The sequence below is a fragment of the Microbacterium alcoholitolerans genome (assembly GCF_050408615.1).
Taxonomy (GTDB): domain Bacteria; phylum Actinomycetota; class Actinomycetes; order Actinomycetales; family Microbacteriaceae; genus Microbacterium.
In genome coordinates this window covers 1639945-2544179 of the sequence record NZ_JBNTKD010000001.1, presented here as the reverse complement: position 1 = coordinate 2544179, position 904235 = coordinate 1639945, and the positions used below count along the sequence as shown (strand labels likewise).

Here is a 904235-nt window from a genome sequence, read left to right as displayed (position 1 = left end):
TTGCGCTCCAGCGCCGGCACCAGGAAGTTGCCGGAGCCGCACGCTGGCTCGAGGAACCTCGAGTCGATGCGCTCCGTCTCCTGCTTGACCAGGTCGAGCATGTCGTCAACCAGCCAGCGCGGTGTGAACACCTCGCCGTGGTCAGCGACCCGCTGCTTCGACTTGACGAGCTTCTCGCCAGCCATGCGCACCTCCAGGGCTCCCTCAACCCCGGATCGGTACAAGTACCCGGGTGCGTTAACCCTGGCACAAGTAACGGACATTCATGACGCTTAGGAGGTGCCTCGCGTCCCCTCCCCTGCTGCCGTTCACATCGGCGAGCTGATCGCGGACGTTCGCAGGCAGCGCGGACTCACGCAGGACGACCTCGCGCACCTCACCCGCATCGACTCGTCGAACATCCGCAGCTACGAGAAGGGGCGCGCTCTGATGGGCATCCCGACGCTGGTGCGCATCGCAGACGCGCTCAGGATCGAACCGGGCGAGCTACTCGAAGGCGTCACTGCGGAGATGTTCCCGGCGACAGCATCCGATCGGCGACGCGCGAGCTGACCGCACAAGGACCCAGGTTCGTCATCCTTCGTCATCTCCGCCCTGGGAATAGGAATGCGCACCTAACGTTGTCTCCCGTGGCGCGCATGGTGCGCGCGAAGACATGGAGACCCCAGTGAGCACCACCTCTCGCGCACAGAAAGCGCCCGACACCCGCGGACCGGTCCGAAAGCTTCTGACCTCGTTCGGGTTCCAGATCATCGCAGCCCTCGTGCTCGGCATCACGGCAGGCCTCATCGCTGTGGCCACCGGCGCCAGTGCCGAGAACGAGACGCCGCTGTTCGCGACGCTCGACACCATCGGCAGCACGTACGTCACGCTGCTGAAGGCGGCCGTCGTGCCGCTGATCTTCACCGCGATCGTGGCGAGCATCTCGAACCTGCGCCGCGTGCAGAACGCAGCGCGCCTCGCTGGTCAGACGCTGCTCTGGTTCGCGATCACGGCGTTCATCGCCGTGTCGATCGCGATCGTGCTGGGCCTGGTCATCCAGCCGGGCGCCAAGGCCGGCGACGGCCTCGAGACCGGCGCGCCGTACACGGTCGGCACCTGGTGGAACTTCCTGCTCGGCCTGATCCCGCAGAACTTCCTGGGCCTCACCGTAAGCAGCGGCCTCGACGCAGAGACCGGCGCCATCTCCTCGAGCGTCGGCTTCAACATCCTGCAGGTCATCGTCGTCGCAGCCGCCGTCGGCATCGCAGCACTCAAGGCGGGCAAGAAGGCCGAGCCGTTCCTCGCTTTCACCGAGTCGCTGCTGAAGGTCATCCAGCGCGTGCTGTGGTGGATCATCCGCATCGCCCCGATCGGCACCTTCGGCCTCATCGGCGCCGCGGTCGTCAAGTACGGCTGGGACAAGCTGACCTCGCTCGCCTGGTTCGCCGGCGCCATCTACATCGGTCTCGCCCTGGTGCTCTTCGTGGTCTACCCGGTCCTGATCCGCACCAACGGACTGTCGATCAAGCAGTACTTCTCGGGCGTGTGGCCCGCGGTGCAGCTGGCCTTCGTCAGCCGCTCGTCGATCGGCACCCTGCCGCTGACCGAGCGCGTCACCGAGCGCAACCTCGGCGTGCCGCGCGCGTATGCCTCGTTCGCCGTGCCACTGGGCGCCACCACCAAGATGGACGGCTGCGCCGCCATCTACCCGGCCATCGCCGCGATCTTCGTCGCTCAGTTCTTCGGCATCGAGCTGAACTTCGTGCAGTACCTGCTGATCGTCATCGTCTCGGTCGTCGGCTCGGCCGCGACCGCAGGCACCACCGGCGCGGTCGTGATGCTGACCCTCACCCTGTCGACGCTGGGCCTGCCCCTCGAGGGCGTCGGCCTGCTGCTGGCCATCGACCCCATCCTCGACATGGGCCGCACCGCCGTGAACGTCGCCGGCCAGGCACTGGTCCCGACGATCGTCGCCAAGCGCGAGGGCATCCTCGACGAGGAGCTCTACAACGCTCCGCGCAACGGCCTTCCGTTCGCCGAGGACCTCGACGATGACGAGACGGGATCGGATGCCGGTGAGCCGGACACCAAGAAGGAGCCCGTGACGGCGAGCTGAGCCCGTCCCCTCCCATCCCAGCCCCTGCTGGCCGACGCCGCCCCTACTGATTCACGCGAATCGGCAGGGGCGGCGTCGTTGAACCGGGGCGGCGATGCGCCGCGCTCAGCTTCGCCGCGCGTCACCGCTCTTCACCGCGAGCGTCACCGCTCGTCACCGAGCGTGCGGCGCAGCTGACTGTTCTCGTCCTTCAGCTCACTGTTCTCGTCCTCAAGATCCAGCACTTTGCCGATGCCCATCAGATTCACCCCGGCATCACGCAGCGCGGCGACCCGGCGCAGGCGCTGGATGTCATCCTCGCTGTACCGGCGAGTGCCTCCCTCGCTGCGAAAAGGGGCGAGCAGCCCCCGCCGCTCGTACAGCCGCAGGGTCGGCTCGGGAACATCCGCCAGCTCGGCGGCGATCGCGATGCCGTACAGCGGAGTGGAGTTGTCTCGCTCTGCCATCTGATCTCCGTCCAGGGGTTGAGATCTGAATCGTTCGGAGCTATAAATATACATCACCGGATGCAGATAACCTGCATCCCTCGAAGAACGTCGAGACTTCCAAGTCTCGACGCGGACAGCGAAAGGAGAACACCATGACAATGACCCTCGACCCGATCAGCCAGCTGGATCGCCTCGTCGCGAGCGTGCTGGACTCCGCGCCGGCACCGCGCGTGATGCCGGTCGATCTGTACCGAGACGGTGACCGCTACGTTCTGCACGCCGACATCCCCGGGGCCGACCCCGGTTCGATCGATGTCGACATCGACGGAACACAGCTGTCGATCCGCGCTCAGCGCACCGGCGGCCCGGGCGACGGGCTCCGCTGGATCGCCCGCGAACGCGGCGCAGGCAGCTACTTCCGACAGTTCACGCTCGGCGACGGCGTCGATCGTGAAGGCATCAGCGCGTCGTACGACAGTGGCGTGCTCTCGGTGATCATCCCGGTCAGCGAACGGGCCAAGCCGCGCAAGATCGCCGTCGAGTCGACCGACCGGCGGGAGGCCATCGGCGCCTGACCCTCGCGGGGAGCGCCCGGTCCAGGCGCTCCCCGCGCTCAAGATCCACAGGATCCACGACCGCACGATAATCACGGGAGAAGAAGACATGTCACTCTCACCTTCAATCGAGCGCTTTCTGACGCAGATGGAGTACCCCGCCGCCAAGGACGACCTGCTGCGTGAAGCCGCGCGAGACGGACTGAGTCCGGACGACGTCGAGAGCCTCTGCATGCTGCGCGACGGCAGCTACAGCGCCCGCCGCGAAGTGCTCGCGGCGCTGCGCGACGCCGACGAGCTCGTCGCCGCCTGAGCCTGCCGCCCGAACCGGCCAGTGCAGGGCTGGCCCGGAGTCGGATGCCAAGGGCCTCCGCATGCAGGCGAGGCGAGCCTCTCAGCCGTGCGCGATCCTCGTGTCGAGCGCCAGCTCCTCGGCATCCATCGCGGTCACCAGCTCGCGCATCACCTCTTCGCTGAGATTTCCGGCATCCCGCTCCTCGAGCAGCAGCTGCCGACGCACCGCCAGCCAGCCACGCGAGAGCGCCACGAGCTCGTCGTACGTCGGACGCGCCCGCTCGCCCAGCTGCGCGCTCTCGGCATCCGACTCCACTCTCACCAGCCGCTGCGCGAACGCATCGAACGCGGGCAGGCGGTCCTCGCCGTGCTCCTGCGCCCACTCGCGCCGCATCGAGCGCAGGTACGCCTTGCCCGCCTCGCGACTGCGTGCCCGCACCGCCGCGAGTTGGCGGGCATCCTCCTTCGCCTCGCTGTCGTCGACCACCCCGAGCGCACGGATCAGCCATGGCAGCGTCAACCCCTGCAGCAGCAGGGTGCCGACGGTGACGATGAAGGCGACCACGACGATCGCGTGCTCGGCCTGCTCGTCCAGACCGGCCAGATCGGCTGCGGCGAGCGCAGTGGCGAGCGTGACCACGCCGCGCATCCCCGCCCACGAGACGACGGCATTGTCGCGCCACGACAGCTTCGTCTCGGCGAGCTGAGCGCGCACTCGCTCGGGTGAGATCGGATGCCGGTCGCGGCGCCTCTGCTCCGCAGCCGACCGCGCGGGTTTGGTCGCGATCTCCTCCCACTTGCGCAGCCGATGCTTCGTCCAGAACTGCCCCCACGCGTGCGCGGGGTAGACGAACAGCGGACGAACGACCAGCACCGTCAGCAGCACGACCAGCGCGAGGCCGATCACCGGCCCGACATCGCCGTCCTGCAGGTCTCCGATCACCCGCGGCAGCTGCAGCCCGATGTAGGCGAACACGAACGACTCCAGCAGGAAGTCGGCCGACAGCCATAGCGGCGCCTCCTGCTGACGGGTCGTGTAGCTGGTGCGCGGAGCGTTGAAGCCGACGAACAAACCCATGGCGACGACGGCGAGCACGCCCGAGCCCAGCAGCTGCTCGGCAATGCCGTAGGCCCCGAACGGCGCCAGCAGCCCGAACGTGCCGTTGACGACCGGATCGCTCACCCGCATGCGCAGCTGATGCAGCACGATGCCGAACATCACGCCGACGGCCACGCCCACGACGACGGCGAGCAGGAACTGCCGGATCGTCTCACCCAGGTTGAAAGCCACCGACCCCGCCACGATCGCGGCGAAGACGCGGTACAGCGTGAGCGAGGTGGCGTCGTTGATCAGGCTCTCACCCGACAGCACCGTCATCACCCGGCGGGGCAGGCCGAGTTTCCGGCCGATGGATGCCGCGGACACGGCATCCGGAGGCGCGACGATCGCGCCCAGCAGCAGCGCGCCGGGCAGGGTGAGCGCGGGCATCAGCCACCACGCGATCAGCCCGACGATCACCGTGTTCACGACGACGAGTCCGATGCCGAGCCGGCGGATCTGCGGCATGCTGCGACGGAAGCTGACCAGCGACACATCCAGAGCCGCCGAGTACAGCAGCGGGGGCAGCACGATGTTCAGCAGCACATGGCCGTCGATCGAGATCGCAGGGACGAACGGCAGGAAGGATGCCCCGAGCGCGACGACAGTGACCAGCAGCGGCGCGGGCCACCCTCTCCAGCGTGCGACTGCCGCGACCGCGACGGCTCCGACGACGACGAAGAAGACACTGGCATCCATCACGAAAGCGTAACGCCCGCGTTCTGCTCACCGCGGTCACGACATCAGGTCGATCACCTCGGCATCGCTGGTCTGGCCGAAGTCGACGTAGTGCACCCCGACGGCCATGAAGTCTGGCGGGACCGACAGGCAGACGATCTCATCCGCGTCCGACGCGAGCGCATCGACGACATCCGCCGGTGCGACGGGCGTCGCCACGACGATCTGCGCCGCCTGCCTGGCACGCGCGATCGCGCACGCGGCGCGCATCGACGCGCCCGTCGCGATGCCGTCATCCACGATCAGCGCGGTGCGCCCCGCGAGAGACTCCGGTGCCCGTCCGCCGCGGAAGCGCACCGCTCGCTGTTCCACCTCCGCGCGCTCGCGACGCTCGCCCGCGGCCAGCTCGTCGCGCGAGACGCCCGCGGTGGCGATGACGTCATCGTTGCGCACGACGGCGCCCTCCTCGCCGACGGCGGCCATCGCGAGCTCGGGATGCCAGGGAACCCCGACCTTCCGCACGATGAGCACGTCCAGCGGAGCGTCAAGCGCCCGGGCGACCTCCGCCGCGACGGGCACGCCACCGCGCGGGAGGCCCAGCACGACGGCATCCGACCACTCCCGCTCGGCCAGCCGCTCACCCAGCTGCCGACCGGCATCCACTCTGTCTTCGAAACTGCGCATGTATTCGGCCTACGCCGCTGACAGCGGGAGGTCAACCCCGTGGCGAGGAATGCCGGACGACTTCGCGAGGTTGCACCGGATGATGACTGCTCCCGCCTTCTCCGTCCTCGATCTCGTTCCCGTGCGCACCACCTCGAACGGCACGCGCCAGACCAGTGCCCAGGCGGTGACCGCGTCGATGGCTCTCGCGCAGCGGGCGGACGAACTGGGCTTCCGCCGCTACTGGTTCGCCGAGCACCACAACATGCCGTCGGTGGCATCGACCTCGCCCCCGGTGCTGATCGCGGCCGCCGCAGCGCGCACGCAGCGCATCAGGGTCGGCTCGGGCGGGGTCATGCTGCCCAACCACGCGCCGCTGATCGTCGCCGAGCAGTTCGCCGCGCTCGAGGCTCTTGCGCCCGGTCGCATCGACCTCGGCATCGGGCGGGCACCGGGCAGCGACCCTGTGATCACGCAGCTGCTGCGCCAGTCCGGTACCGCCGGCGACGTCGAGCGCTTCCCCTCGCACGTGCAGGACATCGCGCTGATGCTGCAGCCGGACGGCGCGACGCTGCAGTTCACCAGCGGCGGCGAGTACCGGGTGACCTCGACCCCCGCCGCCGTCGGCACGCCGCAGATCTGGCTGCTCGGCTCGAGCGATTACTCGGCGCAGCTCGCGGCCGCACACGGCCTCCCGTATGTGTTCGCGAACCACTTCTCGGGCGTGGGGCTCGAGCGCGCTCTCGACCTGTACCGCACCGGATTCCAGCCGAGCGAGTCGCTTTCGGCTCCGCTGACGTTCCTCACGGCGAACGTGGTGGCGGCTCCGACGGCATCCGAGGCGGCCGAGCGCGCGCTGCCACAGCTGCGAATGATGGTGCGGCTGCGTCAGGGCAAGCCGCTGACCGCGCTCGAGACCGTCGAAGAGGCGACCGCGGGGCTCGCCGCAGCGCCCGCCGATGAGGTCGCGCTCGTCGACGCGATGCGCGAGCGCTGGTTCGTCGGGGATGCCGAGTCCGTGGCATCCGACCTCACGTCCTTCGCCGCGCGCCACGACGTCGACGAGATCATGCTCTCGCCGGTCGCCGGCGCATACGACGCCGAGCCCCTCGACGAGACCCGCGGCCGCATCCAGACCCTGGAGCTGCTCGCCCGCTGAGCCTGCGGCGCACTGCCCGTTATTGCGCGCTCCGTTGTCCTCGCGCCGCGGTCCTCGCGCCGCGCGCGGGATGCCATCGTCTGATCCGACGGCTTCGGCAGCGCACTTTCGCATCACCTTCGCATCCCAGCCCGCTGTGCGAGTCAGTCTGGGACGGAAAAGTCTGGTCTCGATGCGCTGGAACCAAACTTTGGCATCCCGGCAGGAGCGCACACCCGGCAGGAGCGCAGAACCGACCGGGCACACGTCGCCGGCCTACGCCTCGGGCTCGCCGTGGATGAGGCCGCGCAGCCAGTCGCGGGCCTCGATGAAGACGCCGTCGGCGTAGCGCTCGGGGTAGTGCACGATCTTGCGGTCGGCGCGCGGATACGAGCCGAGGAAGACGACGCGGGGGCTGAACCGTCGGATGCCGAGCAGCGCGTCGGCCATCCGCTCGTCGTAGGCATGCCCGTCGGCATCCACCACGAATCGGTACCGGCCGAGCGCATCGCCGATCGGGCGGGACTGCAGCAGCGAGAGGTTGATGCCGCGCGTCGAGAACTGCTCGAGCATCTCGAGCAGCGCGCCGGGACGATCGACGGGAAGTTCGATGATCAGCGAGGTCTTGTCGGCGCCGGTGGGGTCGGCGGGCACAGCGGCCCTCGACACCAGCACGAACCGCGTCACTGCGTTGTCGTTGTTGCCGATCTGCTCGGCGAGGACCTCGACGTCGTGATGCGCGACGATGCCTGGAGCGGCGATCGCGGCCTGCGCGGGCAGGGTTCCGTCGAGGATCCCGATGGCGGATGCCACATTGCTGGCGGCCGGAACGTGGGCGTGCTTCGGGAGATTCTCACCGAGCCAGGTGTGGCACTGCGCGTATGCCACCGGGTGCGCCGCGATGACCTGCACGTCGTTGAGCGTCGTGCCGGGCTTCGCGACCAGCACGAAGTTCACCTTGACCAGGTACTCGCCGACGATCCGCAGGCCCGGCAGCGTGGCCAGCGCATCGAGGGTGGTGGAGACGCCGCCCTCGACCGAGTTCTCGATGGCGATCATGGCCGCGTGGCTGCGCCCCTCGAGCACGTCGTCGAGCGCCTCGCCCACGTTGTGCACGGGCTTCCACTCGTGGCCTCGGGCCTCGGGAACCTGGTCGAGCGCCGCCTCGGTGAACGTTCCGGCTGGGCCCAGATAGCTGTACGTGCGGCGTTCGATCACTCCGCAAGCCTAGTGACATCTCGCGTCCCGCTCGCCGAAGTTGCAAGATGGGAGCATGACGAGCCGTGCCGGCCTCCCCGCGGAGGAACAAGACCTGATCGACGTCGACGAGCTGATCGCAGCGTATTACGACCGGCATCCTGACCCCGCTGTCGCCGCGCAGCGCGTCGTCTTCGGCACGAGCGGCCACCGCGGATCCGCATTGACCTCGAGCTTCAACGAGGACCACATCCTCGCCACGACCCAGGCCATCGTCGACTACCGCGAGGGCCAGGGCATCACCGGCCCGCTGTTCCTCGGCCGCGACACGCACGCCCTGTCGCTGCCGGCCGAGCGCACGGCGATCGAGGTGCTCATCGGCAACGGCGTCGACGTGCGGATCGACTCCCGCGAGTCGTGGGTGCCCACCCCCGCCCTCAGCCACGCCATCCTCACGCACAACCGCACGCTCGCAGCCGACGACCCCGCACGCGCCGACGGCATCGTGGTCACCCCGTCGCACAATCCTCCCCGCGACGGCGGGTTCAAATACAACCCGCCGCACGGCGGCCCGGCCGACACGGATGCCACGGGCTGGATCGCCCAGCGCGCGAACGATCTGATCGCCGCAGGTCTCGAGGGCGTCAAGCGCGTCCGGCACGCCGACATCGACGACTCCACGATCGGCACCTACGACTTCCGCGACGCGTATGTGCGAGATCTCCCCTCGATCATCGACATCGACGCGATCAAGCGGGCAGGCGTGCGGATCGGCGCTGACCCGCTGGGCGGGGCGTCAGTGGACTACTGGGCGCTGATCAGCGAGATGCACGGCCTCGAGCTCACCGTCGTCAACCCCGAGGTCGACCCCACCTGGCGGTTCATGACCCTCGACTGGGACGAGAAGATCCGGATGGATCCGTCCTCGCCGAGCGCGATGGCGTCGCTGGTCGCGAAGAAGGGCGACTTCGACGTGCTCACCGGCAATGACGCCGACGCCGATCGGCACGGCATCGTCACTCCGGATGCCGGACTGATGAACCCCAACCATTACCTCGCCGTCGCCATCGACTACCTGTTCTCGCACCGCCCCGACTGGCCGCGCGACGCGGCGATCGGCAAGACACTGGTGTCGTCGATGATCATCGACCGCGTCGCCGAGTCTCTCGGACGCCGCCTGCTCGAGGTGCCGGTCGGCTTCAAGTGGTTCGTCCCGGGGCTGCTCGACGGCTCGGTCGCGTTCGGCGGGGAGGAGTCGGCGGGCGCATCCTTCCTGCGCAGGGACGGCAGCGTGTGGTCGACCGACAAGGACGGCATCCTGCTGTGCCTCCTGGCCGCCGAGATCATCGCCGTCACCGGAAAGTCGCCATCCGAGCGCTACCGCGAGCTCGAGGAGGCCTTCGGCTCCTCGGCATACCAGCGGGTGGATGCCCCGGCGACGCCCGAGCAGAAGGCGACACTCGGCAAGCTTGCGCCGGATGCCGTCAGCGCGACGGAACTGGCCGGCGAGCCGATCACGGCGAAGCTCTCGAACGCACCGGGGAACGGCGCGGCCATCGGCGGGCTGAAGGTGCAGACCGAGCACGCCTGGTTCGCCGCGCGTCCCTCCGGCACCGAGGACGTCTACAAGCTGTACGCCGAGAGTCTGCGCGGCCCGGAGCACCTCGCTCAGGTTCAGGAGGAGGCTCGGGCGGTCGTGGCTGCGGCGCTGAGGGGCTGATCCCGCCCGCTCTATCTGCAGGAGATCGCGCGAATCGCAGGGGCTGGTACGCGGCAGCACCCTGCGTTCTGCGCGATCCCCTTCGGGTCGTGCGCGAACGCGACGGGACCCGACTCGATTCAGTCGCCCCCGGGGGGATCCGAGCAGTTCGCGCACCCGGCTGGAGATCCTGTGGAACTCCGGTGTCTCGAGCACCTCGGCGTAGCCGCGTTCGGCGGGAAGGTCGACGCGGTGCTCTTCGAGGATCCGGCCGGGCCGCGGGCTCATCACCACGACCCGGCTTGCCAGGTACACCGCCTCTGCGACGGAGTGGGTGACCAGCAGCACGGTGGTGCCGGTGCGCGCCCAGATGCGGTTGAGCTCGACGTTCATCTTCTCGCGAGTCAGAGCGTCGAGAGCGCCGAAGGGCTCGTCCATCAGCAGCACGCGCGGCTCGTGAAGAAGAGCACGACACAGCGACACCCGCTGCTGCATCCCACCGGAGAGCTCGTGCGGAAGCGCCTTCTCGAAACCGCCGAGTCCGGTCATCTCGATCAGCTCGTCAGCGCGGGCCTGCGCCTTCTTCATGTCCATCCCGCGCATCTCGGCCTGGAGCAGGCTGTTCCCGCGCACGCTGCGCCACTCGAGCAGCGCCGCGCGCTGGAACACGAAGCCGATGTCCTGCCGCGGGGCGGTGACGTCCTCGCCGTTCAGGCGGATCCGTCCTGCGCTCGGCAGTGTCAGACCGGCGACAGCCTTGAGCAGCGTCGACTTGCCGCAGCCCGACGGCCCCGCGATGGTGATGAACTCGCCCTGCTGGACATCGAGGTCGACTCCCTCCAGCGCGTTCACCCGGCCTCGCTTCGAAGCGAAGGTGATGGCGACGTCGGCGATCTCGAGCGCCGTCGGCTGCGCATGCGTCATGTGCGTCGTCTCCTGTTCGTGCTGCACGGCCACGGTGGCAGCGATGTCACTCACCCGGCGCGAACGAGGCGTCGAAGTACGTGTCGACCTCGCCCTCGCCGGAGATCAGCCCGGCCTCGGCCAGGACGTCGAGGGTGGCCTGCCAGTCCTCAGTCGCGTTGGCACCCGGGGCGCTGCCCTCGGTCGCCGGCGTGCTGAGCAGCTTGATGGTCTCCTGCCACTGGTTCAGCAGCACCTCTGCCTCAGGCATCTGCGGATCCTTGCCGTCCATGGCCTCAACGGCCGCCTCGGGGTCGTCGGCGGCTGCGCTGAACGCCTCCGACGTCGCGGCGACGAGCGCCTTGACGAGGTCGGGATCGTTCTTGATGGTGTCGTTGTGGGCGATGAGGCCGTTGCTGAAGAAGTTCAGGCCGGCATCCGCATAGCGCAGGTAGCGCATCTCCTTGCCGCTCTTCGCAGCGATCGTCGGGCCCTGGTCGTGCGCGAAGCCGATGAGGCCGTCCACCTGACCGGACAGCACGGCCGCGATCTTGCCGGCGGGGTCGAGGTTCTGCTGCTTCACGTCCGACTCCTGCAGGCCGACGGCCTCGAGGTACATCGGGAACGTCGTGGTCGGGGCGTCTCCGGCCGAGACGGCGATGGTCTTGCCTTTGAGGTCCTCGGGCTCTTCGATTCCGGAATCGGCGAACACCTGCACCGCCGACGGCGTGGTATGCAGGAAGACGCCGACGCTCTTGATCGCAACGCCCTTGTCGATGTTCGCGAGGACTGCCGGTGTGTCGGCCCAGCCGAAGTCGACCTGCTGCTGACCCACGGCCTGCGCGGTCTTGGTCGAGCCCTGACCCGCCTGGATCTCGAGGTTGATGCCGTGCTCTTCGAAGATGCCCTGCTCGACGCCGTAGTAGAACGGGGCGTGCTCGCCGTACGGGTACCAGTTGAGCATCAGAGTGACGTCGGTGAGTCCGCCACCGCCGGCTCCCGGGCTCTCACCGCTGTCAGGGGATGCTCCGGAAAGCCCACGAGCGCGAGTGCGGATGCGGCGACGACGGCGACGGCGCCGAGGACGGATGCTGACTTCTTCATCAGGTCTCCTTGCAGTGAATGGTGTGTGTGTCTTGGTGTGGCTTGTGGATGCTGGAGGATCGGCGCCGGTCAGAGCCGGACCGTGGCGGCGCCGACGTCACGCTTGGACGCGTGCCAGGGGATCAGGAACTTCTCGGCGACCTGGATCACGGCGAACAGCAGCACCCCGAGCAGCGACATGATGATGAGCGCTGCGAAGAGCATGGCCGTGTCGAGATTGCCGTTCGCCTGCAGGATCACGTATCCCAGGCCCTCGTTCGCGCCGACGAATTCACCGACCACCGCACCGGTGACCGCAAGGGTCGCGGCGACCTTCAGGCCGGAGAGGAGCTCGGGAAGCGCGGCGGGCAGGCGGACCTTGAGGAAGGTTCGCAGCCGGCTGGCGCCCATCGTCGATGTGAGCTGGAGGATCTCGGGGTCTACCGACCGCAAGCCGGCGAGGCCGGAGATGACGACGGGGAAGAACGCCATCAGGACGGCCACGAGGATCTTCGGCGCAGCCCCGAAACCGAGCCAGACGATGAAAAGCGGCGCGATTGCGATCTTCGGGATGACCTGAGCGAACAGGATGATCGGATAGAGGGTCTTCTCCAGGCCCTGTGAGTAGACCATGATGACGGCGACGAACACGCCGACGACCACGGCGATCGCGAATCCGATGAGAGTCTCGTAGGTCGTCACCCACGTGTTCTGCGCGAGGTAGGCGGCGTTGTCGGTGAACGCGGCCCACGTGTCGCCGGGCGACGGGATGATGTAGGGCTGCACCCACTTCATCGCGGTGACGAGCCACCAGACGACGACCAGCACGAGGACGAAGACGACGGGGTGCCAGTAGCGCGTCCACAAGCGGATGAGGGGGCTCGGCTCGCGGTTGCGCTGCGCGACCGCCAGCGCCATGGTGGCGTTCTGCGTTGACGACATGGGTTTCCTTGACGACGATGTCCGGGTGGCTGGCTGTTCGGGAAAGCGTATTCCGAAGTACTGAATTCGAGTGTATGTCGATGCTTCAGACGTGTCAAACCTCGAGGCTCGACCGCCTCCTCGACGGAGGGCGGTGCCTCAGCGGCCCCGGCCCGCGAACCCCCGTGCCAGATCCGCGCCGGCCGCATGCAGCCAGCGCTCCGGATCGGACAGCGCGGATGCCGAGGACCCCGCCAGCTCGGTGAGCGACACCACTGAGGTGAATATGCCGGTGTCGGCATGCTCGTCGATGCGGCCCGCGGCGAGGAGGGCCGGCACACCGGCATCCGAGGCCGACGACGCGACGTGCGAGGGCACCTTGCCGTCGCCGGACTGGCCGTCGTAGGCGCCTTCGCCGGTCACGACCGCGTCGGCGCCTGCGAGAGCTGCAGCCAGGCCGATGAGGTGCGCGACCTCCGCCGCACCGGGAAGCAGTCGCGCACCCCACGCGACGAGCGCGCCGCCGACACCGCCGGCCGCCCCCGCACCGGGAGTCAGGGCGTCGAGATCGAGCAGCGTCGCCAGCCGCGCGAGAGCAGAATCCGTGCGCTGCTGATCACCGCGGTCGGTCAGGCCCTTCTGCGGTCCGAACACGGCAGCTGCGCCACGCGGCCCGGTGAGCGGATTGGTGACGTCTGTGAGCACTCGCACATCAGATGTCCTGCGCATGCCACTGAGGTCTGCGTGCGCGATATCGGGCAGACCGCGTGTCCCTGGCGCGACCTCGTCGCCCAATTCGTCGAGGAACCGGGCGCCGAGCGCCCGCAGCATCCCCGTGCCGCCGTCTGTCGACGCGCTTGAGCCGATGCCGAGCACCAACCGTGAGACTCCGTGGTCGAGCGCCGCGGCGATCGCCTGACCGAAGCCGCGCGAGTCGGCATCCCACGGCCGCAGCTCGTCGAGCATCTCGATTCCTGACGTTGACGCCAGGTCGATCACGGCCGTGCCGCGCGGCGCGTCATCGGATGCCGGCAGCAGCAGCCACGACGTCTCCACGGGCCTGCCGGCCGGGCCCTCGACGCTCACCGGCATCCGCTCTGCCGAGGGCACGGCGACCGCGAAGGCGGCGACGGTGCCCTCTCCCCCGTCGGCCATCGGGCGCAGCACGATCTCTGCTCCGGGGTCCACGTCGCGCCAGCCCGCGGCGAGCGCGGCAGCGGCGTCCGCGGCGGTGATCGAGCCTTTGAAGCTGTCCGGGGCGAACACGATCCGCATCACAGCGCCCCCACCCCCGGTGTGCTGTCGCGCACAAGGACCTCGAGCTCCATCGGCGACTGCGCCCACTCGTCATCCACCGTGGCGCGGAACGCCTGATAGCCCAGGTCGCTCAGCGGCACGCGCACCGTCGTCAGCTGCGGCGTGACATCCCGGCTCACGGGCACATCGTCGAACCCGGTCACAGCGATGTCGGCGCCGACGGTGCGCCCGGACTCGCGGATCGCCGTCATGGCGCCGATCGCCACCACGTCACTCAGCGTGAACACCAGCGTTCCGGCATCCACGCCGTCTTCAAGTGCCCTGCGCATCGAAGACGCGCCGGACTCGCGTTCGAACGTCCCCCGGTACACACGCGAGATCTCGCCGCCGCCCGCTTCGAAGCCCTCTGCGAACCCGCCGAGGCGGTCGTCGGAGGTGCGCACGCCCTCGGCCGCCGCGATCGCAATGGCGCGGCGATATCCGAGTCGCGTCATCTCGCGCCCGAGCCTCTCCGCGCCCGTGCGGTTGTCGATGCGGATGCTGCGATCGCCACCCGGCCCGAACGTGACCGTCCGCCCGCCGAGGTCGCGGAACGCGGCGAGTTCGGCGACGGTGCGGCCCTCGCCGTCGTCTGTCCGGGAGGCGGCGAGGATCACGCCCCGCGGACGCTGCCCGCGCAGCGCGCGCAGGATCTTCGCCTCGCGATCGGGGTCGCGTTCGGTGATGGCGATCGTGACGATGAGGTTCTCCCCGTCGGCGCCCCGGGCGACGCCCGACGCGATCAGGCCGAAGTAGGGGTCGGCGATGTCGGCGACCAGCAGCGCGATCGCCGCAGATGTGCCGCGAGCTGTCGCCTGCGCCGAGGCGTTGGCGGTGTAGCCGAGATCTTCCGCCGCCTTCTCGACGCGAACGCGGTACGAGTCGGCGACCTTGCGCTCCGAGCCGTTCAGCACTCGCGAGGCCGTCGCCAGCGAGACCCCGGCCTCGCGAGCGACATCGTGCAGGGTCGGCGAGCGTCGCACGTCAGCGGTCATGAGGTGAGCCTATCGACGGGCGCGTTCAGGTCGCACTCGTTGCCGCTATCGGAGCCCGAGCGGTGTCCAGGTCGCACTCGTTGCCGCTTCGACGCGCGAATAGCGGCAACGGTTGCGACCTGGACGGCAGCACCGGCCCCACTCATCGTGCCTCGGCGATCCACCGGCGCAGTGTCGCCGCCTCGGATGCCAGCAGCGCGGGGTCATCGCCGAGGACGAACTCCAGCAGGGCGTCCCGCGGGGGCGTCTCGTGCCCGTGCGCGGAGGCGAACAGCGACTGCCACAGGTCGGCGCGCTCGCGCAGGCGCAGCCGCTCGGCCGCGGGCCACCACGAGAACACGTGCACGGCGCTGGTGTGCGCCGCCACCGCGTCGTACTCGGCGAGCGCGACCGCATCGGGGGCGCCGACCGACGGCTGCCAGTACGTCGAAAGCGCGGGGCTGTCGACGTCGGCGAGCAGGCGCAGCACGGCATCGGGGGTGTCCGCGACGGTGCCGCGGTGGAACTCGAGCGCAAGGGCGATGCCTCGATCGGATGCCTCGGCCGTGGCATCCCGCAGCCGGGCGACGATCCGCGCGTATTCCTCTGGCGACGCATCGCCGGAGTCGACGCGCCCCGCCCAGATGCGCACCCGATCCGCGCCCAGCGCGACCGCGCTGTCGAGGATCGGCGTCAGCTGCTCGTCCGCGCCGGAGCGGAAGTACGAGCCGTACGAGCAGACCGCGAGCCCGGCATCCGACGTCACGCGGGCAACCTCTGCAGCACGCTCGGGGTCTCCGGGCGGCACGTGCACGTCGCCGCCCCACTCGATCGCCTCGAGTCCGGCGTCCGCCGCCAGCGGGGCGATCTGCTCGGGGGTGAGCTGCCGGTACGTGACCGAGCACAGTCCGGGTCGCAGAACGGTCATGCGCTCATCCTCTCAGCCGGCGTTCACCGCAGGTGGGGCGATACGGTCTCGGCGAACGCGGCCGCCGTGCGCGCCACCACGTTCTGCGGGGCATCGTCCCAGATCTGCTGGTTGAAGATCTCGACCTCGATGTCGCGGTCGTACCCGGTCTCGACGACGGCGCGGGTGAGCGAGGCGAAGTCGATCACGCCGTCGCCCATGTAGTGCCGGCTGAGCAGCACGTCGGCGGGGAGCGGCGTCTTCCAGTCGCACACCTGGTACGTCGCGATGCGCCCCTCGCGTCCGGCACGGGCGATCTGCTCGTAGACCTGCGGGTCCCACCAGATGTGGAAGGTGTCGACGGCTGCGCCCACGGTCTCAGGCGCGAAGTCGGATGCGATGTCGAGGGCCTGCCCGAGCGTCGAGACGACGCAGCGGTCGGATCCGAACATCGGATGCAGCGGCTCGATCGCCAGCGTCACCCCCGCGCTCTGCGCGTACGGGACGAGCTCGCCGATGGCATCCCGCACCCGCTCGCGGGCCCCGATGAGGTCGCGCGAACCCTCCGGAAGCCCGCCGGCGACCAGCACCAGCACGGCCGTCGACCCCTCGGCGCCCGCAGTCGCGAGAGCTGCGGTCTCATCGATCGCACGCCGGTTGTCTTCGAGCGCGGCGTCCCGCTCGGCTCCTGCCGGGAGGGTGAAGAACCCGCCGCGGCAGTGGGTCGAGAACCGCAGGCCGGAATCGGCGAGCATCTGCACAGCGGTGTCGAGACCGACCTCGTTCACCGGCTCCCGCCAGAGGCCTATCGACTGCACACGGGCATCCGACGTCACCTTCAGCGCGGTGGCGAGGTCGGCGTACTTGATGGTGGCCTGGTTGATGGAGAGTCGCGGGTCGATGCTCATGCGTCCACTCCGTTCAGTCGCAGCATCCCGTGCCAGCGCTCGCGAGCGAGCTCGGGCTTCTCGAGCGCGAGCGACGAGTTCGCCAGCTCGACGATGCGGCTCAGGTGCGGCAGGCTGCGGGCGGAGTGCAGTCCGCCGACCATCTGGAACGCCGGCTGGTGCCCGTTCAGCCAGGACAGGAATGCGACGCCGGTCTTGTAGTAGAACGTCGGTGCGGCGAAGACCTGCCGGCTGAGCTCCTCGGTGGGACCGAGGATGCGCTCGTAGGCGGCGTGGTCACCGGCATCCAGCGCCTGGATCGCCGCCGAGGCGACGGGGGTGATCGCCGCGAACGCGCCGAGTAAGGCATCCGAGTGGGTGCGGGTGCGCTCGGCGACGTCCCGTGCTGTCGGCGAAGGGGCGTCGCCGATCAGCGAGACGTAGTTGAAGTCGTCGCCGGTGAACATGCGCACACCCTCGGTGAGCCGCTCGCGCACCGAGATCTCGCTCTCGGCGTTCAGCAGGCTCATCTTGACGCCGGCGACCTTGCCCGGGTTCTCGTTGATGATGTCGAGAAGCACATCGGATGCCGTCTGCCAGTCGGATGAACCGAAGTAGCCCTCCAGCTCCGGGTCGAACGCCGTGCCCAGCCAGTGCAGCACAACGGGCGTGGTCGCCCGCTCGAGCACGGCACGGTAGACCCGCCGGTAGTCGTCGGCGCCGCTCGCGACGCGGGCGAGGTGACGGGACGCCATCAGGACCGGCCCGGCGCCCTGTTCCTCGGTGAACTCGAGCTGCGAGATGTACGCGTCGATCACCTGCTGCAGCGAGATGTGCGTCTCGTCGATGTGGTCGGTGTTGACGCCGACGACGACCGAGCCGCCTTCCTCACGGGCGACCTCGGCGCTGCGCGCGATCAGCTCGCGGGTGGCTGCGGCGTCGAGGCCCATGTTGCGCTGGGCGGTGTCCATGGCATCCGCCACACCCAGACCCCACGAGTACACGTTGCGCCGGAAGGCGAGTGTGGCGTCCCAGTCGATGTCGGCCGGCTGACCGGGAGTGTTGTCGGCCCAGACGCGCGGCACCACGTGCGCGGCGGCGTAAGCGACGCGGCTCTGCAGCGGAGCGGCCGGCCGTGTGTACGCGCCGGAGTCGTTCAGAGCGGCATCCGACGTCGTGCCATCGGATGCCAGCAGGCGCAGCGTGGTCACAGCGAGAGCTCCTCGAGCACGACCTTGCGCCCCTCGGCACTCGAGGCGAGGCCGGCTTCAGCGAACTGCACGCCCTTGGCTCCAGCGAGCAGGTCGAACGCGTAGTCGGTGCCGAGCGCGTAGGAGGTGAGGTACTCCTCCCACTGCTGGCGGAAGCCGTTCAGGAACACGTCGTTGGTCGGCACATCCTGCCAGTCGGCGTCGTAGTCGTGCGTGTCTTCGAGGTCGGGGTTCCACACCGGCTTCGGCGTGGCATTGCGCGGCTGGATCTTGCAGCCGAAGAGTCCGACGACCGCCGAGCCATGGGTGCCGTCGACCTGGAACTCGACCAGCTCGTCGCGATTCACGCGCACGGTCCACGAGGAGTTGATCTCGGCGATGATGCCGCCCTCGATCTCGAAGATTCCGTATGCGGCGTCCTCTGCGGTGGCGTTGTAGTGCTCGCCCTTCTCATCCCAGCGGTCGGCGATGTGCACAGCTGCCTGCGCGTACACCGAGCGCACCTCGCCGAACAGGTTCTCGAGCACGTAGTTCCAGTGCGGGAACATGTCGCTGATGATGCCGCCGCCGTCTTCGGTGCGGTAGTTCCAGCTGGGACGCTGCGCCGGCTGCCAGTCGCCCTCGAACACCCAGTAGCCGAACTCGCCTCGGACCGAGAGGATGCGCCCGAAGAAGCCGGAGTCGATCAGGCGCTTGAGCTTCTGCAGACCCGGCAGGTACAGCTTGTCGTGCACGACGCCGGTCTTCACACCGGCCGACTTGGCGAGACGGGCGAGCTCGAGTGCCTCGTCGAGCGACTCGGCGGTCGGCTTCTCGGTGTAGATCGCCTTGCCCGCGGCGATCGCCTTGCGGATGGCGGATGCCCGGGCCTTGGTCACCAGGAAGTCGGCGTAGATCTCCCACTGCGGGTCGGCAAGCGCCGCATCGAGGTCGGTGGTGTAGTCGGCGATGTCGTGCTGGGCGGCGAGCTCAGCGAGCTTGGCCTCACTGCGGCCGACCAGGAGGGGCTTGACGGTCACCTTCGATCCGTCGGGAAGCTCGATGCCGCCCTGATCGCGGATCGCGAGGATCGAGCGCACCAGGTGCTGCCGATAGCCCATGCGTCCGGAGACGCCGTTCATGATGATGCCGATCTCACGCACTTCGGTCATGGTGGTCCGTCCTGTCTCTGCTGTCGGGAAGTCGTCGCGCCTCCCGGCTGATATTGGGTAAGCGCTTTCCAGCATCCAAGCAGGTTCGAATGGCGAGCGCAACCCACGCGCGTCCGCGCCGCGACCCTCGCCGCCCCTGCTGGGCTGCGCCGCCCCTGCTCAGTTACGCAAATGGGCAGGGGCGAGGTAGCTGAGCGGGGGCGAGGACCGAGTCGCCGTAACCATGCCGCGCGAAGTGCAGCCGTGGAGGCGGCTGCCCAGGCCGCTTCAGCCGCCGAGGGCGTCGAGCAGGTCGGCGAAGTGCTCGAGGTCGGCGGCCGACCACGCGCGCAGGCGCTCGCCGATGCGACCCTCGTACTGCGCGCGGGCGATCGCCACGCGCTCCTGGGCGAGCTCCGTGGCGACGAGGCGCCGGGCACGCCGGTCGTCGGGGTCGCGGACGCTCTCCACGAGCCCGAGCTGCTCGAGCTGTCGCACGTGGCGGCTCACCGCCGACTTGTCGGTCTGCAGGCGCTCGATGATGGCGCCGGCCGAGGTCGCCTTGCCGCTGGCGATCGAGGTGAGCACCTGGTAGCCGAGCGGCTGCAGCTCCGGATGCACGGTTGCGGCGGCCTCGCGCCAGCTGATCCGGATGCGGGCGAAGAGGCGCCCCAGCTCCTGCTCCACGCGCGTGATGGCCTGGTCGAGCGCAGCCCCCTCGAGCGTCGCGTCAGAGGGGAGGTCGGAGGGGGCGCTCATGATCGCCAGTGTACGGCGCCGGACGGAGCCGTACGGCGCCGGACGGAGCCGAACTGCCTCGGACCGAGCCGGACTGTGCCGGCCTCAGCCCTCCGCCAGCAGGTGGAAGACCTTCAAGGCGGCGCTCAGCTCGTCGGGCGTCAGCTGGCCGATCGCCGATCGCATCCACGACGCATGATCCGCGCGCACTGCGGCGAGCGCCTCGGTCGCCTCCGGCGTCGCCGCGAGGACCCGCTGACGGCCGTCGTGTTCGGCGGCGTGCGAGCGCACCAGACCGAGATCCTCCAGCATCCGCACCTGCCTGCTGACGACCGACTTGTCCATCTCGAACGCCTCGGCGAGCTGGTGAGCGCTGGTGCTGCCCGCGCGGGCGACGAAGGTCAGCAGCTTGTATCCGGCCGGCGAGAGCTCGACGTGCACCCGCGCCGCGGACTCCTTCCACACCGACCGGGCCTTCGCGAACACCAGGTGCAGCTGCGCCTGGAACTCGGCGATGGCCTCATCGGAGTCGATGGATGCCGCGGCGCGGGCGGTCACGTCAGCGCCCCGAGCTCGGCGCCGGGGCGGCCGGTGCGCTCGCCGTGGTGGACTCGGCTGCGACGACCCGGACGGTGCCGGTCGAGTTCATCGATGCGCCGACCTCGGCTTCGCCGACCTCGATGATCGACTCCTCGGCCTGCTCGCGCAGCTCTTCGGCGGCGTTCTTGGTCGACAGCGGCTTGTTCCGGATGAATGCGATCGCGATCACGCCGATCACCGAGAGCGGGATGGCGATAATGAAGGCGTCGGCGATGCCGAGCCCGTAGGCGGACTCCACGACCGTGCGGATGGCGTGAGGGAGCTCCCCCACGTTCGGAACATTGCCGGTGGCGAGGTGCCCCAGAGCCTCGACCTCGTCGGCGGACGTCGGTGTGAAGCCCTTCAGGCCTTCGGAGACATGCGTCGCGACACTGCTCGCCATCAGCGAGCCCATGATCGTGACTCCGATGGTGCCGGCGATCGTGCGGAAGAAGTTGACGTTCGACGACGCCGCGCCCAGCTGCTGCGGCGGAGTGTCGTTCTGCACGATCAGCGTGAGGTTCTGCATGACCATGCCGAGACCCGCGCCGAGCACGAACATGTACGTCGCGACCAGCGCGAACGAGGTGTCGTAGCGCAGCGTCGACATCAGGCTGACGCCGATCAGCGCCAGGACGGAGCCGGTCAGCATCCATCCCTTCCACTTGCCGAAGCGACTCACGAGCTGGCCGATGATGATCGACGCGCCCATCTGCCCGACGATCATCGGGATCGTCATCAGACCCGACTCGGTGGGCGTCGCGCCGCGCGCGAGCTGGAAGTACTGCGCCAGGAACACCGAGGTGGCGAACATCGAGACGCCGATGGCAATGGATGCCACGACCGAAAGCGTGAAGGTGCGGTTGCGGAACAGCGACATGGGCACGATCGGCTCTTTGACGAAGAACTCGACGGCGACGAAGCCGATGATGGCGAGCCCCGCGACGATTGCGAGGATGATGCTGGTGCTCGAGTCCCAGTCGAACTGGCTGCCGCCCATCGACACCCAGATCAGCAGAGTCGAGACGCCGACGGCGAGCAGCACGATGCCGAAGTAGTCGATCGACACCTTCGCCTTCTGCGGCTTGGGGAGGTGCAGCGTGAACTGCAGCAGGACCAGCGCGATGATGGCGAACGGCACGCCCACGAAGAAGTTGGAGCGCCACCCCCACTCATCGGTGAGGTAGCCGCCGAGCAGCGGCCCGCCGATGGTGCCGAGCGCCATGATGCCGCCGACGACACCCATGTACTTGCCGCGCTCACGCGGCGAGATGATCAGTGCGACGGCGATCATCACGAGCGACATCAGGCCGCCGACGCCGATGCCCTGCACCACCCGCACGGCGATGAGCATGTTGGTGTCGGTCGAGAAGCCCGCGATCACGGTGCCGACGGTGAACAGGATCAGCGAGAGCTGGACGAGGATCTTGCGGTCGACGAGGTCGGCGAGCTTGCCCCAGATCGGCGTGGACACGGCGGTCGCCAGCAGGCTGGCGGTGATCACCCAGGTGTACTGCGACTGGGTTCCGCCGAGGTCGGCGATGATGACCGGCAGCGACGTCGAGACGACGGTGCCGGAGAGCACCGCGACGAACATGCCGACGATGAGGCCGGAGATCGCGGTGAAGACCTCGCGGGCCGAGCGCACGCTCTCGGATGAGGAAACGGTGGTGGAGTTCAAGACAGGGGTGCTCCCGATAGAAAGTTGACAGAGGTCAACCATACACAATTAGTTGCGTTACTGCAACCATTGCCGATCGTCAACCACTCCTCCACCCGGGTGACACCAGGACATATCGTGGACAGCGCCGCCTCGAACTCGGGAGACCCATGACAGCACCGCGACCCCGCACCCTGCTCGCGATGTCGGCGGATGCCGCGCAGACGGTCTTCGACGACCGCCGGCTGGCCCGCCTCGCCGAACTGTGCGACCTGGCATCCGACACTCCGGTCGACATCGATGCCGCCGCCGACGATGAGCTGGCGGACGTCGAGGTGCTCGTCACCTCGTGGGGCGCCCCGGCGCTGGATGCTGCGCGCCTGGGCCGCCTCCCGCGGCTGCGCGCGGTGCTGCACGCCGCGGGCAGCGTCCGCGCGATCGTCACGGATGCGCTCTGGGAGCGCGGCATCCTGGTCACCTCCGCGGCTGATGCGAACGCCGTTCCCGTTGCCGAGTTCACGTTCGCGACCATCGTGCTGGCGGGCAAGCGCGCGTTCACGCATCTGCGGACGCCGATCGCTCAGCGCACGGCGCACGGACTGCTCGACTACGCGGACGTCGGAAACGTCGACCGCACAATCGGCATCATCGGCTACTCCAGGATCGGCCGTCGGGTGGTCGAGATGCTCCGGATGCTGGATGTGCAGGTCCTCGTCGCCGACCCGTTCGCCGACGAGGCGGCCGTGGTCGCGGCCGGCGCGCAGCTCGTGCCGCTGGCGGAGCTGCTGCCCCGCGCCGACGTGCTCTCGCTGCACGCCCCGGACCTTCCCTCCACCCGGCACATGATCGCCGCGACCGAGCTCGCCGCGCTCCCCGACGGCGCGACCGTGATCAACACCGCCCGCGGCGCCCTGCTCGATCATGACGCGCTGGCCGCCGAGTGCCGCACCGGCCGACTCGACGCTGTGCTCGACGTCACCGATCCGGAGCCGCTGCCCGCGGATTCCGAACTGCACCGGCTGCCGAACGTCGCGATCACGCCGCATATCGCAGGCTCTCTCGGCACCGAGCTGCGACGCCTCGCGGATTCCGCGCTCGACGAACTGCAGGCCTATGCGCAGGGGTCGCCACCGCGGCATCCGATCACCGCTGCCGACATGGTGACGTCAGCATGATCGCGCTGCCCGGCGACGACCGCGCGCTCTCGCCGTACACCGGATGGACCCGCGCGCACTGGGAGCGCGTCGCCGACGCCATCCTCGACGGCGCCGCGCGACATGCCAGCCCGGCACAGTCGCTGATCCGGTACCCGGGCGCGGCCGGCGGTCTGGGGCGGGACATCGATCATCTCGAGGGGTTCACGCGCACGTTCATGCTGGCGGCCTTCCGCATCGCCGGCGACCCCGACGGCGCCGGCACCGGGGCGCTCGCCGAGCGATGCGCTCGTGGGATCGAGGCCGGTGTCGATCCACAGCATCCGGAGCGGTGGGTGCGCATCGACGAGCACGATCAGGCCAAGGTTGAGGCCGCGGCGCTCGCACTCGGGCTGCACCTCACCCGCGACACGGTCTGGGCACGACTCAGCGAGCGCGGTCGACAGCAGACGATCGAGTACCTCTCGACGTTCATCGGCCGCCCGTACCCGCCGAACAACTGGGCGTGGTTCCGGATCATGGTGTCGTACTTCCTGGAGAGCGTCGGCGGGCCGGTCTCTCAGGCCGACCGCGAAGAGGACTTCGCCCTGCTGGATTCCTTCGACCTACCCGGTGGCTGGATCGCCGACGGCGTCGGGCGCAACTTCGACCACTACTGTGGCTGGGCGCTGCCGTTCTACCCGATCATCTGGGCTCAGATGGTCGCGGACGACCCGCGCCACGTCGCGCGCGTCGACCGCTACCGGGCGCGGCTCGACGACTACCTCGATGACGCGCTGCACCTGATCGGTGGCGACGGTGCGCCGCTGCTGCAGGGGCGCTCGCTCACGTACCGCTTCGCGACCGCGGCCCCGGCCTGGGCGGCCGCCTTCCACGGCGGGTCCCGGCACGATCCCGGACTGCTGCGGCGCGCGGCCAGTGGGCAGACCAAGCACTTCGTCGAGCGCGGGGCGCCGGATGCCAGTGGCATCCTCTCGCTCGGCTGGCACCACCCGTGGCGGGCGATCGCGCAGAACTACTCCGGGCTCGGCTCGCCGTACTGGGCGGCGAAGGGGATGCTCGGGCTCGCGCTGCCCGCGTCGCACCCGGTGTGGTCTGCAGTGGAACAGCCGCTGCCGATCGATCGGGGTCCGTTCGCGCGGGCGATCGCGGCGCCGGGATGGCTGGCCGTCGGCACCTCTGACGGTGTGGTGCGCGTGGTGAACCATGGCACGGATCATCGTGTGGAGGACTCCCTCGAGCCGGACGCGCCGCTCTACGCGAAGTTCGGCTATTCGACGGCGACCGCCCCGGTGCTCGCCGGCCCCGGTGTGGCGCAGCCGCTCGACGGGACCGTGACGCTGGTGCGGGAGGGACTGCCGAGCCACCGTTCCGGGTTCGCGGCCGGCGGCGTGCGAGAGCTCGGCGGCGGAGCGCTGCTGGGTTCGTCGGTGGCGCGAGCACATTGGCCGATCGGCTTCGCCGCGCCGGCCGACCACGGCGTCGGCGCGCACACCGGGCACACCGAGGTGGGGCCGAGGATCGAGACCGTGTCTGTCGTGCGCGGCGCGTGGGAAGTGCGATTCGTGCGGGTGCACGAGGGAGACGATGTGCGCGATGGCGACGTGCTCCGCATCGGCGGGTGGGCGGTGACGGGCGAGATCGAGACTCTTGACGGCGCATGGGCGCGGACGTCACGGCTCAGCACCGGGGTGGTCGTCTTGGACGGATCGGATGCCAGGGCATCCGACGTTCTCGTGCAGGACGACGTGACTCCGCTCGCCGGGCGAACGGCCGCGCCGTGGATCGACGTCGAGCCGCTCGCGGGCCGCTGGCACGCACTGGGCGTGCATCTCAGTGCGAGCGACGGCGGCGCGGGCGGTGTCGAGGGGGTGCCGGTACTGTCGGACGCGTCGACGATCAGGTGGGCCGACGGCCACGTCACCCGCATTCCCGCGGACGCGCTGCAGGTCTGACCCGCAGCCGTCTCGACCTGGGTGCTCAGCCGCTTCGGCGGGAAACCAGTGTCGGCACCAGTCGCAGGTCTTCGGGTGTCTCGCCGTCGATGAGGGCGATGACGCTCCGCACCGCTCTGTCTCCCAGCGCGTCGAAGTCCTGGCGGACGGTGGTCAGCGGCGGGCGGTACTCGGCGGCATCTGCGACGTCGTCGAAGCCGATCACGGCGACGTCCTCCGGGACGCGCCGGCCGGCCTCGGCGAGCGCACGCAGGGCTCCGAGCGCCATCTGGTCGTTGGCCGCGAACAGCGCTGACATGCCCTTCGCGGTGGCCAGAATCCGCTGCGTCTGCGCGTGGCCGGACGCTGCGCTCCAGTCTCCCCGCAGAATCTCCGGCGCCTGGACTCCAGCATCCGACAGCGCCTCGCGCCAGCCGCGCTCGCGTTCGGTCGCTGCGAAGGATCCTGCAGGCCCGGCGAGATGATGAACGGCGTGGTGGCCTGCGGCGAGCAGCCGCTCGGTCGCGGCGCGCGCCCCGGCTGCGTGGTCGGTCGCGACGACGGCGAAGCGGGCGTCCGGCGGCGAATCGACGACGACGAGGCGGATGCCGGCGGCGGCGACATCCCGCGCGAGCACCGTCGCCTCGTTCAGCACGATCGCTCCGTCAACGCCCTGGTCGTGCAGTCGGTCGAAGGCCTGGGCGATGTCGCCGTCCTCGCCGAGGGTGACGACCGCGAGCGCGTAGCCGCGAACGGATGCCGCATCGGCGACGGCCTGCAGCATGCGGGAGTTGCCGACTGTGGCGAGGGTCTGCGCGACCAGCCCCAGCGTCTGCGTGCGTCCGGTGCGCAGAGCGCGGGCTGCGCGGTTGGGCCGGTAGCCGAGCTCAGCCATGGCCTGCTCGACCCGCCGGCGTGTTGCTGGATCGACCCGCGGACTGTCATTGGCGACGCGCGAGACGGTCTGATTCGACACGCCCGCGCGGACGGCGACCTGCGCCATCGACACGCGGCCCGTCTGCGCCGCTGAAGTCCGCCCTGCTTCCGGCATCCACCCTCCCGCCCCTCACGCGCCTCACGCGCCTCACGCGCCTGACGCGCCGCAACTCCGGCGTGTTGACGTTATCATGGTCCTGCGCATACCATGTTCACGTGAACATGCAGAATTCTCCGGAGTTGCGGATCGACGACCTCGGCGCCGGCGTCGTGAAGCGCAGCACCCGCCTCGCGGACGGCCGCGAACTGTTCTACTTCGACGACCCGGGCACGACTCTCGGACCGGAGCGCAGCGTCGACACCCGCACGCTCGACGAGCGGCCGGAGACGGCCACCATGCGCCAGGACATCCTGACCGGCGACTGGATCACGTTCGCCACCAAGCGGCAGAACCGCGTGATGATGCCCAGCGCCGACGCCGACCCGCTGGCACCCCAGACGCCGACCAATCCGTCCGAGGTCCCCTCGCGCTACGACGTCGCCGTGTTCGAGAATCGCTCTCCCGCGTTCGGCCCCGCTCTGAACCGGGCCACCGGCGGCGCGCCCGAAGCGGCGAACCCGACCCGCGGACTCGATGACATGGCAGAGCTCGGCATCGGCCGCACCCGCACCAGCATCGGCCGCTGCGAGGTCGTCTGCTTCAGTCCCGATCACGAGGGGTCCTTCGGCAGCCAGTCCGTCACCCGCGCGCGCACGATCATCGAGGCCTGGGCCGACCGCACCGCCGCTCTCTCGGCACTTCCGGGAATCGAGCAGGTGTTCCCGTTCGAGAACCGCGGTGAGGCGATCGGCGTGACTCTGCCGCACCCGCACGGGCAGATCTACTCCTACCCGTACGTCACGCCCCGCACGCAGCGGCTGCTCGACAGCATCCACCGCACCGTGCCCGACCTCATGACCCGCGTGCTCGAGTTCGAGCGGGCCTCCGACCGAGTGGTGCTGCAGGGCGAGCACTGGACGGCGTTCGTGCCGTTCGCCGCCCGCTGGCCGCTCGAGGTGCAGCTGACGCCGCACCGTCACGTGCCCGATTTCGCCGCCCTGAACGACGCGGAGCGCGACGAGCTCGCGCCGCTCTACCTGCGGCTGCTGCGCGGAGTGGATGCCCTGTATGAGACTCCAACGGCCTACATCGCGGCCTGGCACCAGGCCCCGGTGAACGCAGGCCGCGACACCGTGCGGATGCGTCTCGAGCTGACCAGCCCGCGCCGCGCGGAGGACAAGCTGAAGTTCCTCGCCGGCTCCGAGGCCGCCATGGGCGCCTGGACCGCCGAGATCCTGCCCGAGGTGGCCGCCGAGCGTCTGCGCGCCGCCATCGCATCCGTCCCGGAGGTGACCGCATGACCGCACTGAACGCCGCACGCGAGCTGTTCGCCGACCTGTACGGCCACGAGGCTGAGGGCATCTGGTCGGCGCCGGGCCGCGTGAATCTGATCGGCGAGCACACCGACTACAACGAGGGATATGTGCTGCCGTTCGCGATCCAGCAGCGCACGTACGCCGCCGCGAGTCTGCGCGATGACGACCGCATCCGCGTCGCGTCGACCTTCGCCGATGAGCCGGTCGAGGTGTCGCTGAGCGACCTCGACACTCTGTTCCCCAGCGCCGGCGACCTGCGCGTGCCGGAATGGTCGGCCTACGCCCTCGGCGTCGCCTGGGCGCTTCTGCTGGCCGCGCCGGATGCCCGGCCGACCGGAGTCGACATCGCGATCGCCTCCGACGTGCCGGTCGGCGCGGGGCTGTCGTCATCCGCGGCGATCGAGGGATCCGTGGCATCCGCCCTCAACGAGCTCTGGGGCCTCGACCTCGACCCGGTGACGCTCGCGCAGGTCGGCCGCCGCGCCGAGAACGAAGCCGTCGGCGCTCCGACCGGGATCATGGACCAGATGGCGTCCATGCTCGGCCAGGCCGATGCCGCGACGTTCCTCGACTGCCGCACTCTCGAGACGCGCTCGGTGCCCACCGGCTTCACCGGTGAGGGCCTCGAGGTGCTCGTGATCGACACGCAGGTCACGCACGCGCACTCCACGGGCGGTTACCGCGAGCGCCGGGCGTCGTGCGAGCGGGGCGCTGAGCTTCTCGGCATCCGATCGCTGCGCGATGCCGACGTCAGCGATCTGTTGCGCGCAGCCGAGCTGATGGACGATGTGACCTTCCGCCGGGTGCGCCACATCCTCACCGAGAACCAGCGTGTGCTCGACACCGTCTCCGCGCTCGACGAACAGGGTCCGCGCGCGATCGGCGAGCTGCTGGTGGCCTCGCACGCGTCGATGCGCGATGACTTCGAGATCTCGGTGCCGGAGCTCGATCTGGCCGTCGACACCGCGCTCGCGCAGGGTGCGATCGGCGCGCGTATGACCGGCGGCGGGTTCGGCGGCGCGGCTATCGCCCTGATCGAGCACGAGGCGGTCGAGAGTGTGTCGGATGCCGTCGTGCGGGCCTTCGCGGATGCCGGCTTCGGCGCCCCGCACGTCTTCACGGTGCACCCTGCGGAGGGCCCGCGGCGCGACGCGTGACCTGGGGACGCGGCTGGCACAATTGACTCTGCGCACCCGCGCGACGGAAGGAAGTCCATGTCTTGGCTGGTCACCGGCGGAGCCGGTTACATCGGAGCACACGTCGTCCGGGCGCTGTCCGCGGCGGGCCTCACGCCCGTCATCCTGGACGACCTCTCCAGCGGCCGCCCGTCGTTCGCGCCCGCCGATGTGGCACTGGTGGAGGGCAGCATCCTCGACCGCGAGCTCGTCGAGAGCGCGCTGCGCGAGCACAGCGTCGAGGGCGTCATCCACGTCGCGGGCTTCAAGTACGCCGGGGTCTCCGTGCAGCGCCCGCTGCGCACGTACGCGCAGAACGTCGAGGGCACCCGGGTGATCCTCGAGGCGATGCAGGCCGCTGGAGTCGCGAACATCGTCTTCTCGTCATCCGCCGCCGTCTTCGGCACGCCGGATGTCGCCCTCGTCACCGAGGACACCGCGAAGCGCCCCGCGAGCCCGTACGGCGAGTCGAAGCTGATCGGCGAGTGGCTGCTGCGCGATCAGGGTCTCGCGACCGCGGCATCCGATGCTCCGCTGCGACACACCTCGCTGCGCTATTTCAACGTCGTCGGATCCGCCGACCCGAGCGTCTACGACGTCAGCCCGCACAACCTCTTCCCGATCGTCTTCGAGAAGCTGCTGGCCGGTGAGACCCCGGCGATCTTCGGCGACGACTACGACACGCCCGACGGCACGAACGTCCGCGACTACGTGCACGTCGGCGACATCGCCGCGGCGCACGTCGAGGCCGCCAAGCGCCTCGCCGGCGGCGAGCCGATCGAGCCGGCGTACAACCTCGGCTCCGGCGACGGGCTGAGCGTGAAGCAGATCATGGATGCCATGGTGCGCGTCACCGGCATCGAGTTCACCCCGGCGATCGGGCCGCGTCGCCCCGGTGACCCTGACCGCATCGTCGCAACCGGCGAGCTCGCGGCACGCGATCTGGACTGGCGGATGCGCCACACCGTCGATGAGATGGTGCGCAGCGGGTGGGAAGCGCGGCGCAATGCCGGCTGATCGGATGCTGGTCCGCAATGCGACCGTCTCTGATGCCCATGGGCTCGCTGTGGTGCACGTGCGCAGCTGGCAGGCCGCGTATCGCGGGCTGATGCCGCAGGAGGTGCTCGACGGACTGTCGATCGCCGAGCGCGAGGCGAACTGGGCGCGCTTCATGGCCGACTCCGAGCGGAGTTCGCGCACCCTCGTGGTCGAGCGCGACGACCGGCTCGTCGGCTGGGCCGGGTACGGCGCCGCCCGCGATGACGATGCGCCCGGAACAGGCGAGCTCTGGGGCATCTACGTCCACCCGGACGCCTGGTCGACCGGTGTCGGTCACGCCTTGGTCGCCGCGGTCGAAGAGGCGCTCCGCGCCGAGGGCCATGAGGTCGCGTACCTCTGGGTGCTGGAGGGCAACGACCGGGCCGCGGCGTTCTACGAGCGGCACGGCTGGGCATCCGACGGCGGCACGAAGCTCGACGAGCGCCCCGGTCTGACGCTGCACGAGCGCCGCCACGTGAAGACGCTGACCTGAGGCGGTCGCAGGTCAGCCCACACCCGAGAACAGGACGAACGCCCAGACCAGGACGGATGCTGTAAAACCATCCTGTCCTCGTCGAATGTCCTGTTCTCAGTCACGCTCGTGACGTGAGCACGCGCGTCACGCCCAAGCGGTCATGACGTGCTTGACGCGGGTGTAGTCGTCGAAGCCGTACTGCGAGAGGTCCTTGCCGTAGCCGGAGTGCTTGAACCCGCCGTGCGGCATGTCCGACACGAACGGGATGTGCGTGTTCACCCAGACGCAGCCGAAGTCGAGATCGCGCGTGAAGCGCATCGCCCGGCTGTGATCGCGGGTGAAGACGGATGCTGCGAGCGCGTAGCGCACGCCGTTGGCGAGTCCCAGTGCCTCGTCGTCGTCGGAGAAGGACTGCACGGTCAGCACCGGTCCGAACACCTCGTTCTGCACCGCCTCGTCATCCTGGCGCATGCCCGAGACGATGGTCGGCTCGAAGAAGTACCCGGTCTCGCCCTGACGGCGGCCGCCGGTCTCGATCTTGGCGTGCGCGGGCAGCCTGTCGATGAAGCCCCGCACCTGAGCCAACTGCGCAGCGCTCGAGAGCGGCCCGTAGAACACACCCTCCTCGTGCGGTCCGCCGGTGCGGGCGTGTGTCTGCGTCCTGGCGACCAGAGCGCTCACCAGCTCGTCGTGCACCGACGCGTGCGCGATCACGCGGGTCGCGGCGGTGCAGTCCTGACCGGCGTTGAAGAACGCGGCGGCGACGATGGCATCCACCGCCTTGTCGAGAGCGGCGTCGTCGAAGACGATCGCGGGTGCCTTGCCTCCGAGCTCGAGATGCACGCGCTTGAGATCGGATGCCGCGGACTCGGCGACCGCCATGCCGGCCCGCGCCGACCCGGTGATCGCGACCATCTGCGGCGCCGGGTGCGCGATGAGCGCCGCACCCGTCTCTCGCGCCCCGAGCACGACGTTCAGCGTGCCGGCCGGTGTGTGCTCGGCGACGATCTCGGCGAGCAGCAGCGTCGACTGCGGAGTCGATTCGGCGGGCTTCAGCACCACGGTGTTGCCTGCGGCGAGCGCAGGAGCGATCTTCCACACGGCCATGTTCAGCGGGTAGTTCCACGGCGTGACCTGGCCGATCACGCCGATGGGCTCGCGGCGCACGTACGAGGTGTGCCCGGCGAGGTACTCCCCTGCCGCCCGGCCTTCGAGGCTGCGCGCTGCACCGGCGAAGAAGCGCAGTTGGTCGATGGACTGCTCGATCTCGTCGGCGACGAGGCTGGCGCGCGGCTTGCCGGTGTCCTGCGATTCGAGGTCGGCGAACTCGTCGGCACGCTCGGCCATGGCATCCGCGATCCGGAACAGCGCGAGCTGACGCTCGGCCGGCGTCGCATCGCGCCAGGCCGGGAACGCCGCCGTCGCTGCGGCGTACGCGGCATCGATGTCGGCATCGTCGGAGAGGGGGATGCTGCCGTACACCTCTTCTGTGGCAGGGTCGATCAGGTCGAGGCGCTCTGCGGCGTGGGCGTCGCAGTACTCTCCCGCGATGTGATTCTGCAACGTCGTCGTGGGCATGGCCCCACTCTAGATCGACGGCTACGGAATCGGAAGTATTCCGCGGTCTTTTCTGCGGAATCAGTTGCATCCATCCGTTTCGAGTGTCAGGATCGACACGTGACCGACAAGTCGAAACTCCCCGTGCTGGACGACGTCTCCAAGCAGATCATCGAGCTCCTGCAGCAGGACGGCCGGCGGCCGTATGCCGAGATCGGTCGCACGGTGGGTCTCAGCGAGGCGGCCGTCCGCCAGCGCGTACAGCGGCTGACGGATGCCGGTGTCGTGCAGATCGTGGCCGTCACCGATCCGCGTCAGCTCGGCTTCTCGCGGATGGCGATGGTCGGCATCCGCACCACCGGCGATCCTCGAGAGCTCGCCGAGGCCATCAAGGCCATCGACGAGTTCGCGTATGTCGTCGTGACGCTCGGATCGTTCGATGTGCTCGCCGAGGCGATCTGCGAGACCGATGAGGATCTTCTCGAACTCGTCTCCTCGCGCGTGCGCTCGATCCCCGGCGTCACGCACACCGAGAGCTTCCTCTATGCAGGCCTGCACAAGGACTTCTACAACTGGGGAACGCGCTGATGGGCACCACCGTCTTCGAGCGCTTCCCGCCCGCCGACGCGCTGATCGACGACGCCCTGCGCGACACCAGGCATGCGACGTTCTGGCTCGATGACATCGACCGGCCCTCCTACCCGCCGCTGCGCGGCCAGGTGCGCACGGATCTCGTCATCGTCGGCGGCGGCTACGCGGGGCTGTGGACCGCCGTGCGCGCGAAGGAGCGCGACCCGCAGCGCCGGGTCGTGCTGCTCGAGGCCGCACGGGTGGGCTGGGCGGCATCCGGCCGCAACGGCGGATTCTGCGAGGCGAGTCTCACTCACGGCTACGAGAACGGCATGAACCGCTGGCCCGACGAGATGGATCAGCTCGAGCGGGTGGGCCTGGCGAATCTGGACGGCATCGAAGCCGCCGTGGAGAAGTACGGCATGGACATCGACTGGGAGCGCACCGGCCAGCTCGCGGTCGCAACCGAACCGCACCAGATCGAGTGGATGCACGGTGACGGGTTCCTCGATCAGGACGCCGTGCGCGCCGAGGTTCACTCGCCCACCTACCTTGCCGGCAACTGGGATCGCCGCGGGTGCGCGATGATCCAGCCCGCCAAACTGGCCGTCGAGCTCGCCCGCGTGGCGACCGAGCTGGGTGTCGAGATCCACGAGCACAGCCGCGTCACAGGACTCAGCGGAAAGGGCGTGCAGACCGTCACCGTCGACGGTGGCGGTGTGGTTACCGCCGACCACGTGGCGCTGGCGACCAACGTGTTCCCGTCTCTGCTCAAGCGCAACCGGTTCATGACAGTCCCGGTGTACGACTACGTGCTGATGACCGAGCCGCTGAGCGCCGAGCAGCGCGCCAGCATCGGCTGGAAGAGCCGGCAGGGGCTCAGCGACTCCGCGAACCAGTTCCACTACTACCGGATGAGCGCCGACGATCGCATCCTGTTCGGCGGATACGACGCTGTCTATCACTTCGGCGGCAAGGTGCGCGCAGAGTACGAGGAGCGACCGGAGTCGTACCGCCGACTCGCCTCGCACTTCTTCACCACCTTCCCGCAGCTGGAGGGGCTGAAGTTCACGCACCGCTGGGCCGGCGCGATCGACTCCAGCAGCCGGTTCTGCGCGTTCTTCGGCCTCGCCCGCGGCGGACGCGTCACCTACGCGACGGGGTTCACCGGGCTGGGCGTCGGCGCGACCCGCTTCGCCGCAGACGTGATGCTCGACAAGCTCGCCGGAGCCGAGACCGAGCGCACGCAGCTCGAGATGGTGCGCACGAAGCCGATCCCGTTCCCGCCCGAGCCCGCCGCGGCGGTCGGCGTGAACCTGGTGCGCGCGTCGATGGATCGCGCCGATCACAACGAGGGCAGGCGCAACCTGTTGCTGAAGACGCTAGACGCCATCGGGATGGGTTTCGACTCGTGAGCCGGTGCGCCGATACATTCCGGGGGCCGACACGCCAGAAGTCGGACGAAACCTGGCAGCCTGTCCGACATCTGGCGTGTCGGCCCCCGATTTGAATGGGTTCGTCGGTGGGGCGGCCTCACCCGGGCAGTGCCAGCAGTGCCAGGTGCAGGGCGGCGAGGGTCTCGCCGTCGTCGAGATCGACGCCCAGCAGCTCGGAGATCAGCGCCAGGCGCTGGTAGAACACCGAGCGCGAGAGGTGCGATGCGGCCGCGGCCGCCGTGCGGTTGCCGGGATGCGCGACCACCGCGCGCAGCACCCGGATGAGGTCACCGCCCGTCTCGCCGTCGCGGCGGATCAGCGGCGCCAGCATCCGCTCGCTGTGCTCCTGCAGCCGATGGTCGTCGCCCAGCTCCGTCACCAGACGCGTGAGCGGGCGGTCGTCGACGCGGCGCACCTCGCCGGCGCCGAGTCGCGACGCGAGCAGTCGCGTCGGACGAACGGATGCCAGCAGCTGCGCCACCGTCGATGCGGGCGTTCCGATGGCCAGGCCGGCCGGCAGGTCACCCGCCCCCAGGGACAGCTCCGCCGTCGTCAGCTCTCGTGCCGCCGAGATGAGAACCACACCGTCGCCGTCGTGAACCGCTCCGAGCGCGCGTGCATCCACATCCGCAGCGGCCCCGGCGCCTGCGCCGACGAGCCTCGCGACCTGTTCCGCGTTGGCGTGCGGCGCGACCAGCACGCACAGCACACGCCCGCGCAGCGGAAGCCCGGCCGTCTGCATCCGCGTGGCGACGTCGTCCACGCCGGTGTGCCGGCCGCCGGCGACCGCGGCGACGAGATCGCGAGCCGGCAGCGCAGCCCACGCCGAAGGCCCGTCGGCGAGACGGGTCAGCGCCAGGGCTGTGGCGGCCAGTTCGAGCACGGTCACCGCCCCCGCTGGATGCGCCGCACCCGGGAGGGAGACGAGTGTGCCCCAGCGCACCCCGCGCGCCTGCACGGGAACCGCGAGCAGGTCGGCGTCGGCCCGCGAGCGCGCGGCCCAGCCGTCGAGGACGTCGGATGCTCTGGCATCCCGCACATCGGCGGTGACCACCTCGCGCCCGAGCGTCTCGAGCACGACCGGCGTGCCCAGCGCCCGGGCGGTCGCGTGCACCACGATGTCGGCCGGCGCGCCCCGCAGGCTGAGCTCGGTGAACAGCTCGTGCAGCCGTTGGCGCTCCTGCAGCGCCAGGAGCTGCCCGGAGATGATCTGGCGGTGCACGGCCTCGGTGACCGCGACGAACTTCACCACGCGCTCGAGCGCGATCAGCGCGAGCCCGCGGGCCCGGCAGGCGGCGATCAGCGCGGGAGGTGCGACGGCGAAGCGCGTGCCCAGCTCGATGACGATCCCGGCAGCCCCGACGTCGGCGAGGCTGTTCGCGATCGTCCGCAGCGCGGCATCCGATCCCGACCAGCCGGCGGCCGTCGTCAGCAGCAGCTCGCCGCCGTCGAGCAGTCGCGCCACCTGATCGCTGTCCGAGACGTGAACCCAGCGCACCGGGGTGTGCAGTGCTTCGCCGCCCACCAGCACCTCGGGGTGTCCGCGGCGCAGCGCCTCGACCTGCAGCACATCCGCCACTCGCGGCAGCGCCGCACCCTCCGGACGATCTGTCCGAGGCGAGACGAAGTCCTGACGATCTGTGAGCACCGTCTCATCCTCTCCGGTGTCAGCATGGGAATCAATCCGTCGTGACCATCCGGTCATTGTGTGCGGAAACCCCGACCGACTCGACGAGGAGCATCCCGTGACCACGATCCGCCACTTCATCGACGGCGCAGACGCAGGCGAGACCGCCCGCACGCTGCCGGTCTACAACCCCGCCACGGGCGAGGCGCACCGCCAGGTCGCCACCGCCTCTGCCGAAGAGGTCGAGCACGCGATCGCCGTTGCGAAGGCCGCAGCGCCGGGATGGCGCTCGTCCACTCTGATCAAGCGCGCCGACGTGTTCTTCCGGCTGCGGCAGATCCTCGCCGAGCGAACCGACGAGCTCGCCGCGATCGTCACGAGCGAGCACGGCAAGGTGCTGTCGGATGCCGCGGGCGAGGTCTCCCGCGGCATCGAGAACGTCGAGTTCGCAGCCGGCTTGCTGCACCACCTCAAGGGCGAGCGCGCCGAGCAGGTCTCACGCGGCGTGGACGTGCACTCGGTCAAGCAGCCGGTGGGCGTCGTCGCCTGCATCACGCCGTTCAACTTTCCGGTGATGGTTCCGCTGTGGATGGTCGCCTCGGCCATCGCCTGCGGCAACACCGTCGTGCTCAAGCCCAGCGAGAAGGACCCCTCTGCCGCCATCTGGATGGCGAAGGCGTTCCAGCAGGCTGGGCTCCCGGACGGCGTGCTCAACGTCGTCAACGGCGACAAGGTCGCCGTCGACACGCTGCTCGACTCGAAGGACATCGGCGCGGTGAGCTTCGTCGGCTCCACCCCGATCGCGAAGTCGATCTATGAGCGCGCCGCGGCCAACGGCAAGCGCGTGCAGGCGCTCGGCGGCGCGAAGAATCACATGGTCGTCATGCCCGACGCCGATCTCGACGGCGCCGCAGCGGCTGCGGTCTCGGCCGCGTACGGCTCCGCCGGCGAGCGCTGCATGGCCGTCTCGGTGCTGGTCGCCGTCGGCGACATCGCGGACGGCCTGGTCGAGGGCATCCGATCGCGCATCGGCGAGCTGCGCATCGGGGCGGGCACGGACTCGTCCAGCGAGATGGGTCCGCTGATCACCCGCGAGCACCGCGACAGGGTCGCCTCGTACGTCACCGGCGCCGAGGCGGAAGGCGCCACGGTCGTCGTCGACGGCACGCAGAAGCACTTCGAGGGCGACGGATTCTTCACCGGCGTCAGCCTGCTCGACAACGTGCGCCCCGGCATGAAGGTCTACGAGGACGAGATCTTCGGGCCGGTGCTGTCAGTCGTCCGCGTCGACAGCTACGCCGACGCGGTCGAGCTCATCAATGCCAACCCGTACGGCAACGGCACCGCCATCTTCACCCGCGACGGCGGCACCGCCCGCCAGTTCGAGTTCGACATCGAGGTCGGGATGGTCGGCGTCAACGTGCCGATCCCCGTGCCGGTCGGCGCCTTCTCCTTCGGCGGCTGGAAGAACTCGCTGTTCGGCGACGCTCACATCTACGGCCCCGAGTCGATCGGCTTCTACACCCGCTCCAAGGTCGTCACCACCCGCTGGCCCGACCACACCCCCGCCCAGGTCGACCTCGGCTTCCCGAGCAACCACTGACCCCGCCGAAGGAGACAGGGACATGACGCAGTACACCGATCGCCACGGCGATCAGCATCCGCTTCCCGAAGCCGACGCGGCCGCACAGGTGCGCGCCGACGATCGCGCCCACGTGTTCCACTCGTGGAGCGCGCAGGCCCTCATCGATCCGCTGCCCGTCGCCGCGGGCGAGGGATCGACGTTCTGGGACTACGACGGCAACGCCTACCTCGACTTCTCGAGCCAGCTGGTCAACCTGAACCTCGGGCATCAGCATCCCGATCTCGTCGCCGCGATCCAGCAGCAGGCCGGGCGCCTCGCCACGATCCAGCCGGCCATCGCGAACGACGTGCGCGGCGAGCTCGCGCGCCTGATCAGCGAGGTCGCGCCCGACGGGTTCGAGAAGGTGTTCTTCACCAACGGCGGCGCCGAGGCGAACGAGTACGCCGTGCGCATGGCCCGCCAGGTGACAGGCCGCCGCAAGGTGCTCTCGATGTACCGCAGCTATCACGGCTCGACGTCGACCGCGATCTCGCTCACCGGTGACCCGCGGCGCTGGGCGAACGAGGTCAGCGACGCAGGTGCCGTGCGGTTCTTCGGACCGTACCTGTACCGCTCGGCGTTCCACTCGACAACGATCGAGGAGGAGGCGCAGCGCGCGCTCGAGCACCTCGAGCAGACGATCCTGCTGGAGGGCCCGTCGACGATCGCGGCGATCATCATCGAGACGGTGGTCGGCACCAACGGAGTGCTCGTGCCGCCGCCGGGGTATCTGCAGGGCGTTCGCGGACTGTGCGACCGGCACGGCATCGTGTACATCGCCGACGAGGTGATGGTCGGCTTCGGCCGGCTCGGCGAGTGGTTCGGCATCGACGCGTACGACGGCCGGCCCGACCTGATCACCTTCGCGAAGGGCATCAACTCCGGCTACGTGCCGCTCGGCGGCGTCGTCATCTCGGATACCATCGCAGAGCACTTCGACAAGACGCCGTTCCCCGGCGGGCTCACCTACTCCGGGCATCCGCTGGCGTGTGCCGCCGGTGTGGCGACCTTCGAGGTGTTCCGGCGGGACGGCATCCTCGAGCGCGTGCGCGACCTCGGCGAGCGCGTCGTCGAGCCGACGGTGCGAGCGTGGGTCGACACGCACCCGAGCGTCGGCGAGGTCCGAGGGCGCGGCCTGTTCTGGGCCGTGGAGCTGGTGCGCGATCGCGAGACGCGCGAGCCGCTGGTGCCGTTCAACGCGTCGGGATCGGATGCTGCCCCGATGGGCGCCTTCACTGCTGCCGCGAAGAAGGGCGGCGTGTGGCCGTTCACGCACTTCAATCGCATGCACGTCGCCCCGCCGCTGGTGATCAGCGAAGACGATCTGGTGCGAGGCCTCGCGGTGCTGGACGACGCGCTCTCGGTGGCCGACGGCTACGTAACCTGATCCCCTTCGCCGACACCCCTGCCTTCCGTCGAGACCCCTCCGTATGGGCGCCCATACGCAGGGGTCTCGGCGAGAACTGGGGGTGTCGGCGGCTGAACGGGTGACGGATCAGCGGCGGCGGATCGGGTAGAGCCAGAAGCACAGCCAGGCGAGGGCGGTGAAGCCGAGTGGCACGACAGCGAGCATGATCCGGATGCCCCCGTCGACGGCATCCGGCTGCGCGTCGCCGAGCGTCGCATCGAACCCGCTGGCGTTCAGCACCCAGGCCGCGACGATCGCCTGCAGCACCACCGCGCCGCGCACGACGAACCCGTTCACGCCGAAGTACACGCCCTCGCGGCGATGCCCGGTGCGATCGGCGTCGTCGTCGATGATCTGCGACAGGGCGATCTCGAGCAGCTGCAGCAGACCGCCGACGCCGACCCCGACGCCGAGGCCGACCAGGGCTGCGGCGAGGACGGTCGCCGGCAGCAGCCAGGCCAGTGTCGCGATGCCGAAGATCGCGATGCCGATCAGCAGCGCGGTGCGCGGGCTCGTGCGGCGGACCACCCAGCTCCAGCCGATGATCGACGGGATAGCCGACGCGAAGATCGCGCCGAGCAGCACGCTCGCCTCGCCCTCGGCGGCGTGCAGCGAGTACCGCACGTAGAACGGGATCGCGGCGATGATGATCGCGATCGACGTCTGAACCATCAGCGATCCGAGCACATAGGGCACGAAGGCGCGGTTGGTGAACGTGTAGCGCAACTGCGCCGTCCACGGCATCGGCGCCTCAGCGACGACCGCACCGCGACGTTCGATCATGCCGCTGCGGAACGACCACAGCAGCATCCCGAGACTCACCGCGCCGAGGATCAGCGCCATCGCCGGCCACCCCAGCGCGTCGTAGAGCGCCGGGGCGATCGCGGTGCCGAGCACCATGCCGAGGATGCCGAAGATCTGCCGGGGCACGTTGCCGCGCGCCCGCTCCTCGGTCGTGCGGAAGATCTCGGGGAACAGCGCCGAGATGTTCAGCACGACCACGACGAAAGCGACGTCGTACACCGCGACGACGACCAGGAACCAGGCGATCAGTCCGGCGGCGGGCAGCTCGGGCGGCATCCACACGAGCACGAAGGCGACCACCAGCGGCACGATGCCGAGACCGATCCAGGGGATGCGCCGCCCCCACGGCGTGCGCAGCCGGTCGGACATCGCGCCGACCACCGGGTTCAGCGCCGCGTTCAGGATGCCGTGCGCGATCATCGCGAATGCCACCCATTCGGCCGGCACGGCGAGGTGCGCGACGTAGAAGTAGACGACGAACGCCGAGAACGTCTGCGTCATCAACTGGATCGGGAAGCCGGATGCCCCGAATGCGACCGTCTGCGAACGGGTGGGTGCCGCGTCGAGTCGGCGGTCGCGGATGCCGGAGAGGAGGCTCATCGGTCTGTCCCGGCCGCCGGAGCCGCTGATGCGGGGGCTTCCCCGCGCTGCACGTTCCGTAGGTCTCGCCACCCGACGCGCACCAGATTCTCCTCCGCGATCACCTGCGCGACCGCGGGATCGGCCAGCAGCCGCAGCTCGTGTCCGCGCTTCGCGGCACCGTAGTCGACGACGGCGCGCAGTTCGTCGCCGTCGTCCATCGGATGCAGGTAGATCTCGGTCACGCCCTCGGGCACGCCGCGCAGCAGGTCGAGGAAGCCGTCGCGCACCTGCTCATAGGTCTCCTCGGCCGCGGTGCCCTCGCCGCTGAGCTCGAACGGATGGGTCCAGATCCGGTCCGGGATGACGATGCCGAGGGCATCCGCTGTTGCTGCCGCCTGATCGACCTGCGACTGCAGCGCAGGGTCCATGCCGGGGCCGGCTGCGAATCGCGGCAGACGGAACGGCAGCTCGTGACGAGCAGCGAGTTCGAAGACCTGCGGCAGGAAGTTCCGCCCATTCTCGAGCCCGTAGACCGAGCCCATGTGGTTGTCGAGGTGCGTGACATCGATTCCCGCAGCGAGCGCGGCCTCGAGCTGCGCGGCGAGCTCGGCGGCCACCTCGCCCTCAGAGCTCAGCTGCTCGACCTCGAGCACGGTGTGCGGGAAGTACCCGTCGACGTCGACGAGCGAGGAGGATCGGATGCCCGAGAGCGGCCGCCACCGGTACCGGGTCCATTCACTCGTCAGGACGAGATGCACGCCCACGTCGAGGTCGCGGCGGCCGGCGGCGAAGGCGGCCGCCTCCGGCGCCCACGGGCACGGCATCATGATCGTCGCCGAGTCGAGATGCCCGGCCTCGAGCAGACCGGAGATCGCCGTGTTCGCGGCATGGCACATGCCGTAGTCGTCGGCGTTGAGGATGATCGCGCGGGTGCCGGTGGGCAGACCCAGCCGTTCGATGAGGGGTGCGGGCATGTCAGGACTTTCGGGAGTCGGGAGAGAGGATGCGGGTGAACAGGATCGAGCGGAGCTCGGCCGCCGCCTCGTGGACGGCGCCGACCAGGGGTGCTTCCCGGCCGAAGGCGGATGCGTCGAACCGCAGCGGCAGTCGGTCAGCCCAGGCCTCGGCTTCGGCCTGGATGGCATCGAACATCACCGGATGCGCGGCGAGTCCGCCGAGCACGAACGCACCGGGGTCGATCACCAGGGTGATGGTGCCGGCGATCACGGTGATGCGACGGGCGATCTCGGTCACGATCGACAGCGCTGCGGCGTCGCCGTCGGCCGCTGCCTCGAGGTGCGCCAGCAGTGAGATTCCAGGATCGCGCCCGGCGTCCAGTGCGAGGTCGGAGGTGACCGCGTCTCCGACCACGGGCGCTCCGAGCGGCAGGGGCGTCTGCGGCAGATACTGCACCTCGCCGGCGATGCCACCGGCACCCCGGTGCAGGATGCCGTCCAGCACGGAGGCGGCGCCGAGTCCGGCGTCGAGCAGCAGCAGCGTGAAGCTGGAGCGCTCGAGGCCGTACGGGCCGGACAGCTCTGCGAGGGCCGCGAGGTTCACGTCGTTCTCGACGCGCACCGGGCATCCGATCCGCTCGGCGAGCGCAGTGCGGAAGATGCCGCCGTCGGGGCCGTGGTCGTCGCGGATCGCTCCGTCTCGGGTGACGATTCCGGGCACAGCCACCACGGCGGTGTGCACCGGGGCGACGCCGCCGGTGCACTCCTCGATCAGCGCGGTGACGACGTCGAGGCGGTCGTACGCCGCGGAGAGCGGTGCGTGTGCCTCCGCACGCACCGCACCGGTCGCATCGACGAGTGCAGCATGCGCGTCGTGGTGGTCGATGTGCACGGCGGCGGCATAACCGAGCCGCGGATTCAGCGTCACGCGCGTCGCCGCAGGCCCCTGCGTCGCGCGATCGACACCGGCCGGCACGATGCCGCCCCGCGACTCGAGTGAGCGCAGCACCTGGGTGACGGCCGTCCGCGACAGTCCGGTCTCGTTCATGAGCTCGGCCCTGGTGAGCGGGCCGCGTCTGGCGAGCGCGTCCAGAATCGCTCGGCCGTTCATCGCGCGCAGCATGCCCTGGGTGCCGGTCAGCGGATTCGTCACGTGCGTCCTCGCAATCGTCGGCGTTCAGTATGACACAAAGTGTCACACTTGCGGCCACCGCTGCAAGCTGCTGCCGACGAGAACAGGCGATCCGGCAGGAACAGGATGAAAACCGAGATCTCCACCTGTTCTCACCGGATCGCCTGTTCTGGAACGGCGCCGAGGACGCGCTGACTCAGCGCACGGGTTCTCAGCGCACAGGGGCGAGCACCGGGATCTCGTAGCGGTGCGGGGTGCCGAAGCGGTGCGCGGTGACCGAGACGGCCTGCTCGCGCAGGAACGTCAGCAGTTCGACGCGACCCGCCGCGACCACGGGGTTCGCGTAGATCGCCAGGCTCGGCGAGCCGTCGACGGCGGATGCCGTGGCACTGGCATCCGTTCCGATCAGGCGCACCCGGCCGCCGGCTGCCGCCAGGCGACGTGCGTGCACGGCCCAGGCGTCTGCGGCTTCGGTCACGACGACGACATCCTGCGAACCCAGCCACGTGACGATCGGCGTCGGCAGCGGTGCAGCCGTGCTCACGGTCACGCGGGAGCCGGCGCGCACACCGGCGGCGGCGACGCGGATGAGCTCGGCGACGCGGTCGCCCTCGAAGCGGATCGCGGCGGGAATCGCCTGGTAGCGCAGCGCATTCTGCTCGGTGGTGAGGCCCGTGGCATCCCGGACGATGCCGAACTCATCGGCCCACGCGTCGATGTCGGTCGCCAGCGCACCGCGCAGCCAGGCTGCGTCGTCGCCGTCGACGAGCTTCACGGCCGACTCGGCCAGGGCGTCCGGCGCGGTATCGGAGTGCACCGGGGCGTCCATCCACTCCGACAGGCCGACGAGGTAGTTCGGACCGCCGGCCTTGGATCCGGCGCCGACGGCGGCCTTCTTCCAGCCGCCGAACGGCTGGCGCTGCACGATCGCGCCGGTGGTGCCGCGGTTGACGTACACGTTGCCGGCCTCGATACGCGAGAGCCACAGCTGGATCTCGTCCTCATCGAGCGAATGCAGACCCGAGGTCAGGCCGTATTCGATGGCGTTGACGATGTCGATGGCCTCGTCCAGCGTCTCGGCGGTCATCACGCCCAGCACCGGTCCGAAGTACTCCACCAGGTGGAACTCGCTGCCGGGCTCGACACCCTCACGGATGCCCGGGCGCCAGAGCTTGCCGGTCTCATCGAGCTTCTTCGGCTCGAGCATCCACGACTGGCCGGGGTGCAGCTCGGTCAGGGCGCTCAGCAGCTTGCCCTCGGCCGGTCCGATGAGGGGACCGATGCGCGTCGAGCCGACGCTCGGGTCGCCGACCTCGTAAGCGCTGACCGCGTCGAGCAGCTGGCGGCGGAACCGCTCGGACTTCGCGACCGAGCCGACGAGCACGACGAGGGATGCGGCGGAGCACTTCTGTCCGGCATGGCCGAACGCCGAGTACACGACGTCCTTGGCGGCGAGGTCGAGGTCGGCCGACGGCGTGACGATCAGGGCGTTCTTGCCGCTGGTCTCGGCGAGCAGGGGCAGGTCGGCGCGGAAGCCCCGGAACAACTCGGCCGTCTCGAACCCGCCGGTGAGAATGACGCGGCCCACGGCCGGGTCGCTGACGAGCTTCGTGCCCAGTTCGCGTCCGTCGAGCTGCACGTACTGCAGCACGTCGCGCGGCACGCCGGCCTCCCACAGCGCCTCGATCATGACGGCGCCGGAGCGGCGTGCCTGGCGTGCGGGCTTGATGATCACCGGCGAGCCGGTGGCGAGGGCCGACAGCACGGAGCCGGCGGGAATCGCGACCGGGAAGTTCCACGGCGGGGTGACGACGGTGAGCCCGACCGGCTGCATGGTCGCACCGTCGATGTCGGCGAGCTTCTTGGCGCTCTCGGCGTAGTAGTGCGCGAAGTCGATCGCCTCGGAGACCTCGGGGTCACCCTGCTCGATGACCTTGCCGGCCTCGGAGCCCATCACCTCGAGCAGCTCGGCGCGGCGCGCTTCGAGCACGTCACCGGCGCGGTGCAGGATCTCGGCGCGGCCGGCGGCGCCCAGCGCGCGCCACGCCTCGCCGGCGGCGACGGCGGTCGCGATGCGCTCGTCGACCTGACCGGTGGTGCTGAGCGTGTTCGCGGCGACGGTGTCGTCGCCGAGCGTCGATCCCTGCATGCGGGCGCGGATGCCGTCGGCCCACGCGCGGTTGGCCGCCAGCGACGGGTCGGTGTCGGGGGTGTTCGCGAAGCCGTCCACAGCCGCCGCGGCGGCGGGCCGGCTGCGGTTCTGAGTGCGGTTCGGCCCGGGCACCTCGGTGGGCATCGAGGCGACGGATGCCAGGAAGCGCTGCTTCTCGCGCTCGAACAGCTTCGGGTCCGAGTCGAGGTCGAACACTGCCGACATGAAGTTCTCCTGGCTCGCGCCCTCTTCGAGGCGGCGGATCAGGTACGCGATCGCGACGTCGAACTCGTCCGGGTGCACGACCGGCGTGTACAGCAGCAGCGAGCCGACGGTGCGCTTGACGACCTCGGCCTGGGCAGATGCCATGCCGAGGAGCATCTCGAACTCGATGCCCTGCGTGGCGCCGCGCTTCTCGGCGAGCAGCCAGGCCAGGGCGATGTCGAACAGGTTGTGGCCGGCGACCCCGATGCGCACGTTCTTCACACGCTCAGCGGTGAGCGAGTAGTCCAGGACGGCCTTGTACGAGGCATCCGACTCCTGCTTGGTCGACCAGGTCGCCAGCTCCCAGCCGTGGGCTTCGGCGTCGACGGTCTCCATGGGCAGGTTGGCGCCCTTCACGACGCGCACCTTGATCGGGGCGCCGCCCTCGGCGACGCGGGCCGCCGCCCACTCCTGCAGTCGGATCATCGCGCCGAGTGCGTCGGGCAGGTAGGCCTGCAGCACGATGCCGGCCTCGACGTTCTTGAACTCGGGGCGATCGAGGATGCCCGTGAAGACCGCGATCGTGAGGTCGAGGTCCTTGTACTCCTCCATGTCGAGGTTGATGAAGGTGCCGTTGGACTCTGCGACCTCGTACAGCGGGTGCAGCGCCTGGATGGCATCGGCGACGGCCTCGTCGAAGGCCCAGGGGCTGTGCGGTGCGACGGTGGACGACACCTTGATCGAGACGTAGTCGACGTCGTCGCGCTCGAGCAGGCGACGGGTGCCGGCCAGTCGGCGCTCGGCCTCTTCCTTGCCGAGGATCGCCTCACCGAGCAGGTTGACGTTCAGGCGGACGTTCTCGGCAGAGCGGATGCGGCGGATCGCCGACTTCAGCTGCGCGTCGCGCGCATCGACGATCAGGTGACGCACCATGCTGCGCAGCACGCGCCGGCTGATGGGCACGACGATGCCGGGCAGTATCGGCGCGAACGCGCCACCGAGGGCAATGGCGCCGCGCAGCGGTGCGGGCAGGAACTTCGGGGTGAGCGGCACGATGTCGCGGAGGTTGCGAGCGGCGACCTTCGTGTCCTCCGGCCGCACGACGCCGTCGACGAAGCCGACGGTGAAGTCCAGCCCGTTCTCGTCACGGAGGACTCCGGCGAGACGCTGCGCGGCAGCATCCACGGGAACATCGCGGCTTTCGATCAGCCACTGGCGCACGAGCGCGACGGCGTCGTCGGCGAGCGCTGCCAGGTCGGCTGAGGTGTCGGATGCAGGGAGCACAGGGGTGGTCATGCTCTCAGGATGACCGGTTCCACTCATAAAGAAAAGCGATCATTCGCGATGATCACCATTCGATTTTTGTGATGCTTGGGCAGTGGGAAGCTTCTATGCCGTCACGGCGTTATCAGGCATCATGACGGACTATGGTCACGACCTGCTCTTCGGCACCTTCATCACTCCGACGAACCGGGTGCCACAGCACGCGGTGCAGCTGGCACAGGCATCCGAAGCAGCGGGGCTCGACCTGGCGACGTTTCAGGACCACCCCTACCAGCCGGCGTTCCTCGACACGTGGACGCTGCTGAGCTACGTGGCCGCGAAGACCACCCACATACGCCTGTCGGGCAATGTGATCAACCTGCCGCTGCGAGGACCGGCCGTACTGGCCCGTGCCGTCGCCAGCCTCGATCTGCTGAGCGGCGGGCGCGTGGAGCTGGGTCTTGGCGCCGGCGGATTCTGGGACCCGATCGTCGCAATGGGCGGCAAGCGCCTCACTGCCGGCGAGTCGGTCACGGCCCTGGAGGAGGGCATCGACATCATCTGCGGCATCTGGGACGCCGATAACACCGAGCGGCTCGTCGTCGACGGCAAGCACCACAAGGTCGTCGGCGCGAAGCGCGGCCCAGCTCCGGCACACGCCGTCGGCATCTGGCTGGGCGCGCTGAAGCCGCGGATGCTGCGGCTGATCGGACGCAAGGCCGACGGCTGGCTGCCGTCGATGAGCTATATGAAGAGCCTCGACGAGATCACCGAGTCGAACGCGCGCATCGACGACGCGGCGGCGACGACCGGCCGTGACCCCAGCGAGATCCGGCGTCTGGTGAACATCAACGGCCGCTTCGCCGCCGAGACGAATCCGCAGCTGCTCATGGGACCGCCAGCCCAGTGGGCCGAGCAACTCGCCGTGCTGACGCTGGAGTACGGCATGAGCGGCTTCATCCTCGCCGGCGACGACCCGAACGCCATCGCCGTGTACGGCCAGGAGGTCGCCCCCGCCACCCGTGCGCTTGTCGCCGCCGAGCGCGGCGCCTGAGCTCGCCGACACCCCCAGTACTCGCCCACACCCCTGCGTATCGGCGCCCGCACGTGGGGGTGTCGACGGGAGGTGGGGGTGTCGGCGAGGCGGAGGGGAGGGCGAGCGTCAGGCCCCGGGCGCCTCGAGCGCTCGCAGCCTCGGTGCGAGGTCCCGCTCGAAGAGTGTCATGAAGCGCTCCTGATCATCGCCGGGGGCATGGAAGACGAGGTGGTTGAAGCCCCAGTCGACGTACTCCTTGACCTGCGCGACGACCGCATCCGGGTCGGTGCCGACGATCCACCGCTTCGCGACCTGCTCGATCGGCAGCGCATCCGCCGCCTGCTCCATCTCGATCGGGTCGGTGATGTCGTGCTTCTGCTCCTTCGACAGCGACAACGGCGCCCAGAACCTGGTGTTCTCCAGCGCCACCTCCTCCGTCTCCTCATACGAGATCTTGATCTCGATCATCCGATCGATCTGCTCGAAGGAGCGCCCGGACGCCGCCAGTCCCTCCTTCACCGCCGGGACCAGCTTGTCCTCATACAGCTCCCGGCCCTTGCCGGAAGTGCAGATGAACCCATCGCCCGCACGCCCGGCATACTTCGCCACCATCGGCCCACCCGCGGCGATGTACACCGGGATGCCGCCATAGGGCACGTCGTAGATCGACGCGTCATGGGTGGAGTAGTACTCCCCCTCGAACGAGACCCGATCGCCCTTCCACAGCGCCCGCATCAGCCGCACCGCCTCCCGCAGCCGGGCGAACCGCTCACGGAACTCCGGCCATTCCTGCTCCCCCGCACCCCGGAACCCTGTCGCGATCTCATTGAGCGCCTCGCCGGTGCCGACACCCAGGAACACCCGATCCGGGTTCAGCATCCCCAGCGTCGCGAACGCCTGCGCGATCACCGCCGGGTTGTACCGGAACGTCGGCGTCATCACACTCGTCCCGATCCGGATCCGCGACGTCCGCTCCCCCACGGCCGCCGCCCACGCGATCGAGAACGGCGCATGCCCGCCGGTGTACCGCCACGGCTGAAAATGATCGCTCACCGCCACCGACTCGAACCCATGACCCTCCGCCGCGACAGCGATCTCGACCAGCTCCCGCGGACCGAACTGCTCCGCAGACGCCTTGTAACCCAGCTTCAGCATCAGAACTCCTCCTCGGCGCGCGCCAATGCACGTGCATCCGTCGAACTGCGACCATCTTCGAAACCCGCCCGGTACGCCTCATCGGCGCCGACGCGGAACATGTCCTTCGCCGAGTCGCGCACGATGCTCGCGGCCCCCGGCAGATCCAGCGCGCCGACGACGCGGCCCATTCCGCGGACCACCGCGACCGGGCATCCGCTCAGCTTCCCCTTGACGAGGTCCCCCGCGGCGGCGAGCTCATCGGCGATGCACGGCAGCGTGACGATCAGCGGACGCCCGGCGCTGTCGACCTCGCCGGCGAGCCTGTCGAACACGTGCACCCCGGCCGCTCCGATCGCGACGTCGGTCTGACCCTCGCGCCAGGGGCGGCCGAGGGTGTCGCTGATGATGATGCCGATCTCGGCGCCGGTGGCGGTGCGCAGCGCGCGGGCCAGGTCGCGCGCACTGGCATCCGGATCCAGCGGCAGCAGCAGCACCGTGCCGGATGCCGTGTTCGAGGCGTCCACCCCGGCCGCGGCCCCCACGATGCCGAGCCGATTCTGCACGATCCGTGTGACGCCGCCGTCGGCGCGCGGCCGGGTGGCGACGACGCGCACGGTCTCGGCGGCGATCGCCGCTTCGCGGTCTTCAGCCTGCACGATGCGTCCCTCGGCCTTCGAGACGATCTTCGAGGTGACGACGAGCACGTCACCGTCCTCGAGCGATTCATCCTGCAGCGCAGGGTCCCTCAGCGCGCCGAGAATGAGCTCCGCGAGGTCGTCGCCCGGCTGCACCTCACCGATTCCGGGCAGGGCCCAGACCGTCATCATCTGCATCCGTCACTCCAGGTCCGGCGCGATCTCGCGCGCGTAGGTCTCGATCCAGGCATCCTGCTCGCGCCCGACGTTCTGCGCATGCACGGTGTCGAAGCCGAGCGCGAACAGCGCGCGCAGGTGAGCGGCGTGCACGGCCGGGTCGGCGCTCACCGGGATGCGCTCGCGCAGGTCGTCGGGCATGACCGCGCGGGCGAGCTGCGCGACGTCGAACGGCGAGCGGATGTCACCGCGCGGAAAGCGCAGACCGGCCATCGGCCAGTCGCGAAGAGCGTTCGCGATCGCCTCGTCGTCCGTCGGCGCCCACGACAGCTGCGCATGGACGCTCGCCCGCCCCGGAGCGTGGCCGCCCTCGCGCGCGCCGTCGCGGAACGCGCGCAGCAGCGCCTGCATGCGCTCGGGAGCTGCAGCCTGCACGACGATTCCGTATCCCTCGCGACCCGCGCGGCGGGCGCTCATCGGGCCGCCGGCCCACAGCTGCACGCCGGGCGGCTTGGCGGGCATGGTCCACAGCCGCGAGGTCTCGAGGCGGTGGTGCGCACCCGCGTGGCGCACATCGCTGCCCTTGACCGATCCCGTGAAGAGCTTGCGGACGATCTCGGCCGATTCGAAAAGCCGCGCTGCGCGCTCATGCGCCTCGGGCCAGTAGCCGCCGGCGACATGCTCATCGATTGCGTCGCCGGCCGAGAGCAGCAGCCGGTGCCGGCCGGGGTGGAGCGCGGCGAGCGTCGCGCTCGCCTGGGCGACGGATGCCGGATGCTGGCGGTATCCCGGCACGGCCGAGACAGTCAGCGCTCCGGCGGTCTGCTGCCCGATCGCGCCGATGATCGTCCAGGCGAACGATGCCTGCCCCTGCTGCGGCAGCCACGGCTGGAAGCGGTCGAACACGACGGTGCCGGCGAACCCGCTCGCGTCGGCAGCGGCGGCCACCCGAACGGCGTCGGCCGGGGCGTGCTGCTCGAGCGCAGCGACGAAGTGCACCTCTCGGCTGCTCATCCGCTCCCCTTCCGTCTCCTCTCACACGCTATCGACCGCAGCGGTACGGATGCAGGCAGAAATGCACGAATGGCGGCGGATTCGGTCCGGATTCGCCGACATCCGTGTTCGACGCCGACATCTGTACCCCGGACGGCGGACGAATCGCGCGCGGAGCGGATGCGGATCAGTGCCGGGGTTATGGTGCCACGCGACGGTGCGAGGCGAAGGCCTCGGCGAGCGCGTCGCGGACGAGCGTGACGCTCTCGGTGCGGCCGGCGGTGCGCACGGCGGTGAACACCTCGCGCACCGGTGAGCCCGGCAGCGGGGCCAGAGTCATGCCGCTGGGCTCGTCACCCCAGATGAGGTCGGGCAGCATCCCGACGGCGTGCCCTGCGGTGATCAGCCGGATGTGCGCGGTGAGGTCATCGGCCTCGAAGCGCACGTCCGGCTCGAAGCCGGCCGCGCGACACTGCTGCACGGCCCATTGCCGGGCGGCGGTGCCGGCCGGCTCCATCACCCAGGCCCGATCGGCGAGGGATGCCAGTGGCGCCGGCGCCTCGGCGGGAGACATCACGATGCGGATCGGATCCTCACCGAGCAGACGATGCTGCACGCCGGTGTGCAGTTCGCGGGTGTGCCCGGGATACTGTTCGGCGATGACGAGGTCGAAGCGTCTGGCCGACAGCTCGAACAGGCTCTCCTCGGGTGCGAGTTCGGCGAGCTCGACGCGCAGCTGAGGGGCCCGCTCGGCCAGCAGCGTGAGGGCAGCGGGAACGATCGTCTCGGCCGCGGTCGGCATGGCCGCCAGCCGCACCGGCTCCAGCGCTCCGGGTGCCGCGAGCTCGGCCCGCGCGGCCTCATCGAGTTCGAGTGCGCGGGCGGCGTGCTCGGCCAGCATCCGCCCCTCCGGCGTCAGCCGAACGCGGCGACCGTCCGGCTCGAGCAGGGCGACCCCGGCTTCGCGCTCCAGCAGCGCGAGCTGCTGCGACACGGTCGACGGGCTGAACGATAGAGAGGCCGCCACCTCGGCGATCGTTCCGCGCAGTGACAGCTCATGCAGCAGGCGCAGGCGACGCAGCTCGAACACGTGCCCATCCTACTTTCACCCGCGTTGAACCTCGGCGTGCGGCATCCGCTCGCGCATCACTCTGATGGCGTCGGGATTGTCGTCGACGAGGACGGCATCGCGGCCGAGTGAGGATGCCACGGCCCCGGTCGTGCCGGAGCCGGCGAACAGGTCGAGCACGCGGTCGCCGGGACGACTGGATGCCTGCACGATGCGCCGCAGGATGCCCTCGGGCTTCTGCGTCGGGTATCCGGTCTTCTCGCGACCGGTCGTCGGCACGATGGTGTGCCACCACACGTCGGTGGGCAGCTTGCCGCGGGCGGCCTTCTCTGGCGTGACGAGTCCCGGCGCCATGTACGGCTCGCGGTCGACGGCCTCGGAGTCGAACCAGTACTCCCGCGGGTTCTTGACGTACACCAGGATCGTGTCGTGCTTGGTCGGCCAGCGGCTGCGCGATTTGGCGCCGTAGTCGTACGCCCAGATCAGCTCGTTCAGGAAGCAGTCGCGCCCGAACACGGCATCGAGCATCACCTTGGCGTAGTGCGCCTCGCGGTAGTCGAGGTGCAGGTAGAGCGTGCCGTCATCGGCGAGCAGCCGCCAGGCCTCCTCCAGCCGCGGCATGAGGAAGTCGCCGTAGTCGTCGAAGCGGTCGTCGTAGGTGCGCAGCATGCCGCGCACCCGCTCGTACGCGTGACCGTGGAATCCGTGCCGGATCTCCTTTGCCGGGACGACCGCCGCGGCGGCATCTGCCGCGGCGGCATCCGCATCCGCCCCGCCAGAACTCCGGAGAAACGTCCCCGAATCGGCGGCTTCGCCCGCTGCGGCCTCCGCCGCCGCAGATTTCTCCGGAGTTGTGGCGAGCCGGCGGGCGGTGACGACCTGCCGCTCCTGCGCGCGGCCGGTGTTGAACGGCGGGTCGAGGTAGATCAGCGTGAAGGAGCTGGATGCCAGCGTCGCCGCAACCTCGAGGTTGTCGCCCTGGATGATCGTGACGCGGCCGGGCGCTTCGCGCGGAGATGTGCGCTTGCCGCGGACAGATTCCGGGGATTCGCCCGCGGCAGGCGTACTATCCCGCGCGACGGGCGCGCTCGCGATCACCCCGGCCACCGCCCCCGGATCACTCACGGCACGCGCTGCAGCCACGCATCGGTGGCGAACTTCGAGTCCACGAGCGCTTCGGCTGCTTCGTACTCGTCGGGTGTGATCGTGCCGTCCTCGGCACCGGTGAGGGCGCGGAAGGTGTCTTTGAAGCGCTCGATGATCTCGCTGCGCTCCATTCCGGTCTGGGTGCGCAGCGGGTCGACGCGCTTGGCCGCCGACACCGTGCCCTTGTCGCTGAGCTTCTCACGGCCGATGCGCAGCACCTCGGTCATCGTCTTGCCGTCGATGTCGTACGAGATGGTGGCGTGATGCAGCACTCCGCCGTTGGCCAGGCGCTTCTGTGCGGCGCCGCCGATCTTGCCGGTGGGCGAGGCGATGTCGTTGAGCGGCTGGTACGTCGCATCGATGCCGATCGAGCGCAGCGCCTGCAGCACCCAGTCGTCGAGGAAGGCATACGAGTCGGCGAAGGTCATGCCCTGCACGAGGGATGCCGGCACGTACAGCGAGTAGGTGATGATCTGCCCCGCAGCCATCATCATCGCCCCACCACCAGAGATGCGGCGCACGACGTCGAAGCCGTGACGAGCCGCCCCCTCCGGGTCGACCTCGTTGCGGTACGACTGGAACGAGCCGATCACGACGGCCGATTCGTCCCACTCCCAGATGCGCAGGGTCGGACGGCGACGGCCTTCGCCGACGCGAGCGGTGAGCACCTCGTCGAGGGCGAGGTTCAGCCGCGGTGAGACCGCCTTCTCGTGCACGATCTCCCAGTCGAAGTCGCGCCAGCCGGGAGCCGTGACCAGGGCGCGGCGGACGACCGTGCCGACCGCTTCGGGCGAGAAGCCGAGCAGCTGGGCGCCTTCGGGCAGGGCTGCGCGCACGGCCGCGGCGATCGTGGTGGAGTCGGCCTCGACGGGCATGCCCTCGACGGCGGCGTTGATCGCCTCGAGCGCTGTGTCCGGCTCGAGGAAGAAGTCCCCAGCGAGGCGGAAGTCGCGGATCAGACCGTCTTCCACCTCGAGGTCGACGACGACGAGCTTGCCACCAGGAACCTTGTACTCACCATGCACGTGACCAGCTTAAGCCGCAGCGTCAGCCCCGTGCCGGGATCCGTGCGTCCAGCCACGCCAGCAGGTCGGCGCGCACCGCATCGGCCTGCACCTCGTTGAAGATCTCGTGCCGGGCATCCGGGTAGACGAGCGTGGTGACATCGGTGAGACTCGAGCGGCTGCGGTACGCGTCGGCGAGCTTGTGCACGCTGCGCGGACCGCCGACGGGGTCGTCGCGCCCGACCATCAGCAGCACGGGCACGCTGTGACCCAGATCGCGCTTCGGCCGACCGTACAGGCGCGCCGCCTCGATCGGCCCGAACAGCTTCAGCAGCGGCACCTCGGTGGTCAGCGGATCATCGCGGAACGCCTGCCACACGGCCTGATCACGCGAGAGCCACTCCAGGCCGTGAGCCTCGGGCCCTTTCCAGCGCGCGTTCAGCGGCGCGGCGTTCAGATGCGTCGGAGTGAGGTAGGCCGAACCGCTGAGCACGACGGCGTCGTACGCCTCCGGATGCTGGTTCAGCAGCTTCTGCGACAGGAAGGAGCCCCAGGAGTGGCCGATCAGCACCAGCGGCAGATCCGGATGCTCGGCGCGGATGATCCCGGTGAGCTGCCAGCACGCCGCCACCGCGGCGTGAAGCCCGCCCTTGCCGAGCTGCCCGAGCTTCTCGGGGCCGCCGTGCTGTCGGATGCCCGTGCGCCCGTGCCCGCGATGATCGTCGGCGTACACGTGGAATCCGTCGCGGGTCAGGGCCTCGATGACGGCTTCGTAGCGTCCGGCGTGCTCACCCACTCCGTGCAGCAGCTGCACCGCTCCGCGTGGCACACCCTCGGCCTCGTACACGTCGTACACGATCGCGATGCCGTAGGCGTCGACGAACTCCGCTGTTCTGCTGGCGACCATGGGCCGAGTCTACGAGGGATGGCGGTCGCCGGGGCAACCGGTGTGGGCTCAGGCGGGCACGAGCGCCGCGACGACGGCGAGCGCTGCGTCGCGGTCGGTGACCTCGTAGCCGCCGACGCCGTCGCTGGCGGAGCCCATCCGCACTGTGCCGGCCGACACGACGGAGCGCTTGGCCGAGAAGTGGACGGCGTCGACGCCGGTCGCGGCGATGGCTGAGACGTCGGATGCTGTGATGCCGCTTCCCGCCATGACCTCGATCCCGCCGGCGGCCTCGGCCACGAGAGCGCGCAGCACGTCAAGGCCTTCGATCGCCCGCGAGGCACCGCCGGAACTCAGCACCCGCGTCACGCCGAGGTCGCGCGCCAGCCGCAGCGAGCTGACCGGATCCGGGGTGACGTCGATCACCCGGTGCAAGGTGACCGGAGCACCCTCGGCGGCATCCAGCAGCCGCGCGAGGCCGTCACGGTCGAGCGTGCCGTCGGCGCCCTGGCATCCGATCACCACGCCCTGCGCGCCGGCGGCGAGCAGGTGCCGCACGTCACGCGCCATCAGCGCGATCTCGTCGTCGCTGTACTGGAAGTCGCCGGCGCGCGGGCGGACGATCGCGTGCACCTCGGGGCCGTCATCCCCTGCCGCGGCGCGGGTGAGCTCGACGGTCGCCTGCGACGGCGTGAGCCCGCCGAGCGCGAGCGCCTGCGTCAGCTCGACGCGTGCCGCCCCCGCCTCCTGCGCGATGCGCATACCTGCGGGATCCTGGACGGCGAGTTCGAGCGCGAGAGGCATGAAAACGATTTTCGCATTCTCACCTCACGCGTCAAGATTCGCGGGCTTTATTTTCATCGAGCCCGCCACCGAAAAGCTTAGTTAGACTATCTAAGTAATGACTGACGATATCGCCGACACCGCATCCGAACTCCGCTACGCCGTCTTCCGACTGACCCGCCGCCTGCGCGGCGTCCGCGCGGTCGACACGCTGAGTGATGCGCAGCTCGCCGCCCTCGGCGCCCTGCGCGTGCACGGACGGCACACGCTCTCACGGCTCGCGGAACACGAACGCGTGACCGCGCCGACGATGACGGCGACCGTCAACGGACTCGCCGAGCTCGGTCTCGTGGTGCGGATCCCCGACGAGGACGACCGTCGCCGGGTGCACGTCGAGATCACCGAACAGGGAGAGGACGTCGTCGCGGAGACCATCCGGCGTCGCGACGAACGGCTGGCCGACATGATCAGCGAGGTCGACATCGACGCCGATGACCTCGCGGTGCTGCGCCAGGCCGCAGCCCTGCTGCGGAAGGTGGCCGAAGCATGAGCGCCATGTTCAGGTCGTTCCGCAACTTCAACTACCGCACGTGGTTCCTCGGCGGCATCATCTCGAACATCGGCGGCTGGATGCAGGCGACCGCCCAGGACTGGGTGGTGCTCACCGAGCTGACCGACAACGACGCGACCGCGATGGGCGTCACGATGGCGCTGCAGTTCGGCCCTCCCCTGGTGCTGGTGAGCCTCACCGGCTGGGTCGCCGACCGGTTCGATCGCCGCAAGGTGCTGCTGGTCACCCAGAGCACGCTGATGCTGCTCGCCCTGGGAATCGCCGCCCTCCTGCTGACCGGCGTGATGACCCTGCCGCTGATGTTCTGCTTCGCGGCCGCCTTCGGCGTCGCGAACGCCTTCGACGCCCCTGCTCGTCAGGCCTTCGTCTCCGACATGGTGAGCCTGGAAGACACTTCGAACGCGGTCGCGCTCAACTCGGCCGCCTTCAACATGGCTCGCCTGGTCGGTCCCGCGGTCGGTGGCATCCTGATCGTCCTGCTCGGCTCGGGCTGGGTGTTCGTGGCGAATGCCGTGACCTTCCTGGCGATGATCGTCGCCCTGCTCTTGATGCGCATCCACGAGCTCAGGCCCCGCCTGAAGGACCGGAGCACCGGAGGCCTCGGCGAGGGGTTCCGCTACGTGTGGGGGCGCCCCGACCTCGTCGTGGTGTTCGTGATGGTGTTCCTGATCGGCGCGTTCGGCATGAACTTCCCGATCTTCGCCTCGACGATGGCGCTGGAGTTCGGCAAGGACGCGGACGGCTACGGGCTGCTCAGTTCGGTGCTCGCGATCGGCTCGCTCGCCGGAGCGCTGCTCGCCGCACGACGCGACCGGGCCCGCGTGCGCGTGCTGGTGCTCGCCGCGGGTGGCTTCGGAGTGGCATCCGTCGTCTCGGCCGCGATGCCCACCTACGTGAGTTACGCCATCGTGCTGGTCTTCGTCGGGTTCTCGACGGTGTCGATGCTCACCACCGCGAACGGATACGTGCAGACGACGACGGATGCTGCGCTGCGCGGCCGGGTCCTGGCGCTGTACATGGCGGTGATCATGGGCTCGACGCCGATCGGCGCCCCGATCGCCGGGTGGATCGTCGACGCCTTCTCGGCACGGACGGCGATCGTCGTGGGCGGCATCGCCGGCATCGTCGCGTTCGGGATCGGGGCCGCGTGGATGCTGTGGTCCGGTCGACTGCATCGCAGCGAAGGCGCCAGGTTCCGCCTGACGCTCGATGAGACCCGACCGGTGTCGGTCGTGCGCGCGATGGATCCCGAGTCGTTCGACGATCGCGTGACCGCGACCTCGCCGATCCGCCTGCCGCGCAAGAAGAAGGACTGAGACGTGCGGCGTCATCCGCGGTCGCTGATCCTGGCGCTCGGCGCGCTCACCGCCTTCGGCCCGATCTCGCTCGACGTCTACCTGCCGTCACTGCCCCAGCTGGGCACCGACCTCGGGGCATCCGAGTCGCTCACGCAGTTCACGATGAGCGCCTGCATGATCGGACTGGCGCTGGGGCAGCTGCTGTGGGGACCGATCAGCGATCGGTACGGACGTCGGATGCCCCTCATCCTGGCGATCTCGGGATTCGCGATCACCTCGGTGCTGTGCGCGTTCGCACCCACCATCGAGGCGCTGATCGGCATCCGCATCGTGCAGGGCCTGTGCGGCGCGGCGGGGATGGTGATCGCCCGTGCGGTCGTGCACGATCTGTTCTCGGGGGCCGAGGCGATCGCCGCGTATTCGACGCTGGCCGCGGTGATGGGCGCGGCGCCCGTGCTCGCACCTCTCGTCGGCGGCGCGATCGCGACGTTCTCGGACTGGCGAGGGGTGTTCATCGCCCTGGCGGTGATCGGGCTGCTGCTGCTTGCGGTGGCGGTGTTCGGCGTCCCTGAGACGCTCAGCGCGCAGGGACGGACGACCGGCGGGATCGTCAACGACTTCCGGGGCGTGGTCTCGGCGCTGCGCAACCGCTCGTTCATGCTCACCGCGGTCACGCTCGGCGCCGCATCGATCGCGCTGTTCTCGTACCTGCAGATGTCGCCGTTCGTGCTGCAGCAGCAGTACGGGCTGAGCGCGCAGGGCTTCGCGGTCGTGTTCGCGGTGAACTCCGTCGGCATCATGGCCGCCGCGAATCTGAACCGTCGGCTGGCACGTCGGATGCCCGGCGCTGCACTCGTGCGATGGTCGCTCTCCATCGGCACGGCGGTGGCTGTCGCGGTGCTCGTCGCCGGGATGCTGGAGTCCGCACTGCCGTGGCTGCTGGTGCCGCTGTTCGTGGCGATCAGCACGCACGGTGTGAACAATCCGTCGCTCACCGCGATCGCGCTCGGACGGGTGACGCGCAGCGCGGGCTCGGCATCCGCCGTGCTCGGCACGCTGTCGATGATGCTGGGCGCATTCGTCCCGCCGCTGGTCTCGATGTTCGGCGTCTCGGCCGCGGTCCTCGGCGCGACGATGCTCGGCGCCTTCGCCGTCGCGCTCGCGCTCACCCTTGCAACCCCGCGCCCCGGCGTCTCGCGGCCCCCGACCGCTCCGGTATGAGCTTCGGTCACCCGGACTGCGATCAGGCGACCGAAGCTCATACCGGAGCAGCGGGCTCGTGCGCCCGGCGAGCGCTGTTCCCAAACGCGCCGAACGGGCGTACCGTCACGCGCATGAGCGCTATCGTCAGCACACGCGGTCTGACCAAGGCCTACGGACGCGTGCACGCCCTCGACGGTCTGGATCTCGAGGTGCGTGCCGGGCACGTGCACGGCTTCCTGGGGCCGAACGGCGCCGGCAAGTCGACCGCCATCCGGATCCTGCTGGGTCTGGCCCGCGCCTCCGGCGGCGAAGTCCACGTCTTCGACGAGGACCCATGGCGCGCGGCATCCGCTCTGCATCGACGCATCGCCTATGTTCCCGGAGATGTCAGCGTCTGGCCGAACCTCTCGGGCGGCGAGGCGATCGACCTGCTCGCGAGCCTCCGCGGCGCCGACACGAAGGATTCGGCGTACCGCTCCGAGAAGCAGCGCCTTCTGGACGCGTTCCAGCTCGACCCGCGCAAGAAGGGCCGCGCGTATTCGAAGGGCAACCGGCAGAAGGTCGCGCTGGTCGCCGCATTCGCGGTGCCCGCCGAGCTGTACATCCTCGACGAGCCGACCAGCGGGCTGGACCCGCTGATGGAGGTGATGTTCCGCCGCGAGATCGCGCGAGTGCGCGCGGCGGATGCGACCGTGCTGCTGTCCAGTCACATCATGAGCGAGGTCGAACAGCTCTGCGATCGCGTCTCGATCATCCGCAGCGGCCGGATCGTCGAGACGGGGACGCTGGCCGAGCTGCGACACCTCACCCGCACCGAGATCTCGTTCGACGCCGCGTCCGACGATGCCCTGAGCGGGATCGCCGACGCCCACGACGGCGCCGTTCACGACGACCGCGCGCGATTCACGGTGGACAGCGACCGCGTCGCCTTCGTGCTGCCGGAGCTGGCACGACGCTCCGTCGAGGGCCTGCGGATCGAGCCGCCGTCTCTGGAGGAGCTCTTCCTTCGGCACTACGGCGACGACTTGGCAGCAGTCGAGAACGGCGGGAACGTCGAGAACGGCGAGGCAGCCGAGCGGAGCGGAGCGTCCGCGGCATCACGCGCGGCCACGCGCCGCCAGCGGAGGGAAGACGAGGCCCGGGGATGATCCCACTGCTGCGCCTGCGACTGCGGCGCGACCGTGTGCAGCTGCCGTTGTGGATCCTCGGCACCGCAGCCCTGGCCGCGGCGTCCGTCGGCGGTGTCGCCGAATCGTTCGCGACCGAAGCGGATCGCAAGGTGCTGCTGGCCACGGTGATGGCCAATCCGGTCATCCTGATGTTTCGCGGACTGCCATCCGGCGCCGGCGAGGCGCAGATGGCACTGTTCCTCATCCTCCCGTTCCTGGCGATGCTCGCCGCGTTCATGAGCACCTTGCTCGCCGTGCGGCACACTCGCACGGAGGAGGAGCAGGGCAGGGCCGAACTGATCTCGGCCACCCCCGCCGCGCGGGTGACGCCGCTGACCGCCACGACCGTGCACGGCGTCGTCGCGAACGCCGTGCTCGGGCTTCTGGTCGCCGTCGTCTACATCGGCTCCGGCTATCCGGCCGCCGGCTCGTGGACATCGGGGCTCGCGACCGCATCCGTCGGACTGTGCTTTCTGGGCGTCGGGCTGCTCTCCGCGCAGCTGATGCGCACCTCGCGCGGTGCGAACTCGCTGGCGGTCTGGATCCTGGTCGCGAGCTTCGTGGTGAGCGGGCTCGGCAATGCGCTGGGCACACCGAGCGATGACCTCACACGGATGGAGAGCGGCCGGCTCGCCTGGCTGTCGCCGTTCGGCTGGGCGGAGAACACCCGCCCCTTCGCCGACGATGCGGCGTGGCCGGCTCTGCTCGGAATCGCCGTGGGCGCCGCGCTGGCAGCGGCGGCGTTTGCCGTGCAGTCGGTGCGCGACCTCGGCGAGAGCGTCGTGCCGCAGCGGCACGGACGCGCCTGGGCTCCGGCATCCCTCAGCTCGCCGACGGGTCTGGTGTGGCGGCTGACATCGGGGTCCGTGCTGGGATGGGCGATCGGGGGCTTTCTGACCGGACTGCTCGCGACGAGCCTCGCGGCCGTCGTGAACGAGATCGGCACGAGGATCGATGCCGTGCAGAGGATCTTCGAGGCGATGTCGCAGCAGGGCGGTCTCGAGTCGGGGATGGTCGTGATCTTCTACATGCTCGCCGGCGTGCTGGCGGCCTGCGCGGGCGTGCAGTCCGTATGCCGCGCGCGTCAGGAAGAAGTGCACGGCACCGCCGAGCCCGTGCTCGCCGGCGCCGTTGATCGGGTGCGCTGGCTTGCCGGATACCTGCTCATCGCGTTCATCGCCGTGGTGCTCACGATCACCGCGGCGATCGCGGGGTCGGCGCTGGGAGCGCTGGGCAGCGACATGTCGCTGCTGCAGGATGCCGTCGTCGCCGGCATAGGGCAGGGCATCGCCGCGTGCGTGTTCCTCGCGCTCACGGCACTGGTGTTCGTGCTGACGCCACGTGCGACGATCGTCGCCGGATGGATGCTGGTGCTCCTCGCCCTGCTCATCGGCCTGTTCGGTCCGCTGTTCTCGCTGCCGGAGTGGCTGACGACTCTTTCGCCGTCCGCGCAGACGCCCGTGCTCGACGCCGACGGTGTCGATGTCAAGGGTGCGTGGTGGCTGGCTGCCGCCGCGGTGGCCGGCAGCGTGGCATCCCTCGCCCTGATGCGCCGTCGCGAACTGCGCCCGGCGGCCTGACACCGACCTCCGCTCATCGAGTGGACGCGCGCGACCTGTCAAGGGTGTGTCGCGGTGTCCGGATGCTGACTAGCTTGCCTGCATGAGCGATCACGATCACCGCAGCGAACAGCCGGATCCCGCGACCACCCAGGCACCGCACGTGCCGGGGCAGAGCCCGGGCGGCAGCGGTCTGCCGCGGCAGCGGGATGCCAAGCTGCCGACGGCGCCCGGCTCCGATGAGGACGAGAAGAAGTCGGCTCCTCCCGGCGAGGAGGACGCACCGCTCGGTGGCTCGGAGGTCACCGAAGACGAGTTGACCGCTGACACCGAGGTGGAACGGGACGCTCTGAAGTCGCTCGACCCCGACGACACGCCCGCGTGAACACGGGTGCTCTGCCTCTGTCGCCCGCCGCGCCTGCTGGATAACGTGGGTTCATGAGCGGATCGCGATCGACGACGAAGACCTCTGCCGACAAGCGCGAGCCTCAGGTGCTGCGCTGGGTGTTCTGGCCCGCCGCGGTGATCGTCATCGCGTTCGTCGTGTTCACCTTGCTGTTTCCGCAGGTCGCCGAGGCGGCGTTCCAGGCGGTGCAGACCTCGATCGTCAACGCGTTCAACTGGTACTACGTGCTGATTGCGGCGTTCTTCGTGGCGTTCGCACTGTTCCTCGGGTTCAGCCGGTTCGGTGACATCAAACTCGGCCGTGACGATGAGGAGCCCGAGTTCTCGCTGATGAGCTGGTTCTCGCTGCTGTTCGCGGCTGGCATGGGCATCGGTCTCGTCTTCTACGGCGTCAGCGAGCCGCTCAGCCACTTCGCGAACCCGCGGCCAGGCGTCACCGGCACCCCGGAGCAGCTCGCGCAGGCGGCCCTCGGCCAGACGTACCTGCACTGGGGAGTGCACGCCTGGTCGATCTACGTCGTCATCGGTCTGGCGCTCGCCTATGCGATCCACCGCCGGCGCCGCCCGGTCTCGATCCGCTGGACCCTCGAGCCGCTGCTCGGCAAGCGCGTGGAAGGCGGCTGGGGCCACACGATCGACGTGATCGCCCTGGTGGGCACTCTGTTCGGCGTCGCGACGTCACTCGGTCTCGGCGTGCTGCAGATGAGCTCGGGACTGCACTCGGCAGGTTTCGCCGACCCCGATGAGACGACCCAGGTGATCCTGATCCTCGTGATCTCGGTGTTCGTGCTGATGTCCGTGCTCTCCGGCGTCACGAAGGGCATGAAATGGCTGTCGAACATCAACCTCGTGCTCGCCGGGCTGCTGGTGCTGTACCTGCTGGCAGTGGGTCCGACCGAGTTCCTGCTGCGTGACTTCGTGCAGTCGATCGGCTACTACGTGCAGAACTTCATCGGCCTGTCGTTCAACGTCAGCGCCTTCCAGGGCGAAGCCGGTGAGCAGTGGCAGGCCGGCTGGACGTCGTTCTACTGGGGCTGGTGGATCTCATGGGCGCCGTTCGTCGGCATCTTCATCGCCCGGGTGTCGAAAGGACGCACGGTGCGGGAGTTCGTGATCGGCGTCATTCTCGTGCCCACCCTGCTGGGCATCCTGTGGTTCGCGGTGCTCGGCGGGTCGGCGCTGTCGATGGAGCTTGCGAACCCCGGCACGCTCACCGGACCGAACGGCGAGGTCGACCTGCAGGGCGCGCTGTTCGCGATGCTGCAGCACGTGCCTGGTGCGTCCATCGTGAGCATCGGCGCGATCCTGCTGCTCGCGATCTTCTTCATCACTTCCGCCGACTCCGGCGCGCTGGTGATGGGCATGATCGCGACCGGCGGCAAGCCCGAGCCGCGCCGGTGGATCCGCACCTTCTTCGTGGCGGCGACCGCGCTGCTGGCCATCGCGCTGCTGCTCGCCGGCGGGCTCACCGCCCTGCAGACGGCGGCGATCACGATCGCCCTGCCGTTCAGCGTGGTGATGCTGCTGATCTGCTGGTCGACCGTAGTGGCCTTCACGCGCGAGCGGCGCGCGTACGCGAAGGCCGAGCGCGCGGCGTTCATCGACCGGATCGGCGACTACTACGGCCTCGAGGTCGAGGCGCACGACGCGAACGGCGTGCTGGGTTCGCAGCCGCGCTGGATGCGGCGGATCCAGCGGCGCTTCGGGCTTCCCGTGGCTCCAACGGACCCGATCCGCATCACGCCGTCGGCGCTGACGGTCGAGAGCCACGGCGATGCGTCGCCGTCGACGCTCGACATCGACGGTCTGGTCGACGAGGACGATCTGTCGGGGATGGACGACCCCGACGTGCAGGCGCAGGAATCGGGCCCGTTCCTCAAGGACTGAGCTTTCTGGGGTCAGTTTCTGCGGGCTTCGCCCGTGCGAAGGGCGCATTTTCTGGCCCCTCGTGGGTGGGTGGTCGCGTCTAATCCGCCAGTGCGAGCCGCAGCTGTTCGACGGCCCAGTCGAGTTCGGTGGCGCGGATCACCAGGGGCGGCGCGATGCGGATGGTCTGACCGTGGGTGTCCTTCACGAGCACGCCGCGTTCGCGGAGCCGCTCGGCGATTTGACGACCCGTGCCGACGGCGGGGTCGATGTCGACGCCGGCCCAGAGCCCCGCGATGCGCACGTCGCTCACGCCGTTGCCGAGCAGCGGCTGAAGGGCGGATGCCAGGTGCGCGCCGAGCTGCCGCGCGCGCTCCTGGAACTCCCCGCTCTCCAGCAGTTCGACGACCCGCAGCCCGACTGCCGCTGCCAGCGGGTTTCCGCCGAAGGTCGAGCCGTGCTCGCCAGGGCGGATGACACCGAGGACGTCGCGGTCGCCGACCACGGCCGAGACGGGCAGGATGCCACCGCCGAGCGCCTTGCCCAGTAGGTACAGATCGGGGACGACGCCCTCGCGATCGCAGGCGAACGTCTCACCGACGCGGCCGAGCCCGGACTGGATCTCATCGGCGATGAACAGCACGTTCCGCTCGTCGCAGATCTCGCGGATTCGGCGCAGGTACCCCTCGGGCGGGATGATCACGCCGGCCTCGCCCTGGATCGGCTCGATCAGCACTGCGGCGGTCTCGTCCGTGATCGCGGCGGCGATGGCATCCGCGTCTCCGTACGGCACCGTGTCGAAACCGGGCGTGTACGGGCCGAAGTCGTCACGCGCCTGCGCGTCGTCGCTGAAGCTGACGATCGTCGTGGTGCGACCGTGGAAGTTTCCGGCAGCGACGATGACGCGCGCCTTGCCCGCGGGGATGCCCTTGACGCGGTAGCCCCAGGCGCGAGCCACCTTGATGCCGGTCTCGACGGCCTCGGCGCCGGTGTTCATCGGCAGCACGAGGTCTTTGCCGCACAGCTCGGCGAGCGCCGCGGCGAACGGCTCGAGCCGGTCGTTCATGAACGCACGGCTGGTGAGCGCGACCCGCTCGAGCTGGGTGGTCAGCGCCTCGACGATCGCCGGATGCCGGTGGCCGAAGTTCACGGCCGAGTAGGCGGCCAGCAGATCCAGGTAGCGGCGGCCGTCGGCATCCGTCATCCACACGCCCTGCGCCTCGGCGACGACGACCGGCAGCGGAGCGTAGTTCTCGGCGACGTGTACTTCGTCTCGCTTCGCTCGATCAGCAACCGCGTACGTCTTGGTGCCGTTCATGTCAGGCGCCGCGCAGCTCGAGGGTGCAGCACTTGATGCCGCCGCCGCCGAGCAGCAGCTCGGAGAGGTCGACGGTGAGCGGGTTGTAGCCGCGCTCACGCAGCTGCTTCTCGAAGCCCTTCGCGCGCGGCGAGATGATGACGTTGTAGCCGTCGCTGGCGGAGTTCAGGCCGAAGACGGCGCCGTCCTCGTCGGAGACCAGGATCGCGTCGGGAAAGCGCTCCTCGAGGATTGCGCGGCTGGCCTCGTCGAAGGCGCCGGGCAGGTAGGCGATGTTGGCGCGCTCGGGACCGCCGTTCTCCACGCCCTGCACGGGGTCGAGCACGGTGAGCGCGGTGTCGAGGTGGTAGAAGCGCGGGTCGACGAGCGTGAGGGTGACGACCTCGCGATCGAACACCTCGCGCACCTCGTGGTGGCTGTCGCCCGCGGAGCGGAATCCGGTGCCGGCAAGGATCACGTCGCCAGCGAGCAGGAAATCGCCCTCGCCCTCGTTGACCTCGCGGGGCATGACGGTGTCGAAGCCGTTGGCGCGGAACCAGTCGGCGAACGCGGGCGCCTCGCCCTGACGCTGCTCGAAGTAGAACTCGGGCACGTACGCGCGGCCGTCGATGACGAAGCCGCCATTGGCGGTGTAGACCATGTCGGGGTAGTCGGCCAGGGGCTCGATGAGCTCGACCTCGTGGCCCAGCTCGAGGTACACGTCGTGCAGTTGCTGCCACTGCGCGACGGCCTTAGCGGTGTCGGTCGGCTTCGCCGGCTCCATCCACGGGTTGATCTTGTAGTTGACCGTGAAGTGCTCCGGTCGGCACATCAGATAGCGGCGGCGGTGGGCGACACGGGCGGGTGCGGCGACGGTGGTCGTCTCAGGCATGGACATGGATGCTCCTCGGAGAAGGTGCGGCGGACGCTGTCCAGGGGCCCGGCGGAAGTTCGACCCGCGACGCTGACGGGGAAGATGCACGTGGGCACGCCAGTGATCATTATTTCACGGCCCGCCTGCGAGTCGCCAGCGCGCTGCCGCGTGCCTCGCAGGCGACGTCGGGTAGCGACAGGCGCGGGGTGCGCCAGCTCTGTTGCGGGTCCCACCAGGCGGGGCCGCGGATCTCGGGCAGACCCTCGTTCATCCGGATCTCCCAGCCGGAGTATTCCAGGGATCGGTGGTGCCACCAGCACAACGGCACGCCGTTGTCGGTGCTGGTCGGCCCGCCCCTTGCGTACTCGGTGACATGGTGGATCTCACACCACGACGCCGGGACGTGACACCCCGGAATCAGGCACTCCTTGTCACGCAGGACGATCGCCCGGCGCTGGTACACGGTGAAGATCCGGTCACTGACCGTCATCCCCACGATCCGCCCCTCGTCAGTGAAGACGCGCTGGATGGCGCCGGTGCAGCCGGTGTGCCGGGCAACCGCCGCGCTGACCGGGCCGCCGACGCCCGGGATGCTGGCCCAAGAACTGTCTGAGGATTCCAGGTGCACGACGAGCGTCGGCGCTGCACCACCGAGGGACGGCGTCTCGGCGTGCCGTGCGGCGATTCCCAGTGCCGCGGCGAGTGCATCGTGCTGCTTCTGCCCGCGCGTGCGCGTGTCGAGCACGTTCCGCGGGTCACTGTTGAACTCATCGTCGGCGTTGGTCTCGTCAACGCTTGTCTCGTCGTCGGAGGGGCCGGAACGCCACCCCCTCCGGGATCGGTGGTCCGTCAGTCTTCGGGTTCAGCTGGGCGTCCATCAGCAGCTGCAACTGCGCGTATGTCTCCGGCAGCAGGTTGCCGCGCATCGGGTACACCCCATCGCACAACCGCCCGACCGACAGGTAACGTCGACGCATCGCACGATGCTCCACCGGCTCCGCCCCATCCGGATCCAACCGCACAGCAATCGCATGCGCGAGAGTCTTCAAGTCCTCGGGCGTCGCAGGCGGCGTGGTGTCGGACTGCGCATCGCCGGCGACCGCATGCCCACGGGCCACGTCCGCGAGCACAGCATCCGCCTCCCACCGATCAGCGCCGCCGATGCGGTCTCCGGCAGACTCGATCGGGCCGGTCGCGGCGAGCAGTCCACTGACGCCGATCGCACCATCGAGCATCGTTTGCCGAAGAGCCGGCCACGCTGCCGACAGCGACTCCCCCGATGTCCGGTCGGTGTCGCGATGCACGAGCCTGCCCGCCTTCACGAACCGCGCCGCGGCCCGCGAGTCGACCCGCAGCGTGCGCTGCAGCAACTCGTTCATGTTCCGGCATCCGGCACCGTTCGGAAGATCCACCGAATCCGCCGTCGCCACAGTCTCTACGACCACTGCCTCCACCCGCCGCAGCGCCTCGCCGGCAGTGCTCAGCACCACCCGCCGCTCGGCATCCGTGAGAGCAGAAAGCGCATCCGCACCGAGCAGCCGATCAAGGTCGGCGACGACCCGATCCAGGACTGCGGCGGTGCTGTTCATACCCTCTATTCAACACGGGGCCACCGACATTGAAACCCAGAATCCGGCTGATCAGATAGCTTTTTCGCGACCCGAACGCTGCAACCGGCACCCGGATATTGAATGCCACTCAGATGACGGCGGCGCTCCAGTCGTCGGGGTTGCCGAAGCGGTGCGCGGTGATCGAGATCGCCTGCTCATGCACGAAGGGCAGCAGTTCAAGCCGCCCGGCCGAGGTCGCCTCGTTGTCGTAGACCGCGAGATCCGGGTCGCCCTCAACCGCGCGCGCCAGATCCTGGTGCAGTGCGGCGACAGCATCCGTCGTGCCGATCAGCCGCACCCGCCCGGCGCCCGCGAGCGGCGACGCGCTCTCGTCGGCATTCGGCTCCGCGTCGCCCCGACGTGCCATCCGATCGATCCATTCGGCATCGCTCTCGACCGAGACCAGCACTTCGAGGTCCACCAGTTGTCCGCGCACGCCGGCCGGCAGGCCGGACGGCACCGAGAGCATGAAGTGCGCACCCGATCGGATGCCCGCGAGTACCACCCGCAGAACCTCGTGCAGTCCGGCATCCGACGTCGCTCGCACGATGACAGGCAGCGGCCGGTAGCGGAACAGATTCCGCTCCGCGCCGAGCTGCGACACGTCCCGCACCTGCCCGAACTCCCGGTCCCACGCGACGGCATCCGAGAGCGCGGCCTGGCGCAGCCACTCGAACTCGTCGAATCCCAGCGACGGCTGCGCCGCCTCGATGAGAGACGAGATGCGCGTGTCGAGCCCCCGCAGGTGCAGCGTGCTCGACGCCTTCCCGCGCGGTTGCGAGCGCCACGACCCGAGCCCCACCAGATAGTTCGGACCGCCCGCCTTGGCACCGGGGCCGACCGATGACCGCTTCCATCCACCGAACGGCTGGCGCTGCACGATCGCGCCGGTGATCCCGCGGTTCACATACAGGTTGCCTGCCTGCACCTCATCGAGCCAGAGCTCGAGATCCGCCGGGTCCTGTGTGTGCAGCCCGGCGGTCAGCCCGTAGGCGACCGCGTTCTGCAGCCGGATCGCCTCCGACAGGGTGGGCGCATGCATGATGCCCAGCATCGGACCGAAGAACTCCTCGAGATGAGTGCGCGAGCCGGGCTGCACGCCGACGCGGATGCCGGGGCTCCACAGGCGACCCGTCTCATCCGTCGACCGTGGCCGGATCAGCCACTTCTCGTCCTTCTCCAGCGTCGTGAGCGCCCACTCGAGCTTGCCCTGCGGCTTCTCGATCACCGGACCGATCTCGGCCGTGGCATCCGACGGCCATGCCACCCGCATCGAGCGGACCGCGTCGACGAGCTGACGCGCGAATCGCTTGGACCGGCCGACCGGGCCGACCAGGATCACCAGCGACGCCGCAGAGCACTTCTGGCCGGCATGGCCGAAGGCGCTGCGCACCAGATCGGCGACCGCGAGGTCGAGATCGGCGGTCGGCGTGATGATGATGGCGTTCTTGCCGCTGGTCTCCGCCAGCAGCGGCAGATCGGGGCGCCATGAGCGGAACAGCGCAGCCGTGTCCCACGCGCCGGTGAGGATGACGCGGTCCACCGACGGGTGCGAGATGAGCTGCTGTCCGAGCTCGCGCTCGCCCAGATCGGCGAAGGCGAGGACGTCGCGCGGCACGCCGGCCTGCCAGAGCGCCTCGGCGATGACCGCGGCGCAGCGCCGGGCCTGGTGCGCGGGCTTGAACACGACACCGGAGCCCGCGGCGAGCGCGGCCAGCACGCCGCCCGCGGGGATCGCGAGCGGGAAGTTCCAGGGGGGCGTGACCACGGTCACCTTCGCCGGTTCGAAGCGCGCGCCGCTGATCCCGTCCAGCTCGCGTGCGCAGGCGGCGTAGTACTTCGCGAAGTCGACGGCCTCGCTGACCTCGATGTCCGCCTCGGCGAACACCTTGCCGGTCTCGACGGCCGCGATCTCGATCAGCTCGCCGCGCCGCGACTCGAGAGCCGCGGCGGCGCGCAGCAGGATGTCGGAACGCTCGGATGCCGGGCGCGAGCCCCAATGCGCACCGGCGTCTCGCACGCGCGTGATCGTCTGCTCCAGCATCCGGTCATCGTCGATGCGCCCGGCGCGCACGGTGTCGAGGCCGAGGGTGCACGCGTCGGGGTCGGCGATGCGGGCGAGGATCCCGCGGCCCCAGTCGCGGTTGCCGGCGAGCGACGGGTCGCTGTCCGGGGTGTTGTCGAAGCCGGGCGCTCCCGCCGTCGCCGCGGCGGCGAGCTCCTGCCGTGCGTACACGGCGGTCTGCAGGAAGGGATCCCCGTCGCCCTCCTCGTCGCCGGACGATCCGCGTGCGATGCCGAGGACGACCCCGGTGAGATCCTCGTCATCCGCCGCGCGCGTGACCGGCAGGCGCACGGATTCGTGCGCGGGCGCATTCCTGTTCTGGGTCCGGCGTGCACCGGTGAGCAGGGTGCGGTCCTTCGTGCGCGCGAGCGAATCGAGGAAGCGCAGCCGCTCCCGCTCGAACAGCGCGGGGTCATCGGCCAGGTGGAACGCCGCGGAGAGAAAGTTCGACGACGAGGCGTTCTCTTCCAGCCGGCGCACCAGGTAGCTGACGGCCACGTCGAACTCCGCCGGGTTCACCACCGGCACGTACAGCAGCACGCCTCCCACCTCGCGCGAGACGGCGGCCACCTGCCCCTGCGCCATGCCGAGCAGCATCTCGAACTCGATCGCCTCGCGCACCTCCCGCTCCCCCGCGAGCAGCCAGGCGTAGGCGATGTCGAACAGGTTGTGACCTGCGACACCGATGCGGACGGCGGCTGTGTTCTGCGGCGTGAGCACCTCGTCGAGGCAGCGCAGGTAGTTGGCGTCCGTGTCGAGTTTCGTGGCGTAGGGCGCCTGCGGCCAGCCGTGCATCACGGCATCGACCTTCTCCATCGCAAGGTTGGCGCCCTTCACGAGCCGCACCTTGATGCGCGCGCCGCCGTGCTCGACGCGGTCGCGTGCCCAGGCGGTCAGCTCGCGCAGGGCCGGCAGCGCGTCCGGCAGGTAGGTCTGCAGCACGATGCCCGCCTCGGCGCTCTTCAGTCGCGGATCGCTGAGGATGCGCGTGAACACCGCGATCGTCAGATCGAGGTCCTTGTACTCCTCCATGTCGAGGTTGATGAAGGTTCCCTCGGAGAGGGCCGTGACGTACAGCGGCATGAGGCGCTCGACCACGGCGTCGACGACATCGTCGAACGCCCACATCGAGATGCGGCTCATGATCGCCGAGACCTTGACCGAGACGTAGTCGACGTCGTCGCGACGGACGAGATCGTGGATGCCCTCGAGCCGCCTCTTCGCCTCGGCTTCGCCGAGCACCGCCTCGCCGAGCAGGTTGAGGTTCAGCCGGACGCCCGCGGCACGGGCATCCGATGTGCCGTCCTTCTTGTCGGCAGTCGGGCGGCGGATCTTCTCCAGCGCCGGTCCGAGTCTGTCGGGACGGGCATCGACGATCAGATGCCCGACCATCTCGCGCAGCACGCGCCGCGCGATGGGCACGGTCGGCACCGGCAGCGCCGGGGCGATGCCCCCGCCGAGCCGGACGACACCGCGCAGGTACCAGGGCAGGAAATCGGGGGCGAGCGGTGCGACGCGATGGAGATTGGATGCTGCCGCCGCCGCGCTCTCGGGACGCATCACCCCGTCGACGAAGCCCAGCGTGAACGGCAGGCCCTTGGGATCGTGCAGCACGCCAGCCAGGCGCTCCGCGGCCGGATCGACGTCCACCTCGGCGGCCTCGAACACCCAGCGTGCGGCGAGTTGGACGGCGGCGTCTGCGAGATCGGAGCCGATGGGAGAAGACGACTGCTCTGCCATGCCTCCACACTAGGTGTGCTGTCGCGTCGCGGGCGGATGATCCGCCGACGGGCTCAGCTCCAGGTGCTCGGCGCGGGCGCCTTCATCGGCGGCAGCGCCGAGGCGGTGGACCACTCGTGGATCCACTCGGCGACGTCCGGGATGCCTTCCGGGACGCCGCCGTCCGGCGTGCCGACGGCGGCGAACAGCTCGTCGTGCGTCACCGTTCCGCCGCTGCGGCGCAGCATCCGGGCCCGGACGATGACGCGTGCGTAGATCTCGCCGCCGACGACGGCGCGGTGCTCGAGGAACACGGCTTTGTCGTCGTGTCCGATCAGGCGCGACTCGACGTCGAAGCGCTGCCACAGCTCGAGCGACTTGCGGAACGTGACCGTCTGGCTGGAGACGACGGCGTACCAGCCGCGCGCCTTCATGGTGTCGAACAGGCCGGTGCCGATCAGCAGATCCCAGCGGCCGAGATCGAACAGCGACAGATAGCGGCCGTTGTTCATGTGCCGCAGGATGTCGAGGTCGGTGGGCAGCGTGGTGAGCCGGATCCGGCCGATGCCCGCTGGCGCGATGAGGCCGTCACGCCGCAGCCGCCGCCGAGCCTGGAAGATCACGAGGAGGGTGCGCCAGATCACATTCACAAGTGGCGATAGTAGTGATCCACGACAGTTCGCCAAAGTTCGTTGGCGGGATGCTACAGCGGGCTGGATGTGCTACGCGCCGATTTCCCGTCTTGCGATCTCGCGCGTAGAGTCACGGCATGAGCGCCGAAGCCCAGCCCGAGATCATCGTCCGTCCGGTCCGCGATGTGGATGCGGAAGCCCTCGGTCGCGTGCATGCGCAGACGTGGCACGAGACCTACGACCACCTGATCAGCAAGGCCGCGCTGGAACGGATCTCGCCGCGCCGCATGGCCGAGCTCTGGACCAACTGGGCCCGCCAGGGCGACGACTTCAAGATGAGCGCCGCACTGGTCGATGGCGAGATCGTCGGGTTCGTCGGCTCGGGGCCTGCCCGCGACAAGGACGCCCCCGCGTTCCGTGAGCTCTACTTCATCTACCTGCTGGAGGCCTACCAGGGCACCGGAATCGGTCAGCAGCTCTTCGACGCTGCGGTCGAGAAGGATGAGCCGCTGTACCTGTGGGTCGCCGAGGACAACCCCCGCGCGCACCGCTTCTACGTGCGCAACGGCTTCGCGCTGGATGGCGCCGCCCACACCGAGCCGTTCCTGGGCGAGACGCTCACCGAGGTCCGCTTCGTGCGCTGAGCGCCTGCGCCGTTGCGCTCCCGCCCCTGCTGATCGCCGCCGCCCCTGCTGAATCACGTGATTCAGCAGGGGCGGCGGCGTTGGACAGGGGCGAGGATGCCAGTCTGCAGGACCCGGACCTTCACAGCGCCCGGATGATGTCCTCCACCCGCTCCTTCGCGTCGCCGAACAGCATCTGCGTGTTCTCGCGGAAGAACAGCGGGTTCTGCACTCCGGCGTATCCTGCGGCCATCGACCGCTTGAACACGATGACGTTCTCGGCCTCCCAGACGCGCAGCACGGGCATCCCTGCGATCGGGCTGCCAGGATCCTCGGCTGCGGCGGGGTTCACCGTGTCGTTCGCGCCGATCACCAGCACCACGCTGGTCGCGGCGAGATCGTCGTTCACCTCTTCCATGCTGAGCACGATGTCGTACGGCACCTTCGCCTCGGCGAGCAGCACGTTCATGTGCCCGGGCAGACGCCCGGCGACGGGATGGATGCCGAAGCGGACGTCGACGCCGCGCTCGCGCAGACGGGCGACGAGGTCGGCGACCGGGTACTGCGCCTGGGCGACAGCCATGCCGTAGCCGGGAGTGATGACGACCGTCTTCGCGCCGGACAGCATCCCGGCGGCCGCTTCGGCGGTCACCTCGCGGTGCTCGCCGTAGTCCTCATCGTCGGACGCGGATGCCACGATGCCGAACCCACCGGCGATCACCGACAGGAACGAGCGGTTCATCGCCTTGCACATGATGTACGACAGGTACGCACCCGACGATCCGACCAGCGCGCCGGTGACGATCAGCAGGTCGTTGTTCAGCAGGAAGCCCGCCGCTGCCGCCGCCCAGCCGGAGTAGCTGTTCAGCATCGAGACGACCACGGGCATGTCTCCGCCGCCGATGGAGGCGACCAGGTGCCAGCCGAGCGCGAACGAGAGCAGCGTGACGGCGATCAGGAGCCAGAGCTGCTGATCGAGGACGAACCACACGGTGAGGACGACGAAGAGCACCAGCGCACCCACATTGAGCAGGTTCTTCCCCGGCAGCATCAGCGGTCGTGACGAGATTCTCGCCGCGAGCTTCAGGTACGCCACGATCGAGCCGGTGAAGGTCACACCGCCGATGAAGATGCCGATGAACACCTCGGCGTTGTGGATGTCGACGAGCTGGGCGGGGATCTCGGCGTGCGTGAGGTGACCGTTCCAGCCGACCAGGACGGCGGCGATTCCGACGAAGCTGTGCAGCAGCGCGATGAGCTGCGGCATCTCGGTCATCTGCACGACCTTCGCACGCCACAGTCCGATGGCGGCTCCCACCAGCACGCCGACGCCGAGCAGGGTGAGCCCGAGCATCGCACCGGCGCCGCCCCATGCGTCCGCGACGGTGAGGGCGAGTGTGGCGAGCAGCGCGATCGTCATGCCGGCGATGCCGTAGGTGACGCCGGCGCGGGCGGACTCGTGGCGGCTGAGACCGGCGAGGCTCAGGATGAACAGCAGGGCGGCGACGATGTAGGCCGCCCCGGCGAGTGCGTCGACGCTCACTTCTGGCCGCCCTTCGTCGTCTTGCCGAGTGTGAACATGCTGAGCATTCGGCGGGTGACGGCGAAGCCGCCGAAGATGTTGATGCTGGCGACCAGCACCGCGACGGCGGCGAGCGCCTGCACGACCGGGTTGCCGTCGGTGATCTGCAGCATGGCGCCGACGATGATGACGCCCGAGATCGCGTTGGTCACGGACATCAGCGGGGTGTGCAGCGCGTGGTGCACCTTGCCGATGACGTAGAAGCCGACCACCACCGAGAGCATCAGCACGGTGAAGTGCTGCGGCAGCGGTGCCGGGGCGAACGCATTGACGAGGAACAGCGCGGCGATGCCTGCGACGATCAGGGCGACTTTCTTGCCGACCGACATCTTCTTCTGCTCGGGTGCGGCTGCGACGTCTGCCTTGTGCGGGGCGGATGCCGGTGCCGCGGCCACCTGCACGGCGGGCGGTGGCCAGGTGATCTCGCCGTCGCGTACGACGGTGACCGAGCGCTGCACGACGTCCTCGAAGTCGAGCGCGAGCGCGCCGTCCTTGTTCGGGGTGAGCAGCGCCACGAGGTTCGCGACGTTGGTGCCGTACAGCTGCGAGGCCTGGGTGGCCAGACGCGAGGCGAGATCGGTGTAGCCGAGGATGATCACGCCGTTCTCACTCACGACGCGCTCTCCCGCGACAGAGCCCTCGACGTTGCCACCCTGCGCGGCCGCCATGTCGACGATGACACTGCCGGGCTTCATGAGTGCGACGTCGGATGCCGTGATCAGGCGCGGCGCTGCGCGCCCGGGGATGAGCGCCGTCGTGATGATGATGTCGACATCGGCGGCCTGCTCGGTGTAGATCTCGGCGGCGCGGCGGTCGTAGTCGGCGCTGGTCGCCTTCGCATAGCCGTCGGTGGACTTCTCGACCTCGACGTCGACGGGGATGTAAGTGCCGCCGATGGAGGAGACCTGGTCGGCGACCTCGGGGCGCGGGTCGGTGGCGCGCACGATGGCGCCGAGGCTGGATGCCGCGCCGATGGTGGCGAGGCCTGCGACGCCTGCACCGGCGACGAGCACCTTGGCCGGCGGGACCTTGCCTGCCGCGGTGACCTGGCCGGTGAAGAAGCGGCCGAACTCGTGTGCGGCCTCGACGACGGCGCGGTACCCGGCGATGTTGGCCATCGAGCTGAGCACGTCCATCGACTGCGCGCGCGAGATCCGCGGAACTGCGTCGAGGGCGAGTGCGGTGATCCCACGCTGTGCGAGCTTCTCGACGAGCTCGGGGCGCAGCGCCGGCGACAGGAGCGCGATCAGGGTCGCCCCGTCGGCCAGGGCGGCGATCTCGGCATCCGACGGCGCATTGATCTTCAGCACGACCGGGCTGCGCCAGGCATCCGCCGCCGCTACCACGTCCGCACCCGCCTGGCGGTACTCCTCGTCGGGATACGACGAGCGCTCGCCCGCTCCCGTCTCGACTGCCACTGTGTAGCCGAGATTCTTCAGGGTGTGCACGGTGGCCGGGGTCGCGGCGACCCGCGCCTCATCCGGCCCCTCCCGCACGATTCCGATCTGCGTCACTGCGATCCTCCTGTCCGGCGGCCATGCCGGTATGTTCGTCGTTTTGCACAGACTACTGAGCGGCTTGGAAGGAACGGACCGTATCCGCCCATGTGACGCCTGAAGAATCGATGTTCTTGCCGTTGCGATAAGCGGGGGGGCGATGCCGCCCGCCAAGGCGAGGACTTCGCCCCCCCCGGCTCAGCGACGCCGCCCCTGCTGGATCACGTGATCCAGCAGGGGCGGCGTAGGCGAGCAGGGGCGCGGATGCCCCCGACGCGCTCGCCTCAGCGCCCGGAGACCTGCCCGAACAGCTTGGCGATCGGTGCCAGCACCAGCGGACGAGCCGCGAACCAGCCCGCTGCGATGACGGCCATGGCGACGACGAACACCCAGAAGCCGGTCCACACGTCGGCGTACGCCGTACCGTCGACCGAGCCCTGCGCCGCGAACATGTGGTTCAGGTTGCGCAGTGCACCGGTCAGGAACACGAGCGCCACGTGCGCGATGATGAACGCCACGAAGTACAGCATGACCGGGAAGTGCAGCGCGCGCGCCCACTCGACCGGGTACGCCTTCGAGAGCTTCTCAGCCTTCTTCGGCCACAGCCCCGACATCCGGAATCCGGTGATCACCGCGAGCGGCGCAGCAATGAAGATCGTCGTGAAGTACGCGAGCTGCTGCAGGGAGTTGTAGTTCACCCAGCCGTTCTCGGTCGGCCAGTCCAGCGAGATGTACTGCAGCCCCGCCGACAGAGCGTTGGGGAACACCTCCCAGCTCGTGGGGACGACGCGCACCCAGTGCCCGGTGACGATGAGCAGCACGACGAAGATGACGCCGTTGATGATCCACAGCAGATCCAGCGCCTGGTGGAACCAGAGTGTGAGGCTGATCTTGCCCTTGCTGTCGCCGCGCGGGGTCCAGAACACTGTGGGCCGCTTCTCGCTGCGCACCCGCAGTCCCGAGCGGATGATCAGCACCATCAGGAACATGTTGAAGAAGTGCGCCCAGTTCGCCCAGGGCGCGAAGCCCGGTTCGACCTCGATCGCCGGGTGATACTCGCCCGGGAATGCCGCAAGGAAGTCCTGCATGAACGGGGTGCTGAGGAATGTCCGCATGAAGAACACCGCGGCGACGGCGAGCAGACCGAGCGCGGCCAGACTGAGCAGTCCGCCAATGGTCTGCGGCCACGTCGGGCGCAGCTTCGACGGCTCGCGCTCGGGTTCCGTGGCGTACCGGGGCGCCCGCCCCTGCCAGACCGTGCGCGTGAACGGCAGCGGTGCGGAGATGTCGGCGGTGTCGGATGCCACGGCGACGGCGACTGCTCCAGCGGCAGGTGCCTCGGCAGCGTCCGCTGCAGTTTCCTGCATCTGCGGCGCCGTTTGCTGGGGCGGTTGCGAGGAAGTGTCGCGGACGCGAGCAGCACCCGCTGGCGGCCAGGGGTCGCCGCCGGCGACGCGAGGCAGGCCCCGACGCAGCGCGGCGCCGTCGGTCGCCGCAGCGGCGACAGGCGCGGATGCCGCAGCGGGCGCAACCGCGGTCGGAGCCGCTGCTGCGGTCTGAGCTGCTTCGGCGGTCGGCTGCGCGATGGCATCCGACGCCCCTGCATCCGGCACCGAGGAGAGGGCGGATGCCACGGGCGCGGCAACCGCCACGGGCGCGGCAACCGCCACGGCAGCGGCCGGAGGCCACGGCTCGCCGCCCGCGACACGAGGCAGACCGCGACGCAGCGCCGCGCTCGAACCGGCGGCGGGGCCAGGCGCTGCCGTTTCGGGGGCCGAAACGCCACTTGTCGGATCGGATGCCCGATTCTGTCCGACATCTGGCGTGTCGGCCACCGGAGTGGAGACGGTCGCTGCGACGGCAGCGGCCACCACAGCGTCCGCCGGCAGCGCGTCCGAAGGCACCTCGGTGGCGGGAGGCCAGGCCTCGCCGCCCTTCACCCGCGGCAGGCCGCGGCGCAGCATCCCGGTGGCCATCGGGCTACTTCTTCCGCGCTTCGAGCGCCTCGATCAGCTGCGGCACGACGGTGAAGACGTCACCGACGATGCCGAAGTCGGCGACGTCGAAGATCGGCGCCTCGCCGTCCTTGTTGATCGCGACGATGGTCTTCGCCGTCTGCATGCCCGCGCGGTGCTGGATCGCACCCGAGATGCCGAGCGCGATGTACAGCTGCGGAGAGACGGAGACACCGGTCTGGCCGACCTGGTGCGCGTAAGGGATGTAGCCGGCGTCGACCGCAGCGCGCGATGCGCCGACTGCTGCGCCGAGGGCATCCGCGAGCTGCTCGACGAGCGCGAACTGCTCCTTCGAGCCGAGTCCGCGGCCACCCGAGACGACGCGAGTCGCCCCGCGCAGCTCGGGGCGCGACGAGGTCTTCTCCTCGGCCGCGATCTCGCCGGCCGAGGCGGCCACGGCACCGGATGCCGTGACCTCGAGCTCTTCGACGGTGGGCGTCGCGGCTTCAGCGCGAGCGTCGACCGCACCTTGACGGACCGTGATGATCGGCGCGCCGAAGGTCGGCGCGGAGTCGGTGAGGAATGACCCGCCGTAGACCGAGTGCTGCGCGGTCACACCCTCGTCGTCGCGGGCGACCCCGATGGCATCCACCGAGAGGGCGAGCTTCTCGCGCACCGCGAGGCGTCCGGCGGCGTCGCGCCCGGCGATCGAGTTCGACACCAGAACCGCATCAGGCTGCACCTTCTGGTACGCGGCCTGCAGGGCATCCACGACCGGGACGGTGAGCGCCGACGCGTCGCCGGCGGCGGTGAGCACGACCTGCGCACCGGCCGCCGCAGCAGCATCCGTGGCCGCCTGACCGCCGCCGACGATCAGCGCTACGGGGGCACCGACGGTCGACGCCGCGCCGATCAGCGCGGCCGTGCTGCTCGCCGCAGCACCGGTCGGGTCGACGTCGACGAGGACGAGGATCGGGTTCGCGGGGTACGCCATGTCACACCAGCCTGTTCTGTGCGAGGAACTCGACGAGCTGAGCGGCTGCGTCGCCCTCGTCGTTGATCTTGACCCCGGCCGCGCGCGGCGGCTTCTCGGAGACGGCGGTCATGATCGTGTGCGGCGCATCGGCCGGGTCGGCGGAGACGCCGAGGTCTGCGAGCGAGAGGACCTCGAGAGGCTTCTTCTTCGCGGCCATGATGCCCTTGAAGTTCGGGAAGCGGGCATCCGGCAGCGCCTCGGTGATCGAGATGACGGCGGGCAGCGTCGCGGTGACCTGCTGGGTGCCGTCATCTCCCGTGCGCGTGCCGGTCACCTGGTCGGCACCGATCTCGACGGCGCTCAGCGCGGTGGCCTGCGCGTAGCCGAGGTGCTCGGCGAGCATGGCCGGAATGACGCCGCCGGAGCCGTCGGTGGACAGGTTGCCGGTGATGACGAGATCGGGCTCACCGCGGCGGATCGCGGCGGCGAGCGTCTCGGCGGTCAGGCTGAGGTCTGCGCCGCGCAGCTGCTCGTCGACGACATGCACGGCGGATGCGGCACCGATCGCGAGTGAGCGGCGGACGGATGCCGTCGCAGACTCGGGCGACATCGACAGCGCGATGACCTCGGTGCCGGCGTTCTTGTCGGCATAGGACAGCGCCACCTCGAGAGCACGCTCGGTGATCTCGTCGAGCACGACGTCACCGGCCGCACGATCGGCCAGTCCCGTCTCCAGGTCCAGCTTGCGGTCGCCGTAGGTGTCGGGGACTTCCTTCACCAGCACGTAGATCTTCATCGAATACTCCTCACGCCGGAGACGAGTCTATCCGGCCGCTTTCTTCGCGCCCAATTGCATTCACGACTCTATGTAGCCAATCCGTCAACCGCTGGCACTGCGACCGTGAAATCTTGTGCGGAATGTATACATAGCGCCGGAATCGCAGGTTCTTTCGTGCGAGCCGATAGCGTGGGCTCATGGCCCGCCCCCGTCCGCTCCCGATCGATCCGCTCGCTGAGGCGAAGCGGCAGTGGCTCGCGCACGGATGGACGGATGCCGCCGAGGGAATGGCCGTGGTGACGTCGGTGATGCGCGCTCAGCAACTGCTGCTGGCGAGAGTGGATGCTGCGCTGAAGCCGTTCGGTGTGACCTTCGCCCGTTATGAGGTGCTCCGCCTGCTGGCGTTCAGCCGGTCGGGCACGCTGCCCCTGTCGAGCGTCGTGGCGCGACTGCAGGTGCACGCCACCAGCCTCACCAGCACCGCCGAGCGGCTGGTGCGCGACGGGCTCGTGCGCCGCGACCCGCATCCGCACGACGGACGCGCAGCGCTTCTGACGCTCACAGACTCCGGTCGTGATCTCGTCGAGCGCGCGACGGCGGCGCTGAACACCGAGGTGTTCTCCTCCCCCGGGCTCGACGCCGGCGACGCCAGAGAACTGGTCGGCATCGTCGCCCGCCTGCGCAAGAACGCCGGCGACTTCACCGATCCACGCCCTCTCCCCGATCCGCTCTGATGGCGACCTTCGTTCTGGAGCGGATCGTCCCTGCGCCGCCCGCGGCTGTGTTCGACGTGTCTCTCGACGTCGATCTGCATGTGGCATCCCAGAGCTCCCGCGGCGAGCGCGCCGTGGCAGGCAAGACGACGGGCAGGCTCGGTGAAGGCGATGAGGTGACGTGGAGCGCCCGCCATTTCGGACTCCGGTTCCGGCTCAGCTCCGTCGTGTTCGACGTGCAGCGTCCGCTTCGCTTCCGGGATCGGCAGACGAAGGGCCCGTTCGCCTCATTCGTCCACACGCACGATTTCACGCCAGTCGACGGCGGCACGCTCATGCGCGACACGATCGAGTTCCGTTCGCCCCTCGGCGCGATCGGTCAGCTCGTCGACAAGACCATCATGCGCCGCCACCTGATCGCCGTCATCACCGAGCGCAACGACGCGATCAGCCGGCATTTCAGCTGAGGGCGCTGACCGAGATCCCGAGCGGCACGTGCGAGACCGGGTCGAGCCCGGTCACGGTGATCCACCCGTCCGCCAGGTGAGCGGCATCCGTGCCCGGTTCGGGCGCGTTGGGCAGGTCTTCCACGGCGAGGCGGATGTCGTGCTCGTCCTGCTGGGTCAGCGTCGTCTGCACGATTCCGAAGGGAGCGAGCTCCGCCTCGATCACTCCGCGCGGCTCGGCGGTGTTCGGCGCGTTCACGTTGAGCACCGTGCCGCGCGGGTACTGCAGCAGCTCGGGGATGAGCCGGGTGACCGCACGTGCCCCGGAATCCCAGTGGAAGTCGGTCGGCGACATCCCCACGTCGAGCGAGACGGCGATGCCCCAGGCCCCGTTCAGCCCGCCGGTGAGGGCGGCGCCGACGGTGCCGGAGTGCAGGATCGCCCGGCCGACGTTCGCGCCGTGGTTGATGCCGGATGCCACTACGTCGGTCGGATCGCCGAAAGCGCCGCGCGCCGCGATCAGGGCGATCAGTCCGGGGCCGCCGTGCACGGCGAAGGCGGGCACCGACTCCAAACCCTCGAGCGTTCGCCGGTCCACGGCGATCCGACCACCGGCATCCGCCGCCATGATCGACGCGCTCGAACCGCTCGACTGCGTGACGGGCGCGGCGATCACCACGTCCATGCCGTCCTCGAGCAGGGCGACCGCCAGCGCATGCAGGCCGGGGGATTCGATGCCGTCGTCGTTCGTGACCAGCACCCGGGTCATGATGCATCCCCTTCGTCGGCGGCTGCAGCCGGGTCGGCGAGGGCGGCCAGCCCGTCGGGACTCACCCGGGCACTCGCTCCGGAGTCCTCGTCGTGCACGGCTTTCGTGCTCACGCGCTCGCGCAGGCCGGCGATGGTCTCGGCGTCACCCGTGCCGAGGCCGTGGCGGGTGACGTTCATGGCGCCGGCGGCGGCGCCCAGCGTGATCGCGGTGCGCGGTGACTCGCCGCGCACCATGCCCGCGACGACACCGGCCGTGAGCGAGTCGCCTGCACCGCGACCGTCGGCGACCTCGAGCTTCGGCGGCGTCACCTCGAGCACGCCCTCGTCGTCGAGCATGAGAAGCGGGTCGCCGGCGCGCGTGACGATCACCGTTCGCGCGCCGCGGTCGCGGAACCGGCGCATCGCCTCGACGACGCCCGCGGTGGATTCGTCCGTCAGTCCGTGATCGCGCAGTTCCTCGTCGCTGATCTTCAGCACATCGACGCCGCCCTCCAGGGAGGCGTCGAGTCGCTCGCCGGCGAGGTCGACGACGACCGTGCACCCGGCCGGTCCCAGATCGGCGGCCAGGCGGCGATAGGTGTCCGCCGGCAGCACCTCGTCATCCGCGGGTCCGCTGAGGATGACGATCTCCGATCGCATGCTCTCCCGGATGAGCGCGGTGTAGAGCTCGTCGAGGTCGTGCCGCTCGAGCGGATCACCGCTCTCCTCCCCGACCGTCACCCGCTCGCCGTCTCGCCGATCCTGCACGTACGCCGAACCGCGTCCCTGCCGGTCGATCGCGACCACCCTGATCCCGTCGTCCTCGAGCAGGTGACGGATCACCTCACCGGCCTCCCCGGCGAGCGTGCAGCACATCGTCACCGAGATGCCGAGGCGCCGCAGCATCCGTGCCTGCCACACGCCCTGACCGCCGGCGTGGATATGTATCTGGTCGTCGCCGCCGGCGCTCTCGACGGTCACCGTCAGAGTCGGCGCGGGCGCGAAGATCGTCACGTCACTCATGACGGCGACCGTACGGCGCGAGCCGCCGAGCGCACACCCCCTTGCGTGCGGATCAGTCCCCGTCGTAGACGTACCGGTCGAAGCGCTCCGGCACGCGCATGCGCTGCCAGGCGAGCTCCTCGTCGCGCCGCGACCGGTCGCCGGGGAACGCCTTAGCTGTGTACCGCGGCACCTGACGCGCATGCCCTGCCATGTGCGCAACCGCAGCGGCCTGGCCGCAGACGCGAGCCGCCGCCACCGCTGAGGGATCGGATGCCTCGCGCGCCGCGGCATGGCTGCCGAACGAACGCTCGCGCACCTCATCGATTTCGAGGTCGCCGCGCATGAACGCCTGCGCGGCCTCCAGCGCCTCACGCGGGCGCGCATCGTCCGGCCGCTCGGCGAGGAACAGCGGCAGCATCCGCTCAGCGCACGCCACCGTCCATTCCACGAGCTCCCGGCGGTCGGTCTCTGACAGTCTCAGGTCGGTGTCGTCGGGCTGCGTGTCCATGATGATGCTCATCGGTGCTGGAAATGAGGGGGGCGCTTCTCGCGGAAGGCGGCCATCCCCTCCTTCTGGTCTTCAGTGTCGAACAGTGCGGCGAACTGCTGCTTCTCGACGTCGAGACCCGCCTCCAGCGTGGTCTCCATCGCGGCATCCAGCGTCGCCTTCGCCGCATACACCGAAGGCAGCGACTTCGCGGCGATCGTCTCGGCGAGCGACGTAGCCTCGTCGAGCAGATCGGATGCCGGCACCACGCGCGACACGAGGCCGATGCGCTCCGCTTCCTCGGCCCTGATGACCCGCCCGGAGAGGATGAGCTCGGCGGCCTTGTAGTAGCCGACCGCCCGGATCAGGCGCTGTGTCCCGCCCATTCCGGGGATGACGCCGAGGTTGACCTCGGGCTGGCCGAAGCTCGCGGTGTCGGCGGCGAGGATGATGTCGCACATCATCGCCAGCTCGCATCCGCCGCCGAGCGCGTAGCCGGAGACGGCGGCGATGACGGGGGTGCGCGCGGTCGCGAAGCGCGTCCACGCGCCGAAATGGTCGGTCTCGAGCATCTCGGATGCCGTCTTCGCCTCCATCTCCTTGATGTCTGCTCCTGCGGCGAAGGCCTTCTCGGAGCCGGTGACGACGATCGCGCCGACGCTGTCATCGGCGTCGAAGGCCTCTGCGGCAGCGGCGACCTCTTCCGACAGCTGCCCGTTGAGAGCGTTCAGGGCCTGCGGTCTGTTGAGGGTGATCCAGCCCACTCGTCCTCGCTGTTCGACAAGGATCGTCTCGTACTCGGGCATGTTCCGTTCCGACATCTTCGCTCCATCCGCCGCGACGCTGCGGCCCCTCCAGTATCCCAGGTGTCGACGACACCGAGGCCCGAGGTCACACTTCGCCGGCGCGGATGTCCGTGATGATGCCCGAGAAGTCACGCGCGGCGCCGTCGCCCGCGGCGAACGCCGCGTAGATCTGCTGGGCGAGCAGGCCCATCCTGGCATCCGTCGACGTCTGCTCGATCGCCTGCAGCGCGAGGCCCAGGTCCTTCGCCATCAGCGCTCCGGCGAAGCCCGGCTGGTAGTCGCGGTTGGCAGGACTCGTGGGCACGGGCCCGGGGACGGGACAGTTGGTCGTGATCGCCCAGCACTGACCGGATGCCTGCGATACGACGTCGAAGAGCGCCTGGTGCTCGAGTCCGAGCCGCTCACCCAGCACGAACGCCTCAGCCACCGCGATCTGCGAGACGGCGAGCACCATGTTGTTGCACACCTTCGCGGCCTGCCCGAGACCCGGTCCGCCGCAGTGCACGATGCGCTTTCCCATGACCTCCAGCAGCGGCAGCGCGTCGGCGAAGTCGGCATCCGACCCGCCGACCATGAACGCGAGAGTGCCGTTCTCGGCGCCGACCACCCCGCCTGAGACGGGTGCGTCGATGCTGCGGTGCCCGGCGGCGAGCGCGAGCTCGTGCGCGGTCTGCGCCTCATCGACCGCGATGGTCGACGACTCGATGAACAGGGTGCCGGGCTTGGCAGCGGCGAGCAGCTCGTCCTGGTACGCGGCGATGACGTGTCTTCCGGCCGGGAACATCGTGATGACGACGTCGGCGTCGGCCGCGGCCTCCGCACCGCTGCCGGCGATCGGAATGCCGGCAGCGGCCGCTGACGCGATCGCGCCCGACATCAGGTCGAAGCCGTGCACGTCGTGACCGGCCTTCACGAGGTTGACGGCCATCGGCAGCCCCATGTGCCCGAGTCCGAGGAACGCCACCTTGACTCGCGACGGCGCAGTCACGATGCACTCCGCATCTGCACGGATCCGGCAGGGCGCAGCATCTCGCGCCCGACGATGAGTCGCATGATCTCGTTAGTCCCTTCCAGGATCTGATGCACGCGCAGATCGCGCACGACCTTCTCGACCCCGTAGTCCTGAAGGTAGCCGTAGCCGCCGTGCAGCTGAAGAGCCTTGTTGGCGACCTCGAACCCGGCATCCGTCGCGTAGCGCTTGGCCATCGCGCAGCGCATCGTGGCATCCGGCGCCTTCTCGTCGACGGCCTGAGCGCCGTCGCGCACCATCAGTCGCGCAGCCTGAAGCTCGGTGCGCATGTCGGCGATCGTGAACAGGATCGACTGCTTCTCGGCGAGCGGCTCGCCGAAGGCGACCCGCTCGTGCACGTACTGCACGGCCTTCTCGAGCGCCCACTGTGCGCCGCCGAGAGAGCATGCGGCGATGTTGAGGCGTCCGCCGTTGAGCGCCGACATGGCGATCGCGAAGCCGCGCCCCTCGTCGCCGAGCATGGCGGATGCCGGAACGCGCAGTCCGTCGAAGATGACCTGGCGGGTGGGCTGCGCATGCCAGCCCATCTTCTTCTCGGGTGCGCCGAAGCTGAGCCCCTCGGCGTCGCCCGGCACGAGGAAGGCGCTGATGCCCTTCGCGCCCGAAGCCGCGTCGCCGGTGCGCGCCATCACGACGTAGACGCCGGCCTCGCCGGCACCCGAGATGAACTGCTTCACACCGGTGAGCAGGTAGTCGTCGCCGTCGCGCGTCGCACTCGTGGCGATGTTGGCGGCATCCGATCCGGCGCCGGGCTCGGTCAGGCAGTACCCGCCGAACTCGGACATCGCAGTCAGCTTCGGCAGCCACTGCGCGCGCTGGGCGTCGTCGCCGTAGGTGTCGATCATCCACGCGACCATGTTGTGGATCGAGATGTAGGCGGCCACCGCCGGGTCGCCCTTGGCGAGCTCCTCGAAGATCGCGACGGTGTCTACGCGGCCGAGACCCGTGCCGCCGAACTCCTCGCCGATGTAGATGCCGCCGAGGCCCAGCTCGCCCGCCTTGTGCAGCGAATCGCGCGGGAAGATGTGCTTCTCGTCCCGCTCCGCGGCGAACGACGCGAGCTCGGTCTCGGCGAAGTCGCGGACGGCGCCGAGGATGGCCTCGCGCTCCTCAGCCGTGACGGTCGTGACAGTGGGATCGATCATGGTCATCAGTGCCCCTCCCCTGTGGTGGCCGGCATGACGAAGCTGGCACCCTCGCGGATGCCCGAGGGCCAGCGGCTCGTCACCGTCTTGGTCTTCGTGTAGAAGCGGAACCCGTCGGCGCCGTGCTGGTTGAGGTCGCCGAAGCCGGAGGCCTTCCAGCCGCCGAACGTGAAGTACGCGATCGGCACGGGGATCGGGATGTTCACCCCGACCATGCCGACGTTCACGCGCGCCGCGAAGTCGCGGGCCGCGTCCCCGTCGCGGGTGAAGATGCCGACGCCGTTGCCGTAGGGGTTGTCGGATGCCAGTGCCAGCGCCTCTTCGTAGTCGGCGGCGCGCACGACCGAGAGCACCGGCCCGAAGATCTCCTCGCGGTAGATCGACATGTCGGTGGTGACGTGGTCGAACAGGGTGGGGCCGAGGTAGAAGCCCGACTCATAGCCCTCCACGACCAGACCGCGCCCGTCGGCGACCATGGTGGCACCGGCGTCGACGCCCTCCTGGATGAGCCCCTCGACGCGGGCCTTCGCGGCCGCGGTGACCAGCGGTCCGTAGTCGATGCCGTCTGCGGAGCCGGGCCCGACCTTCAGATCCCGGACGCGCTCGGCGAGCTTTGCGACCAGGGCGTCGGCGGTCTCCTCACCGACGGGGACGGCGACCGAGATGGCCATGCAGCGCTCGCCCGCCGATCCGAATCCCGATCCGATCAGAGCGTCGGCGGCCTGGTCGAGGTCGGCGTCGGGCATGACCACGAGGTGGTTCTTCGCGCCCCCGAAGCACTGCGCGCGCTTGCCGTTCGCCGCGGCGGTCGTGTAGATGTACTCGGCGATCGGGGTGGAGCCGACGAAGCCGACCGCCTGGATGCGCGGGTCGGTGAGGATCGTGTCGACCGCCTCCTTGTCACCGTGCACGACGTTCAGGATGCCCGCGGGCAGCCCCGCCTCGAGGAACAGCTCGGCCAGCCGAACCGGCACGGAGGGGTCGCGCTCGGAGGGCTTGAGCACGAAGGCGTTGCCGCTGGCGATCGCGGGGCCCGCCTTCCACAGCGGGATCATGGCCGGGAAGTTGAACGGAGTGATGCCGGCGACCACGCCGAGCGGCTGGCGCATCGAGTAGACGTCGATGCCGGTGCCGGCCTCGGTGGAGTACTCGCCCTTGAGCAGGTGCGGCGCCCCGATGCAGAACTCGATCACGTCGAGTCCGCGGATGACGTCGCCCCTGGCATCTTCGATCGTCTTGCCGTGCTCGCTCGAGAGCAGGCGGGCCAGCTCGTCCATGTTCTGGTGTGCGAGTTCGACGAAGCGCATCATCACCCGAGCGCGCTTCTGCGGGTTCGTGGCCGCCCAGGCGGGCTGTGCGGCGGCGGCGTTCTCGATCACGGCGCGGACCTCGTCAGCGGTGGCGAGCGGCACGCGCGCCTGCACGGCGCCCGTGCTCGGATCGAACACGTCGGCGACGCGGCCGCCGGTCGGCTCGAGGGACTTTCCGCCTACGAAATGGGGGACATAACGGGTCATTGTGTGACACTCCTCTGCGCCGTCTTTGGCACAGTGCCAATGGTACTCGGCCTACGGATCATTTACTAGGGCGTCCTACTATCTGCGCTGTTCCTCCGCAGTTCACCCACCGGCCACCTGGCGCATGTAGTACTTGACGTGCGCGGATGAAGGCAGATCGGAATCGGGTGTCGTCGGACTTCGCGCCGCGGTGAGCGCATTCGAGCCTCCCGCCGCGGTCACAGACCGCGAGACCCCCGCCGAATCGGGTCGGCGGGGGTCTCCTCTATGCGAGCGAGATCACTCAGCGGAGCACGTGTCCGTTGACCTTCACCTTGCCCTTCGAGACGCTGACGATCGTGCCGGGTCCCGTCGGGTTCCCCTGCTCGTCCGTCGCCGCGGCGGTCGCCGCCCACAGCGTGCCGTTCGAGGCCGTCGACACCGCGAGCGCGTTCGGCAGCGGGATGAAGCCGAGCTGCTCACCGGAGGTCGACACTTTCGCGACACCACCGCCGAACAGCTGCGCAACATAGACCGCGCCGTTGCCCGCCATCGCGACGCTGGTCGGACCCGCGAGGCCCGATGCGATCGCGTCGGGCTCACCGCCGTTCCGATCGATGCGCCACAGCTGACCTGCGCCGGTCACCATCCCGGGAAAGCCGGGCAGCGTGGTGACGTAGACGACACCGCCCGAGCCGACCGTGATGCCAGTCGGCACCGGCTCAGCATTGAACGTCGAGCCGACGACGCAATCGGGAAGGACGGGCTGGCCGTTCTCGTCGACGCCGAACATCGGCAGCACGTCCTCGGTGACCTCGACCGGCACCGGCGGGAAGAGGGTGAAGACGCTGATGTCACCGGCGTCGGTGACCCGCCAGACGACGTTCGCTCCGGCATCCGCCACCAGCCAGTCGCCGCCGTAGGGCACGACGGTGTAGGCGTGCGCATCCGTGATCCCGGCGTTCGTGCCTGCGTCACCGAGGCAGCTGTCGACGAAGCCGTAAGTGTTTCCCTGATCGGGATTGTTCGCGTACTCGTAGGCGTGCAGGTCGACGTAGGTCGTTCCGCGCGGATTCTGAAGGGTCAGCCCGCTCTCCAGCGGCGGCGCCTCTTCACCCTGCTCGAGCGACGTCGTGTACGCCATCGTCTTGCCGCGGGTGGCGACGCTGGTCGTGCCCTCTGCACCGGTGATGATCGGCTCGATCGAGCCGTCCGGCTGCAGCTGCCCGATCATGCCCATCGCCCCATCGGCGACGAGCACCCGGTGTCCGTCGACCGTGAGGCTGTACGGCATGGCGACCTGATCGGACCACTGCTTCGGCGTCGGCGGGTCGGATGCCGCCGACGCGGACGTCGGCAGCGAGAGGGCAAGTGCCACCGCGGCGCCGGCCGCGATGAGTGGACGGGTACTGCGCATGATGCCTCCGATTTCAGGCTCGGCGAGAACGTCGAGCCGAGATGAACCGGGCGGAGCGTCCCCTGGCGTCCGGATGCGAGATGAGCCGCCCCAGTGACGACTCAGCAAGGATGATCCTCCCGAACGCGCCCGGGCGCAAGAGGATGTTCCGGCGCTAGGCGAGCACGGACGGCGCCGTCAGCCCGGCAGATGCCATGGGCTCCGCCCGCGCGGCCAGCCGCATCCACGTCTCCACCACTGTGTCGGGGTTCAGCGACATCGACTCGATGCCCTGATCGAGCAGCCAGTCGGCGAGGTCGGGGTGGTCCGAGGGTCCCTGCCCGCAGATGCCGACGTACTTGCCGCGCCGCAGGCACGCCTCGATGGCCATCGCGAGCATCTTCTTCACCGCGGGGTCACGCTCGTCGAACGTCTGCGCGACCAGCGCCGAGTCGCGGTCGAGGCCGAGCGTGAGCTGGGTCATGTCGTTCGAGCCGATCGAGAACCCGTCGAAGTGGTCGAGGAACTCGTCGGCCAGCAGTGCGTTGGACGGCACCTCGCACATCATCACGACCTCGAGGTCGTTCTCACCGCGGCGCAGGCCGTTCTCGGCGAGCAGCTCGACGACGGCCGCACCCTCGGCGACCGTGCGCACGAACGGGATCATGATCTTCACGTTCGTCAGGCCCATGTCGTCGCGCACGCGGCGGAGGGCTTCGCACTCCATGTCGAAGCACTCGCGGAACTCCGCCGAGATGTAGCGCGAGGCGCCGCGGTACCCGATCATCGGGTTCTCCTCGTGCGGCTCGTACCGGTCGCCGCCGAGCAGGTTGGCGTACTCGTTCGACTTGAAGTCGCTCATCCGCACGATCACCGGCTCGGGCGCGAACGCCGCCGCCAGCATCCCGATGCCCTCGGCCACGCGCCGCACGAAGAACTCGCGCGGCGACGGGTAGGCAGCGATGCGGTCGGACACCTGGGCATGCAAGTCACCGGGCAGCTCGTCGAACTCGAGCAGAGCGCGCGGGTGGATGCCGATCTGGCGGTTGATGATGAACTCCAGCCGCGCGAGACCCACGCCGCGGTTCGGCAGCCGCGAGAACGAGAACGCCTGGTCGGGGGTGCCGACGTTCATCATGATCTTGACCGGCACTTCGGGCATCCGATCGAGGTGCGTCTCCTCCTCCCGGTACTCGAGCAGCCCCTGGTAGACGAAGCCGTCGTCACCCTCGGCGCACGACACGGTCACGTCGAGGCCGTCGGGGAGGACGCGAGTCGCATCTCCCGTGCCGACGACGGCGGGGATGCCGAGCTCGCGCGCGATGATCGCGGCGTGGCAGGTGCGCCCGCCGCGGTTGGTGACGATCGCGGAGGCCTTCTTCATGATCGGCTCCCAGTCGGGGTCGGTCATGTCGGCCACCAGCACATCGCCTGCGCGGAAGCGCGCCATGTCATCGATGGAGCGCAGCACGCTCACCGCGCCCGAGCCGATCTTCTGCCCGATCGCGCGACCGGTGGCGAGCACATCGCTGCGCTCGGCGAGCACGAATCGGCGCATGACGTTGGCATCCGCGCGCGAGACCACCGTCTCCGGGCGCGCCTGCAGGATGTAGAGCCTTCCGTCCCCGCCGTCACGCGCCCACTCGATGTCCATCGGGCGCCCGTAGTGCCGTTCGATCGTGACCGCGTGGCGGGCGAGCTCCTCCACCTCGGCATCCGAGATGCTGAACAGCTGGCGCTGGTCGGCCGGGACGTCCTCGAAGACCGTCGTGCCGCCGACCTGATCGCTGTCGGTGTACCGCATCGCGATCGCCTTCTCCCCCACCGACCGCTTCAGGATCGCGGGGCGGGATGCGGCGAGCGCGGGCTTGTAGACGTAGAACTCGTCGGGGTTCACGGCGCCCTGCACGACTGCCTCGCCGAGCCCGTAGGAACTGGTGATGAAGACGGCGTCTTCGAAGCCCGACTCGGTGTCGACGGTGAACATCACCCCGGACGCCCCGATGTCGGAGCGCACCATGCGCTGCACGCCGACCGAGAGGGCGACATCGTGATGGTCGAAGCCGTTGTGCACCCGGTAGGCGATCGCTCGGTCGTTGTAGAGGGATGAGAAGACCTGCTTGACGGCCTGCAGGATGTTGTCGATGCCGGAGATGTTGAGGAACGTCTCCTGCTGACCGGCGAATGAGGCATCCGGCAGGTCTTCTGCGGTGGCCGATGAGCGGACCGCCCACGACACGGCATCCGGCTCGGGGTCGCTGTCGACGAGGCGGGAGTATGCGTCGCGGATATCGCGCTCGATGTTCTCGGGCAGCGGCTGCTGCTCGATCCACTCGCGCACGGCCGCGCCGACGCGCGAGAGCTGGGTGACGTCGTCGACGTCGATCGCCTCCACGGCGTCTCGGATGCGGGTGTCGAGCCCATCTGAGGAGAGGAAGGCGCGATAGGCGTCCGCAGTCGTCGCGAGTCCACCGGGGACCCGCACCCCGAGATCGGCGAGGTTGGCGACCATCTCCCCGAGGGAGGCGTTCTTGCCGCCGACCTGCGGAAGGTCGGCCATGCCGACCTCGTGGAACCAGAGGACGTTCTTCATCGCGGTGCTTCTTTCACTGGGGTTCATGAGGAGCTCGATCAGGCACGCAGCTTCATGGTCTGCATGATGACCGCGGACATCTCCTCGACGCTCTTGGTCGAGGAGTTCAGGAACGGGACACGGTTTCGTCGGTAGAGGTCTTCGGCGCGGCGCAGCTCGATCGTGCACTGCTCGAGGCTGGAGTAGCGCGAGCTCGGCCGGCGCTCATGGCGCACCTGGCTGAGGCGCAGCGGCGTCGTGGTCAGCCCGAAGCAGCGTGCGCCGTACTTCGCGACGGAGCGCGGCAGACCCTCGGTCGGGAAGTCGTCGTCGGTGAGCGGATAGTTCGCCACCCGCAGGCCGTGTTGCAGCGCGAGGTACATCGTCGTCGGCGTCTTGCCGCAGCGCGACGGCGCGATGATCACGACGTCCGCCTGGTCGAGGGCGCGGGAGCTCTGCCCGTCGTCGTGCTCGATGGCGTACTCCACGGCGCGCATGCGCGCGAAGTAGCGGTCGGTGTCGCCGAGGCCGTGGTAGTTGCCGAGCTGCTCGGACGCCGTGACGCCGAGGGCCTTCTCGAGCTCGGTGAGATGGCCGGCGAGCAGGTCGATGACGGTTGCGCGGGAGGCGCGGAGGATGCCGCGAAGCGCGGCGTTCTTGACGGTGATGAACAGCAGCGGGTCGCGGCCCTGATCGTGGTCCGCGGCGATGCTCGCGACGACCGACCGCGCTTCGGTGTCGGTGAGGACGAATGGGATCGTGTGCTTGAGGAATCGGATGCCGGGGAAGTTCGCCAGCAATGCGTTCCCGAGGGTCTCCGCGGTGACCCCGGTGCTGTCCGACACGAAGTACGCGGCGCGGGTGGACGCGACAGGGGCGGACGCGACGGGGGTCACGGGAGCGGGGTGGGTCACCCTCTCACGTTATGGAAGAAACAGAATCCCTTATGACCAAATCAACGAGAAGGATCCGGGGTTCTTATGCATTGCGAAGATGTCAGCGCAGCGCGGGGATGACCTCGCGCTCGAACAGCTCGATGCCGGAGCGGTCGTAGGCCGCCTCGGGGAAGTAGTGGATCGCGTAGCCCAGGCCGCGCTCCTTCATGCTGCGCAGTCGCTCGATGATCTGCTCGGGCGTGCCCACGCCGTGCGCGTCGGGGCCGCGGTAGTTGCGCATGACCTCGTCGATGCGGTCGCCGAGGTGCGGCGCGAGGCGGGCCTCGATCGCGGCCAGTCGCTGCTCGACCTCGGCCTCGGTCGAGCCGATGACGGTGTTGTAGTTCGTGGAGCGGACGATGGAGTCGAAGCCGGTGCCGACCTTCTTCGTGTGCTCGCGGAGGATCTCGCTCTTCGCGGTGAACTCCTCCGGCTTGCCCGAGCCGAAGTTCGTGTACTGGGCGTACTTCGCGGCGATCTTGAGGGTGACCTTCTCGCCGCCGCCGGCGATCCACAGCGGGATGCCGCCGTTCTGCAGCGGCGTCGGCTGCACGATCGCGTCATCGACCTGGTAGTAGCGTCCATCGAGCGTGGCGTGCCCGGTGCTCCAGGCCTGTCGCATGATCTGCACGCCCTCGTCCAGCATCCGGAGCCGGTCGCCTGCGGCCGGGAATCCGTAGCCGTACGCGCGCCACTCGTGCTCGTACCAGCCGCCGCCGATGCCCATCTCGGTGCGCCCGGCGGAGACGATGTCGACGGTCGCGGCGACCTTCGCCAGGTACGCCGGGTTGCGGTAGCCCATGCAGGTGCACATCTGACCGAGTCGGATCCGGCTGGTCGATGCGGCGAACGCCGACATCAGCGTCCACGCCTCGTGCGTGGCCTCGTCGCTGTGCACCGGGGTGGTGTGGAAGTGGTCGTACACCCACAGCGACTCCCACGGCCCGGCATCCGCCGCCTGAGCCAGGTCGCTCATCACCCGCCAGTGATCGGAGGGCTCGATGCCCACGAGATCGAAACGCCAACCCTGGGGAATGAAGAGACCGAATCGCATGTGCGGCAGTCTAGCCAGACCGTGTCGCTGGTGATGTTCCCTGCGCGTTCACCTGTTCGCCACCGGCACTCGATAGTTCTGGAGAGTCCTTCGCGGAGCGCACCGCCGCCCCGCAATCAGACTCGATCCCGAGGATTCAGATGCCCACCCATCGACGTCGGCGCGTGTTCCGCGCTGCTTCCGCCACCACCCTCACCTGCGCGCTCGCGCTGACACCGCTCATCGCCGTCTCGTCCGCGCAGGCTGCGCTCGTCGACGAGCCGATCCGCCACGCCGCCGCGGATGCCCCGTTCACCCTCACCCCGATCGGCTCGTACGAGACGGGGGTGTTCGACGAGTCCGCCGCCGAGATCGTGCAGGCGCACGGCGATCGCCTGTTCGTTGTGAACGCGCAGGCCGGCGCGGTCGACGTGCTCGACTACTCCGACCCGGCGGCGATCGCCCCGCTGTTCACGATCAACTCCGACGGTGTCGCCAACTCCGTCGCGATCCGCGCCGACGGACTCGGCGTGATCGCCTTCGAGGCGCCGGTGAAGACCGACCCCGGACACCTGCTGTTCTTCGACGCGAGCGCTGACGATGCGGCATCCGCCGTGCTCGGCACTGCCGCTGTCGGCGCCCTGCCCGACATGGTGACGATCTCCGACGACGGCGCGTACGCCGTCGTCGCGAACGAGGGTGAGCCTGCGGACGACTTCAGCGCCGACCCCGAGGGATCGGTCGGCATCATCACCCTGCCGGACGACGTGTCGGCGCCGGCGCAGGACGCCGTCCGGACGGCGAACTTCCACGACTTCGAGGCGGGTGGCTCCAAGACGCTGCCCGCCGAGGTGCGCGTGTTCGGACCGCAGCCGCACGGCGACGACCTGCCCGTCAGCCGCAATCTCGAGCCGGAGTACATCGCGGTCGATGGCGGCACCGCGTACGCCGCCCTGCAGGAGGCGAACGCCGTCGCCGTCGTCGATCTGGACTCGGCTTCCGTCACCGACATCTGGTCTCTCGGCTTCAAGGACCACTCGCTCGACGGCAACGGTCTCGATCCCAGCGACCGCGACGGCGGCATCGACATTCGCACCGTCGAGGGGCTCAAGGGTGTCTACATGCCCGACGGCATCACCTCGTACTCCGCCGGGGGCAGCACCTTCCTGGTCACGGCCAACGAGGGCGACGCCCGCGAGTGGGGCGACTACGTCGAGGCGAGCCGGGTCAAGGATCTCGAGGACGACGGCTACGGCCCCGTCTGCGAGAACCTCGCCGGCCTCACCGGCGACGCCGAGCTGGGGCGGCTGAACGTCACGATCGAGAACGGGTTCGACGCCGACGCCGGATGCTACGACGAGCTGTACGCCTTCGGCGCCCGCTCGTTCTCGATCTGGACCACCGACGGCGAGCAGGTGTTCGACTCGGGTGACGCGTTCGAGCAGATCACCGCCGAGGCCGCACCGGAGTTCTTCAACTCCAACCACAGCGAGTCCAACCTCGAGGGCCGCAGCGACGACAAGGGCCCAGAGCCCGAGAACCTCACGATCGGCGAGATCGACGGGCAGACCTACGCCTTCATCGGGTTCGAGCGGGTCGGCGGGGTGATGGTCTTCGACATCACCGATCCGGCATCCGCCTCGTACGTCTCGTACATCAACAACCGCGACTTCGCCGTGTCTGTGGAAGACGCGGACGCCCCGGCGGCAGTTCTCTCGGGCGCCGGCGACCTGGGCCCGGAGGGCCTGACGTTCATCCCGGCATCCGAATCCGCCACCGGCGAGCCGCTGCTCGCCGTCGCAGGCGAGGTGTCTGGCACGACGACGCTGTTCGCGATCGACACGGGCGCGGATGAGAGCAGGACCGACATCACGGTCCTCACCGTCAACGACTTCCACGGCCGTCTGGAGGCGGATCTGCAGGGCGGCGTCGCCGGTGCCGCGGTGCTCGCCGGCGCGGTCGACGCCTTCGAGGCCGAGAACCCGAACACGCTGTTCGTCTCGGCCGGCGACAACATCGGTGCATCGACCTTCACGTCGTTCATCGATGATGACAACCCGACGATCGACGCACTCGTCGCGGCCGGGCTCGACGTCAGTGCCGTAGGCAACCACGAGTTCGATCAGGGCTTCGACGACCTCACCGACCGGGTACTCCCCCGCTTCGGCGGCGCACAGTTCGGGCTGGGCGCGAACGTGTACGAGAAGGGCACGAAGACTCCGGCGCTCGACGAGTACGCGATCACTGTGCTGGACGGCGTGCGGGTCGGCTTCATCGGCACGGTCACGCAGGACACCGCCGCGATGGTCACCCCGACCGGCATCGCCGACATCGAGTTCGGCGACCAGCTCGAGGCGGCGAATCGCGTCGCGGCCGAGCTCACCGAGGCGGATGCTGCAGATGTGATCGTGCTGCTCACCCATTCCGGAACGGCGACGTCGTCGTGCGAGGCCGTCGCCGGCGACACCAGCGACTTCGGGGCGCTCGTGTCGGAGGCATCCGCCGACATCGACGCGATCGTCTCGGCACACACGCACCAGACGTACTCCTGCCTCGTGGAGGGCCCGACCGGCACCGAGCGCCCCGTGATCCAGGCGCTGGAGTACGGCAAGGCGCTCGGCAAGCTCGACCTCTCGGTGGACGCGGAGTCGAAGGAGTTGCTGTCGATCTCGAGCGAGATCGTGCCCCTCGTCGTCGACGGCGCGGCGGCATTCCCTGCGGACCCAGCGGTCGCCGAGATCGTCGCGGACGCCGTCGAGGTCGCGGAGGTGGAGGGTTCGGTCGAGGTCGGCTCCATCACCGCCGACATCCTCCGCGGGGGCGACCCGGCGGGTTCGGATCGGGGCGTGGAGTCCACCCTCGGCAACACGATCGCCGACGTCTACCTGTGGGCGGCGGCGAACGAGGACTACGCCGGCACCCCCGCACAGATCGGCATCATGAACCCCGGTGGCCTGCGCACCGACCTGCTGTACGGCGAGGACGGCACGCTGACCTATCGCGACATCGCGAACGTGCAGCCCTTCGCGAACACGCTCGTGACGGTCACCCTCACCGGTGCACAGCTGAAGAGCGTGCTCGAGGAGCAGTGGCAGCCCGACGGGTCCGAACGACCGAAGCTGCACCTGGGCGTCTCGGAGGGCTTCTCGTACGAGTACGACCCCGAAGCCGCGCGCGGCGAGCGCATCATCTCGATGACGTTCGAGGGCGCTCCGGTGGCGGCCGGTGACGAACTCACCGTCGTGACGAACTCGTTCCTCGCAGCCGGCGGCGACAACTTCTTCACCTTCGCCGATGGCACCGATCGCACGGACACCGGCCAGGTGGACCTCACTGCTACCGTGGCGTACTTCGCCGGGCACAGCCCGGTGTCGCCGGCCGACATCGGCCGTGCAGTCGTCACGGACGGCGCGGGCGACGGTTCCGGTGACGGAGACGGTTCCGGTGACGGAGACGGTTCCGGTGAGGGCTCGGGCGCTGACTGGGCGACGGTCGAGCTCGGCTCGTCCCAGGTCGAGCAGGGCGGCGTGCTCGAGGTCGCGGTCAGCGGCCTCGAGGCCGGCCAGCAGATCGCCGCGACCCTGCACAGCGACCCGATCGTCGTGCAGGGTATCCCGGCGGCGGATGTTGACGGCACCGTCAGCTTCGCGGTCGAGATCCCCACGGACTTCGCGGTGGGAGCGCACACCCTCGTCATCACGTCGGGTGACTTGGAGCCGATCGAGGTGTCGGTGACCGTCGTCGAGGCAGGCTCGCTGGCCCTGACCGGGTCGGAGCTGCCGTGGGGCATCGCGCTGGGCGCGGCCGTCCTGGTCGTCGCCGGTGGGCTGCTGTTCGCGCTCCGCCGCCGCGGAGTGGTCGACGCGGCCTGACCGTCTGGTCTCGGCGTCGAGGCTCCCGCGTGCAGATGTCTGCACGCGGGGGCCGCGTCGTCGGGGCGGGTGTCGACGGAGTCCGAGCCGAGCTGGACTGCGGTCGGTAGCCTGGGATCTGTGAGCACCGCAGAGATCCCGACCCACCTGATCGACCTGCTTGAGCGCCCCGTCTACGGCGTGCTGGCCACAGTCGGTCGCGACGACACCGCCCGTGCGAGCCCGATGTGGTTCGAGCTCATCGACGGCACGATCAGGTTCACGCACACGAACACCCGCGCGAAGTACAAGAACCTGCTGCGCAACCCGTCGATGAGCTTCGCGATCTACGATCCCGATAACCCGTACCGCTACGTCGAACTGCGCGGGCGGCTGCTCGAAGCGACACCTGATCCCACCGGTGCGTTCTATCAGCAGTTGTCGTGCCGCTATGGGAACGTCGATCCGGCGGCGCCCGCGGCTGCAGAGGAGCGCGTGATCCTCGTCATGTCGATCGACAGGGTGATCGGCAGATGAGTTCGGGGATGCTCGGTGAACTGGGTCTCTGGCGTGGCGGCCCGCTGCTCACTCCAGAGATCGCTCGAGTCGCGGAGCGACTGGGCTACGGCACGGTGTGGGTCGGTGGGTCTCCGGCATCCGATCTGACGCAGGTGGAGGAACTGCTCGACGCGACCGAGCGCATCACCGTCGCCACGGGCATCGTCAACATCTGGACCGCGCCGGCGAAGGACGTCGCCGCGTCATTCCACGGGATCGAGCAGGCGCATCCCGGGCGCTTCGTGCTGGGTGTCGGGATCGGGCATCGCGAGAACCAGGGTGACGTGTACCAGCGGCCGTACGCTGCGCTGGTCGATTATCTCGATGTGCTGGATGCCGAGGGGGTTCCTGTGCATCGGCGCATGATCTCCGCGCTGGGGCCGCGGACTCTGCGTCTGGCGGCCGAGCGTTCCGCGGGGACGCATCCGTATATGACGACGTCGGCGCACACTCGCTTCGCGCGTTCGGTGATCGGGGCGGAGTCGCTGATCGCTGTGGAGCAGCGGCTCGTGCTGGATGAGGACGCGGATGCGGCGCGCGCGACGGCCCGCCGATTCCTGGCGAGGTACCTGTCGCTGACGAACTACCGCCGCACACTGGAGAGCCACGGCTCCACGGCATCCGATCTCGACGACGGCGCAACGGATGCCGCTGTCGATGCGCTGGCGCCGCACGGCTCTGCTGACGTGCTCACGGCGGCCGTGCGCGCGCAGCAGGAAGCCGGCGCCGATCACGTCTGCGTGCAGTTCCTGTCACCGAGAGAGGATCCGACGCGGGCGCTGGAAGTGCTGGCAGAGGAGTACGAGCTCGGTGATTAGAGTGCGCGCAGGCGTGGGGCGAGGTCGCGTTCGAACAGGGTCATGAAGCGCTCCTGATCGTGACCCGGGGCGTGGAAAACGAGGTGGTTGAAACCCCAGTCGACGTAGTCCTTCACCTGCGCGACCACCTGGTCAGGGTCGGTGCCCACGATCCACCGCTTCGCGACCTGCTCGATCGGCAGGGCGTCGGCGGCCTTCTCCATCTCGATCGGGTCGGTGATGTCGTGCTTCTGCTCCTTCGACAGCGACAGCGGCGCCCAGAACTTCGTGTTCTCCAGCGCCGCCTGCTCGGACTCCTCGTATGAGATCTTGATCTCGATCATCCGATCGATCTGCGAGAACTCCCGACCCGACGCCTCCACGCCTTCCCTGACGGCAGGGATCAACGTGTCTTCGTAGAGCTCGCGCCCCTTGCCCGATGTGCAGATGAATCCGTCGCCGACGCGGCCGGCGTACTTCGCCATCTGCGGGCCTCCTGCCGCGACATAGATCGGGATGCCGCCGTCGGGCACGTCATAGATCGACGCGTCATGCGTCGAGTAGTATTCGCCGTCAAAGCTTGTACGCTCCCCTGTCCACAGCGCGCGCATGAGTCGGATCGCCTCGCGCAGCCGTGCGTACCGCTCACGGAACTCCGGCCACTCCTGCTCTCCCGCCCCTTGGAACCCGGTGGCAATCTCGTTGAGCGCCTCTCCGGTGCCGACGCCGAGGAAGACCCGGTCGGGGTTGAGCATCCCCAGCGTCGCGGACGCTTGCGCGATCACCGCCGGGTTGTACCGGAACGTCGGCGTCATCACACTCGTCCCGATCCGAATCCGCTTCGTCCGCTCCCCCACCGCCGCCGCCCACGCGATCGAGAACGGCGCATGCCCACCCGTATACCGCCACGGCTGAAAATGGTCGCTCACCGCGACCGACTCGAATCCGTGGCGTTCTGCGGCGACCGCGATCTCCACGAGTTCGCGCGGACCGAACTGCTCCGCAGACGCCTTATAACCCAACTTCAGCATCAGATCTCCTCGATGTGCGAAGCAACGCGGACGACATCAGGACAAATAGGCGTCCGCCACGCCGTCAGATGCCTTTAGTTCGGCTGTGGATCCGTCGAACACTACTGATCCGCGCCGCAGCACATACGCACGGCTCGCTAGTTCCAATGCCAACGTGGCGTTCTGCTCAACCAGAAGAATGGATCTTCCAAGAGCGTGGATCTTCTGCACCGCCTCGTACACGTCGTCTACAACTGATGGGGCAAGCCCCATGGAGGGTTCGTCGAGCAGCATGACCTGCGGATCGGTCATCAAGCTGCGTGCGAATGCGAGCATCTGCTGCTCTCCTCCGCTCAAAGATCCGGCGACCTGATTCCGGCGACGCACCAGCACGGGAAAGAGTTCGTCGATCATCTCCCGAAGTTCACGCCTCCTTGCGCCGTTAGCGCGATGCGCGTAGTGGCTGAGTCCGATGTTCTCGTCGATCGACAACGGTGCGACGATTCGCCGCCCCTCAGGCACGAGCGCCATACCCGCACGAACGACCCGGTTCAGCGGCTTAGAGGTGATGTCCTTGCCGAGCAATGTCACTGTTCCGCCGGATGCCCGGTGCGCCCCGGCGATCGTGTTGAGGAGCGTGGTCTTCCCTGCGCCGTTCGAGCCGACGACTGCGACCAACTCGCCAGGCCCCAGTCGGAGCGACACGCCCCGCAGCGCCTCGATGGTTCCGTACCTTGCAGAAAGGTCATCGACTTCAAGCATGCTTCGCCTTTCCGAAGTAGGCCTCAAGAACCTCCGGATGCGATAGGCACTCCTCGGGTTCACCCGCGACGAGAACTCGACCGAAGTTCATCACGGTCGTCGCGTTGCAGAAGCGCCGGACGAGCTCCATGTTGTGCTCGATCAGCAGAAGGGTAGTTCCGGATTGCTGCAGCTGCTGGAAGAGATCCCCGAGTGCCGTCGATTCCGCCGAGTTCATTCCTGCACTCGGTTCATCCAATAGCAGCAGTGTGGGGTCAGACGCGAGCGCCCGCGCGATCTCAACACGCCGTTGCTCGCCGTACGACAGTTCTGTGCTGATCGCTCGCCGATCCGAGGTTACTCCGACCTGCCGCAGAAGCGCATCAGCCCGGTCCTCGAACATACTCTGCTCACGCTGACGCCCTAAGCCCGGGATGAACGTACGCAGAATACCAGGTCGTCTATGCATGTAAAACCCAGCGACCACCGTGTCGAGGACGGTCATACCGTCGAAGAGACGGACGTTTTGATAAGTTCGTGCGACATCCTGCCGAGCGACCTTGTATGCCGGCATTCCATCGATGGCAACGCCATTCGGGCCTATAATCTCACCTTCGTCGGGGGCTAGGAATCCGCTGATCAGATTCAGCATCGTGGTCTTTCCCGCACCGTTGGGGCCGAGAAGTCCGTGGATGCTCCCATTCAATACACGGAGGCTCGCATCATCAACAGCGACAACCCCTCCAAAACTCTTCCGAAGGTTCCGGACGTCGAGCACTGCATCCTGATCGTGTGGCATGTTTACTCGCCTCCTCCGCGCTTTCTTCCGATGATCAGGAACGGAAGCGTCACGGCGTCGCGTGGGGACCCCTTGCCCGCGTTAAGCACCGGCTGTCCGAGGTCATCGTCCTTGCCGCGGCGGGCCCTGTTGCGCCAATGCTTGAAGCGGACGGGGTCGACGAGCCCACGTGGCAAGAAGATCATGATCAAGATGAGAATGATGCCATTGGCGATCGCCTCGCCATGACTCAGGAATTGCCGCAAGAGCTCTGGGAGCATTGTGAAGATCACTGCTCCGACGATCGGGCCCGCCCAGTGGAATGCACCACCTAGCACTACGGCAGCCAGCATGGTGAATGACAGGTGAATGTAGTAGCTGTCTGGCCCGATGTAGCCCAAGACGTTAGCGAGCATGACGCCGCCTGCACCGGCGAGCCCACCGCTGAGCGCCATGGCCGTACGCCTCACCTGTGTGACGTTCACCCCCAGACCAGCCGCGACGTTGGCATCCTGGCGCACGGTATCGGCGGCGAGTCCGTACCGGCTCCGACGGAGTCTTGCGAACATCCAAGCCGCCAGCGCGACGATCAGAACAAGCTCCCAAGTGCTCACTGTTCGACTAACCACCATTCCGGCCGCACCGCCCGTGAGCGCCGTGACGTTCAGCACGAAGACGCGTGTGATGAGGACCAGCGCCAGAGTCGCCAGGGCGAGGTAGTGCGACTCCAGTCGAAGGATCGGAAGCGAGACGACCACGCTGACGGCTGCCCCGATGACCACGCCACAAAGCACGACAAGAAGGAACGGGAGACCGAGGTCGAGTAGGTGAACGCTCATGAAACCGGCCACGGCACCGAATGCACCCGCGGCCAGACTAAGGATTCCAGTTGAGAGTGCCGCATATGTGCTGAGCGCGAACAGCGCGTAACAGAGCGCGAACTCGAGGACAGGGATGAACTGCATCAGAACCGTACCTCCGGTCGTGTATCCGTCAGCTTCGCGTCACGCACGCTCATGTCGAACCTCGCCGAAGATTCCACTGGGCCTGACGATCAGGAACAGGAACAGGAGGCCAAAGGTCACGGCGTCACGAAGCCCGCTTGAGATGTACTCCGCACCGAGAACTTCGAACACACCGATAAGAAGTCCCCCGACGATGGCACCTCGAATGTCTCCGAAGCCCCCCACCACAACAGCGGCGAATCCCTTGAGAAGCATTCCCTCACCGAGCTGCGATGACACGTTATTGGTCGCAAGCCCCGACAATACGCCGGCCAGGCCCGCTATTCCTGCTGCCAAGAACGCCGTGACGATGATGATCTTGCGCGGCTCAATGCCACCCAGCATGCTTGCCGTCCGGTCGTAGCCGACAGCTCTGATCGCGGATCCGAAGCGCGTTCGCGTCATGAACAGCCACATCGCAAGACCGACAACAATCAGCGCGACGATGCTCAGCATCTGCGGCCCACTCACCGAAATCCCAGCGAGCGAGAATCGCGAAGTCTTAAGCTGCGAGTCCGGGAAACTGAGCGCGTTCGGGCCGTTCACCATTAGGCCCAGTTCCAGCAGGATCAACCAGAAACCGATACTCGTGATGATGAGACCAAGCGAGCCTGAATCACGTCCGCGCAGAGGTTGAAAGCCGAACTGATCGACAATCACCCCGATGAGCCCTGCGGCGACAACGCCAACGACAAGCGCGAGCCAGAAAGGTATGTCTAGTGAGGTGACGACGAGCAGCGCGACGATCGCGCCCCAGCTCGCAAACGTACCGTGCGCGAGATTCAGAATCCCCATCGACGCGAAGACGAGGCTGAAACCGACAGCGAATAGCGAGTATGTGGCACCGACGGCGAGGCCGTTGACTAGTTGTTGCAGAAACAGATCCATGAGTCCCTCAGTCTTTCGGGGATGCGGCAGGATGCCAGGGCACTTTGGCGATGGCGGGACAGGCGCGGGTGTGCTGCTTACCACAGCACACCCGCGCTCGCTCACTGGTTCCAGAGCACGGTGTTCCCGTCATCCCAGGTCACCATGAAGTATTCCTCGATGGTCGCCTGACCGTTCTCCAAGATCAGACCATTCATACCAACGGGCATATCGGGAAGCGCAGATACGTTAGCCATAGCCTGTGCAACGCCTTCTCGGGTGAACTCAGTCGCGTCTAGGAACCCTTGAGCTATGAGATAGGCCGCCATGTATCCGTTGACCGCGAAAGTGTCAGGCGCCTGGTCGAACTTCGCGGTGTAGTTCTCAATGAACTTCTGCGCATTCTCGTTGGGGATGCCATCAAAGAACGGCGCAGGAAAGACCGCGCCGTCCATCGAATCGCCGCCGAGCTTGTATGCATTTTCACCGCTGATACCGAAGTTGCTGATGATCGTTCCGTCATAACCACGGTCGCGAACAGCATCGATCATCAGGGCACCGGTGTCACCGTACATGCCGGCCAGGAAGAGATCGGGGTCAAGTTCGGCAATGGTCGTGGCCGGACCGGTAAAGTCGCGATCAGCGATGAACGTCTCGACGACGCGGACGACCTCCACGCCTTCCGACTCGAGCTTCTCCTTCCATCGATCGAACTCCGCGACCTGTCCCTGTGAGTCGGCCGTGTTCGCGATCACCGCAGTCTTGATGTCCTCAGCCGCGAGGATTTGATCGACGAGCTGGTCGTGGCCCTGCCCCTCAGTTCCAGGCAGCAAGGCGACACGGTACAGGTACGGTGGCTCGTTCATCCCGTCAAGCAGCGCGACCGCAGTCACCGTGGGCAGCTTCCCACTCTGCAGTACGCTGCGCACAGCACCGGCTTCACCGCTGATGGTGCAGCAGATCACGCCGTAGACGTCATCGTCTCGGACAAAGTCGTTGGCGATGCTTACCGCCTTCGCGAAATCACCGCCGGCGTCCTTTACATCCAGTTCGAGGGTGACACCTTCGCCTAACGCACCCGAGGCATTGATCTCTTCGACGGCCAACTCGGCACCGTTGGCCACGGGGATGCCCGCAAACGATGCGGGTCCAGAGAGCAGCGCCTGGACGCCGATCTTGTAGGTTCCGGCGGCCCAGCCGTCACCGCCACCCGCGGAGGAGCCCTCGTTGTTCGCTCCATCGCTCCCACAAGCACTGAGCGTGAGCGCCACAGCCAACGATATCGCGCCGATCTTTCCGGCACGGCGGAGTCCGCCGGATTTCGTGTTCTGAACAAGCTTCATGTTGTCTGCCTTCTCTAGCAACGCTGGAAGCCTCCTCGCTCCCTACCAAGCTCTTGCTCGTTTTTACTCTAGAGGCGCCGCGAACGCGCTGTCAATAGCTCCGTTGTCACCGCTTACTAGGGTCACACCTGAGTGCAACGACCCTTCTTGGCCATCCGCGCCCCACATGGAATGCGATTCGGTGAGGAAGATTGGCGATGCTTCGAGGTCGATGAAGTTGGGCTCGTCAACGATCAGAGCCTTAATCGCCGCCCGCGCCTCGGGTTCGTCGAACGTCGCGGACACGTCTTCAACAGAGTTAAACCAAAGCTCGACGACGCCGTCGAAACATTCCGGCGCACCCCGCGATGCACGCAACGCATCGTTAATGGGAAGTGCGGCCGTATGGTTTTGAATGTACCGCACCGCCCCCAGGACGCTGGCTCCGCGACGCGCGATGTCAGCGTGGATGCCATGCCAGTGCTCCAGGAACTGCTCCCGGGTCAGATCAGAACGACGCCGAAGGCAGAAGAAGAGCTTGTACATGTGTCCTCCCGTGGTCATGCGCGACTCGGACCACACCGAGATCCGCTTTCGCTACCCTAACAACCAATCGCTTGGTATGGTGCAGGTATGCGTATCGATACCACACTCGTCGAGAAGGATCTCCTCATCTCCGGCGAGCGCGCCAGCAGCGCAGAGGCAGCAGGGCTCGACCGTGTCTGGTGCACCGAGACCGGCGTCGATGTCTTCCTCCAGGCATACGAGATCGCACGCGAGACCGAACAAATCGAGATCGGCACGGCGATCGCCGTCGCTCTCGCACGCAATCCGATGACCGTCGCCTACACCGCCTGGAACATCGCCGACATCTCCGACGGCCGCTTCACTCTGGGGCTCGGCAGCCAGGTCAGGGCACACATCGAACGTCGATTCTCGATGCCGTGGACGAGACCCGCGCGCCAGATGCGCGAGTTCGTGCTGGCGCTGCGAGCAATCTGGGAAGCCTGGCGCACTGGCGAGCGCCTCGCCTTTGAAGGCGAGCACTATTCCCACACACTCATGAACGACTTCTGGGCGCCGAAGCCGCACGAACATCGCATCCCGATCCATCTAGCAGCCGTCGGTCCGAAGATGGTCGAAACGGCGGCGGAAGTGGCCGATGGCATCATCCTGCACTCGTTCACGAACAAGGAGTACCTGGAGCGGGTGACCTTCCCCGCGATCGAGCGCGGCCTGGCACGATCCGGGCGGACGATGGACGACCTCGAGATCTCGATCCCGCTCTTCATGATCATGGGCGACACCACCGAGGAGATCGAGTCCATCCGCCGGCAGGTGGCGATGCAGCTCGCGTTTTACGGCTCGACTCCGTCGTACCTGCCGGTGCTCGAGGCGGTCGGCATGGCTCAGCTGCAGCCCGAACTCGCAGCGCTCTCAAAGTCAGGTGATACGGCTCGTGCCCTTGAGGTCGTCCCCTCCGCGCTGATCGATCACTTCGCAATCCAGGGGCGCCCGGAGGACATGCCCGCGCTCGCCACGAGGCACCTCGGGAGACGGGTCACCCGTACGTCCTCGTACTTCGGCTGGCCGTCTGTCGATCCCGATCGGCTCCAGGCGATCGCCGCCGAGTTCCGGGCGGAAGGCTGAACACACTCTCTGACGCGGCGCATCGGGTCAGCGCAGACGGACACGACCGCCGTCTAGCACGATGCGCGGATCAGCGTCGCCGGTCTGCGCATAGGTCCGGAACAGCGCCTCCGATGCGCTCGTCCGCCAGATCGCGGTCGTCAGCGTCTCCTCGGGGAAGACCGGAGCAGTGAAACTCGCTGACATCTCCGCGAAGCGCGGGTCCTCGCCATCGCAGACCTCAGAGAGGAGGGCGCGACCGGCGAACCCGTACGTGCACAGGCCGTGCAGAATCGGCTTCGGGAACCCGGCGCGCTCCCGCGCGAACCATGGGTCGCTGTGAAGCGGGTTCCGGTCTCCGGAGAGCCGATACAGGAGCGCCTGTTCCGGCTGGATCCGCTCCGTGATCTCGGCATCCGCCGTCCGCTCGGGGATCTCCGGAGGATGGGCACGCGCACCTGACTCGCCACCGAACCCTCCTCCTCCGCGGAGCACGACCGTCGAGCGCGTCTCAGCCATCAGCTCGCCGGTGGTGGCGTCGACGGCGCGCGCGGACAACTCGACGACCGCGTTGCCTCCCGGCCCCTTGTCGACGATCGACACAACGGATGCCGTCGAGTCAACAGCGCCACCGGGTGGGAGCGGGCGGTGCAGGCGCAGGCTCTGCGCACCGTGCACGAGACGAGACAGGTCGATGTCGCCGATCAGCGGAAGTGCCGCGCTCGCGTCGGCGACAATGACAGCGTACGTTGGCAACACTCGCTGTTCGACGTTATGGGAGTTCTCGGTGACGAAGGCAAGCTCCCCGGCGCCGGCGCCGACCCCTAGCGCGTACAACATTGCGTCCCGACTGGTCCACACGTAGCGCCGAGGGTTGGTGGACCGGCCCACCGCGTGCGGGTCAACGGCCATCGGTGCCCCCCGCGAACCGTGCAACAGCGACGACGAATCGCTCCTGCCGGGCGGCGGCGGCGATGCCCTTCGCCTCCTCGCTGAGCTGATCCCCGATGGCAACCGATGCGGCCCGCTGGACAAGCCGCTTCGTCGTGCGTAGGACTGCCCCCCCGACCTCAAGGACCTGGGCGACGCGCGCCTCGACCCGCGCGTCGAGCTCTTCATCGTCGACCACTTCGGAGGCGAGGCCGAGCGCCAGAATGGCGGCAGCGTCCAGCCGTCGGTTCGACAGCAGCAACTCCAGAGCACGCTCGGGTCCGATTCGACGGGCCAGGCCCCAGCTCACACCGGCATCCGGAGACAATCCCACAGCGCTGTAGCCCGCTGTCAGCGAGGCTGACCGGGACGCGACGACGACGTCCGCCACGAGCAACAGACCAATTCCGCCGCCTGCAGCAGCCCCCTGCCAGCGCGCGATGACCGGGATCTCCAGCGCGTGCAGCGTCGCGATCCCGCGATGCGCGAAGCCGGTCATGTGTGTCATCGCTGCGGACGGGTCCTCCACCTGAGCGAGATCGGCGAGGTCGCCGCCGACGCTGAAGTGTCGCCCCCGCGCACGTATGACGAGGACATCGATGCGACCACCCTGCGCGGCATAGGCAATTTCGGCTGCGGCCGCATCGAGCTCTCGCACGAACCGGTCGTCCATCGGGTTGGTGCCACCTCGGCCACTGAGCTCAAGAATGCCTACCCGCCCATCGAGACGTGGCTCGACCCTCACATCCATCGCGTCAATCCACGAGCTCGAGGATCGTCGCGTTCGCCTGGCCGCCACCCTCGCACATGCTCTGCAATCCGAACTGGCTGCCCGTTCGCCGCATCTCCGAGATGAGAGTCGTCATCAGCCGCGTCCCACTGGCGCCGATCGGGTGCCCAAGGGCGATCGCACCGCCGTTGACGTTGACCCGATCCAGGTCTCCGCCGAGTTCGCGTTGCCAGGCGAGAACCACGGATGCGAACGCCTCATTGATCTCCGCGACGCCGATGTCGTCGATGCGGAGTCCGGCGCGCTCCAGTACACGCCGCGAAGCAGGAATCGGCCCTGTCAGCATCAGGATTGGGTCCGACCCGACCACCGCAAGCTCGCGCACTTTCACGAGCGGCCTGAGACCGTACTCCTTGACGGCGCGCTCGCTGGCGACGAGAACAGCGGACGCACCATCGGAGATCTGGCTTGCCAATGCCGCCGTGAGCCTCCCGCCCTCCCGGAGCGGGGCGAGCCCGGCCATCCGCTCAAGCGAGGTGTCGCGGCGAGGACCCTCGTCCTTCGTGATGTTGCGAATGGGCGCGATCTCGCCGTCGAAGCGCCCCTCGTCCGTCGCGGCGATCGCCCTGCGATGACTCTCCAGGGCGAACTTCTCCATCTCTTCCCGGCTGATGTCCCAGCGACGAGCGATCTCCTCGGCTCCGTGGAATTGCGACACTGGCTGGTCTCCGTACCGGGCGCGCCAGCCCTCCGAGCCAACGAACGGGTCATCGTCCAGCCTTAACTGGGGTCCCAACGCCGCCGCCGTGCCCATCGGGATCATGCTCATGTTCTGCACGCCGCCTGCGACGATGAGATCGGCAGTGCCGCTCATCACCGCCTGGGCGGCGAAGTGCACGGACTGCTGGGACGAACCGCACTGGCGATCGAGAGTGACGCCGGGCACGTGCGTCGGGAATCCCGCGGCGAGCCAGGCCGTGCGTGCGATGCAGCCGGCCTGCGGACCGACGTTGTCGATACAGCCCAGAATGACGTCGTCGACGAGCGCCGGATCCACGCCCGAACGGTCGATCAGCGCGGTGATCGCATACGAGGCCAGGTCCGCGGGGTGGATCTCCGCGAGCCCTCCCCCGCGCCTGCCGACGGGTGTCCGGACTACTTCGACTATGTACGCCGTTGTCATTATCTTCCTCGATCTCGATATGGCGGCTCGCCCCGGGGTGAACGGGGTCGCTCAGGAGTGGAGTTGCTCTCGTAGAACGTGACGGAGCACCTTCTGGCTCGCATTGCGCGGCAGATCGTCGACGAAACGCACGCTCGTCGGACGCTTATACCGGGCAAGATACTGCGTGCAGTGGTCGACGACGGCCTGCTCGTCGATCATCGCATGCGCGCTCCGCACGATGAACGCGACGGGCGTCTGCCCCCAGCGCTCGTGCGTGCCACCGACTACGGCGACCTCGGCTACTTCCTCCATCTCCGCGATGCAGGCTTCGACTTCCGACGGATAGACGTTCATCCCGCCGCTGACGATCAAGTCATTCCGCCGCTCTGTGACGTAGATGAAGCCGTCTGCGTCCATCGCACCCAGATCGCCGCTGTAGAACCAGCCGTCACGGAACGACTTCGCCGTCGCCTCCTGGCGGTTCCAATAGCCGATGACGAGGGCAGGCGAAGAAACGACGAGTTCGCCCACGCTGACGCCGTCATGCGGCAAGTCGTCGCCGTTCTCGTCGACGACACGAACACCGCAATCGATCGCGGCGCGACCGGCTGAAGCGTAAAAGTCGTCCGCTTTGGAACCCTTAAGCACAGAATCGACATCCGTGACGGTGAAGAGGCTGCCGGAAGCTTCCGTCATTCCCCAGCCCTCGAGATAGCGGTGCCCGACGACCTCGGCCCAGCGGCGCATTTGCGCGGGCGGGGCCTTCGACGTCGAATGCACGAAGGTGCGCACTTGCTGCCACTTGTCCGGATGCTGTCTAGCAAGCTCCGTCATCGCAGGAATCCACGGCGTCGGCACGAACGTGAAGGTGATCCGCTCTCGACCAATCGCCTCCATGACAGACTCTGGCCCGTCGACGTCGGTCATCATGACGATTGTGCCGCGCACGAAGACATGCGAAATGAGCAGGCCCAGCACCGTCGCGACGAACGACATGTTGGAGTAGTACAGGCAGACGCTGCCCTGGGGCGTCCGATAGGAATGGGAGTGATTCCGTGCCGTGTTTTTGAGCGTGCGGTGCGTGACCATTGCCCCCTTCGGGCGGCCGGTAGTGCCACTCGTATAAGAGATGACGAAGAGGGAGTTCTCATCGGGCTCAGGTGGCAGCGCGATCGCGCCGCTGGCGACAAAGGCGTCATACTCATTGTCGGGCACATGCCAATCGTCGAACTCGGGCATCAATCGCAGACCGTGCTCGTCGGCAAGCACCCTTGCCTCGTCTGCTTTGGCCGATTCATAGAAGAGCGCGACCGCGCCGGAGTCTTCTATCTGGAATGCCGCCTCATGCTTCGTGAAGAGAGAGTTCAACGGCACCAGCACCAGGCCTGCCTTTGCGACCCCGAAGTACAACTCCAGGTACTGCGGACAGGTCCCCGACCATGCCGCAATCTTGTCGCCGGGCGAGAACCCGGCGTCCAGTAGAGCGTTCGCCAGCCGCGTCGTCCGCTCGTCGAACTCGGCGTACGTGCGCGTCAGCCCATCCGTCGTCTTCAACAGCACCCGCTCCGGATGCTGTTGTGCCCCCATGACGAGCACACGTCCAATCTGATCCACAGCTCTCCTCCCGCACCCGTGTTCGGGTCTCCTCAGTGCAACTGGTAGACGTCGTACGAAACGACCCCTGCCGCGATGTCGATCGACCCCTTGCCCACGAACAACGATCCATTCAGCCACACGTACCGTGGGTCGGCCGTCTCAAAGGTGATCGCGGTGTACATGGTTGACCCGTCGATACCGTTGGACGCGTCCCCGCGCCCACGGTATTCCATGAACAGGAACGCACCGTCCTCAGTCTTCAGCGCCATCCGCACGTCCGGGATGGCTGTCCCGTCCGGGCCGATCGTCAGCCAGTCCGCAGCCGAATCCCCGCGTTGCGCCGCGTTGATGCGCTCGCCGACGAGTGATCCGTCCGTGACTCCCACCACGACTCGCTGCCCCAAAGGCGTTAAGCCGGCGAAGTCCGGCTTGGGGTTCGGCTTGGCCGTCAGCTTCGCAAAATGCACCAGTTCCATGCCGCTCCTTCTCAGATTCCCAGGATGTGCGCGGCGGATACCGCGGTCGTGCCCTTGATCAGACCGCCGCCGCACTGCACAAACGCACGACGTGCTCCTTCCACCTGACGGGCGCCAGCGCCACCGCGAAGCTGGGTGACCGCTTCATAGATCTGCGCGACCCCCGTGGCACCGATCGGGTGCCCGCGCGCGACGAGACCGCCCGACGGGTTCACCGGGAGCCGGCCGCGTAGCGTCGTGTGCCCGGTCTCCGCCCACTTGGCCTCGTCGCCAGGCGAACACAGGCCCGACTCCACCCACGAGACGATCTCGCCAGGCGAGGTCGCATCGTGCACTTCGGCGAAGTCCATCTCGTCCGGACTGAGACCGGACTGCTCCCATGCGGCCTTGGCTGAGAATTCGTGTGAGTCCGATGGGCCTGCGGCATCCGCTGGAAGCGATCGCAGCTGCGATGCGAGGATGCGCACATCCCCTGCCCGGGTCGCGACATCCCCCCGGGTGATCACCGCCGCCGCTGCGCCATCGCCGACGGGCGAGCACATAAGCACGGTCAGCGGTCCGAGCACATGGCGGGCATCCAGGATCTCCTCCACGGTGCGTGGAGTGCGACGCTGCGCGAGGGGGTTGAGCGCGCCGTTCGCATGCGCCTTGGCTGCGACTTGCGCGAAGTTCTCAATCGAGAGGCCGCGCTCACGGATCAGATACTCGGCCACCTTCGCGTAGCGGTCGATGAAGGGGCTGCGCGTCACCCCGGCGCCTTCGCCGTAGTCCTTGAAGTCCACATCCATGCCCCCCATGAACACTTCGAAGCTCTTCGTCTTATCCTGCGAGTAGAGCTTCTCGGCGCCGACGACGAGCACCGTGTCGTACTGCCCGCCGGCGACGGCACTCCAGCCCAGGTGGAACGCATTGGCGCCCGTCGCACAGGCGTTCTCGACGTTGTTGACTGCGATCGCTCCCGCTCCCATATGGTGCGTCACCGTCTCGCCACGGATCGAGTTCTGGCCGCTCATGATCCCGGCGCCGACATTGCCGAAGAACACCGCCTGGATGTCGTCAAAGGTGACGTCGGCGTCCTTCATGGCGTCGCCGATCGCCGTCGCGGCGAGCTCTTTCAGGCTCGTCTCCTCGAACCGTCCCATCGGCGTCATGCCGACGCCGCGGATCATTGCGTCCTTCATGGCCTATCCCTTCCCTCGAAGCGTGTCTCGCATCGCGTATCGCGTCTCGTAACGCCCGTCGGCGGTGCGACCCCCGTCGACGACGAGGCTCTGGCCGGTGATGAAACTCGCGTCGTCGGAGGCCAGGAAGGCCACGGCGGCGGCCGCCTCATCCGGTCGACCCTGGCGCCGCATCGGCTGCATGAGGTCGCGCGCGGCCCGCTGTTCTTCGGCATCGCCGAATCCAGTGCGCACCATGTCTGTGTCGATGACGCCGAGCACCACCGCGTTCGACCGAACCCCTCGATCGGCATACCGTGTTCCGAAGTGTCGCGAGACGGCGAGCAGGGATGCCTTTGTCGCCTCGTAGGACAGTGAGTAGCCGCTGGAGATCAGTCCAGCGGTCGACGTGACGAAGACGAAGGCACCCGACCCTCGCTGAATCATCCCGGGCAGCGCCGCCTGCGCGACGAGCCAGTGCGATCGCACGTTGATGTCCACGGCCAGTTGCCAGTCTTCGACGGTCTGGCTGCGTCCGGGCTGCCTGCCCGAGACGCCCACATTGCAGACGACCACGTCGAGCGGACCGATCTCGCGCTCCGCGCGCTCGACCAGGGAGCGACTGGACTCCACATCCGCGGCATCGGACCGGATGGCGACGCCTTGAGCGTCGGGGAGTGCCGCGACGGTATGCTCGGCCCGCGTCAAATCGATGTCCGACACCGCCACCTGTGCACCCTCGGCTGCCAGACGGATCGCGATCTGCGCGCCATTGGCCTGCAGCTCATCCTGCGAAGCGGCGCCGCCTCCGACGACGAGGACCCTGCGTCCCCTGAACCTGCCGTTCAGCATCCAGACCTCCACTAGCCAACCAAGCGCTTGGCCGTTACGGTATCATAACCAGACAGAGGAGCGATACATCAGTTCCTGTCCGCAGATCGCCAACGAGGAGGACCCCTGTGAGCCACGCCGACCCGATGAAGTTGCCCGCACCGGATCCCACGGACATCGCGGGCCTGGACACGCTTCTGTCCGACGATGAGCGGCAGATCCGCAGTGCCGTCAGGCAGACGCTCGACACCGTCGTCGACCCTTACATCACGGAATGGTTCGAAGCCGGGTCGATCCCCGATGTCCGCGGTCTAGCCAAGGAGCTCGGTTCACTTGGTGTCCTCGGCATGCATCTCGAAGGATACGGATGCGCCGGCATGTCCGCGACGGCCTATGGTCTCGCCTGCCTAGAAATCGAGGCCAGTGATTCCGGCATCCGCTCCCTGGTCTCGGTTCAGGGATCTCTGGCGATGTTCGCGATCTGGCGCTGGGGTTCCGAGGAGCAGAAGCAGTCATGGCTTCCTGGAATGGCCATCGGCGACCTGATCGGATGCTTCGGACTCACGGAGCCCGACGTCGGTTCTGATCCCGCGAATCTCAAGACCCGCGCCCGGCGCGACGGCGGAGACTGGGTGCTCGACGGCGGCAAGATGTGGATCTCGAACGCACCCTTCGCCGACGTCGCGGTGATCTGGGCACAAACTGACGAGGGTATCCGGGGATTCATCGTCCCCCTCGACACCCCCGGGGTCACGGTCACCGAGATCGCGCACAAGATGTCGCTGCGCGCCTCAGCCACCGGGGAGATCGCCCTTGCCAACGTCCGCCTCCCCTCCGACGCCGTGCTGCCCGAGGCGCGCGGCCTGAAGGGCCCCCTGTCGTGCTTGAACGAAGCCCGCTACGGCATCGTCTGGGGCGCGCTCGGCGCAGCACGCACGAGCATCGAGAGCGCACGGCGATACGCGATCGAGCGAGAGCAGTTCGGCAAGCCGATCGCCGGATTCCAGTTGACACAGCAGAAGCTCGTCGACATGTCACTGGAATACACGAAAGGCTACTTGCTGGCGATGCATCTCGGTCGCCGCAAGGATGCTGGGCAGCTCCGTCCCGAGCAGGTCAGTCTCGGCAAGCTCAACAACGTGCGCGAGGCCATCGAGATCTGCCGCACGGCCCGGACCATCCTCGGTGCGAACGGGATCTCCCTGGAGTTCCCGGTGATCCGCCACCAGAACAACCTGGAGTCGGTGCTCACCTACGAGGGCACCGTGGAGATGCACACGCTCATCCTGGGCCAGGCGCTGACCGGCATTCCAGCCTTCGCCTAGCACGAGTCGAGAAGGGGGCGACGCGGGCCCACGTCCGTGACGCCCCCTTCTCGATTCAGAAAATCTCGTCCGGCAGCTCGAGGAGCGCGGCCGTCGGCTCCGCGTCGAGCAGTGACCGCTGCGCGCGCAGCAGCGGAAGACGCTCTGCGGCGAACTGCCGCGCTGCCGCGACTTTGCCCATATAGAACGCCCGATCGGTCGCGTCGAGCCCACCGGCCGACAGTCGTTCATGCGCCACGGAGGCCTGTTTGGACAGAAGCCACCCGATCAGCAGATCGCCGTGCATGTCCAGCACCCGCGTCGTGTGCAGCGCTACGCGATGGATGCGCGCCGGGTCCGCGGAGCTTGCATCCGCCCATTCCCCCAGCCGAGTCACCGCGGAGGAGACCGCGTCGAGAGCATCCTGCAGAGCGTCCGACAGGCCCGCATCCAGATCCGCCACATCCGCGGCTCCCTGGGCTATCTCCGCCATGAGAGCGCTCCACGCGCGCCCCTCGTCGCGACGGATCTTGCGGAAGAAGAAGTCGATCCCCTGGATCGTCGTCGTCCCCTCGTAGATGGTGTCGATCTTCGAGTCGCGGATGTACTGCTCGAGCGGGTAGTCCTTGAGATACCCCGATCCACCGAAGATCTGCAGGCTCTCGGCAAGCAGCGCGTACGCCTTCTCCGAGCAGAACCCCTTGACGATAGGCAGCAACAGATCGTTACGCGCCACCGATTCCGCCGGATCCGCTCCGTGCTCTCTGGCGAGCTCGATGTCGTCGAGAACCGTCCCGGCGAACACCATGAGCGCACGCATGCCTTCGACGTAGTACTTCTGCACCATCAGGGATCGACGCACGTCAGCATGGCGGATGATCGGGATGTCCGGAGCGTCCCGCGTTCCCTTGCGGGTGAGATCCGCGCCCTGCAGCCGGGTCTTCGCATAGTCGAGGGCATTCAGATACGCCGTCGACGCCGTCGCCATCGCCTTCGTGCCCACGAGCATCCGGGCGTACTCGACGACCTCGAACATCTGCGCGATACCACTGTGAACATCGCCGACCAGCCAGCCGACCGCCGGCTCATCCGCCCCGAAGGTGAGCTCGCAGGTCACGGATGCCTTGAGCCCCATCTTGTTCTCGATCTTCGTCACGACCGCGCCGTTCCGGCGCCCGAGCTCACCCGTCTCCAGATCGACGTGATGCTTCGGCACGACGAAGAGACTCAGTCCCTTCGTCCCCGGACCACCTGCGCCGGGGGTGTCGACCGGCCGCGCGAGCACGAAGTGCACAATGTTCTCGGCGGCATCATGCTCGGCACTCGTGATGAAGCGCTTGACGCCTTCAATATGCCATGTGCCGTCCGCCTGCGGCACCGCTCTGGTGCGGCCCGAGCCGACGGCGGAGCCCGCATCCGGCTCTGTCAGCACCATGGTGGCGCCCCAGGCGCGCTCGGTCATCAGCGCGGCCAGCCGACGCTGCTGTTCATTCCCCTGGCCGTAGAGGATCTGCGCCTGCGGCCACCCCGCGGCGTAAAGGAATATCGCCGGGTTCGATCCAAGCGGGAACTCGGCCATCGCCCAGCGCAGACTCGGCGGCACCGCAAGTCCTCCCAGCTCGGGAGCGATGTCCATCCGCCACCACTCGGCATCGACATAGCTCGCGTAGGACTCCTTGAACGCCGCCGGCAGTGCGACGCTCGCCGTCGCCGGGTCGAGTGCGATCGCGCCAAGGGCGGTGTCGTCGAACGAGGCGGCGAGCTTCGTCTCGGCCAGTTCAGCCGCCGCGAGAAGCATCTCCTCCGCGGTCTCCTGATCGAGGTCGCTCCAGGCGCCGTCACCGAGTACGGATCCGCGCCCGAACACCTCGAAGAGATTGAATCGGATGTCCCTGACGTTGCTCCGGTAGTGGCTCATGATCCTCCAATGATGGTGTTGCTGGATGAGTGAGTGGGCGCCGAGGTCTCGCTGCCCGGCAGCATGCGGCGGATGATCTCCGTGAGCGCCAGTGGATGGTCCAGCAGCACGTGGTGTCCGCAATCCTCCACCGTCACGACCTCGACATCACCCAGCTGCGTCGCCAGCGCCTCGGCCTCGGCGTCATCGAGCAGTCCGCCGTCCCCGCGCACGAGGATCACCGGGCATCCGCTGAGCGGGACGGCGTCCTCGAAGATCACGCTGTCGTGCATGAACACCCGAGGGTCGAACTTCCAGCTCCACCCGCCGTCGACGGCGATGATCGATTCCTCCGCGACGTGCCCGATCACGAACGGCGACCGCGGCTCGGATCGCGGCAACAGCCGGAACCGGGCGAGGATCGCCTCCCGGTCGCTGTGAATCTTGTGCGGAGACTCTCGCAACGAGCGCCAGCCGTCTCCAACCGCCCGTCTGGGGAACTCCGAATCGACGAGAATCGCGCTGTCGAGCTCCGCCGCATGATCCCGCACCACCGCATAGGTCACGAGTCCACCCATGGAGTGCCCGACGAGCAAGGGACGTTGGCGCACATGCTCGCTGTGCAGGACGGCGAGGACCTCATCGCACCAGAGATCGATGCGGTACGCATCTCGCCATCCGCTGTCGCCATGCCCGGAGAGATCGAGCGCGACGACACGGCAGTCCGTCAGCACAGGACCTATGTGATCCCACCATGCCGCGTGCGCTGCGCCGCCGTGCACTAGCACGACGGGATGTCCGTCACGAGGTCCCCACATCCGCAGCGCGGTCTCGACACCGGCGGCCCGCACCGTCGCACGCTCCGGCTCCTCAGCGAGCGCGTGCTCGTACCATCCCGGGACGGAGGTCATCGTCATGGTTCCGTTCAGGGTCCGCGCCCGACCGATTCCCGCATGCGGTATGCGCGACGTCATCGGAGGATCGCCAACGAGTAGGAGCCATGCGTCTGCTCGACGGACCCCACGCCCACCACCATCCTCGAGCACAGCCACCGATACTCCGGTGCATCAGTCTCGAAGACGAAGGCCGCGCGCACCGCGCCAGAGCCCACCCCATCCGGCCAGTGTGCCCGCCCGCTGTAGGCGATCTGCAGCGCAGCCCCGTCGTCGGTGCGCATGCTCACTCTGACGTCGATAAGCACCGTCTCATCAGGCCCCTGGAGCAGCCAATCGGCGGCCGAGGTTCCCTCCTGCTTCGCCCGCAGCATCGGCCCCTCGATGCTCGATCCGACTATCGGCCCCACGAGACGGTGGCCACGGCTCGCAACGCCGCGGAACTCCACGCGGGACAGCGGTGCATGGAAAGTACCGAATGGTTCAACTCGCACTGCGACATCTCCCTCGAGGCGGCGCCGGTGCAAGAGGTATACACAAGCGCTTGGTAGGTATACTATCTGAGCGTATGAGCTCGAGCAACATGTCTCCCCCGTGCTATGACCGGCTTCCGACGGCGGAAGGCACGGACATGAAGCACGCTTGGGATGTCTTCGGGCGTGACGATCAGTTGGGGACACTGAACTTCGTGACGCCGGAGCGCCGCCGGGCCGCCGCAGCCAGCATCCGCCTCGGACAGACCATCAGCCTCACGGTCCCGCTCGACACACCGACGTTGCCCCCGTTCGGCCGCGCCCCCCTGCAGCATGAGATCTACGCAGCGAACGACTTCAGCTGGGGCGACTCGGTGACCGCGTTCGATACGCAGTCCTCTTCCCAGTGGGACGGACTGCTGCACGTCTCACACAAGTCACTGGGCTTCTACGGCGGACGCACTGCTCACCCCACGTCGACCCCGTCGCTCGGCATCGACGCATGGGCGCGCACCGGCATCATCGGACGCGGCCTACTCGTCGACGTCGCGAGCCACTGGGGGACGTCCAACGCCCTCTCCGGTCGAGCGCTCAGCGCAGACGACCTGGAGCACATGCTTCGCACACAAGGCAGCGAGCTGCATGCGGGCGACATCCTGTGCTTGCGCTTCGGCTGGCCCGACGCATACCGCACCCTGGATGAGGGACAGCGCGACGGCTACATGGCACGACCTCGATGCGACGGGGTGAGCGCTGTGGCATCGACCGCCGAGTTCCTATGGAACGCCGGAGTAGCGGCGCTGGTCGCCGACAACCCCACCGTCGAATCGCAACCCGGCGACAGGAACGCGGGGTTCCTTCACCACAGACTGCTCACCATGCTCGGCATGCCGTTCGGGGAGATGTTCGACCTCGATCTTCTCGCCGAGCACTGCCGGACACAGGGAGCATGGGACTTCCTGTTCACATCCGTCCCATGGAACCTGCCCGGCGGCGTGGCATCCCCGGCAAACGCGGTCGCCGTGGTGTGAGGGTATTCACTGATGATGAAGGAGCGCACGATGACGAATACTGAGGTTCTGGATCGAGCACGGCTGCAGGATCTCGCCCTGGCATACGCCGAAGCCGTCGATGCCGGGGACGTCGACCGCGTCGCCGGACTGTTCACCGAGGATGCCGTCTTCCGCGCGTACGACCGCCCCCGTGGTGAGGCTCACGGTCGCGCCGAGATCCGTGCGCTCATGGATAAGCTCCTCGATACATTCACCGGCACCTTGCACCACGTGTCCGGCCCCCGGGCGGAGTTCACCGGCGACGACACTGCCGTCGGGTTCGTCTCGCTGCACGCGTGGCACGCGTTCGTCGAGGACCGCCCCGACGGCATCTTGTGGGGTCGCTACGCGGACGAATACCTCCGCACAGGGTCTGGCTGGAAAATCGCCCGGCGCGCGCTGCTCGTGCACGGCCAGCAGGACTTCGCGTTCCCCTGGATCGCGCCCGCATAGACCGGGAACCGCCTCACCTCTCCCAGAAAGGCAACCACATGTCCACATCCGAAACTCCGCGACCAATCGCACTCATCTCCGGGGGTACAGGCGGTGTCGGGGACGCCGTCTCGTCCAGGCTCGCCGACGCGGGCTACGACATCGCATTCACCTTCAATTCCAACACGGCGAAGGCGAACGCACTCTCCGCGCGGCTGTCCGCAGCCGGCTCCCGCGTGCATGCACGCCCGGTCGACCTCACCAACGCCTCCGCCGTGGAGGAGTACGTTGCCTCCGTGGTTGATGCCTTCGGACGCATCGATGCGGTCATCCACGCGAGTGGTCCGTACGTCGAGCAGCGCTACGTGAGCACCTTCACCTCCGCGCAGTTCCGACAGCACGTCGACCAGGAACTGATCGCCCTCTTCGAGCTCGCCCGCACGACGCTTCCGCACCTGCGGGACAGTTCCGGCTCGCTCACTGCGGTGACCTCCGTCGGCGTGCGCAGGTTCCCCGCGAAGGATGCCCTCTCGTCCGTCCCGAAGGGCGGCATGGAGGCCTTGATTCGGGCGATCGCCCTGGAGGAGGGACGCTATGGCGTCCGCGCGAATGCGGTCGCGCCCGGCGTGCTGGGCGACGGCATGATGGACATGCTCGCGGGCACCGGCGACGTTCCTGCTTTCCAGCGCACTTTCCTCGAGGAGACGATTCCGCTTCGTCGCCTGGGACGAGCAGCGGAAGTGGCCGATGCCGTCTGCTTCATGGTGTCGCCCGCCGCAGCCTACATCACCGGGCAGAGCCTCGACATCGACGGCGGCTACAGTCTGTGACGGTCGTGTCCGGGGTGGTTTGTCCATCCCGGACACGGATTCAGCGCCGTGCGTTGACGCCCTTCATGAAGAGCGCGGCGATCTCGTCGGCGAGCTGGTCGGCGCTGAGTCGTCCGTTCGGGTCGAACCACCGCGTCGTCCCGCTCACCGACGCCATGATCGTCCGGTAGACGACCTTCGCGTCCAGGGCGGACTCGAAGGCACCTTCGCGCTGGCCCCGCTCGAGCACGTCGAGCCAGATGTCCTGGCACTCCTGCAGAGACCGCTCCATGAACGGGAACGAACGCGCCAAGTAGGCCCAGTCGCTCAGCATGATGCTCAGGGCGTAACGGCACTCGTCGAGCAGGGTGACCGAGCGCCGGATCAAACCGTACGCCGCGTGTGTCGCATCCACTTCGTTCGCGGCCACCTCGCGGTAGCCGTCGAGCAGTTTGGTCCAGTACTCCCCGAGCAGTTCCTCGACCATCGACTCCTTAGAGGTGAAGTGGTGATAGAGGCTGCCCGACTGGATGCCCGCAGCGTCGGCGATATCGCGGATGGTCGTCACGTGGAAGCCGTTCTCCGCGAACAGCTTGCCGGCGATCTGGATCAGTTCGTCGCGGCGACTCGAACGCGTAGTCGCGACCCCTCGGATCTCTGTTCTCGGCATGTCTTCTCCTCGTCAACTTATTCTGTCGCACCAATCTAACGCTTGATCACCGGATAGTATGTGCATAATCTTGAACCAAGCAACTGTTTGGTTGGCACCGAAGGAGCACCATGACGTCGACCGCGAAGCTGGAACGCGACATCGAAGCAGCACACCTGTTCGATGCCTGGCTGGAGAAGGCACGCCTCGCGCTGGAGACCCCCGACGTCGACCGCTTCACCGCTCTGTTCGACGACGATGGCTACTGGATGGACTACCTCGCGTTCACTTGGCGCTATCGGACCTTCGAGGGTCATGCGGCCATCCGTGAGGCAGCGGGGCGAACGCTCGCCCCGCATCCTGTGCGCTCGGTCGCTGTATCCGCCGAGCGGGCGCGCCCGCGCCTCGCACGCCGCTCCGGCACGAACGTCCTCGAGGGCTTCTTCGACTATGAGACGGCTCACGGGGCCGGAACCGCATATGTGCGACTGCGGCTGCACGACGACGGCGCCGACCCGACCGTCTGGGTGATGCTCACCACCCTGCAGTCCGTGCACGGATATGCAGAGCAGAGCGGCACGAACCGCCCTCGTGGCCATGAGAGCGACGATGGCACCATGAACTGGCTGGATCGCCGGAACGCGGAGCGGGCATTCACCGACCGTGACCCCGAGGTCATCATCATCGGCGGCGGGCACAGCGCGTTGACGCTGGGCGCTCGGCTCCGGCAGATGGGTGTGGACGCCCTCATCCTGGAGAAGAATCATCGAATCGGCGACAACTGGCGCAAGCGCTATCACTCGCTCACGCTGCACAACGAGGTCGCCACAAACACGCTTCCCTACATGCCGTATCCCACGACGTGGCCCTCTTTCCTGCCCAAGGACAAGCTCGCACAGTGGCTGGAAGCATACGCCGAGGCCATGGAACTGAACGTGTGGACCGACTGCGAGGTGGTGAGAGCAGAGCGTGATAAGGCGTCAGGGTTGTGGACGGTGCGAATCCGCCGCAGCGACGGCTCCATCACGGAGCGCGCTGCGCCTCAGGTGGTGTTGTCGACCGGAGGACACAGCGGTGTGCCCAAGCTGCCCCGGATCCCCGGACTGGAGGACTTCGCCGGCCGCGCGTTCCACTCCAGCGAATACCACTCGGCCGACGACCATGCCGGAGAACAGGTCGTGATCATCGGCGTGGGAAGCAGCGCCCACGACATCGCGCAGGATCTATACGAGAACGGCGCTGGTTCGGTGACCATGATCCAGCGCAACCCGAGCGCGGTGATCAGTCTCGACCCCTGCGGGACCATGGTCTATGCTGCCTACTCCGATGACCTCGACCCCGCGGATGTCGACTTCGTCCAGGCGGCCACGCCGTACCCGATGCTCAAATCGACGTATCAGTGGCTGACCAAGAAGACCTGCGAACTGGACCGCGCACTCATCGACGGGCTCGAGTCCGTGGGGTTCCGCACCGACTTCGAACCTGACAACACCGGATTCCACATGAAGTACCTCCGCAAGGGCGGCGGGTACTACATCAATGCCGGGTGCTCCGAACTCATCATCGACGGCAAGATCGGCATCCGCCAGGCCGCGGACATCGAACGGGTCGAAGCCGGGGGCCTCCGCATGACGGACGGCTCGTTGCACCCGGCCGACACCCTCGTACTCGCGTCCGGCTACGAGAACCAGCAGGAGGGCGTGCGCCAGCTCTTCGGCGATGATGTCGCCGACCGGGTCGGTCCGATCTGGGGATTCGACGAGAACCACGTCATGCGCAACATGTGGGTGCGCACCGCCCAGGATGGATTCTGGGTTATGGGTGGGTCTCTCATGGAGGCGCGCCTGTACTCGACATATCTCGCCGTGCAGATCCGAGCGGATCTGCTTGGCATCCTGCCCCGCGAGGGCCTCGCCTGATCCCGTCAACGGCTTCGTCTAGGAGGAACCACATGCACGACATCTCATTGCAGGGCCAGGTGGCGGTCGTCACCGGCGCAGGTGGAGGACTCGGCCGGAGCTACGCGCTCGCGCTCGCCGATGCGGGTGCCGCCGTGCTCGTGAACGACACCGGTGGGGCACTCGACGGACAGGGTGGCGAGCGCGGCGCCGCACACGCGGTCGTCGACGAGATCGTCGCGCGTGGCGGACACGCCGCCGCGAACACCGACTCCGTCGCGACCCCGGAAGGCGGCGAGGCGATCGTCGCGCACGCGATCGCCGAACTCGGTGACATCGACATCGTCGTCAACAATGCCGGCATCCTGCGCGATCGAAGCGTCGGGAAGATCGACTGGAATGACTTCCAGAGCGTCCACGACGTGCATCTGCGCGGCTCGGCCCACGTCAGCCAGCCCGCGTTCCGTCATATGCGTGAGAAAGGCTACGGCCGATTCGTCTTCATCGGTTCGAACGCCGGCACCTTCGGGAATTTCGGTCAGGCGGCGTATGCCTCTGCGAAGGGCGGCATCATGAGCCTGTCCGGGATCGTCGCCATAGAGGGCGAGCGCCACGGCATCCTCAGTAACGTGGTCTGCCCGATCGCCCGGACTCGGATGACGGATAGCATGCTCGATGATGCTCTCGACCTGGACCCCGACCACGTCTCGCCGCTCATCGTCTACCTCTCCAGCCGCGAGAACACGGCGACGCACCAGATCTTTTCGGCTGGCGGGGGCCACTTTTCACGCGTGTTTCTCGGGCTGACCGACGGCTGGTTCGCCGATGAGAAGTCCACCGCCGGCGCCATCGCCGAACACTTCGACGACATCGTCAGCACCGGGCACTTCTCGGTCCCCGGCTCTGCCGCGGAGGAAGTCGCCGCGCTTGCCGCACGGATCGCTGAGTCCACGAGTGGATCAGAGGCCCGCAGATGAAGACGCTGCGAGAGGTCGTGCTCCGCGCCGGTGATTTCGGCGATGCCGTCGCCATCCGCGCAGGAGAATATGAGCGCACGTACCGCGAGCTAGTCGAACGCTGCACCCGCCTCGCCCATCACCTGCTCAACTCTGGTCTGCGCGCGGGAGATTGTGTGGCGATCATGGTGGAGGACGGACTCCGCGCCATCGAGCCGCACCTTGCCTGCGCACTCGCGGGCCTCGTCATCGTGCCAGTAAACGCCCGCTTCCGCAGCTCCGAGGTCGAGCACATCATTGTCGACTCCGGCGCCCGCGCCGTGATTCATTCTGCGGGCGTGTTCGATGTACTCCAGGAGTCCACGATTCCCGACGTGATGCTCCGTGTGAGCACCGGTGGCGCTCACGCGGACGACACGTCAGCAGATTACGAGTCGTGCGTCACCGGGGGCAGCCCGTGCCCCCCACCGACTGTCGCGATCAGCCCTGACGACCTGGTGATGATCGGATACACCAGCGGAACCACGGGCCGCCCCAAAGGGGCGATGATGACTAACGCCAGCGGAATCGCCGCGATTCGCGCGAACGTGGTGGCTTTCCGCGTCGTGCCGTATGGTGCCTGTGCATTCTCCGGATCAGTGTCGTTCACAGCGCTCTTCTGGGCCTTCATCGCCCCGCATCTGTTCCTCGGCGCAAGCATCGACTTCCTTCAGCCGAACCTGACGATTGAACGATGGTTCGAACGTATGGAGCGGTTTCAAAGCACCTTCACTTTCGTCCCGACTCCGTACATGAACGATTTCGCGGTGTGGGCGAAACAGCGACCCGAGGCGATCACTGCACTGTCGGGTGTGTGTCATTCTGCTTCTGCCGCCACGCCGGAACAGCGCTCGCTGATGCTAGACGCGCTCGGCTCCACGTACATCGAGTCGTTCGGGATGACCGAAAGCCTTGCCGCGGTGTGTGCGACGACACGCATGGACAGCGTCGGCATCAGCCCTGCAGATGATCTCCTCAAGACCATCGGGCGCGCGATCGCCCCAGCTAACGTCTATGCGGTTGCAGACGACGGATCCAGGCTCGGGCCAGGAGATGTGGGAGAACTCGTCATCGAGTCGCCGTCGCTGTTCGTCGGATATTGGCAGAACCGATCGGCGACGCAGAGGTCCCTGAGCGATGGGCGCTACTGGACCGGGGATATTGGACATGTGGACGCGCACGGATACGTCTACATCGACGGACGTAAATCCGAACTCATCATCAGCGGTGGTATGAATGTGTACCCGGCGGAGATCGAGGCCGTCCTGCAATCCCACCCCGGCGTGTCGGAAGCGGCAGTGCTCGGCATCCCCCACGCCCGCTGGGGCGAGTCCGTCGCCGCGGCAGTCGTCCTGCGCCCAGGATTCTCCCTCGATGACGCGTCTCTCATTCGCCATGTCTCGGATCGGCTGGCGAGCTACAAGAAGCCGACGTCGATCACCTTCGTCGATGCGCTACCCCGCAATGCCAACCTGAAAGTCCTTAAAGCTGAACTCGCCCAATTCTTCACAGTGCCGCCGCCGACAGTGGATTCTCCCTCGCGCTGATACTCTCCGGCGATGTCTCGCCTCAACGTAACTTCGAGACGCTCACTCACCCCCGCTTGATCAGCGCCGCCAGCGCCTGCCCGCCGCCGATGCACATCGTGACGATCGCGTACTCTCCGCCGGTCCGCTGCAACGTCAGCGCCGCGCGCACCGTCAGGATCGCGCCGGTCGCCCCGACCGGATGCCCGAGGGCGATCGCCCCGCCGTAGGGGTTCACCTGCGCAGGATCCAGCTCGGTGTCGCGGATCACCGCGAGCGCCTGCGAGGCGAACGCCTCGTTCAGCTCGACCGTCGAGATGTCAGCCGGCGTCAGCCCGGTCTGCGTGAACAGCTTGCGCAGCGCGAGAGTGGGCGCGTATCCCATGATCTCGGGCTCCAGCGCCGCGGTCGTGACGGCCTCGATGGTGGCAAGCACCGGAGCGCCCTCAGCACGGGCATCCGATTCGCGCATCAGCACGGTGGCCGCGCCACCGTCGTTGATGCCGGAGGCGTTGCCCGCCGTGACCGTACCGCCGTCAGCGAATGCGGCGCGCAGCGACGCGAGGCCCTCCGATGTCGTGTCCGGGCGCGGATGCTCATCGCGCGACACCTCGACGGGCTTGCGGCCCGACGTCGTGACGGCGACGATCTCCTCCGCGAACGCGGCCTGCGCCTCATCCGTCGCGGCCCGGCGCTGCGACTCGAGAGCGAAGGCATCCTGGTCCTCGCGCGAGACCGAGAACTTCGACGCCACGTTCTCGGCCGTGACGCCCATGTGCTTCTCGCTGAACGGGTCGGTCAGCATCGCGATGGTTCCGTCGACGAGCTCGCGATTGCCCAGCCGGTCGTTGAACCGCGCGTTGAAGTCGTAGAACGGCATCCGCGTCATGTTCTCGGCGCCGCCGGCGACGACGACATCGGTGCTGCCCCACAGCAGCTCCTGCGCACCCGACCAGATCGCCTGCAAGCCCGAGCCGCACAGGCGGTTGACGGTGAACGCGGGCGTATTGACGTCGAGACCGGCGGACAGGGCCACCCGGCGAGCGATGTACGCGTCGCCTGCGACCTGCCCGATCGTGCCGATGACGACCTCGCCGACGCGAGACGCGTCGACGCCCGACCGGCGCAGCGCCTCGATCGTCGCCGCGGCGCCGAGCTCATGCGCGGGAGTGTCCTTGAACGCGCCGCCGAACCGCCCGACCGGGGTCCGTGCCCCGGCGACGATCGCGACCTTCTCGCGCGAAGCAGCCGACGAAGCCATCAGCCCGCCGCCTCTTCGGGCCGCTCCAGCACCTCGATGGCCGCTGTGTCGGGCTCGTACTCCTCGATGTGCCGCTCGTCCGGTCCGTTGTAGGCCGACAGCGGACGGATCAGCGCGTTCGAGGCCTGCTGTTCGAGGATGTGGGCGGTCCAGCCAGTCACCCGCGCCGCGATGAACAGCGGGGTGAAGGTGAGCGTGTCATAGCCGATGAGGTTGTACGCCGGGCCCGACGGGTAGTCGAGGTTCGGGTAGATGCCCTTGCGCGAGACGAACTCGTCCTCGAGCGTCGAGTACAGCTCGGCCACGTCGGGTCGATCGTAATGCTCGACAAGCGTGTCGAGCGCGGCCTTCATGGTCGGCACGCGCGAGTCGCCGCGCTTGTACACGCGGTGACCGAAGCCCATGATCTTGCGCTTCTCGGCGAGCGCCTCATCGAGCCACGGCACGACGCGGTCGGCCGAGCCGATCTCGTCGAAGATGTGCATGACGGCCTCGTTGGCGCCGCCGTGAAGCGGCCCCTTCAGTGCGCCGATCGCGCCGACCACCGCTGAGTAGAGATCCGAAAGCGTGGAGGTGATCACGCGAGCGGTGAACGTGGATGCATTGAACGAGTGCTCCGCGTACAGGATCATCGAGCGGTTGAACGCATCGACGACTACCGCAGACGGCTCCTCGCCGAACGTGAGCCAGAGGAAGTTCGCGGCGTAGTCGAGGTCGTCACGCGACTCGACCAGCTCCTGTCCCCGCCGGCGGCGCTGACCGTATGAGACGATCGCCGGCAGCACCGCGAACAGCTTCAGGCTGCGCTCGAGGTTCTGCTCGGGAGTCCCGACGGCATCCAGCACGTTGCCGGTGCCGGCCGTCTCGATCGCGCCGATCACGCTGACGGCCGTGCGCACCTCGTCCATCGGGTGCGAGTCCAGCGGCAGCGCGTCGATCGCCGCCTTGACCTCGGGCGCCATGGCGCGGTTCGCGCGCTCGGTCGCGCGGAACTCGGCCAGCTTGGCGGCGGTGGGCAGCTCGCCGTGCCACAGCAGGTAGGCGACGGCTTCGAACGACTGAGTGGCCGCCAGCTCCTGCACCGGATACCCGCGGTAGAGCAGACTGTTCGTCTCGGGGTTGACCTTGCTGATCGCCGTCGCATCGGCGACGACCCCGGCCAGGCCCTTCTTGATGTCGTTGTCAGCCATTGCTCACTCCTTCGTGATTGTGAAGTTGAAGACGCCCGAGTCGAAGTGGTTGTACGACTCGTAGTCGATGAGGTCGTAGAGGTCGGCACGGTGCTGCATCTCGCCGAGCTTCGAGGTCAGGTGCCCTTCATCGAGAAGCGTATCCAGCGCACGCCCGGTCGCGCCCATCGCGATCCGGAGCATCGACACCGGCCAGATGACGATGTTCACGCCCACGTCGCGCAGCTCGTCGACGCTGAACAGGTCGCTCTTGCCGAACTCCGTCATGTTGGCCAGGATCGGCACGTCGACCGCCTCGCGGATCGCCGCGAACTCCGAAAGCGACCGCATCGCCTCGGGGAAGATCGCGTCGGCACCGGCATCCACCAGCTCTTTCGCGCGGTCCTTCGCGGCCTCGAGCCCGTCCACGGCGGCGATGTCGGTGCGCGCCATGATCAGGAAGTTCTCGTCGCGCCGCGCATCGACCGCGGCGCGGATGCGCTTGACCGCCGTGTCGGCATCGACGACGGCCTTGCCGTCGAGATGACCGCACCGCTTCGGGTTGATCTGGTCCTCGATGTGGGCGCCGGCAAGCCCGGCATCCTCGAGCGTCTGGATCGTGCGCGCGACGTTCATCGGCTCGCCGAAACCGGTGTCGGCGTCGATGATGGCGGGCAGGTCCGTCATCCGTGCGATCTGCTGTCCGCGCGCGGCCACCTCGGTGAGCGTGGTCAGGCCGATGTCGGGCAGGCCGAGGTCTGCCGAGAGCACGGCGCCCGAGATGTAGACGCCCTCGAAGCCCTTCTGCTCGATGAGGCGGGCGGAGAGCGGGTTGAACGCGCCGGGGAACCGCAGCAGATCGCCGCTCGCGAGCCGCGATCGGAACGCGCGGCGCTTCTCGTGCGCGGGAACGGTGGAGTACAGCATCAGAACAGCCCCTTCAGGGCGGGAGCGGATGCCAGGACGCCGGGCTTCGCGATGATCGACAGCTCCGCGACCTCGGCGGCGCTCAGCTCGGGCAGGCGCTGCACCAGTTCGAGGAAGCGGTCGATCTCGGCCGGCTCCAGGACGGGCTCGGCGAGGATGCGGAACTTATTGATGTAGTTCTCGCGGGCGAAGGGCCGCGCACCCAGCGGGTGAGCGTCGGCGACGGCGATCTCGTCGATCACCTTCGTGCCGTCGGTCAGCGTGATCTCCACGCGACCGCCGAAGGCCTTCTCGCTGATGTCGAGCGAGTGATAGCGACGCGTCCACTCGGCATCCTCGAGCGTGGTGATCTTGTTCCACAGCGCGACGGTGTCCTCACGCGCCGCGCGCTCGGGAGCGTACGAGTCCACGTGGTGCCAGGTGCCGTCCTGCAGCGCGACCGCGAAGATGTACGGGATCGAGTGGTCGAGCGTCTCGCGCGAGGCGGTCGGGTCGTACTTCTGCGGGTCGTTCGCGCCCGAGCCGATCACGTAGTGCGTGTGGTGCGAGGTGTGCAGCACGATGCTCTCGATCTTCGCCGGGTCGCCCAGCTCGGGGCGCTCGCCGTGCAGCTTGCGAGCGAGGTCGATCCAGGCCTGCGCCTGATACTCGGCCGAGTGCTCCTTGGTGTACGTGTCGAGGATGGCGCGCTTGGGCTCGCCGGCGGCGGGCAGCGGCACCTCGTAGGCGGCATCGGGGCCGTCCAGCATCCAGGCGATGACGCCGTCTTCGCCTTCGTAGATCGGCGACGGCGAGGTCTGCCCGCGCATCGCGCGGTCGACGGCCTCGACCGCCATCTTGCCCGCGAACGCCGGGGCGTGCGCCTTCCACGTCGAGATCTCGCCCTTGCGGCTCTGGCGCGTTGCGGTCGTGGTGTGCAGCGCCTGCGACACGGCCTGGTAGATGGTCTCGGCGTCCAGGTCGAGCAGCGTGCCGATGCCGGCTGCCGCCGACGGGCCGAGGTGGGCGACGTGGTCGATCTTGTGCTTGTGCAGGCAGATCGCCTTGACCAGGTCGACCTGGATCTCGTAGCCGGTCGCGATGCCGCGCACCAGCGCCTTGCCGTCGCTGCCTACGTGCTGGGCGACCGCGAGGATCGCGGGGATGTTGTCGCCCGGGTGCGAGTAGTCGGCGGCGAGGAACGTGTCGTGGTAATCGAGCTCGCGAACCGCGACCCCGTTCGCCCATGCGGCCCACTCCGGGCTGGTGCGCTGCTCGAGCTCGGCGCCGAAGACGGTCGCGCCCTTTCCCCCGGTGGAGACAGGGTGCGCGAAGGCCTGCGCGCGGGCTGCGTTGATCGGCGCACGCGTGAGGGATGCTGCAGCGACCGAGGCGTTGTCGATGATCCGGTTGATGATCATGTCGACCACCTCGGCGTCGACCTCGACCGGGTCGGTGGCGACCGCGGCGATCTTCCAGGCGAGCTGCTGCTCGCGGGGCAGGTCTTCCTCGGAGCGGTAGACGCGAACGGAGTGGTTGACGGTCATGGGGTTCCTTCCGGGAGGGCGCTCTGCTGCTCGAGCGAGCTCTGCTGATCGAGTGAGGCGAGGATGCTTTCGAGTGCGTTGTGCAGGTGGACGTGGGTGGCGTGCGCGGCGAGGTCGGCGTCGCGGGATGCCAGTGCGCCGGCGATCACACGATGCTCGGCGGCGGATGCGGCCAGGCGCTCCGGCTTGTCGCGTGCCATGCGCCGCACGCGCACGAGGTGCGTGCGGACCGTGCGCAGGGCCGAGCTGAGGTAGTCATTGCCGACTGCGCGATCGAGCTCGGCGTCGAGGCGCGCGATGAGCGCGTAGTAGGCGTCGCGGCCCTCGTCACGGGAGAGGTCCACGTGGGTGAACTCCTCGGCGAGCGAGGCGAACGCCGTGGCATCCCCTCGCCCCGCGGCGAGGCGCGCTGAGGTCTCTTCGAGGGCGCGACGGATCTCGAACAGCGCGCGGATGTCTTCGGCGTCGAGCCCGGCGACGACCGTGACCCGAGGCGACTGCTGCACGGCAAGGCCGTCTGCGGCGAGCCGGCGCAGCGCCTCGCGCATGGGGGTGCGGCTGACCCCGAGACGGGCGGCCTGCTCGACCTCGGCGAGAACGGTGCCGGCGGCGAGCGCGCCCGATTGGATCTCTTCGAGCAGTGTCGCATAAGCGCGGTCGCTCGCACGGAGGCGATCGACGACGGTGCTCATGCGGTCAGTGTATACACAAAACTCATCGGATGCCATAGTTCGGGCATCCATCCGCATTTGCGTATACATACGTGCAATCCCATCTGCCACTTGCATCAGAGGTACTCAGTGTTACTATGTACCGGTAGTCAGCATCACTGAGTAGCGAAGGCAGGCGATGGCGAAGCAGATCACCGAGATGCTCAAGGGCACTCTTGAGGGCATCGTTCTCGAGCTTCTGGCGGCTCGACCGGCGTACGGGTACGAGATCACCGCGCAGCTGCGCGAGCACGGCTTCGACGAGATCGCCGAGGGCACGGTGTACGCCCTGCTGGTGCGCGTCGAGCAGAAGGGCCTCGTCGACGTCGAGAAGGTGCCGAGCGAGAAGGGCCCGCCGCGCAAGGTCTTCACGCTCAACGCGCAGGGCGAACAGGAGCTCGCCGAGTTCTGGAGGACATGGACCTTCCTCTCAGAGCACATCGAACGGCTCCGAACCAACAGCAGAACGACCGGAGGAGACAACTGACATGGCGATGAAATGGATCGAGGCGGTCACCGGGCCGCTCGAGCAGAAGAAGCAGTACAAGCAGGCCAAGGTTCGCATGGAGGAGCTCCCGGCGCCGTACGACGAGGCGGCCAAGGCCATCGGCCGCTACCTGCTGTCCACCAGCGGCGTCACCGACGGCGACGTGCTGGTGCAGATGTTCGTCGACCTCGTCGACCTGTTCGAACAGGCGTCGCTCGACGGCACCCCGGTGATCGCGATCGTCGGCGACGACCCCGTCGCCTTCGCCGACGACTACGCCCTCGCCTACAACGGCAGGAACTGGGTCGACAAAGAGCGCAGGCGCCTGACCGAGACGATCGACAAGATCAGAAAGGAGGGGTCGTGATGACCGCTCTGGCCATCACCGTGCGCGGCATCGCGAAGTCCTACAAGGATCTGAGGGTGCTGCGCGGCGTCGACTTCGACGTCGAACGGGGCAGCGTCTTCGCGCTCCTCGGCTCGAACGGCGCAGGCAAGACGACGTTGGTGCGGATCCTCGCGACGCTGCTGAAGGCAGATGCCGGCCAGGCATCCGTGACCGGGTACGACGTGGCATCCGACGCGGTCAAGGTGCGCGAATCGATCAGCCTGACCGGGCAGTTCGCCGCGGTGGACGAGATCCTCACCGGACGCGAGAACCTCATGCTCGTCGCGAAGCTGCGACACCTGCCCGATCCTGGCCGCGTGGCCGACGACCTGCTGGCGCGATTCAGTCTCACCGACGCGGGAGCACGCAGGACCGGCACGTACTCCGGCGGCATGCGGCGGCGGCTCGACATCGCGATGAGCCTGGTCGGCGACCCTCAGGTGATCTACCTCGACGAACCCACCACCGGCCTCGATCCCGAGGCGCGCATCGAAGTGTGGGAGGTCGTGAAGGGGCTCGTGGCAGGCGGCACCACCGTGCTGCTCACCACGCAGTATCTGGAGGAGGCCGAGCAGCTGGCCGACCGCATCGCCATCCTCCACCAAGGACGCATCATCGCGAACGGCACGCTCGCCGAGCTGAAGCAGCTGCTGCCGGCAGCGACCGTCGAGTACGTCGAGAAGCAGCCGACCCTCGAGGAGATCTTCCTCGCCATCACCAGAGAGGAAGCGGCATGAGCACGCATGCGCTCGCAGACACCGCCACACTCACCGGACGGTCGCTGCGGCACATCTTCCGCAGCGCGGACACGATCATCACGACCGCGATCACTCCGATCGCTCTGCTGCTGCTCTTCGTCTTCGTCTTCGGCGGGGCGCTGCGGCAGAGCATCGGCACCGGGAACTACGTGAACTACCTGCTTCCGGGCATCCTGCTCATCGCGATCGCGTCGGGCACCGCGTACACGGCCCTGCGCCTCTTCACCGACCTGCAGGGCGGCATCTTCGAGCGCTTCCACTCCATGCCGATCACACGGCCGAGCGTGCTGTGGGCGCACGTGCTGACGTCGCTGGTCGCGAACGGCCTGACGGTGGCGATCATCTTCGCCGTCGGGTTCGCAATGGGCTTCCGCACGGAGGCGAGCCCACTGGCGTGGCTCGCGGTGATCGGCATCCTGACGCTGTTCACGCTGGCACTCACGTGGCTCGCGGTCATCGCGGGCCTCTCCGGCAAGAGCGTCGACGGCGCGACAGCGTTCTCATATCCGCTGATCTTCCTGCCCTTCATCAGCTCGGCGTTCGTGCCGACCGAGACGATGCCTGGACCGGTGCGCTGGTTCGCCGAGAACCAGCCGGTCACGTCGATCGTGAACTCGATCCAGGCGCTGTTCGCCGGGCACCCGGTCGGAAGCGAGATCTGGATCGCGCTGGCGTGGTGCGCCGGCATCCTTCTCGTCGCGTATCTGCTCGCGATGCGCGCGTACCGTCACCGGATCGGGTGATCGCCACGGCGGGGTTGATTCGACGATCACACCCGGACGGCCACGGTCGCCTCTCCGGGACCACCGCACTCCTCGCTGCCGCCGACGCGGACCCAATCCGGTGCGGCCTCGACCTCGGTCCGGATCGTCCCGTCCGCCGACAGCACACGCACCGTGAACGCATCCGGTGTGCTCATGCCGGTGGTGAAAGTCCACCTGTCACCGCTGCTGCTCTGCGAGGGCGGGGCGACCTGCGTCAGTTCATCGGGCACCGCACCGCCTTCTGCGGGCACGCAGAGATCATCGACGCAGAGCTGCACCTCTGCGACCTCCGAAACATCTCCCTCGAGCTCGATGGTCAGTTCGTTGATCCAGCCGATCGCAGGACACGCGACATACACCGGGGCACAGGCGGTGAGCGCGAAGCCGAGCGACAGCGAAACGCCGGCGGTGAAGATCGCGCGCCTGCCCGCACTCCGGGCGCGTCGTGCGACTGCGCTGCGCGGATCGTGAATCGGGGAGTCCATGCGGCCATTCTGCCCGCAAGCCAGGGTCGGACGCCCGAGGGAAGGAGCCGAATGCCGGTCATGCGACCCTCATGACCGGCATTCGGCTCCCCGGCACCGCCGGCCGAGCGCCGCCGGTCAGACCACGGACTCCGGCATCGGCTCGACGAGTTCCCGGGTCGTAGGCTCGCCGAGCTTGACCAGCACGACGCCGGCGAGCACCAGCGCTCCCCCGATGAGCTGCACTGCTCCCGGAAGCTGGCCCAGCAGCATCCACCCGAACAGCATCGCGGCGATCACCTCGGCGAGCGCGACGAACGAGGCCAGGCGCGAGCCCAGCATCCGTGTCGAGGCGATGCCGAGCACGTACGCGAGTGCAGTGGCGAGCACGCCGACCGCGATGACGGGCACGAACCACGGCACGGTCACGACGCGGTACGTGACGTCGTGGGTGTTCCAGTTCATCGGCAGCACCCCGATGAGTCCCGCGACGGTGAGGCCGACCGCGCCGAGCAGCAGACCGCAGCCGGCGAGTGCGATCGGCGGCAGGCCCGTGTCTCCGCGACCGGAGAGCACGAAGTAGGTTGCCGCGCCCACCATGGCCCCGAGCGCCCAGAGGATTCCGCCGCCGTCGATGCGCGCCCCGGTGAGCACGTCGAGCATGAGCACGAGTCCCACGAAGGCGACTGCGGCCCCGAGGATGCTGCGTCTGCTCGGCCGCTCGCCGCGTCGGATCCAGAACCACAGCACGACCGCGACGGGCGCGGTGTATTCGATGAGCAGCGCGATGCCGACGTCCATCACCGCGACCGCCTGGAAGTAGAACAGCTGCGTGGCCGTGACGGCGAGCAGACCGTAGGTGACGACCATGCCGGCGTTCTTCCTGACCAGAGCCCACCGACCGCGAAGCGACAGCACGGTGGGCACGAGCAGGACGAGAGCCGCGACCCAGATGCGCGCGGTGACGGCGGCCCCCGGCGTCCAGCCGGCATCGATCAGGCCACGCGCCAGCGCACCGGACATGCCGAAGGCGAACGCGGCCCCGATGGCGACGAGCAATCCGGCGCTGACGCCCCCGCGTCGCACGTCACTGGCAAAGGTGGTCATGAGCAATGACGCTACGCCTGGAGGTGTAAGGTGTCAACATGCTGTTCACCGATGACACCGACGAAGCTCTCCGGGCGGCCGTCGACCTGGTGAACTCCGCTGAGCCGCCGGAGTCTCTCGTACTCGAGGAGTTCCTCGCACGGCATCCGTACACCGGGCGCATCGACCGCGACGAGGCGGAGTTGAGCGCGCTGCGCGAGCTGCGCCCTCGCCTGCGCGAGCTGCTGCTGGCACGGCGCGACGACATGGCAGCCGGCGTCAACGGCGCCCTCGCCGATGTCGATCTCACGCCGAGGCTCACGCGTCACGACGGTGCCGACTGGCACCTGCACGCGGTGGCCGACGACCACCCGCTGCCCGAACGGATCCTCATCGAGACCGCCATGGCCCTCATCGACGTCATCCGCGCCGATGAGGGCAGTCGGATCACGGTCTGCGACGATGCGGAGTGCCAGGCGATCGCACTGGACCTCTCGCGCAACCGCTCCAAGCGATACTGCTCGACGGCATGCGCGAACCGCAACGCCGTGGCCGCGTATCGGGCGAGACGCGGCGCGGGCGCATGATCCCGGCATCCGATTCACCGCCGTTCGAAACGTGGTTTCCGGAGGCCGCGTTCGCCGGAAGCCTCGGGCACACCCTCGGCACGCTGCTGGCCATCGAGCCCGTCCCAGCGCCGAACGGATTCGCATCGCAGTGGCGGCGCTGGCGTGAGGACGCACGACAGGTGGACGCTGCGCCGCGCGTGCTCTCGTCACAGCAGCGCGGACGTCGAAGCGTGTCCCTGATCGAGCTCTCCGGCGCCGACGGTGTGCGCCTGCGCGCCTGGTACGTCGCGCCGGCCGGTGTCGAGCCCCGGGTCGGCATCGTGCACAGCCATGGCTACGGCGGGCGCGATCGCGTGGAGTTCGGCCGCGTCCCGGCGGATGCTGCCGCGATCTTCCCGGTCGCTCGCGGGCTCGGGTCGCTGAATCGCGGGATCGGGGCACCGGAGCCGGTGCAGGAGCATGTCATCGCCGACCTGGCAGATCCCGACAGGTGCGTCATCGGACTCTGCGCGCGCGATCTGTGGCTCGCGGCCGATGCGCTGGTGGCGCTGGCGGGCGATGTTCCGCTCTACTACGTGGGCGAGAGCTTCGGCGGAGGCATCGGCGCGCTGGCCGCGCCGTGGGATGACCGGTACATCGGTGCGACGCTGGTGGTTCCGACCTTCGGGCAGTACGACGAGAGGCTGGCGGTGCCGTGCCTGGGCAGCGGCGAGCACCAGCGGACGCACGTGCGGCAGCATCCCGAGGCCCGCGAGCAGCTGCGGCTGTTCGACGCGTCGACGTCTGCGGGCTTCTTCACGATTCCGGTGCGGGTCGAGGCGGCGCTGTGGGATCAGTACGTGCCGCCGCAGGGTCAGTTCGCCGTCGCGAACGCCGTTCCCGACGAGCTGCTCGAGCTCGCGGTGCTGCCCGCCGGGCATGCCGAGTATCCGGGGTTGGCGCGCGTCGTCACCGAGGCCCGCCGCGCGGGCCTGGCTCACCTCGAGCGCGCGCTCGCCTCGCTCTGAGCGGATGCTGTCAGCCGACGACCCCCTCGAACAGGCCGATGTGGTTGCCGTCGGGATCGATGATCACCGCCCAGGCGCTCGTCTCGGTGATCGGCGCGCGCTCCATCGCGACCGATCCGCCGGCCTCCTTGGCGGCCGCGATCGTCTCGTCGATCGAGTCGACTTCCACGTATGAGCGCGGCTGGGTGAACCCGTCGTCGCGCGGCGCAAGCCCTCCTCCGGAGATCCCGTTCGGCGCCTGCCACATGGGGTATCCCTCGAAGCCGGGCATCTCCGCGATCTTCCAGCCGAACAGGCCGGAGTAGAAGCTCGTCGCTCTGGCCATATCGCCCACCGGGATGTCGATGTGCGTGATGTCGCCGTGTGCCATTTCTCATCCTCTCGTCGGCCGACGCGGCCAAGTCTGCGCCCCGAAAGCGCCGAGGGCAAGAGGCACCGACCTCAGTACGGCACGGCGAAGATCTCGTCGTGCACGGCGCCGGGTGTGCCGGCCGGCAGCGGCACGAGCTTGAGGAAGTCCCGGTCATCGGTCTGCCGGCACCAGTCCAGCAGCGCGGCGCGCATCTCGTCGCGCACCGGGTCGAAGGCCGACTCGACAGCGAGATTGCGCTGCTCACCCGGATCGGCACGCAGATCGTGCAGCTGCTCGCGGTGACGCCCCCAGCTGTAGACCGTGTACTTGTACCGGCCCCGGTACAGGGCGCGCCCGCGGGTGAGGGGTGGGTCGGCGCGTTCGAACCGGGTCTCGACGGCGATCACGCGGTCGGATGCGGGTGGCTCGCCTGCGCCGAGCGGCAGCTGGATGCCCCGCAGCCCGTCCGGCGTCGTGGCACCGGCGGTCGCCAGCAGCGTGGGCATCAGGTCGAGGCCGACGGATGCGAGTTCGTGGCGTGTTCCGGCCGCGACACCGGGACCCCGTGCGATGAGCGGCACGCGCACGCACTCCTCGAACAGCGCGGTCTTCTGATTCCATCGATGCGACGCATCTCCGTCGCCGTGGTCGCTCGTGAACACGACGAGCGTCGAGTCCGTCAGTCCGGCTTCGTCGAGTGCGTCGAGCAGACGACCGAGGTACGCATCGGCGCGCTCGACCAGGCGCCGGTACGCGGCACGATACGAGCGCCAGTCGTCGTGGGTGTAGTCGTCAGTGCCGTACACCTGCTGCGCCGCACGCTTCTCGAACCGCACAGCCTCTGGTTCGAACGGCGCAGGCTCGAAGTTCGCCGGCAGCGGCGGCGCGTCGCGCGGATCACCCGGGTCGACGTCGCCGTACGGCATCGGCTGCCGGCGCGCGTACTCGCAGATGGTGTGCGGGTCGTCGAAGGATGCCACCAGCAGGAACGGCTGGGCGGCGTCCGCCCGCGCGCTCAGCCACTCGGCGCAGGCATCCGCCAGCCCTCTGTCGCCGAACGGGCGCAGCACGTCGAATCCGGCATCCGGGGGTGCGCTGGCCTGCGTCGCGTGCCACTTGCCTGCGTACGCGCACTCGTAGCCCGCGGCTGTCAGCAGGTGTCCCAGGCTGTCGGCGCGTGCTCCCGGTTCGGGCGATGCTGCGCCACCGGGTCGATTGCCGCCGATGCCGACCTCGTGGGGCATCCGCCCGGTCAGCATCGAGGCCCGCGAGGGCACGCACAGCGGGAACGTGACGTATGCGCGGACGAACTCCGCGCCCTCGCGACGCAGCCTGTCCAGGTGCGGGGTGTCGAGCCAGCCCTCGTCGCGGTCGATGACGTGCGCGCCGAGCTGGTCGGCCATCACCACGAGCAGGTTCGGCCGCTCCCCCGCGCCCGGCACTACTTGCCCATTCCCAGTGTGAGACCCTCGGTGAGACGGCGCCCGAGCCACAGATAGATCGCCAGCATCGGCAGCACCACGATGCACAGGCCGGCGAACAGTCCGCCCCAATCGGCTCCCGAGTACGTCTGCTGCTGGATGAACGAGATCAGCGCGACCGGCAGGGTGTACTTCTCGGTGGACTGCAGCAGTGTCAGCGCGAGCAGCGTCTCGTTCCAGTGCGAGATGACCTGCAGCACGAATGCGGTGAGGATGCCGCCCTTGGCCAGCGGCAGGGTGATGCGCCAGAAAGTTCCGAACGCGGTCGTGCCGTCGAGCGCGGCCGCCTCTTCCATCTCCAGTGGCAGCGATCGGAAGAACGCCGTCAGCAGGAACACGGTGAACGGCATGGAGACGCCGATGTACACCAGGTTCAATCCGATCAGGCTGTCGGTGAGATACACCTCGTTGAGCATCACGAACAGCGGGATGACGATCACCTGCGCCGGGATGCCCAGGCCGAGCACGAAGTACATCGTCAGAGAGCTCGTCAAGCGGTTCTCCACACGACTGAGGTAATAGGCCGCCGGTGCGGCGAGCGCCACGGTGAGGAAGGACGACACCACGGTGGTGACGACGCTGTTCATCGTCGCGGTCGCGAAGTCGCCGACGGTCCACGCGGTGACGAAGTTGACCGGGTCCAGCGAGGTCGGCAGCCCCCACGGATCGGCGAGGATCGAGCGGGTGTCGCGGAACGCCTGGATGACCATCCACACCATCCACGCCACGTTGAGCACGACGAACGTCCACAGCAGCACGAGGCCGATGCCGCGCACGAGACTGCGGTCACGGCCGATCGCCGCCCGGCGAGGGCGCGGTCGCCGCCGCTGAGGCGGGACGATCATCGTGCGGGTGGTGACGTCGGTGACGGGAGGCAGGTCGGTCATGGTCACGGTCTTCTCCTAGAACTCGATCGCTTCGCGCTTCATCACGCGACGCAGCAGCAGCACCAGCACGGACACGAGCGCGAGCGACAGCACGGCCGATGCGGACGCCGCACCGTACGCCGGCACGGACTCACCCGAGAACGCGGTGACATAGGTGTACACCGCGGTGGTCCAGGTCTGCGTAGGCGGCATCCCCGCGCCGGTCGAACCTCCGAAGATCCAGATGATCTCGAAGATCTTCACCGACGAGATGGTCCACAGCACCGCGCAGGTGCCGAACACATCCCAGGTGAGCGGCAGGATGACGTAGCGCAGGCGCTGCCAGGCGTTCGCGCCGGCGAGCGCGCAGTCCTCGTAGTAGTACGGCGGGATGCGGTCGACGCCGGCCATGAGGATGGTGGTGAAGTACCCGGTGGTGATCCAGGTCATCATGACCATGATCAGCGGAAACAGGTTGTCCTGGGCGAGCCAGGCGGGGGGATCCGTGACGCCGAACGCTCCGAGCAGTGTGTTGACGAGGCCGCCGGGGTTGAAGATGAAGCCGGCCAGCACCCCGAAGATCATGGCATTCACCAGGTGGGGGAAGAAGATCACCGAGCGGGCGATCTTCTTGCCGGTCATGTCGCGCAGCACCAGGGTCAGGGCGAACGCGATCACGAAGATCGCCAGCCCCACGACGAACAGCAGCAGCAGGGTGTTGCCGAACGATCGCAGGAACAGCTTGTCGGAGAACAGTCGCACGTAGTTGCCGACGCCGACGAACTCCATCGGGCCGGCACCGGCCCACTTGTTGAAGCTGATCCAGATGGCGTAGATCGATGGCACGACGAACAGGATCGTGTACAGCACGAACGCCGGACCGACGAAGGGCACGAACAGGCGGCGACGCGCCTGATCGATCGTGCTGCCCCCGCCCCGCCGCCGACGAGCGGCGGCGGGGCGGGCGGTGGCGGGCGCCAGGGCGACGTCGGTCACGAGTTCTGCTCCCAGTAGTCGATCTGCCCCGACTTCATCGTGTCGACGAAGGTCTGCGCGTCGGTCTTGCCGAGCACCAGATCGCTGAGCGCGGGCCAGAGCAGCTTCTCGTTGTATCCCGGGAAGCTGATGCCGTCGTTCTGCATGTAGTACGAGTCGGCCGCATCCAGCGCATCCTTGATCGTCGACATCTCGTCGCTGACGGCGGCGTCGGCCCGGATCGGGATGATCTTCGCGTCGGTGCCGAGCGCGTCCTGGTACTTCTTCTCGAGGAAGAACGCGGCGAACTTCTGTGCGTTGTCGGAGTTCTTCGCGCGGGCCGGGACGGCGAACCCGACGAAGTCGGCGCGTGCGCTGTCGCCGAGCCCCGGGAGCGGGAAGGACGAGTACTCGAAGCCGTCGGCGGCGTAAGGACCGGTCTCGGTCGGGATCCAGGTGCCGTTGAACAGCATCGCCGCCTGGTTGTCGGCCCACGCCTGCTGCTGCGCCGGCCACTTGCTGGCGTTGTACCCGTCGATGAAGTAGTCGCCCTCGACGAGCTCCTCGATCATCTGCGCGGCCTCGAGCGTCTCGGGGTCGTCCCAGGCCTCACCGGTCTTGTCGGCGGCCATCTCGCGCAGCGAGCCCGGCCCCGCCAGACCCACCATCGCCGAGGTGTACCAGTACGCATTGTATCCGGCGACATCGCCGTCGATCGCGATGGGCGTGTCACCGGCGGCCTTCATCTCATCCATGGCCGCGAGGAACTGATCCCAGTCCTGCGGTGGGCTCTCGACGAGCTCGGGATGCTCGGCGGCGTTGAACCAGACCGCATCACCGGTGAGCGAGTACGGCAGCATCCACGGCGCATCGTCGCCCTCGACGGTGAGCACGTCGTCGCGCAGATAGGCCTCCGGAACGAGCGACGACACCTTCTCTCCGGCGACGTCCGCGGCGTAGGCCTCGGCGAGCGGCTTCGCCTGGCCGGTCTCGGCGAGGATGGGCGCGAGCTTGGCGAAGGAGCCGTCGACGATGTCGGGCACCTTGTTGGTGTTCAGCGTGGGGACCGTCTTCTTGATGTTGTCGCGGCCCTGCCACTGCACGTTCACCTCGATGCCGGTCTGCTCCTCGAAGTCGGCGATGGCGTCGGCGACGACCTTCTGCTGCGCCTCGCCCTCCTTCCACATCGACCAGTACGTGAGCTCCTTCGAGTCGCCGGCATCGCCCGATGCCGACGCACAGCCGGTGAGAGCGAGCGCGCCGACGAGTGCGGCGGCGGACAGGGTGCGGATCTTCGCCATCGGGATTTCCTTCCATCTGTGAGGCGTCTTCGCCTTCGTCGGACGACTCTCACCCCCAGCGACCAGAGCATTCAAGGAGTAATCCTAAATTCGTTACCTCTTCGAGTTCCCGTGCCGCGGACATGAAGAGATGACTTTGGCAATTCCACGAGATGAATCGACGAATACGTCTTTATTCCTCTCTTTCAAGACAGCAGAATCAAAGGAAGTACGACGGAGGTGGGGTCATGGCGTCACAGCGCAGCGCAGCCGTGCGCGATGCGGAGGCACGCGGGCTGAAGTTCGAGGTCCTGGCGGATCAGCTGCGCAGGGGCATTCTGGCCGGCACCTGGACCGCAGGGCAGAAGCTGCCCACCGAACAGGAGCTGTCAAAGGAGACCGGCCTGTCGCTGACCACGGTGCGCCGCGCGTTCGACGAACTCGTCGCCGAGCGCATCGTCGTGCGGCGGCAGGGCGCAGGCAGCTTCGTCGCACACGACCGTCCCCGCGAGGAGCGCGCGCGGCGTCGCATCGGCGTCCTGCTCCCCGACACCCAGCTGTACTACCCGCGCGTGCTGCAGGGGATCGACGAGTCGCTCTCGGCGGCAGGCGCTTCGCTTCAGCTGGCCACGTACCGGTACCAGCCCGAGCGCGAGGACGAAGCGATCGCATCGCTGCTCGACGCCGGCGTCGATGGACTTCTGCTCGCTCCCACGCTCACCGGCGTCCCCGATCCGACCGCTCGTGTGCAGCAGCTGATGGCGCTGCCCGTCCCCGTCGTCCTCGTAGAGCGCAGCCTGCACGGCACGGGCCCGGCCGACGTCACCGAACACGTCTGCTCCGACCACGCCGGGGGCGCCTACGACGCGGTCGCGCACCTCGCCCGTCTCGGGCATCGCCGCATCGCGCTGCTGACCCGCTCCCGCACGGTCACCGAGTACGGCGTCGTGCACGGTTACCAGCAGGCGGTCGCCGATCTCGGTCTGCCCGACGATCTGCGGTTCTCGCAGGCCAAGAGCGAGTGGGAGGCCGATTCGGCCGAATCGGCCTACCGGCGGCTCCGCGACTTCCAGGCGACTGCGGCGCTGGTCTTCGGTGACCGCGAGGCGGCGATGCTCGAGGGCGCCGCCCGACGCAATGGCGTCCGCGTGCCGGATGACATCGCACTGGTCTCGTACGACGACGAGTTCGCCGATCTCGCAGAGGTGCCCCTCACGGCGGTCGCACCCCCGAAGTACCGGATCGGCCGGATGGCGGCCGATGTCATGCTCCGCCGACTGATCGAAGGCGATGAGTGTCCTCTGCATCAGATCCGGCTGCGCCCGCGCATCGTGGTGCGCCGCTCGTGCGGAGCGACAGCGTTCGAACCGGCATGAGACGCCGGCCGTAGGCGCAGACGCCTGCGAGCACTCACCACCAGCATCCGTCGAAGAGGAGAACACGTGCGCATCGGATTGATCGGAGCGGGCGCCGTCGCGCCGTTCCACATCGCGGCGGCTGCCGAGAACGAAGGCCTGCATCTCACAGCCGTCTGCGACACCGATGCGGACGCGGCCGCCCGCGCAGCGGCGCAGGGCAGGAATCCCGCCGTCTTCACCGATCACCGCGCGATGCTGGATGCCGGAATCGTGGATGCCGTCATCGTGAACACCCCCCATTCCACTCACCTGCCGATCGGGACCGACGCCGCCTCTGCCGGGGTCCATGTGCTCGTGGAGAAGCCGATGGCCAACAGTCCCGAGGACTGCGACCGGCTCATCGCCGCATGCCGCGAAGGCGGCGTCGCGCTGGCCGTGGGGCACATTCAGCACTACCTGCCCGAGAAGATCGCCGCGCAGCAGGTGCTGGCCGGCGGAGAGCTCGGAACCGTGCAGATGATCCGCGACAACCGCAGCACCGACTACCGACCGGGAACGCGCTCGCCCTGGTTCTTCTCCCCCGCGATCGCCGGCGGGGGCGCGCTGATGAACATCGGCGGGCACTGCCTGGACCGATCGCTCTGGTTCGGCGGCGGCCGGGCCGTCGAGATGCTCGCGACGACCGTGAACCGGTTCGGCTCGGCCGTCGAGACCGACGGGGCGATGCTCCTGCGCCTCGACAGCGGTGCGGGCGTGAGCATCGCCGTGGTCAGCGATCCGGCCACGCGCGCAGACCAGATGACCGTCGTCTGCGACGGCGGAGTGATCGAGGTCGACCCTCGTCATGGGACGACCGTCCATGCCGATGGGCGTTCGCGACTCGTGCACAGGACGCGAGCCGATGACATCCAGCGCGCGTTCACCGCGCAGCTGGCCGACTTCGCAGCCGTCGTCGGCGGCGCCGAGCCCACCGTGCCGCTCGCGCATGCCCGCCACGTCGTCGAGCTGGTGCACGCCGCGTACCGCTCCGCGGCGGAGGGCGGTGCCGTGTCGCTGGCGAATGCGCACGCGGATGCGATCGCATGACCCGCCGGCCGAATGTCGTGCTCATCGTCAGCGACGATCAGGGCCCCTGGGCGCTGGGCGCGGCGGGCAATCATGAGATCCGCACACCTGTCCTCGACGATCTCGCCGCTCGCGGTGTGCGGTTCGAGCGCTTCTTCTGCGCCTCCCCGGTGTGCTCGCCCGCCCGCGCGAGCATGCTGACCGGCCGGATCCCCTCCTCGCACGGCGTGCACGACTACCTCGACGGCGCGCACGTCGGCACAGCCAGTCGTGATCATCTGGCCGATCAGCCGACGCTGACCGATGCGCTGGCGAATGCCGGCTATCGGCTCGGCCTGTCGGGCAAGTGGCACCTCGGCGCCAGCGACGTGCCGCGCCCCGGCTTCGTGCACTGGTACGCACTGGAGGGCGGCGGCAGTCCGTATCGGGATGCTGTGATGTACCGCGGGGATGCCCCGGAGCACGTGACCGATTACCTCACAGAGGTCATCGCAGACGATGCGATCTCGTTCATCGACGCCGAGCAGCAGCACGAGACGCCGTTCTTCCTCGCACTGAACTTCACGGCTCCGCACAAGCCGTTCGCCGGCCAGCATCCCGAGGAGTACACCGCGCTGTACCGGGACTGCGCCTTCGAGACGTGCCCGCAGGAGCAGGCGCACCCGTGGCTGCAGACACTCGACGCCGCCCCGATCGGCGGCGAGGCCGACACCCGCGAGGCGCTCATCGGCTACTTCGCCGCCGTGACCGCGATGGATGCCGCGATCGGACGCGTGCTCGATCGGCTGCGCGCGCACGACATCGAAGACGAGACGGTCGTGGTCTTCGTCAGCGACAACGGGTTCAGCTGCGGTCAGCACGGCTTCTGGGGCAAGGGCAACGGCACGTTCCCGATGAACATGTACGACGAATCGGTGATGGTGCCGTTCATCATCACCGCGCCCGGTCGCCTGCCGGCCGGAGAGGTGCGCGCCGATCTGGTCAGCGCATACGACCTGCCGGCGACCCTGCTCGAGCTGCTCGACCTGGATCACCGCCCCTTCGAGAGCGGTCCGGGGCGCAGCTTCGCCGGTGTACTACGCGGCGACGCGTCGCCGGACGTCGGACACGCGGAGCAGCCGGAGCGTCCAGTGGTGGTGCACAGCGAGTACGGGCCGGTGCGAATGATCCGCACCGCCGACCGGAAGTACGTGCATCGGCATCCGCACGGCCCGCACGAGTTCTACGACCTCGCCGAGGATCCGGGCGAGCGGCTGAATCTCGTCGACGATCCGGCCCGCGCAGGCGAAGTGGCGCGATTGCGCCATATGCTTCACGAGTGGTTCGTGCGGCACACCGCCGCACACGCCGACGGTCAGGGCCTGCCCGTGCTCGGCGCCGGACAGATACGCCCTCTCGACGACGATCCCCTCGGTGCCTTCGCGTCGCCCGGATGGGATGGAGCCCCATGAACCGCCCCAACATCCTGCTCATCGTCTCGGACGACCACGGCTACGCCGATCGCTCCACCCACGGCACGGCAGGGGTGCGCACGCCTGCGCTCGATCGCCTCGCCGCGGAGGGCGCGACCTGCACGGACGCCTACGTCACCGCGCCCATCTGCTCGCCGTCACGCGCCGGCATGATCACCGGCCAGTACCAGCAGCGCTGGGGCGGCCTGTGGTTCGATTCGGCTCACATCGGCACCGCCCCGACGATGGCCGAGCAGCTGCGCACCGCGGGCTACGCCACCGGGTACTTCGGCAAGGTGCACTACGGCGACGAGACACCCGCCGACCGCGGTGCCCCACCGCATCATGGCTTCGACGAGTCGTTCTACGGACTTGCCGGGCAGTCGATGGGCCGGCTGCACTACCTGCATCACACCGAGCAGGCTGTCGCCGAGTACGGCGAGGCGGCCGAGGCCATGGGCGTGCAGCCGTTCTGGGCGGGCGAGGAGCCTGCGCCGTTCGACGGCTTCACCACCGACGAGATCGCCGACCGAGCCATCGACTTCATGCAGCGACACGGCGTCGGCGAGAAGCAGGGCGAGCAGCCGTTCTTCGCGATGGTCGCCTTCAACGCCGTGCACAACTTCGCCTGGCAGCTGCCCGAGGACGAGCGCGAGGCCCGCGGCCTGCCGCCGTTCGAGGACTGGCATCCGGGAGCGTCCGAGTACCTCGACTGGTACGACGGGGCGATCAGCCCGAACCTCCCCGACGGGCGCGCCTACTACCTCGCCCAGCTCGAGTTGATGGACCGGGCGATCGGGCGCCTGCTCGACACGCTGGATGCCGGCGGCGCAGCATCCGACACCATCGTCGTGTACTTGACCGACAACGGCGGGTCACGGTGCAACTACGGCGACAACGGCGAGCTCCGCGGCACCAAGTACACCCTCTGGGAGGGCGGGATACGGGTGCCGTTCCTGGTGCGCTGGCCGGGCGTGACCGCAGCCGGCAGCACGGTTGCAGAGCCGGTGAGCGCGCTCGATCTCGCCGCCACTTTCACGGCCGCCGCGGGAGCGGGCGACGGCGAGCACGACGGGATCGACCTGCGTGCCGTTCTCAGCGCGGCAGGGGACGCCGACACGGCGTCCGCCTCGCGAGAGCTGCACTGGGACTGCGGCTGGCAGTGGGCGATGCGCCGCGGCGACTGGAAGCTGCTCTGGGTCGACGCTGACGACCCGACGGCCGCCTACGTGCGCGATGTGGAGCACACGGCGACCGGTGACGGCCTGATCCTCACCGATCTCTCCGGCGATCCCGGTGAACGCGACAATCTCGCCGCGCGTCGCCCGCGACTGGTCGAGCAGCTCATCCAGGCGCACGCGAGATGGCGCGAGGAGGTCGGCCTGCCGGCCGATCCCTCGCTCAGCCGCTGACCTGCGCCGGGTAGGCGGCGAGCGCGGCCGCACCCTCCCAGCTGTCGGCGGCCTCGTCGAGCTCAGACAGCAGCCGGGCGCACAGAGCGGCGGTGCGCGGATCGGACGGCCGGCTGATCAGCTCGAAGGGGTCGTCCACGAGGCCGAAGAATCGCACCTCCAGACCGGATGTGGGATGCCAGGTCGCGACGACCTTCGCCTCGGCGGTCCGAAGCCCCCGCGCGCTGCTCGGGTCGGACCGCGACGCGTACCGGGTGTACAGCGTGGCGTCGTCGGCCGGCGTGTGCTCCGCTTCGCCGCGCAGCGCCGCCGAGCGGTCTCGCCCGGCGATCCGCACATCGGACGGAGAGACGCCGGCGAGCCCGAGGATGGTGGGCGCGAAGTCGAGCGAGTCGATGATCACACCCGTCTCACCGGCGGGGATCATGCCGGGCGCGTGTACGATCAGCGGCAGCCGCATCGATTCCTCATAGGCGACGTTCTTGTACATCAGCTCGTGACTGCCCAGCTGCATCCCATGGTCTGATGTGAACAGGATCACGGTCGGGCGCCCGCCGTCGAGCTCCGCCACCGCCGCCGCCAGCCGGCCCACCTGCTCATCGACGCCGGTCACCGCGGCGAAGTAGTCCCGGGCGATCGCAGCCGCCTCGACGGCGACATCGCTGCCGTGCCGCACATTCGGCCGGTTCAGCAGCGTCCGCTCGTCGAGGTCGGCGTATCGCGTGCGATAGCGGTCGGGCACCTGATCGAACGGCTGATGCGGTGGATTGAGCGAGAGCATCAGCGCGAACGGCTCGTCGCCGGCATCTTCGAGAAATCGGATCGCGACGTCGGTCTCGTGCTCGGCCGACCACTGCTCGACGTCCACGCGCTCGTGACGAGCGGCGGCGGTGCTCCAGTAATGCGGTGCGAGATGCCGATCCGAGGCGCCGTGCGAATACCAGAAGTCGAATCCGAAGCGGCGCTCGGGCGGCGACCAGGCATCCCACACCTTGCCGTCTTCGCGGCGCCCCTCACCATGCTGCTCATCGTCGGCCACCGGCGGCTCCAGATGCCACTTGCCGATGTAGCCGGTGCGCCATCCCTGATCGCGCAACGCGCTCGCCCAGGTGGGCAGCCCGTCACGCAGACCGACGCCGTCCGCCGCCGTCTCGGAGTTCACATTGAGCGTGACTCCGTTGACCTGCGGCGGCATGCCGGTGAGGAACATCGCCCTGTGCGGGCTGCACACCGGGTAGCTGCTGACGGCCTGCCGCGCCACGCAGCCCTCGGTGGCGAGACGGTCGAGGTGCGGCGTGTGCACCGGGTCTTCACCGAGCACACCGAGCGAGGCGGCGCGGAACTGATCGGCCATGACGACGAGGATGTTCGGGCGGTGCGGCATTGCGGCTCCTGAGATCGGGGTCTCAGCAAGTCAACCCGGCGCTGACAGGAGGATTCAACGCCCATTCCCACGCGCCGGCTCGCGCCGCCTGCACGCGCCGGCGGTCAGGCGTTTCGGTACCCGGTGTGGTCGGGGTTCGGCACCAGCTTCCAGCCGTCCCCGTCTGCGACGACCAGGCTCTTCATGCCGCCGGCCTCCGCGATCAGCTCATAGTCCTGCCCGGCGTCCGCCGCGTAGCAGAACAGAGTGACGAACGGCTCGTCGCCGACGTTCACGCTGCGGTGGATCCAGTGGCCGGGTACGTTCACGGCCTTGCCAGGGGTGAGCTCGATCGCCGTGGACTGTCCGTCGACGGTCTCCAGCAGCATGACGCCGTGCCCGCTCAGGCAGTGGTACAGCTCGGCGCGATCGGCGATGGCATGCAGGTGGCCGCGGGTCACCGCGAACTCCGAGCCCACGCGTCCGGGCAGCAGGGTGCTGGTGCCGACGATGAGCGCGCCCGGGCCCTCCTGGTAGCGGTGGTCGTCGACCCAGTAGATCAGCTCGTCCGCGCCGCGCTCATCGACGGATGCCCGCCAGGCTTCCTCGTCCCGGTAGACGCCGGCCATATCGCCGAGGAACTTCTCGTACCGGCGGGAGCGTCCCTCGATCCCGCCGTCGGGCGAGATCTCCAGCGTGACCGGGGTGTCCACTGTCGAATGCGTGCTCAAGATCAACCTCCTGCTAACTTGTAATTACAGGTATACTCCGAAACGTCCCGAATCCGAAATGGAGCAGACCGACCGTGATCATCGCCCACGACCTCGGCACGACCGGCGACAAGGCCTCGCTTCACCACGACGACGGCCGACTGCTGGCATCCGTCACCGTGCCGTACCCGGCGCACTTCGCCGACGGCGGTGTCGCCGAGCAGAACCCGCAGGACTGGTGGGACGCCACGGTCGCCGCGACCCGCGACCTGCTCGCCCGCACCGAGACCCCCGCCGCCGAGGTCACCGGACTGGTCGTCAGCGGCCAGATGATGGGCGCCGTGCTGCTGGATGCCGACGGCGAACCCGCCCGCCCCGCGATCATCTGGGCCGACACGCGAGCCGGAGCGCAGCAGCGCGAGCTCGAGCGGGCGCTCGGTGCCGAGCACGCCTACCGGGTGCTCGGCCACCGCCTGAACCCGACGTACTCGATCGAGAAGATCATGTGGGTCCGCGACAGCGAGCCCGACACCTGGGCGCGGGTGCGCAGGGTGTGCGTCGCGAAGGACTTCATCGTGCTGCGGCTGACGGGGCGCCTCGCGACGGACCGATCGGATGCCTCGGGCATGAACGCCTACGACCAGGCCACCGGCGACTGGTCAGACGAGGTGCTCGCCGCCGCGCGCCTGGAGCGCTCGCTGTTCCCCGAGATCCTCGAATCGACCGCGATCGCCGGCACGCTCACGTCGTCCGCCGCCGAGGCCCTCGGCCTGCACACCGGCGTCCGCGTCGTGATGGGCGGCGGCGACGGCCCGATGGCCGCGGTCGGCTCTGGCATCGTCGCCCCCGAGGACGGCGCGTACGTCTGCCTCGGCACGAGCTCGTGGATCTCATTCGCGGCAGACGCCCCGCTGCACGACCCGCAGATGCGCACCTTCACATTCGACAACGTCGTGCCGAACAGCTTCGTGCCGACCGCGACCATGCAGGCCGGCGGCGCGTCGGTGCAGTGGATCGCCGAAGCGCTCTCCCCCGACCCCGCACATCCCGAGACCGGGCGTCTGACCGCCGAGGCAGGCGCCGGCATCGACACCGAGGACCTCTACTTCCTCCCCTACCTGCTGGGCGAGCGCTCCCCCATCTGGGATCCGGACGCCCGAGGCGCCTTCGTCGGCCTCGGCCGGCACCACACGCGCGCGCATCTCATGCGGGCCGTGCTCGAGGGCACCGCCTTCAACCTGCTCACCAGCATCCACGCCTTCCGCGAAGCGGGCGCCGTGATCGACCGCATCGATGCCGTCGGCGGCGGCGCGCAGAGCGACGCCTACCTCGCCGTGCTCGCCGACGTCTGGGGCGTGCCGGTGCGCCGCCGCACCATCGTCGAAGAGGCCAACAGCCTCGGCGCCGCCGTCACCGGCGCCGTCGGTCTCGGCCTCGCCGAGTTCTCCGCCGCCCGCGCGCTGAGCGAGGTGACGGCGGAGTTCGCTCCGGATGCGGCGCGCCACGCGATCTACGCCGAGCGGCATTCCCGGTTCACCGAGGCGTACGCGGCACTGGCGCCGTGGTTTGCGGGAAGGAGTCGCTGATGGGCGTCATCCTCGTCACCAGCCGCTCGTTCTCGGACGGCGACCTCGACCTCGTGGCGCGCGCCAACGCCGCCGGACACCGCATCATGCGCGGCCCCGCGCACCATGACCTCGCCGAACTGCGGCCGATGCTGCACGGCGCGGATGCCTGGATCGCCGGAACCGGAGCAGTCACCGCCGAGCACATCGCGGCCGCACCCCGGCTGCAGGTCATCGCCCGCTACGGCGTGGGCACCGAGGCCGTCGACATCGACGCCGCCGCCCAGCGCGGCATCGTCGTGACCAACACGCCAGGGGCCAATGCGGCCGCAGTCGCCGACCACGCGGTGGGACTCATGCTCGCAGCCCTCCGCACCATCCCCGATGGCGACCGCCGCGTGCGCGCCGGGGACTGGTCGGTGCGCCGCGGACGAGAACTGGGCGCCGCCACCGTCGGCATCGTCGGGTTCGGCCGCATCGGGCAGGGTGTCGCCGCACGCCTGCGCGGCTTCGGATCGCGCATCCTGGCATCCGACCCGTTCCTCTCCGACGAGCGCACCCGCGAGGCCGGCGCCCAGCCCGCCGATCTCGACGACCTGTTCCGCACCGCCGACCTCATCACCCTGCACGCCCCCGGCGGGCAGCGACTCGTCGATGCCGATCGGCTGGCCGAAGTGCGCCCTGGCACGATCCTGGTGAACACCGCCCGCCCCGACCTCGTCGACGAGCAGGCCGTCGCCGAAGCGCTTGCCTCCGGCACCCTGAGCGGCTACGCGGCCGACACCCTGGACGGCGACACCGCCGCCAGCGCGAGTCCGCTGCTCGCATCCGATCTCGCCGACCGCGTGATCGTCACCCCGCACCTCGGCGCGCAGACCACCCAGGCCGTCGACAACATGGGCCGCATGTCGCTCGACGACGCCCTCGCCGTGCTGCGCGGCGACGCACCGGCCCACCCCGTCACCTCCCGCTGATCCGCAATGGAGCCCCTCATGACCGAGACCGCATCCACCTCCTCCCGCCCAGACGCCGCCCGGGTCCGCGCTGACCGCGCCTCCGCCGACCACATGGGCTTCGTCGGCGTCACCACGGGATCGTCGTCGATCATGAAGGTGTTCCCGCTGTGGGCCGACATCCTCGGCCTGCCGACCCGCACACTCGTCGGGCACGACCTGCCGATGGACGCCGACCCGTCGGTGTACCGGGCGATGGTCGAGCAGATCCGCGACGATGAGCACCACCGCGGCGCGCTGGTGACGACGCACAAGATGAACGTGTACGCGGCGGCATCCGATCTGTTCGACGAACTCGACCCGTTCGCCGTCTCGTGCTCCGAGATCTCGAGCATCTCCAAGCGCGGCGAGAAGCTCATCGGGCGCGCGAAGGACCCGATCACCGTCGATCTCGCCCTCAACGACTTCCTGCCCGCCGACCACTTCGCCCGCACCGGCGCGGAGGTCGTCATCCTCGGCGCCGGGGGCTCGGGCACCGCGCTCAGCTGGGCTCTCGCCGAGCGCGCGGACGCCCCCTCGCGCGTGACGGTGACGGCTCGTGCGCAGGACAAACTCGATCACCTGCGCGAGGTGCACCGCCAGCACGGCACGGCCGAAGGCCTGATCCGGTATGTGGTCACCGAGACGCCGGAAGAGGCGGATGCCATCGTCGCCGCAGCCCCGGCGGGATCGGTCATCGCCAACGCGACGGGCCTCGGCAAGGATCGGCCGGGTTCACCGCTCACCGACGCCGTAGTCCACCCCGAGGGCGCCTGGGTGTGGGAGTTCAACTACCGCGGGTCGCTGGAGTTCCTGCATCAGGCGGTCGCGCAGCGCGAAGCGCGTGGCCTGCAGGTGATCGACGGGTGGCGCTATTTCATCCACGGCTGGTCGCAGGTCGTCGCCGATGTGTTCGAGATCGACCTCACGCCCGACGTGGTCGAGCAGCTCGCAGCCGCCGCGGAGTCGGTGCGCTGATGTCCGGCGAGGTGTCGGGTTCGGTTCGCACGGTGCTCGGCGACGTCGATGCGGCGTCGCTCGGACGGGTGAACTACCACGAGCACCTCTTCCAGGTCTCGCCGCTGCTGCCCGGCGACGAGCTCGACGACGAGGCTGCGTCATCCGCCGAGGCCGGGCTGCTGAAGGCGAGCGGCTTCGAATCGATGGTGGATGCCACCCCCTTCGGCATCGGTCGCGATGCCGCCGCTCTCGCGAGGATCAGCAGCGCGACCCGGCTGCACATCGTGGCGACGACCGGAAGGCACCGCGAGGCGCACTACGGCGAGGATCACCCGATGCAGTCGTGGGACTCCGAAGCGCTCGCGGCGCTGTTCACCGCGGACGTCGCCGACGGGATGGCAGCCGATGATGCGGAGGTCGCATCGGCCGGACCGAGAGCGCATGTCGCGCTCGCCCGCACGGCCGATGGGCGCACGATCCGCGCCGGGATGCTGAAGGGCGGCATCGACTACTGGCGCATCAGCGCGTTCGAGCGCACCACGCTGGACGCCCTCGCTGCGACCCACCGCGCGACCGGTGCGCCGATCATGGTGCACCTGGAATTCTGCACGGCCGCGCACGAGGTGCTCGATCTGCTCGGCGCCGAGGGCGTGGCATCCGATCGCGTCGTGCTCGCCCACGCCGACCGCGACCCGGACGCCGGCCTGCACGTCTCGCTCGCCGAACGCGGCGCCTACCTGGGATACGACGGCTTCGCCCGCCCGCGCACGCACAGCGACGCGCGCCTGCTCGAACTGACCTCGGCGGTGGCATCCGGCGGCGGCGCAGACCGGATCGTGCTCGGCGGCGACGTCGCCCGCGCGACGCGCTACATCTCCTACGGCGGGATGCCAGGTCTCGCCTACCTCGGCGAGCGGTACCTCCCGCGCCTGCGCGCCCTGGTCGGCGACGACGCCGTCCACGCGATGCTGGTCGCCAACCCCGCCCGCCTGCTGTCGTTCTGAGCCCCGCACTCACCCGCGGGCTCTGAGCTCCGCACTCACCCGCGGCGGCGGCATCCGGGTGCAACGCGAAAGCGGCCCCCACCCGAAGGTGAGGGCCGCCCGTGACGAAGCGTCAGATCACTCGTAGAGGACTGCGGCGATCTTCGGGTCCTCGATGTTGTCGGCGTCGTACCAGTACGAGCCGGTGTCGTAGAACTCGTCGAGGGTCTCACCGTTGGCTGCCGCGACAGCCGACTCAACCGTGCGAGCGCCGATGCCGATCGGGTCCTGGGTGATCGCGCCGGCCATGGTGCCGTCCTTGATCGCTTCGATCTGGGCTGCGCCCGAGTCGAAGCCGATGATGGTCAGCTTGCCCTTCTCGAGGCCGAGCTCCTTGACGGCGTTCACGACGCCGATGGCCGAGCCCTCGTTGGTGCCGTAGATGCCCTTGAGGTCCGGGTGGGCGGCGATCATGGTCTTGGCGATGTCGGCCGACTTCAGGTGGTCGCCGTCACCGTACTGGATGTCGACGATGGTGATGTCGGGGTAGTCCGCCTCGATCTTCTCGACGAAACCGTCGCGGCGCTCGACACCGGTCGAGTTGATCTGCGAGTGGCCGACGATGCCGACCTCGCCAGAGCCGCCGATCAGCTCTGCCATGTGCTCTGCAGCCAGCGCACCGGCGACCATGCTGTCGGTCGCGGCGAGGCTGAGTCCGACGTCGCCGTTGCAGGGTGCGTCGAAGTACACCACGGGGATGTCCTTGGACTTGGCCTGCTCCAGCGGAGCGACGCACGCCTCGGGGTCGAGGGCTGCGTAGCCGATCGCGTCCGGGCTGCTGTTGATCGCGGTGGTCAGCATGTCGAGCTGCTGCGCGATCTCGGTCTCGGCTGCGGGACCCTCGAACGTCACACGGACGCCGAGCTCCTTCGCCTTCTCCTCGGCACCCGTCTTCACGGCCTGCCAGAACTGGTGCTGGAAGCCCTTCGAGACGAGGGCGACGTACATCTCGCCGTCACCGCTGCCGCCGGCCTCGGGCGCTGCGCCCTCCTCGACGACGTCGCCGCCGCCGCAGCCGGCGAGGACGAGCGCGGAAGCCGCGACGAGAGCGGCGAATGCGGTCTTCTTGCCAATTCGCATGGAAACTCCATTGTTCTGTGTGGATGTCGACCGGGTGATCGACGGGGATCGGTGGGAAGGGATCAGGTTCAGGTGCGCTGGCGGTTGCGCAGCGAGTCGAAGAACACCGCGAGCAGCACGACGACGCCGACGACGACGTTCTGCCACTCGGACTGGATCGACATGATGCGCAGGCCGTTGACGAGCACGCTCATGATGAGCGCGCCGATCACGGTGCCGATGATCGAGCCGCGTCCGCCCAGCAGCGAGGTGCCTCCGATGATGACGGCGGCGATCGCCTGCAGCTCGTAGCCCATGCCGATCTGCGGCTGCGCCGAATCGAGACGGGATGCGATGATGACGCCGGCGACGCCGATGAAGGCGCCCGCGAGCATGTAGACGAAGATCGTCCAGCGACGGGTGTTCACACCCGACAGGCGCGTCGCCTCCTCGTTCGAGCCGATCGCGAACGTGTAGCGGCCGAGCAGCGTCTTCGACAGCACGAGTGCTGCGATGATCGCGAGCACGATCGTGATCAGGACGGCATTCGGGATGCCGGGGATGATCACGCCGAGCGCGATGCGCTTGAACTCCGGTGCGGAGGTCGAGAAGTAGATCGGGCGCACGCCCGAGATGACGAGCGCCAGGCCTCCGGCGATCATCATCATCGCCAGCGTGGCGATGAACGGGGGCAACCGCAGGAACGTGATGTTCACGCCGTTGACGAGACCCATCAGCACGCCTGTGGCGATGCCGCCGAGCACGCCGACCCAGATCGGCAGGCCCCAGTTGGTGATGAAGACACCTGTCATCACGGCGCACAGCGCCATGCCGGTGCCGAGCGACAGGTCGATGCCACCGGTGATGATCACGAACGTGGTGCCGAGCGCGAGGATCGCGATCACCGCGGTCGAGAGCAGCACCGTCGTGAGGTTGCTCACGGTGAAGAACGCCGGGCTGGCGATCGAGAAGAAGATGACCAGCACGACGAGCGTCGCGAAGGCCAGCGACTGCTGCAGCTGGCGCTTCAGCATGCCTGCGACGTCGCGCTTGTCAGTGTTCTCGGTGACGGCCTGCTGCACCACGGTCGTGGTCGAGCCGGACTGCTGTGGTGTGCTCATTCGTCTTCCTCTCCGTGGGCGGCGAGCTGCATGATCTTCTCCTGGCTGGCTTCCTCGTTGCGGAGGGTGCCCGTGATGCGTCCGTTCGCGAAGACGGCTATGCGGTTCGCGACACGGAGGATCTCGGGCAGTTCCGACGAGATGACGATGATGGACTTGCCGGATGCCGCGAGCTGCTGCATCAGGCGGTAGATCTCCTCTTTCGCTCCGACATCGATGCCTCGGGTCGGCTCGTCGAAGATGAGGATGTCGCAGTCGCGCATCAGCCACCGGGCGATGACGACCTTCTGCTGGTTTCCTCCGGACAGCAGCTTCACGATCTGGTTGACCGAGGGGGTCTTCACGCGAAGCTGCTGCACGTAGTCCTTGGTCTGGCTCTTCGCCTTGCGGTCGCCCATCCAGCCGATCGCGTTGGCATAGGAGTCGAGCGAGGCCAGCACCGTGTTGAAGGTGACGTCCTGATCGAGCATCAGGCCGAGCAGCTTGCGGTCCTCGGACAGGTAGCCGATGCCGCGCTTGACCGCGTCCTCGGGCTGGCGGATGCGCACCGTGCGCCCGCCGACGCTGATCGCTCCGCCGTCCTTGTGGTCGGCGCCGATGATGGCGCGCGCGGTCTCGGTGCGGCCGGCGCCCATCAGGCCGGCGAAGCCGAGGATCTCGCCCTTGTGCAGCTGGAAAGAGACGTCCTTCAGCAGGCTCTTGGTCGACAGGCCCTTCACGTCGAGCACGATCGGGTCGTTCGCGTGCTCGCGCGCGTCGGGTCGGGTGCCCTCATCGATGACGCGGCCGACCATCATCTCGATGATCTTCGGCACGCTGATCTCGCTCTTCTCCAGCGAGCCGATGTACTCGCCGTCGCGGAGCACCGAGACGCGATCCGCGAGTCGGCGAAGCTCGTCCATGCGGTGCGAGATGTAGACGATGCCGGTGCCGCTGGCCTTGAGCTGCTCGATGAGCACGAACAGGGTCTCGACCTCGCTGTCGGTCAGCGCCGAGGTCGGCTCATCCATGATGAGCACCTTCGCATTGAACGACAGCGCCTTGGCGATCTCGACCATCTGCTGCTCGGCGACGGTCAGCTCGCCGACCGGCTTGCGCGGATCGAGCTGGATGTTGAGGCGGCTGAGCAGATCGGAGGTCTTGCGGTTCAGCGCACGCTCCGACAGGAACGGCCCGACCTTGGGCTCGCGGCCGATGTAGATGTTCTGCGCGACCGTGAGGTCGGGCATCATGTTCAGCTCCTGATGAATGATCGTGATGCCGAGCTGCTGCGCCTGCAGCGGGCTGGTCAGCTCCACCTGCTCGCCCTCGAAGGTGATCGTTCCCTCGTCGCGGGTGTAGATGCCGGAGAGGATCTTCATCAGCGTCGACTTGCCGGCGCCGTTCTCTCCGACGAGGACCAGCACCTCGCCGGAGCGCACCTCCAGGTTCACGTCTTTCAGCGCCTGCACGCCGGGGAAGCCCTTGCTGACTCCCTCCACCCTGAGGATGGGATCGCTCATGCCCGCACCTGCTCCCTTGGAGGTCGATGATTCCCAATGGAATCGAATTCAAACATCGGATCAATTGTGCGCCTAACCCTTGGGTCAGCGCAAGTTGTACCTAAATGTATCTAACACCGAGGACGATCGCCACACCTGTAATAACAAGTTGATCACGAACGATGCGATGTCGGTCGCCGGATCAGTGCAGCGCGATCGACCTGACCGCGACGAGCTTGTCGCGGATGAACGCGTTCGCGTGCGCACCGAGCTCGTCGCTGTCGGTCCAGAGGTTCCGCCAGATTCCCAGCATGCGGCTCAGGTCCTCCGCGACCACAGCCGACGAGAACGACTCGAAGACGATCGGGCCGTCATAGCCGATCCGCCCGAGAGCCTTGAAGAAGCCATCGAAGTCGACGGTTCCGGTGCCGAGGTAGCCGCGATGGCTCTCGCCGATGTGCACGTACCGCAGGTGCGCCGCGGCATCCAGCACCGGCGCGACCATATCCGACTCCTCGATGTTCATGTGGTACGTGTCGAGGTGGATGCCGAGGTTCGGCCGGTCGATCTCGGCGAGGTGCGCGACGGCCTGACGCGCCGTGTTGAGCACGTTCGTCTCGTAGCGGTTCACGACCTCGAGTGAGACCTGCACGCCTCGCGTCGCTGCGTGATCGGCGACGCGCGCGACCGCGCGCCGGCTGCTCTCGATGCCCTCTGCCGTCGCCGGGAGCATGTACTTCTTCATCGCCGAGTAGATCACGCCGCAGAAGTGCGTGCCGCCCAGGTCGGCGAGCACGTCGACGGCGCGCATCAGCAGCGCCTCGCCGGCCGCGACCACCTCGGGATCGGAGCTGGTGACATCCGTCGCCTCGGAGAGTCCGAGCGATGCGCTCACCGCGAGGCCGTGCTCGGCGAGCGCGGCCTTCGCTGCATCGACGTCGAACGAGAACGGGTCCATGAGCGGGAACTCGATCAGGTCGAAGCCGGCCTGCTTCGTCTTCTCGACGGCGAGGCGGATCCCGTCGGCGTCGAAGGTTCCGGTCCAGACGAGTCCGTGGCATCCGATGTTCATGAGATCTCCTTGCGCGACTCGTGTCCGACCACGCCCTTGCGGAGCAGGGCGTTGCCGTACTTGCGGGTCTCGCCCGTGCGCACCATCAGGTACGCCGTCTTCGCGACGTCGTAATAGGCGAAGCGCTCCACGAAGCGCGTCGTCTCCTGCGTCGTCCCGGCCGCCGACATCAGCTCGCGCTGCACATCGAGCACGGTGGCATCCGCCGACTCCATCAGATCCATACCCGGCGCGTCATCCAGCGGCAGCACCGAGCGGATCGCGGCGACCACCTCGGGCGTGCTCGTGCCCGGGAGGTCGACCACCCGCTCGCCGAGCGCCCACGCCGGGAAGTGCGCGTCGGCGACGACGACCGAGTCGGAATGGCCCATCCGGTCGAGATGCAGCAGCAGCTCGCCGGTGAGCAGCGGATTGATTCCTTCGAGCATGTCGTCCTCCTCAGGCGGGGATGAGTCCTTCTTCGGCGAGTTCGCCCCAGAGCCCGGCCGGGATCTGCAGCGCCGCGTACTCGGCATTCTGCCGCAGCTGGGCGGGGCGGCTGCCGCCCACGACCACCGAGCGGACGGATGCCGCGCGAAGCGGGAACTGGATCGCCGCGGCGGGGAGCGGCACTTCGTGCGCCTTGCAGATCGTGGCGATGCGCACGAGGCGGTCCCACAGTTCGTCGGGAAGCTGACCGTACTCGTAGCGGCCGTCCCGGCGCGGCTCGCTCTGCGCGAGCAGGCCGGAGTTGAACACGGATGCCGCGACGATGCCGGTTCCGCGCTCGTCGCACGCCGGCAGCACGTCGACCGCGGCGGGCTGCTCGAGCAGCGTGTAGCGGCCGGCGACCATGATCAGGTCGAGATCGGCTTCGCGAACCGACCGCGTCAGGGCATCCGACACCATCGATCCGACGCCGACCGCCCCGACCAGCCCCTCGTCGCGCACCTTCTCGAGAGCAGGGAAGGCCGAGGCTATCGCGAGTTCGAGGTCGTTGCGCTCGGGGTCGTGCAGGTAGACCAGGTCCATCCGCTCGATCCCGAGGCGCTCCTGCGACTCAGCGATGCTGGCGCGGATGCCGTCCTCGGTGAAGTCCCACTCGCGGCGCTGGTCGTCCGCGACGAAGAAGTCGTTATCGGTGTCGAGGCCGCCCGGCTGGTGGTCGGGGTTCGGGCGCAGCAGGCGCCCGGCCTTCGTCGACAGCACGAACTCGTCACGCGGCTTCGTCTGCAGGAACGCGCCGAGGCGCTTCTCGGACAGGCCCAGGCCGTAGTGCGGCGCGGTGTCGAAATAGCGGATGCCGGAATCCCAGGCCGCCTCGAGCACCGCCCACGCCTCGTCGTCGCTCAGCTCTCGGAACAGGTTGCCGACGTTGGCGGCACCGTATCCGAGCTCGGGGAGGGTGAGCGGCGCGCGCTCAGTCGATGACATGCTGCCCGGTCCAGGTGTACTTGGCGATGCTCTCGGACTTCATCTCCATGCTCGTGCCCGGCGCGGTGGGCGCCATGTACGAGCCGCCCTGGATGTCGGTCGGGACGACGAAGTGCTCGTGCAGGTGATCGACGAACTCGATGAGCCGGCCCTCGCGGGTTCCCGTCACGGCGACGAAGTCGAACATCGACAGGTGCTGCACGGCCTCGCACAGACCGACGCCTCCGGCGTGCGGGCAGACCGGCACACCGAACTTGGCGGCCAGCAGCAGGTTCGCGATGTTCTCGTTGACACCGGCGACGCGCACCGAGTCGATCTGCATGACCTCGATGGCGTTCGCCTGCAGCAGCTGCTTGAAGATCACCCGGTTCTGCGCGTGCTCGCCGGTGGCGACGCGGATCGGGGCGATGCCGCGGGCGATCTCGGCGTGGCCGAGGACATCGTCCGGGCTGGTGGGCTCTTCGACCCAGGCCGGGTTGAACTCGGCGAGCGCGTTCACCCATTCGATCGCCTCGGCGACCTCCCAGCGCTGGTTGGCGTCGATCGCGATCGGGAAGTCGGGACCGCACACCTCGCGCGCCTTGCGGAAGCGGCGGATGTCGTCGTCGAGGTCGTCGCCGACCTTCAGCTTGATCTGCGTGAAGCCGTCGGCCATCGCCTCGCGCGCGAGTCGCTCCAGCTTCTCATCGGAGTAGCCGAGCCAGCCGGGGCTGGTGGTGTAGCCCGGGTAGCCGGTCGCCAGCAGCTCGGCCTCGCGCTCCTCACGACCGGGCACGGCCGCACGCAGGATCTCGAGCGCGTCCTCGCGGGTGAGGGCGTTGCCGAGGTAGCGGAAGTCGACCAGGTCGACGATCTGCTCGGGGGTCATCCGGGCGAGCAGCTGCCAGAGCGGCAGACCGGCGCGCTTGGCCTTGATGTCCCACAGGGCGTTGATCACGGCGCCGATGGCCATGTGCATGACGCCCTTCTCGGGGCCGAGCCAGCGCAGCTGCGAGTCGCCGATGATGTCGCGGAACGTGCCGCCCATGTCATCGAGCAGCGGCTCGATCTCGCGGCCGACGAGGTGCCCGGCGAGGGCGTCGATCGCGGCGACCTGCACGTCGTTGCCGCGGCCGATCGTGAAGACGAAGGAGTGACCCTCGATGCCGTCCTCGGCGTCCGTGCGCACGATCACGTACGCCGCCGAGTAATCGGGGTCGGGATTCATGGCATCCGAGCCGTCCAGGCTCAAAGACGTGGGAAAGCGGATGTCGCTGGTGTCCAGCGCGACGATACGGCTCACGGTGCTCCTTCGGTGCGTCGAATGACGCAGACACTTGGAGTGTAAACATCCGATGTCTATACTGTCAATCGGTGGGCGCCGCAGAGAGAGCCCATCCCGAAGACCTGGAGGAGAACCATGAAGTTCGCTCGACTCGGCGAGTCCGGAAGCGAGATCCCCGTCGTCATCGACGCCGACCGCACCTTCGACCTGCGCCCCCTGACATCCGATGTGAACGGCGACTTCCTCGCCGCCGACCCCGTCGCGCGCACCCAGGCGGCACTGGATGCCGGTGAGCTTCCCGAGCTCGACGGCGCCGCCGAGCTGCGCATCGGCGCTCCGATCGCCCGCCCGAGCGCCGTCATCTGCATCGGCCAGAACTACGCAGCCCACGCCCGCGAGTCCGGTGCCGAGCCGCCCACGGTGCCGATCATGTTCCTGAAGACCCCGAACACGGTCGTCGGCCCCAACGACACGGTCACGATCCCCCGCGGCAGCGAGAAGACCGACTGGGAGGTCGAGCTCGGCATCGTCATCGGCACGCGCGCCGCGTACCTCGATTCGGTTGAGGAGGCGGATGCCCACATCGCCGGCTACGTCGTGGCCAACGACGTCTCGGAGCGCGCCTTCCAGATGGAGGTGTCGGGAGGCCAGTGGTCGAAGGGCAAGATCGCCTTCGGCTTCAACCCGACCGGCCCGTGGCTGGTCACCCCCGACGAGGTCGACGTCGACAACCTGAACCTGCGCAGCTTCGTCAACGGCGAGGCCCGTCAGGACTCGAACACGAACGACATGATCTTCGATGTCCGCACGATCGTGCACCACCTGTCGCAGTACGTCACCCTCGAGCCGGGCGATCTGATCCTCACGGGCACGCCGCAGGGCGTCGCCTTCGGCGGCAAGTTCCCGTATCTGAAGGCCGGCGACGTCGTCGACATCGAGATCGAGGGCCTGGGCAGCCAGCGCCAGGAGTTCGTCGCGTGGGAGGCTGCGAAGTGAGCGGTCAGCTGGAAGGTCTCGTCGCGATCGTCACCGGCGGCGCATCCGGAATCGGCGCGTCGGTGGCCGCGAAGCTGCATGCCGAAGGCGCGCAGATCGCCGTCCTCGACCGCGACACCGCCGGAGCGGATGCCGCATTCGCCGCGTTCACGGCAGACGTCTCCGACCGCGCATCCGTGGATGCCGCCGTCGCAGCGGTCGCCGAGAAGTTCGGCCGCATCGACATCGTCATCAACAACGCCGGCATCGGCGCGCAGGGCGACATCACCGCCAACGACGACGACGAGTGGGCACGCGTGCTCTCCATCAACGTCACCGGCATCGCCCGCGTCACCGCGGCGGCTCTGCCCTGGCTGCGGAAGTCGCCTTCGGCGGCGGTCTGCAACACGGCATCCATCGCCTCGACCACCGGCCTGCCGCAGCGCGCGCTGTACTCGGCGTCCAAGGGCGCCGTCTCGGCGCTGACCCGCGCCATGGCCGCGGATCACCTGCGCGAGGGCATCCGAGTCAACGCCGTCAACCCCGGCACCGCCGACACCCCGTGGGTCGGCCGCCTGCTCGACTCGGCCGCGGACCCGGCTGCCGAGCGCGCCGCGCTCAACGCCCGCCAGCCGCACGGCCGCCTGGTCTCGCCCGATGAGGTCGCAGCCGCCGTGCTGTACCTCGTCTCGCCGTCCGCCGGCTCGACGACCGGCACGTGCATCGAGGTCGACGGCGGCATGGCCGCCCTCCGCCTCCGCTCCGAGTAGCCGTCCGGGGCAGCCGTCCGGGGGTCTTCCGGCCGGTCGTCCCCGCTTCCAGGTCGCACTCATTGCCGCTAAAGCCCGAAATCCTGCCTCCAGGTCGCACTGGTTGCCGCTAACGCGCACGAATAGCGGCAACCGTTGCGACCTGGACGCGGGCGGCGGCGTGCCATCCGCCTGTGGACAACTCGGGCGAGCATCCGATGAGGAATGGCATCGTGAAGCGATGCGCCCCGCAGCTCCTCTGCCACCCAGCTTGGGCCCGCAGTTCCGGGTCGATACAGCGATGGATGCTGGTGTGAATCGCGGCCGGCTGCGTCGCTCAGACCTCGAAGCCCCGTTCATCGGCTTGCGTGTACAGCCGATCGAGATGGATCTCGACGATCTCGACCCGTACACGCGGCAGATCACCGAACGACGGATACAGGCGTTCCGCTACGCTCCTCTTCTGCGTCCGCGACAGTTCCTCAGTCACGAGCCGCCGTCGCGATCTGGGGCGGTCCACTGCCTTTGGTGTTTCCCCCGCCGCCAGAAGACGGGGTCTCCGAGGTCGCTCGTGATCCACTCGACGGCCGCGACCTCGACGTACATGTCAGCACGCTCGGCAAGGGACCGCTGGTTCGCGCGGCGAACGTGAAGGGCCATCGTGCTGACCCGCGCGGTGTCCATCTGCTGAACGCCCGAGGACTTCCCGTCGCCAGTCCGGCGACCTCCTGGGCTCAGCTCGCTCACCTGAGCCTGATCGATCTGGTGGCTCTCGGCGACTACTACTGCCGAGTCTGGCGACCGGGACCCGGTCGCCCTGATGCAGGGCAGCGATCACACGCAAGCATCGACGAGTTGCGCTCGACGATCGCGCTGACGCGGTGGGCCGGCATTCGCCGACTGCGTCAGGCGGTCGAGCTGGTCCGAGAAGACTCCTGGTCACCGCGCGAATCGCAGGTTCGCTGTCATCTCGTGCTCGCGGGCCTGCCCGAACCCGCGCTGAATCATGACGTCTACGACAGACACGGACGATTCATCGGCTGCGTCGACCTCGCCTATCCGACGCAGAAGGTCGCGATTGAATACCACGGCTTCCTGCACAGCTCCCAGTACGCGGCGGACGTCGAGCGGATCGCCGCGCTGCGCGCCGCCGGGTGGACAGTCATCGAGGTGACCAGCGCTCTCTTCGCTCGGCCCCGGCACCTCGTCGCCCGTGTCCGCGCCGCACTCAACGGTTGACCGGGCGCCAGCATCCGATCCGACGGTCCAGGTCGCACTGGTTGCCGCCAAATCGCCGCGATAGCGGCAACGAATGCGACCTGGGGGGACGAAGGAACGCACCTCCGATGCCGGGCCGGACCGGGCCGGCACGGTCAGCGGATGCCGTAGAACGCCAGCGCGTTCGACCAGAAGATCTTCTCGGCATCCAAGCCGCGCGACACCGCCCAGTCGGCGACGGTGCGGAACCAGCGCTGGCGCGCGCCGGCGAGGTAGGCCCCGCCGTCCGGAGCCCGGAAGTCGATGGACGAGACCGGCCAGTCGCTCCCCCACATCAGGCGGCCTTCGCCGAACGCGGCGAGGGCGGCGTCCAGAAACGGCACCACCTGGGCATCCGCCCAGTGGCCGCCGGTCTCGGCGGGAAGGCCCGAGAGCTTGCAGAACACCTGCGGGCTCGATGCCAGCTCTCGCAGGTCCCCCAGCCACTCCGGATTGGGCTCGAGCGGCGCATCCGCCGTCCCGATCGCCGGTTTGCCGAGATGGTCGAGCACGATCCCCAGCTCGGGGACGGCCGCCGCGAGCGCCGTGACATCCGGGATCTGGTGCGCCCGCACGCACGCGTCGAACGTCCACCCTCGGGATGCCACGGCGCGCGCACCTGCGACGAAGGCATCCGTCCCTGCGAAGCCGTCGGACTCGCCCTGCAGAAGGTGACGAACCCCGACCACTCGGTCGTGCTCCGCGAGCGCGGCGAGGTGCGCTTCCGTCTCAGCTCCCCTGTCGAGCCTGGCGCCGGCGACGATGGCGACGACGCCCGAGGCGAGCGCGATCGAGTCGACCCAGCGCACCTCGTCGATGGTGTGCTCCTCGATCGGGTCGGCCTGCACGAAGATGGCCGCCTCTTCCGAGACGCCCTGCAACTGCTCCTCGTTGATCTCGATCTCGGCGAACGCCCAGTCGAGGGCTCCGTCGAGCCAGGTGTAGGAGAGGACTGCGGGATCCCACAGGTGCAGATGAGAATCGATGACGCGCATGCGCCCATCCTCACACAGCGCGAGACAGACATCGGATCATTGTGCGAGGATGTCGCCATGGCTGTCACTGACGAGGCGATCGAGAAGATCAAGGCGATGATCGTGTCCGGCGAGCTGAGCCCGGGCGACCGGCTTCCCCCCGAGAAGGAGCTCGCCGAGCGCCTCGGCCTGTCGCGCAACTCGATGCGCGAGGCGGTGAAGGCCCTTGAGGTCATCCGCGTGCTCGACGTCCGACGCGGCGATGGCACCTACGTGACCAGCCTCGAGCCGCACCTGCTGCTGGAGGCCATCAGCTTCGTCGTCGACATGCACGACGACGATTCGCTGCTCGAGTTGTTCGCCGTGCGTCGGATGCTGGAATCTCAGGCGACCGGCCTCGCCGCCGGCAACGCCTCTCCCGATGACGCGCAGGCACTGATCGACGAGGTCGAGTCGGTCGATCCGGGCACCGTGTCGATCGATGACCTGGTCGCGCACGACATCCGCTTCCACGGCCAGATCGTCCACCTGACGCAGAACGGCTATCTGTCCAGCCTGATCGACGGCCTCGGCAGCCAGACCATCCGCGCGCGGGTGTGGCGCGGCCTCACTGAGCAGGGCGCCGTCGAGCGCACCCTGTCGGAGCACCGCGCCATCGCCGACGCGATCGCCCAGCACGACTCGGCGCTCGCGACATCCCTCGCCACCGCGCACGTCGCAGGCGTGGAGCGCTGGCTGCGCCAGGCCACCCCGTCCTAGCATCCGACGGCGGCGGCAGATCCCCCGCTCCGTATGAGTTCGTGCCGCGAAAACGGCGTTTCAGCGACCGAAACTCATACGGGAGCAGTCATCACGCGCCGAGTCGGACCATCGCGGCGTCGAACTCCGCGGCCGACGAATCGCTGACTCCATCGAACAGCAGCGCGTCGAGCACGTCCGGCGCGGCGGTGAAACAGGGAACGCCGGCGAGCCGCAGGTCGACGATGTCCTTCGGCGAGCGCAGGCTGGCGGCCAGCACGTTCGTGTCGCTGCCCTCGCACACCTGCTGCATCCGGGCGATCAGGTCGTCGCCGTCCATCCCGGCATCCCGCATCCGTCCGAGGTACGGCGCGATGTACCGCACGCCGATGCTCGCGCACGCGAGCGCCTGGGCGACGGAGTAGACGGCGGTGACCAGCACCGAGACGCCGTCGCGCACGAGAGCGGATGCTGCCGCGAACCCCTCTGCCGTCGCGGGCACCTTCACCGCGACGCGCTCGCCCAGCTCGATCAGGCCCGACGCGTTGCGCAGAAAAGCGTCACGGTCGCCGCCCCAGGTCTGGAAGAACACCTCGCGGGCGCCCTCGCCGACCCAGCGCTCGTACAGGGCCGGGATCTCGTCCGCGGTGCGTCCGCCGCGCTCCAGGATCGTGGGGTTGGTCGTCACGCCGTGCACGACGCCCGCCGCCAGCAGGCGGCCGACTCGATCGACGTCGGCACTGTCCACGTACAGCCGGGGCGCGGTCATTCGATTCTCCTCACACGCCCAACCTGTCGTTACAGGTGGGGATGCGGCTAATGTAATGACAGCATCCGCCTCTGTCAAAAGACGATGCCCTGTCAAAGAGGATGCCGTGTCACTGACGATCGGGAGAATATGACCAGCGACCAGTCCGCCCGCACCGGCGTCGTCATCGTCGGCAGCGTGACCGCCGACGTGACCACCTTCTCGCAGCGCCTGCCCGCGCGCGGAGAGACGATCCTGGGCGATCAGTTCACTCTGCTGCTGGGCGGAAAGGGCGCCAACCAGGCCGTCTCCTCCGGTCTGGCCGGTGCGCGCACGAGCTTCGTCGGATGCGTCGGCGACGACCTGTTCCACGACCTCGTCGTCGACGGGCTCAGCAATGCCGGCGTCGACCTCACGCATCTGCGCACGGTTCCCGGCCCGACCGGCATCGCGCACATCCGCGTCGACGCGTCGGCGCAGAACGACATCGTCATGGTGCCGCTGGCGAACGCGCACCTCAGCCCCGAGCAGATCGACGCCGCACTCGAGGCGCTCGCTCCCACAACCTCCGTGCTGCTGACACAGCTCGAGACCCCGGCATCCCTCACGCTGCACATCACCACCCGCGCTCGCGAGCACGGCATGACCGTCGTGCTCGACCCGGCTCCCGCCGCGACGCTGGATGCCGCGGTGTGGGCGAACATCGACATCGTCACCCCGAACGAGACCGAGGCGACGATCATGAGCGGCATCGAGGTCACCGACTCCGAGTCGGCCGAGCGCGCAGGGCGCTGGTTCCTCGAGCAGGGTGCGGGCGCCGCCGTCATCACGATGGCGGAGCGCGGCTCGTGCGTCGTCACCGCAGACGGCACCACGTTCATCGAGCCGATTCCCGTCGAACCGATCGACACGACCGCCGCCGGCGACGCCTACGCCGGCTACCTCGGCGCCGCTCTCGCACAGGGCTGGTCGCTCGCCGACGCGACCCGCCTGGCCAGCGCCGCCGGCGCGATCGCCGTCACCCGGCAGGGTGCCTCACCCAGCCTGCCGAGCCGAGACGAGGTCGACGCGCTGCTGGCATCCTCCGATGCGACGCGCCTCGCACCGGCATCCGAAAGCTGAGGGAGACATGCGCAAAACGGCCACCACCATCAATCCGGCTCTGTCGCGGGTCATCAGCGAGACCGGACACACTGACCAGATCGTCGTCACCGATGCCGGCCTGCCGATCCCGGTCGGTGCGGAGCGCATCGATCTCGCCTACCGCCCCGGCGCCCCGGCGTTCTTCGACGTGCTCGACACCGTGCTGGCGGAGCTCGTGGTCGAGGGCGCGACCGTCTCAGCGGAGGTCGCGGAGCACAGCCCGCACGTGCTGGAGGCGCTGCGCGAGCGGCTGCCCGGAATCGAGATCGAGCTGGTGCCGCACGTCGAGTTCAAGAAGCAGACGCATCAGGCGCGCGCCTTCGTGCGCTCCGGAGAGTTCACCCCGTACGCGAACGTGATCCTGCACGCGGGGGTCGCATACTGATGACCGTCATGATCGAGGGAATCGACCGCCGCTCGGCCGCCCCGATGTACGACCAGCTGCGACGGCTGATCGTAGAGGGCATCGAGCGCGACGGTCTGCAGCCCGGCGACCCGCTGCCGGGCGAGCACCGACTGTGCGAGACCTACGGCATCTCGCGCACCGTCGTGCGGCAGGCGCTGGCGCAGCTCGAGCACGAGGGGCTGGTCGAGCGGGTCAAGGGCAAGGGCACGTTCGTCGCGCGTCCGCGCACGCCCGAGTCGCTCGTCCACACGCTCGTCGGTCTGTACGACGAGGTGGAGCGCCGCGGCGGGCACGTCCGAAGCGACATCCTGCGCCACGAGCGCAGTGTGGCGGATGCCGAGGTCGCGGCCGCTCTGGAGCTGGACGAGGGCGCGCCGATCGTCGTGCTGGAGCGACTGCGGCACGTCGACGACGACGTCTGGTCGCTGTCGACGACGTGGATGCCGGATGCCGTCGGCGTCCACTCGCTCGAAGCCGACCTCAGCAACGCCTCGCTGTACCGGCTGCTGGCCGAGCACGGCATCGTCGCCACCCACGGCGTCCGCTCGGCCGAGGCGACCGTCGCCACCCACGACCAGGCGCGGCTGCTGGGCGTGAGCACGGGTGCGGCACTGCTGCGGCTGCGCAGCGTGAGCCGTGACGAGTCAGGACGCCCGATCGAGTTCTTCGTCGCCTACCACCGCGGCGATCGCTCGCGCTTCGAGTTCCAGCTCGGCCCCGAGCAGTCCCAGGGCACGCTGATCCGCATCCCCTGACCGCGAGGGCCTGCTGAGCCGCCGGAAGGTCTGCTTCACCCGCCGACTACGCTCGAACCATGAGCGAATGGGTCAGTTCCGCCATCCAGGTCCTCGAGGCGGATGCCAACCGCTCGGCCGACACGCACCTGCATCTCTTCCCGCTGCCGGCGGAGTGGGGCATCGACCTGTATCTGAAGGACGAGTCCGTGCATCCGACGGGTTCGCTCAAGCACCGCCTCGCGCGCTCGCTCATCCTCTACGGGCTGGTCAACGGGCTGATCGACGAGGGCACCACGCTGGTCGAGTCGTCGAGCGGCTCGACGGCCGTCTCGGAGGCGTACTTCGCCCGCATGCTCGGTCTGAAGTTCATCACCGTGGTGCCCCGATCGACCAGTCAGGAGAAGATCGACCTCATCGAGTTCTACGGCGGCAGCTGCCACTTCGTGGACCGCGCCGAAGACATCTCCCCCGAGGCGCGGCGCCTCGCCGCCGGCTGCAACGGCCACTATCTCGACCAGTTCACCTTCGCCGAGCGCGCGACCGACTGGCGCGGCAACAACAACATCGCCGAAAGCGTGTTCAGCCAGTTGGCGCAGGAGCGGCATCCGGTGCCGCGCTGGATCGTCGTCGGCGCCGGAACCGGCGGAACCAGCGCGACCTTCGGCCGCTACGTGCGCTACCGCCGCCACGAGACGGAGGTCGCCGTCGTCGATCCGGAGGGATCGGCGTTCCACGCGGGCTGGAAGGGCGATGCGGATGCCACCGGCTCACCCAGCCGCATCGAGGGCATCGGCCGCCCACGGGTGGAGCCGTCTTTCGTGCCGAGCGTGATCGACGAGATGATCCAGGTGCCCGACGCCGCCTCGGTCGCAGCGATCCGGCTGCTGCGCGAGCGCACGCTGCACTGGGCGGGCGGCTCGACCGGCACCAACCTCTACGGCGCGTTCGAGCTGATCGGCCGGATGCGCGAGGCCGGCGAGACGGGCAGCGTCGTCACGCTGATCTGCGACAGCGGGATCCGCTACGCCCAGACGTACTACTCCGACGAATGGGTCGCCGCGCAGGGGTGGGATCTCGCCCCGCACCGCGAGCGGATGGAGCGCTTCCTCGCCGGAGGCGGCTGGGACGACGCCCGCTGACACAGCGGCAGCATGGATTTGGCATCGGGAAACATCCGATGTTCTAATGGACGCATTCCCCACAGCCTGCAGGTTTCTGCCTGTGCTCAGTCGTGCTTCGCGGGATCTCCGTCAGAAACATAGGAGTTGTGACCATGTCCACCGAAACCGCCGTCGTCACGGAGGATTCTCCCGAACGCGCACGGAACATCCGCCGCACCGCCTGGGCCGGCATCGTCGGCAGCGTCGTGGAGTACTACGACTTCACGCTGTTCGGCCTCGCCGCCGCCCTCGTGTTCGGCCCGCTCTTCTTCCCCGGCGCCGACCCGGCCACCCAGGTGATCAACTCGCTGCTGACCTTCGCGATCGGCTACTTCGGACGCCCGATCGGCGGCGTGCTGTTCAGCCACTACGGCGACCGGATCGGACGCAAGCCGATGCTCGTGATGACCCTGATGCTGATGGGTCTGGCGACGCTCGCGATCGGCCTGCTGCCCACTTATGCGCAGATCGGCCTGTGGGCGCCGATCCTGCTCGCCGTGTGCCGCATCCTGCAGGGAATGGGCGCCGGAGCCGAGTATGTCGGCTCGCTGGTGATGATGGCCGAGTCCGGTGACCGCAAGCGCTTCGGCCTGCGCGTCGCCCTGCCCGGCATGGGCGTCTTCGGCGGCATCGTCATCGCAACCGGCGTGTTCGCGCTCATCGCGCTGCTGCCCGAAGAAGCGCTGTTCAGCTGGGGCTGGCGCGTGCCGTTCCTGATCAGCGTGGTCACGCTCGGCGTCGGCCTGTGGATCCGCACCGGCATCCACGAGACCGAGGAGTTCCGCGAGATCCGCGCCGAGGGCCGCATCGCGCGCTTCCCGATCGTGGACGCGGTCCGCTCGCAGTGGCGTGAGATCCTGATCGGCGTCGGCATCAACGGACCATACCTCGCCTTCTCGTCGCTCACGCAGGTGTACCTGCTGTCGTACCTGACCGGCACTCTCGGCTACCCGCCCTCATTCGGCCTCGTGGCGAACCTCGTGTCGTCGGTGCTCGCGATCGGCATCGTCCCTCTCACGGGGCACCTCGGCGACCTCCTCGGCCGCCGCCGCATCTGGCTGTTCGGCGCCGGTGTGTTCCTCGTCTTCGGCGCGCTCGTGTTCCCGATGTTCGCGACCGGCAACGAGGCGATCATCATCCTGGCGATGGTGCTCGGCATCTCGGTCGGCCTCGCCACCATGTACGCCACCCAGGGCGCCATCCTCACGGCGCTGTTCGACCCGCAGCACCGCCTGTCGGCCGTCGTGCTGGTGCGCGAGCCCACCGCGGCGCTGATCGCCGGCCCGACGCCCGCGTTCGCCGCCTGGCTCGTGCTCATCGCGGGTGGCGCGACCTGGCCGATCACGCTGTTCTTCGCGATCGCCTCGATCATCGCCGCCGGAACCGCGCTGCTCGGATGGAAGCGCCTGGCGCGCGTCGAGTCGCAGTAGCCCGCCGCAACTCCGGAGAAACTCCCCCGACCTCGCCCCGAAGCCCGATTTCCGGACTTCGGGGCGAGGTTTATCCGGAGTTGTGGACGGCGCTGCCCGGCACCCGGCTACGCTGACGGCATGACCACGCTCATCCTCACGGTCGCGGGAGCGGATCGCCCCGGGCTCGTATCCGCCGTCGCCGACATCGTCGACACTCACCGCGGCAACTGGGAGAACAGCCGGCTCGCCGAGCTCGCCGGAACCTTCGCCGGCATCATCGAGATCTCGGTCTCGCCGGAGCACGTCGATGAGCTCCGCTCGGCGCTCGGAGCACTCGACGGCCTGCTCGCCGTGACCGTGCAGACCGGGTCGGATGCCACAGAAGCCGCCGACACGGCGCAGCGCATCTCGCTCACTGTGCTCGGCAACGACCGGCCCGGCATCGTCCGCGAGGTGTCCGGCGTGCTGAACGCCCACGCGCTGAGCATCGAGAGCATGACCACCGAGACGCGGGATGCCGCGATGGCCGGCGGGCGGCTGTTCGAGTCGGAGGTCACCGCGACCGTGCCCGCGACCGCCGATGTGGATGCCCTGCGCGCAGCGCTCGAGCGGCTCGCCACCGAGATCCAGGTCGACATCACCCTGGGCTGAGAGCTTCCTTCACGCCGGCGCTGTCGGCATCCGATCCCGTCTTCTGCAAAGGTGCCCCGTGACGAACGATCCCGTGACCGCTGAGAACGTCATCGCCGACCTGCTCGCCGCCCTGCCCGAGGGCGCGGTGATCACCTCCCCCGAGTCACTGCAGGCCTACCGCCACGACCGTGCCAACGATCCGAATGCCGGCACGCCGCTCGCCGTGGTGCGGGCGACGTCGACCGACGACGTGCAGGCGGCCGTGCGCATCGCCGCGGCGGAAGGCGTCGCGATCATCCCTCGCGGGGCGGGGTCGGGACTGTCCGGCGGGTCGTCCGCCGTGGACGGCGCGATCGTCGTCTCGCTGGAGCGCATGCGTGAGATCCGCATCGATCCGGCGGTGCAGATGGCCGTCGTGCAGCCGGGCGCCTTCAACACCGAGGTCAAGGCCGCGGCATCCGAGCACGGGCTCTGGTACCCGCCGGACCCGTCCTCGCAGGACTTCTGCTCGATCGGCGGCAACGTCGCCACCAACGCCGGCGGGCTGTGCTGCGTGAAGTACGGGGTGACCAGCGACTATGTGCTCGGCCTGACGGTGGTGCTCGCAGACGGGCGGGCCGTGAAGCTCGGCGGGCCACGGCTGAAGGACGTCGCCGGGCTGTCGCTGACGAAGCTGTTCGTCGGCAGCGAGGGCACCCTCGGCATCGTCACCGAAGTGGTGCTGCGGCTGGTTCCGGCACAGCAGCCGCCGACGACGCTGGTGGCCATGTTCCCGACCCTCGCCGGTGCGATACGGGCCGTCGTCGACATCAAGGCGGCGATGCGCCCCTCGATGCTCGAGTTCATGGACCAGGTCGCGATCAACGCCGTCGAGGACGTCGTGCGGATGGACCTCGACCGCACCGCCGCCGCGATGCTGCTCGTGCAGTCCGACGAGTCCGAGGCGGTCGCCGCGGCACAGGCCCTCGTGATCGAGTCGCTGTGCGAGATCGCGGGAGCGACCGAGGTGTACGCGACGAGCGACCCGGACGAGAGCGAGGCGCTGATCGCCGCCCGGCGCATGGCTATCCCCGCCGTGGAGCGCCGCGGGGCCTTGCTGCTCGAAGACGTCGGCGTGCCGCTGCCGCGGCTGGCCGATCTCGTCGAGGGCGTCCGGCTGATCGCGGAGCGCAACGGCATCGAGATCTCGATCGTGGCACACGCGGGCGACGGCAATACGCATCCGCTGCTGGTCTTCGATCGTGAGGATGCCGAACAGCGCATCCGCGCCGATCGCGCCTTCGGCGAGGTGATGGATCTGGCCCTCGCACTGGACGGCACGATCACCGGTGAGCACGGCGTCGGCCGGCTCAAGCAGCCCTGGCTTGCCGACTACCTGGGCGACGATGTGCTCGAACTGAACCTGCGGATCAAGAACGCCCTCGACCCGCAGAACATCATGAACCCCGGAGCCGTGTTCGGCGCGCTCTGAGCTGCGCCCGCGCTCGCCCGTCGCGGTGCTCAGTCGGTGAGGCCGATGGCGTCCGGCTGCAGTCTGCGCAGCCAGTACTCGGTCTGGGCGACGTGGCCGGCAGCGGCCGCCGATGCGGCGACAGGGTCGCGTGACTCGAGACCACGCAGGATCGCCCGGTGTCCGGCATCCGAGAGCACTTTGATCTCGGCGGCGCTCTCGGTGCGGAAGATCCGGTAGGCGCGCGAGCGCGCCCGGAACACGGCCAGCAGGCTCGCCAGCGCCGAGTTGCCTGCGATCTCCGCGATGCGCATGTGGAAGAGGTGATCGAGCCGCGAGACCTCGGCGTCGTCCTCCGTGCCCTCCAGCTCGATCAGCAGTTCGTCCAGCTCGGCGAGGGCGGCGTCCTCGATGCGCGCCGTGGCGAGCGCAGCGGCGTGGGCCTCAAGCGCGCGACGCAGCTCATACAGCTCCAGGATCGAGTCGAGCGGCAGCAGCCCGACCGTCAGCGAGAGACTGCCGATCAGGTCTCCGGCGTTCAGGTCGCTGACGTAGCTCCCCGACCCATGCCGGGTCTCGAGCACGCCTAGCGCCGCGAGCATCCGGATGCCCTCGCGCAGCGATCCGCGCGAGACGCCGAGCCGCTCGCACAGCTCACCCTCACTCGGCAGCCGGTCTCCTGGCCGGAGCGTTCCGTCGGCGATCAACGCGCGCAGCCCGTGCACGGCGGTGTCCAGCGCGCCCATCCCGGTCCTCCCTCGCGGAGCTTGTTCTGCGAGTCTGACGGATCTTGCACCGTCGACCAATTTGTATAACAACTTAGCGCGTCTAGCCCGCTCGAGGTGGCGCAAACGCGACCGATATGCCAAAGTTGTGCAACAACTCCCTGAATCGCCGATGAGGATCCATGACGGCTGCACCCTTCCCCGCTCCGCTCGCGCTGACGTCGTACCCCCGTGCGCGGGACGCGTGGCCGCTGGATCCCGACGTGATCCACCTCAACCACGGATCCTTCGGCGCCGTGCCCACGGAGGTCGTCGAGCACCAGAACGCGCTGCGCGAGCGTGCCGACCGCAGCCCCGTCGAGTGGTTCCCCCGCATCGCAGAGCGGGTGCGCGTCGCACGCGAGCAGACCGCGCCCTTCGTCGGTGCGCTTGCGGAAGACAGCGCGTTCGTGCCGAACGCCTCGGCAGCGGCGACCATCGTCTACAACTCGCTGCGCCTGAGCGTCGGCGAGGAGATCCTCGTCACCGAGCACGGATACGGCGCGATCACGATGGGCGCGCAGCGCCTGGCACGACGGTTCGGCGCGACGGTGCGCACCGTGGAGCTGCCGCTGCTGGCATCCGAGGATGAGATCGTGCAGCGCTTCGCGGACGCGATCACCGACCGCACCCGCCTCATCATCGTCGACCAGATCACGTCTCCGACGGCCCGCGTGCTGCCGACCCGGCGCATCGCCGAGCTGGCCGCCATCCGCGGCGTGCGCACCCTCGTCGACGGCGCCCACGCCCCCGGTCTCATCGAGAACGCCGCGGCGCAGGGCGGCGGCGACTGGTGGTTCGGCAACATGCACAAATGGCCGAGCGCACCCCGCGGGTCGGCGCTGCTGGTGACCTCGGCCGTCGACCGGCAGGACCTGTGGCCCCTGATCGACTCCTGGGGCGCGCCCGAGCCGTACCCGGACCGCTTCGACACTCAGGGCACGATCGACGCCACCACCTACCTGAGCACGCCCGCCGCCATCGAGTTCATCGAGCGGGAGTACGGCTGGGCCGCGGCCCGCGAGACCCTGCCGCTGATGGCGGATGCTGGAGCCGAGGCGATCGCCGAAGCGCTGCGTCCGTTCAGCGACGAGGATCCGCTGACGATCCTGCCGTCTGCCGCCCCGTCGATGCGCCTGATCCGGCTGCCCCTCGGACTCGGCGCCAGCCGCGAGGAGGCCGACGAGCTGCGCATGCAGCTGCTGGACGAGGTCGGCGTCGAGACCGCATTCACCAGCTTCCGCGGCATCGGCTACTTCCGCCTCTCCGTGCACCTGTACACCGAGGCATCCGACATCGATGCATTCATCGAGCGCTGCGTTCCGCAACTGCTGCAGCGAGCCGGCATCCGCACGGCTGCCCAGGCCATCATCGCCTGACCACCTTCACCTGACCACCCGACAAGAACCACAGAATGAGAGGCTACTCATGAAGCGCAAGATGCTGATGACCGCCGCGGGGATCGGCACCGTCGCCGCCCTCGCCCTCACCGGATGCTCATCCGGCAGCGGACCGGCGGCCGACGGAACCGTCACGCTGCAGATGGTCGAGAGCCTGACCAACCCGGCGCGCACCGACCTGATCCGCGGCCTGCTCGACGAGTTCGAGAAGGACAACCCGAAGATCAAGGTCGATCTCGTCTCGCCGCCGACCGAGCAGGCAGACCAGAAGATCCAGCAGATGCTGCAGTCCGGCAAGGGCGTCGACGTGCTCGAGGTGCGCGACATCACCGTCGGCCCGTTCGCGAACAACGGCTGGCTGCACGACCTGACCTCGGACCTCGAGGCCTGGGACGGCTGGGACGCGCTCACCGACAACGCGAAGTCCGCCTCCGTCGCCGAGGACGGCAAGCGCTACTTCGTGCCGTACGGCTTCTACGGCCTCTCGCTCTTCTACCGCACCGACCTGGTGAAGGAGGCGGGCTTCGACGGCCCGCCGCACAGCTGGGCCGATCTGCTCGAGCAGGCATCCGCGATCCAGGACCCGTCGAAGAACATCTACGGCTACGCCTTCCGCGGCGGCCCGAACGCCAACAGCAACGTGGTCGCGGCGATCGAGGCGTATGTCATCGACGACCTGAACGTCGACGACGCGTTCCTGATGAACGACGGGTCGACGATCTTCGCCGCCCCCGAGGCGCAGGATGCCCTCGACGACTACTTCGCACTGTTCGAGCAGGCGTCCCCGCCGTCCGCCGTCTCGTGGGGCTACCCCGAGATGGTCGCCGGCTTCACGAACGGGTCGACCGCGTTCCTGCTCCAGGATCCCGAGGTGATCGCGACCGTGCAGGACTCCTCTCTGACGGAGGAGCAGTGGGACACCGCGCCGCTGCTGGTCGGACCGTCCGGCAAGGCCGCTCAGCCGCTGGCCGTGGCCGGCTGGGGCGTCGCCGAGAACAGCCAGAACAAGGAGGCCGCCACGAAGCTGGTGGAGTTCCTCGCCTCGGCCGAGCCGGCGACCGAGTTCGCCCAGGCGAACAGCCTCGTGCCGATCATCGCCGCCGCGGCGGAGGACGAGTTCTACTCGACCGGCCCGTGGACGAGCTACGTCACGATGACCGAGAACCCCGACACCTACATCAACGTGCGTCAGCCCCGTGGCGTGAGCTGGTGGACGGAGTGGATCCAGAAGTCCGACCAGGAGGTGCAGAAGGTGCTGCTGGGAGACATGACCACCACCGAGCTGCTGAAGTCCTGGGACGAGTTCTGGACGGAGAAGTACGCAGCGGAGAAGGGCTGACCCTTGTCGCTTCGCACCCGCACGGGAGGCTCCGCCGGCACCGCCGTCGGGGCCTCCCCCTCCCGTCGCCGCCCGTTCCGCGCTCGCCACGCGCTCACGCTGCTCGCGTTCATGCTGCCCGCGGTCGTGTTCGTGGCATGGTTCACGTACTTCCCGATGCTGCAGGGCGCCCGCATGGCGTTCCACGACTGGAACCTGTGGGACCTCACCTCGACGCCGTTCGTAGGCTTCGACAACTTCATCGCCGTGTTCCAGAACCCGGCGTTCCCGACGATCGCGTGGAACTCCGTGCTCTGGGTCGTCGGCTCACTCGTGCCGCAGCTCGTGATCGGATTCCTCATCGCGCTGGCGCTGCGCAAGAAGTTCCGCTTCCGCGGGCTGTATCAGGCACTCGTCTTCTTCCCCTGGGCCGTCTCAGGCTTCCTGATCGGGATGCTGTTCCGCTGGATGTTCAACGCGGAATTCGGCGTCATCAACGATCTGCTCATGAAGGTCGGGATGATCGATCAGCCGCTGCCATGGCTGGCCGACCCGAAGCTCGCGATGGTCGCCGTGATCGCTGCGAACATCTGGTACGGGGTGACGTTCTTCGCGATCATGATCCTCGCGGCTCTGCAGTCGGTTCCCGACGACATGCTGGAGGCTGCGAGCCTGGACGGCGCAGGCAAAGCGCGTCAGCTCTTCTCGATCATCATCCCGTACATCTCGATGACGCTGTTCCTGACGGTCCTGCTGCGGGTCATCTGGATCTTCAACTTCCCGGACGTCATCTGGGCGATGACGAACGGCGGCCCGGCGAACCAGACGCACATCATCACGACCTGGATGATCGACTACACCCAGCAGGGCAACTACGGCATCGCCAGCGCGATCGGTCTGATCGTCGTGGCGTTCCTGTTCGTGTTCTGCGCCTTCTACCTGATGGCGATGAGGAGAGTGCAGCGATGAGCACCATGACCGAGACCTCGTCGACCGATACGCGTCGCATGACCGTTCCCGTCGGTGCGGCTCCGGCCCGCACCCGGCGTCGGGTGAGTGTCGGCGGCGTGGTGCGGATGGTCGGGCTGGCCATCTGGCTGATCATCACGCTGTTCCCGCTGTACTGGATCGCGCTGACCTCGTTCAAGTCGCCGGGCACGATCAACACGTACCCGATCGAGTACTGGCCGAGCGACCCGTCGCTCGACAACTACATCAGCCTGTTCGAGAAGAGCTCGTTCGGGGTGTTCCTGATGAACTCCGCGCTGGTGGCACTGACCGCCGGCGCCGTGGCGACGCTGATCGCGCTGCTCAGCGCGTACGTGGTCGCCCGGTTCGAGTTCCGCGGCAAGGGCGCGGTGCTGATCGCATTCCTGCTGACGCAGATGATCCCCGCGTTCATCGCTCTCGGGCCGCTCTACTCGATGATGAGCGACCTGGGTCTGGTCGACACGAGGCCCGGTCTGATCCTGGTGTACATCGCGATCTGCATCCCGTTCTCGACGGTCATGCTGCGCGGGTTCTTCGAGAACGTCCCCGACGCTCTCGAAGAGGCGGCGATGATCGACGGATGCTCGCGGCTCGGCGCCCTGTTCCGGGTGCTCGTCCCGGTGATGACGCCGGGAATCATCGCGGCGTTCATCTTCAACTTCGTGAACTGCTGGAACGAGCTGTTCCTGTCGGTCGTCCTGATCAACACCGACGCGAACCGCACGGTGCCGTCGGCGCTGAACGGATTCATCTCGACGTTCAACATCGACTGGGGCTCGATGTCGGCGGCCGCGGTGCTGACGATCCTGCCGACCATGGTGATGTTCGCCCTCGCCAGCCGCTGGATCGTCGCCGGCCTGACCTCCGGCGCCGTCAAGGAGTAACCCGGCGCGCCCGGTCCGCGCCGCCCCGCCGGTCCCGGAACGCAACGAGGGGGCAAAAAATGCGGCATCCGAGTCGTCGGATGCCGCATTTTTTGACCCCTCATGAAGTTTGGGGGGCCGGACGTCGGATGCCCGGGTCCGAGTTCAGACCAGGCGGGACTTCGGGGAGACCGAGTAGGTGTCCTCGGGGTCGTCGTTGACGACACCGGCGAGAGCGGTGTCGATCGCGGCCATGACCTCGGCATCCAGCGTCACTCCCGACGCCTTCACCGTGTCGGAGAGCTGCTCGGGGCGCGAAGCGCCGACCAGGGCCGCGGCGACGTTCGGGTTCTGCAGCACCCACGCGATCGCGAGCTGCGGCATGCTCAGGCCCGCATCCGCGGCGATCGGCTTCAGGCGCTGCACCGCCTCGAGGATGTCGTCGCGCAGCAGCCGCTCGATGAAGTGGGCGCCCGAGTGCGGATCCGTCGCGCGCGAGCCGTCCGGCACGGGCTGACCCGGCAGGTACTTGCCGCTGAGCACGCCCTGCGCCATCGGCGACCAGACGATCTGCGAGATCCCGAGCTCTTCAGACGCCGGCACGACCTTGCCTTCGATGACGCGGTGCAGCATCGAGTACTGGGGCTGGTTCGAGATCAGCTGCACGCCCAGCTGCGTCGCCAGCGCGTGACCTTCGCGCAGCTGCTCGGCCGTCCACTCGGACACCCCGATGTACAGCGCCTTGCCCTGGCGGACGACGTCGGCGAACGCCTGCATCGTCTCCTCCAGCGGAGTCTCATAGTCATAGCGGTGCGCCTGGTACAGGTCGACGTAGTCGGTGCCCAGCCGCTCGAGCGAGCCGTTGATCGACTCGAAGATGTGCTTGCGGCTGAGTCCGGTGTCGTTCGGCCCCTTCGGTCCCGTGGGGAAGTACACCTTGGTGAAGATCTCGAGCCCCGCGCGGCGCTGGCCGGCGAGCGCCTTGCCGAGCACGACCTCGGCGGCGGTGTTGGCATAGGTGTCGGCCGTGTCGAACGTGGTGATGCCGGCATCCAGTGCCGCGTGGACGGTGGCGACGGCGGCGGTGTCGTCCACCTGCGACGCGTGCGTCACCCAGTTGCCATACGTGATCTCCGAGACCTTGAGTCCGCTGTTACCGAGATAGCGATAGTTGACCATGCACCAACGCTACTGCCGTGCTGGTCAGACGGGCGCCGTCGCCGGCTTCCGCCCAGCCAGGCGCACGGCGAGACCGACAATCGCTCCCGCTGCGAGCAGACTCACGACATACAGCGGCGCCGCCCAGGGCGATGCATCCCCACCCGAGATCATGAACGTGTCCGCGAGACTCATCCCCGGCAGGAAGGAACCCACGAAATAGGCCGGCACGCCCAGCGCCAGCACGATGAGGAACAGCAGCGCGGCGACGGTCGCGTCGAGACGGGATCGGATGCTGAGCACCGCGACGACCACGGCGATGGCGACCCCGATCATGCCGACCCGCACCGTGCTCATCATCCCGTCATCCTCTCCGCCGCGCGCGACAAGGTCGATGTCGGAGTTCAGACGCCGGCCGGCTCCCGCAGGTCAGCGCGCGTCACCGGCTCGGTGGGCGGACCGGCGGCCAGCGAGGGGTCGCGATCGGCGGGATCGGATGCCGCAGCATCCGACATTCCGGCGGCAGCCGCGCCCACGTGAGCCGCCGGCGCACCACCTGCGCTCTCGGCGACGATCGCGGCGCGATCGCGGAAGCCCTCGGCGCTCACGCGATCGAGTTCGACCTGCTTGCGGATGGCCTTGGTCTTCTCGTACAGCGAAGGGTCGCCCCAGCTGGTGAGCACCTTCACGAGCACGGGCAGCAGCTCGATCATGAAGAACAGCGCGGCGATCAGCAAGTGCGCCCACCAGATCGTCGGCTCCTTGGCGGCGAGGCGGTTCAGGCCCGTGACCTGGCTGAGAAGTCCGACCGCCTGCGCGTTGCCGGCAGCCACCGAATCGGCGCGCGCGTTGTATGCGGCGAGCGCCTGCTCGTAGGTCTGCTGCGCGGCGGGAAGCTGGTCCTTCGCCTGCTGGCGGTTGGTCGCCTCGGATGCCGTCGTGTTCTCCTTCGCCGACGTCTCCGCCGCCGAGAGGTCGTCGTTCGCGCTGCGCAGCTGAGCGGCCAGCGCGTCATAGGTCTGCTGCGCCTGGGCGAGCTGCGCCTTCGCGGCATCCGAGCTGGAGCCCGGCCCGTTCACGCCGGTGCAGCCCGGCACGGTCCCCGCACCCTCGCCGGTGAGCTCGCACTGGTACAGCGCACGCGCTTCGTCGATGACCTTCTGCTGATCGGCCATCTTGCCGGTCAGGTCGTCGACGGTCGCCGCTGCGGCCGACGTCGAGGCAGAACCCGCCTCGGTGCCTGAGACGATGCCCGTCGCAGCCTGGTTCTCGAGGACGGCGACCCGCTCGGATGCCGAGTCGAGGGCCTTCTTCTCGGGACCCTGCTCGAGGGCATCCTGATCGGACTGCGACTGCGTGATGTTGGTGGACGCGACCTCGCGCGCGATGTCGTTGTTGAACACCTGCAGCACGAGTGGCTCCGCCACCAGGACGCCGATCAGCGCCGCCATCGCCACACGCGGCAGTGCCAGGGCGATGAGCTTGACGACACTCCGGGTCGAGGTCATCGTCGAGGTGAGGAAGCGATCCAGGTTGAAGATGATGGCGGCCCACACGATCGCGAGCGGCACTGCCACCCAGACCGCGACCTGCACGCCCGTGGTGAGGGCGAAGAGCATTGAGATCGCCGAGACCAGCGCTGTGCCGAGCAGCACGAAGAACATCTGCACGAAGCGCGGGGTCTCACCCGGCACACGATCGAGGATCTCCCCTTCGGCACCGCCGAGGATCGCCATAGTGCGCAGGCGCGAGCCCTTGGGTCGCGGTGTGCGCTCGCGCTTGAGTCGCGGTGTGCGCTCGCGCTTGAGTCGCGGTGTGCGCTCGCGCTTGGGTCGCGGTGCGCGCTCGCGCTTGGGTCGCGGCGCGCGCGAAGCGGATGCCTCGGAGCCGGCAGCTCCGGACAGCGCGGGTTCGGCAACCACGCTCGGGGCGGCGGCGGAGTCCGACTCGGGCGCGGTGCTGCCGGTCGGTTCGTAGCTGCGCAGGAAGTCGAGTTCCGCGTCGTCGTGGATGCCCTCGGGCCGGTCAGGGCCATCGGCTTCGAACGAGATCCGCCCCTGCGAATCCATCTGGCCCGGGCGGTGTGCGGAATAGGACATCGTTCCAGGTTAGAAAGCCGCGCCTGTGGGAGTCCCGGACGATCCCTGAGGACGATTCCCAGGAATGAGTCGCCGCCGCGGTGGCACGGGCGCGAGAATGTACGGCATGAAGACGCTGCTGCTGACCCGTCACGCGAAGTCCGACTGGGGCGATCCGAGTGTCGCCGACCACGACCGTCCGCTGAACGAGCGCGGACTGCGTGACGCTCCGATCATGGCCCGCAGGCTGCGCGATGAGGGCATCCGACTCGATCACATCGTCGCGAGCACCGCGCTGCGCGCGCGCACCACGGCGGACGCCTATGCGAGCGCCTACGGTCTCGAGGTCGCCGACGAGCCGCTGCTGTACGCAGCATCGGCCCGTTCGATCATGTCGGTCGCGTCGGAACTTCCCGACGAGACCGACGTCGCGATGTTCGTCGGACACAACCCGGGAATGCAGTACGCCTTCGCCGAGCTCACCGGCGAGTTCGTCGAGTTCCCGACGTGCACGGTCGCGGAGTGCGCCGCCGACGTCGACTCCTGGGCCGAGCTGATCGAGAGGTCCGGCCGCTTCGTCTCGCTGCGTACGCCGCGATCGTGATGTCCGCCACCCTCACTCGCATCGCGGCTCTGCTCGCCGCATCGATCGCCGCGCTCTCGCTGTCGGGATGCGGCGCCACTCCCGCCGACACCGCCGATCGGCACGAGGCGGAGGCGCACCGGGCGGTCGCCGACTTCGTCCGCAGCCTCTACCGCGGGCCGACCGACACGGTCGACGACTATGCACGGTGGGCCGACGAGAAGCTGATGGGCTCCCCGTCGCTGGAGATGATCGGCTATCAGGCGTACCCGGGTGCGGTGCACGGCGAGCCCTTCGGCGCACTGCAGCTGCGCGCCACGATCGCGACCGGCGACAGCGCGCCGCAACGGACGTGCTACGAGGCCGAGTTCGACTTCTGGGGTGTGGCCACGGAGGAGTTCGGGCAGTGGGACGACGACGACGCCGTCGCCACGCCGATCGAGTGCCCTGCGGATGCCCGAGCCGTGGGCCCACCCGTCGACACCCGCCCGGTGTTCGTCGTGCCGCCGGGCGCGAAGGACATCGTGACCGACGTGCTGAGAGCCGCCGATCCGGACTCCACCGAGGAGAGCATCCGGGTGGAGATGGAGTCTCGCATGCCCAAGCCCACGGGCGACCGCGAGGTCGCCTTCGAACCGTCGGTGGCGATCCGGGACCAGGAGATCGGCGTCGCGATGGGCGACGTCGACGACTGCTTGCTCGTGGCGCGCCGGACCGACGGAGCCATCGAGGTCCTTCAGGCTCCCCGCGTACTGCTGCAGCCGGGCGAACTGGGCTGCCACGCCGACACTGCCCTGCGCTCACCGCACTGACGCCCTGCGCTCACCGCACTGACGCCCTGCGCTCACCGCACTGACGCCGCGCGATGGCGCGCGAGGAGCGGGCTCAGGCCATCGCGGCGGCTGCGACCTCGTCCTCGCTGGTCGCGACCAGCTGACCGCATGCCCCGTCGATCTCCTTGCCGCGGGTGTCGCGCAGCGTGGTGGGTATGCCGGCGTCGTTGAGGCGGCGGACGAACTCGTCCGTCGCCTCGCGGGTGGATGCGGTCCACACCGATTCGGGCGTCGGGTTCAGTGGGATCGGGTTCACGTGCACCCAGCCGCGTCCGCGCTCGTTGAGCTTCTCCGCCAGCAGGTCGGCACGCCAGCCGTGGTCGTTCATGTCCTTGATGAGCGCGTACTCGATCGAGACGCGGCGCCCGGTCTTCTCGTAGTACTCGCGGGCCGCGTCGAGCGCCTCATCGACCTTCCAGCGCGAGTTGACCGGGATCAGCTCGTCGCGCAGCTGGTCATCCGGAGCATGCAGCGACAGCGCGAAGGTGACGGGGATGTTCTCGTCGGCCAGCTTGCGGATGGCTGGCACCAGGCCGACCGTCGACACGGTGATGCCACGGGCGCTCATGCCCAGCCCGTCGGGCTGCGGTGCGACCATGATGCGAACGGCATCCATGACCCGCTTGTAGTTCGCGAGCGGCTCGCCCATGCCCATGAAGACGATGTTCGTGACACGTTCCCTGTCGGGCCCGGTGGTTGGGTGAGCGGAGCGAGACGAGACCCCGCCGAGACCGCCCTCGGCGATCAGGCGGTTCGCGCGCACGATCTGCTCGATGATCTCTGCGGTCGACATGTTGCGGGTCAGACCCGCCTGGCCGGTGGCGCAGAACGGGCAGTTCATGCCGCAGCCGGCCTGCGAGGACACGCACAGGGTGATGCGGCCCGGGTAGCGCATCAGCACCGACTCGACCAGCGCGCCGTCGTGCAGTCGCCAGAGGAACTTGATGGTGTCGCCCCGGTCCGTCTCGAGGCGCTTCACCTCGGTCAGCAGCGGTGGCAGCATCCCACCCACCAGGTCTTCCCGCTGCGCGGCCGGAAGATCGGTCATCTGCGCCGGGTCGGAGGTGTAGTGGGTGAAGTAGTGCGTCGCCAGCTGCTTGGCGCGAAAGCCCGGCAGTCCGAGTTCCTTGACCTTCTCGATGCGCTCGGTCGGGGTCAGGTCGGCCAGGTGCACGGGCGGCTTGCCCCGCTTGGGGCTGGCGAACTGCAGCAGCGGGCGCCCCTCGGCATCCTTCTTCTGCGTCCACCCCTCCGTCTTCGGGCGCGTCTGGCGCACGCCGGTGTTCGCAGGGCGCGCAGGAGAAGTCTCGGTCATGGTTCCAGGGTACGGGCTGACGAGTGGGAGGAGCCTGGGCCGTCGCAGGGCTCAGCTTGTAATTACAGGCTTGGATCGGGGAGAATGAGCGCACCCCCGAGCAAGGAGCCGCCATGACCGACCGCCTCACCCGCACTCGCGCCAGCGGCGTCCTCGCCGTGCTGCGTGCGCCGTCACCGGAGTCCGCTCTGGATGCCGCCGAGGCGATCATCCGCGGCGGCATCACCGGCATCGAGGTGACCTACTCCACCCCCGACGCACCCGCCGTGATCCGCGAGCTCATCGCCCGCCACGGCACTGCGGCGCACATCGGCGCCGGCACCGTGACCACGCCCGAGCAGGCCACGGCGGCAGCCGACGCGGGGGCCGAGTTCCTGGTCAGCCCCGGCACGCTCCCAGACCTCACCCGGGCCATGCTCGACACCGGTCGCGTCGTGATGACGGGCGCCCTGACCCCTACCGAGGTGATGGTCGCCCTGGAACTCGGCGTCGATGTCGTGAAGATCTTCCCGGCATCCCTCGGCGGTCCGTCGTATCTCGGCGCGCTGCGCGGCCCGTTCCCGGATGCGCCGCTGATGCCCACCGGCGGAGTCAAGCCCGACAACCTGGCCGACTGGTTCGGCGCAGGCGCGGTGGCGGTGGGCGCCGGCGGCGATCTGGCGAACGGAGCGTCGATCGCGGCATCCGACTGGGCCGACCTCGAGGCGCGCTCCGCCCGCTTCGCCGCCGCGCTGACAGCCGCGCGCGGCTGACGCATCCGCTGCTCCGAGTTACAGAACGGGGCCGACACGCCAGATGTCGGACGATCCCCGCAGATCGGTCCTGCATCTGGCGTGTCGGCCCCCGAAGTGTAAACGCGCGGGCGAGCATGGAGTCCGTCAGTCCAGGAAGATGTCCGGGAACAGCCGGTCGTCCGGCGTGCCGGGCACGGCGGCGTACTTCGAGAAGTCGGTCACGCCGGCATCCGACAGCACGTCCTCGACGATCAGGGTCTGCCCCGTATACGAGGCCGCGGGCTTCGTGACCACCGCGTAGGCGGCGTCGGCGTAGATCTCCGGCGTGCGGCTGGCGGCCATCAGCTTGTCGCCGCCGAGCACGTTCTGCACGGCCGCGGTCGCGATCGTGGTGCGCGGCCACAGGGTGTTGGCCGCGATCCCGGCATCTGCGAATTCGGCAGCGAGGCCCAGCGTCGCCATCGTCATGCCGTACTTCGCGAGGGTGTAGCCGGTGTGCGCGCCGAGCCACTTCGGCGCCAGGTTCAGCGGCGGCGAGAGCGAGAGGATGTGCGGGTTCTCGGCGTCGCGCAGCAGCGGCACGGCTGCGCGCGAGAGCATGAAGGTGCCGCGCACGTTGACGTCCTGCATGAGGTCGTACTTCTTCGCGCTGAGATCCAGCGACTGCGAGAGGTCGATGACGCTGGCGTTGTTGACGATGATGTCGATGCCGCCGAACTCGCCCTGCGTCTTCAGCACGGCTTCGGTGATGTGGTCGTCGTCGCGCACGTCGCCGACGATGGGCAGCGCCTGACCGCCCGCCGCGCGAATCGCCTCGGCCGCGGTGTGCACCGTGCCCTCGAGCTTCGGATGCGGGGTGTCGGTCTTGGCGAGCATCGCGATGTTCGCTCCGTCGGCCGCTGCGCGCAGCGCGATGGCGAGGCCGATGCCGCGGCTGCCGCCGGACATCAGGATGGTCTTGCCTGCGAGGGACATGTTCTCTCCTTGCGCTTACTTCGGTGCCATGCGGATGGCGCCGTCGAGACGGATGGTCTCGCCATTCAGGTAGCCGTTGGCGATGATGCTCTCGACCAGCGCCGCGTATTCGTCCGGACGACCGAGCCGCGCCGGGTACGGCACCTGCTGGCCGAGGGACTCCTGCGCCGCCTCGGGGAGACCGGCGAGCATCGGGGTCTCCATGATCCCCGGCGCGATCGTGCACACCCGGATGCCATGGCGCGCGAGCTCACGCGCGATCGGCAGTGTCATGGCATGCACGCCGCCCTTGGATGCCGAGTACGCGGGCTGGCCGATCTGGCCGTCGAACGCCGCGACGCTGGCGGTGTTGATGATGACCCCGCGGTCGCCTCCGGCGCCCCGCTCATCGGGCATCGGCTCGTTCTGCGCGATCACGGCGGATGCCTGCGAGATGACGTTGAAGGTGCCGACGAGGTTGATGCGGACGACGCGTTCGAAGGCGGCGAGGTCGGCGGGGTTGCCGTCGCGGTCGAGAACCTTGGCGGGTGGCGCGATTCCGGCGCAGTTGACGACGACGCGCAGCGGCGCGATCGCCTGAGCGGATGCCACGGCTGCGGCGACCTCGTCAGCGCTGGTCACATCGGCGGGAGCGAAGATGCCACCCAGTTCGGCGGCGATCTCGGCACCGGCGGAGTTCGGCAGGTCGACGATCGTCACCTGCGCGCCCGCTGCGGCCAGTCTGCGCGCGGTGGCGAGTCCCAGCCCGCTGGCGCCGCCGGTGATCAGCGCACCCTGTCCCGTGATCTGCATCGTGTTCTCCTTCGAAACGACACGGCACCTCCACGGCGTCGTGTGCGACTGAGTCTCAGCATACGTGGTGCTGAGTGCCGTCAGTGGCGGGTTCAGCGCGGTGGGTGGATGCTGAGAGTATGGAACTTCGTCGCAAACGAGCCTACGACACGGCCTCGGCCGCGGACGGGTACCGAGTGCTGATCGACCGGCTGTGGCCACGGGGCGTCTCGAAGGAGAAGGCGGCGATCGACCTGTGGGCGAAGGACATCGCCCCGAGCGCGGAGCTGCGACGCGACTGGCACGCCGCACCCGCTGAGGATTTCGAGATCTACGCCGATCGGTATCGCGCGGAGCTGGCGGGCGAGGACGCCGAAGCGCTGCGCCGGCTCGCGGATGACCTGCGACAGCATCCGGTCGTCACGCTCGTGTACGCGCTGCACGACACCGAGCGCAACCACGCCGTGGTGCTGGAGCAGGCCCTTCGCGAACTGCGCTGAGCCGCAGCGCGCGCTCAGAGCTGGTTGACGCGGATGAGATTGCCCGCGGGATCGCGGAAGGCGCAGTCGCGCACGCCGTAGTCCTGGTCGGTGGGCTCCTGCACGACGTCGGCCCCGCCGGCCTCCATGCGCTCGAACAGCGCATCGAGGTCATCCGTGCCGAGCGTGACAGCGGCGAGCACGCCCTTGGCCATGAGGTTCAGCACGGTCTCGCGCTCGGCCTCGGTGACGCCGGGGTCGACCACGGGCGGATGCAGCACGATCGAGGTGGCATCGCCGACCGGGCCGACCGTGAGCCAGCGCATGCCGTTGTAGCCGACGTCGTTGCGCAGCTCGAAACCGAGCAGGTCGCGGTAGAAGCCGAGTGCCGCCTCGGCGTCGGTGTGCGGAAGGAAGGTGTTGTGGATCGAGATGTTCATGTCGCCCACGCTACGACCGGGCCGCGGCGACCGCTTCTCGATTCCTGACCGGTCTGGTGATCTGCTTGGCCAGGCACGGCGGAATGCCCTCGACCGATCGCGAGGGGTCGTCGCGATAGGCGCTGGGCGAGACGCCGACGAGCTGTGAGAACCGGGTGCTGAATGTGCCGAGCGACGAGAACCCGACGGCGAAGCAGATGTCGGTGATCGACATGTCACCGCGCCGCAGCAGCGTCATCGCCCGCTCGATGCGCCGTGTCATCAGATACGAGTAAGGCGGCTCACCGTAGATGCGCCGGAACTCTCGGCTGAGGAACCCCGCCGACATGTGCACCCCGCGGGCGAGATCCTCGACGTTCAGGGGCTGTGCGAACTCGCGGTCGATACGATCGCGCACCCGCCGCATGACGGCGATGTCCGCCCGGTCGTCCGAAGCCATGCAGGCATTCTGCCTCACCCAGGGCCGAGGATGAAGTTCCAGGCACCAGTCGCGACAGCGGCGGTGATGGCGGATGCTGAGATCGCCGCGCCGATGAGCAGCAGCATCCACTCCCGCCAGCCGAATCGCGCGGGACGCGCCCAGGTGCGTCGCACATCGGCGCCGAACCCTCGGGCCTCCATCGCGGTGGACAGCTTCGCGCCACGGCGGATCGACAGCACGAGCAGCGCGAAGGCCATGCCGGCGAACCTGCGCACCCGACCACGGTCGGCCACTCCGCGGGCTCGGCGCGCGAGCTCCAGCGCCCGCCAGTCGTCGATGAACAGACCCACCATCCGCAGTCCGGCAAGCGCCCCCAGCACGAATCGTGCCGGCAGACGCATCGTCTGGGCGAGCCCGTCCGCGAGATCGGTGGGATCGACGGTGATGAACAGCACGACCGACGGCAGCGCGATCGCGAGCACCCGCAGCATCGTGGCACCGGCGAGCAGCAGCGATCCGTCGCTGACGCGCACCAGGAACCACTCGAAGTACACGGTGCCGCCGGCCTCGCCGTAGAGGGCGATCGTGACGCCCGTCAGCGGGGCCGCCAGCCAGACCGGCCACGTGCGCCGCCAGAACTCCCGCCATCCGATGCCCGCGAACACGAACAGCGCGCACTCCAGCAGCAGCGCGACGGCCGCCGAGACGATGTCGAGGGTGAGGATCAGCGGCAGTGCGATCAGCGCGCTCGCGCCGAGCTTGGCCACCGGGTTGATGCGCGCCATGGCGCCGGTGCGCGCCCGCGTCTCGAGCAGGGTCATGATCGCACGTCCATCGTGAACCACTCGGCGTGCAGCGCCCTGACGACGTCGAGGTCGTGGGTCACGGCGACAAGCGCGGCACCGTCGTCGCGCAGCTCGGCGAGCATGGCGATCAGCTCCTGCCACGTGCGCGCATCCTGCCCGAATGTCGGCTCATCGAGCACCAGCATCCGGGGTCTGGTGGCGAGCGCGGCGGCGACCGTGAGCCGTCGCTTCTCGCCGCCGGAGAGCGTGTAGGGGTTGGCCTTGGCCAGCCGGTCGAGCCGCAGACGCTGCAGCAGCTCGTCGCTTCGGGCCGCGATCTCGGTCGGTGAGAGTCCGAGCGAGCGCGGACCGATCGCCAGCTCGTTCTGCACCGTGGTCGCCAGCAGCTGATGCTCCGGCTCCTGGAACACCGTGCCGATCCGGGTGAGCAGCTGACGCGACGTCCAGCGGATCGGGTGGGGACCGGCCCCTTCGCTCAGGGCATCCGATGCGATCAGCTGACCATCCGCAGGCGGAAGGAGCCCCGCCAGCGTCAGGCCGAGCGTCGACTTGCCGACCCCGTTGGGGCCGGTGATCGCGAGCACCGAACCCGCCCGCACGTTGACGTCGAGGCCCGCCGCGACGGTGGCGCCGCGCACCCGCGCGACGGCGAGGTCGCGCGCGCCGACCAGCACCTCTCCCGGTGCGGATGCCGGTGGCGCCGGATGCTGTGGTGGCAGGCCGGGCACCCATACTCCCGCTGCGGCGAGCCGCTCCCCCTCGGCGGCGAGCACGGCGTCCGGATGCCCGTCGGCGATGACTCCGGTGCCGCTGCCGTCCGCGTCGTCGCCGATCACGATGACGCGGTCGATGAGCGGCAGCCACACGTCGAGGCGGTGCTCGACGACGATGAGCGTGGTGCGCTGCGCCGCGAGCAGCCGCTGAACCGCCTCGCGGACCTCGATGACGCCCTCAGGGTCGAGGTTCGCCGTCGGCTCGTCGAGCAGCAGCAGCCCCGGCCGCATCGCCAGCGATCCGGCGAGCGCCAGACGCTGCTTCTGCCCACCGGAGAGCGCCTTGGTCGGGCGATCGAGCGGCACGTCAAGGCCGACGGCGTCCAGCGCCGCGTCAACCCGTCGCCAGATCTCGTCTCTGGGGATGCCGAGGTTCTCGCATCCGAAGGCGACATCGTCGCCCACGCGCGCGAGGATCACCTGCGAATCGGGGTCCTGCAGCACGAGGCCGGTGCGCCCGCGCGAGGCGGCGGCGGGGGCGCCGTCGATGAGCAGCTCGCCTTCGGCCTCGCCCTCCTCATCACCGCCGAGCACGCCCGCAAGGCCCTGCATCATGGTCGACTTGCCCGCACCGGATGCCCCGAGCAGCAGCACCCGCTCGCCCGGTTCGATCCGCAGCGAGACGTCGCGCAGCGCCCAGGCGAGGCGGCTCGCGTGCCGCCACCCCCAGCCCCGCGCGACGACCGCCGCAGGTCGCGCCTCGACTGAAGTCATCTCAGACGCGGGCCCGCACCTCGCGGCCGGAGCCGAAGCGGTCCAGGGCGCCGGTCGATGCCAGGCCACGGGCCAGCAGCCAGCCGAGCAGGCCCGCCAGCACCGCACCGGACACCACGGTCGAGATCAGGTAGATCGTCGTGAATGCCGCATCCGAACCGGCGAACCACAGGATCAGGTTGTTGACGCCGCCGAAGAGGGCAGCGCCCGCACCGGCGAGCATCGCGACCGGCAGCGTCCAGGCCCGGTAGGCGAAGAGCAGGAAGATCAGCTCGGCGCCGAGCCCCTGCACCAGACCGGCCTCGATCGTGAGGAATCCGCCCCACTGCGCTCCGGCAAGGGCCGAGACGACCGCGGCGATGGTCTCGACGTAGATCGCGGCGCCGACCTTGCGGATGATCAGACCGCCGAGCACACCGGCGATGAGCCATGGCCCGTCGAGAAGCCCCTGCATGCCGGGCAGCAGCGGCTCGAGCAGGGCCTTCGGCCCGAGGTAGCCCACGTTCCAGGCCAGGAACAGGAACCCGCAGGCGACGCCGAGAACGCTGGCGACGACGATGTCGACGATGCGCCAGCGCCAGATCTCCGGCCGGAGCCGCCCCGTGCGGGTCGGGGTGGACGTGGGTGCGGACGTACTCATATGAACTCCTCCCTGCGCCGGCATTATCCGGATCAGGTTCGACGGTCGAAGCGCGTTTCGCTTCCTCTCAGCCCGGCATGCCGGACTCCCGTGGTGATGCCTCGATCATAGCCCGCCAGCCACCCTGGCAGACCGGCACGGAGACATTGGGTAGCGTGGATGGGTGACAACCTCCCCCGAGTCCACGCGCCCTGCCACGCGCCGCGCACTGCGCGAGCGCACGCGCGCGCAGGCGGAGACCGCCGCGCCAGGTCCGCTTCCGGCGTTCGGAGCCAGTCTTCGGCCCGATCAGCCGCACGACGCCGGCGACACGGAGACCGCTGTTCGGCCCGCATATACCGACGCCGGCGCATGGAGCGCCGATACTGTCGCTGTGGATGTCGTCGAGCCCGCCCCGGGGCCGGAGCCGGATCTCGACCCGGCCGACCCTGCGCCGAGCACGCCCGAGCCAGACCTCGAGGACGAGTTCGCTGAGCCGCGGACGGCCTGGGCGGACGAGAAGAGCCTTCCGACCGCGCTGACCTGGATCGACGAGACCCGGTTCGCGGAGTCGTCGATCCCCGAGCGCGAGAAGGCGCCCGACCTGTTCGCCGGTGCGAAGCTGATCCCCGGCTGGCTGCGCCCGCGCATCCTCGTTCCGCTCGGCATCGTCGCCGGCGTGTGCGGCGCATACGTCGCCACGACGCTGATGTGGCCGCTGAACGCCGTCGCTCCGGTGGCCGCGACCAGCGAGGTCGAGATCGAGCCGGCACCTATAGCAGCAATGAACTGGCCCGCACAGGGCAGCGCGGCCGTCGGCATCCAGGGCATCGCACCGGTGGCATCCACCACCGAACGCGACGAGATCGCGAGCATCTCCAAGGTCGTGAGCGTGCTGATGGTGCTCGATGAGCTGCCGCTCGAGCCGGGCGAGCAGGGCCCGAGCTTCGATTTCGACTGGGGCGATTCGAACGAGTACTGGGAGTACCGTGCCGCGGACCAGTCCGCACTCGATGTGCCTGTGGGCGGCTCGCTGACTGAGTACCAGATGCTGCAGGGCATCATGCTCGGCTCGGCCAACAACTACATCGACCGTCTCTCCGATGAGCTGTGGGGTTCAGACTGGGGATTCTCGCAGGCCTCTGCGAAGTGGCTGGATGACCGCGGCCTGGGCGCCATCGAACTCGACTCGCCCTCCGGCTTCGACGAGGACAACATCGCCACGCCGGCCGCGCTGCTGCAGCTGGGGGAACTCGCGATGCGGAACCCGATCTTCGCCGAGCTCGCCGGCACCCGCTCGGCGGACATCCCAGGCGTCGGCACGGTCACCAATACGAACCAGATGCTCGATGATCCCGGAGTGGTCGGCATCAAGACCGGCACGCTGTCGCACTGGAACCTCCTCACCGCCAAGGACGTGCCGGTCGGCGACACCACTGTGCGGCTGTTCGCCTCGGTGCTCGGGCAGGACGACAACGAGGCGCGGCTCGCCGTCACCCGTCAGCTGTTCGCCGAGGTGGAGGCGTCGCTCATCGCACAGCCGACCGCCGTGCCGAAGGGCACCGTCGTCGGGCACGTCACCACCGAGTGGGGTGGCCGAGTCGACATCGTGACGGATGCCGATGCCCAGGTCGTCCTGTGGAACGGCGCGACCGCGGAGGCATCCACCGCGCTCACGTTCGAAGACGAGTCCGAGGCCGGAGCGAAGGTCGGCACGCTGACGGCCGACGGCCCGCTCGGCACGGCGGAGACGTCCGTCTCGCTGGCCGCGGAGATCGTGTCGCCGAGCGCGTGGTGGCGTCTGACGCATCCGCTCGAGCTGTTCGGCCTGGACAACGACTGACGCACCGCCGCTCTCCGGCACAGGGCACCGCGGCACGATGCGAGCCCAGTGCACGAGTGCCCGCCCCGTGTTCGGGGCGGGCACTCTGCTACTCGGCGGAGGCGTCGATGCGTCAGTCGCGGCGCGGGTCGGATGCCGACGACTCGGCGTCCTTCACGGCTTCGGCCAGCTGCATGGCGTCCGGCGCCTCGGCGATCGCCTCGACGTCCTCGGCCTCGCCGGTGACCACGACGGGGGTGGAGCCGGTGAGCGCCTCCTCGGCGTCGATGTCGGTCGCCGCCTGCTCGAACTGCGACTGGTAGAGCCGCCAGTACGCTCCCTGCTTGGCGATCAGCTCGTCGTGATCACCCTGCTCGACGATGTCGCCGTGCTCCATCACCAGGATGAGGTCGGCGTCGCGGATCGTCGACAGACGGTGCGCGATCACGAACGAGGTCCGTCCCTCGCGCAGCGCCGCCATCGCCTGCTGCAGCAGCAGCTCGGTGCGGGTGTCGACAGCGCTGGTCGCCTCGTCGAGGATGAGGATCGACGGCCGTGCCACGAACGCGCGGGCGATCGTGATGAGCTGGCGCTCACCGGCTGACACGTTGGACGCGTCCTCGTCGAGCACGGTCTCGTACCCCTCGGGCAGCGAGTGGACGAAGCGGTCGACATACGTCGCGGCCGCGGCCGCGACGATCTGCTCGTCGGTTGCCGAGTCGTTACCGTACCGGATGTTCTCGCGGATGGTGCCGCCGAACAGCCACGGGTCCTGCAGCACCATGCCTGTGCGGCGGCGCAGGTCGTCGCGTGCCATCTCGGCGATGTCCTGCCCGTCGAGCAGGATGCGCCCCGAGTCCAGCTCGTAGAACCGCATGATCAGGTTGACCAGTGTCGTCTTGCCCGCACCGGTCGGACCGACGATCGCGACGGTCTGGCCCGGCTCGACCCGGAACGACAGATCCTTGATCAGCGGCCGGTCCTCGCTGTACGAGAACGCGACGTGCTCGAACTCGATCACGCCTCGGCCACCGTCGACCGTCGGGGCGTCCTCGTCGTCGGGCTCCTGCTCCTCGGCATCAAGGAAGTCGAACACGCGCTCGGCCGAGGCGGTGCCCGACTGCACGACCGCGGCCATGCCGCCGAGCTCGCTGAGCGGCTGGCTGAACTGCTGCGAGTACTGGATGAACGCCTGCACGTCGCCGAGACGCAGGTTGCCGCTGGCGACCATGAGACCGCCGAGCACCGCGATGCCCACGTAGGTGAGATTTCCGACGAAGGTCATGGCGGGCATGATGATGCCCGACAGGAACTGCGCCTTGAAGCTCGCCTGGAACAGCTCTTCGTTCTCGACCTGGAAGCTGTCGAGAGCGTCCTGCTCGCGACCGAACACCTTGACGAGCGCGTGACCCGAGAAGGCCTCCTCGACGCGTGCGTTGAGCCGGCCAACCTTGCGCCACTGGATGCCGAACGCCTTCTGCGAGCGCGGCCCGATGATGCCGAAGATCACGGCCATCAGCGGCAGCGACACGAGCGCCACCAGCGCGAGCTGCCACGAGATGGAGAACATCATGATCAGCACGCCGATGACGGTGAGCACCGAGGTCAGCGCTCCCGACAGCGACTGCTGCATGGTCTGCGTGATGTTGTCGATGTCGTTCGTCACGCGCGAGATCAGCTCGCCGCGCTGCACCTTGTCGAAGTACGACAGCGGCAGGCGGTTGATCTTCGCCTCGACGTCTTCGCGCAGGCGCCACATGGTGCGGACCATGATCACATTGATCACGTAGCCCTGCAGCCAGCTGAGCACCGAGGCCACGACGTAGATGGCGAGCACCGCCATGATGATCCAGCGCAGTCGCTCGAAGTCGACGCCGTCGCCGACCGAGAAGTTGTCCATGGCGGCGACCATGTCGGCGAAGGTGCCCTGATCGTTCTGGCGCAGCGCCTCGACGACCTGCTCCTGGCTCATGCCGGAAGGGAACCCGTTGTCGCCGAGGACCTTCGAGATGAAGCCCTCGTAGACGATGTTCGTCGCCTCACCGAGGATCTTCGGCGCGGCCACAGTGAGCACGACGCCGATCGCGCCGAAGATCGACACGAGCACGAACCACGCCGCCGACGGGCGCAGCAATCCGATCATGCGCCGGAAGCTCGGCCCGAAGTGATCGGCCTTGCCGGGTGCGGGGCCGTCGAACATGCCCCCGCCCTCCAGGCGGGCCTTCTCGGCCAGTTCGGCCTCTTCCTTCTCTGCGGCGGTCAGCTCGACCTGAGTCTTCGAGTCGCTCATGCGTCCACCCCCAGCTGCGAGACCACGATCTCCTTGTACGTCTCACTCGTGGCGAGCAGCTCGTCGTGCGTGCCGACGCCGACGACGGCGCCGTCTTCGAGCACGACGATCCGGTCGGCATCCGTGATGGTCGACACGCGCTGCGCGACGACGATCTTGGTCACGTCCGGCAGCTTGCGCCACAGTGCCTGGCGCAATCGGGCATCCGTCGTCAGGTCGAGAGCCGAGAACGAATCGTCGAACACGAGGATCTTCGGCTGGTGCACGATCGCGCGAGCGATCGCGAGGCGCTGACGCTGCCCGCCGGAGACGTTGGTGCCGCCCTGCGAGATGCGCGACTGCAGACCCTCGGGCATCTCCTCGACGAAGTCGCGCCCCTGCGCGATCTCGAGGGCAGCCCACAGCTCTTCGTCCGTGGCGTCCTCGCGGCCGTAGCGGAGGTTGGATGCCACCGTGCCGGTGAACAGGAACGGGCGCTGCGGCACGAGGCCGATGCCCTTCCACAGGGTGTCGAGGTCGGCCTCGCGCACGTCGACGCCGCCGACGGAGACCGAGCCGCCGGTGACGTCGAACAGCCGGGGGATGAGCGAGACGAGCGTCGTCTTGCCGGATCCGGTCGAGCCGATGATGGCGACAGTCTCGCCGGGCTCGGCGCGGAAGCTGATGCCGGAGAGCACCGGGGCCTCGGCCCCTGGGTAGGTGAACTCGACGTCGTCGAACGCCACGGCTCCGGGAGCCGGGAACTCGGTCACACCGCTCTCAGGGCGGGTCATCGACGACTCGGCGTCGAGCACCTCGCCGACGCGCTCTGCCGAGACGGCCGCGCGCGGGATCATCATGGCCATGAAGCTGGACATGATGACGCCCATCATGATCTGGCCGATGTACTGCATGAACGCGAAGATCGTGCCGATCTCGGCGTTGCCGTCGTTGATCTCGACACCCCCGAACCAGACGACCGCGACGACGGTGACATTGAGCACCAGCATGAACAGCGGGAACATCAGCACGAACAGCGAGCCGATGTTGCGGCCGAGCACCATGAGGTCGGTGTTCACCTCGCGGAACCGGCGCTCCTCGATGCGCTCGCGCACGAAGGCGCGCACGACGCGCACGCCGGTGAGCTGCTCGCGCATGATCCGGTTGACGGCGTCGAGCTTGCGCTGATTGGCGCGGAACAGCGGCACCATGCGGGCGATGATGAGCACGGCGATGAGCAGCAGCAGCGGAACCGACACGGCGATCAGCCAGCTGAGGCCGACGTCGGTCTGCACGGCCTTGATGATGCCGCCGATGGCCAGCAGCGGAGCGGTGACGAACATCGTCGCGCCCATCATGGCGAGCATCTGCACCTGCTGCACGTCGTTCGTGTTGCGGGTGATCAGCGATCCGGCGCCGAACTGCGACACCTCGCGCTCGGAGAAGCCGCTGACGCGCGCGAACACGTCGGCGCGGATGTCGCGGCCTGCGGCCATCGCCATGCGCGCCGCGAAGAGCGTCGCGACGATCGAGGCGAGGATCTGACCGAGCGAGACGATCAGCATGAAGGCGCCACGGCTCCAGATGTAGCCGATGTCGGCCTTCGCGACGCCGTTGTTGATGATGTCTGCGTTGATCTCAGGCAGGTTGAGGGATGCCATCACACTGGCGAACTGCAGCACGACGATGATCAGCAGCAGCCACCAGTATCTGGTGAGGTAGCGGTAAAGGATTTTTCCCAGCACAGGTGGACTTCCTTGGGATCGGATGCGGCCGAAAAAGGCCACACGATAGCGTGCCACGAACTGCCGACATTCGTATCCCCCTCAGGGATGACCTTCGCTGACAGCGAAACCCCCGAATAGACTCGCTGGAGCGAGAGCGAGTCGAAGGGAACACATGCGCGACGACGAGAAGGACGCACCCGCGGTGCTGATGGTGTGCGACTACTCGCTGCGCTATCTCGGTGGCGCCCAGACCGCCTTCCTGCGCCAGGCGGAGGCGCTGGCGAGTGAGGGCGTGCGCGTCGTGGTGCTGGCTCCCGATGCCGACGTGCGCTCCCCCGAACTCCCGATGATCACCATCGCGCCGCCCCGACGAGGGAACATCCCGGTGCTCGATCTGCCGCTGCTCGGACGCGCCCGGGACCTCGAGCCGCTGGTCGCCGCGACGATCCGACGACACGACATCGACGCGGTGATCGTGCATTCGGAGTTCGCCCTGGCCTCCGCGGCGATCTCGGTCGCACGGCGCCTCGGCATCCCCTCCCTGCACACCGTGCACACCTTCTTCTGGCGAGCCCCGGCGGCGCTGGCGCCGTTCGCCCCGGTCGTCTCCCGCGTGCACGGCGCGCTCACGGGCATCCGAGGCGGCGACCGCTTCACGGGCAGCCATCCGCTGAACAACGCGCTGCGCACGATGACCCTGCGCGTCGCGCAGCGCGCCGACATCGTGCTGTCGCCGTCCAAGCACCAGGCCGAGGCGCTGCGCGCCGCCGGCGCCGGACGCGTCGAGGCCTTCTCCAACGTGGCGCAGCCGCTGCGCGCAGCATCCGCTCTGCCCGCCGAAGAACCGCTGCGGCTGCTGTGGGTCGCGCGCTTCGCTCCCGAGAAGCGCATCGAGGTCGCCCTCGATGCGATGCGTCTCGTCGTCGACCGGCTCGGCGCGGATCGCGTGCATCTCGACGTCGCCGGAGGCACGCACCGCCCCGTCGAGGCGGTGACGTTCCACGGCCCGGTGCCGGGTGAGCGCGTGGGCGAGCTGATGGATGCCGCGGACGCCGCGCTCATCACCTCGCTGGGCTTCGACAATCAGCCGATGGTCGCGCTGGAGGCGTTCGCGCACGGGCGTTCGGTCATCGTCAGCGATCCCGTGCTGGCGACGGAGTTCGGCGACGCCGCTCTCGGCACCGCAACACCGGATGCCGCGGGCCTGGCCGATCTGATCATGCGTCTGGAGGCCGACCGATCCCTGCTGGACGCCCCGCGCGCGGGCGCCCTCGCCTACGCGCGCGAGCGCCAGCCGGCCGCACACGTCGCGCGTCTGCGGGAGCTCATCGCCTCAGTCTGAGGATCAGAACAGCGGCGTCTCGGGCACATACTCGCGAGCGGGGCGGCCGGCGTCGTCCGGCAGCTCCGCGATCGTGGCCGGCTGCCACTTGGGCTGGCGGTCCTTGTCGACCAGCTGCGCGCGGATGCCCTCGGGCAGGTCCTGATGGTTGTGCGCGAACCACATCACCCGGCGGTACTCGCCCTCCAGGGCTTCGCGCACGCCGCTCATCCGCCGTGCTTCGCGCACGGCGTCCAGCGTCACCGCGAGCGCGGTCGGCGCCAGCTCCTCGAGCGTCGCCAGGGCGGATGCCGCGTCCGGGGCATCCGATTCGCGCAGCCGCTGCGCGATCTCACCGACGGTGTCGGCCGAGAACGCCTCGTCGATCCACGCCCGCGCTGCGGGCAGTTCGGAAGGCTCGGGCGTCTCATCGAACAGCAGCGTCATCTCGTTCGGCGTGCCGGGATCGGCCCGGTACGCGAGCGCCTCGCGCAGAGAGCCCAGGTTCTCGGACGGGACGAAATGGTCGGCGAAGCCGAGGTACACGGCATCCGCTCCGCTCATGCTCTGACCGGTGAGGCCGAAGTACTCCCCCAGGCGCCCCGGAGCGCGGCCGAGCAGCCAGGTGCCGCCGACATCCGGCGTGAAGCCGATGCGCGTCTCGGGCATGGCGAGGCGCGAGCGCTCGGTGACGATGCGCACCGCGGCGTGCCCGGCCAGTCCGATGCCGCCGCCCATGGTGATGCCGTCTGCGAACACGACGATCGGTTTCGGGTACTCGGCGATCAGCGCGTTCATCGCGTACTCGGCGCGGAAGAAGTCCGCCGTGCGCTCCGCCTTCCCGGCCGTGATCTGGTCGTACAGCGCCCGCACGTCGCCGCCTGCACACAGTCCGCGCTCCCCCGCACCGTCGATCAGCACGGTCTGCACGTCGCTGTCGTGCACCCACGCGGTCAGCGCCGCGGTGATCTGCTCGATCATGCCCAGATCGAGGGCGTTGATGGCACGCGGGCGGTTCAGGGTGATGCATCCGAGCGAGTTCTCGGTGTGCACCAGGACGGTGGCTTCTTCGACGTCGGTCACGATCGCCAGGCTACTCTGCTTCGCGATTCGCCCCGATCTGGGTGCCAGGATGGGCGTTTTCGGCAGGTAAGCCGGGCATTCTGAGGGTTTTCCGAGAAGATAGGAGGAACTGCCAGACAACAGGGGAGGTCACCATGCCCGATGGACAGGTGCTCGAGTTCACCCGGGTCACGAAGAGCTTCGGCGCCGTGACCGCGGTATCCGATCTCTCCGTGCGCGTCGAGCCCGGAGCCGTGACGGGTTTTCTCGGGCCGAACGGCGCCGGCAAGACGACGTCACTGCGGATCCTGCTCGGGCAGATCCGGCCGACTTCCGGGACCGCGACGATCGGCGGCTCGCCGTATTCCGAACTGCGCCAGCCGCTGCGCACGGTCGGCGCCGTGCTCGAGGAGTCGGCCTACCGCCCGCGCCGCAGCGCGGCACGCCACCTCACGATCGCGGCGAAGGCCAACGGCATCCCCGCCGAACGGGTCGACGAGGTGCTGCACCTGGTCGGGCTGCAGGACGACGCCGACACCCGTCTGGGCAGTTACTCGCTCGGCATGCGCCAGCGCCTCGCCGTCGCGAACGCGCTTCTCGGCGACCCCGGCGTGCTCGTGCTCGACGAGCCCGCGAATGGCCTCGATCCCGAGGGCATCCGCTGGATGCGCCTGCTGATGCGCCGGCTGGCCGACGAGGGACGCACCGTGCTGGTCTCGTCGCACGTGCTCAGCGAGATCGAGCAGGTCGCGGACAACGTCGTCGTGCTCTCGCGCGGGCGCGCCGTGTACTCCGGCGGCATCGACGAACTCGCAGACCCTGCCGGTGGAGCGGTGATCGTCGATGCCGATGACCGCATCGCCCTGGTCGCCGCGCTGACGGCGGCGGGACTGTCGTACGATCTGCTGCGCTCTGGCGTGACGGTGCGCGATTCGGACGCCGCACGCGTCGGCGCCGTCGCCGCCGAGGCGGGCATCGCGTTGACCACGCTGCAGCAGCGCGGCCCCAGCCTCGAGGAGGTCTTCCTCGACCTCGTCTACGGTCGGCGATCCGACAGCCCGAACCTGAGCAAGGTCGCGAACCCTGTCGCGCACGCGGCCGAGAGCGACGCGGCCACTGGCAGCACGGCCGATGCCGCGCTCGTCGCCGGTGGGCTTCCGCTGGCCGGAGCGGCCGCGGTGGTCGCTGACGGCGGCGTCGTCGCCGCGGCGGGTGTCGGCTATGGCACGTCGCCGATCGACATCCCGCCGAGCGCTGAGAGCGCTGAGGAGTCGGATGCGGAGGCGCCGGAGTCCGAGGCGCCGGAGTCCGAGGCGCCGGATGCTGAGGCGCCGGATGCTGAGGCTGCGAGTGCTGAGGCGGATGCCGGCGAGGCTTCGGATGCCGGCGAGGCCGGCTCTGCGGAGGGTGCTGCGCAGGCCGAGGATGAGACGGGATCTGCACGGGCAGAGGTTGCGGAAGCGCGGGAGGAGCTCGACGCTGCAGATGCAGGCGCGGATCGGGCATCCGATGAGGGCGACGATTCTCGTCCCGACGTCCTGCCGCTCGCTACCCAGGCGGTCTCGATCCCGGCAGCCAGCAGCGACATCACGTTCACGGGACTGATCACGGGCCTGCCCTCCGGCGACGACGAGGCGGAGGTGCCCGCTACCGCGGCCATCCCCATTCCGTCGATCAGCCCGCGCGACGAGGACGAGGAGGATTCCTCGGTCGACGATGCCGAGCACGACCCGCGTCTCGCCGCCATGCGCACCTCCCTGTCATCGGCTGCGAGCCGCTTCTTCGAGGGTCCGGCGCCCGAATACCCGTACAGTCCGAGCATCTCGTATGGCGCTGCCTCAGCCGAGGATGCTGCGGCCGAGCCCACCACTGAGGCCGCATCCGAAGGGGAGCACCACGACGGCGCGCACTCCCCCGAGGGCGAGCAGCAGTCTCCCGAGGGTGAAAACCATGGGGACGAGCACCACGACGAGAACAACCACCACCACGGTTGACGCCGCGCGCCGCGGACTGAGCGATCAGGCCGGGCGCGGCCGGATCACGGGACGCTGACGAGGCTTCGGCGTCGGAACGGGCGCCGTCGATGCGATGTCCACGACGTCCTCCGGGTGCTCGGAGACATCCAGACGCAATGCCTGGGTGAGCGCCAGGCCGTGCCGAGTCGTGAGGATCAGCCGCTGGTACTGCTCATCGCCGTCGAGATCGATCACGACGCTCGGGCGACGGCGGCGGATGAGCACGAAGTCGGTCGTGCCTGCACCCTTCCAGGTGCCGGCGGCGAGGATCCCGGGGATGTAGGTGCCGGGGCCGGGCACACCGCGCAGCCAGGTCCAGGCATCCTGGGTCAGCTGCACCTTCGTGATGTGCTCGCGCTCGATCCGCAGGTTGTCACGGTGAAAGGTCGACGCGCGCTCAATCGGTGACAGGACGACCTCGAGTCGTGTCTGATCCAAGAGCAACGTCACCATGCCCCCAGTCTGCCAGCGCCGCCCTGCAAGATCACTGCGACTTGCTCACAGGACCGCAACAATCCCGGCCCACCGGCCCGCGCGCGCCACAACTCCGGAGAAACACCCGCCCGGAGCGCGCAAGCCGTCGACCGGACAGCTTCGCTGCGGCTCTTCCGGAGTTGTGGCGGCCGGGACGAAGATCAGCCGGCGGCAGAAGCGGCCGCGGCAGCCGGCAGTGCGGCCTCGATCGCAGCGAGCTCCTCGTCGCCGTGTGCGGCCGTGAGGAACCATGCTTCGAACACGCTCGGCGGCAGCGCCACGCCCTGCTCGCGCATCGCGTGGAAGAACGGCGCGTAGCGGAACGCCTCCTGCGCCTGGGCCTGTGCGTAGTCGCGCGGCGCGTCGGCGGCGAAGGCGACGCCGAACAGGTTGCCTGCGCGCGGCACGGCGTGCACGACGCCGGCACCGGTCAGCGCGGCGTCGAGAGCGGATGCCAGGCGATCGGCCGCCGCATCGATGCGGGCGTACACGTCATCCGTCGCCAGGCGCAGAGTGGCGAGGCCCGCGGCGACCGAGAGCGGATTGCCCGAGAGCGTCCCCGCCTGGTACACCGGGCCGACCGGGGCGAGCAGGTCCATGATCTCGGCGCGGCCGCCGAGCGCGGCCAGAGGCATCCCACCGCCGACGACCTTGCCGAACGTGAAGATGTCAGGCTGGTAGTGCTCGCCGTCCTGCTGCTGCAAGCCCCAGAATCCGGCGGGATGCACGCGGAATCCGGTGAGCACCTCGTCGAGGATCATCAGCGCGCCGTGCGCGTGAGCGGTCTCGGCGATGAGCCGGTTGAAATCGGGAAGGGGAGCGACGACACCCATGTTCGCCGACGCGGCCTCGACGATCACCGCGGCGATGCGGTCGCCGTGTTCGGCGAACACCGCGGCGAGGGCATCCGGATCGTTGTAGTCGATCACCAGCGTCTGCGCGGCGATCGGCGCCGGCACGCCGGCGGAGCCGGGCAGGGCGAGCGTCGCGACACCTGATCCCGCGGCGGCCAGCAGCCCGTCGGAGTGGCCGTGGTAGTGGCCGGCGAACTTCACGAGCAGGTCGCGTCCGGTGGCGCCGCGCGCCAGGCGGATCGCGGTCATCGTCGCCTCGGTGCCCGTGGAGACCAGTCGCACCCGCTCGACCGGGCGCACGTCACCGTGGCGGACCCGATCGGCGATCACCTGGGCGAGTTCGACCTCGCCTTCCGTCGGGGCGCCGAACGACAGACCGCGCATCGCGGCCTCCTGCACGGCCTGCACGACCTCGGGATGCGCGTGACCCAGCAGCGCCGGCCCCCAAGAGGCGACGAGGTCGAGGTAGCTGCGGCCCGTGGCATCCGTCACCGTCGCGCCGGAAGCGGATGCCAGGAATCGCGGCGTCCCGCCCACCGAGCCGTACGCGCGCACCGGCGAGTTCACGCCACCGGGAATCACCGCACGGGCGGCGTCGAACAGGGAGTCATTGCGATCGGCCATGCAGACCAGCGTAGATCCCGCGCCTATGTTCGAGCCCGGCGTGCCGGATCACTGATGGTCGCCGGCCACGTCGGCGTGTCACCCGTCCGACGCGCCGGCATCCGCCACGCCCATCAGTGATTCGTCACCGAGTGCGCAGCCAGCCGGCGGCCTCGAGCGCCCAGTACGTCAGCACGGCGTCGGCACCCGCCCGGCGGATCGACAGCAGCGACTCCAGGATCGCCGCGCGGCGGTCGATCCAGCCGTTCGCGGCGGCGGCCTCGACCATCGCGTACTCGCCCGACACCTGGTACGCCCACACGGGGACGTCAACCGCGTCGCGCACCTCGCGCAGCACATCGAGGAACCCCATCGCGGGCTTGACCATCACGATGTCGGCGCCCTCGTCCTGGTCGAACAGCGCTTCGCGCACGCCCTCGCGGCGGTTGCCCGGATCCATCTGGTAGGTGCGCCGGTCGCCCTGCAGCTGTGAGTCGACGGCTTCGCGGAACGGGCCGTAGAAGGCGCTGGCGTACTTGGCGGCGTAGGCGAGGATCAGCGTGTCGGTGAAGCCCTCGGCATCCAGCACCCGGCGGATCGCCGCGACCTGGCCGTCCATCATGCCGCTGAGCCCCAGCAGCTGCGAGCCGGCGCGCGCCTGCGCCAATGCCATCGACTCGTATCGCTCGAGGGTGGCGTCGTTGTCGACGGCCCCCGAGTCGGCCAGGACACCGCAGTGCCCGTGGTCGGTGAACTCGTCCAGGCACAGGTCGGTCTGCACGACGAGCGCATCGCCCACCTCCGCGGCGACGGCCGACGTGGCGACGTTGAGGATGCCCTCGGGGTCATCCGCACCCGAGCCGATGGCGTCCCGCACCGCGGGCACACCGAAGAGCATCACGCCGCCGATGCCGGCTTCGGCAGCATCCGACGCCGCTTTCTTCAGCGAGTCGAGCGAGTGCTGCACCACGCCGGGCATCGAGCCGATCGGCGAGGGCTCGTCGAGGCCCTCGCGCACGAACATGGGCAGCACCAGCTGCCGGGCCTCGAGCGACGTCTCGCGCATCAGTTCGCGAACCGGCGCCGACTGGCGAAGTCGGCGCAGTCTGGCATCGGGATAGCGGCTCACGGTGCGAACTCGTCCGCTGCGTGCGGCAGTGTGAACTGCGAGACGGTGTCGATCAGGGCATCCACCGTCTGCCGGTCGGCGACCGCGGCGATCGTCAGCCCGGCCTTGCGGGCGTCCTTCGCGGTCCGCGGGCCGATCGCGGCCAGCAGGGTGGAGTCCGGGATCTCGGGGAACTGCTCGCGCACCTGACCTGCGACCGAGCCGCTGGTGATCAGGATGGCGTTGATGCGGCCGTTCTCGACGTCGCGGCGGATCCGATCGGTGACCGGCACGCCGACGGTGCGGTAGGCGACGACGCTGTCCACATCGTGGCCGGCGTCGCTCAGCATGACCGACAGCACCGGCTTGGCGATCTCGCTGCGCAGCGAGAGCACGCGACGGGGCTCGGGCTCGAGTGCGATCATCTGCTCGGCCATCCCCGCAGCCGAGTTGTCGAGCTCCGGCACCAGGGTGACGTCGTATCCGACGGCCAGCAGCGCCGCCGCGGTGGTCTCGCCGACGGCGGCGATCTTGGTGGTGCGCGGGATCTCCACGCGATGCGCGAAGAGGACGTCGACCGTGGTCGCGCTGGTGACGGTCAGCCAGTCGTAGTGCCCGTCCTGCAGCCGGGCGAGGGCGACATCGAGCGCCTCCTGATCGGTGGTGGGGGCGAAGTTGATCAGCGGTGCCACCACCGGAACTGCTCCCTGCGCACGCAGACTCGCAGCGACGCTGTCGCCCCACGGACCACCGCGGGGCACCAGAACTCGCCAGCCGTCCAGCGGCCGGGCCGTCTTTGTTTCGGAAGCAGTCATCAGATCACTCTCACGGGAGGAGGTCGGCCGCTCCCTGTTCGAGCAGCCGATGGGCCGCAGAATCGCCGATGCCACGGGCTGTGCACATCGGGTCTGCACCATCGGCAGCATCCGCATCGTTGCCGCTGCCGTTCCGTCGAATATACCCCCGGTTCAGGGACTCGGTGACGTCGAGTCCGATCCGGCGCCCTCCACCCGGCTCGTAGACGACGGCGCGGACTCGGATGCTGTCGCCTGTTACGACCGCGTGCGCGGCCATCGGCGCCTGGCATCCGACTTCGAGCCCGGCGAGGATCGCGCGCTCGACGGTGACGGCGAGGCGGGTGTCCTCGTCGTCGAGCCGGGCGAGCGCAGCGAGCAGTTCCGCGGGCGCGTCGGCGACGGTCTCGACCGCCAGCGAGCCCTGCCCCGGTGCGGTCGGCCACTCGGCGAGCCCGAGCTCTTCACGATGCAGGGTCGACTCGGATCCCAGACGCGACAGTCCCGCCGCGGCGAGGATCACAGCGTCCAGTTCCCCGGACTCGACGCGCGCGAGACGCGAGTCGACGTTGCCGCGGATGTCGACGACCTGTGCGTGCGGCGCGCGGCGACGCACCTGTGCGATGCGCCGCGGAGCGCCGGTTCCGATCTTGCTGCCCGGAGCGAGCTCGTGCAGGGGCGTGCCGTCGCGAGTGATGACGACGTCACGGGCGTCTTCGCGCGGCGGGGTGGCGGCGATGACGAGCTCGGGCGGGACCGCGGTGGGCAGATCCTTGAGGGAGTGAACGAGGATGTCGCACTCTCCGGCGACGAGCGCCTCCCGCAGCCGGTTGGCGAAGATGCCCGTGCCGCCGATCACCGACAGGGATGCCCGATTCGTGTCGCCCTCGGAGACGATCGGCACGAGCTCGACCGGACGGCCGGAGATCGCGGCGAGCGCATCGGCGACGTGGCCGGACTGTGCCTGCGCGAGCGCGCTGCGCCGCGTTCCGAGCCGGATGGGGGCGGATGCCGAAGCGGTCACTGCAGCACGTCGGCGATCTCGTCGAAGCGCAGGCGGCGCCCGGTGTAGAAGGGCACCTCCTCCTTCACGTAGTTGCGCGCCTCGGTGTAGCGCAGGTCGCGCATCAGGTCGACGAGCTCGGTCGGGTCGTCCGCTTCGAGCGGCAGCAGCCACTCGTAGTCGCCCAGCGCGAACGCGGCGACCGTGTTGGCGATGACGCCGGTGAACGCGGCGCCCCTGCGGCCGTGATCGGCGAGCATGCGCCGGCGATCCGCCTCATCGATCAGATACCACTCCGGGGTGCGCACGAACGGGTACAGGCACAGCCATCCCTTGGGCTCGATCCCCCGGAGGAATCCCGGCACATGGGCGCGGTTGAACTCGGCGTCGCGGTGCACGCCCATCACGTTCCACACGGGCAGCAGCGTCTTCAGCAACTCGGTGCGGCGCAGACGACGCAGGGCGCGCTGCAGTTCTTCGGCGGTGTCGCCGTGCAGCCAGACCATGAGGTCGGCGTCGGCCTTCAGACCACTGACGTCGTAGAACCCGCGGACGCTGACGCCGGAGTCCTCGATGTGACCGACGATCGTCTCGAGTTCGGTCGCATCGCTCTCGGCGACGGGGGCGTCCGGGTTGCGGCGCCATACGGCCCACAGGGTGAATCCGGACGGGTTGTCATCATGCGCTTCGGACATGATTCCAGTGTGCCCCTTCAACCTGTGGAGGGCGAACCGGCGCCGTCAGGGCGCTCAGCGAGACGGTTCGCGGGCACCGCGGCGAGGCGATGCTCGCCAGCGGTGCTCAGCGGGATGCTGCGCGGGCGATCGCCCAGACCAGTCCGCCGACGACCGCGGCGACGCCGGCGACGGCCGCTGCTGCACCCACCGGGTTGCGGTGAGCGAACGCACGAGCTTGCACGATGCCCCGCTGCGAGGCCTTCTCGATGCGGCGCGGGAAGTTGCCGCGCACCTCGATCGCGGCCAGTGCGGCCTTGAGTTCTGCGCGGGCGGACTCGACGGGGTCGGTGATCCCGTACGCCACGGCCGTGCGCGGCAGGTCAGCGGCATTCAGCTGCGGGTCAGAATTCGTCATTGCCGGCCTCCTTCACGAGACGGACGTCGGTGGCCACTGCCTGAGCCGGGTTCTTGCGCTTGACGATCTTGCGGAAGCGCATGAGCCCGAGCAGCGCGAAGATCACGGCTCCGAGCAGCAGGAAGCCGAACACGGCAAGCGCAGCCACCCATGCCGGCCACCACGAAGACAGGCCGATGATGCCGAACGCGAGAAGCACGGGGATGGCCCAGAACAGCAGGAACAGCGTGATGATGAACCACAGGCTGCCGAACAGCCCGTCCTTCGCGGTGCGCCTGACCCATGCCTTGGCGGCCTCGACCTCGGCGGTGACGAGGTTGCGCACCAGCTCCGGCAGGTCGCCGAGCAGGGTCAGCAGGCTGTCGTCGGCGCGATCGCGGTATCCGCGGCGCACGTCAGGATCCGTTCTTCTGCGCCGAGCTCTTGGGGGCCGGCTTGGCGGCGCTCTTCCTCTCGGCGGCGCGCTTCTGCACGCCCTCCGTGGCATCCTCGGCCGCGTCGGCCACGCCTCCTGCGGCGTCCTTCGCCGCGTCGACGGCCTTGTCGAGCTTCTCAGCGGGGGTGCCGGAAGAGGAGGCGGCCTTCACGACCTTGACAGCGCCGTTCCAGACTGCGCCGGGAACCGCGGCGGCCTGCGACTTCGCGAAGTCCTGCACGCGGGCGACCTGCTCCTGCACGGGATCGGTGTGCCAGACCTTCAGCCACTGCGTCTTGATCTGCTCATAGCGCTCGCGCCCGGCGCGAGTGCCGAGCACATAACCTACGCCGAGTCCGACGACGAGTCCGATCTTCCCTTTCATGGGAGCCTCCTGACGTTTGTTGCGGCGTCTTCACGGGCCGGATCGAGTCCACCCCGCGTGATCGCTTCCAGATTAGTCGCATATTCCCGATTCGGCATCTACCGTTGCGCGATGCGCTCGCAGAGTGTATGGATCAGGCCCGGAGGGATCTTTCAGTCCCAGAGGAGGGTGCTGCGCAGCCGGTCGGTCTCGGCGATGGCATCCGGAATCACCTGCGCGAGACCCGTTCCCGACATCCACGCGCCGACGACGGCCAGCCCCGCCACGTTCTGCACCGCGGCGCGTGCGGCCGTACGGTGCTCCGCCGCGCCGATCAGCGACGTCGGCTGGGCCTGCACGAACCGCCCGCGGTGCGCGGTGAGCAGCTGCTGCGGCGCCAGCGCGACGCCGAGCAGGGCGGATGCCTCGGACAGCGCCAATTGCGCGGCCGCGGAGTCATCGAGGGCGGCGGTCGCAGCCGGCTCGCCCTGCGTGCCGAAAGACACCCGCACCACGTGCCGGCCGTTCGCCATCTCGCGGAGCCAGCTCCACTTGGCGGTGGAGTGGGTGAGCGCCTTGGCCGTGTGACTGCCCGGCACGGTGAGCACGCCGCTTCCGCGCGGGGCGAGATCGAGCGCTGGAGCGTCCAGCAGCAGGGTGATGATCTCGATCTCCGGCGCCGGACCGGCATCTCCCAAGCCGGTGACGTGCCCGTCGAGCAGCCGGCGCGCGGCGGGCTCGGAGGTCGCGACGATGACGCCGGTGGCGGTGAGCGGCGCGGCGGTCGCGTCGACGGAGACAAGGTCGACAGAGGTCGCGTCGACAGAGACAGCGTCGGGGTCGGTGGGGTCGACGGCAGCGGTCTCGATGTCGAAGGGCTCGGCGGGCATCGTCACCTCGTGCTCTACGCTCCAGCTGTCGCCGATCCGCTCGAGCCGTGTCACGCGCGCATCGGTGCGCACGTCGACGCCGTACTTGTCTAGTTCTGCGCGCAGTGCGTCGACCAGGCGGCCCATGCCGCCGCTCAGTCCCAGCACCGCGGCGCCGGGTGCCTTGCCCTTGCGGCTCGCAGCGAGCGCGGCGACCGCACCGCTGAGCGATCCCACCCGGGTGAGGGCCGCGTTCAGACCGGGTGCCGCGACATCGGTGTCGACCGCGTCGGGATCGGCCGAGTAGACGCCGGCGGTGACAGGCGCGACGAGGCGATCGCGCACGCGGGCTCCCATGCGCGAGCGCACCAGTCTGCCGAGGCTGCGCTCGTGGCCGATCGTGAGCGGGGGCCGCAGCCGGTCGATGTAAGCACGCCAGGCGCCGCGCCAGCCGATGATCCGGCGCACGTCCTCCTGGAACGGGTTGGCGGGGATGCCCAGCAGACCGCCGATCGGCAGGGGCGCAGCCGGGGCATCCGGAATCCCGCTCAGCCACGCGCCGCCACGCTCGGGGGCGACGACGAGGTCGCCGAGACCGAGTTCGTCGATGAGCGCACGCACGTGCCCGCCGCGGGTCGCGAAGCTCTCGGCCCCTGCGTCGACGGTGATGCCGTCGAGTTCGGCCGAGCGGATGCTGCCGCCGAGGGCATCCGTCGCCTCGAGCAGCGTGACGCGCATGCCCACCTTCGCGCACTCGCGCGCCGCGACGAGTCCGCCGATGCCGCCGCCGATGACGACGACGTGCTGCTCCGACGCGCGTGCAGCGAGCTCGGGTGCGTCGTGTTCGGTCATGCTCTTGATTCTTTCACCGGCGCGGTCGTGCCCGCAGACCCGGGCGGCGGCCGCGTCCCGTCAGAGTTCGCCGTGCGCGAGGGCGACGATCCGGGTCAGCTGATCGGGATCGGTCTCGGGTGGCACGCCGTGACCGAGATTGAGGATGTGCCCCTTCGCCCCGCGGCCCCGCTCGATGACGTCCCGCACGTGCGCTTCGAGCACCGGCCACGGCGCCTGCAGCATCGCCGGGTCGATGTTTCCCTGCACGGCTGTGTCAGGGCCGACGATGCGGATCGCCTCGTCCAGCGGCATCCGCCAGTCGACGCCGACGGCGTCCGCGATGCCGCCGAGGCGCGTGTCGGCGAGGAACGGTCCCGTGCCGACGCCGAAGTGGATGCGGGGAAGCCCGATCCCTTCCAGCGCGGCGTGCGAGTGCGGAGCAACGTGCATCCGGTAATCGGCAGGGCTGAGGGACCCCGCCCACGAGTCGAAGAGCTGCACGACGGATGCGCCCGCGTCACGCTGGATCTCGAGGAAGCGGCGCGAGATGCGCGCGAGCCATCCGGCGAGCGCATTCCACGAATCGGGATCGGCGTGCATCATGGCTCGGGCCCGCATGTGCTCCTTCGACGGGCCACCCTCGATCAGGTACGCGGCGAGCGTGAACGGCGCACCTGCGAAGCCGATCAGCGGCGTCTCGCCGAGTTCGGCGACGGTCAGCCGCACGGCTTCGGCGATCGCCGTGCCATCGAGGTCGCCCGGGTCGATCGCGGTGATGCGCGCCACGTCGTCGGCGGTGCGCACGGGGTTCGCGAACACCGGACCTCGCCCCGGCTCGATCACGACGTCGATGCCGGCGAGGCGCAGCGGGATGACGATGTCGCTGAAGAAGACGGCGGCGTCCACGCCGTGCCGGCGCACCGGCTGCAGCGTGATCTCGGAGGCGAGTTCGGGGGTCAGGCAGGCATCCAGCATCCGAGTCCCGACGCGCAGCTCGCGGTACTCGGGAAGGGAGCGTCCGGCCTGACGCATGAACCAGACGGGAGTGCGCTCGGGGGTCTCGCCCGAGAGGGCACGCAGCAGATCGCTCATGCTCCCATCGTGACAGCCGTGCCTATGCGTCTCCCCACCGGTGCCGCGCACGATCTGCTGCATGGCCCGCGCCAAGCTCGCTCAAAGGCGCGGTGGGTACAATCCTGTCGTGCTGCTCTGCGTCTCGGCGAGTCACAAGACCGCCTCCTTCGAACTGCTCGAACGACTCAGCCGCCACCCCGAAGCCGTCGCCCCGAACCTGGTGGATGCCGGCGCCGACGGTGCGGTCGTGCTCGCCACGTGCAACCGCTTCGAGGCGTACATCGACGCAGACGGGCTCACGCAGGACGCAGTGCTGTATGCCGTTGCGCAGGCGACCGGCATCCCGGCATCCGATCTCGACGGCTCGTACCGTCTCGTCAGCGACCGCCATGTCGCCGAGCACCTCTTCGCCGTCGCCTCCGGCCTCGAGTCCGTCGTCTCGGGCGAGGGCGAGATCGCCGGTCAGGTCCGCCGTGCCCTTTCGGATGCCCGGGAGCAGGGCACGACGTCATCCGAGCTGGAGCGCCTGTTCCAGCGCGCGAGCCAGGCGCAGCGCAAGGTCAAGAACGTCACCGCGCTGCACCGGGCGGGCCGCTCGCTGGTGCGTCTTTCGCTCGAACTGGCCGACAGCCGCATCGCCGACTGGTCGACTGAGCGCGTGCTGCTGGTCGGCACCGGCCAGTACGCCGCGGTCACCCTCGCCACCTTGCGCGAGCGCGGCGCCGTCGACATCTCGGTGTTCTCGCCGTCGGGCCGGGCCGAGCTGTTCGCGAAGAAGTACGGCGTGCGTGCGGTCGCGGTCGCCGACTATGCCGCCATGGTGCAGCAGTCCACTCTGCTGATCACCTGCACCGCCGCCACGGAACCCGTGCTCGGTCCCGCGCAGCTGTCGCGTCGGGTGAACCAGACGGATGCCGGATGCCCGGTGGGCGCGGCGACCCATTCGGCCGGCGCACCGCACTCGCAGCTCGTGATCGACCTGGGCATGCCCCGAAACGTCGACCCGACGGTCGCGCAGGTCGAGGGCGTGACGCTGCTGGACCTCGAGACGATCCGCCTGCACGCGCCTCTCGAGGAGCTGCACGCGACGGATGCCGCCCGCGACGTCGTGCGCGAGGCGGCGGAGAGCTTCCACCTGTCCGGCTCACGCCAGAGCGTGACACCGGCGGTCGTCGCGCTGCGCACCCACATCTTCGGGCTGCTCGAAGCCGAGATCGATCGTGCCCGCCGCCGCGGCGATGACGACGGCCTGGTGGAGCAGGCCATGCGCCACCTGGCCGGCGTGCTGCTGCACACCCCGACCGCCCGCGCCCATGAGCTGGCAGCCGAGGGCCGGGGCGACGAGTTCACCGCGGCACTCGAGACGCTCTACGGACTGCGCGCCGACGAGGACCGCACCGCAGCATCCGACATCGCCTGATGCCGCGCCGGGTGCTTCGGCGTGTGCGGGCGCTTCGCGCGGGAACGTGGACCGAGAAGTATCAACATCAGGTGCATCACTAGGCCGCGATTAGAAGGCTGAACAGGTGTTTCTCGTCACTGAAGCGTCCTCTGCGGCGGAGGCCCCACGTGAGCACGCAAGCGCATCGAGAGTTCCGCGGCTGTCACCCGCGGCGCCAATGAGGGCGATTGGGCTACCCGGCACCATTTGGGGCCCCGGTGTGGTGTTGTGATAGTGAGCAAACAGCTTCAAGTGGAAGATTATCGGTGGTCATGGTTGCAACAATGATGCATTTATTGCAACCATAGATGCGTGCGCACTGGTTCAGATGATGATGGTCGGTCGTCGTTGCGGTTGACAGGGAATGTCATCGCCCTCGATGAGGGAAAGTACGTCTTCGAGTCGATGCTGGATGGCTGGGGTGACCAGCAAGCGAGCCGCGGGTTGCAGGCGACAACCATCGACGCACGGCGGCGGTTCATCGAGGATTTCGCTGAGTTCTGCGCGACGTACCCATGGCAGTGGCTGCCGCGGGACCTGGAGGACTACTCGGTGCGCGTGCGACACGGCAAGGGGCCTTTGAAGCGGTCGACCATTCGGGGCTACCAGGCGAAGATCCGCCTGTTCTGCGACTTCCTCACGGACCCGCGGTATGGCTGGCAGGCGGAGTGCTTGGCGCGCTTCGGGGAGGCCCCTCAGCAGATCTGTCACGACTGGAACACCATCGCGCACTTGCTGGACTATGAAGGCGATCCAGGGAAGCGCGCGCTCACCTTCGACGAGCTGGAGCAGTTCTTCGATGCCGCGGACGCTCGGGTGGAGACCATCGTTCGCCACAGGAGGAAGGGTGCACTCGCCGCGCTCCGCAACGCGCAGATGTTCAAGACCATTTACGCGTTCGGGCTGAGGCGCTCCGAGTGCATCGGGCTTGATATCGCGGATCTGCGGTCGAACCCGATGGCGCCCCAGTTCGGCAGTTTCGGTGCCGTGTATGTCCGGCACGGGAAGGGCAGCCGAGGGACTGGCCCGAAGCGACGGACCGTATTGACGCTGCCCGAGTTCGACTGGATCGTTGACGGGCTCACTCATTGGGCGGACCAGGGGCGGCCGCGGATGATCGGCGACTGGGAGACGGGCGTCCTCTGGCCGACGGAGCGCCGGACGAGAGTCAGCGGCCGCTATCTGAATGACCGTTTCGCCGAGCTGCGTGACGAGGTCGGGCTTCCGGAGGAGCTCACCCTGCATTCGCTGCGGCACACCTATGTGACAAACCTCATCGAGTGGGGTTACAGCGAGAAGTTCGTACAGGATCAGGTGGGCCACGCGTACGCCTCGACGACGGCGATCTACACGTCCGTCGGGGACGACTACAAGAACCGCGTGCTCGCCGATGCGCTGAAGAGGAACACGGAGAACCGCAATGACGACTGAATCCAAGGGGTCCATCGACTGGCACCTGCGCGCCGTGATGGCTGAAGCCGGGATGTTTCAGACCACCGAGCTACTTGCACCGCTGCGTGAACAGGGGGTCGTGCTGTCCCGTGAGCAGGTGTATCGGCTGGTCACCAGGACCCCGGAGCGGTTGAACGTCGAAGTGCTGGCGGCGCTGTGCCGCATCTTCGGATGCCAGCCGAACGATCTAATCACCGTTAAGGCGCAGCCGGCGGTGGCGAGGAAGACGGGCACCGCGCGCGGGCGTGACACGGCGATTGGGGATCTGCGTCCGGTGCGTGCGCGACTTCATCGTCCCGCCGATCCTGGCCGATGATGACGGAAGCTCCCTTGCGGGTCTGCGACCGGTGCGGACGTACGGCTGTGGGTCTGTACTCTCTGCTCGGTGGAAGGATCTGCAACGTCTGCTACAGCGCACTCCGCCGAAACCCGTCCGAGTGCCCCTTGTGTGGGAACATCCGGGTCCTTGCATTCACCACCAAGGAGGGTGTGATCTCCTGCGCGATCTGTGCTGGCCACCCGCCACGATTCGCGTGCCGCACATGCGGTAGCGAGGAGTTCCTGACCGGAACTCACTGCGGCCGCTGCAGGCTGCAAGCGCGTCTAGACGAGCTCATCGGCCCCGCGGAGGAAGCGCCAGTCGAGCTGACCAGGCTCCGCACACACCTCGGGAACGCTCCGATGGACCCGCGCTCGATTGTCCGCTGGCTTCGGCGACCGCATGTAACGGAAACGCTGAGGGGCATGGCAACGGGCGCACTCCCTCTCGACCATTCGGCCCTCGATCACCTGCCACAAGGGGCGGCAACACGCTACTTCCGGCGTCTACTCATCGAAGCCGGTGTGCTGCCGCAGATCCATGTGTTTCAGCACGAGCTCACGCTGCACGTCGCCGCCTTGGCGGCGACGCTCGAGCGCCCAACCGGAAACAAGCTCCGCCGCTTCTACCGATGGGACATCCTGCCGAAACTACACCGACGGTACCGAGATCGTGGTCGAGACCTGTCCATGGAAGCCTTCAACGGGCAGCGCGGCCATCTCGCTGCGGTCGTAAGGTTCCTTGCCTGGCTGGATGCCAGTGATCTGACGGTCGGCGATCTGGACCAGCGCACACTCGACCACTACATCGCCCGTATCAAGACCCGAGAGCCTGTGGAGCACTTCGTGCGGTGGGCGACCCGATCACGATTGTCCGACGACCTCACCACGAACGTCCGTGCTGCGCGAAACACGATGTCGTCCATGACCGAGGATGAGTTGTGGCGCGCTGTCGATCTCCTCCTCTACGACGAGGAGATCGAGCTCGAAGTGCGCGTCGCCGGGCTCTTCGTGCTCCTGTACGCCCAGATACTCGGTCGCGCCGTCAGCATGACTCGCGATCAAATCGACGCCACACCGGACAAGGTGACTGTGCAGTTCGGCGTCACACCCGTCGTGCTCGATGACACGGTCGGCAATCTCGTTCGTCGGCAACTCGAGGCGGAACCCCGACGAGGGTACGCCACAGGTGCATCAAGCTGGCTGTTCGAGGGGCTCTCGCCAGGGACGCACATGACCGCGGCGTACATCCGACTTCGCCTGGGTGAACTCGGGATTCGCCCGCGTGTGTCGCGTGAGACCCGGATGAATCTCCTTGCCATGCGAATGCCGGCCGCCGTGGTCGCAGATGTGGTTGGTATCCGCACCACCACTGCAGACCGTCGCAAGAGTATGGCCGGCGGAACCTGGTCGAACTACCCGGACTTGCGGGTGTGATCCCCATCTCGCGAGGGTCATCGCGACCGCACGGCGCGAGTCCATGTGAATGAGAACGCCAGCGATATCAGGAGAAGCGAGCGAGGCCCAGAGAGACGGCTGCCAGCATCACGGCGCTCAGGGCCATCGCCGTGTAGGAGCCGGTAGCGGCCGCGAGCAGGGGGCCAAGGGCGGGACCGACCGCGCTGATGAGGGTGATGGGTGCGGCGAAGACGCCGTTGATGGAGCCGTAGTTACGGACTCCCCACCGGTCGGCGACAGCGGAACCTTGGACGAGTGTCTGCGCGCCGCGTACGGCACCTGCCGCGATCCCGATGACGATCAACAGCCACGGCGGGCCAGGCACGAGCGCGAGAAGGGCGAGGAACACGACGCTCAGCCCGGCGGTAGCCGCAAGCGGGATCCACGGGGCTGCGGTGTGCGGTATCGCGACGTAGAGGAGCCGGCCGATGACCTGTCCGGCGCCGAGGAGTCCGAGCGCCCAGGCCGCGAGCTCGTAGCTCATGCCTTTCTCGGTGAAGAGAGGGATCAACGCCAGGGTGACGCTGAACAGCGCCGCTGCGAGTGTGAGCATCGATAGCTCGAGCATCCAGAAGCGGCGGGTGCGGATGACGGTGCTGACCGTGTGCACGTGGTCCGCGGCCGGGCCGTGCGGGACCTGGTCCCAACGGCGTTCCAGGCTGAACCAGTGAAGGGGCACGGTGGTCACAAGCAGGAATGCGGCGAGGATCAGGAACGTGGTTCGCCAGTCGGTGACCGTGAGAAGTCCGGCGACGACCGGTGCGAAAACGGTGGAGGCGAGCCCGCCAGCCAGGGTGAGGATGGTCATCGCCGGGCGCCGCCGGGTCCCGTGGCGGCGGGCGATGACGGTGAACGCGGCCTGGTAGAGCACGGCGGACTGCGCGACACCAGCGATCACCCACCCGGCGGTGAACAGGGCGAGGTTCGGGGCGAGGGCGACGACGACGAGTCCAGCCGGGCCGACGATGCTTCCCAATGTCATGATCAGGCGCGGACCGCGCTCGTCGAGCCAACGGCCGATGAAGACTCCGGCCACGGCGGAGGCGATGAGACCTGCAGAGAACGACAGCGTGACGAGTGTGACCGGCCAGCCGGTGGCGACGGATATGGCCGGGGACGCGACGATGAGGGCGTAGTACAGGATTCCCCAGCTGATGACCTGCCCCACGGACAAGGCTGCCAGCCTCCCGCCGAGCCGGGCCGGGGCGGCCACGTCAGACGTCATACAGAGCGAAGAGCGTCGGCGGCAGCATCCAATGCTCCATCGTTGAGGGCGAAGTACGCCCACTTGCCGCGCTGCTCGCGAGTCACCAGACCCGCATCGGCGAGCAGCTTCATATGGTGCGATACCGTCCCCTGAGAGAGCCCGACAGGTGCGGTGAGGTCGCAGATGCAGGCTTCACCGCCGGGGCTGCCAGCGATGAGGGAGAGCAGCATGACCCGAGTGGGGTCGCCGATAGCCTTGAACACCCGCGCGACGCGCTCAGCGTCCTCTGCAGTCAGGGCAGATGCGATCCGCGGCACGCAGCACGCGGACTTTTCGATGGTCGTTGGCACGCTCACAAGGCTAGTCTGACACGTATTGACAAACTTCGATAGGTGCGCGAATGTTCTCGTATTGAAGTTTTTCGATCCGAGGAGATGTGATGTCTGAGATTCCCGTGCTTCCCGTCGTCGTCATCGGTGCCGGTCCGCAGGGCCTGGCCGCGGCCGCCCACCTGACTGAACGCGGCGTCGATGCCGTGGTCGTCGAGCGCGGCGCTTCGGCCGGCGCTGCGGTGTCCGAGTGGGGGCATGTGCGGCTGTTCTCGGGGTGGCCGGAACTCACCGATGCCGCGGCGCGACGGCTACTTGAGCCGACCGGTTGGACTGCGCCGGCGAGCGGCTACCCGACCGGTGCGGAGTGGGTCAGCGAGTACCTCGCGCCACTTGCGGACACGCTGGGCGACCGAGTCCTCTACGGCACGACGGTGACGGGCATCGCGCGGCAGGGGCGTGACAAAGTGGTTGCGAGCGGCCGGAAGGCACAGCCGTTTGTCGTGCACACCGTCGACCAGGATGGCCGCGATGGCCGCATCCTCGCAAGCTCGGTCATCGACGCGACCGGCACCTGGTCGCTGCCGAACCCTGCTGGTGCCGACGGATACCCCGCGGTCGGCGAGACCGCCGCGGCCGACCGTATCTCCTACCGAATCCCCGATGACGTCTCCGACCTGGCCGGTACGCATGTGGTCGTCGTCGGTGCCGGCCACTCGGCCACGCACACCGTGCTTCGTCTGAGCGAGCTGGCCCGCCGCGCGCCGGGCATCCGGGTGACGTGGCTGCTGCGCCGTGGGAGCGCGACGAACGTGTTCGGTGGAGGTGTGGGCGATGAGCTGCCCGAGCGTGCCGCGCTCGGCTCTCGTGCACGAAAGGTCATTGAAGCCGGCGTGGTCGAGGTGGTCACCGGGTTCCGTGTCGCCGAGTTCCATCAGGACGACGGTGCCCTCACGGTCATCGCCGAGAACGGCCAGGAGATCTCCGGTGTCGCGCGCGTCTTCGCCCTCACGGGGTTCCGGCCCGACACGAGCATCCTGCGAGAGGTGCGCATCGACCTGGACGGGTCCTTGGATGCGGTGGCGGGGATCGCGTCGGAGATCGACCCGAACATCCACTCCTGCGGATCGGTCGGCGCCACGGGTGCCCGCCAGTTGACCCAGCCCGAGCAGGGGTTGTTCATCGTCGGCGCAAAGTCGTATGGCCGCGCGCCCACGTTCCTGGCCCTCACCGGGTACGAGCAGGTGCGCAGCGTCGCAGCTCACCTCGCCGGCGACCCTGAGGCCGCCGACCGCAATGAGCTCGTCCTTCCCGACACCGGCGTCTGCGGCGGCGCCGGCGAATTCGACGCCGAAGGTGCCAGCTGCTGCGGCGCCCCGTCGGTGCTGCAGATCGGTTCTCGACCCATCAGCGTCTGACGCGCTGACCGATTCCCGAGGGGGCGGCTTCCTGATGGAGGCCGCCCTCGTCGCGTGCCCAGGTGAAGAGTCGGTGAACTGCCTCACCTCCGATTGCGCGTTACTTTGAAGAATGTCAATATAGAAGCATGTCGAATCAAGAGGTTGAGCTGGTCATCATTGGATCGGGCCCTGCGGGTTACACCGCCGCGGTCTATGCCGCTCGTGCGGGGCTTGCCCCGGTGGTGATCGCTGGTTCTGTGACGGCGGGTGGCGCTCTGATGACGACGACGGAGGTGGAGAACTTCCCCGGCTTCATCGACGGAGTGCAGGGTCCGGAGCTGATGGAGTCGATGCGCCAGCAGGCCGAGCGGTTCGGCGCCCGCATCCTCCTCGACGACGCGGTCCGCGTGGACCTGGACGGTCCGGTCAAGACCATCGAGACCGGCGCTGGAGAGACGTTCCGTGCCAGGGCGGTGATCCTGGCCATGGGCTCCGCCTATCGCAAGCTCAGCCTCCCGGACGAAGAGCGCCTGACCGGTCGCGGGGTTTCCTGGTGTGCCACGTGCGATGGTTTCTTCTTCCGCGAGCAGGAGATCGTCGTCGTCGGCGGGGGCGACTCCGCGATGGAGGAAGCCCTGTTCCTCACCCGCTTCGCATCGAAGGTGACCGTCGTGCACCGCCGCAGTGAGTTCCGGGCTTCGAAGATCATGGCGCAACGCGTGCTCGACCACCCGAAGATCGAGGTCGCGTGGAACAGCGAGGTCGCACGCCTCAACGGGACCGCGAAGCTCGAGTCCGTGACCCTTCTCGACACCGTCACCGGTGTCGAGTGGGAGATGCCTGCGTCCGGGCTCTTCGTCGCCATCGGCCACGATCCGCGCTCCGAGCTCGTCACCGGAATCGTCGACACCGACGCGGCCGGTTTCGTTCTGGTGGATCATCCCTCGACGCGGACCAACCTCCCCGGCGTCTTCGCGGCCGGAGACCTGGTGGACCACACCTACCGGCAGGCGATCACCGCCGCGGGTACCGGCTGCGCTGCCGCCCAGGACGCCCAGCACTTCCTCTCCGCCCTCGAGGAAGACGCTGCGCCTCTGCCCCAGACTGACGCCTTGACCGAGACTGAGGAGGTCTTCGCATGAGCACGCTCACGGCTGTCACCGACGCCACATTCCACGACGAGGTCCTCGGCTCCGACATCCCCGTCGTGGTGGACATCTGGGCCACCTGGTGCGGGCCGTGCCGCCAGGTCGCTCCGCTGCTCGAGCAGCTGGCGGCCGAGTACGACGGGCGGGTGAAGATCGTCAAGGTCGACGCCGACCAGAACCCCGAGACGGTCACTGCCGCCGGCGTGACCTCAATCCCGACGCTCGGGTTCTACCGTGACGGTGCCCGCACGGACATCCTCATCGGCGCGCACCCGAAGCCCGTCATCGCCGAGAAAATCGAGGCCCTGATCTCATGAGTACCGCAACCGCATCTTCTGCTCCCGTGGCCGTCCGGCGTCTGTCCACGCTCGACAAGTGGCTGCCGTTGTGGATCGGGCTCGCCATGGTCGCCGGGCTCCTCCTCGGCCGGTTCGTGCCCGCGCTCTCCGATGCGCTGTCCGCCATGGAGGTCGGCGGCATCTCGGTGCCCATCGGGCTCGGGCTGTTGGTGATGATGTACCCGGTGCTCGCGAAGGTCCGCTACGACAAGGTCGCCGCCGTCACCGGAGACAAGAAGCTGCTGGTCTCCTCGCTGGTGCTGAACTGGCTGGTCGGCCCCGCGCTGATGTTCGCGCTCGCGTGGATCTTCCTCCCGGACCTGCCCGAGTACCGCACCGGGCTGATCATCGTCGGCCTCGCACGCTGCATCGCCATGGTCGTCATCTGGAACGACCTCGCCTGCGGCGACCGCGAGGCCACCGCCGTGCTCGTCGCCATCAACTCGGTGTTCCAGGTCGTCGCGTTCTCGCTGCTGGGCTGGTTCTACCTCACGGTGCTTCCCGGCTGGCTGGGCCTGGATACCCAGGGGGTCGAGATCTCGGTCTGGCAGATCGCCCTCAACGTGCTGGTCTTCCTGGGCGTTCCGCTCGTCGCCGGGTTCGCGTCCCGATACATCGGCGAGAAGCGCCGCGGGCGGGACTGGTATGAGCAGAAGTTCCTCCCCGTGATCAGCCCGTGGGCGCTGTACGGGCTGCTGTTCACCATCGTGCTGCTGTTCGCGCTGCAGGGCGACGCGGTCCTGGCCAAGCCCCTGGATGTCGCCCGGATCGCGCTGCCGCTGCTGGCCTACTTCGGGCTGATGTGGTTCGCAGGTCTCCTGCTCGGCAAGGTCTTGGGGCTGAACTACGCCCGCTCCACATCGCTGGCGTTCACGGCCGCTGGCAACAACTTCGAGCTCGCCATCGCGGTCGCCATCGGCACCTTCGGCGCCGCCTCCGGCCAGGCCCTCGCCGGCGTGGTCGGCCCCCTCATCGAAGTCCCCGTCCTCGTCGGGCTCGTCTACGTCTCCCTGTGGGCGGCACGCGCCTGGTTCCACACCGATCCGTACACCGGCGAGAGGATCACCTCATGAACGTCACCATCGCGGACGCCGCGGACGCCTGCAGCCCCGTCGCCACGCACGCCATCGGCCAAGAGGCGGCATCCGCTGTCGCCGCGACCCTGAAGGCCCTCTCCGACCCGCTGCGCCTGCGCATGCTCTCTGCCATCGCCTCCGACCCGCGCGGCGAGTCCTGCGTCTGCGACCTCGCCGAGCTCGCCGACGTGTCCCAGCCCACCGTCTCCCACCACCTGAAGGTGCTCAAAGACGTCGACGTGCTCACCTCCGAACGCCGCGGGACGTGGGTCTGGTACCGCATCAACCCGGGCCGCCGCGGCGCCGTCACCGCGCTACTGGACTCCTTCGCGCCGGCGACCATGACCGCGCCTGGCGTGGATGGCGACAGCGAAGACCGCGACAGTCGCCCCGACTTCGACATCCGGATCACCCACCTCGCCGACGAACTCGCAGCCGAGGTCCCCGAACTCGCCCCGGAGACGGTGCTGAGCATCGTTCGTGAGTCCTACACCTCGCTCGCCCGCACGGCCAAGGTCACCGGCGCCCTCGTCCCGCTCACCGAACGGTTCGCTCGTCAGCGGCTCGCTGACCTCACCCGTGACCGCGACCAGTCGGTGCCGCAGGTGCTGTTCGTCTGCGTCGCCAACGCCGGACGCTCCCAGATGGCAGCAGCTCTCGTCAACCAGATCGCCGGCGGCAAGGTCATCGCCCGCTCCGCCGGATCCAGCCCCGCCGAGGTCATTCACCCTCACGTGCGCTCGATCCTCGCAGAGATCGAAGGCGATGCCGCGGGCGAGCGGTTCCCCAAGCCCCTCACCGACGACGCGGTCCGTGCCGCTGACGTGGTGATCACGATGGGCTGTGGCGACGTCTGCCCGATCATCCCCGGCGTCCGCTACGACGACTGGGCCGTCGGCGACCCCGCCCTCGCCTCCCGCGAAGGCGTCGAAGCCATCCGCGACGACATCGAAGACCGCGTCCGCGCCCTCATCGACCAGCTCACCCACTGACCGCACCCGCAGGAGCCCTCATGACCGACACATCCGCCAAGCCCTCCGTCCTCTTCGTCTGCGTGCACAACGCCGGCCGCTCGCAGATGGCCGCGGGATTCCTCCGCGACATCGCCGGCGACCGCATCGAGGTCCGCTCCGCAGGATCCATGCCCGCTGACCAGATCAACCCCATCGCCGTCGAGGCCATGGGTGAGCTCGGCATCGACATCACCACCGAGCAGCCCAAGATCCTGACCACCGAGGCGTTGCAGGCCTCCGACGTCGTCATCACGATGGGATGCGGCGACGCCTGCCCGTTCTTCCCCGGAAAGCGCTACGAGGACTGGAAGCTCGACGACCCCGCAGGACAGAGCATCGACGCCGTGCGTCCCATCCGCGACGAGATCCGCGCACGCATCGAGAAGCTGGTTGACGAGCTGATCTGACTCAGATGGGCGGGCGAATAATCCCCGCGGAGCATTTCTTCCGCCGACAGACTGAGAAGCTGGGTTGACCGGGGGCTTACTGGCGGTCACCGCGTCCCCGACTGACTCGCTGCGCACAATCGAGGCCGGGTTGATCACTTCGAGTTCGACTCTCCCTCGCCGTTTGCGCCAGCAGGGTGTCGCGCTCGCCTTGTTCGCGACGCCGATCTAGCGCCCCGGGGGGAGGGGGCGTAGGTCACATTTGCTCGAGCTAGCGTCCGTGGGTAGTCACACAATCCGATGCAACCAGTTGCCATAGACCGCATTAGGTCAGTAAACGCTGTATAGTTCAGTGCATGCTGACTATTGCTTCTCGCCTCGACGTCATGAACCGGCTGGGCCGGGCCATGGCGGACCCGACGCGCTCCCGGATCCTGATGACCCTGCTGAACGGGCCGAGCTACCCGGCCGTGCTTTCGCGTGAACTGGAGCTGACGCGCTCCAACGTGTCGAACCACCTGACGTGCCTGCGCGACTGCGGGATTGTGGTCGCCGAGCCGGAGGGGCGGCAGACGCGCTACGAGATCGCCGACCCGCACCTCGCGGCGGCGCTCACGGCGCTCGTGGACGTGACGCTGGCGGTGGACGAGCACGCGCCGTGCGTGGACGACGAGTGCACGGTGCCGGGTTGCTGCGGGACGGGAGCGGGCGCGTGAGCGCGGCGTGCGGCTGCGACGAGCCGGAGACCCGGGTCGGCGAGGAGGCTGAGGAGGAGCGGGAGCGTCCGTGGTGGCGGGACCGCGGGATCATGGTCCCGGTGTTCTCCGGCGTCGCCTTGGGCACGGGCCTGGTCCTGGAATGGACGGGCGCGGAGATCCCGGCGCTGGTGGCGTTCTGGATCGGCCTGCTGCTGGGCGCGTCGACGTTCACCCCGGGCGCGGTCCGCAAGCTGTTCAAGGGCAAGCTGGGCATCGGGTTGCTGATGACGATCAGCGCGGTCGGCGCGGTCATCCTCGGCTACGTCGAGGAGGCCGCCGCGTTGGCGTTCCTGTACTCCATCGCCGAAGCGCTGGAGGACAAGGCCATGGATCGCGCCCGCGGCGGGCTGCGGGCGCTGCTCAAGCTCGTCCCGGAGACCGCGACCATCCGGCAGGACAGCGCGTCCGTGGAGGTCGCCGCGAAGGACCTCCAGGTCGGGCAGCTCATGCTGGTGCGTCCCGGGGAGCGGATCGCGACCGACGGCATCGTGCATGCGGGCCGGTCGAGCCTGGACACCTCGGCGATCACCGGCGAGTCGATCCCGGTGGAGGTCGAGCCCGGCGACGCGGTGTCGGCCGGGGCGATCAACACCGCCGGTGCCCTGGAGGTCGAGACGACCGCGGCGGGCACGGACAACTCGCTGACCACGATCGTGGAGCTGGTCGAGCAGGCGCAGACCGAGAAGGGCGACCGCGCCCGCCTGGCCGACCGCATCGCCCGCCCGCTCGTGCCCGGCGTGCTGATCCTCGCCGCCCTCGTCGCGGTCATCGGCTCGCTGCTGGGCGACCCGGAGCTGTGGATCACCCGCGCCCTCGTGGTGCTCGTCGCCGCGTCGCCGTGCGCGCTGGCGATCTCCGTCCCGCTCACCGTCGTCGCCGCAATCGGCTCGGCGAGCAAGTTCGGCGTGATCATCAAATCCGGCGCGGTCTTCGAGCGCTTCGGCGTGATCCGCCACGTCGCCGTCGACAAAACCGGCACCCTCACCCGCAACGAGCCCGCCGTCACCACCGTCCTCACCGCCGACGGGGTGGGCGAGGCGCAGGCCCTGGCATGGGCAGCGTCGCTGGAGCAGCACAGCACCCACCCGCTGGCCGCCGCGATCACCGCCGCCTCGCCCGGAGCCCCCGCCGCCCTGGACGTCACCGAGCAAGCCGGGCACGGCATCGAGGGCACCCTCGACGGGGCCCGGATCACCGTCGGCAGCCCACGCTGGCTGGACGCGGGAACGCTCAAGGACCAGGTCGCGGGCCTGGAGGAGCAGGGCATGACCGTCGTCATCGTCCACCGCGACGACGTCCCGGTCGCGGCGATCGGGGTCCGCGACGAGCTGCGCCCCGAGGTCCCCGAGGTGGTCCGCACCCTCGCCGCCCAGGACGTCGGGATGACCATGCTCACCGGCGACAACACCCGCACCGCCCGGGCGCTGGCAATGCAGGCCGGGATCGAGGACGTGCGCGCCGAGCTGCGTCCCGAGGACAAGGCCGCCGCAATCAGCGAACTGGGCAGGCACGGCTCGGTCGCGATGATCGGCGACGGCATCAACGACGCCCCCGCCCTGGCCGCCTCAGACATCGGAATCGCGATGGGCGCGACAGGTTCCGACGCCGCGATCGAGTCCGCCGACGTCGCGTTCACCGGCCACGACCTGCGGCTCCTCCCGCGCGCGTTCGACCACGCCCGCCGCGGCAGGCACATCATCAACCAGAACATCATCCTGTCCCTGCTGATCATCACCGCCCTGCTCCCGCTCGCCCTGTTCGGCCTGCTGGGGCTGGCCGCGGTGGTGCTGGTGCACGAGATCGCCGAGGTCATCGTCATCCTCAACGGTCTCCGCGCCGCCCGGACGAGGAAGACCGCCTCGTGAACGCGCTGGATGCCGTCGTCGAGAGGAACCGCGGGTCGGCTGCGAGCCGCAGGAGGGCGCTCGGTCTCGCGCTCGTCGTGGCCGTGCTCGCCCTGGCCGTGGACCAGGGGTCGAAGGCCCTCGCGGTTGCGCAGTTGACTTCTGCAGGACGGATCCCGCTGATCGGCGACCTGTTCGGCCTGTCACTGGTCTACAATCCCGGAGCCGCTTTCTCGCTCGGCTCCGGGGCCGCCTGGATCTTCACAGTAGTCGGCATCCTTGCAGCCGGGACGGTGGTCGTGTTTGCCGTGCGGCTGCGCGGTGCCCGGTGGGGCATGGCCCTGGGCCTGGTGCTCGGCGGCGCGCTCGGCAACCTCGTCGACCGACTCCTCAACCCTCCCTCGTTCGGGCAGGGGCACGTCACCGACTTCCTCGCCTACGGAAACCTCTTCGTCGGGAACATGGCCGACGTCTTCGTCGTCACCGGTGTCGGACTGGTCTGTCTGCACCTCCTCACGCCGACGACCGTCGGCGGCGCACGAGCGGAAGGCAACTCATGATGATTGAACTGCTGCACATTGTCGGCTGCCCGAACACGGACATCACCGAAGCCAACACGCGCGCTGCGCTGGACACTCTCGGACTCGGGGCCGTACCTATCGAGTCGGTGACGATCCGGACCGAGGCCGAGGCAGTAAGCACTCGGTTCGGAGGCTCGCCCACGATCCTGGTCGACGGGGTCGACCTCTTCCCAACCGCACCAGTTCACTCGCTCGCGTGCCGCGTCTACGCGACTGAGAACGGCTACGCCGGAGCACCGACAGCGTCACAGATCACCGAAGCGCTGCGCTTGGTCTGATCACCTCCTGTCAAAGGTTCGGGATCGAAATGCCGACCCGTTCGATGACCGCGGCCGCGTAACTGCTGCTGTTCGCGCCGATCGCGTTGGACAAGGTGATCGCGGAGGAGATCTCCAGCCCGGTCCGGTGAGGGGGATGGCAACGGGTGAACTGCCTCCCGACCACTCAGCGCTTGATCTTCTGCCGCAGCGGGCGTCAACATGTTACTTTCGGCGTCTGCTCATCAAGGCCGGTGTGTTGCCGCCGATCCACGTGTTTCAGCACGAGCTCACGATGCACTTCGCCGCCTTGGCCGCGACGCTCGAGCGCCCCACTGGAAACAAGCCTCGCCGCTTCTACGGCGGCGACCTGCGGATCGTCGGCATCACCGGCCAGGTGGGCCATATTGCTGAAACTGCATCGCCGATACCGAGACCATGGTCGCGCCCTGTCCTTGGAAGCCTTCAACGGACAGCGGGGCCTCTGCGCGTATGAAGGTCGCGCGCGGGTGGGGTGCCACGAGTTGAGACACAGGGTCGTGTCAACGCACGAGCCGACCGATCGCTTCTGAAGCCTCGCGGATCTTGCCTTCGATGTCACTGTCGGCTCGGACAGCGTCGGTGACACAGTGGCGTAGGTGGTCTTCGAGCAGTCCGACGGCGACGCTCTGTAGAGCGCTGGTGAGTGCGGAGATCTGCGTGAGGATGTCGATGCAGTATTTCTCCTCTTCGACCATGCGGTGTACGCCGCGGGCCTGTCCTTCGATGCGCTTGAGGCGCGCGAGGTAGCGAGATTTGTCGGTGATATAGCCGTGTTCCCCGTGCTCACACACAGTTGCTTGGGCGGTGTCGGTCATGGTTGCCTCCGAGGAGTCAGGTCTTGTTGAGGATGGCGCGTGTGGTGGTCTCGGGCCGGAGGTCGAGCCGACGCAGCAGCTGCGCGTTCAAAGCGACGACGATGGTCGACAGGGACATGAGGATCGCGCCGACGGACATCGGTAGGACGAATCCGATGGGTGCAAGTACTCCCGCTGCCAGTGGCACGGAGATCAGGTTGTAGCCGGCGGCCCACCACAGGTTCTGCTTCATCTTCCGATACGCAGCGCGAGAGAGTTCGATGACGGACAGCACGGAGCGGGGATCGTCGCTGGCGAGGATCACGCCGGCGGATGCGATCGCGACGTCGGTACCGGCGCCGATCGCAAGGCCCACGTCCGCTTGGGCGAGGGCGGGGGCGTCGTTGACGCCGTCACCGACCATCGCGACCTTCCTGCCCTCCTTTTGCAGTTCTTGCACCTTGGCGGCCTTGTCTTCGGGGCGGACACCAGCGAAGTAGCGGTCGATTCCGAGGTCCTGAGCAACCGTGTGCGCCACCGCTTCGGCGTCTCCGGTGATCATGACCACCTGAACACCCAGGGCGTGGAGCGCCTCGACGGCTTCGCGGGACTCGGAACGCACCTCGTCGGCGAGCTTCAGCGCACCGATCACTTGCCCGTCCTGCACGACGTGAAGGATGATGGCGCCGTCCTTGCGCCAGCGGTCTGCCACGGGAAGCTCGCTCGCGTTCTCTTCGGTGAGCAGGTGCGGCCCGCCGACTCGGATCGTTGTGCTCTCGACGGTCGCGGTGACTCCGACAGCGGGAGAGGAGGTGAAGTCACTGCTGTGGGGAACCGTGAGGTTCTTGTCGGCTGCGGCGCGGACGATGGCCTTGGCGAGCGGGTGCTCACTGTCAGCTTCCGCGGCTGCGGCGAGGGCGAGCACCTGGTCACGGTCACCACCCTCAGGCACCGACACGTCGCTCACGATCGGCTCTCCCTTGGTGAGGGTTCCGGTCTTGTCGAACAGAACGGTGTTGACGGTGCGCATGCTTTCCAGGGCGAGCCTGTCCTTGACGAGCACTCCGCCCCGTGCGGCACGCTCTGTGGCGATCGACACGACGAGCGGGATGGCCAGGCCGAGTGCGTGGGGGCAGGCGATCACGAGGACCGTGATGGTGCGGATCACGGCGGCGTCGGGGAAACCGATCACGGTCCACACGATGGCGGTGATCGCGGCTGCTCCGAGGGCGAACCAGAACAGCCAGCCTGCCGCGGTGTCGGCGAGGCGCTGGGCACGCGAGGAAGAGTTCTGAGCCTCAGTCACGAGACGTTGGATGCCGGCAAGAGTGGTGTCGTCGCCGGTCGCGGTGATCTCGATACGGAGCCCGGAGTCGGTGGCGACTGTTCCGGCCGTGACGGTGTCGCCGGTTGATCGGGTGACCGTGCGGGATTCTCCGGTGACCATGGACTCGTCCATGGAGGCTCGCCCGTCGATGATGCGCCCGTCAGCGGGGATGCTTCCTCCGGGGCGGACCACGACGACATCGCCCACCAGGAGATCGGCTGGCGAGACGGTGACGACCTGCCCGTTCTCGATGCGCTCGGCCTTGTCGGGCAGGAGAGCGGCCAGTGAGTCCAGTGCGGAAGTGGTCTGGGCGAGGGAGCGCATCTCGATCCAGTGACCGAGCAGCATGATCACGATCAGGAGCGCCAGCTCCCACCAGAAGTCGAGTTCGTGATGGAGCACACCCAAGCTCGCGCCCCAGGAGGCGAAGAACGCGACCGTGATGGCCAGCCCGATGAGGAGCATCATCCCGGGCTTGCGGGCACGGAGCTCATTGACGGCACCGACGAGGAAGGGACGCCCACCCCAGACGTACATCACTGTGCCCAGCAGCGGGGACACCCATGTGAGGCCGGGGATCTCAGGAAGGGTGTAGCCGAGGATCATCGCGAACATCCCGGACAGGGCCACGGTCGGGATGGCGAGGATCAGCATGACCCAGAACAGGCGCCGGAACTGACCGACGTGGTCACCATGCCCGGAGTGGTCCATCCCGGCGTGATCGGCGTGACCGGCATGCCCATGCTCGGCGTGGTTCATGCTGGTGTGGGCAGTGTGGTCGACCTGTTTCGCCCCCTGATGCGCGCTGTGATCCATGTGGCCGGAACCGTGCGCGTCGCCGACGTGTCCGCTGTCCTCGGACCGTGGATCCGTCACCGCCGGTGTTCCGTGTCCGGTGTGGGCCATGTTGTGGTCGTGTGTGTGCGCTTCGCCGTGGGAGGTGGCGTCGGCGGGTCCGTGATGATGGTGGGCGTGCGGATCAGTCATTGCTGGCGTACCTCGTTCGGATCAGGTGTCCCGGCCTGTTCTGGCCTGATGAGGGTAACGATATACCCCTGGAGGGTATTCCGCTACGGTTTTCGGTCCGCGCCGTGGAACCCGCGTCGCTCCCGCGGATCGACTCCTGGTCGGGATTCTCTCGCCTACGGTGGGGCCACAGTCAAACACCGTGGCCCCACCGCGGTGGACTCTTACGCCGGGGTGGCCGCGTACTTCGCCGGGTCGGCGTCGAAGAGCGGGCCGCAGGCTGCGCAGCAGAAGTAGTAGCGGGTGCCTTCGTAGTCGCGGAACAGGCCGGCGGCTTCGGCGTCTGCCTTGACCACGGTGCTTCCGGTCATCACGGGACATTCAGCGAGGTCTTCTGCGGACGGGGCGAGGAGGTCCTTGCGTCCCTCTGCGTCGACGGCGGCGTGGTGGTTGTGGTTGCAGCAGGAGCCTGTGGAGTTCTCAGACATGGTGTTTCTCTTTCGCTATCAGTGGTGTGTTCCGACGGTGACTGCCGTGGTCACGGCTTCCCGCGTTTGGCGGGCCTTCGTCGGAGAGGGGTCCGCCGCCTGGCTGCGGAACGAGCGCAGGCGGAGGCTGTTGCCGACGACGAAGACGCTGGAGAAAGCCATCGCCGCGCCGGCGAGCATCGGGTTGAGCAGCCCGAGCGCGGCGAGCGGAATCGCCGCCACGTTGTATGCGAACGCCCAGAACAGGTTTCCCTTGATCGTGCCCAACGTCTTACGTGACAAGCGGATCGCGTCCGCTGCGCTGCGCAGGTCGCCGCGCACGAGCGTGATGTCGCTGGCTTCGATGGCGACATCAGTGCCGGTGCCCATCGCGAGCCCGAGGTCGGCTTGAGCGAGCGCGGCGGCGTCGTTGACGCCATCACCGACCATCGCTACGATCTTCCCCTCTCCCTGCAGGCGGGTGACGACGTCGACCTTGTCCTTGGGCAGCACTTCGGCGATGACTTCGGTGATTCCGACCTCAGCGGCGATCTGCTCCGCCACAGCGCGGTTGTCGCCGGTAAGCAACACCGGGGTCAGGCCCAGGCGTCTGAGCTCGGCGATGGCTTCAGCGCTGGTGGGCTTGACCGTGTCGGCGACGACGAGTATCCCGCGGGCCTGCCCGTCCCAGCCGACCGCAACAGCGGTCTTGCCCCGACGCTCCGCATCCGCTTTCGCCGCGGCGAGGGCGGCGGGGAGATGCTGTGACCAGTCCGAGAGGAGCGATTCCCGTCCGACGAGCACTGCGTGCCCATCGACGACCCCTTGCACGCCCTTGCCTTCGATGTTCGCAAAGTCTTCCGGAGTCGGGAGCGGGCCGACCGTTTGGGTGGCCGCCTTGGCGATGGCCTGGGCGATGGGGTGCTCGGAGGCGTCCTCGAGGGCCCCCGCCAGACGCAGCACGTCCTCACGGTCAACACCGTCAGCTGTGTACACGTCGGTGAGCGTCATCTTCCCGGTGGTGACCGTGCCGGTCTTGTCCAGCACGACTGTGTCGACCTGGCGGGTGGATTCGAGGACCTCGGGTCCCTTGATCAGGATACCCATCTGCGCGCCGCGTCCCGTGCCCACCAGCAGCGCGGTCGGGGTGGCGAGTCCGAGTGCGCAGGGGCAGGCGATGATGAGCACGGCCACCGCAGCGGTGAATGCGGCGGCCGTGGGGAACCCTGCGCCCAGCCAGACTCCGAGAGTTGCCACGGCGATGGCGATCACGATCGGGACGAAGATCCCGGAGACGCGGTCGGCGAGTCGCTGAACTTCGGCCTTGCCGGATTGGGCGTCCTCGACGAGTTTCGCCATCTGGGCGAGCTGTGTGTCGGCGCCGACTCTCGTGGCGCTTACGACCAGCCGCCCGCCGGCGTTCACGGTCGCGCCGGTGACGGCGTCGCCTTCGCCGACCTCGACCGGCACGGACTCGCCGGTGAGCATGGACGCATCCACGGCAGAGGTGCCGGAGAGGATGATGCCGTCGGTGGCGATCTTCTCGCCGGGGCGCACGACGAACTCGTCACCGGCCTTCAACTCGCTGGTCGGTATGCGGGTTTCCACGCCATCGCGCAGAACGGCGACATCCTTCGCACCCAGCTCCAGCAGGGCACGAAGGGCCGCGCCGGCCTGACGCTTGGAACGCTTCTCGAAGTAGCGGCCGGCGAGGATGAACGTCGTCACCCCGGCGCCGACTTCGAGATAGATGTTCGCGGCCCCGTCGCTCGGGGTGACGGTGAACTCGAACGGGTGCGTCATCCCGGGAACGCCGGCGGTGCCGAAGAACAGCGCATACAGGGACCACAGCAGCGCCGCGAGGGTTCCCATGGAGATGAGGGTGTCCATCGTCGCCGCACCGTGGCGCAGATTCGTCCAGGCCGCTTTGTGGAACGGCCATGCTGCCCACACGATGACGGGGCCGGCCAGTGCGAGCGACAGCCACTGCCAGTACGTGAACTGCAGGGCGGGGATCATCGCCATCGCGACGACCGGAACGGTGAGCGCGACCGAGGCGATCAGGCGGTTGCGCAGGCTCACCAGCTCCCTGTCCTGAGGTTCCTCCTCATCTACGCTCGAGGAGGGTTCGGTCGGTGTGGGGAGCGCTGCGGAGTATCCGGTCTTCTCTACTTCGGCGATGAGCACCGCCGGGTCGATACCTGCGGGCGCGGTGACCTTGGCCTTCTCGGTGGCGTAGTTCACGGTCGCGCTGACCCCATCGAGCTTGTTCAGCTTCTTCTCGATGCGCATCGCGCACGATGCGCAGGTCATGCCACCGATTTCCAGCTCAACGCTGGTGTCGGACCGCGTGCCTGTCATGATGATCTCCTTATCGGCAGTTCGTGCAAAGGGTGAGACGACCTGGACTGCTCAGTGGCCGTCGTGTCCGTCGTCGGCCGTCTCCGATTCGGTGCCGGTGGCGGCTTCTTTGCCCTGCTTGGGCGGTGCGGTATCGAGCACGAATGTCGCCGTGCGGACCTGCCCTGCGACCTGGAAGTCGAGGTACAGCAGGTAGCGCCCTTCCGTGGGCGCTTCAGCCGTAAATGTGATGCCAGGGCCAGCCGTCTCCTCAGGCTTCGGTGCCTCACCGTGTGCATGCACGTGGAGGTAGGCCAGGTCGCCCTCACGCAGCGCGACCAGGTGACCGAAGGCGCCGAGATACGGCTGCAGCTCGGTTACCGGCGCACCGTCCCGGGTGACCTCGAGCGTCAGCTCGCTGCCTTGTCCACCGACGAGGTCGCCGGACACCGTCACATCGAAACCGTCGACGGAGTCACGCGTCCTCACCTCTGTCGGCGGTGATGAAGTGGTTGCTCCGGCGACATCGACCGTTCGCGAGAGGGTGGCGGTGGTGCCATCGGCAGAAGTGAAATCCGTGTAGACGCGGTACGTTCCCGCCGAGTCCCACACCCACGGCATCGACCAGGTGCCGGTGCTGGCATCGAGAGTGGGATGCACGTGCCGGTACTCGGCCCCGTCGCTGCGCACCACAATCAGGTGCAGCTGCTGTCCGTGCGCGGTTTCATACTCGGTGACCGGCGCGCCGGCCGGGCCAAAGATCTCGAATGCGAGTTGTCCGCTGGTGCCCGCCTGCCTCGGCGCGCGAAGCGCGCCGAGCCGGAACCCAGATGCGGCCAGTGATAGTCCGTTCATGCTCGCCTTCTCAGCGGTTGTGTTCACGTCGAGGTCTGCCGCACCATGCGTCTCATGCGGAGCCGCCCCAGACTCCGCCCAGGAGGCGACCGTGCCGTCAGGAATGACAGCGTCGCCGGCGACGTAGGCGGCACCGAACAGCACAACCAGAACCGCGCCGTACGCACTCAGCCGGCTTGCGGTGTTCATCGGGTCCGAACCGCCTCATAACCGGCCTCCTCGACCGCAGCGAGGACCTTGGCGTCGTCCAGAGGCTGTTCGCTGGTGACGACCAGCCTTCCGCTCTGGGCACTGACATCGATGCCCGTCACGCCCGCGAGCTGGCCGACCTCGCCACGAATGGCGACCTCGCAGTGGCCGCAGCTCATGCCGGAAACCTGATATTCGCTCGTGTTGCTCATCGCTGATCCTTCCTCGGTCCCAATACCCCGGTGGGGTACTGTTACGCTCAACTGTATACCCTCCTGGGGTATTCCGGTCAAGGGAGAGGGAAACGGGAATGACGGAAATTCTGATCGTCGGAGCAGGAGCTGCCGGGCATTCTGCTGCCTCGACGCTGCGGCGCGAGGGATTCACCGGCTCGATTCGCCTGCTGCATGATGAACCCGGTTCGCCGTACAACCGCACACTGGTCGACAAGGGCATCCTCCCCGGCCTGCTCACCCAAGAGCAGGCGGGGTTGCCCATCCGCCACGTGGAAGGCCTGGATCTCGTGCCGGGCCGAGCTGTTGCAGTCGACCCGGCTGAGCGGTCGGTGCGGCTGGAGGATGGACGCGAGCTCGGCTTTCGGCAGTGCCTACTCGCTGTGGGGAGTGCACCGCGATCCGCCCCGGATTCGCCATTGAATGGCGTCTTCCCGTTGCATCGTGCTGCCGACGCACTGCGCATCCGCGATCATGTCGCCGGCGACTTCGCTGGTCGATCCGTGACGGTGCTCGGCGCGGGTCTGATCGGCACGGAAGCGGCGAGCTTCTTCGTCGCCGCGGGAGCGGAGGTGCACCTGGTCGCGCGATCGGACCTTCCACTGGTGGCGACGCTCGGCATCCCGATCGCCACCCGACTGCGGGACCTGCACCGCGAACACACGACCTTCCACGGTGGACGGGCGGTGACCTCGCTGCGCCGCGCCAGCAACGGCGGCGTCGAGGTGCGCCTCGACAGCGGCATCACATGGGAGTCCGACCTCGTCGTCACCTCTCACGGCACGACACCGGCGACGGGGTGGGTATCAGCGGGAAGCACCGCCGGCATCGGCGTCGACAGGTCGCTTCGAGCTGACGCGCTTCCCCGCATGTATGCGGCCGGCGGCGCGGTGTTGTATCCGTGGGGAGACGGAACTCGGGTCCGAGTTGACCACTGGGACGATGCTGTCGCACAAGGTGCTCACGTCGCCCGGAGCATGCTCCACGATCTGAGCATGGGCGAAGATCCGGGGCCCTACCGCCCGGTCAGCGGCTACTCGGTGAGCATGTACGGTTCCTCGCTCACAGGCGTCGGCATTCGTGCACCGGGGACCCGTGCCCGAACGGAGACGGCCGCGGAGGGCGGCCTGGTCACGACGTTCGCCGAGTCCACCGGCGGCGTGACGGGCGCTGTCGGCTGGAAAGCAACGCGGGCGATCCAGGCACTCCGCCAGGGCATCATCGGCGCATAAGTGTTCCCAGCGGCGTGCTAAAGGAGGATGCTACGGTGTGCACCGGACGGAGGTAGAGCATGAATGTCGCGCGCCGCGGCTTGCGCCCGCAGATCTCGCTGCGTGGAGCGCTCCTGCTCGCGACGGCTGCTCTGACAATCATCGTCGGGCTCTTGGGCATGCACACCTTCACCGCCGACGCGGCCGGTCACCGAACCGCCGCACCTGCGCACGCGGTTTCCGAGAACAGCATGCACTCGTCCGGGAACGCGCAAAGCGATGGGACGGCGGCCCCCGCCACGTCGGGGCTCGCCGTATGCGATGACGCCTGCATGTCCGGCCCCGCGGGTGGGCACGCGGACATGATCACCGCATGCGTTCTTGCTCTTCTTGCTGGCCTTGTGCTGCTTCTGCGTCCCGGGTTCTCGTACCGACTCGGGCCTCCCCTGATGTCGATCCTCCCCAGGCTCCGGCCGGGCGCCGCGCGCACACTGAGCCGCGCCCCGTCACTGACCCTTCTTTCGATCAGTCGTACCTGAGCGGTCGACATCGGCGCCGTGCCGACATGCAGCACCGTCCCGGACGGGCGGCAGCTGCGTCGACCCTTTCTCAGACTGAATCGAAGGAACGATGATGAAGAAGCTCCCCCTTGCGCTGAGCACAGGCGTGCTCAGCCTCGCCCTGGTCCTTACTGGCTGCACGGACGCGTCCGCCCCCACCGGAGAGGCAACCTCGTCGTCCGAGGCACCGAACGCGGCGGCGACTGAAGCGGACGAGATGTTCGTCACCATGATGATCCCGCATCACCAGCAAGCCGTTGAGATGTCGGACATGGTCCTCGCGAAGGACGGCCTGGATCCGCGCGTCGCGGATCTCGCCGAGCAGATCAAACAGGCCCAGGGCCCCGAGATCGACCGGATGCGCGGCTGGCTTGAGGATTGGGGCGTCGAGTACGACCCTGACGCCACCGAAGACATGGATCACGGGTCCATGGGCGGTTCGATGGACGGGATGATGTCCGAGGAGGACATGGCCGCGCTGGAGAGCGCAGACGCTGCCGAGGCCAGCCGTCTGTTCCTCGAGCAGATGATCAAGCATCACGAGGGCGCCGTCGACATGGCAGAGACGGCCCTCGAGGACGCGAAGAATCCGGATGTCCTCGAGCTCGCTCAGCAGGTGATCGACGACCAGACGGCCGAGATCTCCACCATGCAGGCACTCCTCAGCGAGCTCTGAGACCGCGGGGTGGGTCGGGCCCGAACCGACCCACCCCGCTCTCACGCCCCTGACGCGCACACCTCATCTCAGCCGCCCGTCACTCTCCTGACGCTGAACCCACGCGTTCGAGTGTTCCGAGATTGACCACGTCGGCGACCATCCGCCCCACGGAGCCCCTCATGAATCGCCCCATCCTCTCCCTGACAGCCCTCTGCATCACGGGCGTCGCACTCACCATCACCGGCTGCACTGCGCAAGCTGACGAGCCCGCCGCCGTCCCGCCGACCATCGGCCATATTCACGGCGTCGCTGCAGACCCGCGAGGCGAGGACCTCTTCATCGCCACGCACACCGGCATCTTCACCCTCACCCCGTCCGGGACAGTCGCTGGACCTATCGGCGGTCACGACTTCGATGCCATGGGATTCACGGTCCTGGACGACACCTTGTTCGCCTCCGGCCACCCCGGGATGGAAACGTCCGCTGAGCTCGGGGCCCCAAACCTGGGGATCATTCGCAGCGACGATTTCGGTGAAACCTGGTCACCTGTAGCGCTCAATGGCAGCGCGGACTTCCACGTCCTCACCGCAGGCCCCGATGGGACGCTCTACGGATTCGCGTCGACCGAGGTGGAACTGCTGATCAGCGTGGATGAGGGCCGCACCTGGACCCCTGGCGCTTCGTTCGCCGCCGCAGACCTCGCCGCCACCGATGACGGTCTCTACGCCGCCACCGAAGCGGGCCTGCAGGTCAGCACGGACCAGGGCCGGACATTCACCCCGGCCACGGGAGCGCCGGTGCTCTACACACTGGATGCGGCCGCGGACGGCTCGCTCGCCGGTGTCGGCACCGACGGCTCCGTGTGGTCGCAGGGCCCGGACGGGGCCTGGCAGAGTCTGGATACCGTCCAGGGTGCCGCGCAGGCGTTCAGCGTTATCGGGGAAGACAGGTTCATCCTCGTCGACGATCGCGGCGTGGTGGAGATCACCCCCGATTCGGCTCGCGTTCTCTCCCCGGCCCGCTAACCCACTTACGAGTCCGAGTCAGGAGATGCACATGGACCGTCCCACAAGTCTTCTCAAGAATCCGGCGTTCTTCATCACGGCCGGCACGCTCCTGGTCATCGTGCTGACGATCGCCAGCTACTTCCTGATCGGGGGCATGTTCGGATGAACCGCCTTCCCGTGTGCCAGACATGTTCACCACACGCCGACGACCATGCCCCATCGACGCCCCACCCTGCGAATCGCGGGCACCGAAGGCTCGTGCGTCTCGGGTGGGCGCTGTTGTTCATCGGCCCCGCGTTGACCGTGATGCACCTGATCATCGACGCTCAGCGCGGTGGCGCTGGCACCGTCTGGACGTACACGATCCTCAGTGGCGAGGTGGGGGTCATCGCCACGATCATCGGTGTCGCTCTCGTGTTCCGGGAACCTCGAGGGGCGCGGCATGATTCTCGATGACCTCTGGATCAACGCCCTCTGGTCGATCATCCCGACTCTCGCGATCAGTGCCGTGTTCTGGTTCGTCTTGCGGGGGATCCTCCGCGCCGATCGCAACGAACGAGCAGCGTACGCACGAATTGAGAAAGACCTCCGCGCGGAACGAGCAGCCCAGGCCGCCGCCGCACACAGCGGTATGGCTCCCGGCTCCGACACGGGCGATTCGCAGGCGGAGCCCGGATGACCTCAATGTCGATCCCGAGCCCCAGCACCAACGGTATTGAGCTCGGCCCCTTCACGGTCCGGTTCTATGCGCTGTTCATCATCGTGGGCATCATCCTCGCTGTCTGGTTGACCGCGCGCCGTCTGCGTCAGCGAGGAGCGAAACCAGGAGTCGTCGTCGACATCGCTCTTTGGGCCGTACCGATAGGCATCGCCGGAGGCCGCGTCTACCACGTCATCACTCACCCTGGGGACTACTTCTATCCGGGCGCGAATCTGTGGCGCACCCTGTTCGTCTGGGAGGGTGGTCTCGCGATCTTCGGCGCCATCCTCGCTGGAAGCCTCGGCGCATTCATCGCCTGCCGCCGGGCGGGGCTGCGGTTGCTGTCTTTCGCTGATGCGCTGGCCCCCGGGCTATTGATCGCTCAAGCGGTCGGCAGGTTCGGCAACTACTTCAACCAGGAGCTCTTCGGCACACCGACAGACCTTCCGTGGGGGCTGCAGATCGACCCGACCAGTCCGGCCTTCCCGCCGGGAATGGCGCCGGACACCCTCTTCCACCCTTTGTTCCTGTATGAGATGGTCTGGAACCTCGCCGGCGCAGCCCTCATCCTGACGATCGAGCGAAAGACCCCTCTTCGATGGGGGAGGGCCATCAGCCTCTACCTGGTGATCTACGGCACCGGCCGGGCCTGGTTCGAATCATTCCGCATCGACCCGACGGAGTTCGAAGTGTGGGGGCTCAAGGTGAACATGCTGACAGCCATACTCGTCGCTGCAGGAGGCCTGGCCCTGTTCCTCATCCAGACCCGCCGCCACCCGCATCCCGAGCTCTCGCCGTACCGCCCCGTCGATTTGGAGCACGCCTTCACACCACAAGGAGTACCTGATGACACGATCCAGAGAGAATCCTGATCCCGCACGGAACTATCGACTGCGGAGGCGTTTCCTTCGAGCGGGTCAGGCCGTCATGGTGATCGGCGCGCTCATCGCCATCATCCACTGGCTCAGCCACCTGGAAGCGTTCGGGCCGGGGCAACCCGAAGGGTGGATCGACCTTGTTGCCGGTTACCCGATGGCGATGCTCCTCATCATCGTGGGTGCCGTGGTCTCCAGCCGAAAACCCACATGACCAGCGGTGTGAGCGCGAAGCTGCCGTCGCCGCCTCGACTGCGCCTGATCGGCCGCACGTCCCTGGCAGGGGGAGCGTCGGGCTGGCAGGAGCCTCGTGAGGTGGTTCGGTCACGCCCGGTCATGCCGTGCTGGCTGGCAGTCATCACGGCGGCGGCGGCGGGGGTCCTGATGGACCTCGCTTACCCCGCTGCAGGCGTCTGGCCCGCCGCATACATTGCCACAGCGCTCGTGCTGCTGGCCATGATCGGCCGTAGTGTCGCCGGCTCCCTGGCAGTGGGGGCTGTCTTCGGGCTCGTGTTCTACGCCCTCTTGGTGTTCTGGACATCCCGCTACCTCGGTCCGATCCCCTGGATCGCCTTGAGCGCCTTGGAAGGGTTGTTGACCGCGCTCGGATTGATCCCGATCGCCCTGGCCTACCGCTGGCTGCCTCGAGGGATTCCCCGGCACCTAGGACGCCACGTGCTGTTGCCTGCGCTGGTGGCGGCGCTGTGGACCGGACGCGAGGTCGTGCTCGGAACGTGGCCGTACGGCGGGCTGCCCTGGGCGCGGCTGGGAATGTCGCAATCTGAGAGCCCGGTCGCAGCGATCTCTTCGTGGGTGGGCGTGAGCGGCCTGAGCTTCCTGATGGTGTTCGCCGTGGCCGCAACCGTCGAGTGCGCCCGCACTCGTTCCTGGCGGCAGCCTGCGTGGGTTGCCGTTCCGGCGTCCGCAGTCGCGATACTGCTGCTGATGCCGGCATTCCCGACCGCCGCTGCAGGATCGCTGCGGATCGGTGCCGTCCAGGGCAACGGCCCGTCCGGGTACTTCGATGAGCGCAAGCCGTGGGGCATCGTCGATGCGCAAGCGGCTGCCACCGACCCGTTGTACGGAGAGGACCTTGACCTGCTGGTTTGGCCGGAAGGCTTGGACGCCGACCCCTTCCGGAACGAGTACCTCGCCAGCTACCTGACCGGCATCAGCGGGCGTGCTGGTGCACCGCTGCTGGCGAACGCCGCCACCACCGATGGATCTGCGCTCTACAACACCTCCTTCGTCTGGGACCCGAGCATCAGCCCGGCACCTGAACGCGAAGATCTGCAGACCTACGACAAACGCAACCCGGTTCCCTTCGGGGAGTACGTGCCTGACAGGGATTTCTACAACGCTCTGGCCCCGGACCTCGTGGGACTCTTGCAGAGGGACTACGCCGCCGGCACTGACACACCTGCGGTCTCCATCGACGGGGTCCAGGTCGGGCTCGCCATCTGCTTCGACGTCATCTACGACGAGATGATCAGAGAGAGCGTTCGAGCAGGAGCCCAAGTCCTCGTCTTCCAGACCAACAACGCGGACTTCCGCGGCACCGACGAGAACCTGCAACAGCTCGCCTTCGCCCGAATGCGAGCGATCGAAGCCGGCCGCACGGTCGTCAACATCTCGACGGTCGGAACAAGCCAGATCATCCGCTCCGACGGCGCGACGATCAGGTCACTGCCCGCAGGCGTGGAGGGCGTCATGGTCGAGAACGTGGAGCTACGCACAGGGACCACCCCCGGCGTGGCCTTCGGCACAGCCATTTCGCAGCTACTGCTATGGGCCGGGCTGGCCGCCCTCACCGCCGCAAGGTTCACAGCTCGCCGCCGCATCCGAGGCCGCTAGCCGGGACACCTGCTGACCAGGCCACAGACCGCCGCCGCTGGCTACCATGCCCCTGGAGGGTATTCAAGGCCCTCATGGTCGGTCCCGGTGCGGCGTAACGTCAGGCACTCCTACGAAAGGAGTCCACCATGACTGCGACCGCGGAGATGCTCCGCACCTATCCCCGCGACCTCGGGCACGTCGACCAGCAGGCTCTCGCCGCCTGTATCGACGCGTGCCTGGAGTGCGCTCAGGCCTGCACCGCCTGCGCAGACTCTTGCCTCAGTGAGGACATGGTCACCGAGCTGACCAAGTGCATCCGCACAAACCTCGACTGCGCAGACCTCTGCGAAGCTACCGCCCGAGTCCTGTCTCGCCACACCGGATATGACGCCAACCTCACCCGGGCGACGTTGGAGGCCTGTCGCAAGGCCTGCGCCAGTTGCGCCGACGAGTGCGAGAAGCACACCATGCACGAGCACTGTACCGTGTGCGCTGAAGCCTGCCGGCGCTGTGAACGGGCCTGCTCCGCACTGCTGGAGGCGCTGTGACAAGCCACAACATGCACGGGAGCGACAAGGCGCACACACCCGCGACCAGCGAACAAGAGCATGGCGGAATGGCGAGCTACCTCAAGCTCGCCATCTCGCTCGCATTGAGCTTCGTGGTGATGTACTTCCTCACCTTCGCGATGATCAACGTTCTCGGTGACCTCTTCCTCAACATCAGCAACCTCTACATGGCACTGATGATGGTGTTCCCGATGGGCATCATCATGATCGCAGTGATGTGGAAGATGTTCCCCAACACGGTGCTGAAAATCGGCCTGCTCGTCGGTTTCGTCGTTCTCTTCCTTGTTGCGTTCTTCATGGGGCGAGCAGAAGCATTCGTAGGCGACGACCAGTTCCTGCGCTCGATGATCCCCCACCACTCGCGGGCGATCCTCGTGTGCGAGCAATCGACGATCACTGACCCCGAGATCGTCGAGCTTTGCGGGCAGATCGTCTCGTCCCAACAGCGGGAGATCGACCAGATGAAGCAGATCCTCGAGCGGCTGAACACGCCCTGAACAGAAACACACATGCGTGTTCATCTGCTGGTCGGGGTGACCGTCTGGTCGCTGCGTCTGAGTAGCAATACTTCTCCGATGAATACTTCTCTCCGCCGACACGCTTCGCGCGGACGGATGCGGCCACGCCGTCCGTGCGAAGCGCACATCTCCGCGGCAAGCGCACGCCGCGCCGGCGGCGCGGGTGCGACACTGATGTCATGGCCCTTCACATCACCGGAGACACCGCCGCCGACGAACTGCTCACGGACAACCCGCTGGCGCTGCTGGTGGGCATGCTGCTCGACCAGCAGGTGCCGATGGAGACCGCTTTCGCGGGACCGCTGAAGATCAAACAGCGCACCGGGGCATCGGATGCCACGGCGATCGCCTCCATGGATCCGGACGCCTTCCTCGAGGCGTTCAAGCAGACCCCCGCCGTGCATCGGTTCCCCGGGTCGATGGCGACGCGCGTGCAGACGCTGTGCCAGACCCTGGTCGACGAGTGGGACGGCGACGCCGAGGCATTGTGGACGCAGGGCGACCCGGACGGCCGCGAGGTGCTGAAGCGCCTCAAGAAGCTGCCGGGATTCGGTGAGCAGAAGGCGAAGATCTTCCTCGCGCTGCTCGGCAAGCAGTACGGCTTCACCGGAGAGGGCTGGCGCGACGCATCCGCCCCTTACGGCGACGAGGGCGCGTATCGCAGCGTCGCCGACATCGTCTCGCCCGAGTCGCTCACCAAGGTGCGCGAGCACAAGAAGGCCATGAAAGCCGCAGCGGCTGCGGCGAAGAGCGACAAGGCGACGAAGTGAAGCCGACTGGCGGAAGCGTCGGGGCTTTCATCGCGGCCGTCACACCGGCGCGCCGGCAGCGGGATGCCGAGACGCTGGCCGCTCTGCTGCAGGAGGTCTCCGGACGTGAACCCGTGCTGTGGGGCACGATCATAGGCTTCGGCAGCTGCCACTACCGCTACCCCACCGGCAACGAGGGCGACATGCCGCTGCTCGCGTTCGCACCGCGCAAGGCCGCTTCGACGATCTATCTGGAATCCACCGCGGAGTACGCGAACGACCTGGCCCGCCTCGGTCCGCACACGACGGGTGCCGGTTGCCTGTACATCAAGGATCTGGAGCAGGTCGACCTCGGCGTGCTGCGTGGCATACTGACCCGCTCGCTCGCGTGGTCCGAGGGCGGCGGCAGCGAGGGCGTTCAGCTGACGGAGATCACCTGAGCGCCGAGCGCGTCAGCCGCCCGCCCACCGGAGTTCAGCCGCGAGAGACCCGCTCGGCCTCTTTGGCTGCGACGATCTTGCGCAGGCCGGAGCTCGAGAAGCGGTGGTTGCGGCTGTTGAAGTACAGCTCGATGCCGGCCTCTTCGCAGTACTCGCGGCCGGTGAAGTCGCGATCCTCGTACTCGTCGCCGACGATGCGCACATCGAGCTTGAATGAGCGGAGGATGTCTTCGAGATCCTGCTCGGTCGAGTAGGGCACGATCTCATCGACGTACTCGCAGCCGCGCAGCTGGATGTAGCGCTCGACGACCGTCTGGGTCGGAGCGTTCTTCTCGGGGCGGTCGAGCGTCGGGTCCATCTGCAGACCGCAGATCAGGTAGTCGCACTGCCGCTTCGCCTCAGCGAGCATCATGATGTGGCCGGCGTGCAGCAGGTCGAAGGTGGAGAAGGTGATCCCCACGCGCGGACCGGGGTTGTAGTCCTGGTGCTTCTTCGGCATATCCGTCATCGTCGTCCTCTCAGGGGGTTGCCCTGGAGAGTCTATGTCGCCAGCCTGTGCGGCCGTGACCGTAGCATGGCGGTGAATGCTCTCAACGTGACGAAGGGACCGCGATGTCTGCGCCACTTCTCGATGCGCCGCTGCGCTTCGGGGCGAACTACACGCCGTCGACGAACTGGATGCACTCGTGGCTGTCGCTGAACCTGGACGACGTGCGCCGTGACTTCGCGGGACTCGCCGAGCTGGGGCTCGACCACCTGCGGATCTTCCCGCTGTGGCCGGTGCTGCAGCCCAACCGAACGCTGATCCGCGCCGAGGCCGTCGCCGATGTGCGCGCCGTCGTCGACGTGGGCGCGGAGTTCGGTCTGGACGTCAGCGTCGACGTGATCCAGGGGCACCTGTCGAGCTTCGACTTCATTCCGTCGTGGCTGTACACCTGGCACGACAAGAACATGTTCACCCACCCGGATGCCCTCAGCGGCCAGGTCGCGCTCGTCGAGCGTCTCGCGCAGGAGCTCGGCGATGCGAAGAACTTCCTCGGGTTCACCACTGGGAACGAGACGAATCAGTTCTCGGCATCCGTGCATCCCGCTCCCTGGCCGGTGACCATCGACGAGGCCGCCGGCTGGATCGCCGCCCTGCTCGACGCGGCCGACTCGGCCGCGCCCGACCAGGAGCACGTGCACAGCGAGTACGACGCCGCCTGGTATCTCGATGGGCACGGTTTCACGCCGGCGCTGGCCGCGCGGCTGGGAGCGATGACGACCGTGCACTCGTGGATCTTCAACGGGACGGCCCAGCGCTACGGCGGCCGCTCGGCAGCATCCGATCGCCACGCCGAGTACATGATCGAGGTGACCCGCGCGTTCGCCACGGACCCGCAGCGGCGCACCTGGCTGCAGGAGGTCGGCGCGCCGTCCAACTGCCTGACCGACGACGAGATGCCCGGCTTCCTCGAGGCGACGGTGCGCCATGCGGCGCGCACCGAGAACCTCTGGGGCGTGACCTGGTGGTGCTCGCACGACGTCAGCCGCACGCTCGCAGACTTCCCCGAATTGGAGTACTCGCTCGGGCTGATCGATCAGTCCGGTGCCGCCAAGCCGATCGGCAGGCGCTTCGCCGAGATCATCCCCGAGCTGCGTGAGAGGAGGGCGGCGCCGCCGCGCCCGCTCGGCATCGTCATCGAGGTGGACGCCGAGGACACCCCCGTCAGCCGCGGCGCCCTCGCACCCGGCGGGCCGATCTTCGAGGCGTGGGTCGCCGCCTGCGCCGACGGCGTGAATGCCGCGTTCGTGACCTCGAAGGACGCATCGGATGCCACGGCGCTCGCCGCCCGCGGGATCACCGAGTTGGTGCATCCCGATCTCTCGCAGGGCGTCGCGACGTACTCGTCGAACAACACCGTCGTCGACTGACCTGTCACCGACTGATTGAGGGGACGCCCCGATGCATGAAGAGACCTCGCTCACCGTAGGCCGCGCGAACCGCGTGCTCATCGAGCGGGTGCGCCCCGCCATCCACTCGGCCCGCGTGCCGCTCGAGATCGCCGCGCATCAGCTGCCCGGCGAGCCGATCGCGCCGTCCGAGGCCGTCGGGCTCGATTTCCAGCCGTTCACGGCGGGCAGCATGTGGGGGCCGGCGTGGGGCACGACGTGGTTCCGCGTGCGCGGAGAGGTTCCGGCCGAGTGGGCCGGCAGGAAGGTCGAGGCGCTGATCGACCTCGGCTTCGACGTCAACATGACCGGCTTCCAGTGCGAGGCGCTGGCGTACCGGATCAGTGATTCCGGTCTCGTCCCGGTCAAGAGTCTCAATCCGCGCAACCAGTGGCTGCCGGTCGACGCTTCCGCCGGTGACGCGGTCGAGTTCTACCTCGAGGGCGCCTCGAACCCGGTGCTGCTCGACTACCACCCGTTCCTGCCGACGCAGGAGGGCGACATCGGCACTGCCTCTCGCGAGCCGCTGTACCGTGTGCGGCACATGGACCTCGCTGTCTTCGAGCCCGAGGTGTTCGATCTCGCTCTCGACCTCGAGGTGCTCATCGAGCTGCAAGCCGAGCTGCCCGAGACGAGCCCGCGCCGGATGCGCATCCTGCAGGCGCTCGACAATGCCCTCGACGCGCTCGACCTGCAGCGCATCGTCGAGACCGCGTCGGATGCCCGTGCGCAGCTGACCGAGGTGCTGGCATCCCCCGCCGACGCGAGCGCGCACCGCATCGCCGCCATCGGTCACGCGCACATCGACTCCGCCTGGCTGTGGCCGGTGCGCGAGACGATCCGCAAGGTCGCGCGCACGACCTCGTCGATGACGGCGCTGATCGATGAGGATCCCGACTTCAAGTACGGCATGTCGAGCGCCCAGCAGTACGCCTGAATCAAGGAGCACCGCCCCGAGGTGTGGTCGCGGGTCAAGGCCGCCGTCGAAGACGGGCGCTTCCTGCCCCTGGGCGGCATGTGGGTTGAGTCCGACACCGTGATGCCCACTGGAGAGTCGCTGGTGCGCCAGTTCTCGCACGGCCAGCGCTTCTTCGAGCGCGAATTCGGCATCCGCTCGAAGGGCGTCTGGCTGCCCGACAGCTTCGGCTACTCCCCCGCGCTGCCGCAGCTGATGCGCCGCGCCGGCTTCGAGTGGTTCTTCACGCAGAAGATCTCGTGGAACCAGCGCAACATCTTCCCGCACCACTCGTTCCTGTGGGAGGGCATCGACGGCTCGCGCATGTTCACCCACTTCCCGCCGATGGACACGTACAACGCGCAGCTCTCGGGCTCGGAGGTCGCGAAGGCCTCCCGCCAGTTCAAGGAGAACCGCGTGGCGACGATGTCGATCGCGCCGGTGGGCTGGGGCGACGGTGGGGGCGGCACGACCCGCGAGATGACCGGAAAGGCGGCCCGGCTCGCTTCGCTCGAAGGATCCGCGCGGGTGGAGTGGAAGCATCCGGATGCCTTCTTCGAAGACGCCCGCGCCGAGCTCACCGACCCCGCCGTGTGGGTCGGCGAGCTGTACCTCGAACTGCATCGCGGCACACTCACCAGTCAGCACACGACCAAGGCGCTGCACCGCTGGGCGGAGCAGGCGCTCATCGAGGCCGAGCTGTGGGCGGCGACGGCCGCTGTGCAGCGGGGCGCCGAGTACGCCTACGACGAGTTCGACCGGCTGTGGCAGCTCGTGCTGCTGCACGAGTTCCATGACATCCTGCCCGGCACATCGATCGCGTGGGTGCATCGCGAGGCCGCCGAGACGCTGGGCGACGTCATCTCGGATGCTGAAGCGATCTCCGCCGATGCCCGAAGGGTGCTCGCAGGCGAGGGCGATACCCTGCTGCGCTTCACCCCCACATCAGTCACGGCGGTATCCGGCGAACGTGCACTGGGAGCCTCGGTCGTGTCGGCCGAGAGCTTCGCGAGTGGGCCCGCGACCCTCACCGCCCTTCGACTCGCTCCGCTCGCTCAGGAACCGCAGGGCGGATGGCGCCTCGAGAACGACCTGGTCTCGGTTGTCGTGTCATCCGACGGCCTGATCACCTCGGCGATCGACAAGGCCACCGGGCGCGAGACGATCCCGGCGGGCAAGCCCGCGAACCTGTTCCAGCTGCACCAGGACTTCCCCAACATGTGGGACGCGTGGGACATCGACCGGTACTACAGGAACCGGGTCGACGACCTCACGGCGGTCGCGTCGATCTCAGCATCCGTCATCGACGGCGCGGCGACCGTGCTCGTCAAGCGGGAGTTCTCGCAGTCCGCGATCGAGCAGACGATCATCCTGCGACCCGATTCGCGCACGGTGCTGCTTCTCAACGACATCGAATGGAACGAGACCGAGAAGCTGCTCAAGCTCGCCTTCCCGCTCGACCTGTTCGCCCGCGAGACGCTCGCCGAGACGCAGTTCGGCTTCCAGCGTCGGGTGACGCACGTGAACACCAGTTGGGAGGCGGCGAAGTTCGAGACCTCGATGCACCGCTTCGTGCTCGCCCAGGAGGACGACGGCTTCGGCGCCGCGCTTGTGAATGACTCGATCTACGGCTACGACACCTCGCGCGAGGTGGATGGTGACGACGTGACGACCACCGTGCGGTTGTCGCTGCTTCGGGCTCCGCGCTTCCCCGATCCCGAGACGGACCACGGGGTGCACCAGATCGAAGTCGGCTTCGTGATCGGCGCGGATGCCGAGATCGCGACCGCCGAGGGCATCACGCTCAACGCGCCGGCCACGCTCGTGCGCGGTGCGGACCAGGTCGAGCCGCTGGTGTCCGTGAGCGGCCACGGCATCATCGTGTCTTCGGTGAAGCTAGCCGACGACCGCTCTGGCGACCTGATCGTCCGCGTGTACGAGTCGCTCGGACGCCGGACATCCGGTGCGCTGTCGGTGGGCTTCGAGCACACGGGGATCCGAGAAGTGAGCCTGATCGAGGACGAGCTCGACGAGCCGCGCCTCGGCGGCGAGCTCGCGCTGCGCCCGTTCGAGGTGCGCACGCTGCGGATCGCCCGCTGATATCGCGGGGGCGTCCGCCGCCGCCCCTGCTGGGCTACCCCGCCCCGGTCGGTTTGCGGGAATGAGCAGGGGCGGCGTAGGTGAGCGGGGGCGAGGATCGTCAGTACACGACGACGGATGCCGGCTCGCGGCGCGTACCGAGCACGATCGCCAGCACGCCGAGGAAGCACACCCCGGCGGCATTGATCAACGCGAACAGGGCGTTCATCGTGACCAGGGCGTCCTGACTGGTGACCATCGACCCGAGCAGGGCCGCTGTCTGCGGCAACTGGCCGGCGATGATCGCGATCAGCACCCAAAGCGGAGCCCATCGCCACGGGGCGGGCACGACGCCGGTGCGTCCGATCTGGGTGACCGCGATGATCGCCAGCACGAGCTCGAGCACGACGCCCGTGATCGTGAGCATCTGCGCGGCAGCGAAGGAATCCGGGGCGTCGTACGCGGCATCCGGGATGAGGTCGAACAGCCACGGAGCGCCCGCGTGCCACAGCGCCAGCGCGATCAGTGCACTGGTGCCGAGGGGGCGCCGCGCCGTGACGCTCCCGCCCCGTCCGATGCCGATCGCGAAGAGGAGGAACGCCGTTGAGACCAGCACTGAGGGCAGCCGCCCGATGCTGAGCACCGTGCCCATCCAGCCGACCAGCGTCATCAGCGCGCACGCCACGAGCAGGATGCCTCCGATGAGCCAGGTGCGCCGCCGCTGCATGCCGGCTTTGCCGCTCTCATCCACGGTGACCATATCTTCACTGTAGTGATGGCACCGGGCATCCGCCCGTGCGCGCCAACCGACCCTTGTTGTCGAGATCAGGCGGTTCGCTGAGAGCAGGCCGATTCTCGAGAAACCGACCTGTCGCGGCGAACGAGCCTGTTCTCAAGCGACGACGGATGCCCGGGTGCGGCGCACCCGAGCACGACTCTTGCATCAGGCGAAGAAACCACCCTTCTTTCGCACGGTTCCCCACGCAAGAGCGTCAGTCCCTACGCGAAGCTGAATTCAAGCCATCCACTCGCGCAAAGGAGCTCATCATGGAACGCGACGACACCACCCCCTTCGACACCGACGCGCTGCTGCACATCGGCCGCCCGTACTGGTTCGACCGCCACCCCTCGCAGGCCGAGGGCGAAGACTTCTGAGCCGACACTGCGACGAAGCCCCGATTCCAACCGCTGGAATCGGGGCTTCGCCCGTGAGGCAGAGGGTCAGGCGCCGCGCAGGCGCTCGGCCAGGTACTGCTCCAGCGCGTCGAGCGGCACGCGCTCCTGCGCCATGGTGTCTCGATCGCGCACGGTGACGGCACGGTCATCCAGCGAGTCGAAGTCGACGGTGACGCAGAACGGGGTGCCGACCTCGTCCTGACGGCGGTAGCGGCGGCCGATGGCGCCCGCGTCATCGAAGTCGACGGTCCACTTGCCGCGCAGCGTGTCAGCCACCTCGCGCGCGAGCGGCGACAGACGCTCATTGCGCGATAGCGGGAGGACGGCGATCTTGACGGGAGCCAGGCGCGGGTCGAGCTTCAGCACGGTGCGCGTGTCGGTGCCGCCCTTCGCGTTGGGCACCTCTTCCTCGACGTACGCATCCACGAGGAACGCCATCATCGAGCGGGTCAGGCCGAACGACGGCTCGATCACGTAGGGCGTGTAGCGTTCGCCGGATGCCTGGTCGAAGTACGTCAGGCTCTGGCCGGACGCCTCGGTGTGGCTCGACAGGTCGTAGTCGGTGCGGTTGGCGACGCCCATCAGCTCGCCCCACTCCTTGCCCGGGAAGCCGAAGCGGTACTCGAAGTCGATGGTCGCGGCCGAGTAGTGCGCCCGCTCGTCCGCCGGCACGTCGAAGCGGCGCATGTTCTCGGTGTTGATGCCGAGATCCTCGAACCACGCCCAGCAGGCCTCGACCCAGTGCTCGAACCACTCGTTCGCCTCGGCGGGCGGCACGAAGTACTCGATCTCCATCTGCTCGAACTCGCGGGTGCGGAAGATGAAGTTTCCCGGTGTGATCTCGTTGCGGAACGCCTTGCCGACCTGGCCGATGCCGAACGGCGGCTTCTTGCGCGAGGCGGTCAGCACGTTCGAGAAGTTCACGAAGATGCCCTGTGCGGTCTCGGGGCGCATGAAATGCAGGCCCGACTCGTCGTCGACGACGCCGAGGTAGGTCTTCACCAGGCCGGAGAACGCCTTCGGCTCGGTGTACTGACCCTTGTTGCCGCAGTTGGGGCACGGAACGCCGGCGAGCCCGCCCTCGGGCGCCCGGCCCTTGCGCGCCTCGAAGTCCTCGACGAGGTTGTCGGCGCGGAAGCGCTTGTGGCAGCTGAGGCACTCGACCAGCGGGTCGGAGAACGTCGCGACGTGGCCGGAGGCCTCCCACACCCGCTTGGGCAGGATGATGCTCGAGTCCAGCCCCACCATGTCGCCGCGGCCGCGCACGAAGGTCTGCCACCACTGCCGGCGGATGTTCTCCTTCAGCTCGGTGCCGAGGGGGCCGTAGTCCCATGCCGAACGGGAACCGCCGTAGATCTCACCCGCTTGGAACACGAACCCGCGGTGGCGGGCGAGGGCGATGACCTTGTCAAGACGGGACTGTTCGGCCACGGTGGCTCCAATGGTCGGATGCTACGGGGAAACGCCCGTGAACACGGGCATCCCCATCCTACCGGCGACCCCTCCGGCGCAAGAGCTCACACGAATCGCACCGATCACGCTGGCGCACAATCTCGCCAGCGAGGCCGAGGTCGACGAGGTGCTCGCCGAGGCGGCGACGCTCGGCGCCGATGTCTCCCCCGCAACCCGCAGGGAGTGGGGTGGCTACTCGGGCTACTTCTCAGACCCCGACGGGTTCCGTTGGGAGATCGCAGTCAACCCCGGCGACACCGGGGCGTTCGTGCTGCCTACTTCGTGAAGAGATAGCCGCGTCCTGCTTCGAAGCCGGCGACCTTCAGTCCCTGGGCGAGCAGCTGCTCGACCTCGCCGCGCAGGCGCAGCCGCCATTCGTGTGCGGCGGCGGGGTCGGACACGCGCATCGCCTCGACGTCGGTGGGGATCTCAAGGGCCGCCTTGACGGCGTCGGATGCCGGCGGCTTGGCGATATCGGCCAGTGACCACTCCACGTCGAAGCGGTCGCTCTCGTCGCCCGCGTCACCGCCGCCGAAGATGCCGTACTGGTTCACGACGTAGTCGGTCACGCGCGCGCCCAGCACGGTGAGGAAGAAGTGCGCGTTGCGCGCGACCAGCGGGTCGAAGGTCCACGTGATCCGGCCGACCTCGCGGGAGAACGCCCACTGGCGCTGGTGCTCCTTCAGCTCGCGGCCCCAGCCCCGGCCACGGTACTCGGGAATCAGCGCGGTGATGTGCGAGTGCATCGTGCGCCGGCCCGGCACTCCGAAGAAGGCCACCGACGCGCCCACCATGCGCTCGTCACCGTCGTCGCCGTCGAAGAGCCCGACGACGTAGTTGCCCGACTGCTGCAGGGCACGCAGGGTTCCGGCATCGATCACACGCTCGGGCCCGCGGATGGAATCCAGCAGCCCCTGGGCCTCGATGATCAGTTCAACGGTGTCGAGATCTCGAATCGTGCGCACGTCCCCAGTCTGCCCCTCTTGCGCCGGATGCCGAAACCGTCAGCGGTAGGGGAACGCCTCGCCGCCGTCCGAGGCGAGCGCGTTCGCGACGATCTCGAGGTACTCCTGCATCATCTCCTCGGGCATCGCGGGCATGCTCTGCTCCCAGTACGGCAGAATCGCGCCGCGGCCCTGCATCATCCCGGCCGGGCGCGCGTACGCCCACAGATGCAGATGCGCCGAGCCGTCGTTCCAGCGTGAGAAGTGACACCGTGCGACGGCCGGGATCGCCTTCGTCGCCTCGGACACCCTCTGCAGCACCGGTCCGAGGCCGGCGAGCACGTCGATCGGGGCATCCTCGAGCTTCACGTGGCGGCGTGGCGAGATCGCACCGACGAACGGGATGCCGGTCGGGCCCTGCATGCCACCGCTGACGCGCCACTCGTCGTCCTGCCAGATCGTGAACTCGGACGGCTTGCAGTGATGGCACTTCGACGGGTCGAGTTCGCCGCCGCGCGGCTTCTCGGGCACGAGCATGGGCTCCAGGGGCAGCAGCTCGAACGCGGCGATGCTCGGCACCGGTCCGCTGCCCACCGTCCGGCTCGCGTCGAGCGTCTGCCCGATCGGCGCCCAGCGGTGCCAGTCGGTGTCGGCGGGATGCTGCTCGGCGGGAACCTCGTCGTGTGCGCTCATCCGTCTATGGAATCACGGCCGGGCATGACGGCAGGGATGCCCAGTTCTTCGGCAACCTGCGCCATGCGGATGTCGTAGGTCCAGATCTCGTCGACGCTGAGGGCGACAGCGGTGGCGAGGTGAATCGCGTCGAGCGTGCGCAGGACCGGCGGACCGATGATCCGGGCGCTGTCCATCACTGTACGAGTCAGGTGCGCCGTCGAGATTCCGTCCATCGCTTCGGTCGCCGCCATTCCCACAACCCGCGGGAGATCGGCGTCGATACGCGTGCGTGCGACTCTGCCGACTTCGACCCGCGCCAATGCGGACGTCACCAGGTGCACGCCTTGCTGCTCGGCGTCGGTGAGAGCATCCCGAAGTGCCAGTGACTCGCGCTCGTCGAAGATGCGTTTGATCAGCGCACTCGAGTCGAGATAGACCCTTGTCATATCCGGTCAGCCCTGAGCTCATCGAGGATCTGCTCTGAGGTCAGCCCCTCTGGAAGCCGGAGCGCAGGGGTCACTGCCCGGTATCGGCGCGTCGGTGGTTCGACCCAGTTCGGCAGGACGTCGCGTGGCTTCTCCCCCAACCCCAGGTGCTCATCGACGGCGCGGCGCAGGATCTCCTGCTGACTGAGTCCGGTGCGCTCCGACTCGGCTTTCAGCGCCGCCGCTGCCTCCGGCCGCAACCGCAGATTCATCGCCATACACCGATGGTACCACTGACGGCCGATAGTGGTACCGCGAGTTCAGGCCGCCCGCAGCGCGTCCCGGTCGAGCTGACCCACCGACGTCAGGCCGGCGAGCCCCAGCGTGATGTCGAGTTCGGCGAGAACGTTGCGGATCACCTCGCGCACACCCTGTTCGCCTGCGATGCCGAGCCCGTACGCGTACGGCCGGCCGAGCGCGACGAGATCCGCACCCAGGGCGAGGGCGATCGCGGCATCCGCCCCGGTGCGCACCCCGGAGTCGAAGATGACCGGCACCCGCCCGCCGACCTTCTCGCTGATCTCGGGGAGCACATCCAGCGTCGGCACCGAGCGGTCGATCTGGCGTCCGCCGTGATTCGAGATCCAGACGCCGTCGAGTCCGACATCCACTGCGTGCTCGGCGTCGTCGGGATGCACGATCCCCTTCAGGATGATCGGCAGCGACGTCCACTCCCGCGCCTTCGCCAGGTCGTCCCACGTGAGCGTCGGAGTCGAGAAGACTTCGAGGAACGTCTCGACCGCGGCACGCGGCAGTGGCGAGCGCAGATTGTCACGCAGGTTGTGGCTGCCGGTGAGATGTGCGCCCTTGCGGGCGATCGAGACGCCGGCGGCGATGGTCTTCGGAGTCACCTTCACGGACGGCCCGCCAGGGACGGCGACGGATGCCCGTTCCTTCACCAGCTGCTGGAACACGGGGTCGGAGGTGTATTGGGCGATGCCCATCCCGCGTGTGAACGGCAGGTAGGCCAGGTCGAGATCGCGGGTGCGCCAGCCGAGCAGGTGCGTGTCGAGGGTGACGACGATGGCCTCGCAGCCGGATGCCTCGGCGCGGCCGAGCAGCGACGCGTTGAGCTCGTCGGATGCCGACCAGTACAGCTGGAAGAGGCGTGGCGCCCCCGGCGCCGACTGCACGATGCGCTCGCGCGGGAAGGATGCCTGATTCGAGACGGTGTAGGGGATGCCGGCGGATGCTGCGGCCCGGGCGACGGCGAGATCGGCCTCCGGGTGCGCAAGCTCCATCACCCCGAGCGGGGCGAGCAGAAGCGGAGTGGGGCGGGAGCGCCCGAGGAACTCGACCGACAGGTCGCGATTGGTCACGTCGCGCAGCGGCCGGGGCCACACCTGCCAGCGGTCGAACGCCGCCCGATTCGCGGCGACCGTCACCTCGGCTCCCGCCCCTCCTGCGATGTAGGCGTATGCCTCTTCGGACAGGGCGGCCTGGGCTGCCGCGTCCAGCGCATGCACGTCGACCGGCACGGCGGGCTGCTGGCCGCTGATGCCGGCGCGGTAGATGTCGGACTGCGTGCGGCGCGAGATCCCTCTTGCGGCCGCAGGATCGTTTGGAGCCACGGTGCTCATGCACGCCACCCTACCGGCGGGTTCCGACGGCGGACTCAGCGACTGACAGTCCGACCGTCCGGGTCACCCTGGCGGGCGGGGCGCAGGCGGGCAGGTGCGGGCCAAGGCAGGGTGAAGCGCTCGGTGGGCGGGCGCTGCATGTCCCCGAAGTCGTCCACCTTCACCACGACGCGGCCGGTCCGGGCCTGCTCCGGCGGGGTGACCTCGACGAAGCGCACGCGCAGCGGCTCGGGCGCCTCGCCCTCGAGCATCCACACATCGGCAAGCCAGGCGAGTCCAACCTGCTCCAGCGCGGCCTCCGCCTCGAGCCAGTCGACAGGCTCGGATGCCACGCGTCCGAGCAGATCGATCGCGGTCCAGTCGTCTGCGGAGGGGTGGATCCACCCGAGCAGCTCGCCGTCGTCGCGGCGGTGCGGTGTCCAGTCAGCAGGCAGCATGCCTCCGACGCTACCGGCTGCATTCGCCCCTGCGCGCGACCCCCGATGGCGCCGGAGCGATAGCCTGCTCTGATGGGCAATGCGGATGACAGGGCGAGAAGACGACTTACACGCAGACCCCCTCGCGGCGCGACCGTCGCCGTGCTGGCGTTCGTCGGACTCTGCTCGGCCTTCATGTTCACGCTGGTCGTGCCGCTGCAGGCCGAGCTGCCCGAGCTGCTGAACGCCTCGCGCGAAGACACCTCCTGGGTCGTCACGATCACATTGCTCGTCGCCGCCGTCGCGACTCCGATCTCAGGCCGCCTCGGTGACATGTACGGCAAGCGCCGTGTGGTGATCGCGCTGCTGATCGTGCTGATCATCGGCTCTGTGGTCGCAGCGCTGTCGACCTCGATCGTCGGCGTCATCATCGGGCGCGGGCTGCAGGGCGCGACGACCGGCGTGGTTCCGCTCGGCATCGCGATCATGCGCGATGTGCTGCCTCCGGCACGCCTCGGCACCTCGGTCGCGCTGATGAGCGCGACGATGGGCGTCGGCGGCGCGATCGGGATGCCCGTCGCGGCGTTCCTCGCGCAGAACGCCGACTGGCATGCATTGTTCTGGCTGGCCGCGGGCCTCGGGGCGATCGGCGCCGTGCTGGTGATGGCCTTCGTGCCCGATGACGTGCTGCTCTCACCGGGGCGACTCGACATCCTCGGCGCCATCGGACTCGCGATCGGTCTGACCGGCCTGCTGCTCTACGTGTCACGAGGGGCGGAGTGGGGCTGGGTCGCGCCGATGTCACTGGCGAGCCTGATCGCGGGCATCCTCGTGCTGCTGCTGTGGGGCTGGTACCAGCTGAAGGCGCGCGACCCGCTGCTGGATCTGCGCGTTGCCGCACGGCCCGCCGTGCTGTTCACCAACGTCGCCGCGATCTGCATGGGCTTCGCCCTGTTCTCGTCCAACGTCACGTTCCCGCAGCTGCTCGAACTGCCGGTGGCGACCGGATCGGGCCTGGGGCTCGACATGTTCTCGGCAGCGCTCGTGGTGGCCACGTCCGGCGTGGTGATGATGGTTATCTCGCCGCTCTCCGGCTTCCTCGAGCGCACGGTCGGGCCACGCCCGCTGTTCACCGTCGGCACGGCGGCGATCGTGCTCGCCTACGTGTTCGTGCTCATCTGGTCGACCGAGGTCTGGCACCTGCTCGTCGCGAACCTGATCATCGGGGTCGGCATCGGCTTCTCGTTCGCGGCCATGCCGATGATCATCATGCGCGCTGTGCCGTCGAATGAGACCGGAGCGTCCAACGGGTTGAATGCCCTGTTCCGCTCGGTCGGCACATCGACGGCATCCGCCGTCATGGGCGGTGTGCTCGCCTCGATGAGCATCCAGGTCGGCGACATCGCGGTGCCCACCCGCGAGGCGTTCCAGTTCTGCTTCTGGCTGGCGATCGTCGCGGGCATCATCGCACTGGTGCTGACGTTCTTCATCCCCCGGCACCCGCACGCCGAGCAGCATCCGGCCCTCCCGGGCTGACACCCGCGCGCGTAGTCTTGTGCGGTGACCTCTTCGCCGACCGACGTCGCGCCCGATCCTCGCGACCGCAGCTTCTTCGGACAGCCCCGCGCGCTCGTCCACCTGTTCGGCGTGGAGATGTGGGAGCGCTTCAGCTTCTACGGCATGCAGGGCATCCTGCTGATCTACCTCTACTTCTCGATGAGCGAGGGCGGCCTCGGCCTGCCGGAGGCGATCGCCGGCGGCATCGTCGGCGCCTACGGCGGCGCGGTCTACCTCTCCACGATCCTCGGCGCCTGGCTGGCGGATCGGATGTTCGGCTCGGAGCGCGTGCTGTTCGTCAGCGCGATCATCATCGTCGCAGGGCACCTGTCGCTCGCGGTGCTGCCAGGGCTCATCGGCGTCGGGGTCGGTCTGGTCCTGATCGCACTCGGCTCCGGCGGGCTGAAGGCGAATGCGACGTCGGTCGTCGGCACACTGTACAGCTCCGACGACCCGCGGCGAGATGCCGGATTCTCGCTGTTCTACCTCGGCATCAACCTCGGTGCGTTCTTCGGTCCGATCCTGACAGGTCTGCTGCAGTCGACGGCCGGCTTCCACTGGGGCTTCGGGCTCGCCGCAGTCGGCATGACCGCCGGACTCATCCAGTACTCGTTCGGCCGCAAGCAGCTGCCCGAGAGCGCGCACACGGTGCACAACCCGCTGCCGCGCCACCGCTACCCGCTGGTGGGGATCATCGCGATCGCAGCGATCGTCGTGATCGTCGTGCTCGTGCTCATCGGCGTCGTGCGCGCCGACAACCTCTCGGCCATCGTCATCCTCAGCGCGCTCGCGGCGACCATCGCATACTTCGCGGTGATCCTCTCGAGCCGCCACATCGAGGTGAAGGAGCGCTCGCGGGTGTGGGCGTTCGTGCCGCTGTTCATCACCAGCGTGGCGTTCTGGTCGCTGTACCAGCAGCAGTTCACCGTGCTCACCGTCTACTCCGACAAGCGCCTCGATCGCGTCATCTTCAGCTGGGAGATGCCGGTGTCGTGGGTGCAGTCGATCAACCCGATCTTCATCATCGTGCTCTCAGGCGTCTTCGCCGCCGTCTGGTCGCGACTGGGCACCCGTCAGCCCTCGACGCCCGTGAAGTTCGCCCTCGGGGCGATCGTGATGGGCGGCGCGTTCCTGCTGTTCCTGCCATTCGCGAACGGCGGCCCCGGCTCGACCCCGCTGCTGGCGATCGTGGGCATCCTGTTCGTGTTCACCGTGGCCGAGCTGCTGATCTCGCCGATCGGGCTGTCGGCGGCGACGAAGCTCGCGCCGGCCCGCTTCCAGACGCAGATGGTCGCGCTGTTCTTCCTGTCGGTCGCTCTCGGCACCGCGATCTCCGGATGGCTCGTGCAGTTCTACGACCCGTCGAACGAGGCACCGTACTTCTCGATCCTCGGCGCGATTGCGATCTTCGTCGGTCTCGGACTGTGGCTGTCGGCGCGCACCGTGCTCTCGCTCATGAAGGGCGTGCGCTGACTCAGCGAGGTGGGTCAGCGAGGTGGGCCAGCACCCTGACCCGAGCGAGTCGCGCCAGTCGGTCACGCGCTCAGTGCGCGTACTCCATGAGGTCGGTGCCGAGCACCCGGAACGCGTCGTGCGCGCGCAGTCGGTGGCTGATCGACAGGTCGTCGAAGCACACGGTCAGCGCGTAGGCGATGCCGGCTCGCGGCCCTGCCAGCACGCCCGCCTCGGCGCGGACGCCGTGGCCGCGACCGGTCTTGTTGATGAAGAGCAGGCCGTGGGCGTCGTGGTCGTGTGCGAAGGGGTCGAGTCCGGAGGCGGATGCGGCCAGGCTGAGGTCGTGATTCAGGCTCAGCCACTCCGAGACCTGCGAGCTGACGCGCGCGTTGACCACGTCCGAGTTCACGAGCGAGGCGAACAGGCGGGCGAACTCGCGGGTGGTGCCGACGGCCACGTGCGGGGCGTCGTCCGGGCCGCGCTTGTCGCGGAAGCGATCCAGAACGGCGCTGCGCGGCATCCCGAGGCTGACGATGCGCGCGCGCACCTGCTCATGCCCGACCGCGTCGAGCAGCGCGTTGGCGGCGTTCGGGTCGCCGGTGGCTGCCGCCAGGGTCGCAAGGTCGATCATCGGCAGCGCCGGAACGCGCAGACTGCGCCAGAGGCCGGAGCCGGTGACGAAGTTCGCGCCGACGCGGTCGACGATCTGCAGCGGATCGATCGTCCCGGCATCCATTCCTGCTGCCACCTCGACGAGCACCGGGACGATGCCGAGTCCGGCGATCGGAAGGGCGATGTGGTCGTCGCCGGAGAGCACGGGCTCGCCCGTGTCGAGGTCGACGACGTGCACCGACACCTGTGCGCCGGACTGCGCGAGCTCCTCGAGCGCGCTCATCGTCGAGGTGAATGATCGACGTCCGACGGCGGCACGGCGCGGGGCGCGCCGACCACGGTGCCGTGCGCCGCGGCGCGATGCGCGGTCGCCCTGAACGGGCTCGGGGACAGAAGCGGAGGGCGAGGCCACGCAGTTCTTCCTTACGGGGGACGGGGAGATGACGGTTTCCGAGATCACCCTCCCCCGTGCGCGACCCCGACCGCCGACTTCATCGTACCGCTGTCGTCTTCCCCCGTCCCAGGGAATTCACCAGATCGTGACGCGCTGCTCCTCGGGCAGATGCAGGGCGTCGCCCTCGTTCACGTCGAAGGCCTCGTAGAACGCGTCGACGTTGCTGAGGATCTGGTTGCAGCGGAACTCGTTCGGCGAGTGCGGGTCGATGGTCAGCAGACGGATAGTCTCTGCCTCGCGGCTCTTCTGCTGCCAGACCTGCGCCCACGACAGCAGCAGCCGCTGCACGCCGGTGTACCCGTCGATGACGGGCGCCTCCTGACCGTCGAGCGACAGCTCGTATGCCTTCAGTGCGATGCCGAGGCCGCCGAGGTCGCCGATGTTCTCACCGATCGTGAGCGCTCCGTTGACGCGGTGCTCATCGGTCAGCCCGAGCGGTACGAGCACGTCGTACTGCTCGATCAGCGCCTTGGTGCGCTCCTCGAATGCGGCGCGGTCGTCGTCGGTCCACCAGTCGGCCAGGCGGCCCTCGTGGTCATACCGGCTGCCCTGGTCGTCGAAGCCGTGCCCGATCTCGTGACCGATGACGGCGCCGATGCCGCCGTAGTTCGCGGCGGCGTCGCGGTTCGGGTCGAAGAACGGGTACTGCAGGATCGCCGCGGGGAACACGATCTCGTTCATCAGCGGGTTGTAGTACGCGTTGACCATCTGCGGCGGCATGAACCACTCGTCGCGGTCGATGGGTCTTCCGACCTTTGAGATCTGCCGGTCGTGCTCGAAGACGGTCGCACGGCGCGCGTTGCCGACGAGGTCGGACGCGTCGATCTCGACGGCGTCGTAGTCGCGCCAGACATCGGGATGCCCGATCTTCGGCCGGAACGTGGCGAGCTTGGCGAGAGCCTTCTCGCGGGTCTCGGCGCCCATCCACTCGAGCTTCTCGATGCTCTGGCGATACGCCTCGATGAGGTTGGCGACCAGTTCGTCCATGGCGGCCTTCGAGGCCTGCGGGAAGTGCCGCTCGACGTAGATCTTGCCGACGGCGTCGCCGAGCGATCCCTCGACGAGCGAGACGCCGCGCTTCCAGCGCTCGCGGATGGTCGGGGTGCCGGTGAGCTCGGTGCCGTAGAACGAGAAGTTCTCGTCGATGATGTCGTCGGTCAGGTATCCGGCCAGGCCGTGTACGACCTTGGCGCGCAGCCAGGCCTTCCAGTCATCGAGGCGGTCTTCGACGAGCAGCGCGCCGAGGCCCTCGAAGAAGCTCGGCTGGAAAACGACCAGTTCGTCGAATGCGGCGGGGTTGACCGAGGACACAGCGTCCCGCCACGGGGAGAGGTCGGCGCCGACGAGCGCCTGGAATTCCTCCCACGTCTTCAGGTTGTAGGTCTTCACGGCGTCGCGGGATGCGACGTTGTCCCAGTGGTGACCGGCGATGTCGTGCTCGAGCGCGAAGGCGCGCTCGGCGGTGTCGCCGGCGTCGGCGACGGATGCCAGGATGAGCAGCCGCTCGAGGTGCTCGCGGTAGGCGGTGCGGGTCTGTTCGAAGTTCTCGAGGCGGTAGTAGCTCTCATCCGGCAGCGACAGGCCGGCCTGCACCGCGAAGGGCACGTAGCGCTCGGGGTTGCCGGGGTCGGGCTCGACGAACACGCCGATGAGCGCGGCGACGCCCTCGCGGTCGAATGCGCCGACGGCGGCGAGGAACGAGGGGATGCTGTCGATGGCGTCGACCTTGGCGAGCTGCTCGGCCAGCGGTGCGGTGCCGAGTGCGGCGATGCGCTCGGTGTCCATGAAGCTGGTGAACAGGTCGCCGACCTTGCGGGCGAGCGTGCCGGGCTCGGCGGACTGCGATTCCTCGACGATGGCGTGCACGTCCTTCTCGGCCTGCTCGGCGAGCAGGTGGAAGGAGCCCCAGCGCGCCTTGTCGGCGGGGATCTCAGCGGCGTCCAGCCACGTGCCGTTCACGTGGCGGTAGAGGTCGTCCTGAGGACGGATTGCGGATTTGAACTCGGAGACGGCGAGGCCGGAGGGCAGAACGTCTGTCATGCCCCAAGCCTACGGCGTGGCTCCGACGGCGACCGCGACGCGGTCACCGGTCGCTGCGCCGCAGACCCCATCGTGGACGGCGCCTCTGTGCCGCAGAGGGCGCGGCCGCGGCATCCGCTTCCCGCACCGTCCGTCGGCGCTGACGCCACGCCGCGACCTCGGCATCCACATCGCGCGTCTTCGTGACGACGGGCGGCCCGCCCATCAGCTGCCGCCGCGCCTCGATCACGCGCTTGTTGAAGTCCTCGAGCACCGCCCTCACGTCCTCTTCGCGCCCGAGGTCGTCGAGCGAGGCGTCGAGCTCTTGATCCTCAGTGCGCAGCATGATCGCGGGCGGTCCGAGACCGGTCAGGTTCTCGGTTTCGATCTTGCGGCGGATCCACCAGTCGGGATCGTGATGCGTCCCCAGGCCCTCGATCGGCTTGCCCGCGCCCGGAAGGTTGTCGAACGCGCCCTGGCGGATCGCGATCTGGATCGCGGTCTCGACGAACTCCGCCTTGTTCTGGGCGTTCAGCACCATCGGCGGCTCGGCACCGGCATCCGACGGCTCGCTCTCGCCGGCCGCCTGCCGCGCGCGGTACCGCGCCGCCTCGCTCATCGCGTCTGACATGGTCGCCACCTCCGGTCTCTTCAGGGTACTTCCGCCGATGTCGGTGATGGCTGCTGCTCACGGAGGGACTGTCCGCGCCACGCCATAGGCTCGACTGGTGACTTCCCCGTCTTCGTCGCCGACGCTGAACCGCGAGATCCTGCTCCTCGCCGTGCCCGCCCTCGGCGCACTGGTCGCTGAACCGCTGTTCCTGATCATCGACGGCGTCATGATCGGCCACCTCGGCACCGTCTCGCTCGCCGGGCTCGGCATCGCCAGCGCCGTGCTGCAGACCATCGTCGGGCTGATGGTCTTCCTCGCCTATTCCACGACGCCTGCCGTCGCGCGTCGATTCGGCGCCGGCAGACACGGCGACGCCGTCTCGGTCGGCATCGACGGCATGTGGCTCGCCCTGGCTCTCGGTGCCGTGCTCGCGATCGTCGGCTCGCTGGCGACCCCCGCGCTGGTCGCGATGTTCGGCGCCACCGACGCGGTGGCCGCCGAGGCGCACACCTACCTGTCGATCTCGATGTGGGGCCTGCCCGCCATGCTCATCGTGTTCGCCGCCACCGGCCTGTTGCGCGGCATGCAGAACACGGTCACTCCGCTGTGGATCGCCGGACTCGGCTTCGCGGCCAACGCTGGTCTGAACTGGATCTTCATCTACGGGTTCGGCTGGGGCATCGCCGGCTCCGCCTTCGGCACCGTCATGGCGCAGTGGGGCATGGTCGCTGCCTACGTGATCGTCATCCGCCGGCTCGCCCTGCGACACGGCGCATCGATGAAGGCGCAGCGCAGTGGCATCCGGGGCACCGCGCGCTCGGGCGGCTGGCTGTTCCTGCGCACCGTGAGCCTTCGCGTCGCCCTGCTCGCGACGGTCGCCGTCGCGACCGGCATCGGCACCACAGAGCTTGCCGGATGGCAGATCGCGTTCACCATCTCGTCCACCGCGGCGTTCGCGCTCGATGCTCTCGCGATCGCCGCGCAGGCGCTGATCGGCAAGAGCCTCGGCTCGGGCGACCTCGCGCAGGTGCACCGGGTGCTGCGCCGCACCGTCGCCTGGGGCGTGTGGTTCGGGGTGATCGTCGGCGCGATCGTCGCGGCGCTGTCGCCCGTGATGGGAATCATCTTCACGGGGGATGCCGAGATCGCCGCCCTCGTGCAGCCGGCGCTGCTCGTGCTCGCCGTCGCGCAGCCCGTCGCAGGTGTCGTCTTCGTGCTCGACGGGGTGCTGATGGGCGCCAACGACGCCCGCTATCTCGCGCTCGCCGGCCTGCTGAACCTCGTCCCCTTCCTGCCCGCGCTGTGGATCATCACCGCAACCGACGTCGGCGGAACGGCAGGGCTCGTGTGGCTGGCCGTCGCGTTCTTCGGCGTCTACATGCTCGCTCGCCTCGCCACCCTCGGCTGGCGCGTGCGGACGGATGCCTGGACGCGGGTGCCCGCCTGACTCCGCCGCTCATCCGCGACGCCCCGACGGGCGGTGACGGGCGACGCCGGTTGCACGTGCCTCGTGGCGGGGAGCCATTTGCTGGCTATGAACGCCAGAGAGCCGGCATTTGGCTCCTCTCACACGTGCGGTGACCGGGCTCGGCGAGCGCAGCTCAGGCGATCTCGCCGGCCGCCACGGTCTCGGCGAGCATGTGCACGCGCGGCAGGTGGTGGGCACCGTAGAAGTCGGCGCTGACCAGACGGGCTGCGTCCGCGGCATCCGAGCTCTCGTGGCCGAGCACGGCGACGACGGCGAGCGCGTGCATCCATCCGCCGGCCAGGGTGCCGAGCAGCATCAGGTACGGCACGCTGACGCCGTACGCGTCGCGGGTCATGCCGAACTCGAGGACGGATGCCGTCGCCGCACGACCCGCGGCGATCGCGCGCTCGAGTCGATCGGCGGTACGTGTGCCCACGTCGTTCCTGAATCCGCGCAGCGTGTCCACTGTCAACTCGATCTCGGCGAACAGTCCCTCGGCGGTCGCGCCTCCGTCGCGGACGACCTTGCGTCCGATCAGGTCGTTCGACTGGATCGCGGTGGTGCCTTCGTAGATCGGCATGATCCTGGCATCCCGATAATGCTGGGCGATGCCGGTCTCTTCGATGAAGCCCATGCCGCCATGCACCTGGATCGCGTCGCTGGTGAGGGCGACGGCGTCTTCGGTGGTCCAGCCCTTCAGGATCGGCACGAAGAACTCGGCGAGCGCGCCGGTTCCGTCAGTGTCGGCGCGGTCGAACAGGTCACCCACGTAGACGCCGAGGGCGCGCATCGCGAAGATGCGGCTCTGCATCGACAGCAGCAGTCGACGGACGTCGGGATGCTCGGCGATGGGTGTGCCGGCCGGGCGGTCCAGCACGGCTCCCTGCAGGCGGTCTGCGGTGTAGGCGACGGCCTGCTGGTAGGCGCGGTCCGAGATGCCGGTGGCCTGGAATCCCATGCCGGCGCGGGCCGAGTTCATCATCACGAACATGCCGGCGAGCCCGCCGCCGACCTCGCCGACGAGCGACCCCGTCGCGTCCTCGTACGCGAGCACGCAGGTCGGGCTGCCGTGGATGCCGAGCTTGTGCTCGATCGCGACCGTGGTGACGGCGTTGCGCTCGCCCGGCGCACCGGAAGCCTCGGGCAGGAACTTCGGCACGACGAACAGCGACAGACCCTTGGCACCGGCCGGGGCGTCGGGAGTGCGCGCGAGCACGAGGTGCACGATGTTCTCGGCGACGTCGTGATCACCCCAGGTGATGAAGATCTTCTGACCGCTGACTCCCCACGATCCGTCATCGCGCGGCGTCGCCATGGTGCGGATGGCGCCGAGGTCGGTGCCGGCCTCGGGCTCGGTGAGGTTCATCGTGCCGGTCCACTGTCCGGAGACGAGGCGGGTCAGGTAGGTCTCGCGGATCTCATCGGATGCCACGGCGTCGAGCGCATGGATCTGGCCGGCCGTCAGCAGCCAGCACAGCGCGAAGGCGGCGTTCGAGCCGTTCCAGATCTCACCGAGACCCGCACGGATCGATCCGGGAAGGCCATCGCCGCCGGCGGATTCGGGAGCCTCTGCGCTGACCCAGCCAGCCTCGACGAACGCCTGGTACGCCTCGGCGAAGCCGGCGGGCAGGTGCACCTGCCCGTTCTCGAGGCGAGCGCCCTCGCGGTCGCCGATCGTCTCGAGTGGAGCGAGCACCGAGGCGGCGAACTCACCGGCGCCGGCGACGATCTCGGTGGCGTCGTCGGCGCTGAACGCGCCGCCGGTGGCGCGCGCGGGCAGGTCGAGCCCGAACGCCTCGCCGAACAGGAAGGCGTAGTCGTCGACCGGGGGGATGTATTCGGATGCCATGGTGCGCTCCTTAGCTGAAACTGAGGTTCAGTGTACGCGAGACCGCGTGTCATCGGTTAGCGATCTTCTGCACATGGAGGCGATCGCGGACACCATCCCCTTCGCGACCGGTCTGTTCGGCATGCTGACACTGATGTCGACGATGTTCGTGCGGATCGTCAAGACCGAAATCGGCTCATTGCGCACCGAGATGTCGACCGAGTTCCGCGGCATCCATCAGCGCATCGATCGACTCGACAACGACGTCAACGCGCTGATGAAGCACACCTTCGGCATCCAGCGCGACTGACCGCACTACTGCTCAGGCGTACCGGCGGCACCATTCGTACATCACGACGGCCGCGGCGGCGCTCGCATTGATGGAGCGCGTCGACCCGTACTGCGTGATCTCGATGTGAGCGGATGCCGCGGCGAGCGCCTCTTCCGACAGCCCGGGCCCCTCCTGTCCGAACAGCAGCACGCAGCGCTCCGGCAGATCGGCCCGGTCGACCGGGACCGCCTCGCCGACGTTGTCGACGGCGATGATCGGGATGCCCTCGGCGGCCGCCCACGCGGTGAACATCTCGACATCCGGGTGGTGCACGACGTGCTGGTAGCGGTCCGTGACCATCGCACCGCGCTTGTTCCAGCGACGTCTGCCGATGATGTGGACCGTGTCGGCCAGGAACGCGTTGGCGCTGCGAACGATCGAGCCGATGTTCATGTCGTGCTGCCAGTTCTCGATCGCGACGTGGAACGAGTGCCGCTGCGTGTCGAGATCGGCGACGATCGCCTCCATGCGCCAGTAGCGGTACCGGTCGATCACATTGCGCGTGTCACCGTGCGCGAGCAGTTCGGGATCGTAATGCTGCCCGGTGGGCCACTCGCCCTGCCACGGCCCGACCCCGTGAGTGGTGCGTTCTGGTGTGCCCTCATCGCCGGGTTCGGAGATCTGCTCGTCCATCTCGAACAGCGTAGCCGCGCGTCATGATTTTTAGGCATACCGAAAAGTCGCTACGATTTCGGCATGCCTAAAAATCGGTTCGTCTCCATTCGGCTTCGTTCACTCATGCGGGCGGCTGGGGTGGTGATTGCCGGAACGCTGACCGCGAGCACCGCCTCATGTGCACTCCCCGCCGACGACCACGCCGTCGATGATCGGCCGACGGTCCTCACGACGTTCACCGTTCTGGCGGATATCGCCTCTGTCGTCGCGGGAGATCACCTGCAGGTCGCTTCCATCACCAAGCCGGGAGCCGAGATACACGGCTACGAGCCGACCCCGCGCGACATCGCCCGAGCCGCGCACGCAGATCTGATCGTCGACAACGGCCTCGGTCTGGAGGCATGGTTCGCGAAGTTCGTGGAGGGCGTCGACGTGCCTCACGTGGTGGTGTCCGCCGGCATCGAGCCCATCGACATCGCCGAAGACGCCTACGCGGGCAAGCCGAACCCGCACACCTGGATGAGTCCGCTGAACGTGCAGGTCTACGTCGACAACATGGTGGAGGCGTTCAGCCGCCTGGCTCCTGAGCATGCCGACGCCTTCGCCGACAACGGGGCGGAGTACAAGGCCGAGCTGCAGAGCGTGCACGACGAACTGGTCGATGAGCTCTCGGGCATCCCGCAGCCGCGTCGCGTTCTGGCCACCTGCGAGGGTGCGTTCTCCTACCTGGCCAGGGATGCCGGCCTCCGCGAGGCGTACATCTGGCCGGTCAACGCCGAGCAGCAGGCCACGCCGCAGCAGATCACGCGGATGATCGCGCTCGTCGCCGACACCGGGGTGCCGGCGGTGTTCTGCGAGTCGACCGTCTCGGACAAGCCCATGCAGCAGGTCGTCGAGGCCACCGGGGCGCGCTTCGGCGGTGTGCTCTACGTGGACTCGCTGTCTGAGCCCGGCGGCCCGGTGCCCACCTATCTCGACCTGATCCGGCACGATGCGACGACCATCGTCGACGCCCTGACGGCGGCCGGCGAATGACCGCGGCGATCGACGTCGACGGCCTCACGGTGCATTACGGAGACGTGCGGGCCCTCGAAGACGTCTCGCTGTCGATCCGCAGGGGGGCCGTCACCGGGCTCATCGGCATGAACGGCTCCGGCAAGTCGACGCTGTTCAAGGCACTCACCGGCGCCGTCCGCCCCGATCGGGGACGCGTGCTGATCGAGGGGAGCACTCCGATGATCGCGCGCCGGCGACGGGCGATCGGCTATGTGCCGCAGAGCGATCAGGTCGACTGGTCGTTTCCGATCTCGGTGCGCGAGGTTGTGATGATGGGGCGCTACGGCGGCCTCGGACTGATGCGCCGCCCTCGCCACGACGATCTCGCGGCCGTGCGGGAGGCTCTCGAGCGGGTCGAGCTGACCGAGCTCGCCGACCGTCAGATCGGTCAGCTGTCGGGCGGGCAGCGCAAGCGCGCGTTCGTCGCCAGAGGGATCGCCCAGAAGGCCCGGATCCTGTTGCTGGACGAGCCGTTCGCGGGGGTCGACAAGAGATCGGAGCAGATGATCGCGCAGCTGCTGCGCTCGGCCGCCTCCTCGGGCCTGACGGTTCTGGTGTCGACGCACGACCTGCACGCCCTCCCGCAGCTCGCAGACGACGCCGTGCTGTTGCGCCGCCGGATGATCCGGCAAGGCACCGTCGCCGAGGCGCTGCGCCCCGAGAATCTGGCCAGGGCGTTCGGGCTGGACGTGCTCGGCCGCGAGGACCACGAGGAGGAAGCGTGAGCCCCATCGATCTCATCCTCGAGCCGCTGCAGTACGAGTTCATGGTCCGTGCACTGCTGACGACGGTCATCGCTGCCGTGGTGTGCGCTCTGCTGTCATGCTGGCTGGTTCTCGTCGGCTGGTCGCTGATGGGCGACGCCGTCTCGCATGCGGTGCTGCCCGGCGTCGTGCTCGCCTACGTGGTGGGCGCGCCCTTCGCTGTCGGAGCGCTCGTGTTCGGCTTCCTCGCCGTGGCGCTTATCGGCGCCGTTCGCGGCACGGGCAGAATCAAGGAGGATGCCGCGATCGGCATCGTCTTCACCACTCTTTTCGCACTGGGGCTCGTCCTCGTCTCCGTCACGCCGAGTCACACGGATCTCAATCACATCGTCTTCGGCAACGTGCTTGGCGTCTCCTCCGCCGATCTGGTGCAGATCGGCGTGCTGGCCGGAATCGCGGCGGTCATCCTGGTGATCAAGCGGCGGGACCTGACGCTCTTCGCCTTCGACCCCGCGCACGCCTTCGCCATCGGCCTGTCGCCCAGCCTGCTCGGGGCGCTGCTGCTCGGGCTGCTGGCGCTGACCGCCGTCGTCGCACTGCAGGTCGTGGGCGTGATCCTGGTCGTCGCGATGCTGATCATCCCGGGCGCGACCGCGCGCCTGCTCACAGATCGGTTCAGCAGGATGCTGCTGCTGGCGCCGGTCATCTCGGCCACATGCTCGGTCGCGGGCATCTACCTCAGCTACTGGCTGAACGCGTCGCCGGGTGGTCTGGTGGTGGTCACTCAGGGCGCTGTGTTCGCGTTGGCCTACCTGCTCAGCCCTCGGCACGGCCTGCTGGTGCGCCTCGTCACCTCGCGGAGGCCTGTCGAGGCGTAGGATTTCGGCATGCCTAAAGCTGGTCCGCGTCCGGTCGCACGCCTTGGCGTGCGCCGAGCGGCGCCGCTGCGCGGGATGTGGATGCTGGGGCCGGCGCTCGTCGCCGGGGTCGCCTACCTCGACCCCGGCAACGTCGCCAGCAACATGACCGCAGGCGCCCGCTACGGCTACCTGCTGGTCTGGGTGGTGCTGGCCGGCAACATCATGGCCTGGCTGATCCAGTACCTCTCGGCCAAGCTCGGCGTGGTCACGGGGCAGAGCCTGCCCGAGGTGCTCGGAACCCGCATCCGCAACCGCTGGGCGCGGCGCGCCTACTGGCTGCAGGCCGAGCTGGTCGCCATGGCGACCGACATCGCCGAGGTGCTCGGCGGGGCAGTGGCGCTGTACCTGCTGTTCGACATCCCTCTGCTGCTCGGCGGGGCCATCACCGGGGCCGTCTCGATGGTGCTGCTGGCGGTGCAGACTCGCAGGGGCCCGCGCCACTTCGAGTTCGTCATCATCGGGCTGATGCTGATCATCGTGATCGGCTTCGTGGCGGGGCTGTTCGTCGCCCCACCCGACCCGGCCGGCGTGCTGGGCGGGATGGTGCCGCGGTTCGATGATTCCGGGTCGGTGCTGCTGGCAGCATCCATCCTCGGCGCGACGATCATGCCGCACGCGATCTACGCACACAGCGCGCTGACGCGCGACCGCTTTCCGGCACGCGGACCCGGCGCGGACTCCCGGCGCCCATCGCTCCGCACCTTGCTGACCGTCACCCGCTGGGACGTCACGATCGCGATGGTGATCGCCGGTTCGGTGAACCTCGCGATCCTGCTGCTCGCCGCCGCGAACCTCGCCGGCGTCGAGGGCACCGATTCGCTGGAAGGCGCCTACGCCGCCATCAGCGACAACCTCGGCGCGGTGATCGGCACACTGTTCGCCGTCGGCCTGCTGGCCTCGGGCCTGGCATCCACCTCGGTCGGCGCCTACGCGGGCGCCGAGATCATGCACGGCCTGCTCACGATCCGCATTCCCCTTCTGGCCCGCCGGCTGGTGACGCTGATCCCCGCGCTGATCATCCTCGGCATCGGCTTCGACCCCACGCTGGCACTGGTGCTCAGCCAGGTGGTGCTGAGCTTCGGCATCCCGTTCGCGCTGGTGCCGCTGGTCGCGCTCACCGCGCAGCGGCGCACGCTCGGCGAGCACGCCAACCGACCCCTCACGACGGTGCTCGGCGTCGTGTTCGCCGCGCTGCTGATCGCGCTGAACGCGGTGCTGCTCTGGCTGGTCGCCACCGGCGCGTGACCTGACCCGCCTGCTCGGGTCGCAATGGATGCCGCTATGCGCGCCGAGTAGCGGCATCCATTGCGACCTGAACACTCGGCAGGCGGAAAGCCGGGCCGGGTAGGCTCGACGCATGCCCTCCGCCCCCGCCAAGAAGCATCGTGACGACTCCGAGGCGCGGCGGGCGATGACGCTGAGCACCTGGTTCGCCCTCGTCGCCGGCGCACTCGGCGTGGTGCTGATCGCCTGGCCCGCCCTGCTTCCCGCCGGTGGGCCGTGGGTGCAGCTCGTTCTCGGCGCGATGACCCTGTTCTTCGCGTTCCGCGCCCGCTCGATCGGCACCCGCGGGGTCAATGACTACGACGGACGCCTGTCGCTGCTGGCCGCGATGGCCGGGTTCGCGATCCTGTTCTTCGCCGGCGGCGCCGCCTTCGCCGTGCTCGCCTCGCTGGGAGGCTGATATGTCGTCCCCCGCGTTCGACGACTACCTGAAGGCCATCTACGCGCACACCGAGTGGCAGGATGCGCCTATCACGCCGTCGCAGCTCGCCGCCGCCCTCGGCATCGCTCCGTCGAGCGTCACCGAGATGGTGAAGAAGCTCGCGGCCGCCGACCTCGTCTCGCACGTGCCGTACGGCGCCGTGCGACTGACGGATGCCGGTCGCGACCGCGCTCTGGCGATGGTGCGCCGCCACCGGCTCATCGAGACGTGGCTCGTCCGCGAGTTCGGCTACGCCTGGCACGAGGTGCACGACGAGGCCGAGGTGCTCGAGCACACGATCAGCGACCGTCTGCTGGAGGGCATCGACGAGCGTCTCGGCCGTCCGCGCTTCGACCCGCACGGCGACGCCATCCCCGACGCCGCTGGCCGCGTGGACCGCGAGCCGTTCGTTCTGCTCGGCGACGCACCCGACGGCCATACGGGTCACGTGCTGCGCGTCAGCGACCGCGACCCCGAACTGCTGCAGCAGCTGGAGAGCATCGGCGTCGCGGTCGGCGTCGACGCGACGGTCGATGCCGACGGGGTCGTGCTCGATGGCATCCGACATTCCCTGCCCGACGGCGCCAGCGAGGCGATCTGGCTGAGCGCACAGCCCGCCGACGTAGGCTCAAGCCGACCGCCTCGGAAGGAAAGACGATGACTCAGGACGACATGCTGTTCCTGGTGCTGATCAGCATCGGGCTGACTGCGCTCGCGCTGTTCTCCTTCCAGCTGCTGCGCCGCGACAAGAAGGACAATCGCGGCGAGTGGTACGAGGGCCCGTGGGAAGACGACGACCGCCCCCGCAAGCCGCGCCGCTGACCTCCGACGCGCTTCCGTTTCGCCCAGCGGGAATTTCCCGCGACCTCCAAACGCTGTTATATGCATACGCATATATTTCTCTCCTTGGAGGTTGAGGACATGACTAATCACATCGATGGCCGAGTCATCATCATCACCGGCGCCGGCAGCGGCTTCGGAAAGCTCGTGGCCGGCATGACCGCTGAGCTCGGGGCACACGTCGTCGCCGCCGACATCAACGAGGAGAACCTGAAGACCGTGGTCGATGAGATCCGCGCGAAGGGGCAGAGCGCCGAGTACAAGGTCGCGGACGTGACCGACAAGGAGCAGATGGACGCCCTCGCCGCCTTCGCGGTCGAGACGTTCGGGCGCATCGATGTCTTGCTCAACAACGCCGGGATCATGCCGCTCGCGTACTGGGCGGACCACAAGCAGGCTGCCAAGGCCTGGGACAAGTCGATCGACATCAACATCAAGGGCGTCGTCAACGGCATCACCGCCGTTTACGACCAGATGATCGAGCAGGGTCGCGGGCAGGTGGTGAACATTTCGTCCATCTACGGCAACGCCGGGATGCCGGGCTCCGGGGTCTACAGCGCCACCAAGGCCGCGGTGAAGATCATCTCCGACTCGCTGCGGATCGAATCGCACGGCAAGATCAAGGTCACCACGCTCAAGCCGACCGGCGTCCCCGGCACGAACCTCGCGAGCGCCGTCGTCAACGAGACAGCGATCTCGGGACTCACCGGACCGAACGCAGCCGAGTACTTCGACAGCACCGAGAAGTTCATCGCCGGAGAGCTCCCGGCCGAGAAGACCGACTCGGACAGCATCGAGTACTGGGCACTGACTCCTGAAGAGCTCGCTGCGAACGTCGTCTACGTGATCAACCAGCCGTGGGGCGTGAACATCAGCGACATCACCGTCCGCGCCAGCGGAGACGTGTTCATCCACTGAGCCCGAACCCGGAGGGGGCGGCATGACGCGGCCCCCTCCGTACGTTCTCCGCGCCCCATAGGCTGAGCACATGGCCGATCGCGATGACATCGAATGCTGGCTCACCGACATGGACGGTGTGCTCGTCCATGAGAACGCCGCCATCCCCGGGGCATCCGAGATGCTCGCAGGGTGGGAGGCGAACGGCATCCCGTATCTGGTGCTGACGAACAACTCGATCTTCACCGCCCGCGACCTCGCCGCACGGCTGCGCACGAGCGGACTGCACGTGCCCGAGGAGCGCATCTGGACCTCGGCGCTCGCGACCGCCGACTTCCTGAAGCAGCAGGTGCCGGGCGGCTCCGCGTTCGTGATCGGCGAGGCCGGCATCCTCACCGCCCTGCACGACGCCGGCTTCGTGATGACCGAGACCGCCCCCGACTTCGTGGTCGTCGGCGAGACGCGCACGTACTCCTTCGAGGCGATCACGCGCGCGATCCGGCTGATCAACGCGGGGGCGCGGTTCATCATCACCAACCCGGATGCCACCGGCCCCAGCATCGACGGCCCGCTCCCCGCGACCGGCGCGGTCGCGGCTCTGATCACGAAGGCGACCGGCAGGGAGCCGTATGTCGTCGGCAAGCCGAATCCGATGATGTTCCGCTCGGCACTGAACAAGATCGGCGCGCATTCGAAGAAGACCGGCATGATCGGCGATCGGATGGACACCGACATCGTCGCCGGCATCGAAGCCGGCCTGCACACGGTGCTCGTGCTCACGGGCATCAGCGATCAGGCCGAGATCGAGAAGTACCCGTTCCGCCCGGACGAGATCGTCGACTCGGTCGCCGACCTGATGCCGGCCATCACCGGAACGATCCGCACGGTCGAGAGCTGAGGGCTCACCTCACCCGCCCCTGACCTCGCTCAGCCGAGTGCCACCTCAGGGAGCGCGTGCGCGGCCAGCCACAAGCGATCCGGGTCGTACTGCGCGCGCACGCGATGCAGACGATCCAGCGTCTCGGAGTCGAACACGCTCGCGGCATCCATCGGTCCGTCCACGAAGTTCAGGTAGGGCGCGCAGTCGGCCCACGCACGCACCGCCTCGATCGCGCCTTCGACCAGCGCCGCCGCCTGCCCGGCGAACTCGGGCACCGCGACGGGCTGCACCGCGAGCAGCGCGTACTCCCCATCCAAACAGCGCACGGCAGCATCCTTCGGATCTCCGAGCGCGCCGCCGAGGTGCCTGATCTCGATGATCATGGGTGTCGCCGTGGCATCAGCCCCCGCGCTCTCGAGCACCGCGGCGATCGCCGCTTCGCTCAGATCGCCCAGCATGATGTGATCCGAGATCGCCGCCGAGGGCACCGGCGGGTCCATGTGCACCTCGAGCATCGCGGGCGCGGAGACGCGCGCGAACGTGTCCATCTCGGGCGCGAGATCGCGCAGCGGGCGCAGCAGCTCGGCCGTGTGGTCGTCGTCGGCGAGGATCGCGCCGTCGATGATCACCAGCGAGCGGCCGGAGAGGAACGGCGGCAGCTCGGGGATCGGCGGGAACCGGAGCAGCCGCAGGCTGGTGGTCGCGGCACGGTCGAGCCCGTGGGTCCAGTCGCGCCATGCGCGGACGACCTCGGATGCCGCGGAGATGTCCCACAGCAGGAAGCCGGCGTGCACGTCGGGGATCGACAGCAGTTCGATCTCCATGGCGACGACCACGCCGAAGTTGCCACCGCCGCCCTGCAGCGCCCAGAACAGTTCACTGTGCTCGGTCGCACTCGTGCGCACCAGCTCGCCGTCGGCGGTGATGATGTCGACGGCATGGAGGCGGTGGGCGGCCAGGCCGTGCTCGCGTCCGTAGAAAGAGATGCCGCCGCCGAGCATGTACCCCGAGACCGCGACGTCTCCGGCGCTGCCGTGCAGTGGGGTGAGGCCGTGCGTCGCAGCCGCTGCGACGACCTCGTGCCAGAGCGTTCCGCCGAGCACGCGGGCGGTGCGCGCCGCCGCATCGACCTCGACTCCGGTCAGCCGGTGCAGCCGCAGCAGCATGGCCCCGCGCAGTGCCTCCTGGTCGAGCGCAGGGGCGCCGTGCCCGCTCGCCTGCGGTGCGATGCGAAGCCCGGCATCCGCCGCGGCGCGCACCATGCGCACGACGTCATCGATGCTCTCGGGGACCGCGATCACCGTCGGATGCTGGTCGGCGATCAGATTCCACGCCAGACGTGCGTGATCGTATCCCGGCTCGCCGGGAAAATGCAGACCCTCGACGGCACGCAGCGCCGTGAGGTCGGGAGTGGATGCCAGTGTCATGGCATCCACTCTGTGCCCCGCACCCCGCCTACGGCATCGGGAATCCTCCCTATTTCCGCGTCGCGGACTCCCCTCAGGACTCTCCGTCAGGACTTTACCGATCCGCTCATCAGACCGCCGATGAAGTACTTGCCGAGCAGGATGTACACGAGCAGCGTCGGCAGCGACGCGATCAGCGCACCCGCCATCGACGCGCCGTAGTTCGACAGCTGCGCCCCCTGCGACAGGTTGACCAGTGACAGCGACACCGGCCCCTGGTTCGCATCCGACAGGAACAGTGCGAACAGGTAGTCGTTCCACGCCGAGGTGAACTGCCAGATGATCGTCACGACGAAGCCGGGCAGCGACAGCGGCAGGATGATCCGCCAGTACGAGGCGAGCATGCCGGCACCGTCCACGCGCGAGGCCTCCATCAGCTCTTCGGGGACGCCCTCGTAGTAGTTGCGGAAGATCAGCGTGCAGATCGGCAGACCGTAGATGATGTGCACGATCAGCAGAGTCGCGATGCTGCTCGGCATGCCGAGCGAGGTCTTCATCTGCACCAGCGGCACCATGATCGCCTGGTACGGGATGAACATGCCGAACAGGATCAGCGTGAACACCACGTTCGCGTAGGGGAAGCGCCATCGCGAGAGGACGAAGCCGTTCATCGAGCCGAGCATGGCCGAGATCAGCGCGGACGGGATCGCCAGCAGGAACGTGCGCCCGAGTGACGCCGAGAGGTAGTCCCAGGCGTTCGCCCAGTTCTCGAAGCCGGTCACGCCGTCGGCATCCGCCTGCCAGGGCCAGATCGACGGCAGCGCCCAGGAGCTTGCGGCACTGACATCCGACGGCGGCTTCAGGCTCGTCACGACGAGCACGTACACCGGCATCAGCACGATGACGACGAACAGCAGCAGCAGCGCGTACTTGGCCGTGCGGCCGATCCGCGCGCGCTTGCGGTGGGGTGCGGGGGCGCGACCTGCGACGGACGCGCGACGCTCGATGCCGGTTGCGACGCTCACTTGCGCACCTTCCTCTCGGCGCGGGCTGTGGAGATCAGGTACGGGACGATGAAGATGCACACCAGCAGCAGCAGCACCGTCGCGATGGCGGATGCCTTGCCGTACTCGCCGCCCGTGAGCGCCACCCACATGTAGGTGGCCGGCACCTCGGTGACGTACACGGGGCCGGTGATCGCCATGATCAGGTCGAACACCTTCAGTGACATGTGCGCCACGATCACCAACGCCGACAGCGCCACCGGGCTCAGCTGCGGGAAGACGACATGCCGGTAGAGCTTCCATTCGCTGGCGCCGTCCATCCGGGCCGCTTCGCGAAGCTCTTCCGGAACCCCGCGGAAGCCGGCGAGGAACAGCGCCATCACGTAGCCGGACAGCTGCCAGATCGCCGGCATGGCCATCGCGGCCATGCCCCACAGCGGCTGGTTGTACCAGTCGTTCTGCAGCGCGCCGAGACCGATCGAGTCGAGCATGCGGTTCAGGCCCGAGGCGCGCTCGCCGGTCGCCGAGCTGAGCAGCCAGCGCCACACGACACCGGATGCCACGAACGAGACGGCCATCGGGAAGAGGTAGATCGAGCGGAACGCGCCTTCGGCGGTCACGCCCTTGTCGAGCATCCATGCCCACAGGAAGCCGAACAGCATCGTGCCGACCATGAAGAACACGGTGAAGATGCCGAGGTTCGCCAGCGAGTGCAGGAAGCGCGGCTCGGTCAGCAGGTCGACGAAGTTCTGCAGGCCGACGAACTCGGAGGCCGTCAGCGCGGAGTCCCTCGTCATCGCCGTGGAGAAGTTCACGCCGATCAGCACGTAGACGAAGATGCCGAGCAGCACGATCGTCGGCGAGATCAGCAGCAGCGGGGGTCCCCAGTTGCGGATGCCTTTGCGCATCGGTGTCCTCCTTGACGCGAGCGTGGGTGCGGGGCGGCGCGATCACGCCGCCCCGCAGTGAATCGGATGCTACTCGCCGAGCGCCTTGGTCTGCGCCTGGACGAGCGCATCCTGCAGCGTCTGGCCATCCTGCGTGGAGACGAACTGACCGATCGCCGAGGTGATGTCGTTCAGCCACGACACCTTCACAGCGGCGCCGTGCGCCAGCGAGCTGACGACGGTGTCCTCCGCGAACGAGGCGATCGCGCCCTGCTGGTACTCCGGATACGCGGCCGGGTCGGCGTCGGTGCGCGCCGGGATCGAGCCCTTCGCGAGGTTGAACGCCTCCTGGCCCTCGGCCGAGCTGATCGTCTTCAGCCAGTTCTTCGCGCCACCGGCGTGCGGGGCGCCGACCGGCAGCGTGAACGAGTCGGCGAGGAAGTCGAACATGCCGTCGGTGCCGGGGGTCGGCCACGTCGTGTAGTCGGTGCCGTAGGTCTTGCCCTTGGCGTCGAACTGCGCGAGCGCCCAGTCGCCCATCACGTTGTACGCGGCCGTGCCGTCGATGACCATGTCGGTCGCGACGGGCCAGTCCTGACCGGTGCCGTCGGTGTTCGCGTAGGACAGCAGCTGCGTGTAGTAGTCGATCGCGTCGGTGACCTTGGAGTCATCGAACTTGGTCGAGCCGTCCCACAGCCCCTGGTAGCCATCGGCGCCGAGCACAGAGATCAGCACGTTCTCGAACAGCTGCACCTGGGTCCAGTCGGTCGCCACCGAGAGCGGGGTCTCGATGCCGGCGGCCTTCAGCTTCTCCATGTCTGCGAGCCAGGCGTCGAGATCGGCAGGTGCGGCGTTGGGGTCGATGCCCGCGTCGGTCAGCACCGCGGTGTTGACCCAGACCACGTTCGCACGGTGGATGTTGCTGGGCACCGAGTAGATCTTGCCGTCGACCGTCAGGCGGTCGAGCAGCGTGGACGGGAAGACGTCGTTGAGACCGTTGTCGGCGTAGAAATCGCTGAGGTCCTCGATCTTCTCGGCCTCGATGTAGTCGGTGAGCTCGGCACCGGCGTGCGCCTGGAACGAGTCCGGCGGGTTGTTGGCCTTCAGTCGCGACGCGAGAGCGTTCTTGGCGTTCGATCCGGCGCCACCGGCAACGGCCGCGTTGACGAACTCGGTGTCGGGGTACTGCTCGTTGAACACCTCGACGAGGGCGTCGAGACCGGCCTTCTCAGAGCCGGCGGCCCACCAGGTGAAGACCTCGACCTGGCTGTCGTCGTCCGAGCCGCCCGCGTTCCCGTTGTCGGCATTGCCGGAGCACCCGGTGAGCACGAGACCGGTGACGGCGAGACCAGCGACTGCTGCAAGTGCTTTGCGCATGTGATCCTCCATTGGAACTTTCCCCGCGGTCATCCGCGGTGCTCATGCCATCGAAACTGAAAACGTTGCCAAATGCAACAGCCCCGCGGTCACATCCCCGTAACACCCGGTGGCGTCTCGCCGGACCCGCGGGTGATCAGGCGGGTGCCGAGCACGATGTGGCGCTCGGGCCCCGCCAGCCCTGCGATCCGGTCGAACAGCAGATCCGCCGCCGCCTCGCCCATCACCCAGGGGTCCTGCGCGATCGTCGTCACCGGCGGGCTGAGCAGCTCGGCGAGCGCGAAGTCGTCGAAGCCGACGAGGGCCGGCCGCACGCGCAGCAGACGCAGCGCCCCGAGGACGGCTTTGGTCGTGCGGCTGTTCGTGGTGAACAGCGCCGTCGGCGGATCAGGCAGGGAGAAGAGCTCGCGGAGCGCCTCGAGGCAGGCATCCACCTCGTCCTCGACTTCGACGATGAGGTCGGGCCGGTCGGGAAGCCCGCACTCGCGTGCGCCGCGGCGGAAGCCCGTCTGACGGCGCTCGGATGTGTACCGGCCGGAGACGTGCGCGATGCAGGCGATGCTGCGATGGCCCACCCGCACCAGGTGGCGCACGGCATCGGCGGCGCCGCGCTCGTTGTCCACGAGCACGACGTCGGCGTGCATCCCGTGCGGCGGGCGATCCACGAAGACGATCGGCGTGCCCACTGCGCGCTCCGAATCGAGGAAGGAGATGTCGGCTGCCTCCGGCGCGACGACGATGAAGCCGTCGAGGCGGCGGTTCAGCATCCGCTTCAGCACACGCTCGCTCGCGGTCGAGTCATCGCCCGCCGATGCGACGAGCACCAGCAGGTCGCGATCCTGCGCACGCGACTCGACCGCCTCGATGATCTGGGCGTAGAACGGATCCGAGATGCGGGTGACCGCGACGCCGATCGTTCGGGCGGAGCCGGTGCGCAGGGTGTGCGCGAAGTCGTTGCGGCTGTACCCGAGAGCGGCGATCGCACGCTCAACCGCCTGCCGCTTGGCACGGCTCACCCCGTCCTTCCCCGAGACGACGCGCGACACTGTCGACAGGCCGACCTCGGCCAGCGCAGCGACGTCCTTCATCGTCGGCCGCCCCGTGGCGTCGGCAATCTGGTCGGTTGACTTCGCCATAAGTGGCAGGGTGGCATGAAAACGTTGCCACGTCCAGAAACGCGAAGATCTAGGCTGACCGGATGGGAGTTCTCGACGACGGCGAGCGGGTGACGGCGGCGGATGCTGCCGACTGGCGCGCCTGGATGACCGACAACCACGACACGGCGACCGGCGTGTGGCTGCTGGATGTGCGGCGCGCGGCATCCGACGGAATCGGGTACGAGGATGCCGTCCGTCAGGCGCTGTGCTTCGGATGGATCGACGGTCCGGTGCGCACTTTCGACGACGGCAGCGTCGGGCAGTGGTTCTCACCGCGCCGCCGCGGCAGCGGCTGGGCGGCGACGAACAAGGCGCGCCTGATCGAGCTCGAGGCGGCCGGCCTGCTGGCACCCGCTGGCATCCGCGTGATCGAGGCCGCCAAGGCCGACGGGTCGTGGACCGTTCTCGACGGGCCGGAGGCCGGCATCGAGCCCGACGACCTCACCGCCGCGCTCGACGCTCTGCCCGCCGCCCGCACGGCATGGGACGCGTTCCCGAAATCGACGAAGAAGCTCGGCCTCACGCAGATCGCGATGGCGAAGCGCCCCGAGACGCGCGCCAAGCGCATCGCGAAACTGGTCGCCGACGCCGCGGAGGGCCGCCGCCCCTGACGCGCTTGACGGCGTCCCGCGCCGGATCGGAACTACTGCGGGTCGAGCCCAAGGTCATCGAGGTCGAAGGCGGCCAGCCATTGCAGCCCCTCGGCCTCGATCGCAGCCTGCGCGCCGGTCTTGCGGTCGACGATCACGGCGACGGCGACGACCTCGGCACCCTCGCGGCGCAGCACCTCGACGGCCTTCAGCGCCGACTGACCGGTCGTCGAGGTGTCCTCCAGCACGACGACCCGCTTGCCGGCGACATCCGCGCCCTCGATCTGACGGCCGCGGCCGTGATCCTTGGGCTCCTTGCGCACGACGAACGCGTCCAGCGGACGCTCGGTGCCGACCGAGGCGTGCATCACCGAGTTCGCGATCGGATCGGCGCCGAGGGTGAGCCCGCCGACAGCCGAGACGTCGTGGTCCTTGATGAGGTCGAGCATGATCCGCCCGATGGCCGGAGCCGCGCGGTGGTCGAGGGTGAGCTTGCGCATGTCGACGTAGTACGTCGCCTGCTTGCCGCTGGAGAGGGTGAAGTCACCGTGGAACACGGCCTCAGCGGTGATCAGGTCGAGCAGGGCGCGGCGGTCTTCGGAGAGGTCGCGGTCTTCGGCGGGATTCGTCACGGCATTCAGTGTATTCGGCGTGCGTCCCGAGACGGATGCCGCAGCCTGGCCTACCGTGGAAGGAGGAGGCTTCACATGTTCTCGTACGATCCCTATGCCGCCCTCGCCGAGCTGCGCCCCGTGCCGCCGCTCGAACTGACCAGCCCCGATTTCACCGCCGGCGGTCCGCTTCCCGGATTCGCGTGGTCATCGGACAGGGCGGGTGAAGACAGGCATCCGACACTGAACTGGTCCGAGCCGCCCGCCGGCACGCAGAGCTTCGCGATCTCGTGCTTCGACCCGGACGCGCCGACCGGATCCGGCTTCTGGCACTGGGCCGCGTACAACCTGCCCGCCGACCTGCGCTCGCTGCCGAGCAGCGACGGCACCGCCGAGAGTCTCCCCGTCGGCAGCCGAGTGCTGCCGAACGAGGCGCGACGGGAGCGCTACATCGGCGCAGCCCCGCCCGCCGGCACCGGCGTGCACCGATACTTCTTCGTGATCGACGCACTCGACGTCGATCACCTCGACCTCGATGCGGGCGCGACACCGGGCGTGCTGGGCTTCAACCGGCACTTCCACACGCTCGCCCGAGGGGTTCTGATCGGAACGGGCGACCCCGCCGAGAGGTGAATCCGAACGCCTGAATGCCACTCGATATTGCTCTGGTGGCACGCGAATCACTCCGCTACTGTCTGCTTCAACGGCGCGCCCTGAACCGGGGCTCCCCGCCAGGACCACACCACGGTCGCAGCATCACGAAGGAGTGTCATGCGCAATTCGACAGGTCGGAGATCACGGATTCTGGGGGTGGCCGCTGCGGCGACCGCTCTGCTGGTCGTCGGGGGCATGTCCCCCGCGGCCGCTCAGGACGATGACGCGGGCGCCTTCAGCGCCACACCGCTGACGCCGGATGACAGCTTCAGCAACCAGGCGAAGTCGAACTCGGGTCGGCTCGCGACGAACGACGCGAAGCTTCTCAAGCGGTCGGATGCCAAGATCACGCCGATCATGGTGAAAGTCGACGTCGACCCCGTCGCCTCGTACACCGGCTCGATCGATGGCCTCGCAGCCACCAGCCCCGAGATCACGGGTATCCCGATCTCCCAGGGCAGCGCGGCGATCGACGCCTACACGGCGTACGTCGCCGAGCGCATCGCCGAGGCGAAGAAGGAGGCGACCGACCTCGTCGACGGCGCGAAGGTCATCGCCGACTACGTGACCGTCTACGGCGGCTTCTCAATGGCCATCCCGGCCAATCGCGCCAAGGACCTCCTCACACTCAGCGCCGTCGCCGCGGTGCAGTCCAACGAGCTGCGGCAGACAACCGGAGCATCGACCGCTGCGGCGACCCGCGGCGCCCCTGCCTCGGTGACCTCGGACGCCGCAGCCGACGCGGAGTTACCCGAGACCACCCCGGCGCCCGACCACGACGCCACGCACTTCATCGGCGCCGACGCCGTCTGGCCCAGCCTCGGCGGGCGCGACCGCGCCGGAGAGGGCGTGATCGTCGGCGTCATCGATACGGGCATCTGGCCCGAGCATCCGATGCTGGCCGAGAACGGCCTCGGCGCGCCGGACGGCGGCCCCTGGTCGTGCGAGTTCGGCGACGGCACGGTCGGCCCCGAGTTCGACTGCAACAACAAGCTCGTCGGCGCCTACGCGATGCTCGACGTCTACCAGGCCACCCCCGACCCCGCCGGCATCGACGCCTACTGCCTCGACACGCTCTGCTCGGCACGCGACGCAGAGGGACACGGCACGCACACTGCCACCACCGCGGTGGGCGGCAACGTCGAATCGGCTGAGATCCTCGGCATCCAGCGCGGACCGTTCAGCGGCATCGCACCGGGAGCCTCGGTGATCGCGTACCGCGCGCTCGGACCGAACGGCGGCTACGAGGGCGACCTGGTCGCCTCGATCGGCCAGGCCGTGCTCGACGGCGTCGACGTGATCAACTACTCGATCAGCGGCAGCCCCGATCCGTACGACTCCACCGAGCTGGCGTTCCTCGACGCGTTCGCGGCGGGTGTCGCGGTGAACTCGTCGGCCGGCAACTCCGGCCCAGGCGCGTCGACCGCCGACCACGCCAGCCCGTGGACCACCACCGTGGGCGCATCCACGTCGGATCGCGCATTCACCTCGGCGCTGGTGCTGGCGTCCACCGACGGCGAGACGCTGGTCAAGCAGGGCACGACGATCACGCAGGGCATCGACGACGTCGCCGTCGTCCTCGCCGCGGACGTGCCCGGCTACAACGACGAGCTGTGCCAGACGCCTCTTCCCGCGGACTCGGTGACGGGCGAGGTCGTACTGTGCATGCGCGGCGGGAACGGCCGGGTCGCGAAGGGCTACAACGCCCTGCAGGGCGGAGCTGCGGGCATGATCCTCGCCAACCCCGAGCCGATGGATCTGCAGACCGACAACCACTTCCTGCCGGCGATCCAGCTGGAGGGCCCGAACGACGACATTATCGCGTTCATCGCCGATCATCCCGGCGTCACGGCCACGTGGGCGCAGGGCACCGCGACGGTCGCGGAGGGCGACGTGATGGCCGCGTTCAGCTCGCGCGGTCCGATCGGCGACTTCCTGAAGCCCGACATCACCGCGCCCGGCGTGCAGGTCATCGCCGGTCACACGCCGACGCCGATCGGCGTCGACAGCGGCCCGGCAGGTGAGCTGTACCAGGCGATCGCGGGCACATCCATGTCGGCGCCGCACGCGGCCGGCGTCTCGGCGCTGCTCGTCGCGGCGCACCCCGACTGGTCTCCTGGCCAGATCAAGTCGGCGCTGATGACCTCTTCCGTTCAGGACGTGATCAATGTCGACGGATCGGATGCCGGTGTGTTCGACCGCGGCGCCGGATCGATCCGCGCCGATCGCGCGATCGCCCCGCTGGCGACGATCAGCGAGACGGCGGCCGCGTTCGCTGCGAGTGCAGCGGATGCCAAGACCCGTGTGGATCTGAACATCCCCAGCATCAACGTCGATCCGCTCCCTGGTGCTGTGACGACGACCCGCACGGTGACGAACGTCAGCGGCAGGACGCAGGTGTTCCGCACCGGATCGAGCACGGACGGCGAGTTCGACATCAGCGTGTCGCCGAAGAACCTGACCATCCCGTCGGGACAGTCGCGCGACATCACCGTGACGATCAACACCCTCGGCGCCACCGACGGCTGGCACGAGGGTCAGATCACGCTCACTCCCAAGACCGGCAACGCGATGGTGATCCCGGTGGCCGCGAACGCGACCGCTGCGAGCATCAGTCTCACGCAGAGCTGCACGCCGACGACGCTCGACCGTCGTGGCGTCGCCGACTGCACGGTGACGGCATCCAACTTCCTGCCGGTCGACGTCGATGCTCAGATCGAGGTTGCCGCTGACGGCAAGATGCGAGTCGAGTCCGTCGAGTCGCCGCTGCGCAAGAAGGGCGGCAAGGGCGTCTGGAGCGGCACGCTCGGTGCGGCGATTCCGCCGCAGATCACCGGGTTCACCGCCGATCTCGGCCCCGGCGGCGGATACCTGCCGCTGGAGGCCTTCGGAATCGCGCCGTTCGCCATCGGCGATGAGGAGATCGTCAACTTCAACGTCCCGCCGTTCGACTTCGGCGGCGAGACGTACACCCGCCTGGGCGTGGTCTCCAACGGCTACCTGGTCGTCGGCGGTGGCGGCGCGGCTGAGGTCTGGTACGAGCCGAAGCCGATCCCGGATCCGGTGACACCGAACAACGTGCTGGCCCCGCTGTGGACCGACCTCAACCCCGAGGCCGCGGCGCCCGGCGCCGGCGTGAGCATCGGGTCGCTCACCGATGGTGTGGACACCTGGATCGTCGCCCAGTGGAACGCGGTGCCGACGTACTCCGGCAACGCGACGAACACCATGCAGGTGTGGATCCAGACCGGAGGAACCGAAGGCGTCTGGTTCACGTACGGCGAGGATGGGGCATCCGACTCCGCCACCACGGCGGCGACCGCAGCGGAGAACCGCGACGGCACCAGCGGCGTCGTGCTCGACGGCCTGCCGAAGGCCGACGAGGGCTACGCGGTCGGCACGACTCCTCCGGCAGCGGGCGGAACCGTCGAGCTGAACTACTCGGTGCGCGGTCAGGCAGAGGGCGAGTGGGCCGCGGTGGCGACCCTGACCTCTGATGCCCTGCGCACGACGCCGATCGCGCGCACGCCGATCACCGTCGACTGGAACGCCGGAGGCTGATCCGCACGGGGACCCCGGCCGGGGCGGACGGCCGGGGTCGGTGGCCGCGAATAGGCTGGATGCATGCGTCTGGCCACCTGGAACATCAACTCGATCCGCACGCGCGTCGATCGCGCCATCGACTTCGCCGTCCGCGAGGACATCGATGTGCTCGCCTTCCAGGAGACCAAGTGCAGGCCCGAGCAGTTCCCCTACGCACCGTTCGAAGAGGCCGGCTACCACGTCGAGGTTCACGGGCTGAACCAGTGGAACGGCGTCGCGATCGCGAGTCGCGAGCCGATCACCGAGGTCTCGACGGCGTTCGACGGGATGCCCGGCTTCGCGAAGGGCCATGAGGGGCCGGATGCCCCGCTCGAGGCGCGCGCGCTCGGCGTCACCGTGGGCGGTGTGCGGGTGTGGAGCCTGTATGTGCCCAACGGCCGGTCCCTCGGCGACCCGCATCTGGCGTACAAGCTGCACTGGCTCGAGGTGCTGCGCACGGCGACCGCGGCCGAGATCGCCGCGAACCCGGAGCGTCCGCTCGCTCTGGTGGGTGACTTCAACATCATCCCGTTCGACCACGACAACGGCGACCCCGCGATCGTCGTCGGCCGTTCGACGCACGTGTCACCCGAAGAGCGTGCGGCGTTCTTCGCCCTCGAATCGGCGGGGCTCACCGATGTCGTGCGTCCGCTGATCCCCGAGGGGTTCACCTACTGGGACTACCAGCGGCTGAAGTTCCCGCGCAACGAGGGCATCCGCATCGACTTCATCCTTGGCTCGAAGGCGTTCAGCGATGCCGTCACGGCAGCATCCATCCACCGCGACGAGCGCAAGGGCGTCCAGCCCAGCGACCATGTCCCGGTGGTCGTCGACCTCGATCTCGGCGGCGAGGACGACGACGACATGCCGATGATCTTCGCGTGACCGGCTCCACCATCCGGCTGATCGCGACCGATCTCGACGGCACGGTTCTCGATGCCACAGGCCGCATCACACCGCGCACCCGCGCGGCGCTGGACGCCGCGCGGGACGCCGGCATCACGACCGTCCCGGTGACGGCTCGTCAGCCGATCGGCCTGCGTCCGATCGCCGAGCAGGCCGGCTTCGCCGACTGGGCCCTGTGCGGCAACGGCGCGTACGGTGTGCACCTGACCACCGGTGAGCATCTGTTCGCCGAGGAGATCCCCGCCGACGTGCAGCGAGAGCTCGCCGAGGCACTGCACGCCGCCGTCCCTGACCTGCTCTTCGCGAGCGTGCGGGATGCCGGTGAGGGTTTCGTCGCGCAGGAGGGCTACGCCGCCATCGCCGACGTGAACGACCACAAGCGCCATCCCGAGTCGATGGGCGGCGTCCCGCTGGCCGACGTGCTGGCAGCTCCCAGTCTGAAGCTGGTGATCCGGCACGCTTCCGTGCCGGTCGCGGAGGTCTTCGCCGCGCTGCAGTCCCTGGGGCTGACCGGCTTCGAGGCGACGATGTCCGGTGCGCCGTTCGTCGAGGTGATGGCCCAGGGTGTCACGAAGGCGACCGGCCTCGCGCAGGTGTGCACGCGGCTCGGCATTGAGAGCCACGAGGTGCTCGCCTTCGGCGACGCCCTCAACGACCTCGAGATGCTGCAGTGGGCAGGACGCGGAGTCGCGATGGCGAATGCGATCGACGTCGTGCGCGACGCCGCCGACGAGGTCACCGCCTCGAACGAGGACGACGGCGTCGCCGAGGTCATCGAGCGGATGCTGGGAGGCTGAGTCCGGCTCACTGGCCGGGCCGAGCCCGGCTGATCGCGCGGATCTACTCCCCCATCGTGCCGGTCTGCACCTCGCCGGCCTTCGGCGCATAGCGCAGCAGCACCACGCCACCGTCGCCTGCCTTCGCGTCGATGAGCCGCAGGTTCCCGGGCGCGGCGCCGTCCGGAAAGACCTTCTTGCCCTGCCCGAGCACGACCGGGTACACCCACAGCTGCAGCTCGTCGTACAGTGCGTCCGCGAGCAGCGTCTGCACCAGATCGACGCTGCCGATCACGTGCACATCGCGGTGCTTCTCGCGCAGCTCGGCGATCTCGGAGGCGAGGTCGGCCCCCACCCGGGTGCTGCCCTGCCATTCGAGCTGGATGTCGGCATCCCGGGAAGCGACGTACTTCGGCACCTCGTCGAACAGCCGGCCGATCCACCCCTCCGGCCCCGTCGTGTGCTGCGGCCAATAGCCGGCGAAGATGTCGTAGGTGTGGCGGCCGAGCAGCAGGGCGTCGAGGGTCTGCATCCCCTCGCTCACGCTGCGGCCGACAGCCTCGCTCGGCAGCGGGGCCTGCCATCCGCCGAACGCGAAGCCGTCGCTCGGATCCTCCTCCGGCCCACCCGGCGCCTGGGCGACTCCGTCCAGCGTTGTGAACAGATCGATGATGATGCGTCCGGTCATGGTGGGTCCTCGTCGGTGGGAGTCTCTGCTGACTCGACGACGATCACAGACCTCGCACCCGCTGTCAATGCTCTTGCCCACCCCGCACGCGCGCACGGGTATGGTTCAAGCCATGACCGCTCTGCCTTCTCTCGCACTGACGAAGGGGCTGGGCCCGAGTCTCGCCGGCGGCGATGCGGCGGCTCTCGTGGGCACCTCCCTCTTCGCCGCAGATCGTGACTTCCCACAGCTCGCGCTGAGTCGGAGCGCGATCGCGCACAACATCGCCGCGATGATGGCGTACGCGCGCGAGCGCGGTGTCGCGATCGCGCCGCACGGGAAGACGGCGATGTCGCCGACGCTCGCGCAGCAGCAGCTGGATGCCGGCGCATGGGGCATCACGGCGGCCACACCGACACAGTTGCGGGTCTATCGCGACGCAGGCATCTCGCGCCTGGTGCTTGCCAACCAGCTCGTCGAGCCGGGTGCGATCGCCTGGCTGCGCCGCGAGCTCGATGCCGATCCGGAGTTCGAATGCGTCGTCTATGCCGACTCCGCGGACGGACTCGATCTGCTCGCCGGCAACTCGGCGGGCCGCCCGATCGACGTGCTGCTCGAGGCCGGGAATCCCGGCGGCCGCACGGGTGTGCGCGGGGCTGTCGCCCTGCGTGCGCTGGCCGAGCGCGCAGCGCGCACGTCGGGCATCCGCGTGGTGGGCACCGCGGCGTACGAGGGAACCATCGGCGGGGCGACCGATGCCGAGAAGATCGAGCACATCCTCGCCTTCTCGCGGCAGCTGTCCGAGACGACACTCGCTCTCGAATCAGACGGGCTGCTGGCCGGTGGCCTGATCTCGGAGGGAGCGATCGTCTCGATCGGGGGCAGCGCGTACTTCGACGTCGCGATCGACGGCCTCCTCCACGGAGGACTCCCGCCCGAGCGCATCCTGCTGCGCAGCGGCGCCTACCTCACGCATGACGACGGACTGTACGAGCGCACCACGCCGAGCTCGCGCGGCAACGCTTCGGCGCCGAGCCTGCAGGCGGCGATCCGGGTGTGGGCGCCGGTGCTCAGCATCCCCGAGCCGGGTCTCGCCATCGTGCTGTGCGGTCGACGAGACGTCGGGTTCGATCAGGACCTGCCGGTCGTGCAGGGGGTGCGCGGCCGCGACGGCTCGGCGCCGCGCGACTTCGCCGGGCGGGTGACCAAGCTGGCCGATCAGCACGCCTTCATCGGGTTCGATGCGGAAGCGACGGCGCCTCGCGTCGGGGAGCTCGTCGAACTCGGCATCTCGCACCCGTGCACCACGCTCGACAGGTGGGGCCTGGTGCCGGTCGTCGATGACGACCACGCCGTGCGCGACGTGGTGCGACTGCACTTCACCTGAGCGTCTGCACTTCACCTGAGCGTCGGCCGGCGTCTGCGTCCGACGGCCTCCCCCGTGCGGTGGATGTGAGGGCATCCGATCCGCCCTACGGTGGAATCATGTCTGCGCCCGCACCGTTCACGCGCACACCGACCCCGCGCGAGCTGCGCTCGGATCTGCTGCTCGCCGCCGTCATGCTCGTCGGCGGCGTCATCAGCGCCGGGCTGTCGTCGATCGCGCAGGTCTACGGCGAGGATCAGGCGCCGATGTGGTCGGCCCTGCCGGTCGTGCTCGGTGTGTCTGCGCCGCTGGCCGTCCGGCGCCGCTGGCCGGCCGTCGTCGCCATCGTCATCGCGATCGTCTTCTTCGCCAGCGTGTCGCTGAGGGTGCCCGAGATCTACGTCGTGCAGATCACGATGTTCATCGCGCTGTACACAGTCGGCGCCTGGATGAACAACAGACTGGCCGCCCTGTGGGTGCGCGTCGGCATCATCATCGGCATGTTCGTCTGGCTGATCGCGGTGATGTACCACGAGACGATCAACGGCGCGGCGGAGGCCGACGTCGCCGCGGGCGCATTCTCGCCGTACCTGGCGTTCATGATGATCCAGCTGCTGCTGAACGTGCTCTACTTCGGCGGGGCGTACTACTTCGGCGAGCGCTCATGGCACGCCGCCCAGCAGCGCTTCGCGCTGGAGCACCGCACCCGCGAGCTCGAACGCGAACGCGAGGTGACCGCCGCCCAGGCCGTCGCCCTCGACCGGGTGCGCATCGCCCGCGAGCTGCACGACGTCGTCGCCCACCATGTGTCGGTCATGGGGGTGCAGGCGGGCGCTGCGCGCCTGTTGATCGATCAGGATGCGGAGCGCGCCAAGACCATGATGGCCGGCGTCGAGGCCGCCTCACGCGATGCGATCGGCGACTTCCGCCGGCTGCTCGAGACCCTGCGCGCGCCCGGCGGCGAGGATGACGCACCCGCCACGACCCTCGGGCTCGACGACATCGAGCGTCTCGCGCAGTCGTCCCGGGATGCCGGTCTGCCCACGGACTACAGCGTGATCGGCACACCCGTGCCCGTCTCGAGCACGGTCGGCGTGAACCTGTACCGCATCGCGCAGGAGGCGCTCACGAACGCCCGCAGGCACGCCGGCGTCGGGGCGAAGGCCGATGTGCGATTGCGCTACGAGTCGGACAGCGTGGAGCTCGAGGTTGTGAACTCGGGCCGCGCCGTCACTGCGCCCCGCGCCGGGCTCGGTCAGCTGGGCATGCGCGAGCGGGCCCTGGCATCCGGTGGATCGATCGAGCTGCAACCGCGACCGCAGGGCGGGTTCCGCGTCCGCGCGAGCATCCCGCTGCCCCACTGAGACCCTGCCCACTGACGCCCCTGACCGATTCCGCTGACAACTCGAGGCCGATTCATGACCGACTCCCCCATCCGCGTGCTGCTCGTCGATGATCACACCATGCTGCGCGCCGGATTCCGCACGATCCTCGACACCCAGCCCGACATCGAAGTGGTCGGCGAGGCCGCGACGGGAGCCGAGGGAGTGCAGCTGGCGCGGAGCCTGCGCCCGGACGTGATCACGATGGACGTGCAGATGCCGGACATGGACGGGCTCGAGGCGACGCGTCAGATCGTGGCAGACGGCGAACTGGCATCCGCCGTCGCGATCGTCACGACCTTCGATCGTGACGAGTACCTCTTCGAGGCGCTGGATGCCGGCGCCAGCGGGTTCCTGCTGAAGAACGCCGGCCCCGAGGAGCTGATCGCGGCCGTGCGCGCACTGGCGTCAGGCGATGGGATGCTGGCGCCGGAGGTCACCCGTCGCGTGCTCACCCGCTTCCGGACGCCTGCCGCGCCTCTCCCCAGTGCACCGGATGCTGCCGACCGCACCGCATATTCGCGCGAGGATCCCGTGCGCTCGACGAGATCCCGCCCACTAGGCGGGACGAACATCCTCAGCGAGCCGCTCACCGAGCGCGAGAGCGAGGTGCTGGCGCTGATGGCCGATGCGCGCAGCAACGCAGAGATCGCGGGCGCCCTCTTCATCGGCGAGGCGACCGTGAAGACGCATGTCTCACGGATCCTGCAGAAGATCGGCGCCCGCGATCGGGTGCAGGCCGTCGTGCTCGCGCACCGGCACGGCCTTGCCTGAGCTCGGTCAGGCGTTGACGAGCTCGGTCAGGCGTTGACGAGCTCGGCGGAGTGCTGCACTCGCGCGATCAGGCCGTTGAAGGCCTCGAGGTAGCCGACGAGGAAGCCGGCGGTGCTGTCATCGCTGACCTGGCCGTCCTCGGTGAACAGGCCGGGACGGTCCTGGATGAAGCCCTCGGGCTGACCCATGGTCACGGCGTTGAAGTGGCCGAGGATCGCACGCAGGTGCTGCTGCGCGGCGGCGGTCGCGACACCGCTGCCGGAGGTGCCGATCACGGCGGTGGGCTTGCCGAAGAACGACATCTCGCCGTACGGGCGGGTCGACCAGTCGAGCGCGTTCTTGAGCACGCCGGGGATCGAGCGGCTGTACTCGGGGGTGATGATGATCACGCCGTCGACGTCGGCGATGGCCTGCTTGAAGTCGCGTGCGACCTGCGGGAAGTCGGTGTCGTAGTCGGGGCTGTAGAACGGCAGGTCCTTGATCGGGATCTCGACGAGCTCGGTGCCCTCGGGGGCGAGGTTCTCGAGTACGCGCCCGAGGCGGCGGTTGATGGAGGTGCTCGAGATGCTGCCGACGATGTAGCCGATGGTGCGGGTCACAGTGATTTCCTTCTGGGGTCGGGGCTCGACGAGCCCGGGTTCATACGACAGACACAACGTATATGCGCGTGAATGTTATTCCCGTTGCGGCGAGATCGGTCCGCATGTCGCGCTACTGTCGATCCATGCCCGACGCCGCACCGCTGATCCGTCCGGTCACCGCAGGCGTCGTGACCGCGCTGGTCGGCTTCACGAGCTCATTCGCCGTCGTGTTGACCGGGCTCGACGCCGTCGGCGCGAGCCCCGAGCAGGCCGCAAGCGGCCTGCTCGCTTTGAGCCTGACGATGGGGATCGCGTGCATCGTTCTGGCGTATCGATACCGGATGCCCATCACCGCAGCCTGGTCGACTCCGGGTGCCGCGCTGCTCGCCGCGACGACCGCGGTCGAAGGTGGCTGGTCGGCGGCTGTCGGCGCATTCCTCGTCGTCTCGGCCCTCATCCTGCTGACCGCGGCGGTGCCGCAGATCGGTGCACTCATCGCTGCGATCCCGCCGTCGATCGCACAGGCGATGCTCGCCGGCGTGCTGCTGCCCCTCTGCCTCGCACCCATCACCGGGATCATGATCAACCCCTGGGGCGTCGCACCGGTTGTCGTCACCTGGCTGCTGCTCGCGCGAATCGCACCGCGCTGGGCCGTGCCGGCCGCCTTCATCACAGCGACTGTCGTCATCGCAGCGGGCATCATCGCGAACGGCACCGACGTCGACCCGGCGCTGCTGCTGCCGACCCTGGAATTCACCGCCCCCACCTTCACCGTCGAGTCGATCGTCGGCATCGCGCTGCCGCTGTTCATCGTCACGATGGCCTCGCAGAATGTGCCGGGAATTGCCGTCATGCGCAGCTTCGGCTACGAAGTGCCCTGGCGACCGGCGATGCTCGTCACCGGCATCGGCTCGGCGCTCAGCGCCCCGGCCGGCGGCCACGGCATCAATCTCGCGGCGATCAGTGCGGCCCTCGCCGCCGCGCCCGATGTCGACCCCGACCCACGACGCCGCTGGGTGGCCGGGGTCTCGACGGGCGTCTCATACATCCTGTTGGGCGCATTCTCGGCCGTGTTCGCCGCGCTTGTCCTCCTGGCACCGGCGGCGGTCATTCCGGCCGTGGCCGGTATCGCGCTGTTCGCGGCGTTCGGCTCGTCCGTGAAGCAGGCGATCGATGATCCGGGCGAGCGGATGCCCGCTGTCGTGACGTTCCTCGTCGCGGCATCCGGCGTGGCGCTGCTCGGCATCAGCGCGGCGTTCTGGGCGCTGGCTGCGGGACTGCTCGTGCGCGGCGTCCTGCATTTCAGGAAGCGCTGAGCCCTGCGCCCGCTCTCCGCCGGCGGGTGGATACGCAGCAATCCGCCTCAGGGGGGATACGTCGCGCAGCGCGCGTCCGTAGCGTTGACGGCATGCAACAGGCAGCGATCATGCAAAGCGAAGCGAAGGCAGACCACAAGGCACCGGGGCGCCTGAGTCTCGACGGAGTCACCAAGAGCTACGGCTCGCGGACCGTCCTCGACGGCATCCGATTCGATGTCGCCCCGGGGCGACTCACCGGCTTCGTCGGCGGCAACGGCGCTGGCAAGACGACGACCATGCGCATCATCCTCGGCGTGCTCGCCGCCGACGCCGGCACGGTGACGCTCGACGGCGCGCCCGCGACGGCGACCGACCGTCAGCGCTTCGGCTACATGCCCGAGGAGCGGGGCCTGTACCCGAAGATGAAGGTGCTCGAGCAGGTCGTCTACCTCGCCCGACTGCACGGCTTCAGCAAGTCGGATGCCACCGAGCGCGCGACCGCGCTGCTGACCGAGCTGGGGCTCGGCGAACGCCTCGAAGACAAGATCGAGGCGCTCTCGCTGGGCAACCAGCAGCGCGCCCAGATCGCGGCCGCACTCGTGCACGATCCTGATGTGCTCATTCTCGACGAGCCGTTCTCGGGCCTGGACCCGCTCGCCGTCGACGTCGTCGCCGGCGTGCTGCAGACGCGAGCGGCCCAGGGTGCCGCGATCCTGTTCTCCTCGCATCAGCTCGACGTCGTCGAGCGACTGTGCGATGACCTGATCATCATCGCCGACGGCACGATCCGCGCCGCCGGCTCGCGCGACGAGCTGCGCGCGCAGCACTCCGTTCCGCGTTGGGAGCTGGAGGGCTCCGGGGATGCCGGGTGGCTGCGCACCGAACCCGGGGTCGCCGTCATCGAGTTCGAGGGCGGCAACGCCGTCTTCGACGTCGATTCCCCCGACACGGCGCAGCGCGTGCTGCGCCGCGCGATGGCCGACGGCGACGTGTCACTGTTCGCTCCGCAGCGCCCCACGCTGGCGCAGATCTTCAAGGAGGTCATCCGATGACCATCACGACGTCACCGCGGCGCACCGGCGCCCAGACGAAGCCGCTGTCGACGCCGCAGGGCGCCTGGCTCGTCGCCGAACGCGAGATCATGACACGGCTGCGCAGCAAGGCCTTCCTGATCTCGACGGCCGTACTGGTGCTGGTCGCACTCGGCGGCGTGATCTGGATGGGGATCGCCTCGGGCACGAGTTCCGCCACCCCGGTGGCTGCCGTCGGTCAGACCGCGTCGGCCCTCCCGGACACCGGCGCGTTCGAGTTCACTCCCGTCGACACTCGGGAGGCCGCTGAGGAACTCGTGCGCGACGGCGAGGTCGATGCTGCGATCCTCGACGACAGCGACTCGCCCACCGGCGTGCTCGTGATCGGCGACGAAGAGGTGCCGCAGGATCTCGTGGCAGCGCTGTCGGCCGCCCCGACGGTCGAGCTGCTCAACCCCGACGCCCCGGATTTCGGCATGCGCTACGCGCTGGGCATGATCTTCGGGCTGGTCTTCATGATGGCGGCGATCTCGTTCGGCACGCCGATCACCACGAGCGTCGTGGAAGAGAAGCAGACCCGCATCATCGAGATCCTGCTGTCGGCGATTCCGGCCCGCGCGCTGCTGGCCGGCAAGGTGATCGGCAACACCGTGCTCGCGATGGGGCAGATCCTGCTGCTCATCGCGGTCGCCATGATCGGTCTCATCGTCACCGGTCAGCCCGAGCTGCTGCAGGGCTTCGGCGCTCCGCTGCTGTGGTTCGCGGTGTTCTTCTTCTTCGGCTTCATTCTGCTGGCGGCGATGTTCGCCGCCGCCGGATCGCTCGTGTCGCGTCAGGAGGACGCCGGGGCGACGCTGACTCCGGTGATGTACCTGACGATGATTCCGTACTTCCTGGTGATCTTCCTCGGCAACAACGCCACCGTGATGACCGTGCTGTCGTACGTGCCGTTCTCGGCGCCGGTGGCGATGCCGGTGCGGCTGTTCTTCAGCGAAGCGCAGTGGTGGGAGCCCCTCGCATCCCTCGTGATCATGCTCGTCGCCTGCGTGCTGATGATCATGCTGGGCGCCAAGATCTACGAGAACTCGCTGCTGCGCATGGGGGCACGGGTGAAGATCCGCGAGGCGCTGCGCGGCTGACGGAGCCGAGCTGCGGCTGCTAACGCGGCCGCAGCTCGCTGCTCACCAGAGCGTCCGCGGCGCGCACGAGCGCCAGATGCGAGAACGCCTGCGGGGTGTTGCCCAGCTGCCGACCGGCGACGGGGTCGTACTCCTCCGACAGCATCCCGACGTCGTTCGTCAGTGAGCACAGCCTGGCCATCAGCTCGTCTGCCTCGTCGCGGCGGTCGGTCGCGGCGTACTGCTCGACCAGCCAGAACGAGCACGCCAGGAAGGGGCTCTCCCCACCGGCCAGCCCGTCCACGCCGGAGTCGGTGCGGTAGCGGTGCACGAGTCCGTCGTGCATGAGCGTCCGCTCGATCTGCTCGACCGTCGCCAGCATCCGCGGGTCGTCGGGTGCGCAGAATCCGACCTCGGCGAGCAGCAGCAGCGAGGCATCCACCTCGGCCGAGCCGTAGTACTGCGTGAAGTACCCGTCGGTGACACCCTGACTGTCGATCTCAGCGCGCATGCGGTCGCGCAGCTCGCGCCACGTGTCGGCCGGCCCATCCATCCCGAAGTCCTCCACCGCACGCACGCCGCGGTCGAACGCCGCCCAGATCATCGCCCGGGAGTGGGTGAACATGTGCGGCTCACCGCGGATCTCCCACAGCCCGTGATCGGGGCGATCGATCGCGTCGGCGGCGAAGCGAAGCAGATTGCGCTCCAGCGGCCAGGCGAACTCCGTCTCAGCCAGCCCTGCCACGCGCGCTGCGGCGAGGGTGACCATCACCTCGCCGACGACATCGGCCTGGTACTGCGACGCGGCGCCGTTGCCGACCCGCACCGGTGTCGAGCCCTGGTAACCGGGCAGCGCGTCGAGGGTCCACTCGTGCAGGTTGCGCTCACCGGCCAGCCCATACATGATCTGCAGGTCGGCGGGGTCGCCCGCCACCGCACGCAGCAGCCATTCCCGCCAGCGCTCCGCGAGTGCGAGGAAGCCGTGATCGAGAAGCGCCTCGAGCGTCAGGGCGGCATCGCGCAGCCAGACGTAGCGGTAGTCCCAGTTGCGCTCGCCGCCGATCTCCTCCGGCAGCGCCATGGTCGCCGCGGCCGCGATGCCGCCGGTCTCGTGATTCGTGAGCGCTCGCAGGATCAGCAGCGATCGCACGACATCCTCGTGGAACGGGCCGCTGTGCTCGACGCGATCGGCCCAGCTCTGCCACCAGTCCTTGGTCGTCGTCAGAGCGTCGTCGATGTCGAGCGGCTCGGGGACCGCGCGGTGGGAGCGGAACCAGGTCAGGTGCAGGTCGTGGGTCTGGCCGGCATCCACCGTCACCTCGCCGGTGTGCTCGTGGTCTTTCGCGCGCAGCCTCCCGCCGCGCAGCACGAGCGCGTCAGGGCCGGCCATGGCCACCACCTCGGGATGCCCGTGCGTGCCGGTCTGCCTCACCCACGGCATCGCGCGGGAGTAGTCGAATCGGATGCTGAGCCGCTGCTGCAGCGTCATCGTCCCCCTTACGCCCACGATGCGGCGGATGAGATCCGTGCGATGCAGTTCGACGCCGGGATCCGGGTCGATCGGCATGAAGTCGTGCACCTCGACGACGTCGTCTCCCCTCTCCCATCGCGTGATCAGAACGAAGGTGTCGGCGTCGTAGCGTCGGGTGCACGTGGCATCCGGGTCGGTCGGGCGCACCTCCCAGCGGCCGTGATCCGCATCGCCGAGCAGGGCCGCGAAGGTGCTCGGCGAGTCGAGCCGGGGCAGACACAGCCAGTCGATGCTCCCCTCCCGTGAGACGAGCGCGGTCGTGCGGCAGTTGCTGAGAAGGGCGTAATCCTCGATGCGCGGCGCCATCTTCCGGAGTCTTCCATGCCCGGCTGCGGACCGCCACGGGGGTGCGCACCGCCACTAGGGGGACTATCGTCTGCCCCATGCCGACAACGACCCTCTTCATCCTCGGCGCCTCCGGCGACCTCACCTCGCGCCTGCTGCTCCCCTCGCTCGCGGCGCTGCTGTCGAAGCATCCGGATCGGCAGGTGATCCTGCGAGGTGCGGGCAGCGACAAGTGGGATGCCGGGGTGTGGCGCGACGCGGTGAAGGGCGCTTTCGCCGGTGCGCCGGACGCGCTGGAGCTCGTCGAGATCGGCGACTATCTGCAGGCCGATGTGACGGATGCCGATGACGTGGCATCCCTGGTGAAGAGTCTCGAACCGTCGACGGTGCTGTATTTCGCCCTGCCGCCGGCGGTCACCGCCGCCGCGATCGACGCGATGGCGAGGGCGACGCTGCCGGAGGGCACCGTGCTGGCGATGGAGAAGCCGTTCGGCGAGGACGAGGCGAGCGCACGCGAGCTCAACCAGAAGCTGCTCGCTCTGGTTCCCGAGCAGCAGATCTTCCGCGTCGATCACTTCCTGGGCCGCTCCACCCTGCTGAACCTCCTCGGCGTGCGGCTGGCCAACCGCATCTGGGAGCCGGTCTGGTCGGCCGAGCACGTCGACAACGTGCTGATCCGCTTCGACGAGAGTGTGGCGCTGGAGGGACGCGCCCGCTATTACGACAAGGCGGGCGCGATGATCGACATGATCCAGAGCCATCTGCTGCAGGTGCTCGCGCTGCTGGCGATGGATCCGCCGGCGACTCTCGGCGAGCGCGACCTGCGTGACGCGAAGGCAGCGGTGCTGCGGGCGACGCACGTGTTCGGCGATGACGTGGCCGCCTCTTCGCGGCGTGCGCAGTACACGGCCGGCCGGGTCGGCGACCGCGACCTGCCCTCGTACAGCGACGAGGACGGCGTGGATGCCGCCCGCCAGACCGAGACGCTCGCCGAGGTGGTCTTCGAGATCGCGAACGACCGCTGGGCCGGAGTTCCGTTCGTGCTGCGTTCCGGAAAGGCTCTCCCGAAGAAGTGGTCCGAGATCGTGGTGACCTTCAAGCCGGTGCGCCACGTGCCGCCGGGGCTGGATGGGGTTCCCGCCGACGGCGGGCGCCTGACGTTCTCGCTCGGCCCGGATGAGATGTCGCTGCGCCTGCACGTGACCGGCGGCGAGGATCCGTTCGCGCTGCGCGAGGAGAACCTGCTCGCCGACCTCGGCGAGGGTCAGCAGCGGTCGTACGAGGAAGTGCTCGAGGAGCTGCTCGACGGGGATGTCGCCCTGTCGGTGCGCGCCGACGAGGCCGAGGAGTGCTGGCGCATCATCCAGCCGGTGCGCGACGCGTGGGCATCCGATGCCGTCCCGCTCGAGACGTACGCGGCCGGGTCGAAGGGTCCGCACGGATGGGCGACCTCGCAGTACTGACGTCGCACACGCGTTTCAGGGCAGGCGGGGAGCCGGTTGTCAGGAATGAGCCCCCGATAACCGACATCTGGCTCCCCGGCGCAGTGCCGTGGAGCCAGATGCGGGGAACTTCGGAAGCCGCAGACTCAGCTCTGGCTGGTGAGGACCAGTCCCGATCCGTCGGCCGAGACGTCGACGCGGACCGTGTCGCCGTCGCGCACGCCACCCGAGAGCAGCGCGGTCGCAAGGCGGTTCTGCACCTCCGTCTGGATCAGCCGGCGCAGCGGACGCGCACCGAACACCGGGTCGTACCCGCGCTCGGCGAGCCACGAACGGGCATCCGGCGTGACCGCCAGCGAAAGCCGACGATCGTGCAGTCGCCGCTGCAGCTGGTCGACCGAGAGCTCGACGATCTGCGCGAGGTCGTCCTCGCTGAGCGCCTGGAACATCACGATGTCGTCGAGTCGGTTCAGGAACTCGGGGCGGAACGACTGGCGCACGAGCGCCATCACGGCGTCGCGCTTGTCGTCGGTCGACATCACAGGGTCGATGAGGATCGGCGAGCCGATGTTGCTCGTCAGGATCAGGATCACGTTCGAGAAGTCGACCGTGCGGCCCTGGCCGTCGGTGAGGCGGCCGTCGTCGAGCACCTGCAGCAGCACATCGAACACCTCGGGATGCGCCTTCTCGACCTCGTCGAGCAGCACCACCGAGTACGGACGCCGACGCACGGCCTCGGTCAGCTGACCGCCCTGCTCGTAGCCGATGTAGCCGGGAGGGGCGCCGACCAGCCGCGAGACGGAGTGCTTCTCGCCGTACTCGCTCATGTCGATGCGCACCATGGCGTGCTCGTCGTCGAAGAGGAAGTCGGCGAGGGCCTTGGCCAGCTCGGTCTTGCCGACTCCAGTGGGCCCGAGGAACAGGAACGAACCGGTGGGACGACCGGGGTCGCTGATTCCCGCGCGGGACCGGCGCACAGCATCCGACACCGCCTTCACGGCATCCTTCTGCCCGATCAGCCGCTTGCCGAGCTCGCTCTCGAGGTGCAGCAGCTTCTCGCTCTCGCCCTGCAGCAGGCGCCCGACGGGGATGCCCGTCCATGCGGCGATCACGGCGGCGATGTCCTCGTCGCCGACCTGCTCGTTGACCATCCGGCCCTCGCTGTCGACGGCGGCTTCGGCGGCCTCCGCCTCGGCGATGTCGCGCTGCAGCTGCTTGATCGTCTCGTACTCGAGCTTGGATGCCTTCGTGTAGTCGGCCTCGCGCATGGCGAGGTCGCGCTGGGTGACGGCGTCGTCGAGCTTCTTCTTGAGCTCGCCGACGCGGTTCAGGCCCTGGCGTTCGCGCGCCCAGCGCTCCTCGAGCCCGGCGAGCTCGTGCTCCAGACCAGACAGCTGCTCGCGCAGCGCCGCCAGGCGCTCCTTCGAGGCGTCGTCCTTCTCGCGCTTGAGCGCGAGCTCTTCGAGCCGCATCCGGTCGACCTGGCGCTTGAGCTCGTCGATCTCGACGGGCGACGAGTCGATCTCCATCTTCAGCCGCGACATCGCCTCGTCGACCAGGTCGATGGCCTTGTCGGGAAGCTGCCGGCTGGGCAGATAGCGGTTCGAGAGTGCGGCGGCTGCGACCAGGGCGCCGTCGGCGATGGTCACTCCGTGGTGCGCCTCGTAGCGGCCCTTGAGTCCGCGGAGGATCGCGATGGTGTCTTCGACCGACGGCTCGCCGACGTAGACCTGCTGAAAGCGGCGCTCGAGCGCGGCATCCTTCTCGATGAACTCGCGGTACTCGTTGAGGGTGGTGGCGCCGATCAGGCGCAGTTCGCCGCGGGCGAGCATCGGCTTGAGCATGTTGGATGCCGCGACCGAGCCCTCCCCGCCGCCGGCACCCATCAGCACGTGCAGCTCGTCGATGAAGGTGATGACCTGACCCTCGGATTCGGTGATCTCCTTGAGCACGCTCTTCAGCCGCTCCTCGAACTGGCCGCGGTACATGGCGCCGGCGACGAGTGCCGAGATGTCGAGGGAGATGAGCTCCTTGCCCTTGAGGGATTCGGCGACGTCCCCGGCGACGATGCGCTGAGCGAGCCCTTCCGCGACGGCGGTCTTGCCGACGCCGGGTTCCCCGATGAGCACGGGGTTGTTCTTGGTGCGACGGGTGAGCACCTGGCTCACGCGACGGATCTCACTGTCACGGCCGATCACCGGATCGAGCTTTCCCTGGCGGGCGCGATCGGTGAGGTTGATGCCGAACTGCTCGAGGGCGCTCTGCTGCCCGTCTTGTCCAAACGACTCAGTGTTCTGGGCGGGGTTGGTCATTCGTTCCTCCTGAGGAGACTCCTTCAAAGTTGAGTTGTGTTGACTCAAGTTTAGCAGGTGGACGTCCGGGCATCCACGTCACACGTTCGCCGCGATGACGTCCCAGATTGCGTCTGCGACGACGCGCTTCGAGCCGGATGCTGTCAGCACGACCTCGCCGTCGTCGCCGACGACCTGCACCGCGTTCTCGGGCGTCTCGAAGCCGCGGTCCCACCCGACCTCGTTGACCACGAGCAGATCGACGCCCTTGCGCTCTCGCTTGCGGCGAGCGCGGGCGAGCAGCTCGTCCTCGTCGCGGGCGGTCTCGGCGGCGAAGGCCACCACGACCTGACCCGGCTGGCGGCGGGCGGCGAGTCCTGCGACGATGTCCTCCGTCTCGACGAGCTCGATGGTCTCGAGGCCACCGGCTTCCTTGGTGAGCTTGCCCGCCGACACCTCGGCCGGGCGGTAGTCGGCGACCGCGGCGGCCATCACGATGACGGTGGCATCGTCGGCGACGCGGCGCATCGTCTCACCGAGCTCGGCGGCGGTTCCGGCGCGCTCGACGCGGATGAGCGGATGCCACGTGGCATCCGACAGCACCGAGTCGTCGATGTTCGACGCGACCAGCACCACCTCGGCACCGCGGTCGGCGGCGGCGCGCGCCAGGGCGACGCCCTGCCGCCCGCTGGATCGGTTGCCGAGGTAGCGCACGGGGTCCAGCGGCTCACGCGTGCCACCGGCGGAGACGACGACGCGGAGTCCGTCCAGGTCGCTCTCGCCGACCAGTGCGAGCGCTGCGTCGACGATCTGCTCCGGCTCCAGCATCCGGCCCGGCCCGCTGTCGCCGCCGGTGAGCTCACCCGCATCCGGACCGAGGATGGTTACACCGCGCGAGCGCAGCGTGGCGATGTTCGCCTGGGTCGACGCGTGCTGCCACATCTCGGTGTGCATCGCCGGGGCGATCGCCACCGGTGCGGTCGAGGCCAGCAGCGTGGTCCCCAGCAGATCGTCGGCGAGCCCGGCTGCCATCTTCGCGATCGTGTTCGCAGTGGCGGGAGCGACGATGATCAGCTCGGCCGCCTGTCCGAGCGCGACGTGGCGCACCTGCGCGACGTCCTCGTGCACGCTCGTCGTGACCTGATTGCGACTGATCGCCTCCCAGGTCGGCAGCCCGACGAAGCGCAGGGCGTCATCGGTGGGAACGACCGTCACCTCATGACCGGCCTTGATGAGCAGGCGCACGAGGTGCACCGTCTTGTACGCGGCGATGCCGCCTGTGACTGCGACCACGATGTTCACGTCTCCGATTCTGCCCCAGTGGGCGGCGCGACGTCGGGTTCTGTCAGCGCTCTGCGCGAATGCCACGCCACAACTCCGGAGAAATCTGCGGTCCGGTGTGCACCCGGGCGCTAATCGGAGCGACGAGCGACAGATCTCCGGAGTTGCGGCGGGCGAGCGAATGTGAGAGGGCCGATCAGCCGCCCATAGACTCAGACCCATGTGCACTGTCGTGATCGATGTCGAACCCGGTGCGGCGCGACTGCTGGCGGTGCGCGACGAGGATCCGCAGCGCGACTGGGATGACCTCGGCGCGTGGTGGCCCGGGCGGTACCCGGGCGTGATCGGCATCCGCGATCGTCGCGCCGGCGGTGCGTGGCTCGCGTTCGACCCCGCCACCCGGCGCCTGGCGGTGCTGCTCAACCGCGCCGATCTGCTCGATCTGCCGGAGAGCGAACTGGAATCCCGCGGAGGGCTGGTGCTCGAGTCCGTCGCCGGGCGCTCACCGCAGCCGCCCGTGCGAACGCACGGCTTCAACCTGCTCGAGGTGACGCCCGATGCCGCGCGCGTGCTCACCTGGGACGGCACCGCCCTGCGCGAGAGCGCCGTCGCTCCCGGCGTGCACATGATCGCCCACGACGACCTCGACGATCAGGCCACACCGCGCATCGAGAAGTGGCTGCCCCGGTTCCGCGCCGAGGCGCGGGAGACGTCGGATGCCACGGATTGGGCATCGCACTGGATCGGCCTGCTCGCCGAGACCGCCTCGCTCGACCCGGCCGACGACCGCGCGATCATCCGCGACAACAACCCGCACGGCTACCCGACCATGTCGCTGCTGTACTGCACGGCCGAGCTCACCGCAGAGCACGCCGATGTCGGCTCGCACATCCTGCCGCGGCCCGGCCACTGGACCTGAGCGGAATCAGCCCCGGATCACTCCGCAGCAGCCACCGGATCGTGCGCCGGGAACACCTGTGACCAGTCCTCCGCGATGCTGATCACGGTGACGTCGTCCGCGGCGAGCGCATTCTCGGCGCCCTTGTCGTACGGCTGGTCGCCGCGGCCGGAGTGGTCGTCGTGGTGCACGAGCAGGGCGAGGCCCCGGCGTGACTGGTCGGCGCCGACCGCGAACTGCAGCATGGGCAGGTCGCCGTTGGAGTTGCCACACGCCAGCAGCGGGCGCCGACCGATCCGGCTCCAGATCCGCACCGGCTTCATCGGCCCGTCGTCGAAGAACTCGAGCCCCGCTGTATAGCGCACCTTCCGGGCATCCTCGTCGTAGGTCAACCCGAACGCCGAGCCGACCACGCGCTCGGGCGGGACGCCGTAGTACTCCTCGGTGACGTTGCGCATGAAGTCGCGTTCCCCGCCCGAGACGATGTAGCAGGTGAAGCCGTGGCTCTCGAGGTATCTCATCAGCTCGCGCATCGGCTCGTATACGACCCGGGAGTAAGGCACGTCGAGCACGGGGTGGCGCACGTCGCGGAAGAACTCGTTGACGGATGCCGCGTAGGCGTCGACATCCACGCCGTCGGTCATTCCGACCAGCGAGGCGATCATCGTCTTCAGATCGGAGTCATCGCCGAGGTAGTGCTTCTCGACGGCGCCGCCGATCCACGACAGGTCTCCCGTCACCGCAGCCTTGAACGGCTGCTTCTCGGCCAGCGACGGATCTTCCTTCGCGGCCGCCTGCCACTGACCGATCACGTAGTGCAGCTGCACGACGAGCGGCTTCTCCGACCAGAGCGTCCCGTCGTTGTCGAAGACGGCCACCCGCTCGGCGACGGGCACCGGGTCGGGGCCGGTGGCGACCGATTCGACGAACTCGATGATGGTCCGCCGGGTGGGCGTGTCGTTCCACGAGGGAAGGGGCGTGATGTGTCCTTCAGCCGGGTTCATCCCTGCATCATGGCATCCGAGTGCGCACTACGGTAGATCTCATGGCGGATGACGGGCGCGAGATGGTGCTGATCCCGGGCGGCACGTTCCGAATGGGCTCCGAGGAGTTCTACCCCGACGAGCGGCCGGTGCACGAGCGCCGCGTGGCGGCCTTCCACATCGACCGGTTCGCTGTCACCAACGCCAAATACGCCGCCTTCGTCGATGCCACCGGGTACGTCACCGTTGCCGAGCGGCCGCTCGATCCGGCCGTCTATCCCGGTGTCGCCCCGGAAGACCTGCTGCCCGGCGCCATGGTCTTCACCCCGACGCGCGGACCGGTCGATCTGCGCGACTGGCGTCAGTGGTGGCGGTGGGAGACGGGGGCGCACTGGCGCCGACCGTTCGGCCCGACGTCGTCGATCGACAAGCGGATGGATCATCCCGTCGTGCACGTCGCCTTCGAGGATGCCATCGCCTACGCCGACTGGGCGGGCAAGCGACTTCCCACTGAGGCCGAGCACGAGTATGCGGCGCGAGGCGGCGCGGACGGCAGCCGGTTCGCGTGGGGCGATGAGCCCTATCCGAGCGGTCGCGCGCTCGCGAACTCCTGGCTCGGACGCTTCCCGTACGACAACCGCGGTGTGGGCGGAACCGCGCCCGTCGGCTCGTATCCGGAGAACGGGTACGGGCTGTTCGACATGATCGGGAACACCTGGGAGTGGACGAGCGACTTCTACGCCCCGCGTCACATCCTGCCCTCGGACAAGCCGGTGGATGCCGGCCGGCGCACCAACCTCCTGGCTGCCGCGAGCAGGGAAGAGGGCCAGCAGATCCCGCGCCGGGTGCTCAAAGGCGGGTCCTTCCTGTGCTCGCCGGACTACTGCCTGCGCTTCCGCCCGGCGGCGCGCTCACCCCAGGCTGAGGACACGGGCATGTCGCACGTCGGATTCCGCCTTGCGAAGGATGCCTGAGCTCCGCGACGAAATCGTCTCACCCGCAACGGGTGAAACAGCACCCGACACGGCTCTCCTTCTGGCGCCCGGAGCGCGAAAGCCGCCATCATGACAGTGTTGCCTGTTCTCCCCCGAGAAAGGAAAGACACAATGGGGTTCTGGGATTTCTTCTGGTACATGATCTGGGCGTTCTTCTTCATCGCCTACCTGATGGTGCTGTTCTCCATCATCGGCGACATCTTCCGCGACCATAAGCTCAACGGCTGGCTCAAGGCGGTCTGGGTGATCTTCCTGATCTTCCTGCCGTTCCTGACCGCGCTCGTCTACCTGGTCGCACGCGGTCAGGGCATGGCTGAGCGCAGCGCGGCATCCGCTCGGGAGGCGCGGAATGCGACCGACGCGTACATCCGCCAGGCCGCCGGCAAGAGTCCGTCCGACGAGATCGCCGATGCCGCGAAGCTGCTGACGGCCGGCACCATCACGACCGAGGAGTACGAGAAGCTCAAGGCCAAGGCACTGGCCTGATCCGACACGTCTCCCGACGAGCCGCTGCCCGAGGTCACTCGGGCAGCGGCTCGTCGCGGTAGAGGGCCTCGAACGTGTCGAGGGTGCGGTTGATGTCGTGCACGGCGACGCCGTCGAGCGATGCCCGCTGCATCCGCTCGTATTCCTCAGGAGAGGCGGTGAGCACTCGCGTGAGCTTCTCGGCGAGATCGTCGACGTTGCCCGGTTCGAAGAGGTACCCGTTCTCGCCGTCGTGGACGAGGTGCGGCAGCGCGACGGCGTCGGCGCCGACGACGGGGAGGGCGGATGCCATCGCCTCCATTGTCACGATGGACTGCAGCTCGGCGATCGAGGCGATCGCGAACACGGATGCCCGGGAGTAGAGCTCTCGAAGCTCCTCATCCGTGACGCGACCGTGGAAGGTCACGCGGTCGCTCAGCCCGAGCTGGGCGGTCAGGCTCTCCAGCGCCTTGCGCTGGTCGCCGCCGCCGGCGATGTCGAAGGTGACGTTCAGCGCCGGGTCGAGCTTGGTCATCGCCTGCAGCACGACGTCGACGTGCTTCTCGCCGGTCAGGCGGCCGACGAACAGGATGCGGTTCTGCGCGCGCGGTCCGACGACCGGCGTGTAGTTGCGCCGGTCGATGCCGCACGAGATCGGCACGACGCCGTCGATGTCGATCGTGCGCTCGAGGAAGTCGGCGGCCCTGCGAGTGGGCGTCGTCACGGCGCGGGTCATGCCGAAGGTGCGGGCGGCGTCGGCCCACGCGAGCTTGAGCACGATCCGGTTGAGGAAGTCCGGCATGGTGGTGTGGTCGAGGATGTTCTCAGCCATGACGTGGTTCGTCGCGATGATCGGGATGCCGCGCTGATTCGCGATGCGGGTGAGGCCGCGGCCGATGACGATGTGCGACTGGATGTGCACGATGTCGGGCTGGACGCTGCCGAGCACCTTGCGGGCGTAGTGCTTGGAGCGCCACGGCCAGATGAAGCGCAGCCAGTCGTGCGGCAGCCAGCGCACGGCCGGCAGGCGATGCATCGTGAGCGGCTCGCCTTCGATGATCTCGGTGTGCACGGGCGAGCGGCGGTACGCGGTGTTGGGGGCGACGACGTGCACGTCGTGTCCCCGCTGCACGAGGCCGGCGGCGAGACGCTCGGCGAAGCGCGCGGCGCCGTTGATATCGGGCGCGAACGTGTCGCAGCCGATGAGGATCTTCAGGGGACGTCCGGGTTCCGCAGAGCCCGCCGAGGCGGGCTGGCCGTCAGGGGAAGATGTCACGGGGGATGCTGCCTATCTGTAGCGCTGAGCGCAGGCAACTCTACCCGAGAGGACTGCGACGGGCCGGTTGCCTGGCCGCGACGCTCTCAGCCTGATCCACGCGTGCTCGCGTAGCGTGTGATCATGCGCCTGACCTCTTCCGCCGATCCCGCCCTGTGGATTCCCGTGACCGGGTCGCTCGGTCTGCGCGGGCGTCGGCACCGCAAGGCCGCGATTCGGATGCTGATGGCGCAGGCGAACACGTCGATCGGGCGCGACGGGGTGCCGGGCTCGCGCGTGGGCGCGTGGCTGGCCAGTCAGGCCATCCCGCTGGCGATGCGCAAGGCCGACGGCCGGGTGCTGGCCTGGACGTGGAAGGCCGAGCCCGAACTGGTCGTGGCCATGGCGACAGTGCAGGAGCTGACTCCGCAGCTGCGCATGGCACGGGCATCCATGCCGATGGAGTACGACGACACCGAGAGCTTCCCGACGCCGCTGGGCGTGGGCGAGAAGCTCATGATGCCGATGCCACCGAACCCGGCATCCCCGCCGTCGGCGAACTACACCTGGGACACCGGGACGCACCTGATCACGCTGAACGTCGTGTGCAGCGATCGCGAGCGGTTCGGAACACTCGAGAGTGCGCTGGATGATCTGGCGCGCAGCATCCGCATCGCGGACGATCTCACCTCCGGTGAGTCGAACGTGCTGCGCCTGCCGCCGGCCTGACCGGCACTTCCCCGCGGCTCAGCCGCGCTCGTACTCGGCGAGCACGAGGCCGGATTCGTAGGGCGTGATCACCGGCGCACGCCACCGCTCGGGCGCATAGCCGCCCTCTGCGAACAGCGGGATGCCACCGCCGAACAGCACGGGATTGCGCTTCAGCGCGAGTCGGTCGATCTCATCGCGCAGCGTCGCGGCCAGCGCGCCGCCGCCGCAGAGCCAGATTCCCTTCCCGGATTCGGCCTTGAGCGCGCGCACCACCTCGACCGGGTCGCGGTCGGTGAATTCCACCCCGTCTGCGCCCTCGGGCGCCGTGTGTTCGCGGGTGAACACGATCTGACGGAGGTGGGAATACGGACTCGGATGGTCGGGCAGCCCGACGGCGTAGGTGTTCCACCCCATCAACACCGAGTCGAACGGACCGCCGTCGATGGGCAGTCCGATGGCGTCGGCCATGGCTGTGTTCACCGCGCCGACGTACTTCTCGCCGACGGCGGCGGGGTGGCTTCCTTCGAAGACGAAGCCGTCGAACTGCCCGTCGGGTCCGGCGATGAACCCGTCGATCGTGACGGCCGCGTAGTAGGTGAGTTCTCGCATCTGATTCCAATCACTACAGGTGGTGTGGTTACAGACTACAACAGGTGAAGTGGTTGAGCTAGTGTCGAGTCATGGCGAAGAACGATGCGAGGCGGAATGCGCTGACCGACGCGGGCATCGCCGTGCTGGCCCGTGAGGGCTCGCGAGGCCTGACCCACCGTGCGATCGATGCGGAAGCGGAGGTGCCGGTCGGCACGACGTCGAACTACTTCCGCAGCCGCGAGGCCCTCCTGCACGGCCTTCTCAAACGGATCGGCGCCCGGCTGGCACCGACCAGCCAGGATCTCGAGGCACGGGCATCCGATCCGCCGTCGCGAGAGCTGTTCGCGGCGTACACGCGCGATATCGTGCGACGGCTGACCGCCCAGCGCGAGGTGACTCTGGCGCTCTTCGAGCTGCGCCTTGAGGCCGCCCGTCGGCCCGACCTCGCCGAGGCGCTCGGAGCCTGGCAGCGCGCCGGGTTCGACGCCGACGTCGCGTTCAACACCGCCGCGGGTCTGCCCGGTGGCCGACGAGAGATCGCCCTGTTCCACTATGCGATCGAGGGACTGGTCTTCGATCGGCTCACCTCATCGATCGATCCCGAGGGCTCGACCGATGATGCGGTCGACGCGTTCGTGCAAGGACTGCTGCCCTGATCGCCCGTGGGGTCAGCGGCGGCGGTCGACGACTGGTCGCGCTTAGGGTCAGTCGCGGGCGCGCAGCGCGCTCTGCAGCCAGCGGTACGACGCCTTCGGGGTCCGCTTCAGTGTGTCGAAATCGACGTGCACGATACCGAAGCGCTGGGTGAATCCGGCCGCCCATTCCCAGTTGTCCAGCAGCGACCAGACGAACAGCCCGCGCAGGTCGAGACCCTCTGCCGGTCCGCCCGGCGCCACTGCGTCGAGAGCGGCGCCGAGGTGCGCGGCGAGGTAGTCGATGCGAGCATGGTCGTCGACGGCGCCGGTCGCAGCGTTCACTTCGTCGGCGAAGCTCGCGCCGTTCTCAGTGATGTAGACCGGCGGCAGCACCTCGCCATAGCGCTCGTGCACCTCGGCGAGCGCGGTGGCGAAGAACTGCGGTGCGACCGGCCAGCCGAATCCCGTGGTCGGGAACTCGTCGAAGTCCTCGAGTCGGAACGGCAGGTCCGCCATGGCGTCGCTGGTGCCATCCGGGCTATCACCCGAACCTGCGCCGGCGGCGACGCGTGTGGGCATGTAGTAGTTGAGTCCGTAGAAGTCGAGCGGCTGTGAGATGACGGAGAGGTCGGCGGCGGGCACCTCCGCGAAGGCCCCGAACAGCGGCGCGAGCTCGTCAGGCACGTGCGGGTAGTGACCGAGCAGCACCGGGTCGGCGAAGACGCGGTTGTGCACCACGTCGAACAGTGCGGCCATCATGGCATCGTCTGGGCTGTCGGTGGCGGGCACGACGGGGGTGTGGACGTTCGTGATGCCGATCTGGCCGTCCACGCCTGCGGCGCGCAGCGCCTGCACGGCGAAGCCGTGACCGAGCAGCTGGTGGTGCACGGTCGGCAGGGCGTCGAAGAGCAGGGTCTGCCCCGGTGCGTGCAGCCCGAGAGCGTAGCCGTTGAGTGTCACGGTGGCGGGTTCGTTGATCGTGATCCACGCGGTGACGCGGTCGCCGAAGCGCTCCCCCACGAGCGCTGCGAACTCGCCGAGGCGGTGCGCGGTGTCGCGGGCGAGCCAGCCGTGCTCGTACTCGACCGGGATGTCCCAGTGCGAGATGGTGACGAACGGAGAGATGCCGGCCTTGTGCAGCTCGTCGAGCAGCCGGTCGTAGAACGCGACGCCCTCGGGATCCAGCGGCCCGGTGCCGTGCGGCTGCAGCCTCGTCCACCCGAGCGAGAGCCGGTAGGCGTCGGCTCCCAGATCGGCCATCAGACGCACGTCCTCGGCGTGGCGGTGGAAGTGGTCGGCGGCCACCGCGGTGCTGGATCCGTCGAGGATCCTTCCGGGCTGTGCGCTGAAGGCATCCCACGTGCTGGGCGTGCGGCGGCCGACGTCCGCTGCGCCCTCGATCTGCGCCGCGGCGGTGGCGGTTCCGATCACGAAGCCGCGCGGAAGGCGGCGGCCGAGCTGCTCCGCGCTTGGGTGAGGCATCATCGTCTCCCTGGGTCGGGTCCCTGCGCGTCCACCCTACCTAGCCTGCCCTCCCTCCCTCCGCCGAGACCCCCAGTTCGCCGCGAGACCCCCACGTGCAGGCGACTGCACGTGGGGGTCTCGGCGACAGGAAGGGGTCTCGGCGGACGTCAGATCTTCACGTCACCCACCAGGTTCACCTTGATGCCCATGCCGTCGAACATCGCGGCCTTGGCGATCAGCGCCTTGTCAGCCGTCTCGGCGTCGGGCGCGTAGACGAGCTGCGCGTGGTTGGCCTTGTGGCGGGCCATGAACTGGTCACGGCTCTGACCGTGCAGCACGACGTGCGCGATCGGCCACTCCTCGTTGGTCGCGGCCTTGCGGCGCTGCGTCTCGTCCTCGGGCAGCTCGATGACGGATGCCCGGAAGATGTCCGCCTGCAGCACGCCGTCGGCGATGAACACGCGGCTCAGCACCACTTCGCCGGGCTTCGAGACGCCGTTGAGTGTCGCGCCGCCGGCGGGGAAGAAGACGTGCCCCTGGCGCCAGCCCTCGGCCTTGTCCCAACCGCCGAGGTGCGAGGCGGGAACCGAGCCCGAGATCTCGTAGGCCCAGACGAACTGTCCGTCATACTCCTCGCCCCAGCGCACGTCGTGCAGCGTGTTGTCGGGCACGAGGCCCATCGCGCGCCAGACGCGGTCGGTGACGAGCGCGTCGACGGCGACGCCCTCGTCGGCCTCGTTGAAGTGCGGGAACGCGCGGCCCTCGTGCAGCACGCGCGAGCCGTCGCGGCTGGTCACCGGCGGACGCTGGGTGGAGTTCAGGATGCCCTCGGCGAGGTCGGATGCCGGAACCAGGTCCTTCAGTCCCTGCTGGTATTGGATGCCGACAGCATCCAATCCGAAGTCATCGGCGATCCGCAGGGCGGCGATGTACATCTTCATCTGCCACTGCACCTGCTCGCGGGTGAGCTCGGTCGTGCCGTCTTCGCCGAAGTTGAACGTCATGCCGTTCTCGACCAGCCAGTCGAAGGCTGCGTCGGCCTCGGAGTCCTTGACCTCGAGCATCTCGGCGTACAGGGCGGACTGCGACAGGCGCTCCTTGTAGATGCCGGTGTGGTTGAGCAGCTCGTCGTCGAAGATGGCGTTGTACATGCCCATGCAGCCTTCGTCGAAGACGCCGATGATGGCCTTCTCGTCGAGCAGCTGCGCGGCGAGTGCCTCGCCGAGCTGCTTCTCAGGGCTATCGGGCAGGGCGGGCAGTGCGCGCACGTGGGAGTCGTCGTGCACGATGGCGCCGGTCTCGGTCCATTCGCGGATGCCGTTCGTGAACCACTCGTCGGTGAAGTCGACCGACCAGGTGGTGGCGTAGGGCTTGCCCATCTTGGTGAGGCCGGCGTTCAGACCGAGAAGCCCGACAAGCCCGGGCCAGTCGCCGGCGAAGTTGGCGACCGTGAGGATTGGACCCTGGTGGCTGCGCAGGCCTGCGAGCACGTGGTGCGAGTACTGCCAGTTGGCGATGGCGACGACCAGCGGTGCGTCAGTGGGGATGCTCTTGAAGACCTCCATGCCCATGCGCTGGCTCGAGATGAAGCCGTGGCCGGTGGCCGGGTCGACCCCGAACGGGCGGATGACGCTCCAGCCGAGACCCTCGAGCACGCCGGTGACGCCGGTCTCGAGCGCGACCTGGGTCGGCCAGCCGGCGATGTTGGCCGATTCGCGCAGGTCGCCCGAAGTGATCAGGTACGCGGTCTTCGGCGCGGATGCCGGGCGCGGGGCGGGGGTCGGGAGGGTGTAGCTCATGATGTTCTCCGTTGTGAGGGGGTCAGTTCGTGGGGGCCGTATGGGATCGACCGGCGCCGAGCCGGATCTGCTGCGCGACGACCTCGTCATCGAGCACGAGCTGTGCGACGTCGAGTTCACCGCCGTCGACGTGAAGGGTGATCGAATCGTCGTCGATGTCGACGCGCCCCCAGGCCTCGCCAGTGGTGAAGAGGAAGCGCTGCGGACGATCGGCCGAGACAGGTTCGAATGCGAGCGTGCGCGTGACACCGTCCCACTGCGCACCGGTCGCCGCGATCAGCAGCGCCCACGATGCGAGCGATCGGGCGTAGTGGTTGCCGCATTCGATCTCGTTCCAGGGATTCCGGTGCACGCCGTCGTACCGTGCGCGAAGCGTCCGCTCGATGCTCAGCGCGTCGTCGACCATGCCGGCGAAGAGCATCGTCGCCGCGACCTGATGCTCGATGCCGGTCCACACCTCGTCGGCGTACACGAACGGAAGCACGGGACGGCCGCCCTGCGGCCAGGAGGCCAGCAGCAAGCCGCCCTCGTCGTTGAGCGCGTACACCCGCTGAGTGCTCTCGTGGTGACGGAGGTCGGATCGATGATTGTGACGAATGATCGCGGCAAGGGCGGAGGTGACGTGATCTCTGGGGAGCAGTTCGCCGAGTCCGCCGAGGTACGCATGGAACTGGCCGAGCAGCTGATCCGACAGCACGCCGTCGCCGTACTGATACCGATGCCCATCGAGGTCGTCGATCACCTGACGGTAGTACTCGCCGTTCCAGAGGGTGCTCTCGAACGCTGCCGCCACATGGTCGGCTCGGTTGCCCCATTCCCGTGCACGGTCCTGCTCGCCGAGGTGCTCGGCCATGCGCGCACCAGCTCGCAGCGCCGCCAGGTACATGCTGTTCGCCAGGGGTTCCGTGCCGTGGAACTCGATGTCGTACGTGTTGTGCAGCTCGCCGTCGAGCAGCCCGTCGCCGTCGCGATCCCATTCCCGGGTCGCGTAGTCGAGCGTGCGCACCGCGGCCGGCCACAGTTCCCGCAGGAACTCGTCGTCGCCCGAGTATCGCCACTCCCGGTGCAGTCGCAGGAAGGTTCCGAGTTGACCGTCGACGGCCGGCCCGATGAACCAGCGCGGTGCGCCCCAAATCCGGTTGCCGCGGAACTTCTGCGCTCCGCTCTCGTCAGTCTCGAGGAGGTACTCTGCTCGTCGCGCGCTGCGCTCAAGGCTCGGAAACAGCCAGGCCGCGGTCTGCGCGTATGACCAGACGTGAGTGCACGTGCCCTCACAGGAGCCCGCGTGATCGAACGATCCCTCCCAGGCGGCGAACACCGGCCCGGTGCCCAGCTCGGGGGTGGGAGACTCGAGCACGAAACACGTCGTCGACCGCAGAGCGGCGATGTTCGCGCCGACCGCTTCGGCGATCACAGGGTCGAGGGAGCCGCCGTAGAGGGCGTCGACGAAGGTGTTCGTCGACGCCTCCAGCCCTGGGAGCTCTCGATGCAGGTGGGTGGCGGCGGCCCAGGCATCGTCCCACAGCGTGGCGTAGTGGTTGCGCACGACCGACGGAAGCTCGGCACGCAAATCAGGAGTTCCGGCCTCGAGAGCATCATCGAAGATGATATGACCGTGCCAGCCGCGGCGGCGGTTCGGAAAGCTCCACGCGAGGACGAACTCGAAGTCGCGCGACTCCCCTGGAGCGAGCGTGTGCACGATACCCAGCGATCCGGTGCGCCCGCGCGGCAGCTTCGCCATCATCTGCTCTTCAGTGAGCGTCTCGTGGGGGTCGGCAGCGGGGTCGGCGAAGAGGCCGCGCGGCTTGTCCTCGAGGGTCAGCCGCGGCTCGGCCGACAGCCGTCCGTCCGCGGTGAGGTCGTCCCAGAACAGTCGGCCGCCATCCGGCCAGTAGCTGGTGACCCACTGCGGCTTGACGGTGACCGAGGTGTCGGTCGTGGTCAGGCTCAGGGTGCCGTAGCCGGGATCGTCCGGGGCGAGGTCGATATCGAAGTCGAGTCCGCGCACCGTGCCCTCGTCGCGCCACCGCACCGACTGGGTGCCCCGCATGCCCCACGGTGCGTCGGGCCCGGGTTCGCCCCGCCCGGCGGTGTGACTCATGCTGCCGACGATCGTCACAGCGACAGGCGCCTCGGTCGGATTCGAGACCCGGTAGCGCAGCACTGCGGCGGGGATGCCCGAGGCGTCGGGGTCGAGCGGAACGAATGGTGTGAACGCGCGCAGCGAGACGTCGACAGGAAGGATGCTGTCGCTGAAGACCACCTCTGCGACGGGATACTCGCCGTAGAGCACCGCGGCGTCCAGACGCGGCAGGCCGGCGAGGTCATCGAAGCTGTAGCCGGCGTCGCGGTCGTGTCGACCGGTCGGACGGGCCTCGAGTACGCGCGTGACCGGGTCGCCACCCTCTGGCGCCGCGTGGATCGCGAAGAACGAACGGGGGTTCGCACGCCCCTTGTCGGGCAGGTTCTCGAACTCCCAATCGCGCAGTTCACCGCGCGCGCCGAGCGAGACGTTGCCCGTGCCGATCCCGCCGAGAGGGAAGGCGGCCGCCTGAGCGGTGTGCGGGATGCCGCGCGTCCGCCGGATCACGACGCACCCGCCCGCTGCACCTCGGCGAGCCCGTGCACGACGTCGCGCGTGCCGGCGTAAAGCTGCAGGTACCGATCGAAGAGCTCGTCGTATACCTTCTTGACCGCAGGGTCGGGCGTGATCGTGTCGGAGGCGGGGTTCCAGGTGTCGATCTGCGGCGTCGCGTCGTCGTCCGCGACGGCGGATGCCGCCAGGAAGGCCGCGCCGTAGCTGGCGCCGATCGTGGTGGCCGGCACTTCTTGGACGAGGCCGGTGGCATCCGACACGATCTGAAGCCAGAGGCGGCCCTGGGTGCCGCCGCCCACGGCGACGATACGGCGGATGTCGGCGCCGGCCGCTCGCATCGTCTCGACGTTGTGCCGCACGCCGAGGGCGGTGGCCTCGAGGGCGCCGCGGTAGAGGTCGCCGCGCCCGTGACGCAGGGTGAGCCCGGCGATCACGCCACGGGCATCCGGGTCCTGGACGGGGGTGCGCTCCCCCGCGAAGTACGGAAGCATCAGCAGCCCTCGTGCGCCGGGGCCGGACTCAGCGGCCTCGGCGAGCAGCTGCGGGTAGTCGGCGTCGGTGAGGTCCTTGAGCCAGCCGGTCAGCGCGCCGGAGGTCGACATGCCGCCGGCGAGGTTGCGGGTGCCGGCGAACGCACCGGCGGTGGTCCACATCGACGGTGTGCGGAGCGTGTCCGCTCCGGTGGCGATGAGGAACATCGTGGTGCCGTACATGAGCATCAGGTCGCCGACGCCGTGTGCGCCGACGCTGACCGCCTCGCTCCACGCGTCGATCGTGCCGGTGATGACCGGGGTGCCGGCCGGGATGCCGGTGAGGTCGGATGCCGCGGACGTGACGGTGCCGGCGATGTCGCCCGCCCAGGTGAGCGGCGGCTGCTCGATGCGGCCGGCGACCTGCTGCCACCACGGCGCGTACCAGCGCTCGTTCTCGATGTCGTACAGCGGCGAGGTCTGGCTGGCCGACTGGTGATCGAGCACGTAGGCGCCGGTGAGCTTGCGGGCCAGCCACGACGCGGGCATGAACAGGCGGGTGGCGCGCGCCCAGGCGTCGGGTTCGTTCTCGGCGACCCAGGCGATCTTGGCACCGGCGGCCTGCGAGGTGAGGGTCGAGCCGCCGACCCTGGTGATCTCTTCTTCGCCGAGCTCGTCGGTCAGGCGGGCGATCTGCGCAGTGGAGCGGGTGTCGACGCCGTAGAGGATCGCTGGGCGCACCGGCTCGTCATTCTCGTCGGCGAGCAGTACGCACGGCCCCATGCCGCTCACGCCGACCGCGACGACCTCGGCATCCGATGAGGCGGCCAGCAGATCGCGCGCGATCTGGATGAACTCGTCCCACCAGATCCCGCCGTCCATCTCGACCCACCCCGAGCGCGGCCGGTCGACCTCGTGCGTGCGCGTCGCGCTGGCGAGGATCGAGCCGTCCTCAGCGACCAGCACGCCTTTGCTGCTCGACGTTCCGATGTCCACCCCAAGGGTGCAGCGCATGTCGTCCTCCTTGGTATGACAAGCTGCCCCCAGCGTACGCGAAATCGATTTCAAGACGCAACCGGATTGCGCCTCGGGTGGTCAGACCCGCGCTGAGGCAGCCTGCACCTCGTTTCGCAGAACGACAGTGCGCGCCGGCTGCTGATCGCCGCGGATCCGCTCGAGCAGCATCCGTGCCGCCGTCACCCCCATGTGCCGTGCCGGCAGCCGCACCACGGTGACAGCGCTGGGCGACAGGGTCGTGAACGGCAGTCCGCCGATGACCGCCACGCCGATCTTCGGCGGCGTCAGGTCGTGCTCGGTGAGCACCTGGATCGCGCCGACCCCGATGAGGTTGTTGCCGGCGACGACGGCATCCGGCGGCTCCGGCAGTGTCAGCAGCTCCTCCATGACCTCGCGGCCGCCGTCCACGCGGAACGACGAGAAGCGCAGCAGGTCAGACGGCGCTTCGATACCGGCGGCGCGATGAGCCACTCGCCAGCCTTCCGCGCGATCCGCCGAGGTCTCAATGTGCTCGGGCCCGCCGATGTACGCCACCCTCCGGTGCGTCTTCAGCAGATGCTCGGTGGCCAGCCGCCCGGCGTCGCGATTCGCCATGATGACGCCGTCGACATCGTGGCCGATGCTGCGGTCGACCGCCACGACCGGACGGCCGGTGGAGAGGATCTCGTCGAGGTTCGTCGAGTCCGACGCGGCCGCCAGGATGACTCCCGACATGTTCTCGGCGATCGCGATCCGCAGATACGTCGACTCCTTCTCGAGCTGAGCGTCGGTGTTGCACAGCACCACCGAGTAGCCGGCTTCGCTGGCGACATCCTCAACCCCGCGGGCCATCTCGGTGAAGTACGGGTTCTCGATGTCCGGGATGAGCAGCGCGATCACCTCGGCACTCTGCCTTCGAAGCGTGCGCGCCGCACGGTTGGGCGTGAAGTTCAGCTGTGCAGCCGCTGACCGGACCGCCGAGGTCTTCGCCTCCGAGACGCCGACGCCGTTGAACACCCGTGAGACCGTCGCCGGTGATACGCCGGCAAGCCGTGCGACGTCGTAGATCGTGGACACGCTCTCCTCCTGCCGGTCCGGTACTAACACACTAGCGGTTTGAAATCGATTGCAACTGGATCTCGGAACGGGTACTGTGTCCGGAGCATCCGCCCATTCGCAGGACACGAGGAAGTGCACGCATGCCCGATCTGAACTCCATCGCCGCTCTCCGCTCAGTGCAGACGCGATCGATCTCACCCGAGAACTTCGACGGGGCGGCCGGCGGGGGCGGCCGTGCCACCGACGGCACTGGCGCCGACTGCGCCCGAGACCTCGGCCCGGGCTGGAAGATCTCGCCGAGCGTCGACATCAAAGCGGGCGACACGTTCGAGCTCGCCTCCATCGCGGGTGCGGGCAAGATCACGCACATCTGGATCACCACTCACACCGACAACTGGCGCACGCTGATGCTGCGCGCCTATTGGGATGGCTCGAGCGAGCCCGCGATCGAGGTGCCGTATGGCGACTTCTTCTGCAACGGCTGGGGTGTGTTCGCTCAGGTGAACTCGCAGGCCATCGCCGCCAACCCGCACGGCGGCTTCAACTCCTACTGGCCCATGCCGTTCCGCGACGGCGCACGACTGACCATCGAGAACACGTCGGCGGTCGATGTTCGGGTGTACTACCAGATCACGTACGAAACTGGTGGCGACTACTCGCAGGACGGCTATCTCCACGCACAGTGGCGACGGTCGAACCCGCTCGAGGAGCTGACCCCGCATGTCATCCTCGAGGGCATCGAGGGCCAGGGCCAGTATGTCGGCACGTACATCGCCTGGGGCGTGAACTCCAACGGCTGGTGGGGCGAGGGCGAGATCAAGTTCTACCTCGACGACGACACCGACTACCCCACGATCTGCGGCACGGGCACCGAGGACTACTTCGGCGGCGCCTGGAACTTCGACATCCCCGGCAAGGGGTACACCGAGTTCTCGACACCCTATCTGGGCATGCCCCAGGTGATCCGGCCCGACGGCCTTTACGTCTCGCAGCAGCGCTTCGGAATGTACCGCTGGCACCTGCAGGATCCGATCCACTTCGCCACCGGCATCCCGAAAGTCGACATCCAGGCGCTCGGATGGCGCAGCGGCTGGCGCTATCTGCCGCTGCGCGACGACATCGCGTCGACGGCGATGTTCTATCTCGACCGCCCGACCGCACGCCGCCCGAAGTCACCGAGTCCCGACGACCTGGAGGTTCATCTAGGGACCGCCCCGGTTCCCGACATCGGCGCCACTCCCCCACGCGAGCCGCGGAGCTGACGTGCATTACGCGACCCATCCCTCGCTCGCCGGGCGGCTCGTCGTCATCACCGGCGGCGGCCGCGGCATCGGTCTGCAGACAGCGCGGCGGTTCCTCGAGCAGGGAAGTCGGGTGGTCGTGCTCGACCTCGCCATGACGGCCGACGACGTCGATGTCGCGTTCGTGCGCGTGGATGTGACGGATGCTGATGCCGTGGCATCCGCGGCATCAGACGTCTCCGCCCGCTTCGGCACACCCGACGTCGTACTCAACGCCGCCGGCATCGTGCGCTCGGCGAGCGCCGAGGAGATGTCGGCCGACGACTGGCAGCGGGTGGTCGACATCGACCTGAACGGCACGTTCTACGTCTGCCAGGCGTTCGGCAGGCTCATGCTCGATGCCGGCCGCGGTGCGATCGTGAACATCGCCTCGATGAGCGGCAGCATCAGCAACTTCCCGCAGAAGCAGTCGAGCTACAACGCCGCGAAGGCCGGTGTCGTCCACCTCACGAAGACCCTGGCCGGCGAGTGGGCGGGCCGTGGCGTGCGAGTGAACTCGGTGTCGCCCGGATACATCGGCACAGACCTCACCGCTCAGGTGCTGACCGACGATCCGGCACTGGGCGAGACGTGGCGTGAGCGCACGCCGATGGGCAGACTCGGGACCCCAGACGAAGTGGCTTCGGTGATCCTGTTCCTCGCCTCGGACGACGCGAGCTTCATGACCGGCTCCGATGTCTTGGTTGACGGCGGCTACACGGTCTGGTGAGGCCCCCGGACTACTTGAGCCCGGCCATCTTGATGTTGCCGATGATCTGACGCTGGAAGATCAGGAACAGGATCACCACGGGCGCCGCCGCGAGCACGGATCCTGCCATGAGCAGCCCCAGCTCGGTGCTGCGCTCCGAACGGAAGGTGGCCAGGTACTGCTGAACGACGAATCGCTCCGGTGACGTGATCGTCATGATCGGCCACACGTACGAGTTCCAGTACGCCAGGAACGCGGTGATGCCCATCACGACGAACGGCGGCTTGGACAGCGGCAGGAAGATGCGCACGAAGATCCCGAACCGACCGCAGCCGTCGAGCATCGCCGCCTCTTCCAGACTGGCCGGGATGTTCAGGTAGAACTGGCGGATGAAGAAGACGGATGCTGCGCTCGCAGCCCCGGGGATGACCAGGACGGCCAGCGTATCGAGCATCGACAACCGCGTGACCACGATGAAGCTGGTGAGCAGGATCGTCATGCCGGGGATGAACATCGTGGTGATCACGATGACCCACATGGTGCGCTTGAACCGGAAATCCAGCCGGGCGAACGCGTACGCGGCGAGGGAGTTCACCGTGAGGCTGAGCACGGTGAACAGCACAGCGCCGAGGAACGTCCACCCCATGGTGAGCGCGAAGGTGGGGTCGGCGATGATCTGGGCGTAGTTCTCCCACTTCCAGACCTCGGGGAAGAACTGGAAGGGCGTCTGAATGACCTCGGTCTTCGACTTGAACCCGGCGATGATCATCCATGCGAGCGGGAACAGCGCCGCGACGATGAAGATGATGCCGGCGAGCAGCTTTCCGGTGAGGACGAGCCAGCCGCCCGCGGTGCGCGGCCTGCGAGGGCGGCGCGAGGCGCCCTTGCCGGCGAGGACGATCCGGGTGGTCTCACCCTGCATGATGGCCATCAGTCGACCAGCCTCTCGGAGTTGACGAACTTGAACACCAGGGCTGAGACCGTGCCCAGCACGACGAACAGCAGCAGTGCCGCGGCGATCGAGTACCCGACGTTGATGTCGTTGCGGAAGTGGTTGAAGATGAACAGGTTCGGCAGGGTGGTGGAATCGAGCGGGCCGCCGTTCGTCATCACGAGGGGGAGTTCGAACTGCTGAATCGCCGCCACGAATCCGGTGACCAGCAGATAGAGGAAGACATTCTTCATCTGCGGGATCGTGATGTAGAAGGTCTTCTGCCACCAGCCGGCGCCTTCCATGGCGGCGGCCTCGTAGTACTCGGCGGGGATGTCGACCATTGCGGCCACCATGATCAGGGACGTGAGTCCCATGCCGAGCCAGATCGCCGGGATCGCGATCGCAAGCAGCGCCCAGGCCGGGTCGCCGATCCAGGCGATGGGGTCGATGCCGAAGACGCCGAGGAATGCATTGAGCAGTCCACCCGAATAGTCGTAGATGAGCACGAAGATGATCGACGCGATGACGGCCGAGATGATCGTCGGGATGTAGATGCTGACCTTGAGGATGCTGGCGAAGCTGCGCGACACGGCGACCACGAGGCTGGAGAAGAGGTACGCGAGTATGAGCATCACAGGCACGGTCATCAGCACGAACGCGAAGCCTCGGCCGATCGTAGCCAGGAAGAGCGGGTCGCTCAGCACGTCGGTGAAGTTCTTCCAGCCGACGAACTCGGGATCCTTGTAGAAGCTCCAGTCCTGGAACGACAGGTACCCGGCGTATATCGCGGGCCAGATCACGAAGATGCCGAGCAGCAGCACCACGGGAGCGAGCATGAGGAATGCGAGCTTGGTGTCGCGGTGTCGATATCGGTCGTGTCGTCGGCGCGCATCGTCGCGCACGTTCTTCGCTGTTGCCACAGATGTTCTCGTCTCAGTGCGGTGCGATCGCGGGGGCCTGATCGGCCCCCGCGATCGTGATCAGTTCGAAGGTGCTTTGTCGGCGAGCGAATCGCGGTCGATGACCGTTTGAATCGCCTTCTCGGCTGTTCCGATCGCCGCATCCGGCGTGGCTGCGCCCTTCATCACCGATTCCATCGCGGTGCCGACGGCGAGCGACACGTCCCACGGGTAAGTGGGCTCGGGGATCGCGGTCGGGATGATGTCGTTGACGACGATGTCCGACCACGGGGCATCCGCTGCGGCCTCGTCGTCGGCGACGGCCTCCTGCACGGATGTGCGCACCGGGACCTTCGTGAACTGAGTGTCGACGAAGAACGGCACCAGCAGGTCGGGGTCACCGGCGAGCGCCCAGGTGAGGAAGTCCGCGGCAGCCTGAGCGTTCTTGGTCTTGGCGTCGATCACCCAGCGGAAGTTGCCGAGCGTCGTGGCACCGCGGCCGTCGGCGTTCTCAGAGTTGACGAACGCGCCCACCCCGGTGTTCTCGAGCATGTCCGGGAAGTCCGAGCCGATCTCGGACATCATCCACGAGCCGGACACCTTGAACGCGACTTTCTGCTCTCCGAAGTCCTTGCCCTCGACGTACGCGGCGAGCGCCTGCTTCGCCATGTAGCCGTTGTCCCACAGCTCCTTGTACTTCGACATCAGATCGCGGTAGCCGTCGTTGTCGATGTCGGGCGCGGTCCAGTCATCGGAGAGGGCCGTGTGGCCCGCGAAGTTCCACTGCTGGCCGACGCTCGACCAGGCGAAGGTGACGGCGTCGGATGCCGGCGAGATGCAGTACTGGCCGCTGGCGAGGGTTGGCTTGATCTTCGCGCACGCATCCAGCAGCTCGTCCCAGGTCTCGGGCCCGTTGTCGCTGTCGACGCCGGCCTTGTCGAGGATCTCCTTGTTCCAGAACAGCACTGTCTGCGGCTCGAGCAGCAAGGGGTAAGCGTAGTAGTCACCGTCGATCTGCGAAATCGGCTGAGCCTGCTCGATGATCTCGTCGAGCTTGTCCTGCGGCACGATGTCGTTGAGCGGGTGCAGCTGCTCGGCGTTCACCGCGTCGGTGATGCTCGCCGAGAACGTGTAGACGTCAGGCGCCTTGCCCGCGGCCTGTGCGGCCTTCATCTTCTGGTCCCACGCATCGGCCGGCACTTCGGTGTCGACGACCTTGATCTCGTCTTGCGACTCGTTGAACTGCTTGACGATGTTCTTGTACCACTCGTTCTCGACCGGCGTGAACGTGCGATGCCAGAACTGCACCGTGGTGACTCCGTCGGCATTCGCGTTGCCGTCGTCGGCGCTCTGGCCGGGGGTGCTCGATCCGCATCCGGCAAGAAGACCTGCCGCTGTGATCACGCCGAGGACCGACAGTGCCGTCCGCCTCTTGCTCGTTGTGTTGATTGCCATGGGTTCCTCCTCAGGAACACGACTCGTCGTCGAATCGGGGCTGTGTTCGGCTAGTGCCGAGGGACACGGGTGGAAGGGCTGCGTGCCCGTTCAACCGGGGTAGACGACACGTTAGACGAAATCGATTTCAAGTACAAGAGATCCGGCTGCAGAAGCGTCGAACACGTCTGCAGCCGGATCGGTTCACGCGTCGCCGTGTCGGCGTCGGATCAGCAGGAACGCGCCGCCGGCGAGAAGCAGCAGGGCGCCGAGCGCGATCGGCAACACGAGTGCGGCACCATCGGCTCCGGTGGCAGCCAGCGATCCGCCATCGACCGTCGCATCGGAGTCATCGTCCGGCGCAGGAGCGACCGGTGCCGGCGACTCGTCGGGGCCGGGATCCTCGCTCGGCTGGGGCGCGGGAGCCGTGGGCTCCGGGTCGGGGTCGGGCTCGGGCTCGGGGTCGGGATCCGTAGGCCCAGGACCCGGCGTCGCGGTGGGGTCCGCTTTCACGATGGCCAGATCGTCGATCTGCACCCAGCGGTCGCCATCCAGCGCCGTGCCCACGAACGCCTCGATCGTCGTCGACGCGCCGGAGTTGAATGTGATCTCCAACCGCTCATACGGGACGACCTGCTCGAAAGCCTCCGAGCCGAGCACCTTGGCGCCGGGTCCGATCTCGCGCACGCCGAACTCCCCCTGTGCGGCCGCACCGCCCGTGACCACGAAGCCGGAGAAGACGTAGTCGGTGTTCGGCTCGACCGGAACCTGCTGATGCACGTCGATGTTGCCGGTGCTGTTGCGCATCCAGGCCTGACGGCTGCCTGCATAGGCCCAGGTGTGATTGGTGTCGATGCCGCAGTTGCCGTTGCATGCCCATGGCTCCGTCATCGCCTCGCTGCGCTCGAAACTCGAGTTGCGAATGAGGTTCGGGTTGATCAGCGTGCCGTCCTCATCGAGCTGCACGCGAATGAGGAAGACGTTGTACGGATCCCACTGCGACAGCGCGATGTAGAGGTCGTTGCCCGTGGACCATGGGTGGATGTAGCCGCCGTAGAGCCCGGGGTAATCGAGCGAGTTGGCGACGCTCTCGCCTTCGCTCCATGGCCCTTGTGGGCTATCCGCCGTGCGCAGCAGCATCGTGCCGTCGGCTTTGCCGTCGAGCGTCACCATGAGCCATTTTCCGGTGTGCTCGTTGTACTGCACGGACAGTTCGGAATTCATCGGCGGCACGATCTCGGCTGCGCCGGACCCATCTCCCGGCGCCCATGCTGCGCCGTCCCAGTAGCGCCACGCGTCCTTGTCGAGCATCTCGTCCTCGGCCACCCTGGCCACGTGTGCGGCGCCCAGGCGACCGTTGGGAGTGCCGAACATGTAGACGTATCCGTCGCGCTTCTCGAAGGCGACCATCTGGAACGGATGCTGATTCTCGCCGCCTTCCCATGTCGAACCTGTGGCCGTGTTCTGCCAGGTGGGGCCGTCGGTGGAGTTCCAGGTCTCGCCGTTGTCGTCCGAGTAGGCGATGCGACTGAAGTTCGTGGCCCACTGACCGGGGGGACCCCACTCCTTGACCGACATGAACGCCATGTACTGGCGGTCGCCGACCGCGATGCCGGCGGTCGGGATCGTGGTGTGCTCGTCACCGGGGATCTTCTTGGAGGGAATGAGCTCGCCCGCGTGACCGGGGACGTCCTCGACCGCCGAGTCAAAGCTCATGCCGTCGCTGAGGTCGGTGTCCGTGGAGCGCAGCAGTACGTTGGATCGCCAGTCGCCGCCCCCACCCCCGGGCCCGGACCAGTCGCCGAAGGTGTCGCCGAATGCGGTGAGCACCTCGCCTCTGCCGTTGTCCCACATGATGCCGAGATCGGTGCCGGTCACGCGCCAGGCGGCAGCCGTGTCGGTGGTCGCGCTCGACCCCGTCATCTGGGCGATCATCACGGCAGGAGATGGCGGCAGCGGCTCGGGGTCGGCGGCATTCGCCACGGAGCCGCCGGAGCTCAGGCCGGTGATGGCGAGCAGTGCGCCGATGGCGGCGGCGGTGCGCGACCGGCTCCTGCCTCTGCTCGATTTTGCGGTCGATGAGATCACAGTCGTCCTTTCAATGGGCCGTCGATCGCACCGGACGCCAGGATCACGCTGGGCGCATCGAGGGACTTGCGGATAGCCCCTGGACTGCTTTGTCGAGGGGGTTGCTTGAAACCGATTTCATGTCAGGATAGGGAGCCAACAGACTCCCGTCAAGACCTCTGAAGGGCATCCCATGGCACTGCGAACCCCGCTCACCGACGCGACCCCGGCCGCTGTCGACGGCCCCTGGCTGCGACCCGGCCAGCTCGCGCCCGCCGAACCGCGCTGGGGGCACGCAGACGGCATGCAGGTCGGCCTTCACCCCATCCCCGGGCCGCGCGGACTGCTGCGGATCTTCACGCCGTACCTCGATCATCCGCGCGAGCGGCTGGTGAACTTCATCGCCGTCGAACCCATCCCCGTTGGCGCCGAGAGGCGTGGATACTCCGAGCTGGAGCCGAGTGAGCTCGACCCGGGCCAGGACGGCAAGCGCTTCTGGTCGAGCGACGACCCGAGCGGCGCTTCCACGCCGTCTGACCCGCTGTCGCCCGCGCGAGGCGTGGTGGAGACCATCGACGGCGTCGAGCACCTGACCGTTTGGATCGGCGTCGAGCGGTTCGACAACGGCGCGGACGTCAGAGTGCGGGTGCGTTTCCGCGCCGATCGTCCGCGCGAAGTCGAGGTGGCCGGTTTCGAGAATGACGGCTCCGCGCCCCTGCGGAATCTCATCCTGACCGCGACGATGGGCAACTGGGCGCGGCTGCGGCTGCTGGAGCTCGCGCATGACACGCACCATCCGAAGGATCTCTGGCCGGAGCTCACAGGCACGGGCTTCTCTGAGCACGCACGCTTCGGACTTTCCGCACTCCGCAGAGAGGGCGCTGCTGCCGAGGTCAGCGCCATCGGCGACGAAGAGGATCCATGGTCGGTGAGCTACGCTCTGGACACCGCCGACCACTGGCGGATCCTCGGGCGCCGTGCCCGACAGACCTGGCGAGTCGACGACCCGCATCCGGACCTCGAGGTGCTCGTCAATGCCCGCTGGTCGTACTGGGCGAGCGCGTCGGAGATCCCCGGCGGCCCGGCGTTCGAGAACTTCGAGGTCGTCGAGCCCTTCCGTCAGGGTGCCGCGTTCCGTTTCGCCGTCGATCCGCTGGACTGATCGGGTCCAGTCGACCGACGGCAGGGCTGGGCAGCTCGGAACACACTTCATCTGATCTTGACTTGCGAGAATTATCGAATATTATTTGAATACGCTCGCCCAAACGATCTGAGGAGACACCATGAGCAACCCTTACCTCAAGCGCTTCAACAGCGTTTTCGCCGACAAAGCACCCGTGATCGGCATGGTTCACATGTACCCGCTGCCCGGCGCTCCGTGGTTCGCCGGCGATCTCAACGACGTCATCGACCGTGCGCTGCAGGACGCCACGACCCTCGCCGAGAACGGCGTTGACGCCCTTCTCGTGGAGAACTTCCACGACTACCCGTTCTACCCAACCACGGTCGAACCCGAGACCGTCGCCTCGGCCGCGGTCGTGGCCCGAGAGGTCAGCCGCCACACCGACCTGCCTCTTGGGATCAACATCCTGCGCAACTCTTGGAAGGCATCGCTGGGCATCGCCGCCGCGGTCGACGCCCAGTTCATCCGCCTGAACATCCTCACCGACGCCTCGGTGACCGACCAGGGCATCATCAACAGCGAGGCGCACCTCGTCGCACGCTACAAGAAGCACATCGGCGGAGATCACATCCTGACGCTGGCCGATCTGCTCACTAAGCACGCACGCCCGATCGTCGAGCGCCCTGTCGGCGTCATCGCCGCCGACATGCTGCACCGTGGCGGCGCGGATGCCATCATCCTGGCCGGCGACGACACCAAGATGCCTCCGAGCCTTGAGCGCCTCGCTCAGGTGAAGGACTCCGTGCCGGACGCCCCTGTCATCCTGGGATCGGGCATGACCGCCCAGCACGCCGCTCGCTACGCGGAAGTCGCAGATGGTGCTGTCTTCGGATACGGATCGAAGCCCGACAACAACATGGACCTGCCGGTCAGCGGCGAGCTGACCCGCGAGTTCGTGAACCTCTGGCAGTCGGCCGGGGAGGCTCGCAAGGCAGCCTGAGCCGTCGACATGAAGGGGCCCGCGCATTGCGCGGGCCCCTTCATGTGCGCCCGCCCGACGTGCGCGATGAGATCATGAGATCAACTACCAGTTTCGAGGAGTCCGAGTGTCCGACCACCCCGTCCCACCGTCGCGACGGCGCTCGACGCGCGTGCCGCTCGCGGATCGCGCGTACGACGCGCTGCTGCTGCAGGTGATCGGCGGGGAACGCCCGCCGGGTGACTGGCTCAACATCGGCGCGCTCTCGCGCGAAATGGGCCTGTCGGCTACTCCGATCCGCGAAGCTCTCGCACGCCTGGAGCCGACCGGTCTGGTGCGTCGTAACCCGCTGCGCGGATATGAGGTCGCCCCACTGCTGTCCCCCGCCGAGATCGTGCAACTGATGGACGCCCGCCTTCTGTTCGAGCCGACCTTCGCGGCCGCAGCCGCAGCCAATGCGACGCCCGAGTTCCTCGCTCAGATCATGGAAACGATCGAGTCGATGGAGAAGACTGGCGAGCACTCCGACGCTGAAGCGTTGAAGAACAGCTGGATCGCTGACGAGCGGTTCCACACACTTATCAGCTTCCAGGCCGGCAACCCGTTCAGCCGCAGGGCGTTCGAGGGTCTCGGCAGTCAGCTGCAGCGCTTCCGTCTCAGCGGTCGGGCCGGTCGAACCCATGCCTTGGAGGCGGCGCACGAGCACCGCGACATCTACGCAGCGATTGCACGCGGAGATTCAGAAACCGCGGCCGCCCTCATGCGGGCCCATGTGGAGCATGCGCGCCGACGCACACTCACGGACGAACGCGTAGTCGCCGAGGCGACGACTGCCCACTGATCCGGCACGTTACAACGCCGCGCCGTCCAGTCGCTCTCGGACTGGACGGCGCGGCGCATGTGGTGATCAGCTCACTTGTCAGCGGTGAACACTCCGTTGCGGCGCTTCGCCACGAGATACAGCACGACGCTGATGGCGCACAGCGTTGCGACGTAGAACGGGAAGATCCCGCCGAGGCCGACACTGCGCAGGTACACGAACAGGTACGAGGCGGTACCTCCGAACACGGCCACACCGATGCCGTACCCCAGGCCCACCGCGGTGCCGCGGTAACGCTGCGGGATCATCAGATTCGCGACCGTGCTGAAGATGGTGAGGTTCAGCAGCAGAATCAGCGATCCGCCGAGCAGCACTGCGGCCAACGACCCGACGCCGTTGCCGGTGTAGAGCAGAACCAGGAAGATCGTGGGGATCGTCAGCAGACGTCCGATCACGAACCAGCGCGAGAGATCCCACTTGTCGAGCACGCGGCTGAGCACCCATGCACCCACCGTGAGGATGACACCGAGCGTGGTCGACACGAAGAACACGCCCGTCGGATCTTCACCGTACGATCCAGTCGCCAGCGACGGCAGGCCCGACAGCCAGGTGTAGTTGTACGCCTGGAGTGCGCCGACGATGAACACGACCGCAAGCACGCTGAGCCAGTAGTGGCGCACACCGCGCCAGACCTCGATGGTCTCGGTGCGCGTCACCGGCTCGGCATCCTTGGCTGCGGCTCCGCTGCCGGGCAGCGTCTCGGGAAGCGTCCGCCGGAGCCACAGGACGATGATGCCGAGCAGACCGCCGAGGATGAACGGGATGCGCCAACCGAACTCCGCCATGTTCTCAGGGCCGAGGGTGGCACTGGCTGCGAACGCCGTCAGCGGGGCGAGCATGTTGCCGAAGTTGTTGAACGTCGCCATGAAGCCGGCGACGTAGCCGGGCCGCTCGGGTACGAGCTCGACACCGTAGGCCGCGCCGAGAGAACCCTCGATGCCCGTGGAGAAGCCCTGCAGCACACGGCACAGCAATACGATGACGCCGGCCCAGATGCCAATCGACTCGTGGGTCGGCGTCAGGCCGATGACGAGGCTCGCGAACGCCGTCGCGCCGACAGCGCCGATCATCACGGGGCGGCGCCCGATCCGGTCCGCCACCGTGCCGAGCAGCGCCCCTCCAATGGGGCGGACGACGAAGCCGACGGCGAAGACGGCCAGCGAGTTGAGCGTCGCGGCGACCGCATCCTCGCCAGGGAAGAAGGCCTGTCCGATGTAGACCGAGAGCAGGCCGAACATCGCCCAGTCGTACCATTCGAGAGCATGACCCGCGCTGAGCGCGAACAATTGCTTGGCGTGCTTCTGCTTCGCCACGGGCGACAGCTTCTGGGTTTCCATCTCGGGACCCACATCTTGGATTCTAGACATCTCTGAAGAGCTCCTTCGCTCTGTATTGAGGGGCAAACGGGAGGGTTATCGAATACTATAGTCAGTACTATACGATTATTCCAGCATGTTGCACGGATGATCTCCGCACGATCACCACGGGAGCGGACGGCGCAGCACGCCCTCAATCATGTCGAGGACACCCGCGAAATCCATATCGAAGATGATCCGATGCAACGGGCGCCTCTCGTCCGGCTCTGGATGCACTCCGGCCAGATAGCGCTCGCCGTTCTGCGGATCATCGAAGGTCTGCAGCGGCCGCTGCACCGAGCCGGCGACCAGATCGGGGCGAAGCAGCGTCGCGACAGCGAGGCTGTCATTGATGCCCATCACACGAGCATCGGCGGGGCGACCGTATGAGCGCGAGTAGAAGCCGGCATAGTCCTTGCTGATCTTCGTGATCAACTCAGCGGGCGCATGTCCCGTCGACGAGGCGATCTCGAGGAAGAACGCCTCGGGCACCAGCGCCTGCCGTGTCACGTAGGGGCCGCACCAGGTCACGTCGCCCGCACACGCCGCGACACGCTGAGCGGCATCGATGTCGAACGAGACGTTGGGGTCGCGCGACACGCGGAACCGCCGATCGGCCCACGGCTCGGTGTCGCCGTATAGGGCAGGACCGAGCGTTCCCACGATCGTCGTGCTTCGGAGCTTCTGCAGCAGCAGCGGCTCAGATTCCAGTGCCCTGGCAAGGTTGGTCTGCGGCCCGAGAGCGAGGTAGTCGATCTCGTTCGGATGCCGGGCGACCAGGTCGAGGATCACATCGACTCCATCGGGCTCGGTCGGCACCGACGTCTCGGGACGCAGTCCGGTGTTGCCAAAGCCATCGTCACCGTGGACGCCCGATGAGAGCCGCAGCTCCTGCAGCAGCGGTTGATCGCTGCCGCGGTACACCGGCACATCCTGACGACCGCACGTATCGAGCACATAGCGCGCGTTGTCCGCCGCGCGGTCACCGTGGCAGTTCCCGAAGACACTCACGACAGCGAGGATCTGCACGTCGGGGTCTGCCGCCAGCAGCATCAGCGCGAGGGCATCATCGACGCCCGTATCCGTATCGACTATGACTTTCCGCATCATCACTCCTTCTGGGGTGGATCACCGCGGTACGGCGATCTCGAATCGTTCGTTCAGCCGCGGACGGCCTGGGGTCTCGGCGCGCTCAGTCCGACGGCAGCGTAGGCCTCGGCGGCGCGGTCTCCCGAGAGCTGATCGGCGAAGCGCCGCGCTGATTCGGAAGCACCGGGGCGCACTCCCACCGCGAAGCGCGCATAGGACTGCAGCTCGTGCGGAATCGGCTCGACGACGTGGTCTCCGGGCACGGAGCGCAGTTCGCTGATCTGCTGTATAGCCACTTGCGCGCGCCCGTCTACAACGGCCTCGGCCGTCAGCCCTGTGGCAAAGCGCACGGCGCTCTGATCGATGCGCTCGAGCAGATCAAGTGCACGCATCGTGTCGGCGAAATGCAATCCGCTCGCGCCCGACAGCGAATACGCGACAGCGGGTGCTCCGAGCACGTAGTCGAGGAACGCGCGCACCGAGTCGTCGATGGGGCCGGGGTCCTGCGGCATCCGAGCGAATCCCACGGCCGACACGGCGATCTCGGTGACGGTCAGCGGGTCGAGGACGCCTCGCTCCCCCAACTCTCGCACGGCCGCAGCGACGCCGAGGAACAGATCGGGACGTTCACCGGCCGCGATGCGCTCAAGCAGGACGGTCGTCGGCTCGAAGACGGTCTCGACCCGGGTGCCGCTCTCCCGTTCGAATTCGGGGGCGAGAGTCGTGACGATCGGCTCACGGACGACGAGTCCGCTGTAGAGCGAGATCGGCGCCGGAGAAATCGGCGGGGTGGTCATGGGCGGGGTGTCCTTCCCTCGGCGACGCGAGTTGCGAACGCGGCCAGCATGTCGGGGGTGAGCGGGGCCGTGCGATGCCCGCTCGTGATGAAGTGCACCTGCGCGGTGTGCTCGAGCTCCTCGAGCGCATCCAGCGCGGAATCGAGATCGGCGCCAGCTACGACGGGGCCGTGATTGCGCAGCAGCAGCGCATGGCTGCATTCGGCCGCCGTCGAGACCGCTGCCGTGGCCGCCGGGTCTCCCGGGGCGAAGTACGGCAGCACAGTGAGCCTGCCTATCCGCATGCCGTAGTACGCGGTCAGGGGAGGCAGCGGGTCTTCTTCGTCGAGTTCCGCCAGGCATGACAGCGCAGCCGAGTAGACGGAGTGCGTGTGCACGACGGCGCGGAGGTCTGGACGGGCTCGCAGCATCGCCACGTGCAGGAAAGCCTCCTTCGTAGGCGCAGGGCCGTCGAGATGGGTGCCGTCCGGGCCGAGTACCGACAGCTGCTCCCGCTCGATCTCGCCGAGGCTCACCCCGGTCGGGGTCACGAGGATCCGTCCGCCATCGCGGACCGCGAGGTTGCCGGTGCGTCCGTGCGTCAGCCTGCGCGCGTGCACGGAGTGCGCCACGCGCGCGATCTGGTCTCTCGCATCGGTCATCGTTCGCCTCCGGCAAGGGCGACGTCGACGAAGAGGTCGGGTCCGCCGAAGTTTCCTGATTTCAGTGCGAGGTGAAGGTCCTGCCGGGTGTCGTGGATCCAGGGGACACCCGTTGCCACCTCCTCGCCGACGACGGCGGTGTGCGTCCCAAGCGCCTTCACGACCTGACCAGAGGTCTCGCCACCCGCGATGAGCATGCGCCGCAGCCCTCGCTCGGCCAGCCCACGGGCGACCAGTCCGGCTGTCTCCTCATACAGTGCCCCGACGCCGGGCATTCCGGCGGCGCGTTCTTCGGCGGGCTGCGAGGAGTAGATCAGCGCCGAGCTGCCGTCGGGCAGTCGATCCCACCATGCGAGCGCGTCGGCGGCCAGGCCCTCGGCAGTGCTCTGATCGTCGGCGACGAGCGGGAACGATTCGCCGCCGGCCTTCTGGAAACGGTCGATCTGCTCGAGCGTGCGCCGCGAGCAGCTTCCGGCGATCAGCGCCGTGCGCCCCTCTCCGGGTGTCGACAGTGGACGACCGGATGCCGGGATGCGGCGCGCGAGAGCGCCGATGAGCCCCGCAGACCCGGCGACGAGCACGGCATCGTGCAAGGCTGCGGCGATGCTGTCGAGATCGCCCTCGGCGACGGCATCCGCGATCAAGTGCCGCACGCCCGCCTCAGCCGCCTCGCGGATCCTGGCGTCGACCGCGGATGCTCCGCGGTGCACGGTCTGCAGGCTGAGGACGTCGATCGTCCCGCCGACCTGCGGGCCGAGCAGCCTGGGCACCGACGAATCGTGCATGGGAGTGATCGGATGATGGCGCATATGCGTCTCGTGCAAAGGGTCCGAGCCGACGAAAAGGTGCCCTTGATAGACGGTGCGGCCATGCAACGGCGATGCCGGGGTCGTGACGATGAGGCGTTCATTCAGGCGTTCGGCCAGCGCTTCGGTCACCGGACCGATGTTTCCCTCTGCGGTGGAGTCGAAGGTCGAGCAGTACTTCAGGTAGAAGCGTTCTGCTCCCGCAAGTTCGAGCGCGTCGAGGGCAGCGAGACTCTGTGACACGGCGTCATGCGGAGCGATCGACCTGGTCTTCAGTCCGATCACCACGGCATCCGCGTCAGCCGCGTCGGCCACGAGCGGCGCTCCCGCGTCAAGCACGAGCACGGTGCGCAGCCCTGCACGGCTCAGCGCGGCCGCCACGTCTGTCGCGCCGGTGACGTCGTCCGCGATCACGCCGATCATGCGACATCTCCCGGTATGGCCGCCGCGAGCCGGCGCGCGGCGGCTGCCGGCCCGTCGAGCACAGGCTGCTGGAGCCGCTCGGCGAGCGCCGACGCCGCGGGCGCGAGAGAGTACTGCGCGAGCACCACGACGTCGTGATCGCCCGGTGCCGCGGTGATCGCCTCGAGGAGCGCGCTCACGAGCTCGTCGACGGCGAGCGGCTTGGCCGCCGAAGGCACGACGAGACGATTCAGCTCCGGCGACTGTCCAGCGGTCTCGAAAGCCGCGAGCAGGCGATCACCGCTGTCGGCTGCCGCAGACTCGAGCGATGCGACCAGAAGCAGCTTCGCGGGCCGCATCATCACGACCTCGTCGAACAGCGGACCGTCAGCGGAGAGCACGGCGACGCCATCAGCGACCGCGTCGCGAACCTCGGCCCTGCTCCCATACTGCGAGCAGGTGAGCAGCACGCCATCGGCTCCGTCAGCGAGCGCCGATTCGATCATGCGGTCCATCCGCGCGGCCAGTCGCTCGCTTATCCCGCCGTCGAGCTGCGCATCGGCGAGCAATCGGTCGTCGAGCAGGTTCCATACCGTGCCGTCGGGGAACGCCGTGCGGACGGCGGTCGCTGCCGGTTCGATCGCCAGTGGCGTGGCGCTGATCACGGCGATCCGGGGAGTGTTCATCGTGTGATCCTCTCAATCCATGACAGGCCCGCCTCGGTGCCGGCGACGGGTCCGTACTCGCATCCGATCCAGCCGGAATAGCCACTCGCCGCGATGCGGGCGAGGACCCGCTCGTAGGCGATCTCTCCGGTTCCGGGCTCTCCGCGCCCGGGATTGTCGGCGATCTGAACGTGACCGATGTGACGGCGCAGGCTCTCGAACCTCTCGATGAGGTTTCCTCGGTCGACCTGGGCGTGGTAGACGTCGAACAGAACACCGACGACATCAGGGTCGACGGCCTCGGCGACCGCTGCGGCGGCCTCCATCGACGCGAGTCCGTAACGGGGCTGATCGCGCTTGTTGATGGCCTCGAGCACGAGACGGATACCGGTGCCATGAGCCTGCTCGGCCGCCCACGCGACATTCGCCACGTAGCCGGCGAACGCACGATCCGCATCGACGCCCTCCGGGCGCAGCCCCGCCATCACATGCACCACGGGAACGTCCAGTGCCGTGGCGTACTCGAGCGCCTTGGTCACGCCGGCGCGAAACTCATCCCCCGCCGCAGGCACGAACCCGGCTCCCATGACCGTGTCGGAGCCCGCGGGACCGGCGGGAGTGTTGATCAGCGCGATTCGCACACCGGCATCCCTCGCGAGCTCGCCGATCCGGTCTGCCGGCAGGGCGTACGGAGAGGCGAACTCGACTGCCGTGAAGCCCGATGTGGCGGCCGCGTCGAAACGTTCCTCGAAAGACAGTTCGGTATACATCCACTTGAGGTTCGCCGCGAATCGCAGCTGACCGGCGTCCGTGTCGATGATCATGCCGGCACCACCGCATGTCCGGGATTGACCACGTGTTGCGGGGCATCCGCCCCGGTCAGCACCCCGATCACATTCGCCGCAGCCATCCGGCCGGATTCGCTGCGCGCCTCGCGCGTCGCACCAGCGACGTGTGTCGTGGCGACGATCCCCGGCGTACGCAGCAGCGGACTGTCTTTGGGCAGCGGCTCGACGGCGAAGACGTCCAGTGCGGCGCCGCCGATGACTCCCTCTCGGACAGCGTCGACGAGCGCCACCTCATCGACGATGCCACCGCGTGCGGTATTGATCAGAATGGCGTCGTTCTTCATCATGGCGAGCTTCTCGGCACCGATCAGGCCTCGCGTCGAGTCGTCGAGGAAGAGGTGGAGGCTGACGAAGTCAGCGTCGATCAGCAACTCGTCGAGGGTCACCCGACGGATGCCCTGCTGCTCGGCGAACGCCGCGTCGAAATACGGATCGTAGGCGATCACCGTCATGCCGAATCCGGCGGCGATGAGGGCGACGGCCTTGCCGATCGAGCCGAGCCCGAGGATCCCGAGTGTGGCGCCCCGCAGTTCCCGACCGGTCGGCTGCTGCCACGTGCCGGCGTCGAGGTTGCGGATGCTGTCGGGAACGCGTCGCGCAGCCGCGAGCATGAGCGTGAACACGTGCTCTGCAACGGCCTGACGGTTGGCCCCGGCGGTGACGCACACCGGGATACCGCGTTCCGATGCCGCAGCGACATCGACGCTGTCGTAGCCGACTCCGGTTCGCACGATGATCTGCAGGTCTGCCGCGGCCCCGATGTCGGCCGCAGTCAGTGGCCGCGTGCCGGCGATGATCGCGCGGGTCGCTGCGAGCGCATGCTGCCGATCCGCATCGTCTAGCCGATCGAGTTGGGGTTCATGGCGAGTGGTCAGCCCTGCGGCGCGCAGGCTGCGATCGACCTCATCGCCGGGATGCAGAAACGCGGTCGTGATGAGAACGTCGGCATTCACCAGATTCCCCCTTCGTAGTCAACGGCGGTGAATCCGCCACCGTGGAAGGCGGCAGTCGGCGCGGAGCGGTCGACGTTCTCGGCGTGCTCTGCGGCGTCGTCCCGCGGCACGAACCCGATCGCATCCCAGCCGACGGCGGAATTCCACCACTGCTCGGAATTGGCCGAGACTCCGTACACCACCTGGCATCCGACCGGTCCGCTCTCGATGGAGCACCGCGTGAGCTCAACGGCATCCGGCCAGCTCAGCCACAGTGCGAGCTGGCGCGTGTCCTCGGGCGCCGGACGCATCGTGCCGATCCGCAGAAGTACCGATTCGATCCCCCATTTGTCGTGGTACAGGCTGGCCAGCGCCTCGCCGAACGCCTTCGAGACCCCGTAGTAAGTGTCCGGGCGCAGCGGCGCGCTCTCATCGAGCACCTCGTCAGCGGGGTGAAATCCGATCACGTGGTTGGAACTCGCGTAGACGACGCGACGGACACCCGCTCGTCGAGCCGCTTCGTACACGTGGTAGGTGCCGTCGATGTTCGCGGCGCGGATCTGTTCGTAGGGCGCCTCGTCCGCGATGCCGCCGAGGTGCACGATGACGTCGGCGCCCGCTGCGGCCGCTGTCAGGCCCGCAAGGTCGGACAGGTCGCCGATCACGACCTCCTCGCCGGGGTGCAGCGGCTCGTCGGGTGAGCTCCGCGCATAGAGCACCACCCGGTCGTAACGGCCCGCCAGACCCTCGCGGATCACGCGTCCCATGCGACCGGTACCTCCGGTGTACAGCACTGTGGTCATCATCGTCCTTCCTGCGCAGCGATCAGCCGATGCTGCGATCCTGTTCGCCGATCACTCCATCAGCGAAGTAGCCGATCCCTGCTCGCTGCGGACGCATGCGCCGCACCTCTCCGTCACTGAGAGCCAGCGCGACGTCATGGCCTGGCAACAGCACGCCCGAGGTGTCGGTCAGCAAAGAGCGCAGCCGGTCGATCGTGGCGATGCTCTGACGCTCGTCGAGCGTGGAGTCCACGCGCAGGGTGGTGAGTTCGTAGATGTTCTTCACCGAGTCGCCGGCGAAGACGGCAGGCGTATCGATGCGGTCCGAGAAGAAGGCGAGATGGTGGGGCGTGTGCCCCCCGGCATCCAATGCATGGATGCCGGGGAGCACCTCCCGGCCGGGCATTATCCTCTCCACACGGTCCCGCTGCAGGAGTTCGCGCACATGCAGATCGGGAATGAAGGGCGTGCCGGCCGGCTGCTCCGCGGCCCAGGCGAGTTCACGCTCGCCCACCCACGTGACCGCGTTCGGGAACATCGTGAAGTTCGCGACATGATCCCAGTGCATATGCGTGAGCAGCACGTCGGTGATGTCATCCGCGGTCAAGCCGAGTCGCTCGAGACCCAAGTGGATGAGCGGGATATACGACGGCGGACCGACGTCGATGAGCGCTCGGCGCACACCGTCATCCAGCAGCCAGACGGTGCTCCACCCGAAAGCGCCGTGCGACGAGGACTTGCCTGGGAATCCCTCGACCAGGGGTTGTGCCATGTACATGTCCATCAGGTTCTCACCGCCGCTCCGTCATACATCATCAACTCCGAAACTAATACTATTCGCTATAGTATAGGAAATCAAGGAGGTTCTCTCTTGCCTGGAACGCGCATGAGCTCACCGTCCGTCACGGCTGCGGAAGCGGTCGACAGCGGGGCACGGCGCCGGCCGATGCCACCCGAGTTGTCCGCCACGATCCTCGCTGTCGCGGCGGTCCTCGTCGGCGGAATCCTGGGTATGCCCGTATACGGAGTGTTCCTCGGCTGGGCGGCCGCCTCGCTGGCGCGCAGAGGCGGGATACCTTCACGGGTCGTGCTCCTCTGCCTTGCCGCCGGCGGCGTGCTCGGCGCTGCGACGCTCGCCGCCACCGCGGTGGTGGCTCCCCTGCTCGGCCCCAACGCGCCCGAGTGGCTGAGCGCGGTGCTGTCCCTCGCCGTCGCGAACCCGATTCTCATCCTTCTCGGGCGCCTGCGTGCGTTCGCCGCCGTGCCGGCGATGTTCATCGGCTTCTCGACACTCCTCGCCGTTCATCTCGGGAGCACGCATGAACTCACCGACGGTCTTCTCGGAGCACTGCTGGTGGCGAGCGCGACGAACCTTGCGGGGGTGGGAGTCAACTGGCTCGGCGAGCGCATGACGCGGCTCCACGGGCCCTCCGGCTCCCCGGGGGCCCCGCCCCGTGACTCTAGACTGAAGCCATGATCGAGCCGACAGCGACCAGGAGGCCGATCGCCGACCAGATGTACGATCTGCTGCTGCAGCAGTTCATGTCCGGCGATCGCGCGGCAGGGCAGAGCCTCAACATCGGAGCCCTCTCACGTGAGCTCGACGTGAGCCAGACGCCGCTGCGCGAAGCTCTGGCCCGGCTCGAGCACACCGGCCTGGTCGAGCGCGAAGCGCTGCGCGGCTACCGGGTCGCGCCGATGATGACCCGCACCGAGGTGCAGCAGCTGATGGAGGCGAGGCTGCTCATCGAACCCGAGCTGGCCGAGCAGGCGGCGTTGCGCAAAACCGACGCGTTCCTGCGAACCCTGAAGGAGACCGTCGACGACTTTCACCGCTCAGCCGAAGCCGCCGACGTCGAGACCGAGCGCTTCGACCTCTACTGGCGATCGGATGACCGTTTCCACATGGCCATCGCTGCGCAGGCGGGCAACCGATTCCTCGAGATGGCGTACGCCGCCCTGGGCGGGCAGATCCAGCGATTCCGGCTGTTCTCGAAGTTCGGCCGCACGGGTGCGCGACTGGCCGCGCCCGAGCACACCACGATCTACGACGCGATCGCCGCGGGAGACGGTGCCGCCGCCGCCGAGGCGATGCGCGCGCACGTCACCGGGGCCACTCAGCGCCTGCTCGGGGACTGACCAGCTCTGGCCCCACCGCCCCGCGCGGCGGCCTCCCCGTCATCCGCTCAGCCGCAGCGGCTACAGTTGACGCGTGTGCGGGAACGCGCACACGCACGCGAGAGCCAGGAAGTGGAGGTGGTTCATCATGTCCGGTGACAGTCATAGTCGCAGACGACTCCCTCTTTCCACTTCCGCACCGCTCGGCTGAGCGACGCCTCATCGGAGTGCGTCTGCCGCCAGGCGCGGTGCCTTCCCGTAAGGCATGCCATGACTCCCAAGCAGCTGCAACACATCTCCGACGTCGCCGACGCGATCGAGCAGTCCCTCTCCCGCGGTGACCTCGCGGCGGCATCGGCCGCTCTCACTCCGATGCCCGTGCCCGAGATCGTCGAGCTGCTCGGGCGCCTGAGCATCGCCGACGGCGCTGTCGTCTACCGGTTGCTGGCGAAGACCGGGGCGCTCGAGGTGTTCGAGGCACTGCCGCCGGGCATGCAGAGCGACCTCATCCAGGCCCTGCAGGATGCGGAGGTCACCCGCCTGTTCGCCGAGATGGATCCCGACGACCGCGTCTGGCTGATCGACGAGCTGCCGGCATCCGTCGCGCCCCGTCTGCTGCGCGGGCTCTCGTCGCGGGAGCGCGAGCTGACGGCATCCGTCCTTGGCTATCCCGAGAACGCGATCGGGCGCCGCATGAGCCCTGAGATCTTCACCACCCACCCGCAGTCCACCGTCGGCGAGACCATGCGCCGCGTGCGCGCGAACCTCGATCACGCCGAGACCGTCTACACGCTGCCGGTCACCGACGCAGGGCGGCGGGTCGTCGGCGTCGTCAGCCTGCGTGACCTGCTCGCCGCCGACGATGGCAGCCGCGTCGCTGCCCTCATGCACGAGGCGCACGTGGCGAACGCCGATGAGGACGCCGAAGCCGCCGCGCGCCGCACGACCGATCTCGGCCTGCTCGCCCTGCCCATCGTCGACAGCGAGGAGCGCCTCGTCGGCATCCTCACCATCGACGACGCCGCGCGCATCCTCAAGCAGGAGGAGAGCGAGGATGCCGCCCGCCAGGGCGGTGTGGAGCCGCTGCGGCGTTCGTACCTGTCGACGCCCATCCGCCGCCTGGTGCGCTCCCGCGTGGTCTGGCTGCTGGTGCTCGCCGTCGGCGCGACGCTCACGGTGCAGGTGCTCGACACGTTCGAGGCGACACTGGCGCAGATGACCGTGCTGGCTCTGTTCGTGCCGCTGCTGATCGGCACGGGCGGCAACACCGGCAATCAGGCGGCCACGACGGTGACGCGTTCGCTCGCACTCGGCGAGATCGCCCCGCGCGATGTGCGCAAGGTGCTCTCCCGCGAGATCCGGGTGGGGCTGTCGCTCGGGCTGCTGCTCGGGCTGCTGGGGTTCGGTATCGCCGGTCTGGTCTACGACTGGCACATCGGCCTGGTGATCGGGCTGACCCTCACGGCGGTGTGCACGGTGGCGGCATCCATCGGCGGCATCATGCCGCTCGCTGCGCGCGCGATCAAGGTCGACCCGGCCGTGTTCTCGAACCCGTTCATCACGACGTTCGTCGACGCGACGGGCCTGATCATCTACTTCCTGATCGCGAAAGCCGTGCTCGGCATCTGACCGTCGGCCCGGTCAACTCCGGTCGGTCAACTCCGGTCGGTCGGCTCGTCGTCGCGGCGGGCGCGCGGATGCCAGAGCACGACCTCCGTCGAACGGCGGATCCGCCGGCCCGACCCGACCGGGACGATCGAGCCGGTCGCCCCGGCGGCGAACACGCGCACGCCAGGGCGGTTCTCCCGCTCGGCGCGCAGCGCGCCCTCGAGCTCCACGACGCGGCGCCGCAGCATCCGCACCTCGTCCTCCAGATCGAGCAGACGGGCGATGGCTGGCAGGCTCATCCCCTCGCTCGAGAGCTGGGCGACCTCGCGAAGCTGCTCGATGTCGCGCACCGAGTAGCGCCGCGAGCCGCCGCGGGTGCGGCCGGGCACCACCAGGCCGATGCGGTCGTACTGCCGCAGGGTCTGGGGGTGCATTCCGGCCAGCTCCGCGGCGACGGCGATCGCGAAGACGGGTGCGTCAGCAGCCATCTCGGGCACCCTCATCACCACCCTCCCGGCGCTCCGCGCTCGACCGAGAACAGGACATCCTGCGAGAACAGGACGGATTCGCGTGAATCATCCTGTTCTCGGCGAATCTCCTGTTCCGGAAGACGCAGTGCGGAGCGGATCATGATCAGGCCTTCGCCTTCGCCATCATCTCGGCGCGCGGGTTCTCGTTCGGCTCGACGGCGTGGAACGCCTCGAGCGCCGCGCGGGCCGCATCGTCGAGATGCGTCGGCACCGCGACCTGCAGCTCGGCGAGAAGATCACCGGTCCCCTTCGAGGATGCGATGCCCCGACCCTTCACGCGCAGCACTCGCCCGGAGGGCGTGCCGGGCGCGACGCGCAGCTTGACCGTGTCGCCGCCGAGCGTAGGCACCTCGATGGTGGCTCCGAGGGTCGCCTCGGTGAACGTCACCGGCACCGTCAGGCGCAGGTTGAGTCCGTCGCGGGTGAACACCGGATGCTGTCGCACCTTCACCTGCACGACGATGTCGCCTGGCTCACCGCCGTCCGGCGAGGGACGACCGCGGCCGCGCAGGCGGATCTTCTGCCCGTCCGCGACGCCGGCGGGCACCTTCACCTTGAACGGCTTGCCGTCTTCGGCCTGCAGGGTGATGGTCTCGCCCTGCGCGGCGGTGACGAAGTCGAGCGTCGTGCGCGCCGTGACGTCGGCGCCCTTCTGCGGCCCGCCGAACCCGCGGTATCCGCCGGTCGGCTGACCGAAGCGGCCAGAGCCGAACGATCCACCGCCGCCGCCCTGCGAGAACATCGAGAAGATGTCGTCGAAGTCGGCCTGCCGGCCGCCGCCCTGCCCGAATCGGCTGAAGACGTCCTCGAACCCGCCCGATGCGCCTGAGCCGGGTGCAGTGAAGCGCGCACCCGAGCCCATCGCGCGGATCTCGTCGTACTCGCGGCGCTGTTCGGCGTCGCTGAGCACGCTGTACGCCTCGCTGACCTCTTTGAACTTCGCCTCGGCCTTGGCATCACCCTGATTCGAGTCGGGGTGATACTTCCGCGCGAGCTTGCGATACGTCTTCTTGAGGTCGGCGTCGGAGACGTCTTTCGTGACGCCGAGCGTCTTGTAGAAATCCTTGTCGAACCAGTCCTGGCTAGCCACTGATCACCTACTCTGCGGGTACGGCGACGACGACCTTCGCCGGACGCAGCTCGACGTCGCCGAGCCGGTAGCCGACCTCGACCACTTCGAGGATCGTCGACGCGGTCGCGCCGGGAGTGGGCTGCTGGAAGATCGCCTCGTGGTGCTGAGGGTCGAACTCCTCGCCCGCGGCTCCGTAGGCGACCACGCCGAGGCGCTCGACCACGGTGCGCACCTTCTCGGCGATGACCGAGAATGCCGAGCCGTCGACCAGATCACCGTGCTGCTGAGCGCGGTCGAGGTCGTCGAGCACCGGCAGCAGGCCCTTGGCGGCCTCGCCCTTCGCCCGAGCGATCTCGAGGTGACGCTGCTCCTCGGTGCGCCGGCGGTAATTCGCGTACTCGGCCTGCAGTCGCTTGAGGTCGTTGAGCAAGTCGCGCTCGGCATCCGCGATTCCGGCGCCGTCAGCATCCTCGAGCGTTGCCTCTTCGGTCTGCATGGCGGCCAGGATGTCCTCGACCGTGAGGTCGTCATCCGACCCCTCGGCCGCCGCCGCGTCAGCGGCCGCGGGCTGAGATGCGGCATCCGGGTTCACCTGCGGCTCGGGGCCGGATGCCGCAGCATCCGACCCCGCACCGTCAGCGTGAACCTCGGCGTTGTCGTCGTCGAAGTTCTTGTCCGTCATGGTTACTTCTTGTCCTCATCCTCGTCGTCGACGACCTCGGCGTCGATGACGTCCTCCTCAGCGGAAGCGTCGTCGGCCGGGGCTTCGCCGTCGGTCGGAGCGCCGGCTGCGGCATCCGCCTGACCCTGCGCGTAGATCGCCTCGCCGAGCTTGCCCTGCGACTCGTTCAGCTTGTCGAACGCGGTCTTGACCGCGTCGTCGTCCTCGCCGGCGAGAGCCGTCTTCAGGGCGTCGACGTCAGCCTGCACGTCGGTCTTGACGTCCTCGGGCAGCTTGTCCTCGTTCTCCTTGATCAGCTTCTCGATCGAGTAGGCGAGGGTCTCGGCCTGGTTGCGGACCTCAGCGGCCTCGCGGCGCTTCTTGTCGTCGGCGGCGTTCTCCTCCGCCTCGCGCACCATGCGGTCGATGTCCTCCTTCGACAGCGACGAGCCGCCGGTGATCGTCATCGACTGCTCCTTGCCGGTGCCCTTGTCCTTCGCGGACACGTGCACGATGCCGTTGGCGTCGATGTCGAAGGTCACCTCGACCTGCGGGATGCCACGGGGAGCCGGCGCGATGCCGGTGAGCTCGAAGGTGCCGAGCGGCTTGTTGTCGCGGGTGAACTCGCGCTCGCCCTGGAAGACCTGGATCGCCACAGACGGCTGGTTGTCGTCGGCAGTGGTGAAGGTCTCGCTGCGCTTGGTCGGGATCGCGGTGTTGCGGTCGATGAGCTTGGTCATCATGCCGCCCTTGGTCTCGATGCCGAGGCTCAGCGGGGTGACGTCGATGAGCAGGACGTCCTTGCGCTCGCCCTTCAGCACACCGGCCTGCAGTGCGGCGCCGACCGCGACGACCTCATCCGGGTTGACGCCCTTGTTGGCGTCCTTGCCGGTCTCGCGCTTGACGAGCTCGGCGACAGAGGGCATACGGGTCGATCCGCCGACGAGAACGATGTGGTCGATCTCGCTGACCTTGATGCCGGCCTCGCGGATGACATCCTCGAACGGCTTCTTGGTGCGGTCGAGCAGGTCCTTGGTGAGGTCCTCGAACTTCGCGCGGGTGAGCGTCTCGGACAGCGAGACGGGGCCCGACTCGGTCAGCGACAGGTACGGCAGGTTGATGCTCGTGCTCGTCGAGGACGAGAGCTCCTTCTTCGCCTGCTCGGCGGCCTCCTTGAGGCGCTGCAGCGCGATCTTGTCACCCGAGACGTCGACGCCGGTGGTCTCCTTGAACTGCTTGATCAGGTAGTCCACGACGCGCTGGTCCCAGTCGTCGCCGCCGAGGCGGTTGTCACCGGAGGTGGCGCGCACCTGGATGGTCGAGAAGTCGTCGTCCTTGCCCACCTCGAGCAGAGAGACGTCGAAGGTTCCGCCACCGAGGTCGAAGACGAGGATGAGCTCGTCTTCCTTGCCCTTGTCGAGGCCGTACGCGAGAGCGGCGGCGGTCGGCTCGTTGATGATGCGCAGGACGTTCAGGCCCGCGATCTCGCCGGCCTCCTTGGTGGCCTGGCGCTCAGCGTCGTTGAAGTACGCGGGGACGGTGATGACAGCATCCGTCACGGTGTCACCGAGGTACGACTCGGCGTCGCGCTTCAGCTTCTGGAGGATGCGCGCGGAGATCTCCTGCGGCGTCCACTTCTTGCCGTCGACGTCGAACGACCAGTCGGTGCCCATGTGGCGCTTGACCGACGAGATCGTGCGGTCGACGTTGGTGACGGCCTGGCGCTTCGCGGTCTCGCCGACGAGCACCTCGCCATCCTTGGTGAATGCGACCACCGACGGGGTGGTGCGGAAGCCCTCGGCGTTGGCGATGACCTTGGGCTCGCCACCCTCGAGGACGCTGACGACGGAGTTCGTCGTTCCGAGGTCGATTCCGACAGCACGTGCCATGTGTTTCTCCTTAATGGGTGAGAGTCTGCGGGACGACTCGCGGAACCCGTCAAGGGAAACCTGAGTCGTGATGACTCAAGTGTAAACGCACGATCGGATGCTGTCAAGAAAGTTGATATGGGGTGGCTCAACTTTGAGCTTTGCGGCGCACTACATCCTTCTCGCTGTCATCGACGAGCTGGGCAGCGCGATACGGCACCAGCTCGCGCATGACCAGGCCGGTCTCGGTGCGGACGACGCCGGGGATGTCGAGGATGGCCCCTGCGACGCGGTACAGGTCGTCGGTGTCGCGGGCGACGATGAGGATGATGAGGTCGGCTCCGCCCGCAACGCCGCTCACCTCGAGCACTTCGGGGATGGATGCCAGCGCTTCGCCGACCGCATCGAGTTCGCGCTGGATGACCGTCGTGGTCACGTAGGCGCGCAGCGGGAATCCAAGGAACGCCGGCGCGATCCGGTGCTCGAACGGGAGCAGCGCCGGCTCGGTCTCGTAGCGGTTCAAGCGGGTGCGCACGGTGTTGCGTGCGAGTCCCGTGCGCTCTGAGATCTGCACGCCGGTCGCGGTGGGGTCGTCGATGAGTGTTCGGAGGATGGCACGATCCGCGGCGTCGGCTGTCTGCTTCACCATGTTGGTCAGATTAGCAGTGCGGCTTCACCCCGATTTGCGCATCCTGATCAATCTCAGATCGCAGTTTGCGCTCCACGTTTATCAGGGTGATACTCAGCGGCACGAATGAACAACCGCTCGACGAGGAGGCGCGACGTGGACGCGACACTGACGGCAGATCGCACCTGCACGCTGGAGACGCTGCATGCCATCGAGAACAAAGTGCTCTGGCTCGCCACCGCGATGGTCCACCACGCGAACAAGGTCCGTCCGAACGAGACCGGCGTCAAGGTCGGCGGTCATCAGGCGTCAAGCGCGTCGATGGTGACGATCATGACCGAGCTGTGGCTTGAGCAGCTGCAGCCGGGCGATCGCGTCGCCGTCAAGCCGCATGCCTCTCCGGTGCTGCACGCCATCGAGTTCCTTCTCGGCACACTCGATGAGAAGTGGATGACGACACTGCGGCAGTTCGGCGGTCTGCAGAGCTATCCCAGCCGCCGCAAGGATCCGGTGCCCGCGGACTTCTCGACCGGCTCGGTGGGCATCGGCGCGACGGCTCCCATCTGGGCGGCGGTCTCGCGCCGGTTCGTGAACTCGATGTCCGGCACCGCCGGCCGCGGTCGGCAGTACTCGCTGGTGGGCGACGCGGAGCTCGACGAGGGTGCGATCTGGGAGGCCGTGCTCGACCCGTCCGTGCAGGAGCTCGGCGAGATCGTCTGGATCGTCGATCTGAATCGCCAGTCTCTCGACCGCGTGGTGCCCAAGACCGCTGCCGAGCGCATCCAGCGACTGTTCGAGGCCGCGGGCTGGCAGGTGCTGACCGTGAAGTTCGGCGCTCTGCTGGAGGATCTGTTCGCTCGCCCGGGCGGCGACGCCCTGCGTCAGCGCATCGTCGACATGCCCAACGCCGAGTACCAGCGCCTGCTGCGCTGCTCGGCCGCGGAGGTGCGCGATCGGATGCCCGGAAGCGGCCCGCACGCGCAGGCGATCAGCTCCCTGCTGTCGACGCTCGACGACCAGACGGTCCTGGCCGCGGTGCGCAACCTGGGCGGCCACGACCTGGAGGCGCTGCGCGCCGCGTTCGCCGCGATCGACGACACCCGGCCGACCGTCATCATCGCGTACACCGTCAAGGGGCGCGGCCTGCCGATCGAGGGGCACCCGCAGAACCACTCGTCGCTGCTGAGCATCGAGCAGTTCGACGCCCTGGCAGAGCGGCTCGGCGAGGATCCCTCCGCGCCGTGGCGTGCGTTCCCCGAAGGCAGCGGGCCGGCACGTGCGTGTGCGGACGCCGCCGCCCGGCTGGTGCGCGAGCCGGTGCTCGCGGCCACTCTGCCGGCTGCCCCGCAGGATCTCGGGCGAACGCCGCGCAATACAGCGACCACGCAGGCCGCGGTCGGGCGGATGCTGGTCGACCTCACCCGCGTAGCGCCCGAGGTGGCGCGACGCGTCGTGACCGTGAGCCCGGACGTGAGCTCGAGCACGAACCTCGCCGGCTGGATCAACAAGGTCGGCGTGTGGGCACCTGCCGAGCGTCCGAACTGGTTCAGCGACGACGCCGAGACGATGCTGCACTGGCAGGAGCGTCCTGATGGGCAGCACATCGAGCTGGGCATCGCGGAGGTGAATCTGGTCTCGCTGCTGGGCGAGCTCGGGGCGACGTGGAGCCGCTGGGGCGAGCCGCTCATCCCGATCGGCACGATCTACGACCCCTTCGTCGAGCGAGCGCTGGAGCCGTGGTCGTACGGCATGTACGCGGGCGGGCAGTCGATCCTGATCGGCACGCCCTCCGGCGTGAGCCTCGCGCCGGAGGGCGGCGCGCACCAGTCGATCAAGACCCCGAGCATCGGCCTGGAGCAGCCCGAGTGCGTCGCCTACGAGCCGGCTTTCGTACTCGACGTCGAGTGGACGCTGCTCGACGTGATGCGCCAGATCGGGCGCGAGGGCGGGCGCTCCGCGTACTTCCGGCTCTCCACCCGGCCCGTGGATCAGACGCTCGCACAGGTTCCGGAGGATCCGGCCGCCAGGGAGCGGCGTCGTCGTCAGGCGGTCGCGGGCGGCTACTTCCTCCGACGCACCGAGAACCCGAGCGTGACGCTGGTCGGGATGGGCGCGATGATCCCCGAGGTGATCAGCGCGCACGAGCGCCTTGCCGGCATCGGGATCGAATCCGACGTCATCTGCATCACGAGCCCCGGGCTGATCTTCGAGGCGCTGCAGGCGAGCCGGCGCGAAGGCGTCAGCGCCGACTCGTGGATCCTCGATCAGATCTTCCCGCATGAGCGTGCGCGCCCGATGGTCACCGTGCTGGACGGTCACCCGCACACTCTGGCGTTCCTCGCGACGGTGCACTCGGTGCCCTCGGTGGCTCTGGGGGTCAGCAGCTTCGGTCAGTCGGGAGACATCGACGAGGTGTACCGCCACCACGGAATCGACGCCGACAGCATCATCCGCGCGGCGCTCGACCTGACCTGACGCCGCCCCGGGTATCCACTTCGGCATCCCTGTGCCGGATTACTGACGTGCCGGGCCAGGCACGGCGCGCCGCCCGCCCGACACGCCGCGTGGGCACAACGGCGCCCGTTATCCGGCACAAGATCGGATGCTGAAAGCGATGCGACCCGGGAAGCAGGGTCTTCCCGGGTCGCATCGACGTGCTCTCAGCCGATCAGCTCAGCCGGCGCTTCCGCGCCCACAGCAGTCCGCCGAGGGTCATCAGCACCAGTCCGCCGGCTGCGATCGATGCCCACAGAGTCGCATCCGCACCGGTCACGGCCAGCTCGTCACCAGCATCCGACGAGTCGCTCGAGCCGGAACCGTCACCGGGACCCGTGCCACCGCCGTCACCATCGCCGTCACCATCGCCATCACCATCGCCGGGCGCGGCTGTCACGGTCAGATCCGCAGCAGCCAGCTCCGCACCCTCAGCATCGGTCGCCACCACCCGGTGGTCTCCAGCCTCGGTATCCGCCGGGATCGTCACGGTCACCCGCGCCGATCCGTCAGCATCCACCACCACGTCATCCAGCTTGACCGGCTCCGAATGCAGCCACAGTTGCACTTCAGCATCCGCCGCGAAACCACTCAGGTCCACCGACACCTGCTCACCGGCCACAACACTCGACGCACCCAGCTCCAACTGCGCCTCCGCGACAGGAGCGGACGGCAGGTCGAGCTGCCAGCCCTGTGCCTCCAGGTGCTCGAAGACCTCGCGCGCGCTGCGGTCGCCGAAGGTGGGCGCGGGGCCGTCGCCGTAGACGTCGACGACGATCGGCTCCTCGTCCGTGCCGTAGCCCCAGAACGGGGTGTCGGAGTCGGCGCAGGCGGTGCCAGCACGAAGGTGCACAGCGGCCCCTGGCGCGAGCTCGGTCTCGCGGAACTGCTCGAGCGACGAGAACGGGCGGGCCTTCGAGCCGTCACCGGCACGCTCGGCGCTGCAGTCGACCCAGACCTCCGAAAGGCGGCCCGGGTCCTGCGCGAGCGTCGGGTGAAGGGCCAGCTTCGCCAGCGCGAACGGTGCGCGCGCCGAGTCGATCACGACACGGAACCGCTGAGCCGTGGTGGCTGCGTCGAGAGTGACGATCCGGCTGACGCCGATCGTTCCGGCACCGCCGACACTCTTCCATTCGCCATCGATCTCGGCCTCGATGTGGAATTCATCCACCGTCTGCCCGGCCACGTCGACGCCCTCCGCGATCGTCACGCGGTTCACCGTGCGGGGCTCGCCGAGGTCGATCGTGAACGTTCCAGTCTTCTCCTCGCTGCTCCACGCGGTGCGCCGGCTGCCGTCGGTGAGCGCGTCGGTCGCGCCATTCGGGCTCTCGACGGGAACGCCGATCGCCAGGTCGACGCCGAACGCCTTGCGCTGCTCGGCGGCGAACGACTCCAGGGCCGAGACCGATGAGGGAGCGAACGACCCGTCGGTCGTGGGTGGGGTGTTCAGCAGCATGACGGAGTTGCGGCCCACCGTGTTCAGGTAGTGGTTCAGCAGTGTCGGCCCGCTCTTGGGCGCGTCGTTCGGGTGCGCGAACCATCCCTGGGTGAGCTTCATGTCGGATTCCGTGGGCCACCAGTGCAGGGCATCCGCCCCGCCCCGCGCACCGGCGACGAGCTGTTCGGCCGAACCGACCTGCTCGAAGGAGCCGCCGGCCACGACGCCGATCTTTCCGCCGTCCTCGGGCACCTTCACAGCCATCGGCGCCCACTCGTTCTGCCGCGCGGTGCCGTGCTCGTTGCCGACCCAGCGCACATCGTTACCACCGACAGCGACCACGGCGTTCGGCTGCAGCTTGCCGATCAGGTCGTAGAAGGCCGGGTAGTCGAACAGTTCCTGCTTCTCGGTGTTGCCGGCCGCGCCGTCGAACCAGACCTCATCGATCTGCCCGTACTGGGTGAGGATCTCGTACAGCGAGTTCAGGAAGTACGCGCCATAGTCTGTGGCGTCGTAGGTGAAGGTGGGCAGGTCCTTGCCGGCACGGTCGTCGTCCTCGACCAGGGTCGGGATCGTGCGCTCAGACTTCGCGCTGCCGTTGCCGAAGCGCCCGTCGATCTCTTCGTGCGAGTCGGCCGGCGACATGTACAGGCCGACCTGCATGCCGTACTTGCGGGCGGCATCGGTGAACTCGCGCACGATGTCGCCCTTGCCGTCCTTCCACGGGGTGGCAGCGATGTCGTAGTCGGTGTACCGCGAGGGGTAGAGCACGAACCCGTCGTGATGCTTCAGCGTGAGGATCGCCATGCGGTGGCCCGAGTCGCGCAGCGTCTTCATCCAGCCGTCGACGTCGACCGCACCGGTCGGGTCGAACCGCGCCGGGTCCTCGGTGCCGTGGCCCCATTCCTGGTTGTAGAAGGTGTTGATGCCGAAGTGCACGAATCCGGTCAGGCCCAGCTCCTGCCAGCGCAGCTGCTGGTCGGTCGGGCGCACCAGCGCCGACTTGGCAAGGATGTTCTCGGCGCAATCGTCGGCCGAGACGCTGACGTAGTTCGCCGGTTCGATGTCGCCCAGCTCGGTGCAGGGGATCACCGGCTTGAGCTGCTGGAACTGGAACGACGCGTTCACGAACGGCTCGGTGAGCAGCGCGAAGCGTGCGCGATCGATCTTCCCGATGAACGCCCGGCCGCCGATGACGGCGATCTCGTTGCCGAACGATGCTGTGGTCGTGGCGGCGGCGTTCCGGATGGAACGTTCGGGTGCGGTCACCTTGGGCAGTTCCACGCCATCGAGCCACGCGATGACGTCGGCGCCGCCGCCATCGATCGGCTGGTAGGCCACCGAGAGCACGTGCGCTTCGCCCGTGGCGGGCACTGCCGTCGCGGCCATGTGATCGACCCACTCGCCCGACTCGTTCGAGCTGAACCCGTACTGCAGTCCGTCGGCGCGATAGCGCACCGAGAAGTTGCCCCCGACGGCAATGAGCGTCGCGAGGTCCTTCTGGGCGGAGTCGGCGGTGAACTCCACCTCGGCGGCGAAGCCCTCAGCCAGGGTCGGCCCGTCGAAGACCTCATCGGATGCTGTGAAGTCGGCCGCCTGCGCGGAGCCGGCGAGCACGAGCTCGCCGGACGCGACTGTTGCGCCGCTTCGCAGCGCGAGCGCGCCCTCTACGATCTCTCCCGTTGCAGGGGCGTAATCTGCGCCGGAGACCGTCCCCGAGAAGCCGGTGTTGAGCAGCGTGGTCGTCACCGGCTGCGGCTGGAAGGTGTTCTGGTCCGGGTCGTAAGCCGTGAGGCCGGCCGCGACGCGGACACGGTGCAGCAGACCGCTGTAGCCGCGGTCTCCGCCTGCGGGGTGGACGTCGTTGCCGAATCCGAGCGAGGCGTCTGCGGCTGCATTGATCGCCGCCGGGGCGGCTGCCACGACAGGCGTGAGCGCGACTCCGTCGAGCGAGACGTGCAGCTCGGCGCCGTCACCGACGTGGATGTACTGCACCGAGATCTCGTGGCGCGTGGACGCCGACGGCGCGGGAGCCGTGCGTCGGTTCTTCTGCCAGGAGCCGTCCGACTGCGAGTCGAACCCGTAGACCAACTCGCCGCCCTCGATGCGCACGAACAGATTGCCGCCGGCGGCGAAGAGCGTCGCCATCTCGGTCTGAGAGGCGGATGCCGTGATCGAGAGCTCTGCAGCGAAGCCCGAAGTCGCATCAGGCTCGGCGAGCGAGAATCCGGACGCGTCGTACCGGATGCCCTGAGTGCCGCCGCCGAGAACCACGCCGCCGCCCGGTTGCTGCTCTTCGGCGCCGTTCATGCGATGCACGACACCGCGCATCGTCTCGCCCTCGACCGTGGTGTACGCCGTGGTGCCGACGAGCGACCCCGCGAACGCGATGTCGAGTTCATCGGATGCCGCAGATGCTGCGACACCCGGAACCAGGGCGCCGGCGAGGATCATCGTCGTCGTGGCCATGGCGACGCCGACGCGCCGTATCGATCGAGTGGAGGCGGACAGTGAATGAGGACGTCTGCGTGCACGCATGCCTTAGCTCCATTGCTGAAAAGGACAGATCGGTGCGACGCTAGCAGACCTCCGATGTATAGACAACGCTTCTGTCGAAATTCGGCCCGCGACCCGCCAGCGGCCTCGAATTGCTCGGGTGTTCGACCGTTCTGCGGCACCGCCCGACCCTCATCCATTCCGCGCAGCGTCGAGCAGTCGGGTCAGCGGCACCGGCATCCGATCGAGCGGGACGACTTCGATGACGTCGGCTGCGAAACGCGTCTTCCTCCCGGCGGCCGTGCCGGCGAACCGGTGCAGCTGGTCCTCTATGCTTCGGATCCGCTGCGCGGGCTGTCGCTGGAACATCCGGAAACGGGCGAGCTCGCCGCGTGACGAAAGCGTCTCGAGCACGAGATCGGATCCGGCCGCGCGGATCACCTCCTCCTCCAAGTCGCGGTCGCAGCCGAAGAATCCCGCGGCACCGAGATCGTCACCTTGAAGCATCCCGAGGTCACGCAGCACGCCGGTCACGTAGCGCCCTTCGGCGGCGTCGAACAGGCCGAGCGCCCGCGCACCTGTGCCGCATAACGCCGTCAACCGTGTGCGCAGATTGGTGATGCCCTTCAGTTCCACGAGGTCGAGGCCGTCAAGCACGACATCACTCCGGCGAGCAAGCGCCTCGAACGCAAGACGGTCACTGCCGCCCTCGAACAGCACGGCAGTGCGTCGCAACGACCCCACGCCTGCGCCCGGCATGGCTCGACCCTAGCGCGGTGTCTGATCCTGGCATCCGCCGTTCCGGATAACCTGGGCCGGCGCTCGGCGCTCACTTGCCGCCGGGAGGACCCAGGATCAGCAGCACGGTGTACAGCGCGACGATGGCGACGGCGATGAGCGCGCCCAGCACCCATGGACGCAGCAGGAACCAGCGCATGGTGCGGTCGTACCAGGTGCGATCGCGCGGGTCGTCGGTCTCGGTGAGACGCCACTCGCCGACCAGCCGGCCCGTGCGGTGCAGCCAGATCTCGGCCGGAATGGTTGCAAAGGGCACGATGGCGCTGGCGATCGCGGTGATGGCCACCCCGACGTGCCAGCGCTGGTTGAACGCCACCAGCACCGCCATCGCCCCATAAGAGAGGAACACGAAGCCGTGGATGCCACCGGCGATCGTGACCAGCAGCGGCGTCGCTCCGACGGCGCGGGCGATGAGGGCGCTGATCAGCAGCGTCCAGGTGATCGCCTCGGCGATCGCGAGCACGCGATACAGGCGAGCGGGCTTGGTGAACACGTCTTCTCCTCGGGTCGTTCCGCTTCCACGCTAGGCGACGCGACCTATCCATCCGCCGGGGCTGCGGGCGGATCCGCGGTTCTCCGTCGAAAGATCAATCAAAAGGTGGATCGGCGACACAGCGGTCGACAGCGGTATCCACGGGCCGATCGAGCGGTACCATCGCTTGGCGCGTTGCCCGGCGCGCCACGTCCAACGGAGCACACCCTGCCCATGACCGAACCCGTTTCACCGCCGCCGGTCCGGCGGTCCACGCACGTCGACGTCGGTGCCGACGAGGCCGGAACCCCGCTTGTCAGCGGGTCCGACACCGTTGCGGCTGCGCCGGTGGCATCCGAGGACGAACCGACGCGTGGCAAGCGCAAGCCGGCGGTCATCGCCATGGCCATCGCCATCGCCACGCTGCTCGCGGGCCTCGGATTCGTGGGCACCAGCATCCTGACGAACGCGCTCTGAGTCGCCGTCTGCGTCGCCCGACTCAGTTCACCGCGGTTCCCGCAGCACGCCATACGCACGGCGACCTCGTCCGCCCAATGCGGCACCCGGTAATCTGGACACTGCGCCGGGGGGGAAAGAGCAGGATCATGACCACCGTGTCGCCACGAGATTCTTCGATCAACGGCGGCGTCCTTCCCGACGCGCCCGTCCCCGAGATCGACCGTTCATGCGTGTCGCGCCTCGCGAAGGCGGTGGAGATCGCCGACTATGCGGCAGCCGAAGAGATCGCCCGCGACAGCTGGTTCGACCTGGCGCTGAGCCTGCGCCACGGCGTGGCCGAGGCTCTTGAGCCCATTCCCGCGAACGAGCTCCGCGGCCGCCCCCTGCTGCTGATGATGCTCGGCATGGCGTACAACGTCACCCCGCAGCAGCGCGCGAAGGGCCTCCGGTACTTCGTCGCGGCCGTGTTCGCCGCACGGTCGATGCGCGGACGGGTCAGGATGACCGATCGGGTTCTGCTGCTGGCCTCCGAGAGCGCCGCTTTCCGAGTGATCGGCCGCACCGGCCTGAGCGTCAGGGCGGCACGGAGCGCATTGGGCGCCTTGGAGGCTCTGCCTGCAGTGGAGCGCGGCAGCATCCCGGCCCTGCCGCGGATCTATGCGCACCTCGGAACGAGCCTGTACTACGGCGGACGAGTAGCCGAAGCGCTGAGCTGCTTCGAGCGCGGGCTCGCCGAGTCCCCCACGCAGGGCTACCCTCTCGGATTCACCAATGTCGCCATGCTCGCCGGCATTCATGCGCTGGCCGGAGATGTTCACGAGGCCGAGGCCTACCTCCAGAGCGCCCGCGGTGAGCCATGGACCGACGTTCAGCGCTCCTGGTATTCCGGAACGTTCTACCGCATCGCCGAGGCGATCGTCGCGCTTGAGCGCTTCGATACCGCGACGGCTCGTGCGCATCTGGATGCGATGAGGCACGATCGGCGCACGATCGAGCACTGGCGTGCCATCTCGGCGACTGAAGCCCTCGTCGCACTTGTCGATGGACGCGCGGCTGCGGGATTGGTCGGGATGGATGCCTTCGCGAAGCTGCGCGGTGAGGAGGGACGTCGACCTGCGACAGTATCGAGCCTGGCCGGGGTTCGCTCGCTCCTGCAGCTCGCTCTGGGAAGCACGGCGGCCGCGGCGACCGTGCTTCGCAGCATCGATCGCGGCGAGGCGGAACGGTACGCGGGAGCGGCGCGAATCGCTCTCGCTCGCGGGGAGCACGGTGCTGCCCTGCATGATTCCCGCGTCGCTGCCGAGCGCGCGTGCTCATCGCGCACCCTCGCCGAAGCAGCCGCGATCGAGGCGGCGGCCACCTTGCGCGTCGAGGGAAGCAGGCGGCGCAGACCCGCCATCGAGCATCTGGCCGAACTCCTGCTGAGCACCGGGATGCGGCTCCCCGTCACGATGCTGCCGCCCGCGGACTACGCGGCGGTCTGCGCGGAGCTGACCCGCTTCGGGTACGACGAACTGCGGCAGGAGCTGCCGGAGCGGCCGATTCTGACGTTCGACGCTCCAGAGGCGGTGCTGACCGAGGCCGAGCTGACGGTGCTCGATGCGATGCGCAGGCACCCTTCGATCACATCCATCGCGGGCGATCTGCGACTGTCGGTCAACACCGTGAAATCCCACAGGCGCAACATCTACCGGAAGCTCCAGGTGAATACTCGGGATGCGGCGGTCGCCGTGGGGCTGGATCGCCAGCTTCTGATTTCGACGGAGTGAGCGTGAGCGGCGTCAGCCGGATCGCGTGGACGGGTTCGCTGTGCGCACCCCGGCCGCTGCCAGCATGGCGACGATCCGCTCGGCCAGGCAGGAGCCGGCGATCGAGGTGACCACTCGAGCGATCAGGGTGGGTACGAGGACGGCAGCCACGAGGTGCTCGGCGGACATCACCGGCAACGACATCAGGAACACCGCAGTGCCCACCGCCACGCCGATGAGCACGTGCCGCAAGGCGCGAGGAATCCGCTCGGTGAACGCGACCGTGAGGTCGAACGTGGCACCGGCCACCACCAGGGGAACGGCGATCAGCCAGCCGACGGCGGTGAGAGGCCCCGCGAGCAGCCCGGCCATGAGGCCCGCAAGCGTGGCGGTCCATCGCAGCGGGATCATGCGCCGTGCGGTGAACAGGAAGAGCGTCTGCAGGCCCGCGGCGCAGGCGTACAGAGGCGGCGACCACGCGGCGATCAGCGGCATGAACGGCGCGATCGCGATGATGGGCACGACCTGGATGGCGGCGAAGACCGCGATCTGCAGGTGCATCCGGGTCATGGAGGCGCGGGCGTCGTCGCGTCGTCTCGATGGCACCGTTCGATCCTAGTGACGGACCGTCGTGAGCGGCGCGCCGTCACCGTCCGTTCACGCGTCACGGCCAGACTTCGATCATGAGTGATGAGCGAGAGGTGCCCCGTCCCGAGGCGACTGCGAACAGCGGTGCCGTCGCGGTGATCGGGCTCGAGCTGCGCGGCGACACGCCGGCGCCGCGGAAGCAGGTCTATTCGTGGGCGCTGTGGGACTGGGCGACGCAGCCGTTCAACACGGTCATCCTGACCTTCATCTTCACCGCGCTGTACCTCACCACCGACGCCTTCCTCTCGCCTGAGCTGCAGGCGCTCGAGAAGACCGATCCGGTGAAGGAAGCCGCGATCGCCGAGCTCACCTCTGGTCTGGGCCTGGGGTCGACGATCGCCGCGCTGGCGATCCTCTTCCTCGCGCCGGTGCTGGGTCAGCAGGCCGACGCGGCCGGGCGGCAGAAGCTGTGGCTGGGCATCGGCACCGGTGCGCTGATCCTGTGCATGTTCGGCCTGTGGTTCGTCACGCCCGTGCCGTCGATGTTCTGGGTCGGCGTGGCGCTCATCTCTGCCGGCGCCGTGTTCGGCGAGATCGCCGCGGTCAACTCGAACGCGATGCTCATCGGCATCGCCAACCCGAAGAACATCGGCCGCATCTCGGGACTCGGCTGGGGCTTCGGCTACATCGGCGGCATCGTCGCCCTGGTGATCGTCGTCGTGCTCGACACCGCGGACTGGTTCGGCATGTCGACCGACAACGGATTGCCGTTCCGGCTGATCGCGGTCGGCTGCGCGGTGTGGGCGCTCATCTTCAGCATCCCGATCTTCCTGAACGTGCCCGAGCCCTCGCTGGGTCGTCCCGAGCGCAAGGTCGGGTTCTTCACGTCGTACAAACTGCTGGTGAAGGACGTCATCGGCCTGTACCGCAACGACGACACGCGCCCGACCTTCTGGTTCCTGCTCGCGAGCGCGGTGTTCCGCGACGGACTGGGCGGGGTGTTCGCGTTCGGCGCCGTGATCGCATCGGTCGTGTTCGGCTTCGAGTTCATGCAGCTGGTGATCTTCGGCATCGCCGCCAACCTCATCGCCGGTGTCTCGACGATCATCGCCGGTCGGTACGACGACCGGTTCGGTCCGAAGCGCATCATCCTACTGTCGCTGACGGCGATGGTCATCGCGGGTCTGTGCGTCTTCTTCCTCGCCGGCAACGGCACGATGGTGTTCTGGATCGGCGGGCTGATCCTCTGCGCGTTCGTCGGACCGGCACAGGCGGCCTCGCGCTCGTTCCTCGCCCGGCTCACACCGGCAGGGCGCGAAGGCGAGATCTTCGGCCTGTACGCGACGACCGGGCGCGCTGCGAGCTGGATGGCGTCGGGCGCATGGACGCTGCTGATCGTGACCACCCAGTCGACCACCTTCGGCATCCTGGGGATCATCCTGGTGCTGCTGATCGGCCTGCTCCTGCTGCTGCCCGTGCAGGAGCGACGGGTCGCCTGACGGGGGAACGATCCCTATCGTCAGTTCCGGGGCGAGATCGCGTTGGCGATCCAACGTGCCGTCGGCTCATCGATCACGAGGTCGGTGATCAAGCCGCCCTCCAGCGCGCCGCGCAGACCGAGCAGCTTCGCCCTCCCCGAGACGACGCAGACCCTTCGGGGCACCTTGCGCAGCTGCTTCAGCGGCAGTCCGGTCGAACGGGAGTTGATCGGGATGTTGTCATCTGTGCCGTCTGCACGGAAGAACACCGTGGCGATGTCGCCTACGACGCCCGCCTGCGCGAGGGTTGCGTAGTCCTCGTCGCTCACGAAGTCGGTGCGGTGCGCGCGGTCCGGAGAGCCTGTTTGCGGCGCGCCCAGCCCGAAGAGCGCGACGTCGACGTGCGACTGGAGCTGGATGTGGCGGCGCACACTGCGCTCTTTCCACATCGCGTTCCGGACTGCCGGATCATCGAAGAACTGCGGCACATGGAACGCGTGCGTCATCGCACCGAACGCCTCGGCGAACCGCTGCAAGATGATGCTCGGGTACTCGACGCCACCCTTCTGCATCCCACCCGAGCCGTTCAGCTGCACGATCTTGGAGTGGTTCGTCTCCTTCGGCTGCAGGTGCCTGCTCAGTGCCTCGATCGTCACACCCCACGCGACGCCCAGGCTCATGTTCGAGTCGAAGATGCCGCTCAGCACCCGACCGGCCGTCATCGCCACCCTCTCGAGGCGCTCCGTCTCATCGGCCAGGTTCGGCACCGGCACCACGTGCGACGTCACGCCGTAGCGCGATCGGATGAGGTGCTGGATCCGCTCGGCCTGGTCGCTGGGGAAGCGGATCTGGATGTCGACGAGGCCGTTCTCCTTCGCCTTGCCGATCATCCGCGACACCGTCGATCGTGAGGTCCCGAGTTCGCGGGCGATCGCATCCATGGTCATGTCCTGGATGTAGTACAGCTGGGCGGCCTTGAGCGTGCCCTTCAGCTCGGCCGGCACGTCACGGTCTGCACGCATGCCTGCATCCTAGCTGCACGTTCGCTCACGCGAGCGTCCAGACGTGCAACATGGTTCATTCTCGGCGTCATCGGCGGTCGAAGATGTCACTGATGAGGGCTGTTTGCACGTCCGCTCAACTGGCTTGCGACATTTCTTAGGCTCGGCCAGTCTGATCCCGTGCACCCCGAGCACGCCGCACACATCCACACCAAGCCGCAGATTCACTGCGCCGTCAACGGAGATGGAACACTCATGCTTTCCAAGAAATCCACTCGTCTCACCGCCGCCGCGTTCATGCTCACCGGCGGCCTCGCCCTTGCCTCCTGCTCGTCCGGCTCTGCCGCCGACGATTCCGGCGAATCGACGCACACGTTCTCCGTCGCATCGTTCCTGATCGACGAGACGCCGAACGCCGACATGGTCCACTGGTTCCTCGACACCGTCACCGAGAAGTCGGACGGGCGCATCACGTTCGACTACTTCGCGGCCGAGTCGCTGTGCCCCGCGGGCGAGATCGTCCAGTGCGTCACAGACGGTCGCGCCGACATGGGAATCGTTCCGCCGACCTACACCCCCGACAAGTTCCCGCTCCAGAACCTCGCGGCGCTGCCGTTCATGACGGACGACAACCAGGCGATGATGGCCGCGTTCCATCAGCTCGACGAGGGCAACCCGCAGTTCACCGCCGAGAGCAGCAACCTCGGCCTGCACAACCTCGGATACTGGTCTGCCGGCGCCTCCATCTTCGGCACCAAGACCGAGATCGCCGAGCCCGATGACTTCGACGGCCTGCGCGTGCGCGCCGTCGGCGACGGCCTGCTCTCGGCGCTCGAAGCGGTCGGCGCCTCGCCCGTCGCGCTGACGGCCGGCGAGATGTACGAAGGGGTCGAACGCGGCGTCATCGACGGGGTCGCCAACAACCTCGACGCGCCGATCTCGTACAAGCTCACGGAGGTCCTCGACAACTGGACCGACACCGGTTACGGCCACTACATCACGATCGGCATGTGGATGTCCCAGTCCGCATACGACTCGCTCCCCGCCGACCTGCAGAAGGTCGTCGATGAGGCCGAGGTCGCGCTGAACGACGGTCAGGGCATCTCGGTGTTCGCCGAGACCGCGGCGACGCAGTGCGATTACATGCTCGAGCAGGAGAACGTGACGCTCACCCGCTGGGACGACGACACGATCGACGAGTTCAAGGAACTCACCGGCGACACCGCGAAGAAGGCGTGGATCGAGACCGCCGGCGCCGCGGGCGTCGAGGATCCGGCTGCGGTGCTCGAGGCCTACGAGGCCGCGCTCACCGAGTTCTCCTCGGACCCGGCCGACCGCGTGGCTCCGCTGGCGGAGTGCGCCCAGCGCTTCGCAGACCGCTGATACGGAAGGCCTTGAACTGATGTCCCTTCTGGACGCGCTGTCACGCCGGATCTCCGGCGTGACAGCCATCATCGCAAGCCTGTGCACGTTCGCACTGGCGATCGTCATCACGACCGACGTGGTGAGCCGCATGGTGACCGGCCGCAGCCTGCCCGGCCTGGTCGAGGTCTCCGAGACTCTGCTGGTGATGCTGATCTTCCTCGGCATGGCCTTCGCCTCGTACACCGGCGGACAGATCGCGGTCGATCTCGTCACCGGAGCGCTCCCGAAGCGCGCCGCCGCATGGCTGCGCTCGATCGGCGACGCGATCACGCTCGCCATCCTCGTCTGGCTGGTCACCGCCACGTACACGCGCGCGCTCGACTCCTTCCTGGGTGGAGAGTTCAAGTTCGGTCTTGTGCACTGGCCGCTGTGGCCGGCCCGCGCCTCGATCGTCATCGGACTGCTGATCTGCATTCCGATCTATGCCCTGATCGCCTGGCGCGACATCTCCGAAGCCCTCGGGCGCCACGTCCCCGAGCAGCGCGCTCCGGAGACCACGGTCCAGATCTGACGAAAGACGATGATGTCTCTAGATACCTCACTGATCATCGCGATCACGCTTGTGTCACTGCTCGTCCTGCTGGCGATGCAGATGCCGGTGGCCTTCGCCCTCGCAGGTTCCGGTGCGCTGGGCCTGCTCCTGCTCCACAACTTCGGCTACGCCACGAACGTGCTCGGCTCCGTGCCCTTCAGCGCGTCGGCGAGCTTCACTCTCACGATGATCCCGATGTTCATCCTGATGGGGACACTCGCTGTGAAAGCACGTGTGGCGGAACACGTGTTCGCCATCGCGAACCGCACGTCGCGCAAGCTGCCAGGCGGTCTCGGCATCGCGACCGTGATGGCCTGCGCCGGCTTCGCCGCGGTCTCCGGCTCCACCGTGGCCACCGCGGCGACCATGTCGCGGATGGCTGTCGGAGAGATGCGCAAGTACGGATACCCCGCTCACTTCGCCACCGGGATCGTCGCAGTCGCCGGAACCCTCGGCGTCATGATCCCGCCGAGCATCATGCTCGTCCTCTATGCCGTGCTCGCCGGCGAGTCGCCCGCGCAGGTCATGGCCGGCGGCATCATCCCGGGTCTTCTCTCGGCCGCGTTCTACATCGCCTACATCGCGATCGTCGCCAAGCGCACCATCGTGCCCGCGGATGCGACCGTCGAAGCTGCCACCGCTGAGCTCGCCTCCGCACGGTCGTCGAAGCGCGGCGGCTCGGTTGCGGCGACCGGCACCGTGACGATCACCGCTCCGGCACAGACCGAGACGCGCACGGTGGGGCCCGTGAAGGCAGACAGCCTGCGCCACCTCCCCTGGCGCGGTCTGTTCCACATCGGGATTCTGTTCGTCATCGTGATGGGCGGTCTCTACAGCGGTCTGGTGACTCCGACCGAGTCCGCGGCCGTCGGTGCGCTCGCGGCGCTCGCGATCCTGATCATCGAGATGCGCAAGCTGGGACTGCGTCAGCTGTGGAGCCTCACGGTCGAAGCCCTCAAGGAGGCAGCCGTCACCACGACCAGCGTGTTCGCGATCGTCGTCGGCTCGACCGTTCTGTCGACGTTCTTCGTGGCATCCAGGGTTCCGTTCCTCCTGGCCGAATGGGTGACCTCGCTCGAAGTCGAGCCGTGGGTGGTCGTGGCCATCTTCCTCGTCATCCTCATCCCGATGGGAATGGCGCTGGAATCGATCTCGATCCTCGTGATCGCCGTCCCCCTGATGCACCCGATCGTGACCGGCCTCGGATTCGACGGAATCTGGTTCGCGATCCTCGTGGTCAAGCTCATCGAGATAGGGCTGGTCACACCGCCTGTCGGCATCAGCTGCTTCGTCGTCGCCGGCACCGCCGGTGTCTCGCCGCACCATGTGTTCCGCGGTGTGCTGCCGCTGATCCTCGTCGAGCTGCTGATCGTGGTCGTGCTGTTCGTGTTCCCGGATCTCATCACCTTCCTCCCATCACTCGTCGCAAAGTAGGTTTCCGATGTCTTCGCCCACTCCCACCAATCTGTCGTTCGACTTCACCGGTCAAACGGTGATCCACACCGGCTCCGCTCAGGGCATCGGCTACACCACGGCAGAGTTCTTCCTGGCGCATGGCGCGCGGGTCATCGCCGTCGACCTGCGCGCCGGCGATCTGACCGCGCTGGCGGCCGAGCACAAGACGCTCACCGTCATCGAAGGCGACGTCGCCGACCCCGAGACGGCTCGCAGTGCGGTGGAGGCGGCCGAAGGACAGGTCAGCGTCCTCGTGAACAACGCCGGGCTGCTGCGCGACCGGGTGCACTGGAAGCTGTCGGACGACGACTGGACCCGGGTGATCGACGTCCACCTCCGCGGGACGTTCAACTTCGTCCGCGAGGCATCGCCCGTGATGCGTGCGTCGGGTTACGGGCGCATCATCAACACGACCTCGTACGCGGGCATCCGAGGCAATTTCGGTCAGGTCAACTACTCCGCTGCGAAGGCGGGGATCATCGGCCTCACGAAGGCTGCCGCGAAGGAGCTCGCGCCCTTCGGGATCACCGTGAACGCCATCTCGCCCAACGCGCAGACCGCGATGATCGACTCGATCCCGGAGGCCCGGCGACTGGAGATCCAGAACGAGGTGCCCATGAAGCGATTCTCGACGACGGCCGAGGTGGTTCCCGCGATCGCCTTCCTCGCCTCGCAGGAGGCCGGGTACATCACCGGGAACGTCGTCCAAGTCGACGGCGGAATCTCGATCTAGACCTCATTCCCCGCAATCAGTTAGGAAGAACAAATGGAAGTCACCCTCGAACAGCTGCGCCGCAACGAGCCGATCGATCTCGGCGTCTCGGAGTGGTTCACCGTCGAGCAGGACCTGATCAACAAGTTCAGCGAGCTCACCACCGACGACCAGTGGATCCACGTCGACATCGAGCGCGCCACCGCCGGCCCGTTCGGTGCGCCGATCGCACACGGCTATCTCGTCGCGTCGCTCATCTCGCAGTTCCTCGACGAGCTGCTCGTCATCCCCGACCGCTCGCTCACCGTCAACTACGGCATCGATCGTCTGCGCTTCACCGGTCCGGTGCGCGCCGGTGACCGCATCCGGATGCACATGACGGTCGACGACGTGCGTGAGAAGGGCGACGGCCTGATCACCTCTCTCGGCATGCGCCTGGAGATCGAGGGCCGCGACAAGCCGGCCATCGTCGGAACCGCCCTGTTCCGCTTCAGCTGAAGGACCGACCGATGAACAAGCCGACCCCAGTGGAGACCGTGACGCTCACGCAGGATCTCACCCTGCCAGCGCTCCTGCAGCAGCGTGCCGAGTCGCACCCCGATCTCGCGTTCGCTCACGAGGTGAACGGGACATCCCGCACGTACCAGCAGATGCACGAGGCGTCACTCGCCTTCGCCGCGTACTTCGCCGAGAAGGGCGTCGAGCGCGAGGAGATCGTGGCGACGTTCATGCCCGCCACCCTCGAGGCGCTCGAACTGTGGGTCGGCTTGTCTTGGCTCGGCGCCATCGAGGCGGCGCTGAACACCGCCTACCGGCACCAGCTGCTCGCCGACGTCGTGAACGACACCCGAGCGTCGACCATCGTCACGACAACGGAGTTCCTGCCGCACCTCGTCGAGGCGGCGGGAAGTCTCGTCCATGTCGCGGTGGTGCACGTCCTCGACGTCGACGATCAGTCGGCGCTGCCGAAGGTGGACGGGTGGGCTGTGACGGCCGCAGCGCACGCCCGGTCGACTCCGCCGGCGCGGAAGCACACCCGACCGGAGATGCATGAGAGCTCGTGCATTCTGTACACCTCGGGCACGACCGGCCCGTCGAAGGGCGTTCTGCTGCCCTGGGCGCAGATGCTCGAGAGCGGCCGAACGATCATCCCGACCCACGCGATGACCAGCGATGACATCTTCTATTGCCCCTACGCACCGTGCCACATCACGGGCAAAGCGTATTTCTACAGCATGCTGCTGGTGGGCGGCGGCTATGTGGTCAAGCGCAAGTTCAGCACGAGCGAGTTCTGGCCGGACATCCGCGCGTTCGGATGCACGACCACGCTGCTCCAGGGCGCCATGGCGCACTTCCTGCTCAACCGCCCGGCCCGCGATGACGACGCGGAGAATCCGCTCACGCAGGTCATCGTCGCACCCGTCATCCAGGAGGTGGACGAGCTCGAGCGCCGCTTCGGGATGAAGGTCGGGACGGTCTACAACATGACCGAGCTGAGCTGCCCGCTCGTCTCGGAGGGGTGGAACCAGGACGGCCCGGGCAGTTGCGGCATCGCCCGCGACGGCGTCGAAGTCCGCGTCGCGGACGAACTCGACCGGGAGCTTCCGGTCGGCGAGGTCGGCGAGCTGCTCGTGCGCCACCGTGACCCGTGGACTCTGACGACCGGCTATCTCGGGCGTCCGGAGGCGACGGTCTCGGCGATGCGGAACAACTGGTTCCACACCGGCGACGCGTTCTATCGCACCGAGGACGGCAGGTACTTCTTCGTCGATCGCATCAAGGACTCCATCCGCAGGCGCGGCGAGAACATCTCGTCCAGCGAGGTCGAGCGCGAGGTGCGCAAGTTCCCCGGCGTGAAGGAGTGCGCGGCGATCGCGGCCCCGTCCGAGTTCGGCGAAGACGACGTGCGCATCGCCGTCGTTCCGGAGGACGTCGCGGTCGTCTCACCGGCTGAGCTGTACAACTTCCTCGTCTCGCGTCTGGCCGCGTACATGCTTCCGCGCTACATCGACGTGATCGATTCGATCCCGAAGACCGAGACGCAGAAGATTCAGAAGAACCTCCTTCGGGCGCTTCCCATCGGGGATGCCACGTGGGAGGCGCCCGACCCGCGAGCGCTGGCGTGAACCTGCCCGACACCTGGCCCGGGTTCGCCGACTCGCTGATGCGCGCCAAGGCGCACACCGGTCTCGACGACTCGGTGACATTCCGGCTGGTCGACGAGTCGGATGCCCGAGCCGTCGTCGTCACGGGACACTTCGCGTTCCTCGGAGGATCGATGGGCGTGGCGCACGGCGACACGGTGCTGCGCGCCCTCGACACCGCCGCAGAGCACGAGTGCGCGATCGTCTTCGTCACGAGCTCCGGTGGCGCGCGCACGCAGGAAGGATTCGACGCCCTCATCCAGATGCCTCGGATCATCGCGGCCATGCGCCGGGTGCGGCAACGCGGCCTGCCAGTCATCTCGGTGTTCCGGCACCCGACGACCGGAGGCGTCCACGCCTCATACGGCGCGGCAGCGGATGTGATCGTCGCCGAAGCCGGCGCCACCGTCGGCTTCGCCGGACCGCGCGTGCTCGAGGCCTTCACGAGTGTCACCGTCGATCCGCGCCGCAGCCACACCGCTGAGGCGTACTTCGACCACGGTCTCGTCGACGAGGTCGTTCCCGTCGGGGACGGGCTCGCGGCAGCACTCGCCTGGGTTCGGCGTCTCGCGCCAGGGTCCTTCACGGAAGCCTCGGCGCGGCGCGAGACGACGGCGACCGACGCAGTCACGACTCCTGACACGACTCTGACCGGTTGGGCTGCAGTCGAGCGGGCACGCGCTCCGATGCGCCCATCCGCCCGCCGAGTCGCATCCTTCCTGCTCACCGACCTTCGTGAGACGCGGGGCGACCGCACCGGCATCGACGACCCGGTCGTGCTCGCGGGCTTCGGTCGATTCGCGGGCATCCCCGTCACCGTGATCGGCACTGACCGAGAGGCCGCCGGGCCCAGCGGCACGGTCGGCGCACCGCACGCATCCGGCTTCCGCAAGGCCGCGCGCGTCGTGAGGCTGGCGGCACGGCTCAACCTCCCGGTGCTCAGCATCGTGGACACACGGGGCGCGGATGCCACTCCCGGTTCCGACAACGCCGGGCTCACCGCCGCGGTGAGCGAGCTGATGCAGGCGCTGCTCGACTGCTCCACGCCGACGCTCTGCGCGGTGACCGGCGAAGGCGGGTCGGGCGGCGCCGTCGCGTTCGCCTCCACCGACGTTCTCGTCATGCAGGATGACAGCATCTTCGAGGTGATCGCCCCAGAGGGAGCCGCGGCCATCCTCTACCGCGACGCCAAGCGTGCCGATGCCGCCGCCGCCCAGATGGAGCTGGATGCACCCTCGCTGCACCATCGCGGTTTCGCCGACGCCGTCACCCCGGGTCCGACCACAGCGGGGGTGTTCCCCAGCCTCGCGCTCCTGCGTGCCGAGCTGCGCGTCCAGCTCGGTGAGCTCCTCCCGCTGGACGCGGGTGCGCTGCAAGACCGCCGTCAGGACAGATACGCCTGAGTACAGGAGAACCATGAACCAGCGCATCAACGAGCCGGCCGAGCTGGGCGCGCTGCTCGGACTTCGAGAGACGTCGCCGACGCGAAGCGGAGAACGCGTGTGGAGCATCCAGCGCGGCCCTGTACCGACGCAGGAAACCGTGCCGAGCCCGCGGGGAACCGTGCCGAGCCCGCGGGGAACCGTGCTGCTGATCGCAGGTCTCGGGATGCATCGCATCGAGTGGTCCGCCGAACTCATCCGAGAACTGCAGCGCGGCGGCTACGAGACGATCACCGTCGACAATCACGACGCGGGACTCTCGCACCTGCGCCTTGCGCACGACGCGTACTCGCTCGCTGACATCGCCCGCGACCTCGTGGATCTGCTGGACGTCCTCGGGCTGGAGCGCGTGCATGTGGTCGGCATCTCGATGGGCGGCATGATCGCGCAGCATGTCGCCATGGCTGCACCGGAGCGCACGGCCTCGCTGACCTCGCTCGCCTCCACAACGGGACGACGCGGAGTCGGCAGGCCCGCTCAGCACGTGAAGTGGATCTTCAAGACGCCGCTGCCGACCGATCACGACCCCTATCTCGAGTATGTCCGCGACCATCATGTCGCGATCACGACCGACTCCAGTCGTGATGTCGATCGCGCGTCGTGGCTCGGCGAGCAGGTCTGGCAGCGTGGGCTGAACGCCGACGGGTATGCACGCCAGCTCGCAGCGATCGGCGCCGACGGCGACCGCACAGAGCGACTCCGCGCGATCACGGTGCCCACGCTCGTCATGCATGGCGACGATGACCCGATGATCGACATCTCGGGTGGACAGGACACGGCGGATGCCATTCCGAGCAGCCGATTCGTCGTGGTGCCGGGTATGGGCCACGTCGTCACGTGGCATCACGCAGCAACCGTGGCCTCCCACCTGATGGAGCATTTCGCCGCTTCAGGAGCAGACCGCCGCGCGACCTGACGGGCGCTCCTCCAAGATTCTGGTACGGAGCGCACTCGTGTACTGAACGAGTTCCGTCAGCTACCCTCGTGCGGTGCTCGCGTTCGGAGCCCGGCATCACGTCGGTCGCATTCGGCTTCGAGTTCATGCAGCTGATGATCTTCGGTATCGTCCGCCGCCAAGCTCATCGCCAACGCCTCGACAACCACGACCGGCCGGTACGACGACCGGTTCAGCCCGAAACACATCGTCCTGTTATCGCTGACCGCGATGGTGACCTCAGGCCTCGCCGTCTTTCCTCCAGACAACGGCACGATGGTGTTCTGGATCGGCGGGATGCTCCTGTGCGCGTTCGTCGGACCGGCGCAGGCGACATCCCGCTCGTTGCTCACAGGGCGCGGCGCAAAGCCGAGATCTTCGGCGTGCACGCGACGACCGGGCGCGCGACGAGCTAGTCGGCGACTCTCGTCGACGCCGCGCTCAGCGTGCTGGCTAAGCGCGGCGTGACACCACTCTCAGTTCCCCACGCTCTCCCGACGAATTTGCAATAGCAGAGCCGCCGCACCAGCCATCCCTGGAACACGCTCGGTCGGAATGGACTTCTGCTCCCTCGATATCCCGCAGATGACTCGCCCCGCGTGATCGAGCTCAATACCGATCCGATGGAGTCCATGCACCACTATCCATGGGAGGGAAGTCCCGGGATGTCGCATCTGCGATCCCCGAACGGTAAGTTCCCGCACACTTGGGAAGGGCGATTCCTTTCACTCGTCTAGCGAACGGGCGCGATTCCAGGACCGACTACCCGGCTGATGCGGGCACGGGCTTTCGCGAGCGCCTCGGGATCATCAGTTGATTCCGGGTCAATTTCGGCGGGAACGACGACGTATGCTTCTCCCCGGCCGTCACGACGGTGCACGATTCGGCACGGATGGTACCCGTTCTCAGCTATCACGACGGTGCCGCCATCGGTGCGTTCGAGGGTGAGGTCCATAATCAGTGTGTCTCGTGTGATCGGCGGCTTCAGGTTGATGTCGGAGACAAAATTCCCAGCCGACCAGAGGCAGGGGACCTCTCTGCCATCTTCGGAGACGAGTATCTCGTAGGGCTGTACGCAATGCGAATGCGCTCCAACGATGTAGTCGGCGCCGGCATCGGCTACGCGGCGCGCGAACTCGCGCTGACGTTCGGTGATCTCCGGTGTGTACTCCCGGCCCCAGTGGCAGAACGCGAGGATGAATTCAGCTCCGGCGTCGCGGGCCTGGGCGATGTCGGCAGCGATCTTCTCCTCATCGAAATACGGGAACATCGTGTCCAGTCCCGTCTTGGTGAAGTTTGCCTTTTTCATCATTTGCCGGGCGCTGTCTAGGTACGCGACCATGCCGACGCGGATGCCACCGATGTCGACTACGAGAGGACGCGGGTCGGCTGCCGAAGCGTAGAGACCGGTGTGCATCAGTCGACACTGGTTGGCGGCGTCGAGCGTTTCGAGCACGCCCTGCGTACCTGAGTCGTAGGCGTGGTTCTGTGCATGCGTTACGGCGTCAAAGCCAGCACGGCGCACGGCACCGAGGAACGCGGGCGGCGCATTTAGGTGCGGGCGGGCGTTCACATGCTCCCGCTCGCTCGTATATGGCGCCGATGGACTGACGGTGCTCTCGAGATTGCCGATGACGAAGTCGGCGCCAGCGAGCAGCGCACGTACCTCATCGAAGCTTGCGTCGAAGCCGCCTTCGCCCCAACTCGCAGCTGCCACCTGCTGGCGGTACCGCGCCATGAGGTCTCCGACCACCAAGATGCGGGCACGCCCCTGCTGAGCCGCCGACCCCCGGTACACGTCGCCATCCAGCGTGAATCGCGAGTCCGGAATCTCCCCGGGCACGTCATCGGCGTGGGCCGTTTCGGTCCGGTACGAAGGGTGGCGAATCTCATGTCGCTCGATTACTCCCGTGAGTTCTTCGTCCGTGTAGAAGCGGCGGTATGGTTCCGCGGGGTTCATCCGGCTGCCAAGCTCGCGCCCCTCGGATGAGGGCTCCCGCCAGATCAAGGAGTTCTGTTTTGCATACTCTGCGGCGAAGGAACGCCGACCGGCGATGATCTGCACAGAGGCGTCGACAGCACCCGCTCCGATCTCCTTGCAACGCGCCGGTAGCCGGAGTGACCCAAGGGCCGAGCATCCGTCGAAGGCGCGTGCGCCGATCACCTGCAGCCGGTTGTGCAGATGAACCGCGCGGAGACCGGAGCAGCCCTGGAAGGCACGAGCGGCAATGCTCGTCACGAGGTGCGGGATGTGGACCTCTGTGAGGGACGTGCAGTTCTCGAAGGCCGAGATTCCGATGTAGTCGAGCTGCGTGGGCAGTGCGTTCTCGCGCAGCGCGCGGTCGGTCACCATGACATCGCTGATGCCGCGCTTCGAGTAGTAATACAACGTAGTCAGTGAAACGCAGTCCTTGAAGCTCTCCCTACCGATCCTGCGCAACCCATAAGGTAGACCGACTTCGGCCAAAGCTGATGCCCCTTCGAAAGTGCTGCGGTTGAGCACTTCGACACTTTCGGGGATCTCGATGTGCGTGAGCGCGATACAGCCAGCAAAGGCATGACTGTTTATCGTCGTGATGCTCTCGGGAAGTACGAATGCGGTCGCTTCCACGCACCCTTCGAAGGCACGGGCGCGGATCGCGACAACAGGATGCCCATCAACATGTTCGGGCACTTCGACCTCACCTCGAGCGCCTTCATGGCCGACCACGGCCGCTACACCGTCGCTCAGGCGAAAGCGGATCCCATCTCGAACGATGTCCGTGAACGCTCCTGTTTCCGAGCCCGGCGCCACGGCCTTTCGCAGCCGACGCACGACTGCTCTGCTCTTACGGCGCAGTCTGTCCATGATGTCGTGCGGCTCACGGTCGATGGTCTTTCTGGCTGTCGACGCCGCCTTCGGCTCCTGTATATTGGCCGAGCTCCGATCGCTGGGCTGCGTGCGGCGCGTGGCGCTGCGCTCGAGGAATGGGTCGAACAGGTACCGCTTCCCGACCTTCGCCGGCGCATACGGCGCTTGCACGAGCACGAGGTCTGGCATGGAGTTTCCTTCGATGAGACTGACGCCATCGGGTCCGATGGCGACATCCCATCCGACATAGTTAACACCGGGGAGAACGTCCATTGCGCGTTTGGCGGTCTCGATGACCTGGTCCCAATGCGGGATCTGAAAACCGACGAATCGCTTCCCCGAGTAGGGGTGGGCGTCATAGGAAATGCCCTTCTTGTCGACCGCCGGTGTCACGATCTTTCCTGTGGCGATGTCGACGTCACTGACCATCCCAGTGCCACTGAAGTTGTCAGTGATGCCAGTACTGCCGAACCGCGCTCCCGTCGAGATGATGTGTGTTCCCGAATCGTCCTGCAGCGTAACGACACGCACTGTGTTCACAGAATTCGGATAGAAGTCATTCATTTCAGGATGCTGAACGACTGATTCCTCAACAAGAATCAGTGGCTGCTTCATCAGGTCGTCGTAGAGCTCGCGAAGCGCTACCTCATCGCCAGTGAGATCGAGCGTGAAGGTGCCTAGTCCGCCGCCGGATTTGAGTGGCTTGCAGAAGGCGGAGTCAAGTCCTTCGGCGAAGGCCAGGAACTCGTCAAACGTCGATTCCGAGTTGACCCAGAACTTCCGCTTCACGAATTCGGCGTAGATCGCGTCGAACTTGTCCTTGCGGCCCATCAACTCAGTGTCCGCACGATTGTTGATTCGGCTCGCGAGTATCTCGCTCAGCTTCTGACGGGCGTATCCATCCATCTGCTCGTCTGTAAGCTCCCAACCGCGGTAACACATGTAGTACGCCGGGATGATGTCGTACAGAATCTGGTACCGCGTCATGTGCTTCTGCACTCGCTGCACCGTCCAGCCCGTGATTTCAGCGACCTTCTCACGGTTGGCCTTCGCTGTTTCCGTCCACCGCTGGATGAGAGCGGTAATCTCGTCCTCGGATTGGGCGGCGAGACGGTAACCCACGTACTTGCGGAAGTCCAATGTGGGCCAGCGCCGCTTGACCTCGCGCATGCGTCGCTCTGCTTCTTCGAACGTCCAACCTGTCTCATGGCAGACCTGTTGGATGTGCTTCCCCTCGCGCTCGATGAGTAGGCGCACCGCCTTCGTGAGAGCTTCGCCTTCAGCGTGACGATAGAGCTTCTGCTGCGCGAACTCTCGGAAGCCGATGCCGTATCGGCGACGGATATCGTGCATCACCGCGAATGCCCGACCGTATGAGGAGTCGCGCTGCTCGGCGACGAGGGCGACGTAACGGTCCTTGCGCGCCAGCTCAGCGAGCGCTTCGCTGGGAACCAGATAGAGGCGGTCGCGAATGTATGTGCGCGGTGTGATGTCGTACTCGTCGCGAGCCGTCTTCACTTGAAGCAACGAGTCGCTGAACGACAGCCCAGTATGCAGGCGTACGTATGCGGCCGCCGAGCCAAGGGTCTCCGCATCCTCACGGCTGATATTCATGTTGTCTCTCCTGTCCAAGCCAGTCGCGGAAGTCCGCGTGCTCATCCGGGGTATTGAATCCCACCGTCGCGGCGTCGAGCACGTGGAAATGCGTGCCGATCACCACCTGGTCGAAGGGCAGTCCTTCATAGGACTGGTAGAGCTGCCAGCCCTTGCAGGAAGTAATGCGGCCGGCCAAGTACAGGTCGCGCACGCGCTGTAAGTGCTGCACGAGCACTTCACGGCGGGAGGCGCGCACAGCGACGATCGCCCGTTCATCGCCAAAGAACGCCAACTCAGCGTCGGGGGCGGTCACGATCTCGCGTATGGCGGCGTCGCTGTACAGTGTGTCTCCGTACAGGAAGGTCACGTTGTCCGTAATCAACTCAGGCACGAAACGATCGAGTTCAATCTCGTTCACCTCGGGAGCGTGCCGGCGTGCTCCCACTGTGTCATACGCAGGGTTGCTTGCGGAGATGACGATGTCAGCCCCCGGATCAGCATCTGTCACCTGTCGCACGATGCGACGTAGCAGTGTCTCTCCATCGAATTCGATGAGGTGCTTGGGGATGCCGCTATGCCCGCCCCAGCGAGTCCCACGTCCGTTAGCCATGATCACGTACCGCATCAGCGAATCACCCCGTGTGCGCGGTAGAAGTCACCGAGCTCACCATCGCGTTGCGGGCCCCATATCTGGATGATGTTGACGCCCGATGACGTGTTGGCCTCGATGACGCACGGCCCATCGGGTGTGACGAGAATGTCCCAGGCGATGAACTGAAGGTACGGCACCGCGTCGACTGCGCGTAGCACCGATTCCTTCACCTCATCCCAAAGCGGCACTCTTGCGCCCTGGATCGTGGCGTTCGAGTCAGGATGAGCTGTAAACACACCATGCGACCAGAGCGTCCTTGCTTCGCTTAGCGTTCCGGTATCGAGGTCGATGCGCGACACCAGCCCACCCCGGCTCCCGTTATCTACTGGCACAGTCGCGGCGGTTCCCATCCGGAGCACAGCAAAGAAGATCTTGGCCGTGCCATCGGACATTCGCATCGTGATCAGACGAATGGTATTTGTCGTGTGCTCATATATCGCCGCGAGGTCGGGATGCTGCTCGACGGCGCCCGAGAGGAACCACCCGTCCTCACGCTGCAGCAACTGCAGCACCTGCTCCTTGGAGGAGGGTACGCGATCGATCCAGAACTCGCCGTCGGCAGCATCGAGCCGACGCACACCTTTTCCCTTGCCGGCTGCGAGGGGCTTAAGGAACATCGACCCGACGTCCTGCAGGGTCGGGACCGTGTCGGCGACGACTCGCACGGGCGGAGCATCTCCATGCGAAACGAGACGTCCCTTGTTCTTGATGAAATAGATCGGTGGCACACTGATGTGGCGCTCGAGCATCTCGCTGCAGACGATCTTGTTGTTCAGCATCGCATCGAAAGGCTCGTTGATCCAACGCGACCTGTACCAATCGAATTCTGACAAGTACGCTCGCTTAGTCCGAGCGGTCAATCCGTAGAGCGCGACCTGATCACTGATGAAGCCCCCCGAGATCGCATATCGGATTCGCGCATGCCAGGGCACGTCAAACCGATTGGGGGCGAGCAGAATTCTGGTCACCCAGAGATATACGAGCTTGCCGCGTTTGATGAAGGCTTTGATCAGCGGGTGCATAGTCCCCCGGTGGTGAACATGTGATCGACGAGATCCTTCGCCGAGTGCCCCGGGTCGGGGAACAGGAACTTCTCCTGATAGCGCTTCAGCACGTCGTACGGATAGTCAGCTTCAAGCGCACGCATCAGTTCCGGCGCATCTCGGAAGACGCAACGGGGAAGCTCGTTGTCGAGATCGATGTTGACGCCGTTGCTCTCCAGGTAGTGCTCGTAGTCGTATAGAAAGTAGAACGTCTTCACGTTGATCAACGCGGCCTCAAGGGCGATGGATGAGTAGTCTGTGATCACGTAGTCAGCGATCGTCAGCAACTCAGTACCGGTGTAATCCGGGCACGTGTGGTGCTCTTGGGGCGGGTAGATCAGCGTGTCACTCTCGTGCTTCTTGATCACGAGCGTGAACTTGTCCAGGTCCAGCTCCGCAGCGAGCTTCAGCGCACCTGTCGCGTTTTCGCCGCGCCGGAAAGTCGGCACATAGAGGACGACCGGCTTTTCTCCCAGTTCGGGGTGTCGACGCCTGATGCGGGCTGCGATCGCGTCCTTTTCCCGCAACAGGTAGTCGGCACGGGGCAATCCGATGTTGAGCAGCTGGTCCTCACTCACCCCAAAGGAAGCGCAGTACTGCGGGTTCCATACTTCGGCTCCAGCGACGACATAGTCGTAACCCTCGTGCATCCGCATGCCCTTGGCGACGTGCTCGGCGCGACCCTGCGTGCGTCCAAGAGCCTGCTTGCCGGACTGCTTGATCTTCCCGAGAGAATGCCAGATTTGATAGACGACCAGCGATCGTCTGTGCGTCAGCATGGAAACCGCTGGCCAGTAGGAGTCGAGGACGCAGACCTTTGCTGTAGCCAGGTGATACAAACTCTTCAGGAGGACCGGCGCGAACATGAAGGTCTCGCGGCTGTCTCCGCCTCGCAGCAACTTAGACAGCGTTGCCACCTTGACGTTGGGATCGCGTCGCCGCAATTCCTCGATTATCAGACGAAAATCGAGCGGTTCGCGATCCATCCGACGCCCAAGGAAAACGACCTTGTTCTCGTCCACGCGGGTGACCAGCTTGATCGCCGTGTAGACGACAGTCAGGAACACGCGAACGACCCCGATCCGCATCCCCTTCATATGCGTTCTCCCTCAGCCAACGCTCTTTCAGGCAGCTTCACCAGTGTGCGCGGCCGCTGCCGATGGTATCCGTACCGTCGCTTCTTCTGCTCGAGCTTCAGCAGCAGGTAGTCGATCGTGGCCGGCGTCAGCCGGTCGATCCGTGGATAGTCGGGAAAGCGGTTGATCTCGGGGATCTTGAAGCCATCGGGAGTGATCGCCACATCGAAACCGAGATACTCGAGCTGCGAGAAGCTCGCCGCCATCTCGAGGATCTGATCCTTCACGAGATCCCAGTTGGGCACGGTCCCCTCGATGAGAACGTCGGTGTCGGGATGCCGAGGACACGGAGTCACACGACCGTTCACTAGCGTCTGCGCGTTGCCGAAACGCCCCGAATCGACGTCGATCTCGGCGAGCATTCCGCCGGCCGCGGTGTTGTCGACGTATCCCGAAGCCACGGAACCGATCCGCAAGTATGCGTTGCCGAGCTCGGGCGTGAGGCCATCCTTCTTGAAGACGATCATCCGGATGGTGTTCACGGAAGTCGGATAGATCTCGGCGATCGCCGGATGCATGTGGATGAACTCGGTGATGAGGTACCGGTTCTGAGGGTTCGCGAGGACGTCGATGACATCCTGCTCGCTGGCGACCACCCCGTTGAGGGAGTACACCCCGTCTTCCCAGCCGAGACGGTAGAAGCCTTCCCCATGGGAGCCCTCGTCAGGTTTGAGCGCCAGTACGCCGAGTTCGCGGGCCAAACGGAGCACATCCGAGTATTCGGCTCCGTACCCCTCGGGGCAGTCCATCATCTGGACGACGTGGTTCCTGCCGCCGCTGCGGTGGGTATAGAAGTAGTACGCAGGCAGAAACTCATTGAAGTCGGCAGCCACGTACTTGATGCTCACCTTGTCTTCGAGCCAGTACTTGTAGCGCTCATTGATGTGCCGAAGCCACCGGTACTCGAAGTCGGAAATGAACTGATGACGGTTCTGCGGCGTGATCCCGTACTGCGGGATCCGGTACGACAGGAATCCGTGCCGGTACGCCCAGAGCTTTGTTCTCAACGGAACACCGTTGCGCTGGACCAGATCCCGACGAATGTCGCCCGGCCAGCGGACCGCCTGGTACGGAAGAAGACCCTTGGGGAAGAAGGCCTTCGCGTACTCCCGCCGGATCTTCAGCTTGGCGTTGTGCATGCCGCGTGCCACACGGGCGCGCAGGCGGAAAGCTCCCGAGCGCTTCTCGTCGATGAGCCCGCGGAGGAACGAAACGGTGTGCGGTTCGAAGGGGAACAGCCTGCTGTAGTGAGGGGATGCCGACACACGCTGGACTCGGATCGACTCGGCGTCGACGACGAGACGGAACTGCACGAAACGGAGCTGGGGCGCGAAGGCGAGCATGCGCTGAAGCAGATCGACCACTCGGGGCCAGCTGGGAATGCTGCCGCTGAACCGCTCGTCAGTGAGCGGGTGGTGCGTGAACGTCTCCGTGCGGCCTTCGATGAGTGCTCGAGCCTGTTCGAACGAGCCTGTCGCAGGGTTGACCCGGCATACGAACCGTAGAGGCTCCTCGCCGGTCTCGGATGCATGATCGTCGCGGAACTGCACGAAGGCTTCCGCGATCTGCGGATTCGCGCCATCCTCGTTCATCATGGTGACGTCCACGATGAAGGTGGAGGCATCGTCTTCGTTCGCGGAGTGATCAGACGTCGGTTCGACGATCACGTGCGACTGATCTCTCGTCACCGCCGAGAGCAGCTCGTGGAACTCGTGCCGGGAGCATTTGATGCCGTCGACGACGAACGAGGAGCCCTCTCGCGCGACAGTGGCACGGGCAGCGGACTGCCACGCGGTCGGCGCGAGCACCAGCGGACCCGTCTTGTCCAGCAGGGCGCCCAGATCGTCCAGAGATGCCCCGGAGGCTTTGGCGTCGGGTGAGATGGCGACGATATGAGGGGCGCCGCCCCGGCGGAAGATCTGATAATGCACACTGTCGAAGTGCTCATCGAACGGCGCGAACACAAGTAGGGCCGAGACCCGGTCGCGCAGCCATTTCTCATACTTGCCGTTGAGTGGATGCGCGTACAGGAACTCGCGGCGTGACAGGAACCTGGATCGATTGCCCTCTGTGATCCCGAAGTCACGCGCGACAGCGACGGGGAATCCCCACTCATGTGCCTGTGCGATCTGCTTCGCCGACGCCCATGTCTCGGTTGCTCGATCATGGTTCATCGTCCAAACCCACGAACGCGCAGCGCGGCCGGTGTAGCCGGCGGCGCGCAGATCGAACGTTCGCAGTCTGCGTACGAGTCGCGCAGCCTGGCGCTGCGCCCGTCCGCGAGCAGAGTTCCGCAGCGCACGCTGGTGCCGCGCGGGGGCGCGGTCGTCGAGAACGGCCCTGAGATAGCCGTTGGTCGCGGTATTGAACAGGCGGTGGTGAGGGTACGGCGGCTCGGGGTCGATATCCAGAACCGTGACTCCACCGTTCGAATCGGGGTGGACCACGACGGACAGGAATGTGAATCCTGCGCGCGCGTGGCCGAAGGCCCGACCCAGGTTCTCGACGATCTCGTCGAAATGCGGGATCTTGATCGCGCCGTCGCGGACGGTATCGACAGCACCCGTCTCGACATCCATTGGAATTCGCTGATCCCAGCGGCCTCGTCGCCGAGCCGGAAGTTCGGCGGTGTTGACCTCATCCATCGAGTCACTCATGTCAGTTGAACCCGCATGAGAGCGCGCGCGACCGAGGAGTACTTCGGCGTCGAGCACGAGCACATCATCGGTCGACGACTTACCGAGGTAGACGCGCAGGTATGCGACTTCGGATCCGAACGCGTTCGTGAGAGTCTCATCGCGCGTGTGCTGGGTGACCAGCAGTCGCCCGTGCTCGGCCCGCGCCAAGAGCGTGGCCTCGATCACATCTTCGGTGACCACGTCGCCGTCCCAGAGGTACTGGCCACCAGTCCAGGACAGGACGTGGCCGGTGCCGTATCCCCATGCGAGCGAGACGACTCGGACGCTCTCGCGCTCGCGGACCAGCTCAAGCAGCCAGACCACACCCGTGTCGATGCCGCCGAACTCATCACTGATCGGCCGAACCGCAACCGCCGCACTGGCGCGTGAGACGATCGCGATCGGCTCTTCGAGCGCAGACGCCAGACCGGCGATCCGGCGCCCACCGACGACGCGATTGCGCAGCCAGGGCCGCGTGTCGTTCAGCGGATGCAGCGAGTGATAGTCCCGCTGTGAGATCGGCGGCAGCTCGCGTGGAGCGAGAGCCTGCACCTCTCGATAGGCGGCGACGGTGAACCCGCTTCGATGCGCGCGGCGGATGAACCCGGGAGATGACGTGGGGGCGAGCCAATCGCGATACGACTCGCGCACCCATCTGCGTGCGGCAGACGCGGCGAATCCTTCGCGGACGAGCGGTTGCGCCAGGGTCGTCACCGCAAGACGCTTACCCTCCCGTATCAAGCCTGACAACGCACCCTCATCCGATCGCTCTTGATTTCCTCGTGGATTCTACCCGGCCGGGTCTACCATCCGTCTCAGCATTCGTCCAGGACCTCGGCCCGCGAGTGCTCTACTGGCGCCGAGCCCATACGTCAGAATGTCGTCGGCACCTGGATCAACACGGAATACCCCACCCTTCCTCATGGTTCGGCTCTTCATGAGCCTGACCGCGATGGCACCGCCGCCCACGGCTGCTGACAGCCCCAGCGCCGCGCTCGACACGCTGCTCGATGCCGTCGACGTGCGCATCCGCGGCCAGCGCCGAGTCCGGCTCGACGACGGCGAGATGCTCGTGCTTCCGCAGTCATCGCTGTCGTTCGCGTACGTCATCACCGGCAACACGACCACCCGCGTCCCGGTGAAGGGACCGCATCAGCTCGGCTCCGGCGAGGTGCTGCTGTCGAGCGGACGACTGCCCGCCACCCTGACCGCCGACGGCCCGGCATCCGTCCTGCTGACCGAGCTGGAACTCGCCGAGCAGTCAGCGCACCTCCTCGCTCTGCTGCCCGACGCCGCGACCATCGCCGAGTTCGCGGCCCTCGAGCCGGGCGCGGCGGCCCTGGCGCAGCACATGGGCGTCGGCGCCCATGATGAGCACGCAAAGCGCGGCGGCGACCTCGCCATCTGCCGCATGATGGCCAAGACCGTGCTCGCATCGGTCATCCGGGCCTGGGTAGCGAAGGGCTGCGCACCGACCGGCTGGCCGGCGTCAGCATCCGATCCGTTCCTCGACCGCGTCATCAACGCGATCCACGCAGAGCCCGGCCGCGACTGGACGGTCGAGACCCTCGCATCGCTCGGCGCCATGTCGCGCTCGGTCTTCGCCGAGCGCTTCCGCAGCACCTTCGGCAACTCCCCCGCCGGCTACGTCACCGCAGTGCGGATGCGAGCAGCGCAGGATCTGCTCACACGCGGCCTCGGCGTGAGCGCGGTCTCACGCGAACTCGGCTACGCGTCGGACGAAGGCTTCAGCCGCGCGTTCCGCCGCCACGTCGGCACGACCCCGTCGACGTGGCGCGCGCAGCATCAGCTCACGAGCGCCTGAGTCGCGCAAGCCACGCCACGGCCGCACACTACTGGCGCCCACCCGCCCGGTTCGACAGGCCGAACAGTCCCGCGCCGAACGCCAGCAGTACCGCCCCCACCACGTAGACCGGCACGACGCCCCACCCATCGACGAGCAGTCCGCCGACCGCGGCGGCGAGCATGATCGCGCCCTGGAACCCGACCACGACGATGCTCCCGCCGGCCTCCAGCCGATCGGGCATCCGGTGACCCACCCACGTGTTCACGATCAGCAGCCACGAGGCGAAGAAGAATCCCCACACGAACGCCGCGACGCCGACGAGCATCGGTGCGCCCGACAAGGCGATCACCATCAGCACGCTCACCGCGATCACCAGTGGAGACACCACCGCGAACATCCGATAAGTGCGGTCGATGACCATGCCGATCACCAGATTGCCCACGAACCCGCCCAGGCCGAACACTGCCAGCAGCGCGATGATCACACCGGCATCGATCGGCTGACCGGCTTCATGCACGCGCTCCAGCGCGAGGCGGATGTACGTGAACGCGAGAAAGTGCCCGAGCACGATCAGCACGTGACCGGCGACACCCAGCCCGATGCCGGGCAGGCGCAGCGTGCCCACCAGAGTGCGCAGCGACGCAGAGCTCTCTGCCGGGACCTTCGGCAGCAGCATCCGCAGCGCGATCGCGAGCAGCGCCGTGACGAGCGCGGCGAATCCGAACACCGCTCGCCAGTCCATGACCTCGCTGAGCATCACGCCGATCGGCACGCCCGCGACCGTCGCGAGCGACGTGCCCGCCGACGTGAACATCACCGCCTTGCCGAGCCGCTCAGTCCCGGCAATCTTCGCGGCCACCGTGATCGACATGGCCCAGAAGCCCGACAGCGCCGCCCCCAGCAGCACTCGGCCGAGCAGCAGCAGCGGCAAGTTCGGAGCGATCGCCACTGCCGCATTCGAGACCGTCGCGCCGATCGCCATCCACACGAGCAGCGTGCGGCGATCCAGTCGCGGCAGCGCGAGTCCGATCGTCGGAGCGACGATCAATCCGGCCAGCGCCGTGACCGAGACCATCTGCCCGGCCTGGCCGACCGTCACGCCGACGTCGGCGGCGATCTCGGTGAGCACGCCGCCGGGAAGGAACTCCGCGGTGACCAGCAGGAAGCTCATGGCCATCATCACGGTGAGGGCGCCGTAGCGCAGCGGCGGAAGAGCTGTGGTCGTCACAGGGACGGGTGCGGTCGTCGTCATGCTTCCAGCCTTCCGCCATGATCGGATGCCCGCCCGACCGCCCGTCCGGGGCATCCGACCGATCGTCCGATCGCACTGGCAGCACGTCGCCGCCATGCTCCGACACACTCTTGTTTCCGCAAACATTTCGTGGCATTCTCGTTCACGCCGGAACCCCAGTCCGGTGCTGATTCGAAGGAGAGCCAGACATGAGAACCCCTCGCAGATGGGCCGGAGTAGGACTGGGCGCAGCCCTGGTCGTCACCGGTCTGTCACCACTCGCCGCAGCGCCGGCCTTCAGTGCGGACTCCCCATCCGCTGACATCGTGCTGCGCACCGGCGACCTCGAAGTGCGTGCATCCAGCGCATTCCCGCAGATCGTGCAGTACACCGACCGCGACAGCGGCGCGGTGCTGCACGGCAACGACACCGCCCTGACCGAGCTCGAGATCAACGGCGAGGCCCAGCCCGTCGAGGTGCGATCCAAGAAGATCAGCGGGTCCTCGGCCGAGTACACGATCACTCCGACCGCCCTCGAGGGCGTCGAGTTCACCGCCAAGCTCAGCGTCAAGAAGAACGTCGTCACGCTGGCCTTCACCGAGATCGTCGACCCCGACAAGCAGGTCACGACCATCCGCATCCCCGGCCACGGCCTCGTCACCGTCTCATCGGCCGAGACCGGCGCGAGCATCGCCACCGCCGACCTGTCGGTCGACCGTGCGGTCACCGGCGACAAGTTCATCCCCGTCACCGCCGACACCCCCGTCGGCGCACCTGTCGCGACGAACACTGTGATCGCAAACACCGACCAGCTCGCGGCGGCCTTCACGACCAACGCGATGTACGACCCGTCCTCGGGCACGGGTTACAAGGACGGCGGTAACTTCTGGCGCGAGAGCGCGAAGGACGGCGACGACGTCGAGATCGGCGTCTCGAGCGGACAGTGGCTGTACCGGCCGGCCGACGCACCGAAGACCGAAGAGCTTCCCTGGGTCAAGGTCGCCATCACCGCCGATGCCAACGGCGACGACGCGGTCGACTGGCAGGACGGCGCGATCGCCCTGCGCGACTTGCGCGTCGCACCCTTCAAGGGCGACCAGATGCCGAACAACGTCATCACGCATATTCCGTTCAACTTCGCCTCGCAGGCGACCCACCCGTTCCTGCGCACCCTAGACGACGTCAAGCGCATCGCGCAGAACACCGACGGCCTGGGCCAGGCGGCACTGCTGAAGGGCTACACCAGCGAGGGCCACGACTCGGCCAACACCGACTACGGCGACAACTTCAACGAGCGCGCCGGCGGCCTGGACGAGCTCAACGCGGCGCTCAAGGCGGGCGAGAAGTGGAACGCCTCGTTCGGCGTGCACATCAACGCGACCGAGATCTACCCCGAGGCGAACTCGTTCAGCGACGAGATCATGGACCCGAACGCACCGGGCTGGAACTGGCTCGACCAGTCGTACTACATCGACCAGCGCTACGACACGACATCCGGCCTGCTCGACAAGCGGATTGGCGAACTGGCCGACGCCACGCACGACAACCTCGACTGGGTCTACGTCGACGTCTACTACACGTACGGCTGGATCGCGAAGGAGATCCAGGAGTCGCTCATCGACCACAACTTCCGCGTCGCATCCGAGTGGGCCGACAAGCTCTCGGTCAACAACACCTGGTCGCACTGGGCCACCGACGAGAAGTACGGCGGCTCGACCAACAAGGGCATCAACTCGCAGATCCTGCGGTTCGTGAACAACACGCAGGCCGACGTCTGGAACCCCGACCCGCGCCTCGGCACCGCGCACATCATCGAGTTCGAGGGCTGGACGAACCAGAACGACTTCAACGGGTTCCTCGACAACGTGTGGACCGCGAACGTCCCGGCGAAGTTCGTGCAGCACCACGAGATCATGCGCTGGACCGACGAGGCCATCGACCTCGAAGGCGACGTGCGGATCACCGGCACGACAGCATCCGACCGCTCGATCACCGTCGGCGGCGATGAAGTCCTCCGCGGCGACACCTACCTGCTGCCCTGGTCGTCGAAGGCCGGCAAGAAGGTCGACAAGCTGTACCACTACAACCCGGCCGGCGGCGAGACCACCTGGACTCTCACCGACGACTTCGCGAAGAACCGCACCCTGCAGCTGTTCTCGCTGGGCGACGGCGGGCGCACCAAGATCGCGGACCTGCCCGTGGTGAACGGCAAGGTCACGATCAACGCCGAGGCCGGCCAGGCCTACGTCCTCGTCGAGGGCAAGAACAAGAACGCCGGCAGCGCGCTGCCCAAGAAGGTCGACTTCGGTCAGGGCACTCCGGTGACCGACCCCGGCTTCAACCTCACCGACCTCGACGAGTGGAACCCGAGCGGAGACGTCGCGATCGAGCGCGACGGCCTCGGCCGCCGCTCCGCGCTGTTCGGCGCCGGCTCGGCGGCGATCTCGCAGAAGCTCGATCGGCTGCCCGCCGGCGAGTACACCGCGAGCGCCTGGGTCGGCATCGATAAGGACAAGACCCGCGAGGTGACGCTCGGCGTCGACCTCGGCAAGAAGGGATCGGATGCCAGTGTCACGATCGACTCGTCGAATGCTGTCAACTACATGGCATCCGATGAATGGCACGGCACCACGATGCAGCGTCTGAAGGTGCACTTCACCGTGCCGCGCGGCGGCGACAAGCCGGTCTTCAGTGTGAAGGTCGGCGATGGCGACACCCCGGTGCGCGTCGACGACGTGCGCATCATCGAGGCGGCGGCGCCGACGCTCGGAGACGGCGTGATCGCCAGTGAGGACTTCGAAGACACGGATGCCGGATGGGGTCCGTTCTTCAAGGGCTCAGCCGGCGGATCCACCGACCCGCGCACCCACATCGCCAAGCGCAACGACTTCACCCAGAAGGGATGGAACGGCCGCAAGATCGACAACATCCTCGACGGCGAGTACTCGCTGATGGCGCACCAGGAGAACCGCGGGCTCGTCTACCGCACCTCCGAGTACTCGGTGCCGTTCGAGCCAGGGCACCGCTACCGCGTCTCGTTCGACTACCAGTCGACCGAAGCCGGCGAGTATGCCTGGGTGACCGGATACGACTCGGCGACCGGTCCGCGCATCACCTCGAGCACCGACTTCGACGCGGTGCACGAGACCACGCGCTTCGAGCAGATCGTGGATGCCAGCGCCTGCGGCGACACCTTCGTGGGCCTGAACCGCATCGGCGGCGGCACTGCCGACCTGATCGTCGACAACTTCACGGTCGAGGATCTCGGGGCATCCGATGCCATTCCCGCCTGCGCGCAGCTGAGCGGCAAGCTCGGCGCCGATGTCATCCAGCAGGGCAAGGCGACCGAGTTCACGACGACCTTCACCTCCGACGAGGCGGCGGCGATCTCTGACGTGACGGTCGAGCTCGACCTGCCCGAGGGCTGGTCTGCCGAGCCCATCACGCCCGCGACCGCCGCCTCGGTGGCGCCCAAGGGCACGCTCGTGACTCGCTGGAACGTCACGGCTCCGGCTGACGTCGACGGCTCGTACGACATCGGATCCACCGCCACGTACACCACCACCGTCGATCCGGTCGGCGAGCGCGAGGTGTCGAGTGTGACGAGGGTGAAGACGCTGCCGAAGGCGCCGACTACGACCGTGTTCGCCAGCGACCACGATTGGGTCACCGCGAGCAACGGCTGGGGTCCGGTCGAGCGCGACCTGTCGAACGGCGAGCAGGGAACCGGCGACGGCACCCCGCTGACGCTGAACGGCAAGGTGTACGAGAAGGGCCTGGGGGCGCACGCGCCCAGCACCATCAAGTACTTCCTCGGCGGACAGTGCACCACCTTCACCGCCGACGTCGGCATCGACGACGCACAGCCCTCGCGCGGGTCGGTCATCTTCTCGGTGAAGGTCGACGGCGAAACCGTCGTCACCTCTCCCCTGCAGAAGGCGACCAGCGAGACCTTCGCGCTGACCGCGGATGTCACCGGCGGCCAGTTCGTCGAGCTCATCGCCTCGGATGGTGGCGACGGAAACGGCAACGACCACGCCGACTGGGCGGACGCGAAGTTCACCTGCGGCAGCTGATCCCCTTCCTCACCGCTTGAGGGGTCCATCCTCATTGCTTGAGGGTCAGAGAACGCGCTTTCCCGGCAACGGGACGGCGCGTTTTCTGACCCCTCGTGGGATCGGCGGGCGCTGGGCATGCTGCCCGTGCGCTGAGCTTTCTGAGGCTCCGCTTCCCGCTCAGGGATGCCAGTGGTCGGCGAGCTTGGTGAGCAGGCGCGCGAGTTCCGCACGCTCATCATCGGTGAAGGCCTCCAGCGCCTGACCGAGGCGCTCGCGGCGCTCGCCCCGCACGCCGCGGATCATCTTCGAGCCCTCGTCGGTGAGGGCGAGTCGTGTGCGGCGCGCGTCGGTCGGGTCTGCCTCGCGCCGCACCCATCCCCGATCGACGCCCTGCTGCACCAGACGTGAAGCGCGGGGCTGGTCGACGCCGACGGCCTCGGCGAGCGCGCTGACGCTGAGGGGCTCGGATGCCGCGGCGAGCGCATCCAGCATCCGGATCACCGCGGGTGCGCCGCCGCGAGCCGCTTCCCAGCCCATCCGCCCGTGCGGGTGACCACCGCGCATTCCGCGGGGATGCCCGTCGACGCCCGGCCGGTGATGCGCGTGCGGCCCGCCGCCGCGGCGGCCGCGCAGACGCGACAGGGCGAGGGCGATGGCGTCGGCCGAGGAGTCAGTGCTCATGGGACCGATAATACATGCAACTTGACATGCAGATCGGATGCATGTCACAATGCATGTACATGCTATATGACAAGCAGAGGATTCTCATGAACAACAACGACATGAACACCACAGACTCCCGTCCGTTCGGCTTCTGGATCACCGCCGTCGACCGCCTCATGAAGGCCGAGTTCGCCACCGTCTTCGCCGACGAGGGCATCTCACGACGCGAATGGCGGATGCTGAATCTCATCGATGGCACCGTTACCGGAGGTTCGGCTGCAGGGCAGCTGCACGGTTCGAAGCGTCGCGGCTTCACACTGCGTCGACTGATCGAGCTCGGCTGGATCGAGCGCTCAGAAGATGCGGAGCAGGGCTGGGCTCTCACCGAAGCCGGCCGCCTGGCGAAGACCCGCCTCAGCGATGCCGTCGACCAGATCCGTGCCAAGGTGACCGCAGCGGTCACCGACGAGGAGTACACCGCGATGACCGCATCGCTCGAGAAGATCGCCCGCGAGTTCGGGTGGGAAGAGGGCAAGCGCCTCCCCCGCCGCCACGGACGCCGGCACGGGCACGCACGTGACTTCGGCCACGGACACGGCTGCGAGCACGGCCACGAGCACGGACGTCGATTCCGCCGCGGACACGACGGACACGGACGTGACTCCGGCCACGGCCGCGGACGTGACTTCGAGCACGGCCACGAGCACGGACGTGACTTCGGTCACGGACGCGGCTTCGGTCACGGTCACGGATACGGACGCCGCGCGGTCGAGCACCACGTACACATCCACACGCACTGACCGGTGCGCGGGCGGGCGGGGTTCCGCCCGCCCCGCCGGCATGCCTTCTGCCGGTTCCGCGTCTATCCGACCGGCGAAACCCATCCCGGCACCGGCGCAGCTGCGGCCGGCAACACCTCAGCCGAGGGGAACGGGTTCGCCCCGGTTCCGAGCAGCACGCCGATCGTCGCGACGGCTGCGATCAGCAGCAGGAAGAGGATGCTGAAGATGGCGATCGTCCAGCCGCGATAGTTTCCGGGCGTGGCCCCGGATGCGGGCGGCACGACCGCGGGGTCCCGCGGGATCGGAGCCGGCTTGGGCAGCGAGTCCACACTCGGCAGCGTCCGCCGCGCCGCTCGCGTCGCGGGCACGGGGTCCTCTTCGCCGGCAGCCGCCGCCGGCGGAATCACCGGAGCGTCGAGCACCGACGCCGGCAGAACCGGATCGGGGATCTCCGGGTCCGGCACGGCCGGGGCGGGAATCTCAGCATCCGGGATCTCGACGTCCGCGACGTCATCCGCTGTGAGCGGCGGCGCGTCAGCGGCCGCAGCGGCCTCGCTGATGGCATCCGACACTGCACTCTCAGGCGATGCCGCGCTGGCATCCGACACTGCACTCTCAGGCGATGTCGCTCCGGTCTCGGGCGGCGGGGCCGCCTTCGCGTCACCGTTCTCGCCCTCGACAGGATTGGACATGTCAGCCTCCGATCGCTCCCGCATCGGTCGTGCTCACGTCGGTGCGGTGGAAGTTCTGGAATGCGCGGGATGCAGTGGGGCCGCGCTGCCCCTGGTAGCGGTTTCCGTACGGTCCCGAGCCGTAGGCGTTCTCGGCCGGCGAGGTCAGGCGGAAGAAGCAGAACTGGCCGATCTTCATCCCCGGCCACAACTTGATCGGCAGGGTGGCGACGTTGGCCAGCTCGAGAGTGACGTGGCCGGTGAAGCCGGGGTCGACGAAGCCGGCGGTCGAGTGCGTGATCAGGCCGAGCCGGCCCAGCGACGACTTGCCCTCCAGGCGTGCGGCGATGTCGTTCGGCAGCGTGACCTGCTCGAAGGTGGCGCCGAGCGCGAACTCGCCCGGATGCAGGATGAACGGCTCATCGGGAGCAACCTCGATCAGGCGCGTGAGCTCGGGCTGATCCTCGGACGGATCGATGAACGGGTACTTGTGGTTGTCGAACAGCCGGAAGTACCGGTCGAGACGCACGTCGACACTCGACGGCTGCACCATCGTGTCATCGAACGGCGAGAGGCCGACGCGGCCCGATGCGAGTTCTGCCCTGATATCGCGATCGCTGAGAAGCACGCCTTCAGCGTAACCGGTGCACGTGCCCGGCTGGGCCCCGCAGCGTCACACGACCCTGCAGCGTCACACGACCCTGCAGCGTCACACGAGTCCCTGCTCGTAAGCGAGGATCACGACGTGCACGCGGTCGCGCGCATCGAGCTTGGCGAGCACGCGCCCGACATGTGTCTTCACGGTCGACTCGCTGAGGAAGAACTGCTCCGCGATCTCGGCGTTCGTCATTCCCCGCGCGATCGCGGTGAAGATCTCGCGCTCGCGCTCGGTGAGCTGCGCGATCGGGTCGGATGCCTGAGCGTCGGATGCCTGCGGGTCGGATGCCACCGGTGGGGCCTCCAGGTCGCCGGCCACCCGGTCGATCAGCGCCCGCGTGACGCGCGGGGCGAGCACGCCGTCGCCCCGGTGCACGGCCCGCACCGCTGAGAGCAGTTCGTCCCGCTGCGCGTCCTTGAGCAGGAAGCCGCCGGCGCCCGCCCGGATCGCCGCGAACGCGTACTCGTCGAGGTCGAAGGTGGTCAGCACCAACACCCGCGTCTCGGGGCGCGCGGCGACGATGGACTCGGTCGCTGCAATGCCGTCGATGCCGGGCATCCGCACGTCCATGAGCACCACGTCGGGGCGGAGAGCCGCGGCCTGACTGATCGCCTCGGCGCCGTCGGCGGCCTCGCCGACGACGAGCAGATCGGGGGCGCTCTCGAGCACCATCCGGAACCCGACGCGGATGAGCGACTGGTCATCCACCAGCAGCACGCGGATCTGGTCTGTCACGGGGCATCCTCCGGGGTCTGCGACTCGGGCTCAGGCACAGGGGTGGGCTCGCGCTCGTCGCCGCCCCTGCTGGTTGTCGCCGCCCCTGCTGAATCACGTGAATGAGAGGGGGCGGCGTCGCTGGGCAGGGGCGGCGACACGGGCCCGCCCTCGCCCGCACCCGGTGCGAGTTCAGTGCGCGGGAGCTCTGCGCGCAGCATCCATCTTCCCGCTCCCGCCGGGGCGGAGACGAGCGTGCCGCCGAGCAGCGATGCGCGCTCGGTGAGACCGCGCAGGCCGAACCCGCCTTGCGAGGGCGACCCTGTCACGCCGTCGTTGACGACCTCAAGCACGATCGGCGACGCGTCGTAGTCGATGCGCACGTCGATCAGCTTCGTCGTCGGCGCGTGCCGCATCGCGTTGGTGACCCCCTCTTGCACGATGCGCCCGATCGCGAGGCGGAGGGCGGGAGTCTCTGGCGCGCGTCCGCGGACGGCGAGGGATGCCTCGAAGCCGGCCCGCCGCGCGGCGGCGACGGTCTCGTCGGGATCGGTGGCCCGCAGCGGAGCGAGCGGGGTGTCGGAGTCGCCGTCGCGCAGCACGCCGAGCATCGAGCGCATCTCGGTGAGCGCGTTGCGGGCCGTCGCCGCCGCTGCGGTCGAGGCCTCACGGGCTCGCCGGCGGTCATCGGTCGCGGCGGCGCCCTCGGACAGCGCGACCACGACCGTCAGCGAATGCGAGACGATGTCGTGCATCTCACGGGCGATGCGGTCGCGTTCGGCGGCGGCCGCGAGCTGCGCCTGCTGATCGCGCTCGACGAGCAGCTGCCGCGAGCGGTCGATGATCGCCTCGAGGTAGCGCTTGCGGTTGCCGACGTTGATGCCGATGAGGGCGCCGATGAGCCCCGGGATGGCCGTGGCCAGCCCGGCGTTGATGGCCTGCTGCACCGTGATCGCTCCGCCGGGCAGCAAGCCGTAGGCGAGAGCCGCGACGAGCAGCACACTGATTCCGAGGCCGATCCAGCAGGCCCGCGTGGAGCGGTACACGGCGAGTGAGTACACGGCCACGGGGAGCATCGGAGCCCCGGTCGAGCCTGTGATCGTCAGGAGCAGCAGCTCCACGATGATGGCGGCGACGAGCACGATCTCCGGTCGGCGACGACGCCACATCAGCAGCGCAGAAGCGCCGACGATGACGATGCTGAGGAACACACCCTCACCGACCGATATCGGCTCTGCGGTGTCGGGAAAGGTCGCGTTCGCGCCCAGGCTGAGCAGTACGCAGATCAGGGCGATGAGTGCATCGCCGAGGCGCGGATGCCGGGCCCAGAACCGCCGGATGACGCCGGGCGGCCGCGGCAGACGCAGCTCCTCATCGGCAGAGATGTCTGCCGATGAGGAACTGCGTGGATCAGGCACGGTCATGACTCTACGTGGCCGCTCCCGGTTGCGGATCCTGTTGCGGATGCTGGGATCAGGCATCCCGTCCGCGCAGCACCACCCAGCCCGCGGCGAGCGCCGCGGCTGCCCACGCACCGAGCGTCAGCCACGAGGCGCCCGCGCTGACTGCCTGACCGTCCGTCGGCAGGATCGCGCTGGGGGCGACGGATGCCGGCAGGTAGTTGGCCACGTCGATCAGCCAGGTGAGGTCGGGCAGGAAGGCCGAGAGCAGCGTGAGGATCACCGGCAGCACGAAGATGATGCCGACGGTGGCGGCGATCGCGGCGGCACCGGATCGCAGCAGGAAGCCGAGCCCGACACCGATCAGAGCGAACAGCGACATCGCGGCCGAGGCGGCGATGACCGGCAGGATCGTGGCGCTCGGATCAGCCCAGTCGAAGGCGAGATCGCCCGCGGCGAGGAACGGCGTGACGATCAGCATCGCGGCGATGAAGATCAGCAGCGAGACGACGAACATGAAGACTGCGAGCACGGCCGCCTTCGCTGCGAGCACCGACCCTCGCACCGGGTTGGCCGCGAGGGTGGAGCGGATCATGCCGGTGGAGTACTCACCGGTCACTGAGATCACACCGAGGATGCCGGCGAGCAGCATGGTGAACTGCACCGGCGAGACGATGATCATGATCGGATCGCCCATGCCCTCAGGGAAGTTGGCGCCGATGAGGACGCCGATGCCGATGGTGAGGGCCGCGACGATCGCCACCGACCACCAGGTGCCGCGCACCGAGAGCAGCTTGACGAATTCGCTGCGCAGCTGGCGGACGAACGACACCTGGGATGCGGTGGAGCTGACGTATGTGGCGCGAGCCTGGACGGCGGTCATGCGCGGGCCTCCTCGAGGACTGACTGCTGCTGTTGCGGTGCACCGCCTGCGGCATCCGGTGAGACGTCGCGATTGCGGTACTCGACGGCGTCACCGGTGAGGGCGAGGTAGGCGTCTTCGAGTGAGCCGCTGGTGGGGGTGAGTTCGTGCACGGCGATGCCGCGTTCGGCGGCGATGTCGCCGATGCGGGATGCCGGCAGGCCGGTGACGTCGAGCGTGAACTGGTCGGTGGAGACGATCTCGACGTCGCGTCCGGCGACGGCGTCGGCGAGTTCGGATGCCCGAGGGCTGCGCACATGAACGCGGGCGGTGGTCCACGCGCGGACGATCTCGGGCAGCGGGGCGTCGGCGAGCACCTTGCCCCGGCCGAGCACGATGAGATGGTCGGCGGTCTGCTGCATCTCGCTCATCAGGTGGCTGGAGAGCAGGACGGTGCGTCCTTCGGATGCCGCGTGGCGCGCGAACTGGCGCACCCAGCGCACGCCCTCGGGGTCGAGGCCGTTGACCGGCTCGTCGAGGATGAGCGTGTGCGGGTCGCCGAGCAGGGCCGCGGCGATGCCGAGGCGCTGCCCCATGCCGAGCGAGAACCCGCCGGCGCGCTTGCGGGCGACCGAGCCGATTCCGGCGATGTCGATCACCTCATCGACGCGCGAGGACGGGATGCCATGGGTCGCGGCCATGGCCTTCAGGTGGTTGCGGGCGCTGCGGCCGGTGTGCACGGCCTTGGCGTCGAGCAGCACGCCGACCTCGCTGAGCGGGGACTTGAGCTTGGAGTACGGCTGACCGTTGACGGTGACCGTGCCGGTCGTCGGGCGGTCGAGGCCGACGATCATCCGCATGGTGGTGGACTTGCCGGCACCGTTCGGCCCGAGGAAGCCCGTGACCATGCCCGGGCGCACTGTGAAAGACACGTCGTCGACGGCGAGCTTGTCGCCGTATCGCTTGCTGAGACCTTCTGCTGTGATCATGTCTTCGACGCTATTTCTTTGTGGCAGGGTGCGCGTCAGTCGCGAGGATGAACGTTTCGGGACGGGTATGGCACCGTAGTGCCATACCCGGGGTGTTGCGGCGTGGCTTTGCGGCGTGGTTTTGCGGCGTGGTTTCATGCCGCAACTCCGGAGATCCGCTCCGTGCCGGCCGATTCCTGCCGAAGCTGCGCTCGAAGTCGGGCAGATCTCCTGAGTTATGGCGGCGCCGCGCGCGTCGGATGCTGCACGCCTTTGTTATGCTGGCCAGACGCCACCAGGCGTTCGGGGCTGTAGTTCAATGGCAGAACTTCTGCTTCCCAAGCAGACAGCGCGGGTTCGATTCCCGTCAGCCCCTCCACAGGATCACCGCACGCGCAGGCCCTCGAGCATCGCGGTCAAGGTCGCCATCGCGGCGTCGAGATTCCGCACCCTGTCTTGGGCCGGAGCCTCCGCCGACCAGAGCGCCGCTTCGTTCATCGCTCCGGAGAGCAGCCGCGTCGTGGCGGCGACGTCTCCGGTCAGCACGCCCTGTTCGGTGAGCTCTGCGATCGCCTCGCCGAGGTGCTGCGCGGAATTCGCGTCGTCGTACCGTCGCCACCTCGCCCATCCGAGCACTGCGGGACCGTCGATGAGCATGATTCGCTGCACCCGGGCATCCGTCGATGCCTCGAGGAAGGCCCGGCATCCGGCGAGCAGCTGATCCCAGGCATCCGGGCCGGCGCTCTCCGCGGCGCTGACCACCTGCGCTGCCACCGTCTCCTGCGCCTCAGACAGGACAGCCTCGAACAGCTCGGTCTTCGAACCGAAGTGATGGTACAGGGCACCCTTCGTCACGTCAGCGTCCGACACGATCTCCGGCAGTGACGTCGCCGCATACCCCGCAGCTGCGAAGCGGCGCGACGCCGAGGTCACCAGGGCTCGTCGCGTGGCATCCCGCTGCTCTTCTCGACTCATGCATCCATCTTGACATACCAGCGGTATGTCAATTAATTTCACATACCAACGGTATGTCAACCCAGGAGACCACATGCTTCACCGCCTCTACCCCGTCATCGCCACCGAACTCGTCACCGAGACCGCCGCCTTCTGGAAGGAGCGACTCGGGTTCGACGAGACCTTCGCCACCGACTGGTACGTGAGCCTTCGGCATCCCGACAGCGGCGCGGAGATCGCGTTCCTCGACGCGACGCACGAGACCATCCCCGCCGGCCACCGCACGCCGGCGGCGGGTGTGCTCACGAACCTCGAGGTCGACGATGTCGACGCGTGGTGGCAGCGCCTCGTCGTGGAAGGCGGCCTCGCCCCGCTGCTGCCGATCCGCTCCGAGGACTTCGGACAGCGCCACTTCATCGTCGCCGACCCGTCAGGCGTGCTCATCGACGTCATCACCGAGATTCCGCCCAGCGGTGATTTCCTCGACGCCTATGCCGAGGGAGCGGCTGCGGCGACATGACACGTGCAGAGTGCGTAACGGCCCGACCCCAGGCAGAAACAGCAGGCTCAAGCCCTGCCGACCGATCAGTTTCCGTCGGCCGCGACCTCCACCAGCTCCCGGCTCGTGGAGGTCAGATCGCGCGCCGTTCCGCGCCACAGCGCGGTGATCGGGCGCACCACTGGCGGTCCCTCCATCGGCACCTCGACGAGCCGCGCGAGTCTGATGTCGTCGATCACGGCGAGGCGCGAAAGCATGGCGGGGGCCAGCCCCTCGGCGACCGCGAGGCGCACGGCCGCCGACGTGGGGAGGACGATCGCGGGCGCTGCCGCGTCGCGTCCGAGCCGATCGCGCACCGCGTCCTCCCAGGTCTGCCGGGTGCCGCTGCCCGCCTCCCGGGCGACGAGTCCGGCATCCGCCACCTCGCCGAGCGAGACCGTTTCGCGTCGCGCCCAGGGATGCCCGGGGTCGACGACCAGCGCCAGGGCGTCCATGCCGACGACCGACTGCGACAGGTTGGCCGGCACCGTCGTCGACTCGATGAACCCCAGGTCGACGGCGCCGCCGCGAACGAGATCGGCGACCTGGTTGCTGTTGCCCGTCAGCATCCGCACCGCCGTGGGCGTGCGCCCCGCGCGCATCTGCCGCTCGCGCAACACGACCAGCCACGCCGGAACCATGTGGGCGGCCACCGTCTGGCTCGCAGCGACCGTGAGCTCCCGGCGCCGCTCGTCGCGCAGCGTCTCGACTCCGGCGCGGAACCTCTCAGCGCCTGCGAGCACGTCCGCCGCCCAGGATGCGACAGTCTCGCCTTCCGGCGTCGGCACGACGCCGTGCGGCGTGCGAAGGAAGAGCTCCATGCCGAGTTGGCGCTCGACGCCGCGCAGCCTCGTGGACGCCGACTGCTGCGACACCCCGCACTCGCGGGCCGCTGCCGAGATCGAGCCGTAGCGCACGGCTGCCGAGAGCAGTTCCAGCGCATCGATCTCCGGGACTCCGTGCATGCCCACCCCACAGGTTGATCTTGTACCCCCATCGACAATAGCCCGGTACCGGCCGGTCGGCGCATCGTGAAGGGTGGGAGGGTGCAGCTCTCACCCGTCGCCACACTGCCGCATCGCCTCAGCCGCCGCGGCGGCGACGTGCTGCCGGGGGTGCTCCTCACCGCCGCCATAGCCCTCGTCGCCACCGGCATCGGCGCGATCTTCCCGGTGCTCGGCTCCGCCGTGCCGGCGATCGTCATCGGCGTCATCCTGTCGGTGCTGCGGCCGCACCTCATGCGACACCATGAGCGAGCGGATGCCCTCATCCAGCCGGGCATCGCCTACTCGGGCAAGTTCCTGCTGCAGCTCGCCGTCGTGCTGCTGGGCGTGCAGCTGTCGATCGGCAGCATCCTGCAGGTGGGTCTGGAGTCACTGCCGATCATGCTGTCGAGCCTGCTCGCCTGCCTGCTCGGCGCATGGTGGATCGGGCGAGCCCTGCGCGTCGAACGCCGCCTGACCACGCTGATCGGCGTGGGCACCGGGATCTGCGGCGCCTCCGCGATCGCTGCGGTGTCGCCGGTGATCGGCGCTGTGAGCGCCGAGATCGCGTACGCCGTCTCGACGATCTTCCTCTTCAACATCCTCGCCGTCGTGCTCTTCCCGATGATCGGCCACGCGCTGAACCTCGACCCGCACACCTTCGGGCTGCTCGCGGGAACCGCCATCAACGACACCAGCTCCGTCGTCGCCGCAGCGAGCGTCTACAGCACCGCCGCGCTCGGGTTCGCCGTGGTCGTCAAGCTCGTGCGCACCCTGATGATCATCCCGATCAGCATCGGCCTGTCGGTCATGGAGGCCCGCCGGCACGCCGACGGGCAGAAGCTCGACGGCAGCCGCATCGCCAAGCTCGTGCCGTGGTTCCTGATCGGGTTCGTCGTCGTCGCGGCCGTGAACTCCACTGGCATCATCCCGGACGGACCGCGCGACCTGCTCGTGCACGCCAGCGTCTTCCTGATCGCGATGGCCCTCGCAGGCATCGGCCTGTCCACCGACATCCCCGCGCTGCGCCGCTCCGGCTGGCGTCCGCTCGCCCTCGGCGGGATCCTGTGGGCGCTGGTGACGGTGACGTCACTGGCGACGATCGCGATCACCGCCGCGCTGCGCTGACGGATGCCGGCGACGACGGCTGTCGACTATGCGTTGCGTGCGCACACCATGAGCAGGTTCCCATCGGGATCGCGGAACTGCACGAACGAGACGCTGCCGATGTCGATCGGTCCGGTGACCAGGGGAATGCCGAGGCTGCCGAGATGCCGCCCCGCGTCGTCGAGGTCGTCCGTCCACCAGAAGAAGCGAGGTGGTCCGTCCGGGGTGAACGGCGCGGTGGAATCCAGCGCCAGTCGCGGTCCGGACGGGGTCGGAAGATCCACGATCGTGTTCTCGTGCGTCGGCGCAGGCGCCTCTGCGCCCAGCAGTCGTGCATACCAGGCGGCGGATGCCGAGATATCGCGAACGGGGATGAAGACCTGACCTATTTCCCGCAGCGGATTGTTCCTCATGTGTGTCGACGATAACGAAGACACTCGCCCGCCGTCGCCGCTGGGTCCGGATCCGGCCTCAGAGCATCAGCACACCGGGTGGCCCGGCGAAGTCCCTCAACCGCGCGTAGTCGTCGAGCGCGCGCAACGCGGCCCAGGCGACGACCGCGCTGGATCGCGGACGCTCCGGCGACGGCGCGTTCTCCACGACGACGCGCACCTCGCCCAACTCGCCGACGGCATGGATCTCGTGCCTGGTGTGCACAGCCGCCGGATCGGCGATGATCCTGGCGGTCGCGAGGTCCCAGGCATCCGCCGCCAGCGCGAGCGCGGCCGCGACGTTCGCCGACGACGGGAAGCGCTGCGACACCTGACCCGCAGGGCCGTCCGCCAGCATGATCTCGCGGCCTCCCGCTCGCAGGTCGTGCTGCAGTTCAGGAGACATCCACGGCTGCACAAGGGCGGCCGGCAGTTTGCGACTCTCTATCGACACCGTCCGCAGTGGGCCGGCGGCGCGCAGCGCCCGCACCTGATCGAGACCGCCGATCGCCCCGGTGCAGGCGATGAGCTTGCCGCCGCCGGGCGCTTGAGGCCCCAGCAGCCGTGCTCGGACGGCAGCATCCGACAGCGCTCCGACCGAGAGAAGGACGACATCCACCCCGGCATCCAGCAGCGCGGGAACCCGCTCGCGCACCGCGGCCTGCGTGGCCGCCTCCACGACGACGTCGACATCGGCGCCTGTGGGCAGCTCGTCGTCGCGGCCGAACGTGCCGATCACCTCGTAGGGCCGCGTTCGCTCAACCTCTTCGCGCAGCGTGCGGTTGATGTTCCCGCCACCGAGGAACGCCACCCTCAGATTCGCCGCACCCTGACCTGCCATGCCTCGACCATAGGGCACCGTTCGTTGCCGAAATACTTGACAACCTGTCGATATTTCTTCACCCTGGGGAGATGGATCTCAGCGCGCCCCTTCGATCACTTATTCCAAGTCTCGATTCGGCCGTGCTCGAAGTCCTGGCAAGAACTGAGGAGCCGCAGAGCGCTTCAGCGATCTGGCGCGCTAGCGCACGCGGCACGCGCAGCGGACAGTTGCCTGTCATCGCACGGCTGGTCGAGCACGGCCTCGTCACGGCATCACCTGCCGCAACCGGCTACCTGTACGCCCTGAACCGTGAACACATGCTCGCCGATGCGGTGCTGTCGGCGAGCCGAGCTCGCGTGCGGATCGTGGAGGGACTGCGTGACGAGCTCGAACAGCTTAACCCTCGTCCGTTGCACGCGTTCGTGTTCGGATCGTTCGCGCGGGGCGAGGCGGACGAGGTCAGCGACATCGATCTTGCGATCATCGGGCCGGACTCTGTCGACCCACGATCTTTGGACTGGATGCGGCAAACGGATGCCCTAGCCCAGGCGGTCAAGCGCTGGACCGGCAACGACCTCCAAGCACTCACGTTCACGGAGACCGCGTTCATGAATCTTGCGGCCGCCGATGAACCGATCGTGCGGAACTGGCGCGAGGACGCGATCCGCGTCGTCGGCGATGATCCGTTTACCTTTCTCGAAAGGCTGCCGAATCGATGACTCCGAAAAAACTCCCCAGCCGCGCATCGGATCGCACCGAAGCTCGCGCTCGCCTCGATACAGTGGCCCGGACCACAAGGCCGCGATCACGCTTCTCGCTCGGGTCGACCAATCGCTGAGCAAGCGACTGTCACGGCTGATCACGCTGAAGTCAGACACTCAGTACGGCGCCGGACTGCTGAACAGCCACGATCGAGAGGTCGCGCTGCGTGAAGCTGCGACGCTGATCGACGAAGCCGAGCGGCGCCTTGTCGGGTGACCCGGTCATCGCTCGCGCACACGGCCGTAGTGTCGTATCCATGACGACCACCGCCGACCCCGCAGCCGTCGCCGCCTATTGGCAGCGTGTGCGCACCGAGATCCCGAATCTTCCCGCCGAAGCACCGGAGGCGTGCGCGTTCGGCGCAACGCCCGAGCACGCCGACGGCCTGCTCGAACTCGTCGTCTCCGGCGTCAAGACAGGGACCGCATCATCGGTGTGGGATTACGAGGCGTCCGGCGACCCGATGCCTCAGGTCGGCGAGCTCAGCATCATCCTCGACGGCCGTGGTGAGCCTCGCGCGGTCATCCGCACGACCGCGCTGGAGATCGTGCCGTTCGATGAGGTCAGCGAGGAGCACGCACACGCCGAAGGCGAAGGCGACCGCACGCTCGACGCGTGGCGCGAGATCCACGAGCGGTTCTGGCGGGATCACTCCGAAGACCCGCGTGGCTGGGCATCCGACATGCCGGTACTTTGCGAGCGGTTCGTGCTTGTGCATCCGGCTGCGTGAGCGCGGTGGCGGCCGCACAGCGGTCCGCGGGGAGCGAAATGACGGTTCCGGGACCCCCATAACCGACATCTGGCTCCCCGCGACGTGCGTAACTGCGGCGCGGAGCACGTGCAGCTAAGCGACCTGACCCGAGTGCTTGCCCTCGCGGATCTCCTCCACGAGCTTCGCGTTGAACGCGGGAAGATCGTCAGGCGTGCGGCTCGAGACGAGGCCCTGGTCGACCACGACCTCTTCATCGACCCAGTCGGCACCGGCGTTGCGCAGGTCGGTGCGCAGGCTCGGATAGCTCGTCATCCTGCGCCCGTCGACGACACCGGCTTCGATGAGGATCCAGGCGCCGTGGCAGATCACCCCGACCGGTTTGTGCTGCTCGAAGAAGGCGCGCGCGAACTTCGCTGATGCCTCGTCCATCCGGAGGTGATCGGCGTTCACGACCCCGCCCGGCAGCACGAGGGCATCGAACTCATCCGCCGAAGATTCTCCGACGACGGCATCGACCGCCTGCACATGCCCGTTCTTGCCCGTGATCTCACCCGCCGAAGGCGCGATCATCGTCAGCGTCGCGCCCATCTCGGCCACTGCCCGCCACGGTTCGGTCAGCTCGCTGTCTTCGTACCCGTCAGTGGCCAGGAAGGCGACTCTGGTGTTCTCGTCAGTCATCGATCTGTCCTCTCAGTCATCGGTGGAATGCACTCCACGCTCCGGGATTCCCTCGATCGACGCGACCCCCTGGCCAAACTGCTCAAGACGATGTACGAGAGGCGCCCGCTCACGCGAACAGGTCGTCGAACTCGTCGAGTCGGATGCGCGGTGCGGTCGCCCCCACAGGCACGGGCTCAGCGACCGGCACGTCTCCGACGCCAGACGCCGTGTCGACGGCATCCATCAGCCGGCGCGCCTCAGCAGTCAAGAACCGGCTCGGCTTCGCGACGACGTGCCGCGCGAGGAACGAGGTCGGATGCGTCGGCAACCGCGACGGCGCATACACGTCGAGCGTGTCGCGCGCCCTGGTGAGCGCGACGTAGAACAGGCGCTGCTCCTCGACCAGCCCCGCAGGCGTCGACAGTGCCATGTCCGACGGCATCGCCCCGTCGCACGAGCGGATCACGTGCACGGCACTGAACTCGAGCCCCTTCGCCGAATGGATCGTCGACAGCGTCACCCAGTCCTCATCGAGCTCGGGCTTCTTCGCCCAGTCGCCCGCCACATTCACCGGGTCGATCGCCTGCTCGCTGACGAAGGCACGCAGATCCGACTGGCGCGCGGCCGCCTGCGCGATGCCGTCGACGTCGCTCACGCGGCGCTGCCAGTCCGGATAGTGCACCCGCAGCAGCGGATCGACCGCGCCACGGCAGGCCTCGACGATCTCGGGCACTGTCGTCGTGGCATCCACCGCCCCGAGCAGCGAAAGGGTCGACGCGAGACCTGTGCGTCCCTTCGCGGGGGCGGCGGCGACAGCATCCGACGCCCGATCGATCCCACCGTCGGCGAGAATCCCGGCGAGCGAGCGCGCGGACGCCTTGCCTATCGCGCGGTGCCTGGTCAGCAGCCGGTACCAGGAGACCTCGTCGGAAGGATTGAGCACGACGCGAAAGCCGGCCAGCAGGTCGCGCACGTGCGAGGTCTCGAGATACCCGATGCCGCCGAACTTGTGGAACGGGATGTTCCGCACCTTCAGCTCCACCTCGAGCAGGGCACTGTGCGAGCCGGTGCGCATCAGCACCGCCTGCTCGCGCAGCGGCATCCCATCGACGTGCGCGGCGAGGATCCGATCCGCGACCGTGCGCGCCTCGTCGTCCGCGTTGCGGCAGACGACGAGAGAGGGTCGGATGCCCGCATCCGACCGATCCGCGCGAAGTCGCAGCGGCAGTTCGCCCGGCCGGACCTCGTTCGCGAGATCCAGAATGGGCTGGGTCGAGCGGAAGTTGCGTTCCAGTCGCACCATCGTGGCATCCGGAAAGGACTCCGCGAGGTCGAGGAGGTGACCGGCACTCGCACCGCGGAAGCCGTAGATCGCCTGCGCGTCGTCGCCCACCACGGTCAGCCCGCGACCATCGGGCGCGAGACCGCGCACGATGTCGACCTGCAGGCTGTTCACGTCCTGATACTCGTCCACCAGCACCCAGTCCCATCGTGCGCGCAGGCGCGCCCCGACGTCGGGATCGCGCACCAGCGCCCGCCAGGCGATGAGCAGGTCGTCGAGGTCGAGCAGACCGCGTTCGCGTTTTCGGATGCTGTAATGCCGCAGCAGGCCGAGAATGGCATCGGTGTGCTCGATCGCCCACGGGAACTGCTGTTCGATGACCTTGCGCGCCGACATGCCCGTGTTGATCGCACGCGAGCCGATGTCGGCCATGGTGCGCGTCGTCGGCAGCCGGACCGCCTGGCCACCGGATTGAGACGTTCCGTCCAGACCGTGCTCGCTGCGCAGCAGGTCGAGCAGATCGATCACATCATCGGGATCGATGACGGTGACATCCGCCAGCCCGAGATGCTGCGCGTGCTCGGCGACGACACGATGCGCGACCGCGTGGAACGTGCCGCCGGCGATGCGCTGAGCCGCCTGCGCGTCACCGCACAGGGCCGCCGCTCGCGAGATCATCGACGCCGCCGCCCGGCGGGTGAACGTCAGCAGCAGGATGCGCTCTGGCGCGACACCCGCCTCAAGCAAGCGGGCGACCCGCGAGGTGAGCACGCGCGTCTTGCCGGTTCCCGCGCCCGCAGCGATCACGAGCGGTGAGTCACCGTGCTCGACGGCCTCCAGCTGTGCCGCGTCCAGCCCGGCGAGCGCATCAGTTCCTGTCACACGAGCGACGGTACCCGCGGGGTCGGACATCCTGTCGGCACCCGGCAGCCGTGCGTCACCCAGACAGACTGCGTCCAAGACAAGCGTGTCACCCAGAACAGGCTCGTCACCCAGAGCAGGCTGGTTCCCCGAGAATCAGCCTGTTCTCGCGAACCGGCCTGCTCTCGGGTGAACCGCACCCGACCACTGGCACCCGGGCACCCGCGCACCCCACGCACCTGGCCTCAGGAAGCCCGCGCCTCCAGCGCCTTCGCGATGCGCAGGATCGCCTCGCGCATGATCGGCCGCGGCGTCGCGAACACGAATCGGGTGTATCCGATGGCGGCCTTGCCGCACGCCGCGCCGTCGGTCATCGCCACACCGGCGTTGTCGCGGAACCACTCCCCCAGGTCTCCCGTCAGCCCGGTGGCGCGGAAGTCGAGCAGCGCGATGTAGGTGCCCTCGGGTGCCGTCACGGTCACGCCGGGCAGGTGCTCGGCAACCAGGGCCGCCAGCTCGCGCCGGTTTCCGTCGAGGTACTCGGTCACCTCGTCCAGCCACCCCTCCCCGCCGGTGTACGCGGCGAGCTGCGCGATCATGCCGATGGTCGCCGTGCCGTGGCCGGCCCAGCCGCCGTCGGCCTCCCACGCGTCGCGCGTCTCGTCGTTCGAGAGGATCAGCTGCGCGCACTTGAAGCCGGCCAGATTCCACGCCTTCGAGGCGGACGTCGCCGTCAGCGTGTGCGCGGCAGCGGCATCCGACACCGAGGCGTACGGGATGTGCCTCGCCGGGGTGTACACGAGCGGGGCGTGGATCTCATCCGAGAACACCCGCCCGCCGGCATCCGACACCACGTCCGCGATCTGCAGCAGCTCATCGCGCGTCGCGACGGTGCCCAGCGGGTTGTGCGGGTTGCACAGCACCAGCAGCTCGGCGCCGTCGGCGAAGGCCGCGGCGACGGCATCCAGATCCATCCGCCAGCGACCATCAACCTCGACGCTCGGCACCTCGATCACGCGCCGGCCATGGCGCAGCGGAACATCGAGGAACGGCATGTAGGCCGGGGTCGGCACGATCACCGCTCCCCCGGGCTTCGTGTACGTGGTGATCGCGAACTCGTACGCCGCGATCACGTCCGACACCAGGCGCACATCCGCCGCGGCGACCTGCCAGCCGAAGTGGTCGGCGTACCAGCGCGCCGTCGCCGCCTGCAGCGCCTCGGCTATCGGCTGGGGCGGGTAGCCGGTGAGGCCGGCATCCAGTGCAGCGCGGATGGCCTCGGAGATCACCGGAGCGACGCCGAAGTCCATCTCGGCGATGAAGGTGCCGATCGTGCCGGGGAACCTCGTCCACTTGACGCTGCCGGCCTGACGCAGCTCGGTCTCGGTGATGGCGTCGAACGGATGCGATGACTCGGCGATGCTCATCCCCCCATTCTGGTGTGTCGCAGGCGTCCGAGGCCGCCGCCCGTAACTGCGAGAAACCACTTCCTGCACGAAACGCCCCGTGCGGGGCGGATTCTCGTGCGGGAAGTGGTTTCTCGGCAGGTGACGGACCCGGTCCCGGCCCCGGCGTCAGCGGCGCTTGCGAACCAGGATGACGATGAACGTGACGACGGCGGCCAGCACGACGACGCCGAGGCCGATCAGCAGCGGCCACGGCGTCTCATCCGCGGGGGCCGAGATCGGCGTCACGACCGGCTCGGGCGTCTCGGTCTCGGGAGCTGCCGTCTCCACCGGCGCGGTGGTCGCCGTCTCGGTCGGTGCGACCTCGGCCGCGGCGAGCGAGAACGAGTACTCGCCGGAGGTGGGGTGGCCATCGCTCGAGACGACCTTCCACGTCACCAGGTACGCGCCGTTGGGCATGTCGGCCTTGAGCGGAACGGTGACGGTGTCGCCCTGGACGACCGGAGCCTCTGCGACCCAGTCCTGACCGGACTCGTCCTCGACGGTCATCGCGGTGCCGCTGTTCTCCTCCAGCGACAGCAGGTTGTTCGAGAACGTGAGCGTGATCTGCTCGGGCGCCGTCGTCAGCTGCTCATCGGCCGCGGGCGAGCTCGACACGAGCTCGTCGTGGGCGGATGCCGGAGCGGCGATGGCGAGACCTGCGACGACGGCCACGGCGGCGGTCGCGAGGACAGTGCGGATACGGAACATGTGAAACCTCTCTTCGGATGCCGCGAATGCGGCGTCTGCATCTGTGGCGCGCGACATGCGCGCCGGGATCGACGCGGGATGCGCGCCGGGATCGGCGCGGGATCGCGCCGGGATCGGCGCGGGATCGCGCCGATGTGGGCGGCCGGAGGCCGTGCGTGAGTCAGATGAGACGAAAAGGCGGGCCCCGGCGCCGCAGCGCCGTGAGGTGCGGGACCGCGGGGTGCGGTGCGCGGACGGATGCCCAGCGGCGGCCCGCCGGAAGCGGAACGGATGCGAGCACGACAGCGACGACGACCCGGCGCAGCCAGGCGGCGACATCGGATGCCACGGCCACCAGCGCCCGCACGATGCGCTCACCGCGGTGCAGTGCGACGATCGTCAGCACGGCTGCGATGCCGTGAGCGACCCACATCCCGGCGTCCTCCGGGATCAGTGGCGTTCCGCCCTCGAGCGACAGCGGCAGGGAGCCGTGCACGTGCGGGGCGAAGCCCCCGCGCGGCGTGATGCTGCCGAGCACGAACAGCGCATGGAACAGCGCTTGCGACGCGGAGACGGCGATGCTCAGCCGAACGACCGACAGGCGGCGGCCGGCGAGCAGCGTGCAGATCATGAACGAGAGCATCCACGGAACGGCCACTCCCAGCATCCCGGGCATCGCGCCGTCCACCCAGACGTGCGAGAGCAGCGCGACGAAGGTCGCGATCGTGGCGCCGACGAACCCGCGCAGCAGCGGGATTCGACGGGAGGGACGCACCCGTCCATCATTTCATGGGCGGCCGCCGCGTCGCGCCGCTGCGATCGGGTCGGATGCCGGCATTCGGGCATCCGAGAACAGGCGATCCGCCGGGATCAGGACGATTCCCGCGAAATCAGCCTGATCCGAGCGGATCGCCTGATCCAAACAGCTCCGCGGTCACTCGGCGGCAGGCGGCGAGCAGATCGCGGCCTTGGCGATGGCGTCGCCGTACTGCTCAGCCGTGAACGGCAGACCGAACTCCGGAGCCGTCTGCCCCTCGGCCGCCGGCGCCTTCGAGGCGATCGCCGCGAGCTGCCACGAGAGGTAGCCGGCCATCGCGCCGCCGCCGCTGGAGCCGTTCAGCGTCACCGCGACCGTGAATCCCGTCGCCGGGTCGGAGTAGGCGGCGGTGGCATAACCGGGCACCCAGCCCTGCTGACCGATGAGCGAGCCGACCATCAGCGCACCGCCGGTGGCCTGGTACCAGCTCGGCGCCTTGTCGTACGCCGGCAGCGGCGAGCCGAAGCGCGCGGGCTCCGCGCCCTCTTCGCGCAGCGCCTGACGGGCTGTCGCCTGCACGTAGCGACCCAGGTCGCTGATCGTCGAGACGGCGCCCGAGTCGGTGAAGCCGAGGCTCGACGAGCTCTTCGTGATGTCGATCGGCGCCGTGCAGTCGTATCCGCCCTCAACGGCCGGCAGGTAGCTGCCCTGCAGCGCCGGACCGGGCTTCGGAGCCGAGGCGGTCGCTGCGGGCAGAGACGTGGATGCCAGTGCCAGCGGCGTCGTGACGTACTCGGCGATCAGCTCGGACGCGGTCTTGCCGGTGGCGCGCTCGAGCGCGAGCCCGAGCAGCATGTATCCGGCATCCGAATCCTTGTAGGTGGTGTGCGCGGGGCCGCGCTCGACGCCGAGGCCGAGGCTGGCGAGGCGCAGCGGCGCCCACTCGCGCTCCGGCGTGTTGAGCCAATACGGCTTCGCGGCGCCCTCTGACGAGGCGATGCCGCTGGTGCCATTGCACAGATCCAGGAGCGTGATGTCGTCCATGTCGGAGACGCCGGAGACGTAGTCCGGCACGGGGGTGTCGAGCTCGATCTCACCGGCATCCGCCATGCCGTACAGCACGTCGCAGGTCATCAGGCGCGTCACATCGGCGACGCGGAACGACATATCGGCGGTGACCTTCTCGCTCTCTCCGCCGCTCTGCGTGCCCACACCGGTGACCCACTGGCCGCTCCACGGCACCCAGACGCCGACGATGGCGCCCGTGGATCCGCTGGCGACGATGGCATTGTCGACCGCCGACTGCAGCTGCGCGGTGACGTCGTCGGGAAGCTTCCCGTCCACCTGCGCAGGCGGCGTGTACGTGAACTCCGGCTCCGACGCCGAGCATCCGGTCAGCGCGATGGCGAGCGCGACGGCACCGCCGAGGGCGGCGCGCGCACGGCGCGACGAAAGAAGTGGCATGTATCGACTCTCCCGAGGGTGGATCATCCGAGTCTAGAACGCGGATGCTGAGAGCCCGCCACCCGTGGCATCCGATCAGCTCTCGATCTTGGCGGCCTGCCGGGCCTCCCACGCCTCTCGCATGAAGCGGCGGACGTCCTCGTCGACGCGGATGTCGCTCGGCCGCAGCGGACGCGAGAGGTACAGGCCGTCGAGACTGGTCAGCCTCGACAATGCGACGTAGGTCTGACCGGGCGCGAAGGCGCCGGAACCCAGATCGACGATCGCCTGCTCATAGGTCTTGCCCTGGGATTTGTGGATCGTCACCGCCCACGCCAGCCGCAGCGGGAACTGCGTGAACTCGGCGGCCACCTCGCGGGTCAGCGTCTTCGTGCCCGGGTTGTACGCGTAGCGGAACCTCTCCCAGACGGCGGGCTCGACGTCGAACTCCTCGCCGTCGACCTCGACGCGCACGCTGCCGCCGAGGATGCGGGTGACCGTGCCGATCGACCCGTTCACCCACCGCGGCGGCTCGCCCTGCATCGAGGTGTCGTTGCGCAGGAACATCACCTGCGCGCCGACCTTCAGCTTCAGCTCGGCATCGGCCGGGTAGTTCGCCTCACCGCGGCCGAAGTCGCCGCTGACCTCGGCCTGCGCGGTCTGCTCGCGTCCGGGGAGAGCGGCGAGATGGCGCTTGTTGATGCTGTTGACGATGTCGTTGCGGGTGGCGAGGGTGATGATCGGCACCTCGCCGGGCTCGGACTCCGGCGGCGTGCGCGCACCCTGCGCGTTCAGCGTTCCGGCGATCTCGGCCGTGACCCGCCCGTAGCGCACCGCGTTCAGCATGGCTTTGAAGCCGTCATCGGACTGGCGGTGGATGTGCACCAGCTCGTGCACGTGCAGCTTCGCGCCGTGGGTGCCGAGATCCAGCATCCCGCCGGCTTCCGACGACGCCAGGCCGCCCGTCCACACCTTCGCGTCGAAGAACCAGAACGAGCGGTAGTGGTCCTGGATGTAGCGCAGCTCATCTCCCCGTGGCGGCACGGGCGCCAGCTGGTACGGGTCGCCGAACATCACCACCTGCACCCCGCCGAACGGGATCCCGCGCTTGCCCCTCGCCTGCCGGAGCGACCGGTCGATGGCATCCATCAGGTCGGCGTTCACCATCGAGATCTCGTCGATCACGAGCGTCTCGATGGCGTTGAGGATGCGTCGCGTGGCATCCGACTGATCGATGTCGCCCTCGGCGATCAACCCGATCGGCAGCCGGAACAGCGAGTGGATCGTCTGCCCCTCGACGTTCAGCGCGGCGACGCCGGTGGGCGCGCAGATCGCGATCTGCTTGCGGGTGTTCCACGCGAAGTGCTGCAGCAGGGTCGACTTGCCGGTGCCGGCGCGACCCGTGATGAAGACGTGCTCGTCCGAGTTCTCGATGAGGTCGAACAGCTCCTGCTGTTCGGCGGAGAGAGGCGGCGCAGACACGCCCTCCATGCTAATTTCTCCAGCGGCGTGCGGCCGCTCCCGTCACGGCGGTTCCCGCTCGGCTTCGTCACAGCACGTTTCCCTAGACTGTGCCGCATGATGCAGGGGCGGAGGGTGTCACCGGGGCGAGCGCGCCTTCGTGTCGACCTCACCATCCTCAGCCTCGTCGGAGTCCTGCTGCTGGCCGCCCTCGGCGCCGGCGGCGCCTCGCTGTATCAGCAGTTCTACAGCCCCTCGGCGTTCGTGCACCGCTACCTCGACCTGCTCGCCGAGGGCCGTGCCGCCGATGCGCTGCGCGTGCCGGGGGTCGCGCTCGACGTCGCTGTGCTCCAGGGTGCGGACTTCGAGCCGACGGCATCCGAGGCTCTGCTGCGTCGCGCCGCCCTCGCCACACTCGACGACATCGAGATCGTCTCCGCGACTGAGCGCGACGGCGTCCACGAGGTGAAGGTCACCTACGAGGCCGGCGGGGTCGACGGCGCGTCCGCGTTCAGGGTCGTCCAGAACGGCTGGATCGGCGTGACGCCGAACTGGCGCTTCCAGCGCAGTCCGCTCGCCGAGATCGACCTGACCGTGCGCGGCTCGGACACGTTCGCTGTCAACGGGTTCACGATCGACCGCCGTCAGGTATCGAGTCAGTCGGCCGAATCCGACCCGCTGGCGCCGCTGCCTCTGCTGGTGCTCACACCCGGCGCCTATTCGGTGACCGTCGACACGGCCGTCTCGGCGACGCCCGGTGTGCGCGTTCTCGCCGACACCGCCATGGCGCGCACCGCGGTCGATGTGCAGGCGCAGCCGACCGAGAAGTTCACCGAGGTCGTGCAGCAGCAGGTCGAGCAGTTCCTCACCCAGTGTGCGAGCCAGGAGGTCCTGCAGCCGACCTCCTGCCCGTTCGGACTCGAGGTGCAGAACCGCATCGCCCCCGGGTCGATGCCGAAATGGTCGATCAAGACGCAGCCGAAGGTGTCGGTCGTGCCCGACGGTGCGAGCTGGGCGATTCCCGCGGCGGATGCTGTCGCGCACATCGACATGGAGGTGCAGTCACTCTTCGACGGCACCGTCCACGAGCTGAAGGAGGACGTGCCGTTCCAGGTGAACGGCACGATCACGATTCTGCCCGATGGATCGGTGTCGATCCGGGTGGGATCACCGGGCTGAGAGCCGATCCCGCTCGGCCAGTTTCGCGAGCTGGGCGTTGTACTCCTCGAGCTCCGCCTCGCCCGAGCGGTCGGCGTGCCTGTCTCGTCGACGCTGCAGCTTGGCATCCGATCTCGACCACTGGATCGCGAGCGTCACCGCCAGGATCAGCGTGGGGATCTCGCCGACCGACCACGCGATGCCGCCGCCGATGTACTGGTCCTCCATCGGGGTCGGACCCCACGTGCGGCCCATCGAGCCGAACCACTCCGCGACGATCAGGCCTTCCTGCATCATGATCGCCATGCCGAAGAAGGCGTGCGTGGCCATCACCGCGATGAGCGTGATCAGGCGGCCGGCATAGGGCAGCCGGTACGGGATCGGGTCGTCGCCGATGAGCGTCATCGTGAACAGGTAGCCCGCGATGAGGAAGTGGATGATCATCCACTCGTGACCGAGATGGTCGTACATCGCCCAGCGCACCAGGTCGGTGAAGTAGAACGCCCACAGCGACAGCACGAAGACGGCAGCGGCCACGAAGGGGTGCGTGATGAACTTCGAGTACGGCGAGTGCACCGCCCACAGGATCCACTCGCGACCGCCGCGGGTGCCGTCGTCGCGCTTGTGGATGGTGCGCAGCGCCAGCGTGATCGGCGCACCGCTGACCAGCAGCACGGGAATGGCCATGCTGAGCACCATGTGCCCCAGCATGTGCACGCTGAACAGGTACTCCTGGTACGCGTTGATCGGCCCGTTCGTGACCCACAGCAGCAGGGCCATGCCCGACATCCAGAAGATCGTGCGATGCACCGGCCAGCTGTCGCCGCGGCGGCGCAGGCGCAGCAGACCGGCGATGTAGAGGAAGACGCCGAAGCCGACCGCGACGACCCACAGGATGTCGAGGTCGTACGAGGTGAACCAGCGATCGATCGTGAGCTCGGGCGGCAGCGGCGAGCGGGTGAGGCGCTCTGCTGGTGTCTGCACCGCCGGTGCCTCCTCACCCAGCGGCGGAGGGGTGCGGGCCAGCGCGGCCGCTGCTCCGGAAGCGAGGCCCATCAGGGCGATCTCGCCGAGGATGAGCGTCCAGAACGAGCGCTTCTGCTTCTCGCCGTCCATGTGCGGGATGAGCTGCTGCCGGTACCAGGCGCCGAACATCCCGAGCGCGACGAGCAGCACGGCCTTGCCCAGCACGATCAGTCCGTACGGTGTGAGCAGCTCGCTCCAGGCGCCGAGGGCGATGACCGTGCGGGCGATGCCGGAGACGGCGACGACGACGAACGCCGCGAGGGCGAGCGAGGAATAGCGGCTGACCAGGACGGACAGTCGGATGCCATCGCCGGCCTGCGGTCGCGAGCCGAGGCCTCTGAGCAGGATCAGCAGCATCACGCCGCCGAGCCACACGGCGGCGCCGATGGTGTGCAGCAGGATCGAGTTCACCGCCACCGTGTGGCCGGCGACGTCGCCCGAGTGTCCCTGGGTCGCCATGGGCAGCAGTGACGCGGCGGCGAGCACGGCGGTGAGCAGGGTGCCCGTCCAGCTGCGCCAGCCGAACACGAGGATCGTGATGACGGCGCCCATCAGCGTGGTGATCAGCCATGCCTGGCCGAGCGGCAGCTCGAGCAGGAAGCGGCCGAACTGCTCGCCGAACGAGTTGTCGGCGGTGAGCTTCGGGTTGAACGCCGCCATGAACGTGAGGAAGGCGGTGATGGCGGATGCGATGGTGAAGATCGCCGCACCGATGGATGCCGTGTCGAGGGCGATGTCGAAGGGCCGCGATCCGCTGCGCAGCGCGAAAAGCGCCAGCACGAGAGAGCCGAGCATGGCGGCGGCCGCAAGGTTGGCGATCAGCTTCGCTGCGGGCAGGCCCCACATGACGATCGGACCCGGGTCCAGCAGCTTCGGGGGCACGGCTCCGCCGCCGACGACGAGCGCGGCGATCAGGCCTGCAATCGCGCTGGCAACGAGGATCAGCAGGCCAGCGAGACGGTACGAGTTCACTGTTCCAGCCTAGGCCGGAACCCTGTGCGATCAGACGAGAGAAGGGTGCTCAGACGAGAGAAGGCCGCCCGGTGGGGCGGCCTTCTCTGTGGAAGCGGTCTTACTTGACTGCTGCCTTCAGCTTGGAACCAGCGGTCACCTTGACGCGCTTGCCGGCCGGGATCTTGATCTCGGCGCCGGTCTGCGGGTTGCGGCCGGTGCGAGCAGCGGTGTCGACCTGCTCGAACGAGATCCAGCCGGGGATCGAGACCTTGCTGCCCTTGGCGACAGCGTCGGAGACGGTGCCGAAGAGCGAGTCGAGAACGCGAGACACGGTGGCCTGGCTCTCGCCGGTTGCGGAAGCGATGCTCGCGACGAGCTCGGTCTTGGTGATGGACTTGTCAGCCATGTCTTCCTCCAGCGACGTCCGTCGCAGTTGTTTGTTTCGGGAAGCCCCCGTTGGTCAGATCGACCGCCTCGAATGTACCAACCACAGGCGGGGATTCCGCGTCATTTCGCGGGTTTCGGAGTCTTTTCCCTGCGTGTCGCGCAACATTGGTCACTTCTGTCACAGATTTCGCGATCCTTCTCACCCCCTCGGGAGGATTTCTCCGGATCGGGAGGAGGGATACCCAGGATCACGCCTCCCGAGAGGGAGTTCTCCTCCCGAGAGGATGCAGGGTCTCACGCAGCCAAGTGCAGGCGCTGCGCGATGGCGGCCAGAATCATGCTCTGCACCTCCGGCCAGTGCTTTAGCAGCTGGTCGTAGCCGATCCGGATGACGTGATATCCATGCAGCTTGAGCAGCGCGTCGTGGCGGATGTCACTCGTGCGCTGCGCGCCGACATGGTGGCCGCCGTCGATCTGCACGACCAATCGGTCGCCGATCAGGAAGTCCACTGCGTGCCCGTGCAGCCACACCTGTGGCGTGATGCGCACATCCAGCCATCGCAGCCGAGTGCGGAAGATCGACTCCGTGCCGGCATCCGCGAACGGAGTCGCCTCCTCGAGCAGCCTTCGCGCGTCTGGCGGGAGGGGTGCGCGTTCGAGCACACCTGGATCCACCAGCCGCTGCTTGAACGCGGACTCCCAGATCGCCAGAGCGGACTCATGCGGCTGGCAGCGGGAAGCGATGACCAGGGCGTTCTCGAGCGAATCCTCGCAAGAGTCCGGCTGGCGAGGGAACAGTGGGCTGTGCCAGTGCAGCACTCCGCGCGAGACTTTCGCATGCCCGGCATGCGGCGAGGCGGCGAGGTGCGGCTCCGACGCATCGAGCACCCATAGTCCCCGGCGCGCAGCCAGCGTGATGCAGCTGAGCACCACACCGCGCGCAGCGGCGGTCACCAGCATCCGATCAGCGCCGATCCTGGCCACCCACCCACGACGGACGGACGAGATCAGCCCCTGCCTACGGGCTTTGCGCAGCGCATGCTCGGTCACGCCGAGCCGGCGCAGCGTCTCGACGCGGGCGACTCCGTCGAATTCGTCGAGTGCTTCCCAGACATCCATGCCGTCGATGGTGGCGTGAAGCGCCGATATCGGATGCCGAGATTCCCGCGCTCTGTGGAGAAGTACTCAGATATACAGGTTGTGCAGAGAAGGGCACGCCACCCGTTCGGGAGGACTTCTCAGGATCTGGAGGGTGAATGCCCGAGATCCCTCCCCCGGAGAGGGAGTTCTCCTCCCGAAGCGGTGAGGGTGCGCAGCAGCCCCGGACACGCAGAAGGGGCGAGGATCCGAAGATCCTCGCCCCTTGAATGCGATGCTTACCAGCTCGACTTGGTGATGCCGGGCAGCTCGCCGCGGTGAGCCATGTCACGGAAGCGGACACGCGAGATGCCGAACTTCGTGAGCATGCCACGGGGGCGGCCGTCGATGGCGTCACGCGAACGGACGCGAACCGGCGACGCGTTGCGCGGAAGCTTCTGCAGGCCGATGCGTGCGGCCTCGCGGGCCTCGTCGGTCGCGTTGGGGTCGACCAGGGTCTTCTTCAGCTCGGCGCGACGCTCTGCGTAACGCTCGACGATGACCTTGCGCTGCTCGTTGCGAGCGATCTTGCTCTTCTTAGCCATGGATCAACGCTCCTCTCGGAATTCGACGTGCTTGCGGACCACCGGGTCGTACTTCTTCAGCACGAGGCGGTCGGGGGTGTTGCGACGGTTCTTCTTGGTCACGTAGGTGTAACCGGTGCCCGCCGTCGAACGGAGCTTGATGATCGGACGAACGTCCTGAGCCTTCTTGGCCATTAGAGCTTCACACCCTTCGCCTTGAGGTCCGCGACGACCTTCTCGATACCGCGAGCGTCGATCACCTTGATGCCCTTGGCGGACACGTTCAGGGTGACCTTACGACCGAGCGACGGCACGTAGTAGGTCTTCTTCTGCACGTTCGGGTCGAAGCGACGCTTCGTCCGGCGGTGCGAGTGCGAGATGTTGTGACCGAAGCCGGGAACAGCTCCTGTCACCTGGCACACTGCTGCCATGTGATTACTCCTTCATTACCGTGAGGCCGGACGGCCTCACCCAAGATCCCTTGTCTGCACCCCGCGTGGGCAGGATGCGAACTGCGCACAGGAGAGCGCGCAGACGAAGAACAGTCTAGCACGGCGATGACGGATGCCCGTCCACCGCCAATCTGGCGAAAACTGATGCGGAAGCTGCGGGTTCATGGTACGTTACCCGCGTAGATCACTGGGGAGTAAAGGGATCTCGGAACCCTACTGAGGGGCAAGGTTCCGGGATCCCTTTTCCGGTTGACACCCGTAGATGAGCGGTGGAAGACTGCGACTCATGGCGTTCACCCTGGGGCTCGTCGGCGCGGGCCAGTTCGCCGGCCAGTTCGCGACCCTGTTCCACCATCACCCCGGTGTGTCCGCGGTCCACGTGACAGATGTCCTCCCCGCACGCGCGAGCGAACTCGTGCGCTCGGCCGGGCTCGCCGGGACGTTCGACACCTTCGAGGAGATGCTCGCCTCCCCCGTCGACGCGGTCGCGATCTTCACGCAGCGCTGGACGCACGGCCCACTGGTGGTGCAGGCGCTGCGCGCCGGCAAGCACGTCTACTCGGCGGTGCCGATGGCCATCACGGTCGACGAGGTCGCGGCGATCATCGATGCGGTGCGCGAGACCGGGCTCACTTACATGATGGGCGAGACCAGCTATTACAACCCGGCGACGGTGTTCGCTCGGCAGAAGGTCGCCGACGGGTCGTTCGGACGCCTCTTCTACGGCGAGGGCGACTACGTCCACGACATGGACCTCGGCTTCTACGAGGCGTACCAGTACTCGGGCGGCGAGAACTGGAAGGCGACGGCCAGCTATCCCCCGCTGCTGTATCCCACGCATTCGATCGGCGGTGTGCTGGGTGCCTGGCCGACCCACGCCACCGCGGTGTCTGCGATCGGCGTCGTCGATCGGCGCGGCGATGGGGTCTTCGACCGCTCGGTCAGCCAGTTCGACAACGACTTCTCGAACGCCACGGCGCTGTTCGAGCTCGCGGCGGGCGGTTCGATGCGGATCAACGAGTTCCGCCGGGTCGGATATCCCTCGCATCTGCGCGAGTCCCGGTTCCGCTGGTTCGGCACCGACGGATCGTTCGAGCAGCTCGCGACGACCACCGTGTGGCAGAACCGCGATGGCGTCGAAGACATCTCCCACCTCATCGACACGCATGCCTCGACCGCGCCTGACGACCCGTCGCTGGCCCACGTGGCGCCCGCGCTGCGAGATGCCTTCGTCTCGGGCTACGCCGAGGTGCACGAGGCCACGCGCTCCCGCATCCCTGCGGAATTGCTCGCGCTGCCCAACGGTCATGAGGGCAGCCACCACTTCCTCGTCGACGACTTCGTTCGCGCCGTGCAAGACCAGACGCGCCCGCCGGTGAACGCCTGGCAGGCCGCTCGCTTCACCCTGCCAGGGGTGATCGCGCACGAGTCCGCGCGCCGCGGAGGCGAGCGCCTCACCATTCCCGACATGGGAGATCCCGACATCGGTGAGCCGGCCCAGCTCAGTCTCAGTGCGAAGGATGCCCGTGGCTGAGGGCTCCCGGCCCCGTTCGGTCACCCGCGCCGACGTGGCCCGCTATGCCGGCGTGAGCACCGCGGTCGTCAGCTACGTGCTCAACGACGGTCCGAAGGCCGTCGCTCCGCTGACCAAGGAGCGGGTCCTCGACGCCGTCAGGGTGCTGGGCTACCGGCCCAACCTCGCGGCCCGCGCGCTGTCGAAGGGTCAGGCCGACATGCTGGGCCTGCTGGTGAACGACAATCGCAACCCGTTCTTCGCCGAGCTGTGCCATGCGCTCGATCAGGCCAGCGCCGACCGCGCGCGTCAGCTGCTGATCGTGAACAGCGACCGGCTGCAGGTGTCGACCTCCGAGCAGATCCGCGACCTCGTGTCACGGCAGATCGGCGGTCTGCTGATCGCCAGCGTTCTGACCGCCGGAGAGCAGGCGCTGGTCGAGCACGTGGGCATCCCGACGGTCATGATCGGCCAGTTCGGCGAGGTGGACGGCCTCGCCGGCGTGAGCGTGGACTTCGCGGCGGGCGCCCGGCTCGGCGTGGAGCACCTCATCGGCCACGGATACACGGACATCGCCTTCATCGGAAGCGCTGCGCGCTCGGATGCCCGTGAGCGAGGCTGGCACGAGGCCCTCACCGATGCGCGGCTGCCGCACGGCGTGCTCACCCACACGACCTTCTCGTACCAGGGCGGTTATGAGGCGGGCAGGCGCCTGATCGACAGCGGGCGCCTCCCCCGTGCGGTGCTCGCCGCATCGGACCAGATAGCCGTCGGCCTGCTCACCGCGCTGCGCGAGGGCGGCGCCCGCGTACCCGAGGATGTCGCCATCGTGTCGTTCGACGGCACCACCGCCGTCGACTATGTGTGGCCGCGCGTGACGACCGTCGTGCAGCCGCTGGAGCAGATGGCCGAGACCGCGATCCGCGCGGTGCTCGAACCCGATTCCGTGCCGCGTTACGTCGAGTTCGCCACGCACCTGCGAGTGCGCGAATCCTGCGGCTGCACGGCATCCTGACGCACCGTCTCCTGACAGACCGCCTCCTGACGCACCGCCTCCTGACGCCTCCTGATACCGGCGGTCAGAGAGCGCCATCAATCGGATGCCGGGAGAGTCAGCGCCGCCTCGGCGGCACCGCGACCCCATCGGAACGGCGAGACCGTCGGGTCGCCGGCGATCCAGAACCGCCACGGAAAGGCCATGGTGCCCGCGATCCCGGCGACCCCGACGCGGGGGCCCGACGAGATCTCGACGGGGGTCGGGTTCCAGCGCAGCAGTGCGGTCGCGGCGTTCATCGGAGCACCCGTGACGAAGTCGATGCCGTCGTGCAGTGCGTGGCGGAGCCCCATCGCCTGACCCAGGCGCCCGGGCCCTCGGGCGAGGTCGCGTCGGGTGATGCGCGTGAGGGGCGCTGCCACCCCGCGGCGTGCGGCGGCGGCATCCTCACCCTCCACCACCTCACCGGCTCGCAGCAGCACTCCGCCCGCTGTGCCCTCGGGACCGCAGACCACGTTTATGCAGGAATGGATGCCGTGGCTCAGGTACACGTACAGGTGCCCCGGCTGGCCCCACATCGTCGCGTTGCGCGCGGTGGGGCCCATGCGCGCGTGCGAGCCGGGATCGGGCACGTCGCCGGTCCCCCGGCCGTGGTACGCCTCGACCTCGGTGATTCGCAGGCGCGTCTCGACACCGTCGACGACGGTCTGCAGCTGCGCGCCCAGCAGACGCGGGGCGACCTCGAGTGGCAGTCCGATCAGATCGGACCGCTCGGCCAGGGGCATCCGATCGATCACGGCTGCGGCGCCATCCGGCACCACGAGATGTCGAAGCCGTTGAGCGTCGGCATCTCCTGGTCGCCGGTCAGATCGATCAGGTGAGTGTGCAGCGTCGTCGGCAGGGGCAGCAGCAGGTCGTCGTACTCGTTCGTGACGAGGTCAGGCGCGATCACGACGGCCGCGTACTGGCCGCTCGGCGATGCGCACACCTGCAGGATCGAGTCCGCGCCGCTGACCTCGCTGATCACCGTCGCGGTGCCGTCGTCGTCGACCCGCACGACCGCCTGGCCGGTCGGCATGCCCGTCTCGTCGCGCTGGACGATGTGGCGCAGGGTCCCGCCGGGGAACGTCTCGATCGCGGTCGGGTCGCCGTAGTCGGGTTCGGATGCCGTCAGCGGCGCTTCGCTGCCGTCCGCCAGGTTGAGTTCGACCACGCTGGCGTCGGCGCGCTCGACGATCGCGGTGAAGGTGCCGCGCGTGACGCCGAGGATGCTGGCGGCGATGCCCATCGACTGCACGCCGGCGTTCGAGGTCGGGTCCTCGACGCTCAGTGCGCCGTTGAAGTCGATGAACAGCAGAGACGACGAATCGGGCACGAACTGCCATTCGGCAACGCTCGCGTCAGCGCCGTCGACCTGGACGATGCGCGGCTCACCGGCACCGCTCAGGGGCTGCGTGACCAGGACGCTCGCCCGGCCGGAGTCCTCGGTGAGCTCGAGATCCGAGTAGCTGTAGCCGACGAGCCCGGCACGATCGGAGACCTGCACCGACGAGACGTAGCCGGGGCCGGGCAGCGTCAGTTCGCGCCGGTCGGAGCCGTCGCGGTTCATCACCAGCAGCTTCGAGCCCTCATCCTGCTCGACGGCGACGACGAGGTGGTCGGGCGTCACGCGGAAGTCGTCGATGCGCGGATGAGTGAACACCGGCGTCGCCTTCTCACCCGTGAGGTCGGTGGTGAAGATGGTGTCGTCGTCGACGGAGCGCTGAAGCAGGAACATCTGCGCCGCCGGCGTCGTGAATGTCGTCTCGAGGTCGCTCGAGGGGCCGCCGCCGACCGCGGTGGCGCCGGCGACCGAGATCCGGTACTCGGTGTCGTCGTACAGCGGCGCGGTGAAGCGGATGCCGATGCTGCGACCGCTCGCATCGATCGTGAACGGCGTCGCGGGCTCGACGCTCACCTGCTCCGGCGTGATCGGGTCGAGGCTCTGGTTGGCGGTGAGGATGACCCGGCTTCCCGAGGTCTCGATCGCCTGGGCGGGATCCACCTGGACCTCGCTGAGCCGCGGGCCCTGTGTGAGGCTGACGACGCCGAGGATGCCGACGACGAGCACCAGCACGCCCATCACCGCCCACAGTGCGAGCAGGAACGGCCGGTTGCCGCGGCGTGCGGCGGTGGGCGGTTCCACTTCGGGGGCCGACACGCCAGATGTCGGACCGAATCCGGGATATCGTCTGACATCTGGCGTGTCGGCCCCCGGTTCGATGAGGGCTTCGGAGGTCGGGATCTCCGGGGCGGGGGTCGCCGGGGCGGGGGTCGCCGGGGCGGGAGTCTCTGGTGCGGGGGTCTCCTGGGCGGCGCGCAGCGCGCGCAGCTGCGCCCGGGTGAGCGGCGGCTCGCCCGATCCGTCAGTACTCATACGGATCCTTCGGCTCGTCGATCTTCGTCACCGAGGTCGGCTCGACGCGCAGCGTGCCATCGCTGTCCGCGCGCACAGTCCCGGCGACTTCGATCCACTGCCCGGTGTCGTACGACTCGTCGAGCCCGGCGCCATCCACCTGCACCGACGCGGGCTGCGCGTCGATCACGCAGTGCGAGATCACCATGCGGGTCAGGTTCACGTCGCCGCCCTCTGCGGGCGTGACGAATCCGGTGAGGGTGACGGGCGCGCCGTCGTAGTTCTCCGGTCTAGTGGAGGTCGCGAAGGCCGTCGACCACTCGCCGACTCCGAACGTGGTCGTGTCGGCGACGCCGAGCGAGACGTCGTCTGCGCCGGCGAAGAGCGTGGGGCTCTCGCCGGCCCGTGAGACGGCGAGTTCGGCCGAGAGGGATGCCGGCGGCAGGAGCAGCGCTGCCAGCACGACTCCGGATGCGATCACGCCGCCCGTCACGACACCGGCGGTCTGCAGCATCCGGCGGCGCACAGCGACAGCATCCGACCCGCTCTCGGCGGCCGTGTGATCGTGGTCTCCCTCGGAGCCGAGCGGCAGTGTGCACGACCAGATCGCAAGGACCAGCGTCACTGCGGCGGCGGCCGCGGCGAACCAGACGGTCTCCGGGCTGATGTACAGCGTGAGCCGCCCCGTGACGGCGAGGCCGAGCGTGACCACCGAGATCACCGCGGCGAGTCCGACGCCCAGCCACCGGGTAGCAAGCGCGTGCCCGGTGGAGGGCTCGGTTCGGGCATCCACGTGCTCAGCCAAAGACGTTCACCCCGATCCCGATCGCGCAGGCGGCGAGGATGACGACGCCGACGATGCCCGCGATCACGCGGGTCGTGAACGTGGTGCGCAGCAGCGCGATCATCTTCACGTCCACGAGCGGTCCGACGATGAGGAAGGCGATGATCGCTCCGGACGAGAACGTCGAGGCGAACGACAGGGCGAAGAACGCATCGACGTTCGAGCAGATCGCGACGGTCATCGCCAGCGCGACCATCGCGAGGATCGACAGCACCGGGTTCGATCCGATCGCCAGCAGCACGTCGCGAGGGATGAGCACCTGCACGGCCCCCGCGAGTGCCGAGCCGATCACCAGCGCCGGCATGACCGCGCGCAGCTCGACGAGGAACTGCATCAGGCTGCGCCGAACCGGCGAGCCGGGCTCGTGGCTCATCTGGTCACACGTCTCGACGAAGCGGGTGGTCAGCAGCGCCTGCGGGTCGCGGTGGCGGCTGTAGATCCAGCCGATGAGGTTGGCGATCACGTAGCCGCCGACCAGGCGCGCCACGAGGATCCCGCCGTCCCAGCCGAATGCCGCGTGCGTGGTGAGGATCACGATCGGGTTGACGATCGGGGCGGCGATCAGGAACGTCAGCGCTTCGGCCGGCGCGAGTCCGCGCATCATCAGACCGCGCGCGAACGGCACGTTGCCGCACTCGCACACCGGGATGAACATGCCGAGCAGCGACAGCACGGCCCGGCGCGCCCAGGCGTTGCGTGGCAGCCAGCGCTGCACGGCATCCGACGGCAGCCACACCTGCACGACGATCGACAGCAGCACGCCGAGGATCACCCAAGGCAGCGCCTCGATCAGCACGCTCAGGCTGAGGGTCAGGCCGTCCTGGGCGCGCGCCGGCAGGGCGGAGGGGAACAGCGTCGGCGCGAGGAAGTCGATGAGCACCAGCACGGCGACGATCGCCGTGCCGATCCCGATCGCCTTGACGGTCGGCACCTTGCGCCTGTGGTTGTGCGTGTGCGCGTGGCTGCGCGGTGTGCGGACGGGCGTCTCACCCAGCGTCACGCTTCAGCCCCGCTGTCGCGCTCATCGCCGCCGTCGCGCTCATTCCCGCCGTCGAGGCGGTTCGCGCAGGCGGCGCACAGACCGAAGATGTCGACGACGTGCTCGGCATCGCGGAACCCGTGCAGCGCGGCGGTGCGCTTCGCCCACTGCTCGACGTCCTTCGCCTCGATCTCGACAGTCAGGCCGCAGGACCGGCAGATCAGGTGATGGTGGTGCCCCTGGGTCGTGCAGGCGCGGTACAGCGCCTCGCCCTCAGGGCTCTGCAGCGAGTCGGCCTCACCGGACGCCGCGAGGCCCGCCAGCGCCCGATAGACGGTGGCGAGCCCGATGCCGGTGTTGGCCTGACGAAGCTCGGCATGCAGGCTCTGCGCGCTCACGAATCCACGCGCGTCAGAGAGCGCGTCGCGCACGCGCTCGCGCTGCCAGGTGTTCCGCTGAGCCATGATCCGAGTCTAGGCCGGGCGCCTGAGGTCAGTCCTGAGAGCCCTCAGCGGGCTCGTCGGATGCCACGGCGCCGGTCGCGTCGGCGCCGGTCGCGTCGGCGTCGGTCGCGTCGTCTTCGTCGGACTCCACGACGGCGGATGCCGACGGCGGGCCGGTCAGCACGCCGTCCGGGCGCAGCAGCTCGCGCACCTCCGCCATGAAGCTGGTCAGCTGCTGCTGCTGCCAGCGAAGCTGGCGGGTCTGATCCTCAGCATCCCGCAGCACGCCGGTCGCGTGACCGGTGACTGAGTCGACGATCTTCTGCGCCTTGGCGCGCGCCCGCTCGAGCGTCTCGCGCGACTTCACGTGCGCCTCCGCCTCGATGGCCTGCGCCTGCGAGCGCATCAGCCGCTCGTAGTCGTCCGCCTTGCTCGAGATGCGCTGCGCGTGCTCCAGCGATGCGGAGACCTGCTCATTGGCATCCGACGTGATGCGCTCCGCGTGCGCGACGGCCTGGTTGTGCAGCACCAGGAACTCCTGCTGGGCGTCGTCCTGACGGCGGGTCAGCGTCTCTTCGAACTCCAGGACGCGGGCGTTCATCTCGCGGACCTCGCGCTCAGCATCCGAGCGCATGTCCGTCGTCTCGCGCGTGACCATCGCGCGCAGCGCGGCGGCGCCCTTCTCGGCCTCGGTGCGGATGGTCGCCGCCTCCCGCTCGGCCTGCACGACCTTCTCGGCGGCATGCGCGGCCTCGCGCTCGAGCCGCGCCTCGTGCGCGGTCAGCTCGGTGTCGATCTTGAGGCGGATCTGGTCGGCATCCTGCTCGGCCTGCGCGGTGATGCGGGCGACGTCGGCGGCGAGTTCGGCGCGCTTCCCCTCAGTCTCCTCACGGGCGGCCTCGAGAAGGCGCTCGGCCTGCGTCGCGGCGTTGTGGATGAGCACACTCGCCTGCTCCTCGGCGACGCGCAGCACGGCTTCGAACTGCTGGCGGCTCTGCGGCTCGTCGGCGCTCTCACCGTCCTCGTCACCGCTGGGCTCCGCGGTCAGCGCCTCCGTGAGGGTCGCGACCTGCGCGGCCGCGTCCTCGGCGCGGGCGTTGGCGGCCGCGAGCTCCTGCTCGAGCCGTGCGACGTCGGCGTCGCTGTCGGCGAGCGCGTCGGCGATCGACTGCTCGCTGCGGTTGCGTGCTTCCTCGAGTTCGGCGCGGTGCCGGGCATCCACGCTCTCCATGTCGGCGCTGAGACGCTTGACCTGGTCGCGAAGGGTCGCGAGTGCGGCATCCACCTCGGCCTTGTCGTATCCGCGGAACGCCTGCGTGAAGGCGGAGTGCTCGCCCTTGGGCGCGGACGTCAGCAGCTGATCGAAGAAGTCGCCGTTCTGCTGCCCGCCGGGCTCTTGCGTGTTACTCAATGGAGGTCGCCTTTCTGAAGTTGTCGCCGCTCAGCCCCTTCATGATCTCATCCTCTGACTGTGCGTCGGATGCGACGGCGCAGGCGCTGAGCGATCCAGCATCCGCAGTAGATCAGGAAGGAGATCGTGGTGATGTACGGGCTCACCGGAAGGGTTCCGGCGAGGGCGAGCATGATGCCGCCGACCGCCGCGACGAAGCCGAACAGTGCCGCCAGCAGCGGCACGGCGACCGGACCCGCAGACAGTCGCATCGCGGCCGCGGCGGGCGTCACCAGCAGTGCCATGACCAGCAGGGCTCCGATGATGTGCACGCTGACGGCGACGATGAGGCCGAGCAGCAGCATGAACGTCAGGTTCACGGCGCGGACGGGCACACCGCGCGCGGCCGCCGACTCGGGATCGAGCGAGTCGAAGCTCAGCGGGTTCCACATCAGCAGGAGGCCGACCAGCACGATCACGCTCATGCCGATCAGCCAGCCCAGGTCGGGGTTGGAGACCGAGACGATCTGGCCGGTCAGCAGCCCGAAGCGGTTGGCGCTTCGACCGTCGTAGAGCGAGAGGAAGAGGATGCCAAGACCCAGCCCGAACGGCATGAGCACGCCGACGATGGAGTTGCGGTCGCGCGCACGGGATCCGAGGATGCCGATGAGCAGCGCCGCCACCACCGCGCCGCCGATGGACCCGGCGACCACGCTGCCGCCGAACAGCAGCGCAGCCGCGGCACCCGCGAAGGAGAGCTCGCTGATGCCGTGCACCGCGAACGCGAGATCGCGCTGCATGACGAAGACGCCGATCAGGCCGCCGACCAGGCCGAGCACGGCGCCGGCGATCAGCGAGTTCGACAGCAGCGCGAGCAGCTCGCCGTAGTCCTGGAACGAGAAGACGTCGCTCCAGTCGATCAGCGGCCTCATGCGTGTGCTCCCGCGCCGGTCGCGGCGTCGCCGCCGTGGTCATGGTGGTCATGGTGGTCGTGGTCGTGGTGCGGTTCGGCATCTGGGACGCCGACCACGACGAGCCGGTCGCCGGCGCGCAGCACGAAGACCGGGGTGCCGTACAGCTCGGTGAGCACACGCGTCTGCAGCACTTCGTCGGGGGTGCCGAGCACGAACCGGCCGCCGGCGATGTAGAGGATGCGGTCGACGCGGCCGAGAATCGGATTGATGTCGTGGGTCACGAACAGCACCGCGGTGCCGTGCTCTTTGCGCTGCCGGTCGATGATGTCGGTGATACCGCGCTGGTTGGCCAGGTCGAGGTTCGACAGTGGCTCATCGCACAGCAGCAGCATCGGCTGATCGGCGAGCGCCTGGCCGACGCGCAGGCGCTGCTGCTCGCCGCCCGAGAGCAGCCCGACCGGGCGCTCGGCGTAGTGTGCGGCGCCGACGCCGTCGAGGAGCGCATCGACGCGGACGCGGTCGCCGCGGTGCGGCAGCGGCAGCCCGAATCGGGTTCCTCGAACGCCCAGAGCGACCAGATCGCGGGCGCGCATGCTGGTGTCGGGCGGCAGCGGCCGCTGCTGCGGAACGTAGCCTATGCGCGGGTTTCCGCGCCTGGCCGGGCCGTCGGCGATGCGGATGCTGCCGGATGACAGCGGCTGCAGACCCAGGATGCTGCGCAGCAGGGTGGTCTTGCCGGAGCCGGACGGCCCGAGCACTGCGATGAACTCGCCGGGTGCGACATCGAGGTCGAGGCCCGCCCACAGCTCACGGGAGCCGCGGTGCAGCGCGGCTCCCGTGATGGTCAGCACGGGGGCTGGCGCCCCGTCGGTCATTCCATCGGTCATTCGCCGAGGGCTGCGAGGTCGGTGATCGCGGAGCGCATCCACTCAGAGTACGACTGATCCGCTTCGAGCAGCTCCGAGAAGGTGAGCACGGGGATGTCCGCCTGCTTCGCTGCGTCCTCGACTCGAGCAGTCTCGCTGCCTCCGGTCTGCGCGTTGGCGAGCACGGCGCTGACCTTGCCGTCGTCGATGAGCGCGAGCGCCTCCAGCAGTGTCGCGGGCGCGACATCGCTGCCCTCTTCGACCGCCGACGCGAACCCTTCCGGTGCGACGTCGTCGAGTCCGGCGGCCGCCGCCAGCAGTCCCGGCAGCGGCTCGGTGATGAACACGGGCGTGCCCTCGAGCTTCACGTGCAGTGCGTCCAACTCGGCCTCGATGGCGGTCAGGTCTTCGCTCAGCGCTTCGGCGTTCGCCTCGTAGTCGGACTTGCCGGCGGGGTCGAGCGCGGCGAGATCCGCGGCGATCTGCTCGACGACGTGCGAGATGGTGTGGGCATCGAACCAGACGTGCTCGTTGAAGCCGGCGATGTGTCCGTGACCGGCGTGGTCGTGCGCGTGCTCGTCGCCGTTCTCGTGCTCATGGTCGTGCTCGTGGTCCTGCTCCGGCTGCTCGTCGGCGTGCTCGTCGTCGGCGTGATCCTCGACCGTGGCATCCGGGTAGTCGTGCGAGAACTCCACCGCGGTGATCAGCGTGGCATCCGACCCCTCGCGCAGCTCTTCCATGAACGCGTCGTAGCCGCCGCCGTTCTCGATCACGAGATCGGCCTTCTGCACAGCGAGGCGGTCGCGCGCGGTCGCCTCGTACGAGTGCGGATCCTTGGCAGCCGAGTCGATCAGGCTGGTCACCTCGACGCGGTCTCCCCCGACCTGCGCGGCGAGCGAGCCGTAGACGTTCGTCGAAGCGACGACGCTGATCGTCTCGCCTCCCTCGGGTCCGGCTCCGTCCGCGCCTGTCGAGCAGCCCGTCAGGACGATCATGGATGCTGCGGCGAGCGCGAGGGCGGAGAGCGACTTCTTCATTTCTTCATCCTAAATGCTAATGAGAACCATTCTCAACTCGGCGGGTAGCAACTCTGCGAGCTGAGGTGCGGTGCGCACACGAGGCACGCACCGCACTTCACGACGGGATCGCGAGGGCTCAGCCCACCGCTGCGGCGATCTCGTTCGGAGTGACATCGAGCTCAGCACTCTCAAGCACTTCCCCCGTGATCAGGTCGACAAGATGCACGCTGCTCGCCGCGGGCTCGGTGATGTAGGCGACGTCGCCGGTGACGACGATCGCGGGGTGCGGATCCTGCCACTCGCGCGGTCCCTCCCACGGCCCGACGACGGGGTGGCTGTCGGTGAACTCGCCCGTCTCGGGATCGAGGACGTGGATCGCGCCGTCCGACGCCAGAATGTAGGCGAGGTCGTCGGGGCCCCGTGCGATGTCGCGGAACGTGTACGCAGCCCCCTCCGGCAGATCGATGACGTCGAGGGTCATCGCCTCCGTGTCGATGAGCGTCACGGCGTCGAGCAAGTAGCCCTCGGCGTCGGCGTCGCTCTTGTAATCGCCGACCACCATCGCGCTCGTCTCGCTTACGAAGGCGTTGCCCATGCGCCCGTAGGGCTGGTCCGGAGCGGCCACCTTGGTGATCTGGCCGCCGGAGTAGACGAGTGCTCCGTCTTCGCAGCCGAACACGACCACCTCCCCCTTCGCCGTACCCTCACCGTGCACGCCTGGGCACTTGTCGCTCCTGGCGATCTCGTGGCCGGATGCATCCTTCGCGACGATGCCGTTTCGGCCGTCCGCGTTGCCGACGGTCGTCAGGAATGTGCCGTCCTCGAGCATGATGGACACACCGTGGTGTGCCTCCGCGCCCTCGACCGTCTCGAACGCGGGCAGTTCGGAGGCGCCCAGCTCGGCCGGGTCGAAGATGGTCGTGTCGCTCGTGCCGTCCGCGTAGAGCAGGGTCCTGCCGGCGTGGCGGACGACGTGACCGGGGGTGTCGGCTTTGAAGATCTGGTCGGTGAGCTCGGGGTCGTCGGCCGAGCCCGCGGCGGTGTCGAGGACCTGGAAGCCCTCACTCATCGTGACCATGACGTGGCGGTCATCGCCGGCCGCGTTGAGTCGCGTGAAGGGCTCGGACTGGAAGTCGCCGACGATCTCGAGCGTCTCCCCGTCCAGCACGAGGATGCCGCCCTCATAGGCGACGGCGACGCGAGCGCCCGCCGGTTCGGCGTCCGTCGCGGGCTCGGCGGAGCTCGATGGGCTCGTCCCGGCGGAGCACGAAGCCAGCGCCAGTATCGCTCCGACGGCGATGGCGCCGATCGCGGATCGGCGAAGCAGATGCGGATTTCGCATGTATGTCTCTTTCTTCTCAGGTGGGGGTCTCAGGAGCTGAGACCGGTGGTGATGCGCTCGGTGTTGACGCGCATCATGGTCAGGTAGTCGGGGGCGCCGCCGTGAGCTTCGGTGAGTGATTCGGTGTAGAGCTCGACGACGTCGACGTGGATATCCGCCTCTCGGGCGAGCGCCTGGACGAGGCGGTCGGGTGAGGAGGACTCGGCGAAGATCGTCGGGACGCCCGTCTCCTCGATCGCGTGGACCAGATCAGCGAGGTCCGACGCCGAGGGGGCCGCGAGCGTGGTCCCACCGGGGATGACAGCACCGATGACGTCGAAGTCGAAGCGCTGAGCGAGGTAGCCGAACACATGGTGGTTGCTCACCAGCGCGCGTCTCTCGTCGGGGATGCCCTCGAACGAGGCGACCATCTCGGCGTCCAAGCCTTCGAGCTCGCTGCGGTAGTCGGCCACTGCCGTCTCGAGGCTGTGCGGGTCGATGCCGTCGATCTCGCCGAGCGTCACCGCCAGCGCGTCGACGACGTCGGTCATGCGCGCGGGATCGGTCCAGAAATGCGGATCGGGCATGCCCGCTGCGTCGCCCTCGCTGTAGTCGAGCACGTCGATGACCTCGCCGGCGACGAACGATGCGACGTCCGTCTCCCTCGCAGCATCGAGGTGCTGCTGCAGGCGCTCTTCGAGCCCGAGGCCGTTCGAGACCAGCAGATCGGCCTCACGCAGAATGATCGCCTGCTGCGCGGAGATCTCGAAGGAGTGCGGATCGGCATTCGGCTTCATGAGCGTGACCACCTCGGCCTGCTCGCCGACGAGCTCATCGACGACATCGCCGAGGATGTTGGTCGAGACGACCACGACAGGTCGCCCATCCGGCGGAGTCGCGCATGCGGTGAGCGCCGCCCCTGTCAATGCCGTGACGGCGATCGCGGCGAGGATGATCCGTGTCGTGCGCACGTCAGCGTCCCGTCTCTGCCACGAAGGCGGGCTCTGTCGAAGTCTGGAAGGTCCTCGCGAGGCGGGCTCCGTCGGCGTAGTCGATCTCGTAGAGGCGTCGCTCGCTCGGGGCGCTGAGGTACGCACGATGCTGGTCTGCCGTCAGCGTCGGTGATGCGCCTGCAGTGAGGGATTCCGCGACGAGCGGCTTCGTCTTGGCGAGCACCGATCCGTCCGCCGAACTCAGCACGAGCACGCGCCCGTCGCGAGCGAGCGCGAGCACATGCCCTTCCTCATCGTCGACTGCAGTCACGCTGGCCAGCAGTGCCGGAACAGGAAGCAGTTTCCACGTGCGCTCGCGGGTGTCGAGGATCCAGATCCCCTCGTCTCCGGCGAGGGCCGCCACCGTCGGGCGGCCTTCGCGGTTCTGGAAGCGCGTTGCGGCAGGCGCGTCGACATCGGCGGGATAAGGAATGCGCTCCACGGTCAGGCCTTCGTCCGAGACTGTTGCGAGAAGAGCTCCGTCGGCGCAGCCGATCACCGCGCCCACGCGCGTCGTGATCGTCCCAGCGGGATCGGCGCAGCGCTCCTCGAGTCCGGTCGGCTCGCCTTCGCTGGTGTATCCGACGACCGAGGCACCCTGCGCGCCGTCGATCTGCGTCACCAGCGCGAAAGACCCGACGGGCACCACCAGCCCCTCGTGCGGATCCACCTTCATGCGGAAGCGTTCCGCGATCTCACCCTTCGACAGCGCCTCGGTGTCGAGGAGGACGGCATCGCCGGATCCGGCGAAGAAGACGCCCGTGCCGCCTGCCGTCGACAGATTGGTCGTGGCGACCGTCGCCGAGCCCTCGCCCTGGAGTGTGCCGAGCAGGGCGGGTGCCGCTCGATAGTAGTGGAAGTGATCGATGTGATCCCACGTCCAGACGCCGCTGTCGATGATGTCGACGCCATTGCCGGACTGCGAGAACAGATAGCGCCCGTCTGTGCTGAGGGCTCTCGGCGCTTCGACATCGCCCAGTTCAGCGACGCTCTCATCGAGGAGATCCAGGTGGGTGACGGCACCGTCGGGGTCGATGATCGTGAGGCCGAGCTGCGGCTCCGCAACCTCTTCGGCACCGGCGACGGCACCGTGCCCGTCGCCGCTGTTGCCGCCTTCGTCAGCTGGCATGATTCGCTGTTCGGCGGGTGCGGCACACGAGGTGAGCCCTGCGGCGATGACGCCGGTGAGAACGAGGATGGTGGCGATGCGGGAGGACACGGCTTCCTTTCGGTGGGGTGAGCGGTCGCATCGTCGCGACCACGGTGAGCGGGTGTCAGACCGCACGGATCGCACTTCGGCGTCGGTCGATCGCCACGCGGACGATCCACGAGAGTCCGGCGAGCAGGATCGCTGCAGCGGCGACCGAGGCGCCGGCGGCCGTGGCCGCGTACCACGAAGCCAGCAGTCCGAGGGCGACGGATGCGACTCCGAAGACGCACGCGATCACGACACGACTCGGGATCCGATCCGTCCAGTTGGAGGCGGCGACTGCCGGCGCCAGCAGGAGTCCGACGACGAGCATCGATCCGACTGCCTGGTATGACGCGACGATCGCAAGCGTCACGAGTCCGACCAGCGCGGACTGCGCGAATCGCGGACGCAGCCCGAGCACCGACGCGATGCGGACGTCGAGCGAGAGCGCCACGAACGCCCGGTGAAGCACCGCGGCGACGATGACCGCGACGGCGGCGGCGATGCCGAGCAGCAGCAGGTCGCTTTCACTGATTGCGAGGATGTCGCCGAAGAGGATCGCGGTCGTGTCGGTCGCGAAGCTGCCGGAATGGGAGATGATGATCACGCCGAGCGCCAGCATCGACACGAACAGCAGCCCGATGCTCGTGTCGTAGGACAGTCTGGCCCTGCGCTGCAGGAACCCGATGCCGATGCTCATCGCGACCGCGCTGAGCGCGCCGCCTGCGAGCACGGGCAATCCGAGGACCGTGGCCAACGCGACGCCCGGAAGCATGCCGTGCGCGAGCGCCTCTCCGAGGAACGCCATGCCCCGGATCACGACCCACGTACCCACAACCGCGCAAAGGACCGACACGAATGCGCCGCCGAGGAAGGCGCGCTGCAGGAATTCGATGGCGAACGGTGAGGCGATGGGTGAGGCGAGGAGCACGATCATGGAGCCTAACCACTATTGAGAATGATTATCAAACTCGTATGATGGAGTCATGCTCATCGCGTCATCCTCAGGAAGCCCTGCCGTCGGCGTGCTCCCCGCGGCGTCCCTGTCGCGCATCCGTGTGCTCTTCAATGGACACGCCGCGCTCGATGGGGTCTCGCTGCGGGCATCCCGCGCCGCGCTCACTGTGCTGACGGGACCGAACGGCGCTGGAAAGTCGACGCTGCTCGAGGTGCTCGCGGGGACCAGAGCCGTGAACTCGGGAACCCGGTCCGTCGAGGGCACGGTCGCCTTCGTCCCCCAGCGCGCGGCCATTCCCCCGCGACTGCCGATGACCGTACGCGACGTCGTCACCGTGGGCGCCTGGGGACGCACGGGCCTGCGGGGGCGGATGGCGTCCGACACCCGTCGCCTGGTGCAGTGCGCCTTGGAGCGGACGGACATCGCAGCTCTGGCCCGCAAGCCGTTCGCCGCCCTGTCTGGAGGCCAGCAACAGCGAGCTCTGCTTGCTCAGGGAATCGTGCGGGAGGCGGACCTTCTGCTGCTTGATGAGCCGACGACCGGACTCGATGCCGCGAGCAGCCGACGAATCCGCGAGATCATGCGCGAGGAGGTCGTGCGCGGCGCAGCCGTGGTCTGCGTCTCGCACGACTCCGACGTGATCGCCGAAGGCGATGCCATCGTGAAGCTCGCGGAGGGGCGGATCGCCGGCAGTACCGAACTCGACGCCGCGGATCAGTCGACGAGCAGGGCGGGCTCCTCGAGGATGGATGCCACGTCGGCGATGAACCGGCTCATGCCGTCGCCGTCGATCACGCGGTGATCGAACGACCCGGCGACCGTGGTCACCCAGCGCGGGCGCACCTCGCCGTCGACGACCCACGGCTTCTGCGCGATCGTGCCCATGGCGACGATTCCCGCCTCACCCGGGTTGATGATCGGCGTGCCGGCGTCCATCCCGAACACGCCGATGTTGGTGATCGTGATGGTGCCGCCCTGCTGCTCTGCGGGAGTCGTCTTGCCCTCGCGGGCGGTGACGGTGAGCCGGTTCAGCGCCCGGGCGAGGTCTTTGAGGCCCAGCTCGTGGGCATCCTTGATGTTCGGCACGATCAGCCCGCGCGGCGTCGCCGCAGCGATCCCGAGGTTCACATAGTGACGCAGAACGATCTCAGCCCCGCCGTCGGTGTCGACCCACGCTGCGTTCACCATCGGGGTGCGCTGCGCCGCCCAGATCACGGCACGGGCCACGATCAGCAGCGGCGAGACCCGGATGTCGCTGAAGTCAGGCGACGCCTTCAGGCGCTTGACGAGCTCCATCGTGCGCGTCGCGTCGATCTCCTTCCACACGGTGACGTGCGGGGCCGAGTACGCGCTGCGCACCATCGCCGACGACGTCGCCTTGCGCACGCCCTTGACGGGGATCGACTCGATGCGGTCGTCGCTCTGCTGCGGCTCCTCGGGAACCGGGATGGTCTCCTCGCGGACGTCGCCCCACTCGGGAGTCTCGATGTTGCGGAAGACGCTCGCCTGCTCGGCGTGCTTCACGACGTCGTCGCGGGTGACCTCGCCGTCCGCGCCGCTCGGCGTCACCTCGGTGATGTCGACGTCGAGGTCGCGGGCGAGCTTGCGGATCGGCGGCTTCGCGATCACGCCGACCGACGAGCGCACCGGCCGCTGGGCCGGGCGCTTGCGCCGCGAGGCCGCACCGCCGCCGGTGCCGTATCCGACCAGCACCGCGCCACCCTCATCCGCGGCGGGCGCCGCCGGCGCTGATGGCTGCGCCGTGGCATCCGATTTCTCGGAGACGAAGGTGATGATCGGCACACCGACCTCGACGGTGACCCCCTCTGCCACCAGCAGCTCACCCACCGTTCCGGCATGCGGCGAGGGCAGCTCGACGAGCGACTTCGCCGTCTCGATCTCGCAGATCACGTCGTTGATCGCCACGGTGTCGCCGGGGGCGACCTTCCACGTGACGAGCTCGGCTTCGGTGAGACCCTCGCCGACGTCGGGAAGGGTGAATGTCTGAGTGCTCATGCGAACTCCTTCGGCTTTGCGTTTCGACTCGCTGCGCTCGCTCAACGACCGGGTTGTGTCAGTAGGCGAGGGATCGGTCGACGGCTTCGAGGATGCGATCGGCATCCGGCAGGTACGCGCCCTCGAGCTTGGCAGGCGGGAATGGCACGTCGAACCCCGAGACTCGAAGCACCGGCGCCTCGAGCGCATAGAACGCGCGCTCCATGACGGTCGCCGCGATCTCGCCCCCCAGGCTGGTGAACCCGGGCGCCTCCTGCGCGTAGACCATCCGCCCGGTGGACCGCACGGAGTCGAGGATGGGTCCGTAGTCGACCGGCGACAGCGAGCGGACGTCGACGACCTCGCAGCTGGTGCCCTCCGACTCGGCGAGCGCGGCCGCCTGCAGCAGCGTCGTCACCATGGCTCCGTGACCGACCAGTGTCACGTCGCTGCCGCGGCGCACGATGCGCGACGCGTGAATCGGTGCCGAGGAGGAGTCGAGCTCGACCTCGCCCTTGTGCCAATAGCGGCTCTTCGGCTCGAGGAAGATGACCGGGTCGTTCGAGCGGATAGCCTCCTGGATCATCCAGTAGGCATCGTTCGGCGTCGACGGCGACACGACCCGCAGACCGGACGTGTGCGTGAAGTACGCCTCGGGGCTCTCCTGATGGTGCTCGACGGCACCGATGTGCCCGCCGTACGGGATGCGGATGACGACGGGCATCGACAGCGCACCCTCATGGCGGTTGGTCATCTTCGCCAGCTGCGAGGTGATCTGGTCGAAGGCGGGGAAGACGAAGCCGTCGAACTGGATCTCGCAGACGGGACGGAACCCGGCCATCGCCAGACCGATCGCCGAGCCGACGATGCCCGACTCGGCGAGTGGGGTGTCGATCACGCGGCGGTCGCCGAAGTCGCGCTGCAGGTGCTCGGTGACGCGGAACACGCCGCCGAGGGGGCCGATGTCCTCGCCCATCAGCAGCACCCGCGGGTCATCCTCCATGGCCTTTCGCAGGCCGGCGTTCAGCGCCTTCGCGAAGGGCATCGTCTCGATGGTCATTCGGCGCCTCCTTCGAACGATGCCTCGTATTCGTCGAGCCATGCCTTCTGCTCGTCGATGCGCGGGTGCGGCTCGCTGTACACGTGGTCGAACATCAGCTCGCGCCCCGGCGCCGTGAGCGCCACGGTGCGCGCGCGGAGGTCTTCGGCAGCATCCGCCGCCTCGGTGTCGACGTCGTCGAAGAAGGATGCCGCAGCCCCGCGCCCCTCGAGGAACGCCCGCATGCGGGCGATCGGGTCGCGCTGCGCCCAGGACTGCTCCTCGTCGCCGCCGCGGTACTTGGTGGGATCATCGCTGGTGGTGTGCGCGCCCATCCGGTAGGTGACCGCCTCGATCGCGCGCGGGCCGTTCCCCGCACGCGTCTCGTCGAGCAGTGCTCGTGAGACGGCGTAGCTGGCGAGCACGTCGTTGCCGTCCACACGCACCGACGGGATGCCATAGCCGGCGCCGCGGTTCACCAGCGGCACCTTCGACTGGGTCTGCACCGGCACCGAGATCGCCCAGTGGTTGTTCTGCAGGAAGAACAGCACCGGAGCGTTGTAGCTCGCGGCGAAGACCATCGCCTCGTGCACGTCGCCCTGACTGGAGGCGCCGTCGCCGTAGTAGGTGATGACGGCCTCGTCGCGGTCGGCGTCGCCGGAGCCCGTCTTCCCGTCGAAGACGAGTCCCATCCCGAAGCCTGCGGCGTGCAGGGTCTGCGAGCCGAGCACCAGCGTGTAGATGCGGGTGTTGCCGTTCTTCGGATCGGTCGGGTTCCAGCCGCCGTGAGAGTTGCCGCGCATCACACTGAGGATGTCGACCGGGTCGACCCCGCGGATGCGGGTGACGGCGTGCTCGCGGTACGAGGGGAAGATCGTGTCCTGCGTGCGTGCGGCGCGGGCCGAGCCGACCTGGGCCGCCTCCTGCCCGCGGCTCGGCGGCCACAGGGCGAGCTGCCCCTGACGCTGCAGGTTGGTGGCCTGGGTGTCGATGGCGCGGATGACGACCATGTCGCGGTAGAACTGCTCGAGTTCGGCATCCGTCAGCGCGTCGATGAGCGGCAGGTACTGCTCGGCAGCGGCGCTCGGAGCGTATCGCCCGTCGGCTTCCAGAACGCGAACGAGGGGTGTTTCGGTCGAGGTCACCGTTCCACGCTACCTACGAGGGCATGCCCGGTCACGTATAACTCGGGGGCCCTTGTAAGTGCCCGGAGATACGACCAAGCGGCTTCCCGCCCTCCCGCTGACGCATCAGCCCCCGCCCAGCAACGGGTTGCCCTGGTCGACGTAACTCCTGTCCCAGGCCTCCCCCGCCGGGCGGCGCATGTGCTGACGTCTCGCATCGAAGAACGGCTGGTGGTCCCATTCATGGACGACGCCCTTGGCCAATGATTCTCCGATGAAGGCGCGGTGACGCTGACCCCGCAGGATCTGTGCCTGGGTCACCTGCGGGTCCCACCCGTCGAAGCAGACGGCGCGCAGCCGGGCCATGACCTCCTGGTTCGCCACGCTCGCCGAGACATCGATCAACTCATCGCGGTCGGATTCGAGGTCGTACAGCAGCTGCTCGCGACCATGCACGTAGACGTACTTCCACCGTCCGTCGATGACCGTTCGAGTGGTCGCGATGACACCGTTGGCGTTGTAGTCGATGATCACCGGCCGCGGGGAGGAACCGACGGCAAGCAGGTCCTGTCCCGGCCGGTCGGATGCGCACTGGTCGAGCGGGGCATCCTCGGTCGCGCCCGCCAACGACACGATCGTCGGGAACAGATCGATCAGCGAGACCGGATGCCCCACACTCTCACCCTGTCCGATGCCCGGACCGGCGAAGATCAGTGGAACGCGCGAAGACCATTCGCGGAAGGTGCGCTTGAAGAACATACCGTGTTCGCCGACCATGTCTCCGTGGTCGGAGGTGAGGATGATCACGGTGCGCTCGCTCTGCCCGAGCCGTTCGATCTCGGCGATGATCTCGCCCAGTTTGTCGTCGATGTAGGAGACCATCCCGTAATAGGCGCGCCGCAGGCGCCGAACCACCTCATCGCTCGTGTCGACCAGGTCGACGCCCTGGAACGCGTTGACCCACTCATCCCATACCGTCAGCGGCCATCCGCCCTCCGGGCGTCGCGGCACCTCGAGCTCACGGCCCTCGTAGCGATCCCAGTACTCCTGAGCGGGCGCATAGGGGTCATGAGGCTGTGTGAACGACACGCAGAGGAACCACGGCTGCGCAGAATCCTCGCGGCGAGCGAAATGCCGCAGTCGCTCCAGAGCCCTGAACTGCACCTCCTCGTCGTAGTCGAGCTGCGCAGACCACGGCACCGGCCCTGCGGCCGGCACCATTGCAGCCATCGGCCGACCGGCCCGGACGGCGGGAGGCCGGGGCGGGTCTCCGAGCGCCTCCCAATCCTGTGCCCCGCGCAGATCCGAGGGATAGATGTCGGTCGTCAGCCGCTCTTCGAACCCATGCAGCTGATCCGGGCCCACGAAGTGCATCTTCCCACTCAGCACCGTCCGGTAGCCGCTGCGGCGCAGATGATGCGCGAAGGTGGGGATGCTGGCAGGCAGCTCCTCGAAGTTGTCGTTCACCGGGATGTCACCGGGGAGCCTGCCCGTCATCAGCGACGCACGCGACGGCGAGCACAGCGGCGAGTTGCAATAGGCACGCTCGAACAGCGTTCCCCGACGCGCCAGCTCCGCCATGTTCGGCGTCAGCACATCGGAGTTGCCGTACGGCGATGTCGCGAACGCCGACAGCTGATCGGCCATCACGAGGACGATGTTGAGCGGTGTCTCGGAGTCGGCGGCGTCACCGCTGTTCGCGGACATGCTCATGCTGGTTCGACCCTCACTCCGGTCTGCTCGGCGGCGGACTGATGAATCGCCTCGATCAGCTGCGTGACCCAGAGCGCTTCGTCCACGCCGGGAAGCCGGCGACAACCGTCGCGTAGCGACTGGACGAACGCATCGATCATGCTCGTGTTGGGTCCCATCGGCTGGTCGTCGTAGCCCGCGACAAGCGCTCTGGGGAACTCCGCCTGCTCCTCGCGGTACACCTCGATGCCCTGCCGCGCGTCATCGATCACCACGGCTGCGTGCTCGCCGACCACCTCGAATCCGAACCGCACCGCGCTGGGCATCCCGTCGGGCAGTACCCACAACGACTCGACGGATGCAGAGCTGCCGTCCTCGAAGGTCAGCAGCGCCTGCAGCCCGTCCCAGGTGTCCACGCCCTGCGCAGCCAACAGGCCACGGCTGCCCGTCGCCTGCACGGTGGTGAGACCGCGCGGGGCGAGGGCCGCGACGATGTCGAGGGAGTGCGGCATGAGGAACCACCCCGGCGACGAGGCGCCTGCCCACGACAGCGCTTTCAGCGGCAGCCGCCGACTGTTGCTGAGCCGCGCGTTCTGGAAGAGCACGCGGCCGAGGCCGCCCCCGGCAGCATCTGCGAGGAGGGACCGGAACGACGGATGCCAGCGGTTGAGATAGGCGACCGAGATGTCCGCACCGTTGCGCGCTGCGATCTCGCGCATTCGCACGCCATCCGACGTCGACGTGGCCAGCGGCTTCTCGACGAGCAGACGCAGCCCCGCTTCCGCGCCCGCGACGACCGCGTCCGTATGGAGATGATCCGGCGTCGCGACGACGAGAGCATCGAGTCCTTCCGAGATCAGCCCGTCGATGCCGTTCGCGATCGGCACCTCCAGCTGCTCGGAGAAACTCTGCGCCGCAGCGGCGGAGACGTCGTACACGCCCGCGAGCTCGACGTCGGGGTGGCGACCGGCCAAACCGGCGAATGTGCGCCCTCTGAGCCCCGCTCCGATGAACCCGATCCGCAGACGGGGCGACTCAACCATTGTTGGCCCAATACGTCGCACTGTCCTTCGGCAGCTGGGAGGAGAACTCCTGTGCCGAGATCGCGCCGAACGCGAGCTTGTTCACCAGAGGGATGAGAACCTTGGTGGTCCAGTCGCCGTAGTCGTCGATGACCAGATCGAACTGCCCGTGGACGGAATCCGCGTCGTCGATCAATGCCTTGATGTCGGCGAGCTCGGCGGGCACATCGATGTCGGCGCGCGGTGTCATGTTCCCGGCGAGTGTGGAGACGCCCTCGAGCTGTTCCTTCTTCATGAAGTAGGCGATGAACTGCTCAGCGGCATCGGTGTTCGCCGCGTTGGCGGGGATTCCGAACCCGATCAGCGACACTTCCTGCGAGGCGTCTCCGTCGGGACTGGTCCTCGGCATCGGGAAGGCACCATATTCGAAGCCGTCCGCCGTCGACGACTTCGTCTCGTGAGGAATCCAGGTTCCGTTGAAGATGAGATCCGCATCGTTCTGCGCCCACTTCTGCTGCATCGCCGGCCACTTGCTGCTCGAGTATCCGTCGATGAAGTAGCCGCCGTCGACCAGCTGCTGCAGCTGTGCTGCGGCATCGATGAACCCCTGCTGCGTGAACGCGTCACCGGTGGGGTCGGCTGCCGCGGCGTGCAGTTCGCCTGCCCCCATGTTCCGCACGGCGAGCTCGGCGTAGTAGTAGAGGTTGAAGTTCGCGATGTCGCCGTCCTGTGCCAGCGGAGTGCGGCCCGCGGCCTTCGACGCGTCGAGCCACGCGATCAGGTCGTCCCACTCCGCCGGAGGGTCGGTCACGAGCTCCGGGTGCTCGGCACGGTTGTACCAGAACGCCGAACTGATGACCTGGTACGGCAGCATCCACGTCTCACCATCCACGGTGATCATGTCGAGGTAGTCCTCCGGGATGACGGACTCGACGGTGACGCCTTCGCCCGGGATCTCGGAAGCGAGCACGTCGTTCATCGAATGGCTCGACTCGGTCGACACCAGTACGGACTTGATGTTGCGCTGAGCGGCATCGATGAGGTCTGCGGGAGCGGTCGGGCTGTTGAGCGTGGGCGACAGCTTCTTGACGTTGTCACGTCCGATCCACTCGACATCCACCTCGATGCCGGTCTCGTCGGTGAAGTCGTCGATCGCCGCCTGGAGCGCGAGCTGCTGGGGCTCGCCCTCCGACCACATGGACCAGTAGGTGAAGGACGTAGAGCCGTCCGGCTTCTCGTCCCCCTGGGTTGCGCGCTGGATGGCGGTGCATCCTGAGAGCGCGACGACGGTGACCAGGGCGAGGGATGCGAGGGCGAGGCGTTTCATGACTGCGAGCTCCTTTGCTGTTGGGATTTGCACGATGTTCTGAGTGGGATAGAGGTGCGGCGGGGCGGGTCAGCGGTCGGCACCGAGGGTGAGGCCCTCGATGATCCGCCGTCCGAGCCAGAGGTAGAGCAGCAGCACGGGACCGATGACGATCGCGACGCCGGCGAACAGCTGCCCCCAATCGGCACCGGTGTACTGAAGTCGCTGTAGGAACTTCAGGAGCGCTAGCGGCAGAGTCTCCAGCTCGGTGCTCTGGAGGAAGACCAGCGCGATGATGGTCTCCCCCCAGTGCGAGATGATGTTGAGGATCAGCAGCGTGACGATCCCCGAACGGGCCAGGGGGAGCATGATCGATGTGAAGGTGCGCACGGGACCGGCACCGTCGAGTGACGCCGCCTCTTCCATCTCCTTCGGCAGCGAGACGAAGAATCCGGTGAGGAAGAACACCGCGAACGGCAGCGATGTCGCCACGTAGAGGAGCCAGACGCCCTCGAGAGTGTTGACGAGATAGAGATCGCTCATGAGGCGGTAGAGCGGCAGCACGATCACCTGCACCGGGATGCCGACACCGAGCGCGAATGCCATCGTCAGAGGACGGCTTCCGACGACCCCGAAGCGACTGAGCGCGTACGCTGCGGGAGCGGCGAGCACGACAGTCGTGAGGCCTGTGGCCAGCACGAGCACGACGCTGTTCGTCAGCGCCACGCCGAAGTTGCTCGCATTCCAGGCTGCGGTGAAGTTGTCCAGCCGCCATTCCTGCGGCAATGCGAACGGATGGTTGAAGAGCTCCGTCGTCGTCTTGAAGCTGGAGAGGAAGATCCACACCAGAAGCAGAACGCTGAAGAGCGCCAGCGCCCACACGAGGACGATGGTGGTGCGCCACCCGACCCGCCCGAGCAGGCCGTTGATCTGCTTGCCTGCGCCGTTCCGGGCTACGGCAATGGCGACGGGGGCGTGAGAAGTGTTCTGTGAACGGTTCATGGGCGAACGCCTTAGTACTCGATGGTCTCGTGCTTGAAGATCCGCCGCGAGAGCCCGACCAGAACGCCGACGAGCAGCAGCATGATGATGGCGGTGGCCGCGGATGTGCCGTACTTGGGCACACCCTGGGCCGAGAACGCCTCGGCATAGGAGTAGACGGCGGTGTTCCACACCTGCGTCGACGGAAGGTAGCCTGCACCACCGGCGAAGGCGTAGATGAACTCGAAGATCTTGATCGAGCTGACCGTCCAGAGCACAGCTGCCACCCCGATCACGTCCCAGGTCAGCGGCAGGATGATGTGTCGCAGGCGCTGATATGCGTTGGCTCCGGCGAGCGCGGCCTCTTCGAAGAGGTACGGCGGGATCCTGTCGACGGAGGCCAGCAGGATGGTGGCGTAGAAACCGGTATTGATCCAGACCAGTCCGAGCATGATGACGAGGAAGAGGCTGTTCTCGCTCAGCCATTCCGGGGGAGCCGTCACTCCCACGCTTCTGAGCACGGTGTTCAGCAGCCCCTCATGCTGGAAGAGGAAGCCCCAGACGATCGAGAGGACGACGCCGGGGACGATCGTCGGGAAGAAGATCACCGCGCGGATGAAGCGCCGACCGCGCAGATCGCGCAGGACGAGCATCAGGACGAAGCTGATCAGAAACGTCAGCCCTCCAACCACGAACAAGATGAGGAGTGTGTTGCGGAACGAGATCATGAAAACGGGATCGGCGAAGATGCGTCGATAGTTCTCGAACCCCACGAACTCCATGGGTCCCGCCCCGCCCCACCTGTTCAGGCTGATCCACAGCGTCTGAATGCTCGGGATGACCATCAGCACCAGATAGAGAACGGCCGCGGGAGCGACGAACCACCAGAACACGCGGCGCCGGGACCTCGCCAAGGGCGTGGATTTGGCGAGCCGAGCATCGCGCTGTGCTCCCACAGGGGAACGATCGCGGTGAATCACCAGCTCCATCGTCTCTGTCATCCGAATCTCCTTTGATGTCCTCACCCGCGCGACGGCAGAAGTCGCTGTCCTGCGGGTCGTAGGAAACTTATCAGTAGGCTTCCTACATGTAAAGCCCTATGCTGGTTCGTATGCAGAGTGTTGCTCCCCAGATCGCCCGTCGCATCAACGACCGCGCCGCCCTCGACCTGCTCGCAGCTCGTGAGGAGATGACGCGATCGGAGATGCGAACAGCCCTCGGGATGTCACAGCCGTCGATCCTCGAGCTCTTCGACCGCCTCCTCGAGGACGGACTCATCGAGGAGGCGGGACAGGTCGAGGGCAGGCGGGGTCCGCGGGCGCAGGCATATCGCATCAACCCCCGGCGTGCACACGTCGTAGTGGCGAGAGTGGCGCGCCAGGAGATCGTGGCGAGTGTCTCGAATCTTCTCGGGGAGTTCGTGTCGACCTCGTCAGCCCCCGCGCCGACAACGGACTCGGACGCACTCCATTCCGACGTTGCCGAGTGCGTGGAAGCCGCGATCTCCCGGGCCGGCGTCGAGCGCGATCAGGTGAGACTCGCTGTCGTCGCGACGCCGGGTGTCGTCGATCCGGAGACCGGCGACGTCGGCTACGTCGCGCATCGTCCGGAATGGCGCGGGGCCCTTCGCGCCAACCTGGAGCAGGATCTGGGCATCCCCGTGCATCTCGAGAACCAGGTCAAGCTCCTCGGACTCGCTGAACTCGACGCGCGTCGAGCCGAGACCTTCGCGCTCGTGTCCATCGGACCAGCGGGCCTGGCCGCAGCCCTGGTGCTCGACGGCACCCTGTGGCGCGGCGCCCATGGAGCTGCAGGCGAGATCGCCTACATGCCTGGCGGCAGCGAGCTTCCGGTGCTCGGTCCTGACAACTCCGCGACCGGCAACCTGGGAGAGCTGATCAGCCGCCTCGCCGTCGAGCAGCCACTCCGCCTCGAGTCGATGACGCGCCCGATCGCCCGCGCAATCGCGGCGATCTGCACTGTCATCGACCCAGGCGAAATCATCCTCGCAGGACCGATCGGGCGAGGAGGGGGCGATCCGCTCTCCAAAGCGATCGAAGACGCCTTGACCGCGGTCTGGCCTGTGCGAGTGCCGGTCACCCCAACGCGAGTCTCCGGCGACGCCGTCCTGAAGGGCGCGGCACGAGCGGGCCTCGACAGGCTCCTACCCGAGCTCTGGGGTCCGCAGACGGGATTGACCAAGGCATGAACGAGACTTCTCAGGGCGCGTCTCGCCCGAACGTCGTCGTCGTGATGACCGACGATCAGGGCTGGTGGTCGATGCCCAACAGGATGCCCGAGCTGCACATGCCGCACCTCGAAGAGCTCATGGCCGACGGGCTGGAGCTGACACGGTTCTACTGCGCATCCCCGGTGTGCTCGCCTGCCCGAGCGTCGATGCTGACGGGCCGGGTGCCCTCGGCGCATGGCGTGCACGATTGGATCGTCGGAGACCGTGACCCTCAGTCATGGCCCGATGACTACCTCGCCGGCCAGCCATCGACTCCGGAGATCCTCAGCCGCGCCGGCTACCAGTGCTGGATGAGCGGGAAATGGCACCTCGGCGACGCGAGTCGACCGGCGCCGGGATTCACGCGCTGGTACTCCCACCGATACGGCGGTGGGCCTTACGTCAACGCGCCGGTCTGGCGGGACGGCGTACCGGTGGACGAGCCGCGCTACATCACACACGCCATCACGGAAGAGGCCCTCGGATTCCTCCGTGACCGCGACCCGAATGCGCCCTTCTACCTCCAGGTGAATTACACCGCGCCGCATGATCCGTGGCTCGAGGGACACCCTGACGAGTACACCTCCCTCTACCGCGAGTCGTCGTTCCCTTCCGTTCCCCGCGAGCCCCGCCACGAATGGACTCACGGCTCAAGCTCCTTCGACGGGGCATACGACGACCCGCATCCGCACCTGGTCGGCTACTGTGCCGCCCTGACCGCCGTGGACCGCGGTCTGGGACAGATCCTGAACCTGCTCGAAGACGAGGGCATCCGCGACGACACGGTCGTGCTGTTTCTCTCGGACAACGGCTTCAGCTGCGGGCATCACGGGCTGTGGGGCAAGGGAAACGGCACCTGGCCGCTGAACTTCTGGGACTCTTCAGTGCGTGTGCCGATGGTCGCCAGTGTGCCGGGCGGCGCCAGGGGAACGAGCGACGCGCTGGTGTCCGCCACCGCTCTGCACTCGACAGTCTGCGAACTGGCCGGCGTCGAGATTCCGGCAGACCAATGGCGCGCATCGGAGTCGATTGCGCCGCTCCTGCGTGGCGAGTCGACGCAGGGCGCCGACGTCGTCGTCATCGCCGCGGAGTACGGCATGGGCAGGATGATCACGGACGGGCGCTGGGTCTATGTCCATCGCAGGCAGGGCCCTGACGAGCTCTACGATCGAGAGAGCGATCCCGGCGAGCAGCACAACCTCATCGACGACCCGTCGCGCGCGGGTCTGCGCGATGAGCTTCACCAGCACCTGACTGATTGGTACGGCGTCCGAGCGCGCGAGGGGATGGAAGGCTGGAACCACGATGTGCGCGGCTTCGGCCAGGTGCATCCAGTGTCACGAGGACTTCCTGACACCCTGACGTACGCAGTGACGCCCGCACCCGACGGCAACTCCGAGACCGACTGACCAGCAGAAGGATCCCGCAGGTCGGCGGTCAATTGAGCTGTGACGCGACGGCGAGCACGCGGCCGATCGACTCCTCTTCGCCGACTGAGATGCGGATGCCGTCGCCGGAGAACGGCCGGACGATCAGGTCGGCGGCGACGAACGCGGCAGCCGCATCGTCGGTCGCGTCGCCGGTGGGCAGCCAGATGAAGTTCGACTGCGAGTCGGGCACGTCCCAGCCCTGCGCGCGGAGGCCTGCGAGCAGGCGCGTGCGCCGCTCGACGATGACGGCGACGCGCTCGCGCAACTCGTCCTCGGCGTCGAGGCTGGCGATGGCGGCGCGCTCGGCGGCCGAGGTCACCGACAGCGGGATCGCGGTCGTGCGGGCGGCGTCGAGCACGCGCGGGTGGCCGATCGCATAGCCGACGCGCAGGCCCGCCAGGCCGAACGCCTTCGAGAAGGTGCGCAGCACGACGACGTTCGGATGCTCTTCGAAGACGCGTTCGGCGAGACCGTCGACTGCGTCGGGAGCGGTCACGAACTCGGCGTACGCCTCGTCGAGGATCACAAGCACGTCGCTGGGGACCCGGGCGACGAAGGCGGCGAACTCGGCGCTGGTGACGATCGGGCCGGTCGGGTTGTTCGGCGTGCAGACGATGATCGCCCTGGTGCGCTCGGTGATGGCATCCGCCATCGCGTCGAGGTCGTGACGCGCGCCGTCGGTGAGCGGCACCTGCACCCCGGTGGCGCCGGCGACCAGCGGCAGACCCGGATAGGCCTCGAACGAGCGCCAGGCGTAGATGACCTCATCGCCGACGGATGCCGTGGCCAGCACGAGCTGGTAGAGGATCGAGACGCTACCGGTGCCGATGTGCACCGCGTCGACGTCGACGCCGTACTTCTCTCCCAGTCGCGCGCGCAGCGCGCCGGCCGTGGCATCCGGGTAGCGGTTCATCGGCGTGGTCGTCTGCAGTGCTTCGAGCACCGATGGCAGCGGCTCGAAGGGGTTCTCGTTGCTCGAGAGCTTGAACGCGTCAGGACCGGCCTGCTTGCCCTGGCGATAGGGCGGCAGCGCGGCGATCTCGGGACGGATGCGGGGCAGGGTCGGCTCGGTCACGGGATCAGTCTATGGAGCGGGTCCGTAACCGCACCCACTGACTTCGCGCGCCAACCGTGACAGGATCAACAGATGCGATTCCTGGTCCGCGTCATCGTCAACGCCTTCGCCATCTGGGTGGTCACGCTCATCCCGGTGCTCGAGGTCAGCATCCGTCCCTTCGCGCCCGGCGAGACCCTGCAGGTCGCGCTCACCTTCCTCGTCGTCGCGGCGATCTTCGCCCTGGTGAACACGATCGTGGGCACCGTCGTCAAGATCGTCGCGATCCCGCTGTACATCCTGACGCTCGGGCTGATCTCGTTCATCATCAACGGCTTCCTGCTGTGGCTGACGGCCTGGATCACGACCGGCTTCAACTGGGGCCTCACCGTCGAGTCGTTCTGGTGGGGCGTCGTCGCCGCGATCATCATCTCGGTCATCAACGCGATCTTCGGTGCAATCCTGCGCCCGCAGCGCAAGAAGGAGCGTCGCTGAGCTCGATCTGAGGCTCACGGCCGCTCGGCCCGGAACTCGGTCGTCTCGACGCTGGTCGCCTCGCCGAGTTCGGCGAAGAGCGCCTCATGCAGGTCGCGCACCCGCGGATCGCCGGATGCATCGGCCTGCGCGGCCGTGTCGATGTACTCCTGAAGCCGGTGCGGGGCGATCGGCGTTCCAGGCTCCACTTCGGCGTGCATGGTGAAGCTCGCGGCGGAGCCCGTGCCGCCGACACTTCCCGTGCCGGCGATGTTCGAGATCACATCGCCGCGGTGCCGCGCCTCGACGAGCGTCTGATCGGATGCCAGTGATGGCTCGACCGGATTGCCCGCCGTGAGCACGAAGTCCACGTCGTAGACGCCCTCCATCGCGATGAAACACGCGCCCGCGGCACCCTGCGAGTATCCGACAAGCTCCACCCTGTCGCCAGGTTCTGCGCCGGCCGCGTGCAGCGCCTTCTCGACGGCGACCTGCGACGCCGCCTGCTCGCGGTCGACGTACAGATCCCAGTTCGAGCCCATGTCCCACGGGTCGTCGGTGCCGGGAATGACTGTGCGGGTGCCGTCGATGTAGCCGACGAAGCGCTTCGAGCCGTCCGACATCGTGTACTTCTCGACGACGACCTGCCCGGCGCGGCCGTATGGGATCCGCTCGAAGGCGTCCTTCAGGCTCGCGACGGGTGCGACGGTGCCCCTTCCCACCGCCTCCAACCGCACCGGCGGCGGTGCGCCCTTCAGCTCCACGCCATAGGGCAGCAGGCCCCGCCGGCTCATGGTCCCCGCGTGCGACAGCAGCAGCAACCCCGCGCCGATCGTTCCGAGGCCCAGCATCGGCGGCCCCGGCACGATCACATCGACCACGTCGTCCCAGGGCTGGTCCGCGATGTCACCGAATCGCCCCTGCTCCCACGTGGCGATCAGCATCGCCGCCCGCTTCTCGATGTCGGGATCGCCGTCGAGAAGCGCATCGATGCGACGCTGCAGCGCCATCGCCTCGTCCGGCCGGTGCACGCTCAGCGCCGCCTGCTCGTTGCGCAGCTCGACCAGCTCGAAGGTGTCGGCCATCATCTCGACCCCGTTCGCGTCGTCGCGCGCCTCGTCGGCCATGGCCGTCAGGCGGTGCGCGCATCCGGTCATTCCGCCGGTGCCGACCATCCGGGCGATATCCGGTGTCTGCGCGCACGTCGCCGCGGCGCGGTGCACGAGATCAGCGGCATCCTGCAGTCGCCTCGCGACCTGTCCGAGACGTCTGCCGATGTCGCGCACCATCGACGAGTCCACCGAGATAGCACCACCCGAGGTGATGTCCAGGCCGTCGCTCATCAGCGCACCGCCGCCCGCACGACACCCTGCTGCTCCTGCACGGCGACCACCTCGGCCGTGAGCCCGCGATGCAGCTGTGCGAGCGCGTCGCGCAGGGCCCGCGCGCTGACGCCCTCGCTGTGCCAGGTCGAATCAGCGACCATGCCGGAGGCGACGGTCTCGGCAAGAGTCAGCTGATCCTCCGCGTCCTGCAGCAGACGCAGAGCCGCGAATGCGGCCCACAGTCCGCCTGCGGCGAGAGCTTCGTCGGGAGCGATGGAGTACATGCATCCAGAGTGCGGCCGGCGCGGCATCCGACCGGCGCCGATTCCCGGCGACTGTGGACAACTTCCTCGCACAGATCGTTGGGGAGAACCGACGATGCAGGCAGAATGGAGCGATGAGCGACCGGGATCCTTTCCGCGTCATCTTCGTCTGCACCGGCAACATCTGCCGATCGCCGATGGCCGAGGTGGTGCTGCGTGCACTCGCCTCCCATCGAGGACTCGGCTCGCGCGTCGTCTCCACCAGCGCTGGCACCGGCGATTGGCACGTCGGCGAGCGCGCCGACGCGCGCACGATCGACGCCCTCACCCGACGCGGCTTCGACGGAACCCTGCACCGCGCACGCCAGTTCACCGCGGCATCCTTCGCCGAGAACGACCTGATCGTCGCACTCGACCGCACACATGAGCGCATTCTGCGGGCCTGGGCGCGCACCGAGGACGACGAGGGCAAGGTCACCCTGCTGCGCGCCTTCGACACCCACGCCTCGAGCATGGATGTGCCCGATCCGTACTACGCGGGCCCGGAAATGTTCGATGCCGTGCTGACTATGATTGAGACCGCGACCCGCGGACTCTTCAGGCAGCTCGAACCGGCTGTGCGGGCATCCCATTCGTCGCCCCGCGCGATGCGGGGCCCCGAGCAGGAGGAACTCCTCTGACTTCTCTGCCCTCGCTTCCGATCCAGCCGCTGAGCCCCCTCGACGGCCGCTACCAGGCCGCCGTCTCGGGTCTGTCCGACTACCTCTCGGAGGCGGGCCTGAACCGCGCCCGCGTCGAGGTCGAGGTCGAATGGCTGATCGCGCTCACCGACCGCTCGCTGTTCGAGACCTCGCCGCTGTCGGATGCTGACAAGCAGCGCCTCCGCGCGCTGTACCGCGACTTCGGGCAGGCCGAGATCGACTGGCTCGCACAGAAGGAGGCGGTCACCCGCCACGATGTGAAGGCCGTCGAGTACCTCGTGCGCGACCGGCTCGCATCTCTCGGTCTGGATGCCATCGCCGAGCTCACCCACTTCGCCTGCACCAGCGAGGACATCAACTCCGCCTCGTACGCGCTCACCGTCAAGCGCGCCGTCGAGGGCGTGTGGCTGCCGGCGCTGGATGCCGTGATCGCGAAGCTGCGCGAACTGGCGGTCGAGCACGCGGATGCGGCGATGCTGTCGCGCACGCACGGCCAGCCCGCCACCCCGTCGACGATGGGCAAGGAGCTCGCGGTGTTCGCGTGGCGCCTCGAGCGCGTGCGCACGCAGATCGCCGGCTCGGAGTACCTGGCGAAGTTCTCGGGTGCCACCGGCACCTGGTCGGCGCACCTCTCCGCTGAGCCCGACGTCGACTGGCCGCAGCTGTCGCGCGAGTACATCGAGGGCCTGGGCGTCGACTTCAACGAGCTGACCACCCAGATCGAGTCGCACGACTGGCAGGTCGAGCTGTACGACCGCGTGCGTCACGCCGGCGGCATCCTGCACAACCTCGCGACCGACATCTGGACGTACATCTCGCTCGGCTACTTCGCACAGATCCCCGTCGCCGGGGCGACCGGCTCGTCGACGATGCCGCACAAGATCAACCCGATCCGCTTCGAGAACGCCGAGGCGAACCTCGAACTGTCGGCTGCGCTGCTGGGCTCGCTGTCGCAGACGCTGGTCACCAGCCGCCTGCAGCGTGACCTCACCGACTCGACCACGCAGCGCAACATCGGCGTGGCGCTCGGCCACTCGCTGCTCGCACTCGACAACCTGCGCCGCGGCCTGAACGAGATCTCGCTGTCGCGCGACGTGCTGTTCGATGACCTCGACCACAACTGGGAGGTGCTGGCCGAGGCCATCCAGACCGTGATCCGCGCCGAGGTCGTGGCGGGCCGTTCGAGCATCACCGACCCGTACGCGCTGCTGAAGGAGCTCACCCGCGGTCACCGCGTCGGCGCGGCGGAGCTGGCGGAGTTCGTGCAGGGCCTGGAGATCGGCGATGCCGCCAAGCAGCGCCTGCTGGCCCTCACCCCCGCGACGTACACCGGCCTCGCCGAGCGCCTGGCGAAGTAGCGCTAACGGCGCCGCGATCCCAACGCCCGGGAGCCGCCCCGCCCCTGGTCAGCTACCCCGCCCCTGGTCATTTGCGTAAATGGACGGGGGCGGCGTAGCCCAGCAGGGGCGGGGTCGCCCAGCAGGGGCGGGGTCGCCCAGCAGGGGCGGGGCCCGTTCGAGGCGATCAGACGAGGACGCACTCTGGCGTCAGGACGCACGGTGACTCATGCTGGATACGTGCGCACCGGTGCGAAGATCGCCTCGGCCGGCATCCTGATCGGGATGCTGGCAGTGACCGCGTGCACGCAGGCCGAAGCGCCGCCGGTGAGCCCGGGCACGAGCGTCGGCCCGAGCACCGGCTCGCCGTCGTCGACGGCGAGCGCCGAGCCGGTCGCCCTCGCACACGATCTCGATGCGCCGTGGTCGGTGCTGCCGCTCGAGAGTGGTGGGGCGCTGATCTCGCAGCGCGACGATGGGCGGATCGTCGAGCTGACGCCGGACGGCGAGCAGCGCGACGCCGGCGTCGTGCCCGGCGTCGTCTCCGGCGGCGAGTCAGGCCTGCAAGGGCTCGCACTGCGCGAATCCGATGGCGTTCGCTGGCTGTATGCGTATCACGGTGCAGAGAGCGACAACCGCGTCGTGCGGATGCCCCTCGCCGGCGACCCCGGACGGCTGTCACTCGACATCGACCGCCTCGAGGTCGTGCTCAGCGGCATCCCGCGTGCGTCGAACCACAACGGCGGTCGGATCGCGTTCGGTCCGGACGGGATGCTGTACATCGCCACCGGCGACGCCGGGCTCAGGGACGAGGCCCGGAATCACGAGTCTCTCGCGGGCAAGATCCTGCGGGTCTCACCCGACGGCGACCCCGCTCCGGGAAACCCCTTCGACTCGCCCGTGTACAGCCTGGGGCACCGCAACGTGCAGGGCCTCGCATGGGATTCGCAGGGCGTCCTGTGGGCGAGCGAGTTCGGGCAGAACACCTGGGACGAGCTCAACCGCATCGAGGCCGGCGGCGACTACGGCTGGCCCGATCACGAGGGCATCGCCGGAGCAGCGGACGCCATCGATCCGAGGGCGGTGTGGACGCCGGCCGATGCCAGCCCGAGCGGCATCGCGATGATCGACGACGTCGTCTACGTGGCATCCCTGCGCGGCGAGCGGCTCTGGCTGCTCGACACGACGGATGCCGACGCCCAGCCGTGGGCGGTGCACGCCGGCGAGTTCGGACGGCTGCGCGATGTGGTGCCGGGACCGGACGGCACATTCTGGGTGCTCACGAACAACACCGACGGTCGGGGCGACAGCCGCGAGGGCGATGATCGCCTGCTGCAGCTCACCCTTCCGGAGGGCTGACACAGGCGGCGGCTCCGACGGGCGACTGATTCACACGGTGGGAGCGTCGCCCGACGCCGGCCGATCCTCCGGAGCCGCAGCGGCGTCCGACGAGGAATCGACGCCCGAGGCGGAAGCCTGGCCGGCAGCATCGTCGTCGTCATCCTCGAACAGCACCGGACGGTCGACGTGCTTGGTCACGTCCGCCGGGTCGATGGCCAGCATCAGCATGGCCAGGCCGAGCAGGGTGACGATGAACGAGATGCCGCCGATGACCAGGCCGAGTCCGATCGGCGTGAGGCCCTCGTAGGTGCCCTTCTCGATGGCGAGGTTGACCCGCGAGGTGAAGGCGCCGGTCGAGACCAGCGTCACGATCGCTGCGAAGACGCCGCAGACCAGGGCGATCCCCACGAGGTGCAGCGGACGCAGGATCTCTCGGCGCGTCGGCTTGGGGTCGGTCATGCGTATCCTCCATGGTCAGCCAGGCGGTCGCCGCCGGCATCCGATTCGATGTTCTTCTTCGCGCCCGGCGTGATGCCGGCGATGCCGAGGAACACGGCCACGATCGCGGCGTACGCGCCGAACATCCCCACGCCGAGGACGATGCCGGTGAGCACGAAGTCATTGCCCTCGACCGTGTACGGCTGTGTGAGATTGACCGGCACGACGAGCAGCAGCAGTGCCAGCAGAAGGCCCATGGCGCCGATCGTCATCGCGTCGCGCGCGCCGTCCGTGCCGCGGTATCGGATGCCCGCGAGCAGCTCCACCAGACCGGTCAGCGCAGCCCAGACGATGACGAGCACGAAGAACAGCGTCTCGGACCGCCAGGTCGGCACGCTCGCCGCCATTCCGAGCACGAGAGTGAAACCGCCCATCATGACCGCAGGCCACCTTCGGCCGGCGGGGTACACGAGGATCGCGGCGAGGATCAGCACGAACGCGGTGACGATCGCGAAGCCCCCGAACACGGCAAGTCCGACAGCGGCGGAATGGTCCGGAGAGAAGGTGATCATGATGGCCGCGACAGCGGCGAGCGCGGCACGGCTCAGCTGCACGTGACGCGCAGTGAACGGACGGGAAGGGGCAGGCATGAACGACCTCGAATCGGTGACCCGCCCAGTCTACGCCGGGCCCCTATGAAGGAGGTTCGGCGGCCTCCCCAGGCGATCGCCGAACCCCCACCCCAGCGGGGTCGGACCGCCTCTCCCTCCCCAGAAGGGATCGACGCCGTATCGGTATGCCAATCTATGCGGAAGGCCTTCACATACCGGGAGCACTGCTGTGACGATCGAGAGCACCTCCGGCGCACGCGCGATGACGCCGTTCGCCTCCGCGCTGCGCGAGGCGATCGACGCGCGCAGCATGACACTCGCCCGCCTGCACCAGCGGCTGACGGACCGCGGGAACGCGGTCTCGATGGCGACGCTGAGCTACTGGCGCTCCGGCGACCGCAGGCCGGAGGGCGCGCAGTCGCTCGCAGCCGTCGCCGACATCGAGGATCTGCTCGGACTGGATCCGGGGGCGCTGACCGAGCGGCTCGGTCCGACGCTGCGCACGGGTCCGCTGGGGCCGACCGCTTTCCCCTTCGACCAGCTGTCACTCGAGCAGCGTGTGCGCGACACCTTCGTCGCCATGGGCGCGACGTACCCGGATCCGACGCGCGAGCTCAGCATCCACGCCGTCAGCGACGTCGGGGCGGACCGCAAGATCCTGCGACGCACCACCCGGCTCGTCGTGCAGGGCACCTCCGGCGTGATCTCGGAGATCCCCTTCGTCGAGATCACCGAAGAGACCCCGGCCACCAGCCCCGTGTTCGTCGCGCTGGGCGGCGGGCGGATCGCGAAGACGCACACCGATCCCAGCCGCACCGTGCACGGATTCCTGTTCGCGCTGGATCGACCGATCACGACGCCGGAGTCGGCCATCATCGAATGGGCCGCCGAGTATCCCGCGGACTATCCCGAGGGCGATGGCAGCGGACACGGCATCTCGCTGCAGTGCCGCGAGCTGCTGCTGTGGGCACGTTTTCACCCTGAGGCGATCCCGACCTGGATCGAAGAGGTCGAGGAGACACCATCCGGAGAGGTGGTGACGCCGCGCGACCTGGCCGGTGCGGTCTCCATCCACGCGGTGCGGCGCAGCTTCGGCCCCGGCGCCCTGTCGCTGCGGTGGGGCTGGGACGACCGATCCCCGTAATCTTGTATTGCAATACTTGCGTCACAAGGTTACTCTGATCGCATGACCGAGAGCGCCGAGCGCATTGCCACGAACCTCCGCAAAGGGGTGCTGGAGTTCTGTGTGCTCGGCCTGCTCGCCGACACGGAGCGCTACGGGCTGGAACTGGCGGGCGAACTGCAGGCCCGCGGCCTCATCGCCGGAGAAGGAAGCCTGTACCCGCTGCTGTCTCGCATGCGCGAGAGCAGTCTTGTCACCACCCGCACCGCGGCCGTCGGCGGCGGTCGACCCCGCAAGTACTACACGATCACCGACGCGGGCCGTGAGCAGCTCGCCACCTTCATCGAGGTGTGGCGAGCTCTCGGCACCGAAGTCGACAGCATCCTCGGAGGGCGCGATGAGCACTGAAGACACCTACCTGCGCTCAGTGGAGCGGATGCTGCGCGACATCGCCCCCGAGCACCGCACCGCGGTGCTCGATGACCTGCGCGAGCACTTCGCGGATGCCGCGGACGCCGGCCAGCCGGTCGATGAGACCATCCGCGGCCTCGGCACGCCGCGCACGATCGCCGAGCGGGCGCATGAGGAGTTCGGCGTCGCGTCCGCGGAATCGGATGCCCGCGCCGAACGCGCCTGGCGCGTGCTGCAGGGCGCGGCCGTGGTGATGGCGGTGGTCACGGGAGTCGTCGTCGCCTTCATCATGCCGTCGTTCGCGACCGACGAGGGACTGAAGACCCTCTTCGAGATGCAGGGACTCTGGCCGGCCCTCATCGCGCTGGTCCCCGCGCTGATCACGGTCGTGCCGCTGGCGGTGGGTCGTGCGGCACGCACACCCGTCACGATCATCTGCGCCGGGCTGGTCACCGCGCTGGCGCTGATCGGCGGCTTCACCATCGGCGGATTCTTCCTGCCGAGTGTGCTGCTGAGCTGGGCCGCACTGGTCGCCTGGGTGCGACTGCGCGGGTCCGGATTCGGAATCGGATGGCGGATCGCCGGCGGTGTGCTGGCGGCTCTGCCGGTGCTGTCGTTCCTGATCCCCGTCTTCGGCGGGATGCCCGGCCGCTACGCCGACGACCCGGTCGGACCGAGTGTGGGCATCGATTCCTGGGGCTGGGTGCTCTTGGCCGGCGTGCTCGCGCTGGCCGCGCTCATCGTCGTCGGATTCCGTGCCGCCGGCTGGGCGCTCACCGCCATCGGCCTGTTCGTGCTGATCGTCGGACTCGTCTCGGGTGGGCTGCTCACCCTGTTGTTCGTCTGGCTCGGTGGGCTCTGGCTCACGATCGGCCTCACGCACGCCGTCACCGCCGCACGCCGTCGCTGACCGGGTGCGCTGCCGTCGCTGACCGGGTGCGCTGACCGGCGACGCGAACGCACCGCGTCGCCCGTGCGCTGCACCTTCCTGCATCCGCCACATCGGTGGATGGCGCGGATGCAGGAAAGTGCCGCAGACGTGGGACGGCAGCATCCCGCCCCGACGCATCCAGCCGCTCAGGACGCGGCGAGCGCGCGGCGGTGGCTGACGCGATGACCGACCCAGAAGCCGATTGCGATCAGGCCGGCCAGGGCAACTCCGGCGACCCACGGGACAGTCGACGGCGCGGCGCCGGCGGTGGCGCTGGCGAGCTGCGTCGAGCCGGCCGCGATCTGCCCGTTGCCGTCCTGCAGCGCAGCGGCGCCTCCCGACAGCTCCCCGCCGCCTGCGGCGAGCTGCGCAGTGCCCTCGTCGACCGCGGTCGCGCCCGCGGCGAGCGCCTCGACGCCGTCGGTGAGGTCGGATGCCCCTGCGCTGAGGGTCCCCGTGCCGACGGCCAGCTTCTCAGCGCCGACGGTCAGCTCGCTCGCACCGGTGTTCAGACGGCTCGCACCGGCGTTCAAGCGGGTCGCACCGGCGGAGAGCGTCTCCAGCCCTGTGGTGAGGTCGACGGCGCCAGTGACGAGCTGGTCGCTGCCCGCACGCAGGTCCGCGGCGCCGGCTGCGACCTTCGCGGTGCCGGCGGAGAGTGCGTTCGCGCCGCTGGACAGATCACTCGCGCCGACGACGAGACCGACCGTCCCCGGCCACCCCTTCGCCTTGTCGCCGTTGACCAGGACGTTCGCGCCGCCCGCCACCTGCTGAGCGCCGGCAGAGGCCGAGACCAGGCCCCGCGCCAGCGACGAAGCCGCTGCGGTCGGGGCGGCCATGCCATCGACCTGCTGGTCGACCCCGGCGGCGAGCGCAGCGAGCTGCTGCAGCTGCGCATTGTCGGCATCCGCGGCCGCAAGACCTGCCAGCGCATCGGCGAGCTTCTGTGAGTTCGTCGGCGCACTCGCAGCGAGACCGGCGAGCGCATCGGCGGTCGCCGGCGTCGCCAGCGTGCGCACCTGGTCGGTCACGCCGGCGGCGAGAGTCGTGCTGAGCGTGCTCGCGCCGGCGAGCACCTGCCCGGAGATGTCATTCGCAGCACCGACGCCCGCCGACAGGGAAGCGGCGCCCGCGGCGAGTTCTGTCGAGCCGTCGTGCGCCGTGTTCGATCCGTCGGCGAGTTCCGCGGCTCCGGCCGCGATGCGACTCGTGGTGGCGAAGTAGAGGACCATCATCCCGGCCAGCAGGACGCTGAGGACGATGACGGCGATGCGCATGCCGAGGCCATGCGCGTGAGGTGTTGCACTCGTCATTGAGGACTCCAGAGGTTCAAGGCATCATTGCCTCCGGTGAGCGTAGAGTCGGGCAGCGCACCCCCAGCCACTCTTGCGTGTTGAAACCAAGTGCCCAGTCAGGCGAGACTGAGTTTCTTGTGCAGGATCGACAAAAGCGACGCGACAGTCAGGCGGCGACGGGCGTGCTGGAGGTCTTGACGGATGACGTGTGAGTGCGCGCCGACGATGCAGGTGCAGCCGGCGACGACGCGGCTGTCTGCGACACGTGCGGCGTCGCAGCGGACGCGTTCTGGGACGACACCTTGACCTGTGCGGTCACCGGCTTCGCGCGGGTGGTCAGCACCAGCATCCGGATCACGCCGCCGAGCGCGAGCCCAGCCGCGAGCGCGCTCAGCGCGACGAGCAGGGGCATCCACTCGGTCGCGAACGAGGCCGCGAGACTCAGCAGCGCACCGACAATCCACACGCCGATCGCTCCGCCGGCGAGGCCGGCCGCGCCGCGCGCGACGGCGAACGCCGCGACGAGTGCGCAGGCGATCGCGAGTGCGGCGCCGGCCATCCCGATCGGCACGAAGAACATGGCCAGCGTGTTGGTCACTGCAAGAGTGGACATATCCAGACCCCCCGGTCATCGGCACGCCGCCCCCCGGCGCGCCTCTGACAACAAGGTTACGCGGATAGATGCCGTTGTCACCCCGTCCGAAGAACGATTCGGCATCATCCTGGAGGATGACATCCTTCCGGCAGGTGACGCCCCGGAGAACGCCGGGGCGGTCGTCAGTCCTTCCGTCGGCGTCCCGGCCTCGGAATGCGCAGCTTCGTCAGCCGAGGAGTGATCACCGGCACGGGTGCGGTGAACACGGCATCCACCATCCTCGAGCCCTCGCTCGGGCCGATGACCGGAATCGGAGTGGTCAGCGTCGAGATCGGCGTGGTGAGCGTCGGCTCGACAGGCGCCACCGGCATCTTCGCGAACTCGCGGTGCGCGCGAACGTAGGCCGGGATGAGCAGGACGATCGCTCCGAGCCAGGCCAGCGGGTTGCTGAGCGCCACACCGGCGAAGTGGAAGATCGCCCCCAGCACCACGGCGGCGACGACGCGCATGATGAGCTCGATCACGCCGGTCACCGTCGGCACCAGCACCCGGCCGATGCCCTGCAGCACCCCGCGCAGCACGAACAGCACGCCGAGCATCGAATAGCTGACACCGTTGATGATCAGCATGAGGTGCGCCATCTCGACGACCTCCTCAGCGCCATCTCCGACGAACAGCCGCACGACCGAAGAGCCGAACACGATCATCACCGCGCCCAGCATGAGCGAGGTGATGACAGCCATCCAGATCGCCTGGATCGTGCCGCGGCGGATGCGATCCGGGCGGCGTGCGCCGAGGTTCTGCGCGGCGTACATCGATGCGGCAAGCCCCAGCGAGGCCAGGAACGCCGTCGCGAGGCTGTCGACGCGGGATGCCGCGGTGTAGGCCGCGACCGCTTCGGCGCCCAGCATGTTGAGCGCCACCTGCACGATCAGCGCGCCGATCGCGATGATCGACGCCTGGAAGCCCATCGGCAGGCCGAGTCGCAGGTGCTCGGCGACCTCGGCGCCGGTCACCTTCCAGTCGTCGCGGTGCACGTGCAGCACCGGCAGCCGACGCCACATGTACAGCAGGCAGAGGATCACCGAGATGGCCTGCGCCACGACGGTCGCCCATGCCGCACCGGCGACGCCCCAGCCCAGCGGTCCGACCATCAGCAGCACGAGACCCACGTTCAGCGCACACGAGATGGTCAGGAACACCAGCGGGGTCGTCGAGTCGCCGATCGAGCGGATGATCGCCGCCAGGTAGTTGAAGAACATGATCGTGCTGCCGCCGATGAAGGTCACCTGCGTGAAGATCGTCGCCTCGACCAGCAGCTCCGGCGGCGTCTGCAGCAGCACCAGGAAGGGACCCGCGATGAGCGGCCCGACCACGGTGAGGATCAGACTCGTCACGGCGGTCAGGAGGGTTCCGGTGGCTACCGAGCGGCGCACGCCACGGGCATCCCCTGCGCCGAACGCCTGGGCGGTCGGGATCGCGAAGCCGCTCGCCAGGCCCCAGGCGAAGCCGATCACCAGGAAGATGAGGCTGCCGGTCGCTCCGACGGCGGCGAGCGAATTGACGCCCAGCTGACGGCCGACGACGACGGTGTCGACGAACTGGTACAGCTGCTGCACCACGTTGCCGATGAGCAGCGGGATCGAGAAGGCCAGGATGACGCGCCACGGGCGTCCGGTGATGAGGGTGGTTGCCATGAAGGGATCTCGTGAAGAGAGGGCGGATGCCAGGAGCGGCGAGAACACGAATGGCACCGTGATCGGTCACGGCGCCATCGAGGATTCAGTGTATCGAATCGATTCGGCGAAACGGAAGCTCTCCTTGAGGTCAGCCCCTCACCTCGGCATCCGATAGCGAGTCAGGGAAGGTCCTCGACGTCGATCACGTCGTCCGGCCCTCCGTCCCGGTCCGTCTCCTGCTCATCCGTGACGACGCCCGTCGCCGGTGCATCCCGCACCGTGTGGTGCGCCCCGGTCTCCGCCGCGAGCCTGGCACCCTCCTCGATCGCCTCCTCCTTCGAGGCGTAGCCCTGAGAGAACTCCGCCTCTCCCTCGACGCGATTCACCCACTGTCCGTTCTTCGAGATCGTCTCGACATCTCCGCGCGCCATCACCGCTCCCTCCGTCCGCCGCGCATCCCGCGGCGAACCGGCAGGATAACCCCGCGGCCGCGGACACACGCAGGGGCTTGCGCCCTCCCCCGGCGGCGGGGTACTCACAAGAGCATGACTCGACTTCGGCGCAGCGATCCGCACTCATCCGGGCTGACGCGCGTGCGTCGCGGGTTCGGGTTCGAGTACCGCGCAGCGGACGGCGCCCGTATCGAGGACTCCGCCGCCATCGCTGCGCTGCGCTCCCTCGCCATCCCGCCCGCGTGGACGGATGTCTGGATCAGCCCGCACGAGAACGGGCACATCCTGGCGATGGGGACGGATGCTGCGGGACGCCGGCAGTACATCTATCACCCGGCCTGGCAGGAGCGGGTGTCGAACGAGAAGTTCGATCGGATGCTGGATCTCGCCGAGATCATCCCCATCGTGCGCCGCGGAGTCACCCGTGACCTGCGCGCCGACGACTGCGGCCGCACGCGGGTGCTCGCCGGTGCCTTCCGGATGCTGGATGCCGCGCTGCTGCGGGTGGGATCGGAGCGGTACGCGAAGCAGCACGGCAGCATCGGCCTGGTCACCCTGCGCGGGGCACACGCCCGCGTGCACGGCGAACAGGTCGTCGAGCTGAAGTTCCCGGGCAAGAGCGGTCAGCCGTGGGAGTCGGAGGTGGCTGACGAAGACCTCGCCGCGCTCATCACCGACCTCAAGCGTCGCGGCCCGCGGGTACTGCTGCTCTCCTGGCGGGACGAGCGGGGATGGCATCCGCTGCGCGCATCCGACATCAACGACGACGTGCGCGCGCGGACCGGCGGCGAGTTCACGGCGAAGGACTTCCGCACGATGCACGGCACGGTCATCGCAGCGCAGTCCCTCGCCGTCACGGGGCCGAAGACCACGGCATCCGCACGCAGCAAAGCGATCGTCGCGGCCGTGCGCGCAACCGCCGCCGCCCTGGGCAACACTCCGGCGGTGGCGCGTTCGAGCTACGTCGATCCCCGCCTGTTCGACCTGTACGAGGAGGGCGTGACGGTCGATCCGACGCGGCGTGTGGAAGGCCAGTTGGTCGAGCTGCTGCGCTGAGCCCGGCGCCTAGCCGCAGTCGCGCAACGGGTCAACCCGGTGTGACGATCGAGCACTCGCGCCTAGCGTCGCGGATGAACCTCGATCGAAGGAGAGTGACATGAGCGACGCACAACGCGGCAACACCACGCACGGACCGAACCTCGACGAGCAGCTCGAACAGGAGTCCCGCGGCATGGTGCAGGGCCACGGCGCTCCGCACGCGGAGCCATTTCGCGAGACGGAGCCGCTGCCGGACGACACCGATTCCGAAGAGGTGCAGGAGGCGTTCGAGCGCAGCGGCCCAGAAGTCGCCGATGATCAGCAGGCCGCCGATGATCAGGAGGCCGACGATGAGCTCGCCTGACGTCGGAGGCCGGAGCCTTCGCGACCTGCTCGCCGAGCCCGGCCACTGGAGCACTGTGTACACGGACGGGCCGCAGGGCGAGCCGCCTGGTGCGGTGGAGAGCCGGATGCGCTCCCTGAAGGACGGCATGCTCGAAGCGGGCATCCCCGAACATGACGCGGAGGTGATCGTCGACGTGCTGCCGGATGACACCGGCACACCCGCACCATCTGCGCGCTGGCTGCTGGCAGCCGACGGCCGCATCGTCGCCGAAACCGGCTGGGCGACGGCAAGACGCGGCCCGGAGCGGCTGTCGTTCGGAGCTTTCCCGGATGTCCTGCCACTCCTGCTGCATCGCGCCGACGAGACTCGCATCCTCGTCGTGGAGACCGCACGCGACGGCGCCGACCTCTCGCTGCAGCGACTGGGGCGAGCCGTCCCCGAGCACGAGCAGCAGATATCGGGTGAGGATGACCCGATCACGAAGGTCAACGCCGGCGGATGGTCGCAGGCGCGGTTCCAGCGCAGCGTCGAGGAGGTGTGGCAGCGCAATCAGGACGAGGTCGCGGAGGAGATCGACCGAATCGTGCGCAGTCACCACCCCAGCCACATCTTCGTGACGGGCGATGCGCATGTGCGCGGACTGCTGCTCGAGAGCATCAGCCCGGAGGCTCTGGAGGTCGTCGTCGAGGTGGATGTCATCACCCGCGCGGCGGGTGCGGACGACAGCACGCTCATCGAGGCGATCGACGAGACTGTCTCGCTGTCTCACGACTCGCGGGTGAGCGCACTGCGCGACCGGGCGGCCGAGCGCGACGGCATCAATGGCGCCGAGGGCATCAGCGCCGTGGTGGAGGCGCTGCAGCAGGCGCAGGTCGACACGCTGCTGCTCGACGAGCGCATGTCCGATTCGTCGACGCTGCTCGCTCTGCCGGCAGAGCCGTGGATCGCGGTGAGTTCCGCGGACTCGTTCGACGCGGGCGCCGGCGTTCCGCTGCCTGCGATTCAGGCGCTGGTCCGCGCGGCTGTGCTCACGGATGCGCAGCTCGTGTTCCTCGAGGAGGAGCCCCCGGAGGGCGAGCCGTTCGATGACAGCACCGCCGCCCAGCCGCTCGCCGTGCTGCGCTGGGCGGTGGCAGCCGGGGCATCCGATTCCGGCCAGGCGTCGGATGCCGGCGGAGGGGATCACCCGAGTCAGGCCGAGGGCGAGGATCCGGATGACCCGCCGACCAGACCGGATCCGCAGACCGAGGGTCACCCCTCGCAGGCGGAGGGCGCTGATCCCGACGCGTGAACACGATGCTCCTGTCCCGCCCGGTGCGGCGGGACAGGAGCATGATGGAGGGGTGGCCATTCCTCTCGCACAGCTGACCCAGATGCCGCCTGCCCAGTTCGTCGAGGTCGGCGAAGGCGTGGCGCTGGCGACCTACAGCTGGGGTGAGCTGGACGCCCCGGCCGTGGTGATCGTGCACGGCTTCGCCTCGAGCACGCGCGACACGTGGGTGCTCACCGGCTGGGCTCGGATGCTGGAGCGCGAGGGCTACCGGGTGCTCGGCATCGACCTTCGCGGGCACGGGAAGAGCGAGAAACCGCATGACGCGGACGGCTACACGGTGCGCAGCCTGGCATCCGACGTCGAGGCAGTGCTCGACACCTTCCTGGTCGACGAGACCTTCTACATCGGCTACTCGCTAGGCGCACGCGTCGGCTGGCAGATCACGCAGGACCTCGGCGAGCGGATCCCGCGCGCGGTGCTCGGGGGCGTGCCCGACGGCATCCCGCTCGAACGTCTCGACATCGATCAGGTGCACCAGTACGCCGCCGAGGGCATCCCCGTCACCGACCCGGTCACGCAGAACTACATCGCTCTCGCCGAGCGGGTGCCCGGCAACGATCTGTACGCGCTGCTCGCCCTCGCGGAGGGCATGCGCGACTCGCGCTCGATCGACCCCGACCCGAGCATGGCGCCGCAGCAGCCGGTGCTGTTCGCGACCGGCTCGGAGGACGGCGTGATCGACGGCTCACGGCGGCTCGCAGAGGCCGCAGCGCAGGGCACGTTCTTCACGATCCCGGGGCGGCACCACTTCAACGCGCCGGGGTCGCGAGACTTCCGTCACGCCGCGCTGGAATTCCTCCGGGGCTGACCGCGTGCTTGACGAGCGTCGTCAGTCCTCCGAGTGGCGGAAGGCGGCGCGCAGGCCGATGTAGACGGCGAGCGCGACGGCCGCGACCAGGGCGAGCTTCACGACGAACCACAGCACCGAGAGCAGTGCGCTCACGATCCACCAGGCGATCACGACCGCGACGACGACACCGACGATGGTCCAGATGGTGCTCTTGGTCATGGCTCCAGCCTAAGAGGAACAGCGTCTAACGTGTGATCGTGACCTTCGACGGCCCGCTTGCGGCATCCGCCTACGAACTCCTCGGCGTCGCAGCGACGGCATCCGACGACGACCTGCGCCGGGCGTACCGGCTCCGCCTGCGCCAGACCCACCCCGACACGGGCGGCGACGCCGCGACGTTCGTGCGTGTGCAGCGCGCATGGGAGCTCATCGGCACATCGGATGCCCGTGCTGCATACGACCGCGGGCGCGACGGCAGCCGGTGGGCGCCGTCGTCGACGCGCACGGCCACCGGCACGCGTCCGCGCGGTCGCTCATATGGCGTGGCCGGCGCCTGGCGCCGCCAACGCTTCCGCGAGCTGCTGCGCGAGCATCTCGGTCACGACGCGACCGACGCGCAGGCCTACGACCCGGCCGTGGTGCGCTCGGCGCCGTGGGAGGTGCGTCGGATGCTGGCCGATGCCCTCGCCGCAGAAGAGACGGCCGCAGCGATCGACGAACTGGGCATCGGATTCACGGCCTGGCACGACGTCGTCACCGGCGACGACGACACCCTCGACCACGTGGTGCTGAGCCCGAGCGGGCTGTATGCGCTGGTGTCGGAGGACTTCGGCGACACCGTGCGGTTCCGGCAGGGCGAGGTGATCGGCGCCGCGGTGCACGGCAGCACTCCGGTCGCAGACATGTTGGCGCGCATCCGGGTCATCGCGAAAGCGGCGAGGGTGCGATTCGGCGGAGCGATCCTGATCCTTCCAGACGAGGATCTGGCCGAACTGGTCACGCCGCTCGGCAGCATCCGGGGCATGCCGGTCGTCGTCGTGCGCCGCAGCGCCGTTCGCGCCGTGCTGCGCTCGGGCGTTCCCGGCGCGCGCGTGCTGGGCGGCAACGAGGCGTTCGATGTGCGCACCCGGCTGGCGCAGACGGTGCGGGTGCGGGTGCCCTGAGCGCGACTGCGAGTGCGGTGCCTGCGAGTACCGTGGTGGCGTGGATGCCACGGATGCGCTGCCTGACCGACCCGCCCCCGACAACCCGCAGGGCAAGCTCGTGCTGCTGCGCCACGGTGAGACCGAGTGGTCGCGCACCGGACGGCACACGGGTCTGACCGACATCCCGCTGACCACGCACGGGGAGCAGCTGGCGAAGGCCGCGGGCGAGCTGGTGCGGGATTACGACTTCACGCTCGTGCTGTCCTCTCCCCTGCAGCGCGCCCGACGCACCGCGGAGCTCGCGGGGCTGCAGGCCGACATCGACCCGCTGCTGGTCGAATGGGACTACGGCGGGTACGAGGGACGCACGACGAAGGAGATCCGCGCGGAGCTCGGCTACAACTGGACGACTTTCGCACACGGAGTCATCCGCGGCGAGACTCCCGGCGAGACGGTCGAGGAGGTCGCTGCGCGGGCGTCGCGCGTGCTCACCCGCGTGCTGCCCGCGATGGCGCACGGCGATGTCGCCCTCATCGCGCACGGCCACTATCTGCGCATCCTCACCGCGGTGTTCCTGCGGCAGGCACCGCGCTTCGCGGCGTCCATCCTGTTCGACGCGGGATCGGTGTCGGTGCTCGGGTTCGCGCGCGAGCAGCCCGCGATCCTCGCCTGGAACCACGGGCCGCACCTGCCGCTAGTGCCGTCTGAGTCGTGACGTCGACTCAGATCGCCGCAGTCATCGCGCCAGCACCTCGTCGACGTCGGCGCCGGGAAGCGCAACGGTCACGTGCGTGCCCCACGGGTCGTCGACGGAGATCGAGCGTCCGTCGTCGGCGAACTGCAGCTTGCCGTGCGTGAGGCGAGCGGCGAGCGCGTCGAGATCATCGCGGGCCGGGACGGTGATCGCGACATCACCGAGTCCGAGGCCCGCCGCGCGGGGACCGGCACCGGCGCTGTTCCACGTGTTCATCGCAACGTGGTGGTGGTAGCCGCCGGCCGCAGCGAACAGGGCGCCGGGATAGCTTCCGACGGTGGTCTCGAAGCCGAGCGCGTCCACGTAGAACGCGCGGGCGGTCGCGATGTCGCCGACCTGCAGGTGCACGTGGCCCACCCTGCCGGCGGCCTTCTCGATCGTGTCGATCGCACTCTCGTCGAGGTGACGGCGCAGGTACTCGTTCGGGTCGAGGTAGAGGGTCGACATCTGCAGCTCGCCATTCTCGTACGACCACTGCGAGCGGTCGCGGTCGATGTACAGCTCGATGCCGTTGCCCTCGGGATCGGTGAAGTAGAACGCCTCGCTTACGAGGTGATCGCTCGATCCGCTGAACCGGGCGCGCTCGTCCTGCGCGGCGCGCAGCACAGTCGCAGCGAGGGTGGCAGCATCGTCGAAGAGGAAGGCGGTGTGGAAGAGACCGGCCTGCCGCGGGTCGACCGCGGGGAGCCCCGGAGTTCCGATCAGGCGGACCATCGGCGTCGCGCCGCGGCCCAGCACCCGATGGACCTCCACGCCGCGGGCGCGCTCCTCGATGGGCTCGAGAGCGAGCGCGCCCGCGTAGAACGACGCCATCATTTCGAGGTCTCCGACGCGCAGCGTGACGGCATCCATCCCGGTGCGGGCGCTGAGGACGCGGTCAGGGGCGATGGCGGTTTCGTTCGCAGGCATGGGATCTCCCGGCAGAATCACGTTGGCTCGATGTAAAACCAAAGTATTCTGCGGCTCATTCCCGCCGGCTCCGCGACCTCGGCTCCGCCACAACTCCGGAGATTCGCACGCCGCATGCGGTTTGTTGCGCGTGCGGCACCTCGTGGGCGATTTTCTCCGGAGTTCTGGCGGTCCCGGTGGGTGTGGGTGGTGTTACGGTGGCCACGCGAGAGAGGTGCACGATGTCGCTCAGCCACACACCGAGCGCCGGCGATCCGGCATCCGGTGCGCTGCGTCTGCCCTCGACCGGCGGGCTGGTCGACCGACTCGACCGCCCGATGCGCGACCTGCGCATCTCGGTCACCGATCGCTGCAACTTCCGCTGCGTGTACTGCATGCCGCGCGATGTCTTCGGGCGCGACTACGCCTTCCTCGACCGCGATGAGCTGCTCAGCTTCGAGGAGATCGAGCGGATCGCCCGGGTCGCCGTCGCGCACGGCGTGCGCAAGCTGCGCCTCACGGGCGGCGAGCCGCTGCTTCGGCGTGGCATCGAAGACCTCATCGCCCGCCTGGCGGCGCTTCGCACTCCCGCGGGCGATCGCGTCGAGATCGCGCTGACGACGAACGGCTCCGCCCTGGCCGTGAAGGCGCGCTCGCTGAAGGATGCCGGGCTCGACCGTCTGACCGTGTCGATCGACTCGCTCGACGACCATCTCTTCCAGCGGATGAACGATGTGCGCTTCCCGGTAGCGCGGGTGCTCGACGGAGTCCATGCCGCCCATGAGGCGGGACTGGGGCCGATCAAGCTGAACATGGTCGTGAAGCGCGGGCTGAACGACCACGAGATCGAGACGATGGCCGCCCATTTCAAGGGCTCGCCGTACACGCTGCGCTTCATCGAGTACATGGACGTCGGCACGTCCAACGGCTGGTCACTGGACGAGGTCGTCCCCTCGAGCGAGATCATCGAGCGCATCGACACCCTCTTCCCGCTCGAGCAGCTGTCGCCCACTGCGGTCGGCGAGACGGCGAAGCGCTGGCGCTACCGTGACGGCACCGGCGAGATCGGCCTCATCTCATCGGTGACGAACGCCTTCTGCGGCACCTGCAATCGCGCGCGCATCTCGACCGAGGGTCGGCTGTTCACCTGCCTGTTCGCGACCGAGGGGCATGACCTACGCGCCCTGCTGCGCGGTGGAGCCGACGACGCCCGGCTGGCGGCAGCGATGGCATCCATCTGGACCGCCCGCGACGACCGCTACTCCGAGGAGCGCGCGGCGCTCACGCCCGAGCTGCGCGCCGCCCGCCAGCGCATCGAGATGAGCTACATCGGGGGGTGAACTCCAGCTTCACTCGAGCAGTTCATCCGGGTAGCGAGCGCGGTCGAGGAGCGCACCGATGCGATCCGCTTCGCCCAGACTCGCGACGCGCGGCGAGAGGCGAGTGCATCCGGACGCTGCGGGAGCACTGTCATGCCTGGATCCACTGTGGCTGGCGCTGTCGAATGTGCGTCGCGAGTCCGGCCGCCAGCGGGTACGTCGGATCGATCTCGGAAGCTTCTCGCAGGTAGGCGAGCGCAACGGATCGCTTGCCCAGGGCCCACAGCAGCCACGCGATGACGCAGAGAACGGGCGGACGCAGCGGCTCGATCGCGAGGGCGGCGGTGACGCGGAACAGGTCGATCACTCTGCGCATCCGCGCCTGGTCTGGATTTCGACGCGACTCCCCCAGGAAGCAGCTGACCGGCAGGTCGTGCTCGATCTCGTCCCGCGCGGCGAGGTCGGCGACATGCTCATCAACGCTGAGACCGCGCTTGTCCGCGGCATCAGACAGCCTCTCGATCTTCTTCAGCGACATCTCCCCCACCTGGCGTCCGAAGGCGATCTGAGTCGACACGGCCTCGGGCACCGACGCGAACTGCAGCATGATGAGCAGCTGCGCATGGAACGCCGGCGAAAAGTCCTTGACCTCGTCATCGAACAGCGTCTCCACGACACCGATGATCAGACGCAGAACGTCCCAGTGAGTGAGCGGCCCGGCGCCCTGTTCCAGCTCAGCTGCCGCCCGGTGCGCCTGAGACGACGACATCTGCAACGTGATCTCCGGCAGGGAATCCCCCGCTGTGACGATGCGATCGAGCACCTCGTCCTTGTCTCGTGGATCTACCGAGGGCAGATGAATCCCGGTGCGTGCGCGCGTGATCTTCTCCATCGCATGAGCCTCGCCGATGCGCGCGTCACGGCGAGTGGCGGATGCCGAGAGCTGTGGACAACTGCCGCGATTCGCAGATTGTGCAGAAAGATGCGGCGGAAAGATGCGGCGGAAAGATCAGTCGGTGATCCCTGGCATCCGATGTCATGTCGTGGTTGCATGATGCGATGAGCACCGCGACCTCCGCCGATGGAACCACCATCTCGTTCACCGCCACGGGAGCAGGCAGGACGGTGGTGATCGTGAACGGCGCGCTGTCGACGGCAGCCGATGCGGCGCCGCTCGCCCAGGCGCTGACGGATGCCGGATTCCGCGCGGTCGCGTGGGATCGCCGCGCACGCGGTGCGAGCGGCGACCGGGCGGGTTCGAGTCCGAAGGACGAAGTCGACGATCTCGCCGCCGTCATCCACGCGGCCGGAGGGACGGATGCTGTGCTCGGCCATTCGTCCGGCGCGGTTCTCGCGCTCTACGCGGCGATGCGTGGCGTCCCGACGGGCGCGCTGTTCCTCTCCGAACCGCCGATCGACTTCGACGGCGCGGGTTTCGGCGACGACCTGCCCGACAAACTGCAGGGATTCGTCGACGCCGGTGAGCCCACCGAGGCGGTGGCCTCTTTCCAGCTCGATGCCGTGGGGCTCCCCGCCGAGATGGTGGAAGCCGGACGCGTGAGCGGACAGCTCGAAGCACTCGCTCCGCTGGCCCAGTCGACGGTCTACGATGCCCGGCTGACCCTGCGACTGAAGCAGATCGATCCCGCGCTGCTCGAGGTCTCGGTGCCGGTCACCGTGATCCGTGGTTCGCAGACCTTCCCGTTCCTGATGGCGGCGGCTGACAGGCTCGCGTCCGCGGTCTCTGGGGCGGAACTGGTCATCGTGCCGGAGTCGATCATGCATCGGCCCGACCCGTCGGCCACGGCGCGCGTGATCGCCGAGCGGCTCTGAGCGGAAGAAGTGCATGTCCGCCGATCAGCTGCACCGCCCGCCGTGTGTCTTCTGCGAGATCGTCGCCGGGAGACTCCCCTGTGCCAAGGTCGCAGAAGATGAGACGACGCTCGCCTTCATGGACATCGACCCCGGCTCGGACGGCCATCTGCTCGTCGTGCCCAAACGGCACAGCACAGACCTCGTCGACATCTCGGCTGACGATCTGACCGCGACGACTCTCACTGCCCAGCGCATCGCGAAGGTCCTGTCCACGCAACTCGGCGCGGACGGCGTCAACGTGCTGAACTGCAGCGGCGCCGCCGCCTGGCAGACCGTCTTCCACTTCCACCTGCACGTCATTCCGCGCTACCTCGACAAGACCCGGGATCGGCTGGAGCTGCCGTTCGAGCCCGGCGCAGGGGCCGCCCCGGAGGACCTGGCGAAGCACGCGAGCCTGATCGCTGCTGCCCTCTAGACGCCGCGCTGAACGCCGCACTGGGTTTTTTCCACGTGGCAAGTTACAGTGAGTTCGCGCCGTGACCCGAACGCGGGGCAACAGACACGTGGCGACGACGCCACGAGAAGGATCCCGATGAGCATTCTTGCCCCCGCGCGCCCGCAGACGAGCGATCGCCGCCTCCTCACGTGGCTGTTCGTCATGAACGCCGCCCTGCTCACCTGCTACGCGGGTTTCATGGTCATCTTCATCCCCGACCAGGTGCAGCAGATCGACCCGGCGAACAAGGTCGCCAACCTCGCGATCGTGATGACAGCAGCATCCATCGGTGCGATCATCATCCATCCCCTGATCGGCGCATTCTCCGACCGCACGCGCAGCCGATTCGGACGCCGCACCCCGTGGATGGTCATCAGCGCCGCCACTGCCGCACTCATGATGGTGCTGCTCTCCGGAGCCGCCGAGCTGTGGACGCTCGGCGTCTACTGGGTGCTCGTGATGCTCGCGCTCAACGCGGTCGCCACCGCTCAGGCCGCGATCGTGCCCGATCGCATTCCGCGGGAGCGGTTCGGCGTGGCATCCGGCATCCTCGCGATGGGAACCTTCATCGGGATGGGGCTGGGAGTCGCCGGCGCCGGGTTCCTCGTGAACAGCATCGGGATCGGCTACGCCGCCTTCGGCGGCATGATCCTCGTGGTCACCCTGCTGTTCACGATCTTCAACCGCGACTTCTCCTCGAAAGACCTCGAGCGCCCGCCGTTCAGCTGGCGCAAGTTCTTCGCGAGTTTCTGGTCGACCCGCGACATTACCCGGACTTCTGGTGGGCGTTCGCCGGACGTTTCCTGCTGATCCTCGCCTACCAGAGTGTGCAGTCCTACCTGCTGTACATCCTGCGCGACTACATCGGCGTCTCCGACGCCGACTCGACCGCGCTGAGCACCCCGCTCACCGCGGTGATGCTCGTCGGCGCGCTGGCCACGGCCTTCCTCACCGGGAAGCTCAGTGATCGGATGCAGCGGCGCAAGGCCTTCGTGATCGTGGCATCCGTCGTCATGGCTGCATCTCTCGCGATCCCGCTGTTCGCGCCGAGCATCGGCGGCATGTTCGCCCTCGCCGTCACGTTCGGTCTCGGCTACGGCGTCTACATGAGCGTCGACTCCGCGCTCATGAACGAGGTGCTCCCCAAGGCCGAGGCCGCCGCGAAGGATCTCGGCATCCTGAACATCGCCACGACGCTGCCGCAGGCGATGACCCCGGTGATCGTCTGGGCGCTGATCGCGGTCACCGGCAGCTACACGGCGGTCTTCGTCGCCGGCATCGTCTTCGCACTCGCGGGGGCGCTGTCGGTGATCCCGATCCGCAGCGTGCGATGAGCGGGCCGCGATGATCAGGTCTGCGAGGAATCGTCCGGATGTGCGCGATCGTGAGCTGACCTCGCCTGTGCGGCTCACGGATCACCGCGGACGGTTGAACGAGGCATCCGTCGGCTGGACCAGGACGCAGCTGCACGACACCGACCGCATCGGCCACGGCTGGTACGGCTGGGGGCGCAACAAGCGCTGGGAGTACTGGGGCATCGTCACCCCGACCCACATCTTCGCCCTCACGATCGGCGGGCTCGACTACGCGAACGTGCGACAGGTGTGGGTGCTCGATCGCGCGACGCTCACCGAGCTCGACGCGTTCGAGATCTCGCCGCTGAGTCGTGGGCTCTCGATGACAGGCACGCACGGCGCCGGTGTGAACACCTCGCGCGGACGTGCGATCGATCTGCGCCTGGTCGACACGGATGCCGGAACGAGACTCCTCGCCCGCACGCCGCGCGTGCGGGTAGACGTGCTCGCCGGAATCCTGCCGGGTCACGAGGCGATGGGGCTCGCCTCACCGCACAGTCGGATGCTGGCGGAGTACACCGTCAAGGATGTCGACCGGCCGACCACGGGCACGATCACCGTCGACGGCGTCACCCACGATGCGACGGGATACGCGGTGCTCGACCATGCCCGCTCGCGCACGCCGTACGTCACCGACTGGAACTGGGGTGCCGCCGTGGGCGAGGTGGACGGGCGCCGGATCGGGATCAACTTCGGCGGCTCCGGCCCCGGCGGAATGCTGGTGAATGGCATCTCGCACACGGGCGTCACGATCGACGGCAGGGTGCACAAGATCCCGACCGCACTGACATGGGAGTACGACCGCACTGACTTCATGAGGCCGTGGCGTCTGTGGAACGAGCGCATGGATGTCACGTTCACGCCGTTCTTCGATCGGCACGCGCGCACGAACTTCCTGATCATCTTCAACGAGGCGCACCAGTGCTTCGGGACCTTCGCCGGTCGCGTGCAGACCGATGAGGGCGAGTGGGTGAGCGTCGACGGTCTTGAGGGCTGGGCGGAGGACGTCAGGAACCGATGGTGAGCGGCGTCTGCACTGGGATGTCGCTGGCTGTCGGCGTCTTCACGCGAGCAGGCCGAGGCCAGCGAGCACCGGATCGGTGGTTGCCGTGGCGAACACGAGCGCCGCATCGAACGCACTGACCGGCAACTCGGTCAGCGCGCTCTGCGATCGCATCGTCGCGCACACGCTGTCACTCGTCTTCGGTCCCGCCGGCCGGACGATCACGGCCGAATGCGTGAGCGCGTCGCCCTGGACGGCGCCTTCGAAGGCGTTCTCGTCGATCGATGCTGCGGCGACTCGTTCGACGTGAAAGCCGACTTCCGTTGTCGCCGGATACGTCATCTCGGGCACGTGCTCGTCTCGGTGGGTGAGCGCCACGGCAGCGTATCGTCGGCCGAGCGCCGTGGCGAGGAACGAACCGGTGGGGTACGCAGTCAGCACACCGTCGAAGATCACGGGTGCCTTCTGTATGTGGTTGTTGTGGGCGACGTAGGCGATTCGCTCTCCGTCCGCGAGCTCGTCGACGGCTTCGAGGATTCGCGATGCCACATAGCGCTCGCGGATCGTCGTGTCGTCGACGCGGCCACCGCCGGTGAACAGATCGGCCATGGCGCGCAGCATCAGGTCGGTCGTCGCCGCCGCGTCAGCGAGTCGTCTGGCCTTCGCCCACGCATCGGCATCCGATGACGTCCCACGCGCACCGCCGATCGCATCGAGTCGGCTCTGGAGCCTCGCCAGTGCCACAGTGAGCGCGTCCTGCGTCGACGGGTCGAGCGCCATCCATGCCGATGCGCTCGCTGCGGCCGACGCACCGATGACGTTCTGCGCGAGGCGTCGCGCATCGTCTACGAGTTCGTTCGCCGCGGGGTCGACGTCGGCGACGATCGCTGCAAGTGGGCTCAGGCTGGGCTCGATGGTCAGGGAGTTGGGCAGGTCGACGCCGTGGACACGCAAGCCGTGATCGCTCGGCAGGCGTCGGCGCAGCTCCGTCAGAAAGGAACCGTAGATCGCGTAGGTGAGAGGGCCGACGAGTTCAGTCAGCGGCTCTTCCCGGTCACTGCGCAGCCACGCCTGGATGGCCGGTGCCTCGTCATGCCCGACCTCAAGTGCGATGCCGGTGACACCGTGCGCAGCGGCAAGCTGATCGACGACCCGCGCGCGTGCGTCGTTGAACTCCGCGACGAAGTGCGCAGACTCACCGATGCCGATGACGGCCGTGTCGGAGACGAGCGGCGCGATTCCGTCGGGGCCGACGGGATCTTCGTGGTTCCATCGAAGGACGTCGAACGCCGCCGCGCCGTGGGAGTCGGGAACGGGATCGCGTGACACAGGTCGGTCCTCCTAGTTGAAGTCGCCGCCTCCGCCGCCACCGCCGAAGTCGCCCGGCGCCATGTCCATGAAGCGGGAGTAGTGGCCCTGGAAGGCCACGGTGATGGTCGCGGTCGGGCCGTTACGGTGCTTGGCGACGATGAGATCCGCCTCGCCGGGTCGGATGTCCTTGTCATAGGCGGCTTCGCGGTGCAGCAGGATCACCATGTCGGCATCCTGCTCGATCGAGCCGGACTCACGCAGGTCGCTGATCGCAGGCTTCTTGTCCGAGCGCTGCTCGGCGCCACGGTTCAGCTGCGAAAGTGCGATCACCGGCACCTGGAGCTCTTTGGCGAGCAGCTTCAGCGCACGGGAGAACTCAGAGACCTCCTGCTGACGCGATTCGACGCGCTTGCCGCTGGTCATCAACTGCAGATAGTCGATCACGACCAGACGCAGGCCCGACCGCTGCTTGAGCCGCCGGCACTTCGCACGGATCTCGACCAGGGTCATGTTCGGGCTGTCGTCGATGTACAGCGGTGCGTCGTTGATGCGGCCGCGGGTCGCGGCGACCGTCGTCCAGTCACGCGGGTCGAGCGTGCCCTTGCGCATGTGCTGCAGCGGGATCGCGCCTTCGGCGCTGAGCAGACGCATCGCGATCTCGCTCTTGCCCATCTCGAGCGAGAAGAAGATCGACGGCTCGTTGTGACCGATGGATGCCGCACGGGCGAAATCCAGAGCCAGCGTTGAGTTATGCGTCGGAACCATCGACTCGCCAGCGAGGTACATGTGATCGGCGTTGTCCACCTGCACGCAGCGCACCGGCACACTGTCGATCGGCCGGATCGCCTTCACGTATCGGCGCTCGTCAGCGGTGGCGATCGAGAACCTGAGACCGTAGCCGGGCGATTCTGATTTCGAGACGACGACGAAACGTTCGCACGTGTGACCCAGCCCGACGACGAGCTCGTGCATCGAATCGATCAGGCCCTTGTCCAAGCCCTCGAATCGGTACGAGCCGATGCCTTCCTCCACAGCGCAGTCAGAGTCGATCAGCCCTGCGAGAAACTGGCGGCGCTGCGCTGCAGATGCCCTCAAGTAGAGTGCCGGAATCCGCCGGTCCTCAGCCGTGTCCAGCACGCGCAGCGAGACCGACTGAGCAGTATCCGGTGCGAGCTGAAGTGATCCGCCATCCGCGTTCACACCCACATGAACCGCTGCCGTCATCCGCGCGCCGTCGCTGTGGCCGTCGCCGAGCCACGCGCCGAGCGTGTAAGGCGGCACAGGAAGGTCGACATCAGCGCCGCCCAGGGGTGCCGCATTGCGAACGGAATGATTGGCGCGCCGGTCGGCTCCGATCGTCAGGGTGGCGAGCATCTCCTCGGTGGTGACGGTCTGGGGCACGCCAGTTGCAGAGCGGCGAGCCGCCCGGGTCTCCGTCACCCACTGGTGCTCGGCGTCGGCGATGATCGTCGTTCCGTCCGAGAACTCGATCTCGTAACACGGCCGGTCGACCATGACTTCGGTCGCGGCGACGACGCGGGTGGGCTTGCCGTGCGCGTCGTAGAGTTCATCGCCTACCTGGACTTCCCCCATCGTCGTCCAGCCGGACGGCGTGGCCAGGGGGGTGTCGAGCGCGAGCGCCTTGCCCATAGCAGGCCTCGCGGCGACGACGATCATCTGACCGCCGTGCAGGCCGTTGGTCAGGTCGTCCAGCTCGCGGAACCCGGTGGGGATGCCAGTCATCGTGCCATCGCGGCCGTTGGCCGCCTCGATCTCTTCCACCGCGGCATCGACCGCTACGGTCAGCGGCACGTAGTCTTCGGCGGTCTCGGAGCCGGTCACCGAGTAGATCTCGGCCTGGGCGTTGTTCACGATGTCGGTCGCGTCGCCCTCGCCGGCATAACCCAGCTGCACGATGCGCGTTCCGGCATCGACGAGACGCCGAAGGATTGCACGCTCCTGGACGATCCCGGCGTAGTAGCCGGCGTTGGCCGCGGTCGGCACGATCGAGGTCAGGGTGTGCAGGTAGTCTGCGCCACCCGCCCGGCCCAGCTCACCGGTCTTGATCAGCTCGTCGGTGACGGCCACGACGTCGGTGGGCTCGCCGTGCGAGTACAGCGAGAGGATCGCCTCGAAGATCAACTCGTGCTTCGGGATGTAGAAGTCGGCGCCCTTGAGGCTCTCGATCACATCGGCGACGGCATCCTTGGACAGCAGCATTCCGCCCAGTGCGCTCTGCTCTGCCAGCAGATCGTGCGGAGGGGTCCGCTCAGGGGGACGCGAACCACCCAGACGCTCGTCTGAGATATCTGCGATCGACACCGTGCCCCTTCCCGACAGAACGACTCGGTCGGTGCGTTCAGCCACTCGACCGAATGGATCTCTCGGTCGCCAGCACCAGCGAATCACGACCCTCGGACATCCGGTCTCCACCAAAGTAGGAGCAGCGATATGCCCATGCAACCAGCCCTGTGGATAACATTGTGGAGAGTGTGCGAACAACTCCGGAGAGTCTGTGCAGAACGATTGTGGACAACTCGGTGGAGAGTTCGAGTATTCACCCGAGTATTTCCGTTTGACCAGGTGTTCATCGTTTCCCCAGCCTGTGGATGACAATCGACTTCAACGCATGATTGAAGGTTTGCGGCGAGTTGCGCGGCATGTGCAGAACCTGGGGAAAGTCAAGCTCGAAGTTCGGCCGGGCGTGGTGGATTCGTCGACACTCCAACGCGATGTGGACAGCACCCGCAAGTCACGGTATGTTCACACGATCGAGACTCGCTCGCGACCCGTGCGGCGAGTCGTCCCTGGGGAGGGTTTCGTGCGACTTGCGTCAGCAGATCGCCGCAGCATCGCGAAGTGGCTGTGGAGCTCTCTCGGCGTACTCGCCTGGGTGATTCTGGCCACCGCTTTCGGCGGTTCTCCGGCATCGGCGAACGACGGATCGGACGCCGAAGCTCCGTCCTCCTCGGCGAGCAGCGCAGCGAATCCGCATGCCGGGCACGAGCAGTCAGCGCCCGGACAGAGCGTCGCCGCTCGTGCGGCGAATGGCCCGGACGCCAAGGGCGCGTCCGCGAGCAAGCAGGCGCAGGCCGCGCCGACACCGGCAGTGAAGTCACCGGCCGCTCCCGCCCGTCAGTCGCAGAAGTCTCCGGTCGGCACTCAGGCCGCGGCGACCACGAACGCGAAGCCCGAGACGAAGCCGAGCGCGGGTCCGGCTCGCGGTGCGGAGCAGGCCCCGAACGGCGCCCCGCGGCCCGCGCAGGACGATCACGATGAGGTCGACTCCGACGAGTCCCGAAAGCCCTCCGACTCGAAGAACACCTTGAGCAGTGGATCCGACCGCGAGAGGTCACCCGATCGCGACGACCGCGACGACCGCGACGTCCGCTCCGACCGCGATGACCGCTCCGCTCGCGACGACGACGACCGCTCCTCCCGCGATGACGACCAGCGCGACCGCTCAGATCGCTCCGACGACTCCCGCTGGTCGAAGTCGCCCGATTCGTCGCGGCCGGGCCATTCCTACGGACACGGGAAGCACGGCGCCTCGGCTCCCGGCTTCACTCAGGATCACGGCAAGGCTCCCGCTCATGCCGACCATGACGCTCCGCATGGTGACAGGCACGACGACCGGCGCGCTGCCGCGCATGCTCTCCGCGACAACGGAAGTATCACGCATGCCGACCGCATCCACCACGCCCCGCAGCGCGCGCTCGCTCCCGCGCCTGTGGCGAGCACGCCCGCCACGGCATCCGTGGCCGACGACAGCACGCCGGCACCGTACCCGCCGCTGTCGAACGATGCGCCGACCCCGCAGCCCACCACCACGCCGGCCACGTCCGGTGCGGGAGCGACGGGCATCTCGCCACTGCAGCTCACTGGTGACGACATCGCCGGTTCCGCTCAGCTCGACAGCATCCTTCTCGGCATCGCCGAGCATTCGGACGACGATCTGCCTTCCGACCCCACCACCACGACGGACTCCTCCCCCGACTGATCATTCGGTGCGGTCGATTCTCATCGGCCCCAGGCAGCCTTGCGCACTCTGCGCAGCCACCGACTCGATCCGCTCTGGAGACCCCTCATGCGCACACGCGCAACTGCATCGACCGCGCCCGCCGGCATCCGCCGAAGCCGCTCGGCCTGACGACTTCCGTCGGCGATCGGTCCACTTCGACGAAGGAAGGACCGTCGCCGGCGGAGCTGGCGTCGGCGCGGCGTGGTGATTCTCCTCAGTCTCATCTCGCCGTGCCGACCCGCAGGCGCCGACCGCGGATCCCCTCTCCGCGGGCGCCTGCCGGCGGGTGTCTCGCACCCCTTCGCGAGACACCCGCCAACCTCTGCAGGAACCGCACGGCTCCCCTCGCCTCGCGGCGCCTGCAGATGCGGTCGGCTTGTCACACAGCCGCCGCCTGGGGCGGGTGCTCAGCTCCTCTCGGCACGACACCCGCCCCTCCACCACTGTCCTGCGCTCAGCGTCGCGTGCAGGACAGTGGTGGACTCTGCCGGCCGATTGGAGTAACGTCACGGCCAAGCACGCACGCCGGCTGCACGTAGAGGGGACGTGACGCATGGACGCTCAGGCGACCCGGCACCGCATTCCAGCGGTGTTCCTCTGGGGAGCCCTCGCCGTGCTCGTCTGGGCAGCGCTCACAGCGCTCGTCGGTGGCGGCCAGGCCCGTGCCGACGACGACGACCCGAAGCCCCTCGACGGTGTCACGTCGCTCGTCGGCGGCGTCGTCAGCAAGGTCGTCGATCCGGTGGTCGAGAAGACCGCGGATGTCGTCACCGAGGTCACCGCCCCCGTCGTCGCTGTCGCCGAGAAGACCGTCGCCAAGACCGCCGACACCGTCGCCACGGTGCCGGTCGTCGGCAAACCGGCGGCGGATGCACTCGGCGTGACCAGCGAAACGGTGACGACGGTCACCGAAACGGTCACCACGGTGACTTCGAACTCACCGGTCTCGGCGATCGTGCGTCCCGTGACGGACCTCGTGGGCGACGTGCCCGTGGTCGGGAGCGTGCTCGAAGATCTGGGCGCGACCGATCTGCTCGACGAGTCAGCCGGAGCGGTCGACGGTGTCGTCGGCAACCTGACGCCCGTCGTTGACGACACCGTGCCTCCGGTGGTCGATGCTCTCGATCCGCAGCTTCCCGGCGGCGGGCACACGATCATCCCCGGTGACGAAATCTCTCCCGTGTCCGATCACGGCGCTTCGGCTCCGACCCCGGATGCCGCCGCGGACGGCGCACGTGATGCGGCGACGCGAGGCGCCGAGTCGGCGCCCGCGTGGGCTATGCCGAATTGGGAGCAGGCGGTGCCGTCCGCCGCGGCGTACGAAGCGGATGGGTCGGATGCCCGTGATCCGGGCGGTCCAGCATCCGTGCCCGCACTCGCGACATCGCCCGCCAGCTCCTCGGCTGGCCCGGGCGGCTCTTCGAGCGGCGTGAACGCCGTCCTGCATCAACTTCCGGTTCATGCCGATGGGGCGTGGACCGGCGCGGAGATCTCCGCGGATTCCACACTGCCGCCGTCTCCGGCCGGCAAGACCGACGTCTCTCCTGACTGACGAGGGGTGAGCCGATCTTCGGATCGGCAACGCCCGGCTGCACGCCCGTGCAGTCTTCGACTCGTACAGATCAGGAGTTTCAATCATGCGCACTTTCGCAAAACACGCCCTCTGGGGCGTGGTCATCGCCGGCGGCATCTCGCTGCTCGGCGCATCTGCCGCCAACGCGGCAGAGACCAACGGGGAGGATGGCCTTCTCAGTGGGTCTCAGATCCTCGCGCCGGTGACGGCCCCGCTCACCGCGGTGGGCAACGCCGTCTCAGTGCTCGGCACGAGCGCCGTCGAGTCGGCACCCGCCGAAGCGGCACCCGCCGAGTCGGCACCGGCAGAACCGGCACCGGCCGCACCGGCACCGGCACCGGCACCGCAGACCAGCGGTGACGACGGCGTGGCGTCCGGCTCTCAGGCGGTCGTCACGGTGAACGTGCCGGTCACGGTCAAGGACAACGCGGTCGGCGTGCTCGGCACGTCCACCGCGGCATCCGAAGCCGCGCCCGCGGAGCACGCCGCACCCGCGGCTGAGCCCGCACCGGCCCCCGTCGTGGAGACGTCCGGAGTTGACGGGCTGCTCTCGGGCACCCAGGCGCTTCTCGACGTGAACACGCCGATCACCGTGACCGGCAACGCCATCGGAGCCCTCAGCGACAGCGCCGTCGACTCCGCCGCCACCGAGCAGTCCGACGCCACCCCCGCGGCGCCGATGACCGGAACCCCGGCCACCGACGCCACCACTGGCGGCACGGACGGCATCCTCGGCGGCACTCAGGTCGTCTCACCGATCACCGCACCCATCACGGTGACCGGCAACGCCATCGGAGCCCTCGGCGACAGCACCGTCGAACAGTCCGACCCCGCCCCCGCGGCACCGATGACCGGAACCCCGGCCACCGACGCCACCACCGGCGGCACGGACGGCATCCTCGGCGGCACCCAGGTCGTCTCGCCCATCACCGCACCCATCACGGTGACCGGCAACGCGATCGGAGCCCTCGGCGACAGCACCGTCACCGGCGGAGGCGCCATGGCACCCACGACCGGCGGCACGTCGGCCACGGCGACCACCGGCGGCATCGACTCGCTGCTCGGCGGCTCGCAGGTGCTGCTGCCGATCACGGCGCCGATCACGATCGGCGGCAACGCCATCGGTCTCATCGGTGACAGCACGGTGACGGACCCGGGCACGACCACGGATCCCGGGACCGACCCCGGCACGGATCCGGGCACGGACCCTGGGACTGATCCTGGGACCGACCCTGGGACTGACCCTGGGACCGACCCGGGCACGGACCCTGGAACCAACCCTGGAACCGATCCCGGAACCGACCCGGGTGCTGACCCTGGTACCGACCCGGGTGCTGACCCGGACACCGCACCGAATCAGACCACCGCGGTCCTGGCATCCACCGGCGAGGGCATGCTGGCCACGACCGGAGGCGCTGACATCGCCCCGGTTCTGGCACTGCTCGCCGCGTCGATGGTGCTGATCGGAGGAACGCTGATCCGGCGCTCGCGCAGGGCGTGAGCTGAGCCGTCGTGCACGCTCGCCCGGGTACCGCCCGGGTGAGCGCGCACGACGCGGCGGTGACGGATGCGGGTGCGCATCCCGTCCCGCCGCTTCGGCGCGTCTGCGCTCAGCGCGCCGTCGACTCGCGTTCGATCAGGTCGATCGGCACGAGTGTCTCGACGTCGATCTGCTCGCCCTTGATCAGCCGCACAATGGTCGCCATCATGGTGGCGCCCTTTTCCTCCGTGTGCAGGTCGACCGTGGTCAGCTGGGGACTCGTGCTGGTCGAGAAGACGTTGTTGTCGATCGTCACGATCGCGACGTCCTGCGGCACCCGCAGGCCATGTTCCTTCAGCACCGGCAGCGCTCCGGATGCCATCTGAGCCGACGCGACGAGGATCGCATCGAACGGGGCATCCGATTCGATCAGCCTCTGCGCCGCCGCCGCTCCCCCGGCCGGCGTGTAATCGCCCTCTTCGACGGCACCGGGCTCGAGTCCGGCCGCCGTGATCGTCTCGCGCCACCCCTGCAGGCGCTCCCGCCCGGCCGAGGTGCTGAGCGGGCCAGTGATGGTGGCGATGCGCCGGCATCCTCGCTCGATGAGGTGCTGCGTCGCGAGCGCCCCCGCCGCGGCGTTGTCGACGTCGACGATGTGGATCTCATCGCCCAGCTCGCCTGGCGGCCGCACGCCGAAGACGATCGGCAATGTCCTGGCGAGATCGCGGTACGACGACGACGCGCTGTGATGCGACAGGATCAGTGCACCGTCGACGTTGCCGCGACGCAGAACCTGATGCGTCTTCTCGGGGTCCTTCTCGGATTCGATGAGCAGCGTCAGCGAGAACTGCGTCGATGACGCGTACATCGCCGCGCCCTGGATGACCTCGGCGAAGTACGGGTCGGCGAAGAATTCCGCCGTGCGCTCGGGAATCATCATCGCGATCGTCTGCGTGCTTCGACGCGCGAGGCTGCGCGCCGCCCGATTGGGCACGTAGCCGACCTTTGCGATGGCCGCGTTCACCCGCGCGATGGTCTGCTCGCTGACCCGCGGCGAGCCGTTGATGACCCGAGAAGCCGTCGAACTCGAGACACCGGCCAGGGCCGCGACCTCTTCGAGGGTCGGAATCCAGGGCTGCGCCCTGACGGGCGGCTCCGTCGTCACGTCGTCTTGTCTCCTGCTGCCCAGAGGGCGCTCACATGGGTACCTCGCTGCGGAGGTGAACCTCTACACCGTACGTCATTCCGCCGCGTGCTTCACTCCGGAATCGCGTGCCTCTCGATGAGTCGCGCCACCCACCGGCCGCTGTCCTTGATGGTGCGCTCCTGGGTGTCATAGTCGACGAACACGATGCCGAAACGCCTGCTGTAGCCGTAGCCCCATTCGAAGTTGTCGAGCAGCGACCAGACCAGGTAGCCCCGCAGGTCGACGCCCTGCTGCATGGCGCGGTGTGCCGCGGTGAAATGGCGGCGCAGGTAGTCGGTGCGCTCTTCATCGCGCACACGGCCGTCGGCCACCTCGTCCTCGAAGGCTGCGCCGTTCTCGGTGATCGCGAGCGGCAGCCCGGGGTTCTCGGCGCTCAGTCTCAGCAGCAACTGCTCGAGACCGTCGGGAGCGATGTTCCATCCCATCGACGTGTACGGGCCGTCCTGGCGGACGAACTCGACACTCTCGCTGCCCGGCCATGCCGACCCGCCGGCGTTCTTGTGTCCGTCGGCGTGCTCGCGCGGTGAGACGCCGTCCCAGGCGCGCACCCGCGTCGTGGAGTAGTAGTTGACGCCGAGGAAGTCGAGCGGCTGGTGGATGATCTCGATATCGCCGGGCAGCACGAACGACCAGTCGGTGACCGCCGCGGTGTCCTCGATGAGGTCGGCCGGATACCCGCCGTGGAGCATCGGCTGGGTGAACGAGCGGTTCGCCAGTGCATCGATCCGGCGCACGGCATCGCCGCTCGCGTCGTCGTGGCCGCGGACGACGTGGAAGTTCAGGGTGACCGACACCTGAGCCCGCGGCACGACCTCGCGCAGCACGCGCACCGCGAGTCCGTGGGCCAGGTTCAGGTGGTGCATGGCGGCGAGCGCGGCGGCGCCATCGGTGCGGCCCGGCGCGTGCGAGCCCGAGCCGTAGCCGAGGAAGGCACTGCACCAGGGTTCGTTGAGCGTCGTCCATACCGCGACGCGGTCGCCGAGCGCTTCGGCGACGTGCCGCGCGTAACCCGCGAACCGCAGCGCGGTCTCGCGGTTCGTCCAGCCTCCGGCATCCTCCAGCGTCTGCGGCAGGTCCCAGTGGTACAGCGTGGCGATGGGTCGGATGCCACGGGCGAGCAGCCCGTCGACGAGGCGGCTGTAGAAGTCGATGCCCGCCTGGTTCACCGCTCCCGAGCCGGTGGGCTGGATGCGCGGCCACGATATCGAGAACCGGTACGCCTCGAGGCCGAGCTCGGCCATCAGGTCGAGGTCGGCTTCCAACCGGTTGTAATGGTCGTCGGCGACAGCACCCGTGTCGCCGTTCACCACCTTCCCCGGCGTCGCGCTGAACGTGTCCCAGATGGAGGCACCGCGTCCGTCAGCGGTGGTGGCACCTTCGATCTGGTACGCCGCGGTGGCCGCGCCGATGATGAAGTCGGCGGGGAACTCGAGTCCCGAGTCCCGGTAGTCCGGGCTGTCTCTGGTGTGCACCTGCATCTGGATGGTCATATCAGCCTTTCACTGCGCCTTGCATGATTCCCGCCACGAGCTGCCGGCCCGCGACGATGAAAAGGATGAGAAGCGGAATCGTCGACAGCACCGCTCCGGCGAGCACCATCGCATTGTCGGGGTTCTGGCCCCCCGCGGCGCTGAGCGCCGCAAGTGCGGTCTGGACGTTCGGGTTCCGCGGGCTGAGCACGAGCATCGGCCACAGGTAGTCGGTCCACGATGCCATGAAGGTGAACAGGCCGAGCACGGCCATCGCGGGGCGGGCCGCCGGCAGTGCGACGTGGCGGAACGTGCCCCACATGCTGGCGCCGTCCACACGAGCGGCCTCGATGAGCTCGTCCGGGATCACGTCGACCAGGTACTGGCGCATGAAGAATACGCCGAACGCGGTGACCATGCCGGGCACGATCACGGCCTGCAGCGTGCCGACCCACTGCCACTCGGCCATCAGCATGAACAGCGGGATGATGCCGAGCTGCGTCGGAATGGCCATCGTGGCGATCACGGTGACGAGAAGCCCGGTGCGGCCGCGGAAGCGCAGCTTGGCGAAGGCGTAACCGGCGAGGGTGGAGAAGAACACCACCGAGATCGTGATCGCGCCGGAGATGATCGTGCTGTTCAGCAGCGACAGCATGAACGGCACGGTGTCGAACACCTTCGCCGCGTTGGCGAGGAAGTTCGGGCCGGGCACGATCGCCGGCGGCACGAGGTTCGTGTCGGATGACTGGCGGCTGGCGATGACGAACGACCACCACAGCGGGAACGCCGAGCCGGCGAAGTACGCCGCCAGCAGCGCGTAGGTGAGAGCGCCGGGACGCTCGTAGGCGCGAACGCGCTTGACGCGGCGTCGTTCGGCGACGGCACGTCGCTCCTGCATCTCGGGCGAGGAGTACGTGCGGGACGGTGTGGCTGTAGCGGTCATGATTCTCCCCGCTTCGCGCGCGCCGACAGGGCTCCGACTCGTACGGTCTTCACGTCGGCGGTGCGGACGGCGCGGGTGACCATGAAGCTCAGCAGACCCACGCCCATGATGATGACGAACAGGATCCACGCAGTGGCCGAGGCACGGCCGAAGTCACGACGCGGGAAGGCGAGCTCGTAGAGATAGAGCACGATCGTCTGGAACTGGCGGTCGCTGCCGCCGTTGGTGCGCCCATCGAAGAGCTTCGGCTCGGTGAAGATCTGCAGTCCGCCGATCGTCGCGGTGATCACCACAAAGATGAGCGTCGGTCGGATCATCGGGATCGTGATCGACCAGAAGCGGCGCAGCTTGCCCGCGCCGTCGAGGGTGGCCGACTCGTACACGTCACGAGGGACTGCCTGCATCGCCGCGAGCAGCAGCAGCGCGTTGTATCCGGTCCAGCGCCAGTTGACCATGCTCGCGATCGCCACGTGCGAGGGGAACACATCGAAGGACCATCGGATCGGGTCGAGCCCGAAGAGATCGAGAAGCCCCGCGACAGGGCCGTGATACTGGTTGAAGATCTGCAAGAAGATCACCGTCACCGCAACGGGCGCGACGATGTACGGCAGCAGGATGCTCATGCGCCAGAACGTGGCGCCGCGGATCGCCTGATCGAGCAGTGCCGCGATCAGTGTCGCGACGATGAGCTGCGGGATCGCGGACAGCAGGAAGATGCTGATCGTGTTCCAGAACGCGTTCCAGAAGAACGGATCGTTCAGCACGGAGATGTAGTTCTGCATCCCGACGAAGTCGCCCTGCCCCTTGAGCAGGTGCCAGTCGTAGAGCGAGACGTTCATCGTGTACACGATCGGGAATACCCCGAGGAGCGCGAACAGGATGAAGAACGGGGCGATGTAGAAGTACGGCGAGTAGGTGTAGTCGAAGCGACTGACCTTCTGCCGGAACGTCAGTTGCGAGCGGGACGCGTGGTCCGTTCTGCTGCTCATCGTTGAACCAATCCGGAAGTCGAGGGGTGCGGGAGGGATGCCGCAGGGGCGGCTCGGCGCGATGCCGAGCCGCCCGTGCGATCAGCCGACGATCTGGTCGAGCAGTTCCATGGCCTGGTCCCAGGCCTCGTCGGGGTCGGTGACCTCGCCCTGACTGACCCGGTCGAAGATCGGGCCGAAGACGTTGTCCTGGATGTTGGAGTCCTCCGGGCCCTTCACCTGTGCGACGACGCCCTTCGAGCGCTCAGCGAAGATCTTGCCGACGGGGGCGTCGTTGAAGAAGGCGCTGGTGGTGTCGGCGACGAGCTCCTGGCCCTCCGGCGTGCTCGGGAAGGGACCCGCGACCTCGAAAGCTGACGCCTGCTGCTCGGGAGATGCGAGCCACAGCGCGAGTTCGGCCGCCTCTTCCGGGTGCTCTGACGAGCTGGCGACGCCGAGGAACGCACCGCCCCAGTTCGCCGCACCGCCGGGCAGCACGTTGGCGAAGTCCCAGCCGCTGTCGGTCGTGCCCTCGTCGTAGTAGCCCTGGACGATGCCGAGCATCCAGCTCGGGCACATGTACACCGCGAAGTCGCCGGCCTTCGCCTCGGGTCCGACCTCCCAGCCGGGCAGGTTGGCGCCCAGGCCGTCGTTCTCCGCCTCCACGATCTTGGCGAACTGCTCCTTGAGCACGTCGTTGCCCTTGACGTTGAGGGTCTCGCCATCCTTCTTGTAGTAGCCCTCCTTCTGCTGGTTCACGAAGGAGTTCCAGAAGAATCGCGGGCTGTGATAGAACGCCTTGCCCGTGGCGTCGACGTATTCCTGACCGACCTCGAAGAAGCGATCCCACGTGGCGTCGTCGCCGCCGAAGTACTCGGCGACCTCGTCGCGCTCGCTGGGCAGGCCGGCCTCGGCGAACAGGTCGCCGCGGTAGCAGAGGCCCTGCGGGCCGACGTCGAGGCCGGCGCCGATGACCTTGCCGTCCGTCGTCGTACCCTGCTCGTACTTCCAGTCCAGCCAGGAGTCCTTGACGTCTTCGATGCCGTAGTCGCGCAGGTCTTCGAACGCGTCCTCGGGGATGGTGCCGAGCCAGCCCTCCTCGATCGCGACGATGTCGCTGAGCCCGGTGTTGGCTGCGATCTTCGCATAGGCGTCGTCGCGAGCGGCGCCGCCGCCCTCGAGGTTCGTCGCCTCGATCTTGATGTTGGGGTTCTGCTTCATGTACTCGTCGTACTTGGCGTCGACGCCCATCGTGCCGAACGTCGTGATCGACAGGGTGATCTGCTCGTCGCCGCCACCACCGGCTTCACCACCGCCGGTGGAGCAGCCTGTGGCGACGAGGACCAGGGCGGTCGCGCCGGCGAGGGATGCGGCGATCCTGCTGCGTGCTGTATTCACGGTCACTTCCTTGTGTGCGTTGGTTAGATGCAAGCGCTCCCACACCTGATCGTGGGAGCGGTACCACGGGTTGTGGCAACACAATACGCACCGGGAATCAGCCGCGTCAAGGCTTTTGTGGGAGCGCGCCCACAAAAAGCTCGAAAGAGGGACGCGCCACGCGGATCCGACGTGGGGCGTCAGGCGCCGGATGCCGCGAGCTGGCGGCGCGCGTCGTCGATGATCGTCATGACCTCGACGGTCGTCTGCAGAGGATGCAGCGGCGACTCGAGAAGCCCGTCATCGACGTGACGCGCGACGGCCGCCGCCTGCCAGGCCATGCCCTGTCGGTAGGTCAATCCGGAGCGGTCGTCGAAGCGCGCCGTCTCGTCGCCGCGACTGACCGAGAAGCCCGAGGGGAACACGAAGAACGGGTCGATCTCCACACGGCCGAGCGTGCCGGACGCGGCTGCGCGCCCCGGCGAGGTCACCCGGATGCTCGTACTCAGCAGCGCCTGTGCCCCGGATGCGTAATCCAGCACGAGCGCACTCTGCTCATCGACGCCGGTCCCGGTCAGCGCGCCCGTCGCCCGCACCGACTCGGGCATTCCGAGCAGCAGGTGGCTCAGCCAGACGGGATACACCCCGAGATCCAGCAGTGCGCCGCCGCCCAGCTGCGGGTCGAACAGCCGGCCACCCGGCTGCGCGGCGAATCCGAGATCGGCCGTCACCAGACGGAGCTCGCCGAGGTCCCCGGCGTCACGCAGCTGCATCATCACATCGGTCTGGGGAACGAAGCGGGTCCACATCGCCTCCATCGCGAAGACGCCGGCGTCAGCCGCGGCGTCGCGTACCGCCCTCGCCTCCGCTGCCGACAGCCCGATCGGCTTCTCGATCAGCACGTGCTTGCCCGCCGCGATAGCATCCGTCGCCAATCGCAGGTGCTCGCTGTGCGGAGAGGCGACGTACACGATCTGCACGTCGGGGTCGTCGTACAGCTCGGCATAGCCGCCGTGACTGCGCGGGATGCCGTGCTGCTGGGCGAACTGCGCCGCGCGGTCGGCCGAACGCGATGCGACGGAGACCACACGCTGATCCGTGTGGGTGTGCAATGCGTGCACGAAGTCTGCGGCGATGCCACCGGGTGCCACGACGCCCCAGCGCAGGACCGGGCCGCCTCGCAGCGGCTGCGAACGAGTGGCAGGCAGGACGGGCGGGGCTGAGGTCATGGTTCCTGAACCTAATGCACGAGCATCCGGCGGCACAGAGATTCTCCGCCACGGCAGCCGCCGGCGAGTCGATCCGTCGTACGATGGCTTCGACGTCCCGCCGGGATTGGCCGGGGCGACGCGGTCCGGGTTTGGACTGCTCTCTGAGGCGCAGCTGCTGCGCCCGGTCGATCCGCGTCCGAGGACGCCGGTGAGTCCGCATCAGCATCCGATCAGACGTCCCGAACCCGGAGAACCATGCCCCGTCTCTCACGTCGCACCGCCTCGGCCGCGACCGTCGTCGCCCTCGCCATCGCCCTCGGCGGCTGCTCTGCCGCCGGCGCCGTCCCAACCGAATCGGCCCGATCGGATGCCCCGGAATCGGCCGTCACGGTCGACAACTGCGGCACCGAGATCACGCTGCAGGAGCCTCCGAAGCGCATCGTGACCGTCAAGTCGACGACTCTCGAGCTGCTGCTCGCGCTCGGCCTGCAGGACCACATCATCGGCAGCGCGTACAGCGACGGCCCCGTTCCCGACGAGTACGCCGACGCCGCGGACGGCATCCCCGTGATCTCCAACAAGCTGCCCTCGCAGGAGGCGACCCTCGCCGTGGAGCCCGACTTCATCTTCGGCGGGTGGGAGTCGAACTTCTCGATCGACGGCGTCGGCGAGCGCGACACCCTGCACGGCCTCGGAATCACCACCTACGTCGCCCCTTCGGCCTGCAAGGATCCACAGTACATGCCCGACCCGCTGACGTTCGACACCGTGTTCGACGAGATCCTGCAGGCCGGCGAGATCTTCGGCGCGGAGGACGCCGCCGCGCAGCTGGTCGCCGACCAGCGCGCCGAGCTGAATGCGCTCGAGCCGGATGCCCGTCAGCTGACCGCCGTCTGGTATTCGTCCGGTCGCGACGAGCCGTACGTGGGTGCGGGCATCGGCGCACCGGCGATGCTGATGGATGCCGCGGGGCTGCGCAACGCCTTCGCCGATGAGCACAACACGTGGATGTCGGCCTCGTGGGAGAAGGTCGCCGAGATCGATCCGGACGTGCTGGTGCTCATCGGGTCCCCCGGCAACACGGTGGAGGACAAGATCGCCCTGCTGAGTTCGAATCCGGTGACATCCACCATGGACGCCGTGATCGACGAGCGCTTCGTCACCCTCGACTTCGCCGCAGCAGAGGCGGGCGTCCGCAACGTCGGCAGCGTCGCCTCGCTGATCGATCAACTCGGAGAGCTGTGACCGCCACCCTCCCGCGCGAGTACGCCGCGCCCACCCGGATCATCGTCGGACCGGCGCGGCGCCCTGCCGCCCGCACCGCGATCGCGTCCGTGGTGCTGAGCGTCGCGCTGGTGGCATCCGCGCTCGTCGCGATCGGATTCGGCCCCGCGAGCATCACGCCCTCGGAGGTCGCCGCGACGATCTGGGCGCACGTCACCGGCGGCGAGCGCGTGCTCTCGGCGACAGCGGATGCCATCGTGTGGCAGCTGCGCGTGCCGCGCGTGCTGACGGCAGCCCTGGTCGGCGGCGGGCTCGCGCTGTGCGGTGCCGTCATGCAGGCGCTCACGCGCAACCCGCTGGCGGATCCGTACCTGCTCGGCCTGTCGTCAGGCGCCTCCACCGGCGCGGTCATCGTGCTCGTCCTCGGCGTCTCGGTGGCGCTGCCCGGCGCGGCCTTCGCCGGCGCGATGCTGGCGCTGATCCTGACGTTCACCATCGGCCGGGCGGGCGGCGGCACCTCATCGACCTCGCTGATCCTCGCCGGCCTCGCGGTCTCTGCGGTGCTGTCGGCGCTGACCAGCCTGGTGATCTTCTGGAGCGCGACGAACGACAGCTACCGCGAGATCCTGGGCTGGCTGCTCGGATCGATCGCCGGTGCGCAGTGGCCGGACGTGCTGCTCGTCGCCGTGGTGATGTCCGCGTGCGCGGTGCCACTGCTCGGTTCGGCGCGCACGCTGGACGGCCTCGGCCTCGGCGACTCGGCCGCCACCGCGCTCGGCATCCCGGTGCAGCGCATGCGCCTCGCGCTGTTCGCCTGCTGCGCGTTGCTGACCGGTGCGCTGGTCGCCGTCAGCGGCGCCATCGGCTTCGTCGGACTGATCCTGCCGCACGCCACCCGTGCCATCGTCGGAGTGCGACATCGTGCCCTGCTGCCCACCACGATGCTCGTCGGAGCGCTGTTCCTGCTGTGGGCCGACACGATCGCGCGCACCGCGTTCGATCCGCGCGAGCTTCCGGTGGGCATCGTCACCGCGCTGATCGGCGGCCCGGTGTTCGCCATCCTGATATCGCGACTGCGTCGGAGTCGACGATGAGCTGGGCGGGACCGGCGACGTCCGGGCCGGAATCGACGTTCGCCGGTCTCAGCACAGAGCGCGTGCGGCTGACCCGCTCTGGGCGGCTGATCGCCGATGGCGTCGACATCACCGCCCCCGCCGGTTCGGTCACCGCGCTGCTCGGCCCCAACGGGGCGGGCAAGAGCACGCTGCTGCAGATGATCGCGGGCATCCTCACTCCACAGGAGGGCGAGATCCGCTTCCTCGGTGACGACCTGCTGCGCATGCGTCGTCGCGAGCGCGCGCGGCGCCTCGCACTCGTCGAGCAGGAGTGGAGCGATGTCGACGGACTCACCGTGCGAGAGCTCGTCGACATGGGCCGGATGCCGCATCAGAAGTGGCTCGCGGCAGCATCCGCCGCCGATGAGGACATCGTCGAGGACTCGCTGCGCCGCGCCGGGGCTGTGGAGCTGGCGGAGCGCCCGGCGACGACCCTCTCGGGCGGCGAACGCCAGCGAGTGAACATCGCCAGAGCGCTGGCCCAGCAGCCGCAGCTTCTGCTCGCCGACGAGCCGACCAACCACCTGGATGTGCACGCCCAGCTGTCGTCCCTCGCCCTGCTGCGTCAGCTGGCTCGGGACGGGATGACGGTGATCGCCGCGCTGCACGATCTCAACCACGCCGCGCAGTTCGCGGATCACGTGGTGGTGCTCGCCGACGGCCTCGTGCGGGTCGCCGGGCCGCCCGCCGAGGTGCTCACCGCCGACTGCATGCGGGCGGTGTGGCGTGTGGATGCCGAGGTGCTCGAGCACAACGGGCGGCCCCTGATCGTGTTCGAGGCGCCGGTCGACCCTCACCCGCTCGGGAGGAGTTCTCACGATCGGGAGGACGTATCGCAGGCAGAGCTCCTCCGGTGACGGAGTTCTCCTCCCGAACGGGCGAGTGCCCGCGTCCGCCCAGACGCACAGCGCCCCCGGCATCCGAAGATGACCGGGGGCGCAGTGAAATGCGAGTTACTTCGCGGCGACGACCTGGAGGGTGATCACTGCGGTGACGTCGTCGTGCAGACGAACGGTCGCCTCGTGGTCGCCGACCGACTTGATCGGAGCGCCGAAGTGGATCTTGCGCTTGTCGATCGAGCCGAGACCGGCGGCGTCGACCGCGTCGGCCACATCGCCCGTCTTGACCGAACCGAACAGGCGGCCTTCGCGACCGGCCTTGACGGCCAGACGGACCTTGGTGCCCTCGAGCTTGTCCTTGAGAGCGTTGGCGTCGTCGAGGTCGTGGATCGCGCGCGCCTTGCGGGCAGCCTGGATCGACTCGACCTGCTTGGCACCGCCACGGGTCCACGCGACTGCGAAGCCCTTCGGGATGAGGTAGTTGCGGGCGTACCCGTTCCGAACCTCGATGATGTCGCCTGCGCTACCGAGCCCGGCGACCTCGTTCGTGAGAATCAGCTTTGCCATTGTCGGTACCCCTTAGCGGCCAGCGCCAGCGTAGGGCAGGAGCGCCATCTCGCGTGCGTTCTTGATCGCCTTGGCGATCAGACGCTGCTCCTGCACCGAGACACCGGTGATACGACGGGCACGGATCTTGCCGCGCTCCGAGATGAACTTGCGAAGCGTTGCGACGTCCTTGTAGTCAATGACGCCCACGCGGATCGACTTCGCGGGAGCGGTGGGCTTGCCACCCTTCCGCGGCTTGCGGCGGTCGCCGCTCGACTTTCCAGCCATGAGTTTTCCTTAAGAGATGAGATCGGATGCCAGCGGCATCCGGAGCTTTAGAACGGGGTGTCGTCGCCGAAGCTGCCCGGAGTGCTCCAGGCGTCAGCACTCGAGGAGCCGGGTGTGGACCACGGCTCTTCCGAGACCTGCTGCTGCTGCGGACGGGACTGTCCACCGCCAGAGGATGCGGCCCGCGTGACCTGTGCCGTCGCGTATCGCAGCGACGGACCGATCTCGTCAACCTCCAGCTCGATGGCCGTGCGGTTGTTTCCTTCGCGGTCCTGGTAGGAGCGCTGACGCAGACGGCCCTGCGCGACGACACGCATGCCCTTCGTCAGCGAGCCCGCCACGTGCTCGGCGAAGTCGCGCCACACCGACGCGCGGAGGAACAGCGCTTCGCCGTCCTTCCACTCGTTGGCCTGGCGGTCGAACGTACGCGGCGTCGAGGCGATGGTGAAGTTCGCCACCGGCAGGCCGTTCTGCGTGTAACGCAGCTCGGGATCTGCGGTGAGATTGCCCACCACGGTGATGACGGTTTCGCCGGCCATGTGACTTAGGCCTTGGCTGCCGTCTTGGGCTTGCGGGCGGCCTTCTCAGCAGCGCGCTTGGCCTCGGCTGCGACCATGGCCTGTGCCTCTTCGGCACGCAGGACCTTGGTGCGGAACACGAGCTCGCTCAGCTTGAGCTGGCGGTCGAGTTCGCTGGTGGCCTCGCTCGTCGCGGTGAAGTTCACGACGGCGTAGATGCCCTCGTTCTTCTTGTTGATCTCGTAGGCGAAACGACGCTTGCCCCACACATCGACCTTGTCAATCGAGCCACCATCGTTGGTGATGACCTTCAGGAACTTGTCGAGGTTGGGGGCAACCTGGCGCTCGTCCAGCTCGGGGGTCAGAATGACCATGAGCTCGTACTGGTGCGTCACTTACCCACCTCCTTCGGACTAGAACGGCTCCCGGGACTTTCCCGGAAGCAGGAGGGTGTTGTGCACGTCGTCCGTCCAGGGCATCCCGAATGGATGCCGGAGGGCAGACAACCACAGGAGTCTACCGGAGATCCGGGCGCGTCGCGAACGCGTCCCGGAACGCCCGGAACAGATGCGCGGGTGGCGTCAGCGCACGACGGCGGGCACGTCCGCCCAGATCGCGCGCTCAGCAGCATCCGGCGCCGCAGGAATCCGGCCTGCGCCATCCGGCTCCGGGATCGCCGCAAGCAGCGCACGGGTGTACGGATGCTGCGGATCGGTCCACAGCGCCTCGGTCGGGCCTGACTCGAGCACGCGCCCCGAGAACATCACGAAGGTGCGGTCTGCGATGCGCCGGACGACGGCGAGGTCGTGCGAGATGAACAGCATCCCCGCGCCCGCCTCCTTCACGAGGTCGCGCATGAGCGCCGCCACGCTGGTCTGCGTCGACGCGTCCAGCGCCGAGATCGGCTCGTCGGCCACCAGCAGCTGCGGTCGCGCGGCAAGGGCCCGCGCGATGGCGATGCGCTGCTTCTGCCCACCCGAGAACTGATGCGGGAACTTCGTGACCGCACTCGCGGGCAGGCCGACCTTCTCGAGCCATTCCTCGACGCGCGAGCCCTCGGCTCCGCGCGTCTTCGCGGTCGCGATCCCGTCGGCGATCTGGTCGCCCACGCGCCGGCGCGGGTTCAGCGACGTCGACGGATCCTGAAACACCATCTGGATGCCCGTGAGAGGCCGCGGACGTCGACGCACCCGCAGCGGGGTGACCTCGGCGCCGAGGAAGCGGGCGCTTCCGCCGGCGAGCTTCTCGATGCCGACCGCCGCGCGAGCCAGGCTCGACTTCCCGCTGCCGGACTCGCCGACCAGGGCCACCGTCTCGCCGGCATGCACCTGCATCGACACATCGTTCACGGCGACAACGGGCGGGTTGCCCGGGTAGCGCACCACGACGTTCTGCGCGTCGAGCACCACGGGTGCGGCTCCGGTGTCGGGCGTGAGCACGGCGTCAGGCATCCTGATCGTCTCCTTCGATGCTCGAGCCGGGTTCTTCGATGCTCGAGCCAGGTTCTTCGATGCTCGAGCCAGGCAGCGCAGCGAGCAGCTGTCGGGTGTACTCGTGCTGCGGGTCGCGGAACAGCGCTGCGCGCTCGGCGTGCTCGACGAGGCGCCCGTCCTTCATGACGGCGACCTCATCGGCGATCGCGCTCATCACGCCGAGATCGTGCGTGACCAGCAGCACGGCCAGGTGCCGCTCGTCGGCGAGCTCGCGCAGCAGCGTCAGGATGCCCGCCTGCACGGTCACATCCAGCGCGGTAGTGGGCTCGTCGGCCAGCAGCACCTCGGGGTCGCAGGCCAGCGCGCAGGCGATTGCGATGCGCTGACGCTGTCCGCCCGAGAACTGGTGCGGGTAGCGCCGCAGCGCCGCGTCGGGGTTCGGCACCTGCACCCGCTCGAGCAGTTCGACGGCGCGCGCACGCGCGGCGGTCCCCTTCAGCCCGAGGTGCACCTTCATGTGGTCGGTGAGCTGGCGCCCGACGGGCAGCTGCGGGTGCAGGGATGCCGACGGGTCCTGGAAGATCATCGCGATGCGACGACCCCGGATGCGGTTCAGCTGACGGCGGCGCAGTCCGAGCAGCTCGGTGTCTCCCAGTCGGATCGAACCGCCGGTGCGGGCGTGCCGGGGCAGCAGACCGAGCACCGCCATCGCCGTGAGGGTCTTTCCCGACCCGGACTCGCCCGCCAGACCGTGGATGCGCCCGGCTTCGAGCTGCAGCGACAGACCCTTCACGAGAGGCCGCCCGATGTCGACGGTGAGGTCGCGGATGTCGAGGATGCTCATGCGGCACCTCCGCTCGATGCGGCCAGTTCGCTCTGCTTCTCATGCGTGACCTCGGCGGTCGGGTCGAGCACGTCGCGCAGCGCATCGCCGAGGAAGTTGAAGGCGAGCACCACGGTGAGGATCGCGAGCCCAGGGAACACCCCGAGCCACCACGCGTCGAAGTTCTGCATCGCAGACGAGATCATCGAACCCCACTCCGCCATCGGCGGCTGGGCGCCGAGGCCCAGGAACGACAGACCGGACAGCAGCAGGATGGCGGCGCCGATGTCGAGCGTGGCCAGCACCAGCAGCGGGCCGGCGATGTTCGGCAGGATGTCCACGATCAGCGTGCGCGCCGGAGAGTGACCGAGCAGCCGGCCGGCGATCACGTAGTTCTGTCCGCGCAGCGACAGAACGATGCTGCGCGTGACACGTGAGTACTGCGGCCAGGACACCACGACGGCCGCGATCACCGCGTTGAACAGCGACGGGCCGAGCGATGCGGCCACGACCATGGCGAGGATCACGGTGGGGAACGCCATGAACAGGTCGGTGATGCGCATCAGCGTCTCGTCGATCCAGCCGCCGAAATAGCCGGCCAGCGCGCCGATGGTCGCGCCGATGAGCAGGGCCGCGATCACCAGGGTCAGCGCGAGCGGGATCGTCACCGTTGCGCCGGTCATCAGCCGCGAGAAGATGTCGCGCCCGTTGCCGTCGGTGCCCAGCAGCGTCTCGATGCCAGGCGCCTGCAGGCGTGGCAGCACCTGCGCGTTCGGGGGGTAGGGCACCCACCACTGCGCGGTGAAAGCGATCACGATCCAGGCGGCCGCGATGACGGTGCCGATGACACCCAGCGGCGTGCGCCAGGCGCGGGGCCAGCGCAGCTTCAGTCGCATCGGCATGCGCGGTTCTCGGGCGGCGCTCATGCGATCCTCACTCTCGGATCCAGCACTCCGTAGAGCAGGTCGACGACGAAGTTGATGACGAGGTAGATGACGCCGACCACCAGGCCGACGCCCATGATCCCTGGGAGATCGAGGTTGGCGGCCGAGTTGTACGCGTAGGTGCCGAGGCCCGGCCACGCGAACACCGACTCGACGAGCACGGTGCCCGACAGCAGGGCGCCGAAGGCGACGCCGACCACCGTGAGCACGGGAAGCGCCGCGCCGCGCAGCACGTAGTCGATGACCACCCGCATCGCGGGCAGGCCCTTCGCGCGTGCGGCGCGCACATAGTCGCTGGCCAGCACTTCGAGCACGGAGGTGCGGATGAAGCGGGTCAGCAGGCCGATCGTCACCAGTGACAGCACCATCACCGGCAGCGCGAGGTGAGCCATGGCGTCGGCCCAGCCCACACCGTCGCCGTTCAGCAGGTAGTCGATCGTGTACAGCCCGGTCACGCGCGGCGGCGGGATGATCGACGGCGAGATGCGGCCCGAGCCCGGCGCGATGCCCAGGTTGAGGAAGAAGACGTAGAAGCTGACCAGCGCGAGCCAGAACGTCGGCACGCTCAGACCGATCAGGGTGACCACGCGCACGATCTGATCGGTGACCAGGCCGCGGCGGTACGCGGCGAGTGTGCCGAGCACCAGGCTGACGGCGAGGCTGAGGATGATCGCACAGATCGCGATCTCGATGGTGGCCGGCACCGCGGTGGCGAGGTCCGCGGTGACGGGCCGTCCTGTGACCAGGGAGGTGCCGAGGTCGCCGCGCAGCAGGTTGCCCATGTAGATGAAGTACTGCACGAACAGGGGCTGGTCGAGCCCGTGGGCCTTGATGAAGGCCTCACGGGTCTCAGGATTCTGCGACGCCCCCTCACCCAGTGCCGCGGAGACAGGGTCTCCGGGCACCAGGTTTGTGAGGAGGAACGTCACGATGGTGACGCCGATCAGCAGCAGCACCGATGTGCCGGCGCGGCGCAGCAGATATCCCGCGAGGGGCGACTTCTTGCGCTGTGCCTGTGTCCGCACAGCCACTGTCGACATCATCCGAGTGCCACTCAGCCGGCGGGCGTGATCTCGGCGATGTCCATCTCCCACACCGAGTTGTACACGGCTCCGTCGACCTGGGCCGAGGTGGCGATGTTGCGGCCGGGAACGATCATCGGCACGAACAGGCCCTCGGCCTGCATTGCCTCCGCGAACGCGGTGAATGCGTCCGTGCGCTGTGCGGGATCAGTGGCGCTGGCCGCTCCTGCGGCAAGTCCCGCGATCTCGGGGTTCGCCTCGGCGGCCCAGCCGGAGCGCAGGCCGACCTTCAGGCCGGGGCCGAAGGGCAGGAAGTTCGCCGAGTCCGCGTAGTCCGGACCCCAGAACCAGAGGCCGAAGCCCTCCGTGCCGTTGACATACGCGTCGAGCTCGGTGGCGAACGGCGCCGGCGCCAGTTCGACGTTCACTCCGGCATCCTCGAGCTGCGCCTGGATGCGTTCGGCGAGCGGGGTGAACTCGACGCCGCCGACCGGGTAGTCGTTCGGGAACTGCAGCTTGAGGGGCTGGCCGGTGTAACCGGCCTCGGCGAGCGCGGCCTTGGCCCTGTCGAGGTCCTGCGTGACGCCCTCGGGCAGTGCGCCCTCGAATCCGGGCGGGATCACGCCGGTGGCCTGGACGGAACCTGCGCCGGCGAGCTCGAGCAGCGCGGGGTAGTCGAGGGCGTAGCGGATGCCCTCGGCGAGCTTCACGTCGGCGAGGTCGCCGGCGACGTCGGAGGACTGGTTGAGCAGCAGGAAGATCGTCTGGCCGGAGGGCACCGAGTCGACCTTGAGGTCATCGCCGAGCCCGGCGACCTGATCGCCGTTGAGGTCCATGGCGACCATGGAGTCGCCGCCCTTGAGGTTGGCGAGCTGGGTGGCGCTCTCGCTGACGTTGCGGATCACAACGCGGTCGAAGGCGGGCTCCTCGTCGCCGTTGTACTCCTCGTTGGCCTTCAGCACGATCTGCGAGCTGAGGTCGAGCGTGTCGAGCACGAACGGGCCGGAACCGGCCGAGGTGCCGTCCAGGAACTTCTGCGCCGTGTCGGTGCCGTCGGTGGTTCCGCCGTTCTCGATGACGACGTCGGAGTTGACGATGCCGAGCGCGGGGTTGGCGAGGATCGCGGGCAGCTGCAGCAGCGGAGTCTCGGTCGTGAAGCGGATCGTCTCGGCATCCACCTCTTCGATCTGCACACCCGTCAGGAGGAAGTTCGGCTTCGCGTCGACCATGCCCTGGATGCGCTGCAGCGAGAAGACGACGTCCTTCGCCTCGATCGGCGAGCCGTCCGAGAAGACGCGGCCGTCCTCCAGCGTGAAGGTGAACTCGGTGGCGCCCTCGTTCGCCTCCCACGACGCGAGGCCGGGGATCGGCGTCGACACGTCCGAGCCCTTGAAGTCGACCAGGGTCTCGTAGATCGCCTTGGCGAGCATGTTGCCGGTCGGGTCGTAGCTGTGCCCGGGGTCGGCGGTCTCGACCGAGAAGGCGGTGTCGATGACAAGCGAGCCACCCGCAGCATTCGAGCCCTCACCGCTGTTGTTCGCGGAGTTTCCTCCCGAGCAGCCGGTGATGGCGAGGAGCGCGACCGCTCCGAGGGCGATCGCCGACTTGCGCGACGTCGACAGCATGGATACCTCCATTGGCAGGGATGGATTCGGGAGAGTCCGGAAACGTCCGACGTGGACGGACCGTGTTCACATTCCCATGATGTGCGACGATCTGTCCAATGACAAAGCGTCATACAGACAAGGTTTGTCGAGTAAGTGGAGGTCAGGATGCAGAATGTCCAGCTCTGATGCGGATCACGCTCGTGATTCTGGACGAAGTGCCACCGCACTCGATCCGGTGTCCTACCGAATCCTCGATCTGCTGCGCGAGAACGGACGGATCTCGATCGCCGCACTGGCCGAGAAGATCGGCATCTCGCGCGCCAACGCATACACCCGCGTCGAGGCGCTCGTGGCCGACGGCGTGATCACCGGGTTCAGCGCACGGGTCGACCCCGCCCGGGCCGGGCTGTCGATCGGAGCGATGATCTTCGTCACCGTCTACCCGCAGGCGTGGTCCTCGTTCCGCGAACGACTGACCGAGATGCCCGATGTCGAGTACTGCGCGGTGACCACCGGCGAGCACGACGCGATGCTGCTCATCCGGGCGACCGACGTCAGCGGGGTGCATGAGTTCTCGACCGGCGTGATCGCGCAGCTGCCCGAGGTGCGCACCGTGGTCAGTGTCGTCGTTCTCGACGAGGTGATCCGGCGCCCCTACGTGCTGCCCACCGACCTGCCCGAGCGCAGCCTGGAGGTGCCGCTGGGCATGACGCGGTGGACGCCGGCGACGGCGGGTCGCGACACGCTCCCGCCGCGCTGAATCGGATGCCGGTGGCCCGGAATCGGATGCCGTGACGCGGCCCGTCAGGCCGCTGCGACCTCCGCGCAGATGCTGAGCTGCGGGGCACCGTGCATCTCGTAGCGCTCGATGAGGCGCAGCATCCCGTCGTCGTCGCGCTCGATCTCGCTGACCCCGGTGCCGCTGACGACCTCACCGGTGGCGACCAGCACGTGCACGAACGACACGTTGATCGTGTCGCCGGTGCGGGTTCCGACGCAGCGCCCGAAGGTGACGGTGTCGCCGACGTAGTCGCCCCAGATCACCCCGTCGCGCTCGAAGTAGCGGAAGGTGCTCGGTGCATCGGGGTCCACCGCCGAGGTGGTCGAGGAGAGCATCTTGAAGGTGCGCCCGTCGAGCGAGGGCAGGGTCTGAGTCGCAGTCACCTCTCGATTATGGCCGGGCGGCAGGGGATGCCGTTCATTCCACCGTGCCGCGCGGCACGACCCATCGGTGGGCGAAGTCCGTCCGGACTCGGGCGACGTTCTCGAAATCGGCGTCGTAGTGCACCACGATGACCCGCTGGTCAGCGCTGCTGTGGCAGATCGCGGTGGCCGCGATCTGCAGGTCGCTGACACTCACCGATCGACCCATCCCCTCCTCGAACAACCTCTTCTGCAAGTCGACGGCAAGCGCCGCGATGCGCGCGTCGGGAGGAAGGAAGATCTTGGCCGCACGGTTCGACCCGATGATCGCATCGTGCTCATCCGCGGAGCGCGCCGAATAGCCCTCTTCCAGCAGCTGGGGCAGGCAGCCGCCGAGGTCGCCGGTCTCCAGCAGGGCGACCAATGCTGCAGCGACCTCTGGCGATCGGTGCACGCGCTGCAGCACGGAGTTGTCGACCAGGTGGATGAGCCTCACCGCTGTGCGCCGTCGACGACGTCCCGACGGTCGAGCTCGATCGCCGCCCCACCGCGCAGCAGATCGACGTACCCGAGTGCCGCACCGCGCCGCGCGGCCTGAGCGAGCGCCTCATTGACGGCCGCCTTCTTCGTGCTCGCGCCGGTCAGCGCCATGACGCGTGCGAGCAGCTCGTCATCGATGTCGATGAGCGTCTTGGTCATGGCATCCCCAATCGATATATCCCGTGTCGTCCCATTATATATCTCAAATCCGACGTCGGCGCGCGCGGGCTCCAGGTACCGTGGAGCCCATGGAGTGGATCGCCGACGTCTCGCGGGGCGAGTGGCTGCGTGCACGGCTCGACGGCAGCTTCGACACGATGCACGGTGTCGTGCCGCGCGGCTTCGCCGCCTATGCGCGGGTGTTCCACCCGGCATCCGTGCGCTCGCAGTACGACGACCGGCCGGCGACCTGGTCGGATGCGGCATCCGCGTTCGGCACCATCATGCATCCGCTCGCCCAATGGCAGAGTCTGGTGCGCACCCCGCACGAGGAACAGTGGCACACCCGCAATGCGCCCGACGGGCGCGAATTCTCGGCGCCGATGGAGGGCGAGATCGAGCCGCAGATGCTCGCACACATCGCCGCCCACCTCAGCGCGCACACCGGCACCCCGGATGACGGGGTCGCCGCCGTCTGGTCCGGCTACGGTGGCCTGCTCGGGTTCTTCGGAGAGACGCCGGCGCGCACGTTCATCACGTTCCAAGGCGACGACGGCGAGCCGGGCGTAAACCCGGGGGCGGATGCCCGTCACGAGCAGATGCTGGCGCGCAGCATCCACGATCCGTTCAACAACGTCTTCCGCAAGCCGACCTGGCAGCCGGGCATCCTGCCGGACGAGGTGTCGAAGGGCCCGCAGCTCGAGCTGCCCGGCCGCGAGTACGTGCTGTTCTCCGCGCCGCCGGCCGCCTTCGCCGACCCGAACTGGGTGCTCGACGCGCCGTGGCGCGACGGACCCGGCGAAGCCCACGGGTTCCCGCCTTCGGCGCAGCATCCGAACATCGTCTGGCCCGCCGATCACGCCTGGACGATGGTGAGCGAGATCGACTTCGACTCGACGATCGTCGCGGGGTCCGCCGATCTCGTCGCCGCGATCTGCGCGGATCCTCGACTCGAAGCCGAGCCGATCCCGGCGGACGCCGACCTGAGCTGGCGGGCCGACGGGATCAATCGGTGACGACTCCCCGCCCTGCCGGGACGACGTTCGACGCGCGTCCGCTGACGGCTCCGGTCGACCCGCGGGCCGTGAGCGCGTTCTGGCGCGAGCGCAGAGCGCGGTATCCGCGCTCGTCAGGGCAGACGGTCGCGCTGGTGTTCACGATCCTCATCGCGGCGTTCGCGGCGGTGATTTTCATCGGCGTAGGCGGCACGATGTTCGCCGTGATCGGCTCGGGCGTGGGTCGCGGCGAGATGAGCCGGCTCACGCTGCTGATTCCGGTCAGCGTCATCGTCGTCATCGCGCTCATCATCGCGGGCGTGATCATGGCCTGGCGGCGAAGGCGCGTGCAGCGCTATCGCATCGCCCGGTTCGCGAGTGCGAACGGCATGACGTACATCGATCAGCTGGCGTCCCCCGCTCTGCCGGGACTGATCTTCCAGCAGGGCTCCAACAGGCAGTCCAGTGCGCTCGTCCGCGGATCTGAGCCGCGCTTCGTCGAGTTCGGGAACTACGAGTACACGACCGGGTCGGGCAAGAACCGCAGCACCCACCGCTGGGGCTACGTGGCGGTGAAGCTCGACGTGCCCCTGCCGAACATCGTGCTCGACGCCAGGGGCAACAACGGTCTCGGCAGCAACCTGCCGACGTCGTTCCGGCGCGACCAGCGCCTCTCGCTCGAGGGCGACTTCGATCAGCACTTCACGCTGTACTGCCCCGAGGGCTACGAGGCCGATGCGCTGTACCTGTTCACGCCCGACATCATGGCGCGCTTCATCGATCACGCCGCCCAGCTGGATGTCGAGATCGTCGACGACTGGATGTTCCTGTACATGCAGCGCCCCGCATCGACGACCGATCCGGCGACCTGGGCCTGGCTGTTCGGCGCCGTCGGCGCCGTGCTCACGAAGTTCGATCAGTGGGCGCGGTGGCGAGACGAGCGGCTGCGGCAAGCGCGAGCGGATGCCACGGCGCAGCCCGCCGTCGCAGCAGCGGAGCCCAACCTGCCCTTCGCACCCCCGGCCGGCATGCTCGCACCGCCCGCCGGTGTCGCCCCCGAAGGTCGGCGCCTGAAGCGCAGCACCTCGGGCATCGTGATCATCGGCGCCGTCTTCATCGCTTTCATGATCTTCCAGAACATCGTGTTCCCGCTGCTCAGGGGGTGACATCACCCCTGCGGAGCGAGACCGAGCTCTTCCAGTTCGATCGCATCCAGCATCCGCGACCTGATCAGGAACCGCTTGCCGGTCGGGCCCTCGACGCTGAACCCGGCGCCGCGTCCCTCGACGACGTCGATCGTGAGGTGCGTGTACTTCCAGTACTCGAACTGCGACTCCGACATGTACACCTCGATCGGATCGAGCCCCGGGACCTCGAGTGCGCCGAGACGCACGTCACTGGCACCGGTGATGAACATGCCGATCGGATAGCACATCGGCGATGAGCCGTCGCAGCATCCGCCCGACTGGTGGAACATCAGCGGCCCGTGCTGCGCGGTCAGCTGCCGCAGCAGGGCCGCCGCGTCCTCGGACACGGCGACCCTCGATGGCTGATCGGACATCAGAAGAAGCCCATCGGACCCTCGGCGTACGACACGAGCAGGTTCTTCGTCTGCTGGTAGTGGTCGAGCATCATGCGGTGGTTCTCGCGGCCGATGCCGGACTGCTTGTACCCGCCGAAGGCGGCGTGCGCCGGGTACTGGTGGTAGGTGTTGGTCCACACCCGGCCCGCCTCGATCGCGCGGCCGGCACGGTAGGCCGTGTCACCGCTGCGGCTCCAGACACCCGCGCCCAGACCGTAGAGCGTGTCGTTGGCGATGCCGATCGCGTTGTCGAAGTCGGTGAAGCTCGTCACCGACAGCACGGGTCCGAAGATCTCCTCCTGGAAGATGCGCATGTCGTTGGTACCCTCGAACACCGTCGGAGCGACGTAGTAACCCTCGCTGAGGTCACCGCCCAAGTCGACGCGCTCTCCGCCGGTGAGCAGCCGCGCGCCGCCCTGCTTGCCGATGTCAATGTAGCTGAGGATCTTCTCAAGCTGGTCGTTCGAGGCCTGCGCGCCGATCATCGTGTTCCGATCCAGCGGGTTGCCCTGGATGATCTTGCCGACGCGCTCGAGTCCGTCGGAGAGGAAGCCGTCGTAGATGGATGCCTGGACCAGCGCCCGCGACGGGCAGGTGCAGACCTCACCCTGGTTGAGGGCGAACATCGTGAAGCCTTCGAGCGCCTTGTCGTAGTACGGGTCGTTCGTCGACCGGGCGACATCTTCGAAGAAGACGTTGGGCGACTTGCCACCGAGCTCGAGCGTCACCGGGATGAGGTTCTGCGAGGCGTACTGCATGATCAGCCGGCCCGTGGTGGTCTCGCCTGTGAACGCGACCTTGCGGATGCGCTTGTGCTGCGCGAGCGGGGCCCCTGCCTCGATGCCGAAGCCGTTCACGATGTTGACGACGCCCGCCGGCAGCAGGTCGCCGACGATCTCGAACAGGAAGAGGATGGATGCCGGTGTCTGCTCGGCCGGCTTCATCACGATGCAGTTGCCGGCGGCGAGCGCCGGAGCCAGCTTCCACACGGCCATCAGGATCGGGAAGTTCCACGGGATGATCTGGCCGACCACACCGAGCGGCTCGTGGAAGTGGTACGCGACGGTGTTCTCGTCGAGCTGGCTGATGCCGCCCTCCTGCGCGCGCAGCACGCCGGCGAAGTAGCGGAAGTGGTCGATCGCGAGGGGAATGTCGGCGGCGAGCGTCTCGCGCACGGGCTTGCCGTTCTCCCAGGTCTCGGCGACGGCGATCTGCTCGAGGTGCTGCTCCATGCGATCGGCGATCCTGTTCAGCACCACCGCGCGCTCGGCCGGGCTGGTCTTGCCCCAACTCGTGAACGCCTTCCAGGCGACGTCGACCGCGCGGTCGATGTCTTCGGCGGTGCCGCGGGCGATCTCGGTGAACGGTTTGCCGTTGACCGGACTGATGTTCTCGAAGTACTGGCCCTTCACCGGTTCGACGAACTCGCCGCCGATGTAGTGGCCGTAGCGGGGGCGATAGTTGGCGATGGCGCCTGATGTTCCGGGTGCCGCGTAGGCGGTCGACACGGTCTCTTCGACGATGGTCATGTGTGTCTCCTTCGACGGTGACGTTCGGGGCGGCGTCGGTGCCGTCCGATGTGCTCGAAGATACGTCGCACGACGTTGCAGGTCGTTGCATCGGGTTGCGACCGGCTCCACGCGAAAGATTCTGCGACGCATCCAGCCGCAGAAACGACGTGTCAGACCCGAGGCGAACCACTCGGCGGAACGCAGCGCCGCCGAGTGGTTCGCTGTTCAGCGTCTTTCAGATGCGACCTCGAAGGCATGGGCCGACGCTCGAGGCAGCGGCGTCAGTTTCAACAGCAGCAGGTAGATGGCTCCTCCGGTCAGCAGGGAACCGACGACACTGACATCGACTCCCCCGAAGACCCCCGCCAACGGTCCGGGAAAGCTGGCCGCGGGGCTGAAAAGCATGCCGAATGTCACACCACCCAACCAAGCGACGACTGCCCTCGGCTCCCATCCGTTGCGATACCAGTACCTGCCGCCACGACGACGATCGTTGAACACCTGAAGGTCTTCGACGTCGAACCGCCAACCCTGTCTGGCCACCCCGATGAGGCAGATCAGCATCCACGGAGAGATGACGAAACTCAAGATCATCACGAAGTCATTGACCAGGTCGATGACCGACCAGACGAACTGCCCGAAGTACACCAGCCCCACACCGACGAGACCGACAACCAGAGTCGCCTTCCAGCGTCTCACGCCCGGGAAGATCGAGGCGATGTCCAATCCGGTTCCATAAAGTGCGAGAGCTCCCTGCGCGAGCGTACCGACAAGGGCGATCATGAGAATCGGAGCCAGGAACCAGTTCGGAGACGCCGAGACCAGCCCATCAACTGGCCCGAGCTCGATTGAGGACGCAGCCCCGATGAAGGCTCCGAAGAGCATGACCGCCCAGCATCCGACGAACATGCCGATCGTGTTGGCTGCCACGACTTGACGCCCGGTGTACCTCGTCTCTGACAAGTAGCGCGAATAGTCGCCGACGAAAGGACCGTAGGAGATCGGGACCGAGAACGCGATGAGGGCTCCGAGCATCCACGTGCCCGTTGGGTTGCCCGCCACCACCAGCTGACCCTGTGCTGCGTCCTGGAACGTTCCGGCCAGAGCGAAGAAGCCGACCGCGATCGCAGCGCCGACGAGGATGCTGATCCACACCTGCACCCGCACGACCCAAGCGAAGCCATAGACGGCCAGAAGAATCGTGATCGATCCCATCAAAGCGAAACAGACGACGAGGGCCAGATCTGACGAGGTGGTCCCGAAGAGTCGGGCGAGCACACTCACCAACGCAGCGCCACCCGACCATACGACGAGGGCGAAGAACGCCAAGGCAACCACGACGCTGAAGATCGATCCGATGAGTCTGCCGACCACACCGAAGACAGCCCCACTGGCCGTGGAGCTGTTCGTTCCACCGCGAAATCCGAGTAGAGCGAAAGGCCCGTAGAAGATGAGACCCACCAGGAGACCTGCTGTGATGCAGGTAGCGCTCTCCCAGAACGTCAGACCGAACGACGCGGGCAACCATCCGAGGATGATCACGTTGAACGACAGCTGTGCTCCCACCCAGACCGAAGCGAACCTCGCGATCGTGCCGTGTCGCTGACTTTCTGGGACGTGTTCAATCCCTCGGGTCTCCACCCCCAGCCGCGACGATGACTCCATCGTTTCAGAGTTGCTCTTCATCACCATTGATGTTCGCTCCCTTTCCGACCGGGAGACACGGGCCTCTCAGTTCACGCCCCGGACCATCCGACGGCGTTCCTCATCTCCAGCACATCGGTGCACTCGTCCCATCGCTCCCGCTCCGGTGCACCGTCATCGACGATGAAGGAGAGTGGGGTCAGCACCGCCCCTCCCCCATCTGCCTTGTGCCAGCGCAGGGAGAGTGAGAAGGCGGTCAAGCCTCGGACGGAGTCATCGACCGATTCGCAGAGAAGTTTGCAGGAATGCAGGTGCTTCTCATCACCCACGATGAGAGTGGCGCGACCTGTGCGCCGCAGATTGTCGGCGCTGAAACGGCTGGTCACGACGATGCGGATTGCATTGCCTTCGATCTTGATCTGTGCCCGTGAGAGCAGGCACGCGTGCGGAAACAGTTCTTCGTCGGTAGTCATCAACAGCACGGCGCGCTCAGCAGCACCGATTGTGGGCACACCCGACAGCAGCTTGCTCAGCGCCACGGGCAGGGGAACGGGAATCTGCCCATCTCTGCTCATGCTTCGCCCCGTGCGACTTCTGCCGCGGGAGGCGCCAGACTTGAGCGCATCGCCGTCACCGCGGCGAGCACTCCTGTTCGGATTGTCGGCTCAAGCACCGGGGCGAAGCGCGGCGAGTGGTTCGAAGGAACATCCGGTCGGGCCATCACCTCATCCGACATCCCGCCCAGTAGCCAGTAGACCCCGGCAGCGCCCGCTCCTTCCGGCAGCAGGCCGAAGTCCTCGCTTCCCAGCTGGGGTGCGGCTTCACCGACGCGATCGTCTGTGAAGACAGCGACGAATGCCTCGCGAAGGGCTGCGGTGCTCTGCGGGTCGTTGTACAGCAGTGGAAATTCGTAGGTCACGTCGATCTTCGGCTCAGGTGCGCCGGATGCCATCGCCTCTGCGGCGTAGACGCGGCGCAACGCGGCCAGTAGTCTCGCCCGCACGTCTTGGTCCAGCGATCTGACGTTCACGGTGAACTCCGCTGAACCAGCGATGATGTTCTCCTTGGTGCCTGCCTGGATGGTCGCGATCGTCACGACGGCCGGAGCCAGGGGATGCACCTCGCGGCTGACAACACTCTGCGTGCGCACGATCATGTGAGCGGCAAGCACGACCGGATCGATCGTCTCATCGGGACGGGAAGCATGCCCACCACGACCGTGAACTGTGACTCTCCAGCTGTCCGACAGTGCCATCGCCGGTCCGCTGGCGACCTTCAGCGTTCCCGCGTGCATCGGCCACACGTGCTGCGCGAAGATGACCTCGGGGTGCGGGGTCCTTTCCCACAGTCCGTCCTCGATCATCGCCCGTGCCCCCTGCCCCGTTTCCTCGCCGGGTTGGAAGAGGAGGACCACGGTCCCTGACCAGTCATCGCGTGTCTCACTCAGCACTCTCGCGGCCCCGAGCGCACAGGTGATGTGCACATCATGGCCGCAGGCATGCATGAGGGGCACCTGCCCACCATCCGGCGCAGCGGCGTGCGCGGTGCTCGCGTACTCGAGGTCGGTGTCCTCGAGCACGGGCAGCCCGTCCAGGTCAGCCCGAAAGCCGACTACAGGTCCAGCGCCGTTACGGAGAACCCCGACCACGCCCGTCCAGGCACAATAGAACACCTCGAATCCCAGCTCCTCCAGTTGAGCATGGACGAAAGCCGAGGTCTTCACCTCCTGCATCGACAACTCCGGCGTGCGATGCAGATGCTTGTACATGTCGTGGAGCCACTGCTGCAGCTCCTCCGTGTATTCGCTCTGCTCTGCGGCGGTGAGTGCGGTCATGCTGATCTCTTCTCTGCTGGACGGGTCTGCCCTGATAGGGAGGTGAACGGTGAGAACTGGTGACTACTCGGTCAGCACAGCGACGGCACGCACGGGCGACCCTGTGCCGTTACGGATGCGCAACGGCAGTCCATGGAACTGGAACCGCATTCCCTTCACGGCACCCAGATTCGCCAGCCCCTCGGTGTTGACGATCTGATACCTGCCGCAGACGACATGAGCTCGGTCGTCGGTGCTTTCATAGTGGTCAATGGATACACCGTCGATGCCGATGTTGATCACGCCGCGCTCTGCGAGCCACTCGGCCCCGTCGGTGCTGAGCCCGGTGTAGTTCTTGAGGTATTCATCACGTGGCCAGGTGCGCTCATTGTGACCGGTGTACAACAGAACGATGTCACCCTCCCGGATCTTGACGTCCGCCCTAGCTTCGGCCTCACGCAGCACATCCGCGGTGATGTAGTCGGGGTAGCGCACATGCGACACGTCCCAGCAGATCGCAGGTCCGTAGTAGAACTCCAGCGGGCTCTCGCTGAGCGAGGGTCCGTGCTCGTCGTACTCGAAGATGGCGTCGGTATGAGTGCCGGTGTGCTCGCTCATGAGCAGGTTGTGCGACCTGAACGGCATCTGAGCGCCGAGTCGCTCCACCGACTCAGCATGCGTGTGATTGACCATGATGTAGGGCTTCTGGTGCACGGGATAGATGGGCATGCCCTGGTAGATCTCGTTGGTCAGATCCACAAGCCGATATGGCTTGCGCAACAGCTTCGCACCCTTGCGCGGCAGTTCTGGAGAGCGGTGTTCAGTCATGGACTATTCCTTCGTCGTGAGGTGGATGCATGGATGCCAACAGCGGTCAACCACCGTTGGGCGTCAGTGACCAGTAATTGCGGTCGTGGTACAGGAGGGGTCTGGCGCCCTCTGGAGCATTCATCTGCGAACGCTGGATCGCACCGATGATGAGCACGTGATCGGCGACCGGGACGGTCTGAACGACTGAGCACGCGAGGTTGAACACAGCGTCTCGAATCGCCGGCTCGCCGTGGCTCCCTCCTGGGGTCGGCTCGATGCAGATGTCGTCTACGAACTTTGAGGTGCCCGGCGTTCCACAGCGCCGTGCGAGGTGCTCCTGGTCAGTGCTGAGTGCCGAGATGCCCAACCGCTTGGTCTTGAGTATCTGGTGGCACACCTTCGTCGTGTTGGTCAGCGAAACCATCACCAGCGGAGGTGTGGCCGAGATCGAGCTGAACGCGCTCACCGTCATCGCCCAGGGGCGGCCGTCAACCCAGGCGCTGACCAGAAGCGGGCTGCCGGCGAGGGAGCCCATTGCGGCACGGAACTCATCGACTGATATCAGCGGTGAGTTCCGCACCGCATGAGATGACTCGGTCAGGGGACCGCGATCGAAGACCTGGTCCAACTCGGCTAGAAAGTTCCAGTCCCAGTCGACTTCGGCTCCGAGCCCTGCTGTCACGGTCATGATTGCACCAGTGATGGGTCGTAGGCGATGGCCTCGACTTCCAGAAGCAGCCCAGGATACGCCAGACCGGATACTCGCACCGCGGTCCCGGCTGGTCCGGGGGACGGCAGATACTGCAAGCGCACGCGGGTCATCTTCTCCCAGTACTCCTGCAATTCGTCATCGGGCCCGTCGAACACGTAGTAGGTGTTGAACTTCACCAGGTGTTTGAAGCTGGTGCCGGCTTCTTCCAGAACCTTGCCGATGTTCTCGAACACGATCCTGGTCTGCTCTTCGATATCGTCCGAAGCCACGGCGACGCCAGGGTCACCGGTGGCGATCTGTCCGCCGACAAACAGCAGCGGACCGCAGACCCAGCCCTGTGAGAAGCTGACGGGCATGGTCCATGCGTACAGACCCTCGGGCATGATGCGGCGGGCGGGGGGCCAGGTGAGTGCGTCGTTGTTCATGAAGCTGTCCTTAGATTCGTGTGTGTGGCGTGCGCCTGCCCATCGCAGGACGCGCAGGCGCACGCAGGGTCGGTTCGCGACTCAGAAGCCGAACTGCATGTAGCCGCCATCGATGTTCAGAGTCGCTCCGGTGATGAAGCGCGCTCGGTTCGACACTAGGAATGCGCACAGGCCGGACACCTCTTCAGGCGTTCCGTAACGCAGCATCGGAATACCTTGCGCTGTGGAGTCGTACACCTCGTCGACGGTGTCACCGACGGCGCCGGTGAGCTGACTGGCGAGATCGTCCCACAACGGCGTCCTGATGAAGCCGGGGCAGACCGCGTTGACAGTGATGTCCGGTGCGAGCTCGCGCGAGATGGTCTTCGACCACATCGACAAGCCCGCCTTGGATGCGTTGTAGTCGCCCATGTTCGCCAGCCCACTGTGAGCGCTGATCGAAGACATGTTCACAATGCTCGCGCCCGGGTTCATGCGGAGGTGTGGCACGCACTCCCGCGTGATGCGCACGGCGCTGTACAGGTTGGTGTTCATCGTGTCGAGCCACACCTCGTCGGGCGTGCTCCAGTCACGATCGACTCGTCCGTTGCCGACGTTGTTCACGAGGATGTCGATCCGTCCGAACCGTTCGAGCGCCGTCGCGACGATGTCCTTTCCGGCGCTTTCAGTCGTGCAATCCATCTGCAGCGTCGTCAGCTGACCGGCGAGTTCCTTTCCGGCTGCCTCCAGCGCTTGCAGCTTCTGCTCGCCGCGGGCCACAGCGACGACGTTGACGCCTTCGCTGGCCAGTTCTAGGGCGATGGCACGCCCGATGCCGTCGCTTGCACCGGTGACGATCGCCGTCTTACCACCAAGGTTCAAATCCATTTCAGCCTGCTTTCCACTTCTTCGTGGGTTGATGGGTATTCAGTTGGGTCAGGACTCGTTCGTGAACTCGAGTCCGATGAATGACGTGAGGTTCTTCACCTGCTGTGATGGGTCGTACGCCTGGTACAACTGCTGGCGGATCGCCGGCGGCGGTGTCGAGTTCACGTTCTCGAACAGGTTCACTCGTGACGCATGTGCGCTGCTGGTCAGATCCCACACGAAGTTCATGAACTTGTTCTTGCCTCGGGCCGAGATGTTGTGCCCAGGCAGGAATTCGTCAACCCAGGCCCCGATCTGCTCATGCTCAAGGTCCTTCGCAGTGACCCGGCTGACCAACCCCTGACCGCACAGCTCTCGCAGGATCTGCATGATGTTCGGCAGGTTCGCGGTTGCGTGCAGTCGCCCCGCGGTCACCATCGTGCGATCCGGGACGTAGATGCCGTGTGGCGTCAGCGAGCCCTTGTCCTCGGCTGCGAGCACAAACGATTCGAGCGCAGCGGCGTACGCGAACACCTCGGCCACGACTGCGCGCACTGCGGGGATGCTTGCCGTTCCGAGGATGTCGACGATGAGCTGGGCCGTCGCGGCGAAGATCTTCGCACGTCGCGCCATTCGTGCGAGGATCGCCCACTGTGGGAAGACCGCCACATCGAGATAGAGCGGCAGCGTACGCGGATTGCGGAAGCTGAACAGTCGTTCCCGTGGGATGAACACGTGGTCGAAGAACATGAACGCGTCCACTTCTTCGCCCTGCGCGTCCAGCGGATGGTCCTCACGGTTCTCCATGCCCGTGAGAGTGCCCTCGCGGGGAACGAACGAGAGCCCCGGTGAGTTCACCGGCACATACGCCCATATCGTCGCCTCGGGGTCGGTACCGGGGCTCAGCAGCGTTGCAATGCCGCCCCAGTGCCCGATCGTGGCTCCGGATGCTGCCGGTTTCACGCCATAGACGACGATGCCGTCTGGCCGCTCCTCGACGCATCGCAGGCGGCCGGGCATTTCGGCGGTGGCGAGAGTGCGGTCCGCCTGGGCGTCGGCGATCACGTCTGTGCTGAGCAAGTTGCGCTCGCGGGCGAAGTTGACGAAGTCGAGGATCTTCCCAGGGGCGTCCGGTTCGGTCTGCTCGATCAGATGGCTCGCCGACAAAAAGCCCATCGCCAGCGTAGGTCCGTAGTCCGGCGGACGACCAAACACCCCGAGGGTGCGGTCGGTGCTGAACTCGAGCAGTCTGCGACGGGTGTCGAGATCATCGCGATCACGTGGCACGAGCCAGGCGGTGCTGACTCGTTCGCCGAGCTCCGCGTCGAAATAGGTGGTCACATCGGCCGTCTCGGGGCGATGTTGGGCATCGTAGAGCTCGGCCCAGAGATCCACCGAGTTCTTGAAGAGTGGATGGTTCGGCACGTCGGTGATTTCTTCGCCCTGGTACACGATCCGACGACCGTCCCGAAGGCTGTCCTTGTACTGAGCGCCGGTGAGCAGGTGCGGGGAGGTCGTCGTCGTGACCTCGGTGCTTGCGGCGGCGACAGCTTTCGCTCGGTCTGCTGACATGTGAGATCTCCTCCATTGGATTCTCGGTTGGTCTTACCTAGATGGCAATGGTCTGACCATACGGGAGCCGGAAGCAGAGTGTCAACCCTTTTTTCGAATCTCGAGGGCCGCTGGTCTCGGGCGGCCGAAAGTGCCACGCGCACATGTACAGTTATGGAACGGTTGCTACGTCGTCAGTGGGGTCTCAGTTACCCTTCGCGAAAGTTCAGGTTCTGAGAGAAATATGACAGGTCCCACGATTGATCAGCGCAGCAGTCGACGCGCTTTCGAAGAGGTCCTCGATCAACTGGAAAGCGCCATTGCCGCAGGTGAGTATTCGCCCGGCGATCGTTTGCCCTCCGAACGCGATTTGGCCGTGCAACTGAATGCGTCACGGCCTTCGATACGTGAGGCTCTCCGTGTACTTGAGGCGCTTGGAGTGGTGGACGTTCAACGTGGAACAGGCCACGGCATCACGTTGCGAGAGACACCCGCGACGGACAGCCTCGCGTATCTCTTCCGCTTCCACCTCGCGCTTCGGCACGTCGACCTCAAGAGCGTGGCTGACATTCTCACTGTGTACTCGCGGTGGGCCATCAGAGAAGCAACCAAGAACTCTGCTCCGCTGCTTGCCTCCGTGCTTGAGGAGATCGTCGCGCGCATGCAGGACGATCGTCTTTCACCGGAGCAGTTTGACGAGCTCGACGTCTCCTTCCACCTCGCGGTCGTCATCGCTGCAGACAATGAATTCGGGACGTTGGTGATCGAGGGCTGCCGTTCCGCGTTGTCTCGATTGATCGAAGCAGCGACCGTCACTGCCAAGAACTGGCCGGCCCGTCGCCGAAAGCTCGCCAAGGAGCATCTCGACATCTTCCTCGCGATTCGAGACGGCGATGCTGACAAGGCTGAGACCCTGCTGACCGACCATTTGACGAAGTGGATCAAGAAGGGCATCTCAAAGCTCGAGAAGTCAGCCCCCAGCCTGCACGCGTAGCAACATCAGCCGATCAGATCAACCCGCCTCGAGCTTCTCGATCCTCGACACCAGCCCGGCGCGGCGGGGCGAGCGCGCGGGCAGCATCTCAAGGCCGAAGCGCAGCACCTCAGCATCCGACGCCCCCTCGGGAATCTCGGCGTACGCCAGCAGCACCTCGATGCTCGCCTCGGTGAGCATCGTCTCGCGCAGCATCCCGCGTAGCCCCTCGCGCACCTCGACGACGCCGGGCGCATCCGAATCGGGCAGCACCGGCCCGCGGTATGCCGACAGCGCGACGCGGTGCGCGCCTCGGCCGAGCAGCGCGAGCACGTTCTGCGCATCGGTCTCGAGCGACATCGGCAGGCGGTACGGGCGTGACTGCGGCACGAGGTCGGGCGAGACGCGCTCGAGCACCTTGCGCAGCCGCACCATCTCGGGGCGCAGCGTGTCAGGGCTCGCGCCCTCGCCGTAGACCAGCTCGGCGAGCCGCTCGGCCGACAGGCCCTGGCGGTGCACGGCGAGCATGAGCAGGATCTCGGCGTGGCGAGCGCTGAGCTCGACGATGCGCTCGCTGTGGGCATCCGACACATCGAGTCGCGCGCGGTCGCGACCCAGCACCTGCAGCTGCGCGCGCCGCGGCGCCTCGCGCAGGGCGCGGCGGGGAGTGGATGCTGGAGCGCTGGGCCTTGGTGTCCTGGGTTCTTCGGCGCGGGCCTTCAACCGCGAGATCAGCAGCTCGGATTCGACCGCGCGGGCGGTGGCATCCACCAGCATCCGCGCCTGCGGTGTCACCGCCTCGTCGCCGCCAGTGACGTCGATGACGCCCAGGATCCGCCGGGTCTCGGGGTCGAAGACGGGAGCCGCGGTGCACGACCACGGCTGCACCAGACGGTTGTAGTGCTCGGCCTGCCGGATCTGCACGGACTCGCCCAGTGTCAGCGCCGTGCCCGGCGCCGAGGTGCCGATGCTCTCCTCCGACCAGTTCGCGCCCTCGACGAACCCCATCTCGCCCGACAGCATCCGCTGCTGCAGGTCGCCCTCCACCCACAGCAGCCGTCCGGCGTGATCGCCGACCGCGACGACCACGCCCGAGTCCTCCGGCGATCCGGGCAGCAGCAGGGTGCGGATCAGCTCGAGCGCCCCGGCGAGCGGATGCCCGGAGCGGTACGCTTCGAGCGCCTCGGTCGTGAACTCCAGCGGCGGCAGCCCCTCGGCGCCGACGCGGTCGCGCCAGGCGCGCTGCCACGATGCGCGGATCAGCGGACGCACCTGCTCGAGGCGGCGGTCGTCGAGGTTGCCGGCGACCAGCTCCTCGTGCGCGCGCTCGACGATCAGATGCGAGACCTCGGGCGAGGCGTCGCGCGCTGAAGACCACGGCCTGCGACGGTGATCAACCATGGGACTCCGATCAGCACTGACGGGTGTGGGGTCAAGTGTAGGTCGCAGAACCGCCCTTCAGCCTGTGCCAGCATTTTGCTAGCGTTGGTAGTGTCGAGGAGGCTGACATGGCTACTGTGACCATTCGTAATCTCAGCGACGAGGTGGTCGCGGCACTGAAGAAGCGCGCCAAGCGCAACGGGCGGTCGATGGAGGCCGAGATCCGCGAGGCGCTGAACCGCCTCGCCGCGGACGACCGTCAGATCAGCGGGATCGAGGACGCGCTTGCCCGTCAGGTGCTGCCTGCCAGACGTTCCGTCCCCATGCGCGAGGTCATGGCGCGAGCTGCCGCAAACCCGAGGACGCCTGCGCAGCAGCGCGTCGCACGCGAGTGGGCGGCCGAAGTGTCGGAGAGTCGTCGGTCGGACACTAGCGCAGATGAGGAGTGGCTCGATCCATGGGAGCGCGCGGAGCAGCAGTCCGATCGGCTGCGTGAGGAGCAGCAGAAGTGATTCTGCTGGACACCAACGCCCTAATCCGAGTCCATGAACTGCCCTTCTTCGATGAGTCGCTCGCCCTCAGCGCACTCACCCTCGCAGAGCTGCGCTTCGGCATCGAACTCGCACCCGACCCCCGCACCCGAGCGCGCCGTGTCCAGGAACTGAGCCTGGTCGAGGACGTGGTCGGGGCAGCCTGGCTGCCCTTCGACCGAGCTGCCGCCGAAGGGTACGGGAAGATGGCATCGATCGTCGCCAAGACCCGCCCTGCGCAGGCCCGCAGGATCGATACGATGATCGCCGGCCACGCCTATTCACTCGGCGCGGCGATCATGACCTTGAACCCGAAGGACTTCGAGCTCGTCGCCGACGAGGTGGAGATCATCGTTCCCGAGCTGCGCTGATCCGTCGCGCCCTCGCCTCGCTTCGCTCGCTCAGGAACCGGACCTTGATCAGCCGCGGGCGGCCCACCACTCCCGCAGGCGCTGCTCGGCAGCATCCGATCCGATCGGTCCCTCGTCGAGACGAACGTCGAGCAGGAAGCGATACGCCTCGCCGACCTCACGGCCCGGCGGGATGCCGAGGATCTGCTGGATCTGGTTGCCGTCGAGGTCGGGGCGGATGCTGTCGAGCTCTTCCTGCTCGCGCAGCTCGACGATCCGGCGCTCGATGTCGTCGTAGGCACTCGCCAGGCGGGCGGCCTTGCGCTTGTTGCGCGTGGTGACGTCGGCGCGCACCAGGATGTGCAGGCGCTCGATCAGCTCGCCGGCGTCGCGCACGTAGCGCCGCACGGCGCTGTCGGTCCACGCGCCCTCGGCATACCCGAAGAAGCGCAGGTGCAGCTCGATGAGCTTCGCGACGGCATCCGTCGTCTCGCCGTCGAAGCGCAGCGCCTGGAGGCGCTTGCGCGCCATCCGCGAGCCGACCACATCGTGGTGGTGGAAGGTGACCCCTCCCCCGGCCTCGAGCTTCCGGGTGCGGGGCTTGCCGATGTCGTGCAGCAGGGCGGCGATGCGCAGCGCCACGTCGGGCGGGGCACCGGGGTTGCGCTGCTGCTCGAGCGCGATGGCCTGGTGCACAACGGTCAGCGAGTGCTCGTAGACGTCCTTGTGGTGATGGTGCTCGTCGACCTCGAGGCGCAGCGCGCTGACCTCCGGAAGGAACTGCTCGATCAGGCCGCTGTCGACGAGCACGCGGATGCCGCGCACCGGGTCGTCGGTCTGCATGAGGCGCACCAGTTCGCCCTGCACTCGCTCGGGACTGACGATCTTCAGCGTGGCGCCCAGCTTCTCGATCGCAGCGAACGTCGCATCCGCCACGGTGAAGTCGAGCTGGGCGCTGAACCTCGCGGCGCGCAGCATGCGCAGCGGGTCGTCGCCGAAGCTGACATCGGGATCGATCGGAGTGCGCAGGATGCCCGCGACGAGATCTTCGACGCCGCCGGCCGGATCGACCAGTCTCGGACCCGGTGCTGACTCCGGCCGCTGCGCCGGCGGCGTCACCTGCAGCGCCATCGCGTTGACGGTGAAGTCGCGTCGCTGCAGGTCGTCGTCGATGCTGTCGCCGAACTCGACGACCGGCTTGCGGGTGGCGCCGTCGTAGCTGTCGGCCCGGTACGTGGTGATCTCGACCTGCTCGCCCTGAACCCGGGCGCCGATGGTGCCGAACGCACGGCCGATGTCCCACTGGGTGCTCGAGATCGGCTTGACGATCCGCAGGATGTCGTCGGGCCGTGCATCCGTCGTGAAGTCGAGGTCGTGGAGGTCACGACCCAGCAGTGCGTCGCGCACCGGGCCGCCGACGACGGCGAGCTCGAACCCCGCGTCGGCGAACGCGGTCGCGAGCGTGGCGACGACGGGATTCGCGGCGAGCGCGGCGAGCCGGGACAGGCCCTCGGCCATATTGAGCATGGGTTCCAGGTTACCGGCGCGCGCGAGCGCGATCAGCGCGATCCGACGAGCGCGGGAGACGCGAGTTCACGGAACGGACTCCATCACGCCATCGGCGGGTCACCTGCTGCCGGTTGAGTGAACCCGCGCGCTCAAGTGCGCGACCCCATCCCCGACTCGAAGGATCGACATGCATTCTCGACCCGTCGCACGGCACGCCCGACCGGTGGCCGCCGCTGCGCTCGTCACGCTGCTCGGCGGCATCCTCCTACCTCCGGCGGCCGCGTCCGCGGCATCCGTTCCCGAGGTGCCGACTGACCCGCTGCTCACCAGTGACAGCACGTGGCGCTACCTCGACGACAACACCGACCCGGCGCGCGGCGACGCGAACCTGCGCGTGTGGACCGCCCCCGAGTACGACGACAGCGCATGGAAGAGCGCGCAGGGATCGTTCGGGGCGAAGCGCGGCGAGCTCGCGCCCGTCGGCCCGCACCAGCCTCGCACGCTCTTGACCCACTACATCGACGACACCGGCACCACGATCCCCACGTATTTCTTCCGCTCCGACTTCACCCTCGAGCAGGGAGTCGCCGAGCAGGTCGCGTCTCTGACGGGCGAGGTCACCTACGACGACGCGCTGGTCGTGTGGATCAACGGCGAGAAGGTCGCCAGCTACGTCGACGGCCGCATCACAGAGACCACGAATCTCGAGTACGCCGGCGACAGCAACGGCGACCCGCTGACGAGCACGTTCTCGGCCACCGGCGATCTGCTCAACGACGGCGAGAACACGATCGCGGTCGCGCTGTACCAGGATCGGGCGTCGAGCTCCGACATCTACTTCGATCTGTCCGAGCTGAAGCTCGTGTCTGAGAACGCCGAGCCCGTCGCCGCGCCACCCACCCGTGTGATCCTCACCCCGACCGCGACGCCCGAGACGTCCCAGTCGTTCTCCTGGCAGGCCGGCGATGCCTCGCACGCGTCCGGCCAGGTGCAGATCGCCCCGGCCGCCGGAGACGCCCCGGTGCGCACGGTCGACGCGTACTCGGCCGGCGTCGTGGGCGGCAGCCCGCTGCAGCACTTCTCGGCGACCGTCGACGGGCTGACCGCGGCGACCTCCTACCGCTACCGCGTGGGGCTCGAGGGCAGCTGGAGCGAGTGGCGGGAGTTCACCACGGCCGACCCGAACGCCACCGACTTCCAGTTCGTCTACTACGGCGACGCGCAGATCGGCCTCGACTCCACCTGGCCGTCGGTCGTGAAGCAGGCCGAGGCGAACGCCCCTCGGTCGATCGGCTCTGTGCACGCCGGCGACCTGATCAACACCTCGTCGAACGACACCGAGTGGACCAACTGGTTCACGGGCATGAAGGATGCCGCGGCGACCACGAACGTGATGGCGGCGCCGGGCAACCACGAGTACTCCGGCGACAAGATGCTCACAGCCTGGAAGGCCAACTTCGAGTACCCTCACAACAACCCGTCCACGGGCACGGTCGGCGAGCTCGCCAACCTCGCCCAGGGCGAGAGCGATGTGGCGCGCCAGTACCGCGCGTACTTCGAGCACTGGAGCGAATTCGCGCAGGAGACGGCGTACTACACCGACTACCAGAACATGCGCTTCATCACGCTGAACGCGACGCGCGACAGGACGTTCCTGACGCCGGGAGCCCTGCCCTCCTGCAGCGGAGAGGCGTGCCCCGAGAACGACGTCTCGCGTCTGTGGACGCGCTTCCAGGCGGCCTGGCTCGACCACATCCTCAGCACGAGCCCCTCGAAGTGGAACGTCGTGACCTTCCACCAGCCGGTGTACTCCACTTCCGCCGGTCGCGATGAGCCCATCCTGCGCGACGAGTGGGTTCCCGTGTTCGAGCGCAACGACATCGACCTGGTGATGATGGGGCACGACCACACCTACGCCCGCGGCTACAAGGACACCACCGCGACGGAGACGCCCGGCCTCACCACCGGACCGGTGTACATGGTGTCGAACTCGGGCGCGAAGCACTACAGCCTCGAGACCGACGCGAAGAACGTGTGGACGAACAACGGCGCCACGCAGGTGCTTCGCGGTGAGAAGATCACCACGTACCAGGTCATCGACGTGTCGAAGGATCAGCTGGTCTACCGTTCGTACATCGCCGAGAAGGTCGCCGGCGCGACCACCGACAAGAACGTCGGCGAGGTGTACGACCAGTTCACCGTGACGAAGTACGACGACGGCCAGAAGTGGGTCACCGAGGCAGGCATGACCCCTCCCGCGCAGAAGGTTCCCGCGTCGGTGACGCTCGATGTCGACTCGGTCGAGGCCGGCGCATCGGTCTCGGTCGCGGGTGCGGGTTTCGAGCCGGGCGAGAAGGTGGCTCTCGAGCTGCGCTCGGAGCCGGTTCGTCTCGGCGCGGCGACGGCGGATGCTGACGGCACCTTCACCGCGTCGGTCACGGTGCCCGAGACGACGGATGCCGGTGAGCACACCCTCGCGGTGATCCGCGAGAACGGCGACGAGGTCACCGTGTCGCTCGTGGTCACCGCCGCAGAGGCTCCCGGCGAGCAGCCCGGCGGCGGCGACGGCTCCGGCTCTGGTGAAGGCTCCGACGACGGATCCGGATCCGGTGAGGGCTCCGGATCCGGTGCTGCGGATTCCGACGATCAGTCCGGCGCTCTCGCCACGACCGGCGCCGACAGCCTTCCGTTCATCGTGACGGGTGCTCTGCTGCTGACCCTCGGCCTCGCGCTCGTCGCGGCCCGCCGTCGCGCGCGCAGCTGACCTCACGGGGTGCGGCAGGTCGCCGACACCCCGCGCTGCCGCCGACACCCCGTCGTGGAGACGTCTCTGCGACGGGGTGTCGGCGCTTTCCCGGGTGTCGGCGAAAGAAGCGGGCGGCTAGGCGACGGGGTCGCCCTGCACGGGGCCCTCGGTGTTGGGCTTCCAGCCCAGAGCCGGAGCGACGTGCTCGGCGAACGCCTGCAGCACGTGCAGGTTGTACTCCGGACCGAGCTGGTTGGGGATCGTGAGCATGAGCGTGTCGGCTGCCATCACGGCCTCGTCGGCCTTCAGCTGCTCGATGAGCGCGTCGGGCTCGGCCGCGTAGGTCTTGCCGAAGGTCGATCGGATGCCATCGATGATGCCGATCTGGTCGCCGTTCTCGGCGCTGCGCAGGCCGAAGTACGCACGGTCGGTGTCGTTGATGAGCGGGAAGACGCTGCGGCTGACCGAGACGCGCGGAGTGCCCGTGTGACCGGCATCCCTGTACGCCGCACGGAAGGTGTCGATCTGCTCGCGCTGCAGCTCGTGGAACGGCTGACCGGTGGCCTCGGTGACGAGGGTCGAGCTCATCATGTTCAGCCCGAGCCTGCCGGTCGTCACCGCGCTGGAGCGCGAACCGGAGCCCCACCAGATGTGATCGCGCAGCGTGGGCGACTGCGGTTCGATCGCCAGGTACTGGCCTGCACCGACCATGCGCGGGTCGCCAGGCGCGATGCGCTCACCGTCGATCGCGCGCAGGAACAGGTCGAACTTCTCGCGGGCGAGCACGCTGCCGCGCTCGGTGTCTTCAGCGTCGACGTAGCCGAACGACTCGTAGCCGCGCAGGGCCGTCTCGGGTGACCCGCGGCTGACGCCGAGTGCGATGCGCCCGTCTGCGATCAGGTCGAGGGTCGCCGCCTCTTCAGCGAACTGCAGCGGGTTCTCGTAGCGCATGTCGATGACGCCGGTGCCGACCTCGATGCGCTTCGTCCGCGCCGCCATGGCGGTGAGGAGTGGCATCGGCGACGCGGCCTGCCGCGCCCAGTGATGCACGCGGACGTATGCGCCGTTGATGCCGATCTCGTCGGCGCCTTCGGCGAGCTCGATCGTCTGCTTCAGCATGTCGCCGGCGGTGCGGGTGACCGATCCAGGGACGTCGGCGTAGTGCCCGAACGAGAGGAATCCGAAAGCCTTCATGATCTATTCGAACGCATGGTCATCGGATGCTATTCCGCCGGCACCAGCATGCCGTCGAGCACCAGCTGCCGGATCCGCGGTTCGAGATCGGCCCACAGATCGCCGAGCGGCACGTCGAACAGGTCGGCGAGAGCCGCGGCGATCTGCGCCACGGTGAGCTCGCCGTCGCAGGCACCCACGAAGCCGGCCAGCGCGGAATCCACGCCGATCGTCCTGCCGAAACCGCCGCCCTGCCGCAGCTCGATGACGCTCGGGTCGTCGTTGCCCGGCATGTAGTGCCGGGCCTCGGTCACGTCGGCGGCGACCACGAGCCGCTGGGGGATGCCCTCGATCAGCGCGTCATGAGCGGCAAGGCCGGCCCTGAGTGCCCGCCCGAGGTCCGACACGGGCTGCGAAACGGTCTCGAACCGGCGGAGGCGAGCGCCGGACGGATGCACCTCGCGGGCCGACACGCCAGATGTCGGACGGTTCCGGGCATCCGGGCCGACATCTGGCGTGTCGGCCCCCGAACTGTAAAGGTCGCGGGAGGGTCGGCGCAGCAGAATGTACCCGAAGCCGACCGCAGTGACGTCACGGGCGGCGAAGTCGTCGAGCCAGGCGGTCAGCAGGCGCGTGAACTCCTCGTCGCGCGGCAGGATGCCGCCGTCGCGGATCCACAACTCGGCATATCCGAGGGGAGTCAGCTCTTCGCGCTGGATCACCCACGCATCCAATGCATCGTCGATCCACCCACGCACCCGGTCAAGGCCCGATTCGGCGCCGCCCCACGCGCGGCCGCGCGACTCCCAGTTGCCCAGCAGCTGCGCGATGCCGCCAGGGGCGAGGTGCGCGGGCACTCCGCTCAGGAACTGCTCCACCAGAGCATCGCCGACCAGGCCGCCGTCACGGTACTCGTACTCGGGCACGCCGTTCACTCGCGGCGTGATGACGAACGGCGGGTTCGAGACGATGAGATCGAACACCTCGCCGGCCACCGGTTCGAAGAGGCTGCCCAGGCGGAAGACGATGTTGTGCACGCCGTTGAGCTGGGCGTTCAGCTCGGCGTAGGCGAGCGCGCGTTCCGAGATGTCGGTCGCGATCACGGTGCCCGCGTGCCGGGCGATCAGCAGAGCCTGGATCCCGCATCCCGTACCCAGGTCCAGTGCCCGCTCCACCGGCGTCGGGATCACCAGTTCGGCCAGCGTCCGCGACGCACCGCCCACTCCCAACACGTGATCGGCGGGCAGCGAGGTGCCAAGGGCGACCTCGTCGAGGTCACTGGCAATCCACCATTCACCGACGCCGTCGGCGTCCACGAACGACTGCGGGCGGATCAACGCCAGCGGCACCACCTGCATATCCCGCACTTCAGCCAGACCCAGCGTCGCCAGGGCGTCGACGCCCACCCGCGGCACGGCACGTTCGACAGCATCCAGCGGCTGCGGCATCCCGAGCACCCACAGGCGACCGATCGTCGACAGCGCGTCGTCGCGCCCGGCGATGGCGCGCAGGATCGGCTCGCGCATCCCGCGAGCCAGTGCGTCGTCGGCCTCGTCTCCCCACAGCCGTCGCAGCGGATCGGAACGGAAGTCAGCGGCGTCCAGATCTGAGGCGAGAGCCTGCACGACGACGGGATCAGGGCGGGGGTGGGCGCGGTCCGGCACGGCCGTCACTCTACGCGCCTTCAGGGTTCCGCACGCTGTGCGGCCTAGAATCGGGGGCGTCGTCCTCGCCGCATCCCCGGCACCGATGACCCGATACATGATCTCGACGCTCCCCCGCGAAGGCTCCCGCCCGCGTGCGCGCCGGCTGCTGAGCCGCCTCGCCGCGGTACTCGTCGTCGGCTCCCTCGCCCTGGGCGGCGCATCCGCGGCATCCGCGGTGGAAGAGCCGGATGCCCCCGAGCCCGACGCCGTCGTCGAGCTCTCGGTGTCCGCCGGGTCAGGAACCGCCATCGATCCGGGCGGTCCCCTGGTCAGCACGGTGACCCTCGCGAACGACACCGACACCGACCTCACCGCCGGCAGCGTGAGCCTGCAGGTGAACCGCTCACCGCTCGCCGACAGCGCTGCGCTGGACGCGTGGCTGAACGACGGCACCATCGCCGGCAGCTTCACCACGATCGCCGTCGAGCCGACGCCGGTCGTCAGCGACGGCGCGCAGGCGGCGGTGAATGTGGTCGTGGATGCGGTGGACCTCGGCCAGCTCGGTCCTGGCGTCTACGCACTGCAGGCGCGCCTGTCGGGCGCGACCACCACCGGCGTCGACGGCGAACCCGAGCCGTGGAACTCCTCCGCCACGACGGTGCTTGTCGTCGCGGCCTCCGGGGCGCGCACCACGGCCGTGCTGGTGCCGATCACCGCCACGCCCGCCGAGGGGGGCCTGCTCACCTCCGAAGAACTCGCCGTCCTCACGGCCGAGGGGGGTGGCCTCGCGGGACAGCTCGATGCCGTCGCGGGAACCGCCGCGATCCTGGCCGTCGATCCGGCGATCATCGCCGCCATCCGGATGCTGGGAATCAGCGCCCCCGCGAGCGCCACCGACTGGCTGAACGAGCTCGAAGGCCTCCCCAACGACGTGTTCGCCCTGCAGTTCGGCGACGCGGATGCGACCGTGCAGGCGCACGCGGGTCTGCCCGAGCTGCTGGCCACGCCCGAACTCACCCCGCTCATGCAGACCGCCGACTTCCCGGCCGGAGACGAGTCCGCCGCGGACGATCCCGACCAGCCGGAAGCGACAGCGTCTCCCGAGGCCACCCCTACGCCGAACCCCGAGCCGACCCTCCCCGACACGGCCACGCTCTCCGCCATAGCCGGCGCTCAGCCGGGCATCCTCTGGCCGCGAGGCGACGTCTCCGACGACGACCTCGCCACCTTCGGCGGCTACCTCGGCGACGGCGTCACCACGATCTTGCCGTCGACCTCGGTCGCGGGTCCCGCCGTCTCGCACGGCGCCGTCGGCGCCCGCGACGTGCTGGTCGCCGATGCCGCGGCATCCGCCCGCCTGTCCGCAGCCGTCGCGCTCACCGACGGTCCCGAGATCGACCGCGAGCTCGCCGCCGCCGCGGGCCATCTGTTCTTCACCGCCGCACAGTCGCCGACCGCGATCCTCGCCCTCGACCGCTCCGAGATCCGCTCTCCCGCAGCCCTCCGCGCCGCGCTGAGCACGTTCGCGTCGCCCGGGCTCACCCTCGACGAGCTGCTGGCCGCGCCGCCGGCATCCGTCACCCTGGCATCCGACGCATCCACCGATCGGGTCCCGGCGCTCGAGGCTCTGCTCGCCGACGAGCAGAGGCTGACGAGCTTCGCGACCATCCTCGACGAGCCGGGAGTGCTGCTCGCGCCGACGCGCATCCGCGTACTGCGCACCATCGGCGTGGGGCTCGACGAAGGCGAGTTCTCTGCGGCCGTGAGCGCGCAGGTCGAGCGGGCGCAGACCACGCTCGACGCTGTCAGCATCCAGCAGCCCAAGCCCGTGCAGCTGTTCACGTCCGCCGCACCGCTCCCGGTGTGGGTGCGCAACGATCTGCCGTGGAACGTCAACGTCTCGCTGTACAGCACCCCCTCCGACCCGCGCCTCGACATCCAGCCGGTCACGCAGGTCGAGGCGCTCGCCGCCAGCAGCACCAGGGTGAACGTGCCGATCGAGGCTCGCGTGGCGAGCGGCGACGTGCGGGTGACGTTCCGTCTCACCAGCCCCACTGGCGTCGCGATCGGCGAGCCCGCGGTCGCGGATGTCACGCTGCGCGCGGATTGGGAGGGCATCGGCCTCGGAATCCTCGGCGGGCTGATCGCACTGCTGCTCGTGCTCGGTGTCGTCCGCACCGTGCGGCGCAGGCGAGCGGATGCCACGGCCGGGGGCGAGTCGGATGCCACGGGCGCCGTCGAGTCGGATGCCACGGGCGCCGTCGACACTGAATCGAAGACGCAGGAGAGCGATGACTAGTCTCGGCCGAGCCAGTGCGATCCTCGGCGCGGGCACTCTGATCTCGCGCGTCACCGGGCTGGTGCGCACGATCGTGCTCGTCGCCGCGATCGGCAGCATCGGGCAGGCCGCCGACGCGTTCGCGGTCGCCAACCAGCTGCCGAACAACGTCTTCACGATCATCCAGACCGGCATCCTGACCGCCGTGATCATCCCGCAGATCGTGCGCTCGGCCAGTCACAAGGACGGCGGGCAGGCGTTCATCTCGAAGCTGTTCACGCTGGGGACCGTCGTGTTCCTCGCGGTCACCGCGCTCGCGATGGCGATCGCGCCCTGGCTGGTCGCGCTGTACGCCGACAAGTTCTCGCCCGACCAGCTGGCTCTCGCCACCGCGTTCGCCTACTGGTGCCTGCCGCAGATCTTCTTCTACGGCCTGTATGCGCTGATCGGCGAGACACTGAACGCGAAGCGGGTGTTCGGCCCGTACACGTGGACGCCGGTCGCGAACAACCTCATCTCGATCGCCGGATTCCTCGTCTTCATCGCGCTGTTCGGCGGCAACCAGAGCCGGATCGGCGTGTGGGACCCGACGATGATCGCCGTGCTCGGCGGCACCGCCACCCTCGGCATCGCCCTGCAGGCCGGACTGCTGCTGCTCGCCTGGCGGCGGACGGGGCTGAGCCTGCGCCCCGACTTCCGCTGGCGCGGTGTCGGCCTTCGCCACGTCGGAACACTGGCGGGCTGGACGTTCCTGATGGTGATGGCCGGCCAGATCGCCGGGCTCATCCAGACGCGGGTCGTCTCGGCAGCATCCGGCGAATACCCCTCGACCGCGCTGATGATGGCCGCCTGGCTGGTGTTCATGCTGCCGTACTCGATCTTCGCGATCTCGATCGGCACCCCCTACTTCACCCAGATCGCCGAGCACGCCGCAGCCGGACGCCGCGACGAGGTGCGCAGCGATGTGGCGCGGTGCATCCGCGCGGTCTCATTGTTCGTCGTCGGCTCGGGAATCGCCCTCGCGGTCGCCGCGGTGCCGGCGACGCGGATCTTCACCGAGAGCGCCGACCAGGCGGTGCAGGCCGCACCAGTCCTGGTCTGCTACCTGGTGGGCCTGCTGCCGCTGTCGGTGCTGTTCATCGTGCAGCGCGCCTTCTACGCCTTCGGCGACACTCGCACGCCGTTCCTGTTCACCCTCGTGCAGGTCGCGCTGATCATCGGCTTCTCGTACCTGGCCGCGGCGGTCGCGCCGCTCAGCCAGCTCGCCGCAGCCGTGGCCCTCGGCCAGTCGATCGCCGGACTCGTGCAGACGGTGATCGCGATCTGGATCCTGCGCAACCGCCTCGGAGGACTCGAGCTGCCGCAGACGCTGCTGTCGCTCGGCCGCTTCTTCATCGCCGCGATCCCGGCCGGCTTCGCCGGATGGGGCGTCTACGTGCTGATAGGCGCAGGCGAGGGCTGGACGGCCGGGCAGACCGGATCGACCTTCGTCGACAAGATGCTCGGCGCCGTCGGAACCGGTGTCATCGGGCTCGTCGCAGTGGTCGTGTACGCGATCGTGCTGCTCATTCTCCGCGCGCCGGAGCTCTCAGCGGCCAAGGGACTCGTCAAGCGGTTCCTCCCCGGGCGCTGACGACCGGCCGAGAGCCTCGCCGCACGGGAATGTCACGCGGCTACCATTGTTGAAGCAGGGGATGCAGTTTCGGCATCCGATCCTGCTGATCAAGGAGAGCACATGCGTCAGGTCATCATCATCGGCTCCGGCCCCGCCGGTTTCAGCGCGGCCATCTACGCGGCCCGCGCGAATCTGAAGCCGCTGCTCATCGCCAGCACCGTCGAGGTCGGCGGCGAGCTGATGAACACCACCGACGTCGAGAACTTCCCCGGCTTCCCCGAGGGCATCCTCGGCCCGGACCTGATGGCCAAGCTGCAGGAGCAGGCCGAGAAGTTCGACACCGAGGTGCTGTACGACGACGTCACCGAGCTGCACGTCGACGGCCCGGTCAAGAAGGTCGTCCTCGGCAGCGGTGCCGAGCACGAGGCATCCACCGTCATCTACGCGACCGGCTCGGCGTACCGGAAGCTCGGCGTCGAGGGCGAGGAGCGCCTGTCCGGCTACGGGGTGTCGTGGTGCGCGACGTGCGACGGGTTCTTCTTCCGCGAGAAGACGATCGCCGTCGTCGGCGGCGGCGACTCGGCCATGGAAGAGGCGACTTTCCTGACGCGCTTCGCCTCGAAGGTGTACGTCATCCACCGCAAGGACACGCTCCGGGCATCCAAGATCATGCAGGAGCGCGCGTTCGCGAACGACAAGATCGAGTTCATCTGGAACAGCGAGGTCGTCGAGGTTCTCGGCGGCGACGCCGTGAAGGGCGTGAAGCTGCGCTCCAGCGTCGACGGCGAACTGAGGGAGCTCGAGCTGGACGGCCTTTTCATCGCGATCGGAAACGACCCGCGCACGCACCTGGTGCACGAGAAGCTGCAGCTGACCGACGCCGGCACGATCTGGGTCGACGGCCGCTCGTCGCGCACCTCGGTGCCTGGCATCTTCGCCGCCGGCGACGTGATCGACCCGACCTACCGTCAGGCCGCGACCGCCGCCGGGTCGGGCGTCGTGGCGGCTCTCGACGCCGAGCACTTCCTCGCCGATCTCGAAGACTCCTCGGTGCAGGAGCCGGCGGCCATCGCCGCCGAGGTCATCGTGAGCTGATACCGCAGGGAACACATCGTCGCCGTCCGGTGTTGTACCGGATGACACCGAACAAGGAGATTCAATGACTGCCAAGGCAACCACGCAGGCCACCTGGGAGCAGGACGTCCTGCAGGCCGACGGTCCGGTGCTGGTCGACTTCTGGGCCGCCTGGTGCGGGCCGTGCCGCATGGTCGCGCCGGTGCTCGACGAGATCCAGGCCGAGAACCCCGACAAGATCACGATCCTCAAGCTGAACGTCGACGAGAACCCCGACCTCGCGATGAAGTACCAGATCACCTCGATCCCGGCGATGAAGGTGTTCCAGGGCGGTGAGGTCAAGACGACGATCATCGGAGCCAAGCCGAAGTTCGCCCTCGAGCAGGACCTCGCGCCGTTCATCGGCTGAGTTCGCCTCGCGCTGTTGAGAGCCCGTCACCTTTCGAGGTGGCGGGCTCTTCTGCATCCGGATGCCCGGGGCGGCGCTACGCTGCCAGCATCCGCCACACGGTCGGACTCAGTTCGGGGTACTCCAGCGCGATCGTGCGCAGCACCTGATCGTTCCAGCGGCGATCGCGGACATTGCCCCCGCGGTGGTCGACGACGTCGGCGCGAAGGAGCAGCACGACCAGTTCGTCGACCGAGGGCAGCTCGCTCATGAAGTCCCACGGATCCTGTCCGCTGCGCAGCCGCTCGTGCACGAGCACCGAGCGCTCATCCCCTGCTTCGGCGCGCAGCACTTCCAGGCTGGCACGGCGGGGGAATGAATCGCTCACCTGACAAGCCTACGCGCGTCGGCGACGACCACGGCGCGCGATGTTCACCTCGTCGGTCATCGATTCGAGCTCTCGGCCCTTCGTCTCGGCCACCTTGTAGTAGACGAAGAAGAACGACAGCAGGGCGAAGAAGGCGTAGAAGCCGTATGCGAACGTGAGACCGATCTCGGCGAAGGCCGGGAACGTCGTGGAGATGAAGAAGTTGGCGATCCACTGCGCCGCGGCGGCCACCGCCAGAGCGCTCGCGCGGATCGAGTTCGGGAACATCTCCCCCAGCAGCACCCAGACCAGCGGTCCCCAGGTCGCGCCGAAGAACACCACGAACGCATTCGCAGCGATCAGGGCGATGGTGGACCACGGCTCGGGCAGGACGACCTCGCCCGCGGCATCAAGAGTCCCGAACGAGAACGCGACGGCCATCAGACCGAGGGTCAGTGCCATTCCCACCGAGCCGACCAGCAGCATCAGACGACGCCCCACGCGGTCGACGAGCAGGATCGCGATGATGGTGACGACGATGTTCGTGACGGACGTGATGACGGTGATGGTCAGGGCATCCGACTCGTCGAAGCCGACCGATCGCCACAGGGTGGTCGAGTAGTAGAAGATCACGTTGATGCCGACGAACTGCTGGAAGATGCTCAGCAGGATGCCGATCCAGACGATCGGCTTCAGCCCGAGACGGTGTCCGCGCAGGTCTCGCAGCGACTCCTTGCGCTCGGTGTTGATGGTGCCGGTGATCTCAGCGATCTTCGCGTCGACGTCGTGCTCGCCCGTGACGACCGTGAGCACCTCGCCGGCCCTCTTCAACTCACCTCGGGCGACCAGGTACCGCGGAGATTCGGGCAGACCCAGCGCCATCACGCCGTACACGATCGCCGGGATCGCCTCGGCGATGAACATCCAGCGCCAGGCATCCAGTCCCCACAGCGGCTCCGCGGCTCCGCCGGCGACGTTCGCGAGCAGCGCGTCGGAGAGGAGCGCGACGAAGATGCCGGTGACGATCGCGAGCTGCTGCAGCGACCCGAGCCGCCCGCGGATCTTCGCCGGCGACACCTCCGCGATGTACGCCGGCGCGATGACGGATGCTGCGCCGACGCCGAATCCGCCGACGACGCGCCAGATGATCAGGTCGATGACGCCGAACGCGAGGCCGGACCCGACCGCCGAGACGAGGAACAGCACCGCCGCGATGAGCATCGTCGGAATCCGCCCGAATCGATTCGCGACGGGCCCGGCGAACCACGCGCCGATGGCGCAGCCGATCAGCGCTGACGACACGGCGAAGCCCTTCAGAGCGACGCCGAGATCGAAGGCATCCGCCAGTGCGTCGACGGCGCCGTTGATCACAGCCGTGTCGAAGCCGAAGAGGAAGCCGCCTAGTGCCGCGGCGATGCTCACGCCGATGACCCGACCTCGGATGCCGCCGGACTTCACTGTCTCAACCATCTCGCCCCCCGGTGTGTGATTGACCGGAGCCTAACCCAGCCGGGTGGCGAGAGGAAGAGCCTTTCGCCGAGGGATCTCAGCGGTTGCCGAACTCCGCTTCGCCGAGCTCGCCGAGAATCCGGTTCAGATCCTGAATCGATGCGAATTCGATCTTGACCTGGCCCTTTCGTGCGCCGAGTGCGATCTGCACGCGCGTGTTCAGACGGTCGCCGAGCTTGCTCGACACCTCGTCGAGGTAGGCCCGACGCGCCCCGGCCTGCGGCTTCACACGCTTGCCGGACGCCGCGGGAAGCTCCTTGGCCGCGGCCTCAGTGGCACGCACCGAGAGATCCTCGTTCACGACCTTGTCGGCGAGACGCTGCATCTGCTCGACGTCATCGAGCGAGAGGATGGCTCGTGCGTGACCGGCCGAGAGCACTCCGGCGGCGACGCGCTGCTGAACCGGCATCGGCAGCCGAAGCAGGCGGATCGTGTTGCTGATCTGCGGGCGCGAGCGGCCGATGCGAGTTGCAAGCTCTTCCTGAGTGATGCCGAAGTCCTCAAGCAGCTGCTGGTAGGCGGATGCTTCTTCCAGAGGGTTCAGCTCGGACCGGTGCAGGTTCTCGAGAAGGGCGTCGCGAAGCAGGTCCTCATCGGCGGTCTCGCGCACGATCGCGGGGATCGTGTCGAGGCCGGCCTCGCGGGCGGCGCGGGTGCGCCGCTCCCCCATGATCAGCTCGTAGTCGCCGCCGGTGTTCTTGCGAACGATGACCGGCTGCAGCACGCCGAACTCGCGCACGCTGTGCACGAGTTCGGCGAGGTGGTCCTCATCGAAGTGCGTGCGCGGCTGACGCGGGTTCGGAACGATCTGACGCGGGTCGACTTGAATGAGTCGGATGCCCGGGATCTCAGTGAGCGCCTCTTCGGTCTGCTCTTCGGCTGCCTCGATGCTGGCATCCGACTGCTCGACCGGCGCAGTGTCGTTCTGCTTGATCTTGACGGCTCCCGGGAAGAAGACGTCGACGGGACGTTCGGACTGATCCGCCGTCGGGATGAGCGCGCCGATGCCTCGACCGAGTCCAGTGCGTTTGGCCATCATGCCCCCTGTTCGTGCGCAGTCCGCTGACCTCGCTGCGCGATCTCTACTGCTGCTTCCCGGTAGGCGATGGCGCCGGCCGATGTTCCGTCGTACGCGATGACGGACTGACCGAAGCTCGGAGCCTCGGATACTCGCACGGAGCGAGGGATCACTGACTCGAGGACCTGCTCCGGGAAGTGTGTGCGCACCTCGTCGGCGACCTGCTGTGCGAGGCGCGTGCGCGCGTCGTACATGGTGAGCAGGATCGTCGAGAGGTGAAGTTCGGGATTCAGATGCTTCTGGATCATCTGGATGCTGCCGAGCAGCTGGCTGAGTCCTTCGAGCGCGTAGTACTCGCACTGGATGGGGATCAGGACTTCGGATGCTGCCGTGAAGGCGTTGATCGTCAGGAGCCCCAGCGATGGTGGGCAGTCGATGATCACGAAGTCGACGGCGTAGTCCTTGAGGTAGAGCTCGAGTGCGCGGCGGAGCCGGAACTCCCGCGCGACCTGTGAGACCAGCTCGATCTCAGCGCCGGCGAGGTGAATGGTGCTCGGCGCGCAGAGCAGGTTGGGCGATTCCGGGCTCTCCTGCACGATATCTGCGAACGGCACGTCGTTGATCAGGACGTCGTAGATGCTCACGGTGTCAGCACTGTGCGTCACGCCCAATGCGGTGGAGGCGTTGCCCTGGGGGTCGAGATCGATGACGAGCACTTTCGCGCCGATATCTGCGAGTGCTGAGGCGAGGTTCACCGCTGTGGTGGTCTTGCCGACTCCGCCCTTTTGGTTCGACACCGTGAAGATGCGGGATTCATCGTCGAATCGGACGTCGACCTTGCTGAGGGCCTTGCGTCGGGAGGACAGATCGGCTAGCTCGCGAGCGAGGGGGGTATCCATCCCGAAATCGTTGTTCGGCGATGCGTTGTCGGATGGTTTCACGTGAAACATCGACTCCTTTCGGGACCGTGTTCCACTCTAACCGACCCCACCCCCACCCCCGTCCCACCCCGGCCCCGCCCACGCGGTCATTGAGCGAGGAGCGAAGCGACGAATCGAAATGGCCGTTTCACGTGAAAACAACCAGCCACCGAGAACGCGTTTCGACTCGCTGCGCTCGCTCAACGACCGGGGCCCCACACACCCGGTCATTGAGCGAGGAGCAAAGCGACGAATCGAAATGGCCGTTTCACGTGAAAACAACCAGCCACCGAGAACGCGTTTCGACTCGCTGCGCTCGCTCAACGACCGGGGCCCCACACACCCGGTCATTGAGCGAGGAGCAAAGCGACGAGACGAAATGGCCGTTTCACGTGAAACAACCAGCCACCGATAAGACGTTTCGACTCGCTGCGCTCGCTCAACGACCGGGGGTACCACGCACTCGGTCATTGAGCGAGGAGCGAAGCGACGAGACGAAATGGCCGTTTCACGTGAAACACCACGCACCGATAGACGTTTCGACTCACTCCGCTCGCTCAACGACCGGGCACCAGGTCATTGAGCGAGGAGCGAAGCGACGAGTCGAAATGCCCTACTACCGCGCACCGATCACTCGCTTGGCCGGTGCGGTTTCCGAAGCGCGCGTTCGCGGGCACTCCAGCCCTTGATGGCGTCGTATCCGCCTTGAGTGAACGCGAATCGCTTCGCATGGCTCCACCCCTGCATTCGCTTCTCGAGCGCGAATGCCTCGTCTATGCGGTCGAACTCGGCCCACCAGACCAACTGGATCGGAAGCCGGCACGACGTGTAGGCGCTTCCGAGTCCCTGCGCGTGTGTTGCGACGCGAGTGTCGAGGTCTCTGGTGCTGCCAACGTAGAAGGTTCCGTCCGAGCAACGCAGCATGTACGTGTAGCCGATCATCAGGAGAGCGTACGAATGTCGGTCGACCGATGGCGGCAACTATCCACGTTCTGTGGATGTTTCACGTGAATCGGAGTCTTGTGGACAGCTTTCAGCGGGCGTGGGTCCAGGACCCCGGCATCCTCGGTCATTGAGCGAGGAGCGAAGCGACGAGACGAAATGCCCCGTCCATAGAACGCGTTTCGACTCGCTCCGCTCGCTCAACGCCCGGGGAACGGAGAACCTCCGGTCATTGAGCGAGGAGCGAAGCGACGAGACGAAATGCCCCGTCCATAGAACGCGTTTCGACTCGCTCCGCTCGCTCAACGCCCGGGGAACGGAGGATCTCCGGTCATTGAGCGAGGAGCGCAGCGACGAGACGAAATGACGCACATAGCGAATACGTTTCGACTCGCTCCGCTCGCTCAACGCCCGGGGAGGCGCAGACGGGGAGAGCGCTCAGGCGCGGACCCGCGCGCGGAAGACGCGAGTCGATTCGGACAGAATGCCCTCACCGAGAATCTCAACCGCGGCGTCAGTGACCTTGTGCTTCTTCAGAACCTTCTGCGCTGCGGCGATCTCGCCGTCCACGTTCTGTCCCTTGAGGAGGATCAGCTCTCCTCCATCCTTCACCAGAGGAGCCGTGATCGGGATAAGCGTCCGCAGCGCACTGACAGCACGAGCCGTGACCACGTCGAACTCCAGCCCCACATCTTCGCCGCGAGCCCGCATGACCGTCACGTTGTCGAGTCCGAGCGACTCGATCTGCTCGTTCAGCCACGTAACACGACGGTCCATCGGTTCGATCAGTGTCCACTGCACATCCGGGCGACTGATCGCCAGAACCAGTCCAGGCAGACCTGCGCCCGAACCGACATCGGCCACCGACCCATGAAAAAGCGGCGCCGCGATCGCGGAATTGAGAATGTGACGTGTCCAGATCCGCGGGAGTTCCAGTGGGCCGATCAGTCCACGCAACTCCCCTTCTGCGATCAACGCCGCAGTGAACTGCCGAGCGAGGTCGATCCGAGGACCGAAGAGGCTCGCGGCGGCTGTCGGTTCGGCTTCTGGTGTGGTGGGCATTTCGTCTCGCTTCGCTCGCTCAATGACCTGGGTGTTCGCTCGCTCAATGACCGGGAAGTCGACGTTTCACGTGAAACATCAACGACGGGAGATGACCGTGTGACGGTCGGGCCCCTCACCGTAAGACTCCGAGACAAGTCCCCGATCCGACACGATGTCGTGCACCAGCTTGCGCTCGTAGCTCGACATCGACGGCAGCGAAGCTTGGCTCGCGCCGTCATCCAGCTTCGCGACAGCGGCGTCGACCAGCGACTCGAGCTGGCGGCGGCGGGTGTCGCGTGACCCACCGATGTCCAGGATCAACCGCGAAAACGACCCGGTCTTACTCTGAACGGCGAGACGCGTCAGCTCCTGCAGCGCCTGCACTGTGTCGGGCGCGGAGAGAAGCGAGAGGCCATCGCCCTCTGCTTCGACCGAGACATAGGCACGTCCCTGTCGCACATCGAGGTTCAGATCACCGTCGATGTCAGCGATGTCGAGAAGTTCCTCGAGGAAGTCAGCGGCGACGTCGCCCTCGTGCTCGAGATCCTCAACCGACGCATCGGTCGAGGTCTTCAGCTCATCAGTGGCCATCAGTTGGACCCCTTCTTCTTCGCGCGCTTCTTGCTCATCGGCTGCTCTCGCTTCGGTGCCTCGGCCTTCGCCTTCTCCATCTCCTCGAGCTTGCGCTGCTCCTCCGCCTGGACGACTTCGATCGGCACGATCTTCCCCTGAGCGTTGATCGCCTTGCCCTTGCGAGCGAGGCGCTCCTCGCGCGCCTTCGCGGCCTCAGAGCCGGGGGTCGGCATCTCACGGATCACCAGGAACTGCTGACCCATGGTCCAGAGGTTCGACACGAACCAGTAGATGACGACACCGAGCGGGAAGAAGACACCCGAGAAGATGAAGCCCAGCGGCAGCACGTAGAGCATGATCTTCTGCATCTGGTACGCCTGCCCGGTCTTCGCCTCGGGCGACAGGTTCTTCGAGATGATCTGCAGCTGCGTGAAGAACTGCGACACGATCATCAGGACGACGAGGATCGCCAGCAGCACGATCGCGGTGACGTTCTGGTCTTCCCACGCCTCGCCGAGCGTCTCGTGCAACGAGACGGTTCCGAACAGCGTGGCGTCGTAGAACTCCTTCGTGAGCTCGGCACTCAGCATCCCGACTCCGCCGATGCCGTCCCGCGCGTGCATTCCCACGTCGCGCAGAACACTGAACAGCGCGAAGAAGATCGGCATCTGAACCAGCAGCGGCAGGCAGCTCGACATCGGCGTCGTGCCGTGCTTCTTGTACAGCGCCATGGTCTCGCGGCTCATCGCCTCGCGAGAGAGCTGGTCCTTCTTGCCCTTGTACTTCTCCTGAACTTTTCGCAGTTCAGGAGCGATTTCCATCATCTTCCGCTGGCTCTTGATCTGCTTCACGAACAGCGGGAAGACCGCTGCGCGAACCACGATCACGAGCCCGACGATCGACAGCACCCACGTCAGACCGGCAGCCGCGGGCATGCCGGCGGCGGTCAGCACCCAGTGCCAGGCGACCAGAATGAGCTCAACCGCCCACTTCAGTGGCCACAGAATGGCACCCAGGAAGTCGAAGCCGCCGGAATCCGCCGGGGCCTGGGTGCTTGCGAGCAGGAGGTCAAGACCCACTGTTCAGTCCTTTCGAGCAGGTACGACGAAGCCTCGAGGAGTCAGGTCGTATCGGAAGTGAGCGTGGGGGCGAACATCGTCGACGCCGCCCTTGCTCCACGGATTGCAACGCAGGATGCGCCATGCCGAGAGCACCGCTCCCCACACGGCGCCATGCTGCTGAACCGCTCCTACAGCGTACGCGGAACAAGATGGGTAGTACCGGCACACGTCGCCGTACAGCGGCGAGATGACCGCCCGATACCCGACGAGGAAGGCGAGCACGAGATTGCGGGGAAGCACCAGCACGCCACGAACGAGATCGGATGCCCGGAACTGCGCCGTTCCGAAGGCGTAGGACGGCAGCGCACTCATGCTCGCTGCTCCACTCCGGGCAGCAGACGCTGCAGACACCGCGACACATCTGCGCGCAGGTCGGCGAAGTCCGCGGTCGCGGATGCAGGAAGGGCACGGATGACGACATCCGTGCCCTCCGGAACCATGCCGACGAATTCCGCGCACACCGCCTTCAGGCGACGGCGAACGGTGTTTCGAACCACGGCGGTTCCTACCTGCTTGCTGATGATGAACCCGAACCGCGGTGCCCGTCGATCCGCGCCTCGGAGCACCGAGGTGATCAGACGAGGCCCGCCGCACCGTGTGCCACGACGAACCACCTGTCGGTAGTCGGCGCCGCTGGTCAGACGATTCGGCCGGGCGAGCACGACGTGGTCCGAGTCAGGGCTTTACGCCGAGAGCTCGGTGCGGCCCTTCGAGCGGCGTGCCGAAAGGATGGCGCGACCGGCGCGGGTGCGCATGCGGGCGCGGAAGCCGTGCTTCTTGGCGCGACGACGGTTGTTGGGCTGGAAGGTGCGCTTGCTCATGGAATCACTCCGGGAATGGGTGTCACCGGGAGTTCAATCATCCGGAGACAGGGGGTACTGCCGTTAGGCATAAGTCAACCGATTAAGGGTACGACCTGCCGCGGCGCAGGGCAAATCCACCACCCGATGCCACTGTGCACCCGGTGAGTTGCGCACAGCCATTATCCACACCTGTGGAGACTCTCCCATGTCACGACACACCCGCATGTTTCCGGGCACGGCTTGCTGTTCGGCGTGCCGATGGCTACCGTTGCTTCGAACGTTATCCACAGGGGGAGATCACGCTTCAAGGCGACCTTTCCACAACCCCGCCCCGGAGCATCATGACCTCTGCAGCCCAACCCGATGTGCCGATCTGGTCGACGCTCCGCGAACGTCTGTCCGCGGATGACAGGGTCAGCCCTCAGCTGCACGGATTTCTGAGCCTGGTCGTGCCGGCGGGTGTGATGGGCGGCGTGCTCTACCTCGATGTGCCGAACGATCTCACGGCCGCGCAGATCAACAAGCGTCTGCGCGTCCCCCTGATGGAGGCTCTCTCTGCGATCGGCGACGAAGTCACCTCGTACCGGACGGTCGTCAACCACGAGCTGGCCGACCAACCGACCGCACCGATCGCCGTCCCGGACTTCTCCACGCCCGAGCCAATCCGCATCGAGTCACCGATCGAGCAGCAGCCGACGCCGATGCGCCATGAATCACGGCTGAACCCGAAGTACACCTTCGACAACTTCGTCATCGGCCAGTCCAACCGCTTTGCGCATGCTGCCGCGGTCGCCGTGGCCGAGGCGCCGGCCAAGGCGTACAACCCGCTGTTCATCTACGGCGATTCGGGTCTCGGCAAGACGCACCTGCTGCACGCCATCGGTGACTACGCCCAGTCGTTGTACGCCGGTGTGAAAGTTCGCTATGTCTCCAGTGAGGAGTTCACGAACGACTTCATCAACTCGATCGCGAACAACCGCGGCGCCGCGTTCCAGAGCCGCTATCGCGAAGTCGACATCCTCCTGATCGACGACATCCAGTTCCTGCAGGGCCGCGCCGAGACGCAGGAAGCCTTCTTCCACACGTTCAACCAGCTGCACGATCACAACAAACAGGTCGTGATCACCAGTGATGTGGCTCCGAAGCTGCTGACCGGTTTCGAAGATCGCATGCGCAGCCGCTTCGAGTGGGGTCTGATCACCGACGTGCAGGCGCCCGACCTCGAGACCCGCATCGCGATCCTCCGCAAGAAAGCGCAGAGCGAATCACTGCACATCCCCGATGAAGTCCTCGAGTACATCGCAACCGTGGTCTCGTCGAACATCCGCGAACTCGAGGGCGCGCTCATCCGCGTCTCCGCGTTCGCGAGCCTGAACCGCTCCTCGCTCGACATCTCGCTGGCACAGACCGTGCTGCGCGACATCGTCGACACCACCGAGGACAACATCATCTCGCCGACCGACATCATCACGGCGACAGCGGGCTACTTCAAGCTCACCGTCGACGATCTCTACGGCTCGAGCCGTTCACAGCAGATCGCGACCGCTCGCCAGATCGCGATGTATCTATGCCGTGAGCGCACGAGCCTTTCCCTGCCGAAGATCGGTCAGCTCTTCGGCAACCGCGACCACACGACCGTGATGTACGCATGCAAGAAGATCAGCGAGCTCATGAAGGAGCGCCGTTCGATCTACAACCAGGTCACCGAGATCACCACGCAGATCAGCCGTCGCTGACACCGCGACACGCCTACCGCCGATCGGCATCGCGTCAGTTCTCCGCAGGACCTGTGGATAACTTGTGCAATCAGACGGTTTCGGATGCCGGATTGATCGCATCCTGTGGATAACCCAATCCGCCCGATCCCAAGCCAGTTCCCCTGAAACCCGCGGATTCCTCAGCGTTTCCACATCTCACACGTGTGTAGTTTCCTACTCTTCACTGATATCCACCGGGTTATCCACAGTATCCACAGCTGTTAACACCGTTAAGAGGTCTATCTCTGAGAAGGGTCATTCGATGACCGGACGGATGTGGACGAACCGCGAATCACAACGATCTCCGGGTAGCGGAGCCTTCCCCCGGTGCGGCTAGCATGGGATGGCTCGCAGTGGGTCCACCGCGTCAGCTGAAGTACAACGAGGGAGCGCCCGTGAGGTTCCAGGTCAACCGCGACGTGTTCAGCGAGGCTGTGTCGTTCGTCGTGAAGCTGCTTCCGCAGCGCAATCCGCAGCCGATCCTCGCGGGTGTGCTGATCGAGGCATCCGGTCAGCAGCTCACTCTCTCGGCCTTCGACTACGAGGCATCCGCGCGTACGACGATCGAGGCGACCGTCGACGAGCCGGGAACGATCCTCGTTCACGGCCGACTGCTCTCCGACATCGCGAGCCGTCTTCCCAACGCACCGATCGAGATCGCAGTCGAAGACGACGGCGGCATCGCTGTCACCTGCGGTTCGGCGCGATTCACCCTGGCATCCATGCCCGTCGAGGAATACCCGTCGATCCCCGAGGTCGCCGGCTCCACCGGCGTCGTACCCGCCGAGGACTTCGGCACGGCCATCGCGCAGGTGGCGTTCGCCGCATCGCGCGATGACGTCACCCCCGTCCTCACGGGTGTGCAGCTCGAGGTCTCGGGACACGACCTGAGTCTCGTCGCCACTGACCGCTACCGCGTGTCTCTGCGAAACGTGCCGTGGGATGGCGACGATGTCGCCGAGCAGACCGCGCTGGTTCCGGCGCGCACACTCACCGAGGTCGGCAAGACCTTCGCGCACGGCGGCAACATCGAGATCGCTTTCTCGGGCGAGGGCGACCGCGAGATCATCGCGTTCACCTCGGGCAACAAGACGGTGACCTCTCTCCTGATCAAGGGCAACTTCCCGCCCGTGCGACGCCTGTTCCCCGAGCAGACCGATCACTACGCCGTCGTGAACACCGCAGATCTGGTCGAGGCGGTCCGCCGCGTTGCGCTGGTCCTCGATCGATCGGCGCCGCTGCGCTTCACATTCGGCACCGACAGCGTGACGATGGATGCCTCCGGCAGCGAGCAGGCGCGGGCGAGTGAGTCGGTCGACGCCCATCTGAACGGCGGCGACGAGGTCGTGCTCGGACTGAACCCGCAGTACCTGCTCGAAGCCCTCGGTGCGGTCAAGAGCGAGTTCACCCGCGTGACGTTCACCTCGAGCGACAATGCCAACAAGCTCAGCCCGGTTCTCGTGACCAGCCAGACGTCGGTCGATCAGGCCGGATCCGACTCGTTCAAGTACCTGCTTCAGCCCAACCTGCTGCTTCGCTGATCCCGCTTCCCGGAATCGGCACTCCATCAGAGCTCGGCGCTCCATGAGAGCGCAGCACGGCATCCGGGCGCACTGTCTGAGCCGAAAGGTAGGCTGATGCGGTGATTGTGGAGCACCTGAACCTGGTCGATTTCCGCAATTACGCGACCGCTGATCTGACCCTGCACCGCGGCCCGAACGTCCTCGTCGGCAGCAACGGGCAGGGCAAGACGAATCTGGCCGAGGCGATCGTCTTCCTCGCGACTCTCGGGTCGCATCGGGTGTCGTCGGATGCCCCGATGGTGCGTGACGGGAAGGAGTTCGCGGTCATCAGAGCCCGTCTCGCCCACGGCAGCCGGAATGTGCTCATCGAAGTGCAGCTGAATCGGCAGGGATCGAACAAGGCGCGGGTGAACGGCTCGCCATCGAAGACCAATGAGCTGCCGCGCTACGCGCATGTGGTTCTGTTCGCCCCTGAAGATCTTCAGATCGTCCGCGGCGATCCGTCATCGCGCAGAAGGTTCGCCGATCAGCTGCTGATTCAGCGGATCCCACGACTGGCGGGCGTCATCGCCGACTACGAACGCGTGCTGCGTCAGCGGACAGCGCTTCTGAAGTCCGCGCGCGCCCGTGGCATCCGAGGTGACGCACTGAGCACCCTCGATGTCTGGGACGACAAGCTCGTGGCGCTGGGATCGGAGATCATCCACGCGCGCATGCGCCTGGCGGCGGATCTGCAGGGTCCGCTCACCGACGCCTACGCGGCAATCGCCGGCGCGGATCACCGACCGCAGATCGAGTGGGCGCTGTCGGTGGGCGGTGACGATCCGGAAGAGGAGGGCGCCGGCACCGAGTCGGGAACCCGGGCCGATGTCCGCGGCGAGATCGAGGAGCAGTTCCGTACGACATTGCAGAGCAAGCGAGCCAAGGAGGTCGAGCGCGGCCTGACCCTGGTCGGGCCGCACCGCGACGATCTGATCCTGCGCGTTCGCGATCTTCCCGTGAAGGGCTACGCCTCGCACGGCGAATCCTGGTCGGTCGCACTCGCTTTGCGACTGGCATCCGCCGAGCTCCTTCGCACCGAGTCACCTGCCGGCGACCCGGTGCTCATCCTCGACGACGTCTTCGCCGAACTGGATGCCGATCGCCGGCAGCGTCTGGCCGCACTCACCGCGGGTTACGAGCAGGTGATCGTGACCGCGGCGGTGGAGGCGGACATCCCCGCGGTCCTGCACCGGCATGTCGTGCGCATCAGCGCGGGTACGATCAGCGACGAGAGAGAGGACGCCGATGACTGATCCGCAGCCTCCCGAGACCGTTGCCACATATCTGCGTCTTCGCGGCCTGAAACCGAGTTCGAAGAACTGGAAGCGCAGGAAGCGCGTCGTCGTCGACGACGAGAACGCGCCGTTCACGAAGGGGCGAGATCCGGGCATGCTGGGCGATGTGCTCGCGAAGCTCACGAAGGACTCCGGCTGGGAGAAGACGCTCGCAGCAGAAGACCTGGTCAGACAGTGGGCAGAGCTGGCCGGCGCCGACACGGCGAAGCACTCAGAGCCCGTCTCACTCGAGCGCGGCGTGCTCACCGTGAAATGCGATTCGACGGCATGGGCGAAGAACCTGCAGTTCATGCGCGCGGTGATCATGACCGAGATCACCAACCGCTACCCGGATGCCGGGGTGCAGAACCTGCGTTTCATCGGACCCGATGTGCCGTCCTGGAAATGGGGACCGCGAGTCGTGCCGGGACGGGGCCCACGGGACACCTACGGGTAGGGCATCACGAAGCACCCCTGAAGCGCTCAGAACGCGATACACGGCGTTTGAGGCGCATAGCGGACCTCGAAACCCGCTAGAATGAGAGCGAACTTTCGATGTGGAGAACAACCTCTGATGACGCCTGACAACCCCGCCCCCGAGAACGACCCTTCACTCTCAGAACAAGTGCCGAGCTCAGAGAACCGGGGCGGGCAGGATCCCAGCGACTACGGCGCCGATTCGATCCAGATCCTCGAGGGTCTGGAAGCCGTGCGCAAGCGCCCCGGCATGTACATCGGCTCCACCGGGCCTCGCGGTCTGCACCACCTGGTCTACGAGATCGTCGACAACTCGGTCGATGAGGCCCTCGCCGGCTATGCCGACCGCATCGTCGTGACGCTGCTGGCCGATGGCGGCATCCGCGTGGTCGACAACGGCCGTGGCATCCCCGTCGATCCGCACTCCTCCGACCCGACGAAGTCCACCGTCGAGGTGGTGCTGACCATCCTGCACGCCGGCGGGAAGTTCGGCGGCGGCGCCTACGCCGTCTCGGGAGGACTGCACGGCGTCGGATCATCTGTGGTGAACGCGCTCTCCACGCGTTTCGACGTCGAGGTGCGGCAGAAGGGCCACGTGTGGCGTCACAGCTTCGCCGACGGCGGCACTCCGCAGCAGGCGCTGGAGAAGGGCGAGGCCACCCCCGAGACCGGAACGAGCATCACGTTCTGGCCGGACGCCACGATCTTCACCGAGACCGTCGAGTTCGACTACGAGACCCTGCGCACCCGCTTCCAGCAGATGGCGTTCCTGAACAAGGGACTGCGCATCGTGCTGAACGACGAGCGTCCGTCGTCCGCCTATGAGGTCGAGGTCGAGGGCACGCTCACCGTCAAGCAGCCCTCCGACGACTTCTACTACGAGCGCGGGCTGGTCGACTATGTCGAGTACCTCAACAGGGTGCGCAAGGCAGAGGTGGTCAATGACGAGATCATCGCCTTCGACTCTGAGGACAAGGAGCGCAAGATCTCGCTCGAGGTCGCCATGCAATGGACCACCTCGTACACCGAGAACGTCTTCACCTATGCGAACACCATCAACACCCACGAGGGCGGCACGCACGAAGAGGGATTCCGCGCGGCGCTGACCAGCCTGGTGAACCGCTACGCGCGGGCGAACAACCTGCTCAAGGAGAAGGACGAGAACCTCTCCGGCGACGACGTGCGCGAAGGTCTCACGGCAGTCATCTCGATCAAGCTGGGTGAGCCGCAGTTCGAGGGGCAGACCAAGACGAAGCTCGGCAACACCGAGGCGAAGACGTTCGTGCAGAAGATCGTGAACGATCAGCTCGGCGACTGGTTCGACCGCAACCCCGTGCAGGCGAAGAACGTGATCCGCAAGGCGATCGACGCGGCCACCGCGCGTCTGGCCGCTCGAAAGGCGCGCGAGACCGCTCGCCGCAAGAGCGTCTTCGAGTCGGCGGCGATGCCCGACAAGCTCAAGGACTGCACCAGCAAGGATCCCTCGATCAGCGAGATCTTCCTCGTCGAGGGCGACTCGGCAGGCGGTTCGGCCGTTCAGGGACGCGACCCGCACACCCAGGCGATCCTGGCACTGCGCGGCAAGATCCTGAACGTCGAGCGGGCTCGCCTGGACAAGGCACTGGCCAACAAGGAGGTCCAGGCGATGATCCAGGCCTTCGGCACCGGCATCGGCGAGGACTTCGACATCGAGAAGGCGCGGTACCACAAGATCGTGCTGATGGCGGATGCCGACGTCGACGGCCAGCACATCACCACCCTGCTGCTCACGCTGCTGTTCCGCTACATGCGCGGGCTGATCGAGGCCGGCTTCGTCTATCTCGCGATGCCGCCGCTGTACCGGCTGAAGTGGTCGAACGCGCCGCACGAGTACGTGTACTCGGATGCTGAGCGCGACGCTCTGCTCAAGCACGGCGCCGAGAACGGCAAGCGACTGCCGAAGGATGCCGGAGTGCAGCGCTACAAGGGTCTCGGCGAGATGAACGCCAAGGAGCTGTGGGAGACCACGATGGATCACACCACGCGCACGCTGCGCCAGGTGACCATCGACGACGCCGCCGCGGCGGATGAGATCTTCAGCGTGCTGATGGGTGAGGACGTCGAGTCGCGGCGCACCTTCATCCAGCGCAACGCCAAGGACGTCCGCTTCCTCGACATCTGACGCTTCGACGAGCTCAGCGACCCAGATCTGAACGACCGGAATCGAAACACACATGACTGACGAAGAACGTCCCGACATCAACGACGGACACGAGCACGGCCGCATCGACCAGGTCGACCTGCAGGCCGAGATGCAGCGGTCGTACCTCGACTACGCGATGGCCGTCATCGTCGGCCGCGCGCTGCCGGATGTGCGCGACGGCCTGAAGCCGGTGCACCGCCGTGTGATCTACGGCATGTACGACGGCGGCTTCCGTCCCGACAAGTCGTTCTCGAAGTGCGCCCGCGTCGTCGGCGAGGTGATGGGGCAGTACCACCCGCACGGCGACTCGGCGATCTACGACGCCCTGGTCCGCCTCGTGCAGCCGTGGTCGCTGCGCTACCCGCTGGCCCTCGGCCAGGGCAACTTCGGCTCCCCCGGCAACATGGGCGCCGCGGCCCCCCGATACACCGAGACGAAGATGGCTCCGCTCGCGCTCGAGATGGTGCGCGACATCGAAGAGGAGACCGTCGACTTCTCCGACAACTACGACGGCCAGACCCAGGAGCCCGACGTACTGCCGGCGCGGTTCCCGAACCTGCTCGTCAACGGGTCGGTCGGCATCGCGGTCGGCATGGCGACGAACATCCCACCGCACAACCTCCGCGAGGTCTCGGCCGCCGCCCTGTGGGCCCTCGACAACCCGGGCCTGCCGCGCGAGGAGCTCCTGGACGGACTGATTCAGCGCGTGCCGGGACCGGACTTCCCCACCGGTGCGCAGATCCTCGGCACCAAGGGCATCCACGAGGCGTATCGCACCGGCCGCGGGTCGATCACGATGCGCGCCGTCGTCGAGGTCGAAGAGATCCAGGGCCGCACCTGCCTGGTGATCACCGAGCTGCCGTACCAGGTCAACCCCGACAACCTCGCGGTGAAGATCGGCGACCTGGCCCGCGACGGCAAGATCACCGGCATCGCCGACATCCGCGACGAGTCATCGGACCGCACCGGGCAGCGCTTGGTCGTCGTGCTCAAGCGCGACGCCGTCGCGAAGGTCGTGCTGAACAACCTGTACAAGCACACCCAGCTGCAGGAGAACTTCGGCGCGAACATGCTCGCGATCGTCGACGGCGTGCCGCGCACGCTCGCGCTCGACGGCTTCATCACGAACTGGATCGCGCACCAGATCGACGTCATCGTCCGCCGCACGCAGTTCCGCCTGAGCAAGGCCGAGAAGCGGATGCACATCCTCGAGGGCTACCTGAAGGCACTGGATGCCCTCGACGAGGTCATCGCGCTGATCCGCCGCTCCCCCACCGCCGAAGAGGCGAACGAGGGCCTGCAGCGGCTGCTCGCGATCGACTGGGACCAGGCCGATGCGATCCTCACCATGCAGCTGCGTCGCCTGGCGGCGATGGAGCGTCAGAAGGTCATCGACGAGGCGGCCGCACTCGAGCTGAAGATCGCGGACTTCAATGAGATCCTCGCGACGCCGGCACGCCAGCGCGGGATCATCCACGACGAGCTCACCGAGATCGTCGACCGCTTCGGCGACGAGCGTCGCACGCACATCCTGCACGGCTTCGACGGCGACATGTCGATGGAAGATCTCATCCCCGTCGAGGAGATGGTCGTCACCGTCACCCGCGAGGGGTACATCAAGCGCACCCGCAGCGACAACTACCGTTCGCAGCACCGCGGCGGCAAGGGCGTCAAGGGCGCACAGCTGCGCGCCGACGACCTCGTCGAGCACTTCTTCGTGACCACGACGCACCACTGGCTGCTGTTCTTCACCGACAAGGGCCGGGTGTACCGCACCAAGACGTATGAGGTGCCGGAGGCCGGCCGCGACGCGAAGGGTCAGCACGTCGCGAACCTGCTCGCGCTGCAGCCCGAGGAGAAGATCGCACAGGTGCTCGCCATCCGCGACTACGAGGCGAAGGACTACCTCGCGCTCGCGACCCGCGGCGGCCTGGTGAAGAAGACGCGTCTGGGCGACTACGACACCAACCGCCAGGGCGGCGTCATCGCGATCCGCATGCGCGAGGGCGACGAGCTGGTCAGCGCGAAGCTCGTGAACGCCGACGAGGACATCCTGCTCATCAGCGCCAAGGGCATGTCGGTGCGCTTCCACGCGACCGACGAGGCGCTGCGTCCGATGGGCCGCGCCACCGAAGGCGTGCGAGGCATGAAGTTCAAGGACGACGAGGATTCCCTGCTCTCGGCATCCATCGTCTCCGAGGACTCGTACGTGTTCACCGTGACCGACGGCGGCTATGCGAAGCGCACCACGGTCGACGAGTACAAGGTCCAGAAGCGCGGCGGAACCGGCATCAAGGTGGCCAAGCTGAGCGACGAGCGCGGTGTCCTCGCGGGCGGTCTGATCGTCTCCGAGGACGACGAGGTCTTGGTGGTTCTGTCCAGCGGCAAGGTGGTACGCTCTGCCGTGGCCGAGGTCCCTGCGAAGGGCCGCGACACGATGGGAGTCCTGTTCGCCCGCACCAAGGGCGATGACCGAATCCTCGCTGTCGCCCGAAACAGCGAACGCGTGGTCGAGGACGAGGCAGAAGCGGAATCCGACACCTCCGAGCCGCAGACTCCCCCCGCTGAGAACCCCGAAGCCTGATCTGAAGAGAGCAACGACACATGAGCACAGTCGCTGACAAGCTGGCAAAGAAGTCCACCCGCAAGACCGGTGGCAAGCAGGTTCGCCTGCGGCTGGTCTACGTGGACTTCTGGTCGGCCGTGAAGCTGTCGTTCCTGGGTGCTGTAGCCCTGGCGATCGTGACCATGGTGTCGTTCTTCCTGCTGTTCATGGTGCTGCAGGCGACGAACGTGCTCGCCCAGGCCGGCGAGATCCTCTCCACCCTGACCGACGGCAGCGTCGATCTGGAGAGCCTTCTCGGCCTGCCGCAGATCATGGCGTTCGGTGCGGTCGTGTCGATCCTCAACCTCATCGTGTTCACCGTGATGGGTGCCGTGGTCGCCGGGATCTACAACCTGGCCGTCAAGGTCACCGGCGGGCTGCTCGTCGGCTTCATGTCGAACTGACCCTCAACCCGGACGAAGCCTGACCTTCGAGGGTCAGACCACCCCGGTCGTCCCCAACAGGGTGCCGATGAGCCAGGTGGCCAGCAGCGCGAGCGCGCCGCCGACGACCAGACGGACGGATGCCCGAAGCGGCGACGCACCGCCGACAGTGGCTGAGATGGCACCGGTCGCGGCGAGGGCGATGAGCACAGCCGCGAAGGTGATCGGCACGCGCAGCTCCGGCGGCGGAAGCAGGATCGCCAGCAGCGGCAGCAGCGCCCCGAGCGTGAACGACACGGCCGACGAGATCGCCGCGTGCCACGGATTCACGAGGTCGTGCTGATCGATGCCCAGTTCGACCTCGAGGTGCGCGGCGAGAGCGTCGTGCTCCGTCAGCTCGACCGCGACCTGACGCGCAGTCTGCTCGCTGAGGCCCCGCCGGCGGTACAGCGTGGTGAGCTCGTCGAGCTCCTCCGCGGGCATGGTCCGCAGCTCCTCGCGCTCCTTGCTGATCAGCGCGCGCTCGGTGTCGCGCTGGCTGCTCACCGACACGTACTCGCCGAGCGCCATCGAGATCGCGCCGCCGACGAGGCCGGCGAGGCCGGCGATGAGCAGGGCGGAGTTGTCGGTGGTCGCGCCCGCGACCCCGACGACGAGGGATGCCACTGACACGATCCCGTCGTTCGCACCGAGAACACCGGCCCGCAGCCAGTTCAGCCTCGCGCCCAGCCCGGCGCCGTGCGGTTCGTCCGCATGCAGATCGCTCATGCCATCATCATGGATCCGGGCATCCGATCATCGGAGGGACCACGCGGGGCAGGTAGGGAAAACCCGAAAGCAGCTTTCCGGCTGCCCACGTGTCGCCGGCACGCGCTGAACCGTAGCGTTGTTGCCATGACCACGAATCCCACTCCACCGCCTCCGGCGCCTCCGCTCGCGCCGCCAGCGCCCGCGGCTCCTGTCGCAGCGACGACGGATGCCGGCTCGCCGCCGCTGCGGATCCTGCTGACCATCCTCCAGCTCGCCGCGCTCGGCACGGTCGGCGCCGGCGCGATCGGCATCCTCACCGCGACTTTCGGTGCGGGCCTCGCACTGCTGTTCGTCTTCGGTGTCGGCCTGTTCGTGCTGCTCGGATTCGTGTACGGCCTGTTCGGGCTGGGCTGGTTCGAGGTGCATCGCGTCAGCGCACTGTACGACCTCGGTCTGCCGGACCTGCGCTGGCGACCGCGCACCAAAGCCGGCTTCGGCGGATGGCTGAGCAACGTCGCACGCCAGTCCATCAACGGGCCGATGTGGCGCGCGATCGCCAACTTCGTGCTCGCGTGCATCGCCGGCTCACTGGTCATCCGGCTGTTCTGGGGCATGATCTGGGCCGGGTTCTTCGCCTTCGCGCCGCTCAACCGGCAGGGATCCGTCGATGGTCCGTTCGGCGCGGTCATGGATGTGGCCTGGGCGCCGCTCGTCGGAGCTCTCGGCGTGATCGCCGCAGCAGCCGGCATCGTCGGTCTCGCCCTGCTGCACCGGACTCTCAGCCGTGCTCTGATCGTCCCGAACCGCGAGGCCGAGCTCACCGCGCAGGTGCAGACCACCACGGCACAGCGCGCCGGTGCCGTTCGCGCCGCCGAGCTCGAGCGCACCCGCATCGAGCGCGACCTGCACGACGGCGTCCAGCCGCGGCTCGTCTCGGTCGGCATGACGCTGGGCCTGGCCCAGCAGAAGATCGACACCGACCCGGCCGCGGCCAGAGAGCTCATCGGCGAGGCGCACACCTCGACCAAGGCGGCGATCACGGAGCTGCGTCAGCTGGCCCGTGGCATCCACACCTCCGTGCTCGATGACCGGGGCCTTGATGCCGCGCTGTCGGCGCTCGCCGGGCGCTCGCACATCCCGGTGCAGCTCGATGTGCGCATCGACCCCGGCATGAGCGGAGCGAATGCGGGCTGCCGGGATGCCGAGGCGGCGGTCTACTTCGCGATCGCGGAGTCGCTGACCAACGCCGCGAAGCACTCCCGAGCCAGCGAATGCCGCGTCGTCGTGCGCAGCCGTGACGGAGGCCTGTGGGCCCGCGTGGAAGACAACGGCATGGGCGGTGCGCAGGTGCAGCCCGGCGGCGGACTGGACGGGATCACCAACCGGGTGCTCGCCGCCGGCGGGACGTTCCGGTTGGAGAGCCCCGCAGGCGGACCGACCAGTCTGGAGGTGACGGTGCCATGCGCATTCTGATCTGCGAGGACTCCGTGCTGCTGCGCGAGGGCCTGGTGCGACTGCTCGAGGACGCCGGGCACGAAGTGGTCGCCGCCCTGCCCGACACCGATGGACTCATGGATGCTGTCACCGAGTCCGACCCGGAGCTGTGCATCCTCGATGTGCGGCTTCCCCCGACTTTCACGGACGAGGGCATCCGGGCGGCTCTGGCGCTGCGCGCCGGGCATCCGACCCTTCCTCTCCTCGTGCTCTCGCAGTACGTCGAGGAGCGGTATGCGAGCGATCTCATCGCTGCGCAGAGCGGATCGGCACAGGGTGCGGCGCTCGGCTACCTGCTCAAGGACAGGGTCGCCGACGTCGCCGAGTTCGTCGAGTCGGTCGAGCGGATCGCCTCGGGGGCGACAGTGCTCGACCCGGAGGTGGTCGCGCAGCTGCTGACGCGTCGCAATCGCGACGAGCGGATGCTGCGACTCACCGAACGGGAGCGGACGGTGCTCGCCCTGATCGCCGAGGGCAAGTCGAACAGCGCCATCGCTGGGCTGCTGTTCCTCAGCGAGGCGAGTGTCGAGAAGCACATCACCGCGATCTTCCAGAAGCTCGGCCTCGACCCCGAGGACGGCAATCGCCGGGTGCTGGCCGCGCTCGCGCATATCGACAACACGCAGAACACGAACAATCAGAACACCAGGGATCAGGGAGGCCTGTGATGGCTATCAAGGCAGTGACGGTCGCCGTGGCCGCATTCGGAGGGCTCGTGCTGCTCGGCAGCGGAACCGCGGCCGCGTTCGCGGGCGTCAACCACATCTCCGCCGAGACCGAGACGAGCGCCGTCCAGGTCGACGGCGTGCAGGCGCTGAACGCGCAGGTGGACGGCGCATCGCTGTCCATCGAGTTCTACGACGGCGACACGGCGACCTTGCGCGCCGATCAGGGTTCGACGAGCGGCTGGACGCTGCGCGCCGACGGCGATGAGCTGCGGGTGCACAGCCGGGACCGCGGGTGGCTCGGCCTTGGCTGGCTCACGCCGGACTGGGTCGGCGGAGACTGGTTCAACGACGGGGATCGGCTGACACTCCTGCTGCCGGAGAGCCTCGAGGGCATCGACGCCGATCTCACGCTCAACGCCGGCGCGCTGTCGGCGGACGGCGCGTTCGGTGCGGTGGATGCCGACATCAGCGCTGGCCGGATGGATCTGACGGGCACTGCGAGCAGCCTGGACTTCACGCTCAGCGCCGGTGGCGCGAGCGTGGAACTGGCGGACGTGGATGCGGCCAGCTTCGAGATCTCGGCAGGACGCGCGGACGCTGAGCTCACCGGCGCCGCGCCGAGTGATGTGACCGTGGATGTCGCGGCCGGCAACCTGCAGCTGACCCTGCCGGACGAGCCGTACGACGTGCGGCAGGACCAGGCCGCCGGGAGCGTGAACAGCGACCTGCGGCACGATCCGGCGAGCAAGAACACGGTGTCGGTGTCGGTGTCGGCGGGCAGCGTCGACCTGCGGGCACGCTGAGGTTCCGGGGGCGAATCGAGGGCGGGCTTTCGGCTCGCCCTCGATTTCTCTTTTCCCGGTTGCATCCGGTAAAGTCTTGGAGGTTGACGGGGCTATAGCTCAGGCGGTTAGAGCGCTTCACTGATAATGAAGAGGTCCCAGGTTCAAGTCCTGGTAGCCCCACTCCGTTCGCGGAAATCCCGCGGTGTTCGCACCGTTCGGGGCCTTAGCTCAGTTGGTAGAGCGCTGCCTTTGCAAGGCAGATGTCAGGAGTTCGAATCTCCTAGGCTCCACGAAGCAGTTTTTAACTGCTGACACAAACCCCCGGAAACCCTGGTTTACCGGGGGTTTTCTGCATCCTAGTGACAGTTCTTAACAAGGTTGTTAACAGTGTGGATAGGTGTGACGATAGGTGTGACCGGACCCGAACTCGCGTCCCGCCTCAGTTTCTTGACAGACAGTATGCATCTCAGTGAGAAGGAACTGCGGGAATCCGTGCCCGAAGGGTACGCAACGAAGACGATGTTGCCGATGCCATACCGGTATGAAGATGTTGCGGCTGTTGCACCTCTCCTCGACACCGCTGTCGAACTCATCAGCAGCTCGGGGAGCAGGGCGGCGTCATCTTCAACACCGAAGCCCTGGCGGAAGTGGAAGCGCTGCAAGAAGCGGGCTACCGCGTCGGTGTCTGGCGTCCTGAGGGGGAGCGGTCCGAGGACATAACTTTCTGGGGCAGCAACAGGCTCATCGTCTACCGGGGGTCGCTGCGCGGAACCGTGAAACAGCGCCACCAGCAAGCGGCGTTCGTGCTCACACCGAGCAACAAGCACCGCGCCTTGCCCGCCTACAGGGAAAAGATGGCCACCGGAGGAGTCCTGAACTTCCCGCCGCGCGCGGTGAACACGGTCACCGCCATGCTGAGAGGGGACTTCTATGCCTGACGGCCTCATCGTCATCCTGGATGAAGCGGCGAGCGTGGAATGGGTTGCCGCCGCTGCCGAGTACGAGGCCGTCGTGCTCGTGCCTGAGAGTCAGATGACCCCCGCTCTCCGCCGTTCTGTAGATGCGGCACGCAGCGCGTTCGGCCGAGAGCGGGTGCTCGACTCGTACCAGCCGTTCTCGCCTCAGATACTCGGGGATGCCGTTCACTGGCTTCGCGAACGGGAGGTCGAGCGCATCGAACTACGCGTCGACCCCCGCCACTTCGATATCGCTCGTATCGGCATCAGCCTCAGCCGCGAACCCGGCGTCGTCCTGACCGACCTCGACGGCATCCGCGCAGACGAGCGTGCGGAGCCGTATCGGCTGGTGAATGAAGACCACACGGGCGTCATCGTCATCCTGGATACTGACGCGCCCCGGTTCGACTGGGACGCTCTGGCGTTCCACCGCCGAGCGTGCGTCGTCCTGGCAGAAGACTCCGCGAACCCCCGCATCCAGGCTGAACTCACCGCCGCCAGAGCAACGTTCGAAGAGACCGGCACGCTCGGCAACATCACCGGGTTCGCATGGGACGAAGGCATGGCCCGAAACGCTATCGACTGGCTGCGCACGGCCGGGATGGAGCGGTTCGAAGTCTGGGCGGCTGACCGCCACCGTGACGAGATTCAGGCCACGCTCCGCGCCTTGGGCGAGACGGCGGTCATCTGCACGCACGACGGGCGTCCATTCGAAGAGGACGATGAGCGCGGCCAAGAAATCGGCGTTCTCGCGTTCTTCGGCACCGACATCCTCGACGGGCCGGACTGGGATGTCATCGCCGACCAGCGTGGAGCCTGCGTCATCATCCCTCCGCGAGCGGAGGATGCACTCAACGGTTGGAGCATCGCCGACGCGGCATCCACCTTCAAAGAGCGCGGTGTGCCGCTGCGTGTCGGGGATGCCAGCATCGACGCCGACAACATCCGGCACGCCATCGCCTGGCTGCGCAAGAAGGGCACGCCGTACGTCGAAGTCTGGGCGGACAAGGGCCTGCATCGCGAAATCCGCGCGCTCATCGAGCATCTCGGTGAGGATGCCCGGTTCTGCGACATCGACGGACAAACCGAAGAGCCGGAGAAGGCACTCATGCAACAGCGGACCAAGACCACCAGCACTCTGCTCGTCATCGCCGTCGATGCCATCTTCACTGAGGCCACCGCCGAGCTTGGTCCCTTCGAGCAGCTCATCGTGGACCAGGTCGGCTGGGATATCGGGCGGCCCATCACAGGTGCGCGCGCTCTGGCTGGTTGGGAGCGCCGCGTGGCCATGCTCTGCGGAGCGGTCCGGCCAGGCATGACCGCCGTCATCGCCTCACCCCACCCGGCGATGCGACGGGCGGCTTCACGCGTGCTGACCGCCGTACCGTTCGTCGGTATGAAGGATGCCGTTCAGCTCGCGGAATGGGACTCCGACAACGTCGTGAACTTTGCGGCCCGCGTCGTCGAGACGGCGAAGGAGCGCGGTGGACGCGGACCGGAGCGCATCGTCATCATGGTCCGTGAGGACGCTGAGTTCGTGGAGGATGCGCTCTACCGCGCCACGACAGCGCTCGATGAAGCGCGCGTCGAAATCATGACTGTGGACCCGCAGCTTGGGCTGCTCGAACGCGATGTTACGTTGCTCTGGAGCGAAAAGGACGCCGCCGCACATGCCGCCAATCTCAGAGCCATCCTCGCGGAGCGGGAGAGCAGCGAGCCGTTCTGAGGTTGGCATTAGGCTTCGGCTATGAAATCGCGCGCCCCTGTGTATTCCAGTTTCGTTTTGGCGGCTTTGTTGCTCACGGGTTGTGCACCAGCAACGGGCGAGGGCGTATCAGCCGCAACACCTGCCGCATCCCCAACGATGGAAGCCACGAGGGAGCCGATAGTTGGCGAGCCTGGTGACCCTCTGACGGCCGCTGAGGCGAAGCAGCTCAACGGTCAGCGGGGGACGCTGCGTCCGTACGAGAAGAATGACGGCTCGTACGTCATCATCGACGTGAAGCAGCCGCTTCCTGAGCCGGTGAAGCAGGAAGTTGCTGAAGAAATTAGCGGCAGTAGCAGCACAGACCTCGGCGACTTCTTCGCCGAGACAGACCGTCAGTCTGCGGCGACGGGAAAGACCCTGATTGTAGTGCGCTATATGAACGCTTCTGATGCTTATGGTAATTATTCCACGGCATGGCGTTCTAGCTCTGCTGCTCCTGGATTCCCTGGTGGTACAGGTGGCAGTGCTGAAGAGGTCGCAGCCCAGGCTCGGGCATGGGCTGACGGACAGCGAAACCCTGCCTCCTTCGAAGTCATTATTGTGAACGGATGAGCATGAAGAAGCCCCGCCAAGAAGCTCGGGTTCTTGGCGGGGCTTCTTCATGCGGTCTTACCCTCCGCAGGTTCCGGCGCTTGCAGTACCGGAGGAGCCGTACCCACTGTTTGCCCTGACGGTCAACCGGGAGGGGAGGCAACTACTTCCTTCCGTAGCAGAGTACATGTACTGGTTCCAGGAGGTGCTGCTGGTGGTGGTGCTGGTGGAGGACCAGACTCCACGCTCCTCGAAGGAGATGGTTGCAGAGTAGCTCGTGGCGTAGGTCATGTCGTTCCACGAAGCGCTGTACGACAGGGCGGTCGAAGCCTCAGCACCAGTACGGCAACGGGTACCGAAGTCACCGTTACAACGGAGGCTTACGCCGGTCGGCGTGCTCGGGATTGGCGGGTGGCTGAAGCTTGCCGACATCGAGACGGTGCGTTCAGCGGTTGCCACGTTTGCTCCTGGCCCGGAGACGCCGCTGGCGCTTCCGGTGCAGTAGATGGTTCCACCGCCCAGGCGGCGCTCTGCGCTGCTGGAGTGTGTCCCCGTTGTATCAGAAGATACCGAGATAGTGGCGGAGGCAGAACTGGTGCCACCAGTCCAGCGGGTGTATGTACCGCCGGGGCAGGAGCCGCTGGCGCTTGCAGACCAGGAGGTGGAGCGGGACGCGGAGGTGTTACCTACCCAGTAGGAGCCGACGTTGCCGTGGTTCACGTTGCCAGGGTTCACGCTCAGGCTGACGCTGGTCGGTGCAGGCGGGATTGCAGCCTGGATTCCTGTGGTTTGGGTGCTGACGTTGCCAGAGTTTGCGAACACGCCGACACAGCGGGCCTGCACGGAGCTTCCGTACCAGCTACCCCATGTGACAGAGATTGCGCTGGTGCTGAAGGTCGGACGACCGTTCAGTCGGGTGCCGTCGTTCGGGGCGTACCAGCCCTGCCACACGCCTTCGTTGCCTCCAGCGCCATCGTTACGCCACTGGTACTCGACGGTGGTCGGAGCGTCACAGGCGGCGCTCATGCCGATGCGGGCGCTGGAGCCGTGGGCCTGGCCGTTACGGAACGGCTGCTCCAGTGCCAGGCTGGCCGGGGTTTCCATGGATGCTCGATGAAGCGCGCGTCGAAATCATCGCCGTGGACCCCCAGCTCGGGCTTTCGGAGAGGCATGTCACCGCATTCTGGCGCGAGAAAGACGCCGCCGCTCACGCGGCGAACCTGAAAGCCATCCTCGCGGAGCGGGAGAGCACCGAACCGTTCTGACGTTGCCACTATGCTTCGGCTATGAGTTCGCGCGCGCCCGCCCTTGCCAGCCTAGCTCTGGCGGCCCTCTTGCTCTCAGGTTGCACGGCCACGCAGTCTCAGACGGCGGAGCCGACGCCTGCGCCCGAGGAGACGCAGATTCCGGAGGAGATTACTGGCCAGCCTGGTGACCCTCTGACGGAGGCCGAGGCGAAGCAGCTCAACGGACAGCGAGGAACGCTACGCCCGTACGAGAAGAATGACGGTTCATACGTCATCATCGACGTGAAGCAGCCTCTTCCGCCTGAGGTCAAGCAGGAGGTCGCTGAGAACCTGGGCAGCGTTGGCAACGACACCGGTAGTGCTCTCGGGCAGCTCAACCGTGAGACTTCAACGGGCAAGACCATCATCATGGTTCGGCAGATTCATTACAGCTCGGCGACAGGCGGGGACTTCTTCGGTTGGCATGCCGCGTCTTATGCCAGCGGGTTCCCTGGCTTTACGGGCGGCGATTCGGACAGCGTCGCCGCACAGGCGCAGGCTTGGGCTTATTCGCAGCGCGACCCGGCCCAGTTCGAGATTATCGTCGTCAACGGTTAGCCCAAGACGACCGAACCTAACGCCCCCAGGCGACCGCCTGGGGGCGTCTTCGTGTGCGCGAGAAGAAGACCCCCCGTTCACGCCAGAAGAGGGGTATGAGCACCCTTACCCCTCTCACAGAACTCTCCGACCGCGAGCTGATGGAACAGCTTCGCGCCAACCCCGGCAAGACTCGCCTCGTCCGCGAGGTGGAACGTCGCGGCGGAGCAGTCATCCAAGCCGCCGTGGCCACCTTCGAGGACGCCGAAGCCGCCTACTGGGAAGCCCTCCACGAGGTCACCCGCATCACCGCCGTCGAGTACTTCCTCGACCAGTTCTGCGCCGACAAAGCCAGCCAGGAGCCGGGTGCTGTGCTCCGGAAGTTCGCGTACGGCCGCAGCCGCAGCACGCCGGTGCACAGGGCCGGACTCGTCGGTGAGAAGCAGCGCAAAGACGCTGCCTACGGCAAACGCGCCATCAGCATTGACGCGGCCCGTGAGGAGCACGGCTTTGACCTCTACGCTCCTACCGAGCCGCTAAGCGATGCCGAGCGCGAATGGAACACACGTGTCATCCGGGAGTCCTTCCAGACCATCGCCCGCGAACCGAGCGCGGCGACCGGCCAGCCGGTGCTCACAGAGAAGCAAATCGCGGCCGTCCTCACGCTCGGCAACCTCCACCGGGATGACGCGCTCCCCGAGATGAACAAGCACGACGCCGCAGCGACAACGCTTCGGGTCAGCCGCTCGACCTTCGAAGAGCATCTGCGCAAGGCGCGGGCTGCCGCCGCGAACCACCCCGTTCTCTCCATCGCCATCTTCCCGAGGCCCTTCCCCCGTGCGTCCAGACCCTGCCCGTGGTACTCGCACGTCACGAACTACTTCAGAACGGCAGTCTCGACGAGGCCACTCTCGTCGAGATCGTCGACACCGTCAGCCTTCCCCTGCTCACTGCCGACGCTCGGCCTGCCAGCCGCTCGGGGTCGTGATCAGCACCCGCGCTCCTGACAAGGACGTGTCAGCGGCTTGACGGCCGCGGCCGTCAAGGCTGGAGCGTCTTTCAGATTCACCGGGTAGACGATCGTGTGGTCCAAACCCGAGGCGGTGAGCACTGCATCAGATGCCGCCTTATCGGCGAAGAACTTGCCGAAGACGGTCCGATAGATCAGCCGAGCGAATCCGGACGCCTTCTCAGCCGTGTCGCCTGCGCCGAACGCCGATACCAGCACCGCGCACCGCGGCTCCCCCGCTCGCCGAAATACTCCCGGCAGGCGTTCAGCGCCCACAGGACATTCTCCCCTGGCGACAGCTCCGGGTCTGGGCCCGTCGATTCGAGCAGCTCCCTTGCCTCATGCCAGTGCCATGCTGGAGCCATGACTCTTCCCCACGCTGACATCGACCCGGACGGCCTGCTGGAGTACTCGGTCGTGTTCACCGACCGCTCGCTGAACCACATGTCGGCGAAATTCATCGGCGTCATGCAGCAGACGCTCGAGATTCTCTGCGAGGCCTACGGTGCAGACAGCGCCGCACTGGTCAACGGCGGCGGAAGCTACGCGATGGAGTCGGTCGCGCGCCACCTGGCAACCGGCCGCCGCGTGCTCGTCGTGCGCAACGGACTGTTCTCGTACCGCTGGTCGCAGATCCTCGAGACCGGCGGCATCGCCGATGACGTCACGGTGTGCCTGGCCCGACCAGACAGCGACGACCCGCAGGCAGCGTGGAGCCCCGCCCCCATCGATGAGGTCGTGGCCGCGATCCGCGCGCACCGGCCCGACGTGGTCTTCGCACCGCACGTCGAGACCGCCGCCGGGATCGTCCTCACCGACGAGTACGTGCGCGCTCTCGCGGACGTCGTGCATGAGGTCGGCGGTGTGCTCGTACTCGACTGCATCGCCTCCGGTGGGATGTGGGTCGACATGCGGGACCTCGGCGTAGACGTGCTGCTCAGCGCACCGCAGAAGGGCTGGAGCGGCACGCCGGGAGTCGGATTCGTGATGCTCGGCGAGCGGGGGCGGGATGCCGTGGCATCCGCCGCTCCGAACAGCTTCGCCCTTGACCTCGGCCGCTGGCTCGCCATCTCCGACGCTTACCGCGACGGTACGGCGACCTATCACGCGACCATGCCGACCGACTCGATCGCGCACAACCTCGCCATGATGATCGAGACGCGCGAGCGCGGGTTCGCCGCGCTCCGCGACGCGCAGATCGAGCTCGGCGCGCGCGTGCGACAGCTGCTGGCCGAGCACGGGATGCCATCGGTGGCAGCATCCGATTTCGCCGCACCCAGCGTCGTGGTGGTCCACACCGACGACCCCGCGATGCGCACCGGTGCCCGCCTTCGCGAACAGGGACTCCAAGTCGCTGCGGGCGTGCCGCTGCACTGCGACGAGCCCGACTCGTTCTCGACGTTCCGGATCGGGCTGTTTGGCCTCGACAAGCTCGCCGACATCGACGGCACCGTCGCGCGCCTTCGGACGGCACTCGAGGCGACGACGGCGCGGGAGGGATGACTCCCCCGCGCCGCCTGCCCGTCAGGAGACGGCGCGGCGGACGAGGTCGGTGAAGAAAGCCACGTCGGCCCTGTCGAGCTTGGTGACCGCGAACGACGTGGGCCAGACGTGCCCGTCGTCGAGGTTCGAGTTCGTCTCGAAGCCGAAGGTCCCGTACCGCACCTTGAACTTCGAGGCCGGCTGGTAGAAGCACAGCACCTTGCCGTCCTTCGCCCACGCGGGCATGCCGTAGTAGGTGCGCGGGACGAGCTCGGGCGCCGTCTCGGAGACCAGCTTGTGCAGCGCCTCGCCGATCTCGCGCTCATCGTCCGGCAGATCGGCGAGCTTCTCGAGCAGCTCCTTCTCGCCCTCGCGGCGGATCGCCTCCGGATCCTTCTTCGTGCGCGAGCGCGCCGCACGGGTCTCCTTGGCACGATCCTTCATCGCCTGGCGCTCTTCGTCGGTGAAGTTCTCGGTCTTCTCGGTGCGGTCAGTCATGGCACTCCCTCTCGTCGTGGATTCCCACGCTAATCAGGTCGGAATCGCCGCACTTCTCGATTCCTGATCATTCCGGCTTGGGAAGGTGCGGTCGGAATAGAGTGGAAGTCCCTCGAAGATGGAGCCGGAAATGACTGAGAAGATCGTCGTCGGTGTCACTGGGGCCTCGGGCAGCCGTCGCGCTGTCGACTGGGCTGCCGCCAGGGCCATCGCCCGCAGACAGCACCTCGAACTCGTCAGCGTGATCGGCGGCGCCATCGGCACGGTCGGTGAGGGCAGCGTCCTCGCCGCGGCGCAGACCGCCACCGAGGAGCTGCTTCGTGACGAAGCCGATCGCATCGCCGCAGAGGGGCTCGTCGTCACCACCCGCGTGGCCACCGGCAATCCGGTGAACGTGCTCATCGAGGCATCCGAGGACGCCGCGCTGCTCGTCATCGGTAGCGACTACCGCGGCCCCGGTGAGGGACCGGCACGCGGCTCACACGGCATCCGCATCGCCGCCGCCTCCGCCAGCCCGGTAGTGGTCGTGCCCGATTTCGATGTCGTCGGTGAGCGCAGTGGGGTCGTCGTCGGGGTCGACGGCTCACCCACCTCGGAAGCGGCGATCGCCTTCGCCGCCGCCGAGGCCGACCGGCTCGGCGAGCCGCTCACGGCCATCATCGTCTGGACGCCGATCGCCGCGCCGCGCAACGCGCTGATGGTCGTCCCGCACGCGTACCGGGAGGGAATGGAGCAGAGCGCTCGCGAGGCGCTCTCGCTCTCGCTGGCAGGCATCCGCGGTCAGTACCCCGGAATCGAGATCGAAGAGGCCATCGCCGAGGGGTATCCCTCGGCGGTCATCAACGAGCTCGCCGAGAGCGCCCGCCTCACCGTGGTCGGCAGTCGCGGGCATGGCGTCGTCCGCCGGCTCCTGCTCGGATCGATCAGTCACGAAGTGCTCCAGCGTCTGGCGACGGTCACCGCCGTCGTGCGCTGAATCCGCTGCTTCGCGAGAGGGGGGAATATGGCGGATATCGTCCGCATGGATTCGGATGACGTCGCGGATGTGGAGCGGATCTGGACGGAATTCGTGCCGTCTGCGGAACTGCAGCACATCGACCCCGAGCGGTTCTCGTTCCGCTGGCGCTCGGTCGCGCTCGCGGACGTGGCGATCATCCGGTACAGCCTGACGGCGACTGTCGAATCGTGCATCCGACCAGAGGATCAGCTGTTCGCCTGTCGTCTCGTCAGCGGGCCCGGCAGCTGGGTGCGAAGCCGGCAGCGATACATCGAACCCGGCATCCCCTGGGCGACTGACGGCGCGCAGGTCGAGGCGCGCTGGGAGGACACTGCGGATGTGAGTGCACTCGCCTTCGACCGCGGGCGCGCGCAGGAACTGGCCAGACGCATCACGGGCGATGATCTGCTGTCGCTCCGCCTGACGGGCCTCGAACCACGCAACGACGCCGCCGCACATCACTGGGGGCGGGCATTCGACTACCTGCTCAATGCGGGCTCGACCACGGACGATGACGAGATCCTCGAGGCGGGTCTCTCCAGGCACGCGCTCGTGACGACGCTCAGCTGCTTCGCGTCGACGTACCTGGAGGCGATCAGCCGCGTCCGCGACGACGCGGGCGCACTGACCGTGCGCCGCGCGGTCACGTACATCGATGAGAACGCGCAGCGCCCGATCACCGTAGACGACGTTGCGGCCGCCGCCCACATCTCCACTCGGGGACTTCAATACGCTTTCCGTCGCAGCCTGGAGACGAGCCCCACCGAGTACCTGCGCCGCGTCCGGCTCGACGGTGCGCATCGCGACCTGCGCCACGCTTCACCACGTGCCACCGTGGCAGCCATCGCGCGACGCTGGGGCTTCGCGAATCCCTCGCGCTTCTCCGCGCTGTATCGCCAGGTCTACGGCCGCAGCCCGAAGGAGACGCTCGAGCACGGCTGAGGCGCAGGCCGCGGCCGCTGATCGTCCCTGGAACGAACAGTGATTTCGTTCGTTGTACCACCGATGCCTGCGCGACGTCCGATCGCAGGCGCACTGGTTATGGTGTGCAGATGGGATTCATCTTCTACGGCACGTCCGCTGAGCCGATCGAGATCGACGATCGCACGCTCGCACACCTCAAGGTCGTGATCGCCACGAAGCTGCGTCGCAACGAGAGCTTCACACTGTCCTGGCGACACCCCGACAGCGCAGCTCCCGGTCGCTCGACCCTGTGGCTGCACCCCTCCATTCCGCTGCGTTTCACCTTCGATGAGCCGCAGACGCCGGCGCTGAGTCAGCAGTGGCTGCAGGAGCTGTCGATGTCCGCGAGCAGCAGCGGTGGCATCCTGCTCACCGAAGAGCACATGGAGCCGGTCGAAGACGAGGTCCTCTCGACCACCTGACCGCATCGGATGAGCGGTGTCGTCAGCGCTTCTGTGCTCGCGATCACCGCCCGCCGACTACGGTGAACGCATGGATCTGAGGGTTGCGGCATACGGCGTCATCACGGATGACGCCGGCCGCGTCCTGCTCGCGCGATGGGTCGAGGGACGCCGGGTCGCATGGACGATGCCGGGCGGCGGACTCGAGGACGGCGAGGATCCGGAGCTGGCCGTGCGGCGCGAACTGCGCGAGGAGACCGGGTTCCAGATCGAGACCACGGAGCTGCTCGGGATCCACTCCCGCGTCATCCCCGCATCGCGCCGGGTGCGTCCTGGCGAGAGTCGGATGCCCCTGCATACCATCCGGATCGTCTACCGCGCGCGGATCACTGGCGGCGAGCTGAGGTACGAGCAGAACGGCTCGACCGACATGGCCGCCTGGTTCACGCTCGACGAGGTGGCCGAGCTGCAGCGCGTGAAGCTCGTCGACATCGCGCTGCGCATGGCCGGCGTGCTCTGACGAAGAGAGCCGGGGCTATTCCGGAACCGAGATGTCGGCGACCGTCGCGTCGTAGGCGCGGATCAGCTCGTCGGCATCCACGAACAGGCTGTATCCGTGGGATCCGGCGCCCATCGCGACCCGACGGCCGAGGATCGTCTCGTCGACGTACACCGGCCAGTCCGTCGTGCTGCCGATCGGCACGATCGTTCCGCGCTCGTAACCGGTGGCGGCGAGGGCCAGATCGGCCTCGGGCAGGCGCAGCTTGTTCACTCCGACGATCGCGCGCAGTTTAGGCCACGAGATGGACCGGCCGCCGGGCACCAGCGCGAACAGGTAGGAGTCGTCCGACCGCTTCACGACGAGTGTCTTCACGATGTCAGACGGCTGCAGACCGAGCGTTTCGGCGGCCTCCGCCAGGCTGCTCGCCTGCGGCCGCTCGCGGATCTCGATCTCGAGGCCACGGGCGGCCGCAGCAGAGCGGACGCGCTCGTGCGCGCTCACACGTTGGGGGGAGACAGCGGGTCGTCGGCGACCCAGAGCTCGTCATCGGCGCGCAGCGCCTGCCATGCGGCGACGACGACGCCCACGGCCGCGGCGATTCCGAGCACGAGGGCGATGGTCGAGCCGACGCCCATGCCCTTCTTCTTGGCGACCACACCGTGGCGGGCGTTGTTGAAGCTCTCCCGCTTCTGATTGGCGACGTCCCACGCGGTCAGCGCCGTGCCGACGACACCGCCGATGACCGGGACGACCCGCTGATCGACGACCTTCTTGCCCATCTTGACGCCGCGATCGACCGTCGGCGCGACATGGCGCTCGTACGAGTCGTGCACCGCGGGCATGACCTGCTCGCGGTTGAAGTTGCCGAGCTGACGACCCGCCTCGCGGGCGATGTCCGCGGCATTGCCGACGATGACCTGCTGGGATTCCCAGAGTCGTTCTGCGTCCTTCTGAAGCTGACGCAGTTCCTTCTTGCGCTTGCGGCTGAGATTCACGTTGCTCTCCCGTCGGTCGGAGTCCGTTCAGCAATCATCTAACCAGACGTGACTGAGTAGCAGCAGAGTCTGGCGTTATGTCGGCAGACAGGGCACAATGTCCGGCCCGCACAGAAGTTGCTCTGCGAGAATGGAGGGTATGGCTCACGCTTCTCATGTCGCAACCCTGCACACCAACCACGGTGACATCGTCATCAACCTGTTCGGCGACCACGCCCCGAACACCGTCGCCAACTTCGTCGGCCTCGCCGACGGATCCAAGTCGTGGACGGATCCGGCCACCGGCAAGCCCGGGGAAGGCCCGCTGTACAAGGACGTCATCTTCCACCGCATCATCCCCAACTTCATGATCCAGGGCGGCGACCCGCTCGGCCAGGGAGTCGGCGGACCCGGCTACAACTTCAACGACGAGATCCACCCCGAGCTCAACTTCAACGAGCCCTACATCCTGGCGATGGCCAACGCGGGGCTCCGCCGCAACGCGATCACCGGTCAGGCTGAGGGCACGAACGGCTCGCAGTTCTTCATCACCACCGACCCCACGCCGTGGCTGATGGGCAAGCACACCATCTTCGGCGAGGTCGCCGACGACGCCTCCAAGACGGTCGTAGACGCGATCGCATCCGTCCCGACCGCCGCCGGCGACCGTCCGATCGAGCCGGTCGTGCTGCAGTCCGTCGACATCGTCGCCAACTGACGACAGCGCTGGCCGATCCGGATGACGAACCCAGACCTCACGCAGAACCGCGAGAACTTCTGTTACCGGCATCCGGATCGGCAGAGCTTCGTGCTCTGCCAGCGCTGCCTGCGCACGATCTGTCCTGAGTGCCAGACACAGGCGGCGGTGGGCGTCATCTGCCCGGAGTGCATGAAGGCCGAGCGCAAGGCGCAGACGCCCGCGCAGCGCAGAGCCCGTCGACGCTGGGGCACCTCGATCGCCGCCGACGGTCGACCGCTGATGACATACGCGATCATGGCGGTCACCACGGTGTTCGGCGTGCTGCAGCTGCTGCTGGATCGGTTCTTCGACTTCACCGACACACTGCTCTTCTGGGCGCCGTTCCTTTATCCCGACCTCACGGGTGCTCCGTTCGAGCCCTGGCGTCTGCTGACCGCCATGCTCGTGCACGGCGGCATCTGGCATTTCCTGCTGAACATGCTGGCGCTGTGGATGATCGGCCGCAGCCTTGAGCCCATGCTCGGGCGCTGGCGGTTCCTCGCGCTCTATCTCATCGGCGGGCTCGGCGGTTCGGTGGCGGTCGCCTGCATCGAGCCCGCATCGGCGGTCGTCGGCGCATCCGGCGGGATCTTCGCCCTGATGGGCGCACTTCTCGTGATCGGCCGCCACATCGGCGCGAACATCCGCGGGATCCTGGTCATCCTCGGCCTGAACCTCGCGGTCGGATTCTTCATCTCGGGAATCGCGTGGCAGGCGCACCTCGGTGGTGCGGCCGTCGGCGCCCTCATCGGGCTGATCTTCGCGCGCACGCGTCGCCGTGATCAGCGCACTGCGCAGATCCTGCTCCTGGCCGGTCTGACGGTCGCACTGCTGATCATCGTCGCGGCTGTGCCGCCGATGGTCATCAGGACGATGATCTGACCCTAGTTATCCACAGGTCTCTCCACAGGGTGGGGAGAATTACACCGGTGTTATTCACACCTGCATCCACATTCTGTGGGAACCGCGAAAGGCTTGGGAACCGCGAAGGGGTGGGAACGACGAAGGCCCCTCGCGATGCGAGAGGCCTTCGGGGACGAATGGGATGCCGGTCAGCGCCAGCGGGTGGTCATGAGGAAGCCGATCAGCGCGATGCCGAGGCCGATGCCGAGATTCCAAGCGTCGAGCCCGGGGATCGGGTACTTCGAACCGGAGATGTAGTACACCAGGATCCAAGCGAGCCCGAGCAGCATGAAGCCGACCATGACGGGCTTGAACCAGACGGCGTTGGGCGCTTCGTCGCTGCCCTCGGGACGGTCGACGGGCTCTTCGGGTACGCGGGATCGTGCCATGGGAATCAGTCTAGCGGGGGCGAATAGACTTTCCCTATGCACGGATCCGGGTCCTCTCGGCGATCGCGTCGCGCGGGCTCTCGGAGACGGCCCCGCACGACGTTCACCAGCGTGCTCGGGGAGCTGCTGCTGACGGCCGGAGTGCTCGTGCTGCTCTTCGCCTCATGGCAGATGTGGATCGGAGACATCATCATCGGCGCGCAGAACAACGCCGCCGGCGCCGAGCTCTCCGAGCAGTGGTCCAACGCCCCCGCCGTGGCGCCACCGCCGGCTGTCGAGCAGGACGGAGCGGTGGTCTACGAGCCGCCCATCCTCGAGCATCCCGCCGATGCCGAGATCTTCGCCAACATGCACATCCCGCGCTTCGGCGATGACTACAATGTCAACATCGCCGGCGGCACCAGCCGCGCGCGCACCCTCGACAAGATCGGCATCGGACTGTACGAGCAGTCGAAGATGCCGGGTGAGGTCGGCAACTTCTCACTCGCCGGGCACCGCACGACCTGGGGCAGGCCGTTCAACAAGATCGACAAGCTGAAGTTGAACGACGCGATCGTCGTCGAGACGCCGGAGGGCTGGTACACCTACCGGTTCCGCACGCTCGAGTACGTGACACCCACACAGGTGGACGTGCTGCTCGACGTGCCGCAGATGCCCGAGCTCGACACCGGCGAGCGATACATCACCCTCACCGCCTGCTCGCCGCTGTACTCGCTCGCCGAGCGCATCGTCGCCTACGGGGTGTTCGAATCCTTCCAGCCCCGGGCCGAAGGCCCGCCGGCCTCATTGGCGCCGGTCGAGGTCGCCACCCCCTCCGCCGAAGGAGTCCGCTGATGTACGCCGCACTCTGGCGCCTGCTGCCCGGCCCCTGGTGGGTACGGGCGCTCATCCTGATCGTGCTCGCAGCCGCCGTGCTGTACGGGCTCTTCTTCTACGTCTTCCCGTGGATCAGCCCGATCGTCCTGCCCGCCGAGGTCGACCTGGAATGACACCGCGCGTCCTGGTCGTCGACAACCACGACAGCTTCGTGCACACTCTGATCGGGTACCTCCGTGAGCTCGGCGCCGAGGTCACGATGATCGAGGCCGACTCCGCAGACGTGGATTGGCGGCGGATGCTGCGCGCCCACGATGCCGTGATGATCTCGCCAGGACCGGGCACACCCGCCGATGCCGGTGCGTCGATCGATGTGGTGCGGATGGCCGCCGAAATCCGGATGCCACTGCTGGGCGTCTGCCTCGGCCACCAGGCGATCGGCGAGGCCTTCGGGGGCACCGTCGCGCGGGCGCCCGAACTGATGCACGGGATGGTCTCGCAGGTGACGCACGACGGGTCGGCTCTGTTCGATGGCATCCGATCCCCCTTCTCGGCCGGCCGCTACCACTCTCTCGCCCTCATCGACGTCCCCGAGGCGCTGCGCGTGACGGCGCGCGCCGAGCACGGCACGGCGATGGCTGTCGCGCACGAGGATCTGCCGATCGTCGGCGTGCAGTTCCACCCCGAGAGCGTGCTCACCGAGAGCGGCCATCGGATGCTGGGCAACTGGCTGAGCTCGATCGAGCCCCGAGGTCACTCGGTGGCTGCGGCGCAGTAGCGCAGCTCGACCGTCGAGTGGATCGCGACCTCGCCGGGCGCCTGCGACATCGAGATGACCGCATTCGGCACCTGCCCGTCGCTGCACGCGCCCAGCTCGATCGGCGCCGCCGTGAGCGCCAGCTTCTCGAGCTGCTTGGTGGCGGCATCCAGCGACCACCCGGTCATGTCCTCGATCGTGACCCGCCCGTTCGAGACGACCAGGTCGACGACGGTGTCGGGCTCGAGCTGAGTGTCGGCCTCTTCGCTGGCGCTGAGCACGGTACCGGCTTCCGCATCCTTGTCGTTCTGGGGCCGGACCGTGCCGAGTTTCAGGCCGACATCGGTCAGCGCCTTCGTCGCGGCATCCTGCGTCAGCCCCTCGACGACGGGCATGGGCACGGTGTCCGCGCCGGTCGAGACGTAGATGATCACCGAGCTGCCGTCGTCGAGCGTCTCACCGCTGGAGGGCTGAGAGCGGATCACACGGCCCTCGTCGAACTCGGTGCTGGACTCCTCTCGAAGGTCTGCAAGCAGACCCTCGTCTTCGAGCGCCTCCTCGGCCTCGGCCGCGGTCATGTTCACGACGTTCGGCACGGTGACGGTGTTCGAGGGGACGTCGGCCGGCTGCATCGCGAGGCTGACGACCCAGAAGAGCACGGAGATCAGCAGAACGGCCAGCAGCGCGACACCGGCCCAGATCCAGGCCACGGGCGGACCGGACTGGGTGCGGGTCATGGTCGTGTCGGTGCTCAGCTGACGCAGCGAGCGTGCCGTCTCCTGCGCCAGGCGGGGGTTCGGTCCGTACAGCTCGCTGGTGAGGGCGCCGATGTCCTTCTTGCTCGGCGCGTGGCCCCCCGAGACGCCGTTGAGGGCTGCGCGGAACGATGCCGAATCCGGGAAGCGCTGATACGGGTCCTTCGCGAGGGCGCGCAGCACGATGGCATCCAGCGATCGCGGCAGGTCCTCGTTGAGCTCGCTCGGCGGCACCGGCGTCTCGCTGACGTGCTGGTAGGCGACCGCGACCGGCGAGTCACCGCGGAACGGCTGGCGGCCGGTGAGCAGCTCGTACAGCACCACGCCCGCCGAGTAGAGGTCCGTGCGGGAATCGACGGATTCGCCCTTGGCCTGCTCCGGGGAGAAGTATGCGGCAGTGCCGATGATCTGCGTGGTCTCGGCCACGGTCGACGATGAATCGGAGACGGCTCGGGCGATGCCGAAGTCCATCACCTTGACCTGGCCCTTCTCGGTGATCATCACGTTGCCGGGCTTGATGTCGCGGTGCACGACGCCGGCGCGGTGCGAGTAGTCGAGAGCCTCGAGGATGCCATCGGTGTAGCGGATCGCGTCCGCGACGGGAACCGGGCCCTGAGCGATGACATCCTTCAGCAGCGTGCCGTGCACGAGCTCCATGACGATGTACGGCTCGTCGCCGCCCTGGCCGCCAGAGCCCGAGGCGCTGGCCGAGGGGTCGCCGGCGTCGTACACGCGCACGATCGACGGATGCGACATGCGCGAAGCGGCCTGTGCTTCAAGACGGAACCGGGTACGGAAGGCGGTGTCGCGCGCGAGTTCTGGATCCAGGATCTTGATGGCGACCTGGCGTCCGAGGGTCAGGTCGTAACCGCGGTGCACTTTCGCCATGCCGCCCTGGCCGATGACCTCGTCCAGGCGGTAGCGGCCTGCGATGATGCGCGGCTCTGTCGACACAGATGACCCCATTCTCAGTACTGCGAAATCCCTCTACCAGGCTACTGGGCCGGAGGGGGTTCCTCCTCGCCGCCACCCTCGCCGCCGTCATCGCCCGGGGAAGCAGGCTGGATGGCCGTCTCCATCTGCGGGGAGCGCTCGGACGGGCGGTCGCCGCCGCAATACGCCACGTACGAGGCTGTCACGTTCTGCCCGGCAGTGCCTTCGTTGATCGTGATCTGGGCGCTGCGCTGGTCGGGCGTGAAGTTCATCTCGGTCTGGCTGCCGCCGGCGAACACGGCGTTGGTGATCTTGACCGAGTACGACGACAGCGACGGAATGCCGGACGGGCACTCGAAGTTCGTCCAGTTCAGGGTGACCGTGGTGCCTTCGACCGGGTCGCCGCTCAGAGACGGCGCCGACTGCGGTGCGGGGACTGTGACCGGTGCGGCGTAAGTCGTGAGGGTGATCGTGGTGCCCTCGGGGACGTTGCCGGTGTTGCTGACGTCCTGCACAGTGCCCTCCTGATCGGCCGAGGGCGCGGGAGTCGTGCCGACCACGCACTCGCCGACGAGGCCGTTGTCGTCGAGGACCGAGCGGGCCTGATCGCACGACATGCCGACCAGATTCAGCTCGCCGACGTTGATCGTCACCGCATCCGGCGTCGTCGGCGGCGGCGAGGACGGCGTCTGCGACTGAGTCGTCGGCGGTGTCGACGTCGGCGGTGCCTCCTGCTCGCCCTGGTTGCCCAGCAGCGCCCACAGGGTGCCGCCGAGCACGATCACCAGCAGCACGATCAGTGCGATCAGCGGCCAGGTCCAGGGGCTGCGCTTCTTCTTCGCCGGCTCCTCGGCCTCGCCGTCCGCGGCCTCGGTGGGCAGCTGCGCAGTGGTCGGCATGATGCGCGTGGCGTCGTCGGTGCCGGTGAGGATGCGCGTCGCATCGTCGAGCGCAGCGGCCCCGGCGACGGCTGCGATGGCGGGCACGGCGATCGCCGCGGAGTTCAGGTCGCCCCGGCGCAGCGCCTGGGCCGCGCGCGAGACGGTCGCCGCGGACGACGGCCGGTCGGCGGGCTTCTTGGCGATCATCGCGAGCACGAGGTTCTGCACCGGGACCGGCACGGTCGCCGGCAGCGGCGGAGGCTGCTCGTTGATCTGCGCCATGGCGATCGCCACCTGCGATTCGCCGGTGAACGGGCGCTTGCCGGCCAGGCACTCGTACGCGACGATGCCCAGCGAGTAGATGTCGGTCGCGGGAGATGCCGCGTGGCCGGAAGCCTGCTCGGGAGAGAGGTACTGCACGGTGCCCATCACCTGACCGGTCGCCGTCAGAGGCACCTGGTCGGCGATGCGGGCGATGCCGAAGTCGGTGATCTTCACCCGTCCGTCCGGCGTGATCAGCAGGTTTCCCGGCTTGATGTCACGGTGCACGAGACCGGCGGCGTGCGCAGCCTGCAGCGCCGACGCGGTCTGCGCGACGATGTCGAGGGTCTTGTCGGCGCTCAGCTCGCCATCGCGCTCGAGGATGGTCGACAGCGCCTCACCGGGCACCAGCTCCATGACGAGGTACGCCGAGCCGTTCTCCTCGCCGTAGTCGAACACGCTGGCGATGCCCTCGTGGTTGACGAGCGCGGCGTGACGGGCCTCGGCGCGGAAGCGCTCGAGGAACCCGGGGTCGCCCATGTACTCGTCTTTGAGGATCTTGATGGCGACGACGCGTCCGATGACGTGATCGGTCGCCTCCCACACCTCGCCCATGCCGCCGATCGCGATCCGCGACTGCAGCTCGTAGCGTCCTCCGAACGACACACCCTGCGTCGGCCTCATCTGCCCAGCACCGCCTCTATGACCTTCTTCGCAATCGGAGCGGCAAGTTCGTTGCCCGTTCCCGATTGACCCTTTCCACCGCCGTCTTCGACGACGACCGCCACTGCGACCTGCGGATCATCCGCGGGCGCAAATCCTGTGAACCACAGCGTGTACGGCAGATCATCACCGTTCTGCGCTGTACCGGTCTTTCCGGCGACATCGACGCCGTCTATTCTTGCACCCGTAGCCGCCCCGGACTGGACGCCTTCCACGAGCACCGCGGTGAGTGCGGCCGCATCGTCGGGATCCAGCACCTGATCGAACGCCTCATCGGTGAACTGCTGGTGCACGGCGAAGTCGTCGCCGATGACAGCATCCGCCATCCGCGGCTTCATCACGGCGCCGCCGTTGCCGACGCCGGCCGCCACCATCGCCATCTGAAGTGGCGTCGCGATGACCTGCCCCTGGCCGAACCCGGTCAGGGCGGTCTCGGCGTCGTTCAGACGCGACGGGTAGCTCGACGGGGTCGCCGCGAGAGGGATCTCGAGCTCGGTGTTGAACCCGAACTTCTCGGCCGTCTCGCGGATCTGCTTGTCGCCGAGTTCGACGGCCAGTTCGGCCATCGGGATGTTGCAGCTGAGCCTCAGCGCCTCGGCGATCGTGGCCGTCTCGCCTTCGCCGCAGGTGCCGCCCCAGGCGTTCGAGATCGGCTTACCGCCGGGGGGCGTGTAGCGCGCCGGGTTCGGCAGCGTCGACTCCAGCGTCCAGTCACCGGACGCCAGTGCGGCGGCGGCCACGACGACCTTGAAGGTCGATCCGGGCGGGTTGAGGTTGCCTGCGATCGCGCGGTTGTACAGCGGCTTGGTGGGATCGGCGGCCAGACGGTCGTGCTCGGCGTTGGCGGCGTCCGCATCGTGGACGGCCAGAGCGTTCGTGTCGTAGCCGGGGGTGGATGCCATCGCCAGGATGCGCCCGGTCGCCGGCTCGATCGCGACGACGGCTCCCTGCAGGCCCTGCAGCGCCTCGTAGGCGGCGCGCTGCGCCTTGGCGTTCATGGTCAACTCGACGCTGAGTCCCTGCTGCGGCTGACCGGAGAGGATGCGCTCGATCTCGCTGAAGAATGCGTTCGATCCGGTGCCGGACAGGTCGGCGTTGAAGGCCTGCTCGATGCCGGTGCGCGAGTCCAGCACCGGGTTGAAGTAGCCGGTCACGGGCGCCCACATGGCGGCATCCGCGTACATCCGCTGGTACTGGTACCGATCGGTCGACGGCGTCGAGCTGGCGATGGCCGTGCCGTCGACGATGATCGATCCGCGCTGGATCTGGAAGCTGTCGAGGCGTGCGCGGGTGTTGTCGGCGTTCTGTGCCAGATTGTCGGCATCGATCACCTGGATCCAGCTCGTCGCGAGGAACAGCGACAGGAACATCACCAGGACGACGAAGCTCAGGCGGCGCAATTCTTTAGTCATATTTAGCCGATCACCACCCTCGGCTGGCGGCGCACGCCGTCGCTGATGCGCAGCAGCAGCGCGACGATGAGCCAGTTGGCGACCAGCGACGAACCGCCGGCCGCGAGGAACGGCGTCGTGAGGCCGGTCAGCGGGATCACCCGGGTGACGCCTCCGACCATGATGAACACCTGCAGCGCGATCGTGAACGACAGGCCCGTGGCGAGCAGCTTGCCGAAGTCGTCCTGACCTGCCAGTCCGATGCGCAGTCCGCGGCTGATGAACACCATGTACAGGCACAGGATGGCGAACAGGCCGACGATGCCGAGCTCTTCACCCAGGCTCGGGATGATGTAGTCGCTGTGCGCGAGCGGCGTGATGTGCGGGCGGCCCTGCCCCCAGCCGGTGCCGATCAGCCCGCCGTGGGCGAGGCCGAAGATGCCCTCGACCAGCTGGTAACTGCCGCCGCCCGCGGCGATCACATCGGCGTCGAACGCGTGGAGCCAGTTGGTGAAGCGGCCCTGCACGTACGAGAGCACCCGGGTGGCGAAGAACACGCCGACGCCGACACCGGCGAGGCCGATCAGCACCCAGCTGGTCTTGCCCGTGGCGACATACAGCATGGCGATGAACATCCCGAAGATGAGCATTCCGGTGCCGAGGTCGCGCTGCACGACGATGATCAGCAGCGAGAGGATCCAGACGACGAGCACCGGACCGAGCTCGCGCATCCGCGGCCAGGTGATGCCGAGGAATCGCTTGCCGACCGAGCTGAGGCTCTCTCGGGTGCGCACCAGGTAGCCGGCGAAGAAGATCGCCAGGAAGATCTTGGCGAGCTCGCCGGGCTGGAACGAGAACAGCGTGCCGACCGAGACCCAGACATCGGCGTTCGCACCCGTGTCGCCGAGCCCCGGTACGAACGGCAGGATCAGCAGGACGATGCCGGCCAGGCCCGAGAGGTACGTGTACCGGTAGAGCACGCGATAGTTGCGCAGCATGATGACCAGTGCGATCGCGCCGGCGATCGAGATGGCCGTCCAGGCGAGCTGCTTGTTGGCGAATGCATCCCAGCCGGTGTACTTCAGGGCGATGTCGATGCGGTAGATCATCGCGATGCCCAGGCCCGTCAGCACGGTGGCGATCGGCAGCACGAACGGATCGGCATCGGATGCCACGACACGCAGCACCACGTGCAGCGCGAACACGAGCACGGCCAGTCCCCCGCCGATCATCAGGATCGTCGGGTCTATCGCGCCGAGCGCTCCCAGCTGGACGAGCGTGAGGGCGGATCCTGCGATCAGGCAGGCGAACAAGAGTAGCCAGAATTCCCGGTTGCGCTGCTTCTGCGGCATCCGGATCTTCTTCAGCGCCCTGATGACGCTGGTATCTGCGCTGACATCGGTCACGGCGTCGGTGCTTCCGTCGTGGACGCCGGTGACGGCGTCGCGCTGGGGGTGAGCTGCGGGGATGGTGTCGCCTCGGGAACCGGGGCGAGCACGCTGCCGCGCAGCCGCTCGGTGATCGCGGTGGCGTCCGAGAGCGAGCGGGCGTTGATCGTGCGCTCGACGGCGGCGCGCTGGTATGAGGGCAGGTCGGCGAGCAGGATGTCGGTGTCGCGAACCTCGGTCGACAGCGAGATGGGGCCGAGGTTCTGCTGCACGCCGCGGAAGATCACCACGCTGTCCTCATCGGCGCCGACGAAGTAGCGCGTCTGCGTCCAGTTGTAGGCCAGCATGCCCGCACCGACGAGCGCGAGGATCGCCAGGAACATCGCGACCAGCCAGGCCACACGTCGACGTCGCGCACGCCGGCGATCCTCTTCGATGATCTCCTCGAAGTAGTCGGAGTCGGGCTCGAAGTGACTGGGCTCGTTGGCGGCCTGTCGCGCGGGGTGCAGCCAGCCGCTGAACGACGGACGCGGGGCGGGGACGGGCAGGTCCGACGGGTTGGATGCCGCGCCGACGATCGTTCCGGTGCCGGACGAGAGCGGGTGGGCGCCCCCGACGTCGACGAGCACGACGGTCACATTGTCGGGTGCGCCGCCGTCGAGCGCCTGCTTGAGCAGACTGTCGGCGGTGCGCCCGGGGGCGAGGCCGAGGCTCATGGCCTTCGCGATGTGGACGTCGTCGACCACGCCGGAGAGACCGTCGGAGCACAGCAGCCACCGATCGCCCGGACGGGTGGGCATGACGAACATGTCCAGGTCGGGGTCGATGTCCATGTCGCTGAGCACGCGCATCAGCACCGAGCGGCGCGGGTGATAGCGAGCCTCTTCGACCGTGATCCGGCCCGAGTCCACCAGCCGCTGCACGAAGGTGTGGTCGGTGGTGATCTGGGTGAGCGCGTCGTCGCGGTAGAGGTAGATGCGCGAGTCGCCGATGTGGCCGATCACTGCGTAATCGTCGACCATGATGATCGCGCTCAGCGTCGTTCCGAGGCCGGCGAGCTCCGGACGCTCCTTCGAGGCGCGGACCAGGTCGCCCGCGGCGGTGGTCGCGGCGGCCTGCAGCGAGGCCTGTGCATCGTCAGTGGAGGCGTAGGGCTGGTCGAGGCCCTCCAGGCGGCTGATCGCGATGGTCGAGGCGACGTCGCCGCCGGCGTGGCCGCCCATGCCGTCGGCGACGACGAACAGGTTCGCTCCGGAATAGCCGGAATCCTGGTTGTTGGAGCGGACCTTCCCGGTATGGGAGATCGCTGCGCTCGAACCCTCGAAGACCATCGCGGTGCGGTGCCCTTACGCTCGCAGCTCGAACGTGGTGGCGCCCACCTTGATGGGCGCGCCGATGGCGACCTGAACGGGCGTGTCGCTGAGCCGCTGGCCGTCGAGGAAGGTGCCGTTGGTCGAGCCGAGGTCCTGGAGGGTCCAGATGTCGCCGCGCCGGGAGAGGCGGGCGTGGTGGCTGGAGGTGTAGTCGTCGCGGATGACGAGGCCTGATTCGCTGGAGCGGCCGATCGACATGGAGTCGGCGGTGCTCAGGGGAACCTCGAGGCCCACCTTCGGACCGGATGTGATGACCAGGCGGGTGGCGGCCTTGGCCGAAGCGCCGACCGGGCGCGGCGTGTGCGGCGGAGCGGATGCCGCGGCGGCCTCGCCCGCGGGCATCTTGCGCACCCGCACGCCGAAGAGATCGGCGCGCAGCGAGTAGACCACGCCGAACACGAAGAACCACAGCATCACCAGGAAGCCGACCCGCAGCAGCAGGAGCATCAATTCGCTCACGAGGGCCTCCCGGCAGATGGGTCCCTGAGCCTGTCGGCGGACACCGGCACGACTCGGAACGTCAGCTCGGTGCGTCCGATCGTGAAGACCGTGTCGGGAGTGAGGGCCATCTCGCGCACCTTCTGACCGTCGACCTTGGTGCCGTTGGTGGAGCCGAGGTCGCGCAGCATGGCGCGCTCGCCGTCCCAGAGGATCTCTGCGTGGCGCCGGCTCGAACCGGCATCCGAGATGGTGATTCCGGCGTCGCTGCCCCGGCCGATCACGGTGCGCGCGCTGTGGAGCGGATGCTGACGCCCATCGATCTCGACGACGCCCTGCCAGGTGACGCGGCCTTCGACCGAGCCGGAGTTCACCCGCACGGTCCCGGTGGCCACGCGCTCGTCCGCCTCGATCGAGATGGAGAGCGGGCCCGAGAAGCTGTAGCCCTGCGTGCGGGCGTGCTTGGTCAGCAACGCGAAGAGCTCATCGTGGAGGGCTCGGCCGAGCCCCCGCATCCGCTCGTCGTCGGCGGGGCTGAGGCGGACGAGGTAGTCGCTGGGTGTGATGATGCGGTCGCGGCTGACCACCGCCGCCTTCGTATCCGCCTCGCGACGCAGCGCTGAGGCGATTTCGACGGGCTGGATGCCGCTGCGGAAGGTCTTCGCGAACGCGCTGTTCACTGCGCGTTCGAGACCCTTCTCAAAGCTGTCGAGTAGTCCCACGGGGTTCCTTTGGCATGCCGGTCGGTTACGACATCGTATCCACCCGCCCTGAAAACCTGTCGCGCCCGCCACCGAGATCAGGCGATCCGGCCGCAGCAGGCCGATTTCTGCCGAATCCACCTGTTGCGAGCAGATCGCCTGATTCCGATGACGGATGCCGCGGGCGCGAGTTCTGAGCACCCCGAGTCACGTGATATCTTTGGGAGGTTGGCTTCCACGGAAGACGACATGCGCGAGTGGCGGAATAGGTAGACGCGCTGGCTTCAGGTGCCAGTGCCTGCAAGGGCGTGGGGGTTCAAGTCCCCCCTCGCGCACCAGAACGAAATGGTCCCTGACCTGGGATTTTATCTCTCGGGTTGGGGGCCATTCGCGTCGGAAGTGCTAGAAAAAGTGCTAAGCGTTGCCGAGGTTGAGGCTGTAATCCCACCGGCTGGTCATTTGCGTCGGGTGAGCAGCGGCCCGGAACATCGTCCGTGGCGAGCACGAGGGGGAGTTCCGGCAGTCGCATAACGTCCTCGCGCTGGCCTTCGGGTTAATACCCGCAGGCCGAGGGCTGGCGGTGGCGGATGCCGTAGCGGCCGGCGTCGTCGCGCGGGGATTCCACCTCAACACTGGCGCGCTGGGTACGAAGTACCTCTTGCCGATGCTCAGCAGGCATGGACAATGCTCAAACGGCCCTCAGAGTTGCTCTGCAGACCTCGTATCCCAGTTGGGGTTTCTGGCTGGAGCATGGCGCAACGACGACGTGGGAGCATTGGGCGCTGGCATCCCGCTCGCGCGGGCACTACTTCCTCGGAACGGTCGACGACTGGCTCTATCACGATGTCGCCGGCATCCGTCCCGTCGCCCCGGGGTATCGGATCTTTGAGCTCGCACCCGCCGTGACCTCGATTCTGGAGGCGCAGGCGTCGGTGTCGACAGCCTTCGGAACCGCTGCCGTGCACTGGAGACGTGAGGGCCACGAGATCGCGCTCGACGCGACTATTCCCGTCGGAGCCGAAGCCATACTGCGGCTCCCCGACACTGACCCTCAGGTCCTCCGTCCTGGGCGGCACACCGTGCGCGCTTCGTGCCCGTGAACCGCGGGCTGGTGCGGGCATCGCGAGCTGAGCGGAGGCGTCAGAGGGTGGTCATCCCGCCGTCGACCACGAACATCGATCCGGTCGCATAGCGGGACTCGTCTCCGGCGAGATAGACCATGATGCCCTCGATATCGGCGACGTCGCCGGCGCGCCGCATCGGTATGCGAGAGAGGATCGCCGCCCGCGCGGCCTGGTCCTCGACGATGCCCGACACCAGCGGCGTGAGGACGTGCCCCGGTACGACCACGTTCACCCGGATTCCGACGTTCGCATAGTCGGCCGCCGCCGTACGGGCGAGGCCGTGCACGCCCGCCTTCGAGGCGCTGTAGGCCGCGAACCCGGCTCCCTCGCCGTTGAGCGCCGTCGGACTGCCCGTGACGATGATCGATCCGCCGCGCTGCGTCATCGCGCGCACCGCGTGTTTCAGCGTCAGGAACGTCCCTGTGAGGTTGACGTTCTGCGTGCGCCGCCAGACTTCGAGATCGAGATCGCCGACGCGCGCGTCCGAGCCGATGAGCTGCACGCCCGCGTTCGCGACGACGATGTCGATCGGCCCGGCTGCGGCGAAGGCGGTGGCCACCGACGTCTCGTCCGCGATATCCATGCGAACGGCGCGGGCCGAACCGCCGCTCTCCTGCGCAGCCTCCCGGGCCCCGTCGACGTCGCGGTCGGCGAAGACGACCCTCGCGCCCTCGCGGACGAAACGCTGCGCCGTGGCACGGCCGATGCCCGAGGCTGCGCCGGTCACTATTGCGGTGCGTCCCATCAGGGCGTTCACGAGGGCTCCGTCTCGTCCACCGGCTCGTAGTACTGGCGCGAGTCATCAAGGTGCCCGCCCATGGCGNTTTCCGATCAATTCGGCGTCTCGCGCACCGTGATCCGCGAGGCAGTCCGCGGCCTGGAGGCCAAGGGCGTCGTCGAGGTGCGCTCCGGCCGAGGCGTCCGCGTCGCGCATGTGAGCTCCTCGCGCGTGTCTGAGAGCCTGCAGCTCTATCTGAGCGGGGCGCAATCGCAGCAACTGCTCGGGCCGCCTGAGATCAGCGAGGTGCGCGCGACGCTGGAGCTGCGCCTGGTTGAACTCGCGTGCGAGAAGGCGACCGAAGCCGATCTGGACGAGATCCAGGCGAGCCTCACCGACATGGCGGCGGCGGCGACCGCGGTCGCCGCCGCCGCCATGTCGGTGAGGCTCGCCTGGATCTCGTCCAGATCGGCTTCGGTCGCCTTCTCGCACGCGAGTTCAACCAGGCGCAGCTCCAGCGTCGCGCGCACCTCGCTGATCTCAGGCGGCCCGAGCAGTTGCTGCGATTGCGCCCCGCTCAGATAGAGCTGCAGGCTCTCAGACACGCGCGAGGAGCTCACATGCGCGACGCGGACGCCTCGGCCGGAGCGCACCTCGACGACGCCCTTGGCCTCCAGGCCGCGGACTGCCTCGCGGATCACGGTGCGCGAGACGCCGAATTGATCGGAAAGCTCCCGCTCGGAGGGAAGCCAGTCACCCGGTGCGAAGCCGCCAGACGCGATCGTCGCCAGCATGCTCTCGGTCACCCGCGAGGCCAGGGACGGCTCGCGCTGCAGCTGAGTGAACTCCATCGGTCCTCCTGTTTTTCTTCGGACGCGCCTCCATTCTCGCAGGTGGCGGCTTTCCTCCGACGACGTTGTGTTACGGCATTCGGCCTGGCTATAGTGTGGCATACCAGAGACCAAGCGTGTCTCTATCGAGTCAAGGAGGCCTCGTGTCCCGCACACGCACCCTCGCTGCCGGCGTCGCCGTCGCAGCGTTCACCGCACTGGCACTTTCCGGCTGCGCCACCACCGGAGGTGGCGGCGGGGACACGGGATCCACAGAGAAGCCGGCCATCGATGTCGGCGTCTCTCTGGAGGGCAAGACGATCTGCTTCGGGTTCTCGGGAAGCGAGACCGAGTTCTGGGCGGCAGGCATCGCTGCCATCTCAGACTCGCTCGAAGCCGCGGACGCCCGGGTGATCGAGCACAACTCGAACGAAGACCCGAACAAGCAGCTGGAGCAGATGAACGACTGCATCACCCAGGGAGTCGACGGGATCATCATCATCCCGGAGGACGGATCGAGCGCCGACACGATCATTGCCGAGGCGAACAAGGCCGACATCCCGATCGGCGTGTTCAACCGTCCGCCGGCATCCGAGGACGGCGCAGCGATCGTGGCCGTCGCCGACAACCGCGGCGTATCTGCGGCGACGATGGAGCACATGGTCACCGAGGCTGAGGCGCTGGGACTCGACCGGAAGATCCGCTCCGTCATCATGGTCGGCAATCTGAGTGACCAGAACGCCGTCGAGCGCCGCAACGGCTTCTACGACGTCGTCGACGCGAACCCGGACCTCTTCGAGGAGCCGATCGAGGTGCAGACGAATTGGGACGCCGCGACCGGCCAGGCGAATCTCGAGGCCGCGATGCAGGCGAATCCCGAGATTGATCTGCTCTTCACCTCGTCTGATTTCCTCTACCCGCAGATCCGCTCGGTGCTGGAGCCGCTCGGTCTCTGGAAGGCCGCCGGCGAGGACGGGCACGTGATCATGGGCGGCATCGACGGTGACAACCGCGCCTGCAACCTGCTCAAGGATGGGTTCGTTGACGCCACCGGCGTGCAGGACCTCTTCACGGAGGCGGAATCCCTGCTGACCGCGCTCGCCGAAGCGATAGACGCCGGAGAGACCGACGCGGACGAGTTGCTGCTCGACCCCGGCTTCGCGCTCACCCAGGACAACGTCGACGAGAAGGAGAAGGACACCTGGGGCTGCGTGATCACGCCTCCGAACTCCTGACCGTCCCCGGTGCGGCGCGTCCTCGGCGCGCCGCAGCCCGACCCTGCCCGCCACCCGTCGGAGGAACCCACGTGTCCACCACCCAGAAGACCGCCCCGCCCGCCGCGCCGCCCGAGAGCGCGCGACGCGTCGACGGACTCCAGCGCTTTCTCGCCGGCGAGGGCTTCGTCCTCGCCCTGATCGTCGTTTACATCCTCGCCGTCTCGCCTTTCGCGAACGGTCTGCTCACCGAGCGCAACGCCGTGAACGTACTGTCCAATCTTTGGCCGCTCGCGATCATCGTCATCGGCCAATCCTTCGTGCTCATCCTCGGGGGTATCGATCTGTCCCAGACGGCGGTGATCAGCGTGGCGAACACCTTCGGCGCGCTTTTCATCGCCCAGGCGTTCGCGCCGGCTCTGTTCTCGGACACCGTGTTCTGGGGCAGCGTGATCGGGGAAGAGGGGGGAGCGCTCTCAGATGCGGGCCTCGGCGGCACCGTGCTCGCGATCGTGCTCACCGTCGCGGCCGGGTGCCTCATCGGCCTGTTGAACGGCTGCGCCGTCGCCGTGCTGCGCATGCCGCCCTTCATGGTCACCCTCGGCACGATGCTGCTCTTCGGCGCCGTGGCCATCTGGATGACCCGGAGCGAGAACGTGACCAGCCTTCCGCCCGAGTACCTCGCGATCGGCAGCACGCAGGGGGGCGGCGTCGCATCGTTCCTCACGCTCTCGATGGGAGTGGCGGTCGTCGTCGCGATCGTCGCGCACTACGTGCTCTCGCGAACCACCTATGGCGCCTGGCTCTATGCCGCGGGGACGAACCGGCGCACCGCAGTGGTGTCCGGCGTGCCGCACACCCGGATGGTGATGTCCGCCTACGTCATCAGCGCCGGTCTGGCGGCGCTGGGCAGCGTGCTCTACTCGTCTCGACTGGGGGCGGGCCGCCCGACGCTTGGTGACGACATGTTGCTCGACGTGATCGGCGCCGCGATCATCGGCGGAATCTCGTTGTTCGGCGGTAAGGGCAGCGTGCTCGGAGCGTGCCTCGGGGCACTGTTCTTCGTGATCCTCAGCAACAGCCTCAACCTCATGAATCTGCCCTTCCACGTGGTGTGGGTCGTGAAGGGACTCGTGATCGTGGCCGCGGCGCTGCTCGACGTGGGCCGCAACCGTCTGATCGGGGGCCGGCGATGACCTCGACCCCCCGCCTGGAGCTGCAGGACATCTCGCACGCCTTCTTCGGCATGCCGGTGAATCGCGACATCTCGCTGCGGGTCGAGCCAGGCGAGGTCCTCGGCCTCGTCGGCGAGAACGGAGCCGGGAAGTCGACGCTGATGAACATCGTCGGTGGCGTGCTGACACCCGACGAGGGTCGGATGCTGATCGACGGCGACCCCTATGCTCCGAAGTCCACCGGCGAGGCACGAGCGCGGGGCGTCGCGCACGTGCACCAGGAGCTGAACCTCTTCTCGCAGCTCTCCGTCATCGACAACGTGTTCCTCACCGCGTACCCCCGACGCTGGGGCGTGTTCACGGATCGGCGGAAGGCGCGCCGCGACACCGCGAACGCCCTCGCTCAACTGGAGCTTCCCTTCTCGCCGTCCACCATCGTCGAGCAGCTGAGTCCCGGTCACCGTCAGATGCTCGAGATCGTGAAGGGCACTCTCGGAAGCCCTGGGCTCATCATCCTCGACGAGCCGACCACCTCCCTCACCAGCCGCGAGACACAGCTGCTCTTCGCGCTCATCGAGCGCCTCACGGCTCAGGGAACCTCGTTCATCTACGTCTCCCACATTCTCGATGACGTGAAGAAGCTCTCAGACCGCATCGCCGTGATGCGCGACGGTGCCCTCATCGACGTGCGGGCCGAGGCCGACCTCCCCGTCCGGGAGCTCATCACGCTGATGGTGGGCCGCCCGCTCGACAGTCTCTACCCCGACCGGGCAGGCCACACGCCCACCGATGTCCAAGCGGTCCCGGCACTGCGTCTCGACGACGTATCGGCGACCGGCCTCGTCCACCGCGCAACGCTCACCGTGGACCGCGGCGAGGTCGTCGGCGTCTTCGGACTCATGGGCGCGGGACGCACGGAGCTTGCACGCGTGATCGCGGGGCTCGATGCCGCCGACAGCGGCCGCATCGAGGTGGCGGGCACGGACGTGACGCGCCTGTCGCCCCGCGCGCGGATCGCGGCAGGGTTGGCCTTCGTCACCGAGGACCGCCGTGGCGAGGGGCTGCTTATGGAGTTCCCGGTGGTCGCGAACGCCGCGCTGCCGTCGCTGGCACGGTGGAGCGGGGGAGTGCTGGCGCCGCTGCGCCGCCGCTCCCTGCGTGCGCGCGTTCAGGCGGTGACCGACGTCCTGCGTTTGAAGGCGACGGACGTGACGCGCTTGCCCGTGCAAGCCCTCTCGGGCGGGAATCAACAGAAGGTCGTGCTGGCCAAGTGGCTGCTCACCGAGCCGGAGCTGCTGATCCTCGACGAGCCGACCCGCGGCGTCGACGTCGGCGCGCAGTACGAGGTGTACCGCACGGCGCTAGAGCGTGCCGATGCCGGGACGGGCATCCTCGTCATCTCGTCCGAGCTGCCGGAGCTCCTCGGCATCGCGGACCGCATCGTCGTGATGCGCCTCGGCCGCATCGTCGCCGAATACCCGCGGGCGCACTTCGACGCTCGCATCATCCTCGGCGCCGCGTTCGGCGAGCGACCCGACGAGGTCGCCGCGGGCGAGGCCGCATCCATCCAGATCCAGGGAGGCGTCTGACATGTCGCGCGTGAAGGACCTCGCACTCCAGAACGTGCCGGTGATCCTGCTGGTCGTCGTGTTCCTCGCTTTCGCCGCAGTGGACCCGCGGTTCCTGTCCGGGGACACCATCACCCTCATCCTGCGGCAGTCGGCGTATGTCGGGATCCTGTCCGTCGGCATGACGCTCGTGCTGATGACCGCCGGCATCGATCTGGCGGTCGGGTCGCTGCTGTACCTGACGGCCGTCGTCGTCGGTCAGATCGTGCACACCGTGGCAATGCCGATCTTCGTGGTCCCGATTCTCGCCGTGCTCATCGGAGCGATGTTCGGCGCCTTCAACGGCTTCGCGGTGTCGGTGCTGAAGATCATCCCGTTCATCGTCACCCTCGCCATGCTCACCGCCTTCCGAGGCCTCGGCTACGGAGTCTCCGACTCGCGCGAGGTGAACTATCCCGACGCGATCACCGCACTGGGCGCGCAGTCGGTGCTCGGCATCCCCCTCCCCATCGCCGTGTTCGCACTCGTAGTCCTGCTCGCCCATGTGACGGTCACGCGCACGCCCTTCGGGCGGCAGCTCCTGGCGACGGGTGAGGACCGCCAGGCCGCAGCGCGCGCGGGCGTGCGCGTGGGGCGCATCCAGTTCGCCGTCTACGTCATCTCCGGCGCCCTGGTGGGGTTGGCGAGCTTCATCGCCGTGATCCAGCAGTTCTCCGGCACGGTCACCCCGGCGGCCGGGAAGGGCATAGAGTTCGACGCGATCGCCGCCGCCGTGCTGGGTGGCACGAGCCTGTTCGGTGGACGCGGCTCGGTATTTCCGGGCACCGTGGTCGGGACGCTCCTCATCCAACTCGTCAACACCGGACTCGGGTTCATCCGCGTCGACCTGTACCTGACGCAGATGGTCCAGGCCGGCATCATCCTGCTCGCCGTGCTGATCGACAGCATCCGCACGGGGCGACTCGAGAAGCTGCGACGCACCGTCATCACCAGCGGGCGGCCGGACGATGATCCTCCGCCGAAACCCGCGGCACCAGCCCGCACGCAGGAGTCGGCGTGATGACGACACCGCTGCTCACCTTCTACGGCGACGACTTCACCGGCTCGGCGGACGTAATGGAGGCGCTCACGACCGCCGGCGTCCAGACGGTGCTGTTCCTCGAGACGCCGACCGCCGCGGACCTCGCGCGCTTCCCCGATGCCCAGGCGGTAGGGGTCGCCGGGATCGCCCGGACCATGACCCCCGAGCAGATGGACGCCGAGCTGCCGCCGATCCTCGAGGCCCTGCGCGCCGCAGGAGCGCCTCTCTTCCATTACAAGATCTGCTCGACGTTCGACTCCTCACCGACGATCGGCAGTATCGGCCGAGGACTGGACATCTCGCGCCGCACCTTCGACGCGGGTCTCGTTCCGATGGTCGTCGGAGCGCCCGTGCTGCGCCGCTACCAGGTGTTCGGAACCCTCTTCGCGACGGCGGACGGTGTGACGCATCGGCTCGATCGTCACCCGACGATGACGCGTCACCCCATCACACCGATGGATGAGGCCGAGCTGATCGCCCACCTCCGACACCAGACTGCCGCGAGGGTCGCTCTCGTCGACCGCCTCACGCTCGCAGCCGGGCCCGACGCCGTCGACGCCCGCAGGGCTGCCGCCGCGGCCGACGGCGCCGACGCGCTGCTGTTCGACGTGCTGGACGAGAGCGACCTCGTGCAGATCGGCCGCGTGATCGACGCGATGATCCGGGACGCCGACCGTCCGGTCGTCGCGGTGGGGTCCAGTGGTGTGGAGTACGCGCTCGCCGAGTTCTGGGCTGAGCGGAGCGGCGCGCCGGCTTCGCCGTTCCGACCGCGGCACGGTACGCGCGTGCAGACCCTCGCGGTCAGCGGGAGCCGCGCGCCGGCCAGCGACGCGCAGGTCGCTGACGCCCTGGCGCGAGGATTCGTCGGCGTGCCGGTCGATCCGGTCGCCGTCACGGCCGGGCCGGACGGGATCGCCGCGCTCATCGCCGCGGCACGACGTGCCCTGGAGACCGGCAGGGACGTGCTCCTGCACACACCGCCCCGAGACGAGCGGCCCATCGACCCGCACGGCCTGGGTCTCGCCCTCGGTGAGGTCACCGGCCAAGTCGTCCGGGGAAGCGGCGTGCGGCGACTGGTCGTAGCCGGCGGCGACACTTCCGGACTCGTCGCCCGCTCGCTCGGAATCCTCGCGCTTCAGATGATCGCCGAGGTCGCGCCCGGCTCCCCCCTGTGCCGCGCTACCGCGGACGATCCCGCCGTCGACGGCCTGGAGATCGCCCTGAAGGGCGGCCAGGTTGGCCGTCCGGACTACTTCACCACGGTCGCCAGCCTCGACGGTGACGCATCTTCCACTCCCACTCCCAACCAGTAAGGAAAGACAATGACCTCGATCGCGATCATCGGTGCCGGCGGCAAGATGGGCTTCCGTACCAGCGCGAACCTTCAGGAGACGGACTACACCGTCTCGCACGTCGAGCCGAGCGAGCAGGGGCGGGCGCGCCTGACGACTCTCGGCATCCACGCGGTGGACGTCGCAGACGCCGTCCCGGGCGCCGACGTGGTGATCCTTACCGTGCCGGACAACCGGATCGGCCGCGTCTCGAAGGAGATCGTGCCGCAGATGCAGACCGGTGCCACCCTCGTGGTGCTCGACGCAGCCGCCCCCTATGCGGGGGAGATCGCTCTGCGCGACGATATCAGCGCCGTCGCTTGTCACCCGTGCCATCCGCCGGTCTTCAGCGACGAGGTCGAGGCCGAGGCGCAGCAGGATTACTTCGGCGGCGTGGCCGCCAAGCAGGACGTCGTCATCGCGCTGATCAGCGGCACCGACGCGGACTACGACCGCGCGGAGCCGGTGGTGCGCGCGATGTTTGCCCCGGTGCGCGACGCCTACCGAATCACCGTCGACAACATGGTCCTGCTGGAGCCGGTCCTCGCCGAGACCACCGCGGCCACGTGCGTGACGATCATCCGTGAGGCTACCGACGAGGCGATCTCCCGCGGCGTGCCCGCGGACGCCGCTTTCGCGTTCATCCTCGGCCACCTGCGCGTGGAGCTCGCGATCCTGTTCGACCAGATCGGCTCGCCGTTCTCGGACGGGGCCATCAAGGCCATCGAGTCCGCGCGCGACATCCTGTTCCGGCCGGACTGGAAGCGCGTGTTCGACGAGGAGAACGTCCGCGCGTCGGTGGCGGAGATCGTGGCGGAATAGCGGCGTCGACAGGACGGGAATCGAGGCACGATGACACGGATGCTGCATGCCGGAGCCTGGACGCTTGAACTGGACGAGCAGGGCGTGCTGCGCCATATCCGGTTGGGCGACCGGGAAGTGCTGCGCGGCCTCGCCGGTGTGGTGCGCGATGCGGACTGGGGCACAGTGGAAGGTGCGGTGACGATCGAGCGGTGCGAGGTCGCGGAGGATGGGTTCTCCGTGTTCTTCACATCCGAGCACCGCGGAGCGGGAGTCGACCTGGTCTGGGCCGGGACAGTCACCGGTCATCCGGACAGCACTGTCCGGATGACCTTCGACGGCCGTGTGCGCCGATCGACGCGCACCAACCGGATCGGGCTGGTAGCGCTCCACGCCCTCGAGGCAGCCGGTCATCCCGTCGACGTCATCCACGCCGACGGGACGGTCGAGTCGTCCCGGTTCCCCGATCTGGTCTCGCCGCACCAGCCGTTCCTCGATGTCGCGGCGTTCCGGCAGCGCACCCAGGACGGCGCGGAGATCGAGATACTTTTCGAGGGAGACGTGTTCGAGACCGAGGACCAGCGCAACTGGTCGGACGCCTCGTTCAAGACCTACAGCCGTCCGCTTTCCCTGCCGTTCCCCTTCACGCTGCAGGAGGGGGAGGTTGTCACCCAGTCGGTGACCCTCCGAGCGACCGGCACGCTGCCATCGCGCGCCGACAGCGCGCCGGCACCCGTCAACGTGCACGTCGACGACGCCCCCGCACCCTGGCCGCGCCTCGGCGTGGGCTGGGCGGCGCGGTACACCGCTGCGGCCGACGCCATCGCCGCGCTGGGCCCGGCGTGGCTCCGCGTCGACCTGAACGTCGACGCGGACGGACGGGTCTCGGACTCACCCGCGTTGCATGCCGCTGCCGCGACCGGGCTGCCGCTCGAACTCGCCCTCACCGTCGCCGAGGATGCTCCGGCCGAGGCGCTCGCCGGGCTCTTCGCCACGGACCAGGTCGATCACGTCCTCGCCTACACGGAAGGTGCGCCGACCACCCTCGCGGTGACGCTCGACGCCGTGCGCTCCGCAGCCCCCGCGGGGACGCCGGTTCGCGGTGGGACCGACGGCAACCTCGCCGAGCTCAACCGCTTCCCGTCGGCGTCCGGTCGCGAGGGGGTCGTGCTGTCGATCAACGCCCAGGTGCACGACGGTGCGGATCTCGCCGTCATGCAGACGACCGAGGCGTACCCGTCGATGATCTCGACCGCGCGAGGCCGCGGCAACACGGATCACGTCACCGTGTCGCCCGTCACCCTGCGGCCCCGGCGCAATCTCTACGCGACGGCGGAGGCACCTGCGCACCGTGTCGACGGCGTCGACCCCGCCTCGGTCGACCCCCGGCAGCACAAGCCCTTCGCTGCGGCATGGACCGTGGCGGTGCTCTCCGCGCTGTCCGCCGCCGGCGCCCGCGAGGTCACACTGTTTGAGCACGCCGGGCCCCGCGGCATCCTCGATGCCGATGGCAGCAGCACACCCGTGACCGACGTGCTGACGCGAGCGTTCGCGGCCGACGCAGTCCTCCGCCTCACGAGCGACGATCCGGCAGCCGTCGCGGGGGTCGCCCTGCGCCTCGACGCCGGCGTCACCATCGTCCTCGCGAACCTCACGGATCGACCCCGAGACGTCATCCTCACCGGAATCGTGGCCGCGAAGCCGCGCACGATCGCTCCCTTCGACATCCTCCTCCTAACCGACGGGACAGCATGAGTACCGACCGCATCCACGCCCACTACGTCATCGAGACCGGTGACAGCCTCGAAAGCGCCGCTGCGGCGATGGCGGGGGAGCAGTCCACCGGGACGTTCGTCGCGTTGCCTGGCGAGACCCCCGAGCTGCATGCGCGTCACGCTGCGACCGTCGAGCGCATCACGCCACTCGACGACGCCGTCGTTCCATCGCTGAGCGGTGCCGTCGCGTCTGCCGACAGCCGCTATTGTCGCGCCGAGGTGGAGCTGTCCTTCCCACTGGAGAACGTGGGAACGGCGCTGCCGAACCTGCTGGCGACGGTCGCCGGGAATCTCTTCGAGCTGCAGCAGCTCAGCGGCATCCGTCTGGAGTCGCTGGACCTCCCGCCCGTGTTCGGGGCGGCGCATCCGGGCCCTCAGTTCGGCATCGAGGGCACCCGCCGGCTCGCCGGCGTGCAGGACCGCCCCATCATCGGCACCATCATCAAGCCCAGCGTGGGACTCACCCCCGATGAGACCGCAGCCCTGGCCGGTGACCTCGCCCGCGCCGGACTCGACTTCATCAAGGACGACGAGCTCATGGCGAACTCGCCGCACTCGCCATTCGAAGAGCGGCTGAGCGGGGTCATGCACAGTCTGCAGGATGCGGCCGACGACACCGGGGCGCTAGCCATGTACGCGGTGAACGTCACCGACGAGCTCGACGAGATGCTGCGGCATGTCGATGCCGTCGCCGAGGCCGGCGGCACCTGCGTGATGGTCAGCGTGAACGCCGTCGGTCTCGGAGCGCTGCGGGCGGTCCGCGAGCGCAGCTCACTTCCGATCCACGCGCACCGCAACGGATGGGGCGCGATGACCCGGCACCCGCTCCTCGGCTACTCGTATGCCGTGTGGTCGCAGCTGTGGCGACTGGCGGGCGCCGATCAATTGCACGTGAACGGCCTGCGCAACAAGTTCTGGGAGTCGGACGCCTCGGTGCTGCGCTCGGCGAGGGCCTGCCTACGGCCCGAGAACGGACACCCGGCGGTGATGCCGGTGTTCTCGTCAGCGCAGTCCGCCGACCAGGCCGCCGACACGTATGCCGCACTCGGAACGGTCGACCTGATGTACGTGTGCGGCGGGGGCATCATGGCACATCCCGACGGGCCCGCTGCGGGCGCGGCGAGCATCCGGCAGGCGTGGCGGGCCGCCGTCGACGGCGTACCCGCGTCCGAGTACGCGCACACGCACACGGAGCTCGCGGCCGCACTGCGTCTCTTCGCGCGCTGACCCGACGCCGCCGCACCGCTCAGGCGCCGCGGAAGGCGCGGTACGCGCCGATGTACTCCGCGATGCCCTCGGAGAGGTCGGGGAACCGGAGGGCGTAGCCCAGCTCGTCGCGCAGGGCCGACACGTCCAGCACCCCGCGGTAGGCGCTCTCTACCGATACGTCGGTGTCTGCACCCGGCTCGAAACGTACGCGGAGGTCGGGCAGTTGACGACGAACGGTCTCGATGAGCTGCTCCTCGCTCACCAGTGAACGCCCTGTGGCGGCGAAGAAGACCCTCTGCGTGGTGTCGGGCCGCTCGAGCAGGCGGGCGATGACCCCTGCGACATCGGCGACGTGAGTGAAGTCGCGTGCCGGCATCCGCTGGGTCCCCAGGTCCACGTCGATGCCGTCGACACCGCCCTCGACGAGGGGCTTGAGTCCGATGGGCCATTGCATCCCGAACCCGTACACCGCGGAGGGTCGGACGATGCGCACGTTCATCCCGAAGCTCGCCGCGTACTCAAGGGCGAACACCTCTGCCGCGGCCTTCGACGCGCCGTAAAAGCCTCCGCCGGGTCCTTCCGTCTCGGTTACGAACGAGTGGCGTACGGGGATCGGCTCCACCTGGACCGTCGGCAGCACGGCGATTGACGAAAGGTAAACGAAGTCCTGCACACCGGTGTCCCGCGCCATCTCGAGCAGGCCGATGGTGGGCAGGACATTGCTCTCCAGCGCGCGTAGGGGTGCCGTGCGGAGCACGACGACGTCGACCATCGCGTCGACGTGCACGATGCCGTCCGGGCGGTGGCGTTCGAACACGCGACGTAGGCCGTCCTCGTAGTCGGCGGCGAGAACCTCGAGACGCAGCCGGTCGGTTTCGTGCCCGAGGAGGTGCCGGGTCTCAGGACGGAGCGGATGCCGGCTCACGCCGACCACGTCGTGACCGTCGTGGAGCAGCTCTCGCACCACATGACCGCCGATGAATCCCGTCGCTCCGGTGACGAGGACTCCGCTCATCGCCCCGCGTCCCGGCTGCCGGCGCACACTTCGCGTCGATGTAGGCCGTGGGGATGGTCTGGTCCCGCCTCCGCGAGCGCGACTCCGTCGTCGCGCAGCGCCGTCCCCAGGACGGTGAGTTCGAAGCGGTCGGTGAGCAGCGCCGTCGACGAAGTCATGCCCTCAGCATAGTGAGGTGGCGCGCGGCACCGGCGAGGCCGCTCCCGCTTCTCACGGATGCGCGACGGGAGGGCATTTCGTCGTCGACCGCGGGTGACGACGCTCTGATTCCGCTTGACGGATCTTTGCGAAGAAGTCTTCGAGAAGGTAGCGGTCGTCGACGCGCTCACAGACTCGGATGCGGCGATCTCCCGCCCCTGCCATCATCGAGCCAGCCGACGCGATGCAGCGAGCGATGCGCTTTTCCACACTGCGCCGAACGGATTGAGGGTGGCACCGATCGCCGGCGAGTATCTCAGCGAGCGGAAGTCAACCGCGGGCTCCATGTTCGACGCATTCCATCCAAGCAGCTGGCGAGCCAGGTAGGCGTCCACTTCACCGTGCGGTCTGACTTTCGCATCGATGTCGGCGCGACGCAACCACCCCTGCAACGTCATCGGGTGGATCCCGAAGTCTTTCGCGATCTGCTCAATCGTCACACCGGGCCCGCGGCCTCGGGCAACGCGCACGACGTCGTCACGGAACTCGGACGGGTAGGGCTTGGGTACAGCAACATCCTTCCAGGCCGACCTCCCGGGCAAGCCAGATCAAATGTGACCTATTCGTGCAGCAGTCCCATGTCTCAGGGCTAGACGCTATGGGTGGTTGAGCCTGGGGCCTCCACTCGCGTAGACCGTGGGTTGTGAGCCAGCGGAGCGTCGCGACGAGGCAGAGCCCGGCCTGGTGGTTGCGGGCGGTCTTGTCTGAGCGCATCGCGCGCCGGGCCATTGCCTGAGCTTGTTGAAAGTAGCGTTGGACGACGTTGCGGCCGCGGTAGCGGTCGCGTTGCTGGTCACCGATCGTCGCGTTCGGGGATGGTCGCGGCGATCCCGCGGTTTGTGCAGCCAGGCCCGGTTCGCCTTGGACGGGTAACCTACATCCTCACCAACGCCGACTGGGTCTACGCGGCGTTCGTGATCGACGTCTTCAAACGACGGGTGGTCGGCTGGCACACCTCAACGAACATGCGCACTGATCTTGCTCTCGACGCTCTCGACAGGGGCCTCTTGCAGCGCCAGCGAACCGGCCAGGATTCAGACTTCCTCATGGCCCGCGCTGCTCTTGGTCATTAGCAGGGCCATCGTCACTGGAGATGGCGACTGAGATTCTTCCGAGTCGCGGGCAATTCCTGGGTAGAAGAGTATTAGCTCGCCACTCGAACCTCATCTATCGTCTGATTGAGTGCGGTCTCCAGCTCTGGACTGACCGCGGAATCAGTGATGAGGAGCTCGATATCGTTCAGATCTCCATACCGGAAGAACGAAACCTGGTCCAGCTTGGAGCTGTCGGCCAGCAGCACGCGGCGACGAGCACAGGACAGCGCAGCCCGCTTCATCTCAGCCTCGCCGATGTCCGGCGTCGTGAGACCCCGCTCGATGCTGAGGGCGTTCGTCCCCAGGAAGGCGACGTCGACGTTCATCTCGGACAAGTTCCTGATCGCGAGCCCATCCACCGTGCCGAGCGTCACCGAGCGCACACGACCGCCGAGCGTCACGAGCGTCAGGTTCGGGCGGGATGAGAGCTGGATCGCCGTGGGCAGGGAGTTCGTGATGACCACGAGCGAACGATCCGCCGGGATCAACTCGGCGAGCAGCTGCGTGGTGGACCCCGACTCGATGAAAATCACACCGTTGCTCGGCAGCTCGCTCACTGCGCTCTTCGCGATCTGACGCTTCTGCTCGATCTGCTCGGTCCGCGCTGCGAGCCTCGGTTCGAACGCCAAGGACTCCACCAGCACACCGCCGCCGTGGACGCGCCGGATGAAGCCGCTCTCCTGCAGCGCATTGAGGTCCTTGCGGATCGTCTCCGGCGTGACATGCAGTTCGGTAGCGGCCTCGATCACTCGGACCCTGCCCTGCGAGCGGGCGATCTCCAGCAGCAGCCGCTGCCGTTCCGCACTCGACAGTTGTTGCTCGGACATGACCACGAGTACCTCCCTCACTTCGTCCACCGCACGGGGCACGCTACTGCACCGCGCGGCGCTCCGGTCGCCTTCGCGCCGAAGGCGGCCCCGAACGACGGCGCCGTTCTGAGCGATCCCGACGTTGCGGAACGGGAAACTCACCGCATCTTAGCCTTTCAGCCCGTTCGGGTTGCGTTTCATCTTGTTTCCCTGGTAATTAAGATTTGCTATGCTCGGTTTCGTTAGGTTTCATTGGTGATTAGAAGTCACCGGCCGCAACCAAAGGAGGCACGACCTGTGAATACCGCCGCATGGCCGATCACGCAAGGTCAGGGTATTCACGTAGTGGGCCTGAACCCCTCGATGGACCGCACTGAAGAGGTCCCCGGCTTCCAACTGCATCAGGTGAACCGCTCCCAGCAGACGAGACCTCGCGCCGGGGGCAAGAGCTTCATCGTCGCCAGGGCGCTCCGTCGGCTCGGGGTCGACGTCGCAGCCCACGGGTTCCTCGGCGGCGCAGTCGGCAGCTATCTGCGCGAAGAGTGCCACCGGCTCGGGATCCGGGACCTGCACACCGGCATCGCCGGCGAGACGAGGATCAACACCATCGTCGTCGACCCGGGAAGCGGCTCCGCGACCGTCATCAACGAGCCGGGGCCGGAGGTGTCCGGCAAGGAGTTCGAGCAGCTCAGGGCGACCCTCGTGGATTCGTTGACCCCGGGAAGCCTGGTCGCGTTCACCGGCAGCCTCCCCCAGGGCGTCGAGGCGCAGCGCTACACGGAACTGATCGCCGAGTGCTCCCGCAACGGGACGCACACCCTCGTTGACGCGGCGGAGACCACCCTCGTCGAGGTGGCCGGCCGCGGCCCGTGGGCGATCAAGTGCAACCTCGAAGAGTTCTCCGCGCTGGACTCCGCCGTCGATCCGGTCTGGTCCGAGGCACGACTCCCGGAGCTGGTCGCCGCAATGCGCCGCACGCTCCGCTCGGGCACCAGGCTCGTGCTCGTCACGCTCGGTCCCGGCGGCCTCGTCGCGGTCACCGAGGATGAAGTCGTCCGGGTGCACACGGCCCCCATCGTCGTGCAGAACCCGACCGGCTCAGGCGACACGCTGCTCGCCGGGCTGCTCGCGGCCGCGCATCGGGGCACCTCGCTGCACGAGGCGCTCGAGCTCGGCAGCGCGGCGGCAGCCGCCAACGCGGCGACCATTACTCCGGACATCGGCCCGGACCCGGATCTCAACCCCTATCGCGCCGGCATCCGTCTCAGCGTCATCGAGCAGCGCCGCCCGACCGATGTCTGAGCGCGTCCTCGCCGTCGGCCTGGACATCGGCACGACGAGCACCAAAGCGATCGTCGTCGACACCGAATCATTGGCAGTGCTGGTCAGCACGAGTCTGCCGACACCGGTCGAGCCGAGCGGCTCCGGCGACATGCGGCGGAGCAGCGCGGTCGTCGAGGCGGCCAAGCAGACGGTGGCCGCATCGCTGTCCGAACTCGGCGCGGACGAGCGCGCGGCCATCCGATCCCTCGGCGTCGCCTCCCTGGGGGAAGAGGTCTACCTCGTCGACCGGTTCGCAGCTCCCCTCGCCCCGAGCCCGAGCTGGTACAACACCGGCGTGGCGGTCCCGGGATCCGATGTGGACCCGACGCTCAGTTGGCACAAGCTCGCCTGGCTGAGTGCGAACCGGGCAGCTCTGGGGATCCGCGACGAGGACGTCGCAGGCTTCACCTCGCTCTCGGGCGTCGTCGCCAGCAGTCTGAGCGAGCCGATCGCCGATCGAGTGACGATCGACGAGACGCATGCCTCGCGGACCGGCTTCTACGACCCGGTCGGACGATGCTGGCATCCCGAGTTGCTGGCCGAGGCGGGATGGCCGGCCTCGACGTTCCCCACCGTGGTCTCGCCGCTGAGCCACGCACAGCCCATCTCCGCACGACTCGCCTCGGATTGGGGACTCCCGACGGGCGTCACCGTCACCTCGGCCGGACACGACCATCTCTGCGCCGGATACGCAGCCGGCGCACGGAACGCCGGCGACATGTTCCTGTCGGCGGGAACCGCGGAGGCGCACGTGCTGCTCTTCCATGGACCCGGCTCCGCCGCCGAACTCCCCTCCGGGATCGCCCTGGGACGCCACGTGACCGGCGACCTCTATCTTCACGCGCAACTCGCGGCCGGACGTATCCACCAGCAGTGGAGCGGCCTGCTCGCGCCCGCGAGCGCATCAACCGAATCCGCAGCCCCTGACCCCTCGCTGCTCGCCCTGGTGGGGACCGGAACGCAGACCGGCGTCGACCTGCTCGGTGTCACCGCGGGCACGCGGCCGGAACAGGTGCTCGCCGCGATCACCGACGGGATCGCGTTCACCGCGAGACGGGTGGACGAGACACTTGCCCGGCTCGGCGGTGTCACCGTCGCGAGCATGATCGCAGCGGGGCCGCCGACGCACGATGCTCGGTGGCGACTCGCACGGGCCGAGCTCGCGATAGCACCGATCTCGGTGTCATCGCTCAAGGAGCCGACCGCCGTCGGCGCCGCGCTGATCTCGGCTGCGGCCCGAGGACTCCCCTCTGCCACACCCCGGCGGGAGGAGCTGCACGCAGCACCCGCGTGGGCGGCAGGCTTCCGCGCGCTCACCGCCGCACTCGAGCGGGCGCACGGCAGAAGAACCGACACCTAACTTCCTGGCATGAGCCAGGTCTCTATCGAGGAGGACGAGATGAACACCCTACCCACTCGAGCGCTCGGGACGAGCGGCATCGAGATCACGACGATCGGTTTTGGCTCGCTCCCCATGGGAGGGAGCCAATGGGTGTCCGGCCGTGGCGCCCAGGATGCCGACGCATCCATCCGCACCTTCCGCCGCGCTCTCGAACGCGGTATCAACTGGATCGACACCGCTCCCATCTACGGCAACGGACTCGCAGAGGAGCTGATCGGCACCGAGCTGGCATCGATGCCCGAGTCGGAACGACCCCTGGTGTTCACGAAGGCGGGGCTGTTGTGGGACGACGACGCCCCGCGCGCGGAGCCGTTCCGCACGGGCGACCCGCGAGCGATCCGCGCGGATGTCGAAGCCTCGTTGCGCCGCCTGCGGGTCGAGCGGCTGGATGTGCTCCACATGCACTGGCCGCCGCAGGACGACTTCACCGTCGAGGACTACTGGCCGGTGTTCCTCGAGTTGCGCGACAGGGGCATGGTGCGCGCCATCGGCCTCTCCAACCACGACGCGGACCAGCTCCGCCGCGCGGAGCAGCTCGGCCACGTCGACGTCATCCAGCCGCCGCTGTCTGCACTCAACCGCGACGCGGCCGCGCAGCTGATCCCGCTGGCGAAGGCCTCCGGCACCGGTGTCATCTGTTATGCCCCGCTCGAATCGGGACTGCTCAGCGGCGGTTTCTCCCCGGAACGCGTGACGCAGCTCCCCGACGACGACTGGCGCCGCACGCACCCCGACTTCACGGGCGAGCGGTTCCTCGCGAACCTGGCGGTCGTGGATGAGCTCAAGCGCATCGGCGCCGAGCACGACGTGCCCGCGAGCGCGGTGGCCATCGCCTGGGTGCTCTCCGTGCCTGGCGTCACGAGCGCGATCGCCGGCGCGCGCAGCCCCGAGCAGATCGACGACTGGGTGGACACCGCGGAGCTGACGCTGTCGGAACGCGAACTCGCGTCGATCGCAACGGTCATCGAGGAGCACGACGCGGGGACCGGGCCGGCGAACCCGCGACTGGCCTCCTGAGATGCCGCTCGTCAGCCCAGCGGCGCTGCTCCAGGACGCCCACGGCGCCGTGCCCGCGTTCAACTTCATCACCTTCGAGCAGTTGTGGGCGTTCCGCGACGCTGCCGAGTCGCAGGGCGCGGGTGTGATCCTGCAGCTCTCCCAGAACGCGATCGCCTACCATTCCGGGCCGGAGGCGCCCGTGGCTGCGGCGGTCGCCGCCGCACGTGCCTCATCCGCACCGATCGCCGTGCAACTCGACCACATCACCGACGCCGCGCTCGCGCTACGCGCACCGGAGCTCGGCGCAACCTCGGTGATGTTCGACGCCTCCGCGTTGGACTACGACGAGAACGTCGCGACCACCGCCAGGATCGCGGAGCAACTGCACGGATCCGGGATCTGGGTCGAGGCGGAGCTCGGCGAAGTCGGTGGCAAGGACGGCGTGCACGACCCCGCCGCTCGCACCGATCGAGAACAGGCCGAGGCCTTCGCCGCTGCGACCGGGGTCGACGGCCTGGCCGTCGCAGTGGGGAGCTCCCACGCCATGCGATCCACCGGCGCGACTCTGGACACGGCGCTGATCGCTCGGATCGCGAGTCGCGTGTCTGCGCCCTTGGTGCTCCACGGCTCGTCAGGAGTGAGCGATGCACAGCTGCGGGCCGCCATCGGAGCCGGGATATCGAAGGTCAACGTCGGCACCCGGTTCAACGTGCTCTTCACCGAGCGGCTCCGTGCCGCGCTCGGTGCGGACGCCGCTGAGGTCGATCCGCGGAAGTACCTCCGCCCGGCACGTCAAGTCATGGCAGCCGAAGCGGCCCGGATCCTCGGCGTCTGCGCCGGAAGGCCCTAATCGTCGACCCGCTGTGATTTGCATGTTTCCGATTGATCGCTTGTTTTTGGAAGAGTTCGCGGAGCAGGAACGCAGACCAGCTCCGCACAACAAGGAGTGGTGACAGATGTACGACATTGCAGTAGTGGGTCTCGGGGCCGTGGGATCCGGCACCCTGCTCGCCGCGACCGAACGCGGACTGTCCGCGATCGGCATCGAGCAGTACGAGCTCGGGCATGACCGCGGCTCGTCGCACGGGCTCTCGCGCGTGTTCAGGGGTGCGGCATCGGAGGGCCAGATCTACACAGACCTGGCCCTCCGCTCGCTGGAGATCTGGCGGGACCTCGAACGACGAAGCGGCGAGGAGATCGTCACGCTGACTTCCGGCATCATCATCGCCCCTCCGGATTCCGATCTGATCCTCGAGAGCCGCGCGGTGCTCGACGGACACGCCATGCCCTACGAGGAGCTCGACGCGGACGAGATCTGCGCGCGTTACCCGCAGCACCACGTCCGCGACGAGGACATCGCGATCCTGGACCCCTCACTCGGTGTGGTCCGGCCGGAACGTGCGATCCTCGCCGCGTTGGGCGCCGCGCGCGAGCGCGGCGCCTCCGTGCTCTCGCGGACGCGCGTGACCGCGATCCGCAGCATCGCCGGCGGGGCGAAGGTCGTGCTCGACGACGCCGAGACGATCCGCGCCCGCACGGTGGTGATCGCCGCGGGCCCGTGGGCATCCCGACTCGGGCTCGAACTGCCGGTGTCGCTCGTGACCCGGCGGGCGCTGCTGAGCTGGTTCCACCCCGTCCCCGGCGCCGAGGACGAGTTCGCCGCGTCGAGATTCCCCGCGTTCCGGCGCAAACTCGACAGCGAGTACGGCTGGGGTGCCGGGGTCATCGACGACCACGGAGTGAAGGTCGGGCTGCGCCAGCAGGACGGCTACGTGGTCGACGACCCCTCCCGCAACCCCACCGAGGTCGACGCCTGGGAAGTCGAACGCGTCGAGGCGTTCGTCGCGCAGCAGTTCCCGAGGCTGGTGCCGAAGGCACGACACGCGACGGGCTGCATGATTACGCTCACGCCCGATGAGCGGTTCGTGATCGACCGGGTCGCGGACGTCCCGAACGTCCTCCTCGCAGCGGCCTGTTCTGGGCACGGCTTCAAGACGTCCGCGGCCGTCGGCGAGGTCGCGGTGCAGCTCGCGCTCGACGAGAGCGGAGCGATTCCGGCATCGGCATTCAGCGCCGCGCGTTTCGCGTGAATCCGGTGATCCCGCCCGTCGAATGGCTTGATTACCGTTCTGTTACATTTTGATGGATCCACCGTTTAGTATTGACTTCATTTGAATGGTCTTGTTTACTTGTGGAAATACGACGAAGGAGAGTTGGCGAAACAATGGCGTTGCGTTTCGGAGTGGATGCAGGCGGAACCTTTACGGACGTGTGTGCGTTCGATACCGACACTGGATCCCTATACGTGACCAAGGTGTCGAGCAATCGGCAAGACCCTGGCAAAGCGGTGGTGGCCGGCGTACAGCAGCTGCTCGGCGAGATCCCCGGTGCGGGCTTCTCCGACATCGGCTATTTCGCACACGGCACCACGGTCGGCACGAACACGCTGCTGACCGAAACCGGGTCGAAAACGGGCCTCATCGTGACCGACGGCTTCCGCGACCTGCTCGAGCTTGCGCGCCAGATCCGCCCCAAGGTCTACGACATCCAGGCGGACAAGCCCACGCCGCTCGTGCCCCGCGACCGACGCTACGGCGTCAAGGAGCGCACGCTGTTCGACGGCACCGTGCACACCCCGCTCGACGAAGACGACGTCCGCCGAATCGCCGCTGAACTGCGCGAGGACGCCGTGGACGCCGTCGCGGTCTGCCTGCTCTACAGCTACCTTCGACCCGACAACGAGATCCGCATCCGGGAGATCCTCGAGGAAGAGCTGCCCGGCGTCTACGTGTCGCTCTCGAGCGAGGTGCTCCCCGAATTCCGCGAGTTCGAGCGCCTTTCCACCGTGGTCATCAACGCCTACCTCGGTCCGATCGTCTCGGGGTATCTGCGCAGACTGCAGCACACGATCTCCGACGCCGGACTGCGCTCCACCCCGTACGTGACGCTCAGCAACGGCGGGATCAGCCCCTTCGAGACGGCGAAGGACTTCCCCGTCCGGATGGTGCTGTCCGGGCCGAGCACCGGCGTCGTCGGCGCTGCGGAGATCTCCAAGGAAGCGGGCTACCCTGACATCATCACCGTGGACGTGGGCGGCACCAGCGCCGACGTCTCCCTGATCCGCGACGGTCAGCCGACCTCGTCCAACGGCATGGAGCTCGACGGGCGCCCGCTGCGGGCGGCGATGCTGGACATCAACACCGTCGGCGCCGGCGGCGGCTCGCTCGCCTGGATCGACGCGGGCGGCCACCTCAAGGTCGGACCGCTCAGCGCAGGCGCCGACCCCGGGCCGGCCTGCTACGGCAAGGGCGACCAGGCGGCGGTCACGGATGCGCACGTCGTGCTCGGCGTGCTCAACCCCGAATACCTGCTCGCCGGCCAGATGAAGATCGACAACACCCGATCCATCGAGGCCGTCGAGCGGCTCGCGAACGAGCTGTCGATGTCGGTCGACGAGACCGCGGACGGCATCGTCAGCGTCGTCGTAGCGAACATGGCACGTGCGATCCGGGTCATCTCGGTGCAGCGCGGCTACGACCCCCGCGACCACGCCCTCTACCCCTTCGGCGGCGCGGGACCGCTGCACGCGGCGCGTCTCGCCCGCGAGCTCGGAATCAAGACCGTGATCGTGCCGGAGACCCCGGGCGCGGGCTCCGCACTCGGCTTGCTGCTGACCGACATCCGCACCGACTTCTCCTCGACGACCATCACCGTGGTCGGCGAAGACCTCGCCGACCGGCTCGCAGCCAGGTTCCGGCCGCTGCTGCAGGCAGCGGACGCATGGTTCGACGACAACGGCGTGGATCAGAAGCGCCGCACGATCGAGCGGACCGTCGAGATGCGCTACCGCGGCCAGAACTACGAGCTGCCGATCCGACTCTCCGAGGAGGTCGCGGTGCGGCTCACCGGCAACGCGGGCGAGTTCGACATCGAGCAGATCCTCGAAGACTTCGTCGCCGAGCACGACAGGCTCTACGGCTACCAGATGGCGGACACCGACATCGAAGTGGTCACGGTCCGGGTGCAGGCGGTCGGCACAGTGGAAGACGCCGCCGGCGTCGCCCAGTCCCAGAGCGCACCCGTCGAGGCGACCGACGGGGCCAAGATCGGCGAACGATCCGTGTACCTCTCGCGCGAGCACGGCAGGCAGACGGTCCCCGTCATCGACAGGACGCTCCTCAACTCCGGCGACGACTTCCAGGGCCCGGCGATCATCGAGCAGTTCGACACGACGACGCTCGTCATGCCCGAAGACCGCGTACTCGTCGACGCACACCGCAATCTCATCATCACGACGCAGGACTGAAGGAATGACGAACACACACTCTGCCATCGATCCGATTCGCGTCGAGGTCATCAGCTCAGCGCTCCGCTCGCTCGTGCAGGAGGTGGGCAGCACCCTCGTGCGCGCCGCGTTCTCCACCAACATCAAAGAGCGTCGCGACGGCACCGCCGCGGTGTTCGACAAGGACGGCTTGATCGTCGCCCAGGACGAGCTCGGCTCCACGCTCCACCTCGGCACGCTCATCGGCATCATCGCCGAGATCCGTCGCCGCTACCCGGAGGACCGGATCGAGGACGGCGACGTCTTCATCGGCAACGACCCCTACCGCGGCGGCGGCTCCCACCTGCCGGACATCGTGCTCGCCACGCCGATCTTCGTCGACGGCAAGATCCACGCCTGGGTCGCGAACGCCGCGCACCACGCCGACTACGCGGACCGCGGCCACAAGCACATCTTCCAGGAGGGACTGCGCATCGCCCCGGTGAAGTTCGCGCAGCGAGGCGTCGTGCAGGAGGACCTGCTCGAACTGATCCTGGTCAACTGCCAGGTGCCGAGCGAACGCGTCCCGGACCTGCACGCGCAGATGGCCGCGAACGCACTCGGCCGGGTGCGCTACCTGGAACTGGCAGAACGGTTCGGCGCAGACACGCTTTCCGCGGCCACCGCGGCGCTGATGGACTATACCGAGCGCCGCATGCGCGCGGCGATCCGGGAGCTTCCGGACGGGACCTACCACTCCGAGGACGTCTTCGACTTCCCCGGCCTGGCGCAACCGCTCGATCTGAACCTCACGCTCACGATCGACGGCGACGAGCTGTTCTTCGAGTTCGACGGGCCAGACCAGGTGCCGATGGGGATCAACGTCGTCTGGACCGCGCTCTACGCCACCGTCTACTACAGCGTGCTGACGGTCACGGATCCCGACATCATCCCGAACGCCGGACTGCATCGACCGGTGCACATCAAAGCCAGGGAGGGCAGCGTCCTGAACGCGGTCGAGCCCGCCGCCGTGTTCCAGCGCTCGCACACCTGCCAGCGCATCGTCGATCTCGTGCACCGCGCGATCGCCGACGCCGCTCCCCACCGCGTCACCGCGGCGAGCAACGGCGCCAACACCGGCGCCATGTTCTCCGGGCTGAACCCGAGGACCGGACGCTACTTCGTCTACATGGAGAGCTTCGGCGGCGGCTCAGGAGCACGCTACAACAAGGACGGACTCGACGGCATCCAGGTGCACATCACCAACACCAGCAACCTGCCGGTCGAGGCGCTCGAATCCGAGTACCCGCTGCTGATCGAACGCTACGAGCTCGTGGACGACTCCGGCGGGGCGGGCGAGTTCCGCGGCGGCATGGGCATCCTGCGACGCGTACGCGCGCTCACCGCGGACGTGCACGTGCAGTGGGACACCACGCGCGTCACCTCCCGCCCCTGGGGCCTGTTCGGCGGCCAGGAGGGCGCCGCGGGACACTGCGACATCAACGGCCTCGAGGATCCGATCGCCGCAGGCGAAGCCGACCTCGACGTCGACGACGTCGTCTCGATCTACACCAGCGGCGCCGGCGGCTACGGCGAGCCGGCCGCACGCAGGGAAGAAGACGTTGAACGCGACCGACGCGAAGGCCGCTTCACCACCTGGCCTTCCGACCAGAGCTGATCGACAGGCAACGACCAAGCTGCTCCCACTCCCAAGGAGCATGAGAAAGGGGGAGACCCTAGTGAACGAAACAAACGCATTCTCGCGACGCGCATTCCTGCAGGTGACACTCGCAGGAGCAGCAGCAATGGCGCTGTCTTCGTGTTCGCCGAACACATCCGCGGCATCCAGGACCAACTTCGTGTGGCAGACGATTCCGGCCTACTCGGTGCAATCGCCCGATGCGAAGCGCGTCGAGTACGTTCAGGGCGTCCTCGACGCCTTCCAAGAGTCGTCCGGGTTCTCGATCGAGGCCCAGATCACCGGCTCCGACGCATCCGCCGCGATGGCGAAGCTCATCCAGCAGGCTGGCCAGGGCACCGCGCCGGACGTCTCCATGGTCGACTCCTACCTCGCACCTCGTCTCGCTCCGAACATGACGGACCTCACGAGCGTGATCGAGGACGCCGGGCTCTCCCTCGACGACTGGTTCCCGAACCTGCAGGACATCATGCTCCGCGACGGCGTCCCCGTCGCCCTGCCCATGACGACCGACCTCGGCGTGCTCTACTACCGGAAGGACGTCGTCGAGACGCCGCCCGCATCGTGGGACGACGTCTACGAGATCGGGAAGAAGCTCGCAGACCAGGGGATGTACTTCTCCCTGCCCGCAGGAAACGGCGCGAGCCCGCTCATGTACGCCGTGCTCGCACCGTACCTCGCGCAGGGCGCGGAGATCCTCAACGAAGACGGCTCCATCGGCTTCGCCGACGGTGAAGGCTACGACGCGATGCTCGGTGTGCTCGAGTACATCGGGCGATGCATCGAGGAGGGCGTCACCCCCTCGAAGGTCGCCTCATACGTCACCGTCGACGACCAGAATGCCGACATCCTCGCCGGCCAGGTCGGCATGTTCCTGCACGGATCCTGGTTCCCCGGTCAGTACGCGAGCCTCGGCGGCTCCGGCGACTTCTTCGAGGAATGGGGCGTCGCCCCCATCCCGAGCGCGAACGGCAAGGACTTTGCAACCATCGCCGGCGGCTGGTCCTACGGCATGTTCATCGAGGACGAGCCGGAGGTCGTGGCATCCGCGGGCGAGTTCCTGGTCGACGGCTGGATCGGCGACGAGGGCATGGCGAAGTGGTGCTCCGTCGGAGGCTTCCTGCCGGCGCGATCCTCGGTCTACGAGCACGCCGACTACACCACCAACCCGTTCACCGAGACCTTCCGCGACCATCTCAGCAAGTACGCGCGCACGCGTCCTTCGCACGAGGCCTACTCCGCCGTCGCTGCAGCGCTCGGTGCGGCGGCATCCAGCGTCGCATCCGGATCGCGGTCGCCGGAGGACGCGCTGAAGGACGCGATCGCGCAATCGTGAGCGTGACGAGGCCGACTGCACGCGCACGGGTGGGCTGGCGCCCTGGCCTCACGGCCAGGCGCCAGCGCACCTGGCCGTGGTTCGTGCCCATCATCGCGATGATGGTGCTCGTCTTCGTCTACCCGGTCATCGAGATCGTCAGGCTCAGTTTCACCGATGCGATGCTCGGCTCCAGCGAGGCGAACTACACGCTCGAGTCCTACGAGCGGATGTTCAACGACCCGGCATTCGCGACCTCCCTCAGAGTGACCTTCACCTTCGCCATCACGAGCGTGGTGTTCCAGGTGCTCTGCGGCTTCGCGATCGCGCTCCTGCTCTACGAGGCGAGCCGACTCCGGATCCGCGGCACGGTCATCGTGCGGACCATCGTGCTCTCGGCCTGGGCCATCCCCGGCGTCGTCGTCGGTATCGTCTGGACCCTCATCTACCAGGAGTCCGCAGCCGGCATCCTGAACCACCTGCTTTCGCCGATCTTCGGCGTCGACAACATCCCGTTCCTCTCCGACCCCAACCTCGCACTCGTCTCCGCGATCGTCGCGAGCGTCTGGCGCGGCACGGCGATGTCCATGATCTTCTGCTACGCCGGCCTGCAGACCATCCCGCACGAACTGCGCGAGGCAGCAGCAGTGGACGGCGCGAGCTGGTGGCGGCAGCTCCGCAGTGTCGTGATCCCGCTGCTGATCCCCATCCTCGCGGTCAACGTCATCACCGTCACCGTGGAGACCTTCAACACCTTCGACATGATGATGGTGCTCACCGGCGGCGGCCCCGGCTACATGACCGAGGTGCTCGCCCTGCGCGTCTACAACGCGATCTTCGACCAGTTCCGCATGGGACAGGGAGCGGCGACAGCCGTCGTGCTTCTCATCATCGACGCCCTCATCATCGCCGTGTTCCTGTGGCTCACCAACCGATCGAGGAGGGCGAATGCCGACACGAACTAAGCACCGCCAGCGACCACTGCGGATCTTCCTCGGGCTCGCGATGGTGGTCGTATCGATCGTCTTCGCCTTCCCGGTGCTTTGGGCGGTCATGACCTCCCTGAAGTCGCCGAGCGAGTTGATCGCGTCCCCGCCCGTCTGGGTCCCGACGGATCCGCAATGGTCGAACTACACGACCGTGCTGTCCAACACCCCAGTCGTGCGGTACCTGATGAACTCCTTCGTCATCGTGGCAGGGACCGTCGCGGTCACGCTGGTCGTGTGCGTGCCGGCGGCCTACGGACTGTCTCGTTTCGTCTTCCGCGGGAAGGCGACGCTCTCGAACGCGGTGCTGGCTGCGCAGCTGTTCTCTCCGGTGGTGCTCGCCATCCCGCTCTACTCGCTCCTCGCGAAGCTCGGACTGCTGAACAACTACCCAACGCTAATCCTCGTCTACGCGGCGCTGATCGTGCCCTTCATCACCTGGTTCCTGAAGGGCTACTTCGACACCATCCCCGGTGAGCTCGACGAGGCCGCGCTGATCGACGGCGTCGGCCGCGCGGGGGCGCTCTGGCACGCCGTGCTGCCCGCCGCACGGCCGGGCATCGCATCCGCAGTGGTGTTCTCGATCGTGATGAGCTGGTCGCAGTTCGTGGTGCCGTTCATCCTGCTCGACAAGTCGACGCTCTACCCCGTCTCGGTCGGCCTGGTAACCCTGCAGTCGACGACAGGCGAGATCACGACGCACTACCTGGCAGCGGGCGCCGTCATCGCCGTCGCCCCGGTGGTCGTGCTGTTCGTCCTGCTGCAGCGCCATATCGTCAGCGCCCTGACCCAGGGTGCCGTCAAGGGATAACCCACAGGAAAGGACAGCGCATGAAGGTGCAGACGTTCCGCGAGAGCGACCAGGAGATCGTTCGCGCATTCATCCGGCGACGCACGGAGACAGCACTGGGCGAGACCCGGCTGCGATTCGGGTGGAGCAATTGGGGCTTCGGCATCGAGCCGCTGCAGCATTCGGCTGCGCGACTCGAACGACACGGCATCCGATGGATCGAATTGCACGGGAACCTCTACGGCTCAGGGCTCGGGTACCGCGCCGACGAGGTTGAGCGCGTCCTCTCCGACCACGGGATCTCGGTCAGCGGCGTGTGCGGCATGGTCTCCCCGGAGTCCGAGCTCGCCCACATCTCCCCCGTGGTCAGGAGCCGAGCCATCGACTACTTCAGGCGGCACGCCGAGTTCACCGCGGCCGTCGGCGGCGAGTACCTGCTGTTCGGTGCGGGTTCGGTCGGCAGGCCGACGCCGTTCGACGACTTCGAGATGGAACGTGCGGCGGAGACGCTGCTGTTGGCCGCCGATGCGTTCACCGAGCACGGGGTCAAGGGTGCGATCGAGCCGATCCGCCCGGAGGAGTGCAGCGTCGTGCGCACCTTCGCCGATGCGGAGCGGATGATCGGCCTCGTCGATCATCCTGCGATCCAGTGGATCAACGGCGATCTTTACCACATGCTCTCCGGCGAACAGCATATCGGAACCACGATCATGGAGTACGGTCAGCGCCTGCTGAACCTTCACCTCGCGGACACGAACCGGCGTGCTCTTGGCAGTGGTCTCCTCGACCTCGATATCGTCATCATGGCCCTGTATGCGGTGGGCTACGAGACCCGCGGGTACGCCAGCGCGGAGCCGCTCGGTGCCGGCGGGAATCCCTACGATGCGATGAACCTGCCTCCGAAGGTCGAGCAAATCGAAGACCTCGTGCGAACAACGGCGACGACATGGCGCGATCGAGAGCAAGCCATACTTGGAGCGACAGACGAAGAACTCAGCCGGAACTATCAACTGGAGGGTTGACTCGGTATCGGGCTGTGGCTCCCAATACTTGGGGTTCGGCGGTCGATACGGTGCCGCGGTCGTCGCTTCCGAGTTGCGCGTCCAGGGCGTGAGATAGGCGTCGGTCGCATGTCTGTGTCTACTCTACCGCCGGGCAAGCAGGGAGCTACGTGAAGACGATGTGGAGACAGTGGGAGTGGTCATTGCATCCTTTGACGACGACGTTGATCGGGAAGAACGGGGTTGTCAGATGCTGTCCTCAGGCTGGTCGACCGCCGGGCAGGTAGACGTGTTTCTCGGCTCATCGCGTTTGAGGGTGTAGGTGGGGCCTGAAGCCTCCGGCTTCAAGCAGACTCCTCGCGATTTAGTGAGTGAGGTTCCGGAAGCCGAGCGCCGAGCCGCGGAGGTGCTCGAGCCGTCCGTCGATCGCCTCTGTCGGTCCGTTCGATGTGCCAGGCAGGTCGAAGAACGCGAGCACGTCGACCGCGCGCTGCTTCAGATTCCTGCCGAGACGTCGGATCTCGACGAGCATGGCCGGGATGCCGCAGCTGACGGCGTCGATCACGGCGCGCATCAGCTGCTTCGCCTTCTTCTTGTCGGGCTCTCGGTAGGCGTCCACGATGCGCTGGTCGATGCCCCAGGTCGCCTCGACCTCGACGTGCTCTTCGATCGCGAAGACCGCTTCGAGGCGGGCGTGCTGCTTGTCGGTGAGCAGGCTGGCCCCGGTATGCAGAGTCCGGCGTGCCTTGTAGAGCGGATCGTCGGCGCGGCCGCGATGCCCGAGCGTGTCCTGCTGCACCCGCTGCCGGTAGCGGTCCAGTCCAGTGCGTCGCCGGCGAGACGGACGACATGGAATGGGTCCATCACCGGGACCGCGTAGGGTAGCTCTTCCGCGGCGGCGGTCTTGAACCCGCTGAACCCGTCCATCGCGACCACCTCGATCCCGTCCAGCCACTGCTTCGCGCGGCCCGCGAGCCACTCGCGGAGCTGGCTGGTGATCTTGGACCAGTACTTCTTCGACGCGTATCGCAGAGAGTTGCGCACCAAATTCACAACACAGGTTTGCATGGTCGCGAGTGGCCAGATCGCGCCGATCGCGTCGGGCAGGCCCTTCAGGCCGTCGCAGCAGACGATGTACACGTCGGCGACGCCACGGTTGCGCAGCTCGGTGAGCATGTTCATCCACTGCTTCGCACCCTCCCCGCCCGTGGGTCCCACCCACAGCCCGAGCACGTCACGGCGCCCGTCGAGGTCGATGCCGGCAGCCACGTAGACGGGCCGGTTCGCGACCTGCCCGTCTCGAACCTTTACGACCAGCGCGTCGATGAGCACCACCGGGTAGATCGCGTCGAGCGGGCGAGCCGGCCATTCCTGCATGTCGCCGATGACCTTGTCGGTCACCGTCGACACCAGATCCCGTATAGATCGGACAGGTGCTTGGCGATGTCGCCAGTGGTCATGCCCGTGGCATACAGCGAGATCACCGCGTCGTCGAATCCGGCGATCCGGCGTTGATGCTTCGGCACCACCACCGGGGCGAACGTCCCGGCCCGATCCCGGGGCACCTGGATGGTGATCTCGCCGATCTCGGTGCGCACCGTCTTCGGCGTCGACCCGTTGCGGGAGTTCGGCGTCTGGTTGCCCGCTCGGTCGCCGCTGTCCTAGCCCAGGTGCGCGGTCAGCTCCGCCTCCAGAGCGGACTGCGGCACCTGCCGGGTCAGACCCGTCAGCAACCCGTTCGGGCCGGTCAGATCGATGCCCTGCTCCCGCGCGGTCGCGACCAGCTGGTCCGCGACCGCCGCCACGTCCGGCGAGGATGGCAGCACCGCGCCCGTTCGCGGATCGACCAGTTCGTCGTCTTCAGTTGTCGTTGTCAGTTCGGTGTTCATCGCGTGACTCATCTTCCCGCGCGGCTCACGCCGCGCCGATCACGCCGAGCCCCCGCACACAAGATTCCCGACAGACCCTGGGCGCGCGCTCAGAGCCGACGATTCCAGCCGATATCGCGGTCTCCAAAAGTGCTAACGAAAGTGCTAAGCAACCTGTAGGTCGGGGTACCGCGGTGGAGTTATCCACAGGCGACATGCCTTAGACCGGCGATTTTATGCGGCAGAACGCCTTGTCGAGATTCGGGGAGCGAGGGGGCCGAGGTGGGTTCAAGTCCCCCCTCGCTCACCACGTTGGAAACAGCCCCTGACCTGGGAATCAGTTCCCGAGGCCAGGGGCTGTTCCCTTCCGCCCGCGCGCTCGCATCGGCTCCGGCGATTCGAGACTCTCACCCGCTCCTCGTAGGCTCATGATCATGACCTCACTCGAGCAGACGGCGCGGACGGGAACGTCCCGCGGCGTCGGTGTTCTCCTGGTCGGGGTGGCGCTCGCGCTGTGGATCGCCTTCGGCCGGTTCCTGTTCGGTGCTGGGGGTGAGCTCACCGTGGCCTATCTGCTGATCGGCGTGCTCGTCTTGGTGCTGCACATCTTCATCTCCAGGGCGCTCGCCCGCACGGCGAAGCGCGGGTTCACGGTGCGGCCCTCGACCCGGGGCACTCTCATCGGGGCGTGGGGATGCGGCATCCTGCTCGGCCTCACCATCCCTGACATCACCGCCGACGGCATGCAGACGATCGTCAGCGGCACCCAGCAGCCGGCACTCGATGTGGCGATCGGCATCGCCAACCCCGCCGGCATCGTCATGGCCGCGCTCACGATCATCGCGCTGGTGCTGGCGAGTCAGGATGCCAACGGCCCTCGCCCTTCGGAGGACGAGGACTTCTGAACTGACGTCTGCTCCCCGGCATCCGCCGAAAGGACGATCTTCGCCTCACTCGCTTACGCGATGACGCGAGACGCCGCGCTTGGTGGAGTGGATGTCATGGCATCCACTCGTCTTCCCTCCCGCTTCTCCGACCGACTCACGTCGCGTCGCGGAGCGTGGATCTCGCTCGGCATCTTCCTTCTCGTCATGGTCGCGCTGTTCGGCGCGTTCGGCTCGGCGAAGGCGCCGGCCGGCAACGCACAGGCGCCCGCCGACTCCGAGTCGGCGCAGGCGAGCGCGCTGATGGACCAGTTCCCGAATGCGGATCGGCAGTCGGTGCTGGTGGTCGCGTCGCGCGACGACGGCACCGCGCTGTCGGATGCCGACCTCACCGCCCTGACCGACCTGCTCCCCGTGCTCGATCGGCACGCCGACGCTGAATCGTCCGGCCCCATGGTCAGCGAGGATGGGGAGGCCGCGCTGCTGGTCACGCCGATCGAGGTCGGCGAGAGCAACACTGAGACCGCTGAGGTCATCAAGGCGTTGCGCGCGGGCATCGCCGCCGCCTCACCCGCCGGCCTCAGCCTGCAGGTGACCGGAGGGCCCGCGTTCGGCGCCGACGTCGCCGCCGCGTTCGAAGGTGCGAACCTCACCCTGCTGCTGGTGACGATCCTGATCGTCGCGATCCTGCTGATCATCACCTACCGCTCCCCCGTGCTGTGGCTGGTGCCGCTGACCGTGATCGCGCTCGCGGACGGCCTCGCCGGGCGAATGACGGCCGCGGCCGGCTCGCTGTGGGACCTGCAGTTCGACTCCGGCATCGTCAGCGTGCTCGTCTTCGGTGCCGGCACCAACTACGCCCTGCTGCTCATCTCCCGCTACCGCGAGGAGCTGCTCGTGGAAGACGACCACCGTCGTGCCCTGAGCACGGCCTGGCGAAGGACTGCCCCGGCGATCCTGGCATCCAACGTTACCGTCGTCCTCGCTCTGCTCACACTCGTGCTGGCGGTGATCCCCGGAACGCACGGGCTCGGCGTGACGAGCGCCATCGGACTGCTGATCGCGCTCGCCGCGGTGCTGTTCGCCCTGCCCCCGCTGCTCGCCGTCTGCGGACGCAGGATCTTCTGGCCGTTCGTGCCCCGCCCCGGCTCCGCTCGTCCGCAGGGCCGCACCTGGCGCTCGATCGCCACGGGAGTCGTCCGCCGCCCCGCGCGCAGCCTGCTGGTCGCTGTCGCGCTGCTCGCCGTCATGGCCGCGGGGCTGATCGGCACGACCGTCGGACTGGATCAGGTCGAGAAGTTCCGCGTGCAGTCCGAGTCGGCCGATGGTCTCGAGGTCGTGGCGGCCCACTTCGCCGCCGGCGAGGCGCAGCCGATCTGGGTGATCGCCCACACCGATCAGGCGCCCGACGTCGTCGCCGCGGCGGATGCTGTCGAAGGCGTCGTGCGCGCCCACAGTGTCGCTGCCACCGACGACGAGTCACTGACGAAGATCATGGTGACCAGCGAGTACGCGCCGAGCACTCCGGAGAGCCTGGAGCAGATCACCGAACTGCGCGACGCCGTGCATGCCGTGTCGGGAGCGGATGCCGTCGTAGGCGGCGCCGTCGCCACAGATGCGGATGCCAGAATGGGCAACCTGCAGGACTTCTGGCTGATCGCTCCGCTGGTGCTGCTCGTGTCGTTCTTCGTGCTGCTGGCGCTGCTGCGCTCGATCGTCGCGCCGGTGCTGCTGCTTCTGGTCAATGTCGCCAGCGCGCTCGCCGCGATCGGCGCCGGGGCCTGGCTCAGCCGAGTGCTGCTCGATCAGCATGCGCTCGATCTGCAGGTGCCGCTGCTGGCGTTCCTCTTCCTCGTGGCGCTGGGCATCGACTACACCATCTTCCTCGTGCATCGGGCGCGCGCCGAGGCCGCGACCAGGGGAACCAGGGCCGGCATGGTCGAGGCCGTCGCGCACACCGGTGGCGTCATCACCAGCGCGGGCATCGTGCTCGCCGCCGTGTTCGCCGCCCTCGGCGTGCTGCCGCTGGTTACCCTGGGGCAACTGGGACTCATCGTCGGTGTCGGAGTGATCGTCGACACGCTCGTCGTGCGAACCGTGATCGTCCCGGCGATCTTCAGCATCATCGGAGACCGCATCTGGTGGCCGAGCGCGCCTCACTCGGCGGAATCGAAGATCAAGCGGGAGGGAGAATCAGTCGATGAGCCTCGTGAACGCACCCCTGCCGCGGTCTGAGGCGCCCACGACCGCGCACACCCGTCCCGCGGTGCGGGCGATGGAGATCGGCCAGTACCTGATGGCCATGCTGCTGACCACGGTCGGCGTGATCCGGGCCGTCGGCAGCGGGACGGCGGTCCCGGTCGCGATCATCATCGGCGTCGCGATTCTCGTCTGGCACGTCGCCGGTGCGATGCTGCTGGCCAAGACTGCGGCGCGCGACATCGAGGTCTGGTGGCTGCTCGGCTTCGCCGCCCTGTGGGTGGCGGCGGTGAGCGTCTCGGCGGAGTTCGTCTGGCTCGCCTTCCTGCTGTGGCTGCTCGCCGGGCACCTGCTCCCCCTGCGCTGGGGTGTCGCGTTCTCGGTCGCCGTGCTCGCGGTCGTGATCGTGGCGCCGATCCTGCACCACGGCACCACCAGTTACGCGAACGTCTTCGGCCCGCTCATCGGCGGCATCTTCGCCTTCGGCATCTCGCGCGGCTACCTGCAGCTGCTGAAGGATGCCGCCGAGCGCGAGCGGCTCGTGGCATCCCTCACCCGCGCGCAGCGCGAGATGTCGGAGCTGCAGGACGAACTGGCCCACGCGCAGCGGCAGTCGGGGGCGATCGCCGAACGCACCCGCATCTCGCGTGACATCCACGACACGATCGCACAGGGTCTCTCATCCATCCGGCTGCTCGCGCACGCCGGCGGCACTCGCACCGACGACGCGGAAGCGGCGCGCACGCTCGGGCAGGTCGAGGCACTCGCCGGCGACAGCCTGGCCGACGTCCGCCGCATCGTCGAGTCGCTCGCCCCTGCCGAGCTCGAAGACGACGCGCTTGCCGCGGCACTGCGACGGATGCTGGATCGCGCGAACGACGAAGCGGGCCTGCAAGCCGACCTGCACATCGACGACACGCTGCCGATCCTGCCGACCGAGGTTGAGGTCGCCCTGCTGCGAGTGGCGCAGTCGGCACTCGCGAACGTCCGCCTGCACGCCGGCGCCTCGCGGGTCGTCATGAGCCTCATCGACGCGGACGACATGGTGCGTCTGGACATCATCGACGACGGCACCGGGTTCGATCTGCCCGCCTGGGAGCAGAGTGGCGAGGTGGCGGCCTCGAGCTACGGACTGCGCTTCATGCGTGCGCGACTGCGAGAACTCGGCGGCGGGCTCGACATCGAGAGCACCCCAGGTGAGGGCACGGCGGTCTCCGCACACCTTCCCCTGGCGCTCGCCCCGAAGAGCGAGGAGCCATCATGACCATCACCGTGCTGCTTGTCGACGATCATCCGGTCGTGCGCAGCGGGTTGCGCGCCGTGCTCGAAGGCGAGACGAGTTCTGAGCACGACGGCGTCCGGGTCATCGGTGAAGCCGCCACCGGCGAGGAGGCGATCACCCTCGCCGCGCATCTGCGGCCGGACGTCGTGCTGTGTGATCTGCGCCTTGGCGCCGGCATGGATGGCATCCGAACCACCACCGCGCTGCGCGCGCTGATCCCCGCACCCGCCGTCGTGATCCTCACCACTTTCGACCGCGACGCGGAGATCCTCGGCGCGATCGAGGCGGGCGCCGCCGGCTACCTGCTCAAGGATGTCGCACCGGATGCCATCATCGACGGCATCCGACGCGCCGCCGCAGGCGACACGGTGCTCGCGCCCGACCTGGCCTCGCGCGTGCTGAAGGGCATGCGCAACCCGCTGCCGAGGCTCACCGATCGCGAGATCGAGGTGCTGCGGCTGCTCGCGCAGGGCGCGGCGAACAAGGAGATCGCCCGTGCGCTGTTCGTGACCGAGGCGACCGTCAAGAGCCACCTCGCGCACATCTTCACCAAGCTCGATGTCGACAGCAGATCTCGCGCGGTGCACATCGCCCGCGAGACAGGCCTCATCTGAGCCGCGTGCGGGCCGGCTTCCGCGGCGGGCGTCAGCCGGATGCGAGCAGCTTGCCCAACGACGCGGTGCCACCCGTCGCGTAGGCCGCCAGCTGTCGCCGGGCGCCCGTTCCTTCCCTGCGAAGCCGTGAAAGCTGCTCATCGACGAAGTCGGCGTCGCCGAGCTCCTCCAGTGCGGGACGGATCTCCTGCAGCATCCGATCGACCGCGCCCCAGGCATCCTCGACATCGCCGTCCGCGGTGAAGAACCGGGCGTTCATGCCGTGCCGGGCAGCCAGCCACATCGAGCCGTCCAGCTCGGCCGCCGGCGCCGTGGCATCCGGTACGTCGTCTGCGCACACGATGGCGCGCATCAGCGCGGCGAGCAGAAGCGCATCGACGACCTGCAGCTGCGCATCCGCGACCCGCACCTCCACGGTGTCGTACTGCTCAGAAAGTCGCACCGCCCACGAGACGGATGCGCGCGACGGCAGCAACTGGATGCGCACCAGCCGGTCGACCGTGCGGTGATACTCCTCCGCGTCGCGGAATTCCGGTGGCGCCCACGAGACGGGGAGGCGCCGGATGAGCACGCTGCGCCAACTCGCCAGGCGCGAGGTGACCCCGTTGGCGAACGGCGAGTTGACGCTCAGGCCGAGAAGCACGGGAAGGCGGCTGCGCAGTCGGCGCAACGCGCGCACGCGCTCCTCGTCCCCCTTGACCTCGACGTGCACGTGCAGGCCGTTGACCTCGTGCTGGCGGGTCAGCTCGCCCAGAAGCGTGGAGACATCGTCGTAGTGCTCCGACGGCGAGATCGTCGGTGCGCCGGCCAGCGCGAACGGTGCGCCGGTGGCTGCGATGAGCGAGTTCGCCGGTGCGTGACGCGCAAGGATCTGCCGCATTCCGCTCAGCTGGACCGCCGCCTCTGTGAGCGTGCGCATCGGATCGGTGGCGCATTCGAACTGGCTGGTCAGATACTCGGAGGTGATGCGCCCGCCGACTTCGGCGGGTCCGATCACCTGCTTGACCATTTCGGTGCTGGTAAGCGGCACAAGTGCGTCGGCATCGAGGAGGATGAACTCCTCCTCGATGCCGAACCTCGTCGCGACGGTCATTCCTGCTCCTGCGGATATGCCGAAGTCGGGCTGCCGTCTGCGATCAGTCGAAGACGTCCTTGACGTCGTCGCCGACCTTCTTGGCTTCCGCCTTCACCTGGTCGACCTTTCCCTCTGCTTCGAGCTTCTCGTTGTCGGTGGCGTCGCCGAGGTTCTCCTTCGCCTTGCCCACGAGCTTCTCAGCGTTGTGCTTGGCGTCGTCCATGGCTCCCATGGTCGCTCCCTCCGTAATGGGCGGGGTCACCGCCCGGCGTGAACTGGAACTGACAGCGTGTCACTGCACGCCGCGGAGGGCGAAGGGATTGACGGGCGCTGCGCGGCGCGTTATACGCGCGGCAGACGCAGAGCGGCTCGGAGGGGTGCGGTGCCTCGCTGTGCGTCCGTTCCTCTCCGAGCCTGCTGCTAACCCCGTAAGGTCCTTCACACCGGACAGGGTGGAGTCCGTGGACTCCGTTCCCCCTCCCTCGTTGTGAAAGAGCACGCGGCGGGATCTGATCGCTTTCGCTGAAATCCCAGTCAGCGACGGAAAACTCCCCAGTATCCGACGATCACCGCATGCGGCTTGGCCACTCCCCGGGCAATGTCCCCAGTGTGCTGGAGGAGAGCCGCTACCATCATCGCACCATTTTGCAGATTTGTCCCCCATATGGGGGACAAATCTTTGGCAACTTGTGTATGCTGAATTCGACGCACCCTCCGGTCGTCTTCGGCCCTCATCGCTCCCCCCGCGGTGAGGGCCACCACTTTCTGTGAATCGTGTTCGCGGTCGAACCGGCGTCGGACCGGCGCGAAGGCGGCGATTTCAGCGTTCTGCCGGATGCAACATTTCGATCACCATCTGCTGAGTGCTGTTGCCGGGTGGGTCGCCTGAGATAGCGTTAGCGCAGTCGGTGCATCCTGCGTCGGCATAGCAACAAGCAGAACGGCAGTAAATGAGCACCCAGGGCACGGTCAAGTGGTTCAACTCGGAGAAGGGCTTCGGCTTCATCTCCCCTGACGACGGTGGCGCCGACGTTTTCGCGCACTACTCCGCCATTGCATCCAGCGGCTACCGCTCACTCGACGAGAACCAGCGCGTCGAGTTCGATGTGGCGCAGGGCCCCAAGGGCCTGCAGGCTGAGAACATCCGCCCTCTCTGAGGCGGGACTGAACTCCCCGTTCGGGTGCTGCAACAGCAGCACGCGGGCGGGGAGTTCTGCGTGTGCGGGCGGGCGCCGAGGTTTCGCGAGGTGGGCGCTCAGCCGAGCAGTGCGCGCTTCAGCTCTTCGGCGTCGGCGACGCGCATGATCGCCCCCTCGGCCTCTTCGGGCTCGCCGAAGCCCCAGTCCGAAAAGATCACGGGGATGCCGTACTCGGCGGCGCCATCCACATCGTGGTGACGGTCGCCGATCAGCACGGGGCGTGACACGTCGACCCCGGCCGCCTGCAGACGTTCGAGAGCCTGGCCGATGACGAAGGCCTTGCCGTCGCTGTTTCCCACTTCGCCGACCCGCGCGCCCGAGACGGCGGTGAACAGCGGGCTCAGTTCGTAGTGATCGAGGATCGCCTGCACCTGGTTCTCGGGCTTCGTGCTGGCGGTCGCCTGCGGGATTCCGGCGTCGTGCACGGACTGCAGCACGTCGACCACCCCGGGGTAGACGTCGACGGACGCTGCGTAGCCGTCGGCCGCCGCGAGCACGCGGTACCTGGCCACGGCCTCCTGCGCCCGGATGGCGTCCATGCCGGCCCATCGCTGGAACGACTCCAGCATCGGCGGCCCGATCCACAGTGCGAGCGCGGCGGCGTCGGGCTCGGGCAGCTCGTACGACGCGAACACCTGGCGCAGGCGCGGCAGGATGCCGGCCGAGGCGTCAGCGATCGTGCCGTCGACGTCCCAGAGAATGCAGGAGTATGCGGAGGCAGACATGCTCTCAGCCTATGGCCGGCCACAACTCCGGAGAATTCGGCCCGAAGGGCCGGAAGTCCCGTCATATGTGCGCAAACCGGCGGAGTTCTCCGGAGTTATGGCAGCGAACGAGTGACGCGATCAGAACAGGCGCGGGATGCCCGATTCGAGGCCCTTCATGTCGTCGTAGTCGAGCACGACGCAGCGGATGCCGCGATCCTCGGCCAGCACGCGCGCCTGCGGCTTGATCTCCTGCGCGGCGAACACGCCCTGCACAGGCGCCAGATGCGGGTCGCGTCCCAGCAGCTCCAGGTACCGCGTCAGCTGCTCGACCCCGTCGATGTCTCCACGGCGCTTGACCTCCACCGCGATGGCGCCGCCGTTGGCATCCCGCACCATCAGGTCGACGGGCCCGATCGCGGTCGGGAACTCGCGGCGCACGAGCGTCGCGCCCTCGCTGATCAGGTCGACCTGCTCGGCGAGCAGACGCTGGAGGTCGGCCTCCACGCCGTCCTTCTGCAGCCCGGGATCGATGCCGAGGTCGTGTCTGGTGTCGTGGATGATCTCGTAGATCTGCACGCGCAGCGCGTCGCCGGTCTTCTTGTGAGTCACCCGCCATACCTCGATGACGCCGGCGCTCGCCTCCTCCTCCCCCGGAGTCTCGGGCGAGAGCGAGCACGGCGGGCTCATCCAGTTCAGGGGCTTGTAGCTGCCGCCATCGGAGTGCACGAGCAGACTCCCGTCGCCCTTGTGCACCAGCAGGCGGGTGGCCAGGGGAAGGTGGGCGTTGAGGCGACCGGTGTAGTCGACGGAGCAGCGGGCGATGACGAGACGCACTCGACGAGCCTAACGCTCTGCGCGAGCATGCGAGCTCATCTCCTCGACGCGCAAGGGGCGCGCGGCGGCCGAGAACAGGCCCGACATGATCACGAGGGCCACCAGGATGTACAGCGTGTTCAGGAGCCCGATGTGCTCGCTGATCAGGCCGAGCAGCGGAGGGCCGCCGAGGAATGCGACGTAGCCGATGGTCGCCGCCGCGCTGACGCGCGCGGCGGCTTTGGCGGGATCGTCGGCGGCGGCCGACATGCCCAGAGGGAACCCGAGGGATGCGCCGATTCCCCACAGAGCGGCTCCGAGCAGTACGAGCGGCAGCGTCGGACCCAGGATGAACAGGAGGATGCCGGATGCCGCGGTCACCGCGAGCACCCGCAGCACCGGGACGCGACCGAAGCGATCGACGAGCGGGCCGCCCATCAGCCGGACCACCGTCATGCCCACGGAGAAGATCGCCAGCGCGAGGGCGCCCATTCCGGGTTCCTGACCGTGTCCCTCGACCACGCCCAGTGCGATCCAGTCGTTCGCACCGCCCTCGGCGAACGACATGCCCAGCATGACCACGCCGAGAGCGTAGATGCGCGGCTCGCGCCACGCTTCGAGCGCATTGTGCACACGTGCGCGCCACGGCGCCTTGACCTCGGGCGTGGGGTCGAGCGCGGCTTCGCGCACCGGCACCTGGAAGAAGCAGGTGATCGCGGCGAGCATGATCACGATGCTGATGATGCCGGCGTGCGCGGCCACGTTGAGGCCGAGGTGCGCGGCCAGTGCGCCGGCGCCGGCGCCGATGACAGTGCCGAAGCTGAAGAATGCGTGGAAAACAGGCAGGATCGTCTTGCCCATCTGCTGTTCGATGGCGGTCGCCTCGACGTTCATCATGACGTCGACCGAGCCGTTTCCGAAGCCGAAGAACGCCATGCCGATGACGACGACCGGGAGGGCCCCGAAGACATCGGCGCCGAGCCCGATCAGCAGCACGCCGGTGCCGAAGACGAACATCATGATCAGCATGCCCACCCGCGCTCCGGTGCGGGCCATCACGAGCGGGCCGGTCGAGATGCCGATGATCGAGGCGATTCCCATGCACAGCAGCAGCAGGCCGACCTGCGCCTTGTCTATATCGAGGGAGGCGGCGATGCTGGGCACGCGGGACGCCCACGTGGCGATCGACAGTCCACTGGCGAGGAAGATCGCGAAGATCGCGGTGCGCCAGCGCACGAACTGGGATCGGGTCAGGGCGGTGTCCATCCGATAATCGTAATCGAATCGATTCGACGGGCGCGTCCGAGCCCGGGCTATTCTCGAAACATGAGCAGCAGCGCGCGTCGGGCGACCATCGCCGACGTCGCCCGCGCGGCCGGGGTGTCGACGTCGACGGCATCCGTCGCCTTCAGCGGCAAGGTCAATGTCGCGGATGCCACGCGCGAGCGCGTCCTCGCTGCCGCCGCCGAACTCGGCTACACCGGTCCGGACCCGCGCGCGGCGTCGCTGCGCACCGGTCGCAGCGGCATCGTCGGCGTGGTGCTCTCGGGCGAGTTGCGCCACGCGTTCCTCGATCCGGTCACGACCGTGATGATGGACGGCCTCACCGACGCCCTCGCCGATGACAGCTCGGGGCTGCTGCTGCTGCGCGACGATACACGCGAGGACGAGGCGCCGCAGATCGTCGAGGCGCCGGTGGACGCAGTCGTGCTGATCGGCTGCTCCGCTCGCATCCGCCCAGCCGTCGATCTCGTGCGCCAGAGGGGGCTGCCGGTGGTCGTGATCGAGGGGGATGCCGGTGACGACATTCCGCAGGTCTCGCTGAACAACCGCGAAGCCAGCGCTGAGATCGCGCGCCATGTATTCCAGTTAGGGCATGTAAACGTCGGCGTGGTGACGCTGCCCTTGGATACCGTGCGCGAGCGCGCGCCGCTCACTCCCGAACGGGTGACCGCGGGCACTGTCGACGTCACGCTCGACCGTCTCGCCGGGTTCCGCGAGGTCTACCCGCAGGCGCCGGGGTTCACGGCTGCCGGGAGCCTGGTTGACGAGGGCATCGCCATCGCGCGGATGCTGCTCGCGGACGCCGACGGGGCGCTGCGCGCCGAGCGGCCGACCGCCATCGTCGCGCAGAGCGACCTTCTGGCCGTCGGCGTGATCCGTGCCGCCGAGGAGCTCGGTCTGCGAGTCCCGGAGGACCTCACTGTCGTCGGATTCGACGGCATCGCCGCCGACGGACTCGGATCGCAGCGGCTCACGACCATCGTCCAGCCGGCCCTGCAGAAGGGACGCGCCGCAGGGGAGCAGATCTCACGCATGCTCGCGGGGGAGCCGGGGGAGTCCGTGCACTTCACGTGCGTTCTCCGCGAGGGCGAGACGACGGCTCCGCCGCCCGCGCATCGCATCTGATCGCCCCTCGGATGAGGATAATCCTCAAGGGCGCGGGACAGGGCGCGTCTTCCAGGCGGTAAACTGTGAAGGACCTGCCCGCCTGAGCCCTTCGAGGCCGACGAGCCATTGAGGAGCCGCTTATGCTGTTGCTCCTCGCGGTGTTCCTCGCCGGGGCTCTGATTCTCCCCGCACTGGTTCGCTGGCTCGGAGCACAGGCATTCGTCATCGGCGCCCTCGTGCCGGCCGCGGCCTTCGTGCACGCGCTGCTGCTCACACCCGCCGTGCTGAATCCCCAGGCGACGCCGTTCGAGTCCTACGCGTGGATTCCGCAGCTCGGGCTCAACCTCTCGATGCGCATGGACGTGCTCGGCTGGGTGATGACGCTGATCGTCACCGGCGTGGGCGCGCTCGTGCTGCTTTACTGCCGCTGGTACTTCCACGACGACTCCCGCGAGGTCGGCACATTCGCCGGCGTCCTGCTCGGATTCGCGGGCGCGATGTACGGGCTGGTGCTCACCGACGACCTCGTCATGCTCGTGATGTTCTGGGAGCTCACCAGCATCCTCTCCTACCTCCTCATCGGCCACTACCGGCACCGTGCCGCCAGCCGTCGTGCCGCGCTGCAGGCGCTGCTGGTGACCACTCTCGGCGGACTGGTGATGTTCGTCGGCGTGATCCTGCTCGTCGTGGAGGCCGGCACCGCCAGCATCCAGCGACTGCTCGAGCTCGCGCCCACCGGGCCACTCGTCGATGCCGCAGTGGTCCTGCTGCTGATCGGCGCCATCAGCAAGTCGGCGCTGTTCCCCTTCCACTTCTGGCTGCCGTCCGCGATGGCCGCACCCACGCCGGTCAGCGCGTACCTGCATGCCGCGGCGATGGTGAAGGCGGGCATCTATCTGATCGCGCGCTTCGCGCCGATCTTCGCCCTCTCGGCCCCGTGGCGGCCGATCGTCATCACCCTCGGTGTGTTCACGCTGTTGCTCGGCGGCATCCAGGCGCTTCGCGAGACCGATCTGAAGCGCATCCTCGCGTTCGGCACCGTCAGCCAGCTCGGCTTCTTCGCGGTCGTGATCGGCTACGGCACGCCGGCGGCTGCGCTGGCGGGCCTGGCGCTGGTCATCGGGCACGCACTGTTCAAGTCGGCGCTGTTCCTCATCGTCGGAGTGATCGACCGCCAGCTGTCGACCCGTGACATCGGCGAGCTCTCCGGCGTGGGCCGGCAGGCGCCGGCCATGGCGACGGCAGCGTTCATCTCGGTGGCGTCGATGATGGGCATCGCTCCCACCATCGGGTACATCGCGAAGGAGTCGACTCTCACCGCGCTCCTCGAGGACGCACAACACGGGTCGATGTGGGGCTGGATCGCGCTGATCGGCGTGACACTGGGTGCCATGCTCACCGCGGCATATGGTGCTCGGTTCCTGTGGGGGGCGTTCTGGCGCAAGAAGGACGCCGGCGGCACACGTATGCCCGAGACGGTATGGCCGGACCCGCCGGTCGGATTCCTCTCGGCGCCGATCATCCTCGCCGGACTCACGATCGCCGCGGGCATCGGAGCGCCGGCTATCGACCTGGCGCTCCGCGGTTACGCGGTGACCGTCCTGCCGGCAGGATCCATGGCGTCGGCCGCGCCGGGCCACCTGATGCTCTGGCATGGCCTCGAGCCCGCCCTGTTCCTGTCGCTCGGTGCGATCGCCGTCGGCATCGGAGCATTCGTCGTCAGCATCCGCACTCGCTGGGATCGACGCCCGCGACTGCTGCCGTTCACCGCCGCCGATGCCTATTACGTCGTCATGCGCGGTGTCGACCGCCTCTCGGTGCTGACCACGAGCCTCACGCAGCGCGGTTCGCTGCCGCTTTATGTCGGCACGATCTTCATTGTGCTGCTGGCAGCCGAGGCCACCGCGCTGGTGGCCGCCACCCCCGCGCAGCTCGAGCTGTCGGCCTGGCACACGCCCACCCAGATCGTCGTCGCGCCGGTCATGGCGATCGCCGGCATCGTCGCCGTCCGCGCCCGCAAGCGCTACACCGGAGTCGTGCTGGTCTCGGTCACCGGGCTCGGCATGGTCGTGCTGTTCGCGACCAGCGGTGCACCGGATCTCGCCCTCACCCAGATTCTGGTCGAGACGGTGACAATGGTGACCTTCGCGCTGGTACTGCGCCGACTGCCGTCGCGGATGGGCGAGCACAACGCCTCAGTCGGACGCATCCCGCGTGCGGTGCTCGCGATCGGGGTCGGACTGACCATGGCGTGCGTCGCGATCGTGGCGACCCAGGCGCGCATGTTCGAACCGATCTCGGTCGACTTCGTCGACCTGGCCTACGGGCTGGGCCATGGAAAGAACGTGGTCAACGTGGCCCTGGTCGACCTGCGCGGCTGGGACACCATGGGCGAGCTGAGCGTGCTCGTGCTGGCCGCCACGGGCGTGGCATCCCTCGTCTTCGTCACTCACCGCGCCGATCTGCTCTCGGCGACCCGCGACCTGCCGCAGACCAGCCGACGCGCCGCCGCGCGCCGTCCGCTTGTGGAGACGGAGGAGGGCCTGCGATTCCAGACCGCCGAGAACCGCGGTGCACCGCGCGCATGGCTGGTCAGCGGCCAGCAGATCAAAGCGGAGAACCGCTCGATCCTGCTCGAGGTGATCGTGCGCGTGCTCTTCCACACGATCATCCTGGTGTCGATCTACCTGCTCTTCTCGGGGCACAATACGCCGGGCGGCGGCTTCGCCGGGGGACTGGTGGCGGGGATGGCCATGGTCATGCGCTACATCGCGGGCGGGCGATGGGAACTGGGCGCCGCCGCACCCACCGATGCCGGGCGCCTCCTCGGATCCGGTCTGGTCGTCGCCGTGGGCGCCGCACTCGTGCCGATGTTCTTCGGCCTCGCACCGCTGGAGAGCAGCGTGTGGGAGTGGGAGCTCCCGATCGTCGGACACATCGAGTTCGTCTCGTCCACCGTCTTCGACATCGGCGTCTACCTCGTCGTGATCGGCCTCGTGCTCGACGTGCTGCGCAGCCTCGGTGCAGAGGTCGACCGGCAGGCCGTGGAGATGCGCAGCAGGGGGGTGAGCGTCTGATGGACGTCTCGCTCACCCTCATCATCATCATGGCCGTACTGTTCGCCGCCGGGGTCTACGCCATGATGGAGCGCAGTCTCACCCGCGTGCTGATCGGGTTCCTGCTTCTCGGCAATGCCACCAACCTGCTGCTGCTGATCGTGATGGGAGTGCCCGGACGCGCTCCGTTCTACGGCGAGGAAGAAGCCGTCAGCGACCCGCTGCCGCAGGCTCTGACGCTGACGGCCATCGTGATCACCTTCGCCATCTCGGCATTCCTGCTCGCGCTCATCTACCGCTCCTGGCAGCTCGGCCAGGCCGACACCGTCGAGGACGACGAAGTCGACATCGCGCTGCGCGAGCGCTCGGATGCCGAAGAAGAGCTGTTCGACGACGAATCGGACTCCGGCGACGAGGACGCACCGACGGACTTCGTCGGAGTCAACACCGCACCGATCACGGTGCTGCACATGCGCGATCACCCCTCGATCCACGACGACGCCCCGGTGGACGAGGTGTACGGGCCGCGCGGGGAACCGGCATCCGAACAGGCACCGGCATCCGGGCAGACGACGGCATCCGAACACGAATCGACATCCGACGCAGGGGAGGACCGCCCATGAGCGCACTCGTACCCCTCATCGTGATGCTGCCGCTGCTCGGCGCGGCCGTGACGCTGATCTTCGGACGCAACCCCCGGCTGCAGGTGGCCGTCTCGAGCGGCACGCTCGCGGCCGTCTCGATCATCGCTGCCGTGCTGCTGGCGGGAGTGGACGCCGCGGATCAGGCGTTCGCCGTGTCGGTCGGCGGCTGGCCGGTGCCGTTCGGGATCATCCTCTACGTCGACCGCCTTGCGGCGCTGCTGGTGCTCGTCTCGAGCATCGTGCTCCTCGCGGTGCTGCTGTTCTCGATCGGTCAGGGTTCCGCGGACGGTGCGGAGGAGACACCGATCTCGATCTTCAACCCGACGTACCTCATCCTTGGGGCCGGAATCTTCGACGCGTTCATCGCCGGCGATCTGTTCAATCTCTACGTCGGCTTCGAGATCCTCCTGGTCGCGTCGTACGTGCTGATCACGCTGGGCAGCACCGAGTCCCGCATCCGAACCGGCGCCGTCTACATCGTCGTCTCGCTCGTCTCGTCGATCCTGTTCCTCGCGGCGATCGCAATGATCTACGGTGCCGTCGGCACGGTGAACATGGCGCAGGTCGCCGAACGCGTGGCACAGCTGCCGCAGGAGACGCAGCTGGTGCTGCACCTGCTGCTGGTGGTCGCGTTCGGCATCAAGGCCGCGATCTTCCCGGTGTCGTTCTGGCTGCCGGACTCGTACCCGACCGCGCCGGCGCCGGTGACCGCGGTGTTCGCCGGGTTGCTGACCAAGGTCGGCGTCTACGCGCTGATCCGCACCGAGACGCAGCTGTTCGCCTCGAACAGCATCGACACGCTGCTGCTGATCATCGCGCTGGCGACGATGGTCGTGGGCGTGCTCGGTGCGGTGGCGCAGGCCGAGCTGAAGCGGATCCTGTCGTTCACCCTGGTCAGTCACGTCGGGTACATGATCTTCGGTCTGGCGATAGCGACTGAGGATGCCATCGGCGCGACGGTCTATTACATCGTGCACCACATCGTCGTGCAGACGACGCTGTTCCTGGCGGTCGGCCTCATCGAGCGCAAGGCGGGCAGTACATCGATCCTGCGGGTGAGCGGTCTGCTGAAGGCCGCGCCGCTGCTGGCCGTGCTGTACTTCGTGCCCGCGATCAACCTGGGCGGCCTGCCGCCGTTCTCAGGCTTCATCGGCAAGGTCGCACTGTTCGAGGCGGCCGCAGAGGTGGGAACGCCGCTGATGATCGTGCTGATCTTCGGTGGCATCCTGACCTCGCTACTCACCCTGTACGCCCTGATGCGCGCCTGGAACCTCGCCTTCTGGCGTTCGGAGGAGGAGGGCGCCGAGAGCGACGGCCGTATCGCCTACCTCGGCAGCGCCCCGGCCGCCGACGTGCAGCAGGACACTCGCGTGATCCCGTCGATCATGACCGTCGCCACCGGCGGCATGGTGGCTGTCACGATCGCGCTGACGGTGTTCGCGGGCCCGCTGTATGCGCTGTGCGATCGGATCGGTTCGGGACTGCTGCAGCCCGTCACCCTCCAGCAGATCGATGAGGAGGCCGGATGATGGGCCCCGAATCCAGGCGAGGGATGCTGCGCGACATCCTGATGCAGCTGCCGTTCCTGCTGTGGCTGGTCCTGCTGTGGATGCTGCTGTGGCACCAGTTCACGCCGCTCGCCGTGGTCACCGGGCTCGTCGTCGCCGTGTTCGTCACGCGTGTGTTCCGACTGCCGACCGTCGAGCTCGTCGGACGCGTGAACCTCTGGTACACGCTGGTGTTCGTCGTACTGTTCCTGGGCTCCGTCGTCGCCGGTGCCGTCAGCGTGACGATCCAGGTGTTCGACTTCCGCCGACAGCCCGGCGCGGCGATCATCGCGATCCCCCTGCGCTATGCCGACGACATCGTCACGACGCACGTCGCGATCACGGCATCGCTGATTCCCGGATCGCTCGTCGTCGAGAGCGACCGCGACCGCCGCATCCTCTACCTGCACGTGATCGGCGTGCACAATCGCGCCGACGTCGACGCTTTCCGCGAGGGCGTGCTGCGCTGGGAACGGAGGATCGTGCGCGCGGTCGGCTCGCCCGCGCAGTACCGTGCTCTCAAGGCCGACCAGGCGAAGGCCGCACGGGGGGAGGTCTCACGATGAACATCCTGCTGCTGGCCATCTTGGTCGTCTTCGGGGCCGCCGCTCTGCTGTGCGTGTTCCGGATCATCCGCGGACCGTCGATCCTCGACCGCGCGGTCGCCTCGGATGTGCTGCTGACCCTGGTGATGTGCGTGCTCGGCGCCGAGATGGCGATCAACGGACACACGCGCAACGTTCCGGTGCTGCTGATCATCGCCGCGGTCGGAGTGTTCGCATCCATCGCGGTGGCGCGATACGTCGCACGAAGGGACAACTCGGCATCATGATGCACCTCACCATGCGTGCCGCTGCCGCAGCCACCGCGGATTCCGCCGCCGGGGGCTTCCTCGAGGCGGAGCTGCCCGCACCGGTCGCCGAAGCGCTGACGCTGGTGCTCGTGCTGCTCGGCGCGATCCTGTGCCTGTCCGCCGCGGTCGGCCTGCTGCACTTCCGCGACGTCCCGTCGCGCCTGCATGCCGCGACCAAGCCTCAGGTGCTCGGTCTGCTGCTGATCGGCCTGGCGATCGCGGTGTCGCAGCGCACGGTCGGGGGCATCCTGCTCGGTGTCGTGATCGTCATCCCGGTGATCCTGCTGCAGTTCGCGACCGCGCCGCTGTCGGCGCACATGGTCGGACGCCAGGCGTACCGCAACGGCACCATCCAGGCGCACAGCCTCGTCGCCGACGAGTACGCCGAATCGAAGCAGACGCCGCCCGCTGCCGGCTGACGGAACCGGGCAGCGCAGCCTCAGAGTGCCCGGACGAAGTCCGTGATCTTCTCGGCGGCACTGCCGGAATCGCTGATCAGCGTGCCGTGACCGTGATCGGGGATCTCGACGAACTGCGAATCCGGAATGGCGTCGAGGATCTCGCGGCACCAGGTCATCGGCGCCAGCGGATCATGCTGACCGCGCACCACCAGGGTGGGAACCCGCACGTGCGTATAGACGTTCTCGGGGCGGTGCACGATCGTGGCGCGCATCTTGCGCAGCAGGTGCGGGCCGCCGCGCAGATACTCGCGCGCACCGCGCCAGAGCACGGTGGGCCGTTCGCCGATCAGGTCGCGCAGCAGGTATCCGGCCTGCGCGCCGAGGTTGCGGGACGCACTGTCGACGGTGGGTCCCGCCATGATCAGACCAGACACGAGATCCGGATGCCGCGCGGCGAGCTCGACGGCGATCTGACTGCCCATCGAATGGCCGAGCACGACGGCATCCGTCACCTCTCGCTCGCGCAGGAGCGCGGCGACCAGGTCTGCGTGGCGCTCCATGGTGAGCGTGCGCGCCGGTTCCGGCGCCTCGCCGAAGCCCGGCAGGTCGATGCCGACGATGCGCCCGTCCAGGTGCGAGATCAGGTCGACGTAGACGCTGCGCCCCATGCCGATGCCGTGCAGGAGCACGATGGGTCGGATGCCCGTGCCGAAGTCTTCGAACACGAGTGTCGCACCCGCGTGGGTGAACTCGTCGATGTCGGCGGGGACGCCTTCGGGGGCGAGCAGTCGTTCCGGCATACGTCCACGCTAACCGACGCGTGTCAACGCCAGCCGAGCCGCCTTCGCCTCAACCTTCCGGAGTCAGCTTCAGGGTGCCGACGGCCGCCGCTGTGACGGCCTTCTTCGTGAACGCCCAGGGCTTCTGGATGCCCTTGACCCAGTCGTCGGTCTGGTCGGTGTAGTGCTCGGCGAACGCGTGGCCGCTGGCTCCCGTGAGGTGATTCCACGTCGACGCGTCCAGGTCGGACAGATCGATCACCATGCGCATCGACGGCACCGTGGTGGTCGCGTAGGACTCGCCGAGTCGCCATCCGGTCGCGTTCACGACCGATGAGCCGCCGCCCACCGGGTACGGTCCGCGATTGAACAGCATCTCGACGGGGGCGATGCCCGAGGTGCCGAGTGTCGCATGCGTCAGCGGCAGGGCGTGCAGCGATCCCCAGTTCCAGCGGGTGACGTCGGTGCCCTGCAGCTCGGCGAGCTCGGCGTAGGCCTCTTCGGCCGACAGCGCGAGCATCGAGTACATGTCGGTCGTGCCGAGGCTCTCGTTGGTCCAGAGCGGATCGTCGGCGTCGCCGAGCATCGCACCCACGACCGAGAACAGCCGGCCCTGGTCGCCGACGGGCAGCGGCACGTCGCGCTCGACGAAGATGTTCTGCGCCAGGTTCGACCACAGCACGTTCGCGTATGCGGCAGCGGGGGAGTCGGCGGCGTTCTGCGCGTCCCACGTGCGCAGCAGATCGACGGCGGCCTTCGGGCCCTTGCCGTCGACGTCGACCTTGTCCATAGCCACCGCGAGCTGCTTGCCGATCCACATCTCGTTGTCCATCTGGATGTCGCGCATGTCCTGCGCGGTCATCGGACCCGCGGCCGCCTTGCGCTCGATGAGGTGCGCGATGCGCGCGGCACGGTAGCCGTAGTCCCAGTCGCGTGAGAGGAAATGGTCGTAGTCGTCGGTCACGATGGCGTTGTTCGCCGTGACGATGTAGCCCTGCGGCGGGTTGTAAGACACCGGCAGCTCATCGAACGGGATGAAGCCCTGCCAGTCGTACGCGCTGTCCCAGCCGGCCTGCGGCAGCCAGCCGTCGCCGGCGCCGCGGATCGGCAGCCGGCCCGGCGCCTGGTACCCGATGTTGCCCTCGAGGTCGGCGTACACGAGGTTCTGCGCGGGGACGTCGAAGAGGGATGCCGCATGACGGAAATCCTGGAAGTCCTGCGCGGTGTTCATGGCGAACAGCGCGCTCGCCGTCGTGCCGGGCTCGAGCGCCGTCCAGCGCAGGCTGACGGCCGTCTCGCCGGCGGGGATCTCCGGTGCGCCGTCCAGCGGCAGCACCGACTCGCCGGCACCGACGACCGGGGCATCCGAGATCGCCGTGAAGTCGTCGGTGAGCCCGGAGATGATCGGGCCGTGCACCGTGCGGCGGATCGTCAGCGGCACATCCTCGCCGCCGGCGACCTTGATGACGTCCTCTTCGATCTCCATCGGGGTCAGAGCGCCGTCACGCCAGTATTCGTCTCCCTCGACCTTCTCGATGTAGAGGTCGGTGACGTCGGTGGTCAGGTTGGTGAAGCCCCACGCGACCTGAGCGTTGTGACCGATGACGACACCGGGGAGCCCGGCGAACGAGAAGCCGCCGACGTCGAACGGACACGACTCGCTGAGCGTGTCGCACCGCAGCTGGACCTGGTACCAGACCGAAGGCAGCGAGGCCCCGAGGTGCGGGTCGTTGGCCAGCAGCGGCTTGCCGCTCTCCGTCAGGTCACCGGAGACGACCCAAGAGTTCGAGCCGATTCCCTCGCCCACGCCGCCGATCATCATGCTCGCGGCGGCGATGACGCTCTCGGCCTCCTGCCACTCGATGGTGGACAGCGCCTCGGTCACCTCGGGCTTCGTCGCCCCGCTGAAGGACGCCGGGGTCGCGTCGGTGACCACCGGCTCGACCGCGGTGATCTTCGGCACGATGACCGGATTGCGATCGAACGGATACGCGGGGTAGACGGTGTCGATGAGCGCCTGCGTGTCGGCGTCGGCGGAGCCGGCTCCGTCGAGCTTCGCCGCAAGCAGCGCACGGTCGGTCTCATCCTCGACGTTGGTGCGCAGATCCCAGGCCATCGCCTTCAGCCAGGCCACGGAATCCGCCGGTTCCCACGGCTCGGGGGAGTAGTCGGCATTCTGCATGCCGAGAACGGCATATTCAAACGAGAGCTCTGCGCCGGAGCGCGACGAGAGGTAGGAGTTCACGCCCTCGGCGTACGCCTCGTAGTAGCCGCGGGTGGTGTCGTCGAGATTGGCCACCTCTTCCTCGGCCACCTTCCGCCACCCCAGCGTGCGGAGGAACTTATCGGTTTCGACCTGGGATTCACCGAACATCTCGGCGACGCGCCCCGAGGTCACGTGGCGACGGAAGTCCATCTCGAAGAAGCGGTCCTGCGCATGCGTGAACCCCTGTGCATAGAAGAGGTCGTGCGCGTTCGATGCGGTGATCGTCGGGATGCCGCGGTCGTCGCGCTGCACCGTGACACTCTTCTCGAGCCCGCTCAGCTGCACCTCTCCGCTGGTCTGCGGGAACGACCGGTGGATCGTCCAGGTGAGGAAGAACGCCGCGGCCACGGCGATGACCACAAGAGCGGCGATCACCACGAAAACGATGCGCCCGATCCGGGCGGTGAGGGACGGGCGGGTGGGGTCGGCTGCTGTCGTCATCGAGGGCTCTCGGGTAGTGCGTGGGACTCCGTGTCACGGAGATCAGGTGCGCGTCTCGGGTAGGGCGCACCCTCGGCATCCTACCCACTGCCCCCGACGGCGACGAGACCCGGTCGCGTCGCCGAGCGTCAGTCGGTGCCGGAGTCGAAGGCGGCGCGCTCGGATGCTGCATCCACAGCATCCGTCAGCGTCTCGTCCGCCTGCGAGACCGAACCCTCGACGAACTCGGTGATCTCGCCTGCCTCGCCGGCGGTGACGCGACCGACCAGTTCGCCGGTGGCGCCGCCGACCAGGCCGAGACCCGCGTACTGCTCGAGACGCGAGCGCGAGTCGGCGATGTCGAGGTTGCGCATCGTCAGCTGGCCGATGCGGTCGACGGGGCCGAACGCGGCATCGCCGACGCGCTCCATCGAAAGCTTCTCGGGACCGTAGGAGAGGTTCGGCGAGACAGTGTCGAGAATCGTCCAGTCGTCGCCGCGGCGCAGGCGGATCGTGACGGTGCCGGAGATCGTGAGACCCACCCAGCGCTGGATCGACTCCCGCAGCATGAGCGACTGCGGCTCGAGCCAGCGTCCCTCGTACATCAGGCGGCCGAGGCGGCGGCCCTGCTCGTGATAGGTGGCGAGGGTGTCCTCGTTGAGGATGCCATTGACCAGGCGCTCGTAGGCGATGAACAGCAGCGCCATGCCGGGGGCCTCGTAGATGCCGCGCGACTTCGCCTCGATGATGCGGTTCTCGATCTGGTCGCTCATGCCCAGGCCGTGGCGGCCGCCGATGGTGTTGGCCTCCATGACCAGCGCCACCGGGTCGCTGTACTCGACGCCGTTCAGAGCGACCGGGCGGCCGCCGTCGAACGTCACGGTGACGTCCTCGGTGTCGATGGCGACGGACGGGTCCCAGAACTTCACGCCCATGATCGGATCGACGGTCTCGAGCGAGACATCCAGGTGCTCAAGGGTCTTCGCCTCGTGTGTGGCGCCCCAGATGTTGGCATCCGTCGAGTAGGCCTTCTCAGCGGAGTCGCGGTACGGGAAGCCGCGCTCGACGAGCCACTCGCTCATCTCCTGCCGGCCGCCGAGCTCGGTGACGAAGTCGGCGTCGAGCCATGGCTTGTAGATGCGAAGGCGCGGGTTGGCGAGCAGGCCGTAGCGGTAGAACCGCTCGATGTCGTTGCCCTTGTAGGTCGAGCCGTCGCCCCAGATGTCGACGCCGTCCTCGCGCATCGCGCGTACGAGCATGGTGCCGGTGACGGCGCGACCGAGGGGAGTGGTGTTGAAGTACGTCTTGCCGCCGGAGCGGATGTGGAAGGCGCCGCACGACAGCGCGACGAAGCCCTCTTCGACCAGAGCGGTCTTGGCATCGACCAGGCGCGAGGCCTCGGCGCCGTACTCGAGCGCGCGGCCGGGGATCGACGCGATGTCGTCCTCGTCGTACTGGCCGAGGTCGCCCGTGTATGTGAACGGCACGGCGCCCTTCTCGCGCATCCATGCGACGGCGACGGAGGTGTCAAGACCACCGGAGAATGCGATGCCGACCTTTTCGCCGACGGGGAGGGACTGGAGCACCTTGGACATGGGTTCAAGTCTATCGGCGCCCGGCGTGTCGGTTGATTCCATGGTGCGGCGTACGGTGGGGGCATGAGTCAGGCGGTGCTGTGGGGCGTCGTGGCGGCGTCACCGCTGCTGGTCGGCGCCGTGCTGGCGCTGCTGCGCACCTGGCCGCCGAAGTGGCTCGGCATCGTGCTGGGGTTCGGGGCGGGTGCGCTGATGGCGTCCATCGCGTTCGAGCTCTGGGAAGAGGGGCTGCAGCTCGCCGGCCCCCGTGCCGCTGGTCGCCGGCCTGGCCGTCGGCGCGATCGCCTACTACGCGGCTGCGCGCATCCTCGATGCACGAGCGGCGAAGTCCCACCGCGCAGCGGGCGGCCCGTCGCTCGCCGTGGCCGCGCTGCTCGACGGCATCCCGGAGCAGCTCGTGCTCGGAATCGGCCTCGCCTCCGGCGAAGGCGTCGGGATCGCACTCGTCGTGGCGATCCTGGTATCGAATCTGCCGGAGTCGATCGGGTCAGCATCCGACCTGCTCGAATCCGGCATGCGCAAGGGGCGCGTCGTGCTGCTCTGGGCGGGGGTCGCGACGATCTGCGCGCTCGCGACGGTGGCGGGGTTCGCGTTGGCGGATGCCGTCGGCCCCGGTTTCCGCGCCTCGGCGAACGGCTTCGCGGCCGGCGCGCTGCTCGTCATGCTCGTGGATTCGATGATCCCGGAGGCGCAATCGAAGGGCAAGGAGTCGACCGGCCTCGCCACCGTGCTCGGCTTCGCCGTGGCGGCCGGGCTCGCGCTCGCCGCGTAGCGCAACCCGGTCCGGCCCGCCCACAGGGAGTGTGAACCGGAGGAGATCTCACGAAACGGAGGAGCTTTCCGGGCAGAAGCTCCTCCCGAACGCGAGAACTCCTCCCGAACGGATGCTGCTCAGCCGCGCGACACGTCGGCGAAGCGGTCGCGCAGCGGGTGGTCGGGGCCGAGGTCGGCCAGTGACACCGCCCCGTCCAGGCCCGACCCGATGGGCGGCACGAATCGGGCATCCGGTCGCTCCGCGCGCACGGCGTCGATGAAGGCGGAGCGGATGGCATCCGCGCCGAACACGCCGCCGACGGCGCCGACGGCGGCATCGGCGGGGGCATCCACGACGCGCAGCGACGCCGTCGCCGCGAGGGCCAGCTCTTCGGCGGCCGCTCGGCAGATCCGCACGGACACCTCGTCGCCGGTCGAGGCGAGCTCGGCGACCTTCGCCGCGAAGGATGCCACGGTGCGCACCCGATCGTGTGAGGCCTGCAGCTGCGTGTAGGCGATCTCAAGGTCCGGCCAGCGCTCCTGCACCGGCGCGGTCAGCGCGGTGGCGGGGCCACGTCCGTCGAAGGCGCGCATGACGGCATCCAGCGCCTCCCGCCCGATCCAGTAGCCGCTGCCGGCGTCGCCCATGATGTGGCCCCAGCCGTCGACGCGCGCGGAGTGCTTCGGTCCGACGCCGAGGGTGACGACGCCGGTTCCCGCAGCGACCACCGAGCCGTACTGGTCGCCGAGCACGCCGAGGAACGACGTGACCGAGTCGTGCGTGATGACGATGCGGTGCACGTCGGTGAGATCCGGATGCTGCATCAGCGCCTCCGCCTCGGCGCCGGGGTCCGTGAGCCCGGAGACGCCGAGCGTCACCGTGCGCGGCGGCGCCGTCACACGAGACACCTCGGCGATGACGCTGGAGAGCTGCCCGAGCAGCGGACGGTCGGTGAGCACCCCGGGGAACAGCCACTCCTGCGACGACCCGTCGGCGCCGAGCAGGCGGGTCTTGATCCCGGTCTGGCCCGCATCGATGGCGAGAAGCGTGTGGTGATCGTGCTCGGACAAGACGGGGTCCCCTCGTGGCTGGAGGCCGCTTCGCTTCTGCGGGGCCAGATGCCAGCGTAGGACACCGCGCCCGGATGGCGCACAGAGAAGTCAAGCCCCCTGCGAACGCTTCCGCCGCGCGGTGTACTGGTCGCCCAGGCCCGCCCCGCGAAGGAGAAACCGTGACCTCACTGTGGCTCGCTAAACAATGGCTCGACGAACAGAGGCTCGACGAACAGCGGCTCGACAATCAGGGCGAACGCCCCGCCTCCGACAGCTTCCGACCCGGGGAGCAGTACGACGCGGTCATCGCGGGCGCGGGCATCACCGGCCTCACCACGGCGCTGCTGCTCGCCCGTGCGGGCCTGAAGGTCGTCGTGCTCGAGGCGCGCTTCATCGGGGCCGTCACCACCGGTCACTCCACCGCGAAGCTCAGCCTGCTGCAGGGCGGCGTGCTCTCGGGCATCCGGTCGCGAGGATCGGCCAACGTGCTGGGCGCGTATGTGGAGGGCAATCGCGAGGGCCAGGCGTGGATGCTGCGCTATCTCGACGAGCACGGCGTCGCCGTGCAGCGCCGCGATGCGTTCACTTACGCGAGCTCCGCGGCGGGTGTGGAGAAGCTGGATGCCGAGTACAAGGCATCCCGCGAGGCCGGGCTCGAGGTAGAGCGACTCGACAATCTCGACCTGCCGTTCGAGACGCATGGCGGTATCCGGCTGCGCGATCAGGCGCAGTTCGATCCGATGGAGGTGCTGCACGCGCTCGCCGCAGATCTGCGCGCGCACGGCGGGGCCATCATCGAGGGCGCACGGGTGAAAGATGTCGAGACGGGTGACATGAGCCGCGTCACCACCTCGCTCGGCGACGTGTTCGCCGGCGTGGTCGTGCTGGCCACGGGCATCCCGATCCTCGACCGCGGCCTGTACTTCGCCAAGGTCAAGCCCTCCCGCTCGTACGCGCAGGCGTACCGCGTGCCCGGTGGGCTGCCGCAGGGGATGATCCTCTCGATCGACGGCCCGGGGCGTTCCCTGCGCACTGCACCGGTGGGCGATGACGAGCTGCTGCTCGTCGGCGGCAACGGGCACACGGTCGGCCGTGAGGACGACACGCAGCGCCTGGTCGACGACCTCGAGCAGTGGACGCATCAGCATTTTCCGTGCGCGGAGCGCACGCATGCCTGGTCGGCGCAGGACTACGAGTCGATGAACATGGTGCCGTTCGTCGGATGGATGCCACGCACCGGCCACCACATCGCGCTGGCCACCGGCTACAACAAGTGGGGGATGACCAACGGCGTTGCCGCCGCTCTCAGCATGACGGCGGACATCCTGGACGGCAGCATCCCGTGGGCGAAGACGCTGCACCACCGGATCACGCTGCCGCAGGATCTCGCGCACGGAGTCGCGGCGGGTGCCGAGGTGGCCGGCAGGCTCGCATCCGGATGGGTGTCGTCGAACGTGCACGCACTGCCGGACGAGCCGCCCGCCGAGGGCGAGGGCCTCGTCGGCTCGTACGACAAGGAGCCGACGGCCGTCTCGACGGTCGACGGCACGACCTGCCGCCTGTCGGCCGTCTGCACGCACATGGGCGGCATCGTGTCGTGGAACAGCGCCGAGAGATCGTGGGACTGCCCGCTGCACGGCTCGCGCTTCGACGCAGCTGGAAGGCTGCTGGAGGGCCCGGCGGTGGACGACCTCAACGCGATAGACGAACCGGAGCTGCCGGGGGATCAGCCGGAACCGGTGGACGATCCGGAGCCGATGGACGAGGACTGAGCGCGTCAGACCGAACCGGTCAGGCCGATCCGGCCGGCGGGGCGGTGGAGGAGCGCACGATCAGCTCCGGTGTGAGCGTGACGTCGGTGGTCGGGTCGTCGTGCCCCTCGAGGCGGGCGGTGACGGATGCCACGGCGCTGCGTCCCAGTTCGGTGAACGGCTGCGCGACCGTGGTCAGTGCGGGACTGCAGTACGCCGCGAGTCGTACGTCGTCGACGCTGACGATCGAGACGTCCTGCGGAACACGGCGACCCGATTCGTGCAGCGCGCGCACGACGCCGAACGCCATCTCGTCGCTCGCGACGAAGATCGCGGTGACGTCGGGGTCGGCGCCGAGGCGGAGTCCCGCCTGGTACCCGGACTCCGGTGACCAGTCGCCATGGATCGCGTCGGGCACGTCGCGACCTTCGGCCTCGAGCACCTCACGCCAGCCGCTGGTGCGCTCGACCGAATCCACCCAGTCGTCCGGGCCGGTGATGTGCTGCACGGTGCGATGCCCGAGCGAGAGCAGGTGCTCGGTCGCCAGGCGCGCCACCGTGCGCTGATCGACGTCGAGGGAGCGCGCGCGGCTGACCGGCGACCCGCCGATCGTGGCCGTCGGCAGCCGCTGGGTGATCGCCTCGACCCGGCTGTCGGCGGTGCGCAGCGGCACCGCGAGGATCAGCGCTTCGGCACCCAGGCGCTCGAGGCGACCGAGGGCGGCGCTGATCGAGTCGACCTCGACGTTCGAGATCTGGGCGCCCACCACGCTGTAGCTCATATCGTCGGCGGCATGCTCGATCGCCGACTGCGTCATCGCGCCCGCATACGACTCGGTCGCCATGGTGACGACTCCGATCGTGCGCGTGCGACCTGACGACAGCGCACTCGCCGCGGTGTTCATGCGGTAGTCCAGCTGGGCGACGGCATCCAGCACCCGGCGACGCTTGTCTTCCGAGACGTACGGGTGGTCGCGCAGCACGCGCGACACGGTCTGGGCCGATACGCCGGCCGCGCGGGCGACGTCCAGCATCCCGGGTGCCTTGCGCTGTGCGTCCTTCACGTGCCCCTGCCTTCGTTCCGTTGACACAGCATAGCCATCGCCAGTATGTTATCGATGCCATACATGAGCGGTGTCGCTCCCATCGCAGCACTCGTGCCGACATCGCCGTCCCCACAGAGAGGTCCCCAGTGAGATCACCGACCAGCAGCCCAGGGCGGCGCCTGCGCACAGCGCTCGCCGCCACGTTCACCACCGCCACCTTCGTCATCGGATCGCTCGCGCTGACCGCGCCCGCCGCCGTCGCCTCCGCTCCACTGCCCGATGTCATCCCCTCCATCGACGGCTGGCAGCAGGCAGGGGGCACGTTCACGGCATCCGACGACATCGCGATCGTCATCGACTCCGCTGACCAGCAGCTGGCATCCACCGCCGACATCCTGCGCGACGAGCTGCGCGTCGACTACCCCTCGGCGACCGTGGACTCGGCGGGTGCCGGTGCAGGCGACATCGAGCTGCGCATCGACGATGCACGCGACGATCTCGGCGAACAGGGCTACGACCTGCAGATCGGCGAGGGCATCGTCGTGACCGGAGCCGACGCCGCCGGCGTCTTCAACGGCACGCGCACCGTGCTGCAGATGCTCACCCAGCAGGAGACCCTGCCGCAGGGCTCGGTCATCGACGTGCCCGAGTACCCCGAGCGCGGCGTCACGGTCTGCGCCTGCGTGATCAACATCTCGTCCGAGTTCATCGACCGACTCATCGAGGACATGGCCTTCCTCAAGCTGAACACGATGCTCGTCGAGCTGAAGGTCAAGGTCGACGAGTACCCGCAGACCAACACCTGGTCGTACTACACCAAGGACGACATCCGCGCTCTGGTCGAGAAGGCCGAGCGGTACGGCATCGACGTGATCCCCGAGATCAATTCACCCGGTCACATGGAGATCTGGCTGGAGAACATGCCGGAGCTGCAGCTGACCAATGAGAACACCGGCGCCAAGGACGAGGTCCGCATGGACATCACCAAGGACGCCTCGTACGAGTTCTACACCGACCTGATCGATGAGTACTTCGAGGTGTTCGAGAGCGACTACTGGCACATGGGCGTCGACGAGTACATGCTCGGCAGCGGCTACGCCAACTACCCGCAGATCAAGCGCTTCGCCGAGCAGGAGTTCGGCGCCGGCGCGACCGAGAACGATGTCGTCGCCTGGTACGTCAACAAGATCAACGACTACGTGAAGTCCAAGGGCAAGTCGCTGCGCATCTGGAACGACGGCGTCATGCGCGACAACCAGTTCGTCGACTTCGACACCGACATCCTCATCGAGCACTGGAACCAGGCGGGATCCTCGATCCGGCCGCAGCAGTTCATCGACTGGGGTCACCAGATCAGCAACATCTCCAATTCGCTGTACATGGTGCGCGGCGGTTACGGCGTGAACAGCCAGGGCCTGTACGAGGGCGGTTGGACGCCGGAGGAGTTCTACGGCCAGAAGGTCACCCGCGGCACCGACCAGATCACCGGCGCGCGGATGAGCATCTGGCCCGACGGCGGCACGCCGCAGGAGGCCGAGAACACCACCGAACAGCGCATGTTCGAGCCGCTGCGCTTCGTCGCCCAGTCGACCTGGACGAACGAGCGTCCGTGGGCGACCTACGCCGACTTCAAGACCGCGATGGACACCATCGGCCGTGCGCCGCTGTGGGAGAACACCGTTCGTCAGCCGCTGCCGGCCGGCGCGTACACGCTGTCGACCGACTCCGGCGCGCTCGCCGCGGGCGATGGCGCAGGCACGGAATTGGCGGATGCCGGTGAGACGTTCACGTTCGCCCCGACCGACGACGGCTACTACACGATCACCGCGGCCGACGGTCGCTGCCTGAGCCTGGCGAACGACGGCACGATGCGCCTGAACGTCCCCGTCGAGATCGGTGCGGACGTGACGCTGAGTGTCTGCGGAACCACGACGCTGCAGAAGTGGCAGGTCCGCAAGGTCGACAGCGGCTACACCGTGGCGAACGCCGCGAGCCAGCAGTTCGTCTCGATCTCGAGCGGTCTCACCGACGTCCCCGTCGCGGGCGAGGGCTTCAAGGATGTGGCCGACGGCCGCGTCGTGCAGACGCCGGCCGACTGGGGCCGCACCGTCTGGAACGTGATCGGCGACGTGTCGGTCAACGTGGCGCCCGGCTTCATCACCGCCTCACCCGGCCAGTCGGCCGACGTGACGGTGACCGTCAACAACTCGACCGCCGATGCCCTCACCGGGGCGACCCTTCGGGTGAAGGCGGCCGATGGCTGGACGGCCCTGCCCGCGAGCATCGCGATCGATGAGATCGCCGCGAGCGGCAGTGCTGAGGTCACGGCGAAGCTCTTCAACGTCAACGCGGCAACCGGCGCAGGTGCGTTCGTGTTCGAACTCGTCGACGCCGATGGCGCAGCCATCGCCTCCGGTCAGATGCAGGCCAACTCGGTCTGCGCCGCCGGAACCGTGAAGCCGACGGCGATCGCCGCGGTCTCCAGTGAGCAGGTCTCGGGCGAGCCCGCGCCGAACGGTCCGGCCGCCGCCGCGATCGACGGCAACCCGGCGACGTACTGGCACTCGCAGTGGTCGCCGTCCGAGGCGAAGTACCCGCACTCGATCGTCATCGACCTCGGCGAAGCCCAGTCGGTGTGCGGCCTGGTGTACACCGGTCGCAGCAGCACCGGCACTGGCGGCGCGAACGGCCGCATCGGCGACTACGAGGTGTACGCCTCGGCCTATGTCTCGACCGTAGACGGCGAGTGGGGCGAGGCTGTCTCGTCCGGCACCTTCGCGAACACCGGCGATGCGCAGACAGCCGGCTTCCCCGCGCAGTCCGCGCGCTACCTGAAGCTCGTCGCGCTGTCGGAGGTCAACGGCAACCCGTGGGCCACGGCCGGCGAGCTCGCCGCGGCGGGCCCGGCGCAGGAGGCACCGGCGTATGACGCGTCGATCTCGGTCGACAAGACCGAGGTCGTGGCCGGCGACGAGATCACCGTCAGCGGATCCGGCTACGCACCCGGTGAGACGGTGAGCGTGCAGCTGGGAGACGAGGCGAGCCAGGCGCGAGCGCGCGCGAGTGCCGCGCTCGCCGACGTGGTGACGGATGCTGACGGTGCCTTCTCGGCACAGGTCGTCGTGCCGGAGCAGACGGATGCCGGCAGCCACCGGATCGTGGCGACGGGATCGACGTCAGGAGCGACCGCGTCTGCGGAGCTGAACGTCACGGCGGTCGATGGCGGCGGCGACGGTGACGGTGACGGTGGCTCCGGCGGCGACGGCTCCGGCGGCGACGGCTCGGGTGGTGACGGGGGCTCCGACGGCGACGGCACGGGCGGCACGGGCGGCAGCGGTTCGGGCGACGGCGTCGCAGGTCCCGACTCCGACGGCGACGGATCGCTCGCCGCGACCGGCGGTGAGATCGCGCTGGGCGTGATCGGCGCCGGTGTGCTCCTGACGATCGTCGGGGCTGTCGTGCTGATGATCCGTCGCCGACGGATCGGCAGCGTGTGATCAGCGCGTAGCAAGACACCGTCGGCGGTGATCGCCACGCTCACCGCCGACGGTGTCCTCGCCCCGTCGGAGCGTCCTCGCCCCCTCTGAATCACGTGAGTCAGAGGGGGCGAGGACGCTCCGACGGGGCGAGGACACCGTCGGCGGTGGTCGCCACGCTCACCGCCGACGGTGTCCTCGCCCCGTCTGAGCGTCCTCGCCCCCTCTGAATCACGTGATTCAGAGGGGGCGGCGGCGGTGGAAGGGGGCGAGGATGCCGGTCACCGATGCGGTCAGACCAGCAGCCGACTCAGAATCCGGGGTACTCCTGCAGCCGCTGCTCGAACTCGGCGCGGTCGGCTTCGGGCAGCACCTCGCGGGCGATGATCATCAGCTGCACGCCTTCGAGCGGCTCACCGGTCTGCTGGTGGACCGCGTCACGCTGCGTGCGGAACTCGCCGGTCGAGTCGTTCGACAGGTCGTACGCGTTGACGTAGAAGCGCAGCGGCTCGGGGTAGGTGTCGCTGTAGTACTCCCAGGTGTGCTGGCGGCTGACGTCCGCTGAGCCGTAGAGCTTGGCGACCATGTCGTCCGAGATCCCCGAGCCGGGCTCGTTCAGGGCGTAGAGTCCCCACATGCCCCGTTCGATCAGCACCTCGTCGATGGTGCTCATCACCTGGCGCTTGACCTCGTCGTCCTGCACCGGCTGCTCGGTCGTCCAGATCGTGGAGGTGTAGCGCTTGAGCATCGACTCGCCGCCGTAGCCGTTGCGCTCCGGGCTGATGTCGACCGCGCCCGATTCGACCCAGGTGTAGCCGAACCGATCGCTGAGGCGGGACCGCACCTCGGCCATCAGCTCGTCGCCTTCGGCCTGCACCTGCTCCAGAGAGGGTCCGTTCAGGGCGTCATAGGCCGGCGACCCCTTCACACCCGGGTACGCCTGCTCGTGCTTCTGCACCTCGGACTTCGTGCCGTCGTACGCGTGCGTCGCCGCGGAGCGCAGCGCGCCCATCGCACCGACCGTGGCCACGTTGAACACGAGCGTGACGGCGAGGGCGATGGCTCCCAGCATCCGACCGCGCGGCGTCAGCAGCGCCGCGACGAGCACTCCGACGAGCACGAACTGCACCACCAGCATCGAGACGCCGTACAGTGTGTCGGTGCCGCCGGCGCCCATCAGCAGCAACAGCGCGATCACGAACAGTCCCGTCGCCGAGATGGCGACGAGACCCAGGGCGTTCACGGACTTCTTCTCCGGCGCGGGTGCGGCCGTGTACACGACGTCGCCGGATGCCGGAGCGAGTCCCGCCGCGGCATCCAGCCCGCCGGCCGTACGGCGGGCGCCGTGATAGCCGCCCGGCGGGGGGACGGGCGGTGCCCCGTCGGCGCCGCCGACGTACCTGCTGCGCTGCCGATCTACCATGGCTTGTCCGTTCCGCCCCCGCCGCCGTCCTCGCCGTCGAGCTGGTCCTCCCGCTCCTGCGCGCCCTGGTTCAGGCGGTCCTCGATGTCGTTCAGGTCGCTCTGCGAGGGCTGGTCCTGCTCGCCCTCCTCCGGCTGCTGCGGCTGCTCGCCCTCACCGGGATCCTGCTGCTGGCTCTGCTGCTGCTTCTCCTGCTGGCGCTGCTCGTTCTGCTCGAGGGTGTCGCTCATGTCGCGATTCGGATCGGGCGACTGATCCTGTGCATCGTCACTGCTGCACTCCTCGGGCGTCTCCACCGTCATCTGGAGCGCCTCGCCGTAGAACCCCGAGGCGGCCACCGCGTCCCCGTCGGCCTGCGCGGCGTCGCCCTGCCGCTCCATCACCAGTGAGAGGTTGATCCGCACGAAGCACACGTCCAGGCCCGTGGCGAGAGGAAGCGCCTCCTCGAGCTCGAACCGCGCCTCGGGCAGCTTCTCAGCGCCGGCCATCGCCGTGCCGAGGTTGTACGGCGCCTTGAACGGCTCGAACCAGTTCAGGAAGTCCTGACCGCGGGCGGCCGACTCGGATTCGGCGTACCCGCCGCCGATGAACGAGCTGACCGACTGGTGCGCGAACGCGTACATGCTCAGCAGCTTGCCGACGAAAAGCAGTGCGGCGAGAGTGAGCGGGAGGGTCGCGATCGCGACCCAGCGGCGGATGCTGCGGCGTCGCCGATTGACGGCCAGCAGCGTCGCGGCGGCATCTGCCCGGGTGGGAGCGCTCATCGGGCACCTCCCGTCGGGTGGGTGCGGGAATCCCGCGAGGGACGAGTCCGGGAGTCGGCCGAGGGGCGGGCCAGGCCGCGCAGTCGCGTGACCTGCATGGTCGCGCGGGCGAGCTCGACCGCGATCAGGGTCAGCAGCACCAGCGCGAGCACCCAGTACAACTCGATGACGTTGCCCACCTCGCCGGAGGACGCGTAGTCCGTCGTGCTGGTCGGGGCGTCCGGAAGGCTGATCTCGGCATCCGCCGCTCTCGCCTGGTAGTCGACGCCGAGCTGCTCTGAGATCTGCCGCAGGTTGTCCTCATCGCGCACCGACATGGCGGGCGCGCCCTGGTACTCGATGTATTCGGCGCTCTCGCCGGCGCCGGCGCCGGTGGTCTTGCGCATCGGCCCGCCCTCCGCGGTTCCGTAGCCGAGCACCGCACCGCCGTCGACGAACTTCGCAGCCGCCGCGAACGACTCCGGCTCGCTGGTGACCGTCTGCTCCCCGTCGCCGAGGTAGAACACCATGCGGCCGCGCTCCGGTGCGGCCTTCGCCGCGGCGGAGAGAGTCTCGGCCAGCATCCGATTCGCGATGCCGATCGACGACCCGCGCGACTGGTCGGTGACCTCGGGGCTCATCACCTCGAGTGATGACATCAGCGCCGTGGCATCCGTCGTCAGCGGCAGGCGCAGCTGCGCCGCCGCATCGAAGCTGATGAGTGAGAACCGCGCGCCGGGGTACTCGTCGACGATCGCCTGCACGTCGGCGCGGACACCGTCCAGGCGCGGCGCGCCGTCGCCCCAGTCCTCTGCGACGATGCTCGCGGTCGTGTCGACGACGAGCACGATGTCGGTGTCGGTCGCGAGGGTCTGCGAGGTGCCGCCCGGGATGCCGGGGCGCAGCAGCATGGCGAAGACGACCACGACCATGCCGAGCCGGAGCACCCAGATGCCGCGGCCGGCATGCGAGGACGCAGGGCCCTTCACGAGCGCCCAGACCGCGAGTGCGACGAACGGCGCGCACAGCAGGACGAGCAGCAGCGGATGCAGGACGGGCTGGAGGATCACAGTCGCACCCTCTCCCCACGCCCACTCCGATCATCGCTTCGCGCTGACCGGAGCCTCCTGGGCGCGAGGGCCCCTAACAGCACCAGGAAGGCCAGCACGGCGACGAGCGTGAGCGCGATCCACAGGTTCGGGCTGTCGACGCGGATCACCTGGGCCTGACCCTTCAGCGCCTTCGCCTCCTGCTGCTGGATCTCAGCGATGATGTCGGCCACGGTCGTCGTGTCGCGCAGCGCGTACGACTGGCCTCCGGTGAGCGCGGCGGCGTCCGACAGCTGTGCGCTGACCTCGGCGTCTTTGCCCTGCACCGGATTGAGGGCGAACACGCGCACCTGGCGTGACTTCGCGTACTGCGCGGCCTCTTCAATGGTGAGGATCGACGCCCCCGCGAGCTCGTTGTCGGTGGCGAGGATCACCGAGCGGCTGCGCTCGTCATCGAGGTGATCGAACCGCATTGTGCAGGCGGCCAGACCATCGCCGATCAGCGAGGCGCCGGGACCGTTCAGCGTGCCGACCCAGTGCTCGGGCGTCTCGTCGACGTAGTCGAAGCTGCTTCGGATGCGCTCCAGCTGGTCGCGCACGAACGGGTAGTCGTCGGTGAGGGGGAACACCTGCACCGGCGAGCTGTTGAAGATCGTCAGGCCGATCCGCTCGCCCTCGAATCCCTCCAGCAGATCCTCGAACACGGCGAGCACCTCGACGTCCACCTCCGACATCGACCCCGACACGTCCAGGCACAGCATGATGTCGCGGCTGGTGTTGATCGGCTGGACGGTCTTGGCCGCCATCGGGCGCGCGGCGATGACGCCGCCAAGGACCACGGCGATCGAGCCGAGCACGAGGATGCCGGCGAGCAGCGTCATGCGGCGGTTGACGGCAGTGCGGAATGCCGGGAGGGCGCGCAGCCGTTCGGCCCGCGACACGAGGCCGGCCGGATCGGTGCTGTCCTGTGCACGGCTGCGCGTGCCCAGCAGGATGCCGATCGCGACGGCGACGATGAGCACGCCGAGTGCGACCGGGATCATCCACCAGTGGTTCAGCGCCATGTCGTCACGACCTTGCGCGCAGCTTCGGCGCCGTAGGCGGGGTCGATCGCCGGGCCGCGCTGGAAGATGCTCGGGTAGTAGTGCCGGCGGATCGCATCGATCAGCGCGGGATCCACGCCGCGGGCGACCAGGTCGTCGAGTGAGAGCACCGGCGCTTCGAGGCCGGAGTACTCGTTGACGAACGAGCGCACTGTTCGGCTCAGCTCGAGGTTCGCGCGCCGAGGGTCCATATTCCCTGATCGGTATGCGTCCTCGATGCGCTGCACGTCGGCCAGGTATTCGCTGCGCAGCTGCGCGAGTACCTCGGCTGCCGGCGGCACGTACTGCGCTGTGCCGAGGAGTGTGATGCTGCGCTTCGGGCGGGTGAGGACGATCAGCAGCCATGCGGCCAGGGCGAGCAGCAGCAGAACGCCGATGGCGACCAGGATCCATCCCCAGCCGTACTGGGTGGGAGGGTAGAGCTCATCAGAGGCGGGCATGCGACCTCCTGTTGAGCATCGACAGCAGCGTCGGCACGGCGGCATCCTGCCGGCCGAACTCGGAGTGCGTGATCTCGAGGCGGCGCAGCAGGTCGTGGCGGCGCGCGGTGTCCGCCGCCTCCTGTGCAGCCAGTTCGGCGAGCACCTCCGCATCGCCGCGGACGAAGTCCGGCACCGCCCAGCCGGTGTCCACGTCCCGCCGGCGCCCGTGCGTCGCGTCGGCGCTGTCCGAGGCCACGGGGTCGGCGTCGCGCACGGTCAGCCAGATGACGTCGTGCTGCACTCTCAGCCTGCGCAGCATCCGATCCGTCTCATCGGTGACGGGAGCCTCGTCGGTGACGATCACGACGATCATCCGCCGAGCGATGTTGCGCGCGACGTAGTTCAGCAGGCGGTCGCGGTCGTTCGCCGATGTGCTCTCATCGATCGCGCGGGTCACAGTGCGCAGGGCGTGTTCGAGTGATCCCTCGCTGCTGCCGGGGGCGAGTCGTCGCACCGACGCGGCGTCTCCGTACACCACCGAGAAGTCGTCGCCGTGGCGCACCGTGAGGAAGCCGAGGGCTCCGGTCAGCAGCACGACCAGGTCGCGCTTGCCGCTCTCGTCCTCGGCGAGGGCCTTCATGCCGCGACCGGCATCGACCAGGAACAGCACAGTGTGCTTGCGGGTCGCCTTGGTGCGCTTGATGAGCGGCTCACCGTGCTTCGCGGTGGCGCGCCAATCGATGTCGCGGACGTGATCACCGAACTCGTACGGGCGCAGGTCCTCGAAGTCGAGGCTGCGCCCGCGCAGCAGCGATGCGTAGGCGCCATCGAGCGCGTGCATCGACTTCTGCGACGAGTGGATGAAGAGCTTGCTCTTCACCTGGGTGACAAGGCTGGTCAAGATCGGTCCTGGGCTTGTCGACGGGTTACGGGGTCGGCACGGCGGCGAAGATCTGGTCGATGATCTCCTCGCTTCGGATGCCCTCGGCGTCGGCCTCGAACGTCAGCAGCACGCGGTGGCGCAGCACCAGATGGCGCAGCTCGCGGACGTCCTCCGGCAGCACATGCGCGCGGCCCTTGAGCAGCGCGAGGGCGCGCGACGCCTGCAGGAATGCGATGCTCGCGCGCGGGCTGGCGCCGTACTTGATGTACCGTGCGCGGTCTTCGCCGATGTACGGCCCGGGGTTCCGGGTGACATACGCCAGCTGCACGATGTAGTTGCGGATGGCGGGGTCGACGTAGACGCGCGAGGCGATCTGCTGCAGGTCATGCACGTCGTCCAGACTGACGGCACCGGGCACGTGACGGTCCGGGTCGAGGACGCCCGAGTCGATGCGCCCCAGGATCTCGAACTCCTCGGCAGGACTGGGGTACTCGACGATCTCCTTCAGCAGGAACCGGTCCATCTGCGCCTCGGGCAGCTCGTACGTGCCCTCCTGCTCGATCGGGTTCTGCGTGGCGATGACCAGGAACGGCTGAGGGAGGTGGTGCACCTCGCCGCCGATCGTGGTCTGTCGCTCCTGCATCGCCTCGAGCATCGCCGACTGGGTCTTGGCGCTGGAGCGGTTGATCTCGTCGAGCAGCACGAAATTCGCGTGCACCGGGCCCAGCACCGTGCGGAAGGTGCCGGAGGACGCGTCGTAGATCTGGCTGCCGGTGATGTCGCTCGGCAGCAGGTCGGGGGTGCACTGGATGCGCTTGAAGGACGCCTTCACGGTGTCGGCGAGGGTGCTCGCCGCCGTGGTCTTCGCGAGCCCTGGTACGGATTCGAGCAGGATGTGCCCGCCTGCGATCAGCGCGACGAGCAGGCTGGTGCGCAGCCGCTCCTGGCCGACCATCTTGGTCGAGTACGAATTGGAGATGACGCGGATGATCTCGCGAGCGCGGGCAAGATCACCACCGTCGGATGCTGGGGTTGCTGCGTCTTTCGAAGGGCGCGAGTCTGCCTGGGTTCTTGAGCCCGCCGAAGGGCGCGGAGCCGGCGGAGGCGGCGGGGGAGGCGGGGCGGAAGCCCCATCGAAGACGGGGAAGGACTCGGTCATCGGCGCTCTCCTCACAGCGTGCGGCCTCGTGCGAAGGCCAGGTCAAGGGTAGCCGTCGCCTCTTGGAGGTCGGCCCAGACTGTGGATGCTGTTCGTGCAGCTTCGCCTCACTCTGCTCGCCGTCGCCCACACCGTCCTCTCCACTCTCCACCCCCTTGCGATCGGCCCGCGCCATCGACTCAGCTCCGCGTCAAGCCCGCACTCCATCCACGCACGCCGGAAACGATCGTCTTCGGCGTTCTAGGCGGCCGAGATGGTGCGGCCGATGATTCGGGAGGCGTGGGGGAATGCGCTGGGGTTGGGGCCGGAGTAGTTGAGGCGGAGGTAGCGGCCGGTGGGTTCGGCGGGGAACCAGTCGTCTCCGGCGGCGATGATGACGCCTTGGTCTTCGCAGTCGCGGGTGAGCTGCTGCAGGTTGGTGTCATCGGGCAGCCGCAGCCAGAGGTTCAGCCCGCCGAGGGGCGCGGCGTCGAGGTGCGCGGCGGGGGCGTGCTCGCGGAGCGCGTCGATGAGGAGGTCGCGGCGGGCGGCGAGCTGTTGCCGGAGTGAGCGCAGGTGCGTGCTCCAAGCGGGTTGTGTCACGACGTCGACGGCGACGGCTTGCAGCGCCGCGCTGACGTACATCGCCTGGGCCTGGGTGTCCGCGAGGATGCGGTCACGCGCGGGGCCGCGGGCGATCAGCCCCGCGACTCGCAGCGAGGGCGACACGCTCTTGGTGAGCGAACGCAGGTAGACGACGTGGCCGCTGTCGTCTCGGGCCGCGACGGGGGCCGAGTCGGTGGTGATGCCGAAGTCGTGCGCCCAGTCGTCCTCGATGAGGAACGCGCCGTGCTCGCGCACGATCTCGAGCACGGTATCGCCCAGCTCGGCCGACCACTGGCCTCCGGTGGGATTGGCAAAATTGGGTTGCGCATAGAACGCGCGCGCCCCCGTCTGCGCGAAGGCACGGTCGAGGTCGTCAGGGTTCGGGCCGTGCGGCCCGGAGGGGATCGGTATGAGCTGCACGCCGACCTGGGCGGCGGCGAGCATCGCCCCCCAGTAGCTCGGAGACTCGATCAACAGCGGCCGCCCCGCTCCGACGAGGGTGCGGAACAGGGTGCTGAGGCCGCTCTGACTGCCAGGCAGGATCACCACGTCACTCGCGACCGGGGCGGTGAGGCCTGCCGGGGTGATCGCGGCGAGTTCGGATGCGAACCAGGATTGAAGTTCGGGCAGGCCCGCGACGGGCGGGCGGCTCACCACCGCCTCGCTCCTGGTAGCGCGGGCGAACGCGGCCCGCACCAGGCGCTCGGGCAGCAGCTCCTTGTCGGGGTAGCCCGAATGCAGCGCGATCACGTCGTTCGGTGTCGTGCGCAGCGCTGACGACGCGGCGGGGATGCGGTGCTGCAGAGAGCCGAGCGCAGCCGTCTGCCACCCGTAGTCACTCGGCCGGGCGGTGCGGATCGCGCGCACGAACGTGCCGACGCCGGGCCGCGACTCGATGACACCTTGCCCGATGAGTGTTCGGAGCGCTTTCTGCACGGTGACCGGGCTGGCTTCGAACTGGGCGACGAGCTGCCGGGTCGAGGGAAGCTGCGCGCGCGGGGGCGCGGCCGCGATCCACTCGCGAAGCGAGGCCGCGATCCGATCACTGCTACTGTTGGACATGACACGCAACGATACCGCTACTCAGAATATTGCGAGACCGCTACCCGGGTCGCGCTCGGGGTTGTGGTCGGGGCTATGGTGGGGGCTGCTCGGGGTGGCGGCGTTCTCGTTCACGGTGCCGTTCACTCGATTTGCGGTGGAGAACGGGCATATGTCGGCCCTGTTCGTCGGTTCGGGTCGCGCGGTGATTGCCGCGGTCCTCGCCGTGCTCGCGCTCGGCCTGACCCGGCAGAAGCTCCCTCGCGGAAAGCAGTGGCTCCAAGTCGCTGTCGTCGCGGGCGGGGCAGTAGTCGGGTTCCCGCTGCTGACCTCGTTCGCGCTGACGACAGCGCCAGCGAGCCATGGGGCGGTGGTGATTGCGCTGCTTCCCGCGGCAACGGCGGTGATCGCGGTCGTGCGCACGGGCGAGCGCCCGGCACGTGCGTTCTGGGTCGCCGCCGGGTTCGGCGCGGTCGCGGCCGTGGTCTTCGCCGTGATCCAGGGTGGCGGCCTCGGCGGCCTGCACGTCTCAGATCTGCTGCTGTTCGCCGCGGTGATCGTGTGCGCGATCGGCTACGCGGAGGGCGGGCTGCTCTCCCGTGCGCTGGGGTCGTGGCAGACGATTTCGTGGGCGCTCGTGCTCGCTTCCCCGCTGATGATCCTGCTCACCGGCATCGCCGTGGCACACCAGCCGCCGACGGGCACGCTCGCGGAGTGCGGGGCGTTCGCGTACCTCGCGGTGGTGAGTATGTTCCTCGGATTCTTCGCCTGGTACCGCGGCCTCGCCATCGGCCCGATGGCCCAAGTGAGCCAGGTGCAGCTGACCCAGCCTGTGATGAGCATCCTCTGGGCGGGCCTGATCCTGGGCGAGTACATCGGCTGGCAGACCATCGTCGGCGGCATCGCCGTCATCGGCTGCGCGCTGCTGGCCGTCCGTGCTCGCAATCGCGGGAAGTAGCGTGCGCTCATGAGACACACGCTCCGGTATCGGAGTTTCGGAGGCGCGTCGACGTTGACGACAAGGCCCACGCGCCAAGGATTGATCCACCGATAGTCTGAGCCCACCCGCCGATCAAAGGATCCGCCATGTCCGAGGAGCGCGAGCTCACCACGCCGGTCTCACTCACGCTGCCGAACGGCACCTTGAATCCGGATGCCGTGGGCTGGGCCCGCACACCGCTCGTCGACACGTCGGGCATCGCCCGTGACGGGGTGCGCTTCTTCGGCCGCAACAAGCGCTGGGAGTACTGGGCGGTCACCACGCCCACGCACGTGATCGGCATGACCGTCTCATCGATCGACTACGCGGCCGTGAACTCGATATGGGTGCTCGATCGGGCATCCGAGCGCACCTGGCATGCTGAGCCGACGCTCATCCCGGCGCGCGGCGTGACGCTGCCTCCGCGCGCCGAGGCCGGGCCGAGCCGCGCCCGTGCCAAGGACTTCCGCATCGACATCGACGAACTTCCCGAAGGCACTCGCCTGCGCGCGAGCATCCCCGGTGTCGAGATCGACGTCATCGCCGCGCTGCCGGAGGGGCACGAGCGTCTCGCCGTCGTCGTGCCGTGGAGCAGCACGCGGTTCCAGTACACGGTGAAGGACGTCGCGCGCCCGGCATCCGGCATCATCGTCCTCGACGGCGAGACGCACACCCTTCCCGCAGGGGAGTCGTGGGCGACTCTCGATCACGGCCGCGGGCGCTGGCCGTACGACATCCGCTGGAACTGGGGCGCGGGCTCCGGCGTCTGGGACGGGCGCACCGTCGGCATCCAGGTCGGCGGAAAGTGGGCCGACGGCACCGGCTCGACCGAGAACGCCTTCCTCGTCGACGGACGCCTGCACAAGATCAGCGCCGAACTGGACTGGCAGTACGACCTCGCCGACTGGCGGCGACCCTGGCGGGTCACCGGCGGCGGATTGGATGCCACGTTCGCGCCGGTCTACAACAAGATCTCCCGCACGAACCTCGGGGTCGTGTCGTCGTCGACCGATCAGTGCTTCGGCGACTGGTCCGGCACGTTCCGCACGGCAGAGGGCGACGACATCGCGTTCGAGGGCATCTTCGGCTGGGCCGAGGACGTGCACAACCGCTGGTGAGCACCGGATGCGGCGGAAGTTTCCACCCGCCGCAGGCTGGCGCCCCGGTGACGGCGCGGTCAACATGGGCGCATGTCGAACAACGCATTATGGGGCGCGGACGTCGAGCAGCTCCACGCCACCGCAGTGACCTTCGCGGCCGCGGCCCAGCAGCTGATCATCGTCGCCGGACGCACGACGCTGGCGCTCCAGTCCGACCTGACCTGGAACGGTCCCGATGGCGAGCGGTTGCGTGCACGCTGGCGCGACGAGGCACTGCCCGCTGTGGCAACGGTCGCCGGTCAGCTGCGTGAGGCGGGGCTGCACCTGGTGCGCGAGGCCGACCAGCAGCTCGCGGTGAGCACGGACGGCGTGGTGGGCTCGGCCGGTCCTGCGGGAGCGCCGCCTGCGGCGGGAGCACCGCACGGGGCATCCAGATCCGCTGCGGCCACCGCGCCGGCCGACTGGGCCACGCGGCTCGAGGGCATCCGCGACGTGCTCGTCGCGCTGCCGGGCCAGGCCATGCTCGGTCGCGTGCTCAGCGAACTGCCCCGGGGCGGCGACGATTGGCTCGAACTGTCCGGTGCGATCTCCCGCGCCGAGAAGATCGGCGGTTTCGCGAGCATCGGAATGGCGGGACTGGACGTGTACTCCACCGTCGTCGACGCCGACGGGCTGGTGGCCGCCATCGAGGACGGCGATGTGGCCGGCGGCATCGAGCACGGCGTTCCGCTGGCGTTCAAGGCGATGGGTCCTCAGGTGGACATGACGCTCGGCACCGCCTGGTCGGCCGGGACGATGATCGGCGGCGCCATCAACGACTCGATGGAGGGCACCCGCTACGGCGACATCGTGCGCGATATGAGCGAAGGCGCCTTCGACGAGAACGGTGCGTGGGGGATGCTGCAGGTGCCGGGCATCCTCGGCATGGCCGCTTACGAGTACCTGACCGAGGACCGCCCGCCGGCACCGTGAGCCCACCCCGCGCGCACGCTACGCTGGGGCGCGGAGGGGCGAGTGTGCTGAGAGTGACGTTGCGCGGTGCGGGGATTCCCACGGTGGTGCTGGGCTCCGGAGACACGCTGCTGATGGGCCGTTCGCCCGACGCCGCACTGCCGGCCGACGACTCGGCGGTGAACGTCACCGCGCTCGCGCTGCCACACGTCGCACCGCACGTCTCGCGTCTCGGTGGCGAAGTGAGCGTCGGCGAAGAGGTTGTCCGGCTGCGCTGGCATGCGTCCACCCCGGCCCAGCTGTCCAGTCTGTTCGACGCCCCCGGCGGCGCACGCCGGGTGAGCCTGTCGGAGGGCATGTCTGCGCTGCTGGATGAGGGCGAGAACCAGCTGCTGATCTATCGCGGACGACAGACCGGCGCGGGAGCCTTCGTGGACCTCGTGCTGACCCTAGACGTCGAAGCCGTGCAGGACGAGGCCGAGCAGGTCGCCTGGGCCGGCATTCCGCTGCCCGCGGGCGATGACGACGCCACGGCCGCCGCACCCCAGCTCGAGCGCTGGTCGCGCGAGTGGTACGTGGCGCTCGCGCTCACCGAACCCTGGCTGAGCGGCGCCGACGACTATCCCCGCCCGCCGTCGAACCGCGAGATCTACGAGCGCGTGCTCGCGTGGCGCGGTCACGCCTGGAACCTCGAGCGGGCGCAGCGCGTCGACGACGCGATCCGCTCGGTCGCGCGACTCGCCTTCGGACCGGCCGACGACCCGTTCACCTCCACCGAAGGGCGCGTGCAGAACCTGCGGTTCGCGGTGGCGCGCCGCATCGCCGAGATCGGCCTGGTCACCATGACCGATCTGCAGGCCGTGCTCATCGCGCAGGCGCGCGGCAACGGCATCCGGCCCGACGCCTGACCTCATCGCAGGACGTGCGGCGCGGCGTGCCGGAAGGACTCGTCGTCGAGCCACTCAGCGAAGGCCCTGTCGCAACCTGGATCGACCCCGGGGAGACATTCGCCATCGTGACCTGGGGGAGTGGGAGCTGCCCTCCCGTTGCGACTGCGCTCACTGCCGACCGCCCCGACCGCGTTGACCTGACCTTCGGTCCGTCCCCCAACGATCCCTGCACCGCAGACATGTCTCCGACGACGCATGAATTCGAGCTGCCGGACGAGATCACTCGCAGCCCCGTGACCGTCAACATCCCCTACGAAGACTGGCCAGGGACGGACGTGCTCACGCTGGAGTAGCACCCTGCGCGCCGCATCACACCGGCGTCCTTATGGTTACTTGGTCGCGTTCGGATGGTGCGTGTGCACCTGCTCGATGAATACGTCATGGCCGTCGACGAAGAACCAGTCCTCCGCCACAGTTAGGGGCGCCCCACCGGCTCAGGGTCGTCGAGCCACTCGACGGAGGCTGCGCCAAGGCCCGCGGCGATCGCTGTCGCCGTCTCGCGCCAGGAGGTGAGCTCTGCGATTGCGAGATACGGTTGCCCCGTCGAGAAGGACGCCCGGGCCGCGTTGACGAGATCCCGTGCGCAGGTATCTCGATCAGCCTCAGATAGGGCGAGCATCCATGGGAAGCGATCCGCCATCCGGGAGCTGAGTGTGCCCTCCTCGTCAAGCGTCACCGTGATGAGGTCGGCGGCGAACTGCAGCAACGAGGCGCGAGCGTCCGCCTCGCGCTGGGACATCAGCACAAGGGGCTCACCATCGCGGCGAGTGATCTGGACCGCGTGGTCTTCGGCCTCAGCGAATACATCGGCCGAGTGCTTGCTCAGATCGGACGAGCGCCGAGTCGTGGTGCGGAAGTCATTGATCAGAGTCATGAGCTCATTCTATTCGGAACGTGTTCGGAAGTCTACCCTTGGGGTGGTTCTCCCAGCGCCGACCCGACGCGCAAGAGGCCGATCCGCCACGCAGATCCGCCCTCCGCAAGCCGGAAATTTCCACCCCCACTGCGCTCGTCAACCGCCCGCATCCTCGCCTAGCGTCGTGCCCATCGCCCCCACTGGGCGGCACAGCCCACGACCGGGCGGCAGAGGAGGATGCGACATGTACGACCGTTCGAGCTTCTACGGCATCGACCCCGAGTACTCGCGAAATGCATCGCGGCAGATGGACTCACAGGCAGGCGAACTGAAGGGCGCGGTCGACAACATGTCGGCTCTGCTCGACGCCGTGCTGTGGCTGGGGCCGGCCGCGGAGCGCTTCAAGACCGATTGGGACGGATCGCTGCGTCCCGAGCTACAGAATGCAGCCGACTCGCTGCGCGACAACGCCGCCGAGTTGCGTCGTCGAGCGGACCTTCAGGACGAGGTCAGCCGCTGACGCGCAGCGGAAGTTTCCACCCCTCGGCGGGTGGAATTCCACGGCGCAAGACCATAGCTTCGCCACATCGACACGAACCGGAACAACGAACCGGAACAGGAAGGAGGGGACATGTCATTCCAGGGAGCAGACGTCAGCAAGCTCGACGAGATGGCGCAGAAGGCACAGGAAGGCGCCGAGACTGCGCGCACCATCGCCATCGCGCTGAAGATCGTCGTCGCCGCGCTCAAGGCGATGTCGTGGACCGGCTGGGCCGCAGCGTACGCCGCGTACCTCGAGGGCACTGTGATCCCGTGGGTCGAGAAGACCCAGCAGGCGCTCGAGCGCTTCGCGCAGGTGCTGCGGCTCGCCTCGGCAGCCCAGAAGGCGGTCAGCGAGGACTCGCCGTCGGTGAGCATCCCGGCCTCGGCCTACACGCCGGTCACGATGCCGGCCGCCACCTGCGCCAACCCGCCGTCGCTGCGCTCGCCGGAGTACGCCATCGCGCCCGCGGGCATGCCGACCACGGCGAACGGAGCGGGTGGCGCGGTCGCCGCACCGGCCGGTGTCGGCCAGACGTCGTCGGCGCTCGGTCAGACCGGCGCCAGCGGCGGCGGCAGCGGCGGCAGTGGCGGCAGCGGCGCGAGCATCGACATCAACATCCGCACCAGCGAGGGCACGTTCGGCGTGAGCGCCACCATCGGTGGCGGCACGGCGGCGACCCCGCTCGGCACGACAGCTGCCGGCGGCGGCTCGTCGTTCGGCGCCGGCGCCGCACCTGGCGGCGCGGGCGGCCTCAGCGGGGGCGGCGGTGCCACCGGCAGCTGGCAGAGCAACCTCGACGGGGCTTCCCCGGCGGGTGGGCTCGTCAGCTCGCACACATCGGATGCCGGTGGCATCGGCTCCGGCGCATCGGGCGGCGGCGTCGGCTCGAGCGGAGGCGGTATCGGTGCCGGCGGGGGCGGCTCCTCGGGCGGCATCGGCTCCGGTGCACCGGGCGTCCCCGGCGGAACGGGATCCTCCGGCTCGTCCGGCGGCCTCGGTTCGTCAGGCTCATCCGGCGGCCTCGGCTCGTCAGCCGGCACCGGCAGCAGCACCGCGGATGGCCTGGCATCCGGAGACCCGGCCGTGCTCGCCACTCCGGTCGCCGCCCGCGCCTCACTTGGTACGGCGTCCGCCGGGGCTGGCGGGCTGAGCGTCGGCACCGCGGACAGCTCGGGATCAGCATCCGCTGCCCCGGCGGCGGCGATGCTCGCCGCCCCACTGGGTCTCGCCGGCCTCGGCGCAGCCGCCCTGAGCGGACTGCGCGCCCGCGCGGGCGAGAACACCACCGACCTCGATGCGGACGACGTCGACTCGCTCGCCTGACCCGCATCGCACAACTGAACAACCAGTACCGAACAGAACCAACGAACAGCAGTACCAACCGAGAGGAATGAAGAGATGAGCAACACCGTCTACGGAATGGACATTCAGGCCGGCCGCGACCTGTCGCGCCTGATGAACAGCGACGCCGACGCGATCAACCAGCTGACCGCGCAGCTGACCCAGCGCCTGGAGCAGACCCCCTGGTACGGTCCCGACGCGCAGCGCTTCACCAGCGACTGGCAGGGACAGTACGTCCCCGCGCTGCAGAACGTCGTGCGCGCCCTGCAGGAGAACGCCGCGATCGTCGCCCAGCAGGCCGACGACCAGGAGCGCGCCTCAAGCTGAGTGCGGTTCCCGCGAGCGGGGTCGGTGCCATCGTGTGCCGGCCCCGCTTCGGCGTGCCCGCGGTGCAACGCAGCCCGCACCGCCCTGCGCGCCGGCCCTCCCGCGCGCAGCCCCGCGCCCTCGCCGCGCCCACGCGCCGGAAGTTTCCACCCCTCGCGCCCTTTGCCCCCGCGCGCCGCCGCCCTAGCGTCGAAGCAGAACGATCCAAGGAGAACCCCATGTGGCGAGTGAGTGTGCAGCCGACATCCGAGAGCGGTCTCGAGCCGGTCGATGTCGTCGTCACCGCCGATCGGGGCGGATCGGTCGCCGACCTGGCCGCCGGCCTCGGCCGCCACATCGCCGGCTCCTCTGTGCTGCTGGCCCCGGTCACCGCGGGGGTGCCCTGGGCGGCGCAGACGCCCCTCTCCGAGGCGCCCTTGCGCGACGGAGACGTCATCGAGGTCGCATCCGTCGGATCCGACTGGCTCGACCGACCCACTCCGGCATCCGCCCCTCGCGCGATCGTGCAGGTGCTCACCGGCGCCGACGCCGGCCGGCGGATCCCGCTGCACGGCGAGGTCGCGACCATCGGCCGCGGCGCCGACGCCACGGTGCGCGTGGATGACCCGCTCGTCTCACGCACCCACGCACGGCTGATCCTCGGCGCCGAGCCGATGATCAGCGACGAGGGCTCCGCGCACGGCACTCTGGTCGGGGGCCGTCGTACCGAGCGCCCGCAGCCGGTCGCGTGGGGCGAGCGGATCACGGTGGGCTCCACCGTCATCGCGCTGCAGCCCGGTCGCGCCGCCGACGCCACGACGCAGCGCAGCATCTGGCGCTCGCCGCGGTTCGGCACCTCGGTCGCTCCCGTCGAGGTCGCGTTCCCGTCGCCGCCGTCCGCTCCGCGCCGCCAGCCCTTCCCGTGGCCGATGATCCTGATGCCCCTGCTGATGGGCGGCGTGATGTTCCTCACCATGCGCAACGCGTACTCGCTGGTGTTCATGATCGGCTTCCCGATGATGATGGTCGCCACGCATCTGCTTCAGCGCCACGCCGCCAAGCGGGAGTTCGCCGAAGAGACCCGCATCTGGCGCGACGACCTCGCTGCGGCCCTCGCGACCATCGATCAGGCCGCGCAGACCCAGCGCGAGAACGCCGTCGACGACGACCCTGCCCCGCACATCGTGAGCGACCGGGCGACCAGCGCCGATCGCGCGGTCTGGGTGCGGCAGGCCGATGACGACGACTTCCTGCACCTGCGCGCGGGCATCGGCCCGCGCCCGGCGCTGGTGACGGCGGATGCCAAGGAGCAGGGCGACCGTGCGCTGCGCGCCGAGGCCGCCGCGGAGGCGACGAAGCGAGCGGTGCTCCCCGACATGCCGGTGACCGTCCCCCTCGGACCGCTGACCGCGGTGGTCGGCGAGGGCGAGCAGCTGGAGGGCTGGCTGCGCGCCGCCCTGATCCGCGTGGCCGTCACGCACTCCCCGAACGACGTGCGCATCGTCGCCGTGCTCGGTCACGAGCGCGCCCGCATGGAGAGCTGGCTGCGCTGGCTGCCGCACGCCGCTCCCCTGGCCGGCGGCCTGGCATCTGTCGCGATCGGAGCGGGCGACGGGCAGGCGCTGCTCGAAGAGCTGGCCCGCACGGTCGGCGGCGTCGAGCACGTCGTGTGCCTGATCGATGCCGCCGCGGGCATCCCGCGTCGCACGCTGGAGGGCGTCGCGGCGATCGCCGACGACAGCCGGCTGCACCTGATTTGGGTGGGCGACGACCTTGCCCGCGTGCCCGCGGCGACAGATGCCGCGATCGATCTTCCCGTCAGTAGCATCCGGCACGCCGACCGCGGCGGCGTCGACGAACTGACCAGCCTCGACGCACTCGACCTCGCCGCCGCCTGGCGCTGCGCGCGGGCACTGGGCGGCTACCGCGACGAGGCCGCCGTGCTCGCCGGGGAATCGGCGCTGCCCGACCGGGTGCGCATCGCCGAGCTCAGCAGCGACCTCGCCGACCTCGACGACGCCGACGCGATCGCCCAGCGGTGGGCATCCAGCCGCGGTCTGCGGGCTCAGCTCGGGGTCGGCGCCGACGGGGTCTGCTCCATCGACCTGCGTGAGGACGGACCGCACGGTCTGGTCGCCGGCACCACCGGCGCGGGCAAGAGCGAGCTGCTGCAGTCGCTGCTGTGCTCGCTCGCGCTGAACAACCCGCCCAGCCGCATCACCTTCCTGCTCGTGGACTACAAGGGCGGCGCGGCGTTCCGCGAGTGCGCCGAGCTGCCGCACACCGTCGGCTACATCACCGACCTCACGCCGGCGCTGGTGCAGCGGGCGCTCACCTCGCTGCACGCCGAGCTCACCGCCCGCGAGCACCTGCTGGCCGAGTACGGTGCGAAAGACCTGCTGGCGCTCGAGCGGATGCACCCCGAGGTCGCCCCGCCGAGCATGCTCATCTGCGTCGACGAGTTCGCCGCTCTCCTCGCCGAGGTGCCCGACTTCATCGACGGCATGGTCTCGATCGCCCAGCGCGGTCGCTCACTCGGCATGCACATGATCCTCGCGACCCAGCGCCCCGCCGGCGTGGTCACCCCGCAGATCAAGGCGAACACCGACCTGCGCATCGCGCTGCGGGTCGCCTCGGCCGACGACTCCACCGATGTCGTGGATGCCCCCGATGCCGCCGACCTCTCGCGTCGCACCCCCGGGCGAGCGCTGCTGCGCCGCACCGGACACGGCACCCGCGAGATGGTGCAGGTGGCGTACGTCGGCGGCGCCGAGCAGCTGCACGAGGTGGGGGAGCGGGTGCGGGTCGCGCCGTTCACCGCCCGCGCGACCGGCGGCGGTGCCGTCGACGCGGGCCGCCCGCACGAGCACTCCGACCTGGAGCGCATCGTCGCCACCGTGACCACCGCGTTCCTGCGCAGCGGCATGCAGCCGCCGCGCCGTCCGTGGATCCCGCCGCTGCCGCAGGAGCTGCCCGTCGCGGTGATCGAGCCGGGTCGCCTCGCGATCGGATCGGATGCCCGTGACGAGGCCGCCATCGCCGGATCGGGCACAGACGTCACCGTCGTCGAGCAGGCTCCGGGCAGCGTGCTGCTGGGTCTGCGCGACGTGCCCGGCGAGCAGCGGCAGGTGCCCTGGACGATCGACTACTCGCGCGCCGGCCACCTGCTCGTCTTCGGCGCATCCGGCGCCGGAAAGACCGAGCTGCTGCGCACCGTCGCGCTCGCCGCGACTGCGGGCGCCGAGCGCGCGGCCGCGTGCGTCTACGGCATCGACGCCGGCGGTGGCGGGCTGACGGTGCTCGAGCGGCTCGGCTCGGTCGGCTCGATCGTCGTCGAGCAGTCCACCGAGCGGATGCTGCGCCTGATCCGCATGGTGCATCGCACGGTCACCGAGCGGAACGCGATGCTCGCTTCGCACGGCGTTGCCGATCTGGACGCGCTGGCCGCAACCGGCGTGCACGTGCAGCGCATCCACCTGCTCATCGACAACCTGCCCGCCGTGCTCGACGCCCTCGAGGGCGGCGGCTCGATGCGCCGCCAGCACGCCGATCAGCTGCTCACCGTACTGCAGGAGGGGCGTCGCTGCGGCGTGCATGTGACCGCGACCGCACCGCAGCGCACCGGGGTGTCGAGCCAGATCCTGGCCGCGTTCGGCGCTCGCGTGGTGATGCGCATGAGCGTCGACGACGACTACCCGATGCTCGGCGTCCCTGGTGGCGTGCTCGACCGCGAGTCGCCCGCCGGCCGCGGACTGTTCGGCGCGCACGAGGTGCAGGTCGCGACGCTCGGCGGAGCGGGAACGCCGCTGCAGGTCGAGCGGCTCGACGAGCTCGGCGGCCGCCTGAACGGTCGCTACGACGAGGCGTCGCCCGCGCCCGTGCCCGTGATGCCGACCCGGCTTCCGCAGAGCGTGCTGCCGCGTCCGCAGCGTGACGAGCTCGTCGTCGGCGTCGAGCAGGACGTCGTGGCTCCGGTCTCGCTGAGACTCTGCGACGGCCCGGTGCTGCTGACCGGACGTGCGCGCTCGGGCCGCACCTCCACGCTGATCGGACTCGCCCAGCTCGCCCGCCGTGCTGAGACGCCGGCGGAGGTCGTGCTGATCGGGCCGCGCGCATCCGCTGACGAACGGTCTTCGGCATCCGACACCGACCGCACGATCGCGGATGCCGCCGAGGCAGCCGCGTGGGCGCAGGAGCAGGCCGCACGACCCGCGGGCGACGGCTGGACGCTCGTGCTGGTCGACGATGTGCACGAGTGGGAGCGCGTGTGGGAGGCCGGCGGAGACGAGCGGCGCGCCCTGGAGGCGCTCACCGCACTGATCGGCCGGCCGGACACCGCGCTGGTCGTCGCCGGCGACCCGGACGACCTCCGCGGGCGCCAGCACATCCCGGGCCTCGCGGCCACGGTGAAGCGCTCGAGGAGGGCCATGCTGATCGCTCCCGAGATGGGCGACGGTGCTCTGGTGGGAGCCCAGGTGCCGATGAACTCGCACGAACCGATGGCGGGGGTCGGTCGCGGCGTCCTCGTCGCCGGTGGGCAGATCCATGTCGTACAGCTAGTATCTGAGGCGTCGGAGGGGCGATCATGAGGGGAATCTGGTCTCGACTGCTGCGCGGCCGCGATCGGGGGATGGTCGAGGTCGGCGTCGCGTTCGGCGGCGCGCTGCTCGTGGTCGGCGCGATCGCCGGCAACGGCGTCGCGGCTCTGGCGGTCGACATGTCGGATGGCCAGGCCTGGCTCCCCGGCCAGGACGGCAGCGTCGTGCAGGTCAACCCGTCCACCGGCGTCGCCGAGCGGCGGCTGGTGGTCGGTGACGGCGACACCTCTTTGTCCATCGCGCAGCGCGACGGTGCGCTCATCGTCACCGACGAGCGCAGCGGGCTGGTTACCGCGGTCGATCTGGCCGCTCTCATCGCCAGTGGCAGCCGCGCCACCTCGGGCGACGAGCGAGTGCTGGTCGGCGGAGGCCGCGTCGTCGTCGTCGATGACGATCCCGGCACGGTGCGGGCCGTCGACCCGCTGACCCTCGCCGACATCGGCAAGCCGTTCCGCACCGCGCACCCGATCACCGATGCGGTCGTCGACGGTGATGGCGACGTCTGGGTGCTCACCGACGACGGCGAGCTCACCCAGCTGGAGTACTCCGACGGCTCCGGCAGGTTCCGCACTGAGGAACGTCGGCCGGTCGCCGGAGCGGGGCCCGAGACCAGACTCGTGCCGCACGAGCGCGGAGTGACCGTCTTCGCCGCGGACGGCGGCGCGGTCGTGCAGGTGGGTTCGGGCAGCGATCTCGCCGTGACCGTCCCCGCCCTGTCCGGCTCGATCGCCGCCGCCCCGCATTCACCGGCGACGCTCGTGCCGGCATCCGTCACCGACACAGGCCAGGTGTTCCTACTGTCGTCCGGCTCGCTGCTGCAGGTCGACGTGGGCGAGCGCGGATGCACCAGACCCGGCAGCCCCCAGGTGTTCAGCGAGCGCGTCTACGTGCCGTGCCTCGGCACGGGAACCGTGATGGTGCTCGATGCCCGCGGCAAGCGCGCCGGCGCGGACATCATCATCCCCGGTGGCGGCGACCCGGTCTTCACCGCCGACGAGGGGCGCCTGTTCGTCACCACCGACCGCGATGGTCGTGCCGTGGTCGTGCAGCCCGACGGCTCCACCGGCATGGTCGATCTGGGGGCGCCGGACGTGCCCGAAGTGCGGGTCGACCGCGAGCCGCCGGTCACCATTCCCGCACCGGACCGCGGCAAGAAGAACGAGGATCGCGACAGGTCCGGTGACCAGGGCCGCCCGAGCCCCCGGCCCAGCCAGGATCCCGTGGCCGGCTCCGACCCGCTCCCAGATCCGCTCCCCGGTGCCGACCCCACCCCCGGCACGAACCCGCAGCCGACTCCCGGCGCCGACCCGACCCCCGGGACGGATCCGACTCCCGGTGCCGACCCGACTCCCGGCTCCGACCCGACCCCAGACCCGGATCCGACTCCGGGCACCACGCCGACGCCCGACCCGGATCCCACCCCGACGTCCGACCCCGACCCGGATCCCACACCGAGCTCGGACCCGGACCCGGACCCCGAGCCCGAGGCGGCCGCAGCGACGAACATCAGCGCTGTCGCGTCGGGCCGGTCGGTCACGGTCACCTGGAACGCGGCGCCCGGTGGCGCTGACGAGTACCTCGTCCGCCCGGCGGGAGGGTCGTGGACCTCGGCGGGCACGAGTCGCTCGCTCACCTTCTCCAACGTCGGCTTCGGCACGCACACCTACACGGTGCGCACCGTGCTCGGCGGCACCACCGCGGAGTCGGCCGCCAGCAATGCGGTCACGGTCGTCGGCTCCCCCGGCGCGGCCGGAACGCCGAGCGTCACCGGACTGACCGGCGACGGCAGCGCGGTCGACTTCAGCGTCAGCTGGGCGGCTTCCGCGAGCAACGGCGCCCCGGTGACCTACTCGGTGGAGCTGTCCGGCGCCGGCCGCACCGAGACCGTCACGACGACCGCCACCTCGCTGTCGCGAACGCTGGTGTGCGGCGCGGGCAACGAGCACCTGTGCGGCCGAGGAGCCCCGGGCGAGACGCGCACCATCACCGTCTCCGCGACCGTCACGCCGTCCAACAGCGTCGGCGCCGGAGCGTCGACCACCGGATCGGCGAACGCCCAGGTCGTCAACGCTCCCCTGCCGCCCACCCCCGAGAACGGCGCCGACGTGATCTCGGGCATCCAGTTCAACGCACCGGGCCTCTACGACGACGACATCCCGTTCACCGTATACGTGAGCCTGCCGGAGGGATGGAGCGCCACCAGTGCGACGTGCACCGTGCACCTGCAGAGCTCGACCGGCGCGCAGACGCGGAACTTCGACTGCACCTCCGGAGGCGGCAGCTTCAACGGGATGACCCGAGGGATGTCGACCGTATCGGCGTACGTGACCCGCGAATCGTTCACCTCGGCGACCGGGTCCGACACCGCCCCGCCGCGCAACACGTGGGCGCACTGCTCTATGGCGACTGGCATCTGCACCGACCCGGTGGGATTCGACCCCACCGACCCCGACGTGAGCATCGTCCCCGTGCCGTGGTCTCCGACCGACGGCACCGACGAGCCCATCCTCGCCGCCGGCATCGGACTGCTCGGCGTGGCCTGGCTGCTGCGCGGCATCCGCCGCCGCGCCGAGACGACCGACGGCCTCACGGCGTCCGACCCCACCCCGACCACCACTGGAGGATCCGCATGACCGGCATGGCGCTCGAACCCGCACAGGTGCCCACCCAGGCCGATGTCTCGCGCTTCCGGCTGCTGCACGACGGGATCGTGGACGCTGTCGGCGAGGCACTGCAGGGCAAGCGCAGCGTCATCGAGCAGGCCGCGGTGGCGCTGTTCGCCGGCGGGCACGTGCTGCTCGAAGACGTGCCGGGCACGGGCAAGACCACCCTGGCGCGGGCGTTCTCGGCCGCGATCGGCGGGATCTCCCGTCGCATCCAGTTCACGCCCGACCTGCTGCCGGCCGACGTCACCGGTACAAGCGTCTTCGACCCGGCCACCGGCCAGATCTCGTTCCGCCCAGGCCCGGTGTTCGCGAACGTGCTGCTGGCCGACGAGATCAACCGCGCCGCGGCGAAGACCCAGTCTGCGCTGCTGGAGGTCATGGCCGAGCACACCGTCACGACCGACGGCGTCGCGCAGCGCGTGCCCGACCCGTTCCTCGTGATCGCCACGCAGAACCCGGTCGACATGGACGGCACCTACCGGCTGCCCGAGGCGCAGTTGGACCGCTTTCTGATGCGGCTGCGGATCGGCTACCCCGATCTCGAGCACGAGGTGGCGGTGCTCCGCCCGGGCAGCGCGGCCGGACGGATCGGAGACGTGCGGCAGGTCACCGATCCGGATGCCGTCGCCGAGCAGATCCGGCTGCTGTCGGCGCTGCATGTTGCCGACCCGATCCTGAACTACATCCGCGCTGTCGGCGCCGCCACGCGAGCGGACGGACGGCTGCGACTGGGTGCATCCACCCGCGCGCTGCGCGCACTGGTCGGCGCCGCCCAGGTGCGCGCCGCGACGCAGGGACGCCACTTCGTGATCCCCTCCGACGTGCAGCAGCTCGCGGTGCCCGTGCTCGCCCACCGCCTGGTGCTCTCGCGCGAGGCGCAGCTGGACGGCGTCACGGCCGACGACGTGCTCGCCGACGTGCTCGCCCGCGTCGAGGCACCGCAGCCCACGCCGGCATGACCACGCGTCTGACTGCGCGCGGGTGGGCCACCGCCGTCTGCGCGGTGCTCTGCTGGGTGCTCGGCGTGTGGGCCGCGTACCCCGCGATCGTCGGTCTGGCTCTGGCATTGACGGCGACGCTGCTCGTGGCCGTGCTCACGGTCGCCGCGCCGACACCCGTGCAGGTCTCGCGCACCGTGCATCCCGCACGCGTCGCCCGCTACGACGAGTGCCACGCCACGATCAGGGTGGAGAACACCGCTCGGCGCTGGCGCGTCTCGATCAGCGGCACCGACCGGGTGGCCGGTGCGCCGATCGTGTTCGACTTCCCTCCGCTCGCGGCCGGTGAGCATGCCGCCACCGACGTGCGCATCCCCACCGACCACCGCGGCCTGATCGAGTTCGGCCCGCTCACTCTCGACCGCCGCTCGTTCGGCGATCTGATCCGCGTCCGCCGCGTGCATGGCGACACGGCCAGCGTGCTGGTGGAACCTCGCGTGCTCGACGTGATCGGCGTGCCGCCCGGAATGCGCCGCGGGCACGCGGGCGCCGACGAGCGCATCGCCCATGGCGGCACCGACCTGGTCGGCCTGCGCGAGTACGTGCCAGGCGACGACCTGCGCCGACTGCACTGGGCGACCAGCGCGCGGCGCGGCCAGCTGATGGTGCGCGAGGACGCCGACCCGTCGCAGCCGTTCCTCACCGTGCTGCTCGACGATCGGGCCGACTCCTATCGCGACGGCGGTCTCGACGAGGCGGTCGACCTCGCGGCGAGCCTGCTCGACGCGGCCGCCGGCAGGCGTTCTGCCGCGCGCCTGGTCACCGTGTCCGGGACCGTCGATCTCGACCTGCCCGTCGAACCGGGCCGTGTGGAGGACGCGCGAATCGCCCCGCACGCGCTCGCCGCGCTCGCGATGCTCGCCCCGCACGGCTCGTCCGCTCCACTGCGGATGCAGGTGAGCTCACCGGACGTGGTGGCCGTGGTCTCGGGATCGGATGCTGCCGCAGCCGAGCTCGTGCTCACGGCGGCGGCCGCGCCGGTCGGCGTCGTCGCCGTGGTCGACCCGTCGCCGGACCGGCTCGTCTCGGCATCCGGCGGCGTGCTGGTGCTGCACGGACCGCGGGCCGAGGAGCTCGCGCACGGCTGGCGCACCGCGGTCGCGGCGGGAGCCGCCCGATGAGCCGGCTGCTCGCGGTCGTCTGGTCGATCGGGATCCTCGGAATCTCGACGATCCCGATCGCGGCGGGCTACTCGGCCTGGTGGGCGGTGCTCGTGCTCGTCGGATGCGTCATCGTGCCGCACCTGCTGGTCGTACTCGCGCGCTGGCTGCGCATCCCCTCTGTGTGGACGGCTGTCGGCGTGGGGCTGATGGCCGTCATCGCCGCCACTGCCCTCGGCGCGCAGCCCGCAGACGCGTCAGCCAGGTGGACCGCCGACGGCGTGCTCTCACCGCTGATCGACTCCATCCCGCGGCTGCTCACCGCCGCACGCCCCGCGCCTTCAGACATCGATCTGCTGATGCCGTCGGCGCTGCTGGTGTGGCTGACCGCGCTCGCCGTCGCGCTCGCCGTCACCGCGCACGGCCGCGCGCGGATCGCCCCGCTGATCGGGGTGCTCGTGCTGCAGGTGGCCGGTGCGCTGCTCACCGCCGGGACCGGCGACCCGCACGGTGCGGTGGCCGCGGCATCCGTCCTGCTCATCCTGGCGGGCTGGATCGCGACACCCGCGCGCCCGACCGATCGCCGCCCCGCGCGACGCGCATCCGGGCGCGGATGGGTGCTCGGGCTGGCGACCGCCGCACTGGTCGGGCTGCTCGCGATCTCGGCATCCGCCCTCGTCGGCGGCGACCGCTTCGAACCCCGCACGCTGGTGCCGCCGCCCCCGCTTCCCGCGCAGGCCGTCAACCCGCTGCCGGACGTCTCGCGGTGGAACGCCGAGGCAGACAGCGGGCTGTTCGCGCTGTCGACTGCGGGTGAGATGCCCGAGCGCGTCCGGCTGGCTGTGCTGCCCGATTTCGACGGCGCCTCGTGGACGCTCGATGCCGGGCTGCGTCCGGTCGGAGTCGTGGCGACGCCCGACCTGCCGGCCGGCGAGTGGCAGACGCCGGTCACGCTGCGGCTCGAGAGCGGAGAGATCGACAGCGCGTGGGTGCCGGGGGTGGGGCATACGAGTTCTGTGGACGCCGGCGACGCTGGTGCCGGCGGGGTGCTCCTCGACCCCGACACGGGTTCGCTTGTCTCGGCGAGCGGCGCCGTGCCGCAGGTGCTCACGATCACCGCGTCCGTCGACGCACCCTCCGACGAGGCGATCGCGCAGGCCGGCGTGCCGCCGGCATCCGAGGCGCAGCGCTATCTCGCACTGCCGCGTGTGCCCGTCGAGCTCGTGGCGCAGGCCGAGGCGGCGGTCGACGGCGCGTCCGCGCGATGGGATCAGGTCACCGAGCTCGCGGACTTCGTGCGCGGGGAACGCATCCTCGACGAGGGCGCGCCGTCGGGAGCGTCGTACGGCCGGATCGCCGAGTTCCTGTTCGCTCCCGAGGTCGAGGGTGGACAGGTCGGCACGACCGAGCAGTTCGCCGCGTCGTTCGCCGTGCTCGCCCGCGCCGTGGGGCTGCCCAGCCGGCTCGTGGTGGGCTTCGGCGTCGACCCCGCCGCGGTCGAGAGCTCGGCCGATGGTTCGCGGGTGACGGTGGCCGGATCGGATGCCCGGGTATGGGCAGAGGTCTACCTGGCGCGCGCGGGCTGGATCGCCGTGGATGCCGCGCCCGATTCAGCTGTCCGCACCGAGCACACCCCGCCGGCCTCGTCGACGGGTGCGACCCCGGCGCCGCAAGCGACACCGTCTGACGAGGGCGCCTCGACAGATGCGGGCAGTGCGACCCCGGTGGCCGACTCGAGCGAGCAGACCGGCGTGCCGGCGACGCTGGCCGTGGTGGGAGCAGCGCTCGTCGCGCTGCTGATCGCGATCATCGTGGTGCTCGCCGTGCGGCGGGCGCGCCGTCGCGCCCGATGGCGCCGGCAGGGTGCGCCCGGCGCCTGGGCGCTCGTGCTCGATGCGCTGGCGCTCGCCGGTCGGCCACCCGCCGCCGGTGCCGCGCCGGAGGAGATCGTCGCCGCCGCGGTTCCGACTGACGGCGGGCTGGGCGAGGCCGCGCTGGTCCTGGCGGGCCAGGCGCAGTCTGCGGCGTTCGGTCCTGTTGCGGACGCCGGATCGGATGTTGCCGGATCGGATGCTGCCTGGTCGACCGCCGTGGCGATCGACCGGGCACTGCGCAGGGACAGCTCGCTGTGGCGCCGACTGACCTGGGGCTTCGCGTCGCTCGGTCGCCGGTGACGACGCCGTCGCTTCTCAGCGGGTGCAGGCCTGCGGGCTCGAGCCCGCTGTGACGCTGCCGTCCTTCATCCCGTAACCTGCGACGGCGAAGCAGGTCTTCGCGTCGGGGTCGAGCCCTTCGACCGTGTACTCGCCGGCCGAGCCGGAGAGGTTCGCGACCACGACGGGCGACTCGCCCTCGATCACCTGCACCACCGCGATGGAGGTGACGGTGCCGGGCGGCGCCGCCCAGGTCAGCAGCGCCGACGTGCCGCGATCGGTGACGACCAGGTCCTGCGGAGCGAAGTCCGGGTCGGACACGGTCGGCTGAGTGCCGTCGTCCTCGGGCGGCGCCGACGCCGATGGCACCGTCTGCTCTGCGGGCGGTGCCGGGGGCGCCTCATCGGGCGACTCGCGCGAGAGGAAGAAGACGACGGCGCCGACGATCGCACCCGCGACGAGCATGCCGCCCAGGAACAGCACCGTTCTCCGCCAGGTGCGCGCGGCGGCTTCTCGATCGGGGCTCTCGTGATCGGCGGGGTCGGGTTCGGCATCCGGGATCAGGGTTCCGGTCGCGTCATCGTCCCTGCCCGCCGGGCGCACCAGGGCGGGGCGGTCGAGATCGGCGAGCGCCGAGCGCGCGACCGGCGCAGGGTCAGCGGGCGTCCGCGTGTCGCTCGCGTCGTCACCGGGGCGGATGGCGGATGCTGCGCCTTCGCCCACTGGTGTCCGGGCGGCCTCATCCGCAGCGGGGCGGACGTCATCGCTCACCGCGGGCTTCGTGATCGCCGGGGCGCTCGCGTCAGCATCCGCCACTGGCGTCGTCATCGCCACCGGCGGGGCGCTCTCGGGCGCAGGCGCAGGCGCAGACGCGGGCACTGCTGCGGGCTCGCCCATGGCATCCGGCTCCCAGCTGCGACCCTCGGTGCGGAGGCCGCGCAGTGTCGCCAGCGCCTGCGCTGCCGTCGCGATGCGGTCCTCCCTCGCGGGGGCGAGCGCGCGGTCGATGAACTCGCGCAGACCATCCGGCAGATCGTCGCGGCGCAGCGGGCGCCGCTCGTTGAGTCGCACCCGGCGGAGGTATGTGAGGGCGCTGTCGTCATCCGGGTCGTCTCCGGCGAACGGCGCGCGGCCGTCGAGCAGGGTGAACAGCGTCGAACCCAGCGACCAGACGTCGTCCGCCTCGGTCGGCATCAGTCCGTCGAGCACTTGCGGCGACGCATGCCGGTACGAGAATCGCTCCAGGGACGCCGTGCGATCGGCATCCATCTGCCGGGCGATGCCGAAGTCGCTGAGCACGAACGAGGTTGGCAGCACCAGGATGTTCTGCGGCTTCACGTCGCGGTGCAGCACGCCCGCCCGGTGGGCGAAGGCGAGGGCATCCGCCACCGCCGTTCCCGCCTCGACGACTTCGGATGCCGACAGCGGGCCATGCGCCTGCAGCCGATCGTGCACCGAGCCGAGGTCGTGGAAGTCCATCACCAGGCAGAGTTCGCCCGTGGTGGCCGTCGTCGTGTCGAGCACGGTGACGATGTGCGGATGCTGCCGACCGAGCCGCACGGTGATCTCGACCTCACGGCGGAAGCGCTCGGCCATCGAGGGATCCGAGATCCGCACGACTTTGATCGCCACCTCGCGATCGAGCGAGATCTGCCTGGCGTGATAGACGATCGAGTCGCCGCCCTGAGCCAGTTCGACCAGATCGGTGTACCCGGGCACGTCGATGGGCGCGGGCCGTCGCGTCTCGCCCGCCGTGGGTCCACCCGATTCGGGCGCACTCGTGGTCGCGCGCGGCGCCCAGGCCTCATCCGACAAGCGCGTCCCCCTCCGACGTGTCTTCGATCTGAGGATAGGCCACCGCCGCGCGGGGAGCAGGCTCGGGGGGTGCAGGGATCGGCCGACGTCGGCGCCCCACCCAGATGACGCCCGCACCGACGGAGAGGATCACCGCGGCGATGCCGACGATGTAGGCGATGACCACGGCGTAGCCGTCCTGCAGATGCGGATCGAGGAACGGATACGGATACCACCACGGGTTGCCGGTCGAGGGGGCGGTGATCAGGTTCGCGCGCAGCAGCGTGTACGCCGCCCACACCACGGGGAAGGCCGCGATCACGGCGAGCGTGCGGTACGGCAGTGCGCGGCGGTGGGGCGCCAGCAGCACGTCTGCGAGCATCACCAGCGGGATGACCACGTGCAGCGTCTCGTTGGTCCACGGATCCGAGATCCCCGCGATCTGGATGTGCCTCAGCAGCACGTTGTAGACGATGCCGGTGACGATCATGTAGGTCGCGGCGCACGCGAACAGGGTCGAGAGCCAGATCGGCTCGGGCCTGCGATCGCGGCGATGCCGCAGCATCCACACTGCTCCGATCACGAGCGCGACCGCGGCGATGAGGTTCGAGAGCACGGTGAAGTAGCTGAAGAAGTTCGCGATGACCGTCGGCAGGTGCGACGCCGCCGCCGTCTCGGCCGCGCGCGCGTTGCTCACGGCCAGCGCGAGCTGCCGGATCAGCGCCGCGGACCCGAGCGCCGCCGCCGCGAGTCGCACCCATGGCCACCACATCGTCATGGCAGAACTCTAATGTCCGTGTGAACGTCGAAGAGCATGGACTCTCGCGCGTTGAGCCGCCACCAGGCCTTCCTGTGCTGTCCGAGATCCGCTATGTCGTATTGCCGCGGACGGGACCCCGAGCGCGTCCGCTCGGGTCGCGAAGCTATTCGCCGCGGTACGCTAGCTTCCCCTGCTGTCGGCAGCTTGGTACTCTGTCGACAGCAATTAGACAGGTGACATCGCCGCGAGAAATGGAGAGCTGACATGATTCCGCCCAGCGTCGTGGACGATGTGGCATCGTTACGGGCCTACCGTCTCGATCTTCTCCCCGACCCTGTGACTCCGGTCGATCAGGCAGTGCCGCCGCGACCGATGCATTGTCGTCAGTGGCAGGCGCCCGCATGGAAAGCGACTGGCCCTCCCGTTGCCGAAATCAACCGCGTGCTCGCGACGCTTGAGAACACGGGACGCATGATGGGCATGATCGCGCGGATCATGCACGACGAGGCGAGGCAGGCGGCTGCGGAATCACGCAGACGGATTCTCGCCGGCGAAGCTCGAGAACTTGAAGGCCTCGCGTTCGGCGTCAAGGACGTGATTCAGGTCGCGGGGTCGCCCACGACGTTCGGCTCACCCGCCTACGCAGGGTTTGTTCCAGCGGTCACCGCGCAGGCCGTCCTCAACCTGCGCGATGCGGGGGCAATTCTCGTGGCGAAGCTCGCCACCTACGAGTTCGCATCCGGGCCGAACAGCTTCACTCGCAACGTTTGGGATGAACGCCGTCGCTCCGGAGGATCGTCGTCCGGGTCAGCCGCGGCAGTAGGAGGGGGCCTGCTTCAGGTCGCCCTGGGTACCGACAGCGGAGGCTCGATCCGGGTACCCGCGGCATGGTGTGGCGCGGTCGGATTCAAACCGACACGCGGACGTGTGCCGACGAGCGGCGTGCCGCCGCTGAGCTGGCACCTGGACCATACGGGAACCCTGACACAGACCGTCACGACCGCGGCAGCTGTGTTCGGCATTCTCGCCGGAGAGCGGTCGGTACGAGCCTTGTCGGGGGACGCCGCACTGCGTCCCCTCGGGGGCATGCGGATCGGTGTGCTAGGCGGATGGTTCCAGGTGACAGAACCCGAGGTGGCGGACGTGACCAGGGAAGCGGTCACCGCTCTGAGCGATCTTGGCGCCGAGCTCATCAACGTCGATTTTCCACTCATCGAGCAGGTCAATCCGGATGCTGTCAAGCGCGTGCTCGTAGAAGCCGAATCGGCTGCGCTGCACGACACGGATCGACCAGGCCACGGGCACGCGTTCATGCACATGCTCGAGGCGGGGACGCAGCTCCGTGCTGTGGACTACATCCACGCGCTGCGACTCCGATCGCTGCTGGCCGAGGCGACGACGGCGCTGTTCGGAGGGCTCGACGCACTGGTATGCGCGACCTCCGCCATCGTCGCACCTTTCGAAGACCAGGATGTCGTCCGACTGGGCGGGCGCATGATGGCGCTTGCCGATGTGGTCGCTCGCAATACCTCGATCTTCAACATCTCTGGCCACCCCGCCGTGACCGTTCCCAGCGGACTCGGTCGGGAGACCGGGATGCCGGTGGGGTTACAGGTGATCGCGCCGCACTGGCGCGACGATGTCTGCCTGCGCATCGGCCGGGCGTTCCAGGCGAAGGTTGGAACCCTAGGACCGCCCGGCCTCGTGTGATGCGACTGTTCAAAGACTGTCGAAGACCTCTGACGGAGGACTCCATCCGTCAGAGGCTGTCGACCCTCCATGAGTGGAATGCGGATCCGTAGTGAATCGTCGTTCGTATGCCTCGCGCACGTACCGTCCTGCGACCGACAGGATGTCCACGATGATGTCAGCGATGGCTTCCGTATCGCGTGCCTTCGCCGCTGTCACGATGTCGTGGTGCCGTCGTAGGATCCACTCGCTGTGCTCTGGAATCTCATGCAGTACGAGCGGCAGTTGATGCAGTCGGGAACGGAGTTTGCGGATCTCGGTGAAGGCCACGGCGTTTCCGCTGCGTGCGTGGATCACTTCTCTCATGGACCAGGCATGAGTGTAGAACGCGGGGTAGTCACGGCGCACCCAGGCCGCCTCCATGGGTATCAGAAAACGCTCCATGCGCTCGACGTCCTCATCGGTGAGGTGCGGTGCGCCCTCGATGATGCACCAGCGCTCGATCGCAGCGCGGACCGCATATAGGTCTTCCACCGTTTTGGGCGTGAAGCCATTCACCACGCATCCGACCCGCGCTTGATATGTGACCAGTCCCTGCTCGTCCAGTGTGCGCAACGCCTCTCGCACGGGGGCGCGCGACGTCCCGAGCTCCTGAGCGATGTGGACTTCGTTCAGCCGCTGCCCCTCCACCCAGCGGCGGTCGATGATGCCCGCGGCGACCCATCGGGCAACCCGCGTGGGAAGGTCCGTTCCGTCGTCGCCGGGGAGGGGTGCCGAGTCGCTCATATCTTGAGGAGCCGGCGTGCGTTGCCGCTTTCGATCAGCTCGCGATCCTCCGCCGAGAGGTTGCACTCGTCGAGCATGCTGTTGATGTCGCTGATGCGATGGCCGCGCCCGATGCTGAAATCGGTGCCGTAGAGAATCTTCGAAGCACCGGCGATTTCGATCACCTGTGCTGCGAGCTTCGGCAGGATTTCGTGACGCTTGGGCCACGAGATCGAGGGCTCAAGGTAGACATTGGGCATTGAAGCTGCCATATACGCCGTCGTGATGTCGAGCGGGTCGGCGTGCCCGGCCACGATCGTGGTGTTCGGGCACATCAGGGCGAGATCCTCGATCAACTCCACTTTCCCATTGGCGCTGCGTCCCGCCTTGCCCATGTTCGGGCCCGTGTGTAGCAGAACAGGTATGTCCAACTCGGCGGCGGTGGACATCAACGGTACCAGGCCGGGGTCGTCGATCTTGAAACCTTGAATGAGCGGATGGATCTTGAGGCCCTTGAGCCCGAGTTCCGCGACGGCGTGGCGGAGTTCATCCGAGGGATCGAGGCGGTCGATGCCGGTGGTCTGCGCGAATGGCACCACTGATGCGAAACCGATGAGCCGGTCAGGGTGCTTGTCGACAAGACGCGCGACATCCTCGTTCGACATGTAGGGCGCAATCGGCAGCACACAGGCCTTGTCGATACCGCCTTCGTCCAACCCTTTGACGAAGGTGTCAACGTCGTCGAGCTGCTTGTTCCAGATATGGGTGTGGAAGTCGATGATCACTTCTATCTCCTGATTCTTGGCCGCGCTGGCGATGCGGCGTGGATGCCCGACTCGAGGAGCAGTGAGCCGAGATGAACCGTTGCGTTCACCCTGCGGCTAGGCTACAGTGACGAACACTGTCGACAATAGCAGATGCTGCCGACACCACCACAGTGATTTGGAGAACCTCAATGAAGAGATCTGGAGTCGGCCGTCCAACCGTTCTGTTGGCCATATCGGCTGTTCTTGCGCTTGCTCTCTCCGCGTGCTCGCCGCCCGGCGGGGACTCCGCCGAACCGAATGGTGGCGAAGGGACGCCGTTCGAAGTGACTCTGCTGGCGAATACCGACCCCCCGGACTTCGACCCGCACACCCCCGGGGCGGATGAGAAGGCCAACGTCGTGCGGAACATCTACGACACGCTGACCGTGCTGAGCGCCGACCTCCAGGAGACGCTGCCGTCGCTGGCAACCGAATGGGTTGCGATCGACGACAACACATGGGAGTTCCAACTCCGCGAGGGCGTCGAGTTCAGCAATGGGGAACCTTTCAACGCCGACGCTGTGAAGTTCTCGGTCGATCGCATTCTTGACCCGAACGCAGAGGTCGCTCGGGTCTCGTACTCGTTCCCCACGATGGAATCCGCCGAGGTCATCGACGACACCACAGTGCGCATCCACACCAAGGTCCCTGACCCGATCTTCCCGGAGCGGGCGTACTCCCTCGACATAGTCCCACCGGAGTACACCGGATCTGTCCCCGAGAGCGAGTTCGCCATGAACCCGATCGGCACCGGTGCTTACACGCTCGCCGAGTTCGCACCGGGTCAGCGCATCGTTCTCGAGGTGAATCCGAACTACTGGGGCGACGCGCCGGAGGTGGACCGATTCATCATCCGCCCAGTTCCCGAAGCCTCGACTCGTACCGCCGAGCTGCAGACCGGTGGCGCCGACATCATCAAGAACGCACCGGTCGGTCAGATCCCGGAGCTCGAAGCCAGCGAGGGTGTGAATGTCATCGCGCTCGCCGGTCGACGCATCGCGTACATCGGCATGAACCAGCTACCAGGCGGTGAAGAGGCGCTGCTGGACAAGCGGGTTCGTCAAGCCCTGAACTACGCTGTCGACGTTTCGCTGATCCTCGATACCGTTATGGAGGGCTACGGTGACCGCACGGCCACCGTCTTCCGTCCGGACTTTACAGGCTTCGACCCGGAACTTGAGCCGTACCCACACGATCCTGACAGGGCGAAGGAGCTTCTCGCTGAAGCGGGTCACCCTGACGGTCTGTCACTGAGTATTCAGTTGAGTGAGGAGATCTTCGCAAGTGGCAGTGAGGTCGTCAACGCCCTGGTAGCACAGCTCGCCAAGGTCGGCGTCGATGTGAGCGTCGAGATTCTCGATCACCCGAGCTACCGTTCCGTCGTCATCGACGGGCAGGAAGCCAACAAGGTCGCCCCACTGTACGCATGGCAGTGGGGGGCCCTCGAGCCCTCGGCTGATTCGCTGATCAACGGAACCCTGGAGACCGGTGGCATCTCGTCGTACTACAGCAATTCGCGGCTCGATGAGCTCACACAAGCCGCGCGCCAGGAGATGGACGTCGCGAAGCGCGAGGACCTCTACAAGCAGATCCAGACGCTGCTGAAAGAAGAGGCGCCGTTCATCTTCCTGTACCAGATCCCCGATGTGTACGGCGTCAGCGATCGAGTGAAGTACACGCCGCGACTTGACCAGTACGTCATCGCGAAGGACCTGAAGCGCGGCAATTGATGCCGCTCAGTTGAGCTGACATTCGTCGTTCGCGTCGAGTCCGTGGCCGGCCTCGCCCGGCCCGGCCCGGCCCGGCCACGGACTCTCACCCGATTGAAGGTGATATGAAGATCACGTTAGCCATCCTGACCCGAATCGGTCAGACCGTCGTGACGGTCTTCCTTCTGGTCACTGTGGTGTTTTTCCTGCTGAGGGTTGTCGGCGATCCGGCAGAGCTCATGGTCGCGCCTGAAGCCAGCCGTGACGACATCGATGCGCTGAGGGCTCGTTTCGGTCTCGACCAGCCCATCCTCGTTCAGTACTGGCACTACCTGACCGGACTTGTGCAGTTCGATTTCGGGATGTCGATGACGCAGAACCGCCCCGCGGGGCAGATCGTCCTGGAGCACGTCGCCCCGACCTTGATGCTGACCACACTTTCGCTGCTGGTCGGTGTGCCGCTCGCTCTCGTGCTCGGCGTGATTGCGGCGCTTCGTCGCGGCAAGTTCGTCGACATCGTCGCCACGGCGTTGGCGACACTCGGGCGGGCAATGCCGAACTTCTGGTTCGGTCTCATGCTGATCATCGTCTTCAGCGTGACGCTCGGCTGGTTCCCCGCGTCCGGCTACGGCACCTGGGCGCAGCTCGTCCTTCCGACGGTCGCTCTGAGCGTTGTGGTCGTCGCCGACGTCACCCGGTTGACGCGGTCGTCCATGATCGAGGCGAGCCAGCAGGATTACGTTCGCACGGCTTACGCGAAAGGGGCGGGCCCTGCGCGAGCCACGGTTGTGCATGTCCTGCGCAATGCTCTCATTCCGGTGGTGACGATCGTCGGCCTGAAGACAGCCACACTGATCTCCGGCTCGATCATCATCGAGACGATCTTCGCGGTGCCGGGCCTGGGCTGGTTGCTGATCCGGTCGATCAACACGTTCGACTTCACGCTGATCCAAGCGACAGTGATTCTCATCGGCCTACTGGTTGTCATCACATCGCTGATCGTCGACGTCCTGTACACCCTGATCGACCCGAGGAGCCGTGATGTCGCAAAGAGCTGATACCGCCCCACCCAAAAAGAAGTCCGCGCCGAACAGCACGTTCACGGCCGCGCTCTTCGAGCTTCGTCGGAGCCCTGGGGCGATCTTCTCCGTGGTGATCATCATCCTCGTCGTGGTCTGTGCGATCGGGGCGAATGTCATTGCGCCGTTCGACCCTCAGGAACAGGACCTCGCCATGCGTCTGCTTCCTCCGGGAACTGTCGGACCCGAAGGCCGTCACCGCTGGCTGGGCACGGACGCGCTCGGTCGTGACGTGCTCAGCGGTGTCATCTATGGCACGCGCATCTCGCTTACCGTCGCGCTCTCGGCGGTCGTGTTGGGGCTCGGACTGGGCCTGTTGCTCGGCGTGCTCTCCGGGTACTACCGCGGCTGGGTCGATGTGGTGATCATGCGTGCGGTCGATGTGACCATCGTCATGCCGTTCTTCCTCATGGCTCTCGTTCTGCGTATCGCCCTCGGACCCGGGCTCGGAAGTATCATCGTCGCACTCGGGGTCTCTGGTTGGGCGCTGTACGCACGCTTGGTGCGTGGTGAGGTGTTGAGTCTTCGAAATCGGGAGTACGTGCTCGCCTCGCAGTCCGCCGGTGCGAACAGCTGGTACATCATGATGCGACGCATCACGCCGCACGTCATGCCCTCGCTCGTGGTGTTCGCGAGCCTGCAGGTCGGAGTGGTCATCGTCGCCGAGGCATCTCTGACCTTCCTTGGGCTGGGTGTTCCGCCCGACGTTCCGAGTTGGGGCACCATGCTCGCCACTGGTCGCGACTACCTCGTCCGCGCCTGGTGGGTGGCGACCTTTCCAGGCATCGCGATTGTGTTGACCGTGCTCGCCTTGAACGTCTTTGGTGACTGGCTGCGCGATGTTCGCGATCCGAGGCTCGGTTGATGATGGAGGAGACGATGACTGACACGTCCATGTTGGGAGCGGACGGATCTGCTGCTTCGACGCCCCGAGGTCCGGTGTTGCAGGTTCGCGACCTGCGAACACGGTTCGAACTCCCCGGAGGAGGATTCAACGCCGTCGACGGTGTCTCCTTCGACGTCGAGGCGGGACGCACGATGTGTGTGGTGGGGGAGTCCGGATGCGGCAAATCCATGACATCTCTGTCGATCATGGGATTGGTGCCCTCGCCGGGGAAGGTGATATCAGGAGAGATACTCCTGAACGGGCGCAACCTCGCCGAGCTTCGCCCAAGCGAACTGAGGAAGATTCGCGGCAACGAAGTGTCGATGGTGTTCCAGCAGCCGTTGTCATCGCTGAACCCGAGTTACCGGGTCGGAACGCAGATCCGCGAGGTATTCGCGCTCCACCGAGACTTGACGCGCACGGCGCAGAACGAGCGGATCATCGCCGGCCTGCGCGACGTCGGCATGCCTGACCCTGAGGCCAGAGTCAAGGCATTCCCGCACGAGCTGTCGGGGGGCATGGCTCAACGCGTCATGATCGCCATGGCGCTGGCTTGTGAACCTGACGTGCTCATCGCCGACGAACCGACGACTGCGCTCGACGTGACGATGCAGGCACAGATCCTGGACCTCATCAGAGAACTGCAGCGAGCTCGAGGAACCGCCGTGGTGTTCATCACCCACGATCTCGGCGTCGTCGCCGAGATCGCCGATGAGGTTGCGGTGATGTACGCGGGCGAGATCGTGGAGACGACTGGCGTTGAGGCGCTGTTCGACAACCCGATGCATCCGTACACAAAGGGCTTGATCAAGTCGGCGCCGATGCTCGGTGCCGCCGAAGAACGCCTAGTCGCCATTCCCGGCACCGTCCCTAACCTCGCCGACATCGGTCCGGGGTGCCGTTTCGCCTCACGCTGTGCTGCGCGAATCGAGTCGGGTCTGACGATATGCGAGTCGCAGCATCCGGAGCTGCGCGAGGTGGAGCCAGGGCATAGCGTGCGGTGCTGGCTGTACGACGACAGCGCTAGCGTTTCCGACGCCGTCGCAGGAGCGCGCAAATGAACGACGATATTGTCAAGGTTCGTAGCCTGAACAAGCAGTACCGCGTACGCGGAGCCAATGGGCTGTCTCGCGACATCGTCCAGGCGGTGAGCGATGTGAACCTCGATATCCGACGAGGAGAGACACTCGGGCTTGTCGGGGAGTCCGGATGCGGCAAGACGACCCTGTCGCGCATGATCGTTCGCTTGCTGGCGCCGACCGACGGCACTATCGAGTTCGACGGCCGGGACGTCAGCTCGTTACGTGGCTCTCGCCTCAAACAGTTCCGCCGTCGGGCGCAGATCGTCTTTCAGGACCCTTATGCCTCGCTGGATCCCCGCACCACGGTGGGAGACAGCATGGAGGAGGGTCTGGTGCACCACGGTATCGGCGATCGGCTCGAGCGCCGTCGTCGGGTCGCTGAGATGCTCGACATGGTGGGTCTGCAGGCAGCACACGCCGATCGCTACCCGCACGAGTTCTCAGGCGGACAGCGACAGCGGATCGGCATAGGCCGGGCACTGATTCTCAAACCCGACCTTCTCGTCGCTGACGAGCCCGTCTCAGCCCTGGATGTCTCGGTGCAGGCGCAGATCCTCAACCTGCTCAAAGACCTGCAACAGGAACTGAACCTCACTGTGCTCTTCGTCGCGCATAACCTGGCTGTCGTCGAGAACGTGTCAGACCGGGTTGCGGTGATGTATCTCGGCCGCGTGGTCGAGATCGCGAGCCGGGCGGAGATCTTCGACAATCCGCAGCATCCCTATACGGAGACGCTGCTCCGGGCGGTGCCGACGGCACATCCGCGCGGCCGGCGCATGCAGCGCCTGAGCCTCGGGGAGGTGCCTTCGCCGCTGTATCCGCCCGCGGGCTGCACTTTCCACCCGCGGTGCCCGATCGCGCGGTCGGGATTGTGTGATCACAGCCCACCGCAGCTCATGCCCGTGCCGGTCGGAGAACCGGACCACCAGGCGTCGTGTTACTTGCGTGCAGGCGATTTGGCTGAGCCACGCAGCTCGTCCGTACAAACCGAACAGATGATCGAGCCGAAAGGTGAATCGTGACCGAATCCTTGGAGCAGTACCTGAGTGAACTCGAAGCTCTCAAGAACATTGCCGAGCGCATGTGGCTGGATCAGCAATCCGCCATGCCACCGGCAGCCATCAATGAGCGGGTCAATCAGGCGGGCATCCTCCAGGAGCTCATCCAGCAGCGGCTCGTCTCCGACCAGCTCGGTGAGCTTCTGGACGCGACATCCGGCGATGAGCCGTGGTTGGGCGTCGTCCGCGAGGATCGAGCGCAGGCTCTTCGCCTGAGCTCCGGCATCTGGCGACGGTTCCTCGAGGTAGGCGCCCAGGCGTTCAACGTCTGGGAGCAGGCACGTAAGGACGAGGACTGGGCGTCCTTCGAGCCATGGCTGGCGAAGATGGTCGAGATCGACAAGGAGTACGCCGAGACGGTCGGCTATGACGTGCACCCGATGGACGCGCTCCTGTCGGTGTACGCGGTCGGCCCCACTCACGCCGAGATCTCAGAAGTACTGAGCGAGATGCGCGACTTTCTCATCGACGCGCGCAAAGCCCGCGAGGTTGAAGAATTCGAGGAAGAGGGTCGGCAACCAGAGCATCTGCTGCTCGCCATCGCACGCGACATCGGCGAACTCATCGGCTTCGACTTCGCACGTGGCGGAATCGCCTTCTCACCGCACGGCTACACGAGTTCGGCCGGACCCAACGACGTGCGCATCACTTTCCGCAGTGATGTCCCCCTCTTCGAAGCGGTGTCGACGATGGTGCACGAGTACGGGCACGCGCTGTACGGTCAGGGCGTCGCGGAAGAACTCTGGGACACGCCAGCAGGGCATGGCAGCATGCCGTACCTGCAGGAATCCCAGGCGAAGTTCTGGGAGAACATCATCGGACGCCGCGCGGACTTCGCGCAGCGGATAGGGGAGATCCTCGAACGGCGTATTGGACGTCTCTCCGCCGCCGAATGGGCCGTGCGCTACCACCGCAGTCAGACGCGTGCCGCATCGTCACCGATCCGCATCGCCACCGATGAGATTTCGTTCAACCTGCACATCCTGCTGCGCTTCGAGATCGAAGAACAGCTGTTGAGCGGGACGATCACCGTCGCGGACGTGCCTCAGGTTTGGAACGCAAAGAGCGAGGAGTATCTCGGCATCATCCCCGCGACCATCCGCGAGGGGGCGCTGCAGGATCCGCACTGGACTCGTCGCATGTTCGGACTGTTCACGGCGTACGTGATCGGCAACGTAGCCTCGGCTCAACTCGCCCAGGCTATGGAGGATCAGGGAATCTCGATCGCCGAGGCGATCGCCAGCCGCGACTTCAGCGCCGTGCTCGGCTGGTTGCAGAAGAACGTGCACAGCCCGGGCCGCACCAAGTCTGTCCAGGAGGTGCTGCAGGCGGCGACTGGCTCGCCGCTGAACGCGGCGCCATACCGGAAGCACCTCGCCGACCGCTACATGTCCTGAACCCGTCTGCATCGTCGTCGCAGCCGACGATGATCCATTCTCACGTCACACAACAAGGAGTACATATGAGTAACAACCTGTTCGCCCCCACGGAGCTGGATTGGTCGGCCGGGGCTGAGATCATCACCTCCCCGGACCAGATAGCACTTGCGCCGGGAGCCCGCGGGCAATGGCGGGTGCCGATCACACGCCGTTCGTCGGGCGAGAACCTGATGATGCACATTCACGGTGTGCGCGGTGTGAACGATGGTCCCACCCTGGCGCTGGTCGCTGCGGTTCACGGAGACGCGATCTCGGGAACGCGCACCGTTCTCGAGACGATTCAGCGACTCGACCCGCAGAAGCTCTCTGGCACCGTACTAGCCGTTCCAGTAGCCAACCCGGTCGCGTTCGAGTCCAACACCCGCACCACCGGTCAGGGCATGAACACGGACATGAACAACATGAACCGTGTCTTTCCCGGTAACCGCGGGGGATGGGTCACACAGAAGCTGGCCCACGCGCTGACCGAGTACGTCCTTGACCGCGCGGATGCCGTCGTCGATTACCACTGCGGCAGTGACACGTCGATCAACTACGTTCTGACCATCGGCGACGAGAACGGCGACGAACCGGACAGTTTCAACTTTGCCCGCCTGATGGGCACGCCGTTCGTGTTCGCACACGACGTCGATCCGTTCACGGGCACCATCGACGGTTACATGAAGTCCCGCGGCAAGCTCTGTGCCGTCGCCGAACAGGGTGGCGACGCCCTTCCCGCAGGCTGGTACGGCCTCGCAGCCAGCCGCATCGACAACTTCTTCTCGGCGATGGGCATGATGGATGTGGAGCGCACCATGCCTGATAAGCAGTTCCTCATGTACGAGCGCTACCTCGTCCGCATGGATCACGGCGGCATCTACATTCCGGAGGTTGACGAGAACGCGCTGTCGACCATGATCGAAGGGGGCACTCTACTCGGACGAGTCATCGATCCGCACTCGCTGGAAGTCATCCAAGAGGTTCGTGCTCCGTACGAACAGTCCGCGATCCTCATGATGCGACCTGCGATGAGCCGCGTGAATCCAGGTGACTACGGGTTCATCATCTCGGATGGCGCATCGGGCCGCTGGATTGACTCCCCAAAGGAGTGGATGGTTCCGCTCGGCTGACATCAAGACCACCGCTCCGATTCTCGCCTGCCGCGCTTCCAGCGTGGCAGGCCGGAATCGTTCGGGGCTGCGGACAAGCGCGGCGCCCTTCCGCGGGGTCAGCCGCGGAGCGGCCCCGATAGGATGGTTCCGCCCGCTCAGGGCCAGCTCATCTGCCGGTGCAATCCCGGCGAACAGCGCAATCCAGGGGGTCCACCCATGCCAGGAATCGTGATCATCGGCGTCCAGTGGGGCGACGAAGGCAAGGGCAAGGCGACAGATCTGCTCGGCGAACGCACCGACTGGGTCGTGAAGTTCAACGGCGGCAACAACGCGGGGCACACGGTCGTCATCGGCGACGAGAAGTATGCGCTGCATCTGCTGCCCTCCGGCATCCTCAGCCCTGGCGTCAACGCCGTCATCGGCAACGGCGTCGTGGTCGACCCCGAGGTGCTCTTCGAAGAACTCGACGCGCTGAATGCCCGCGGTGTCGACACCTCGCGCCTCAAGGTCAGTGCCAACGCGCACATCATCACCGCGTACCACCGCACGCTCGACAAGGTCACCGAGCGCTTCCTGGGCAAGCGTCGCATCGGCACCACCGGCCGCGGGATCGGCCCGGCCTACGCCGACAAGATCAACCGCGTCGGCATCCGCGTGCAGGACCTGTTCGACGAGAACATCCTGCGCCAGAAGGTCGAGGGCGCGCTCGATCAGAAGAACCACCTGCTGGTGAAGGTCTTCAACCGCCGGGCGATCACCGTCGACGAGATCGTCGACGATCTGCTGTCGTACACCGAGCGACTGCGCCCGATGGTCGCCGACACCGGCCACCTGATCGACGAGGCACTGGAGCGCGGCGAGGTCGTCGTGTTCGAGGCCGGCCAGGCCACCATGCTCGACGTCGACCACGGCACCTACCCGTTCGTCACCTCTTCATCGGCCACGGCCGGCGGAGCCGCGACCGGATCCGGCGTCGGCCCGGGGCGCCTGGACCGCATCGTCGGCATCGTGAAGGCGTACACGACCCGGGTGGGCTCCGGCCCGTTCCCCACCGAGCTCGACGACGACATGGGCGAGTGGCTGCGCAAGACCGGTGGCGAGTACGGCACCACCACCGGTCGCGAGCGCCGCACCGGCTGGTACGACGCCCCGATCACCCGCTATGCGACCCGCGTGAACGGCATCACCGACATCGTGCTGACCAAGCTCGACGTGCTCACCGGCCTCGACCAGATCCCGGTGTGCGTGGCCTATGACGTCGATGGCGTGCGCTACGACGACGTGCCGGTGAACCAGACCGACTTCCACCATGCGAAGCCGATCTACGAGTACTACCCCGGCTGGAGCGAAGACATCTCGAAGGCCCGCACCTTCGAGGACCTGCCGCAGAACGCGCGCGACTACGTGCTCACCCTCGAGAAGATGAGCAACACGCGCATCTCGGTGATCGGCGTCGGGCCCGCCCGCGACGAGGTCATCGTCCGCCACGACCTCGTCGACTGACCTCGCATGACTCGGTTCTGGGTCGGCGGCTACGGCTCTGACATGGACGGGGACGCCGAGGGCATCAGCTTCCTGTCGGTGGATGAGGGCCGCGGGCCGTCGACGCTGACCTACCGCGGCACCGCGGCGCCGGCCGCATCGCCGTCGTGGCTCGCCCAGCATCCGACGCTCGATGTCGTCTACGCGGCGCTGGAAGGCGCCGGCGAGGTGCAGGCGTTCACGCGATCGGGTGAAGGCTCGCTGCGCCCGCTCGGCGCCGCGCTCGCCGCGGGCGAGTCGGTCTGCCACCTCGCCGTGTCGCCCGACGGACGGATGCTGGTCGCCAGCTGCTACGGCGACGGGCGGGTCATCGGCTACGGGATCGCGGCCGACGGGCGACTGGTCGAATCCGCACCCGACAAGGCCGCCGCGCTGCGCGCCGCCCTGTTCGGCAGCGGTCGCGAGGACGATGACCGTGATGCTTCGACCCCCCAGGGTGACGCCGAACGCCCGTCGCGCGCGCACTCGGCCGTGTTCCTGCCCGACGGCCGCATCGCCACCGCCGACCTCGGCCTCGACCTGGTGCGCATCCGCCGCCGCGACCTGAGCGTCGACCACGACGTCGAACTTCCTCGGGGCACCGGTCCGCGGCACATGGTGCTGCACCCCAGCGGGCACCTGCACGTGGTGACGGAGTACTCGTGCGAGGTGTTCACACTGGCATCCGATCGCGAGGGGCGCTGGGGCCTCGTCAGGGCGACCATCGCTTCGGAGATCGCGCAGGTCGGCTTCGACTTCCCCGCCGAGCTCGCGATGTCGCGCGACGGCGGCACGCTGTACACGGCGCTGCGCGGCAGCAATACGATCGCGGCGCTGCGGGTGCGCGGTGGCGGCGATGTGCTCGAGCCGCTCGCCCTCGCGGATGCCGGCGTCGACTGGCCGCGCCATCACCTCGTCTACGACGGAACTCTGCTCGTCTCCGGTCAGCGCTCGAGCACCGTCAGCGTCGTCGACCTCGACGAGCGGACCGGCGCCCCGCGCGATGTGCGCCGCGTCACGTCGGCCCCGACGCCCACCAGCATCCTCCCCGCGCGCTGATCAGGCGCCCGTCGGCCAGTGTCGACCGGTCTGCCGCGGTCGTCGCTGCCACAACTCCCGCCACAACTCCGGAGAATCCTGGGTGCTCCGCCCCGCGGGCGGTGTTTCGGGCACCCGAGCCGCCGGATCTCCGGAGTTGTGGCAGCACCGGCGTCGAGTCAACCCCGTGACACGGCTGCGCGCGGACGCAAGACTGGGATCCGGAGGGTGCCATGGATGAATACGACCTGATCGTGCTCGGTGGAGGTCCGGTGGGCGAGAACGTCGCCGATCGTGCCGTGGAGGGAGGACTCACGGCGGTGATCATCGAGAGTGAGCTCGTCGGTGGGGAGTGCTCGTACTGGGCGTGCATGCCGTCCAAGGCGCTGCTGCGCCCGATCCATGCCCGGCACGCCGCCGAGCACGTGCGCGGCGTGAGCGGAGCCGAGCTCGATCCGACGGAAGTGCTCGCCCGACGCGACGGCTTCGTGTCGCACTGGTCGGACTCCGGGCAGGTCGACTGGCTGCGAAGCGCGGGGATCGATCTCGTGCGCGGCCACGGCCGCCTCGCCGGCAGGCTCGAGGTCGCCGTCGCGACGGAAGAGGGTGAGCGGATGCTGCGCGCTCGCCACGCCGTCGCGGTCTCCACCGGGTCGGAGCCGACCATCCCCGGGATCCCCGGGCTCGCCGACGCACGGCCGTGGACCAGCCGTGAGGCGACCAGCGCCGAACAGGTCCCGGAATCGCTGGCGATCATCGGCGGTGGTGTGGCGGGTGTCGAGATGGCCACCGCTTTCGCCGGCCTCGGGGCGAAGGTGACCTTGATCGCCCGCAGCGCGCTGCTCGGCTCGATGGAGGCGCTCGCCGGCGAGCAGGTGGCGGACGGACTGCGCGGTCTGGGCGTCGACGTCCGGCTGCACACCGAGACCGTGGCGGCGCGGCGCGACGACGCGGGCGTGACGCTCACCCTCGATCGAGGAGAAGGCGATGAGCACGAGCGGATCGTGGTGGCAGAGGTGCTCGTCGCCACCGGCCGGCGGCCGCGCAGCGGCGATATCGGCCTTGACGCCGTCGGCCTGGAACCGGGCAAGGCGATCGACGTCGACGACACCATGCTGGCGACCGGGACCGACTGGCTGTACGCGGTCGGCGATGTGAACGGACGCGCACCGCTGACTCATCAGGGCAAGTACCAGGCGCGCGCTGCGGGCGATGTGATCGCCGCGCGCTCGCGCGACGAGGTGATCGCCGATCAGCCGTGGGGCCGGCACGTGGCATCCGCCGACCACGCCGCCGTTCCGCAGGTCGTCTTCAGCATCCCCGAGGTCGCGTCGGTGGGATTGACATCGGATGCCGCACGCGCGGCCGGTCACGAGATCGCGGTCGTCGACGTGGGTCTCGATTCGGTGGCGGGCGCTTCGCTGCACGCCGACGGCTATACCGGGAGCGCCCGGATGATCGTCGACACGGCCCGCGAGGTCGTCCTCGGTGTGACCTTCGCTGGTGCCGACGTCGCTGAGCTGCTGCAGGCGGCGACCGTCGCCGTCGCGGGCGAGGTGCCGATCAGCCGTCTCTGGCATGCGGTTCCGGCGTATCCGACGATGAGCGAGATCTGGCTGCGCCTGCTCGAGCAGTACGGCAGGCAGTCGGCGTGAACGCAATCCGCTCTGCCGGGTGCTCCGAACCTCCTGAGAAGGTCTGGACAAGTGCGGCTCACCAGCCCGCAATGTCGCCGGCGTCCAATACTCTCGAAAGGCGACCGAGGAGGCACGACCCCATGAAGGCACGACTCGAAGGATTCCGCCCGTAGGCGGCGCACGATGATCGAATTCCGATCCGTCACCAAGACGTTCCCCGACGGCACCCACGCGGTCGAGGAGTTCAGCCTTGTCATCCCCTCGCGCAAGACGACCGTTCTCGTCGGCTCTTCCGGATCAGGCAAGACCACGCTGCTGCGCATGATCAACCGCATGGTCGAGCCGACCTCCGGCGACGTCGAGATCGATGGCGAGAGCGTGCTGGGCGGCGACCCGGTGGCCCTGCGGCGCAGCATCGGCTACGTCATGCAGAACTCCGGGCTCATGCCGCATTTCACCGTGATCGACAACGTCGCGACGGTGCTCCGCCTCACCGGCGTGCGCAGGCGCGAAGCGCACGAGCGTGCGCGGGAGCTGCTCGACACGGTCGGGCTCGACCGCGCGCTCGCCGACCGGTATCCCAGCCAGCTCTCCGGGGGACAGCAGCAGCGCGTCGGCGTGGCACGCGGGCTCGCCGCCGACCCGAACATCCTGCTGATGGACGAGCCGTTCGGCGCCGTCGACCCCATCGTGCGGGCCGACCTGCAGCAGGAGCTCATCCGCCTGCAGGTCGAGCTCGACAAGACCGTGGTGTTCGTCACCCACGACATCGACGAGGCCTTCCTGCTGGGCGACCAGGTCGTCATCCTCGACAAGGGCGCGCGCGTCGTGCAGGTCGGGAGCCCCAGTGAGATCATCGAGAACCCCGCCGACGAGTTCGTCGAGGCGTTCATCGGCGCCGAGCGCGGGCGTCGGGCTCTGACGGTGAAGCAGACTCCGCGTGGCGCGGTGGTGGTGGACTCGGAGGGCCGGACGCAGGGACGCCTCGTCACGGAGTCGTCGGTGCCCGAGGCGGAGGCGCCGGTCGCTGAGACTGAGGCGTCGGCGCCCGAGGCGGAGGCAAACCGGTCATGAACTGGGTCGCCGACAACCTCGGGCTCATCTTCGAGCTGACCCTCGTGCACCTGCGCCAGAGCATCATCCCGATCGTGCTGGGCCTCGTGCTGTCGATCCCGCTCGGCTGGGTGGCCTGGCGCTACCGTCTCGTGCGCGGACCGATCATCGTGCTCACCGGACTGCTGTACACCATCCCGTCCCTGGCCCTGCTGATCCTGCTGCCGGCGGCGCTCGGCTACTCGGTGATCAGTGAGGCGAACCTCGTCGCCGCACTCACCATCTACGCCATCGCGATCCTCGTCCGCGCGGTCGCCGACGGCCTCGACTCGGTCGATCCGAGTGTGCGACAGGCCGCCACAGCCATGGGCTACGCCGCCCCGCGGCGGTTCTGGGGCGTCGAGCTTCCCCTTGCCGGGCCGGTCATCCTGGCCGGCCTGCGCGTGACAGCCGTATCGACGATCTCGCTGGCGACGGCGGGCATCCTGATCGGGGTGACGAACCTCGGCTACCTGTTCACCAACGGACAGCAGCGGCGCCTGGTCGCCGAGGTGCTCTCGGGCGTGGTCGCCGTGGTGGTCATCGCGCTGCTGGTCGACCTGCTGCTTTTGCTGCTGGGCCGCGCGCTGATGCCGTGGGTTCGGTCCCGCGCCGGCCAGCCGCGCCCGAACGGCGGTACATCTGCGCGTGCCACGAGCGGAAAGGCGGCGGCCGCATGAACCTCTTCGCCGACGCATTCGCCTGGCTGTTCTCGCCCGATCGGCTCGAGGGGCCGTACTCGCTGCAGACCCTGCTCACGCAGCACCTGCTCTACTCCATCGTCTCAGTGGCGGTCGCCGCAGCGATCGCCTTCCCCGTCGGCTGGCTGATCGGCCACACCGGTAAGGGGCGCGAGATAGCGGTCGCCATCTCGGGCGCCGCCCGCGCCGTGCCGTCCTTCGGGCTGCTCGTGCTGCTGGTGCTCGTGCTGGGCGTCGTCCGCACGCCGCTCGCCGCGGTGATCACCTTCGTGCTCCTCGCCATCCCGTCGCTGCTGGCCGGCGCGTACACCGGGCTCGAGGCGATCGATCGGCGCGTGATCGATGCGGCCCGCGCGATGGGCATGACCGAATGGCAGATCTTCACCCGGGTGGAGCTGCCCCTCGGAATGCCCCTTCTCGTCGGCGGTCTGCGCTCCGCGCTGCTGCAGGTGATCGCCACCGTGACCATCGGCGCCTACGTGAACCTCGGCGGGCTCGGATGGCCGATCATCCAGGGCATCCCGCTGCGCCGGTTCGACCAGGTGCTCGGCGGTGCGATCCTCGTCGCCGCGCTCGCCCTCATCGTCGACCTGCTGCTGGCGCTCGCGCAGCGCGCGGCCGTCCCTCACGGGGTGCGGGTGCAGCAGCCCGCAGATTCGACCACATCGTCGCGTGCTCGACGCGTGGCATCCGCTCCCGCCTGATGTCCTCTCGCCTGATTCCCCCACAGAAAGGCCCCACATGTTCGCCACACGAAAGACACGCACAGCCCTCGCGGCCGGCATCGTCCTGGTCGCCGGCATCGCCCTGACCGGATGCGGCACCAGCAGCAACCCGCTCGAGGAGCCCACCACCGATGAAGGCGTCGACCGCTCCGGCGACACGATCGTCGTCGGATCGCAGGCGTACTACTCGAACGAGATCGTCGCCGAGATCTACGCGCAGGCGCTCGAGAACGCCGGCTTCACGGTCGAGCGCCAGTTCAACATCGGGCAGCGGGACGCGTACATGCCCGAGGTCGAATCCGGCAAGATCAGCCTGTTCCCGGAGTACACCGGCAACCTGCTGGAGTACCTCGACGACAGCGCGACCGCCACCAGCCCCGAAGACGTCTACGCCGCACTTCAGGACGCGCTGCCCGACGAACTCACTGCGCTCGACTACGCCGAGGCGAGTGACCAGGACACCTATACGGTGCTCAAGTCGTTCGCCGACGAGAACGGACTCACCTCGATCGCCGATCTGGCGAACCTCAGCGAGCCGGCGACCATCGGCGCGGCTCCCGAGTTCGAGCAGCGGCCGTACGGTCCGGCGGGTGCCAAGGACGTGTACGGAGTCGACCTGACCTTCTCCGCCACCGGCCCGGGCACGCTCGATGCGCTGCTGGCCGGCGAGATCGATGTCGCCGACGTCTACACGGCAGACCCGGCGTTCCAGACGCAGGACATCGTGGCACTTGAGGATCCGGAGAACATGATCCTGGCATCCAACGTCGTGCCGATCGCTTCGAAGGACGTCGCGACCGACATCAGCGAGACGATCAACGCGATCAGCGCCGCACTCGGCGCCGACGACCTCGTCGCACTCAACGTGCAGAGCACGGTCGACCAGATGTCGTCTCCCGATATCGCGAAGAAGTGGCTCGAGGACAACGGGCTGATCTGACCCGAAGCGGGTGGATTCCCCGCCGGATGCTCAGATGCGGGCGTCCTGGCGGGGGATCCACACCTGCTTGATGATGATGAGGATGGATGCCGTCACCGGCACCGCCACGAGAGCGCCGAGCATCCCGAGCAGCGTGCCGCCGGCGATGGCGCCGATGACCACGAGCGCTCCCGGCACCGACACCGCCTTGTTCATGATGCGCGGGGTGAACACGTACGCCTCGATCTGCATGTAGACCAGGTAGAGCGCGGCGAAGATCAGCGCCTGCCACGGGTCGGCGAACAGTGCGATGAGCGATCCGACGATCCAGAACAGCACCGATCCCACCAGGGGGATCAGCGTCACCAGGAACGCGACGGTCGCCATCAGCGGCGGGAACGGCAGGCCGAGAGTGATGTACAGCAGCAGCACGACGATCGCGTTCATGAACGCGAGAGTCACCATGCCCTGCACGTAGCCGCCGACCGAGTCGGTGATCTGGTCGGTGAGGTCGCGGGCGCGGGCGCGGTCACGGGCGGGGGCCAGGCGCAGCATCGAGGTCTTGATCGACGGCAGCCCCGCGACGAAGTAGAGCGTCAGCACCAGGACGACGATGATCCCGGAGATGCCGGTGGCGATCGACGAGCCGATCTGCAGCGCGCCGCCGCCGATCGTCTGCCAGGTCTTGCCGTCGGTGAGGAAGTTCTGGGCATCCTCGACGAGCTGCTCGAACTGATCGCCGAACTGGTTCTCGAGCCAGGCGTAGACGTCACCGGCCATGAAATCGGCGATCAGGTCGGGCACCGAGCGCACGAACGACGAGATCTGCTCGACGACGATCGGAACGATCATCAGCAGCACGAGGGCGAGAACCCCCATGAGGCCGAGGATGACCGCCAGCACGCTCACGCCACGGGAGAGGCCGCGCCGCTCCAGGAAGCGCACCGCCGGGTCGAGGCCGAGCGCTGCGAACAGCGCCAGGGCGATGTAGATCAGCACCGTCGACAGGTTCGACAGCATGAGCGCGAGCAGAAACGCGGTGAGCCCGCCCAGGGTCACCATCAGACCGAACACGAACGGCTTGTCGATGCGCGTCCAGAACGAGCGGCTGGGCACCGGCGGGTCCACCGTCGAGCGCACCGGCCGTGCCGCAGCATCCGCGGCATCCGCCTGCACTGCCTCGTTCGCTGTCGCGTCAGCCGCCGCACCCGACGTCGTCGTCTCCGCCACCGTGCGTCGGGCGATGTCGTCCACTCCGTCGCCGGCCGGTTGAGTGCGCTCCTCGGGGCTCATGTCGAACACTCTAGAGGGTGGTCGGGCGGCTATCGTGAGATGGCCGATAAGAGGAGGAGCATGTCCGACCCAGCCGAGCACGCGCCCGAGCACGCCGCAGAGGCCGCCGCCGATCACGACGCCGAGCATGCCGCCCAGCAGGCCCGCGCCGAACTGCTGCGTCTGCGCGCCAGCATCGACAACATCGACGCCGCTCTGATCTTCATGCTCGCGGAGCGATTCCGCTGCACGCAGCAGGTGGGCCGCCTGAAGGCCGAGCACGAGATGCCGCCGTCGGATCCCGGTCGGGAAGAGCAGCAGACCGCCCGGCTGCGGGCGCTGGCCGAAGAGGCGCACCTCGACCCCGAGTTCGCCGAGAAGTGGTTCAACTTCGTCGTCGCCGAGGTCATCCGCCACCACACCGAGGCAGCCGAGGGCCGCTGACCGGCTCGACAGATCCGCATTCAGGATGCGATAATTTGATGGTTATCTGCTCATAACGCTCAAAATCTTGCATCTTAGGAGTCGAACATGACCACCACCGCCGGCGCGCACATGCGCGCGGAGCTCACCTCGCAGCCCGAGACCTGGGCGCGTGCCGCCGGGATGCGCGCCGAACAGGCCCTGCTGCCGGCATCCGGCGCCCGCATCGCCATCGTCGGCTGCGGCACCTCCTGGTTCATGGCGCAGTCCTACGCCGCGCTGCGCGAGGCCGCCGGCCTCGGCGAGAGCGATGCGTTCACGGCATCCGAGGTCCCGACCGATCGCGGCTACGACGCGATCGTCGCATTGACCCGCTCCGGCACCACCACCGAGGTGCTCGAGCTCACCCAGCGCGTCAAGGGCATGACCCCGGTCGTCGCCGTGCTCGGCGACGACACCTCACCTCTGGTCGACCTCGCCGACACCGTCATCGCGCTGCCGTTCGCCGACGAGCAGTCGGTCGTGCAGACCCGCTTCGCGACCACCGCGCTCGCGCTGTTCCGCGCTTCGCTCGGCGAAGACCTCGACCCGGTGATCGCCGACGCGCAGTCCGTTCTGGACGGCACCGATGACGCCGCGCTCGGCACCGCCGACCAGTACAGCTTCCTGGGCCTCGGCTGGTCGATCGGCCTCGCTCACGAAGCCGCGCTCAAGATGCGCGAGTCGTCGCAGTCGTGGACCGAGTCGTACAGCGCCATGGAGTACCGCCACGGACCGATCGCGATCGCCGCTCCCGGCCGGATCACCTGGCAGTTCGGCGCAGCTCCCGACGGTCTGAAGGCTCAGGTCGAGGCCACTGGCGCGCAGTTCGTCCAGCACGACATCGACCCGATGGCCGAGCTCGTGCGCGTGCACCGCGTCGCCCTCGACCGCGCCGTCGGCAAGGGCCTCGACCCCGATCAGCCGCGCAACCTGACCCGTTCCGTCATCCTCGACGACTGAACCGGTCGGCGACTGAACCCGTAGACAGCACTGAACCTGCAAACAGCAGAGACACGAGGCGACTGAGATCGTGAGCACCGAAGCGTCTGATCACAGCGGCATCCGAGACGTCGTCACCGACGTCTCGGGCGAGAAGCTCGCGCGTGCCGCGACGATCGGACGCGGGTCGCCCGTGCTCGCCTTCGACGTCGGAGGCACCGACATCAAATCGGCGCTGTTCGACGCCGACGGCACTGCGCTGGGCCTTCGTCGCACGCCCACACCGGCGGGCGGCGAAGGCGGCGCGGAGCGGCTCATCGAACGACTCGCTGAACTCGCCGACGACCTGCGCGAGCAGCATCCGGACGTCGAGCCCAGTGCGATCGGACTGGTCGTGCCCGGCATCGTCGACGAGAAGAACGGCATCGGCGTCTTCAGCAGCAACCTCGGCTGGCGGGACGCCCCGCTCCGCGCGCTCGCGGCGGAGCGATTCGGGATGCCCGTCGCCTTCGACCACGACGTGCGCGCCGCCAGCTGGGCCGAGCACGTGCTCGGCGGTGCGCGCTCATATGAGAACTCAGTCGTGCTCATCATCGGCACCGGCATCGCCGGCGCGATCCTGATCGACGGGCATCCGCACACCGCCGGCGGATACGCCGGAGAGATCGGCCACTCGCCGATCGGGGATTGGCCATGCCCGTGCGGTGCGCGCGGATGCCTGGAGGCGGTCGCCTCGGCCGGCGCGATCTCGCGACGCTACGCCGAGGCCTCGGGCACGCCCGTCGGCGGGGCCAAGGAGGTCATCGCCCTGGCCGCGGCCGGTGACGAGATCGCCGCGCGCGTCTGGGACGAGGCGCTCGACGCGCTCACGCTCTCGATCGCGCAGCTCACCGCCGTGATCGCGCCCCAGGCCGTCGTCATCGGCGGCGGACTCTCCCGCGCCGGAGGCGCCCTGTTCGACGAGCTGAACGCGCGACTGCGCGATCGCCTCAGCTTCCACCGCATCCCCGCCCTCGTCCCCGCCGAGCTCTCCGGCAACGCCGGCATCCTTGGGTCGGCACTGTGGGCGCGCGAGGCCGCCGCCGTCGGCGAGGAAGGCTCCGCATGATCGTCACCGTCACCGCCAACCCGGCACTCGATCTCACCTGGCACGTCGATCGGATCGTCGCCGGCGGCACGCACCGCGCGGATGCCGGACAGGCGCGCGCCGGCGGCAAGGGACTCAACGTCGCCCGCGTCGCCCACGCGCAGGGCGCCCGGGTTCGCGCCGTCACGACCACCGGCGGCGCCACCGGCGAGGAGTTCGCCGAGGAGCTGAACGCCTCGGGCGTTCCCCACGTGCTGGTGCCCGTCGTGGCATCCACCCGGCGCAGCATCGCCCTGGTCGATGAGGCGCTCGGCGACACCACCATCGTGAACGAGCGCGGTGTCGCCCCCACCTCCGCGGAATGGGACGCCCTGCGCGCCGCCGTGGCCGAGGCGCTGGCGGGCGCCCCCGTTGACATTCCGGGGGCCGACACGCCAGATGCCGGACGAATCCCGGCATCCGGTCCGACACCTGGCGTTTCGGCCCCCGAAACGGCAGCGCCCGTGCTCGTCATCTCGGGGAGCTTCCCGCCCGACACTCCCGCCGACGTGCTGCCCTCGCTGATCGCGCTGGGCCGCGAGGCCGATGCGATCGTGATCGCCGACACGTCAGGGCCCGCTCTGCTGGTGGCGGCGGATGCCGGGGCATCCGTCCTCAAGCCCAACCAGCACGAACTGGCGGATGCCACCGGTCTCGACGACCCGATCGACGGCGCCCGCGAACTGCTGCGCCGGGGCGCGCAGCTCGTGCTGCTGTCGCTCGGTGCGGAGGGGATGCTGGCCATCACCGCCCTCGATCTCGTGCCGGATCACGGATCATCCGGCGCCGATACGGCGAGTCGCGCCGCGACACGCCCTGCGGACGCTGATGCATCAGTGATCCGGCACACCGGAGTGCCGACTGTCAGCATCCTGCGCGCGCGACTCGACACCGCGCTCGCCGGCAACCCCACCGGTGCCGGTGATGCGGCGGTGGCCGCGTGCGCCGTGCTCATGGATGCCGGCATCCATGACCCGGAGCAGATCCTCCGCCGCGCGACCGCATGGTCGGCCGCCGCTGTGCTCATGCCGCTCGCCGGTGAGATCCACCCGTCCTGGCCCGACCTCGAACGCAGCCTCGTTCTGACTCCGAAGGAAACCCGATGACCCTCGTCTCCGCTCGCGAACTGATGCGTGCATCCGCCGCCGCCGGCACCGGTCTCGGTGCCTTCAACGTGATCCATCTCGAGACGGCGGAGGCACTGGTCGCGGCATCCGAGCGCGCTCAGCTTCCCGTCATCCTGCAGATCTCGCAGAACTGCGCCGACTACCACGGCGGGCTCGAGCCGATCGGCTGGGCCACGCTCTCCGTGGCTCGCCGCGCATCGACCCCTGTCGCCGTGCACCTCGATCACGCCGAACGGCCGGAGCTGGTCGACGAGGCGATCGAGCTCGGCTTCGGCTCCGTGATGTTCGACGGCGGCAAGCTGGACTACGCGGAGAACGTGTCGGTGACGGCCGATGTCGCCAGGCGCGCCCGAGCCGCCGGCGTCTACATCGAGGCCGAGCTCGGCGAGGTCGGCGGGAAGGACGGAGCGCACGCACCCGGCGTCCGCACCGACCCCGACGAGGCGCGTGACTTCGTCGAGGCGACCGGCGTCGACTCGCTCGCCGTCGCTGTGGGATCGTCACACGCGATGCTCGACCGTTCCGCGTCGCTCGACATCGAGCTCATCGGCCGCCTGCGCGCCGCACTGCAGGGCGTCGGCCGCGACGGCGGCGACGTGCCCCTCGTGCTGCACGGCTCGTCCGGCGTCTCCGACGATGTGATCGTGCAGGCCGTGCGCGCCGGAATGACGAAGATCAACGTCTCCACGCACCTGAACGGCTTCTTCACGAGGGCGATCCGCGAGACGCTCGCCGCCGACGAGAAGCTCGTGGACTCCCGCAAGTACCTCACGCCCGCTCGCGAGGCCGTCGCTCAGGAAGCCGCACGGATGCTGCGCCTCTTCGCACTGGCATCCGACTGAGCCCTCGAACACCACCCGACCGCCATGAATCGCGCCGCTCGCCTCACCGCCATCCTCGACCTGCTCGCGGAGCAGGGCGAGGTGAGCGTCGAACAGCTCGTCGAGCGCTTCGGCGCATCGGCCGCGACCACCCGTCGTGACCTCGACAGCCTCGCCGAGCGGCGGCTGCTCACCCGCACCCACGGCGGCGCCGTGGCGCAGTCAGTCGCGTACGAGCTGCCCATCCGGTATCGCAGCCACCACGCGACGGGCGCGAAGGAGCGCATTGCCGTTGCGGCCGCCGCGCTGGTCGTGCCGGGCCAGGTCGTCGGCCTCTCGGGCGGCACCACCACGAACGCGATCGCCACGGCGCTGGCGGCGCGGACGGATCTCGCCGAGCACGGTCTGACCGTCGTCACGAACGCCGTCAACATCGCCTCGCAGCTCGCCATGCGCCCCGAGTTCAAGGTCGTCGTGACCGGCGGTGTGATTCACCCGCGCAGCTTCGAGCTGGTCGGCCCGTTCGTCGAGCAGCTGCTCGGCGGCATCCGACTGGACGTCGCGTTCATCGGCGTGAACGGCCTGTCGGCCGAGTCGGGCGCGAGCACGCACGATGAGGCGGAGGCCGCCGTGAACCGCATGATGGCGCAGCGCGCGGAGAGCGCGTACGTGGTCGCCGACGCGTCGAAACTCGGACGCGCGACCTTCGCGCACGTGGGAGGTGCGGAGCTGTTCCCGGTCGTGCTGACGGATGCCGCAGCGTCGGATGCCCAGCGCGCAGCGCTCGCGGATGCCGGTTACAAGGTCCGCCCCGCCGACTGAAGTTCGCGCGTGCGGGGTCGCTGCGCATCGTCCAGGTCGCGATCGTTGTCGCTATATTCGCGGAATAGCGGCAACCGTTGCGACCTGGGCGTCGAGTCCGGCCTCCATCACAGACCCCGCGACCCCGCGGCCTGGGCGAAGATCAAGCTGGTGCTGGTGGATGCCACTTCGGGGCGCAGGCTCAGGGTGTCCGAGACCAGTTCGCGCAGCGCACTGGCATCCGACACCGCTACGTGCACGAGGAAGTCGCGATCCCCGGCGAGGAAGTACACCCGCTGGGTCGCGGGGAGCTCCTCAAGGTAGCTCTGGAAGCGGCGCAGGTCGCCGCGCGCGTGCGCGTGCAGGCGGATCGTGATGAGCGCCTCGAGATGCAGCCCGATCGCGGCGGGCGAGATCTCGGCGTGGAAGCCCACGATGACGCCGTTCGCCTGCAGGGCGCGCACTCTCTTCAAACATGTGGATTCGGCGATTCCGGCGATCGCGGCGAGCTCGGTGTTGGAGATGCGGCCGTTGCGGCTGAGCTCCGACAGGATCGTGCGATCGACGGCATCCAGACCCGGGTGAGCGGACGTCGAAGATTCGGGAGCCATGGTGGTCACTTCCTCGCCTCAGAGTGAAGATTTCGACTGCTTCTCGTCCACTGTACGCAGAATCTTCGACGTGACGCCCGCGTCATCGTCGAGATCTGCATAATCGCTGGTAGCGGGCGATTCTTCGCGCCCGCGTGTACGCGAAGCAGCACGCAGTCTCAGGAGGACGCAATGACGCGGACGATCGTCGTCGGGGCCGGGATGGTCGGTCTCGCCACGGCATGGCATCTGCAGGAGCGCGGCGTCGACGTCACGGTCATCGACCGCGTCGGCATCGCCGCCGGTTCGTCATGGGGCAACGCCGGGTGGCTGACGCCGGGCAAGACCATCCCGCTCGCCGACACGGGCCTGTGGACGTACGGGCCGAAGGCGCTGCTGGATCCGGATGCCGCGCTGCACGTTCCGTTCCGGGTGGATGCCGGGCTCTGGTCGTTCCTCGCCCGCTTCGCCGCCCACGGGACGAACCGTGCGTGGGATCGCACGATGGCGCACCTGACACCGATCGACAAGATCGCCCTGGAGTGCTTCGACGAGCTGATCGACGGCGGAGTGCAGTCGTGGACGCGCGAGGGGCCGTTCGTCATCGGATTCAGGAACGAGCTGCAGTCGAAGGGCTTCCTGCATGAGATCGAGGGCGTCGTCCGGCACGGACAGGAGGTGCCGTTCGAGAAGCTCGAGAACCCGCGCGAGCTCGCGCCGGTCCTGTCGGATGCTGTGAAGCACGCCTACCGGCTGGACGGCCAGCGCTTCTTCGAGCCCGGTCCGTTCATGGAGGCGCTGGGTGCGGCCGTCGTGGAGCGCGGCGGCGAGTTGGTCACCGGTCACGAGGTGACGGATGTGTCGTCCACGCGGCGCCCTGTCGTCACGCTGTCGAACGGGGAGCGGCGCGAGGCCGACTCCGTCGTCATCGCGACGGGAGCGTGGATGCCGGGGCTCGCCCGCAAGCTCGGTGTGCGCACCCGCGTGCAGGCGGGGCGCGGGTACTCGTTCAGCGTGGCCACCGAGGTGCCGCAGGAGCACCCGGTGTACCTGCCGTTCCAGCGGATCGCGTGCACCCCGTATCAGGGGCGGTTCCGCATCGCGGGGACCATGGAGTTCCGCCGCCCCGATGAGCCGTTCCAGGCCCGCCGTGTGCAGGCGATCATCGCGCAGGCGCGCGAGCTGTTCACCGGCGTCGACCTGGATGACCGCCAGGACGAGTGGGTCGGCTCCCGCCCGGTGACTCCTGACGGTCTGCCGCTGGTCGGGCAGACGCGCGCCCCGAACGTGTACGTCGCGGGCGGACACGGCATGTGGGGCATCGTGCTGGGCCCCGCGACCGGAAAGCTGCTCGCAGAGCAGATCGTCACCGGCCGCATCGACCCCGTCATCAAGCCGTTCGATCCGCTGCGCTAGGCGCGTCAGCGATCGTCCCCGCCCCTGCCCGCCTACGCCGCCCCTGCTCGTTTACGCAACTGAGCAGGGGCGGCGTCGCTGAGGAGGGGCGAGGACGCATACGCGCGGATGCCGGGCAGGTCACGCCCGCGTGACAGGCTGCTGCAGCTCGGTGACCCAATCGTTCTGGTCGTCGGAGACCGCGCGGACATAGATGTCCCAGTGCCGCAGCATCCGATGGGTCACCTGGCCGATCTGCGCGAACGCTCCGATGGACAGCATGTATCCGTCCTCCCGCCTGACACCGTGTGAGGGTCAAGTCTGCCGGATGGGGCCGGGTGGCCGGGGCGGGTGCGTGGGCGGCGCCGGGGTGCGTGCGGTGACAGGGATGCAAAATGCCGGTTCCGGGGGCGCCGGGCCGCACTTTCGCATCCCGGCAGCGTCGGACGCGGGTCTCCCGCGCACTTGGGATGCCAAGAGACGGTTCAAGGGCTCGTGAACCGACCTTTGGCATCCCAAGCGAGCGAGGGCTGCCGTGACGCGCGCGACTCAGAGGGCGGATGCCACGGGCGCGGCGTCCTCGAACTGCTTCGCGTGCGCCGACCAGCCGGCTTCGGCTGGCAGCGAGCGCAGCGGCCGATTCACGAGCGCGAGCAGGGCTGCGATCGCGCAGAGCACGCCGCAGAACACGATCGTCGGCGTCCGGCCCGCCCAGGCGAGACCGAATCCGGCGATGAGGGGCGCCAGCGGCATGGCACCCATGCCGAGCACGCCGGCCGCGCTGTTCGCCCGCCCCAGCAGGTGTGATGGCGTGGCGACCATGAAGTAGCCCATCATCGCCGCGTTCAGCGACGGCAGCAGGAACACGGCCGCCCCGAACACGATCGCGATGCCGACCGGTGTGTCGACCACGCTCATGATGAACGCGCCGGCCGTGGTGGTCGCGAGGCCCAGAATCGTGAGGGTGCCGGCCTTGACGCGAGGCACCAGCGTCGGCGCGATGAGCGCTCCGACGAGCATGACCGCGCCGATCGCCGCCGAGATCACGCCGATGGTGAACTCGGAGTGGCCGTCTTGCTGCAGCGAGTAGATGACCGTGGTGACGGCGGCGTTGAATCCGAGATTGATGATCGTGATGATGACGAGCACGCCGCTGAGGTCGGAGCGCGAGAACAGCCATCGGAATCCCTCGCGGATCTCGAGGGCCATCGTCCCGCGGGGAGCGCGTTCCGACACGGTCGTCGCAGGGGCATTCTTGTGCTCCGCCGGTTCGTGCGGTTTCGCCCGCCCCAGCATCCATGCCGTCATCGCCGCGAAGGCGTACGCGGCCGTCATGACGACGGCGACGAGCCAGGCGCCGACGGCGAGCAGTGCGCCGCCGAGCGGACCGCCCGCGAGCTGCAGGGCGGCGTCGCGCCCCTGGTTCGCGGCCTGTGCGCGACCCATCGCCTCGTCAGGGACGATCTGCTTCAGCGCGCTCTCGCTGGCCGGCTCGAACAGACCGGAGCGTACGCACAGCGCGATCTCGAGCAGCAGCAGCGTGAGGAATGTCAGCGCGTCGGCGAAGGCGAGCAGCGCGAATGCGCCGCCGACGAGCATCGCGATCAGTGAGCCGACCAGCATCATCACGATGCGGTTGTGACGGTCGGCGAGTGCGCCGCCGATCAGCGTCGTGACGAGTCGCACGCCCATGCCGACGCCACCGATGATTCCCGCCTGCGCGGGATCGTCGGTGACGAACAGCGCCACCAGCGGAATCGCGAAGCTGAACAGAGTGGTGCCCAGGCCCTTGGCGGTGTCACTGGTCAGCCAGAGCAGGTAGCGGCGGCTGCTCCACAGACGGACGGTCGGTTGGCTCATGTACGCAACGATATATGCGCGATAAAACTTGCGCAAGTTAAATTGCGCAAGTTTGGTGGTTAGACTGCGGGCATGGCGAAGTCACCCGACGCGGCGGCGCCGGCGAACCCGACCCCCGACGCGGCGACACCCGGACGCGGCGGCACCCACGGCACCACGGTGATGACCTCGGCGATGTTGAAGGCCGTGGCGAACCCGTTGCGGCGCCGCATCATCAACGAGCTCATCCGCCGCCAGCATGCGCGCGCCGTCGATCTCGCCGCCGACCTCGACGTCGCGGCCAACACCCTCAGCTTCCACCTGCGGGTGCTCGCTGAGGCGGGCCTGGTCGAAGAGGATCCCGAGCATGCGCGAGACCGCCGCGACCGAGTGTGGAAGCCCGCCGAGCTGCACTCGCTGGAGTTGGGGTCACCCGAGCATCCGATCGAGGACGTCGCGGCCGGCGCCGCGTTCGTCCGTCTCATCATGGATGAACACGCCGACCTGATGCGACGAGTGGTGGCTTGGACGCCGGAATACACGCAGGGTCGCGACCAGGTCATGCGCGGCACTTTCCAGCAGCGCAACACCCGGCTTACCCGCGCCGAGTTCGAGCATGCGCTCGAGCGGATGGGCGAGGTGTTCCGCGAGGTCGAAGAGGCGCACGATCCGGAAGACCCAGACTCGCTCTTCTGGAACATCGACATCGTCGCCGCCGACGAGACGATCTGAACGCAGTGGAGGGGCGGATGCCAGCGCATCCACCCCTCCACTGAGTCACAGCGCTAAGGCGTGGCCCGGCGCAGTGTCAGGTAGGAGATGCCCATGAGCGCGGCCACGCCGACCAGGCCCCAGAGCGCGACGCCCAGTGCGCCAAGCTGCGCGAACGTCTCGCCGACCTGTCCCCACAGTTCGAGCCTGGTGATGAGGAAGACGGCGGCCACGAGCAGCAGGCCGATTCCGACGCCCACCAGCGTGATCATGAGCGCTCCCCATCGCTTGTAGATCGTGGCACCGGTGAAGCCGATGACGAAGAAGAACAGCGCGAGGGTGAAGTAGATGACGAAGGCGCCACCTGCCCCTGCCGCCCACACGTCGGGGAGGTGGAACATATACCCGTTCACGCCCCAGCCGTTCGTCAGCAGCTCGATGCCGCCGCCGATGAGGAACAGCATGCCCATGAACGTGCTGCCGAGCACGGCGGCGATCATGGTGCCGATGAAGAACTCGCGACGCGTGATGCTGATCGCCTGCGAGAACGGGAAGGTCATCGTCATCGCCGACATGCCGACGGCGAAGAACACCCACAGCGGAGCCTGGCCGCCACCGCCGTACTTCGGCGTGTCGACCGGGATCATGGCGTAGATCAGCACCGAGACGACGACGGCGCCGGCCAGCACGATGAGCGGAACCCAGATGAACGTGTTCTTGTTGATCATCTGCAGCCGGACGACATTCAGTGTGCGTCGCATCAGCGGACCTCCTCAGTGAGCGCGGAAGCGGGGGTGGATGCCGACTGCGCGGCGTTCTGCGTGAGCCGGACGATCAGCTGCTGCAGCGAGACCGGCGCGAGATCGAGGTCCGCGGCGGCGATCGCCGCGCGGTCGGCGTCGGTGAGGTGGCCGAGGACGGTGACGGATGCCACGCGTCCGAGCGCCTCGCGGTGCAGGATCTCGCGACCGGCGGCCCAGGCCTCGACCTTGGCGGCGTCGCCGACGACGGTGGAGGCGCGACCGCGGACGGCATCGGTGTCCTCGTCGAGAAGAATGCGTCCGGAATCGATGACGATGACCTTCTCGATCAGGTTGGCCACCTCGTCGATCAGGTGCGACGAGAGGATGATCGTGCGGGGGTGCTCGGTGTAGTCCTCGAGCAGCCGATCGTAGAAGATCTGCCGTGCGACGGCGTCGAGACCGAGGTACGGCTCGTCGAAGAAGGTGATCTCGGCGCGGGATGCCAACCCGATGATCACGCCGACCGCGGAGAGCTGACCGCGGGAGAGCTTCTTGATCGTGGTCTTCATCGGCAGCTGGAAGTCGTCGATCAGTCGCTCGGCGAACGCCTGATCCCAGTGCTCGAAGAACAGCCGCGCGGCCCGCAGCGCATGCGTCGGCGTGGCGTCGTCGGGGTACTTCTGGCTCTCGCGCACGAAGCAGATCCGGCTGAGCACGTTCACGTTCTCGTACGGGCGCTCGCCGAACACCCGAGCGTCGCCTGACGTCGCGAAGTTCTGCGCCGTCAGGATCGACATGAGCGTCGTCTTCCCTGCACCGTTGCGGCCGAGCAGGCCGTAGATGGTGTTCTGCTCGATCGAGAGCGAGACGTTGTCGAGTGCGAGTTTGTCCTTGTACCGCTTGGTGAGGTTCGTCACCTCGATGACGGATGTCATGCGGGGTTCCCTTCAGTGGTCGGCGGGCGCTGTGTGCGCTCGCGCAACAGTGTGGTCAGGTCGTCGGTTCCGAGTCCCAGCGCCTGGGCCTCGGTGAGGAGCGGATCGATGTAGCGCTCGACGAATGCCGTGCGGCGTTCGGCGAGCAGCCTCCCCCTCGCGCCCGCGGCCACGAACATGCCGATGCCGCGACGCTTGAGCAGGATGCCCTTGTCGGTCAGCATGGCGACGCCTTTCGCGGCGGTTGCGGGGTTGATCCGGTGGAACGCCGCGAGTTCGTTGGTGGACGGCGCCTGCTCCTCCTCGGCGAGGGTGCGATCGAGGATGGAATCCTCGATCGTCTCGGCGATCTGGAGGAACAGCGGCCTGCCTTCATCGATCACGTCGCCTCCGGTTATGTGGTTACTTACTCGACTAACTAACCATGCAACCAAGCGCACGTCAAGCCCCGATCACATCGGACCGGAACAGCGCGCAGGAGGCTCAGCTCATCGAGAAGTCGTACCACTCCGGCACGGGGCGGTCGGGGAAGGCCTCGCGCCACAGCGATGACATGCTCAGTTCGCCCTCGCGGATGTCGGGGACCTCGAAGGGCTCCTCGAGCAGTCGGCCCGCGGCCTCCCGGTCGCCGGTTGCGAGCGCCGCGCGAATCGCAAGAACGCGCACCCGGCCGACCGCGCGGACGGCGCCCGACAGGGATGCCACGAGCGAGGCCGCCTCGTCGGCGCGATCCGCCTGCAGCAGGGCCGTGCCGAGCTCGAGCAGCAGCGGAACCGTCTCCGGCGTCAGCGAGAGCGCATCCGCCAGATGGCCGAGCCCGGCATCCGACTCTCCCTGCGCGATCCGCACCTGACCGAGCCCTCGGAGCGCCCATGCCGAGCGGCGCTGACGCAGCGACGCCTCGTAGTGCGAGGCGGCGCGGTCCAGGTCACCGGACGCATGCGCGATCACCCCGCGGTGATAGTGGGTCAGCCAGGTCGCGGGCGCGGCGGCCAGCAGGCGATCCCACCCCTCGCCGTCGACGTACGAGGCGGGGGAATCGGTCGCCGGCGGATCGCTCGGCTCATCGCCGTCGAGCAGCGCCGTCCAGTAGGCGCCCTCGTCACCGGCATCCCGATCGAAGCGCACGCCAGGCAGCGCATCGAACGTCGTGCCCAGGCGCGCGGCGAGCTCCGCTTCGAGTGCGCCCCAGGGTGAGCCGCCGTTCAGCATCCGATCCGGCGCGACGTCGGCGACGGCGTCCAGCCGGGCGCCGCCGTCCGTGGCATCCGATGCCTCGAACACCGCCTTCTCGACGACGGGAACGGCCGTCGCCCACTCGCCGTTGCGGCGCGCGTCGTCGACCCGCAGCGGCAGGAAGCTCTCGCGCCACTCCCACGTCGCGCCGGCGGGCATGGGCAGGTGCTCGTACTGCGTCGTGGCGAGACCGCCCTGGATCTCGAAGTACGCGCCGGACGCGCCGCCCAGCCAGTCGCACCAGTGCCGTCCGCCGGCGGTGTCGCCCCAGACGAAGAGCTTGCGGCCGCGCAGAGGCGCCGTCGAGACGTGTGCGAGGCCCGAGCCGTCGGGCTCGAGCGCCGCGATCCACGGGATCGTGCCCGGCTCGAGCGCGTAGAACCAGTCCGCGGCGGCGGGGGCGGATGCCGGGTGACTGATGTCGGGATCGGCGACGTCCACGTATCCGAGCGAGCCGTCGTACTGCGTCTGGTAAGCGTGCGTCGCCGGTGCGAACACCCGCGAGCCGGGGGTCTGGGCGACGGCGATGTTCGTCCACCAGTACATGCCGGTCTCGCGCGGGTGCGGGTTGCGCACGCGCACCTGCACGTGCAGCGCCGGCGAGTTCGCGTCGAGGGTCGCATCGAGCTGCACGATCAGCCCGCGCTTGCGTTCGTACTCCCACATGCGCAGCACCGGCTCGCCGTCGGGTCCGGTGATCTCGGCGGCGTACAGAGGCGCTGCGGTGAGCGGCCAGTGCCCGCGCATGCCGATGTTCCATTCGACGCCGCCCGAGAACCAGGCACCCCGCAGCGCGAGGTTCGCCGGCTGGAAGATCGCGTTGCGGTACACGAGGTCGCGGCCCGTGGCCTTGTCGAGCAGCCGCACGAGGCGGCCACCCAGGTCGAGTGCGAACTCTGCGCGCATCAGGTGGTTCTCGAGCACCGCCAGTCGCATCGGGGCGGTGGTGCGCTCGCGGGTGTACTGGTCCTGCAGCAGGTAGGGATGGATGCTGGTGACCCGCCCGTACGCGATGTTCGCCGCGATGTCGGCGGGCAGGTTCTCGGTCGAGGCCTGGTATGGCGCCTCGGGCATCGCGCCTACGGCAGGCAGCGGGTTCGAGGCTCCGATCGATGCGGAGGGGAGGGTCGCCGAGGTGAGATGCAGCGTCGCAGTCATGGTGCTTCTCACGCTAGCCGCAGAGGGGCGTCCGGCGCCGTGCGGCTCGCCTGGATGAGCCGCCGGACGAAGGCCCGCGGATGTCGGCGCCTTCGCAGTGTTCCTGGCGAGCGAGCGCGCATCGTTCCTCACCGGCGATCTGCTCGGCGCCGAAGAGGACTCCAGGCTGCTGCGCGAGATCCTCGCGGCCGGAATGGATGCCGGCGCATTCCGTCGAATGCCGTTGAACGTGGCCGTGTCGCTCGTCGAGGCCGTGTTGGACGTCTGCACCACCGAGCTGCAGCGAGACCTGTCCGCAGATATCGAGCCATTCGCGACCGAGACGGTCACGACGCTGCTGAACGGATTCGCCGCCACCGCTCGATGACGTCCTACAGTGGGCGAGTGCCCGAGTTCGACTACACCCGCCTGCGGCGGTTTCCCGACGTCGAGGCGTCGAACCTTCAGGCCTGGGATGCCACCGACGAGCTGCTCGTGCGGCGCGCGCTCGACGCCGGACTGCAGGGCGAGCAGATCGCCGTCATCGGCGACGAGTACGGTGCGATCACGCTCGCGCTGGCGGATGCCGGGCTTCATGGCATCCGCGTGCATCAGGATCTGGTGACGGGCCGTCGGGCGCTGGCGAACAACGCCCGCGAGCTGGCACTGGACGGCGCGTTCACCTCGCACGAGCTCGACGAGTCCCTGCTGATCGGGGTGCGACTCGTGCTGCTGCAGCTGCCCAGGGCGCTCGCGGCGCTGGAGGAGATCGCGGATGCCGTCGCCGGCTGGGCGGCACCGGATGTCGTGTTGATCGCGGGAGGACGCGTGAAGCACATGACCCTCGCGCAGAACGAGGTGCTCGCGCGGTACTTCGGAACCGTGCAGCCTCAGCGCGCCGAGCGGAAGTCGCGCCTGATCAGGGCATCCAGCTCCGTGCGTCCCGCGACATCCGCCGAGAAACCACTTCCTGCGCCGGAAACCACCGCGCACGTGATCTCTCGAACCGGAAGTCGTCTCCCGCCGGTGGAGTTCGTACTCTGCGCCTTCGGCGGGGCGTTCGCCGGGGCGAAGCTCGACATCGGAACACGCGCGCTGCTGGAAGCCATGCCGGAGCTCTCCGCCGCTCTGCCGCCACAACTCCGGAGATCCGGGCCGTCCGGGGCCCGAACGCGCCCGGATGCCGCCTCCGACGATGATTTCTCCGGAGTTGTGGCGGGCCGCGGGCTGCGCGTCGTCGATCTGGGGTGCGGAACCGGCGCGCTCGCGGTCGCATTCGCGCTGCAGAATCCGGATGCCACGATCACCGCGACCGACCGGTCGGCGTCCGCGGTGCGCTCGGCCCGCGCGACGGTCGCGGCGAACAAGCTCGAAGACCGCATCACCGTGACGCTGGACGACGCGGGGTCCGAGCTTCCCGACGGCGAGACCGACCTCGTGCTGCTGAACCCGCCCTTCCATCTCGGCGCGAGCGTTCATGAGGGCGCCGGTCACCGGCTCATCGAAGCCGCCGCGCGACTGACCGCACCCGGTGGCCAGGTGTGGACGGTGTTCAACTCCCACCTCGACCACCGTCGCGTCCTCGCCCGCGAAGTCGGTCAGACCGAGCAGATTCTGCGCACTCCGAAATTCGCTGTGACCAGGTCAATCAAGAACCGCTAGGGCGTGCGCGACGCGAGTAACAGCCTGGTCTCGATTCAATACGCGATTTGGCTCACCCCGGCCAGCGTGATTACGTAGAAAGACGGGCGCATGCCCGAATGACCAGTCCGCGGTCGCACTTTCTTCGATTTCAGCTGTGCACTTGGAGAGCTGCGAGCGTACGGTCGATGTTCTCTGCGCGGATCCGAAATCCGTCGCCCGAGCCGCCCGCACAGCACTCGAAGCGGCCCTGTGAACATCACCCGGGCGTAACCGAAGTCGGCTCCTGATACCCGAAATCCCGTCGGTGAGCCACGGGGGAAACGTGTCTGAAATCGCTCTTGAAGCGCGCAATCTGTACAAGGTGTTCGGTCGAAATCCGCAACAGGCCGTCAAGCGCCTGAAGGCCGGTGAATCCCGCACCGAGGTGCTGGATGTCGGCACCGCCGCGGTGATCGACGCCAGCTTCACCGTCAACCGCGGTGAGATCTTCGTGATCATGGGCCTATCGGGCTCCGGCAAGTCCACGCTGATCCGCATGCTCAACGGCCTGCACGACATCACCGACGGCACGGTGACGATCGAGGGCAACCCGATCACCGGCATCCCTGCCTCGCGGCTGCGCGAACTGCGCCGCGACCACGTCTCGATGGTGTTCCAGCACTTCGCCCTGCTGCCGCACCGCTCGGTCGCCGCGAACGTCGCCTATCCGCTCGAGATCAAGGGCGTCGACAAGGCCGCGCGCCTTGCGAAGGCCGAGGAGATTCTCGCCATGGTGGGGCTGGCCGGCTGGGGCGACAAGCTGCCGAGTGAGCTCTCCGGTGGCATGCAGCAGCGCGTCGGCATCGCCCGCGCGCTCGCCGCCGACAGCGACATCCTGCTGATGGACGAGGCGTTCAGCGCCCTCGATCCGCTGATCCGCCGAGAGATGCAGGAGCAGCTGGTCGAACTCCAGGCGAAGCTGCAGAAGACCATCATCTTCATCACTCACGACCTCAACGAGGCGATGTTCCTCGGCGACCGCATCGCCGTCATGCGCGACGGACGCATCGTGCAGATCGGCACGCCGGAGGACATCCTCACCGACCCGGCCAACGACTACGTCGAGCAGTTCGTGCAGGACGTCGACCGTGCCCGCGTGCTGACCGCCGCGAATGTGATGGAGCGACCGCGCCCGGTCGTCGCCGATTCCGCCGGACCGCGCACGGCGCTGCGCCAGATGCGCGACGCGTACATGTCGGCGACCTACGTCGTCGGGCGCGATCGCAAGCTGATCGGCATCGTCACCGACCGGGATGCCGTGAAGCTCGTCCGCAAGGGTGAGACGTCACTGGCATCCATCCTCAAGCCCGTCCCGCAGACGGTCAACGAGGACGACGTGCTGATGAACCTGTTCATCCCCTCGGTCGAGTCGCCGCTGCCGCTCGCGGTCACCGACGACGACGACCGATTGGTCGGCGTGATCCCGCGCGTCACCCTGCTCGCCGCACTCGGCCCAGGGCCCGGTGCGACCGGTGAGCTGACGATCCCGCTGCAGCCGATGTCGTCGACCATGATCGACGAGGTGCTCGAAGAGGCGGCTGCCGCCGTCGACGGGGCTGCAAGCGCAGCGACACACGACGACCAGGCGGAGGAGGTGCGCTGATGGACGGTTTCGACATCCCGATCGGCGAATGGGGCAAGGCAGTCGTCGACTGGATCCGCGACAATCTCGACGGACTGACCGACGCGATCTCGACCGTCGTCGGCTTCCTCGCCGAAGGCCTCGCAGCGATCCTCATCGCGCCGCCCGCGCCGGTCATGATCCTCATCTTCGCGCTGATCGCGTGGATGGTGCGCTCGTGGCAGCTCGCGGTCGGCACCGTGGTGATGTTCGTCGTCATCCTCGGCGTCGGTCAGTGGGAGACCTCGATGCAGACGCTGGCGCTCGTGCTGCTGGCCACGCTCGTCACGGTGGTGATCGCCGTGCCGCTGGGCATCTGGGCGGCCCGCAACGACACCGCGAGCACGGTCATGAAGCCCGTGCTCGACCTCATGCAGACCATGCCGTCGCTGGTGTATCTGATCCCCGTGATCATCTTCTTCAGCCTCGGCTTCGTGCCCGGCGTGATCGCGACCGTGATCTTCTCGCTGCCTCCTGGCGTGCGGCTCACCGAGCTGGGCATCCGCGGGGTCGACTCCGAGACGGTCGAGGCCGGTCACGCCTTCGGCGCTACGCCGGGTCAGATCCTGCGGGGCATCCAGCTGCCCCTGGCGATGCCGACCATCATGGCCGGCGTCAACCAGGTGATCATGCTCGCCCTGTCGATGGCCGTCATCGCCGGTATGGCCGGCGCACCCGGTCTCGGCAAGGAGGTCGTCGCCGCACTGGCGACCATCAACGTCGCGCAGGGCATCGAGGCCGGACTCGGCGTCGTCTTCATCGCGGTCTACCTCGACCGCGTCACGGCGGCACTGGGCAACCCGGCCGGTTCGCGCTCCTCGCTGCTTGGCATCCTGCAGCGTCGCCGCGAAGACGCACGTCGCGCCTCGGCTTCGGCATCCGCCCAGACGCCGGACACGGTCGCGGCCGCAGCCTGAGGCGACCGGCCCGAAAGACATGCACTACCCGAACACATACGAAACGTCTGAGACATACGTGAAGAAAGAAGGAAGCACCATGAACAAGAGGCATCTGACCGGAATCGTCGCGCTGGGCGCGGCAGCATCCCTCGTCCTGACCGGCTGCGCGAGCGGCGACAACGGCGACGCGGGCGCACCCGCGGGCGACGAGAAGGGCACCATCACGATGGGGTTCCTCCCCGCGTGGACTGACGGCCTGAGTACCGCATACCTGCTCGCCGACCAGCTCGAGAAGCTCGGCTACGACATCGAGATGGAAGACGTCGTCGACGCAGGCCCCCTCTACACCGCTCTCTCGCAGGGCGACATCGACATGTACCCCTCGGCATGGTCCGAGGTCACGCACGCCTCCTACATGGAGGAGTACGGCGACAAGATCGAAGACCTCGGCACGTACTACGACGGCGCCGTGCTGACGATCGCCGTGCCGGAGTACATGGAGGACATCAACTCCATCGAGGACCTCAAGGGCAACGCCGACCTGTTCGACGGCAAGATCATCGGCATCGAGCCCGGTGCAGGGCTGACGAAGGCCACGCAGGAGAGCGCGATGCCGGCCTACGGCCTCGACGACTACGAGCTCGTGACCTCGTCGACCGGTGGCATGCTCGCCACGCTCGACACCGCCGTGGCTGCTGAGGAGCCCGTCGTCGTGACGCTGTGGCGTCCGTTCTGGGCCAACGACGCGTGGCCGATGAAGGACCTCGAAGACCCGCAGGGCGCCATGGGTGAGACCGAGGGCCTGCACTTCCTGGGCAAGCTCGGCTTCGCCGACGAGTTCCCCGAGGCCGCCGAGTACATCGAGAAGATCAAGCTGACCGACGAGCAGTACGGTGCACTCGAGAGCCTCGTCACCTCGGACGAGTACAAGGACAAGTCCGAAGAGGCCGTCGACGAGTGGTTGGCTGAGTACGGCGACCAGATCGACTGGCTCATCACCGAGTAGTCCGGTCGGCGCCGGTTGACGCCGGTGCTCCGGTTGACTCCGGTTACGTTTCGGGGGCCGACACGCCAGATGTCGGACGGGATGCCGCATTCCGTCCGACGGGTGGCGTGTCGGCCCTCGTTTCGTATCACTAGGGCATGCCAGGCCGCGGCGCAACGGGCATCCGACATCGTCGCACCGCGGCGTAATCTGCGGGCATGGACGGGTTCGCGGCCGCCGACTACGGCTTCGCGCGCGAGGTGCTGCAGCGCGGCATCGCCGCGCTGTACCTCGTCGCGTTCCTGTCGAGCCTGAACCAGTTCCGAGTGCTCGCGGGCGAGCGCGGACTGCTGCCAGCGCCCGATCTGCTCAGCTGGGTGGCCGCGTCCGAGAGAAGGCGTCGGATGCTGCATCCGACCCTCTTCTCGCGCGTGCGCTACAGCGATAGGCGACTCGTCGCGCTGTGCTGGGCCGGCATCGTCATCGCGGGCGTTCTGGTGATCGGCGTGCCGCAGCTGGGCGCGCCTTGGGTGCCGATGGTCTGCTTCCTGCTGCTGTGGGGCGGGTACATGTCGATCGTCAGCATCGGGCAGACGTTCTACTCGTTCGGCTGGGAGATGCTGCTGCTCGAGGCCGGCTTCCTCGCGGCGTTCCTCGGTTCGGCCGATCAGCCGCCGCCGACCGTGGTGATCGTGCTGTTCTGGTGGCTGCTGTTCCGGCTGGAGTTCGGCGCCGGGATGATCAAGATCCGCGGCGGACGCGAGTGGCGTGATCTGACCGCGCTGACGTATCACCACGAGACCCAGCCGATGCCCGGGCCGCTGAGTCGGCAGGCGCATCTGCTGCCGCGCTGGTTCCACAAGGGCGAGGTGCTCGGCAACCACTTCGCGCAGCTGGTGGTGCCGTTCTTCCTCTTCGTGCCGGTGGTGGCCGTCTGGGTCCCTGTCGATGGGCCGTGGCTGCTGATCGGCACGATCGCCGGGGTGATCATCATCCTCACCCAGGCGTGGCTGGTGGTCACCGGCAACTTCGCCTGGCTGAACTGGGCGACCATCGTGATCGCGTTCTCGGCCATCGGCTGGATGCTCGAGTTCGGATGGGTCCCTGAGCGAGACGAAACGCCCATCCCGCTCTACTGGATCGTCATCACCTGCGCCGTCGGCCTGCTGTTCGCCGCGCTCAGCTGGCCCGCGCTGCGGAACCTCTTCGCCCGCCGCCAGCTGATGAACGCGAGCTTCAACCGGTGGCAGCTCGCGAACGCGTACGGTGCGTTCGGCACCGTGACGAAGGAGCGCATCGAGTTGGTGATCGAGGGTACATCGGATGCCGACCCCGACGCCGCCGAATGGCAGGAGTACGAGTTCAAGGGCAAGCCCGGCGACGTGCGGCGCATCCCGCGGCAGTTCGCCCCGTACCACCTGCGGTTGGACTGGCTGATGTGGTTCCTGCCGCTCGGGCACTCGCTCGATGACTGGTTCACCGTGCTGCTGCTGCGGCTGCTGCAGGCTGATGCGCCGACCCTGCGGATGTTGCGTCACGACCCGTTCGCCGGCGAGCCGCCGGAGTGGGTGCGGGTCGTCTCGTACCGCTACCGGTTCGCGACCCGGGCCGAGCACCGTGCAGACGGCGCCGTGTGGGTGCGCGACCGCCGGCGCGTGATCGTGCGGCCGGTGAGCCTGCCCGCGTGACCTGACACTCGTGCGGAATACACTTCGGGGGCCGACACGCCAGGTGTCGGACGAAAACGGGCATCCGATCCGTGATCTGGCGTGTCGTCCCCCAGAACGCAACCGGGCGCCCGGCTACAGCAGGACCGGCCTCCCGGTGCGGAGCGACTCGTACGCGGCATCCACCAGCCGCACGGCGGCGATGCCGTCTTCGGGGGTGACGCGCGCGTCGCGTCCGGTGCGGATCGCGTCGACGAAGTCGGCGAGCTGCGCCCGGTACGGATCGATGTCGGATGCCGGTGGCAGGTAGCCTTCACGGGCTTCGCCCGACCCGGCCGTGTCGAAACGCAGCTCTCCGTGGACTCCGACGACCGAGGCCTCCGAGCGGAAGACCGTCTCGGGGCCGAACCAGTCGGCGTGCAGGTGGCTGACGGCGCCGTTCGCGTGCGTGAGCGTCGCGTACGCCGAGACGGGCGGCATGACCTGTCCGTTCACAGCGGGCGGATCCTGCGTCGCCGACACCTCGGCGACCGGGCCCGCGAGCCACAGGGCCTGATCGAGGTCGTGGATCATGAGGTCGCGGATCAGCCCGCCGCCGGCATCCTCCGCATAGAACCAGGCCGAATCCGGAGCCGCCACGGTGCGGCGGAAGGTCAGTTCGAGCAGCGTCCCGATCGAGCCGAGCCCCTCCTTCATCCGCTGGTAGCCCTCGAAATAGCGCACGACGTGCGCCGGGAAGAGGCGCACACCGGCATCCGACGCCTCCTGCGCCAACATGACGGCGTCTGCGGTGGTGACGGCGAGCGGCTTCTCGCATACGACGTGCCGGCCGCGTGCGAACGCGCGGCGGGCGACGTCGAGGTGCGTGGTCGTCGGGCTCACGATGTCGACGATCGACGACCATTCGGTCAGCTCGTCGAGATCGTCGACGACTCGGATGCCGTGCTGCTCGGCGAGCTCCTGCGCTCCGGTGCGGCGAAGGATCGCGATCTCGGCGCCGAGCGCGAGCCACCCCTCGATGTGCGGGGGTGCGATGCCGCCGGCGCCGACGATTCCCGCGTGCAGAGCCTCGTTGCTGTCCATGTGCCCGAGCCTACGCGTCGGGTGACTCACGCATGGCGCGCTGGGGACAGTTCAATTGAGGGACTCGGCAAGTGGCTCGATTCGAGCGAACGCGCGTGTGACGTGCTCGGCGATGATGTCACGTGCGGCGTCTGGGTCGCCGCTGGCGATCGCATCCAGGATCTGGCGATGGCTGCGCACGTGCTCGGCCTGCTCGTCGGGCGGGAGCGCGGCGTTGGCCGCCCGGATGAACCCGGTGATGCGTCCACGCAGCTGCGCACTCAATTCCGTGAGAAAACGATGCTCACTGAGCTCGGCAAGAGCCTCGTGGAAGGCGCGGTCTTGGCGGAGCACCTCCGTCATGTCGCCGACGTTCGCTGCCTCCATGGCTTCGATGATCTGCCGCAGACGTTCGGCCGATGCCTCGGTCCATCGTTCCTGCACGCGCAACGCCATGAACTGCTCAAGCACGATGCGCAGGCTGGCGATCTCTTCGAGATCTTGGGCCGTGAGCGCCGCGACACGAGCGCCGCGACGCGGCTCACGCGTGACCAACCGCTCCTGGGCGAGCCGGGTGAGAGCTTCCCGAACCGGAATGTGGCTGACGCCCAAGCGCTCGGCGAGCTTCCGCTCGACCAGTCGGTCGCCGGGAGCGAGCTCGCCAGAATGTATTGCGGCGCGTAACTGGTCAGTCACCTGTTCGGCGATGTTCTGGTCCGTGACGCTGCGCATGTTGCCCTCCTTGGTGCCGCGACCAAAATGCGGTCCCAGATCGAATGCTATGGCATCCAGTCGCCCAGAGTGGACAAATCGCTAAGAATGCTAGATGCTATAGCAAAGACGCCGTCGTCCCTCGGTGACAAGGTGGTCCACCCCGACAATCGATGAGAGGTCATCATGAAACTCCGCCGCAAGATCTTTGTTGCCGTGACGGCTCTTGCACTGACTGGCCTTACGCTGGCCGGCTGCACGGGGACGGCAGTCCCGCCTGATGCAGCGGCCGACCCTGATGCGACGCTGGTCGTCACCACCGGACAGGGCGCGATTCCGCAGCTCGATCCGGGCCTGGCGACTTTCCAGTGGGAGCGAGTCCTGTACCCCCTCCTGTGGAACGGGCTCACCGAGGTGACCGAGGGGGACGAGGTCGTCCCCGGGCTAGCGGAGAGCTGGGCCTCGAACGATGATCTCACCTCATGGACGTTCACGCTCCGCGACGACGTCACGTTCACCAACGGTCGTGCTTTCACGAGCGAGGACGTGGTCTGGAACATGGAGCGTGTTCTCTCCGGCTCAAACACCTCCGTGGCGGCCATCTACCTGACCTCGGTCTCGGCGATCCACGCTGACTCGCCGAACCAGGTCACGTTTGAGCTCGACAAGCCGAACGCGGTTCTGCCGCTATCCCTCAGCACGCTGCGCATCATTGCACCGGAGAGCGCCGACACTATCAACGAGAAGCCGATCGGCACCGGGCCCTTCAAGATGGACTCCTTCGTGCCTAATCAGGAACTCAAGATGACGGTCAACGAGGACTACTGGGGAGAAATCCCCGAGCTCAAGGGCATCACCATCGTCGCGTCGAACGACACGGCGGCCGCGGTCACGGCCATCCGGACCGGCGACGTTCAGCTGCTCTGGAACCTCCCCGTGGCGGACGCGGCGCCGCTGAAGTCCGACAGCAGCGTCGCCGTACTTGAGAGCGACCAGTCGACCCAACTCCACTACCTGTCGGTCGACACGACCTCGCCGCCGTTCGACGACCCGCGTGCCCGCAAGGCCTTGAGCCTTGCGCTGAACCGTGACGAGGTCGTGCAGACCGCATTCAGCGGCTTCGGCCAGCCGGCCGAGTACAACGAGCTTCTCCCGCAGGCCTCCTGGGCATTCGACGCCGACGGCATGGAGCCTGATGCGCACGATCTCGATGAGGCAGCCGCCCTCTTCGCCGACGCAGGCGTGAACCCTGGCGACAGCATCACCTGGTGGGGCATCGCCGGCGCCTACCCGGAATGGAACCTCGAGGCGCAGATCCTGCAGCAGGACCTGGCCGAGATCGGCATCACCCTAGATATCCGCAATGAGGAGGTGGGTGCGTGGGTCGACAAGTTCATTCCGATTCCCGCCGCATACCCCAACCACATCGTGCCGAATGCCGGCGGAGACCCGAATGACCCATCGTTCATCCTCGGGCGCCTCGCCAACGGTGCGTGCGAGTGCAATTGGCGCGATGATCGATACGACGAGCTGGCGACCAAGGCTCTCGCCACCGATGACCGAGACCAGCGCCGGGAGTACTACCAGGAGATGCAGCAGATCGTGATCGAGCAGACGCCGGTCATCGTCAGCGTGCACGCTCCGCTGGTGACAGCCGCGCGGACGAACGTCAATGGCGCCTGGATCGCGCCGTCAGGGGATCTTCACCTCGAAGACGTCACTGTCGGTGGCCGCTGATCCATGGCCTCATTCCTGATACGTCGCCTCGGACACGCAGCGCTGCTCCTGCTTGTCGTGTCGTTGATCATCTTCGCGCTGGTGCGGGTCCTGCCCGGTGACCCGGTAGTGACGCGTCTCGGAGCGGTCGCCGCGGCAGGCAGCGAAGAAGTCGTCGCGCAGCTGCGCAGCGAACTCGGCCTTGACAAGCCGCTGTTCGAACAATACGTGGCATGGCTGCTGGGTGCGTTGCAGGGCGACCTCGGCGTCTCGTACTCCAGTCAGTATCCTGTGTCTGCTCTCATCGCCCAGCGTCTGCCGGCGACAGTGGAACTGGCAATAGCGGCGATTCTCATCGCGATTCTCATCGCTGTGCCGCTGTCGGTCGCATCCGCGATTCGACCGGGATCGCTTCTGGATCGCGCGGCGAGCGGACTGGTGACGCTGGGCATGGCCATACCGCAATTCTGGTTGGGCATCCTCCTCGTGACAGTGTTCTCCGTCACGCTGGGATGGCTGCCCGCCCGCGGCTACGTCGAGTTCGGGGAGGATCCGATCGCCAACCTCACGTTGCTGGTCCTACCCGCCGTCACTCTCGGGGTAACCCTTGCCGCACCACTCATGAGGTTCCTTCGCAGTTCGCTTGCCGAGGTGTCCAGCAGCATGTACATGCGCACTGCCGAAGGGAAGGGCCTGCGCTGGGGGACCGCTGTGATCGGTCACGCCTTGCCGAACGCCCTGATGCCCACGCTGACATTCTTCGGCCTGCTTGTCGGCCAGCTTCTCGGCGGCGTCGTGCTGGTGGAGTACGTGTTCGGCTGGCCCGGCCTCGGATCCCTGACCGTGAGCGCCATCTCGTCGCGAGACTACGGCGTGCTCCAGGGAGTGGTTCTGCTGCTTTCCGCAGCGTTCATCATCATCAACTTGCTCGTCGACGTCGCGTACGGGCTCATCAATCCACGAGTTCGAGTGGGTGCATCATGACAATGCAGGACGAACTGTCGCAGACCGCGACCACGCGACCGACCGCATGGCATCGGCCAGTCAGGACTCTGAAGGCGCTCGGCCTCCCCGGAGCGATCTCGCTGATCTTCGTAATGATCGTCGTACTTGCCGCAATATGTGCGCCATGGCTCACACCCTACGGCCCTGCTCAGATCAACGTCGGCCCGCCGCTGACCGGTCCGACAGGAGCTCACCTGATGGGTACGGACGAACTCGGACGGGATCTGCTGACCCGGCTCATCTTCGGCCTTCGCATCACGCTCTTGGTCACTGCCGGTGCCGTGGCCGTCTCGATGGTGTTGGGCGTCATCTGGGGCATGGCCGCGGGGCTCGGCGCCCGGTGGCTCGACGAGCTCTTGATGCGGCTGGTCGACGGTGCGATCGCGATTCCCTCGTTCCTGCTGGCGCTGATGTTCGTCGCGGCGTTCGGCTCCTCCACGTTCGGCCTGATATTCATCATCGGAGTTCTGAACGCTCCCGTCGTCGCGCGGCTCGCGCGATCGGCCGTGATGGAGGAATCCAGCAGCGACTATGCGATCGCAGCGCGTGCCTCGGGTGCCTCTCCTCTTCGCGTGGTCTGGCTGGAACTGTTCCCCAACACCGTGCCGACACTCCTGGTGCAGGCCTCTCTGGTGGCCGGCTACGCAATCCTGACCGAGGCAGGCTTGAGCTTCGTCGGGCTCGGTGTGCAGCCGCCCGAGACGTCGCTCGGCAACCTGCTGCTCGTCGGGTATCAGAACCTGTACACCTACCCGGGATACGTCGTCTGGCCCGGCTTGACCATCGTTGCTCTCGTATGGGCGCTCAACACCGTCGGCGACAATCTTCGTCGCGCGCTCGACCCGAGGGCCGCAGCACAGCGTTGACACTGATCTGATGAAAGGCAATCCAATGACTACGCAGCAACCGATTCGTGTCGGCATCGTCGGCCTCGGTAGAGGTCTGACGTTCATTCAACAGAGTCAGCCGAGCGTCGGTATGGAGCTCGTGGCTCTATGCGACACCTGGGCGGACAGGCTCGACGAGGTGGGTCGGCAACATGCCGTCGCGACCTACACCGACTATGATCGCTTCCTCGAGCACGACATGGACGCTGTGATCCTGGCGAACTATTACCACGAGCATGCGCCTTTCGCGATCAAGGCCCTGAAGTCGGGCAAGCACGTGATGAGCGAGACTGCGTCGTGCCTGACGGCCGCCGAAGGTGCCGAGCTTCTTGAAGAAGTCGAGCGTTCCGGTCTCGTCTACATGCTGGCTGACCAGTATCCGTTCATGGTGTTCAACCAGGAGATGAGGCGGCTCTACCAGAGCGGTGAAGTCGGCCAGTTCAAGTATGGCGAGGGCGAGTACATCCACCCGATGAGCGCCCGGTTCGTCAACAGCATCTCCGCGGGCATGGACCATTGGCGCAATTGGCTGCCGGCCACTTACTACTGTTCTCACGCTCTCGCGCCACTGATGTACATCACCGATACGCAGCCTGTGGCTGTCACGGGATTCGTCGTGCCGCATGACTACGACGACGCCAACAAGGCGCTCACCGTACGGCGGATGGACACCGCCGGGTTGATCATCGTGGAGATGGACAACGGCGCGATCGTCAAACTGCTGCAGTACGACCTTCGCGGTGAGGGCAACTGGGTGCGCGTCCATGGGAACAGCGGACTCATGGAGAACGTGAGGGGCCCGGGATCCCATCAAGTGCGGGTGCGCAAGGAGCGGTTCGACAAGGCACCTGGTGAACCGGAGGAGCGACAGTACTCTCCCGACTTCCCGGAGCACCACGACGAAGCGATGCAATCCGGCCATGGCGGTGCGGACTTCTTCATGAACCTGATGTTCGCCGAGGCAGTGCGCAGCGGTGTCCAGCCGTACTTCGACGTCTGGCGCGGCGTGACGATGTCCCTGGTCGGAATCCTCGCTTATCGTTCCGCGCTTGACGGCTCGCGACGCATTGAGTTGCCTGACCTCCGCGACGCGACCGTGCGGCAGCAGCTACTGAAGGACACCTGGTCTCCGGATCCGAGCCGTCGCACTGCGGATGATCCTTATCCCAGCATCCTCGGCGACGTGCAGCCATCCGACGCTGGACGTGCCTTCGCCGAAGAGGTGTGGGCCGATGAGGCGGGCCTGCTCTACGCCGGACGCGCGCCCGAATGAATATCGCCATGGATGTCACTCCTGAGGACGACGCGCGCCAGCCGGTCCTTCGCATTGAGGACCTGCACGTCCGGTTCGGACCCGCCGAACCGGTCGCGGGAATAAGCCTGACTGTGCGCCCGGGCGAGAAAGTCGGTCTGGTCGGCGAGTCCGGTTCGGGGAAATCGCTCACCGCGCTGTCGATCATGCGCCTCGCGCACGGAGCACAGCTCAGTGGGCGCGTGATGCTGGGAGATGTCGATCTGCTCTCGGCATCTCAGCCGGAGATGTCGAAGATCCGCGGCGGACGCGTTGCGATGGTGTATCAGGACCCGATGTCATCGCTGAACCCGACCAAGCGGATCGGTGCGCAGCTGATCGAGGCGATACGCCTCCACGAGCGCGTCTCACGCGAAGCGGCGCTCGGCCGAGCGATCGAACTGCTCGATGAGGTCGGGGTGCCGCTGCCCGAGCATCGCGTTCGGCAGTACCCGCACGAACTCTCCGGCGGCATGAGGCAGCGGGTGATGATCGCAATGGCTCTGGCAGCTCGCCCCGAGCTCCTCATCGCCGACGAACCGACGACCGCGCTGGATGTCACCACTCAGGCGAGGATCATCGACCTTCTGGACCGGCTCGCGACAGAACATGGCACCGCCGTGATTCTCATCACGCACGATCTCGGAGTCGCAGCCGGCTTCTGCGAATCGATACACGTCATGCGCCACGGGAAGATCATCGAATCGGCGCCCGCGCAGGAGCTCTACGACCGTCCTCGCGATCCGTACACCCGTGGGTTGCTGTCGGCCGTCGTCGATCTCGAGATGGACATCGACCAGCCCATCCCGACCAAGGGGATGGAGGTGCGTGATCGCTCGCAAGCTCGACCCGTCCCCGCCCGCAAGATCTCCGAACCTGAGACGCTGGTGCGTGTCGAAGGCGTTTCGAAGACGTTCTCAGCCGGTGGGGAGAAGGTCCATGCGGTCCGAAACGTATCCTTCGAGATCCAACGAGGAACGACATACGGACTCGTCGGTGAGTCGGGTTCCGGCAAGTCCACCGTCTCGCGGACCGTACTGGGGCTCACCCCGATCGATGCGGGCCGGGTGCTCGTCAATGGAACCGACATCCACGCTATGAAGGAACGTCAGCTGCGTCCGCTGCGGCGGAGCATGCAGATGGTGTTCCAGGATCCCCTCTCGGCGCTGAACCGCCGAAAGACGGTGGAGCAGCTGATCGCCGCCCCGCTGCTCGCCCATCGTGTCGCTCGCGGGATCGACCTGCAGCGGAGGGTGGAAGCAGCGATGGACATGGTCGGCTTGCCGCGGTCACTCGCGCAGCGTCTGCCCCATACGATGTCCGGCGGACAATGTCAGAGGGTGGCTATCGCCCGTGCCGTGGCGCTGGATCCGGAATTTCTCGTTCTCGATGAATCCGTCTCCGCCCTCGACGTGTCGATCCAGGCGCAGGTGCTGAATCTGCTTCGGGAGCTGCAGGACGAGCTCGGTCTGACCTACCTCTTCATCAGCCACGACCTGGCGGTTGTCCGGTATATGGCGTCCCGCCTCGGCGTGATGCGCCGCGGCGAACTGGTGGAAGAGGGGGCGCGGGAGGAGATGTTCGCGGCACCACGCCACGAATACACTCGAGCTCTTATGGCTGCCATTCCGATCGCGGATCCGATGCGAGAGCGGGAGCGCCGTCAGCGCGCGGCAGCACTTGCAGCCGGTATCGATTCAGATGCGGATTCGCTTTCAGCGACAATGTCGTGAAAATGCATCCCACAGATTCCTCCACACGCCTCGGCGACAGCATCCGAGTCCCCCGCACGCGAGCGCGCATCGGCGTCGCCCGTCGCGACATCACGCCGCCGCTGGGTATCCGTGCGAAGAACTGGGGCCCGGCCGACTGGGAGCGCTCCGAGGGCGCGCACCGCCCGTTCGAGCTGACCGCGCTCGCGATCATCGCTGCCGACGACAGGCCGCGCGTGCTGCTTGCGGTCGACGGCACGTGGTGGCGGCGGGTCGCGGATGAACAGGGCGTGCGCGGTGCGATCCTCGACGGGCTCGAACTGGATGCCGACCAGTTGATGCTCTCGCTGTCGCACACCCACGCCGGTGCGGTGCTGTGCGCAGCCGATGCGCATCTGGCCGGCGGTGAGCTCATTCCCGGCTACCTCGAGGCGCTGGCCGCGGCGGGCGTCGAAGCCGGACTCGAGGCGCTGGAGGCCGCCCGGCCCGGGCTCATCGAGTGGACAACGGGCCGGTGCACGCTGGCATCCGATCGCGAACTCGACCTCGACGGACGCGCGCTGGTGGGGTACAACCCGGCCGGCGCAGCCGACGATACCGTGATGATCGGGCGGCTCAGCATCGACGGTGCCGTGACGGCCACGCTGGTGAACTACGCCTGTCATCCCACGACGCTGGCCTGGCAGTCGCGGCAGGTCTCCCCCGACTACGTCGGCGCACTGCGCGAGATCGTCGAGCAGGCGACGGGTGCCCCGTGCCTGTTCGTGCAGGGGGCCTCGGGCGAGCTGGCACCGCGTGAGCAGTACACCGGCGACGTCACGGTCGCCGACCGGCACGGCCGGTCGCTGGGCCACGCCGTGATGGCCGCGCTGGACGCGCTGCCGGTGCCGGGTGATCAGCTCACCCTCGACGGCGTCGTGGAGTCGGGCGCTCCCCTTGCCGTCTGGGCCGGACGAGCCGCCGACGGCGGTGACGCGGCCGCGGGCGCTGTGGCATCCGTGGAGCTGCCGTTGCGCGATCTGCCCACAATCGACGAGCTCGCCGAGGAGTGGAAGGACATCGACCCCCGTTCACGCGAGGAGCGGCTGGGGCGGGCCCGCAATCTGCGCGACGGCTACATCACAGGACCCACAGTGCAGCATCCGCTCTGGGCCTGGCGCCTCGGCGACGCGGTGATCGTCGCGCATCCCGGTGAGGCCTACTCGCGGCTGCAGACCACGCTGCGCGCACGTTTTCCCGAGGTGCCGATCGTCGTGATCAACCTGACGAACGGGCCGGGCTTCGTCTACCTGCCCACCCGCGAGGCGTATGAGCGCGGCGCGTACCAGGCATGGCAGACGCCGTTGGCTCCGGGCGGTCTGGAACTGCTCGAACAGCACGCCATCGGCGTGGTCGCCGGTCTCCTGGAGCAGTGAGCGCGGCATCCGACTACACTTGCTATAGCAAATCTTCACCCCTCAGCGAGGAGAACCATGACCTCTCAGACCCCCGTCGCCATCGTCACCGGCGGCTCGGCAGGAATCGGCTGGGAGATCGGCCAGCGCCTCGCCGCCGACGGCTACCGCGTGATCGCCGCCGACCGCGTGCCAGGGCTGACCGCGGCAGAGAACCCCGCGGGCATCGTCTGGCGTGAGCTCGACGTCACGGATCATGATGGCGTCGACCGCGTGTTCGGCGAGATCGAAGCCGAGTTCGGTCCGCTGCACGTGCTGGTCAACAACGCAGGCATCCAGCGCCACCGGGGTCTCGAAGACCTCACCTGGGACGAATGGGCCGCCGTTGTCGACGTCAACCTGCACGGCGTCTTCACTTGTCTGCAGGCGGCCGGGCGGCGGATGCTGGCGCACGGCGACGGCCGCATCGTCAACATCTCGTCGATCTCGTCGCGCGGATCCGCGGGCCGGGCGCCCTACGCCACGACGAAGGCGGCCGTCATCGGCTTGACCGCCACCGCGGGCGCGGAATGGGCGGCCCGGGGCGTGCGCGTCAACGCCGTCGCGCCGGGTTACGTCGACACCGGCGTGTTCCGCCAGGGAGTGGAGCATGGCACGCTCAGCCTCGACACGATCCTCTCGCGCATCCCCGCGAAGCGCCTCGCGGATGCCAGCGAGATCGCCGCGGCGGTCAGCTTCCTCGTCTCGGACGAGTCACGGTACATGAACGGCCAGACGCTCTACGTCGACGGCGGCTTCATGGTCGACTACGGTGTTCCGCTCGCGAAGAAGCCCGAATGATGGCCAAGATCGCACGCATCGACACCGCCACGGCAGTGCTGCCGCTGCCCGCTCCGCTGCAGTTGGGTGCGATGACCGTCACCCGTCGCGAGTACACCGCGGTGCGCGTGATCGCGGACGACGGCACGCAGGGCGTCGCCTACTGCCTGTCTCGCGAGGCCCCGATGGCCGAGATCGTTGAACGCCTCGTCGCCGCCCACGCCCTCGGCCAGGACGCCGATGACCCGGCGGCGGTCTGGGAGCGGATGCTGCGCGGCAGCGCCATCGTCGGAAGAGTCGGACTCGTGCGCCGCGCCATCGGCCTGGTCGACATCGCTCTGTGGGACATCGCCGCACGCCGTGCCGGCCAGCCGCTGTGGCGGCAGCTAGGCACCGGGGACGCGCCGCGCGAATCGATGTTGGTCGCCGCGTATCCGACGCCCGGGCGCTCGCCGCGGGAAGTCGCGGACGAGGTCATCGCGCAGGCAGATGGCTGGACCAACGTCAAGATCTCACGCATGCCCGACCCGGCATATATGCGCGAGCTCATCGCTCTGCTGAACATCGAGTTACCGGCATCGACCGGACTCGTCGTCGACGTGGGGTTCGGCTGGCCCAGTGCGGATGTCGCGGTCGCCGAGGTCTCGCAGTGGGGCGATGCCCGTCTGGCGTGGCTGGAGGATCCGCTGCTGCCCGAGGATGCCCCGGGTGTCGCGCGCATCAAGGCCGAGACCGGGCTGCCTGTGTCGGTGGGTGATGAGGTCACCGATCCCGCTGTGCTCAAGGCGCTGGTCGAGGTGGGCGGCGTCGACGTTCTGCGCCTCGACGTCGTCGCAATCGGCGGTGTTACGCCCGCTCGGGAGCTGATCCGCTGGGCCAGGACGCGCGGCGTGGCGGTATCCGGACACGTGTACCCCGAGGTCACCGCACACCTCGGCATCGGCGTCGAGACCTTCGCCCGGGGTGTCAACCCGTACGATCCTGCGCCGTCCTTCGTCGTCGGCGGGCCGCGTTTCGAAGGACGGGTGCGTCCGTCGGATGCCGCAGGACTGGGGTTCTCGCTGGACCCCTCCGTGTTCGAGTTCGAGGAGATCTGAGATGGCAGAGGCTTCCGACGCACGCAGCGTCGTGGTCACCGGCAGCGGCAAGGGCATCGGTCGCGCGATCGCCGAGCGCCTCACCGCCGACGGCTGGATCGTCGTCGGGCTGGAGCGTTCGCCCGGGTCAGGCACTCTCGAGGCTGGCGTCGTCGCGGATCTCGTGCTCGGCGACGCCTCCGACCGACAGGCCCACGTGGCCGCCGCCGAGAAGGCGCGGGCGCTCGCGCCGCTGGCCGGCTGGGTCAACAACGCCGGAATCACGAAGCAGACGCCGCTGCACCAGCTCGATGAAAACCTGGTCCGCGAGATCGTGGGCATCAACGGCTTCGGGTATGTGTGGGGCTGCTCGGTGGCCGTCTCAACCTTTCTCGAGCAGGCCACGCCGGGCTCCATCGTCAACATCGGCTCGATCCACGGCCGCGCCAGTCACCTCGATCACGCCGCATACGAGTTCACCAAGGGCGGCATCGATGCGCTCACGCGCAGCGTCGCCGTCAGCCACGGAGGGCAGGGCATCCGCGCCAACACCATCGCGCCCGGCGGGGTGCGCACCCCGCACCTCGAGGCCCAGATCGCCGCATCCTCCGATCCGGCGTCAGCCGAGCGGGAACTCGCCGAGGGTCCGCCGATGGGACGCATCGCCCGCGCCGAGGAGGTCGCGGCCGTCACTGCGTTCCTCCTGTCGGACGAGGCTCCGTACCTCAGCGGGCAGTCCATCGCCCTGGACGGCGCCTGGACGGTATCCTTCGGCGACATCCGGCGCTGAAGGCGATCCTCCCACCCGGCGGCCGATCTCGCCCGATCGGCGCCGCCGGCTCAGGCCTTGAGCATCGATGCGCGTGAGATGAGTCCATCGACGACGTCGAAGGTCGCGATCGTCTCGGTCGCGACGCCCGCGTTGATGACCTGCTCCTGGGCCACGACCCAGCGGGAGCCGAAGAGCACTGTGTTATCGATCACGCACGAGAGCTCGGGGTTCTGCAGCCGAGGCTCGTAGAACGCGCGGATCGCCTCCGCGCCGACAATCGGCTCGGGCGCGACCCCAGTGATCACGGCATCCGGCGCATAGGTCGCGATAAAGGCGTCGAGATCGTGCGCGTTGAAGGCGTCGAGCTGCGCCTGCACCGTGTCGAGGGCGCTGCGGGCTTTCGGGACGGCGTCAGTCAATGCGCACTCCTCCGTTGACGTCGTAGGTGGCGCCGGTGATGAATCGGGCGCGGTCGGATGCCAGTGAGGTGATGATCCAGGCGACGTCGGCCGGCTCGCCGAAGGAGCCCAGAGGGATGCCCGCCTCGAGCCTCGCGCGGCCCTCGGCGGAGAGCTCGTTCGTGATCGCGCTGGCTACAGGGCCGGGGGTGACGGCGTTCACGCGGATGCCCTCGGAGGCCAGGTGACGGGCGAAGCTGCGGGTGATCGCCAGGATGGCGCCCTTGCTGGCGGCGTAGTGCATGCCGGTTTGCAGCGCGCCGACCTGACCGGCGATCGACGAGATGTTCACTACCGACCGGTCGCCCTCGGCAGCGCGCAGCAGGGGGAGCGCGGCGCGGGTGAGGAGGAAGGTGCCGCGGGCGTTCGTCTCGAGGACGAAGTCCCACTCCTCGACGTCGATGTCGTCGTAGCCGATGTAGGGGCAGACGCCGCCGTTGTTGACGAGCACGTGCAAGGAGCCCCAGGCCTCGGTGATGTCGGCGACGAGCGCGGCGATCGATTCCGGGTCGCGCAGGTCGAGGCGCGAGACGCGCGCTTCCGGGGCCCCCGCGGAACGGCACTCCGCGGCGACCCGGGCGGCTTCGGCCTCGCGGCCGGTGTAGGTGATCCACACGGCGGCGCCGGAGCGGGCGAGTTCGAGGGCGGCGGCCGTTCCGATGCCGGAACTGGCGCCGGTGATGAGGGCGCGGCGAGCAGTCATGCACAAGACGCTATAGCAAAATTCCCGGAATCGAAACTGGTGGCGCCTGCTCTGCTAGATGCTATAGCATTTGGATTCATGGCCGATCCACACATCCTCATCACCGACTGCGACCTGCCTGGCGACGCCGCAGAGCACACGCTGCGCGCGGCCGGCCTGAGCGCCGAGCGGGCACCCGAGACCTCATTCGACACCCTCGCCGCGCTCGGAGCCGGCGCCGAAGGGCTGATCGTGCAGTGGCACCGCGTCGACGGGGCCCTGATGGATCGCATGCCGAGCCTGAAGATCATCAGCCGGCTGGGCATCGGCTACGACATGATCGACGTCGCCGCGGCCACAGAGCGCGGCATCGCCGTGGCCAACACCCCCAGTTACTGCATCGAAGAGGTCGCCGCACATACGATCGCCATGATCATGGCGCAAGCGCGAGGACTGCCTGCGTACGATGCCGCGCTGCGCGTCGGCGAGTGGAGGCCGGTCGCAGCCAGCCCGATGGCTGTGCGCCCGTCGCGGACGACGGTGTCGGTACTCGGCTTCGGGCGGATCGGCTCCCTCGTGGCGCGCGGATGCCGGGCACTCGGCTTCCGTGTGCTCGTCGCCGACCCCTACGCACCCGTCGAGGCGATCACGGCTGCGGATTGCGAGTCCGTCACGATCGACCAGGCCATCGCCGCTGCCGACATCCTCACCCTGCACGTCCCGCTCACCGACGTGACGCGTCACCTCATCGACGCCAAATCGATCGAGACCATGAAGTCAGGCGCAGTGATCGTGAACACTTGCCGCGGCCCGCTGATCGATGAGGATGCCCTTGTCGCGGCCCTGCACAGCGGCAGAGTCGGAGCCGCCGCGCTGGATGTCTTCGAGGCGGAGCCGCTCGCAGCGGATGCCGCGCTGCGCGGCGCGCCGAACGTGCTGCTCACCCCGCACGCGGCGTGGTACTCGCCCGAGGCTCTGGAGGACCTGCCCGTGCACGCCGCAGAGAACATCATCCGCTTCCTCGCCGGCGAGCACGTCGGCGCGATCGTCAACCCGGCCTACGCCGACGCGCGCTGACGCGCCAGAAGGAGAAGACATGGAACTCATGCGTCTCGGGGCGCCCGGCGACGAGCGGCCGTTCGTCCGCGACGACGAGGGGATCATCCGCGATCTCAGCCCGCTGACCGCCGACATCGACGGCGCGTTTCTCGCTGCCGACGGCATCGCCCGCGTGCGCCGGGCCCTCGCCGCGGGTGAACTGCGCGAAGCCGACACGGACGGCCTGCGCGTCGGGGCGCCGATCGGCCGGCCGACTGCGGTCATCTGCATCGGACAGAACTACGCCGCTCATGCGGCGGAGTCGGGGGCGGAGCCGCCCGAGCACCCGGTCGTGTTCTTCAAGCATCCGAACACGGTCGTCGGGCCCGATGACGTCGTGCTGCTGCCGCCTGGAGCCGCCAAAGTCGACTGGGAGGTCGAGCTCGCCGTCGTGATCGGCAAGACCGCCCGCTACCTGCCGTCGCCGGAGGCGGCCCGCGAGGTGATCGCCGGATACACGATCTCGAACGACGTGTCGGAGCGCGCGTACCAGCTCAACATCTCGGGCGGGCAGTGGTCGAAGGGCAAGTGCTCCGAGACGTTCAACCCGCTCGGCCCGGTGCTGGTGCCGGCCGATGAGATCGATCCGCAGGCGCTGCGGCTGCGCTCATTCGTGAACGGCTCGCCGCGGCAGGATTCGACGACCGCCGACATGATCTTCTCGGTGCTGCAGATCGTGCATGAGCTCAGCCAGTACATGGTGCTCGAACCCGGCGACGTGATCAACACCGGCACACCGCAGGGTGTCGCGCTGTCCGGTCGATTCGCGTACCTGCAGCACGGCGACGAGATGGTGATCGAGATCGACGGGCTAGGCCGTCAGCGTCAGCGCACCGAGCGGGTCAATCTGCCCTGAACAGCGCCACTCGCGGCGTCGCTCACCCGGCGAACGGTAGCACCGGCTGGCCGCGCACGCCGAGGTCGACGGCGAACAGCGAGCCGGCCTCGGCGCCGACGATTCCGACCCGAAGAGCCTCGTTGCTGTCCATGTGCCCGAGCCTACGCGTTGCGTGCCACGTCAGACTGCCGGGCTCAGCGCAGGCCGGCGAGGAACGCGGCCTGCCGCTCCCACTGCAACCCGAGCCCGCCCTCGTGGCCGTTGAAGTGGTAGTCGACGATGTCAGCGTCGCCCGCCCAGTGGTTGCGCGCGGCGTACACGGTCGACGGCGGGCAGACCTGGTCGAGCATCGCGGCCGAGAACAGCGCCGGCGTGGTCGCGCGCTTGGCGAAATTCACTCCGTCGAAGTACGACAGCGTCGTGAAGACGGTGTCGACGGCATCCCGATGCACCGCGAGATAGCGCACGATCTCCTGGTACGGGTCCCTGTCGGTGAGCCCGACGGCGCGTCCGAAGTGGCAGAGGAACGGCACGTCCGGCATCGCGGCGACGAGCCCGTCGCTCAGCGCGGCGGCGGCGATCGCGAGACCGCCGCCCTGGCTGATGCCCGCGACCGAGACGCGCGACGGGTCGACGCGCTTGATCTGCCGGATCGCGTCGACCGCGAGCACGGCGTCGGTCATCAGGCGGCGGTAGTAGTAGTCGTGCGGATCGAGGATGCCACGGGTCATCACTCCGGATGCCGCGGGCGCCGATCCGTGCGGGTCGGCGGTGCTGCCGCCGGTGCCCCAGGTGGAGCCCTGCCCGCGGGTGTCCATGAACAGATGCGCGTAGCCCGCCGCCGCCCAGGCGAGATGCTCGTGCGGCAGCCCGCGGCCGCCGCCGTACCCGTTGTATTCGACAACCGCGGGGAGCGATTCCGAGTCGCCGGCCGGCAGGGTGAGCCATCCGCCGACGGGGTCGCCGCCGTAGCCCGAGAACACCACGTCGTACACCTCGACGGCCCGCAGCGGAGACTCGACCCGCGTCAGCCGCACCGGCTGCGCCACGGCGCGCGATTCGCGCAGGGTCCGCTGCCAGAACTCGTCGAAGTCCGCCGGCTCGGCGACCTCCGGACGGTACACGCGCAGTTCGTCAGGGCTCAGGTCGAAGCGAGGCATGAACAGCATCCTGTCAGAGCGGCGGGGGTCGCCCGTCACTTCTGCAGGAGAACTGCAGTTCTGAAGGATGCCGGCCGCCGGATCATCCTGCAGAAGTGGAATCGTCCTTCATTCTTGGGGTCGCCACAACCCGCGGCGCGCCGCTCAACCGGCGAACGGCAGCACCGGCTGGCCGCGCACACCGAGGTCGACGGCGAACAGCGAGCCCGCTTCGGTGCCGTGATCGGATGCCAGGCCCTGAGCCGACGTCGTGATGAACAGCGTGCTCAGGTCGTCTCCGCCGAAGGTGCAGGCGCTGGCCTGCGGCACAGGCACCTCGATCCGCTCGATCAGCACCCCTTTGTCGTCGTACCCGTGCACGGCGGACCCACCCCAGAGCGCCACCCAGACACTGCCGTCGTGGGCGACGGACAAGCCGTCGGGCGCGCCCTGATCGGCGGGGATCTCGACGAACGGACGCCGACCAGTGAGCGCACCGCCGGCGAAGTCCAACCTGTCGATGCGCGAGGTGGCCGTGTCGGCGTAGTAGGCGTGCGAGCCATCCGAGGTGAAGCCGATGCCGTTCGAGATGGTCACATCCGTCAGCACAGTCCGCGACGACAGATCGGCACCCAGCACGCGAAGTTCGGCGGCGCCCGGCGCCGCGTCGTACGCCATGGACCCCGCCAGCAGACGGCCGTCGGGATCGCAGCATCCGTCGTTCATGCGGATCGCGGGGTCATCGAGCAGGCGGGCGACTGCGCGCACGTCACCGTCGGGCTCATCGGCGAGGTACAGCGTGCGAGCGCCGACGGCGACGAACCCGTCCGTGCGGCGGGGGCGAACGAAGGCGATGTACTCGTCGTCGACGTGCTGGCGGTGCACGCGGCCATCGCGCAGCGTCAGCAGGTCACCCGCGGTGGCGTCGACCCAGCGCAGCCCGCCCCAGGCCGCAGCCCACACCGGCCCTTCAGCGTGGTACGCGATGGGTCCGGTGACGTTCGACGCGATCATGCGCGGTCGTCCGGACGCTTCAGGCGCATCGGTTCACGCGCGGGCTCGCGAACGGGCTCGCGCACGGGCTCCGGCGCGCGAACCGGCTCCGGCTCGGGCACCGCAGTGGATGTCGCGGGAGTGGATGCCGACGGCAGAGCACCGGCCACCTTCTTCTCCAGCACCTCGACGGCTTCGTCCGAGAGCAGGATCAGCCCGTCGAGCTCTTCGCGCACCCGCTTGTAGGCGACATTGCGCTCGGCCTGAGTGGCGGCCTCGTCGAGCGCGACGGTCAGCATGTGCTGGGCGCGGTCGAGGCGCTTGCGCTCGGCCTCGCTGAACGTCGAATTGCGCAGGCGCCGCGCGTCGCGCTCGGCGACCTCGAACGCCACGGAGTAGTTGCCGACCGCGTCGAGGTACTCGGCGATCTCGGTCTCGCTCACCTTGGCATCCGACGATGCCGGCCGCACGGTGTCTGCGATCTTCTTCGCGCGCAGGAACGCGGCCGTCAGCGGCTGACGCCCGTCGCTCATGGCCGGGAACGCGATCAGCTTCGCGACGTCGAGCTCGTAGTCGAGCCAGCGCGCGGTGATCTCGTCGTGCTCGGCGAACAGTTTCTCGAGCATGTGCTTCGTCGAATCGCGCTCTTCGCTGGCGACCTCGCGATGGCTCTTGCGCGCGGGCGCGGTTCCTCGCGCGGCGAGCTGGGCGGCCTTGAGCTCGCCCTTCAGGCGCAGCGTCTCCATGCGCCGCTCATGGCGGCGCTTGGCGCTGCGCTCCCACGCTTTGTTGATGCCACCGATGGCACCGCCGGCCATACCCATGATGGGGAAGACCAGCCACCAGTAATCGCGGGCGAAGTCCCAGAAATCTTGCATGATGTGCTCAGCCTACTGCTGTGGTGCCCGGCCGAGAATGCTTGTGCGGGCGCCGGACTCAGCCTCCTGCCGACTCCCTCGAGCGCGGTTCAGTGAGCATCCGTGAGCCAGCCGTCGCCATGCCCAGCGCCGCGGCGAGCTCCAACGCGAATACCACGTAGCCGGTGCGGTTGGTGTGGAATGAGGCGTTCCACACGTCGCCATTGGAGAGGCTGTCCGTTGATCGTTGGAGGGGCCGTACTTCGCGTGCCGTGGCCGCAGGGGCGACGATCAACGGGCGTCCGGTCGCGTCTGGACCCCCCAACGTCTTCCGCGGCGGCGGAGCAAGCCTACTGAAGTCGAGACGTACACGGCGCTCGGAGGACGTTGGGAGGGTGAGGGTGGCTACGGGTTCAGCCCTTCGGGATCGTGGATCTGTCGATCGGATACCAGACCGCGTCGTCTTCCCATCGCGAGGGGAGCGAGACGAGGGAGTCGAAGTGGTGCATCGCCACGCCGGCGAAGGATGCATTGGAGCCGAAGGCCGCGTACACCTTGTCGAGCTCGGCCTCCATCGCCAGGCGCCCCTCCTCCCAGAACGTCACGGTCTCGGGATCGCCGCCGCCGGACAGATCCTTCGACTCGACGCCGATCACGACCGAGTTCGGCTTTCCGATGGCGTTCGCGTAGTCGATCTCGTGCTGAGCCTGCGCGATGATGCCGGCGCCGCCGTCGGCCGTGTCGCGATAGTCCATGATCGCGATGTAGTCGGTCAGATCCTGAATGTGGTCGCTGAGGGGCTTGACCTCGCCGTTCCATTCGACCGCCGTGCAGCAGGTCGAAGTATCCAGCCAGCGTGGGATCGCCGGTCCGAACAGGAGCGGCTGGCCGGAGGCGTCCCGGCGCTCGATGAGATTCTGCAGCACGGTCAGCCAGTGGGTCGGCAGCGTCGTGCCCGGCTCCTTCCACTGCGGCAGGATGTAAGGCTCGATGTCGACGTTGACGCCGTCGAAGCGAGCATCGGGTCCCACCGCGAGGTTGTAGTCGAGCACCTTCTCCATCTCGGCGACGGCGAAGTGCTCGTACTGCTCCAGTGCGCCGAAGTACGGCGGCCGGGTGCCGCCGGCGATGGTCGCCTGCACCTGGTAGCCGCGGGCCTTGGCCCAGCGGACGAAGTCGGCGACATTGTCACGCGAATCGCGCAGCATGTCGATGCCCTGATAGCGGTCCACGCCCAGGTAGATGGTGCGGATGGCATCGGAGTCGAACGTGGTCGTGTCGTCCATCACGGCGCCGAGTTTGTCGCGTTCGATGCGATCGAAGACGGCGGCGTACGATGCGCGCTCCCAGACCCACAGCGCGCGGTCCTGCTCGACGGCCACAGGTCGCTGCGCCTGCGCGCCGCCGAGCGCGACGTACCGGGAACCCGACATGCCGACCACGCCGTGCGACGACGTCGCGCGAGCGCGGATGGCGATGAAGCCACCCCGCCACTGCTGGGCGTTGATCTTCACGGAGTACAGGCCGGTGTGCGGATTCCGTGCGGCGCGGCGCCAATGATCGTCGTTCACCGCCACCTTGACGGAGGCCGCAGGACCCGCGCCGTCGACCTGGACGGTCACCTCGACGTGCTTGCCCGGTACGGAGCCCTCCTGCGGGGAGATGATCGTCACCTCCGGCACCGCGGCGGCGGGATTGTCGACATCGATCTGCACGAAGGGCGACCAGGTCGTGTAGAGCGTGTTCAGGTCTCGAGCCCGCACGGCGAACTCGACGGTGCCGTCCAGCGCGGTCAGGTCGACCTTCGTGCTCCAGCTGCCGGCAGCCGCGTCGACCGATGTCGGCAGGATCGTCTGAGCCCCCACGACGAGTTCGATCTCCGACACCCGCTGGTAGCGTCCCGAGACGGTGATGATCTCGCCCGACGTGGTGCTTCCCGTCGTGGGGGTGTCGATGCTCACCCATGCGGTCGTGTCTTCAGCCGCTGCGGCGGCGGGCGGCAGAAGCAGCCCGGCGCCCAGCGCTAATGCGGTGATCGTGGTGGCGAGCCGGCGCCAGCGCTGGTCTCTCATCTGGTCCTCTTCCTGTGAGTGGTTCCGGTGTGTGAGTGGTTTCGGTGTGCTCGGGCCGGTGCGCCCGCGAAGGTCACCATCGCCTGCCGGTGAGACGCTGTCAACCGCGCATGCCCATTTCGGAATGAATCTCAGGCGAACGGATCGTACGCCTGCATCCGCACCACCTGCTCGTCGACCTCGACCCCCAGACCCGGCCCCTCCGGCACCGATGCGACGCCGTCCACCACGCGGATCGGCTCACCGGCGACGTAGGACGACTCCACGAACTGGCGTCCGTTCAGGTCGACCGCGGTCGTCACTCCGAACGCGGCGAACAGATGCAATGACGCGGCGAATCCGAGCTCACTGTCCGTGAGCCCGCTTCCCATGATCGAGAGCCCGGCGTCCTCGGCGAATTCCCCCATGCGCCGGGACAGGTGCAGTCCGGCGCTGCGCTGCGCTTTGAGCACGGCCACGTCGAGGGCGTCCAGCTGCAGGGCGGTGACGAGGTCGCTCGGATGACGCAGGCTCTCGTCCAGCGCGATCGGCACCGGCGACGCGGTGCGCAGACGGCCCAGGGCGGGCAGTGCGTTCGCCGGCAGCGGCTGCTCGAACGCCGAGATGTCGAGGTCGGCCATCTCGCGCGCAAGACGCAGCGCGCCGTCTAGCGTGAAGCCCTGGTTGCCGTCGATCCACAGCTGCGCATCCGGCGCGTGCTCGCGCGCAGCGCGTACGACGGCGAGATCGGTGGCGGGGGTGCGGATGCCGACCTTGAGCTTGAACGCGTCGTAGCCGGCCGCACGCCCGGCGTCGATCGCATCGGCCGCCTGCCGTGGGGAGTCGGCGTTCACGATCCAGCCGAGCCGGATGCGCTCGGTGCGTCGCTGGCCCCAGAGCGTGCCGATCGGCACCCCGAGCGCCCGCCCGGTGACATCGTGCATGGCGAGATCGATCGCACCCTTGGCGATGGGGGATCCGATGCTGATGCCGCGGTTGATCGCGCGATCGAAGCGACGGTGCGCGGTGTCCAGGTCCCACACCGCGATGCCGAGCACGGCGGGTGCCAGGTACCGGTCGATCGTCGTCATGATCGACTCCGTGGTCTCGTACGTCCAGGCGGGCGTCGGCGTCGCCTCGCCCCAGCCGATGTGATCGCCGGCGGTGAGCTTGACGAGCACCCGCGTCGTCGGCTCTCCTGCCGTGGTCACCGTGCCGCCGGCGATCGAAAAGGCGCCCTTCGTTGGCAGGCGCACGGCGAAGGTCTCGATTCGCTCGATGCGCAGGTTCCGAACGCTGTCCGTGTTCATGTGAAGTCTTCCCCTAATAAGGAATGAATTGGGTACATTTGTGCCGCGAAACTCCGCGATTCCGGCAAACATACCCTGACGCGGGATTGACATTCCAACAATTCCGCGAATATGGTCACCAGCAGTCCACCGAATCGAAGATGTTTGGATCAGGAAAGAGAATGAATTCATTCCCTCGCGAGCGCACGCTGTTCGAAAGCGTCGCCACGAAGCTGCGCACCAGGATCGACGCCGGCGAGTGGGCCTCCGGTGTTCGGCTGCCCACGGAGAAGGCCCTCGCCGAGCAGTTCTCCGTCGGGCTGAACACCGTGCGCCGTGCCGTCGAGATCCTCGTCAACGACGGACTGGTCGTGCGCCGACAGGGCTCGGGCACCTACGTCACGCCGCAGCGCACCGAGACGGGTTCGCGCTTCGTCGGGGCGATCGTGCCCTCGACCAGCTACTATTTCCCCACGGTCATCGCCGGCATCGAGCGGGCGACCGGCGCCGCCGGGGTGCGGATGCTGCTGGCATCCAGCGACTACGACCACGACCGCGAGCTGATGCGCGTGCGGGAGATGATCGAATCGGGCGTGTCCGGCCTGCTCATCGCTCCCACGCTGCACCTCGGCGACGCCGAAGCACAGCTCGACGCCATCCGCGCCCTCGGTGTGCCGACTGTTCTGGTGGAGCGTCGTCCGAGCACGCCCGAGCCCGATGACCGGCTCTCGTACATCGTCACGGACGTCGTCGGCGGCGGCTTCGCCGCCGTGCGGCATCTCGTGGAACAGGGCTGCACGCGTATCGGCTTCATGGGTCGCAGCGACACCGCGACGGCCGATGACGTGTTCGCCGGGTTCGAGCGAGCCATCGCCGCCTTCGACGTCCCGAGGCTCACCGATGCGATCGTGCGGCGGCCGTCGTGGGAGCGGGATGAGCTCGCCGACTTCGCGGCGATCGCGAAGGAGCAGCGCCTGGACGGCGTGTTCTGCCTCGGAGACCGGGAGGCGACGGCACTGATCCCCCGGCTGCGCGCCCAGGACATCAGCGTGCCCGACGACCTGGCCGTCATCTGCTACGACGACGAGGTCGCCGGTCTCGCCGAGGTGCCGCTGACCGCGGTGTCACCGCCCAAGTTCGAGGTGGGACGCCTCGCCGCGAACACGCTGCTGAGACTGATCGCCACACAGGGCGCCGCCGCCGCTGTCCGCACGCGGCTGCTGCCCTCCATCAACATCCGCGAGTCCAGCCGCTCGCGGCTCTGACATCACTTCATCCATCCCCATCTGACAGGAGAAAGCCGTGCCCATCACCCGCTCCCGGGGCGTGTACGCCCTCGCCGTCGCCGGCGCCGCCATGCTCGCCCTCTCGGGCTGCGCCGCCGGCGCCGCTGACGGCGGCAAGACCTCGCTGACCATCGGCTTCTACGCCGCCGCCGGCAGCGAAGCCGACAGCACCATGCGCGCACTCATCGACGAGTTCGCCGAGGCCAACCCCGACATCGACGTGCAGGTCGAAGCCGCGCCGTATGTGGACTTCTTCAAGCGTCTGCGCACCCAGGTCGCCGGCGACAAGGCGCCCGATGTGTGGCTGTCGGATGGCGTGCTCGTGCAGGAGTTCGCCGCGCGCGGCAGCCTGCGTGATCTGTCCGACTACGCCGACGATCTCGATTCCGTCGATTACATCGGGCTCGATCATCACCGTGATGCCGAAGGCCGGCTGTGGGCGTTCCCGCAGGCGGCGCAGGTGCCGGTGCTGTACTACAACAAGGCGCTGTTCGCCGAGGCGGGGGTCGATTCGCCCACCGACGACTGGAGCTACGACGACCTGGCCGCAGCGGCGCAGAAGCTGACCGTGGACAAGAACGGCGACGGCACCGCCGACGCCTGGGGCTTCCGGGCGTTCTCCCCGGGTTTCACGGAGAGCTGGTGGCCGCAGGTGCGCGCCTTCGGCGGCGACATCGTCAACGATGACCGTACGAAGGTCACCATCGACAGCCCTGAGTCGGCCGCCGCACTGGAGTGGGTGAAGAAGGCGATCGATCCGAAGACCGGCTTCGCTCCCGACGTGGTGAACACCAGCTCGCTGGGAAGCCCGCACGAGCTGTTCGCGAATCAGACCGTGGCCATGTCGTTCGGCATCTATGCCCGCGCCCAGGCCGCGCTCGCCGGTAACGTCGACTTCGACGTGGTCCGCATGCCCACCGGCCCCGGCGGCACCCGCGGAGAGGTTTCGATCGTCAACGCGTGGGCCGTCAACGCGAAGTCCAGTGACGTCGAGGCGGATGCCGCGTGGAAGTGGATCGAGTTCTTCTCGGGCGAGAAGCCGCAGACCGCCTGGGCCGCTCTGGGTGAAGGCATTCCGATCAACGCCGCCGTTGCGAACTCCGACGCCTTCCTCGGCGCCGACACCGCGCCGGCGAACCGTCAGGCGTTCCTCGACGGAATGGAGGATGCCGAGGACATGGGCGAGAACGCCGTGTGGTCGGAGTACACCAACTTCATCGGCGAGAACATCACCTCTGCGCTGTCGGGTTCGATGAGCATCGACGATGCGCTGGCCGACGCCCAGAAGAAGGCGCAGGAGTCCATCGACCGCTTCCAGGCCGCTCAGGGCTGAACCCCATGACGGCAACGATCATCGACCCGGGAGTGGAGACGCCGGCAGGCGTTCCCGCTCCCGGGCGGGTGGAGACGAAGACACGGCGGCGCTCGCGCCGGGGAATGGGCTGGGGGCTGCTGTTCGCCTCCCCGTACCTCCTGCACCTGATCGCGCTGACCGCCTGGCCGCTGCTGGCCTCGCTCGTCTTCGCCTTCACCTCCTACGACATGGTGAACAGCCCGAAATGGGTCGGCATCGACAACTTCGTCCGCCTGGCGAACGACCCGATGTTCTGGCGCACACTAGGCAACACCGCCTACTTCGCGGTGCTGTTCGTACCGCTGCAGACCGGGTTCGCCCTTCTTCTCGGCATCGCGCTGAACCAGAAGCTCAGGGGCATGGCGTTCCTGCGGGGTGCCTACTTTATCCCGGTCATCTCGTCGTGGGTGGTCGTCGCCTTCGTCGCGGACGCGATCTTCAACTCCCGCTTCGGCGTCGCCAACCAGCTGCTGCAGTGGCTGGGACTTCCCAAGCAAGATTGGCTGCAGAACCCGGATCTCGTCATCCCGGTGCTGGTGGTCGTTGCGGTCTGGAAGGGCGTGGGCTACATGGCCGTGCTGTTCCTGGCCGGCCTGCAGGCCATCCCCGAAGAGCAGTACGAAGCGGCACGGCTCGACGGGGCGAACGCGTGGCAGCGGCTGCGTCACATCACCATGCCGTGGATCTCCGGCACGACGTTCCTCGTGCTCATCCTCACCATCATCCAGACGCTGCAGTCCTTCGACCAGGTGTTCGTGATGACCGACGGCGGACCCAACGGAGCGAGCGAGCTCAGTGTGCTCTACCTGTACAGGCAGGGGTTCCAGTACTTCCAGATGGGCTATGCCTCGGCGATCGCCTGGGTGCTGCTGGCGCTGATCATGCTGCTGACAGTCATCCAGTTCCGCCTGCAGAAGAAGTGGGTGCACTATGCCTGACACGCTCGTCCGCATTCGGCCTGCCGCCCATCGCCGGCGGCGCGCCGCACTGCGCAAGCTGCCCGCCTACGTCTTCGTCATCGCCGGCGCGGTCATCATGGTGGTGCCGTTCCTGGCGGCCTTCAGCAATTCGCTGAAGTCGTTCGAGCAGTACATCCAGGTGCCGCCGACGTGGATCCCCGATCCCGTGCAGTGGCAGAACTACGCCGAGGTATGGCAGAGAGCGCCCTTCGGGCTGTACCTGCTCAACAGCGTGATCGTCTCGGTCGCCGCCGTGGTCGGATGCGTGCTGACGAGTTCGATGGTCGGTCATGCACTGGCCCGGATGGTGCTGCCCTGGCGCAATCTGCTGCTGACCCTGGCGCTGGGCACGATGATGCTGCCGACTGTCATCACGATCGTGCCGAGCTTCATCCTCTTCAACTCCTTCGGATGGCTCGACACCCTGCTGCCCCTGATCGTGCCGTACTGGCTGGCGACGCCGTTCGGCATCTTCCTGATGCGCCAGACCTTCCTCGGCATCCCGAAGGACTTCGAAGAGGCGGCGACCCTGGACGGCGCCAACCCCTGGCAGGTGTTCTGGCGGGTGCATCTGCCGCTGGCCAAGCCCGCGGTCGCGACTCTCGCGGTGTTCACCTTCATGGCGACGTGGGGCGCGATCCTGGAGCCGACGATCTACCTCACCTCGCCCGAGAACTTCACGCTGCCGATCGGCGTGCAGAGCCTGCGCGGCGAGTTCGCCGGCAACGAGCAGCTCGTCACAGCCGCAGCGCTGATGAGCCTCGTTCCGATCCTCATCGTCTTCCTGCTCGCCCAGCGTTACTTCGTGCGCGGCGCGGCAGGGTCGGGACTCAAGGGCTGACGCCCGTTGAACAAGAAAGGGCAGCATCCCGTGCACTTCGAATCCTTCGCCTTTGGCATCATCGGGGCCGGCACCATCGCGACGCTCCACGCAGAAGCGATCCGCGCAGCAGGTCATCGCGTGGCCGCTGTCTGTGATGTGCGGCCGCAGGCGGCAGAGCGCTTGGCAGCCCAGTACGGCGCCGACACCAGCACCGACCACCGTGCCCTGCTCGCCGACGCCGCGATCGACGGCGTGATCATCACCGCTCCCCACGCGCTGCATGCGCCGCTGGCGCTCGACGCGCTCGCGGCGGGCAAGCACGTCCTGCTGGAGAAGCCGATCGCGACCACTCACGCGGATGCCGTGGCGCTGACGGATGCGGCCGCGGCCGCATCCGTCACCCTCGCCGTCGGCCACGTGCTGCACTTCATCCCCAGCCACATCGCCGCACGCGCCCTGTTACGCGCGGGCGCGATCGGCGACATCCGCCTGGTGGTGGAACGACGCGCGTCCGACTACGCCCGCGGCTCGAGACCGGAGTGGTTCTTCGACCCCGTGGTGGCCGGCGGCGGGATCGTGCTGAACGTCGGTACGCACGCGATCGACCGCATCCAGTGGTTCGCCGACGCGCGCATCAGCCGGGTGAGCGGCGTGGTGAGCGCACGGCCGGGCAGCGAGGTCGAGACGGATGCCGCGGCGCTCTTCGAGCTGGAGGGCGGTGCGCACGCCTCTCTCACGGTGACCGGCACCGGGCTGGGCTTCGTGGAGCAGGTCGCCGTGATCGGCGACCTCGGGGCCCTCACGGTCGATCGTGAAGCCGGCGTGCAGGTGTTCGTCGACGGGAAGCGCACCGCGCACGTCCCCGTGCAGCCGAATGAGATGGACGCGGCCTTCACCGCGCAGATCCACGACGTCGTCAACGCCGCGCGCACCGGGCGGGAGCCGCGGGTCGGGATCGACTACGCCGTCGGCGTGCTGGATGCCGCCCTCGCGGTGTACAGCGCCTCTGAGACCGGGGCGAGCGTCACCACGACGTCGGCGGTCCCTGCATGAGCGCCGTCCGAGCCTTCAGCACTCTGGGTGCACCGGCCGCGTCGATCGATGATCTGGCTCGCATCTGCGCCGACACCGGAGTCGGCGTGGTGGAGCTGCGCTGCGCGGCGGGTGAGCTGCTCACGCCGCAGACCTCGGTCGCCGATGCGGAGGCCCTCGGCCGCGACCTGGGGTCCGCCGGCGTATCCCCTCTCGTCGTCGCCTCGTACGTCCGCATCGCGCGAGATGACGGCGATCCTGTCGCCGAGGTGGTCGAGCACATCCGGCTCGCCGAAGCCGTCGGGGCGTCGTTCGTGCGGGTGTTCGGCGGGGTCGAGGGCGTCGCCGAATCGCGCGAGGTCGCGGCCGCCCGCCTGGCCGAGGCCGCCCGTCGCGTGACGGGCACCGCGGTGACCATCGTGATGGAGACGCACGACGTGTTCCTCACCGGGGCGGCGATCGCCGACATCCTCGATCGAGCCGATGCACCGGGTACCGGCGCCCTCTGGGACGTGGTGAACCCGTGGCGTGCCGGCGAGTCGCCTCGTGCGACCGCGGATGCTCTGGCGCCCTGGCTGAGACATGTGCAGCTGAAGGATGCCGTGAGTCCGACCGAGCTCGCCCCGGTTCTCCTCGGGGAGGGCGCCGTGCCGCTGCACTCGGTGCTCGATGAGCTCGACCGGATCGGCTACTCCGGCGCGATCGCGCTGGAGTGGGAGCGGGTCTGGTATCCCGACGTGGCGCCGGTGCAGGATGCTCTCGTGCCGTTCGGTGCGCTGCTCGACAGTGCCAGCCGATGACCGGCGCGTTCACCGTCTGCGCGGACGACGAGATCTGGGACGGCATCGCCGCTGCAGCGTCGGGTGTTCTCGGCGTTCGACGGGCCGCGGCCGGGGCCGTGCGCATCCTGCCCCATGACCCGTCGCTCGAGGCGGAACAGTATGCATTGCGACCGGTCGACGGCGTGATCGAGGTGCGGGCTGGCTCCGCCGCCGGCGCGTTCCGCGCTCTCTCCCGCGTCCGCGGGGGCGGCCGCGTCTTCGACGAGTGCGGAGACGCTCCGGCATATTCCTGGCGCGGCTTCATGCTCGACGTGGCACGCTGGTTCGTGCCGGTCGATGAGCTGCTGGTGCTCATCGACCAGCTCGCCGAGCGGCGACTGAACGTGCTGCATCTGCACCTGACGGATGACCAGGGCTGGCGGATCCCGGTTCCCGGATGGCCCCGCCTGACCGAGGTGGGCGCGTGGCGCGAGGGCACCACGACCCGGCCCGCTCCTGTGGAGGGGCGACCCGACCCGCGTTCCGACGACGACTGGGGCCACGGTCACCGACATGACGGCGTGCCACACGGCGGTCATTACACCCGCGCCGAGCTGGAGCGCGTGGTGGCGTATGCGGCCGAGCGGTTCATCGCCGTCGTGCCCGAGGTGGACATTCCCGGTCACGTGCAGTCCGTGATCGCCGCCTATCCGGAACTTGGCGCGGGCGCGCCGGACCTGCCCGTCGCGACGCGTTTCGGTCTCGGGCCGAGTCTGCTCGCGCCGACCCCCGAGGTGGAGCGGTTCATCGCCGACGTGCTCCACGAGGTGTGCGACATCTTCCCCGGCGCGCACGTGCATGTCGGCGGCGACGAGCCGCACCTGGAGACGTGGCGTCGCGACCCTGTCAGCGTGGCTCGTGCGGCTGATCTGGGGCTTCCGGGGACCGACGCGCTGCGGGGCTGGTTCGTCGAGCTCGCCGCGGGCTTCCTGCGCGAGCGCGGGCGCACCGCCCTGTACTGGTACGACGGCGAGGTCCTGTCAGAGGATGCGACCGCCGTCTCATGGCTGGCCGAAGACGGCGGGCTGGCAGCCGCGGCGCGAGGAGCGCAGGTGATCACTGCCGACCACACCCGCACGTATCTCAACTATCTCTCGAGCGAAGCGGATCCCAACCCGTACGCGTGCGGCATCGTGCTCGATGAGGCGACGGCGGCCGGCTTCCGCCCTGCCCCCGACGGGGCGGCCGCGCACGTCGCCGCGCGCTTCCTCGGGGGTCAGGCTCAGCTGTGGACGGAATACGCACCGCATCGCGAGTCGCGCGAGAGCTTGATGTTCCCGCGGCTGGACCTCATCGCCGAGGCTCTGTGGAACGGTGCCTGATGCTGCACCGGACCTGCTGCACTTCGCTCGCGGAAGCCGATCCGCGGGTCTCATCTTCGAGGACACACCCACTAACCCCGGCGACGCGGATCGCGTCGGCGGATCGGAAGGACGAGAAAGATCGCCATGAAACCCTTCACCTCTGAGGCCGAGCTGGAAGAGGCGCTCGCCACGCCGAGCGCCGGTCTGATCGAAGAGCTCGAGAACGGCTCGGGCGACCTCGCCATCCTGGGGGCCGGCGGCAAGATGGGGCCGACCCTGGCGATGCTCGCCCGTCGTGCGCTCGATGAGGCCGGGCGACGCGACGACGCGGTGCACGCCGTGTCGCGGTTCGGCGATGCGCAGGTGCGTGCGCGCCTGGAAGCCGCCGGTGTGAACGTCGTCCCGTTCGACCTGATCGAGAACGACGACTTCTCGGCGCTTCCGGATGCCCCGAACGTGATCTTCATGGTGGGGGCCAAGTTCGGTGCGGCCACGGCGCCCTCCTGGGCCTGGGAGGTGAACGCCGCCCTGCCCGACCGTGTCGCACGGAGATACCGCGACAGCGCGATCGCGGTGATGTCCACCGGCAACGTCTATCCCTTCGTCGCTTCCGCGTCCGGTGGGGCGTCGGAGGACACCGCCCCCGATCCGATCGGCGAGTACGCGCAATCGTGTCTCGGCCGGGAGCGGGTGTTCGAGTTCGGGGCGCAGCAGCGCGGCACGCGGGTCTCGATCGTGCGGTTGAACTACGCGATCGACCTGCGCTACGGGTTGCTCGCCGACATCGCCAGCGCGGTGCACGCAGGTCATCCGGTATCCGTGGCGACGGCGAACGTCAACGTGGTGTGGCAGGGGTACGCGAACGAGGTCGTGCTCCGCTGCCTGTCCCACGCGACGACGGATGTGTTTACCGTCAACCTGACGGGACCCGAGACGCTCAGCGTCGCCTCCGTCGCGAGCCGCTTCGCCGAGCTCTTCGACCGCGAGGTGCGGTTCGCCGACGAACCGCAGCCGACGGCGCTGCTGAACGACTCCCGGCGCTGCATGGCCTTGTTCGGGTATCCCTCGGTCTCGGCGGACGAGCTCATCGCTCTGCAGGCCGAATGGCTCACGGCAGGACTGCCGATGTCGGCGAAGCCCACCAAGTGGGCCGTTCGCGACGGGAGGTTCTGATGGCGATCCCGCAGCTGCGCGACGCAGCCGCTCGCACCCTCGCGCGAGGAGCCGTGATCCCTGCGCATCCGCTCGCCCTCACCGCGCAGCGGCGGATGGACGAGCGCCGTCAGCGCGCCCTCACCCGGTACTACCTCGCCGCCGGCGCCGGCGGTCTCGCCGTCGGAGTGCACACCACCCAGTTCGAGATCAGGGACCCGCAGCATGCGCTCATCGAGCCGGTGCTGGCGCTCGCCGCCGAAGAGCTCGACGCGCACCACGACCCGGATGTCGTGCGCATCGCCGGCGTCGCAGGCGACGTTCGCCAGGCCGTCGCGGAGGCCGAGCTGGCGCTCGAGCTCGGCTACGACGCGGTGCTGGTCAGCCCGCGGGTGCCCGGAGCGGATCCGTCGATGCTGCTCGACCGCGCCCGCGCGGTGGGCGAGCTCCTGCCCGTGATCGGGTTCTACCTGCAGTCGGCCATCGGTGGGCCGGTGCTGGATCGCGGTTTCTGGCGCGAGTTCGCGGCGATTCCGTCGGTGGTGGCTGTCAAGGCCGCCCCGTTCGACCGCTACCGTACCCTGGAACTGGTGCGGGGCGTCGCGGAGTCGGGCCGCGCCAACGAGGTCGCGTTGTACACCGGGAACGACGATGCGATCGTCTCGGACCTCATGTCCGAGTTCCACGTCGCCTCGCCGCAGGGCCCGCGCACCCTGCGCTTCGCCGGAGGCCTGCTCGGGCAGTGGGCGGTCGGCACGCGCGCGGCGGTCGAGCTGCTTGAACGTGCGCATCGCTCGGCGGCGGGCGATGCCGACGCCCGCGCGAGCCTGCTGCGACAGAGTGTCGACCTGGTGGACGTGAACCAGGCCGTGTTCGACCCGGGCAACGACTTCCGCGGCGTCATCGCGGGCGTGCACGAGATGCTGCGGCAGCAGGGGCTGCTCGAGGGGATCTGGTGCCTGGACCCGCACGAGACGCTGTCGCCGGGTCAGGCCGAGGAGATCGCCCGCGTGCGAACCGCGTACCCGGAGCTCAACGACGACGACTTCATCTCGCAGCACCTGGACGAGTGGCTCAGGTGATCGAGGATCGGGCCTGCGGCCCGATCCTCGATCAGTGATCCGCCCGGCAGGGTCACTTCGCGCATCAGCAGTGTCCGCGCTGCTGCGATGCTGGCGATGTGGAACGCGGTGATGGCCGGGCGCGAATACGACCTCTCCGTCGAGGAGGGGCAGTCGCTCGCCGAGCTGCGAACGGTCCTCGACGTCGAGGGACCTGCATTCCTCGCGCACGTGCGCGCGGTGACGTCGCAGAATCGGCTCGACGTAACGTTCGTGGGTGTCATTGGCGAGCGCGTCGAGAGGATCAGCTACGGCGGAAGCCTCGCGCACATCCTCACCTTCGCCGCGCACCGGCGCACGCTGGTGCTCGCGCTCGATGCCCATGGTGAGGGCGGATTGGGCTGGGGAGATCCGCGATTCGAGGTGACTGAACCCCGCGGGTGAGCCCGGTCAGCGCTTCTCCGCGCACGGCACGCACAGCTCGGCGAACGGCCGCACCTCGAGGCGCGCGGCGGGGATCGGCTTGCCGCACCGGGCGCAGATTCCGTAGGTGCCGGCGTCGAGGCGCGCCAGCGCGTCGTCGAACTGGCGCAGCTCGTCGGCGGCGGCATCCGACAGCGCCGACAGACGCGACCACTCCGACGACAGCGTCACGCCCTCGGGGTCGTGCTCGTCGTCGTCGTTCGATCCCTGCCGATCGCGGACGAGTTCGGCGAGGGCGGATGCCGCGGATGCAGCGCGCACGGCAGCATCCGCCCGCAGTGCCTCGAGGTTCGATCGCACGTCTCCCATGTCGCTCACCATAGTCCTGCGTGAGCTCGGCGGCTCCGCCTGCCGCGCGAGTGAGGCGATCGGATGCCCGTACCGCAAGCCATGCATACCCCAGGGGGTATGCATGATACCCTCGGGGTATACCGATTCGAGGAGAGCCAACAGCTATGTGTCGAGCAGTGGCCTGCCGGAAGTGCGGCAAGACGACGTGGGCCGGATGCGGTCAGCACGTCGACAGCGTGGTGCGCGGTGTTCCGACGTCGGACCGCTGCCGCGGCCACGAGAACGAGCCGAGCACCGGCTTCTTCGCCAAGCTGTTCGGCAGGGCGTGATCTCATGCGCGTGATCATCATCGGTGGCGTCGCTGGCGGCATGTCGGCGGCCACGCGGCTGCGCCGTCTCGACGAGTCAGCGGAGATCATCGTGATCGAGCAGGGCGACTACGTCAGCTTCGCCAACTGCGGACTCCCCTACTACGTCGGCGGTGTAATCACCGAGCGCCAGTCGCTGCTGCTGCAGACACCCGAGTCGCTGCGCGCCCGCTTCGCGCTCGACGTGCGCACCCGCCACCAGGCTGTCGCGATCGACCGCGATGCCCAGACGGTCAGCATCCGCGACACCCGCATGGGCACGATCTCGCATGAAGCGTACGATCACCTCATCCTCGCCACCGGAGCCACTCCGCGTGACGCCTTCGGCCAGATCGAGGGTGGGCCGATCGTGTCGACCCTGCGCACGATCGACGACGTCGATCGCATCACTCTCGCACTCGAAGAGGTGCCCAGCACAGCCCGCGCCGCCGGGCCCAAGAAGCGCGCCGTCGTCGCCGGCGGCGGATTCATCGGTCTCGAGGCCGTCGAGAACCTCGTGCACCGTGGGCTCGACGTGACACTCGTGCAGCACGGCGTCCACCCGCTGAGCCCGCTCGACCCAGAGATGGCCGCCCTCGTCGTGGACGAGCTGAGCGCCCGCTGCGTCGACCTGCGCATGCGCACATCGGTGAAGTCGATGGATGCCGATGGCGTGCACCTCGGCGACGGCACCACGGTGCCCGCCGACATCGTGATCGATGCCAGGGGCGTCCGCCCGGCAGCATCCATCGCCACCGATGCGGGACTGGCCGCAGGCCCCACCGGCGGCATCGCCGTCGACGCGCTCCAGCGCACCAGCGACCCGCGCATCTTCGCCGTCGGCGACGCCGTCGAGAAGATCGACGCGATCTCCGCCGAGCCCATCCTGGTCACCATGGCCGGCCTTGCCAACCGTCACGGCCGCACCGCGGCCGACGTCATCGCCTGGGAGCACGGTCTGCTCGACGATCGCCCCGACGATGCGGTCCCGGCCGTCGGCACCGCGATCGTCGGCGTCTTCGACCTCGCCGTCGCGATGGTCGGGTGGAGCGAGCGGCGACTGCGGGATGCCGGGCGCGCGCACCGCGTCATCCACGCGCATCCCGCAGACCACGCAACGTACTATCCCGGCTCCGAGCGGCTGACCATGAAGCTGCTCGTCGAACCCGACACCGATCTGATCCTCGGCGCGCAGGTGATCGGCCGCAGCGGCGCCGACAAGCGCATCGACGTCATCGCGACCGCGATGCAGGCGGGTCTGACGGCTTCCCAGCTGAGCCGCCTCGAACTCGCCTACGCTCCGCAGCTCGGCTCGGCGAAGGACCCGGTCAACATGCTCGGCTACATCGCCGACAATGCCGCGACCGGTCTGACCGACAGCATCCAATGGCACGAGCTCGAAGACGCGATGACCGCGGGCGCAAGCGTGCTCGACGTGCGCAGCGCGGCGGAGCAGGAGAGCGGTGCGATTCCCGGGAGCATCCACGTCTCGGTCGACGAGCTGCGCTCGAAGATCGACGACCTGCCACCCGGTGACCTGATCGTGCACTGCCAGGTCGGCCAGCGCGGTCATACGGCGGCCCGGGTGCTGCGGCATCACGGACGCACGGTGCGCAACCTCTCGGGCGGCTACCTGACCTGGCACGCCGGTGTGCGCATGAGCGACCTGAGTGGCATCCGAGAGAAGGAGATGGCATGAGCAGCACCCAGGCTTCGGCGGAAGAGATCCGCAAGGCCGTCAATCGGCTCAAGCGGGCTCGCGGACAACTGACGGCGGTGATCGACGCGATGGAGACCGAGGCCGACTGCCGCGACGTCGTGCTGCAGCTCGCTGCGGTCGGCAAGGCCATCGACCGCGCGGGCTTCGCGGTCATCAGCACCGCCCTGCGCAACTGCGTGACGGATGCCGAGAGCGGCGCCGAACGGGAAGACGGAGCTCCCACGGTGGCCGAGCTCGAGAAGCTGTTCCTCACGCTCGCCTGACCCGCGGCGCCACCCGTGACACCCTGGGGGCCGACACGCCACTTGTCGGACGGATTCGCGTGATCCGTCCGACATCTGGCGTGTCGGCCCCCGAACTGTAAGGGAGCTCGGCCGTCGCCACCAGGCCCTTGCCCGCCCGACCCGGGGTGCAGGACGATGGAGACTCCGACGTGAGGAGACGCGATGCAACTGGGAATGATCGGACTGGGTCGGATGGGCGCGAACATCGTGCGCCGGCTGATGAAGGATGGACACGACTGCGTGGCCTACGACGTGAATCCGGATGCTGTCGCGGCGCTCGCCGCGGACGGCGCGTCCGGGGCATCCGATCTCGCCGACTTCGCAGCCCAGCTGCAGACGCCGCGCGTCATCTGGGTGATGGTGCCCGCCTCGCTCACCGGCAGAGTCGTCGACGACGTCGCCGCTCACCTCGAAGCGGGCGACATCATCATCGACGGCGGCAACTCGAACTACCGCGATGACGTGCGCCGCGCCGCGGCGCTGCGCGAGCGCGGCATCGAATACGTCGACGCCGGCACCAGCGGTGGCGTGTTCGGTCTCGAGCGCGGGTACTGTCTGATGGTCGGGGGATCGGATGCCGCGGTGCAGCACATCGAGCCGCTGCTGCGCACCATCGCACCGGGCCCCGGCGAGATCGAGCGGACACCAGGGCGCACCGGCGACCTCGCGCCCGAGGAGCAGGGGTACCTGCACTGCGGACAGGCGGGCTCCGGTCACTTCGTGAAGATGGTGCACAACGGAATCGAATACGGCATCATGGCGGCGATCGCCGAGGGACTAAACCTGCTCGAGAACGCGGATGCCGGTGTGCGCGAGGCCGAGCACTCCGCCGAGGTCGCGCCTCTCGAGGAGCCGGAGTTCTACCAGTTCGACATCGACACCTCGAAGGTCACCGAGCTGTGGCGCCGTGGGTCCGTGATCTCGTCATGGCTGCTCGATCTGACGGCGACCGCGCTGCACGAGAACCCGACGCTCGACGGACTCGCCGGCCGCGTCTCGGACTCGGGCGAGGGCCGCTGGACCGTCAAAGCGGCGATCGATGTGGGAGTGCCCGTCCCCGTGCTCGCCGCATCGCTGTTCGAGCGCTTCGCATCGCGCGACGAGGACCAGTTCGCGAACCAGGTGCTCTCGGCGATGCGTCTGCAGTTCGGCGGCCACAAGGAATTGCCCGCCGGGGACGTGCTCGAGGCGGGTGGCCGCAAGTCCGACTCGCGCTGACGGCGGCGCGACTACTCCTCTTCGTCTGCTTCGTTCTCGTCCGCGTGTTCCCGCACGGCCTCTTCGTCTACCTGCGCCGGCGGCTGATCCATGAGGTACGTGCGGTCGTCGTTGGGATCGCCGGTGCCGTCGTCGAGACCGTTCGCCAGCGGGTCCTGCTTCTCGATCGGATCGTATCCGGGAGTGCTGTCGCTCATCTTCTGCTCCTTCGTCGAATGGCCCTCCAGCGTCGCGGGACCGGCCGGCGTCGTCGAGAGGGTTGACAGCCGCAGCAGCAGTGCGGAATCGCCCGCCGTCAGCTGAGGTTCTCGACCACGCGGCCGACGAGCACGTCCGGTTCCGCATCGACGCGGACGATCATGCCCGGCTCGTCCGCCTCGAGCGGCTCGAGAGTCTCCAGCTGCGACTGCAGCAGCGCCGGCGGCATGAAGTGATCCGTGCGGCCGGACACCTGGGCTGCGAGACGCTCGACGTCGGCCGCGAGCATGACGAACCGCACTCGCGGCGCGTGCGCGCGCAGCGCGTCGCGATACACGCGCTTGAGCGCAGAGCACGCCACGACCGGCGCCGGATGCTGATCGAGCGCCTTGCCGACGCGCCCCAGCCAGGGCATCCGATCCTCATCTGTGAGCGGGATGCCGGCGCTCATCTTGGCCACGTTCTCTGGGCCGTGCAGGTCGTCGGCGTCGATGAAGGGCGCTCCGAGCCGCTCGGCGAGCAACTGTGCGATCGTCGTCTTGCCGGCACCTGAGACGCCCATCACGACGATTCCGCCGTCCAGTGCACGGTCGGTCTCGGCGACCGTCATCGTGTACTCCTGCGCCGGGCGCTGATGTGTCTGGCGATCATGCCCATCAGCCTATGGCGTCAGGTGATCGTCGAGCGGCGGCGATCACTGCCGCCGCTGCCACAGTTGCCACCACGGCCGCGGCTTGGAGCGCGCGACGCCCTCCGCCGCGAGTCGCGTCAGGCGCGGAAGGACGCGGTCGGATGCCCGCGGCGCCTTCAGCCCGAGCACGCGCGCCAGTTCCAGAGCGAGCACCGCATGACCGGCGGGTCCGGGGTGGAAGGGGTCATCGAGAAGCCCACGGGGAAGGTCTCCGGCGCCGAGCTCGGCGAACTTCGCGAACTGATCGACCAGGATGACGTCTTCGGCGCTCGCGACGTCGCGGATCGCCTGGGCGAACTCGGCGATGCGCGCCCGCTCCGGGGCGTTCGCGACGTCGATCGCGGGCTGCGTCTGCAGCACCGGAATCGCACCGATCGCGCGCACGCGCTGCACGAACTCGGTCACGCCTGCGCCGAATTCCTGCGGCGTGATGACGGGGAACACGCCTCCGGTCGAGCAGTCGTTCGTGCCGATCATCAGCGTCACGATGTCCGGCTGCCAGTGCGCCACGCGCCGCTCGAAGTCGTCCAGCAGCAGGACGACCCGCCAGCCGCTGATGCCCGTATTGATGAGGGCGTCCTGCACGCGGCCCATGTCGCCGCGGATGAGTTCGTGCAGGTGATCGACGTAGTTACGCTCGCCCCGGGTGTGCAGCAGCCCGTGCGTGATCGAGTCTCCGGTGAGCACCCAGGTCAGTGGTGCGCCCGAGTCGAGGGCGGCGCGCAGCCGCTCGAGGTCACGGCTCATGGATCAGCCGAACAGCAGCGTCAGAACGGTCGCTCCGCCGCCGACGAGGATCAGCGAGACGATGGTCACCCATGCGACGACGCGGATGCGCTTCTGCCGGCGCTCGCTGTAGACCGAGAGGTCTTCCGCGTCTTCGTGCTTCGTGTTCATCACTGCAGAATCGTACCGCGATCGCTCACGCCGCTGCTGGCGCGGTCAGGCAGGCCGATGCCACGAAGCCGATAGCGTTGAGGGGTGATCCCCCTCGCCATCGTGCTGTTCCTCAATGCCGTCTTCAACGCGGTCGTGTGGCCGACGTTCTACCGCCGGGTCACCGCCGATCCCCGCGCGCGCGACGAGCACGGCAAGGCGACGGCGTTCCTCAAGGTGCACGCCGTGCTGTTCGCGATCGCCCTCGTGCTGGCGCTCGTATCGCTGCTGCTCGGAATCGCCGCGCTCACCGGAGCGCTGTAGCTGCACTGGGCTGTAGCCGCACCCGCGCCCGCGCCCTCGCCCGTTTTGCCGGCGCCTCGCCCGGGGCTCAACCCCGGGCATCCGAACGCCTCAGGCGCTCTCGACCACCGTCGGCCCGAAGACGGCAGGCAGCGTCGCGCGTGAGGTCTCGCGCAGCTCGTCCACCGAGACGGTGAAGACGTCCTGCACCTCGAGGGTGGGCTCGCTGTCGGTGACGCCGATGCGCAGCACCGGGTAGCCGCGTCCCTCGCACAGACCGCGGAACTTCACGTCGTCCTCGCGGGGCACGGTCACCAGCACGCGGCCGGTCGACTCCGAGAACAGCGCGGATGCGGCATCCACGCCGTCGCGCTCCATGAGCTCGGTCAGCCACACGCGAGCGCCGACGCCGAAGCGCATCACTCCCTCGGCGAGTGCCTGGCCGAGGCCGCCCTCAGACAGGTCGTGCGCCGATGAGATCAGCCACTCCTCGCGCGCCGCGCCGATCAGCCCGGCCAGGCGCTTCTCGCCGGCCAGGTCGACCGCCGGCGGCAGGCCGCCGAGGTGGTCGTGCACGACATCGGCCCACGCCGAGCCCGACAGCTCGGTCGCGGTGACGCCGAGCAGGTAGATGTTCTCGCCCACGTCCTGCCAGCCTGACGGGATGCGACGCGACACGTCGTCGATGATCCCCATCACGCCGACCAGCGGCGTCGGGTGGATCGGCACGTCGCCGGTCTGGTTGTAGAACGACACGTTGCCGCCCGTGACCGGGGTGCCGAGCTCGTAGCATCCGTCGGCGAGGCCGTCCACGGTCTGCCCGAACTGCCACATCACCTCGGGGTTCTCGGGCGAGCCGAAGTTCAGGCAGTCGGTGATGGCCGTCGGCACGGCGCCGGTGACGGCGACGTTGCGGTACGCCTCGGCCAGCGCCAGCTGCGCACCCTTGTAGGGATCGAGCTGGCAGTAGCGGCCGTTGGCATCCGTCGAGATCGCGAAGCCGAGACCCGACTCCTCGTCGACGCGGATCATGCCGGCGTCGTCGGGGAACGCGAGGGCGGTGTTGCCGAGCACGTAGTAGTCGTACTGGTTGGTGATCCAGCTGGTGTCGGCGAGGTTCGGCGAGCCGAGCAGCGCGAGGAACTGCGCGCGCAGCTCGTCGGGCTCGTTCGAGCGGGGGAGGTCTTCTGCGGCATCCGCCTGCAGCGCGTCGATCCACGTCGGGTACGCGACGGGGCGGTCGTAGACGGGGCCGTCGACGGCGACCGTCGACGGGTCGACGTCGACGATGCGCTCGCCCTGCCAGTCGATGACGAGGCGTCCGTCGCCGGTGACCTCGCCGAGCACGCTGGTCTCGACGTCCCACTTGTTCACGACGGCCATGAAGGCGTCGAGCTTGGTGGGATGAACGATCGCCATCATGCGCTCCTGCGACTCCGACATGAGGATCTCCTCAGCCGTGAGCGTGGGGTCGCGCAGCAGCACGTTGTCGAGTGAGACGTGCATGCCGCTGTTGCCGTTGGCTGCGAGCTCGCTGGTCGCGCACGAGATGCCTGCGGCGCCGAGGTCCTGGATCGCCTCGACGAGCTCGCTCTTGTACAGCTCGAGACAGCACTCGATGAGCACCTTCTCGGCGAACGGGTCGCCTACCTGCACCGCGGGACGCTTGGTGGGGCCGCCGTCGTCGAACGAGTCGGATGCCAGGATGCTGGCGCCTCCGATGCCGTCGCCGCCCGTGCGGGCACCGAACAGGACGACCTTGTTGCCGACGCCCTCGGCGTTGGCGAGCTTGAGGTCCTCGTGGCGGAGGACGCCGACCGCGAGGGCGTTCACGAGCGGGTTCGCCTGGTAGACCGAGTCGAAGACCGTCTCGCCGCCGATGTTCGGCAGGCCGAGACAGTTGCCGTAGAAGCTGATGCCGGCGGTGACGCCGTGCACGACGCGCGGGGTGTCGGGGTGGTCGATGGCGCCGAAGCGCAGGGCGTCCATGACCGCGACGGGACGTGCGCCCATCGAGATGATGTCGCGGACGATGCCGCCGACACCGGTGGCCGCGCCCTGGAACGGCTCGATGAAGCTGGGGTGGTTGTGGCTCTCGGCCTTGAACGTGACGGCCCAGCCCTCGCCGACGTCGACGACGCCGGCGTTCTGCCCCATGCCGACCATGAGGCGTTCCTTCATCTCGTCCGAGACCTTCTGGCCGAAGCGGCGCAGGTAGTTCTTCGACGACTTGTACGAGCAGTGCTCGGACCACATCACCGAGTACATCGCCAGCTCGCCACTCGTCGGACGCCGACCGAGGATCTCCTTGATGCGTGCGTACTCGTCGTCCTTGAGTCCGAGGGCGCCGTACGGCTGCTCCTTCTCGGGCGTCGCGAGGGCGTTCTCGACGGAGTCGGGGACGTGTGCGAGAGAGTTGTTGGGGGTGGTCACGCGCGCTCCTGGTGACGAGAAGAGTTGTGGCGGGGCACCTTCAGTTTAGGCGCTTCGACGCGGCGCCCACCTTCCGCCCGACGTCCGTCCGCCCAGCCGCCTTGAAAGATCTTCGAGAAGTCGCGTAATGAATCACCCTTCTCGCCGTCTCATCAGAGTGGAGGCCTACCGGCCACCCCGACAGCCCGGGCCCGAACCCGCTGCTGTCCACCGAGCGCCGCATCCGCGGCGTCGACGCGGGGGCGCGTGAACGAAACGCGCCCCGATCCTTGTCTGGGGAGACTAGATGGCTGCGTACGCGGCGCCGAGAACACGAGCGCGCACATTCATGCACTGGCTGGCGGGCATTCTGATCGCACTGCTGGCGGTCGGCGGGCTGGGCACACCAGCCTTCGCCGCGGGCGGAAAGGTCACGGTGTATCCGCCGACGAGCAGTGCGGAGCACAACGGGATGCCTGTGCTGACCGAAGGCGGAACGTACGCGTTCCAACTCGGCTACGGAAGCATGGACGACGGGCAGTCCGTCGCGATCACGCTGCCGGAGGGAATCACGATCCCGGAGTCGGTGCTCACCGTTCCCGCCGGCAACACCGCCGTGCGCTCGCTCGCGGTCAACGACGCGGGACAGCTCGTGATCACCTTCGAGGACCCGTTCCCGGCGGACGTCAACCAGGGCGTCCTCGACCTGAAGTTCACGGTCGACGAGGTCGAGAACTCCGAGGTGCGCGAGCTGGTCTGGAACGTCGACGGCACCCCGGTCACACAGCGGGTCATCGTCACCGTGCCCGGTGAGTCGCCGCAGTCGACGTCCGACAGCGCGAACAAGAGCGTCAGCGGCTCCATCCCGCACTCCGTCGTCGACGGTGCAATCGTCATCGACGAGAGCGCTCTCGACGTCCCGCTCACGTACACCGTGACCGTGTCGAGCAAGAGCGCCCGCGAGGTCACCATCGCCGACACGCTCGGCGCCCACCTCGCGTTCGTCCCGGGCTCGCTGTCGGGCAGCAAGATCGTGCGCGACGCCGACGATCTCAACCCGGTGACCAGCGCTCTCACGGGCCTGCCCGCGATCTCGGGCACCGACTTCACGCACACCTTCGCCGCCGAGGTGAACTCGGCGTACACGTTCACCTACCAGGCGAAGATCGCCGATGCTGCCGCGCTGAGCGCACTGCGCGACCAGCTTCAGGCGGCGTACGACGCGGTCGACCCCGTCGACGGCGGGTCGTACTCGGTCGCACTGACCAACACCGTCGATGTGAACGGCACGGAGCGGTCGACCCGCACCGAACTGCGCGGCAGCGTCAAGGGCATGGATCGACCCGGCACCGGCGCGGCGTTCGGCAAGAGCGTCGACCCGTCGGCCGTCTCCCTCGACGAGCAGCTCGCCGCAGGCGCGGAGCTCGCCGACGGCATCCGCGTCTCGTACTCGCTGAAGGCCGACCTCACCGCCTTCGCAGACTTCGCCGATGGCCCGTTCGCACTCGACCGCAACGTGGTCGTGCGCGACGCGCTTCCCGCGGAGGCCACCTGGAGCACCGACTCGGCATCCTTCCTCGTGCTCACCGACCAGGACGGCACGCAGATTCCGCTCACCGCGGCAGAGGGTCTCGAAGGCGACTTCGAGCGGGCGATCGCCGCTGACGACTACGTCGGCACCTACGCGATCTCGGGTCAGAACCTCTTCGTCAACCTCGGCAAGGATGTCTCGAAGACGTACACGCTCAAGGTCGAGGCGTCGATCGACGCGCTCCCGCAGCACGTCAGCGGTCAGAACCAGTACCGGGCGGAGTACCGGGTGACGAACACCGCGTACTTCGTCTACGGCGACAACCGCTACGAGACGAAGAGCGCTGCCACGACGATCACCGTCCCGAAGGACACCAGCGGCGGCGTCGACGACCCGCAGCGCTTCGACAAGAACACGGCCGGCGGCACGATCACGCTGACCTCGGGCACCTCGACCGACATCCCGTACACCTTCACGATCGGAAGGGACGTCGGCGACGCCGCCGGCTCGCGGATCATCGACGCCGTCGACCACAGCGTGTTCGACGTCACCGAGCAGACCCTGCCGGCGATCAAGGAGTCGATCCGCGGCATGTACGAGTGGAACTACCCGCTCGACGGCGACACGTTCGACGTGTCGCTGGATGCCGAGGGCAACCTCGTGATCGCTCCGAACGCCGCCTTCCCGAAGGATGCCGAGTGGGGCGCGTCCGCACCCGAACCGCTGACCGGCTCCTGGACCATCACCGTCGACCTGCCCACGCATGTGCTGCAGGGCAAGCAGACGATCGACGTGCACAACACCGCCCGCTATGAGGGTGACGGCCAGGAGGTCGTGTACACCTCGAGCTCCAGCACCCGAGCGACCAGCTTTGGCAACGAGATGGAGGTTCGCAAGCGCGTCTACGACGCAGCGAACGACGAGTTCACCGGCAGCCTGCGCGTCGAGACCGACGAGCAGGGCGACCTGGTGCAGAGCGACTTCATCTATCGCGTCGAGCTGCTGCCGCATGGCACCTTCACGAACATGGTCGAAGACGTCGTCGACGTGCTGCCGGCCGGTGTGGAGTTCCTCGGCTGGGTCGATCCCAGTGACGTGAACTCGGGTGAGGTCGTCTCGGGCACGAGCTACTCGGTTCCCGGCTCGAACCTGACTGCCAGCTACGAAGCCGACACCGACACGGTGACGCTCGAGCGCGGTTGTCTGGTGAGCGGTCAGACCGTCGCACTGTTCTTCAAGGTGCGACTGGTCGACTACCAGGCGAACGTCGGCATCACGAATATGATCGGCGCCGTCGGCGCCACCATCACGCCGACGAACGACTACCCGCTGAGCCTGCTCAAGCGCGACAGCACCGATGCCGCGAAGCTGATCACCGATCCGGCTGCGCGCTTCTCGGTGCTCGCCGATGACCAGCAGACGATCGTGTTGAACGACCTGCGCGTCGTCAACGGCAAGATCGTCACGGCAGACGGTGCCATGCCGACGGTGAAGGAGGCCGGCACTTACTGGCTGCGCGAGGACGTCGCTCCGCAGGGCTACCAGAAGGCCACCGAGCTGAGTCGCATCACTGTCGCCGAGACCGGAATCAGCGCGGACGTGGTCCTGTACAACACCCCCGGTGAGACGGTCGAGCCCGAGAAGACGTACGCGATCGGCGACGTCACGTGGATCGACGCGAACAAGGACGGCCGTCAGGACGACGACGAGCAGGTGCTGCCCGGAGTCATCGTCGAGCTGCTCAGGGACGGCGAGGTCATCGCGACCGAGACGACCGACGCGCATGGCCGCTACCTGTTCGACGAGCTGCCCGCGGGCGAGTACCAGGTCAAGTTCACCCTCACCGAAGACCAGCAGAAGACCTACGTCTTCACGAGTGCGGACGCCGGCGACGACGACGCAGTGGATTCGGATGCCGACCCGGCGACCGGCCTGACCCAGACCATCGTGCTCGGTCCGGACAACATGCGCCTGACCCGCGAGTACGGCTGGGGCGAGGTGCGCGCCACCGAGGGCATTGACCCGACCTGGGATGCGGGTGTGATCGTCCGCGCGACCGACCCGGTCGACCCCGAGGTTCCCGTGGACCCTGAGGTTCCGGTCGACCCTGAGGTTCCGGTCGACCCTGAGGTTCCGGTCGACCCGGAGGTTCCGGTCGACCCCGAGGCCCCGGTCGACCCCGAGGCTCCGGTGGGTCCGGAAGCTCCGGCGGGTCCTGAGGCTCCGGTCGACCCGGCGCACCCCGGCACTCCTGGTGTGAACGAGCTGGCTGCGACCGGTCAGTCGCTGCCGCTGGGGCTCGCGGCACTCGCCGCGCTGCTGCTGGTCGCAGGTGCCGCCGCGTTCGGCCTGCGTCGTCGGGTTGCGTGATGCGGGTGGAATGACGCTCACGGCATGACGGGAGGGCGTGCATCGGATGGGGATCCGGCGCACGCCCTCTGTCGTACCCGAGTGTTCGACGCCGGCTTCGACTCGCTGCGCGTGCTGTGCGGTCGGCAGAGGTCGCGCGCGGCGACTGGACCGCACTGCACCGCACCGCATCGCATCGCACCGCACCGCACCGCACCGCACTGCACCGCACTGCACTGCACCGCACCGCACGCGCACACGCGCGAGCGCGACGAGGTGTGCGTCTGCTTCGGGCTCGATCGGCGTGCAGCTCGCCTACGACGATGCCTGGCGGAATCTTCGAGGTGGCGGGTCGATCCCGGCCCACGCGTAGGCGAGGGCTGTGCGCGGACGCAGCTCGATGGCATCTTCGCCGCGACCGGGCGGCGGGTGCAGGACGAAGTCGTCCTTCCCGTTGCGGGTGAGTCGCCAGCCGTGATGATGCAGATTCATGTGGTGGAACCGGCAGAGCAGGATCCCGCGATCGATGTCCGTGCGGCCCTCGTGTTCGACCCAGTGGTCGCAGTGGTGCGCTTCGCAGTATGACGCCGGTCGATCGCATCCCGGCCATCGGCATCCGCCGTCGCGGATCGCCAGGGCGATGCGCTGTCTCGGTGTGAAGAGGCGGTGCTCCCGCCCGACGTCGAGCGGATTGCCGCAGGCGTCGACCGTGACCGGCACGTATCCGCTGTCGCAGATGTGCTGCTCGGCGGCGGCCGATGGCAGCGCGGTGAGGCCGTCCTCGGCATGAGCGGTCGGTGTCGGCGCTCCGGTGTCGTCGATGACCTGAACCAGCCGCACGCCTGCCTGACGTGTGCCGAACACCGTCTCGGCATCCGCGAGAGCGCCCGCGCGCAGCACATCGAGGAACAGGTCGTAAGCCAGCTGATCGTTGGTGCGCTCGTCGTCGATCATCTGCGCCGCACGCTCGCGCTCTGCGGAGTCCACGAATCTCGGCCCGCCGCGACGCGGACGAAGAGCGCTGTCGACCACGGTTTGGGCGAGCAGCCCACCTTCATCGTCGAACAGGAATGACCCGCGACGGTTGCCGTCGGCATCCGTCCAGAGCCGGAAGCAGCGCCGCTCGAACCGCTCGAGGTAGCGGCGGTGCGCGCCTTCGGGGTCGAGCCGGTCCCGAATCGAGCGGGCGGCGCTGCGCAGCTCTTCCAGCGAGCGGCCGCCGGCTTCGGCGACCAGCTGTTCCGCGGCAAGCGACCAGGCCTCACGCGCGTCATCACTCGCGGCGGCGTCCCCATCGGCACCGCCGGATGGGACCGGGGCACCCAATCCCAGGCGGATCGCGTCGTGCTGAGCCGCAGTGATCGCCTGCCCGAGCAGTGCCGCGCTCAGCGGTGCATCCCACGGCCGGTTGACATCCGCCGACGCCCCGCTATCCGCATCGCGATCGACGCCGGTGCCCACGTCGCCACCCGCGGGCGTCTCACCCGCGAGCGCCTCGTTCACGAGCGCCTCCCCGACGCGAACCTTGCGGGCGGCATCCGCCCTCGCCGTGCCGGTCAGCTGCTGCACGAGCGAGACGGCGGTGCGGTGGCCGCGCGACTGCGCGAGGCCCGACTGCCCGGCGTCGCGAGCGGATCGCGCGGCGATCACGCCGACCGCCGCGACTTGCGCGAGCTCGGCGCAGCGCATGATCCTCGCTGCCGCCTCGGCCACCGAAACCGCTTCAGCGTCGCTCAGCTGCGAGGCTCGTGCGGTGAGGGCCTCGGGCTCGACATCCACGCCGATCAGCTCGGCCAGCGCCACAGCGCCGTCGGTGATCTCGGATGCGAATGTCATGCTTCCAGTATCGAGAGGGCCTCCGACATTCGCACTTAGTTTCGACCTGATCTGGCCGCCCCGCAGGTAACGAAAAGATCACGAAGCCAGGAGATCCCCGTAGTACCCGACCTCACTCCGACCGCTGCGCCTCCGCCGCCGCGACGATCCGCGCGGCCATCCCCTTGAAGATGAATCCGTGGAACGGCAGCACAGCCAGCCAGTAGAGTCGCCCGGTCAGTCCGCGCGGGAAGAACACGGCGCGCTGCGCGTACCGTGATCGGCTGCCGTCAGCGATCGCGCGCATCTCGAGCCACGCCTCTCCTGGCACCTTCATCTCGGCGCGCAGCCGCAGCAGTCCGTCGCGCCCGTCGCGTCCGAGCAGCCCGTCGCGCCCGTCGCGCCCGTCGCGTCCGAGCAGACCGTCCTGCCCATCGCGCACGAGAAGTCCCTCGTCAGGGACCTCGAGCGCCTCCACGCGCCAGAAGTCGATCGCGTCGCCCACCGCTGCGCGGGTGCGCGAGCGTCGTCCACGCCGCAGCCCGACGCCGCCGATGAGCCGGTCCATCCAGCCGCGCGCGGCCCACAGCAGCGGCGATGAGTACCAGCCGTTCTCGCCGCCGATGCCGACGATGACCGACCACAGCTCGGCGGCGGATGCTGTCGTCTCGACCGAACGCGAGTCGGTGAACACCGTGCGACCGGCCCAGTCGGGGTCACTCGGCAGCGGATCGCTGGGGGCCCCGTGCACCTCGGCGTCCTGCCAGCTGGTCTCGACGCTGTCGGCATCCACCCGTCCCAGAGCGAGGCGCACAGCGCGCCGATAAGGGGTGAGTCCGTCGGCGGGCGCGGCGATGAGCTCGTCGATCGCGTGGTCCTTCATCATGCACTCGTTCTGCAGGGATGCCACCAGCGGGCGGGCTATCGCGCGCGGCACCGGGGTGACGAGGTTGACCCAGTGCGAGGCGAGCTCGGGAGTCAGCACCGGGAGCGCGGCGATCCCACGCTGCGGCAGATCAGCTTCGACGGCGTAGCCGTTCATCATCTGTCCGTAGCGCAGCACGTCCGGCCCGCCGATGTCGACAGCGCGGTTCACGTCTGGTGCGACCTTCGCCGCGCCCAGCAGGTAGTGCAGCACGTCGCGCACGGCGATCGGCTGGATGCGATTGCGCACCCACTTCGGCGCCGGCATGTACGGCAGCACCTCGGTGAGGTGGCGGATCATCTCGAAGGATGCTGAGCCCGAGCCGATCACGACCCCTGCCTGCAGCACGAGAGTCGGCACACCGGACCCGAGGAAGACCTCGCCGACGTGCACTCGCGAGCGCAGGTGGGGTGAGAGCTTCGCGCCGTCCGGATGCAGGCCGCCCAGGTACACGATCCGCGAGACGCCCGCGTCGCGTGCGGCATCCGCCACGGTCTGCGCCGCCTGCTCGTCGGCGGTTTCGAAGCGGCCCCCCGCGCCCATCGAGTGGATCAGGTAGTACAGGATGTCGACGTCCGCCGTGGCGTCGGCCGCAGCCGCGGCATCCTGCGCCGCGCCCTCGACGATCTCGCACTCGGCGCTCCACGGGAAGGCGCTGACGCGGGCTGCGTCGCGCACCAGCACGCGCACGCGGTAGCCGGCGGCCAGCAGTCGCGGCACGAGTCTGCCGCCGATGTACCCGGTGCCGCCGAGCACCAGCACTCGGGGTCTCGATCCGTCGGCGCCGACCGGCGCGCGGAACTCGGGTTCTCGGCCGGTCGGCTGCGTCAGGCTGCTCATGCACGCGACTCTAAGTGGCGCTCCTTGAGATTCCCGCCGAATCGAATCGGATGCCCGGTGCGGCGCGCCACGGGCATCCGACTTCCGCCTGCCACACTCGACGGATGGAATCCGACACCGCCGTCGCACCGGACGCATCTGTCGACACCGCGCGCACGGCCGCCTGGCCCTCGATGGTGGTCGGCATCGTGGCATCCGTCGTCATGCTCTTTCCGTCGTGGGTCGGCGGGGGCCGTCTGCCGCTGCAGAACCTGTGGCAGCAGCAGACCCTGCCGGACGACATGCCGTTCGCGCTGCTGCCGCTGAGTCAGTACTACGCGATCAGCATCTTCGTGATGCTGCTGATGGGCGGCGTGGTCGCCGGACTCGCGGTGCGCGTGCTCGCCCGCCGGCGTCCGATGCGCTCGGGCGTCGCGGCGCTGGGTGTGCTGCTCGTGCACGTGATCGTGACCGTGCAATCGTTCGCGGTGCTCGCCGATGGTCTCGGCCTCACGCGCGGCACGCCGGGTGGCCGGGAGGTGCTGTACTTCGGCGGGATGCTCGGTGGGGTGATCATGGGGATCCTGCTCGCGCAGCTCGGGCTGTGGCTGACTTCGCGCCCGACCGTGACGCCGGTGGCGCTGGGAATCGTGCTGGCGGCGGTGCCGTTCGCGAACTGGATCGGCGCCGCGATCGTCGCGTTCACGACCTACATGGGCTATCCGCAGTTCGTCGCCGACGTGCTGCGCTGGCTGCCCGCCATGATCGTCGGGGTCACGCTCGTGTCGTGCGGGGTGCGTCCGCTCGGCCGACTCGTTGTGTGGGTCGTCGGGCCGCTGGCGGTGTGGCTACTGCCGACGGCCTTCACGGCGCTGAGCTATGCGCTCGGCTCGCGCGTACTGCAGGGCGACCTGCGCGAGATGGCCGAGGCGGCGGGGCAGATCCTGCCGATGGCGGCGGCAGTGCTGTGGCAGCCCGCCGTGGTCGCGCTCGTCATCGGCGTCTTGGGCACGCTGGTTCGGATGCTGGCAACGCGTCGCCCGGCCGACTGACCGGAGCTGCAGCCCCAACGAAGAACCACCTCCCGCGCGATCCCGCACACAGGAGGTGGTTTCGAGCGGATGCTCCGGTGAGCGCGGGGTTACTGCACCGACCAGCCGCCGTCGGAGGCGACGATCGCGCCGTTGATGTTCACGGCGTCATCACTGAGGAGGAAGGTGATGGATGCCGCGAGCTGCTCGGCCGTCGCGACGGTCGGGATCGCCTGCTGGAACGGGGCGAGACGCGCCGAGCCCGCCTCGGACATGTTCGGCGGCATCGGGATGCCCGTGGCCACGCCACCCGGAGCGACGGAGTTCACCCGGATGCCCTTCGGCCCGTACATGAACGCCGCCGACTTCGTGACGCCGATGATGCCGTGCTTGCTGGCCGTGTAGGCGTTGCCCGACGCGTTGCCGCGCAGGCCCGCCTCGCTGGCGACGTTCAGCACCGAACCGCGGCCGGCGGATTCCATGATCGGCAGCACCGCGCGCATGAGCTTGAACGGCGCGGTGAGGTTGATGGCGATGACGCGGTCCCAGACAGCATCCGTCGTCTCTCCGGCGGGGGAGAAGTCGTCGTTGATGCCGGCGACGTTCGCGAGGGCGTCGATGCGGTCGCCGGCGGCGGCGATGACCGCGTCGATGGCATCCTGCGTGGTGAGGTCGCCGGCGACGGTGATGACGTCGGGCAGCTCGGTCTTGAGCACGTCGAGTTTGTCTGCGGCGATGTCGGATGCGATCACCCGGCCGCCCTCGCGAGCGATGCGCGAGGCGGTGGCCTTGCCGATTCCGGATGCTGCGCCGGTGACGATCACGGTCTTGCCGGCGAACCGGCCGGGGGTGACCTGCTCGACCCAGCCGGTGGGCGCGGTGTCTTCGGGGATCTCGCCGCCGTTGGCCGCGCGGACGAGGTCGTCGACGACCGACTGCGGCATCTGACCCTGGCTGAGGGCGACGAGCTGCTGCAGGGGCAGGCCGAGGACAGGGGCGAGGGATTCGGTGTCGGCCCCCGACTGCGCGAGCAGGCCCTTGACGAGCTCGCCGCCCGTCGGGTCGTTCAGCCATTCGCCGATGGTGGAGTGTGCCGTCAGTGCCATGATCTCTCCTTGTTCGGGTGGTGCTCGGTATAACGCAACGCTACGTCCAGTTATTTCAGAGTACTCCCGATACCCTGAGAAGGTGCCTCGTCCCCGCAGTGAAAAAGCCCGCCAGGCGGTCCTGTCGGCGATGCGTCGCGCGCTCGCCGAAGACAGTTATGCGGCGGTCACGATCGAGGGACTCGCCGCCGAGGCCGAGGTCTCGAAGCAGACGATCTACCGCTGGTGGCCGTCGAAGGCCGCAGTGCTCGGTGAGGCGCTGCTGGAAGGACAGCTGCCGGGATCGGATGCCACGGTTCCGATGTCTGCAGATCTCGAGGCCGACCTGCGTGCCTTGTTCGGGATGCTGTCGGAGCAGCAGGCGAACGTCGAGAGCGTCGAGGTCGCGCGAGCGCTGATCGCCGTGACCGCGACGGATGCCGAGCTCGGCGCACAGCTGAACGAGCGTCTGGCTGCGCCGATCCGCGAATGGGTGACGACGCGGTTGCGCCTCGCGCGCGAGGCGGGAAACGTGCGGGAAGACGTGGATGCTGACGCCGTCGCCGACCAGTTCATCGCGATCGCCAGCTATGCGGCGCTGCTCGGCCAGCCGCTCAGTGATGAGCGGGTGGATGCGATCGTGCGGATGGTGATGCGGGGGATCGGACGGTAGAACGTCGGTGCTACCCGCGCGGCGCCGTCTCGTCGAGCCAGCCCAGCACATGCTGCATCCGCTCCTCGACGACCGCAAAGTAGTCGCGCATGCGCTGCAGATTGCGCGCCGCCGCTGAGTGGGGCGCGAAGTCCTCCAGGCCGCCTCTGGCAAGCGCTGAGTAGTCCTGTACGCCGCGCAGGCCGTCCTCCTCGAGGCTGCGCCACGCGTCGGGGTGGAGCTCCATCGCCGTATGCCTGCTTCCGGGGATGCTGACGCGCCTTGCCAGGCGCTTGGCGATCAGCTCACGGCTCGCTGACGAGATCGCACCGACGCTGGCGAGCAGCTCTTCACGGATCTCCGCCTGCGTGACGGGCTGCTCCGAGACGAGCAGGAGTCCGAGCACACGGCCGGACATGCGTGGCATCCATCCGGTCGACTCGACCTGCAGGCCGACCTTCTCAACGAATGCCGCACGTTTCGCCTTATGGGCATCGTGGCTCGGGGTGCTCATGCAGTCATTCTCCTTCATCCGTGGCCTGGACGGTGACTCGTAACGGTAATGTCACGAAGTTTCAGTAAACACTGAAAGCACTGATATAAAAGAACGCATCTCGACGAAGAAGTGAGTGTGTATGTCAACTGCGACCCCCTTGACCCCGGCAGAAGTTGCTGCGCGCGAAGACGCTGCGCGCCGGTACCTCTGGCTTCAGAACGACGACGCGGCCGTGGCCGAATGGGTGGCCATGCAGAACGTGCGTACCGAAGCGCACTTGGCGGGTCTTCCGCAACTCGGCGGATTCCGCGACGAGCTGACCGAGGTTCTCAGCGCCGAGGTGCGCCAGCTCCCGGTCGTCCGGGGCGGCCGGCGGTTTCAGCTGCGTCGCGGGGCGCGGGAGCAGCAGTTCTCGCTGTGGGTGAGTGATGAGAGCGGCGAACGCATGCTCATCGACGCAGCGACGATCGGCAGCCCTCAGGACTCGATCACGGAGTTCTGTCCCTCTCCGGACGGCCTCACCGTCGCCTGGGCGATGTCGTCGGGCGGTGCGGACTGGATGATCGGCCGATTCCGGAACGTTCTCACCGGCCGCGACAGCGATGATGTGCTGCAGGGGATCAAGTGGCCTGCGTTCGCGTGGCTCGACGACGAGCGTGTCGCATACATGTCGTGGGGGCAGCCCGTCGAGGGGCAGGAGCTCCTGGCCCGCAACGACGATGCCTCGGTTCGGCTGCATGTCTTGGGGCAGCCGCAGCACGAAGATGCCGAGATCTATCGCCCGGATTCCGCGGCGTGGTCCATTCCCGCCGTTTCCGAGGACCGCAAGTGGATCACGGTGCAGGTGAACGACGGCACCACGCCCGCGCATGTCTACCGTCAGCCCACCACACTGCCAGGCGAGTGGGAGACCGTCGTCACGGGCGACGGTCCCGACGGAGTCATCACCGTCTACGGCGACGAGACTCTCGTGCTGTCCTTCTCCGCGAATCCTGCTGGGAGCATTCTGGCCTACGCGCCAGGCGCCGACCGTCGCATTGTGTACGAAGCGCCGCAGGACTCATCGATCGCAGATGCGCAGGTGATCGGCGATCACCTGGTTGTGCTGAGCCACCCGCTCGAGGGGAGCCTCCTTCGTATCCAGCCGCTCACGGCCGACGGCTCGGTGTCGTCGCCCGTCGAGATCCCCATCGCCCTGGGGAGCATCGTGCGTGACTTCGGCGGTGGTCGCGACGGCGCGACCGTACTGGTCGACATCGAGCACACCGGCGGCGCACGTCGCGTGGTCGAGTTGCCTGTCGCCGCCGACCTCGAGAAGCTGACCGAGGCGCTCGCGACGGATGCTGCGGAGTACGCCACGACGCTCGTCGAAGTGCCGAGCAAGGACGGCACTCTGGTTCCGATGCGGATCGTGCACGCAGCAGGCTTCGTGCCGGATGGCAGTGCGAAGGTCTTCCTCTCGGTGTACGGCGGGTACGGCGTGCCCTATCTCGCCGTCGGATACGACGACTGGCATCTCGCCTGGCTCAGAGCCGGCGGCGTACTGGCGTACGCCGGTGTGCGGGGCGGCAGCGAACGTGGTGAGGACTGGCACATCGCCGCGACCCGTCATCAGAAGCAGAACGGGGTCGATGACCTTGTCTCGTGCATCGCGTGGTTCGAGAAGAACGGGTGGTCGGGGCCGCGATCGGTGGCGGTCAACGGGATGTCGAACGGTGGGATGATGGTATCCATCGCCCTCACCCAGTCACCCGAACTGATCGGTGCGGCGATACCAGAGGTTCCCGTCGCCGACATGCTGAATTTCCACCGCTACACGGTGGGACATGGTTGGATACGCGAGTTCGGCGATCCCGACATCGCGGATGACCGTGCTGTGCTTGCTGCATATTCACCTCTGCACAACGTGCGCCACGACGTCTGCTATCCGCCGACCCTCGTCGTCACTGCCGACAAGGACGATCGCGTTCCGCCCGGCCCGCACGCTTACAAGCTCGCAGCCGCGCTTCTGGATGTCCCGCCCGCACGGGACGGGGTCTTCCTCCGCGTCGAAGCTGACGCGGGCCACGCGGTCGGGCGATCACTGCAGGCAAAGGTCGATGAGCGCGGGGCAGTACTGGCGTTCGCTGCCGCTGCGCTCGGTCTCTGAGCCCCCCACTCGGCTCCGGCATCGGCTGGAGTCTCCTCGTTTTACTCTCACCTCGAATTGGATGGAGCATCCGTGAACACCGGTTTCCCTTCGCGCAGCAGAATCGCTCTCGCTGCCGGAGCCCTCGTCGTTGCGACGAGCCTCCTCGTCTCCTGTTCCGCATCCCCTGATGACGGATCGGGTTCCGCCGCGACCACGTTCACCGTCGCGGGATCCGACCCGGCCAACCTCACTCCGGGCAACACCTGGGCATGGAACGAGGAGATGCTGCTCTTCACACCGCCGATGGTGGTCGGTGAGGATGGCGTGCCCGTGCCTGCCGCCGCGGAATCCGTCACCTCGGAGGATCAGAAGGTGTGGACCTTCAAGCTCCGCGAGGGATGGACCTTCCACAACGGTGAGCCCGTGACGGCGCAGAGCTACGTCGACTCGTGGAACGCGACTGCGCTCGGGACGAACGGATGGCTCCAGAACTACAACTTCGTGAACATCGAAGGTTACGCAGACCTCAACCCCGCAGAGGGTGAGCCGACAGCGACGGAGCTATCCGGCCTCGAGATCGTGAGCGACACGGAGTTCATCGTGACGCTCACCGAACCGTCGGGACTCTTTCCCTACTCGGTCACCTCCTTCGCTTTCGCCCCGATGCCGAAGGCCGCGTTCGAAGACCCCGAGGGCTACGACAAGGCGCCGATCGGGAACGGACCGTATGCGATCGTTGGCAGCTACTCCCCGAACGAGCCGATCGTGCTCGAGCGGTTCGAGGAGTACAAGGGTGAGGCGGGCAAGAGCGATGAGATCGTCTTCGCGCCCTACCAGTCGATGGACACCGCGTACAACGACCTGCTCGCTGGCAACGTCGACGTGGTCTACCCGGTGCCCACCGACCGGCTGGCGGATGTCGACAAGCGGGTCGATGGACGCACTGCCGTGGCGAAGATCCCGAGTCTCAGCTACTTCGGCTTCCCGACTTGGGATGAGCGCTTCGAGGACGTGCGGGTGCGTGAGGCGTTCTCGATGGCGATCGACCGAGAGGCGCTGACCTCCACCATCCTCAAGGGCTCCGGCGTTCCTGCGAAGTCGCTGGCGGAGAGCTCCACCTTCGGCGGGCTCGACGACACCTGCGCCGCGTGCGAGTTCGATCCGGACGGCGCCAAGGCGCTGCTCGAAAGCGCCGGCGGGTGGAGCGGCCCGCTGACGCTGTGGGCGTACCAGTACGGCAACAACGACCAGATCCTTCAAGCGGTTGCCAACCAGCTCCGCAACAACCTCGGCATCGAGGACATCACGTTCCAGATCGACCCGTTCGCGAAGTTCACGGAGACCATCGGCGCTCAGGCCGCTGACGGGCCCTTCTTCGCCGGCTGGGGTGCCTACTACCCGCACATCGAGGCCATGCTCGATCCCTTCGGAAGCCCGACGGGTGCTGCTAACGAGAGCGGCTTCTCGAACGATGAGTTCAACACCCTCATGAACACCGGACGCGCACTGCCGCTCGAAGAGGGAGTGCCGTACTTCCAGGAGGCGGAGACGCTGTTCTGGGACGAAATGACCGTGATGCCGCTGTACTTCGGCAAGTACACGGCTGCATGGTCGCAGAAGATCGACTCGGTTCCGGTTGGCTTCGCGGGGCTCGGAAGCCTCGCGGACGTGGAAGTCACCGAGTAGCCCAACCCGGATCCCGGGTGAGGCGAGCTCGTCCTCGCCTCACCCGGGTCATGAAAGCAGTGAGATGTTCGGCTACGTGATCCGCCGCCTGTTCCAGGTCATTCCGGTCTTCTTCGGAACGACGTTCCTGATCTTCGTCGTGGTGTTCGCGTTGCCCGGCGACCCCATCGCCGCGCTCGGCGGCGGGGTGCACCACATCTCAGAATCTGCGCAGAACGCGCTTCGCGAGCGCTATAACCTCAACGACCCGCTGCCCATCCAGTACGCCAAGTACATGCTGAACCTTCTGCAGGGGAACATGGGGACAGACTTTCTCGGGCGCGAGGTCTCGGACATCATCGCTCGCAACTGGCCCACGAGCATCATGCTCGGTGTGACAGCGTGGGTGCTGCAGATCATCGTCGGCATTCCGCTCGGGATCTGGGCGGCGTTGAACCGCGGCGGATGGCAGGACAAGCTGGTCGGCGTCCTGACGACGCTCGCCTTCGCCGTGCCGCTGTTCGTCGTCGCCTACGTATCGCAGATCCTCTTCGGCGTCGAACTGGGCTGGTTCCCTGTCGCCGGGGCCAGCGCAGGGTGGCCGGTCGCGTTCATCCTGCCGGCCGCGGTACTCGCCCTGCTCGGACTCGCCGCCGTAGCCCGGCTCACCAGGACGAGCCTGATCGAGAACCTCTCCACCGACTACGTGCGAACGGCGATCGCGAAGGGCATGCCGCGCAACCGGGTCATCGTGCACCACGCGCTGCGCAACTCGCTCATCCCCGTGATCACGTTTCTCGGGATCGAATTCGGCGCGCTGCTCGGCGGCGCCGTCATCATCGAGGGCATCTTCAATCTCCCGGGGCTGGGCAACGAGGTGTTCAAAGCCATCGGACAGCAGAACGGCCCCGCGGTAGTGGGGATATCGACGCTGCTCGTGCTGGTGTTCCTCGTCGTCAACCTGATCGTCGACATCACATACGCATACCTCGACCCAAGGATCCGACGTGCTTGAGACGAAGACAGAGGCGAACGCCATGCACGATCCATCTTCTCCGCCGGTGTCCGTGGCGACCCGCGATCGCGGCCGACGCCGATCCGCCGTCCGCAGAGCCTGGCGGGCGCTGCTGATCCCCCGGTTCGTCCTTCCCGGTTCGGTCATCGGTCTGCTCGTCGTGATCTCGCTGTTCCCCGCCCCGTTCGCAGGGTTGTTCGGGCACGGCGACCCCCGGCAATGCGACCTGGCGCGCAGCGGAGCCGAACCCGAACCGGGGCATCCGTTCGGATTCGACGTACAGGGCTGCGATCTCTACGCCAACGTGATCTACGGCGCCAATCCCTCCATCACGATCGGCATCGTCGTCACGGTGTCAGCCATGGTCATCGCCGTGGTCCTCGGTCTGCTCTCCGGGTTCTACGGCGGGTGGTTCGACAACGTGCTCGGACGTGTCACCGACGTCTTCTACGGCTTCCCGTTCATGGTCGCCGCGATCGTCATCCTCACGGCGATCGGCACGCGAAACGTGGCGACGGTGTGCATCACTCTCGCGATCTTCTCCTGGCCGACGATGACGCGGCTGATGCGTTCGAGCGTCATGAGCGCGAAGAATATGGAGTACGTCCGCGCGGCCCGTGCCCTCGGCGCATCCAGCAGCCGGCTGATGCTGCGCCACATCCTGCCGAATTCGATCGCGCCGGTGATCGTGTTGAGCAGCCTCAGCATCGGGGGGATCATCGCCGGGGAGGCCGGACTCACCTATCTCGGTGTGGGGCTGCAGCCCCCTGCGATCTCGTGGGGACTGCAGTTGAACACGGCGCAGAACTACTTCAATTCGCATCCTCATCTCCTTCTCTTCCCCTCCCTGTTCCTGAGCGTCACCGTCCTGGCCTTCGTGCTGCTCGGCGATGCCGTGCGCGACGCGCTCGACCCGAAGGTGCGCTGATGGTGACGACCAACACGTCCACTTCCACCGAGCCGCTGTTGGCGGTCGAGAATCTGCGCGTCGATTTCCTCAAGTCCAAGGAACGTCCGGTCCACGCAGTGCACTCGATGAGCTTCACTGTGCAGTCGGGGGAGTGCGTCGTGATCCTCGGTGAATCGGGTTCGGGGAAGTCGGTCACTGCGCAAGCCCTGCTCGGGCTGCACCCGGTGGACACGACGAACGTGACGGCGGAATCGATGCGCTTCTGCGGTGAATCGCTCATCGGCCCGGGCAGCACGCTGAAGAGCATCCGGGGGCAGCGGATGAGCATGGTGTTCCAGGACGCGCTGTCGGCGCTCAACCCCGTGCAGCGGGTCGGGCGGCAGATCGCAGAGATGTTCATGGTGCACCGCAAGATCGGAAAACGGGAGGCCGACCGAAGGGCCGTCGAGTTGATGAAGGCGGTGCAGATTCCAGACGCCGAGCGTCGTGCGCGTAATTATCCGCACGAGATGTCGGGCGGCATGCGCCAGCGCATCGTGATCGCCATGGCCCTTGCGCTTGACCCCCAGCTCCTCATCGCCGACGAGCCGACGACGGCACTCGACGTGACTGTGCAGGCGCAGATCCTGACGCTTCTCACGGAGCTGCGACGGGAGAAGGGGATGGCACTGCTGCTGATCACCCATGATGTCGGGGTCGCCGCCGAGATCGCCGACAGGATCATCGTGATGTACGCGGGTGTGCTTCTCGAAGAGGGCACGGCGGAGCAGATTCTGCTCGATCCGCTGCACCCGTACACAAGAGGACTACTCGAGTCGGTGCCGCGTCCTGATCAGGATGTGCTCCCCACACCGATCGCGGGCGGGCTTCCCGATCCGCGTGACGAACTCACCGGTTGCCCGTTCGCCCCTCGGTGCCCGCTGGCCATGCAGAGGTGTCGCACGACGATTCCCGAGTTGACGTACGCCCAAGACGGCCGCGCGGTCGCGTGCCACCTCGTCGAGTCCGGACTGCAGACCAAGGAGGCGAGTCATGCCTGAGTCGCTCATCGTCGCTCGCGACCTGACCAAGCATTACCCGGTGCGCTCCACCGGAATGCGCGGTCCGCGGGCGACGGTCAAAGCCGTCGACGGCATCGATCTCGATCTCGCCGCCGGCGAGTGTCTAGCGCTGGTCGGAGAGTCCGGATGCGGAAAGAGCACACTCGCTTCGCTTATCACCCGTCTCGAGGATCCGAGCGGAGGGAGCATCATCGTCGACGGCGAGCCGGTCGCCGGCAGCCGACGGGAGGCGCTGCGTTTCCGCCGCGATGTGCAGATCGTGCTGCAGGATCCGTTCTCATCCCTCAACCCCCGGCTGACGATCGAGTCCGTGCTGCGGGAGCCGTTCGAGATACATCGTGGACTCCTGCCGCGCTCGCGATGGCGTGAGCGCAGCATCGAACTGCTCGAGATGGTGGGCCTGACCGAGGAGCACCTCGACCGCTATCCGCACGAGTTCTCCGGCGGACAGCGCCAGCGCATCAGCATCGCCCGTGCCCTTGCCGTCGAACCGCGGGTGCTGGTGCTCGATGAGCCCCTGTCGGCACTCGATGTGTCAGTGCAGGCGCAGATCGTGGCGCTGCTGAAGGAACTGCAATCGACGCTGGGTCTGGCTTACCTGTTCATCTCGCACGATCTGGCCGTCGTCCGCAGCATGGCCGACCGGGTCGCGGTGATGTACCTCGGCCGAATCGTCGAACAGGGCGCCACACGCGACGTGTATGAGAGCCCCCAGCATCCGTACACGCAGGCGCTGCTCTCGTCCTCACCGATTCCTGATCCCCGCAAGCGCGACCAACCGGGACGGATCGTGCTGCAGGGTGACGCGCCGAGCCCGATCGATCCGCCCAGTGGCTGCACCTTCCGCACCCGGTGCTGGCGTGCGGTCAGCGCGTGCTCGGAAAGACCGCCCGAACTGTCGGGCGAGGGCCGCCTCGTTGCCTGCTTCCGGCCCGGACCTGACGCGGCCACTCGGGTGGTCATACGCGAGGACCTGGCCTGATCTCTTGATTCCCTGCCGGTCGCCGGCCACGCTGAGATCAACTGAGCGATGGGGACAGGGATGACCGGACGGTGGAGTGGTCGGCGCGCGCTCGTGACCGGAGCGAGCAGTGGCGTCGGGTTGGAGATCGCGCGGGCGCTCGCCGCAGGGAGCGCGCATGTCATCCTTCCCGTGCGCGATCGTAGTCGTGGGGATGCTGCGATGCGCAGCATCCGAGAGTCTGTGCCGGACGCGTCGCTCGAGGTACGAGATCTCGATCTGGCGGATTTCGCATCGGTCGCGGCGCTTGGTAAGAGGCTGCGCGCGGAGGGTGCGCCGATCGAGCTGTATGTGATGAATGCCGGGATCATCCTGCTGGGCGACGGCGAACGGCATGTCACGGTGGACGGGCACGAGCTGCATCTGCAGACTAACTTCCTCGGACATGCCGCGCTCACGCGCGAGCTGATGCCGTTGCTGTGTGCGGGGCGGGCACGCGTCGCTGTGCAGCTGAGCCTGGCGGCCGCACGCGGCCGTCTCGATGACCTCGAGTGCAAGCGGCGCTACAGCGCGTGGCGCGCGTACGCCGGGTCGAAGCGCGCGCTCGGGCTGTGGGGTGCGGAGCTGGCTCGACGCAGCGCGGCCGAGGGGTGGGGGCTGAACGTGAACCTCTGCCACCCGGGCGTCGCGCCCGATACCGGCATCGCCGTCGGCGTGCGGCGCCGGCCGAAGGGTGGCGAGACGGGCGGCAGGGCGCAGCTCGCGCGACGCCTCGGCAGCACTCCCGCGCAGGCTGCGGAGCCTGCGCTGATGGCGTTGGCGTCGGATGCAGGAATCGGGAAGTTCTACGTGCCCGGCGGGACGTTCGGGATGTCAGGCGCTCCGCGCGAGCGGGCGCTGTTCAGGGCGCTGCGGGATGCGGATGCGGCGCGGCGGATGTGGGAGTTCGCCGAGATGGCGCTGACGCGCGGGTTGGCTGGCTGAGCAGATTGCAGGCTGAGCGCAGGATCACGGATGCCAGACGAGCTGGGCCTCGCCATCGCGGCTCGTCCAGGCCTGGGCGATCAGCGCGCGCAGCGTGCCCGGGTCAGCGTTCTCGAAGGACTCCGCCGAGGTCACGATCACGCCGACCGGCACGTTCATGATCGAGTTGAGTTCGCGGACGGTTGCCGCTGCAGACGACCGCAGCCTCTCATTGTCGAGCGAGAAGCCGTCGCAGATCAGCAGGACGACGGCGGTGGTCGCCGTCTTCGGTGGACGGCCGACCACTCCCGTGTACACCTGTCCCGCCGTGAGGTTCACGCCGATGGCGCCGAGGCGTGTGGCGGCATCGCGGATGCGGTTGATCAGGTTGTTCGGCGACGAGACGGCCTTCAGCTCGATCGCCAGCTGACCCCAGTCGCTGCCGGCCTCGGCCGAGAGCATTGCGTCGAGGATGTAGATGCGGCCATCGATGGTCGTCATCCGCACGTTGCGTCTCGCCCGGACTGCGCCCGTGTATGCAAGCTGGAGGCGGCTGTGCAGAGAGGACTCCCAGTCGCGCATGCGGTGCATCTGTGTGGCGACGACGGGCGGGGTCGAACCCGAGGCCGGGCGGGCGGGGTCGACGAGCGCGCCGGATCCGCCGGGAGTGTTGGGTCGCGAGGGTTCGTCTTCGTTGTCGGATGCCGGTTCCTCGTCGGATGCCGGTGCGGACGCCGCCTCAGACCGCAGGTCTTCCGTCACCTCGTCGCGGAGTTTGGAATCGACCTCTGACTGCGTCGCATCCGCGAACGCTGCCCGCTTGGTCTCGAGGTCTAGGTCGTCAAGGGCATTCTGGTTGGCCTGACGCTTGTGCCAGAAGATGAGTCCGAGCGCGGTCACGCAGAGTCCGACGATCGCGAGGGCGAGCGGAAGGCCGGGGAACGCCCAAGCCTGAAAGTCCGACAGTCCGCTCTGGCGCTCGACGATCAGCGACTTCGCGGTGTCGGTGAGTCCGGCGAGGTCGTTCTTCGAGATCGTCAGAATGCCGGTGGACTGGAACACGATCCAGGGAACCACGAACGCCGCCGCGATCAGGACAAGGCCTGCGGAGACGATGAACTTGTAGAAATGGCCGAAGTCGAACTGGGGCACTGGCGGTTCCGGGCGGTAGAAGGACGGTGTCCTGATCAACCTACGGGATCAGATCGCCGCGACGCGGCTTCGGCACGCGCGCTCTCAGCGCTCTGCCTCAACGAGCGCAACACGCCTCGGGTTCCTGAGCGAGCGCGCAACGACGCGCAGCGCCGCGAACCCGTCTTACAGGTCAACCTTGCGGTTCTCGCCACCGTCGATGCGCTCGTCCTTGACCTTCGCGGTGATGAACCGCAGCACGGTGGCGATCTTGCCGGGGCTGTCCCAGTACTCGGCCGAGTCAGCGGTGAACTTCAGCACGCCGATGTCGGGGTCGTCGGGACCGTCGGGGAACCAGGCGTCGAGCACGGGGTTCCACAGTTTCCGGATCATCCCGCGATCATCGACGAGGTTGGCGGTGCCTGAAAGCGAGACCCAGGTGTCATCCGAGCTGAGCGCGACATTCGCGTGTGCGCGGCCGCTGGCGTCGGCCGCCGGTGCTGAGGACCTGGGGACCAGGAACCACAGGTCGCCGTCGAACTCCGCCTCCTGCACGGTGAGCGGGCGGGACATCAGTGCCCCCTGCGCGTCTGCGGTCGTGAACATCGCGATGCGGAACTTCTTGATCAGCTCCCCGACCTTCTGGCGGTCATCCGTTGTGTGAGTCATGGGCGCACCTTTCTCTCGTGAGCGGATGTACGACAGCCACGATGTCGTGCGAGGTGCGATCTTCCGAGGGGGTTGTCGGATGCCCGTGGGACAGCTATGGGGTGGTCGACGCGACGCGGAGTCAGCCGAGGCGCGCCCGCAGCTGCTCCCGCAACCCCGGATCGCACACGTACACGTACGTGCCGAGCATCCCGCGCGTCAGCAGCACTCCATAGATGTTGCGGATGAACACCAGCAGATCGTCATCGCCGAACGCGCCCTTGAGGTGGCCGGTGTTCTCCTTGCCCTTCTTATCGCGATACGCGTCGCGATAAGCGTTGATCGAACCATCCGGATCCACCTGCAGATCCGGTCCGATGATGACGCCGGCGTAGTTGAGGTCATAACCCTGCACGGTGTGGATCGAGCCGACCTCGTCGAGTGAGCCCGAGGCGTTGATCCAGTCCTTGTCGGTGCTGTTCCATCGCATCCGCTCGCCGTCGAGCTCGATGTCGAACGCCGACGGGTCGCGCCGCGACACCCAATCCCATGCGTAGCCTGCCACGAGACGCGACAGTCCGACCTCGCGGTCGCGCGCGCGAATGGCGCTGCGCATCTCGCCGAGATCGTCGAAGAAGCGCAGGTCGTACTCGCCGAGATCAGGACGCAGCGGGTTCTCGCCGCGCAGCAGCGCGCGGATGAACTCGACGTAGTCCGCACCGGCCTGCACTCGCATCTGGGTCGTCAGCCTGAAGTGCCGGTGGGCGTCCTTCGCATCCCGCAGCTCGCGATCCAGATGAGCGGGGGAGAGGTCGTGCGGGCGCACGCTCTGCGCTCCGTCGATCAGCAGCATCCGATGCTTGCTTCTCGCCTTGATCCAGTCGAGCTGGGTGCGCGCCGAATCGTCCCAGCCGAACAGCGCTTCATTGATCATGCCGAACTTCTTGTTCTGCACGCCTGACGCTTGATTCGCGCGCTGATTCAACCGGTGCGTCTCGTCGACGAGGATCAGGTCGAAGTCAGCATCCGATTCGCCGACCTGGAACGGGGTCAGCACCATCTTCGGGTCGAGCTTCGGCGTCTTCTTGAACACCTGCTTCACCGACTGACGCAGCGACTGCTGCGGGACCACGAGAGCCATCTTCAACTCGCGCAGCAGCTCGCGGTTCTCGGGCGTGAAAAACTCGGCGAACATCGAGTCGGGCTCGACGTCGTCGCGGTCTTCGTGGTCCCGGATGTCGGCGAGCAGCTTCATGAGGAAGATCGCGATGATCGTCTTGCCCGTGCCCGGATCACCTTGGACGACGAGCGTGGACTCGGCAGTCGGATGCTGCAGATCGGCCAGCAGTCCCTCGACGATGTCCTCGATCGCGATGGCCTGATCGTCGGTGAGGGCCTTGAACGGTGAGAGCTTGAAAAGGTCGGTGTTCTCGATCTGGGGGATGCTGCGGCTGAAGAGCCCCTCGGCGCGCAGCGCCTCGAAGACGTCGCGAAAGGACTCGCGGTAGATCTCGCGATCGTAGTAGCGTGCGTCGCTGAGTCCGTCGTTGCCGTTGAGGATGCTGTACTGCCCGTCTCCGTGGAACCAGCGGATCAGGTGTGATTCGAGGTCGAGGCAGACCGACTTGTTGAAGCGCTCCCCAATGACGACGCGGATCGACTCGAGGCCCGCGTCGCGTTTGGGGCCGGCGAGGTGCTGTCGCATGCGGGATGCTGCATTGACCGTCTCGCCGACATAGAGCTTCTTGCCGCGGGCCGTGCTGTCGAGCACGTAGACGACGGGCCAGTCGGTGTGGTGCTCGTCGCTGCGCGCCCAGGCATCGACATGCTGCCGCTGGAACGGCAGCCGTTCGATGCTGAACTCGGTCATGCTTGCAGGTCCGTGTACTTGGTCATGCGCCCTTTAGCGAGTTCGGCCGGGTATTTCGCGCGGGTCTTCTCGAGCTTGCTCAGGATGATCTCGTCGATGTCGACGCCGAGCCTGTTCGCCAGGTGGATGCAGTAGGTGAGCACGTCGGCGAGCTCTTCTTCTACGCGTTCCCGATCGGGTTCTTGGCTCCACTGGTACAGCTCGAGCAGCTCGGCTGCCTCGATCGAGATCGACTTCGCGAGGTTCTCGGGAGAGTGGAACTGGTCCCAGTCGCGCTCAGCGACGAAGGCGCGGAGGGCCTGCAACGTTGCGGGGGTGGGCATGAGAGTGACGGTAGCAGGCGACACTGCTGACCATCAGGGTGTCCGCTCGCGCGGAGCGAACCGCGGTCGACGAGCTGTTCGAGACCCCGCCGGCCGATCGAGTGGGGCTTCGCCGCCTGGGTGATCGCGTGGGCCGTACCGTCGGTGTTATGGGGCTCGGCCATCTACATCGGACCGGTGGCGGCTGCCGTGCCGTCGTTCGGCAACTCTCGTATCTGGCCGGTGCGCTCGCCTACCCGGCGCTGCGGTCGATGCTGTCGCCAGGGTGAAGTCGTCACGACACTGGACTAATCCTGGTTGTCGAGAAGGCTCGCGACCGCCGTTCCCGTGTCGATGATGTGGGTGCGGGCAGCCTCGGCTGCGCCCTCGGCATCCTGCTTCGCGATCAGCTCCATGAGCTGACGCTCCACGCTCACCCAGTCGGCGCCCAGACGCCCCTCCACCATCGCGAAGTAGAACCGGGCGCGCTTCTCGAGCGCTGCCGACAGCGTGGCCATAACACTGTTATTGCACGCCTCTCGCACCGTCTGGTTGAACTGCACGCTGGCCTCGGCCACGGCATCCGAATCACCGGTCTGCGCCGCCGACTGCCCGGCCTCGACCGCGCTGCGCAGCAGCGCCAATTCGTCGTCAGTGCGGCGCTCGGCGGCGAGAGCCGCAATGTGCGCCTCGATCCCCGATCTCGTCTCGAACAGCTCGTGCAACTCGGTCATCGAGCGCTCGCGGACGTAAACGCCGTGCCGCGGTCGGATGTCCACCCAACCGGCCTCGTGCAGCGAGCGCAGGGCTTCGCGCACCGGAATGCGGCTGACTCCGTACTGCGCTGCGATCTCGTCGGCGTTCAGCCGGGTGCTCGGCGCGATTTCTCCGTGAATTATCGCCTCTTCGAGGAACCCGTGGATTTGTGCGGGAAGAGTGGTTCGGCCGAGAGGGGGAGTGCCGGCGACCGCGGTCGATGCGGTTGCTCGTGACATCGTCATCCCCCCGGACCTCTCCCGCGTCGTGCTGGAACCCGATCCTGAGAATATAGCGCTCTTGCCAGCCATCAGCTGAGGAACTCCATCGCGGTCGTGGTGAAGAGCACGGCGCAGCGCAGCACTTCATCCTCTTCCGCATAGTCGTCGACCCCGGCAGACAGCCCGGGCTGGGGCCCGAAGCACAGCGCGGGAGTGCCACGTAGCCGCCACCTGCTCGCATCGCTCGCAGGCAGACGCACGGCGAAACGAGGGGCTTCGAATCTGTTCCGCTCATGGGCTGTCATCCATGCTCGTCCGATCGCTGACTCCGGCGTCGTCCAGTTCGGATCCCAGCCCTTGATTCGTCGCACTGTGACTTCGCCGACGCGATCGGCGATGTCGGTGATCGTCCGCTGCGCCTCGTCGATTGTCATCCCCGGGGGGACCCTGAGATCGATCTCGGCCGTGCCGTTCACTGCGACCTGCCCGATGAACGTCCCCGCGCGCACCGTGCCCACGTTGGCAGTAAGTTCGAACCCGGGGTCCTGCGCGTCGACGACTCCGATGAGGCCGGAGGGGATCTCCGCACGCATCCCGTTCAAGCGGTCGACCTGCGCGACCACTTCGGCGAGTCGAGCAGTTGCCGAGCGGCCCTGTCTCACGGACGAGGAGTGCCCGGCGTCGCCGGTTGCAGTCAGCTCCAGCCACAGCACCCCCTTCTCGCCCACCGCGAGGCGCTGGAAGCCCGGGCCTTCGCCGCACAGCATTCCGTCGCCGACGATCCTGGGTATGGTGCGCAGTAGGTACGCCGCTCCGTTCTCGCCGAACACGACTTCGTCGCTGACCGCGGTGAACGTGACGCGACCGCTCCAGGTCTCGGGATGCTCGGTGAGCAAGCGCACCGCGTGAATCATCGCGGCGACCGAGCCCTTCATATTGCCCATCCCCAGTCCGTACAGGCGGCCGTCCTTGCGGGTGAGCTCGTAAATCGGCACCGACCAGGCCGACTCGTCGCCGGGAGGCATGGTGTCCATGTGCACGTTGAGCACGAGATGAGGGCCGGGACGACCCGAGTCTAGCTCCGCGACGACCGACGGCATCGTCGGCACGGACTGCTCGAAGCGCGAGCGAACGCCGAAGCCTGCGAGCGCCGCGGAGACCGCCGCGGCCATTCCCCGCGTATCACCGTCGGGGTTGACGCTAGGCTGTGCGACGAGTTCGGCGCACAGCCCGACGATCTCCTCTCGTCGACTCCGGATCTTCTCCCGGATCGTCGCCGCGAGGGCATCCGTCATCGTCTCCATGATGCTGCTCCTGTCGTGGTCTGACGGCGCCAATCCGCGGCGGCGAATGGCCGACCGTCGGCGGTGCCGGCCGCGACGACCGCACCGAACAGGTCGTCGCCGGCGGGGCGCGGACTGATGATGTGCCCACGACGGCGCAGATTCTCCGCGCCGTCGTGGTCGTCTTCGATGAGCAGCTCGGCGTCCTGACTGCGCCAGCGGGGCGCCGCGATCGCCACGTCGAGGGAATCGCCGCTGAAACGCATTCGCGCCAGCACCTGGATCAGGGTCTGCACCTGCCCGTCGGCGCCCGGAGTGGCGAGGGCGAGCACGTCTCCGTTAGGGAGGGCGACAAGCGCAGGGGCGAGCGTGTGCACCGGTCGGCGTCGAGGCCCCGGGGCGTTGTCTCCGGTGGTGAAGCCGCCCGCGCGGTTGTTCAACACGATCCCAAGCTCCGGCACGAGCACGCCCGAGCCGAAATCGTCGAAAACGCTGACGAGCGATGAGACCACCATGCCATCGGAATCCGCGACGGCGACACCCGCGGTGTGCAGGTATGCCCGCGGGCCACCGCGGTTCTGTGCCCGGTCGACGTCGACGTCGAGCGTCTCGTCGAGCAGAGCCGCTCCGCGAGCCGCAGAGTCGCGGTGCGCGAAGGCCGCTTCCGTGAGTTCGACCAGAACATGCTGCAGGTTGTCGTGGTCGACGGTCGTGATGCGATCGAGCGCGTTCGCCACCATCGCGAGCAGCGTGCCCTGTGTCGGAGGCGGCTGCACTGACAGCCGCCCGCCTGCCCACCCGCACTCGACGGGGACTGCGATGGGCGTCTCGTGCCCCGCCAGATCGGTCGCGTCGAGGGTGCCGCCCTGCCTCTCCACTGCGTTAGCGATGGCCTCGGCAGCGGCCCCGCGGTAGAAGGCGGTCGGCCCGTGCTCGGCGACCGCCCGCAGCAGTCGCGCGAGCTCCGGCTGTCGCCAGCGCTCTCCCTCGGCGAGATGCAGCAAGGGCCAGTCCGCCGCACCGTGCCGAACAAGCCGGTTGCGCTGCGCCTCGACGGCTGTGGCGAGGTTGGCCTCGACGCGGATGCCCTCGTCGCACAGCCGGATCGCTTCCTCCAGGGAGTCTGCGAGGGGCAGTCGTCCGAACAGGCGAGCAGCCGTCGCCCAGGCGTCGACGATGCCGGGCACGGTGATCGAGGTGCCACCGTCGGTGGCATAGCGCTCCGGCTGGCGTGCTGGGCTCATGCCCGTGCCGGTGAGCGCTCTCGTCGTTCCGCGGTCGTGGACCAGAGCGAGCATGTCGCCGCCGACACCTGCTGCGTGTGGCATGACTACGCAGATCACCGCCTGTGCGGCGATCACGGCGTCGATGGCGTTCCCGCCGCGGGTGAGGATCGCGGATGCCGCGGCGGCAGCCCGCGGGTGCCCGGCGGCAGCGGCACCGTATGTGCCGTGCACGGCATTGCGAGAACGGGCGGTTCGGTTCATGCGATTCCCCCTTGTCGATCCGCATCGGCATTGATGCTTGTGTTCAGATTATTTATGAATTATAAAAGATACAAGCCGACGTGGCGGGCTCGCTGGAGCAGGCAATCGTCGGAACGATGACGCACCTGACCGGTTCGAAGGAGAATCATGAAGACGTCGATGAAGACCTTGGGCGCCCTGCTCGGCGCCACGATGCTCGTGCTGTCGGGGTGCGCAATCGAGCTCCCCTCGGCTCCCCCCGCCAGCACGCCCGCCGGCGATGACACAGAGGCGCGACCCGGGGCGCCCATGACCGCAGGGTTCGGCGCGGACGTGGTGAAGGCCTGTGAAGCGGCGTCCCCGAGCCTCGACGCGATCCGCGACAGAGGGGCTCTGAACTGGGGCATCGGCATCTCGCCGCCATTCGGGTTCAAGGCTGCAGACGGCAGCTGGGCCGGCGTCGAAGCGGACAACGCCCGCGAGCTCGCCGCTCTTCTCGGCGTGGAAGCCAAGATCCAGGACTACGACTACAGCATCATGACGGCGGCCATCCAGTCCGACAAGGCCGACATCATCGGCGCGCAGCTGTTCATCACGCCCGAGCGGGCCAAGGCAATCGACTTCAGCGACTACTACTACCTCTCGGGGCAGCTCTTCTACGTGCTGGAGGACAGCCCATACCAGAGCATCGACGACCTGAACGACCCCGATGTGCGCTTCGTCTACGGCACCGGAAACGCTCAACTAGCCATCGCCGAGAAGTACATTCCCGAGGCGAACATCTCCGATGCGCCTCTGCGCGGACAGTTGCTGCTTTACGAATTCCTCGCCGCGGGGCAGGCCGATGCCTCGATGGTCGAAGCCGCGCCAATGCCGGTGCTGCTGGCGAAGTACACGGACCCACAGCTCGCCGCCATCGGCCTTCAGGGAAGAGTCACCTCCCCAACCGCCGGCGAGGACGACATCATCGACCCGTTCGAGGTCGCCTTCGGTCTGCCGCAGAACGACGCGGCCTGGAAGGGATGTGTGGACGCGTGGGTGGACGACGCGCGCAGCAGCGGTCGCATGGACGAGCGCATCCAGTACTGGCTCGACCAGAACGCCGCCGACTGAGGACGCCGACATGCCCCCCGTCATGCTGCCCGCGTACACCTTCGACTTCTCGTGGGTGCAGGGATCGCTGCCTATCTTCCTTCAGGCGGCGTTCCTGACCCTCCAGATCCTGATCTGGTCTGCCGTGCTGTCGGTGCTCATCGGGCTGATCACCGGCCAGATGTTGATGAGTCGCCATGCGTGGCTGCGCTGGCCCGCGCGAGTGTACGTCGACTTTTTTCGCCTGACACCGATTCTGTTCCAGATCGTCGCGATCTTCTTTCTCATCCCGATCGTCTTCGAAGTCTCGGTGCCCGCTTTCACCAGCGGCGTCATCGCGCTCAGCCTGAACTTCGGTGCATTCTTCGCAGAGATCTTTCGTGCCGGGGTGCAGAGCATCGACAAGGGGCAATGGGAGGCTGCGGAGTCCATGGGGATGCCGCACGTCAAGACGCTGGTCCGAGTTATCTACCCTCAGGCGATCAAGCGGATGCTGCCTCCCATCGGCAACATGCTCATCAGCCTGACCAAGGACACCAGCCTGATCTCAGTGATCGGCGTCGCCGAGCTCTTCAACACCGCCCAGAATGTGGGTGCGGGCACCTTTCGCCAGATCGAGGTGCTGCTGCTCGTGTCGCTCTTCTATCTGCTCATCAACCTGCCGCTGGCGATCAACGCCGAACGACTGAACAGGAGGATGAACGTTGCGCGATAGTAGAACCGATCGAGTGCCCGTCATCCAGAACGGCCCCGTGATCCGCGTGCGGGGTCTGCGGAAGAGCTACGGAGATGTAGAGGTGCTCAAGGGCGTCGACCTGGATGTCGAAGCCGGCGAAGTGGTATGCATCATCGGCCCGAGTGGCTCGGGCAAGAGCACCATGCTGCGCTGTCTTAACCACCTCGAAGTCCCTACCGGCGGCACTGTCGAAGTGCTCGGACAACGGATGGACGGCGTGCCCAAGCACGTCATGCGTATCCGCCGCGACATCGGCATGGTCTTCCAGCAGTTCAACCTCTTTCCGCACATGACAGCGCTCGAGAACGTCATGGAGGGACAGCTCTCCGGACTCGGCCGCTCCAAGGCAGTCGCCAAGGAGAAGGCTCTCGCCGCGCTCGCCGAGGTCGGCCTGTCTTCCCATGTCGACGCACGGCCGCAATCCTTGTCGGGAGGCCAGCAGCAGAGAGTCGCCATCGCACGGAGCCTGGCGATGAACCCGAAGGTGATGTTGTTCGACGAACCGACCTCGGCTCTCGACCCGGAACTGCGCGCGGAAGTTCTCGACACGATGCGCACGCTCGCCGCCGAGGACCGCACGATGGTGATCGTCACGCACGAGATGGGCTTCGCGAAGCTCGTCGCCGACCGGGTCGTCTTCATCGACGGCGGTGTCATCGTCGAGCAGGGCGACCCTGAGCTCGTATTGTCGACCCCCAGCTCCGAACGCCTCGACCGCTTTCTCAATCTCGTGCTCTGGGGTGAAGACCAGCCTCGGACGACATGACAACGACCGCACCATACGAAGGAGTAGCCATGACCACCGCTGCCGTCACGACGCCGGGCGTCACGACGCCGACTGCCGAGAAGCAGAAGGACATGCTCCGGCAGATGATCCGCATCCGCCGGTTCGAAGAGAAGTTGGCGCTGCTGTTCAAGCGCGGCACGCTGCCGGGTTTCGTGCACCTCTATCTCGGTGAAGAGGCCGTCGCCGTCGGCGTGTGCGCCGCACTGCGCCCGGATGACCGGATCACCTCCACCCACCGCGGCCATGGTCACCTCATCGCCAAGGGCGCGACTGTCGATCGCATGATGGCCGAACTGCTCGGGCGGGTCGACGGCTACTGCCGCGGCAAGGGCGGCTCGATGCACATCGTGAGCTTCGACTTGGGCATCATGGGCACCAACGGCATCGTTGGCGGCGGCATCCCGATTGGCACCGGGTCAGCATGGGGCGATCAGCAGCAGGGCCGAGACACCGTGACCGTCGTGTTCTTCGGCGACGGCGCCTCGAACCAGGGCGTGTTCTTCGAGTCGATGAACCTCGCGGCCATCTGGAAACTGCCGGTGATCTTCGTCTGCGAGAACAACGGCTACAGCGAGTGGTCGCCCAGCGAGACCGTCACCGCCGGCCGCATCGCGGACCGCGGCACCCCGATGGGCATCCCCGGGGTGCAGGTCGACGGCAACGACGTCGAGGCGGTCCGCATGGCCACCGCAACCGCCGTGACGCGAGCACGCGCCGGAGAAGGACCCAGCTTGATAGAGGCGCGCACCTATCGGTGGCACGGACACAACGAGGGCGAAGAGGCTTTCGCCGGCAATTACCGGCCGCAGGCCGAGCAGGACGAGTGGCGCGCCAAGGAGCCGATCGCCCGCTACGGCGACGCGCTCATCGCGGCTGGGGTCATCGACCAGGACGAGTGGGATGCGATCGACGCCGACGAGACCCGGGCCGTCGAGGACTCGGTCGACTTCGCCGAGAACAGTCCCTTCCCTGACGCCGAAGAAGCCCTGCAGCACCTCTTCGCCGACGCAACGAACGGAGCCGACCAGTGACCATGCAGCACACCGAGGCCAAGGAACGGCCGACCTACTTCATCAAAGCAATGAAAGAGGGTATCGCGGCTGCCATGCGCGACGACGAGCGGGTCGTCGTGATCGGAGAGGACGTCGACCGGTCGGTGATCGGCGCCACCCGCGGCCTGAGCAAGGAGTTCGGCGAGATGCGGGTGCGCAACACTCCCATCTCGGAGCAGGCGTTCGTCGGCGCGGCCGTCGGTGCCGCCGCCACAGGCCTGCGCCCGGTGGTCGACATGATGATCGGAGCGTTCTTCTACGTCTCCATGGACCAGCTCGCGAACCAGGCCGCGAAGTTGCGGTACATGTCGGGCGGGCAGGTCAGCCTGCCGATCACCTATTTCACGGCCACCGGCCCCAGCGGCGGCGGAGCCGCCCAGCACTCCGAGAACCTGCACTCCATGCTGATGAACGTGGCCGGCCTGAAGATCGTGATGCCGAGCACCCCGTATGACGCGAAGGGACTGATGCTCTCGGCGATCCGCGACCCTAACCCCGTCGTCTACCTGCAGGACCACGTACTCGGCGGAACGCGCGGGCACGTCCCGGCAGAGGACTACACGGTCCCCCTTGGCGTCGCCGACATCAAGCGCCGCGGCGACGACGTGACCGTGGTCGCCATCGGCGCCACCGTGCCGAAGGCGCTGAAGGTGGCCGCCGAGCTGGCATCCGAAGGCGTGAGCGTCGAGGTCATCGACCCGCGCACGCTCGTGCCGCTCGACATCGACACGGTGCTCACCTCGGTGGCGCGCACGGGCCGCCTCGTCGTCGTCGACAATGCGCGCCTGACGGCATCAGCCGCGAGCGAGATCGTCGCCTCCGTCGTTCAGAGCGGTTTCGGTTCGCTCAAGGCTGCGCCCGAACGCGTGGCCTGGGCCGACGTACCGGTGCCGTTCAGCGCCCCGCTCGAGGAGCGTGTGCTGGTGCAGGAATACGACATCCGCGCCGCGATCCAGCGCACCCTCGCCTGACCGACAACCAACGAGAGAGACAGAGCTATGGACATCATCCTTCCCAAGTGGGGCATGACGATGCAGGAAGCCGAGATCATCAGCGTCGACGTGGCCGTGGGCGACGTCGTGACCGAGGGCCAGTCCATCGTCACGGTCGAGACCGAGAAGGTGGATGCAGAGGTCGAAGCCCCGGCCGGCGGCACCGTCGCAGAGATCTTCGTCGCTGCAGGAGACACCGTCGCGGTGGGGGCAGTCGTCGCCCGGCTGACATGACCGCCTCGCCGATTGCGCAGCGCAGCGACATCTCCGCAGCCGCGGCGCAGCGCCTGATCGTCGAGGTGCACGACGAGTGCACCCGGCGCGGTATCCGCCTCGCAGCCGCCGTCGTCGACTCGGGCGGCAACCTCGTCGCCGCCGCGCGGATGGACGGCGCGCAGTTGGGCGCGCTCGGGATCGCTCAGGACAAGGCCTACACTGCGGTGTCGTTCGGATTCCCGACCCGCGCCTGGATGCACAGCTCGGCGCCCGGCGGCACCGACTGGGGGCTGTCGGCCACCCTCGGCGGCCGCGCGGTGGTGTTCCCAGGCGGTGTCCCGATCTATCACGAGGGCACCCTGATCGGCGGGCTCGGGGTCAGCGGCGCGGCATCCGAGGTCGACGAGGCCTGCGCGCTCGCCGCTCTCGGCGCGTGCGGATTGGAGAGCGCGTCATGAGCGCGGTGCTCGTCGCCGGCGGGGCGACCGGCATCGGCGCCGCCGTCGTGCGACGGCTGCGCGACGAGGGGCACGACGTAGTGCTCGTCGACCGCAACGCGGCGGCGGGCGACCCGCTCGTCGCCGAAGACCGGCCCGGCGCCGGCTGGTTCGTCGAGGTCGATCTCGCCTCGGCCGACGGACCGCGGCGAGCGGTGGATACCGCCCTTGCGCACACCGGCGGTCGACTGGACGCAGTGTTCTACAACGCGGGGGTGCTCGTCGCGCATCCGCTGTCCGAGTGGACAGTCGAGGAATGGGACCTCTCCGCGGCGGTCAACCTGCGCGCGCCCTTCCTCATGGCGCAGGCGGCGGCACCGCATCTCGCGCGTTCCGGTGCGGGCAGGATCGTGCTCACCTCATCCACCGGCGCCCTGCGCGGGCATGCCGGAATGCCCGCCTATCACGCGACCAAAGCGGGCCTCATCGGCCTCGTTCGCGCGCTGGCCGACGAGCTCGCACCGGTGGGGACGACGGTGAACGCCATCTGTCCCGGCTGGGTCGACACGCCGTTCAATGACGGCTTCTGGGGCCACCAGCACGACGCTGGAGAGGCCCTCGCCAAACTGGAGCGCAGCATCCCGCTCGGTCGCCAGGCACGACCCGATGACATCGTCGGCAGCGTGCTCTTCCTCATGTCAGAAGCCGCGTCGTACATCACCGGGCAGTCGCTCGTGATCGACGGCGGATACACCGCGGTTTGAAAGGACATCAGATGCGGTACGACCTCTTCGCGAACCCCCGAGCCGTGGCGTCTATCCCCGCCGAGGCCGAGCAGGGATCCTCTCCCATCGACTACCACCGCACCGTGCCCGGGTACCAGCCGACGCCGCTGCTCGATGCGCCGCGCATCGCGCAGGCGCTGGGAGTTGCACGCGTGCTCGTGAAGGACGAGTCGACTCGTCTGGGATTGCCCTCGTTTAAGATGCTCGGCGCCTCGTGGGCGACGGCGTTCGCGGTGCGCCGGGAATGGCTCGGCGGGATCGAGGAGTCGCTCTCGCCGGAGCAGTTGCGCCAGCGGATACCGGATGCCGGCGCGAAGCGGCTCGTCGCGGCCACCGACGGCAATCACGGTCGGGGTGTCGCCCGTATGGCGAAGCTGATGGGTGTCGCGTGCAATATCTTCGTGCCGGCGGGAACGGCCGCATCGCGCATCGCCGACATTGAGGTCGAGGGCGCCGAGGTGATCGTGGTGGACGGCAGCTACGACGACGCGATCCTGCGTTCGGCTGAAGAGGCCGACGACAACACCATCGTGGTCTCGGACACCTCCTGGGAAGGCTACTCGGCCATCCCCCGCGAAGTTGGGCACGGGTACTCCACGATGTTCCGCGAGATCGACCAGGCGCTCGCGGCGAACGGAGCGACAGCACCCAGTGTGGTGGCGTTCCAGGCCGGGGTCGGCTCGTTCGCCGCCGCCGGCCTCGTGCACTACCGCTCCGACGCCGCAACCACCCCGCCGCGTACGGTGATCGTCGAGCCGCTCCGCGCGAACTGCCTGCTCGCCTCGGCTCGAGCCGGCGCCATCACCGAGGCGCCGCCGCCGCACGACTCCACCATGGCCGGCCTCAACTGCGGCCTCCCGTCGCAACTGGCCTGGCCCATCATCGACCGCACGGCTGATGTGTTCGTCGCGATCGACGACGACGCGGCGGACGTCGCGATGCGGGCCTACGCCGAGTCGGGGATCGTCGCAGGGGAGTCTGGAGCCGCTTCGCTCGGTGGGCTGCTCGCCATCGTCCGATCCGGGCACGCGGACGCTCGGGCGGCCGCGGGGCTGTTGCCCGATGCGACCGTGCTGCTGATCAACACAGAATGGGCGACCGACCCGGTCAACTACGAGGCCGTCGTGGGCACGTCGCCTCAGCGGGTGCAGGGCGAGAGCGACACCCGCCGCCAGGCCGCGGGGGTGGTGCAACTGTGACCCGTGCCTCGGCCCCGGAGACGACCGGTCGCACCGCCCCGTCCCTGTGGAGCCTCATGATCGTCGGCGCGGTCGCCGGTCTGCTCTCGGGCCTGTTCGGCGTCGGTGGAGGCGTGCTCATCGTGCCTGCGCTCGTGCTCGCTCTGGGATTTGCCCAGCGCATTGCGCACGGCACCTCGCTCGCCGCGGTCGTACCCATCTCGATCGTGGGGGCGGGCGCCTATCTGCTACACGGCAGTGTCGATCTGCGCGTCGCCGGCTTGCTGATGATCGGCACGGTGGTCGGGGCCATGTGGGGCGCGCGGCTGCTTTCGTGGCTGCGGCAAGGCGTGCTGCGTTGGCTGTTCATCGCCTTCATGCTGTTTGTCGCCGTGCGGATGATGCTCGAAGTCCCCGCTCGGGGAGTCGACATCGAACTCACCCTGACGCTCGGCGCGATCCTCGTCGGCGTGGGCCTGCTCACTGGCATCCTGTCTGGCCTTCTCGGCGTTGGCGGTGGCGTCTTCATGGTGCCGGTAATGGTCGTGCTGCTTGGGATGAGCGATCTCACCGCGAAGGGCGTGTCGCTCCTCGTGGTCATCCCTACCGGGCTCGTGGCCACCTGGTTCAGCCTGCGCAAGGGCAATGTCGACCTGCGCTCCTCGGCGGCGATCGGCCTTACCGGTGCCGTGACCTCGGTCGGCGGCGCTGCTCTCGCCTTCCTGCTCGATCCTCAGGTGGCGTCCATCCTGTTCGCCGCCTTCCTCGTCGTGGTCGCCATCCGCATGGCTGTCCACGCGATCAAGCAACACCTCACACCCGAATCGAAAGGCAGCAAGTGATGTCTGAGACGACGAAGTCATCAGCGATCGAAGTGCAGCACGTCAACGCGATCCCGCCCGGCGAGCGCCAGGGCACGGCACGCGACCTCTTCCCGGTCTGGTTCTCGGCGAACCTCAACGTCGGCAACGCATTCTTCGGAGCGCTGGCCGTGGTGGTCGGCAACAACCTATTCTGGGCCGTCGTCGCGGTCGTGCTCGGCAACCTCGCCGGAGCGATCTTCATGGCCCTGCACTCGGTGCAGGGCGCCAAGCTCGGCGTGCCTCAGTTGATCCAGAGCCGTGGGCAGTTCGGCTTCTACGGCGCGCTGCTGCCGATCGCGCTCGCCGCGTTCCTGTACCTCGGATTCTTCGCCACGACGGCTGTGATCGGCGGGCAGGCGCTCTCCGCGGCCGCCCCGAGCATCGATCTTCCCATCTCGATCATCGTGGTCTCCGCGCTGAGCCTCGTGCTGTCGCTGATCGGCTATCGTGCCATCCATGTCGCGGCTAAATGGGCGATGTGGCCGCTCGCGATCGCCGTGATCATCGTGACGGTGGCGGCGCTCATCCACGGCGGTCTCGACATGACCATGGCGGGTTTCGCCCCCGGCCCCTTCCTCACCGCTTTCGGTCTGGTTGCCACCTTCCTGCTCACCTATGCTCCGTACGTGTCCGACTACTCCCGCTACCTGCCCACAGACACCAAGCCCAGCGCGGCCTTCGGCTGGACTTTCGGTGGCGCCTTCTTGGGCACGACGTGGACGATGCTGCTCGGCGTGCTGCTGGCCACGCAGTTCAACCCGGACGACACGATGGCTTCGATTGGTGAGCTCTTCGGCGGCGGTTGGATCGTCGCGATCATCCTCGTCGTCACCGCGGTGGCGATCGGCGGCAACAATGCGCTCAACCTCTACGGCAGCATGCTGAATCTCATTACGGCGGCGACCTCGTTCCGCAAGGTGCGGGCGTCGAAGGCCACCCGGGTGTGGATGCTTATGCCGACGTTCGTCCTGGGTCTGATCATCGCGATCTTCGCCTCGGGCGAGTTCGCGGCGAACGTCAGCATATTCCTGTCGTTCCTACTGCTCGGCTTCGTGCCGTGGGGTGCGGTGAACCTGATCGATTATTACTGGATCCGCAAGGGCGAGTATCAGGTCGACGAGTTCTTCAATAAGCGCGGCATCTACTATCACGACGCGACGACGTGGACCTACGGCGGCGTCAACTGGCAAGCGTTCATCGCCTACTTCGTCGGCATCGCCGCCGCACTGCCGTTCATGAACAACGGCGTCATCAAGGGTGCCGCCACACCGCTGTTCGGTGACGCCGATCTGTCGTGGATCCCCGGCCTGATCGTGACCGGTCTGGTGTATCTGCTGCTCACGGCCCGCAACCGCCGGACGGCGGCTGCTCCTTCCGAGTCGCTCAAGACAGGAGTGTGATCATGAACGCCGACCGTCTGTTCTTTCTGCAGTATGGCGCCGAGAGGGTGTCGAAGAACCTGTCGCTGGCAGGCGGTCGGCACCATCTCTACTGGGAGCCGCTGTTCGGCGCCCTGGTCGAGACCCGCGAGGGATGGGTGCTGCTCGACACCGGGATGTCGCGATCAGCCCACGAGGATCCGGTGAATTCGGCCGCATACGCAGCCGGATGCGCCGGTGCCCCGAACCTCGATGAGCAGTGGCATCTGTACCCGGAACCGCCCGAGGGGCGGTACAACTGGGGTAATGGCGAGAATCCGCTCGAGACAGCGCTCGCCGAGATTGGTCTCGTTCCCGGCGACATCACCTTGGCGGCGGTCAGTCACATGCACGTCGACCACTCCGGCGGCATCCCGACCCTTGCGCGGGCGGGAGCGACCATCGCGATCCAGCAAGCCGAACTCGATTTCGTGCGCAGTGGCGCCGTCGGTATCGCCGAGGGGTTCTACGAACCCGACTGGTCAGAGCCTGGCACGCGATGGCGGATGCTCGACGGCGATGAGGAGCTCGCGCCCGGCGTGCACGCTCTGGCGACGCCGGGGCACACTCCGGGGCATCAGTCGTTCCGCGTCGAGCTGCCAGAATCGGGTACATGGGTGATGGCCGGGGACGCGGCCGATCTGGCGCAGAACTTCTTAGATCACGTGCACTGCGGATCGTACGCAGGTGGGACGGACGCCGACGAAGCCGATGCCAGGGCGTCATTCCAGAAGCTGCTTGCGGTGTCGCGCGAGACCAGCGCCCACCTCATCCCCGGGCACGACCAGGTCGTGCTGAACGCCGTGCATCACCCGAAGGGAGGGCACCGATGAGCGCGCTCGCTGAATCTGGGCTCCTCACTGGACGTGTGGCCCTCATCACCGGCGCCGTCGGGGCGATCGGCCACGCGATCGCCGATCGGATGGCGTCGCAGGGGGCGGCGGTGGTCGTCGCCGACCTCGACGAAGCGCAGGCGTCCGCCGTCGCCGCCGAGATCGCCGCGCGTCACGGAGTGCGGACGATGGGAATAGGAGTCGACGTCACCGAGCCGACACCGCTCGAGAACGTCGCCGACCGTGTCGAGGCGGAGCTCGGAGTGTGCGACGTGATCGTTGCCAACGCCGGCATCCTCGTCGCGAAACCCGCGCTCGAGATCGAACAGCGTGAGTGGAACACCGTGATCTCGGTCAATCTCACCGGCGCATTCCACACCGCGACCGTGTTCGCGCGACGTCTCGAAAGATCGGGTCGAGAAGGAAGCGTGATCTTCTCCTCCTCTCTGTTCGGGCTGCGCGGTGGCCGGGGCAACGCGGCGTACTCGGCGTCGAAGTTCGGGCTGATCGGGCTTGCGCAGAGCATGGCGGCCGAACTCGCACCGGCGGGCATCCGGGTCAATTCGGTGTGCCCGGGGCAGATCGGCACGGCGATGCTCAACCAGCTCTTCGATCGCCGCGCGGAGCAGAACGGCACCACCGCTGAGGCCGAGCGGCAGCAATTCGTCGAGCGTATCCCGATGGGCCGGCTCGGGTCGGCCGAGGATGTCGCCGACACCTTCGTCTACCTCGCGAGCGACCTCGCGGCCTACGTCACCGGGCAGAGCATCGTCGTCGACGGCGGGTGGCAGGTCGGCTGAATGTTCGACGCCTAGCGCCGGCCAGAGCGCGGTCAGCCGCTGCTGCACATCGAGCAGATGCTCAGTGACCTTCGTGGCGGTCTCCGGCGCGGATGAAAGTGGGCGCGAGTGGAACCGTCCTTGTCGCCGACTTCGAGCACCAAGGCGATTCCAAGTTCGCGAAATGGCCGTCAGTTCCTCCGCCTCGCTCCGCTCAGGCTTGATGCCAGCCGCGAGAGCGCCGACTTGATCACCTCTGCCTCGTTGGCGTCGAGCTTCGAGAACCACACGCTTTCGCGGGCGTTGTAGTCGCGGTACACCTCGGTCATCAGCTCGGCACCCTCGGCGGTGGCTTCGATCAGGATGCTGCGACCGTCGTTCTCGGCGGGCGTACGCGTGACCACGCCGTCTGCCTCCAGCCGCTTCAGCAGCGCCGAGACGGCGGCGCGGCTCATTCCGGTGAGCTCAGCGACGCGCAGCAAGGTCATGCGACCTGCGGTGACGAGGACGATAAGCACCCGCAGGCCGGCGGGGGTCAACCTCTGCTCAAGCTCGCCACGGATGTCGTAAACGATCAGCTCGAAGGCGCGGTGCAGGGTCATGAAGAACGTCGCGGCCTCGAGATCGAGCCACGGCATCTTTCCGCTCGCCACCTGATCGAAGTGCTCGACGAAGGACCAATACGAGACGTCGCCGAGCTCGGTTCTGTTGTAACTTCCAGAGCCGTTCTCGGGATTGTCTTCGCCCAATGTCATACCTCCAACGCGCCGGTGAGTCAGATCGTGCCTGAAGTCTAGCGAGAGCTGATCACGAAATAGTTAACGTATTGACTATCTCATGAATCCTGGTTAGCGTGCTGGGCAACCCCTCCAACGAAAGGAGAAGCAATGAGGCTTCGCACCACCCGAGCACTCGTCGTCACCGCATCGCTTGCGCTCGCCACATCGCTTGCCGCTTGTTCGTCCGCACCAGCATCCGAGCCCTCCGGGGCACCCGGCGCAGAAAGTGAGATCGACCTCAGTAGTGCACTCAGTGCACCCGGCGTGCTTGTCGCGGCTGACAGTGGCAGCGTCAAACCGCTCAAGTACACCGACGCCGGCAGTCCGGAGATGAAAGGGCTCATCGTCGATCTGACGAAAGAGTACGCCGACCGGCTCGGCCTTGAAGCGCAATTCGAGAAGGTGTCGTCGGATGCCGTGATCCCGGGCGTTCTGGCTCAGCGTTACGACGTGGCGCTCGCGGCCGGTGACTTCGCCGAGCGTCGCAAGACCCTCGACTTCGTGGACCTCGTCGAAGGTGGCGTCGTATTGATCGTGCAGAAGGGCAACCCTGCGGACATCGCGGGGAGGGAGGATCTCTGCGGCGCTCGCCTCGCAATCGTCAAGGGCAGCATCCAACAGGGCTACGCAGACGAAGAGCAGAAGAAGTGCGCTGACGCCGGCAAGCCTGCGATCGACATACAGGGATACGCGGACGGTCCGACCGCTACCCTCGCGCTGCAGAGCGACCGCGTGGACGTCGAATGGTCCGACCTGGCCGTTGCCAACGAGCTCGTTGCCGATCAGCCCGATCAGTTCGAACTCGCCGGGGAGCCCGAGCATCTCGCGCCGTATGGTGTTGGCATTCCGAAGGAGAACACCGAACTGCGCGACGCCATCTTCGAGGCGCTCACGGCCATGAAGGAGGACGGCACCTACGACCGCATCCTTGCGGAGTGGGGCCAGGAGAGCCTTGGGCTGGAAAAGATCGAGATCAATGGTTCAAAGTTCTGAGGTGATTCTGCGACCAGCGCAGAGCCCGGAGGAGAACGGTCTGGAGAAGAAGACGTATCGCTTCGCCAAACCGCGCCGAACGTCGTGGTGGATCTCCGGGGGCATCGTCGCGATCATGCTGATAGGGCTGATCGACTTCCTGGTGCGTGGCCAGAACTGGCAATGGGACGTCGTCTGGGAGTACCTGTTCCACCCGGACATCATGGCGGGGCTTCGCAACACGATCGTTCTGACGTTCATCTGCGCGATCAGTGGCCTGGTGATGGGAGGACTCGTCGCCTATCTGAGGATGTCCGCGAACCCCGTGTTCCAAGCGGTCGGTGCAGTGTACATCTGGTTCATCCGGGCCATTCCGGCGCTGGTGTTGCTGCTGTTCATCTTCTTCCTTTCGGCGTTGCTGCCACAGATTCCCATCGGATTGCCGTTCCTTCCGCCGTTGGTGTCGTTTCCTACGAATCAGCTGATCTCGCAGTCGACGGCAGCCATCCTGGGCCTCACCCTGATCCAGGGCGCGTACATCGGCGAGATCTATCGCGGCGGCATCCTGTCGGTGCCTCGCGGGCAGCTGGAAGCAGCGCGTTCCATGGGGATGACTGGTTGGCAGTCGATGCGCCGGATCATCGCGCCCCAATCGATCCGAGTGATTATCCCCGCGCTCGGCAACGAGATGATCACGCTGTTCAAGAACACATCGCTGGTCTTCGTGATCGGCTACACCGAGCTGCTCACCACTGTGCAGCTGATCTACGGCGTCACCTATCAGACCATCCCGCTGCTCGTCGTGGCATGCATCTGGTACCTGGTGCTGACGAGCCTCGCCATGGTCGGGCAGCGCCAGCTAGAGCGCAGATACGGAAAGGGGTTCCGCGGTGTCACCGACTGAACCGAAGGATGGGCCTCTGATCCGGGCGCGCGACGTCGAGAAGCTGTTCGGCGAAAACCATGTCCTCCGGGGTATTAATCTCGACCTGCACCACGGTGAGGTGATCTCCCTTCTCGGCCCATCGGGGTCAGGCAAGAGCACGTTCCTGCGATGCATCAACATGCTGGAGACGCTCGACTCAGGCGCCGTTCACTATCAGGGTGAACTGCTCGGCTTCAGTCTGCGGGATGGTGTGTATCACCCCCTTTCGGAGAAGAGACGCGCGCGACAGCGGGAGCACTTCGGAATGGTGTTCCAGCAATTCAATCTCTTCCCGCACATGACCGCCCTAGAGAACATCTGCGAGGGTCTGCGCGTGGTGCATCGCCAGCCCAAGGCGCAGGCAGAGGAGCGTGCGAGATACCTGCTCGACCGCGTTGGGCTGGTTGAGAAGGCCGACGAGTATCCGGGGATGCTGTCGGGCGGCCAGCAGCAACGCGTCGCCATCGCTCGCGCGCTGGCGCCGCATCCGAGCGTGATGCTCTTCGACGAGCCGACTTCGGCGCTCGACCCCGAGCTCGTCGGTGAAGTGCTGGACGTGATCCGCGAGCTGGTCGATGCCGGTATGACGATGCTCATCGTCACTCACGAGTTGAACTTCGCTCGCGAGGTCAGCGACAAGGTGGCACTGCTCGATGAGGGCCGCATCGTCGAGTTCGGCGATCCGGCTGATGTGCTCACCAACCCCCAGTCGGCGCGTGCACACGCGTTCGTCAATGCAATGAAAAGGAAGTAGAACATGCGCAATATCGGAAAGAGCGACATCGCAGTCAGCGAGCTTTCCCTCGGTTCATGGCACACATACTCGCGTCTGTCGTTCGAAGCCAATGTCAACCTGATCAACCATGCTTACGAGCGCGGCATCCGGTTCTTCGACGTCGCGTACTACCGCGACAAGCCGCACACCGAGGTGCTCTTCGGACGGATGCTGCAAGAGGCCAACTTCTCCCGGGACGATATCGTCATCGCCGAGAAGGTTTGGTACTTCGACTATCCCGAGCGTTCCCTGACGTCGCAGCTCGACGCGTCCATGAGGCGGCTTGCGGTGGAGAACGTCGATGTGATCATCGTCGAACATCCGCGCCCTGAGATGGATGTTGAGCGCCTCGCGCGGGATGCAGCAGAGCTCGTGACATCGGGGCGTGCCCGTGTCTGGGGCGGTCTCAACTGGCGACCGGAGCTGATCCGTCGAGCGCATGACCTCTGCGTTGCCGAAGGACTGCCGACTCCCGAGATGGTGCAGTTGAAGTACTCCGTCGTCCGACAGAATGTGGTCGACGGCTCCGACTATCAGTCAGTACTCGCCGATACCGGGATGTCGGTGCATGCGTCGGACTCGCTCGAGGGCGGCATTCTCACGGGCAACCTCTCACCCTCGCGGCACATAGGCCTCGATATTGGAGGCATCCGGGAGGACATCAAGGCACGCGTTCCCGCCATCGAAGAGGCTGCGGCTTCCCTCGGTGTCACCGCGGCGGAGTTCAGTATCGCGTTCGCTGTCGGAAGCCCGAACGTGTGCTCACTGCTGTTCGGAGCCACCCGTCCAGAGCAGATCGACTCGAATCTTCGAGGGTTGGAACTCGCTCGCACTCGCGGCGATGAAGTGCGGGCGCTTGCGCGTGAGCTGGGCGTCGACAATCACGACATCGACCCGCCGTACGGACATGACGTGCCTCTGACGGCCGACTTCGTCGCCTAGCGCCGTGAGAAGGGCAGGCGCGGCCACCCTCGGGTGTCGCTCCTGCCCTTCGCTATCCGCGACCCTGTCATCAGAGTCTGGGAGCGATCTCCCTGACGGTTTCGGAGCCGAACACTGAATGAGCTCCTGCGTTCGGGCAACCGAGATTGAGACAGACTGCGCGATCGTCGTGGGCGGGCCGACCACCCCAACTGTCTCTTGAAGGATGCTGTGGTCACCCAGACGTGAGGCTGTCGTCGATGCGGGCGTACGCCGATTGCATCTCGGCGGTGACGTCGGTGCCGAGCGTACGCACCTGCGTCAGACTCGGCTGGCGTCCCGCAACATGGGGTACGAACCGCACGTGTGCCTCGATCAAGTCAGCCTCGACCTCATAGGCCTCCGTGATCTCGAATGTGGAGTCGAAGACCAGGAACACCGCCGAGTGGTACCCAGCGCTCCGGAACGGACTGAAGCGCGCCCCGGCGCCAGCCGCGCGATTCGCCATCGCCTTGACCTGGATTCTGTGACCGCTGGCGGTCGTGATGTCGTGCGACTTGGTCGAGTTGGGTTCGAGCACGCCGCCACGCGCGAGCCACACGACGTGCTCTGCGATATCGCCCAGCGGCTTGTTGTTGGTTCGCACCAGCTCGCGTCGCCGAAGCTCCGTCACGATACTCGCTTCCAACTGCATCAGGTGCTTCACGGATAGTCGCGTGACATTGGGCAGGAGATCGGACTCATCCTTGCGGCGCTCATTCGTGGTGGTCATGGATCTCCTCTGAGAACCAGTGTGCCGGATCGTGTCAGCCGACGCTCAGCTCTGCGAACCCTCGGCATCGAGCGGGTCATGTCATCGGATTCAACCCCCATCCCCGTCGCACCCAGAGCATGCTGTACCCATGACCACCGAGCTCGAGACAGACTGCGCGATCGTCGGCGGCGGACCGGCCGGACTCATGCTGGCGCTTGCGCTGCTGCGTCAGGGTATCCGGGTCATCGTCATCGAGAAGCACGCCGACTTCCTCCGCGACTTCCGCGGCGACACCATCCACCCCTCCACGCAAGACCTGCTCGCCGACCTCGGCCTGCTCGACGAGTTCCTCACCCGCCCGCACGACGACATGCCCCGCGTCACGTTCAGCTGGTACGGCAACGAACTAACGCTGGCGGACTTCACCCACCTGCCCACCCGGCGCAAGGTCATGACCTTCATGCCGCAGTGGGACTTCCTCGACCTGATCGCCGAGGCGGCAGCGCAGCATCCGAGGTTCACCCTCCTGCGCTCCACTCGCGTCGGCGAGCTGATCCGCGACGGTGACCGCGTCGCCGGCGTCGTCGGAACCGGCCCCGATGGCGAGGTCGCCGTCCGCGCCCGCCTCGTCGTCGACGCCTCCGGCCGCGACTCTGACATCCGCGCCGCGGCGGGCCTCATCCCGACCGGAGTCGCCTCCGCGATGGACGTCCTCTGGTTCCGCATCGCCAAGACCTCGGGCGAGCGCTACCCCTTCATCCAGGCGGGATCCGGGCTCATCATCACGATCGACCGCGGCGACTTCTTCCAGATCGCCCATGTGATCCCCGCCGGCGCGTGGCATGGCAGCGACGCCGACCTCGCCGTGATGAAAGACCGGATCGCGCGCATCTCGCCCGGCATGGCCGACGCCGTCTCCGCGCTCGCCGCCTCTGACGTGCACCTGCTGCGCGTGCGGCTTGAGCGGCTGCGCAGCTGGTTCGTCGACGGGATGCTGTGCATCGGCGACTCCGCACACGCCATGTCACCCGCAGGCGGCGTAGGTATCAACATCGCCATTCAAGACGCCGTCGCCGCCGCGCGCATTCTCGGCCCGGTGCTGCGCGACGGCATCCCGACCACAGCAGATTTGCGCCGCGTGCAGCGACGACGCACCTGGCCCACGTGGATCACCCAGTTCGTGCAGCGCCGCATGCAGGGTCCCCTGATCGCCGAGCGAGCGGCGGAAGCTCCGCTGCCGTTTCCACTGCGGATGCTGCGCGACCACCCGCGCCTCACGCACGTCACGGGTCGCTTCGTGGGTATCGGTGCGCGGTCCGAGCGGCTGCAACTGGATCAGTGAAAGCGGCTGGGCTCAGTCGCAGGCGACGCCATTCTTGTCACGGTCGAGCTTGTAGATATCCGTCCCGACGACGCGCGCCGTTCCATCGAGGTAGGCGGGACCATCCCCACTGCCACCGCCACAGTCCACATCGCTCGCGATCGGAACGCACGCTCCCGTGTAGTTCGGATCGCAGTCGCCGCTCGGCTGGGTCAGCGGCACCGGCTTGGCGGCAGGCGGCGGCGCGGGGGCGGGCTGCGGCTTGAGGGTTCCTCGCGTCGTGACTTCATGCACCGGTTCGACGGCGATTGTCTCGCTCACGACGTCGCGAGCGACTTCCCGTCCGTCGACGTAGGTTACTTTGTACGTCGTCCGCTTCGTCCCGTTGACGCCCGCTGTAGAAACCACTGTCGTTCCTTCGCTCACCGTCGGGTCGTCGACGGTGGTGCGGTCAAACGGGATGATCGAATCGACATCCACCTCCTCGAAGGTGGTCGGCATAGGGGTTGGCGTCGGGGTTGCCCTCTCGGCCATTGACGCCGCCTCTTGCACAGTGGATGAGATGAGCGCTGCGGCTGACGGTGGCTGCTCCTTGTCTGTGGGGTTCGCGTTCGCAACGCCGCCGCCGAGGACGAGTAGTGCGGCTACGCCAAGGGTCGCAAATCCCGTCTTACGTGAACGCATGCCCAAGCGCGGGGTAGCGCCTTTGATGATCGTGAACAGACCAAGTGCTGCAGCGAGGATGACGACGATTACGAACACCGGGGTAGCCACGCGGCCCAATAGGCCACCGAGTGCGGTGATTCCGATTATCACCGCGAGCACGATCCAACCGGGGTGGCTCTTCTTGTTGGGTGATGCGGCGCGCTTGCGAGCCATTGAGCACCTACTTCGGGACAGCGAGGCGCTCGCATACCAACCGGATGCTGCGTCGCGACGGGTGGTGCGGAGTCGGGAGTACTCCGCCGCGCCGACTTTCGTCGACTGAGCCACACCTTAGCGGAGAACGCGCCACCAAAGAGCAGCTGCGGCCAGGTATTTGCGTCTAGCCTCGCCCGCTGTCCTATCCGTGACGCACGGGAGCACCCGCCTGCATCTCGGGCCCAAGCCGCCGATTCACTCAAGGGATGTGCGCGTACCCGTCCCCCTCATGCCCTTGCTGCTCGGCAGCCGTGAGGTCCCGCAGCTGTTCGTCATGCGTCGGCGCACGGTCATCTGGGCTCTCTGCCTCCGGGCTTTCGACGTCAGCGCCGGGTGACTGCTGGCGCTCGTCGTCTCGATCCTTGCTGAGGTCCGGGTCGACGCCCTCGGCGTCGAGCGGATCGTCCATGAAAGGGGTGGGGTCAGACATACCGGTCTCCGATCTCTTCGACGCTCAGGCTGGCATCCGTCACCACCGAACGGCACCCCGTTGACAACGACGACTCAAACGCTCGCGTCTCCGTCGGGCTCCCACCGCAGCAGATCCCCGGGCTGGCACTCCAGAACTTCGCAGAGGGCATCCAGCGTCGTGAACCGCACGGCCTTCGCGCGCCCGTTCTTCAGCACGGCAAGGTTCGTCGGAGTGATGCCGATGCGCTCGGCGAGTTCGCCGACGGCCATCTTGCGCCGGGCGAGCATCACATCGATGTCGACGATGACCGGCATTCAGATCACCTCGCCGAGTTCGGTGCGCAGCGCCTGCGCCTCGACCTCGCGTTCGGTCGCTTGCCGCAGCAGCGCCTTCATCACCACGACCAGCAGCGCCATGCCACCCAAGACCAGCGCGGCTCCGCACACCAGGGCCACGACACCGGGAGCGATCTGCGTCGGTGCGAGCACGAACGCCATCCCCACGGCGAGCAGCGCGGTCGCACCGATCGCGCCGATGATGACGTCGACGTACCGGAACGAGGACTGCTGGAAGATCGATCCGCGCCGCACCCTGGTCAGCAGCAACCACACGCACACGGCGAACACCTGCATCGTCAGCACGCCCAGCACCACGATCACGACGAAGCTCACGCGGAACCACGTCGGGGTGCCGTCGAGATCCACCCAGATCAGCGGCGCGAGCACCGTCTGCACGACCAGCGAACCCGCCAGCGCCAGCGCGATCACCACGCGCAGCAGCACGATTGTCGTCCGTCCCATGACAGCATCCTCTCATCGAGCAACAGAGAGAATCTATCGTTAATCGTTCGATTGCGACAGTCTTGGGCACGGTCGTACATATGCCCAGCTCCACCCTCGTCGCACCCGCGATGCGCCGCGCACGCCTCGGCGTCGCGCTGCTCTTCCTCACCAACGGAGCGCTGTTCGCCAACATCCTGCCGCGCTACCCAGAGATCAAGAGCACGCTCGGACTCGACGCCACCACCTACGGACTCGCCATCGCAGCCTTCCCCGCCGGCGCGATCGTGGCGGGGCTGGCTGCGGCGGTGTTCATCCGCCGCTTCGGCTCGGCGAGGGTCGCCGTCGCCGGCACCATCATCACCAGCCTCGGCATCCTCGCCGCCGGCTTCGCGCCGCACGTCGCATTCTTCGCGCTCGGCCTGTTCCTCGGCGGAGCATCGGATGCCATCACCGACGTCGCCCAGAACGCCCACGCCCTGCGCGTGCAGCGCGGCCACGGCCGCTCGATCATCAACTCGTTCCACGCGATCTGGTCGATCGGCGCGGTGCTCGGCGGCTCGATGGCGGCTGCGGCGATCGCGCTGGCCGTCCCCCTCGGCATCCATCTGATCATCTCGGCGATCCTGTTCGGCATCGTCGCGATCATCGCCCTGCGCCTCTGTCTGCCCGGCCGCGACCGCGAGATCGACGAGGATGCCGTCGCCGACGGTCCCGAGCTCGGCGGCGCCCTGCAGCGCATCACCGCGAAGACCGTCATCATCCTGATCGCGCTCGTGCTGATCTCGATCGCCGGAGCGCTCATCGAAGACGCTGGGATGTCGTGGGCGACCCTCTACCTGGTCACCTCGCTCGACACTCCCGCGGCGCTCGCCGCCACGGGATACATCGCCCTCGTCGGCGCGCAGTTCGTCGGACGCATCGTCGGCGACGGCCTCACCGACCGGTTCGGTCAGCGCGCCGTCGCCATCACCGGCGGACTGATCGCCTCGGTCGGCATGGGCCTCGCCCTCGCCTTCCCGTCGATCCCCGGCACCATCCTCGGCTTCGCCGCCGCCGGGTACGGCTGCGCCACGCTCATCCCCGCCGCGATGCACGTCGCCGACGAGCTGCCAGGCCTCAAGCACGGCGCCGGTCTCACGATCGTGTCCTGGCTGCTGCGCCTCGGCTTCCTGCTCTCACCGCCCATCGTCGGGCTCGTCGCCGACAACGCAGGCCTGCGCACAGGGCTGCTCGTCGTGCCGATCGCGGGAATCGTCGCAGTGCTCTGCGCGTGGGCGCTGGAAGGGCGGTCGGATGCTGTCGCCCAGCGCAGCGGTTGAACCCTCACCCGCGTGAGCCCGCCTGCCGCGTGGTCGGACCTCAGGCGTCGTTCTCAGTCCTCGCTGGAGTGCAGACCGCGTCGGACCGAGAGCAGCGTGACCTCGGGGTGCTCTTCCGCCAGCATCCGCTCGGCCCGATCGAGCACGTCACGCACGTGCGTCGCGTCGGCCCCGATCACCGACATGCCGATCGCGGTCCTGCGATGCAGGTCGTGGTCACCCACTTCGGCGACGGCCGCCTCGGTGCGACGCGAGAGATCGGCGATCAGCGGACGGATCACGCTGCGCTTCTCTTTCAGAGATCGCACGTCGCCCAGCAGCACGTCGAATTCGACCCAGCCGATCCACATGCCGACCAGTCTGTCACTCGATGGGCGGGGTCAGGCGACGGCATTCGGGTGGCACGGAACGCTCGATAGGCTGACCAGATGCGAGCGGATGCCCGGCACGAGCCCCCTGTTGCAGACGGTGAGACGGCTTCGAACGATTCCACGCCGCGCGTGATCCACACCGGGCAGGCGCTCGTCGACCTGATCGTCGAGGTGCCTGACCTTCCCGACCGCGGGCAGAACGTGATGGCATCCTCCGTCACCCACTACGCCGGCGGCGCGGTGACCGTGCTGCTGGCCGCTGCACGGCTCGGCGCGCAGTGCGTGCACGCCGGGACGCTCGGCACCGGACCGAACGGCGATCTGATCCGCTCGGCCCTCGCGGATGACGACATCGTGGCATCCGCCCCCGCCGTCATCACGCAGGACACCGGTGTCTGCGTCGTGATGATCGAGCCGACTGCCGAGCGCACCTTCGTCACCACCCTCGGCGCGGAGCGCGACATCACGGTCGAATCGCTCGCGAGCGCCCACGTCGGTGACGGCGATCTCGTCTGCGTCACCGGGTACTCGCTCGCCGTCGAGCAGACCCGCGACCCGCTGCTCGAATGGCTTGCGACGCTGCCCGATGCCGCGATCGTCGTGCTCGACCCGGGCGCCGCGTTCGCGACGCTGCCAGCCGAGGTGCGCGAGACGATGCTCGCCCACACCGATGTCTGGACCGGCAACGCCGAAGAGGCGACCGACCTGCTGGCCGCGCGGCAGATCCCGGTCGATGCGGGTGATCGCGAGATCGAGGCGCAGGCCGTGGCTCTTGCTCCCTTGCTGCGCGACGAGGCGGTCGTGATCGTCCGCGACGGAGCCGAGGGCTGCGCCGTGCACGCCGACGGCGAGACGACGTACATCGCGGGATTCCCGCAGACCCCGCTCGACACCAACGGCGCCGGCGACACCCACACCGGCGCGATGCTCGCCGGTGTCGTGGAGGGCTCGAGCTGGGTGGATGCCTGCCGCCGAGCCAACGCGGCCGCAGCCATCAAGGTGACGCGCCGCGGCCCGACGACGGCGCCGACGCGTGACGAGGTGGAGGCGTTCCTGCGGGAGTGGTGAGTGGGCGTCTCCCCGGCATCCGTCTCCCTGGCATCCGCTTCTCCCGTCGACGAGAACAGGCTGGTTCGCGAGCGCAGGTCGATGCCGGAAAACCAGCCGGTCCTGGGCAACGAGCCTGTTCTCGGGCGCCCCGACCCACCCGCGTCCCGTTCAACCCCTTGCCGAACGACACTCAACGACATATCGTTAACCATCGTTCGGATATCAAGGAGGCATCATGAACAGTGCATTCCCCACCGGGCCCTTCGGCTTCGGCGCGAGCAACGGAGCGGGCAACCCGCTCGCCGGCGTCTGGGACGCCATGGACCAGCTGCGAACCAGCTTCGAGCAGCGCACCAGCGGCTCGCGCATGGCCCGCGGTGACGTCCGCGCGGCAGTCATCTCGCTGCTCGCCGAGAAGCCGATGCACGGTTACCAGATCATCAGCGAGATCGGCGAGCGCTCCGGCGGCGCCTGGAAGCCGAGCGCCGGATCGGTCTATCCGACCCTGCAGCTGCTCGCGGACGAAGGCCTGATCACCGCGGAAGAACAGAACGGTCGCAAGACGTACTCGCTGACGGATGCCGGCATCGCCGAATCCGAAGACGCGGCTGCCAAGCCCGCGCCGTGGGAGAACGTCGGCGGACGTCCGACGAGCCACCTCACCGCCCTGCCCAAGGCCGGCATGGAGCTCGCCAGCGCCACCGCGCAGCTCGCCCGCACCGGCACCCCCGATCAGGTCGACGAGGCTGTCGCCATTCTGGAGGACGCGCGTCGTAAGCTGTACGCGATTCTCGCCGAAGGGTGACATCGAACGAGGGAGCCTCGATGGCGGATGGGCGCGCACACACGGGCATCCATAGAGCTCGCTATCGACGCATCATGCGCTTCGCCGCGCGCGCATTCACGCAGATCTGGTGGTTCGAGCTCGTGCTGCCCAGACTCGGGCTCGCACGCGTCGCCGAACGCACCCGCGACGATCGGATGCTGGCGCTCGCGGGCGGGTTCCGCACGCTCGCCGTCGACCTCGGCGGGTTGATGATCAAGGTCGGGCAGTTCATGTCGTCGCGCCTCGACGTGCTGCCGCCCGAGATCACCGCCGAGCTCGCCGCCCTGCAGGATGAGGTGCCGGCGGTGCCGTTCGACGAGATCCGCCTCGTCGCCGAGACCGAACTCGGCATGCCGCTCGAGCGAGCGTTCGCCTCTTTCGATCGGATGCCGGTGGCCGCGGCATCCCTCGGTCAGGCGCACCGCGCCACCCTCCTGCCCGCCGACGCGGCCGACACCGGTCTGAGCGCCGTCGTCGTCAAGGTGCAGCGGCCCGGGATCGACCGGATCATCGACATCGACCTCGCGGCGCTTCGCCGGGTCGCGCGCTGGGCGAACCGGGTGCGCATGGTCTCGGCGCGCGTGGACGCCCGCGCGCTCGTGGAGGAGTTCGCGCAGACCAGCCACGAAGAGGTCGACTACCTGCACGAGGCGGCCAGCGGCGAGCGGTTCGCCGAGGACTTCGCGGACGACGACCGGGTGACCTCTCCCGGCGTCGTGTGGGAGCGCACCACCAGGCGGGTGCTCACCCTCGAGGACGTCACTGCGATCAAGATCAACGACACGAAGGCGCTGCGCGAGGCCGGCATCGACCCGCGCGAGGTCGCATCGGCGTTCGCCGACGTGATGCTCGATCAGGTCTTCACGCACTCGTTCGTGCACGCCGACCCGCATCCGGGAAACATCTTCGTCACGCCGGTGGCAGACGACTCGCCTGGTACGCCGAAGTGGCGCCTCACGTTCATCGACTTCGGGATGATGGCCGAGGTGCCCGACGAACTGCGCAGCGGGCTGCGCACCCTGGTGATCGCCGTCGCCTCACGCGACAGCCGCGGGCTCGTGAAGGCCGCACAGGAGATCGGGGTGCTGCTGCCGTCGGCCGACACCCTCGAGCTCGAGCGCGCGCTCACCATGCTTTTCGCGCGATTCGGGGGCATGGGCTTCAACGAACTGCGCGACGTCGACCCGCACGAGCTGCAGGACTTCGCCGTCGAGTTCGGCGACTCGATGCGCAGCCTTCCGGTGCAGTTCCCCGAGAAGCTGCTGCTGCTCATGCGTGCCGTCTCACTGACCTCCGGAATGTGCAGCGCACTCGATCCGACCTTCAACATCTGGGAGCCGGTCGAGCCCTATGCCGGCAAGCTGCTGCGCGATCAGGGCGGGCACCTGCTGCAGGATCTCGGCAAGCAGTCCCTGGCGAACGCCGGTGTGCTCTGGCGGATGCCGACCCGCGTCGACACCCTCATCGATCGCTTCGAGGCCGGGTCTCTCACCTTCGACATCTCGTCGCTCGAGCACCGGCTCGACAGGATCATCCGTGTCGCCTACCGCGCGGTGTCGGCCGTGCTGTTCGGCGGCCTGCTGATCGGCGGGGTCCTGCTGCTGGGGGCTGTGCCTCCTTTGGGCATCACGCTCATGTGCCTGTCGGCCCTGCCGCTGCTGCACGCACTGTTCGGCCGGCGCTAGCAGGGACCTGCGCTCGCAGCCGCGCTCGATCACCCGATCGGGCCGCGCATCTTCTGACTGATCTCAACCTTCACGTTGCCGCGGTCCGTCTCGGCCTCGAACTCGGCCTCGCCGTCACCGGCGCTGTTCCGGAATCCGAGCTCGATGTCATCAGCGCTCTCGTCCTGCTTGACGACGGTCCACCCGCTGGCCGGTGTCAGGTCGGCGACCGACAGGGTGCTGCCGTCGGCGGTGAAGGTGAGTGTCGCGGCGCTGCCGACCTGGAACTCGGCGCTGGACGCGTTGCGGATCTTCAGCTGCTTCGAGATCTGCAGGCCGCCGTCGTCGGCCTCGACCTCGAACTTCCACTCCTGATCGCCCTGCGTGAAGTGCACCTCGATCTCGTCCGGCTGCTCGTCGGCGATGCGCTGCTCCCAGCCGTCGGCGGGGCGCACCTCACCCAGCGAGAGGCTGCCGTTCTGAGCGGTGAAGTCGACCTCGCCGGCGTCGCCGACCTGCCACGTGCCGTCGCGCGCCTCGTCGACGGCGACGCCCGATCCGTCGGATGCTGCGGCCTGACCCTTTCCGTCTGCGCCCGTCTCGGTCGAGTCGGGCGCGGGGAAGTCGGATGCCGCGGGCGGCGCTGCCGGGGCAGACGTGTCGGATCCGGGGTCGGAGGCTCCGCTGCATCCTGCGAGCAGCAGTCCGAACGTGACGACCCCCGCCAATGCCGCCGATGAGCGATGCGTGACCATGCTTCCATCCCTTTCGTCGTGACCGGCCATTGTCTCCCCTCGCCCGGATCGTGCTAGCCGGGTTGACACGCCGGACGCGGCGTCCTACAAAAAGGTCTTGACACGGGCATCCGATCGTCTTAACGTACAACCAAATGGTTGCACAATCTGAACTGAGCGAAGCGGAGATCGACCGTGTGTTCCACGCACTGGCGACGGCGACTCGGCGCGACATCGTGCGTCGAGTCATCGAACGCGAGCAATCCGTCTCTGCCCTTGCGAGCGACTACGACATGTCGTTCGCGGCGGTGCAGAAGCATGTGTCCGTCCTCGAAGAGGCCGGCCTCATCATCAAGCGCGCCGAGGGACGCGAGCGGCTCGTCCGCGCGAATCCCGAGATGATCGCGCGAGCCCGGGCGCTCCTCGCCCGCTACGAAGAACTATGGCGAGCCCGCATCGCGCGGCTCGATGACCTGCTGGCGGCGGAGCCACCGGCATCCGATTCCACCAAAACCACTCCAGGAGACTGACATGCCTGTCATCGACATCACCACCGACACCGAGAACCTCACCCTCACGGTCATCGCCGAGTTCGCGGCGCCGATCGAACGCGTCTGGAGCGCCTACAGCGACCCGCGCCAGCTCGAGCGGTTCTGGGGCCCTCCCGGCTGGCCCGCCACCTTCCACACCTGGGATCACACGGTCGGCGGCCGCGCCGACTACTCGATGACCGGCCCGCGCGGCGAGACCTCACGCGCCTACTGGGAGTTCACCGAGATCAACGCGCCGCACGGCTTCACCGTGCTCGACGGGTTCAGCGACGAGAACGGCGTGCCCAACCCGGACATGCCCGTCGGACGCATGCAGTTCAGCTTCGAGCCCACGGCCGACGGCACTCGCTCGACCACGATCAATTGGTTCGAATCCATCGACAGCCTGCAGCAGGTCATCGACATGGGCATCATCGAGGGCACCCGTGCCGCCATGAGCCAGGTCGACGCGGTGCTGCAGGATCTTCGCGAATACGCGCAGGGCAAGGGCACCGAGGTCGAGATGCTCGACGACACCCACGTGCGCATCACCCGCATGGTCGAAGGACCGCGCGATCTGGTCTGGCGCGCGTACACCGAGCCGGAGCTGATCAAGCAGTGGATGCTCGGGCCCGACGGGTGGGAGATGACCGAGTGCGAGGTCGGCCTCAACGCCGGCGACCGCTACCGCAACTCGTGGGCACCGGTCGGCGACACCGAGGGCGAGGCGTTCGGCTTCGAAGGCGAGATGCTGCTCGTCGACGCCCCGCGCCGCGCGGTGCAGCTCGAGCGGATGCAGGGCACCGGCGGCCCCGACGTGCTCAACGACGTCACCTTCTACGAAGAGGACGGCGCCACGCTCATCACCGTGCTGATGGACTTCCCCGACAAGGAGACCCGCGACATGATCCTCGCCACCGGCATGGCCGAGGGCATGGAGCAGTCGTACGCGCGGCTCGAGCGGGCTGTGCTCGCGGTCCGAGGAGTCTGACGCGACTGCCCCCTGGCCTTGCTGCCAGAACTCCGGAGAAATCGGCCGATCCCACCGCGGATCGGCCGGTTCTGCTGTCCGCCGCCGGAATCTCCGGAGTTGTGGCCGCTGCGACCACTCAACCTAGGGTGGACGGATGATCGATTGGACTTCGTGGACCGGAACCATCGTCGCCATCGGGATCGCGGTCGCCATCGCACTGGCCGCCGTGTTCGGCCTGCGGCTGCTCGCTTCACTGCTGAGCCGCCGGCTGGCCTGGATGCGCGATCTGGATCGCAGGGTGCGCAGAGCCTGGATGGCATTCTGCATCGTCGTGGCGGTGTGGATCGCCGGCGCCGTGAGCGCCCCAGGGCGGGAATCCTGGTGGCCGGCGGTCTCGCACGCGCTGCTCATCGGCGCGATACTCTCGGCCGGCTGGCTGCTCGCCGCCCTCGTCTCGTTCGGATTCGAAGGACTGCTCAGCCGTGAGCAGGTGACGTTCTCCGGGGCGAACCTGCGCCGCCGGCGCACCCAGTTGCTTGTCATCCAGCGCCTGACCGTCGTGCTGATCGGCGTCGTCGCCATCGGCGCCGTGCTGTTCTCATTCCCGGCGCTGCGCATCGTCGGCACCAGCCTGCTGGCATCCGCCGGAATCGTCAGCGTCATCGCGGGACTCGCCGCGCAGTCGATCTTCGGCAACCTCATCGCGGGCGTGCAGATCGCATTCACCGATGCGATCCGCGTCGGCGACGTCGTCGTGATCGAGGGCGAGTGGGGCCACATCGGCGAGATCAACCTGTCGTACGTGGTCGTCTACATCTGGGACGAGCGGCGCCTGGTCATCCCGTGCAGCTACTTCATCACCAACCCGATCGAGACGTGGACGCGCAAGTCGGATGCCATCCTCGGCACCGTGTACATGGATCTCGACTGGCGCGTGCCGATGGACGAGGTGCGGGCGAAGTTCCAGGAGATCATCGAAGCGTCGGATGCCTGGGATCGGCGTACCTCGAGCGTGTACGTCACCGACGCGCAGGGCGGGCACGTGACTGTGCGCTTCGTCGTCTCATCGGAGGACTCCGACGACCAGTGGGTGCTGCGCTGCCAGGTCCGCGAGCAGATGATGACCTGGCTGCAGCGGGAGCACCCCGAGGCGCTCCCGCTCAGCCGCGTCACCCTGGAGCGCTGACCCGCCTGACCCGCCTGACCGCCGGAACTCCGGAGAAACCTGCCGATTCCGTCGCAGATCGGACGGTTTCTGCTGTGTGGGGCCCGGATCTCCGGAGTTGTGGCAGAGAACGACGCGTGACCGGGCTCGAGACCGGGTCAGATCAGGCGGCGGAGGGCCTCCTGCAGGGAGATGCCCTGCGCGTCGGCGCGATCGCGCAGTCGGGAATGCTCGTCTGCGGTGAGTGAGACGGTGAGCTCGACAGGGGCGGATGCCACCGGCTCGTCGAACCCGTCCAGCAGATCCGACGCCTCGGCCCACAGTGTCTGCGCGGGCGCCGAGGCAGGGCCGGCACCGCCCGGTCCGGCACCGCCCGCACCATCCGCGCGACCGGCACCGCCGGCACCACTGGCCACCGCCATCGCCCCGGCGAGCGCTGCTCCGGCATCCGACGCACTGGAGAATCCCGGCCCGCGACGCGGCTCGTCACCCTTCTGATATGCCCGTGCGGCGGCATTCGCGCGCTCATCGGCGGCCTCGTTCAGCGGGTGCCCGGCGTGCCCCTTCACCCACGAGAACGACACGTCCCGTCCGCGCATGGCCTCATCGATCCCCTCCAGAAGATCGCGGTTGAGCACCGGTCCTCCGTCCGACTTGCGCCAGCCGCGGCGCTTCCATCCGGGCATCCACTTCGTGACCGAGTCGATCACGTATCGGCTGTCGCACTCGATGATCAGCTTCTCGTCGATCCCGGCCGTCGCCACCAGCAGCTCCAGCACCGCGCGCAGTTCACCCTGATTGTTCGTGCCGTGGGGCGATCCGCCGGCCGCCCAGCGGTCCTCGTCGATGTACCAGGCCCAGCCGTTCGGTCCGGGATTGCCCAGGGCGGAGCCGTCTGCTGCGGCGGTGATCGTCATCCCTCAACCGTACGACGTCAGCGCTGTCCGCCTGCAGTTGGTAGCGTCAGGGGGTGTCCGGATTCGCCCTCAAGGTCGTGATCATCGCGATCGCCGTCGCGCTGCTCGTCGTGATCGTGGCGCGTGCGTTCCGGCGCGTGAAGCCGAGCCCGGCGAAGGCCGCCTCGCGGCGACAGCGGATGCCGGTGCTGTTCGGCCTGGTCGGAGCGGTGCTGCTCGCGGCCGGATTCATCATGGCACTCGCCTCGTTCACCTCGCGCTACACGCACGAGCTGCTGCCGATGCGCATCGCCGCGGTCGTGCTGTTCGCGGCTGGGCTGGGCACGCTGCTCGCATATCGGAACTGGTACCTCGAGACGGGGACGGATGCTGTGCGCTACCGCACGGTGCTCGGGCGCGAGAAGCGGATCGCGTACAGCGACGTCGTCGGATGCGAGACGGTGAAGTCCGCGGGACGGGAGCGCGTGATAGTTCGCTCCCGAGACGGGCAGAGACTCAGCGTCGATGCCCGGCGATACGACATGTCACCGGTGATCGCCGCAACGCCTTCGACGAGCTAGGGCTCAGCGACGCAGGCGGCGTCAGGCCACGCGGAAGGTGAAGAACGCCTCGATGCCGCCGTGGTTGACGACGCCCTCGCCGGTGCCCCAGATGCGCGACGAGGTCGTGGCGCCGCTCTCGACGAAGGCGTAGCCGGTGTGCTCGAGTCGCCAGCCGCGCTTCTCCACCTCACTGAGGAAGTAGCCGACGTGGTCGTCGCGCTGCATGCGGTTCTCGGCGGATCCCCACGACGACGCCTGGCCGGTCAGCTGAGCGATGTCGAACTGCAGGTGCAGCAGGAAGTCGCCCCGAGAGCGGGCATCGGTGGCGAGCTGGAGCAGGCGCGTGGCCTCGTCGGGAGTCGGCATGCCGCGAGTGTACTGGCTATTCGCCGTCGTTCTCGGCTGTGTCGGCGGCCTCCGGCGCGGGCGGTGTCACCGGGATCACGGTCGTGGAGTACTGTGCCCCGAGCCCGATGTCCATCAGGTCCATCGCGGGCACTTCGTCGAGCCGCTCGGTGCCGCCGGTCTCATCGACCGGCTCACCGGGCAGTGCGGCCCACGCGCTCGGCTCCTGCGGCTTCTGCTGGAACAGTCCCATGGATCCATTGTCACGCTTCGCGTGTGGAATCGGGCCGCGGATCCGTTACGGCGTCGTCGCCGGATGCCCCGTCATCGGACGCCCCGCCGTCGGATGCACTCGAATCGGATGCCCGCGCGTCGGCGCTGTCGGCGTCGCGCACGGCATCCACCAGCTCGCGCCACGCACCCTCCAACTGGGTGTCGGGCACGACCTGCTCGAGCTGCTGCGAGTGCAGCCGCGCGTGGATGCTCCAGACGTAGCGGTCGGCGCCTGTCGACTCGTCGTCGATGCGCTCGTCCCACGGGCAGCGCTCGACCAGCGCGACCCACTGCGGGGTCGCCTCGGGTGCGGGTTCCGCGCGCCAACGCCGCCGGAGACCTGCGATCCCGCCGCTGCGCACGACGGCGATGACGATGCGATCCGGTTCCGCATCGTCCGTGGCATTCGATCCCTCAGCGGGGTTCTCGTACTCGCGCATCCTCGATGACTCCGACCGCGATCCACGCCTCGCGGACCGCTGTCTCCACGTTATCGCCGATGTCGGAGGCGGCGGCAATGGTTCGGTCGGCGAACTCTGTGAATTCCGCGGATGCTGACAAACCGCCGGTCAGCGCCCGGTACCAGGCGAGCCCCGCCGATTCCCACGCGTTGCCGCCGATCGAGAGCGCGGCGAGCGCGAAAGCGCGGTTCGGGATGCCCGAGTTGATGTGCACGCCGCCGTTGTCCTCGACGGTGTTGACGTAGTCGCGCATGTGCGCCGGCTGTGGATCCTTACCCAGCTCGTCATCGTCGTACGCCGTTCCGGGTTCGAGCATCGAGCGCAGCGCGCGCCCCTGCACGGCGTCGGTGAAGATGCCCTCGCCGACCAGCCAACTGGCCTGATCGGCGGTCTGCCCGTTCAGGTGCTGTTCGGTGAGGACGCCGAGCACATCGGCGATCGACTCGTTCAGCGCGCCGGACTGCCCCTGGTAGATCAGACCGGACGCGCTCTGGATCACCCCGTGCCCGAGCTCGTGTCCGATCACCGACACCGAGCGGGTGAAGCCCTGGAAGACCTCGCCGTCGCCGTCGCCGAACACCATCCGCGAGCCGTCCCAGAACGCGTTGTCGTAGTCCTGGCCGTAGTGCACTGTCGCGTTGAGGGCTGCGCCCCTGCCGTCGAGCGAGTCGCGCTCGAACGCGTCGAGCAGCAGATCGAATGTCGCACCGAGCCCGTCGAACGCCTCGTTGACCGTCGCGTCGGCCACCGGCGGCTCATCCTCCGTACGCACGACGAGACCGGGCAGCTTCTCGGTGTTCTGCGCGTCGGAGATCGTGCGCGTCGGCGCGGCCTGGATCTCGGCCACAAGTGCCCCGCTGCCGTCGATCGAGAGCTCGAGGGTCGAGTGGTACGTCGGACGACCCGCGATCAGCGTCTGTCGCGCCGCGTGAGCTGCATGCGAGTAGCGGTCGGACGCGGCCAGCCGCGCCAGAAGATAACCGGGCACGATGCCCTGATGACAAGATGCGGATGCCGCGACGCTGGTGCCCATGTGCCGACCATACGCCGTGCCGCCGACAGACCCCAGGAACGGGGCGGACGACGGCCGGATATGCCCAGGTTGGCCGCGTAGAATCGGCCCAATGACCGACGCGCCCTCCGGCATCGACCCCGACGATCTCGCCACCGCCCTGCGGGTGCTCGCAGAGCTCGACCGCGTCGATCAGCAGCATCCGGACTACCTCGCCGTCCGACGCGCGACCGCCAACATGTTCAAGGCGGTCAAGCGCGCACGTCGCAAGGAGATCAGGGATGCCATCGCCGAGGCCGACAAGGCCGTCGTCGCGCGCACCGCGACCGGCGCTCCCGACCGCATCGACGACGAGACCCGCGGCATCGACCTCGCCTCCAGCGTCGACGCGCCGAGCGCCGGCGAGCTGCTCAAGCCGCGCAACTGCTACATCTGCAAGCAGCCGTACACGCTCGTCGACGCGTTCTACCACCAGCTGTGTCCGGAATGCGCGCGGTTCAGCCACGGCAAGCGCAATGCGCGCACCGACCTCACCGGCCGTCGCGCGCTGCTCACCGGCGGCCGCGCGAAGATCGGCATGCACATCGCCCTGCGCCTGCTGCGCGACGGTGCGCACCTCACGATCACGACGCGATTCCCGCGCGACGCCGTGCGCCGCTTCTCGTCGCTGCCGGACGCCGCCGACTGGCTGCACCGCCTCCGCGTCGTCGGCATCGACCTGCGCGACCCTGCCCAGGTGATCGGCCTGGCCGACTCGGTTGCGGCCCAGGGGCCGCTCGACATCCTGATCAACAACGCCGCGCAGACCGTGCGACGCTCGCCGGGCGCATACTCGCTGCTGGCGGATGCTGAACTTCAGCCGCTTCCGGACGGTCCGCTGCCCGAGATGGAGACCTTCGGGCACACCGCCGACCCGCACCCTCAGGCGCTGCAGGCGTCGGTGGACGCGCATCCGCTGCTGTCGGTCGCAGCCCTCGGCGGTACCGTCGCCGAACAGGGCGGTCAGGCGCTCACTGCGGAGGACCTCGCCCGGCTCGCGATGGCCCCAGGTTCGTCGTCGCTCGAGAAGCACGGCGACGGCACCGCGATCGACGCCGGTGGGCTGGTGCCGGACGTGAACCGCGTGAACAGCTGGGTGCAGTCGGTCGACCAGGTCGACCCGCTGGAGATGCTCGAGGTGCAGCTGTGCAACACCACAGCCCCCTTCCTGCTGATCAGCCGACTGCGGGCATCCATGGCGGCATCGACCGCGCACCGCAAGTACATCGTCAACGTCTCGGCGATGGAGGGCCAGTTCTCGCGCCGGTACAAGGGGCCGGGGCATCCGCACACCAACATGGCCAAGGCCGCTCTCAACATGCTCACCCGCACCAGCGCCGGCGAGATGCTCGAGACCGACGGAATCCTGATGACCGCCGTCGACACCGGCTGGATCACCGACGAGCGCCCGCACTACACGAAGGTTCGCCTGGCCGAGGAAGGCTTCCACGCCCCGCTCGATCTCGTCGATGGCGCAGCGCGCGTGTACGACCCGGTCGTGCAGGGCGAGGCGGGCGTCGACCTGTACGGCGTGTTCCTGAAGGACTACAAGCCGAACCCCTGGTGAGGCGGCGCGCGATGCTCCTCAGAGGTTCGACGTGTCTCTCAGAACGGCCGACAGCCCAGGCCGAACGCGTGCGCGGCGGAATTCCGTCGGGGTCATCGAGTACTCGTCACGGAAGCGGCGGTTGAAGTTCGAGAGGTTCGAGTATCCGACTGACTGGGCGATCTGTGCGACCGTCGCGTCAGTGTGTTCAAGAAGCCGGCAGGCCTGCGTAAGCCGCAAGCGCTTGACCATGCCGCTGAAGGTCTGGCCACTGGCGTTCTTGAAGAACCGGGAGAATGCCGATTCTGACATGTTCGCGATCTGCGCCGCTACTGCGAGGCGTGGTTCCGAGTCGAGGTTCGCGAAGACGTAGTCCAGCGCGGCCGCGACCACGTCGGACGGCGCCCTTCCGGCGTTCCCGTCGACAGGACGAGAGCTGAGGGTGCGCACCTCGTCGGGTTGAGCGCGGCTCAGAGTCGTCAGCAGCGAAAGAAAGCCGGCGATTGCGGCCGATCCGGACATCTCGCCGATCGCCTCCAGCAGTCGGGCGCCTTCGCTGGCGGTCTCGCCGCCGAACGCGAGTCCGCGTCTCGACTGCGCGAGCAGCGGTGTCACTTCGCCGAGCTCGGGAACCACGCCCTGCAGCTGTTCGAACCATGCGGGGTCGAACTGCAGCACGACATCACGCCCCTGGATGGTCTCGTCGGGGCGCAGGTCGCTGACCCAGTCATGGGGGAGGTTCGATCCGACGAGGAAGAGCTGACCTGAGCTAAACGGGCCGATGGCATCACCGATGATGTAGCGTCCGGTGCCGTGGCGTATGAGGTGTATCTCGTACTCCGGGTGCCGATTCCACCGCGCCAGAGGGTCGGGATAGTCGTGTGTGCGCCAGCGGAAGGATGCGCCGGGGTCACGGGGAATCACTTCGCGGAAAGCGGGAGCGGTGACGAGGTTGCCGCTCCCGTCCGTCAGCTGCTGTGGGGTTTCCACCGTGCGCATGAGGCCTCCACTTCGAGCAACGTTATCCTGTCATATGGTGCACCAGTCGTCGCCTCAGGGGCAAGAGACAGCCCCAGCGGTGCAAAAAAGTACCGACGGTAGGTGCCTGCGTGGCTATACGTGCACTGAGGCTGCTTTCTAGACTCGGGCCATAGATCGCAAGTCCCCGGCTTCGAGCCCCTACAGAAGAGTCCCGAACTTCATGACGAATGAGTCTTCCAATCGTGCTGCCGTCCTCACAGAGATCGGCAGCATCCTGATCGAAGATCGACCCGTGCCGGAACCCGCGCGCGATGAAGTGCTCATCCGAGTCGGGGCAGTAGGGGTCTGCGGCTCTGACGCCCACTACTTCCGGCATGGCCGGATCGGTCAGTACGTCGTCGAAGCGCCGCTGGTCCTCGGTCATGAGACCGCCGGAACAGTCGTCCGCATCGGGGCGGACGTGACGTCCCACCGCGTCGGCGACCGCGTCGCGATCGAGCCGGGCGTGCCATGCGGTCGCTGCGACCTCTGTCGTTCCGGGCGCTACAACCTGTGCCCTGATGTCGTCTTCCATGCGACGCCGCCGGTCGACGGTACGCTGCAGACATACGTCGCGATCCGCGCCGATTACGCGTTCACGCTTCCCGACGCGGTCCCCACCGAGCATGGAGCGCTCGTCGAGCCGCTCGCGGTGTCGGTGTGGGCGTGTCGCAAGGCGAATGTCAGGCCCGGGTCGCGCGTCCTCGTCACCGGCGCTGGACCCGTGGGGCTCCTCACCGCGCAGACGGCTCGCGCCTTCGGCGCCGACCACGTCACCGTCACTGACGTCGATCCTGCAAAACTGCGACTCGCGGCCGAGCTTGGCGCCGACACCACGATCGATGCCGGAGCACTGTCCAGTCACGCGGGGGAGTTCGACGTGCACATCGAGTGCTCCGGAAACGGCCGTGCAACCCGCGACGGCGTCTCCCGCTTGGCGAGAGCCGGTGTCGCCGTGCTGGTCGGCATGGGCTCGGACGATGGTCTCGACATCCCCGCATCCTGGGTCCAGGAGAAGGAGCTCGTCATCACCGGCGTCTTCCGCTACGCGAACTGCTTCCCTGTTGCCATCGAGCTGCTCGCTGCGGGCCGGGTACGCGTGGAAGCGCTGATCTCCGGCCGATACCCGCTCGCCCAGAGCGATGCCGCCATCGATTCGGCCGGCCGCGCCGGCGTCTTCAAGTCTCTGATCCTCCCGCAGCTCTGAACATCCACCCGAAAACACAGAAAGGCATTTCCATGGAACGACGACGTATCCTTGCCCTCGCCGCGACCTCCGTCTTGGCGGTCAGCCTGGTCGCATGCTCTGCACCCGCTGACTCCGAGTCCGATGCCGCCATCGACGACGTCACTCTGACTCTGAGCACCTGGGCGCACACCGAGCAGACCGGCGTCTGGTTCGACACGATCATCCCGGAGTTCGAGAAAGCGAACCCCGGCATCACCATCGACATTCAGCAGATCGCCTTCGCCGACTACATCTCTACGATCACGACCCAGTCGGTCGCCGGCGCGGGGCCGGACATCATCCACGTGCCCACGCCGATCAGCAGCCTGCCCGCGTGGGCGGAAGCAGGATTCCTCGAACCGCTCGACGACTTCGTCGCCGAGACGGACGTCCCCGAGGAGTGGCCCGAGTCGCAGGGCGCCATGGAATGGAATGACACCACATATGGGGTGCTGACTGTCGACTACGGCTACACGCTCTTCTACAATGAGGCGCTGCTCGCCGAAGCCGGCGTCGAGGTGCCCACCACCGCTGAGGAGCTGGTGGCTGCGGCCAAGGCGGTGTCCGACCTCCCAGGCGACGTCTTCGGATATGCCATTACCGATGACAACACTGCCAACTTCGTCCGAGACGCCCTCGTGTTCACTGCGGGCATGGACGCGGACTGGATCGATGATGGCAAGTGGAACTTCGCCTCCGACGACGTCGTCGACGCCCTCGAGGTCTGGCGTGAGCTCGGCACCGAGTACAGCCCGATCGGCACGAACTTCGCTGCCAAGCGCGAGGCCTTCCTCAACGGCAACAGCGCCATGATGATCGAGGGCCCGTTCTACTACTCGACCGTCACCGCGACGGCCGACCCCGGGCTCGTCGAGTCGCTCAAGATCGCCAAGGCACCGTTCGAGAAGAACCCGGGCGACATCAGCCATGGATTCTCGATGGCTGCCGACCTCGACGACAACACCAAGGCAGCCGCAGAGAAGTTCCTCGAGTTCGTCATCTCGCAGGAGTCGCTCGAGCAGTACGCGACTATCGTCTCCAGCCCGACGGCTCGCCCTGGCACCGCAGACGCTCTGCTGGAGGATCCGCTGACCGCCCCGATCGTCGAGGCTTGGGAGAACAGCACGCCGATCGTCGACACGGGCGCTCAGGGTATGCGCGCGGACTACGCGAAGTTCGCCGACATCGTCGGCGCCCAGCTGCACGTGCTGCTGCAGGGCGATGCCCCCACGAACGACGTGCTCAAGGATCTCGACAAGAAGCTGACGGACGCAGGAATCACGCCGTGACTTCACCTCGTTCTCTCGAGCGCGCAGCTCGCGTCGGGTCGCCCTCTCGGGCGGCCCGGCGCGGCCGTGAGCTCGGACGCAAGGTGGTCGTGCTCGGCTACCTTGCTCCGAGCCTCATCGCCGTCGTCGGATCGCTCGTCTTCGCCCTGCTGCTGCTCGGCGGAATCAGCCTGCGCGACATCAAGCTCGGAAGGCTCAACGCGATTTTCGAGGCGCCGCTGAGCCTCGCCAACTATGGCGAGGTCCTCAGCGACCCCGAGACCTGGCGCAGCTTCGGTGTCGCGATCGTGTACGTCATCGGCTCGACTCTGCTGCCGTTCATCGCCGGTCTCTTCACGGCCCTGCTGCTCAACCAGCGGATGCCGGGTCAGCGCGTGATGCGCACGCTCGCGCTGGTCCCATGGGCGGTGCCGGGTATCACGGCGACGATCGCGTTCGTCTGGATGATGCAGCCCACTTATGGCGTGTTCAACTACATGCTCCGCACGCTCGGACTCATCGACACCGACGTGAACTGGTTCGGAGACCCTGCTCTCGCCCTGATCGCGGTGATCCTGCCTACCAGCTGGAAGGCGATCCCGTACTTCACGCTGATGCTGCTGGCCGGGCTTCAGGCCATACCCCGCGAACAGTACGAGGCCGCGCAGGTGGATGGCGCCGGCTGGTGGGCGCGGCTGCGCTGGGTCACGCTGCCCGGTCTCGCGCCGTTCATCCTCGTGGCGACGATCTTCAGCGCGATGCACTCGTTCCGCGACTTCGACTTCATCTACGGCTCCACGCAGGGAGGCCCCGACGGCGCCACCGAGACGGTCGCCGTGCGCGTGTTCAACCTTGCCTTCGAGGAGTTCGACATGGGCAACGCCGCCACCCTCGGTGTGGTCACCTTCGTCCTCGTCGGGATTCTCGTCGCGATGCTGCTCAAGCGCAGCAGCAAGGGCGCTCTGGAGGGATTCCTGTGACCACCACCAACCTCGATACGACGGTGATCGGACGCCCCGTCGGCCGTCGCCGCAAATCCCGCGTGAACTGGCCGTTCATCGCGATGATCGTGCTCATCGTCTTCATGTTCTTCCCGATCTACTGGATGTTCGTGACGGCGATCCTGCCGACCTCCGAGGTGCTCTCCCGCAACCCCGCACTCATCCCCATCGGCAAGCCGTTCACCTTCGACGCGTTCGTCCACCTGTTCACTGAATCGGCCATCCTGAAATGGCTCATGCAGTCGGGGATCATCACGATCGGTGCCGCTCTGCTCAGCACGCTGATCTCGGTCACGGCGGCATACGCCATGTCGCGGTTCGTAGTGCCCGGCCAGAAGTTCGTCGCATATTCGCTTCTGATGGGGCGCGTGCTCCCGGGGACCCTGCTGGCGCTGCCGTTCTTCGTGCTGTTCCAGACCTTCGGGATGCTCGACACTTCGATCGCCGTCATCCTCACGAACACGGCAGCGATCACTCCTTTGACCGCGCTCACGCTCAAGGGCTATTTCGACGGCATCCCCCGCGACATCGACGAGGCGGCGATGGTCGACGGATGCACGCGATGGGGCATCCTGTGGCGAATGATCCTTCCGGTGTCTGTGCCCGGCCTGGCCGCATGCTTCGGTCTGGCGGCTACATCGGCCTGGACGGATCTGCTGTTCGCACGCACGCTGCTCCTCTCGCGCGACAACTGGACGATCCCTCAGGGCATCGCTTCGATGATCGGAGACGTCGAGATCAACTGGAGCGAGCTGATGGCGTCAGGCCTCATCTCGATCGTTCCCGTCATGGTCGTCTATTGGTTCCTCCAGCCGTATCTCGTCAGCGGGATGACGGCCGGCGCATCGAAAGGTTAGTGACATGCCCGAAAAAATCGCAGAAGCCGCACGCGAGATCCCCGTCATCGCCGAAGTCGACGTCCTCGTCATCGGAGGCGGGCCGGCGGGTGTCGCCGCCGCCGCGGGCGCGGCCCGTGCAGGGGCTCGCACGCTCGTGCTGGAGCGACACGGATTCCTCGGCGGGATGTGGACGGCGGGGATGGTGCTCACTCTCGCCGGCTTCAACTCCTGGCTGCGCCCGTACACGCGCTGCGTGGCTGGCATCGGCGGTGAATGGGTGGAGCGCGCCGAAGAGCAGGGCGGTGCGCGCTTCGACAACGGTTTCGTCATCAACACCGAGCCGGAGGTGATGAAGCGCGTCGCCGACGAACTCCTGGCGGATGCCGGGGTCGAGACGCTTTTTCACACCTGGGGTGCGACGCCGATCATGGAGGGCACCCGGGTCGCCGGTGCCTTCATCGAGAACAAGGATGGCCGCGGAGCGATCCTGGCCGGTGTGACGATCGACTGCACGGGTGACGGTGACTTCATCGAGCGCAGCGGCGCGGAGTGGACCAAGTCCGACAGCCTGCAGCCGATGACGATGTCGTTCCGCGTCTCCGGTGCCGACCCCGACCCGGACGTGCGTCACGACGTGCCGACGCTGCTGCCGATCGGACCGGAGCCGGGCGTGCTGCGCGACCCGATCCTCACCGAGTACTCCAGTTCTCGCAGGGACATCCCGCTCGACAGCGCTGCCATGGCCCAGGCTGCTGAGCGCGGAGAGCTGCCGCGCTACGGCGGGCCCTGGTTCGGTGGTCTCGATCGCGACATCGTGTGGGTGAACTCCACTCGCATCGTGGGCGATGCCTCGGTAGCGTCCGAGCTCAGTCGTGCCGAGATCGAAGGACGTCAGGACACACGTCGCATCGTCGACTACTTCACGTCGTCGGTGCCGGCGTTCAAGGACTCGAAGCTCATCCAGACGAGCACTCAGATCGGCGTCCGTGAGACGCGCCGTCTCATCGGCGAGGTCGTGATGACCGGCGACGATGTGCGCGAGGCGCGTCGCTTCGACGACAGCATCGCGGTCGGATGCTGGCCCATCGACGTGCATCCGACCGAGAAGCAGGTCGGCACGCACTCGATGTTCGTCCCCGAGCCCTTCGACATCTCGTATCGCGTGATGGTTCCGCAGGAGATCGACGGACTGCTCGCCGCCGGCCGCTGCGTCTCGGTCGATCGCGATGCGCTCGGGTCGATGAGGGTGGGCGCCACATGTGCGGCGATCGGTCATGGCGCTGGCGTTGCCGCCGCGATCGCCGTCGCTTCCGGCGTGCAGCCCCGAGCCGTCGACATCGGCCGGGTTCAGACGGCATTGCGCGCGCAGGGGGCGATCGTGGACGTCGACGATGTCGAATGATCCGCGCCGCCCGGACGTCGTCGTCGTGCTGTTCGACGACATGGGCTACTCGGATCTCGGATGCTACGGATCGACGATTCGCACCCCGACGATCGACCGGTTGGCAGCGGAGGGTCTGCGATATTCCCGCTTCGATGTCACGCCGCTCTGCTCGCCGACTCGCGCCGCCCTCCTGACCGGACGCAACCCGCACGCGGTCGGCATGGGAACGATCGTGCAGTTCGCTTCAGGAGACCCCGGGTACACCGGCTCCGTTCCCGCGACAGCGGCGATGCTGCCTCTGATGCTCAAGGACGCGGGCTACGCGTCGGGGCTTTTCGGCAAGTGGCACCTCAGCCCCAACGCTGCGTCCGGCCCCGGAGGCCCCTACGATGAGTGGCCGTTGGCGCGCGGGTTCGATCGCTTCTTCGGCTTCCTCGCCGGGCGTGTGCATCAGTTCCGCCCGGAGCTCGTGCAGGACAACGCGTTCGTCGACGTCGCTGCGTACGGAGGGCGCCACGTCTCCGAGCTCATCGTGGACGAAGCGGCGAGGTGGATCGCGGATCACAGATATGCGCGCCCTGACGACCCCTACTTCGCGATGATCTCGTTCGGCGCCGTGCATTCGCCACACCAGGCGCCGGACGACTATCTCAAGAGGTATCGGGGTGCGTTCCAGCACGGCTGGGATGAGGAGCGCGGCCGCCGATTCGAGCGGCAGCGCGAGATGGGCGTCATTCCAGTGGACACGGCGCTTCCGGAATCCGACCCGAGCATCCCCGCTTGGGAATCCCTCGCCGATGACGAGCGCGAGGTGGCGGAGCGTCTCATGGAGGCCTATGCGGCTCACCTCGAGCACGCGGACGCCGAACTGGGGCGGCTGCTGGATGCGATCGAGGCTCGAGGCTCTGACCGCGAGACACTCGTCGTGATCATGTCCGACAACGGGGCAACCAATGCCGGCGGGTCCCTGGGGACGTTGAGCGAGGAGGCCGTGCTCAACGATGCCCCTGAGGGTACTGTGCAGGTCGATCCTGACTCGATCGGCACCGGCCGCTACTACAACCAGTACCCGGCGGGCTGGGGCCAGGCATCGAACACTCCGTTCCGGCGGTACAAGCACACGGTGCACGTCGGCGGCACGCGGTCGCCCCTCATCGTCGCGGGCGCTCCCGTGGCCAGGCACGGCGCAATCGATCACACGCGCTCATTCGTGACCGACATCGCCCCGACCATACTCGAGCTCGCCGGCATCGAGGCTCCGGTCACGGTGCGCGGGGTCGATCAGATGCCGCTGCACGGACGCTCGTTCGCAGCCACCTTTGCGGATGGCGAGCCGCTGGGGGACCGACCGCCGCAGTACTTCGAAGTCGCCGGACATCGAGCGATGCTCGCCGACGGCTGGAAGGCTGTCACCTTCCACAAGCCAGGCGAAGACTTCGAACTCGACCGCTGGGAGCTCTACAACCTCGACGAGGATCCCGCCGAGACGACGGATCTGAGCGCGCAGCATCCGGAGAAGCTCGACACGCTCATCCAGCTGTGGAATGAACATGCGGACGCGAACCTGGTGTTTCCGCTCGCCAGCCGCGGAAAATCGCAGCTGTTCACCGACCGCCCGGCGCGGACGCGGTGGACCTTCGTCCCAGGCATGACCCCGGTGCCGCAGGCTGCAGCTCCCGAGATCTCGGGGCATGATTTCTCGATCGACGTCGATCTCTCGCCCGTCGAGCGTCCACACCAGGGCGTGTTCATGGCGATGGGCGACGGCTTCGGGGGAGTGAGTCTGTACGTGCGGGACGGTCGCCTGACGTTCGCGCTCAGTGCGCTGGAAGCCGTCACCTCGGTGTCCCTGCCGGACGGCGCGCACCTCGGCGCGCGGCATGTTCGGGCGATGGTGACGCTATCGGACGACGACTCAGCGACGATCACTCTCGCGAGTGACCTGGCGGACGCGCCCGCGACGACCAGAGTTTCGTGGGTTCCCCGATTGCGGTTCTTCATGGGAACCGCGCAGTGCGGTCGGGATCAGGGGGACTCCGTCGTGCCCGCGTATGCGGGACCGTTCCCCTATAGCGGAAGCATTCTGAGAGCGACCGTTGAGATCCACCCGCGAATACGGAGCGCAGAGCGCAGCGAAGCGATGCTTCATGGGCTGATGGACGAATGAACCCGTGAACCCCCTGACGAGTCGCCGCGCGAGCTTTCGCTGGCGTGTCAACTCTCAAAACCGGGCCCCAGCACGCTCACTCGGCGTTGGCGAGAACCCGCTGCAGTGGATCGTAGTGCTCAATGACGGCCTTGCGGTAGGCGTGCACGTCGCCACTGCGGGCGGCCTTGAGCATGTCGCGATGCGCCTTCGCGGTGTGGTGGATGTCGGCCGGCTGGGCGACCAGTCGGGTCTTGTCAACCATCTCGGCGATCAGTGCATACTCGGCGCCGTCCTCAGCCCGGGTCGTGCAGGGCGAGGCGGGCGTCAACCTGTACGGCGTGTTTCTCAAGGACTACAAGCCCAATCCCTGGTGAGGCGGCGCGCGAGTCCGCCTCAGCAGCGAGCGGGAGCGCACCGCTGACGGGAGACACTTGACACAGAGGACATCTGATGTCTAACGTCATACACAGAACGCTTCAGCCCACGCTTTGTGACAAAGGAGACACACCCATGGCCCGATTCACCGCACGACCACGCGCTGCCGTTCTGCGCCGTGCAGTCGCCGTCTCAACGGTTGCCATCACCGCTTTCGTGCTGGCATCTTGTGCCGGTAGCAATACAGAAGACGCCCTTCCGGCTGACGACGCCGCGCTGTCGGGCGACGTCGTGTTCTGGCACAGTTTCACGCAAGGCCCGCGCGCCGAGTACATGCAGCGCAAGGCCGAGGAGTTCGAAGCGGAGCATCCCGACGTGGACATCACGATCGAGGCGTTCAGCTGGGACGAATTCCAGACGAAGTGGACGACGGGGCTGGCCGCCGGTCAGGTGCCGGACCTGTCGTCCGCGCTGCCGAACCAGGTCGTCGAGATGATCAACGTCGATGCGCTCGCTCCCCTTGACGACGTCATCGATGAGATCGGTCGGGACCGCTTCGCGGAAGCCGCGCTCGGAGAAGGCACGAAAGACGGAGTGTCGTATTCGATCCCGCTCTACTCCCACGCGCAGGTCATGTGGTACCGCAAGGACCTGCTCGAGGCAGCGGGGCTCGAAGTCCCTGAGACGTGGGACGAGCTCAAGGAAGCTGCCGTCGCACTGACCGGTGGTGACCAGTTCGGACTGTCCGTGCCGATGGGCACCAACGACTTCATCGCGACTCGATTCCTCAACCTCTATCTGCAGTCGGCCGGCGAGTCCCTCCTGACGAAGGACGGCCACGCCAACCTCACCTCAGACGCGGCGATTGACGGCATCAACTACTGGGTCGACATGTACCACAAGACCTCACCTGCGGGCAGTGTCAACTACAACGTGCTCGATCAGGCGACGCTCTACTACCAGGGAAAGACGGCCTTCGACTTCAACTCGGGCTTCCAGATCAGCGGCGTGCTCGCCGCCTCTCCGCAGCTCGGGGACCACATCGCCGCAGCTCCCCTGCCGAGGCTGACGGCCAGCGACGACATCTACGGCGGCGAGACCGCCAACATCGCCACCGTCGTCTGGGATCAAGGTGAGAACAAGCCTGCGGCGAAGGCATTCCTCGCCACGCTGTTCGAAGACGAGGACTACATCGAGTTCCTGCACGCTGTGCCGGGTGGCATGCTGCCCTCGCTCTCGGGCATCGTCGATGAGCCCGCCTACCAGGACGACGAGACTCTTCAGAAGCACGCCGAAACCGTTCAGGTGATCGCCGACGCGATTCCGCTGGGTACGGCGATCGGCATGGAGGCCGGCCCCCTCGTGCAGTCCGGGATCCTCACGAGCCAGGGCGTCATCGAAAAGATGTTCCAGGACATCGTCCTCAACGGCACCGACGTGAAGCAGGCCGCCGAGCCCGCGGAGAAGCAGCTGGATCAGCTGTTCACCACCGCAGGCGTCACGTTCTGACCGCCCCGGGGTGCTGCCGCAGGCAGCACCCCGCCCATCCCGAGGAGAGAAATGCGCACAGATACGCGCACATCGACCCGCGCAGGAGTGCGGCCGCAGGCGCAGCCGCAGGTGCGGAAACGACCGCGCATCGTCAACATCACCGGTCTGCTGTTCGTCGCACCTTCGATGCTCGTCGTCGTCGGCCTGCTGTTCTATCCGGTGATCTCGAGCGTCTTCTTCAGCTTCACGAACAAGCACCTTCTACGGAAGGACTTCACCTTCATCGGGATCGACAACTTCGTCGCCGTCTTGCAGAACCCGCAGTTCTGGGAGGCGTTCGCGATCTCGATCCGCTGGACCATCCTGTCGATCCTCGGACAACTGGTCATCGGGTTCCTCGCGGCGCTCGCGCTGAACCGCATCCGCCACCTGACCGGTCTGTACCGCACGCTGCTGATCGTCCCGTGGGCGTTCCCGACCATCGTCATCGGGTTCGGCTGGCGTTGGATCCTCAACGACGTCTACGGCTTCCTTCCGAACCTGCTGACCACGCTCGGCTTGACCGACTCGAACGTGAGCTTCTTGTCAGACCCGTCAGCGGTGTTCCTCACCGCGTTGGCTGTGAACATCTGGTTCGGTGCGCCACTGTTCATGGTCAACGTGCTCGCAGCACTCAAGACGGTGCCGCGCGAGCAGTTCGAAGCGGCGACCGTCGATGGCGCGAACTCGTTCCAGCGCTTCGCGTTCATCACCATGCCGCACGTGAAGCGCGTGATCGGGCTGCTCGTGATTCTCCGCACGATCTGGGTGTTCAACAACTTCGAGCTGCTGTTCCTGCTCACCGGTGGTGGTCCTGCGGGCCTCACCGAGACGCTCCCGATCTTCGCCTACCGAACAGGCTGGGGACTCCAGCAGCTGGGCGCCGCTTCGACCATCACTGTTCTGCTGCTGATCTTCCTGCTGGCGCTGGGCACTCTCGCCTTCCGCCTGCTCAGCCGCTGGGACCGAAAGGACGCCTGATGAACCGCCGACTGCTCCGCCGGCTCTCCTCAGCCCCGGCCTACGCCTTCCTCACACTCCTCGCGATCGTGGCGGTCTTTCCGCTGCTTTGGATCATCCTGTCCAGCTTCAAGAGCTCCTCAGAACTCGCGGGCGACCCGATCGGGATGTGGCCGGCCGATTTCACGCTCGATCACTATGCGCACGTGCTGTTCGAGCTGGGCATTCTCAACAACCTGGGCAACAGCCTGTTCATCGCAGTCTCCACCACGGTCGTGACCATCGCGATCAGTGCGACCGGAGCCTACGGCATCGTGCGGTTCTTCCCCCGAGTGGGGCAGCGCCTCACGCAGATCCTGATCAGCACGTACATGTTTCCGCCGATTCTGCTGGCAGTGCCGTACACGCTCATCATGATCTCGCTGGGGCTGATCAATACATACGCGGCGCTGGTGCTCGCCTACTTGTCTTTCTCGATTCCGTATGCCGTCTGGATGCTGACCGCGTTCTATCAGACTGTGCCGCTCGAGATCGAAGAGGCCGCACAGGTCGACGGAGCCGGTCGGTTCCGGACCTTCGCCCTGATCGCATCGCCGGTCATCGCCCCAGGTATCGTCGCGACCGCGATCTACACCTTCATCAACTCGTTCAACGAGTTCCTGTTCGCCCTGCTGTTCATCAACTCCAGCGACCGGATGCCGGTGACGGTGGCGCTTTACTCACTCAGCGGTTCCGAGGTCCTTGACTGGGGCGCGATGCTCGCAGCATCCGTCGTCGTGGTCGTCCCGTCCGTCATCTTCTTCCTTTTCATTCAGAAGCACATCGCAGCCGGCCTTTCGGAGGGGTCTGTCAAATGAACACGCCAACACGCACAAGCACACAGCACAGCGAGTCGTCCACAGCGGAAGTCCGCTACGGTCTCGTGGGATCGGGGTACTTCGGTCTGACCCTCGGCCGGGGCTTCCTGCTCCGGCCGGGAGCGACGATCACCCGGGTGTACGACCCGGAGTTCGCAGAATCCGCCGTGTCGGAGTTCGGTGCCGTCGCCAGCGCATCGCTCGAAGAGCTGTGCAACAGCGACGATGTCGACGCGGTCATCGTGGCGTCCCCGAACTGGGCGCACCGCGAGGCAGTCGTCGCCGCGGCGAAGGCGGGCAAGCCCATCTTTTGCGAGAAACCGATGGCGCTGTCCTACGCGGACTGCTCGGAGATGGTCGATGCTGCGCAGGATGCCGGTGTGCTGCTGATGAGCGGTCACGTCATGAACTTCATGAACGGAGTGCGTCAGGTCAAGCAGCTCATCGCCGACGGCACGCTGGGCAAGGTGCTCTACATCCGGGCCGTGCGCAACGGCTGGGAGGAGCCGCAGCCGTCCATCTCGTGGAAGAAACGTCGTGACCTCTCGGGCGGCCACCTCTACCACCACATCCACGAGCTCGACGTAGTGCAGTTCATCATGGGCGCCCCTGAGACCGTCACGATGGTGGGTGGCAATGTCGCGCATCAGGGTGAGGAGTTCGGCGATGAGGACGACATGCTGCTTGCGACACTGGAATTCGGCAACGGATCCTTCGCCACTCTCGAGTACGGTTCGGCGTTCCGCTGGCCAGAGCACCACGTCTTGGTGCAGGGCTCGCTCGGTGCCGCGATGATCGATCTGACCAACACCGGCGTCACCGTGCGCCATCAGGGCGGCGAGGACAAGTACCTCCTGCACCGCAACGAGGAGGAGGATGCGGGACGCACCGCGTTCTACGCGTCCAGCGAGATGGACGGCGGAATCCAGTACGGCACGCCTTCGGCGACCCCGCCACTGTGGTTGCAGGGCGTCGCTGAAGAAGAGACCGCATACTTCCATGGACTGCTCACCGGTGCGGAGCCTGACCCTGAATTCGCCGCCCTGACGGATGGCAGCGCCGCTCGTCGATCGATCGCGACGGCCGACGCGCTCACCCTTTCGCTCGCCCAGGACCGCAAGGTCCGCGTCTCTGAGATCACGGGGAACTGACTATGTCCACACGCGCACTCAAGGGCATCGTCCCGCCAATCCTGACTCCGTTCACTGCGAACGGTGAGATCGACGTCTCACGCCTGGAACAGTTGACCGCGCGCTTGGTCGACGCAGGGTGCCATGGCGTGTTCGCTCTCGGCTCCAGCGGCGAGGTCGCCTACTTGGACGCAGAGCAGCGACGCACGGTGCTCGATACCGTCGTGCGGATCGTCGCCGGCCGCGTGCCGGTGCTGGCCGGCGCGATCGACACCACCTTCTCGCGGGTGCGCGAGCACCTGCGCATGGCAGAGCGGGCCGGCGTCGACGCGGTCGTCGTCACTGCGCCCATCTATGCGCTGAACGACGCCGCTGAGGTCGAGGCGCACTTCCGTGCTATCGCCGCCGACACGCCCCTCGACGTGTGGGCGTACGACATCCCGGTGCGCGTGAAGAGCAAGCTCGACGGCGCGATGCTGCTGCGTCTCGGGACGGAAGGCGTGATCGCCGGCGTCAAGGACTCGTCCGGCGACGACGTAGGGTTCCGACGGCTGGTGCGAGGCAACCGCGCGGCCGGCTCACCGATGTCAGTGATGACAGGCCATGAGGTCGTCGTCGACGGCATGCTGCTGATGGGTGCGGACGGTGTCGTGCCCGGACTGGGCAACGTCGATCCCGACGGGTACGTGCGACTGTGGAACGCGGCGCAGGCCGGAGACTGGAGTGCGGTGCTCGAGGAACAGGAGCGTCTGGCCGGACTGTTCGAGATCGTCTTCTGCGGTGCGGACTGGTCTCCGGATGCCGCGGGCGTCGGCGCCTTCAAGGCGGCGCTGCATTACCTCGGCGAGTTCTCTACCGGTCTGATGGCTGCGCCGGTGAAGCCGCTGTCGGCCGCTGTCGTGGCAGAGATCGCGGCGATCACCGACGAGTTCCTGCCAGCGCGCAGCATGATCTGAAAGAGAGAGAACGGAAAGAGCAGTGACCGAGAACGCAGCACGGCGATACGTCGTCGGCGCATACGGAGCGTCGCCCGCCCACCAGAACTGGAACCCGGAGGAGGAGGAACTCTACTTCCGGGGATTGTCTGAACTGCGCTCGGTTGCAGCCTTCGAGCTGCCGTGGCTGGGGTCGCTTCATCCGCACGACGATGAATGGCTGCTCGCCGGTCTGCCCGAGCCGATCGACGCGATCATCACGGACATCCCGTTCGTCATGCAGCGACTTGCCGGGAACAAGAACTTCGGGCTGGCGTCGCGCGACGACGCCGGACGACGAGCGGCGCTGGCGGCTGTCGCGCGTGTGCGTGACGACGCTGCCCGCTTCAACGACCGCAAGGGCCGTCGAGTGGTTCGGGCGGTGGAGCTTCATTCAGCTCCGAGGCGCGAGCACGGTTCGACGGACGCGCTCGCGGCTTCTCTCGCAGAAATCGCCTCCTGGGATTGGCAGGGTGCACAGCTCCTCATCGAGCACTGCGACGCCCAGATCGACGGCCAGGATCCCGAGAAGGGCTTTCTGGAGTTGGATGAGGAGATCCGGGCGATCCGCACCGCCGACGCCGGAATCGGGGTGAGCATCAACTGGGGGCGTTCCGCGATCGAGTTGCGCTCTGCCGACGGCGTCGCAGATCAAGTGGCCGACGCCGCCGGATCAGGCCTGCTGCGTGGGTTGATGCTCTCCGGAGCATCCGATCGTGCCGGCGTACTCGGACGCGCCTGGCTCGATGCGCACCATCCCTTCCGGCGAAGCGAGCGCCATCCGTTCGGTGATCCCGCCTCGCTGCTGACGGATGAGAAGGCAGGTGCCGCCATCGAGGCGGCCGGCACCGGAGTGTGGCTGGGAGCGAAGGTCGGATGGACGGGAGCCGGAGGTTCCGTGAGCGATCGCGTCCGCATGATCGGGCAGGCGCTTGACGCGATCGCGGAGCACGATACAGCTGATGCCACACCTGCTAGCGTGGCGACATCATGACCGACGTCGTCGCAGCTTTTGACATCCCGCCGGTTCCGCGTGCCGACACGACGGCGCAGCGCATCAAGAACTACATCCTCAGCAACCGCCTGCAGCCGGGCGATGTGCTGCCCACCGAGAGCGTGCTGTGCACGACGCTCAGCGTCTCGCGTTCGAGCGTGCGTGAGGCGATCAAGCGTCTGGCGACGCTCGACATCGTCGAGGTGCGCCACGGTTATGGCACCTTCGTCGGCAACCTGAGTCTTGCGCCGCTCGTCGAGGGGCTGGTCTTCCGTGGTGTGCTCAGCCCGGGTGACGAGCTGGCCGCGCTGCGCGAGGTCGTGGAGGTCCGCGAATCCCTGGATCTTGCGTTGGCGGATGCGCTCGTTGAGGCGATGCGCGGAGAGGAACACCCTGACCTTGACCGCCTGGTTGAGGCCATGGAAGAGCGCAGCGCGCGCGGCGAGCCCTTCCTCGAGGAGGATCGTGAGTTCCACGCGATTCTCGCGTCGAAGATCGGCAATCAGCTGTTCTCGCAGCTTGTCGTGGCGTTCTGGGAGGTGCATGCAGCCGTCGCCCCCCGACTCGGTCTGCCGACCGCCCGACGTATCGAAGACACAGTGCGCGCGCACCGCGCGATCCTTCGGGCCGCCGAGGCAGGTGACACGGCGAGACTGAAGGCCGCCATCATCGACCATTACACTCCGCTGCAGGAACTGCTCGCCCCCGATGTGTGAGCGAGCCGAGGTCACAGCCGAGACGGCAACTCTGCTCAAGCCGCGTCTGGACGAGCGACGACGAGCCGACATCGCGCTGGTGCGCGGATCATGATCGACGGAGACTGATGAAAAACTCGACGCAGAGCATCGCTGCGCGTCTGGCAGGGGGGCTCATCGTGTCATGCCAGGCCTACCCCGGTGAGGCGATGCGCGATCCGAACACCATGGCGCAGGTCGCGCGAGCGGCCCTGGTGGGCGGCGCCGCGGGCATCCGAGTGCAGGGGATCGGCGACATCCGCGCCGTGTCCGACCTGCCCGTGCCGATCGTCGGCCTCTGGAAGGACGGCGACTCCGACGTCTTCATCACTCCGACCCTGCAGCACGCGACTGCCGTCGCCGACGCCGGCGCCGACATCGTCGCGATCGACGGAACCCGACGCATGCGTCCGGACGGACTCACCCTCGCCGAGACCATCGCAGGACTGCGCGCGCACTGCGACGCACTGATCATGGCCGACTGCGGCTCGCTGGAAGATGCCATCGCCGCTGAGGCTGCCGGTGCCGACATCATCGGCACGACTCTTTCGGGCTACACGGGGGAGCGGATGAGCACCGACGGACCAGACCTCGAGCTGATCGCGCTCGTCGCCGAGGCATGTGCGAAGCCCGTCGTCGCCGAAGGACGCATCCACACCCCTGCGCAGGCCGCCGCCGCGCGGGAGGCCGGCGCTTTCGCGGTGTGTGTCGGCACCGCGATCACGCACCCGTCGACCATCACGTCGTGGTTCGTCGGAGCGCTGGCGGAGTCAACGGCGGCGAAGTAGCGTCGTGGGCCGGCTCAGAGCCGGTCGACGCCGGTCACGGTGACGACGGCCTCGCCGGCTTCGTCTGATGCCGCGAGGTCGACGGTCGCCGCGATGCCCCAGTCGTGGTCGCCCGCGGGGTCGTGCAGGATCTGCCGGACCTTCCACGACCCGGCGCCCTGGTCGATGAGCAGCAGCTGCGGGCTGCGGGCATCCGCATCGGTGAGGATCTCGTCGTGCTCGGCGAAGTAGGCGTCCAGGGCGGCGTCCCAGCCGTCAGCGCCGAAGTCGGCGTCGAGGGATGCCAGTGTCTCGACATCTTCGCGAGCGGCGAGCAGCACGCGGCGGAACATCTCGTTTCGCACCAGCACGCGAAACGCCCGGGTGTTGGCCGAGAGGCGCTTGGGCGCGGGCGGGACCACAGGCTCAGCATCCCGTCTGTCGTAGACGCCGTTGTCGACGCCTGCGACGAGCTCTTCCCACTCGTCGAGCAAGCTTGAGTCGACTTGGCGGACGAGCTCGCCCAGCCACTCGATCAGGTCGCGCAGCTCATCGGTCTTCAGATGCTCCGGGATCGTCTGCGACGCCGCGCGGTAAGCATCCGACAGGTAGCGGAGCACGACGCCCTCGGAGCGCGCGACCTTGTAGTAGGCGACATATTCCCCGAACGACATGGCGCGCTCGTACATGTCGCGGACCACCGACTTCGGCCGCAGCTCGAAGTCGCGGATCCACGGCTGGGATGAGCTGAATGTCTCGAACGCGGCGCTCAGCAGCTCGTCGAGCGGCTTCGGATAGGTGATCTGTTCGAGCAGCTCCATCCGCTCGTCGTACTCGATGCCCTCCGCCTTCATCGCGGCGACCGCCTCGCCGCGGGCTAGGAACTCCTGCTGGCTGAGGATCGCGCGCGGATCATCCAGCGTCGCCTCGACGATCGAGATCATGTCGAGCGGGAAGGTCGCATCTTCAGGCGAGAGCAGTTCGAAGGCCGCGAGGGCGAAAGGAGAAAGCGGCTGGTTCAATGCGAAGTTCGGCTGCAGATCGACCGTGAGCCGCACCCCACCACCGGCGCGCTCGACGACACCGGACTGCAGCAGCGTCCGGAAGATGCCGATCGCGCGAAGCGCCAGCAGTCGCTGCTTCGGCCGAGGCTCGTGATTATCATATATCAGCGAGCGCATATTTCCGAACACGTCGCCGCCGCGGCCGATGACGTTCAGCATCATGGCGCTGGTGATCTGCATGTGCGAAGTCAACGTCTCGGGTTCCGAGCCGACGAGCTTCTGAAACGACGGCTCACCCCACGACACGAAGCCGTCCGGCGCCTTCTTCCGGATGATCTTGCGCTTCTTCTTCGGGTCGTCGCCGGCCTTCTTCAGAGCTGTAAGGTTCTCGGACTCGTGCTCCGGAGCCTGGGCGACCACGGTGCCGGCGGTGTCGTAGCCGGCGCGGCCGGCCCGGCCCGCGATCTGATGGAACTCACGGGCGTTCAGCTGCCGCATCCGACTGCCGTCGAACTTCGTCAGCGCCGTGAGCAGCACGGTGCGGATCGGCACGTTGATCCCGACCCCGAGGGTGTCGGTACCGCAGATCACCCGCAGCATCCCGCGCTGGGCGAGCTGCTCGACCAGGCGACGGTACTTCGGCAGCATCCCGGCGTGATGCACTCCGATGCCCATCCGCAGCAGGCGAGACAGTGTCTTGCCGAACGCGGTGGTGAAGCGGAATCCGCCGATCAGCTCGGCGATGGCATCCCGCTGCTCGCGGGTGGCGACCTTCGCGCTCGCGAGTGCCTGTGCGCGCTCCATCGCCGCGGCCTGCGAGAAATGCACGACGTACACCGGGGCCTGTCCGGTGCCCAGCAGATCGTCGATCGTCTCGTGGATCGACGTCGTCTCGTAGTAGAAGTGCAGCGGCACGGGCCGCTCGACGCCGGTGACCACAGCCGTCTCGCGTCCGGTGCGGCGGGTGAGGTCGGATGCCAGTTCCGTGACGTCCCCGAGCGTCGCCGACATGAGCACGAACTGTGCCTGCGGCAGCTCGAGCAGCGGCACCTGCCACGCCCACCCGCGGTCGGGGTCGCCGTAGAAGTGGAACTCGTCCATCACGACCTGGCCGACGTCGGCATCCGACCCCTCGCGCAGCGCGAGGTTCGCGAGGATCTCGGCGGTGCAGCAGATGATCGGGGCATCGGCGTTCACCGCCGAGTCGCCGGTGACCATCCCGACGTTCTCGGCGCCGAACACGTCGACCAGGCTGAAGAACTTCTCGCTGACGAGCGCCTTGATCGGCGCGGTGTAGTACGTGCGGCGGCCGTCGGCGAGCGCAGCGAAATGCGCGCCGACGGCGACCAGCGACTTGCCCGTGCCGGTGGGGGTGGAGAGGATCAGGTTCTGCCCCGAGAAGATCTCGATGACGGCCTCGTCTTGCGCGGGGTACAGGCTGATGCCGGTGGATTCGACCCACCCCACGAAGGCCAGGTAGACGGCATCCGCATCGGCGTCGCGGAGGGGAAGGGGGTCGAGAAGCATGGTGCCTTGATCCTTTCACCTCTTGCCGGGATCAGTCGTCGTCGCGCAGTTCGCCGTGGATGCGCCGCAGGTCCTCCATGAGCGAGCCGACCAGGATCCAGTGATCGGATGCCGGTGGCCGCACCACCAGGGGAGCGGTGAGCGCCGGGATCGCCGAGGTCATGGCATCCGGCTCCGCACCCCCGCCCTCATCCGCCGTCTGCACGGCGAGCCGCACATCGTGCCCCGCACGATGCAGCTGCTCCGCGATCGCCCGCACGGTCGGGTCGTCGGCGAGGGAGTCCTCGTAGTGATCGAAATAGGCGCGGGTCATGCCGATCACCTGCGTCACGACCGGCGAGAGCCGGTTGTGCAGCTCTCGGATGCCGGTGAGATCGTCGCTGTGGCGCGAGCGCCTCGGGTTCAGCGACAGCGACTCCTCTGCTGCCTTGAGCGACGCATCGGCGGCATCCTTCATCGGACGCAGCAGCCGCGCGTTCAGCATCAGCTCGTGCAGCTGCGCCGCGGTGCGGACGGATGGCAGCGCATCGGCGAGCCGGTCGAGCGACGCCGCCACCTCGCGGCCCAGCATCGTGACATCACGCCGAGCGGGACCGGACAGCACGGGCGGCACGATCGCGAGGTTGACGATGAAGCCGATCACCGCGCCGATCAGCGTCTCGATGATGCGCTCCGCGGCGTAGGCGGGGTTCGAGGCGCCGAGTGCGAGCACGAGCAGCGCCGAGATCGCCACCTGGTTCGCGGTCCCCGTCGACGCGCGCAGCGCCCACGCGACCAGCATCGCGACGACCACGGCGGCGAGCACCACCCATCCGTGCGACCCGAGCAGCAGGGTCAGCAGCACGGCGATCACGACGCCGACGATCACTCCGACGCTCCGCTCGATCGCCTTCGACAGCGACTGGTTGATGCTCGGCTGCACCACCAGCAGAGCGGCGATGGCGGCGAACACCGGCAAAGGGCCGGGGATGATCCACCCGGCGATCAGCCAGGCCGCGATCGTCGCCACAGCGGACTTCAGCACCTGCAGCAGCGGTGCCCGCTGCGCGGCCCGGATAGCGGACGGGAGTCGCATGATCACCACGGTAGTCGCGCGCGGTCCCCGAGACCCCCGCCTGCCGTCGACACCCCCTCGTATGGACGCCTGCACCCAGGGGTGTGGACGAGAACTGGGGGTGTCGGCGGTGGGAAGAGGGAGAGAGGGGGGAGGTGGTCCTCGATGCAGCGTTCGCCGCTGCGCGCGCGGCGCGACTGAGCGGCGTTCTCGGCATGCGGCGTCACGTGATTCGAACTTTCGCGAGACCCGTCATCGTGTTAGGTTAGGCGAGGCTTACCAAAGCGATCGTGCTTCGGAGCCTCCCCCTGAAACCGACCCGAAAGGGACGCCTGTGCGCATCTCCCGTCTTCTGGGCATCGGCACCGCAGCCGTTCTTGCTGCCGGTCTCGTCGCCTGCTCGTCTCCCGCGGCAACCTCTCCCGATGGCGATGCCGGCGGCGCAGCATCCGACGCCTTCCCCGTCACGATCGAGCACGTCTACGGCGAGACCACCATCACCGAGAAGCCCGAGCGCGTCGCCGCCGTCGCCTGGGCCAACCACGAGGTCCCGCTCGCGCTGGGCATCGTCCCGGTCGGCATGAGCAAGGCGACCTGGGGCGATGACGACGACAACGGCGTGCTGCCCTGGGTCGAAGATCAGCTCACCGAGCTCGGCGTCGACACTTCTCTGATAGGCGATGCGGACGCAGAGAAGGCGGGCGAGGTTCCGGTGCTGTTCGATGAGACCGACGGAATCGACTTCGAGGCCGTCGCAGACACCGCACCCGATGTGATCCTCGCCGCGTACTCCGGCCTGTCGCAGGAGGAGTACGACACGCTCTCCAAGATTGCCCCGGTCGTCGCGTACCCCGAGGTCCCGTGGGCGACCTCGCTCGAGGACATGATCGAGATGAACTCCGAGGCTCTCGGCCTCGAGAGCGAGGGCGATGCGCTGATCGACGACCTGCACGCGCAGATCGACGCCGCGCTCGAAGACAACAGCGCGCTGAAGGATGCCCGCGTGCTGTTCAGCTACCTCGATATGACCGACCTCAGCCAGATCGGCGTGTACACCAGCCACGACACCCGCCCCGGCTTCCTCGAGAGCATCGGCCTTCCCGCGCCCGCGGTCGTCGCCGAAGCGACCGAGGGCACCGAGGAGTTCTTCGTGAACATCAGTTCCGAGCAGGCCGAGAAGTTCGAGGACGTCGACGTGTTCGTCAGCTACGGCGACGACTCGACCATCGCCGCGCTGCAGGCCGACCCGCTGCTGTCGAAGATCCCCGCCATCGCGGCCGGGCAGGTCGCGATCCTGCAGAACGACACACCGCTGGCCGCCTCGGCCAACCCGTCACCGCTGTCGATCGGCTGGGGCATCGACGAGTACTTCGCTGCGCTCGCAGGAGCCCTCGACGGCGAGTGATCGCCGCACCGACCCGGAAGCATCGTCGACCCCTCAGAACCTGATCCCATGACCGTGACCACCGCACCGGCGATCGTGCCGGGCGCCGCAGACCTGCGGCGCCCGGCACTGCTGCGCGGCGTCTGGCTGGTCACCGGCGTCGGCGTGCTGCTGGTGCTGTGCGTGCTCTCGGTCTCGTTCGGGTCGCGCGCGGTGTCGGTCGACGACATCCTCGCCGCGCTGTCCGGGCACAGCGACACGATCTCGCAGGCTGCTGTCCTCAAGCGCATCCCGCGCACCGTGCTGGCTATCCTCGTCGGCGCGGCGCTGGCGCTGAGCGGCGCCACGATGCAGGCGGTCACGAGGAACCCGATCGCCGATCCCGGCATCCTCGGGGTCACGAACGGCGCCTCGTTCGCGATCGTGCTCGGCATCGCCTTCGCCGGGATCACGCACCCGCTCGCATACATGGGCTTCGCGATCGTCGGCGCCGCGGCGGCCGCCGTGTTCGTCTACCTCGTCGGCTCGCTCGGCCGGGGAGGCGCGACACCGCTGAAGCTCGCGCTCGCCGGAGCAGCCACCTCCGCCGCCTTCGCCTCGCTGATCAGCGCGATCATGCTGCCGCGCGTCGACATCCTCGGCAGCTTCCAGGCATGGCAGGTCGGCGGTGTCGGCGGTGCCGACTGGTCGCGCATGGCGATGGCCGTGCCCGTCCTCGCCGTCGGCGCACTGATCTGCCTGGCCAGCGCGCGCGGCATGAACTCCCTGGCGCTCGGCGACGACATGGCCACCGGGCTCGGTGAGAACGTCGCGCGCACGCGGATGCTGTCGGCGCTGGGCGCCGTCATCCTCGCCGGCGTCGCGACCGCCATCGCAGGACCGATCGGGTTCGTCGGGCTCGTCGTGCCGCACATGTGCCGGATGCTGATCGGCTCCGACCATCGGTGGCTGCTGCCGTTCTCGGCACTGGCGGGCGCCGCCCTGCTGACCGCCGGCGACATCATCGGCCGGCTGCTCTCGCCCACCGAGGAGATCCAGGTCGGCATCATCACCGCCGTCATAGGCGCACCCCTGTTCATCTGGATCGTGCGCCGGCAGAAGGTGCGTGAACTGTGAGCACGACGATGATCATCGCCGGCCGCCGGCGTCGTCAGCGACGGCACGCCGTCGCGAGCGTCGTGCTGGCGGTGCTGGTGCTCGGCGTCTTCGCCGTCTCGCTGATGATCGGCAACACCTTCTACACGCCGGGCGAAGTGCTCCGCGTCATCCTCGGCGAGCAGGTCCCCGGTGCCTCGTTCACGGTCGGCGAGCTGCGACTGCCGCGGTCGATCAGCGCGGTGCTCGCGGGTGTCGCATTCGGCATGGCGGGAGTCACGTTCCAGTCCATGCTGCGCAACCCACTGGCATCCCCCGACATCATCGGCATCACCACCGGCGCGAGTGCCGCGGCGGTGCTCGGCATCGTCGCGTTCTCGATGTCGGGCTTCGGGGTGTCGGTGTTCGCACTCTTCGGCGCTCTGCTGACCGCGCTCACCATCTATCTGCTCTCGTACAAGGGCGGCTTCGCCGGCGTGCGGCTCATCCTGATCGGCATCGGCATCGCTGCGATGCTGCAGTCGGTCATCTCCTACCAGCTGTCGCGCGCCGCCGACTGGGACATTCAGGCGGCGATGCAGTGGCTGACCGGAAGCCTGAACTCCGCCAGCTGGGACCGTCTGCTGCCGCTGCTGCTCATCTGCGTGATCGTCGCCCCGCTGATGCTCACCCGGCAGCGCAACCTGAGCATGCTGCGCCTGGGCGACGACTCGGCAGCCGGCCTCGGCGTGCGCGTGTCGACGACCCGCCTGCTGCTCATCATCGGCGCCGTCATCCTGCTCGGCTTCGCCACCGCCGCCACCGGGCCGATCGCCTTCGTCGCCTTCATGGCGGGCCCCATCGCCGCGCGGATCACCGGCCCCGGCGCCACTCTGCTGGTGCCCTCCGCGCTTGTCGGCGCGCTGCTGGTGCTCGTCGCCGACCTGATCGGCCAGTTCGCCCTCGACGGGCGCTACCCGGTCGGAGTCATCACGGGCATCCTCGGGGCGCCGTATCTGATCTATCTGCTCATCCGCACCAACCGCGCGGGAGGATCACTGTGACCGCATCCCACACCCTGACGGCGAACGGTCTCACGCTCGGCTACGGCGACCGCACCGTGATCACCGACCTCGACCTCGCCATCGCGCCCGGGCAGATCACCGCGATCGTCGGCTCGAACGGATGCGGCAAGTCCACGCTGCTGCGCGCTCTCGCCCGTCTGCTCCGCCCCGCCGCGGGCGAGGTGCGTCTGGACGGCGCACCGCTGCGCTCCATGCACACCAAAGAGGTCGCGCGCGTCGTGGGACTGCTGCCGCAGTCACCGCTCGCGCCTGAGGGCATCGCCGTCGCGGACCTGGTCGGTCGTGGCCGCCATCCGCATCAGAAGGCGCTGGCGCGCTGGAGCGCCCACGACTACGCCGTCGTCGCCGACGCTCTCGAGGCGACCGGGATCACCGATCTCGCCGACCGCAGTGTCGACGAGCTCTCGGGAGGTCAGCGTCAGCGGGTGTGGATCGCCATGGCGCTCGCGCAGGAGACCGACATCCTGCTGCTCGACGAGCCGACGACGTTCCTCGACGTCGCGCACCAGATCGACGTGCTCGACCTGCTCACCGACCTCAGCGTCTCGCGCGGCACCACGATCGTGATGGTGCTGCACGACCTCAACCTCGCCGCGCGCTACGCCGACCAGCTGGTCGCCATGAAGTCGGGCCGCGTGCACGCGGTCGGCGCGCCGCAGCAGATCCTCACCAGCGAGCTCGTGGAGGAGGTCTTCGGGATGGCGAACGTCGTCACCGAGGACCCCGCCTCCGGCAAGCCGATGGTCACACCGATGGGAAGGCACCATGTCCGCTGAAGTGCGCGAGTCCGCTGAAGTGCGCGAGTCCGCTGAAGTGCGCGAGTCCGCTAGAACGAGCCTGGCATCCACTCGAACCAGGCCGCCGTACGTGCTCGCACGCGCCGAGGTGCGTGCGGTCGAGCGCGTCTCGCCGAGCTTCGTGCGGGTTACCTTCGGCGGTGACGAGCTCGAAGAGTTCGGAACGCCCGGCGACGTCTACGATGCCCGCATCAAGCTGGTCTTCCCGCCGGCATCCGGCGTGCTCCCTCCCGTCGACCGCGACACCGACGACTGGTGGGGCGCCTACCTCGCCGTCCCGGAGGAACAGCGCGGCTCGATGCGCACCTACTCCGTGCGCGAGCTGCGCGTGGGCGAAGGCGCCGCGGCGAGCACCGAGGTCGTCGTCGACTTCGTGCTGCACCTCGAGCCCGGGCTCACCGGACCTGCCTCGCTGTGGGCGAGCGGCGCGAGCGTCGGCGACGCACTGCTCATGGTCGGCCCGCGCCGCGACCGCGAGGACCGCAGCGGCATCGAGTACGACCCGGGTGACGCGTCTCAGGTCTGCCTGGTGGGCGATGAGACCGCGGCTCCCGCGATCGCGCGCATCCTCGAGGACGCCCCGCGCGACCTGCGCGGCATCGCGTTCATCGAGGTTCCGGATGCCGCGGACGCCCTGGGCATCGACGCGCCTGCGGGCGTGGAGGTGCACTGGCTGCCGCGCGGCGAGGTGGCGCATGGGCTGCGCGTGATCCCGACCGTGCTCGACTACCTCGATGCCTCGGCCGGCGGATCGCTGGGCGAGATCGTGGTGCAGGATGCCGAGGGCGAGGACCTGGTGTGGGAGACGCCGGTCTACTCGGGCCTCGGCGAGGAGATCGCGCCCGTCGCCGGCGGCGCGGAGCGCTACTTCTGGATCGCCGGCGAGAGCGGCGTCGTCACCACCCTGCGCCGACATCTGGTGAAGGGGCTCGGCATCGACCGCGCGCAGGTCGCCTTCATGGGCTACTGGCGCCGCGGCGTCGCGATGCGCGGCTGAACCCGCCGCTGGGGGCGCCCGAGAACAGGCTCGTTCGCCGCGACAGGTCGATTTCGCGAGAACGGGCCTGTTCTCGGGTTATGACCGGTTCTCGAGCGTCGGATGCCCGATGCGCGGCTGAAGCTCAGCCCTGGCGGCGGACCATCTCGGCGATCCAGGCCGGGGCGAAGGGCGACGTGCAGTTCGGCGGCGTGGGGTAGTCGGCCAGCACCTGCAGGCGGTTGCCGATCTCGAGCGCGCGCTCGCGCAGCGCCGGATGATGGATGCCGATGTACGCGAGCGTCTCATTCATGGCCCACTGCTCCCGGGCGGGAGCGGCGACGAGCTCGCGCTCGATGCGGTCGAGCAGCGCGTCCAGATCGAGCCCTTCGGGCTTCTTGATCACCCGCGCCGAGGTGAGTGACCATCCGGCCGCTCTGGCATCGGCATCCGCATCATCGAACCAGCGGAGCCTCAGCTCTTCGGCGTGTGGCGACTTCTTGGCGATGTAGTTCACCAGCCAGTCGTGCGCCTTGGCAGAGCGCGTGCTGCGCAGCATCCGATCCACCTCATCGCTGGAGAGCTCGCGCGGCTTCGCGACGAGCAGCGCGAGCAGCTGACCGGCCACGTCGTCCGTCTCCCACAGCTCCCGCGCGAAGTCGGTGTCCATCCCGATCCGCTTCGCGACGGCGCGCATCTTCGACAGATTGACGCCGTGCGCATCGCCGTGCCGCTCGTTCACGGCGCGGGCTCTCGGGTCTTCCAGCGCGGCGAGTTCGGCGAGCGCATCCGCAGTCGTCAGGGTGGCCATGCACCCAGCGTAGGCCGCATCACCCTGGTGCAGGTCGGTGGCCTTTGGCATCATCGGTAGCACTGGAGCGGTGACCTCCACCGCGGGAGGGACGATGATGTCCGACCAGATCTTCACCTACATCGCGCTCGGGCTGTACTTTGCGGGCATGCTGTTCATCGGGTACATCGCGTTCAGACGCACCGATGATCACGAGGACTACATGCTCGGCGGGCGCAATCTGCCGCCGTGGGTCGCGGCACTCAGCGCCGGAGCATCCGACATGTCCGGCTGGCTGGTGATGGGCCTGCCCGGCGCGATCTTCCTGACCGGCCTGATCGAGGCGTGGATCGCCATCGGCCTGACCATCGGCGCCTACCTCAACTGGCTGCTGGTCGCCCCGCGGCTGCGTGCCTACACCGAGGTCTCGCGCAACTCGATCACCGTCCCGAGCTTCTTCGAGAACCGCTTGCGCGACAACACGCGGCTGCTGCGCATCCTCTCGGGCGTCGTCATCCTGGTGTTCTTCACGCTGTACATCTCGGCCGGCATGGTCGCCGCCGGCGTGTTCTTCGAGGGCTCGTTCGGTGGGAACTACCTGTTCGGGATGCTGCTGATCGGTGCCATCACCCTGCTGTACACCCTGTTCGGGGGCTTCCTGGGGGCATCCCTGACCGATGTCGTGCAGGGGCTGATGATGGTGATCGCGCTGATCGTCGTCCCGGTGGCGGCGGTCATCGCGATCGGCGGTCTCGGCAACACGGCCGACCTCATCGCCGCGAACGCCGGTTCCGACCACCTGTCATGGTTCGGCGGCACGGCGATCACCGGAGCGACGATCCTCGCGATCATCTCGTCGCTCGCGTGGGGGCTCGGCTACTTCGGGCAGCCGCACATCGTGGTCCGCTTCATGGCGCTGCGCTCGCCGCAGGAGGCGAAGTCCGCCCGTCGCATCGGCATCTCCTGGATGATCCTGTCGCTCGCCGGCGCTGTGATCTCGGGTCTGGTCGGCATCGCCTACATGGCCGCCAACGGCATCGACCTCGCCGACCCCGAGACCGTGGTTCTCGTCATGGCGCAGACGCTGCTGCATCCCTTCGTCGCCGGACTCGTGCTGGCGGCGGTGCTCGCGGCGATCATGAGCACGGTCTCCAGTCAGCTGATCGTGTCGTCGTCGGCGCTGGTCGAGGACCTGTTCAAGGTGTTCCGCAAGGACACGCCACGGCCGAAGACGCTGGTGATGATGGGACGGCTGACCGTGCTGGTGGTGGCGATCATCGCGATGCTGCTGGCGATCACGCCGAACGACAGCATCCTCGGACTCGTGTCGTTCGCGTGGGCCGGCTTCGGCGCGGCGTTCGGTCCGATCATCCTGCTCAGCCTGTTCTGGCGACGACTGACGAACTGGGGTGCGCTCGCTGGCATGTTCGTGGGCGCTGCGACCGTCTTCATCTGGAAGGCGCTCGAGACCGGACTCTACGAGCTGCTGCCGGCGTTCGTGCTCGCGACGATCGTGACGGTCGTGGTCAGCCTGCTCACCTACCGCCGCAACGACGAGATCGAGAAGGAGTTCAGCGACACCGGCACGATGCTCACCGTGCCGCGTCCGCACGCGGTCGGCGACACCCCCTGACCGATGTGACGGTGCGCCGCAGGGGCATCAGGCCCGGGGCGGCGCCGTCGACGCGCGCACGATGAGATCCGGATGCACGTCTCCGACAGCATCCGAGAGATCAGCGCCCTCGAGCTGCGAGATGAGGCGCAGTGCAGCGGCGCGTCCCATCTCCTCGAACGGCTGGCGAACCGTGGTCAGGGCGGGGGAGGCGAAGCCGGCGAGGGCGATGTCGTCGACGCTCACCACCGAGATGTCGTCGGGAACGCTGCGACCCGCCTCGTGCAGCGCGCGCATCAGGCCGAACGCCATCTCATCGCTCGACACGAACACGGCCGTCGCCTCGGGGATGGCTGCGATGGTGCGCCCGGCGCGGTAGCCGGACTCCGGCGTCCAGTCGCCGGGGATCAGCGGCGGAGGAGTGATGCCTCGCTCGGTGAGCACCTGCTCCCACGCCTCGCGACGCTGAAGCGTCTCGAGCCAGTAGTCATCGCCCGGCACGTGCCACACCGTCTTGTGCCCGAGATCCAGCAGATGCTCGACGGCGAGGCGGGCGATGGCGTGCTGGTCGACGATGAGGGGCGCATCGGCGTCTATCGACGTGCGCTCCGTGCGGGTGGAGGGCGTGCGCTCGGAGCGCAGGCGCATCGCCGGGCTGACGAGCTCGACGGGCACACCGAGGATGATGCCCTCGGCTCCCTGTCGTTCGAGACGGTCGAAGGCCTCGACGAAGGCATCCGTCGATGCGTGATCGGCGACGGCGGCGGTGGTCACGGTGTAGCGGTGCTCGGCTGCCGCCTGCTGGATGCCCACACCGAGCGCTGCGGTGGAGTAGCGGTCGGTCGAGACGACGATCACACCGAGGATGCGCGTTCGGCCGGACGCGAGCGATGCGGCCGCGGCGTGCACGCGATAGCCGAGCTCTTCCACGGCGGCGAGCACACGGCGGGCGGTCTCGGGGCGGACATTCTGCTGCCCCGACACGACCCGGGAGACGGTCTGCGTCGACACGCCGGCCAATCGGGCTACGTCGACCTGGTTCGGCGTCCGGTCGGCTGACGGGTGACGTGGTGACATGTGCCAATGTTAGCGACAGGGAGCGATTGGCCCGCAAGGCCAGTGGATGACAGAATGAGAGCGCAAACATCGTCATTGGCGAACATCGTCATCAAGGGAGATTCATGTCCACCTCCGCAGCCGCCTCACTCGCCTGGCGCGACGGCGAGATCCTTCGCGACGGCGAGCCGCATCGCATCCTGTCCGGCGCCGTGCATTACTTCCGCGTGCACCCGGATCAGTGGGAGGACCGCCTGCGCCGCCTCGCCGCGATGGGCGCGAACACGGTGGACACCTACATCGCCTGGAATTTCCACGAGCGCGCCGAGGGCGAGTACGACTTCTCCGGCTGGCGCGACGTCGCCCGCTTCATCCGCATCGCGGGAGAGGTGGGTCTCGACGTGTTCGTGCGCCCCAGCCCGTACATCTGCGCGGAATGGTCGAACGGTGGCATCCCGTTCTGGCTCTCCGGACGCACCCGAGCCATTCGCACGGTCGACGCCGGCTTCCTCGCCGCGGTGGATGCCTGGTACGACCAGCTCATCCCGCAGCTCGTCCCGCTGCAGGCGGCGAACGGCGGACCGATCCGGCTCATCCAGGTCGAGAACGAGTACGGCTCCTACGGCAGCGACGCCGGATACATGGCGTACCTGCGCGACGCGCTGACCTCGCGCGGCATGGTCGAGCTGCTCACCACGGCCGACGGCACGACCGCCGACATGGTGCACAACGGCAGCACTCCCGGCGCCATGGGCACCTTCACGTTCGGCACCGGCGTGCCTGCCGCCGTGGCGCTGCGCCGCGAGGGCGAGCACCTGATGTGCAGCGAGCTGTGGGGCGGATGGTTCGACCACTGGGGCGAGCAGCACCATGTGCGCTCGGCCGCGAGCATGATCGGCACGGTCGACGAGCTGCTCGCCGCGGGCGGATCGGTCAGCCTCTACATGGCGCACGGCGGAACGAACTTCGGCCTGTGGGCCGGAGCCAACCACGACGGGATCATCCAGCCGACCATCACCAGCTACGACTCCGACGCGCCCATCGGCGAGGACGGCACGCTGAACGACAAGTTCCACGCGCTTCGCGCCTCATTCGCCCCGTTCCACGACGGTGAGCTGCCGGCGATCCCGGATGCCCCGCGCTGCCAGGCCGCGGCATCCGCCCCGCTCATCGCGCGGGCATCGCTGCTGGATGCCGTGCGCGCCGCCGCCCTCACCGCGCCGTCGCCGGTTCCGCTCACGTTCGAAGAGCTCGGCGCCGAGGACGGGCTTGTCGCCTACGAGTCGGAGATCACCTTCCCGGAGTCGGCGACCATCAGCATCCGGGGGCTGCGCGACCGCGCGATCCTCTACATCGACGACGTCCGTCTCGGTGTGCTCGAGCACGACGGCGAGCACACGCTCGCCCTGCCGGCCGAAGGCGGCGCCGGGCGCCTGACGATCATCGTCGAGAGCCTCGGACGCATCAACTACGGGCCGCTCACGGGCGAAGCCAAGGGCATCCTGCAGGGCGTCGTCATCAACAACCGGCGCTACGTGCACGGCTGGGAGCACCGCGTGCTCGGCGATGCGGTTCCCTCTGGGGTTGCGGCGGGTGTCGGTGCGGCGGGTGTCGCGGATGTCGCGGGTGTCGCGGGTGTCGCGGTGGCGACGTTCGACGTCGCGGATGTCGCGGATGCCTGGCTAGCGCTGCCCGGCGCGGGGAAGGGCATGGTCTGGCTGAACGGCTTCCTGCTCGGACGCCACTGGGAGCGCGGCCCGCAGGAGACCCTCTACGCGCCGGCGCCGCTGTGGCGCGAGGGTGCCAACGAGGTCGTCGTGCTCGACACGGATCGCCTCGGCGCCACCGTCGAGATCCGTGAGGAGCCGGTCTTCGGCCCCGTCGAGGAGTTCATCGGCAGCTGACCCTGGCGGTCGCGCGGGTTTCGCCGCGTGGGTTTCGCCGCGTGGGTTTCGCCGCGTCTGTCGCATCTGGCTCCCCGTCACCGTGTCGGGGAGCCAGATGTCTGTCATGAGGTGCTCATAACGTGTATTTGGCTCCTCGGCAGCGTTCGGTCCGAGCCTGCGCGCGTTATCTCGCCGCGCTGCGGGTCTCGCCGAGCGATGGGTCTCGCCGAGCGCGCCGTTTCGCCGCGCGGGGACGCGCTGGGAGCCAAATGCCGGCTATGAGGTGCTCATAACGCGCATTTGGCTCCTTTCGGCGTCGAATCCCGGGATGCGCCGTCCCCGGCATCCGGCAAGCGGCATCCGGCATCCGCGCACTCCCCGTACCCGAACGCGAAGAAGCGCCTCCCAGGACAGCGGCAGGCGCGGGCGAACAGGCGCAGCAGGCGCGGCGTCAGCCCTTCACGGCGCCGGCGGCCAGGCCGCTGCGCCAGTAGCGCTGCAGCGTGAAGAACAGGATGATCAGCGGCACGACACCCAGCAGTGCGCCGAGCATGACTGCGCCCTTCTCGGGGGCGAAGTAGCTCATCATGCCGTACAGGCCGAGGGTGACCGGCTTGAGTTCGGGGCTCGAGATCATCATCAGCGGCAGCAGGAAGTTGTTCCACGTCGCGACGAAGATGAACAGGAAGATCGTCACCATCGCCGGGCTCAGCAGACGCAGCACGATCGTGAAGAAGATGCGCACCTCGCCGGCGCCGTCGATGCGCGCGGCCTCGAGCAGCTCGGTCGGCACGGACGACTCCGCGTAGACCATGCCGAGGAACACGCCGAACGGCGAGACAGCCGACGGGATGATGATCGCCCACATCGTGTTCGTGAGGCCCAGCGCGTGGAACTCCATGTACAGCGGCACCGTCAGCAGTGCGACTGGCAGCAGGAGCCCTGCCATGATCACGGCGACCGCGATCTTCTTGCCCGGGAAGGCGAACTTCGAGATCGCGTAGCCGGCCATCACAGCGAACAGCGTGCCGATGACTCCGGCCGCCGTCGAGTACAGCACCGAGTTGCCGACCCAGCGCCAGAAGTTGCCCTGGGTCCAGTTCATCAGGCTGTCGTAGTTGGCGGGGAGGTTCCAGTCGGCGAACCAGAAGCCGAAGGTGTTCGTGAGATCGGCGTTGCTCTTGGTCGACGCGACGATGACCCAGAACACGGGCACGAGGAAGTAGAGCAGCGCGACGATGAGCGCGATGATGCCGAACGTCCGCGCGACGGGTCCGGGTGCGATGGAGCGCGGAGGCAGATCTGCGGATGCTGCGATGCGGCGCTTCTTCACGCCGGCGGTGATCACGGTGGTGGCGCTCATGTCAGTTCGCCTTTCTGCGCTGTGCGAACGCGTACACGACGGCGAGCAGGCCGGCGATGACGGCCAGCAGCAGCGAGTACGCCGAGGCGGGGCCGCTGCCTGACGGCGAGAGCTCGCCCATCATCGAGTTGTAGGTGAGCATCATCGGCGTGTAGTCCAGGCCCATCCACGAGTTGGCGCCCTCCATGATGACCGGTTCGTTGAAGAGCTGGATCGTGCCGATGATCGACAGCAGCACCGCCAGCAGCGCCGCGCCGCGCACCATGGGCACCTTGATGCGCATGGATATCTGGAACCCGTTGGCGCCGTCGATGCGGGCGGCCTCATAGAGCTCGCGGGGGATGGACTGAAGAGCCGCGAGGAAGATCAGCATGTTGTACCCGGTGTAGGTCCAGGTGGTCATGTTGGCCATCGAGGCCAGGATCGTGCCCGGGGCCATGAAGTCGGTGCCGGCGGGCAGGAACGGGATGAACGGCGAGACCTCGGGCGTGTACAGGTAGAGCCAGATCATCGCGGCGATCACGCCGGGGATGGCGAACGGCAGGAAGAACGACAGGCGGAAGAACGCCGGGCGCCGCACGAGGAACGAGTCCAGCAGCAGAGCCAGCGCGAGCGCGGCGATGATCATCACCGGGATCTGGAATGCGCCGTAGAGCACGACACGCCCCATGCCGATCCAGAACGCCTCGTTGGTGGCCGCCGCGGCGAGGTTGTCGAATCCGACGAACGTGTCCACGAGCTCTCCGCCGCCGAACAGGCCGCCTCCGGCCGGCTTCTGCGCGAAGAACGCGGCTCGCACCGAGATGACGATCGGCACGAGGAAGACCAGGATGAACAGCGCCGCGAACGGCGCCATGAACAGCCATCCCGTGCGTGCCTCCTGCCGTGCGCGGAAACCTCTTCGCGCACGGGAGCGTCGGCTGATGGACTCAGTGCTCACGGTGTGATGCCGCCTTTCGAATGGATCAGGCGAGGGCTGCCGCGATGCGGTGGCCCCCGCCTGATCTGCGTGCTGTGGGTCGGGTTACTCGGCGACCGGCAGGCCGAGGTCCGTCAGCGCCTTGACCGCCGTGGTCTGAGCCGTGGCGAAGATGTCGGCGACCTTCTTCTCGCCGGCGGTGACGCCGGCGGCGGTCTCGGTCATTGCCGACAGCGTGGAGAAGCCGGGTGCGTAGGGGAAGTCCGGGTTCATGTTCGCGGTCGCGGTGGCGAGCTCGGCGAGCACGTCCTGGCCGCCGAACTGGCGCAGCATCTTCTCGCTGCTCTTCGGGGCGCCGTTGGCCGCGACCACGAGGCCCTGCGATGCGAGGTCGTCGATCTGGGTGTTGAACCAGTCGTTGAACTTCATGGCCTCGGCCGCATTCTCGCAGCCCTTCAGGACTGCGACGCCCGAGCCGCCGTCAGGACCGGTCATCTCGCCGGCGCCGAAGTCGGGGAGCTGCGCGACGCGCCACTGGCCCTCGGCCTCGGTGCCGTCGAGCGAGTCGAGCAGGAAGCCCGCCTCCCATGCCGCGCCGACGTGGCCGATCAGGCTGCCGTCATTGAGGGCGATGGTGAACGGCTCGCCCCAGCGGTCGGCCTTCAGCGTCAGGTCGTTGTCGAGCAGGTTCTGCCAGAAGGCGGCGACCTTCTGCGAACCGGGGCCCTCGGCGTCGACGATCCACTCCTCGCCCTCGGTCGAGAACCAGGTGTCGCCGGCGGCAGCCGACTGCGCGGCGAGCCAGTGCGTGGCCTCGTCAGCGGTGAAGGCGGTGACGTACTTGCCCTGTGCTGCGGCGGTGGCCGAGTCGGCAGCCAGGTCCTCGATGGTGGCCGGGACGTCGAGGCCGAGCTGCTCGAATGCGTCGGCGTTGTAGAAGTACACCAGCGGACCGACGTCCTGGGGAAGGCCGACGATGACGTCGCCGACGCGCATGCCCGCGAAGGCGCCGGCCGAGTAGTTGGACTCGTACTTCTCTGCCTCGGTCGTGACGTCCTCGAGCAGGCCCTTCACGAAGAGCTGCGGCGCCTCGGAGTAGCCGACCTGCGCGAGGCACGGCGCGTTTCCGGCCTTCACATCGGTCTCCAGCTTGAGGACCATGTCCGTGGCGGCGCCGTCGAACTTGGTCGTCTTGACCTGGATGTCGGGGTTCGCCTCGTTCCAGCGCTCCGCGATCTCGGCGACGGTGGCCATGTCGGTGCCGTTGTCGAGGCGGTGCATGTATTCGATCGTGACCGGCTCGCCGCTGGTCGGTGCGTCGCCGGCGTCGCTGCTGCAGGCAGCCAGACCGAAGGCGGACAGTGCGCCGACGCTGACGACAGCGGCGGTGCGGATGATGCGTGAGGTGGGTGCCATTTTGCTGTGCTCTCCGATGAGTGCGAAAGGGTGAGGTCGGATGCCGTGCCCGGTTCGCGGGTACTGCTCCGTGTGTCATTAAACAACAGAATGTTTGCGCTGCCAAACCGGATGCCGCCGGATTTATGCGTGTAGCAGATGCGCCTGGATAGCGCTCTCATTCCCGCTGCCTCGCCTGCCGCCGGTGTGCGGGGGTTCGTCTCGTCCACAGATCTGAGGCGGATCCGGCGGAAGGATAGGGAACTCTTCCGATGCCCGCTGGGTGCCTCAGCGAGGAGTGTGGATCTCGTCGAAGAAGGAGATCCCATGTACGAGCACCCCTACCTCACCCACCTCGTGAGTCAGGTCGATCTCGAGCGTCAGGTCGTGATGATCGAGCGGGCGCGAGCCGCGCGGGAGCACCCCGAGCGGCTCGTCCCTCGCCGCAGCTGGATGGATCGGATGCTGCACCGCACGCGCACCGCCAGGCCGGACGCGGCCGTGCGCGAGACATCCGCTGCATCCGCCACCGCGGGCCGGATGGCGACGGACGTCGCGTGAGCGCATCGCATCGCGTTCCCGATGTCGGCGGTCAGTGGCACGATGAATTCATGTCCGTCATCGCACCGACCGCCGGCATGGTGGGACGCGACGTCGAATCGGCTCGACTCGACGCCGCACTGCAGCGCGCCAGCGGGGGTGACTCCGGCGCGGTGCTCGTCGCAGGCGAGGCTGGCATCGGCAAGAGCCGGTTGCTGCGCGAGTTCCGAGAGCGCGCGGATGCCACGGCCGATGTCTTCACAGGCTGGTGCCTCGACTACGGCGCCACCCCATCGCCCTATGGCCCGCTGCCGGCGATCCTGCGGGGAATGCTCCAGAGCCTCGCCGACCCGACCGCCGAATCGGCCGGCCCCGCGCGCGGAGCGCTGCGACTGCTGCTGCCGGAGCTCGGCGGGGAACGCCTCGAACACGACGAGACCTCGCCCGAAGCGCTGCGCGAGGCCATCGTCTCGCTGTTCGAGGCGGCGGCATCCGCTCGCCCCGTGGTCGTCCTCATCGAGGACCTGCACTGGGCGGATGACGCGAGCCTGGCGATGCTGTCGTTTCTGCTGCGCGCTATCGACGATGCGCGCGTGCTCTTCGTCATCACCTGTCGCGTCGACGAGGTCCGCCGAGGCGCGGCGGTGCGGTCGTTCCTCGTCGAGGCCGAGCGAGCGCGGCTGATCGAGCGGATCACGCTGCAGCGGCTCGGCGATGTCGAGGTCCGCGAGCTGATGGAGTCGCTCACGGGGCCCGTCGATGATGCCGTGTTCGAACGTGTGCAGGAGCGCGCCGAAGGAGTTCCCTTCTTCATCGAAGAGCTCTCCTGCAACGCCCTCGGCCCCATACCCGAGACGCTGCGCGAAGTGCTGCTGGCTCGCTACGACTCGCTGAGCGCAGATGCGCAGAAGATCGTTCGCACGGCCTCCGGCTCGGACGCCCCGATCGACCACGAGCTGCTCGTCCGGCTGGTGGATCTGCCGGACGATCGGCTCGATGATGGCGTCCGAGAGGCCGCGAACGTCGCCATCCTCGCGGTGCGCTCCGACGACACCTACGGCTTCCGGCACGCGCTGCTGCGCGAGGCGGTGCACGACGATCTGCTGCCGGGCGAGCGTGCACGGCTGCATCGCGCCTACGCTGAGGCGCTCGAGGAGCGCGCGTCGGCATGCATCGGATGCCAGGAGTCGGCGCTCGCCTACCACTGGAGTCAGGCGCATGACCCCCGCCGTGCGCTGACGGCGGCGATCGTCGCCATGCACCGCTCGCGGAGCAGCTTCGCGTTCTCGACAGCGGCACGCTACGGCGAACTCGCGCTCGAGCTGTGGGATCAGGTTCCCGATGCCGAGGAGGCTGCCGGGGTCGATCATGTCGCCCTGCTCGCCAGGCTGGGCTCGATCCTGCGCAATGCCGGCGATGCCGAGCGGGCGCTGATGGTCGTCAACATGGCCCTGGATGAGGTCGACCGTGACAGCGTCGATCCGGCCGTGCTGGCGCGGCTGCTGCGCGACCGGAGCATGTACCTGACCGCGCTGGGCAAGCCGAATCAGATTGAGACGCTGCAGCAGGCGCTCGCCGTGTACGAGGAGGGCGGCGTCGATGAGCCACGGCTGCACGCCGTGCTGCTCACACTGCTCGCGGCGCGATACATGATCGCCGGCCGGCTGGACGACGCGGTCCGCACCGCCGATGAGGTGTATCGGGTCGCCGAGGCGGCCGGAGATGATGCGTACATCTCGATCGCGGCGAACATCCGCGGCAACAGCCGGATGCACCTGGGCGAGGTCGAGGCGGGACTCGCCGACTACCGACTCGCCTGGTCGCACGCGAGGAACATGGACGCGCAGCTGAAGTACCGCGTCAACTACTCTGATGCGCTCTACAACCTGGGCCGCTACCGTGCGGCGATCGAGGTGGCCGAGGGCGGCGTCGAAGATGCCAGGCGCCTCGGCATCGAGCGCACCAGCGGTTCGGTGCTCACGCAGAACCGTGCAGAGCCGCTGCTGGAGCTCGGGCAGATCGGACGCGCCGAGCAGCTGCTCGCGAAGGATCTCACCTATCGAACCCACCGTGTGTTCCGCGCGTATACGACGACCACGCGCATCCGCGCTCTCGCGTGGCGCGGTCGACTCGACGAGGCCGTTGCGCTGCTCGACGAGTGGCGCCCCCGCATGCATCAGATCGCCGAGGTCGAGCGGCAGGTGCGGTACTCGCTGTGGCGCACCGAGATCGTCGTGTGCCTGAATCGAGGAGATGCACGCGGAGCGGCGAAGGTTCTGAACCAGATGCTCGATGACACCGGCCCCGACCTCGGACAGAAGACCCGAGTGCTGCTTGACGGCGGCTGGGTCGTCAGCATGCTGCGCGCCAACGGCGAGGAATCGGATGCCACGGTGTTGGCCGACCGTGTGCGGACGGCGTGGGATCGGATGCCCGCCGGTCTGCACCCCGACGGATGGGATGCGCTGCTGACGGCGTTGCTGGATTCAGCCCCCGCCGCACTGCGGGCGGGCATCGAGAGCGCAGACCGGGACGACATGCCCGTGGTGTTCCAGGTGCTCCTGCGCTGCGAGCTGGCCCGGGTGCTGGTGGTCGGCGGTGATCGTGCGGGTCGCACTGAGGCATCCGCTCTGCTAGCGGAGGCCGCCGCTCGCGCAGCCGAATATGAGCACGTCGGCCTGCAGCGCGACGTGGCTGAACTCGCCGCCGCCGCGGGTGTGGGGCCGCAGGCGGCCGAAGGGTTCGCGACGCTGACAGCGCGCGAGACGCAGGTGTTCGAGCTGATCTCCGAGGGGCTCAGCAACAGGCAGATCGGCGAGCGGCTCTTCATCAGCGTGAAGACCGTCAGTGTTCACGTCTCGGCGGTGCTGCGCAAGCTGGGTGTCGCGACCCGCAACGAGGCTGCAGCGCGCTACCGCACTCAGGTCGAGCCCGTCGCCGGCTGACGCGGCACCATTGATGTGCTGCGCTGGCGCGGCCGGCCGGGGCGCCGGGTGCGAGCAGGCGGTCAGAGACCCGCAGCATCCACTCCGACGCGCCGTTCCAGATCGGCGAGCACACGCGGAACATCTGCCGCGAGGCTGGGCCGGCCGAGGTGGTAGCCCTGGGCGTAATCGACGCCCAGCTCATGCGCGGCCGCGAGCTGCTCGTCGTCTTCGACCCCCTCGACGAGCGAGCGCGCGCCGACGTCCTGTGTCGCGGCGAGGATGCTGTCGATGCGGGCTCCTCCTCTGACGGGCTCCGAGAGCGATCCCCAGAACAGCGTCCGGTCGATCTTCACGATGTCGGGGCGCAGCTCGCGGATGCGCGCCTCGTTGGCGAAGTCAGCTCCGGCATCATCGATGAGCAGGAACCCGCCGATCCGGTCGACCTGCTCACGCACGGCGACGCAGTCCTCGGGCGGGGAGCCCTCGAACAGCTCGAGGCCCCACGAGCGCTCACCGTGCTGCAGCAGTTCGACGAGGTGGGGGTCGGTCATGGTGCGTCCCGAGACGTTCAGCGTCACGAACGCCGAGCGCGGCAGCGCGGATGCTGCGTCCACGGCGGCCTCGATGAGCTGCAGCTCCAGTTGCTCGCGGTTTCCGGCCAGCTCAGCGGCGCGCAGGTGCTCCAGCGGTGAGACGCCGTCATCGAAGCGTGCGAGGGCCTCGAAGCCGACGACCCGCATCCGTCGCAGGTCGACGACGGGTTGGAAGTGCGCAGTGGCGCCGACAGGCTGCGTCATCGGTCTCTTCGATCCTCGGGGAAAAGGAGTCTCAGTGTATCGCCGAGTCTCATCGCGGACGCGATAGCCTGTCCCCGGCGGGATCGGTTCCGTAGACCGCGGAAGGGGAATTCGGGTGGTCGACCAGCGAACTCGCGCCGCGGATGCTGAGGGGCTCTCGTGGCTGCGAACCGGGTGGATTCAGCGCGCCCGCAAACGAAGCTCGACGTATTCGGTGATGACCGTCGTGCTGTGCCTCTTCTTCGTCGCGGTGCTGCTTCTCGAACTCCTCGAGGATGACATCTCGATGTTCGAGACGCTGCTCTCGGCCGTGCTGGCTCTCGCAGGCATCGCGACGGCGGTTGCCGTGCTGTTCGCCGGCGTGAAACTGCCCCGATGGTTCGGGCTGCTCTTCGTCCTGCTGCACGCCGCCGTCTCGGTCTACTACCTGGGCTTCTCGGACGAGCGCCAGAACGCAGTGGCGAGCATCCAGGAGATGACCGTCATGGCGGTCTACCTCGCCTGGTTCTACGGACCGAGGATCGGTCGCGCGCTGGAGTTCGTGATCCTCGTGGCGGTGTGCACCGCCATGCTGCTCGGCCCGTTCGGCGGCACGGCGGTTCCGGGCGACGCGACGGCGGGCATGTTCGGCATCACCAACGTGCTCGGGGTGGCGCTGCTCACCTGGCTGTGTCTTGAGATCGGGTTCTTCGTGCGGCATCGGATGCTGCGCGAAGGGCAGACCGATCCGCTGACAGGTGCGCTCAACCGTCGGGGACTGATCCGGCATGCGGCGGAGGAGGCGCGTCGTGCGCGCCGCACCGGGCATCCGCTGTCTGTCGCCGTGCTCGACCTCGACGACTTCAAGGCCGTCAACGACGGCGAGGGGCACGAGGCCGGCGATGCGGTGCTGAAGAGTCTCGTCGCGCAGTGGACAGCGCTGTCACGCCAGAGCGACGCGGTCGCCGCCTCGGCGGCGACGAGTTCGTGATGCTTCTGCCGCGCACGTCCGCCAAGGACGCCGAGGGGATGCTGCGGCGGATGCGGCTCCTCGCCAGCCACCCGTGGTCGTGGGGCGTCACCGAGATGCTCCCCGGCGAGGCCGTGGAGGTCGCGCTGCGTCGTGCGGACGCCGAGATGTACCGCGACAAGCGAAGCAGCTGACCCGTCCACCACCGCATCGCGATTTCCGCTATTGCTTCGGGAATACCCCAGGGGGGTATGTTGTAGTACTGTGGTGCACGTACCCCAGGGGGGTACCTGACGGGAGGAAGCGATATGACCACCACCGAGTTCCAGGTGACCGGGATGACCTGCGGTCACTGCGAGATGTCCGTGCGCGAGGAGGTCGCCAAGATCGCCGGAGTCGACAGCATCGAGGTCAGCCACCAGAGCGGCCGCCTCGTCGTCGCCTCCGAGAGCCCCGTCGATGCCGCCGCCGTGATCGCTGCCGTCGACGAAGCGGGCTACCAGGCGGTTCCCGCCTGACCGCCGGTCCCTGACCCAGCGACGCTGTTCCACCTTTTCGCCCGAGGAGCATCATGACCACCGCAGCGCTGTCGAATGTCGATCTCGAGATCGGCGGAATGACCTGCGCCTCGTGCGCGATGCGCATCGAGAAGAAGCTCAACAAGCTCGACGGCGTGACAGCCACGGTCAACTACGCGACCGAGAAGGCGCAGATCGCCGTGGACGGCGACCTCGACACCAGCGTGCTGATCACCGAGATCGAGAACGCCGGTTACACGGCGAAGCTGCCGGCGCCGCCCGCTGCCGCGACCGGCGCCGAGAACGTGGAGCCTGCCGCCCGTGCTGAGCGAGCGCCAGCGAGTCGAAGTGACGACCCCGAGCTCCGCTCGCTGCGCCATCGGCTGATCGGTTCGATCGTGCTCTCGGTGCCGGTCATCCTGATGGCGATGGTCCCGCCGCTGCAGTTCACTTACTGGCAGTGGCTGTCTCTGGCCCTCGCCGCGCCCGTCGTCGTGTGGGGCGCCTGGCCGTTCCACCGCGCCGCGTGGGTCAACCTGCGCCACGGAGCGGCCACCATGGACACCCTGGTGAGTCTGGGGACCGGCGCCGCCTTCCTGTGGTCGCTGTACGCGCTGTTCTTCGGCACGGCCGGCATGCCGGGCATGACGCACGGGTTCAGCTTCGCCATCGAGCCGTCCGACGGGGCCGCCAACATCTACCTCGAGGTCGCCGCCGGGGTGACCATGTTCATCCTCGCCGGACGATACTTCGAGAAGCGCGCCAAGCGCGCCGCCGGCACCGCGCTGCGCGCTCTGCTCGAGCTCGGTGCGAAGGAAGTGTCTGTGTTGCGCGCGGGTGCTGAGGTCAGCATCCCGATCGCAGACCTGCGCGTCGGCGACGAGTTCATCGTGCGGCCGGGCGAGAAGATCGCGACCGACGGCGTCATCGTCTCGGGCGCATCGGCGATCGATCAGTCGATGATCACCGGGGAATCGCTGCCCGTCGACGTGGTCGAGGGCGACGGTGTGACGGGGGCCACGATCAACGAGGGCGGACGTCTGATCGTGCGCGCCACCAGGGTCGGCGCCGACACGCAGCTGGCGCAGATGGCGAAGCTCGTCGAGCAGGCGCAGACCGGAAAGGCTGAGGTGCAGCGTCTCGCCGACCGGGTCTCGGGCATCTTCGTGCCGATCGTGCTCGTCGTCGCCGTGCTGACCCTCGGCACCTGGCTGGTGCTCGGCTTCCCGGCATCCGCCGCCTTCACCGCCGCCGTCGCGGTGCTCATCATCGCCTGCCCGTGCGCGCTGGGGCTCGCGACGCCCACTGCTCTGCTGGTCGGCACGGGACGCGGCGCGCAGCGCGGCATCCTGATCAAGGGCCCGGAGATCCTCGAGTCGACCCGCCGCGTCGACACCGTCGTGCTCGACAAGACGGGCACCGTCACCGAGGGGCGCATGAGCGTCGTCGAGGTGGTGCCCGAGGCGGGGACGGATGCCCGTGACCTGCTGCGCATCGCCGGCGCGATCGAGGACGCCAGTGAGCATCCGATCGCCCGCGCCATCGCGAAAGCCGCCCTCCACCCCCACGAGGGGTCAGAAAATGTCGCCTCGCGCGGGCCCGATGCCGCAGATACTGACCCCTCGTGGAGGGGCGGGGCTGTCGAGTCGTTCCAGAACGTCGAGGGGCGAGGCGTGACCGGTGTCGTCGAAGGGCGCGCGGTCGTGGTCGGCCGAGCGTCGCTGCTGGAGGACTGGGCGATCCACCCGTCCCAGGCGCTGCTCGACGCCAAGGCCTCGGCCGAGGCATCCGGTCAGACCGTCGTGCTCGTCGGCTGGGACGGCGAGGCGCGCGGCATGATCGTCGTCGCCGACCGCGTGAAGAGCACCAGTGCCGAGGCAGTGGCATCCCTGAGGGCGCTCGGGCTGACGCCGGTGCTGCTGACCGGCGACAACCGGTCGGCTGCCCAGCACATCGCCGCTCTGGTCGGCATCGACGAGGTCATCGCCGAGGTGCTGCCCGCCGACAAGGCCGGCGTCGTCTCGCGCCTGCAGACCGAGGGCAGAGTGGTCGCGATGGTCGGCGACGGGGTGAATGACGCACCGGCGCTCGCCCAGGCCGACCTCGGCATGGCGATGGGGACGGGAACGGATGCTGCGATCGAGGCATCCGACATCACTCTCGTCCGCGGCGACCTGCGTGCGGCATCCGACGCCATCCGCCTCTCGCGCCGCACGCTCAGCACCATCAAGGGCAACCTGTTCTGGGCGTTCGCGTACAACACCGCGGCGATCCCGCTGGCGGCCCTCGGACTGCTCAACCCGATGCTCGCCGGAGCCGCGATGGCCTTCTCGAGCGTCTTCGTCGTGGGTAACAGCCTGCGGCTGCGCCGCTTCAAGTGAGGAACAAGTAGACGGAGGAGTGTCATGGCCGATCCGCACGCACACCACGCGCACGAAACGCCGGAGATCGCACGAAACGAAGGAGCCCCTGGCCCAGAAGACCCTGCACTTCGTGCGGACTCCTCGGTTTCGGGCGAGCACCAGCACGGCGCGCACGGCTCACACGACCACGCCGGCCACGCCGGTCACGGCGACCACGTCGGGCAGTTCCGGCGGCTGTTCTGGATCAACCTGCTGATCGCGATCCCCGTCATCGCGTTCAGCGGCATGTTCGCCATGCTGCTCGGCTACGAGATCCCGGACTTCCCCGGCGCGATGTGGATCGCGCCCGTGCTCGGCACCGTGATGTACGTGTGGGGCGGGCGCCCGTTCCTCACCGGCGCCGTCAGTGAGCTCAAAGCGCGCAAGCCCGGGATGATGCTGCTCATCGTCCTGGCGATCACCGTCGCCTTCCTCGCCTCCTGGGGTGCGAGCCTGGGCATCCTGCATCACGAGCTCGAGTTCTGGTGGGAGCTCGCGCTGCTGATCGTGATCATGCTGCTCGGCCACTGGATCGAGATGCGCTCGCTCGCCCAGACCACCTCGGCGCTCGACTCGCTCGCGGCGCTCCTGCCCGACGAGGCCGAGCGCGTCGACGGCGACGAGATCACGAAGGTCGATCCGGCCGAGCTGCAGGTCGGCGACGTGGTGATTGTCCGCCCCGGTGGCAGCGTGCCCGCCGACGGCGTGATCATCGACGGCCGCGCCAGCATGGACGAGTCCATGCTCACCGGTGAATCGCGCACCGTCGGTCGCGGCGTCGGCGACCGGGTCACCGCCGGCACCGTCGCCACCGACTCGGGCCTGCGGGTCGAGGTGGATGCCATCGGCGATGACACCGCGATCGCGGGCATCCGAAAGCTCGTCGCCGACGCGCAGTCGTCGAGCTCGCACGCGCAACGCCTGGCCGACCGCGCCGCCGCCTGGCTGTTCTGGTTCGCGCTCGGCGCCGCGGCGATCACCGCGATCGTGTGGAGCGTCGTCGGCAACCCGGATGCCGCGGTGGTGCGCACCATCACCGTGCTCGTCATCGCCTGCCCGCACGCGCTGGGCCTGGCGATCCCGCTCGTCGTCTCGATCGCGACCGAGCGCGCCGCCCGCGCGGGCGTCCTGGTGAAGGACCGCTTGGCACTCGAGAGCATGCGCAGCATCGACACGGTGCTGTTCGACAAGACCGGCACGCTCACCAGGGGCGAGCCGACCGTCATCTCGATCGCCCCGGCCGACGGCTGGGACGCCGATGAGGTGCTCGCGCTCGCCGCGGCTGCGGAGGCCGACAGCGAGCATCCGCTGGCCAGGGCGATCATGCGCGCGGCCTCCGACCGTGCCCTTGCGCCCGCGAAGGCGACGGGCTTCAGCTCGTCACCGGCGGTCGGCGTGACCGCCACTGTCGACGGCAGCGAGATCCGCGTGGGCGGTCCGCATCTGCTCACCGAGATCGGTGCGGACGAGGTGTCGGATGCCGAAAGCTGGCGCACCGAGGGGGCGATCATCCTGCACGTCGCGCGCGACGGCGAGGTGATCGGCGGGCTGAAGCTGGCGGACGAGATCCGGGTGGAGTCGCGCGAGGCGGTCGATGCGCTGCACGCGCGCGGTGTCGAGGTGGTGATGATCACCGGGGATGCCGAGGCCGTCGCGCACGCGGTGGCGAAGGATCTGGGCATCGACCGCGTCTTCGCGGGAGTGCGTCCAGAAGACAAGGCGGCGAAGGTCGCCGAGCTGCAGCGGGAGGGCAAGAAGGTCGCGATGGTCGGCGACGGCGTGAACGACGCTCCCGCGCTCGCGCAGGCCGACGTCGGCATCGCGATCGGCGCCGGCACCGATGTGGCGATCGCGTCGGCCGGCGTCATCTTGGCATCTGACGACCCGCGCTCGGTCATCTCGGTGATCGAGCTCTCGCACGCGAGCTACCGCAAGATGACGCAGAACCTGTGGTGGGCCGCCGGCTACAACCTGATCTCGGTGCCCTTGGCCGCCGGCGTTCTCGCGCCGATCGGGTTCGTGCTGCCGATGTCGGTGGGTGCGATCCTCATGTCGCTGTCGACCATCGTCGTCGCGCTCAACGCCCAGGCGCTGCGCCGCCTCGACCTGCGTCCGGATTCCCTGATCGAGCGGTGACCCGCGACAGCCCTTCGAGCGAGGCGATCACTCGGCGGTCACCTCGGCGGCGAGCCGAAGATCGTCCACGAACGCGCGGAATGCGGTCTCGCGAGCAGCGTGGTCAGGAATCCGCAGCAGACTCGACGGGTGCGCGGTGACGACGGTGGGCGTGGCGGAAGCGTCAGACGACTCGAGCACGGTGCCGCGCGCCTCGCCGATGCGCACGTTCCGGCCGAGCACGGAGCGCGCGGCGGTCGTGCCCATCGCCACGATGACCTCCGGTGCCACGGCCGCGATCTCAGCGGCGAGCCAGGGCCGGCAGGCATCGATGTGCCCGACGGCGGGCTTGTCGTGGATGCGCCGGGGACCGCGGCGCTCGAACCGGAAGTGCTTGACGGCGTTCGTCAGGTAGAGGCGGTTCCGGTCGAGCCCGGCCGCCTCCAGCGCGTCGTCGAGCCGGCGTCCCGCCGGGCCGATGAAGGGCTCGCCGGCGATGTCCTCCCGATCGCCAGGCTGCTCGCCGACGAGCATCATCCGTGCATCCGACCGACCCTCCGAGAACACCGCCTGCGTCGCGTCCTGCCAGAGCTCACACCCGCGGCAGTCGGCGACGGCGGTGCGCAGTGCGCGCAACCCGCCGCGCTCCGGCACCCACTGCTGCGCACCCGGTCGCTGCTCGATGGGGTGGACCATGACCTGCTCCATTCTCTGGGGATTGCCGGTCTACCCCACGAGTCGAGCCGGATCAACGGGCTAGACCAGCGCGGGTGGTCGAAGCGAACGGATGCGCCAGGGAGGTGCCGATGAGCAGTGAGTGGGCGCCGACACTGGAGCGATGCGTGCGCACGTCGACACGGTAGTCGGTGATCAGGCTGCAGCTCGGCATCGATCACCAGGTTCGGTGTCGTGGCGATCAGGATGAGCATGCCGCTGAGCGGAAGCGCCAGGATCATCAGGATCGCCACGACGTCCATCTGCGGGCGCCCGATGGCGAATAGCGCAATGCGCACCGTCAATAGACTCATCCTCGTGGAGGAGCAGGCAGTTCTGGCGGCGATAGCCATCGGCATCGGCGTCATCGTCGGTATCGGACTGTTCGTGCCGTTCGTCGCACTCAGTTACCGTCGCCGCGGAAGGCTGAGCCTGGGACGGATGCTGCTGTGGTTCGCCGCGCTGGTGTACTTCTGGGCGATCTGGACCTACACGCTGCTGCCGCTGCCCGATCCGGACGCCATCCGCTGCGTAGGCATGATCACCGATCCGCTCGATATGGTGCGCGATGTGCGCAAGGCGATCGCGGCGCCCGGCCGAACGCTGACGAACCCGGCGGTGCTGCAGCTGGCATTCAACGTGCTGCTCTTCGTGCCGCTCGGCTTCTTCCTTAGGGTGCTCGGCGGACGCGGCATCATCGCCGCGCTGCTGGTGGGATTCGGCCTGTCGCTGTTCATCGAGACCACCCAGCTCACCGGAGTGTGGGGCATCTACCCGTGCGCATACCGGTTCTTCGATGTCGGTGATCTGATCACCAACACCACGGGGGCGCTGCTTGGCAGCATCCTCGCCCTCGTCGTCCCCCGGGCGCATCGCGGTCTCGCCGTCGCACCCGACGCGGGTCGGCCGCGTCCGGTGACCCGCGGCCGCCGCGCGCTGGCGATGCTGTGCGACGGCATCGGGTTCTCACTGCTGGCATGGACCATCTCGATCGCCACGCAGCTGTATGTCGGCTACGTGCTCGATGACCGGGCGCTGATGGTCGAGGGCGAGCTCGCCGGGTTCGTCGGCACCGCCTGCGCGGCGGCCCTCTGGCTGCTGTTCACCTTGGCCACTGGACAGTCGATCGGCGACTTCTCGGTGCAGCTGCGCTACCGCGGATCACGGCTGCCGGAATTCGTCGCCCGGCTGCTGCGCTGGGCGGGCGGTGTCGCCGCACTGACGGCCTTCGGTCTGCTGCCGCAGCCGTTCGGATTCGCCTCCGGCCTGCTGCTGCTCCTCGCCTGCGTGCTGTTCGTCTTCACACGCCAGGGACGCGGCCTCCCGGGCATCCTCTCGGGTCAGCAGCTCACCGACGCGCGCGAGCAGCGCGCCGACGCGCGCCGGCAGCCAGCCTCATAACCGTTCCAGAGGATTCGCATACGGTTCCTGCGGCCGACGCCTACGGTGTCCCCAGTGGCGACGGCTGAAGTGTGAACATGGGCCGTCGAGCCCGCGGAAGGACGACTCATGAGCACCGGAACTGACCCTCGCTGGCTTGATGCGAACGGACAGGAGATCGACGAGGACCATCGCGGCCTCGTCTACGACATCCGCACGCTGATCGATCGTCGGCGTGTGCTCGGGATCTTCGGCGGGCTCGCTGCGACGACGCTGCTCGCCGCGTGCGCGCCCATCGCGGCATCCGACACATCCGCAACCGACCGCCCGGCGCCACCCGAGGGCGGACCCGAGGGTGCGCCCGGCGGACCCGGGGGAGCACCGTCGGAGCAGGACAACAGCGATCTTCTCGAGGGTGAGGTGCCGAACGAGACCGCGGGACCGTACCCGGCCGACGGATCGAACGGCGTGAACGTCCTCGACGACTCCGGCATCGTGCGCAGCGACATCCGCTCGAGCTTCGGTTCGTCGTCGACGACCGCCGAGGGAGTCCCGCTTGAGATCGTGCTCACCGTGCGGGATGCCGCGGCAGGGGCCGCTCTGGTCGGGGCGGGCGTCTACCTCTGGCACTGTGACCGCTCGGGCGACTATTCGCTGTACTCGGATGCCGCCAAGGACGAGAACTACCTGCGCGGCGTGCAGGCCACCGACGACACCGGCACGGTGCGCTTCACCTCCATCTATCCGGCGTGCTATTCGGGACGCTGGCCGCACATCCATTTCGAGGCGTACGAGGACGTCGAGACGGCGGTCGCGACGGGCCCGATCGTGAAGACCTCGCAGATAGCGCTGCCCGAAGAGGTGAACGCGAAGGTCTACGCGACAGCGGGGTACGAGAGCAGCGTCCGAAACGCCTCGCAGGTCACGCTCAGCGGCGACAACGTGTTCGGCGACGACGGCGGGGTGCTGCAGGTCGCGACCATGTCGGGAAGCGTCCGGGACGGATTCACCGCGGCGCTCTCGATCGCAGTGTGAGCGAACTACCCAGCCGATTCCGAACCCATCCGCGTACCGTCGAAGCATGACAACGCTCCCCGTCGATGATGAGGCGATCGCGGAGGCGAGGCAGCTGCGCGACGAGTTCCAGCGCTTCCTGCGCGAGTACGAGTTCGGGATGCGCGAGATCGAGACGAAGATCTCGATCCTGCAGGACGAGTTCACGCACCTGCACGCCTACAACCCGATCGAGCACGTCAAGAGCAGGCTGAAGTCGCCGGACAGCATCGTCGAGAAGGTTGCCCGTCGTGACATCGACGCCGACTTCGACAGCATCCGTCGTGAGATCACCGACATCGCCGGCGTCCGCGTCACATGCAGCTTCGTCAGCGACGTCTACCGACTGTTCGGCCTTCTCACCGCGCAGGACGACGTGACCGTCCGCATCGTGAAGGACTACATCGCGAACCCCAAGCCCAACGGCTACCGGAGCCTGCACGCGATCGTCGAGGTGCCGGTGTTCCTGTCGACGGGCACGGTCACGGTGCCGGTCGAAGTGCAGTTCCGCACGATCGCAATGGACTTCTGGGCCAGCCTCGAGCACAAGATCCACTACAAGTTCTCGGGGCGGGTGCCGGATCACCTCGTGCAGAGCCTGACGGATGCCGCGGATGCCGCCGGCGAGCTCGACGACCGCATGGAGCGCCTGCACCGCGAAGCCCACGAGGTGAACCAGCGGGTGATCGAGGCCTGAGAGACCGACGCGGGCCTGACGGCATGTGCGGCCGCGCAGCACGCCCGAGGATGCGAAAATACCGATGATGCACGCAACGCCCACCGAGACCGAATCCGCCGCTGAGATCGACACGACCGTCGGTCTCAGCGAGCTGCCCTCGCTGGACGACCACCACGCGCCTCGCTGCGAATGCGACCACGGCACCGAGACCGAGTACATCGCCTGCGGCCGCCGCGCCCGCTGGCGGGTGAGCACCGACTGCACCTGCGGCGAACAGCATCCGCGCATCGTCGAGATCCTGTGCTCGCGCTGCCTGCGCACCCTCCGCCGCAACAATCCGCGCGAGTCGATCACCGCCCGCCCGCTCTGACGAGCCCGCGGGCGCAGAGGCCTGCTAAGCGAGGAATTCGCGCGCTGCGGTCACCAGAGCCGTCACGCCCGTCTCGATCGTCGGATGCATGACCGGAGCGTAGAACGGGGAATGGTTCGTCGGGATGCTGCTGTCGAGCGTCCCGTTCGCCGTCGCCTCGGCGAAGACGATCGGGTCGACCCCGCCCCAGAACCAGAACACCAGCGGCACACCGGCATCCCGCGCGAACCACGACACGTCCTCGCTGCCGGTGAACAGTCCGGGATCGACCACCGACTGCGCACCGAACGCGGATGAGAACGCCGCGGTGACGCGCGCCGTGGCATCCGCGTCGTTGATCGTGGCAGGGAGCGTGTGCAGCGTCGAGATCTCCGGCTCGCGCTCGGCACCGGATGCCATCGCCTCGGCCCTGATCACGCGCTCCACCCGCTCCAGCACCTTCTCACGGAGCTGCTCATCGGGATATCGCAGGCTGAGCTGCATCGTGGCATCCGCGGGAATGATGTTGTTCTTCGTGCCCGCGTGGATCGCGCCGACGGTCACCACGGCGAGGTCGTGCGGGTCGACCTCGCGCGACACGACGGTCTGCAAGCGCATGATGGTCGCCGCGGCCATCACGATCGGATCGATCGTCGAATGCGGCCGCGATCCGTGCCCGCCACGACCGTGCATGACGACCTGGATGCCATCGGATGCCGACATCTGTGGTCCGGGGCGCACGCCGATCATCCCGGCCGGAAGCGGCGTGACGTGCTGACCGAGCACGATATCGGGGGCGGGGAAGCGCGCGAGTGCGCCGTCGTCGAGCATCGCCCTCGCGCCGGCGCCGTACTCCTCGGCGGGCTGGATCACCACGACCACGGTGCCGCTCCACCGTACGCGTTCGGCGACGAGCCGCTCGACGGCGCCGATCATCGCCGTCACGTGCATGTCGTGGCCGCAGGCGTGCATGACCGGGACCGTGTTGCCATCGGGATCGACGCCGGTCGCCGTCGACGCGTACGGCAGACCGGTCTCCTCGGCGACCGGAAGCGCATCCATGTCGGCGCGCAGCCAGACGGTGGGGCCCTGCCCGTTGGCGAGCACCCCGATGACACCCGTGATGCCCACGCCCTCGTGCACCTCGAGACCCAGCTCGCGCAGGTGTGCGGCGGCGATGCCGGCGGTGCGGGTCTCCTGAAAGGAAAGCTCGGGATGCCGGTGCAGGTCGATGTACAACGCTTCGAGGTCGATGCTCATGACCAGAGCCTAGTCACCGGTGAACGAACAGCCATCGGATGTCTGGTTGGATGGTTCGGTGAAGACGAGTGACGAGGCGCGCCCGGCCGGATTCGGCGCCCTGCTGTGGCTGGCCCTGGCGACCTTCTCGATGGGCATCGACGGCTATGTGCTGGCGGGTCTGCTCCCGCAGATCTCGGAGGATCTCGACGTCACGAACGCCGCCGCGGGGCAGCTGGTCGCGGTGTTCGCGCTCACCGCGGCAGTCGCCGGACCTGTGCTCAGCGCGCTCACCGGACGGTGGGAACGCAAGCTGGTGATCTCGGTGTCGCTGGCCGTCTTCGTGGTCGGAAACCTCGTCATCGCGCTCGCCGTGAACTACGCGATGGCCATGACCGGACGCATCGTCTCGGCGATCGGAGGCGCGCTGCTGAGCGCGGTGGTCAGCGCCTACGTGCTCGCCAAGACCGCGCCCGAGCGCCGCGGTCGCGCGCTGTCGTTCGTGCTCGGCGGCTTCCTCGCCGCGACCGCCCTCGGCGTGCCAGTCGGGCTCGTCATCGGCCAGGACGACTGGCGCCTGCCGCTGTTCCTCGTCACCGCGGTCGGGGCGATCGCCTTGGTCGGCATCCTCGTGAACGTGCCGCGGCTGCATCTGCCGGCCCTCTCGCTGCGCGCGACTCTGCGACCGCTCACTCAGCCGGCGGTGATCGGAGCGATCCTGGTCGCTACCGGCATCATGTGCGCGAGCTACCTGTGCTTCACCTACGCGACGCTGATCTTCGGGCCTCGGGTCGGCGAAGGACTGCCGATCATCGCGGCGATGTTCGGCTACGGCGTCGTCAGCCTGATCGGCAACATCGTCTCGGGTCGCGCCACCGACCGCTTCAACCCGGTGCACGTGATCACGCTCATCGTCGGCATCCTCATCGCCGTCGCGCTGCTCGGCACCCTCGGCCTGATGCTCCCGGGTCTTGCCGGTGGGGTCGCCGCGTTCACGTGGTTCTTCGCCTGCGCGCTGTTCAACGGCGGATCCGGCGTCGCGCTGCAGTCGCGCCTTGGCGACCTCGCCCCCGAGTCGATGTCGCTGGTGCTCGCGCTCAACGGCAGCGGAATGCAGCTGGGCTCGGCGCTCGGCGGCATCCTGGGCGGCGCGCTGCTGGCATCCGGCGTTCAGGCCGATGGTCTCGTGCCGGCATCCGCCGTCGTGCTCGCCGTGACGATGGTGCTGCACCTGCTCGTCTCGCGCGCGACGCGCGCGTCGCGACGATCCTCGGCAGCGTGACGCGGGGACGGCGGATGCTACGCGCGGGCGGTCGTGCCGCGGACGATCAGCTCGAACGGCAGTTCGCCGCCGGCCGGGGCATCCGTGCCGCCCTCCAGCTGGGCGAGCACTGCGGACGCGGCTCGCTCACCCTGGCCGAGTGGGAACTGATCGACGGTCGTCAGCTGGAAGAACTCGCCCAGCTCGTGCCCGTCGATGCCGATGATCGAGAGATCCTGCGGCACCCGGAACCCGAGGTCGCGGGCGGCGAGGATCGCACCGATCGCCATCTCGTCGGATGCCGCGAAGATCGCGGTCGGCCGCGGTCCAGGGCGCCCCAGCAGCTGCTTGGCTGCCCGGAATCCGCCGTCGACGGTGAAGTCCGCGGGCTCGAGGAACGCCGCGGTCGGGGCGATCCCGGCATCCGCCAGCGCCTGCTCGAAGCCGAGCCGACGCCGGGTCGGGATGTGGAAGTCGATGTCGAACTCGGGATTCGCGCCGATGTGCGCGATGTCACGGTGACCGAGCCCGATCAGATGCTCGGTGGCCAGACGCGCGACCGCGGTGTCATCGACGGTCAGAGTGCGCAATCGCGGGTTCGGCCCGCCGATCGCGATCACCGGCAGACCGAGATCGAGCAGCCGGCCGCTCTCGTCGTCGTCGAGTTCGATGGCGACCGCGATGACGGCGTCCACCCGCTGACGCCGGAGGAAGGTCGAGAACACTTCGCGCCGCACGTCGGCATCGGACGTGATGTTGTAGAGGGTGATGTCGTACCCGGCGCGCATCAGCGCGCTCGACGCCCCCGACAGCACTGTGCTGAAGAACCAGCGGTCGAGGAACGGCACGACCACGCCGACGTTCTGGGTGCGCCCTGACGCCAGGCTCGACGCCCGCGACGAGACGACGTATCCGAGGCTCTCGGCGGCCACTCGCACACGCTCCCGGGACGCCGGCGATACGTGCCCGCGCCCGCTGAGAGCGCGTGACACGGTCGCGGTCGACAACCCGGCGAGTTTCGCCACCTCGTCGATGCTCGTCATGTCACGCGCTCCCTGTCCTGCGTCAGTGCTTGGTGAACCAGGCGGCGGTGTTCGGCGGCAGCGCGGTCCCGGCGAACGGCTCGGACTGCACGACGAACGTCACGTCGCCGAGCTCGATCGGCTCGGAGCCGAGGTTCGCCACGACGTGCAGGTCGCCGCGGTGGAATGCGACAGCATCCGATCCGGCATCCTCCCAGACGAGCGAGCCGGAGCCCAGCGCGCGCTCACGGCGCTCCGCCAGCAGCTTCTTGTACAGCTTCAGCGTCGAGGTGGCGTCGCCCTCCTCGACGTCGCGGGCGAACGTCGCCCACTCAGCCGGCTGCGGCAGCCACGAGGCGCCGGTGTCGTTGAAGCCGAAGGCGGGGGCATCCGCTGTCCACGGGATCGGCACGCGGCATCCGTCGCGACCGTACCGCTCGCCGTTCGTGCGGAACCAGGTCGGGTCCTGACGGAACTCGTCCGGGATCTCCATGGCCTCGGGAAGGCCGAGCTCCTCGCCCTGGTAGAGATACGACGAGCCGGGCAGTGCCAGCATGAGCGTCGTGGCGGCGCGAGCGCGCGAGAGCCCGATCGCCTGGTCGGGCTTGCCCGCCGACTGCGGGCCGATGCCGTCGCCCTGCGGGCTGTCGGCGGTCAGCGCGAGGCGCGATGCGTGGCGGATGACGTCGTGGTTCGACAGCACCCAGGTGCTCGGGGCGCCGACGGAGCCGAAGGCGTCGAGTGAGTCGCGGATGACGTTGCGCAGCGCCTCGGCGTCCCACTCCGTCATCATGTATGGGAAGTTGAACGTCTGGTGCATCTCGTCGGGGCGCACCCACAGCGCCGTCTTCTCGAGGGTGGGAAGCCACGCCTCACCGCACAGTGCACGGTCGCCGTCGTACTCTGCCATCACCTTGTGCCAGTCGCGGTAGATGTCGTGCACGCCGTCCTGGCCCCAGTACGGCACGTCGTCCTCGCCGCCGCCCATCGAGTCCGCCTCGCTCGGAGGCGTGTAGTCGGGCAGGCCGTCGGCCTTGATCATGCCGTGGGCGACGTCCACGCGGAAGCCGTCGACGCCGCGGTCGAGCCAGAAGCGCAGGATGCTGCGGAACTCCTCGCGGACCTCTTCGTTCGTCCAGTCGAAGTCGGGCTGCGACGGGTCGAAGATGTGCAGGTACCACTGGCCGAGGCTGCCGTCCGGCTCGATGACACGGGTCCACTGGCCGCCGCCGAAGACGCTCTCCCAGTTGTTCGGAGGCAGTTCGCCGTTCTCGCCCTTGCCGTCGCGGAAGATGTAGCGGGCGCGCTCGGGGCTGCCAGGGGCGGCCTTCAGCGCCTGCTGGAACCAGACGTGCTGGTCGCTGGAGTGGTTGGGGACGAGATCGACGATGACGCGGATGCCGCGGATGTGCGCCGCGTTCAGCATGTCGTCGAAGTCGGCGAGCGTGCCGAAGCGAGGGTCGACGTCACGGTAGTCGGCGACGTCGTAGCCGGCGTCCTTCTGCGGGCTGGTCATGAACGGGCTCAGCCAGATCGCGTCGATCCCCAGGCTCTTCAGGTCGTCGAGCCGGCTGGTGATGCCGGGCAGGTCGCCCATGCCGTCGCCGGACGCGTCCGCGAAGGAGCGGGGATAGATCTGGTAGATGACGGCGGTGCGCCACCATTCGGAGCCGGGTGCTGCGGACTGCTCGAGCTGTGCCATGCGACCAGGGTACTGCAAGCGCTTACAGTTGCGAAAGGCCGCGGATCGAATCGGTTCGATCGATCCCGCGTCAGGAGGCTGGAATGACGACGTTCACGGGCTGCTCGCCCGCCAGCATCCGATCGATCTGACGCCGGATGAGTCGCGCGATCCGCGGGTTCATCGCCGTCGACGCACCGCCGACGTGCGGACTGATGAGCAGGTTCGGTGCGCTCCACAGCGCGTGACCCGCCGGGATCGGCTCTTCTTCGAAGACGTCGGATGCTGCGCGGATCGCCCCCGCATTCAGGGCGTCCAGCAGGGCATCCGTGTCGATGAGCGGACCGCGCCCGACGTTGACCAGCAGGGCGCCTCGCTCCATGCGCCCGATCATCTCGGCGTCGAACACATGATGCGTCTGCTCGGTCGCCGGCAGGCTGAGGACGACGATCTCAGCATCCTGAAGCAATTCGGGAAGCTCATCGATGCCGCGCACGGCGACGTCGCCCAGACCTTCGACCTGCTCGGTGCGCGCGCTGCTCGCGACGGCGGTCAGGGTGACCTCGAACGGGGCCAGCCGCTGCGCGACAGCCTTCCCGACGCCGCCGAAGCCGACCAGCAGCACGCGACGATCCGCCAGGCTGTCTGCGAAGACCGGCGACCATTCGCCGCGCTGCTGTGCATCCACGAAGCGGGGCAGCTGCCGCTGGGCGGCGAGGATCAGTCCGACCGCCAGCTCGGCGGTCGATGCCTCGTGCACGCTGGCGGCGTTCGCGTAGGGCACCCCCGCGGGCAGCAGGTCCGAGACGCCGTCGTAGCCGATCGACTGGCTCTGCACGAGCCCGACCTCGAGGTCCTCGAGCGCCGCGAGCGAGCGGCTGCTGCCCATGTACGGCGGCACGACGATGTCGATGCGCGATGCCGGGGCGGCCGACTTCATGTCCCAGACCTTCAGCTCGACGCCGTCCGGCAGCTCTCCGAGATTCTCAGCAAGGCGGTCGGTGGGAACAGTGACGAAGAGGCTCATACGCCGAGCCTATCGACCTGCGCATGCGTGGGGGAGTAGCGTCGGGCGCAACCGATGGAGGAGAGATCATGATGATTCCCGAGATCAACTACTGGGCGGTGCTGGTCGCCACGGTGGGCAGCATGATCGTCGGTTCGATCTGGTACGCGCCGCCGGTGTTCGGCAGGCGCTGGGCCAGGCTCGCCGGCGTGAACATCGAGAACCCGCAGCTGACGGCGCTGCAGGCATGGATGCCGATCATCGTCGGCGCTCTGATGAGCTTCATCACCGCGTGGGTGCTGGCCGGAGCCTCGTCGATCGCCTGGCACTTCTACGAGGGGGCGTACTTCTGGGCTGCGCTGGTGACGGCCGTGCTGCTGTGGGCGGGGTTCACCGCGGCCAGGTTCATCACGCACGACTCCTTCGAGTGGCGCTCGAGCAAGCTGACGACGCTGAACATCGCGCATGAGCTCGTGACCGTCGTGGTGATGGCGATCATCATCGGCGTCTGGCCGCCCGCCGGGATCTGAGCCCGGCTCCCGCGCTGCACGCCCGCGCTGCAGCCCCACGCGCTGCAGCCCGCCGCGCAGCCCCCCGAGACCCCTACGTGCCGTCGAGACCCCTACGTGTGGACGCCTGTACCTGGGGGTGTCGGCGGGAACTGGGGGTGCCGGCGGGAAGCGAAGAGGGAGTGTTACGCGGCGACGCCGGCGAGCGCCGAGATGGCGCTGGTGAAGAAGCCGAGGCCGTCGACGCCCGAGCGCATGGCTGCCGTGGTGTCGGGTCCGAATCCGGGCTCGACGGCGTGCTCGGGGTGCGGCATGAGACCGACCACGTTGCCCGCGGCGTTCGTGAGCCCGGCGATGTCGCGCAGCGACCCGTTCGGGTTGACGCCCGCATAGCGGAACGCCACCAGGCCCTCGCCCTCGAGCTCGTCCAGCGTCTCTTCCGAGGCGATGTAGCCGCCCTCGCCGTTCTTGAGCGGGATCACGATCTCCTGATCCTGCGCGAACGCGCTGGTCCAGGCGGTGCGGTTGTTCGCGACCGTGAGCTTCTGGTCGCGGCGCACGAAGTGCTGGTGGTCGTTTCGGATCAGGCCGCCGGGCAGCAGGTGCGCCTCGACGAGCATCTGGAAGCCGTTGCAGATGCCGAGCACGGGCATCCCCTTCGCCGCGGCATCCTTCACCTCGGCCATGATCGGCGACAGTGCGGCGATCGCACCCGAGCGCAGGTAGTCACCGTAGCTGAACCCGCCCGGAAGGACGAGCGCGTCGACGCCCTCGAGATCGTGAGATCCGTGCCAGAGTGCGACCGGTTCGGCACCCGCGATGCGCACGGCGCGCTGCGCATCGCGGTCATCCAGCGAGCCGGGGAAGGTGATGACCCCGATGCGAACAGCGGTCACTGAGCGACCTCGACTCCCACGACGTCCTCGATCACGGAATTCGAGAGCACATCCTCGGCGAGGCGACGAGCTTCGGCGAGGATCTCATCGGTGACCTCACCGTCGACGGTGAGCTCGAAGCGCTTGCCGATGCGGACCTGGTTGAAGCTCTCCACGCCCATGCGGGCGAAAGCGCCGGAGACGGCCTTCCCCTGCGGGTCGAGCAGTTCGGCCTTGGGCATGACGTCGACGACGATGGTGGGCATACCCGTAATTGTAGGTGATCGCGCGGCGCGCGAGTGCGGCTGAGCCACCTCATCGAGTCGGGTGCACGAGCGCCCGGGCGGAGGACGCACCCTCCGTTGGTCTCTCCGCCCGGGGCGGGCCGAACAGTCCCCACTATCGCCCTGCCCGCACGTGTATCCCCATGTGCGGACGAGTCCCTGCATTGGCAGGATAGGGTCGACGCACGGGATGCGCATCGTGGAGAGCAGCTGTCCGATCTGCTCTCCAATGTGCGCGGATGCCTTCGGGGGGAGGACACGCATGAAGCTGAGCGAGCTCGCTGCGCACAGCGGCGTCAGCACGACGACTCTGAAGCACTGGATGCGGGTCGGCATCATGCCGGCCGGACGGCTGAAGAACGCCACGACCGCCGTCTACGAGCAGCGCCACGTCGATCGGGCGCGGCTGATCGTGGTGATGCGCGACGTGTACGGCGCGTCGACGGCGACCATACGCACGCTGACGGATCTCATCGACACCGAGGGCGCCTCACCGCTGGAGATCATGAACGCGTGCCAGGCGTTCGCGCTCGGAACACCGGCGGACCTGGCGGCCGACCCTGCCTACGTGCAGTACCGCGAACGCTCCCATGAGCTGATGCGCAGGCGGGACTGGCGCGGCTATCCGGGCGCGGCGGAGCGCGGTCTCGCGCATGCGCTTTCGCAGGCGGCGGAGGTCGGGCTGGATTACGACGTCGAGACGCTGATGGAGTACGCGGATGCCCTGGAGCCGTTCGCCGCGCGCAATGTGGCAGCACTCGGCCCGGACGGATCGCCCGACGTGGTCGCGCGTCGGATGCTGCTGGCAGTCAACGCGCGTGCGAGCCAGCTGGTCGCCGTGAGCAGCCTCGCGCACGCGGCAGCATCCATCCGCGCGGCGATCGAGCGCGGTGTCGCCCCGCCCGATCTTGCGATGCCGCCTGCTGTCGGGGGCGCGTAGCGCCTCAGGCGGAGTGGAAGACGGTGTGCAGGTCGCCGACCAGATCGCGGCCGCCGAGCCCGTCGATCTCGAAGAGCACGCCGATTCCGGCGACGGCGCAGCCGAGGCGCTCGACGAGCTGACGGCCCGCAGCGAGGGTGCCGCCGGTGGCGAGCACATCGTCGATGAGCAGGACGCGAGTTCCGGCCTCAAGGTCGTCGTGCATCTCGATCGTCGCGGTGCCGTACTCGAGCGCGTAGTCGACGGACGCCGCCGGTCGCGGCAGCTTGCCGGCCTTGCGAATCGGCACCAGACCCACTCCGGCCGCGATGGCCGCGGCGCCGGCGAGGATGAATCCGCGCGCTTCGATGCCGGCGACGACGTCGAAGGTGCCGGCGAACGGCTCGAGGAGAGCGTCGGTGGTGACGCGCAGCGCGCCGGCGTCGGCCAGAAGCGGGGTGATGTCGCGGAACAGGACGCCCGGTGCCGGGTAATCGGGGATCTCGCGGATCAGGGATTCGGCACGCGCCAGTTCGGGATTCACCTGTCAAGGGTATCCGAACACGAAGTCTGCGAGGATCTCGTGGGAGCGCTCCCATACCGGGTCGGAAAGATGTCACAATGGATCACATGACCCGTTCCTTCCCCGAGAACTTCCTCTTCGGTGCAGCCACGGCCGCTTACCAGATCGAGGGCGCCGCCTTCGAGGACGGTCGCACCGCATCCATCTGGGACGCCTTCGCGCGCGTGCCCGGAGCCGTCGTCGTCGCCGAGAACGGCGACGTCGCCTGCGATCACTACCACCGCTATGCGGCAGACGTCGCCCTGATGAAGGACCTCGGCCTGCAGACCTACCGCTTCTCGACGTCGTGGTCGCGGGTTCGTCCAGACGCGGGCCCGGTGAACCAGAAGGGCATCGACTTCTACAGTCGCCTGGTCGACGAGCTGCTCGCGGCCGACATCGTTCCCTGGCTGACCCTGCACCACTGGGACATGCCGCAGGCGCTCGAGGAACGCGGCGGCTGGACCAGCCGCGAAGTCGTCGACCGCTTCGTCGAGTACACCCTGAGCATGCACGACGCGCTCGGCGACCGGGTGCAGCACTGGACGACGCTGAACGAGCCATGGTGCTCGTCGTTCCTCTCCTATACGGCCGGCGTGCATGCACCGGGTCGCACCAGCATCCGCGACGGCCTGCTGGCCTCCCACCACCTGCTGCTCTCGCACGGCCGCGCCGTGCAGGCGCTGCGCGAGCGCGACGCCGACCTCGACCTCGGCATCACCCTGAATCTCACCGTGGCGGATGCCGCCGACCCGGGCGACCCGCGCGATGTCGACGCCGCTCGGCGCATCGACGGGCAGTTCAACCGCTGGTTCCTCGACCCGCTGTTCCGCGGCACCTATCCGGCCGACATCGTCCGCGATCTGCGCGATGTGGATGCCGATGCGGTGAGCGCATGGCAGGACGCCGTACTCGATGGCGACCTCGACGCGATCTCCACGCCGCTGGACGCCCTGGGCGTGAACTACTATCACGGCGAGCTGCTGTCCGGGCATCCGCAGCCGGGCGCCGAGGGCGACCCGCACCGCACCGAAGGGCTCGACGAGCGCGAGACTGCGTCGCCGTTCCCGGCGGACGCCGACATCCACTGGGTCGAGCGCGGGCTCCCGCGCACCGCGATGGGCTGGGAGGTGCAGCCCGACGGCCTCACCCGCATCCTGCGTCGCGTGGGGTCGGAGTACGCACCGGGCGTCGCCCTGTACGTCACCGAGAACGGCGTCGCCTACGACGACGTGCCGGATGCCGACGGGCAGGTGCACGACGCCGATCGGGCCGAGTTCGTGCGGGCGCACCTCGCCGCGACGCTGGATGCCATCGAGCAGGGCGCTGACGTGCGCGGCTACTTCTACTGGTCGCTGCTGGACAACTTCGAATGGGCGTGGGGCTATGCCAAGCGCTTCGGCATCGTCCGCGTGGACTACGAGACGCAGGAGCGCACGGTCAAGCAGAGCGGGCGGGAGTACGTTCGGATCATCGCCGCGCGAGCGATCTGACCCGACCGGGTCCCTGAGCCCGACCGGGTCCCTGCGTCTGACCGGGTCCCTGAGCCCGTCGAAAGGCCCGAACTCCAGAAGGACATATCGATGCCCCGCTCAACGATCGAAGAGGTCGCAGCCCTCGCCGGCGTCTCGCGCTCAACCGTGTCGCGTGTGGTGAACGGCTCGACGGCGGTCAGTCCCGAGGCGGCGACAGCGGTGCAGCAGGCGATCGCCAAGCTGAACTACTCCCCGAACCGTGCGGCGCGCTCGCTGGCCAGTCGGCAGACGCACGCGATCGGCCTCGTCGTTCCCGAAGACATCGCGAGGTTCTTCGGTGACCCGTTCCTGGCATCCGTCGTCGCGGGGATCAGCGCACGCTTCGCCGAGTCGGACTACATCCTCACTCTGCTGATCGCGAGTGAGGACCCGGGTGGCAAGATGACCCGCTTCGTGCGCAACGGCGGCGTGGACGGCGCGATCATCGTCTCGCACCACGCCAGCGACAAGTTCGTCAGCCGCATCGCCGAGTCCGTGCCCGTCGTCTTCGGCGGCCGTCCGACGCCCGAGCGCGAGAGCGACTACATCGTCGACGTCGACAACGCGGCCGCCGCGCGCGAGGCCACCGAGCACCTCATCGCGCTGGGACGGCGTCGCATCGCGACGATCACCGGCTCGCTGTCGATGCCTGTCAGCGTCGACCGCCGGGACGGCTTCGTCGCGACATTGTCGGATGCCGGACTCGAGCCGGCCGGGATCATCGACGGCGACTTCAGCGAGCGGGGTGGGGCGGATGCCATGCAGAGCCTGCTCGCGCAGGACGAGCGACCTGACGCCGTCTTCGTCGCCAGCGACCTGATGGCCCGCGGAGCCCTCGAGGTGCTCCGCACTGCTGGGCTGCGCGTGCCCGATGACATCGCGGTGATCGGATTCGACGATTCGACCGTCGCGGTGGCGACGGATCTGACCAGCGTGCGTCAGCCGATGTACTCGCAGGGCGAGCTGCTCGCCGGGATCATGATGGACGTGCTGGCCGGCCGGCACCCGGAGCGGCTGTCGATCCTGCCGACCGAGCTGGTCGTGCGAGGATCGGCGCCCTCGGTCACGCCCCCGGCCTGAGTGGCGCAATCGCACCCCGCAATTCATCGTTGAGGCATTGATCGCCTCAGCCGCCGAGCAGAGCGTCGATCCCGTCGGTCTCCAGGGTTCGGGCTGCGGCGATGTACGCATCTGTGAAGTCGGCGGACGCGCTCAGGGAGGCGAGCGTCGGCACAGCAGTGAGGAAGTCCCGGGCGTCGCCGGATGCCGCCGTGAGCAATGTGTTCGCCGAGTCGTCGTCGAGCCTGAACCTTTCGAGGCCGGCCTGCCTCGTGTACTCGCGCCAGCTGGCGATGAGCCGCGCTCCCGCCCGCGGGGTGGCGTGCGCGAAGATGCGGTCGGCGAGGGTGGGGACGATGAACTTCGGGACGCGACTCGAGGCATCGGTGCTGAGCCTGGCCAAAGTGTCCGCGACGGCGGGATTGGTGAATCGGCGGAAGAGCTCGTCGATGTATCCCGGCAGGTCGAATCCCTCCGGCACGGCGAGCGTGGGTGCCGCGTCGCGCTCCAGGTACTCGCGGACGAATGCAGCCAGCCGGGGATCGTTCAAGGCGTCGTGCACGTATACGTGCCCGGCGAGTTGCCCGACGTATGCGATGGCCTGGTGCCCGCCATTGAGCAGGCGGATCTTGATCGCCTCGTAGGGGTGCGCATCGGCGACGACCGTCGCGCCGGCTGCCGTCCAGTCCGGGCGACCCGTCGGAAAGTCGTCTTCGATGATCCACTGCTCGAACGGCTCGGCGGCCACCGGCCAGGCGTCATGAACGCCGAGGCGTTCGCGGACCCGCTCGATGTCGGCGTCGACGGTGACGGGCGTGATGCGGTCGACCATGGTGGACGGGAACGCCACGTGCGCGGCGATCCAATCGGCGAGATCCGCGTCCACCAGGCGTGCCACGGCCTCCACGCTGTGCCGGGCAACGGCGCCGTTGCCCGGCACGTTGTCACACGACAGGACGGTGAACGGCGGAATGCCGCGGCGCTGACGTTCGCGCAGGGCCGCGACGATCCAGCCGAACGCGGTGCGCGGGTTCGACAGTGCGCCGACCGTCTCCTCCTCGACGAGCGGGTCATCCATCGCCCGCTTGCCGGCGATCGGATCCTCGACGTAGCCACCCTCGGTGATCGTGAGCGAGACGATCCGCACACCGGGATCGATCAGCTGGGCGAGCACCGCTCCCGGATCGTCAGGTGCGTGGAGGAACCGGCGGACCGAGCCGATGACGCCGATCTCGTCGGTGCCGTCCGGATGGCGCAGGGTGAGGGTGTACAGGCCGTCCTGCTCGCTCAGGGCATCGCGCATGCGGGCGTCGCGCTCAAGGAGACCGACGCCGCAGATGCCCCAGTCGTCGGCGACGCCTGTCTGCAGCAGCCGATCGAGGTACATCGCCTGGTGTGCGCGGTGGAAGTTGCCGACACCGAAGTGGACGATGCCGATGCGGATGTCGTCATCGACGTACGACGGGCGGGAGACATCGGCGGGGAGGTCTGCCAGCACGGCTTTACTCAGTCGTTCCACGGCTCCGGCCTTTCAACGATCGACCGCGAAGGCATCGACGTGGCGGTCGATGTTGTCGTCGTGGTCGTCAGGGTCGACGTTGTCGAAGTCGACGATGGCGCCGTGTTCGATGAGGGTCGCACGCAATTCGCCGACGTCGATGTCAGGGATAGCGACGTCGTGGGCGATGGCTAGCGCCGCTGCCGTCCCCGCGCCCTGCCCCATCGCCATGCACGTCGCCATGACTCGCACCGAGCCGAAACCCGGACCGTCCGCGCTCAGGCATCGCCCCGCAGTGACCACGTTCACGCTGCCCCGCGGCACAAGGCAGCGGAACGGCACGTTGTACGGCCGACGCAGCAGGACGAACTCGTTCTGGTCGATGCTGTCGGTCTGATGGATGTCGATCGTGTGCGCACCCTTGGCGATGGTGTCCGGAAACGCCTTCGGGTGCAGCACGTCGTCCTGGGTGAGCTCGTACAGTCCCACGATGTGGTGGGTCTCGCGCACGCCGGTCTGGATGCCGGACTTGGCCAGCCAGGCGTTCCGGAATTCGGGGAACTCGCGGCGCATGACGTCGATGAGGGCGTGCATCTTCTCGCGCAGGCTCGTCTCGGTGCGCGTGAACCACTCGGGGTCACTCGCATCGGTGGGCTCGCGGAGCACATTGATGCTCACCATGCCGTCGCGGAAGAAGCGGTTGATCCACGGACCGCCGAACAGCGGCACTTCCCCGGCCACGTGAAGTTCTGCGAGACGCGCGCGGATGGACTCCGAGACGGGCAGGATGCCATCGACGGCATCCCCGAAGACGTAATCGAGCGCGCCGGTGTCGACGCCCCCGAGCTGGAACCAAAGAGTCGCCGGCTGCAGCACGTCACCCTTGGTGGTCGGCAGGCCCGCCGCGCGGACGACGTCGGCGTCTCCCGTGCAGTCGATCACGGTCTTGCACGCGTAGGCGACTCGACCGGCCTTGTTCTGCACGATGATGTGGCTCACGCGCCCGGCGGCGGTGATGACATCGGAGAACCAGCTGTGGAAGAGCAGGGTGACGCCGCTCTCGATCAGCATCCGCTGTGCGGCGAGCTTCATGATCTCGTCGTTGACCGGCCAGTTGCCGCTGTCGCGCTCGATCTCGGCGCCGCCGAGCTCGGCGGCGCGCTGCATGAGCTCGAGCGGGATGCCGCCGATGTGCTGCCGACCCGCGACGCGGAACTCGCTGATCGGTGTGACCAGGGCGCTCGTCGACATGCCCCCGACGAAGCCGTACCGCTCGATCAGCAGGGTGCGGGCGCCGCCGCGGGCCGCGGCAACGGCGGCGATGACTCCAGCGGGGCCTCCGCCGGCGACGATGACGTCGAAGTCGCCGACGACCGGGGTCGTTCTCGACGGCTCCGCCACATGCGTCGCGCTCTTCTCACTTGCCATGCTCCGGCCTCCAACATCCCGTGCGGTTGTGGCCGCAAGTATATTGATTTACTCAATGAGTTTCCACCAATGGCGTGACGTTTCCTTTGGCTCTCTGACTGCCTGAGACCGATGCGGCTTCATCGTTGACCTGACGGTAAGTAGTTCGTTATACTCGCGGCAATGGGCACCTGGCATCCTGCGGCCCGCATATCAAGGAGGATAGAAATGCGTTCCAGCACCCGAGTACCACTCGCTGTCGCCGCAGTCGCGGCCGCAAGCCTGGTGGTCGCCTGCAGCGCGACGAGTCCGGACACCGGCACATCAGGGGCCGACGACGTCGCGCTTCGGATGACGATCTGGTCAGCGAACCCCGATCACGTCTCGGTCTTCGAGACGCTCGGGGCGGAGTTCGCCGAGCAGAACCCTCGCGTGAAGAGCGTGAAGATCGAGAGCTTCAACCTCGCTGAACTCGACACGCTCGTCACCACGCAGATCTCCGCCGGCGATGCCCCTGACGTGAGCTGGCTCCCCGTCGAGAGCAGCGCCGAATACATCAAAGCCGGTGCGCTCGTCGACCTGAGCGAGACGATCGAGGCGACCGACGGCTTCGACTTCGACGACTTCATCCCGTCGCTGCTCGAGCGCTGGGAGGCTGACGACGCGCTCTACGGCATCCCGTTCTCCACGGGGCCGCTGATCATGTACTACAACAAGGATCTCTACAAGCAGGCCGGCGTCAAGGATCCGGGCCAGCTCATCGCCGAGGGCAACTGGACCTGGGACGAGTTCCGGGAGACGTCCAAGGAGCTGAACGGGGCACTCGGCATCCCGGGATACGCGCTCAACGACTTCGACTTCAAGAACTGGACGCGTCTGCTGCCCTACCTGAACGCCTACGGCGCATCTCCATGGAATGATGACGCGACGAAGTGCACCATCGACGCGCCCGAGGCGGTCGACGCGCTCTCCGTCTTCCACGGCATGACCTTCGACGACGGCTCAATGCCGGTGCCCGGCCAGCAGGTCGACTTCTGGGGTGGCGGGGTGGCAGCGACCTCGGCATTCCTCGGTTCCGCCGCGAACCTCAGCGAGGTGACCTTCGAGTGGGGCATCGCGCCCACACCTGCAGGCCCGGCGGGCGATGTCGTCGCGACCGGGCAGGCGTCCATCGTCGCGTTCGCCGCAGGCAACAACACGAAGGAAGCAGCCGAGCTCGTCGCATTCCTCGGTTCCAAGGAAGCGATGGCCGAGTACTCGGGGTTCTTCCCGCCGATCCGCGAAAGCGTGCTCACGCCCGAGGTCCTCACTCAGAACTCGGACGTTCTCACACCGGAGGCCGTGGTTCCGATCATCGAGGGCGTCAAGGAGAACGGCAAGGTTTTCCCCGTCACCGAGAGCAACGCGGCCGTCGCCGACGCGCTGAACTCGTCGCTCGACGAATACTTCTACCAGCCGGGAGCCGACGTGAAGCAGGCGCTCACGAGTGTCTGCAAGAACGTCGGATCGCTCCTGCCCTGACAAGGAACAGCACGCCACATGATGACAACGCAGCAGCGCGCTGCCGCTTCGGCGCCCGGAGAGATCCGGGCGCCGAAGCGCGGCAGCAGCAGACGAGCGCCCGGGAAGCGGCGCAGCGCGCTCCAGGCCGGTCGCAACATCTTCGGCTACGCACTCCTCGCGCCGCAGACGCTCGGAATGCTCGTGATCGGTATCGTCGCGATCGGCGGTGTCGTGCAGCTCAGCCTGACCCGCGTGAACGTGCTGGCCGGCACGCAGGACTTCGTCGGCGTCGACAACTACGCCCGCATCTTCAGCGACCCCGACATGGCGGTGGTGCTGTCGAACACATTCTTCTTCGTCGTGGTGCTGAGCGTCGGGGGCACGGTGCTGGCGCTCGCGCTCGCGCTGCTGCTGAATCAGAAGATCGCGGGGATCAACTTCTTCCGCGCCGCGATCTTCGTCCCCGCCCTCGTGACCACGGTCGCCTGGACGCTGGTGTGGGGCTTCATCCTCCAGCCCGGAGGTCTGCTGGACGGCATCGTCGGACTCGTCGGCGCCGGTCCCTTCCCCTGGCTTCGCGGTGAGTGGCTGACGCTCGCCGTGTTCGCGGTCATCCAGCTCACCAAGAACGTCGGCATCAACATGATGATCTTCCTCGCTGCGCTGCAAGCCGTGCCGCAGGAGCTTCTCGACGCGGCTCATGTCGACGGCGCGGGTCGCTGGACGCGGTTCCGCCACGTCGTGCTGCCCCAGATCTCCTCGGCGATCATCATGGTCTTCATGCTGATGGTCAGCGGGTCGTTCAAGGTCTTCGAACTCGTGCTCCTGCTCACCAATGGAGGTCCTGGGGTGCAGACGTCCGTGCTGGCCTTCGAGATCTACCGGCAGGCCTTCCGGCTCAACGACATCGGGTACGCATCCGCACTCTCGGTGTTCCTGTTCGTCCTGGTGATCGCCCTGATCGGCGTCATCTGGCAGTTCCGCAAGAGGATGGTGTTCCATGAGTCGGAGTGACGCGCTGCGCACGCGGACAATGCGCCGCATCCCGATGTACCTGCTGCTCAGCATCATCGCGCTGCTGTTCATCGGCCCCGTGCTGTGGATGGTGAGCGGATCGTTCAAGTCGATCGGTGAGATCCTGCAGTATCCGCCGAAGATCCTTCCCGAGGTCTTCCGCTGGGAGAACTACGCGCAGGTGTTCGCCCTGCAGCCGTTCGGCCGGCAGATCCTCAACTCGGCTCTGCTGATGGTGCTGATCTGCGCTCTCACGCTGCTGCTGGCGATCCCGGCCGGCTATGCCCTCGCCCGCGTCCGGCCGGCAGGCGCCGCGATCTTCTTCCTCATCCTGCTCAGCGGCGTCTTCATCCCGCCCGAGGCGGTGATCATTCCGCTGTTCCGAGCGGCTGCCGACATCGGATGGGTCGACACCTTCTATCCACTGGTGATCTTCACGTCCGTGCTGTCGACGGGGCCGGTAGCGATGTTCATCATGCGCCAGGCGTTCCTCACCCTCCCCGCGGAGTTCGAGGAGGCAGCGACGATCGACGGATCAAGCCGCATCCGCACGATGGTGCAGATCTTCCTGCCGCTGGTGCGTCCGTCGATCGCGTCGGCCGTCGTATTCACCGCATGGTTCAGCTGGAACCAGTTCCTCGAGCCACTCGTCTATCTGCGTTCGCAGGCCATGCTGACCGTTCCCGTGGCGCTCACCCTGTTCGAAGATCCGCTGGCGGGACCGCGCTGGAACGTGCAGATGGCGGCGACGACGCTGTCGGTGCTGCCTGTGCTGATCGTCTTCCTGCTGGCGCAGAAGCACGTCGTGTCCGGTCTCACGGCCGGCGGGCTCAAGTCGTAGCCGTCACGTCATAGACGGCGTCACGCCACCGCGGAAAGGAACTTCATGCCCGCCACATTCTCAGATCCGCTTCGACTGAACTACCTGCAGTACTCCGTGACGTCGACCAGGCAGCAGCTGGAGACCGTGATCCGGGTGCTCGAACCCGACGACCTTGAGAACGTCGAGAACCCGCGCATCGTCTACCTGCTGCCGTCGACGCCTGAACTGAGCCATCGCTCGGGTGACGGACTCGACGAGGCACTGCGGCACGACCTGCACAATCAGCACGGCCTTGTCTTCATCGCGCCGACCTACTCGGACTGGCCATGGATGACCGACCTGCCGGACCAGGCGATGTTCCAGCAGCTGATGTACTTCCTCGAGGAGGTCGTGCCGTTCATCGACAGCCGCTATCCGTCGCTGCTCCGGCTGCTGATCGGGTACAGCAAGGGCGGGTCGGCCGCATTGCAGATCCTGCTGCGCCACCCGGAGCAGTTCGCAGCCGCGGCCGCTTTCGATTCGCCCGTGATGAAGACACGTCCCGACCAGTGGGAGATGCCGTACTTCTGGCCGAACCCCGAGCACTTCGAGGAGTTCGCGATCCCCGGTCTCCTTCGGGCGCGCGGCGCCGAGCTCGGAGGCTCACCTCGAATCGCGCTGCTCGGATACGGCAACTTCGGCAAGAATGCGCCGGAATGGAGTCACGACCATCTGTCGGAGGCGCACGGGCTGCTGGACGAGCTCGGCATCCCGCACGTCTATGACAACGACCGATACCGTGCACATCGCTGGGATTCAGGGTGGCTGCCCGAAGCCGTCGACATACTCGCCCGGATGACGGATGGCGTTGCTCCGGCCCGCTAAGCGCTGTCCTCGTCTGCCGGCGGGGCACTCGACGCGCGGTGCACGATCCGTGTCGCGGGGGTGTCGAGAACGACCTCGCCCGCGGCTCGATCGCGGATCTGTTCCAGGAGCATCTCGACAGCCACCCGGCCGAGGTCGCCCAGCGGCATGGCGGCGACGGTGAGTGCCGGACTCAGGTGGGGCGCGAACCAGGTGTCGTGGATGCTGACCAGCGATACTTCGCGTCCGACCTGACGCCCTGATGCGATGACACCGGCGTGCACGCCCAGCGCACCGGTGGTCGAGACCACGACCAGCCCGGTGGCCGTTCCTCCACTGGCGTAATAGCGTTCCGTCACGGCGCGCGCGGTGTCCGCCTCCCACCCGCCGTTGATCGGCGGATGCGACGGCAGGTCCGCCCCGGCCATCGCCGAGAGGTAGCCCTGGTAGCGGCGCTCGGATGACGATCCCTCCGCGCCAACGAAGGCGATGCGTGTGTGTCCGAGCTCGATGAGGTGTCGGGTGGCCAGCGTCGCCGCGCCGGCGTCATCGAGACGCACGGTGCGGAAGCCGGGGAGCGCGTCGGAGTTGAACAGCACAGTGGGCATCGCGTTCGCGGCCTGCAGCGAGGAGTGCGCTTCCGTGTAGCCGCCCTGGATGAGCAGACCGTCAACCTTCCTGCCCTGCGCGAGGCGCCGCAGCGCATCGGGATGAGCGGCGAGGTCGGCGGCGTTCAGCAGGACGAGCGAGTATCCAGCGGCGGTCGCCGCCGCCTCCGCGTTCTCGACCATCTGCGCGTAGATCGGGTCGGTCACGTGATAGAGCGCGAAACCCAGCAGCCCGGTCTGCGCGCTGCGCAGGGCGCGCGCGGATGCGTGCGGGGTGTACTGCAGCATCTCGATCGCGGACTCCACTCGCTGGCGGGTCTCATCGCGGATCTTCAGCGTCGGATCGTCGTTGATGAGGCGCGACACCAGCCCAGGAGAGACTCCCGCGAGCTTCGCGACTTCCGATAGCCGCGCACTCTTCGTCACGTGCGTCTCCTCGCCAGCAGAACAGTTCCCAGGACCGTACCGCACCGGGATTCGGATCAATCGTACTGTGGGGTGCGCGCCTTCGGACAGCGGCGGCGCTGTGGCACGGTTGTGCCCCTTCACCAGGGTATCGGATCAGTAGGTATTTTGATTTACGGAATTCTGCGGACATATGGTGCGGACGAAGTATGCGCCGTTCAGCAGGTAACACCGCACGTATCGTATGCCCCGGCCATATCGATTTCTTCGTTGCGCTCGCCAACAGGATGACGTTATACCCGTCGTGTCGATGCGCCGCACCGACGGTCGGCCCGGCGCACCCGCGATCGGGGCAAACTGGTGGCATGGCATCCATCGATCTGAACTCCGACCTCGGCGAGAACACCGCCGAGCTGGTGGTGAGCGACGATGCGGCCATGCTCGAGATCGTGACCAGCGCGAACGTGTCGTGCGGAGTCCACGCCGGCAGCCCAGCGGGCATCCGCGACACGCTCTCCGCTGCCGTGGCCAATGGCGTGGTGGTCGGCGCGCATCCCTCGTATCACGATCGCGAGAACTTCGGGCGCACGCCGATGGAGCCGGATTCGGTGACGCTGCAGGTCGAGCTGGAGCAGCAGCTCGGCACGCTGATCGATCAAGCGCGCGCCGTCGGCGGAGCCGTCGCGTACGTCAAGCCGCACGGTGCGCTGTACAACATGATCGCCCGCGATGAGCGGCAGGCGGCAGTGGTGGTCGCCGCGATCCGGGCGATCGATCCGAGCCTGACGCTGCTGGGTCTCGCCGGCGGCGTCGTTCTGAGCATCGCCTCGCGGGCAGGCCTCACCGTGGCATCCGAGGCCTTCGCCGATCGCGCGTATCTGCCCGACGGCGCTCTCGTTCCGCGCACGCAGGATGGTGCCGTGCTGCACGCACCCGGCGCGGTCGCCGAGCGGATGCTGCGCTTCGCCGAGACCGGTCTGATCCGGGCCGTCGACGGAGCCGACGTGCGCGTCGATGCGCAGTCGATCTGCGTGCACGGCGACAGTGCGGGGTCGGTCGCGATGGCGGCGGGGATCCGGCGCATCCTGGAGGCGTCCGGCGTCACGATCGCCCCCTTCGCGGAGGCATGATGCGCATCCTGACGGCATCCGACCGCGCGCTTCTCGTCGAGGCGGCTGATCTCGACGAGGCGATGCGGCTCAACGCCGCCTGGCGCGACGTTCCGGGCGTCGTCGAGCGGGTGCCGGGCGCGCGCACCGTCCTGGTCCGCTTCGACCCGCAACGGGTATCTGCCGAGCGGCTCGCCGAGATGCTCGAGAACACGCCTGAGGATGCCGTCCATCGCGCCATCGGATCTGAGGTCACCGTGCCGGTGCGCTATGACGGAGATGATCTCACCGAGGTCGCCGGCATGCTCGGCATCTCAGCCGACGAGGTCATCGCCCGACACCTCGCCGCGCACTGGCGGGTCGCGTTCTCGGGCTTCGCACCCGGTTTCGGGTACGCCGTCGGCGACGACCCGCTCTTCGACGTGCCGCGCCGCTCCACGCCGCGCACTCGTGTGCCGGCCGGCGCCGTCGGCCTCGCCGGCGCCTTCACCGGGGTCTATCCGCGCTCCAGCCCCGGCGGCTGGCAGCTGATCGGGTATACGGATGCCGTGATGTGGGACGTCGACCGCGACCCGCCCGCACTGCTGGCGCCGGGAACGCGCGTGCGGTTCGTCCGCGCCGGATCGGATGCCATCGTCGCCGCGCCCTCATCGAAGATCCCGGACTCCACGGGCCGAGACCCGGCGGGGCATGCCGTCGAGGTCGTCCACCCGTCCCTGCAGCTGCTGGTGCAGGACCTCGGTCGTCCCGGCCACGCGGCGCTCGGCGTGTCAGCATCCGGTGCAGCCGACCGCATCGCGCTGCGCGACGCGAACCGCGCCGTCGGCAACGCTGCGGGCGCGGCAGTGCTCGAGAGCGTGGGCGCGGTGAGCCTGCGATTCCACGGCGACGGCGTCGCCGCCGTGACCGGCGCGGTGGGCGAGTGCACGATGACGGATGCCGCCGGCGGCGATCGCCCGATCGCGCACGGTATCCCGTTCGCCACTTACGACGGTGACGTGCTGACGCTCGGCGTCCCGAGGCAGGGGCTGCGCTACACGATCGCCGTGCGCGGTGGCATCCGGATGCCGGTGGCGCTGGGCAGCATGTCCACCGACACCCTCGGCGGGCTGGGGCCCGCACCGCTGACCGAAGGCGACCTCGTGCCTATCGGATCGGATGTCATCGATGCGGTCTACCCGTACCCGTGGCCGCGCGCGCTGCCGGCGTCCGGAGATCTCGTCGAGCTCGACATCACCCTCGGTCCCCGCGATGACTGGTTCACCGCGGCAGCGCTGAGAGTCCTCACCGCTCAGGAGTGGCTGCTCACGCAGCGAGCGGACCGCGTCGGCATCCGCCTGCTCGGCGACAAGCCGCTCCAGCGCGCCGTCGCGGGTGAGCTGCCCAGCGAGGGCGCGGTCACCGGGGCGATCCAGGTGCCGCCGGACGGGCAGCCCGTGCTGTTCCTCGCAGATCATCCGGTGACCGGCGGGTACCCGGTCGTCGGAGCGCTGACCGATGCCTGTCTCGACCTGGCGGGGCAGCTGCCCCCGGGGGCACGCGTGCGATTCCGGACCGGCGCGTCCGGGGCATCCGATCGACGGTGAGCCGGATTCGGGAGGAGGCGGATTCGGGAGGAGGGAGCTGCGCTCACCCCCTCCCGACGCTGCGTACGGTTTTCCCCCCGATACCGCAGCGCCGCTCCGCGGATGACGCCGAAAGGCCGCGAGAGCTGTTGATTGATGATCCAATCAGTCAAAACATATCATCCGTCGTGGACAATGGAGCGACCGAAGGAGGCAGGTGATGGCACGATCCGCGGCCCAGAACCGCGACGCGCGCGAGCGCTCGCAGGCCGCCATCCTCGAAGCCGCCTTCTCGGTGTTCGGAGAGAAGGGGTATCACGAGACCAGCCTCGCCGAGATCGCCCGCCGTGCCGGCGTGGCCCAAGGGCTGGTCAGCTACTACTTCCAAAGCAAGGAGCAGCTCGTCGGAGCCGTGCTCGATGCGTACTTCGCGAAGATGACCGCGGCTGACTTCGCAGACGCGAGCGTCGATGACCGCCTGCGCGCGCTGATCGACATGTCGCTGGTGAGTGCCGAGCGGTCCATGCCGCAGCAGCGCGTCACGCTCGGACTCTCCATTCTGCCGACGACCCACCGCATCTATGCAGACTCGGAGCAGCGCAGCCTCGACGCCGTTCTGGCTGCCGGCGCGATGATGCAGGAGCTGTTCCGCGAGCGGGGCGCCGAGGATCCCGCGCTTGAAGAGGCGATGCTGCGCAGCGTGCTCGAGGGCGTCATCGTCAAGCGCGCCGTGTACGGACGCACCTACCCACTGCAGGCCGCGCGCCGCTGGGTGCACCGGATGTACGGGCTCGGCGAACCTGCTGAAGCGCTGCCCCTCGTGGCATCCGACCTGCCGGAGATCGCGCTGCGCGCGAGCGACGCCTATCCCGACAGCTGAGATTCGCGGTCGGCGACGTCCGACTCCAAGGCGTGAAAGACCAGCATCCGCACCGCGGCGTCGATCGTCGCAGCCAGCACCTGCTCGGGATCGCCGTCCAGCGTGAGCAGGCGATGGCCGACGCGGGTGCGCGTCGCCCACCCGACGTAGACGGTGCCGGGCGGATGCCCGCCTTCCGCGTCCGGCCCTCCGACACCCGTCGTCGAGACGGTGAGATCGGCATCGAAGAGCTCTCTGGTGGCGCGGGCGAGCTGCTCCGCGCACGCAGCCGAGCACGGATCGGTGCCCGGTTCGAGTCCGAGAACCCGCTCCTTCACCTCGGTGAGGTACGCGACGATCCCGCCGCCGAACCATTCACCCGCGCCCTCGCCGGCGCCGATGGTCTCTGCGAGTGTTCCTGAGGTGAGCGATTCAGCCACCGCGATCCGGAGACCACGGGCGCGGGCGAGATCGCTGAGCTGGGCTACGTCGTGCATGCAACGCACACTATTGCCGGCAAGGCATGAGCGGGCGGGGCTTGACAGCGCATGCCCCGGTGACCATGGATGCCGATCACCGGGGCGCGTTCGCAGTCAGGCCTGTTCGCGGTCAGACCTGCTCGCGGTCAGATCTGCTCGCGGTCGGCCGGGTCGCCGCCGAGCGGACCGACGGCCTCGAGCGGCGCCGGGTCGTCGGCTCCGGTCTTGCGCAGACGGGCGATGAGATTGCCGAGGTGGTAGATCAGGATCGCACCGACCGTGGCGAGCACGATTCCGCCGAGCTGGAAACCCGAGTCGGGGTCGATGATCTGGAATCCGCCGACCGCGACGATCAAGCCGACTGCGGCGGTGTACTGGTTGACCGGACGCGAGAAGTCGACCCTGTTGTCGACCCAGATCTTGATGCCGATGACGCCGATCAGACCGTACAGCGCGGTCGTGACGCCACCGAGCACGCCGACCGGCACCGAGTTGATCACGGCGCCGAACTTGGGCGACATGCTCAGCAGGATCGCCGTGATGCCGGCGACCCAGTACGCGGCGGTGGAGTAGACGCGAGTGGATGCCATCACGCCGATGTTCTCGCCGTAGGTCGTCGTGCCGGAACCGCCGAAGAAGCCGGCCAGCGATGTCGAGATGCCGTCCGCGAGCAGCGCCTTGCCGGTCTGCTTGTTGATCGCCGGATCCTCCACCATCGTCGCCACCCCGCGCACGTGGCCGACGTTCTCGGCGATCAGCACGAGCACGACCGGCAGGAACATCGCCATCGCCGACCAGGTGTTCGGATCGACGAAGTCGGGGAAGTGGAAGGTCGGCAGGCCCACCCAGGCGGCCTGATCGACGGCGGTGAAGTCGAGCTCGCCGCGGAACGCCGCGAAGATGTAGCCCGCGATGACGCCGAGGAAGATCGAGATGCGGCCGAGGAACCCGCGGAACACCACGGCGAACAGGATCGTGATCGCCAGCGTGAAGGTCGCTGTGATCGGCGCCTGCTCGTAGTTGCCGCGCGCGGCACCGGCGAGGTTGAATCCGATCAGTGCGACGATCGTGCCCGCGAGCACAGGAGGCAGGAAGCGGTCGACCCACTTGACGCCGGCGATGTGCACGACGAGGCCGATGATGGCCAGCAGCACACCGACGGCGACGATGCCGGCGAGTGCCGAGCCCATGCCGGCGGTCGCGGTCGCGGCCGTCACCGGGGCGATGAAAGCGAACGACGAGCCGAGGTAGCTGGGCAGCTTGTTGCGCGTGACGAGCAGGAACAGGATCGTGCCGACACCGCTGAACAGCAGCGTGGTGGGCACCGGGAATCCGGTGAGGATCGGGACGAGGAACGTGGCGCCGAACATGGCGATGACGTGCTGCACGCCGATCGCGATCGTTGCTGGCCAGTTCAGGCGTTCCTCGGGGCGGACGACGGCTTCGGGCGCGACGGTGCGACCGTTGCCATGGATCTTCCACAGCGGCATTTCGGCTCCTCGGGTATCGGGGTCAGGGTCGGGGTTGACGAAACACTATCGGTTCGGCGTCGGATGCCCAGGGTAGAAAGATCGCAGGAAGGGTAGAATCTTGAGAATGAGCTTGAACATCAAGAACGAGAAGGTGCACGATCTCGTCCGTCAGCTCGCGGAACTGACCGGACAGAGCCAGACGAGCGCAGTCGAGGATGCGGTGCGCCGGCGGCTCGAGGAGGTCAGCGGTGCGCGTGAGGCGGAGATCGCACGGCGCCGCGGTGCTATCGACCGGATCGTCGCTCGCGCGCGTGACACGAGCTTCACGTGGGCGGACTACGAGAAGATCATCGACGACATGTATGACGAGAACGGGCTGCCGCGATGATCGTCGACTCGTCGGCGTTCGTGGCGGTGCTGTTGGATGAACCGGACGCGGCGTTGCTCCGAAGTGCGCTGGCGGCCGAGACCGTGAAGATCTCGGCCGCGACCCTGACGGAGTGCAGCATCGTGCTGCAGTCGAAGCCGGCGAGAGGGCTTGCAGACCGATTCGAAGAGCTGCTGCACTCCACGAATGCGAAAATCGTTCCCGTCGATGAACGAATCGCGCGAGGGGCGATCGATGCGCATCGTCGCTACGGCCGCGGTTCCGGGCATCCCGCGAAGCTGAACTACGGTGACTGCTTCAGCTACGCACTCGCCATCGCCCACGACGAGCCGCTGCTGTTCACGGGCGACGACTTCATCCACACCGACGTGCGCGTCGCGACCTCCGAGGTCTGAGAGGGATCAGCCGCGCAGCCGCTCGATCAGCTCGCGGTAGCGATCGGCGGTGCGCTCGACGACGTCGGCAGGCAGCGTCGGCGGCTCGCCCTGCTTGTCCCAATTGGCGGCCAGCCAATCGCGGACGATCTGCTTGTCGAAGCTCGCCATCCGCTCGTCCGGCGTCGTGCCGGTGCGCCACGCCTCGGCGTCCCAGTAGCGGGAGGAATCGCTGGTCAGCGCTTCGTCCGCCAGGCGCAGGACGCCATCTGCGTCCACGCCGAACTCGAACTTCGTGTCGGCGAGGATCAGCCCCTTCGCCTCGGCGATCTCGGCGGCGCGGCGGTAGATCTGCAGCGAGGTGTCGCGCAGTTCGGACGCGCGCTCGGCGCCGACCAGCTCGATCACCTTCTCGAAGGTGATGTTCTCGTCGTGCTCGCCCATCGGCGCCTTGTAGGCGGGGGTGAACAGCGGCTCGGGCAGACGGTCGCCGTTCTTCAGTCCGGCGGGCAGCGGGATGCCGCACACCGTGCCGCTGTCGACGTATTCGGCCCAGCCGGATCCGGTGAGGTAGCCGCGCACGACGCACTCGATAGGGAGCATCTGCAGTGCCATGGCGAGCATGGAGCGCCCGGCGACGGCATCCGGGATCTCGCCTTCGGCGATGTGGTTCGGCACATCGCTCAGCTCGCCGAACCACCACATGCTCAGTGTGGTGAGCAGCTCGCCCTTACTCGGGATGCCGGGGGAGAGCACGAAGTCGAAGGCGCTGACGCGGTCGGACGCCACGACGAGGATGCGCGTGTCGCCAGGGTCCTCCGACGCGTACAGGTCTCGCACCTTGCCCGAGTAGATGTGCCGCCAGCCGGGAATGATCTGTGCTTCGCTCACCAGGACATCATCCCACCTGCGTCAACCCGTGCCGGCGCAGATGAAGCGGCGGACGCCGCGCCTCCCCAGAGCGCGACGTCCGCCGCTGGTCCGTCAGTGGGCGTTCAGCACCGCCCACGCGATGAGGCTGTCGATGCGCCGCACGTCCGCGCCCTTGGCGAGCTTCACCTTGATGTGGCCGGCCTTCGTCCACAGCTCGAGTTCGGAGTTCCAGTCAAGGGTCCCGGCGTTCTCGGATGACCACATCAGGATCGAGCTGTACGGCAGCGAGTAGATCTCGACCTTCTTGCCAGTCATGCCCTGCGCGTCGCGCACGATGAGGCGCTTGGTGGTGAACGTCGCCGAGTCGCGGAACGTCTTGAACGAAGTCACCGCCTGCTCGCCCTGCGTGAGCATGGACTGCACGTCGGCGGGGACAGGGATCTCCTGCTGGAGGGTCCAGCTGAGGATGGCTCCGGTTTCCATTCGTTTCTTCTCTCTTCGAGGCGCAGGTGGTCTGCGGGGCGGGTGGTCAGCCGTCGAGGTGTGCCATGGCGTAGTCGGCCTCGGCGGCAGTGAACTTCTCGCCGTACTCGCTGACGAGCTGATCCCGGATCGCGGCGGGCGACATGTCCATGAGGTCGCGGTAGTCCTTCGCCTTGGCGAGTGCGTTCGCGTTCCAGTCGGCTTCGACGTTGTCGACAGCGTATTGCGCGGCCTCGGCACTGAACTTCTCGCCGTACTGGCTCGTGAGCTGGTCGTAGATGCCCGCCTTGCTCATGTGCATGAGATCCGCGTAGGTTCCCGCCTTGTTCAGTGCCGACGTGTACTCGGCGGGAACCGCCGGTTCGGCCGGCGCCGGCTCTTCCGCGGGCTCCTCGGCGGGCTTCTCGGCTTTCGCGGCGGGCTCTTCAGCCTCCGGCTCTTCGGCCTCCGCGACCGGCGCCTCGGACGACACGATGGTCGCCGGCTTGCCGGAAGCGGCATCGTCTGCGGCGCCGCCTCCACCGACCGCCCCGCTGATGAGGCTGATGAGCACAAGCGCTCCGGTGATGATCCAGGCGATCTTGCGATGCTTCTGGTACCCGGCGAGGCGCCTGCCCCCTGCGTCCCGCGTGGCGCCGGCGAGCACCATGACGATGTCGACGACAACCCAGATGCCGGCTCCTCCGAGCGTCACCAGCTTCAGGATGCCCGTGCCGACCTTGCCGAGATAGAAGCGGTCAACGCCGAAGAAGCCGAGCAGCATCGCGAACACCCAGGTCAGCACGAACGACCTGTCGCCATCCCCGGGCTGCGCGGATCCCGGTGCGAGCATGCCGACCGGCGGCGGAACGGGCCCGCCGGCCGGTGGCGGGGGCGTGACGGCCGCTGCGGGCGGAGTGGGGGCTCCCGTCGGCAGCGGGGGCGGAGTGGGGGTGCTGTTGTCGAAGCTCATGCGATGTCCTCGGGTCGGTGGCGATGTCCGTCCATCGTCGCGAGAGGCGGCGGTTCTCCGGATCGGCTGAGCGGCCCCACCTGCCTCCGCCGTTCGGCGGAGACGGGTGCAGTCGGACGGCCGACGTGCAAAGTCCGACCTGCGCCCTAGGCTCGGGTCGTGGCATCCTCGAACACCCTCCCGGCGCACGTGCCCGCCGCTGCGCCGCGGCGACGTCTTCGCGGTACGACGATCTCGATCGCGCTCTTCATCGCGGGCACGCTGTTCGAGACCATCGCGCTGGTCAACATCCCCGGCGCGGTCATCCTGCCGTCAACGCGTGCGGGCAGCGCCCAGCTCACGGATCTCGGCACGGCGCTGTTCCTTGTCGCGATCGCCGCCTGGGTGACGGTCTTCTGGCGCCTGCGACGGCCGCTGCTCGCGCTCATCGCCGGCGGCGTACTCGCGGCGATCGGCTTCTCGTACGTGCTGCTGCTCATCGGCGCCGTCGGCTGCGCACGACGGCGGCCGGAGCACATCAGGGTGCTCGGCGCGATCGTCGGCGTGGCCGTGGGACTGTTCGCGCTGCGGGAGGCGACCACGAGCTGGGGCGCTGCTCTGCCGTGGCTCTTCGCGCCGCACCCCGACGCGCAGTACGAGCCGATCTGGATCGCGGCGTCCTTCATCTGGGCGGCGCTCTCGCTAGCGGCGGCCGCCGGTGTCGTGATCGTCTCCCGCAGCAGGGCACGGGCCGAGCGCAGCGACGAGCGCGCCGCAGCCGAGCACCGCAGGGCGGATGAGCTCACCGAGCAGATGGTGCGCCAGGCGGAGCGTGAGCGGATCGCCCGCGACATGCACGACGCCCTCGCGCATCGGCTGTCGGTCGTGTCGCTGCACGCCGGAGCGCTGGAAGTGGCCTCCGCCGACAGCGACACCGCGCAGATGGTGCACACCGTGCGGGAGCAGGCCCGCGCCGCGCTGCAGGACATGCGCGGGCTCATCGGGGATCTGCGCACCGGCCCCGGGCAGCCCCCGTCGGCGCCCGCCACGATGCGGGCGATCGGTGCGCTCCTGACAGACCTGCGCGCGGCCCGAGTCCCGATCACCGCGCATGTCGTCCTCGAATCTCCCGAGCGCGCCTCGGCCATGCTCGACGGCGCGGTCTACCGCATCGTGCAGGAGGCGATGACGAACGCCTTGAAGCATGCATCCGGAGCCCCGGTGGACCTCTTCCTGCAGGCGGATCCGGCGAGCGGCGTGCGGATCCGCGTGGTGAACCCGCTGCGGCCGGGTGCGGCCTCGGCGCCGGGCGGCGGGCACGGGGCGCTCGGCATCCGCGAGCGCGCGAGTGCACTCGAGGGCACGGCATGGATCGGCCCGCACGACGGGTCGTTCATCGTGGACGTGACGCTGCCCTGGGTGGAGCACGGCTGACGGCGCAGCGCGGCTGAGGCAGGCGGTGTCCCCGACCCTCAGTAGGCTCGGATCGTGACCGATCCCGATGCGACTCCGATCGTGCGCGTGGTGCTCGTCGACGACGAGTCGCTGATCCGCAGCGGCTTCCGCTTCGTCCTCGCCGCTGACCCCGCGATCGAGGTCGTCGGCGAAGCCGCCGACGGGGCCGCCGCGATCGAGCTCGTGCGCGCGCATCGCCCCGACGTCGTGCTGATGGATGTGCGGATGCCCGGCATCGCCGGCCCGGAGGCGACCGCTGTCATCGTCAGGCAGAGCTCCGCCCGCGTGCTGGCGATGACGAGCTTCGACGCCGAGGATCAGCTGCTCCGGATGCTCGACGCCGGCGCGAGCGGCTACCTGCTCAAGGACGAATCGCCGGCGCGCATCATCGATGCGGTGCGGCGGACGGCCCAGGGCGACACGATCGTCTCGAGTGCGAGCATCGCGCAGCTGGTCCACCGAGTGGTCAGCGATCAGGGCGGCGCCGGCAGGCGCGAAGCGGCCGAACGCGTCGCGCTGCTGACCGAGCGTGAGCGCAGCGTCGCACGAGGTGTGGCATCCGGCGCGACGAACGATGAGATCGGCGCCGAGCTGCACATCGCCGCCGGAACGGTGAAGACGCATCTCGAGCAGGTCTTCCAGAAGCTCGGCGTGCGCAAGCGGGTGCAGGTTGGTGTGCTCCTCGAGCGCGCCGGCCTCGGCCCGGCTGAGGTCTGAACGCGCAGAGCGCCCCTGACCGCGAGAAGCGGAACGGGGCACTCGGCGGAGAACGGCGCTCAGCAGAGCAGATCGCTCAGCGGAAGAGGGCGACGCCGCCCATGCCGAGCGCGCCGAAGACGATCGCCCAGACGATGATCGAGATGATCTGCCAGAAGATGACGGCGTTGCGGCTGGCGCCGAACGAGACCATCATGCCGGAGGTGATCTGGCTCGGCAGCAGAGTCTGACCCAGCAGGCTGACGCCGGGGACGCCGAATCGGTCGAACATGCGCTTGACCTTCTGACGGCGCGGCGACGGCTCGGGCAGCTCCTCGCCGCCGGCGCGTCGGGCGAGCACCTTCTGCCGCGCGCCGGAAGCAGCGAAGACGAATGCGAGCATGGATGCCACGTTGCCGATGATGGCGGCGGCGAGGGCGATCGGCAGGGGGACGCCGGCGACGACACCGATCAGCGTTCCGAAGTAGGACTCGATGAACGGGATCGCCGCGGCGATCATGACACCTGCCCACTGCAGCCAGATGGGAAGGGACTGGGTGAAGTCGACGAGTGCTTCCTGCATGATTTCCTCCGGTAATATGTAAAGCGTGTTTGACATGACAAGCATGCTTTACATCGAGAGCATATGTCAAGCACGCTTTACATGTCGGGCGTGTTGCCCTACGGTTGAGACGTGCGCAGCAGGGTCAAGGAGCTCAGAACCGAGCGCGGCCTCTCGCAGCAGGCCCTCGCGACCGCGGTCGGCGTCTCACGCCAGACGATCAACGCGATCGAGACCGGCCGCTACGACCCCTCGCTGACGTTGGCGGTGCACCTCGCGCGCCACTTCGAGTCCACCGTGGAGGAGATCTTCGATGTCGACGGCTGATTCGCCCGACGAGCCGATGGATGACGTGGATGACGCGCCCGCGCGCCGCGGTCTGCGCTGGCCGATGTCGGCTGCGAACACCGTGCTCTGCAGCGTGTGCATCATCGTGGCGATCGCGTGCTTCGCGACGGGGCAGCTCTACGCGGGTGGGGTGGTGCTGCTGGCGACGCTGTTCGCCGGCGCCGGAGCGGTATTCGCACGGCGAGGCCGCGCCGGCGATCTGGAGCGGGTCAACGCCCTGGAGTACGCCGATGAGCGCGACCGCGTCGCCGCGACCAAGGGCCTCGCTGTCGTCGGCGTCGTCGCGCTGATCCTCGGTGCCGCACAGCTGGCCATCCACGTCATCGTCGACACCGACGGGCTCTCGCGCACGATCAGCCTGGTGACCTTCCTGGCCCTCACGGTGTGCTGGTTCATCGCGAACTGGTACTTCGTCCGGCGGGGCTGAGCGCCGGACGGCTCGGCGAGAGAATGCCGGGCTCGGGGGCATCCCATCGTCGTGATTGACTTGTCGGATGCCGATCACACTCGCGACCCCGTCCGCCGACCTCTTCGATTCCTGGGCTGGGACCGTGACCGAGTTCGGTGACGTGCACATCGACGGAGCCGGTCTCGAGCGCGGAATGCTGCCCGACCGGGCGGCCTGCGAGGCATTCATCGCGAAGGCCGAGCTGTACGGTCGCCTCGGCGCGGAACTGCCCGAGGGCCACGTGCCGTGCGACTACTTCTGGATCGCCGACGGGGACGAGGTCGTCGGCTTCATCGCGTTCCGGCGCGAGCTGAACGACTGGCTGCGCAGCTACGGCGGCCACATCGGATACTCCGTTCGCCCCTCGCGCCGCCGTGAAGGCGTCGCGGGCGCCGCGCTCAACCTCGTGCTGGACCGCGCTCGCGACCAGGGCTACGAGCGCGTCATGCTCACCTGCGACGACGACAACACCGGCTCGTACCGCACGATCGAGGGCGCCGGCGGCGAACTCGTCGCCACCATCGACGCAGCGGAGGCGGGTCATCCCCGCCTCCGCCAGTACTGGATCAGCCTGTAGGGCTCGCTCCGTTCAGCATCCGTCACCGAGAACAGGCTGATTCGCGAGAGCAGGCCAGGTTTCGAGAAACGGGCCTGTGCTGGCGAACGGGCCTGTTCTCGAGTGGTGGTCGGATGCCCTTACTCGGCGACCCGGGCGGCGATGTCATGCCGGTAGTGGGCGCCGTCGAGCGAGATTCGGCCGATTGCCTCGTACGCGCGGGCACGGGCATCCGAGAAGTCGGCGCCGGTGGCGACCACGTTCAGCACGCGCCCCCCGGTCGCGACGAGCGACCCGCCCGGCGCATCCGGGGCGCCGGTCGCGGCGTGCACGATCGAGACGCCGTCGACGGATGCCGCCTCAGCCAGCCCCTCGACCATGCGGCCCGTCTGCGGAGCCTCGGGGTAGCCCTCGCTGGCGAGCACGACCGTGATGGCGACGTCGTCCGAGAACTCCGGCAGTGGCTCGTCCTCGAGATGTCCGGATGCGGCCGACAGCAGCAGCCGCGACAGCGGGGTGCACAGCCGGGGCAGCACGACCTGGGTCTCGGGGTCGCCGAAGCGCGCGTTGAACTCGATCACGCGCACGCCGGCAGGAGTGAGGATGAGTCCGGCGTAGAGCAGGCCGATGAACGGCGTGCCCTCGGCGTCGAGCTGGCGGATCACGGGCAGAGCGACCGTCTCGGTCACCTCGGCGACGAACTCCTCGACGCTGCCGAAGTCGTCGGCCAGCCACGGCAGCGGCGAGTACGCGCCCATGCCGCCGGTGTTCGGCCCGCCGTCTCCGTCGAATGCGCGCTTGAAGTCCTGCGCAGGGCTGAGCGGACGGACCGTGTCGCCGTCGCTCAGGAAGAACAGCGAGACCTCGGGGCCGGTGAGGAACTCCTCGACCAGCACGGGCCCGGCGGGCAGGTACGTCTCGGCGTGCGCGAGCGCCTCGGTGCGGTCTGCGGTCACGATCACGCCCTTGCCGGCGGCGAGTCCGTCGGCCTTGACGACGTGCGGTGCCCCGAACTCGTCGAACGCGGCCTCGACGTCGGCGACGGATGCTGCACGCACCGCGCGCCCGGTCGGCACGCCGGCGGCATCCATGATCCGCTTCGCGAACGCCTTTGAGCCCTCCAGCTGCGCGGCTGCCTTGCCAGGGCCGAACACCGGGATGCCGCGCTCGCGCAGGGCGTCCGCGACACCGGCGACCAGGGGCGCCTCGGGACCGATGACGACCAGGTCCACACCGCGCTCGTTGGCGAACGACGCGACGGCGGCGCCGTCGAGCATGTCGACGTCGACGAGGGTCGCATCCTGCGCGATGCCGGCGTTGCCTGGGGCCGCGAAGATCTCGTGCTCGGCCTCTTCCGACCGCAGCGAGAGGATGATCGCGTGCTCGCGCGCGCCGGAACCGAGGACCAGGATCTTCATGCCCGCAAGCCTACCGGGGCGGCGTCCGCCGGTTACCGGGTCAGTTCCCGACGTCGACGGGCGAGACGGGCCGCTCGATGCTGCGGTCCCAGGGCAGGGCCCAGTCGGTCGCTTCGAAGAGCGCATCGAGGACCAGCGCAGTGAAGCCCCACACGACGGTGCCGTCGATGTCGAACGCCGGGCCGCGGTAGGTCTCACCGCCGCGCGACAGAGTGGAGGTGTACCTGTTGGCGGGGTCGAGCAGCTGTGCGACCGGGACGCGGAACACGTCCACCGTCTCCGCATGATCGACGGCCGCGACGCGTGATGGGCGGCGCCACCAGCCGAGCACCGGGGTGACCAGGTAGTTGCTCACGGCCAGTGGGATCTCGGGCAGGGCGCCGAGCACCTCGACGCCGTCGGGATCGAGTCCGGTCTCCTCCTCCGCCTCGCGCACCGCCGTCGCGATGACGTCGGCGTCGCCGACATCCTGCCTTCCGCCGGGGAACGAGACCTGACCCGGGTGCGATGACAGTGTGGCGGCGCGCCGCTGCAGCAGCACGTCGAGGTCGGCGGCGACGGTGGCGCTGTCGGTGCGAGCCGGGATGCTGTCGAGGCGCCCGAACAGGACGAGCACGGATGCGGGCAGCGGGTCTACGGCGTCGAAGGGGAGGGACGGCACCCAGCTGTCGGCGCGACGCACCGCAGCGATCAGGTCGTCCCTGGCGCTGCGGATCGTCTCGGCTGAAGCAGTCATCTCTCATCGACCCTATGCCCGGCGCGTAGCCTGGAGCCATGCCCGCCCGCAGGATCGACATCGCCGACGGCCGCGCCGCGCTCGCCGCGGTCACGGCCGGCCCGGCCCCGCGTTCGACCATGGCGACCGCCGTGCGCTATCTGCTGCAGCTGCTCGACGAGAAGGCGCCGGGCAACAGCGTCGAGGTGCGCGTGCCTCCGTTCGGCGCGGTGCAGGTCGTGCAGGGGCCCCGGCACACCCGCGGCACCCCGCCCAACGTCGTCGAGATGGACGCCCCCACCTGGGTCGCCCTCGCCACCGGGGCTGAGCAGTGGTCGGATGCCATCGCCGAAGGCCGCATCGTGGCGTCCGGCATCCGCGCAGACATCTCCGCGCTTCTGCCGCTGCGTCCCTGACCGCGCGAGCCGCGCCGCCGCGACGTGAACCACTAGTGTCAGGTGCATGAAGCGGATGACAGCCGGCGCAGCGGCCTTGACCGCCGCGGCCTTGATCGGAGTGTTCGCCCTGACCGCCTGCTCCGCGGCGACCGGCGCGACCGCGAGTCCGGACGAGGTGCAGGAGTGGATGACCGCCCAGGAGGACCCCGCCGGCGACGAGCTCGCGAGCATGACCGGACTCGCCGATACGACGAGCGACCTCGCCGACGAGACGGTGGACGGTCTCGGCGATCAGATCCGCGTCGACTTCCACGAGCCGGTGCGGGTCGCCGACGTGCAGTTCACCTGCTTCGGCGCCGAGACGATGGATTTCAGCCTCTTCACACAGGCGGGGTCGAGCCACGTCGGAACGGGTGCCACTGATGTGCGCTGCGCCGACGGCGCGATCTCGGTTGAGACCGGAGTGGGTGCAGAGCTCGTCGACAGGGTGAGCGTCATCGGCGCCAACAGCTCGGGAGTGGGAGCGTGGGCGGCAGTGGTCCGCTGACCGCCACGACATAAGCGCGCCGTGGGAGAATGGATGCATGTCCCGCAGCTCCGAGCCCCAGACCGTCGAAGCGACGATCCGCCCCGTCCCGCGCTACGGGGTGTTCATCGGGCTCGGCGTCGTGCTGGGAATCATCGCCGCAGGCATCCTCACCGCGTTCGGCAGTTACGAGCCGTCTCCGACGCTGAGCGTCGTCTATCCGCCCGGTCAGGTGTTCGGCTTCGCGCTGCTGTGGACCGTGCCGATCGGCATCGCCCTCGGCGGCGGCGTCGCGCTGATCCTCGAGCGGCTCGCGCGCAAGCGCGCTCGGATCGTGCGCGTCGAGCATGAGCGCATCGTCGAATCGGATGCCGAAGGCGACGACCGGCCGGACAGCGACGCCTGACTGATCAGGCGAGTTCGCCGATCACCGGCCGCATGGCCGCGTCGAATGCGACGACGTCCCGCCGCAGCCCGTCTGTGACCGCGACGCTCAGCGCACCGATCCACCAGATGCCGCGCTGACTGAACGGCAGCACCTGCACGTTTAGCTCGAACGAGTGCGCCCGCCTGCCTACCTCGCGCTCGAACTCGGCGATCGCGCTGGCGTAGGCCCGATAGGCACCGCCGGATGAACTGACCGAATCCACGTACCGGTTGTGGGCACTCTGCGCGAAGCGCAGGGCGGCTGGCGCATGCGGGATCATCGCATCGCGCAGCTCTTCCGCGCCGGTGGTCGGCAGCGCCACGAGGGTGTCGAACCCGTCGATGAGCTCGAGCGGCACATCGGAGCGGTGCGCTCGCGGTTCGACCGTCATGTCCCAGTACTCGCGCCACTGGTCTTCGAGGGCGTCGTCGACGTCGGTCGCGTCGGGCGGGCGCACCTCGAGTCCGCGCAGGCTCGGCAGATCGTCGGGAGCGCGGATGCCGATCAGCTGGCGCACCGCGAGAGCCACCAGCACCGATGTGCCGGCGTCCTCGCGGATCAGCCACTGCGGCTTGTCGACCATGGCCCCATCCTAGGGAGACTCCGCCGCGATCGGACAGGAAGTGCGGGATGGATTCCGCTGGAGGGGGCCGGGTCAGCGGCGACGCGAGAGGATGCGGCGGCGCAGCCGCTCACGGCGGCGCGACGGCGGACGGGTGGCATCCACGAGCGCCTGGCGTGCGTCGGCGAGGGTGGGGTAGCTGCCGATGCGGCGGCTGTGGCGGTCGTGAACGATGTGGATGCTGCGGTCGACGGTCACGAAGCCGGCGAACTCGCCCTGGCTGGTGGCGACGAACACGTCGTCGTCGGCCTGCTGCCAGGCGAGCTCTGCGGGGATGGTGGTCGAATCGCTTTCGATGGGCGCGTCAGAGCGCGCGAAGGTTTCGGTACTGCTCATGTCTCTTGCTGTTTTCTGGCGGCACGCTGCCGCCCTCATTCGGTCGGACTGTCTCGACCCGCATCGGTGCGGATGTGACTGTTCGTGCCCTGACCGGGATGTGCGCTGCGCCGTGTGAGATTCGGCGGAACATCGCGCAACCCTTCACTTTAGCAGAGATCGGATGCCAGTGCGCGCGCAGCCGGCATCCGATCGACGACTCCGCGACCTGACCCGCACTCGCGGGCCGGTAGGCTGTAGGCGTGGCAGAATCCTCCACCAACCCCTATGCCCAGGCCGGTGTCGACACCGCGGCGGGTGACCTCGCCGTCGAACTCATGAAGACATCCGTCCGCGCGACGCATGGCCCCGAGGTCCTCGGCGGCGTCGGCGGTTTCGCCGGCATGTTCGATGCCAGCGCGCTGCTCGGCTACCGTCGTCCGCTGCTGGCCAGCAGCACTGACGGCGTCGGCACGAAGGTCGCGATCGCGCAGGCCATCGACAAGCACGACACGATCGGACAGGATCTGGTCGGCATGGTCGTAGACGACATCGTGGTCGTCGGAGCGAAGCCGCTGTTCATGACCGACTACATCGCGTGCGGCAAGGTCGTCCCCGAGCGCATCGCCGACATCGTGCGCGGCATCGCCGAAGCCTGCTCGGCGACCGGCACTGCGCTGGTCGGCGGAGAGACCGCCGAGCACCCGGGTCTGCTGGGCCCGCGCGACTACGACGTCGCGGGCGCCGCGACCGGCGTCGTCGAGGCGGATGCCCTGCTCGGCGCCGACCGCGTGCAGGACGGCGACGCCGTGATCGCGCTGGCATCCAGCGGACTGCACTCCAACGGCTACTCGCTCGTGCGTCACATCGTCGCGAACGCGGGCATCGGCTACGGCGACAACGCCGCCGACTTCGGCACGACCTGGGGCGAGGCGCTGCTCGAGCCGACCCGGCTGTACACGACGCCGCTGCTGAAGCTCATCGAGGCCCTCCCCGCCGGCGGCGTGCACTCGCTCAGCCATGTCACCGGCGGCGGCATCGCCGCCAACCTCGCACGCGTGCTGCCGCAGGGCAGCTGGGCCGAGGTCGACCGCTCCACCTGGTCGCCCAGTCAGGTCTTCCGCGTGCTCGCGGACATCGCAGGAACACCGCTCGTCGACACCGAGGGCACCTGGAATCTCGGCATCGGCTTCCTCGCCGTTGTCGCCGCCGAGCACAAGGATGCTGCGATCGCGCAGATCGAGGCGCAGGGCATCCCGGCATGGCAGGTCGCGACCGTGCACACCGGGGCGCGCCCGGACGGACATTTCGAAGAGGGCGCCAAGGGCGTCGACGGCGGGGCCGTGCGCCTGGTCGGATCCTACGCAGACGGAGCAAAGTAACACCCATGTGCGGCATCGTCGGAATGGTCGCAGGCGGCCTCGTCAACCAGGACATCTACGACGCCCTGCTGCTGCTGCAGCACCGCGGCCAGGATGCCACCGGCATCGCCACAGTCGAGCCGAGCGGGGTCATGCACATGGCGAAGGCCGAGGGCATGGTGCGCGAGGCGTTCCGCACCCGCGACATGCGCTCGCTGCTCGGCAACGTCGGGCTCGGGCACGTGCGCTACGCGACGAAGGGCACCGCCTCGAACGAGGAGGAGATGCAGCCGTTCTACGTGAACGCGCCGTACGGCATCGTGCTCATCCACAACGGCAACCTCACGAACACGCGTGAGCTCACCGCCGACATGGCGCACCGCGACCGTCGTCATCTGAACTCGTCGAGCGACACCGAGCTGCTGCTGAACGTGCTCGCCGGCGAGCTGCAGGCCTCGACATCGACGGTCGATCTGGATCCCGATCGCATCTTCGACGCCGTCGAGCGCACCCACGCCCGCATCGAGGGCGCGTACGCGGTGATCGCGATCATCGCCGGATACGGGCTGCTCGCATTCCGCGATCCGTTCGGCATCCGGCCGCTCATCCTCGGACGCCGCCGGGCCGCCCAGCCGGGCGGACAGGACGAGTGGGTGGTCACGAGCGAGTCGCTGGTGCTCGAGAACGCCGACTACGAGGTCGTGCGCGAGGTCGAGCCCGGCGAGGCCGTGTTCATCACGAACGACGGTGAGCTGTTCACCCGGCAGTGCGCCGAGAACACGCAGCTCACGCCGTGCGCCTTCGAGTACGTCTACCTCGCGCGTCCCGACTCGGTGATGAATGGCGTCTCGGTCTACGAGTCGCGCCTGCGGATGGGCGAGAGGCTCGCAGACACCATCGCCAAGCACGTGCCGCTCGACGAGATCGACGTGGTGATGCCGATCCCGGACTCCTCGCGCCCCTCGGCCATGGAGGTCGCCCGCAAGCTCGGCAAGGAGTACCGCGAGGGCTTCTACAAGAATCGCTACGTCGGCCGGACGTTCATCATGCCCGGCCAGGCGGTGCGCAAGAAGAGCGTGCGGCAGAAGCTGAACGCCATGTCGACGGAGTTCCGCGGCAAGAACGTGCTGCTCATCGACGACTCGATCGTGCGCGGAACGACCAGCAAGCAGATCATCCAGATGGCGAGGGATGCCGGTGCCAAATCGGTCATCTTCGCCTCGGCCGCGCCGCCGGTGCGCTACCCGCACGTGTACGGCATCAACATGCCGTCCAAGCACGAGCTGATCGCGCACGGCCGGAGCATCCCCGAGATCGCGGAAGAGCTCGGCTGCGACCGGATCGTGTACCAGGAGGTCGACGACCTCAGGGCCGCGATCATCGAGGGCACCGATCTGACCGATCTTGACATGAGCTGCTTCGACGGCCGGTACATCACCGGCACCGTCACCGACGAGTACCTCGACTGGGTCGAGAAGTCGCAGACCTCATGACCGCCCGCCCGCTCTGGCGGGGACGCGCGCTCGCCGTGCTGGGCATCGTGCTGTGCGCGTTCTCGCTGCGCTCGGCTGTGGCATCCCTCTCGCCGGTCATCGAGCTGATCGGCGACGACTTCACCGTCTCGTCGGCCCTGCTCGGCGTGATCGGCACCCTGCCGCCGGCCTGCTTCGCGCTGTTCGGTCTGCTCACTCCGCTGCTGGAGCGACGCATGGGCATCGAGCGGGTCACCGTGCTCGCGCTCGGATCGATCGCCGTCGGGCTTGCGTGGCGCGGTCTGGTGGGCGAGTCGATCGGGCTGCTGCTGGCCACCACCCTGATCTTCGCCGGCGTGGGAATGGGCAACATCCTGCTGCCGCCACTGGTGAAGAAGTACTTCCCCGATCGCCTCGGGCTGATGATGACCCTGTACACCACGGCGATGGCGTTCTCGACGTTCGTGCCGCCGCTGGTCGCGGTGCCGGTGGCGGATGCCACGAGCTGGCGCTTCTCGCTGGCGATGTGGGGCGCGTTCGCGCTCGCCGGTGCGATCCCGTGGATCCTGATCCTGATGCGGTCGGGCGCCTCGAGCCCGACCCAGAACGATCGGGTCCCTGAGCGGATCGAAGGGCCCGCGACGACCAGGCCGGCGGCATCAGATGTCGACGCCTACGCCGTCACCGGTCCCATCGCGACCTCACCCACCACGCGCCGCCTGTTCGGCCGCCTCGCGCGCATTCCGCTGGTGTGGGCGCTGGCGTTCACCTTCGGCACCTCATCGACGATGGCGTACGTCTCGTTCGCCTGGATTCCGGCGATCGTCGTCGACCTGGCCGGCGTGAGCGCCGCGACCGCGGGGCTCATGCTGTCGCTGTTCGCCTTCCTCGGCCTGCCCGCATCGCTGCTGGTCCCGGTGCTCGTCGTGCGGTTCCAGGCCACTCGGCCGGTGTTCGTCGTCGGCTCGGTCGGCGGGCTCGTCGGGATCCTCGGGCTGCTGCTCGCCCCGGTTCCCGCCCTGCTGCCCCTGTGGATGTCGCTGTTCGGCATCGTGGGCGTGCTGTTCCCGCTGTCGCTCGTGCTCATCAGCATCCGATCCCGCACCTCGGAGAACGCGGTGCTGCTCTCGAGCTTCGTGCAGAGCGTCGGATACACGTTCGCGGCGGTCTTCCCGCTGCTCGTCGGCGTGCTGCACGAGGTCAGCGACGGCTGGACCGTGCCGCTGCTCGTCGTCGCCGGCGTGCTGATCGTGACGTTCCCGGCCGGGATGATCGCCGGCCGCCGCCGCACGATCGAAGACGAGTGGGAGCGCCGCCACGGCGCCTGGTAGCGCCCGATCCGGCGGCTCAGCCGAACGTCACCTCGTCGCCGACGCGGATGACGCCGCCGACGCCCGAGGCGTCGTCGACCGCGCCGCTGACGCCTGAGAGCAGCAGAAGGCGGCCGAGGGTGGGCTGCTCCTGCCCGAGCGAGCGGGTGAGGGTGGTCAGCACCTTCGCATCCCGGATGCCCGTGTCGGGGTTCGCGTGGGTGGCCAGGCAGCGCACGATCGGGCCTTCCGCGGTGAAGCGCACGCCGCCGATGCGCACCTCGCCCTGCCAGGACAGCTCGTCCCAGGCGTCCACCCCGTCGATCACGACGTTCGAGCGGAACCGGCGATCGTCCACCGGCTGCGCCAGCGCGCCGCTGAGCGCCTCGACGCTCGCCTCGCTGTGCACGCTGACGAACCCGCGCGAACGATCCTGAAAGCGCGAGCGCACGCCGTCGCCGGCCAGCACGAGCGGCAGGCGGCCGGGCCGCTGCAGCAGCTTCCACTCGGGGGAGTCCAGAACGAACGCCGTCATGATCTCGGCGAGCTCGGCGCGGCCCTCATCGTCCAGCTTCGCGTCGACCAGCAGGGAATCGTCGTGCGCGATGCGCACGCGCTGCCCCTCGAGGTCGTACGACACGCGCAGCGCGGCCAGCGTGGGGAACGACTCCAGCGCGAGGCCCTTCGACTTCGGCCAGTAGTCCAGGCCGTCGCGGTGCTCGGGTTCGGCGGCATTCGCGAAGCGGAAGGCGAGCACGCGATCGCCGGCGATGCGGCCGTCGGGCTGGACCGTCAGCTCAGCGCACTGCTCGGGCGTGAACCCCTTGATCGGATGGCGGTACAGGGCGGCGACACGGGGCATCCGATCATTCTGTCAGGCGCTCGCGCCGCTGTCTGACAGGCGCTCACGTCAACGCCGAGACCGCGTCGAGGGACGACGAAACCCTGGTCGACGAGGCGGATGCCTGTCGCCAGGGTGTCGTTGTCGCGAAGGAGGATCAGGCTCGCTCGAGCTCGTCCTCATCTTCATCGGCATACTCATCTGCCCACTTGTCGACGTACTCGTTGCCGTCGGTGTCCGGATGCCCGAGTTCACGCTCGAGTGCCGAATAGTTCACCTCAGGACTGTACGACTTGAGTTCGCGGGCGATTTTGGTGTGCTTCGCCTTCTGACGGCCACGGCCCATGCGCGAGACCCCCTTTTACGAGTTCAGCAGCGGGCTGTACGACGCCCGATGATATTCACGGCACCGGCTTGAGGCCGGTAAGAGTAGCATTCAGGATAGCACGCACGCCAGAGCATCCGGCCGTCCTGCGGCCGCCCGCGGAAGGATCGACATGACTGATTCCACGCCCACAGCATCCGACGAGCCGGCCCAGAACGCCGCGCTGCAGAAGGCGGTCATCGTCGGGCTGCAACCGGGTCAGCCCGAGCACGTCCTCGAGGAGGCGCTGCGCTTCGCGAAGCTCCTCGGCTCGCCCCTCGTCGTCGTGCACGTCGACGTCACGCGGTTCGTCACCTATGAGGATCCGGATGGCTACGTGCACTCCGCACCGATCGACCTGAACCTCGATGCCGGCATCGCCGAGTTCGAGGACGTGCAGCGCTCGGCCGAGCAGCAGCTCGAGAACTCCGGTGTCGTCTGGACCGCGCGTCAGCTCGTCGGCGACCCGGCGCTGGCGATCAAGCAGCTCGCCGACAAGCTCGACGCGCAGCTGATCGTCGTCGGCACCCGCAAGCGCGGGCTGGGCGAATCGATCCGCGAGTTCTTCACCGGATCGGTCGCCGCACGCCTCGCGCATCGCCAGCATCGCTCCGTGCTCGTCGTGCCGCAGGAGGAGCCGGTGCCCGACGAGCAGGAGGATGTCTGGACCGAGTAGGCCGGATCTCCCGCCGAGACCCCCGTTTCTCGCCGAGACCCCCACGTGCAGGCGCCCATATATGGGGGCGTCGACGACACGTAGGGGTCTCGGCGGATGGGGTCAGGGGCGGTCTTGCCCGGCTGCGCTCAGTGCGCGGGTGACGGCGCGGGCCGCCTCGTCCATGGCCTTCTCGAGGTCGCTGACGACGGATGCTGACAGCGCGCCGCCGCGTGCGACGTGGGTGCGCAGGTCGGTGCGCACCTGGGCGCGGAACGCGTTGATGGCGGCATCCGCCCGCTGCAGGTGCTCACGGCTGCTCATGCGCTCATCGCTCATCGCCTCGGACCGAGCGCGATCCTTCGCGTTGCGCTTCTCCTCGTGCGCCGCGGTGGCCAGATCCGCCCGGAGGCTGCGCATCGCATCCTTCACGCTCTGGCGCACCTCATTGGCGATGAGGCGCACCGAGTCGGCAAGGCCCTCCTCGATGCTCTCGATTTCGCCCTCGCGTGCGGTGAGCTCTGCGCGGCCGGCATCGGTGATGGCGTAGATCGTGGTCCGGCCGTCGACGGTCTTGGTCACCAGGCCCTCTTCCTCGAGCTTCGCCAGCCGCGGATAGATCGTGCCGGCACTCGGCGTGTATGTGCCACCGGTGCGGTCGGTCAGCGCCTGGATGATGCCGTACCCGTGCTGCGGCTCTTCGGCCAGCAGGGCGAGCAGGTACAGTCGCAGGTCGCCGTGCGAGAACACCGAGGGGCTCATGATTCCCACTCCGCGTCGTCGGCGACCGACACCTGAGGGCGGCGAAGCACCGTGATGCCGCCGGAGACCGAGTTGGCGCGCACGTCGACGAAGCTGCCGGCGAGTTCGCCCGTCTGGCCGTTGTAGTTGCTCGGACCGCCGCTGGAGCGCTGGATGCCGTCGACGATGAGCTTGCCGCTCATGCTGCGCAGCACGTAGTTGGCGGGGAGCGTCTCATCGAGGCGGATGGTCGTCGCGCCCGAGACGGTGTTGAGGTTGACCGTGTTCATGTCGCCGATCGCGTCGACGAGGAGCGAGCCGGAGACGGTGTCGACCGTCGCCTTGCGCATGGTGCCGGTCACTGCCACGTCGCCCGAGACGCTGTTCGCGTTGATCGAGCCGGTCAGTCCGCGCACCTGCACATCGCCCGAGACGGAGTTGACCGTGAGATCGCCGGTGATGCCGTCGGCGATGATGTCGCCGGAGACGGTGTTGAGCTTGGCGTCGTTGCGGATGCCCGAGATGAGGGCTCCGGCGCTCACGACGCCGAGGGTGAGGGCGATGCCGCGGGGGACCGCGATGCTGATCTCGGCCTTGGGCCCGCCGGCGCCGAAGTTGCGGAAGACCTCGAGGAAGTTGTCCCAGCCGATCTGGGGATGGTCGATCTCGACCTGCGTGCCGTCGGATTCGATGCGCAGATCCTTCGTGGTGACGCCGTGCACTTCGATCCGGATGCCCGGTTCGTCGTGTGCCACGACGTCGACCTGTCCGCCCACGAGCCCGACCTTGAGCCGGGATGCCGAGGCGATGTCGATGACGCGTTCCTCGCCGGGGGCGATGAGCCACTTCTCGGTCATGTCGTTCTCTCCTTGTTGGCGGCGATATCGAGATATATCGCGTTAGGAGACTATAACACGATATATCGTGAGTGTGTCAAGGGTGGCCGCTGAGCATCTCCTGGGAACGCCGAAACTATGCTGAGGGCGTGAGTCGCACGCCCGAATCGCCCGCCGCCCGTCTGCTGCGCGCGAGCTTCGCCACGGAAGAGGCGGTCTACGGGGTCATCCTCGTCGCCGGCATGACCGCTGTCTCGGGCGTCCACAAGGGATCATCGCTGCAGGTGTTCTGGACGGTGCTGATCACCGTCGTCGTGTTCTGGCTGGCGCACCTGTACGCGGGAACCGTCGCAGGTCACGGTTTGGAGCACGGTCGCGTCGTAGGGCTGCGGACTTCGTTCCGGCAGGCGCTGAAGCGCTCTCTCGGCCTGCTGCTGTCGTCGCTCATACCGCTTGTGATCCTGTTGCTCGGCGCCACTCGCATCATGGAGGATCGCACCGCGATCTGGCTCGCACTGTGGATGTGCGTCGCGGTGCTGGCCGTGCTCGGCTACATCGCCTTCCATCGACGAGGAGCGCCATGGCCCATCCGCATCATCGGATCGCTCACCACCGCCGCTTTCGGCGTCGTGATCATCCTCGCCAAGGCTCTCATCCACTGATGTCTTGACATTGACGTTGCGTCAACTTCTACGGTTGAGTCATCGACGGAAGGAGACGACATGGACTGGTCGATCCAGGAGATCGCGCGGCTAGCGGGCACGACCAGCCGGACGCTGCGTCACTATGACGACATCGGCTTGCTGGCGCCGTCTCGCATCGCCTCCAACGGGTACCGACACTACGATCAGGCCGCCCTCGTGCGACTGCAGCGCATTCTGCTGCTGCGCGCGCTGGGTCTCGGACTGCCGCAGATCGGCGAAGTGCTCGGCACCTCGCCGGGGTCGGCGACACGGGCATCCGAGGTCGGCGCGCTCGAGACGCACCTCGCCTGGCTGCGCCAGGAGCAGGATCGGATGCTGCGGCAGATCGCCTCCGTCGAATCAACCATCACCGCATTGAGACAAGGAGAAGAACTGATGGCCGAGAACATGTTCGACGGATTCGATCACACCCAGTACAAGGACGAGGTCGAGAGCCGGTGGGGGAAGAAGGCCTACGCCGATTCCGACCGCTGGTGGCGCGGCATGAGCGCCGACGAGCGCAGCGCCTGGCAGCAGCGCGTCGCCGACCTGAGCGGCGAGTGGGCTGCAGCAGCAGAGCGCGGCATCGATCCGGCATCCGACGAGGCGCAGGATCTCGCCCGCCGCCACGTCGAGTGGCTCACCGGCATTCCCGGCACTCCGGCCTCTCAGCCGGACGGCGACACCAAGGGCTATGTGCTCGGTCTCGGGGAGATGTACGTCACCGACCCCCGCTTCGCGGCTAACTACACCACAAGCGAGGGCGGCACCACGGGCGCGGAGTTCGTCCGCGACGCACTCCGCGTGTACGCGGAGGCGAATCTCTGAACGAGGCGCCTCCGTCCTCCGCATGAGGCGCCCCCGTCGTTCGCATGATCGGGAGGAGAACTCACGATCGGGGGGTCGAATCCAGCATCCGACCCTCCCGATCGTGCGATCTCCTCCGTTTCGCGCGGGCGTACGCCGGGTAGTCTGGCTTCACGATGAGCATCACTCGCCGAACCCTGCTCGTCGGCGCCGGAACGGGCGCCGTCGCGGTGCTGCTCGCCGCGTGCACACCCGAGCCGACGCCGAAGCCGACCCGCACCACGACGCCGGGGCCCAAGCCCACAGCGCCCGCCAACGTGCCGACGCCTGCCGGCTGGGCGCGGTCGACCTGGGCGACCGACCCCTACTCGTTCGGCGCCGTCAGCTATGTGCCGGCCGGATCCGATCCACGACGCCGCGACACGCTCGCGACACCGGTCATGGACCGCCTCTTCTTCGCCGGAGAGGCGACGGATGCCGACAGCCCAGGCACGGTGATCGGAGCCGTCGACTCCGGGCGACGCGCCGGCATGGGTCTGCTGGCGGCGGCATCCGAATCCGAGCGCATCGCCGTGATCGGCGCGGGCGCGGCCGGAGTCGCGGCCGCGCGCACCGCGGCCGACGCCGGCCACACCGTCACCGTCTTCGAGGCGCGCGAGCGCACCGGCGGACGCCTGCTCACGCATGCCGACGACGACTGGCCGGTTCCCGTGCAGCTGGGCGCGTGGCTGATCGGCGAGGACGACGTCGCAGCGCTGGATGCCCGGCTCATCACGATCAGCGACAAGCGGATCCGGCTCGACAGCGCGGTCGGATGGTCATCCGACGGGGCCACCGACTCGGTCGACGGCGCGCCGATCGCACAGGCGATCGAGAACGCCGGCGCCCTGCCGACCGATGTGCCCGTCACCGAGGCGCTCGAGCAGGACGGCGTCGACCCTGCCGAGCCGGCTGTCGCCGCGGCACTGGCCTGGCTGGCGGCGACCAGCGGAGCCGACCCGACGCGGGCATCCAGCTGGTATCCGCCCACGTTCGCGCCCGACGCGCTCAACGCGCTGACGGGCGATCTCAGTGCATTCATCGACGAGACCCTCAGCGAGATCGACGTCGCCCTGGCGTCCCCCGTCGTGCGGGTCGCCTACGACGACCGGGGCGTCAGCCTGCGCCTGGGCACGGGGGAGTCGCTGTCGTTCGACCGGGTGGTCATCACCGCCCCCCTCGGCGTGCTGCAGCAGCAGGGCATCGAGTTCGCCCCCGCTCTTCCGTTCGAGCACCGCGGAGCGATCGCAGACCTGGCATCCGGCTTCATCGAGACGGTGTGGATGCGCTTCGACGAGCCGTTCTGGGCGGCCGAAGAGGGCATCTGGCACGTCGTCGGCGGCGACGGGCTCATCCGCACGTGGCTCAACCTCCTGCCGACCACCGCCGAGCCGGTACTGGTCGGACTCGTCGGCGGCGCGGACGCCGAGCAGTTCGCCGCGCTCAGTGAACAGGATGCGAAGGTCGCCGCACGGGCGTCACTGGCGTTCTTCGCGCCGGAGCCGGAGTCGGACCAGGGCTGAGTGCCTCACCGACGGCCGCGGTACGCTGGCCCGCCGTCGGATGCACCCTGCTGAGAACCACGAGCGACGCGGCGACGAGGGCGAAGATCGACAGTGCGATCGCGCAGCTGACGCCCATCTCACCCAGTCCGGACACCTGGCGCGGGTCGAGGAAGTAGTACGGGTACCAGCCGATCACCCCGCCCCGCCAGATCGTGAACACACCCCACACGATCGGATACAGCAGCACGAACGGCACCACACGCCATGATGCGGGGCGCCGGCCGGGGCCCAGCACCCACGCCACGACCGACCAGGCGGGCAGGACGAAGTGCAGCATCACATCCGACCACGGCACGCTGATCGGAATGCCCCGCATGCCCGCCTGCCAGACGATCAGCCCGAACGCGAGGCCGGCCGTGATGGTCCAGCTGAGAACGAGGGCGCGGGCGGTCGTCAGCCACGCCGGATCCTCTCCGGTGCGCAGCGCGATGACTCCGGCGACGAGGGCCAGCACGGCGAACGCGGAGTTCGACTGGATCGTCAGATAGGCGAAGAAGTTGTCGCTGGCCATGGTCTGCGAGCCCATGCCCCACAGCATCCGATGCACGAGCGCGACGATGCAGATGGTCGCCGCCAGCAGGCGCGACCATCCGAAGATCCTTCTCGTCAGCACTCGGGTGTCTTCCTCCTGGCACTGTCCGCTCGCTCACGCGGAGCATCCAGTCATTTCCCCGAGTCTACGTAACCCCGTCTAGAGTGACGCAGGTGACCACCCCCGTCCCTGCGCGCATCGTGCTGCGCCGCGCCGCTCTCGCGGCAGCGGGCGGAATGATCGGAACGGCGGCGCGTCTCGCGATCGGGATGCTGGTGCCGGATGCCGCGATCGGCGTGCTCATCGCGAACATCGCGGGCGCGCTGCTGCTGGGGCTGCTGACTGCGAGGCTCGCAGCGTCCGATCTGCGCGTCTTCCTCGGCACGGGCGTGCTCGGCGGGTTCACGACCTACAGCGCGTTCACGGTCGGCGCGGTGGGGCTGTGGGCGGCGGCGCCCCTGCTCGCCGTCGGGTACGCCGTGGCCAGCGTCGTGTTCGGGGTCGCGGCGGCGGCACTCGGTCTGCACCTCGGCAGACGGAGGGAGCCGGCATGACGCCGCTGATCTTCCTGCTCGCCGCCGCATGCGGCGGACTGGGCGCGGGCGCGCGCTACCTCGTCGACGTGGGCGTCGCTCATCTGGCCGGCACTCGCTTCCCGTGGGGCGTGATGGTGATCAACATCACCGGCTCACTCGCCCTTGGCGTCGTCGTCGGCGCTCTGCCGGCCGCCGCCTTCGTCGTCGGCGCCGGCTTCCTCGGCGGCTACACGACGTTCAGCACGGCGATGCTCGACTCGGTCGCGCTGTGGCGGGATGGCGAGCGCGCGGCATCCGTCGTCAACGTTCTCGGGATGTTGGCAGCGGGCGTCCTCGCCGCGGTGCTCGGGCTCGCGATCGGAGCCGCACTGACGTGACCCGACGCGGGTCGCGCGCCGACCGGTGAGGCGTTCCCAGCCGCTTCCAAGGGCTGAAATGTACAAACGTACAGAAGGGGAGTGGGGATGACTGATGCCGCGCCGCGCCGCAAGCGCGATCCGGAGACTCGTCGGCGCGCAATAATCGCCGCCGCGGCCGAGCTGATCATCGAGGTCGGCGTTGGCGCCGTCACGCATCGACTCATCGCCACCCGAGCCGGCGTCCCGCTCGGCGCCACCACGCAGTATTTCGCCACGCTCGACGACCTGCGCGCCGAAGCGCTCCGATTCCTCGCCGCCGAGGTCGAGCTGCGCATCGACGGCGTCCGCCAGACGATCGAGCAGCGCGGTGCGACACCCCCCGTGCTCGCCGAGCTGGTCATGCAGGGCATCGCCGATGCGCATGCGCTCGAGGCCGATCGCGCCGTCGTCACCGCCGCCGTCAACGATCCTCAGCTGCGCGCCCTCGCCCGACGCTGGTCCGCGCAGATGGCCGAACTCCTCGTCGCCGACCATGGCGGCGAGCGTGCGCTCGCCGCCGCGATCTTCATCGACGGCGTGCTGTGGCACTCTCGCATCAACGACGAGCCGCTGACCGAATCCTTCCTCGAATCCGCCCTCGCCGGCATCCTCGGCGCGTCCACCCACTGACCAAGAGAACGCACATGTCGAAACTCTCCGTCCTGAGCCTGCGCAACCGCGCACTCATCGCGCTCATCACGATCGTGGCCGCCGTCTTCGGCGGACTCGCGCTCACCAACCTGAAGCAGGAGCTCATCCCCTCGCTCGAGCTGCCCGCTCTGGTGGTGATGACCAGCTATCCCGGTGCCTCGCCCGAGGTCGTCGAGAACGACGTGTCGACGCCGATCGAGCAGGCCATCCAGGGCGTGCCGGGGCTGGAGTCGACCACGGCCACGAGCACCACCAACGCCTCGGTCGTGCAGGCGATGTTCACCTACGGCACCAATCTCGCCACTGCCGAGCAGAAGATGCAGCAGGCGATCAACCGCATCGGCCAGCAGCTGCCGGACGACGTCGCCCCGCAGGTGCTCTCGGTGTCGATCGACGACTTCCCCGTGATCCAGGTCGCCGTGACCGGCTTCGATGACGCCGAATCCGCGCAGGCCGACCTCGAGAAGGTCGTGATCCCCGAGATCGAGGATGTCGAGGGAGTCAACGCCGCCGAGATCGTCGGCGGCGTCGGCCAGCGGGTCACCATCACCCCCGACGATGCGAAGCTGGCCGAGCATCAGGCGACCCCGCAGATGATCACGCAGGCGCTGCAGCAGAACGGCGTGCTGTTCCCCGGCGGATCCATCACCGAGGGCGATGACACCTTCACCGTGCAGACCGGGGCGAAGATCTCGTCGGCCGACGAGATCGCACAGCTGCCGCTGGTCGGCACGGATGCCACGATCGGAGAGGTCGCATCGGTCGCGCAGGAGGCCGATCCAGTCACCTCGATCTCACGCGTGGACGGCCAGGACGCCCTGTCGATCGCCGTGACGAAGCTGCCGGCCGCCAACACCGTCGAGGTGTCGACGGGTGTGCTCGCCGCGCTCGACGATCTTCGCGAGTCGTTCCCGGATGCCGAGTTCACGGTCGTCTTCGACCAGGCGCCGTTCATCCAGCAGTCGATCGAGACGCTGGCGGTGGAGGGCTTGCTGGGCCTCGCCTTCGCGGTGATCGTGATCCTGGTGTTCCTGCTGTCGATCCGCTCGACGCTGGTCACCGCGATCTCCATCCCGACATCCGTGCTGGTGACCTTCATCGGGCTGCAGGCGTTCGGGTACTCGCTGAACGTGCTGACACTCGGCGCGCTGACCATCGCGATCGGCCGCGTCGTCGACGACTCCATCGTCGTCATCGAGAACATCAAGCGGCACTACGTCGAGGGCGCCGACAAGGGGGAGGCGATCCGTCTCGCGGTGCGAGAGGTGGCATCCGCCATCACCGCCTCGACGATCACCACCGTCGCCGTGTTCCTGCCGATCGTGTTCGTCGGCGACATGGTGGGCGAGCTGTTCCGTCCGTTCGCGATGACCGTGACCATCGCCATGGCCGCCTCGCTGCTCGTGGCGCTGACGATCGTGCCGGTGCTCGCGTACTGGTTCCTCAGGCCGGGCAAGCCGCTGGTCGACGAGAACGGAAACCGCGTCGATCCGGAGGCACCCGAGGCGCCGCCGACGCCGCTGCAGCGGATGTACCGGCCGATCCTGAGCTGGACGCTCAAGCACTCGCTGACCACCGTCGCGCTCGCCGTCGTCGTGCTCGCGGGAACACTGGCTCTGGCCCCGCTGATGAAGATCAACTTCCTCAGCGACTCCGGCCAGAACACGATGACCGTCACGCAGGATCTCGGCCCGACAGCCAGCCTGCAGGCGAAGTCCGACGCGGCAGTGAAGGTCGAGGATGCGCTCGCCGACATCGACGGCATCGAGCACGTGCAGGTCTCGATCGGATCGAGCGGTTCGTCGCTGATGGACGCCTTCTCCGGCGGTGCCGGCGTCACCTACTCGATCCAGACCGACGCGGATGTGGATCAGGAGCAGCTGCGCGCCGACGTCCAGGACGCGATCGACGGACTCGAAGATGTGGGAGAGGTCAGCGTCGGCGGTTCCACAGGCTTCGGCTCGACCGACATCGCCATCACGGTCAGCGCCTCGAACGGCGAAGACCTCCAGGCCGCGACGGATGCCCTGATGAAGGAACTCGACGGGCGGGACGGCATCGGCAAGGTCACCGACAACCTCGCCGCCTCGCTGCCGTACATCGCCGTGGTCGTCGACCGCGAGGCCGCGTCCGCACGCGGGCTCTCGGAGGTCGCGGTCGGTTCGATGGTGTCGGACGCCATGCGTCCGCAACAGGTCGGATCGGTCGAGATCGATGACACCGCGCTGACCGTGTACCTCGCCGACGCCGAGCCGCCGACGTCGGTCGAATCACTGCAGCAGCTGATGATCCCGACCGCGCTCGGCCCGGTCGAGCTGCAGGACGTCGCGACGATCGAGCAGCGCGAGGGACCCACCTCGATCACGACGGAGAAGGGGACGCGCACCGCCACTGTGACCGTGCCTCCGGCATCCGATGATCTCGCCGTCGCCACCGCGTCGGTGACCGAGGCGATGGATGCCGTCGAGCTGCCCTCCGGCGCGAGCGCCGAGATCGGCGGCGTGGCCTCGCAGCAGTCGGACGCATTCTCGCAGCTGGGGCTCGCGATGCTCGCGGCGATCCTCATCGTCTACGTCGTGATGGTGGCGACCTTCAAGTCGCTGCGCCAGCCGCTGCTGCTGCTCGTGTCGGTGCCGTTCGCGGCCACGGGGGCGATCCTGCTGCAGATCGTGACCGGTGTGCCCCTCGGCGTCGCCTCGCTGATCGGCGTGCTGATGCTGATCGGCATCGTGGTGACCAACGCGATCGTGCTCGTCGACCTGGTGAACCAGTACCGCGAGAAGGGGCTCTCGGCCCACGACGCGGTGATGGCCGGTGGGGAGAAGCGTCTGCGGCCGATTCTGATGACCGCGCTCGCGACGATCTTCGCGCTGACCCCGATGGCGCTCGGCATCACCGGGCACAGCGGGTTCATCTCGCAGCCGCTGGCGATCGTTGTGATCGGCGGACTCGTGTCGTCGACCGTGCTGACGCTGATCGTCCTGCCGACCCTGTACAACCTGGTGGAGGGTGCGAAGGAGCGTCGCGCGGCGAAGCGCGCCGCCCGCGATGGGGGTCCTGAGGGCGACGGCTCCGGTGGCTCGGGTGGTTCCGGTGGTTCCGGTGGTTCCGGTGGTTCCGGGCCTGGCGGCGGAGACGAGTCCGGCGTCGGCAGCGCGGTTCCGGCCGCCGTCGCGGCTGCCGCGAGGACGGATGCTGTCGGCGAGCCGGCGCCTGAGTCTGCCGCGCCGGCCGCTGAACAGGGCGCGCCCGAGCCGGCCGATCAGCAGGTGGCGGAGCCTGCCACGACGATGGTCGTGCAGAATCCGTCGAGTTCCGGTTCGATGGTCGCCGCCGCGGCTGCCGCCTCCGCGGCCGCGGCTGCGGCCTCAGCGGCTGCCGCGGCAGCATCCGTCGCCGCGACCGTCGCCGCCGAGGGCGCGGAGCATCAGCCCACCCGCCGTGAGCTGCGCTCGCGCGGGCTGCCGACGGCCAATCCGGTCGACTGACTCTTCCTGTCGCAGTTTCGCCTGCTTCGCCTCACGGCAGGCGGGCGAAAGTGCGACTGGAACGCTGCCGAGGGTCGGGTCAGGCGAAGCGGATGCCCAAGCCGAGCTCCCACGATCGGTGCCTTTCGCGGCGACCGGTGCGATCCTGCTGCAGATCGTGACCGGTGTGCCCCTCGGCGTCGCCTCGCTGATCGGCGTGCTGATGCTGATCGGCATCGTGGTGACCAACGCGATCGTGCTCGTCGACCTGGTGAACCAGTACCGCGAGAAGGGGCTCTCGGCCCACGACGCGGTGATGGCCGGTGGGGAGAAGCGTCTGCGGCCGATTCTGATGACCGCGCTCGCGACGATCTTCGCGCTCACGCCGATGGCGCTGGGAATCACCGGGCACAGCGGGTTCATCTCGCAGCCGCTGGCGATCGTCGTGATCGGCGGATCGGATGCCGGTGCGTCGGATGCCGGTGAGCGCCCGCCCACGCGGCGAGAGCTGCGCGATAGGCGCTGAACCCGGGCCGTACTCGCGGTTACGCTGAGCGTCTGCAGACTGAGCTAACGGCACCTGATCTGCTGCAGCTCTTTACTACGCTACCGAGTTTCATTATGGTGAATGGGGGACCAATCAACAGCGGGAGTGCAGACAGATGCGCAGCGAGACACTCAGGACCGACATTGCCGTGATCGGCGGCGGCCTCGCCGGGGTATGCGCAGCTATCGGCGCCGCCCGGCAGGGTGCGTCAGTGGTCCTGGCGCAGAACCGGCCCGTGCTTGGCGGCAACTCGTCGAGCGAGGTACGGGTATGGGTGTGCGGTGCCACAGCTCACGGCGTCCACCCGTACGCGCGTGAGACCGGCATCATGGGGGAACTCTTCGTCGAGAACCAGTTCCGCAATCCGGAGGGGAATCCCTACTACTGGGATCTTCTGCTGCTCGAGAAGGTCCGCGCTGAGCCCAACATCACCCTTCTACTGAACACCGAGATCACCGCAGTCGAGGCGGACGGACCTCAATCAGAGCGCGTCATCAGCACCGTGACGGGGTGGACCTCAGGGTCCGAACGAACGGTCACCATCGACGCCGACGCGTTCATCGACTGCAGCGGCGACGGCATCGTGGGCTACCTCGCGGGCGCCGATTTCTACACGGGCCGCGAAGCCCGATCGGAGTATGACGAGCCGTCCGCGCCCGAGGTTCCCGATTCGAACACGCTCGGCAGCACGATCCTCTTCTACGCAAAGGATGCCGGCCAGCCCTCGAAGTTCGTGGCTCCGCCGTTCGCCCGCGATATCGCAGCGACCGCGATTCCGGAGCGTCGCATCGTGACACACACGATGAACGGCTGCGACTTCTGGTGGATCGAGTGGGGAGGGGAGCTCGACGTCATCGACGACAACGAACTCATCCGCGATGAGCTCCATGCGGTCGTCTACGGCCTGTGGGACTACATCAAGAACTCGGGTAAGTTCCCCGCAGACAATCTCACTCTCGAATGGGTCGGATCCGTGCCCGGCAAGCGCGAGTACCGCCGTTTCATCGGAGATCACACCCTCATACAGGCCGACATCATGGAGCAGACGCAGTTCGACGACCGGATCGCGCACGGCGGCTGGTCGATCGACCTTCACCCGCCCGGCGGCGTCTATGCCAGCGAACCGGGGTCGCGTCACCTGCACCCCGATGGCAACTATCACATCCCGTTGCGGTCGTTGTACTCGCACAACGTCGTCAATCTCTGGATGGCGGGGCGCACCATCAGCGCAAGCCACGTCGCGTTCGGCAGCACGCGCGTGATGGCGACCTGCGCCATTCTCGGCGAGGCGGCCGGGATCGCTGCAGCTCTCGCGCACGCTCACAGGATTCAGCCTCGCGAGCTCGTGAGCGAACGGATGCCCGAGGTGCATCACGCGATGGTACGCGCAGATGCATCCGTGCTCGGCGTCCGCAGCGACGATCCCAATGACCTGGCGCTCCGAGCGTCGGCATCCGCATCGTCTTTCGCGCGTCGACTCGAGTCCACACGCTCTCGCGGTCTCGTCCCCCTCACGTCAGATCACTCGCTCGTGGTGCCCGTGAACCCGTCGCTCGACGGCATCGACCTGCTCATCGAGGCCACGGAGGACAGCGAGGTCGCCGTGGAGGTCTTCCGCACGAGCGCCTCGCAGAACTACCTCCCCGCCGAGAGCGTGTCCGCGGCCACGGCCACGGTGACGCGGGGGCGTTCGTGGGTGAGCGTGCCAATCGAATGGACGCCGTCGGAGCCCGGCAACGCGGTGCTCGTCGTCCGCGAGAATCCCGCTCTGTCGCTGCACCGGGGTGAGGTTTCGCAACCGGGCACGCTCGTGTTCGTGTACCGCCCGGTGCCGGCAGACGAGGAGGCGCCCGAACTGTGGCGCCACTGGAAGCAGATCCTCGTGAACGACGGCATCTGCTTCCGGTTGACCGCCGACACCCTTGCGTTCGCGCCGAAAGAAGCCGTGGGAGGCTACGCACGCCCCTACGGCGGACCGAACATGTGGATGTCTGCCCCCATGGAGCATGACCCGCGGCCGACGCTGCAGCTCGATTGGTCCACCCCCGTCGAGATCACCCGCATCGACATCGTCTTCGACGATGATCTCAACGAGGACTTGATCAATCTCCACCACCACCGCACCCCGAACGACATCATGCGCACGCTCGTGCGGAATGCGGTGATCGAGGTGCGCCGCGGCGAGGAATGGATGCCGATCGCGTCGATCCGCGACAACCGCGTGCGTCACGTCACGATCACCCTTGATGACGCAGTCTCGACGGACGGCGTGCGCATCGTGGTCGAGGAGACCAACGGCTGCGCAGAGGCGCGAGTCGTCGCAGTCCGGGCGTACGCCGCCGCAACGTCGGATGGCGTGAGCCCGCACGGGCGGATCGTTGCGGAGATGCGTGCCGAGACGCTCGTCGGTTGACGTGACGTACCGATGCGCGGCGGCGAGCGGCAAGGACGCTCACCTCCTTCGGCCCGGGATGGTAGGAGGCTTCTGGCACGGGGCGATCGCATGGCAGGAGCACGGCGCGGCGAGCACACCCTGGCGAATCGATCCGCTGCGTGCGGCGGAACTCAGCCATGGGCTCGTGGAGGTGGCTCAAGCAGCGGCGGGCGTGCGAGCCGAGTTCGACACCGACGCGCAGAGCGCACTGCTCGTGGTCGAGCGCCTCGATGACGAGCCGGGATGCGTTGACGTCGTCGTCGATGGTGCACTGCGGAGGCGGGTACCCGTGCGCTGCGGCATCCAATCACTCCAGCTCGATCTCAAGCGCGTTGATCTCAAGCGCGAAGCGGCCAGCGCGCGCATCGAGCTCTGGTTGCCCCAGGCCGGCATCACGCGCGTGCACGGGCTGGAACTCGAAGGCGCGACCCGTGTCACCGCAGTTCCCTCCGTGAGGTCGCGCTGGATCGCATACGGCAGCTCGGTCACACAGTGCTTCGAGGCAGCGGGCCCCACGGACACCTGGCCGGCGCGCGTCGCACGTGCTCACGCATGGGACCTGACCTGCATGGGCTTCAGCGGGGAGTGCTTCCTCGACGAGGCGGCGGCCGAGACGATCGCCGGCGCACCAGCCGATCTCGTCACCGTGTGCGCCGGCATCAACGTCTACAACCGCGCCGAGTGGAACGGGGCCGAGCTGCACAGTCGGCTCGATGCCTTCCTGCGCACGATACGCCGTGGCACGCCGGTCGCACCGATCATCGTGATCTCTCCTCTCGCTTCCGCGTCACGCGAGTCGACCCGCAACGCCGTCGGGATGACGCTCGCCGACGTACGGGCCGTCGTCGCGGACGTCGCGCGGCGGACGACCGTGCCGGGAGTGGGCTACATCGACGGCACCGACGTCTTGGGCATGGGCGATCAGGAGCTGCTTCACGACGGCCTGCATCCGAGTGCGGAGGGCTACGCCCACATGGCCACGCGGTTGGGGCCGCTGCTGGCGACCGGTATACACCTGTCCGTTGTTTCCTCCTAATCCATCGGCGCCCTTCTGAACATTCTTGAACTCTGGGGGCCCCTGCCGCCTCTTTGAACGAGGGCAAACCATACAAATACAAAAATCACTTGCTTTATAACGCGTGCCGCGTCACTATGAGTTGAGCACGTCGAAGGCGGAAGTGCAGAGCGGGAGCAAAGGTGCCAAAAGACAACACCAGCGATACATCGTTGGGACTGCGCGATGTGAGCGCTGCCCGGTGCGCGGTCGCGCTCCGGGACCACGGTAAGGCGACCGTCGCCGAGGTCGCCCGGCTCACCGGGCTGTCGCGCCCGACGGTGGAGGCGGGCATCGCATCGATGATCTCCCGTGGGCTGGTGACTGACACCGACGTGCACACGATCGGAGGTCGTGGCGTGGGAAGACCGGCGCGTCTGTTCGAGTTCAACGCGTCTGCGGGGTACGTCATCGGAGTCGATATCGGCATCCACCGCATCCGCGTCGCCGTTGCGAATCTGACCGGCGATGTCCTCAGCTGGGTCGAGGAAAGGATCGCGGCTCCACTCAACGGTGCCGCCCGCATGACGCTGGTCAAGAGC

At 68.0% G+C, this 904235-nt stretch carries 862 protein-coding genes, 4 tRNA genes, 7 pseudogenes and 1 riboswitch (2 of these 874 only partly in view); of the genes and pseudogenes, 445 read left to right on the top strand and 428 right to left on the bottom strand.

From position 1 onward, the window contains the following. On the bottom strand, window positions 1-185 hold the 5' end (the start) of the coding sequence (locus tag ACQUSX_RS12170; RefSeq protein ID WP_428907178.1) for an N-6 DNA methylase. 442 nt of this gene lie to the left of the window's left edge; only the first 185 of its 627 coding nucleotides appear in the window; the start codon lies at window positions 183-185; the stop codon falls past the left edge of the window. A gap of 94 nt (window positions 186-279) precedes the next feature. On the opposite strand from ACQUSX_RS12170, the gene ACQUSX_RS12165 reads away from it, so the two are divergent. Beyond that, window positions 280-552: a helix-turn-helix domain-containing protein gene (locus tag ACQUSX_RS12165; RefSeq protein ID WP_428907177.1), complete on the top strand. Its 273-nt coding sequence runs from the start codon at window positions 280-282 to the stop codon at window positions 550-552. A gap of 103 nt (window positions 553-655) precedes the next feature. After that, complete coding sequence (locus tag ACQUSX_RS12160) at window positions 656-2098, top strand: dicarboxylate/amino acid:cation symporter (protein WP_428907176.1); 1443 nt, start codon at window positions 656-658, stop codon at window positions 2096-2098. Between the two features lie 143 nt (window positions 2099-2241). Here ACQUSX_RS12160 and ACQUSX_RS12155 read toward each other — a convergent pair whose 3' ends face one another. Further along, window positions 2242-2544: a MerR family transcriptional regulator gene (locus tag ACQUSX_RS12155; protein ID WP_428907175.1), complete on the bottom strand. Its 303-nt coding sequence runs from the start codon at window positions 2542-2544 to the stop codon at window positions 2242-2244. 134 nt (window positions 2545-2678) lie between these two features. Between ACQUSX_RS12155 and ACQUSX_RS12150 the strand changes: the two genes are divergently transcribed. Both ACQUSX_RS12150 and ACQUSX_RS12145 read left to right on the top strand, forming a co-directional pair. Further along, window positions 2679-3101: an Hsp20/alpha crystallin family protein gene (locus ACQUSX_RS12150; RefSeq protein WP_428907174.1), complete on the top strand. Its 423-nt coding sequence runs from the start codon at window positions 2679-2681 to the stop codon at window positions 3099-3101. Window positions 3102-3189: 88 nt separating this feature from the next. Then, window positions 3190-3393, top strand: a complete 204-nt coding sequence (locus ACQUSX_RS12145) for a DUF2795 domain-containing protein (protein WP_428907173.1) — start codon at window positions 3190-3192, stop codon at window positions 3391-3393. Window positions 3394-3474: 81 nt separating this feature from the next. Here the strand turns inward: ACQUSX_RS12145 and ACQUSX_RS12140 are convergent, their stop codons facing one another. Then, window positions 3475-5172, bottom strand: coding sequence for a cation:proton antiporter (locus ACQUSX_RS12140; protein WP_428907172.1), 1698 nt, complete (start codon window positions 5170-5172; stop codon window positions 3475-3477). 36 nt (window positions 5173-5208) lie between these two features. Beyond that, window positions 5209-5835, bottom strand: coding sequence for a phosphoribosyltransferase (locus ACQUSX_RS12135; RefSeq protein ID WP_428907171.1), 627 nt, complete (start codon window positions 5833-5835; stop codon window positions 5209-5211). Window positions 5836-5914: 79 nt separating this feature from the next. On the opposite strand from ACQUSX_RS12135, the gene ACQUSX_RS12130 reads away from it, so the two are divergent. Further along, on the top strand, window positions 5915-6973 hold the full coding sequence (locus ACQUSX_RS12130) for an LLM class flavin-dependent oxidoreductase (protein ID WP_428907170.1): 1059 nt from the start codon (window positions 5915-5917) through the stop codon (window positions 6971-6973). Between the two features lie 255 nt (window positions 6974-7228). Here ACQUSX_RS12130 and pheA read toward each other — a convergent pair whose 3' ends face one another. Further along, window positions 7229-8170, bottom strand: a complete 942-nt coding sequence (pheA, locus tag ACQUSX_RS12125; RefSeq protein ID WP_428907169.1) for a prephenate dehydratase — start codon at window positions 8168-8170, stop codon at window positions 7229-7231. Window positions 8171-8225: 55 nt separating this feature from the next. Between pheA and pgm the strand changes: the two genes are divergently transcribed. After that, window positions 8226-9869: a phosphoglucomutase (alpha-D-glucose-1,6-bisphosphate-dependent) gene (pgm, locus tag ACQUSX_RS12120; protein ID WP_428907168.1), complete on the top strand. Its 1644-nt coding sequence runs from the start codon at window positions 8226-8228 to the stop codon at window positions 9867-9869. Window positions 9870-10331: 462 nt separating this feature from the next. Here pgm and ACQUSX_RS12115 read toward each other — a convergent pair. The 13 genes and pseudogenes from ACQUSX_RS12115 to ACQUSX_RS12055 all read right to left on the bottom strand — a co-directional run. After that, window positions 10332-10772, bottom strand: a pseudogene (locus tag ACQUSX_RS12115) (ABC transporter ATP-binding protein); the annotation flags it as partial. A gap of 46 nt (window positions 10773-10818) precedes the next feature. After that, window positions 10819-11715, bottom strand: coding sequence for an ABC transporter substrate-binding protein (locus ACQUSX_RS12110; RefSeq protein ID WP_428907167.1), 897 nt, complete (start codon window positions 11713-11715; stop codon window positions 10819-10821). Next, entirely contained in the window at window positions 11715-11855 is a 141-nt protein-coding gene (locus ACQUSX_RS12105; protein ID WP_428907166.1) for a hypothetical protein, read from the bottom strand. Before ACQUSX_RS12105 ends, ACQUSX_RS12110 begins: the two co-directional genes overlap by 1 nt. 69 nt (window positions 11856-11924) lie before the next feature. Next, window positions 11925-12776, bottom strand: a complete 852-nt coding sequence (locus tag ACQUSX_RS12100) for an ABC transporter permease (RefSeq protein ID WP_337332420.1) — start codon at window positions 12774-12776, stop codon at window positions 11925-11927. 138 nt (window positions 12777-12914) lie between these two features. Continuing rightward, window positions 12915-14030: a glycerate kinase gene (locus tag ACQUSX_RS12095; protein WP_428907165.1), complete on the bottom strand. Its 1116-nt coding sequence runs from the start codon at window positions 14028-14030 to the stop codon at window positions 12915-12917. After that, window positions 14030-15046, bottom strand: coding sequence for a LacI family DNA-binding transcriptional regulator (locus ACQUSX_RS12090; RefSeq protein ID WP_428907164.1), 1017 nt, complete (start codon window positions 15044-15046; stop codon window positions 14030-14032). Before ACQUSX_RS12090 ends, ACQUSX_RS12095 begins: the two co-directional genes overlap by 1 nt. Before the next feature lie 142 nt (window positions 15047-15188). Beyond that, a complete protein-coding gene (locus tag ACQUSX_RS12085) occupies window positions 15189-15953 on the bottom strand; it encodes a sugar phosphate isomerase/epimerase family protein (protein WP_428907163.1) in 765 nt (254 codons plus the stop codon). Between the two features lie 23 nt (window positions 15954-15976). After that, window positions 15977-16840, bottom strand: a complete 864-nt coding sequence (locus ACQUSX_RS12080) for a sugar phosphate isomerase/epimerase family protein (protein ID WP_428907162.1) — start codon at window positions 16838-16840, stop codon at window positions 15977-15979. Continuing rightward, the gene (locus ACQUSX_RS12075) at window positions 16837-18030 is read right to left on the bottom strand and encodes a dihydrodipicolinate synthase family protein (RefSeq protein ID WP_428907161.1); all 1194 of its coding nucleotides are present in this window, start codon (window positions 18028-18030) and stop codon (window positions 16837-16839) included. Before ACQUSX_RS12075 ends, ACQUSX_RS12080 begins: the two co-directional genes overlap by 4 nt. Further along, window positions 18027-19181 (bottom strand): Gfo/Idh/MocA family protein, encoded by a 1155-nt coding sequence (locus ACQUSX_RS12070; protein WP_428907160.1) that lies wholly within the window; start codon window positions 19179-19181, stop codon window positions 18027-18029. The genes ACQUSX_RS12075 and ACQUSX_RS12070 overlap by 4 nt, the downstream gene beginning before the upstream one ends. Before the next feature lie 267 nt (window positions 19182-19448). Then, window positions 19449-19919, bottom strand: coding sequence for a MarR family winged helix-turn-helix transcriptional regulator (locus tag ACQUSX_RS12065; protein ID WP_428907159.1), 471 nt, complete (start codon window positions 19917-19919; stop codon window positions 19449-19451). A gap of 84 nt (window positions 19920-20003) precedes the next feature. Then, complete coding sequence (locus ACQUSX_RS12060; protein WP_428907158.1) at window positions 20004-20456, bottom strand: MarR family winged helix-turn-helix transcriptional regulator; 453 nt, start codon at window positions 20454-20456, stop codon at window positions 20004-20006. A gap of 1 nt (window position 20457) precedes the next feature. Further along, window positions 20458-22200: a DHA2 family efflux MFS transporter permease subunit gene (locus ACQUSX_RS12055; RefSeq protein WP_428907157.1), complete on the bottom strand. Its 1743-nt coding sequence runs from the start codon at window positions 22198-22200 to the stop codon at window positions 20458-20460. A gap of 107 nt (window positions 22201-22307) precedes the next feature. Between ACQUSX_RS12055 and ACQUSX_RS12050 the strand changes: the two genes are divergently transcribed. Continuing rightward, the gene (locus ACQUSX_RS12050; protein ID WP_428907156.1) at window positions 22308-23312 is read left to right on the top strand and encodes a hydroxyacid dehydrogenase; all 1005 of its coding nucleotides are present in this window, start codon (window positions 22308-22310) and stop codon (window positions 23310-23312) included. After that, window positions 23309-25246 carry a DUF2264 domain-containing protein gene (locus tag ACQUSX_RS12045; RefSeq protein ID WP_428907155.1) on the top strand — a complete coding sequence of 646 codons (1938 nt, stop codon included), beginning with the start codon at window positions 23309-23311 and terminating at the stop codon, window positions 25244-25246. Before ACQUSX_RS12050 ends, ACQUSX_RS12045 begins: the two co-directional genes overlap by 4 nt. 25 nt (window positions 25247-25271) lie before the next feature. Here the strand turns inward: ACQUSX_RS12045 and ACQUSX_RS12040 are convergent, their stop codons facing one another. Then, window positions 25272-26228 carry a LacI family DNA-binding transcriptional regulator gene (locus tag ACQUSX_RS12040; RefSeq protein WP_428907638.1) on the bottom strand — a complete coding sequence of 319 codons (957 nt, stop codon included), beginning with the start codon at window positions 26226-26228 and terminating at the stop codon, window positions 25272-25274. A gap of 155 nt (window positions 26229-26383) precedes the next feature. Between ACQUSX_RS12040 and galT the strand changes: the two genes are divergently transcribed. From galT to ACQUSX_RS12020, 4 genes are read left to right on the top strand one after another with little or no spacing between them, the layout of a single operon-like run. Beyond that, window positions 26384-27562, top strand: coding sequence for a galactose-1-phosphate uridylyltransferase (gene galT, locus ACQUSX_RS12035; RefSeq protein WP_428907637.1), 1179 nt, complete (start codon window positions 26384-26386; stop codon window positions 27560-27562). Next, window positions 27559-28734, top strand: a complete 1176-nt coding sequence (gene galK / locus ACQUSX_RS12030; protein WP_428907154.1) for a galactokinase — start codon at window positions 27559-27561, stop codon at window positions 28732-28734. Before galT ends, galK begins: the two co-directional genes overlap by 4 nt. 57 nt (window positions 28735-28791) lie before the next feature. Further along, window positions 28792-29769 carry a UDP-glucose 4-epimerase GalE gene (gene galE, locus ACQUSX_RS12025; RefSeq protein ID WP_428907153.1) on the top strand — a complete coding sequence of 326 codons (978 nt, stop codon included), beginning with the start codon at window positions 28792-28794 and terminating at the stop codon, window positions 29767-29769. Window positions 29770-29773: 4 nt separating this feature from the next. Next, complete coding sequence (locus ACQUSX_RS12020) at window positions 29774-30283, top strand: GNAT family N-acetyltransferase (protein ID WP_428907152.1); 510 nt, start codon at window positions 29774-29776, stop codon at window positions 30281-30283. 126 nt (window positions 30284-30409) lie between these two features. On the opposite strand, the gene ACQUSX_RS12015 is transcribed toward ACQUSX_RS12020, so the two are convergent. Beyond that, complete coding sequence (locus ACQUSX_RS12015; RefSeq protein ID WP_428907151.1) at window positions 30410-31843, bottom strand: gamma-aminobutyraldehyde dehydrogenase; 1434 nt, start codon at window positions 31841-31843, stop codon at window positions 30410-30412. A 99-nt stretch (window positions 31844-31942) separates the two neighbouring features. On the opposite strand from ACQUSX_RS12015, the gene ACQUSX_RS12010 reads away from it, so the two are divergent. Together ACQUSX_RS12010 and ACQUSX_RS12005 are read left to right on the top strand one after the other, a co-directional pair. Then, window positions 31943-32410, top strand: a complete 468-nt coding sequence (locus ACQUSX_RS12010) for an Lrp/AsnC family transcriptional regulator (protein ID WP_428907150.1) — start codon at window positions 31943-31945, stop codon at window positions 32408-32410. Then, window positions 32410-33807 (top strand): NAD(P)/FAD-dependent oxidoreductase, encoded by a 1398-nt coding sequence (locus tag ACQUSX_RS12005; protein ID WP_428907149.1) that lies wholly within the window; start codon window positions 32410-32412, stop codon window positions 33805-33807. The genes ACQUSX_RS12010 and ACQUSX_RS12005 overlap by 1 nt, the downstream gene beginning before the upstream one ends. A 118-nt stretch (window positions 33808-33925) precedes the next feature. Here the strand turns inward: ACQUSX_RS12005 and ACQUSX_RS12000 are convergent, their stop codons facing one another. Beyond that, the gene (locus ACQUSX_RS12000) at window positions 33926-35476 is read right to left on the bottom strand and encodes a PucR family transcriptional regulator (protein WP_428907148.1); all 1551 of its coding nucleotides are present in this window, start codon (window positions 35474-35476) and stop codon (window positions 33926-33928) included. Window positions 35477-35573: 97 nt separating this feature from the next. Here ACQUSX_RS12000 and ACQUSX_RS11995 point away from each other — a divergent pair, with 97 nt between their 5' ends. Together ACQUSX_RS11995 and ACQUSX_RS11990 are read left to right on the top strand one after the other, a co-directional pair. After that, window positions 35574-37058: a CoA-acylating methylmalonate-semialdehyde dehydrogenase gene (locus ACQUSX_RS11995; RefSeq protein WP_428907147.1), complete on the top strand. Its 1485-nt coding sequence runs from the start codon at window positions 35574-35576 to the stop codon at window positions 37056-37058. A gap of 22 nt (window positions 37059-37080) precedes the next feature. Further along, window positions 37081-38466: an aspartate aminotransferase family protein gene (locus tag ACQUSX_RS11990; RefSeq protein ID WP_428907146.1), complete on the top strand. Its 1386-nt coding sequence runs from the start codon at window positions 37081-37083 to the stop codon at window positions 38464-38466. Window positions 38467-38574: 108 nt separating this feature from the next. Here the strand turns inward: ACQUSX_RS11990 and ACQUSX_RS11985 are convergent, their stop codons facing one another. The 4 genes from ACQUSX_RS11985 to ACQUSX_RS11970 form a co-directional block, all read right to left on the bottom strand. Next, a complete protein-coding gene (locus ACQUSX_RS11985; RefSeq protein WP_428907145.1) occupies window positions 38575-39891 on the bottom strand; it encodes an MFS transporter in 1317 nt (438 codons plus the stop codon). After that, window positions 39888-40847 carry a ChbG/HpnK family deacetylase gene (locus tag ACQUSX_RS11980; protein WP_428907144.1) on the bottom strand — a complete coding sequence of 320 codons (960 nt, stop codon included), beginning with the start codon at window positions 40845-40847 and terminating at the stop codon, window positions 39888-39890. The genes ACQUSX_RS11985 and ACQUSX_RS11980 overlap by 4 nt, the downstream gene beginning before the upstream one ends. A 1-nt stretch (window position 40848) precedes the next feature. Further along, window positions 40849-41982, bottom strand: a complete 1134-nt coding sequence (locus tag ACQUSX_RS11975) for an ROK family transcriptional regulator (protein WP_428907143.1) — start codon at window positions 41980-41982, stop codon at window positions 40849-40851. Between the two features lie 190 nt (window positions 41983-42172). Beyond that, window positions 42173-45613: a bifunctional proline dehydrogenase/L-glutamate gamma-semialdehyde dehydrogenase gene (locus ACQUSX_RS11970; RefSeq protein ID WP_428907142.1), complete on the bottom strand. Its 3441-nt coding sequence runs from the start codon at window positions 45611-45613 to the stop codon at window positions 42173-42175. A gap of 82 nt (window positions 45614-45695) precedes the next feature. On the opposite strand from ACQUSX_RS11970, the gene ACQUSX_RS11965 reads away from it, so the two are divergent. Next, window positions 45696-46634, top strand: a complete 939-nt coding sequence (locus ACQUSX_RS11965; RefSeq protein ID WP_428929972.1) for an LLM class flavin-dependent oxidoreductase — start codon at window positions 45696-45698, stop codon at window positions 46632-46634. 108 nt (window positions 46635-46742) lie between these two features. Here the strand turns inward: ACQUSX_RS11965 and fgd (ACQUSX_RS11960) are convergent, their stop codons facing one another. The 8 genes from fgd (ACQUSX_RS11960) to ACQUSX_RS11925 all read right to left on the bottom strand — a co-directional run bounded on the left by fgd (ACQUSX_RS11960) (window position 46743) and on the right by ACQUSX_RS11925 (window position 54467). After that, entirely contained in the window at window positions 46743-47771 is a 1029-nt protein-coding gene (fgd, locus tag ACQUSX_RS11960) for a glucose-6-phosphate dehydrogenase (coenzyme-F420) (RefSeq protein ID WP_428907140.1), read from the bottom strand. Then, a complete protein-coding gene (gene cofE / locus ACQUSX_RS11955; RefSeq protein WP_428907139.1) occupies window positions 47771-48580 on the bottom strand; it encodes a coenzyme F420-0:L-glutamate ligase in 810 nt (269 codons plus the stop codon). Before cofE ends, fgd (ACQUSX_RS11960) begins: the two co-directional genes overlap by 1 nt. Window positions 48581-48589: 9 nt before the next feature. Then, on the bottom strand, window positions 48590-49579 hold the full coding sequence (locus ACQUSX_RS11950; protein WP_428907138.1) for a TIGR03557 family F420-dependent LLM class oxidoreductase: 990 nt from the start codon (window positions 49577-49579) through the stop codon (window positions 48590-48592). Between the two features lie 178 nt (window positions 49580-49757). Continuing rightward, the gene (locus tag ACQUSX_RS11945) at window positions 49758-50648 is read right to left on the bottom strand and encodes a LysR family transcriptional regulator (protein ID WP_428907137.1); all 891 of its coding nucleotides are present in this window, start codon (window positions 50646-50648) and stop codon (window positions 49758-49760) included. A gap of 15 nt (window positions 50649-50663) precedes the next feature. Next, complete coding sequence (locus tag ACQUSX_RS11940) at window positions 50664-51770, bottom strand: DNA-methyltransferase (protein ID WP_428907136.1); 1107 nt, start codon at window positions 51768-51770, stop codon at window positions 50664-50666. Further along, window positions 51749-52798: a lipoate-protein ligase LplAB gene (lplAB, locus tag ACQUSX_RS11935; RefSeq protein ID WP_428907135.1), complete on the bottom strand. Its 1050-nt coding sequence runs from the start codon at window positions 52796-52798 to the stop codon at window positions 51749-51751. The genes ACQUSX_RS11940 and lplAB overlap by 22 nt, the downstream gene beginning before the upstream one ends. A gap of 22 nt (window positions 52799-52820) precedes the next feature. Next, window positions 52821-53684 (bottom strand): alpha/beta fold hydrolase, encoded by an 864-nt coding sequence (locus ACQUSX_RS11930; protein WP_428907134.1) that lies wholly within the window; start codon window positions 53682-53684, stop codon window positions 52821-52823. Between the two features lie 48 nt (window positions 53685-53732). Continuing rightward, entirely contained in the window at window positions 53733-54467 is a 735-nt protein-coding gene (locus ACQUSX_RS11925; protein WP_428907133.1) for a copper homeostasis protein CutC, read from the bottom strand. Window positions 54468-54564: 97 nt separating this feature from the next. Here ACQUSX_RS11925 and ACQUSX_RS11920 point away from each other — a divergent pair, with 97 nt between their 5' ends. The 7 genes from ACQUSX_RS11920 (at window position 54565) to ACQUSX_RS11890 (ending at window position 62538) form a co-directional block, all read left to right on the top strand. Continuing rightward, window positions 54565-54996, top strand: coding sequence for a MarR family winged helix-turn-helix transcriptional regulator (locus tag ACQUSX_RS11920; RefSeq protein WP_428907132.1), 432 nt, complete (start codon window positions 54565-54567; stop codon window positions 54994-54996). Window positions 54997-55001: 5 nt separating this feature from the next. After that, entirely contained in the window at window positions 55002-56333 is a 1332-nt protein-coding gene (locus ACQUSX_RS11915; protein WP_428907636.1) for an MFS transporter, read from the top strand. 3 nt (window positions 56334-56336) lie between these two features. Continuing rightward, complete coding sequence (locus tag ACQUSX_RS11910) at window positions 56337-57536, top strand: multidrug effflux MFS transporter (RefSeq protein ID WP_428907131.1); 1200 nt, start codon at window positions 56337-56339, stop codon at window positions 57534-57536. Between the two features lie 113 nt (window positions 57537-57649). Continuing rightward, on the top strand, window positions 57650-58666 hold the full coding sequence (locus ACQUSX_RS11905) for an ABC transporter ATP-binding protein (RefSeq protein WP_428907130.1): 1017 nt from the start codon (window positions 57650-57652) through the stop codon (window positions 58664-58666). Continuing rightward, entirely contained in the window at window positions 58663-60267 is a 1605-nt protein-coding gene (locus ACQUSX_RS11900) for an ABC transporter permease (RefSeq protein WP_428907129.1), read from the top strand. Before ACQUSX_RS11905 ends, ACQUSX_RS11900 begins: the two co-directional genes overlap by 4 nt. 82 nt (window positions 60268-60349) lie before the next feature. Further along, the gene (locus ACQUSX_RS11895) at window positions 60350-60631 is read left to right on the top strand and encodes a hypothetical protein (protein WP_428907128.1); all 282 of its coding nucleotides are present in this window, start codon (window positions 60350-60352) and stop codon (window positions 60629-60631) included. Window positions 60632-60684: 53 nt separating this feature from the next. Then, window positions 60685-62538 carry a BCCT family transporter gene (locus ACQUSX_RS11890; RefSeq protein WP_428907127.1) on the top strand — a complete coding sequence of 618 codons (1854 nt, stop codon included), beginning with the start codon at window positions 60685-60687 and terminating at the stop codon, window positions 62536-62538. Between the two features lie 79 nt (window positions 62539-62617). Here ACQUSX_RS11890 and rocD read toward each other — a convergent pair whose 3' ends face one another. The 6 genes from rocD to ACQUSX_RS11860 all read right to left on the bottom strand — a co-directional run bounded on the left by rocD (window position 62618) and on the right by ACQUSX_RS11860 (window position 70732). Then, entirely contained in the window at window positions 62618-63835 is a 1218-nt protein-coding gene (gene rocD, locus ACQUSX_RS11885; protein ID WP_428907126.1) for an ornithine--oxo-acid transaminase, read from the bottom strand. Between the two features lies 1 nt (window position 63836). Then, on the bottom strand, window positions 63837-64706 hold the full coding sequence (gene ddaH / locus ACQUSX_RS11880; RefSeq protein WP_428907635.1) for a dimethylargininase: 870 nt from the start codon (window positions 64704-64706) through the stop codon (window positions 63837-63839). Between the two features lie 109 nt (window positions 64707-64815). Further along, complete coding sequence (locus tag ACQUSX_RS11875) at window positions 64816-65541, bottom strand: HNH endonuclease signature motif containing protein (RefSeq protein ID WP_428907634.1); 726 nt, start codon at window positions 65539-65541, stop codon at window positions 64816-64818. Continuing rightward, window positions 65477-66277, bottom strand: a complete 801-nt coding sequence (locus ACQUSX_RS11870; protein WP_428907125.1) for a DUF222 domain-containing protein — start codon at window positions 66275-66277, stop codon at window positions 65477-65479. The genes ACQUSX_RS11875 and ACQUSX_RS11870 overlap by 65 nt, the downstream gene beginning before the upstream one ends. A 109-nt stretch (window positions 66278-66386) precedes the next feature. After that, entirely contained in the window at window positions 66387-70103 is a 3717-nt protein-coding gene (locus ACQUSX_RS11865) for a proline dehydrogenase family protein (protein ID WP_428907124.1), read from the bottom strand. A gap of 53 nt (window positions 70104-70156) precedes the next feature. Beyond that, entirely contained in the window at window positions 70157-70732 is a 576-nt protein-coding gene (locus ACQUSX_RS11860) for an acyl-CoA thioesterase (RefSeq protein ID WP_428907123.1), read from the bottom strand. A 119-nt stretch (window positions 70733-70851) separates the two neighbouring features. Between ACQUSX_RS11860 and ACQUSX_RS11855 the strand changes: the two genes are divergently transcribed. Continuing rightward, complete coding sequence (locus ACQUSX_RS11855; protein WP_428907122.1) at window positions 70852-71358, top strand: GNAT family N-acetyltransferase; 507 nt, start codon at window positions 70852-70854, stop codon at window positions 71356-71358. A 121-nt stretch (window positions 71359-71479) separates the two neighbouring features. Here ACQUSX_RS11855 and pntB read toward each other — a convergent pair whose 3' ends face one another. The 5 genes from pntB to ACQUSX_RS11830 form a co-directional block, all read right to left on the bottom strand. Further along, complete coding sequence (pntB, locus tag ACQUSX_RS11850; protein ID WP_428907121.1) at window positions 71480-72880, bottom strand: Re/Si-specific NAD(P)(+) transhydrogenase subunit beta; 1401 nt, start codon at window positions 72878-72880, stop codon at window positions 71480-71482. Next, complete coding sequence (locus ACQUSX_RS11845; protein WP_428907120.1) at window positions 72877-74433, bottom strand: Re/Si-specific NAD(P)(+) transhydrogenase subunit alpha; 1557 nt, start codon at window positions 74431-74433, stop codon at window positions 72877-72879. Before ACQUSX_RS11845 ends, pntB begins: the two co-directional genes overlap by 4 nt. 266 nt (window positions 74434-74699) lie before the next feature. Then, entirely contained in the window at window positions 74700-76391 is a 1692-nt protein-coding gene (locus ACQUSX_RS11840; RefSeq protein ID WP_428907119.1) for a cytochrome b/b6 domain-containing protein, read from the bottom strand. Window positions 76392-76395: 4 nt separating this feature from the next. Further along, window positions 76396-77364 carry an electron transfer flavoprotein subunit alpha/FixB family protein gene (locus ACQUSX_RS11835; protein ID WP_428907118.1) on the bottom strand — a complete coding sequence of 323 codons (969 nt, stop codon included), beginning with the start codon at window positions 77362-77364 and terminating at the stop codon, window positions 76396-76398. A 1-nt stretch (window position 77365) separates the two neighbouring features. Beyond that, window positions 77366-78142 (bottom strand): electron transfer flavoprotein subunit beta/FixA family protein, encoded by a 777-nt coding sequence (locus ACQUSX_RS11830; RefSeq protein ID WP_428907117.1) that lies wholly within the window; start codon window positions 78140-78142, stop codon window positions 77366-77368. A 179-nt stretch (window positions 78143-78321) separates the two neighbouring features. On the opposite strand from ACQUSX_RS11830, the gene ACQUSX_RS11825 reads away from it, so the two are divergent. Together ACQUSX_RS11825 and ACQUSX_RS11820 are read left to right on the top strand one after the other, a co-directional pair. Then, window positions 78322-78858 (top strand): MarR family winged helix-turn-helix transcriptional regulator, encoded by a 537-nt coding sequence (locus tag ACQUSX_RS11825; RefSeq protein ID WP_428907116.1) that lies wholly within the window; start codon window positions 78322-78324, stop codon window positions 78856-78858. Continuing rightward, window positions 78858-79304 (top strand): SRPBCC family protein, encoded by a 447-nt coding sequence (locus ACQUSX_RS11820; protein WP_428907115.1) that lies wholly within the window; start codon window positions 78858-78860, stop codon window positions 79302-79304. Before ACQUSX_RS11825 ends, ACQUSX_RS11820 begins: the two co-directional genes overlap by 1 nt. On the opposite strand, the gene surE is transcribed toward ACQUSX_RS11820, so the two are convergent. The 11 genes from surE to ACQUSX_RS11765 form a co-directional block, all read right to left on the bottom strand. Continuing rightward, the gene (surE, locus tag ACQUSX_RS11815) at window positions 79297-80052 is read right to left on the bottom strand and encodes a 5'/3'-nucleotidase SurE (RefSeq protein ID WP_428907114.1); all 756 of its coding nucleotides are present in this window, start codon (window positions 80050-80052) and stop codon (window positions 79297-79299) included. The genes ACQUSX_RS11820 and surE overlap by 8 nt on opposite strands. Then, complete coding sequence (locus ACQUSX_RS11810; protein ID WP_428907113.1) at window positions 80049-81056, bottom strand: 1-phosphofructokinase family hexose kinase; 1008 nt, start codon at window positions 81054-81056, stop codon at window positions 80049-80051. Before ACQUSX_RS11810 ends, surE begins: the two co-directional genes overlap by 4 nt. A gap of 52 nt (window positions 81057-81108) precedes the next feature. After that, a complete protein-coding gene (locus tag ACQUSX_RS11805) occupies window positions 81109-81546 on the bottom strand; it encodes a putative immunity protein (RefSeq protein WP_428929971.1) in 438 nt (145 codons plus the stop codon). Between the two features lie 8 nt (window positions 81547-81554). Then, complete coding sequence (locus ACQUSX_RS11800) at window positions 81555-82331, bottom strand: enoyl-CoA hydratase-related protein (protein ID WP_428907111.1); 777 nt, start codon at window positions 82329-82331, stop codon at window positions 81555-81557. Between the two features lie 85 nt (window positions 82332-82416). Next, window positions 82417-83319, bottom strand: a complete 903-nt coding sequence (mmsB, locus tag ACQUSX_RS11795) for a 3-hydroxyisobutyrate dehydrogenase (RefSeq protein ID WP_428907110.1) — start codon at window positions 83317-83319, stop codon at window positions 82417-82419. Then, window positions 83316-84512 carry an acyl-CoA dehydrogenase family protein gene (locus ACQUSX_RS11790; RefSeq protein ID WP_428907109.1) on the bottom strand — a complete coding sequence of 399 codons (1197 nt, stop codon included), beginning with the start codon at window positions 84510-84512 and terminating at the stop codon, window positions 83316-83318. The genes mmsB and ACQUSX_RS11790 overlap by 4 nt, the downstream gene beginning before the upstream one ends. Then, a complete protein-coding gene (locus ACQUSX_RS11785; RefSeq protein ID WP_428907108.1) occupies window positions 84512-86023 on the bottom strand; it encodes a CoA-acylating methylmalonate-semialdehyde dehydrogenase in 1512 nt (503 codons plus the stop codon). The genes ACQUSX_RS11790 and ACQUSX_RS11785 overlap by 1 nt, the downstream gene beginning before the upstream one ends. Before the next feature lie 283 nt (window positions 86024-86306). Continuing rightward, window positions 86307-87419 carry a ScyD/ScyE family protein gene (locus ACQUSX_RS11780; protein WP_428907107.1) on the bottom strand — a complete coding sequence of 371 codons (1113 nt, stop codon included), beginning with the start codon at window positions 87417-87419 and terminating at the stop codon, window positions 86307-86309. A gap of 154 nt (window positions 87420-87573) precedes the next feature. Next, window positions 87574-89991 carry a phosphoenolpyruvate synthase gene (ppsA, locus tag ACQUSX_RS11775; RefSeq protein WP_428907106.1) on the bottom strand — a complete coding sequence of 806 codons (2418 nt, stop codon included), beginning with the start codon at window positions 89989-89991 and terminating at the stop codon, window positions 87574-87576. A gap of 38 nt (window positions 89992-90029) precedes the next feature. Then, the gene (locus ACQUSX_RS11770) at window positions 90030-90884 is read right to left on the bottom strand and encodes a pyruvate, water dikinase regulatory protein (RefSeq protein ID WP_428907105.1); all 855 of its coding nucleotides are present in this window, start codon (window positions 90882-90884) and stop codon (window positions 90030-90032) included. 82 nt (window positions 90885-90966) lie between these two features. Continuing rightward, on the bottom strand, window positions 90967-91959 hold the full coding sequence (locus ACQUSX_RS11765) for an LLM class F420-dependent oxidoreductase (protein ID WP_428907104.1): 993 nt from the start codon (window positions 91957-91959) through the stop codon (window positions 90967-90969). A 140-nt stretch (window positions 91960-92099) separates the two neighbouring features. On the opposite strand from ACQUSX_RS11765, the gene ACQUSX_RS11760 reads away from it, so the two are divergent. The 3 genes from ACQUSX_RS11760 to ACQUSX_RS11750 all read left to right on the top strand — a co-directional run bounded on the left by ACQUSX_RS11760 (window position 92100) and on the right by ACQUSX_RS11750 (window position 97165). Further along, the gene (locus ACQUSX_RS11760; RefSeq protein WP_428907103.1) at window positions 92100-95810 is read left to right on the top strand and encodes a choice-of-anchor I family protein; all 3711 of its coding nucleotides are present in this window, start codon (window positions 92100-92102) and stop codon (window positions 95808-95810) included. A 120-nt stretch (window positions 95811-95930) separates the two neighbouring features. Next, entirely contained in the window at window positions 95931-96326 is a 396-nt protein-coding gene (locus ACQUSX_RS11755; RefSeq protein ID WP_428907102.1) for a PPOX class F420-dependent oxidoreductase, read from the top strand. 8 nt (window positions 96327-96334) lie between these two features. Next, window positions 96335-97165 (top strand): TIGR03620 family F420-dependent LLM class oxidoreductase, encoded by an 831-nt coding sequence (locus ACQUSX_RS11750; RefSeq protein ID WP_428907101.1) that lies wholly within the window; start codon window positions 96335-96337, stop codon window positions 97163-97165. Here the strand turns inward: ACQUSX_RS11750 and fgd (ACQUSX_RS11745) are convergent. The 7 genes from fgd (ACQUSX_RS11745) to ACQUSX_RS11715 all read right to left on the bottom strand — a co-directional run bounded on the left by fgd (ACQUSX_RS11745) (window position 97162) and on the right by ACQUSX_RS11715 (window position 103412). Then, window positions 97162-98175, bottom strand: a complete 1014-nt coding sequence (gene fgd, locus ACQUSX_RS11745; RefSeq protein ID WP_428907100.1) for a glucose-6-phosphate dehydrogenase (coenzyme-F420) — start codon at window positions 98173-98175, stop codon at window positions 97162-97164. The two genes, ACQUSX_RS11750 and fgd (ACQUSX_RS11745), sit on opposite strands and share 4 nt — an antisense overlap. A 36-nt stretch (window positions 98176-98211) precedes the next feature. Continuing rightward, window positions 98212-98916, bottom strand: coding sequence for an ABC transporter ATP-binding protein (locus ACQUSX_RS11740; RefSeq protein ID WP_428907099.1), 705 nt, complete (start codon window positions 98914-98916; stop codon window positions 98212-98214). Then, window positions 98909-99694 carry an ABC transporter ATP-binding protein gene (locus ACQUSX_RS11735; protein ID WP_428907098.1) on the bottom strand — a complete coding sequence of 262 codons (786 nt, stop codon included), beginning with the start codon at window positions 99692-99694 and terminating at the stop codon, window positions 98909-98911. Before ACQUSX_RS11735 ends, ACQUSX_RS11740 begins: the two co-directional genes overlap by 8 nt. A 2-nt stretch (window positions 99695-99696) precedes the next feature. Beyond that, on the bottom strand, window positions 99697-100638 hold the full coding sequence (locus tag ACQUSX_RS11730) for a branched-chain amino acid ABC transporter permease (RefSeq protein ID WP_428907097.1): 942 nt from the start codon (window positions 100636-100638) through the stop codon (window positions 99697-99699). A 39-nt stretch (window positions 100639-100677) separates the two neighbouring features. Next, window positions 100678-101565: a branched-chain amino acid ABC transporter permease gene (locus tag ACQUSX_RS11725; RefSeq protein ID WP_428907096.1), complete on the bottom strand. Its 888-nt coding sequence runs from the start codon at window positions 101563-101565 to the stop codon at window positions 100678-100680. Window positions 101566-101666: 101 nt separating this feature from the next. Beyond that, on the bottom strand, window positions 101667-102887 hold the full coding sequence (locus ACQUSX_RS11720) for an ABC transporter substrate-binding protein (RefSeq protein WP_428907095.1): 1221 nt from the start codon (window positions 102885-102887) through the stop codon (window positions 101667-101669). A gap of 63 nt (window positions 102888-102950) precedes the next feature. Next, window positions 102951-103412, bottom strand: coding sequence for an EthD domain-containing protein (locus tag ACQUSX_RS11715; RefSeq protein WP_428907094.1), 462 nt, complete (start codon window positions 103410-103412; stop codon window positions 102951-102953). An 87-nt stretch (window positions 103413-103499) separates the two neighbouring features. Here ACQUSX_RS11715 and ACQUSX_RS11710 point away from each other — a divergent pair, with 87 nt between their 5' ends. Beyond that, the gene (locus ACQUSX_RS11710; protein ID WP_428907093.1) at window positions 103500-104516 is read left to right on the top strand and encodes a TIGR03617 family F420-dependent LLM class oxidoreductase; all 1017 of its coding nucleotides are present in this window, start codon (window positions 103500-103502) and stop codon (window positions 104514-104516) included. Window positions 104517-104543: 27 nt separating this feature from the next. Here ACQUSX_RS11710 and ACQUSX_RS11705 read toward each other — a convergent pair whose 3' ends face one another. From ACQUSX_RS11705 to ACQUSX_RS11675, 7 genes are read right to left on the bottom strand one after another with little or no spacing between them, the layout of a single operon-like run. Next, window positions 104544-105407, bottom strand: a complete 864-nt coding sequence (locus ACQUSX_RS11705) for a MaoC/PaaZ C-terminal domain-containing protein (protein WP_428907092.1) — start codon at window positions 105405-105407, stop codon at window positions 104544-104546. Then, window positions 105397-106176, bottom strand: a complete 780-nt coding sequence (locus tag ACQUSX_RS11700) for an enoyl-CoA hydratase/isomerase family protein (protein WP_428907091.1) — start codon at window positions 106174-106176, stop codon at window positions 105397-105399. The genes ACQUSX_RS11705 and ACQUSX_RS11700 overlap by 11 nt, the downstream gene beginning before the upstream one ends. A gap of 4 nt (window positions 106177-106180) precedes the next feature. Then, on the bottom strand, window positions 106181-107338 hold the full coding sequence (locus tag ACQUSX_RS11695) for an acetyl-CoA C-acetyltransferase (RefSeq protein WP_428907090.1): 1158 nt from the start codon (window positions 107336-107338) through the stop codon (window positions 106181-106183). Window positions 107339-107389: 51 nt separating this feature from the next. Then, entirely contained in the window at window positions 107390-108934 is a 1545-nt protein-coding gene (locus ACQUSX_RS11690; protein ID WP_428907089.1) for a class I adenylate-forming enzyme family protein, read from the bottom strand. Between the two features lie 32 nt (window positions 108935-108966). Beyond that, complete coding sequence (locus tag ACQUSX_RS11685; RefSeq protein ID WP_428907088.1) at window positions 108967-109392, bottom strand: DUF3237 domain-containing protein; 426 nt, start codon at window positions 109390-109392, stop codon at window positions 108967-108969. An 11-nt stretch (window positions 109393-109403) separates the two neighbouring features. Then, entirely contained in the window at window positions 109404-110573 is a 1170-nt protein-coding gene (locus ACQUSX_RS11680; RefSeq protein WP_428907087.1) for a thiolase family protein, read from the bottom strand. A 3-nt stretch (window positions 110574-110576) separates the two neighbouring features. Then, entirely contained in the window at window positions 110577-111404 is an 828-nt protein-coding gene (locus tag ACQUSX_RS11675; RefSeq protein ID WP_428907086.1) for an SDR family NAD(P)-dependent oxidoreductase, read from the bottom strand. Between the two features lie 125 nt (window positions 111405-111529). Here ACQUSX_RS11675 and ACQUSX_RS11670 point away from each other — a divergent pair, with 125 nt between their 5' ends. Next, window positions 111530-112708 carry an acyl-CoA dehydrogenase family protein gene (locus ACQUSX_RS11670; protein ID WP_428907633.1) on the top strand — a complete coding sequence of 393 codons (1179 nt, stop codon included), beginning with the start codon at window positions 111530-111532 and terminating at the stop codon, window positions 112706-112708. Window positions 112709-112763: 55 nt separating this feature from the next. On the opposite strand, the gene ACQUSX_RS11665 is transcribed toward ACQUSX_RS11670, so the two are convergent. From ACQUSX_RS11665 to ACQUSX_RS11655, 3 genes are read right to left on the bottom strand one after another with little or no spacing between them, the layout of a single operon-like run. Further along, window positions 112764-114605 (bottom strand): acyl-CoA dehydrogenase, encoded by a 1842-nt coding sequence (locus ACQUSX_RS11665; protein ID WP_428907085.1) that lies wholly within the window; start codon window positions 114603-114605, stop codon window positions 112764-112766. Then, window positions 114602-115501: an alpha/beta fold hydrolase gene (locus ACQUSX_RS11660; RefSeq protein WP_428907084.1), complete on the bottom strand. Its 900-nt coding sequence runs from the start codon at window positions 115499-115501 to the stop codon at window positions 114602-114604. The genes ACQUSX_RS11665 and ACQUSX_RS11660 overlap by 4 nt, the downstream gene beginning before the upstream one ends. A 53-nt stretch (window positions 115502-115554) precedes the next feature. Then, the gene (locus ACQUSX_RS11655; RefSeq protein WP_428907083.1) at window positions 115555-115971 is read right to left on the bottom strand and encodes a DUF3237 domain-containing protein; all 417 of its coding nucleotides are present in this window, start codon (window positions 115969-115971) and stop codon (window positions 115555-115557) included. Window positions 115972-116108: 137 nt separating this feature from the next. On the opposite strand from ACQUSX_RS11655, the gene ACQUSX_RS11650 reads away from it, so the two are divergent. Genes ACQUSX_RS11650 through ACQUSX_RS11640 form a run of 3 tightly spaced genes read left to right on the top strand, consistent with a single transcriptional unit; the run spans window position 116109 to window position 118264 of the window. Next, a complete protein-coding gene (locus ACQUSX_RS11650) occupies window positions 116109-116981 on the top strand; it encodes a cyclase family protein (protein WP_428907082.1) in 873 nt (290 codons plus the stop codon). 30 nt (window positions 116982-117011) lie between these two features. After that, window positions 117012-117455, top strand: a complete 444-nt coding sequence (locus ACQUSX_RS11645; RefSeq protein ID WP_428907081.1) for a nuclear transport factor 2 family protein — start codon at window positions 117012-117014, stop codon at window positions 117453-117455. Between the two features lie 38 nt (window positions 117456-117493). Beyond that, the gene (locus ACQUSX_RS11640) at window positions 117494-118264 is read left to right on the top strand and encodes an SDR family NAD(P)-dependent oxidoreductase (RefSeq protein ID WP_428907080.1); all 771 of its coding nucleotides are present in this window, start codon (window positions 117494-117496) and stop codon (window positions 118262-118264) included. A 40-nt stretch (window positions 118265-118304) separates the two neighbouring features. Here ACQUSX_RS11640 and ACQUSX_RS11635 read toward each other — a convergent pair whose 3' ends face one another. Beyond that, window positions 118305-118913, bottom strand: coding sequence for a TetR/AcrR family transcriptional regulator (locus ACQUSX_RS11635; protein ID WP_428907079.1), 609 nt, complete (start codon window positions 118911-118913; stop codon window positions 118305-118307). A gap of 110 nt (window positions 118914-119023) precedes the next feature. Here ACQUSX_RS11635 and ACQUSX_RS11630 point away from each other — a divergent pair, with 110 nt between their 5' ends. From ACQUSX_RS11630 to ACQUSX_RS11620, 3 genes are read left to right on the top strand one after another with little or no spacing between them, the layout of a single operon-like run. Continuing rightward, complete coding sequence (locus tag ACQUSX_RS11630) at window positions 119024-120811, top strand: NAD(P)-binding domain-containing protein (RefSeq protein ID WP_428907078.1); 1788 nt, start codon at window positions 119024-119026, stop codon at window positions 120809-120811. A 32-nt stretch (window positions 120812-120843) separates the two neighbouring features. Further along, window positions 120844-121767 (top strand): SDR family NAD(P)-dependent oxidoreductase, encoded by a 924-nt coding sequence (locus tag ACQUSX_RS11625; RefSeq protein ID WP_428907077.1) that lies wholly within the window; start codon window positions 120844-120846, stop codon window positions 121765-121767. Window positions 121768-121784: 17 nt separating this feature from the next. Then, entirely contained in the window at window positions 121785-123332 is a 1548-nt protein-coding gene (locus ACQUSX_RS11620) for a class I adenylate-forming enzyme family protein (protein ID WP_428907076.1), read from the top strand. A gap of 46 nt (window positions 123333-123378) precedes the next feature. Here ACQUSX_RS11620 and ACQUSX_RS11615 read toward each other — a convergent pair whose 3' ends face one another. The 5 genes from ACQUSX_RS11615 to ACQUSX_RS11595 are packed head-to-tail and all read right to left on the bottom strand — an operon-like array spanning window position 123379 to window position 128886. Beyond that, on the bottom strand, window positions 123379-124572 hold the full coding sequence (locus tag ACQUSX_RS11615; RefSeq protein ID WP_428907075.1) for a thiolase family protein: 1194 nt from the start codon (window positions 124570-124572) through the stop codon (window positions 123379-123381). Beyond that, on the bottom strand, window positions 124572-125762 hold the full coding sequence (locus tag ACQUSX_RS11610) for a bifunctional 2-methylcitrate synthase/citrate synthase (protein ID WP_428907074.1): 1191 nt from the start codon (window positions 125760-125762) through the stop codon (window positions 124572-124574). Before ACQUSX_RS11610 ends, ACQUSX_RS11615 begins: the two co-directional genes overlap by 1 nt. Before the next feature lie 3 nt (window positions 125763-125765). Beyond that, the gene (prpB, locus tag ACQUSX_RS11605; protein ID WP_428907073.1) at window positions 125766-126668 is read right to left on the bottom strand and encodes a methylisocitrate lyase; all 903 of its coding nucleotides are present in this window, start codon (window positions 126666-126668) and stop codon (window positions 125766-125768) included. Continuing rightward, window positions 126668-128194 carry an MmgE/PrpD family protein gene (locus ACQUSX_RS11600; protein WP_428907072.1) on the bottom strand — a complete coding sequence of 509 codons (1527 nt, stop codon included), beginning with the start codon at window positions 128192-128194 and terminating at the stop codon, window positions 126668-126670. The genes prpB and ACQUSX_RS11600 overlap by 1 nt, the downstream gene beginning before the upstream one ends. Beyond that, a complete protein-coding gene (locus ACQUSX_RS11595; protein WP_428907071.1) occupies window positions 128191-128886 on the bottom strand; it encodes a GntR family transcriptional regulator in 696 nt (231 codons plus the stop codon). Before ACQUSX_RS11595 ends, ACQUSX_RS11600 begins: the two co-directional genes overlap by 4 nt. A 157-nt stretch (window positions 128887-129043) precedes the next feature. Here ACQUSX_RS11595 and ACQUSX_RS11590 point away from each other — a divergent pair, with 157 nt between their 5' ends. Genes ACQUSX_RS11590 through ACQUSX_RS11575 form a run of 4 tightly spaced genes read left to right on the top strand, consistent with a single transcriptional unit; the run spans window position 129044 to window position 131280 of the window. Continuing rightward, window positions 129044-129391 (top strand): PadR family transcriptional regulator, encoded by a 348-nt coding sequence (locus ACQUSX_RS11590; protein ID WP_428907070.1) that lies wholly within the window; start codon window positions 129044-129046, stop codon window positions 129389-129391. A gap of 1 nt (window position 129392) precedes the next feature. Then, the gene (locus ACQUSX_RS11585; protein ID WP_428907069.1) at window positions 129393-129758 is read left to right on the top strand and encodes a DUF1048 domain-containing protein; all 366 of its coding nucleotides are present in this window, start codon (window positions 129393-129395) and stop codon (window positions 129756-129758) included. Next, the gene (locus tag ACQUSX_RS11580; RefSeq protein WP_428907068.1) at window positions 129758-130516 is read left to right on the top strand and encodes an ABC transporter ATP-binding protein; all 759 of its coding nucleotides are present in this window, start codon (window positions 129758-129760) and stop codon (window positions 130514-130516) included. The genes ACQUSX_RS11585 and ACQUSX_RS11580 overlap by 1 nt, the downstream gene beginning before the upstream one ends. Next, window positions 130513-131280, top strand: a complete 768-nt coding sequence (locus ACQUSX_RS11575) for an ABC transporter permease (protein ID WP_428907067.1) — start codon at window positions 130513-130515, stop codon at window positions 131278-131280. Before ACQUSX_RS11580 ends, ACQUSX_RS11575 begins: the two co-directional genes overlap by 4 nt. Before the next feature lie 26 nt (window positions 131281-131306). Here ACQUSX_RS11575 and ACQUSX_RS11570 read toward each other — a convergent pair whose 3' ends face one another. Beyond that, on the bottom strand, window positions 131307-131786 hold the full coding sequence (locus ACQUSX_RS11570) for a hypothetical protein (RefSeq protein WP_428907066.1): 480 nt from the start codon (window positions 131784-131786) through the stop codon (window positions 131307-131309). Between the two features lie 117 nt (window positions 131787-131903). Beyond that, entirely contained in the window at window positions 131904-132872 is a 969-nt protein-coding gene (locus ACQUSX_RS11565) for an EamA family transporter (protein WP_428907065.1), read from the bottom strand. A 38-nt stretch (window positions 132873-132910) separates the two neighbouring features. On the opposite strand from ACQUSX_RS11565, the gene ACQUSX_RS11560 reads away from it, so the two are divergent. Both ACQUSX_RS11560 and ACQUSX_RS11555 read left to right on the top strand, forming a co-directional pair. Further along, complete coding sequence (locus tag ACQUSX_RS11560) at window positions 132911-133438, top strand: CGNR zinc finger domain-containing protein (protein WP_428907064.1); 528 nt, start codon at window positions 132911-132913, stop codon at window positions 133436-133438. Further along, window positions 133381-134427: an acetylxylan esterase gene (locus ACQUSX_RS11555; RefSeq protein ID WP_428907063.1), complete on the top strand. Its 1047-nt coding sequence runs from the start codon at window positions 133381-133383 to the stop codon at window positions 134425-134427. The genes ACQUSX_RS11560 and ACQUSX_RS11555 overlap by 58 nt, the downstream gene beginning before the upstream one ends. Window positions 134428-134437: 10 nt before the next feature. Here ACQUSX_RS11555 and ACQUSX_RS11550 read toward each other — a convergent pair whose 3' ends face one another. The 5 genes from ACQUSX_RS11550 to ACQUSX_RS11530 all read right to left on the bottom strand — a co-directional run bounded on the left by ACQUSX_RS11550 (window position 134438) and on the right by ACQUSX_RS11530 (window position 139402). After that, window positions 134438-134797 carry a VOC family protein gene (locus tag ACQUSX_RS11550; RefSeq protein ID WP_428907062.1) on the bottom strand — a complete coding sequence of 120 codons (360 nt, stop codon included), beginning with the start codon at window positions 134795-134797 and terminating at the stop codon, window positions 134438-134440. A gap of 71 nt (window positions 134798-134868) precedes the next feature. Further along, the gene (locus ACQUSX_RS11545) at window positions 134869-136221 is read right to left on the bottom strand and encodes a sulfatase family protein (RefSeq protein WP_428907061.1); all 1353 of its coding nucleotides are present in this window, start codon (window positions 136219-136221) and stop codon (window positions 134869-134871) included. Beyond that, window positions 136221-137147 (bottom strand): carbohydrate ABC transporter permease, encoded by a 927-nt coding sequence (locus ACQUSX_RS11540; RefSeq protein ID WP_428907632.1) that lies wholly within the window; start codon window positions 137145-137147, stop codon window positions 136221-136223. The genes ACQUSX_RS11545 and ACQUSX_RS11540 overlap by 1 nt, the downstream gene beginning before the upstream one ends. 15 nt (window positions 137148-137162) lie before the next feature. Continuing rightward, window positions 137163-138122 (bottom strand): carbohydrate ABC transporter permease, encoded by a 960-nt coding sequence (locus ACQUSX_RS11535; RefSeq protein WP_428907060.1) that lies wholly within the window; start codon window positions 138120-138122, stop codon window positions 137163-137165. After that, entirely contained in the window at window positions 138119-139402 is a 1284-nt protein-coding gene (locus ACQUSX_RS11530; protein ID WP_428907059.1) for an ABC transporter substrate-binding protein, read from the bottom strand. Before ACQUSX_RS11530 ends, ACQUSX_RS11535 begins: the two co-directional genes overlap by 4 nt. 227 nt (window positions 139403-139629) lie before the next feature. Here ACQUSX_RS11530 and ACQUSX_RS11525 point away from each other — a divergent pair, with 227 nt between their 5' ends. The 4 genes from ACQUSX_RS11525 to ACQUSX_RS11510 all read left to right on the top strand — a co-directional run bounded on the left by ACQUSX_RS11525 (window position 139630) and on the right by ACQUSX_RS11510 (window position 144667). Next, complete coding sequence (locus ACQUSX_RS11525; RefSeq protein WP_428907058.1) at window positions 139630-140757, top strand: GntR family transcriptional regulator; 1128 nt, start codon at window positions 139630-139632, stop codon at window positions 140755-140757. A gap of 66 nt (window positions 140758-140823) precedes the next feature. Beyond that, on the top strand, window positions 140824-141825 hold the full coding sequence (locus tag ACQUSX_RS11520) for a Gfo/Idh/MocA family protein (protein WP_428907057.1): 1002 nt from the start codon (window positions 140824-140826) through the stop codon (window positions 141823-141825). Next, complete coding sequence (locus ACQUSX_RS11515; RefSeq protein ID WP_428907056.1) at window positions 141822-143255, top strand: sulfatase-like hydrolase/transferase; 1434 nt, start codon at window positions 141822-141824, stop codon at window positions 143253-143255. Before ACQUSX_RS11520 ends, ACQUSX_RS11515 begins: the two co-directional genes overlap by 4 nt. Continuing rightward, complete coding sequence (locus ACQUSX_RS11510; protein WP_428907055.1) at window positions 143252-144667, top strand: sulfatase family protein; 1416 nt, start codon at window positions 143252-143254, stop codon at window positions 144665-144667. Before ACQUSX_RS11515 ends, ACQUSX_RS11510 begins: the two co-directional genes overlap by 4 nt. On the opposite strand, the gene ACQUSX_RS11505 is transcribed toward ACQUSX_RS11510, so the two are convergent. Then, window positions 144657-146051 carry a sulfatase family protein gene (locus ACQUSX_RS11505; protein WP_428907054.1) on the bottom strand — a complete coding sequence of 465 codons (1395 nt, stop codon included), beginning with the start codon at window positions 146049-146051 and terminating at the stop codon, window positions 144657-144659. The two genes, ACQUSX_RS11510 and ACQUSX_RS11505, sit on opposite strands and share 11 nt — an antisense overlap. 104 nt (window positions 146052-146155) lie before the next feature. Continuing rightward, the gene (locus ACQUSX_RS11500; protein ID WP_428907053.1) at window positions 146156-146761 is read right to left on the bottom strand and encodes a glucose-6-phosphate isomerase family protein; all 606 of its coding nucleotides are present in this window, start codon (window positions 146759-146761) and stop codon (window positions 146156-146158) included. 74 nt (window positions 146762-146835) lie between these two features. On the opposite strand from ACQUSX_RS11500, the gene xylB reads away from it, so the two are divergent. From xylB to ACQUSX_RS11480, 4 genes are read left to right on the top strand one after another with little or no spacing between them, the layout of a single operon-like run. Beyond that, entirely contained in the window at window positions 146836-148326 is a 1491-nt protein-coding gene (xylB, locus tag ACQUSX_RS11495; protein WP_428907052.1) for a xylulokinase, read from the top strand. After that, a complete protein-coding gene (locus tag ACQUSX_RS11490) occupies window positions 148326-149279 on the top strand; it encodes an NAD(P)-dependent oxidoreductase (protein WP_428907051.1) in 954 nt (317 codons plus the stop codon). Before xylB ends, ACQUSX_RS11490 begins: the two co-directional genes overlap by 1 nt. Before the next feature lie 18 nt (window positions 149280-149297). Then, window positions 149298-150275, top strand: coding sequence for a shikimate dehydrogenase family protein (locus ACQUSX_RS11485; protein WP_428907050.1), 978 nt, complete (start codon window positions 149298-149300; stop codon window positions 150273-150275). Continuing rightward, the gene (locus ACQUSX_RS11480) at window positions 150275-151261 is read left to right on the top strand and encodes a phosphotriesterase family protein (RefSeq protein WP_428907049.1); all 987 of its coding nucleotides are present in this window, start codon (window positions 150275-150277) and stop codon (window positions 151259-151261) included. The genes ACQUSX_RS11485 and ACQUSX_RS11480 overlap by 1 nt, the downstream gene beginning before the upstream one ends. Before the next feature lie 117 nt (window positions 151262-151378). Here ACQUSX_RS11480 and ACQUSX_RS11475 read toward each other — a convergent pair whose 3' ends face one another. From ACQUSX_RS11475 to ACQUSX_RS11445, 7 genes are all read right to left on the bottom strand, one after another. Continuing rightward, complete coding sequence (locus tag ACQUSX_RS11475) at window positions 151379-152380, bottom strand: ABC transporter substrate-binding protein (RefSeq protein ID WP_428907048.1); 1002 nt, start codon at window positions 152378-152380, stop codon at window positions 151379-151381. A 68-nt stretch (window positions 152381-152448) separates the two neighbouring features. Beyond that, window positions 152449-153480, bottom strand: a complete 1032-nt coding sequence (locus ACQUSX_RS11470) for an ABC transporter permease (protein ID WP_428907047.1) — start codon at window positions 153478-153480, stop codon at window positions 152449-152451. Beyond that, window positions 153477-154982, bottom strand: a complete 1506-nt coding sequence (locus ACQUSX_RS11465) for a sugar ABC transporter ATP-binding protein (protein ID WP_428907046.1) — start codon at window positions 154980-154982, stop codon at window positions 153477-153479. Before ACQUSX_RS11465 ends, ACQUSX_RS11470 begins: the two co-directional genes overlap by 4 nt. Before the next feature lie 181 nt (window positions 154983-155163). Next, complete coding sequence (locus ACQUSX_RS11460; protein WP_428907045.1) at window positions 155164-156033, bottom strand: sugar phosphate isomerase/epimerase family protein; 870 nt, start codon at window positions 156031-156033, stop codon at window positions 155164-155166. Further along, window positions 156030-156461 (bottom strand): RbsD/FucU family protein, encoded by a 432-nt coding sequence (locus ACQUSX_RS11455; protein ID WP_428907044.1) that lies wholly within the window; start codon window positions 156459-156461, stop codon window positions 156030-156032. Before ACQUSX_RS11455 ends, ACQUSX_RS11460 begins: the two co-directional genes overlap by 4 nt. 10 nt (window positions 156462-156471) lie before the next feature. After that, window positions 156472-157446 carry an aldo/keto reductase gene (locus ACQUSX_RS11450; protein WP_428907043.1) on the bottom strand — a complete coding sequence of 325 codons (975 nt, stop codon included), beginning with the start codon at window positions 157444-157446 and terminating at the stop codon, window positions 156472-156474. After that, window positions 157433-158728 carry an L-fuconate dehydratase gene (locus ACQUSX_RS11445; protein WP_428907042.1) on the bottom strand — a complete coding sequence of 432 codons (1296 nt, stop codon included), beginning with the start codon at window positions 158726-158728 and terminating at the stop codon, window positions 157433-157435. Before ACQUSX_RS11445 ends, ACQUSX_RS11450 begins: the two co-directional genes overlap by 14 nt. 117 nt (window positions 158729-158845) lie before the next feature. Between ACQUSX_RS11445 and ACQUSX_RS11440 the strand changes: the two genes are divergently transcribed. From ACQUSX_RS11440 to ACQUSX_RS11430, 3 genes are all read left to right on the top strand, one after another. Beyond that, entirely contained in the window at window positions 158846-159706 is an 861-nt protein-coding gene (locus ACQUSX_RS11440; protein ID WP_428907041.1) for a fumarylacetoacetate hydrolase family protein, read from the top strand. Beyond that, entirely contained in the window at window positions 159703-160455 is a 753-nt protein-coding gene (locus ACQUSX_RS11435) for an SDR family NAD(P)-dependent oxidoreductase (RefSeq protein ID WP_428907040.1), read from the top strand. The genes ACQUSX_RS11440 and ACQUSX_RS11435 overlap by 4 nt, the downstream gene beginning before the upstream one ends. A gap of 507 nt (window positions 160456-160962) precedes the next feature. Then, the gene (locus ACQUSX_RS11430; RefSeq protein ID WP_428907039.1) at window positions 160963-161673 is read left to right on the top strand and encodes a hypothetical protein; all 711 of its coding nucleotides are present in this window, start codon (window positions 160963-160965) and stop codon (window positions 161671-161673) included. 134 nt (window positions 161674-161807) lie between these two features. Here ACQUSX_RS11430 and ACQUSX_RS11425 read toward each other — a convergent pair whose 3' ends face one another. Then, entirely contained in the window at window positions 161808-162686 is an 879-nt protein-coding gene (locus ACQUSX_RS11425) for an amidohydrolase family protein (protein WP_428907038.1), read from the bottom strand. A 57-nt stretch (window positions 162687-162743) separates the two neighbouring features. On the opposite strand from ACQUSX_RS11425, the gene ACQUSX_RS11420 reads away from it, so the two are divergent. Continuing rightward, complete coding sequence (locus ACQUSX_RS11420) at window positions 162744-163424, top strand: FadR/GntR family transcriptional regulator (protein WP_428907037.1); 681 nt, start codon at window positions 162744-162746, stop codon at window positions 163422-163424. A 91-nt stretch (window positions 163425-163515) separates the two neighbouring features. Here ACQUSX_RS11420 and ACQUSX_RS11415 read toward each other — a convergent pair whose 3' ends face one another. Then, window positions 163516-164172 carry a transaldolase family protein gene (locus ACQUSX_RS11415; protein ID WP_428907036.1) on the bottom strand — a complete coding sequence of 219 codons (657 nt, stop codon included), beginning with the start codon at window positions 164170-164172 and terminating at the stop codon, window positions 163516-163518. 129 nt (window positions 164173-164301) lie between these two features. Between ACQUSX_RS11415 and ACQUSX_RS11410 the strand changes: the two genes are divergently transcribed. The 7 genes from ACQUSX_RS11410 to ACQUSX_RS11380 all read left to right on the top strand — a co-directional run bounded on the left by ACQUSX_RS11410 (window position 164302) and on the right by ACQUSX_RS11380 (window position 171113). Continuing rightward, on the top strand, window positions 164302-165273 hold the full coding sequence (locus tag ACQUSX_RS11410; protein WP_428907035.1) for a ribokinase: 972 nt from the start codon (window positions 164302-164304) through the stop codon (window positions 165271-165273). Between the two features lie 7 nt (window positions 165274-165280). After that, entirely contained in the window at window positions 165281-165679 is a 399-nt protein-coding gene (rbsD, locus tag ACQUSX_RS11405; RefSeq protein ID WP_428907034.1) for a D-ribose pyranase, read from the top strand. A gap of 8 nt (window positions 165680-165687) precedes the next feature. Beyond that, window positions 165688-166455, top strand: coding sequence for a GntR family transcriptional regulator (locus ACQUSX_RS11400; RefSeq protein WP_428907033.1), 768 nt, complete (start codon window positions 165688-165690; stop codon window positions 166453-166455). A gap of 59 nt (window positions 166456-166514) precedes the next feature. Further along, on the top strand, window positions 166515-167576 hold the full coding sequence (locus ACQUSX_RS11395) for a PLP-dependent cysteine synthase family protein (RefSeq protein WP_428907032.1): 1062 nt from the start codon (window positions 166515-166517) through the stop codon (window positions 167574-167576). Window positions 167577-167710: 134 nt separating this feature from the next. Then, complete coding sequence (locus ACQUSX_RS11390; protein ID WP_428907031.1) at window positions 167711-169027, top strand: MFS transporter; 1317 nt, start codon at window positions 167711-167713, stop codon at window positions 169025-169027. A 120-nt stretch (window positions 169028-169147) separates the two neighbouring features. Beyond that, window positions 169148-169660, top strand: coding sequence for a glycine cleavage system transcriptional repressor (locus ACQUSX_RS11385; RefSeq protein ID WP_428907030.1), 513 nt, complete (start codon window positions 169148-169150; stop codon window positions 169658-169660). 58 nt (window positions 169661-169718) lie between these two features. Beyond that, complete coding sequence (locus tag ACQUSX_RS11380; protein ID WP_428907029.1) at window positions 169719-171113, top strand: FAD-binding oxidoreductase; 1395 nt, start codon at window positions 169719-169721, stop codon at window positions 171111-171113. Window positions 171114-171142: 29 nt separating this feature from the next. On the opposite strand, the gene ACQUSX_RS11375 is transcribed toward ACQUSX_RS11380, so the two are convergent. Then, on the bottom strand, window positions 171143-171838 hold the full coding sequence (locus ACQUSX_RS11375; protein WP_428907028.1) for a FadR/GntR family transcriptional regulator: 696 nt from the start codon (window positions 171836-171838) through the stop codon (window positions 171143-171145). A gap of 161 nt (window positions 171839-171999) precedes the next feature. Between ACQUSX_RS11375 and ACQUSX_RS11370 the strand changes: the two genes are divergently transcribed. From ACQUSX_RS11370 to ACQUSX_RS11355, 4 genes are read left to right on the top strand one after another with little or no spacing between them, the layout of a single operon-like run. Then, window positions 172000-173235 (top strand): aminotransferase class V-fold PLP-dependent enzyme, encoded by a 1236-nt coding sequence (locus tag ACQUSX_RS11370; RefSeq protein WP_428907027.1) that lies wholly within the window; start codon window positions 172000-172002, stop codon window positions 173233-173235. 49 nt (window positions 173236-173284) lie between these two features. Next, a complete protein-coding gene (locus ACQUSX_RS11365) occupies window positions 173285-174595 on the top strand; it encodes an ABC transporter substrate-binding protein (RefSeq protein WP_428907026.1) in 1311 nt (436 codons plus the stop codon). 3 nt (window positions 174596-174598) lie between these two features. Continuing rightward, window positions 174599-175543, top strand: a complete 945-nt coding sequence (locus ACQUSX_RS11360; RefSeq protein ID WP_428907025.1) for a carbohydrate ABC transporter permease — start codon at window positions 174599-174601, stop codon at window positions 175541-175543. Then, window positions 175540-176448 (top strand): carbohydrate ABC transporter permease, encoded by a 909-nt coding sequence (locus ACQUSX_RS11355; RefSeq protein ID WP_428907024.1) that lies wholly within the window; start codon window positions 175540-175542, stop codon window positions 176446-176448. The genes ACQUSX_RS11360 and ACQUSX_RS11355 overlap by 4 nt, the downstream gene beginning before the upstream one ends. Before the next feature lie 144 nt (window positions 176449-176592). On the opposite strand, the gene ACQUSX_RS11350 is transcribed toward ACQUSX_RS11355, so the two are convergent. From ACQUSX_RS11350 to ACQUSX_RS11340, 3 genes are read right to left on the bottom strand one after another with little or no spacing between them, the layout of a single operon-like run. Beyond that, on the bottom strand, window positions 176593-177606 hold the full coding sequence (locus tag ACQUSX_RS11350; protein ID WP_428907023.1) for an aldo/keto reductase family protein: 1014 nt from the start codon (window positions 177604-177606) through the stop codon (window positions 176593-176595). Window positions 177607-177630: 24 nt separating this feature from the next. Continuing rightward, the gene (locus tag ACQUSX_RS11345) at window positions 177631-177945 is read right to left on the bottom strand and encodes a hypothetical protein (protein WP_428907022.1); all 315 of its coding nucleotides are present in this window, start codon (window positions 177943-177945) and stop codon (window positions 177631-177633) included. A 44-nt stretch (window positions 177946-177989) separates the two neighbouring features. Beyond that, the gene (locus tag ACQUSX_RS11340) at window positions 177990-179684 is read right to left on the bottom strand and encodes a DUF4407 domain-containing protein (RefSeq protein ID WP_428907021.1); all 1695 of its coding nucleotides are present in this window, start codon (window positions 179682-179684) and stop codon (window positions 177990-177992) included. Window positions 179685-179790: 106 nt separating this feature from the next. On the opposite strand from ACQUSX_RS11340, the gene ACQUSX_RS11335 reads away from it, so the two are divergent. Next, entirely contained in the window at window positions 179791-180267 is a 477-nt protein-coding gene (locus ACQUSX_RS11335; RefSeq protein ID WP_428907020.1) for a SixA phosphatase family protein, read from the top strand. Further along, window positions 180264-181058, top strand: a complete 795-nt coding sequence (locus tag ACQUSX_RS11330) for a hypothetical protein (protein ID WP_428907019.1) — start codon at window positions 180264-180266, stop codon at window positions 181056-181058. Before ACQUSX_RS11335 ends, ACQUSX_RS11330 begins: the two co-directional genes overlap by 4 nt. Window positions 181059-181131: 73 nt before the next feature. Here the strand turns inward: ACQUSX_RS11330 and rlmN are convergent, their stop codons facing one another. Beyond that, complete coding sequence (gene rlmN / locus ACQUSX_RS11325; RefSeq protein ID WP_428907018.1) at window positions 181132-182394, bottom strand: dual-specificity RNA methyltransferase RlmN; 1263 nt, start codon at window positions 182392-182394, stop codon at window positions 181132-181134. A gap of 113 nt (window positions 182395-182507) precedes the next feature. Between rlmN and ACQUSX_RS11320 the strand changes: the two genes are divergently transcribed. Continuing rightward, window positions 182508-183146: a bifunctional 4-hydroxy-2-oxoglutarate aldolase/2-dehydro-3-deoxy-phosphogluconate aldolase gene (locus ACQUSX_RS11320; RefSeq protein WP_428907017.1), complete on the top strand. Its 639-nt coding sequence runs from the start codon at window positions 182508-182510 to the stop codon at window positions 183144-183146. A 126-nt stretch (window positions 183147-183272) separates the two neighbouring features. On the opposite strand, the gene ACQUSX_RS11315 is transcribed toward ACQUSX_RS11320, so the two are convergent. Together ACQUSX_RS11315 and ACQUSX_RS11310 are read right to left on the bottom strand one after the other, a co-directional pair. After that, window positions 183273-184103: an SDR family oxidoreductase gene (locus ACQUSX_RS11315; protein WP_428907016.1), complete on the bottom strand. Its 831-nt coding sequence runs from the start codon at window positions 184101-184103 to the stop codon at window positions 183273-183275. Window positions 184104-184118: 15 nt separating this feature from the next. After that, on the bottom strand, window positions 184119-184895 hold the full coding sequence (locus tag ACQUSX_RS11310) for an SDR family NAD(P)-dependent oxidoreductase (protein WP_428907015.1): 777 nt from the start codon (window positions 184893-184895) through the stop codon (window positions 184119-184121). A 119-nt stretch (window positions 184896-185014) separates the two neighbouring features. On the opposite strand from ACQUSX_RS11310, the gene ACQUSX_RS11305 reads away from it, so the two are divergent. After that, entirely contained in the window at window positions 185015-185374 is a 360-nt protein-coding gene (locus tag ACQUSX_RS11305; RefSeq protein ID WP_428907014.1) for a DUF488 domain-containing protein, read from the top strand. Window positions 185375-185388: 14 nt separating this feature from the next. Here ACQUSX_RS11305 and ACQUSX_RS11300 read toward each other — a convergent pair whose 3' ends face one another. The 5 genes from ACQUSX_RS11300 to ACQUSX_RS11280 all read right to left on the bottom strand — a co-directional run bounded on the left by ACQUSX_RS11300 (window position 185389) and on the right by ACQUSX_RS11280 (window position 189147). Continuing rightward, window positions 185389-185793 carry a VOC family protein gene (locus ACQUSX_RS11300; RefSeq protein ID WP_428907013.1) on the bottom strand — a complete coding sequence of 135 codons (405 nt, stop codon included), beginning with the start codon at window positions 185791-185793 and terminating at the stop codon, window positions 185389-185391. 10 nt (window positions 185794-185803) lie between these two features. Beyond that, window positions 185804-186232 carry a helix-turn-helix transcriptional regulator gene (locus ACQUSX_RS11295; protein WP_428907012.1) on the bottom strand — a complete coding sequence of 143 codons (429 nt, stop codon included), beginning with the start codon at window positions 186230-186232 and terminating at the stop codon, window positions 185804-185806. A gap of 14 nt (window positions 186233-186246) precedes the next feature. Continuing rightward, window positions 186247-187035: an energy-coupling factor transporter transmembrane component T family protein gene (locus tag ACQUSX_RS11290; RefSeq protein WP_428907011.1), complete on the bottom strand. Its 789-nt coding sequence runs from the start codon at window positions 187033-187035 to the stop codon at window positions 186247-186249. After that, window positions 187032-188507 carry an ABC transporter ATP-binding protein gene (locus ACQUSX_RS11285; protein WP_428907010.1) on the bottom strand — a complete coding sequence of 492 codons (1476 nt, stop codon included), beginning with the start codon at window positions 188505-188507 and terminating at the stop codon, window positions 187032-187034. The genes ACQUSX_RS11290 and ACQUSX_RS11285 overlap by 4 nt, the downstream gene beginning before the upstream one ends. 1 nt (window position 188508) lies before the next feature. Next, entirely contained in the window at window positions 188509-189147 is a 639-nt protein-coding gene (locus tag ACQUSX_RS11280) for an ECF transporter S component (RefSeq protein WP_428907009.1), read from the bottom strand. Continuing rightward, window positions 189140-189249: riboswitch (TPP riboswitch) on the bottom strand. (Overlaps the previous gene by 8 nt.) Window positions 189250-189310: 61 nt before the next feature. On the opposite strand from ACQUSX_RS11280, the gene ACQUSX_RS11275 reads away from it, so the two are divergent. Beyond that, window positions 189311-190969, top strand: coding sequence for a D-alanyl-D-alanine carboxypeptidase family protein (locus ACQUSX_RS11275; protein ID WP_428907008.1), 1659 nt, complete (start codon window positions 189311-189313; stop codon window positions 190967-190969). A gap of 112 nt (window positions 190970-191081) precedes the next feature. Here the strand turns inward: ACQUSX_RS11275 and ACQUSX_RS11270 are convergent, their stop codons facing one another. Beyond that, window positions 191082-193238, bottom strand: a complete 2157-nt coding sequence (locus tag ACQUSX_RS11270; RefSeq protein WP_428907007.1) for an ABC transporter ATP-binding protein — start codon at window positions 193236-193238, stop codon at window positions 191082-191084. Further along, window positions 193235-194962: an ABC transporter ATP-binding protein gene (locus ACQUSX_RS11265; RefSeq protein ID WP_428907006.1), complete on the bottom strand. Its 1728-nt coding sequence runs from the start codon at window positions 194960-194962 to the stop codon at window positions 193235-193237. Before ACQUSX_RS11265 ends, ACQUSX_RS11270 begins: the two co-directional genes overlap by 4 nt. Window positions 194963-195116: 154 nt before the next feature. Between ACQUSX_RS11265 and ACQUSX_RS11260 the strand changes: the two genes are divergently transcribed. Continuing rightward, window positions 195117-196286, top strand: coding sequence for a glycosyltransferase family 4 protein (locus ACQUSX_RS11260; protein ID WP_428907005.1), 1170 nt, complete (start codon window positions 195117-195119; stop codon window positions 196284-196286). 3 nt (window positions 196287-196289) lie between these two features. Here ACQUSX_RS11260 and ACQUSX_RS11255 read toward each other — a convergent pair whose 3' ends face one another. Continuing rightward, window positions 196290-197348 carry an enoyl-CoA hydratase/isomerase family protein gene (locus tag ACQUSX_RS11255; protein WP_428907004.1) on the bottom strand — a complete coding sequence of 353 codons (1059 nt, stop codon included), beginning with the start codon at window positions 197346-197348 and terminating at the stop codon, window positions 196290-196292. Between the two features lie 134 nt (window positions 197349-197482). On the opposite strand from ACQUSX_RS11255, the gene ACQUSX_RS11250 reads away from it, so the two are divergent. Further along, window positions 197483-199321: an ABC transporter ATP-binding protein gene (locus ACQUSX_RS11250; protein ID WP_428907003.1), complete on the top strand. Its 1839-nt coding sequence runs from the start codon at window positions 197483-197485 to the stop codon at window positions 199319-199321. A 24-nt stretch (window positions 199322-199345) separates the two neighbouring features. Here the strand turns inward: ACQUSX_RS11250 and ACQUSX_RS11245 are convergent, their stop codons facing one another. From ACQUSX_RS11245 to hemE, 11 genes are all read right to left on the bottom strand, one after another. Further along, a complete protein-coding gene (locus ACQUSX_RS11245; RefSeq protein WP_428907002.1) occupies window positions 199346-199795 on the bottom strand; it encodes a hypothetical protein in 450 nt (149 codons plus the stop codon). A gap of 182 nt (window positions 199796-199977) precedes the next feature. After that, window positions 199978-201294 (bottom strand): glutamate-1-semialdehyde 2,1-aminomutase, encoded by a 1317-nt coding sequence (gene hemL, locus ACQUSX_RS11240; RefSeq protein ID WP_428907001.1) that lies wholly within the window; start codon window positions 201292-201294, stop codon window positions 199978-199980. Window positions 201295-201418: 124 nt separating this feature from the next. After that, window positions 201419-202402, bottom strand: a complete 984-nt coding sequence (gene hemB, locus ACQUSX_RS11235; RefSeq protein ID WP_428907000.1) for a porphobilinogen synthase — start codon at window positions 202400-202402, stop codon at window positions 201419-201421. Further along, window positions 202399-203196 (bottom strand): uroporphyrinogen-III synthase, encoded by a 798-nt coding sequence (locus tag ACQUSX_RS11230; RefSeq protein WP_428906999.1) that lies wholly within the window; start codon window positions 203194-203196, stop codon window positions 202399-202401. The genes hemB and ACQUSX_RS11230 overlap by 4 nt, the downstream gene beginning before the upstream one ends. 10 nt (window positions 203197-203206) lie before the next feature. After that, on the bottom strand, window positions 203207-204199 hold the full coding sequence (gene hemC / locus ACQUSX_RS11225) for a hydroxymethylbilane synthase (protein WP_428906998.1): 993 nt from the start codon (window positions 204197-204199) through the stop codon (window positions 203207-203209). Next, window positions 204196-204873, bottom strand: a complete 678-nt coding sequence (gene hemQ / locus ACQUSX_RS11220) for a hydrogen peroxide-dependent heme synthase (protein WP_428906997.1) — start codon at window positions 204871-204873, stop codon at window positions 204196-204198. The genes hemC and hemQ overlap by 4 nt, the downstream gene beginning before the upstream one ends. A 106-nt stretch (window positions 204874-204979) precedes the next feature. Next, a complete protein-coding gene (locus tag ACQUSX_RS11215) occupies window positions 204980-205270 on the bottom strand; it encodes a hypothetical protein (RefSeq protein WP_428906996.1) in 291 nt (96 codons plus the stop codon). Continuing rightward, window positions 205257-205664 (bottom strand): phage holin family protein, encoded by a 408-nt coding sequence (locus tag ACQUSX_RS11210; protein WP_428906995.1) that lies wholly within the window; start codon window positions 205662-205664, stop codon window positions 205257-205259. The genes ACQUSX_RS11215 and ACQUSX_RS11210 overlap by 14 nt, the downstream gene beginning before the upstream one ends. Window position 205665: 1 nt before the next feature. Next, window positions 205666-206070, bottom strand: coding sequence for a hypothetical protein (locus ACQUSX_RS11205; protein WP_428906994.1), 405 nt, complete (start codon window positions 206068-206070; stop codon window positions 205666-205668). A 152-nt stretch (window positions 206071-206222) separates the two neighbouring features. Then, the gene (locus ACQUSX_RS11200; RefSeq protein WP_428906993.1) at window positions 206223-207770 is read right to left on the bottom strand and encodes a protoporphyrinogen/coproporphyrinogen oxidase; all 1548 of its coding nucleotides are present in this window, start codon (window positions 207768-207770) and stop codon (window positions 206223-206225) included. Between the two features lie 60 nt (window positions 207771-207830). Next, window positions 207831-208844, bottom strand: coding sequence for a uroporphyrinogen decarboxylase (hemE, locus tag ACQUSX_RS11195; RefSeq protein WP_428906992.1), 1014 nt, complete (start codon window positions 208842-208844; stop codon window positions 207831-207833). A gap of 109 nt (window positions 208845-208953) precedes the next feature. On the opposite strand from hemE, the gene ACQUSX_RS11190 reads away from it, so the two are divergent. From ACQUSX_RS11190 to ACQUSX_RS11175, 4 genes are all read left to right on the top strand, one after another. Next, window positions 208954-210246 (top strand): glutamyl-tRNA reductase, encoded by a 1293-nt coding sequence (locus tag ACQUSX_RS11190; RefSeq protein WP_428906991.1) that lies wholly within the window; start codon window positions 208954-208956, stop codon window positions 210244-210246. A 426-nt stretch (window positions 210247-210672) separates the two neighbouring features. Next, entirely contained in the window at window positions 210673-211698 is a 1026-nt protein-coding gene (locus ACQUSX_RS11185) for a tyrosine-type recombinase/integrase (RefSeq protein ID WP_428906990.1), read from the top strand. Beyond that, complete coding sequence (locus tag ACQUSX_RS11180; RefSeq protein ID WP_400836915.1) at window positions 211688-212035, top strand: helix-turn-helix domain-containing protein; 348 nt, start codon at window positions 211688-211690, stop codon at window positions 212033-212035. The genes ACQUSX_RS11185 and ACQUSX_RS11180 overlap by 11 nt, the downstream gene beginning before the upstream one ends. A gap of 365 nt (window positions 212036-212400) precedes the next feature. Continuing rightward, window positions 212401-213474, top strand: a complete 1074-nt coding sequence (locus tag ACQUSX_RS11175; protein WP_428906989.1) for a hypothetical protein — start codon at window positions 212401-212403, stop codon at window positions 213472-213474. A gap of 67 nt (window positions 213475-213541) precedes the next feature. Here the strand turns inward: ACQUSX_RS11175 and ACQUSX_RS11170 are convergent, their stop codons facing one another. Beyond that, window positions 213542-214663, bottom strand: a complete 1122-nt coding sequence (locus ACQUSX_RS11170) for an MFS transporter (protein WP_428907631.1) — start codon at window positions 214661-214663, stop codon at window positions 213542-213544. A 53-nt stretch (window positions 214664-214716) separates the two neighbouring features. Further along, a complete protein-coding gene (locus tag ACQUSX_RS11165; RefSeq protein WP_428906988.1) occupies window positions 214717-215058 on the bottom strand; it encodes an ArsR/SmtB family transcription factor in 342 nt (113 codons plus the stop codon). Window positions 215059-215141: 83 nt separating this feature from the next. On the opposite strand from ACQUSX_RS11165, the gene ACQUSX_RS11160 reads away from it, so the two are divergent. The 10 genes from ACQUSX_RS11160 to ACQUSX_RS11115 all read left to right on the top strand — a co-directional run bounded on the left by ACQUSX_RS11160 (window position 215142) and on the right by ACQUSX_RS11115 (window position 223853). Continuing rightward, entirely contained in the window at window positions 215142-216449 is a 1308-nt protein-coding gene (locus tag ACQUSX_RS11160) for an NAD(P)-binding domain-containing protein (protein ID WP_428906987.1), read from the top strand. Between the two features lie 128 nt (window positions 216450-216577). After that, window positions 216578-217573, top strand: coding sequence for a thioredoxin-disulfide reductase (trxB, locus tag ACQUSX_RS11155; protein WP_400836927.1), 996 nt, complete (start codon window positions 216578-216580; stop codon window positions 217571-217573). Continuing rightward, window positions 217570-217896 (top strand): thioredoxin, encoded by a 327-nt coding sequence (gene trxA / locus ACQUSX_RS11150; protein WP_400836930.1) that lies wholly within the window; start codon window positions 217570-217572, stop codon window positions 217894-217896. The genes trxB (ACQUSX_RS11155) and trxA (ACQUSX_RS11150) overlap by 4 nt, the downstream gene beginning before the upstream one ends. Beyond that, entirely contained in the window at window positions 217893-218990 is a 1098-nt protein-coding gene (gene arsB / locus ACQUSX_RS11145) for an ACR3 family arsenite efflux transporter (RefSeq protein WP_428906986.1), read from the top strand. The genes trxA (ACQUSX_RS11150) and arsB overlap by 4 nt, the downstream gene beginning before the upstream one ends. Then, entirely contained in the window at window positions 218987-219985 is a 999-nt protein-coding gene (locus ACQUSX_RS11140) for a metalloregulator ArsR/SmtB family transcription factor (protein ID WP_400836936.1), read from the top strand. Before arsB ends, ACQUSX_RS11140 begins: the two co-directional genes overlap by 4 nt. A 20-nt stretch (window positions 219986-220005) precedes the next feature. Then, a complete protein-coding gene (locus ACQUSX_RS11135; RefSeq protein ID WP_428906985.1) occupies window positions 220006-220413 on the top strand; it encodes an arsenate reductase ArsC in 408 nt (135 codons plus the stop codon). 335 nt (window positions 220414-220748) lie between these two features. Then, window positions 220749-221108: a Cd(II)/Pb(II)-sensing metalloregulatory transcriptional regulator CmtR gene (gene cmtR, locus ACQUSX_RS11130; protein ID WP_400836942.1), complete on the top strand. Its 360-nt coding sequence runs from the start codon at window positions 220749-220751 to the stop codon at window positions 221106-221108. Then, the gene (locus ACQUSX_RS11125; RefSeq protein WP_428906984.1) at window positions 221105-223015 is read left to right on the top strand and encodes a heavy metal translocating P-type ATPase; all 1911 of its coding nucleotides are present in this window, start codon (window positions 221105-221107) and stop codon (window positions 223013-223015) included. The genes cmtR and ACQUSX_RS11125 overlap by 4 nt, the downstream gene beginning before the upstream one ends. Continuing rightward, window positions 223012-223554: a signal peptidase II gene (gene lspA, locus ACQUSX_RS11120; RefSeq protein ID WP_400836948.1), complete on the top strand. Its 543-nt coding sequence runs from the start codon at window positions 223012-223014 to the stop codon at window positions 223552-223554. Before ACQUSX_RS11125 ends, lspA begins: the two co-directional genes overlap by 4 nt. After that, window positions 223551-223853, top strand: coding sequence for a hypothetical protein (locus ACQUSX_RS11115; RefSeq protein WP_400836951.1), 303 nt, complete (start codon window positions 223551-223553; stop codon window positions 223851-223853). The genes lspA and ACQUSX_RS11115 overlap by 4 nt, the downstream gene beginning before the upstream one ends. 196 nt (window positions 223854-224049) lie before the next feature. Here ACQUSX_RS11115 and ACQUSX_RS11110 read toward each other — a convergent pair whose 3' ends face one another. From ACQUSX_RS11110 to ACQUSX_RS11080, 7 genes are all read right to left on the bottom strand, one after another. Continuing rightward, a complete protein-coding gene (locus ACQUSX_RS11110) occupies window positions 224050-224238 on the bottom strand; it encodes a hypothetical protein (protein WP_428906983.1) in 189 nt (62 codons plus the stop codon). Window positions 224239-224374: 136 nt separating this feature from the next. Beyond that, window positions 224375-224689, bottom strand: a complete 315-nt coding sequence (locus ACQUSX_RS11105) for a metal-sensitive transcriptional regulator (RefSeq protein ID WP_400836954.1) — start codon at window positions 224687-224689, stop codon at window positions 224375-224377. Between the two features lie 16 nt (window positions 224690-224705). Next, the gene (locus ACQUSX_RS11100; RefSeq protein WP_428906982.1) at window positions 224706-226982 is read right to left on the bottom strand and encodes a heavy metal translocating P-type ATPase; all 2277 of its coding nucleotides are present in this window, start codon (window positions 226980-226982) and stop codon (window positions 224706-224708) included. A 203-nt stretch (window positions 226983-227185) separates the two neighbouring features. Beyond that, window positions 227186-227449 carry a YHS domain-containing protein gene (locus ACQUSX_RS11095; protein WP_400836959.1) on the bottom strand — a complete coding sequence of 88 codons (264 nt, stop codon included), beginning with the start codon at window positions 227447-227449 and terminating at the stop codon, window positions 227186-227188. 18 nt (window positions 227450-227467) lie between these two features. Continuing rightward, window positions 227468-229789: a heavy metal translocating P-type ATPase gene (locus ACQUSX_RS11090; RefSeq protein ID WP_400836961.1), complete on the bottom strand. Its 2322-nt coding sequence runs from the start codon at window positions 229787-229789 to the stop codon at window positions 227468-227470. Between the two features lie 51 nt (window positions 229790-229840). Continuing rightward, window positions 229841-230812, bottom strand: coding sequence for a DUF8832 domain-containing protein (locus ACQUSX_RS11085; RefSeq protein ID WP_428906981.1), 972 nt, complete (start codon window positions 230810-230812; stop codon window positions 229841-229843). Continuing rightward, window positions 230809-231024: a heavy-metal-associated domain-containing protein gene (locus tag ACQUSX_RS11080; protein ID WP_400836967.1), complete on the bottom strand. Its 216-nt coding sequence runs from the start codon at window positions 231022-231024 to the stop codon at window positions 230809-230811. The genes ACQUSX_RS11085 and ACQUSX_RS11080 overlap by 4 nt, the downstream gene beginning before the upstream one ends. Window positions 231025-231122: 98 nt before the next feature. Here ACQUSX_RS11080 and ACQUSX_RS11075 point away from each other — a divergent pair, with 98 nt between their 5' ends. From ACQUSX_RS11075 to ACQUSX_RS11015, 13 genes are all read left to right on the top strand, one after another. Continuing rightward, window positions 231123-232277: an FAD-dependent oxidoreductase gene (locus ACQUSX_RS11075; protein WP_428906980.1), complete on the top strand. Its 1155-nt coding sequence runs from the start codon at window positions 231123-231125 to the stop codon at window positions 232275-232277. A 59-nt stretch (window positions 232278-232336) separates the two neighbouring features. Next, window positions 232337-232795 carry a DUF6153 family protein gene (locus tag ACQUSX_RS11070; protein WP_330171164.1) on the top strand — a complete coding sequence of 153 codons (459 nt, stop codon included), beginning with the start codon at window positions 232337-232339 and terminating at the stop codon, window positions 232793-232795. 94 nt (window positions 232796-232889) lie between these two features. After that, entirely contained in the window at window positions 232890-233492 is a 603-nt protein-coding gene (locus ACQUSX_RS11065; protein WP_330171962.1) for a DUF305 domain-containing protein, read from the top strand. Window positions 233493-233653: 161 nt separating this feature from the next. Next, a complete protein-coding gene (locus ACQUSX_RS11060; protein WP_428906979.1) occupies window positions 233654-234499 on the top strand; it encodes a F510_1955 family glycosylhydrolase in 846 nt (281 codons plus the stop codon). 240 nt (window positions 234500-234739) lie between these two features. Next, complete coding sequence (locus ACQUSX_RS11055) at window positions 234740-234937, top strand: hypothetical protein (RefSeq protein WP_099196975.1); 198 nt, start codon at window positions 234740-234742, stop codon at window positions 234935-234937. Continuing rightward, complete coding sequence (locus ACQUSX_RS11050; RefSeq protein WP_428929970.1) at window positions 234924-235160, top strand: hypothetical protein; 237 nt, start codon at window positions 234924-234926, stop codon at window positions 235158-235160. Before ACQUSX_RS11055 ends, ACQUSX_RS11050 begins: the two co-directional genes overlap by 14 nt. Beyond that, window positions 235157-236053 (top strand): prolipoprotein diacylglyceryl transferase, encoded by an 897-nt coding sequence (gene lgt, locus ACQUSX_RS11045; protein ID WP_428906978.1) that lies wholly within the window; start codon window positions 235157-235159, stop codon window positions 236051-236053. The genes ACQUSX_RS11050 and lgt overlap by 4 nt, the downstream gene beginning before the upstream one ends. 55 nt (window positions 236054-236108) lie before the next feature. Further along, the gene (locus ACQUSX_RS11040; protein WP_428906977.1) at window positions 236109-236270 is read left to right on the top strand and encodes a hypothetical protein; all 162 of its coding nucleotides are present in this window, start codon (window positions 236109-236111) and stop codon (window positions 236268-236270) included. A gap of 122 nt (window positions 236271-236392) precedes the next feature. Continuing rightward, window positions 236393-237910 (top strand): apolipoprotein N-acyltransferase, encoded by a 1518-nt coding sequence (gene lnt, locus ACQUSX_RS11035; protein ID WP_428907630.1) that lies wholly within the window; start codon window positions 236393-236395, stop codon window positions 237908-237910. Between the two features lie 128 nt (window positions 237911-238038). Then, on the top strand, window positions 238039-238440 hold the full coding sequence (locus tag ACQUSX_RS11030; RefSeq protein ID WP_400836989.1) for a four-helix bundle copper-binding protein: 402 nt from the start codon (window positions 238039-238041) through the stop codon (window positions 238438-238440). A gap of 68 nt (window positions 238441-238508) precedes the next feature. Next, window positions 238509-238958 carry a DUF305 domain-containing protein gene (locus ACQUSX_RS11025; protein ID WP_428906976.1) on the top strand — a complete coding sequence of 150 codons (450 nt, stop codon included), beginning with the start codon at window positions 238509-238511 and terminating at the stop codon, window positions 238956-238958. A 200-nt stretch (window positions 238959-239158) separates the two neighbouring features. Then, window positions 239159-239749: an HhH-GPD-type base excision DNA repair protein gene (locus ACQUSX_RS11020; RefSeq protein ID WP_428906975.1), complete on the top strand. Its 591-nt coding sequence runs from the start codon at window positions 239159-239161 to the stop codon at window positions 239747-239749. Then, window positions 239746-240168 (top strand): DUF1801 domain-containing protein, encoded by a 423-nt coding sequence (locus ACQUSX_RS11015; protein WP_428906974.1) that lies wholly within the window; start codon window positions 239746-239748, stop codon window positions 240166-240168. The genes ACQUSX_RS11020 and ACQUSX_RS11015 overlap by 4 nt, the downstream gene beginning before the upstream one ends. Before the next feature lie 34 nt (window positions 240169-240202). Here ACQUSX_RS11015 and ACQUSX_RS11010 read toward each other — a convergent pair whose 3' ends face one another. Continuing rightward, a complete protein-coding gene (locus ACQUSX_RS11010; RefSeq protein WP_428906973.1) occupies window positions 240203-240676 on the bottom strand; it encodes an adenylyltransferase/cytidyltransferase family protein in 474 nt (157 codons plus the stop codon). 104 nt (window positions 240677-240780) lie between these two features. On the opposite strand from ACQUSX_RS11010, the gene ACQUSX_RS11005 reads away from it, so the two are divergent. Both ACQUSX_RS11005 and ACQUSX_RS11000 read left to right on the top strand, forming a co-directional pair. Next, window positions 240781-242082, top strand: coding sequence for a glycoside hydrolase 5 family protein (locus tag ACQUSX_RS11005; protein WP_428906972.1), 1302 nt, complete (start codon window positions 240781-240783; stop codon window positions 242080-242082). Window positions 242083-242113: 31 nt separating this feature from the next. Next, window positions 242114-245155, top strand: a pseudogene (locus ACQUSX_RS11000) (alpha-mannosidase). 100 nt (window positions 245156-245255) lie between these two features. Here the strand turns inward: ACQUSX_RS11000 and ACQUSX_RS10995 are convergent. Together ACQUSX_RS10995 and ACQUSX_RS10990 are read right to left on the bottom strand one after the other, a co-directional pair. Continuing rightward, the gene (locus ACQUSX_RS10995) at window positions 245256-245894 is read right to left on the bottom strand and encodes a hypothetical protein (protein WP_428906971.1); all 639 of its coding nucleotides are present in this window, start codon (window positions 245892-245894) and stop codon (window positions 245256-245258) included. 461 nt (window positions 245895-246355) lie between these two features. Further along, window positions 246356-247741 (bottom strand): glycine--tRNA ligase, encoded by a 1386-nt coding sequence (locus ACQUSX_RS10990; protein WP_428906970.1) that lies wholly within the window; start codon window positions 247739-247741, stop codon window positions 246356-246358. Window positions 247742-247778: 37 nt separating this feature from the next. Between ACQUSX_RS10990 and ACQUSX_RS10985 the strand changes: the two genes are divergently transcribed. Next, entirely contained in the window at window positions 247779-248048 is a 270-nt protein-coding gene (locus ACQUSX_RS10985) for a VOC family protein (protein ID WP_428906969.1), read from the top strand. On the opposite strand, the gene ACQUSX_RS10980 is transcribed toward ACQUSX_RS10985, so the two are convergent. The 6 genes from ACQUSX_RS10980 to ACQUSX_RS10955 are packed head-to-tail and all read right to left on the bottom strand — an operon-like array spanning window position 248038 to window position 251883. Continuing rightward, window positions 248038-248727: a GNAT family N-acetyltransferase gene (locus tag ACQUSX_RS10980; protein ID WP_428906968.1), complete on the bottom strand. Its 690-nt coding sequence runs from the start codon at window positions 248725-248727 to the stop codon at window positions 248038-248040. The two genes, ACQUSX_RS10985 and ACQUSX_RS10980, sit on opposite strands and share 11 nt — an antisense overlap. Before the next feature lie 39 nt (window positions 248728-248766). Then, window positions 248767-249399: a hypothetical protein gene (locus ACQUSX_RS10975; protein WP_428906967.1), complete on the bottom strand. Its 633-nt coding sequence runs from the start codon at window positions 249397-249399 to the stop codon at window positions 248767-248769. After that, window positions 249396-249827: a type II toxin-antitoxin system VapC family toxin gene (locus ACQUSX_RS10970; protein ID WP_428906966.1), complete on the bottom strand. Its 432-nt coding sequence runs from the start codon at window positions 249825-249827 to the stop codon at window positions 249396-249398. Before ACQUSX_RS10970 ends, ACQUSX_RS10975 begins: the two co-directional genes overlap by 4 nt. Beyond that, window positions 249824-250084, bottom strand: coding sequence for a ribbon-helix-helix protein, CopG family (locus ACQUSX_RS10965; protein WP_428906965.1), 261 nt, complete (start codon window positions 250082-250084; stop codon window positions 249824-249826). The genes ACQUSX_RS10970 and ACQUSX_RS10965 overlap by 4 nt, the downstream gene beginning before the upstream one ends. Window positions 250085-250126: 42 nt before the next feature. Beyond that, a complete protein-coding gene (locus ACQUSX_RS10960) occupies window positions 250127-251446 on the bottom strand; it encodes an alpha-hydroxy-acid oxidizing protein (RefSeq protein WP_428906964.1) in 1320 nt (439 codons plus the stop codon). A gap of 35 nt (window positions 251447-251481) precedes the next feature. Further along, window positions 251482-251883 carry a hypothetical protein gene (locus ACQUSX_RS10955; RefSeq protein WP_428906963.1) on the bottom strand — a complete coding sequence of 134 codons (402 nt, stop codon included), beginning with the start codon at window positions 251881-251883 and terminating at the stop codon, window positions 251482-251484. Between the two features lie 72 nt (window positions 251884-251955). Between ACQUSX_RS10955 and ACQUSX_RS10950 the strand changes: the two genes are divergently transcribed. After that, window positions 251956-253398 (top strand): MFS transporter, encoded by a 1443-nt coding sequence (locus ACQUSX_RS10950; RefSeq protein WP_428906962.1) that lies wholly within the window; start codon window positions 251956-251958, stop codon window positions 253396-253398. A gap of 24 nt (window positions 253399-253422) precedes the next feature. Beyond that, entirely contained in the window at window positions 253423-254892 is a 1470-nt protein-coding gene (locus ACQUSX_RS10945) for a peptide MFS transporter (protein WP_428906961.1), read from the top strand. Window positions 254893-254962: 70 nt separating this feature from the next. Here the strand turns inward: ACQUSX_RS10945 and ACQUSX_RS10940 are convergent, their stop codons facing one another. The 3 genes from ACQUSX_RS10940 to ACQUSX_RS10930 form a co-directional block, all read right to left on the bottom strand. After that, complete coding sequence (locus ACQUSX_RS10940; RefSeq protein WP_428906960.1) at window positions 254963-255898, bottom strand: serine hydrolase; 936 nt, start codon at window positions 255896-255898, stop codon at window positions 254963-254965. A gap of 117 nt (window positions 255899-256015) precedes the next feature. Then, window positions 256016-257980 carry a M13 family metallopeptidase gene (locus tag ACQUSX_RS10935; protein ID WP_428906959.1) on the bottom strand — a complete coding sequence of 655 codons (1965 nt, stop codon included), beginning with the start codon at window positions 257978-257980 and terminating at the stop codon, window positions 256016-256018. Window positions 257981-258023: 43 nt separating this feature from the next. Then, window positions 258024-258590, bottom strand: a complete 567-nt coding sequence (locus ACQUSX_RS10930) for a DnaJ family domain-containing protein (RefSeq protein ID WP_428906958.1) — start codon at window positions 258588-258590, stop codon at window positions 258024-258026. A gap of 97 nt (window positions 258591-258687) precedes the next feature. Between ACQUSX_RS10930 and ACQUSX_RS10925 the strand changes: the two genes are divergently transcribed. Beyond that, the gene (locus tag ACQUSX_RS10925; protein ID WP_428906957.1) at window positions 258688-260019 is read left to right on the top strand and encodes an MATE family efflux transporter; all 1332 of its coding nucleotides are present in this window, start codon (window positions 258688-258690) and stop codon (window positions 260017-260019) included. 154 nt (window positions 260020-260173) lie between these two features. On the opposite strand, the gene ACQUSX_RS10920 is transcribed toward ACQUSX_RS10925, so the two are convergent. Beyond that, a complete protein-coding gene (locus tag ACQUSX_RS10920) occupies window positions 260174-261889 on the bottom strand; it encodes an acyl-CoA dehydrogenase family protein (protein WP_428906956.1) in 1716 nt (571 codons plus the stop codon). Between the two features lie 73 nt (window positions 261890-261962). Here ACQUSX_RS10920 and ACQUSX_RS10915 point away from each other — a divergent pair, with 73 nt between their 5' ends. Further along, the gene (locus ACQUSX_RS10915) at window positions 261963-262178 is read left to right on the top strand and encodes a hypothetical protein (protein ID WP_428906955.1); all 216 of its coding nucleotides are present in this window, start codon (window positions 261963-261965) and stop codon (window positions 262176-262178) included. Between the two features lie 12 nt (window positions 262179-262190). On the opposite strand, the gene ACQUSX_RS10910 is transcribed toward ACQUSX_RS10915, so the two are convergent. Then, window positions 262191-262832 carry a TrmH family RNA methyltransferase gene (locus ACQUSX_RS10910; protein ID WP_428906954.1) on the bottom strand — a complete coding sequence of 214 codons (642 nt, stop codon included), beginning with the start codon at window positions 262830-262832 and terminating at the stop codon, window positions 262191-262193. Window positions 262833-262895: 63 nt separating this feature from the next. Between ACQUSX_RS10910 and ACQUSX_RS10905 the strand changes: the two genes are divergently transcribed. The 9 genes from ACQUSX_RS10905 (at window position 262896) to ACQUSX_RS10865 (ending at window position 269834) form a co-directional block, all read left to right on the top strand. Continuing rightward, window positions 262896-263849, top strand: a complete 954-nt coding sequence (locus tag ACQUSX_RS10905) for a metal ABC transporter substrate-binding protein (RefSeq protein ID WP_428906953.1) — start codon at window positions 262896-262898, stop codon at window positions 263847-263849. Continuing rightward, on the top strand, window positions 263846-264595 hold the full coding sequence (locus tag ACQUSX_RS10900) for a metal ABC transporter ATP-binding protein (RefSeq protein ID WP_428906952.1): 750 nt from the start codon (window positions 263846-263848) through the stop codon (window positions 264593-264595). Before ACQUSX_RS10905 ends, ACQUSX_RS10900 begins: the two co-directional genes overlap by 4 nt. Beyond that, on the top strand, window positions 264592-265452 hold the full coding sequence (locus ACQUSX_RS10895; protein ID WP_428906951.1) for a metal ABC transporter permease: 861 nt from the start codon (window positions 264592-264594) through the stop codon (window positions 265450-265452). The genes ACQUSX_RS10900 and ACQUSX_RS10895 overlap by 4 nt, the downstream gene beginning before the upstream one ends. A gap of 9 nt (window positions 265453-265461) precedes the next feature. Next, a complete protein-coding gene (locus tag ACQUSX_RS10890) occupies window positions 265462-266739 on the top strand; it encodes an Nramp family divalent metal transporter (protein WP_428906950.1) in 1278 nt (425 codons plus the stop codon). A 112-nt stretch (window positions 266740-266851) separates the two neighbouring features. Then, window positions 266852-267178 (top strand): hypothetical protein, encoded by a 327-nt coding sequence (locus tag ACQUSX_RS10885; protein ID WP_428906949.1) that lies wholly within the window; start codon window positions 266852-266854, stop codon window positions 267176-267178. A 1-nt stretch (window position 267179) separates the two neighbouring features. Continuing rightward, on the top strand, window positions 267180-267860 hold the full coding sequence (locus ACQUSX_RS10880) for a metal-dependent transcriptional regulator (protein WP_428906948.1): 681 nt from the start codon (window positions 267180-267182) through the stop codon (window positions 267858-267860). Next, complete coding sequence (locus tag ACQUSX_RS10875; protein WP_428906947.1) at window positions 267857-268021, top strand: hypothetical protein; 165 nt, start codon at window positions 267857-267859, stop codon at window positions 268019-268021. The genes ACQUSX_RS10880 and ACQUSX_RS10875 overlap by 4 nt, the downstream gene beginning before the upstream one ends. A 99-nt stretch (window positions 268022-268120) precedes the next feature. Then, window positions 268121-268957 (top strand): SDR family oxidoreductase, encoded by an 837-nt coding sequence (locus ACQUSX_RS10870; protein ID WP_428906946.1) that lies wholly within the window; start codon window positions 268121-268123, stop codon window positions 268955-268957. A 70-nt stretch (window positions 268958-269027) separates the two neighbouring features. Then, complete coding sequence (locus ACQUSX_RS10865; protein WP_428906945.1) at window positions 269028-269834, top strand: HAD-IIA family hydrolase; 807 nt, start codon at window positions 269028-269030, stop codon at window positions 269832-269834. 29 nt (window positions 269835-269863) lie between these two features. On the opposite strand, the gene ACQUSX_RS10860 is transcribed toward ACQUSX_RS10865, so the two are convergent. The 5 genes from ACQUSX_RS10860 to ACQUSX_RS10840 form a co-directional block, all read right to left on the bottom strand. Next, window positions 269864-271243: an FAD-binding oxidoreductase gene (locus ACQUSX_RS10860; protein ID WP_428906944.1), complete on the bottom strand. Its 1380-nt coding sequence runs from the start codon at window positions 271241-271243 to the stop codon at window positions 269864-269866. A gap of 86 nt (window positions 271244-271329) precedes the next feature. After that, window positions 271330-272247: a carbohydrate ABC transporter permease gene (locus ACQUSX_RS10855; protein WP_428906943.1), complete on the bottom strand. Its 918-nt coding sequence runs from the start codon at window positions 272245-272247 to the stop codon at window positions 271330-271332. Then, the gene (locus ACQUSX_RS10850; protein WP_428906942.1) at window positions 272244-273134 is read right to left on the bottom strand and encodes a carbohydrate ABC transporter permease; all 891 of its coding nucleotides are present in this window, start codon (window positions 273132-273134) and stop codon (window positions 272244-272246) included. Before ACQUSX_RS10850 ends, ACQUSX_RS10855 begins: the two co-directional genes overlap by 4 nt. A gap of 69 nt (window positions 273135-273203) precedes the next feature. Next, complete coding sequence (locus ACQUSX_RS10845; protein ID WP_428906941.1) at window positions 273204-274490, bottom strand: ABC transporter substrate-binding protein; 1287 nt, start codon at window positions 274488-274490, stop codon at window positions 273204-273206. Window positions 274491-274579: 89 nt separating this feature from the next. Next, entirely contained in the window at window positions 274580-275626 is a 1047-nt protein-coding gene (locus ACQUSX_RS10840; RefSeq protein ID WP_428906940.1) for a LacI family DNA-binding transcriptional regulator, read from the bottom strand. A 62-nt stretch (window positions 275627-275688) separates the two neighbouring features. Between ACQUSX_RS10840 and ACQUSX_RS10835 the strand changes: the two genes are divergently transcribed. Continuing rightward, complete coding sequence (locus tag ACQUSX_RS10835) at window positions 275689-276258, top strand: YdeI/OmpD-associated family protein (RefSeq protein ID WP_428906939.1); 570 nt, start codon at window positions 275689-275691, stop codon at window positions 276256-276258. 32 nt (window positions 276259-276290) lie between these two features. On the opposite strand, the gene pyrE is transcribed toward ACQUSX_RS10835, so the two are convergent. After that, the gene (gene pyrE / locus ACQUSX_RS10830) at window positions 276291-276869 is read right to left on the bottom strand and encodes an orotate phosphoribosyltransferase (protein ID WP_428906938.1); all 579 of its coding nucleotides are present in this window, start codon (window positions 276867-276869) and stop codon (window positions 276291-276293) included. Window positions 276870-276944: 75 nt separating this feature from the next. Between pyrE and ACQUSX_RS10825 the strand changes: the two genes are divergently transcribed. The 4 genes from ACQUSX_RS10825 (at window position 276945) to ACQUSX_RS10810 (ending at window position 282787) form a co-directional block, all read left to right on the top strand. After that, window positions 276945-277481 carry a YbhB/YbcL family Raf kinase inhibitor-like protein gene (locus tag ACQUSX_RS10825; protein ID WP_428906937.1) on the top strand — a complete coding sequence of 179 codons (537 nt, stop codon included), beginning with the start codon at window positions 276945-276947 and terminating at the stop codon, window positions 277479-277481. Window positions 277482-277658: 177 nt separating this feature from the next. Continuing rightward, window positions 277659-281063 carry a S8 family serine peptidase gene (locus ACQUSX_RS10820; RefSeq protein WP_428906936.1) on the top strand — a complete coding sequence of 1135 codons (3405 nt, stop codon included), beginning with the start codon at window positions 277659-277661 and terminating at the stop codon, window positions 281061-281063. 63 nt (window positions 281064-281126) lie between these two features. After that, window positions 281127-281969: an exodeoxyribonuclease III gene (locus tag ACQUSX_RS10815; protein WP_428906935.1), complete on the top strand. Its 843-nt coding sequence runs from the start codon at window positions 281127-281129 to the stop codon at window positions 281967-281969. Next, window positions 281966-282787, top strand: coding sequence for a Cof-type HAD-IIB family hydrolase (locus ACQUSX_RS10810; protein WP_428906934.1), 822 nt, complete (start codon window positions 281966-281968; stop codon window positions 282785-282787). The genes ACQUSX_RS10815 and ACQUSX_RS10810 overlap by 4 nt, the downstream gene beginning before the upstream one ends. Window positions 282788-282830: 43 nt before the next feature. Here ACQUSX_RS10810 and ACQUSX_RS10805 read toward each other — a convergent pair whose 3' ends face one another. After that, complete coding sequence (locus tag ACQUSX_RS10805; protein WP_428906933.1) at window positions 282831-283454, bottom strand: dihydrofolate reductase family protein; 624 nt, start codon at window positions 283452-283454, stop codon at window positions 282831-282833. 112 nt (window positions 283455-283566) lie between these two features. Here ACQUSX_RS10805 and ACQUSX_RS10800 point away from each other — a divergent pair, with 112 nt between their 5' ends. The 3 genes from ACQUSX_RS10800 to ACQUSX_RS10790 all read left to right on the top strand — a co-directional run bounded on the left by ACQUSX_RS10800 (window position 283567) and on the right by ACQUSX_RS10790 (window position 286955). Further along, window positions 283567-284820: an alanine racemase gene (locus ACQUSX_RS10800; protein ID WP_428906932.1), complete on the top strand. Its 1254-nt coding sequence runs from the start codon at window positions 283567-283569 to the stop codon at window positions 284818-284820. A gap of 98 nt (window positions 284821-284918) precedes the next feature. Then, window positions 284919-286163, top strand: a complete 1245-nt coding sequence (locus tag ACQUSX_RS10795) for a sensor histidine kinase (RefSeq protein WP_428906931.1) — start codon at window positions 284919-284921, stop codon at window positions 286161-286163. Window positions 286164-286217: 54 nt separating this feature from the next. Next, complete coding sequence (locus tag ACQUSX_RS10790; protein ID WP_428906930.1) at window positions 286218-286955, top strand: response regulator; 738 nt, start codon at window positions 286218-286220, stop codon at window positions 286953-286955. A gap of 26 nt (window positions 286956-286981) precedes the next feature. Here ACQUSX_RS10790 and ACQUSX_RS10785 read toward each other — a convergent pair whose 3' ends face one another. Then, a complete protein-coding gene (locus ACQUSX_RS10785; protein WP_428907629.1) occupies window positions 286982-287560 on the bottom strand; it encodes an NADPH-dependent FMN reductase in 579 nt (192 codons plus the stop codon). A 119-nt stretch (window positions 287561-287679) separates the two neighbouring features. On the opposite strand from ACQUSX_RS10785, the gene ACQUSX_RS10780 reads away from it, so the two are divergent. The 3 genes from ACQUSX_RS10780 to ACQUSX_RS10770 all read left to right on the top strand — a co-directional run bounded on the left by ACQUSX_RS10780 (window position 287680) and on the right by ACQUSX_RS10770 (window position 291004). Next, window positions 287680-288852 carry a benzoate/H(+) symporter BenE family transporter gene (locus ACQUSX_RS10780; protein WP_428906929.1) on the top strand — a complete coding sequence of 391 codons (1173 nt, stop codon included), beginning with the start codon at window positions 287680-287682 and terminating at the stop codon, window positions 288850-288852. 92 nt (window positions 288853-288944) lie between these two features. Beyond that, complete coding sequence (locus ACQUSX_RS10775; RefSeq protein ID WP_428906928.1) at window positions 288945-289886, top strand: ABC transporter ATP-binding protein; 942 nt, start codon at window positions 288945-288947, stop codon at window positions 289884-289886. Next, a complete protein-coding gene (locus tag ACQUSX_RS10770) occupies window positions 289883-291004 on the top strand; it encodes an ABC transporter permease (RefSeq protein WP_428906927.1) in 1122 nt (373 codons plus the stop codon). Before ACQUSX_RS10775 ends, ACQUSX_RS10770 begins: the two co-directional genes overlap by 4 nt. 19 nt (window positions 291005-291023) lie before the next feature. On the opposite strand, the gene ACQUSX_RS10765 is transcribed toward ACQUSX_RS10770, so the two are convergent. After that, complete coding sequence (locus tag ACQUSX_RS10765) at window positions 291024-292820, bottom strand: glycoside hydrolase family 15 protein (protein ID WP_428906926.1); 1797 nt, start codon at window positions 292818-292820, stop codon at window positions 291024-291026. A gap of 77 nt (window positions 292821-292897) precedes the next feature. Between ACQUSX_RS10765 and ACQUSX_RS10760 the strand changes: the two genes are divergently transcribed. After that, window positions 292898-294262, top strand: a complete 1365-nt coding sequence (locus tag ACQUSX_RS10760) for a glucose-6-phosphate dehydrogenase (RefSeq protein WP_428906925.1) — start codon at window positions 292898-292900, stop codon at window positions 294260-294262. Window positions 294263-294387: 125 nt separating this feature from the next. On the opposite strand, the gene ACQUSX_RS10755 is transcribed toward ACQUSX_RS10760, so the two are convergent. Beyond that, complete coding sequence (locus ACQUSX_RS10755) at window positions 294388-296553, bottom strand: ATP-dependent Clp protease ATP-binding subunit (RefSeq protein WP_428906924.1); 2166 nt, start codon at window positions 296551-296553, stop codon at window positions 294388-294390. 78 nt (window positions 296554-296631) lie between these two features. Continuing rightward, window positions 296632-297834, bottom strand: coding sequence for a bifunctional phosphopantothenoylcysteine decarboxylase/phosphopantothenate--cysteine ligase CoaBC (gene coaBC / locus ACQUSX_RS10750; RefSeq protein WP_428929969.1), 1203 nt, complete (start codon window positions 297832-297834; stop codon window positions 296632-296634). 199 nt (window positions 297835-298033) lie between these two features. On the opposite strand from coaBC, the gene ACQUSX_RS10745 reads away from it, so the two are divergent. Further along, window positions 298034-298732, top strand: a complete 699-nt coding sequence (locus ACQUSX_RS10745; RefSeq protein WP_428906922.1) for an NRDE family protein — start codon at window positions 298034-298036, stop codon at window positions 298730-298732. 17 nt (window positions 298733-298749) lie between these two features. On the opposite strand, the gene ACQUSX_RS10740 is transcribed toward ACQUSX_RS10745, so the two are convergent. Next, the gene (locus tag ACQUSX_RS10740; protein WP_428906921.1) at window positions 298750-299715 is read right to left on the bottom strand and encodes an HAD family hydrolase; all 966 of its coding nucleotides are present in this window, start codon (window positions 299713-299715) and stop codon (window positions 298750-298752) included. Between the two features lie 62 nt (window positions 299716-299777). Between ACQUSX_RS10740 and ACQUSX_RS10735 the strand changes: the two genes are divergently transcribed. Further along, window positions 299778-300668 carry a formylglycine-generating enzyme family protein gene (locus ACQUSX_RS10735; RefSeq protein WP_428907628.1) on the top strand — a complete coding sequence of 297 codons (891 nt, stop codon included), beginning with the start codon at window positions 299778-299780 and terminating at the stop codon, window positions 300666-300668. 132 nt (window positions 300669-300800) lie between these two features. Further along, window positions 300801-301175 carry an SHOCT domain-containing protein gene (locus tag ACQUSX_RS10730; RefSeq protein ID WP_428906920.1) on the top strand — a complete coding sequence of 125 codons (375 nt, stop codon included), beginning with the start codon at window positions 300801-300803 and terminating at the stop codon, window positions 301173-301175. A gap of 34 nt (window positions 301176-301209) precedes the next feature. On the opposite strand, the gene ACQUSX_RS10725 is transcribed toward ACQUSX_RS10730, so the two are convergent. Next, a complete protein-coding gene (locus ACQUSX_RS10725) occupies window positions 301210-302430 on the bottom strand; it encodes a glycosyltransferase (protein ID WP_428906919.1) in 1221 nt (406 codons plus the stop codon). Window positions 302431-302553: 123 nt separating this feature from the next. On the opposite strand from ACQUSX_RS10725, the gene ACQUSX_RS10720 reads away from it, so the two are divergent. Next, window positions 302554-303138 carry a hypothetical protein gene (locus tag ACQUSX_RS10720; RefSeq protein ID WP_428906918.1) on the top strand — a complete coding sequence of 195 codons (585 nt, stop codon included), beginning with the start codon at window positions 302554-302556 and terminating at the stop codon, window positions 303136-303138. Window positions 303139-303156: 18 nt separating this feature from the next. On the opposite strand, the gene ACQUSX_RS10715 is transcribed toward ACQUSX_RS10720, so the two are convergent. Then, window positions 303157-303729: a dihydrofolate reductase family protein gene (locus ACQUSX_RS10715; RefSeq protein WP_428906917.1), complete on the bottom strand. Its 573-nt coding sequence runs from the start codon at window positions 303727-303729 to the stop codon at window positions 303157-303159. A gap of 71 nt (window positions 303730-303800) precedes the next feature. On the opposite strand from ACQUSX_RS10715, the gene ACQUSX_RS10710 reads away from it, so the two are divergent. Then, entirely contained in the window at window positions 303801-304367 is a 567-nt protein-coding gene (locus ACQUSX_RS10710; RefSeq protein WP_428906916.1) for a TetR/AcrR family transcriptional regulator, read from the top strand. Between the two features lie 48 nt (window positions 304368-304415). On the opposite strand, the gene ACQUSX_RS10705 is transcribed toward ACQUSX_RS10710, so the two are convergent. The 5 genes from ACQUSX_RS10705 to ACQUSX_RS10685 all read right to left on the bottom strand — a co-directional run bounded on the left by ACQUSX_RS10705 (window position 304416) and on the right by ACQUSX_RS10685 (window position 312748). Continuing rightward, a complete protein-coding gene (locus tag ACQUSX_RS10705; RefSeq protein ID WP_428906915.1) occupies window positions 304416-305828 on the bottom strand; it encodes a glycoside hydrolase family 1 protein in 1413 nt (470 codons plus the stop codon). Window positions 305829-305977: 149 nt separating this feature from the next. Continuing rightward, on the bottom strand, window positions 305978-307609 hold the full coding sequence (locus ACQUSX_RS10700) for a fucose isomerase (RefSeq protein ID WP_428906914.1): 1632 nt from the start codon (window positions 307607-307609) through the stop codon (window positions 305978-305980). Between the two features lie 22 nt (window positions 307610-307631). Further along, window positions 307632-310199 (bottom strand): GH116 family glycosyl hydrolase, encoded by a 2568-nt coding sequence (locus tag ACQUSX_RS10695; RefSeq protein WP_428906913.1) that lies wholly within the window; start codon window positions 310197-310199, stop codon window positions 307632-307634. Continuing rightward, the gene (locus ACQUSX_RS10690; RefSeq protein ID WP_428906912.1) at window positions 310196-311689 is read right to left on the bottom strand and encodes an FGGY-family carbohydrate kinase; all 1494 of its coding nucleotides are present in this window, start codon (window positions 311687-311689) and stop codon (window positions 310196-310198) included. Before ACQUSX_RS10690 ends, ACQUSX_RS10695 begins: the two co-directional genes overlap by 4 nt. 81 nt (window positions 311690-311770) lie before the next feature. Continuing rightward, complete coding sequence (locus ACQUSX_RS10685) at window positions 311771-312748, bottom strand: LacI family DNA-binding transcriptional regulator (protein WP_428906911.1); 978 nt, start codon at window positions 312746-312748, stop codon at window positions 311771-311773. A 122-nt stretch (window positions 312749-312870) separates the two neighbouring features. Here ACQUSX_RS10685 and ACQUSX_RS10680 point away from each other — a divergent pair, with 122 nt between their 5' ends. Continuing rightward, window positions 312871-313992, top strand: coding sequence for a glycoside hydrolase family 172 protein (locus ACQUSX_RS10680; protein WP_428906910.1), 1122 nt, complete (start codon window positions 312871-312873; stop codon window positions 313990-313992). Between the two features lies 1 nt (window position 313993). Continuing rightward, on the top strand, window positions 313994-314740 hold the full coding sequence (locus ACQUSX_RS10675) for an SDR family oxidoreductase (protein WP_428906909.1): 747 nt from the start codon (window positions 313994-313996) through the stop codon (window positions 314738-314740). A 10-nt stretch (window positions 314741-314750) separates the two neighbouring features. Here the strand turns inward: ACQUSX_RS10675 and ACQUSX_RS10670 are convergent, their stop codons facing one another. The 4 genes from ACQUSX_RS10670 to ACQUSX_RS10655 form a co-directional block, all read right to left on the bottom strand. After that, window positions 314751-315650 carry a carbohydrate ABC transporter permease gene (locus ACQUSX_RS10670; protein WP_428906908.1) on the bottom strand — a complete coding sequence of 300 codons (900 nt, stop codon included), beginning with the start codon at window positions 315648-315650 and terminating at the stop codon, window positions 314751-314753. Then, window positions 315650-316573: a carbohydrate ABC transporter permease gene (locus ACQUSX_RS10665; RefSeq protein WP_428906907.1), complete on the bottom strand. Its 924-nt coding sequence runs from the start codon at window positions 316571-316573 to the stop codon at window positions 315650-315652. The genes ACQUSX_RS10670 and ACQUSX_RS10665 overlap by 1 nt, the downstream gene beginning before the upstream one ends. A 60-nt stretch (window positions 316574-316633) precedes the next feature. Then, entirely contained in the window at window positions 316634-318007 is a 1374-nt protein-coding gene (locus tag ACQUSX_RS10660) for an ABC transporter substrate-binding protein (RefSeq protein ID WP_428906906.1), read from the bottom strand. A gap of 183 nt (window positions 318008-318190) precedes the next feature. Then, complete coding sequence (locus tag ACQUSX_RS10655; RefSeq protein ID WP_428906905.1) at window positions 318191-320074, bottom strand: glycoside hydrolase family 183 protein; 1884 nt, start codon at window positions 320072-320074, stop codon at window positions 318191-318193. A 172-nt stretch (window positions 320075-320246) separates the two neighbouring features. Between ACQUSX_RS10655 and ACQUSX_RS10650 the strand changes: the two genes are divergently transcribed. The 3 genes from ACQUSX_RS10650 to ACQUSX_RS10640 all read left to right on the top strand — a co-directional run bounded on the left by ACQUSX_RS10650 (window position 320247) and on the right by ACQUSX_RS10640 (window position 322996). Next, window positions 320247-321215, top strand: coding sequence for a hypothetical protein (locus ACQUSX_RS10650; protein ID WP_428906904.1), 969 nt, complete (start codon window positions 320247-320249; stop codon window positions 321213-321215). A 121-nt stretch (window positions 321216-321336) separates the two neighbouring features. After that, the gene (locus tag ACQUSX_RS10645; protein WP_428906903.1) at window positions 321337-322176 is read left to right on the top strand and encodes a BtpA/SgcQ family protein; all 840 of its coding nucleotides are present in this window, start codon (window positions 321337-321339) and stop codon (window positions 322174-322176) included. 151 nt (window positions 322177-322327) lie between these two features. Then, window positions 322328-322996, top strand: a complete 669-nt coding sequence (locus ACQUSX_RS10640; protein WP_428906902.1) for a GntR family transcriptional regulator — start codon at window positions 322328-322330, stop codon at window positions 322994-322996. Between the two features lie 71 nt (window positions 322997-323067). On the opposite strand, the gene ACQUSX_RS10635 is transcribed toward ACQUSX_RS10640, so the two are convergent. From ACQUSX_RS10635 to ACQUSX_RS10590, 10 genes are all read right to left on the bottom strand, one after another. Continuing rightward, a complete protein-coding gene (locus ACQUSX_RS10635) occupies window positions 323068-324372 on the bottom strand; it encodes an MFS transporter (protein WP_428906901.1) in 1305 nt (434 codons plus the stop codon). Window positions 324373-324513: 141 nt separating this feature from the next. Next, entirely contained in the window at window positions 324514-325497 is a 984-nt protein-coding gene (locus tag ACQUSX_RS10630) for a nucleoside hydrolase (RefSeq protein WP_428906900.1), read from the bottom strand. A gap of 53 nt (window positions 325498-325550) precedes the next feature. Then, the gene (locus ACQUSX_RS10625) at window positions 325551-326276 is read right to left on the bottom strand and encodes a substrate-binding domain-containing protein (RefSeq protein ID WP_428906899.1); all 726 of its coding nucleotides are present in this window, start codon (window positions 326274-326276) and stop codon (window positions 325551-325553) included. Continuing rightward, on the bottom strand, window positions 326273-326917 hold the full coding sequence (locus tag ACQUSX_RS10620) for a class II aldolase/adducin family protein (RefSeq protein ID WP_428906898.1): 645 nt from the start codon (window positions 326915-326917) through the stop codon (window positions 326273-326275). The genes ACQUSX_RS10625 and ACQUSX_RS10620 overlap by 4 nt, the downstream gene beginning before the upstream one ends. Beyond that, window positions 326914-328146 carry a 3-oxo-tetronate kinase gene (gene otnK, locus ACQUSX_RS10615; RefSeq protein WP_428906897.1) on the bottom strand — a complete coding sequence of 411 codons (1233 nt, stop codon included), beginning with the start codon at window positions 328144-328146 and terminating at the stop codon, window positions 326914-326916. The genes ACQUSX_RS10620 and otnK overlap by 4 nt, the downstream gene beginning before the upstream one ends. Further along, window positions 328143-328811, bottom strand: a complete 669-nt coding sequence (locus ACQUSX_RS10610; RefSeq protein WP_428906896.1) for a hypothetical protein — start codon at window positions 328809-328811, stop codon at window positions 328143-328145. Before ACQUSX_RS10610 ends, otnK begins: the two co-directional genes overlap by 4 nt. Continuing rightward, window positions 328808-329614, bottom strand: coding sequence for a hydroxypyruvate isomerase family protein (locus ACQUSX_RS10605; RefSeq protein WP_428906895.1), 807 nt, complete (start codon window positions 329612-329614; stop codon window positions 328808-328810). The genes ACQUSX_RS10610 and ACQUSX_RS10605 overlap by 4 nt, the downstream gene beginning before the upstream one ends. Continuing rightward, on the bottom strand, window positions 329611-330591 hold the full coding sequence (locus tag ACQUSX_RS10600; RefSeq protein ID WP_428906894.1) for a phosphoglycerate dehydrogenase: 981 nt from the start codon (window positions 330589-330591) through the stop codon (window positions 329611-329613). Before ACQUSX_RS10600 ends, ACQUSX_RS10605 begins: the two co-directional genes overlap by 4 nt. Beyond that, a complete protein-coding gene (locus ACQUSX_RS10595; protein ID WP_428906893.1) occupies window positions 330588-331376 on the bottom strand; it encodes an NAD-dependent epimerase/dehydratase family protein in 789 nt (262 codons plus the stop codon). The genes ACQUSX_RS10600 and ACQUSX_RS10595 overlap by 4 nt, the downstream gene beginning before the upstream one ends. Before the next feature lie 19 nt (window positions 331377-331395). Beyond that, entirely contained in the window at window positions 331396-332124 is a 729-nt protein-coding gene (locus tag ACQUSX_RS10590; RefSeq protein WP_428906892.1) for an MBL fold metallo-hydrolase, read from the bottom strand. Window positions 332125-332238: 114 nt separating this feature from the next. Here ACQUSX_RS10590 and ACQUSX_RS10585 point away from each other — a divergent pair, with 114 nt between their 5' ends. From ACQUSX_RS10585 to mgtE, 3 genes are all read left to right on the top strand, one after another. Continuing rightward, on the top strand, window positions 332239-332829 hold the full coding sequence (locus ACQUSX_RS10585) for a DUF1097 domain-containing protein (RefSeq protein ID WP_428906891.1): 591 nt from the start codon (window positions 332239-332241) through the stop codon (window positions 332827-332829). Next, window positions 332826-333491: a GntR family transcriptional regulator gene (locus tag ACQUSX_RS10580; protein ID WP_428906890.1), complete on the top strand. Its 666-nt coding sequence runs from the start codon at window positions 332826-332828 to the stop codon at window positions 333489-333491. Before ACQUSX_RS10585 ends, ACQUSX_RS10580 begins: the two co-directional genes overlap by 4 nt. 249 nt (window positions 333492-333740) lie before the next feature. Continuing rightward, on the top strand, window positions 333741-335099 hold the full coding sequence (gene mgtE / locus ACQUSX_RS10575; protein WP_428906889.1) for a magnesium transporter: 1359 nt from the start codon (window positions 333741-333743) through the stop codon (window positions 335097-335099). A 26-nt stretch (window positions 335100-335125) separates the two neighbouring features. Here the strand turns inward: mgtE and ACQUSX_RS10570 are convergent, their stop codons facing one another. From ACQUSX_RS10570 to ACQUSX_RS10550, 5 genes are all read right to left on the bottom strand, one after another. Then, on the bottom strand, window positions 335126-335566 hold the full coding sequence (locus ACQUSX_RS10570; protein ID WP_428906888.1) for a heat shock protein transcriptional repressor HspR: 441 nt from the start codon (window positions 335564-335566) through the stop codon (window positions 335126-335128). A 145-nt stretch (window positions 335567-335711) separates the two neighbouring features. Continuing rightward, window positions 335712-336698 carry a DnaJ C-terminal domain-containing protein gene (locus ACQUSX_RS10565; RefSeq protein ID WP_428906887.1) on the bottom strand — a complete coding sequence of 329 codons (987 nt, stop codon included), beginning with the start codon at window positions 336696-336698 and terminating at the stop codon, window positions 335712-335714. 7 nt (window positions 336699-336705) lie between these two features. After that, window positions 336706-337362 carry a nucleotide exchange factor GrpE gene (locus ACQUSX_RS10560; protein WP_428906886.1) on the bottom strand — a complete coding sequence of 219 codons (657 nt, stop codon included), beginning with the start codon at window positions 337360-337362 and terminating at the stop codon, window positions 336706-336708. A gap of 2 nt (window positions 337363-337364) precedes the next feature. Further along, window positions 337365-339230, bottom strand: a complete 1866-nt coding sequence (gene dnaK, locus ACQUSX_RS10555; protein WP_428906885.1) for a molecular chaperone DnaK — start codon at window positions 339228-339230, stop codon at window positions 337365-337367. 127 nt (window positions 339231-339357) lie between these two features. Beyond that, window positions 339358-339858 (bottom strand): Lrp/AsnC family transcriptional regulator, encoded by a 501-nt coding sequence (locus ACQUSX_RS10550; RefSeq protein WP_428906884.1) that lies wholly within the window; start codon window positions 339856-339858, stop codon window positions 339358-339360. A 105-nt stretch (window positions 339859-339963) separates the two neighbouring features. On the opposite strand from ACQUSX_RS10550, the gene ACQUSX_RS10545 reads away from it, so the two are divergent. Then, window positions 339964-342312, top strand: a complete 2349-nt coding sequence (locus tag ACQUSX_RS10545; RefSeq protein ID WP_428906883.1) for a transketolase-like TK C-terminal-containing protein — start codon at window positions 339964-339966, stop codon at window positions 342310-342312. Between the two features lie 193 nt (window positions 342313-342505). Here ACQUSX_RS10545 and ACQUSX_RS10540 read toward each other — a convergent pair whose 3' ends face one another. From ACQUSX_RS10540 to ACQUSX_RS10530, 3 genes are all read right to left on the bottom strand, one after another. Then, window positions 342506-346237: an alpha-L-fucosidase gene (locus tag ACQUSX_RS10540; RefSeq protein WP_428906882.1), complete on the bottom strand. Its 3732-nt coding sequence runs from the start codon at window positions 346235-346237 to the stop codon at window positions 342506-342508. A 219-nt stretch (window positions 346238-346456) separates the two neighbouring features. Next, window positions 346457-347023 (bottom strand): ATP-dependent endonuclease, encoded by a 567-nt coding sequence (locus ACQUSX_RS10535; protein WP_428906881.1) that lies wholly within the window; start codon window positions 347021-347023, stop codon window positions 346457-346459. 70 nt (window positions 347024-347093) lie between these two features. Next, the gene (locus ACQUSX_RS10530; protein WP_428906880.1) at window positions 347094-347555 is read right to left on the bottom strand and encodes a DUF3817 domain-containing protein; all 462 of its coding nucleotides are present in this window, start codon (window positions 347553-347555) and stop codon (window positions 347094-347096) included. 213 nt (window positions 347556-347768) lie between these two features. Here ACQUSX_RS10530 and ACQUSX_RS10525 point away from each other — a divergent pair, with 213 nt between their 5' ends. Together ACQUSX_RS10525 and ACQUSX_RS10520 are read left to right on the top strand one after the other, a co-directional pair. Continuing rightward, window positions 347769-348011, top strand: a complete 243-nt coding sequence (locus ACQUSX_RS10525) for a hypothetical protein (protein ID WP_428906879.1) — start codon at window positions 347769-347771, stop codon at window positions 348009-348011. Between the two features lie 128 nt (window positions 348012-348139). After that, a complete protein-coding gene (locus ACQUSX_RS10520; protein WP_428906878.1) occupies window positions 348140-349762 on the top strand; it encodes a helix-turn-helix transcriptional regulator in 1623 nt (540 codons plus the stop codon). 12 nt (window positions 349763-349774) lie between these two features. On the opposite strand, the gene ACQUSX_RS10515 is transcribed toward ACQUSX_RS10520, so the two are convergent. Beyond that, window positions 349775-350347: a hypothetical protein gene (locus tag ACQUSX_RS10515; protein WP_428906877.1), complete on the bottom strand. Its 573-nt coding sequence runs from the start codon at window positions 350345-350347 to the stop codon at window positions 349775-349777. Between the two features lie 77 nt (window positions 350348-350424). On the opposite strand from ACQUSX_RS10515, the gene ACQUSX_RS10510 reads away from it, so the two are divergent. Next, window positions 350425-351828 (top strand): MFS transporter, encoded by a 1404-nt coding sequence (locus ACQUSX_RS10510; RefSeq protein WP_428906876.1) that lies wholly within the window; start codon window positions 350425-350427, stop codon window positions 351826-351828. 20 nt (window positions 351829-351848) lie between these two features. On the opposite strand, the gene ACQUSX_RS10505 is transcribed toward ACQUSX_RS10510, so the two are convergent. Beyond that, window positions 351849-352829 carry a sugar-binding transcriptional regulator gene (locus ACQUSX_RS10505; RefSeq protein WP_428906875.1) on the bottom strand — a complete coding sequence of 327 codons (981 nt, stop codon included), beginning with the start codon at window positions 352827-352829 and terminating at the stop codon, window positions 351849-351851. Between the two features lie 234 nt (window positions 352830-353063). Here ACQUSX_RS10505 and ACQUSX_RS10500 point away from each other — a divergent pair, with 234 nt between their 5' ends. From ACQUSX_RS10500 to ACQUSX_RS10465, 8 genes are read left to right on the top strand one after another with little or no spacing between them, the layout of a single operon-like run. Then, window positions 353064-354191, top strand: coding sequence for a TRAP transporter substrate-binding protein (locus ACQUSX_RS10500; protein WP_428906874.1), 1128 nt, complete (start codon window positions 353064-353066; stop codon window positions 354189-354191). Window positions 354192-354210: 19 nt separating this feature from the next. After that, window positions 354211-354744 (top strand): TRAP transporter small permease, encoded by a 534-nt coding sequence (locus ACQUSX_RS10495; RefSeq protein ID WP_428906873.1) that lies wholly within the window; start codon window positions 354211-354213, stop codon window positions 354742-354744. Between the two features lie 9 nt (window positions 354745-354753). Next, complete coding sequence (locus ACQUSX_RS10490) at window positions 354754-356199, top strand: TRAP transporter large permease (protein WP_428906872.1); 1446 nt, start codon at window positions 354754-354756, stop codon at window positions 356197-356199. Between the two features lie 7 nt (window positions 356200-356206). Further along, window positions 356207-356953, top strand: coding sequence for an SDR family oxidoreductase (locus tag ACQUSX_RS10485; protein ID WP_428906871.1), 747 nt, complete (start codon window positions 356207-356209; stop codon window positions 356951-356953). Window positions 356954-356986: 33 nt separating this feature from the next. Next, window positions 356987-357430 (top strand): MaoC family dehydratase, encoded by a 444-nt coding sequence (locus ACQUSX_RS10480; RefSeq protein ID WP_428906870.1) that lies wholly within the window; start codon window positions 356987-356989, stop codon window positions 357428-357430. Between the two features lie 11 nt (window positions 357431-357441). Further along, window positions 357442-359058, top strand: coding sequence for an AMP-binding protein (locus ACQUSX_RS10475; RefSeq protein ID WP_428906869.1), 1617 nt, complete (start codon window positions 357442-357444; stop codon window positions 359056-359058). Next, the gene (locus ACQUSX_RS10470; protein ID WP_428929968.1) at window positions 359055-360479 is read left to right on the top strand and encodes a carboxyl transferase domain-containing protein; all 1425 of its coding nucleotides are present in this window, start codon (window positions 359055-359057) and stop codon (window positions 360477-360479) included. The genes ACQUSX_RS10475 and ACQUSX_RS10470 overlap by 4 nt, the downstream gene beginning before the upstream one ends. A gap of 13 nt (window positions 360480-360492) precedes the next feature. Next, window positions 360493-361434: an alpha/beta fold hydrolase gene (locus tag ACQUSX_RS10465; RefSeq protein WP_428906867.1), complete on the top strand. Its 942-nt coding sequence runs from the start codon at window positions 360493-360495 to the stop codon at window positions 361432-361434. Between the two features lie 56 nt (window positions 361435-361490). On the opposite strand, the gene ACQUSX_RS10460 is transcribed toward ACQUSX_RS10465, so the two are convergent. From ACQUSX_RS10460 to ACQUSX_RS10435, 6 genes are all read right to left on the bottom strand, one after another. After that, window positions 361491-361841, bottom strand: a complete 351-nt coding sequence (locus ACQUSX_RS10460) for a hypothetical protein (RefSeq protein ID WP_428906866.1) — start codon at window positions 361839-361841, stop codon at window positions 361491-361493. 344 nt (window positions 361842-362185) lie between these two features. Continuing rightward, window positions 362186-365917 (bottom strand): CapA family protein, encoded by a 3732-nt coding sequence (locus tag ACQUSX_RS10455; RefSeq protein ID WP_428906865.1) that lies wholly within the window; start codon window positions 365915-365917, stop codon window positions 362186-362188. Then, on the bottom strand, window positions 365901-366524 hold the full coding sequence (locus ACQUSX_RS10450; protein ID WP_428906864.1) for an NTP transferase domain-containing protein: 624 nt from the start codon (window positions 366522-366524) through the stop codon (window positions 365901-365903). Before ACQUSX_RS10450 ends, ACQUSX_RS10455 begins: the two co-directional genes overlap by 17 nt. Continuing rightward, on the bottom strand, window positions 366524-367573 hold the full coding sequence (locus ACQUSX_RS10445) for a sugar-transfer associated ATP-grasp domain-containing protein (RefSeq protein ID WP_428906863.1): 1050 nt from the start codon (window positions 367571-367573) through the stop codon (window positions 366524-366526). Before ACQUSX_RS10445 ends, ACQUSX_RS10450 begins: the two co-directional genes overlap by 1 nt. Continuing rightward, window positions 367561-368682 carry a CDP-glycerol glycerophosphotransferase family protein gene (locus ACQUSX_RS10440; RefSeq protein ID WP_428906862.1) on the bottom strand — a complete coding sequence of 374 codons (1122 nt, stop codon included), beginning with the start codon at window positions 368680-368682 and terminating at the stop codon, window positions 367561-367563. Before ACQUSX_RS10440 ends, ACQUSX_RS10445 begins: the two co-directional genes overlap by 13 nt. Before the next feature lie 5 nt (window positions 368683-368687). Beyond that, window positions 368688-372122, bottom strand: a complete 3435-nt coding sequence (locus tag ACQUSX_RS10435) for a sugar-transfer associated ATP-grasp domain-containing protein (protein WP_428906861.1) — start codon at window positions 372120-372122, stop codon at window positions 368688-368690. 238 nt (window positions 372123-372360) lie between these two features. Between ACQUSX_RS10435 and ACQUSX_RS10430 the strand changes: the two genes are divergently transcribed. Continuing rightward, complete coding sequence (locus tag ACQUSX_RS10430; RefSeq protein ID WP_428906860.1) at window positions 372361-373233, top strand: helix-turn-helix domain-containing protein; 873 nt, start codon at window positions 372361-372363, stop codon at window positions 373231-373233. A 28-nt stretch (window positions 373234-373261) separates the two neighbouring features. Here ACQUSX_RS10430 and ACQUSX_RS10425 read toward each other — a convergent pair whose 3' ends face one another. After that, window positions 373262-374467 (bottom strand): MFS transporter, encoded by a 1206-nt coding sequence (locus ACQUSX_RS10425; RefSeq protein ID WP_428906859.1) that lies wholly within the window; start codon window positions 374465-374467, stop codon window positions 373262-373264. A 188-nt stretch (window positions 374468-374655) separates the two neighbouring features. Here ACQUSX_RS10425 and ACQUSX_RS10420 point away from each other — a divergent pair, with 188 nt between their 5' ends. Continuing rightward, window positions 374656-378522, top strand: a complete 3867-nt coding sequence (locus ACQUSX_RS10420; protein WP_428906858.1) for an endo-alpha-N-acetylgalactosaminidase family protein — start codon at window positions 374656-374658, stop codon at window positions 378520-378522. A gap of 159 nt (window positions 378523-378681) precedes the next feature. Here ACQUSX_RS10420 and ACQUSX_RS10415 read toward each other — a convergent pair whose 3' ends face one another. Then, window positions 378682-379185, bottom strand: a complete 504-nt coding sequence (locus ACQUSX_RS10415; RefSeq protein ID WP_428906857.1) for a MarR family winged helix-turn-helix transcriptional regulator — start codon at window positions 379183-379185, stop codon at window positions 378682-378684. Window positions 379186-379271: 86 nt separating this feature from the next. Between ACQUSX_RS10415 and ACQUSX_RS10410 the strand changes: the two genes are divergently transcribed. Beyond that, on the top strand, window positions 379272-379967 hold the full coding sequence (locus tag ACQUSX_RS10410; protein WP_428906856.1) for a MarR family winged helix-turn-helix transcriptional regulator: 696 nt from the start codon (window positions 379272-379274) through the stop codon (window positions 379965-379967). Between the two features lie 62 nt (window positions 379968-380029). On the opposite strand, the gene ACQUSX_RS10405 is transcribed toward ACQUSX_RS10410, so the two are convergent. The 6 genes from ACQUSX_RS10405 to ACQUSX_RS10380 all read right to left on the bottom strand — a co-directional run bounded on the left by ACQUSX_RS10405 (window position 380030) and on the right by ACQUSX_RS10380 (window position 385243). After that, window positions 380030-380641 (bottom strand): hypothetical protein, encoded by a 612-nt coding sequence (locus ACQUSX_RS10405; RefSeq protein ID WP_428929967.1) that lies wholly within the window; start codon window positions 380639-380641, stop codon window positions 380030-380032. A gap of 1 nt (window position 380642) precedes the next feature. Beyond that, window positions 380643-381248, bottom strand: a complete 606-nt coding sequence (dcd, locus tag ACQUSX_RS10400; RefSeq protein WP_428906854.1) for a dCTP deaminase — start codon at window positions 381246-381248, stop codon at window positions 380643-380645. An 81-nt stretch (window positions 381249-381329) separates the two neighbouring features. Further along, a complete protein-coding gene (locus ACQUSX_RS10395) occupies window positions 381330-382013 on the bottom strand; it encodes a response regulator (protein WP_428906853.1) in 684 nt (227 codons plus the stop codon). Next, entirely contained in the window at window positions 382010-383410 is a 1401-nt protein-coding gene (locus ACQUSX_RS10390; RefSeq protein ID WP_428906852.1) for a sensor histidine kinase, read from the bottom strand. Before ACQUSX_RS10390 ends, ACQUSX_RS10395 begins: the two co-directional genes overlap by 4 nt. Window positions 383411-383465: 55 nt before the next feature. Continuing rightward, window positions 383466-384275 carry an ABC transporter permease subunit gene (locus ACQUSX_RS10385; protein ID WP_428906851.1) on the bottom strand — a complete coding sequence of 270 codons (810 nt, stop codon included), beginning with the start codon at window positions 384273-384275 and terminating at the stop codon, window positions 383466-383468. Beyond that, the gene (locus ACQUSX_RS10380; RefSeq protein WP_428906850.1) at window positions 384272-385243 is read right to left on the bottom strand and encodes an ABC transporter ATP-binding protein; all 972 of its coding nucleotides are present in this window, start codon (window positions 385241-385243) and stop codon (window positions 384272-384274) included. Before ACQUSX_RS10380 ends, ACQUSX_RS10385 begins: the two co-directional genes overlap by 4 nt. A gap of 284 nt (window positions 385244-385527) precedes the next feature. Between ACQUSX_RS10380 and ACQUSX_RS10375 the strand changes: the two genes are divergently transcribed. Beyond that, window positions 385528-385601, top strand: a tRNA-Gly gene (locus ACQUSX_RS10375). A gap of 5 nt (window positions 385602-385606) precedes the next feature. Here the strand turns inward: ACQUSX_RS10375 and ACQUSX_RS10370 are convergent. Next, complete coding sequence (locus tag ACQUSX_RS10370; RefSeq protein ID WP_428906849.1) at window positions 385607-386197, bottom strand: TetR family transcriptional regulator; 591 nt, start codon at window positions 386195-386197, stop codon at window positions 385607-385609. Between the two features lie 73 nt (window positions 386198-386270). On the opposite strand from ACQUSX_RS10370, the gene ACQUSX_RS10365 reads away from it, so the two are divergent. Next, window positions 386271-386696: a VOC family protein gene (locus tag ACQUSX_RS10365; RefSeq protein ID WP_428906848.1), complete on the top strand. Its 426-nt coding sequence runs from the start codon at window positions 386271-386273 to the stop codon at window positions 386694-386696. 65 nt (window positions 386697-386761) lie between these two features. Here the strand turns inward: ACQUSX_RS10365 and ACQUSX_RS10360 are convergent, their stop codons facing one another. Continuing rightward, complete coding sequence (locus tag ACQUSX_RS10360; protein WP_428906847.1) at window positions 386762-387679, bottom strand: LysR family transcriptional regulator; 918 nt, start codon at window positions 387677-387679, stop codon at window positions 386762-386764. 81 nt (window positions 387680-387760) lie between these two features. Between ACQUSX_RS10360 and ACQUSX_RS10355 the strand changes: the two genes are divergently transcribed. Next, complete coding sequence (locus ACQUSX_RS10355) at window positions 387761-388825, top strand: YeiH family protein (RefSeq protein ID WP_428906846.1); 1065 nt, start codon at window positions 387761-387763, stop codon at window positions 388823-388825. 26 nt (window positions 388826-388851) lie between these two features. Here the strand turns inward: ACQUSX_RS10355 and ACQUSX_RS10350 are convergent, their stop codons facing one another. Both ACQUSX_RS10350 and ACQUSX_RS10345 read right to left on the bottom strand, forming a co-directional pair. Beyond that, window positions 388852-389217: a VOC family protein gene (locus ACQUSX_RS10350; protein WP_428906845.1), complete on the bottom strand. Its 366-nt coding sequence runs from the start codon at window positions 389215-389217 to the stop codon at window positions 388852-388854. Between the two features lie 58 nt (window positions 389218-389275). Beyond that, window positions 389276-390076: an aspartate dehydrogenase domain-containing protein gene (locus ACQUSX_RS10345; protein WP_428906844.1), complete on the bottom strand. Its 801-nt coding sequence runs from the start codon at window positions 390074-390076 to the stop codon at window positions 389276-389278. A gap of 71 nt (window positions 390077-390147) precedes the next feature. Between ACQUSX_RS10345 and ACQUSX_RS10340 the strand changes: the two genes are divergently transcribed. Both ACQUSX_RS10340 and ACQUSX_RS10335 read left to right on the top strand, forming a co-directional pair. Continuing rightward, window positions 390148-390777, top strand: coding sequence for a nucleotidyltransferase domain-containing protein (locus ACQUSX_RS10340; RefSeq protein ID WP_428906843.1), 630 nt, complete (start codon window positions 390148-390150; stop codon window positions 390775-390777). A gap of 299 nt (window positions 390778-391076) precedes the next feature. Continuing rightward, window positions 391077-391550, top strand: a complete 474-nt coding sequence (locus ACQUSX_RS10335; protein ID WP_428906842.1) for an ASCH domain-containing protein — start codon at window positions 391077-391079, stop codon at window positions 391548-391550. Between the two features lie 114 nt (window positions 391551-391664). Here the strand turns inward: ACQUSX_RS10335 and ACQUSX_RS10330 are convergent, their stop codons facing one another. The 8 genes from ACQUSX_RS10330 to ACQUSX_RS10295 form a co-directional block, all read right to left on the bottom strand. Further along, window positions 391665-392210, bottom strand: coding sequence for a type 1 glutamine amidotransferase domain-containing protein (locus tag ACQUSX_RS10330; protein WP_428906841.1), 546 nt, complete (start codon window positions 392208-392210; stop codon window positions 391665-391667). 109 nt (window positions 392211-392319) lie between these two features. Then, entirely contained in the window at window positions 392320-394356 is a 2037-nt protein-coding gene (locus ACQUSX_RS10325) for an ATP-dependent helicase (protein ID WP_428906840.1), read from the bottom strand. Between the two features lie 224 nt (window positions 394357-394580). Then, window positions 394581-395762: a MalY/PatB family protein gene (locus ACQUSX_RS10320; RefSeq protein ID WP_428906839.1), complete on the bottom strand. Its 1182-nt coding sequence runs from the start codon at window positions 395760-395762 to the stop codon at window positions 394581-394583. Window positions 395763-395909: 147 nt separating this feature from the next. Next, a complete protein-coding gene (locus ACQUSX_RS10315) occupies window positions 395910-396491 on the bottom strand; it encodes a copper resistance CopC family protein (protein WP_428906838.1) in 582 nt (193 codons plus the stop codon). A 160-nt stretch (window positions 396492-396651) separates the two neighbouring features. Continuing rightward, the gene (locus ACQUSX_RS10310; RefSeq protein WP_428906837.1) at window positions 396652-397245 is read right to left on the bottom strand and encodes a hypothetical protein; all 594 of its coding nucleotides are present in this window, start codon (window positions 397243-397245) and stop codon (window positions 396652-396654) included. Between the two features lie 12 nt (window positions 397246-397257). After that, window positions 397258-397392: a hypothetical protein gene (locus ACQUSX_RS10305; protein ID WP_428906836.1), complete on the bottom strand. Its 135-nt coding sequence runs from the start codon at window positions 397390-397392 to the stop codon at window positions 397258-397260. Between the two features lie 12 nt (window positions 397393-397404). Continuing rightward, window positions 397405-398691, bottom strand: a complete 1287-nt coding sequence (locus tag ACQUSX_RS10300; RefSeq protein WP_428906835.1) for a serine hydrolase domain-containing protein — start codon at window positions 398689-398691, stop codon at window positions 397405-397407. A gap of 75 nt (window positions 398692-398766) precedes the next feature. Further along, on the bottom strand, window positions 398767-400161 hold the full coding sequence (locus ACQUSX_RS10295) for an ATP-dependent DNA helicase (RefSeq protein WP_428906834.1): 1395 nt from the start codon (window positions 400159-400161) through the stop codon (window positions 398767-398769). Window positions 400162-400248: 87 nt separating this feature from the next. On the opposite strand from ACQUSX_RS10295, the gene ACQUSX_RS10290 reads away from it, so the two are divergent. Next, window positions 400249-401310 carry a hypothetical protein gene (locus tag ACQUSX_RS10290; RefSeq protein ID WP_428906833.1) on the top strand — a complete coding sequence of 354 codons (1062 nt, stop codon included), beginning with the start codon at window positions 400249-400251 and terminating at the stop codon, window positions 401308-401310. On the opposite strand, the gene ACQUSX_RS10285 is transcribed toward ACQUSX_RS10290, so the two are convergent. The 6 genes from ACQUSX_RS10285 to rpmB all read right to left on the bottom strand — a co-directional run bounded on the left by ACQUSX_RS10285 (window position 401299) and on the right by rpmB (window position 405748). Next, window positions 401299-403287 carry a bifunctional copper resistance protein CopD/cytochrome c oxidase assembly protein gene (locus tag ACQUSX_RS10285; protein ID WP_428906832.1) on the bottom strand — a complete coding sequence of 663 codons (1989 nt, stop codon included), beginning with the start codon at window positions 403285-403287 and terminating at the stop codon, window positions 401299-401301. The genes ACQUSX_RS10290 and ACQUSX_RS10285 overlap by 12 nt on opposite strands. A 100-nt stretch (window positions 403288-403387) precedes the next feature. Continuing rightward, window positions 403388-403675 carry an HU family DNA-binding protein gene (locus ACQUSX_RS10280; protein ID WP_087129650.1) on the bottom strand — a complete coding sequence of 96 codons (288 nt, stop codon included), beginning with the start codon at window positions 403673-403675 and terminating at the stop codon, window positions 403388-403390. 275 nt (window positions 403676-403950) lie between these two features. Beyond that, window positions 403951-404775 (bottom strand): endonuclease domain-containing protein, encoded by an 825-nt coding sequence (locus tag ACQUSX_RS10275; RefSeq protein ID WP_428906831.1) that lies wholly within the window; start codon window positions 404773-404775, stop codon window positions 403951-403953. Window positions 404776-405032: 257 nt separating this feature from the next. Continuing rightward, window positions 405033-405338, bottom strand: a complete 306-nt coding sequence (rpsN, locus tag ACQUSX_RS10270; RefSeq protein WP_313355641.1) for a 30S ribosomal protein S14 — start codon at window positions 405336-405338, stop codon at window positions 405033-405035. 3 nt (window positions 405339-405341) lie between these two features. After that, window positions 405342-405512: a 50S ribosomal protein L33 gene (gene rpmG, locus ACQUSX_RS10265; protein WP_046014935.1), complete on the bottom strand. Its 171-nt coding sequence runs from the start codon at window positions 405510-405512 to the stop codon at window positions 405342-405344. After that, window positions 405512-405748, bottom strand: a complete 237-nt coding sequence (rpmB, locus tag ACQUSX_RS10260) for a 50S ribosomal protein L28 (RefSeq protein ID WP_071645079.1) — start codon at window positions 405746-405748, stop codon at window positions 405512-405514. Before rpmB ends, rpmG begins: the two co-directional genes overlap by 1 nt. A gap of 307 nt (window positions 405749-406055) precedes the next feature. On the opposite strand from rpmB, the gene ACQUSX_RS10255 reads away from it, so the two are divergent. Next, a complete protein-coding gene (locus ACQUSX_RS10255) occupies window positions 406056-407303 on the top strand; it encodes a Gfo/Idh/MocA family protein (protein WP_428906830.1) in 1248 nt (415 codons plus the stop codon). Next, the gene (locus tag ACQUSX_RS10250; protein ID WP_428906829.1) at window positions 407296-408297 is read left to right on the top strand and encodes a LacI family DNA-binding transcriptional regulator; all 1002 of its coding nucleotides are present in this window, start codon (window positions 407296-407298) and stop codon (window positions 408295-408297) included. The genes ACQUSX_RS10255 and ACQUSX_RS10250 overlap by 8 nt, the downstream gene beginning before the upstream one ends. A gap of 77 nt (window positions 408298-408374) precedes the next feature. Here the strand turns inward: ACQUSX_RS10250 and ACQUSX_RS10245 are convergent, their stop codons facing one another. The 13 genes from ACQUSX_RS10245 to aztB form a co-directional block, all read right to left on the bottom strand. Continuing rightward, a complete protein-coding gene (locus tag ACQUSX_RS10245; protein WP_428907627.1) occupies window positions 408375-409061 on the bottom strand; it encodes a DNA-3-methyladenine glycosylase in 687 nt (228 codons plus the stop codon). 8 nt (window positions 409062-409069) lie between these two features. Further along, window positions 409070-410692 carry a TolB-like translocation protein gene (locus tag ACQUSX_RS10240; RefSeq protein WP_428906828.1) on the bottom strand — a complete coding sequence of 541 codons (1623 nt, stop codon included), beginning with the start codon at window positions 410690-410692 and terminating at the stop codon, window positions 409070-409072. Then, a complete protein-coding gene (locus ACQUSX_RS10235) occupies window positions 410682-411464 on the bottom strand; it encodes a TIGR03943 family putative permease subunit (protein WP_428906827.1) in 783 nt (260 codons plus the stop codon). The genes ACQUSX_RS10240 and ACQUSX_RS10235 overlap by 11 nt, the downstream gene beginning before the upstream one ends. Window positions 411465-411468: 4 nt before the next feature. Further along, entirely contained in the window at window positions 411469-412446 is a 978-nt protein-coding gene (locus ACQUSX_RS10230) for a permease (RefSeq protein WP_428907626.1), read from the bottom strand. Between the two features lie 65 nt (window positions 412447-412511). Next, window positions 412512-412958 carry a Fur family transcriptional regulator gene (locus tag ACQUSX_RS10225; protein WP_428906826.1) on the bottom strand — a complete coding sequence of 149 codons (447 nt, stop codon included), beginning with the start codon at window positions 412956-412958 and terminating at the stop codon, window positions 412512-412514. Between the two features lie 28 nt (window positions 412959-412986). Then, window positions 412987-414348, bottom strand: coding sequence for a DivIVA domain-containing protein (locus ACQUSX_RS10220; protein WP_428906825.1), 1362 nt, complete (start codon window positions 414346-414348; stop codon window positions 412987-412989). Between the two features lie 47 nt (window positions 414349-414395). After that, on the bottom strand, window positions 414396-415259 hold the full coding sequence (locus ACQUSX_RS10215) for a metal ABC transporter permease (RefSeq protein WP_428906824.1): 864 nt from the start codon (window positions 415257-415259) through the stop codon (window positions 414396-414398). Continuing rightward, on the bottom strand, window positions 415256-416128 hold the full coding sequence (locus tag ACQUSX_RS10210; protein ID WP_428906823.1) for a metal ABC transporter ATP-binding protein: 873 nt from the start codon (window positions 416126-416128) through the stop codon (window positions 415256-415258). The genes ACQUSX_RS10215 and ACQUSX_RS10210 overlap by 4 nt, the downstream gene beginning before the upstream one ends. Next, entirely contained in the window at window positions 416125-417144 is a 1020-nt protein-coding gene (locus tag ACQUSX_RS10205) for a metal ABC transporter solute-binding protein, Zn/Mn family (protein WP_428906822.1), read from the bottom strand. Before ACQUSX_RS10205 ends, ACQUSX_RS10210 begins: the two co-directional genes overlap by 4 nt. 118 nt (window positions 417145-417262) lie before the next feature. Further along, on the bottom strand, window positions 417263-418468 hold the full coding sequence (gene aztD / locus ACQUSX_RS10200; protein WP_428906821.1) for a zinc metallochaperone AztD: 1206 nt from the start codon (window positions 418466-418468) through the stop codon (window positions 417263-417265). A 29-nt stretch (window positions 418469-418497) separates the two neighbouring features. Continuing rightward, complete coding sequence (aztC, locus tag ACQUSX_RS10195; RefSeq protein ID WP_428906820.1) at window positions 418498-419418, bottom strand: zinc ABC transporter substrate-binding protein AztC; 921 nt, start codon at window positions 419416-419418, stop codon at window positions 418498-418500. Window position 419419: 1 nt separating this feature from the next. Beyond that, the gene (locus ACQUSX_RS10190; RefSeq protein ID WP_428906819.1) at window positions 419420-420658 is read right to left on the bottom strand and encodes an ABC transporter; all 1239 of its coding nucleotides are present in this window, start codon (window positions 420656-420658) and stop codon (window positions 419420-419422) included. A gap of 55 nt (window positions 420659-420713) precedes the next feature. Further along, window positions 420714-421568 (bottom strand): zinc ABC transporter permease AztB, encoded by an 855-nt coding sequence (gene aztB, locus ACQUSX_RS10185; RefSeq protein WP_428906818.1) that lies wholly within the window; start codon window positions 421566-421568, stop codon window positions 420714-420716. 49 nt (window positions 421569-421617) lie between these two features. On the opposite strand from aztB, the gene aztA reads away from it, so the two are divergent. Beyond that, window positions 421618-422391 carry a zinc ABC transporter ATP-binding protein AztA gene (gene aztA, locus ACQUSX_RS10180; protein ID WP_428906817.1) on the top strand — a complete coding sequence of 258 codons (774 nt, stop codon included), beginning with the start codon at window positions 421618-421620 and terminating at the stop codon, window positions 422389-422391. Here the strand turns inward: aztA and ACQUSX_RS10175 are convergent. The 8 genes from ACQUSX_RS10175 to ACQUSX_RS10140 form a co-directional block, all read right to left on the bottom strand. After that, window positions 422304-423605: a dihydrolipoamide acetyltransferase family protein gene (locus tag ACQUSX_RS10175; protein WP_428906816.1), complete on the bottom strand. Its 1302-nt coding sequence runs from the start codon at window positions 423603-423605 to the stop codon at window positions 422304-422306. The genes aztA and ACQUSX_RS10175 overlap by 88 nt on opposite strands. A gap of 58 nt (window positions 423606-423663) precedes the next feature. Continuing rightward, window positions 423664-424644 (bottom strand): alpha-ketoacid dehydrogenase subunit beta, encoded by a 981-nt coding sequence (locus tag ACQUSX_RS10170; protein WP_428906815.1) that lies wholly within the window; start codon window positions 424642-424644, stop codon window positions 423664-423666. Beyond that, window positions 424641-425768 (bottom strand): thiamine pyrophosphate-dependent dehydrogenase E1 component subunit alpha, encoded by a 1128-nt coding sequence (locus ACQUSX_RS10165; RefSeq protein ID WP_428906814.1) that lies wholly within the window; start codon window positions 425766-425768, stop codon window positions 424641-424643. The genes ACQUSX_RS10170 and ACQUSX_RS10165 overlap by 4 nt, the downstream gene beginning before the upstream one ends. 105 nt (window positions 425769-425873) lie before the next feature. After that, entirely contained in the window at window positions 425874-427460 is a 1587-nt protein-coding gene (gene betC, locus ACQUSX_RS10160) for a choline-sulfatase (protein ID WP_428906813.1), read from the bottom strand. Continuing rightward, complete coding sequence (locus ACQUSX_RS10155; protein WP_428906812.1) at window positions 427457-428482, bottom strand: Gfo/Idh/MocA family protein; 1026 nt, start codon at window positions 428480-428482, stop codon at window positions 427457-427459. The genes betC and ACQUSX_RS10155 overlap by 4 nt, the downstream gene beginning before the upstream one ends. Continuing rightward, on the bottom strand, window positions 428475-429788 hold the full coding sequence (locus ACQUSX_RS10150) for an ABC transporter substrate-binding protein (protein ID WP_428906811.1): 1314 nt from the start codon (window positions 429786-429788) through the stop codon (window positions 428475-428477). The genes ACQUSX_RS10155 and ACQUSX_RS10150 overlap by 8 nt, the downstream gene beginning before the upstream one ends. A gap of 69 nt (window positions 429789-429857) precedes the next feature. Further along, on the bottom strand, window positions 429858-430769 hold the full coding sequence (locus tag ACQUSX_RS10145; RefSeq protein ID WP_428906810.1) for a carbohydrate ABC transporter permease: 912 nt from the start codon (window positions 430767-430769) through the stop codon (window positions 429858-429860). A gap of 11 nt (window positions 430770-430780) precedes the next feature. Further along, a complete protein-coding gene (locus ACQUSX_RS10140) occupies window positions 430781-431749 on the bottom strand; it encodes a carbohydrate ABC transporter permease (RefSeq protein WP_428906809.1) in 969 nt (322 codons plus the stop codon). 110 nt (window positions 431750-431859) lie between these two features. On the opposite strand from ACQUSX_RS10140, the gene ACQUSX_RS10135 reads away from it, so the two are divergent. Continuing rightward, window positions 431860-432957 carry an ROK family transcriptional regulator gene (locus tag ACQUSX_RS10135; protein WP_428906808.1) on the top strand — a complete coding sequence of 366 codons (1098 nt, stop codon included), beginning with the start codon at window positions 431860-431862 and terminating at the stop codon, window positions 432955-432957. Further along, window positions 432954-434387 carry a sulfatase-like hydrolase/transferase gene (locus ACQUSX_RS10130; RefSeq protein WP_428906807.1) on the top strand — a complete coding sequence of 478 codons (1434 nt, stop codon included), beginning with the start codon at window positions 432954-432956 and terminating at the stop codon, window positions 434385-434387. The genes ACQUSX_RS10135 and ACQUSX_RS10130 overlap by 4 nt, the downstream gene beginning before the upstream one ends. A 28-nt stretch (window positions 434388-434415) precedes the next feature. Here ACQUSX_RS10130 and ACQUSX_RS10125 read toward each other — a convergent pair whose 3' ends face one another. After that, entirely contained in the window at window positions 434416-435483 is a 1068-nt protein-coding gene (locus ACQUSX_RS10125; RefSeq protein ID WP_428906806.1) for a histidinol-phosphate transaminase, read from the bottom strand. A gap of 72 nt (window positions 435484-435555) precedes the next feature. On the opposite strand from ACQUSX_RS10125, the gene ACQUSX_RS10120 reads away from it, so the two are divergent. Then, window positions 435556-435957, top strand: coding sequence for a phage holin family protein (locus tag ACQUSX_RS10120; protein WP_428906805.1), 402 nt, complete (start codon window positions 435556-435558; stop codon window positions 435955-435957). Between the two features lie 14 nt (window positions 435958-435971). Here ACQUSX_RS10120 and ACQUSX_RS10115 read toward each other — a convergent pair whose 3' ends face one another. Together ACQUSX_RS10115 and ACQUSX_RS10110 are read right to left on the bottom strand one after the other, a co-directional pair. After that, entirely contained in the window at window positions 435972-437279 is a 1308-nt protein-coding gene (locus tag ACQUSX_RS10115; RefSeq protein WP_428906804.1) for a hypothetical protein, read from the bottom strand. Then, window positions 437279-437545, bottom strand: coding sequence for a hypothetical protein (locus ACQUSX_RS10110; RefSeq protein WP_428906803.1), 267 nt, complete (start codon window positions 437543-437545; stop codon window positions 437279-437281). The genes ACQUSX_RS10115 and ACQUSX_RS10110 overlap by 1 nt, the downstream gene beginning before the upstream one ends. A gap of 113 nt (window positions 437546-437658) precedes the next feature. Between ACQUSX_RS10110 and ACQUSX_RS10105 the strand changes: the two genes are divergently transcribed. From ACQUSX_RS10105 to ACQUSX_RS10095, 3 genes are all read left to right on the top strand, one after another. After that, window positions 437659-438204 (top strand): low molecular weight protein-tyrosine-phosphatase, encoded by a 546-nt coding sequence (locus ACQUSX_RS10105; protein ID WP_428906802.1) that lies wholly within the window; start codon window positions 437659-437661, stop codon window positions 438202-438204. Window positions 438205-438209: 5 nt separating this feature from the next. Beyond that, window positions 438210-439583, top strand: coding sequence for an adenylosuccinate lyase (gene purB / locus ACQUSX_RS10100; protein ID WP_428907625.1), 1374 nt, complete (start codon window positions 438210-438212; stop codon window positions 439581-439583). A gap of 201 nt (window positions 439584-439784) precedes the next feature. After that, window positions 439785-440921, top strand: coding sequence for a PQQ-dependent sugar dehydrogenase (locus tag ACQUSX_RS10095; protein ID WP_428929966.1), 1137 nt, complete (start codon window positions 439785-439787; stop codon window positions 440919-440921). A gap of 30 nt (window positions 440922-440951) precedes the next feature. On the opposite strand, the gene ACQUSX_RS10090 is transcribed toward ACQUSX_RS10095, so the two are convergent. After that, on the bottom strand, window positions 440952-441362 hold the full coding sequence (locus ACQUSX_RS10090) for a hypothetical protein (RefSeq protein ID WP_428906800.1): 411 nt from the start codon (window positions 441360-441362) through the stop codon (window positions 440952-440954). Further along, complete coding sequence (locus ACQUSX_RS10085; RefSeq protein ID WP_428906799.1) at window positions 441359-441991, bottom strand: acyl-CoA synthetase; 633 nt, start codon at window positions 441989-441991, stop codon at window positions 441359-441361. The genes ACQUSX_RS10090 and ACQUSX_RS10085 overlap by 4 nt, the downstream gene beginning before the upstream one ends. A 190-nt stretch (window positions 441992-442181) precedes the next feature. Here ACQUSX_RS10085 and ACQUSX_RS10080 point away from each other — a divergent pair, with 190 nt between their 5' ends. The 3 genes from ACQUSX_RS10080 to ACQUSX_RS10070 are packed head-to-tail and all read left to right on the top strand — an operon-like array spanning window position 442182 to window position 444396. Continuing rightward, complete coding sequence (locus ACQUSX_RS10080) at window positions 442182-443096, top strand: hypothetical protein (protein ID WP_428906798.1); 915 nt, start codon at window positions 442182-442184, stop codon at window positions 443094-443096. Between the two features lie 42 nt (window positions 443097-443138). Then, a complete protein-coding gene (locus tag ACQUSX_RS10075) occupies window positions 443139-443483 on the top strand; it encodes a PadR family transcriptional regulator (RefSeq protein WP_428906797.1) in 345 nt (114 codons plus the stop codon). Further along, entirely contained in the window at window positions 443473-444396 is a 924-nt protein-coding gene (locus tag ACQUSX_RS10070; RefSeq protein WP_428906796.1) for an HAAS signaling domain-containing protein, read from the top strand. Before ACQUSX_RS10075 ends, ACQUSX_RS10070 begins: the two co-directional genes overlap by 11 nt. Before the next feature lie 167 nt (window positions 444397-444563). On the opposite strand, the gene ACQUSX_RS10065 is transcribed toward ACQUSX_RS10070, so the two are convergent. The 4 genes from ACQUSX_RS10065 to ACQUSX_RS10050 form a co-directional block, all read right to left on the bottom strand. After that, window positions 444564-445730: a hypothetical protein gene (locus tag ACQUSX_RS10065; RefSeq protein WP_428906795.1), complete on the bottom strand. Its 1167-nt coding sequence runs from the start codon at window positions 445728-445730 to the stop codon at window positions 444564-444566. 148 nt (window positions 445731-445878) lie between these two features. After that, on the bottom strand, window positions 445879-446310 hold the full coding sequence (locus tag ACQUSX_RS10060; RefSeq protein ID WP_428906794.1) for a hypothetical protein: 432 nt from the start codon (window positions 446308-446310) through the stop codon (window positions 445879-445881). 179 nt (window positions 446311-446489) lie between these two features. Next, on the bottom strand, window positions 446490-448004 hold the full coding sequence (locus ACQUSX_RS10055) for an MATE family efflux transporter (protein WP_428906793.1): 1515 nt from the start codon (window positions 448002-448004) through the stop codon (window positions 446490-446492). Window positions 448005-448165: 161 nt separating this feature from the next. Further along, the gene (locus ACQUSX_RS10050) at window positions 448166-448417 is read right to left on the bottom strand and encodes a DUF2188 domain-containing protein (RefSeq protein WP_428906792.1); all 252 of its coding nucleotides are present in this window, start codon (window positions 448415-448417) and stop codon (window positions 448166-448168) included. Between the two features lie 114 nt (window positions 448418-448531). Here ACQUSX_RS10050 and ACQUSX_RS10045 point away from each other — a divergent pair, with 114 nt between their 5' ends. From ACQUSX_RS10045 to ACQUSX_RS10030, 4 genes are all read left to right on the top strand, one after another. After that, complete coding sequence (locus ACQUSX_RS10045; RefSeq protein ID WP_428906791.1) at window positions 448532-449494, top strand: DNA topoisomerase IB; 963 nt, start codon at window positions 448532-448534, stop codon at window positions 449492-449494. A gap of 100 nt (window positions 449495-449594) precedes the next feature. Further along, window positions 449595-449840 (top strand): hypothetical protein, encoded by a 246-nt coding sequence (locus ACQUSX_RS10040; RefSeq protein WP_428906790.1) that lies wholly within the window; start codon window positions 449595-449597, stop codon window positions 449838-449840. Beyond that, on the top strand, window positions 449827-451113 hold the full coding sequence (locus ACQUSX_RS10035; protein ID WP_428906789.1) for a baeRF2 domain-containing protein: 1287 nt from the start codon (window positions 449827-449829) through the stop codon (window positions 451111-451113). Before ACQUSX_RS10040 ends, ACQUSX_RS10035 begins: the two co-directional genes overlap by 14 nt. Window positions 451114-451165: 52 nt before the next feature. Continuing rightward, window positions 451166-451963 carry an alpha/beta fold hydrolase gene (locus ACQUSX_RS10030; RefSeq protein ID WP_428906788.1) on the top strand — a complete coding sequence of 266 codons (798 nt, stop codon included), beginning with the start codon at window positions 451166-451168 and terminating at the stop codon, window positions 451961-451963. A gap of 21 nt (window positions 451964-451984) precedes the next feature. On the opposite strand, the gene ACQUSX_RS10025 is transcribed toward ACQUSX_RS10030, so the two are convergent. Beyond that, on the bottom strand, window positions 451985-452164 hold the full coding sequence (locus ACQUSX_RS10025; protein WP_428906787.1) for a hypothetical protein: 180 nt from the start codon (window positions 452162-452164) through the stop codon (window positions 451985-451987). A 32-nt stretch (window positions 452165-452196) separates the two neighbouring features. Here ACQUSX_RS10025 and ACQUSX_RS10020 point away from each other — a divergent pair, with 32 nt between their 5' ends. After that, the gene (locus ACQUSX_RS10020) at window positions 452197-453108 is read left to right on the top strand and encodes a J domain-containing protein (protein WP_428906786.1); all 912 of its coding nucleotides are present in this window, start codon (window positions 452197-452199) and stop codon (window positions 453106-453108) included. A 40-nt stretch (window positions 453109-453148) separates the two neighbouring features. Beyond that, window positions 453149-453805 (top strand): histidine phosphatase family protein, encoded by a 657-nt coding sequence (locus tag ACQUSX_RS10015; protein ID WP_428906785.1) that lies wholly within the window; start codon window positions 453149-453151, stop codon window positions 453803-453805. A 21-nt stretch (window positions 453806-453826) separates the two neighbouring features. Here ACQUSX_RS10015 and ACQUSX_RS10010 read toward each other — a convergent pair whose 3' ends face one another. Continuing rightward, window positions 453827-454753 (bottom strand): VOC family protein, encoded by a 927-nt coding sequence (locus tag ACQUSX_RS10010; RefSeq protein WP_428906784.1) that lies wholly within the window; start codon window positions 454751-454753, stop codon window positions 453827-453829. Between the two features lie 221 nt (window positions 454754-454974). Here ACQUSX_RS10010 and moaA point away from each other — a divergent pair, with 221 nt between their 5' ends. Continuing rightward, a complete protein-coding gene (gene moaA, locus ACQUSX_RS10005) occupies window positions 454975-456072 on the top strand; it encodes a GTP 3',8-cyclase MoaA (protein WP_428906783.1) in 1098 nt (365 codons plus the stop codon). A gap of 130 nt (window positions 456073-456202) precedes the next feature. On the opposite strand, the gene ACQUSX_RS10000 is transcribed toward moaA, so the two are convergent. Next, on the bottom strand, window positions 456203-456943 hold the full coding sequence (locus ACQUSX_RS10000; protein ID WP_428906782.1) for a hypothetical protein: 741 nt from the start codon (window positions 456941-456943) through the stop codon (window positions 456203-456205). 167 nt (window positions 456944-457110) lie between these two features. On the opposite strand from ACQUSX_RS10000, the gene ACQUSX_RS09995 reads away from it, so the two are divergent. The 5 genes from ACQUSX_RS09995 (at window position 457111) to ACQUSX_RS09975 (ending at window position 460741) form a co-directional block, all read left to right on the top strand. Continuing rightward, window positions 457111-457884, top strand: coding sequence for an alpha/beta fold hydrolase (locus ACQUSX_RS09995; RefSeq protein WP_428906781.1), 774 nt, complete (start codon window positions 457111-457113; stop codon window positions 457882-457884). Between the two features lie 13 nt (window positions 457885-457897). Then, window positions 457898-458341, top strand: a complete 444-nt coding sequence (locus tag ACQUSX_RS09990; RefSeq protein WP_428906780.1) for an HIT family protein — start codon at window positions 457898-457900, stop codon at window positions 458339-458341. A 117-nt stretch (window positions 458342-458458) separates the two neighbouring features. Continuing rightward, window positions 458459-459172, top strand: coding sequence for an MFS transporter (locus ACQUSX_RS09985; RefSeq protein WP_428906779.1), 714 nt, complete (start codon window positions 458459-458461; stop codon window positions 459170-459172). After that, a complete protein-coding gene (locus tag ACQUSX_RS09980) occupies window positions 459088-459696 on the top strand; it encodes an MFS transporter (protein WP_428907624.1) in 609 nt (202 codons plus the stop codon). Before ACQUSX_RS09985 ends, ACQUSX_RS09980 begins: the two co-directional genes overlap by 85 nt. A 40-nt stretch (window positions 459697-459736) precedes the next feature. Then, a complete protein-coding gene (locus ACQUSX_RS09975; protein WP_428906778.1) occupies window positions 459737-460741 on the top strand; it encodes a DUF2804 domain-containing protein in 1005 nt (334 codons plus the stop codon). A gap of 39 nt (window positions 460742-460780) precedes the next feature. Here the strand turns inward: ACQUSX_RS09975 and ACQUSX_RS09970 are convergent, their stop codons facing one another. Beyond that, window positions 460781-462049, bottom strand: coding sequence for an erythromycin esterase family protein (locus ACQUSX_RS09970; RefSeq protein WP_428906777.1), 1269 nt, complete (start codon window positions 462047-462049; stop codon window positions 460781-460783). Window positions 462050-462061: 12 nt separating this feature from the next. After that, window positions 462062-464251, bottom strand: a complete 2190-nt coding sequence (gene dnaB, locus ACQUSX_RS09965) for a replicative DNA helicase (RefSeq protein ID WP_428907623.1) — start codon at window positions 464249-464251, stop codon at window positions 462062-462064. A gap of 601 nt (window positions 464252-464852) precedes the next feature. Between dnaB and ACQUSX_RS09960 the strand changes: the two genes are divergently transcribed. The 3 genes from ACQUSX_RS09960 to ACQUSX_RS09950 all read left to right on the top strand — a co-directional run bounded on the left by ACQUSX_RS09960 (window position 464853) and on the right by ACQUSX_RS09950 (window position 469126). Continuing rightward, the gene (locus ACQUSX_RS09960; protein ID WP_428906776.1) at window positions 464853-466031 is read left to right on the top strand and encodes a hypothetical protein; all 1179 of its coding nucleotides are present in this window, start codon (window positions 464853-464855) and stop codon (window positions 466029-466031) included. Window positions 466032-466605: 574 nt separating this feature from the next. Further along, window positions 466606-467604, top strand: a complete 999-nt coding sequence (locus ACQUSX_RS09955; protein WP_428906775.1) for a hypothetical protein — start codon at window positions 466606-466608, stop codon at window positions 467602-467604. 85 nt (window positions 467605-467689) lie between these two features. Then, window positions 467690-469126: a chaplin family protein gene (locus tag ACQUSX_RS09950; protein ID WP_428929965.1), complete on the top strand. Its 1437-nt coding sequence runs from the start codon at window positions 467690-467692 to the stop codon at window positions 469124-469126. A gap of 109 nt (window positions 469127-469235) precedes the next feature. Here ACQUSX_RS09950 and ACQUSX_RS09945 read toward each other — a convergent pair whose 3' ends face one another. The 6 genes from ACQUSX_RS09945 to ACQUSX_RS09920 form a co-directional block, all read right to left on the bottom strand. Next, window positions 469236-470270: a LacI family DNA-binding transcriptional regulator gene (locus tag ACQUSX_RS09945; protein WP_428906773.1), complete on the bottom strand. Its 1035-nt coding sequence runs from the start codon at window positions 470268-470270 to the stop codon at window positions 469236-469238. Window positions 470271-470362: 92 nt separating this feature from the next. Continuing rightward, a complete protein-coding gene (locus ACQUSX_RS09940; RefSeq protein WP_428906772.1) occupies window positions 470363-471802 on the bottom strand; it encodes a GH1 family beta-glucosidase in 1440 nt (479 codons plus the stop codon). A 1-nt stretch (window position 471803) separates the two neighbouring features. Next, window positions 471804-472724 (bottom strand): carbohydrate ABC transporter permease, encoded by a 921-nt coding sequence (locus tag ACQUSX_RS09935; RefSeq protein ID WP_428906771.1) that lies wholly within the window; start codon window positions 472722-472724, stop codon window positions 471804-471806. Further along, window positions 472721-473713, bottom strand: a complete 993-nt coding sequence (locus ACQUSX_RS09930; RefSeq protein WP_428906770.1) for a carbohydrate ABC transporter permease — start codon at window positions 473711-473713, stop codon at window positions 472721-472723. Before ACQUSX_RS09930 ends, ACQUSX_RS09935 begins: the two co-directional genes overlap by 4 nt. Before the next feature lie 81 nt (window positions 473714-473794). Next, window positions 473795-475090, bottom strand: a complete 1296-nt coding sequence (locus tag ACQUSX_RS09925; RefSeq protein ID WP_428906769.1) for an ABC transporter substrate-binding protein — start codon at window positions 475088-475090, stop codon at window positions 473795-473797. 179 nt (window positions 475091-475269) lie between these two features. After that, complete coding sequence (locus tag ACQUSX_RS09920; protein WP_428906768.1) at window positions 475270-476298, bottom strand: Gfo/Idh/MocA family protein; 1029 nt, start codon at window positions 476296-476298, stop codon at window positions 475270-475272. A gap of 237 nt (window positions 476299-476535) precedes the next feature. Between ACQUSX_RS09920 and ACQUSX_RS09915 the strand changes: the two genes are divergently transcribed. The 3 genes from ACQUSX_RS09915 to ACQUSX_RS09905 are packed head-to-tail and all read left to right on the top strand — an operon-like array spanning window position 476536 to window position 479476. Then, window positions 476536-477525, top strand: a complete 990-nt coding sequence (locus tag ACQUSX_RS09915) for a putative F420-0 ABC transporter substrate-binding protein (protein WP_428906767.1) — start codon at window positions 476536-476538, stop codon at window positions 477523-477525. Continuing rightward, window positions 477522-478598 (top strand): iron chelate uptake ABC transporter family permease subunit, encoded by a 1077-nt coding sequence (locus ACQUSX_RS09910; protein ID WP_428906766.1) that lies wholly within the window; start codon window positions 477522-477524, stop codon window positions 478596-478598. Before ACQUSX_RS09915 ends, ACQUSX_RS09910 begins: the two co-directional genes overlap by 4 nt. Further along, window positions 478595-479476: an ABC transporter ATP-binding protein gene (locus ACQUSX_RS09905; protein ID WP_428906765.1), complete on the top strand. Its 882-nt coding sequence runs from the start codon at window positions 478595-478597 to the stop codon at window positions 479474-479476. Before ACQUSX_RS09910 ends, ACQUSX_RS09905 begins: the two co-directional genes overlap by 4 nt. A gap of 96 nt (window positions 479477-479572) precedes the next feature. Here ACQUSX_RS09905 and rplI read toward each other — a convergent pair whose 3' ends face one another. The 9 genes from rplI to ACQUSX_RS09860 all read right to left on the bottom strand — a co-directional run bounded on the left by rplI (window position 479573) and on the right by ACQUSX_RS09860 (window position 486657). After that, window positions 479573-480025, bottom strand: coding sequence for a 50S ribosomal protein L9 (gene rplI / locus ACQUSX_RS09900; RefSeq protein ID WP_428906764.1), 453 nt, complete (start codon window positions 480023-480025; stop codon window positions 479573-479575). A gap of 12 nt (window positions 480026-480037) precedes the next feature. After that, window positions 480038-480292 (bottom strand): 30S ribosomal protein S18, encoded by a 255-nt coding sequence (rpsR, locus tag ACQUSX_RS09895; RefSeq protein WP_071641238.1) that lies wholly within the window; start codon window positions 480290-480292, stop codon window positions 480038-480040. Between the two features lie 47 nt (window positions 480293-480339). After that, window positions 480340-480831 carry a single-stranded DNA-binding protein gene (locus ACQUSX_RS09890; protein WP_428906763.1) on the bottom strand — a complete coding sequence of 164 codons (492 nt, stop codon included), beginning with the start codon at window positions 480829-480831 and terminating at the stop codon, window positions 480340-480342. A 5-nt stretch (window positions 480832-480836) separates the two neighbouring features. Continuing rightward, window positions 480837-481205, bottom strand: a complete 369-nt coding sequence (gene rpsF, locus ACQUSX_RS09885) for a 30S ribosomal protein S6 (protein ID WP_428906762.1) — start codon at window positions 481203-481205, stop codon at window positions 480837-480839. 186 nt (window positions 481206-481391) lie between these two features. Then, window positions 481392-482261, bottom strand: a complete 870-nt coding sequence (locus tag ACQUSX_RS09880) for an ABC transporter ATP-binding protein (RefSeq protein WP_428906761.1) — start codon at window positions 482259-482261, stop codon at window positions 481392-481394. Further along, window positions 482254-483087: an ABC transporter ATP-binding protein gene (locus ACQUSX_RS09875; protein ID WP_428906760.1), complete on the bottom strand. Its 834-nt coding sequence runs from the start codon at window positions 483085-483087 to the stop codon at window positions 482254-482256. The genes ACQUSX_RS09880 and ACQUSX_RS09875 overlap by 8 nt, the downstream gene beginning before the upstream one ends. Continuing rightward, entirely contained in the window at window positions 483084-483992 is a 909-nt protein-coding gene (locus ACQUSX_RS09870; RefSeq protein ID WP_428906759.1) for an ABC transporter permease, read from the bottom strand. Before ACQUSX_RS09870 ends, ACQUSX_RS09875 begins: the two co-directional genes overlap by 4 nt. After that, window positions 483989-485050, bottom strand: a complete 1062-nt coding sequence (locus ACQUSX_RS09865; RefSeq protein ID WP_428907622.1) for an ABC transporter permease — start codon at window positions 485048-485050, stop codon at window positions 483989-483991. The genes ACQUSX_RS09870 and ACQUSX_RS09865 overlap by 4 nt, the downstream gene beginning before the upstream one ends. A 14-nt stretch (window positions 485051-485064) precedes the next feature. Continuing rightward, a complete protein-coding gene (locus ACQUSX_RS09860) occupies window positions 485065-486657 on the bottom strand; it encodes an ABC transporter substrate-binding protein (RefSeq protein WP_428906758.1) in 1593 nt (530 codons plus the stop codon). Window positions 486658-486874: 217 nt separating this feature from the next. Here ACQUSX_RS09860 and ACQUSX_RS09855 point away from each other — a divergent pair, with 217 nt between their 5' ends. Next, window positions 486875-487399 (top strand): Lrp/AsnC family transcriptional regulator, encoded by a 525-nt coding sequence (locus ACQUSX_RS09855; RefSeq protein WP_428906757.1) that lies wholly within the window; start codon window positions 486875-486877, stop codon window positions 487397-487399. Window positions 487400-487443: 44 nt separating this feature from the next. Here ACQUSX_RS09855 and ACQUSX_RS09850 read toward each other — a convergent pair whose 3' ends face one another. The 3 genes from ACQUSX_RS09850 to ACQUSX_RS09840 are packed head-to-tail and all read right to left on the bottom strand — an operon-like array spanning window position 487444 to window position 488481. After that, window positions 487444-487803, bottom strand: coding sequence for an avidin-fold protein (locus ACQUSX_RS09850; protein ID WP_428906756.1), 360 nt, complete (start codon window positions 487801-487803; stop codon window positions 487444-487446). A gap of 34 nt (window positions 487804-487837) precedes the next feature. Further along, window positions 487838-488278 (bottom strand): PIN domain-containing protein, encoded by a 441-nt coding sequence (locus tag ACQUSX_RS09845; protein ID WP_428906755.1) that lies wholly within the window; start codon window positions 488276-488278, stop codon window positions 487838-487840. Beyond that, a complete protein-coding gene (locus ACQUSX_RS09840) occupies window positions 488275-488481 on the bottom strand; it encodes a type II toxin-antitoxin system VapB family antitoxin (RefSeq protein WP_428906754.1) in 207 nt (68 codons plus the stop codon). The genes ACQUSX_RS09845 and ACQUSX_RS09840 overlap by 4 nt, the downstream gene beginning before the upstream one ends. Window positions 488482-488570: 89 nt before the next feature. On the opposite strand from ACQUSX_RS09840, the gene ACQUSX_RS09835 reads away from it, so the two are divergent. Together ACQUSX_RS09835 and ACQUSX_RS09830 are read left to right on the top strand one after the other, a co-directional pair. Then, window positions 488571-489497, top strand: coding sequence for a hypothetical protein (locus ACQUSX_RS09835; protein ID WP_428906753.1), 927 nt, complete (start codon window positions 488571-488573; stop codon window positions 489495-489497). After that, window positions 489494-490642, top strand: a complete 1149-nt coding sequence (locus ACQUSX_RS09830) for a hypothetical protein (protein ID WP_428906752.1) — start codon at window positions 489494-489496, stop codon at window positions 490640-490642. Before ACQUSX_RS09835 ends, ACQUSX_RS09830 begins: the two co-directional genes overlap by 4 nt. A 2-nt stretch (window positions 490643-490644) precedes the next feature. Here the strand turns inward: ACQUSX_RS09830 and ACQUSX_RS09825 are convergent, their stop codons facing one another. The 10 genes from ACQUSX_RS09825 to ACQUSX_RS09780 all read right to left on the bottom strand — a co-directional run bounded on the left by ACQUSX_RS09825 (window position 490645) and on the right by ACQUSX_RS09780 (window position 500391). Beyond that, window positions 490645-491037, bottom strand: coding sequence for a DUF779 domain-containing protein (locus tag ACQUSX_RS09825; RefSeq protein WP_428906751.1), 393 nt, complete (start codon window positions 491035-491037; stop codon window positions 490645-490647). Then, a complete protein-coding gene (exaC, locus tag ACQUSX_RS09820; protein ID WP_428906750.1) occupies window positions 491037-492587 on the bottom strand; it encodes an acetaldehyde dehydrogenase ExaC in 1551 nt (516 codons plus the stop codon). The genes ACQUSX_RS09825 and exaC overlap by 1 nt, the downstream gene beginning before the upstream one ends. A gap of 207 nt (window positions 492588-492794) precedes the next feature. Next, complete coding sequence (locus tag ACQUSX_RS09815; protein WP_428906749.1) at window positions 492795-494261, bottom strand: purine-cytosine permease family protein; 1467 nt, start codon at window positions 494259-494261, stop codon at window positions 492795-492797. 44 nt (window positions 494262-494305) lie between these two features. After that, window positions 494306-494788, bottom strand: a complete 483-nt coding sequence (locus ACQUSX_RS09810) for a hypothetical protein (RefSeq protein WP_428906748.1) — start codon at window positions 494786-494788, stop codon at window positions 494306-494308. Beyond that, on the bottom strand, window positions 494785-496047 hold the full coding sequence (locus ACQUSX_RS09805) for an amidohydrolase (RefSeq protein WP_428906747.1): 1263 nt from the start codon (window positions 496045-496047) through the stop codon (window positions 494785-494787). The genes ACQUSX_RS09810 and ACQUSX_RS09805 overlap by 4 nt, the downstream gene beginning before the upstream one ends. 63 nt (window positions 496048-496110) lie before the next feature. Then, the gene (locus ACQUSX_RS09800) at window positions 496111-496854 is read right to left on the bottom strand and encodes a cyclase family protein (RefSeq protein WP_428906746.1); all 744 of its coding nucleotides are present in this window, start codon (window positions 496852-496854) and stop codon (window positions 496111-496113) included. Between the two features lie 46 nt (window positions 496855-496900). Next, the gene (locus tag ACQUSX_RS09795; protein ID WP_428906745.1) at window positions 496901-497371 is read right to left on the bottom strand and encodes a flavin reductase family protein; all 471 of its coding nucleotides are present in this window, start codon (window positions 497369-497371) and stop codon (window positions 496901-496903) included. A 149-nt stretch (window positions 497372-497520) separates the two neighbouring features. Further along, entirely contained in the window at window positions 497521-497973 is a 453-nt protein-coding gene (locus ACQUSX_RS09790) for a RidA family protein (RefSeq protein ID WP_428906744.1), read from the bottom strand. Between the two features lie 81 nt (window positions 497974-498054). Further along, a complete protein-coding gene (locus tag ACQUSX_RS09785; protein WP_428906743.1) occupies window positions 498055-498840 on the bottom strand; it encodes an SDR family NAD(P)-dependent oxidoreductase in 786 nt (261 codons plus the stop codon). Window positions 498841-498888: 48 nt separating this feature from the next. Continuing rightward, window positions 498889-500391: a 4-hydroxyphenylacetate 3-hydroxylase N-terminal domain-containing protein gene (locus ACQUSX_RS09780; protein WP_428906742.1), complete on the bottom strand. Its 1503-nt coding sequence runs from the start codon at window positions 500389-500391 to the stop codon at window positions 498889-498891. Window positions 500392-500614: 223 nt separating this feature from the next. On the opposite strand from ACQUSX_RS09780, the gene ACQUSX_RS09775 reads away from it, so the two are divergent. Beyond that, a complete protein-coding gene (locus tag ACQUSX_RS09775) occupies window positions 500615-501364 on the top strand; it encodes a FadR/GntR family transcriptional regulator (protein ID WP_428906741.1) in 750 nt (249 codons plus the stop codon). A gap of 18 nt (window positions 501365-501382) precedes the next feature. Here the strand turns inward: ACQUSX_RS09775 and ACQUSX_RS09770 are convergent, their stop codons facing one another. Then, the gene (locus tag ACQUSX_RS09770) at window positions 501383-502744 is read right to left on the bottom strand and encodes a GAF domain-containing protein (protein ID WP_428906740.1); all 1362 of its coding nucleotides are present in this window, start codon (window positions 502742-502744) and stop codon (window positions 501383-501385) included. Between the two features lie 107 nt (window positions 502745-502851). Here ACQUSX_RS09770 and ACQUSX_RS09765 point away from each other — a divergent pair, with 107 nt between their 5' ends. Together ACQUSX_RS09765 and ACQUSX_RS09760 are read left to right on the top strand one after the other, a co-directional pair. Next, window positions 502852-503235: a FitA-like ribbon-helix-helix domain-containing protein gene (locus tag ACQUSX_RS09765; RefSeq protein ID WP_428906739.1), complete on the top strand. Its 384-nt coding sequence runs from the start codon at window positions 502852-502854 to the stop codon at window positions 503233-503235. Next, a complete protein-coding gene (locus ACQUSX_RS09760) occupies window positions 503232-503624 on the top strand; it encodes a PIN domain-containing protein (protein WP_428906738.1) in 393 nt (130 codons plus the stop codon). The genes ACQUSX_RS09765 and ACQUSX_RS09760 overlap by 4 nt, the downstream gene beginning before the upstream one ends. A 48-nt stretch (window positions 503625-503672) precedes the next feature. Here the strand turns inward: ACQUSX_RS09760 and ACQUSX_RS09755 are convergent, their stop codons facing one another. Further along, on the bottom strand, window positions 503673-505130 hold the full coding sequence (locus ACQUSX_RS09755; RefSeq protein ID WP_428906737.1) for a CCA tRNA nucleotidyltransferase: 1458 nt from the start codon (window positions 505128-505130) through the stop codon (window positions 503673-503675). A gap of 169 nt (window positions 505131-505299) precedes the next feature. Between ACQUSX_RS09755 and ACQUSX_RS09750 the strand changes: the two genes are divergently transcribed. Further along, window positions 505300-507876 (top strand): purple acid phosphatase family protein, encoded by a 2577-nt coding sequence (locus ACQUSX_RS09750; protein WP_428906736.1) that lies wholly within the window; start codon window positions 505300-505302, stop codon window positions 507874-507876. 117 nt (window positions 507877-507993) lie between these two features. Here ACQUSX_RS09750 and ACQUSX_RS09745 read toward each other — a convergent pair whose 3' ends face one another. Together ACQUSX_RS09745 and ACQUSX_RS09740 are read right to left on the bottom strand one after the other, a co-directional pair. Then, a complete protein-coding gene (locus ACQUSX_RS09745; RefSeq protein ID WP_428906735.1) occupies window positions 507994-509052 on the bottom strand; it encodes an LLM class flavin-dependent oxidoreductase in 1059 nt (352 codons plus the stop codon). A 29-nt stretch (window positions 509053-509081) separates the two neighbouring features. Then, complete coding sequence (locus ACQUSX_RS09740) at window positions 509082-510704, bottom strand: class I SAM-dependent methyltransferase (RefSeq protein WP_428906734.1); 1623 nt, start codon at window positions 510702-510704, stop codon at window positions 509082-509084. 76 nt (window positions 510705-510780) lie between these two features. On the opposite strand from ACQUSX_RS09740, the gene ACQUSX_RS09735 reads away from it, so the two are divergent. The 4 genes from ACQUSX_RS09735 (at window position 510781) to trxA (ACQUSX_RS09720) (ending at window position 516053) form a co-directional block, all read left to right on the top strand. Then, entirely contained in the window at window positions 510781-512976 is a 2196-nt protein-coding gene (locus ACQUSX_RS09735; RefSeq protein ID WP_428906733.1) for a DUF6049 family protein, read from the top strand. After that, window positions 512969-514588 (top strand): murein biosynthesis integral membrane protein MurJ, encoded by a 1620-nt coding sequence (gene murJ, locus ACQUSX_RS09730; protein WP_428906732.1) that lies wholly within the window; start codon window positions 512969-512971, stop codon window positions 514586-514588. Before ACQUSX_RS09735 ends, murJ begins: the two co-directional genes overlap by 8 nt. 102 nt (window positions 514589-514690) lie before the next feature. After that, window positions 514691-515665: a thioredoxin-disulfide reductase gene (trxB, locus tag ACQUSX_RS09725; protein ID WP_428906731.1), complete on the top strand. Its 975-nt coding sequence runs from the start codon at window positions 514691-514693 to the stop codon at window positions 515663-515665. A 64-nt stretch (window positions 515666-515729) separates the two neighbouring features. Next, window positions 515730-516053, top strand: a complete 324-nt coding sequence (trxA, locus tag ACQUSX_RS09720; RefSeq protein ID WP_101187486.1) for a thioredoxin — start codon at window positions 515730-515732, stop codon at window positions 516051-516053. 76 nt (window positions 516054-516129) lie between these two features. On the opposite strand, the gene ACQUSX_RS09715 is transcribed toward trxA (ACQUSX_RS09720), so the two are convergent. The 11 genes from ACQUSX_RS09715 to rpmH form a co-directional block, all read right to left on the bottom strand. After that, window positions 516130-516420, bottom strand: coding sequence for a tryptophan synthase subunit alpha (locus ACQUSX_RS09715; protein ID WP_428906730.1), 291 nt, complete (start codon window positions 516418-516420; stop codon window positions 516130-516132). 9 nt (window positions 516421-516429) lie between these two features. Then, window positions 516430-517869, bottom strand: coding sequence for a sugar porter family MFS transporter (locus ACQUSX_RS09710; RefSeq protein WP_428906729.1), 1440 nt, complete (start codon window positions 517867-517869; stop codon window positions 516430-516432). A 76-nt stretch (window positions 517870-517945) separates the two neighbouring features. Beyond that, window positions 517946-518944, bottom strand: coding sequence for a ParB/RepB/Spo0J family partition protein (locus ACQUSX_RS09705; protein ID WP_428906728.1), 999 nt, complete (start codon window positions 518942-518944; stop codon window positions 517946-517948). Beyond that, the gene (locus ACQUSX_RS09700; RefSeq protein WP_428906727.1) at window positions 518944-519825 is read right to left on the bottom strand and encodes a ParA family protein; all 882 of its coding nucleotides are present in this window, start codon (window positions 519823-519825) and stop codon (window positions 518944-518946) included. Before ACQUSX_RS09700 ends, ACQUSX_RS09705 begins: the two co-directional genes overlap by 1 nt. A gap of 651 nt (window positions 519826-520476) precedes the next feature. Further along, a complete protein-coding gene (locus tag ACQUSX_RS09695) occupies window positions 520477-520788 on the bottom strand; it encodes a GIY-YIG nuclease family protein (RefSeq protein WP_428906726.1) in 312 nt (103 codons plus the stop codon). Window positions 520789-521226: 438 nt separating this feature from the next. Beyond that, window positions 521227-521850, bottom strand: a complete 624-nt coding sequence (gene rsmG, locus ACQUSX_RS09690; RefSeq protein ID WP_428906725.1) for a 16S rRNA (guanine(527)-N(7))-methyltransferase RsmG — start codon at window positions 521848-521850, stop codon at window positions 521227-521229. Between the two features lie 78 nt (window positions 521851-521928). Continuing rightward, window positions 521929-522423 (bottom strand): Jag family protein, encoded by a 495-nt coding sequence (locus ACQUSX_RS09685; RefSeq protein WP_428906724.1) that lies wholly within the window; start codon window positions 522421-522423, stop codon window positions 521929-521931. Next, the gene (gene yidC / locus ACQUSX_RS09680) at window positions 522423-523484 is read right to left on the bottom strand and encodes a membrane protein insertase YidC (RefSeq protein WP_428906723.1); all 1062 of its coding nucleotides are present in this window, start codon (window positions 523482-523484) and stop codon (window positions 522423-522425) included. Before yidC ends, ACQUSX_RS09685 begins: the two co-directional genes overlap by 1 nt. A gap of 3 nt (window positions 523485-523487) precedes the next feature. Continuing rightward, window positions 523488-523838, bottom strand: coding sequence for a membrane protein insertion efficiency factor YidD (yidD, locus tag ACQUSX_RS09675; protein WP_428906722.1), 351 nt, complete (start codon window positions 523836-523838; stop codon window positions 523488-523490). Next, window positions 523835-524188 carry a ribonuclease P protein component gene (rnpA, locus tag ACQUSX_RS09670; RefSeq protein WP_428906721.1) on the bottom strand — a complete coding sequence of 118 codons (354 nt, stop codon included), beginning with the start codon at window positions 524186-524188 and terminating at the stop codon, window positions 523835-523837. The genes yidD and rnpA overlap by 4 nt, the downstream gene beginning before the upstream one ends. Window positions 524189-524209: 21 nt before the next feature. Continuing rightward, complete coding sequence (gene rpmH, locus ACQUSX_RS09665) at window positions 524210-524347, bottom strand: 50S ribosomal protein L34 (RefSeq protein WP_064002918.1); 138 nt, start codon at window positions 524345-524347, stop codon at window positions 524210-524212. Window positions 524348-524670: 323 nt separating this feature from the next. On the opposite strand from rpmH, the gene dnaA reads away from it, so the two are divergent. From dnaA to ACQUSX_RS09630, 7 genes are all read left to right on the top strand, one after another. Further along, the gene (dnaA, locus tag ACQUSX_RS09660) at window positions 524671-526065 is read left to right on the top strand and encodes a chromosomal replication initiator protein DnaA (protein WP_428906720.1); all 1395 of its coding nucleotides are present in this window, start codon (window positions 524671-524673) and stop codon (window positions 526063-526065) included. Between the two features lie 416 nt (window positions 526066-526481). Further along, window positions 526482-527627, top strand: a complete 1146-nt coding sequence (dnaN, locus tag ACQUSX_RS09655) for a DNA polymerase III subunit beta (RefSeq protein ID WP_428906719.1) — start codon at window positions 526482-526484, stop codon at window positions 527625-527627. A gap of 101 nt (window positions 527628-527728) precedes the next feature. Further along, window positions 527729-528904: a DNA replication/repair protein RecF gene (recF, locus tag ACQUSX_RS09650; RefSeq protein ID WP_428906718.1), complete on the top strand. Its 1176-nt coding sequence runs from the start codon at window positions 527729-527731 to the stop codon at window positions 528902-528904. Next, window positions 528897-529382, top strand: coding sequence for a DciA family protein (locus ACQUSX_RS09645; RefSeq protein ID WP_428906717.1), 486 nt, complete (start codon window positions 528897-528899; stop codon window positions 529380-529382). Before recF ends, ACQUSX_RS09645 begins: the two co-directional genes overlap by 8 nt. A 117-nt stretch (window positions 529383-529499) precedes the next feature. Further along, on the top strand, window positions 529500-531563 hold the full coding sequence (gene gyrB / locus ACQUSX_RS09640; RefSeq protein WP_428906716.1) for a DNA topoisomerase (ATP-hydrolyzing) subunit B: 2064 nt from the start codon (window positions 529500-529502) through the stop codon (window positions 531561-531563). Between the two features lie 52 nt (window positions 531564-531615). Beyond that, window positions 531616-534168, top strand: a complete 2553-nt coding sequence (gene gyrA, locus ACQUSX_RS09635) for a DNA gyrase subunit A (protein ID WP_428906715.1) — start codon at window positions 531616-531618, stop codon at window positions 534166-534168. Between the two features lie 20 nt (window positions 534169-534188). Beyond that, window positions 534189-534593 carry a DUF3566 domain-containing protein gene (locus ACQUSX_RS09630; protein WP_428906714.1) on the top strand — a complete coding sequence of 135 codons (405 nt, stop codon included), beginning with the start codon at window positions 534189-534191 and terminating at the stop codon, window positions 534591-534593. Between the two features lie 33 nt (window positions 534594-534626). Here ACQUSX_RS09630 and ACQUSX_RS09625 read toward each other — a convergent pair whose 3' ends face one another. Further along, entirely contained in the window at window positions 534627-535340 is a 714-nt protein-coding gene (locus tag ACQUSX_RS09625) for a VIT1/CCC1 transporter family protein (protein ID WP_428906713.1), read from the bottom strand. A gap of 126 nt (window positions 535341-535466) precedes the next feature. On the opposite strand from ACQUSX_RS09625, the gene ACQUSX_RS09620 reads away from it, so the two are divergent. The 11 genes from ACQUSX_RS09620 (at window position 535467) to ACQUSX_RS09570 (ending at window position 544354) form a co-directional block, all read left to right on the top strand. Further along, window positions 535467-536795 (top strand): sensor histidine kinase, encoded by a 1329-nt coding sequence (locus ACQUSX_RS09620; protein ID WP_428906712.1) that lies wholly within the window; start codon window positions 535467-535469, stop codon window positions 536793-536795. Next, window positions 536783-537484 carry a response regulator transcription factor gene (locus ACQUSX_RS09615; protein WP_428906711.1) on the top strand — a complete coding sequence of 234 codons (702 nt, stop codon included), beginning with the start codon at window positions 536783-536785 and terminating at the stop codon, window positions 537482-537484. The genes ACQUSX_RS09620 and ACQUSX_RS09615 overlap by 13 nt, the downstream gene beginning before the upstream one ends. Then, complete coding sequence (locus tag ACQUSX_RS09610) at window positions 537484-538287, top strand: hypothetical protein (RefSeq protein ID WP_428906710.1); 804 nt, start codon at window positions 537484-537486, stop codon at window positions 538285-538287. Before ACQUSX_RS09615 ends, ACQUSX_RS09610 begins: the two co-directional genes overlap by 1 nt. 88 nt (window positions 538288-538375) lie before the next feature. Further along, window positions 538376-538449: transfer RNA gene (locus tag ACQUSX_RS09605), tRNA-Ile, on the top strand. Between the two features lie 37 nt (window positions 538450-538486). Further along, window positions 538487-538559 (top strand) — tRNA-Ala (locus tag ACQUSX_RS09600). A gap of 357 nt (window positions 538560-538916) precedes the next feature. Then, window positions 538917-539207, top strand: coding sequence for a hypothetical protein (locus ACQUSX_RS09595; RefSeq protein ID WP_428906709.1), 291 nt, complete (start codon window positions 538917-538919; stop codon window positions 539205-539207). Further along, window positions 539200-540951 carry a hypothetical protein gene (locus ACQUSX_RS09590; protein ID WP_428906708.1) on the top strand — a complete coding sequence of 584 codons (1752 nt, stop codon included), beginning with the start codon at window positions 539200-539202 and terminating at the stop codon, window positions 540949-540951. The genes ACQUSX_RS09595 and ACQUSX_RS09590 overlap by 8 nt, the downstream gene beginning before the upstream one ends. A 21-nt stretch (window positions 540952-540972) precedes the next feature. Beyond that, window positions 540973-541545 (top strand): hypothetical protein, encoded by a 573-nt coding sequence (locus tag ACQUSX_RS09585; RefSeq protein ID WP_428906707.1) that lies wholly within the window; start codon window positions 540973-540975, stop codon window positions 541543-541545. 1085 nt (window positions 541546-542630) lie between these two features. Then, entirely contained in the window at window positions 542631-542789 is a 159-nt protein-coding gene (locus ACQUSX_RS09580) for a hypothetical protein (protein ID WP_428906706.1), read from the top strand. A 21-nt stretch (window positions 542790-542810) separates the two neighbouring features. Next, window positions 542811-543368: a hypothetical protein gene (locus ACQUSX_RS09575; RefSeq protein WP_428906705.1), complete on the top strand. Its 558-nt coding sequence runs from the start codon at window positions 542811-542813 to the stop codon at window positions 543366-543368. Between the two features lie 53 nt (window positions 543369-543421). Continuing rightward, window positions 543422-544354, top strand: coding sequence for a hypothetical protein (locus tag ACQUSX_RS09570; protein WP_428906704.1), 933 nt, complete (start codon window positions 543422-543424; stop codon window positions 544352-544354). On the opposite strand, the gene ACQUSX_RS09565 is transcribed toward ACQUSX_RS09570, so the two are convergent. Next, a complete protein-coding gene (locus ACQUSX_RS09565) occupies window positions 544336-544632 on the bottom strand; it encodes an NAD(P)H-binding protein (protein ID WP_428906703.1) in 297 nt (98 codons plus the stop codon). The genes ACQUSX_RS09570 and ACQUSX_RS09565 overlap by 19 nt on opposite strands. Before the next feature lie 87 nt (window positions 544633-544719). Here ACQUSX_RS09565 and ACQUSX_RS09560 point away from each other — a divergent pair, with 87 nt between their 5' ends. Then, entirely contained in the window at window positions 544720-545859 is a 1140-nt protein-coding gene (locus ACQUSX_RS09560; protein ID WP_428906702.1) for an aminotransferase class V-fold PLP-dependent enzyme, read from the top strand. A 21-nt stretch (window positions 545860-545880) separates the two neighbouring features. On the opposite strand, the gene ACQUSX_RS09555 is transcribed toward ACQUSX_RS09560, so the two are convergent. Further along, on the bottom strand, window positions 545881-546336 hold the full coding sequence (locus ACQUSX_RS09555; protein ID WP_428906701.1) for an iron chaperone: 456 nt from the start codon (window positions 546334-546336) through the stop codon (window positions 545881-545883). 130 nt (window positions 546337-546466) lie between these two features. On the opposite strand from ACQUSX_RS09555, the gene ACQUSX_RS09550 reads away from it, so the two are divergent. From ACQUSX_RS09550 to ACQUSX_RS09535, 4 genes are all read left to right on the top strand, one after another. Next, window positions 546467-547312, top strand: a complete 846-nt coding sequence (locus ACQUSX_RS09550; RefSeq protein ID WP_428906700.1) for a universal stress protein — start codon at window positions 546467-546469, stop codon at window positions 547310-547312. Between the two features lie 27 nt (window positions 547313-547339). After that, the gene (locus tag ACQUSX_RS09545; RefSeq protein ID WP_428906699.1) at window positions 547340-548275 is read left to right on the top strand and encodes a helix-turn-helix transcriptional regulator; all 936 of its coding nucleotides are present in this window, start codon (window positions 547340-547342) and stop codon (window positions 548273-548275) included. Between the two features lie 110 nt (window positions 548276-548385). Further along, on the top strand, window positions 548386-548718 hold the full coding sequence (locus tag ACQUSX_RS09540; RefSeq protein ID WP_428906698.1) for a DUF7882 family protein: 333 nt from the start codon (window positions 548386-548388) through the stop codon (window positions 548716-548718). Between the two features lie 70 nt (window positions 548719-548788). After that, a complete protein-coding gene (locus ACQUSX_RS09535) occupies window positions 548789-549217 on the top strand; it encodes an NUDIX hydrolase (protein WP_428906697.1) in 429 nt (142 codons plus the stop codon). Between the two features lie 15 nt (window positions 549218-549232). Here the strand turns inward: ACQUSX_RS09535 and ACQUSX_RS09530 are convergent, their stop codons facing one another. Together ACQUSX_RS09530 and ACQUSX_RS09525 are read right to left on the bottom strand one after the other, a co-directional pair. After that, a complete protein-coding gene (locus ACQUSX_RS09530; RefSeq protein ID WP_428906696.1) occupies window positions 549233-549700 on the bottom strand; it encodes an aminoacyl-tRNA deacylase in 468 nt (155 codons plus the stop codon). Further along, window positions 549697-550194, bottom strand: coding sequence for a DNA helicase (locus ACQUSX_RS09525; protein WP_428906695.1), 498 nt, complete (start codon window positions 550192-550194; stop codon window positions 549697-549699). Before ACQUSX_RS09525 ends, ACQUSX_RS09530 begins: the two co-directional genes overlap by 4 nt. Before the next feature lie 139 nt (window positions 550195-550333). Between ACQUSX_RS09525 and ACQUSX_RS09520 the strand changes: the two genes are divergently transcribed. Both ACQUSX_RS09520 and ACQUSX_RS09515 read left to right on the top strand, forming a co-directional pair. Continuing rightward, window positions 550334-550891 carry a peptidylprolyl isomerase gene (locus ACQUSX_RS09520; protein ID WP_428906694.1) on the top strand — a complete coding sequence of 186 codons (558 nt, stop codon included), beginning with the start codon at window positions 550334-550336 and terminating at the stop codon, window positions 550889-550891. Between the two features lie 21 nt (window positions 550892-550912). Continuing rightward, window positions 550913-551794: a rhomboid family intramembrane serine protease gene (locus tag ACQUSX_RS09515; RefSeq protein ID WP_428906693.1), complete on the top strand. Its 882-nt coding sequence runs from the start codon at window positions 550913-550915 to the stop codon at window positions 551792-551794. Window positions 551795-551964: 170 nt separating this feature from the next. Here the strand turns inward: ACQUSX_RS09515 and ACQUSX_RS09510 are convergent, their stop codons facing one another. Next, window positions 551965-552204 (bottom strand): cell division protein CrgA, encoded by a 240-nt coding sequence (locus tag ACQUSX_RS09510; protein ID WP_428906692.1) that lies wholly within the window; start codon window positions 552202-552204, stop codon window positions 551965-551967. A 36-nt stretch (window positions 552205-552240) separates the two neighbouring features. On the opposite strand from ACQUSX_RS09510, the gene ACQUSX_RS09505 reads away from it, so the two are divergent. The 3 genes from ACQUSX_RS09505 to ACQUSX_RS09495 are packed head-to-tail and all read left to right on the top strand — an operon-like array spanning window position 552241 to window position 553798. After that, window positions 552241-553038: a class E sortase gene (locus ACQUSX_RS09505; protein ID WP_428906691.1), complete on the top strand. Its 798-nt coding sequence runs from the start codon at window positions 552241-552243 to the stop codon at window positions 553036-553038. Next, window positions 553038-553193: a hypothetical protein gene (locus tag ACQUSX_RS09500; protein ID WP_428906690.1), complete on the top strand. Its 156-nt coding sequence runs from the start codon at window positions 553038-553040 to the stop codon at window positions 553191-553193. The genes ACQUSX_RS09505 and ACQUSX_RS09500 overlap by 1 nt, the downstream gene beginning before the upstream one ends. Beyond that, a complete protein-coding gene (locus tag ACQUSX_RS09495; RefSeq protein WP_428906689.1) occupies window positions 553190-553798 on the top strand; it encodes an anthranilate synthase component II in 609 nt (202 codons plus the stop codon). The genes ACQUSX_RS09500 and ACQUSX_RS09495 overlap by 4 nt, the downstream gene beginning before the upstream one ends. Here ACQUSX_RS09495 and pknB read toward each other — a convergent pair. From pknB to ACQUSX_RS09460, 7 genes are read right to left on the bottom strand one after another with little or no spacing between them, the layout of a single operon-like run. Further along, window positions 553774-555486: a Stk1 family PASTA domain-containing Ser/Thr kinase gene (pknB, locus tag ACQUSX_RS09490; protein WP_487250601.1), complete on the bottom strand. Its 1713-nt coding sequence runs from the start codon at window positions 555484-555486 to the stop codon at window positions 553774-553776. The genes ACQUSX_RS09495 and pknB overlap by 25 nt on opposite strands. A gap of 41 nt (window positions 555487-555527) precedes the next feature. After that, window positions 555528-557291 (bottom strand): protein kinase domain-containing protein, encoded by a 1764-nt coding sequence (locus ACQUSX_RS09485; protein WP_428906687.1) that lies wholly within the window; start codon window positions 557289-557291, stop codon window positions 555528-555530. Further along, on the bottom strand, window positions 557288-558742 hold the full coding sequence (locus tag ACQUSX_RS09480; protein WP_428906686.1) for a peptidoglycan D,D-transpeptidase FtsI family protein: 1455 nt from the start codon (window positions 558740-558742) through the stop codon (window positions 557288-557290). Before ACQUSX_RS09480 ends, ACQUSX_RS09485 begins: the two co-directional genes overlap by 4 nt. Before the next feature lie 2 nt (window positions 558743-558744). Beyond that, window positions 558745-560073, bottom strand: a complete 1329-nt coding sequence (locus ACQUSX_RS09475; protein ID WP_428907621.1) for an FtsW/RodA/SpoVE family cell cycle protein — start codon at window positions 560071-560073, stop codon at window positions 558745-558747. A 50-nt stretch (window positions 560074-560123) separates the two neighbouring features. Then, the gene (locus ACQUSX_RS09470; RefSeq protein WP_428906685.1) at window positions 560124-561440 is read right to left on the bottom strand and encodes a PP2C family protein-serine/threonine phosphatase; all 1317 of its coding nucleotides are present in this window, start codon (window positions 561438-561440) and stop codon (window positions 560124-560126) included. A 15-nt stretch (window positions 561441-561455) separates the two neighbouring features. Beyond that, window positions 561456-561941, bottom strand: coding sequence for an FHA domain-containing protein FhaB/FipA (locus ACQUSX_RS09465; RefSeq protein ID WP_428906684.1), 486 nt, complete (start codon window positions 561939-561941; stop codon window positions 561456-561458). Further along, on the bottom strand, window positions 561938-562642 hold the full coding sequence (locus ACQUSX_RS09460) for an FHA domain-containing protein (RefSeq protein ID WP_428906683.1): 705 nt from the start codon (window positions 562640-562642) through the stop codon (window positions 561938-561940). The genes ACQUSX_RS09465 and ACQUSX_RS09460 overlap by 4 nt, the downstream gene beginning before the upstream one ends. 230 nt (window positions 562643-562872) lie before the next feature. On the opposite strand from ACQUSX_RS09460, the gene ACQUSX_RS09455 reads away from it, so the two are divergent. The 3 genes and pseudogenes from ACQUSX_RS09455 to ACQUSX_RS09445 all read left to right on the top strand — a co-directional run bounded on the left by ACQUSX_RS09455 (window position 562873) and on the right by ACQUSX_RS09445 (window position 563721). After that, window positions 562873-562959, top strand: a tRNA-Leu gene (locus ACQUSX_RS09455). A 242-nt stretch (window positions 562960-563201) separates the two neighbouring features. Further along, window positions 563202-563246, top strand: a pseudogene (locus tag ACQUSX_RS09450) (hypothetical protein); the annotation flags it as partial. Window positions 563247-563298: 52 nt separating this feature from the next. After that, a complete protein-coding gene (locus tag ACQUSX_RS09445; RefSeq protein ID WP_428906682.1) occupies window positions 563299-563721 on the top strand; it encodes an alpha-L-rhamnosidase-related protein in 423 nt (140 codons plus the stop codon). Window positions 563722-563761: 40 nt separating this feature from the next. Here the strand turns inward: ACQUSX_RS09445 and ACQUSX_RS09440 are convergent, their stop codons facing one another. Then, window positions 563762-564502: an SDR family NAD(P)-dependent oxidoreductase gene (locus ACQUSX_RS09440; protein WP_428906681.1), complete on the bottom strand. Its 741-nt coding sequence runs from the start codon at window positions 564500-564502 to the stop codon at window positions 563762-563764. A gap of 60 nt (window positions 564503-564562) precedes the next feature. On the opposite strand from ACQUSX_RS09440, the pseudogene ACQUSX_RS09435 reads away from it, so the two are divergent. Then, window positions 564563-564829, top strand: a pseudogene (locus tag ACQUSX_RS09435) (FadR/GntR family transcriptional regulator); the annotation flags it as partial. On the opposite strand, the gene ACQUSX_RS09430 reads toward ACQUSX_RS09435, so the two are convergent. Beyond that, the gene (locus ACQUSX_RS09430; RefSeq protein ID WP_428929964.1) at window positions 564715-565314 is read right to left on the bottom strand and encodes a FadR/GntR family transcriptional regulator; all 600 of its coding nucleotides are present in this window, start codon (window positions 565312-565314) and stop codon (window positions 564715-564717) included. The pseudogene ACQUSX_RS09435 and the gene ACQUSX_RS09430 overlap by 115 nt on opposite strands. 143 nt (window positions 565315-565457) lie before the next feature. Here ACQUSX_RS09430 and ACQUSX_RS09425 point away from each other — a divergent pair, with 143 nt between their 5' ends. The 8 genes from ACQUSX_RS09425 (at window position 565458) to ACQUSX_RS09390 (ending at window position 575465) form a co-directional block, all read left to right on the top strand. After that, complete coding sequence (locus ACQUSX_RS09425; RefSeq protein WP_234000610.1) at window positions 565458-566528, top strand: sugar ABC transporter substrate-binding protein; 1071 nt, start codon at window positions 565458-565460, stop codon at window positions 566526-566528. A gap of 71 nt (window positions 566529-566599) precedes the next feature. After that, a complete protein-coding gene (locus ACQUSX_RS09420) occupies window positions 566600-567703 on the top strand; it encodes an ABC transporter permease (RefSeq protein WP_428906678.1) in 1104 nt (367 codons plus the stop codon). After that, on the top strand, window positions 567700-569271 hold the full coding sequence (locus ACQUSX_RS09415; RefSeq protein WP_428906677.1) for a sugar ABC transporter ATP-binding protein: 1572 nt from the start codon (window positions 567700-567702) through the stop codon (window positions 569269-569271). Before ACQUSX_RS09420 ends, ACQUSX_RS09415 begins: the two co-directional genes overlap by 4 nt. 1 nt (window position 569272) lies before the next feature. Next, window positions 569273-570310, top strand: coding sequence for an ABC transporter permease (locus ACQUSX_RS09410; RefSeq protein ID WP_428906676.1), 1038 nt, complete (start codon window positions 569273-569275; stop codon window positions 570308-570310). Beyond that, window positions 570310-571644: a four-carbon acid sugar kinase family protein gene (locus ACQUSX_RS09405; protein ID WP_428906675.1), complete on the top strand. Its 1335-nt coding sequence runs from the start codon at window positions 570310-570312 to the stop codon at window positions 571642-571644. The genes ACQUSX_RS09410 and ACQUSX_RS09405 overlap by 1 nt, the downstream gene beginning before the upstream one ends. Before the next feature lie 9 nt (window positions 571645-571653). Next, window positions 571654-572484 carry a phosphogluconate dehydrogenase C-terminal domain-containing protein gene (locus tag ACQUSX_RS09400; protein ID WP_428906674.1) on the top strand — a complete coding sequence of 277 codons (831 nt, stop codon included), beginning with the start codon at window positions 571654-571656 and terminating at the stop codon, window positions 572482-572484. Window positions 572485-572523: 39 nt separating this feature from the next. Beyond that, entirely contained in the window at window positions 572524-574218 is a 1695-nt protein-coding gene (locus ACQUSX_RS09395; RefSeq protein WP_428906673.1) for a D-apionate lactonase family protein, read from the top strand. Further along, the gene (locus tag ACQUSX_RS09390; protein ID WP_428906672.1) at window positions 574215-575465 is read left to right on the top strand and encodes a ribulose-bisphosphate carboxylase large subunit family protein; all 1251 of its coding nucleotides are present in this window, start codon (window positions 574215-574217) and stop codon (window positions 575463-575465) included. Before ACQUSX_RS09395 ends, ACQUSX_RS09390 begins: the two co-directional genes overlap by 4 nt. Window positions 575466-575484: 19 nt before the next feature. Here ACQUSX_RS09390 and ACQUSX_RS09385 read toward each other — a convergent pair whose 3' ends face one another. The 3 genes from ACQUSX_RS09385 to ACQUSX_RS09375 all read right to left on the bottom strand — a co-directional run bounded on the left by ACQUSX_RS09385 (window position 575485) and on the right by ACQUSX_RS09375 (window position 577100). Further along, window positions 575485-576462, bottom strand: a complete 978-nt coding sequence (locus tag ACQUSX_RS09385; protein WP_428906671.1) for an NAD-dependent epimerase/dehydratase family protein — start codon at window positions 576460-576462, stop codon at window positions 575485-575487. Then, complete coding sequence (locus tag ACQUSX_RS09380) at window positions 576459-576620, bottom strand: hypothetical protein (RefSeq protein WP_428906670.1); 162 nt, start codon at window positions 576618-576620, stop codon at window positions 576459-576461. Before ACQUSX_RS09380 ends, ACQUSX_RS09385 begins: the two co-directional genes overlap by 4 nt. A gap of 204 nt (window positions 576621-576824) precedes the next feature. Next, window positions 576825-577100, bottom strand: a complete 276-nt coding sequence (locus tag ACQUSX_RS09375) for a hypothetical protein (protein ID WP_428906669.1) — start codon at window positions 577098-577100, stop codon at window positions 576825-576827. Between the two features lie 375 nt (window positions 577101-577475). Between ACQUSX_RS09375 and ACQUSX_RS09370 the strand changes: the two genes are divergently transcribed. After that, window positions 577476-577733 (top strand): hypothetical protein, encoded by a 258-nt coding sequence (locus ACQUSX_RS09370; protein ID WP_428906668.1) that lies wholly within the window; start codon window positions 577476-577478, stop codon window positions 577731-577733. A gap of 71 nt (window positions 577734-577804) precedes the next feature. Here ACQUSX_RS09370 and ACQUSX_RS09365 read toward each other — a convergent pair whose 3' ends face one another. Beyond that, complete coding sequence (locus ACQUSX_RS09365; RefSeq protein WP_248539282.1) at window positions 577805-578581, bottom strand: DeoR/GlpR family DNA-binding transcription regulator; 777 nt, start codon at window positions 578579-578581, stop codon at window positions 577805-577807. 237 nt (window positions 578582-578818) lie between these two features. On the opposite strand from ACQUSX_RS09365, the gene ACQUSX_RS09360 reads away from it, so the two are divergent. The 11 genes from ACQUSX_RS09360 to ACQUSX_RS09310 all read left to right on the top strand — a co-directional run bounded on the left by ACQUSX_RS09360 (window position 578819) and on the right by ACQUSX_RS09310 (window position 592363). Then, entirely contained in the window at window positions 578819-579865 is a 1047-nt protein-coding gene (locus tag ACQUSX_RS09360; protein ID WP_428906667.1) for a 1-phosphofructokinase family hexose kinase, read from the top strand. Beyond that, the gene (locus tag ACQUSX_RS09355) at window positions 579858-581246 is read left to right on the top strand and encodes an FGGY family carbohydrate kinase (protein WP_428906666.1); all 1389 of its coding nucleotides are present in this window, start codon (window positions 579858-579860) and stop codon (window positions 581244-581246) included. The genes ACQUSX_RS09360 and ACQUSX_RS09355 overlap by 8 nt, the downstream gene beginning before the upstream one ends. 9 nt (window positions 581247-581255) lie before the next feature. Beyond that, window positions 581256-582305, top strand: a complete 1050-nt coding sequence (locus tag ACQUSX_RS09350; RefSeq protein ID WP_428906665.1) for an aldo/keto reductase — start codon at window positions 581256-581258, stop codon at window positions 582303-582305. Between the two features lies 1 nt (window position 582306). Then, window positions 582307-583137 carry a class II fructose-bisphosphate aldolase gene (locus tag ACQUSX_RS09345; RefSeq protein WP_248539286.1) on the top strand — a complete coding sequence of 277 codons (831 nt, stop codon included), beginning with the start codon at window positions 582307-582309 and terminating at the stop codon, window positions 583135-583137. A 106-nt stretch (window positions 583138-583243) separates the two neighbouring features. After that, the gene (solA, locus tag ACQUSX_RS09340; RefSeq protein ID WP_428906664.1) at window positions 583244-584377 is read left to right on the top strand and encodes an N-methyl-L-tryptophan oxidase; all 1134 of its coding nucleotides are present in this window, start codon (window positions 583244-583246) and stop codon (window positions 584375-584377) included. A gap of 134 nt (window positions 584378-584511) precedes the next feature. Beyond that, a complete protein-coding gene (locus ACQUSX_RS09335) occupies window positions 584512-586593 on the top strand; it encodes a hydantoinase/oxoprolinase family protein (protein WP_248539288.1) in 2082 nt (693 codons plus the stop codon). A 4-nt stretch (window positions 586594-586597) separates the two neighbouring features. Continuing rightward, window positions 586598-588229 (top strand): hydantoinase B/oxoprolinase family protein, encoded by a 1632-nt coding sequence (locus ACQUSX_RS09330; RefSeq protein ID WP_248539289.1) that lies wholly within the window; start codon window positions 586598-586600, stop codon window positions 588227-588229. Window positions 588230-588410: 181 nt separating this feature from the next. Then, entirely contained in the window at window positions 588411-589586 is a 1176-nt protein-coding gene (locus tag ACQUSX_RS09325) for an extracellular solute-binding protein (protein WP_248539290.1), read from the top strand. A gap of 2 nt (window positions 589587-589588) precedes the next feature. After that, window positions 589589-590530, top strand: coding sequence for a carbohydrate ABC transporter permease (locus ACQUSX_RS09320; protein ID WP_428906663.1), 942 nt, complete (start codon window positions 589589-589591; stop codon window positions 590528-590530). After that, window positions 590514-591362 carry a carbohydrate ABC transporter permease gene (locus ACQUSX_RS09315; protein ID WP_248539292.1) on the top strand — a complete coding sequence of 283 codons (849 nt, stop codon included), beginning with the start codon at window positions 590514-590516 and terminating at the stop codon, window positions 591360-591362. The genes ACQUSX_RS09320 and ACQUSX_RS09315 overlap by 17 nt, the downstream gene beginning before the upstream one ends. Window positions 591363-591382: 20 nt before the next feature. Beyond that, window positions 591383-592363 carry a sugar phosphate isomerase/epimerase family protein gene (locus ACQUSX_RS09310; RefSeq protein ID WP_248539293.1) on the top strand — a complete coding sequence of 327 codons (981 nt, stop codon included), beginning with the start codon at window positions 591383-591385 and terminating at the stop codon, window positions 592361-592363. A 280-nt stretch (window positions 592364-592643) separates the two neighbouring features. Here the strand turns inward: ACQUSX_RS09310 and ACQUSX_RS09305 are convergent. Next, window positions 592644-594231 (bottom strand): annotated as a pseudogene (locus ACQUSX_RS09305) (IS256 family transposase). A 413-nt stretch (window positions 594232-594644) separates the two neighbouring features. On the opposite strand from ACQUSX_RS09305, the gene ACQUSX_RS09300 reads away from it, so the two are divergent. The 4 genes from ACQUSX_RS09300 to ACQUSX_RS09285 all read left to right on the top strand — a co-directional run bounded on the left by ACQUSX_RS09300 (window position 594645) and on the right by ACQUSX_RS09285 (window position 599189). Further along, on the top strand, window positions 594645-595115 hold the full coding sequence (locus ACQUSX_RS09300) for a hypothetical protein (protein WP_428906662.1): 471 nt from the start codon (window positions 594645-594647) through the stop codon (window positions 595113-595115). A gap of 96 nt (window positions 595116-595211) precedes the next feature. Further along, on the top strand, window positions 595212-597329 hold the full coding sequence (locus ACQUSX_RS09295) for an MMPL family transporter (protein ID WP_428907620.1): 2118 nt from the start codon (window positions 595212-595214) through the stop codon (window positions 597327-597329). Then, window positions 597295-598557: a sensor histidine kinase gene (locus ACQUSX_RS09290; protein ID WP_428906661.1), complete on the top strand. Its 1263-nt coding sequence runs from the start codon at window positions 597295-597297 to the stop codon at window positions 598555-598557. The genes ACQUSX_RS09295 and ACQUSX_RS09290 overlap by 35 nt, the downstream gene beginning before the upstream one ends. Then, window positions 598554-599189, top strand: a complete 636-nt coding sequence (locus ACQUSX_RS09285; protein ID WP_428906660.1) for a response regulator — start codon at window positions 598554-598556, stop codon at window positions 599187-599189. The genes ACQUSX_RS09290 and ACQUSX_RS09285 overlap by 4 nt, the downstream gene beginning before the upstream one ends. Before the next feature lie 31 nt (window positions 599190-599220). On the opposite strand, the gene ACQUSX_RS09280 is transcribed toward ACQUSX_RS09285, so the two are convergent. Then, complete coding sequence (locus ACQUSX_RS09280; RefSeq protein ID WP_428906659.1) at window positions 599221-600282, bottom strand: carboxylate-amine ligase; 1062 nt, start codon at window positions 600280-600282, stop codon at window positions 599221-599223. Window positions 600283-600325: 43 nt separating this feature from the next. Continuing rightward, window positions 600326-600496: a CsbD family protein gene (locus ACQUSX_RS09275; RefSeq protein ID WP_428906658.1), complete on the bottom strand. Its 171-nt coding sequence runs from the start codon at window positions 600494-600496 to the stop codon at window positions 600326-600328. A gap of 718 nt (window positions 600497-601214) precedes the next feature. Between ACQUSX_RS09275 and ACQUSX_RS09270 the strand changes: the two genes are divergently transcribed. Continuing rightward, the gene (locus tag ACQUSX_RS09270; protein ID WP_071641060.1) at window positions 601215-601421 is read left to right on the top strand and encodes a cold-shock protein; all 207 of its coding nucleotides are present in this window, start codon (window positions 601215-601217) and stop codon (window positions 601419-601421) included. 98 nt (window positions 601422-601519) lie between these two features. On the opposite strand, the gene ACQUSX_RS09265 is transcribed toward ACQUSX_RS09270, so the two are convergent. The 3 genes from ACQUSX_RS09265 to ACQUSX_RS09255 form a co-directional block, all read right to left on the bottom strand. Beyond that, window positions 601520-602188, bottom strand: a complete 669-nt coding sequence (locus ACQUSX_RS09265; RefSeq protein WP_428906657.1) for an HAD hydrolase-like protein — start codon at window positions 602186-602188, stop codon at window positions 601520-601522. Between the two features lie 120 nt (window positions 602189-602308). Continuing rightward, complete coding sequence (gene nucS, locus ACQUSX_RS09260; RefSeq protein WP_428906656.1) at window positions 602309-603004, bottom strand: endonuclease NucS; 696 nt, start codon at window positions 603002-603004, stop codon at window positions 602309-602311. Between the two features lie 9 nt (window positions 603005-603013). After that, entirely contained in the window at window positions 603014-604249 is a 1236-nt protein-coding gene (locus ACQUSX_RS09255; protein WP_428906655.1) for an MFS transporter, read from the bottom strand. Window positions 604250-604309: 60 nt separating this feature from the next. On the opposite strand from ACQUSX_RS09255, the gene ACQUSX_RS09250 reads away from it, so the two are divergent. The 7 genes from ACQUSX_RS09250 (at window position 604310) to mnhG (ending at window position 611893) form a co-directional block, all read left to right on the top strand. Next, window positions 604310-605392 carry a LacI family DNA-binding transcriptional regulator gene (locus ACQUSX_RS09250; protein WP_428906654.1) on the top strand — a complete coding sequence of 361 codons (1083 nt, stop codon included), beginning with the start codon at window positions 604310-604312 and terminating at the stop codon, window positions 605390-605392. A 122-nt stretch (window positions 605393-605514) separates the two neighbouring features. Then, a complete protein-coding gene (locus ACQUSX_RS09245) occupies window positions 605515-608451 on the top strand; it encodes a Na+/H+ antiporter subunit A (RefSeq protein ID WP_428906653.1) in 2937 nt (978 codons plus the stop codon). Further along, window positions 608451-609053 carry a Na(+)/H(+) antiporter subunit C gene (locus tag ACQUSX_RS09240; protein WP_428906652.1) on the top strand — a complete coding sequence of 201 codons (603 nt, stop codon included), beginning with the start codon at window positions 608451-608453 and terminating at the stop codon, window positions 609051-609053. The genes ACQUSX_RS09245 and ACQUSX_RS09240 overlap by 1 nt, the downstream gene beginning before the upstream one ends. Then, window positions 609050-610603: a Na+/H+ antiporter subunit D gene (locus ACQUSX_RS09235; protein ID WP_428906651.1), complete on the top strand. Its 1554-nt coding sequence runs from the start codon at window positions 609050-609052 to the stop codon at window positions 610601-610603. The genes ACQUSX_RS09240 and ACQUSX_RS09235 overlap by 4 nt, the downstream gene beginning before the upstream one ends. Beyond that, window positions 610600-611187, top strand: coding sequence for a Na+/H+ antiporter subunit E (locus ACQUSX_RS09230; protein ID WP_428906650.1), 588 nt, complete (start codon window positions 610600-610602; stop codon window positions 611185-611187). The genes ACQUSX_RS09235 and ACQUSX_RS09230 overlap by 4 nt, the downstream gene beginning before the upstream one ends. Further along, window positions 611184-611453, top strand: coding sequence for an MrpF/PhaF family protein (locus tag ACQUSX_RS09225; protein ID WP_428906649.1), 270 nt, complete (start codon window positions 611184-611186; stop codon window positions 611451-611453). The genes ACQUSX_RS09230 and ACQUSX_RS09225 overlap by 4 nt, the downstream gene beginning before the upstream one ends. Next, window positions 611450-611893, top strand: a complete 444-nt coding sequence (gene mnhG, locus ACQUSX_RS09220; RefSeq protein ID WP_428906648.1) for a monovalent cation/H(+) antiporter subunit G — start codon at window positions 611450-611452, stop codon at window positions 611891-611893. Before ACQUSX_RS09225 ends, mnhG begins: the two co-directional genes overlap by 4 nt. A gap of 20 nt (window positions 611894-611913) precedes the next feature. Here mnhG and ACQUSX_RS09215 read toward each other — a convergent pair whose 3' ends face one another. The 4 genes from ACQUSX_RS09215 to ACQUSX_RS09200 all read right to left on the bottom strand — a co-directional run bounded on the left by ACQUSX_RS09215 (window position 611914) and on the right by ACQUSX_RS09200 (window position 617138). Beyond that, window positions 611914-612675 carry an alpha/beta fold hydrolase gene (locus ACQUSX_RS09215; RefSeq protein ID WP_428906647.1) on the bottom strand — a complete coding sequence of 254 codons (762 nt, stop codon included), beginning with the start codon at window positions 612673-612675 and terminating at the stop codon, window positions 611914-611916. Window positions 612676-612724: 49 nt separating this feature from the next. Continuing rightward, the gene (locus tag ACQUSX_RS09210) at window positions 612725-615361 is read right to left on the bottom strand and encodes a penicillin acylase family protein (protein ID WP_428906646.1); all 2637 of its coding nucleotides are present in this window, start codon (window positions 615359-615361) and stop codon (window positions 612725-612727) included. Window positions 615362-615489: 128 nt separating this feature from the next. After that, window positions 615490-616935, bottom strand: coding sequence for an argininosuccinate synthase (gene argG, locus ACQUSX_RS09205; protein ID WP_428906645.1), 1446 nt, complete (start codon window positions 616933-616935; stop codon window positions 615490-615492). Window positions 616936-617003: 68 nt separating this feature from the next. Beyond that, window positions 617004-617138, bottom strand: coding sequence for a hypothetical protein (locus ACQUSX_RS09200; protein WP_428906644.1), 135 nt, complete (start codon window positions 617136-617138; stop codon window positions 617004-617006). 44 nt (window positions 617139-617182) lie between these two features. Between ACQUSX_RS09200 and ACQUSX_RS09195 the strand changes: the two genes are divergently transcribed. Then, the gene (locus ACQUSX_RS09195; RefSeq protein WP_428906643.1) at window positions 617183-617707 is read left to right on the top strand and encodes a ZIP family metal transporter; all 525 of its coding nucleotides are present in this window, start codon (window positions 617183-617185) and stop codon (window positions 617705-617707) included. A 119-nt stretch (window positions 617708-617826) separates the two neighbouring features. On the opposite strand, the gene ACQUSX_RS09190 is transcribed toward ACQUSX_RS09195, so the two are convergent. Then, window positions 617827-618759: an N-acetylglucosamine kinase gene (locus tag ACQUSX_RS09190; RefSeq protein ID WP_428906642.1), complete on the bottom strand. Its 933-nt coding sequence runs from the start codon at window positions 618757-618759 to the stop codon at window positions 617827-617829. Window positions 618760-618920: 161 nt separating this feature from the next. Here ACQUSX_RS09190 and ACQUSX_RS09185 point away from each other — a divergent pair, with 161 nt between their 5' ends. Beyond that, complete coding sequence (locus ACQUSX_RS09185) at window positions 618921-620513, top strand: FAD-dependent oxidoreductase (protein WP_428906641.1); 1593 nt, start codon at window positions 618921-618923, stop codon at window positions 620511-620513. 19 nt (window positions 620514-620532) lie between these two features. On the opposite strand, the gene ACQUSX_RS09180 is transcribed toward ACQUSX_RS09185, so the two are convergent. Beyond that, on the bottom strand, window positions 620533-621555 hold the full coding sequence (locus ACQUSX_RS09180) for a LacI family DNA-binding transcriptional regulator (protein WP_428906640.1): 1023 nt from the start codon (window positions 621553-621555) through the stop codon (window positions 620533-620535). A 128-nt stretch (window positions 621556-621683) separates the two neighbouring features. On the opposite strand from ACQUSX_RS09180, the gene ACQUSX_RS09175 reads away from it, so the two are divergent. After that, window positions 621684-625034: a family 20 glycosylhydrolase gene (locus tag ACQUSX_RS09175; protein WP_428906639.1), complete on the top strand. Its 3351-nt coding sequence runs from the start codon at window positions 621684-621686 to the stop codon at window positions 625032-625034. A 219-nt stretch (window positions 625035-625253) separates the two neighbouring features. Here ACQUSX_RS09175 and ACQUSX_RS09170 read toward each other — a convergent pair. The 9 genes and pseudogenes from ACQUSX_RS09170 to ACQUSX_RS09130 all read right to left on the bottom strand — a co-directional run. Next, window positions 625254-625313, bottom strand: a pseudogene (locus ACQUSX_RS09170) (hypothetical protein); the annotation flags it as partial. A gap of 10 nt (window positions 625314-625323) precedes the next feature. After that, window positions 625324-626436 carry a hypothetical protein gene (locus ACQUSX_RS09165; RefSeq protein WP_428906638.1) on the bottom strand — a complete coding sequence of 371 codons (1113 nt, stop codon included), beginning with the start codon at window positions 626434-626436 and terminating at the stop codon, window positions 625324-625326. Continuing rightward, window positions 626430-627200, bottom strand: coding sequence for a hypothetical protein (locus tag ACQUSX_RS09160; protein WP_428906637.1), 771 nt, complete (start codon window positions 627198-627200; stop codon window positions 626430-626432). Before ACQUSX_RS09160 ends, ACQUSX_RS09165 begins: the two co-directional genes overlap by 7 nt. Then, window positions 627197-628249 (bottom strand): VWA domain-containing protein, encoded by a 1053-nt coding sequence (locus tag ACQUSX_RS09155; RefSeq protein ID WP_428906636.1) that lies wholly within the window; start codon window positions 628247-628249, stop codon window positions 627197-627199. The genes ACQUSX_RS09160 and ACQUSX_RS09155 overlap by 4 nt, the downstream gene beginning before the upstream one ends. After that, window positions 628246-629292 (bottom strand): VWA domain-containing protein, encoded by a 1047-nt coding sequence (locus ACQUSX_RS09150; RefSeq protein ID WP_428906635.1) that lies wholly within the window; start codon window positions 629290-629292, stop codon window positions 628246-628248. Before ACQUSX_RS09150 ends, ACQUSX_RS09155 begins: the two co-directional genes overlap by 4 nt. Further along, a complete protein-coding gene (locus tag ACQUSX_RS09145; protein WP_428906634.1) occupies window positions 629283-629771 on the bottom strand; it encodes a hypothetical protein in 489 nt (162 codons plus the stop codon). Before ACQUSX_RS09145 ends, ACQUSX_RS09150 begins: the two co-directional genes overlap by 10 nt. Then, window positions 629758-630654, bottom strand: coding sequence for a DUF58 domain-containing protein (locus ACQUSX_RS09140; protein WP_428906633.1), 897 nt, complete (start codon window positions 630652-630654; stop codon window positions 629758-629760). The genes ACQUSX_RS09145 and ACQUSX_RS09140 overlap by 14 nt, the downstream gene beginning before the upstream one ends. Window positions 630655-630679: 25 nt before the next feature. Continuing rightward, a complete protein-coding gene (locus ACQUSX_RS09135; RefSeq protein ID WP_428906632.1) occupies window positions 630680-631795 on the bottom strand; it encodes an AAA family ATPase in 1116 nt (371 codons plus the stop codon). A gap of 240 nt (window positions 631796-632035) precedes the next feature. Next, a complete protein-coding gene (locus ACQUSX_RS09130) occupies window positions 632036-633442 on the bottom strand; it encodes an aminotransferase-like domain-containing protein (RefSeq protein WP_428906631.1) in 1407 nt (468 codons plus the stop codon). Here ACQUSX_RS09130 and ACQUSX_RS09125 point away from each other — a divergent pair. The 4 genes from ACQUSX_RS09125 (at window position 633441) to ACQUSX_RS09110 (ending at window position 637359) form a co-directional block, all read left to right on the top strand. Beyond that, window positions 633441-634379 carry a DMT family transporter gene (locus tag ACQUSX_RS09125; RefSeq protein ID WP_428906630.1) on the top strand — a complete coding sequence of 313 codons (939 nt, stop codon included), beginning with the start codon at window positions 633441-633443 and terminating at the stop codon, window positions 634377-634379. The two genes, ACQUSX_RS09130 and ACQUSX_RS09125, sit on opposite strands and share 2 nt — an antisense overlap. Window positions 634380-634507: 128 nt before the next feature. Then, window positions 634508-635518: a DUF2804 domain-containing protein gene (locus ACQUSX_RS09120; protein ID WP_428906629.1), complete on the top strand. Its 1011-nt coding sequence runs from the start codon at window positions 634508-634510 to the stop codon at window positions 635516-635518. Window positions 635519-635590: 72 nt separating this feature from the next. Beyond that, window positions 635591-636472 (top strand): hypothetical protein, encoded by an 882-nt coding sequence (locus ACQUSX_RS09115; RefSeq protein WP_428906628.1) that lies wholly within the window; start codon window positions 635591-635593, stop codon window positions 636470-636472. Between the two features lie 44 nt (window positions 636473-636516). Next, on the top strand, window positions 636517-637359 hold the full coding sequence (locus ACQUSX_RS09110; protein ID WP_428906627.1) for a hypothetical protein: 843 nt from the start codon (window positions 636517-636519) through the stop codon (window positions 637357-637359). A 457-nt stretch (window positions 637360-637816) separates the two neighbouring features. Here the strand turns inward: ACQUSX_RS09110 and ACQUSX_RS09105 are convergent, their stop codons facing one another. Beyond that, a complete protein-coding gene (locus ACQUSX_RS09105; protein WP_428906626.1) occupies window positions 637817-638275 on the bottom strand; it encodes a prevent-host-death protein in 459 nt (152 codons plus the stop codon). Between the two features lie 226 nt (window positions 638276-638501). On the opposite strand from ACQUSX_RS09105, the gene ACQUSX_RS09100 reads away from it, so the two are divergent. From ACQUSX_RS09100 to ACQUSX_RS09065, 8 genes are all read left to right on the top strand, one after another. Further along, a complete protein-coding gene (locus ACQUSX_RS09100; protein WP_428906625.1) occupies window positions 638502-638777 on the top strand; it encodes a WXG100 family type VII secretion target in 276 nt (91 codons plus the stop codon). A 111-nt stretch (window positions 638778-638888) separates the two neighbouring features. Next, window positions 638889-640124, top strand: coding sequence for a hypothetical protein (locus ACQUSX_RS09095; RefSeq protein ID WP_428906624.1), 1236 nt, complete (start codon window positions 638889-638891; stop codon window positions 640122-640124). A gap of 75 nt (window positions 640125-640199) precedes the next feature. Beyond that, on the top strand, window positions 640200-640469 hold the full coding sequence (locus ACQUSX_RS09090) for a hypothetical protein (protein ID WP_337332803.1): 270 nt from the start codon (window positions 640200-640202) through the stop codon (window positions 640467-640469). 218 nt (window positions 640470-640687) lie between these two features. Next, complete coding sequence (locus tag ACQUSX_RS09085; RefSeq protein ID WP_428906623.1) at window positions 640688-645037, top strand: type VII secretion EssC family protein; 4350 nt, start codon at window positions 640688-640690, stop codon at window positions 645035-645037. Further along, window positions 645034-647679: a hypothetical protein gene (locus tag ACQUSX_RS09080; protein ID WP_428906622.1), complete on the top strand. Its 2646-nt coding sequence runs from the start codon at window positions 645034-645036 to the stop codon at window positions 647677-647679. Before ACQUSX_RS09085 ends, ACQUSX_RS09080 begins: the two co-directional genes overlap by 4 nt. Then, a complete protein-coding gene (locus ACQUSX_RS09075; protein ID WP_428906621.1) occupies window positions 647676-648671 on the top strand; it encodes an AAA family ATPase in 996 nt (331 codons plus the stop codon). The genes ACQUSX_RS09080 and ACQUSX_RS09075 overlap by 4 nt, the downstream gene beginning before the upstream one ends. Then, window positions 648668-649831: a DUF58 domain-containing protein gene (locus ACQUSX_RS09070; protein WP_428906620.1), complete on the top strand. Its 1164-nt coding sequence runs from the start codon at window positions 648668-648670 to the stop codon at window positions 649829-649831. Before ACQUSX_RS09075 ends, ACQUSX_RS09070 begins: the two co-directional genes overlap by 4 nt. Next, window positions 649828-651984, top strand: a complete 2157-nt coding sequence (locus tag ACQUSX_RS09065) for a transglutaminase TgpA family protein (protein ID WP_428906619.1) — start codon at window positions 649828-649830, stop codon at window positions 651982-651984. The genes ACQUSX_RS09070 and ACQUSX_RS09065 overlap by 4 nt, the downstream gene beginning before the upstream one ends. A 15-nt stretch (window positions 651985-651999) precedes the next feature. On the opposite strand, the gene ACQUSX_RS09060 is transcribed toward ACQUSX_RS09065, so the two are convergent. Beyond that, the gene (locus ACQUSX_RS09060) at window positions 652000-653778 is read right to left on the bottom strand and encodes a protein kinase domain-containing protein (protein ID WP_428929963.1); all 1779 of its coding nucleotides are present in this window, start codon (window positions 653776-653778) and stop codon (window positions 652000-652002) included. Next, a complete protein-coding gene (locus tag ACQUSX_RS09055) occupies window positions 653768-654535 on the bottom strand; it encodes a Pr6Pr family membrane protein (RefSeq protein WP_428906617.1) in 768 nt (255 codons plus the stop codon). The genes ACQUSX_RS09060 and ACQUSX_RS09055 overlap by 11 nt, the downstream gene beginning before the upstream one ends. A 423-nt stretch (window positions 654536-654958) precedes the next feature. Here ACQUSX_RS09055 and ACQUSX_RS09050 point away from each other — a divergent pair, with 423 nt between their 5' ends. Further along, window positions 654959-656227, top strand: coding sequence for an amidase (locus ACQUSX_RS09050; RefSeq protein ID WP_428929962.1), 1269 nt, complete (start codon window positions 654959-654961; stop codon window positions 656225-656227). A gap of 9 nt (window positions 656228-656236) precedes the next feature. On the opposite strand, the gene ACQUSX_RS09045 is transcribed toward ACQUSX_RS09050, so the two are convergent. Together ACQUSX_RS09045 and ACQUSX_RS09040 are read right to left on the bottom strand one after the other, a co-directional pair. Further along, window positions 656237-656992 (bottom strand): GntR family transcriptional regulator, encoded by a 756-nt coding sequence (locus tag ACQUSX_RS09045; protein ID WP_428929961.1) that lies wholly within the window; start codon window positions 656990-656992, stop codon window positions 656237-656239. After that, a complete protein-coding gene (locus tag ACQUSX_RS09040; RefSeq protein ID WP_428906615.1) occupies window positions 656989-657756 on the bottom strand; it encodes an amidohydrolase family protein in 768 nt (255 codons plus the stop codon). Before ACQUSX_RS09040 ends, ACQUSX_RS09045 begins: the two co-directional genes overlap by 4 nt. Before the next feature lie 305 nt (window positions 657757-658061). On the opposite strand from ACQUSX_RS09040, the gene ACQUSX_RS09035 reads away from it, so the two are divergent. From ACQUSX_RS09035 to ACQUSX_RS08970, 14 genes are all read left to right on the top strand, one after another. Then, window positions 658062-659507: an ABC transporter substrate-binding protein gene (locus ACQUSX_RS09035; RefSeq protein ID WP_428906614.1), complete on the top strand. Its 1446-nt coding sequence runs from the start codon at window positions 658062-658064 to the stop codon at window positions 659505-659507. A 104-nt stretch (window positions 659508-659611) separates the two neighbouring features. Beyond that, window positions 659612-660544 (top strand): ABC transporter permease, encoded by a 933-nt coding sequence (locus ACQUSX_RS09030; RefSeq protein ID WP_428906613.1) that lies wholly within the window; start codon window positions 659612-659614, stop codon window positions 660542-660544. Further along, the gene (locus ACQUSX_RS09025) at window positions 660528-661430 is read left to right on the top strand and encodes an ABC transporter permease (protein ID WP_428906612.1); all 903 of its coding nucleotides are present in this window, start codon (window positions 660528-660530) and stop codon (window positions 661428-661430) included. Before ACQUSX_RS09030 ends, ACQUSX_RS09025 begins: the two co-directional genes overlap by 17 nt. A 14-nt stretch (window positions 661431-661444) precedes the next feature. Then, window positions 661445-662512, top strand: a complete 1068-nt coding sequence (locus ACQUSX_RS09020; protein ID WP_428906611.1) for an ABC transporter ATP-binding protein — start codon at window positions 661445-661447, stop codon at window positions 662510-662512. Beyond that, a complete protein-coding gene (locus ACQUSX_RS09015) occupies window positions 662509-663555 on the top strand; it encodes an ABC transporter ATP-binding protein (protein ID WP_428906610.1) in 1047 nt (348 codons plus the stop codon). Before ACQUSX_RS09020 ends, ACQUSX_RS09015 begins: the two co-directional genes overlap by 4 nt. Beyond that, window positions 663552-664988, top strand: a complete 1437-nt coding sequence (locus ACQUSX_RS09010) for a gluzincin family metallopeptidase (protein WP_428906609.1) — start codon at window positions 663552-663554, stop codon at window positions 664986-664988. Before ACQUSX_RS09015 ends, ACQUSX_RS09010 begins: the two co-directional genes overlap by 4 nt. 65 nt (window positions 664989-665053) lie before the next feature. Further along, the gene (locus ACQUSX_RS09005; protein ID WP_428929960.1) at window positions 665054-666139 is read left to right on the top strand and encodes a succinylglutamate desuccinylase/aspartoacylase family protein; all 1086 of its coding nucleotides are present in this window, start codon (window positions 665054-665056) and stop codon (window positions 666137-666139) included. 198 nt (window positions 666140-666337) lie between these two features. Further along, on the top strand, window positions 666338-667624 hold the full coding sequence (locus ACQUSX_RS09000; protein ID WP_428906607.1) for an adenylosuccinate synthase: 1287 nt from the start codon (window positions 666338-666340) through the stop codon (window positions 667622-667624). A 6-nt stretch (window positions 667625-667630) separates the two neighbouring features. Then, window positions 667631-668701: a lactonase family protein gene (locus tag ACQUSX_RS08995; RefSeq protein WP_428906606.1), complete on the top strand. Its 1071-nt coding sequence runs from the start codon at window positions 667631-667633 to the stop codon at window positions 668699-668701. Between the two features lie 212 nt (window positions 668702-668913). Continuing rightward, window positions 668914-670335, top strand: coding sequence for a dihydrolipoyl dehydrogenase family protein (locus ACQUSX_RS08990; protein ID WP_428906605.1), 1422 nt, complete (start codon window positions 668914-668916; stop codon window positions 670333-670335). Window positions 670336-670500: 165 nt separating this feature from the next. Continuing rightward, complete coding sequence (locus tag ACQUSX_RS08985; RefSeq protein WP_428906604.1) at window positions 670501-671391, top strand: ABC transporter ATP-binding protein; 891 nt, start codon at window positions 670501-670503, stop codon at window positions 671389-671391. Beyond that, a complete protein-coding gene (locus ACQUSX_RS08980) occupies window positions 671388-672089 on the top strand; it encodes an ABC transporter permease (protein ID WP_428906603.1) in 702 nt (233 codons plus the stop codon). Before ACQUSX_RS08985 ends, ACQUSX_RS08980 begins: the two co-directional genes overlap by 4 nt. Further along, window positions 672086-672814, top strand: coding sequence for an ABC transporter permease (locus ACQUSX_RS08975; protein ID WP_428906602.1), 729 nt, complete (start codon window positions 672086-672088; stop codon window positions 672812-672814). The genes ACQUSX_RS08980 and ACQUSX_RS08975 overlap by 4 nt, the downstream gene beginning before the upstream one ends. Window positions 672815-672851: 37 nt before the next feature. Continuing rightward, complete coding sequence (locus ACQUSX_RS08970) at window positions 672852-673775, top strand: ABC transporter substrate-binding protein (RefSeq protein ID WP_428906601.1); 924 nt, start codon at window positions 672852-672854, stop codon at window positions 673773-673775. Window positions 673776-673805: 30 nt separating this feature from the next. Here ACQUSX_RS08970 and ACQUSX_RS08965 read toward each other — a convergent pair whose 3' ends face one another. Continuing rightward, window positions 673806-675047, bottom strand: a complete 1242-nt coding sequence (locus ACQUSX_RS08965) for an AI-2E family transporter (protein ID WP_428906600.1) — start codon at window positions 675045-675047, stop codon at window positions 673806-673808. Window positions 675048-675107: 60 nt separating this feature from the next. Between ACQUSX_RS08965 and ACQUSX_RS08960 the strand changes: the two genes are divergently transcribed. The 6 genes from ACQUSX_RS08960 to ACQUSX_RS08935 all read left to right on the top strand — a co-directional run bounded on the left by ACQUSX_RS08960 (window position 675108) and on the right by ACQUSX_RS08935 (window position 680326). Continuing rightward, window positions 675108-675470 carry a chorismate mutase gene (locus tag ACQUSX_RS08960; protein WP_428906599.1) on the top strand — a complete coding sequence of 121 codons (363 nt, stop codon included), beginning with the start codon at window positions 675108-675110 and terminating at the stop codon, window positions 675468-675470. 87 nt (window positions 675471-675557) lie between these two features. Further along, entirely contained in the window at window positions 675558-676451 is an 894-nt protein-coding gene (locus ACQUSX_RS08955) for an SIS domain-containing protein (protein WP_428906598.1), read from the top strand. A 70-nt stretch (window positions 676452-676521) separates the two neighbouring features. After that, on the top strand, window positions 676522-677538 hold the full coding sequence (locus ACQUSX_RS08950) for an ROK family protein (protein ID WP_428906597.1): 1017 nt from the start codon (window positions 676522-676524) through the stop codon (window positions 677536-677538). After that, window positions 677535-678662 (top strand): 1-phosphofructokinase family hexose kinase, encoded by a 1128-nt coding sequence (locus ACQUSX_RS08945; protein WP_428906596.1) that lies wholly within the window; start codon window positions 677535-677537, stop codon window positions 678660-678662. The genes ACQUSX_RS08950 and ACQUSX_RS08945 overlap by 4 nt, the downstream gene beginning before the upstream one ends. Continuing rightward, window positions 678659-679525 (top strand): class II fructose-bisphosphate aldolase, encoded by an 867-nt coding sequence (locus ACQUSX_RS08940; protein WP_428906595.1) that lies wholly within the window; start codon window positions 678659-678661, stop codon window positions 679523-679525. The genes ACQUSX_RS08945 and ACQUSX_RS08940 overlap by 4 nt, the downstream gene beginning before the upstream one ends. Before the next feature lie 24 nt (window positions 679526-679549). Further along, on the top strand, window positions 679550-680326 hold the full coding sequence (locus ACQUSX_RS08935; protein WP_428906594.1) for a DeoR/GlpR family DNA-binding transcription regulator: 777 nt from the start codon (window positions 679550-679552) through the stop codon (window positions 680324-680326). Window positions 680327-680433: 107 nt separating this feature from the next. Here ACQUSX_RS08935 and ACQUSX_RS08930 read toward each other — a convergent pair whose 3' ends face one another. Next, the gene (locus tag ACQUSX_RS08930) at window positions 680434-680916 is read right to left on the bottom strand and encodes an Lrp/AsnC family transcriptional regulator (protein WP_428906593.1); all 483 of its coding nucleotides are present in this window, start codon (window positions 680914-680916) and stop codon (window positions 680434-680436) included. Window positions 680917-681087: 171 nt separating this feature from the next. Here ACQUSX_RS08930 and ACQUSX_RS08925 point away from each other — a divergent pair, with 171 nt between their 5' ends. Next, window positions 681088-682311, top strand: coding sequence for an NAD(P)/FAD-dependent oxidoreductase (locus tag ACQUSX_RS08925; RefSeq protein WP_428906592.1), 1224 nt, complete (start codon window positions 681088-681090; stop codon window positions 682309-682311). Between the two features lie 120 nt (window positions 682312-682431). Here the strand turns inward: ACQUSX_RS08925 and ACQUSX_RS08920 are convergent, their stop codons facing one another. Continuing rightward, window positions 682432-682572, bottom strand: a complete 141-nt coding sequence (locus ACQUSX_RS08920; protein WP_428906591.1) for a hypothetical protein — start codon at window positions 682570-682572, stop codon at window positions 682432-682434. 267 nt (window positions 682573-682839) lie between these two features. Further along, entirely contained in the window at window positions 682840-684150 is a 1311-nt protein-coding gene (locus ACQUSX_RS08915; protein ID WP_428906590.1) for an MFS transporter, read from the bottom strand. 72 nt (window positions 684151-684222) lie between these two features. Between ACQUSX_RS08915 and ACQUSX_RS08910 the strand changes: the two genes are divergently transcribed. Beyond that, window positions 684223-684861: an ArsR/SmtB family transcription factor gene (locus ACQUSX_RS08910; RefSeq protein ID WP_428906589.1), complete on the top strand. Its 639-nt coding sequence runs from the start codon at window positions 684223-684225 to the stop codon at window positions 684859-684861. Between the two features lie 53 nt (window positions 684862-684914). Here ACQUSX_RS08910 and ACQUSX_RS08905 read toward each other — a convergent pair whose 3' ends face one another. The 4 genes from ACQUSX_RS08905 to ACQUSX_RS08890 all read right to left on the bottom strand — a co-directional run bounded on the left by ACQUSX_RS08905 (window position 684915) and on the right by ACQUSX_RS08890 (window position 688912). Further along, window positions 684915-685601 (bottom strand): hypothetical protein, encoded by a 687-nt coding sequence (locus ACQUSX_RS08905; RefSeq protein ID WP_428906588.1) that lies wholly within the window; start codon window positions 685599-685601, stop codon window positions 684915-684917. Next, window positions 685601-686518, bottom strand: coding sequence for an ABC transporter ATP-binding protein (locus ACQUSX_RS08900; protein ID WP_428906587.1), 918 nt, complete (start codon window positions 686516-686518; stop codon window positions 685601-685603). The genes ACQUSX_RS08905 and ACQUSX_RS08900 overlap by 1 nt, the downstream gene beginning before the upstream one ends. Continuing rightward, window positions 686515-686901 carry a GntR family transcriptional regulator gene (locus tag ACQUSX_RS08895; protein WP_428906586.1) on the bottom strand — a complete coding sequence of 129 codons (387 nt, stop codon included), beginning with the start codon at window positions 686899-686901 and terminating at the stop codon, window positions 686515-686517. Before ACQUSX_RS08895 ends, ACQUSX_RS08900 begins: the two co-directional genes overlap by 4 nt. A gap of 100 nt (window positions 686902-687001) precedes the next feature. Then, window positions 687002-688912, bottom strand: a complete 1911-nt coding sequence (locus tag ACQUSX_RS08890) for a DUF5107 domain-containing protein (RefSeq protein ID WP_428906585.1) — start codon at window positions 688910-688912, stop codon at window positions 687002-687004. Window positions 688913-689009: 97 nt separating this feature from the next. On the opposite strand from ACQUSX_RS08890, the gene ACQUSX_RS08885 reads away from it, so the two are divergent. The 6 genes from ACQUSX_RS08885 (at window position 689010) to ACQUSX_RS08860 (ending at window position 695767) form a co-directional block, all read left to right on the top strand. Further along, complete coding sequence (locus ACQUSX_RS08885) at window positions 689010-689279, top strand: hypothetical protein (RefSeq protein ID WP_428906584.1); 270 nt, start codon at window positions 689010-689012, stop codon at window positions 689277-689279. A gap of 17 nt (window positions 689280-689296) precedes the next feature. Next, complete coding sequence (locus ACQUSX_RS08880; RefSeq protein WP_428906583.1) at window positions 689297-690553, top strand: class I SAM-dependent methyltransferase; 1257 nt, start codon at window positions 689297-689299, stop codon at window positions 690551-690553. A 304-nt stretch (window positions 690554-690857) separates the two neighbouring features. Next, window positions 690858-692177, top strand: coding sequence for a quaternary amine ABC transporter ATP-binding protein (locus ACQUSX_RS08875; RefSeq protein ID WP_428906582.1), 1320 nt, complete (start codon window positions 690858-690860; stop codon window positions 692175-692177). Next, window positions 692177-693112 carry an ABC transporter permease gene (locus tag ACQUSX_RS08870; RefSeq protein WP_428906581.1) on the top strand — a complete coding sequence of 312 codons (936 nt, stop codon included), beginning with the start codon at window positions 692177-692179 and terminating at the stop codon, window positions 693110-693112. The genes ACQUSX_RS08875 and ACQUSX_RS08870 overlap by 1 nt, the downstream gene beginning before the upstream one ends. Before the next feature lie 79 nt (window positions 693113-693191). Next, window positions 693192-694100, top strand: coding sequence for a glycine betaine ABC transporter substrate-binding protein (locus ACQUSX_RS08865; protein WP_428906580.1), 909 nt, complete (start codon window positions 693192-693194; stop codon window positions 694098-694100). 197 nt (window positions 694101-694297) lie between these two features. Next, window positions 694298-695767, top strand: coding sequence for a lipase maturation factor family protein (locus tag ACQUSX_RS08860; protein ID WP_428906579.1), 1470 nt, complete (start codon window positions 694298-694300; stop codon window positions 695765-695767). Window positions 695768-695881: 114 nt separating this feature from the next. Here ACQUSX_RS08860 and ACQUSX_RS08855 read toward each other — a convergent pair whose 3' ends face one another. Continuing rightward, window positions 695882-696829, bottom strand: a complete 948-nt coding sequence (locus tag ACQUSX_RS08855; RefSeq protein ID WP_428906578.1) for a Gfo/Idh/MocA family protein — start codon at window positions 696827-696829, stop codon at window positions 695882-695884. A 51-nt stretch (window positions 696830-696880) separates the two neighbouring features. Then, window positions 696881-697540 (bottom strand): GntR family transcriptional regulator, encoded by a 660-nt coding sequence (locus ACQUSX_RS08850; RefSeq protein WP_428906577.1) that lies wholly within the window; start codon window positions 697538-697540, stop codon window positions 696881-696883. A 165-nt stretch (window positions 697541-697705) separates the two neighbouring features. Between ACQUSX_RS08850 and ACQUSX_RS08845 the strand changes: the two genes are divergently transcribed. From ACQUSX_RS08845 to ACQUSX_RS08830, 4 genes are read left to right on the top strand one after another with little or no spacing between them, the layout of a single operon-like run. Then, window positions 697706-699256, top strand: a complete 1551-nt coding sequence (locus tag ACQUSX_RS08845; RefSeq protein WP_428906576.1) for an ABC transporter substrate-binding protein — start codon at window positions 697706-697708, stop codon at window positions 699254-699256. 3 nt (window positions 699257-699259) lie between these two features. Then, a complete protein-coding gene (locus ACQUSX_RS08840; protein WP_428906575.1) occupies window positions 699260-700219 on the top strand; it encodes an ABC transporter permease in 960 nt (319 codons plus the stop codon). Further along, window positions 700216-701106 carry an ABC transporter permease gene (locus ACQUSX_RS08835; RefSeq protein WP_428906574.1) on the top strand — a complete coding sequence of 297 codons (891 nt, stop codon included), beginning with the start codon at window positions 700216-700218 and terminating at the stop codon, window positions 701104-701106. Before ACQUSX_RS08840 ends, ACQUSX_RS08835 begins: the two co-directional genes overlap by 4 nt. A 10-nt stretch (window positions 701107-701116) precedes the next feature. Continuing rightward, on the top strand, window positions 701117-702400 hold the full coding sequence (locus ACQUSX_RS08830) for a Gfo/Idh/MocA family protein (protein WP_428906573.1): 1284 nt from the start codon (window positions 701117-701119) through the stop codon (window positions 702398-702400). On the opposite strand, the gene ACQUSX_RS08825 is transcribed toward ACQUSX_RS08830, so the two are convergent. After that, complete coding sequence (locus tag ACQUSX_RS08825; RefSeq protein WP_428907649.1) at window positions 702376-702600, bottom strand: hypothetical protein; 225 nt, start codon at window positions 702598-702600, stop codon at window positions 702376-702378. The genes ACQUSX_RS08830 and ACQUSX_RS08825 overlap by 25 nt on opposite strands. Here ACQUSX_RS08825 and ACQUSX_RS08820 point away from each other — a divergent pair. Genes ACQUSX_RS08820 through ACQUSX_RS08800 form a run of 5 tightly spaced genes read left to right on the top strand, consistent with a single transcriptional unit; the run spans window position 702514 to window position 708209 of the window. Next, the gene (locus ACQUSX_RS08820; RefSeq protein WP_428907618.1) at window positions 702514-704151 is read left to right on the top strand and encodes a dipeptide ABC transporter ATP-binding protein; all 1638 of its coding nucleotides are present in this window, start codon (window positions 702514-702516) and stop codon (window positions 704149-704151) included. The genes ACQUSX_RS08825 and ACQUSX_RS08820 overlap by 87 nt on opposite strands. A gap of 2 nt (window positions 704152-704153) precedes the next feature. Beyond that, the gene (locus ACQUSX_RS08815) at window positions 704154-705545 is read left to right on the top strand and encodes a hypothetical protein (protein WP_428906572.1); all 1392 of its coding nucleotides are present in this window, start codon (window positions 704154-704156) and stop codon (window positions 705543-705545) included. A gap of 57 nt (window positions 705546-705602) precedes the next feature. Next, window positions 705603-706364 (top strand): SDR family NAD(P)-dependent oxidoreductase, encoded by a 762-nt coding sequence (locus ACQUSX_RS08810; protein ID WP_428906571.1) that lies wholly within the window; start codon window positions 705603-705605, stop codon window positions 706362-706364. Continuing rightward, on the top strand, window positions 706361-707440 hold the full coding sequence (locus tag ACQUSX_RS08805; protein WP_428906570.1) for an enolase C-terminal domain-like protein: 1080 nt from the start codon (window positions 706361-706363) through the stop codon (window positions 707438-707440). The genes ACQUSX_RS08810 and ACQUSX_RS08805 overlap by 4 nt, the downstream gene beginning before the upstream one ends. 1 nt (window position 707441) lies before the next feature. Then, window positions 707442-708209 (top strand): SDR family NAD(P)-dependent oxidoreductase, encoded by a 768-nt coding sequence (locus ACQUSX_RS08800; RefSeq protein WP_428906569.1) that lies wholly within the window; start codon window positions 707442-707444, stop codon window positions 708207-708209. Window positions 708210-708259: 50 nt separating this feature from the next. Here ACQUSX_RS08800 and ACQUSX_RS08795 read toward each other — a convergent pair whose 3' ends face one another. Then, complete coding sequence (locus ACQUSX_RS08795; protein ID WP_428906568.1) at window positions 708260-708610, bottom strand: nuclear transport factor 2 family protein; 351 nt, start codon at window positions 708608-708610, stop codon at window positions 708260-708262. Further along, window positions 708603-709352 (bottom strand): SDR family NAD(P)-dependent oxidoreductase, encoded by a 750-nt coding sequence (locus ACQUSX_RS08790; RefSeq protein ID WP_428906567.1) that lies wholly within the window; start codon window positions 709350-709352, stop codon window positions 708603-708605. The genes ACQUSX_RS08795 and ACQUSX_RS08790 overlap by 8 nt, the downstream gene beginning before the upstream one ends. Window positions 709353-709430: 78 nt before the next feature. On the opposite strand from ACQUSX_RS08790, the gene ACQUSX_RS08785 reads away from it, so the two are divergent. Together ACQUSX_RS08785 and ACQUSX_RS08780 are read left to right on the top strand one after the other, a co-directional pair. Continuing rightward, complete coding sequence (locus ACQUSX_RS08785; protein ID WP_428906566.1) at window positions 709431-710408, top strand: C-terminal binding protein; 978 nt, start codon at window positions 709431-709433, stop codon at window positions 710406-710408. Between the two features lie 19 nt (window positions 710409-710427). Next, complete coding sequence (locus ACQUSX_RS08780; RefSeq protein ID WP_428906565.1) at window positions 710428-711285, top strand: fumarylacetoacetate hydrolase family protein; 858 nt, start codon at window positions 710428-710430, stop codon at window positions 711283-711285. A gap of 176 nt (window positions 711286-711461) precedes the next feature. Here ACQUSX_RS08780 and ACQUSX_RS08775 read toward each other — a convergent pair whose 3' ends face one another. The 6 genes from ACQUSX_RS08775 to ACQUSX_RS08750 all read right to left on the bottom strand — a co-directional run bounded on the left by ACQUSX_RS08775 (window position 711462) and on the right by ACQUSX_RS08750 (window position 717617). Beyond that, on the bottom strand, window positions 711462-712427 hold the full coding sequence (locus tag ACQUSX_RS08775; RefSeq protein WP_428906564.1) for an acetylxylan esterase: 966 nt from the start codon (window positions 712425-712427) through the stop codon (window positions 711462-711464). Window positions 712428-712571: 144 nt separating this feature from the next. Then, window positions 712572-713420 (bottom strand): SMP-30/gluconolactonase/LRE family protein, encoded by an 849-nt coding sequence (locus tag ACQUSX_RS08770; protein WP_428906563.1) that lies wholly within the window; start codon window positions 713418-713420, stop codon window positions 712572-712574. Beyond that, window positions 713417-714277, bottom strand: coding sequence for a hypothetical protein (locus tag ACQUSX_RS08765; protein WP_428906562.1), 861 nt, complete (start codon window positions 714275-714277; stop codon window positions 713417-713419). Before ACQUSX_RS08765 ends, ACQUSX_RS08770 begins: the two co-directional genes overlap by 4 nt. Window positions 714278-714335: 58 nt before the next feature. Further along, window positions 714336-714473 carry a hypothetical protein gene (locus ACQUSX_RS08760; RefSeq protein WP_428906561.1) on the bottom strand — a complete coding sequence of 46 codons (138 nt, stop codon included), beginning with the start codon at window positions 714471-714473 and terminating at the stop codon, window positions 714336-714338. 196 nt (window positions 714474-714669) lie between these two features. Then, window positions 714670-716328 carry a glycoside hydrolase family 18 protein gene (locus ACQUSX_RS08755; RefSeq protein ID WP_428906560.1) on the bottom strand — a complete coding sequence of 553 codons (1659 nt, stop codon included), beginning with the start codon at window positions 716326-716328 and terminating at the stop codon, window positions 714670-714672. 131 nt (window positions 716329-716459) lie between these two features. Beyond that, window positions 716460-717617, bottom strand: a complete 1158-nt coding sequence (locus ACQUSX_RS08750; protein WP_428906559.1) for a mandelate racemase/muconate lactonizing enzyme family protein — start codon at window positions 717615-717617, stop codon at window positions 716460-716462. 161 nt (window positions 717618-717778) lie between these two features. Between ACQUSX_RS08750 and ACQUSX_RS08745 the strand changes: the two genes are divergently transcribed. The 10 genes from ACQUSX_RS08745 (at window position 717779) to ACQUSX_RS08700 (ending at window position 727832) form a co-directional block, all read left to right on the top strand. Continuing rightward, window positions 717779-718861, top strand: coding sequence for a GntR family transcriptional regulator (locus ACQUSX_RS08745; RefSeq protein WP_428906558.1), 1083 nt, complete (start codon window positions 717779-717781; stop codon window positions 718859-718861). A 37-nt stretch (window positions 718862-718898) separates the two neighbouring features. Continuing rightward, a complete protein-coding gene (locus tag ACQUSX_RS08740) occupies window positions 718899-720215 on the top strand; it encodes an ABC transporter substrate-binding protein (protein ID WP_428906557.1) in 1317 nt (438 codons plus the stop codon). 5 nt (window positions 720216-720220) lie between these two features. After that, complete coding sequence (locus ACQUSX_RS08735) at window positions 720221-721174, top strand: carbohydrate ABC transporter permease (RefSeq protein WP_428906556.1); 954 nt, start codon at window positions 720221-720223, stop codon at window positions 721172-721174. Then, window positions 721167-722036, top strand: a complete 870-nt coding sequence (locus ACQUSX_RS08730; RefSeq protein WP_428906555.1) for a carbohydrate ABC transporter permease — start codon at window positions 721167-721169, stop codon at window positions 722034-722036. Before ACQUSX_RS08735 ends, ACQUSX_RS08730 begins: the two co-directional genes overlap by 8 nt. 30 nt (window positions 722037-722066) lie before the next feature. Beyond that, entirely contained in the window at window positions 722067-723071 is a 1005-nt protein-coding gene (locus ACQUSX_RS08725) for a Gfo/Idh/MocA family protein (RefSeq protein WP_428906554.1), read from the top strand. After that, window positions 723068-723850 carry a sugar phosphate isomerase/epimerase family protein gene (locus ACQUSX_RS08720; protein ID WP_428906553.1) on the top strand — a complete coding sequence of 261 codons (783 nt, stop codon included), beginning with the start codon at window positions 723068-723070 and terminating at the stop codon, window positions 723848-723850. Before ACQUSX_RS08725 ends, ACQUSX_RS08720 begins: the two co-directional genes overlap by 4 nt. Further along, window positions 723847-725193 carry a beta-N-acetylhexosaminidase gene (locus ACQUSX_RS08715; RefSeq protein WP_428906552.1) on the top strand — a complete coding sequence of 449 codons (1347 nt, stop codon included), beginning with the start codon at window positions 723847-723849 and terminating at the stop codon, window positions 725191-725193. Before ACQUSX_RS08720 ends, ACQUSX_RS08715 begins: the two co-directional genes overlap by 4 nt. Window positions 725194-725319: 126 nt before the next feature. After that, window positions 725320-726348, top strand: a complete 1029-nt coding sequence (locus ACQUSX_RS08710; protein WP_428906551.1) for an NAD-dependent epimerase/dehydratase family protein — start codon at window positions 725320-725322, stop codon at window positions 726346-726348. Next, window positions 726348-727409: a dihydrodipicolinate synthase family protein gene (locus tag ACQUSX_RS08705; protein ID WP_428906550.1), complete on the top strand. Its 1062-nt coding sequence runs from the start codon at window positions 726348-726350 to the stop codon at window positions 727407-727409. The genes ACQUSX_RS08710 and ACQUSX_RS08705 overlap by 1 nt, the downstream gene beginning before the upstream one ends. An 87-nt stretch (window positions 727410-727496) precedes the next feature. Continuing rightward, window positions 727497-727832: a hypothetical protein gene (locus ACQUSX_RS08700; protein ID WP_428906549.1), complete on the top strand. Its 336-nt coding sequence runs from the start codon at window positions 727497-727499 to the stop codon at window positions 727830-727832. 6 nt (window positions 727833-727838) lie between these two features. Here the strand turns inward: ACQUSX_RS08700 and ACQUSX_RS08695 are convergent, their stop codons facing one another. Next, window positions 727839-728180 carry a TraR/DksA family transcriptional regulator gene (locus tag ACQUSX_RS08695; RefSeq protein ID WP_428906548.1) on the bottom strand — a complete coding sequence of 114 codons (342 nt, stop codon included), beginning with the start codon at window positions 728178-728180 and terminating at the stop codon, window positions 727839-727841. Window positions 728181-728326: 146 nt separating this feature from the next. Between ACQUSX_RS08695 and ACQUSX_RS08690 the strand changes: the two genes are divergently transcribed. The 4 genes from ACQUSX_RS08690 (at window position 728327) to gnd (ending at window position 731731) form a co-directional block, all read left to right on the top strand. Continuing rightward, window positions 728327-728491, top strand: a complete 165-nt coding sequence (locus ACQUSX_RS08690) for a DUF8730 family Cys-rich protein (protein WP_428906547.1) — start codon at window positions 728327-728329, stop codon at window positions 728489-728491. Between the two features lie 4 nt (window positions 728492-728495). Then, the gene (locus tag ACQUSX_RS08685; protein ID WP_428906546.1) at window positions 728496-730208 is read left to right on the top strand and encodes an FAD-dependent oxidoreductase; all 1713 of its coding nucleotides are present in this window, start codon (window positions 728496-728498) and stop codon (window positions 730206-730208) included. After that, window positions 730205-730492 (top strand): metal-sensitive transcriptional regulator, encoded by a 288-nt coding sequence (locus ACQUSX_RS08680; RefSeq protein ID WP_428906545.1) that lies wholly within the window; start codon window positions 730205-730207, stop codon window positions 730490-730492. The genes ACQUSX_RS08685 and ACQUSX_RS08680 overlap by 4 nt, the downstream gene beginning before the upstream one ends. A 183-nt stretch (window positions 730493-730675) precedes the next feature. Next, window positions 730676-731731: a phosphogluconate dehydrogenase (NAD(+)-dependent, decarboxylating) gene (gene gnd / locus ACQUSX_RS08675; protein ID WP_428906544.1), complete on the top strand. Its 1056-nt coding sequence runs from the start codon at window positions 730676-730678 to the stop codon at window positions 731729-731731. A gap of 11 nt (window positions 731732-731742) precedes the next feature. Here gnd and ACQUSX_RS08670 read toward each other — a convergent pair whose 3' ends face one another. The 4 genes from ACQUSX_RS08670 to ACQUSX_RS08655 form a co-directional block, all read right to left on the bottom strand. Further along, complete coding sequence (locus ACQUSX_RS08670) at window positions 731743-731928, bottom strand: hypothetical protein (protein ID WP_428906543.1); 186 nt, start codon at window positions 731926-731928, stop codon at window positions 731743-731745. A gap of 98 nt (window positions 731929-732026) precedes the next feature. Continuing rightward, window positions 732027-732539, bottom strand: coding sequence for a gluconokinase (locus ACQUSX_RS08665; protein ID WP_428906542.1), 513 nt, complete (start codon window positions 732537-732539; stop codon window positions 732027-732029). Window positions 732540-732623: 84 nt separating this feature from the next. After that, complete coding sequence (locus tag ACQUSX_RS08660) at window positions 732624-733367, bottom strand: SGNH/GDSL hydrolase family protein (RefSeq protein WP_428906541.1); 744 nt, start codon at window positions 733365-733367, stop codon at window positions 732624-732626. Window positions 733368-733370: 3 nt separating this feature from the next. Beyond that, window positions 733371-733520 (bottom strand): hypothetical protein, encoded by a 150-nt coding sequence (locus tag ACQUSX_RS08655; protein WP_428907648.1) that lies wholly within the window; start codon window positions 733518-733520, stop codon window positions 733371-733373. An 81-nt stretch (window positions 733521-733601) separates the two neighbouring features. On the opposite strand from ACQUSX_RS08655, the gene ACQUSX_RS08650 reads away from it, so the two are divergent. Beyond that, on the top strand, window positions 733602-733820 hold the full coding sequence (locus ACQUSX_RS08650) for an SCO4848 family membrane protein (protein WP_428906540.1): 219 nt from the start codon (window positions 733602-733604) through the stop codon (window positions 733818-733820). A 90-nt stretch (window positions 733821-733910) separates the two neighbouring features. Here the strand turns inward: ACQUSX_RS08650 and purL are convergent, their stop codons facing one another. Then, the gene (gene purL / locus ACQUSX_RS08645; RefSeq protein WP_428906539.1) at window positions 733911-736232 is read right to left on the bottom strand and encodes a phosphoribosylformylglycinamidine synthase subunit PurL; all 2322 of its coding nucleotides are present in this window, start codon (window positions 736230-736232) and stop codon (window positions 733911-733913) included. A 286-nt stretch (window positions 736233-736518) separates the two neighbouring features. Between purL and ACQUSX_RS08640 the strand changes: the two genes are divergently transcribed. Then, complete coding sequence (locus ACQUSX_RS08640) at window positions 736519-740112, top strand: SdrD B-like domain-containing protein (RefSeq protein ID WP_428906538.1); 3594 nt, start codon at window positions 736519-736521, stop codon at window positions 740110-740112. Window positions 740113-740406: 294 nt separating this feature from the next. Here ACQUSX_RS08640 and ACQUSX_RS08635 read toward each other — a convergent pair whose 3' ends face one another. Beyond that, window positions 740407-741927 carry an HNH endonuclease signature motif containing protein gene (locus ACQUSX_RS08635; protein ID WP_428906537.1) on the bottom strand — a complete coding sequence of 507 codons (1521 nt, stop codon included), beginning with the start codon at window positions 741925-741927 and terminating at the stop codon, window positions 740407-740409. A gap of 112 nt (window positions 741928-742039) precedes the next feature. Next, window positions 742040-743671, bottom strand: coding sequence for an SDR family oxidoreductase (locus ACQUSX_RS08630; protein WP_428906536.1), 1632 nt, complete (start codon window positions 743669-743671; stop codon window positions 742040-742042). Window positions 743672-743775: 104 nt separating this feature from the next. Between ACQUSX_RS08630 and ACQUSX_RS08625 the strand changes: the two genes are divergently transcribed. Further along, on the top strand, window positions 743776-744702 hold the full coding sequence (locus tag ACQUSX_RS08625) for a hypothetical protein (protein WP_428906535.1): 927 nt from the start codon (window positions 743776-743778) through the stop codon (window positions 744700-744702). An 89-nt stretch (window positions 744703-744791) separates the two neighbouring features. Here ACQUSX_RS08625 and ACQUSX_RS08620 read toward each other — a convergent pair whose 3' ends face one another. Continuing rightward, a complete protein-coding gene (locus ACQUSX_RS08620; protein WP_428906534.1) occupies window positions 744792-745787 on the bottom strand; it encodes an SDR family NAD(P)-dependent oxidoreductase in 996 nt (331 codons plus the stop codon). A gap of 82 nt (window positions 745788-745869) precedes the next feature. On the opposite strand from ACQUSX_RS08620, the gene ACQUSX_RS08615 reads away from it, so the two are divergent. Then, window positions 745870-746439, top strand: coding sequence for a TetR/AcrR family transcriptional regulator (locus ACQUSX_RS08615; RefSeq protein WP_428906533.1), 570 nt, complete (start codon window positions 745870-745872; stop codon window positions 746437-746439). A gap of 10 nt (window positions 746440-746449) precedes the next feature. Here ACQUSX_RS08615 and ACQUSX_RS08610 read toward each other — a convergent pair whose 3' ends face one another. Continuing rightward, entirely contained in the window at window positions 746450-746932 is a 483-nt protein-coding gene (locus tag ACQUSX_RS08610; protein ID WP_428906532.1) for a GbsR/MarR family transcriptional regulator, read from the bottom strand. 121 nt (window positions 746933-747053) lie between these two features. Here ACQUSX_RS08610 and ACQUSX_RS08605 point away from each other — a divergent pair, with 121 nt between their 5' ends. From ACQUSX_RS08605 to ACQUSX_RS08575, 7 genes are all read left to right on the top strand, one after another. After that, window positions 747054-749063, top strand: a complete 2010-nt coding sequence (locus ACQUSX_RS08605) for a prolyl oligopeptidase family serine peptidase (protein ID WP_428906531.1) — start codon at window positions 747054-747056, stop codon at window positions 749061-749063. A 72-nt stretch (window positions 749064-749135) separates the two neighbouring features. Then, the gene (locus tag ACQUSX_RS08600; protein WP_428906530.1) at window positions 749136-750731 is read left to right on the top strand and encodes a peptide ABC transporter substrate-binding protein; all 1596 of its coding nucleotides are present in this window, start codon (window positions 749136-749138) and stop codon (window positions 750729-750731) included. A gap of 64 nt (window positions 750732-750795) precedes the next feature. Continuing rightward, window positions 750796-751725, top strand: coding sequence for an ABC transporter permease (locus ACQUSX_RS08595; protein WP_428906529.1), 930 nt, complete (start codon window positions 750796-750798; stop codon window positions 751723-751725). Beyond that, complete coding sequence (locus ACQUSX_RS08590; RefSeq protein WP_428906528.1) at window positions 751718-752653, top strand: ABC transporter permease; 936 nt, start codon at window positions 751718-751720, stop codon at window positions 752651-752653. Before ACQUSX_RS08595 ends, ACQUSX_RS08590 begins: the two co-directional genes overlap by 8 nt. Then, complete coding sequence (locus ACQUSX_RS08585; protein WP_428906527.1) at window positions 752653-753675, top strand: ABC transporter ATP-binding protein; 1023 nt, start codon at window positions 752653-752655, stop codon at window positions 753673-753675. Before ACQUSX_RS08590 ends, ACQUSX_RS08585 begins: the two co-directional genes overlap by 1 nt. Further along, window positions 753668-754678: an ABC transporter ATP-binding protein gene (locus tag ACQUSX_RS08580; RefSeq protein ID WP_428906526.1), complete on the top strand. Its 1011-nt coding sequence runs from the start codon at window positions 753668-753670 to the stop codon at window positions 754676-754678. The genes ACQUSX_RS08585 and ACQUSX_RS08580 overlap by 8 nt, the downstream gene beginning before the upstream one ends. Before the next feature lie 48 nt (window positions 754679-754726). Continuing rightward, window positions 754727-755641 carry an SDR family NAD(P)-dependent oxidoreductase gene (locus ACQUSX_RS08575; RefSeq protein ID WP_428906525.1) on the top strand — a complete coding sequence of 305 codons (915 nt, stop codon included), beginning with the start codon at window positions 754727-754729 and terminating at the stop codon, window positions 755639-755641. Window positions 755642-755665: 24 nt separating this feature from the next. Here the strand turns inward: ACQUSX_RS08575 and ACQUSX_RS08570 are convergent, their stop codons facing one another. The 7 genes from ACQUSX_RS08570 to ACQUSX_RS08540 all read right to left on the bottom strand — a co-directional run bounded on the left by ACQUSX_RS08570 (window position 755666) and on the right by ACQUSX_RS08540 (window position 763318). Continuing rightward, on the bottom strand, window positions 755666-756772 hold the full coding sequence (locus ACQUSX_RS08570) for a hypothetical protein (RefSeq protein WP_428906524.1): 1107 nt from the start codon (window positions 756770-756772) through the stop codon (window positions 755666-755668). A gap of 165 nt (window positions 756773-756937) precedes the next feature. Further along, on the bottom strand, window positions 756938-757420 hold the full coding sequence (locus ACQUSX_RS08565) for a pyridoxamine 5'-phosphate oxidase family protein (RefSeq protein ID WP_428906523.1): 483 nt from the start codon (window positions 757418-757420) through the stop codon (window positions 756938-756940). Window positions 757421-757541: 121 nt separating this feature from the next. Beyond that, entirely contained in the window at window positions 757542-759269 is a 1728-nt protein-coding gene (locus tag ACQUSX_RS08560) for a DNA/RNA helicase domain-containing protein (protein WP_428906522.1), read from the bottom strand. Next, window positions 759266-759592: a nucleotide pyrophosphohydrolase gene (locus ACQUSX_RS08555; RefSeq protein ID WP_428906521.1), complete on the bottom strand. Its 327-nt coding sequence runs from the start codon at window positions 759590-759592 to the stop codon at window positions 759266-759268. Before ACQUSX_RS08555 ends, ACQUSX_RS08560 begins: the two co-directional genes overlap by 4 nt. A gap of 287 nt (window positions 759593-759879) precedes the next feature. Continuing rightward, window positions 759880-760566, bottom strand: coding sequence for a GntR family transcriptional regulator (locus ACQUSX_RS08550; protein WP_428906520.1), 687 nt, complete (start codon window positions 760564-760566; stop codon window positions 759880-759882). A 71-nt stretch (window positions 760567-760637) separates the two neighbouring features. Further along, window positions 760638-761852, bottom strand: a complete 1215-nt coding sequence (locus tag ACQUSX_RS08545) for a M20 family metallopeptidase (protein WP_428906519.1) — start codon at window positions 761850-761852, stop codon at window positions 760638-760640. Then, entirely contained in the window at window positions 761840-763318 is a 1479-nt protein-coding gene (locus tag ACQUSX_RS08540) for a gamma-glutamyltransferase (protein WP_428906518.1), read from the bottom strand. Before ACQUSX_RS08540 ends, ACQUSX_RS08545 begins: the two co-directional genes overlap by 13 nt. 147 nt (window positions 763319-763465) lie before the next feature. On the opposite strand from ACQUSX_RS08540, the gene ACQUSX_RS08535 reads away from it, so the two are divergent. From ACQUSX_RS08535 to ACQUSX_RS08475, 13 genes are read left to right on the top strand one after another with little or no spacing between them, the layout of a single operon-like run. Further along, the gene (locus ACQUSX_RS08535; protein ID WP_428906517.1) at window positions 763466-764410 is read left to right on the top strand and encodes a substrate-binding periplasmic protein; all 945 of its coding nucleotides are present in this window, start codon (window positions 763466-763468) and stop codon (window positions 764408-764410) included. 55 nt (window positions 764411-764465) lie between these two features. Then, entirely contained in the window at window positions 764466-765104 is a 639-nt protein-coding gene (locus ACQUSX_RS08530) for an amino acid ABC transporter permease (protein WP_428929959.1), read from the top strand. Continuing rightward, window positions 765094-765891, top strand: a complete 798-nt coding sequence (locus tag ACQUSX_RS08525) for an amino acid ABC transporter ATP-binding protein (protein WP_428906515.1) — start codon at window positions 765094-765096, stop codon at window positions 765889-765891. The genes ACQUSX_RS08530 and ACQUSX_RS08525 overlap by 11 nt, the downstream gene beginning before the upstream one ends. A 29-nt stretch (window positions 765892-765920) precedes the next feature. Then, a complete protein-coding gene (locus tag ACQUSX_RS08520) occupies window positions 765921-766943 on the top strand; it encodes a thiamine pyrophosphate-dependent dehydrogenase E1 component subunit alpha (protein WP_428906514.1) in 1023 nt (340 codons plus the stop codon). Between the two features lie 2 nt (window positions 766944-766945). Further along, window positions 766946-767935 carry an alpha-ketoacid dehydrogenase subunit beta gene (locus ACQUSX_RS08515; protein ID WP_428907617.1) on the top strand — a complete coding sequence of 330 codons (990 nt, stop codon included), beginning with the start codon at window positions 766946-766948 and terminating at the stop codon, window positions 767933-767935. 27 nt (window positions 767936-767962) lie between these two features. After that, complete coding sequence (locus ACQUSX_RS08510) at window positions 767963-768190, top strand: biotin/lipoyl-containing protein (protein ID WP_428906513.1); 228 nt, start codon at window positions 767963-767965, stop codon at window positions 768188-768190. Further along, window positions 768187-768630 (top strand): GlcG/HbpS family heme-binding protein, encoded by a 444-nt coding sequence (locus ACQUSX_RS08505; protein WP_428906512.1) that lies wholly within the window; start codon window positions 768187-768189, stop codon window positions 768628-768630. Before ACQUSX_RS08510 ends, ACQUSX_RS08505 begins: the two co-directional genes overlap by 4 nt. Continuing rightward, entirely contained in the window at window positions 768627-769373 is a 747-nt protein-coding gene (locus tag ACQUSX_RS08500) for an SDR family NAD(P)-dependent oxidoreductase (RefSeq protein ID WP_428906511.1), read from the top strand. The genes ACQUSX_RS08505 and ACQUSX_RS08500 overlap by 4 nt, the downstream gene beginning before the upstream one ends. 11 nt (window positions 769374-769384) lie before the next feature. Further along, complete coding sequence (locus tag ACQUSX_RS08495; protein WP_428906510.1) at window positions 769385-770593, top strand: diaminopropionate ammonia-lyase; 1209 nt, start codon at window positions 769385-769387, stop codon at window positions 770591-770593. Further along, window positions 770485-771414 carry a sulfite exporter TauE/SafE family protein gene (locus ACQUSX_RS08490; RefSeq protein ID WP_428906509.1) on the top strand — a complete coding sequence of 310 codons (930 nt, stop codon included), beginning with the start codon at window positions 770485-770487 and terminating at the stop codon, window positions 771412-771414. Before ACQUSX_RS08495 ends, ACQUSX_RS08490 begins: the two co-directional genes overlap by 109 nt. Next, window positions 771414-772835: a purine-cytosine permease family protein gene (locus ACQUSX_RS08485; protein WP_428906508.1), complete on the top strand. Its 1422-nt coding sequence runs from the start codon at window positions 771414-771416 to the stop codon at window positions 772833-772835. Before ACQUSX_RS08490 ends, ACQUSX_RS08485 begins: the two co-directional genes overlap by 1 nt. Before the next feature lie 2 nt (window positions 772836-772837). Beyond that, entirely contained in the window at window positions 772838-773686 is an 849-nt protein-coding gene (locus ACQUSX_RS08480; RefSeq protein WP_428906507.1) for an N-acyl homoserine lactonase family protein, read from the top strand. Continuing rightward, complete coding sequence (locus ACQUSX_RS08475; protein WP_428906506.1) at window positions 773683-774486, top strand: SDR family NAD(P)-dependent oxidoreductase; 804 nt, start codon at window positions 773683-773685, stop codon at window positions 774484-774486. Before ACQUSX_RS08480 ends, ACQUSX_RS08475 begins: the two co-directional genes overlap by 4 nt. A 170-nt stretch (window positions 774487-774656) precedes the next feature. Here ACQUSX_RS08475 and ACQUSX_RS08470 read toward each other — a convergent pair whose 3' ends face one another. Next, window positions 774657-775220: a MarR family winged helix-turn-helix transcriptional regulator gene (locus ACQUSX_RS08470; protein ID WP_428906505.1), complete on the bottom strand. Its 564-nt coding sequence runs from the start codon at window positions 775218-775220 to the stop codon at window positions 774657-774659. Window positions 775221-775352: 132 nt separating this feature from the next. On the opposite strand from ACQUSX_RS08470, the gene ACQUSX_RS08465 reads away from it, so the two are divergent. From ACQUSX_RS08465 to ACQUSX_RS08450, 4 genes are read left to right on the top strand one after another with little or no spacing between them, the layout of a single operon-like run. Continuing rightward, on the top strand, window positions 775353-776237 hold the full coding sequence (locus ACQUSX_RS08465; protein ID WP_428906504.1) for an ABC transporter substrate-binding protein: 885 nt from the start codon (window positions 775353-775355) through the stop codon (window positions 776235-776237). Window position 776238: 1 nt separating this feature from the next. Continuing rightward, entirely contained in the window at window positions 776239-777120 is an 882-nt protein-coding gene (locus ACQUSX_RS08460; RefSeq protein ID WP_428906503.1) for an amino acid ABC transporter permease, read from the top strand. Further along, entirely contained in the window at window positions 777107-777895 is a 789-nt protein-coding gene (locus ACQUSX_RS08455) for an amino acid ABC transporter ATP-binding protein (protein WP_428906502.1), read from the top strand. The genes ACQUSX_RS08460 and ACQUSX_RS08455 overlap by 14 nt, the downstream gene beginning before the upstream one ends. Window positions 777896-777898: 3 nt before the next feature. Next, a complete protein-coding gene (locus ACQUSX_RS08450) occupies window positions 777899-778858 on the top strand; it encodes an aldo/keto reductase (RefSeq protein WP_428906501.1) in 960 nt (319 codons plus the stop codon). A 214-nt stretch (window positions 778859-779072) separates the two neighbouring features. On the opposite strand, the gene ACQUSX_RS08445 is transcribed toward ACQUSX_RS08450, so the two are convergent. Further along, entirely contained in the window at window positions 779073-779609 is a 537-nt protein-coding gene (locus ACQUSX_RS08445) for a DUF6998 domain-containing protein (RefSeq protein WP_428906500.1), read from the bottom strand. Between the two features lie 130 nt (window positions 779610-779739). Between ACQUSX_RS08445 and ACQUSX_RS08440 the strand changes: the two genes are divergently transcribed. After that, on the top strand, window positions 779740-780933 hold the full coding sequence (locus ACQUSX_RS08440; protein ID WP_428906499.1) for an FAD-dependent oxidoreductase: 1194 nt from the start codon (window positions 779740-779742) through the stop codon (window positions 780931-780933). Window positions 780934-780945: 12 nt separating this feature from the next. Here ACQUSX_RS08440 and ACQUSX_RS08435 read toward each other — a convergent pair whose 3' ends face one another. The 4 genes from ACQUSX_RS08435 to ACQUSX_RS08420 all read right to left on the bottom strand — a co-directional run bounded on the left by ACQUSX_RS08435 (window position 780946) and on the right by ACQUSX_RS08420 (window position 783045). Beyond that, window positions 780946-781791 carry a G5 domain-containing protein gene (locus ACQUSX_RS08435; protein ID WP_428906498.1) on the bottom strand — a complete coding sequence of 282 codons (846 nt, stop codon included), beginning with the start codon at window positions 781789-781791 and terminating at the stop codon, window positions 780946-780948. A 241-nt stretch (window positions 781792-782032) separates the two neighbouring features. After that, window positions 782033-782263 carry a hypothetical protein gene (locus tag ACQUSX_RS08430; RefSeq protein ID WP_428906497.1) on the bottom strand — a complete coding sequence of 77 codons (231 nt, stop codon included), beginning with the start codon at window positions 782261-782263 and terminating at the stop codon, window positions 782033-782035. Between the two features lie 74 nt (window positions 782264-782337). Further along, window positions 782338-782559: a helix-turn-helix domain-containing protein gene (locus tag ACQUSX_RS08425; RefSeq protein ID WP_428906496.1), complete on the bottom strand. Its 222-nt coding sequence runs from the start codon at window positions 782557-782559 to the stop codon at window positions 782338-782340. After that, window positions 782560-783045 (bottom strand): DUF2975 domain-containing protein, encoded by a 486-nt coding sequence (locus ACQUSX_RS08420; protein ID WP_428906495.1) that lies wholly within the window; start codon window positions 783043-783045, stop codon window positions 782560-782562. It abuts the gene before it with no gap. Between the two features lie 80 nt (window positions 783046-783125). Here ACQUSX_RS08420 and ACQUSX_RS08415 point away from each other — a divergent pair, with 80 nt between their 5' ends. Then, complete coding sequence (locus ACQUSX_RS08415) at window positions 783126-784346, top strand: MFS transporter (protein ID WP_428906494.1); 1221 nt, start codon at window positions 783126-783128, stop codon at window positions 784344-784346. 53 nt (window positions 784347-784399) lie between these two features. Here ACQUSX_RS08415 and ACQUSX_RS08410 read toward each other — a convergent pair whose 3' ends face one another. Next, the gene (locus ACQUSX_RS08410) at window positions 784400-784696 is read right to left on the bottom strand and encodes a DUF503 domain-containing protein (protein WP_428906493.1); all 297 of its coding nucleotides are present in this window, start codon (window positions 784694-784696) and stop codon (window positions 784400-784402) included. Between the two features lie 78 nt (window positions 784697-784774). On the opposite strand from ACQUSX_RS08410, the gene ACQUSX_RS08405 reads away from it, so the two are divergent. The 3 genes from ACQUSX_RS08405 to ACQUSX_RS08395 all read left to right on the top strand — a co-directional run bounded on the left by ACQUSX_RS08405 (window position 784775) and on the right by ACQUSX_RS08395 (window position 788278). Next, entirely contained in the window at window positions 784775-785785 is a 1011-nt protein-coding gene (locus ACQUSX_RS08405; RefSeq protein WP_428906492.1) for a PfkB family carbohydrate kinase, read from the top strand. A 217-nt stretch (window positions 785786-786002) separates the two neighbouring features. Further along, complete coding sequence (locus ACQUSX_RS08400; protein ID WP_428906491.1) at window positions 786003-786572, top strand: PadR family transcriptional regulator; 570 nt, start codon at window positions 786003-786005, stop codon at window positions 786570-786572. 20 nt (window positions 786573-786592) lie between these two features. Beyond that, window positions 786593-788278: an ABC1 kinase family protein gene (locus tag ACQUSX_RS08395; RefSeq protein WP_428906490.1), complete on the top strand. Its 1686-nt coding sequence runs from the start codon at window positions 786593-786595 to the stop codon at window positions 788276-788278. A 29-nt stretch (window positions 788279-788307) separates the two neighbouring features. Here ACQUSX_RS08395 and ACQUSX_RS08390 read toward each other — a convergent pair whose 3' ends face one another. Further along, on the bottom strand, window positions 788308-789012 hold the full coding sequence (locus tag ACQUSX_RS08390) for a hypothetical protein (RefSeq protein ID WP_428906489.1): 705 nt from the start codon (window positions 789010-789012) through the stop codon (window positions 788308-788310). A 134-nt stretch (window positions 789013-789146) separates the two neighbouring features. Here ACQUSX_RS08390 and ACQUSX_RS08385 point away from each other — a divergent pair, with 134 nt between their 5' ends. The 3 genes from ACQUSX_RS08385 to ACQUSX_RS08375 all read left to right on the top strand — a co-directional run bounded on the left by ACQUSX_RS08385 (window position 789147) and on the right by ACQUSX_RS08375 (window position 791680). Next, window positions 789147-789521, top strand: a complete 375-nt coding sequence (locus ACQUSX_RS08385; RefSeq protein WP_428906488.1) for an ArsR/SmtB family transcription factor — start codon at window positions 789147-789149, stop codon at window positions 789519-789521. Between the two features lies 1 nt (window position 789522). Next, window positions 789523-790512 carry an SRPBCC family protein gene (locus tag ACQUSX_RS08380; RefSeq protein ID WP_428906487.1) on the top strand — a complete coding sequence of 330 codons (990 nt, stop codon included), beginning with the start codon at window positions 789523-789525 and terminating at the stop codon, window positions 790510-790512. A gap of 136 nt (window positions 790513-790648) precedes the next feature. Beyond that, the gene (locus tag ACQUSX_RS08375; RefSeq protein WP_428906486.1) at window positions 790649-791680 is read left to right on the top strand and encodes a mechanosensitive ion channel family protein; all 1032 of its coding nucleotides are present in this window, start codon (window positions 790649-790651) and stop codon (window positions 791678-791680) included. A gap of 137 nt (window positions 791681-791817) precedes the next feature. Here the strand turns inward: ACQUSX_RS08375 and ACQUSX_RS08370 are convergent, their stop codons facing one another. Then, a complete protein-coding gene (locus ACQUSX_RS08370; protein WP_428906485.1) occupies window positions 791818-792576 on the bottom strand; it encodes a ribonuclease H family protein in 759 nt (252 codons plus the stop codon). A 53-nt stretch (window positions 792577-792629) separates the two neighbouring features. On the opposite strand from ACQUSX_RS08370, the gene ACQUSX_RS08365 reads away from it, so the two are divergent. After that, window positions 792630-793136, top strand: coding sequence for a hypothetical protein (locus ACQUSX_RS08365; protein ID WP_428906484.1), 507 nt, complete (start codon window positions 792630-792632; stop codon window positions 793134-793136). Window positions 793137-793157: 21 nt separating this feature from the next. On the opposite strand, the gene ACQUSX_RS08360 is transcribed toward ACQUSX_RS08365, so the two are convergent. The 4 genes from ACQUSX_RS08360 to ACQUSX_RS08345 are packed head-to-tail and all read right to left on the bottom strand — an operon-like array spanning window position 793158 to window position 795230. After that, window positions 793158-793484 carry a hypothetical protein gene (locus tag ACQUSX_RS08360; RefSeq protein ID WP_428906483.1) on the bottom strand — a complete coding sequence of 109 codons (327 nt, stop codon included), beginning with the start codon at window positions 793482-793484 and terminating at the stop codon, window positions 793158-793160. Window positions 793485-793500: 16 nt separating this feature from the next. After that, window positions 793501-793716 carry a hypothetical protein gene (locus tag ACQUSX_RS08355; protein WP_428906482.1) on the bottom strand — a complete coding sequence of 72 codons (216 nt, stop codon included), beginning with the start codon at window positions 793714-793716 and terminating at the stop codon, window positions 793501-793503. Between the two features lie 10 nt (window positions 793717-793726). Then, window positions 793727-794176, bottom strand: coding sequence for a protealysin inhibitor emfourin (locus ACQUSX_RS08350; RefSeq protein WP_428906481.1), 450 nt, complete (start codon window positions 794174-794176; stop codon window positions 793727-793729). Beyond that, window positions 794151-795230 carry a M4 family metallopeptidase gene (locus ACQUSX_RS08345; RefSeq protein ID WP_428906480.1) on the bottom strand — a complete coding sequence of 360 codons (1080 nt, stop codon included), beginning with the start codon at window positions 795228-795230 and terminating at the stop codon, window positions 794151-794153. The genes ACQUSX_RS08350 and ACQUSX_RS08345 overlap by 26 nt, the downstream gene beginning before the upstream one ends. 91 nt (window positions 795231-795321) lie before the next feature. On the opposite strand from ACQUSX_RS08345, the gene ACQUSX_RS08340 reads away from it, so the two are divergent. Continuing rightward, window positions 795322-796815, top strand: coding sequence for an SDR family NAD(P)-dependent oxidoreductase (locus ACQUSX_RS08340; RefSeq protein ID WP_428906479.1), 1494 nt, complete (start codon window positions 795322-795324; stop codon window positions 796813-796815). Between the two features lie 18 nt (window positions 796816-796833). Here the strand turns inward: ACQUSX_RS08340 and ACQUSX_RS08335 are convergent, their stop codons facing one another. Then, window positions 796834-797793: an AraC family transcriptional regulator gene (locus ACQUSX_RS08335; RefSeq protein ID WP_428906478.1), complete on the bottom strand. Its 960-nt coding sequence runs from the start codon at window positions 797791-797793 to the stop codon at window positions 796834-796836. Between the two features lie 202 nt (window positions 797794-797995). On the opposite strand from ACQUSX_RS08335, the gene ACQUSX_RS08330 reads away from it, so the two are divergent. From ACQUSX_RS08330 to ACQUSX_RS08305, 6 genes are read left to right on the top strand one after another with little or no spacing between them, the layout of a single operon-like run. Next, a complete protein-coding gene (locus ACQUSX_RS08330) occupies window positions 797996-799021 on the top strand; it encodes an NAD(P)-dependent alcohol dehydrogenase (protein WP_428906477.1) in 1026 nt (341 codons plus the stop codon). Window positions 799022-799053: 32 nt separating this feature from the next. Next, the gene (locus ACQUSX_RS08325; protein ID WP_428906476.1) at window positions 799054-800331 is read left to right on the top strand and encodes an ABC transporter substrate-binding protein; all 1278 of its coding nucleotides are present in this window, start codon (window positions 799054-799056) and stop codon (window positions 800329-800331) included. Further along, entirely contained in the window at window positions 800328-801290 is a 963-nt protein-coding gene (locus ACQUSX_RS08320) for a carbohydrate ABC transporter permease (protein ID WP_428906475.1), read from the top strand. The genes ACQUSX_RS08325 and ACQUSX_RS08320 overlap by 4 nt, the downstream gene beginning before the upstream one ends. Next, a complete protein-coding gene (locus tag ACQUSX_RS08315) occupies window positions 801287-802168 on the top strand; it encodes a carbohydrate ABC transporter permease (RefSeq protein ID WP_428906474.1) in 882 nt (293 codons plus the stop codon). Before ACQUSX_RS08320 ends, ACQUSX_RS08315 begins: the two co-directional genes overlap by 4 nt. Before the next feature lie 4 nt (window positions 802169-802172). After that, window positions 802173-803552, top strand: a complete 1380-nt coding sequence (locus tag ACQUSX_RS08310; protein WP_428906473.1) for an FAD-dependent oxidoreductase — start codon at window positions 802173-802175, stop codon at window positions 803550-803552. Beyond that, window positions 803542-805701, top strand: a complete 2160-nt coding sequence (locus ACQUSX_RS08305; RefSeq protein WP_428906472.1) for a sulfatase family protein — start codon at window positions 803542-803544, stop codon at window positions 805699-805701. Before ACQUSX_RS08310 ends, ACQUSX_RS08305 begins: the two co-directional genes overlap by 11 nt. Window positions 805702-805777: 76 nt before the next feature. Here ACQUSX_RS08305 and ACQUSX_RS08300 read toward each other — a convergent pair whose 3' ends face one another. Continuing rightward, on the bottom strand, window positions 805778-805945 hold the full coding sequence (locus tag ACQUSX_RS08300) for a hypothetical protein (protein WP_428906471.1): 168 nt from the start codon (window positions 805943-805945) through the stop codon (window positions 805778-805780). Here ACQUSX_RS08300 and ACQUSX_RS08295 point away from each other — a divergent pair. The 9 genes from ACQUSX_RS08295 to ACQUSX_RS08255 all read left to right on the top strand — a co-directional run bounded on the left by ACQUSX_RS08295 (window position 805935) and on the right by ACQUSX_RS08255 (window position 814025). After that, the gene (locus ACQUSX_RS08295) at window positions 805935-806057 is read left to right on the top strand and encodes a hypothetical protein (RefSeq protein ID WP_428906470.1); all 123 of its coding nucleotides are present in this window, start codon (window positions 805935-805937) and stop codon (window positions 806055-806057) included. The two genes, ACQUSX_RS08300 and ACQUSX_RS08295, sit on opposite strands and share 11 nt — an antisense overlap. Window positions 806058-806193: 136 nt before the next feature. After that, window positions 806194-807567: an ABC transporter substrate-binding protein gene (locus ACQUSX_RS08290; protein ID WP_428906469.1), complete on the top strand. Its 1374-nt coding sequence runs from the start codon at window positions 806194-806196 to the stop codon at window positions 807565-807567. A 51-nt stretch (window positions 807568-807618) separates the two neighbouring features. Then, window positions 807619-808569: a carbohydrate ABC transporter permease gene (locus tag ACQUSX_RS08285; RefSeq protein ID WP_428906468.1), complete on the top strand. Its 951-nt coding sequence runs from the start codon at window positions 807619-807621 to the stop codon at window positions 808567-808569. Further along, window positions 808569-809405, top strand: coding sequence for a carbohydrate ABC transporter permease (locus ACQUSX_RS08280; protein ID WP_428906467.1), 837 nt, complete (start codon window positions 808569-808571; stop codon window positions 809403-809405). Before ACQUSX_RS08285 ends, ACQUSX_RS08280 begins: the two co-directional genes overlap by 1 nt. Further along, on the top strand, window positions 809402-810556 hold the full coding sequence (locus tag ACQUSX_RS08275) for a Gfo/Idh/MocA family protein (RefSeq protein WP_428906466.1): 1155 nt from the start codon (window positions 809402-809404) through the stop codon (window positions 810554-810556). The genes ACQUSX_RS08280 and ACQUSX_RS08275 overlap by 4 nt, the downstream gene beginning before the upstream one ends. Before the next feature lie 2 nt (window positions 810557-810558). After that, a complete protein-coding gene (locus ACQUSX_RS08270; RefSeq protein ID WP_428906465.1) occupies window positions 810559-811491 on the top strand; it encodes a dihydrodipicolinate synthase family protein in 933 nt (310 codons plus the stop codon). Window positions 811492-811513: 22 nt separating this feature from the next. Continuing rightward, window positions 811514-812503 (top strand): DUF4862 family protein, encoded by a 990-nt coding sequence (locus tag ACQUSX_RS08265; RefSeq protein ID WP_428906464.1) that lies wholly within the window; start codon window positions 811514-811516, stop codon window positions 812501-812503. Then, window positions 812500-813219, top strand: a complete 720-nt coding sequence (locus ACQUSX_RS08260) for a FadR/GntR family transcriptional regulator (RefSeq protein WP_428906463.1) — start codon at window positions 812500-812502, stop codon at window positions 813217-813219. The genes ACQUSX_RS08265 and ACQUSX_RS08260 overlap by 4 nt, the downstream gene beginning before the upstream one ends. 107 nt (window positions 813220-813326) lie before the next feature. After that, entirely contained in the window at window positions 813327-814025 is a 699-nt protein-coding gene (locus ACQUSX_RS08255) for an N-acetylmannosamine-6-phosphate 2-epimerase (RefSeq protein WP_428906462.1), read from the top strand. A 14-nt stretch (window positions 814026-814039) separates the two neighbouring features. On the opposite strand, the gene ACQUSX_RS08250 is transcribed toward ACQUSX_RS08255, so the two are convergent. Continuing rightward, window positions 814040-816535, bottom strand: a complete 2496-nt coding sequence (locus ACQUSX_RS08250) for a DEAD/DEAH box helicase (protein ID WP_428906461.1) — start codon at window positions 816533-816535, stop codon at window positions 814040-814042. A 31-nt stretch (window positions 816536-816566) separates the two neighbouring features. Then, window positions 816567-817610, bottom strand: a complete 1044-nt coding sequence (locus ACQUSX_RS08245; RefSeq protein ID WP_428906460.1) for an FUSC family protein — start codon at window positions 817608-817610, stop codon at window positions 816567-816569. Between the two features lie 313 nt (window positions 817611-817923). Here ACQUSX_RS08245 and ACQUSX_RS08240 point away from each other — a divergent pair, with 313 nt between their 5' ends. Genes ACQUSX_RS08240 through ACQUSX_RS08220 form a run of 5 tightly spaced genes read left to right on the top strand, consistent with a single transcriptional unit; the run spans window position 817924 to window position 822926 of the window. Beyond that, the gene (locus ACQUSX_RS08240; protein ID WP_428906459.1) at window positions 817924-818994 is read left to right on the top strand and encodes an iron-siderophore ABC transporter substrate-binding protein; all 1071 of its coding nucleotides are present in this window, start codon (window positions 817924-817926) and stop codon (window positions 818992-818994) included. Window positions 818995-819042: 48 nt separating this feature from the next. Next, a complete protein-coding gene (locus ACQUSX_RS08235) occupies window positions 819043-820089 on the top strand; it encodes a FecCD family ABC transporter permease (RefSeq protein ID WP_428906458.1) in 1047 nt (348 codons plus the stop codon). Between the two features lie 8 nt (window positions 820090-820097). Next, complete coding sequence (locus tag ACQUSX_RS08230; RefSeq protein WP_428907616.1) at window positions 820098-821111, top strand: FecCD family ABC transporter permease; 1014 nt, start codon at window positions 820098-820100, stop codon at window positions 821109-821111. Next, a complete protein-coding gene (locus ACQUSX_RS08225) occupies window positions 821108-821908 on the top strand; it encodes an ABC transporter ATP-binding protein (protein WP_428906457.1) in 801 nt (266 codons plus the stop codon). Before ACQUSX_RS08230 ends, ACQUSX_RS08225 begins: the two co-directional genes overlap by 4 nt. Further along, window positions 821898-822926 (top strand): siderophore-interacting protein, encoded by a 1029-nt coding sequence (locus ACQUSX_RS08220; RefSeq protein WP_428906456.1) that lies wholly within the window; start codon window positions 821898-821900, stop codon window positions 822924-822926. The genes ACQUSX_RS08225 and ACQUSX_RS08220 overlap by 11 nt, the downstream gene beginning before the upstream one ends. A gap of 124 nt (window positions 822927-823050) precedes the next feature. Here ACQUSX_RS08220 and ACQUSX_RS08215 read toward each other — a convergent pair whose 3' ends face one another. Further along, window positions 823051-823716, bottom strand: a complete 666-nt coding sequence (locus ACQUSX_RS08215; RefSeq protein ID WP_428906455.1) for a DNA alkylation repair protein — start codon at window positions 823714-823716, stop codon at window positions 823051-823053. 97 nt (window positions 823717-823813) lie between these two features. Here ACQUSX_RS08215 and putP point away from each other — a divergent pair, with 97 nt between their 5' ends. Next, a complete protein-coding gene (gene putP, locus ACQUSX_RS08210; protein WP_428906454.1) occupies window positions 823814-825328 on the top strand; it encodes a sodium/proline symporter PutP in 1515 nt (504 codons plus the stop codon). 27 nt (window positions 825329-825355) lie between these two features. Here putP and ACQUSX_RS08205 read toward each other — a convergent pair whose 3' ends face one another. Further along, window positions 825356-826384 (bottom strand): LacI family DNA-binding transcriptional regulator, encoded by a 1029-nt coding sequence (locus ACQUSX_RS08205; RefSeq protein ID WP_428906453.1) that lies wholly within the window; start codon window positions 826382-826384, stop codon window positions 825356-825358. Window positions 826385-826488: 104 nt separating this feature from the next. On the opposite strand from ACQUSX_RS08205, the gene ACQUSX_RS08200 reads away from it, so the two are divergent. Beyond that, complete coding sequence (locus tag ACQUSX_RS08200; protein WP_428906452.1) at window positions 826489-828267, top strand: glycoside hydrolase family 35 protein; 1779 nt, start codon at window positions 826489-826491, stop codon at window positions 828265-828267. A 433-nt stretch (window positions 828268-828700) separates the two neighbouring features. Here ACQUSX_RS08200 and ACQUSX_RS08195 read toward each other — a convergent pair whose 3' ends face one another. The 3 genes from ACQUSX_RS08195 to ACQUSX_RS08185 form a co-directional block, all read right to left on the bottom strand. After that, window positions 828701-829612 carry a carbohydrate ABC transporter permease gene (locus ACQUSX_RS08195; RefSeq protein ID WP_428906451.1) on the bottom strand — a complete coding sequence of 304 codons (912 nt, stop codon included), beginning with the start codon at window positions 829610-829612 and terminating at the stop codon, window positions 828701-828703. A gap of 1 nt (window position 829613) precedes the next feature. Then, complete coding sequence (locus ACQUSX_RS08190) at window positions 829614-830552, bottom strand: carbohydrate ABC transporter permease (RefSeq protein ID WP_428906450.1); 939 nt, start codon at window positions 830550-830552, stop codon at window positions 829614-829616. A gap of 84 nt (window positions 830553-830636) precedes the next feature. Further along, entirely contained in the window at window positions 830637-831947 is a 1311-nt protein-coding gene (locus tag ACQUSX_RS08185; protein WP_428906449.1) for an ABC transporter substrate-binding protein, read from the bottom strand. 306 nt (window positions 831948-832253) lie between these two features. On the opposite strand from ACQUSX_RS08185, the gene ACQUSX_RS08180 reads away from it, so the two are divergent. Continuing rightward, a complete protein-coding gene (locus tag ACQUSX_RS08180) occupies window positions 832254-832487 on the top strand; it encodes a hypothetical protein (protein ID WP_428906448.1) in 234 nt (77 codons plus the stop codon). A gap of 50 nt (window positions 832488-832537) precedes the next feature. Continuing rightward, a complete protein-coding gene (locus ACQUSX_RS08175) occupies window positions 832538-835411 on the top strand; it encodes a helix-turn-helix transcriptional regulator (protein ID WP_428906447.1) in 2874 nt (957 codons plus the stop codon). Window positions 835412-835473: 62 nt separating this feature from the next. Here the strand turns inward: ACQUSX_RS08175 and ACQUSX_RS08170 are convergent, their stop codons facing one another. Further along, the gene (locus tag ACQUSX_RS08170) at window positions 835474-836190 is read right to left on the bottom strand and encodes an EAL domain-containing protein (protein WP_428906446.1); all 717 of its coding nucleotides are present in this window, start codon (window positions 836188-836190) and stop codon (window positions 835474-835476) included. Between the two features lie 115 nt (window positions 836191-836305). Between ACQUSX_RS08170 and ACQUSX_RS08165 the strand changes: the two genes are divergently transcribed. The 5 genes from ACQUSX_RS08165 (at window position 836306) to ACQUSX_RS08145 (ending at window position 842195) form a co-directional block, all read left to right on the top strand. Further along, window positions 836306-837160 (top strand): diguanylate cyclase, encoded by an 855-nt coding sequence (locus ACQUSX_RS08165; protein WP_428906445.1) that lies wholly within the window; start codon window positions 836306-836308, stop codon window positions 837158-837160. Continuing rightward, window positions 837160-837333 carry a hypothetical protein gene (locus ACQUSX_RS08160; RefSeq protein ID WP_428906444.1) on the top strand — a complete coding sequence of 58 codons (174 nt, stop codon included), beginning with the start codon at window positions 837160-837162 and terminating at the stop codon, window positions 837331-837333. Before ACQUSX_RS08165 ends, ACQUSX_RS08160 begins: the two co-directional genes overlap by 1 nt. Window positions 837334-837447: 114 nt before the next feature. Continuing rightward, window positions 837448-837657 (top strand): heavy-metal-associated domain-containing protein, encoded by a 210-nt coding sequence (locus ACQUSX_RS08155; protein ID WP_428906443.1) that lies wholly within the window; start codon window positions 837448-837450, stop codon window positions 837655-837657. Between the two features lie 53 nt (window positions 837658-837710). Beyond that, complete coding sequence (locus ACQUSX_RS08150; RefSeq protein WP_428906442.1) at window positions 837711-840038, top strand: heavy metal translocating P-type ATPase; 2328 nt, start codon at window positions 837711-837713, stop codon at window positions 840036-840038. A 24-nt stretch (window positions 840039-840062) separates the two neighbouring features. Further along, window positions 840063-842195: a heavy metal translocating P-type ATPase gene (locus ACQUSX_RS08145; protein WP_428906441.1), complete on the top strand. Its 2133-nt coding sequence runs from the start codon at window positions 840063-840065 to the stop codon at window positions 842193-842195. 27 nt (window positions 842196-842222) lie between these two features. On the opposite strand, the gene ACQUSX_RS08140 is transcribed toward ACQUSX_RS08145, so the two are convergent. After that, on the bottom strand, window positions 842223-842870 hold the full coding sequence (locus ACQUSX_RS08140) for a UdgX family uracil-DNA binding protein (protein WP_428906440.1): 648 nt from the start codon (window positions 842868-842870) through the stop codon (window positions 842223-842225). Between the two features lie 309 nt (window positions 842871-843179). Here ACQUSX_RS08140 and ACQUSX_RS08135 point away from each other — a divergent pair, with 309 nt between their 5' ends. From ACQUSX_RS08135 to ACQUSX_RS08120, 4 genes are all read left to right on the top strand, one after another. Then, window positions 843180-844289, top strand: coding sequence for a VanZ family protein (locus ACQUSX_RS08135; RefSeq protein WP_428906439.1), 1110 nt, complete (start codon window positions 843180-843182; stop codon window positions 844287-844289). Between the two features lie 108 nt (window positions 844290-844397). Next, on the top strand, window positions 844398-845303 hold the full coding sequence (locus ACQUSX_RS08130; protein WP_428906438.1) for a dioxygenase family protein: 906 nt from the start codon (window positions 844398-844400) through the stop codon (window positions 845301-845303). Window positions 845304-845349: 46 nt separating this feature from the next. Then, window positions 845350-846018, top strand: coding sequence for a GTP pyrophosphokinase (locus tag ACQUSX_RS08125; RefSeq protein ID WP_428906437.1), 669 nt, complete (start codon window positions 845350-845352; stop codon window positions 846016-846018). 64 nt (window positions 846019-846082) lie between these two features. Beyond that, window positions 846083-846370: a hypothetical protein gene (locus tag ACQUSX_RS08120; RefSeq protein WP_428906436.1), complete on the top strand. Its 288-nt coding sequence runs from the start codon at window positions 846083-846085 to the stop codon at window positions 846368-846370. A gap of 24 nt (window positions 846371-846394) precedes the next feature. Here the strand turns inward: ACQUSX_RS08120 and ACQUSX_RS08115 are convergent, their stop codons facing one another. After that, entirely contained in the window at window positions 846395-847609 is a 1215-nt protein-coding gene (locus ACQUSX_RS08115; protein ID WP_428906435.1) for an amidohydrolase, read from the bottom strand. Between the two features lie 58 nt (window positions 847610-847667). Here ACQUSX_RS08115 and ACQUSX_RS08110 point away from each other — a divergent pair, with 58 nt between their 5' ends. Next, entirely contained in the window at window positions 847668-848870 is a 1203-nt protein-coding gene (locus ACQUSX_RS08110; RefSeq protein WP_428906434.1) for an MFS transporter, read from the top strand. A 17-nt stretch (window positions 848871-848887) separates the two neighbouring features. Here the strand turns inward: ACQUSX_RS08110 and ACQUSX_RS08105 are convergent, their stop codons facing one another. From ACQUSX_RS08105 to ACQUSX_RS08095, 3 genes are all read right to left on the bottom strand, one after another. Beyond that, complete coding sequence (locus tag ACQUSX_RS08105; RefSeq protein WP_428906433.1) at window positions 848888-849892, bottom strand: LacI family DNA-binding transcriptional regulator; 1005 nt, start codon at window positions 849890-849892, stop codon at window positions 848888-848890. Between the two features lie 22 nt (window positions 849893-849914). Next, entirely contained in the window at window positions 849915-851573 is a 1659-nt protein-coding gene (locus tag ACQUSX_RS08100; protein ID WP_428906432.1) for a glycoside hydrolase family 13 protein, read from the bottom strand. A 70-nt stretch (window positions 851574-851643) separates the two neighbouring features. Further along, window positions 851644-852579 (bottom strand): 2-hydroxyacid dehydrogenase, encoded by a 936-nt coding sequence (locus ACQUSX_RS08095; protein WP_428906431.1) that lies wholly within the window; start codon window positions 852577-852579, stop codon window positions 851644-851646. A 71-nt stretch (window positions 852580-852650) separates the two neighbouring features. Here ACQUSX_RS08095 and ACQUSX_RS08090 point away from each other — a divergent pair, with 71 nt between their 5' ends. Beyond that, window positions 852651-853088 carry a DUF1761 domain-containing protein gene (locus tag ACQUSX_RS08090; protein ID WP_428907615.1) on the top strand — a complete coding sequence of 146 codons (438 nt, stop codon included), beginning with the start codon at window positions 852651-852653 and terminating at the stop codon, window positions 853086-853088. Between the two features lie 164 nt (window positions 853089-853252). On the opposite strand, the gene purQ is transcribed toward ACQUSX_RS08090, so the two are convergent. Both purQ and purS read right to left on the bottom strand, forming a co-directional pair. Further along, entirely contained in the window at window positions 853253-853963 is a 711-nt protein-coding gene (gene purQ / locus ACQUSX_RS08085) for a phosphoribosylformylglycinamidine synthase subunit PurQ (RefSeq protein ID WP_428906430.1), read from the bottom strand. Further along, window positions 853960-854208, bottom strand: coding sequence for a phosphoribosylformylglycinamidine synthase subunit PurS (gene purS / locus ACQUSX_RS08080; RefSeq protein WP_428906429.1), 249 nt, complete (start codon window positions 854206-854208; stop codon window positions 853960-853962). Before purS ends, purQ begins: the two co-directional genes overlap by 4 nt. Window positions 854209-854488: 280 nt before the next feature. Between purS and ACQUSX_RS08075 the strand changes: the two genes are divergently transcribed. Beyond that, a complete protein-coding gene (locus ACQUSX_RS08075; RefSeq protein ID WP_428906428.1) occupies window positions 854489-855166 on the top strand; it encodes a MerR family transcriptional regulator in 678 nt (225 codons plus the stop codon). 4 nt (window positions 855167-855170) lie between these two features. On the opposite strand, the gene ACQUSX_RS08070 is transcribed toward ACQUSX_RS08075, so the two are convergent. Beyond that, a complete protein-coding gene (locus tag ACQUSX_RS08070; RefSeq protein ID WP_428906427.1) occupies window positions 855171-855689 on the bottom strand; it encodes an adenine phosphoribosyltransferase in 519 nt (172 codons plus the stop codon). A gap of 86 nt (window positions 855690-855775) precedes the next feature. Between ACQUSX_RS08070 and ACQUSX_RS08065 the strand changes: the two genes are divergently transcribed. Further along, window positions 855776-857200 (top strand): glycoside hydrolase family 1 protein, encoded by a 1425-nt coding sequence (locus tag ACQUSX_RS08065; protein WP_428906426.1) that lies wholly within the window; start codon window positions 855776-855778, stop codon window positions 857198-857200. Between the two features lie 90 nt (window positions 857201-857290). Further along, complete coding sequence (locus ACQUSX_RS08060; RefSeq protein WP_428906425.1) at window positions 857291-858301, top strand: LacI family DNA-binding transcriptional regulator; 1011 nt, start codon at window positions 857291-857293, stop codon at window positions 858299-858301. A gap of 46 nt (window positions 858302-858347) precedes the next feature. Here the strand turns inward: ACQUSX_RS08060 and ACQUSX_RS08055 are convergent, their stop codons facing one another. Both ACQUSX_RS08055 and ACQUSX_RS08050 read right to left on the bottom strand, forming a co-directional pair. Then, the gene (locus ACQUSX_RS08055; RefSeq protein WP_428906424.1) at window positions 858348-859799 is read right to left on the bottom strand and encodes a mannitol dehydrogenase family protein; all 1452 of its coding nucleotides are present in this window, start codon (window positions 859797-859799) and stop codon (window positions 858348-858350) included. 12 nt (window positions 859800-859811) lie between these two features. Further along, window positions 859812-861206, bottom strand: a complete 1395-nt coding sequence (locus ACQUSX_RS08050; protein WP_428906423.1) for an FAD-dependent oxidoreductase — start codon at window positions 861204-861206, stop codon at window positions 859812-859814. A 207-nt stretch (window positions 861207-861413) separates the two neighbouring features. Here ACQUSX_RS08050 and ACQUSX_RS08045 point away from each other — a divergent pair, with 207 nt between their 5' ends. Genes ACQUSX_RS08045 through ACQUSX_RS08030 form a run of 4 tightly spaced genes read left to right on the top strand, consistent with a single transcriptional unit; the run spans window position 861414 to window position 865389 of the window. Next, window positions 861414-862706: an ABC transporter substrate-binding protein gene (locus ACQUSX_RS08045; RefSeq protein ID WP_428906422.1), complete on the top strand. Its 1293-nt coding sequence runs from the start codon at window positions 861414-861416 to the stop codon at window positions 862704-862706. An 18-nt stretch (window positions 862707-862724) separates the two neighbouring features. After that, window positions 862725-863702 (top strand): carbohydrate ABC transporter permease, encoded by a 978-nt coding sequence (locus ACQUSX_RS08040; RefSeq protein WP_428906421.1) that lies wholly within the window; start codon window positions 862725-862727, stop codon window positions 863700-863702. Continuing rightward, window positions 863689-864543, top strand: a complete 855-nt coding sequence (locus tag ACQUSX_RS08035) for a carbohydrate ABC transporter permease (RefSeq protein ID WP_428906420.1) — start codon at window positions 863689-863691, stop codon at window positions 864541-864543. The genes ACQUSX_RS08040 and ACQUSX_RS08035 overlap by 14 nt, the downstream gene beginning before the upstream one ends. A gap of 45 nt (window positions 864544-864588) precedes the next feature. Beyond that, on the top strand, window positions 864589-865389 hold the full coding sequence (locus ACQUSX_RS08030; protein WP_428906419.1) for an alpha/beta hydrolase-fold protein: 801 nt from the start codon (window positions 864589-864591) through the stop codon (window positions 865387-865389). On the opposite strand, the gene ACQUSX_RS08025 is transcribed toward ACQUSX_RS08030, so the two are convergent. Beyond that, window positions 865386-866402, bottom strand: a complete 1017-nt coding sequence (locus ACQUSX_RS08025) for a LacI family DNA-binding transcriptional regulator (protein WP_428906418.1) — start codon at window positions 866400-866402, stop codon at window positions 865386-865388. The genes ACQUSX_RS08030 and ACQUSX_RS08025 overlap by 4 nt on opposite strands. A gap of 344 nt (window positions 866403-866746) precedes the next feature. Here ACQUSX_RS08025 and ACQUSX_RS08020 point away from each other — a divergent pair, with 344 nt between their 5' ends. From ACQUSX_RS08020 to ACQUSX_RS08010, 3 genes are all read left to right on the top strand, one after another. Then, window positions 866747-867511: a LamB/YcsF family protein gene (locus ACQUSX_RS08020; protein ID WP_428906417.1), complete on the top strand. Its 765-nt coding sequence runs from the start codon at window positions 866747-866749 to the stop codon at window positions 867509-867511. Next, window positions 867511-869076, top strand: coding sequence for a 5-oxoprolinase subunit B/C family protein (locus ACQUSX_RS08015; RefSeq protein WP_428906416.1), 1566 nt, complete (start codon window positions 867511-867513; stop codon window positions 869074-869076). The genes ACQUSX_RS08020 and ACQUSX_RS08015 overlap by 1 nt, the downstream gene beginning before the upstream one ends. A gap of 199 nt (window positions 869077-869275) precedes the next feature. Then, window positions 869276-869935 carry a TetR/AcrR family transcriptional regulator gene (locus ACQUSX_RS08010; protein WP_428906415.1) on the top strand — a complete coding sequence of 220 codons (660 nt, stop codon included), beginning with the start codon at window positions 869276-869278 and terminating at the stop codon, window positions 869933-869935. Here the strand turns inward: ACQUSX_RS08010 and ACQUSX_RS08005 are convergent. Continuing rightward, a complete protein-coding gene (locus ACQUSX_RS08005; RefSeq protein ID WP_428906414.1) occupies window positions 869920-870411 on the bottom strand; it encodes a CinA family protein in 492 nt (163 codons plus the stop codon). The genes ACQUSX_RS08010 and ACQUSX_RS08005 overlap by 16 nt on opposite strands. A 128-nt stretch (window positions 870412-870539) precedes the next feature. After that, on the bottom strand, window positions 870540-871883 hold the full coding sequence (locus tag ACQUSX_RS08000; RefSeq protein WP_428906413.1) for a uracil-xanthine permease family protein: 1344 nt from the start codon (window positions 871881-871883) through the stop codon (window positions 870540-870542). 106 nt (window positions 871884-871989) lie between these two features. Here ACQUSX_RS08000 and ACQUSX_RS07995 point away from each other — a divergent pair, with 106 nt between their 5' ends. Both ACQUSX_RS07995 and ACQUSX_RS07990 read left to right on the top strand, forming a co-directional pair. Continuing rightward, the gene (locus ACQUSX_RS07995) at window positions 871990-872253 is read left to right on the top strand and encodes a type II toxin-antitoxin system VapB family antitoxin (protein ID WP_428906412.1); all 264 of its coding nucleotides are present in this window, start codon (window positions 871990-871992) and stop codon (window positions 872251-872253) included. Further along, entirely contained in the window at window positions 872250-872648 is a 399-nt protein-coding gene (locus tag ACQUSX_RS07990) for a type II toxin-antitoxin system VapC family toxin (RefSeq protein ID WP_428906411.1), read from the top strand. The genes ACQUSX_RS07995 and ACQUSX_RS07990 overlap by 4 nt, the downstream gene beginning before the upstream one ends. 6 nt (window positions 872649-872654) lie before the next feature. Here the strand turns inward: ACQUSX_RS07990 and ACQUSX_RS07985 are convergent, their stop codons facing one another. The 3 genes from ACQUSX_RS07985 to ACQUSX_RS07975 form a co-directional block, all read right to left on the bottom strand. Next, complete coding sequence (locus tag ACQUSX_RS07985; protein ID WP_428906410.1) at window positions 872655-873518, bottom strand: phosphoribosylaminoimidazolesuccinocarboxamide synthase; 864 nt, start codon at window positions 873516-873518, stop codon at window positions 872655-872657. 93 nt (window positions 873519-873611) lie between these two features. Next, complete coding sequence (locus ACQUSX_RS07980) at window positions 873612-873983, bottom strand: PH domain-containing protein (RefSeq protein ID WP_428906409.1); 372 nt, start codon at window positions 873981-873983, stop codon at window positions 873612-873614. A gap of 46 nt (window positions 873984-874029) precedes the next feature. After that, window positions 874030-874935 (bottom strand): Ltp family lipoprotein, encoded by a 906-nt coding sequence (locus ACQUSX_RS07975; RefSeq protein ID WP_428906408.1) that lies wholly within the window; start codon window positions 874933-874935, stop codon window positions 874030-874032. Between the two features lie 159 nt (window positions 874936-875094). Between ACQUSX_RS07975 and ACQUSX_RS07970 the strand changes: the two genes are divergently transcribed. Continuing rightward, window positions 875095-876348: a sensor histidine kinase gene (locus ACQUSX_RS07970; RefSeq protein ID WP_428906407.1), complete on the top strand. Its 1254-nt coding sequence runs from the start codon at window positions 875095-875097 to the stop codon at window positions 876346-876348. Window positions 876349-876402: 54 nt separating this feature from the next. Further along, on the top strand, window positions 876403-877086 hold the full coding sequence (locus ACQUSX_RS07965; RefSeq protein ID WP_428906406.1) for a response regulator: 684 nt from the start codon (window positions 876403-876405) through the stop codon (window positions 877084-877086). A 76-nt stretch (window positions 877087-877162) separates the two neighbouring features. On the opposite strand, the gene ACQUSX_RS07960 is transcribed toward ACQUSX_RS07965, so the two are convergent. Continuing rightward, a complete protein-coding gene (locus tag ACQUSX_RS07960) occupies window positions 877163-877684 on the bottom strand; it encodes a hypothetical protein (protein ID WP_428906405.1) in 522 nt (173 codons plus the stop codon). Between the two features lie 75 nt (window positions 877685-877759). On the opposite strand from ACQUSX_RS07960, the gene ACQUSX_RS07955 reads away from it, so the two are divergent. The 3 genes from ACQUSX_RS07955 to ACQUSX_RS07945 all read left to right on the top strand — a co-directional run bounded on the left by ACQUSX_RS07955 (window position 877760) and on the right by ACQUSX_RS07945 (window position 879000). Continuing rightward, window positions 877760-877954, top strand: coding sequence for a helix-turn-helix transcriptional regulator (locus ACQUSX_RS07955; protein ID WP_428906404.1), 195 nt, complete (start codon window positions 877760-877762; stop codon window positions 877952-877954). Continuing rightward, window positions 877941-878402 carry a hypothetical protein gene (locus ACQUSX_RS07950; protein WP_428906403.1) on the top strand — a complete coding sequence of 154 codons (462 nt, stop codon included), beginning with the start codon at window positions 877941-877943 and terminating at the stop codon, window positions 878400-878402. Before ACQUSX_RS07955 ends, ACQUSX_RS07950 begins: the two co-directional genes overlap by 14 nt. 67 nt (window positions 878403-878469) lie before the next feature. After that, window positions 878470-879000: a GNAT family N-acetyltransferase gene (locus tag ACQUSX_RS07945; RefSeq protein WP_428906402.1), complete on the top strand. Its 531-nt coding sequence runs from the start codon at window positions 878470-878472 to the stop codon at window positions 878998-879000. 119 nt (window positions 879001-879119) lie between these two features. Here the strand turns inward: ACQUSX_RS07945 and purD are convergent, their stop codons facing one another. Both purD and ACQUSX_RS07935 read right to left on the bottom strand, forming a co-directional pair. After that, window positions 879120-880397 (bottom strand): phosphoribosylamine--glycine ligase, encoded by a 1278-nt coding sequence (gene purD / locus ACQUSX_RS07940; RefSeq protein WP_428906401.1) that lies wholly within the window; start codon window positions 880395-880397, stop codon window positions 879120-879122. A 40-nt stretch (window positions 880398-880437) separates the two neighbouring features. Further along, entirely contained in the window at window positions 880438-881133 is a 696-nt protein-coding gene (locus ACQUSX_RS07935) for an NUDIX hydrolase (protein WP_428906400.1), read from the bottom strand. 38 nt (window positions 881134-881171) lie between these two features. Here ACQUSX_RS07935 and ACQUSX_RS07930 point away from each other — a divergent pair, with 38 nt between their 5' ends. Genes ACQUSX_RS07930 through ACQUSX_RS07920 form a run of 3 tightly spaced genes read left to right on the top strand, consistent with a single transcriptional unit; the run spans window position 881172 to window position 882442 of the window. Beyond that, window positions 881172-881528: a sterol carrier family protein gene (locus ACQUSX_RS07930; protein ID WP_428906399.1), complete on the top strand. Its 357-nt coding sequence runs from the start codon at window positions 881172-881174 to the stop codon at window positions 881526-881528. A 46-nt stretch (window positions 881529-881574) separates the two neighbouring features. Further along, complete coding sequence (locus ACQUSX_RS07925) at window positions 881575-882057, top strand: hypothetical protein (protein ID WP_428906398.1); 483 nt, start codon at window positions 881575-881577, stop codon at window positions 882055-882057. Between the two features lie 37 nt (window positions 882058-882094). Then, window positions 882095-882442 carry a potassium transporter Trk gene (locus ACQUSX_RS07920; RefSeq protein ID WP_428906397.1) on the top strand — a complete coding sequence of 116 codons (348 nt, stop codon included), beginning with the start codon at window positions 882095-882097 and terminating at the stop codon, window positions 882440-882442. A 4-nt stretch (window positions 882443-882446) separates the two neighbouring features. Here the strand turns inward: ACQUSX_RS07920 and ACQUSX_RS07915 are convergent, their stop codons facing one another. Then, complete coding sequence (locus ACQUSX_RS07915) at window positions 882447-883046, bottom strand: zinc-binding alcohol dehydrogenase (protein ID WP_428906396.1); 600 nt, start codon at window positions 883044-883046, stop codon at window positions 882447-882449. 72 nt (window positions 883047-883118) lie between these two features. Next, window positions 883119-883421 (bottom strand): hypothetical protein, encoded by a 303-nt coding sequence (locus tag ACQUSX_RS07910; RefSeq protein ID WP_428906395.1) that lies wholly within the window; start codon window positions 883419-883421, stop codon window positions 883119-883121. A 242-nt stretch (window positions 883422-883663) separates the two neighbouring features. On the opposite strand from ACQUSX_RS07910, the gene purM reads away from it, so the two are divergent. From purM to ACQUSX_RS07895, 3 genes are read left to right on the top strand one after another with little or no spacing between them, the layout of a single operon-like run. Continuing rightward, the gene (purM, locus tag ACQUSX_RS07905) at window positions 883664-884782 is read left to right on the top strand and encodes a phosphoribosylformylglycinamidine cyclo-ligase (RefSeq protein ID WP_428906394.1); all 1119 of its coding nucleotides are present in this window, start codon (window positions 883664-883666) and stop codon (window positions 884780-884782) included. A gap of 5 nt (window positions 884783-884787) precedes the next feature. Further along, window positions 884788-886254 (top strand): amidophosphoribosyltransferase, encoded by a 1467-nt coding sequence (gene purF / locus ACQUSX_RS07900; RefSeq protein ID WP_428906393.1) that lies wholly within the window; start codon window positions 884788-884790, stop codon window positions 886252-886254. Beyond that, on the top strand, window positions 886251-887564 hold the full coding sequence (locus tag ACQUSX_RS07895) for an MFS transporter (RefSeq protein ID WP_428906392.1): 1314 nt from the start codon (window positions 886251-886253) through the stop codon (window positions 887562-887564). The genes purF and ACQUSX_RS07895 overlap by 4 nt, the downstream gene beginning before the upstream one ends. 16 nt (window positions 887565-887580) lie before the next feature. On the opposite strand, the gene ACQUSX_RS07890 is transcribed toward ACQUSX_RS07895, so the two are convergent. Together ACQUSX_RS07890 and ACQUSX_RS07885 are read right to left on the bottom strand one after the other, a co-directional pair. Next, window positions 887581-888405, bottom strand: coding sequence for an MOSC domain-containing protein (locus ACQUSX_RS07890; RefSeq protein ID WP_428906391.1), 825 nt, complete (start codon window positions 888403-888405; stop codon window positions 887581-887583). A 136-nt stretch (window positions 888406-888541) separates the two neighbouring features. Continuing rightward, window positions 888542-888730, bottom strand: a complete 189-nt coding sequence (locus tag ACQUSX_RS07885) for a DUF3073 domain-containing protein (RefSeq protein WP_241926808.1) — start codon at window positions 888728-888730, stop codon at window positions 888542-888544. A 151-nt stretch (window positions 888731-888881) separates the two neighbouring features. Between ACQUSX_RS07885 and ACQUSX_RS07880 the strand changes: the two genes are divergently transcribed. Then, entirely contained in the window at window positions 888882-889424 is a 543-nt protein-coding gene (locus ACQUSX_RS07880; RefSeq protein WP_428906390.1) for a universal stress protein, read from the top strand. A 102-nt stretch (window positions 889425-889526) separates the two neighbouring features. Here ACQUSX_RS07880 and ACQUSX_RS07875 read toward each other — a convergent pair whose 3' ends face one another. After that, window positions 889527-890165, bottom strand: coding sequence for a PadR family transcriptional regulator (locus ACQUSX_RS07875; protein ID WP_428906389.1), 639 nt, complete (start codon window positions 890163-890165; stop codon window positions 889527-889529). Beyond that, window positions 890162-891001, bottom strand: a complete 840-nt coding sequence (locus ACQUSX_RS07870; RefSeq protein ID WP_428906388.1) for a DUF4097 family beta strand repeat-containing protein — start codon at window positions 890999-891001, stop codon at window positions 890162-890164. Before ACQUSX_RS07870 ends, ACQUSX_RS07875 begins: the two co-directional genes overlap by 4 nt. 128 nt (window positions 891002-891129) lie before the next feature. Here ACQUSX_RS07870 and ACQUSX_RS07865 point away from each other — a divergent pair, with 128 nt between their 5' ends. The 3 genes from ACQUSX_RS07865 (at window position 891130) to ACQUSX_RS07855 (ending at window position 894032) form a co-directional block, all read left to right on the top strand. Then, window positions 891130-891642 carry a hypothetical protein gene (locus tag ACQUSX_RS07865; protein ID WP_428906387.1) on the top strand — a complete coding sequence of 171 codons (513 nt, stop codon included), beginning with the start codon at window positions 891130-891132 and terminating at the stop codon, window positions 891640-891642. Window positions 891643-891702: 60 nt separating this feature from the next. Then, window positions 891703-892491: a MerR family transcriptional regulator gene (locus ACQUSX_RS07860; RefSeq protein WP_428906386.1), complete on the top strand. Its 789-nt coding sequence runs from the start codon at window positions 891703-891705 to the stop codon at window positions 892489-892491. 155 nt (window positions 892492-892646) lie between these two features. Next, window positions 892647-894032: a flavin monoamine oxidase family protein gene (locus ACQUSX_RS07855; protein WP_428906385.1), complete on the top strand. Its 1386-nt coding sequence runs from the start codon at window positions 892647-892649 to the stop codon at window positions 894030-894032. Here the strand turns inward: ACQUSX_RS07855 and ACQUSX_RS07850 are convergent. Further along, window positions 893953-894687: a Pr6Pr family membrane protein gene (locus tag ACQUSX_RS07850; protein ID WP_428906384.1), complete on the bottom strand. Its 735-nt coding sequence runs from the start codon at window positions 894685-894687 to the stop codon at window positions 893953-893955. The genes ACQUSX_RS07855 and ACQUSX_RS07850 overlap by 80 nt on opposite strands. Window positions 894688-894779: 92 nt before the next feature. Between ACQUSX_RS07850 and ACQUSX_RS07845 the strand changes: the two genes are divergently transcribed. The 8 genes and pseudogenes from ACQUSX_RS07845 to ACQUSX_RS07810 form a co-directional block, all read left to right on the top strand. After that, window positions 894780-895160 (top strand): fluoride efflux transporter FluC, encoded by a 381-nt coding sequence (locus tag ACQUSX_RS07845; RefSeq protein WP_428906383.1) that lies wholly within the window; start codon window positions 894780-894782, stop codon window positions 895158-895160. Continuing rightward, complete coding sequence (locus tag ACQUSX_RS07840; protein ID WP_428906382.1) at window positions 895157-895519, top strand: fluoride efflux transporter FluC; 363 nt, start codon at window positions 895157-895159, stop codon at window positions 895517-895519. The genes ACQUSX_RS07845 and ACQUSX_RS07840 overlap by 4 nt, the downstream gene beginning before the upstream one ends. Before the next feature lie 87 nt (window positions 895520-895606). Then, complete coding sequence (locus ACQUSX_RS07835) at window positions 895607-896170, top strand: TetR/AcrR family transcriptional regulator (protein ID WP_428906381.1); 564 nt, start codon at window positions 895607-895609, stop codon at window positions 896168-896170. A gap of 14 nt (window positions 896171-896184) precedes the next feature. Next, complete coding sequence (locus ACQUSX_RS07830) at window positions 896185-899679, top strand: efflux RND transporter permease subunit (protein WP_428906380.1); 3495 nt, start codon at window positions 896185-896187, stop codon at window positions 899677-899679. A 115-nt stretch (window positions 899680-899794) separates the two neighbouring features. After that, window positions 899795-900115: pseudogene (locus ACQUSX_RS07825) on the top strand (efflux RND transporter permease subunit); the annotation flags it as partial. Between the two features lie 205 nt (window positions 900116-900320). Next, window positions 900321-902618: an FAD-dependent oxidoreductase gene (locus ACQUSX_RS07820; protein WP_428906379.1), complete on the top strand. Its 2298-nt coding sequence runs from the start codon at window positions 900321-900323 to the stop codon at window positions 902616-902618. A 58-nt stretch (window positions 902619-902676) separates the two neighbouring features. Continuing rightward, entirely contained in the window at window positions 902677-903675 is a 999-nt protein-coding gene (locus tag ACQUSX_RS07815) for a GDSL-type esterase/lipase family protein (RefSeq protein WP_428906378.1), read from the top strand. A 206-nt stretch (window positions 903676-903881) separates the two neighbouring features. Then, a protein-coding gene (locus ACQUSX_RS07810; RefSeq protein WP_428906377.1) for an ROK family protein crosses the window boundary here: on the top strand, window positions 903882-904235 show its beginning. The gene runs 792 nt beyond the window's last position; 354 of the gene's 1146 nt are visible here — the first part of the coding sequence; the start codon lies at window positions 903882-903884; its stop codon lies beyond the right edge, outside the window.

Bases quoted from the DNA above. Each gene is read 5' to 3' on its own strand.
- ACQUSX_RS07925 (WP_428906398.1), top strand. From the start codon at position 881,575: ATGAAGCGGATGACAGCCGGCGCAGCGGCCTTGACCGCCGCGGCCTTG.
- galE (WP_428907153.1), top strand. From the start codon at position 28,792: ATGTCTTGGCTGGTCACCGGCGGAGCCGGTTACATCGGAGCACACGTC.
- exaC (WP_428906750.1), bottom strand. From the start codon at position 492,587: ATGACCATCGTCGAAGAGACCGTGTCGACCGCCTACGCGGCACCCGGA.
- ACQUSX_RS11410 (WP_428907035.1), top strand. From the start codon at position 164,302: ATGACCAGCGACCAGTCCGCCCGCACCGGCGTCGTCATCGTCGGCAGC.
- ACQUSX_RS10330 (WP_428906841.1), bottom strand. From the start codon at position 392,210: ATGACTGACGAGAACACCAGAGTCGCCTTCCTGGCCACTGACGGGTAC.
- ACQUSX_RS10740 (WP_428906921.1), bottom strand. From the start codon at position 299,715: ATGAACCCGGCTGAAGGACACATCACGCCCCTTCCCTCGTGGAACGAC.
- ACQUSX_RS09445 (WP_428906682.1), top strand. From the start codon at position 563,299: ATGGACAATGCTCAAACGGCCCTCAGAGTTGCTCTGCAGACCTCGTAT.
- ACQUSX_RS11565 (WP_428907065.1), bottom strand. From the start codon at position 132,872: ATGACCACCTTTGCCAGTGACGTGCGACGCGGGGGCGTCAGCGCCGGA.
- ACQUSX_RS11695 (WP_428907090.1), bottom strand. From the start codon at position 107,338: ATGACAACGGCGTACATAGTCGAAGTAGTCCGGACACCCGTCGGCAGG.
- ACQUSX_RS11810 (WP_428907113.1), bottom strand. From the start codon at position 81,056: ATGAGTGACGTGACGATCTTCGCGCCCGCGCCGACTCTGACGGTGACC.
- ACQUSX_RS08185 (WP_428906449.1), bottom strand. From the start codon at position 831,947: ATGGCACCCACCTCACGCATCATCCGCACCGCCGCTGTCGTCAGCGTC.
- ACQUSX_RS08905 (WP_428906588.1), bottom strand. From the start codon at position 685,601: ATGCGACGCACACTGAATGTCGTCCGGCTGCAGATGATCAACAAGAAC.
- ACQUSX_RS09580 (WP_428906706.1), top strand. From the start codon at position 542,631: ATGCTCGATGAAGCGCGCGTCGAAATCATCGCCGTGGACCCCCAGCTC.
- ACQUSX_RS08845 (WP_428906576.1), top strand. From the start codon at position 697,706: ATGAAACTCCGCCGCAAGATCTTTGTTGCCGTGACGGCTCTTGCACTG.
- ACQUSX_RS10120 (WP_428906805.1), top strand. From the start codon at position 435,556: ATGCGATTCCTGGTCCGCGTCATCGTCAACGCCTTCGCCATCTGGGTG.
- ACQUSX_RS07930 (WP_428906399.1), top strand. From the start codon at position 881,172: ATGCCCGCCCGCAGGATCGACATCGCCGACGGCCGCGCCGCGCTCGCC.
- ACQUSX_RS08435 (WP_428906498.1), bottom strand. From the start codon at position 781,791: ATGGCTCGCAAGCGCGCCGCATCACCCAACAAGAAGAGCCACCCCGGT.
- ACQUSX_RS11095 (WP_400836959.1), bottom strand. From the start codon at position 227,449: ATGTCTGAGAACTCCACAGGCTCCTGCTGCAACCACAACCACCACGCC.
- ACQUSX_RS10590 (WP_428906892.1), bottom strand. From the start codon at position 332,124: ATGGCACAACCCCTGGTCGAGGGATTCCCAGGCAAGTCCTCGTCGCAC.
- ACQUSX_RS10585 (WP_428906891.1), top strand. From the start codon at position 332,239: ATGAGCTCACCGTCCGTCACGGCTGCGGAAGCGGTCGACAGCGGGGCA.
- ACQUSX_RS10040 (WP_428906790.1), top strand. From the start codon at position 449,595: ATGAGCGACGCACAACGCGGCAACACCACGCACGGACCGAACCTCGAC.
- ACQUSX_RS11675 (WP_428907086.1), bottom strand. From the start codon at position 111,404: ATGCTGAACGGCAGGTTCAGGGGACGCAGGGTCCTCGTCGTCGGAGGC.
- arsB (WP_428906986.1), top strand. From the start codon at position 217,893: ATGAGTACCGCAACCGCATCTTCTGCTCCCGTGGCCGTCCGGCGTCTG.
- rpsR (WP_071641238.1), bottom strand. From the start codon at position 480,292: ATGGCTGGAAAGTCGAGCGGCGACCGCCGCAAGCCGCGGAAGGGTGGC.
- ACQUSX_RS12160 (WP_428907176.1), top strand. From the start codon at position 656: ATGGAGACCCCAGTGAGCACCACCTCTCGCGCACAGAAAGCGCCCGAC.
- rplI (WP_428906764.1), bottom strand. From the start codon at position 480,025: ATGGCAAAGCTGATTCTCACGAACGAGGTCGCCGGGCTCGGTAGCGCA.
- ACQUSX_RS12020 (WP_428907152.1), top strand. From the start codon at position 29,774: ATGCTGGTCCGCAATGCGACCGTCTCTGATGCCCATGGGCTCGCTGTG.
- ACQUSX_RS08150 (WP_428906442.1), top strand. From the start codon at position 837,711: ATGACCACCGCAGCGCTGTCGAATGTCGATCTCGAGATCGGCGGAATG.
- ACQUSX_RS11725 (WP_428907096.1), bottom strand. From the start codon at position 101,565: ATGGATCTGTTTCTGCAACAACTAGTCAACGGCCTCGCCGTCGGTGCC.
- ACQUSX_RS09750 (WP_428906736.1), top strand. From the start codon at position 505,300: ATGCATTCTCGACCCGTCGCACGGCACGCCCGACCGGTGGCCGCCGCT.
- ACQUSX_RS08745 (WP_428906558.1), top strand. From the start codon at position 717,779: ATGAATTCATTCCCTCGCGAGCGCACGCTGTTCGAAAGCGTCGCCACG.
- ACQUSX_RS09495 (WP_428906689.1), top strand. From the start codon at position 553,190: ATGACACCGCGCGTCCTGGTCGTCGACAACCACGACAGCTTCGTGCAC.
- ACQUSX_RS07950 (WP_428906403.1), top strand. From the start codon at position 877,941: ATGTCGACGGCTGATTCGCCCGACGAGCCGATGGATGACGTGGATGAC.
- ACQUSX_RS08485 (WP_428906508.1), top strand. From the start codon at position 771,414: ATGTCTGAGACGACGAAGTCATCAGCGATCGAAGTGCAGCACGTCAAC.
- ACQUSX_RS10215 (WP_428906824.1), bottom strand. From the start codon at position 415,259: ATGAGGCCGCTGATCGACTGGAGCGACGTCTTCTCGTTCCAGGACTAC.
- ACQUSX_RS10345 (WP_428906844.1), bottom strand. From the start codon at position 390,076: ATGGCAGGTCAGGGTGCGGCGAATCTGAGGGTGGCGTTCCTCGGTGGC.
- ACQUSX_RS11855 (WP_428907122.1), top strand. From the start codon at position 70,852: ATGAGCGCCGAAGCCCAGCCCGAGATCATCGTCCGTCCGGTCCGCGAT.
- ACQUSX_RS08415 (WP_428906494.1), top strand. From the start codon at position 783,126: ATGCCCAGCTCCACCCTCGTCGCACCCGCGATGCGCCGCGCACGCCTC.
- ACQUSX_RS08170 (WP_428906446.1), bottom strand. From the start codon at position 836,190: ATGACGCAGCCTGTCGGCGCCACTGCGCACTTCCAACCCGTCGTCGAC.
- ACQUSX_RS09705 (WP_428906728.1), bottom strand. From the start codon at position 518,944: ATGGCCAAACGCACTGGACTCGGTCGAGGCATCGGCGCGCTCATCCCG.
- ACQUSX_RS11915 (WP_428907636.1), top strand. From the start codon at position 55,002: ATGTTCAGGTCGTTCCGCAACTTCAACTACCGCACGTGGTTCCTCGGC.
- ACQUSX_RS09020 (WP_428906611.1), top strand. From the start codon at position 661,445: ATGACTGACACGTCCATGTTGGGAGCGGACGGATCTGCTGCTTCGACG.
- ACQUSX_RS11585 (WP_428907069.1), top strand. From the start codon at position 129,393: ATGGCGATGAAATGGATCGAGGCGGTCACCGGGCCGCTCGAGCAGAAG.
- ACQUSX_RS11640 (WP_428907080.1), top strand. From the start codon at position 117,494: ATGTCCACATCCGAAACTCCGCGACCAATCGCACTCATCTCCGGGGGT.
- ACQUSX_RS11555 (WP_428907063.1), top strand. From the start codon at position 133,381: ATGCGCGAACCGCAACGCCGTGGCCGCGTATCGGGCGAGACGCGGCGC.
- ACQUSX_RS09940 (WP_428906772.1), bottom strand. From the start codon at position 471,802: ATGACCATCCAGATGCAGGTGCACACCAGAGACAGCCCGGACTACCGG.
- ACQUSX_RS07890 (WP_428906391.1), bottom strand. From the start codon at position 888,405: ATGCCCCGTGTCGCCGCCCTGTACCGCCATCCGATCAAGGGGTTCACG.
- galK (WP_428907154.1), top strand. From the start codon at position 27,559: ATGACCGCACTGAACGCCGCACGCGAGCTGTTCGCCGACCTGTACGGC.
- ACQUSX_RS08800 (WP_428906569.1), top strand. From the start codon at position 707,442: ATGGCAGAGGCTTCCGACGCACGCAGCGTCGTGGTCACCGGCAGCGGC.
- ACQUSX_RS10075 (WP_428906797.1), top strand. From the start codon at position 443,139: ATGACCGAGAGCGCCGAGCGCATTGCCACGAACCTCCGCAAAGGGGTG.
- ACQUSX_RS08770 (WP_428906563.1), bottom strand. From the start codon at position 713,420: ATGATCGCGTCGAACGTCACCGGACCCATCGCGTACCACGCTGAAGGG.
- ACQUSX_RS12090 (WP_428907164.1), bottom strand. From the start codon at position 15,046: ATGACCGCTGACGTGCGACGCTCGCCGACCCTGCACGATGTCGCTCGC.
- ACQUSX_RS08065 (WP_428906426.1), top strand. From the start codon at position 855,776: ATGACCCGTTCCTTCCCCGAGAACTTCCTCTTCGGTGCAGCCACGGCC.
- ACQUSX_RS08870 (WP_428906581.1), top strand. From the start codon at position 692,177: ATGGACGGTTTCGACATCCCGATCGGCGAATGGGGCAAGGCAGTCGTC.
- ACQUSX_RS08480 (WP_428906507.1), top strand. From the start codon at position 772,838: ATGAACGCCGACCGTCTGTTCTTTCTGCAGTATGGCGCCGAGAGGGTG.
- ACQUSX_RS09840 (WP_428906754.1), bottom strand. From the start codon at position 488,481: ATGACCAAGACGCTCATCGACATCGATGACGAGCTGCTCGCACGCGTC.
- ACQUSX_RS08545 (WP_428906519.1), bottom strand. From the start codon at position 761,852: ATGGAGACGATGACGGATGCCCTCGCGGCGACGATCCGGGAGAAGATC.
- ACQUSX_RS09590 (WP_428906708.1), top strand. From the start codon at position 539,200: ATGCCTGACGGCCTCATCGTCATCCTGGATGAAGCGGCGAGCGTGGAA.
- ACQUSX_RS10300 (WP_428906835.1), bottom strand. From the start codon at position 398,691: ATGCCACTTCTTTCGTCGCGCCGTGCGCGCGCCGCCCTCGGCGGTGCC.
- ACQUSX_RS09300 (WP_428906662.1), top strand. From the start codon at position 594,645: ATGACCTCACTCGAGCAGACGGCGCGGACGGGAACGTCCCGCGGCGTC.
- ACQUSX_RS11105 (WP_400836954.1), bottom strand. From the start codon at position 224,689: ATGACCGACACCGCCCAAGCAACTGTGTGTGAGCACGGGGAACACGGC.
- ACQUSX_RS09480 (WP_428906686.1), bottom strand. From the start codon at position 558,742: ATGACTAAAGAATTGCGCCGCCTGAGCTTCGTCGTCCTGGTGATGTTC.
- ACQUSX_RS11010 (WP_428906973.1), bottom strand. From the start codon at position 240,676: ATGACGGATATGCCGAAGAAGCACCAGGACTACAACCCCGGTCCGCGC.
- ACQUSX_RS10560 (WP_428906886.1), bottom strand. From the start codon at position 337,362: ATGACGGACAAGAACTTCGACGACGACAACGCCGAGGTTCACGCTGAC.
- ACQUSX_RS09785 (WP_428906743.1), bottom strand. From the start codon at position 498,840: ATGGATTTGAACCTTGGTGGTAAGACGGCGATCGTCACCGGTGCAAGC.
- ACQUSX_RS11025 (WP_428906976.1), top strand. From the start codon at position 238,509: ATGGCGAGCTACCTCAAGCTCGCCATCTCGCTCGCATTGAGCTTCGTG.
- ACQUSX_RS08775 (WP_428906564.1), bottom strand. From the start codon at position 712,427: ATGCCTCGCTTCGACCTGAGCCCTGACGAACTGCGCGTGTACCGTCCG.
- ACQUSX_RS09115 (WP_428906628.1), top strand. From the start codon at position 635,591: ATGTCGAACAACGCATTATGGGGCGCGGACGTCGAGCAGCTCCACGCC.
- ACQUSX_RS08495 (WP_428906510.1), top strand. From the start codon at position 769,385: ATGCGGTACGACCTCTTCGCGAACCCCCGAGCCGTGGCGTCTATCCCC.
- ACQUSX_RS10720 (WP_428906918.1), top strand. From the start codon at position 302,554: ATGCGCCTGACCTCTTCCGCCGATCCCGCCCTGTGGATTCCCGTGACC.
- ACQUSX_RS09225 (WP_428906649.1), top strand. From the start codon at position 611,184: ATGAACATCCTGCTGCTGGCCATCTTGGTCGTCTTCGGGGCCGCCGCT.
- ACQUSX_RS10850 (WP_428906942.1), bottom strand. From the start codon at position 273,134: ATGCGCAAAGGCATCCGCAACTGGGGACCCCCGCTGCTGCTGATCTCG.
- rbsD (WP_428907034.1), top strand. From the start codon at position 165,281: ATGCGCAAAACGGCCACCACCATCAATCCGGCTCTGTCGCGGGTCATC.
- ACQUSX_RS08275 (WP_428906466.1), top strand. From the start codon at position 809,402: ATGAACACGCCAACACGCACAAGCACACAGCACAGCGAGTCGTCCACA.
- ACQUSX_RS09620 (WP_428906712.1), top strand. From the start codon at position 535,467: ATGACCACGAATCCCACTCCACCGCCTCCGGCGCCTCCGCTCGCGCCG.
- ACQUSX_RS10540 (WP_428906882.1), bottom strand. From the start codon at position 346,237: ATGGCCACGACGACGATGATCCTCGCCGGCGCCCTGGTTCCGGGTGTC.
- ACQUSX_RS08325 (WP_428906476.1), top strand. From the start codon at position 799,054: ATGGAACGACGACGTATCCTTGCCCTCGCCGCGACCTCCGTCTTGGCG.
- ACQUSX_RS08860 (WP_428906579.1), top strand. From the start codon at position 694,298: ATGGACGGGTTCGCGGCCGCCGACTACGGCTTCGCGCGCGAGGTGCTG.
- ACQUSX_RS08175 (WP_428906447.1), top strand. From the start codon at position 832,538: ATGTCCGTCATCGCACCGACCGCCGGCATGGTGGGACGCGACGTCGAA.
- ACQUSX_RS10010 (WP_428906784.1), bottom strand. From the start codon at position 454,753: ATGCCTGCGAACGAAACCGCCATCGCCCCTGACCGCGTCCTCAGCGCC.
- ACQUSX_RS12070 (WP_428907160.1), bottom strand. From the start codon at position 19,181: ATGACCGAAGTGCGTGAGATCGGCATCATCATGAACGGCGTCTCCGGA.
- ACQUSX_RS11215 (WP_428906996.1), bottom strand. From the start codon at position 205,270: ATGACGAATTCTGACCCGCAGCTGAATGCCGCTGACCTGCCGCGCACG.
- ACQUSX_RS11785 (WP_428907108.1), bottom strand. From the start codon at position 86,023: ATGACCCGTTATGTCCCCCATTTCGTAGGCGGAAAGTCCCTCGAGCCG.
- ACQUSX_RS12095 (WP_428907165.1), bottom strand. From the start codon at position 14,030: ATGCGGATCGTGTTCGCCCCGGACAGCTTCAAAGGCTCGATCACCGCC.
- ACQUSX_RS10495 (WP_428906873.1), top strand. From the start codon at position 354,211: ATGTCCCTTCTGGACGCGCTGTCACGCCGGATCTCCGGCGTGACAGCC.
- argG (WP_428906645.1), bottom strand. From the start codon at position 616,935: ATGTCCAAGGTGCTCCAGTCCCTCCCCGTCGGCGAAAAGGTCGGCATC.
- fgd (WP_428907140.1), bottom strand. From the start codon at position 47,771: ATGCTGAAGCTGGGTTACAAGGCGTCTGCGGAGCAGTTCGGTCCGCGG.
- ACQUSX_RS10370 (WP_428906849.1), bottom strand. From the start codon at position 386,197: ATGAGTCGAGAAGAGCAGCGGGATGCCACGCGACGAGCCCTGGTGACC.
- ACQUSX_RS09995 (WP_428906781.1), top strand. From the start codon at position 457,111: ATGAGCACCGCGACCTCCGCCGATGGAACCACCATCTCGTTCACCGCC.
- ACQUSX_RS11895 (WP_428907128.1), top strand. From the start codon at position 60,350: ATGAGCGATCACGATCACCGCAGCGAACAGCCGGATCCCGCGACCACC.
- dnaB (WP_428907623.1), bottom strand. From the start codon at position 464,251: ATGCTGCTGTCCAAGGATGCCGTCGCCGATGTGATCGAGAGCCTCAAG.
- ACQUSX_RS11270 (WP_428907007.1), bottom strand. From the start codon at position 193,238: ATGAGCGACTCGAAGACTCAGGTCGAGCTGACCGCCGCAGAGAAGGAA.
- ACQUSX_RS08975 (WP_428906602.1), top strand. From the start codon at position 672,086: ATGAACCTCTTCGCCGACGCATTCGCCTGGCTGTTCTCGCCCGATCGG.
- ACQUSX_RS11560 (WP_428907064.1), top strand. From the start codon at position 132,911: ATGCTGTTCACCGATGACACCGACGAAGCTCTCCGGGCGGCCGTCGAC.
- ACQUSX_RS10505 (WP_428906875.1), bottom strand. From the start codon at position 352,829: ATGCGTGCAGACCGTGACGTGCCGGCCGAGCTGAAGGGCACGCTCAAG.
- ACQUSX_RS10085 (WP_428906799.1), bottom strand. From the start codon at position 441,991: ATGCCTGCCCCTTCCCGTCCGTTCACTGCGCGTCACGTGCAGCTGAGC.
- ACQUSX_RS11085 (WP_428906981.1), bottom strand. From the start codon at position 230,812: ATGAACACCGCAAGCCGGCTGAGTGCGTACGGCGCGGTTCTGGTTGTG.
- ACQUSX_RS09330 (WP_248539289.1), top strand. From the start codon at position 586,598: ATGACGAACACACACTCTGCCATCGATCCGATTCGCGTCGAGGTCATC.
- ACQUSX_RS10670 (WP_428906908.1), bottom strand. From the start codon at position 315,650: ATGGCCATCATGCAGGGTGAGACCACCCGGATCGTCCTCGCCGGCAAG.
- ACQUSX_RS11985 (WP_428907145.1), bottom strand. From the start codon at position 39,891: ATGAGCCTCCTCTCCGGCATCCGCGACCGCCGACTCGACGCGGCACCC.
- ACQUSX_RS08715 (WP_428906552.1), top strand. From the start codon at position 723,847: ATGACCGGCGCGTTCACCGTCTGCGCGGACGACGAGATCTGGGACGGC.
- ACQUSX_RS10645 (WP_428906903.1), top strand. From the start codon at position 321,337: ATGAGCAACCCTTACCTCAAGCGCTTCAACAGCGTTTTCGCCGACAAA.
- ACQUSX_RS08680 (WP_428906545.1), top strand. From the start codon at position 730,205: ATGAGCAGCACCCAGGCTTCGGCGGAAGAGATCCGCAAGGCCGTCAAT.
- ACQUSX_RS10730 (WP_428906920.1), top strand. From the start codon at position 300,801: ATGGGGTTCTGGGATTTCTTCTGGTACATGATCTGGGCGTTCTTCTTC.
- ACQUSX_RS09285 (WP_428906660.1), top strand. From the start codon at position 598,554: ATGACCATCACCGTGCTGCTTGTCGACGATCATCCGGTCGTGCGCAGC.
- ACQUSX_RS07870 (WP_428906388.1), bottom strand. From the start codon at position 891,001: ATGACCGAGAAGTGGCTCATCGCCCCCGGCGAGGAACGCGTCATCGAC.
- ACQUSX_RS09345 (WP_248539286.1), top strand. From the start codon at position 582,307: ATGCCGCTCGTCAGCCCAGCGGCGCTGCTCCAGGACGCCCACGGCGCC.
- ACQUSX_RS10055 (WP_428906793.1), bottom strand. From the start codon at position 448,004: ATGGCAACCACCCTCATCACCGGACGCCCGTGGCGCGTCATCCTGGCC.
- ACQUSX_RS08375 (WP_428906486.1), top strand. From the start codon at position 790,649: ATGATCGATTGGACTTCGTGGACCGGAACCATCGTCGCCATCGGGATC.
- ACQUSX_RS10760 (WP_428906925.1), top strand. From the start codon at position 292,898: ATGCCGACAACGACCCTCTTCATCCTCGGCGCCTCCGGCGACCTCACC.
- ACQUSX_RS10770 (WP_428906927.1), top strand. From the start codon at position 289,883: ATGACCATCACGACGTCACCGCGGCGCACCGGCGCCCAGACGAAGCCG.
- purD (WP_428906401.1), bottom strand. From the start codon at position 880,397: ATGAAGATCCTGGTCCTCGGTTCCGGCGCGCGCGAGCACGCGATCATC.
- ACQUSX_RS12145 (WP_428907173.1), top strand. From the start codon at position 3,190: ATGTCACTCTCACCTTCAATCGAGCGCTTTCTGACGCAGATGGAGTAC.
- ACQUSX_RS10315 (WP_428906838.1), bottom strand. From the start codon at position 396,491: ATGTTCCGTATCCGCACTGTCCTCGCGACCGCCGCCGTGGCCGTCGTC.
- ACQUSX_RS07855 (WP_428906385.1), top strand. From the start codon at position 892,647: ATGAGCATCACTCGCCGAACCCTGCTCGTCGGCGCCGGAACGGGCGCC.
- hemL (WP_428907001.1), bottom strand. From the start codon at position 201,294: ATGGCCGATCGCAATGACTCCCTGTTCGACGCCGCCCGTGCGGTGATT.
- ACQUSX_RS07880 (WP_428906390.1), top strand. From the start codon at position 888,882: ATGACTGATTCCACGCCCACAGCATCCGACGAGCCGGCCCAGAACGCC.
- ACQUSX_RS08915 (WP_428906590.1), bottom strand. From the start codon at position 684,150: ATGAGCCAACCGACCGTCCGTCTGTGGAGCAGCCGCCGCTACCTGCTC.
- ACQUSX_RS09265 (WP_428906657.1), bottom strand. From the start codon at position 602,188: ATGTCTGCCTCCGCATACTCCTGCATTCTCTGGGACGTCGACGGCACG.
- ACQUSX_RS09160 (WP_428906637.1), bottom strand. From the start codon at position 627,200: ATGAGCGCTCCCACCCGGGCAGATGCCGCCGCGACGCTGCTGGCCGTC.
- ACQUSX_RS10970 (WP_428906966.1), bottom strand. From the start codon at position 249,827: ATGACAAGGGTCTATCTCGACTCGAGTGCGCTGATCAAACGCATCTTC.
- ACQUSX_RS10245 (WP_428907627.1), bottom strand. From the start codon at position 409,061: ATGCCCCTGGCCGAGCGGTCCGATCTGATCGGACTGCCACTCGAGGTC.
- mnhG (WP_428906648.1), top strand. From the start codon at position 611,450: ATGATGCACCTCACCATGCGTGCCGCTGCCGCAGCCACCGCGGATTCC.
- ACQUSX_RS11470 (WP_428907047.1), bottom strand. From the start codon at position 153,480: ATGAGCACACCACAGCAGTCCGGCTCGACCACGACCGTGGTGCAGCAG.
- ACQUSX_RS11740 (WP_428907099.1), bottom strand. From the start codon at position 98,916: ATGCTTGAAGTCGATGACCTTTCTGCAAGGTACGGAACCATCGAGGCG.
- ACQUSX_RS12005 (WP_428907149.1), top strand. From the start codon at position 32,410: ATGGGCACCACCGTCTTCGAGCGCTTCCCGCCCGCCGACGCGCTGATC.
- ACQUSX_RS11715 (WP_428907094.1), bottom strand. From the start codon at position 103,412: ATGTACAAGCTCTTCTTCTGCCTTCGGCGTCGTTCTGATCTGACCCGG.
- trxB (WP_428906731.1), top strand. From the start codon at position 514,691: ATGCGTCAGGTCATCATCATCGGCTCCGGCCCCGCCGGTTTCAGCGCG.
- ACQUSX_RS08665 (WP_428906542.1), bottom strand. From the start codon at position 732,539: ATGACGGTCGCCGAGACCGACCGTGCACTGGACGGCGGAATCGTCGTG.
- ACQUSX_RS11735 (WP_428907098.1), bottom strand. From the start codon at position 99,694: ATGCCACACGATCAGGATGCAGTGCTCGACGTCCGGAACCTTCGGAAG.
- ACQUSX_RS10775 (WP_428906928.1), top strand. From the start codon at position 288,945: ATGCAACAGGCAGCGATCATGCAAAGCGAAGCGAAGGCAGACCACAAG.
- ACQUSX_RS11790 (WP_428907109.1), bottom strand. From the start codon at position 84,512: ATGACCATGATCGATCCCACTGTCACGACCGTCACGGCTGAGGAGCGC.
- ACQUSX_RS08380 (WP_428906487.1), top strand. From the start codon at position 789,523: ATGCCTGTCATCGACATCACCACCGACACCGAGAACCTCACCCTCACG.
- ACQUSX_RS09790 (WP_428906744.1), bottom strand. From the start codon at position 497,973: ATGAACAACGACGCACTCACCTGGCCCCCCGCCCGCCGCATCATGCCC.
- ACQUSX_RS08500 (WP_428906511.1), top strand. From the start codon at position 768,627: ATGAGCGCGGTGCTCGTCGCCGGCGGGGCGACCGGCATCGGCGCCGCC.
- ACQUSX_RS10920 (WP_428906956.1), bottom strand. From the start codon at position 261,889: ATGGCATCCGAATACATCCCCCCGGTCGACGACTACGCCTTCCTGTTC.
- ACQUSX_RS08505 (WP_428906512.1), top strand. From the start codon at position 768,187: ATGACCGCCTCGCCGATTGCGCAGCGCAGCGACATCTCCGCAGCCGCG.
- ACQUSX_RS08465 (WP_428906504.1), top strand. From the start codon at position 775,353: ATGAGGCTTCGCACCACCCGAGCACTCGTCGTCACCGCATCGCTTGCG.
- ACQUSX_RS11390 (WP_428907031.1), top strand. From the start codon at position 167,711: ATGTCCACCGAAACCGCCGTCGTCACGGAGGATTCTCCCGAACGCGCA.
- ACQUSX_RS09290 (WP_428906661.1), top strand. From the start codon at position 597,295: ATGAGCCTCGTGAACGCACCCCTGCCGCGGTCTGAGGCGCCCACGACC.
- ACQUSX_RS11290 (WP_428907011.1), bottom strand. From the start codon at position 187,035: ATGACCCTGCTCGAGACGCGGGCGCGCACCGGCGCCATGGCGCGCATC.
- ACQUSX_RS11315 (WP_428907016.1), bottom strand. From the start codon at position 184,103: ATGTCCCTCGCAGGCAAGACCATCCTGATGTCCGGCGGCAGCCGCGGC.
- ACQUSX_RS10135 (WP_428906808.1), top strand. From the start codon at position 431,860: ATGCAGAGTGTTGCTCCCCAGATCGCCCGTCGCATCAACGACCGCGCC.
- ACQUSX_RS11600 (WP_428907072.1), bottom strand. From the start codon at position 128,194: ATGACCGTCAACCACTCCGTTCGCGTCTACCGCTCCGAGGAAGACCTG.
- ACQUSX_RS08310 (WP_428906473.1), top strand. From the start codon at position 802,173: ATGCCCGAAAAAATCGCAGAAGCCGCACGCGAGATCCCCGTCATCGCC.
- ACQUSX_RS08300 (WP_428906471.1), bottom strand. From the start codon at position 805,945: ATGGTTGACAAGACCCGACTGGTCGCCCAGCCGGCCGACATCCACCAC.
- ACQUSX_RS10690 (WP_428906912.1), bottom strand. From the start codon at position 311,689: ATGCGCTGCACCCTTGGGGTGGACATCGGAACGTCGAGCAGCAAAGGC.
- ACQUSX_RS10090 (WP_428906800.1), bottom strand. From the start codon at position 441,362: ATGACCGACCCCAAGCCGACGCGCCGAGAGATCCTGCGTCCGCTGCAC.
- ACQUSX_RS09780 (WP_428906742.1), bottom strand. From the start codon at position 500,391: ATGTCAGCAGACCGAGCGAAAGCTGTCGCCGCCGCAAGCACCGAGGTC.
- ACQUSX_RS08360 (WP_428906483.1), bottom strand. From the start codon at position 793,484: ATGCCGACTCCCGACGAGGCCACGCGCCTGCTCCAGCTCGCCACCGAT.
- ACQUSX_RS11345 (WP_428907022.1), bottom strand. From the start codon at position 177,945: ATGATGAGCACGGTGCGGGTCGGCATGATCGGGGTCGCCATCGCCGTG.
- ACQUSX_RS09700 (WP_428906727.1), bottom strand. From the start codon at position 519,825: ATGGATACCCCCCTCGCTCGCGAGCTAGCCGATCTGTCCTCCCGACGC.
- ACQUSX_RS08450 (WP_428906501.1), top strand. From the start codon at position 777,899: ATGCGCAATATCGGAAAGAGCGACATCGCAGTCAGCGAGCTTTCCCTC.
- ACQUSX_RS11415 (WP_428907036.1), bottom strand. From the start codon at position 164,172: ATGACCGCGCCCCGGCTGTACGTGGACAGTGCCGACGTCGATCGAGTC.
- ACQUSX_RS09230 (WP_428906650.1), top strand. From the start codon at position 610,600: ATGATGGGCCCCGAATCCAGGCGAGGGATGCTGCGCGACATCCTGATG.
- ACQUSX_RS09165 (WP_428906638.1), bottom strand. From the start codon at position 626,436: ATGGTAGATCGGCAGCGCAGCAGGTACGTCGGCGGCGCCGACGGGGCA.
- ACQUSX_RS08520 (WP_428906514.1), top strand. From the start codon at position 765,921: ATGACCACCGCTGCCGTCACGACGCCGGGCGTCACGACGCCGACTGCC.
- ACQUSX_RS11710 (WP_428907093.1), top strand. From the start codon at position 103,500: ATGCGTATCGATACCACACTCGTCGAGAAGGATCTCCTCATCTCCGGC.
- ACQUSX_RS08395 (WP_428906490.1), top strand. From the start codon at position 786,593: ATGGCGGATGGGCGCGCACACACGGGCATCCATAGAGCTCGCTATCGA.
- ACQUSX_RS11100 (WP_428906982.1), bottom strand. From the start codon at position 226,982: ATGACTGATCCGCACGCCCACCATCATCACGGACCCGCCGACGCCACC.
- ACQUSX_RS07975 (WP_428906408.1), bottom strand. From the start codon at position 874,935: ATGAGCTTCGACAACAGCACCCCCACTCCGCCCCCGCTGCCGACGGGA.
- ACQUSX_RS09550 (WP_428906700.1), top strand. From the start codon at position 546,467: ATGACTGAGAAGATCGTCGTCGGTGTCACTGGGGCCTCGGGCAGCCGT.
- ACQUSX_RS08040 (WP_428906421.1), top strand. From the start codon at position 862,725: ATGATGACAACGCAGCAGCGCGCTGCCGCTTCGGCGCCCGGAGAGATC.
- ACQUSX_RS08345 (WP_428906480.1), bottom strand. From the start codon at position 795,230: ATGGGCACCAGCGTCGCGGCATCCGCATCTTGTCATCAGGGCATCGTG.
- ACQUSX_RS10900 (WP_428906952.1), top strand. From the start codon at position 263,846: ATGACCGCGGCGATCGACGTCGACGGCCTCACGGTGCATTACGGAGAC.
- ACQUSX_RS08660 (WP_428906541.1), bottom strand. From the start codon at position 733,367: ATGAGCCGTGACCTCGAGCGGCTGCGCGCCGCCCTCGACTCGGGCGCA.
- ACQUSX_RS10480 (WP_428906870.1), top strand. From the start codon at position 356,987: ATGGAAGTCACCCTCGAACAGCTGCGCCGCAACGAGCCGATCGATCTC.
- ACQUSX_RS09145 (WP_428906634.1), bottom strand. From the start codon at position 629,771: ATGCCCGCCTCTGATGAGCTCTACCCTCCCACCCAGTACGGCTGGGGA.
- mgtE (WP_428906889.1), top strand. From the start codon at position 333,741: ATGACTCCCAAGCAGCTGCAACACATCTCCGACGTCGCCGACGCGATC.
- ACQUSX_RS08075 (WP_428906428.1), top strand. From the start codon at position 854,489: ATGAAGCTGAGCGAGCTCGCTGCGCACAGCGGCGTCAGCACGACGACT.
- ACQUSX_RS08270 (WP_428906465.1), top strand. From the start codon at position 810,559: ATGTCCACACGCGCACTCAAGGGCATCGTCCCGCCAATCCTGACTCCG.
- cofE (WP_428907139.1), bottom strand. From the start codon at position 48,580: ATGATGACGGTCTGGGCCCTGCCCGGAATCGGTGAGGTGCAGCCGGGC.
- ACQUSX_RS08850 (WP_428906577.1), bottom strand. From the start codon at position 697,540: ATGCGCAGCGTCACGGACCAGAACATCGCCGAACAGGTGACTGACCAG.
- ACQUSX_RS09085 (WP_428906623.1), top strand. From the start codon at position 640,688: ATGTGGCGAGTGAGTGTGCAGCCGACATCCGAGAGCGGTCTCGAGCCG.
- ACQUSX_RS10845 (WP_428906941.1), bottom strand. From the start codon at position 274,490: ATGCGCAAAGCACTTGCAGCAGTCGCTGGTCTCGCCGTCACCGGTCTC.
- ACQUSX_RS10115 (WP_428906804.1), bottom strand. From the start codon at position 437,279: ATGAGCGACGGCCTGGACATCACCTCGGGTGGTGCTATCTCGGTGGAC.
- ACQUSX_RS11005 (WP_428906972.1), top strand. From the start codon at position 240,781: ATGTCTGCGCCACTTCTCGATGCGCCGCTGCGCTTCGGGGCGAACTAC.
- ACQUSX_RS09555 (WP_428906701.1), bottom strand. From the start codon at position 546,336: ATGACTGACCGCACCGAGAAGACCGAGAACTTCACCGACGAAGAGCGC.
- ACQUSX_RS11460 (WP_428907045.1), bottom strand. From the start codon at position 156,033: ATGAACATCGGATGCCACGGACTCGTCTGGACCGGAACCTTCGACGCC.
- ACQUSX_RS07980 (WP_428906409.1), bottom strand. From the start codon at position 873,983: ATGGAAACCGGAGCCATCCTCAGCTGGACCCTCCAGCAGGAGATCCCT.
- ACQUSX_RS09245 (WP_428906653.1), top strand. From the start codon at position 605,515: ATGCTGTTGCTCCTCGCGGTGTTCCTCGCCGGGGCTCTGATTCTCCCC.
- ACQUSX_RS10825 (WP_428906937.1), top strand. From the start codon at position 276,945: ATGTTCTCGTACGATCCCTATGCCGCCCTCGCCGAGCTGCGCCCCGTG.
- ACQUSX_RS09805 (WP_428906747.1), bottom strand. From the start codon at position 496,047: ATGACCGCACTCACCGCCGCAGAGCAGAGCGAATACACGGAGGAGCTG.
- ACQUSX_RS10835 (WP_428906939.1), top strand. From the start codon at position 275,689: ATGGGAGTTCTCGACGACGGCGAGCGGGTGACGGCGGCGGATGCTGCC.
- solA (WP_428906664.1), top strand. From the start codon at position 583,244: ATGTACGACATTGCAGTAGTGGGTCTCGGGGCCGTGGGATCCGGCACC.
- hemE (WP_428906992.1), bottom strand. From the start codon at position 208,844: ATGAGCGATCTGCTGCGTGCCCTCTCGGGCGAGACCCCCGAGCGCACT.
- ACQUSX_RS10175 (WP_428906816.1), bottom strand. From the start codon at position 423,605: ATGAGCACTCAGACATTCACCCTTCCCGACGTCGGCGAGGGTCTCACC.
- ACQUSX_RS11540 (WP_428907632.1), bottom strand. From the start codon at position 137,147: ATGACCGACCTGCCTCCCGTCACCGACGTCACCACCCGCACGATGATC.
- ACQUSX_RS08910 (WP_428906589.1), top strand. From the start codon at position 684,223: ATGGCGAAGTCACCCGACGCGGCGGCGCCGGCGAACCCGACCCCCGAC.
- ACQUSX_RS08200 (WP_428906452.1), top strand. From the start codon at position 826,489: ATGTCCACCTCCGCAGCCGCCTCACTCGCCTGGCGCGACGGCGAGATC.
- ACQUSX_RS09310 (WP_248539293.1), top strand. From the start codon at position 591,383: ATGAAGGTGCAGACGTTCCGCGAGAGCGACCAGGAGATCGTTCGCGCA.
- ACQUSX_RS12080 (WP_428907162.1), bottom strand. From the start codon at position 16,840: ATGAGCATCGACCCGCGACTCTCCATCAACCAGGCCACCATCAAGTAC.
- ACQUSX_RS12085 (WP_428907163.1), bottom strand. From the start codon at position 15,953: ATGACCGTTCTGCGACCCGGACTGTGCTCGGTCACGTACCGGCAGCTC.
- ACQUSX_RS08515 (WP_428907617.1), top strand. From the start codon at position 766,946: ATGCAGCACACCGAGGCCAAGGAACGGCCGACCTACTTCATCAAAGCA.
- moaA (WP_428906783.1), top strand. From the start codon at position 454,975: ATGTCGCTCAGCCACACACCGAGCGCCGGCGATCCGGCATCCGGTGCG.
- ACQUSX_RS11425 (WP_428907038.1), bottom strand. From the start codon at position 162,686: ATGCGCGTCATCGATTCTCATCTGCACCTGTGGGATCCCGCAGTCCTC.
- ACQUSX_RS11595 (WP_428907071.1), bottom strand. From the start codon at position 128,886: ATGAGCACCGTCGTCGATCGCCTCCGTGCGAGCGACCGCGCTTATGCG.
- ACQUSX_RS11465 (WP_428907046.1), bottom strand. From the start codon at position 154,982: ATGAGCGATCCCATCCTCAGGGTGGAGGGAGTCAGCAAGGGCTTCCCC.
- ACQUSX_RS08385 (WP_428906488.1), top strand. From the start codon at position 789,147: ATGGTTGCACAATCTGAACTGAGCGAAGCGGAGATCGACCGTGTGTTC.
- ACQUSX_RS07935 (WP_428906400.1), bottom strand. From the start codon at position 881,133: ATGACTGCTTCAGCCGAGACGATCCGCAGCGCCAGGGACGACCTGATC.
- ACQUSX_RS09215 (WP_428906647.1), bottom strand. From the start codon at position 612,675: ATGCCGGAACGACTGCTCGCCCCCGAAGGCGTCCCCGCCGACATCGAC.
- ACQUSX_RS09510 (WP_428906692.1), bottom strand. From the start codon at position 552,204: ATGGCACGATCCCGCGTACCCGAAGAGCCCGTCGACCGTCCCGAGGGC.
- ACQUSX_RS08290 (WP_428906469.1), top strand. From the start codon at position 806,194: ATGGCCCGATTCACCGCACGACCACGCGCTGCCGTTCTGCGCCGTGCA.
- ACQUSX_RS10105 (WP_428906802.1), top strand. From the start codon at position 437,659: ATGAGCGACCGGGATCCTTTCCGCGTCATCTTCGTCTGCACCGGCAAC.
- ACQUSX_RS11615 (WP_428907075.1), bottom strand. From the start codon at position 124,572: ATGGCTTCGTCGGCTGCTTCGCGCGAGAAGGTCGCGATCGTCGCCGGG.
- ACQUSX_RS07995 (WP_428906412.1), top strand. From the start codon at position 871,990: ATGAGCTTGAACATCAAGAACGAGAAGGTGCACGATCTCGTCCGTCAG.
- ACQUSX_RS08355 (WP_428906482.1), bottom strand. From the start codon at position 793,716: ATGGGACTGTTCCAGCAGAAGCCGCAGGAGCCGAGCGCGTGGGCCGCA.
- ACQUSX_RS08430 (WP_428906497.1), bottom strand. From the start codon at position 782,263: ATGTCTGACCCCACCCCTTTCATGGACGATCCGCTCGACGCCGAGGGC.
- ACQUSX_RS08995 (WP_428906606.1), top strand. From the start codon at position 667,631: ATGACTCGGTTCTGGGTCGGCGGCTACGGCTCTGACATGGACGGGGAC.
- ACQUSX_RS08560 (WP_428906522.1), bottom strand. From the start codon at position 759,269: ATGACCGAGTTCAGCATCGAACGGCTGCCGTTCCAGCGGCAGCATGTC.
- ACQUSX_RS08705 (WP_428906550.1), top strand. From the start codon at position 726,348: ATGGCGATCCCGCAGCTGCGCGACGCAGCCGCTCGCACCCTCGCGCGA.
- ddaH (WP_428907635.1), bottom strand. From the start codon at position 64,706: ATGCCTGAGACGACCACCGTCGCCGCACCCGCCCGTGTCGCCCACCGC.
- ACQUSX_RS08305 (WP_428906472.1), top strand. From the start codon at position 803,542: ATGTCGAATGATCCGCGCCGCCCGGACGTCGTCGTCGTGCTGTTCGAC.
- ACQUSX_RS08445 (WP_428906500.1), bottom strand. From the start codon at position 779,609: ATGACCACCACGAATGAGCGCCGCAAGGATGAGTCCGATCTCCTGCCC.
- gnd (WP_428906544.1), top strand. From the start codon at position 730,676: ATGCAACTGGGAATGATCGGACTGGGTCGGATGGGCGCGAACATCGTG.
- ACQUSX_RS11630 (WP_428907078.1), top strand. From the start codon at position 119,024: ATGACGTCGACCGCGAAGCTGGAACGCGACATCGAAGCAGCACACCTG.
- ACQUSX_RS11635 (WP_428907079.1), bottom strand. From the start codon at position 118,913: ATGCCGAGAACAGAGATCCGAGGGGTCGCGACTACGCGTTCGAGTCGC.
- ACQUSX_RS10110 (WP_428906803.1), bottom strand. From the start codon at position 437,545: ATGTACTCCATCGCTCCCGACGAAGCTCTCGCCGCAGGCGGACTGTGG.
- ACQUSX_RS11020 (WP_428906975.1), top strand. From the start codon at position 239,159: ATGGCCCTTCACATCACCGGAGACACCGCCGCCGACGAACTGCTCACG.
- ACQUSX_RS08000 (WP_428906413.1), bottom strand. From the start codon at position 871,883: ATGCCGCTGTGGAAGATCCATGGCAACGGTCGCACCGTCGCGCCCGAA.
- ACQUSX_RS12045 (WP_428907155.1), top strand. From the start codon at position 23,309: ATGATCGCGCTGCCCGGCGACGACCGCGCGCTCTCGCCGTACACCGGA.
- ACQUSX_RS09890 (WP_428906763.1), bottom strand. From the start codon at position 480,831: ATGGCCGGCGAAACCGTCATCACCGTGGTGGGCAATCTCACCGCAGAT.
- ACQUSX_RS09520 (WP_428906694.1), top strand. From the start codon at position 550,334: ATGGCTCACGCTTCTCATGTCGCAACCCTGCACACCAACCACGGTGAC.
- ACQUSX_RS09380 (WP_428906670.1), bottom strand. From the start codon at position 576,620: ATGACTTCGTCGACGGCGCTGCTCACCGACCGCTTCGAACTCACCGTC.
- ACQUSX_RS11335 (WP_428907020.1), top strand. From the start codon at position 179,791: ATGAAGACGCTGCTGCTGACCCGTCACGCGAAGTCCGACTGGGGCGAT.
- ACQUSX_RS08735 (WP_428906556.1), top strand. From the start codon at position 720,221: ATGACGGCAACGATCATCGACCCGGGAGTGGAGACGCCGGCAGGCGTT.
- otnK (WP_428906897.1), bottom strand. From the start codon at position 328,146: ATGATCGGCGTGATCGCGGACGACGTCACCGGCGCGACAGACGTGGCG.
- ACQUSX_RS08205 (WP_428906453.1), bottom strand. From the start codon at position 826,384: ATGTCACCACGTCACCCGTCAGCCGACCGGACGCCGAACCAGGTCGAC.
- ACQUSX_RS08420 (WP_428906495.1), bottom strand. From the start codon at position 783,045: ATGGGACGGACGACAATCGTGCTGCTGCGCGTGGTGATCGCGCTGGCG.
- ACQUSX_RS08095 (WP_428906431.1), bottom strand. From the start codon at position 852,579: ATGAGCCTCTTCGTCACTGTTCCCACCGACCGCCTTGCTGAGAATCTC.
- ACQUSX_RS11970 (WP_428907142.1), bottom strand. From the start codon at position 45,613: ATGACCACCCCTGTGCTCCCTGCATCCGACACCTCAGCCGACCTGGCA.
- ACQUSX_RS09735 (WP_428906733.1), top strand. From the start codon at position 510,781: ATGACCCGATACATGATCTCGACGCTCCCCCGCGAAGGCTCCCGCCCG.
- ACQUSX_RS10350 (WP_428906845.1), bottom strand. From the start codon at position 389,217: ATGAGGAACAATCCGCTGCGGGAAATAGGTCAGGTCTTCATCCCCGTT.
- gyrA (WP_428906715.1), top strand. From the start codon at position 531,616: ATGACTGACGAAGAACGTCCCGACATCAACGACGGACACGAGCACGGC.
- ACQUSX_RS11930 (WP_428907134.1), bottom strand. From the start codon at position 53,684: ATGGTCGCCAGCAGAACAGCGGAGTTCGTCGACGCCTACGGCATCGCG.
- ACQUSX_RS08390 (WP_428906489.1), bottom strand. From the start codon at position 789,012: ATGGTCACGCATCGCTCATCGGCGGCATTGGCGGGGGTCGTCACGTTC.
- dnaA (WP_428906720.1), top strand. From the start codon at position 524,671: ATGACCTCTGCAGCCCAACCCGATGTGCCGATCTGGTCGACGCTCCGC.
- ACQUSX_RS08045 (WP_428906422.1), top strand. From the start codon at position 861,414: ATGCGTTCCAGCACCCGAGTACCACTCGCTGTCGCCGCAGTCGCGGCC.
- ACQUSX_RS10865 (WP_428906945.1), top strand. From the start codon at position 269,028: ATGGCCGATCGCGATGACATCGAATGCTGGCTCACCGACATGGACGGT.
- ACQUSX_RS11505 (WP_428907054.1), bottom strand. From the start codon at position 146,051: ATGCCGCACCGCCCGAACATCCTCGTCGTCATGGCCGATCAGTTCCGC.
- ACQUSX_RS09515 (WP_428906693.1), top strand. From the start codon at position 550,913: ATGACGAACCCAGACCTCACGCAGAACCGCGAGAACTTCTGTTACCGG.
- lnt (WP_428907630.1), top strand. From the start codon at position 236,393: ATGCCGTGCTGGCTGGCAGTCATCACGGCGGCGGCGGCGGGGGTCCTG.
- ACQUSX_RS10905 (WP_428906953.1), top strand. From the start codon at position 262,896: ATGCCTAAAAATCGGTTCGTCTCCATTCGGCTTCGTTCACTCATGCGG.
- ACQUSX_RS10440 (WP_428906862.1), bottom strand. From the start codon at position 368,682: ATGCGGATCGGGGTCGTTCGCGTGTTCCTGACTGTCGTCTACACGGCG.
- ACQUSX_RS08335 (WP_428906478.1), bottom strand. From the start codon at position 797,793: ATGCGCACGGTGGAAACCCCACAGCAGCTGACGGACGGGAGCGGCAAC.
- ACQUSX_RS11375 (WP_428907028.1), bottom strand. From the start codon at position 171,838: ATGGGCGCGCTGGACACCGCCGTGCACGGGCTGCGCGCGTTGATCGCC.
- ACQUSX_RS11480 (WP_428907049.1), top strand. From the start codon at position 150,275: ATGTCCGGCGAGGTGTCGGGTTCGGTTCGCACGGTGCTCGGCGACGTC.
- ACQUSX_RS08105 (WP_428906433.1), bottom strand. From the start codon at position 849,892: ATGACGAGCATCGACGAGGTGGCGAAACTCGCCGGGTTGTCGACCGCG.
- ACQUSX_RS11250 (WP_428907003.1), top strand. From the start codon at position 197,483: ATGCCCGATGGACAGGTGCTCGAGTTCACCCGGGTCACGAAGAGCTTC.
- ACQUSX_RS10475 (WP_428906869.1), top strand. From the start codon at position 357,442: ATGAACAAGCCGACCCCAGTGGAGACCGTGACGCTCACGCAGGATCTC.
- ACQUSX_RS08945 (WP_428906596.1), top strand. From the start codon at position 677,535: ATGATCGTCACCGTCACCGCCAACCCGGCACTCGATCTCACCTGGCAC.
- ACQUSX_RS10620 (WP_428906898.1), bottom strand. From the start codon at position 326,917: ATGACCGATGCGAGAGACCAGATCGCGCGCGTGGCGCACTCCGTGCAC.
- ACQUSX_RS10170 (WP_428906815.1), bottom strand. From the start codon at position 424,644: ATGACCATCGAGACGATGCCCTTCGCGAAGGCGCTGAACGCCGGCCTG.
- purF (WP_428906393.1), top strand. From the start codon at position 884,788: ATGTGCGGCATCGTCGGAATGGTCGCAGGCGGCCTCGTCAACCAGGAC.
- ACQUSX_RS12100 (WP_337332420.1), bottom strand. From the start codon at position 12,776: ATGTCGTCAACGCAGAACGCCACCATGGCGCTGGCGGTCGCGCAGCGC.
- ACQUSX_RS09100 (WP_428906625.1), top strand. From the start codon at position 638,502: ATGTACGACCGTTCGAGCTTCTACGGCATCGACCCCGAGTACTCGCGA.
- ACQUSX_RS08235 (WP_428906458.1), top strand. From the start codon at position 819,043: ATGACCGTGACCACCGCACCGGCGATCGTGCCGGGCGCCGCAGACCTG.
- ACQUSX_RS11705 (WP_428907092.1), bottom strand. From the start codon at position 105,407: ATGGCCGTTGACCCGCACGCGGTGGGCCGGTCCACCAACCCTCGGCGC.
- ACQUSX_RS08030 (WP_428906419.1), top strand. From the start codon at position 864,589: ATGCCCGCCACATTCTCAGATCCGCTTCGACTGAACTACCTGCAGTAC.
- ACQUSX_RS10570 (WP_428906888.1), bottom strand. From the start codon at position 335,566: ATGGCTGCTGACGCACCCGTCTTCGCGATCGCCGTCGCCGCGGAGCTG.
- ACQUSX_RS11575 (WP_428907067.1), top strand. From the start codon at position 130,513: ATGAGCACGCATGCGCTCGCAGACACCGCCACACTCACCGGACGGTCG.
- ACQUSX_RS10420 (WP_428906858.1), top strand. From the start codon at position 374,656: ATGAGAACCCCTCGCAGATGGGCCGGAGTAGGACTGGGCGCAGCCCTG.
- ACQUSX_RS11310 (WP_428907015.1), bottom strand. From the start codon at position 184,895: ATGCAGATCACGGGACAGGGTGCGCTGATCACCGGCGGCGCCAGCGGG.
- ACQUSX_RS10710 (WP_428906916.1), top strand. From the start codon at position 303,801: ATGGCGAAGAACGATGCGAGGCGGAATGCGCTGACCGACGCGGGCATC.
- ACQUSX_RS10520 (WP_428906878.1), top strand. From the start codon at position 348,140: ATGACCACCGTGTCGCCACGAGATTCTTCGATCAACGGCGGCGTCCTT.
- ACQUSX_RS10455 (WP_428906865.1), bottom strand. From the start codon at position 365,917: ATGAATATCAGCCGTGAGGATGCGGAGACCCTTGGCTCGGCGGCCGCA.
- ACQUSX_RS08140 (WP_428906440.1), bottom strand. From the start codon at position 842,870: ATGGTCCACCCCATCGAGCAGCGACCGGGTGCGCAGCAGTGGGTGCCG.
- ACQUSX_RS10320 (WP_428906839.1), bottom strand. From the start codon at position 395,762: ATGAGCATCGCCGAGTCATCGCATCCGTTCGACGCCATCACCGAGACC.
- rocD (WP_428907126.1), bottom strand. From the start codon at position 63,835: ATGAACGGCACCAAGACGTACGCGGTTGCTGATCGAGCGAAGCGAGAC.
- ACQUSX_RS07885 (WP_241926808.1), bottom strand. From the start codon at position 888,730: ATGGGCCGTGGCCGTCAGAAGGCGAAGCACACCAAAATCGCCCGCGAA.
- ACQUSX_RS09865 (WP_428907622.1), bottom strand. From the start codon at position 485,050: ATGTCGACAGTGGCTGTGCGGACACAGGCACAGCGCAAGAAGTCGCCC.
- ACQUSX_RS12155 (WP_428907175.1), bottom strand. From the start codon at position 2,544: ATGGCAGAGCGAGACAACTCCACTCCGCTGTACGGCATCGCGATCGCC.
- ACQUSX_RS09695 (WP_428906726.1), bottom strand. From the start codon at position 520,788: ATGATCGGCTACACGTACATGCTGCGTTGCTCGGACGGAACCTTCTAC.
- ACQUSX_RS08695 (WP_428906548.1), bottom strand. From the start codon at position 728,180: ATGGGAGACGTGCGATCGAACCTCGAGGCACTGCGGGCGGATGCTGCC.
- ACQUSX_RS08280 (WP_428906467.1), top strand. From the start codon at position 808,569: ATGAACCGCCGACTGCTCCGCCGGCTCTCCTCAGCCCCGGCCTACGCC.
- ACQUSX_RS11950 (WP_428907138.1), bottom strand. From the start codon at position 49,579: ATGAGCAGCCGAGAGGTGCACTTCGTCGCTGCGCTCGAGCAGCACGCC.
- ACQUSX_RS09365 (WP_248539282.1), bottom strand. From the start codon at position 578,581: ATGTCCGAGCAACAACTGTCGAGTGCGGAACGGCAGCGGCTGCTGCTG.
- ACQUSX_RS10930 (WP_428906958.1), bottom strand. From the start codon at position 258,590: ATGTCAGACGCGATGAGCGAGGCGGCGCGGTACCGCGCGCGGCAGGCG.
- ACQUSX_RS09410 (WP_428906676.1), top strand. From the start codon at position 569,273: ATGTCGCGCGTGAAGGACCTCGCACTCCAGAACGTGCCGGTGATCCTG.
- ACQUSX_RS09860 (WP_428906758.1), bottom strand. From the start codon at position 486,657: ATGCTGTCGACGTCGCGCAAGTCGGCGATCGCCCTCGGAGCGGTCGCG.
- ACQUSX_RS09055 (WP_428906617.1), bottom strand. From the start codon at position 654,535: ATGACGATGTGGTGGCCATGGGTGCGACTCGCGGCGGCGGCGCTCGGG.
- ACQUSX_RS11550 (WP_428907062.1), bottom strand. From the start codon at position 134,797: ATGGCACACGGCGACATCACGCACATCGACATCCCGGTGGGCGATATG.
- ACQUSX_RS08700 (WP_428906549.1), top strand. From the start codon at position 727,497: ATGCTGGCGATGTGGAACGCGGTGATGGCCGGGCGCGAATACGACCTC.
- betC (WP_428906813.1), bottom strand. From the start codon at position 427,460: ATGAGCATGTCCGCGAACAGCGGTGACGCCGCCGACTCCGAGACACCG.
- ACQUSX_RS08580 (WP_428906526.1), top strand. From the start codon at position 753,668: ATGCCTGAGTCGCTCATCGTCGCTCGCGACCTGACCAAGCATTACCCG.
- ACQUSX_RS09270 (WP_071641060.1), top strand. From the start codon at position 601,215: ATGAGCACCCAGGGCACGGTCAAGTGGTTCAACTCGGAGAAGGGCTTC.
- ACQUSX_RS10410 (WP_428906856.1), top strand. From the start codon at position 379,272: ATGAACAACAACGACATGAACACCACAGACTCCCGTCCGTTCGGCTTC.
- ACQUSX_RS11530 (WP_428907059.1), bottom strand. From the start codon at position 139,402: ATGGCGAAGATCCGCACCCTGTCCGCCGCCGCACTCGTCGGCGCGCTC.
- ACQUSX_RS08780 (WP_428906565.1), top strand. From the start codon at position 710,428: ATGGAACTCATGCGTCTCGGGGCGCCCGGCGACGAGCGGCCGTTCGTC.
- ACQUSX_RS10485 (WP_428906871.1), top strand. From the start codon at position 356,207: ATGTCTTCGCCCACTCCCACCAATCTGTCGTTCGACTTCACCGGTCAA.
- ACQUSX_RS09575 (WP_428906705.1), top strand. From the start codon at position 542,811: ATGAGTTCGCGCGCGCCCGCCCTTGCCAGCCTAGCTCTGGCGGCCCTC.
- ACQUSX_RS09430 (WP_428929964.1), bottom strand. From the start codon at position 565,314: ATGGAGTTCACTCAGCTGCAGCGCGAGCCGTCCCTGGCCTCGCGGGTG.
- ACQUSX_RS08595 (WP_428906529.1), top strand. From the start codon at position 750,796: ATGTTCGGCTACGTGATCCGCCGCCTGTTCCAGGTCATTCCGGTCTTC.
- ACQUSX_RS11065 (WP_330171962.1), top strand. From the start codon at position 232,890: ATGAAGAAGCTCCCCCTTGCGCTGAGCACAGGCGTGCTCAGCCTCGCC.
- ACQUSX_RS10070 (WP_428906796.1), top strand. From the start codon at position 443,473: ATGAGCACTGAAGACACCTACCTGCGCTCAGTGGAGCGGATGCTGCGC.
- ACQUSX_RS09930 (WP_428906770.1), bottom strand. From the start codon at position 473,713: ATGAGCAGCAGAACGGACCACGCGTCCCGCTCGCAACTGACGTTCCGG.
- ACQUSX_RS10335 (WP_428906842.1), top strand. From the start codon at position 391,077: ATGACGACCACCGCCGACCCCGCAGCCGTCGCCGCCTATTGGCAGCGT.
- ACQUSX_RS08935 (WP_428906594.1), top strand. From the start codon at position 679,550: ATGAATCGCGCCGCTCGCCTCACCGCCATCCTCGACCTGCTCGCGGAG.
- ACQUSX_RS10145 (WP_428906810.1), bottom strand. From the start codon at position 430,769: ATGAACCGTTCACAGAACACTTCTCACGCCCCCGTCGCCATTGCCGTA.
- ACQUSX_RS11700 (WP_428907091.1), bottom strand. From the start codon at position 106,176: ATGGATGTGAGGGTCGAGCCACGTCTCGATGGGCGGGTAGGCATTCTT.
- ACQUSX_RS10745 (WP_428906922.1), top strand. From the start codon at position 298,034: ATGTGCACTGTCGTGATCGATGTCGAACCCGGTGCGGCGCGACTGCTG.
- ACQUSX_RS11510 (WP_428907055.1), top strand. From the start codon at position 143,252: ATGAACCGCCCCAACATCCTGCTCATCGTCTCGGACGACCACGGCTAC.
- ACQUSX_RS11835 (WP_428907118.1), bottom strand. From the start codon at position 77,364: ATGGCGTACCCCGCGAACCCGATCCTCGTCCTCGTCGACGTCGACCCG.
- ACQUSX_RS08215 (WP_428906455.1), bottom strand. From the start codon at position 823,716: ATGGCCACCCTGACGACTGCGGATGCGCTCGCCGAACTCGCCGCGCTG.
- ACQUSX_RS09870 (WP_428906759.1), bottom strand. From the start codon at position 483,992: ATGAGCGCCGCCCGAGAACCGCGCATGCCGATGCGACTGAAGCTGCGC.
- ACQUSX_RS11685 (WP_428907088.1), bottom strand. From the start codon at position 109,392: ATGGAACTGGTGCATTTTGCGAAGCTGACGGCCAAGCCGAACCCCAAG.
- ACQUSX_RS09235 (WP_428906651.1), top strand. From the start codon at position 609,050: ATGAGCGCACTCGTACCCCTCATCGTGATGCTGCCGCTGCTCGGCGCG.
- ACQUSX_RS08630 (WP_428906536.1), bottom strand. From the start codon at position 743,671: ATGAGCAGCCTGACGCAGCCGACCGGCCGAGAACCCGAGTTCCGCGCG.
- ACQUSX_RS11245 (WP_428907002.1), bottom strand. From the start codon at position 199,795: ATGGTGACGTTGCTCTTGGATCAGACACGACTCGAGGTCGTCCTGTCA.
- ACQUSX_RS11110 (WP_428906983.1), bottom strand. From the start codon at position 224,238: ATGGCCCACCTGGCCGGTGATGCCGACGATCCGCAGGTCGCCGCCGTA.
- ACQUSX_RS09315 (WP_248539292.1), top strand. From the start codon at position 590,514: ATGCCGACACGAACTAAGCACCGCCAGCGACCACTGCGGATCTTCCTC.
- ACQUSX_RS08750 (WP_428906559.1), bottom strand. From the start codon at position 717,617: ATGAACACGGACAGCGTTCGGAACCTGCGCATCGAGCGAATCGAGACC.
- ACQUSX_RS10140 (WP_428906809.1), bottom strand. From the start codon at position 431,749: ATGACAGAGACGATGGAGCTGGTGATTCACCGCGATCGTTCCCCTGTG.
- ACQUSX_RS10450 (WP_428906864.1), bottom strand. From the start codon at position 366,524: ATGCGGTACGTGATCATGGCTAACGGACGTGGGACTCGCTGGGGCGGG.
- ACQUSX_RS11760 (WP_428907103.1), top strand. From the start codon at position 92,100: ATGCCCACCCATCGACGTCGGCGCGTGTTCCGCGCTGCTTCCGCCACC.
- ACQUSX_RS08230 (WP_428907616.1), top strand. From the start codon at position 820,098: ATGATCATCGCCGGCCGCCGGCGTCGTCAGCGACGGCACGCCGTCGCG.
- ACQUSX_RS09150 (WP_428906635.1), bottom strand. From the start codon at position 629,292: ATGGCGCTGAACCACTGGTGGATGATCCCGGTCGCACTCGGCGTGCTC.
- hemQ (WP_428906997.1), bottom strand. From the start codon at position 204,873: ATGTCCGAAGCGCATGATGACAACCCGTCCGGATTCACCCTGTGGGCC.
- ACQUSX_RS09125 (WP_428906630.1), top strand. From the start codon at position 633,441: ATGACACGCAACGATACCGCTACTCAGAATATTGCGAGACCGCTACCC.
- ACQUSX_RS09000 (WP_428906607.1), top strand. From the start codon at position 666,338: ATGCCAGGAATCGTGATCATCGGCGTCCAGTGGGGCGACGAAGGCAAG.
- ACQUSX_RS09200 (WP_428906644.1), bottom strand. From the start codon at position 617,138: ATGGACGCCATCAGCGCACCCGCCCCGAACCCCAGCACGATGCCGAGC.
- ACQUSX_RS11680 (WP_428907087.1), bottom strand. From the start codon at position 110,573: ATGAAGGACGCAATGATCCGCGGCGTCGGCATGACGCCGATGGGACGG.
- ACQUSX_RS10430 (WP_428906860.1), top strand. From the start codon at position 372,361: ATGGCACCGCCGCCCACGGCTGCTGACAGCCCCAGCGCCGCGCTCGAC.
- ACQUSX_RS10380 (WP_428906850.1), bottom strand. From the start codon at position 385,243: ATGATCACAGCAGAAGGTCTCAGCAAGCGATACGGCGACAAGCTCGCC.
- ACQUSX_RS11780 (WP_428907107.1), bottom strand. From the start codon at position 87,419: ATGCGCAGTACCCGTCCACTCATCGCGGCCGGCGCCGCGGTGGCACTT.
- ACQUSX_RS09540 (WP_428906698.1), top strand. From the start codon at position 548,386: ATGGGATTCATCTTCTACGGCACGTCCGCTGAGCCGATCGAGATCGAC.
- ACQUSX_RS10550 (WP_428906884.1), bottom strand. From the start codon at position 339,858: ATGGTGAAGCAGACAGCCGACGCCGCGGATCGTGCCATCCTCCGAACA.
- ACQUSX_RS08220 (WP_428906456.1), top strand. From the start codon at position 821,898: ATGTCCGCTGAAGTGCGCGAGTCCGCTGAAGTGCGCGAGTCCGCTGAA.
- ACQUSX_RS08930 (WP_428906593.1), bottom strand. From the start codon at position 680,916: ATGGCTCCCGAATCTTCGACGTCCGCTCACCCGGGTCTGGATGCCGTC.
- ACQUSX_RS10815 (WP_428906935.1), top strand. From the start codon at position 281,127: ATGCGTCTGGCCACCTGGAACATCAACTCGATCCGCACGCGCGTCGAT.
- ACQUSX_RS10045 (WP_428906791.1), top strand. From the start codon at position 448,532: ATGACTCGACTTCGGCGCAGCGATCCGCACTCATCCGGGCTGACGCGC.
- ACQUSX_RS08980 (WP_428906603.1), top strand. From the start codon at position 671,388: ATGAACTGGGTCGCCGACAACCTCGGGCTCATCTTCGAGCTGACCCTC.
- surE (WP_428907114.1), bottom strand. From the start codon at position 80,052: ATGACCCGGGTGCTGGTCACGAACGACGACGGCATCGAATCCCCCGGC.
- ACQUSX_RS11825 (WP_428907116.1), top strand. From the start codon at position 78,322: ATGGCCCGCCCCCGTCCGCTCCCGATCGATCCGCTCGCTGAGGCGAAG.
- ACQUSX_RS11300 (WP_428907013.1), bottom strand. From the start codon at position 185,793: ATGAACATCTCGATCCACAACACCTTCCTTCCGCACACCGACGCCGAG.
- ACQUSX_RS11720 (WP_428907095.1), bottom strand. From the start codon at position 102,887: ATGAAGCTTGTTCAGAACACGAAATCCGGCGGACTCCGCCGTGCCGGA.
- ACQUSX_RS11140 (WP_400836936.1), top strand. From the start codon at position 218,987: ATGAACGTCACCATCGCGGACGCCGCGGACGCCTGCAGCCCCGTCGCC.
- ACQUSX_RS10635 (WP_428906901.1), bottom strand. From the start codon at position 324,372: ATGGAAACCCAGAAGCTGTCGCCCGTGGCGAAGCAGAAGCACGCCAAG.
- ACQUSX_RS10765 (WP_428906926.1), bottom strand. From the start codon at position 292,820: ATGGCGCCGCGCATCGAGGATTACGCCCTTCTCAGCAACTGCCGCACG.
- ACQUSX_RS10490 (WP_428906872.1), top strand. From the start codon at position 354,754: ATGATGTCTCTAGATACCTCACTGATCATCGCGATCACGCTTGTGTCA.
- ACQUSX_RS08285 (WP_428906468.1), top strand. From the start codon at position 807,619: ATGCGCACAGATACGCGCACATCGACCCGCGCAGGAGTGCGGCCGCAG.
- ACQUSX_RS09775 (WP_428906741.1), top strand. From the start codon at position 500,615: ATGACAGGTCCCACGATTGATCAGCGCAGCAGTCGACGCGCTTTCGAA.
- ACQUSX_RS10935 (WP_428906959.1), bottom strand. From the start codon at position 257,980: ATGACAGACGTTCTGCCCTCCGGCCTCGCCGTCTCCGAGTTCAAATCC.
- lgt (WP_428906978.1), top strand. From the start codon at position 235,157: ATGACCTCAATGTCGATCCCGAGCCCCAGCACCAACGGTATTGAGCTC.
- ACQUSX_RS12040 (WP_428907638.1), bottom strand. From the start codon at position 26,228: ATGGCGCAGGTCGCCGTCCGCGCGGGCGTGTCGAATCAGACCGTCTCG.
- ACQUSX_RS08555 (WP_428906521.1), bottom strand. From the start codon at position 759,592: ATGCCCACCCCCGCAACGTTGCAGGCCCTCCGCGCCTTCGTCGCTGAG.
- ACQUSX_RS08135 (WP_428906439.1), top strand. From the start codon at position 843,180: ATGCGCACCGTCAATAGACTCATCCTCGTGGAGGAGCAGGCAGTTCTG.
- ACQUSX_RS11080 (WP_400836967.1), bottom strand. From the start codon at position 231,024: ATGAGCAACACGAGCGAATATCAGGTTTCCGGCATGAGCTGCGGCCAC.
- ACQUSX_RS11590 (WP_428907070.1), top strand. From the start codon at position 129,044: ATGGCGAAGCAGATCACCGAGATGCTCAAGGGCACTCTTGAGGGCATC.
- ACQUSX_RS08785 (WP_428906566.1), top strand. From the start codon at position 709,431: ATGGCCGATCCACACATCCTCATCACCGACTGCGACCTGCCTGGCGAC.
- ACQUSX_RS10275 (WP_428906831.1), bottom strand. From the start codon at position 404,775: ATGGATGTCTGGGAAGCACTCGACGAATTCGACGGAGTCGCCCGCGTC.
- ACQUSX_RS09415 (WP_428906677.1), top strand. From the start codon at position 567,700: ATGACCTCGACCCCCCGCCTGGAGCTGCAGGACATCTCGCACGCCTTC.
- ACQUSX_RS11800 (WP_428907111.1), bottom strand. From the start codon at position 82,331: ATGCCCGAGTACGAGACGATCCTTGTCGAACAGCGAGGACGAGTGGGC.
- ACQUSX_RS11180 (WP_400836915.1), top strand. From the start codon at position 211,688: ATGACGACTGAATCCAAGGGGTCCATCGACTGGCACCTGCGCGCCGTG.
- ACQUSX_RS11730 (WP_428907097.1), bottom strand. From the start codon at position 100,638: ATGCAGTTCATCCCTGTCCTCGAGTTCGCGCTCTGTTACGCGCTGTTC.
- ACQUSX_RS12110 (WP_428907167.1), bottom strand. From the start codon at position 11,715: ATGCTCAACTGGTACCCGTACGGCGAGCACGCCCCGTTCTACTACGGC.
- ACQUSX_RS08535 (WP_428906517.1), top strand. From the start codon at position 763,466: ATGAAGACGTCGATGAAGACCTTGGGCGCCCTGCTCGGCGCCACGATG.
- ACQUSX_RS11200 (WP_428906993.1), bottom strand. From the start codon at position 207,770: ATGACCGAACACGACGCACCCGAGCTCGCTGCACGCGCGTCGGAGCAG.
- ACQUSX_RS09255 (WP_428906655.1), bottom strand. From the start codon at position 604,249: ATGGACACCGCCCTGACCCGATCCCAGTTCGTGCGCTGGCGCACCGCG.
- fgd (WP_428907100.1), bottom strand. From the start codon at position 98,175: ATGCTGAAGTTGGGTTATAAGGCGTCTGCGGAGCAGTTCGGTCCGCGC.
- ACQUSX_RS10960 (WP_428906964.1), bottom strand. From the start codon at position 251,446: ATGAGCACCGTGGCTCCAAACGATCCTGCGGCCGCAAGAGGGATCTCG.
- ACQUSX_RS09275 (WP_428906658.1), bottom strand. From the start codon at position 600,496: ATGGGAGCCATGGACGACGCCAAGCACAACGCTGAGAAGCTCGTGGGC.
- ACQUSX_RS08940 (WP_428906595.1), top strand. From the start codon at position 678,659: ATGACCCTCGTCTCCGCTCGCGAACTGATGCGTGCATCCGCCGCCGCC.
- ACQUSX_RS08925 (WP_428906592.1), top strand. From the start codon at position 681,088: ATGACGCGGACGATCGTCGTCGGGGCCGGGATGGTCGGTCTCGCCACG.
- ACQUSX_RS11610 (WP_428907074.1), bottom strand. From the start codon at position 125,762: ATGGCTGACAACGACATCAAGAAGGGCCTGGCCGGGGTCGTCGCCGAT.
- ACQUSX_RS11135 (WP_428906985.1), top strand. From the start codon at position 220,006: ATGACCGACACATCCGCCAAGCCCTCCGTCCTCTTCGTCTGCGTGCAC.
- ACQUSX_RS11260 (WP_428907005.1), top strand. From the start codon at position 195,117: ATGCGCGACGACGAGAAGGACGCACCCGCGGTGCTGATGGTGTGCGAC.
- ACQUSX_RS08245 (WP_428906460.1), bottom strand. From the start codon at position 817,610: ATGCGACTCCCGTCCGCTATCCGGGCCGCGCAGCGGGCACCGCTGCTG.
- ACQUSX_RS09880 (WP_428906761.1), bottom strand. From the start codon at position 482,261: ATGCCTGACGCCGTGCTCACGCCCGACACCGGAGCCGCACCCGTGGTG.
- ACQUSX_RS09825 (WP_428906751.1), bottom strand. From the start codon at position 491,037: ATGTCCGATCAGCCATCGAGGGTCGCCGTGTCCGAGGACGCGGCGGCC.
- ACQUSX_RS11570 (WP_428907066.1), bottom strand. From the start codon at position 131,786: ATGGACTCCCCGATTCACGATCCGCGCAGCGCAGTCGCACGACGCGCC.
- ACQUSX_RS09505 (WP_428906691.1), top strand. From the start codon at position 552,241: ATGCACGGATCCGGGTCCTCTCGGCGATCGCGTCGCGCGGGCTCTCGG.
- ACQUSX_RS11670 (WP_428907633.1), top strand. From the start codon at position 111,530: ATGAAGTTGCCCGCACCGGATCCCACGGACATCGCGGGCCTGGACACG.
- ACQUSX_RS11450 (WP_428907043.1), bottom strand. From the start codon at position 157,446: ATGTCATCGACTGAGCGCGCGCCGCTCACCCTCCCCGAGCTCGGATAC.
- ACQUSX_RS11205 (WP_428906994.1), bottom strand. From the start codon at position 206,070: ATGAAAGGGAAGATCGGACTCGTCGTCGGACTCGGCGTAGGTTATGTG.
- ACQUSX_RS10910 (WP_428906954.1), bottom strand. From the start codon at position 262,832: ATGGACGAGCAGATCTCCGAACCCGGCGATGAGGGCACACCAGAACGC.
- ACQUSX_RS09500 (WP_428906690.1), top strand. From the start codon at position 553,038: ATGTACGCCGCACTCTGGCGCCTGCTGCCCGGCCCCTGGTGGGTACGG.
- ACQUSX_RS09135 (WP_428906632.1), bottom strand. From the start codon at position 631,795: ATGACCGAGTCCTTCCCCGTCTTCGATGGGGCTTCCGCCCCGCCTCCC.
- ACQUSX_RS11365 (WP_428907026.1), top strand. From the start codon at position 173,285: ATGAAGCGCAAGATGCTGATGACCGCCGCGGGGATCGGCACCGTCGCC.
- ACQUSX_RS11890 (WP_428907127.1), top strand. From the start codon at position 60,685: ATGAGCGGATCGCGATCGACGACGAAGACCTCTGCCGACAAGCGCGAG.
- rpsN (WP_313355641.1), bottom strand. From the start codon at position 405,338: ATGGCTAAGAAGAGCAAGATCGCTCGCAACGAGCAGCGCAAGGTCATC.
- ACQUSX_RS08855 (WP_428906578.1), bottom strand. From the start codon at position 696,829: ATGGACAGCAACGAGGCTCTGCACGCGGGAATCGTCGGCGCCGGCGGC.
- ACQUSX_RS07920 (WP_428906397.1), top strand. From the start codon at position 882,095: ATGTCCCGCAGCTCCGAGCCCCAGACCGTCGAAGCGACGATCCGCCCC.
- ACQUSX_RS11485 (WP_428907050.1), top strand. From the start codon at position 149,298: ATGACCGAGACCGCATCCACCTCCTCCCGCCCAGACGCCGCCCGGGTC.
- ACQUSX_RS08010 (WP_428906415.1), top strand. From the start codon at position 869,276: ATGGCACGATCCGCGGCCCAGAACCGCGACGCGCGCGAGCGCTCGCAG.
- ACQUSX_RS11285 (WP_428907010.1), bottom strand. From the start codon at position 188,507: ATGACTTCAGTCGAGGCGCGACCTGCGGCGGTCGTCGCGCGGGGCTGG.
- ACQUSX_RS09250 (WP_428906654.1), top strand. From the start codon at position 604,310: ATGAGCAGCAGCGCGCGTCGGGCGACCATCGCCGACGTCGCCCGCGCG.
- ACQUSX_RS11075 (WP_428906980.1), top strand. From the start codon at position 231,123: ATGACGGAAATTCTGATCGTCGGAGCAGGAGCTGCCGGGCATTCTGCT.
- ACQUSX_RS10605 (WP_428906895.1), bottom strand. From the start codon at position 329,614: ATGATCATCGACACGGACGCCGGTCAGCTGCGATTCGCGGCGAACCTC.
- ACQUSX_RS09585 (WP_428906707.1), top strand. From the start codon at position 540,973: ATGAAATCGCGCGCCCCTGTGTATTCCAGTTTCGTTTTGGCGGCTTTG.
- ppsA (WP_428907106.1), bottom strand. From the start codon at position 89,991: ATGAAGAACGTCCTCTGGTTCCACGAGGTCGGCATGGCCGACCTTCCG.
- ACQUSX_RS07820 (WP_428906379.1), top strand. From the start codon at position 900,321: ATGCGCAGCGAGACACTCAGGACCGACATTGCCGTGATCGGCGGCGGC.
- ACQUSX_RS11490 (WP_428907051.1), top strand. From the start codon at position 148,326: ATGGGCGTCATCCTCGTCACCAGCCGCTCGTTCTCGGACGGCGACCTC.
- ACQUSX_RS10340 (WP_428906843.1), top strand. From the start codon at position 390,148: ATGGATCTCAGCGCGCCCCTTCGATCACTTATTCCAAGTCTCGATTCG.
- ACQUSX_RS10050 (WP_428906792.1), bottom strand. From the start codon at position 448,417: ATGGCGCGCGGAGATGTCGAGACGATCTCGAAGAACGGACAGTGGGTG.
- ACQUSX_RS07915 (WP_428906396.1), bottom strand. From the start codon at position 883,046: ATGGTCGACAAGCCGCAGTGGCTGATCCGCGAGGACGCCGGCACATCG.
- ACQUSX_RS11070 (WP_330171164.1), top strand. From the start codon at position 232,337: ATGAATGTCGCGCGCCGCGGCTTGCGCCCGCAGATCTCGCTGCGTGGA.
- ACQUSX_RS08900 (WP_428906587.1), bottom strand. From the start codon at position 686,518: ATGACATCCGTCATCGAGGTGACGAACCTCACCAAGCGGTACAAGGAC.
- ACQUSX_RS08145 (WP_428906441.1), top strand. From the start codon at position 840,063: ATGGCCGATCCGCACGCACACCACGCGCACGAAACGCCGGAGATCGCA.
- ACQUSX_RS10150 (WP_428906811.1), bottom strand. From the start codon at position 429,788: ATGAAACGCCTCGCCCTCGCATCCCTCGCCCTGGTCACCGTCGTCGCG.
- ACQUSX_RS08035 (WP_428906420.1), top strand. From the start codon at position 863,689: ATGAGTCGGAGTGACGCGCTGCGCACGCGGACAATGCGCCGCATCCCG.
- ACQUSX_RS09485 (WP_428906687.1), bottom strand. From the start codon at position 557,291: ATGAGGCCGACGCAGGGTGTGTCGTTCGGAGGACGCTACGAGCTGCAG.
- ACQUSX_RS08130 (WP_428906438.1), top strand. From the start codon at position 844,398: ATGAGCACCGGAACTGACCCTCGCTGGCTTGATGCGAACGGACAGGAG.
- ACQUSX_RS08805 (WP_428906570.1), top strand. From the start codon at position 706,361: ATGATGGCCAAGATCGCACGCATCGACACCGCCACGGCAGTGCTGCCG.
- ACQUSX_RS10860 (WP_428906944.1), bottom strand. From the start codon at position 271,243: ATGACACTGGCATCCACTCCCGACCTCACGGCGCTGCGTGCCGTCGAG.
- ACQUSX_RS09400 (WP_428906674.1), top strand. From the start codon at position 571,654: ATGACCTCGATCGCGATCATCGGTGCCGGCGGCAAGATGGGCTTCCGT.
- ACQUSX_RS09090 (WP_337332803.1), top strand. From the start codon at position 640,200: ATGAGCAACACCGTCTACGGAATGGACATTCAGGCCGGCCGCGACCTG.
- ACQUSX_RS09815 (WP_428906749.1), bottom strand. From the start codon at position 494,261: ATGGTGATGAAGAGCAACTCTGAAACGATGGAGTCATCGTCGCGGCTG.
- ACQUSX_RS08585 (WP_428906527.1), top strand. From the start codon at position 752,653: ATGGTGACGACCAACACGTCCACTTCCACCGAGCCGCTGTTGGCGGTC.
- ACQUSX_RS09080 (WP_428906622.1), top strand. From the start codon at position 645,034: ATGAGGGGAATCTGGTCTCGACTGCTGCGCGGCCGCGATCGGGGGATG.
- ACQUSX_RS08810 (WP_428906571.1), top strand. From the start codon at position 705,603: ATGACCTCTCAGACCCCCGTCGCCATCGTCACCGGCGGCTCGGCAGGA.
- ACQUSX_RS10525 (WP_428906879.1), top strand. From the start codon at position 347,769: ATGACCGAACCCGTTTCACCGCCGCCGGTCCGGCGGTCCACGCACGTC.
- ACQUSX_RS08575 (WP_428906525.1), top strand. From the start codon at position 754,727: ATGGGGACAGGGATGACCGGACGGTGGAGTGGTCGGCGCGCGCTCGTG.
- ACQUSX_RS09005 (WP_428929960.1), top strand. From the start codon at position 665,054: ATGAGTAACAACCTGTTCGCCCCCACGGAGCTGGATTGGTCGGCCGGG.
- ACQUSX_RS07875 (WP_428906389.1), bottom strand. From the start codon at position 890,165: ATGAGCCCCTCGGTGTTCTCGCACGGCGACCTGCGACTGTACCTGCTC.
- ACQUSX_RS08015 (WP_428906416.1), top strand. From the start codon at position 867,511: ATGCGCATCCTGACGGCATCCGACCGCGCGCTTCTCGTCGAGGCGGCT.
- ACQUSX_RS08120 (WP_428906436.1), top strand. From the start codon at position 846,083: ATGATGCACGCAACGCCCACCGAGACCGAATCCGCCGCTGAGATCGAC.
- prpB (WP_428907073.1), bottom strand. From the start codon at position 126,668: ATGCTGTACTCCACCGTTCCCGCGCACGAGAAGCGCCGCGCGTTCCGA.
- rlmN (WP_428907018.1), bottom strand. From the start codon at position 182,394: ATGACCGAGACTTCTCCTGCGCGCCCTGCGAACACCGGCGTGCGCCAG.
- ACQUSX_RS08405 (WP_428906492.1), top strand. From the start codon at position 784,775: ATGCGAGCGGATGCCCGGCACGAGCCCCCTGTTGCAGACGGTGAGACG.
- ACQUSX_RS07835 (WP_428906381.1), top strand. From the start codon at position 895,607: ATGACTGATGCCGCGCCGCGCCGCAAGCGCGATCCGGAGACTCGTCGG.
- ACQUSX_RS11920 (WP_428907132.1), top strand. From the start codon at position 54,565: ATGACTGACGATATCGCCGACACCGCATCCGAACTCCGCTACGCCGTC.
- ACQUSX_RS08100 (WP_428906432.1), bottom strand. From the start codon at position 851,573: ATGGCACAGCTCGAGCAGTCCGCAGCACCCGGCTCCGAATGGTGGCGC.
- ACQUSX_RS08840 (WP_428906575.1), top strand. From the start codon at position 699,260: ATGGCCTCATTCCTGATACGTCGCCTCGGACACGCAGCGCTGCTCCTG.
- ACQUSX_RS08865 (WP_428906580.1), top strand. From the start codon at position 693,192: ATGAACAAGAGGCATCTGACCGGAATCGTCGCGCTGGGCGCGGCAGCA.
- ACQUSX_RS11990 (WP_428907146.1), top strand. From the start codon at position 37,081: ATGACGCAGTACACCGATCGCCACGGCGATCAGCATCCGCTTCCCGAA.
- ACQUSX_RS08155 (WP_428906443.1), top strand. From the start codon at position 837,448: ATGACCACCACCGAGTTCCAGGTGACCGGGATGACCTGCGGTCACTGC.
- ACQUSX_RS11400 (WP_428907033.1), top strand. From the start codon at position 165,688: ATGATCGAGGGAATCGACCGCCGCTCGGCCGCCCCGATGTACGACCAG.
- ACQUSX_RS10210 (WP_428906823.1), bottom strand. From the start codon at position 416,128: ATGACCGATGGAATGACCGACGGGGCGCCAGCCCCCGTGCTGACCATC.
- ACQUSX_RS08835 (WP_428906574.1), top strand. From the start codon at position 700,216: ATGACAATGCAGGACGAACTGTCGCAGACCGCGACCACGCGACCGACC.
- ACQUSX_RS11030 (WP_400836989.1), top strand. From the start codon at position 238,039: ATGACTGCGACCGCGGAGATGCTCCGCACCTATCCCCGCGACCTCGGG.
- murJ (WP_428906732.1), top strand. From the start codon at position 512,969: ATGACTAGTCTCGGCCGAGCCAGTGCGATCCTCGGCGCGGGCACTCTG.
- ACQUSX_RS07840 (WP_428906382.1), top strand. From the start codon at position 895,157: ATGACGCCGCTGATCTTCCTGCTCGCCGCCGCATGCGGCGGACTGGGC.
- ACQUSX_RS10240 (WP_428906828.1), bottom strand. From the start codon at position 410,692: ATGAGTACTGACGGATCGGGCGAGCCGCCGCTCACCCGGGCGCAGCTG.
- ACQUSX_RS09920 (WP_428906768.1), bottom strand. From the start codon at position 476,298: ATGACCTCAGCCCCGCCCGTCCTGCCTGCCACTCGTTCGCAGCCGCTG.
- aztB (WP_428906818.1), bottom strand. From the start codon at position 421,568: ATGATCGTGCTCCTCGCCTCACCCATCGCCTCACCGTTCGCCATCGAA.
- ACQUSX_RS08255 (WP_428906462.1), top strand. From the start codon at position 813,327: ATGAAAAACTCGACGCAGAGCATCGCTGCGCGTCTGGCAGGGGGGCTC.
- ACQUSX_RS12140 (WP_428907172.1), bottom strand. From the start codon at position 5,172: ATGGATGCCAGTGTCTTCTTCGTCGTCGTCGGAGCCGTCGCGGTCGCG.
- ACQUSX_RS08670 (WP_428906543.1), bottom strand. From the start codon at position 731,928: ATGAGCGACAGCACTCCCGGATACGATCCGATCGAGAAGCAGGACCCG.
- ACQUSX_RS08605 (WP_428906531.1), top strand. From the start codon at position 747,054: ATGTCAACTGCGACCCCCTTGACCCCGGCAGAAGTTGCTGCGCGCGAA.
- ACQUSX_RS10255 (WP_428906830.1), top strand. From the start codon at position 406,056: ATGGCGTTCACCCTGGGGCTCGTCGGCGCGGGCCAGTTCGCCGGCCAG.
- ACQUSX_RS09615 (WP_428906711.1), top strand. From the start codon at position 536,783: ATGCGCATTCTGATCTGCGAGGACTCCGTGCTGCTGCGCGAGGGCCTG.
- ACQUSX_RS11420 (WP_428907037.1), top strand. From the start codon at position 162,744: ATGGCTGTCACTGACGAGGCGATCGAGAAGATCAAGGCGATGATCGTG.
- ACQUSX_RS08050 (WP_428906423.1), bottom strand. From the start codon at position 861,206: ATGGCAAGTGAGAAGAGCGCGACGCATGTGGCGGAGCCGTCGAGAACG.
- ACQUSX_RS09385 (WP_428906671.1), bottom strand. From the start codon at position 576,462: ATGAGCGGAGTCCTCGTCACCGGAGCGACGGGATTCATCGGCGGTCAT.
- ACQUSX_RS10000 (WP_428906782.1), bottom strand. From the start codon at position 456,943: ATGGAGAAGATCACGCGCGCACGCACCGGGATTCATCTGCCCTCGGTA.
- ACQUSX_RS09745 (WP_428906735.1), bottom strand. From the start codon at position 509,052: ATGAAGGCTTTCGGATTCCTCTCGTTCGGGCACTACGCCGACGTCCCT.
- ACQUSX_RS08195 (WP_428906451.1), bottom strand. From the start codon at position 829,612: ATGAGCGCCACCACCGTGATCACCGCCGGCGTGAAGAAGCGCCGCATC.
- ACQUSX_RS08990 (WP_428906605.1), top strand. From the start codon at position 668,914: ATGGATGAATACGACCTGATCGTGCTCGGTGGAGGTCCGGTGGGCGAG.
- ACQUSX_RS08410 (WP_428906493.1), bottom strand. From the start codon at position 784,696: ATGTGGATCGGCTGGGTCGAATTCGACGTGCTGCTGGGCGACGTGCGA.
- ACQUSX_RS09095 (WP_428906624.1), top strand. From the start codon at position 638,889: ATGTCATTCCAGGGAGCAGACGTCAGCAAGCTCGACGAGATGGCGCAG.
- ACQUSX_RS10610 (WP_428906896.1), bottom strand. From the start codon at position 328,811: ATGAACACTCCCCGGATCGCCGTGATCAGCGCCACGCCACTGGCGATC.
- ACQUSX_RS11305 (WP_428907014.1), top strand. From the start codon at position 185,015: ATGGAACTTCGTCGCAAACGAGCCTACGACACGGCCTCGGCCGCGGAC.
- ACQUSX_RS11665 (WP_428907085.1), bottom strand. From the start codon at position 114,605: ATGAGCCACTACCGGAGCAACGTCAGGGACATCCGATTCAATCTCTTC.
- ACQUSX_RS09395 (WP_428906673.1), top strand. From the start codon at position 572,524: ATGCTGCATGCCGGAGCCTGGACGCTTGAACTGGACGAGCAGGGCGTG.
- ACQUSX_RS11865 (WP_428907124.1), bottom strand. From the start codon at position 70,103: ATGGCAGAGCAGTCGTCTTCTCCCATCGGCTCCGATCTCGCAGACGCC.
- ACQUSX_RS08710 (WP_428906551.1), top strand. From the start codon at position 725,320: ATGAAACCCTTCACCTCTGAGGCCGAGCTGGAAGAGGCGCTCGCCACG.
- ACQUSX_RS09560 (WP_428906702.1), top strand. From the start codon at position 544,720: ATGACTCTTCCCCACGCTGACATCGACCCGGACGGCCTGCTGGAGTAC.
- ACQUSX_RS12105 (WP_428907166.1), bottom strand. From the start codon at position 11,855: ATGAAGAAGTCAGCATCCGTCCTCGGCGCCGTCGCCGTCGTCGCCGCA.
- ACQUSX_RS08730 (WP_428906555.1), top strand. From the start codon at position 721,167: ATGCCTGACACGCTCGTCCGCATTCGGCCTGCCGCCCATCGCCGGCGG.
- ACQUSX_RS07910 (WP_428906395.1), bottom strand. From the start codon at position 883,421: ATGAGCAGTACCGAAACCTTCGCGCGCTCTGACGCGCCCATCGAAAGC.
- ACQUSX_RS11870 (WP_428907125.1), bottom strand. From the start codon at position 66,277: ATGAACAGCACCGCCGCAGTCCTGGATCGGGTCGTCGCCGACCTTGAT.
- ACQUSX_RS09915 (WP_428906767.1), top strand. From the start codon at position 476,536: ATGCCCCGTCTCTCACGTCGCACCGCCTCGGCCGCGACCGTCGTCGCC.
- ACQUSX_RS11440 (WP_428907041.1), top strand. From the start codon at position 158,846: ATGAAGTTCGCTCGACTCGGCGAGTCCGGAAGCGAGATCCCCGTCGTC.
- ACQUSX_RS08765 (WP_428906562.1), bottom strand. From the start codon at position 714,277: ATGCAAGATTTCTGGGACTTCGCCCGCGATTACTGGTGGCTGGTCTTC.
- ACQUSX_RS12150 (WP_428907174.1), top strand. From the start codon at position 2,679: ATGACAATGACCCTCGACCCGATCAGCCAGCTGGATCGCCTCGTCGCG.
- ACQUSX_RS10800 (WP_428906932.1), top strand. From the start codon at position 283,567: ATGACCGCTCTGCCTTCTCTCGCACTGACGAAGGGGCTGGGCCCGAGT.
- ACQUSX_RS10795 (WP_428906931.1), top strand. From the start codon at position 284,919: ATGTCTGCGCCCGCACCGTTCACGCGCACACCGACCCCGCGCGAGCTG.
- ACQUSX_RS11475 (WP_428907048.1), bottom strand. From the start codon at position 152,380: ATGCGAATTGGCAAGAAGACCGCATTCGCCGCTCTCGTCGCGGCTTCC.
- ACQUSX_RS11625 (WP_428907077.1), top strand. From the start codon at position 120,844: ATGCACGACATCTCATTGCAGGGCCAGGTGGCGGTCGTCACCGGCGCA.
- ACQUSX_RS10625 (WP_428906899.1), bottom strand. From the start codon at position 326,276: ATGACCACCCCGCCGATTTCTCCGGCGCCGATCTCGCTCTACAGCGGA.
- ACQUSX_RS11525 (WP_428907058.1), top strand. From the start codon at position 139,630: ATGGCGTCACAGCGCAGCGCAGCCGTGCGCGATGCGGAGGCACGCGGG.
- ACQUSX_RS11830 (WP_428907117.1), bottom strand. From the start codon at position 78,142: ATGAAGATCTACGTGCTGGTGAAGGAAGTCCCCGACACCTACGGCGAC.
- ACQUSX_RS11355 (WP_428907024.1), top strand. From the start codon at position 175,540: ATGAGCACCATGACCGAGACCTCGTCGACCGATACGCGTCGCATGACC.
- ACQUSX_RS09685 (WP_428906724.1), bottom strand. From the start codon at position 522,423: ATGGCCACTGATGAGCTGAAGACCTCGACCGATGCGTCGGTTGAGGAT.
- ACQUSX_RS08475 (WP_428906506.1), top strand. From the start codon at position 773,683: ATGAGCGCGCTCGCTGAATCTGGGCTCCTCACTGGACGTGTGGCCCTC.
- ACQUSX_RS09985 (WP_428906779.1), top strand. From the start codon at position 458,459: ATGAGCATTCTTGCCCCCGCGCGCCCGCAGACGAGCGATCGCCGCCTC.
- ACQUSX_RS09335 (WP_248539288.1), top strand. From the start codon at position 584,512: ATGGCGTTGCGTTTCGGAGTGGATGCAGGCGGAACCTTTACGGACGTG.
- ACQUSX_RS11650 (WP_428907082.1), top strand. From the start codon at position 116,109: ATGAAGCACGCTTGGGATGTCTTCGGGCGTGACGATCAGTTGGGGACA.
- ACQUSX_RS08690 (WP_428906547.1), top strand. From the start codon at position 728,327: ATGTGTCGAGCAGTGGCCTGCCGGAAGTGCGGCAAGACGACGTGGGCC.
- yidD (WP_428906722.1), bottom strand. From the start codon at position 523,838: ATGAGTGCGCTGCCGTCCTACGCCTTCGGAACGGCGCAGTTCCGGGCA.
- ACQUSX_RS08330 (WP_428906477.1), top strand. From the start codon at position 797,996: ATGACGAATGAGTCTTCCAATCGTGCTGCCGTCCTCACAGAGATCGGC.
- ACQUSX_RS08970 (WP_428906601.1), top strand. From the start codon at position 672,852: ATGTTCGCCACACGAAAGACACGCACAGCCCTCGCGGCCGGCATCGTC.
- ACQUSX_RS08090 (WP_428907615.1), top strand. From the start codon at position 852,651: ATGATTCCCGAGATCAACTACTGGGCGGTGCTGGTCGCCACGGTGGGC.
- ACQUSX_RS07815 (WP_428906378.1), top strand. From the start codon at position 902,677: ATGGTAGGAGGCTTCTGGCACGGGGCGATCGCATGGCAGGAGCACGGC.
- ACQUSX_RS08720 (WP_428906553.1), top strand. From the start codon at position 723,068: ATGAGCGCCGTCCGAGCCTTCAGCACTCTGGGTGCACCGGCCGCGTCG.
- ACQUSX_RS08610 (WP_428906532.1), bottom strand. From the start codon at position 746,932: ATGAGCACCCCGAGCCACGATGCCCATAAGGCGAAACGTGCGGCATTC.
- trxA (WP_101187486.1), top strand. From the start codon at position 515,730: ATGACTGCCAAGGCAACCACGCAGGCCACCTGGGAGCAGGACGTCCTG.
- ACQUSX_RS11750 (WP_428907101.1), top strand. From the start codon at position 96,335: ATGCTCGGTGAACTGGGTCTCTGGCGTGGCGGCCCGCTGCTCACTCCA.
- ACQUSX_RS08260 (WP_428906463.1), top strand. From the start codon at position 812,500: ATGACCGACGTCGTCGCAGCTTTTGACATCCCGCCGGTTCCGCGTGCC.
- ACQUSX_RS10280 (WP_087129650.1), bottom strand. From the start codon at position 403,675: ATGGCTGACAAGTCCATCACCAAGACCGAGCTCGTCGCGAGCATCGCT.
- ACQUSX_RS09105 (WP_428906626.1), bottom strand. From the start codon at position 638,275: ATGACTCTGATCAATGACTTCCGCACCACGACTCGGCGCTCGTCCGAT.
- ACQUSX_RS08440 (WP_428906499.1), top strand. From the start codon at position 779,740: ATGACCACCGAGCTCGAGACAGACTGCGCGATCGTCGGCGGCGGACCG.
- ACQUSX_RS11295 (WP_428907012.1), bottom strand. From the start codon at position 186,232: ATGGCTTCGGACGACCGGGCGGACATCGCCGTCATGCGGCGGGTGCGC.
- ACQUSX_RS11050 (WP_428929970.1), top strand. From the start codon at position 234,924: ATGATTCTCGATGACCTCTGGATCAACGCCCTCTGGTCGATCATCCCG.
- ACQUSX_RS09470 (WP_428906685.1), bottom strand. From the start codon at position 561,440: ATGGTCTTCGAGGGTTCGAGCGCAGCGATCTCCCATACCGGGAAGGTC.
- ACQUSX_RS09950 (WP_428929965.1), top strand. From the start codon at position 467,690: ATGCGCACTTTCGCAAAACACGCCCTCTGGGGCGTGGTCATCGCCGGC.
- rsmG (WP_428906725.1), bottom strand. From the start codon at position 521,850: ATGCCCACCACACCAGAAGCCGAACCGACAGCCGCCGCGAGCCTCTTC.
- ACQUSX_RS09475 (WP_428907621.1), bottom strand. From the start codon at position 560,073: ATGCCGCAGAAGCAGCGCAACCGGGAATTCTGGCTACTCTTGTTCGCC.
- ACQUSX_RS11350 (WP_428907023.1), bottom strand. From the start codon at position 177,606: ATGGTCAACTATCGCTATCTCGGTAACAGCGGACTCAAGGTCTCGGAG.
- ACQUSX_RS08550 (WP_428906520.1), bottom strand. From the start codon at position 760,566: ATGTCACGAGCAACCGCATCGACCGCGGTCGCCGGCACTCCCCCTCTC.
- galT (WP_428907637.1), top strand. From the start codon at position 26,384: ATGCAGAATTCTCCGGAGTTGCGGATCGACGACCTCGGCGCCGGCGTC.
- ACQUSX_RS09045 (WP_428929961.1), bottom strand. From the start codon at position 656,992: ATGAGCGACTCGGCACCCCTCCCCGGCGACGACGGAACGGACCTTCCC.
- rpmG (WP_046014935.1), bottom strand. From the start codon at position 405,512: ATGGCCAAGAAGGCTCAGGACGTTCGTCCGATCATCAAGCTCCGTTCG.
- ACQUSX_RS10780 (WP_428906929.1), top strand. From the start codon at position 287,680: ATGCCCGACGCCGCACCGCTGATCCGTCCGGTCACCGCAGGCGTCGTG.
- ACQUSX_RS10840 (WP_428906940.1), bottom strand. From the start codon at position 275,626: ATGGCGAAGTCAACCGACCAGATTGCCGACGCCACGGGGCGGCCGACG.
- ACQUSX_RS09280 (WP_428906659.1), bottom strand. From the start codon at position 600,282: ATGACCGTCGCGACGAGGTTCGGCATCGAGGAGGAGTTCATCCTCCTC.
- ACQUSX_RS10465 (WP_428906867.1), top strand. From the start codon at position 360,493: ATGAACCAGCGCATCAACGAGCCGGCCGAGCTGGGCGCGCTGCTCGGA.
- ACQUSX_RS08960 (WP_428906599.1), top strand. From the start codon at position 675,108: ATGTCCGACCCAGCCGAGCACGCGCCCGAGCACGCCGCAGAGGCCGCC.
- ACQUSX_RS10595 (WP_428906893.1), bottom strand. From the start codon at position 331,376: ATGATGACCACAGTGCTGTACACCGGAGGTACCGGTCGCATGGGACGC.
- ACQUSX_RS12050 (WP_428907156.1), top strand. From the start codon at position 22,308: ATGACAGCACCGCGACCCCGCACCCTGCTCGCGATGTCGGCGGATGCC.
- ACQUSX_RS10385 (WP_428906851.1), bottom strand. From the start codon at position 384,275: ATGACCGCCGTCCAGGCTCGCGCCACATACGTCAGCTCCACCGCATCC.
- ACQUSX_RS10500 (WP_428906874.1), top strand. From the start codon at position 353,064: ATGCTTTCCAAGAAATCCACTCGTCTCACCGCCGCCGCGTTCATGCTC.
- ACQUSX_RS11820 (WP_428907115.1), top strand. From the start codon at position 78,858: ATGGCGACCTTCGTTCTGGAGCGGATCGTCCCTGCGCCGCCCGCGGCT.
- ACQUSX_RS11805 (WP_428929971.1), bottom strand. From the start codon at position 81,546: ATGGACACGCAGCCCGACGACACCGACCTGAGACTGTCAGAGACCGAC.
- ACQUSX_RS10680 (WP_428906910.1), top strand. From the start codon at position 312,871: ATGCCCGATCTGAACTCCATCGCCGCTCTCCGCTCAGTGCAGACGCGA.
- ACQUSX_RS09350 (WP_428906665.1), top strand. From the start codon at position 581,256: ATGAGCCAGGTCTCTATCGAGGAGGACGAGATGAACACCCTACCCACT.
- ACQUSX_RS12065 (WP_428907159.1), bottom strand. From the start codon at position 19,919: ATGAGCGCCCCCTCCGACCTCCCCTCTGACGCGACGCTCGAGGGGGCT.
- ACQUSX_RS11320 (WP_428907017.1), top strand. From the start codon at position 182,508: ATGACCGACCGCCTCACCCGCACTCGCGCCAGCGGCGTCCTCGCCGTG.
- ACQUSX_RS12055 (WP_428907157.1), bottom strand. From the start codon at position 22,200: ATGGTTGACCTCTGTCAACTTTCTATCGGGAGCACCCCTGTCTTGAAC.
- ACQUSX_RS11515 (WP_428907056.1), top strand. From the start codon at position 141,822: ATGACCCGCCGGCCGAATGTCGTGCTCATCGTCAGCGACGATCAGGGC.
- gyrB (WP_428906716.1), top strand. From the start codon at position 529,500: ATGACGCCTGACAACCCCGCCCCCGAGAACGACCCTTCACTCTCAGAA.
- cmtR (WP_400836942.1), top strand. From the start codon at position 220,749: ATGCTGACTATTGCTTCTCGCCTCGACGTCATGAACCGGCTGGGCCGG.
- ACQUSX_RS09625 (WP_428906713.1), bottom strand. From the start codon at position 535,340: ATGAGCGATCTGCATGCGGACGAACCGCACGGCGCCGGGCTGGGCGCG.
- ACQUSX_RS09355 (WP_428906666.1), top strand. From the start codon at position 579,858: ATGTCTGAGCGCGTCCTCGCCGTCGGCCTGGACATCGGCACGACGAGC.
- ACQUSX_RS11060 (WP_428906979.1), top strand. From the start codon at position 233,654: ATGAATCGCCCCATCCTCTCCCTGACAGCCCTCTGCATCACGGGCGTC.
- ACQUSX_RS10975 (WP_428906967.1), bottom strand. From the start codon at position 249,399: ATGAGCGCACACGACGAGGTTCCCGCCGAGCAGCATCCCGCCGACACC.
- ACQUSX_RS09210 (WP_428906646.1), bottom strand. From the start codon at position 615,361: ATGACGACAGCAGCCGACCCCACCCGCCCGTCCCTCACCGCCCGGATC.
- ACQUSX_RS08955 (WP_428906598.1), top strand. From the start codon at position 675,558: ATGACCACCACCGCCGGCGCGCACATGCGCGCGGAGCTCACCTCGCAG.
- ACQUSX_RS09990 (WP_428906780.1), top strand. From the start codon at position 457,898: ATGTCCGCCGATCAGCTGCACCGCCCGCCGTGTGTCTTCTGCGAGATC.
- ACQUSX_RS09070 (WP_428906620.1), top strand. From the start codon at position 648,668: ATGACCACGCGTCTGACTGCGCGCGGGTGGGCCACCGCCGTCTGCGCG.
- ACQUSX_RS08425 (WP_428906496.1), bottom strand. From the start codon at position 782,559: ATGCCGGTCATCGTCGACATCGATGTGATGCTCGCCCGGCGCAAGATG.
- ACQUSX_RS10035 (WP_428906789.1), top strand. From the start codon at position 449,827: ATGAGCTCGCCTGACGTCGGAGGCCGGAGCCTTCGCGACCTGCTCGCC.
- rpmH (WP_064002918.1), bottom strand. From the start codon at position 524,347: ATGAGCAAGCGCACCTTCCAGCCCAACAACCGTCGTCGCGCCAAGAAG.
- ACQUSX_RS08755 (WP_428906560.1), bottom strand. From the start codon at position 716,328: ATGAGAGACCAGCGCTGGCGCCGGCTCGCCACCACGATCACCGCATTA.
- ACQUSX_RS11765 (WP_428907104.1), bottom strand. From the start codon at position 91,959: ATGCGATTCGGTCTCTTCATTCCCCAGGGTTGGCGTTTCGATCTCGTG.
- ACQUSX_RS08830 (WP_428906573.1), top strand. From the start codon at position 701,117: ATGAAAGGCAATCCAATGACTACGCAGCAACCGATTCGTGTCGGCATC.
- ACQUSX_RS09130 (WP_428906631.1), bottom strand. From the start codon at position 633,442: ATGTCCAACAGTAGCAGTGATCGGATCGCGGCCTCGCTTCGCGAGTGG.
- ACQUSX_RS09120 (WP_428906629.1), top strand. From the start codon at position 634,508: ATGTCCGAGGAGCGCGAGCTCACCACGCCGGTCTCACTCACGCTGCCG.
- ACQUSX_RS10650 (WP_428906904.1), top strand. From the start codon at position 320,247: ATGGCACTGCGAACCCCGCTCACCGACGCGACCCCGGCCGCTGTCGAC.
- ACQUSX_RS08540 (WP_428906518.1), bottom strand. From the start codon at position 763,318: ATGAACCGAACCGCCCGTTCTCGCAATGCCGTGCACGGCACATACGGT.
- ACQUSX_RS09765 (WP_428906739.1), top strand. From the start codon at position 502,852: ATGGCTACTGTGACCATTCGTAATCTCAGCGACGAGGTGGTCGCGGCA.
- ACQUSX_RS10955 (WP_428906963.1), bottom strand. From the start codon at position 251,883: ATGCTGCCTGCTGACTGGACACCGCACCGCCGCGACGACGGCGAGCTG.
- ACQUSX_RS10660 (WP_428906906.1), bottom strand. From the start codon at position 318,007: ATGGCAATCAACACAACGAGCAAGAGGCGGACGGCACTGTCGGTCCTC.
- ACQUSX_RS11580 (WP_428907068.1), top strand. From the start codon at position 129,758: ATGACCGCTCTGGCCATCACCGTGCGCGGCATCGCGAAGTCCTACAAG.
- ACQUSX_RS08510 (WP_428906513.1), top strand. From the start codon at position 767,963: ATGGACATCATCCTTCCCAAGTGGGGCATGACGATGCAGGAAGCCGAG.
- ACQUSX_RS10545 (WP_428906883.1), top strand. From the start codon at position 339,964: ATGAACAACCGCTCGACGAGGAGGCGCGACGTGGACGCGACACTGACG.
- aztA (WP_428906817.1), top strand. From the start codon at position 421,618: ATGCTCATCGCGTCATCCTCAGGAAGCCCTGCCGTCGGCGTGCTCCCC.
- ACQUSX_RS10890 (WP_428906950.1), top strand. From the start codon at position 265,462: ATGCCTAAAGCTGGTCCGCGTCCGGTCGCACGCCTTGGCGTGCGCCGA.
- ACQUSX_RS08815 (WP_428906572.1), top strand. From the start codon at position 704,154: ATGCATCCCACAGATTCCTCCACACGCCTCGGCGACAGCATCCGAGTC.
- ACQUSX_RS07895 (WP_428906392.1), top strand. From the start codon at position 886,251: ATGACCGCCCGCCCGCTCTGGCGGGGACGCGCGCTCGCCGTGCTGGGC.
- ACQUSX_RS07860 (WP_428906386.1), top strand. From the start codon at position 891,703: ATGGACTGGTCGATCCAGGAGATCGCGCGGCTAGCGGGCACGACCAGC.
- ACQUSX_RS07945 (WP_428906402.1), top strand. From the start codon at position 878,470: ATGCCGATCACACTCGCGACCCCGTCCGCCGACCTCTTCGATTCCTGG.
- ACQUSX_RS11385 (WP_428907030.1), top strand. From the start codon at position 169,148: ATGACCACGCTCATCCTCACGGTCGCGGGAGCGGATCGCCCCGGGCTC.
- trxA (WP_400836930.1), top strand. From the start codon at position 217,570: ATGAGCACGCTCACGGCTGTCACCGACGCCACATTCCACGACGAGGTC.
- ACQUSX_RS11040 (WP_428906977.1), top strand. From the start codon at position 236,109: ATGGTGATCGGCGCGCTCATCGCCATCATCCACTGGCTCAGCCACCTG.
- ACQUSX_RS08060 (WP_428906425.1), top strand. From the start codon at position 857,291: ATGCCCCGCTCAACGATCGAAGAGGTCGCAGCCCTCGCCGGCGTCTCG.
- ACQUSX_RS09065 (WP_428906619.1), top strand. From the start codon at position 649,828: ATGAGCCGGCTGCTCGCGGTCGTCTGGTCGATCGGGATCCTCGGAATC.
- ACQUSX_RS09075 (WP_428906621.1), top strand. From the start codon at position 647,676: ATGACCGGCATGGCGCTCGAACCCGCACAGGTGCCCACCCAGGCCGAT.
- ACQUSX_RS08180 (WP_428906448.1), top strand. From the start codon at position 832,254: ATGTACGAGCACCCCTACCTCACCCACCTCGTGAGTCAGGTCGATCTC.
- ACQUSX_RS11280 (WP_428907009.1), bottom strand. From the start codon at position 189,147: ATGAGTACGTCCGCACCCACGTCCACCCCGACCCGCACGGGGCGGCTC.
- ACQUSX_RS10880 (WP_428906948.1), top strand. From the start codon at position 267,180: ATGTCGTCCCCCGCGTTCGACGACTACCTGAAGGCCATCTACGCGCAC.
- ACQUSX_RS10295 (WP_428906834.1), bottom strand. From the start codon at position 400,161: ATGGAGGGCGTGTCTGCGCCGCCTCTCTCCGCCGAACAGCAGGAGCTG.
- ACQUSX_RS10535 (WP_428906881.1), bottom strand. From the start codon at position 347,023: ATGCCGGGCGCAGGCGTGGGGTCGTTGCGACGCACTGCCGTGCTGTTC.
- ACQUSX_RS08115 (WP_428906435.1), bottom strand. From the start codon at position 847,609: ATGAGCATCGACCTCGAAGCGTTGTACATCGACCTGCACCGGCATCCC.
- ACQUSX_RS10580 (WP_428906890.1), top strand. From the start codon at position 332,826: ATGATCGAGCCGACAGCGACCAGGAGGCCGATCGCCGACCAGATGTAC.
- ACQUSX_RS08350 (WP_428906481.1), bottom strand. From the start codon at position 794,176: ATGCGCGAGTACGAGAACCCCGCTGAGGGATCGAATGCCACGGACGAT.
- ACQUSX_RS09295 (WP_428907620.1), top strand. From the start codon at position 595,212: ATGGCATCCACTCGTCTTCCCTCCCGCTTCTCCGACCGACTCACGTCG.
- ACQUSX_RS11395 (WP_428907032.1), top strand. From the start codon at position 166,515: ATGAGCGAATGGGTCAGTTCCGCCATCCAGGTCCTCGAGGCGGATGCC.
- ACQUSX_RS10405 (WP_428929967.1), bottom strand. From the start codon at position 380,641: ATGTCCAATCCTGTCGAGGGCGAGAACGGTGACGCGAAGGCGGCCCCG.
- ACQUSX_RS09875 (WP_428906760.1), bottom strand. From the start codon at position 483,087: ATGAGCATCCTCGACATCCGCGACCTCACCGTCGACATCGGGCGGCCT.
- ACQUSX_RS11840 (WP_428907119.1), bottom strand. From the start codon at position 76,391: ATGGCCACCGGGATGCTGCGCCGCGGCCTGCCGCGGGTGAAGGGCGGC.
- ACQUSX_RS09015 (WP_428906610.1), top strand. From the start codon at position 662,509: ATGAACGACGATATTGTCAAGGTTCGTAGCCTGAACAAGCAGTACCGC.
- aztD (WP_428906821.1), bottom strand. From the start codon at position 418,468: ATGCGAAATCCGCATCTGCTTCGCCGATCCGCGATCGGCGCCATCGCC.
- ACQUSX_RS08620 (WP_428906534.1), bottom strand. From the start codon at position 745,787: ATGGCACTGACGGCACACTCCACCATCGGCGAATGGCTGAACGACCCG.
- ACQUSX_RS11660 (WP_428907084.1), bottom strand. From the start codon at position 115,501: ATGACGATGACCTCCGTCCCGGGATGGTACGAGCACGCGCTCGCTGAG.
- ACQUSX_RS07990 (WP_428906411.1), top strand. From the start codon at position 872,250: ATGATCGTCGACTCGTCGGCGTTCGTGGCGGTGCTGTTGGATGAACCG.
- ACQUSX_RS08685 (WP_428906546.1), top strand. From the start codon at position 728,496: ATGCGCGTGATCATCATCGGTGGCGTCGCTGGCGGCATGTCGGCGGCC.
- ACQUSX_RS09955 (WP_428906775.1), top strand. From the start codon at position 466,606: ATGGACGCTCAGGCGACCCGGCACCGCATTCCAGCGGTGTTCCTCTGG.
- ACQUSX_RS08890 (WP_428906585.1), bottom strand. From the start codon at position 688,912: ATGACTGCGACGCTGCATCTCACCTCGGCGACCCTCCCCTCCGCATCG.
- ACQUSX_RS07960 (WP_428906405.1), bottom strand. From the start codon at position 877,684: ATGTCAAACACGCTTTACATATTACCGGAGGAAATCATGCAGGAAGCA.
- ACQUSX_RS08125 (WP_428906437.1), top strand. From the start codon at position 845,350: ATGACAACGCTCCCCGTCGATGATGAGGCGATCGCGGAGGCGAGGCAG.
- pgm (WP_428907168.1), top strand. From the start codon at position 8,226: ATGACGAGCCGTGCCGGCCTCCCCGCGGAGGAACAAGACCTGATCGAC.
- ACQUSX_RS09025 (WP_428906612.1), top strand. From the start codon at position 660,528: ATGTCGCAAAGAGCTGATACCGCCCCACCCAAAAAGAAGTCCGCGCCG.
- ACQUSX_RS08470 (WP_428906505.1), bottom strand. From the start codon at position 775,220: ATGACATTGGGCGAAGACAATCCCGAGAACGGCTCTGGAAGTTACAAC.
- ACQUSX_RS08400 (WP_428906491.1), top strand. From the start codon at position 786,003: ATGAACAGTGCATTCCCCACCGGGCCCTTCGGCTTCGGCGCGAGCAAC.
- ACQUSX_RS10155 (WP_428906812.1), bottom strand. From the start codon at position 428,482: ATGGTTGAGTCGCCCCGTCTGCGGATCGGGTTCATCGGAGCGGGGCTC.
- ACQUSX_RS08635 (WP_428906537.1), bottom strand. From the start codon at position 741,927: ATGACATTCGCATCCGAGATCACCGACGGCGCTGTGGCGCTGGCCGAG.
- ACQUSX_RS10995 (WP_428906971.1), bottom strand. From the start codon at position 245,894: ATGGTCACCGTGGATGAGAGCGGCAAAGCCGGCATGCAGCGGCGGCGC.
- ACQUSX_RS09800 (WP_428906746.1), bottom strand. From the start codon at position 496,854: ATGACTGAACACCGCTCTCCAGAACTGCCGCGCAAGGGTGCGAAGCTG.
- purS (WP_428906429.1), bottom strand. From the start codon at position 854,208: ATGCCCACCATCGTCGTCGACGTCATGCCCAAGGCCGAACTGCTCGAC.
- ACQUSX_RS10290 (WP_428906833.1), top strand. From the start codon at position 400,249: ATGATGCAGGGGCGGAGGGTGTCACCGGGGCGAGCGCGCCTTCGTGTC.
- ACQUSX_RS08640 (WP_428906538.1), top strand. From the start codon at position 736,519: ATGGCTGCGTACGCGGCGCCGAGAACACGAGCGCGCACATTCATGCAC.
- ACQUSX_RS10705 (WP_428906915.1), bottom strand. From the start codon at position 305,828: ATGCCTCACCCAAGCGCGGAGCAGCTCGGCCGCCGCCTTCCGCGCGGC.
- dnaK (WP_428906885.1), bottom strand. From the start codon at position 339,230: ATGGCACGTGCTGTCGGAATCGACCTCGGAACGACGAACTCCGTCGTC.
- ACQUSX_RS09535 (WP_428906697.1), top strand. From the start codon at position 548,789: ATGGATCTGAGGGTTGCGGCATACGGCGTCATCACGGATGACGCCGGC.
- ACQUSX_RS11980 (WP_428907144.1), bottom strand. From the start codon at position 40,847: ATGCCCGCACCCCTCATCGAACGGCTGGGTCTGCCCACCGGCACCCGC.
- ACQUSX_RS12130 (WP_428907170.1), top strand. From the start codon at position 5,915: ATGATGACTGCTCCCGCCTTCTCCGTCCTCGATCTCGTTCCCGTGCGC.
- ACQUSX_RS10415 (WP_428906857.1), bottom strand. From the start codon at position 379,185: ATGAGCACTGACTCCTCGGCCGACGCCATCGCCCTCGCCCTGTCGCGT.
- ACQUSX_RS11340 (WP_428907021.1), bottom strand. From the start codon at position 179,684: ATGTCCTATTCCGCACACCGCCCGGGCCAGATGGATTCGCAGGGGCGG.
- ACQUSX_RS09645 (WP_428906717.1), top strand. From the start codon at position 528,897: ATGACTGATCCGCAGCCTCCCGAGACCGTTGCCACATATCTGCGTCTT.
- ACQUSX_RS09755 (WP_428906737.1), bottom strand. From the start codon at position 505,130: ATGCTCAATATGGCCGAGGGCCTGTCCCGGCTCGCCGCGCTCGCCGCG.
- ACQUSX_RS10870 (WP_428906946.1), top strand. From the start codon at position 268,121: ATGACTAATCACATCGATGGCCGAGTCATCATCATCACCGGCGCCGGC.
- ACQUSX_RS10965 (WP_428906965.1), bottom strand. From the start codon at position 250,084: ATGGCGATGAATCTGCGGTTGCGGCCGGAGGCAGCGGCGGCGCTGAAA.
- ACQUSX_RS08625 (WP_428906535.1), top strand. From the start codon at position 743,776: ATGGAATCCGACACCGCCGTCGCACCGGACGCATCTGTCGACACCGCG.
- ACQUSX_RS08250 (WP_428906461.1), bottom strand. From the start codon at position 816,535: ATGCTTCTCGACCCCCTTCCCCTCCGCGACGCCGATGCGGATGCCGTC.
- ACQUSX_RS08920 (WP_428906591.1), bottom strand. From the start codon at position 682,572: ATGCTGTCCATCGGAGCGTTCGCGCAGATCGGCCAGGTGACCCATCGG.
- ACQUSX_RS09390 (WP_428906672.1), top strand. From the start codon at position 574,215: ATGAGTACCGACCGCATCCACGCCCACTACGTCATCGAGACCGGTGAC.
- ACQUSX_RS11185 (WP_428906990.1), top strand. From the start codon at position 210,673: ATGCTGGATGGCTGGGGTGACCAGCAAGCGAGCCGCGGGTTGCAGGCG.
- putP (WP_428906454.1), top strand. From the start codon at position 823,814: ATGTCCGACCAGATCTTCACCTACATCGCGCTCGGGCTGTACTTTGCG.
- ACQUSX_RS09630 (WP_428906714.1), top strand. From the start codon at position 534,189: ATGAGCACAGTCGCTGACAAGCTGGCAAAGAAGTCCACCCGCAAGACC.
- ACQUSX_RS11455 (WP_428907044.1), bottom strand. From the start codon at position 156,461: ATGCTCGAAGGAATCAATCCGCTGCTCACCGGCGAGCTGCTGCTGCAT.
- ACQUSX_RS10360 (WP_428906847.1), bottom strand. From the start codon at position 387,679: ATGCACGGAGTCCCGGAGATCGATGCGCTGGAACTGCTCTCGGCAGCC.
- ACQUSX_RS09405 (WP_428906675.1), top strand. From the start codon at position 570,310: ATGACGACACCGCTGCTCACCTTCTACGGCGACGACTTCACCGGCTCG.
- ACQUSX_RS08005 (WP_428906414.1), bottom strand. From the start codon at position 870,411: ATGCACGACGTAGCCCAGCTCAGCGATCTCGCCCGCGCCCGTGGTCTC.
- ACQUSX_RS10630 (WP_428906900.1), bottom strand. From the start codon at position 325,497: ATGCGGAAAGTCATAGTCGATACGGATACGGGCGTCGATGATGCCCTC.
- ACQUSX_RS08565 (WP_428906523.1), bottom strand. From the start codon at position 757,420: ATGACTCACACAACGGATGACCGCCAGAAGGTCGGGGAGCTGATCAAG.
- ACQUSX_RS09905 (WP_428906765.1), top strand. From the start codon at position 478,595: ATGAGCTGGGCGGGACCGGCGACGTCCGGGCCGGAATCGACGTTCGCC.
- ACQUSX_RS10885 (WP_428906949.1), top strand. From the start codon at position 266,852: ATGCCCTCCGCCCCCGCCAAGAAGCATCGTGACGACTCCGAGGCGCGG.
- ACQUSX_RS08790 (WP_428906567.1), bottom strand. From the start codon at position 709,352: ATGACTGCTCGCCGCGCCCTCATCACCGGCGCCAGTTCCGGCATCGGA.
- trxB (WP_400836927.1), top strand. From the start codon at position 216,578: ATGTCGAATCAAGAGGTTGAGCTGGTCATCATTGGATCGGGCCCTGCG.
- ACQUSX_RS12015 (WP_428907151.1), bottom strand. From the start codon at position 31,843: ATGCCCACGACGACGTTGCAGAATCACATCGCGGGAGAGTACTGCGAC.
- ACQUSX_RS10225 (WP_428906826.1), bottom strand. From the start codon at position 412,958: ATGGCTCAGCGGAACACCTGGCAGCGCGAGCGCGTGCGCGACGCGCTC.
- ACQUSX_RS10425 (WP_428906859.1), bottom strand. From the start codon at position 374,467: ATGACGACGACCGCACCCGTCCCTGTGACGACCACAGCTCTTCCGCCG.
- ACQUSX_RS10700 (WP_428906914.1), bottom strand. From the start codon at position 307,609: ATGAGCTACACCCTCCCGACCCCCGCCCCGCGCCCGGCATCCGCGCCG.
- ACQUSX_RS08340 (WP_428906479.1), top strand. From the start codon at position 795,322: ATGACCGACGCGCCCTCCGGCATCGACCCCGACGATCTCGCCACCGCC.
- ACQUSX_RS08985 (WP_428906604.1), top strand. From the start codon at position 670,501: ATGATCGAATTCCGATCCGTCACCAAGACGTTCCCCGACGGCACCCAC.
- ACQUSX_RS10950 (WP_428906962.1), top strand. From the start codon at position 251,956: ATGGGCAATGCGGATGACAGGGCGAGAAGACGACTTACACGCAGACCC.
- ACQUSX_RS09710 (WP_428906729.1), bottom strand. From the start codon at position 517,869: ATGGTTGAGACAGTGAAGTCCGGCGGCATCCGAGGTCGGGTCATCGGC.
- ACQUSX_RS07830 (WP_428906380.1), top strand. From the start codon at position 896,185: ATGTCGAAACTCTCCGTCCTGAGCCTGCGCAACCGCGCACTCATCGCG.
- ACQUSX_RS09545 (WP_428906699.1), top strand. From the start codon at position 547,340: ATGGCGGATATCGTCCGCATGGATTCGGATGACGTCGCGGATGTGGAG.
- rpmB (WP_071645079.1), bottom strand. From the start codon at position 405,748: ATGGCAGCAGTGTGCCAGGTGACAGGAGCTGTTCCCGGCTTCGGTCAC.
- ACQUSX_RS10915 (WP_428906955.1), top strand. From the start codon at position 261,963: ATGGAGGCGATCGCGGACACCATCCCCTTCGCGACCGGTCTGTTCGGC.
- ACQUSX_RS10130 (WP_428906807.1), top strand. From the start codon at position 432,954: ATGAACGAGACTTCTCAGGGCGCGTCTCGCCCGAACGTCGTCGTCGTG.
- ACQUSX_RS09795 (WP_428906745.1), bottom strand. From the start codon at position 497,371: ATGGGCTCCCTCGCCGGCAGCCCGCTTCTGGTCAGCGCCTGGGTTGAC.
- ACQUSX_RS11175 (WP_428906989.1), top strand. From the start codon at position 212,401: ATGGACCCGCGCTCGATTGTCCGCTGGCTTCGGCGACCGCATGTAACG.
- ACQUSX_RS10365 (WP_428906848.1), top strand. From the start codon at position 386,271: ATGCTTCACCGCCTCTACCCCGTCATCGCCACCGAACTCGTCACCGAG.
- ACQUSX_RS10875 (WP_428906947.1), top strand. From the start codon at position 267,857: ATGACTCAGGACGACATGCTGTTCCTGGTGCTGATCAGCATCGGGCTG.
- ACQUSX_RS09370 (WP_428906668.1), top strand. From the start codon at position 577,476: ATGGTCGCGGCGATCCCGCGGTTTGTGCAGCCAGGCCCGGTTCGCCTT.
- ACQUSX_RS08160 (WP_428906444.1), top strand. From the start codon at position 837,160: ATGCTTCTGCCGCGCACGTCCGCCAAGGACGCCGAGGGGATGCTGCGG.
- ACQUSX_RS09835 (WP_428906753.1), top strand. From the start codon at position 488,571: ATGGAGTGGATCGCCGACGTCTCGCGGGGCGAGTGGCTGCGTGCACGG.
- ACQUSX_RS08370 (WP_428906485.1), bottom strand. From the start codon at position 792,576: ATGACGATCACCGCCGCAGCAGACGGCTCCGCCCTGGGCAATCCCGGA.
- ACQUSX_RS08965 (WP_428906600.1), bottom strand. From the start codon at position 675,047: ATGAGCCCCGAGGAGCGCACTCAACCGGCCGGCGACGGAGTGGACGAC.
- ACQUSX_RS10805 (WP_428906933.1), bottom strand. From the start codon at position 283,454: ATGACCGGACGCATCATCATCGATCTGTTCACAACGCTGGACGGAGTC.
- ACQUSX_RS10510 (WP_428906876.1), top strand. From the start codon at position 350,425: ATGAGTGATGAGCGAGAGGTGCCCCGTCCCGAGGCGACTGCGAACAGC.
- ACQUSX_RS08490 (WP_428906509.1), top strand. From the start codon at position 770,485: ATGGGCGACCGACCCGGTCAACTACGAGGCCGTCGTGGGCACGTCGCC.
- ACQUSX_RS09030 (WP_428906613.1), top strand. From the start codon at position 659,612: ATGAAGATCACGTTAGCCATCCTGACCCGAATCGGTCAGACCGTCGTG.
- ACQUSX_RS11370 (WP_428907027.1), top strand. From the start codon at position 172,000: ATGACGGCTGCACCCTTCCCCGCTCCGCTCGCGCTGACGTCGTACCCC.
- ACQUSX_RS10445 (WP_428906863.1), bottom strand. From the start codon at position 367,573: ATGCACCCGCTGATCAAAGCCTTCATCAAACGCGGCAAGCTCGTATAT.
- ACQUSX_RS11925 (WP_428907133.1), bottom strand. From the start codon at position 54,467: ATGCCTCTCGCGCTCGAACTCGCCGTCCAGGATCCCGCAGGTATGCGC.
- ACQUSX_RS08020 (WP_428906417.1), top strand. From the start codon at position 866,747: ATGGCATCCATCGATCTGAACTCCGACCTCGGCGAGAACACCGCCGAG.
- ACQUSX_RS10790 (WP_428906930.1), top strand. From the start codon at position 286,218: ATGACCGACTCCCCCATCCGCGTGCTGCTCGTCGATGATCACACCATG.
- ACQUSX_RS09810 (WP_428906748.1), bottom strand. From the start codon at position 494,788: ATGAGCAGAGATGGGCAGATTCCCGTTCCCCTGCCCGTGGCGCTGAGC.
- ACQUSX_RS11230 (WP_428906999.1), bottom strand. From the start codon at position 203,196: ATGACTGCTTCCGAAACAAAGACGGCCCGGCCGCTGGACGGCTGGCGA.
- ACQUSX_RS10025 (WP_428906787.1), bottom strand. From the start codon at position 452,164: ATGACCAAGAGCACCATCTGGACCATCGTCGGTGTCGTCGTCGCGGTC.
- ACQUSX_RS12135 (WP_428907171.1), bottom strand. From the start codon at position 5,835: ATGCGCAGTTTCGAAGACAGAGTGGATGCCGGTCGGCAGCTGGGTGAG.
- ACQUSX_RS11905 (WP_428907130.1), top strand. From the start codon at position 57,650: ATGAGCGCTATCGTCAGCACACGCGGTCTGACCAAGGCCTACGGACGC.
- ACQUSX_RS10735 (WP_428907628.1), top strand. From the start codon at position 299,778: ATGGTGCTGATCCCGGGCGGCACGTTCCGAATGGGCTCCGAGGAGTTC.
- ACQUSX_RS10755 (WP_428906924.1), bottom strand. From the start codon at position 296,553: ATGACCAACCCCGCCCAGAACACTGAGTCGTTTGGACAAGACGGGCAG.
- ACQUSX_RS11645 (WP_428907081.1), top strand. From the start codon at position 117,012: ATGACGAATACTGAGGTTCTGGATCGAGCACGGCTGCAGGATCTCGCC.
- ACQUSX_RS11900 (WP_428907129.1), top strand. From the start codon at position 58,663: ATGATCCCACTGCTGCGCCTGCGACTGCGGCGCGACCGTGTGCAGCTG.
- ACQUSX_RS09240 (WP_428906652.1), top strand. From the start codon at position 608,451: ATGGACGTCTCGCTCACCCTCATCATCATCATGGCCGTACTGTTCGCC.
- ACQUSX_RS10715 (WP_428906917.1), bottom strand. From the start codon at position 303,729: ATGCGAGAACTCACCTACTACGCGGCCGTCACGATCGACGGGTTCATC.
- ACQUSX_RS09770 (WP_428906740.1), bottom strand. From the start codon at position 502,744: ATGGTTGATCACCGTCGCAGGCCGTGGTCTTCAGCGCGCGACGCCTCG.
- ACQUSX_RS09610 (WP_428906710.1), top strand. From the start codon at position 537,484: ATGGCTATCAAGGCAGTGACGGTCGCCGTGGCCGCATTCGGAGGGCTC.
- ACQUSX_RS11115 (WP_400836951.1), top strand. From the start codon at position 223,551: ATGATGATTGAACTGCTGCACATTGTCGGCTGCCCGAACACGGACATC.
- ACQUSX_RS10065 (WP_428906795.1), bottom strand. From the start codon at position 445,730: ATGACGAGTGCAACACCTCACGCGCATGGCCTCGGCATGCGCATCGCC.
- ACQUSX_RS11160 (WP_428906987.1), top strand. From the start codon at position 215,142: ATGTCTGAGATTCCCGTGCTTCCCGTCGTCGTCATCGGTGCCGGTCCG.
- ACQUSX_RS09935 (WP_428906771.1), bottom strand. From the start codon at position 472,724: ATGACCGCTACAGCCACACCGTCCCGCACGTACTCCTCGCCCGAGATG.
- ACQUSX_RS10205 (WP_428906822.1), bottom strand. From the start codon at position 417,144: ATGAAGAAGTCGCTCTCCGCCCTCGCGCTCGCCGCAGCATCCATGATC.
- ACQUSX_RS11090 (WP_400836961.1), bottom strand. From the start codon at position 229,789: ATGACAGGCACGCGGTCCGACACCAGCGTTGAGCTGGAAATCGGTGGC.